At 46.9% G+C, this 922,746-nt stretch carries 784 protein-coding genes, 5 tRNA genes, 5 pseudogenes and 1 riboswitch (1 of these 795 running past the window's edge); of the genes and pseudogenes, 380 read left to right on the forward strand and 414 right to left on the reverse strand.

Annotated elements, in window-relative coordinates; genetic code table 11:
- Positions 1-842, reverse strand: the 5' portion of a protein-coding gene (locus ACG1BZ_RS10125; protein ID WP_413665518.1) for a KamA family radical SAM protein. 277 nt of this gene lie to the left of the window's left edge; 842 of the gene's 1,119 nt are visible here — the first part of the coding sequence; the start codon lies at positions 840-842; its stop codon lies beyond the left edge, outside the window.
- Between the two features lie 997 nt (positions 843-1,839).
- On the opposite strand from ACG1BZ_RS10125, the gene ACG1BZ_RS10130 reads away from it, so the two are divergent.
- The 4 genes from ACG1BZ_RS10130 (at position 1,840) to ACG1BZ_RS10145 (ending at position 4,445) form a co-directional block, all read left to right on the forward strand.
- The gene (locus ACG1BZ_RS10130) at positions 1,840-2,169 is read left to right on the forward strand and encodes a DMT family transporter (RefSeq protein ID WP_413665519.1); all 330 of its coding nucleotides are present in this window, start codon (positions 1,840-1,842) and stop codon (positions 2,167-2,169) included.
- A 315-nt stretch (positions 2,170-2,484) separates the two neighbouring features.
- Entirely contained in the window at positions 2,485-2,991 is a 507-nt protein-coding gene (locus ACG1BZ_RS10135; RefSeq protein WP_413665520.1) for a DoxX family protein, read from the forward strand.
- A gap of 95 nt (positions 2,992-3,086) precedes the next feature.
- Positions 3,087-3,524 carry a hypothetical protein gene (locus tag ACG1BZ_RS10140; RefSeq protein ID WP_413665521.1) on the forward strand — a complete coding sequence of 146 codons (438 nt, stop codon included), beginning with the start codon at positions 3,087-3,089 and terminating at the stop codon, positions 3,522-3,524.
- A gap of 174 nt (positions 3,525-3,698) precedes the next feature.
- Entirely contained in the window at positions 3,699-4,445 is a 747-nt protein-coding gene (locus tag ACG1BZ_RS10145; protein WP_413665522.1) for a putative adhesin, read from the forward strand.
- Positions 4,446-4,620: 175 nt separating this feature from the next.
- On the opposite strand, the gene pcp is transcribed toward ACG1BZ_RS10145, so the two are convergent.
- On the reverse strand, positions 4,621-5,289 hold the full coding sequence (pcp, locus tag ACG1BZ_RS10150) for a pyroglutamyl-peptidase I (protein ID WP_413665523.1): 669 nt from the start codon (positions 5,287-5,289) through the stop codon (positions 4,621-4,623).
- A 95-nt stretch (positions 5,290-5,384) separates the two neighbouring features.
- Complete coding sequence (locus ACG1BZ_RS10155) at positions 5,385-5,804, reverse strand: ester cyclase (RefSeq protein ID WP_282933128.1); 420 nt, start codon at positions 5,802-5,804, stop codon at positions 5,385-5,387.
- Positions 5,805-6,077: 273 nt separating this feature from the next.
- Between ACG1BZ_RS10155 and ACG1BZ_RS10160 the strand changes: the two genes are divergently transcribed.
- From ACG1BZ_RS10160 to ACG1BZ_RS10170, 3 genes are all read left to right on the forward strand, one after another.
- A complete protein-coding gene (locus tag ACG1BZ_RS10160) occupies positions 6,078-7,445 on the forward strand; it encodes an efflux RND transporter periplasmic adaptor subunit (protein ID WP_413665524.1) in 1,368 nt (455 codons plus the stop codon).
- Complete coding sequence (locus ACG1BZ_RS10165; RefSeq protein WP_413665525.1) at positions 7,442-10,567, forward strand: efflux RND transporter permease subunit; 3,126 nt, start codon at positions 7,442-7,444, stop codon at positions 10,565-10,567. Before ACG1BZ_RS10160 ends, ACG1BZ_RS10165 begins: the two co-directional genes overlap by 4 nt.
- A gap of 304 nt (positions 10,568-10,871) precedes the next feature.
- Complete coding sequence (locus tag ACG1BZ_RS10170) at positions 10,872-11,318, forward strand: N-acetyltransferase family protein (protein WP_413665526.1); 447 nt, start codon at positions 10,872-10,874, stop codon at positions 11,316-11,318.
- Positions 11,319-11,346: 28 nt separating this feature from the next.
- On the opposite strand, the gene ACG1BZ_RS10175 is transcribed toward ACG1BZ_RS10170, so the two are convergent.
- On the reverse strand, positions 11,347-12,219 hold the full coding sequence (locus tag ACG1BZ_RS10175) for a LysR family transcriptional regulator (RefSeq protein WP_413665860.1): 873 nt from the start codon (positions 12,217-12,219) through the stop codon (positions 11,347-11,349).
- Between the two features lie 141 nt (positions 12,220-12,360).
- Here ACG1BZ_RS10175 and ACG1BZ_RS10180 point away from each other — a divergent pair, with 141 nt between their 5' ends.
- A complete protein-coding gene (locus ACG1BZ_RS10180; RefSeq protein ID WP_413665527.1) occupies positions 12,361-13,302 on the forward strand; it encodes a peptidyl-alpha-hydroxyglycine alpha-amidating lyase family protein in 942 nt (313 codons plus the stop codon).
- Between the two features lie 31 nt (positions 13,303-13,333).
- Entirely contained in the window at positions 13,334-13,690 is a 357-nt protein-coding gene (locus ACG1BZ_RS10185) for a 5-carboxymethyl-2-hydroxymuconate Delta-isomerase (RefSeq protein ID WP_413665528.1), read from the forward strand.
- 111 nt (positions 13,691-13,801) lie between these two features.
- Here the strand turns inward: ACG1BZ_RS10185 and ACG1BZ_RS10190 are convergent, their stop codons facing one another.
- Positions 13,802-14,566, reverse strand: coding sequence for an SDR family NAD(P)-dependent oxidoreductase (locus ACG1BZ_RS10190; RefSeq protein ID WP_413665529.1), 765 nt, complete (start codon positions 14,564-14,566; stop codon positions 13,802-13,804).
- 139 nt (positions 14,567-14,705) lie between these two features.
- On the opposite strand from ACG1BZ_RS10190, the gene ACG1BZ_RS10195 reads away from it, so the two are divergent.
- Positions 14,706-15,626, forward strand: coding sequence for a LysR substrate-binding domain-containing protein (locus tag ACG1BZ_RS10195; protein WP_413665530.1), 921 nt, complete (start codon positions 14,706-14,708; stop codon positions 15,624-15,626).
- Between the two features lie 244 nt (positions 15,627-15,870).
- Here ACG1BZ_RS10195 and ACG1BZ_RS10200 read toward each other — a convergent pair whose 3' ends face one another.
- Complete coding sequence (locus tag ACG1BZ_RS10200; protein ID WP_413665531.1) at positions 15,871-16,602, reverse strand: hypothetical protein; 732 nt, start codon at positions 16,600-16,602, stop codon at positions 15,871-15,873.
- Between the two features lie 137 nt (positions 16,603-16,739).
- On the opposite strand from ACG1BZ_RS10200, the gene ACG1BZ_RS10205 reads away from it, so the two are divergent.
- Positions 16,740-18,053: a metallophosphoesterase gene (locus tag ACG1BZ_RS10205; RefSeq protein ID WP_413665532.1), complete on the forward strand. Its 1,314-nt coding sequence runs from the start codon at positions 16,740-16,742 to the stop codon at positions 18,051-18,053.
- A gap of 243 nt (positions 18,054-18,296) precedes the next feature.
- A complete protein-coding gene (locus ACG1BZ_RS10210) occupies positions 18,297-19,010 on the forward strand; it encodes an ion transporter (RefSeq protein ID WP_413665533.1) in 714 nt (237 codons plus the stop codon).
- Between the two features lie 54 nt (positions 19,011-19,064).
- On the opposite strand, the gene ACG1BZ_RS10215 is transcribed toward ACG1BZ_RS10210, so the two are convergent.
- From ACG1BZ_RS10215 to ACG1BZ_RS10225, 3 genes are all read right to left on the reverse strand, one after another.
- Positions 19,065-19,673, reverse strand: coding sequence for an OsmC-related (seleno)protein (locus ACG1BZ_RS10215; protein WP_413665534.1), 609 nt, complete (start codon positions 19,671-19,673; stop codon positions 19,065-19,067).
- A 152-nt stretch (positions 19,674-19,825) separates the two neighbouring features.
- Positions 19,826-20,281: a hypothetical protein gene (locus tag ACG1BZ_RS10220; RefSeq protein ID WP_413665535.1), complete on the reverse strand. Its 456-nt coding sequence runs from the start codon at positions 20,279-20,281 to the stop codon at positions 19,826-19,828.
- 248 nt (positions 20,282-20,529) lie between these two features.
- On the reverse strand, positions 20,530-21,603 hold the full coding sequence (locus tag ACG1BZ_RS10225) for a 3-deoxy-7-phosphoheptulonate synthase (RefSeq protein ID WP_413665536.1): 1,074 nt from the start codon (positions 21,601-21,603) through the stop codon (positions 20,530-20,532).
- A gap of 1,636 nt (positions 21,604-23,239) precedes the next feature.
- Here ACG1BZ_RS10225 and ACG1BZ_RS10230 point away from each other — a divergent pair.
- Both ACG1BZ_RS10230 and ACG1BZ_RS10235 read left to right on the forward strand, forming a co-directional pair.
- A complete protein-coding gene (locus tag ACG1BZ_RS10230) occupies positions 23,240-26,812 on the forward strand; it encodes a sialate O-acetylesterase (protein ID WP_413665537.1) in 3,573 nt (1,190 codons plus the stop codon).
- Positions 26,813-27,241: 429 nt separating this feature from the next.
- Positions 27,242-27,955, forward strand: coding sequence for an aspartate/glutamate racemase family protein (locus ACG1BZ_RS10235; protein WP_413665538.1), 714 nt, complete (start codon positions 27,242-27,244; stop codon positions 27,953-27,955).
- 199 nt (positions 27,956-28,154) lie between these two features.
- On the opposite strand, the gene ACG1BZ_RS10240 is transcribed toward ACG1BZ_RS10235, so the two are convergent.
- Positions 28,155-29,051: a fatty acid desaturase family protein gene (locus ACG1BZ_RS10240; protein WP_413665539.1), complete on the reverse strand. Its 897-nt coding sequence runs from the start codon at positions 29,049-29,051 to the stop codon at positions 28,155-28,157.
- 23 nt (positions 29,052-29,074) lie between these two features.
- Positions 29,075-29,878, reverse strand: a complete 804-nt coding sequence (locus ACG1BZ_RS10245; RefSeq protein WP_413665540.1) for a hypothetical protein — start codon at positions 29,876-29,878, stop codon at positions 29,075-29,077.
- A gap of 734 nt (positions 29,879-30,612) precedes the next feature.
- Between ACG1BZ_RS10245 and ACG1BZ_RS10250 the strand changes: the two genes are divergently transcribed.
- The 4 genes from ACG1BZ_RS10250 to ACG1BZ_RS10265 all read left to right on the forward strand — a co-directional run bounded on the left by ACG1BZ_RS10250 (position 30,613) and on the right by ACG1BZ_RS10265 (position 34,177).
- Positions 30,613-31,806 carry a tetratricopeptide repeat protein gene (locus ACG1BZ_RS10250; protein ID WP_413665541.1) on the forward strand — a complete coding sequence of 398 codons (1,194 nt, stop codon included), beginning with the start codon at positions 30,613-30,615 and terminating at the stop codon, positions 31,804-31,806.
- 228 nt (positions 31,807-32,034) lie between these two features.
- A complete protein-coding gene (locus ACG1BZ_RS10255) occupies positions 32,035-32,391 on the forward strand; it encodes a VOC family protein (protein ID WP_413665542.1) in 357 nt (118 codons plus the stop codon).
- Positions 32,392-32,543: 152 nt separating this feature from the next.
- Positions 32,544-33,089: a hypothetical protein gene (locus tag ACG1BZ_RS10260; RefSeq protein WP_413665543.1), complete on the forward strand. Its 546-nt coding sequence runs from the start codon at positions 32,544-32,546 to the stop codon at positions 33,087-33,089.
- A gap of 392 nt (positions 33,090-33,481) precedes the next feature.
- Positions 33,482-34,177, forward strand: coding sequence for a GlcG/HbpS family heme-binding protein (locus ACG1BZ_RS10265; RefSeq protein WP_413665544.1), 696 nt, complete (start codon positions 33,482-33,484; stop codon positions 34,175-34,177).
- A gap of 397 nt (positions 34,178-34,574) precedes the next feature.
- On the opposite strand, the gene ACG1BZ_RS10270 is transcribed toward ACG1BZ_RS10265, so the two are convergent.
- The 4 genes from ACG1BZ_RS10270 to ACG1BZ_RS10285 all read right to left on the reverse strand — a co-directional run bounded on the left by ACG1BZ_RS10270 (position 34,575) and on the right by ACG1BZ_RS10285 (position 39,152).
- On the reverse strand, positions 34,575-36,818 hold the full coding sequence (locus ACG1BZ_RS10270) for a molybdopterin cofactor-binding domain-containing protein (protein ID WP_413665545.1): 2,244 nt from the start codon (positions 36,816-36,818) through the stop codon (positions 34,575-34,577).
- A gap of 2 nt (positions 36,819-36,820) precedes the next feature.
- Positions 36,821-37,279: a (2Fe-2S)-binding protein gene (locus ACG1BZ_RS10275; protein WP_413665546.1), complete on the reverse strand. Its 459-nt coding sequence runs from the start codon at positions 37,277-37,279 to the stop codon at positions 36,821-36,823.
- A gap of 158 nt (positions 37,280-37,437) precedes the next feature.
- Positions 37,438-38,124, reverse strand: a complete 687-nt coding sequence (locus ACG1BZ_RS10280) for a nucleotidyltransferase family protein (RefSeq protein ID WP_413665547.1) — start codon at positions 38,122-38,124, stop codon at positions 37,438-37,440.
- The gene (locus ACG1BZ_RS10285; protein ID WP_413665548.1) at positions 38,121-39,152 is read right to left on the reverse strand and encodes an XdhC family protein; all 1,032 of its coding nucleotides are present in this window, start codon (positions 39,150-39,152) and stop codon (positions 38,121-38,123) included. Before ACG1BZ_RS10285 ends, ACG1BZ_RS10280 begins: the two co-directional genes overlap by 4 nt.
- A gap of 870 nt (positions 39,153-40,022) precedes the next feature.
- On the opposite strand from ACG1BZ_RS10285, the gene ACG1BZ_RS10290 reads away from it, so the two are divergent.
- On the forward strand, positions 40,023-42,308 hold the full coding sequence (locus tag ACG1BZ_RS10290) for an N-acyl-D-amino-acid deacylase family protein (protein WP_413665549.1): 2,286 nt from the start codon (positions 40,023-40,025) through the stop codon (positions 42,306-42,308).
- 417 nt (positions 42,309-42,725) lie between these two features.
- On the opposite strand, the gene ACG1BZ_RS10295 is transcribed toward ACG1BZ_RS10290, so the two are convergent.
- The 3 genes from ACG1BZ_RS10295 to ACG1BZ_RS10305 all read right to left on the reverse strand — a co-directional run bounded on the left by ACG1BZ_RS10295 (position 42,726) and on the right by ACG1BZ_RS10305 (position 44,957).
- Entirely contained in the window at positions 42,726-43,778 is a 1,053-nt protein-coding gene (locus tag ACG1BZ_RS10295; RefSeq protein WP_413665550.1) for a DMT family transporter, read from the reverse strand.
- A gap of 428 nt (positions 43,779-44,206) precedes the next feature.
- Entirely contained in the window at positions 44,207-44,701 is a 495-nt protein-coding gene (locus ACG1BZ_RS10300; protein ID WP_413665551.1) for a DoxX family protein, read from the reverse strand.
- Positions 44,702-44,831: 130 nt separating this feature from the next.
- Positions 44,832-44,957 (reverse strand): hypothetical protein, encoded by a 126-nt coding sequence (locus ACG1BZ_RS10305; protein ID WP_413665552.1) that lies wholly within the window; start codon positions 44,955-44,957, stop codon positions 44,832-44,834.
- A 923-nt stretch (positions 44,958-45,880) separates the two neighbouring features.
- Here ACG1BZ_RS10305 and ACG1BZ_RS10310 point away from each other — a divergent pair.
- The 4 genes and pseudogenes from ACG1BZ_RS10310 (at position 45,881) to tnpA (ACG1BZ_RS10325) (ending at position 48,956) form a co-directional block, all read left to right on the forward strand.
- The gene (locus ACG1BZ_RS10310; RefSeq protein WP_413665553.1) at positions 45,881-46,780 is read left to right on the forward strand and encodes an ADP-ribosylglycohydrolase family protein; all 900 of its coding nucleotides are present in this window, start codon (positions 45,881-45,883) and stop codon (positions 46,778-46,780) included.
- 489 nt (positions 46,781-47,269) lie between these two features.
- Positions 47,270-47,743: an NINE protein gene (locus ACG1BZ_RS10315; RefSeq protein WP_413665554.1), complete on the forward strand. Its 474-nt coding sequence runs from the start codon at positions 47,270-47,272 to the stop codon at positions 47,741-47,743.
- 255 nt (positions 47,744-47,998) lie between these two features.
- Positions 47,999-48,409, forward strand: a pseudogene (locus tag ACG1BZ_RS10320) (NADAR family protein).
- Positions 48,410-48,521: 112 nt separating this feature from the next.
- Positions 48,522-48,956, forward strand: a complete 435-nt coding sequence (gene tnpA, locus ACG1BZ_RS10325) for an IS200/IS605 family transposase (protein ID WP_413662175.1) — start codon at positions 48,522-48,524, stop codon at positions 48,954-48,956.
- Positions 48,957-49,320: 364 nt separating this feature from the next.
- Here the strand turns inward: tnpA (ACG1BZ_RS10325) and ACG1BZ_RS10330 are convergent, their stop codons facing one another.
- Positions 49,321-50,148, reverse strand: a complete 828-nt coding sequence (locus tag ACG1BZ_RS10330; protein WP_413665555.1) for a DUF2306 domain-containing protein — start codon at positions 50,146-50,148, stop codon at positions 49,321-49,323.
- A 188-nt stretch (positions 50,149-50,336) separates the two neighbouring features.
- On the opposite strand from ACG1BZ_RS10330, the gene ACG1BZ_RS10335 reads away from it, so the two are divergent.
- From ACG1BZ_RS10335 to ACG1BZ_RS10420, 18 genes are all read left to right on the forward strand, one after another.
- Positions 50,337-51,608 carry a sensor histidine kinase gene (locus tag ACG1BZ_RS10335; protein WP_413665556.1) on the forward strand — a complete coding sequence of 424 codons (1,272 nt, stop codon included), beginning with the start codon at positions 50,337-50,339 and terminating at the stop codon, positions 51,606-51,608.
- On the forward strand, positions 51,608-52,282 hold the full coding sequence (locus tag ACG1BZ_RS10340; RefSeq protein ID WP_413665557.1) for a response regulator: 675 nt from the start codon (positions 51,608-51,610) through the stop codon (positions 52,280-52,282). Before ACG1BZ_RS10335 ends, ACG1BZ_RS10340 begins: the two co-directional genes overlap by 1 nt.
- Entirely contained in the window at positions 52,269-52,718 is a 450-nt protein-coding gene (locus tag ACG1BZ_RS10345; RefSeq protein WP_413665558.1) for a hypothetical protein, read from the forward strand. The genes ACG1BZ_RS10340 and ACG1BZ_RS10345 overlap by 14 nt, the downstream gene beginning before the upstream one ends.
- A 637-nt stretch (positions 52,719-53,355) precedes the next feature.
- A complete protein-coding gene (locus ACG1BZ_RS10350) occupies positions 53,356-53,982 on the forward strand; it encodes a hypothetical protein (RefSeq protein ID WP_413665559.1) in 627 nt (208 codons plus the stop codon).
- A 366-nt stretch (positions 53,983-54,348) separates the two neighbouring features.
- Entirely contained in the window at positions 54,349-54,915 is a 567-nt protein-coding gene (locus ACG1BZ_RS10355) for an undecaprenyl-diphosphatase (protein WP_413665560.1), read from the forward strand.
- Positions 54,916-55,492: 577 nt separating this feature from the next.
- A complete protein-coding gene (locus tag ACG1BZ_RS10360) occupies positions 55,493-55,834 on the forward strand; it encodes a hypothetical protein (RefSeq protein WP_413665561.1) in 342 nt (113 codons plus the stop codon).
- A 239-nt stretch (positions 55,835-56,073) separates the two neighbouring features.
- Positions 56,074-56,673, forward strand: coding sequence for a dihydrofolate reductase family protein (locus ACG1BZ_RS10365; RefSeq protein ID WP_413665562.1), 600 nt, complete (start codon positions 56,074-56,076; stop codon positions 56,671-56,673).
- 151 nt (positions 56,674-56,824) lie between these two features.
- Entirely contained in the window at positions 56,825-57,199 is a 375-nt protein-coding gene (locus ACG1BZ_RS10370) for a GNAT family N-acetyltransferase (protein ID WP_413665563.1), read from the forward strand.
- Between the two features lie 76 nt (positions 57,200-57,275).
- Positions 57,276-57,602 (forward strand): hypothetical protein, encoded by a 327-nt coding sequence (locus ACG1BZ_RS10375; protein ID WP_413665564.1) that lies wholly within the window; start codon positions 57,276-57,278, stop codon positions 57,600-57,602.
- A 90-nt stretch (positions 57,603-57,692) separates the two neighbouring features.
- Positions 57,693-58,058 (forward strand): hypothetical protein, encoded by a 366-nt coding sequence (locus ACG1BZ_RS10380; RefSeq protein ID WP_413665565.1) that lies wholly within the window; start codon positions 57,693-57,695, stop codon positions 58,056-58,058.
- 505 nt (positions 58,059-58,563) lie between these two features.
- Positions 58,564-59,370, forward strand: coding sequence for a helix-turn-helix transcriptional regulator (locus ACG1BZ_RS10385; protein WP_413665566.1), 807 nt, complete (start codon positions 58,564-58,566; stop codon positions 59,368-59,370).
- An 86-nt stretch (positions 59,371-59,456) separates the two neighbouring features.
- Positions 59,457-60,017, forward strand: a complete 561-nt coding sequence (locus ACG1BZ_RS10390; RefSeq protein ID WP_413665567.1) for a YbhB/YbcL family Raf kinase inhibitor-like protein — start codon at positions 59,457-59,459, stop codon at positions 60,015-60,017.
- Between the two features lie 657 nt (positions 60,018-60,674).
- Positions 60,675-61,160, forward strand: a complete 486-nt coding sequence (locus tag ACG1BZ_RS10395; protein WP_413665568.1) for a GNAT family N-acetyltransferase — start codon at positions 60,675-60,677, stop codon at positions 61,158-61,160.
- A 474-nt stretch (positions 61,161-61,634) separates the two neighbouring features.
- Positions 61,635-62,351 (forward strand): hypothetical protein, encoded by a 717-nt coding sequence (locus tag ACG1BZ_RS10400; protein WP_413665569.1) that lies wholly within the window; start codon positions 61,635-61,637, stop codon positions 62,349-62,351.
- 85 nt (positions 62,352-62,436) lie between these two features.
- Complete coding sequence (locus ACG1BZ_RS10405) at positions 62,437-63,147, forward strand: DUF4386 domain-containing protein (RefSeq protein ID WP_413665570.1); 711 nt, start codon at positions 62,437-62,439, stop codon at positions 63,145-63,147.
- Positions 63,148-65,061: 1,914 nt separating this feature from the next.
- Complete coding sequence (locus ACG1BZ_RS10410) at positions 65,062-65,586, forward strand: YcxB family protein (RefSeq protein WP_413665571.1); 525 nt, start codon at positions 65,062-65,064, stop codon at positions 65,584-65,586.
- 171 nt (positions 65,587-65,757) lie between these two features.
- The gene (locus tag ACG1BZ_RS10415; RefSeq protein WP_413665572.1) at positions 65,758-66,384 is read left to right on the forward strand and encodes a metallophosphoesterase; all 627 of its coding nucleotides are present in this window, start codon (positions 65,758-65,760) and stop codon (positions 66,382-66,384) included.
- 105 nt (positions 66,385-66,489) lie between these two features.
- Positions 66,490-66,813 (forward strand): hypothetical protein, encoded by a 324-nt coding sequence (locus tag ACG1BZ_RS10420; protein ID WP_413665573.1) that lies wholly within the window; start codon positions 66,490-66,492, stop codon positions 66,811-66,813.
- A gap of 501 nt (positions 66,814-67,314) precedes the next feature.
- Here ACG1BZ_RS10420 and ACG1BZ_RS10425 read toward each other — a convergent pair.
- Together ACG1BZ_RS10425 and ACG1BZ_RS10430 are read right to left on the reverse strand one after the other, a co-directional pair.
- Positions 67,315-68,601, reverse strand: coding sequence for an NRAMP family divalent metal transporter (locus tag ACG1BZ_RS10425; protein ID WP_413665574.1), 1,287 nt, complete (start codon positions 68,599-68,601; stop codon positions 67,315-67,317).
- Entirely contained in the window at positions 68,573-69,478 is a 906-nt protein-coding gene (locus tag ACG1BZ_RS10430; RefSeq protein ID WP_413665575.1) for a LysR substrate-binding domain-containing protein, read from the reverse strand. The genes ACG1BZ_RS10425 and ACG1BZ_RS10430 overlap by 29 nt, the downstream gene beginning before the upstream one ends.
- 183 nt (positions 69,479-69,661) lie before the next feature.
- Here ACG1BZ_RS10430 and ACG1BZ_RS10435 point away from each other — a divergent pair, with 183 nt between their 5' ends.
- Genes ACG1BZ_RS10435 through ACG1BZ_RS10445 form a run of 3 tightly spaced genes read left to right on the forward strand, consistent with a single transcriptional unit; the run spans position 69,662 to position 73,085 of the window.
- A complete protein-coding gene (locus ACG1BZ_RS10435) occupies positions 69,662-71,329 on the forward strand; it encodes an amidohydrolase family protein (RefSeq protein WP_413665576.1) in 1,668 nt (555 codons plus the stop codon).
- A gap of 18 nt (positions 71,330-71,347) precedes the next feature.
- On the forward strand, positions 71,348-72,484 hold the full coding sequence (locus tag ACG1BZ_RS10440; RefSeq protein WP_413665577.1) for a dipeptidase: 1,137 nt from the start codon (positions 71,348-71,350) through the stop codon (positions 72,482-72,484).
- Between the two features lie 16 nt (positions 72,485-72,500).
- Positions 72,501-73,085 carry a hypothetical protein gene (locus tag ACG1BZ_RS10445; RefSeq protein ID WP_413665578.1) on the forward strand — a complete coding sequence of 195 codons (585 nt, stop codon included), beginning with the start codon at positions 72,501-72,503 and terminating at the stop codon, positions 73,083-73,085.
- 658 nt (positions 73,086-73,743) lie between these two features.
- Here ACG1BZ_RS10445 and ACG1BZ_RS10450 read toward each other — a convergent pair.
- Positions 73,744-74,178: a PACE efflux transporter gene (locus ACG1BZ_RS10450; protein WP_413665579.1), complete on the reverse strand. Its 435-nt coding sequence runs from the start codon at positions 74,176-74,178 to the stop codon at positions 73,744-73,746.
- Positions 74,179-74,279: 101 nt separating this feature from the next.
- Between ACG1BZ_RS10450 and ACG1BZ_RS10455 the strand changes: the two genes are divergently transcribed.
- Positions 74,280-75,185 (forward strand): LysR family transcriptional regulator, encoded by a 906-nt coding sequence (locus ACG1BZ_RS10455; RefSeq protein WP_413665580.1) that lies wholly within the window; start codon positions 74,280-74,282, stop codon positions 75,183-75,185.
- On the opposite strand, the gene ACG1BZ_RS10460 is transcribed toward ACG1BZ_RS10455, so the two are convergent.
- Positions 75,180-76,061: an SDR family oxidoreductase gene (locus ACG1BZ_RS10460; RefSeq protein ID WP_413665581.1), complete on the reverse strand. Its 882-nt coding sequence runs from the start codon at positions 76,059-76,061 to the stop codon at positions 75,180-75,182. The genes ACG1BZ_RS10455 and ACG1BZ_RS10460 overlap by 6 nt on opposite strands.
- A 962-nt stretch (positions 76,062-77,023) precedes the next feature.
- Between ACG1BZ_RS10460 and ACG1BZ_RS10465 the strand changes: the two genes are divergently transcribed.
- The 7 genes from ACG1BZ_RS10465 (at position 77,024) to ACG1BZ_RS10495 (ending at position 85,314) form a co-directional block, all read left to right on the forward strand.
- Positions 77,024-77,266 carry a hypothetical protein gene (locus tag ACG1BZ_RS10465; protein ID WP_282953295.1) on the forward strand — a complete coding sequence of 81 codons (243 nt, stop codon included), beginning with the start codon at positions 77,024-77,026 and terminating at the stop codon, positions 77,264-77,266.
- 614 nt (positions 77,267-77,880) lie between these two features.
- Positions 77,881-78,294, forward strand: coding sequence for a hypothetical protein (locus tag ACG1BZ_RS10470; RefSeq protein WP_413665582.1), 414 nt, complete (start codon positions 77,881-77,883; stop codon positions 78,292-78,294).
- A 17-nt stretch (positions 78,295-78,311) separates the two neighbouring features.
- The gene (locus ACG1BZ_RS10475; protein WP_413665583.1) at positions 78,312-78,524 is read left to right on the forward strand and encodes a hypothetical protein; all 213 of its coding nucleotides are present in this window, start codon (positions 78,312-78,314) and stop codon (positions 78,522-78,524) included.
- Between the two features lie 677 nt (positions 78,525-79,201).
- A complete protein-coding gene (locus ACG1BZ_RS10480; protein ID WP_413665584.1) occupies positions 79,202-79,708 on the forward strand; it encodes a hypothetical protein in 507 nt (168 codons plus the stop codon).
- Positions 79,709-80,603: 895 nt separating this feature from the next.
- Complete coding sequence (locus tag ACG1BZ_RS10485) at positions 80,604-81,200, forward strand: hypothetical protein (protein ID WP_413665585.1); 597 nt, start codon at positions 80,604-80,606, stop codon at positions 81,198-81,200.
- A gap of 971 nt (positions 81,201-82,171) precedes the next feature.
- Positions 82,172-82,993 carry a hypothetical protein gene (locus tag ACG1BZ_RS10490; RefSeq protein WP_413665586.1) on the forward strand — a complete coding sequence of 274 codons (822 nt, stop codon included), beginning with the start codon at positions 82,172-82,174 and terminating at the stop codon, positions 82,991-82,993.
- 1,223 nt (positions 82,994-84,216) lie between these two features.
- Positions 84,217-85,314, forward strand: coding sequence for a hypothetical protein (locus ACG1BZ_RS10495; protein WP_413665587.1), 1,098 nt, complete (start codon positions 84,217-84,219; stop codon positions 85,312-85,314).
- A gap of 457 nt (positions 85,315-85,771) precedes the next feature.
- On the opposite strand, the pseudogene ACG1BZ_RS10500 reads toward ACG1BZ_RS10495, so the two are convergent.
- Positions 85,772-85,926 (reverse strand): annotated as a pseudogene (locus ACG1BZ_RS10500) (carbon storage regulator); the annotation flags it as partial.
- A gap of 634 nt (positions 85,927-86,560) precedes the next feature.
- Here ACG1BZ_RS10500 and ACG1BZ_RS10505 point away from each other — a divergent pair.
- From ACG1BZ_RS10505 to ACG1BZ_RS10515, 3 genes are all read left to right on the forward strand, one after another.
- Positions 86,561-87,205: a serine hydrolase domain-containing protein gene (locus tag ACG1BZ_RS10505; protein ID WP_413665588.1), complete on the forward strand. Its 645-nt coding sequence runs from the start codon at positions 86,561-86,563 to the stop codon at positions 87,203-87,205.
- A gap of 97 nt (positions 87,206-87,302) precedes the next feature.
- Positions 87,303-87,854, forward strand: coding sequence for a serine hydrolase domain-containing protein (locus tag ACG1BZ_RS10510; protein ID WP_413665589.1), 552 nt, complete (start codon positions 87,303-87,305; stop codon positions 87,852-87,854).
- A gap of 435 nt (positions 87,855-88,289) precedes the next feature.
- The gene (locus ACG1BZ_RS10515) at positions 88,290-88,784 is read left to right on the forward strand and encodes a gamma-glutamylcyclotransferase family protein (protein WP_413665590.1); all 495 of its coding nucleotides are present in this window, start codon (positions 88,290-88,292) and stop codon (positions 88,782-88,784) included.
- Positions 88,785-88,980: 196 nt separating this feature from the next.
- Here ACG1BZ_RS10515 and csrA (ACG1BZ_RS10520) read toward each other — a convergent pair whose 3' ends face one another.
- Positions 88,981-89,151: a carbon storage regulator CsrA gene (gene csrA / locus ACG1BZ_RS10520; RefSeq protein WP_371844791.1), complete on the reverse strand. Its 171-nt coding sequence runs from the start codon at positions 89,149-89,151 to the stop codon at positions 88,981-88,983.
- Between the two features lie 981 nt (positions 89,152-90,132).
- Between csrA (ACG1BZ_RS10520) and ACG1BZ_RS10525 the strand changes: the two genes are divergently transcribed.
- On the forward strand, positions 90,133-94,080 hold the full coding sequence (locus ACG1BZ_RS10525; RefSeq protein WP_413665591.1) for a DUF4365 domain-containing protein: 3,948 nt from the start codon (positions 90,133-90,135) through the stop codon (positions 94,078-94,080).
- Between the two features lie 438 nt (positions 94,081-94,518).
- Here ACG1BZ_RS10525 and ACG1BZ_RS10530 read toward each other — a convergent pair whose 3' ends face one another.
- Positions 94,519-94,932 (reverse strand): hypothetical protein, encoded by a 414-nt coding sequence (locus tag ACG1BZ_RS10530; protein ID WP_413665592.1) that lies wholly within the window; start codon positions 94,930-94,932, stop codon positions 94,519-94,521.
- 631 nt (positions 94,933-95,563) lie between these two features.
- On the opposite strand from ACG1BZ_RS10530, the gene ACG1BZ_RS10535 reads away from it, so the two are divergent.
- Both ACG1BZ_RS10535 and ACG1BZ_RS10540 read left to right on the forward strand, forming a co-directional pair.
- A complete protein-coding gene (locus tag ACG1BZ_RS10535) occupies positions 95,564-97,309 on the forward strand; it encodes a hypothetical protein (RefSeq protein WP_413665593.1) in 1,746 nt (581 codons plus the stop codon).
- A gap of 1 nt (position 97,310) precedes the next feature.
- Positions 97,311-98,201 carry a hypothetical protein gene (locus ACG1BZ_RS10540; protein ID WP_413665594.1) on the forward strand — a complete coding sequence of 297 codons (891 nt, stop codon included), beginning with the start codon at positions 97,311-97,313 and terminating at the stop codon, positions 98,199-98,201.
- 318 nt (positions 98,202-98,519) lie between these two features.
- Here ACG1BZ_RS10540 and ACG1BZ_RS10545 read toward each other — a convergent pair whose 3' ends face one another.
- The 3 genes from ACG1BZ_RS10545 to murI all read right to left on the reverse strand — a co-directional run bounded on the left by ACG1BZ_RS10545 (position 98,520) and on the right by murI (position 105,606).
- Positions 98,520-101,978: a UvrD-helicase domain-containing protein gene (locus ACG1BZ_RS10545; protein WP_413665595.1), complete on the reverse strand. Its 3,459-nt coding sequence runs from the start codon at positions 101,976-101,978 to the stop codon at positions 98,520-98,522.
- Entirely contained in the window at positions 101,975-104,674 is a 2,700-nt protein-coding gene (locus tag ACG1BZ_RS10550) for a PD-(D/E)XK nuclease family protein (RefSeq protein WP_413665596.1), read from the reverse strand. The genes ACG1BZ_RS10545 and ACG1BZ_RS10550 overlap by 4 nt, the downstream gene beginning before the upstream one ends.
- Positions 104,675-104,772: 98 nt before the next feature.
- The gene (gene murI, locus ACG1BZ_RS10555) at positions 104,773-105,606 is read right to left on the reverse strand and encodes a glutamate racemase (protein WP_413665597.1); all 834 of its coding nucleotides are present in this window, start codon (positions 105,604-105,606) and stop codon (positions 104,773-104,775) included.
- 155 nt (positions 105,607-105,761) lie between these two features.
- On the opposite strand from murI, the gene rmuC reads away from it, so the two are divergent.
- The 12 genes from rmuC to ACG1BZ_RS10615 all read left to right on the forward strand — a co-directional run bounded on the left by rmuC (position 105,762) and on the right by ACG1BZ_RS10615 (position 115,188).
- On the forward strand, positions 105,762-107,240 hold the full coding sequence (rmuC, locus tag ACG1BZ_RS10560) for a DNA recombination protein RmuC (protein WP_413665598.1): 1,479 nt from the start codon (positions 105,762-105,764) through the stop codon (positions 107,238-107,240).
- A 6-nt stretch (positions 107,241-107,246) separates the two neighbouring features.
- On the forward strand, positions 107,247-108,176 hold the full coding sequence (locus tag ACG1BZ_RS10565) for an AEC family transporter (protein ID WP_413665599.1): 930 nt from the start codon (positions 107,247-107,249) through the stop codon (positions 108,174-108,176).
- Positions 108,176-108,640, forward strand: a complete 465-nt coding sequence (locus ACG1BZ_RS10570) for a DUF2489 domain-containing protein (protein ID WP_413665600.1) — start codon at positions 108,176-108,178, stop codon at positions 108,638-108,640. The genes ACG1BZ_RS10565 and ACG1BZ_RS10570 overlap by 1 nt, the downstream gene beginning before the upstream one ends.
- A gap of 563 nt (positions 108,641-109,203) precedes the next feature.
- A complete protein-coding gene (locus tag ACG1BZ_RS10575) occupies positions 109,204-109,758 on the forward strand; it encodes a hypothetical protein (protein ID WP_413665601.1) in 555 nt (184 codons plus the stop codon).
- 263 nt (positions 109,759-110,021) lie between these two features.
- The gene (locus ACG1BZ_RS10580) at positions 110,022-110,528 is read left to right on the forward strand and encodes a DUF3592 domain-containing protein (RefSeq protein ID WP_413665602.1); all 507 of its coding nucleotides are present in this window, start codon (positions 110,022-110,024) and stop codon (positions 110,526-110,528) included.
- 347 nt (positions 110,529-110,875) lie between these two features.
- The gene (locus tag ACG1BZ_RS10585) at positions 110,876-111,310 is read left to right on the forward strand and encodes a hypothetical protein (RefSeq protein ID WP_413665603.1); all 435 of its coding nucleotides are present in this window, start codon (positions 110,876-110,878) and stop codon (positions 111,308-111,310) included.
- A 98-nt stretch (positions 111,311-111,408) separates the two neighbouring features.
- Positions 111,409-111,819 (forward strand): hypothetical protein, encoded by a 411-nt coding sequence (locus ACG1BZ_RS10590; RefSeq protein WP_413665604.1) that lies wholly within the window; start codon positions 111,409-111,411, stop codon positions 111,817-111,819.
- 104 nt (positions 111,820-111,923) lie between these two features.
- Entirely contained in the window at positions 111,924-112,430 is a 507-nt protein-coding gene (locus ACG1BZ_RS10595) for a hypothetical protein (protein ID WP_413665605.1), read from the forward strand.
- Between the two features lie 635 nt (positions 112,431-113,065).
- Positions 113,066-113,560, forward strand: coding sequence for a hypothetical protein (locus tag ACG1BZ_RS10600; protein ID WP_413665606.1), 495 nt, complete (start codon positions 113,066-113,068; stop codon positions 113,558-113,560).
- 86 nt (positions 113,561-113,646) lie between these two features.
- Entirely contained in the window at positions 113,647-113,904 is a 258-nt protein-coding gene (locus tag ACG1BZ_RS10605) for a hypothetical protein (RefSeq protein ID WP_413665607.1), read from the forward strand.
- A 132-nt stretch (positions 113,905-114,036) separates the two neighbouring features.
- Positions 114,037-114,576 (forward strand): hypothetical protein, encoded by a 540-nt coding sequence (locus tag ACG1BZ_RS10610; protein ID WP_413665608.1) that lies wholly within the window; start codon positions 114,037-114,039, stop codon positions 114,574-114,576.
- Between the two features lie 138 nt (positions 114,577-114,714).
- A complete protein-coding gene (locus ACG1BZ_RS10615) occupies positions 114,715-115,188 on the forward strand; it encodes a hypothetical protein (RefSeq protein WP_413665609.1) in 474 nt (157 codons plus the stop codon).
- A gap of 461 nt (positions 115,189-115,649) precedes the next feature.
- On the opposite strand, the gene ACG1BZ_RS10620 is transcribed toward ACG1BZ_RS10615, so the two are convergent.
- Positions 115,650-116,336 (reverse strand): sterol desaturase family protein, encoded by a 687-nt coding sequence (locus tag ACG1BZ_RS10620; protein WP_413665610.1) that lies wholly within the window; start codon positions 116,334-116,336, stop codon positions 115,650-115,652.
- Positions 116,337-116,455: 119 nt separating this feature from the next.
- Here ACG1BZ_RS10620 and ACG1BZ_RS10625 point away from each other — a divergent pair, with 119 nt between their 5' ends.
- The 3 genes from ACG1BZ_RS10625 to ACG1BZ_RS10635 all read left to right on the forward strand — a co-directional run bounded on the left by ACG1BZ_RS10625 (position 116,456) and on the right by ACG1BZ_RS10635 (position 119,129).
- Positions 116,456-117,367: a LysR substrate-binding domain-containing protein gene (locus tag ACG1BZ_RS10625; protein ID WP_413665611.1), complete on the forward strand. Its 912-nt coding sequence runs from the start codon at positions 116,456-116,458 to the stop codon at positions 117,365-117,367.
- A 209-nt stretch (positions 117,368-117,576) separates the two neighbouring features.
- The gene (gene lepB / locus ACG1BZ_RS10630; protein WP_413665612.1) at positions 117,577-118,224 is read left to right on the forward strand and encodes a signal peptidase I; all 648 of its coding nucleotides are present in this window, start codon (positions 117,577-117,579) and stop codon (positions 118,222-118,224) included.
- A 101-nt stretch (positions 118,225-118,325) separates the two neighbouring features.
- On the forward strand, positions 118,326-119,129 hold the full coding sequence (locus ACG1BZ_RS10635) for an amidohydrolase family protein (protein WP_413665613.1): 804 nt from the start codon (positions 118,326-118,328) through the stop codon (positions 119,127-119,129).
- Between the two features lie 69 nt (positions 119,130-119,198).
- Here the strand turns inward: ACG1BZ_RS10635 and ACG1BZ_RS10640 are convergent, their stop codons facing one another.
- From ACG1BZ_RS10640 to phhA, 3 genes are all read right to left on the reverse strand, one after another.
- On the reverse strand, positions 119,199-120,368 hold the full coding sequence (locus tag ACG1BZ_RS10640; RefSeq protein WP_413665614.1) for a cation:proton antiporter: 1,170 nt from the start codon (positions 120,366-120,368) through the stop codon (positions 119,199-119,201).
- 96 nt (positions 120,369-120,464) lie between these two features.
- A complete protein-coding gene (locus tag ACG1BZ_RS10645; protein ID WP_108733441.1) occupies positions 120,465-120,935 on the reverse strand; it encodes an Lrp/AsnC family transcriptional regulator in 471 nt (156 codons plus the stop codon).
- 268 nt (positions 120,936-121,203) lie between these two features.
- The gene (gene phhA / locus ACG1BZ_RS10650) at positions 121,204-122,007 is read right to left on the reverse strand and encodes a phenylalanine 4-monooxygenase (RefSeq protein ID WP_108733440.1); all 804 of its coding nucleotides are present in this window, start codon (positions 122,005-122,007) and stop codon (positions 121,204-121,206) included.
- A 196-nt stretch (positions 122,008-122,203) separates the two neighbouring features.
- Here phhA and ACG1BZ_RS10655 point away from each other — a divergent pair, with 196 nt between their 5' ends.
- On the forward strand, positions 122,204-123,631 hold the full coding sequence (locus ACG1BZ_RS10655) for a TyrR/PhhR family helix-turn-helix DNA-binding protein (protein ID WP_413665615.1): 1,428 nt from the start codon (positions 122,204-122,206) through the stop codon (positions 123,629-123,631).
- Positions 123,632-123,636: 5 nt separating this feature from the next.
- On the opposite strand, the gene ACG1BZ_RS10660 is transcribed toward ACG1BZ_RS10655, so the two are convergent.
- On the reverse strand, positions 123,637-123,954 hold the full coding sequence (locus ACG1BZ_RS10660; protein ID WP_413665616.1) for an Mpo1-like protein: 318 nt from the start codon (positions 123,952-123,954) through the stop codon (positions 123,637-123,639).
- 276 nt (positions 123,955-124,230) lie between these two features.
- Between ACG1BZ_RS10660 and ACG1BZ_RS10665 the strand changes: the two genes are divergently transcribed.
- From ACG1BZ_RS10665 to ACG1BZ_RS10680, 4 genes are all read left to right on the forward strand, one after another.
- Positions 124,231-125,454 carry a CaiB/BaiF CoA transferase family protein gene (locus tag ACG1BZ_RS10665; protein ID WP_413665617.1) on the forward strand — a complete coding sequence of 408 codons (1,224 nt, stop codon included), beginning with the start codon at positions 124,231-124,233 and terminating at the stop codon, positions 125,452-125,454.
- 65 nt (positions 125,455-125,519) lie between these two features.
- Entirely contained in the window at positions 125,520-125,885 is a 366-nt protein-coding gene (locus ACG1BZ_RS10670) for a VOC family protein (RefSeq protein ID WP_413665618.1), read from the forward strand.
- Between the two features lie 307 nt (positions 125,886-126,192).
- The gene (locus ACG1BZ_RS10675; RefSeq protein WP_413665619.1) at positions 126,193-127,080 is read left to right on the forward strand and encodes a helix-turn-helix domain-containing protein; all 888 of its coding nucleotides are present in this window, start codon (positions 126,193-126,195) and stop codon (positions 127,078-127,080) included.
- Positions 127,081-127,584: 504 nt separating this feature from the next.
- Positions 127,585-127,968, forward strand: coding sequence for a hypothetical protein (locus tag ACG1BZ_RS10680; protein WP_413665620.1), 384 nt, complete (start codon positions 127,585-127,587; stop codon positions 127,966-127,968).
- Positions 127,969-128,165: 197 nt separating this feature from the next.
- Here ACG1BZ_RS10680 and ACG1BZ_RS10685 read toward each other — a convergent pair whose 3' ends face one another.
- Positions 128,166-128,987: an alpha/beta hydrolase gene (locus ACG1BZ_RS10685; protein ID WP_413665621.1), complete on the reverse strand. Its 822-nt coding sequence runs from the start codon at positions 128,985-128,987 to the stop codon at positions 128,166-128,168.
- A 558-nt stretch (positions 128,988-129,545) separates the two neighbouring features.
- On the opposite strand from ACG1BZ_RS10685, the gene ACG1BZ_RS10690 reads away from it, so the two are divergent.
- From ACG1BZ_RS10690 to ACG1BZ_RS10705, 4 genes are all read left to right on the forward strand, one after another.
- Complete coding sequence (locus ACG1BZ_RS10690; RefSeq protein WP_413665622.1) at positions 129,546-130,238, forward strand: TetR/AcrR family transcriptional regulator; 693 nt, start codon at positions 129,546-129,548, stop codon at positions 130,236-130,238.
- Positions 130,228-131,589, forward strand: a complete 1,362-nt coding sequence (locus ACG1BZ_RS10695) for an efflux RND transporter periplasmic adaptor subunit (RefSeq protein ID WP_413665623.1) — start codon at positions 130,228-130,230, stop codon at positions 131,587-131,589. Before ACG1BZ_RS10690 ends, ACG1BZ_RS10695 begins: the two co-directional genes overlap by 11 nt.
- Positions 131,586-134,723, forward strand: a complete 3,138-nt coding sequence (locus tag ACG1BZ_RS10700) for an efflux RND transporter permease subunit (protein ID WP_413665624.1) — start codon at positions 131,586-131,588, stop codon at positions 134,721-134,723. Before ACG1BZ_RS10695 ends, ACG1BZ_RS10700 begins: the two co-directional genes overlap by 4 nt.
- Positions 134,724-135,326: 603 nt before the next feature.
- On the forward strand, positions 135,327-135,719 hold the full coding sequence (locus tag ACG1BZ_RS10705; RefSeq protein ID WP_413665625.1) for a DUF3224 domain-containing protein: 393 nt from the start codon (positions 135,327-135,329) through the stop codon (positions 135,717-135,719).
- Positions 135,720-136,007: 288 nt separating this feature from the next.
- On the opposite strand, the gene ACG1BZ_RS10710 is transcribed toward ACG1BZ_RS10705, so the two are convergent.
- Complete coding sequence (locus ACG1BZ_RS10710; protein ID WP_413665626.1) at positions 136,008-138,125, reverse strand: TonB-dependent siderophore receptor; 2,118 nt, start codon at positions 138,123-138,125, stop codon at positions 136,008-136,010.
- 224 nt (positions 138,126-138,349) lie between these two features.
- Here ACG1BZ_RS10710 and ACG1BZ_RS10715 point away from each other — a divergent pair, with 224 nt between their 5' ends.
- Together ACG1BZ_RS10715 and ACG1BZ_RS10720 are read left to right on the forward strand one after the other, a co-directional pair.
- The gene (locus ACG1BZ_RS10715; RefSeq protein WP_413665627.1) at positions 138,350-138,850 is read left to right on the forward strand and encodes a GNAT family N-acetyltransferase; all 501 of its coding nucleotides are present in this window, start codon (positions 138,350-138,352) and stop codon (positions 138,848-138,850) included.
- 37 nt (positions 138,851-138,887) lie between these two features.
- On the forward strand, positions 138,888-139,442 hold the full coding sequence (locus tag ACG1BZ_RS10720; RefSeq protein ID WP_413665628.1) for an RNA 2'-phosphotransferase: 555 nt from the start codon (positions 138,888-138,890) through the stop codon (positions 139,440-139,442).
- 167 nt (positions 139,443-139,609) lie between these two features.
- Here the strand turns inward: ACG1BZ_RS10720 and ACG1BZ_RS10725 are convergent, their stop codons facing one another.
- Positions 139,610-139,879, reverse strand: a complete 270-nt coding sequence (locus ACG1BZ_RS10725; protein ID WP_413665629.1) for a DUF1330 domain-containing protein — start codon at positions 139,877-139,879, stop codon at positions 139,610-139,612.
- Between the two features lie 600 nt (positions 139,880-140,479).
- Here ACG1BZ_RS10725 and ACG1BZ_RS10730 point away from each other — a divergent pair.
- Positions 140,480-141,163, forward strand: coding sequence for a hypothetical protein (locus ACG1BZ_RS10730; protein WP_413665630.1), 684 nt, complete (start codon positions 140,480-140,482; stop codon positions 141,161-141,163).
- A gap of 83 nt (positions 141,164-141,246) precedes the next feature.
- On the opposite strand, the gene ACG1BZ_RS10735 is transcribed toward ACG1BZ_RS10730, so the two are convergent.
- Positions 141,247-141,624 carry a hypothetical protein gene (locus ACG1BZ_RS10735; RefSeq protein WP_413665631.1) on the reverse strand — a complete coding sequence of 126 codons (378 nt, stop codon included), beginning with the start codon at positions 141,622-141,624 and terminating at the stop codon, positions 141,247-141,249.
- A 683-nt stretch (positions 141,625-142,307) separates the two neighbouring features.
- On the opposite strand from ACG1BZ_RS10735, the gene ACG1BZ_RS10740 reads away from it, so the two are divergent.
- Positions 142,308-144,269, forward strand: a complete 1,962-nt coding sequence (locus ACG1BZ_RS10740; protein ID WP_413665632.1) for a GMC family oxidoreductase — start codon at positions 142,308-142,310, stop codon at positions 144,267-144,269.
- A 46-nt stretch (positions 144,270-144,315) separates the two neighbouring features.
- On the opposite strand, the gene asnS is transcribed toward ACG1BZ_RS10740, so the two are convergent.
- The 3 genes from asnS to ACG1BZ_RS10755 all read right to left on the reverse strand — a co-directional run bounded on the left by asnS (position 144,316) and on the right by ACG1BZ_RS10755 (position 146,859).
- The gene (asnS, locus tag ACG1BZ_RS10745) at positions 144,316-145,722 is read right to left on the reverse strand and encodes an asparagine--tRNA ligase (RefSeq protein ID WP_282932626.1); all 1,407 of its coding nucleotides are present in this window, start codon (positions 145,720-145,722) and stop codon (positions 144,316-144,318) included.
- Positions 145,723-145,921: 199 nt separating this feature from the next.
- Positions 145,922-146,395, reverse strand: a complete 474-nt coding sequence (locus ACG1BZ_RS10750) for a L,D-transpeptidase family protein (protein ID WP_413665633.1) — start codon at positions 146,393-146,395, stop codon at positions 145,922-145,924.
- A gap of 167 nt (positions 146,396-146,562) precedes the next feature.
- Positions 146,563-146,859, reverse strand: a complete 297-nt coding sequence (locus ACG1BZ_RS10755; RefSeq protein WP_282932628.1) for a hypothetical protein — start codon at positions 146,857-146,859, stop codon at positions 146,563-146,565.
- Between the two features lie 262 nt (positions 146,860-147,121).
- On the opposite strand from ACG1BZ_RS10755, the gene ACG1BZ_RS10760 reads away from it, so the two are divergent.
- The 5 genes from ACG1BZ_RS10760 to ACG1BZ_RS10780 all read left to right on the forward strand — a co-directional run bounded on the left by ACG1BZ_RS10760 (position 147,122) and on the right by ACG1BZ_RS10780 (position 152,545).
- Positions 147,122-148,756, forward strand: coding sequence for an alpha/beta hydrolase (locus ACG1BZ_RS10760; RefSeq protein WP_413665634.1), 1,635 nt, complete (start codon positions 147,122-147,124; stop codon positions 148,754-148,756).
- Positions 148,757-148,807: 51 nt separating this feature from the next.
- Positions 148,808-150,049 carry a lipoprotein-releasing ABC transporter permease subunit gene (locus ACG1BZ_RS10765; RefSeq protein WP_413665635.1) on the forward strand — a complete coding sequence of 414 codons (1,242 nt, stop codon included), beginning with the start codon at positions 148,808-148,810 and terminating at the stop codon, positions 150,047-150,049.
- Between the two features lie 69 nt (positions 150,050-150,118).
- Positions 150,119-150,871, forward strand: coding sequence for a lipoprotein-releasing ABC transporter ATP-binding protein LolD (gene lolD / locus ACG1BZ_RS10770; protein ID WP_413665861.1), 753 nt, complete (start codon positions 150,119-150,121; stop codon positions 150,869-150,871).
- Positions 150,864-152,123, forward strand: coding sequence for a lipoprotein-releasing ABC transporter permease subunit (locus ACG1BZ_RS10775; protein ID WP_413665636.1), 1,260 nt, complete (start codon positions 150,864-150,866; stop codon positions 152,121-152,123). Before lolD ends, ACG1BZ_RS10775 begins: the two co-directional genes overlap by 8 nt.
- A gap of 50 nt (positions 152,124-152,173) precedes the next feature.
- Positions 152,174-152,545, forward strand: coding sequence for a hypothetical protein (locus ACG1BZ_RS10780; RefSeq protein ID WP_413665637.1), 372 nt, complete (start codon positions 152,174-152,176; stop codon positions 152,543-152,545).
- On the opposite strand, the gene ACG1BZ_RS10785 is transcribed toward ACG1BZ_RS10780, so the two are convergent.
- Positions 152,542-153,066, reverse strand: coding sequence for a DUF2062 domain-containing protein (locus ACG1BZ_RS10785; RefSeq protein WP_413665638.1), 525 nt, complete (start codon positions 153,064-153,066; stop codon positions 152,542-152,544). The genes ACG1BZ_RS10780 and ACG1BZ_RS10785 overlap by 4 nt on opposite strands.
- A 312-nt stretch (positions 153,067-153,378) precedes the next feature.
- Here ACG1BZ_RS10785 and ACG1BZ_RS10790 point away from each other — a divergent pair, with 312 nt between their 5' ends.
- The 6 genes from ACG1BZ_RS10790 to ACG1BZ_RS10815 all read left to right on the forward strand — a co-directional run bounded on the left by ACG1BZ_RS10790 (position 153,379) and on the right by ACG1BZ_RS10815 (position 163,344).
- Positions 153,379-154,059, forward strand: a complete 681-nt coding sequence (locus ACG1BZ_RS10790) for a GntR family transcriptional regulator (protein WP_282932633.1) — start codon at positions 153,379-153,381, stop codon at positions 154,057-154,059.
- A gap of 3 nt (positions 154,060-154,062) precedes the next feature.
- The gene (prpB, locus tag ACG1BZ_RS10795; protein WP_413665639.1) at positions 154,063-154,941 is read left to right on the forward strand and encodes a methylisocitrate lyase; all 879 of its coding nucleotides are present in this window, start codon (positions 154,063-154,065) and stop codon (positions 154,939-154,941) included.
- Positions 154,942-155,051: 110 nt separating this feature from the next.
- Entirely contained in the window at positions 155,052-156,179 is a 1,128-nt protein-coding gene (gene prpC / locus ACG1BZ_RS10800) for a 2-methylcitrate synthase (protein ID WP_282932635.1), read from the forward strand.
- Between the two features lie 126 nt (positions 156,180-156,305).
- Positions 156,306-158,903, forward strand: a complete 2,598-nt coding sequence (acnD, locus tag ACG1BZ_RS10805; RefSeq protein WP_413665640.1) for a Fe/S-dependent 2-methylisocitrate dehydratase AcnD — start codon at positions 156,306-156,308, stop codon at positions 158,901-158,903.
- Between the two features lie 3 nt (positions 158,904-158,906).
- Positions 158,907-160,085, forward strand: a complete 1,179-nt coding sequence (gene prpF / locus ACG1BZ_RS10810) for a 2-methylaconitate cis-trans isomerase PrpF (RefSeq protein WP_413665641.1) — start codon at positions 158,907-158,909, stop codon at positions 160,083-160,085.
- A 628-nt stretch (positions 160,086-160,713) separates the two neighbouring features.
- Positions 160,714-163,344, forward strand: a complete 2,631-nt coding sequence (locus tag ACG1BZ_RS10815) for a TonB-dependent receptor (RefSeq protein WP_413665642.1) — start codon at positions 160,714-160,716, stop codon at positions 163,342-163,344.
- Positions 163,345-163,487: 143 nt separating this feature from the next.
- Here ACG1BZ_RS10815 and ACG1BZ_RS10820 read toward each other — a convergent pair whose 3' ends face one another.
- On the reverse strand, positions 163,488-164,321 hold the full coding sequence (locus ACG1BZ_RS10820) for a DUF4349 domain-containing protein (RefSeq protein WP_413665643.1): 834 nt from the start codon (positions 164,319-164,321) through the stop codon (positions 163,488-163,490).
- Between the two features lie 186 nt (positions 164,322-164,507).
- Between ACG1BZ_RS10820 and ACG1BZ_RS10825 the strand changes: the two genes are divergently transcribed.
- Positions 164,508-164,753 carry a DUF2164 domain-containing protein gene (locus tag ACG1BZ_RS10825; RefSeq protein ID WP_413665644.1) on the forward strand — a complete coding sequence of 82 codons (246 nt, stop codon included), beginning with the start codon at positions 164,508-164,510 and terminating at the stop codon, positions 164,751-164,753.
- A 58-nt stretch (positions 164,754-164,811) separates the two neighbouring features.
- Here ACG1BZ_RS10825 and ACG1BZ_RS10830 read toward each other — a convergent pair whose 3' ends face one another.
- Positions 164,812-165,744 carry a DMT family transporter gene (locus tag ACG1BZ_RS10830; protein WP_413665645.1) on the reverse strand — a complete coding sequence of 311 codons (933 nt, stop codon included), beginning with the start codon at positions 165,742-165,744 and terminating at the stop codon, positions 164,812-164,814.
- Positions 165,745-165,847: 103 nt separating this feature from the next.
- Between ACG1BZ_RS10830 and ACG1BZ_RS10835 the strand changes: the two genes are divergently transcribed.
- From ACG1BZ_RS10835 to ACG1BZ_RS10845, 3 genes are all read left to right on the forward strand, one after another.
- Positions 165,848-166,753 carry a LysR family transcriptional regulator gene (locus ACG1BZ_RS10835; RefSeq protein ID WP_413665646.1) on the forward strand — a complete coding sequence of 302 codons (906 nt, stop codon included), beginning with the start codon at positions 165,848-165,850 and terminating at the stop codon, positions 166,751-166,753.
- A 118-nt stretch (positions 166,754-166,871) separates the two neighbouring features.
- Positions 166,872-167,474: a nitroreductase family protein gene (locus ACG1BZ_RS10840; RefSeq protein WP_413665647.1), complete on the forward strand. Its 603-nt coding sequence runs from the start codon at positions 166,872-166,874 to the stop codon at positions 167,472-167,474.
- 267 nt (positions 167,475-167,741) lie between these two features.
- On the forward strand, positions 167,742-168,653 hold the full coding sequence (locus ACG1BZ_RS10845; RefSeq protein WP_413665648.1) for a right-handed parallel beta-helix repeat-containing protein: 912 nt from the start codon (positions 167,742-167,744) through the stop codon (positions 168,651-168,653).
- 244 nt (positions 168,654-168,897) lie between these two features.
- Here the strand turns inward: ACG1BZ_RS10845 and pbpC are convergent, their stop codons facing one another.
- The 5 genes from pbpC to ACG1BZ_RS10870 form a co-directional block, all read right to left on the reverse strand.
- Positions 168,898-171,264 carry a penicillin-binding protein 1C gene (pbpC, locus tag ACG1BZ_RS10850; protein WP_413665649.1) on the reverse strand — a complete coding sequence of 789 codons (2,367 nt, stop codon included), beginning with the start codon at positions 171,262-171,264 and terminating at the stop codon, positions 168,898-168,900.
- A complete protein-coding gene (locus ACG1BZ_RS10855; protein ID WP_413665650.1) occupies positions 171,261-176,384 on the reverse strand; it encodes an MG2 domain-containing protein in 5,124 nt (1,707 codons plus the stop codon). Before ACG1BZ_RS10855 ends, pbpC begins: the two co-directional genes overlap by 4 nt.
- A 297-nt stretch (positions 176,385-176,681) precedes the next feature.
- Entirely contained in the window at positions 176,682-176,840 is a 159-nt protein-coding gene (locus ACG1BZ_RS10860; RefSeq protein ID WP_282932647.1) for a hypothetical protein, read from the reverse strand.
- A gap of 49 nt (positions 176,841-176,889) precedes the next feature.
- The gene (locus ACG1BZ_RS10865) at positions 176,890-177,300 is read right to left on the reverse strand and encodes a hypothetical protein (RefSeq protein ID WP_413665651.1); all 411 of its coding nucleotides are present in this window, start codon (positions 177,298-177,300) and stop codon (positions 176,890-176,892) included.
- Positions 177,301-177,575: 275 nt separating this feature from the next.
- Positions 177,576-177,995: a hypothetical protein gene (locus ACG1BZ_RS10870; RefSeq protein WP_413665652.1), complete on the reverse strand. Its 420-nt coding sequence runs from the start codon at positions 177,993-177,995 to the stop codon at positions 177,576-177,578.
- Positions 177,996-178,268: 273 nt separating this feature from the next.
- On the opposite strand from ACG1BZ_RS10870, the gene ACG1BZ_RS10875 reads away from it, so the two are divergent.
- Positions 178,269-179,330 carry an FAD-dependent oxidoreductase gene (locus ACG1BZ_RS10875; protein ID WP_413665653.1) on the forward strand — a complete coding sequence of 354 codons (1,062 nt, stop codon included), beginning with the start codon at positions 178,269-178,271 and terminating at the stop codon, positions 179,328-179,330.
- Positions 179,331-179,342: 12 nt separating this feature from the next.
- Here the strand turns inward: ACG1BZ_RS10875 and ACG1BZ_RS10880 are convergent, their stop codons facing one another.
- A complete protein-coding gene (locus ACG1BZ_RS10880; protein ID WP_413665654.1) occupies positions 179,343-179,660 on the reverse strand; it encodes a heavy metal-binding domain-containing protein in 318 nt (105 codons plus the stop codon).
- 202 nt (positions 179,661-179,862) lie between these two features.
- Between ACG1BZ_RS10880 and tnpA (ACG1BZ_RS10885) the strand changes: the two genes are divergently transcribed.
- Together tnpA (ACG1BZ_RS10885) and ACG1BZ_RS10890 are read left to right on the forward strand one after the other, a co-directional pair.
- Positions 179,863-180,297 carry an IS200/IS605 family transposase gene (gene tnpA / locus ACG1BZ_RS10885; protein ID WP_413665655.1) on the forward strand — a complete coding sequence of 145 codons (435 nt, stop codon included), beginning with the start codon at positions 179,863-179,865 and terminating at the stop codon, positions 180,295-180,297.
- A 570-nt stretch (positions 180,298-180,867) separates the two neighbouring features.
- A complete protein-coding gene (locus ACG1BZ_RS10890; protein ID WP_413665656.1) occupies positions 180,868-181,719 on the forward strand; it encodes a hypothetical protein in 852 nt (283 codons plus the stop codon).
- A 281-nt stretch (positions 181,720-182,000) separates the two neighbouring features.
- On the opposite strand, the gene ACG1BZ_RS10895 is transcribed toward ACG1BZ_RS10890, so the two are convergent.
- The 5 genes from ACG1BZ_RS10895 to ACG1BZ_RS10915 form a co-directional block, all read right to left on the reverse strand.
- Positions 182,001-182,276, reverse strand: coding sequence for a DUF1971 domain-containing protein (locus ACG1BZ_RS10895; protein WP_413665657.1), 276 nt, complete (start codon positions 182,274-182,276; stop codon positions 182,001-182,003).
- Between the two features lie 51 nt (positions 182,277-182,327).
- A complete protein-coding gene (locus ACG1BZ_RS10900) occupies positions 182,328-183,227 on the reverse strand; it encodes an alpha/beta fold hydrolase (protein WP_413665658.1) in 900 nt (299 codons plus the stop codon).
- An 88-nt stretch (positions 183,228-183,315) separates the two neighbouring features.
- Positions 183,316-185,751, reverse strand: coding sequence for an ABC transporter permease (locus tag ACG1BZ_RS10905; protein WP_413665659.1), 2,436 nt, complete (start codon positions 185,749-185,751; stop codon positions 183,316-183,318).
- Entirely contained in the window at positions 185,748-186,464 is a 717-nt protein-coding gene (locus ACG1BZ_RS10910; RefSeq protein ID WP_413665660.1) for an ABC transporter ATP-binding protein, read from the reverse strand. Before ACG1BZ_RS10910 ends, ACG1BZ_RS10905 begins: the two co-directional genes overlap by 4 nt.
- A 20-nt stretch (positions 186,465-186,484) precedes the next feature.
- Entirely contained in the window at positions 186,485-187,735 is a 1,251-nt protein-coding gene (locus ACG1BZ_RS10915) for an efflux RND transporter periplasmic adaptor subunit (protein ID WP_413665661.1), read from the reverse strand.
- Positions 187,736-187,909: 174 nt separating this feature from the next.
- Here ACG1BZ_RS10915 and ACG1BZ_RS10920 point away from each other — a divergent pair, with 174 nt between their 5' ends.
- On the forward strand, positions 187,910-188,137 hold the full coding sequence (locus ACG1BZ_RS10920) for a hypothetical protein (protein WP_413665662.1): 228 nt from the start codon (positions 187,910-187,912) through the stop codon (positions 188,135-188,137).
- Positions 188,138-188,234: 97 nt separating this feature from the next.
- Here ACG1BZ_RS10920 and yegQ read toward each other — a convergent pair whose 3' ends face one another.
- The 3 genes from yegQ to ACG1BZ_RS10935 all read right to left on the reverse strand — a co-directional run bounded on the left by yegQ (position 188,235) and on the right by ACG1BZ_RS10935 (position 191,059).
- Entirely contained in the window at positions 188,235-189,533 is a 1,299-nt protein-coding gene (gene yegQ, locus ACG1BZ_RS10925) for a tRNA 5-hydroxyuridine modification protein YegQ (protein WP_413665862.1), read from the reverse strand.
- 224 nt (positions 189,534-189,757) lie between these two features.
- Positions 189,758-190,327: a cytochrome P460 family protein gene (locus ACG1BZ_RS10930; RefSeq protein ID WP_413665663.1), complete on the reverse strand. Its 570-nt coding sequence runs from the start codon at positions 190,325-190,327 to the stop codon at positions 189,758-189,760.
- A gap of 87 nt (positions 190,328-190,414) precedes the next feature.
- The gene (locus ACG1BZ_RS10935; protein WP_413665664.1) at positions 190,415-191,059 is read right to left on the reverse strand and encodes a Crp/Fnr family transcriptional regulator; all 645 of its coding nucleotides are present in this window, start codon (positions 191,057-191,059) and stop codon (positions 190,415-190,417) included.
- A 137-nt stretch (positions 191,060-191,196) separates the two neighbouring features.
- On the opposite strand from ACG1BZ_RS10935, the gene ACG1BZ_RS10940 reads away from it, so the two are divergent.
- Entirely contained in the window at positions 191,197-192,681 is a 1,485-nt protein-coding gene (locus tag ACG1BZ_RS10940; RefSeq protein ID WP_413665665.1) for a bifunctional 2-methylcitrate dehydratase/aconitate hydratase, read from the forward strand.
- 122 nt (positions 192,682-192,803) lie between these two features.
- Here the strand turns inward: ACG1BZ_RS10940 and ACG1BZ_RS10945 are convergent, their stop codons facing one another.
- Positions 192,804-193,742: a porin gene (locus ACG1BZ_RS10945; protein ID WP_282932674.1), complete on the reverse strand. Its 939-nt coding sequence runs from the start codon at positions 193,740-193,742 to the stop codon at positions 192,804-192,806.
- A 270-nt stretch (positions 193,743-194,012) separates the two neighbouring features.
- Here ACG1BZ_RS10945 and ACG1BZ_RS10950 point away from each other — a divergent pair, with 270 nt between their 5' ends.
- The 11 genes from ACG1BZ_RS10950 (at position 194,013) to ACG1BZ_RS11000 (ending at position 208,101) form a co-directional block, all read left to right on the forward strand.
- Entirely contained in the window at positions 194,013-196,592 is a 2,580-nt protein-coding gene (locus ACG1BZ_RS10950) for a DNA internalization-related competence protein ComEC/Rec2 (protein ID WP_413665666.1), read from the forward strand.
- A 113-nt stretch (positions 196,593-196,705) separates the two neighbouring features.
- The gene (locus ACG1BZ_RS10955; RefSeq protein WP_413665667.1) at positions 196,706-197,329 is read left to right on the forward strand and encodes a MotA/TolQ/ExbB proton channel family protein; all 624 of its coding nucleotides are present in this window, start codon (positions 196,706-196,708) and stop codon (positions 197,327-197,329) included.
- 14 nt (positions 197,330-197,343) lie between these two features.
- Entirely contained in the window at positions 197,344-197,763 is a 420-nt protein-coding gene (locus ACG1BZ_RS10960; protein WP_413665668.1) for an ExbD/TolR family protein, read from the forward strand.
- An 83-nt stretch (positions 197,764-197,846) separates the two neighbouring features.
- A complete protein-coding gene (gene msbA / locus ACG1BZ_RS10965) occupies positions 197,847-199,676 on the forward strand; it encodes a lipid A export permease/ATP-binding protein MsbA (RefSeq protein WP_413665669.1) in 1,830 nt (609 codons plus the stop codon).
- Positions 199,677-199,685: 9 nt separating this feature from the next.
- The gene (lpxK, locus tag ACG1BZ_RS10970) at positions 199,686-200,720 is read left to right on the forward strand and encodes a tetraacyldisaccharide 4'-kinase (RefSeq protein ID WP_413665670.1); all 1,035 of its coding nucleotides are present in this window, start codon (positions 199,686-199,688) and stop codon (positions 200,718-200,720) included.
- A complete protein-coding gene (kdsB, locus tag ACG1BZ_RS10975) occupies positions 200,710-201,477 on the forward strand; it encodes a 3-deoxy-manno-octulosonate cytidylyltransferase (RefSeq protein WP_413665671.1) in 768 nt (255 codons plus the stop codon). Before lpxK ends, kdsB begins: the two co-directional genes overlap by 11 nt.
- An 11-nt stretch (positions 201,478-201,488) precedes the next feature.
- Entirely contained in the window at positions 201,489-202,505 is a 1,017-nt protein-coding gene (murB, locus tag ACG1BZ_RS10980; RefSeq protein WP_413665672.1) for a UDP-N-acetylmuramate dehydrogenase, read from the forward strand.
- Between the two features lie 550 nt (positions 202,506-203,055).
- Positions 203,056-203,709 carry a response regulator gene (locus ACG1BZ_RS10985; RefSeq protein WP_413665673.1) on the forward strand — a complete coding sequence of 218 codons (654 nt, stop codon included), beginning with the start codon at positions 203,056-203,058 and terminating at the stop codon, positions 203,707-203,709.
- Positions 203,710-203,753: 44 nt separating this feature from the next.
- Positions 203,754-205,568 carry an excinuclease ABC subunit UvrC gene (uvrC, locus tag ACG1BZ_RS10990; RefSeq protein ID WP_413665674.1) on the forward strand — a complete coding sequence of 605 codons (1,815 nt, stop codon included), beginning with the start codon at positions 203,754-203,756 and terminating at the stop codon, positions 205,566-205,568.
- A 101-nt stretch (positions 205,569-205,669) separates the two neighbouring features.
- A complete protein-coding gene (pgsA, locus tag ACG1BZ_RS10995) occupies positions 205,670-206,233 on the forward strand; it encodes a CDP-diacylglycerol--glycerol-3-phosphate 3-phosphatidyltransferase (RefSeq protein ID WP_413665675.1) in 564 nt (187 codons plus the stop codon).
- Positions 206,234-206,391: 158 nt separating this feature from the next.
- Positions 206,392-208,101, forward strand: coding sequence for a sulfatase-like hydrolase/transferase (locus ACG1BZ_RS11000; RefSeq protein WP_413665676.1), 1,710 nt, complete (start codon positions 206,392-206,394; stop codon positions 208,099-208,101).
- Positions 208,102-208,131: 30 nt separating this feature from the next.
- Here ACG1BZ_RS11000 and ACG1BZ_RS11005 read toward each other — a convergent pair whose 3' ends face one another.
- Complete coding sequence (locus ACG1BZ_RS11005) at positions 208,132-208,740, reverse strand: LEA type 2 family protein (RefSeq protein WP_413665677.1); 609 nt, start codon at positions 208,738-208,740, stop codon at positions 208,132-208,134.
- Between the two features lie 79 nt (positions 208,741-208,819).
- On the opposite strand from ACG1BZ_RS11005, the gene ACG1BZ_RS11010 reads away from it, so the two are divergent.
- The 3 genes from ACG1BZ_RS11010 to ACG1BZ_RS11020 all read left to right on the forward strand — a co-directional run bounded on the left by ACG1BZ_RS11010 (position 208,820) and on the right by ACG1BZ_RS11020 (position 211,818).
- Entirely contained in the window at positions 208,820-209,986 is a 1,167-nt protein-coding gene (locus tag ACG1BZ_RS11010) for a dipeptidase (protein ID WP_413665678.1), read from the forward strand.
- Between the two features lie 386 nt (positions 209,987-210,372).
- Positions 210,373-211,068, forward strand: a complete 696-nt coding sequence (locus ACG1BZ_RS11015; RefSeq protein ID WP_413665679.1) for a YopT-type cysteine protease domain-containing protein — start codon at positions 210,373-210,375, stop codon at positions 211,066-211,068.
- A gap of 237 nt (positions 211,069-211,305) precedes the next feature.
- On the forward strand, positions 211,306-211,818 hold the full coding sequence (locus ACG1BZ_RS11020; RefSeq protein WP_413665680.1) for a hypothetical protein: 513 nt from the start codon (positions 211,306-211,308) through the stop codon (positions 211,816-211,818).
- Positions 211,819-211,922: 104 nt separating this feature from the next.
- On the opposite strand, the gene ACG1BZ_RS11025 is transcribed toward ACG1BZ_RS11020, so the two are convergent.
- The 7 genes from ACG1BZ_RS11025 to ACG1BZ_RS11055 all read right to left on the reverse strand — a co-directional run bounded on the left by ACG1BZ_RS11025 (position 211,923) and on the right by ACG1BZ_RS11055 (position 219,388).
- Positions 211,923-212,513 carry a RidA family protein gene (locus ACG1BZ_RS11025; RefSeq protein ID WP_413665681.1) on the reverse strand — a complete coding sequence of 197 codons (591 nt, stop codon included), beginning with the start codon at positions 212,511-212,513 and terminating at the stop codon, positions 211,923-211,925.
- Between the two features lie 1,338 nt (positions 212,514-213,851).
- Positions 213,852-213,938, reverse strand: a tRNA-Leu gene (locus ACG1BZ_RS11030).
- A 90-nt stretch (positions 213,939-214,028) separates the two neighbouring features.
- Positions 214,029-214,102, reverse strand: a tRNA-Cys gene (locus ACG1BZ_RS11035).
- A 473-nt stretch (positions 214,103-214,575) separates the two neighbouring features.
- Complete coding sequence (locus tag ACG1BZ_RS11040) at positions 214,576-215,802, reverse strand: hypothetical protein (RefSeq protein WP_413665682.1); 1,227 nt, start codon at positions 215,800-215,802, stop codon at positions 214,576-214,578.
- Positions 215,803-216,200: 398 nt separating this feature from the next.
- The gene (locus tag ACG1BZ_RS11045) at positions 216,201-218,108 is read right to left on the reverse strand and encodes a S8 family peptidase (RefSeq protein ID WP_413665683.1); all 1,908 of its coding nucleotides are present in this window, start codon (positions 218,106-218,108) and stop codon (positions 216,201-216,203) included.
- Positions 218,109-218,193: 85 nt separating this feature from the next.
- Positions 218,194-218,427 (reverse strand): hypothetical protein, encoded by a 234-nt coding sequence (locus tag ACG1BZ_RS11050; RefSeq protein WP_413665684.1) that lies wholly within the window; start codon positions 218,425-218,427, stop codon positions 218,194-218,196.
- Positions 218,428-218,518: 91 nt separating this feature from the next.
- Positions 218,519-219,388, reverse strand: a complete 870-nt coding sequence (locus tag ACG1BZ_RS11055; protein ID WP_413665685.1) for a hypothetical protein — start codon at positions 219,386-219,388, stop codon at positions 218,519-218,521.
- Between the two features lie 1,122 nt (positions 219,389-220,510).
- Between ACG1BZ_RS11055 and ACG1BZ_RS11060 the strand changes: the two genes are divergently transcribed.
- A tRNA-Pro gene (locus ACG1BZ_RS11060) sits at positions 220,511-220,587 on the forward strand.
- Between the two features lie 454 nt (positions 220,588-221,041).
- On the opposite strand, the gene ACG1BZ_RS11065 is transcribed toward ACG1BZ_RS11060, so the two are convergent.
- A tRNA-Pro gene (locus tag ACG1BZ_RS11065) sits at positions 221,042-221,118 on the reverse strand.
- A gap of 69 nt (positions 221,119-221,187) precedes the next feature.
- Positions 221,188-222,036 carry an acyl-CoA thioesterase gene (locus ACG1BZ_RS11070; RefSeq protein ID WP_282932695.1) on the reverse strand — a complete coding sequence of 283 codons (849 nt, stop codon included), beginning with the start codon at positions 222,034-222,036 and terminating at the stop codon, positions 221,188-221,190.
- Between the two features lie 349 nt (positions 222,037-222,385).
- Between ACG1BZ_RS11070 and ACG1BZ_RS11075 the strand changes: the two genes are divergently transcribed.
- From ACG1BZ_RS11075 to ACG1BZ_RS11095, 5 genes are all read left to right on the forward strand, one after another.
- Entirely contained in the window at positions 222,386-223,066 is a 681-nt protein-coding gene (locus tag ACG1BZ_RS11075; RefSeq protein ID WP_413665686.1) for a hypothetical protein, read from the forward strand.
- Between the two features lie 329 nt (positions 223,067-223,395).
- Complete coding sequence (locus ACG1BZ_RS11080; protein ID WP_282932697.1) at positions 223,396-224,082, forward strand: TetR/AcrR family transcriptional regulator; 687 nt, start codon at positions 223,396-223,398, stop codon at positions 224,080-224,082.
- Positions 224,075-224,629, forward strand: coding sequence for a DUF1285 domain-containing protein (locus ACG1BZ_RS11085; protein ID WP_413665687.1), 555 nt, complete (start codon positions 224,075-224,077; stop codon positions 224,627-224,629). The genes ACG1BZ_RS11080 and ACG1BZ_RS11085 overlap by 8 nt, the downstream gene beginning before the upstream one ends.
- A 592-nt stretch (positions 224,630-225,221) precedes the next feature.
- A complete protein-coding gene (locus tag ACG1BZ_RS11090; RefSeq protein ID WP_413665688.1) occupies positions 225,222-226,877 on the forward strand; it encodes a serine/threonine protein kinase in 1,656 nt (551 codons plus the stop codon).
- Positions 226,878-226,999: 122 nt separating this feature from the next.
- Positions 227,000-229,720 carry a TonB-dependent receptor domain-containing protein gene (locus ACG1BZ_RS11095; protein ID WP_413665689.1) on the forward strand — a complete coding sequence of 907 codons (2,721 nt, stop codon included), beginning with the start codon at positions 227,000-227,002 and terminating at the stop codon, positions 229,718-229,720.
- 101 nt (positions 229,721-229,821) lie between these two features.
- On the opposite strand, the gene ACG1BZ_RS11100 is transcribed toward ACG1BZ_RS11095, so the two are convergent.
- Positions 229,822-231,459: an electron transfer flavoprotein-ubiquinone oxidoreductase gene (locus ACG1BZ_RS11100; protein WP_413665690.1), complete on the reverse strand. Its 1,638-nt coding sequence runs from the start codon at positions 231,457-231,459 to the stop codon at positions 229,822-229,824.
- 354 nt (positions 231,460-231,813) lie between these two features.
- On the opposite strand from ACG1BZ_RS11100, the gene ACG1BZ_RS11105 reads away from it, so the two are divergent.
- The 16 genes from ACG1BZ_RS11105 to ACG1BZ_RS11180 all read left to right on the forward strand — a co-directional run bounded on the left by ACG1BZ_RS11105 (position 231,814) and on the right by ACG1BZ_RS11180 (position 247,511).
- Entirely contained in the window at positions 231,814-232,563 is a 750-nt protein-coding gene (locus tag ACG1BZ_RS11105; RefSeq protein WP_282932702.1) for an electron transfer flavoprotein subunit beta/FixA family protein, read from the forward strand.
- Positions 232,563-233,492 (forward strand): electron transfer flavoprotein subunit alpha/FixB family protein, encoded by a 930-nt coding sequence (locus ACG1BZ_RS11110; RefSeq protein WP_413665691.1) that lies wholly within the window; start codon positions 232,563-232,565, stop codon positions 233,490-233,492. Before ACG1BZ_RS11105 ends, ACG1BZ_RS11110 begins: the two co-directional genes overlap by 1 nt.
- 220 nt (positions 233,493-233,712) lie before the next feature.
- Positions 233,713-234,408, forward strand: coding sequence for a type II secretion system protein N (locus ACG1BZ_RS11115; protein ID WP_413665692.1), 696 nt, complete (start codon positions 233,713-233,715; stop codon positions 234,406-234,408).
- 57 nt (positions 234,409-234,465) lie between these two features.
- A complete protein-coding gene (gspD, locus tag ACG1BZ_RS11120) occupies positions 234,466-236,481 on the forward strand; it encodes a type II secretion system secretin GspD (RefSeq protein WP_413665693.1) in 2,016 nt (671 codons plus the stop codon).
- Positions 236,478-237,974: a type II secretion system ATPase GspE gene (gspE, locus tag ACG1BZ_RS11125; RefSeq protein WP_413665694.1), complete on the forward strand. Its 1,497-nt coding sequence runs from the start codon at positions 236,478-236,480 to the stop codon at positions 237,972-237,974. Before gspD ends, gspE begins: the two co-directional genes overlap by 4 nt.
- Positions 237,975-237,976: 2 nt before the next feature.
- Positions 237,977-239,194, forward strand: coding sequence for a type II secretion system inner membrane protein GspF (gene gspF, locus ACG1BZ_RS11130; protein ID WP_413665695.1), 1,218 nt, complete (start codon positions 237,977-237,979; stop codon positions 239,192-239,194).
- A 267-nt stretch (positions 239,195-239,461) separates the two neighbouring features.
- The gene (gspG, locus tag ACG1BZ_RS11135; protein WP_282932708.1) at positions 239,462-239,890 is read left to right on the forward strand and encodes a type II secretion system major pseudopilin GspG; all 429 of its coding nucleotides are present in this window, start codon (positions 239,462-239,464) and stop codon (positions 239,888-239,890) included.
- Between the two features lie 19 nt (positions 239,891-239,909).
- Positions 239,910-240,476 (forward strand): type II secretion system minor pseudopilin GspH, encoded by a 567-nt coding sequence (gspH, locus tag ACG1BZ_RS11140; RefSeq protein WP_413665863.1) that lies wholly within the window; start codon positions 239,910-239,912, stop codon positions 240,474-240,476.
- Positions 240,466-240,837 (forward strand): type II secretion system minor pseudopilin GspI, encoded by a 372-nt coding sequence (gspI, locus tag ACG1BZ_RS11145; RefSeq protein ID WP_413665696.1) that lies wholly within the window; start codon positions 240,466-240,468, stop codon positions 240,835-240,837. Before gspH ends, gspI begins: the two co-directional genes overlap by 11 nt.
- Before the next feature lie 5 nt (positions 240,838-240,842).
- The gene (locus tag ACG1BZ_RS11150) at positions 240,843-241,574 is read left to right on the forward strand and encodes a type II secretion system protein GspJ (protein WP_413665697.1); all 732 of its coding nucleotides are present in this window, start codon (positions 240,843-240,845) and stop codon (positions 241,572-241,574) included.
- A 3-nt stretch (positions 241,575-241,577) separates the two neighbouring features.
- Positions 241,578-242,579: a type II secretion system minor pseudopilin GspK gene (gspK, locus tag ACG1BZ_RS11155; protein ID WP_413665698.1), complete on the forward strand. Its 1,002-nt coding sequence runs from the start codon at positions 241,578-241,580 to the stop codon at positions 242,577-242,579.
- Between the two features lie 11 nt (positions 242,580-242,590).
- Positions 242,591-243,934 (forward strand): type II secretion system protein GspL, encoded by a 1,344-nt coding sequence (gspL, locus tag ACG1BZ_RS11160; RefSeq protein WP_413665699.1) that lies wholly within the window; start codon positions 242,591-242,593, stop codon positions 243,932-243,934.
- Between the two features lie 57 nt (positions 243,935-243,991).
- Positions 243,992-244,480: a type II secretion system protein GspM gene (gspM, locus tag ACG1BZ_RS11165; RefSeq protein ID WP_413665700.1), complete on the forward strand. Its 489-nt coding sequence runs from the start codon at positions 243,992-243,994 to the stop codon at positions 244,478-244,480.
- A gap of 185 nt (positions 244,481-244,665) precedes the next feature.
- Positions 244,666-244,938, forward strand: a complete 273-nt coding sequence (locus ACG1BZ_RS11170; protein WP_282932716.1) for an acetyltransferase — start codon at positions 244,666-244,668, stop codon at positions 244,936-244,938.
- Between the two features lie 109 nt (positions 244,939-245,047).
- Positions 245,048-245,251, forward strand: coding sequence for a DUF2788 domain-containing protein (locus ACG1BZ_RS11175; RefSeq protein ID WP_282932717.1), 204 nt, complete (start codon positions 245,048-245,050; stop codon positions 245,249-245,251).
- A gap of 46 nt (positions 245,252-245,297) precedes the next feature.
- Positions 245,298-247,511, forward strand: coding sequence for a response regulator (locus ACG1BZ_RS11180; RefSeq protein ID WP_413665701.1), 2,214 nt, complete (start codon positions 245,298-245,300; stop codon positions 247,509-247,511).
- Between the two features lie 227 nt (positions 247,512-247,738).
- Here ACG1BZ_RS11180 and ACG1BZ_RS11185 read toward each other — a convergent pair whose 3' ends face one another.
- On the reverse strand, positions 247,739-250,876 hold the full coding sequence (locus tag ACG1BZ_RS11185) for a carboxypeptidase regulatory-like domain-containing protein (RefSeq protein ID WP_413665702.1): 3,138 nt from the start codon (positions 250,874-250,876) through the stop codon (positions 247,739-247,741).
- Between the two features lie 291 nt (positions 250,877-251,167).
- Here ACG1BZ_RS11185 and ACG1BZ_RS11190 point away from each other — a divergent pair, with 291 nt between their 5' ends.
- Positions 251,168-251,935 carry a S1/P1 nuclease gene (locus tag ACG1BZ_RS11190; RefSeq protein WP_413665703.1) on the forward strand — a complete coding sequence of 256 codons (768 nt, stop codon included), beginning with the start codon at positions 251,168-251,170 and terminating at the stop codon, positions 251,933-251,935.
- Between the two features lie 968 nt (positions 251,936-252,903).
- Positions 252,904-253,476 carry a hypothetical protein gene (locus ACG1BZ_RS11195; protein WP_413665704.1) on the forward strand — a complete coding sequence of 191 codons (573 nt, stop codon included), beginning with the start codon at positions 252,904-252,906 and terminating at the stop codon, positions 253,474-253,476.
- A gap of 141 nt (positions 253,477-253,617) precedes the next feature.
- Here ACG1BZ_RS11195 and ACG1BZ_RS11200 read toward each other — a convergent pair whose 3' ends face one another.
- On the reverse strand, positions 253,618-254,457 hold the full coding sequence (locus ACG1BZ_RS11200; protein ID WP_413665705.1) for an aldo/keto reductase: 840 nt from the start codon (positions 254,455-254,457) through the stop codon (positions 253,618-253,620).
- 308 nt (positions 254,458-254,765) lie between these two features.
- Here ACG1BZ_RS11200 and ACG1BZ_RS11205 point away from each other — a divergent pair, with 308 nt between their 5' ends.
- The 7 genes from ACG1BZ_RS11205 to ACG1BZ_RS11235 all read left to right on the forward strand — a co-directional run bounded on the left by ACG1BZ_RS11205 (position 254,766) and on the right by ACG1BZ_RS11235 (position 262,725).
- Positions 254,766-255,104, forward strand: a complete 339-nt coding sequence (locus ACG1BZ_RS11205) for a hypothetical protein (protein ID WP_413665706.1) — start codon at positions 254,766-254,768, stop codon at positions 255,102-255,104.
- 269 nt (positions 255,105-255,373) lie between these two features.
- Entirely contained in the window at positions 255,374-255,760 is a 387-nt protein-coding gene (locus tag ACG1BZ_RS11210) for a c-type cytochrome (protein ID WP_413665707.1), read from the forward strand.
- A 5-nt stretch (positions 255,761-255,765) separates the two neighbouring features.
- Positions 255,766-257,160: a D-arabinono-1,4-lactone oxidase gene (locus ACG1BZ_RS11215; protein WP_413665708.1), complete on the forward strand. Its 1,395-nt coding sequence runs from the start codon at positions 255,766-255,768 to the stop codon at positions 257,158-257,160.
- 41 nt (positions 257,161-257,201) lie between these two features.
- Positions 257,202-258,491: a DSD1 family PLP-dependent enzyme gene (locus ACG1BZ_RS11220; RefSeq protein WP_413665709.1), complete on the forward strand. Its 1,290-nt coding sequence runs from the start codon at positions 257,202-257,204 to the stop codon at positions 258,489-258,491.
- A 91-nt stretch (positions 258,492-258,582) separates the two neighbouring features.
- Complete coding sequence (locus ACG1BZ_RS11225) at positions 258,583-259,008, forward strand: hypothetical protein (protein WP_413665710.1); 426 nt, start codon at positions 258,583-258,585, stop codon at positions 259,006-259,008.
- 427 nt (positions 259,009-259,435) lie between these two features.
- Positions 259,436-260,155 (forward strand): hypothetical protein, encoded by a 720-nt coding sequence (locus ACG1BZ_RS11230; protein WP_413665711.1) that lies wholly within the window; start codon positions 259,436-259,438, stop codon positions 260,153-260,155.
- A gap of 1,574 nt (positions 260,156-261,729) precedes the next feature.
- The gene (locus tag ACG1BZ_RS11235) at positions 261,730-262,725 is read left to right on the forward strand and encodes an alpha/beta fold hydrolase (RefSeq protein ID WP_413665712.1); all 996 of its coding nucleotides are present in this window, start codon (positions 261,730-261,732) and stop codon (positions 262,723-262,725) included.
- A gap of 377 nt (positions 262,726-263,102) precedes the next feature.
- Here ACG1BZ_RS11235 and ACG1BZ_RS11240 read toward each other — a convergent pair whose 3' ends face one another.
- The 3 genes from ACG1BZ_RS11240 to ACG1BZ_RS11250 all read right to left on the reverse strand — a co-directional run bounded on the left by ACG1BZ_RS11240 (position 263,103) and on the right by ACG1BZ_RS11250 (position 265,006).
- Positions 263,103-263,339, reverse strand: coding sequence for a hypothetical protein (locus ACG1BZ_RS11240; RefSeq protein WP_413665713.1), 237 nt, complete (start codon positions 263,337-263,339; stop codon positions 263,103-263,105).
- Position 263,340: 1 nt separating this feature from the next.
- Positions 263,341-263,736, reverse strand: a complete 396-nt coding sequence (locus ACG1BZ_RS11245) for a hypothetical protein (RefSeq protein WP_413665714.1) — start codon at positions 263,734-263,736, stop codon at positions 263,341-263,343.
- A 361-nt stretch (positions 263,737-264,097) separates the two neighbouring features.
- Entirely contained in the window at positions 264,098-265,006 is a 909-nt protein-coding gene (locus ACG1BZ_RS11250; RefSeq protein ID WP_413665715.1) for a LysR family transcriptional regulator, read from the reverse strand.
- Positions 265,007-265,157: 151 nt separating this feature from the next.
- Between ACG1BZ_RS11250 and ACG1BZ_RS11255 the strand changes: the two genes are divergently transcribed.
- From ACG1BZ_RS11255 to ACG1BZ_RS11265, 3 genes are all read left to right on the forward strand, one after another.
- Complete coding sequence (locus tag ACG1BZ_RS11255; RefSeq protein WP_413665716.1) at positions 265,158-266,168, forward strand: NADP-dependent oxidoreductase; 1,011 nt, start codon at positions 265,158-265,160, stop codon at positions 266,166-266,168.
- A gap of 261 nt (positions 266,169-266,429) precedes the next feature.
- Positions 266,430-267,086: a DUF6962 family protein gene (locus ACG1BZ_RS11260; protein ID WP_413665717.1), complete on the forward strand. Its 657-nt coding sequence runs from the start codon at positions 266,430-266,432 to the stop codon at positions 267,084-267,086.
- A gap of 51 nt (positions 267,087-267,137) precedes the next feature.
- The gene (locus tag ACG1BZ_RS11265) at positions 267,138-267,731 is read left to right on the forward strand and encodes a cytochrome b (protein ID WP_413665718.1); all 594 of its coding nucleotides are present in this window, start codon (positions 267,138-267,140) and stop codon (positions 267,729-267,731) included.
- A 268-nt stretch (positions 267,732-267,999) separates the two neighbouring features.
- Here the strand turns inward: ACG1BZ_RS11265 and arsJ are convergent, their stop codons facing one another.
- From arsJ to ACG1BZ_RS11295, 6 genes are all read right to left on the reverse strand, one after another.
- Entirely contained in the window at positions 268,000-269,247 is a 1,248-nt protein-coding gene (arsJ, locus tag ACG1BZ_RS11270; RefSeq protein WP_413665719.1) for an organoarsenical effux MFS transporter ArsJ, read from the reverse strand.
- A 120-nt stretch (positions 269,248-269,367) separates the two neighbouring features.
- Positions 269,368-270,372 (reverse strand): ArsJ-associated glyceraldehyde-3-phosphate dehydrogenase, encoded by a 1,005-nt coding sequence (locus ACG1BZ_RS11275; RefSeq protein WP_413665720.1) that lies wholly within the window; start codon positions 270,370-270,372, stop codon positions 269,368-269,370.
- 84 nt (positions 270,373-270,456) lie between these two features.
- Positions 270,457-270,801, reverse strand: a complete 345-nt coding sequence (locus ACG1BZ_RS11280) for a metalloregulator ArsR/SmtB family transcription factor (RefSeq protein WP_282932732.1) — start codon at positions 270,799-270,801, stop codon at positions 270,457-270,459.
- Positions 270,798-271,226 carry an arsenate reductase ArsC gene (locus ACG1BZ_RS11285; protein ID WP_413665721.1) on the reverse strand — a complete coding sequence of 143 codons (429 nt, stop codon included), beginning with the start codon at positions 271,224-271,226 and terminating at the stop codon, positions 270,798-270,800. The genes ACG1BZ_RS11280 and ACG1BZ_RS11285 overlap by 4 nt, the downstream gene beginning before the upstream one ends.
- 98 nt (positions 271,227-271,324) lie before the next feature.
- On the reverse strand, positions 271,325-272,140 hold the full coding sequence (gene xthA / locus ACG1BZ_RS11290; RefSeq protein WP_413665722.1) for an exodeoxyribonuclease III: 816 nt from the start codon (positions 272,138-272,140) through the stop codon (positions 271,325-271,327).
- A 91-nt stretch (positions 272,141-272,231) separates the two neighbouring features.
- Entirely contained in the window at positions 272,232-274,331 is a 2,100-nt protein-coding gene (locus tag ACG1BZ_RS11295; protein ID WP_413665723.1) for a carboxy terminal-processing peptidase, read from the reverse strand.
- A 545-nt stretch (positions 274,332-274,876) separates the two neighbouring features.
- On the opposite strand from ACG1BZ_RS11295, the gene ACG1BZ_RS11300 reads away from it, so the two are divergent.
- From ACG1BZ_RS11300 to ACG1BZ_RS11315, 4 genes are all read left to right on the forward strand, one after another.
- Positions 274,877-275,458, forward strand: a complete 582-nt coding sequence (locus ACG1BZ_RS11300; protein ID WP_413665724.1) for a TetR/AcrR family transcriptional regulator — start codon at positions 274,877-274,879, stop codon at positions 275,456-275,458.
- A 334-nt stretch (positions 275,459-275,792) separates the two neighbouring features.
- A complete protein-coding gene (locus ACG1BZ_RS11305) occupies positions 275,793-276,359 on the forward strand; it encodes a carboxymuconolactone decarboxylase family protein (protein ID WP_413665725.1) in 567 nt (188 codons plus the stop codon).
- A 140-nt stretch (positions 276,360-276,499) separates the two neighbouring features.
- On the forward strand, positions 276,500-277,234 hold the full coding sequence (locus ACG1BZ_RS11310; RefSeq protein WP_413665726.1) for an SDR family oxidoreductase: 735 nt from the start codon (positions 276,500-276,502) through the stop codon (positions 277,232-277,234).
- A 26-nt stretch (positions 277,235-277,260) separates the two neighbouring features.
- Positions 277,261-277,818 carry a thioredoxin family protein gene (locus tag ACG1BZ_RS11315; protein WP_413665727.1) on the forward strand — a complete coding sequence of 186 codons (558 nt, stop codon included), beginning with the start codon at positions 277,261-277,263 and terminating at the stop codon, positions 277,816-277,818.
- A gap of 165 nt (positions 277,819-277,983) precedes the next feature.
- Here the strand turns inward: ACG1BZ_RS11315 and ACG1BZ_RS11320 are convergent, their stop codons facing one another.
- Positions 277,984-278,520 carry a lipocalin family protein gene (locus ACG1BZ_RS11320; protein WP_413665728.1) on the reverse strand — a complete coding sequence of 179 codons (537 nt, stop codon included), beginning with the start codon at positions 278,518-278,520 and terminating at the stop codon, positions 277,984-277,986.
- Positions 278,521-278,737: 217 nt separating this feature from the next.
- Between ACG1BZ_RS11320 and ACG1BZ_RS11325 the strand changes: the two genes are divergently transcribed.
- From ACG1BZ_RS11325 to ACG1BZ_RS11380, 12 genes are all read left to right on the forward strand, one after another.
- A complete protein-coding gene (locus ACG1BZ_RS11325; RefSeq protein WP_413665729.1) occupies positions 278,738-279,997 on the forward strand; it encodes an FAD-dependent oxidoreductase in 1,260 nt (419 codons plus the stop codon).
- A gap of 253 nt (positions 279,998-280,250) precedes the next feature.
- A complete protein-coding gene (locus ACG1BZ_RS11330) occupies positions 280,251-281,420 on the forward strand; it encodes a Gfo/Idh/MocA family protein (RefSeq protein WP_413665730.1) in 1,170 nt (389 codons plus the stop codon).
- Between the two features lie 198 nt (positions 281,421-281,618).
- Positions 281,619-282,680: a sugar phosphate isomerase/epimerase family protein gene (locus ACG1BZ_RS11335; RefSeq protein WP_413665731.1), complete on the forward strand. Its 1,062-nt coding sequence runs from the start codon at positions 281,619-281,621 to the stop codon at positions 282,678-282,680.
- A 56-nt stretch (positions 282,681-282,736) separates the two neighbouring features.
- Positions 282,737-284,059 (forward strand): MFS transporter, encoded by a 1,323-nt coding sequence (locus tag ACG1BZ_RS11340; protein ID WP_413665732.1) that lies wholly within the window; start codon positions 282,737-282,739, stop codon positions 284,057-284,059.
- 56 nt (positions 284,060-284,115) lie between these two features.
- Positions 284,116-285,123, forward strand: coding sequence for a LacI family DNA-binding transcriptional regulator (locus ACG1BZ_RS11345; protein ID WP_413665733.1), 1,008 nt, complete (start codon positions 284,116-284,118; stop codon positions 285,121-285,123).
- Positions 285,124-285,190: 67 nt separating this feature from the next.
- Complete coding sequence (locus ACG1BZ_RS11350; protein WP_413665734.1) at positions 285,191-285,904, forward strand: DUF1080 domain-containing protein; 714 nt, start codon at positions 285,191-285,193, stop codon at positions 285,902-285,904.
- A 3-nt stretch (positions 285,905-285,907) separates the two neighbouring features.
- Positions 285,908-286,126 (forward strand): twin-arginine translocase TatA/TatE family subunit, encoded by a 219-nt coding sequence (locus tag ACG1BZ_RS11355; RefSeq protein ID WP_108733294.1) that lies wholly within the window; start codon positions 285,908-285,910, stop codon positions 286,124-286,126.
- Positions 286,123-287,010, forward strand: a complete 888-nt coding sequence (locus ACG1BZ_RS11360) for a sugar phosphate isomerase/epimerase family protein (RefSeq protein ID WP_413665735.1) — start codon at positions 286,123-286,125, stop codon at positions 287,008-287,010. Before ACG1BZ_RS11355 ends, ACG1BZ_RS11360 begins: the two co-directional genes overlap by 4 nt.
- A gap of 275 nt (positions 287,011-287,285) precedes the next feature.
- Positions 287,286-289,082, forward strand: a complete 1,797-nt coding sequence (locus ACG1BZ_RS11365) for a GMC oxidoreductase (protein ID WP_413665736.1) — start codon at positions 287,286-287,288, stop codon at positions 289,080-289,082.
- A gap of 1 nt (position 289,083) precedes the next feature.
- Entirely contained in the window at positions 289,084-289,779 is a 696-nt protein-coding gene (locus ACG1BZ_RS11370; RefSeq protein WP_413665737.1) for a gluconate 2-dehydrogenase subunit 3 family protein, read from the forward strand.
- Between the two features lie 159 nt (positions 289,780-289,938).
- Positions 289,939-292,695: a TonB-dependent receptor gene (locus tag ACG1BZ_RS11375; RefSeq protein ID WP_413665738.1), complete on the forward strand. Its 2,757-nt coding sequence runs from the start codon at positions 289,939-289,941 to the stop codon at positions 292,693-292,695.
- Positions 292,696-293,118: 423 nt separating this feature from the next.
- A complete protein-coding gene (locus ACG1BZ_RS11380; RefSeq protein WP_413665739.1) occupies positions 293,119-294,219 on the forward strand; it encodes a SagB/ThcOx family dehydrogenase in 1,101 nt (366 codons plus the stop codon).
- A 175-nt stretch (positions 294,220-294,394) separates the two neighbouring features.
- On the opposite strand, the gene ACG1BZ_RS11385 is transcribed toward ACG1BZ_RS11380, so the two are convergent.
- Positions 294,395-295,057 (reverse strand): TetR family transcriptional regulator, encoded by a 663-nt coding sequence (locus ACG1BZ_RS11385; RefSeq protein WP_413665740.1) that lies wholly within the window; start codon positions 295,055-295,057, stop codon positions 294,395-294,397.
- A 272-nt stretch (positions 295,058-295,329) separates the two neighbouring features.
- On the opposite strand from ACG1BZ_RS11385, the gene ACG1BZ_RS11390 reads away from it, so the two are divergent.
- The 6 genes from ACG1BZ_RS11390 (at position 295,330) to ACG1BZ_RS11415 (ending at position 304,470) form a co-directional block, all read left to right on the forward strand.
- Positions 295,330-296,514: an efflux RND transporter periplasmic adaptor subunit gene (locus ACG1BZ_RS11390; protein ID WP_413665741.1), complete on the forward strand. Its 1,185-nt coding sequence runs from the start codon at positions 295,330-295,332 to the stop codon at positions 296,512-296,514.
- 11 nt (positions 296,515-296,525) lie between these two features.
- Positions 296,526-299,708 carry an efflux RND transporter permease subunit gene (locus tag ACG1BZ_RS11395; protein ID WP_413665742.1) on the forward strand — a complete coding sequence of 1,061 codons (3,183 nt, stop codon included), beginning with the start codon at positions 296,526-296,528 and terminating at the stop codon, positions 299,706-299,708.
- A 411-nt stretch (positions 299,709-300,119) separates the two neighbouring features.
- Positions 300,120-300,488, forward strand: a complete 369-nt coding sequence (locus tag ACG1BZ_RS11400) for a hypothetical protein (protein WP_413665743.1) — start codon at positions 300,120-300,122, stop codon at positions 300,486-300,488.
- Between the two features lie 471 nt (positions 300,489-300,959).
- Positions 300,960-301,712: a class I SAM-dependent methyltransferase gene (locus tag ACG1BZ_RS11405; RefSeq protein ID WP_413665744.1), complete on the forward strand. Its 753-nt coding sequence runs from the start codon at positions 300,960-300,962 to the stop codon at positions 301,710-301,712.
- 171 nt (positions 301,713-301,883) lie between these two features.
- Positions 301,884-302,657, forward strand: a complete 774-nt coding sequence (locus tag ACG1BZ_RS11410) for a hypothetical protein (RefSeq protein WP_413665745.1) — start codon at positions 301,884-301,886, stop codon at positions 302,655-302,657.
- A gap of 148 nt (positions 302,658-302,805) precedes the next feature.
- On the forward strand, positions 302,806-304,470 hold the full coding sequence (locus ACG1BZ_RS11415; protein ID WP_413665746.1) for a hypothetical protein: 1,665 nt from the start codon (positions 302,806-302,808) through the stop codon (positions 304,468-304,470).
- A gap of 100 nt (positions 304,471-304,570) precedes the next feature.
- On the opposite strand, the gene ACG1BZ_RS11420 is transcribed toward ACG1BZ_RS11415, so the two are convergent.
- Positions 304,571-305,164: an FMN-dependent NADH-azoreductase gene (locus tag ACG1BZ_RS11420; protein ID WP_413665747.1), complete on the reverse strand. Its 594-nt coding sequence runs from the start codon at positions 305,162-305,164 to the stop codon at positions 304,571-304,573.
- 113 nt (positions 305,165-305,277) lie between these two features.
- Between ACG1BZ_RS11420 and ACG1BZ_RS11425 the strand changes: the two genes are divergently transcribed.
- Positions 305,278-306,198 carry a LysR family transcriptional regulator gene (locus tag ACG1BZ_RS11425; RefSeq protein WP_413665748.1) on the forward strand — a complete coding sequence of 307 codons (921 nt, stop codon included), beginning with the start codon at positions 305,278-305,280 and terminating at the stop codon, positions 306,196-306,198.
- Positions 306,199-306,235: 37 nt separating this feature from the next.
- On the opposite strand, the gene ACG1BZ_RS11430 is transcribed toward ACG1BZ_RS11425, so the two are convergent.
- Positions 306,236-307,117 (reverse strand): putative selenate ABC transporter substrate-binding protein, encoded by an 882-nt coding sequence (locus ACG1BZ_RS11430; protein WP_413665749.1) that lies wholly within the window; start codon positions 307,115-307,117, stop codon positions 306,236-306,238.
- Between the two features lie 626 nt (positions 307,118-307,743).
- On the opposite strand from ACG1BZ_RS11430, the gene ACG1BZ_RS11435 reads away from it, so the two are divergent.
- A complete protein-coding gene (locus ACG1BZ_RS11435; RefSeq protein WP_413665750.1) occupies positions 307,744-308,484 on the forward strand; it encodes an alpha/beta hydrolase in 741 nt (246 codons plus the stop codon).
- A 129-nt stretch (positions 308,485-308,613) separates the two neighbouring features.
- On the opposite strand, the gene ACG1BZ_RS11440 is transcribed toward ACG1BZ_RS11435, so the two are convergent.
- Positions 308,614-309,111: a DUF1097 domain-containing protein gene (locus ACG1BZ_RS11440; RefSeq protein WP_413665751.1), complete on the reverse strand. Its 498-nt coding sequence runs from the start codon at positions 309,109-309,111 to the stop codon at positions 308,614-308,616.
- Positions 309,112-309,191: 80 nt separating this feature from the next.
- Complete coding sequence (locus tag ACG1BZ_RS11445) at positions 309,192-310,001, reverse strand: SDR family oxidoreductase (RefSeq protein ID WP_413665752.1); 810 nt, start codon at positions 309,999-310,001, stop codon at positions 309,192-309,194.
- Positions 310,002-310,059: 58 nt separating this feature from the next.
- On the opposite strand from ACG1BZ_RS11445, the gene ACG1BZ_RS11450 reads away from it, so the two are divergent.
- Together ACG1BZ_RS11450 and ACG1BZ_RS11455 are read left to right on the forward strand one after the other, a co-directional pair.
- Positions 310,060-310,950, forward strand: a complete 891-nt coding sequence (locus ACG1BZ_RS11450) for a LysR family transcriptional regulator (RefSeq protein ID WP_413665753.1) — start codon at positions 310,060-310,062, stop codon at positions 310,948-310,950.
- A 436-nt stretch (positions 310,951-311,386) separates the two neighbouring features.
- Positions 311,387-312,418 (forward strand): M12 family metallo-peptidase, encoded by a 1,032-nt coding sequence (locus ACG1BZ_RS11455; RefSeq protein ID WP_413665754.1) that lies wholly within the window; start codon positions 311,387-311,389, stop codon positions 312,416-312,418.
- 79 nt (positions 312,419-312,497) lie between these two features.
- Here ACG1BZ_RS11455 and ACG1BZ_RS11460 read toward each other — a convergent pair whose 3' ends face one another.
- Entirely contained in the window at positions 312,498-313,343 is an 846-nt protein-coding gene (locus ACG1BZ_RS11460; protein ID WP_413665755.1) for a mechanosensitive ion channel family protein, read from the reverse strand.
- Positions 313,344-314,240: 897 nt separating this feature from the next.
- On the opposite strand from ACG1BZ_RS11460, the gene ACG1BZ_RS11465 reads away from it, so the two are divergent.
- Complete coding sequence (locus ACG1BZ_RS11465) at positions 314,241-315,281, forward strand: cell envelope integrity protein TolA (RefSeq protein WP_413665756.1); 1,041 nt, start codon at positions 314,241-314,243, stop codon at positions 315,279-315,281.
- 513 nt (positions 315,282-315,794) lie between these two features.
- Here the strand turns inward: ACG1BZ_RS11465 and ACG1BZ_RS11470 are convergent.
- Positions 315,795-316,544, reverse strand: coding sequence for a flavodoxin family protein (locus tag ACG1BZ_RS11470; RefSeq protein WP_413665757.1), 750 nt, complete (start codon positions 316,542-316,544; stop codon positions 315,795-315,797).
- 262 nt (positions 316,545-316,806) lie between these two features.
- Between ACG1BZ_RS11470 and ACG1BZ_RS11475 the strand changes: the two genes are divergently transcribed.
- The 5 genes from ACG1BZ_RS11475 to ACG1BZ_RS11495 all read left to right on the forward strand — a co-directional run bounded on the left by ACG1BZ_RS11475 (position 316,807) and on the right by ACG1BZ_RS11495 (position 320,156).
- Positions 316,807-317,397: a hypothetical protein gene (locus ACG1BZ_RS11475; RefSeq protein WP_413665758.1), complete on the forward strand. Its 591-nt coding sequence runs from the start codon at positions 316,807-316,809 to the stop codon at positions 317,395-317,397.
- Positions 317,398-317,565: 168 nt separating this feature from the next.
- Complete coding sequence (locus tag ACG1BZ_RS11480) at positions 317,566-318,237, forward strand: hypothetical protein (protein ID WP_413665759.1); 672 nt, start codon at positions 317,566-317,568, stop codon at positions 318,235-318,237.
- Positions 318,238-318,622: 385 nt separating this feature from the next.
- The gene (locus ACG1BZ_RS11485; RefSeq protein WP_413665760.1) at positions 318,623-318,982 is read left to right on the forward strand and encodes a hypothetical protein; all 360 of its coding nucleotides are present in this window, start codon (positions 318,623-318,625) and stop codon (positions 318,980-318,982) included.
- A gap of 79 nt (positions 318,983-319,061) precedes the next feature.
- Positions 319,062-319,343 carry a hypothetical protein gene (locus tag ACG1BZ_RS11490; protein ID WP_413665761.1) on the forward strand — a complete coding sequence of 94 codons (282 nt, stop codon included), beginning with the start codon at positions 319,062-319,064 and terminating at the stop codon, positions 319,341-319,343.
- Between the two features lie 357 nt (positions 319,344-319,700).
- Positions 319,701-320,156, forward strand: a complete 456-nt coding sequence (locus ACG1BZ_RS11495) for a macro domain-containing protein (RefSeq protein WP_282932772.1) — start codon at positions 319,701-319,703, stop codon at positions 320,154-320,156.
- Between the two features lie 80 nt (positions 320,157-320,236).
- Here the strand turns inward: ACG1BZ_RS11495 and ACG1BZ_RS11500 are convergent, their stop codons facing one another.
- Positions 320,237-321,247, reverse strand: coding sequence for a tyrosine-type recombinase/integrase (locus tag ACG1BZ_RS11500; RefSeq protein WP_413665762.1), 1,011 nt, complete (start codon positions 321,245-321,247; stop codon positions 320,237-320,239).
- 192 nt (positions 321,248-321,439) lie between these two features.
- Here ACG1BZ_RS11500 and ACG1BZ_RS11505 point away from each other — a divergent pair, with 192 nt between their 5' ends.
- Both ACG1BZ_RS11505 and ACG1BZ_RS11510 read left to right on the forward strand, forming a co-directional pair.
- On the forward strand, positions 321,440-322,498 hold the full coding sequence (locus ACG1BZ_RS11505) for a DNA-binding protein (protein WP_413665763.1): 1,059 nt from the start codon (positions 321,440-321,442) through the stop codon (positions 322,496-322,498).
- Between the two features lie 261 nt (positions 322,499-322,759).
- Positions 322,760-324,457, forward strand: a complete 1,698-nt coding sequence (locus tag ACG1BZ_RS11510) for a BCCT family transporter (protein WP_413665764.1) — start codon at positions 322,760-322,762, stop codon at positions 324,455-324,457.
- Positions 324,458-324,484: 27 nt separating this feature from the next.
- On the opposite strand, the gene ACG1BZ_RS11515 is transcribed toward ACG1BZ_RS11510, so the two are convergent.
- Entirely contained in the window at positions 324,485-325,456 is a 972-nt protein-coding gene (locus ACG1BZ_RS11515; protein WP_413665765.1) for a M15 family metallopeptidase, read from the reverse strand.
- 227 nt (positions 325,457-325,683) lie between these two features.
- Here ACG1BZ_RS11515 and ACG1BZ_RS11520 point away from each other — a divergent pair, with 227 nt between their 5' ends.
- Positions 325,684-327,351 (forward strand): BCCT family transporter, encoded by a 1,668-nt coding sequence (locus ACG1BZ_RS11520; protein ID WP_413665766.1) that lies wholly within the window; start codon positions 325,684-325,686, stop codon positions 327,349-327,351.
- 55 nt (positions 327,352-327,406) lie between these two features.
- Here ACG1BZ_RS11520 and ACG1BZ_RS11525 read toward each other — a convergent pair whose 3' ends face one another.
- From ACG1BZ_RS11525 to ectA, 11 genes are all read right to left on the reverse strand, one after another.
- On the reverse strand, positions 327,407-328,120 hold the full coding sequence (locus ACG1BZ_RS11525) for a TorF family putative porin (RefSeq protein ID WP_413665767.1): 714 nt from the start codon (positions 328,118-328,120) through the stop codon (positions 327,407-327,409).
- Positions 328,121-328,183: 63 nt separating this feature from the next.
- Positions 328,184-329,401, reverse strand: a complete 1,218-nt coding sequence (locus ACG1BZ_RS11530) for a BCCT family transporter (RefSeq protein ID WP_413665768.1) — start codon at positions 329,399-329,401, stop codon at positions 328,184-328,186.
- A gap of 123 nt (positions 329,402-329,524) precedes the next feature.
- Complete coding sequence (gene betA / locus ACG1BZ_RS11535; RefSeq protein WP_413665769.1) at positions 329,525-331,198, reverse strand: choline dehydrogenase; 1,674 nt, start codon at positions 331,196-331,198, stop codon at positions 329,525-329,527.
- A 12-nt stretch (positions 331,199-331,210) separates the two neighbouring features.
- Positions 331,211-332,674 (reverse strand): betaine-aldehyde dehydrogenase, encoded by a 1,464-nt coding sequence (betB, locus tag ACG1BZ_RS11540; protein ID WP_413665770.1) that lies wholly within the window; start codon positions 332,672-332,674, stop codon positions 331,211-331,213.
- A gap of 528 nt (positions 332,675-333,202) precedes the next feature.
- Positions 333,203-334,621 carry a sodium/proline symporter gene (locus ACG1BZ_RS11545; protein ID WP_413665771.1) on the reverse strand — a complete coding sequence of 473 codons (1,419 nt, stop codon included), beginning with the start codon at positions 334,619-334,621 and terminating at the stop codon, positions 333,203-333,205.
- Positions 334,622-334,688: 67 nt separating this feature from the next.
- Positions 334,689-335,606: a TPR end-of-group domain-containing protein gene (locus ACG1BZ_RS11550; protein ID WP_413665772.1), complete on the reverse strand. Its 918-nt coding sequence runs from the start codon at positions 335,604-335,606 to the stop codon at positions 334,689-334,691.
- The gene (locus ACG1BZ_RS11555) at positions 335,591-337,021 is read right to left on the reverse strand and encodes an aspartate kinase (RefSeq protein WP_282932784.1); all 1,431 of its coding nucleotides are present in this window, start codon (positions 337,019-337,021) and stop codon (positions 335,591-335,593) included. The genes ACG1BZ_RS11550 and ACG1BZ_RS11555 overlap by 16 nt, the downstream gene beginning before the upstream one ends.
- Before the next feature lie 62 nt (positions 337,022-337,083).
- Positions 337,084-338,001 (reverse strand): ectoine hydroxylase, encoded by a 918-nt coding sequence (gene thpD, locus ACG1BZ_RS11560; RefSeq protein ID WP_413665773.1) that lies wholly within the window; start codon positions 337,999-338,001, stop codon positions 337,084-337,086.
- A gap of 24 nt (positions 338,002-338,025) precedes the next feature.
- Entirely contained in the window at positions 338,026-338,430 is a 405-nt protein-coding gene (locus tag ACG1BZ_RS11565) for an ectoine synthase (protein WP_413665774.1), read from the reverse strand.
- A 111-nt stretch (positions 338,431-338,541) separates the two neighbouring features.
- Positions 338,542-339,837: a diaminobutyrate--2-oxoglutarate transaminase gene (ectB, locus tag ACG1BZ_RS11570; RefSeq protein WP_413665775.1), complete on the reverse strand. Its 1,296-nt coding sequence runs from the start codon at positions 339,835-339,837 to the stop codon at positions 338,542-338,544.
- A gap of 11 nt (positions 339,838-339,848) precedes the next feature.
- Positions 339,849-340,358 carry a diaminobutyrate acetyltransferase gene (ectA, locus tag ACG1BZ_RS11575; RefSeq protein WP_413665776.1) on the reverse strand — a complete coding sequence of 170 codons (510 nt, stop codon included), beginning with the start codon at positions 340,356-340,358 and terminating at the stop codon, positions 339,849-339,851.
- A gap of 449 nt (positions 340,359-340,807) precedes the next feature.
- Between ectA and ACG1BZ_RS11580 the strand changes: the two genes are divergently transcribed.
- From ACG1BZ_RS11580 to ACG1BZ_RS11605, 6 genes are all read left to right on the forward strand, one after another.
- Entirely contained in the window at positions 340,808-341,359 is a 552-nt protein-coding gene (locus ACG1BZ_RS11580; RefSeq protein ID WP_282932789.1) for a MarR family winged helix-turn-helix transcriptional regulator, read from the forward strand.
- Between the two features lie 158 nt (positions 341,360-341,517).
- A complete protein-coding gene (locus ACG1BZ_RS11585) occupies positions 341,518-342,582 on the forward strand; it encodes an FAD-dependent oxidoreductase (RefSeq protein ID WP_413665777.1) in 1,065 nt (354 codons plus the stop codon).
- A 210-nt stretch (positions 342,583-342,792) separates the two neighbouring features.
- On the forward strand, positions 342,793-343,002 hold the full coding sequence (locus tag ACG1BZ_RS11590; protein WP_108733254.1) for a cold-shock protein: 210 nt from the start codon (positions 342,793-342,795) through the stop codon (positions 343,000-343,002).
- Between the two features lie 432 nt (positions 343,003-343,434).
- On the forward strand, positions 343,435-344,148 hold the full coding sequence (locus ACG1BZ_RS11595; RefSeq protein ID WP_413665778.1) for a response regulator transcription factor: 714 nt from the start codon (positions 343,435-343,437) through the stop codon (positions 344,146-344,148).
- On the forward strand, positions 344,135-345,388 hold the full coding sequence (locus tag ACG1BZ_RS11600) for a sensor histidine kinase (RefSeq protein WP_413665779.1): 1,254 nt from the start codon (positions 344,135-344,137) through the stop codon (positions 345,386-345,388). Before ACG1BZ_RS11595 ends, ACG1BZ_RS11600 begins: the two co-directional genes overlap by 14 nt.
- 86 nt (positions 345,389-345,474) lie before the next feature.
- A complete protein-coding gene (locus tag ACG1BZ_RS11605) occupies positions 345,475-346,284 on the forward strand; it encodes a MipA/OmpV family protein (protein ID WP_413665780.1) in 810 nt (269 codons plus the stop codon).
- Between the two features lie 160 nt (positions 346,285-346,444).
- On the opposite strand, the gene ACG1BZ_RS11610 is transcribed toward ACG1BZ_RS11605, so the two are convergent.
- From ACG1BZ_RS11610 to ACG1BZ_RS11630, 5 genes are all read right to left on the reverse strand, one after another.
- A complete protein-coding gene (locus ACG1BZ_RS11610) occupies positions 346,445-347,326 on the reverse strand; it encodes a LysR family transcriptional regulator (protein ID WP_413665781.1) in 882 nt (293 codons plus the stop codon).
- Between the two features lie 120 nt (positions 347,327-347,446).
- Positions 347,447-347,932 (reverse strand): DMT family transporter, encoded by a 486-nt coding sequence (locus tag ACG1BZ_RS11615; protein WP_413665782.1) that lies wholly within the window; start codon positions 347,930-347,932, stop codon positions 347,447-347,449.
- A complete protein-coding gene (locus ACG1BZ_RS11620) occupies positions 347,929-348,372 on the reverse strand; it encodes a DMT family transporter (RefSeq protein WP_413665783.1) in 444 nt (147 codons plus the stop codon). Before ACG1BZ_RS11620 ends, ACG1BZ_RS11615 begins: the two co-directional genes overlap by 4 nt.
- The gene (locus ACG1BZ_RS11625; protein WP_413665784.1) at positions 348,369-348,884 is read right to left on the reverse strand and encodes a VOC family protein; all 516 of its coding nucleotides are present in this window, start codon (positions 348,882-348,884) and stop codon (positions 348,369-348,371) included. The genes ACG1BZ_RS11620 and ACG1BZ_RS11625 overlap by 4 nt, the downstream gene beginning before the upstream one ends.
- Positions 348,884-349,243 (reverse strand): carboxymuconolactone decarboxylase family protein, encoded by a 360-nt coding sequence (locus ACG1BZ_RS11630; protein WP_413665785.1) that lies wholly within the window; start codon positions 349,241-349,243, stop codon positions 348,884-348,886. Before ACG1BZ_RS11630 ends, ACG1BZ_RS11625 begins: the two co-directional genes overlap by 1 nt.
- A gap of 383 nt (positions 349,244-349,626) precedes the next feature.
- Here ACG1BZ_RS11630 and ACG1BZ_RS11635 point away from each other — a divergent pair, with 383 nt between their 5' ends.
- Complete coding sequence (locus tag ACG1BZ_RS11635; protein WP_413665786.1) at positions 349,627-350,268, forward strand: CatA-like O-acetyltransferase; 642 nt, start codon at positions 349,627-349,629, stop codon at positions 350,266-350,268.
- Positions 350,269-350,409: 141 nt separating this feature from the next.
- Here ACG1BZ_RS11635 and ACG1BZ_RS11640 read toward each other — a convergent pair whose 3' ends face one another.
- The 7 genes from ACG1BZ_RS11640 to ACG1BZ_RS11670 form a co-directional block, all read right to left on the reverse strand.
- On the reverse strand, positions 350,410-350,967 hold the full coding sequence (locus ACG1BZ_RS11640) for a hypothetical protein (protein ID WP_413665787.1): 558 nt from the start codon (positions 350,965-350,967) through the stop codon (positions 350,410-350,412).
- A gap of 64 nt (positions 350,968-351,031) precedes the next feature.
- Positions 351,032-353,023: a TonB-dependent receptor gene (locus ACG1BZ_RS11645; protein ID WP_413665788.1), complete on the reverse strand. Its 1,992-nt coding sequence runs from the start codon at positions 353,021-353,023 to the stop codon at positions 351,032-351,034.
- Between the two features lie 118 nt (positions 353,024-353,141).
- Positions 353,142-354,500: a histidine kinase sensor domain-containing protein gene (locus ACG1BZ_RS11650; protein WP_413665789.1), complete on the reverse strand. Its 1,359-nt coding sequence runs from the start codon at positions 354,498-354,500 to the stop codon at positions 353,142-353,144.
- On the reverse strand, positions 354,497-355,195 hold the full coding sequence (locus tag ACG1BZ_RS11655) for a response regulator transcription factor (RefSeq protein ID WP_413665790.1): 699 nt from the start codon (positions 355,193-355,195) through the stop codon (positions 354,497-354,499). Before ACG1BZ_RS11655 ends, ACG1BZ_RS11650 begins: the two co-directional genes overlap by 4 nt.
- Positions 355,196-355,285: 90 nt before the next feature.
- Positions 355,286-355,708 carry a hypothetical protein gene (locus ACG1BZ_RS11660; protein WP_413665791.1) on the reverse strand — a complete coding sequence of 141 codons (423 nt, stop codon included), beginning with the start codon at positions 355,706-355,708 and terminating at the stop codon, positions 355,286-355,288.
- A complete protein-coding gene (locus tag ACG1BZ_RS11665; protein ID WP_413665792.1) occupies positions 355,692-356,495 on the reverse strand; it encodes a CLCA_X family protein in 804 nt (267 codons plus the stop codon). Before ACG1BZ_RS11665 ends, ACG1BZ_RS11660 begins: the two co-directional genes overlap by 17 nt.
- 105 nt (positions 356,496-356,600) lie before the next feature.
- Positions 356,601-357,482 carry a LysR family transcriptional regulator gene (locus tag ACG1BZ_RS11670; RefSeq protein ID WP_108733243.1) on the reverse strand — a complete coding sequence of 294 codons (882 nt, stop codon included), beginning with the start codon at positions 357,480-357,482 and terminating at the stop codon, positions 356,601-356,603.
- A 122-nt stretch (positions 357,483-357,604) separates the two neighbouring features.
- Here ACG1BZ_RS11670 and ACG1BZ_RS11675 point away from each other — a divergent pair, with 122 nt between their 5' ends.
- From ACG1BZ_RS11675 to ACG1BZ_RS11685, 3 genes are read left to right on the forward strand one after another with little or no spacing between them, the layout of a single operon-like run.
- Positions 357,605-358,279: a type 1 glutamine amidotransferase domain-containing protein gene (locus ACG1BZ_RS11675; RefSeq protein WP_413665793.1), complete on the forward strand. Its 675-nt coding sequence runs from the start codon at positions 357,605-357,607 to the stop codon at positions 358,277-358,279.
- Positions 358,280-358,339: 60 nt separating this feature from the next.
- A complete protein-coding gene (locus tag ACG1BZ_RS11680) occupies positions 358,340-358,792 on the forward strand; it encodes a DMT family transporter (RefSeq protein ID WP_413665794.1) in 453 nt (150 codons plus the stop codon).
- 32 nt (positions 358,793-358,824) lie between these two features.
- Positions 358,825-359,124 carry a putative quinol monooxygenase gene (locus tag ACG1BZ_RS11685; protein WP_413665795.1) on the forward strand — a complete coding sequence of 100 codons (300 nt, stop codon included), beginning with the start codon at positions 358,825-358,827 and terminating at the stop codon, positions 359,122-359,124.
- A gap of 139 nt (positions 359,125-359,263) precedes the next feature.
- Here ACG1BZ_RS11685 and ACG1BZ_RS11690 read toward each other — a convergent pair whose 3' ends face one another.
- The 3 genes from ACG1BZ_RS11690 to ACG1BZ_RS11700 all read right to left on the reverse strand — a co-directional run bounded on the left by ACG1BZ_RS11690 (position 359,264) and on the right by ACG1BZ_RS11700 (position 362,038).
- The gene (locus ACG1BZ_RS11690) at positions 359,264-359,785 is read right to left on the reverse strand and encodes a MaoC/PaaZ C-terminal domain-containing protein (RefSeq protein WP_413665796.1); all 522 of its coding nucleotides are present in this window, start codon (positions 359,783-359,785) and stop codon (positions 359,264-359,266) included.
- A gap of 82 nt (positions 359,786-359,867) precedes the next feature.
- Entirely contained in the window at positions 359,868-360,716 is an 849-nt protein-coding gene (locus ACG1BZ_RS11695; RefSeq protein ID WP_413665797.1) for an HpcH/HpaI aldolase/citrate lyase family protein, read from the reverse strand.
- A gap of 8 nt (positions 360,717-360,724) precedes the next feature.
- On the reverse strand, positions 360,725-362,038 hold the full coding sequence (locus ACG1BZ_RS11700; RefSeq protein WP_413665798.1) for an acetyl-CoA hydrolase/transferase family protein: 1,314 nt from the start codon (positions 362,036-362,038) through the stop codon (positions 360,725-360,727).
- A gap of 528 nt (positions 362,039-362,566) precedes the next feature.
- Between ACG1BZ_RS11700 and ACG1BZ_RS11705 the strand changes: the two genes are divergently transcribed.
- Both ACG1BZ_RS11705 and ACG1BZ_RS11710 read left to right on the forward strand, forming a co-directional pair.
- The gene (locus tag ACG1BZ_RS11705) at positions 362,567-363,937 is read left to right on the forward strand and encodes an NAD-dependent succinate-semialdehyde dehydrogenase (protein ID WP_413665799.1); all 1,371 of its coding nucleotides are present in this window, start codon (positions 362,567-362,569) and stop codon (positions 363,935-363,937) included.
- 28 nt (positions 363,938-363,965) lie between these two features.
- A complete protein-coding gene (locus ACG1BZ_RS11710; protein WP_413665800.1) occupies positions 363,966-364,601 on the forward strand; it encodes an SDR family oxidoreductase in 636 nt (211 codons plus the stop codon).
- A gap of 10 nt (positions 364,602-364,611) precedes the next feature.
- Here ACG1BZ_RS11710 and ACG1BZ_RS11715 read toward each other — a convergent pair whose 3' ends face one another.
- The 3 genes and pseudogenes from ACG1BZ_RS11715 to ACG1BZ_RS11725 all read right to left on the reverse strand — a co-directional run bounded on the left by ACG1BZ_RS11715 (position 364,612) and on the right by ACG1BZ_RS11725 (position 368,583).
- Positions 364,612-365,238, reverse strand: coding sequence for an anaerobic ribonucleoside-triphosphate reductase activating protein (locus ACG1BZ_RS11715; protein WP_413665801.1), 627 nt, complete (start codon positions 365,236-365,238; stop codon positions 364,612-364,614).
- Positions 365,231-367,504 (reverse strand): annotated as a pseudogene (locus ACG1BZ_RS11720) (ribonucleoside triphosphate reductase). The gene ACG1BZ_RS11715 and the pseudogene ACG1BZ_RS11720 overlap by 8 nt, the downstream one beginning before the upstream one ends.
- Positions 367,505-367,692: 188 nt before the next feature.
- Complete coding sequence (locus ACG1BZ_RS11725; protein ID WP_282932813.1) at positions 367,693-368,583, reverse strand: LysR substrate-binding domain-containing protein; 891 nt, start codon at positions 368,581-368,583, stop codon at positions 367,693-367,695.
- A gap of 122 nt (positions 368,584-368,705) precedes the next feature.
- Between ACG1BZ_RS11725 and ACG1BZ_RS11730 the strand changes: the two genes are divergently transcribed.
- The 4 genes from ACG1BZ_RS11730 (at position 368,706) to ACG1BZ_RS11745 (ending at position 370,960) form a co-directional block, all read left to right on the forward strand.
- Positions 368,706-369,398: an FMN-dependent NADH-azoreductase gene (locus ACG1BZ_RS11730; protein WP_413665802.1), complete on the forward strand. Its 693-nt coding sequence runs from the start codon at positions 368,706-368,708 to the stop codon at positions 369,396-369,398.
- Between the two features lie 157 nt (positions 369,399-369,555).
- Positions 369,556-369,963 (forward strand): hypothetical protein, encoded by a 408-nt coding sequence (locus ACG1BZ_RS11735; RefSeq protein ID WP_413665803.1) that lies wholly within the window; start codon positions 369,556-369,558, stop codon positions 369,961-369,963.
- On the forward strand, positions 369,960-370,568 hold the full coding sequence (locus ACG1BZ_RS11740) for a hypothetical protein (RefSeq protein ID WP_413665804.1): 609 nt from the start codon (positions 369,960-369,962) through the stop codon (positions 370,566-370,568). The genes ACG1BZ_RS11735 and ACG1BZ_RS11740 overlap by 4 nt, the downstream gene beginning before the upstream one ends.
- Positions 370,569-370,588: 20 nt before the next feature.
- Positions 370,589-370,960 (forward strand): VanZ family protein, encoded by a 372-nt coding sequence (locus tag ACG1BZ_RS11745; RefSeq protein WP_413665805.1) that lies wholly within the window; start codon positions 370,589-370,591, stop codon positions 370,958-370,960.
- A 7-nt stretch (positions 370,961-370,967) separates the two neighbouring features.
- On the opposite strand, the gene ACG1BZ_RS11750 is transcribed toward ACG1BZ_RS11745, so the two are convergent.
- Both ACG1BZ_RS11750 and ACG1BZ_RS11755 read right to left on the reverse strand, forming a co-directional pair.
- Entirely contained in the window at positions 370,968-373,400 is a 2,433-nt protein-coding gene (locus ACG1BZ_RS11750) for an ATP-dependent DNA helicase (RefSeq protein ID WP_413665806.1), read from the reverse strand.
- A 2-nt stretch (positions 373,401-373,402) separates the two neighbouring features.
- Positions 373,403-375,064: a VRR-NUC domain-containing protein gene (locus tag ACG1BZ_RS11755; protein ID WP_413665807.1), complete on the reverse strand. Its 1,662-nt coding sequence runs from the start codon at positions 375,062-375,064 to the stop codon at positions 373,403-373,405.
- Between the two features lie 269 nt (positions 375,065-375,333).
- Here ACG1BZ_RS11755 and ACG1BZ_RS11760 point away from each other — a divergent pair, with 269 nt between their 5' ends.
- Positions 375,334-376,479 carry a hypothetical protein gene (locus tag ACG1BZ_RS11760; RefSeq protein WP_413665808.1) on the forward strand — a complete coding sequence of 382 codons (1,146 nt, stop codon included), beginning with the start codon at positions 375,334-375,336 and terminating at the stop codon, positions 376,477-376,479.
- A gap of 36 nt (positions 376,480-376,515) precedes the next feature.
- On the opposite strand, the gene ACG1BZ_RS11765 is transcribed toward ACG1BZ_RS11760, so the two are convergent.
- Positions 376,516-376,947, reverse strand: a complete 432-nt coding sequence (locus tag ACG1BZ_RS11765; RefSeq protein WP_413665809.1) for a hypothetical protein — start codon at positions 376,945-376,947, stop codon at positions 376,516-376,518.
- A gap of 391 nt (positions 376,948-377,338) precedes the next feature.
- Here ACG1BZ_RS11765 and ACG1BZ_RS11770 point away from each other — a divergent pair, with 391 nt between their 5' ends.
- The 13 genes from ACG1BZ_RS11770 (at position 377,339) to ACG1BZ_RS11830 (ending at position 388,659) form a co-directional block, all read left to right on the forward strand.
- Positions 377,339-377,815 (forward strand): hypothetical protein, encoded by a 477-nt coding sequence (locus tag ACG1BZ_RS11770; RefSeq protein ID WP_413665810.1) that lies wholly within the window; start codon positions 377,339-377,341, stop codon positions 377,813-377,815.
- A 160-nt stretch (positions 377,816-377,975) separates the two neighbouring features.
- On the forward strand, positions 377,976-379,097 hold the full coding sequence (locus ACG1BZ_RS11775; RefSeq protein WP_413665811.1) for a 4Fe-4S dicluster domain-containing protein: 1,122 nt from the start codon (positions 377,976-377,978) through the stop codon (positions 379,095-379,097).
- Positions 379,094-379,582: a cyclic nucleotide-binding domain-containing protein gene (locus ACG1BZ_RS11780; protein ID WP_282932825.1), complete on the forward strand. Its 489-nt coding sequence runs from the start codon at positions 379,094-379,096 to the stop codon at positions 379,580-379,582. The genes ACG1BZ_RS11775 and ACG1BZ_RS11780 overlap by 4 nt, the downstream gene beginning before the upstream one ends.
- A complete protein-coding gene (locus tag ACG1BZ_RS11785; RefSeq protein ID WP_413665812.1) occupies positions 379,572-380,381 on the forward strand; it encodes an FAD/NAD(P)-binding protein in 810 nt (269 codons plus the stop codon). Before ACG1BZ_RS11780 ends, ACG1BZ_RS11785 begins: the two co-directional genes overlap by 11 nt.
- Entirely contained in the window at positions 380,357-381,175 is an 819-nt protein-coding gene (locus tag ACG1BZ_RS11790; RefSeq protein ID WP_413665813.1) for an oxidoreductase, read from the forward strand. The genes ACG1BZ_RS11785 and ACG1BZ_RS11790 overlap by 25 nt, the downstream gene beginning before the upstream one ends.
- Positions 381,176-381,218: 43 nt before the next feature.
- On the forward strand, positions 381,219-382,583 hold the full coding sequence (locus ACG1BZ_RS11795; protein ID WP_413665814.1) for a Ni/Fe hydrogenase subunit alpha: 1,365 nt from the start codon (positions 381,219-381,221) through the stop codon (positions 382,581-382,583).
- Positions 382,519-383,040, forward strand: coding sequence for a hydrogenase maturation protease (locus ACG1BZ_RS11800; RefSeq protein ID WP_413665815.1), 522 nt, complete (start codon positions 382,519-382,521; stop codon positions 383,038-383,040). The genes ACG1BZ_RS11795 and ACG1BZ_RS11800 overlap by 65 nt, the downstream gene beginning before the upstream one ends.
- Positions 383,003-383,275, forward strand: a complete 273-nt coding sequence (locus tag ACG1BZ_RS11805; protein ID WP_413665816.1) for a hydrogenase/urease maturation nickel metallochaperone HypA — start codon at positions 383,003-383,005, stop codon at positions 383,273-383,275. The genes ACG1BZ_RS11800 and ACG1BZ_RS11805 overlap by 38 nt, the downstream gene beginning before the upstream one ends.
- Positions 383,265-385,580 carry a carbamoyltransferase HypF gene (gene hypF / locus ACG1BZ_RS11810; protein ID WP_413665817.1) on the forward strand — a complete coding sequence of 772 codons (2,316 nt, stop codon included), beginning with the start codon at positions 383,265-383,267 and terminating at the stop codon, positions 385,578-385,580. Before ACG1BZ_RS11805 ends, hypF begins: the two co-directional genes overlap by 11 nt.
- A complete protein-coding gene (locus tag ACG1BZ_RS11815; RefSeq protein ID WP_413665818.1) occupies positions 385,580-385,804 on the forward strand; it encodes a HypC/HybG/HupF family hydrogenase formation chaperone in 225 nt (74 codons plus the stop codon). Before hypF ends, ACG1BZ_RS11815 begins: the two co-directional genes overlap by 1 nt.
- 11 nt (positions 385,805-385,815) lie before the next feature.
- Positions 385,816-386,943 carry a hydrogenase formation protein HypD gene (hypD, locus tag ACG1BZ_RS11820; protein WP_413665819.1) on the forward strand — a complete coding sequence of 376 codons (1,128 nt, stop codon included), beginning with the start codon at positions 385,816-385,818 and terminating at the stop codon, positions 386,941-386,943.
- A complete protein-coding gene (gene hypE / locus ACG1BZ_RS11825) occupies positions 386,909-387,946 on the forward strand; it encodes a hydrogenase expression/formation protein HypE (RefSeq protein WP_413665820.1) in 1,038 nt (345 codons plus the stop codon). The genes hypD and hypE overlap by 35 nt, the downstream gene beginning before the upstream one ends.
- Before the next feature lie 86 nt (positions 387,947-388,032).
- Positions 388,033-388,659, forward strand: a complete 627-nt coding sequence (locus tag ACG1BZ_RS11830; protein WP_413665821.1) for a LysE family translocator — start codon at positions 388,033-388,035, stop codon at positions 388,657-388,659.
- A 369-nt stretch (positions 388,660-389,028) separates the two neighbouring features.
- On the opposite strand, the gene ACG1BZ_RS11835 is transcribed toward ACG1BZ_RS11830, so the two are convergent.
- Positions 389,029-389,604, reverse strand: a complete 576-nt coding sequence (locus ACG1BZ_RS11835; protein ID WP_413665822.1) for a hypothetical protein — start codon at positions 389,602-389,604, stop codon at positions 389,029-389,031.
- 196 nt (positions 389,605-389,800) lie between these two features.
- Between ACG1BZ_RS11835 and ACG1BZ_RS11840 the strand changes: the two genes are divergently transcribed.
- The 3 genes from ACG1BZ_RS11840 to ACG1BZ_RS11850 are packed head-to-tail and all read left to right on the forward strand — an operon-like array spanning position 389,801 to position 392,000.
- On the forward strand, positions 389,801-390,118 hold the full coding sequence (locus ACG1BZ_RS11840) for a hypothetical protein (protein ID WP_413661967.1): 318 nt from the start codon (positions 389,801-389,803) through the stop codon (positions 390,116-390,118).
- 4 nt (positions 390,119-390,122) lie between these two features.
- Positions 390,123-390,395 (forward strand): hypothetical protein, encoded by a 273-nt coding sequence (locus ACG1BZ_RS11845; RefSeq protein ID WP_108733205.1) that lies wholly within the window; start codon positions 390,123-390,125, stop codon positions 390,393-390,395.
- Positions 390,396-390,416: 21 nt separating this feature from the next.
- On the forward strand, positions 390,417-392,000 hold the full coding sequence (locus ACG1BZ_RS11850; RefSeq protein WP_413661968.1) for a PepSY-associated TM helix domain-containing protein: 1,584 nt from the start codon (positions 390,417-390,419) through the stop codon (positions 391,998-392,000).
- Between the two features lie 243 nt (positions 392,001-392,243).
- Here the strand turns inward: ACG1BZ_RS11850 and ACG1BZ_RS11855 are convergent, their stop codons facing one another.
- The 4 genes from ACG1BZ_RS11855 to ACG1BZ_RS11870 form a co-directional block, all read right to left on the reverse strand.
- Positions 392,244-392,813, reverse strand: coding sequence for a carboxymuconolactone decarboxylase family protein (locus ACG1BZ_RS11855; RefSeq protein ID WP_413661969.1), 570 nt, complete (start codon positions 392,811-392,813; stop codon positions 392,244-392,246).
- A gap of 112 nt (positions 392,814-392,925) precedes the next feature.
- Positions 392,926-393,870, reverse strand: a complete 945-nt coding sequence (locus ACG1BZ_RS11860) for an SMP-30/gluconolactonase/LRE family protein (RefSeq protein WP_413661970.1) — start codon at positions 393,868-393,870, stop codon at positions 392,926-392,928.
- Between the two features lie 129 nt (positions 393,871-393,999).
- A complete protein-coding gene (locus ACG1BZ_RS11865) occupies positions 394,000-394,701 on the reverse strand; it encodes a cytochrome c biogenesis CcdA family protein (RefSeq protein ID WP_413661971.1) in 702 nt (233 codons plus the stop codon).
- Positions 394,694-395,104, reverse strand: a complete 411-nt coding sequence (locus ACG1BZ_RS11870; protein WP_413661972.1) for a thioredoxin family protein — start codon at positions 395,102-395,104, stop codon at positions 394,694-394,696. Before ACG1BZ_RS11870 ends, ACG1BZ_RS11865 begins: the two co-directional genes overlap by 8 nt.
- 336 nt (positions 395,105-395,440) lie before the next feature.
- On the opposite strand from ACG1BZ_RS11870, the gene ACG1BZ_RS11875 reads away from it, so the two are divergent.
- A complete protein-coding gene (locus ACG1BZ_RS11875) occupies positions 395,441-396,115 on the forward strand; it encodes a hypothetical protein (RefSeq protein WP_413661973.1) in 675 nt (224 codons plus the stop codon).
- 120 nt (positions 396,116-396,235) lie between these two features.
- Here ACG1BZ_RS11875 and ACG1BZ_RS11880 read toward each other — a convergent pair whose 3' ends face one another.
- On the reverse strand, positions 396,236-396,604 hold the full coding sequence (locus tag ACG1BZ_RS11880; RefSeq protein ID WP_108733199.1) for a putative quinol monooxygenase: 369 nt from the start codon (positions 396,602-396,604) through the stop codon (positions 396,236-396,238).
- Positions 396,605-397,051: 447 nt separating this feature from the next.
- Here ACG1BZ_RS11880 and ACG1BZ_RS11885 point away from each other — a divergent pair, with 447 nt between their 5' ends.
- Complete coding sequence (locus tag ACG1BZ_RS11885) at positions 397,052-397,909, forward strand: urea transporter (protein ID WP_413661974.1); 858 nt, start codon at positions 397,052-397,054, stop codon at positions 397,907-397,909.
- A 21-nt stretch (positions 397,910-397,930) separates the two neighbouring features.
- Here the strand turns inward: ACG1BZ_RS11885 and ACG1BZ_RS11890 are convergent, their stop codons facing one another.
- Complete coding sequence (locus tag ACG1BZ_RS11890) at positions 397,931-398,416, reverse strand: SRPBCC family protein (RefSeq protein WP_413661975.1); 486 nt, start codon at positions 398,414-398,416, stop codon at positions 397,931-397,933.
- 288 nt (positions 398,417-398,704) lie between these two features.
- Between ACG1BZ_RS11890 and ACG1BZ_RS11895 the strand changes: the two genes are divergently transcribed.
- The 7 genes from ACG1BZ_RS11895 (at position 398,705) to ACG1BZ_RS11925 (ending at position 402,780) form a co-directional block, all read left to right on the forward strand.
- Complete coding sequence (locus ACG1BZ_RS11895) at positions 398,705-399,064, forward strand: ArsR/SmtB family transcription factor (protein ID WP_413661976.1); 360 nt, start codon at positions 398,705-398,707, stop codon at positions 399,062-399,064.
- A 206-nt stretch (positions 399,065-399,270) separates the two neighbouring features.
- Positions 399,271-399,744 (forward strand): SRPBCC domain-containing protein, encoded by a 474-nt coding sequence (locus tag ACG1BZ_RS11900; protein ID WP_413661977.1) that lies wholly within the window; start codon positions 399,271-399,273, stop codon positions 399,742-399,744.
- Between the two features lie 104 nt (positions 399,745-399,848).
- Positions 399,849-400,505 carry a dihydrofolate reductase family protein gene (locus ACG1BZ_RS11905; RefSeq protein ID WP_413661978.1) on the forward strand — a complete coding sequence of 219 codons (657 nt, stop codon included), beginning with the start codon at positions 399,849-399,851 and terminating at the stop codon, positions 400,503-400,505.
- Between the two features lie 212 nt (positions 400,506-400,717).
- Positions 400,718-401,212 (forward strand): YdeI/OmpD-associated family protein, encoded by a 495-nt coding sequence (locus tag ACG1BZ_RS11910; RefSeq protein ID WP_413661979.1) that lies wholly within the window; start codon positions 400,718-400,720, stop codon positions 401,210-401,212.
- Between the two features lie 48 nt (positions 401,213-401,260).
- Positions 401,261-401,515: a cupin domain-containing protein gene (locus tag ACG1BZ_RS11915; protein WP_413661980.1), complete on the forward strand. Its 255-nt coding sequence runs from the start codon at positions 401,261-401,263 to the stop codon at positions 401,513-401,515.
- Between the two features lie 66 nt (positions 401,516-401,581).
- Positions 401,582-402,064, forward strand: coding sequence for a VOC family protein (locus tag ACG1BZ_RS11920; RefSeq protein WP_413661981.1), 483 nt, complete (start codon positions 401,582-401,584; stop codon positions 402,062-402,064).
- A gap of 164 nt (positions 402,065-402,228) precedes the next feature.
- Positions 402,229-402,780 (forward strand): dihydrofolate reductase family protein, encoded by a 552-nt coding sequence (locus tag ACG1BZ_RS11925; RefSeq protein ID WP_413661982.1) that lies wholly within the window; start codon positions 402,229-402,231, stop codon positions 402,778-402,780.
- A gap of 76 nt (positions 402,781-402,856) precedes the next feature.
- Here ACG1BZ_RS11925 and ACG1BZ_RS11930 read toward each other — a convergent pair whose 3' ends face one another.
- The 3 genes from ACG1BZ_RS11930 to ACG1BZ_RS11940 form a co-directional block, all read right to left on the reverse strand.
- Positions 402,857-403,264 (reverse strand): DUF427 domain-containing protein, encoded by a 408-nt coding sequence (locus tag ACG1BZ_RS11930; protein ID WP_413661983.1) that lies wholly within the window; start codon positions 403,262-403,264, stop codon positions 402,857-402,859.
- 516 nt (positions 403,265-403,780) lie between these two features.
- Positions 403,781-404,770, reverse strand: coding sequence for a hypothetical protein (locus ACG1BZ_RS11935; protein ID WP_413661984.1), 990 nt, complete (start codon positions 404,768-404,770; stop codon positions 403,781-403,783).
- Positions 404,771-405,378: 608 nt separating this feature from the next.
- Positions 405,379-406,803, reverse strand: coding sequence for a serine hydrolase domain-containing protein (locus ACG1BZ_RS11940; protein WP_413661985.1), 1,425 nt, complete (start codon positions 406,801-406,803; stop codon positions 405,379-405,381).
- A 153-nt stretch (positions 406,804-406,956) separates the two neighbouring features.
- On the opposite strand from ACG1BZ_RS11940, the gene ACG1BZ_RS11945 reads away from it, so the two are divergent.
- The 4 genes from ACG1BZ_RS11945 (at position 406,957) to ACG1BZ_RS11960 (ending at position 410,710) form a co-directional block, all read left to right on the forward strand.
- The gene (locus ACG1BZ_RS11945; RefSeq protein WP_413661986.1) at positions 406,957-407,085 is read left to right on the forward strand and encodes a hypothetical protein; all 129 of its coding nucleotides are present in this window, start codon (positions 406,957-406,959) and stop codon (positions 407,083-407,085) included.
- Positions 407,086-407,564: 479 nt separating this feature from the next.
- Positions 407,565-408,380, forward strand: coding sequence for a hypothetical protein (locus ACG1BZ_RS11950; RefSeq protein ID WP_413661987.1), 816 nt, complete (start codon positions 407,565-407,567; stop codon positions 408,378-408,380).
- Between the two features lie 381 nt (positions 408,381-408,761).
- Positions 408,762-409,658: a peroxiredoxin family protein gene (locus tag ACG1BZ_RS11955; RefSeq protein WP_413661988.1), complete on the forward strand. Its 897-nt coding sequence runs from the start codon at positions 408,762-408,764 to the stop codon at positions 409,656-409,658.
- Positions 409,659-409,960: 302 nt separating this feature from the next.
- Positions 409,961-410,710 carry an alpha/beta hydrolase family protein gene (locus ACG1BZ_RS11960; RefSeq protein WP_413661989.1) on the forward strand — a complete coding sequence of 250 codons (750 nt, stop codon included), beginning with the start codon at positions 409,961-409,963 and terminating at the stop codon, positions 410,708-410,710.
- 147 nt (positions 410,711-410,857) lie between these two features.
- Here the strand turns inward: ACG1BZ_RS11960 and ACG1BZ_RS11965 are convergent, their stop codons facing one another.
- A complete protein-coding gene (locus ACG1BZ_RS11965) occupies positions 410,858-411,751 on the reverse strand; it encodes a LysR family transcriptional regulator (protein ID WP_413661990.1) in 894 nt (297 codons plus the stop codon).
- Positions 411,752-411,943: 192 nt separating this feature from the next.
- Between ACG1BZ_RS11965 and ACG1BZ_RS11970 the strand changes: the two genes are divergently transcribed.
- Both ACG1BZ_RS11970 and ACG1BZ_RS11975 read left to right on the forward strand, forming a co-directional pair.
- Positions 411,944-412,606 carry a peroxiredoxin-like family protein gene (locus ACG1BZ_RS11970; protein WP_413661991.1) on the forward strand — a complete coding sequence of 221 codons (663 nt, stop codon included), beginning with the start codon at positions 411,944-411,946 and terminating at the stop codon, positions 412,604-412,606.
- A 108-nt stretch (positions 412,607-412,714) separates the two neighbouring features.
- Positions 412,715-413,281 carry a carboxymuconolactone decarboxylase family protein gene (locus tag ACG1BZ_RS11975; RefSeq protein WP_282932840.1) on the forward strand — a complete coding sequence of 189 codons (567 nt, stop codon included), beginning with the start codon at positions 412,715-412,717 and terminating at the stop codon, positions 413,279-413,281.
- Positions 413,282-413,526: 245 nt separating this feature from the next.
- Here the strand turns inward: ACG1BZ_RS11975 and ACG1BZ_RS11980 are convergent, their stop codons facing one another.
- Positions 413,527-414,420 (reverse strand): enoyl-CoA hydratase/isomerase family protein, encoded by an 894-nt coding sequence (locus tag ACG1BZ_RS11980; RefSeq protein ID WP_413661992.1) that lies wholly within the window; start codon positions 414,418-414,420, stop codon positions 413,527-413,529.
- Between the two features lie 291 nt (positions 414,421-414,711).
- Between ACG1BZ_RS11980 and ACG1BZ_RS11985 the strand changes: the two genes are divergently transcribed.
- From ACG1BZ_RS11985 to ACG1BZ_RS12000, 4 genes are all read left to right on the forward strand, one after another.
- A complete protein-coding gene (locus ACG1BZ_RS11985) occupies positions 414,712-416,121 on the forward strand; it encodes a S41 family peptidase (RefSeq protein ID WP_413661993.1) in 1,410 nt (469 codons plus the stop codon).
- A 207-nt stretch (positions 416,122-416,328) separates the two neighbouring features.
- Complete coding sequence (locus ACG1BZ_RS11990) at positions 416,329-416,757, forward strand: hypothetical protein (RefSeq protein ID WP_413661994.1); 429 nt, start codon at positions 416,329-416,331, stop codon at positions 416,755-416,757.
- A 96-nt stretch (positions 416,758-416,853) separates the two neighbouring features.
- Positions 416,854-417,252, forward strand: a complete 399-nt coding sequence (locus ACG1BZ_RS11995; protein ID WP_413661995.1) for a hypothetical protein — start codon at positions 416,854-416,856, stop codon at positions 417,250-417,252.
- Positions 417,253-417,360: 108 nt separating this feature from the next.
- Positions 417,361-418,614 (forward strand): tyrosine-type recombinase/integrase, encoded by a 1,254-nt coding sequence (locus tag ACG1BZ_RS12000; protein ID WP_413661996.1) that lies wholly within the window; start codon positions 417,361-417,363, stop codon positions 418,612-418,614.
- Positions 418,615-418,764: 150 nt separating this feature from the next.
- On the opposite strand, the gene ACG1BZ_RS12005 is transcribed toward ACG1BZ_RS12000, so the two are convergent.
- From ACG1BZ_RS12005 to ACG1BZ_RS12135, 27 genes are all read right to left on the reverse strand, one after another.
- Entirely contained in the window at positions 418,765-421,089 is a 2,325-nt protein-coding gene (locus ACG1BZ_RS12005; protein WP_413661997.1) for a hypothetical protein, read from the reverse strand.
- Positions 421,090-421,107: 18 nt separating this feature from the next.
- On the reverse strand, positions 421,108-421,584 hold the full coding sequence (locus ACG1BZ_RS12010) for a CesT family type III secretion system chaperone (RefSeq protein WP_413661998.1): 477 nt from the start codon (positions 421,582-421,584) through the stop codon (positions 421,108-421,110).
- A gap of 284 nt (positions 421,585-421,868) precedes the next feature.
- On the reverse strand, positions 421,869-422,489 hold the full coding sequence (gene sctL, locus ACG1BZ_RS12015; protein ID WP_413661999.1) for a type III secretion system stator protein SctL: 621 nt from the start codon (positions 422,487-422,489) through the stop codon (positions 421,869-421,871).
- Positions 422,468-423,199 (reverse strand): SctK family type III secretion system sorting platform protein, encoded by a 732-nt coding sequence (locus ACG1BZ_RS12020; protein ID WP_413662000.1) that lies wholly within the window; start codon positions 423,197-423,199, stop codon positions 422,468-422,470. The genes sctL and ACG1BZ_RS12020 overlap by 22 nt, the downstream gene beginning before the upstream one ends.
- Positions 423,200-423,211: 12 nt before the next feature.
- Positions 423,212-423,811 (reverse strand): type III secretion system inner membrane ring lipoprotein SctJ, encoded by a 600-nt coding sequence (gene sctJ, locus ACG1BZ_RS12025; protein ID WP_413662001.1) that lies wholly within the window; start codon positions 423,809-423,811, stop codon positions 423,212-423,214.
- Positions 423,811-424,134 carry a type III secretion system inner rod subunit SctI gene (sctI, locus tag ACG1BZ_RS12030; protein ID WP_413662002.1) on the reverse strand — a complete coding sequence of 108 codons (324 nt, stop codon included), beginning with the start codon at positions 424,132-424,134 and terminating at the stop codon, positions 423,811-423,813. Before sctI ends, sctJ begins: the two co-directional genes overlap by 1 nt.
- Before the next feature lie 12 nt (positions 424,135-424,146).
- On the reverse strand, positions 424,147-424,512 hold the full coding sequence (locus ACG1BZ_RS12035; protein WP_413662003.1) for a hypothetical protein: 366 nt from the start codon (positions 424,510-424,512) through the stop codon (positions 424,147-424,149).
- Positions 424,513-424,520: 8 nt separating this feature from the next.
- Positions 424,521-424,769 (reverse strand): EscF/YscF/HrpA family type III secretion system needle major subunit, encoded by a 249-nt coding sequence (locus ACG1BZ_RS12040; protein WP_226648311.1) that lies wholly within the window; start codon positions 424,767-424,769, stop codon positions 424,521-424,523.
- Between the two features lie 283 nt (positions 424,770-425,052).
- Entirely contained in the window at positions 425,053-426,462 is a 1,410-nt protein-coding gene (gene sctD, locus ACG1BZ_RS12045; RefSeq protein WP_413662004.1) for a type III secretion system inner membrane ring subunit SctD, read from the reverse strand.
- Positions 426,463-426,489: 27 nt separating this feature from the next.
- Positions 426,490-428,337 carry a type III secretion system outer membrane ring subunit SctC gene (gene sctC / locus ACG1BZ_RS12050; protein WP_413662005.1) on the reverse strand — a complete coding sequence of 616 codons (1,848 nt, stop codon included), beginning with the start codon at positions 428,335-428,337 and terminating at the stop codon, positions 426,490-426,492.
- On the reverse strand, positions 428,318-428,695 hold the full coding sequence (locus tag ACG1BZ_RS12055) for a hypothetical protein (protein ID WP_413662006.1): 378 nt from the start codon (positions 428,693-428,695) through the stop codon (positions 428,318-428,320). Before ACG1BZ_RS12055 ends, sctC begins: the two co-directional genes overlap by 20 nt.
- A gap of 298 nt (positions 428,696-428,993) precedes the next feature.
- A complete protein-coding gene (locus ACG1BZ_RS12060; RefSeq protein WP_413662007.1) occupies positions 428,994-429,461 on the reverse strand; it encodes a type III secretion system chaperone in 468 nt (155 codons plus the stop codon).
- Between the two features lie 31 nt (positions 429,462-429,492).
- Positions 429,493-430,542, reverse strand: coding sequence for a type III secretion system export apparatus subunit SctU (sctU, locus tag ACG1BZ_RS12065; RefSeq protein WP_413662008.1), 1,050 nt, complete (start codon positions 430,540-430,542; stop codon positions 429,493-429,495).
- On the reverse strand, positions 430,542-431,327 hold the full coding sequence (sctT, locus tag ACG1BZ_RS12070) for a type III secretion system export apparatus subunit SctT (RefSeq protein ID WP_413662009.1): 786 nt from the start codon (positions 431,325-431,327) through the stop codon (positions 430,542-430,544). The genes sctU and sctT overlap by 1 nt, the downstream gene beginning before the upstream one ends.
- A 35-nt stretch (positions 431,328-431,362) precedes the next feature.
- Positions 431,363-431,617 carry a type III secretion system export apparatus subunit SctS gene (gene sctS / locus ACG1BZ_RS12075; protein WP_226648317.1) on the reverse strand — a complete coding sequence of 85 codons (255 nt, stop codon included), beginning with the start codon at positions 431,615-431,617 and terminating at the stop codon, positions 431,363-431,365.
- Between the two features lie 51 nt (positions 431,618-431,668).
- Positions 431,669-432,331, reverse strand: a complete 663-nt coding sequence (gene sctR, locus ACG1BZ_RS12080; protein ID WP_413662010.1) for a type III secretion system export apparatus subunit SctR — start codon at positions 432,329-432,331, stop codon at positions 431,669-431,671.
- On the reverse strand, positions 432,321-433,373 hold the full coding sequence (gene sctQ / locus ACG1BZ_RS12085; RefSeq protein ID WP_413662011.1) for a type III secretion system cytoplasmic ring protein SctQ: 1,053 nt from the start codon (positions 433,371-433,373) through the stop codon (positions 432,321-432,323). The genes sctR and sctQ overlap by 11 nt, the downstream gene beginning before the upstream one ends.
- On the reverse strand, positions 433,370-434,473 hold the full coding sequence (locus ACG1BZ_RS12090) for a hypothetical protein (protein ID WP_413662012.1): 1,104 nt from the start codon (positions 434,471-434,473) through the stop codon (positions 433,370-433,372). The genes sctQ and ACG1BZ_RS12090 overlap by 4 nt, the downstream gene beginning before the upstream one ends.
- Positions 434,474-434,481: 8 nt before the next feature.
- On the reverse strand, positions 434,482-434,949 hold the full coding sequence (sctO, locus tag ACG1BZ_RS12095; RefSeq protein WP_413662013.1) for a type III secretion system stalk subunit SctO: 468 nt from the start codon (positions 434,947-434,949) through the stop codon (positions 434,482-434,484).
- Between the two features lie 151 nt (positions 434,950-435,100).
- Positions 435,101-436,507 (reverse strand): type III secretion system ATPase SctN, encoded by a 1,407-nt coding sequence (gene sctN, locus ACG1BZ_RS12100; RefSeq protein WP_413662014.1) that lies wholly within the window; start codon positions 436,505-436,507, stop codon positions 435,101-435,103.
- Between the two features lie 10 nt (positions 436,508-436,517).
- Complete coding sequence (gene sctV, locus ACG1BZ_RS12105; RefSeq protein ID WP_413662015.1) at positions 436,518-438,641, reverse strand: type III secretion system export apparatus subunit SctV; 2,124 nt, start codon at positions 438,639-438,641, stop codon at positions 436,518-436,520.
- A 374-nt stretch (positions 438,642-439,015) separates the two neighbouring features.
- Entirely contained in the window at positions 439,016-439,411 is a 396-nt protein-coding gene (locus ACG1BZ_RS12110; RefSeq protein WP_413662016.1) for a hypothetical protein, read from the reverse strand.
- A 3-nt stretch (positions 439,412-439,414) separates the two neighbouring features.
- On the reverse strand, positions 439,415-439,792 hold the full coding sequence (locus ACG1BZ_RS12115; RefSeq protein WP_413662017.1) for a hypothetical protein: 378 nt from the start codon (positions 439,790-439,792) through the stop codon (positions 439,415-439,417).
- The gene (locus ACG1BZ_RS12120; RefSeq protein WP_413662018.1) at positions 439,776-440,903 is read right to left on the reverse strand and encodes a TyeA family type III secretion system gatekeeper subunit; all 1,128 of its coding nucleotides are present in this window, start codon (positions 440,901-440,903) and stop codon (positions 439,776-439,778) included. Before ACG1BZ_RS12120 ends, ACG1BZ_RS12115 begins: the two co-directional genes overlap by 17 nt.
- A 35-nt stretch (positions 440,904-440,938) precedes the next feature.
- Positions 440,939-441,637, reverse strand: a complete 699-nt coding sequence (locus tag ACG1BZ_RS12125) for a hypothetical protein (protein WP_413662019.1) — start codon at positions 441,635-441,637, stop codon at positions 440,939-440,941.
- 74 nt (positions 441,638-441,711) lie between these two features.
- Positions 441,712-442,614, reverse strand: coding sequence for a helix-turn-helix transcriptional regulator (locus ACG1BZ_RS12130; RefSeq protein ID WP_413662020.1), 903 nt, complete (start codon positions 442,612-442,614; stop codon positions 441,712-441,714).
- A gap of 74 nt (positions 442,615-442,688) precedes the next feature.
- On the reverse strand, positions 442,689-443,429 hold the full coding sequence (locus ACG1BZ_RS12135; protein WP_413662021.1) for a hypothetical protein: 741 nt from the start codon (positions 443,427-443,429) through the stop codon (positions 442,689-442,691).
- A gap of 2,931 nt (positions 443,430-446,360) precedes the next feature.
- Between ACG1BZ_RS12135 and ACG1BZ_RS12140 the strand changes: the two genes are divergently transcribed.
- Complete coding sequence (locus ACG1BZ_RS12140; RefSeq protein ID WP_413662022.1) at positions 446,361-446,723, forward strand: hypothetical protein; 363 nt, start codon at positions 446,361-446,363, stop codon at positions 446,721-446,723.
- Between the two features lie 1,138 nt (positions 446,724-447,861).
- On the opposite strand, the gene ACG1BZ_RS12145 is transcribed toward ACG1BZ_RS12140, so the two are convergent.
- Together ACG1BZ_RS12145 and ispG are read right to left on the reverse strand one after the other, a co-directional pair.
- Positions 447,862-449,451 carry an alpha/beta fold hydrolase gene (locus ACG1BZ_RS12145; protein ID WP_413662023.1) on the reverse strand — a complete coding sequence of 530 codons (1,590 nt, stop codon included), beginning with the start codon at positions 449,449-449,451 and terminating at the stop codon, positions 447,862-447,864.
- Between the two features lie 1,118 nt (positions 449,452-450,569).
- Positions 450,570-451,682: a flavodoxin-dependent (E)-4-hydroxy-3-methylbut-2-enyl-diphosphate synthase gene (gene ispG / locus ACG1BZ_RS12150; protein ID WP_413662024.1), complete on the reverse strand. Its 1,113-nt coding sequence runs from the start codon at positions 451,680-451,682 to the stop codon at positions 450,570-450,572.
- 617 nt (positions 451,683-452,299) lie between these two features.
- Here ispG and ACG1BZ_RS12155 point away from each other — a divergent pair.
- Positions 452,300-453,286 (forward strand): hypothetical protein, encoded by a 987-nt coding sequence (locus ACG1BZ_RS12155; protein WP_413662025.1) that lies wholly within the window; start codon positions 452,300-452,302, stop codon positions 453,284-453,286.
- Positions 453,287-453,923: 637 nt separating this feature from the next.
- On the opposite strand, the gene ACG1BZ_RS12160 is transcribed toward ACG1BZ_RS12155, so the two are convergent.
- From ACG1BZ_RS12160 to ACG1BZ_RS12185, 6 genes are all read right to left on the reverse strand, one after another.
- The gene (locus tag ACG1BZ_RS12160; protein WP_413662026.1) at positions 453,924-454,613 is read right to left on the reverse strand and encodes a hypothetical protein; all 690 of its coding nucleotides are present in this window, start codon (positions 454,611-454,613) and stop codon (positions 453,924-453,926) included.
- A 1,229-nt stretch (positions 454,614-455,842) separates the two neighbouring features.
- A complete protein-coding gene (locus ACG1BZ_RS12165) occupies positions 455,843-456,712 on the reverse strand; it encodes a helix-turn-helix transcriptional regulator (RefSeq protein ID WP_413662027.1) in 870 nt (289 codons plus the stop codon).
- 359 nt (positions 456,713-457,071) lie between these two features.
- Positions 457,072-458,295 (reverse strand): type III secretion system translocon subunit SctE, encoded by a 1,224-nt coding sequence (gene sctE, locus ACG1BZ_RS12170; protein WP_413662028.1) that lies wholly within the window; start codon positions 458,293-458,295, stop codon positions 457,072-457,074.
- Positions 458,282-458,812, reverse strand: a complete 531-nt coding sequence (locus tag ACG1BZ_RS12175; protein WP_413662029.1) for a SycD/LcrH family type III secretion system chaperone — start codon at positions 458,810-458,812, stop codon at positions 458,282-458,284. Before ACG1BZ_RS12175 ends, sctE begins: the two co-directional genes overlap by 14 nt.
- A gap of 13 nt (positions 458,813-458,825) precedes the next feature.
- Positions 458,826-459,134, reverse strand: a complete 309-nt coding sequence (locus tag ACG1BZ_RS12180) for a hypothetical protein (RefSeq protein WP_413662030.1) — start codon at positions 459,132-459,134, stop codon at positions 458,826-458,828.
- A gap of 35 nt (positions 459,135-459,169) precedes the next feature.
- Complete coding sequence (locus ACG1BZ_RS12185; protein WP_413662031.1) at positions 459,170-460,441, reverse strand: hypothetical protein; 1,272 nt, start codon at positions 460,439-460,441, stop codon at positions 459,170-459,172.
- Between the two features lie 1,507 nt (positions 460,442-461,948).
- Between ACG1BZ_RS12185 and ACG1BZ_RS12190 the strand changes: the two genes are divergently transcribed.
- Entirely contained in the window at positions 461,949-462,308 is a 360-nt protein-coding gene (locus tag ACG1BZ_RS12190; protein WP_413662032.1) for a hypothetical protein, read from the forward strand.
- Positions 462,309-462,436: 128 nt separating this feature from the next.
- A complete protein-coding gene (locus ACG1BZ_RS12195) occupies positions 462,437-463,243 on the forward strand; it encodes a hypothetical protein (RefSeq protein WP_413662033.1) in 807 nt (268 codons plus the stop codon).
- A 422-nt stretch (positions 463,244-463,665) separates the two neighbouring features.
- On the opposite strand, the gene ACG1BZ_RS12200 is transcribed toward ACG1BZ_RS12195, so the two are convergent.
- Complete coding sequence (locus tag ACG1BZ_RS12200; protein WP_413662034.1) at positions 463,666-465,654, reverse strand: histidine kinase; 1,989 nt, start codon at positions 465,652-465,654, stop codon at positions 463,666-463,668.
- A 1,124-nt stretch (positions 465,655-466,778) separates the two neighbouring features.
- Here ACG1BZ_RS12200 and ACG1BZ_RS12205 point away from each other — a divergent pair.
- The gene (locus ACG1BZ_RS12205) at positions 466,779-468,689 is read left to right on the forward strand and encodes a histidine kinase (RefSeq protein ID WP_413662035.1); all 1,911 of its coding nucleotides are present in this window, start codon (positions 466,779-466,781) and stop codon (positions 468,687-468,689) included.
- A gap of 806 nt (positions 468,690-469,495) precedes the next feature.
- Here the strand turns inward: ACG1BZ_RS12205 and ACG1BZ_RS12210 are convergent.
- From ACG1BZ_RS12210 to ACG1BZ_RS12235, 6 genes are all read right to left on the reverse strand, one after another.
- Positions 469,496-470,227 carry a hypothetical protein gene (locus tag ACG1BZ_RS12210; RefSeq protein ID WP_413662036.1) on the reverse strand — a complete coding sequence of 244 codons (732 nt, stop codon included), beginning with the start codon at positions 470,225-470,227 and terminating at the stop codon, positions 469,496-469,498.
- A 184-nt stretch (positions 470,228-470,411) separates the two neighbouring features.
- Entirely contained in the window at positions 470,412-471,734 is a 1,323-nt protein-coding gene (locus tag ACG1BZ_RS12215; RefSeq protein ID WP_413662037.1) for a hypothetical protein, read from the reverse strand.
- 1,175 nt (positions 471,735-472,909) lie between these two features.
- On the reverse strand, positions 472,910-473,446 hold the full coding sequence (locus ACG1BZ_RS12220) for a hypothetical protein (RefSeq protein WP_413662038.1): 537 nt from the start codon (positions 473,444-473,446) through the stop codon (positions 472,910-472,912).
- Between the two features lie 107 nt (positions 473,447-473,553).
- Positions 473,554-473,697 (reverse strand): hypothetical protein, encoded by a 144-nt coding sequence (locus ACG1BZ_RS12225; RefSeq protein ID WP_413662039.1) that lies wholly within the window; start codon positions 473,695-473,697, stop codon positions 473,554-473,556.
- Positions 473,698-475,425: 1,728 nt separating this feature from the next.
- Positions 475,426-475,656, reverse strand: coding sequence for a hypothetical protein (locus ACG1BZ_RS12230; RefSeq protein WP_413662040.1), 231 nt, complete (start codon positions 475,654-475,656; stop codon positions 475,426-475,428).
- Between the two features lie 87 nt (positions 475,657-475,743).
- The gene (locus tag ACG1BZ_RS12235; protein WP_413662041.1) at positions 475,744-477,666 is read right to left on the reverse strand and encodes a VCBS domain-containing protein; all 1,923 of its coding nucleotides are present in this window, start codon (positions 477,664-477,666) and stop codon (positions 475,744-475,746) included.
- 879 nt (positions 477,667-478,545) lie between these two features.
- Between ACG1BZ_RS12235 and zigA the strand changes: the two genes are divergently transcribed.
- On the forward strand, positions 478,546-479,751 hold the full coding sequence (gene zigA, locus ACG1BZ_RS12240) for a zinc metallochaperone GTPase ZigA (RefSeq protein WP_413662042.1): 1,206 nt from the start codon (positions 478,546-478,548) through the stop codon (positions 479,749-479,751).
- Between the two features lie 100 nt (positions 479,752-479,851).
- On the opposite strand, the gene ACG1BZ_RS12245 is transcribed toward zigA, so the two are convergent.
- Both ACG1BZ_RS12245 and ACG1BZ_RS12250 read right to left on the reverse strand, forming a co-directional pair.
- A complete protein-coding gene (locus ACG1BZ_RS12245) occupies positions 479,852-481,237 on the reverse strand; it encodes a S8 family peptidase (protein WP_413662043.1) in 1,386 nt (461 codons plus the stop codon).
- A 589-nt stretch (positions 481,238-481,826) separates the two neighbouring features.
- Positions 481,827-483,872: a S8 family peptidase gene (locus ACG1BZ_RS12250; protein WP_413662044.1), complete on the reverse strand. Its 2,046-nt coding sequence runs from the start codon at positions 483,870-483,872 to the stop codon at positions 481,827-481,829.
- An 847-nt stretch (positions 483,873-484,719) separates the two neighbouring features.
- On the opposite strand from ACG1BZ_RS12250, the gene ACG1BZ_RS12255 reads away from it, so the two are divergent.
- Complete coding sequence (locus tag ACG1BZ_RS12255; protein ID WP_413662045.1) at positions 484,720-485,253, forward strand: Dps family protein; 534 nt, start codon at positions 484,720-484,722, stop codon at positions 485,251-485,253.
- Between the two features lie 120 nt (positions 485,254-485,373).
- On the opposite strand, the gene ACG1BZ_RS12260 is transcribed toward ACG1BZ_RS12255, so the two are convergent.
- Both ACG1BZ_RS12260 and ACG1BZ_RS12265 read right to left on the reverse strand, forming a co-directional pair.
- A complete protein-coding gene (locus ACG1BZ_RS12260; RefSeq protein WP_413662046.1) occupies positions 485,374-485,838 on the reverse strand; it encodes a GNAT family N-acetyltransferase in 465 nt (154 codons plus the stop codon).
- A 214-nt stretch (positions 485,839-486,052) separates the two neighbouring features.
- Positions 486,053-487,162 (reverse strand): LLM class flavin-dependent oxidoreductase, encoded by a 1,110-nt coding sequence (locus ACG1BZ_RS12265; RefSeq protein ID WP_413662047.1) that lies wholly within the window; start codon positions 487,160-487,162, stop codon positions 486,053-486,055.
- A gap of 147 nt (positions 487,163-487,309) precedes the next feature.
- Between ACG1BZ_RS12265 and ACG1BZ_RS12270 the strand changes: the two genes are divergently transcribed.
- From ACG1BZ_RS12270 to ACG1BZ_RS12290, 5 genes are all read left to right on the forward strand, one after another.
- Positions 487,310-487,828, forward strand: a complete 519-nt coding sequence (locus tag ACG1BZ_RS12270) for a MerR family transcriptional regulator (protein WP_413662048.1) — start codon at positions 487,310-487,312, stop codon at positions 487,826-487,828.
- Positions 487,829-488,512: 684 nt separating this feature from the next.
- Entirely contained in the window at positions 488,513-488,869 is a 357-nt protein-coding gene (locus ACG1BZ_RS12275; RefSeq protein ID WP_282932855.1) for a helix-turn-helix transcriptional regulator, read from the forward strand.
- Entirely contained in the window at positions 488,863-490,161 is a 1,299-nt protein-coding gene (locus ACG1BZ_RS12280) for a type II toxin-antitoxin system HipA family toxin (protein ID WP_413662049.1), read from the forward strand. Before ACG1BZ_RS12275 ends, ACG1BZ_RS12280 begins: the two co-directional genes overlap by 7 nt.
- A gap of 312 nt (positions 490,162-490,473) precedes the next feature.
- The gene (locus ACG1BZ_RS12285; RefSeq protein WP_413662050.1) at positions 490,474-491,085 is read left to right on the forward strand and encodes a hypothetical protein; all 612 of its coding nucleotides are present in this window, start codon (positions 490,474-490,476) and stop codon (positions 491,083-491,085) included.
- Between the two features lie 291 nt (positions 491,086-491,376).
- Positions 491,377-492,060, forward strand: coding sequence for a VOC family protein (locus ACG1BZ_RS12290; protein ID WP_413662051.1), 684 nt, complete (start codon positions 491,377-491,379; stop codon positions 492,058-492,060).
- Positions 492,061-492,159: 99 nt separating this feature from the next.
- Here the strand turns inward: ACG1BZ_RS12290 and ACG1BZ_RS12295 are convergent, their stop codons facing one another.
- From ACG1BZ_RS12295 to ACG1BZ_RS12360, 14 genes are all read right to left on the reverse strand, one after another.
- On the reverse strand, positions 492,160-494,304 hold the full coding sequence (locus ACG1BZ_RS12295; protein WP_413662052.1) for a TonB-dependent receptor: 2,145 nt from the start codon (positions 494,302-494,304) through the stop codon (positions 492,160-492,162).
- Positions 494,305-494,335: 31 nt separating this feature from the next.
- A complete protein-coding gene (locus ACG1BZ_RS12300; protein ID WP_413662053.1) occupies positions 494,336-497,746 on the reverse strand; it encodes an ABC transporter permease in 3,411 nt (1,136 codons plus the stop codon).
- Entirely contained in the window at positions 497,743-498,630 is an 888-nt protein-coding gene (locus tag ACG1BZ_RS12305) for an ABC transporter ATP-binding protein (protein WP_413662054.1), read from the reverse strand. Before ACG1BZ_RS12305 ends, ACG1BZ_RS12300 begins: the two co-directional genes overlap by 4 nt.
- Positions 498,631-498,706: 76 nt before the next feature.
- Complete coding sequence (locus ACG1BZ_RS12310; RefSeq protein ID WP_282932863.1) at positions 498,707-499,813, reverse strand: Gfo/Idh/MocA family oxidoreductase; 1,107 nt, start codon at positions 499,811-499,813, stop codon at positions 498,707-498,709.
- The gene (locus ACG1BZ_RS12315; RefSeq protein WP_413662055.1) at positions 499,803-502,076 is read right to left on the reverse strand and encodes a class I SAM-dependent methyltransferase; all 2,274 of its coding nucleotides are present in this window, start codon (positions 502,074-502,076) and stop codon (positions 499,803-499,805) included. Before ACG1BZ_RS12315 ends, ACG1BZ_RS12310 begins: the two co-directional genes overlap by 11 nt.
- A gap of 9 nt (positions 502,077-502,085) precedes the next feature.
- Entirely contained in the window at positions 502,086-503,237 is a 1,152-nt protein-coding gene (locus tag ACG1BZ_RS12320) for a class I SAM-dependent methyltransferase (protein ID WP_413662056.1), read from the reverse strand.
- Positions 503,234-504,334, reverse strand: coding sequence for a saccharopine dehydrogenase NADP-binding domain-containing protein (locus ACG1BZ_RS12325; protein ID WP_413662057.1), 1,101 nt, complete (start codon positions 504,332-504,334; stop codon positions 503,234-503,236). Before ACG1BZ_RS12325 ends, ACG1BZ_RS12320 begins: the two co-directional genes overlap by 4 nt.
- Positions 504,331-506,085 (reverse strand): ABC transporter ATP-binding protein, encoded by a 1,755-nt coding sequence (locus tag ACG1BZ_RS12330; protein ID WP_413662058.1) that lies wholly within the window; start codon positions 506,083-506,085, stop codon positions 504,331-504,333. Before ACG1BZ_RS12330 ends, ACG1BZ_RS12325 begins: the two co-directional genes overlap by 4 nt.
- Positions 506,082-507,890 (reverse strand): ABC transporter ATP-binding protein, encoded by a 1,809-nt coding sequence (locus ACG1BZ_RS12335; protein ID WP_413662059.1) that lies wholly within the window; start codon positions 507,888-507,890, stop codon positions 506,082-506,084. Before ACG1BZ_RS12335 ends, ACG1BZ_RS12330 begins: the two co-directional genes overlap by 4 nt.
- Positions 507,891-513,476, reverse strand: a complete 5,586-nt coding sequence (locus ACG1BZ_RS12340) for an amino acid adenylation domain-containing protein (protein ID WP_413662060.1) — start codon at positions 513,474-513,476, stop codon at positions 507,891-507,893. It abuts the gene before it with no gap.
- 48 nt (positions 513,477-513,524) lie between these two features.
- Entirely contained in the window at positions 513,525-520,151 is a 6,627-nt protein-coding gene (locus tag ACG1BZ_RS12345; protein ID WP_413662061.1) for an amino acid adenylation domain-containing protein, read from the reverse strand.
- A complete protein-coding gene (locus ACG1BZ_RS12350; protein ID WP_413662062.1) occupies positions 520,129-521,544 on the reverse strand; it encodes an isochorismate synthase in 1,416 nt (471 codons plus the stop codon). Before ACG1BZ_RS12350 ends, ACG1BZ_RS12345 begins: the two co-directional genes overlap by 23 nt.
- Entirely contained in the window at positions 521,541-521,870 is a 330-nt protein-coding gene (locus tag ACG1BZ_RS12355) for an isochorismate lyase (RefSeq protein ID WP_413662063.1), read from the reverse strand. Before ACG1BZ_RS12355 ends, ACG1BZ_RS12350 begins: the two co-directional genes overlap by 4 nt.
- Positions 521,871-522,187: 317 nt before the next feature.
- Positions 522,188-522,925, reverse strand: coding sequence for a thioesterase II family protein (locus tag ACG1BZ_RS12360; RefSeq protein ID WP_413662064.1), 738 nt, complete (start codon positions 522,923-522,925; stop codon positions 522,188-522,190).
- Positions 522,926-523,046: 121 nt separating this feature from the next.
- Between ACG1BZ_RS12360 and ACG1BZ_RS12365 the strand changes: the two genes are divergently transcribed.
- Positions 523,047-524,651: a (2,3-dihydroxybenzoyl)adenylate synthase gene (locus tag ACG1BZ_RS12365; RefSeq protein ID WP_413662065.1), complete on the forward strand. Its 1,605-nt coding sequence runs from the start codon at positions 523,047-523,049 to the stop codon at positions 524,649-524,651.
- A gap of 84 nt (positions 524,652-524,735) precedes the next feature.
- Here ACG1BZ_RS12365 and ACG1BZ_RS12370 read toward each other — a convergent pair whose 3' ends face one another.
- From ACG1BZ_RS12370 to ACG1BZ_RS12380, 3 genes are all read right to left on the reverse strand, one after another.
- Positions 524,736-525,494 (reverse strand): hypothetical protein, encoded by a 759-nt coding sequence (locus tag ACG1BZ_RS12370; RefSeq protein WP_413662066.1) that lies wholly within the window; start codon positions 525,492-525,494, stop codon positions 524,736-524,738.
- 522 nt (positions 525,495-526,016) lie between these two features.
- A complete protein-coding gene (locus ACG1BZ_RS12375; protein ID WP_413662067.1) occupies positions 526,017-527,576 on the reverse strand; it encodes a BCCT family transporter in 1,560 nt (519 codons plus the stop codon).
- A gap of 13 nt (positions 527,577-527,589) precedes the next feature.
- Complete coding sequence (locus ACG1BZ_RS12380) at positions 527,590-528,714, reverse strand: mandelate racemase/muconate lactonizing enzyme family protein (RefSeq protein ID WP_413662068.1); 1,125 nt, start codon at positions 528,712-528,714, stop codon at positions 527,590-527,592.
- Between the two features lie 324 nt (positions 528,715-529,038).
- Here ACG1BZ_RS12380 and ACG1BZ_RS12385 point away from each other — a divergent pair, with 324 nt between their 5' ends.
- The 4 genes from ACG1BZ_RS12385 (at position 529,039) to ACG1BZ_RS12400 (ending at position 534,415) form a co-directional block, all read left to right on the forward strand.
- Positions 529,039-530,256 carry a CaiB/BaiF CoA transferase family protein gene (locus tag ACG1BZ_RS12385; protein WP_413662069.1) on the forward strand — a complete coding sequence of 406 codons (1,218 nt, stop codon included), beginning with the start codon at positions 529,039-529,041 and terminating at the stop codon, positions 530,254-530,256.
- A 118-nt stretch (positions 530,257-530,374) separates the two neighbouring features.
- Positions 530,375-531,565 carry an AMP-binding protein gene (locus ACG1BZ_RS12390; protein ID WP_413662070.1) on the forward strand — a complete coding sequence of 397 codons (1,191 nt, stop codon included), beginning with the start codon at positions 530,375-530,377 and terminating at the stop codon, positions 531,563-531,565.
- 61 nt (positions 531,566-531,626) lie between these two features.
- Positions 531,627-532,598: a methyltransferase gene (locus ACG1BZ_RS12395; RefSeq protein ID WP_413662071.1), complete on the forward strand. Its 972-nt coding sequence runs from the start codon at positions 531,627-531,629 to the stop codon at positions 532,596-532,598.
- Positions 532,599-533,305: 707 nt separating this feature from the next.
- The gene (locus ACG1BZ_RS12400) at positions 533,306-534,415 is read left to right on the forward strand and encodes a lectin-like protein (protein ID WP_413662072.1); all 1,110 of its coding nucleotides are present in this window, start codon (positions 533,306-533,308) and stop codon (positions 534,413-534,415) included.
- Positions 534,416-534,687: 272 nt separating this feature from the next.
- Here the strand turns inward: ACG1BZ_RS12400 and ACG1BZ_RS12405 are convergent, their stop codons facing one another.
- From ACG1BZ_RS12405 to ACG1BZ_RS12420, 4 genes are all read right to left on the reverse strand, one after another.
- Positions 534,688-535,935 (reverse strand): DUF418 domain-containing protein, encoded by a 1,248-nt coding sequence (locus ACG1BZ_RS12405; protein ID WP_413662073.1) that lies wholly within the window; start codon positions 535,933-535,935, stop codon positions 534,688-534,690.
- A 312-nt stretch (positions 535,936-536,247) separates the two neighbouring features.
- On the reverse strand, positions 536,248-537,075 hold the full coding sequence (locus ACG1BZ_RS12410) for an SDR family NAD(P)-dependent oxidoreductase (protein WP_413662074.1): 828 nt from the start codon (positions 537,073-537,075) through the stop codon (positions 536,248-536,250).
- A 222-nt stretch (positions 537,076-537,297) separates the two neighbouring features.
- A complete protein-coding gene (locus ACG1BZ_RS12415) occupies positions 537,298-537,855 on the reverse strand; it encodes a hypothetical protein (RefSeq protein ID WP_282932883.1) in 558 nt (185 codons plus the stop codon).
- A 73-nt stretch (positions 537,856-537,928) separates the two neighbouring features.
- Positions 537,929-538,822: a hypothetical protein gene (locus tag ACG1BZ_RS12420; protein ID WP_413662075.1), complete on the reverse strand. Its 894-nt coding sequence runs from the start codon at positions 538,820-538,822 to the stop codon at positions 537,929-537,931.
- A gap of 199 nt (positions 538,823-539,021) precedes the next feature.
- Between ACG1BZ_RS12420 and ACG1BZ_RS12425 the strand changes: the two genes are divergently transcribed.
- The 5 genes from ACG1BZ_RS12425 to ACG1BZ_RS12445 all read left to right on the forward strand — a co-directional run bounded on the left by ACG1BZ_RS12425 (position 539,022) and on the right by ACG1BZ_RS12445 (position 546,923).
- Positions 539,022-539,423: a hypothetical protein gene (locus ACG1BZ_RS12425; protein WP_413662076.1), complete on the forward strand. Its 402-nt coding sequence runs from the start codon at positions 539,022-539,024 to the stop codon at positions 539,421-539,423.
- 196 nt (positions 539,424-539,619) lie between these two features.
- Complete coding sequence (locus ACG1BZ_RS12430; protein ID WP_413662077.1) at positions 539,620-541,158, forward strand: efflux RND transporter periplasmic adaptor subunit; 1,539 nt, start codon at positions 539,620-539,622, stop codon at positions 541,156-541,158.
- On the forward strand, positions 541,152-544,286 hold the full coding sequence (locus ACG1BZ_RS12435; RefSeq protein ID WP_413662078.1) for an efflux RND transporter permease subunit: 3,135 nt from the start codon (positions 541,152-541,154) through the stop codon (positions 544,284-544,286). Before ACG1BZ_RS12430 ends, ACG1BZ_RS12435 begins: the two co-directional genes overlap by 7 nt.
- Positions 544,287-544,549: 263 nt before the next feature.
- The gene (gene dbpA, locus ACG1BZ_RS12440) at positions 544,550-545,938 is read left to right on the forward strand and encodes an ATP-dependent RNA helicase DbpA (RefSeq protein ID WP_413662079.1); all 1,389 of its coding nucleotides are present in this window, start codon (positions 544,550-544,552) and stop codon (positions 545,936-545,938) included.
- 676 nt (positions 545,939-546,614) lie between these two features.
- Entirely contained in the window at positions 546,615-546,923 is a 309-nt protein-coding gene (locus ACG1BZ_RS12445; RefSeq protein WP_413662080.1) for a hypothetical protein, read from the forward strand.
- A gap of 74 nt (positions 546,924-546,997) precedes the next feature.
- On the opposite strand, the gene ACG1BZ_RS12450 is transcribed toward ACG1BZ_RS12445, so the two are convergent.
- Positions 546,998-547,294 (reverse strand): group II intron maturase-specific domain-containing protein, encoded by a 297-nt coding sequence (locus ACG1BZ_RS12450; protein WP_413662081.1) that lies wholly within the window; start codon positions 547,292-547,294, stop codon positions 546,998-547,000.
- A gap of 479 nt (positions 547,295-547,773) precedes the next feature.
- Between ACG1BZ_RS12450 and ACG1BZ_RS12455 the strand changes: the two genes are divergently transcribed.
- Both ACG1BZ_RS12455 and ACG1BZ_RS12460 read left to right on the forward strand, forming a co-directional pair.
- Positions 547,774-548,658, forward strand: coding sequence for a homocysteine S-methyltransferase family protein (locus ACG1BZ_RS12455; protein WP_413662082.1), 885 nt, complete (start codon positions 547,774-547,776; stop codon positions 548,656-548,658).
- A gap of 168 nt (positions 548,659-548,826) precedes the next feature.
- A complete protein-coding gene (locus ACG1BZ_RS12460; protein ID WP_413662083.1) occupies positions 548,827-548,952 on the forward strand; it encodes a hypothetical protein in 126 nt (41 codons plus the stop codon).
- A gap of 88 nt (positions 548,953-549,040) precedes the next feature.
- Here ACG1BZ_RS12460 and ACG1BZ_RS12465 read toward each other — a convergent pair whose 3' ends face one another.
- A complete protein-coding gene (locus ACG1BZ_RS12465) occupies positions 549,041-551,983 on the reverse strand; it encodes a YncE family protein (RefSeq protein WP_413662084.1) in 2,943 nt (980 codons plus the stop codon).
- A 573-nt stretch (positions 551,984-552,556) separates the two neighbouring features.
- Here ACG1BZ_RS12465 and ACG1BZ_RS12470 point away from each other — a divergent pair.
- Entirely contained in the window at positions 552,557-553,126 is a 570-nt protein-coding gene (locus ACG1BZ_RS12470) for a DJ-1 family glyoxalase III (protein WP_413662085.1), read from the forward strand.
- 49 nt (positions 553,127-553,175) lie between these two features.
- Here the strand turns inward: ACG1BZ_RS12470 and ACG1BZ_RS12475 are convergent, their stop codons facing one another.
- Positions 553,176-554,174 (reverse strand): GlxA family transcriptional regulator, encoded by a 999-nt coding sequence (locus ACG1BZ_RS12475; RefSeq protein WP_413662086.1) that lies wholly within the window; start codon positions 554,172-554,174, stop codon positions 553,176-553,178.
- A 108-nt stretch (positions 554,175-554,282) separates the two neighbouring features.
- Between ACG1BZ_RS12475 and ACG1BZ_RS12480 the strand changes: the two genes are divergently transcribed.
- Positions 554,283-554,585, forward strand: coding sequence for a putative quinol monooxygenase (locus tag ACG1BZ_RS12480; RefSeq protein ID WP_413662087.1), 303 nt, complete (start codon positions 554,283-554,285; stop codon positions 554,583-554,585).
- A 7-nt stretch (positions 554,586-554,592) separates the two neighbouring features.
- Positions 554,593-555,414 carry an alpha/beta hydrolase gene (locus ACG1BZ_RS12485; protein WP_413662088.1) on the forward strand — a complete coding sequence of 274 codons (822 nt, stop codon included), beginning with the start codon at positions 554,593-554,595 and terminating at the stop codon, positions 555,412-555,414.
- A 43-nt stretch (positions 555,415-555,457) separates the two neighbouring features.
- On the opposite strand, the gene ACG1BZ_RS12490 is transcribed toward ACG1BZ_RS12485, so the two are convergent.
- Positions 555,458-556,327 carry a LysR family transcriptional regulator gene (locus tag ACG1BZ_RS12490; protein WP_413662089.1) on the reverse strand — a complete coding sequence of 290 codons (870 nt, stop codon included), beginning with the start codon at positions 556,325-556,327 and terminating at the stop codon, positions 555,458-555,460.
- A 140-nt stretch (positions 556,328-556,467) separates the two neighbouring features.
- On the opposite strand from ACG1BZ_RS12490, the gene ACG1BZ_RS12495 reads away from it, so the two are divergent.
- Together ACG1BZ_RS12495 and fghA are read left to right on the forward strand one after the other, a co-directional pair.
- Complete coding sequence (locus ACG1BZ_RS12495; protein ID WP_413662090.1) at positions 556,468-557,598, forward strand: S-(hydroxymethyl)glutathione dehydrogenase/class III alcohol dehydrogenase; 1,131 nt, start codon at positions 556,468-556,470, stop codon at positions 557,596-557,598.
- 56 nt (positions 557,599-557,654) lie between these two features.
- Complete coding sequence (gene fghA, locus ACG1BZ_RS12500; RefSeq protein WP_413662091.1) at positions 557,655-558,506, forward strand: S-formylglutathione hydrolase; 852 nt, start codon at positions 557,655-557,657, stop codon at positions 558,504-558,506.
- Between the two features lie 126 nt (positions 558,507-558,632).
- On the opposite strand, the gene ACG1BZ_RS12505 is transcribed toward fghA, so the two are convergent.
- From ACG1BZ_RS12505 to ACG1BZ_RS12530, 6 genes are all read right to left on the reverse strand, one after another.
- Positions 558,633-560,249, reverse strand: a complete 1,617-nt coding sequence (locus tag ACG1BZ_RS12505) for a M56 family metallopeptidase (protein WP_413662092.1) — start codon at positions 560,247-560,249, stop codon at positions 558,633-558,635.
- A complete protein-coding gene (locus ACG1BZ_RS12510; protein ID WP_413662093.1) occupies positions 560,242-560,613 on the reverse strand; it encodes a BlaI/MecI/CopY family transcriptional regulator in 372 nt (123 codons plus the stop codon). The genes ACG1BZ_RS12505 and ACG1BZ_RS12510 overlap by 8 nt, the downstream gene beginning before the upstream one ends.
- A 499-nt stretch (positions 560,614-561,112) precedes the next feature.
- Positions 561,113-562,087 (reverse strand): DUF3592 domain-containing protein, encoded by a 975-nt coding sequence (locus ACG1BZ_RS12515; RefSeq protein WP_413662094.1) that lies wholly within the window; start codon positions 562,085-562,087, stop codon positions 561,113-561,115.
- Between the two features lie 255 nt (positions 562,088-562,342).
- Positions 562,343-563,773, reverse strand: a complete 1,431-nt coding sequence (locus ACG1BZ_RS12520; protein WP_413662095.1) for an aldehyde dehydrogenase family protein — start codon at positions 563,771-563,773, stop codon at positions 562,343-562,345.
- Positions 563,774-564,026: 253 nt separating this feature from the next.
- Positions 564,027-565,736 (reverse strand): alkaline phosphatase D family protein, encoded by a 1,710-nt coding sequence (locus tag ACG1BZ_RS12525; RefSeq protein WP_413662096.1) that lies wholly within the window; start codon positions 565,734-565,736, stop codon positions 564,027-564,029.
- A 213-nt stretch (positions 565,737-565,949) separates the two neighbouring features.
- Positions 565,950-566,516: a DUF1993 domain-containing protein gene (locus ACG1BZ_RS12530; protein WP_413662097.1), complete on the reverse strand. Its 567-nt coding sequence runs from the start codon at positions 566,514-566,516 to the stop codon at positions 565,950-565,952.
- 148 nt (positions 566,517-566,664) lie between these two features.
- Here ACG1BZ_RS12530 and ACG1BZ_RS12535 point away from each other — a divergent pair, with 148 nt between their 5' ends.
- Both ACG1BZ_RS12535 and ACG1BZ_RS12540 read left to right on the forward strand, forming a co-directional pair.
- On the forward strand, positions 566,665-567,132 hold the full coding sequence (locus ACG1BZ_RS12535) for a gamma-glutamylcyclotransferase (protein WP_413662098.1): 468 nt from the start codon (positions 566,665-566,667) through the stop codon (positions 567,130-567,132).
- Between the two features lie 34 nt (positions 567,133-567,166).
- Positions 567,167-567,559 carry a hypothetical protein gene (locus ACG1BZ_RS12540; RefSeq protein WP_413662099.1) on the forward strand — a complete coding sequence of 131 codons (393 nt, stop codon included), beginning with the start codon at positions 567,167-567,169 and terminating at the stop codon, positions 567,557-567,559.
- A 59-nt stretch (positions 567,560-567,618) separates the two neighbouring features.
- Here the strand turns inward: ACG1BZ_RS12540 and ACG1BZ_RS12545 are convergent, their stop codons facing one another.
- Entirely contained in the window at positions 567,619-568,506 is an 888-nt protein-coding gene (locus ACG1BZ_RS12545) for an SMP-30/gluconolactonase/LRE family protein (protein ID WP_413662100.1), read from the reverse strand.
- A gap of 291 nt (positions 568,507-568,797) precedes the next feature.
- Here ACG1BZ_RS12545 and ACG1BZ_RS12550 point away from each other — a divergent pair, with 291 nt between their 5' ends.
- The 5 genes from ACG1BZ_RS12550 (at position 568,798) to ACG1BZ_RS12570 (ending at position 577,566) form a co-directional block, all read left to right on the forward strand.
- Positions 568,798-569,106 (forward strand): helix-turn-helix domain-containing protein, encoded by a 309-nt coding sequence (locus tag ACG1BZ_RS12550; protein ID WP_413662101.1) that lies wholly within the window; start codon positions 568,798-568,800, stop codon positions 569,104-569,106.
- An 80-nt stretch (positions 569,107-569,186) separates the two neighbouring features.
- Positions 569,187-570,491, forward strand: coding sequence for an AAA family ATPase (locus ACG1BZ_RS12555; protein ID WP_413662102.1), 1,305 nt, complete (start codon positions 569,187-569,189; stop codon positions 570,489-570,491).
- Positions 570,488-571,198 (forward strand): retron system putative HNH endonuclease, encoded by a 711-nt coding sequence (locus ACG1BZ_RS12560; RefSeq protein ID WP_413662103.1) that lies wholly within the window; start codon positions 570,488-570,490, stop codon positions 571,196-571,198. Before ACG1BZ_RS12555 ends, ACG1BZ_RS12560 begins: the two co-directional genes overlap by 4 nt.
- Before the next feature lie 60 nt (positions 571,199-571,258).
- Positions 571,259-577,381 carry a hypothetical protein gene (locus ACG1BZ_RS12565; RefSeq protein ID WP_413662104.1) on the forward strand — a complete coding sequence of 2,041 codons (6,123 nt, stop codon included), beginning with the start codon at positions 571,259-571,261 and terminating at the stop codon, positions 577,379-577,381.
- Positions 577,382-577,419: 38 nt separating this feature from the next.
- Positions 577,420-577,566: a transcription elongation factor GreAB gene (locus ACG1BZ_RS12570; RefSeq protein WP_413662105.1), complete on the forward strand. Its 147-nt coding sequence runs from the start codon at positions 577,420-577,422 to the stop codon at positions 577,564-577,566.
- 124 nt (positions 577,567-577,690) lie between these two features.
- Here the strand turns inward: ACG1BZ_RS12570 and ACG1BZ_RS12575 are convergent, their stop codons facing one another.
- The 3 genes from ACG1BZ_RS12575 to ACG1BZ_RS12585 all read right to left on the reverse strand — a co-directional run bounded on the left by ACG1BZ_RS12575 (position 577,691) and on the right by ACG1BZ_RS12585 (position 580,717).
- Positions 577,691-578,725, reverse strand: a complete 1,035-nt coding sequence (locus ACG1BZ_RS12575) for an IS481 family transposase (RefSeq protein WP_413665864.1) — start codon at positions 578,723-578,725, stop codon at positions 577,691-577,693.
- Between the two features lie 184 nt (positions 578,726-578,909).
- Entirely contained in the window at positions 578,910-579,797 is an 888-nt protein-coding gene (locus tag ACG1BZ_RS12580) for an SMP-30/gluconolactonase/LRE family protein (RefSeq protein WP_413662106.1), read from the reverse strand.
- 74 nt (positions 579,798-579,871) lie between these two features.
- The gene (locus tag ACG1BZ_RS12585) at positions 579,872-580,717 is read right to left on the reverse strand and encodes an alpha/beta fold hydrolase (protein ID WP_413662107.1); all 846 of its coding nucleotides are present in this window, start codon (positions 580,715-580,717) and stop codon (positions 579,872-579,874) included.
- A gap of 548 nt (positions 580,718-581,265) precedes the next feature.
- On the opposite strand from ACG1BZ_RS12585, the gene ACG1BZ_RS12590 reads away from it, so the two are divergent.
- Positions 581,266-582,138 (forward strand): glycosyltransferase, encoded by an 873-nt coding sequence (locus ACG1BZ_RS12590; protein WP_413662108.1) that lies wholly within the window; start codon positions 581,266-581,268, stop codon positions 582,136-582,138.
- 63 nt (positions 582,139-582,201) lie between these two features.
- Here ACG1BZ_RS12590 and ACG1BZ_RS12595 read toward each other — a convergent pair whose 3' ends face one another.
- Positions 582,202-583,347 (reverse strand): hypothetical protein, encoded by a 1,146-nt coding sequence (locus tag ACG1BZ_RS12595; RefSeq protein ID WP_413662109.1) that lies wholly within the window; start codon positions 583,345-583,347, stop codon positions 582,202-582,204.
- A 1,138-nt stretch (positions 583,348-584,485) separates the two neighbouring features.
- Here ACG1BZ_RS12595 and ACG1BZ_RS12600 point away from each other — a divergent pair.
- Together ACG1BZ_RS12600 and ACG1BZ_RS12605 are read left to right on the forward strand one after the other, a co-directional pair.
- A complete protein-coding gene (locus ACG1BZ_RS12600; RefSeq protein WP_413662110.1) occupies positions 584,486-585,745 on the forward strand; it encodes a methyltransferase family protein in 1,260 nt (419 codons plus the stop codon).
- Positions 585,742-587,115, forward strand: a complete 1,374-nt coding sequence (locus tag ACG1BZ_RS12605; protein WP_413662111.1) for a cytochrome P450 — start codon at positions 585,742-585,744, stop codon at positions 587,113-587,115. Before ACG1BZ_RS12600 ends, ACG1BZ_RS12605 begins: the two co-directional genes overlap by 4 nt.
- Positions 587,116-587,264: 149 nt before the next feature.
- Here ACG1BZ_RS12605 and ACG1BZ_RS12610 read toward each other — a convergent pair whose 3' ends face one another.
- The 8 genes from ACG1BZ_RS12610 to ACG1BZ_RS12645 form a co-directional block, all read right to left on the reverse strand.
- A complete protein-coding gene (locus tag ACG1BZ_RS12610) occupies positions 587,265-588,296 on the reverse strand; it encodes a Rieske 2Fe-2S domain-containing protein (protein ID WP_413662112.1) in 1,032 nt (343 codons plus the stop codon).
- Positions 588,242-589,354, reverse strand: a complete 1,113-nt coding sequence (locus ACG1BZ_RS12615) for a hypothetical protein (protein ID WP_413662113.1) — start codon at positions 589,352-589,354, stop codon at positions 588,242-588,244. The genes ACG1BZ_RS12610 and ACG1BZ_RS12615 overlap by 55 nt, the downstream gene beginning before the upstream one ends.
- A complete protein-coding gene (locus ACG1BZ_RS12620) occupies positions 589,341-590,327 on the reverse strand; it encodes an ATP-grasp domain-containing protein (RefSeq protein WP_413662114.1) in 987 nt (328 codons plus the stop codon). Before ACG1BZ_RS12620 ends, ACG1BZ_RS12615 begins: the two co-directional genes overlap by 14 nt.
- A 163-nt stretch (positions 590,328-590,490) precedes the next feature.
- Positions 590,491-591,771, reverse strand: coding sequence for a F390 synthetase-related protein (locus tag ACG1BZ_RS12625; protein ID WP_413662115.1), 1,281 nt, complete (start codon positions 591,769-591,771; stop codon positions 590,491-590,493).
- A complete protein-coding gene (locus tag ACG1BZ_RS12630) occupies positions 591,758-592,594 on the reverse strand; it encodes an MBL fold metallo-hydrolase (RefSeq protein ID WP_413662116.1) in 837 nt (278 codons plus the stop codon). Before ACG1BZ_RS12630 ends, ACG1BZ_RS12625 begins: the two co-directional genes overlap by 14 nt.
- The gene (locus tag ACG1BZ_RS12635) at positions 592,578-593,564 is read right to left on the reverse strand and encodes an NAD-dependent epimerase/dehydratase family protein (protein WP_413662117.1); all 987 of its coding nucleotides are present in this window, start codon (positions 593,562-593,564) and stop codon (positions 592,578-592,580) included. Before ACG1BZ_RS12635 ends, ACG1BZ_RS12630 begins: the two co-directional genes overlap by 17 nt.
- On the reverse strand, positions 593,561-594,550 hold the full coding sequence (locus tag ACG1BZ_RS12640) for a 3-oxoacyl-[acyl-carrier-protein] synthase III C-terminal domain-containing protein (protein ID WP_413662118.1): 990 nt from the start codon (positions 594,548-594,550) through the stop codon (positions 593,561-593,563). Before ACG1BZ_RS12640 ends, ACG1BZ_RS12635 begins: the two co-directional genes overlap by 4 nt.
- A gap of 1,036 nt (positions 594,551-595,586) precedes the next feature.
- Positions 595,587-596,282 (reverse strand): YopT-type cysteine protease domain-containing protein, encoded by a 696-nt coding sequence (locus ACG1BZ_RS12645; RefSeq protein WP_413662119.1) that lies wholly within the window; start codon positions 596,280-596,282, stop codon positions 595,587-595,589.
- 627 nt (positions 596,283-596,909) lie between these two features.
- On the opposite strand from ACG1BZ_RS12645, the gene ACG1BZ_RS12650 reads away from it, so the two are divergent.
- The gene (locus ACG1BZ_RS12650; RefSeq protein WP_413662120.1) at positions 596,910-597,740 is read left to right on the forward strand and encodes a sulfite exporter TauE/SafE family protein; all 831 of its coding nucleotides are present in this window, start codon (positions 596,910-596,912) and stop codon (positions 597,738-597,740) included.
- Between the two features lie 698 nt (positions 597,741-598,438).
- On the opposite strand, the gene ltrA is transcribed toward ACG1BZ_RS12650, so the two are convergent.
- Positions 598,439-599,737: a group II intron reverse transcriptase/maturase gene (gene ltrA / locus ACG1BZ_RS12655; protein ID WP_413662121.1), complete on the reverse strand. Its 1,299-nt coding sequence runs from the start codon at positions 599,735-599,737 to the stop codon at positions 598,439-598,441.
- A gap of 727 nt (positions 599,738-600,464) precedes the next feature.
- Between ltrA and csrA (ACG1BZ_RS12660) the strand changes: the two genes are divergently transcribed.
- The 4 genes from csrA (ACG1BZ_RS12660) to ACG1BZ_RS12675 all read left to right on the forward strand — a co-directional run bounded on the left by csrA (ACG1BZ_RS12660) (position 600,465) and on the right by ACG1BZ_RS12675 (position 605,357).
- Positions 600,465-600,638, forward strand: a complete 174-nt coding sequence (csrA, locus tag ACG1BZ_RS12660; protein ID WP_413662122.1) for a carbon storage regulator CsrA — start codon at positions 600,465-600,467, stop codon at positions 600,636-600,638.
- A 713-nt stretch (positions 600,639-601,351) separates the two neighbouring features.
- Positions 601,352-603,547, forward strand: a complete 2,196-nt coding sequence (locus ACG1BZ_RS12665; protein ID WP_413662123.1) for a hypothetical protein — start codon at positions 601,352-601,354, stop codon at positions 603,545-603,547.
- Positions 603,548-603,900: 353 nt separating this feature from the next.
- The gene (locus ACG1BZ_RS12670; RefSeq protein ID WP_413662124.1) at positions 603,901-604,404 is read left to right on the forward strand and encodes a hypothetical protein; all 504 of its coding nucleotides are present in this window, start codon (positions 603,901-603,903) and stop codon (positions 604,402-604,404) included.
- Positions 604,401-605,357: a histone deacetylase gene (locus ACG1BZ_RS12675; protein WP_413662125.1), complete on the forward strand. Its 957-nt coding sequence runs from the start codon at positions 604,401-604,403 to the stop codon at positions 605,355-605,357. The genes ACG1BZ_RS12670 and ACG1BZ_RS12675 overlap by 4 nt, the downstream gene beginning before the upstream one ends.
- Before the next feature lie 116 nt (positions 605,358-605,473).
- Here ACG1BZ_RS12675 and ACG1BZ_RS12680 read toward each other — a convergent pair whose 3' ends face one another.
- From ACG1BZ_RS12680 to ACG1BZ_RS12705, 6 genes are all read right to left on the reverse strand, one after another.
- The gene (locus tag ACG1BZ_RS12680; protein ID WP_413662126.1) at positions 605,474-606,355 is read right to left on the reverse strand and encodes a DMT family transporter; all 882 of its coding nucleotides are present in this window, start codon (positions 606,353-606,355) and stop codon (positions 605,474-605,476) included.
- 526 nt (positions 606,356-606,881) lie between these two features.
- Entirely contained in the window at positions 606,882-608,186 is a 1,305-nt protein-coding gene (locus ACG1BZ_RS12685) for a hypothetical protein (protein ID WP_413662127.1), read from the reverse strand.
- A gap of 268 nt (positions 608,187-608,454) precedes the next feature.
- Positions 608,455-609,270, reverse strand: a complete 816-nt coding sequence (locus ACG1BZ_RS12690) for a hypothetical protein (RefSeq protein ID WP_413662128.1) — start codon at positions 609,268-609,270, stop codon at positions 608,455-608,457.
- 273 nt (positions 609,271-609,543) lie between these two features.
- Complete coding sequence (locus ACG1BZ_RS12695; RefSeq protein WP_413662129.1) at positions 609,544-610,398, reverse strand: alpha/beta fold hydrolase; 855 nt, start codon at positions 610,396-610,398, stop codon at positions 609,544-609,546.
- Positions 610,391-611,326, reverse strand: a complete 936-nt coding sequence (locus tag ACG1BZ_RS12700) for an alpha/beta fold hydrolase (protein ID WP_413662130.1) — start codon at positions 611,324-611,326, stop codon at positions 610,391-610,393. Before ACG1BZ_RS12700 ends, ACG1BZ_RS12695 begins: the two co-directional genes overlap by 8 nt.
- Before the next feature lie 127 nt (positions 611,327-611,453).
- Entirely contained in the window at positions 611,454-612,314 is an 861-nt protein-coding gene (locus ACG1BZ_RS12705) for a LysR family transcriptional regulator (protein ID WP_413662131.1), read from the reverse strand.
- Positions 612,315-612,544: 230 nt separating this feature from the next.
- On the opposite strand from ACG1BZ_RS12705, the gene ACG1BZ_RS12710 reads away from it, so the two are divergent.
- Both ACG1BZ_RS12710 and ACG1BZ_RS12715 read left to right on the forward strand, forming a co-directional pair.
- The gene (locus ACG1BZ_RS12710; protein ID WP_413662132.1) at positions 612,545-613,720 is read left to right on the forward strand and encodes a thiolase family protein; all 1,176 of its coding nucleotides are present in this window, start codon (positions 612,545-612,547) and stop codon (positions 613,718-613,720) included.
- Between the two features lie 11 nt (positions 613,721-613,731).
- A complete protein-coding gene (locus ACG1BZ_RS12715) occupies positions 613,732-614,169 on the forward strand; it encodes a cupin domain-containing protein (protein ID WP_413662133.1) in 438 nt (145 codons plus the stop codon).
- Between the two features lie 39 nt (positions 614,170-614,208).
- On the opposite strand, the gene ACG1BZ_RS12720 is transcribed toward ACG1BZ_RS12715, so the two are convergent.
- The 3 genes from ACG1BZ_RS12720 to cadR form a co-directional block, all read right to left on the reverse strand.
- Positions 614,209-614,613 carry an acyl-CoA thioesterase gene (locus tag ACG1BZ_RS12720; RefSeq protein ID WP_413662134.1) on the reverse strand — a complete coding sequence of 135 codons (405 nt, stop codon included), beginning with the start codon at positions 614,611-614,613 and terminating at the stop codon, positions 614,209-614,211.
- Between the two features lie 104 nt (positions 614,614-614,717).
- Positions 614,718-615,554 (reverse strand): metallophosphoesterase, encoded by an 837-nt coding sequence (locus ACG1BZ_RS12725; RefSeq protein ID WP_413662135.1) that lies wholly within the window; start codon positions 615,552-615,554, stop codon positions 614,718-614,720.
- A gap of 21 nt (positions 615,555-615,575) precedes the next feature.
- A complete protein-coding gene (cadR, locus tag ACG1BZ_RS12730) occupies positions 615,576-616,010 on the reverse strand; it encodes a Cd(II)/Pb(II)-responsive transcriptional regulator (RefSeq protein WP_413662136.1) in 435 nt (144 codons plus the stop codon).
- Between the two features lie 131 nt (positions 616,011-616,141).
- Here cadR and ACG1BZ_RS12735 point away from each other — a divergent pair, with 131 nt between their 5' ends.
- Both ACG1BZ_RS12735 and ACG1BZ_RS12740 read left to right on the forward strand, forming a co-directional pair.
- On the forward strand, positions 616,142-618,274 hold the full coding sequence (locus tag ACG1BZ_RS12735; protein ID WP_413665865.1) for a heavy metal translocating P-type ATPase: 2,133 nt from the start codon (positions 616,142-616,144) through the stop codon (positions 618,272-618,274).
- Positions 618,275-618,442: 168 nt separating this feature from the next.
- Positions 618,443-618,907, forward strand: a complete 465-nt coding sequence (locus ACG1BZ_RS12740; RefSeq protein ID WP_413662137.1) for an energy transducer TonB — start codon at positions 618,443-618,445, stop codon at positions 618,905-618,907.
- 96 nt (positions 618,908-619,003) lie between these two features.
- Here ACG1BZ_RS12740 and ACG1BZ_RS12745 read toward each other — a convergent pair whose 3' ends face one another.
- Together ACG1BZ_RS12745 and norR are read right to left on the reverse strand one after the other, a co-directional pair.
- Entirely contained in the window at positions 619,004-619,276 is a 273-nt protein-coding gene (locus tag ACG1BZ_RS12745; RefSeq protein ID WP_413662138.1) for a hypothetical protein, read from the reverse strand.
- 23 nt (positions 619,277-619,299) lie between these two features.
- Positions 619,300-620,871: a nitric oxide reductase transcriptional regulator NorR gene (gene norR / locus ACG1BZ_RS12750; protein WP_413662139.1), complete on the reverse strand. Its 1,572-nt coding sequence runs from the start codon at positions 620,869-620,871 to the stop codon at positions 619,300-619,302.
- Positions 620,872-621,042: 171 nt separating this feature from the next.
- On the opposite strand from norR, the gene ACG1BZ_RS12755 reads away from it, so the two are divergent.
- The 4 genes from ACG1BZ_RS12755 (at position 621,043) to ACG1BZ_RS12770 (ending at position 625,556) form a co-directional block, all read left to right on the forward strand.
- Complete coding sequence (locus ACG1BZ_RS12755) at positions 621,043-621,294, forward strand: hypothetical protein (protein WP_413662140.1); 252 nt, start codon at positions 621,043-621,045, stop codon at positions 621,292-621,294.
- A gap of 428 nt (positions 621,295-621,722) precedes the next feature.
- Entirely contained in the window at positions 621,723-622,988 is a 1,266-nt protein-coding gene (locus tag ACG1BZ_RS12760; RefSeq protein ID WP_282932988.1) for a glycosyltransferase family 2 protein, read from the forward strand.
- A 5-nt stretch (positions 622,989-622,993) separates the two neighbouring features.
- Complete coding sequence (locus tag ACG1BZ_RS12765) at positions 622,994-624,019, forward strand: HlyD family secretion protein (RefSeq protein WP_413662141.1); 1,026 nt, start codon at positions 622,994-622,996, stop codon at positions 624,017-624,019.
- A 304-nt stretch (positions 624,020-624,323) separates the two neighbouring features.
- Positions 624,324-625,556: a hypothetical protein gene (locus tag ACG1BZ_RS12770; RefSeq protein ID WP_413662142.1), complete on the forward strand. Its 1,233-nt coding sequence runs from the start codon at positions 624,324-624,326 to the stop codon at positions 625,554-625,556.
- Positions 625,557-625,608: 52 nt separating this feature from the next.
- Here the strand turns inward: ACG1BZ_RS12770 and ACG1BZ_RS12775 are convergent, their stop codons facing one another.
- On the reverse strand, positions 625,609-627,249 hold the full coding sequence (locus ACG1BZ_RS12775; RefSeq protein WP_413662143.1) for an acetolactate synthase large subunit: 1,641 nt from the start codon (positions 627,247-627,249) through the stop codon (positions 625,609-625,611).
- A 304-nt stretch (positions 627,250-627,553) separates the two neighbouring features.
- On the opposite strand from ACG1BZ_RS12775, the gene ACG1BZ_RS12780 reads away from it, so the two are divergent.
- Positions 627,554-629,443 carry a potassium transporter Kup gene (locus ACG1BZ_RS12780; RefSeq protein ID WP_413662144.1) on the forward strand — a complete coding sequence of 630 codons (1,890 nt, stop codon included), beginning with the start codon at positions 627,554-627,556 and terminating at the stop codon, positions 629,441-629,443.
- A 195-nt stretch (positions 629,444-629,638) separates the two neighbouring features.
- Here ACG1BZ_RS12780 and ACG1BZ_RS12785 read toward each other — a convergent pair whose 3' ends face one another.
- From ACG1BZ_RS12785 to ACG1BZ_RS12795, 3 genes are all read right to left on the reverse strand, one after another.
- Positions 629,639-630,466: a DUF2059 domain-containing protein gene (locus tag ACG1BZ_RS12785; protein WP_413662145.1), complete on the reverse strand. Its 828-nt coding sequence runs from the start codon at positions 630,464-630,466 to the stop codon at positions 629,639-629,641.
- Positions 630,467-630,571: 105 nt separating this feature from the next.
- Positions 630,572-631,363, reverse strand: coding sequence for a penicillin-binding transpeptidase domain-containing protein (locus tag ACG1BZ_RS12790; RefSeq protein WP_413662146.1), 792 nt, complete (start codon positions 631,361-631,363; stop codon positions 630,572-630,574).
- Positions 631,364-631,653: 290 nt separating this feature from the next.
- On the reverse strand, positions 631,654-632,556 hold the full coding sequence (locus ACG1BZ_RS12795) for a prohibitin family protein (protein ID WP_413662147.1): 903 nt from the start codon (positions 632,554-632,556) through the stop codon (positions 631,654-631,656).
- A gap of 603 nt (positions 632,557-633,159) precedes the next feature.
- Between ACG1BZ_RS12795 and ACG1BZ_RS12800 the strand changes: the two genes are divergently transcribed.
- Entirely contained in the window at positions 633,160-633,882 is a 723-nt protein-coding gene (locus ACG1BZ_RS12800) for a cysteine hydrolase family protein (protein WP_413662148.1), read from the forward strand.
- Between the two features lie 68 nt (positions 633,883-633,950).
- Here the strand turns inward: ACG1BZ_RS12800 and ACG1BZ_RS12805 are convergent, their stop codons facing one another.
- The 4 genes from ACG1BZ_RS12805 to ACG1BZ_RS12820 all read right to left on the reverse strand — a co-directional run bounded on the left by ACG1BZ_RS12805 (position 633,951) and on the right by ACG1BZ_RS12820 (position 638,082).
- The gene (locus ACG1BZ_RS12805) at positions 633,951-634,472 is read right to left on the reverse strand and encodes a DUF4166 domain-containing protein (RefSeq protein WP_413662149.1); all 522 of its coding nucleotides are present in this window, start codon (positions 634,470-634,472) and stop codon (positions 633,951-633,953) included.
- A 114-nt stretch (positions 634,473-634,586) separates the two neighbouring features.
- The gene (locus ACG1BZ_RS12810) at positions 634,587-635,891 is read right to left on the reverse strand and encodes a hypothetical protein (RefSeq protein WP_413662150.1); all 1,305 of its coding nucleotides are present in this window, start codon (positions 635,889-635,891) and stop codon (positions 634,587-634,589) included.
- A 255-nt stretch (positions 635,892-636,146) separates the two neighbouring features.
- A complete protein-coding gene (locus ACG1BZ_RS12815) occupies positions 636,147-637,355 on the reverse strand; it encodes an ABC transporter permease (RefSeq protein ID WP_413662151.1) in 1,209 nt (402 codons plus the stop codon).
- Positions 637,345-638,082, reverse strand: a complete 738-nt coding sequence (locus ACG1BZ_RS12820; protein ID WP_413662152.1) for an ABC transporter ATP-binding protein — start codon at positions 638,080-638,082, stop codon at positions 637,345-637,347. Before ACG1BZ_RS12820 ends, ACG1BZ_RS12815 begins: the two co-directional genes overlap by 11 nt.
- A gap of 86 nt (positions 638,083-638,168) precedes the next feature.
- Between ACG1BZ_RS12820 and ACG1BZ_RS12825 the strand changes: the two genes are divergently transcribed.
- Complete coding sequence (locus tag ACG1BZ_RS12825; RefSeq protein WP_413662153.1) at positions 638,169-638,792, forward strand: DUF3299 domain-containing protein; 624 nt, start codon at positions 638,169-638,171, stop codon at positions 638,790-638,792.
- Positions 638,793-638,843: 51 nt separating this feature from the next.
- Here the strand turns inward: ACG1BZ_RS12825 and ACG1BZ_RS12830 are convergent, their stop codons facing one another.
- Entirely contained in the window at positions 638,844-641,069 is a 2,226-nt protein-coding gene (locus tag ACG1BZ_RS12830; protein ID WP_413662154.1) for a S46 family peptidase, read from the reverse strand.
- Between the two features lie 629 nt (positions 641,070-641,698).
- Here ACG1BZ_RS12830 and ACG1BZ_RS12835 point away from each other — a divergent pair.
- The 4 genes from ACG1BZ_RS12835 to ACG1BZ_RS12850 all read left to right on the forward strand — a co-directional run bounded on the left by ACG1BZ_RS12835 (position 641,699) and on the right by ACG1BZ_RS12850 (position 646,260).
- The gene (locus ACG1BZ_RS12835) at positions 641,699-642,421 is read left to right on the forward strand and encodes a DUF1826 domain-containing protein (protein WP_413662155.1); all 723 of its coding nucleotides are present in this window, start codon (positions 641,699-641,701) and stop codon (positions 642,419-642,421) included.
- Between the two features lie 42 nt (positions 642,422-642,463).
- On the forward strand, positions 642,464-644,791 hold the full coding sequence (locus tag ACG1BZ_RS12840) for a TonB-dependent receptor (protein WP_413662156.1): 2,328 nt from the start codon (positions 642,464-642,466) through the stop codon (positions 644,789-644,791).
- 165 nt (positions 644,792-644,956) lie between these two features.
- On the forward strand, positions 644,957-645,172 hold the full coding sequence (locus tag ACG1BZ_RS12845) for a hypothetical protein (RefSeq protein WP_413662157.1): 216 nt from the start codon (positions 644,957-644,959) through the stop codon (positions 645,170-645,172).
- Between the two features lie 530 nt (positions 645,173-645,702).
- Entirely contained in the window at positions 645,703-646,260 is a 558-nt protein-coding gene (locus tag ACG1BZ_RS12850) for a hypothetical protein (RefSeq protein WP_157953999.1), read from the forward strand.
- Positions 646,261-646,418: 158 nt separating this feature from the next.
- Here the strand turns inward: ACG1BZ_RS12850 and ACG1BZ_RS12855 are convergent, their stop codons facing one another.
- From ACG1BZ_RS12855 to ACG1BZ_RS12880, 6 genes are all read right to left on the reverse strand, one after another.
- Positions 646,419-646,904, reverse strand: a complete 486-nt coding sequence (locus tag ACG1BZ_RS12855) for a DUF6702 family protein (RefSeq protein WP_413662158.1) — start codon at positions 646,902-646,904, stop codon at positions 646,419-646,421.
- A gap of 107 nt (positions 646,905-647,011) precedes the next feature.
- Positions 647,012-649,375: a M1 family metallopeptidase gene (locus ACG1BZ_RS12860; RefSeq protein ID WP_413662159.1), complete on the reverse strand. Its 2,364-nt coding sequence runs from the start codon at positions 649,373-649,375 to the stop codon at positions 647,012-647,014.
- A gap of 121 nt (positions 649,376-649,496) precedes the next feature.
- Positions 649,497-650,537, reverse strand: coding sequence for a CobW family GTP-binding protein (locus tag ACG1BZ_RS12865; protein WP_413662160.1), 1,041 nt, complete (start codon positions 650,535-650,537; stop codon positions 649,497-649,499).
- Positions 650,537-651,004 carry a Fur family transcriptional regulator gene (locus ACG1BZ_RS12870; protein ID WP_282933007.1) on the reverse strand — a complete coding sequence of 156 codons (468 nt, stop codon included), beginning with the start codon at positions 651,002-651,004 and terminating at the stop codon, positions 650,537-650,539. The genes ACG1BZ_RS12865 and ACG1BZ_RS12870 overlap by 1 nt, the downstream gene beginning before the upstream one ends.
- A gap of 3 nt (positions 651,005-651,007) precedes the next feature.
- Complete coding sequence (locus ACG1BZ_RS12875; protein WP_413662161.1) at positions 651,008-651,517, reverse strand: ZrgA family zinc uptake protein; 510 nt, start codon at positions 651,515-651,517, stop codon at positions 651,008-651,010.
- Positions 651,518-651,526: 9 nt separating this feature from the next.
- Positions 651,527-651,889, reverse strand: coding sequence for a MerC family mercury resistance protein (locus ACG1BZ_RS12880; protein ID WP_413662162.1), 363 nt, complete (start codon positions 651,887-651,889; stop codon positions 651,527-651,529).
- Between the two features lie 124 nt (positions 651,890-652,013).
- On the opposite strand from ACG1BZ_RS12880, the gene ACG1BZ_RS12885 reads away from it, so the two are divergent.
- Positions 652,014-652,433: a TraR/DksA family transcriptional regulator gene (locus tag ACG1BZ_RS12885; protein WP_413662163.1), complete on the forward strand. Its 420-nt coding sequence runs from the start codon at positions 652,014-652,016 to the stop codon at positions 652,431-652,433.
- A 49-nt stretch (positions 652,434-652,482) separates the two neighbouring features.
- On the opposite strand, the gene ACG1BZ_RS12890 is transcribed toward ACG1BZ_RS12885, so the two are convergent.
- Positions 652,483-653,733, reverse strand: a complete 1,251-nt coding sequence (locus ACG1BZ_RS12890; protein WP_413662164.1) for an anthrax toxin-like adenylyl cyclase domain-containing protein — start codon at positions 653,731-653,733, stop codon at positions 652,483-652,485.
- Positions 653,734-654,464: 731 nt separating this feature from the next.
- A complete protein-coding gene (locus ACG1BZ_RS12895; RefSeq protein ID WP_413662165.1) occupies positions 654,465-655,373 on the reverse strand; it encodes a LysR family transcriptional regulator in 909 nt (302 codons plus the stop codon).
- 258 nt (positions 655,374-655,631) lie between these two features.
- Here ACG1BZ_RS12895 and ACG1BZ_RS12900 point away from each other — a divergent pair, with 258 nt between their 5' ends.
- The 4 genes from ACG1BZ_RS12900 (at position 655,632) to ACG1BZ_RS12915 (ending at position 659,396) form a co-directional block, all read left to right on the forward strand.
- Positions 655,632-656,276: an LLM class flavin-dependent oxidoreductase gene (locus ACG1BZ_RS12900; protein ID WP_413662166.1), complete on the forward strand. Its 645-nt coding sequence runs from the start codon at positions 655,632-655,634 to the stop codon at positions 656,274-656,276.
- Between the two features lie 328 nt (positions 656,277-656,604).
- A complete protein-coding gene (locus ACG1BZ_RS12905; RefSeq protein ID WP_413662167.1) occupies positions 656,605-657,423 on the forward strand; it encodes an SDR family NAD(P)-dependent oxidoreductase in 819 nt (272 codons plus the stop codon).
- A 33-nt stretch (positions 657,424-657,456) separates the two neighbouring features.
- On the forward strand, positions 657,457-658,302 hold the full coding sequence (locus ACG1BZ_RS12910) for an enoyl-CoA hydratase/isomerase family protein (RefSeq protein WP_413662168.1): 846 nt from the start codon (positions 657,457-657,459) through the stop codon (positions 658,300-658,302).
- Positions 658,303-658,391: 89 nt separating this feature from the next.
- Entirely contained in the window at positions 658,392-659,396 is a 1,005-nt protein-coding gene (locus tag ACG1BZ_RS12915) for a zinc-dependent alcohol dehydrogenase family protein (RefSeq protein ID WP_413662169.1), read from the forward strand.
- A 265-nt stretch (positions 659,397-659,661) separates the two neighbouring features.
- Here ACG1BZ_RS12915 and ACG1BZ_RS12920 read toward each other — a convergent pair whose 3' ends face one another.
- Complete coding sequence (locus tag ACG1BZ_RS12920) at positions 659,662-660,558, reverse strand: LysR family transcriptional regulator (RefSeq protein ID WP_413662170.1); 897 nt, start codon at positions 660,556-660,558, stop codon at positions 659,662-659,664.
- Positions 660,559-660,628: 70 nt separating this feature from the next.
- Between ACG1BZ_RS12920 and ACG1BZ_RS12925 the strand changes: the two genes are divergently transcribed.
- Together ACG1BZ_RS12925 and ACG1BZ_RS12930 are read left to right on the forward strand one after the other, a co-directional pair.
- Positions 660,629-661,717, forward strand: a complete 1,089-nt coding sequence (locus tag ACG1BZ_RS12925; RefSeq protein ID WP_413662171.1) for an alkene reductase — start codon at positions 660,629-660,631, stop codon at positions 661,715-661,717.
- Positions 661,718-661,751: 34 nt separating this feature from the next.
- Positions 661,752-662,636 carry an SDR family oxidoreductase gene (locus ACG1BZ_RS12930; protein ID WP_413662172.1) on the forward strand — a complete coding sequence of 295 codons (885 nt, stop codon included), beginning with the start codon at positions 661,752-661,754 and terminating at the stop codon, positions 662,634-662,636.
- A gap of 107 nt (positions 662,637-662,743) precedes the next feature.
- Here the strand turns inward: ACG1BZ_RS12930 and ACG1BZ_RS12935 are convergent, their stop codons facing one another.
- The 10 genes from ACG1BZ_RS12935 to ACG1BZ_RS12980 form a co-directional block, all read right to left on the reverse strand.
- The gene (locus ACG1BZ_RS12935; protein ID WP_413662173.1) at positions 662,744-663,079 is read right to left on the reverse strand and encodes a DUF6488 family protein; all 336 of its coding nucleotides are present in this window, start codon (positions 663,077-663,079) and stop codon (positions 662,744-662,746) included.
- A 45-nt stretch (positions 663,080-663,124) separates the two neighbouring features.
- Complete coding sequence (locus ACG1BZ_RS12940; protein ID WP_413662174.1) at positions 663,125-663,673, reverse strand: hypothetical protein; 549 nt, start codon at positions 663,671-663,673, stop codon at positions 663,125-663,127.
- Positions 663,674-663,762: 89 nt separating this feature from the next.
- Positions 663,763-664,197 carry an IS200/IS605 family transposase gene (tnpA, locus tag ACG1BZ_RS12945; protein WP_413662175.1) on the reverse strand — a complete coding sequence of 145 codons (435 nt, stop codon included), beginning with the start codon at positions 664,195-664,197 and terminating at the stop codon, positions 663,763-663,765.
- 145 nt (positions 664,198-664,342) lie between these two features.
- On the reverse strand, positions 664,343-665,005 hold the full coding sequence (locus tag ACG1BZ_RS12950; protein ID WP_413665866.1) for a HupE/UreJ family protein: 663 nt from the start codon (positions 665,003-665,005) through the stop codon (positions 664,343-664,345).
- Between the two features lie 95 nt (positions 665,006-665,100).
- On the reverse strand, positions 665,101-668,256 hold the full coding sequence (locus ACG1BZ_RS12955; protein ID WP_413662176.1) for an efflux RND transporter permease subunit: 3,156 nt from the start codon (positions 668,254-668,256) through the stop codon (positions 665,101-665,103).
- Between the two features lie 9 nt (positions 668,257-668,265).
- Positions 668,266-669,495 carry an efflux RND transporter periplasmic adaptor subunit gene (locus ACG1BZ_RS12960; RefSeq protein ID WP_413662177.1) on the reverse strand — a complete coding sequence of 410 codons (1,230 nt, stop codon included), beginning with the start codon at positions 669,493-669,495 and terminating at the stop codon, positions 668,266-668,268.
- Entirely contained in the window at positions 669,492-670,733 is a 1,242-nt protein-coding gene (locus ACG1BZ_RS12965; protein WP_413662178.1) for a TolC family protein, read from the reverse strand. Before ACG1BZ_RS12965 ends, ACG1BZ_RS12960 begins: the two co-directional genes overlap by 4 nt.
- An 88-nt stretch (positions 670,734-670,821) precedes the next feature.
- Positions 670,822-671,775, reverse strand: a complete 954-nt coding sequence (locus ACG1BZ_RS12970) for a M56 family metallopeptidase (protein WP_413662179.1) — start codon at positions 671,773-671,775, stop codon at positions 670,822-670,824.
- Complete coding sequence (locus ACG1BZ_RS12975; RefSeq protein ID WP_413662180.1) at positions 671,775-672,158, reverse strand: BlaI/MecI/CopY family transcriptional regulator; 384 nt, start codon at positions 672,156-672,158, stop codon at positions 671,775-671,777. Before ACG1BZ_RS12975 ends, ACG1BZ_RS12970 begins: the two co-directional genes overlap by 1 nt.
- 552 nt (positions 672,159-672,710) lie before the next feature.
- Complete coding sequence (locus ACG1BZ_RS12980) at positions 672,711-673,457, reverse strand: cysteine hydrolase (RefSeq protein WP_413662181.1); 747 nt, start codon at positions 673,455-673,457, stop codon at positions 672,711-672,713.
- A 169-nt stretch (positions 673,458-673,626) separates the two neighbouring features.
- On the opposite strand from ACG1BZ_RS12980, the gene ACG1BZ_RS12985 reads away from it, so the two are divergent.
- On the forward strand, positions 673,627-674,532 hold the full coding sequence (locus ACG1BZ_RS12985) for an AraC family transcriptional regulator (RefSeq protein ID WP_413662182.1): 906 nt from the start codon (positions 673,627-673,629) through the stop codon (positions 674,530-674,532).
- Positions 674,533-674,601: 69 nt separating this feature from the next.
- Here ACG1BZ_RS12985 and ACG1BZ_RS12990 read toward each other — a convergent pair whose 3' ends face one another.
- From ACG1BZ_RS12990 to ACG1BZ_RS13070, 17 genes are all read right to left on the reverse strand, one after another.
- Positions 674,602-674,910, reverse strand: coding sequence for a hypothetical protein (locus tag ACG1BZ_RS12990; RefSeq protein ID WP_413662183.1), 309 nt, complete (start codon positions 674,908-674,910; stop codon positions 674,602-674,604).
- Between the two features lie 32 nt (positions 674,911-674,942).
- A complete protein-coding gene (locus tag ACG1BZ_RS12995) occupies positions 674,943-675,113 on the reverse strand; it encodes a hypothetical protein (RefSeq protein ID WP_413662184.1) in 171 nt (56 codons plus the stop codon).
- Positions 675,114-675,223: 110 nt separating this feature from the next.
- On the reverse strand, positions 675,224-676,147 hold the full coding sequence (locus ACG1BZ_RS13000; RefSeq protein ID WP_413662185.1) for a cobalamin-binding protein: 924 nt from the start codon (positions 676,145-676,147) through the stop codon (positions 675,224-675,226).
- Between the two features lie 30 nt (positions 676,148-676,177).
- Positions 676,178-677,011, reverse strand: a complete 834-nt coding sequence (gene cobS, locus ACG1BZ_RS13005; RefSeq protein WP_413662186.1) for an adenosylcobinamide-GDP ribazoletransferase — start codon at positions 677,009-677,011, stop codon at positions 676,178-676,180.
- The gene (locus ACG1BZ_RS13010; RefSeq protein ID WP_413662187.1) at positions 676,995-677,600 is read right to left on the reverse strand and encodes a histidine phosphatase family protein; all 606 of its coding nucleotides are present in this window, start codon (positions 677,598-677,600) and stop codon (positions 676,995-676,997) included. Before ACG1BZ_RS13010 ends, cobS begins: the two co-directional genes overlap by 17 nt.
- Positions 677,590-678,636 carry a nicotinate-nucleotide--dimethylbenzimidazole phosphoribosyltransferase gene (gene cobT / locus ACG1BZ_RS13015; protein WP_413662188.1) on the reverse strand — a complete coding sequence of 349 codons (1,047 nt, stop codon included), beginning with the start codon at positions 678,634-678,636 and terminating at the stop codon, positions 677,590-677,592. Before cobT ends, ACG1BZ_RS13010 begins: the two co-directional genes overlap by 11 nt.
- 16 nt (positions 678,637-678,652) lie before the next feature.
- The gene (gene cobU / locus ACG1BZ_RS13020) at positions 678,653-679,201 is read right to left on the reverse strand and encodes a bifunctional adenosylcobinamide kinase/adenosylcobinamide-phosphate guanylyltransferase (RefSeq protein ID WP_413662189.1); all 549 of its coding nucleotides are present in this window, start codon (positions 679,199-679,201) and stop codon (positions 678,653-678,655) included.
- The gene (locus ACG1BZ_RS13025; RefSeq protein ID WP_413662190.1) at positions 679,194-679,976 is read right to left on the reverse strand and encodes a heme ABC transporter ATP-binding protein; all 783 of its coding nucleotides are present in this window, start codon (positions 679,974-679,976) and stop codon (positions 679,194-679,196) included. Before ACG1BZ_RS13025 ends, cobU begins: the two co-directional genes overlap by 8 nt.
- Positions 679,976-680,998, reverse strand: a complete 1,023-nt coding sequence (locus tag ACG1BZ_RS13030) for a FecCD family ABC transporter permease (protein ID WP_413662191.1) — start codon at positions 680,996-680,998, stop codon at positions 679,976-679,978. The genes ACG1BZ_RS13025 and ACG1BZ_RS13030 overlap by 1 nt, the downstream gene beginning before the upstream one ends.
- The gene (locus ACG1BZ_RS13035) at positions 680,995-682,503 is read right to left on the reverse strand and encodes a cobyric acid synthase (RefSeq protein ID WP_413662192.1); all 1,509 of its coding nucleotides are present in this window, start codon (positions 682,501-682,503) and stop codon (positions 680,995-680,997) included. The genes ACG1BZ_RS13030 and ACG1BZ_RS13035 overlap by 4 nt, the downstream gene beginning before the upstream one ends.
- A gap of 12 nt (positions 682,504-682,515) precedes the next feature.
- The gene (cobO, locus tag ACG1BZ_RS13040; protein WP_413662193.1) at positions 682,516-683,130 is read right to left on the reverse strand and encodes a cob(I)yrinic acid a,c-diamide adenosyltransferase; all 615 of its coding nucleotides are present in this window, start codon (positions 683,128-683,130) and stop codon (positions 682,516-682,518) included.
- A gap of 37 nt (positions 683,131-683,167) precedes the next feature.
- Entirely contained in the window at positions 683,168-685,024 is a 1,857-nt protein-coding gene (locus ACG1BZ_RS13045) for a TonB-dependent receptor plug domain-containing protein (RefSeq protein WP_413662194.1), read from the reverse strand.
- A gap of 102 nt (positions 685,025-685,126) precedes the next feature.
- A riboswitch (cobalamin riboswitch) is annotated at positions 685,127-685,275 on the reverse strand.
- 201 nt (positions 685,276-685,476) lie between these two features.
- Entirely contained in the window at positions 685,477-686,085 is a 609-nt protein-coding gene (locus ACG1BZ_RS13050; protein ID WP_413662195.1) for an SMI1/KNR4 family protein, read from the reverse strand.
- A 191-nt stretch (positions 686,086-686,276) separates the two neighbouring features.
- Complete coding sequence (locus tag ACG1BZ_RS13055; RefSeq protein ID WP_413662196.1) at positions 686,277-686,903, reverse strand: LysE family translocator; 627 nt, start codon at positions 686,901-686,903, stop codon at positions 686,277-686,279.
- Between the two features lie 1,151 nt (positions 686,904-688,054).
- The gene (locus ACG1BZ_RS13060; protein ID WP_413662197.1) at positions 688,055-688,408 is read right to left on the reverse strand and encodes a DUF1428 domain-containing protein; all 354 of its coding nucleotides are present in this window, start codon (positions 688,406-688,408) and stop codon (positions 688,055-688,057) included.
- 106 nt (positions 688,409-688,514) lie between these two features.
- Positions 688,515-689,267: a class I SAM-dependent methyltransferase gene (locus ACG1BZ_RS13065; RefSeq protein WP_413662198.1), complete on the reverse strand. Its 753-nt coding sequence runs from the start codon at positions 689,265-689,267 to the stop codon at positions 688,515-688,517.
- A gap of 908 nt (positions 689,268-690,175) precedes the next feature.
- On the reverse strand, positions 690,176-691,111 hold the full coding sequence (locus ACG1BZ_RS13070; protein ID WP_413662199.1) for an SPFH domain-containing protein: 936 nt from the start codon (positions 691,109-691,111) through the stop codon (positions 690,176-690,178).
- A gap of 448 nt (positions 691,112-691,559) precedes the next feature.
- Between ACG1BZ_RS13070 and ACG1BZ_RS13075 the strand changes: the two genes are divergently transcribed.
- Both ACG1BZ_RS13075 and ACG1BZ_RS13080 read left to right on the forward strand, forming a co-directional pair.
- On the forward strand, positions 691,560-692,846 hold the full coding sequence (locus tag ACG1BZ_RS13075; protein ID WP_413662200.1) for a hypothetical protein: 1,287 nt from the start codon (positions 691,560-691,562) through the stop codon (positions 692,844-692,846).
- A 545-nt stretch (positions 692,847-693,391) separates the two neighbouring features.
- Entirely contained in the window at positions 693,392-694,666 is a 1,275-nt protein-coding gene (locus ACG1BZ_RS13080; RefSeq protein ID WP_413662201.1) for a hypothetical protein, read from the forward strand.
- A 288-nt stretch (positions 694,667-694,954) separates the two neighbouring features.
- Here the strand turns inward: ACG1BZ_RS13080 and ACG1BZ_RS13085 are convergent, their stop codons facing one another.
- The 4 genes from ACG1BZ_RS13085 to ACG1BZ_RS13100 all read right to left on the reverse strand — a co-directional run bounded on the left by ACG1BZ_RS13085 (position 694,955) and on the right by ACG1BZ_RS13100 (position 701,212).
- Positions 694,955-698,101, reverse strand: a complete 3,147-nt coding sequence (locus ACG1BZ_RS13085; RefSeq protein ID WP_413662202.1) for an efflux RND transporter permease subunit — start codon at positions 698,099-698,101, stop codon at positions 694,955-694,957.
- A gap of 13 nt (positions 698,102-698,114) precedes the next feature.
- Positions 698,115-699,356 carry an efflux RND transporter periplasmic adaptor subunit gene (locus ACG1BZ_RS13090; RefSeq protein WP_413662203.1) on the reverse strand — a complete coding sequence of 414 codons (1,242 nt, stop codon included), beginning with the start codon at positions 699,354-699,356 and terminating at the stop codon, positions 698,115-698,117.
- A gap of 14 nt (positions 699,357-699,370) precedes the next feature.
- Complete coding sequence (locus ACG1BZ_RS13095; protein ID WP_413662204.1) at positions 699,371-700,735, reverse strand: TolC family protein; 1,365 nt, start codon at positions 700,733-700,735, stop codon at positions 699,371-699,373.
- A gap of 84 nt (positions 700,736-700,819) precedes the next feature.
- Positions 700,820-701,212 (reverse strand): hypothetical protein, encoded by a 393-nt coding sequence (locus ACG1BZ_RS13100; protein ID WP_413662205.1) that lies wholly within the window; start codon positions 701,210-701,212, stop codon positions 700,820-700,822.
- A 222-nt stretch (positions 701,213-701,434) separates the two neighbouring features.
- On the opposite strand from ACG1BZ_RS13100, the gene ACG1BZ_RS13105 reads away from it, so the two are divergent.
- Together ACG1BZ_RS13105 and ACG1BZ_RS13110 are read left to right on the forward strand one after the other, a co-directional pair.
- Positions 701,435-702,367: a DUF2092 domain-containing protein gene (locus ACG1BZ_RS13105; RefSeq protein ID WP_413662206.1), complete on the forward strand. Its 933-nt coding sequence runs from the start codon at positions 701,435-701,437 to the stop codon at positions 702,365-702,367.
- Positions 702,364-702,852: a hypothetical protein gene (locus tag ACG1BZ_RS13110; RefSeq protein ID WP_413662207.1), complete on the forward strand. Its 489-nt coding sequence runs from the start codon at positions 702,364-702,366 to the stop codon at positions 702,850-702,852. Before ACG1BZ_RS13105 ends, ACG1BZ_RS13110 begins: the two co-directional genes overlap by 4 nt.
- A gap of 39 nt (positions 702,853-702,891) precedes the next feature.
- On the opposite strand, the gene ACG1BZ_RS13115 is transcribed toward ACG1BZ_RS13110, so the two are convergent.
- Together ACG1BZ_RS13115 and ACG1BZ_RS13120 are read right to left on the reverse strand one after the other, a co-directional pair.
- Positions 702,892-703,095: a zf-HC2 domain-containing protein gene (locus ACG1BZ_RS13115; RefSeq protein WP_282933051.1), complete on the reverse strand. Its 204-nt coding sequence runs from the start codon at positions 703,093-703,095 to the stop codon at positions 702,892-702,894.
- Between the two features lie 2 nt (positions 703,096-703,097).
- Positions 703,098-703,715, reverse strand: coding sequence for an RNA polymerase factor sigma-70 (locus ACG1BZ_RS13120; RefSeq protein WP_282933052.1), 618 nt, complete (start codon positions 703,713-703,715; stop codon positions 703,098-703,100).
- A gap of 403 nt (positions 703,716-704,118) precedes the next feature.
- Here ACG1BZ_RS13120 and ACG1BZ_RS13125 point away from each other — a divergent pair, with 403 nt between their 5' ends.
- Positions 704,119-705,165: a methyltransferase domain-containing protein gene (locus ACG1BZ_RS13125; protein ID WP_413662208.1), complete on the forward strand. Its 1,047-nt coding sequence runs from the start codon at positions 704,119-704,121 to the stop codon at positions 705,163-705,165.
- On the opposite strand, the gene ACG1BZ_RS13130 is transcribed toward ACG1BZ_RS13125, so the two are convergent.
- Entirely contained in the window at positions 705,162-706,181 is a 1,020-nt protein-coding gene (locus tag ACG1BZ_RS13130; protein WP_413662209.1) for a hydrolase, read from the reverse strand. The two genes, ACG1BZ_RS13125 and ACG1BZ_RS13130, sit on opposite strands and share 4 nt — an antisense overlap.
- Positions 706,182-706,215: 34 nt before the next feature.
- Positions 706,216-707,469 (reverse strand): MFS transporter, encoded by a 1,254-nt coding sequence (locus ACG1BZ_RS13135; RefSeq protein WP_413662210.1) that lies wholly within the window; start codon positions 707,467-707,469, stop codon positions 706,216-706,218.
- Between the two features lie 77 nt (positions 707,470-707,546).
- Here ACG1BZ_RS13135 and ACG1BZ_RS13140 point away from each other — a divergent pair, with 77 nt between their 5' ends.
- Positions 707,547-708,794, forward strand: a complete 1,248-nt coding sequence (locus ACG1BZ_RS13140; RefSeq protein WP_413662211.1) for an SLC13 family permease — start codon at positions 707,547-707,549, stop codon at positions 708,792-708,794.
- 9 nt (positions 708,795-708,803) lie between these two features.
- Here ACG1BZ_RS13140 and ACG1BZ_RS13145 read toward each other — a convergent pair whose 3' ends face one another.
- From ACG1BZ_RS13145 to ACG1BZ_RS13160, 4 genes are all read right to left on the reverse strand, one after another.
- Positions 708,804-709,253 (reverse strand): DUF411 domain-containing protein, encoded by a 450-nt coding sequence (locus ACG1BZ_RS13145; protein WP_413665867.1) that lies wholly within the window; start codon positions 709,251-709,253, stop codon positions 708,804-708,806.
- 28 nt (positions 709,254-709,281) lie between these two features.
- Positions 709,282-710,250: an L-histidine N(alpha)-methyltransferase gene (gene egtD, locus ACG1BZ_RS13150; RefSeq protein ID WP_413662212.1), complete on the reverse strand. Its 969-nt coding sequence runs from the start codon at positions 710,248-710,250 to the stop codon at positions 709,282-709,284.
- A 2-nt stretch (positions 710,251-710,252) separates the two neighbouring features.
- On the reverse strand, positions 710,253-711,557 hold the full coding sequence (gene egtB, locus ACG1BZ_RS13155; RefSeq protein ID WP_413662213.1) for an ergothioneine biosynthesis protein EgtB: 1,305 nt from the start codon (positions 711,555-711,557) through the stop codon (positions 710,253-710,255).
- A 362-nt stretch (positions 711,558-711,919) separates the two neighbouring features.
- On the reverse strand, positions 711,920-714,469 hold the full coding sequence (locus ACG1BZ_RS13160) for a TonB-dependent receptor (protein ID WP_413662214.1): 2,550 nt from the start codon (positions 714,467-714,469) through the stop codon (positions 711,920-711,922).
- A gap of 325 nt (positions 714,470-714,794) precedes the next feature.
- Between ACG1BZ_RS13160 and ACG1BZ_RS13165 the strand changes: the two genes are divergently transcribed.
- On the forward strand, positions 714,795-717,122 hold the full coding sequence (locus ACG1BZ_RS13165; RefSeq protein ID WP_413662215.1) for a penicillin acylase family protein: 2,328 nt from the start codon (positions 714,795-714,797) through the stop codon (positions 717,120-717,122).
- Between the two features lie 22 nt (positions 717,123-717,144).
- Here the strand turns inward: ACG1BZ_RS13165 and ACG1BZ_RS13170 are convergent, their stop codons facing one another.
- The 8 genes from ACG1BZ_RS13170 to ACG1BZ_RS13205 form a co-directional block, all read right to left on the reverse strand.
- Positions 717,145-717,408 carry a hypothetical protein gene (locus ACG1BZ_RS13170; RefSeq protein ID WP_413662216.1) on the reverse strand — a complete coding sequence of 88 codons (264 nt, stop codon included), beginning with the start codon at positions 717,406-717,408 and terminating at the stop codon, positions 717,145-717,147.
- Between the two features lie 64 nt (positions 717,409-717,472).
- Positions 717,473-718,867 carry a siroheme synthase CysG gene (gene cysG / locus ACG1BZ_RS13175; protein ID WP_413662217.1) on the reverse strand — a complete coding sequence of 465 codons (1,395 nt, stop codon included), beginning with the start codon at positions 718,865-718,867 and terminating at the stop codon, positions 717,473-717,475.
- Between the two features lie 92 nt (positions 718,868-718,959).
- Positions 718,960-720,243, reverse strand: coding sequence for a serine--tRNA ligase (gene serS, locus ACG1BZ_RS13180; RefSeq protein ID WP_413662218.1), 1,284 nt, complete (start codon positions 720,241-720,243; stop codon positions 718,960-718,962).
- Positions 720,244-720,290: 47 nt separating this feature from the next.
- Entirely contained in the window at positions 720,291-720,665 is a 375-nt protein-coding gene (gene crcB, locus ACG1BZ_RS13185) for a fluoride efflux transporter CrcB (protein ID WP_282933067.1), read from the reverse strand.
- Positions 720,666-720,684: 19 nt separating this feature from the next.
- Entirely contained in the window at positions 720,685-722,028 is a 1,344-nt protein-coding gene (locus ACG1BZ_RS13190) for a replication-associated recombination protein A (protein ID WP_413662219.1), read from the reverse strand.
- On the reverse strand, positions 722,021-722,632 hold the full coding sequence (lolA, locus tag ACG1BZ_RS13195; RefSeq protein WP_282933069.1) for an outer membrane lipoprotein chaperone LolA: 612 nt from the start codon (positions 722,630-722,632) through the stop codon (positions 722,021-722,023). The genes ACG1BZ_RS13190 and lolA overlap by 8 nt, the downstream gene beginning before the upstream one ends.
- Before the next feature lie 93 nt (positions 722,633-722,725).
- Positions 722,726-725,068, reverse strand: a complete 2,343-nt coding sequence (locus ACG1BZ_RS13200; RefSeq protein ID WP_413662220.1) for a DNA translocase FtsK — start codon at positions 725,066-725,068, stop codon at positions 722,726-722,728.
- Between the two features lie 226 nt (positions 725,069-725,294).
- Positions 725,295-726,350 carry a methyltransferase domain-containing protein gene (locus tag ACG1BZ_RS13205; protein WP_413662221.1) on the reverse strand — a complete coding sequence of 352 codons (1,056 nt, stop codon included), beginning with the start codon at positions 726,348-726,350 and terminating at the stop codon, positions 725,295-725,297.
- 410 nt (positions 726,351-726,760) lie between these two features.
- Here ACG1BZ_RS13205 and trxB point away from each other — a divergent pair, with 410 nt between their 5' ends.
- The 4 genes from trxB to infA all read left to right on the forward strand — a co-directional run bounded on the left by trxB (position 726,761) and on the right by infA (position 729,545).
- A complete protein-coding gene (trxB, locus tag ACG1BZ_RS13210) occupies positions 726,761-727,708 on the forward strand; it encodes a thioredoxin-disulfide reductase (RefSeq protein ID WP_282933072.1) in 948 nt (315 codons plus the stop codon).
- 88 nt (positions 727,709-727,796) lie between these two features.
- Positions 727,797-728,489: a leucyl/phenylalanyl-tRNA--protein transferase gene (gene aat, locus ACG1BZ_RS13215; protein ID WP_413665868.1), complete on the forward strand. Its 693-nt coding sequence runs from the start codon at positions 727,797-727,799 to the stop codon at positions 728,487-728,489.
- On the forward strand, positions 728,482-729,201 hold the full coding sequence (locus tag ACG1BZ_RS13220) for an arginyltransferase (RefSeq protein ID WP_413662222.1): 720 nt from the start codon (positions 728,482-728,484) through the stop codon (positions 729,199-729,201). Before aat ends, ACG1BZ_RS13220 begins: the two co-directional genes overlap by 8 nt.
- A 125-nt stretch (positions 729,202-729,326) precedes the next feature.
- Complete coding sequence (gene infA, locus ACG1BZ_RS13225) at positions 729,327-729,545, forward strand: translation initiation factor IF-1 (protein ID WP_010130378.1); 219 nt, start codon at positions 729,327-729,329, stop codon at positions 729,543-729,545.
- Between the two features lie 96 nt (positions 729,546-729,641).
- Here infA and clpA read toward each other — a convergent pair whose 3' ends face one another.
- Both clpA and clpS read right to left on the reverse strand, forming a co-directional pair.
- Entirely contained in the window at positions 729,642-731,921 is a 2,280-nt protein-coding gene (gene clpA / locus ACG1BZ_RS13230; RefSeq protein WP_413662223.1) for an ATP-dependent Clp protease ATP-binding subunit ClpA, read from the reverse strand.
- Between the two features lie 134 nt (positions 731,922-732,055).
- Positions 732,056-732,436: an ATP-dependent Clp protease adapter ClpS gene (gene clpS / locus ACG1BZ_RS13235; protein WP_413662224.1), complete on the reverse strand. Its 381-nt coding sequence runs from the start codon at positions 732,434-732,436 to the stop codon at positions 732,056-732,058.
- Between the two features lie 265 nt (positions 732,437-732,701).
- Between clpS and cspD the strand changes: the two genes are divergently transcribed.
- Positions 732,702-733,001: a cold shock domain-containing protein CspD gene (gene cspD / locus ACG1BZ_RS13240; RefSeq protein WP_413662225.1), complete on the forward strand. Its 300-nt coding sequence runs from the start codon at positions 732,702-732,704 to the stop codon at positions 732,999-733,001.
- Between the two features lie 104 nt (positions 733,002-733,105).
- Here the strand turns inward: cspD and icd are convergent, their stop codons facing one another.
- The gene (icd, locus tag ACG1BZ_RS13245; protein WP_413662226.1) at positions 733,106-734,356 is read right to left on the reverse strand and encodes an NADP-dependent isocitrate dehydrogenase; all 1,251 of its coding nucleotides are present in this window, start codon (positions 734,354-734,356) and stop codon (positions 733,106-733,108) included.
- Positions 734,357-734,505: 149 nt separating this feature from the next.
- On the opposite strand from icd, the gene ACG1BZ_RS13250 reads away from it, so the two are divergent.
- The 6 genes from ACG1BZ_RS13250 to ACG1BZ_RS13275 all read left to right on the forward strand — a co-directional run bounded on the left by ACG1BZ_RS13250 (position 734,506) and on the right by ACG1BZ_RS13275 (position 740,093).
- Positions 734,506-735,108 (forward strand): pseudouridine synthase, encoded by a 603-nt coding sequence (locus tag ACG1BZ_RS13250; protein WP_413662227.1) that lies wholly within the window; start codon positions 734,506-734,508, stop codon positions 735,106-735,108.
- Positions 735,109-735,205: 97 nt separating this feature from the next.
- On the forward strand, positions 735,206-736,351 hold the full coding sequence (gene mnmA, locus ACG1BZ_RS13255) for a tRNA 2-thiouridine(34) synthase MnmA (RefSeq protein ID WP_413662228.1): 1,146 nt from the start codon (positions 735,206-735,208) through the stop codon (positions 736,349-736,351).
- A gap of 6 nt (positions 736,352-736,357) precedes the next feature.
- Complete coding sequence (hflD, locus tag ACG1BZ_RS13260; RefSeq protein WP_413665869.1) at positions 736,358-736,996, forward strand: high frequency lysogenization protein HflD; 639 nt, start codon at positions 736,358-736,360, stop codon at positions 736,994-736,996.
- A 15-nt stretch (positions 736,997-737,011) separates the two neighbouring features.
- A complete protein-coding gene (purB, locus tag ACG1BZ_RS13265; RefSeq protein ID WP_413662229.1) occupies positions 737,012-738,385 on the forward strand; it encodes an adenylosuccinate lyase in 1,374 nt (457 codons plus the stop codon).
- 129 nt (positions 738,386-738,514) lie between these two features.
- Positions 738,515-739,669, forward strand: a complete 1,155-nt coding sequence (locus ACG1BZ_RS13270; protein ID WP_413662230.1) for a JmjC domain-containing protein — start codon at positions 738,515-738,517, stop codon at positions 739,667-739,669.
- A gap of 1 nt (position 739,670) precedes the next feature.
- The gene (locus ACG1BZ_RS13275; RefSeq protein WP_413662231.1) at positions 739,671-740,093 is read left to right on the forward strand and encodes a GNAT family N-acetyltransferase; all 423 of its coding nucleotides are present in this window, start codon (positions 739,671-739,673) and stop codon (positions 740,091-740,093) included.
- A 49-nt stretch (positions 740,094-740,142) separates the two neighbouring features.
- On the opposite strand, the gene ACG1BZ_RS13280 is transcribed toward ACG1BZ_RS13275, so the two are convergent.
- Complete coding sequence (locus ACG1BZ_RS13280; RefSeq protein WP_413662232.1) at positions 740,143-740,748, reverse strand: TMEM175 family protein; 606 nt, start codon at positions 740,746-740,748, stop codon at positions 740,143-740,145.
- Between the two features lie 463 nt (positions 740,749-741,211).
- Between ACG1BZ_RS13280 and ACG1BZ_RS13285 the strand changes: the two genes are divergently transcribed.
- Positions 741,212-742,540: an MFS transporter gene (locus ACG1BZ_RS13285; protein ID WP_413662233.1), complete on the forward strand. Its 1,329-nt coding sequence runs from the start codon at positions 741,212-741,214 to the stop codon at positions 742,538-742,540.
- On the opposite strand, the gene ACG1BZ_RS13290 is transcribed toward ACG1BZ_RS13285, so the two are convergent.
- Together ACG1BZ_RS13290 and ACG1BZ_RS13295 are read right to left on the reverse strand one after the other, a co-directional pair.
- Positions 742,502-743,089 carry a flavodoxin family protein gene (locus ACG1BZ_RS13290; protein ID WP_413662234.1) on the reverse strand — a complete coding sequence of 196 codons (588 nt, stop codon included), beginning with the start codon at positions 743,087-743,089 and terminating at the stop codon, positions 742,502-742,504. The genes ACG1BZ_RS13285 and ACG1BZ_RS13290 overlap by 39 nt on opposite strands.
- Complete coding sequence (locus ACG1BZ_RS13295; RefSeq protein WP_413662235.1) at positions 743,086-743,931, reverse strand: arylamine N-acetyltransferase family protein; 846 nt, start codon at positions 743,929-743,931, stop codon at positions 743,086-743,088. The genes ACG1BZ_RS13290 and ACG1BZ_RS13295 overlap by 4 nt, the downstream gene beginning before the upstream one ends.
- A gap of 192 nt (positions 743,932-744,123) precedes the next feature.
- On the opposite strand from ACG1BZ_RS13295, the gene ACG1BZ_RS13300 reads away from it, so the two are divergent.
- Positions 744,124-745,137, forward strand: coding sequence for an MBL fold metallo-hydrolase (locus ACG1BZ_RS13300; protein ID WP_413662236.1), 1,014 nt, complete (start codon positions 744,124-744,126; stop codon positions 745,135-745,137).
- 284 nt (positions 745,138-745,421) lie between these two features.
- On the opposite strand, the gene ACG1BZ_RS13305 is transcribed toward ACG1BZ_RS13300, so the two are convergent.
- Positions 745,422-745,856, reverse strand: a complete 435-nt coding sequence (locus ACG1BZ_RS13305) for a helix-turn-helix domain-containing protein (RefSeq protein ID WP_413662237.1) — start codon at positions 745,854-745,856, stop codon at positions 745,422-745,424.
- A gap of 962 nt (positions 745,857-746,818) precedes the next feature.
- On the opposite strand from ACG1BZ_RS13305, the gene ACG1BZ_RS13310 reads away from it, so the two are divergent.
- The gene (locus ACG1BZ_RS13310) at positions 746,819-747,619 is read left to right on the forward strand and encodes an IclR family transcriptional regulator (RefSeq protein WP_413662238.1); all 801 of its coding nucleotides are present in this window, start codon (positions 746,819-746,821) and stop codon (positions 747,617-747,619) included.
- A 35-nt stretch (positions 747,620-747,654) separates the two neighbouring features.
- Here the strand turns inward: ACG1BZ_RS13310 and ACG1BZ_RS13315 are convergent, their stop codons facing one another.
- The 3 genes from ACG1BZ_RS13315 to ACG1BZ_RS13325 form a co-directional block, all read right to left on the reverse strand.
- Entirely contained in the window at positions 747,655-749,085 is a 1,431-nt protein-coding gene (locus tag ACG1BZ_RS13315; protein ID WP_413662239.1) for a coniferyl aldehyde dehydrogenase, read from the reverse strand.
- 64 nt (positions 749,086-749,149) lie between these two features.
- Positions 749,150-750,277 (reverse strand): acyl-CoA dehydrogenase family protein, encoded by a 1,128-nt coding sequence (locus tag ACG1BZ_RS13320; RefSeq protein ID WP_413662240.1) that lies wholly within the window; start codon positions 750,275-750,277, stop codon positions 749,150-749,152.
- Between the two features lie 27 nt (positions 750,278-750,304).
- Positions 750,305-751,504 carry an acyl-CoA dehydrogenase family protein gene (locus ACG1BZ_RS13325; protein ID WP_413662241.1) on the reverse strand — a complete coding sequence of 400 codons (1,200 nt, stop codon included), beginning with the start codon at positions 751,502-751,504 and terminating at the stop codon, positions 750,305-750,307.
- A gap of 468 nt (positions 751,505-751,972) precedes the next feature.
- Here ACG1BZ_RS13325 and ACG1BZ_RS13330 point away from each other — a divergent pair, with 468 nt between their 5' ends.
- The 7 genes from ACG1BZ_RS13330 to ACG1BZ_RS13360 all read left to right on the forward strand — a co-directional run bounded on the left by ACG1BZ_RS13330 (position 751,973) and on the right by ACG1BZ_RS13360 (position 763,558).
- Positions 751,973-753,850, forward strand: coding sequence for an acyl-CoA synthetase (locus tag ACG1BZ_RS13330; protein WP_413662242.1), 1,878 nt, complete (start codon positions 751,973-751,975; stop codon positions 753,848-753,850).
- Between the two features lie 55 nt (positions 753,851-753,905).
- The gene (locus ACG1BZ_RS13335; protein ID WP_413662243.1) at positions 753,906-755,108 is read left to right on the forward strand and encodes a 3-oxoadipyl-CoA thiolase; all 1,203 of its coding nucleotides are present in this window, start codon (positions 753,906-753,908) and stop codon (positions 755,106-755,108) included.
- A gap of 62 nt (positions 755,109-755,170) precedes the next feature.
- Positions 755,171-757,273: a 3-hydroxyacyl-CoA dehydrogenase NAD-binding domain-containing protein gene (locus ACG1BZ_RS13340; RefSeq protein ID WP_413662244.1), complete on the forward strand. Its 2,103-nt coding sequence runs from the start codon at positions 755,171-755,173 to the stop codon at positions 757,271-757,273.
- Between the two features lie 71 nt (positions 757,274-757,344).
- On the forward strand, positions 757,345-758,274 hold the full coding sequence (locus tag ACG1BZ_RS13345; protein WP_413662245.1) for a DMT family transporter: 930 nt from the start codon (positions 757,345-757,347) through the stop codon (positions 758,272-758,274).
- A gap of 24 nt (positions 758,275-758,298) precedes the next feature.
- Positions 758,299-758,748, forward strand: a complete 450-nt coding sequence (locus tag ACG1BZ_RS13350) for a PaaI family thioesterase (protein WP_413662246.1) — start codon at positions 758,299-758,301, stop codon at positions 758,746-758,748.
- A gap of 1,596 nt (positions 758,749-760,344) precedes the next feature.
- The gene (locus ACG1BZ_RS13355) at positions 760,345-762,240 is read left to right on the forward strand and encodes an acyltransferase family protein (protein WP_413662247.1); all 1,896 of its coding nucleotides are present in this window, start codon (positions 760,345-760,347) and stop codon (positions 762,238-762,240) included.
- Positions 762,241-763,396: 1,156 nt separating this feature from the next.
- Positions 763,397-763,558 carry a hypothetical protein gene (locus ACG1BZ_RS13360; RefSeq protein ID WP_413662248.1) on the forward strand — a complete coding sequence of 54 codons (162 nt, stop codon included), beginning with the start codon at positions 763,397-763,399 and terminating at the stop codon, positions 763,556-763,558.
- A gap of 705 nt (positions 763,559-764,263) precedes the next feature.
- Here ACG1BZ_RS13360 and ACG1BZ_RS13365 read toward each other — a convergent pair.
- From ACG1BZ_RS13365 to ACG1BZ_RS13415, 11 genes are all read right to left on the reverse strand, one after another.
- Positions 764,264-767,251, reverse strand: a complete 2,988-nt coding sequence (locus ACG1BZ_RS13365) for a di-heme oxidoredictase family protein (protein WP_413662249.1) — start codon at positions 767,249-767,251, stop codon at positions 764,264-764,266.
- 370 nt (positions 767,252-767,621) lie between these two features.
- Positions 767,622-769,661, reverse strand: coding sequence for an asparagine synthase (glutamine-hydrolyzing) (gene asnB, locus ACG1BZ_RS13370; RefSeq protein WP_413662250.1), 2,040 nt, complete (start codon positions 769,659-769,661; stop codon positions 767,622-767,624).
- Between the two features lie 41 nt (positions 769,662-769,702).
- On the reverse strand, positions 769,703-770,743 hold the full coding sequence (locus ACG1BZ_RS13375) for an aspartate/ornithine carbamoyltransferase family protein (protein WP_413662251.1): 1,041 nt from the start codon (positions 770,741-770,743) through the stop codon (positions 769,703-769,705).
- Positions 770,744-770,876: 133 nt separating this feature from the next.
- Positions 770,877-772,337, reverse strand: a complete 1,461-nt coding sequence (locus tag ACG1BZ_RS13380) for an efflux transporter outer membrane subunit (RefSeq protein ID WP_413662252.1) — start codon at positions 772,335-772,337, stop codon at positions 770,877-770,879.
- Between the two features lie 40 nt (positions 772,338-772,377).
- Positions 772,378-773,460, reverse strand: a complete 1,083-nt coding sequence (locus ACG1BZ_RS13385) for an HlyD family secretion protein (RefSeq protein WP_413662253.1) — start codon at positions 773,458-773,460, stop codon at positions 772,378-772,380.
- 41 nt (positions 773,461-773,501) lie between these two features.
- Entirely contained in the window at positions 773,502-773,714 is a 213-nt protein-coding gene (locus ACG1BZ_RS13390; protein WP_353057030.1) for a DUF1656 domain-containing protein, read from the reverse strand.
- 17 nt (positions 773,715-773,731) lie between these two features.
- On the reverse strand, positions 773,732-775,912 hold the full coding sequence (locus ACG1BZ_RS13395) for an FUSC family protein (RefSeq protein ID WP_413662254.1): 2,181 nt from the start codon (positions 775,910-775,912) through the stop codon (positions 773,732-773,734).
- Positions 775,913-776,237: 325 nt separating this feature from the next.
- Positions 776,238-777,086 (reverse strand): NosD domain-containing protein, encoded by an 849-nt coding sequence (locus ACG1BZ_RS13400; protein ID WP_413662255.1) that lies wholly within the window; start codon positions 777,084-777,086, stop codon positions 776,238-776,240.
- A gap of 86 nt (positions 777,087-777,172) precedes the next feature.
- On the reverse strand, positions 777,173-778,021 hold the full coding sequence (locus ACG1BZ_RS13405) for a hypothetical protein (protein ID WP_413662256.1): 849 nt from the start codon (positions 778,019-778,021) through the stop codon (positions 777,173-777,175).
- A 405-nt stretch (positions 778,022-778,426) separates the two neighbouring features.
- Entirely contained in the window at positions 778,427-780,601 is a 2,175-nt protein-coding gene (locus ACG1BZ_RS13410) for a malate synthase G (protein WP_282932508.1), read from the reverse strand.
- Positions 780,602-780,777: 176 nt separating this feature from the next.
- Positions 780,778-781,713 carry a LysR family transcriptional regulator gene (locus ACG1BZ_RS13415; protein ID WP_108733532.1) on the reverse strand — a complete coding sequence of 312 codons (936 nt, stop codon included), beginning with the start codon at positions 781,711-781,713 and terminating at the stop codon, positions 780,778-780,780.
- Between the two features lie 114 nt (positions 781,714-781,827).
- Here ACG1BZ_RS13415 and ACG1BZ_RS13420 point away from each other — a divergent pair, with 114 nt between their 5' ends.
- The 3 genes from ACG1BZ_RS13420 to pta all read left to right on the forward strand — a co-directional run bounded on the left by ACG1BZ_RS13420 (position 781,828) and on the right by pta (position 787,041).
- Positions 781,828-783,426 (forward strand): isocitrate lyase, encoded by a 1,599-nt coding sequence (locus ACG1BZ_RS13420; RefSeq protein WP_282932507.1) that lies wholly within the window; start codon positions 781,828-781,830, stop codon positions 783,424-783,426.
- Between the two features lie 283 nt (positions 783,427-783,709).
- Positions 783,710-784,864 (forward strand): acetate/propionate family kinase, encoded by a 1,155-nt coding sequence (locus tag ACG1BZ_RS13425; protein ID WP_413662257.1) that lies wholly within the window; start codon positions 783,710-783,712, stop codon positions 784,862-784,864.
- Between the two features lie 2 nt (positions 784,865-784,866).
- Positions 784,867-787,041 carry a phosphate acetyltransferase gene (gene pta, locus ACG1BZ_RS13430; RefSeq protein ID WP_413662258.1) on the forward strand — a complete coding sequence of 725 codons (2,175 nt, stop codon included), beginning with the start codon at positions 784,867-784,869 and terminating at the stop codon, positions 787,039-787,041.
- A 6-nt stretch (positions 787,042-787,047) separates the two neighbouring features.
- Here the strand turns inward: pta and ACG1BZ_RS13435 are convergent, their stop codons facing one another.
- From ACG1BZ_RS13435 to ACG1BZ_RS13445, 3 genes are read right to left on the reverse strand one after another with little or no spacing between them, the layout of a single operon-like run.
- Positions 787,048-789,255 (reverse strand): acetyl-CoA hydrolase/transferase C-terminal domain-containing protein, encoded by a 2,208-nt coding sequence (locus tag ACG1BZ_RS13435; protein ID WP_413662259.1) that lies wholly within the window; start codon positions 789,253-789,255, stop codon positions 787,048-787,050.
- A 22-nt stretch (positions 789,256-789,277) separates the two neighbouring features.
- Entirely contained in the window at positions 789,278-791,512 is a 2,235-nt protein-coding gene (locus ACG1BZ_RS13440) for an acyl-CoA dehydrogenase (protein WP_413662260.1), read from the reverse strand.
- Positions 791,460-791,699 (reverse strand): hypothetical protein, encoded by a 240-nt coding sequence (locus tag ACG1BZ_RS13445; RefSeq protein ID WP_413662261.1) that lies wholly within the window; start codon positions 791,697-791,699, stop codon positions 791,460-791,462. The genes ACG1BZ_RS13440 and ACG1BZ_RS13445 overlap by 53 nt, the downstream gene beginning before the upstream one ends.
- Positions 791,700-791,853: 154 nt before the next feature.
- On the opposite strand from ACG1BZ_RS13445, the gene ACG1BZ_RS13450 reads away from it, so the two are divergent.
- Complete coding sequence (locus ACG1BZ_RS13450; protein WP_413662262.1) at positions 791,854-793,293, forward strand: di-heme oxidoredictase family protein; 1,440 nt, start codon at positions 791,854-791,856, stop codon at positions 793,291-793,293.
- A gap of 69 nt (positions 793,294-793,362) precedes the next feature.
- Here ACG1BZ_RS13450 and rraA read toward each other — a convergent pair whose 3' ends face one another.
- The 3 genes from rraA to ppsA all read right to left on the reverse strand — a co-directional run bounded on the left by rraA (position 793,363) and on the right by ppsA (position 797,341).
- Positions 793,363-793,842, reverse strand: coding sequence for a ribonuclease E activity regulator RraA (gene rraA, locus ACG1BZ_RS13455; protein ID WP_413662263.1), 480 nt, complete (start codon positions 793,840-793,842; stop codon positions 793,363-793,365).
- A 135-nt stretch (positions 793,843-793,977) separates the two neighbouring features.
- Positions 793,978-794,547: a L,D-transpeptidase family protein gene (locus ACG1BZ_RS13460; RefSeq protein WP_413662264.1), complete on the reverse strand. Its 570-nt coding sequence runs from the start codon at positions 794,545-794,547 to the stop codon at positions 793,978-793,980.
- A gap of 430 nt (positions 794,548-794,977) precedes the next feature.
- The gene (gene ppsA / locus ACG1BZ_RS13465; protein WP_413662265.1) at positions 794,978-797,341 is read right to left on the reverse strand and encodes a phosphoenolpyruvate synthase; all 2,364 of its coding nucleotides are present in this window, start codon (positions 797,339-797,341) and stop codon (positions 794,978-794,980) included.
- A 189-nt stretch (positions 797,342-797,530) separates the two neighbouring features.
- Here ppsA and ACG1BZ_RS13470 point away from each other — a divergent pair, with 189 nt between their 5' ends.
- The 3 genes from ACG1BZ_RS13470 to ACG1BZ_RS13480 all read left to right on the forward strand — a co-directional run bounded on the left by ACG1BZ_RS13470 (position 797,531) and on the right by ACG1BZ_RS13480 (position 800,232).
- Positions 797,531-798,358 (forward strand): pyruvate, water dikinase regulatory protein, encoded by an 828-nt coding sequence (locus tag ACG1BZ_RS13470; RefSeq protein WP_413662266.1) that lies wholly within the window; start codon positions 797,531-797,533, stop codon positions 798,356-798,358.
- Between the two features lie 73 nt (positions 798,359-798,431).
- Positions 798,432-799,763 (forward strand): aminodeoxychorismate synthase component I, encoded by a 1,332-nt coding sequence (pabB, locus tag ACG1BZ_RS13475; RefSeq protein ID WP_413662267.1) that lies wholly within the window; start codon positions 798,432-798,434, stop codon positions 799,761-799,763.
- A gap of 175 nt (positions 799,764-799,938) precedes the next feature.
- Positions 799,939-800,232: a hypothetical protein gene (locus ACG1BZ_RS13480; protein ID WP_413662268.1), complete on the forward strand. Its 294-nt coding sequence runs from the start codon at positions 799,939-799,941 to the stop codon at positions 800,230-800,232.
- Between the two features lie 45 nt (positions 800,233-800,277).
- On the opposite strand, the gene cysB is transcribed toward ACG1BZ_RS13480, so the two are convergent.
- Both cysB and ACG1BZ_RS13490 read right to left on the reverse strand, forming a co-directional pair.
- Positions 800,278-801,249 carry an HTH-type transcriptional regulator CysB gene (gene cysB, locus ACG1BZ_RS13485; RefSeq protein ID WP_413662269.1) on the reverse strand — a complete coding sequence of 324 codons (972 nt, stop codon included), beginning with the start codon at positions 801,247-801,249 and terminating at the stop codon, positions 800,278-800,280.
- A 313-nt stretch (positions 801,250-801,562) separates the two neighbouring features.
- Positions 801,563-802,465 (reverse strand): 5'-nucleotidase, encoded by a 903-nt coding sequence (locus ACG1BZ_RS13490; protein ID WP_413662270.1) that lies wholly within the window; start codon positions 802,463-802,465, stop codon positions 801,563-801,565.
- 867 nt (positions 802,466-803,332) lie between these two features.
- Between ACG1BZ_RS13490 and ACG1BZ_RS13495 the strand changes: the two genes are divergently transcribed.
- Complete coding sequence (locus ACG1BZ_RS13495) at positions 803,333-805,138, forward strand: M4 family metallopeptidase (protein WP_413662271.1); 1,806 nt, start codon at positions 803,333-803,335, stop codon at positions 805,136-805,138.
- A gap of 60 nt (positions 805,139-805,198) precedes the next feature.
- Here ACG1BZ_RS13495 and ACG1BZ_RS13500 read toward each other — a convergent pair whose 3' ends face one another.
- Entirely contained in the window at positions 805,199-806,497 is a 1,299-nt protein-coding gene (locus tag ACG1BZ_RS13500; RefSeq protein ID WP_413662272.1) for an NAD(P)/FAD-dependent oxidoreductase, read from the reverse strand.
- Positions 806,498-806,656: 159 nt separating this feature from the next.
- On the opposite strand from ACG1BZ_RS13500, the gene ACG1BZ_RS13505 reads away from it, so the two are divergent.
- Positions 806,657-807,991 (forward strand): glutamine synthetase family protein, encoded by a 1,335-nt coding sequence (locus tag ACG1BZ_RS13505; protein WP_413662273.1) that lies wholly within the window; start codon positions 806,657-806,659, stop codon positions 807,989-807,991.
- A gap of 421 nt (positions 807,992-808,412) precedes the next feature.
- Entirely contained in the window at positions 808,413-810,575 is a 2,163-nt protein-coding gene (locus ACG1BZ_RS13510; RefSeq protein WP_413662274.1) for a M4 family metallopeptidase, read from the forward strand.
- 132 nt (positions 810,576-810,707) lie between these two features.
- On the opposite strand, the gene ACG1BZ_RS13515 is transcribed toward ACG1BZ_RS13510, so the two are convergent.
- The 21 genes from ACG1BZ_RS13515 to ACG1BZ_RS13615 all read right to left on the reverse strand — a co-directional run bounded on the left by ACG1BZ_RS13515 (position 810,708) and on the right by ACG1BZ_RS13615 (position 828,583).
- Positions 810,708-812,366, reverse strand: a complete 1,659-nt coding sequence (locus ACG1BZ_RS13515) for an alanine/glycine:cation symporter family protein (RefSeq protein WP_413662275.1) — start codon at positions 812,364-812,366, stop codon at positions 810,708-810,710.
- Positions 812,367-812,475: 109 nt separating this feature from the next.
- On the reverse strand, positions 812,476-813,501 hold the full coding sequence (locus tag ACG1BZ_RS13520; RefSeq protein ID WP_413662276.1) for a D-cysteine desulfhydrase family protein: 1,026 nt from the start codon (positions 813,499-813,501) through the stop codon (positions 812,476-812,478).
- Between the two features lie 363 nt (positions 813,502-813,864).
- Positions 813,865-814,197: a preprotein translocase subunit YajC gene (yajC, locus tag ACG1BZ_RS13525; protein ID WP_282932486.1), complete on the reverse strand. Its 333-nt coding sequence runs from the start codon at positions 814,195-814,197 to the stop codon at positions 813,865-813,867.
- Between the two features lie 111 nt (positions 814,198-814,308).
- On the reverse strand, positions 814,309-814,755 hold the full coding sequence (locus ACG1BZ_RS13530) for a helix-turn-helix domain-containing protein (RefSeq protein ID WP_020415217.1): 447 nt from the start codon (positions 814,753-814,755) through the stop codon (positions 814,309-814,311).
- A 416-nt stretch (positions 814,756-815,171) separates the two neighbouring features.
- Complete coding sequence (bcp, locus tag ACG1BZ_RS13535) at positions 815,172-815,648, reverse strand: thioredoxin-dependent thiol peroxidase (protein WP_282932483.1); 477 nt, start codon at positions 815,646-815,648, stop codon at positions 815,172-815,174.
- A gap of 83 nt (positions 815,649-815,731) precedes the next feature.
- Positions 815,732-816,370 (reverse strand): DUF2244 domain-containing protein, encoded by a 639-nt coding sequence (locus tag ACG1BZ_RS13540; RefSeq protein ID WP_413662277.1) that lies wholly within the window; start codon positions 816,368-816,370, stop codon positions 815,732-815,734.
- A gap of 72 nt (positions 816,371-816,442) precedes the next feature.
- Complete coding sequence (locus ACG1BZ_RS13545; protein ID WP_282932481.1) at positions 816,443-817,423, reverse strand: malate dehydrogenase; 981 nt, start codon at positions 817,421-817,423, stop codon at positions 816,443-816,445.
- A 133-nt stretch (positions 817,424-817,556) separates the two neighbouring features.
- Positions 817,557-818,180, reverse strand: coding sequence for a dUTP diphosphatase (locus ACG1BZ_RS13550; RefSeq protein ID WP_413665870.1), 624 nt, complete (start codon positions 818,178-818,180; stop codon positions 817,557-817,559).
- Between the two features lie 27 nt (positions 818,181-818,207).
- Positions 818,208-818,984, reverse strand: a complete 777-nt coding sequence (locus tag ACG1BZ_RS13555; RefSeq protein ID WP_413662278.1) for a TatD family hydrolase — start codon at positions 818,982-818,984, stop codon at positions 818,208-818,210.
- A 7-nt stretch (positions 818,985-818,991) separates the two neighbouring features.
- Entirely contained in the window at positions 818,992-819,345 is a 354-nt protein-coding gene (locus ACG1BZ_RS13560) for a PilZ domain-containing protein (protein ID WP_413662279.1), read from the reverse strand.
- A 104-nt stretch (positions 819,346-819,449) separates the two neighbouring features.
- Positions 819,450-820,475, reverse strand: coding sequence for a DNA polymerase III subunit delta' (locus tag ACG1BZ_RS13565; RefSeq protein ID WP_413662280.1), 1,026 nt, complete (start codon positions 820,473-820,475; stop codon positions 819,450-819,452).
- A 47-nt stretch (positions 820,476-820,522) separates the two neighbouring features.
- Positions 820,523-821,143: a dTMP kinase gene (gene tmk, locus ACG1BZ_RS13570; RefSeq protein WP_282932477.1), complete on the reverse strand. Its 621-nt coding sequence runs from the start codon at positions 821,141-821,143 to the stop codon at positions 820,523-820,525.
- Positions 821,143-822,174 carry an endolytic transglycosylase MltG gene (mltG, locus tag ACG1BZ_RS13575; protein WP_413665871.1) on the reverse strand — a complete coding sequence of 344 codons (1,032 nt, stop codon included), beginning with the start codon at positions 822,172-822,174 and terminating at the stop codon, positions 821,143-821,145. Before mltG ends, tmk begins: the two co-directional genes overlap by 1 nt.
- Before the next feature lie 29 nt (positions 822,175-822,203).
- Positions 822,204-822,974, reverse strand: coding sequence for an aminotransferase class IV (locus ACG1BZ_RS13580; protein WP_413662281.1), 771 nt, complete (start codon positions 822,972-822,974; stop codon positions 822,204-822,206).
- Positions 822,975-823,019: 45 nt separating this feature from the next.
- The gene (gene fabF / locus ACG1BZ_RS13585) at positions 823,020-824,261 is read right to left on the reverse strand and encodes a beta-ketoacyl-ACP synthase II (RefSeq protein ID WP_413662282.1); all 1,242 of its coding nucleotides are present in this window, start codon (positions 824,259-824,261) and stop codon (positions 823,020-823,022) included.
- 191 nt (positions 824,262-824,452) lie between these two features.
- Positions 824,453-824,689: an acyl carrier protein gene (gene acpP / locus ACG1BZ_RS13590; RefSeq protein ID WP_020415205.1), complete on the reverse strand. Its 237-nt coding sequence runs from the start codon at positions 824,687-824,689 to the stop codon at positions 824,453-824,455.
- 225 nt (positions 824,690-824,914) lie between these two features.
- Positions 824,915-825,658, reverse strand: a complete 744-nt coding sequence (fabG, locus tag ACG1BZ_RS13595; protein WP_413665872.1) for a 3-oxoacyl-ACP reductase FabG — start codon at positions 825,656-825,658, stop codon at positions 824,915-824,917.
- A gap of 56 nt (positions 825,659-825,714) precedes the next feature.
- Positions 825,715-826,659: an ACP S-malonyltransferase gene (gene fabD / locus ACG1BZ_RS13600; RefSeq protein WP_413662283.1), complete on the reverse strand. Its 945-nt coding sequence runs from the start codon at positions 826,657-826,659 to the stop codon at positions 825,715-825,717.
- 51 nt (positions 826,660-826,710) lie between these two features.
- Positions 826,711-827,769 carry a phosphate acyltransferase PlsX gene (plsX, locus tag ACG1BZ_RS13605; RefSeq protein ID WP_282932473.1) on the reverse strand — a complete coding sequence of 353 codons (1,059 nt, stop codon included), beginning with the start codon at positions 827,767-827,769 and terminating at the stop codon, positions 826,711-826,713.
- A gap of 3 nt (positions 827,770-827,772) precedes the next feature.
- On the reverse strand, positions 827,773-827,967 hold the full coding sequence (gene rpmF, locus ACG1BZ_RS13610) for a 50S ribosomal protein L32 (protein ID WP_108733564.1): 195 nt from the start codon (positions 827,965-827,967) through the stop codon (positions 827,773-827,775).
- 73 nt (positions 827,968-828,040) lie between these two features.
- Positions 828,041-828,583: a YceD family protein gene (locus ACG1BZ_RS13615; protein ID WP_108733565.1), complete on the reverse strand. Its 543-nt coding sequence runs from the start codon at positions 828,581-828,583 to the stop codon at positions 828,041-828,043.
- A gap of 106 nt (positions 828,584-828,689) precedes the next feature.
- Between ACG1BZ_RS13615 and ACG1BZ_RS13620 the strand changes: the two genes are divergently transcribed.
- On the forward strand, positions 828,690-829,286 hold the full coding sequence (locus tag ACG1BZ_RS13620; protein WP_413662284.1) for a Maf family protein: 597 nt from the start codon (positions 828,690-828,692) through the stop codon (positions 829,284-829,286).
- Here ACG1BZ_RS13620 and ACG1BZ_RS13625 read toward each other — a convergent pair.
- The 3 genes from ACG1BZ_RS13625 to ACG1BZ_RS13635 all read right to left on the reverse strand — a co-directional run bounded on the left by ACG1BZ_RS13625 (position 829,283) and on the right by ACG1BZ_RS13635 (position 831,738).
- Positions 829,283-829,924 (reverse strand): HAD-IA family hydrolase, encoded by a 642-nt coding sequence (locus ACG1BZ_RS13625; RefSeq protein WP_282932471.1) that lies wholly within the window; start codon positions 829,922-829,924, stop codon positions 829,283-829,285. The two genes, ACG1BZ_RS13620 and ACG1BZ_RS13625, sit on opposite strands and share 4 nt — an antisense overlap.
- Positions 829,925-829,938: 14 nt before the next feature.
- Positions 829,939-830,934 carry a 23S rRNA pseudouridine(955/2504/2580) synthase RluC gene (gene rluC / locus ACG1BZ_RS13630; protein WP_413662285.1) on the reverse strand — a complete coding sequence of 332 codons (996 nt, stop codon included), beginning with the start codon at positions 830,932-830,934 and terminating at the stop codon, positions 829,939-829,941.
- Between the two features lie 312 nt (positions 830,935-831,246).
- The gene (locus ACG1BZ_RS13635; protein WP_413662286.1) at positions 831,247-831,738 is read right to left on the reverse strand and encodes a hypothetical protein; all 492 of its coding nucleotides are present in this window, start codon (positions 831,736-831,738) and stop codon (positions 831,247-831,249) included.
- Here ACG1BZ_RS13635 and rne point away from each other — a divergent pair.
- Both rne and ACG1BZ_RS13645 read left to right on the forward strand, forming a co-directional pair.
- Positions 831,719-834,685, forward strand: coding sequence for a ribonuclease E (gene rne / locus ACG1BZ_RS13640; RefSeq protein WP_413662287.1), 2,967 nt, complete (start codon positions 831,719-831,721; stop codon positions 834,683-834,685). The two genes, ACG1BZ_RS13635 and rne, sit on opposite strands and share 20 nt — an antisense overlap.
- Positions 834,686-834,850: 165 nt before the next feature.
- Positions 834,851-834,938 (forward strand) — tRNA-Ser (locus ACG1BZ_RS13645).
- Positions 834,939-835,197: 259 nt separating this feature from the next.
- Here ACG1BZ_RS13645 and ACG1BZ_RS13650 read toward each other — a convergent pair.
- The 3 genes from ACG1BZ_RS13650 to ACG1BZ_RS13660 all read right to left on the reverse strand — a co-directional run bounded on the left by ACG1BZ_RS13650 (position 835,198) and on the right by ACG1BZ_RS13660 (position 837,139).
- Entirely contained in the window at positions 835,198-836,451 is a 1,254-nt protein-coding gene (locus tag ACG1BZ_RS13650; protein ID WP_413662288.1) for a Y-family DNA polymerase, read from the reverse strand.
- Positions 836,451-836,840, reverse strand: a complete 390-nt coding sequence (locus tag ACG1BZ_RS13655) for a LexA family protein (protein ID WP_413662289.1) — start codon at positions 836,838-836,840, stop codon at positions 836,451-836,453. The genes ACG1BZ_RS13650 and ACG1BZ_RS13655 overlap by 1 nt, the downstream gene beginning before the upstream one ends.
- 101 nt (positions 836,841-836,941) lie before the next feature.
- Positions 836,942-837,139 carry a hypothetical protein gene (locus tag ACG1BZ_RS13660; protein ID WP_413662290.1) on the reverse strand — a complete coding sequence of 66 codons (198 nt, stop codon included), beginning with the start codon at positions 837,137-837,139 and terminating at the stop codon, positions 836,942-836,944.
- A 156-nt stretch (positions 837,140-837,295) separates the two neighbouring features.
- Between ACG1BZ_RS13660 and ACG1BZ_RS13665 the strand changes: the two genes are divergently transcribed.
- Positions 837,296-837,580 (forward strand): XRE family transcriptional regulator, encoded by a 285-nt coding sequence (locus tag ACG1BZ_RS13665; RefSeq protein WP_413662291.1) that lies wholly within the window; start codon positions 837,296-837,298, stop codon positions 837,578-837,580.
- 64 nt (positions 837,581-837,644) lie between these two features.
- On the opposite strand, the gene ACG1BZ_RS13670 is transcribed toward ACG1BZ_RS13665, so the two are convergent.
- The 4 genes from ACG1BZ_RS13670 to ACG1BZ_RS13685 form a co-directional block, all read right to left on the reverse strand.
- Entirely contained in the window at positions 837,645-837,959 is a 315-nt protein-coding gene (locus ACG1BZ_RS13670) for a hypothetical protein (RefSeq protein WP_413662292.1), read from the reverse strand.
- Positions 837,960-838,421: 462 nt separating this feature from the next.
- Positions 838,422-838,874: a hypothetical protein gene (locus tag ACG1BZ_RS13675; RefSeq protein ID WP_413662293.1), complete on the reverse strand. Its 453-nt coding sequence runs from the start codon at positions 838,872-838,874 to the stop codon at positions 838,422-838,424.
- Positions 838,875-839,002: 128 nt separating this feature from the next.
- Complete coding sequence (locus ACG1BZ_RS13680; protein ID WP_413662294.1) at positions 839,003-839,275, reverse strand: hypothetical protein; 273 nt, start codon at positions 839,273-839,275, stop codon at positions 839,003-839,005.
- A gap of 114 nt (positions 839,276-839,389) precedes the next feature.
- Complete coding sequence (locus ACG1BZ_RS13685; RefSeq protein ID WP_413662295.1) at positions 839,390-839,821, reverse strand: hypothetical protein; 432 nt, start codon at positions 839,819-839,821, stop codon at positions 839,390-839,392.
- 329 nt (positions 839,822-840,150) lie between these two features.
- On the opposite strand from ACG1BZ_RS13685, the gene ACG1BZ_RS13690 reads away from it, so the two are divergent.
- Positions 840,151-841,092 carry an IS110 family transposase gene (locus tag ACG1BZ_RS13690; protein WP_413662296.1) on the forward strand — a complete coding sequence of 314 codons (942 nt, stop codon included), beginning with the start codon at positions 840,151-840,153 and terminating at the stop codon, positions 841,090-841,092.
- 35 nt (positions 841,093-841,127) lie between these two features.
- Here ACG1BZ_RS13690 and ACG1BZ_RS13695 read toward each other — a convergent pair whose 3' ends face one another.
- The 26 genes from ACG1BZ_RS13695 to ACG1BZ_RS13820 form a co-directional block, all read right to left on the reverse strand.
- Complete coding sequence (locus ACG1BZ_RS13695; RefSeq protein WP_413662297.1) at positions 841,128-841,610, reverse strand: hypothetical protein; 483 nt, start codon at positions 841,608-841,610, stop codon at positions 841,128-841,130.
- 115 nt (positions 841,611-841,725) lie between these two features.
- On the reverse strand, positions 841,726-842,055 hold the full coding sequence (locus ACG1BZ_RS13700) for a hypothetical protein (protein WP_413662298.1): 330 nt from the start codon (positions 842,053-842,055) through the stop codon (positions 841,726-841,728).
- Positions 842,056-842,133: 78 nt separating this feature from the next.
- Positions 842,134-842,901 carry a DUF5677 domain-containing protein gene (locus ACG1BZ_RS13705; RefSeq protein ID WP_413662299.1) on the reverse strand — a complete coding sequence of 256 codons (768 nt, stop codon included), beginning with the start codon at positions 842,899-842,901 and terminating at the stop codon, positions 842,134-842,136.
- 452 nt (positions 842,902-843,353) lie between these two features.
- Positions 843,354-843,527, reverse strand: a complete 174-nt coding sequence (locus ACG1BZ_RS13710) for a hypothetical protein (protein ID WP_413662300.1) — start codon at positions 843,525-843,527, stop codon at positions 843,354-843,356.
- Positions 843,528-843,812: 285 nt separating this feature from the next.
- Positions 843,813-844,700 carry an IS3 family transposase gene (locus tag ACG1BZ_RS13715; RefSeq protein ID WP_413662301.1) on the reverse strand — a complete coding sequence of 296 codons (888 nt, stop codon included), beginning with the start codon at positions 844,698-844,700 and terminating at the stop codon, positions 843,813-843,815.
- On the reverse strand, positions 844,652-845,005 hold the full coding sequence (locus ACG1BZ_RS13720; RefSeq protein ID WP_413662302.1) for a transposase: 354 nt from the start codon (positions 845,003-845,005) through the stop codon (positions 844,652-844,654). Before ACG1BZ_RS13720 ends, ACG1BZ_RS13715 begins: the two co-directional genes overlap by 49 nt.
- 93 nt (positions 845,006-845,098) lie before the next feature.
- Positions 845,099-845,404, reverse strand: coding sequence for a hypothetical protein (locus ACG1BZ_RS13725; protein WP_413662303.1), 306 nt, complete (start codon positions 845,402-845,404; stop codon positions 845,099-845,101).
- A 21-nt stretch (positions 845,405-845,425) separates the two neighbouring features.
- Entirely contained in the window at positions 845,426-845,830 is a 405-nt protein-coding gene (locus ACG1BZ_RS13730) for a hypothetical protein (RefSeq protein WP_413662304.1), read from the reverse strand.
- A gap of 746 nt (positions 845,831-846,576) precedes the next feature.
- On the reverse strand, positions 846,577-847,197 hold the full coding sequence (locus tag ACG1BZ_RS13735; RefSeq protein ID WP_413662305.1) for a hypothetical protein: 621 nt from the start codon (positions 847,195-847,197) through the stop codon (positions 846,577-846,579).
- Between the two features lie 278 nt (positions 847,198-847,475).
- Positions 847,476-847,832, reverse strand: a complete 357-nt coding sequence (locus ACG1BZ_RS13740) for a hypothetical protein (protein WP_413662306.1) — start codon at positions 847,830-847,832, stop codon at positions 847,476-847,478.
- 123 nt (positions 847,833-847,955) lie between these two features.
- Positions 847,956-848,966: an alpha/beta hydrolase family protein gene (locus ACG1BZ_RS13745; protein ID WP_413662307.1), complete on the reverse strand. Its 1,011-nt coding sequence runs from the start codon at positions 848,964-848,966 to the stop codon at positions 847,956-847,958.
- A gap of 184 nt (positions 848,967-849,150) precedes the next feature.
- Positions 849,151-849,432, reverse strand: a complete 282-nt coding sequence (locus ACG1BZ_RS13750) for a hypothetical protein (RefSeq protein WP_413662308.1) — start codon at positions 849,430-849,432, stop codon at positions 849,151-849,153.
- Between the two features lie 111 nt (positions 849,433-849,543).
- A complete protein-coding gene (locus ACG1BZ_RS13755; protein WP_413662309.1) occupies positions 849,544-849,843 on the reverse strand; it encodes a hypothetical protein in 300 nt (99 codons plus the stop codon).
- Between the two features lie 85 nt (positions 849,844-849,928).
- A complete protein-coding gene (locus tag ACG1BZ_RS13760) occupies positions 849,929-850,516 on the reverse strand; it encodes a hypothetical protein (protein WP_413662310.1) in 588 nt (195 codons plus the stop codon).
- A gap of 107 nt (positions 850,517-850,623) precedes the next feature.
- Entirely contained in the window at positions 850,624-851,511 is an 888-nt protein-coding gene (locus tag ACG1BZ_RS13765; RefSeq protein WP_413662311.1) for an IS3 family transposase, read from the reverse strand.
- Positions 851,463-851,816, reverse strand: a complete 354-nt coding sequence (locus ACG1BZ_RS13770) for a transposase (protein WP_413662312.1) — start codon at positions 851,814-851,816, stop codon at positions 851,463-851,465. Before ACG1BZ_RS13770 ends, ACG1BZ_RS13765 begins: the two co-directional genes overlap by 49 nt.
- 58 nt (positions 851,817-851,874) lie before the next feature.
- Positions 851,875-852,336, reverse strand: coding sequence for a hypothetical protein (locus tag ACG1BZ_RS13775; RefSeq protein ID WP_413662313.1), 462 nt, complete (start codon positions 852,334-852,336; stop codon positions 851,875-851,877).
- Positions 852,337-852,445: 109 nt separating this feature from the next.
- Entirely contained in the window at positions 852,446-852,904 is a 459-nt protein-coding gene (locus tag ACG1BZ_RS13780) for a hypothetical protein (RefSeq protein WP_413662314.1), read from the reverse strand.
- A 74-nt stretch (positions 852,905-852,978) separates the two neighbouring features.
- Entirely contained in the window at positions 852,979-853,338 is a 360-nt protein-coding gene (locus ACG1BZ_RS13785) for a hypothetical protein (protein WP_413662315.1), read from the reverse strand.
- Between the two features lie 83 nt (positions 853,339-853,421).
- The gene (locus ACG1BZ_RS13790; protein WP_413662316.1) at positions 853,422-853,949 is read right to left on the reverse strand and encodes a CbrC family protein; all 528 of its coding nucleotides are present in this window, start codon (positions 853,947-853,949) and stop codon (positions 853,422-853,424) included.
- 110 nt (positions 853,950-854,059) lie between these two features.
- Positions 854,060-854,308: a hypothetical protein gene (locus tag ACG1BZ_RS13795; protein ID WP_353376763.1), complete on the reverse strand. Its 249-nt coding sequence runs from the start codon at positions 854,306-854,308 to the stop codon at positions 854,060-854,062.
- Between the two features lie 129 nt (positions 854,309-854,437).
- A complete protein-coding gene (locus tag ACG1BZ_RS13800) occupies positions 854,438-855,022 on the reverse strand; it encodes a hypothetical protein (protein WP_413662317.1) in 585 nt (194 codons plus the stop codon).
- Between the two features lie 526 nt (positions 855,023-855,548).
- On the reverse strand, positions 855,549-855,959 hold the full coding sequence (locus ACG1BZ_RS13805) for a DUF6896 domain-containing protein (protein WP_413662318.1): 411 nt from the start codon (positions 855,957-855,959) through the stop codon (positions 855,549-855,551).
- 82 nt (positions 855,960-856,041) lie between these two features.
- Positions 856,042-856,893: a DUF3800 domain-containing protein gene (locus ACG1BZ_RS13810; RefSeq protein ID WP_413662319.1), complete on the reverse strand. Its 852-nt coding sequence runs from the start codon at positions 856,891-856,893 to the stop codon at positions 856,042-856,044.
- Between the two features lie 16 nt (positions 856,894-856,909).
- Positions 856,910-857,125, reverse strand: coding sequence for a hypothetical protein (locus tag ACG1BZ_RS13815; RefSeq protein ID WP_413662320.1), 216 nt, complete (start codon positions 857,123-857,125; stop codon positions 856,910-856,912).
- A gap of 327 nt (positions 857,126-857,452) precedes the next feature.
- A complete protein-coding gene (locus ACG1BZ_RS13820) occupies positions 857,453-857,785 on the reverse strand; it encodes a hypothetical protein (RefSeq protein ID WP_413662321.1) in 333 nt (110 codons plus the stop codon).
- Positions 857,786-858,234: 449 nt separating this feature from the next.
- On the opposite strand from ACG1BZ_RS13820, the gene ACG1BZ_RS13825 reads away from it, so the two are divergent.
- Positions 858,235-859,467, forward strand: coding sequence for an MFS transporter (locus ACG1BZ_RS13825; protein WP_413662322.1), 1,233 nt, complete (start codon positions 858,235-858,237; stop codon positions 859,465-859,467).
- A gap of 108 nt (positions 859,468-859,575) precedes the next feature.
- Here ACG1BZ_RS13825 and ACG1BZ_RS13830 read toward each other — a convergent pair whose 3' ends face one another.
- From ACG1BZ_RS13830 to ACG1BZ_RS13845, 4 genes are all read right to left on the reverse strand, one after another.
- Complete coding sequence (locus ACG1BZ_RS13830; protein WP_413662323.1) at positions 859,576-863,127, reverse strand: amino acid adenylation domain-containing protein; 3,552 nt, start codon at positions 863,125-863,127, stop codon at positions 859,576-859,578.
- 416 nt (positions 863,128-863,543) lie between these two features.
- A complete protein-coding gene (locus ACG1BZ_RS13835) occupies positions 863,544-866,702 on the reverse strand; it encodes an efflux RND transporter permease subunit (protein ID WP_413662324.1) in 3,159 nt (1,052 codons plus the stop codon).
- A complete protein-coding gene (locus ACG1BZ_RS13840) occupies positions 866,695-867,933 on the reverse strand; it encodes an efflux RND transporter periplasmic adaptor subunit (RefSeq protein WP_413662325.1) in 1,239 nt (412 codons plus the stop codon). Before ACG1BZ_RS13840 ends, ACG1BZ_RS13835 begins: the two co-directional genes overlap by 8 nt.
- Positions 867,933-869,369, reverse strand: coding sequence for an efflux transporter outer membrane subunit (locus ACG1BZ_RS13845; protein WP_413662326.1), 1,437 nt, complete (start codon positions 869,367-869,369; stop codon positions 867,933-867,935). Before ACG1BZ_RS13845 ends, ACG1BZ_RS13840 begins: the two co-directional genes overlap by 1 nt.
- A gap of 320 nt (positions 869,370-869,689) precedes the next feature.
- Here ACG1BZ_RS13845 and ACG1BZ_RS13850 point away from each other — a divergent pair, with 320 nt between their 5' ends.
- Positions 869,690-870,874: an acyl-CoA dehydrogenase gene (locus ACG1BZ_RS13850; RefSeq protein ID WP_282932536.1), complete on the forward strand. Its 1,185-nt coding sequence runs from the start codon at positions 869,690-869,692 to the stop codon at positions 870,872-870,874.
- A 422-nt stretch (positions 870,875-871,296) separates the two neighbouring features.
- Here ACG1BZ_RS13850 and ACG1BZ_RS13855 read toward each other — a convergent pair whose 3' ends face one another.
- Positions 871,297-872,196 (reverse strand): EamA family transporter, encoded by a 900-nt coding sequence (locus ACG1BZ_RS13855; RefSeq protein ID WP_413662327.1) that lies wholly within the window; start codon positions 872,194-872,196, stop codon positions 871,297-871,299.
- Positions 872,197-872,410: 214 nt separating this feature from the next.
- On the opposite strand from ACG1BZ_RS13855, the gene ACG1BZ_RS13860 reads away from it, so the two are divergent.
- The 7 genes and pseudogenes from ACG1BZ_RS13860 to ACG1BZ_RS13890 all read left to right on the forward strand — a co-directional run bounded on the left by ACG1BZ_RS13860 (position 872,411) and on the right by ACG1BZ_RS13890 (position 878,946).
- A complete protein-coding gene (locus ACG1BZ_RS13860) occupies positions 872,411-873,028 on the forward strand; it encodes a trimeric intracellular cation channel family protein (RefSeq protein ID WP_413662328.1) in 618 nt (205 codons plus the stop codon).
- A gap of 60 nt (positions 873,029-873,088) precedes the next feature.
- The gene (locus ACG1BZ_RS13865; protein ID WP_413662329.1) at positions 873,089-874,741 is read left to right on the forward strand and encodes an alpha/beta fold hydrolase; all 1,653 of its coding nucleotides are present in this window, start codon (positions 873,089-873,091) and stop codon (positions 874,739-874,741) included.
- Between the two features lie 59 nt (positions 874,742-874,800).
- On the forward strand, positions 874,801-875,631 hold the full coding sequence (locus ACG1BZ_RS13870; protein WP_413662330.1) for a sulfurtransferase: 831 nt from the start codon (positions 874,801-874,803) through the stop codon (positions 875,629-875,631).
- An 18-nt stretch (positions 875,632-875,649) separates the two neighbouring features.
- Positions 875,650-876,047, forward strand: a pseudogene (gene fos / locus ACG1BZ_RS13875) (fosfomycin resistance glutathione transferase).
- Positions 876,048-876,381: 334 nt separating this feature from the next.
- Positions 876,382-877,296: a hypothetical protein gene (locus tag ACG1BZ_RS13880; protein WP_413662331.1), complete on the forward strand. Its 915-nt coding sequence runs from the start codon at positions 876,382-876,384 to the stop codon at positions 877,294-877,296.
- A gap of 244 nt (positions 877,297-877,540) precedes the next feature.
- On the forward strand, positions 877,541-878,179 hold the full coding sequence (locus ACG1BZ_RS13885; RefSeq protein ID WP_413662332.1) for a glutathione S-transferase family protein: 639 nt from the start codon (positions 877,541-877,543) through the stop codon (positions 878,177-878,179).
- A gap of 68 nt (positions 878,180-878,247) precedes the next feature.
- On the forward strand, positions 878,248-878,946 hold the full coding sequence (locus tag ACG1BZ_RS13890) for a tetratricopeptide repeat protein (protein WP_413662333.1): 699 nt from the start codon (positions 878,248-878,250) through the stop codon (positions 878,944-878,946).
- Positions 878,947-879,200: 254 nt separating this feature from the next.
- On the opposite strand, the gene ACG1BZ_RS13895 is transcribed toward ACG1BZ_RS13890, so the two are convergent.
- The 3 genes from ACG1BZ_RS13895 to msrA form a co-directional block, all read right to left on the reverse strand.
- Positions 879,201-879,920 (reverse strand): YopT-type cysteine protease domain-containing protein, encoded by a 720-nt coding sequence (locus tag ACG1BZ_RS13895; protein ID WP_413662334.1) that lies wholly within the window; start codon positions 879,918-879,920, stop codon positions 879,201-879,203.
- A 686-nt stretch (positions 879,921-880,606) separates the two neighbouring features.
- On the reverse strand, positions 880,607-881,242 hold the full coding sequence (locus ACG1BZ_RS13900) for a YopT-type cysteine protease domain-containing protein (protein WP_413662335.1): 636 nt from the start codon (positions 881,240-881,242) through the stop codon (positions 880,607-880,609).
- Between the two features lie 355 nt (positions 881,243-881,597).
- On the reverse strand, positions 881,598-882,221 hold the full coding sequence (gene msrA, locus ACG1BZ_RS13905) for a peptide-methionine (S)-S-oxide reductase MsrA (RefSeq protein ID WP_282932528.1): 624 nt from the start codon (positions 882,219-882,221) through the stop codon (positions 881,598-881,600).
- Positions 882,222-882,378: 157 nt separating this feature from the next.
- On the opposite strand from msrA, the gene ACG1BZ_RS13910 reads away from it, so the two are divergent.
- Positions 882,379-882,888 (forward strand): DnaJ domain-containing protein, encoded by a 510-nt coding sequence (locus ACG1BZ_RS13910; protein ID WP_413662336.1) that lies wholly within the window; start codon positions 882,379-882,381, stop codon positions 882,886-882,888.
- Here ACG1BZ_RS13910 and ACG1BZ_RS13915 read toward each other — a convergent pair.
- The 3 genes from ACG1BZ_RS13915 to ACG1BZ_RS13925 are packed head-to-tail and all read right to left on the reverse strand — an operon-like array spanning position 882,885 to position 884,722.
- On the reverse strand, positions 882,885-883,676 hold the full coding sequence (locus ACG1BZ_RS13915) for a methyltransferase (RefSeq protein ID WP_413662337.1): 792 nt from the start codon (positions 883,674-883,676) through the stop codon (positions 882,885-882,887). The genes ACG1BZ_RS13910 and ACG1BZ_RS13915 overlap by 4 nt on opposite strands.
- A complete protein-coding gene (locus tag ACG1BZ_RS13920) occupies positions 883,669-884,004 on the reverse strand; it encodes a nucleotide pyrophosphohydrolase (RefSeq protein WP_413662338.1) in 336 nt (111 codons plus the stop codon). The genes ACG1BZ_RS13915 and ACG1BZ_RS13920 overlap by 8 nt, the downstream gene beginning before the upstream one ends.
- A complete protein-coding gene (locus ACG1BZ_RS13925) occupies positions 883,991-884,722 on the reverse strand; it encodes a DUF599 domain-containing protein (protein ID WP_108733516.1) in 732 nt (243 codons plus the stop codon). Before ACG1BZ_RS13925 ends, ACG1BZ_RS13920 begins: the two co-directional genes overlap by 14 nt.
- Before the next feature lie 177 nt (positions 884,723-884,899).
- Between ACG1BZ_RS13925 and ACG1BZ_RS13930 the strand changes: the two genes are divergently transcribed.
- From ACG1BZ_RS13930 to ACG1BZ_RS13945, 4 genes are all read left to right on the forward strand, one after another.
- Positions 884,900-887,809 (forward strand): insulinase family protein, encoded by a 2,910-nt coding sequence (locus ACG1BZ_RS13930; protein WP_413662339.1) that lies wholly within the window; start codon positions 884,900-884,902, stop codon positions 887,807-887,809.
- Between the two features lie 101 nt (positions 887,810-887,910).
- Complete coding sequence (gene cmoA, locus ACG1BZ_RS13935) at positions 887,911-888,654, forward strand: carboxy-S-adenosyl-L-methionine synthase CmoA (RefSeq protein WP_413662340.1); 744 nt, start codon at positions 887,911-887,913, stop codon at positions 888,652-888,654.
- 7 nt (positions 888,655-888,661) lie between these two features.
- Positions 888,662-889,639, forward strand: a complete 978-nt coding sequence (gene cmoB, locus ACG1BZ_RS13940) for a tRNA 5-methoxyuridine(34)/uridine 5-oxyacetic acid(34) synthase CmoB (RefSeq protein WP_413662341.1) — start codon at positions 888,662-888,664, stop codon at positions 889,637-889,639.
- 188 nt (positions 889,640-889,827) lie between these two features.
- Positions 889,828-891,213, forward strand: a complete 1,386-nt coding sequence (locus ACG1BZ_RS13945) for an L-serine ammonia-lyase (protein WP_413662342.1) — start codon at positions 889,828-889,830, stop codon at positions 891,211-891,213.
- 107 nt (positions 891,214-891,320) lie between these two features.
- On the opposite strand, the gene ACG1BZ_RS13950 is transcribed toward ACG1BZ_RS13945, so the two are convergent.
- Entirely contained in the window at positions 891,321-892,220 is a 900-nt protein-coding gene (locus tag ACG1BZ_RS13950) for an NAD(P)/FAD-dependent oxidoreductase (protein WP_413662343.1), read from the reverse strand.
- 116 nt (positions 892,221-892,336) lie between these two features.
- Between ACG1BZ_RS13950 and ACG1BZ_RS13955 the strand changes: the two genes are divergently transcribed.
- Complete coding sequence (locus ACG1BZ_RS13955) at positions 892,337-892,765, forward strand: Rrf2 family transcriptional regulator (protein WP_413662344.1); 429 nt, start codon at positions 892,337-892,339, stop codon at positions 892,763-892,765.
- An 82-nt stretch (positions 892,766-892,847) separates the two neighbouring features.
- Here ACG1BZ_RS13955 and ACG1BZ_RS13960 read toward each other — a convergent pair whose 3' ends face one another.
- Both ACG1BZ_RS13960 and ACG1BZ_RS13965 read right to left on the reverse strand, forming a co-directional pair.
- Positions 892,848-893,351, reverse strand: a complete 504-nt coding sequence (locus tag ACG1BZ_RS13960; protein WP_413662345.1) for a GNAT family N-acetyltransferase — start codon at positions 893,349-893,351, stop codon at positions 892,848-892,850.
- A 95-nt stretch (positions 893,352-893,446) separates the two neighbouring features.
- Positions 893,447-893,773 (reverse strand): hypothetical protein, encoded by a 327-nt coding sequence (locus ACG1BZ_RS13965; RefSeq protein WP_413662346.1) that lies wholly within the window; start codon positions 893,771-893,773, stop codon positions 893,447-893,449.
- Positions 893,774-894,045: 272 nt separating this feature from the next.
- Between ACG1BZ_RS13965 and ACG1BZ_RS13970 the strand changes: the two genes are divergently transcribed.
- Entirely contained in the window at positions 894,046-895,209 is a 1,164-nt protein-coding gene (locus ACG1BZ_RS13970) for an alpha-hydroxy acid oxidase (protein ID WP_413662347.1), read from the forward strand.
- On the opposite strand, the gene ACG1BZ_RS13975 is transcribed toward ACG1BZ_RS13970, so the two are convergent.
- Both ACG1BZ_RS13975 and ACG1BZ_RS13980 read right to left on the reverse strand, forming a co-directional pair.
- Positions 895,163-895,336 (reverse strand): DUF4113 domain-containing protein, encoded by a 174-nt coding sequence (locus tag ACG1BZ_RS13975; RefSeq protein ID WP_413665873.1) that lies wholly within the window; start codon positions 895,334-895,336, stop codon positions 895,163-895,165. The two genes, ACG1BZ_RS13970 and ACG1BZ_RS13975, sit on opposite strands and share 47 nt — an antisense overlap.
- Positions 895,337-895,915: 579 nt before the next feature.
- Positions 895,916-896,152 (reverse strand): LexA family protein, encoded by a 237-nt coding sequence (locus ACG1BZ_RS13980; protein WP_413662348.1) that lies wholly within the window; start codon positions 896,150-896,152, stop codon positions 895,916-895,918.
- A 472-nt stretch (positions 896,153-896,624) separates the two neighbouring features.
- On the opposite strand from ACG1BZ_RS13980, the gene ACG1BZ_RS13985 reads away from it, so the two are divergent.
- The 3 genes from ACG1BZ_RS13985 to ACG1BZ_RS13995 all read left to right on the forward strand — a co-directional run bounded on the left by ACG1BZ_RS13985 (position 896,625) and on the right by ACG1BZ_RS13995 (position 899,668).
- Positions 896,625-897,278, forward strand: coding sequence for a class I SAM-dependent methyltransferase (locus tag ACG1BZ_RS13985; RefSeq protein ID WP_413662349.1), 654 nt, complete (start codon positions 896,625-896,627; stop codon positions 897,276-897,278).
- A 667-nt stretch (positions 897,279-897,945) separates the two neighbouring features.
- Positions 897,946-898,695 carry a hypothetical protein gene (locus ACG1BZ_RS13990; protein WP_413662350.1) on the forward strand — a complete coding sequence of 250 codons (750 nt, stop codon included), beginning with the start codon at positions 897,946-897,948 and terminating at the stop codon, positions 898,693-898,695.
- Between the two features lie 421 nt (positions 898,696-899,116).
- Complete coding sequence (locus tag ACG1BZ_RS13995) at positions 899,117-899,668, forward strand: hypothetical protein (RefSeq protein WP_413662351.1); 552 nt, start codon at positions 899,117-899,119, stop codon at positions 899,666-899,668.
- Between the two features lie 30 nt (positions 899,669-899,698).
- Here the strand turns inward: ACG1BZ_RS13995 and ACG1BZ_RS14000 are convergent, their stop codons facing one another.
- The 7 genes from ACG1BZ_RS14000 to ACG1BZ_RS14030 all read right to left on the reverse strand — a co-directional run bounded on the left by ACG1BZ_RS14000 (position 899,699) and on the right by ACG1BZ_RS14030 (position 909,157).
- Positions 899,699-900,667, reverse strand: coding sequence for a UDP-glucose 4-epimerase family protein (locus tag ACG1BZ_RS14000; RefSeq protein ID WP_413662352.1), 969 nt, complete (start codon positions 900,665-900,667; stop codon positions 899,699-899,701).
- 127 nt (positions 900,668-900,794) lie between these two features.
- Positions 900,795-901,319 carry a hypothetical protein gene (locus ACG1BZ_RS14005; RefSeq protein WP_413662353.1) on the reverse strand — a complete coding sequence of 175 codons (525 nt, stop codon included), beginning with the start codon at positions 901,317-901,319 and terminating at the stop codon, positions 900,795-900,797.
- 139 nt (positions 901,320-901,458) lie between these two features.
- Positions 901,459-902,349, reverse strand: a complete 891-nt coding sequence (locus ACG1BZ_RS14010; RefSeq protein WP_413662354.1) for an AEC family transporter — start codon at positions 902,347-902,349, stop codon at positions 901,459-901,461.
- Positions 902,350-902,541: 192 nt separating this feature from the next.
- Positions 902,542-902,889, reverse strand: a complete 348-nt coding sequence (locus ACG1BZ_RS14015) for a hypothetical protein (RefSeq protein ID WP_413662355.1) — start codon at positions 902,887-902,889, stop codon at positions 902,542-902,544.
- A 141-nt stretch (positions 902,890-903,030) separates the two neighbouring features.
- Positions 903,031-906,711, reverse strand: a complete 3,681-nt coding sequence (locus ACG1BZ_RS14020) for an efflux RND transporter permease subunit (protein WP_413662356.1) — start codon at positions 906,709-906,711, stop codon at positions 903,031-903,033.
- A gap of 10 nt (positions 906,712-906,721) precedes the next feature.
- The gene (locus tag ACG1BZ_RS14025) at positions 906,722-907,831 is read right to left on the reverse strand and encodes an efflux RND transporter periplasmic adaptor subunit (RefSeq protein ID WP_413662357.1); all 1,110 of its coding nucleotides are present in this window, start codon (positions 907,829-907,831) and stop codon (positions 906,722-906,724) included.
- Between the two features lie 3 nt (positions 907,832-907,834).
- Positions 907,835-909,157: a TolC family protein gene (locus tag ACG1BZ_RS14030; RefSeq protein WP_413662358.1), complete on the reverse strand. Its 1,323-nt coding sequence runs from the start codon at positions 909,155-909,157 to the stop codon at positions 907,835-907,837.
- A 367-nt stretch (positions 909,158-909,524) separates the two neighbouring features.
- On the opposite strand from ACG1BZ_RS14030, the gene ACG1BZ_RS14035 reads away from it, so the two are divergent.
- From ACG1BZ_RS14035 to ACG1BZ_RS14075, 9 genes are all read left to right on the forward strand, one after another.
- Positions 909,525-910,232: a TVP38/TMEM64 family protein gene (locus tag ACG1BZ_RS14035; RefSeq protein WP_413662359.1), complete on the forward strand. Its 708-nt coding sequence runs from the start codon at positions 909,525-909,527 to the stop codon at positions 910,230-910,232.
- Complete coding sequence (locus ACG1BZ_RS14040) at positions 910,232-912,475, forward strand: hypothetical protein (protein WP_413662360.1); 2,244 nt, start codon at positions 910,232-910,234, stop codon at positions 912,473-912,475. The genes ACG1BZ_RS14035 and ACG1BZ_RS14040 overlap by 1 nt, the downstream gene beginning before the upstream one ends.
- Positions 912,472-913,746: a glycosyltransferase gene (locus ACG1BZ_RS14045; protein ID WP_413662361.1), complete on the forward strand. Its 1,275-nt coding sequence runs from the start codon at positions 912,472-912,474 to the stop codon at positions 913,744-913,746. Before ACG1BZ_RS14040 ends, ACG1BZ_RS14045 begins: the two co-directional genes overlap by 4 nt.
- Before the next feature lie 10 nt (positions 913,747-913,756).
- A complete protein-coding gene (locus ACG1BZ_RS14050) occupies positions 913,757-916,186 on the forward strand; it encodes an endonuclease/exonuclease/phosphatase family protein (RefSeq protein ID WP_413662362.1) in 2,430 nt (809 codons plus the stop codon).
- Positions 916,187-916,425: 239 nt separating this feature from the next.
- A complete protein-coding gene (locus tag ACG1BZ_RS14055) occupies positions 916,426-917,106 on the forward strand; it encodes a Bax inhibitor-1/YccA family protein (RefSeq protein WP_413662363.1) in 681 nt (226 codons plus the stop codon).
- Between the two features lie 65 nt (positions 917,107-917,171).
- Entirely contained in the window at positions 917,172-917,564 is a 393-nt protein-coding gene (tusD, locus tag ACG1BZ_RS14060; RefSeq protein WP_413662364.1) for a sulfurtransferase complex subunit TusD, read from the forward strand.
- 2 nt (positions 917,565-917,566) lie between these two features.
- Positions 917,567-917,929: a sulfurtransferase complex subunit TusC gene (gene tusC, locus ACG1BZ_RS14065; protein ID WP_413662365.1), complete on the forward strand. Its 363-nt coding sequence runs from the start codon at positions 917,567-917,569 to the stop codon at positions 917,927-917,929.
- A gap of 1 nt (position 917,930) precedes the next feature.
- Complete coding sequence (tusB, locus tag ACG1BZ_RS14070; protein ID WP_413662366.1) at positions 917,931-918,224, forward strand: sulfurtransferase complex subunit TusB; 294 nt, start codon at positions 917,931-917,933, stop codon at positions 918,222-918,224.
- A 6-nt stretch (positions 918,225-918,230) separates the two neighbouring features.
- A complete protein-coding gene (locus ACG1BZ_RS14075) occupies positions 918,231-918,566 on the forward strand; it encodes a TusE/DsrC/DsvC family sulfur relay protein (RefSeq protein ID WP_413662367.1) in 336 nt (111 codons plus the stop codon).
- Between the two features lie 222 nt (positions 918,567-918,788).
- On the opposite strand, the gene ACG1BZ_RS14080 is transcribed toward ACG1BZ_RS14075, so the two are convergent.
- Positions 918,789-919,382: a hypothetical protein gene (locus tag ACG1BZ_RS14080; protein WP_413662368.1), complete on the reverse strand. Its 594-nt coding sequence runs from the start codon at positions 919,380-919,382 to the stop codon at positions 918,789-918,791.
- A 200-nt stretch (positions 919,383-919,582) separates the two neighbouring features.
- Positions 919,583-920,098 carry a hypothetical protein gene (locus tag ACG1BZ_RS14085; protein WP_413662369.1) on the reverse strand — a complete coding sequence of 172 codons (516 nt, stop codon included), beginning with the start codon at positions 920,096-920,098 and terminating at the stop codon, positions 919,583-919,585.
- Between the two features lie 1,513 nt (positions 920,099-921,611).
- On the opposite strand from ACG1BZ_RS14085, the pseudogene ACG1BZ_RS14090 reads away from it, so the two are divergent.
- Positions 921,612-922,582 (forward strand): annotated as a pseudogene (locus ACG1BZ_RS14090) (agmatine deiminase family protein).
- Positions 922,583-922,746: the final 164 nt, after the last annotated feature.

The raw sequence follows: 922,746 nt of genomic DNA on the forward strand, positions 1-922,746 counted from the left end.
ATCAATTGGCGCATAACATCCTGTGAATTGTTCACGCCTTTTAAAAGCACTGTTTGATTTCCTACCGGAATGCCTGCCCTCAACAAGCGGTCGCATGCAGCGGCGGCTTCTTCTGTGACTTCTTTGGGGTGATTAAAGTGTGTGTTCAGCCACACTGGATGAAATGATGCGAGCATTTCGCACAATTCGTCGGTGATACGTTGGGGGGCCAGTACGGGAAAGCGTGAGCCAATACGAATAATTTCCACATGATCTATTGCCCTCAGCTTCTCCAATAGTTTGGCCAAGCGGTCGTTGGAATACATCAGTGGGTCGCCGCCGGTGAGTAATACATCGCGAATCTGTGGATGTGATTCTATGTAAGCAATATCCTCATCCCAGCTGGTTGCTTCGCCTTGTTCGAAATAACTTTCCGGGCCCACCGTTGTGGTATGAAATTTCCTTGTGCAATGACGACAATAAACAGGGCAAACAGACGTTACCAGAAAGATGACGCGATCCGGGTACTTATGTACAACGCGGTTGGTTTTACGAAAGTACTGATCACCTACAGGGTCAACGTCTGCACTGTCGGGTACGATGGTTTCCTCTAGTGAGGGAACTGCCTGCAATCTAATTGGACAATTAGGGTCGTCAGGGTCCATTAAAGAGGCGTAGTAGGGGGTAACACTCCACCGATAAATTCCCTTGAGCTGTTCGATAGCGTCGGATTCAGAAGTAGAAACATTGATCCATCGCTTCAGGCCATCCAATGTACTGATGCGATTGCGCATCTGCCAACGCCAATCAGACCAGACCCCGTCAGAGTTTTCCGTTACGGAACGGACTATAATATTGCGCATAAGTATTGCCGCTTTGTTGTGCATTCATTTGTTGCTGATGGTCTGCCTCGATATCCGAGATTGCCTGTAAGGGGCTTGAACATGGATTGACTGTGAAGCAATCATTATGTGTAATGAAATCTGTGGAAGGATTTTATGTTCGTAATGCCTCAAATCTCTGTAGGACTTTCTGCGATATTTTGAACAGCCAACTTCTGAGCAACCAATTCCAGTGCATTTTGAGACCATACTACTTAGTTTCTTCAATACCCTTGTGAAGTAGGGGGGGCGTATTTTATCTACCGCCTTTCTAATAAAAATAGAAGATACGATTCTCAGCTGGTAGGTGCTAAGAATACTGCTCTGTCGATAGCTTGGTAGAAAAGTGTTTTGCGCTCTAAACGCTAAATCGAGAAATTTGTAATTATCGTGATTGTATGCCTGTAGTAACACAGGTCTAAAAAGGGGTAAGTCATTGGCGATATAGGGTGTAACCACAAAAATTATACCAAGTATCGGTTTCACGATATTTCAATCCTATATCCCAAATATCGTTTAGTTGTTGCTCTATGCAACTTGCCTGCTACGTGAGGTAGATGTTATTTGGTCCGCACTCCTCTGTTTAATAAATATTTGCACACATTGAGTATTTTTCAACAAGTCAGTAATCGCTGGTATGGGGCCAGTATGAGTGTAAAATTAGTCACGATTGTTTCTGGAGGAGTATAAAAAACAGCTGTAATACTACAATTAGATCTATTGGTATCGATAGGCTAGGTAGTTGTCGGGGCTGAAATCTAGCTCTTCTTTTATTGCTGATTTGTCAATGGGAAGACATGAGTTATCTTTGGTAGCCAGAGGGCTGACTGTTGACTGTAAAGTCCAGCATTGTATTTCGTACAGCCGCATAGTAAATAGCAGAATCGCCGCTATTTTCCAATAGCGCTATTCGTCATAAATTTGATAGTATCTAGCTGATCAAGTGATTTGACTACAATAAATTCTAATGGAGTAGAACTTGACCTATTTGTTTTTATTTTTTGCGATCATTACCGAAGTTACAGCTACCCTACTACTTAAGGCTTCCAACGGTTGGGAAAAGTGGTGGCTGGGAATGGCCTCTATCTTTTTTTATTCTCTGGCGAGTCTATTTCTTGCGTTTGTACTAAAAAATATGAATGTGGGAATGACTTATGCCATCTGGTCAGGCGTCGGTATTGCTCTTGTTTGTGCAGCTTCTGTGGTTATTTGGCAGCAAAAGTTTGACGTATACGCTGTGAGTGGAGTTGCTTTGATATTTATGGGTACGGCTCTAATTACTATAAAATCCACTGTGTTTGAGCAGTAGCTTTTTCCTACAGCTTTTATAGGGCGGCTTTGCTCAGAGAAAGGCCGGTGAGATTGGATTTACGGTGTAAATGCATCAATGAACTGCTGGCCTCCTCCGAAGAATAGGTTTGGGGCATTCTTTGAAGTGCCTCTTTTGTCATTTAGGTAAACCTGGTTTACCGCAATAATATATATGGTGTTGCGAATTAGGCAATTTTTGCGGTTCAACAGGGTGGGCTTGGCCTATTATTATAGATGACTGTAAACCCTTTTATGATATCTCTTAAAAGGGAAGGTATGGCTGTGGTTGAGTTGTGTGTTAAGGAAGTGTTATATGAAGCAGAGCACGCACGAAAGCTATGAGACTGCAGCTGATTTACAGTTGGCCTTGATTCGAATTTATATCGGGCTCAATTTTACCCATCATTTTGCTGAGAAGTTTGGTCTGCTGGGCGCAGACGCTTACAATTTTGTTGTTCATTATTTTGAGGGGATTGGATACTCATCCTCTATGGTGATTATCTCTGGTATTTGTGCGTTCTCTGCATTTGTTGGATTTACTTTTGGTTTGTTTACGCGGTTTGCCGCTGTTGGAACTGCTCTTTATTTGATGATTGCGTTATTTGAAGGGCGGCATTATCTCGCAGGTTTTTCATGGGCAAGCCATGTCAGTGGTATAGATATTAGTGGAAATATACAAACCGTTTATGGTGGGTGGGAATACCCTCTTTTTTGGGCTTTTATTTGTTTGTCTTTTGTGTTAACCGGCGGCAGAAGGTGGTCTGTAGATCAATACTTGAGGAAGACAAATTCTTCGGTGTTACAGTTTCTAAGTAGGTGAACTGGATTGTCTTAAACTAGGGATAACCTATAGCTAATTAGTGACTTATCGATGAGGCAGTTTTTAGATTTTGCTGATGAGGTGAGATACTCGTAGTGCAAGAAGAAATCGTTCGCCAAGATTTTTATCATCTTTGGTATGATAAAAGAGGAAGGTCAAGAACCACTGTAGGACATTTTTCAGATTTTGAATTGATTCAATACTCCAATCCTGTGCCCGAATATCACTATCGTGATTTACCTAAAGTTATTCGAAGTGAGTTTGCAATTTTGCCTCCTGGGTGGAAAAGCGATTTTCACTCTACTCCGAACCCTCAATGGGTTATTACATTATCTGGCTGTTGGCGTACGACAACTCGGGACGGTGTTGAGGTGACATATAGGCCTGGAGATGTTCATTTTGGGGGAGATACGCCTGTTAATGGTATAGCTATTGACCAGCAGGGGCATTGTACGATTAATCCCTCCAAAACAGATCCCGCGAAATTACTTATATTAACTGTCGACTCTTTGCTTCCTGCTCCTGAAGAGTGAGTATCTAATGGTTTGCCTGATAGGCTCCGGATCATATTTCCTGTAGCTATTGAAAGTTATTTTTGATTAAAAAATCGCATATTTTAAACATTTACTTCGGTTGTTGGGTGGAATACGATTTTTCTCGAGATAATTCTATTTGTTAACTTAGGCTTTGAAAGCTGGGGAGGGTTTATGCCTGCAAAGGAGTTTTTCAGTAATGTCAAAAGTGCGTTAAAGGATTATTTTGGTAATAAGGCAACAGCACTTTGGCATACCTTTGATGATTCTGAAGTGGCGGTGGCAGGGAACTATCAGTGTATAGATCTTGATGGTCGTGCTTGGTTGTGGACTCCTCGTGGAATGACAACGAACCGGTTAATTGTAACTGCTCACGGGTATCGCAGAACTACATCCAGTTTCAAAATAGAGCACAATGTTAACCTGCATTTTTACTCGCGTGATAAATTCAGTGTGAATGATCCTGGACTTGGGAGGTTTTATGATCGGGGGGCCAATTCTGTTGAAGATTTAGGTTTAAATGATACTTGTTTTAACTACATCCTGACGAAGTATACCAGTAGCGCTACTAATAGACACAATACTAACAATGAAACTTATACTTCGATTAATGCGATTATGTCTCACAATGATAGTGATAGTCGAAGACGCAGAATTCAGAATGCTAATAATATCGGAATGGTTGCCAAGGCAAATAGCATTCAGTCCTTTCAGCCGCCCAGTATTCTAACCATAAGAAATAGACAGTTTATGGCAGCGGTAAACCTGAAGTGGGTTTTGGATACCTTGGCGAAAAAGGGGCATCACTTTAATGACATTGATTGTCTCTTCTGTAGAAATACTCTTTGGACTGGCACAGTAGCTGTGATGTCGGGTCTGTCTGGAGGGGATAAATATAGTGATGATGTTGCTATAAATTAGTAGTACTAGAAGGGTTTGATTTATAGTGTCGATATGGCCTTTTTTTGTGCGGCAAGAGCATTTATTGATCTACTTGGTACTTTGAAATATCTCGTTGATATTTCCTTCTTTGTATGTTGATTGCATAAAAATTACTAGTAGGGAGAATATGACCTTACTAAACTGTTCAATTTGATTAGATTTGTAAGTGAGAAGGGATCGGATCGTCAGTGTCCCGCGGGTTAGCTAGTGCGGCTTCAATGGCAGCCTGTATCCCAAGGGCGGCAGTTTCTTTTGACATGCTGGGATTGCCGATATTTTCGGGTAGTGCGGCAATCTGGGGTAGCTGAGGAAGGTGTATCCAGCCGGCGGGGATATTTAGTTGATTAGTCGCGATATAGTGAAGCGCGCCATACATCATATGGTTGCAACAAAAAGTACCCGCAGTATCAGAAATATCGGCAGGAACACCAATATTGCGCATTGCCATAACCATTGCGCGGATAGGGAGTGTGCTGTGATAAGCGACAGGACCATTTTGTATAGTCGGCTCACCCTGCATTTCAACTCCCCGGTTATCTTTCAGGTTATATCTGGTGGAGTCATTATAATTTTGTGCAATTCTCTCAGCTGTAATGATTGCACGGCCACTGTACTCTCCTAACATCACCACTAATTGCGGTTCTATTTCTTCAATAGCATCCGTGACAACTTCAATGCTTTCAAAGAAGTTGTTGGGTATCAAAAGACCATGAATATCACCATTGGCTATTTGTGTTCCGTCCAGCATACGCATAACTGACTCGGCTGGATTTATCGGTGTGTTACCAAAGGGCTCAAAGCCAGTCAATAAAACTTTTTCCATAGAGATGTTATCGTAAATAGATACAGAAAGATTGATATATTGTTAGTTGTCAAAGGTAGCGTTGCGCAGGCTACCTTTGACTGGTTTGTGGTCGGCTATTCAACTAAACCTAATTGCTCCAGGAAAGTGTATTTATCCCAGTCCACCCAGCTTTCCACCATTTTTCCATCTTTATATCTATCGGTATGTACGCCAGTCCAACTGCTGGTTTTTCCTGTTGCGTCATACTGTAGGAATTTACCCGTATGGGTGGCGGTAATCCTCCAGCGGGTACAAACATAATCACCCTCGGCAACTTGTACCAGAATTTCTAATTTTGTGTTGGAGAATCCCTGGTGAAATTCTGCGACTAAATCCAGGCAGTCTTTTATCGATAAAACCGACGTGGAACCGCCAGCATAGGGCATTTGGTGATTTTTATAATCCGGTGATAAATAATCTGTCGCTTTGTCGGGGAAGTTGTCCCCCCACAATTCCAGTATCGCTTTTGATGTCTCTTTGTGATTGTTCGCCATTTTTGTCCCACTGTCAGTTAGGTCGGAATTTGGTAGCCCAAGCATAGTTCAGTGAATTTAAGGGGGGAGCGAATCGAAGTGGGATTAGATTCAATATTGATAGTCGATTGATATGAGTTGGCGCAGATTACAAGGTAAATATATTGAGTAACTACTTTAAGCTTTACAGGGTGTTGTGCGTTCTGCGAACTTTAATAGAGTATTCAACTGCTGGGTTTTAGTGGCACTAGGCTTTTTAAGGTCTGGTTCGGCCAGTTCTTTATGGGTAAAACTATGACAAGTAGCGCAATCAAAGCCTTACTAAAGCGTCGTCGAATGCTACCCGTTTTGATACTTGGTGGAATTTTAATGGCAATGTCGCTGGTGGCCAGTCGACAGAAACCACAAAGATACGAAGGGCAAGTTCCGGAACTGCTGGTGGAAGCCATCGAAGTGAAGCGAATGCCTATTCGAGCTGAAACTGTTGCTTTTGGAGAGGTGATGCCGAGCCTTATCCTTGAGGCAAACTCTGAAGTTGGTGGTCGTGTGGTTTCAGTGTCGGCTGATTTGGAACCTGGCGCAATAATATCTGCCGGGGCACCAATCCTAAATATTGACGAAACCAGCTATCAATTGGCCGTTGCTCAAGCGGAGAGTGACCTGGCTGTTTATCGCGCAAAATTGCAAGAACTGGAGGTTGAAAAGGCTAATAGACAGCTTTCGTTGGAAATAGCTCAGAGGACACTGGAATTAGGGGAACAGGAATTACAGCGAAAAGAGCAGTTGGCGGTTAAGGGGATTGTTTCTCGCTCAGCGGCTGATGCGGAGGAGCAACGGGTATTGAAGTTGCGACAAGAAGTTGAACTTCAAAAGGGTAATCTCTCCCTATTTCCCACTCGTAGGCAGGTGATAAAGGCCCAGATAAGTCGTGCTGAAGCGCTGCTTGGTGAAAGTCGCTACCAGTTATCGCGAACCCGGATAAGCCTGCCCTATAACGTGCGGATCGGTGATGTCTATGTGGAGGCTGGCCAGTCTATTGCCCATGGGACTCGGCTTTTTGTCGCTTATGGTATGGATCAGGTGGAGGTTTCAGCCGAACTGACAATGGCTCAAATAGTGCCTCTTTTTCGGAGTATTGAATCTCCCAGTGATCAAACTCTCTCGCCTGACGACTTCTCAGATGCCTTATTGGGATTGGAGGCCAGGGTTGGATTGGTAGGTGGTATTAAACCGGTGGAATGGCGGGGCAGGGTAGTGAGAGTTGGAGGTACCATGGATACCACAAGCAGAACTCTCTCCGTAGTGGTTGCAGTGGATAACCCTTATCGAAATATAGTAGCTGAGGGTCGGCCGCCCCTATTTCGTGGTATGTATGCCCGGATTAAGCTTATTGCACCTCCTTCGCCAGCTTTGGTTATCCCTCGCAGAGCCATGCATGAAGGGCGGGTCTACTTGGCTGAAAATAATCAATTGAAGATTCGCACCATAACGGTGGACTACTACCAGGGTGATCTAGCTGTTGTTCGCTCTGGCTTGGTGCCTGGAGATCAGGTGATAACTACTGATGTTATCCCAGCAATCAGCGGGACGGCAGTATCTGTCATCGATGTCAAAAAGGGAGTTTCAGGCCTGGCCGTGGCAGCAGAGGAAGTTGGCGAGTGATTCGCTTTTTTGCGATCCACCCAACTGCTGCCAATTTGCTTATGGTGGGTTTAATGCTGGCTGGCTTTTTCGTATTGCCGACGATGAAGCGAGAGACTATGCCGGAAATCGACAAGTTCGAAGTACAAGTCTCAGTATTTTATCCTGGTGCAGCTACCGCTGAGGTCGAAGACAGTATCTGTCTCCCCCTCGAAGAGGCAACGGATGGCATCCCATTTATTGATGAGCGCCGTTGTGAAGCTGCAGACAATCTTGGCGTGATGAAACTGAAAATGCAGGAAGCAGGTGATATGGGGCAGTTTCTTGCCGACATTGAATCTGCAGTAGATGCGATAGACTCCCTTCCTGCTGAGAGCGAAAGGCCAGTAATAGAAGAGCTGGGACGTACCCAGCCGGTGGTGAGTGTTGCCCTAAGCGCAGATTTGCCTTTGATCCAGCTCAACCAATTGGCCGAGCACTATCGCCGAGAGTTACTTCGTCATCCGCTGGTGCCCATTGTCAAAATTTCCGGTTTTTCAGACCATCAATTGCAAGTGGAAATTTCAGATTACAATTTGCGACAGTATGGACTGAGTGTTGCCGATCTTGCCGCAATTATCGATAAGCAGGCAATTGATATGCCCGCCGGTAAGGTAACTGCACCTGATCGGGAGTACCAGGTTCGTTTTACCGAAAAGCGGCGCACCGCAGCAGAGCTTGAAGAACTTATTGTTGTCAAAGGAATGGATGGCGCAGAGGTGCGATTGGGCGATATTGCCACTATCCACGACAGTTTTGAAAAGGAGGAGGACAAAATCACTTTTGATGGGCAGCGAGCCGCATTGCTTGTTGTTCAGAAAAACAGCGTGGATGACAGTTTGAGGGTGTTGGAAGCGGTTCGCGAATTTGTCCAGGCGGAAAATGCCCATTTGCCGGAAGAAATGCGGTTGATTCTTACTCAGGATAGTGCCTCAATTGTTGCTGATCGTTTAAGGATGATTATTACCAACGCCTGGCAAGGGCTTATTCTTGTTGCGCTGACCCTTTATTTGTTTTTTAGCGGGCGATATGTGTTTTGGGTGGTTATGGGCCTGCCCGTTTCATTTCTCGGCGCCTTTGCTGTGATTACTGCTTTGGGTATATCCATCAATATGATCAGCTTGGTGGGGCTGCTGATTGCAATTGGCATCTTGATGGATGATGCCATTGTGCTTTCGGAAAGTGTCGCCACCGAATACCGAGATGGCCGTACACCTCTTCAGGCGGTGGTTATCGGAACCAAGCGTGTTGCAAGGGGGGTTATCTCCTCATTTTTTACTACCGTGATCGTTTTTTCTGGATTAGCTTTCATCAAAGGGGACATGGGGCAGGTCCTCAAAGTATTACCAATTGTTTTAATCTCTGTACTAGTGGTTAGCCTGATTGAAGCCTTTCTTATTCTCCCCGCCCATTTGCATCATGCCCTTTCGTACAAGGAAAACCCATCAGCGTGGAAAGTCGCTTTTGCTCAGCGATTTGAGTTGTGGAGAGAGTATGTAGGGCGTGTTGCTGATAAAGCGATGGAGTACAGATATGCTTTTGTCGGCGGCGTAGTGGGACTATTTTTTGTTACGGTGAGTCTACTTCCTGCGGGGTTAGTTAAATTCCAAGGGTTTCCTACATTGGAGGGAGATTTACTACAGGCCCGAATTCTAATGCCCCAAGGAACCTCCCTGGTAGAAATGGAAAAGCTGGTGGCGTATCAGAAGAAGGCCCTGTATTTAGCTGCTGGAAACCTCTCAGGGAAAGAGGTAGCGCCACTTATCGAGCACATTAGTGTTACTTACGGTGTGAATGGCGATGCTTTTGAGAGTGGAGCTCATGTAGCCACAATAAATGTCGACCTGCTGGCTGCAGAGGTTCGCCATACAAGTATCAGTGAGTTACGTCGGGCCTGGAGTAAGGCTGCTGGCGATATCCCTGGTGCGATCGCGATTTTGTATAAGGAGCCATCGCCTGGTCCAGCTGGACGAGCTATTTACCTTCGCTTGGCCGGGCTGGATATTGATCAGCTAAAAGGAATATCTATACGCCTACAAAACTGGCTGCGCAGTTACGAAGGAGTGGTGAATGTACTGGATGACCTGCGTCCTGGTAAGCCACAGCTGACGGTCCAAATGCGGGAGGGGGTTTATGCTTCTGGTATTGATGCCAGTGTTGTGGCCACTCAATTGAGAGCCGCCTATCAGGGCACAGAGATTGATGAAGTGCAGTATCAGGGAGAGACTTACGAAATTCGTGTTCGAATGGATGAGCCATCTCGCAGTGCGCTGTCACGATTTGACGAGCTTGTCATTATCCACCCTGAGACAAGGCAGCGTGTACCTTTGATGGCAATTGCCGATATTGAAATGCACCGGGACTATGCGCGTATCCAGAGAATTAATGGTGAGCGTGTTGTTACGGTCTTTGCAGATGTTTTTACAGAGAGGGCCAATGCCAGTGAAATTCTGCTGGATACCCAACAGAACTTTTTTGCACCACTGGAGCAGGAATTTCCGGACCTAAGGGTAACCATGAAGGGAGAGATTGAAAATAGTCTCATTACAGGTTTATCGATGGGTAAGGCCTTGTTGATTGGGGCAATAGGAATCTATTTACTACTCTCGCTTCAATTTCGTAGTTATACCGAACCTGTAATTGTGATGATGGCGATTCCCCTGGCTTTAATAGGTGTAGTCTGGGGACATATTATTATGGGGCAGAATATAACGATGCCCAGCATGATGGGATTTGTCTCTCTCACTGGAATTGTGGTGAATGATTCAATCCTGTTAGTAGAGTTTGTGAAGCTTCGCGTCCGAAAGGGAATGGACTTTCACACGGCGGCGAGTCAAGCCAGTCGCGATCGGTTCAGGGCTATTTTCCTTACCTCACTGACAACAGTGGCCGGATTGTTGCCACTGATGTTCGAAACCAGCCTTCAAGCCCAGATACTGATTCCACTGGTAACCAGTATTGTATTTGGGATAAGTAGTTCAACGGTTTTGATTCTGTTAGTCCTGCCAGCCCTTTATGGCATTCTTAAGGACTTTGGTTTAACTGAGCGAATTCAGGAGCCGCTAGACCGATTACCTGAAGATATCGCCGCTTCTACGCCCTAAGGTAGCACCCGGATAATCTTGATTGTTGAAGTAAAAAAGTAGCCGAAATGTGTGGTAGAAGAAAGAAGATAAAAGAGAAGGCGTTGGTAATGCTTTGAGCTCCGGGAGGAATTATTCATTAATTCTTAATTAGCGCACTTGTACGAGTATCCAATATAGGGTTTCGGAGTTGGTTTAAGTAGTCGAATGTTTCATGTACGTCACGGAATAAGTAGCGAATAGTCCTTGTTGTCCCCTTTACTTCAATTGATAATCAGGAAGATAAATTTGAACTTGTCTTCTTTTGTACAGATTCACTCTCAAAATGATTAGAAAATACAATAAAAATGACTATCCAAGTGTGCTGGATATATATGCCCGTTCAAAACTCGATGAGCTACGGTTTGAAAGCCGAAGTTTCAATCTGCTGCCGCTAGATAAAGATCAAAAACGTTTGGCCCAGCTGATGGAGTCGGATATTTATGTGTACGAAAAAGGTGATGTTCTTGGCTATGGTGCACGATATAAAAATGAGATTCGTGCACTGTTTGTGCATCCTTCGTTTAGAGGTCAGGGGATAGGGCGGGAGTTGCTGGAGTTCCTGTTAGGGGAAATCAGTGGCGCTGTACACCTGCAGGTTGCCAAAACCAACGACCCGGTGAAAAACCTGTATCGCAAATATGGTTTTGTGGTGACCAGGGAGCTGCAAACTACCTACAGTGGGGTCCCTGTACTTGCCAATGAGATGGTTCGCCCCCCCAGCGCCAACTAAATACACAAACACCTATGCTACAGGAGTGTCAGCAGGCGTTGTTCTCAAAACATTCCTCCAGAAACCTCCAAAAGGCATCCAGCTTGGCGGAGGCGGCTCTTCTCTGCTGATACACCGCAAAAAGTGGTCTGCTTGATTGCTGCCAATCCGGCAGAACCTGAACCAAGTTACCCGCCGTAATATCCCGCTCTACCAAATAATCGTAAAGGCAAGCTATACCGGCGCCAGACTGGGCTGCTTGGTAGAGGGAATAGTAGTTATTACTTGAAAAGTAGGGCTTGGGGGCAATCGTGATCGATTCCTGCCCCTTTTGAAAGGTCCAGGAAAGTGGATCGCGGCTGTATTTGTAACACAGTAGTTGGAATTTATTGAGTTGGTCCGGGGAGGAAAAAGACTTAATCCTTGCCAGGTACTCAGGAGATGCTACCAGGAGCCGATCGTGCCGGCCGATTTGATGAGAGTAGAGCGTTGATTGGGGCTGCGCAGGTTGGGAGCGCAATGCCAGGTCAAACCCTTCACCGGTAAGATCCCGAAGCTGATCATCCAAAATCAGATCCAAACGGATATCTGGGTGCTCAGTTGTAAACTTCGGGAGCCTAGGTGCCAGCCAGAACTGCCCCAGAGCCGTTGGGGCGGTAATCCGCAACAGTCCAGAGGGCTGCCCTTTGGAGCTGGTTAGGCGCTCTTCCACTTCCCTAAGATCATTAAGGACACGCTCTGTGGTTTCCAGGTAGTCCCGCCCCGCATCCGTAAGGCTTTGGGATCGGGTAGTACGGTGAATTAGCCGAGTACCCAGTCGCTGCTCTAGCTGTTGGATGGCCTTGCTCACAGCGGACACCGTGGACCCCAATTCCCGAGCAGCACGGGTAAATGACCCCAATCGCGCCACCGTAGTGAACACCTGAATTAAGTGGAACCGGTCCAGAGGAACCTCCAATACTTTCCTGGCAGGAAAAAGTGAATATCAAATTTATGCTATTAACGCATTTATAGGAAAAAGTCACAATATCTTGGCAGATTGACAAGTTAAGAAGGGTTTCTGATGAGAGTGATTGTATTGCTATGCCTGATTTTGGTTCCCAGCGCCTTTACGCTGGCCGAGGCACCGCCAAACAGCCAGCCATTTCACGTCAAGGGGGGTGATTTTAAGTTGCCAGTGGGTTGGCACTTTGGGGAGGTTGCGGGGGTGGTCCGCAGGGAGAATGGCCACTTTGTTGTGTTTCACCGAGGGTCTCATTCGCTGTTGGAGTTCGATGGAAAGCGGCGCTTTGTTCGCGAAATCGGTGCGGGACTGTTTGAAAATCCGCATGGTCTTCGTATAGACCATAAGGGCAATATTTGGACTACCGATACTGCCACGCACCTGGTATTGAAATTTGCACCTGATGGCGAAGTAGCCATGGTATTGGGGAAGCGAGGTGCAGCCAGTGAAGGCTGGTTTGATCGCGACTACAACTTGGTGCTGTTCGATCAGCCCCAAGATGTGGCAGTGGATAGAAATGGATTTATCTATGTGGTGGATAAAGGCAACAGTCGCATTGTAAAGCTGGATAAGAATGGCCTTTTGGTAACCACCTGGGGTGGTCAGGGGGAGGCCCCTGGAGAGTTTAATTTCCCTCACTCCATTGTGATTGATTCTGAGGGGCAGTTATATATTGCCGATCGTGAAAATCGCCGGGTACAGATCTTTGATTCAAAGGGTAAATATTTAACTCAATGGAGTGGAATAGGTTACCCCTATGTTCTGTTTCTCAAAGGTGATGCTTTGTGGATGACAGATGCACGGGCCGAGGAAGTGCGACAGTACGACCTGTCTGGTGATCTCAAGATGCGCTATCAAGGCCAGCCTGGGCGGGGACAGAAGCAATTTGGCTTTGTACATGGGATCTATGTGGATGACGACGGACTTTGGGTGTCCCATATCTTGAATTGGAGCATTAATCGCTTACTGCCAGCGGATACACTACCCGCTCCGGTCATGTAGCTTTTCTTTCAAAATTCACCTGGGAGTATTTATGCCTCACTGTGTTATTCAGTATCCTGCTAACCTACTTGAGTCGGTAGATGTTGATAGCTTACTGACTTCTATCCATGCCGCTGCAGATCAGTCTGCACTCTTTGAGTCGGGGGATATTAAAGTTCGTTTGTTACCTGTCGAGCATTATTTGGTTGGACCTGAACCAGCACCGTTTGTACACCTGGAATGTAGTCTGCTTTCTGGTAGAAGTATTGAGCAGCGACAAAGCTTGGCTCATTTACTAGCCAAGGCCCTATGTGCAGCCGTGCCCGATGTGGAGATGGTTTCTGTAGAGGTCCGCGAGATCGTGCGGGCTACATATTGTAATCGCGCTGCATTGGAGCTTGCAGTGTAGCTTATTTCCCGTGTTTAAGAGTGCCGGGGTGAACTACAAGAAAGCTTCGGCAAAAGGTACTCATTCGCACAAGTGGAGGGCTTGGCCCCCACTTGTGCACTTTCAAGCCGGTTAGAGGCAGTAGCCCCCATCAACCTTCAGGTGTGCATTTCGCATACCGACTGAGTGATCTGTGGCCAGGTAGTGGATTGCTGGCACTATGTCATCTACCTCAAGTGCCCGGCCCAGTGGCGTTACCATCATACTCTCTGAGAGACTTTGAATGTCTGATTGGCTCATGCCGGCTTTTTCCTGGATCTCGGTCAGGGTGATTCCGGGGCGTACGCTATTTATACGAATTCCCCTCACCGCTAACTCCGCATTCAGGACCTGGGCATAACCTTCAATGGCAGACTTACTCGCGCTATAAGCGGAAGTTCCCGAAAAGGTTTTCTCTACGGCAATACTTGAAAGCAAAACCACGCTGGAGGGGTTATTCATCACCGGTAGTAATTTTTGCAGAGTGAAAAAAGGTCCCTTCACATTGATATCAAAAGTGTGATCGAAGAGGGCTTCATCTGTTTCCTCAAAGATCCCAGGCTTGAAAATACCGGCATTCAAGATAAGGGCATCCAGTTTAACCTCATCGTTTTGTAATTTTTTTCCCAGTTGCTCAATTTGGTCGAGTTTTCCACTATCACATAGGTGGCATGTCAGCTGGCCGCTACTCCCAAAGAGGCCCGTGATATCCTCGGCTGTTTGTTCCAGTTTTTCAGCGTTTCGGCCCGTGATGATGACTTGCCAGCCCTCGGATAAAAATTGTTTAGCTGTTGCGAGTCCAATACCGGCAGTGCCACCAGTGATTGCGATGGTTTTTGTTCTCTGCTGGTGTCCCATAGATCCTCTCTTGCGATTGTAATGGTGCAATGAATGGCAGTTGCCAAGATTAGGCTTAGGAGGATATGTTGTTAGACTGGTATCAATAAGGCACCGTTAGGGCAACACTTTGGTTCTAATTTGGAAGCAATGAGGCAGAATGCAGCATCTACATCAATACTTGGGACATTTGTACGTCTTCCGGTTAGTCATTGAGCAAGGCAGTTTTCAGGGGGCTGCTAATCAGCTGGGCTTACCTCGCTCATCAGTCAGTAAGAAGCTAGCACAGCTGGAGGGGTTTGTTGATCAGCGTCTATTGCATAGAAGTACGCGGCAATTGCGCCTTACGGATGCCGGTGCTGCTTTGTTGGAAGCAACGGAGACTATGGCTCAGCTAATGAGCAATACCGAACACCTGATCCTCTCCCACCAGGATGAAGCTGTTGGTAGAGTTAAGATAAGTTGCTCTACCTTAATGGGGCAGCGGTACTTATTGCCATCCATACCATTACTAAAGCAGCGCTACCCAAAAATTACTTTTCAAGTGAACTTAAGCGATAGGGTTGTGAACTTACTGGATGAAGGCGTTGATATTGCCATTCGCACGGGGCACTTGCCGGACTCTTCATTGGTAGCGCGCCGAATAGGTGAAAAGCGTTGGGGGTGGTTTGCCAGCCCGGATTATTTGGCTAGTTGGGGGGAGCCTAATTCTCCAGATCATTTAAGCCAGCATCAATGCTTAGTGTTTAGTAACCAAACAACAACAATTGACCACTGGCACTTTTCTAACGATGGTAACGAAATAAAGACTGTTGCCATTGATCCGGCGATGGTAGTCGATGATGGCCGTACATTGGTTGAATTAGCTACAATGGGTCAAGGTATAGTTATGATTGATCCTCTTCTGGTGCGCCGGGAATTAGCGGAGGGCAAGTTGATGTCTATCTTTCAGCAATGGAGAAGCCCTGAGCTGCAACCGATCCATCTAGTGTGCTTGGGAAGGTCTATAAGAAGTAAAGCGGTAGAGGTAGTTTGGCAGGCATTGGTTGAGGGCTTACAGAGGGATTTAATTCAGCCTTAAAAGCAAATATGGCAGGGTTTTACGTATCATCTCTTTTTTTCTTTTGAATTTCCTGAAGCTTCTTTCTTTTTAATTCTCTTTTCTCTTGGTAGTAGCGCTTGTCGACATATCTAAGCAGTAGCCATAAGACAAGCGCAGCAACAATGCCAATCAGGTATCCTTTCCCGTACATACTATGTGCGACCCGCTGCTGGCCAGATTGATACTCTGTTCAACCAATCTGGTCTTTTTAGAAACCTGGTTATTAGTAGGCAAAATAGGGCAGGTAGGAACTCCAGTCGGTCCATACGAGCTGCTGGACAGTTCTATTCACACCATTGGTTTGCATGTAAAAGTTCCATTGGCCCGTTTCCTTAACATCTATTACATTTTTATTTTGCAGATTAATGGCCGCAAAGTTTGATTGAATCAAAATATAACGATTAGGGGCCAAGCCGCCAACTTTAGAGGCATCGATCAGCTGAGTGACATCAGTTCGTAAATAGCTGCTCTGTGCGCTGGCAAATACACTGAGAGGCGTATTATTGATTATAGTTTGAGATACCTGGTTATAACTATTAAATGGATGGGGTTGCAAATGTCCCATAGAGAGCTGACCACCACCCCAGTTAAGAATGATTAAGCTACAGCCAGTTTGACGCTCGGTTACCCAAAAATCTGCATTTGCCGTGTTGGGCCGTAATAGTGCGGTATACCGACTCGCAGAACTGTGCCCTCGCGTTGGGGTTGTGAGAGCCTGAATATAGATTCTACTGTCGTTATTTGGTGCACCTGGGCCGATATTGATATTTCCCAAGTTGAGTGAGAATGGAACTCGAGCCAGTTGCGTTTGATGTCCAGGTTGGAGGCCGACTTGCAACCGATAATTTTGTAGTGCAGTTTGCGGGGCAGCTTTCAGTTCTCTCAATGCATTACGAGAATTTAGTTGATCTTGCAGCGGTATAGCTTTGAACTCCATTTCATTTATGCTTGGCATAATACCGCATATTTTTGGCTGTTTTCACCGTATTTTTCTTTTCAAATTTACTCGATTTGTATTTGGCTGATAGAGAGTTTCTATCGAATTAATTTGTACTGAGGTGCAGGTTAAATTTTGCCATGGGTTGAATGATTTTGACTCAGAAAATCTTTGTCTTGATAATGTTCGAATTGATTCAGGTTATGTTAAAGGGATTTTTTGTGGTCAGAACGGTTGTTAAGCGAGCTATCACCTTATTTTTCGTCATATTTATTTTGGGGGCAGCAGGTATAACCTACCTGCTAAGTGGTAGTAAGGTTATTAAAACTACAGGACAAGTCTTTCAAGGAATTAAGATTCCTATTGGTGATTCGGCTATTAGATGGCATGCCGACTTGAGTAGAATTGCTGAAAACCCGCTTCTAGAAAGGATGCAGGGGCCGGTGATCATTCAAAGCACAGATGGTTATATTTCACGGTGGTTCTGTGACGATAAAGTTAAAGAGCAGAGGTTCCTTTCTAAGGGAATTGTATTGGAATGTGGGGGCGATCAAAGAACTTATTCTTTGAGGGGTGGTGAGGTTGAGTTTGTCCCCTATGATGGGGTAAGCCCTATTGCTGTGGTGAGTGACTTGGAAGGAGATCTAGACTTCTTTAAAAATTGGGCGAGAAACCTGGGTATTATTGATGTCGATGAAAAATGGTCTTATGGCTCAGGCCAATTAGTGATTGTAGGTGATGTCTTTGACCGGGGGCGATATGTTTATGATTTGCTCTGGTTTATCTATCATCTTGAGGAGCAAGCGGCCAATAGTGGTGGAGCTGTACATTTTCTACTAGGAAATCATGAACAGTATGCATTTACTTATAGAATTAAATCTGTAGAGGCTGAACACTTATGGGCTATAGAGCAGTTGAGGCCATATGATCAAGCTTTGGCAGAAGATACAGTTTTAGGGGCTTGGCTAAGGAATAAAGATGTAATACTGAAGCTTGGATCAGTACTTTTTACCCATGGAGGTATAAGCCCTCAGGTGCTCAAGCAGGGGCTGAGCACCAGCGAATTTAATGATACCCATAGAGCCTATTTATCAGGGGCCAAGATAGATAACAGCCTGTTAGTCGGGCCACACTCTCCAACGCAATATCGTGGCTATGCCTATGCGATGGATCAATATCCTGAGGCCGATCAACAGTTAGTAAATGCTACTATCGAGCACTTTGACGTAAGCTATATTGTGGTAGGTCATAGCCATCAGGAAGAATTGGCTTCCAAGTTCCAGGGTAAAGTTTACTTGGTGGATAGCACTTTGTATGTACCAAAAGCACTGGTCTTTGAGTCGGGCAAACCAGTAATTCGTAATACTGGCGTAGTGCGTAAAGGTTTTATTGACAATAATATAAAGGAAGAGCCATTTGATGTTCTAAATACTGTACATTGGATGGCTTTTCTGGGGATATTTTTGTAAGTATGCCTGTGTAAAAAACGAGCATTTGTGATCGTTATTGAGAGCTGAAATAGAGTGTTTAGGCCGACTTATTGGTATTGGCATGTTTCAGCTCCATTACTCAAATTACCTCTCTAAACATGATTTTTATTGTTTGGTGTATCGCTTATGGCTTACAAAATGATAAAGCCAAATATGCATGTGCATTAGTAGTTAGTGTTAAAATACGGTATATATTCAATATGATACGAGCTGGGTGATTGTGTGGAGCAGGGAATTAGAAAGCTGGTTGATAATTATGAGAGCAAAGAGGGGCGATTTTTTTCCATATTTATTCAGTGTCTGATAGTTGTATCGCTAATTTCTTTTTCTGTGGGTACTATCCCTGATTTAACACCAGAACAGAGAGCTGTATTGGATCACTTCGAGTTGTTCTCAGTGATTGTGTTTACTTTGGAATATATATGTCGTGTGTACGCGGCGAAAAATAGATTGGGCTTTATCTTCAGTTTTTATGGTTTGATTGATCTTATGGCGTTCTTACCATTTTATATAGCTTCGGGAATGGATTTAAGGGCGCTTAGAATTGTTCGCTTATTTCAAGTGTTTAGAGTTTTAAAACTGTTGCGCTACAGTAAGGCAGTTGCTCGATTTAGCCGTGCATTTAGTATGGTTAAAGAGGAATTGGTATTGTTTGGAGTGACAGCTCTGATCTTGCTTTATTTGTCATCTGTAGGTATCTATTATTTTGAGAGCGCTGCTCAGCCGGAACAATTTAAATCTATCTTTCACAGTTTGTGGTGGGCAGTTACAACCTTAACCACTGTGGGTTATGGTGACATGTATCCAGTTACTCTCGGTGGGAGAATATTTACTTTCTTTGTGCTTTTGATTGGTTTGGGGGTGGTTGCAATTCCGACAGGTCTTGTCGCTTCTGCCTTATCTAAAGCCCGGATTGAAGATGTAGAAAACAATTAGTAACAAGCACTAATAGGCTATGGCCTCTTCGCCTGTGAGGCCATACCAGGATATTTAATTGAACTCAATCGCTTTACTATTGATGAAAAGCTGGGTATCAACGGGTGTAGCACTGGAAACGGTTTGAAGTGACATACAGGCCTGGCGGCAACAATGCATAAATTTTACAAGTTTTTCTTCTGGCTCATCACTTTCAACAATCAAATGTATTTCCACTCTGTCCCCCTTGCCAAAGACTTCTTCTGGTTTGATACCCCCAAAATTCAAAGTGGTTGAGAACTCAGTTTTTTGCTCTAGCCTTACACTTTTTAATTTGATCCCGCCAAGTTTAGCCAGCATTTCGATGTGAGACATCATGCAAAGGGCTAGCCCAGCAGAGAAGTACATAATTGGAGATGGGGCGCTGCCTCTACCGCCGACGGCTGTGCCTTCATCACAGATAAGCTCCCATGTTCCACCATTAGGAACGTTGGAAAATATGGTGGCTTTTTTTAGATGATGCCCCTCAGGCATTTGTTCGACATTAATGTGAGCGTGAAACTTCAGCAGCTCGCCTTGTTTCACCTTATCGAGGTGAGGGGGAGGGAATGTTACTTGGTTTGCATCCTCGTCCAACTTGCGAACGATGGTAGAACTCGACATTTCCCATTGAATTGGGTCCATTTCGAGGCTCCTCTGTTTTTGTGTCTCGACTGGAGGGTCGAGTAGAGTTGATTTGTGCACCCCTGCGGATTAGGGTGGCAACAGCTTTAACAAAGGAGGTTAGGGTGAGAAGGGCTATATCCCCACTTGTGCCTTAATAGAGTGCTGGCTCTTTAGTCCAATAGGGGGAGCGCGGTAAAGAGCGCGAGTTCATGCGCGTAGGTCACCGCATCTTTCTTGGAGTGGAAGGCCTGCGCCTGGATACTATTGCTACCGTTACTTTGGCGGGGGACCAATATTACCTGCCAGCTGGAGTGGCTACTTTTACGGTCTGTGGCATGGGATGAGTAGGAGACAACCTTAACCCCTTTGAACGCCGCTAGCGATTGCCTTTCGGTCCAGCTATGCCAGAGGGCTTGTCTCTTGGAAACATAGATTTTTGATTCTCCATCAATGTAATGTGTTGCCCGAAAGGAGAATGTGATTACCGCGAGAAGAGTGCAGAGAGCGGTGGCCAGCCAGGAGATAGTGGAGCCCCCATCGAGAGCAAAACTTAGGCTGACAAGTAGCCAGGTCAGAGTAAACCCACCAAAGATATAGATTGGTACTTTGTTGGACTGCAGTTCCATATGTGCTGCTTTCCTATTTCCCATAAATGTAAAATTAGGTGCCAGATGTCAACCTCAGTTAGTAAGCCGCTTATTTTTATTTAGCTGATTGAAGGAAGCATACGACAGCTATCTGTTACGGCAGGGCAAAAGTACTCTTTTTGTAGGGTCTTTATCAAGTGGATAGCGTAATTTGTAGGGAGATCAAGCTGTGGCGGTTATCTTTTCGGAAGGAAAGAGGCCCGCTATGGGCCTCTCCAGGGGGAGATCTAAGAGGAGCGTGCTTTAAGGGGTTCGCGTAGCTGTTCGGCCATGCCTAATAGCAGGGACTCAGTAGTTTCCCAATCGATACATTTATCGGTTACCGAAACGCCATACTCCATATCGCTCAGGTTTGGCAGAATTTTCTGGTTGCCGGCTTTCAGGTTACTTTCCACCATAATGCCAATAATCGACTGATTGCCATCGAGGATTTGGTGAGTCACATTGTCGACCACCAGGGGCTGTAATTCGTGGTTTTTATTGGAGTTGGCATGACTGCAGTCGACCATAATGTTTGGCACGATATTGGACTTACGCAGCTCCTGCTCGCACATTGCAACACTCACTGAATCGTAATTTGGCTTGTCATTGCCCCCGCGAAGTACAACGTGACCGTATGGGTTGCCTGCGGTGTGGATAATCGCAACTTGACCGTGCTTATTGATGCCGAGGAAACGATGGGGGTTGGCGACCGATTGAAGGGCATTGATAGCCACCTCCAGGCCACCATCGGTACCATTCTTGAAGCCCACGGCAGAGGATAGGCCGCTTGCCATTTCCCGGTGAGTCTGTGACTCTGTGGTTCGCGCGCCAATGGCAGACCATGAAATTAGGTCCTGCAGGTACTGAGGGGAGATTGGGTCTAGTGCTTCTGTTGCTGTAGGCAGCCCTAGCTCGGCAACATCTAATAGCAGCTTGCGGCCAATATGCAGCCCCTCCTCAATCTTGAAGGAGTCGTTCAAGTGAGGGTCGTTGATCAAGCCCTTCCAGCCAACAGTGGTGCGGGGCTTCTCAAAATAGACGCGCATTACAATTAGCAGGGTATCGGAAACCTTGTCCGCAATCGCCTTCAAGCGCTTGGCATAATCCATTGCGGCGTTCACATCGTGAACGGAGCATGGCCCGATTACCACCATCAGGCGGTGGTCTTTGCGATCTAGGATGTCGCGCACGGCGGCGCGTCCTCCAGCGACAGTCGCCTCGGCGGCATCGCTAATGGGGAGTTCTGCTTTCAGCGTCTCCGGGCTGATCAGTACTTCCTGGGAGACAACATTTAAGTCGTCGAACTGCTGTGTGGTCATGGCGTCTTCTGGTTTCTCTATTCCTTAGTGCCGCGCTGCACCTGCAGGCGGAGTACCTATCCTACTTTGCCATCAAGAATAGGGCGAGGGTTTCATTTGCAACCAAATAATTGGCCTTCTTTTGGGATGGCCATTTACTAGCGACCCTTAGACTGGTTGGTGCAATGCGTTAGTAGAGAGTGCCCATTGCCGCCATCTTTAGCAGCCAAATGGTGACAGATGGCATTAGCGCTTCTATGGAGTATGCAGCCAGAAGCGCAGTATTCAGAGGGCTCCTTACAGAGTAATAGCTGAAAACAATTCGCGAGTGCCAGGAGTGGGTGGCATTCAAGACAAGCCGCGGATAATTTTGATTATGGATGCTCGATAGTTAACGTCACTGGGCGGTATTTGTACTAGCTAAATTAGCGATTTAAATCATTAAGTAAGCTACAAGGGCGCTGAAATTGGCGGGCAAGCGGTCTGTGAATCCCTGGATTATATCTATGTAGTTTGCGATGCTAGTGCTCGAGAACAGAGCTGGCTATTGCCTCCTATATGAGTCTCAAAGCTTCACCATAAAATGAAATAATAAACTGATCGTCTATATCTTGCATTTCAAAAAGGGCTCGTAAGTCTTTTCAACTAATTTTGTAGTTATCGCAAACATCCATGTGAACAGCAATTGTCATTTCTGAGCATTACAGATTCTAATTTGATGAGAATCTTCTCTGCTAGACATAAAGGTGTTCTTATATCAAATTGGGCTTTTTGTAGGAGCTACAGTGTAGTCAAGTTGATGATTGTTGCGAATAAATTTTCTTTTTTCGGTGCGGATCGATTTCTACAAAATGTAGAAAATTGGCTTTCCTTTTCTTTGTAAGGGGTTAGGGTTTCGTATCGTGCAAAAATAGGAGTATTAATTTTTGTGGACACTCACCTCTATCCATGTGATCAATAATTACTTTTTGATTGCGGGTGAAAAGAGCATAATTATATTTTCAATCTTATGAAGCTGGGGTTGTGTCTTTTTCCTGTATTGGGTAAGCAAAATTTATACCTTCTTACTTTTAATTGACTAGGCTGTGTTGTGAATAACTAGAGAAGTTATGCCCAACGCTTTGCAAAAGATTTACTGCAAGAGCCTTGTTTATAATGCTGTGATATGGTCTGCAAAACCTGAGAGATAAAGAAGCGTTTTTTTAAGTGCGACTTGGTTAACCGTCTAACCTGTCTTGTCGTACTCTTTCTGATATCAAATATATTTCCAACATTGGCAGCAAGCTTAGGGTCCAGTGTCTTGGTAGATGTTGAAATACTCAAGGTATGCCTTAATTGCCTGATGAATGAGCATGGGAAGCTAACTCAAGGGAAGGCTAAGTTAAGTGCACTTATAACGCCTTGCTTTCGTTACATAGCTAGTTATCAAGCCTCAAGAGAAGACTGATAATTTTCTATGTTCTATAAATAGCCAATAGATTTGTAAGCCTTAGTAGTCAAAAAGAGCCGTCGTGGAAAAGTTAAGTAAGTCAATAAATTTTAGTGGTGGCTTTAATTTTAAGTCAGGGTGACTCAATCAAAGAACTGGTTCACGGTACCCGCGAGGAGATACGGATAAGCTTCGTTTGTTAATTTCAGTATTTCTAAATGACAAGTAATGTTTATACGTATCAGCAAAACAAATCGCTCCGAAAAGGCATTTAAGGCCCCCCTCGTATTATTATTAAGCGCACTACTTTTTGGCTGTGGTGGCGGAGGTAGTAGTAACGATGAGACGACACCGCAAGAGAACACTGGCGGTGATAACTCGGGTGGTGGAAATTCAGGCGGTGGAAATTCGGGTGGGGGAGTGGTAGATACCCCGGATGAAGGTGATGATTCTAACACGCTGCCCATTGCCAATGATCAGTTGGTACAGATGGCCGCACACGGCCGACTTGCAAAATCTATATTTCTTGCTGCGTATGATGAAGATCTGGATTCTCTAGAATATTCTATTCAGTCGGAGCCGGCGCATGGCACTTTAACAGGAAGTGGGCGTCGCTGGGAGTACCTCCCTGCAACAGACTTTACGGGTACTGATAGCTTCTCATATCTAGCGTCAGATAGTAGTGGTGCTAGTAATATTGCGACAGTTACTATTGAAGTTGCGGCAAATGATTGTGCCAGCGATTTCCTGGATGGACCAGCTGACAGCCTTCTGGTGCATGTCCCGTCTCACTTGGAATTCCGTGATGTAGCGGGTGGAAATTCTGTGATTGTTGAGGGTACTGCGCTAACAGAAAGTGCATCTTCGGATCCAGATGTAGAAGGGCGCACAATGTTTGTCAGTCGCAACGACTTTAATAATGCAGACATGACGGTGGCTCTTCCTGAGAAAGATGGCCTCGCGCATTTTAGCTTGTCTTTTAAGTTCATCCCGGATAGTACTGAAGACGATGAAGTGATGGTGAGATCAATTGCCGATACTAATGGTGATAATAACTCCGGCAGCTTTTATATAGGCATCAGTGATGAGGTTGTTGTAGGGCAATTGGGCGGCCAAGACAGCCAGCAGTTTTCTAACGCAGAAAGTACTTTAAAAACCCGTAGCTGTAATCATGTCGCAGTTACGGTCGACAATGGCACGCTAACCGTGTACGTAAACGGTGAGGCTTCTACTTCGATATCTGTTGATGGTGATAGCTATCCTTACTTGGGCGACATGCTGCAATTTGGGCCCTTTGCGGGAAAAATCTGGGATGCGCGACTCTATGAGCGTGTGCTGACATACGATGAAGTCATGGACCTGGGTGGCAGTAAGTGCAATGAATCCATGATTGCTACCAGCCCCTATGATGGTTACAACAACTATCTTTGTTCAACGTACCAGTGCCAATGGTGGTCGGATGATACCGACAAAACCATGGCTAATTTTGAGCATTATATTGTGGCTCAAGAGCGGGTATGGGAGAGGAATATCTTTGAAGCCGGCATGTATGGAAAAGGCGAGCTTTGCACTTACTTCAGTGATGAAGGTTCCACCCGTGATTTAGAACTCAATGACTCAATTAGTAATACGTTCGTTAAGAATTACACCCTGGAGGATAACCCGCTTACCCAGTCTAACGCCCAGCACTGGATGCATGAGAACTTCCACTCCTATCAGGGTAAGCTAAACAGGGTTACAGGTGAGTCCAGTGGTAAGTACACCCTGGAATCCTCCGCAAGCTGGGGCGCGGATCACAATATCCCGGGCGTTAAAGATAGCTTGCTGGGTTACTACACCCTCCACCCACATATTACCCTTTGGGCCATTCAAGACTCTCCCGTCGATCACCAATATGGTTATGACTTTAAAGGCGGGCATCAGTACGGTGCATATATTTTCTGGTCTTGGCTGACTAATTATGCTGTGAGTAAGGATCTGATGGGAGGTGTATTCCGTGACTCCAGGGATGGGCTCAACGACCTGGAAGCAGCGGATGCCTATCTAACAGCACAAGGGCACGATATGAAGGCCCTATTTGCAGATTTTGCCGCACAAATCACGACCTGGGATATGGTTGAGAGTGAGGCCTACCAGGTATCGGAGGCAGCCTCTTTGAGTCGGATGTTGAGTGAGCACCCTGATGCCAGCACCCACGATAATAAGTACACTCAAACATTTGATCAGGAGGGGACGGGTAACAGCTGGACTGATATGGATACCGGTTTTGTACCAGGCTCTTGGGCTTTTAATGCCTTTAAGGTAGAAGGTATTACTGAAGACAGTAACTACACCATTGCGGTTAGGGTTGATGCTGAAAATAACCCAGCTCATGCGGACTTCCGTGGTCGTGCAGTGGTTTACAACCCATCTACTGGCTCTCGTAGCTATTATCCATTTGATATTGATAGCTCCGGGGAAGATTCAAGTACCGTAGTACCGGTACCTGCCAATCATGAACTCTATGCTCTCGTAGTCACAACTCCTGACACCTTCAGGGATTTTGAGTTTTATGATTATGATTTTGCTATCTATCCATCTGGTGGTGACGTAAATACCGATCCAGTGGGTGATACTTCATATGAGGATGTTGTAAAAGTTGTGGTTATGGCAGGCCAGTCCAATATGGAAGGCAACAACACCCGGTTAGATCGCTTGCAAGAGCTGATTTGTCATGCCAATGCAGATTACACCTACGGCGATGTCGACTGTGGTTCTACGGCGATTAGTGATGACCAGATAACAGAGCAGTTTATCAATAATAGTGATTCGCTAGCCGATTATAACCAGAGACTTAGCGATGATAACGAAGATCCTGTGGTGCAGAAGCTCGGGCAATTCCTCTGCCGTGCAGGCAGTCTCGACTCTCATACAGGTGAAACCTGTGATAGCCGTAACTTTGATCTGACTGACCGACTCTTTGCCACCATCAGTAGATATTACTTCTCCTCTAGCGATGGCTCCTATGGGTACAACTACGATGCCTGGATGCAAATGAGTACTGCTATGGAGGTAGCTGAAATTTATACTGATGGTCACCTGGACGCAGCTCTTGAAGGTACACGAGACGATATTACTGTACTGCAGTATCAGGGTTCATTGAATGATACCGGTTCTCTCTCCTTCTCTGAGCGCCATGGTGAATTGTTCCCCAATTACGGCGTGTCTACTAACCGCTATGGACCAGAGCTCACTTTAGGGCACTACCTCGGTGACGAGACTGAGAACGATCTGTTGCTTTTAAAAGTGGTTCAGGGTGGTACTGACCTGAGAGTTGACTGGAAGGTCCCTGGCTGCCATGACTCCGCCGCTAATGAGTGGACCCAAGATGAGGAAAATCAGGAGTCTCTTTACACTGCGATGTTGGAGAAGATTGAGGCCTTGCGCGACCCTGAAGTCTTGGCTGGTTACTTTCCGCAGTATGAAAATAAATCGATTGAAATCGATAGTTTTATCTGGTTCCAGGGTTGGAATGATGGAGGGCAAACTGTAAATGAAAACAACTATGAGGCGAATTTGACCTGTCTGGTGAATGGCCTACGGGAAGCGCTAAATGATTATGACTTGCCCATTGTTATTGCTAAAAGCCACTATGGTGATGCCAGTGGAGCTATCCAGTCTGCCCAACAGTCTGTTGCAGACAACATCTACAATGTTGAGGCTCATGAAACAGATGATCTCTCAGGTTATTACCATTTTGATCCAGCGGCGCATTTAGCGATAGGTAAACGCATGAAGGAAGAGAGAGACAACTTGCGCTGATTAAAAATCATACTCGATAGCAAGTGCGTAGATAAGGCCTCCCTGCTGAAAGTCTTATCTACGCTCACCTAGCCCACAAAGCCAAAAAACAAGTATTATCCCTTCCGTTTATCTTGTCAGATTTTTCAAACCATACTGTATCTCGCTCTAATAGCGTGATATCAATAGCGCTATACTCAAGTAGTTAATTTGCCCCATCAAAAGGTGCGTACTTTAGCGTTTGAGATAGGCGTTACATTGATTAGCTGTGTCTTCAAAATTACTTTTGCTGAAAAAAATATGTGAAGGGAATATTGATATCGGTAGAGATGTAGCCTTTGGGTTTTAAGTTTAGTTACTCTAAAGTGAGTATCGATAGTAGTGCGTATCATAAGGGACCGCCACAATTCTAAGTGGCGGATTAATTCTAATAGATAGAAGTTTAGTAATATGAAAACCTTGCCTAAACATATAGGTATAGTTGGATGCTCCGCAGAAGGGGCCGCCCTTTGCTACAGAACAATATGTACTGAAAGCCCCAAAATTTTGGGGGAGTATGCGCACCCGGAAATCTCCATGCATACTCACTCTTTGGCAGACTATGTGGATCGATTGAATAATAGCGATTTGTTGGGTGTTGGTGACCTAATGCTTTCTTCAGCTAAAAAGCTCAAAGCGCAGGGTGCTGATTTCTTAATTTGTCCAGATAATACCATTCATCAGGCGTTTGTGTATGTAAAAGAATCATCACCGCTACCTTGGCTCCATATTGCTGAAGTTGTAGCAGAGAGTGCGAAATCTCGCGGTTATCAAAAGCTTGGTATTTTAGGCACCAAATGGCTGGTGGAAAGTGATGTTTACCCAAAGAAAATTGAAGGGCAGAACCTTGGTTGGCTGCGACCTACAAATGAGCAGGTACACAATATAGACAGCTTAATTATGGAAGAATTGGTCTGTGGTGTCTCGACGCCTGATTCAGTAACTTACTTTCAAGAGGTAATTCAAAGTTTGAAGGCTAATGGTTGTGATGCCGTTATACTTGGGTGTACAGAAATACCACTAATAATTTGTGACTCCAACTCCCCTCTGCCTACCTTGAACTCCAATCATTTATTGGCGGAGGCAGCAATTAGGTTGGCTGTTGGATGTGCAGAATATTCCTAGTAAGCGCAATAGTGGGTGCTCGATCGGCATTTATCATATATAAAGCGAAGCTCTAATGTATGGATTTAGATGGCAGCAAAGCAAAAAACCATTTCACGGATAGGTTAGTATGGCTTTTGCTGCTGCCTGTATGGAAAATACGGCGGAAGTATCATACTTATCTTAAGCTGTTTTGCCGCGAAGTATTCAGTTTCAGTTGCTATCTTAACACCTGCCTTAACACGCCAAGGTAGTTATCAGCCAGCTCTACATCATCATAGTACCCGCGGGCCTTAAGAAACTTATGGAGTGCCCTTAAGTTATAGGTGGGCACACCCATAAAAGCGTGATGCTCACAATGGTAGCTTAATCCATCGGTGGGGCTGACAAAGAGTAATCCTAAAATTCCCCTTGGAACCGATCGTGTATTATATTTTGGTTCCAGATGATAGAGATCTTTAACGCCGGCATGCTCAGCGATTTGACGCATTCGAATAATGGCCATATAGACTGTAAAGTAGGCTATCACCCATAGGATATACAACTGCGGAAAGCCAGAGGCCCACAACGTCGCAAACATGATACCGTTAACAAACAGGCCCCGTGTCAGCTGATAATTAACTCTCTTATTCCTGCTCAACAAATCTCGACCGCTTAAAAAAAGATATAGATTTGCCTTTAAACCAGTGATTCCCAAAAAATCCCTAATGAATTTTCTCGCTAGACTCCTTTTACTTACAGGATAATCTTTGTAGTTCTTCAGATCCGGATCTTTATCTGTGCCAGCATTTCGATGATGTTTTAGATGGCTCTTAATATAGGTATCACCATCCATCAATAAAAATGGTGAAGATAACCACTTGGCAACGAATTTATTATAGGCCCGGGTTGCGAAAAGCGTTTTATGACTGGCTTCATGCATGATTGCGGCTAAGGCCTGTTGACGCCCAGCAAGCAAGAATACTGCTGCAATATATACGTACCAATACGGTAATAGTGCTGCAATAACAAAAATACTAACGATGCTAATCCAAGCGCTTGCTACTATCCACCAAGCTCTGGCATCACTACGCTGCAGAAAAGGCTTGAGTTCTTCTTTGCTAATTGGGATATTCATTGAGGAGTACCTTGTTGTGATTATTAGTCAACACCTAACTTCTTCAACTGTTCCAGCCAAATGTTACGGCCAACACGATCGTACTTACGCACGATATTCTTCAATTCTTGGTACTTCTCTTGCGGTCTTATTATCTTTGGGAGTAGAGGATCAATCGCTAGGCGATGAATGGCCTCACCACCCAACCGGCATGTTTCTGATAATGTTGTATAAATAGGTTTATTTGACAGAGTCTTAAGGCTGTTCTCTAGGGACCGCACGAGATCGTCATATTCGCTATCAAGCCTTTCGATATCCCATAGCTGGTGACCCCATTGAGAGACTAATGAATCGGGAACCTCATGTAATACAAAACAGTTAGCCCCTACCTCAAGTCCAAGAGTATCTAATGAAGCGATTATTTCAGTATGGGCGAGTTTTAGATTGTTGGGTCGTACCCACAGGTGATCGAGGCCTACGGAAAAACCATACCATTGGAGAACAGATAATGACTTTCTACGAACCGTACGTGATATTCCTTTAGGTAAGTGACAAGTAAGCCAACTACCGTCCCAAGTTTCATAATGAAAAGTATCATGTTGCCAGCGGTTGATAAAAGCGCGTTTGGCGATCGCTTTTTCTGTTAAACGGTACACCCCCCGCCCATCATGGCTGACCAATTCGGTACTCACCAATCTATTTAATGTTACTCGTAGACTATTGATAGAAATGTCAAATGCATCAGATATAAAGCTGAGCTGACTGGTTCCAAGCTCGTGTCGCTTGTTAACGCCCATCAGGTCCAGTAGGACATTTTTAGGGGTAGGCTCATACGTAAACTGATACATAATGATTTTACTGACAATAATCCTGGTATTTGTTCTAAGTGATATTACAGGGTAGAGCACAACTTGCAAGACATTGTAATCTTTGGGTTAAACAAATAGACGCTTAAATCCACGGTAATGCCATCTTCTGCTATCCGATATCCTTATCACCGTGAGAAAAATCTATTGGGGAGGATTATATTCAAGTACTTTTAAGTGCTCGATAAGCTCCCCGTGCGAGAATGAGATGATGATCTCAGGCTTTGTTGTTAAGGCAGTTATAGTTGTAGATGTTAGTAGCTAACACAAAGGAAGCTTGTACAAAAGTGTTTATTTTAGAAATTCTACAGGGATGACTTTGTGTAGTGCTTGAAGAGTATTTTTAAAGCTAGTGTCTATGGGTTGGTGCTCTTGTAATACTAATTATCAGTGAATTAGATTATAATCGACAGAAACGTCCCTTGATTGTAACATAAGTTCCATATGTAACTGTCGATTGTCCCTTCATGATTTACGTCACATCGATGATAGTTAGAGCCAGTTTGAAATGTAGCTTTGAAAGATAAAATCTGTAACTGGAGCGGTCAGTCAGGGTGTTATCTTGGGTTATTGTACCTATACCTAGGTTTTTCTGACCATTTGCGCTCTAATTGTTTGTAGGCCAGGGTAGATTGCTTAAGAGCCATAAATGGAAGTTGCCACACGGTAAGATGTTATAATAATTATGCGCTTTAAAAGTAGTAAGGATAAATATAGTGAAGCTTAATTTTTGTTTGTTAATTATGTTGCCATTGATATTGTCATGTGCAAAGGCGCCCAAAGCAGATTCATTTAAAGTAATGCCGCATGGATATTACAGGCAATTGCTTTTAGAAGAAAGATTTCAAGAACTTGAAAATATCCAAGCAACGGCAAACAAGGCATATATATCTGGTAAAGTCAGTGATGCGATTTATATAGATGTGTTTGGGACGCTCTGGTTTACCAGTGATCACAAGTCAGATTTGATCGAGAGCAAACTCAAGATGTGGCTCGAGGAATTTCCGGAGTCCGCTTTTGCCTATTCAGCCTTGGGCAGATATTACTATAGGAGAGGCCAATATCATCGGGGTAACAAATGGGCTTCTCAAACGTCAGAGTCAAGCTTTAAAAAACTTTACGCTGATTTGGAGCTGGCAAATACATTGGTAGTAAAAGCTCTGGAAATAGACCCTGATTTAATTAGGGCTTATGACACTTCAATCGGAATATCAATATATAGTAAAGGGAATAATGCAGAAGAGGCTTTTGAATTGTTGCTCAAAGGTGTAAAACATACTCAAAATGATTTCCCTCTTTGGCATACGTATATGCATGGATTAAAGCCCCGATGGGGGGGTAGTTATTTCTCTATGGAAGAAATGTTGAAGTTGGCACAGAGAGAAAATTTAATAACTGAAAGCACTCATCGGCAGATGAAGGGGTATATTATTGCCGATAAAGTAAACAGAGCAAACGCTAAGAAAAAATATGAGTTGGCTGAAAGCTTAGCCAGGGAGCACATTGATTCTGGGTATTATGGCTTATATATGGAACTTGCAAACGCATACTCCTACCAGAAGAAATATCAAGAGTGCTATGATGTCGTCAAGCAATTTTCTGATAATTATCAATATTATTACGATTATCAAAAGAGGATGGGGTGGTGCTCGCTTCGGTTAGAAAAATGGGATGAAGCTAAGCATGCTTTCACTAGATATATTCAAATGACAGGAGGAAATGCTTGGTCGTTCTTTAATCTGGGTAAAGCATATGGTTACCTCGATAATTATCCAGCTGCTTACACTTTGTTGATTCATTCAGCAAAAATAGATCCAAGCTACTCAGATTCAATTAAAGGATATATCGATCATATTTTAGACGAAAAGCCAAATACGAGGGAGTTAGAGTTATCTAAATTAGGGCTTTAACAGTTAGGGCAAGGGTGGATGCGGATGGCATCTATTCTTTAACTGTCTCTTGTTGTTATAGATCTATCTCAATATAGATGGAAAATGCTCTATAGTTTGAGGCTTGTGACTGAGATTTAAGGTTTAATATTTTTTAGTTTGCCAATAACTTATTGTATTTGGAGGCTGTTTCTTATGCAATATAAGTCGAGATATTTAGAAGTCTTGTAAAGTAAGGGGTGGTAAGATATGAGTGAAACATCAAAGTTTGGAGTCGTAATATATGCAAGAGATATACAGGGTCTCTCCGAGTTCTATCTAAAAATGTTTGATTTTCACGTACTACATAAATCAGATAAGTTAATTAGTATAGGTAAAGATGGATTTAATATTGTTGTACACGTCCCGCCCATAGAGCTCCCTGAGCGAAATTTCAACACAATTAAACTATTTGTCATGGTGGAATGTCTTGAAGATGCAAAGAATAAGGCTGAGGCACTTGGGGGCAGGGCTATGGAAGGTGAGTGGTCAAATCCAATTTTCAAGGTTTGTAACGTAGCTGACCCTGAGGGGAATCACATTCAGCTTAGGGAAGCTAAATCTTAGTAATAAAGTCAGTTATTATCTATATTGGTGAAGCATGACCTTCATTGATGTTGCTTGGTGGCGAGTATATGTTTCTTTACAGTTTTATATTTTAAAGTTTGATTTCCAAAGTAACTCTTCAATGTGGTGCGTAATAGTGAGTTGGAGGATAGGTGGATTTAATATTAAAAGATATAATTTCTTTATCATGTAAGGCTCTGCAGGAGGAGGATCAGTATCTTCAGGAGTCAATTTCCAATAATTCTTGCTACTCGTGTGACCAAGCTGGGATTCTAAAAATAAATAATGAGAGATATTATCAGTTCATCATTGCCAGGTACCTTTTTAGATGCTTCGCTAGAAGGATTCAGGTCGAATATGACTTAATTGATCTTGTTGTTTTCCGGGAAGATGTGCCATCAGAAATAGAAGTGGTGGTGGAAATGAAGAGGTGGATGAGCTCAACAGGTAGTCCTGAAATACCTAAAATTAGAAGTGACTTTGATAAATTAAGAAAGTGTAGTCCGGCAAAAGGACTGGCTCTAATAATGTCTTCTAATCCAAAGGGCGTATCAATTAAAGATAATATACAGTATCTTTCTGATGAGCTAGATAGAAATTTAGATTCAGAGCTATGGGTATATGAGTCGTTCGATACAATAGGTATAAATGGTGAAGAAAATGTATTTTGGGTGGCCGGTTATAACCCTGCTTATTGATAAGAGTCAGTTGTAAAAAGACATGATTGTTTTCTATAATTTATTATTTGAGTAATTCTTCTAGCTTAAAATCGTTTATTGTGTATATAGACTTTTTTATTTTAGATAGTGTTTATTTTGTGGTCGTCAATCATTCGTGTAGTTAAGTTGAATTTAGATGGTTCGTAACCAGTTGGATGGAGATTAATATGATCTATCCTGCTTGTTGGTTGTAAACTAGTCATAACTCTCAATAGAGGCAGTCTTCAATCAGGTAGGCGAGAAAATAATTTTCAAACTTGCTGGCAGAGTATAGGTTGGCTCTACTGACCTTTAGTGGTTGAAGCACATTTAATGCAATAAGCTACTATGATTGGATGCTAATTACTTGAGCGAGAAAAGGAGAAGTTGGTATGGACGCTGCTTCAGTTAAATTCCCAACGCATTCTGAGCTTCAGAAAGTGCTTAAAGATATTGTAAGCGAAAAAAATGGTGGATTTAACTTTAATATGTGGGCAACTATCGTTGACAGGGATGGTGTCGTTAAATTAGTTGCATTTTCAGGCAAGGACCGAGGTGATCAATGGCCTGGGAGCAGAGTTATTTCAGCGCAAAAGGCAAACACGGCGAATGCTTTCAGTCTTCCCGACCTATCACTATCAACGGCCAACCTTTTTTCGGCTGTACAGCCTGGTGGTAGTTTATATGGCTTACAGCATAGCAATCCAGTTGATACAAATGTCGCTTATGGTGGTTCATCAAATCAAATTGGCACAGAAGATGACCCGATGGTGGGTAAAAAGATCGGAGGAATTAATGTATTTGGTGGCGGCTTAGCTCTGTATAATAAGGATGGAAAGCTTATCGGTGCTCTAGGGGTTAGCGGTGATAGTTCATGTGCAGATCATAATATCGCATGGAAATTGCGCCACAACCTCCAGCTAGATTATGTGCCTTCAGGAGTTAGCCCCAATAAGGATGACAATATTGTCTATGATATTGTTGATGGCGTTAGCGCCAGTGGTTGGGGGCATCCCGCATGTTCTCCCGAATCAGTTGATATAGCGACAAGCTTCTCTAAAATTTATTCGGTTAGAACAAAAAAGTAATTTAGTTTCCAGTAAGAGCAGTATTCTACACTATCCCAATAATGATAATGGCAAGCCGAACGAGGTTTTTATAGATCTGTCCTTATTTGATGTTGCCCAACAAGGTAAAGGCTATGGCCCAAAAACTATGAGACTTCAGTGTGAGGAAGTCGAAAAAGTGAAAATTTCTAACCCTGTATCCCGTTGCTACGTAGCAATCTATGCTTTTATTAAGAAACTTTTGAGCGATTTTTTTTTAGTTGTAGATCGAGACGAGTTTGATGAGTCAATAATGGAATTGCATTATGTTCAGTCAGTTCTGTGGGTCTTTGTCTACGCTGTTTTCTTTTATATATCCCCCTTCACGAAGAACGAGTAGGGGGATATAAAGCTCTACCTTTGCGATTGTGATTATAACTTAAACATTAAGTTTTTTATTTACTGGCAGATTGCGAATTCTGGTTCCTGTTGCTGCAAATATCGCGTTGGTCAATGCAGGGGCTACGGGTGGCACACCAGGCTCACCAACGCCTGCTGGAGCAGAATTGGCACTCACTACCGTTACCGAAATATCAGGGCACTGCCCCATACGAAGTACAGGGTAATCATGGAAGTTGGACTGCTTAACCTTCCCATCTTCAAAGGCTACCTCTCCCATCATCGCCAAGCTTAAGCCAAAAATCACCGCGCCTTCGGTTTGTGAGACAACTCTATCAGGGTTAACAACAAGTCCAGCATCAATAGCTGCAATTGCTTGCAGTACCTTAAGATTTGTGTTTTCCACCTCCACCAGAATAGCTATAGCTACATAGCTATTAAAGCTTCGATGAACGGCAAAGCCCCAGCCTTGATTTGGCTGGTTAGGTGCAAATTCAGCCATATTCCTTTCAACAATATCAATCACCTGATGGTAGCGACCAATATCGACTGGGTGACGTGATAGATCCTCTCCGTAGTTTCCGTATTTGAACTGTTGACCGGAAAAGTCGATATGCCTAGGTTGGCCCAACATTTCTTTCCACATCTTTGGGCATGATACTTTGGCATTGTGTGCCAGTTCATCCACGAAACTACCAATACCAAAGGCGTGCTGAATATTACTCACTGAGCGCATCCAGCCGATACGGGTATGCGCCAATGCTTTAACCGCTTCACAACGATGACTTGGCACAGTAAATGGAATGTCGACAAAGCCAAGGTCCAGTTCTCCAGCTGAGGGGTACTCCACGTTCTCGGCAAAGGTAGTGCTAATAGATGGAAAGGCGGTACGTTGTAGTATTGCCGTTGGCATTTGATCGCTATCAAGTTTTGCTTGATAAAATTGGGCACTAATTGCGTGCATGTAGCCGTTTTGGATATCGTCCTCGCGGCTCCAGCTAACTTTAACCGGCCGTCCAAGCTTTTTAGACAATAGTGCCGCTTCCACACTAAAGTCAGGCTTTGACTTCCTTCCAAAGCCGCCCCCTAATAGCGTGACGTTAACTTTCACTTGTTCGTCATTGAGCCCGAGGTTTGCTGCTACATTTTGCTGCGTACTTTGCGGTGTTTGTGTTGATGCCCAGATTTCACAGCCATTTGGTGTAACTGAAGCTACAGCAGCAGGAGCTTCCATCGGTGCGTGGGCCAAATAGGGCACTGTGTATATGGCTTGCTGGGTAGAGTCCTCCGGCCAATCGGTGTTTTCAACTCCTTGTTGGCGAACTAATTTACCAGGCTCCTTGACCCCCTGAATTAACGACTCCATGAAACTTGTGCTGCTGTGGCTATCATTCTTACTGGCAGTCCAAGTTATTTCTAATGCTTTACGCCCTTGCAAGGCACTCCAGGTGTTAGTAGCAATAACTGCTACACCACCTAAAACTTGAAACTTAGGTGGTCCTTTGGGCACAGGTAATTGAACTACATCCACAACCCCGGGAACCTTGCGAGCCAGGGTATCATCTAAACTTTCTACATCACTACCTAGAACCGGGGGCCTGCTTATACTGGCATATAGCATGCCATCTATTTGAATGTCGTAGCCATATCTAGCTCTTCCGGATAGCATATTATCCATGTCGACAATCTTGTGAGATTTGCCGATATGTTTAAAGTCCTTGTTTTCCTTCAGTTTCACGTGGTTCAATTCTGGTATGGGCAGTTTCGCAGCAGCAACTGCTAGCTCTCCATAACTAAAGCTTCTGCCCGACTTTACGTGCACGACTTTATGATTCCTGGCTTCCACTTCTCCGACAGGCACTTGCCATGAGTCTGCTGCAGCTTGTTCCAGCATGGTCCGAGCTATTGCCCCCATTTGTCGCATTTTGTCATAATGCTTACGAATACTGCGTGACCCATCGGTATTCTGGCTTCCATAGCGCTTATCGGCTAACCCTTGAATCACAACGACATGTTGCCAATCAGCCTCAAGCTCATCAGCGAGTATCTGAGGTATCCCGGTTCTAATACCTTGGCCCATCTCTGAACGATGACAGGTAAGATAGACTTTATTGTCTTCGCCAACAGCAACAAACAGGTTTAACCTCGGCTCCTTTCCTTGTGCTATGGCCATCGGACTCCAGCTTATCCCACTTGCACCTAAAGCTAAGCCCCCGCCAGTTGCTCCAAATAGTTTAAGTACATCCCGGCGGCTGAAATTTTTTACAGCTGTAAAGCTACTCATTATTAAGTTCTCTTTTTAGCGGTGTCTTGAATAGCAGCTCGAACTCGTGTGTAGGTACCACAACGGCAAATATTTCCAGCCATGGCAGAGTTAATCTCTTCATCACTTGGTGATGGGTTTTGGGTCAATAGCGCGGCAGCAGTCATAAGCTGGCCAGACTGACAATAGCCACATTGTGGAACGTTATTGTCGCTCCATGCTTGCTTCAATTCAGCAAATTGCAGCCCCTCGATGGTAGTTACTTTCTTGCCTTTGGCTTGCGAAACCGTCGTTAAACATGCTCGTGTCGGCGTTCCGTCCAAGTGGATTGTGCAAGCTCCACACAATCCAGCACCGCAACCATATTTAGTGCCTGTTAATCCAAGCAAATCTCTGATTGCCCACAAAAGTGGCATCTCTGGTGCAACATCTAGTGCGTAACTTTCGTCGTTGATGGTTAAGGTTAACTTCTTATCTGACATTACCCGCTCCTTGATAATCCCGCTAGTAATTGCGTATCGGTGGCGAAATCGCTTCTTTTTGTTAACTGGTTATGACTTGGAAATCTGACTATCGCAGAGCTAGTTTTACGGAAGTACTTATGTAAATTGATACTCTCACTAAAAACTGAAAATAAGCCCTAACTGATATTTTCCACAATCATTTGTTGCCATTTTTCTATATCAGCTCTACGATCTATATCTACGGCGACACCCTCGATCTCAACAATTGATAAAGCATCAAGATTAGATTTCTTTTTCAATAAGTGCTTTGCGCCCGTATCGCCTGTGAGAGATGCGAGATCAGTAAAATCTGAGGAGTTAAATACTGCAGGTACGCCAAAACTATTTTGATATTGGGCGCAGCAAGTTTGCCCATATGACTGCCACACAGTAATTAATTTTTGATAATCATCCAAAGTTACGCCTATGTGATCAGCCAAGGCAATTAGCAAACCATCTACCTTAAGGGCCTCGGCTTCGATAACTGCTTCTTTAATAGAGCTTGCAATACCACTTTGCCAGTTAGTGTTAAATCGTCGGTTCACATCGGAAGACAACAAATTGGCCAGCTTCTCTTGATGTGCTCCCAGAACTACCAATAACTCTACTTTTAGCCCGGTTGATGTTTTTGTGTTTAGGCTGGTTAGTTTATCAAGCGTTTGCAACAGCAGAGGCTGACTCTTAATCTTCCCATTTGAGTCAATCACATCTACTGTTGCTTGTAATTTTATACCATTAAATCTACGACTTTCTCCGGCAGCAAGCAATGCTACCAGTATCCGTTTTGAAGGTTGTCTAGCTGTCTCCCGGATAAATTTATTCACGTTGCGACCTTGTCTAGGGGTAACAATCTAGCTTGATGCAATACTCCGTGACATTGAGCCAGGATGCTCAAAGCAATGGACTCAGGTAGCTCACCACCTAATGCTAAACCTGCCGGTGCGGAAAAGACACCATAGAAATCACTTACTTTTATCCCCGCTCTATCAAGAACTTTATCACGTCTATGTGGAGGGCCGAGCAGCGCAACATAGTGTAGCTTCGTCAGGCTTACGGCTTGTAACGCCTTCGCATCCAAGTCCAAGTTGTGGTGCATCACAATCGCCGCATCAAACTGATTCAGCAGCGATGTAGTCAGCTGTGAATAGGGTTTCTTTAGAATACTTGCACCAGGGAAATCGTAATGACGGGCAAAACTTGCGCGTTCATCAATCACCGTAATGTGCCAGCCTAGTTCTTGAGCAATTTTGACTACTGGCTGAGCATCTAACCCGCCACCAAAAACAGCAATATGGAAGCGGGGTAGGCAGGGAATAATTAATCTCGGATGCAGAGCATCTGCTTTTCCATTTTGTAGTGATAGGGTAGCTTTGGTAGTGCTATCAATCTGGTAGCCCATTGCTTCTGGGGCAATAACTCTCGCAACAAGATCTCTTGAATTGGTATTTTGAATAGGTAACTCCAGTTCGTAGAAAGCGGAGTTTCCCGAGTTCAAATATTCTAAAAGGCAATGCAACTGAAGATATTGGTTTCTATGCGTTAGGGGAAATAAAATTAGTTCTACAATGCCGCCACAGCCTAATTGATAGCTAGCATCCGACTCATCACTGGCATCGTAAATCACTTTAACCGAAGTATCATACTGAATAGCGCGTTGAGCGTATCGTTTTAAATCAGCCTCTAAGCAACCACCACTGACTAGGCCAATACTCTTACCTAGTGGGTGAAACAACATCATCGCTCCCGCCTTACGATAAGCTGAGCCCTGAACTTTGGTGATTACGGCTAGTACCCAATCATCCTCAGGCGATGCCTGCCATTCACTTAATAGGGCTTCAATATGGTGCGACATAACTCTGTGCTCGAATACATGAAAAATGACCTACAAACCTACTTGGAACCCAGTAAACTGTAAAACACCACAATTTAGCGATACTCCAAGAATGTGAATAAAATGCAAGGTCGTTCCCAGAAAAAGCGGCAGCTGTGCTGTTAAGTGCGATAGGCGGAAATTGATGCGTGCTTTCGTCTAATAATGGGCTGCTTCTATAAGGGTAGAACCTGAGGCGAGGCAGTGGAGTTTTGTCCTAAATGGCTCTTATTGGATTATTTTCTATTTTGGCTGCTTCTGAAACAGTGGTACCAGCTCACTAGATTGTTCTGAGTCGAATCAGTAACCTATTTCCTAGTGATATTTTGGGTAAGGAAAGGCTTAGTGCGTAGAGGTTCTTGTAATTGATCTTTGGTAGAAGAGTAAAGCAAGGCAAAAGTGTAATAGATGTAGAATGGAAAATTAGATATTAAGCTGCTAGTGCTGGGAAGCCATTGGTTACATCAATATTTATAAGGTTCACTAAACGTTCGTATTGCAATGCCAGGAAAATTTCGAGATCCGTATGAAATTCTATCGATAGCCGGTCTTGTTTAAGCGATAAGTAGTGTTTGATTCAAAGATTGTAACAGATAAAGTTAGAGTACGGTGAATTTTAAATCTGTTTAGTTGTGTTTTGTGGTATGCCATATAAAGATAAATTGATAAGGATGGTTATGAATACCAAGTCGATTCTCAATTTTCTCATCGCAGGTATCATATTATTTGGTGTTTCAATTCTTGCTGAAAATAGCGGTATTCTAAAGCATGGGGTATTAAAGGTGTGGAATTATCTATTTCGCCGTATCGTGAAGTTCTTGGTTTGAGTTATGTAGTTGATGGGGAGTAATTGTGAAATTTACACAGAGTTTATTAGTTAAGTATTGCCTTGTTTTATTGTTCCTTTTCTACAGTGCGGTAACTCTGGCACAGAACAATAAAATAGATTATTTGGACATTTTGATTCTTGATGGAAAAGTTATCGATGGTTCAGGTAATCCATGGATAAAGCAAGATGTAGGAGTGGTCGATGACAAGATAGTCTTTGTAGGGAACGCTGATAGTCTTAGGAGCAAGGCTAAATTAACCATTAATGCTGAGGGGTTATATGTTACTCCAGGGTTTATTGACATGCATAGCCATGCAGATCTCAATGACCCGCAGGGTAAAAAAATGTTACCCCAGATCTTTCAGGGCGTGACGTCGGTAATTATTGGTGTAGATGGCTTTGGGAAAAATGATGTTCTAGAGCAATATAAAGTCGCTGAGGAGGGAGGTGAAAGGCTCAGTGATACCGGCGTCAATATAGGAACCTATGTGGGTTTCAATCAGGCTCGCTTGAACGTTATGGGGATGAATGATAGACCTGCCAGCAATGAAGAGCGTTCAAAGACGACGCAGTATCTTGAAAGTGGTATACAGCAAGGTGCTTTTGGGGTCTCAACGGGTCTTTTTTACCGACCGGCTTCTTATGCCTCAACAAAAGAAGTGATTGAATCCCTGTCATTCTTAAATAAGTATAAAGCTATTTATGATACCCATGATAGGGATTTGGGAGCAGTTCTAAACGGTATAGGATACGATGCTTCTGTTGCTGAAGCTATCAAAATTGGTTCTGCAATAGATGCGAGAATTATCTTTAGCCATTTTACTCCGCAGGGTAAGCATAACGACGGACGAGCTAACGTAGGGATAGATTTGATCAATAATGCTAGGGCGGATGGTGCTCAGGTATTTGCTGCACAACATCCATATACTGCAACGCAGAGTTCATTGTTGGCTTATACTATTCCAGACTGGGCTTTAGCTGGAGGAATGACATCTTTACTTGAACGGTTACAAAGTAAAAATCTCCTAAATCGTTTGCATTCAGAACATAGGCAGATGCTTGACATTCGTGGTGGTCCGGAAAAATTATTATTTACTGATAATAATAAAGACCTCAATGGCAAAACGTTAGCACAAGTATCCAAGGAATTAAATCTATCAACTTTAGATACTGTACTTCATATTGCTAAGGAGCAAAGAGATGCTTCTGTGATGAATCTTGAATTATATGATATGGACAATATTCGCTTATTAGCAACACAGGAATGGATGATGACGAGCTCGGATGGAGGCTCACACGCTGTGCCAGGCCAGCGTGCACATCCTAGGACATTTGGAGCGTTTGCTAAGAAGATAAGGCAGTTTGTTGTTGATGAATCTCTGATTTCTTTACCATTCTTGATTAGGGGGATGACAGCATTGCCCGCGAGTTTCTTAGGCATTCAGGATCGGGGGCGATTGGCTCCTGGATATTATGCCGATATTGCTATCTTTGATTTGGATCAGGTCAATGATCGAGCAACCTACCAAGATCCGCAGCAGCTCGCAGAAGGGTTTATTCATGTATTAGTTAATGGCGAGTTGGCCTTGTACCACGGTGAGATAAAGAGTACAGATTTAGGACAGGTTTTACTTAGGCACCAGCCGCTAGTGAATGAAATGCCAACTGCACTACAAGTTAAAGAAAATCTCTTAGGTGCTTTTGGAGGGAAGGATTTATTACATAAGATTGAATCTTTAACGTCTACAATAGAGTTATCTTCAGAAAGTAAGCCGTCGCGCACAAAAATTCAATATTTAAATTTTTTAAATGAATCCATCGCTGAATATTCAGGTCGTGAAAATGTAATTCACTTTGGAGTAGAAGGTCAATACGAACTATATCAAGGTGGCAATTCAATTGACCCTGAGTCAGCTGCCTACATTAGCTTAAATAAGAAGGATAATTTGCTTCAGGGATTATGGCTTAATTTCCTTTATTTTCTACGTGACCCATCGATGGAAGTGCAGGGTCCATTTGATGTGCCTGAGCACAGAAGTGAAAGCTGGTGGAAGCTCGTCTCAGGGGGAAGGATTACCCCTTTACTTGGTATAGACCCTGATACTGGGTATATTAGAAAGGTACTTTATAAAAATGGTGTTTATGTTGAGGAGTTTGATTATAGAAGGATTGAGCCAGGCGTCGTTTGGCCACATCAATTTAAAGTAATAAATAATGGTAAAGTTAGCCTGAGCGGTCGATACAGCACTTTAAAGGTTAACTCAGATTCAGGGTTTGTGGAATTACCATCTTGGTTCCCTGAGAATTAGTTTACTAGGAAAACACATTGCTACTCGCCTATGAATAGATAGTTGGCTACGGTTGGCCCGAGGGTGAGCCTTGCTTGTATTAATTCGGATTTTGATTGGCAGTGTGTTTTCCACAACAGTGGTAATTGGAAGGTCAGGATTGAATTGGTATATGTGAGTATTTATCGTCTTAAATTATAATTTGGGCTTTTGCCTTATAGTCAGGATTGGCTAATTTAGAAGTCCAACCTCAGGTAAGTCAGCCTCCTTGTATGAGAAATTATTCACCAATATTTATTAGCTATAGCTCCATGCGAACAGAGATTTCTCTCAATATAGGCGATAGCTTTGAGCTTTTGCAAAGTCCACTACCTAGCCATGCAAAGCCTACATCGTCACCTATGTCTCCACTTTAGTATCTGTTTCATCTACTAAGCTCTATACCCCTTTAAAAGAGCATGGTTTTTCATACTTCATTTCGATGGCTTTTTGCTCGCGATATTGGCCGAGTAATGAGATACCTATTCCGGACATAATAATGATACCCCCAATGATTTGAGCGAAGTTGGGAACCTCTTGCAGGATAAGAAATGCGAAGAAAGTACCGGCTACGGGGGTAATGGCTGTCGCGATAGAGATATCAGCAGAGCTCGCCCCTCCTTGGAGTCCTTTAAACCAGGTGATCTGCCCAAAGACAATAATGATTGCTCCGTATACAAGCATCCATACCCAGAGGAAAGGAGAGAAAAGGTCGTCAAAGTGGTGGGGGCCAAATACAGAGAGGACAATAATCGAAAACAGTATCACCCCTGCAAGCATACGAAAAACTGAGAACACGCCAATAGGGACGCGATCCAGCAGTTTCCGGCTTGCCTGAACCGCAATGACCCCTAAGAGTGTGGCTAAAGCGGTTAAAATTTCTCCAGCTTTGGGGAGGTCTTGAAGAAATTGGTTCATGGCTGGATTTCCAAGATTAAGCATTTTCATACTCATTGGATCGTCCATCGGGGGTTGGTGTAGGGCAAAAATTGCAATAACACCAACCGTTACCACAAGGGCGCCCACTATTGAGAACACGGTAGGCCTCTCCCGGAACATCAGATAAGCGAACAAAAGCCCCAAGGGAGCATCTAGAGTTGCAATTAAAACGACATTGGTCACTTCTGTGAGCATCAGAGCAATAAAGAAGAAGGCGGGGGCAAGAACTCCAGACATCAAAATAAGCACGAACATGTAAAACCAGTCTTTGAAAGGATACTGCTTTAAGATGCTGAGGCGCCAATCTTTTCTATAGATAATTAAAAGGGTGATACCCGCCAAGAGATTTCCAGCGAACAAGAGGTTGCAAAAAGAGATAGGGTTGTTTCCATTAATGGGGTGGCTGGCACCTAACTCCCCAATTTTCGCAACGACCGCGTTGGAGGCAGCAAAAATAAGAATCGAAATCCATAACCAAAATCGAGTACTTTTTACGGAGGGCTGATTTTCCATCTTATATCCCTTGAGCGCTATGGTAAGCCTTAATGAGTTTACCTCACCCAAAGCAAATTGCGCCTTTACTATCTGGTTGTTAGGGGGAGCTAACTCTGATCTGGGTTAGTTTAGACCAAATCCAATAGTTGTCGGGAAAAGAGAATTTTATTGTATATAATGATATTGGAGTTTTTTATCTAGAATGCAGACGTTGGTAGGTATTATCTTTGTTTTAGCAACTTACTGGATAGAGTGTGTCTATGCAATTCATCCTGAGTATATGGAAGTAAGATCTTTACCTACTTTACTAACATTGAAGTTCTATAAGTTTACCGTATGGTGAATTAGATTGCGCATTTACTGCTTTATTGACATGTTACTATTAGGTATAAATATAGTGATAATACCTCAACGCAATGTATCTTTTCTTAGTTGTCATTCCATTTTTACTTAATCCTGTTAATTCCTAATTTACTTGCGATTAGATTGTCTAAACTGAATTTTCCAGGGCCCCTAATTATTAGCCATATGAATAAAATAATATATAAAACTTGAGGTAAATAAAGAAACCAGCTCATCCAATCTAATGGTCCAATATCTTTAGGGATGACACTTTCTATTTCAACGGTAGAAATGGCAACAATCATTACAATAGACAGGACGACGGCGACAAGTGTTGACAGTAGGCCTACCATTAAAAGTAACCCTCCGAAGAACTCCACAGAAGCTAAAAAAAATGCCATAAATTCATGAAAGGGAACTCCTATTTCATTCATTAAGTTTATAAGATCTGCATGCCTCTCAGGGATAAATAGCTTGTTGTATCCTGATACTGAAAAAAATAATCCCAGTGATACTCGCGTAATTAAAATAGGTAACCACTCCCATCCGGGATTGCCGACAAGTATTTTTTTAATTAGAGGAGAGGATTTTGTAAGCATCTTTACGCTCCAGTAGGGTGTTTTTTGCGCCTGACCTTGGATGGCCTCTATTTTTCATATAGTTACATATTGTTTATATTTCTGTGTTGTATATGAGCAAGATCTAATTGAATAGCTGAATCAGTCATTGTTACTGTACTTTTGTAAATTCTGGAGGGGTTGAGGTTTCACCGATAACAGTCGGTATAGTAGACATCTCTTTATTAACAAGCAAAGATAATGAAAGCGATGCTTTGCATGACAGTAATTCATTCATTCCTCATCCCAAATGAACCATTTGGGTTCGTGCGCATGCTGGATTACCACGAGCTAGCGAGATGTTTAAAACAAAAGATACGATATCCAGATAACTAAAACATATTAGCTTACTTACACGCCAGGGCAAGCGAATTGATACTTGACCATAGTGATTACGCCAAATAGATAGCCCTCGACAATTTGGTTAGCTAACTAACCATACTTGGTAGGAGCGTAAGATTACTTTATATAGCTAGCCAATATTTACTGATTATTATCAGTTAAGGGAGCTTATAAGAACTCAAAATTGTTTTATAAAATGTTGGATATTAATGGAGGAGCTGAATAGTATTCGTTACTAATTAATTTACTTGCTGGGTATTGAAAAAATCCTAAGCTTGAAATTGGGGCCTATTGGTGACAAGCCGACTACCGTTACATGCTTTTGAGTTTCTTTCTAGATATCTTATAGTGATATATGACGTTAATATCACCCAAAATTTGTATTTATACCAACTCATTAAGTGCTTTTTCATTCTATCCGTAGTGGCATCTATACCATAAGAGCTTAAGTCCACAGTAATGAGATATGTGTGTCTTTTGATAGGATATACCTAGAAGATTTTCTTGTTCGGAACAGAGGCTATCAACCTGTAAAAAGTTATAATCTGCAAGCCTGGCTGTAGAGCCTGGTATTCATTTGTTAACAAGCTTTTCTGAAGTAGGGTATCATCATGTTGTTAAAGGTGAGTGGGGTGGAAAGGAATCTGAACATGAGGAAAGCTAGCGGTTTTTCTGGAGGTTCTTGACAAGAAGGCAGTTCACTTGCTGGATTTTTCATGTGTTAGATGTACATGACTTCGCTATCGTCTCACAGTTACGATGACAGAATAGCTGTAGTTATCACAGCGTTGGCAAACAAGGATTGAGGTAATATTTAAGTTGGAAGATAGAATTATTGGATCTCTCGTAGGGTTAGCTTGCGGAGATGCTGTAGGTACTACGCTGGAGTTTGAGGTACGAGGTACGTTCGAGCCAATTAAAGATATGGTTGGAGGCGGCCCTTTTAGGCTACAACGTGGAGAATGGACAGATGACACATCTATGGCTCTTTGCCTTGCTCATAGCCTCTTAAGCAAACTCGACTTTGATCCAGAAGACCAAATGAATCGCTACTGTAATTGGTATCAATACGGGTATATGAGTAGTAACGGACGATGTTTTGATATCGGAATTACCGTATCCAAGTCCTTAGAGCAATACCTTCAAACTAGAGACCCATTTTCTGGAAGTATAGATATACGGTCATCTGGAAATGGATCGCTAATGAGGTTGGCACCAATACCTATTTTCTTCAGTAAGAGCGAAGAGCTTTGTATCAAATATGCTGGAGAAAGCTCAAGGACAACACATGGGTCTTATCTTTGCATAAGCTCTTGCCGGATGCTTTCACTATTGATTTATCGAGCTTTTAGAGCGGGAAGTAAAGATGAAGTTTTTGATGGGTTAGATCCAACTGATTATTGCGAGGAACTTCGATCACTAACCAACAAGGATTTCTCCGCACTTGGCTATAAAGAGATAAATGGCAGTGGATATGTGATAGAGAGTTTGATTGCGGCTGCTTGGTGCTTTTATCATGGAAAAAGTTTTCGCGAGTGTATCCTTTTGGCTGCAAATCTCGGTAATGATGCAGATACAACTGCGGCTATTTGCGGGCAGATGGCGGGTGCTTTTTATGGGTACTCCAACATTCCAGTTAATTGGCGAGAGGAGATTGTAATGTCAGCTGAGATAAGACAGCTGGCGATCGACTTATATCATGCAGGTAGGACCATCTAACCAGGATATAAATCTCGATTTAGCCACTTGTTTGGCTTTCAACGGGTCTGCGACATAATGTACGTTATGCTGATGATGGTGGAGTGAGTACGGTAAATACACTTATATGCTGCTACCTAAAAGGGTAGTGGCGCTTCCTTAGAGTTTGGCCCTCTATTCGGCTTGATGCTTTGGAAGTCGACTACCCGCTTTCATTCCGTGTAGTTCCTTCCTTCGTGGGAGATGTGAGAATTGAGGGTATGAATGCCTATCTTGACTTGATTGCCATTCGCTTTTAGGAAGAAAAATCTAGTTGTTTATCGCTGAAACTCTGGATATGAGTATTCATTCTTTGAAGAATGCCTGGGGAGTTGGTTCTTGTGGACTGAATAAACTGGAGGTGTGGAGGAGGACAGTTTGGTAGGCTTTAGAATTATAGGGAACCGTGATATATAGTCGCTACTTGTGAGTGAACTGTTATATTTTGGAAGTAGATTAAGGAGTATTAATGTGGACGGAAATATCTATGAACAGCCCACATCTGAGCTTGAACGAAACCTAGTATTTTGTAGAGACTGCGGGTCCCAGATTTCAAGAACGGCACCCTCTTGCCCAAGTTGCGGTGCGGCTCAGCAGGTAGGCGGCAAAGGAAAAGTGGCTGCAGGGTTGCTGGCTATATTCTTAGGTGGCTTTGGTATTCATCGATTCTATCTAGGGCAGTGGTGGGGATTGTTCTATCTTCTATTCTGCTGGACGGGAATTCCAGGACTAATCTCCTTTATCGAAGGAATTGTGTTCTTATGCACGTCTGACGAGAAGTGGTTAGATAAATATGGGCATAAAAGTGGAGGTTCTGCATTAGTTTTAGTGCTTATACTCTTCTTTGTAGTAATACCTGTAATTGGAATCTTAGCTGCGGTTTCAATTCCTGCATATCAAGACTATGTTGAGCGCGTTCAGCTAAAACAATTAGAATCTCGTTAGCTTTTAATAACTTAATGACGGTCTCTCTTAGTGGAGTCGTCATTAAGGCTCAATGGGGTTACATAAATAGATTTAGATCTTGGAATTCAAATGTTTTCACGACCTTAAATTCCTATAGGGTTCAACACTTTGGCTCACTCTGTGAGTGGCTCGGTAAAATACAGTTAAGAACAGTATTACATTAAGCATATGGCAGTAAATGTGAAGATGACAACTAGAGATGAACTTGTTGATTTTGTAAATCAAGGCAATAGGGTGAAGTATATCTTTTTCTGGGGGCACCAGGAAAAAGGAAGCCAAGTATCAAAGAGCTGTTTTAGTCAGTGGTATGAGTCAAAGTTCGTAGAAGATGGAAATAGATTTATCACTGCAGAGCATTACATGATGTACCATAAGGCGAAGTTATTTGGTGATGACAGTGCATGCAAGAAAGTTCTCCTTGCGGGCACTCCTGGAGAGGCTAAGGCAATTGGTCGCGGGGTACTTGGGTTCCAGCAAGAAATATAGAATGAGAAACGATTTGAGATTGTAGTAAATGCTAATCTGGCCAAGTTCTCTCAAAATTCTGAGCTAAAGCAATTTTTGCTTAATACAGAAGACAGAGTATTAGTTGAGGCTAGTCCAGTAGATAAAATATGGGGCATTGGTCTGGCCCAAGATAATTAATACATGGGTAAACCACCGCCTCTGGCGGTGAGACTTGACAAGGCTCTGCCGTTCCGGCGTGCAGAGTAAAAATATGGCCTCCATGAACCGGCAAGTTCTTTAAGGAGGCCATATGCGAGATTGGCAGTGCCAAGCTCACGTGAAACATTATTGCAGGTACCATGTGGTATTTGTGCCCAAGTATCGAAAGAAAGCGTTAGTTGGGGCATTGAGACGTGAGATTGGAGCAATATTCCGAGACTTGTGTCGTCAAAAAGGCATTGAGTTGGTCGAGGGGTACGCAATGAGGGATCACATTCATATGTTGTTAATGATTCCTCCCAGGTTAAGTGTTTCCAATACGGTTGGGTTTCTGAAAGGGAAATCTGCGATCCGGATATTTCGGAAGTACAAGCATGTACAGAGAAATTTCACAGGAAGACGTTTTTGGGCTCGGGGCTACTGCGTGAGTACAGTAGGGCTTGATGAGCAGATGATTCGAGAGTACATCAAGAATCAAGAGGTTGAAGAACGCCGGCAAGAGCAGATGCAATTGGCGGGATTGTAACAAGCCCCCTCTGGGGGCTTTCACCATACCACCCGCTATGCGGGTGGTTGCTGATTCTGCGTCAGAAAATCCTAACGATTGGAAAGGCCTTAATCTTTTAGGGTTCGCACTTATGGAAGTGAGAGCCAGGCTAACAGGCATCTAAAATAGCTTGTGGGTGTAGAATAGGGGAAGGTGGGTGCCGAGCTGTCAGTACGAGGTAACTCCTCGGATCACACAAATGCATAGTGCCAAAATTAATTAAGTGCTCTAGTTTCTAGTTCTTTGTTTAACTCACCTCTTCGCTCAGCAACGGGATTTCCAAGTCGTGAACCTCTAAAGCCAAATCAGCATAAGAAGTTCACGATAACCAACCCAAGTAGCCTTAGATCCGTGGTAGCCACATTCCCATCGTAGCGGCAAAAATACCAATGGTCATAAACACGGTCAGCGGCACTAATGTACTGACAAACGCAATCTGGGCACCCTGTGCGGCTCCACGCTTTTGACAGTGAAAATACCATTCCAGCATGGCCAGTGGGAGCAGGTATTGGCCGAAGCCCAGTGCATATAGGAAAGGCCCGGTAAAGGATTTCCAGTCAATCCCCCAGCCGCCGGTTAGCATTGCCCAGCCCATCAAGGCTACACGAAAAAACCACACTGCACTTGCTGCCATAAAAAGGCGCAAGGCCCAGCGGCGGTGCTCAGCAATGCGTCTGGCCATCGCAGTCTGCACTGCCAGAAAGGCAAATAACAGAATCAGTATGCCGTCCATTGTAATGCTGATCTGCGACACCAGGTTGCCAACGGTGTGCCGCGTCCAGGTCATGTAGAGCCCCGCAATACTGGCGATGACAGCGGTCAGCAGATAGCTGCGTCCCAGCCAGCGGTGGAAGTTAGGGGCATGGCGTCGCACCGAAGGGATCAGCTGAAGTGGACCACCGCCGATGACAATCGCGGCCAATAGCACGTGGCTCACCGAAGCCAGGTTGCCTAAGACATCTCCCTCGCGGAAGCCTGCCGGCAGATGTAGCCCTTTCAAGCCGTGCACTCCTGATTCGGCAATGGGTGGGTAGAAGACGGCCAGGATATAGGCGAAGAAGATCGCATGGCCGATAGCCGCGATGCAGAACCAGGTTTTTACCGACAGGTTAACTGCCCGCCGGGTATCGAGTGGTCGCGGTAGTGTTTGGCTGAGTACAGCGTCGTTCATGGGGTTCTCCAGGCGATTATGGTCCGCATTGGGTCTGAATGTGCTTGCCGGACATGTTCTGCTTTTTCAGACCTACGCACATCGGCCGCAGGCAGGAATCGAACTCCCCCAAAAGGTGGAGAGTTTGCCGTATCCATCTCCCTCGAAAGTCCCATGACAGCTGGTTGCCTCTGGTTTAGCATGCGGAAATGAAATCTTCGTCCCTAAGTACGCCTGCGCCGAATCCGCTCAATGCCAGCACGGAACTGCCCAAGCTCCCTATGTGGCGGCCCTTACGTGGGCCGTTTGAGCGATGGCCGCACCTGACCGACTTGTTTATTGCGTTGCTTATGTTCTTGCTGACGCTTCTGATGTGGTCGCGCAACGGCTCCCCCGAAGTGCTATCCATGCAGAGCCTGTGGGATGTTGTTGCTTTCCAGTGTGCATTCGTTGGCTCCTTCGCTCTGTTGTGGCGTCGCATCCACCCTTGGCAGGTACAGGCCGTTATTCTCGGCGCAACAATATTGCTGGAGCTGGGTTTGCCGGCAGATGGCATCGTGGCTATGGCGATTTCGCTGTATAGCCTAGGTCGTTACGAGGCCAATACCCGGGCCAGCTTTTTTGGCGTTTTCGCGACGCTGGTTTTTGTGGCGCTTGACCAGGGTATTCCGGTTCAGCCAACTGCAGCAGGCACAGTAACAGTGATGCTGGTATGGGCGCTGTGGTATATCGGCCGCCGGCTGCGCTTTCGCGGCGAATATCTGCGCTTGTTGGAAGAGAGGGCCAAGTATTTGGAGCGCGAGCGCAATGCCGAATCTGAGCGCGCAGTTGTAGCCGAGCGCACTCGAATCGCCCGTGAGATGCATGATGTGGTGGCGCACCAAGTGAGTCTTATGACTGTGCAGGCCGGTGCCGCCAGAGCTATCAGCCGCAATAACCCGCAAGCTGCCAATGAGGCTATGGCTTCTGTAGAGGCGGCTGGCCGTCAGGCCATGGCAGAAATGCGTCATTTGCTCGGTGTACTGCGACCGACTAATAACGAGACTGCGCTCACTCCGCAACCAGAACTCGGCGATTTGCCAGATCTGATTGAAAAGGTCCGACAGGTGTTAACCCAGGTTGACTACGAGGCCAACGGCGCACTGGAGAAAGTGCCAACCAGTGTCGCGCTCGCCGCCTATCGTATTGTTCAAGAATCCCTCACAAACGCCATCAAGCACGTCGGTGCCGCAGTGCGGGTGCAAGTGAGTGTGCGCGCAGACCACGGCACTCTCACAATTCGAGTGCGCGATGATGGAAATACTCTCGGCGAGCGGCCCATGAGGGAAATAGCTATTGATGGTCAGCCAGGCGGTGGGCACGGCATCGCGGGAATGCGCGAGCGTGCGGAACTGCTCGGTGGCTATCTGTATGCGAGGGTAGTCGATGGTGGCGGTTTTGAGGTATATGCACAACTACCTACAGGAATGGTGAAAACATAATGTTGCGAGTGATGGTAGTGGACGACCAGGCTTTGGTGCGACGCGGTTTTGCCCTGATTCTGGATAACCAGCCCGATATCGAGGTGGTCGCCGAGGCCGGTACCGGCCTCGAGGCAATTGAAGCCGCGCGAGTGTACCAGCCGGATATCATCTTAATGGATATTCGTATGCCGGAGATGGATGGGCTGGAATCCACAGCGCGCATCCTGGAAGCTAGTGATGCAATTTGCCGTGTCATTATTTTGACTACGTTCGATCCTGATGAATACGTGTTTCGTGCGCTGCGGGCTGGCGCCAGTGGCTTTGTGCTCAAGGATATTCCCCCAGAGGCGCTGGTACAGGCAGTGCGCACCGTAGCAGAGGGCGGTGCAATGCTTGCACCGGGCATCACCCAACGCCTGATTAGCCAGTTCGCACAGAAATTGGGAACTGGTCGCAATCTGGCAAAACGTCTGGAGCGCCTGACCACCCGGGAGCGTGAAGTACTGGAAGCCATCGCCGCAGGCAAGAGTAATGCAGAGATTGCCGAGACCCTATTTATTGGCCCTGCTACCGTGAAAACCCACGTTTCCAGTTTGCTGTCAAAATTGGAGGTGCGCGATCGTGCGCAGGCAGTCGTATTCGCCTACGAATGTGGCCTGGCCACCGTGGGGGAGCGTGATGTTGGCTTCTAGATCAAAGCCCGCTTTGCAACGCAATGCACTTTATCGCCTTGCCGCCTGTGGCACTGTGGTTCTGGGGCTGTTTCTCTTCCTTGGAGCCCAGGGCCACTTTGTTGCCATCTGGCCTTTGGTAACCAGCGATGGGACTGGTTTAGCCCGTCGTTTGATGTTGATGTTACCCGGTGTGATGCTCGCCGGCACGGCGGTGTTGAACCTCCTGCTTTGTAAACCACTTTGGCAAGAGCGTCGCTATGCCCTCAACGTTACTCTCGCGGGTAATTTACTTACTACGAGCTATTTGTTTTACCTAATGATACGCGGGGTTCCCAATCACCCTATTGGTATATTTCTCGCATTGGAGATGTCTTTTGTATTATTGCTCCTAGTAACAAGAACTGGACTGGTATGGCCTATGTCAGCAGAACCGTCGGTTGAGAGGGACATTTAGCAGCACAAGCGCTCGGCGAGTTTCGCTGACATTCAACACCATAAACCTCAAGGTGTTTTAATCAAAAACAACTCCATCGGTTAAAGTGCTTTTGGTGGAGCATCACTTTTTAAGACCTATTTCAAGTAGACTTGAAGCGAACCCTTCCGATAACTTCATGGCTGTTTCGTCGCAGCTCATTTGATAGCTTTCCGAGAAAATTCTCCAGAAGCAACGTATGGTTTCTTTTCAGTTCCAGTTCTGCGACTGAGAAATTTGTTCTAATTTGTAGGTAAACTAGCTCTTTGGGGCGGAGTAGGTGGGCGCGGGATTAGATGATATGAAAGGGCCAGCGGATTAAGTGCTTAATTACCCGAGGGAGGAGAGTGGAAGCGGTTTTGGTGGCTATACTTTATTACGTATAGCAGCTATTTCAATAGCTCGTTAACCTAAACTAGAATCTCTAAAAAATATAGAAAATGGAAAGGGTAGAATTATAGCGGGTCTTGTCCAATGTCTGACTTGAACATCCGTATCAGTTACAGCGGGCTTTTAATTCTCAGAACTTTTTGTGTAATTCGACTAATGAGCTATGAAACTAGATAAAAGCGTGATATATAAGTTTCTGATGGATTAACTGTTATACATCGGAGTGTATTTGAGCATCAAGCGAATAAATCTACTTTCTTGTGCTGCTTTTATTTTAGCTGGTTGTAGTACCGGGCCATACTTAAAACCGAGTGCTCCAATAGGATGGCACAGCACCGAAAACCCGGCATGTTATGGGGCTGAAAAAGTACTAGAGTTCAGTCTTCCTGATTACGATTGGCTGATATTTAGAGTCTTGGCCAAACAACCTACAAAGCGCCACCCAGAAGGTACAAAGTTAATTGCCTATGTAAGGCCTGTCTTGTATAGACATCCTGAGCCAAATGGCACTTGGTCATTATTTCCCTCAGAGCAAGAAAAGAAGACTAAAGAGAGCTTAATCGCCGAACGCAAATCCCAACATATCGAGATCTCATTCTCAAGTGCTGTAGCTACTATCATTTTTCTTGATGGTAGTGAATCTCAAGTTGAGCTGCCATTTTTTCAACAGCTATACCAAATACCATCTGATGAGTCTTATGGGTTCTGGGGACCCGAGGTAGTAATATCTCCTGAAAATCTGGAGTATTTTACGGTAAAACTGCCGCCTCTATTTGTAAATGGTGAAGAAGTTACAATCCCGCCAATCGAATTTAAAGTCAGCGAAAGTACATATGTTCCAGTGCTAAATTGTTAAAGAATAGCGCTTGATAAGTAAAAGTAGAAAATTCTCTACACTGCTACCTTGAGGGTAAATAGATATGAGTAATGAGCTTCCAATTTAAAACATTAGTGTTAATTATATTCTTCCTGTTTGGGGGAATTATGGTGTATGTCGAATCCTGAACTATGATAAGGGATGGATTGAATCTATTGAGCAACTAGAGCACTACAAAGACTAAAGTCTGTTACAGTACTATGTCTTCCAAGTATAAAAGCAGCTGGCTACATACACTAATGAATTCCAGCCCAAAAACTACCGTTTGTACCATGCTGGGTACACATTGTTTCGCCTGGATAAAGGCTTGATATTAAGATTTTGAAGGAGTTCAGAGGTTGTTAAATGGAAAAATTCAACGAAACAACTTTTGTTCTTATTAATCAATTTGCAGGAAAAAGTGCAATTTTAGATACTGTTTTAATAGCTGCAGCAGAGGTCATGCCTTATATTTTTATGCTCGTGATGCTCTATCTATGGTTTGATCCAAGTATAGAAAGAAAAAGGTCCAGCCTGAATTGCGGGTTGTCTGTGTTACTCGGTATGTTAATGAGCTATATTATTTCTATTTTTTATTATCATTCTCGTCCATTTGTGAATAATCTCGGTACGCAATTAGTAGAACATGCGCCGGACTCTTCATTTCCTTCAGACCATACTACGTTTATTTTTTCGATAGCTATAGTGCTTCTATTTAACAAATCAACTAGGGTAATCGGTGCTGTTTTGTGCCTGTTGAGTGTTGTTAGTGGCTTATCCAGAGTTTTTGTTGGTATTCACTATCCTTTAGATATACTAGGTGCCATTTTGGTAGCAATTTTCTCATCAGTTGTCGTATTTAAAATACAATATAAAACTCAATTCCTTTTAAATTTTTTGGTTAAAAAGTTACCTGGGAAGAGAGTCGGTTAGAACTAAAAGTAGTTGATGCTTCTCTTGCATTTATAATATTTACTTTCTATTTTATATACCATACATTGGGTTAGGGGGCTGTCATTTATAGTGAAGAAATAGAAGTGGAGTTTTCATTGTTCCTCTCGATTAATGGTATGCTGAACTGGATTGATGGAAGCGATGAGATCGTGCGAACCTCAGGTAGGAAATCATAAGGGTTTGTGTTTCTGAAGCTTGGTTAACAGTCGGTTGATATGGATTCCTCCATTTTGTGGTTTTTAATTCCAGCCTCTTTCCAAGTTAGTACGGCTGAGTGGTACACATAACTTGTTCTTACTTAATTTTAACATCCATAGGGGAGGTCTGCTTTAGCTCCTTAAGAAAGATATGTATCTTACTTGTTGACTCTCAAAGTAAAGAGTGGGCATGTGTAAAAATTGGAGAGGAATAGTTTTTTGTTGGTAAACATAGGTGCCAACTTAATACGATTCCTTTATCTATCGCTCTTTTTACTGTAGGGACGAGAAGCTTTAGAATTATAGGTAGGCATGGTATATAGATACTGCTTTTTAGTTAATAGTTGTAAGAGGACCGCATGAATAAGGAATTTCTAGACCACATAATTTCGTATATATATTTCCCGTCTTTAGGAGCGTTGCTGTTAGCTACGCTTTTTGCTCCGATAGGACTGAAGGGATTGTCAAAATTCTCTAAATTCGCCCGTTTTTCGGTTGGTGTTTATTTAAGTATCACAATTGCCGCTTGTTCTGCTTTGCTCGCATTTTCATATGGAGGTTGCTTCGAGAACTGTTCTGAGAGCGTAGACGATGAGATTGGTATTTTTATTGCTAGTATAATCAATTTTATAGGTGCAGTATTTGTATTTCGCTTCCTTTCAAAGAACTGGCCTAATAAGCAAAAGCAAGGCGCTGCATAAATGTACTCTGGCTTAAGGCATTAGCTGAATAAGGTAAGCTATCGCTGCGTTACTACTTGTGTTTGTGATTCATGTCGCTATTGAACTCATGTATGGTAAATGCTTGCCGTGTTTCTTTTTCAAGTTGGAAGTGGTTTTATAATCCAGCGCTATACTCGCTTCCGGCATATTCGTGCCTATATAGCTGAGATTGGCGTTATTCGGCACAAATTATTCATCTCTTTCGCGAGAATCAACCAATGAGAAACTTAGCCATATTAGTATTTCAAACACTTGACGGAGTAATGCAAGCACCGAGTTTGCCTGAGGAAGATTTTTCAGGTGGCTTTAGTCATGGAGGCTGGGCCAAGGATTATTGGGATGAAGTTATGGAGCAAGTCGGAAGGGAGGCCATGGCGGAACCTTATGATCTGCTATTAGGACGTAATACGTACAATTTATTTGCCACAAGTTTTTCAAATGCCAAACCTGGAAATCCAGCTGCAGACAAACTTAATCAAGCAAAAAAGTATGTTGTAACATCAGGTAGTGATGATCTCACATGGAATAATTCATTCAAGCTAAAGGGGGCAGATGCGGTCGTCGAGATAACCAAAATTAAGAAAATGAATGGGCCTTTACTACAAGTTCATGGAAGTTGGCAGTTGGTGCAGTCACTTCTAAAGCATAACTTGGTAGATGAGCTTAGGCTTTGGACGTTTCCAGTAGTTGTTGGAGAAGGGAAGCGACTGTTCGAAAGCGGTGAAATTTCATCAAAATACAAACTCATCAATTTTGCGAAGTGCCCCTCAGGGGCTATTATGCATTTTTACAAATCACTGGATGGCAGGGCTATTTAAAGAGCGTTGTTAAATAGAAAGCTCACTCATGCGACTATCCTTGCTGAGATTGTTGTTGAAATAAAAGCAATATTTTCGAATTTACTGCGAATTTATCAAAATGATTAGGTTATATAACCGTAACGATCTGCCTACTATATTGGACATTTGGTTGCAAGCTTCTATTCAAGCTCATGATTTCATGCCTTCAGATTTCTGGGAGTCACAGTTAAGTGATATGAGAGATGTTTACATTCCTTCATCAGAGACATATGTCTATGAGGTGGAAAGTAAAGCAGTAGGCTTTTACTCACTTAGTGGGGATACGCTTGCAGCTATATTTGTTTCTCCCTCTCTACAGGGAAGAGGAATAGGCAAACAGCTCCTTAACCATGCAAAGTCAAAAAGAGATAGGCTGATACTTTCTGTTTACAAAGAGAACGCTTCTAGCTATCAGTTTTACTTGTCTCAAGAATTTAAAGTAGTAAAAGAACAAAGAGATGAGCATACTGGTCACCCAGAATACTTAATGAGTACTAAAATATAAAAAGGAGTTCAAGTCGGCTTAACTTCTGTCGTTTAGCGCGACGTTATGCATAAGGCGAGAATAAGATATCTCAAATATGAAGCCTGAAGAGAAGAATTGTATAGAGAAAAGAGTTAGGAATAGGATCATAGAGGTTCTAGAACTTTTCTCAGATGAATTTAGATTTGATGTTGCAATCGCTAACCTTGAGTTCTGGAGTGATTGGTTTGATGCTAATTCAATAATTCAATTTGATAAAGCGGTATTTGTGAGAGAAGAAATTGAATCTTTATTAGCTGTAAATAAATTCTGGGAGAGAGTTCAGCCAGATTCGAAACGGTCCTCTCAAGAGTGGTGTGATCTGCTATTTGAGTCAAAGCATGCTTTAAATATATTTCTCAAACGTGGTAAATTTTATGAGTAATCCTTTTAGTTTATTGTTGCTAACGTCAGTCATACAGCTTACTTAAGGTTAAAGTAATAATACATAAAATATATACTAGCTTTATTCGCTTTGGCAATTTCACTTGATGCCTATTCTACGAGTTGTTGGACATCATTCCATGACAAGGCAGTTTCACGTGAAAGAGGTACTTCTGAAATAGAGTTTGTTGTTGATAGAAGCAGAATAATTTTTATAGGTAGCGCTGAGAGTATTGGAAAAGAAGTAATCGTTGAGGGTAGTGGTAAGGGCGGACATGTTTTAGAAGTAGTCACTTTGTTCGATGTTGAAGAGTCAATAAAGGGAAAAATCGCAGGTAAGAAGCTAGTTACTTCTGGTAATATTTGCTCTTGTAAATATGATTTTGAGGCTGGAGTGAGCTATTTAATCTTTTCTACTGATAGAAAGGGGATCCTGTACCTGGACAGTTGTGTCTAGCAATACTTAGTCTCTAGCCTGGTCTCGACTACATCCTTATATATGACATCTGTTCACAGATGCCTCGTGTTAGCTATTATTTGGTCTCATTTGGTACATTCGCAGATATCTTCACTTTGGACCAGCAGGGAATTGTGCGGCGTGGTTGTATACTATTACTTGATTTCTATTCACTTTCTGCTCTATGACAGATACATTTGTGCCGACTCTTCAGCTTTTACTAGTTCGCTGCTTTGTACCAAAGTATTCGATACCGGATGCTGCTCCAGCATACAATTGATCTTGCTTTGACAGGCAAGCTTGGTACGTATGCAATAGGTGTACCTGGAAGATAGTAAGCGGAGAATAGGGAGGTCCCATTTCGAAATCGCTACTAAGGCGTTTTTGATGGTCGTGATCCGGGCGATTTTATTGTGTGCGATTGGGCAGGCATATTTTGTAATTGTTGATAATCGTGCTATATAAACTCTGCTTTTGAATTTACTATTAGGCGCTCAATCAACTTATGCATGAACTTAAGCAATTAGCAAAGCAGATACTAAAGGAGAGTAAGAACTTACCTTTTTCAGTATATTCCTCACATAGAGAACAAAATATTTTCAGTGTTCCTATTGTTAATCCGACCTTGATATGTGTGCTTGATGGATGCAAAGAGCTGGGTGGTGACAGGCAAAAGAGTTGCTCAACAGGGGAGTTTATATTTTTATCTAATAGCCCTAAAATTGATATGCGAAATATCCCAGGTGATTCAGAATACTTCGCATTGCTTATTGAGTTTGAATACAATGATTTCGATAGATTAACGCTTGCAAGAAACAAAGAAGAAAAATATTTTACGGGAGATATAGATTCTACTTTAGAGTTAGCCCTTCATCAGTTTATGGAGTGGAGTTCTTCCGTTCCTTTTGATCTATGGCATATTCGAAGACAGGAAATATTACAAACACTACTCCATTTGGGATACCAGGAAGTAGCTTCTGTTTTTGAATCGACAAGTGTAAGCCAAAAATTATATAAAATTATCAGTGAAAACCCAGCTGCGGACTTAAGAGTGGATATGTTGGCTTCAAAATTGTCAATGAGTGAGTCAACATTAAGAAGAAAGTTAAATAGCGAAGGTACGAGCATTAAAGTCATTATAGATGACATCAGGCTTGGATTGGGGTTGCACTTACTTCAAACGACTTTTGAGCCAGTAGGCCGTATATCAGAAAGATGTGGCTATAAATCCCAGTCTAGATTTTCAGATAAGTTTAAAAGATCTTTTGGTATAACTCCTATAGAGCTGAGAAAAACACGAGTGAACGTTTGAGGCGAAAGTTTGCCTGTTTTTGATATATTACTCTGAACATAATGCTCCTATGATAAGTAATCATTTTTAATATGTTTGGAGTAAATATGTTTAGCCTAATTAGTAAAATTAAATGTGCCGTCTTTACAGTGCTTATATCCGGCGTAGCCTCTGCAGAATCATTTTTGCTCTCGAGTAATGATATAGATACTGGAAAGTATATGAGTAAAGAGCATGAGTTCCAGGGGTTCGGTTGCACTGGTAATAATATTTCACCCCAATTATCTTGGGCAAATGCCCCAAAGGGGACAGAAGCTTTTGCTGTTTTTGCATATGATCCTGATGCACCAACAGGCAGTGGTTGGTGGCATTGGCAAATTGTAAATATTCCCAAAAATATAAGTTCACTGGAAGCTGGCGCAGGAAACTCAGAAAAAAATCGCACTCCACAAGGTAGTGTACAAATAGTAAATGATTATGGAGTAAGAGGTTATGGTGGTGCTTGCCCACCGAAAGGGCATGGTGCGCATCGGTATCAGTTTACCGTTTTTGCGCTATCAAAGAAACTAGATTTACCAAGCGATGCATCAGGGGCACTAACTGGCTATATAGTTAAGGCTAACTCTTTGGGGGAAAGTACTATTGAAGCTTTATACATGCGGGAGTGACTCTCCAGCAAGCAAATTCAGATGAGGCTTTGGCGGATCTGATCTGTGCGAGAGCGAAATAATCGAAGCTCGTTGTTACTTGTTATCGCATAAAGTTAAACCTCTTAAGAAAAAGCTGCACTAGGCCTCCTTTGGTGAGGCTGTTCCCTTAATACTTCATTTATATGTGCAGTAAGATTCTATCCGTTTGATGACGGTGGTGAAGCGTGGATGCCTATCTTTAATTGGCATCCATCCACCAATAGTACTTTGATTGACAGATTGATTCCAAATCTTAGATTTCGTGAGTTCGGATCTCTTAGGTCAGCATATTTTTTTACTGATATGCAATCTATGGGTACAGAATCTTTGAAAGACAAGCTTGGAAGGCGGCTTTTGGAAACGGAGTAGCTGGGTTTACCGGTGTGGATTAGAGGGGGGCTAAAATACCTCAAAAATATGGGTAAAAGCTGTTTCGTTGATTACGCTACGATATGAATATCAAAATTCAATAGACGCTGCTTTACATCTTACTTTGATTATTAGTGCCACCTAGCGGTAGCTTCTTTATCATTTGTCTCTTTTTTTCCGATCAGGCTGATAAGCTTAGGAAATATAGAGAAGTGTGATATATAGGTGTTACTTGTCGATTGATTATTAGATCTTTAAGGTTAGACCATGGAAGTATCACTTCGTCAGATTACCAAACAGAATTATGAAGCAGTATGTGATCTTGATGTTGCATCGGATCAAGAAGATTACATTGCCTGCAATATGTGGTCACTAGTTGAATCGATGTTTAACGAAGGCTATGAAACTCGTGCTATTTACTTAGACAATGAAGCCGTTGGATTTCTAATGTGGGTACAAGAAAGCTTAGAAAAAATCTCAATCTGGCGGTTTATGATTGATCAAAATTACCAACAAAAAGGTATTGGTCGCATAGCTCTGGATCTTGCTTTAGGAGAAATTCGGGACGTCCCGGGACTTCAAGAGATTGAAATTTGTTATAACTCTAATAATCCCGTTGCAAAAGTTTTTTATTCTAGTTTCGGCTTTGTTGAGGTCGGAATGGATGATGATGGAGAAGATATGCTCGCCATAATTGACTTAACCAAATCTAACGGCAGTCACGAGATGAGAAAAAGAGCAGCTTTTCTGTAAGTGTTTAATAAAATTATAAAACGATAGATTGTAGTTCTATTATTTTTTTCTGATATCGGGTTTACTGAATAGCAGCCTCCAAATCTGGTATATGAGATAATCTTAATGGGGTGGTTTAGTAGGTGATTCTTGGTTACGGAATAGGAAAGGAATTCATATTTGAAGTGCTAAAAGACGTCTTTTAGGTGATTTTATCATCAGAATATAAGCGCAGCTACCGTTGTTTCTTGGATAGGACGAGTCTTTCCATAACTCGTGGAGCGTCATCATAAGATATAAAGTAGGGCGGTCTCAGGATTATGGATGTCTCAATCTGTATTTTGTATTGAACATTTGTACCAGTTAAAGGCTATTCTTTGCTCCTCTTGATTTTATCTCACTGGACTAGCTTTGGAATTCTAGAGAAGCGTGATATATAGATGCTGTACTTGAATTAACTATTAAGAGTTAATAATTGCCACCTAAGGATTACAAATGACAAAGTACTTGATAGTTATAATTGCGATACTTGTTACAGGTTGCGCTACTGTAGCTACATCTCATCGACCAAGCGATTACTATAAGGCTGGGGGTAATGAAGCGAATAATGAGCCTCTATTTGGCTCCACTGGTGAATCGTTAGGGGATATAGACATAGACCGCATCCTCAACTATGAGTTAAAGCTTCCTGCACAAAATAGAATTGCAATACTCAAGTTGTCCAATGATAGCTACTGGCGCCATTACTCTAATGATTTTACGCAACTAAATGAAACTATTGCTAGGGACTTTGTAGGGCAGTTGAGAGAGTCTGAAAGGGTTTACGACGCTTCATTCTTACCAAGCATGCTCGTTCCAGAGCAACGTACAGTGCCTTATCTTCGAGAAGCTGCTGCACGCTACCAAGCTGATTTACTATTAGCCTACCGTTCAAGTTGCCGTACTTTTGAGAAGTATAAGTTTGTTGATCCGAATGAAACAAAGGCATACTGTTCAGTGGAAGTAGTCTTACTTGATGTTCGGTCAGGTATAGTGCCATTTACGGTTGTGTCAAGTAATGAGTTCTCTGCCCGCAAAGAACTCGGTGATACTAATTTCAATGAAACCATAAAGAAGGCAGAGATCGCTGCCGTAGCCGAGTCATTAAAGGATTCCGCAACTCAGCTAACGTCATTTTTAAGCAGTATTGGCACACTGCAGCAAGAACTCTAACAACTATATTCAGGCGGCGCCTGCTTCGCACCTGAAATAAAGATTAGGACTTTCGTCGTATGCGAGAGCCAAAGGATAATTACTGATGGATAATACACAATCATCACTTAGCTTATATGCGAAGCACTTAGGTGCCGCATACTTAATTTATATCGTTTTAGGGATGCTCAATTCATTACTTGTCAAGAAAGGAATATATGATTTTGCGGCTTTTGCTGAGACTGAAGTGAGGTTCAGGTTCGCTCAGATTATAGATATAGTTATGTTTATAGCCGTTATTTGGGCATCTTGGGCGCAGTATTTGGTTACAAAAACAATTAACAAAAATGTTGCTTTTTTGGCATTGCTTTTCAGGTTTGGAGAAGGGCTTCTTGGCTTTGTAGCAACAATTATTACATTGACGGTTATAGTAGTTTTAAGAAACCAGGAATATTCGAATGTATTTCAAGAAGAGCAGCTACATGCGTTAGCGAGAATATTTGTGAATATGAGTGGTTCGATGTGGGATGTTCTTTTAATCATAATGGGCATAGGCGCGACTATTTTCATGTACTTATTTTACGTTTCAAATTACGTGCCTAGGTGGTTAGTACTTTGGGGGGCTTTCACGTATATGTCGATGGTGGTTTATGGGTTTTCAAATATTTTGTTACTCGAGCCGCCCCAGATATTGAAACACTTCATGCTTCCAGGCGCGTTTTTTGAAATCACATTTGGGCTATGGTTATTAATCAAAGGAATTAACATCAAACCTAGTTCAATCGATGCTCCAGGTTTATACAAAAGTAATGCCTGAGTAAGCATTAATGCATGACTGACAAGGCTGTGCAGTTTTTGTACAGATAATCGTATCTTGTTACCAAGCAAAGTTTAATTTCACCAGAGAGGGTTTGGCTAGGGCCTCCTCTCTTGGGGAACTTGCCTTTAACGTCCAATTGTCTAATATTTGGTCGATTCTGATATGGACATAGATCTCTTTTCTTTGGACGCGGAGGGGTTTGGGGATGCCAATGCCCAACGTGACTTCTTTTCATCTCTATTGTCTTGACTGAGGCATGCTCGCAAACTGTTAGACGTGCGCCGGTAGTGCTCTTTGGGATCAAGCTATTTGTTTCCTATTGAGATTTGAGCGTAGGTGAGTATTCCCATTGGGAAAGACTGATAAGTTAAGTTTGATGGAGGAATGGGGTACGGGGTCGCAGAATAGGAAAAAGCAAATGCCAAGCTGCAAGAGGCTTGGGAATCCCTCTATTTGCTAACTTCTGGGAGCCATCGGGCTGACTAACTTTTAAGTTATGGGAAAGTGTGATATTTAGATTGTGCTATTGAACAAACTGCTATCACTTATAGTGTTTAAATACTGGGATTCAGCTTATGTTTCATTTACTGGATCAAGTCCAATGGCTGTATGAAAAACGGACTGCGAGTTGCCCTCACTGTCGAGCTGCACACGAGGAGCGTAGATTTGATTGCTATATTTGCAGTACTGATTTCAGCAGCGAAGAAATTGAAGCAATGGATGAGCAAAGGATAGAAAATTTCAGGTGTTCGGCAATTTTTGGTTTGCTATTCTTCCCTATTTTTATTGCCTGCTTGATTTTATTAATAGCGAGTTATCGATAGCTTGTGTTGCCGACTTGCTTAAATCTTTGTCGGCCTAAAAAGCTACGTTCTCGACTGAGATTGCCAGTACAGGTTCTGAGTGCTGTTTAGAGGAGAGTGGAATGTCTTTAAGAGATTTATGAATAATTTAGAAAAATTTGGAAAGATTATCTCTCAAGAGTAATGGGATAGATCATTAAATCGATATCTTGACTTAGAGGCAGGAAATCTCAAATCTCCAGAGTTAAAGGAGCTAATATCAAAGCTTAGTGAGTTCACTGAAGAACAAAAAATAGTAATAAGAAAGCTACTTACAGAATGTGTAAATTCTGGAATTCATGGTTTCCTATTTGCTATCGAAGAAGAGAAAGAAGGTATTAGCATTGCAGTAAATGGCCAAATTGCAGCCAATCAGTCAGATGGTTTGAGTGGTGAACTCTATTCTGAGGATGGCTGGCTTGAGAGGTATAGCGAGCATGGACAAAATGGAATTTAACAAGTGACTAGGCCCCTCCACGGTGTCATTTTGTGAATTTTTCAATTCAAGGGGAGTGCTCTTTTATCCCGTTGGGACTAAATTGCTTCCATCTAAAAGAAAAAGTGCTTTGGGTTTGCGATAGTATTCACCTTGAGGGTGGCGGAGGCTGGAGGCTCTTTTCATGGAGGGCATGTATCTCAAATCCCTCCATAACTGGCTTATGAAGCGTATATAGATTTTCTCACGATAGACGAGAAAGGACTATTGGGCGTGAATGCCTATCTTCACTTCTTGTGCTGTAATTGATACGCTCGTCCTGACTCTTAGGCTTTCGCCAGTTCCTAGCTTTTGGATCAAGTTGTGAACGGCGTTCCCTGGTGAGGAAGCTAGTTAAGGGAGTGGGGCAAGATGTTGCTACTAGTCCCCTAAAAACTTAGGAATCACGCCTTGGAGTTGATTATAGCTCACTAGCCGATTTTAAGTATCAATTGAGTTGACTATTTCAACTTTCCCTGTTTGGGTAGGTATCCAAGCCTTCTCTCTGACTGTTTGGGGTAACGGGCTTTGGAACTATAGAGAAACGTGATATATAGATGTTGTATTGGATTATCTTTTAATTTTATGGAAAGCATGAAGTTCGCGATTACCTTAGACAAGAATGATTTTCGTCGTTTCAATAAATTTGCTATAGCTAAAATCCATGTAGCACCAAAAATGAAATGGAAGTTAACCCTATTTAATTTCTTATATTGGTTCCTCCTTGTATTCTTTGGTATGGAGATATATTCAGTATATGAACATGATGCTTGGAATAATTATGAGCACCTTAACCGAGCGCTTGTAGCATTTGGGATCTGGTTTATTCTTGTTAACATTTGGCAGCAGATATATATGTATCTTTATATTTCGGTTGCGATAGATGAAAAAGGCAGCGTTCTTGGTGAGTGGGAGTTTGAAATATCCGATTCAGGAATTACTGAATCCAATAGCTTATGTTCATCTACCTTTACTTGGCAGTGTATACAGTCTGCTGAGAAAGATAAGTATAATCTTTATCTATTCACTGATAGGCTAAAAGCCCTGATACTGCCACTTTCTCAAATTAACGAAGAAATAGAAGCGGAAATATACAAGAATGTAGTAGGTGACTGTTAGTCACACCATTACTACATGCTTCATATAATCCCAAAGCCAAGCGTTAAAATTTACAAACTATATCAAGCTATGTATGAAAATAGTCTCTCATTAAGTAAGAAAACGCTAACTCTATCTAACAATGTAAGTGGTAGAGATATTTTTGTAGGTGATATTCATGGATATTTTCAATTGTTTGAAAAAGGATTAGAACAACTATCCTTTGATCCAACAAAGGATAGAGTAATCTCAGTTGGAGACCTAGTAGATAAAGGCCCAGATAGTTTATCATGCCTAAAATTGATCGAAAATGAATGGTTTTATGGCGCTGTAGGAAACCATGAGAGAAGCTTATATCACTATGCAAAGTTTGGGAGTATAGAGAAGTCAACTGAGAATTTGTGGGCTAGAAAGCTCAGCGAAAAAGATCTAGATCTATGTGCTTCTCTAATTGAAAAAATGTATTGGGCTATCGAAATTGATAATGGAAGTAAGGGAGTCGGAGTGGTTCATTCAGGTGTACCTACTAGTACTTCTTGGAATCAATTTAGAGCGGAGCTTGAGAAGGAGGACAGGAACTCTATTGAATATGCTACGTGGAGTCGTTTAATTTTAAAGTCATCAACTTATTATATTTCAGATATAGATTGGGTTTTCATTGGACATCAAGCTATTGAGGGGCCATCAATCTTTGGGAACCATATTTGTATTGATAGTGCTGTATTCGTGCCAAGGAGATATGGAGCAAAGAATGGCCTTACCTTCTCATATATACGAGAAAAAGAACCAGTATTTATAACTATTCCAACAGATTACTAGAGTGCTATGCCAAATATTTTCTACCGACCACTTACATTCTATACCACTTCGTGATCGGAGCAGGGGTTGATAGCTACCTTCAAGCGGCGGTCTTCTCGATCGAGGATGGCACGCACGGCACCCTATGGCGACGGATGCTTCGGCTGCATCGATAATAGGGAACTCTACTCTCAGTATTCCAGGGCTGATCAGAACTTCCTGGAAGACGGTATTCAGTTCGTCGAACTACTTATAGCCATGGAGTTTTCTGATTACTCTGTCCTTGATGCTGCCTTGCACCTGCAGGCAGATGATTTATCCTACTGTGCCGCAAAGAATAGAGCAGGGAGTTCATTTTCAATAAAGCAATTAACTGGATTTTGGGATATGCATTTGTACTTTTCCTATGACGGTTTGGTGCTTCAGGAGCGTTTAGAGGAACTCGGTTAGGATAGTTTTGGCGTGGAATAAGTGATGATTGAAAGCTATATCAGTGGAGTTCAAGCCAACCTAAGAGCACGTAATGACTAAAGAATGATCAGCGGAGATCCCTTTCAGAGTCGTTTATGTTGAAAGGGGCTGGCTTATGATGAGCCATTTATCCTCTGAGGAGCTCAGTTTTACAGAGATAGAAATAGCAACCCAAGCAACAGCCTTGATGGATCTAATGCCGACTGCTTAGATCGCTTAACTCAAGGTGAAAATTTAGTTTCTAACTGAAACTATTTTTATAAGCTTTACAGAAGAATTCATAAGTACCCCTGAACATGAGGGGCGGTATTCATGAGGCAAGCTGATTCCCCTGACTGCAGCTTGTATCAGTGAAGTGTTAGAAAAGCTTAAGATGAAGAGGGATTGATGTTTAACGCTTAGATGACCTTATATGTTGCGCTCATCCCTGAGCTTATTATCTATAGACTTTTCAAGCCGGCCGATGTTGCAAAGGAATAGTTAGTTACTCAAGAAGCGCCAATAAATAAAGTAAAAGCTAAAACCTATCATTAGGCATAGGCAGGCATAAGTGTAAACTAGGTACCATCCCTTTAAGTGATGTTCTCTTGGTACCCATTTCCCGTTCATAACAAGAATATTGAGTAAAGCAAAGATTGGAGCACAAACGAAAGATAGAGTAGTTACAAAGTCGATTAAGTTCTTTAGCTGGTTGGCAAATAGGGAAATAATAAACCAGCTTATGAGGCTTAGTATAATAAGAGTGGATACGTAGATTCTGTTTTCGGGGATCTTGATACTATTTGATGATCTCAAGGCACTTCGCCAAACTTGAGGAAACCCATCGGAGACTGCAAAGGTAGTTGAGAAAAGCGCGATAAAGCAGATAATACTGATTGTTAGATGGCTCCAATCACCTAGAGATTCGGTATAAATATTGATTAGCTGACCAGCAAATATGCCTGCAGATTGAGATAGTTCAATATCTTTCCCAAACATTACTAATGCGCCTAGCCATACAAATACAATAGCTAATATCAAGCTGGTGAAATAACCAACCTTAAAGTCAAATACGAGGGATTTCTTGGCAAACCCTCTATCCGGTCTCTCCTTTATCCTTCGCTCCGACCAAATAGAGTGCCAAACAGAAACTTCAATTGAAGTTGGCATCCAGCCGACTAAGGCGACAACAAATGCGATGCTCACAGCTGGTGCCATATCCGCTATTAAATAGGATTTAGAGGGAAGAAGCCCATATTGATTTATTGCGGCAATGAGAGTAATCAAGCTGGCAATAGCTAGAATGAGGACCATCCACTTTAAGCTTTCATTCAGCCATTTAAATTGGCCAGCAATCAATATTGCACATGTAATGACCAAAATGATGGCAGACCACTCTGAAACATTTAAGATATCGCCAAATAAGTTGAGAGCTAAAGCAGCTGTGACAATCGTAACCGCAGCTTGAACAAAGAACATTGTTAGAAATGTCAGAGCCATATAACTATAAAAACCAAGTCGACTGTGTTTTTTATAGCCTTCCAATAAACTCTCGCCGGTGACAGCAGCGTACTCTGGACCGATTTTGAAAAAAGGGTATTTGACTAAATGAGCCAGGAAAATAAAACCAATCAAAGCGAAAGCGTAATCTGCACCTGCGCGAGTTGACTGCACGATATGAGATACGCCAATACTGCTTGCAGCCCAAATGATACCAGGGCCTAGATTTGAGAAAGTACGTTTGAATACATCCATTGAATCAGAACTGCTCGGAATGATTTTGCTCAAAATAGCTCTTAGCCACATCGATAAAGGTTTTAACCTTCAGGGAAAGCTCGCAGCGATGAGGGTAGAGCGCAAAAATAGTTAGTGGCTTTATTGTGAATCTAGGTAGAATCTCAGTGAGCTGGCCAGAGTCGACATAAGATTTGACAGAGTAAAAAGGGGCTTGGATTATTCCTTGTCCTTCAGCAGCCGCCTCATTTAATAGCCTCCCATTGTTAGATTGCCAGGCCCAGGGAAGTTTGATCTTTCTTGTTTCTTCTTTGTCTTGAAATAGCCAATGATCCCCTCGAATACTGTGGTTAAAGAAGAGTAATTGATGCTTCTTTAATGACTCTATGCTTTCAGGGAGCCCATTCTTCTCTATGTAAGAGTCACTTGCCCAGAGTGCTAGCTTAGTTTTTGCGATAGATTGGACGATATAACTAGAGTCTGGCAATTCTGGTGCGATTCTAAAAACGAGATCGATTTTATTGTCGAGTAAATCGAGTGGGTCATTGCTGAGATGAAAATCCAAGAATACCAGAGGGTATAGACTACGGTAATTGGCAATCAATCCTGAAAAATATTGACTGCCTAGCTCTATGCTAGTCGATATCGATAGTCTGCCTCTAGGCTCTTGATTGTATTCTGACATCGCCTGGTCGACGGAGTGGAGTTTTTTTAGTATTGGTGAAACCTGTTTATAATAATTTTCGCCCGCTTCGGTTATGGATACTTTGCGTGTATTGCGCATCACCAATAGGCAGCCCAGCTCCTCTTCTAACTGCTTAATGTACTTACCGACCATTGCTGCTGAAATGCCGAGCTCGCGAGCAGTAGCTGCAAAGTTTTGCTTTTCGCACACTAAACAGTATGCCTCAAGGGCGTGTAACTTGTTCATTGACTCCCCTGATGGCTAATCCGCTTCTCTTCTTACGGTGGGAATTAGCTGGAGTATACAGACAAACATAATAAACAAATAGTTTATACACTATAAACCTAAATTACATTTAAAGTGCATCCTAAATGACGCAAAATTTTGCTAGTAGATTAAAAGTCCCACGGTCTCACATTAGATAAGTACATGAAAATAAAACAAATTTTTATTCTGGCGGTTCTACACATTGCTACCAGCGGCGTTGTATCAGCAGAGGATGGAAAGCTAGAGCAAGTTTTGCTCATTAACGCCAATATAGTGGACGTTAATGCGCTTAAAGTTGATGAAAACCAGTCGATTCTTATCGAAGGCGATAAGATCAAGAGAATTTCTTCAACGAAAAAGCTCTCCAAGGTGAGGGGGGCCAGTGTTGTCGATTTAAAAGGGAAGTTTGTAATCCCTGGCCTGATAGATGCGCATGTCCACCATGCGACAGATCCGGATAGCTGGGATAATTTGTCTATCACTACTGAGCGACTTCGATACCTGCTTCGTGGTGGTGTCACATCTGTGAGAGATATGGGCGGTGATGCACGAGCATTGGCCTACTTAAAACGTCAAGCAGAGGTCGACTCCATCGCTTCGCCAGACATCTACTTTTCAGTCATTATAGGTGGAGAATCCTTCTTCTCGGACCCGAGAACCATTGCCTCAGCTAAAGGGCGTACTCCAGGCCACACAACATGGATGAGAGCGGTAGATCAAAATTCTGATATGGATTCAATAATGCTCCAGGCCATAGGCGCTGGTGCAACAGGCATCAAGATATATGCTGATGTTGAGGCCGAGACGGTGCCATTACTCGCAAGTGCAGCCAAGAAACATGGTTTAAAAGTCTGGTCGCATGCATATATAGGGCCCTCCAAACCTTTGGATGTTGTCAATGCTGGTGTTGAGACTATTTCACATGCCTCAGATATGTCTGCTCAGCTAGTTGATAACTTCAAAGCGTGGCGCAGAAAAACTGCTGAGTTCGATGATCCAACCTGGGAAAAAATGCGGCAAAAGGATAGCTATTTAGACCTTTTTGATGCAATGAAAGAGAAAGGTACTATTTTAGATGCGACGCTTACAGTATTTGAAAGAAGGAATACCTTAAACGAAAAGTACAGGCAACTTGATCAGCTCAGTACACAAATGACACAATTTGCCTATCAAAACGGCATTACTATTGCTGCTGGCACTGATGCATTTAGTGACCTTGAAAATGACACTACACCGATGATTCATCATGAGCTTAAGCTGCTCGTAGATGAAATTGGTATGACACCTCTCGAGGCAATTCAAGCTGCAACTATAAATGCTGCGAAAGTGATAGGGATAGAAGGTTCTGTCGGTAGTATTGAAGAGGGAAAGAAAGCAAATATTGTTGTACTTTCAGAAAGTCCCGAAAAGAAAATCGAAAATAGCCAGTCGATAGCTCATGTGGTTAAGAATGGTCGTTTTATTTTTATTGGCGACGATCCACAGTTGCCTTTCTCTTCTTCACGTGAAGTGAATGGAACCATTTGGTTTTCTGGGCAGATCGGTAATTACCCTTCAACATTAACCTTGGCAGGTGAAAGTCTGGAAGCTCAGATGCATCAAACAATGAAGAATATTGGCCAAGTTCTTGAAAGCAAAAACCTGGATTTTGACGATGTGGTTAAGTGTACTTTGATGCTTGCTGATATTGATGACTGGCCAGCGGCGAACGAAGTCTACCTCCAGTACTTCAACGGAAAGAAACCTGCGAGGAGTGCTTTTGCAGCGAGCGGCCTGGCACTTGATGCCAAAGCTGAGGTGGAGTGTATAGCTTCACGAAGCGCTGATTAATTCTGGAGTGGGGGACTTATGAACGATATAAATAGAAGAGCACTGATTAAATCTCTAGTATCAGGTAGTGTTGGTTCATACTTGGCTATTAACTCGGGTATATTAAATGCCTTTTCTGGAGTTGATGCAGGAAAATCAACGTGGAACCAATACGGTTCATCGATTGTAATTGATGGCCTCAGCGGAGCATTCTCGCTCAGGGAGCCAATCTCTGAAGAAGTCCTGGGAATATTCAAGAACTCGGGGATTAGTGCCTTGAATATGACAGTCCCCTATCCAGGTGATGACTACACAGAGACTTTAAAGAAGGTTGAAAAAACCAAATCTATCATCGAGCAGAACTCAAACTACTTGAGCTTAATTCACTCTGCATCAGATATCCTGAAAGCGAAGCAGGAGAGTAAGCTCGGTATCATAATGGGTTTCCAATCAACTGAAATGTTTGATGAGTCACTTTCAGGCATTTCAGAATTCGCCAAAATGGGCGTCAAGATAATGCAGGTATCCTACAATGGGCCCTCTATCCTTGGCAGCGGCGGTCTTGTAAAGGAAGATTCAGGGATAACTTCCTTTGGCAAGAAAGCCATAGAGATCATGGAGGCGGAGAAGGTTTTGATCGACCTCTCGCATTCTGGAAAGAAGACAGTGTCCAGTGCAATCAGTCAATCAAAAAGACCGATTGTGATCTCTCATACTGGCTGCAACGCAATTTATGATCACCCTAGGAATAATGACGATACTGAATTAAAAGCTGCAGCAGACACCGGTGGCTTGGTTGGAATCTATTTAATGCCATTTTTGGAGGGTGGGGAGCATGAAATAAAGGCCGATGTGGTGATAGAACATATACTGCATGCCTATAAAGTATGTGGTGAAGATCATATTGCAATAGGTAGTGACCAAGGCGTAGTACCGGTCAATGATGGCCCTGAGTATCGAGAAAGTATCCGTAAGGAAGTTGAGCGTCGTATTGCGGCTGGAATTTCCGCGCCCGGAGAAACACCAAATCGTCCACCGTTTATTCCTGAACTGAACTCCGAGATGCGGATGGAGCTTATTGCCTATAGGTTAAGCCAAAAAGGAATTCCTGATCGAGTGGTAGAAAAAATAATTGGTAAAAACTGGTTGCGTGTTTTTGCTTCGGTATGGAATTAAAGGGAAGTAAGATTAAATGAATAATTATCTAAGGCTTGATGGCGTTCTAATTCTATTGGTTGCTTGTGTTACTCTCCTCTTTTCACCTTTGCTTTTTGCTGAAGGACTTAGTACTTATTCCGAATTCCCAAAGAGTTCAAAGACTGAAGTGATTCCTTTCCCGATCGAATTTGCTTCAGATATCACCTTGAATGGCGTTGAAGAGCTTGTGTTTCTGCCTGGTATGTATAAACAAGAAAAAGAGGATTTCTTTAGTTATGCTTTTTCATGGACTCACAAGCCAGAGAAGAACCAAGTTCTTGGGAAGGTCGAAATCCAGGATTTTATAGCCTCCTACTATAGGGGGTTGTACAAGGCCGTCACTCAAGGCAAAGAATATGAGCCGGCTATTACAATTGAATGGGATGATGGCAAGTATACTGGTCAGATAAAGTGGATTGAGCCATTTGTAACCAATAAAGAGCAGACCCTTTACTTTAAAGGCAATCAAGTTAACTGTGAAAAAACTGATGAGCTTCGTTGGTACTTTATTGTTTCTCCACAAAATTCCTCTCACCCTGTATGGGCGGAACTCCAGTCGATAAAACCCAAAAACTGTTAGTGATAGAATCCAGTTGCTATCAACTCGGAAGCCTTACCATTCAACTTAAAATTATCATAAGTCCTAAATCAATCTGTTTGAATAAGTATCAGTCCTGTGCCTGCTACATTAGGTGAGTATCCAGAGTTTCTGTTAACTGTCAGATCAACCCTGAACCACTCCACTTAAAAAGAGGTCATATCCAATCGATATGCCTAGTTTTAGTAGGCACGCATCTTACTTGATGTGCTTTCCCTGGCATCTTCAAAACCATTAATAAGCATATAGCCAGAAAGTTTGTTAAAGAGTTAATGGATCTTGGCATTATCCAATATGTGGTAGCCTTGAGTTGGGGGGCTCCTGCTTAGTTAGAGGGTGGTATTGGTTATTTTCAAATATTTAGCTGTGGATTTGAGTTTGGTTTCGATGCTGAACCATCGGCATCCGGTACAAAAATTGACTCTGTCATTGGTAATTGGGAAGTTAAAAGGCATCGTAAGTTACAATACTTATCTTCCAAGTCCGATCAATATAAAGAACTGCTAACAAATTTAAGATGTATCGGTATTGAGCTAAGCACATAGTAAAAGCATGTATCTCTGCCCCCATCGGGTGATTCCGGCGATGTGTATCTTAACTGGTCCTGCATTTCATCTAAAATAGAAAGTAGAGAAGACCTTTAACGTTTGTGTTCAGTAACTTGAAACGAGCTATGCAGCTTATCGAAGCAATAGTTGAATACATAGGTATATATCACGATATAAATCACCATGACTATCTCAAGCATAAATGCTTCTAGGATAGTCAGATTAAAGCTCCAGGCGATTACTGGCAACGTCAGTACCAACATACCCCCTTCAAACAATAACGCATGCGTGGCTCTAACGATAAATGTCTTCTCCGGGTTTTTACGTATATTCAATAAGTACCAGTCAAAGGCGTGATTGAAAACCATATTCCAGACCAGCGCAAACAATGATAGTCCAGCCGCAAGTACTAGCGATTGGTGCACCTCCAGATCAAACACTGGCACCACCAGTAAGCCACCTGTCAGCAGCAGAAAAAACTCGTAGGAAACCGCATGGAATAAACGATTCTTCAATGATTTAGTCATCAGCCATACTCACTCTGGTTGAGAAAATATGCCTGAATGATATATAGTTATTTTAGGTGGGATAAGTTAGATACTATACCTTAAACAGATAGGTTGGGCGCGTGGCAGTTTCTATTGAGCAACTGGAAGCATTTGTAGCAACCGAGCAGGCTGGCTCGTTCTCAGCGGCTGCACGTAAATGTGGAAAGGCACAGTCGGTAATCAGCTCACTGGTATCGAATCTGGAGGTTGACTTGGGAGTCAATCTATTTGATCGAAGTCAACGATACCCGCGATTGACGGACGCTGGTGAGTCACTGCTGGAACGCGCACGGAATCTTATCGAGCAACGCGAGCGTTTGATGGCGATCGCACAGGGGTTGTCTCTGGATGTCGAGGCCCGGTTGACGTTAGCTATTGCCCAGCATGTGCGGATTAAAAACCTGGGTGGACTCTTTCAAGAGTTTGAGACCAAATATCCAAATGTTCAAATTACGCTCAGAGCGGGAAATGTTCAGGATGTACAGACCTGGGTCGAACGGGATGTTGCCCAACTCGGGATTATCACGCAGCAAGAAGATGTGCCCACTGGGTGCGATTTCAGAGCCCTGGGCCATCTGAAGCTCACTGGCGTCGCCTGTGCTGAGCACCCGATAGCACAACTTACTGAAGTAACCTGGGAAGACCTGAAACAATACCGACAAATCTTATTGCAGGAGTTTGAGATATCCAGCCAAACTCGCTGGCTGGTGTCTCCCGACGTGTGGAGTGTGTCACGTGTCGATGATGCACTTGACCTTGTCGACGCTAATTTGGGCTGGGCAGTATTGCCACTACACGTGGTTGCGAAGGGGATAGCGGCGAAAAAACTGATACAGCTCCCTCTGGTATTTGAGCAGGAGAAAGAGCTGTCACACGGTGTAGATATTATCTGGTCCAGTAAGCGTCCACTGGGTCCTGCAGCCACTGACTTGATGGAGCGGCTGAGCACAGAGGACGCAATACTGAACAAGGATCAGTCGCTATGAAGCGTTTGACAGATCTCGGGCAAAATCTGTGATAGTTGTATCTGGCTTACCTAACACCTGCCAAGTTTTTTGACTCACTGGTTGCTCCTTTAGCTGTTCTACGTAAGTCAGCATATGTTCCATAAATACTGCCTGCTCCTCGGGCAGTCCCATTTCTGCAATGGCCGCGATAGGGTGAACGGCAATTTCTGTTCCCGGAGAATATGCCTCTACAAACGTTCTGGCCGCCTCTGGTAAAGACATCCCCTTAGTACCCTGAACTGAAAAACTCTGGTTGTAGGCCATCTCATTCCCGATAGCATTACCGATCATCTCTGCCAGATCTGTTGTATTGGTGTAGTAGATAGGGTGGACATGATCGCCGATGATAGAAAATTGGCCGTTCTCGATGAATGTGGGGAAAGAATCCAGGAAGAATGAACATAAGAAGAAAGTGAAATCAATGCCCGAACTTTTAATGGCCTCTATCCCTGGCTTACGGATTACATTGGTCTTGTACTCAAGTCCCTTGTCCGCAAACTCTGGGTGGAGATAATCAATACCAGCAATCTGCATGATGTGTTGCACACCATTGACCTTTGCAGCCTCCACGATATTAATCACACCTTCACGCTCACTATGAAAGGGTAAAGTCGGGTCGAGTGACGTGGTATTCAGGGTGATATAAAGTGTTTTGGTACCAACTAGTGCAGACACCAGGCTCTCTTTATCCGAGACATCTGCTTCGACAAGCTGGATACTCTCTGGGAGGATAGTGCGAGCACTAATTACGTCCCTCACGATCGCAGTTACCTTTACACCTTTATGATCCAGTTTTCGTGCTACCTGACGACCTAAATGGCCTGTGGCGCCAATAATCGTAATAGTTTTCTGCATGGTTCAACCTTTAAAGCAATGAATGAGGTAGCCCATACTTTGCCCAAGAGATAGAAACTCTTACAGTTATGTTCCATCTATCAAATAGATACTACAGCAGGGCTCTCTAGTCCTACTTTTTGTTCATGTTTGATGCGCACATAGATGTCTCCTCGATAGATGACAAGCAAGGGGTTATGGGTGGGAGGCATATCTTTACTTATTTTCCAGTTACTTCAACACTGTGAGTGAGGAATTCGTAACAATTTTTAGGTTTTTGCCGGTTCGTTACTTGTGGGTAATCTCATTGACTCATGAAGCATTTCTAAAAATATACAGAGCAAAGAAAGTACAGAAATATAAAGAGGTTGCTCTATATCTTTATTTGACATACTAATCAGTTAAAGGTGGTTTCTTGACTCACTGTATCTTTTTGTGTTGTAGGATATATGGGCTTTAGAATTAGAGAGAAGCATGATATACAGATGTAGCTTTTGAATTAATCGGTAAAGGTACCCGATCGTGTGGTTTTTAAAATTGTCAAGTAAACGCAAGGCCATACGGATCTTCAAAAGGGATTTAAGGCGTAAATTATCAAATGATTGGGGGAATAAGAGAAAGTATTTAGCCTCTGAGGTAGCTAATAGTGTTCAAAACCACTATCCCAAACTGACTAAGTATCAAATGTACGCAATATACATGTGGTCAGATAAAAAGCAGTTTGATAAATATTGTACAGAATCTGGCGTAAGTCTTAGCTCAATCGAGGCCAGGAAAGAAATTGATTCTGTTGTGATTTCTATGAATAGAAGTGATTCATCCCTAGTAGAATCCAATTGTAGCAACGAATTTTCTGACTCAGGAGGTTCGGATTGAGCTCACATTTAAAACGAAAAGGCATACGGTGTAAAAACCGTTGCTTCGATTTGATTTTGCTGTAAGTGCTTTAGGCGTCAAAAATCCTGAGTTCGGAGAGAGAATTAGTGGAAGAAGTAATAGGCGGTGTATTTAGATTTCTCGGTCGATTTATTGTTGAGACTATATTTACAATCATTGTCGAGGTCATGTTCCATTTCCCTGGCAATCTAATTTGTAAACCTTTCACAAAGAAGGGGAGAGAGCCAATTGGATTTCTGGTGGTGATTGTCAGTATTTCATTTTGGTTGTTAGTAGCTGGATTAGCCTACACAGCATACTTCCTTCTTTCTGGTGAGCCCGGTGCCTAACAAGCACAAATAATATGCTACGGCTCTTCGGGCCTTTTTGGAACAACTTACTTTATGTACGTTTTGTACAGTTTACTCAAGAAAAGGCTGGAGCAGGGCGTGGAGATATGTATCTCGTTGCCAAATAAAGTTTAACTTCTACAGAGAGGGGTAGGGCCTTCTTCCTTGGGAAGCCTGACCTGGACAACCCCTATAGCCTAATTTTCGTTCGCTTTAGATATAGACATAGATCTCTCACCTGGGGGCGTGGATGCCTATCTTTACTTAATTTCCTATCACTTCTAGCACTATTGCTAAGACATATGTCCCAGCTTGTAGATTTTTGTCGGTTTGGGGTTGTGGACGTGGATCAGTAAAAGACGGGAATTAGGTACTGGGAAGTTGGGGAGTCGCTTCAAGCTACTGAGTTAACTAATTGGATTCGCTATGGCTCAAATGGCAAAGGGGATCGGGTTTGCGGCTGGCTATGGCTCGTCGTTAAGTATTGAAGTAATATCGCTTACCAACATCGGATTGAAACTTATGGAGTGAGTAAACAAATCTAAACGTTTTGGGCTTTACACGGGATGATGCCTAGGGCACGCAAAATCCACAAACTTGCCAATCAAGTCTATATGAAGAGATTTGATGTGGATGTGGTGCTTAGGAAAGGAAAGCTTGATAATCCGCAGATCGAAAAGGTTAGGTCTCGTGAGGACCATCGGCCAATGATGGTGAAAAACAAGAGAGCGGGCGAAGAGAGGCCCAAACGAAACGATATCGTAACCTATCGGATGCCAGGCTCTTCAGAGCCGTATATTTTGGCTAAATCGGGTGGGGTATCACTTTTTGATGGCATCAGTAACAAAGTTCCATTTAGAGAGGGAAAGGATGCTTGGTGGATAATTAACAAAGATGCGAGATTGGAACCAGGATTGTTTATTGTAATAGATATGTTTCCCGATGCAGAAGGCAATACCCACTACTCGATTGAAGCGAAAATCGATATGCCTGTTTCTGAGTATTTTGAAAAGCTTGCCGCCTTATAAAAATATATGAGAGTTAAGTGATGTATTACAGCTACAAAGATTTGAACTACATACGAGAGGCCCTTGCTTACTACGAAGAAAAATTGTGTGATGTTGATATTAACGAATGTGATGATGAAGAAGCTGAAGAGCTTCAAGAAGATATTCTGTACATGGGACGTTTGAGGGCGCTGACCGAAAGAATGATTGACGAGTGGGAGAATAAGGGCCCCAGTTTAACCTCAGTCTAAAGGTCAGGACATAAAGTAAAAAGGTTAAAGTAGTTAAGGCCTCCCTTATGTAGGGAGGACGTATTGAGATAATTATTTAAACAAATATAGGTACAGGTTGCATCTGCCCTCAATTGCCTAACCAGGTTTTTATTTTATGAAGAGATTTATACTCCTGGCATGCAAGCTTCTATTGATAACTGCTGTATTTATACTGCTGCTGTTAGTGTCATTTATAACTACTACGCTATTGGTGCAAGGAGATCAACACCCAGAAAGCTGGGTGATAAATGTCTATGATGTTTCCGCCATGGCAATAGTAATTGCCCTATACATTGCTGTAATGGCGTATACGTTCAGGAGATTTCTTAATGCAGAAAATCACTTCAGGAAGTAGAAATATAGTGGTGTGATTAGCTTTCGCTGTGTGTCCAAAAAATGTGCTTGGGGAACTTGTTCTGAGCACTCAGCTGTCTAATTTTTGTTCACTTTGGAGCAAATATAGATCTCTTCTCAGTGGGCGGGGAGGGAATTGAGGGAGTGGGTGCCTATCTTTATTTGATTGCCTTTCACTTTCAGCACTGTAAGTGAGACCTAGGTGCCTATCCGTAGTTTTCGCCGGTTCGATGCCCTAGGATCAATATATTTATTTCATGCTGATACTCAAGCCGTAGGTGGGCATTCCTTGGCAGGGAAGCATGATGGGTGCGTGGGGTAAGCTGGGAAGCGAACTACTTACTGACCTGGGAGATTCCATCACTCCAATTACTGACAAATGGGGCAATTTTACAGCTTGGTTTGAAGATATGGATGATGAGTCAGATATTGACCCATATCCTGATATTTTTGTGTGGACAGATTGTGTTTTAGTAATGAATGAAAAATCCAGAGAGGTATTAAATAACCTTTTGGAAAAAATTGGTGAGTTCTTACCTTTTGCTACTCCAAAAGGTCGTTACTTTGCGTATATCCCTCACCTAGTGGTTCATGCCAAAGAGGAAGAAAGTAAGCGGGAAGTAAGAAACGGAATAGAAATGGAATCAAAGTCCATTGTTTTTCTCATGAGGAAGTTGGTACAAAGGCTATTTTCAAAACAGCTTTTAATAATTTTACCTGTGCTTTTTGTGCAGATACCCTTAAAAAGTCTGTTCAATAAAATGATCTTACTGGCGTGCGGTTTGAAAATCGCTTTGCCTAACTCTTGAGGGGCTCATTCTATTAATTAAGGGACCCCGCGATTCTCAAGATTAATAGGCCCTATGGTGGCAGGGCCCCAGTCATCTTTTCCTATCAAAATACACGAAGATCTTCTCCCTGTGAATGAGGTGAGATTTGGGTATTGTAGATACCACGCTTTACATGGTTGCCGGTTACGTCCAGTAATGCAACAGAGACATTTGTACCGATTTTAATGCTCTCACCTTTAGGAAGCTCTAAGATCATAATTTTTTAGTGCCAATACTTAAGGTTGTGGCTGGGCATTCCCTGCTTCAGAAGTTACAGGTAGAACGGAGTAGAGTGTGAATGGCACAGGCGCTAAGTTCCTATAGTTTGAGGAATCACTATAAGTGGTTGAATTCACAAAGCTTTTGCAGTTTTGTGTTATTTTGCTTACTAGGCCACAACAATATTGCACGGTGCTTTATTTTAAGAGTTTCTAAGATTGGTTTTTAAATAATGATTTACTGGCGGACGCACCGGGTATTATGCTCCATAATAACGACCTAAAGAACCATCAATATCTATATTCAGGGAGGACCGTAGAAATTGAACATGATATCAGAAAGGATTTGGTCACTAAGAACGTTAGACTGGAACAGGGTTCGTCGAAAACGACTGATCAATGTTAAACGCAACAGTGTCTCTTCTAAAGGAAAGTTTAATTTAGGTACTAGCGTTAGAAAGGGGCCAACCCCACAGCTATTTTTTCTTGGTTTCTATACAGAGAGCGGGATAATCCAATACTAAACAGATCCTTCCAAGACTTCCGTGTACAAGTATCTCCTTGCTCGATGTTAATACAGGGGGTCGGTATGCTCGGTTGCTAGCTTGGAATCTCATAGTAACTTTTAAATAAACACTCTCATTAGGGGAACATTCATGAAGCTACCAACACTTATTTTCTCTTTGGCCCTGGGTTCTATCGTGAGCGGATGTGCGTCTAATCAGCATATCTACTCATCAGACGGTAAATGTCTTACCTGCTGGAATAATCCGGTTACTGGCGACCCCATCAATCACGATGGAAATACTCGCCAGCAACAAGCTGCACAGGAATCCCAGATGGAGCAGACAAGCACTACCGACAATACTGCGGTGAATACATCTGCCAATAAGCCTACTAATCATAAAATCGCATTTACCGTGCCTGTGAATGTGGACGTGGTGTTCATGAAAATTAAAAGAGAATTTGAATACCAATCAACCAGTGAAATCCAGCAAGAATTCGGTAGCTTGGCAAGTACAAAGATGCAAAATTTTGAGTATCACTACGATATTATGCCATCTATGTATTATCACATGAGGGATACTCGTATGCATAACGGTGTGATTACAGTAATTGATTTTAGGGTCGAAAAGGTCGCTGATAAGGAAAGCTCTATAGAAATTACTTACTGGCCACAAGCCAAGTCAGTTAATGCCATTCAGTTCGGGGAATCTCTGAAAGATCGTACACGAAAGGCATTAAATATCTAATGGAAGGAAAGGGACACCAATCTGTTTTTATATTGTCTGAATGGCCTTTTTCCAGAGCGCTGCCGGAGAGTCTAATAGGCAAGATGAGAAGAAGGGTGAGAATAGTGAGTACACCCCTGAGTAAATTATGAATCCTCTGATGGTCTATTTTGTTCATTGGGTTTTGAGGATTAAAGGGAGGAGGTAACTGATATACGTTAGTCTAAGCAGATTGTATTAACGCTAGCAATGTATAGAACTCAGCTGATCGTCCCAGTTAGAGTCGATTTTTGGCTTATAGAAGAGCGGGGGAACCTTTCTTATACATGTTAAGATAGCTTTGAAATAGCGACGTATCTATCTTAGAGTTGTTGTGTCCTTATGGGCGCGATTACCATGAGCAAAAGCTGGATGCTAGGATGGGAGATTCTCCTCCTATTAAGAATCTATTTTCAAAGCCCTCTATTCTTTAATTTTTTCTATTTTGAGATCCACGTAGATTTTTTCATTGTAGTGGCAAGGGAGTCCGGGAATGGATACCTATCTTTACTCGATCACCTTTCACTTCCAGTGGTTTTACCAGAATATGTGCCCAAATAAGTGGGCTCTCATGTATTTGGTGCTTTAGGACGAGCGTGTTTGTTTTCTGCTGATGCCAATGACGTGGGAGAGTATTCCTTGCTGATGATGGTTAAAAAGATGATGTTTATTGGACGAGGGTTCTATTTTACGGGTCTCCCTTCTTGTAGGAGCTTTAAGAGTGATGCTACGCAGGTGAGGAGCGTCCATAGTGGTGCTGAATAGGGAGGGTGCTAGTCTTCTGAGTTGGAATTCCATTATAGCTTGTTGAACTTATATGTTTTTTTATATTTTAAATGTTGATTTCCGTGTCTGTCTTCTGCTGCCATCCTAGTCAATCTATTTAGCGGGTGTCCAGGATGGTTTTTTGGTAGTAACTTAATGACTGAATGTATATAAGGGATAATGTAAATATGAAATACAAAGGAAGTTTTGTAATTCTGGTTTTAATGTTGTGTGCGTCACAAAATTTTGCTGCTGAAAATTTATTTGAAATTGATCGAAAATTTAATGCAGGTGTTTCTCTTTTTTCAGATCTTGACAAATGGTTGTCTAATGTTGATGGCGTTTCGTTAGATGTGAGGGATAATTACGTTACTTATAGTGTAAATATTCAATATTATACCAAGCAAGGGTTTTGGGATGTACATCCTAGACCCTATTTTCACGAGGAGAAAGATAGCAAGAAGGCGTTCAAACATCTGTGCAAAAAGCATGGTGGCATAGATGTGACCGCAGTTGAATATGTAGATAAAAGATATAGGTTTCCATATAAGAAGTATTATCAGTTTTTCAGGAGCCGCTATCAAGCATCTTCAATTAGAAAGCCTTTCTATGAAGCATGTGAAGTCAATGGTCAGCATGTAATATTCCAGTTTGGATATTATAAAGTTGATAATATTTTTTTGGTTAAGGTAATTGATAATGAATCATATATGGCTAATAGGAAGGCGGACTTTGAAGGATGGCAGAAAGCAATGGCTTCTGCTAGAAAACAAAAAATGGAAGAGGAATTGAAAGAAAAAGCTAGAATTAGAAAAATGGAAGAGAATTATCAGAAAAAGGTTGCCTTGGATAGGGTCAAGAGGGCAGCTGGGTTTAGGAGAAGTTTAGAAGTTGGAGACATGACAAGTATAGGAATGGTAGTAGACATTAGGAAGCCGATTGCAAAAATACAACTGCAATCTAACGGCGATGAACGTTGGTACAAAATTGATGAGCTTTATCCAGAGTAAGTTGATTGACAATCTTAAGGAATATTGTCTTGATGAAAGGATGATTAGTCTTTTTGAGGGCAAAGACGTTATGAGCAAAACCTGGTTATTCACGCGAGCATTAGTAGAAAGTAAAAGTGAGCTCTGCGTGTACTTAATAATTGGTGTGGCGTCGATTTTAGGTATGCCGCTTGTTCGCTCTAATTTACGTTGCCTTTTATCTTCTGTCGGGAGGTGATTTGTTGTAGTTGTGGAGAGGGTTTTATAAGTATGCCGTTCTCGACCTCGAAGATGACTAACTAACAATAGTGTCGCTATGGAGCCTCTTTTCTAAGAGAATCTGCTCTCAACGCTTTTCTTTACCTACTTTTCGATATAAATAAAGGTCTCTTTACGATGGGTTGAGCAAGATTTGGGGGCGCGAGCACACATCTTTTCTTGATTGCTTCTCACTTCCAGTACAGCAACTAGGACGTTTGTTCTAGTTTGAAGGCTTTAGCTGGATTGGTGCTTTACGGTCAACCTATTTGCTTCCTAGTGGCAATCAACCCGTGGGTAGGTATTCCTTGGTAGGGGAGTTTGGTAAGTAATGCTTTTCGAGAAGGGAGTGGCCGCAGTGGTGCAGAATAGGGAAGGGTGGGGGCTAGTCTTCCTGAGTTGGTATTTCACTATAATCTGTTGAATTTAAATTATTTTTGTAGGACCAATGTCAATTTTCTAGTCTGGCTTCTGCTATGCTACTCGCCACTCTATTTGATGGGTGTTCAGAGTTGTTGCGGTGGGCGGGGAGGGAATTGAGGGAGTCTTTATTTGATAGCCTTTCACTTTCAGTACTGTAAGTGAGGCCTAAGTGCCTATCTGCAGTTTTCGCCAGTTCGGCGCTCTAGGGTTAACATATTTATTTCATACTGACACTCAAGACGTAGGTGGGTATTCCTTGGCAGGGAAGCATAGTGGGTGAGTGGGGTTGGATGCAGAATAAGGAAAGGCTAGTGTCGGGTTCTCAGAGTTTGGGGGCTCGCACCAATCTCTTGAACACACATCTCGTTCGTGACGTCCATATTAATTAGGTAAGTTGGCCTCTAGTGTTTTGATTAACCCTGCTATTCAAACACCTTTTTTGGCGGGTTATACTTTTGTTTGGTGGGTGTCCAGGATTACTGCACACTACGAACTCCACCGGGTAGTTCACGCTTTGCACGGCCATCTGCAGATCATGGCTTTAGAATATTGAGTTAGGGTTCATGGAAAAAGAAGTAGATCCAAAAATATATGGTGTAACAACAGCTTTATTTAATGAATGGCGTTCACCTCGATTGGGCGATAATAATCCTCAAAGGGTACGCTCAAATGTTTGGGAGTGGCTTTTTCATTCAAGGCTCAGCGGTTATGCGTCGACTAAAAAAATGAATGGTCCTTCGCCATTTGATGAAGGCCCAACTTGGAGTTTTGATCGATTTGGGCAATCGATAAATAAGTTACCTGATGGTCGCATTGTATACATAGGTGGTGAGCATGAGGATCATTATGATCCTGACTTTTGCATTTATAACGATGTTGTCGTTGAAACGCCCGAAGGTGGAGTTGAGTTCTATTGTTACAGGAATACAGATTTTCCGTCGACAGACTTTCATTCTGCCACCCTAGTTGGCGACAAAATATTCATCATAGGCAGTCTTGGCTATCCTAAAGAAAGAAAACTTTGCGATACCCCAGTGTATGTCCTCGATATAAATAATTTCAAGATTAATAAAGTCGAAACATTAGGTGATTCACCGGGTTGGATTCATCGGCATAATGCTGTTCTCAGCTTAGATAAAAAATCGATTACCATTACTAAAGGATTAATTGATCGGGGTAATGAGTATTCTTTGCGTGAGAATATAGATGACTGGAGGCTGAATTTAAAGAATTCATCGTGGGAACGACTTACAGAAAGAAAATGGCCTCGATGGAAATTACGTAGAGAAGATAATTCGAATAATCACATCTACGACATCAGGCAAGCATTGTGGAGCCACGAAGCCAAGTGGCAAGATAGTTATGACAAAGCGATGCAGAAACTTGAAAGCGAAATGGGTTTTAAGGTTGATGTTAGGCTAGTTAAGAACCTTTACGAATTTGATATTGAGCATGAGCCTATTGAGAGGGATGAGGAAGAATACAATGTCTATTGGCTCTATGTTGAGGGTGTAAGAATTCGGTTTATCGAAGAATGGCATTGTATACAGGTAGTGATTGAAGGGAGTATTCCAGATACAAAATTGCTATCAATTAAAGAACAGCTGATATCTAAATTAGCTCATTTAGAAAAAGCGTATTGGATATTGGAAGAATACTAAGTCTTAATAAAATCACATACAGGAAGCAAAATAGCAGAGTTATAGAACCTCTGAGCTGCTATAGCTGAAAGGCGGCCTGCTATATTCACCGTTTTATGTAGCTCTTTACGCTCGTATAATCATAAAAAAGTGCATATAGCGGGCCGCTCAGAGCCTGGTGTTAATATGATGATCCAAGCTTGATGCACCTTGCAGCCGAATAGAATTTAATTTGTTTAGGGTATGCTTATAACTATCTTTACTTGGTTGCCTTAAACTTCCAGTATTGCGACTGAGACTCTCCCCCCGACTTTATGGCTTTCTCCGGTTTGACGTTTTATGATTAACCTGCTTGCTGATATTTAAGATATCGACATTCTTTGGTGAGGGTGATTAGTTAGTGATGCCTTTATTGAGAGTAGCTTCTAAAGAAGTTGGAGCTCTGGTTGGGGCTCCTTCCATGGAGAACCTGCCCTTATTACCTTCCATTGGCTACTTTTTGTTTTCTATTGATGCGCACATAGATCTCTTCTCGATGGACGGGGAGGGATTTGGGGCGCGGATGCCTATCTTTACTTGATTTTCTTTCATTTCCAGTGCTGTGACTGAGACATTCTTCCCGGCTCTTAGGCTTTATCTGGTTTGCTGCTTTATAGTCAACCTGTTTACTTCCTGCTGATTCTCAAGCCGTAGGTGGAGCTTTTCTGGTAGGGGACTTTAGTTGGGGAGCGGCCGTGGTGGAGCAGAATAGGGACTTGTGGAGGCTAGTCTTCCTAAGCTGGCGCACTACTGTAACTTGTTGAATCTATATCGCTTTTATAGCTTCATTGCCAACTTTATCATTTGGCTACTGCTACTGCTACTGCTACTGCTACTGCTACTGCTACTGCTACTGCTACTGCTACTGCTACTGCTGCTCTGCTAATGACCCTACTTGGTGGGTGTCCAAAATTGTTTTTTGCCCAGCCTACTAGGATTGTGCGACCTCTTAATCGAAACTGGCCTGGCCACTATTAAGCTACCAGAGCAGCTCTATGTGTTATATCACCTTCCGGTTACCGCCGTCGGTAAAGTTGTCAAAAAGAAGTATCAGGAGTTCAGCTCTTATCGCCTGTTTAGATGGCTGAATTATCGATTTTAATTGACTAAAAATTAGTAATTGTATTCATCAGAGATTCAGCAATTATTTAAAATAATATCCTCGATATAGAGCTGTATGGCAGACTTTTACTCAATCAAGTAATATTCAAGAAAAGGAAGCTTTAGCATGGAATATCGTCATAGAAAATCAGTATTTGCTCAACCTCTCCTATTATTTACACTATTAATTTCCAACAATGGAATTGCTGTAGATACTAATGCTACAGGGATTTATCATGATAGTCCGGGAGTATACGAAGAGGTATTTAAACCAGGTAAGAAGCATACTATTGATCGTATGATTAAAAAGTATATGCTGGATAACAATATTCCAGGCATGGCCGTAGCTATAGTTACCAATCCAGAAAAACCTGTTATATGGTCCAAAGGCTACGGTGTAAAAAGCCTGGAAAATAATGAAAGGGTTACCAGGAATACTTCATTTTGGCTGGCATCCATCAGTAAGGTAGTTATGGGTACTGCTATGGCCATAGCGCAGGAGGACGGCTATCTCTATTTAGATCAGGAAATTCAAAACTTACTGGGTGAAGATGACTTTAACATTGACAATCCAGACTCCTTACCTATCACCATCCGAGATCTCGTAACTCACAGTTCGGGAATTAAAGATAGCATGGCTTACCAGTGCAGCTACTATATTGATCATGGTGACGGCACTCATACAAAGTTGATCAACTTAATAGAGCCTGGGTTATGTCCGGATAGCAGCCCAATTACACTGGATGGATTTCTCTGCCTATTTGGACAGTGAGGGGGAATTTTACGATTCCAATAGTAACTTCACTGGCTTACCACCCGGGCAAGACTACAAATACTCAAATATCGCCGCAGCATTAGCAGGCTACTCAGTGGAACTTAGCACGGGCTTAACTCTGGCTGATTATACAGAGCAAGAGATTTTTACCCCACTTGGTATGCACAATACCAGCTGGAATTTTTCCAAGTTAAACCAGAGTAACCTGGCAAGCCCTCATACCACAGTTGATAACACCCTATCTTCAATTCCATTTTATGAACTCGCAACCTGGCCAGATGGTGGCCTACGGAGTAGTGCATTTGATATGGCGAGATTTTTAGCCGCAGTAATGAACGAAGGAGTGTTAGCTTCACGAAAGTCTGACATCAAGATTCTTGAGCCAGATTCAGTTATTCAAATGCTGACACCCTCCCAAAATGGTTTTGGGGTCTTCTGGTATTCTGGCTGGCTTTGGAATTATGGGGGTAAAGACCATATTTTAATCGGCCACAACGGAGCTGAGGTTGGATATTTTTCCTACCTATTGTTCAACCCAAAGGATAACGTCGGAGTGATCTTATTGGCCAACACTGATCGTGGAGATAAGATAGAGAGTATTGAAGAACTAATTAAAGACCTCTTTGAAGCGACTCAAGTATGGTGACAACCTGTTTCAGGGCTCTAAATATTTCTAAGGGGGGAATAAAATTTCCCCTTAGAAATACAGCTAATTTTCTCGTCTGGTTTTTGCTGCCCTGTTCGCCACTCTATTTGGCGGGTGTTCAGAATTGTCTATCTTTGGGAGCCAAAAAGTCTATATTTACTTGATCACCCTTTTGTGGTTGAAGCTTTAATACCAATTTTTAGGTTTTCACCGTAGGGCACAACATGTTTATTTTCTACTGATAGTCAAGCCTTGGGTTGACATCCTTGGCGAGGGAGCTTGGTAAGTGACGTTTGTTTGGAGAATGGAGTGGAAAACGGTATGGCTTAAAGCCGCTAACTTCTTACGTCGTTGCGCTGACATGCTTTGAAATTATAGAGAAGCATGGTAGATAGATGTAACTTTTGCATTCACTGATAACTGGATGGAGCCAGAATGAGGTACTTTGCTTACGGGTCAAATATGTCCCTTCCAAGACTGAAAGAAAGAGTTCCGAGTGCTGTGCGAATAGGAACGTTTACTCTTACTGAGCATTCTCTTCGTTTTCACAAAGTCAGCAGTAAAGACGGTTCCGGCAAGTGTGATGCACTGTTTACCCAAAATCCCAAAGATCATGTGATTGGTGCATTGTTCGAAATATCAGATAAAGAAAAAGGTGCTCTAGATAGGGTAGAGGGTTTAGGTTACGGCTATAAGGAAAAGAGGGTTCGGGTAACTGATACCAAGGGAAATTCCCTCGAAGCAATTACATATTATGCAACGAATACGGATCCTTCTTTGCAACCTTATTCTTGGTATCTATATCATGTCATATATGGAGCGAAAGAAACGGGGGTTCCTACGGACTATCTAAATAAATTGGAAGCAGTCAAAAGTATGGAAGACCCTGATAGAGAAAGGGATGCAAGAGAACGTGCAATATACAGTTGACAAACTAAGACACAACAAAGGCTATTGCGTTATGACTTCTCTTTTTTTGCTAAGTGCTTTCACGTGCTACATGCGATAGTGCGATAATCAAAGTTTAATGTAACTTGCCATCGGAAAAAGTTAAACTTTGGTAGAGAAAGTAGGGGAGGGGTAGGCCTCCTTCCTTGGAGAGCCTATCCTCTACGCCTTCCATTGCCTAGTTTTTGTTCATTTTTATGCGCACATAGATCTCTTCACGATGAACGGGAAGGGATTTAGGGGCGCGGATGCCTATCTTTACTTGATTTCCCTTCACTTCCAACACTGTGATCGAGACATTCGTTCCAATTCTGAGGTTTTCGCCTGTTCGGCGCTTTAGGATCAGCATGTTTGTTTCCTGGCGATACTCAAGCTGTGGGTGGGCATTCCTTGGTGGGGAGGCTTGGTAAGTGATGCTTGATGGAAGAGTGGGGTGGGGCGCGGGGGCGGTGGGCGTAGAGAAGGAAAAGGCGGGCGCTAGGCTCCCAGAGCTTGAGGAGTCGCTCCAAGCTGCTGATTGTGCTCCACTTTATTGAAGACGAGCGGGTTTCTAGCGTAGTATGCATACAGCCATCTTGATATCGTGTTTATCAATTTGGTTAGCTGGCCCCTGGTGTTGCAGCACCTTGGGTCAGCGCCCTTTCCCTATTCTAAGCTCATGTGATCATTCTCCTACTGAAGGAATGATAATTTAGGAAAATTTCTGGATCTTTCTTTAGGTGTGGGCTTTATAGTGGTCACCTAAATACAGTCCACAAGTCTGATAAATGTCGATCAATTTTACGCAAAATTGACATGAAGAAAAGTCTAATAAATTCCAATAAGATGGTTTTGACGCCTATATTTCACGATGTATTCTTACATTTCTGCTGTGCAAATTTCTTCTTTAGTCGAAAATATTGGCGATCTATATTTCTGTTTGGTGATGGTCGAGGGTCAACCTTCATGGGCAGAAGCTAAACTTTTTGAGCTTACTGAAAGACTCTCTGAGAATTGCTGATTTTGAAATTAGCTAGCATAATAATTTATATTTTCGACAGAGCTATAGTGCCAACATATGAAACCGATTATACATCCGACTGGGTATCTAACTGAAAATTAGTATCATACTACAAAGGAGACTTTTACTTCGTGGGCTAAAGAAGGCCGGAAGCCAGTCATAGAAGAGCAATAGATCTACAGTGCGGTTAGGGGGTAGTCAGCGTGTACATGAAGTCTTCAACAAGTTTACGGTCGTTGGGTGTTAAATTCTAATTTGGTCGAAAATGCTATCGACTAAGTTGACTCCTAAGTTGCTTTAGGTTTGTAGAGTTTTATTGAAGGTTCCGGTGTGAAGTTTGGCTATATTCAGAAATTTCTGAAAGCTAAGAACAATATGGATGGGGTGATTTTGAATAAAGTGCTACCAAGAGAGGGTGAAAGCCAAGAAATTGGCAAAATGGCATCGAGAGCATTTGTTGCGAAGTTGCCTGCGAATTGGATAGAAAAAGAATTGGATGGTGATTCCGACTTTGGGTTAGATTATTTAGTTCAATTAAAAAATGAGAAACATGGTGTTTCTGCTGGTTTTTACCTTCAACTTAAAGGTACAAGGGTACCCTCATTTGTTGATAGCGGAAGAGAAATATCTTATCAGTTCGATTCCTCTACTTTAAATTACTATCGAAGACTCGAGCCGGCTATTATGGTTGCTATCGTTGATTTGTCTGCCAACGATAAACCTAGAGAATGCCCGGTTTACTTTAAATGGCTTGATGAGGATTTTCTTGATTCAATATCTGAAAAGCTTGAAAAAAATGGCAAAGTGAATATTAGGATACCATTAGTAAACGTACTTGATGAGGGTTTAGACGTACTGCCATATTATAGAAAACGCCTAGAGGCGAGAAATTCTTTAATAAATCTTAGGCGAGCGGTTGAGCAATGTTCGGAAGATCCAGTTAGTCACATTGAAGCGTTAGCAGAAAGCGTAAAGGAGAAACCAGTAATTTTAGAATTGCCTAGAGATGATTCTGGTGCGCCCTGGGTTATCAACCCTAAAGATCTAATTGCTGGAAAACTATGTCAGATCTCAGAAGCTATTTCAGCGAATAGAATACAAACCGCAGAAGTTCTTCTAGAGGAAGTTGAGCGTGAAAATTACACTACCAAGCATGAGCAAGCAGAAATATTCTTCTTGAAAGGAAAAATTCTAAGGCTCAAAGGAGAAGATGATCAGGCAGTAATGCTATTTGAGCAGGCTTATCGTATCTATAATGTGACTCGTTATAAAGTTGGATTTTATGAGTCAACATTAAGAGAAGGTAAAATCCCTAAGAAAGAGGTTTTGGATGGATATATTGAAGATTTAAATGTTAAAGTGTATTCAGAGTGTTTATTGAAATCTAAGTGTCTTGTTATTTTGGGGAGGGAGTCAGAGGCAATTAAGTGTTTAGACTATTACCCCTTGGATAAAGTTGTTGCATCTAAGTTGCTTGTGTTTACATTGTCTGGAAATGTTAATGCTTTTGATGACTTGTCTTCGAGGATTGTTGAAGGTGATCTCTTGGAGAACCAAAAATTTCTTTATTACACTCTTGTTGGTAGGCGATATTTCTATCGTGGGATTAATTATAATTATTCTTCCGCTGGAGAGATGTTATTACCTGCAAAAGGTAAGAGAGGTTATGATTTTAAGATTTTAAAGAATGCATTTAAATACATAGAGATTGCCTTGACTCTTGCTAAAGACAGGGGTTACCCATGTGATACCTATATTCTTTTTGATGTTGCTAACTTGCTGTTTGGATTCTTTAATCAAGAACATGTTTTCACATCCTATCTTGAATCTATGTTGCAAGGTAGGCCTGGATTATTGCCAGTTATATCGGCATTGATTCATTTGAAATTCAATGCGAGAAATTATGAGGATGTACTAAAATTAATTGATGATTTAAAATGCGAAGGGCTTGAGTTTATATCTTTACAGATTTTGGCCAATTACCATTTGGGAAATAAGGTCAAAGTTGTTGATCTCATTACTAATAATAAAGAATATATCCTTCTTCAAAAGCCTCAGGGATATAGTGTGTTATTTTGCGTTGCGGCCCAGTGCGCATATGATCTTTTAGATGAAAGCAGGGAGGAGGAAATTCTAGAAGTTGTTGCGGGGTTTCAAGATGGGGAAGAATTGCTGGCAATATATAAATATGTTAAGAGTTGTAATATTTATCCTGAAAGGAGAAGAGAATTTAATCGCGATTTGTATGATAAGTACTTAAGTTTAAATAAGTCTTTTTCAGTTGCTGAACAATTGTATTCAAGTCTTGATGTGGAAAATTCTGCTGAATCATTGATGATCTGTGATTTGGCAACTTCAATTGTGGGTCGTAGAGAGCTTTATCCGGAAGAATGTATAACGCTTGCATTTGCTCTTTCGAAACATGAAAAGTGGTCAGAGCTAGAGGCATTATGTGAAAGGGTTGAAGTAAGAGGAACTCTTGATAATCTATGGTCGCTACTTAAGGCATCCGCGCTAGATGCGATGGGCAGGAGCGCTGAAGCTTTATCTATATTAGATGGGGCGGTTAGCCGTGATGGTAGATCGGTCGAACGTGCCGAGTATTTTGTACGTATGTGTGTTCATTTGGTTTTTTTTGAAAAAGCTTCTGCTAAGTTAGAGTGTCTTTTAGAGAAGGCTGCTCCTGATAAGCAAATTTATATACTTGAGTTATTGTTGTTTATATATTCCTCTAGCACAAAGCCTTCCAAAAAATTGATCCCAACACTTTTACGCTACGGAAGGCTCGTTGATCAGGATGATGAGAAATCAGAAGGTCATTACCTAATGTCATTTCTTACGATGACAAATAGAGCTGAATGTGATGTAAGCGATTATGTTGATGATTTTAGAGATAGGTTAAGTAAATATACTCAGAAATTCCCAAATTCGACCGTATTAAGAAAGGGAGAGGTATCTCTTGAATCTGGAGGGGATTCTATTCTGGAGGAGGTTCGAAGGATTGCAGGAATTACAGATGATCAAATTAAGGTTTGGGAGAGGAATAGAAATCAAATAAAATCCCGAAAACTGCCAGTCCCTTTTGCATTGCTACCAAACTTTCTGGATGATGTTGGTGATATTTTTTCTGCATGGGTTATGTGTAAATACTTTGGGCATAAAAGAAAAGAGTATCAATTGGTGCATTCAAAAAGTGCATCTCCAGAGATTGTTAATGGTTTAGGTGGAAATTACTCACAAGTAATTTTGGATGAAACGTCGTTAATCATTCTTAATGATTTAGGTGTTCTTGAGTTAGCTTTACGTAATCTTCCTGGGGTTGTTGTAAGTAAGAGTACATATGATTTTTTCTCAAGGAAATCTCATGCTGTTATGGGTTCTATCTATTCATCAATTCCAAGGGATATTGTCCAGTCGTTAAGTGACAATCTTGGTTCCATTACTCTCAAAGGAAGCTTGACTCAGGATGAGTCTTTCATAGATAGATATGAGCTTATTATGAAGGAGCTAGATGCCCCCGTTTTCTGCTCCGATGACTTATATATGTCCATGTTTCTGGGGCATAGCGGTTTTTCGACTGTTAACTCTATAAATATTATCGATTGGTTGGAGTCGAAAGGTCACCTTGGTATGGACCAAAAAATTATTGCTGTTGAGAAGTTCTGTTCTTTTATGGTTGAAGGGGCTTCTTTAAATCGAAGCCATTTATTGCACTCAATAGGTTTTAATTTAAAAACTATTGGTGGGAATATATTTGATAGTGGGTTTGCTTCTGTGTTTAATGCATACTTCCCCCTTGACAAAGGATATGATAATGCGATTGTAGATCTAGGTAAGTTTTTTTCAGGCCTTCTAAATTCTTATGATGGCCGGATAGATCTCGATGGTTTGGAGGATGTCGTTAATGTGTGGATGGTGCGTTATCCTAGCAACGATAGGATTAGAATGGTTTCCACCTGGTTTGTTATATCTGTGTGTGGAGTGAAATATATTCCCGAGGGGATGTATCTTAATAGGGGGGTGGGAGAAGCAAAATTATGGTCGTTAGCTAAGAAGCTCACGGTTGAATCTGACAATAGGTATACGATAAGGGAACTTATAACGGCCATATGTCTGGCTATTTTAGGGTTGAAACCTAAAATGGCGTCCGATGTTTATGATAGGGTAAAGTTTTCTTTTATTGAAGGGTCAAATGAGAGGCAAATGTTTTCCAATATATATATAGAGGAAGCTGTGAAGGTGAGATCGTCTCAGTCTCAATTTGAAAGTTGGTATTAGTCATTTATTTGTTGTTCTGTACCCGCTTTGTTAGTCGATTGCTAAGCTTGATATCTGGAATGTATGGAGATGATTTTGGGGTAGTATCACAAATAAAGAATCAAACCAGATTTGAGGATTTAGTTCGGTTCTTACTAGAAATAACTGATGGTTCTCTCGGTAGAGGGGGATAAAGCAAATTTAGGTAGAATGTATGGCAGTTTTTTTACTGAACAGGATTATGCAGTTACATCTATATTTTATATTTATAGTTGCCCTAGTTAAAATTTTCTGCGGGTATTTTACTTAGGTTAAGGCAACACCTTTCGAGGATCAACAGGAAAATGCTGCCGTTTTATTCTGTTAAGCTAATCAACACCGAGTAAGTTAGTGTATGCAGTACATTAATGTATGCTTGCATCTATTCTCTAAAAAAGTATTAGAATTTCGTAACATACCCTAATCCAACTCCACCAACCTCTGCATCAATGGAAAATACAGCGCACACCGAATATTCCGCTCCCCCCGCGCATAGAAAAGCTTGCGGTAATTCTCCAACTGATTCCGATACTGCTCCAGCTGAGCCGCAATAAACTCTTCCTGGCTTTCCTCACCACTGGGCTCAGCTGTTTTGTAATCGACAATCCAGCGGGTGCCTTCGTTATCAATAAAGGTGCGATCAACAATAGAGCGTCTTAACTGTCGGCCGCCGCTGTGGAGTTCCAGTTCGCAGGCGGATTCTCCTAATGATCCATCCAATAGCCAGCGGCCGGTGGGGCAATTGAGGCTGTTGCGTACGGCGATCTCCACTTTCTCGGCGGCGCGGTCCAGGCTTGTAGCGGATAGCCTAATTGTTTCAGGCAGAGTTGCCACAGGGGGCGTTGGGCTTACAGTTTGTTGGGGTTGATATTGGTCTCGCAATGGTGGCGAGGGTTTCGTGGGCTACGGTGCCGGCGCTTTTGGCAGCCCTTAGAGTCAGAACAATTTGATGCGGGTGTTTTTTACATGTCACGATGACAGGCGATAGCTGATTAATTTATCGGCGGTGAAGGTTAATTGTGATTAGTGTAGCAACAATGAAATGCTGCCAAATATGGCAGAAAAGAATTATGGAGGTGCGGATAGATTAGGGGCTGCTTTTGTCGGAAGTTGTACATTGGTACTTCTGGGGGAGAGATGCCCTTGTGATACCTTGGGGAGTTTATTACATATCATTACATCCAACTGGCTTGAGCTTGTTAAATTCGTAATCAATTTTTGTTGCTTTTAATTGTGAATGGCCCAATTTTTTACTGAAAATAGTATGACTTGCTAGTCTTCTTTGTAAGTGAAATTTTTTTCTTTATTGTTTTTCTCCGGAAATTATACAGAGCGTTAACCTACTGATAAATTTGCGCATCCAGATGAAACTAAACTGGCTCCATGCTTTTTCTCAGAGGAGAGTGGAGCTTGATGAATGTACCAAATAGCGGCTCTAGTATCAGGGGTAGGAAAGGAAGCAAAGATGGAACAGCAAATTAAAACTCATATCCTCTGTAGCAGCGGGGGGCGAAATTTAGTTGCCTCACCTGGAACGGCTGAGCTTTGGGGGCGTATCTATTCCAGTACAATGGGTAGTAAGCCAAACTTCCATGCTGTGGGTGCTTACATGGCCATTCGTGGTTTATTATCTAAACCAAATGATTTTGATACTCATACGCACCTCGAGAATCAGCGAATTAAAGTAAAAACCGAACGCGGATATGAAATAAGTTACACATTGTTGCCTGATGGGGATATCTATCTTAATGATATTCAGATTGATTTTGAGGATGAATCTCTTACACAGGGAGACAAAAAGGCTACTTTATTTAAAGTTTCATCCGATAGTAAAACATCAGTAAACGACAAGCCAATATGGGAGGTAGTTAAAATTGAACCTAATCAGCTCAAAATTACCCCAACGTCCGTTACCCATATTTTGATATGTGATTCTAACGTTGCTGATACTAAACTTAGTGCCCGATATGGAGCACCAGTTATTAATGCTGGTCACCCAGGGCGAGAAGTAGGGGCTGGGGATACATTTTATATGTTCCACTACCCAAAAAAACGTGGAATAAAGGGCTTTTTCGCCACGCGGAAAACAGAAACTGTTAATAAAAAAGCCAAGTTTATTAATGAAATAGCCAGTATTGTTACAGGTGCTGCTCGTATTAGTGCATCTGAGTATCAACGCAGACAAGTAACTGGTAAAGAAGCTGTTAAGAAGCTAACTAACAATCAGAAGGCAAAAGATCAGTTGGGTAATCCCAATTTTGGCAATATTGCCACTAAAAGTCGCGACGATATTATCAAAGAAAAGAATAAATCTAAGGCTGATAAAGCTAAGGCGCTTAAGTTTACCGCTGCTAAGAAAACTGGCTTGCCTGATCCTGTAGTATGTTGGACTACCAATGGTAACGGGGATAAAGTTTTTAGAGATGTTGTAAAGAGCGTTGCCAAAAAAGTTAATGTCGAGAATGTATATAAGGCAAAAGATGAAAGTTCATCAGGAGATGCATTCAACAGTCAAAAGCTACAGCAGGTTTTTCTAAATAATTATACTGTAAATGATAATCGATTAGACCGTGCTATGACCAGTATTGGTATGGAGTGGAGTGAGAAACGGGGGACGAGGAGTCCAGTTAGCTTCAAAAACCTTATTACTGATAGTTTGTATTCAAGTGAATATGCTTTGCTGAAACGTCGTACACAGGTTTCCGCTTGTGAGCAAGAGCGAAGTCAATTACACCCAGCGTTTGCTGCTACCAGTAAGACAGCCATATCTAACGCTCTTAAGCCCAAGGCTCCCTTGCTAAGTACCCAGGGAGCTATTGGTGCAGGCATTAAAGCTGGTGCTACAGCAGGGGCCGGAGTTTTTTCGGCGCTGGTAAAAGCAAATGGGTCGGGGGAGCTAGACGCTTTATCCAAAAATATGGACGCTATCGCAGAAAAATCAGCAACTGCACTTCATGGTACTATGGGTACCATGTATAAGACTATGAAAGTTGTTACAGAAGCTACTGCCAGTAATGCCTCAACTGCACTTACTGTGGCAGGAGTTGCTGTAGTAGGATTTGCTGTTGCAAAGTCAATAAACAGTGGCTCCCTTCAAAAAGCAAAGTTATTATTTGGACAAATGCATAAGGGGGATCTTAGCTCAATGCCAACTAATAGCTTAGGTGATTTAGAGACTGCATTGGCATTTCGTGCTAATCTAAATAGCTAATTTGAAAGCAGCTTGTGAAAAATTGATGTTATTTGGCACTACACAAAGCCCTAAAGGGCCTAATTTAAGAAAGTCAGTACCGGTAAGATGTAATCTTTCTGGTACCAAGCTTACTTTTTTAAAGCCCTTAAGCAACGCCTCAAAAATTAGTGGTGAAGAGCCAAGTGCTGATTTGCCATTGGCTTTCAATGAGAATATCTACTCCTTAGATAGTTTTAATGAAATTCGTAACAATGCATGGGGCATACTGCTTGCAGAGGAGCGGTATAAATATCATGGCCCGCCGTTCATTAATCCTGATGTTGGAGGGATGGAATTTACTGCCTCACTTAGGAAGATAGGCAATGACTTAAATCTACTTAAAGCCAGTGACTATGAGCATTGGGTTGATAGTGATATTAAAGCCTATTACTCCCCAGGTACTGGGTCTGTTTTCCAGGAATGGCTCTATCTTTTCCCGCTGTTCTGGCAAACCTTCAAGCTACCTAATACGAATGGTGTTCAATGGGTTGCCTACGCTGTGCAAGATTTAAGCTGCCAGGAAGGTGATCTAATCAAATATTATGTTCGTGCTGCAATTTCATCTGAGCATGAATTGGTTTTCTCATTTAGAGCCACAACTGATGATTATGACTCTGGTGCTTTCGGATTATTCAAAGAAATTTCAAACTTTATATTGAATAGTGTTGAGATTGTATTAACTGATTCGATTGCAGAAGAAATTAAAGCATTGTCGAAATCTGGTCTTCGGAACTTCAGTGAAAAAATGCCCGTATTGCGATTTGATGATGCGCCAAAAAACAAGTTCAGTAATTATGAATTGTTAAATGATCCGTGTTTTTATTTTACTAAAATCAATAAGGTGGTTGACCGTAGGCTCTGGTCGAAGTAGGAATTAGTCTCTCTGTCTAAGATGCTTTGTACTGCCAGCTATATTGGGTCAAGTTGTATTTGTTGTGGGCTTACCCAGTAAACCCCAAAACCTCTTTTGGGAGAGATTCCTTTCACTTTTTGACTGAATTACCGGTCCTCTTCCGTATTACTTAGCCCCTAGAGGTGGCTCGATGTGATGTAACTATATTTTGTTTACTTAATCGCATCACATTGAGCTACTTTAAAATATGGAGATTGGACTTCTCTTGTCCTTTACATACCTAGTACTGCTCTCTTAAATAATTGATATGAATTTCGGAGCTATACCCATCTTCCCCTAACCCAACTCCACCAACCTCTGCATCAACGGAAAATACAAAGCACACCGAATATTCCGCTCCCCCCGCGCATAAAAGAGCTTCCGATAATTCTCCAACTGATTCCGATACTGCTCCAGCTGAGCCGCAATAAACTCTTCCTGGCTTTCCTCACCACTGGGCTCTGCGGTTTTGTAGTCGACAATCCAGCGAGTGCCTTCGTTATCGATAAAAGTGCGGTCGACAATAGAACGTCTTAATTGTCGGCCACCGCTGTGGAGTTCCAGTTCGCAGGCGGATTCTCTTAATGATCCATCCAATAACCAGCGACCGGTGGGGCAGTTGAGGCTGTTGCGTACGGCGATTTCCACTTTCTCGGCGGCGCGGTCCAGGCTGGTGGCGGATAGCCCTAATTGTTTCAGGCGCAGTTGCCATAGGGGGCGTTGGGCTTCCAGTTTGCTGGGTGTCCAGTCGTTGATATTGGTCTCGGCAATGGTGGCGAGGGTTTCGTGGGCTACGGTGCCGGCGTGTTTGAGCCAGCGCAGGGCTACCTGGCCCAGTTCGGGAATATTGTCTTCTTCCTCGGTTTTGGGTTGGTAGTCTGGCATGCGGTATTGGGCCAGCCACTCTTGCTTGGGCATGGCTTGGGGTTGCCATTGGTTGGGTAGGCGCAGTAGGTAGTCGTGATCTCTGCTGGCCTCGTCTTGGTTTAGCAGGGGTTCTTCTGCTTCCAACCAGTGACACCAGTCGCTTTCCTGATGGTGCAAAACACTGGGCCAGATGCCGGCGAGTAGGGCGGCGCTGCCGGGGGCTTTTAGGTGGCCCTTTTTTTCATCCCGGTTGATGCAGGCCAAAAGATGCAGCGAGCGGATGGCGCGGGTGCAGCCTACATACAACAGGCGGGTGCCTTCCAGGCGTTCGCGCTCGCTGTTGTCGTGCTTCAGGTATTCAAAAACCGGGTCGCGGCCGCCGCGCGCATTTTTAGGGGCGAGCAGGAAGCGGCTTTCGCCTTCGCGGCTAAGCCATTCGCTCCAGCGTAACAGCTGGTCGCTGCCGGGTTTGCCGCCTTGGTCCAGGCCTGGGATCAGTACGTGTTCGAACTCCAGCCCTTTGGATTTGTGAATGGTCATCACCTGGACTTTGGCGTCCTGGGCGGGGCGGGCGTAGAGCTGTTCCAGGGCCAGGGTGAACTGTTGCCAGTCGGTAATGGCTCCGCCGGTATCGAAGGCTTCTAATAATTGCAGAAAATCCTGCACATTATTCAGATCAGATTTTTGCGCAACGGTGGCGGGGCCGCCCAGTTCCAGCCAGAGGCCTTCAATCCAGGTGCGCAGGGGTTTGCGGCCGCGCTGTTGCCAGGCGTGCTGCAGTTTGGGAGCCACTTGGGCCAGGCGCGAGCGCCCTTCATCGCTGAGCAGGGCGATATCTTCCACTTCCTGCATGGCCATTAACAATGGACGCGCGCTGGTATCGGTTACGGTGATATCCCCATTGCCCCAGTTGGCCAGGGTGTAAAGGTCTGGCAGTTGCAGTCCACACCAGGGGGCGCGGAGTACGGCCAGCCAGCTGATTCGGTCGCTGGGGTCGAGCAGGGCGCGGGTGAGGCTGAGTAAATCCAACACCACCATTTTACTGGCGAGTGGCGCCAGCTCTGGTGCCTGGAAGGCGATATTGGCTGCGCTTAGGGCCGGCAGAATCTTTTGCAGGTGTTTTTTCTTGCGCACCAGAACGGCGATACGGCTTTCAGGGTCTTGCGCTTGTAATTGCTGCACCAGATCAACCGCTTGGGTGGCTTCGCGGTTGCGGTCTTCGTCATCGATGCAGCCGTAAAAATTGACCGAGGGCTCGGCCCATTTGCAGCCTTTAAACGCTTCGGATTGTAGATAGCGCACGGCGCCGCGCCCGATATTATCCGCTTGCGGAAATGCCCTTTGGAAAGTCTCGTTAACCCAATTCACCACCGCACTTTCGGAGCGGAAATTTACCTGGAGGTCGAGGGCTTCCAGGGGCACTTCACCGATACCGCGTTCGCGCGCATCCAGGAAAATACCCACGTTGGCATTGCGGAAGCCGTAACAGGATTGCATGCCGTCGCCGACAATAAATAGGGTGCGGCCGTCTCCCTGCTGCCAGCCGGCAGTGAGTTTTTCCAGCAGTTGTAGCTGGGTATGGGAGGTGTCCTGGAACTCGTCCACAAGAATATGCTGGGTTTGCAGGTCCAGTTTCAGCGCCAGGTCTGTGGGGTTATCGCTATCGCCCAGGGCGATCAGTGCAGCTTGGGCCACTTCCGTATAGTCGGTGGCGCCCAGCTGCTGGAATACTAGTTTTAATTCTGCGACCAATTTGGGCAGTACCTGGGCGAGCCCTTGCAGCAGTTGCCACTGGCTCTGTTGCAGTCCGCTGGGGAGCTTGCCCACTTCCCGCAGGGCGGAGAGCAGTGGTTCGTTGCCGGCCAGTTCCGCCAGCAGGTCTTTCATGCGCTGTTTGTATTCTTCGGCGATGGGGCGCTCGGGATCTTTTTTATCCGGCAAGCCAAAGCCGAGTTTTTTATTGATGCCGCCGCCTTTACGCAGATCACCGGTGGTGGTGAGGAGTAGGCTACCGAGTGCGAGCCAGGCGGGCAGGCCGCTGCTGTTTGCGCTGGGGAAATCGTCCAATTCGGCGAAGAGGCACAGGCCGTGGCTGGGGTTTTCCTTTTGTAAATTGCCGCCGGCATAACTGGCCAGCTCCAGCAGTTCCCCGGCGTAACTGCCGAGGGCTGTGGTGAGGTCTTGCAGCTTTTCTGCCACCAGTTCGTCGATAACAAAATGGAAATAATCCTGGGCACCGTCGAAGTTAACGCTCAAAAGTGGGCCGAGCCATTGCTCGCGCTTGTCCAGCAAAATACGCAGTAGCTTATTGAGCTGGCCCAGGTCGTTGTCCAGGTGGAGCAGTAGCTGTTGTAGGTCTGCGTCTGGGGTTTCGCCATCGAGGTGCTTGAGCAGGTTCACCACGGCCAGTTCGAAGGCGATTTGAGTGCGCTCCAGGGGTTCGCCCGGTGCGCCCAGGCCACTTTCGATCGGCAGTTGGCTGGCGAGGCTGCGGCAGAGGCCGTCGATGGTTTGAATGCGTAGGCGCTGGGGTGTTTGCAGCAGCTCCCATTCCAGTTCACGATCCCGCTCCAGCAGGGCGCGGGCTAAATCCCAGGTGATGGCATCGTGGGGGTTGCCTGGCCGGGCTTGGTCGCGGGCGCTGTGCAGGGCGTCGATCAGGCGCTCGCGCATTTCACCGGCGGCTTTGCGGGTGAAGGTAATGGCCAACACTTCTTCCGGTTGCTGGCAGGCGGCGAGCAACTTTAATACGCGCTGGGTGAGCAGGCCGGTTTTACCTGAGCCCGCCGGGGCAGATACGGCAAAGCTGCGGCTGATATCCAGGGCTTGGCTGCGGGCGTCGGCATCGATGGGGCGGCGCAGGGCGGGAGTGGTCACGACTTCGTTCATTCGGTTATTTGCTCCCTTTCCGGCCAGCGGTTTAGGGGCCAGAGTTCACTGTTGTTGTCGGTGGGGCGATCAAAGGCGAGGGTGGCTACACCACTGCGATATTCGGTGGCGAGGGATTCCAGGCTGTAGCGCCAGTGCTCCACCAGATTGCTCCAGGTGCCGTAGGGGGATTCCTTTTCGGTATCGCCCACGGCTTTAATGCCGGTAATGGGGTGCTCCAGGTCTCCGCAGCCATTCCATTTGCAGTCGCCGTTGCGCACCTGGCCGAAGGCGATGGCGTGGGCGTCCGGTTGGAAGAGGGCGTAGAGTGGCAGCTGGGGTTCGCGGATGCGCTGGGTAAGCCAGTCGCGAATACTGGGGACGCCGGTTTTGTAATCGATTACCAGTTGTTCGTCGCTGGAGAGTTGGTCCAGTCGGTCCAGGCGCAGGTTAAAGTGCAGCCCACCGATTTCCACGGCTTGTTCCCATTCGACTTTCTCTACGGAGAAGTTGGGCCTATCCAGTTCCACGGACAGCCATTGTTGCAGCAGGCGCTCCAGGCGCTGCTTTTCCATGGCCCAAAATCCGATCGGCAGGTGATTGTATTTTTTGCGCACACTGCCGAGGGAGCGCTCCACCGCGCGCTCGATTTGCGCTTGGCGTTGCTCGTCGACCATAGCTTGCAGTTGTGCGAGGGTGCCGCACTGTTGCCAGAATTCCGCCAGCACCTGGTGCACCACATTGCCGCGCTCGGCGGGGCCGAGGCCGATATCCGGTTGGGTAAAACTGCTGGCGCCGAGGCGGAAACGCAATTGTGCATTTAACGGGGACAGGGCTTGCGCCTTGAGTACCGAGGCACCACCGCGCACCCGTTCGCATTCGGCGGGGGTGAGAGGTGGTAGCTTTCTGTCTTCGACTTTTTCCAGCTGACAGGCTTGCGCCAGTTGGCTGTAGTGATGGTGCAGGGCGCCTTCGGCAAAGTGCTGGGCTTGTTGCGGGCTTTCAAACAAGCTGCTCAGCCCCTGCTGCACACCGTCTTCTTCACAGGTGTAACTCACGACGATATCGCCGCTGGCATTCTGCAGGTCGGCAGTGAGCTCTCGGGCCAGTTCCAATTCCCGCTCGGCGCTGGCGCGGGGCATCTTCCAGTGTTTTTGCCATTGAATCGGCAACAGCGGATTGGGCGCGGGTGTCGGCGGCCACTGCTGTTGGCCGAAGCCGACCAGGCGCAGGTGATCGAAGGCAAGGCCGCCGGCTTCCAGTACCCCGAGTATTTGCAGAGGGCCATCGCGGGTTTCCGCCTGGAAGGGGGTGCGGCTGGCAATCTGACGCAGCAATTGCAGGGCCTGGGTGAGAGTAAGGTTGCCGCCGCAGGCGCTGAGTGCGGCGAACTCTTCCAGGATGGACTCCCACTGCATCAGCTGCTGGTATTCCTGGCTGTCCGGGTTGCGGCTGCCGGGCCAATTTAATGCGCTAAGTGTTTCGGAAAAGCGCGCGGCCCAAATTTCAGCGGGCGCTCGCTGCCAGCGCCGGGCGCGTTCGGCCATTTGTTCCAGCTGGCGGGGCAGTTGCGGCGATTCCAAGTGGAGGACTTCTGCGGTGCGCTCGGCCCAGTAGCGCAGGGTTGCGCCGTCGATGCGGCGCAGTTCCAGTTTTTGTAAGCGGCGGAACAGGGCGCTGCGCAGCCAGGTTTCACTGTCGTCACCCCAGAAGGGGCTGAACAGGATATTTTGCAATTGAGGGTAATCCCATTCGTCTTGCAGTAGCGATAGCAATTGTAGGGCGGCGCTGCCGACCGGTGTCTGTGCCAGGGGCGTACCGGCGGAGAAGTTAAACGGCAGTGTGTAGCGCGGTTGCTGCGGGTCCAGGTATTGGGGTTCGAGTACGCGGGAAAATACCGCTTCCACCTGGGCGCGGCACTGGCCCAAATTATTCACCACTATGCCAACGCTGTGGCCGGGGTTTTCGGCGAGCTTTTGTCCGGCCCAAAGAGCTGCTTGGTAGAGTTCTTCATCCAAATCGGCGCAGGCGGCTACGGACAGCTCGCTCTGCTGGGTAAGTCCCGGCCTTTCATTAACGGCTGCGGCACCTGCGTGAATCAGGGCATTGGCGAGGGGCGAAATCTGGGCAAAGCCGGCGGTATCTATTTGCGCAACGGGTTCCAGAGTGCCTTCCTGGAATGCGCGCAGGATCAATTGATCGCGCTGGTCTGGGGTGATGGCGCTGTGGGCCTGAAGCTCAGTGGCAAAGGCTTTGATCATGGCGCACAGCGGCAGTTCGTCGCTGCGCATAGAGAGTGCGAACTGTTCCAGTAGGGGAGTTAGCGTTTCATCTATTTGCGAGAGATCGGAAATCAGCTGCCATTGGAGCAGCTGCGCCAGGGCGCTATCGGCATCCCGGCACAGTTGCTGGCTGTTGAGCAGTTGCCGCTCCAGGGATTCATCCAGGGCACGCTGCCAAAGTAATTGCCGCTGCTCACGATTCAATACCTGCTGCAAGGCGGGCTGCCAGTTGCGCTGTTGCAGCTGGAACCAGAGCTTGTCCAGCCAGCTGCGCAGGGACTCCACCGGCGGCGGCACCCAGCAGGCACCGGGCGACTGCTGCGCGGCAAACACCTGTTGGCAGCGGTTGCGCAGACGGTTGTTGGGGGTGAGCAGCAGTCCGCCGGGGGGCAGCTGCGCAAATATTTCGAGAGCGGGAAATGCCGGCTTCAGCATGAATTCGGGTACCGGTTAGGGCTTGTTATTCGGGGAACGGTCGCGGTTTGTGACGGAGCTGTCAACCCAAGTGCGCGGTTCTCATCATTTTGGCGATCTTAGGTGTTGGGTTCGAGGGGTTCGGCAACAGGGGCGAACTCGCTGAAGGCCTGTTCTATATTGCCGGTTAGGTCAACCGTGCTGGTGATCAGGCGGCCAGTGTTTGGCGCATCCGGCAGCATCAGCTCGAGTTCTTCCAGCCACCAGCGCACTCGCCGGGCGATGGCTTCACCGGAATCCAGCCACTGGATTGAGCGAGGGGCGAACTGGTCCAGTTCTTCCCGCAGCAGGGGAAAGTGAGTGCAGGCCAATACGGCAATATCCACTTGGTCGCCACCGGCGGTGTGGAATACGCGGTGTAATACCGGCTCCAAATCCTCTGCGGTGATGGCTTCGCCGCGCAGTTTGCTTTCCGCCAGATGCACCAACTCCGGTGCGGGCACATTAATTACCCGGTTGCCGTTGGCAAATTGCTCGATCAGCTCGCGGGTATAGCGGCGATTGACGGTGCCTTCGGTGGCAATCAGGGCAATAGTGCGGGAACGGCTGGCGGCAGCGGCGGGTTTCACCGCGGGCACAACGCCCACTACGGGTTTCTTCAGTGATTCGCGCAGCTGGGGCAAGGCCAGGGTGCTGGCGGTATTGCAGCCCACCACTAAAATATCGGCACCGCAGTGTTCCATCATGGCCTGGGCCTGCTGGACGATCCGGGGGCGCAATTCCTCTTCGCTTTTGTTGCCGTAGGGGTAAAAGCCGTTGTCCACACCCAGGTGCAAGGTCAGGCCCGGCATCAGGCGGCGGATTTCCCGCGCAATGCTGACGGCGCCCACGCCGGAATCAAAGATCAGGGCGCTGGGGGCTGGGCTATCTGGGTGGGCGCTGTGTTTGTGCATGCGTTCTGGAGTACCAACATCGAAACCAATCCTCCAAGAATACCTAAAACCCCGTAAAAATTCCCGCTGGGTCTTCTCGGGCGCAAACCTATCCCTTGATGCTGAGGTTATCGGCTGGGCTGGCGCGGGGTACTTTCCAGGGGCAAGCTGGTAGAATGGCGCCTTCGCCTGGGTGGTATCCCGGGCAGGCCAGCGGGCGAGGCCCCTGGCAAAATCCTGATTTATCCATCTCTTTCCAGGTCTGGGAGTACCACTCTATGCCAGCGTTCCCGCTGCAATTGAATGCCGATCATGCGGTGATGGCGGCTGTTGCCATCTTGTTTCTGTTGGGCTTGGTGTTTTGGTTGGCGCGAGCCAGTAGCCGCCGCGCTTTACTGCAGAGCCAAGCCGCTTTGCAGGTGGCCCAGGCGCGTATCGATAGCAGCCGCGAGCGGGAATCCCAACTTGGGGTTGAGGTGGAATCCCTGCGTACCGAGCTGGCGGACAAGCTCCAACAGCTCACGAGAAGCCAAGTGTTGGTAGAAAAAGGGGAGGCGGCCCTGGCGGAGCAGCGCAAGCTGATGGAGCAAATGCGTATTGCCATGGGTGAGCAGTTCGAGAATCTGGCCAACCGGATTTTTGAAGAGAAGCAGCAGAGCTTCGTGCGCCGCAGTGAAGACAGCCTGCGCAAAAGTCTCGATCCGTTGGAGCGTCAGCTGGGGGATTTCCGCAAACGAGTAGAGCATGTTTACGATCGCGAAAATGCTGAGCGCAACAGCCTGCTGGGGCAGATTAAAGCGTTGCGCGAGCAAACCCAGCGCATCAGCGATGAGGCCCTGAACCTGACTTCGGCCCTGAAGGGAGATCGCAAGATTCAGGGTAACTGGGGTGAAGTGGTGCTGGAGCGCTTGCTGGAGGAATCCGGCTTGCAGAAGGGTCGCGAATACGAAACGCAAGTAACGCTGACGAGTGATGGCCGCAGGCGCCAGCCGGATGTGATTGTGCGCCTGCCGGAAAACAAAGACCTGATTATCGATTCGAAGGTCTCCCTGGTGGATTACGAGCGCTACAGCTCGGCGGAAACCGATGAGGAGCGCACCCAAGCCCTGAAACAGCATGTGAATTCCCTGCGCGCCCATATCACCGGCCTTAACAAGAAAGCCTACGAGCAGCTGGAGGGTGTGCGCACCCTGGATTTCGTCTTTATTTTCGTGCCCATTGAAGCTGCGTATATGTTGGCTATGCAGGCGGACCCGGACCTGTTCCGTTTCGCTTATGAGAAGCAAATTGTCCTGGTGAGCCCCACCAGCCTGATGGCGACCCTGCGCACCGTCGAGAATATCTGGCGCTACGAGAAACAAAACAAGAACGCGGAAAAAATCGCTGACGAAGCCGGCAAGCTGCACGATCAGTTTGCTATGGTGCTGGAGTCACTGGATGTTCTTGGTGACCGCCTGCGCCAAGCGGATGACGCTTATCAGCAGACCTACAAGCGACTGGCGACAGGGCGTGGTAATGCGGTGAAGCGTATTGATAGTCTGCGTAAGCTTGGTGCTAAAACCCGTAAACAAATATCCGCCCAGCTCCGTGACAGGGCTGAGGATTCAGGACAAATGGCGCTTCCTCAGGAAGAGGGAGTTGCTGCGGAAGACTAATTCCCTATGGAAAATATTTCCTTTGCTCTGCTAGTTACAGGCCCGATCTTTTTGATGATTATCGGTGGATACTTGCTTACCAGGCAGGGCATGTTGCATAAATCCTTTATCGACGACGCAACGGTGCTGGTTTTCAACGTGATGCTGCCTGCACTGTTGTTCGATAGTATTTATTCATCGAATGCAAAACCCTCAGAAGAGATTCCCCTTTTAACAGCGGGAATTTTGGGTACCTTCGCGATAATCCCCATATCTTGGCTGATGGCTCGGCCCATTACTGTGAAGGATCGCAGTGCGTTTATCCAGGGGGCATTTCGTGGAAACGTTGCCATTGTGGGGCTCGCCTGGGTTGAGAAGGCGTTTGGTGAGTCGGGCGTTTCTCACTCGGCAGTGCTGGTTGCAGCGTTGACGATTCAGTTCAATGTGTTCGCAGTAATACTTTTTGTTTTTTACAACGAAGAGAAGAAATTCAGCCTGGGCTTGTTGCTGAAGGAGTTGGCAAAGAACCCATTAATCATCGGGGTATTCCTGGCAATTTTGTGCCGGGTGCTGGATATCAAAGTACCACAAATGGTGCTTGATACCGTTAAAATACTGGGCTCTGCAAGTTTACCAATGGGGCTGATTTGCATTGGTGCGAGTATGAAGCTAGGCCAGCTACTGCGTAGCTCGCCAACAGCGCTGACCTCCTCAGTGCTCAAGTTATTAGGAGTACCAATACTCTCAGTGCTGATTGGTTGGGCCCTGGGTATGAGTCCGACCTATTTGGGCTATTTAATGCTGATCACTGGCTCGCCTTGCGCTATATCGGCCTTTGTGATGGCTCATACCATGGGTGGTAATAGCCAATTGGCGGCCAATATTGTTGGTCTTAGTACAGTGCTCTCTGTTATTTCGGCCAGCATCGGGCTGGCGTTACTTAAGGTGTATATTTAATGACTGTGTTTCCTACTTGGCTGCTGATTGTTGCGGCTTTAGTTATCTTCTCCCTGGCGATTGTAGCTGGCTACTATCTGCGCAAATTATCGATTGCACAGAAGAAGCAGGCCGCGCAGCTAGCTGAGTTAGAACAGGCCGCAGAGGATCAGCGACAAAGAGTAAATGACAGCATCCAAATTATTGCCCGCACCCTGTTGGATGATGGAGTAGGGCTTACCGAAGCTTCGATTCGTATTCGCGTTCTTTTGGATGCACTTCAGGTGGAAGATAAAGTGCGTGAAGAGTTTGTGGCCTTTTACACCATCGCAGAGAAAACCAGTCATATCCCAATTCTCAAAGACTGGAAAGAGCTGCCGCGTAAAGAACAGTTCAAATATGAGTTGGAGATGGCGCAAGTAGAGGCGGACTATAAGGATTTTGCGATGGATGCTGCCAAGCGGATTTTGGGGCGTTCTTTTTGAATCTGGAAACTGGAAAATGACTCATTAGACTTGAGTATTTATGTATGTTTCAACGAGCAGAAATCTGCTCGTTGAAATCAGGTGAAGTATTCCCTCCTAATCAATCTGCTGCTGGAACCAGATTGCTTTTTTATAAAATATCTAATTCATAAAAATATATTCCAATTAATTCACCAGCCATCAGCTGTAAACGCCAGCATCGACTACATCTCCATATTTTTATAGGTTGACATCAAGCTAGGTTTTTAGCCTAATCCGCTCAAGATACCTAAAGCCAAAACCAACTTCATTGGTTTGCACTATATTGAAACTGGCTAACTCATTGATTTTCAATGAAGTTTGCAGGTTTTCTAAGGTGGGGGAAGTGGGTAGGTGTCGAGCCGATGTTATCTATCTGCCCTGTGACTCTATCGTCAATATCTTCTATTTATTAAAGCCTCTATTTTCTGAGGCTTAACCAGATATGAAATGTAGGGCGTGATGATATCTGGATGCCCATATAATTCTATCGGTGGGTGCGGTTATTGAAAAGTACGTGGTCGAAGTTTTAAGTTAAATGTCAAATGAATAAAGTTATTAAGAATATATTTCTATTCTGCCTGTGTATACCGGGGGTAGGTTTTTCTCAATCAAGTGAAGATTTGGCTCGAGAAATATTTATCGATGATGTCGCCCAAAGAGAATTTGCAGATCTCAAAGAGCTCTTCGATGGGCAAAGAAGGGACTTTATAAAGTTTTTTGAGCCCTTATATGAGCTTAGTGAAGTGTCGCCGGAAATTGTTGCAATGGAAGAACAGTTGTACATGGATGTGGTGTCTTCAAAAGTATTTAAGTTCGACTCCAAGGAGCTTGAGGGATTACTGGTTGATAATATTGTTTCACTGCTCACTGTTGAAGAGTTACTGGAGTTAAGGGAGATTAATCAAAGGCCAGTTTTTAAAAAGCTAGATCGTATAAATGAAGTGACGCTGAAAGCAACGCAGCTGCATATGGATGCGTGGCAAAAAGATAATTTAAAGTTAATAGAGTACTTCGTGGAAAGGAATGAAAGGAAGTTGATGAGATTGGAGGAGTTAATAGAACTCCGCAAGAAGGATAGAGATAAGTCCGGATTATAACAGGGAAGAGCATTTTAGTGCTCAGGCTAATGGTGCAGCGTGAATTTGATCGCTGGTGGTTGATTATCTTTCGTAAAAGTCAACAATTTCTCAAATGTAATTCGGCATCCCAATTTGGGAGGGCCGTGATTGATAATGTATCGATTGTGAGCCTTGTTGTAGGATGCCAAATATGTGTTTTGCATTGTAGATTCAATGCAATTGGCACGCATAAAGTTTCCAGAATAGACCGCCGCTGCTCACGATATTAGGAGCATAAATTAATGATCTTTAAAGCTATACAATTACTTATTCCTGCGGTTATGATTTTATTTGGGTTTTTCCAGACGGTTGTATATCTGAGGATGCGCAAAACATTCGGCAATTGGCCTGTGGTAGTTGGAGAGATCACTCACTCCCGATTGCTGAATCAATTGGATTCCAATGGAAAAAAGGTAACTGAAGCAATAATTGCCTTCAATTATAAATTTAGAGGAAGAGAGTATAAATCCGAAATGCCAGTTTTGCGAGGTTATGACCTGTTTCCGAGTTTGGAATATGAATCTTACCTTACCAAAAAATACCGGCCAGGAGATATTGTTGACGTTCGGGTTAACCCAAAAGTCAGTGGTCTTGCATATTTAGAGGTGGCACCGTTCAGTCGACTAAGTGCCATTTTGGTGCCTTTGTTGCCAGTTTTGGGTGTTGCTCTAATTGTTTTATTTAAGAGTAGCTATTTCGTAGATTTGTACGGATATTTATTGTTGCAGTATGATTTAGCGATGTACTAGTTGCGAATTCGCTAAGAAAAGTTACATCTTGAGTGCCTGATCTTTAAATCAATTTGGGATGCTGCGTTGAGATAGTCGGGGCGGTTGGTTTTTTGTAAGCGCCTGAGGTCGGTTTTATGTGTAGTTCGTGTGAGCATCCTGTTTTTCCTAAAGCTAGATTTATGCTTCCAGTTTTTTTCAAGGAATGTATGTGTTGTTAAGTAGGGGGCTGGAAATGCTGTAAAGAGCTATTTGGAGAGTCGATGTGCAATGTTTATGATTTAGAGGGTATCTTCCGGGTCGATTGTAAAATATCCAAAACCCCGGCCACCCTTATATAGAGTGTTATTGTTGCTACCGTATTTAGTATGAGAAAAATTGAAAATTACACTATTCAAGAGTTACAAGAAGCCATTGATGGAATGGACCAGGGAAAATATCCAGAAAGGCATGGTAATCTGAAAGCTGAACTTTCTAAGAAAAAGATGGAAGTCCAAGAGCTGAATAATAGGATTGCAGGGCTGTCAGGATCAATTCCCCGGCAAGGAGCGATTGATGAAAGCCGAAATCAATTTACGTTTAAACGTTGCTTTTTAGCATGCTGTTGTAGTATCGGGTTATTATGGTTGGTTCTCGGAGTTCTTGGTTTTTTTGGCTTTGGAACTGTCACTGCAAACGGTGAGCAGGTGCAGGGTGTTAGCGCATTAGTTACCTCAGTGCTGGGTGGCGGCATGAGCTGCTTAATGGTAAGTACCGTAGTTTGGCTGGGTGAGAAGGTCCTACGAGTTTTTGAAGATGCATAAAAGTTAGGCAGCTGAAGTGGTAATTCGTTAAGCTTTAACAGAAAAAACTGACATTGAAGTGAAAGTATTGGGTATGTTAGCGAGTTAGGTAAAAAATAGTGAAGATAGAGGTAAGGCAAATGTTTCGGTCAAATGGATTGATTGATGATCTTGTCTTAAGTGCGAAGTCAGAAGATTACTTGCTGTTCGCTGATGCTGTTGGAAAAGCCATTGGGGAAAATGAGTCAGTGCTAGTGATATCTGAGTCAGAAATATCAATCGAGATTATTTGTGATGAGACAAAAGAGGAGCTTTTTACAGCTCTTCAGAACAAAGCTAACGATTACTTTTCAATGGATGATTGGAATAGCCGGATTATTTTAAGGGTGTACGGAAATGCTGGCATCCTTGCTAGCTTTCAGCGGTTTCTGGTCAAGCTAGCTGGGCGTGGCCCAGGTTACAGCTATATTAGTGAATACTCAGAGGATTATAGTTACTCAATTTTTCACCTGAGTGGAGGCTTCACATAGAACCCTCTTGAAGATCAATACACTTTACATTTGTAGTCTGATAGTTTATGCCGTATTGTGCTACTTCTCTGTAAAGGGTGGTTGAGGTGTTGTGAGTGAATTAAGTGATGACTGCTATTTTTTTTGGGGTGGTTTTATTTGTTCTTCTTATCTTGGGGCTGCTTGGAGTCATTTTCTTGATTCCATTGTGGGTAAAGATGTCAACCGAGTCAGAAGGAGATCCGAATCATATTTATAGTATTTTTTGGGATGAGGCTGGTTCTCAGGGAGAGAAAATTACATCAGCTTTAGGATCCCTTTTTCCGTTTATAATTTTGGCTAGCCCCAATTTCGATGTTGAGGGGTTGGTTTTTTGTATTGCCGTTTCTGTAATTTGTGGGCTATATCATTCATCTGTTTATAGAGGTTATGCAGTAATTACTAGGAAAATGAAATGGGCTGCGTTAGTAGCTCTATGTATGCTTGCTGCAGTCGGCTTTCTTGTAAGATTTCAAATCTTATCTGATTTTTATATGGTTTTCTGTATCACTTCAACAGGTGCTGCTTGGGGTGGTTATGCGGTCTATAGGCGGGCTTATCTAATACGTACTGAAAGATTGGCTAGCAGATAAATTGCATAAAGTTAAATGGTTTTATATGCTAAATGGCAATACTTGCTATTGATTATGCCATTAGTAATTGATTGGGAAGTTTAGAGTTGGTGCTTAAAGATCATGAGGAGATAAATTTCATTCGTTACATATAGGGCCTAGACTATATTTTATGCTTCTGAGAGGCAGGCTGTTATCGCGCTAGGCTGGTCGCACAAGTTAGTCTTTGGATGTTAAAGCATCCGATTGATATGCCTTACTCATAAAGTAAGCCTGCGGCTGAATACCTTTCCTACAAAACTATGTCTGCACATGAAAATTTCAATGATTTTGGGGGCAGAATTATGAGTATATCACCAAGCCCCCTCTATTTATTGTGTTCGTAGTAGCATGATCGAAGCATTTTGATTGCTTTGCAAGCCGGCTCCACGAGTTCTCAGTTGATCAGTTGGTCTATCAAGCGTACGATTGATTTCGACGGACATCAGGAGAGTTTTAGCTTTTATGTTTCTTGCACTCTTGCTTATTTTGTTAGGGTTAGGTTCTAAGTAGGCTATTGAGGAAACTACCTTTTCAAACGGCAGCTTTAGATGATGGTGGATGATCCTCATTTTTTATGGAAGTAAAATAGTTAGTTCTTTAGAAAGGTAATTTTAGTGCTTAGGAAAAGAATTTTAGCAACTTCAGTCTTATCCTTACTTTTTATTGGCGTTGGTTTCAGTTCTAAACTATTGGTGGACTCTTGGAGTATGCCAGCCAATGCTGGTGAGAAATTGATTAGATTCGACACTGATAATCTGCAAGAAAAACCCTATGCTATTATTAAGGGTAACTTTGAGGGTGCTTTTGGTCATTCGTATTTGATCTTAAAAGATAAGGGCGAGTTAAGTGTGTTTCTCTTACTTACGCGAGAGAATAGCTACTTAATGCCTTGGAAGTATCATTTTTGGGATGCATCAGGTTTCTGTAAGAATCTTCAAGTCGATGAGCAGATGATTTTTTGTGAAGATAAAGATATTTATGATTGGCAGAAAGAGGGCTGGAGGTGGAACTTGAAGGGTGAGAGTCTTTCAGGCGAGTTTGGAGCATTAGAAGTTATAGATTATGCCTATGAAGGGCGTTTCATCGCTATAGGTAAAAGCAGCAGATAAGTCGTGGTCAGACGAGCCTCTTTGCTGTTTCTATCATTTGTATGAGCGATTAAGGAATGATCAATAGAGTGGTGTGGGGGCGATGAATGATGCCTAGATATGTTAAGCTGCTTAGCTTAGAGGAACTTGAGCAGCTTTCAACTGAGAGACTTCTTGCCTACCTTCGTAAGCTCCATCAATGTGAAGACTCAGTTGACGCTTCCGATTTTTGCGAGAGTGAGGCTCATATGCCGGGAGTGGTATTTTTTAAAGAATCAGATCAGTGGCGGAATCAATACAAGTTAGTAAAAGAAATTTTATCGGCAAGGCCTCATATTGATAAGGTGATAAGAGTAAATGGCTAATGGATTTAGGTGCCGAACTGCAGGGTTGAGTCAACTACCGCTGTAAACTTAATCTCTCAAGGGTGGAGTGGAGCTAAAGGCCCTTAGCTGTATTTGCTTGATAAAGAGTTGTGTAGAAATGGAGTGCTATACGTGACAGATGAAGAGTTAATAACATTTATAGGCAAGAGTGTTGTTAATAACTGGGAATATATTGTAGGTATTTATTTTGCGTTACTAAGTGGCGGGGTTGCGTTATCCTGGATGATTTCCAATCTGATCCACAAAAAGGAAATTAAAGTCCTACAGTTAGAGATTACCCATCAAAAAGAAAGGTTTTCTCAATTTGAGTCAATTATGGAGCAGCGGATAGCATCCATCCAGTCAGAGGCTGAAATGCTGCAAAGGAAGATCAGCTTTGCTAGCCCGGCAGTTCCTGCGGCAATGCCACTGAGTGATCCCTTTGCTGATATTGAGCAGAGCGTTAGTCCTGATGTTGATTGTTTAGAATCTATGCAAAGACGGGATATTGAATATCTGGATATCCCTGCGCCTTTGAAGCGGTCAGCTCCACTTGAAGTTCGAGAGAAGGGCTTGGAGAAGGGGGATGTATCTGATTATAAGATGTTGTCCTTATTGGATAAAACTGATGCTGTTAATAGGACCCTCCGGGAAATAGAAGTTCCCTCCTAAGCCCTTACTTTGCTGGTTGGCAGCTTCATTCGTTCTGTTGATATTTTTTGGGGGTGACTGCCACTACTGATGCCGGTTTTGGGCATGTATAATTGGTGGATGCCTTTAGTAAGTAACGGAATGATTTGAGAGGGATGTATGGAAAAAATTTATAGAAATGGACTCAGTTCACGTGAGTCTGCCAAAAAAATCTTAACTGTCAATCTTGGTGTTATAGGAATTGCATTACTAGTTGCTCTTATCTTTACGCGCATGTTTGGCTCTTCAGCCGAGAGCGGTGAGTCAGATCTTACCTTTTGGACTTTTGTGATTTTAGGTTCTTTAGGTGTTATCGTTTATATATACCTTTCTTTGATACGATTACTTCCACTTGCAGAAATTAATGGGAATACACTAACGGTTTATACCGGAGTCTTTATAAAGAAGACTGTAGACCTTGATAAGGTAGAGAAAATAACGTTTCAATATAGCTCAGAAAAAGATCAAAGGATGAAGGTTAAGTATCCGCGAAAAATTGCAGAAGAGTTTACGATCAAGCAGTCAAATTGTTCAGTTAAGCAACTTTCCGAGTTTATTACCAATCGCTTCGATGTGAATGTTGCCTATACTTAGTGGTACGAGCTTCTATGGTCCCTCTATTGCTGTATAAGCCTACAAGGCGGAACACCTTTTGGTGAGGTGTTCTGTCCAGTGTAGGAGCAACTCAATGCTTAATTATCACAGCTCTTAGTTTCTCAGAATTTGTTGTTGAATTTCTTGGCTGGTATAAGAATGCCGGCCAAGTCAACGCTGTATAATGCGATTGTCCTTTTGGTATCTATGGCTCCCTTTTGTTTGGTATTTATGGCTCCCTTTTGTTTGGTACGGATGTGCTGTAAATAGAGTAATCAGTTTTAGTGGTGCGTTGTCCTGGGAAAAAGTTTGATCTCAAGGCCTTCCATGAGGAGTTTCTAAGTTTTGGTAATGCGCCAGTGCCAATTATCCGAGAGTTAATTCTGGTAAGATTACAGGAAGAAGATCAAGATCAAAGGCAGAACCTAGTGCGTAATAAGGTACAAGTAATCTACAAACTATCAGTCGCGAAAGTCGTCAAAGGAATCCTGCGGCTCCCAATAGAAAGTGCCTAATAAAAGGTCGAATAGCGGAAAAGTTAAATTGAAATTATAAATTTTCATTAGTTTACGGTGATGATGAATTCTGTGTAAGTGGGCTAACTCACGAAACACTGGCACTTTATGAAACCAGTGACTCTTGGGCTGGTGATAACCGATATGCATTAGCTCATAAGCCAGGTGATTTAATATCATGGTTGCTGCTGTGATATATCCCATATTACCTGAAGCCACCCAGGATAGAAAAAAACCACAAAGTGGTGCCAGAATAAAAGTGATAACAGCTGTTAGATAGATTGGAAACAGTACTATACGCCAATCACGAGTTGACTCAAAAGACAGCAAAGGTGCAGAAAAGAAACTGTGGTGATCGCCAGTATGCCTCTTGTAAAACAGTTTGGTAAATCTCAACTTATTATGCCCAGACCAGCGATGGGCAGCATACTCTACAGCGTTGTAAGCAAGAATTCCCAGTGGAATTATTAGCAGTTCATGCGCCCTCAGCTCACTTATCTGAAAAATACAGTAAATAGCACCGATTAGGCTGATCAGTAGAATACTCCCTAAATGGAGCCAGCCGCTATAGCGGCTTTGGGCATAGGCTCTATATTGCTCTCTGAAAGCCGCCGTATCATGCATGTTCGACATATTTCACCTGACTTTTTATAGTATTTACGGTTTTTCATGCTATTGACGATAAATATAATTAGGGACATCATGTATCGTCTAATAAATAATTATTAAATGCATTATTCATCAGGTTGATAATGTCTACGCATCTTAGATCACTGGACTTAAATCTGCTCCCCGTTTTTGAAGCACTTATGATCGAGCGAAACCTGACCAGAGCTGCAGTAAAACTGTATATGAGCCAACCGGCCGTCAGTGCTGCCCTCAAGCGGTTGAGAGCTACTTATGAAGATGAGCTTTTTATACGGACCGCTAGGGGATTGCGCCCCACTGAACGCGCACTGGCACTGCACCCCTCTATTCACCAGGCACTCAACACCGTCCGCTCAGGCTTCCAGCAAGCGTCTTTTGATTACCGGAAAGCAGAGCAGGAATTCTCCATCGTTATGCCCGATGTGGTGGAAACTCTGATGATCCCCGGCTTCTGCAAATGGCTGCGAGAATTTGCACCCGGCATCGGGCTTACTGTACTCCCCGATGAGTCAGAAATGACAGCCAGAATGGTGAGTAATGGGGAAGTAGACCTAATCATTGACTACCTACCTGTCAATTCCCCCAGCTATATTAACCAGCCTATCGCAGAAGAAGAGCTTGTGATTATTGTCAGCAAACATAATAAAAATGTGGGTGAGACAATCAGTGAAAAAAAATTCCAATCGCTGCCACAAGTATCCCTATTAAGAGGAAACCCTATGGGCTCTCCAATGGAAAGGCTAGCCAGGCCTAGAAAGTTACAGCGCAATATTTGTTTACGAGTCCCACACCTCTCGTCTTTCCCCTATGTGGTTTGCACAACCGATTTAATTGGCGTTGTACCAGCGAGAATGATGATTTCAAGCTATTATAAAGAGCTCCCCATACGTATGCTCAAACTGCCAATGGCATTTCCAAAGGTAGTACTTCAGCTCACCTGGCATAAGTCGCAGACAACAAATCCAGCTCATCGATGGCTAAGGGAAAAAATTTTGGAGCTTTATCCGAATTTGTAAGCGCTGTGTAATACGAGTGCCCTTTGATATTTATGGCTCCCTTTTAGTACGGATGTGCTGCAAATAGGGTAATCCTTTTCGAACGTTCTGATAAGGATAATGTCCCACCTAATGAAGGCTAGAGGCTGATTTTTTAGTTTTCAGAGGTTCTGTTATTTCTGAGTGATCAGTTGTAAGTGGTGCGTTGCCCTGGGAAAGGAGTTTAGGGAATGAGTGGGTTTAGTTTTAAGGGTGCGGTAAGAAACAACCGCGGTGCAATATTGTTTCTATTTCTTATGTACTTTTTCAAGTCAGCGTATGCCGATTGGTCTCCAGTACCAAGTGGGTCTATGGAGCCTACTATTCATCCTGGTGATTTTTTGTGGGTAGATAAGACGAGCTATGGGCCAAGTTTATTTTTCTTCAATAAGCAAGTTGCTCAATGGGGGAACCCTTCCAGAGGAGATGTTATTACCTTTTTGCCACCTCACACTGATCAACTATATGTGAAGCGTGTAATAGGCGTCCCTGGTGATAGCTTACGTATTGAAGGGGCGAATGTGTTTGTTAATGGAGCTCAGCTTGAGTATCACCTGGAAAGTGGGGTGGGTTCGGACATCCTGGGTAGGGAAGTCATTGATGGCAGGGAGCATCAGTTCAAGCTTAGTGGTAATAAGAAATTGCCATATATTGGGAAGACTATTGAGATCCCTGAAGGTAAGTACTTTGTCATGGGAGATCATCGCAACGATAGCTTGGATTCGAGATATTGGGGCTTGGTTGACCGTGATAGGGTTATGGGCAAAGTTACATCTTTAGCGTTTTCCTTTTCTAAGGAGAGAGATTTCTTTAGTAGTGTGGCGATGCCTCTCAAGTAAATAGCCAATAAATTTTCTTTAAAAGGGTGCAGCTGTTCACTGGTAATACTTGTGCTACCAGAGAATAGAGGGAAGGCTTGCAATAGCAGGGAGTTGCTAACATGAAAGTGATTGATGTTTGGGCCCAGCATCCTACAGAGCGTTTTCTTGCTGAACCTTTCTTTGATACTTTGAAGCGTTGGATGGGGCAGGATTTTAAAGAAGTGCCCCTTGAGTGGACCCTGTCAGCTATGGATATGGCAGATGTGTCCAAGTCATTGATTTCTGCTTGGCATGGCCCGAGCGGAGCCTTGATAAGCAATGATGAAGTACTGGATCTTACTTTAACTCATCCTGACAGGTTTTGCGGTCTGGCATCAGTGGACTTGCGAAAGCCAGTAGAGGCTGTGCAAACCCTGCGCAAGTACGTTTTGGAACATGACTTTAAAGGGCTGCGCATTGTGCAGTGGCTCTGGGAGTTGCCTTGTACTCACCCTTTGTATTATCCGCTATATGCGGCTTGTGTTGAGCTGGGGGTGCCAGTTTGTTTGCAAGTGGGCCTTACCGGGCCGTTGCGTAGCTCTGATTCTGGCCGTCCTGCCCATATTGAGCGGATTGCTCTCGATTTTCCCGATCTAAAGATTGTCTGCGGCCATATTGGGTATCCTTGGCACAATGAAATGATTGCTTTTGCGACCAAGTTTCCCAATGTCTACATAGATACTTCTGCTTATAAGCCAAAAAGATACCCCCGTGAGTTGGTTTCATTTATCAAGTCTCACGGTAAGAATAAGGTGATGTTCGGGACTAATTATCCCATGCTGACACCGGAGATGTGCTTAAAGGAAATGCACCTTCTGGAGTTGGAGGATGAGGTTGCGGAACTCTTCTTGTATAAGAATGCAGAGAGAGTGTTTAAGCTTTAATAAGCTGTCACCATTGTTAGTCGATTGCAGTGGTCTGCTAAATCCCGCTACAGGAAGAGACTAAGAGGTTTAGTCTCTTCGCAACTCATCCTTGATTGCAATGGGATTGGGAAAGTTCATCACCACAATGTAAGACGACACCAGGAATGTAAGGATCGCGGTTGCCTGGATTAAATGTGATGCTGCGCTGCCAATCAGGTTTTGTGTATAAGCGAGCAGGGCGATTAACAGGGAAAATTCACTAATTTGCCCAAGTCGAAATCCAATATCCCACGAGAGCACTTTGTGCTCACTGCGATTTCCAAGCAGGAAGTGAAATACAACGGGTTTTATTACCAGAACTGCGGCGGCTGTGACCAGGGCAGGAAGTAGAATTTCGGGCAGCATGGCCAGCTTGAATTGCGCTCCGAGGCTGAAAAAGAACAGGATCAGGAAGAAGTCTCGCAGAGGTTTAAGGCTGAGGGCGATGTACTGTGAAATCCGGCTGGCAGCCAGCGTGATACCACCAATAAATGCGCCGATCTCTCTTGAAAGGCCAACAACTTCCGCCAGCTCTGCCATTCCCATGCACCATCCAAGTGCCATTAAGAATACGTATTCGTGAAAGCGGTCAAAGCGGGTAAAAAGTGGTAATAAAATATATTTTACTATTAGCCAAGCAAAAAGTATCAGCAGTGGTAGCGATCCAAAGGAGAGAGCCAATTGCCAGATCTGTTCGTCGCCGGTGTTATCACTCAGCAGTACCATTAGGCAGACTATTGCCACAAAGTCCTGAAAAAGAAGAAGTCCCACCATAAGTTCACCCAAGTGCTTGTGGTGAAGTACGGTCGTGGGAAGCAGTTTGATACCGATAATGGTGCTAGAGAACATCAGCGCCATGCCGATTACCCAGGATTCAACGGTAGTAAATCCAAACAGCAAGCCTATGCCAAAGCCAAGGCCGAGGAAGATCGCACAGCTTACAACTCCCACAAATGTAGCTTTGCGCAATACAGCTACCAGCGCTTGAGGTTGCATATCCAGCCCCAACAGGAAGAGCAGGAAGATAATCCCAACGCTGGACATATCGGATAGAAGTTGCAGGTTATCGATTACTGCAAAGCCGGATGGGCCGAGTAAAACACCGAGAGCGATGTAAGCGACCAGAAGCGGTTGTCGTCCAAAAAGAGCCAGTGAGGCAACAATTGCTGCGCCACTAAAGATCAAGAAGAATGATTGGAAAAGGGAGCTGTCCGCCACAGGCCATCCTTGTGTGTGAGCGAGATTTAACCATTATCCATAGATGTGCGAACAGCTGAAAGAGCTATGTGCCTACCAAGTGGTTGTGCTGAGACCTTATTCACCGGATGGAATCGGTAACTCGGTAGTGCTTTTGATCTGTTCCAAGGCAAAGTTGGAGACAATATCGCTGATGCCGACATGCCGGATTAACTCCTTGTAAAAGCGGTCGTAGGCCGTGATATCGCTAACTACCACTCGCAACAGGTAATCGTAGTCGCCTGCCATACGGTAGCAAGCCACTACCTCTGGCAGCTGTGCCATATGTTCGGCAAAGTTGTCGGCCCACTCCGGTGTGTGCTGGTCAGTTTTAACCTGGGCAAACACTGAGACCGGAAGTCCTAAAATCTCGGCATTAAGCAAGGCGACTTTGCGTCGAATGATGCCGCTCTTTTCCAGTTTCTGCACCCTGCGCCAGCATGGGGTTTTTGTCAGGCCCACACGCTCCGCCAGCTCCTCGATCGAAAGGCTGACGTCAGATTGCAGAATCGCAAGAAGTTTTCTATCAATCGCGTCAAGTGAGGACATAGTGCTATGCGCTCCCTATAAGGTAGGGGTTTTGTGTCCTTGCGCTGATTGCATTGCCTCCCTGGCTACCCCTAACGGTATTTGGGCGAGTGGGTGTGGGGGCTATTGGATGAAAGTCATCGAACTACCATCACACCTACTGCAGATACGATAGGCTCAGGGGGAGAGTGCTGGTAGTGGAATTTCCCTAGATGTGCAACGCTTCTGGGGGAGCTTTTTAGTAGAGGTAAGATTGGGCGGAAGTTGGCCGCCCAATCTTGAATGCAGATCAGGCTGCGTCTTTGGGCGGGAAGCGGGGTTCGAATAGTCCCAGCTCAATGGCCTCGCGGACCTTGGCCATCAGGTCAATTTCTGTCAGTTCCTGCAGCTGTTGCAAGCTGTTGAGAACATAGTAAATGGGCTGAACAATATCGATGCGATATGGGGTGCGCAGTGCGGTAACCGCGTCTAAATCGTAGCGCTCTGGTTGGTGACTCAGTGCGTAGAGTGTCTCTTTCGGGGAAGACAGAATGCCGCCACCGTAAATGCGCAAACCATCGTCGGTGTTCAGCAGGCCGAACTCCACTGTAAACCAATAGAGGCGGGCTAAATAGGCGCGCTCTTTAGGCGAGGCTTTAAGGCCCAGTTGTCCGTATTTTTGCGTGAAGTTTGCAAATGCTGGGTTGGTGAGCATGGCGCAGTGGCCAAAAATCTCGTGGAAGATGTCTGGTTCTTGCAGATAATCAAATTCTTCGGGAGTGCGTATAAAGGTAGCAACTGGGAATTTGCGATCCGCTAGAAGGCCGAAAAAGGTTTCGAAGCCGATAAGGGCGGGAACCCGGGCGACTTCCCAGCCAGTTTCCCTGCGCAGCACGCTGGAGATTTCCTCGAGCTGGGGGATACGGTCTTTCGGTAGGTCCAACAGCTCCAGGCCGTGCATATATTCATCGCAGGCGCGGCCAGGTAAGACATCCAGTTGGCGTTCAATCAGACGCTGCCAAGTTTGGTGTTCAAGGTCGGTATACTCGATAAAGCCGTCTTCATTGGGCTCACGGGCAACGTACTTGCTTGCCTTCTTTGCTTCTTTCTTCATGAATGTCTCTCCTGCGGCTCGGTAGCTCTCGCTGATTCCCAGTGCCCAGCACCTGCCGCTGAACCTGTTGTTGTTATGTTTCGACCTCTATTTTTAGCCAGGCGTGCCCTTGGTGGGGAGAGGTAGCGGCGAGCTATTGCGCCTTCTGGGGAGTTCAATTTACACTTTCTGTAAACATTTCTTTACAGGTGACGCTGTGCGTGTAGAGATTACTTGTGCAAATCGTGTCGGCATTTTGCACGAAATAATGCAAATTTTCGGTAAATATCGGATAAATGTGACCTCTGGTGAGCTCGGGGGTGACAGTGGAGATAAGGTCTATCTGATAGCGCCCGGGATGCTTGCCACTCAATACCAGACAATCGAGAAGTCCCTGCACCAGGTTCCTGGAGTTAAGCGGGTGCGGAGGATCTCTCTACTGCCCCTGGAGCGACGTCATTTCGAGTTGGACACTTTGCTGAGTCATGTGACTGATCCGGTTCTTAGTGTGGATCGCGAGGGCAGGGTGGTCGCTGCCAATCTGGCAGCGGCAAGGGCCTTCGGTGTGAGCTTGGACAAGGTGCCTGGTCTACAGCTGCAGAGATTCCTGCCGCTTATGCAGGTCGCAGAATTGCTGCGGGATTTTGCAGTGCCTCGCTACGGACTGCCTCTGGTGGTAAGGGGGCAGAGTTTTCGTGTGGACTGGTCCCCAATCACTCTGGAGGGAAATCCCGGAGCGGTTGACTCACTGGCTGGGGCGGTACTGCGTTTACAGCCTTGGGATATCAGCGAGTTTGTCACTGAGCTGCCAAGACCGATGGTGTTGTGGGATTTTGATTTGCGTCGAAGGAGTTGCCTCCAATTACAGGACTTATCTGAACTCAGCGCACCTCTGTTGATACTGGGTGAGCGGGGCACAGGAAAGACAACGTTTGCCTGTGCGGTGCATTACCTCTCCCCGTCGGCCTCAAGGGCTGATTGCTATCGAATTATCCCACGTGACGGGGCTATGCAGCTGCCTTCACATCTTCGTCGAACGGGTACTTTGATTCTTGAGGATTTACATACTCTCAAAACAGAAGCTCAAGTTGATTTATTGAGAAAACTCCGCAATTTGCCGGCATCGCTGAGATTGGTGGCCACCGCTATTGATAGGGAATCTATTGCGCCGCCACTTGCGCAGCTCTTTTCGTCGTTAGCGATGTCCTTGCCCCCGTTGCGAAATATGCGACCGGTTCTGCCGCGCTATGCCAGTACTTTAATGCGCCAGGAGTCTCCAGAGGCTAGTGAGCTCAATTTTGATAGCGAGGTGATGGAGTTGATCAAACTCCATGACTGGCCGGATAACTTCAACGGCCTCAGGGACTATTTAATGGCCGCATCCAGTCAATGCTTGATTAGAGGGGCGGCGTCGATCAGTTGTGCGGATGTGCCGGATTTAATGGTTAAGGCGGAACTTCCCTGGCGGGACTGGAGCCGTGGACTTACCTATAAGGAAATGATGGAGCAGCTGGAGAGGGCGTTGCTGGCGGACATTATCAAAGGTCACTCCTCAACCAGGGAGCTGGCTAAGGAGCTGGGTATTTCTCATACCGCTGTGGCCAACAAATTGCGGAAATACGGTTTGTCGGCCAATAAAAAATAGTTTGTTTAGCGGTCGATTCGTCCGATCAGCATATCTTTAAACATAACAAAGTCCCCGATAAAACTGTAGAACGGATACTTAAAGGTTGCCGGGCGGTTGTTTTCAAAGAAAAAGTGCCCGATCCATGCAAACCCGTAGCCCGCGATAGGAGTAACTGCCAGCCACAACATATTGGAAGTTACTACAGCCGCAATTATTGTCGCGAACACCAGACTGGTACCAAAGAAGTGCAGCCGACGACAGGTGAGGTTGCTATGTTCCTGTAAGTAGAATGGATAAAACTCACGAAAAGATTCAAATTTTTGCGCTTCTATTGCGGCCATGCTGTGCCTCCTTATTTTTATTGCACAATCAGGGGAGCCGCTGAACAAAACCGTAATATCTCTGCGTTGCGAGTTCTTGCAAGGTCCAGGCATTGCTGCGAGGTCGCGCCTTAACTATGAATCGCTCCGTAAGCTAGCCTTATCGCGGGTTTATTCAGAGACTCCTAAGTTTAAGACGAATATCTACAGACGCCAATCAGGGCGCGGGCACAAATTATCTGTTAGGCTGCCGCAAAAATATGCGGTTAACCCGCAAGTAAGCGATATGAGGAAGTTATGGCAGGTCCACTCGCACACTTAAAGGTACTCGATTTAAGTCGTATTCTCGCCGGACCCTGGGCTGGGCAGGTATTTGCTGATTTTGGGGCTGAGGTTATTAAAGTAGAGCGCCCGGAGCGAGGGGATGACACTCGCCACTGGGGCCCTCCCTACCTAAAGGATGAGAAGGGAAATGACACTGCCGATGCCGCTTACTACCTAAGTGCCAATCGCGGAAAAAAATCAGTTACCGTAGATATCACTACTGAAGATGGCCAGGCCTTGATCAAGGAGATGGCAGCCCGCTGCGATATTCTTCTTGAAAACTACAAAGTAGATGGGCTGAAAAAGTACGGCCTGGATTATGAATCCATCAAGGCGATCAATCCTGGTGTTATCTACTGCTCGATTACAGGTTTTGGGCAAACTGGCCCGTACAAAAATCGAGCAGGCTATGATGCGATGATCCAGGGAATGGGTGGTCTGATGAGTATTACCGGTGTGCCGGAAGGGCAACCGGGTGCGGGCCCGCAAAAGGTGGGGGTGGCAGTAGCCGACCTGATGACAGGGATGTACGCGGTATCTTCTGTATTGGCAGCTGTTGTTCACCGGCAGCATACGGGCGTTGGCCAGCATATCGACCTCGCCTTATTGGATACCCAGGTTTCATGGTTGGCTAACCAAGCCCAAAATTACCTTACCTCTGGTAAAAGCCCTGAGCGACAGGGTACCGGCCATCCCAATATAGTCCCCTACCAGGCAGTCCCTTCAAAAGATGGCTATTTTATGTTGGCAGTGGGTAATGATGACCAGTTTAAACGCTTCTGCGGAATCGCGGGCGTAGAAGAACTGGCAGAAAATCCTGCCTACGGGACTAACTCAGCGCGGGTAATGGCCCGTGAAGAATTGGTGCCGCAGATTGAAGCGGCGACTCGTAAGCGCGATTCCGCTTGGTGGCTCCAGCATCTTAGTGATGCTCATGTTCCCTGTGGGCCTATTAATACATTGGAGGAGGTTTTTGCTGATCCTCAAGTACAGGCCCGGGGTATGGTGGTTGAGCAGGATCATCCGGAAGCTGGAAAGGTGAAGACCGTGCGCAACCCTGTAATCTTCTCCGAGTCCGCACTCGACTACACCCAGGCGCCGCCAGTATTGGGTGAGCACACTGAGGAAGTATTGCGAGATTTGCTTGGTAAAAGTGACGAGCAAGTAGAAGAATTGCGGAACAAGAGTATTGTGTAAGTTATAGATAGATAACTTACTGCTAATCAGGCACAAGGATGTGCCTTGTAACTTAGGGAAGACAGATGGAACTCGATCACGTCAATATTACTGCTCCTATGGAAACCCTAAAGCGGGTACGGGACTTCTATGCCCAGGTTCTCGGCCTGACCGAGGGTGAGAGGCCAAATTTCAAGCGTAATGGATTTTGGCTCTATGGCAATGGTAGGGCTATTTTGCATTTAATAGATGGTGAGGTGAGTGGTGACCAGCCTGAGAAACCCTACCTGGATCACATAGCTTTCCGTACAGATGCGCTTGAGCCGGTTAAGCAGCGTCTGGATGCATTGGGAGTCTCCAATCACCTAATGGATGTGCCCGGACGCAATGTACGGCAATTAGTATTTTTTGATCCAGTAGGGAATAAGGTAGAAGTTAACGCGGTGGTGTAGCAACTTCTTGAGAGGTCTAGACATTCCTGCGAAGCTGCGCCTGGAATGTGCCGCTCTGCATGCCAGAGGTATCACGGAGTTGTTCAGTGGCTCCTTATGTTGTTTTATTCCTTTCAGAGGCTTTTGAGTTTCTTAGGTATAGAAGATTCTTTGTAGAGCATGTTCTTTATAGCCCCTGGATTTAACTTGTTCCCCTGCCAGAGAAGCTATGGTAATCACTTCTGATTGGTCGTTTTCTCTGATTGAAAAGTTGATATGCTTCATGTTCTATTGCAAATGATTGAGTCCCTGATAAAGATAATAATTTATGCCAGACAGTGAAGAATCGGTTGTATTTAAAATACAAGGGAAAATGGTAATTGGTCAGCGTAAATTCAGGGCACCGTTAAGTTATCAAGACCGTTTAGTTGATGAGGCAAGGCTGGTTTACGTCATTAGTGGCTGTTCAACCCTGGTTTGTGGTGATGAAACCCTTACCTTGAGCCCAGGTGCCACTGTGCTAATGAAGACAGATAATTTTATTAATCAGTGGCATGAAGATGGAATAAACAATGAAATTAATTTCGTCGGTTTTCGGCTAACGTCAGAGCTATTACAGCGACTCTACCCAAGTGGTATGCCTGATGTCTTTGGTAATAATGGCGAAAGTAGGGCTGCTGTTAAGGAGGATAATAAGTCCAATAATCAGCCCCCCTCGGCTGAGCGCCTGCAGGAATCTGTACTGCTCTCCAACTATATGCGTAGCATAATTGACTATATCCAGCAGCCAGAAGTATTCAGTGAGCCACTGGTGGTATTAAAGGTTCGAGAATTAGTAGAGCTCATCCCCAGGCTCGATAGCAGTGGAACAGTTGTGAAGATGTTGGGGCAGTTGTTCATCAGGCAACAGCCTAAACTTCAGGAAGTGGTGCAAGCTCACCTATACTCCTCTCTGAAGCTGGCGGATTTAGCTTTTCTATGCCATATGAGCGAGTCAACATTTACTCGTAAATTTAAGCAAGTCTATGGCAGTAGTGCCACGAAATATATTACCTCGAAACGGATGGAGAAAGCACAGCAGCTGATTCTCAATAGCGATCTTAGCCTGACTGAAGTTGCTTTGGAGTGTGGTTTTGATGAGCTTAGTTACTTCTCCCGGGTGTTCAAACAGCACTATCAAGTAGCCCCTTCCCAAATGCGTAAAAAGGCGATTTGACGGATTTGTACAAATCCTTGACTGGATGTTCCAAGTAAAGTGTTGGCTTACTGCTTAATCTAGTCCTTGTCTTAACAGCGTACTTTTCTAACGATATGTCGTTATATTTAAACCCTCTTGTTACTGAGGGGCTAAAGAATGAATACATGCTCATTGGTAGTGCTAATGGTGATGTTGGTTTTGCGTTTAGCCCGCCGAGCATTAGTTATCGTCCTGGTGGTTTGATTAGAACCCTCCTAGGGCGAACTATAGCTGATACCGCTGAAGACTATGAATCAGTCACTTTTCATTACTTGCTGATGTTTGCTGGAAGCCTGAAGGCTAGTCACTCTGCCCCTGTGCAATCAAAAATAGTGAAACTTGATACAGTCAATTAGTAGCACTGCCTTGGTCTGTAATCCGAGCTAAGGGCCTCTTGAGGTCTCGCAGAGATGATAAGGAATTTTTCAGGGGATCTTTGAGTTCTCGTTCTGTTCATTTAATCAACCAAATGGAATATTTAATATGATTCGTTTCGCACAATTTCTTTCCGGTATATTTGTACTTATATTGGGTTCGGCTGGCTTAGTGACTATGCTTTTCCCTGAAGTTGTTAATGGTCCAGCAGGGTTTGATGCCACAACTAATTACGGTTTCACTAACCTACGTACTCTCGGTGCCCCCACGCTTAGCTTAGCGATCATTACGGCAATTGGTGCCTTTCGCAAAGAGTGGTTGTTAATACTTCCTGCCTCGATGTACTTTCTATTTAATGGTTCTTCGCGACTTATTTCTGTATTGGTTGAGGGCTACGAGCCCGTAATGCTGACTGGCTTGGTAGTGACATTTACACTATTTATTCTGTCTCAAGTGGCTGTGTACAACTTCCGTCGTGCAGCTTTGACGTAGGTTCAGAAAATGTAGGGTGTTGGCGGTGTTTACTGTAAATGTCACACCGCCTCTCTTTCAGAACGTCGCTGAAATGAGGTTGACGCTATGGTAATTGTGTACTTGATTGATGGTGAGGTAAGTGGTGTGTTGCCCCCGCAGGTTTTGTATTCTATTTCCTGAAACGAAAGCAACCAGTTTTAAGTTGAAAAATGTTTCTAGTTTTTAGGGGCTTTGTCTGAAAACAGCTTTCCAAACGCATCGTAAACAGCAAGATGCAGAGTGTCACCATGGTCTAGTTGTTCAAAGTAGCCGAAGTGTATTTTTGTGTTGTTTTTCTTGTTGTCTAGCTTGTTGTATAGTGTTCGCGCTAGGCGCTCCATCACTTCCCCCTCTTTTCCAACTCCAATATAGATCTGTTTGCCCTCACAGCAGTCTTCAGGAATGCTTGCCAGAAGAGATTCTCCACTCCACCATAAGCTTGGGCTGATAATAATATAGTTGTCGAAAAGGTCCGCATGCTTTAACAGAATTTCTGTAGCTACAAGTCCTCCCAGAGACTGACCTATCAGTGTGGACTTTTCTTTTGTACGGAAATTGCTCGCAATAATGGGTTGAACCTCTTTGCCCAAAAAATCAATAAATTCCTTTGATCCGCCTGATGATGGAAATTCTTTTTGATCTAAAGCTATTTTGGATGGAAATGTATAGTCGCGTTTTCTATCAATATTTTCTATGCCTACAAGAATTGATTCTGGAAGCATATTAATCCAAGAGAATGAGCCGAATTGGAGCACTCCCGCTATATGGATAAAGTCTTCGGATAAGGAGCCATCCAAAAGATAGATTACGGGATAGTTTCTTTCAGGTTCACGATGGTAGCTCTCGGGTAAGTAGACATTTAAGGTGCGCTTTTCCTTTAATATCTTTGACTGAAAACTAATTGAGTCGCCAATTACCAGGGGAGAACTCTTAAGGTCTGTAGCCTTTGCGAAAGTAGCCATAAGAAAAAATGAGATGAGAGCCAAATACTTGACCATAAGTTATATGCCCTTTGAAGGTTAAATTATTCTTGAAATAGATAGGGTCTGTAGAATATTCATATTGAAACGGCCTAATACTAACATTGAGGAGGGTGTTGGTTGTAGTAATGCTTTATTTAAAGCTTAAAATTATTCATCACTCATCATTTATACAGAAAGTCTTGTTGGGATTGGCGTTCGGATATGGAAGAGGATGAGATTGCGACGTTTTTCTTCTGCTCTAGCTGAATGGCTTTCCTGGTTTCGCATTCAGGCCGCTTTAAGTAGAAATTTGGATATTTGGCCTGAAAATGTACCAATCTAAGTGGTTGGAATTTTCCCGGTAAGTACTGCTGAATTTAGTAAAGGTGGCCACTTGCAGGAGGTCAATTTTACAACCTATTTTGCTAGCCCCGTCAAACCCTTGATCATTGGCACGTATTGCGTCCCGAGATGTTTAGCTTGTGAATCAGAAATTAACCCGGCACAACCTGACTGGCTGGTCGGATTTCGGGGTTGCTGCATGGGTGTAATTCCTATTTAATTAATCAACTGATTAATTAAGGGTAAATGCCTGTGACTGACAATCCATCCACTCGAAGCCGCGGGCGCCCAAAAGATCCTGAGCGTGAATCCCAGGTGCGTGAGGCACTTATGCAGTCAGCCTACTCTCTACTTCGGAATAAGGCCTTCCGTGATATTTCCATTCGGGAGATTGCTCAGGGAGCAGGGGTGAATTCTGCGATGATCAGTTACCACTTTGGCGGCAAGGAGGGGCTAATTATCGAGGTGGTTCGGAGCCAAATCATGCAGTATGGCCCCGCGTTTGTTAGTGCAGGGCTGGATGGAGGGGAGCCCTCTTTAGAGTTGCTGAAAGAAGCAATGAGTCGAATGATACGCCTATACATCAAGGAGCCCTGGATTCCGCGCCTGATTGCTGATGAAGTGGCTTCCAAATCTGGTCGAATGCGCGAACTCTTTGTTGACAGGTTAGCCTCACAGCTGGTGCCAAAGCTGCGCGGGTTGCTGGGAATTCTCCAATCCAGCGGCCAGTTGCGAGAGGACCTGGATATTGACCTGATGCCAGTTTCTTTTATCAGTCTGATTGCCTTTCCCTTTATCGCTGGCGACCCCTTGAAGGAGGGGTTTGGCTTTGCTCTGGGGGAGGAAAACCGGGAGAGATGGATTAACCATACCGTTCAACTCTTACTCCGTGGCGTTTCCAATAAATCTGTGACCAAAGACGAGGAAGTCGGCAATGGAAATTAAGACTCATATGAAAGCACTGATGAATCGCCGGCTGGCATTACCAGCTTTGATAGCGGCGGGGGTGTTTATATCTATGGCATTGGTCGTCACTAAAGGTGAGCCTAAACACGATGCTATTGAGGCTCCTATAACGGCGGTAGACGCAATTAAAGTGCAGGAGTTACCGCTGCGAGCTCAAGCTATTGCATATGGTGAGGTGAAACCCAGTACTTTCCTAGAGGCCAATGCAGAAGTCAGTGGTAGGGTGGTGTATACAGCTCCGGAATTGGAGCGGGGAAATATTATCTCTGCCGGTACACTGGTGTTGAAGATCGATGATACCAGCTACCAGCTTGCCCTGGCGCAGGCTGAAAGTGACTTGGCGGCAAATCGCGCTAACTTGCAAGAGCTGGACGTGGAAGAGGCCAATAGTAAACGCTCTTTGGACATCGCCGAGCGCACCCTCAAATTGGGTGAGAAAGAACTCACTCGCAAACAAAAGTTAGTTGCTAAGGGAACCGTCTCCCGCTCGACCGTAGATATCGAAGAGCAAAATATGCTGCGCTTGCGCCAGGAAGTGCAGACCCAGAGCAGCCAGCTTTCCCTTTTCCCGACCCGCCGCAAAGTGATTGAAGCCCAGATAGCTCGCTCAGAAGCTCAGGTACGAGACAGTAAATACAATCTGGAGCGCACCCAGGTGATCCTGCCATTTAATGCTCGTATTGGCGACGTTCATGTTGAAGAAAACCAATATGTTGCTGGCAATGCCCGTTTATTTGATGCAAGCGGCCTTGCCCAGGTAGAAATTGCAGCAGAGCTTCCTATGGTTCATGTGGCTCCACTTTTGCGCAATTTAAGGCCTGGCATAGATTCCAATCCGACTCCTGATGATCTACCCAAGATGCTGTTGGGGCTGGAAGCTCGGATCACCCTGGTGGGTGGCCCGGGGAATAGTGAGTGGCAGGGGAGGGTAGTGCGCTTGGGTGGAACCCTGGATAGCACCAGTCGAACACTCTCCGTTGTTGTAGCTGTGGATGACCCCTATGGCAAAGCGGTGACCGGTGAAAAACCACCGCTATTTCGCGGTATGTATGCCCGTGTAGAGTTATTGGCTCCCGCCGCACCAGCACTCGCTATACCCCGCCGCGCCCTCCATGAAGGCAAGGTTTATCTGGTACAAAATGGTCAACTAAGAGTGCGCCCTGTACAGATTGACTACCACCAAGGCGACACCACTGTGATCCGCGAGGGATTGAATCCCGGTGAGCAGGTTATTGTGACTGATGTAATTCCTGCGATTAATGGAATGGCAGTTTCCGTCGTCAGTGATGAGCAATCCGTTGCGGCGAGTGCTAGAGGTACCCAGCAGTGATACGTTATTTTGCCGGTCACCCAACGGCGGCCAATTTATTGATGGTTGCGCTGATGCTAAGCGGGCTTTTTGTTCTGCCCAGCATGAAGCGTGAAACGATGCCGGAAATCGATAAGTTTGAGGTTCAGGTTTCGGTACCTTATGCCGGCGCTGCGGCAGCCGAAGTGGAAGATAGTATTTGTCTTCCCTTGGAGGAGGCCACCGATGGAATCAGCTTTATTGATGAGCGATTGTGTGAGGCAAAAGATAATTTGGGCCTGATGACCCTCAAGATGCAAGAAGCGGGTGATATGGACCAGTTTGTTGCTGATGTGGAGTCCGCAGTAGACAGTATCGATTCGCTTCCTGCAGAAAGCGAGCGCCCGGTGATCGAAGAACTGGGCCGCACTCAGGGGGTGGTTAGTATTGCTATCAGTGCTGACCTTCCTTTGCCCCAATTAAACCAGCTGGCGGAGCACTACCGCCGCGAATTACTCCGCGATCCCGCTATTCCTATTGTGCGCATTTCCGGTTTTTCTGACCACCAGCTTCAGATTGAAGTTTCAGATTATAACTTGCGCCAGTACGGACTCAGCGTGATGGACCTGGCCAATATTATTGACCAGCAAGCGATCGACATGCCCGCCGGCAAGGTATCCACGCCGGATCGTGAATACCAGGTGCGTTTTACCGAAGAGCGCCGCACGGTTGCAGAATTGGAAAACCTGGTGGTGATTAAAGGTGGTGATGGAGCGGAAGTTCGACTTGGGGATATTGCAAAAATTTACGATGACTTTGAGCTGGCTGAAGACAAAATTACTTTTGACGGCCATCGGGCAGCGCTTCTCAATGTCGAGAAGAATAGTGTGGATGATAGCTTGCGTGTGCTTGAAGCCGTACGGGACTTTGTCGACCGTGAAAATGAAAATCTGCCTGAGGGTATGAAGCTCACGCTAACCCAGGACAGCGCCTCTATCGTTGCGGATCGCTTGCAGATGATTATGGCTAACGCCTGGCAGGGCCTGATTTTGGTAGCGCTGGCTCTCTATCTGTTTTTCAGTGGCCGCTACGTCTTTTGGGTGGTCATGGGCTTGCCGGTTTCATTCCTGGGTTCGTTTGCACTGATCACGGCCATGGGCGTGTCCATTAATATGATCAGTCTGGTAGGACTGCTGATTGCCATTGGTATCCTGATGGATGACGCCATTGTGTTATCGGAGAGTATTGCCAGTGAACACCGTGAGGGAAGGTCGCCGTTGGAAGCGGTTATCAATGGCACCAAGCGAGTGGCTCGTGGAGTACTGTCTTCATTCGCAACTACGGTAATGGTGTTTGGAGGACTGGTCTTTATTAAGGGGGATATGGGGCAGGTCCTCAAGGTGCTCCCCATTGTATTGATTTCTGTATTGCTCATTAGTCTGATCGAGGCTTTCCTGATTTTGCCGGCACACTTGCGGCATGCCCTTGAGCATAAAAGTCGCACCCCCGCCTGGAAGCAGGCTTTTGCCAAACGTTTTGATGGTTGGCGAGAAAATATGGGGCGCGCAGCAGATTGGGCTGTTAAATATCGCTATGCCTTTGTCGGGGGTGTATTTGGCTTGTTCCTGGTCACTATTAGTTTGATGACATCGGGGATCGTCAAGTTTCAGGGGTTTCCCACCTTGGAGGGCGATTTATTGCAAGCTCGGATCTTAATGCCTCAAGGCACTTCTTTGGTCGATATGGAGAAATTAGTCGATAAGCAGTTGAAGACGTTGGATCAAGTTGCCTCAGAGTTTTCTGAAAATGAAAGAGCACCTTTGGTAAACCATACGAGTGTCACTTTTGGTGTTAACGGAGATGCCTTTGAGTCGGGGCCCCATGTGGCCACAATTAATGTCGATCTGCTTGCCGCTGAAGGCCGCAATACCAGCATGGATGAATTGCGCCATGCTTGGCGTGAGGCCGCCGGCGACACACCAGGGGCAATCGCTATTCTTTACAAAGAACCGGCCTTAGGCCCTGCCGGCCGTGCTATCCACTTGCGACTTGCCGGTTTGGAGTTGGATCAGCTAAAGGCAGCGTCCATTCGCTTGCAGAATTGGTTGCGTGGATACGACGGCGTAGTGAATGTGGTGGATGACTTGCGTCCCGGCAAGCCACAACTCACCGTCAAAATGCGTGAAGGCTCCTATGCCTCCGGCCTGGATGCCAGCAATGTCGCCAATCAGTTGCGAGCTGCTTACCAGGGGATGGAGATAGATGAAATTCAATATCGGGGGGAAACCTACGAGATTCAGGTTCGCATGGATGCAAATTCCCGCGGTGCACTGAGCCGTTTCGATGAATTAGTCATTATCCATCCAGCTACCAAGCAACGAGTTCCGCTGATTGCCGTTGCCGATATAGAAATGAATCGGGAGTATGCGCGAATTCAACGTATTGACGGCGAGCGGGTAGTGAGTGTGTTTGCTGATGTTTTCACTGAGAAAGCGAATGCTGGACAGGTACTAGGTGACACCCAGGAGAAGTTCCTGTCTGAGCTTACCCGTGAGTTCCCAGGATTGCGCGTTGATATGCAAGGGGAAATGAAAAATAGTGAGGTTACAGGTAAGTCCATTGGTCGCGCCCTGTTAATAGGTGCCATTGGTATCTACCTTCTCCTATCCATGCAATTCCGCAGCTATGTGGAGCCGTTGATTGTATTGGTGGCTATTCCTTTGGCGCTGATTGGTGTTATCTGGGGGCACCTGATCATGGGGCAGAATATGTCTATGCCAAGCATGATGGGTTTTGTCTCTCTCGCCGGAATTGTGGTCAATGACTCAATATTGTTAGTGGAGTTTGTGAAGCGGCGAGTGCGTGAAGGAATGGATGTGCATAGCGCGGCGAGCCAAGCCAGCCGCGATCGTTTCCGAGCCATCTTCCTTACCTCGCTGACCACAGTTGCAGGCCTGTTGCCACTGTTATTTGAAACCAGTCTGCAGGCACAGGTGTTGGTGCCGCTTGTTACCAGTATTGTATTTGGTATCAGCAGTTCTACTATTCTGATCCTTCTGGTGCTACCGGCGCTCTACGGAATACTGGAGGATTTTGGATTTACTGAACCTCAAGAAGAGAGTGATGGCGAAGACGTATTAGTACCGGCGTCTATGGTAACTGCGCCAAGTAGTTGATCGTTTTATGCGAAGGGAAGCTAGTTTCCTGGGATATGCCTAGCTTATTACACCTAATAATGGTGCTAATAAGTTAGGTAGTCAGTGTTTTGGGCTAATCAATCCACAGATCTACGATCTATCGTTTTGCCAATACTAGTGTAGAAAAAATAATAACTCATAGCCTCCAAAATGGTTTTGGGGGCATCGTCATTTCGGCTTTGCTTCACTGAACTTTTGTAATCCCGTTTTACCGATTTCTTTAATTTCCCTCTCTGTGGAATCGACAAGCGTATTTCCACCTGGTCCCAAATAATAATGAACTATCTTCTCGACAAGATTGGAAGTGCTAAAAGCCCATACTGCTTCGGTAGGTTGCAATATTTCTCGCTTATGTCTCTTAACCGCTTAATGGACATTAGTACTTTTGAATGTTAATTGCGCACCTTCATAAACATCTCAACCCATAGTCACTTACTATGCTATCTTGGGTGTATAAATATACAGTTTTGTATATTAAAATGGAAAACCGATAAGTAGCACTTTAGGCTCTCTTAGAGCCTAAGTTGTTACTGGTAAAGCCAGACACGTACTACTTCAATCTAAATTCGCAAAGGAGCAAATATGAAAATTTCAGGAAAGTTCGAGGTTACTGTAAAGCCGATGGATCCGTATGCGAAAGGTAGTGAAGGAAACAGCTTGGGGCGTATGTCAATTAATAAAGTCTTTTACGGTGATCTTTCAGGAGAAAGTCGAGGAGAAATGCTAAGTGCAATGACTCCTGTAAAAGGATCTGCGGGGTATGTAGCCATAGAGCAAGTTGCCGGTACTCTAGGTGGTAAGCGAGGCACGTTTGTTTTACAGCACTTTGGGACTATGAAGAAGGGAGAGGACTTCCTTATTTTAGAAGTTGTGCCTGATTCTGGCACTGGAGAACTAGTGGGACTCTCTGGGAAAATGTCTATTCAGGTGGATGGTGGAGTTCATTACTACGACTTTGAATACCAACTTGATTAATAGGAGTTTGCTGTCTGTATAGCGTCATGGAGAGGTTATTCGATCGAAATTTATACGGTCTGTACTCGTCTTGATTGAAGGTGTAACCTCGGATTGAATATTTGCTAATAGAAATTCAATCTGGGGGATCAGTGTCGTTTTCATAATATCTTAGTTTAGAGAAAGGGCTGAACAGGTGGGTAAGTCTGCGGGGATATATTGGTGAGTGTATCGTCAAAGAACTTCCTTCCTGTATAGAACAAGATGATATCGCCAGTGGAAATCCGCTGACGATAAATTGCTAGGTCGCTAAAAGTCATAGGAAAGCTGGGCGATTAGCTCTCGTGGTTGGCCGGGAAAATGTCCTTGCCGCTCATTAAAACCGCTCACTGCATACGTTTTATTCAAAAGGTTTTTCACGTTGATACTCAGCTGAATATCATCCCAGCGAGTTGCCCAGCTGGCATCGAGTACAGTGTAGGCCTTTACTTTTTGATCATCGAAGCTTATTTGATCGCTCACATAGTCGGCACCAATGGCAAATGCTGAGTCCCATATACTGAGGTCATAGCGGGCCCACAAGCCTGCTTGGTGCTTGGGTGCATTTACGAACTGACCTGAGTCTGACACGTTGCGTGAGTCACCCTCAGCGATATACGTATCGTTGTACGCATAATTAGCTGTTATGCTGAGTCTCTCAGTTATGTCACCGACTAAGGTGAACTCGCTTCCACCACTTTGAACCTGCCCGAGGTTGATAATTTCGGCTTCATTCGGGGTCTCATCGGCACTGATATAGGCGGGGTTACTTTGGGCCATATTTGCTTTTTTTATCTGATAGAAGGCTAGAGTGGTCAGGATACGCCCATCCAGCCATTCCTTCTTCACACCAATCTCCACTTGACTGCCAGTACTGGGTTCAAGCTCCTCGGCGCCGCCCTCAAAGTCGTCTGCGCTCACCGGATTAAAGCTCTGGGAGTAATTTGCATAGAGGGATAGTGTATCTACGGGCTTATAAGTGATGCCTGTACGGTAGCTTGCATCATTATCTTTGTAGCTATTGCCGCTTTCTTTTTCAGTTTCGTCGAACTGATCAAGGCGCGCACCTAGCATCCAGAACCACTGATTGGTCAATTCCACAGTATCCTGGATATAAATGCTGGTACGGATGCTGGCCGTACCATCCTTATTCATATTGATAAGGTTGTAAGTTGACGGGTCAGTTATGCCGTAGTTGAGTTCGTAGATGTTGAGGTTTGTAACACCGTCTGCTCCAGGGCGCGCTCGCCAATAGTCATATTTTGTATCAACATCATGATAGTCACCACCAAGCAAAATCTGATGATTCATACCTGAAATGTCTGTGTCATACACAAAGTCCAAAGTAAGGCTCAGCTCTTCATTTGCCCGGTACTGATCGCGGTACTCACGGCGGATGGTTCCATCTTCAGCATTGGCCATTCCATCACCATTGATGTCTACCCAACCGCGTGATTCGTGATAAGCCTGCTCCCTTTCATTTTCCATGTAACGCAATGTTGCGTTAAAGTTCAGGCTATCTGTCACCTTATGCTTGACTTTAGTTCGAAGAACCAAGGCTTTTAGGTTTTGATAATCAGATTTTTCGTTGGTGTTGTAGGAGGGATCTACCAGGAATTTGCCGTCATCATTAACGGGTACGCCGCGCAAGCGGTTACCGCCTAGGTTTTGTTCTATGTGCTCGAAGGTGGTTGTCAGGTGAGTGTCTGCTGAGAGGTCAAATAGTAGTCCCCCGGCAAGTTCAATGTTCTCGCTATTCGCATTATTGCGAAAGCTATCTTGAGATTCATAGAAGCCTCCTAAACGATAGGCGATATTTCCAGTTACACCGCCTGTTAGCTCGATAGAAGCTCCTTTTAGCGATTCGCTTCCGGAGGTGACTGTCAATTCACGGCCTTCATCGAAGGTTGGCCTCTTGGAGGTGTAGTTAATCATTCCTCCGGGCTCACCGCCGCCATAGAGGGCGGAGGATGGCCCTTTTAGTACCTCGATGCGCGCTACATTTGATACTTGAGGAACACTAAACCCCGAATAGGGATCGCTGCGGACTCCATCGTAAAATATATTTTTATTGTCTCGAAATCCCCGAAATGTGACTCCGGAATAGCTGAATTCACTAACTCCTGCGATGGAGCGGTACAAGTCAGTGATATCGCGGGCAGCCTGGTCTTCAATAAGCTGTTCACTTAGTACCTGAGCAGACATCGCAATATTTAATAAGTCTGCGTCTGTTTTAGTTCCAACTTGTGTATGAGAGTCCAGATAAAATTGTTGGGCTCTACCAATAACTTCAACTTCTTCTACCGTTTGAGTTACTTCCTGGGCAGACACCAACGCAGCAGGGGCTAGTGAGGCCCATACTGCCAAGTTGAGTTGTTGAGGGTACATATTGATAGAATTCCGTACAAATAGGGTCGATTATAATTGATAATGGCTGTCATTTTTGAGATGTAGTAATAAATGTGAAGCAGTCGCAGGAAGCTAAAAAGCTATTGTGCCGATTGGAGAGTAGGCAGGAATAGTTGATAGCTGAGAACCCTAGCTTTCAACAAAGCATTGATTTTCATTGAAAGGGTGTCAGTAATAGGTTAAGGAATTGATGGTTTGTCCGAATGATTGAATTAAGAAACATTGAAAAGAATGATGAAGCACTACTGGTTGAGTACTTAAATGATGAGTCAGTGCTTAAGTATTTGTCATCGAGAATTCCTCACCCTTATACATTGGAAGATGCTGCTTGGTGGGTTGATAAAGGTTGTGGGAAGGAAGGGGTTGTAAAGGCAATAGAGTACAGAGGGGCCTTTTGCGGGATTATAAGTATGCGCGAGCAGCTGTTTGAGCATTCTCACTCCGGTGAGGTTGGATATTGGGTTGCGCGAGAATTTTGGGGGAGAGGAATTGCTACTATTGCTTTGACTCAGTTTACTCGTGAGATTTTTTCTTCACAAAATATTGTCAGGCTTTATGCCTCTGTCTTTTCTGGAAATGTCGGATCAATGAAGGTTTTACAGAAGGCGGGGTATAAGCATGAAGGGACTTTAAGCTGCTCAGTAAAAAAAGGGGGTATTTATTTTGATGAGTACATTTTCGCCAAGGTGAATGTCCCATCATAAAATTTCGAGTTATATTCTTAGTTGTGGAATATTAGAATTGAACAGAGATACTGAATTCAGTAGAGAGCTGAGTAGGATATCAAAATACTTCAGCTACCTGCTCAGGCATGAGCCTGAAGCCATCGGCTTGTTTATGGATGAGAATGGATGGGTGGCAGTTGATGAGTTGATTCAGAAAACTGTAGACTTTGAGCTAAACAGGGATTTGGTTTCTGTCGTTGTGGAAACCAATGATAAGCAGCGGTTTTCTATAAGTGATGATGGTCTTTCTATCAGAGCCAATCAGGGACATTCTGTAGATATTAATTTACATTTAAGCCCCCTTGAGCCACCAGGTGCGCTTCTCCATGGCACTGCAGAGCGTTTTGTTGAAGATATCCTCGCGCAAGGACTGAAGAAAATGCAAAGGCACCATGTTCACCTGTCAGAATCCGAGGCAGTTGCTCGATCTGTTGGGGCCAGGTATGGCAAGCCCGTACTGTTAAGGGTGGAGGCTAAATCCATGCATCGAGATGGTTTTGATTTTTATCGCTCTGCTAATAATGTGTGGTTGGTTGATCATGTGCCAGTCAAGTATATGAAGTTACTTTAAAGGCAGGGGTTATCAGTATTGTTATATGGGTACTGTTAGTGGAGAGATACTCTAGAGTCAGCTTATTTATAAAGGAAGAGCCATTGATCAAGATACACCCCTTGAATGGATAGGCCTATTGGGGGTGAAGATAGCTTTATAAATTTTTATGCCATAATAAGGAATAATTATAATTTTTCTGTATACCAAATTTTTGGAGTTACAAGCACGCCAGCCTTTTTTCTAGATTCTTCAAGCTCACTACTATTGACAAACTTGATAGCATGCTCCTTCGAAGGAAACTCATGGATCACTGTTACATTGTGATGGTTGTCAATCTCTCGATATACAGATGTAGCTGTAGCGCCCATTTGCTTCACTATAGGCATAAACTCTTCTAGCACTCTGTGCCATTCGTTGAAGTCCTTAACATTCGCGTGCATAAATAGATGTATCATATGGATACCAGTTGGTCAGTAGATGCTGCGTGTTATACAACCTTGTGAATAGTTATAGTAGTTAGCTATTCAGGGTCAAGTTTTAAAAAGGTTCCCAATAGTAGCCTTCGGGCCGCAAAGGAGATGTTTGGCTGGTAGTTGGAGTCGGTTGTTATGATAGGCCTTTAAATTTACTAATTGTATGGAGTCAGGGGATTTGACTTAAATAGTGTGGTTAGTAAAACGCTATTTTGTGAGTCAACCTTTGTCCCTTATTGCTCTGCCTACTTTCTAATTAAATCCACGGGAAAAGTGCAAGCTTCGTATATTGCTATTTAATTGTGTGCGATGAGGTGAACCCAAATGGGTACGATTGTTTTGTTTTGGGTTTCTTATAAGGCTCCCGTCTAAAAATAGTAATTTTAACTTATTGATTAGCTTTTCTGAGTAAGTGTATCTTTCTATTTGTTCCTGCCCATTAATGAAAACAGATAGCCTGGCGGTGATTTTCGCAATGTGGCGTGTATCTACTGTGTTGAAATTTTCTGGTACCGATAGATAGTGATACCAAGATTTGATTTTTAGTGCATATTGAAATTTGAGCTTTTTCTGGGGGAGCTTATGGATCTGACTATTTCTATTTTAGGGCATGGACTTACAGCTATCGCGGCTCTTTTGGCAATTCATGGGAAAACATGGGATGAAACCCAAATTGGCCTGAAAAGGGTAACCAGGATAGGCGGTGTTGCAGCCGGGGTGGCAGTTGTTGGTCTGGCGCTTTCAATCTTTCAGACTATCGATAAGCATCAGGAAAAAACTGCTTATAAGGAATATGCAATTTCAAAAATTGAAAAGGGGTGGAGCAATCTTTTTGTTCCCTTTGAGGCGCTCCACTACCAGGTGACAGGCTTGAAACCCAAAAAGGGGGAGCACCTGGAGTTTGCCGAGTTGGTATTGAAGGAAAATCTATTGGCCAGCTTTGATAAGGTGGACTTTAAAGAAGTTCATCGATTCCCCAAGTTTGGGACAGTTGGGAATATGGTTTGTGCACAAACACTTTCAGGTATGGGGGCGGTTTCCAGATATATTGAAGAGTACTCAGATCATTTGGATTTAGAAATCAAGGCTTCGGTAGAAGAGTTGCAGTTAATGCCTGCTTTTTCCACACTAATACGATTTGGCGGCTGTCCCGGTATTAAGGGGCGCTCAGTCAACGATCCTGATCGTTATCAGGGGAAATTTGATACTCCGGAAATGCGAGCTTACATCAGGAAGCTAATCGCATTTCAGAAATTAATAGGCTAGGGGGTAAGTGCTTAGTGGAGAGATAGCAAAACGGTAGCTCAATAGCATACCGTTTTGCAGTCGGCCGTGATCAGGGTCATATATCAGACGGCTCGACCTTGCTTCTTGAATATTGTGATGGCGCTGATAGTGAGCTCCTTGACTAAAGCCTCAAATTTTTGCAACGGCATATTTCTAGCCGGAGCAATATTCAATAGGTGCTCGCTGACTTGAACGAGTTTCAACCCTTTGGGGGGGTGAATGTGGGCGGGAAATCTACAAACCCAGCCTGTTAGTGGTAGTTTGTTGATAGCTTCTCTATCGAGAGCTTGAATTCCTTTGCCGTTGGCAATGATTACTTCGATATCATCAAGGTGGGTGGTATCAATGTTTTGTGGTTTTCTTGGTGTTGAGTTAGGTTTTCTAAAACTCTCGAGTTTTAAAAGTTCTTCGTAGGTGATATAGAGCTCTTTTCCAGACATTCTGATCTCCTTCTCACGGTCATCAACTAAAACTTGTGTCCGATGCTCCTGAGCATTTTGGGTTGAATCGGATCGCTTTTATTTTTTAGTGTTTATTAATCTAGTTGTTATTCCAAAAATCGCAATCAAATTCGATGATTGCATCATATAGACAGATTGATACTTTGGGCAATGTTTTAAGCTCTCAATAGGGGGGCTAAGAATATTCCAGCGACTGATTGTGTAGAAAATTCACGAAAACCGCCATTGTGAGTTGAGTTTGTTACTTGCCGGACTGGGTAATTTATTATTTTAAGCGTTGGTGTAATGCTTAAAATAATAAACTGCCTTGCAGTTATTCAAATTTATTTATATTTCCTTTTTGAGGTGGTGCTTGAAGGTTTATCTGGTTGGTTGAATTTTGAATCGTGAACTCTGGTTTTGGCTAGCTTAAAAACTTGTTTGCCTTTTTATTTGATGCCTCACAGGTGCTTCTCTTCTGGAGTTTTCAGGTGGAATGGGAGAGGTTTATTTAATTTCATTTAAGAAGTCTTGCGTCGATATATCTTTTAGGCATGTGATACATCCTGGCGCTGGTAAGTAGGTCGAGTTTTAGATTAAAGCAATCCCTGTAAGACAGAATTGCAAAAGCTGGCGTGCATAATGCTTATCTCGGATACAACCTATAAAAATGGATAAGCACTATGGAAGAGAAGGATTCGATTGACAAAAAAGTGTCGAGTAAAAAAATTAGCCGTAGAAATTTCACTAAAGGGGCGATGCAACTGGGAATTGCTGCCAGCGCGGCTTCAACAGGATTGGTTTCCGCTCTCTCAATGTTGGATCGGAATTTCTATGATCAATATGACTACGTGATTATTGGGTCGGGTGCGGGTGGGGGGCCATTAGCGGTAAATTTGGCAAAGGCGGGATTTTCTGTTTTGGTGTTGGAAGCTGGTGCTGATGACCCCAGTGATGACACCCATAATATTCCAGCATGGCACCCCTTTGCGTCTGAAGACCCCAAATTGAGCTGGGACTTTTTTGTTAAGCATTATGCGGATATCAATCAGCAGCAACTGGACGAAAAATATGTTTCCGGGAAGGGAATCCTCTACCCACGGGCGAGTACTATCGGTGGTTGTACCACGCACCATGCACTGATTACGGTCTATCCACATAACAATGATTTTGACCGCATAGCACGGGATACAGGGGATATTTCCTGGGATAGCGCAAATATGCGGCGATATTTTGAGCGTTTAGAGCGTTGTGAATATGTGCCCCGCCCAATTTTCTCCAACCCATCCCGCCACGGTTTTGATGGTTGGCTGCCTACGAATCGCGGCAACCCCGCGTTATTGCTGGAAGACCCGGCGATCTTGAAAGTTGCCCAGGCTGCGCTGGCCAAATATGGGCTCGAAGGGGCCTTGGAAAAAATTATCAGCGGCAATCTTCGCCTGGATATCAATCATTGGGACGTGGCCAGTGGCCAGGAAGGGCCTTTTATCGCCCCTATGGCAGCAGATAGTCGAAACCGCCGTACCAGTGTGCGCGAATACCTCTTGGATACCCAGTCAGTTTACCCAAACTTGCTTCATATTCGTACAAATTCACTGGCAACTCGTGTGTTGTTTGAGGGGAATACTGCTGTTGGGGTGGAGTTTTTAGAGGGGGCGAGCCTGTATAAGGCAGACCCTTACCATGACGAAAGTGGTACTGCCGGAGTCTTGAGGCAAGTGCGGGCAAATCGCGAGGTTATCTTGTCTGGAGGGGCCTTCAATAGCCCGCAACTTCTCAAGTTGTCGGGAATTGGTCCCGCCCATGAGCTCCGAGATCACGGCATAGAGCCCCTGGTAGATCTGCCTGGGGTAGGAGAGAACCTCCAGGATCGCTATGAGGTCGGAATCGTTAGTGAGATGAGTGAGGATCTTGCCCTTCTTAAAGATTGCACTTGGGGAGAGGGGAATGATCCATGCTTAAATCGCTATCGCTATGGTTGGTTCAATCAGGGGCCCTACAGTGGAAATGGTCCGGTACTGTCTCTGGTTAAACGTTCCAAGCCGGAGCTGGAAGATCCCGACTTGTTTATTTTCGGAGTGCCCTCCGACTTCCACGGCTACTTTCCCGGGTACTCCCAGGCATTGCGGGACTACAAAGACCGTTTCTCCTGGATTGTACTGAAAGGCCATACGAACAATACCGCCGGGCGTGTGACCCTGCAATCTGCTGATCCCAGGGACACACCTGAAATCAATTTCCACTATTTTGGTGAGGGTAATGATGCTCTGGGAGAAGACCTTCAGGCAGTTGTTGAGGGGGTAAAAATTTCCAGGGATATTATGTCGGGCCCTATTGTGAGCAAGCAGGTCTCCAGGGAATTATTGCCCGGTAATGAGGTTCAGTCAGATCAGCAAATTGGCGATTTTGTTAAGAACCAAGCTTGGGGACATCACGCTTCCTGTTCCAATAAAATGGGGCCTGCCAGTGATCCTATGGCAGTTGTCGACAGTAAATTCCGGGTTCACGGCACCAATAATTTAAGGGTGGTGGATGCTTCGGTATTCCCCCGAATCCCCGGTTTCTTCATTGTGGTGCCGGTCTATATGATCAGTGAAAAGGCGAGCGATGACATCATTGCTACAGCAAGTGGGCTGAGCGCTTGAAGATTTGTATGTGAAATAAAAAGCCCCGCGTTGCGGGGCTTTTTATTTAGAACGAGATGTTCTTCGGTGTGCGCGGGAAGGGGATTACATCGCGGATGTTGCCCATGCCGGTCACGTAGGACACGATACGATCAAAGCCCAGGCCAAAGCCCGCATGAGGCACTGTACCGTAGCGGCGCAGGTCGCGGTACCAGTCCAGGTGTTCCTTGGGTACATTCATTTCATCCATACGCTCATCGAGCTTCTCCAAACGCTCTTCACGTTGGGCGCCGCCGATAATTTCGCCGATTCCCGGTGCCAGAACGTCCATTGCGGCAACAGTTTTACCATCGTCGTTCATGCGCATGTAGAAGGCTTTAATATCCTTCGGATAGTTCATCACGATAACTGGCTTTTTGAAGTGCTTCTCTGCCAGGTAGCGCTCGTGCTCAGAGGCCAAATCAATACCCCAGGATACGGGGAACTCGAACTTCTCTTTGCAGCTTTCCAGGATTTCAATCGCTTCGGAGTAGTTGATGCGGGCGAAATCGTTGTCGACGATATTCTCCAGGCGGCTGATAGCCTCCTTGTCGATGCGCTGGGCAAAGAAGGCCATATCATCGGCACGCTCTTCCAGTACCGCCTTGGATACATACTTCAGCATTTGCTCAGAGAGATCGGCTACATCTGCCAGGTCTGCAAAGGCAACTTCCGGCTCAACCATCCAGAACTCTGCCAGGTGGCGAGTGGTATTGGAGTTTTCTGCACGGAAGGTGGGGCCGAAGGTGTACACCTTGGACATGGCCAGGCAGTAGCTCTCAACATTCAGCTGGCCGGATACAGTGAGGAAGCTCTCTTCGCCGAAGAAGTCCTTGCTGTAGTCCACTGCACCTTTATCTGTGCGCGGTAAGTTCTCCATATCCAGGGTACTGACCCGGAACATCTCGCCAGCACCTTCACAGTCAGAAGCGGTGAGAATTGGGGTGTGCACGTAGAGGAAGCCGTTCTCGTGATAAAAACGGTGAATCGCTTGGGCGATACAGTTACGTACGCGGGCTACGGCACCACTGACATTGGTGCGCGGGCGCAGGTGAGCGTGTTCGCGCAAGTGCTCCATAGTGTGGCGCTTGGGGGACATGGGATAGGTATCCGGGTCTTCCACCCAGCCGACAACCTGGACTTCGGTGGCGAGCAGTTCGATAGACTGTCCCTTGCCTTCGGATGGTTTGATGGTACCGAGGATATCTACCGCGCAGCCGGTAGTCAGGCGCTGCACTTCTGACTGGTAATTGTGCAGGTGATTCTCAGCAACGACCTGGATCGGATCAAAGCAGCTGCCGTCGTGTACGGCCAGGAAAGAGAGGCCGGCTTTGGAGTCGCGGCGGGTTCTGATCCAGCCTTGAACGCGGACTTCTTCGCCCTCGCGACCGCTGGATTTCAATAGGCTATCTACGGATTCGACTTTTACTGTCATTTTCTATCGGTTTCTCATTAGTCCGGAAGGTGGTGTTCTGTCAGCTTGCCTAAAAGTTGACCACCCCACCAAGGTGAAGTTACGGCGGGCATATTGACTGGTTGTAGAGGGGAAATCCAGTCCCTTGGCTATCGGGCAGCTCTTCAAAATCTCCCTAAGGACTTTGAAGAGCTGTTATGGCCTCTATATTGGTGATGTCTCACCAGCGGATTGCAATGGGGGTGCCGATTTTTACGAGAGCCATAAACTCATCCATCTCGTCATTGGTAAGGGCAATGCAACCATCAGTCCAGTTAAAACGTTGGGTGATTGGAGCGAGCCAGCCCAGTCGATTGCGCTGGCCATGGACCATAATGAAGCCACCTGGCGAGACTCCCCGAGCCTCAGCTTGAGCGCGGTCTTCGGCATTGGGGTAGGAGATATGCATTGCCCGATAATAAGAGGAGTCTTCTTTTTTGTGGTCCAGCGTGTAGTGTCCCTCGGGGGTTTTTTCATCGCCTTCCTGCTGCTTGTGTCCTTGGGGTTGCCCGCCGAAGGCTACATGGTAGCTCTTTATAACCTTGTCGCCATCGAGCAAGAGCATTTTGTTTTCGGACTTAATCACTTCCACCAGGGTGACTTCAGCCTGGGCAATAGTGGTTAATGTAAAAAGCAGAATGGCGATATAGCGCACGGCTTGTAACTCCAGTTGGAGGTGGTTGATTCAGGTTGCTGTGATCTTAAATTTCCGAATCAGCAAAAGGGCGGGGCTGAATTATCTTGCAGCTGCAGCTAGAGTGGGGTGCTTCACTTTGGGTGAGGCAGGCAGCTTCAGTTGAGCGCCTGCCAGGATGTGCTAGATCAGCCGCTGGGTTTTTTCACTGTGTGTAGGACGGTGTCCTGTTCAAAGAAAACGTAGAACTCGCCGTATTCCCAGCGCGTGATAGCGGGTTCGCCAATTGGCCCCTCAATACCAAGGGGTTCTCCCAGGCGTGAGGTCACATCATGTTTTTTAAGCCCACGGACTTCTTCAATGGTGAGCTCCCCACCCTGGGTGCCTACGGGTACTTCAATGGTTGTCGCCTGAGCGCCAAAAGTAAGAAGTAGTGCCATTGAGCCAGCGAGACAATTCAATCCGCTGCGGAGTCTGCTGAACATTTTTTGTTCTCCGGTGTAGATGTTCCATTAGCCGTCCCATTAAAACAGAATTTCCGCCAATGCTCCTGTTCTTCTTCACGTTTTCGCGCCAAAAATAGAAACAAATGCGCCTCTTTGGAATATTTGGTGCAATGAGTTGGCGCCTATATTCTTGCAGCGTTATTACTTCGAGTTTTGAATCGATTGAGCAGCAGAGGGTGGCTGATTGCCGAGGCGCCTATGCTAGGCTGTTAATTATGCTTGGCTTGTCGAGCGGACAAGAATGAGGCTGGTTAATACCTTTTCAATTCTCGGCCTTCTTATTGGTTCTATCTGCTTTGCGCTCTCCCTTACGCCATCCCTTATTCCTCGCAGTGATGTAATGCAGGGAATACTGGGCGGCGTTGCATTCTTTGTCGGCTATGTTTTCGGCGTCTTTCTGAGTTGGCTTTGGAAATACCTGGGTATCCCCAATCTGCCGATTTCCACATGGCAAAGACGTCTATTTGATCGAAGTGTATTAGCCGTATGTCTCCTTCTTTTTCTTGTTTCTCTCTGGCAGGGAGTGAAGTGGCAGAACTCTATCCGCGCCCTTATGGGGATGGAGCAGGTTGGTACCGTAGAGCCTATTACGATCGCTGTAATATCTCTCCTCATGTTCCTGGTGTTGTGGTGCTTGGGAAAAGGGTTTCAGAGAATAGTTCTCCTGGTGGCCTGCTATGTGGAGCAGCATGTGCCCGAGCGAGTGGCGATGCTTGTGGGTGTGTTGGCGGCTGTGCTCCTTTACTGGGCTGTTTTTAATGGGGTGCTGTTGAAAGCAGGTTTGCATGTGATTTCATCGACCTATCAGCGGCTAGATAATTCTTATGCGAAAAGTATTCCCCCTCCGGCAGACCCCAATCTTCCTGGTGGCGCCAATTCGCTGATTAAGTGGGATGACATTGGCAATCAAGGGCGCCGGTTCTTAACGCTGGGGCCGACAGCGGAAGAAATAAAAGAGGTGGCTGGTTCTGCAGTACAGCCCATCAGGGTTTTCGTTGGCCTTGATAGTGCTGTGACGCCCATGAAGAGCGCTCAGTTGGCGCTGGAGGAATTAAAGCGGGTTGGTGCATTCCAGCGTGAGATCTTGTTAGTGGCAACTCCAACCGGCGCCGGCTGGGTTGATCCCGGTGCCGTAAATTCTTTAGAGTTTTTGTATCGAGGTAATACCGCCACTGTTGCGGCGCAGTACTCCTATTTATCCAGCCCGATAGCGCTGATGGCAGATGATTCTGAGGGGCTTGAGTCGGCGCGAGCACTGTTTAAGGTCATTTATGATTATTGGACGGAGTTGCCAGAAGATGAGCGGCCCCGAGTTTACTTGTTTGGCCTCAGTCTTGGTGCTCAACTTTCCGAAGACTCCTTCGACTTCTATGACATTATCGATGACCCGATTGATGGAGCCCTTTGGGCTGGGCCGCCCCTCGGTGTAGGCATGTGGAGCCGGATTGTCAGAAATCGAGATCCGGGCACTCCCGCCTGGCTGCCAGAGTTCAAAGGGGGGGAGGTGGTGCGCTTTGGTAATCAGTACGGAGGCTATATTGGTCGTGAGCCATGGGGTGAGTTCAGGATTGCATTTTTGCAGCACGCCAGTGACCCGATAGTATTCTTTAGTGTGCGCTGGGCGCTGGAAAGGCCCGACTGGTTGAACCATCCCAGAGGACCTGATGTATCGCCGGATCTCCAGTGGTACCCTCTAGTTACCGGATTGCAGCTACTGGCAGACTTAAATGTAGGGCTCGCTCCGTTATCTTTTGGCCATCGGTATACCCCGTGGGGATACACCTTGGCGTGGCTCGCCCTTACAGAGCCGGAGGAGTGGGATGAAGAGGCGTTGAAGCGCCTGAAGGCCCAGCTCAAGACTTACAACGTTCGGTAAACTTGCCTAAATCTTTGGATTTCCTGACGTTTTTCCGTTTAAATCGACCCTATGTTAAAACCTGTTCCCCTATTTATTGGTCTGCGCTACGTGGCTGCCCGCCGCAGGCAGCAGTTTATTTCCTTTATCAATGGCTTTTCTCTACTAGGGATGGCCCTTGGTGTTTTTGCGTTGATCGTTGTCGCTTCTGTTATGAACGGCTTCGATCGTGAGCTTAAAACCCGAATACTAAGTGTTGTACCTCACGGCTTTATAGAGCGGGAAGGCGGTCTTGTGGACTGGGAGACACCTGCACGGCAGTTGGAAGCTCAGCCACATGTCGAAGCGACCAGCCCTTTTGTGAATGGCTACGCCCTTTTGAGTGCTCATGGCAGCAGTCACGGTGCCCAGTTCCAAGGTGTGGAACCGCAAGCGCTGCGCAAGGTGTCTACCGTCGGTGAGCATATGGTGATGGGTAACCTGGATTTGCTCGAGCCCCGCAGCTACGGGGTGGTTCTGGGACGAATCCTTGCCCATCAGCTCAATGTGATTCCCGGAGATTCGGTAATACTGACCCTGCCAGAAGTCAGCGTGACCCCCGCCGGTATATTCCCCAGAACAAAGCGTTTCACGGTTGCCGGTGTTTTCTCTGTGGGTGCGCAGGTGGATCAGAATCTCGCGCTGATCAATATTGAAGATGCTGCGCGCCTGACCCGGATGACGGGTAAGGTCCAGGGGCTGCAGTTGCGCTTTGACGATATGGACAATGCGCTGGGACTTGTTTCTGTTTATGCAGATGAGCTGGGCGAAGGTTTTCAGGGTGAAGATTGGGGGGATTCCCAGGGAAGTCTTTTCCAGGCAGTTAAAATGGAAAAGACCGTTGTCACATTGATGCTGATGATCATTGTCGCCGTGGCCGCATTCAATATTGTCTCCGCATTAGTACTGATGGTTGCGGATAAGCGCTCCGATATTGCAGTGTTGCGAACATTGGGGCTGACCTCCCGTCAGATTATGGCGGTATTTGTGATTCAGGGCAGTGCCATTGGCATTATCGGCGCTTTTGCCGGTGCTGTTTTAGGCATCGTGATAGCGATGAATCTGACTGAAATGGTGACCTGGATTGAGTCGGTGGTAGGCGTCAAAATATTTGATCCCCGTGTTTTCTTTGTTAGTTACCTGCCTTCTGAATTTCGCGTCGGCGATGCGGTAGTGGTGTTAACGGCAGCAATTTGTATGAGTCTGTTGGCAACGATATTTCCTGCCTGGCGAGCGGCACAGATTGAGCCAGCGGAAGCTTTGCGTTACGAATAATTTATATAAATCCATGGCCGATCTGTTGTTGGCGTGATTTATAGATGTTGAGAGACAGCGAATAGTTTGATGAACAGTCGAGTGGAAATAGATACGGAAAAAGCACAGCCAGCTCCGGCCCCGGATGGTGCTGTTTTGGCTTGTCGGCAATTGCGCAAACATTATCGCCAGGGAGGTCGGGATCTGGAGGTTCTGAGTGGTGTTGAGCTTGAGGTAAAGCGGGGCGAGAAATTGGCCATCGTCGGCGCTTCGGGCTCTGGTAAATCGACACTGCTCAACTTGCTTGGTGGCCTCGATACTCCAAGCTCCGGTGAGGTCTGGGTTGCGGGTAAGAATCTCGCTGAACTCAACGCCAATGAGCGGGGTTGGTTGAGAAATAGCAGTCTCGGTTTTGTATACCAGTTTCACCATTTGCTTAACGAGTTTTCCGCCCTGGAAAATGTCGCCATGCCATTACTGATCGGCAAGCGTTCAGTTGCCGAAGCTCGCAAAGAGGCCGAGGCCATGCTCACGGCGGTAGGCCTGGGTGAACGCATGGGGCACAAGCCATCACAGCTTTCTGGCGGTGAACGGCAACGGGTGGCCATTGCCCGGGCACTGGTGACAAGACCCGCCTGTGTTTTGATGGATGAGCCCACCGGCAATCTGGATCGGGCTACGGGGGCAGAGATCCACAAATTGATGGATCGCTTGAATCAGGAGATGGGAATTAGCTTTGTGATCGTTACCCATGACCCGGATCTGGCGGCGGCCCTGGATCGCTGTCTGCATCTGATCGATGGGCGGCTGACCGCTGACTGGCACCAGGGTGATCATGTTTAAGCCACTTCCCGCTTATATTGGGCTTCGCTATGCCGGTGCCCAGCGCAGAAATGACGATTCGGCCGGTTTGGTCTCATTCATTTCCGGTTTATCGATGATTGGTTTGATCCTCGGTGTTGCCTTGATGATTGTGGTGATGTCGGTGATGAATGGTTTTGACCGGGAGTTGCGCGAGCGAATCCTGGGAATCATGCCCCATGTCACTATTTACAACGGGAGCCCTGATGTGGATTGGGCCCAGTTGCGCCAACAATTGGTTTCCGACCCTGCGGTTCTCTCCGCGGCAGAAGTGTGGCAGGTCAATGCGCTTGCCAAGCGTGGGGCTGAAGTGACGCCGCTGTTGGTGCAGGGGGTCAACCCGGAGACAATTACCGAAGTCTCCAATATCGGGGACTTTCTTGAATCCTCATCCTTCGATGCCTTGCTTGATCCGTCTGAACCGGGTGTGGTTCTGGGTAAAGGGCTCGCGGAAAAGTTGGGGGTTGAGGCGGGTGATTACCTTTCCCTGATTGTGCCAAATAACGATAGTGCCACCGGTGCACGCAAGGCAGCCCGGGTTGCTGGATTTAAAGTGGCGCAGGTTTTTCACTCTGGCACTGTATTGGACCAATCTCTCGCCTTGGTTTCCTGGCAGCAGGCCAGGACTCTGGCTGGAGGTAGCGGTGGGGCAGGGGTCCAGTTACGGGTCAATGAAATGCTCGAGGCCAACTGGATTATGCGGCGTCTTCTGCAAGACTTGCCTCGGGGCAATTTCTACGGTACTGATTGGAGCCGAACCCACGGCAATCTCTACCAGGCTATTCAAATGTCCCGCAACCTGGTGGGGTTACTGGTTTTCCTGATTATTGCGATTGCCGCTTTTAATGTGGTTTCCACTTTGGTAATGGTGGTCATCGATAAGCATGCTGATATCGCCATCCTCCGCACTATGGGTGCCAGTACCCGGCAGATTTTGCTGACTTTTGTGAGTCAGGGGGCGTTGGTCGGGCTTGTGGGGGCTGTAGTTGGCGGTGCGTTGGGGGTGTTAGGCTCCCTGACGGTGACCAAATTGGTAGCGGGGCTGGAATCAATGCTCGGCATTCAGTTCCTAAAGTCTGATGTCTATCCCGTGGATTATTTGCCGTCCCAGTTGGTATGGGCAGACGTGGCACTGGTTGTGGCGGCGGGCTTTCTGCTTAGCTTGCTGGCAACTTTGTATCCGGCCTTTAAGGCCAGCCGGGTTCAGCCGGCAGCGGCCTTGCGCAATGAGTAACTCGGGCTGGGCTTTTGGGTAGGGTCTCAATTTTCAGAAGATATCTGCCGGTGCCCGCCGCAATTTTGGCTTGGGTGCTGGCTGCCTGTTTTACCTTGATGCTGAATGGGTGGTACCTACGGGTATTTTGTCCGCCTGATATGAGTGGTGGTTCCGTTTGCTACGCAGAGGGGTGGGAGATCTGGCCCATTTGGATTGTTTCACTGGGAGCGGTGCTTTCAGCGTTTATGGTGGTGTGGGCGGCCGCGTTGGCTGCGGCTACCGCTAAAATTAAGGTGGCCCGCAAGGCTTTATTTGTTGGAGCTATTGCAGCTCTGGTGCTAGGTGCTCTTACCGAGTATTACCTGCAGGCATTGCTGGCAATTGCCTCAGGGGCTTTTGCCTGTTGGTGCCTGCAGAGGGTTTACAGTGGGAAAAGTTAACTGACCGCTGATCGCCTTTGGATTCGCAATTTCCATCTTTTCACAACGTGCCAGCGCCAGAGGGCACGCATGGCAAAATAGGCCACTGTCGCGAAGAATGCCCCGGCAATCAGAGAACCGGTAAATAGTGGCAGCCAGATCTTCCCGACTTCACTGGTCAACCATTCCCACGACAGTTCGATGCTGAAATCCACCGGTGGCGCCCCCAGAACCCAGGCGCCGAGCTTGTAAGTGCTAAAGAAAATAGCCGGCATGGTGATCGGGTTACTGATCCATACAAGAATCATCGACAAAGGTAGATTGCAGCGCAGCCAAAGTGCGAGCAGGGCGGCAATAACCATTTGCCCTGGCAAAGGGAGGAAGCTGGTAAATACGCCAACCGCAAATGCGACCGAGACTGAGTGTCGGTTCAAATGAAAAAGGTTGGGGTCGTGGAGAAGAGTCCCCAGAAATTTGAGGCCGTTGTTGGCTCTAACTTCTTCGGGGCTTGGCAGCCATCGCCTGATAATACTCTTCGGCATAACTCTGTCTGTAACCTGGGTGGTGGCAGCCTAAAACAAGCGCTGTTCCGAGGCCTGGATATTCTTTCTGTGGGATTTTCCCTAAGCCCCAAATAAAGCATAGAGCGCTCGCGTTAGTCGAACAGGCTCATCTGGCGCGGGCGCTATTATGCCCACTTAAACATGGCAAGACTACTGCTCTGTTGAAAGTCACCTATTTTGCCCTATTGTCAACAATCCTTAATGTTTAATCGGGGATGCCTGCAGTTGACGAGAGAATGCTGGTGATTTAATGTCATGCCCCATTAAGATTGTCGACAATCCAGGTCTTGCATGACTGTAGTTGGTACTGCCGGTTCAGCTTCAGAGGAGCGTCAAAGCCTTGCTGAACGCTTATTTCTGACTTTGCGCGCTGAAATTGTGGAGGGGCAAATCGCCTCTGGCAGCAAAATTAGCGAGCCGGAACTTGCGCGTCGCTTTAATGCCAGTCGCGGGAGTTTGCGCGAAGCAGTGATGCGCCTGGAGTCTTTGGGACTGCTGGAACGTAAGGTCAATGTCGGAGCCCGGGTTGTAGAGTTAAGTGAGCGCGGCTTACTGGAACTCTATGAAGTTCGCGAAGCCCTCGAGGGTATGGCTTGCCGTCTGGCAGCGGAACAGCGCACCGAGGAAGACCTGGTCGAGCTGCGCCAAATGCTCTATCACCATGAGCAGCAGGAAGAGCTGCAGGCCGGTAAGGCGTACTTCCAGCCGGAAGGGGATTTTGATTTTCATTTCCGTATCGTGCAGGCATCAAAGAATGATCTTCTGATCGATACCCTGTGCAATCGACTTTATTACCGTGTTCGTATGTATCGCTACCAGTTGGGGATGGCCAGTCCCCGGGCCCAGCGGGCTTTCCGCGAGCACAATCATATTATTGAGGCCATTGAGGCCGGGGATGGTGAGCTGGCGGAGCTGTTAATGCGCCGGCATATCCGCGCCTCGAGAATAAACATTGAAAAGAAACTGAGGTAGAGCATGAGCCAAAAGCCTTCTGCTGGCGCGCGTTTCCGCGCTGCACTCGCCGAGAATCAACCGCTGCAAGTGGTTGGTACCATCAACGCCTATTCCGCCATTATGGCCGAACGTATTGGTCACAAGGCGATTTACCTGTCTGGCGCCGGTGTTGCCAACGCCTCCTACGGTCTGCCGGACTTGGGTATGACCAGTCTCGATAATGTACTGGAGGATGTGCGCCGTATAACTGCTGCCAGTGAGTTGCCGCTTTTAGTGGATATCGATACTGGTTGGGGCGGCGCTTTCAACATTTCCCGCACCATTAAAGAGATGATCCGCGCTGGTGCCGCTGCGGTACACATCGAAGATCAGGTAGCGCAGAAGCGCTGTGGCCATCGCCCGAATAAAGAGATTGTTTCCAAGCAGGAGATGGTCGACCGTATCAAAGCGGCAGTAGATGCCCGTACCGATGACGATTTCTTTGTAATGGCTCGCACTGATGCCTTTGCACAGGAAGGACTCGATGCGGCTATTGAACGCGCCCAGGCCTGTATTGAGGCTGGTGCCGACGGCATTTTTGCAGAAGCGGTTACTGAGTTGGAGCACTATCGTGCCTTTAAAGATGCGCTAAATGTGCCGATTTTGGCGAATATTACCGAATTTGGTAAAACCAAGCTGTATAACGCCAAAGATTTGGGCGAAGCGGGCGCAGATATCGTACTGTATCCACTGTCGGCGTTCCGTGCGATGAACCGCGCGGCGGAAAATGTTTATACCAGTATCCTGCAAAATGGCGATCAGCAAGCGGTTGTCGACACCATGCAGACTCGTGAGGAGCTGTACGATTACCTGAATTATCACGAGTTTGAACAGAAGCTGGACGAACTTTTCAATAAGTAGGCATTACGGAGTTATTCAGAGGCTCCCAAGCAGCCCGGTGCAGAAGCCGGGCGCTGCGCTTTCAATTGGATGAACACAGCAAATGTGTATACAACAGGGGAAATAAGAAGATGGTAGAGAAAGCATTGGGCGGTGCTGGTCTGCGCGGCCAGGTAGCAGGTAAAACTGCACTTTCTACAGTGGGCAAATCCGGTTCCGGCCTGACTTACCGCGGTTACGATATTAAAGATCTGGCCCAGCACTGTGAGTTTGAAGAAGTTGCCTACCTGATTTTCTATGGGGAATTACCCACTGAGGGAGAGCTGGCGGAGTACAAGGCGCTGCTGAAAGCCAAGCGTGGCCTGCCGCAGGCATTAAAAGAAGTGCTTGAGCGCATTCCGGCTGATGCCCATCCGATGGATGTAATGCGCACCGGTTGTTCCATGTTGGGTAACCTGGAAGGTGAAGAATCCTTCGCCCAGCAGTTGGATAAAGCCAATCGCCTGCTGGCCGCATTCCCCTCCATAATCTGCTATTGGTACCGTTTCACCCACGACAATGTGCGTATCGAAACTGAAACCGATGACGACAGCATTGGCGGCCACTTCCTGCATATGTTGCGCGATGAGAAGCCTAATGAACTGCACGAGCAGGTCATGAACGTTTCCCTGATTCTGTATGCAGAGCACGAATTTAACGCGTCTACTTTTACCGCTCGCGTTTGTGCTTCCACTTTGTCCGATCTGTTCAGCTGCATTACCGGTGCTATCGGCACTCTGCGTGGTCCTCTGCATGGTGGTGCCAACGAAGCGGCAATGGAACTGATCGAGCGTTTCGCCAATCCAGACGAAGCAGAGAAAGAACTGCTGGGCATGCTGGAGCGCAAAGAGAAGATTATGGGCTTCGGCCACGCCATTTACCGCGAGTCCGACCCGCGCAATGAGATTATCAAAGGCTGGTCTGAAAAGTTGGCTGAAGATGTTGGTGATACCGTGTTGTACCCGGTATCTGTTCGCTGTGAAGAAGTGATGTGGCGCGAGAAAAAATTGTTCTGTAATGCAGACTTCTTCCACGCTTCCGCGTATCACTTTATGGGTATTCCCACAAAATTGTTTACCCCGATTTTTGTAATGTCCCGCGTTACCGGCTGGGCTGCACATGTATTCGAGCAGCGCGCTGATAACCGCATTATTCGCCCGAGTGCGGAGTACGTAGGTGTTGAACCCCGTACAGTAACTCCAATCGCTGAGCGCGGTTAATTTTCATTTCACTTTTGAAATGAGGCACACCCGGTGTGCCGGCTCCAGGTTGCCTTTGGTGAGTGGCCTGGAGCCACCCTCAGAAGAGATACGATTTTAAAAAAAGATTCGACTGATTTACCTGCTATGAATACTGATTACCGCAAATCACTGCCCGGTACAGACCTCGATTATTTCGATACCCGAGCCGCTGTTGACGCGATCCAGCCCAGAGCCTATGCCAAACTGCCGTATACCTCACGTATTCTGGCGGAAAACCTGGTGCGTCGCTGCGAGCCGGCAAAACTGACCGACTCCCTGAAACAGATTATTGAGCGCAAGCGCGAGTTGGACTTCCCTTGGTTTCCAGCCCGAGTGGTGTGCCACGACATCCTCGGCCAAACCGCGCTGGTAGACCTGGCCGGTCTGCGCGATGCCATTGCCGATAAAGGCGGTGATCCCGCCAAGGTAAATCCAGTTGTTCCCACCCAGTTGATTGTGGATCACTCCCTCGCGGTAGAGCACCCCGGATTTGAGACGGATGCTTTTGAAAAAAATCGTGCGGTAGAGGAGCGTCGTAACGAAGATCGCTTCCACTTTATCAACTGGACCAAAACCGCATTTGAAAACGTTGATGTGATTCCCCCCGGTAACGGCATCATGCACCAGATCAATCTGGAGAAAATGTCTCCGGTGGTGCAGGTGCGCGAGGGCGTGGCCTTCCCGGATACCTGCGTCGGTACCGACAGCCACACGCCGATGGTAGACGCTCTTGGTGTGATTTCTGTGGGTGTTGGCGGCCTGGAAGCTGAGAGCGTGATGCTTGGCCGCGCCTCTTATATGCGTCTGCCGCATATTGTTGGAGTGGAGCTCACCGGAAAGTTGCAGCCGGGTATTACTGGTACCGACTTGGTATTGGCTCTCACTGAATTCCTGCGCCGCGAGCGTGTGGTCGGAGCCTACCTGGAATTCTATGGTGAAGGGGCTTCCAACCTGACCCTGGGGGACCGCGCTACTATTTCCAATATGACTCCGGAGTATGGCGCGACTGCGGCCATGTTCTCTATCGATGAGCAAACCATCGACTACCTCAAACTCACCGGCCGCGATGATGAGCAGGTAGCTTTGGTAGAGAAGTTTGCCAAGGAAACGGGCCTCTGGTCCGATACCTTGAAGGATGCCGAATACGAGCGCGTACTGAAGTTCGATCTGGACACAGTAGGTCGTAACCTTGCTGGCCCCTCCAACCCTCACGCGCTGCTGCCGGCCTCGGAACTGGCAAATCGCGGTATCGCTAAGGCCTGGGAAGAGAAAGCTGGTGAGATGCCCGATGGTGCTGTGATTATCGCGGCGATTACCAGCTGCACGAATACCAGCAACCCGCGCAATATGATTGCCGCAGGCCTGATTGCCCGCAATGCGAACAAGCTCGGCCTGACCCGCAAGCCCTGGGTCAAGTCCTCCCTGGCACCGGGTTCCAAAACGGTAAAAATGTATCTGGAAGAGGCCGACCTGCTACCGGATCTGGAGCAGATGGGCTTCGGCGTAGTGGCTTTCGCCTGCACCACCTGTAACGGTATGAGCGGTGCCCTGGACCCGAAAATCCAGCAGGAAGTGATTGATCGCGACCTGTATGCAACCGCTGTCCTGTCCGGAAACCGCAACTTCGACGGTCGTATCCACCCCTATGCCAAGCAGGCTTTCCTGGCTTCACCGCCGCTGGTCGTTGCCTACGCTATTGCCGGCACCATCCGGTTCGATATTGAAAAAGATACGCTGGGATACGATGCCGATGGCAACCCGATTACCCTGAAAGATATCTGGCCCAGCGATGAAGAGATCGATGCGATCGTACGTCAGAGCGTGAAGCCACAGCAGTTCCGCGATGTGTATATTCCGATGTTCGAAGAGCGGGATGCCGCAGAAGAGCAGGGCCATGCACTCTACGACTGGCGTCCGATGAGCACCTATATCCGCCGCCCACCTTATTGGGAAGGTGCCCTTGCAGGCGAGCGCAGCTTGAAGGGGATGCGCCCGCTGGCGGTGCTGGGTGATAATATCACTACCGACCACTTGTCTCCGTCCAATGCCATTCTGGCCAGCAGTGCTGCCGGTGAATACCTGGCGAAGATGGGCTTGCCGGAGGAGGACTTTAACTCCTACGCGACCCACCGTGGCGACCACCTCACTGCCCAGCGTGCAACTTTCGCCAACCCGAAGCTACTCAACGAAATGGTGCGCGATGATAACGGCGAGGTCCGTCAGGGCTCCCTGGCTCGAGTCGAACCGGAAGGGCAGGTTACCCGCATGTGGGAAGCTATCGAGACCTATATGGATCGGAAGCAGCCTCTGATTATCATTGCGGGTGCCGATTATGGGCAGGGCTCCTCCCGTGACTGGGCTGCGAAAGGTGTGCGCCTTGCGGGTGTGGAAGCGATTGTGGCCGAAGGCTTCGAGCGAATTCACCGCACCAACCTGATCGGTATGGGTGTATTGCCGCTGGAGTTTAAGCCGGGCACTACCCGTGAAACCCTGGGTATCGACGGTACCGAGAGTTTCGACGTAATCGGTGAGCGCACTCCCCATGCCACGCTGACCTTGCTTATCCACCGCGCCAATGGTGAGACGATTGAGGCTCCTGTTAAATGTCGTTTGGATACCGCAGAAGAGGTTTCCATTTATGAGGCTGGGGGTGTTTTGCAGCGCTTTGCTAAAGACTTCCTCGAAGCAGAAGCGACGGTCTGAGTTATGAAGTTTGCTCCTCAAATAAAAATCCCCGCGACTTATATGCGCGGGGGAACCAGCAAGGGTGTTTTCTTCCGCTTACAAGATCTGCCCGAAGCTGCACAAGTGCCGGGGCAGGCCCGTGATAATATGCTGCTACGCGTGATTGGCAGCCCGGATCCCTACGGTAAGCAAACCGACGGTATGGGTGGCGCTACTTCAAGCACCAGCAAAACGGTAATCTTGTCGTCCAGCGATAAAGCCGATCACGATGTGAACTACCTGTTTGGCCAGGTTTCTATCGATAAGCCGTTTGTTGATTGGAGTGGTAACTGCGGAAATCTAACCGCCGCTGTGGGTGCCTTTGCGATCAATAGCGGTTTTGTAGAGCCCGCGAGAGTGCCAGAAAATGGCATCTGCACCGTGCGCATCTGGCAGGCCAATATTGGCAAGACCATTGTTGCCCATGTACCTATGACCAATGGTGAAGTTCAGGAAACCGGGGACTTTGAGCTGGACGGAGTGACTTTTCCGGCGGCTGAAGTGGAAGTGGAATTTATGGACCCTGCCGACGGTGAGGGTGCCATGTTTCCTACCGGTAACCTGATCGATGATCTGGAAGTGTCCGATGTAGGTGTGCTCAAGACCACCATGATCAATGCTGGCATTCCGACAATTTTCGTCAATGCAGAAGCTATTGGCTACACCGGCACTGAATTGCAGGAGGCTATCAATGGTGACAGCAAAGCACTGGCGATGTTTGAGAGCATTCGCGTTCACGGTGCAGTAAAGATGGGATTGGTCTCTACCATTGAAGAAGCTGCTAATCGCCATCACACCCCTAAGATTGCTTTTGTCGCTAAACCGCAGAATTACACTGCATCAAGCGGCAAGGCAGTGGCATCTTCCGAGGTCGATCTCCTCGTGCGCGCCTTATCTATGGGCAAGTTGCACCACGCCATGATGGGCACGGCAGCAGTAGCCATTGGCACCGCTGCAGCGATCCCGGGCACATTGGTTAACCTTGCAGCTGGTGGGGGTGAGCGCAGCTCTGTTTGCTTCGGCCACCCATCGGGTACCTTGCGTGTGGGTGCTGAAGCCAAAGAGGTCGAAGGTCAGTGGGCTGCTACCAAGGCTATTATGAGTCGCAGCGCTCGAATCCTAATGGAAGGTTGGGTGCGAATACCTGGCGATAGCTTTTAGGACTTTAGTGATTTCTTTATAGGGGGCCTTTAGGCCCCTTTTTATTTTCCTTATCTAAAAACTGATTAGGAATCGGTTTTAAATTTTTATTCCAATAAAATTTTATATTCCCTATATATTTAAATTTATAGGCGAATATTAATCTCAGTCATCCTGATATTAAGTTTTCTTCCGCTTTTCCTGTGTTTTCCGGTAGGTTTTTTATCTGAGAAAAAAGGCTGTGTTTTTATCAATGTGAGACAGGGCTTGCCTCAATAGTCACATCTAGGTCTGTTTAGATATAGCCTTTATTGCTCAGCGTACGTATATTTGAGGCCTGCTGTTGGGATGCGAGGCGTTGGGTAAGCAAGCAGATAGACTCTAAAAAATTCCCAACATTCGTAGAAAGCTGGTATATGAATCCTACGGTTTCAGTACTTACTTGACTTGCTGGTCGCAGCTAGTGACAACAAATTGTGAACTAGTCCTCTTTGTCCTAGTCGCGATCCGCTCTATCGTATCTGAGTTTCTTACGTCCCTTCTTTTTGAGATTTTAGCCTAGCCGCCGTACTGCCGACGGCCCTATGGGATGGCCATTCATTAAAAAATAAATGTGGCTTTCCTTTTGCAGCAGATTGGAGAGACATCAATGAGAATTAAAAAACCACTTACCTTTGCAATTGCAATGGCAAATGTCGCGGTAGTGTCGGCTTGGGCTCAGGAAGATAGCCAACAGGATGACGATTGGGCGCTGGAAGAAGTAACGGTTACCGCAACCAAGCGCGAAACCAATTTGATGGACACCCCCGTAGCGATCAGTGCATTTACGCAAGAGGAGCTCGATCGCCAGGGTATTAAGAATGTAAAGGACCTGGGCAACACTATCCCCAACGTGGATATTGGCTACGATGCCTCCCAGTCCTCCCCAGTAATTTCTATGCGCGGCGTGCGCTCTACTAATACCACTGAGTTTGGTGACCCAGCTGTTGGCTTACACTTCGACGGTATTTATTCTTCGCGCCCCCAGTCTGCTATGGCAATGATGTTTGACTCTGAAAGGGTTGAAGCCATGCGTGGGCCACAGGGTACCCTTTATGGACGCAACTCCACAGTAGGTGCCATTAATGTTATCTCCAAGAGACCGGTAATTGACGAGTTTGAAGGTTCATTCGGAGTTGAGCTTGGTCGCTGGAATCAAGAGCTGGTAAAAGGTGTTATAAATATTCCGGTTTCAGATACCTTTGCTCTACGTGCGTCCTTTATGGACGAGACTAGGGATTCCTACCTTACCGGATATTATGACGTTAACCAGTGGGACAATCGCTATATTGATGCTGACTCTGTAGGTGCGAGCGTTTTATCTGATGACGCTTCAAAAACCTTTATTCAAGCGAATAATGCTGAAGGAGCTACGGACTATCAGCTAGTTAGAGCTGATGCTGATGATTTTTATGGGAATGTTGATCAGCAGGCGGTACGTATAGGTGCGTTATGGGAACCAACTGACGATATTTCTTGGTATGCCGTAGCGGAACACTATCAGGATAGTAGTGCAGGGGGCATCAACACTATTGACTGTGAAAAGGCTGAGCAGCGAGAAGATGGTGTAAATTGCGAAACCTACTACGGATCCGGAGCTGACGAGTACACAGTTGCTGTGAATGTACCGGGTGAGCTTGATCTCACCATGACTTCATTCCGCTCTAACTTCCGCTGGGATTTCAGCGATACCATGGCGTTTGTGTATAACACTGGTTATGCCGTTCAGGAACGAAGCAACCTGATTGATATTGATGCTGGCCGCAATACTTGGGATATGAGTATGAGTATTACGGACTCAGAAAATGTCTCTTACTCCCATGAGTTGCAGTTGCAATCTACAGGTGATGGCCCCTTACAGTGGATTACCGGCCTGTTCTACTTCCATGAAACCACTGATTTAAATGGCTACTTCTTGGCTTCGCTTAGCGATGCTACTTTTTGGAGGCAGCCGGATAGGACTATTGAGGCGGGAGCGATCTTCGCTCAAGGAACCTATGATCTAACGGATACTCTTCATTTGACTGTTGGCGGTCGATATACCGAAGATCAGAAGAGTGACGAAGGCGGCAACAATCTGAGCTGTGTTCGTGATTGGTCCTATCCTTGGGGTGGTGACGAATATGGTTGCTTCCCTGCATATGATCAGGACACCTTCAATACATTTTCTGCCAATCATTTCGCCGATAGCTCAATTTATACAGTTGATACTTACAACGATGCTAGCCAGAGTTGGGACTCATCAGATTTCCGGATTGGTCTTGATTATGACCTGACAGATGAAGTTATGCTGTATGCATATGTTGCAAGTGGATTTAAATCTGGTGGTTTGGGGGATGTTGTAATCCAATATGAGCAAGACCCGGATACAGCAGAGTATATCTACGATGATGAAGGAAATCGGGTTATTCAACAAGTAATTGACACCAGCTATGATGAAGAGAAGGTTATTACTTGGGAGCTTGGAGCAAAAGGTACCTTCTTGGATGGACGCCTTAATTTGGCTAGTACCTTCTTTTTCTCCGACTATAAGGATATGCAGCTAGCTGCACCTGATACTGCGTATTCGTTTTACGCAATTGAGCGAGAAGGCGAGAATGCCGGTGATATTACGACCGAACCTTACGTTGTTTACCTGACCAAGAATGCTGCCAGCGCAGAAATTATGGGTTTGGAGCTAGAGTTTGATTGGGCTCCATATCCGAATGGTCGAATCAGTGGTTTCGCTACCTGGATGCAAACGGAAATTACCTCTGATTTTTGGAATCGCTGGAATTTCAACAACCAATCGCTGTTTGAGATTTCAGATTACGGCTTAGCCCATGATAATAGTAATGAGGAACTCTTCCGCAACCTGAAAGGTAATGAGTTGCCGGTATCGCCGGAATTTAGCTTTACTATTAACTACGATCACACCTTTGAGTTAGCTCATGGTGGTGCGATAATTCCATTTGTCGGTATTCACTGGGAAGATGACTCTTACTTGACTTATTGGAATGTTGATAAGCATGACTTCCCTGTTGGAGATACGTCTGCTTATGATGACAGTCGTGATTCTTTCTGGATGGTAAATGCTTCTGTGAAGTATGTAAGCCCGGACGATCAGTGGAATGTTGAAGCCTATGGTAACAACCTGACTGACGAAGTTGTTCCGTACTACGCAGATGGAAGTGATGGCCTGGTATCTGGTCCATTCTCTACCCCAATGAGCTACGGTGTGCGCTTTAACTACAATTTCTAAGTAGTTATTGCTACTCCATAATAAAAAAGCCGGATCATTTTAAATGGTCCGGCTTTTTTTATATCTCGGGTGCGGAATAAAAGCTTCTTACGAGCTCTTTAGCCCTGTTAAGACATGCCAGTATCTTGAGGTTATGTAAGTAGCTAGTCTCTGGTTTTACGCCAAATTATGCGAATCATATAAAATAAAAATAGGGCGATAAGAGTCCAAGGTAAAAGGTATGCGATTGCAGTGATTGCTTCAGATAACCCGTCAGACAAGTTTTCACCAAAATGAGATAGGGAGTCTGATATGGGAGCCCAGAAAGAAGTGTAGGATTTTGAGTGTAACTTAATTTGAACCACATCCATCTGAGTTCGCTTGAACAGTTTAGCTTTTTTCCCCTGTGAATACTCAATATCAGATTGTACCGATGCTAACTTTTCAGCAACCTTGATTAGAGTATCGATGTCACTGGCAGATTTTTGTTCCAGCTCTACAAGCCTCGACTGATACTGGAGTAACATTTCAAGACGCTTTTGGTTGTCGATAATGACATCTTGTAAATCTTCTGCTTTGGTTTCTCGCTGTATCACTCCTCCTTGCTCTGATGCCAGATCAATAATTTTGTCGACCCTACTGGGGTGAGTTCTAAAGTGAATCCTTCCGTAGGGCTTTTCATCATTACTGAGACTAGAATGCAATATAGTGCATTCTTTCTCCATCTCTTGTTGGCAGAGTAATTGGAGCTTGTGGAATACAGGTTCAACCTCTTCAGCAGGTAGCTCAGTTGTCAGGAAGTGTTCGTAAGCAATATATTGACTTCGCCCACCTTGATTGCCCCCTGAAATAGTTTCCGGGAACCGGATATCTGCAACTACTTTACTGGAGGCGCGAGCATTGTTATATGAGGTTACTGAACTTTCGCTGCCTGATTCTGAACAACCGTAGTTACTGCCCAATATAAGAAGGGCAAGTAGGTAGTTAAAGAGTCTCATTTGGATCCTGTTTGATTTTAGTTGACCCGAAAAGACTTGAATCTAGCATCGTTCGGTTTACTGATAAAGGTTGGTGTCGGTGTAAATGCTGCTCACTTTGTTTCATTAAGGGGACTCAAGATTTGTGTTATTCTTCTACGAGCCTGGGTGTTTGTTCTAAATCTGTGTATTGGTGGAAAATAGAAAATGTCTACAATAGAGCTGGAAGAAAGACGGAAATTAGAGCTAATCGAAAAGGTTAGGGGTTATTTGTCTAAAGAATTTGAGCTGGAAATTGGCAGTTTTGAAGCGGAGTTCTTTATTGATTTTCTTGCAAAGGAGATGGGGGCCGGATTTTATAATCAGGGTTTACATGATGCTCAGGTAATAGTGTCCTCTAAGTTGGAGGATATTTCTGATGCAATTTATGAGATAGAAAAGCCTGTAGACTAGAAATATTGCACTTATTGATAGCAGCACCATTCTATCTCTTATAAGCTGTTCAGAGATATTATTCCTTAGGTTTTTCTGCTTGGATAAATAGCATGGCTGCAAAAACCAGCACCATTCCAGGTATGAAGTTGATATTAAAGTTTGCCATTTCCAATACTATGGCCACTATTAGTACAAATATCGGATTCAAGAAACTATATGCTGCAACCTTAGTTGCCCCGATCCTTAATGTGCTGAATTGCAGCAGGAAAAAACTAATTAAAGTTGAGAATAAGGCTAAATAGAATAGCCCGCCGTAAGTCTCGGTGGGTATATTTCGCCATTCAATCTGGTTCAAGTTGGGAAAAGAGAGCAATAGTAACCAGAGCGCGCCAAATAGAATAACCCAGAATGTCATAACCTCTGTAGGCTCCCCTGAGTGAACCTTCTTGATAAGCGGGTTATATAAACTGAGTGATATAGCACCTAGGGTGAATATCCAATCCCCTTTGTTTAGGTCTAGCGTCATCGCTGTTGAGATGCTCCCCTTGAATACAATCCAGGCTGCACCCAGAGTCCCAAGGGTTAGGCCGATAACTTTTCGGGTGCTGCTTCGCTCGCCATTGATGATCAAAGTAAAGATGGCTGTCATCGCCGGGACGGTTGTAAAAAGAGCGCCGGTATTCACTGCGGTGGTGTATTTGAGTGCTTCAAACATACACCAGAAAAAGATAACCAATGGGATGCTGAGTAGAGCATATCCCAGCAGTTTTTTGGGTTCTGGAAGCTGAATCCCGTGCTTTAAAAATATGAAGGGTGCAAATAGTCCCGCCGCAATTAAGAATCGAATCAACATCATGAAATCCGCCGGGAGTGAATCGGCGATTAACTCCCCAACAGGAAATGATCCTGCAACCAGTAGTGTACAAAGTATCATCAGGCAGTGAACCCACCAGAGCGAAGTGTTGGGGCTTGTAGTTGATGGGGTTATGCCCCTGGTAAGCTCACTCATGCTTCTTCCCTCTATTAGCGAGAGATAAGTGTATGTCGTTTCTGGTAAACTGATAATCCAGCATTATAGACACTCACTGTTGAGGAGAAGGAAACAGTCGCTTATGGAGACAATTGCAGCGATTCCAATATTTGTGACTGTGGCAGAAACCGGTGGCTTTTCCCCGGCGGCAAAGTTACTTGGCATCTCAAAATCAGCGGTAAGCAAGCGGGTTACCCAGTTGGAGCTGCAGCTTGGGGTGAAGCTTTTGCACAGAACTACGCGAAAGTTGAGCCTGACGGAGGCTGGGGAGCATTTTTATGAGCACGCACGCATTGCTTATAAATCAGCCAAAGATGCACAAGACGCAGTTTTGCAGCTACAGGGGGAGCCTCGGGGGCGCTTGCGGATCAATGCTCCTATGTCCTTTGGTAGATTGCATCTGGCTCCCTTAATTCCCGTATTTATGAAGCGTTACCCCGAGATTAGTATCGACATGATACTGGACGATAAAGTTGTCGATTTAGTGGGGGAGGGCTTTGATATCGCTATTCGCGGAGGTGACCTTCCCGATACCAGCCTGATTGCCCGCAAAATTGCACCTCTGAAAAGTGTACTCTGTGCATCACCTTCCTACTTGAAGGAATTCGGAGAGCCCACAGAACTGGAGCAGTTGACCGCCCATAATTGCCTGATTTTTACTTATTCCAGGGATGTGAAAGAGTGGGGTTTTATCAAAGACAATCACTTACATACCATCGAGGTGAAGGGTAACTACCAGATAAATAATAGTGAGGCACTGAGGGAAGCTCTTCTCCAAGGAGTAGGGATAGGCCGCTTACCCACCTTCGTGGCAGGACCAGATATTGAGACTGGAAAGCTAATTCCTCTATTCGAGGAGTACCAGATGCCTGCCAAGTCTATCTACGCGGTTTTCCCTGAGCGGCAGTTTATGCCAGCCAAAGTCCGCGCCTTTATAGACTTTGCAATAGAGTACTTTGGCGGCGATACACCTTATTGGGATCAGTAAACTGTTAACTTTTCGTCAACAGTAAGTCTCCGCCGAACCCCATTATCAACGATAAGGAAACCCAATAAGCTTCTTGTCATCGACATTCAATCAACGAACGATAGTCAGAGAGAAACTTATGGAATTGTTTAAAGCTGTTGAATCCCGCCGCTCGGTTAAGCATTTCGATGTCACAGCAGAGATGCCTGCCGAGGACTTCACCCGTCTGGTCCAGGCGACTATGTTGTCGCCGACTTCTTACAATATCCAGCACTGGCGCTTCCTGCGCATCACTGACATTTCCCTCCGCAGCCAGCTTAAAGATGCAGCCTGGGGACAGCAGCAAGTAGAAGATGCTTCTGAGTTGGTCATACTTTGTGCAGATATTAATGCCTGGAGTGATCGGCCGGAGCGGTACTGGGCCGATGCGCCGAAAGAGGCTCGGGATGTGTTAGTGCCAATGCTAACTGAGTTCTACAAGGGTAAGCAGCAACTACAGCGGGACGAGGCTATTCGAAGCTGCGGATTGGCAGCACAAACCATGATGTTAGCGGCAAAGTCGATGGGATATGACACAGGTGCAATGGTTGGGTTTGACCCAGAGAGAGTCGCTGAGCTGATCAATTTGCCCGAAGGTTATTTGATCGGGATGATGATAGTGATTGGAAAAGCGGCAAAAGTTGCGAATGGACGTGGTGGACAGCTGTCGATAAATGACGTCCTGTTCGAGAATAGCTTTTAAGGTGATGAGAAATAGGGGTGAATCGCTATTGAGGCTCTTTTAGTAAGTCTCAAGGATTAATTGTGTAAATTGTAAAGGCAATTACAGTGTCTATTTGCTGACGTTATCAAAGTTTCGTTATGTTTGCCTACTTCAAATAATAGATATGAGATAGAGCAACATAATAAAAGCTCCCTTAGGCTCAGAATGAGTTCTTTTCATTGATATTGGAAACGTGAAGTGTGGCTTATGCCTACAATTTTCTTATATCAATGAGAGGGACCTGCCATGAACACCTGTTACCACAAGTTAGTCACAGCTTTCGTCACAAGTGCTACTTTATTCTCATCACCACTAGTTATGGCTGTTGATTGTGGCGATGTAATAACAACAGCTGAAACCCTGTCGGAAACGCTGAATTGTGAACTGAGCCTGGCGAATCCCTATGCGGTAACAGTAACTGGACCCGGTGGAAGCCTTACGATGGCAGAGGGCGGGGAAATTATTTGTGACAACCCAAATCTAGAAGGTATTGCTGGAATTTTGGTTAATGGATTATCTGGTGCCGTTTATGGTGGGACGATAACCGACTGCCCAGATGGTTTAAACCTGGAGGGAGATGGATTTCATACCATAGATGGAATTATGATCTTAAATTCTCCTCGAGAGGGAATTGTTATTGATAGTGACTCCAATAATATTGTTGGGAATCAAATTATTGATACTGGCAATGATGATGGTATAGATGTTAGAGGCGATCGAAACCAAATTATCAATAATTATATTGAATCAGCCGGTGATCAGGGAATTACGGTAAATGGTGTGTTTACACTGGTTCAGCTAAATACTGTTGTCGGTAGTACTGATGGTGATAACGGAATTGATATTAATGAAAGTAACACAACAGTTATTCAGAACTTTGTTACCGGCAGTGCGAGTAATGGGATTGAACTCAATGTGGATGTATCAAGTACTTCTATAATACAAAACATAGTAATGGAAAATGGGACAAATGGCTCGCCTGATACAGCCGGTATCAATATCGCTGGATTCAATAATGAGAATAATGTGGTGGTAGGGAATACATCGCTTGATAATTCTGCATTTGATTTACGTGATCCTACCGATCCAACCTGTAGTGGAAGTAATACTTGGATTGGCAATACTCATGTAACAGCAGAACCTGCCTGTTTGGATTAAAATCGGGGAGGCTTTTAATCTGGGAAAAGTAGAAGCGTGTAAGTGATACTGCTGGGGAAGGCGGAAAGATATACTGCGTTTAAGGTGTGCTGTGCATTCGTGTGTTCCCTATTTTGGGAGTTACTAAAATTAAACCCGAACTACGATGTTCCACGCCAATGCTGACACTCGATTGCCGATAGGGTGACACTAAGGGATATATTCTGTGAGAGAAACAACATGGAAGTCTTCTGCTTTATGAAAATCAGTTGTCGTTTCCTACAAAAATCTCAATCCGATCGACATTCCCGCTAGTATCCAGTACAGCAATTTGGTGCTTACCACTTCCCGGAAGTAGTGCCAGGTTTTCGTTTCCGAGGGTTTCGCCCTTGGGTTCACCGTTTAGGAACCAATAGCGCTTTCCCTGTCCGCCAATCGCGCTCAGAGTTAAACGCGGAAGTGGGGCATTTTTGCCGGTAGGTCGATACTGGTAACCATCTCCAGCTCCGATAATCTTTAGTGGAGTCCCTGTTGTTGCAGTCGGGGTGTAACACTCGGGAGCCGTCGGAGGAATTTGTTGGGCCCGGGTCTGGTTTTCAGGTAGCCAGGATTCCAGTTCTTTCGGCCAAAGGGCTAGGCTATGCCTTTGAGTAGAAGAATCCATACAACTGGGCTTTACCCGCATACCTTGCCGGTTTGCAAAGAAACTAAAGGTTTGTGCGGCCCGCAGAGGCTCACCTTGCGGCGATAGTGTTCTGGGTGTGCGCCCTTGGATTAACCAGGCGATGTGTTGCAGATGGCAGTGGCTGGTTTGTGTGAGCGTCTTCTGGCCCCCAAGCGGCCAACAAATAGTCTCTTGAGTTACTGAGTCTGGCTTTTTCAGGTGCTGTTGTTTGTTGTCTGGTAATGCGGCGATAACTGCGTTCAACAGAGGCGTGGCACTAATGGAGCCATAGTAACCGGGTAGGGGAGTGCCATCCGGTCGGCCTACCCAAATGCCGACGGTGTAGCCGGGAGTTACGCCAATCGCCCAGGCATCCCGGTAGCCGTAGCTGGTGCCTGTCTTCCAGGCGATATCTGCCTTGTTTTGCCGCACCAGATTGCGCCAACGGCGGGAACCTCCGCGATTGGAAGCGAGCATTTCAAATGTAATCCAAGCTGCCTCAGGAGACATCAGATGCCTTTCACGTACGGGCTCCTCGGGTAAATAACGGGGAGCTGCAGTCTGGCCTCCCCGTGCCAGTGCGGCATAAATACCTGTCAGCTGGTCAAGACGAGCACCTATGCCCCCCAAAATCATGGCCAAGTTGGGTCTACCGTTACTGGGAAACTCCAGTGCTAGTCCGGCATTTTCCAGGGCTGCGGCCAATCGACCGGGGCCGTAATGTTCCAGTAGCTGAACAGCAGGGACATTGAGAGATTTCTGAAGGGCGGCAGTGGCGGTGACAGGGCCGGCGAAGCCTCGATGGAAATTTTCAGGGCGGTAATCGCCGTAGATGCGGGGCGCATCGCTGAGCAGGGAGGCGCTGTGGATCAGGTCCTCATCAATGGCAAGTCCGTACAAAAAGGGCTTGAGCGTAGAGCCCGGTGAGCGCACAGCCCTGGCCATATCCACATAGCCATAGCGGCGTCCGTTACCAAAATGAGAAGCTCCCACGTAGGCGCGCACGGATAAATCGGAATTCTCCAAAACTACAACAGCTGCAGATGTTTTGGCTGGATAGCTATCCATGTGATCGCGCAGAAAATCTTCCAATCCGCGCTGGATGTTGCCGTCGATTGTGGTGCGAATAACTTCTTGGTCGCTGATGGTATTTACCAGCCTGCGGGCTAGGTGCGGGGCGTTTTGCGGGAATTCTAAGCGTTCCGCATAGACCTGCTCAAGTTGAGCGCGCTCAGCATCCTCTGCGCTCCAGACGGTAAATGACTGCAGTCTATCCAGAACTTTGTCCCGGGCTTTTTGTGCCTTTAGAGGATGCCGATCTGGCCGCAGGCGGCTCGGTGCCTGAGGGAGTACAGCTAGCAGTGCAGCTTCCGCATGGGTAAGGTCGGAGGCCGATTTACGCAGGTATAGGCGGCTGGCTGCTTCTACGCCTTCAATATTGCCACCGTAGGGTGCGAGGTTAAGGTAAAGATCGAGAATTTCATTCTTGCTGAAGTGCCACTCCAATTGCAATGCACGCAATATCTGCTTGGTTTTGCCCGGCAGAGTTTTGCGGTGTGGGTCCAGTAGTCGCGCTACCTGCATGGTGAGAGTGGAACCGCCGGAAACGACTCGTCCATTGCGAAGGTATTGGACTGAAGCTCGCAATAGGGCTAGCGGATTTACTCCGGGGTGCCGATAGAAGTGTCGGTCTTCGTAGGTGAGAAGAGCTTCGATAAAGCGCGGTGATACATTTTCCCGAGATGTTGGGTATCTCCAAACTCCGCGACTGTCGGCAAAGAAACGTAGTGGTTTGCCGTAACGATCTGCAACGACCCGCGCAAAATCTTGAGTTTCGGGAAGAGGTGGAGGGAAAGCAAAGTCGAGCAGTAGCAGTACCGCTGTGAGGGCGGCGGGCGCAAGCAGCAGTGCGCGAACTCTGCGACTGCTGCTTTGCCAGGCTCTCCGGATAGTGGCCAACAGCTTCACTGTTTACCGATTACCCGCAATTGCGTTAGGGGATTTTCACCGATAGCGAAGCGTTCCGGTTTGTACATATCCTCTACGTAGGGTGGGGGCACCTGATAGTTGCCTGGGGTTACTGCGCGGGCGATATAGAAGAGATTGGTGGTTTTGTATCTCAGCTGATCCAGTGCCGCCACAAAGCGGTCATCGCGATATTCAGTGTGTTGGATATTGTCCTGGGTGTCCTGCCACTGGGCAATACTTTTGCCATCGAACTCGAGTTCATCCACTTTGACACTGTCGGCCAGGTTTTGATTCTCCAGCTCAAAACCTGCGGGCAATAGGTCCACTGCAAGTAGGTCGGGCAGGCGTTGGTCCGCATCAATTTGCAAACGCACCAGGTAAAGCTCGCCCTCACGAACTTGATTGGGAATGACTTCCGTGCCATCCAAATTGTGGTAGCTGCGTTTAATTCTGACACCTTTATCCATCTCCGCCTCAGGTGACTTCTTGCTGTAACCATTGATAGTGATTGCTGCATAGAGCTTTTCTATCTGTGCAGTTACCTCAAGTGCGCTGGCGGCTTCGCGCCCGCGGAATAATGCGCTGTGCGGGTTATCGCTATTGAGCTCGCGCAAGCCATCAATACTGGCCAAAGTCGCAGACCAGTTTGCGCTGCTATTGAGTTGCAACTGTGCTCCAGCCATAAACACACTATTGCGCTCCTGGGTGCTGAGATATTGGCGACCGTGGAGAAGATCGGCCAGCTCGAACACCAGGGATTCCGTTTTATCACCTGCGAAATTGTGCTCTAGGAGCAGGGAGATCATTTGGGCCGTATCCCGTAGGTCTGACCCATAATCGCCATAGTAGCTGCGGCGTTTGCGCTCGATTTTAAGCGCTTTTTGCAGGGCCTCCTGGGCCAGGGTGGCATCGCCCATGGTATGCAAAGCGATTGCCATATGCAGGTTTGGTAAGGGAGATTGGGTCAGGCTCGAGCCGCTTTCATAAAGGGTACGCAGTTGCCCGAGAGACACTTTCTGTACTCGTGAGAGCACATAGGCTGCGTAAGCTCTTGCGGCATAAGCATAGAAATCGGGACTATAGCTATAGCGTTGCTGATAGAAAGCACCGCGCTCACGGGCGTAATCCTGCAGGCGCTTGAGTGCGGATTCCAGGCGGTTATCGTCAAATACGATTCCCTGGTCCCGGGCCCGCAATAGAAGATCGACTACATAGGCGGTTAGCCACTGGCTTTCGGAAGACTCGGAACTCCATAGGCCAAAGCTGCCGTTCCCTTTTTGCATGCTGAAAATGCGTTCAATACCTGCGTCGATACGTTCGGCCCGATCATTCTCATCCAGAGGTTCAAGGCCCAGTTTTTGCTGTCGTTGCGGCGTTGCCATGACTAGCGGGAAGGTCCGGCTGGAGGTTTGTTCCAGGCAGCCGTAGGGGTATTGCAGCAGGTTAGATAGGTGATCCTGTAACTGGAGTTGCGGTCGGCTGTCCAGGGATACCAGGGTTTGAACGGTTCCAGGCATTAGGGAATCCAGGAAGCTGCTATCGACACTGAAGCTCTCGCCCTGGGACAGGAGTCTGCGCTGGTTGCGTGTGGTTGCCGGCCAAGCGGGGCGCACGCCCAGGCGCCACTGCTGTTCGATATCGATATCATTTCCATCTTTATCGGCGGCACCCTGCACGACCAGTTTGAACTCTGCATCTCCGGTGGCATCTTTGGCGGTGATTGGGAAGCGCAAAGTTTTGCGTTCACCATCCGCCAGTTCCAGCAACCGCTCACCCATTTCCAAATCTACCGCGCCCACTGATTGCATATTTACAGTGAGTTTTTGGGAGCGGCCACTTAAGTTATTGAGGTCAAGGGCCAGTGTGCTGCTATCACCAGGGGCCATAAAGCGAGGCAAGGCGGCTTGGGTGACAACCGGTGAGGCGACTGTTACTTCTCCGTCGGTGCTACCGAATCGGTCTTTGCTGAAAGAAACCGCCATCAGGCGTAGCTGTCCGTTAAACTCCGGTAATTGTAGCGCGACCTTTGCTTGGCCCTGAGTATCAAATTCAACGGGTCCTGAGAATAAAGATACTATTTGAACGTCGGAGTTGGGCTCGTCGCCGCCTCGGGCCAGTTCCGCATCGCCGCCAAAACGTTGCTCCACCAGTTTGCCACTGTTGGATTCAATAATGCGATGATAAATATCCCTTACATCCACACCGTAACGGCGCTGGCCAAAAAAGGCCTCGAAGGGATCCGGGGTTTTGAAGCGGGTGATATTGAGTACACCGACATCGACGGCGGCCAGGGTGGCCCAGGCTTTGCTTCCGTTTTGTTCGATAGAATTTTCGTCGGCAGAAATGGTAACTTCAATTTCCGAGCCGGGCAGGGCATTCGTGGGCGCTTCGAGTGAAATGGGCAGGCGCCGAGGATCGCGATCCAGGGGCAGGTGGGCGAGACCAAAAGCGCGATTGGGGGCGATACGCTCATTCTTGTCCGCAGGGCGCAGAGCAGTAACAGAAATATAGGTGTCGTGGCGATCCCACTCAGGAGAGATTGGGATTTCGATATTGGTGCCCGACTTTTCTACAGGTAGTCGTTTGGACCACAATAGTTGGTCGCTCTCCACCAACACCAACGCCTCTCCGTCAGCGGGCGGTACTATGGTGAGTTGCGCCAGATCTCCAGAAGAGTACCTTGGTTTATCCAGTGACAGGGCCACGGTATCTGGACGCGCAGCCTGGCCTTTGGCTACTTGGTCCTTACGCCACCAGTAATACCAGTCCCGGCCGGCGTGGAAGCGTAAGCTGCTGGTTGCCCCCGTATTGGTATCAGTGACTTCTAAGCGGTAGTGGCCATGTTCCACTGGGACTGTGAGCTTCAGTGGTTGCTCTTCGGTGAATTGGAGCTGGCGACTGAAAGTTTCAAATTCAGCACTTGAGTATTCATAGTGCCAGCCCCGATTTGAAGAGTACTCCCAAAAGTACTGGCGGTCTTCGGAAATTAACACCGCTTTGAGATCCCGTCCGATAACAGGCTCGCCCTGTGCGTCGGCAACCACTATTTCAAATTCAGGCCTGCTGTTGGCCGATGGGTTTTCCTCTCCAAAATTTGGGCGAATACCTACCACCGGGTGTGTGGGCCATACCAGGACTGGATGTTGGCGAGTTACCGGGCGGCCGCCGGATTCGAACAGGCTGGAAACCAAGTTGATTTTCAGCGGGCTCTTTGCTCGTTTCCAACGGGAGCGCAAGGTCAGATTGCTCAACCCTTCCTCATTGAGCTCAATCGTTGGGGCATGAAACTGTCGCGTGGGCAAAGATTCATTAGTGTTCCCAAATACGAACCCTTTCCACTGGGGGAAGGGCTCGCGATAGTGGCTAATTTGCACCAGAGTTTCCAGGCGGTTCTTTGCCGCTGGCGCACCATAGAGATAACTACCTTCTACTTGAAGTTCGAAAGATTCTTTATGGCCCTCTACCAGACTGCGCTCTTCACCGTCTTGCAAAACCAGCTTCATTCGCTCTGGCAAGAATTCTTCTACCTTAAATGGATATTTCACTTTGCGCCCATCGGCTAGCTCAACATCCAGGCGCCAGTCACCGGTAGGTGCATTTTGTGGAAGTGGAATAAGCTTTTCGTAGTATCCGGGCGCGCTGGCGTGCCATGTGAATGCGCGCGCGCTGGTATTGTCCGGCTTTATGAGTTCTGCCTTGATCGGCAGGTCTTTGATATAGCGACCATCATAATTGCGCAGCAGCCCGCTCACCTGGATCGATTCATTGGGGCGATACAGATCTCGCGGGCCATACATGAAAAACTCCATCGGTCTCGAAGGGCGCTGGCCCAACTGAAAATCCGAAAGGTCCAATGCAGGTTCACGCAGGTCGAGTATGGAGAAGTGACCGGTATCAGGATCTCTTGCGATGAAGAAGCGCTGTGAGTCTTCCTGTTCCTGCGTCAGAGCAAAGCGCACCTGGCCGTCTTGGTCGGTTGTGTATTGCTGGATTAGCTCCCCTTTGTTGTTGAGCAGCTCAACCTCAATGCCCTTAAGAGCCTGCCCTTCATCCAGAGATGAAACATAGAGGTCAACACTGTTTGGATAGTACCTCGCATGAAGGCCTAAGTTGGAGATGGAGAAGTGGGTGACATCATAGAGGTTAGTGTCATACACGCCTGCCGGCTGCATAACTGCGACATAGATTCCTGGTTGTTGCAGGGGCTTTATATGCCCGATAGAGAGGTCGAAATCTCGCTGGACGTATTTCTCCTTGGTGAGATCGAACTGGGCACTATAGACAAAATCGGCCACTTGATTGAGGGACTTTAAGCGATAGTAGTATTTTAGTGACTGGCTTTTGATCAGCCTGAAGAACTCGGAATAATGCTCAGGTTTCACTCTATGGAAGTGAATCTGTGCAGCCTCAACACTGACTGCAGTAACAGGTAGGCCGGGAGTTACCGTCGTGGGAAAAATACTTCCATTGCTGGCAAAGCTGATACTGGGCTCAATCCGTCGGGTGCGAATCCTCTCCTGTTTCTCTTCCTGTAACTCCAAGCCGTTTTCGCCGGGCAGACCCGGGAGCACGGTGAGTTTATAGCGAGTATCTGGTTCAATATGAGGAAAATAGAGAATTTTCTGGTTATCGGAGAGAACCCAACCACCATCTACACGCTCGCCATCGTCACGGGATAGATTCAAGTAGGAGCCAAAATGGGCATTGCCCAGCAAAGGTTCAGAAAAGATAACTGCGATGGCCCTTGCATCTTTAAATGTCCGCTCCCCAATGTGGAGGACCTTTAGGAAGTGATCCCCGGAGATTTGAGTGCTGGCATTGACTGTGACTTGTGAAGGGGTAGCATCATTCTCTGTCAGATCAGTAGAATTTCTTTCAGAAGTGCGCTGGGCTTCATCAGCTTTCGAGATTGCTTCACTAGAAGAGGCCGCTTCTTTTTTATGCACTTTCTCAGTGGGGCTGAGAGCTTGTGCCTGGTTGTTACCCTCTTCAACGCTCCCGCCTTCCGCAAGCTTGGGGGTGTCAGCGAGTTTCTTCTCTGACTTTTCTTGTGAGCAAGCCATAGCAATAAGACAAAGAAGAATGACCGCAATCCAGCGTGGTGAGCGGTGAAGGGACATGGGTATTTCCTTATAGAATCCATTTAACGGCGCACAATTTAGTCCGTCTTTAAATATGTCTCAAGTTTCCTCCATAGTTTCCGTGCTCGGTATCTATTCCTGATGCAAGTGTGTACCAATAGTGAGGTGGGGATTACTGATGGCTGGAAAATAAATTTATAGAATGATGGGATGGCAATTAGGTGGCTTAGGGAGTAAGCGACCTTCCTGTTCTATGGTGCCAGGTTGAGGCGTGTAGTTTATTCGATAATCACTAGTTCAATTGAATCTAGCCGAAGTAACGTTGTATTACTACACCTATGTTGGCTTCTTTTTACGTTTAAATAGCTTAATCCAGAAGATTCCTTCAAAGATAATGCCAAGAGCAAGGAAGATTACTCCTCCCACAGGGACTCCGAAAGCGTAGCAGGCAATCGCCGCAAATAAAAATAGCAGTGCGGTGGCAATTCTTTTCACTTTGATATTCCTTTGTTATGCCTCAGTACTAGCCTAAGCTTGTCCTACTTCAAAGACTATACTGAATACCGGACTTAAACCCAACATAAATAATGCCCAAGCATAGAACTGTAGAACAGAAAGCTAAAGGCAGATAGAGTTTGTGATGGCCGTGCCTGACCCTGTAAATCGTCACCACTATCAGCGAACTTAAGGCCAAAAGTGCCGATAAGCCTAGAGCCATTAAGATGACTTGAACTTCAGTAATGCCATCATTTCCGGCAGCTAGCGTCGGTTCTATATACTTGGGGCCGTTTTTCCCGGCAGTTGTTACAGCGGAGACACTTCTGGCTAAAAGAAGTTCGTTACCATTAAGCCCTCGCCAGTACTCCATAATGGAAATAAGAGTTGCTATTGAACTTGCTATAAGGCAAAGGCTGATTTTTGAAGCGGTAGCCATGATGCTTGAAGTTGGGGGCATACAGAATGTCTTATTTTGTCTTTCTATTGATCTTGCTTAGCCAGAGTGTGATTAGTAAGCAGGCAGTGAATGTAGGTATGAAAACGACTAAAGCTTGAAACATCAATATGGAGGCCTGGATCTTCAGAATTTCACCTTCACCAAAAGAGTTATCGTAAATGTAATGTGCAGCCAGAGTGTAACTTAGGCTGACTAATATAGAAGTAATCAGTGATCTTAGAATCATTGTTTTAGTTAACTATGATAACTCAGCTTGGATGGTCTTTAAGGGTAAACTAAACCTGTATAAGATTTCTAAGGAAATTGTTAATGGATTCTTGTAGTTCATAATCCTCTGTACTGACAGAATAGATACGTGCTTTATGGGCAAATTTCAAGGCTTTATCTTGATTGTTTAGTCTCAAAAAACATTCAGCCATTTCCAGGGCAATTGAAGCTGAATACAAAGGGAGATCTAATTTTATGGAGCAGTTAAGTCCCTGGGTGTATGCCTGTATTGCATCCTCACAGCTTTCTGAAAAATCACCCAGAGCCTCCCACTGTAGGGGATGGTCTAGCTCGCCTCCGGCATATTTTGCGCATAGTCTCTCTAGCGAGTTGAGGGAGTCTTGGCACCCAGCTTTATCCCCAGAGGCGGATTTATTGACTATCTCAAGTGCGAGTCCATGTACATCATCGTAAAGTGGTGTAATCATTTAGAAATTATACCCAAGAGCTGAAACATAAAAAATATCGATATAACAGTGGGTACTTATTGGCAAGACGAGTCTTCTGTAGATCGTTGCCAGATATTAGAGGTTTCGACTTCGCAAGTTTAAGCACGTACTCACCAAGCGGTGACTGGTATTGCTGTGAAGAGATCACAGATAGCGGCCGAGGTTTTTTATGAAGAGCCTCAGACCAGCTAGTCACCCTTACTCTTTCATATGTACTATCTTACTGTTAGGTGGGGTTATTTGAGGTAGCCTGTGAAAGTACTGATTGTTGGGGCTGGGCCCACGGGCCTTACAACAGCGGTCGAGCTTGCTCGGCGAGGGCTACTGCCAAGAATTGTGGACCGCCGGGATAGCGCGTCAACCCTTAGTCGAGCAGTGGGAGTTACTTCTCGCAGCCTTGAGTTGCTTTCTCACTCTGGCGTTTCTGAAAAGTTGATTGCTGAGGGGATCGCTGTTCAGAGCGCATGCATTTACCTAAATACGCATTTAGCACTAGAGTTCCCCCTTCATTCCGATCGGACTTATTTCCCCGCCATTCTTGGACTTCCTCAAGACAGAACTGAAGCTCTCATGGCTCAGGTTTTATTTGGTATGGGAGTCGAAGTTGAATATAGGAAAGAACTCAAAACCCTTACCGAGGAAAAGAGTGGGGTAGTGGCTTTTTTTGATAATGGTGAAGAGGAGCAATTTGACCTGGTCGTAGGAGCGGATGGTATTCGCAGTACTGTTCGTGAAGCTGCAGGTATCAGTTATCCTGGATTTGACTTGGAAGAAGTGTGGTCAATCGCGGATGTTGATACAGGGGATTGGCCTCCTAAAAGAAAGTTTACCTTGGTCAAAATGGAATCTGGCGTGGTCGCTGTTGCGGTGCCATTGGGAGAAGGCCGACACCGTCTGGTAGCTAGCTGTGATAATGCAATTAAAGCATTTCCGATGGCGGTGGATGTTAAGAGGGTTCGGCGGGAGGGAACCTTTAAAATCTCAATTCGGCAAGCGGAAACTTACTCAAAGGGCAGGATACATCTAGCTGGGGATGCTGCCCATTGCCACTCTCCGGTTGGAGGTCGTGGTATGAACCTTGGGATAGCTGATGCAGCCGAATTGGCAAAACGGATCACTGAGGGGCAGCTCCTAGGCTACTCTGATTTGCGCCACCAAGAAGATAAAAAGGTTATTGAGGTTACTGAGCGTGGCCGGAAAATGATCACTGGACAATCCCTGAAAGCAAGATTTGAATTTCGAGCGTTAATCGCTGCCGCCAGTTCTATTCCTGCGGTGCGGAGAAAACTGGGGCAGTTTGCGGTAGAACTTTAGGGGCATTCCAACCTATTTTTTTAGTTTTACAGCTGTACCAAAAACAAGAATTTCTGAGGAGCCATCCATAATTGCACTTGTAGTAAAACGAATTCCTACCACGGCATCAGCGCCTTTTTGCCGGGCACTGTCACTTAATCTTTGAAAAGCTTTGTTTCTCGCTTCGGTCAGCATTTCCGTATAGCCTCGTATCTCTCCACCGACAATACTCTTTATACCTGCCATTAAGTCACGGCCGATATGTTTTGATTGAACAACGTTGCCCGTAACGATATCCAGTACCTCCGATATTTCTCTTCCTGGTACTGTTTCTGTAGTTGAAAAAATCATATCACTCCCTTAATTATAATTACCTATATTTTTGGCTCTTTTGGTGATCTTACCCTAACCTGGATCCGTTATGCGAATATATTTAATTAATACATGGGTAAACCACCGCCTCTGGCGGTGAGACTTGACAAGGCTCTGCCGTTCCGGCGTGCAGAGTAAAAATATGGCCTCCATGAACCGGCAAGTTCTTTAAGGAGGCCATATGCGAGATTGGCAGTGCCAAGCTCACGTGAAACATTATTGCAGGTACCATGTGGTATTTGTGCCCAAGTATCGAAAGAAAGCGTTATTTGGGGCATTGAGACGTGAGATTGGAGCAATATTCCGAGACTTGTGTCGTCAAAAAGGCATTGAGTTGGTCGAGGGGTACGCAATGAGGGATCACATTCATATGTTGTTAATGATTCCTCCCAGGATAAGTGTTTCCAATACGGTTGGGTTTCTGAAAGGGAAATCTGCGATCCGGATATTTCGGAAGTACAAGCATGTACAGAGAAATTTCACAGGAAGACATTTTTGGGCTCGGGGCTACTGCGTGAGTACAGTAGGGCTTGATGAGCAGATGATTCGAGAGTACATCAAGAATCAAGAGGTTGAAGAACGCCGGCAAGAGCAGATGCAATTGGCGGGATTGTAACAAGCCCCCTCTGGGGGCTTTCACCATACCACCCGCTATGCGGGTGGTTGCTGATTACAGAGAAAGAATAAATATGCCATAAACACATGAAAGGTATTAAGTCGTTACAAAGGATTTGCAGTTGCAGGTATGTTCAGTTAGTAAATTATGGAGAAACAAGCAATCTACTTCCACGGAGAATATCTGCCTTTGCCCCGTCTTTCACACACTATCACTTTGCTGTTGCAGCCAGGCTAGTCAAAGTCATTACTTGGCTTGCTTGTATCAATTATGCAGGCATGCAGAGTATTACAGCTTGTTTTGAGAGGGTTCCAAATGTAACACAGAGTTTTACATGGTGCGGCAGTGCTATTAAAGAGGTGCAGGAACAGGTGTATAAGGAAAAAGCGGGAATTAAAAATTAGCCTTTACCTGTGGCCAATTGCGGCCGGATATTGATGGCTGGCGGTTGCCATGTTTTTTCTGTGTGCAGCGCAAGAAAGCCTGAAGAAATATTGAACTCAATACAAGTAAACGGTTCTATGCTTGTGAGAATATTTATCACTAACTTTTTTGTTGGAGTTCACGCTGTTGATTAACAAATATATTGCTGTTCTTTCGATGCTGTATTGTATAGGCGGAGTTAAGGTCCATGCTGTTGAAGCGACTTATAGTGCGATAGAGAAAAAGATAGTAAATCATTGTGGGGCTTGGTTTGATTCAAAGGAGTTTACTTTTGATAATGCAAGAGACTCTAAGTTCGAAATCAAAGAGGTCCCTGGTGGGATTTGTATGGATGGACCCATACATCGCAATGAAGCCGAGCTAAAATTTAAATCTAAAACCTCCAATTTGGTAGATGGCTCCGACTTAATTGTTGTTGTGAGGTCCCCTGGTGGTGAAGGTCGTCCCGCAGTGAATATTGCTGAGGAAATTTCAAGGTTAAGAAGCACAGTTGTTGGCTTTGATTTATGTGCATCTGCTTGTGCGAATTATATTATGGCCGCCGCCAAAAAGAGAATCGTGCATGATGATGCACTGCTTCTTTTTCATGGGGCGCCGTCCTATCAAGGTTTGGTAAATATTTTGGAGGTTAAAAGTAATGATTATTATGATGTCACAAACGATACTCGTGTGGATTCTATTCGGTATCAGGTAAGTTTCTTAAAAAAACAAGAAGAGCTCTTGAAGAGTGCTGGAATAAAGCCTTACTTTTTTTCTTGGATGATGCTGTTTGATCAAATGGACGAGTCCGACAGGGTTAAGTTTTGTCCGATGGGTACCTCTATGATCTTATATTCTCCCAAGATCTTGGATAATTTTGGATATAATATGCATATCTATAAAGGTCCTAAATCTCAAGAAGAGCTAGATTTAATTTATCCAGCTAAGGGTGCTAGACATAGGATGTGTTATTGGGATAGCAAGTCCGTAGTAATCTAAAATCAACCTTACCTATTATGTTTCGTTACACAAAGATACTTGTGGTAGATAGGCGAAAGGAAAGAATGCCCCACGCTTGACTTGCATGGGGCATAGATGCCGATTACAAGCTTACAGAAAAGTATCCACAGCGTCCCCTGAATGTAGTGTATTCTTTCCTTCTTAACCAATAGTAGGTCGCACCTTGTTGTATGCCACTAAATACCTTCTGAGCCTATCAGCTTTCTGAAACTTGAGGAAGTAAAGTGTTAGCCAGGTCTAGCTAACTTGATAGTTTGATTCTATCGATAGAATTCAACATAAAATTTCACATCCCCTAACGGTCTTATGTGATGCCTTATAGTTGGCTCTACGACGCCAAACTTCTTAGGGCTCAGTTCAATAATCTCCACTTCGGGCTCTTGAATCGTATATTCCAATGATCCGGAGAGGATCACTATCTTCCCCCATACGCCTTCCTTGGTAGTATGATCTTTCAATAGCCCTGGAGGGATATTCTCCTCAGTGAATTCAGGGGTTTTCTTATATGGAGCTATATTCCTCGGAAACTCTTTCATTGATTCTGGCCTTTTATCAACTTGGGTGGGTTTTGGCAGTCCAGGCTTTGTTTATAGGCTGACTTGAGACTCTTTGTTTGAATAGGCCTCAATAAACTTTAGATAGGTCGAGACTAGAAGAGTAGGAGCTTCCCACTGCGGATAATGCCCAATCGTTCCCAGCTCAACAATATCCGCTGGCCGATCTATCAGTTGCCGAAATCGATCCACCATATGCTTCCCTGAAACTGGGTCTAATGAGCCATTGATTAGTAATAGGGGGCCGGGGTATTGCTTTAGGGCGTCGACCCAGCGCTGACGATGTTGGCGCCTGTCGCGCATATAGCTGATTAGTTTATAGAGGAGCCGGTTGCCATTCTTATATTGGAGAATTTGCCACAAGTCTCGCAATTCTCTGTCAGAGGGTTGTGTGTCTGTTCCGAAAATGGCACTGAAGCTGCGGCAAAACTGCCGGTAATTCATCAGTTTATTGATCAGGAAGCCTGCGGGAGAGAGCAGCAGTTTTTGTACGAAACGCGCTTGATGAGTTTCTGGAAATAGACCTCCGTTTAGCAGGCATGCTGAGGCATACCTCGTGGTACCACCGCTATTGGCTCTGGCGAGTAACTCCTGGGCAACGGTATCCCCATAGTCATGGGCCAGCAGGTGGACCTTGTTGATGTTTAAATGTTGCAGAAGAGCTTCATGTAAATCAGCTTGCCCGTGGATACTGTAGTTATGCTGCTTGGGTTTGTCTGAGTAACCGAATCCCAGCATATCCATAGCAATACAGCGATAGTGCGCTGTCAGTTGGGCCCATACCTTTTGCCAGTCATAACTACTGGTTGGAAAACCGTGAATCAAAAGCAGCACTGGTTTATGTCGGCAGCTTGGGTTGCTATCGACATAGAAGAGTTGGTGGTTTTGATAATCAAAAATCTTTCCGTTTGATAACCACTGCTGAGGCTGCATTGGCTGTTCCATTTCTTATTGTTGTATTTGCTGTAAAGATTGCACGATGAGCGCGCAACCTCAAGCAGCGGCTACAGGTGGAAAGTAATTATCCTGTTCCTTGCAATGCGTAAATCGCGGGCTTGTTGATTATCTTCCATACTGAAAGCAGGGTCACCGAGGCGGTTAGGCCGATAATAAGCAATGGTGGTAGCAGCCAGCCCCATAGGCTGGTTTCAATACTGAACTCGCTTTGCTCAAGCCAAAGCGCCAGAGGGACGAGGACCAAAGTCGCTACAGCGATACCGATAACGACGGGAATCAGGCTATCGATCAGGGTGTGATAGAAAATCATCGCTGGGCGGGCGCCGATTGCCATGCGCACGCCAAGCTCAGTACGCCGCAGTTGTACACTGTAACTGAGCACTCCAAAGATACCGATGGCAGCGAGGCTAAGTGCCAGTAATGTCAGGGCGGTGGTTACCCAAACTGAGACCCGGTCATTGCTTAGGAGTAGGTCTCGCGCCTGCTCCAGGGTGAATAGCTCAGAAACTTTGTACTGCCTGTTTACTTCGGCAAACTCCCGATTAATCTCTGTGGTGCTGAGCGGTTGGTGAGGCTTATGCCTGAGTACGAGTAGGGGATAGCTCACGTTGATACCGCGCACAAATAAGCGGGCGGGTTCCTTTTTGCCGGGCAGGCTTGCGTTGCGTACTACACCGACCACTTGGTAGGGCAAGTCACCTCGCCAGTAGTAGCGATTGCCTAATACTTCTCCATCCGGCTCCAGTTGCTGGGCCAGGGTTTCGTTGACGAGCATCATGCGATTGTTATCGGAAAATTCAGCCGCATTGATATGGCGGCCAGTTATCAAAGGCATACGCAAAATGGAAAGGTAGTTTTCGTCGACCACTGTGGTCTTGGTCATCACCGGGTTTTGTCGGCTGGCATCATGACTCAGGGATGTGGTCCAGAGTGGCCGGCTGATGGAGATAGGAGTGTTTAGGCTTAGGCTGGCATTTTGTACTTTAGGGTGCTCCAGCAATCTTTGCCTGATGGCCTTCAGATAACTCTCCCGTTCGGCAGTGGGGGCACTCCTAAGATTGCCGATATTCAGAGTCATCACTTGAACGTTGTCCAAGGGGAAGCCAAAGGGCTGGTTAATCAGTCGGTTAGCTTGAAGGAAAATCTGCAAGCTGGCGACGATAAGCAAACTGGTCATCGCCACTTGGCTGCTGATGAGGACTTTGCGAATTAGAGGCGAGATCTGTACGCCGGAACCTTTGCCGCTGCTCTGCAGCATTTGATTCAGTGCGCGGTAATTAACCTGGCGACTGACTATGGCTGAGAAGAACAGGGCGAGCAGTAAGGCACACAACAGTGCAAAAACCAGTGTCTGCCAGTTTAAGGTGAGCTCTTGAATGCGAGGAATTTGTTCCGTAGCCATCACCTTTAATACTTCCGTCGATCCCAGGGCTAAAAGTAGAGAAAGTAATGCAGCCCCTAACATAAGTAGGCCGATTTCACATAGCAGGGCCAAAAAGATATGTTTTTTATGTGCGCCCAACGCGACCTGTATCGCCATATTGCGTTGTTGTTTGGCTGCGCGAGAAAGAATCAGGTTGGTAACATTGGCGCAGGCAATTAACAGAAGCACCAGTGTACCGCCCATTACCATTAGGGTTCGCGTGGCGCTGTCGCCAAGTATTTTATTGGCGAAGGGGGTGAGTCGGTATTCAACGGACCTTTCTACCGAAGAGGATCTTCCCGCTAGGGCCGATTGATACTGGGCATCCATTAATGTGCTCAATTCATGCCCCGCACTGGCGGGGTCAATGCCCGGCTTCAGCTTTCCTGTGAGCATGCGGAAAGGCAGGAAGCCTCTCCAATTATTTCTGCGCTCTACTTGTGTATCGTTAAAGTCCCAGGGCAGCCAGACCGCCGTTTGCCGGCCCTGCTTATAGATTTGGGGTTCAATGAAGTCTTTGGCAGTGACGCCGACAATGCGAAAGTCCACCTCCCCAAATTGCAGGCTTTGCTCCAAGACATTTGGGTTGCGCCGGAACATCTGCTCCCAGGTTTGATAGCTGATAACCGCCACAGGGACTCGGCTGTCGAGCCCTTCATCGGTATTGAATTGTCTGCCCAGGGCCAGGGGTGCTCCAGCCAGCTGGAGATATTCTGGAGAGACATAGGAAACATTAACCCGTGGTGATCCGGATAAATTGCGAACCACATCTTCCCAGAAGTACACCAGGGCGCTGGACTCGAAGAAACTATCGTTCTTATAGATTTCAACCAGGGCGGGGTATTGGCTGTTGTTTTCCAGCCGCAGCTGCTTGTTCTGGTAGAGATTACCATTCACGACATACAGCCGATCTTCGTCCGGGTAGGGTAGGGGTTTGGCTAACAGCTGGTAGTTGAGATTAAATAGTGTTACCAGGGCGCCGAGAGTGATACCCAGGGTCAGAATAATAGTGGTGGCGTAGCTCCGCGCCCGATTGATGGACTGGAGGGCGATGGACAGGTCCTTTGTGGTGATCATAGGGCCATCTCATGGGGCTCTAGTATGGGCTGCGGTGTTGAGATTTTTCCATCCAGCAGATGCAATTGGCGGCTGGCCATGTCTGCATAACGAGGGTCATGGGTCACCATGCACAGGGTGGTCCCTTCATTATTGAGCTGTCGCAGCATATCCATTACTGCATCGCCATTGTGGGAATCCAGATTGCCGGTGGGCTCGTCCACCAGCAGTAGGGATGGATTGCCAACTAGCGCCCGGGCTATGGCGATTCGCTGCTGTTGGCCACCGGATAACTGGTTAGGTTTGTGAGAGGCCCGGTGACTCATTCCCACCTTCTCCAGGCAGTGTTTCACTTTTTTGTCGGCTTCAGGCTTGGGAATGGGATTGCGGCGGTATCGCAGGGGTAGGGCGATATTGTCGTAGACAGAGAGTTCGTCAATCAGGTTAAAGGACTGGAAGATAAAGCCTACTTTCTCGTTGCGAATAGTCGCCGCCTCACTCAGCGACAATTGAGCGACTTCAATGCCTTCAATCTGATAGCTGCCGCTGGTGGGGAGGTCCAGCAGGCCGAGAATCGAGAGAAGTGTGGATTTACCGCAACCCGAGGGGCCGCAGATAGATACAAATTCCCCCTGGTAAATACTCAGGTCAACGCCCCGCAGGGCGTGAGTTTCCATTTCTTCGGTGCTGAACACCTTAGTGATCCCGGACATATGGAGGATTGGCTTGGACATAGCGAACTCCCTTTCTCGCTTTAGTCAATAATCTGGATATGCTCAGCTTCATTAAAATTGGCCATATCCGAGAGGATGATGCGGTCCGCTTCACTGAGGCCTTGGGTGATCTGGATATATCGACCTGACTCCTCGCCGAAGCTGATCGGTTGAAGTGCCGCTTCCTCCCCGTTTTCGTTAATCAGGAACAGATTGGCCTCACTGTGCCTCTGCACATTGATAGGTCTCTCGACGAACAGCGTATCTTCCATCGTGTCAGTGAAGATCCGGGCATCGACGTTCAGCTGTGGCCTGGCAGACTCTGGCGCGCCCGCGCTAAAAGCAATTTCCACTTCAATATTGCCGTCCCGAACCTCAGGAGTAATACGGGTTACCATACCTTCGACTTTTTCTCTGCGGGTATCAATTTCAGCGGGCTGGCCAACTTCCAGTTGTTCTGCTTTGGATTGTGGTACTTGAACCAAAGCGAGAAGATCAGTCTCGCTGCCGATCAGTGCCAGCTCCTGCCCGGGATCGACGCCTTGCCCCAGCTCTACCGGTAGTCGTTGCAGTATGCCGTCCAGGCCGGCGCGTACTGTCAGTCGGTCTGTACGTTGCTGGATACTTTGCAATTGGGTTTGGGCTTGGTTGATTTGCTCGCGCTGGATCAACTCTGATTCGACGGCGACTTTGCGCAAGTGATTGATACGCTGTTTTTGCAGGTCCACACGTTTTTTCATCTGTTCCTGGCGTAAGACGGTGGTTTGGTAGGTGAGCTGGGAAACCACTCCACTTTTTACCAGCTCGTCCTCAGCTTCGCGACGCAACTTGATCACTTGGTAATTGGAGTTCAGTTCCGCGAGTATGGCTTCCTCCGCGAGAACATCGCGCTGGTTGTTCAGAACAAGCCGACGCAGATTAGCTTCCTCTTGTTCCAGGGAGGTTTCGGCTGCATCCAGGTCGCGCATTAATTCTGGGTTGCTCAGCTGCATAATGATGCTATCACTTTGTACTTCTGCACCGGGACGCAACATGATTTTTTCAACATTCGCTGCGGTTAGAGCGGTAATTAACGTCTGCTTGTCTGAACGCAGCCTACCATAACCATCTACCACAACTTGTAGGTCTCCCCGTTGGACGGTACCCAACATTAGCTGTTCCCGCTCTACCTTATAGGCGCTGTCAGGAAGTAACAGGAGGGTGCTGGTAAATGCCACAAAAGCAAGAGCAGCACCACCCAGCATTAAAGGGTGCTTAATCAGGGGGCGTTTCTTAGGTTTAATAATATCCATATTGCGGCATTTCCTTGGTTAAGCAATCGTTGCACGCTTTTCTACTGTGAAACCTTGATGCGGGGGCGAGTTAGAGGTGGAAAATCATAACTATTTAAAACGGGTGTATTCCTGTTGGAACTCCGAGGGAGGGCGGGTTTTTATCTTGTAATTAGTACTGTCGAGCATATTTTTGTGATCAAAACTCAGGGCTTTAAAAGGGTTTTAGGTGAGGCTGAAAATGCAGGAAAATTGGTACAAGAACCAGTTGCTTGCGGTGAATGGTGGGGAAATACAGGATGGTTTGAATATTATGAGGTGGGCAGTAACTTGAGAGGTTTAACGATTACCCAATGCATTTTGAGGATAGGTTCACAAGTAAAATTGTGGAGATGTAGTGGGAATAAAGGTGTCGTGGCTTAGTGAATCCGGTAGATTGTCTAAACCACTACACCTTTAACAAAATATATTTGCAAAACGAAGAGCTTGATAAGCCATAGTGCAAATTACAGGCCGAGGGTTATCCCAGAGCTTTGACCAATAGCGCCTGTTGAAGTTGATCGTCATCAACCCCCTCTGGTCGAGGTATTTGCACGATATGGCCGGATCCCGGAGCTACATCGATCGCTTTGCCTTCCGTATTCTCCATTTGCGCCAAGGGGAAGAACAAGCTACCGCTGGGAGTCATTAACTCCAATTGATCACCGCGTTCAAAGCGATTTTTTACATCAATCGTCAAATACTCAGGACTGCCGTCAATAAGCTCGCCTACGAACTGTTGGCCCGGAGTTGATATCAATCCCTTTTCATATTGCTGGTATTCTGCTGGTGGATGGCGACGGTAGAAACCTTCCGTGTAGCCCCGGTTCGAGAGGGTTTCTAATTCGTCCATCATCTTCATGTCAAAGTCTTTTCCTGCTGCAGCATCGTCTATCGCGCGACGATAGATCTGAGCAGTACGAGCCACATAGTAGTGGGATTTGGTGCGACCTTCGATTTTTAAAGAGTGAACGCCCATTTCCGAGAGGCGCTTGACGTGCTGTACGGCCCGCAGATCTTTGGAGTTCATGATGTAGGTACCGTGCTCATCTTCGTAGGCAGGCATATACTCTCCAGGGCGACCCTCTTCCTGTAGTAAAAAGGCCTGGGAAGTAATGTCACTGGCGGAGGTGGGTTGCTGGGCGGGTTGCTGAATAGTTTCCTGGGTTTGCACATGAATCAACTCGCCAACTTCATTCTCTTTGGCTTCATGAGCTTGGTATTGCCAGCGGCAGGAGTTGGTGCAGGCGCCCTGGTTGGCATCTCTATGGGTCATATAACCGGATAGCAAGCAGCGCCCGGAATAGGCGATACAGAGCGCACCGTGGACAAAGACTTCCAACTCCATCTCGGGCACTTTCTGGCGAATTTCTTCAATCTCATCTAGGGACAGTTCCCGGGAAAGTATCACCCGAGATAACCCCTGGCGATGCCAGAACTTTACGGTCGCGTAGTTTACCGCATTGGCCTGTACGGATAGGTGGACTGGCAGATCAGGCCAGCGCTCCCTTACCATCATTATCAGACCTGGGTCGGACATAATCAGGGCGTCAGGCCCCATTTCGACAATTTCTTCCAGGTCCCGCAGGTAACTGCGAACTTTGTCGTTGTGAGCGGCGATATTAGAGGCGATATAGAACTGTTTTCCCTGCTGGTGTGCTTCTTCTATGCCTAGGCGCAGGGTTTCAATATTTTTAAATTCATTATTGCGCACACGCAAGCTGTAGCGGGGTTGGCCGGCATAAACGGCATCGGCTCCATAGGCAAACGCATATCGCATATTTTTTAAAGTCCCTGCGGGGGACAGTAACTCAGGTTTAAACACGGAAAAACTCATAGTGGAATAGTCGGACGCGGCCGCATGTTAACGGTATTTAAGATCGCGCCAATTGATATAAATCAATTAGCGCTGGGGTGGGGGTGATAAGCTGTTATGGAGGGAATCTATGCTGTTACTCTAGCCGAATAATAGACCTCTAACCTCTGATTTTTGCTGTTTACTTTTTAGTTCTGCAGGACCTGCTGATAACCCTGTGTGTATACCCAGTCATTATTCTTGGCAGGCAAATGACATCCAAAACAGTTGTTAAGCCCGGTGCCTTTCCAGGTTTCAGTTTCACTTTTGGCTATTCCTGGCTTAAATAAAGCCCATCCCCAGCCTTCGGCCCAAGCCGGGTTTTCTGGGAAGCGGTTGTTATCGTCTTTTACCATCATAAAAGTGAATTGAAGGTCTGAAGAGTAATAAGCCAACCCTGTGGTTAAGGGCTCCGATTGGGTGCTATTAACATCCTTTACCAAAACTGTCCCATCGGGAAACTTCCCCTTTTTGCGATACCCTTCTACTGCCTCGGGTTGGGTATAAACATTATGAGTATCCCATCCATCGCCACTCGAGGACTTTACCTGATAGGAGCCCAGGAAGACCCATTCCCGGCGGTAATTATCCGGCAAAGTAATATTCCCCTGGCTATCAACCATGCTTTTATAGGTTGAATTGAGGTTTTCATCGGCCTTTGCAGAAATACCCAATACGAGTGTCAGAACTAAAGAGGTAAATAAGTAGGCGCTGCGCATAATCCTTTTCCATTGCTGTTGATGTGGGAGAGCTATACCCGGGTTTCAGCTGCTGGAAAGTATATGAAGGTGGGAAGGGTAAAACTGTCAGCTGGCTGACACTGGCGCATATATTTGGTTCTCTGCCAGGCTTTTTAACGCGGTTTGATCGAGAAGGCAGATATATTGGCGCGTATAGTCGATAACACCATCAGACTTCCACTGTTTAAGCTGTTGGCTGACTGTTTGCCTGCTGCCACCGGCCATGGCGGCCAATTCGGACTGGGTCAACTTGATGTCGAGTTGATGTCCATGACCACAGGGTTGTCCCCGGTAATTAAATAGCTGTGCTAACAAATTGGCCAGCCGGACCGGTAAAGGGGCGGTGATGTGGAGGAAAAGACGTTGCTGAAGCTGAGATTCCCTTGTGGCTAGTTGTTGCAATAGCTCATCGTGGGTCTGTGATTGGCGCTCCATCATGGCGTTTAGATGTTGAATGGATGTAACTTCCAGTTCACTGCCGGATTTGGCGGTTGCTTGAATGTCCAGGTTTTTCCCAGTTAGACCTGGTCCAAACCATGATCCGGGCCCATAGAGATCGATAATGGCTAGGTTGCCGCAGTAGTCCACTTTTTGGATAAGGACGTAGCCGGCATGAATAAAATAAATCTGGGGACCAGAATCCCCTTGTCGGAATAATACCGTTTCTTTGAGGAATCGAAGTGTTTTTATTGGGTCGCTAGTTCGTTGCAAGTGGGTTGATTCCTGTTTTTAGAGGTTCCTAACAATATAGAATTCTTCGGTCGTTTGTTTAGCTATCTGAAGTTTAGGAAGCAGCTAATCTTACTCCATCTGTTTTGCCCTCCGACAATTTCACGGGCTATTCAATCATGATTGCTGACCCCGCTCCGAATATCCGCCCCGATTACGATCAGGTGATACAGGATATCGCAGATTATGTGCTTCATTTCAAAGTGGGTTCCAGTGATGCTTGGGAAACAGCACGGTTAAGCCTGATGGACTCCCTGGGGTGTGCCTTTCTGGCGTTGAGTTTCCCTGAATGTACAAAGTTGTTAGGACCCTGGGTGGAGGGGACATGGGTGCCGAATGGGGCCCGGGTACCTGGCACCCGATTTCGCTTGGACCCGATAAAAGCTGCATGGGATATCGGCTGTACAATTCGATGGCTCGATTACAACGACACTTGGTTGGCGGCTGAATGGGGGCATCCCTCTGACAATCTTGGGGCAATATTGGCCGTTTGTGACCACCTGTCGCAAGGGCGATTAGTTAAAGGGGGAAGCCCAATAAAAATGGGCGCGGTACTCGAAGCAATGGTCAAAGCCTACGAGATTCAAGGTGTCTTGGCATTGTCTAACAGCTTTAATCGGGTTGGGCTCGATCATGTACTACTGGTGCGGGTTGCTTCTGCCGCTGTGGCTGCCTGGCTTAAAGGCGCTGGGCGGGAGGAAGTAATGGCGGCGGTGTCTCAGGCGTGGGCGGATGGTGGAGCATTGCGGACCTATAGGCATTCCCCGAATACTGGATCACGCAAGTCCTGGGCTGCAGGTGATGCCAGTTCCCGTGGGGTTCGCTTGGCTGATTTGGCGATAAGTGGAGAAATGGGAGTGCCCGGAGTACTTACGGCAAAGCAATGGGGTTTTTATGATGTCCTGTTTAGCAAGACAAATGCGGAGCAGCAACTGAAACCACCATCAGAGCGCAATTTTCAGTTCCCCAGAAGTTTTGGCTCCTATGTCATGGAGAATATCTTATTCAAAATTTCTTATCCGGCTGAGTTTCACGGTCAAACAGCTTGTGAGGCGGCAATTATTTTACATCCACAGGTTGCAGACCGTATCGATAATATTACCAAGGTGGTAGTGACCACACATGAATCAGCCCTTCGCATCATCACTAAATCAGGTCCATTAAATAATCCGGCAGATCGGGATCATTGTTTGCAATATATTGTTGCAGTGGCGCTAATTTTTGGTGACTTACAGCCAGGTTTTTATGAAGATGATTTTCATCGCGATCACAAAGAGATCGATATCTTGCGGGACAAGATTGAAGTGATAGAAGATAAAGGTTACTCAAAAGATTATTTAGACCCAGATAAGCGTTCTATAGCCAGTGCGGTACAAGTATTTTTTAAAAGTGGTGACGCATCAGAAAAGATTGAAGTTGAATATCCGATGGGACACCGCCGTCGCCGACGGGAGGGGATTCCGTTATTGGAAGATAAGTTCCGTAGTAATTTAGCTACGCGATTCCCTCAAGGGCGGGCTAACAAAATTTTTGCAGCTATTAATGATCTTCAAGGGTTAAAGCAGTTGTCAGTTAATCGCTTTATGGATCTATTGGTTATTTAGGGGCTCCTTAGGAAATTCCCCAGAGTGAAAAAGGCGGCCAAAGGCCGCCTTTTTCATTGCTCAATCTTCCCCAAGCGGCAGAGTCGCACTTTCCAATTTGGACCGCCACATTTAAGGAATGATTAGAACTTGTATTCAACACCAATACCGGCGTAGCTGCGATCGTAGTCTTCGTCAGCAGTTTCGTCGGTGTAGAAGCCGAAAATTTTGGCTGCGCTGTTGAATTTGTAGTCTGCGCCCAGGCTGAAAGTCTCGCCGCCTTCTTCTTTGATATCAGACTGGCCGTACTGGGCTTTCAGAGTCCACTGGTCCAGCTTGTAAGCAACAGAGCTCATCCAGCCGTCGACAGTTTCGCCGCCGTCAGCATCTTGCTCTTCGAACAGGGCGCCTACTTGTACAGGGCCGATGTTGTACTGAGCTACAAAACGATGAACGTCAACGTCCTGACCTTCAACGTCCTGGTCCATAGCGTAGGCCAGGTAAACACCGTTGTTGTCATAGGCGACAGACATGGAAACGCCGTTGTTGCGTTCTTCGCCGGTAGTTTCGTCAATAACTTCTTCTTTGTTGCTGATGAAAGCCGCAGAAGCTTTGAAGCCACCGAAAGAAGGAGTAGTGTACTGAAGTGCGTCTTCTTCGCGGTTATCGCTGCTGGTGATCAGGCTCTTGATATCGCCTTCGAGGTCGTTGAACAGGTCAACTTTCTTCTGGGCAACTTTCAGGGGAGTATCGAACTTACCAGCGATGACCTGGCCAAAGCCGCCTTCCAGGCCTGCGTAGATGTTGCGCTGGGAGAAAGTATCGTCAGCGTCACCGTCCATATCTACTTCGTATTCCATACGGTAGATACCTTTAACGCCTTCAGTCAGGGCGATTTCGCCTTTCACGCCCAGGCGGGAAGCGTTGCTCTGAACGTCAGTGACGGAATCATCACCTTCATCGGCAGCCTGGAAGGTGACGTTGGCTTTGCCGTAAAAGTCGAGTACATCGCCTTCATCTTGGGCGTTGGCCAGAGCAGGTACCATGGCAACGATGGCCAGAGAGAGAGCGGTCTTATTCATAATCGTCTCGCACAGTTTATGGTTTTGGGTTGAAAGGTGCCTTCCGTGTCGTCCTAGTTGGCTGCCTTTCGATTTGGTGCGGATTCTGCGTTTTGAATATGACAAACATGTTAAAAATGGCATTTTTCTTAAAAATATGTGACTGGCCAGTGCTATGAATGGCAGGTTAGCTAGCTATATTAAGGTTTTAGGCGCCTGAAGCGGCGGTTCGCAATCATCGTTGATTTGAGTGAAGGTGGTCAATAGTTGAACAAAAAGATGGTGTAAGGGATGGCGCTGGGGATGGAATTATGGAGTTTTCGGGAGCGAATTCAGCAGCTTTCTCACCTGCTGGCTAAGGCGAGAGGCATTGTCGTCTACATGGGGCCCAGCATATATCTTTGGGTCTATTCGCTATCTATTATCGCAGTGGGATGTCTTGCCCGATTACCCGCTGAAAGCACTCTGTGGGCACTGTATCTCTCTCTAGCCTTGTTTGCCTGGGTGGTAATACGCCGCTGGCGCCCCCTTGCTCTGATCTTTCTCTCCTTTATTGGTGCGACCTGGGCACTCCACTCTCATGAAGCATCGCTGGATCGCCGGCTCCCCCTCGGTGCACATGGTGCGGACTTTGTACTTCAGTTGAACCTGGTCTCGCTGCCTGAATTAAATGAGGGGGGAGGGTTTGGCGCTAGTTCAGAGTCACACACGGTGCGTTTTCGCGCTCGAGTTGTGGATATTGTTTCCAGTCCTTTAGCTGAAGAGGGTGCCCAGTTAGCACCGCCAGAGCTATCTATCGGAAGCCTTCTCAACCTAACCTGGTACCGAGTTGACGGTGAGGCTCTGGCTCGTCTGCGGGGTGGCTCTCAATGGATATTGCCTGTGCGATTGAGAAGCCCTAGGGGAAGTGTGAATCCACATACATTCGACTATGAAGGCTGGCTTTTGCGAGAGGGAATTACGGCAACAGGGTATGTTCGCCCCCGCGATTATCCTCCTCAGTGGTTGGGGCAGGGGAATGGCATTATTGAGTTAAGGGATGAATTGCGCTCCCAAATTAGTCAGTTACCGATCCAACGACCGGACCTGATAGCGGCGCTATTACTAGGGGATCGCAGTCAGTTGAGCGAAGGTGATACCGACCTGCTTAAAAGGACAGGTACGGGCCACCTTATTGCCATATCCGGCTTACATGTGGGCATGGTGGCCGGTTGTATTTTGTTGATGGGCACCATACTGGCAAAAGGGATTGGGCTTTTTACGGGCACCAGCCGTTTTGGTATTGCGATAGGACTCGCCTTGGTGGCGAGCCTTGCTTATACCTTGATCGCCGGCGTTCCTCTATCCGCACAACGGGCGCTTGTAATGACCTGGGTGTTATTGCTGGGGTGGCACTGGCGGCGCAGACTGGGAGCGGGTTTTGCTTTCTCATTGGCACTGGCAATAGTGCTTAGCCTGCAGCCACTGGCTTTTTACAGTGCTGGTTTTTGGTTGTCCTTCGTGGCCGTCGGCAGTCTGCTTTTGGGGTTTAGTGGGCGAATTGCTTTAAGTCGAGAGCCGCAATGGGGGCCGAAGGCTGAGGCCCCTGGTGCTGTAACCTCATGGCAGCACCGATTTTCCCAGTTATCGTTATGGCAGCTGTTGCGAAGCCAGTGGCTGATTGCAATTGGCCTGTTTATCCCATCGATAATATATTTTTCTGGCTTTAGCTTTTCAGGTGTATTGGTCAATCTTGTAGCGATTCCCTGGATGGGTCTGTCTATTTTGCCATCACTTATGTTAGGTGCTGTATTTATTGATACTCAGCTGGGTGTTTGGCTGCTGCAGTTTGCAGGTTGGCAATTGGATCTGCTGATGACTGCGCTCAATATTGTCGATCATTCGATACCGGGGTTTCGTGGTTTTGCGATTGCCTCCACTGCATTGGGGATAGTCATTGCCGGGCTTGGCGCGGTGCTACTTTTGCTGCCTAAAGGGTTGCCAGGGCGCAAGTTGGGCTGGTTATTTTTTCTTCCAGTTGCTCAGCCCTGGCTTTCTACATTGACACCGGCAGATGAGCGTTTGAAATTATCAGTGCTGGATGTTGGTCAGGGGTTGTCAGTAGTTATCAGCACCGGAAAAAGCCGTATTGTTTACGATGCAGGGCCTTCAATCCCCTCGGGCTGGAGCGCGGGAGGCTCGATAGTGGCTCCCTACTTGATGAGTAGCGGAGGTAGTGAACTCGATGTGCTGATCGTCAGTCATGGCGATAGGGATCATGCCGGCGGCGTGGAGGGTTTACTTAGAAACATTGAGGCAAAAAAGCTCTATGCTCCAGGGACTTTAGCTAGCAATTTACCATTATCGCCAGCCACGATTACTGAGCAGTGTCGGGCAGGAACGGAAGAGCAACTGGGAGATATATCATTTCGATGGTTATGGCCTTCCTTAACGGCACAGGGAGAGGAATTACTGGATGGTGAGGAGAACGATCACAGCTGTGTAATTTTGGCTGAGTGGCAGGGGGTGCGTTTACTGCTTACTGGGGATATCAGTCGTAAGGTTGAATATCAACTGTCTAAAATGTATCCACAATTTCCCGCTGTTGACGTACTGATTGCGCCCCATCATGGTTCCCGCTCTTCCTCATCGGTCGCTTTGCTCGAATGGGCCAGGCCTAAACGGGTTGTATTTAGTGCCGGTTTCCGACACCACTTTGGCCACCCTCACACCGATGTTGTGAAGCGCTACCAAAACTTCGGTGCCAGCATTTTCAGTACTGCGGAGAGCGGAGCGGTAGAATTTTTCTGGCGAGCCGGAGAACAAGAGCCGCAAATTTTACAGGCTCGTTTGGCACCACGGTTTTGGTATGCGAGTCACAACAGGGAATAAGGATGCGTGGGAGGACTTAGCCGCCGGCACCAGCTGTGATAAAGTGCTGCTCTGCGTCGAGGACGCAGTAATAATTTTCCAAAAATTCCCTCTGGTTTTCTGGGGCTAAGAAAGTGTTTGAGATAATAAAATCCGGCGGCCTGCTGATGTGGCCAATCCTGTTTTGCTCTGTAGCGGTTATTGCTATTTGTGTCGAGCGTTTCTGGACTTTGCACTCGCAGCATATTGCACCACGTACTTTATTAGGTGAGGTATGGGGCTGGCTTAAAAATAACCAGGTCAATGCGGAAAAATTGAAGGAGCTGCGCGACTCCAGCCCACTGGGAAAAATTTTTGCTGCGGGCCTGTCCAATTCCCGCCACGGTCGCGAAGTAATGAAAGATAGCATCGAGGAAACTGCCAGCCAGGTTGTGCATGAACTGGAGCGATTCCTGGGTGCTTTGGGCACGATTGCTGCCGTAGCACCGCTGATTGGTTTGCTGGGTACTGTGATCGGTATGATCCAGGTCTTTACCGCGATTATGGTGGAAGGTACCGGTAATGCAGGCGTACTGGCCGGTGGTATTAGCCAGGCATTGATCACCACTGCCGCTGGCCTGACTGTCGCTATCCCTGCGTTAATGGCACACAGATACTTCCAGCGTCGCGTTGACACGATTGTTGTGGCAATGGAGCAGGAAGCTGTCAAGCTTGTGGATGCTCTGCACAGCGATCGTAAAATCGAAGATGCGGCCTGAGCGGGGTAGCAAGCATGCAATTCCGCCGCCAAGCCACAGAGCAGGAAGGGGTTAACCTGACACCACTTATCGATGTGGTATTCCTGCTGTTGATTTTCTTTATGGTGTCTACAACCTTCACCAAGGAAAGCCATCTTAAGCTGAACCTGCCTGAAGCAGCAGGTCCTCAGTCTGTTGACCAACCTAAATCTGTAGAGATTTTGATCAGTGCTGATGGTTCTTATTCAATAGATGGACAAGCTTTGATCAATAAGAAGATCAACACCCTCAAATCTGCGCTGTCGGAAGTTTCCGCAGGCGAGTACAATCGCCCGCTTGTGATAACCGCCGACGCCACCGCTCATCACCAAGCCGTGGTTCGGGCAATGGATGCCGCTGGACAGCTAGGCTTTGTCAACCTAAGCATTACTACACGGCAGCCGGAAGAAAACTAGCGCGGAACCCTGTAGGGAGCTGACTTACCTTCGGTTTCTGTGCCCACTCGCCCCAGTTGGGGCGAGTCCATTCATTGGTCTGTATGAAGAAAGTAAAAGCGCCCCCCAGCAAACCGCAAAATGGGGCGGAAACTTACCGTCGATTGCTCACTTATGCCCGCCCGCACATGGCGATTTTCGGGGTTGCGGTACTGGGCTTCTTCCTGTTTTCGATCATGGGTGTTAGCCTGATTGCTGTGACTGAGCTGTTGCTCGATGCAGTGGGGGCAGGTATCCAAGAGAGTCGCGGGTTTCTCTCAAAGTTTGTAGCATCCTATTACCCCGATGGAGTAATGCCCCAGGAGACTGCTCGTTGGCTTGTACCGCTTGCAATGTTGCTGATTATTGTCCTTAGGGCTATTGGCAATTTTGTCGGCAGCTATGGTTTGGCCTATGTGGGCCGTGCAGTGATCCACGAGTTGCGAACACAGCTATTTGAGAGAATTGGCCAGCTTCCCAGCTCCTATTTTGACCGCTATACCGGCGCTTACCTGATCTCAAAGGTTTCATACAATGTTGAGCAGGTAACCAACTCCATCACCAAGGCGGTGAAGGTACTCTTCCGCGAGTCGTTTACGGTAATCGGTCTCTTGACCTACCTGTTATTGGTGAACTGGAAGCTGACTTTAACCTTCTTCCTTTTTGCCCCTTTGATCGCCTTTATTGTGCGCATCGTGGGTAAGCGTTTCCGCAAATTAAGCCATCGCATCCAGAATTCCATGGGTGACGTTACCCATGTCACCCAGGAAGCGATCAATGGCTATCAAGTGGTGCGGATGTATGGGGGGCAGGATTACGAGAAATCCCGTTTCCTCTCTGCCAGCGACAATAACCGTCGGCAGTTTATGAAGCTCGTAGTAGCAAACAATGCCAGTGTTTCTGTGATTCAGATACTGGTTGGTTTGTCTACTGCAACTATTGTCTGGCTGGCTCTGGCACCGGGTATGGTTGAGTCCATGACTGCTGGGGTTTTTGCCGCCTATATTGGTGCGGCTGCATCCTTGGCCAAGCCAGTGCGCAGCCTTTCCGAAATTTTTGCCGATATCCAGAAGGGTATTGCGGCAGCGGAGAGTATCTTTGAAGTAATGGATGCTCCCAGAGAGCCCCAGGATGGTGAAGCTCAGCTACCTAAGCCTGTGAATGGCACAGTAGCTTTTGACGGGCTTGAGTTTAGCTATGACCCGGCAGCACCTAAAGTACTCTCCGACATCAGTTTCGCGGTAAATCCGGGAGAAACAGTGGCCCTGGTGGGTGCATCTGGCTCCGGCAAGAGCACGCTGGTAAGTCTGCTGGCTAGGTTTTACGAGCCGACAGGTGGACGTATCTTGGTCGATGGGGCTGATATTTCCAAGGTGCCACTTAAAGAGTTGCGCCGCCATATCAGTATGGTTTCCCAAAATATCGTGCTGTTTAACGACACTGTATATCGCAATATTGCCTACGGTGAATTAGAGCATGCACCCAAGGAAAATGTTCTGCGTGCTATGGAGCAGGCACATGCAGCTCAATTTATTGAAGAGCTGCCTGAGGGGGCGAATACGGTTCTGGGGGATAATGCGCAGATGCTCTCCGGCGGCCAGCGCCAGCGCTTGTCTATTGCCCGTGCCCTGCTTAAGGATGCGCCCATACTGATCTTGGATGAGGCCACCTCAGCACTGGACAATGAATCGGAGCGCCATATTCAGGCGGCTCTGGCTGAAGTCATGAAAAACCGCACTACGTTTGTTATCGCCCACCGCCTGAGTACGATCGAGAATGCCGATCGCATCCTGGTGATGGAGAAAGGTCGAATTGTAGAGAGTGGGAATCACGCAGAGCTGCTCGCCCAGGGTGGTCGATACGCATCTCTGTTACAGCAGCAAACAATGGGGTAGGGCACCTGGATGTCACTGGAAGACTGGTTTAACAAGCGCTGGTACCCGGAAAAGGGTGAAGGTCGCTCGCTCTCCCTGCTCACTCCGCTGGAATTACTCTATGGGGGGGTGAGCAAGCGGCGCCGGGTAATGAGTTCTCGCACTCCACCGGAGCCCTTATCAGTTCCTGTCATCGTCATCGGTAATATCACCGTTGGCGGTGCGGGTAAAACACCATTGGTGGCGGAGCTGGCTCGCTGGCTAAAGGAGCGGGGTCACAATCCGGGGATTATCAGCCGTGGCTATGGTGGTCGTGCAGAAAAATATCCCTATCAGGTGACTGCCCAATCCCACCCCCTGGAGTCCGGGGATGAGCCGCTGATGCTGCACTTAATCACCGGTGTGCCGGTGATGGTTTCCCCTAATCGCACCGAGGCGGCGCAGGCCCTGATCGACTATCACCAGTGTGATGTTATTTTGTCCGACGATGGGCTGCAGCACTATAGTTTGTGGCGCAGCTATGAAATTTGTGTAGTTGATGGTCATCGCGGTTTGGGCAATGGTCATATGCTGCCCAGAGGACCTCTGAGGGAACCGGTGACGCGCCTGCAAAGCGTCGACATGCTGGTTAGTAATGGAGAGCCAGAAGCCAAAGTCAGGGATCAGTGCGGTGGGCTTTTAGAGTTTGAAATGACGCTCGAGCCTTCCTGCTGGCACCAGTTTAACCTCGACCAAACCTCCACATTGCGCCTGCCGTCAGGGCCTGAAGTCGGGCCTTGCCACGGGGTGGCAGCGATCGGTAATCCCAAGCGGTTTTTCCGGTCACTGCAAGCGCTAGGGTTCGAGGTGACAGAGCAACCTTTTGACGATCATCATCAATTCAGCCCCCAGGAACTGCACTTCGATGGGGAAACCCCCGTGATCATGACCATGAAAGATGCGGTGAAATGTCGCGATTTCTGGGAGAGTCACTGGTGGGCGCTTGAGGTTCGGGCCAAGTTGCCAGATCTTTTTTACCAAAAGGTGCACAAGCACCTGCAACAGTTTAGTGAAAATGAAAAATAACTCTTCTTTCGATGTCATTATTCCCGCGCGATATGGCTCCAGTCGCCTGCCAGGTAAGCCCTTGGCTGATATCGGCGGCAAGCCGATGGTGGAGCATGTTTATTTGCGTGCCAGTGAGAGCGATGCCGAGAGGGTGGTTATAGCCACCGATGATATGCGTGTAGCGGAGGTGGCCCACGGCTTCGGCGCCGAGGTGTGTATGACATCTGCCGAGCATGCCTCGGGAACTGACCGACTGCAGGAGGTGGCTCAGAACCTGGGCCTTGCCGAGGACCGCATTTTGGTCAATGTGCAGGGCGATGAACCCTTGATACCCGCCGAGGTGATAAATCAAGTGGCTGAAAACCTGGCGGCTAGCAAGAGAGCCGGCGTTGCAACCCTGGCGGAACCCATCACCTCAGTGGAGGATTTTCGCAACCCGAATATCGTCAAGGTAGTGACAACTGAGTCCGGGTTGGCCAGGTATTTTTCACGAGCGCCAATCCCATGGCCCAGAGATGCCTTTGCGATGGATAGCAGTGAACTGCCAAGGGGCTTGGAACCTCGTCGCCATATTGGTATCTATGCTTACCGTGTTGCGCTATTGCGCCAGTTTGTATCCTGGCCTATGGCCCCGCTAGAAAAGTTCGAGGCTCTGGAGCAGCTGCGTTTTCTTTACCACGACCAAGAGATTCACGTAGCGGATGCCTGCGCAGAAGTGCCCGGTGGCGTAGATACTGAGCAGGATCTTCAGCGTATGCGAGAAACCCTGGCCTGATGTAGAACCTAATGATTGAAGCCAATATTGATTTACAGCCCCACAATACTCTCGCAATTTCAGCAAACACCGCTTACTTTGCGCGTGTGGAAACCCTGGATGAATTGCGTGAGGCTTTGAGCTTTGCGCAGCAGAAGCGTTTGCCGATTCTGCCGTTGGGTGGGGGCAGTAATATCGTATTAACGGGAGACTTTCCCGGGCTTGCAATTCAGGTTGGGCTGCGAGGGCTAACAATTACTCCCAATGGTCGTGGCGGTACGATTGAGGCGGCGGCCGGGGAGGGGTGGCACCAGCTGGTTATGTCTACTGTCGAGCAGGGCATGGGAGGCTTGGAAAACCTCGCGCTGATTCCAGGTAAAGTGGGTGCAGCCCCAATCCAAAATATCGGCGCCTATGGCGTAGAGTTGCGTGACTGTTTTTGCAGCTTGCAGGCCATGGAAATTTCGACAGGTGCACTACATAACTTTTCCGCGTCGGACTGTGAGTTTGATTACCGGGACAGTGTGTTTAAAGGGCAGTTGCGCGATCAATTTATTATTACCCAGGTTAACCTTCGCCTTGCACAAGATTGGCAGCCCAAGGTAGCTTACCCGGCCCTACAGCAATTTATTGACCAGCAAGGTTGGGATTGTGACTCTTTAACACCCGCACAAATTTCCGCTGCGGTTATCGATATTCGCAACAGTAAATTACCGCTCCCCGATCAAATTCCCAACGCTGGCAGCTTCTTTAAAAACCCTGTGGTGAATGCGGACATTTACCAAAACCTAAAATCGGAACATCCCGATTTAGTAGCTTATGCCAGCGGTGAGGGTTGGAAGCTGGCGGCAGGTTGGCTAATTGATCGCGCTGGTTGGCGGGGCAGGCGGCAAGAAGCGGTAGGAGTTCACCACCAGCAGGCATTGGTTTTGGTTAATCCCGGCCGGGGCCGGGGTGATGAGGTGACACGATTGGCTCGCGCTATCGCTTCTGATGTGCAGGCTAAGTTTGGTGTTACCCTGGAGCCTGAGCCGCGCTATTACCCTTAATCCATTCAAGATTGTTTGCATGAGGGTGCGGACAATCCCTTCTTTTATTCTTCACTGAATTGCAGTTAGCAAGTACCCAATAGAAAAGTGCAAGTTATTGGGTGGGGTTGGCAGTTTTCAGCCTGAATTTCAGTAGAGAATTGTTCTAGTTGTTGACGATTATTTTGTTATAACGAATTCAACCTCTAACATTTTCTCATATTCCGATTTCTTTCATAAATATTTTCTGCGATAAAATGAATCTTCTATCGCAAATTTTGCGGAAGTGCTCATCTTGATCGCAGAAAAATTAATTGGTACGTTTTTACGCTATAATTAAATGTTATAAAGGCAGCAAGATCCTGTGGTCAAATGTCTGTTCAGCAGCATTTGAAACGGTGCTTCTGCTTTGCAGTAGCGTTTTTGTCTGGTATGTTGCGGTTGGGTTCCGGGGGGACCTACACGGGGTAGTTTCACCGTGAGCTAAAAAGAAGAACGCAGTTTATAGAGCTCGTGCGTTGGGGATGTATACGCGGCGTAGCCACTGCACTTATCCGTAGTTGGGGATAGCTTGATCAAAGTCTTAGTGGTGGATGATCACGATCTTGTGCGAATGGGCATTTCGCGCATGCTGGGTGATGTTGAGGATATAGAAGTCGCCGGAGAGGCAAACTGTGGCGAGGAGGCCCTGGAATTCGTTCGCCGGTCTAATGTTGATGTCATTCTGATGGATGTAAAAATGCCAGGAATGGGCGGCCTTGAAGCGACTAGAAAGCTGCTGCAGCGGTGCCCGGAGGCAAAGGTTGTTGCCGTTAGTGCACTCGATGATGATTTATTCCCGGGCCGCTTGATGCAGGCTGGGGCAATGGGTTACGTGACTAAAGGCGCGGACCTTGAAGAAATGGTTCGAGCGATACGGACGGTTATTTCAGGTGGTGTTTTTATCAGTAATTCCATGGCAACCAAAATGGCGATGCGCAGTGTCAGTGGCCAGGATGATCAGCAATCTCCGTTTGAAAAATTATCTAAAAGGGAATTGCAGACTGCAGACATGATCGTCAATGGCGCCAAGGTTGCGGATATTGCAAAGTCTCTCTCGGTAAGCCCCAAAACGGTGAATAGTTACCGCTACAGGATTTTTGAGAAGTTGGATATTAATAGTGATGTAGAGTTGACGATCCTCGCTGTTAAACACCAAATTCTCGACCCAGATGCTGCACTTTAATTGAAAAGTGGCTGATTTCTTAAAATATTGAGGCCGGTTGCCAGATGTTCGATAGCAAGCGTTTCCTCGCGACAGTAACTCGCAAACCCGGCGTCTACCAGATGTTCGACGCCGAAAATAAAATCCTCTACGTAGGGAAAGCCAAGAACCTTCGCAATCGGTTGTCGAGCTACTTTCGCAGCTCCGGACTAACGACAAAAACCATGGCGCTGGTGCAGCGTATTGGAAACATCGAAGTCACCGTTACGCGCAGTGAAACCGAAGCCCTGGTGCTTGAACAAAGCCTGATCAAGTCCCAGCGGCCCCCATACAATGTGATGCTGAAGGATGATAAAGGGTACCCTTATATCTTTCTTTCCAGCAATGACACTTTTCCCCGTATTGCATTCCACCGTGGTTCCAAGCGCAAGAAAGGCCGATACTTCGGACCTTTTCCAAATGCATCGTCGGTTCGCGACAGCCTGAACTTTTTGCAAAAAACTTTTCGAATCCGCTCTTGTGAAGACAGTGTTTTTCGCAACCGTTCAAGGCCCTGCCTTCAATATCAGATAGAGCGCTGCACTGCTCCCTGTGTCGATTTTATTTCTCCCGAGGACTATCGCCAGGATGTTCGCCACGCAGAGATGTTTCTCACGGGTAAAAGTGACAGCATTATCCAGGAGTTGGCCGATCAAATGGATGAGGCATCCCGGGCGCTGGAATTTGAAAAAGCCGCGAGACTGCGAGACCAAATTTCCGCGCTGCGTCGTCTACAAGCGGATCAGGTAGCTGAGGGTGCAAGTGGCGATGTGGATGTGCTGGGGATAGCCAGTGAGGGCGGTAGCTGTTGCGTACACGTTCTGTTTGTCAGGCAGGGGCGAATTCTGGGGAGTCGCAGTTATTTTCCCAGTGAGCGCCTGGGACTCACACCGCCAGAGCTACTTTCCGCATTTGTCCCGCAATTTTACCTGGGCAGTCCCCGAGAGATCCCCCGTGAGATTTTAGTTTCAGAGGCCTTACAGGATCTCGAACCACTTCAACAGGCTCTTAGCGAGCAGTGTGGTCGCGATGTCGGTATCACCCATAAGTTGCGTGGCAAGCGGGCCACTTGGGTTGAAATGGCGCAACAGGCAGCGCAACAGAATTTGACTAGTCGAACTGCAGCCCAGCAAAAACTCTACAACCGTTTCGAGAAGCTCCAGGAAGTATTAGAACTGGAGCAGCTCCCGGAGAGGCTTGAGTGCTTTGACATCAGCCATTCTTCCGGTGAGGCCACGGTTGCGTCCTGTGTTGTATTTGATATCGGCGGCCCGGTGAAGTCGGATTATCGCCGATTCAATATTGAGGGTATCCAGGCGGGTGATGATTATGCGGCAATGGGGCAGGCGCTAAAGCGGCGCTATACGCGCCTTTCCGGTGGCGAGGGCAAATTCCCCAATATCCTGTTGATCGACGGAGGGAAGGGCCAGGTTACACAAGCGGTCGAAGCTCTGAATGAGCTGGGCATCGTCGGAGTGCAAATTATTGGTGTTGCCAAAGGAACTACACGAAAAGCGGGCTTTGAAACATTACATGTGGTTTCCAGTAACAAAGAGCTTGTACTCTCCGCCGACTCATCAGCGCTGCACTTAATTCAACAAGTGCGAGACGAAGCGCACCGCTTTGCTATCGCTGGCCACCGGGCAAAACGGGATAAAAAACGCAGGGAGTCTCCATTGGAAGGTATCGCTGGAGTAGGGCCCACTCGCCGCAGGGCGCTGCTGCGACATTTCGGAGGTTTGCAGGAGCTAAAGCGCGCAACAGTAACGGAGATCGCCAGCGTGGATGGTATCAGCCGGAAACTAGCTCAGGATATATACTCGGCACTACACCACGAGTAGAACAGGATTGAGCTGGCGATTAAATGGCCAGTTTTTTCCAAAGCGTTTCATTTTGCGCGATGGCTTGATAACGTACGCCCTCCGCAAGAATTGAGAAAAGTATGACAATCGCCAATCAACTGACACTTTTACGTGTTGCTTTGATCCCATTTTTTGTTTTGGTTTTCTATTTGCCGTACAAGTGGAGTTACATTGCTTCTGCTGCAATTTTTGCAGTTGCCGCAATTACCGATTGGCTTGATGGCTATCTCGCCAGAAAATTAAATCAGAGTACTGCCCTCGGTGCCTTTCTGGACCCGGTTGCCGATAAGCTAATGGTGGCTACGGCATTGGTCTTGCTGGTGGGACTGCATGACAATCCGCTGTTTGCGATTGCTGCGGCGGTGATCATCTGTCGAGAGATCGCGGTCTCTGGGTTGCGGGAGTGGATGGCTGAGCTGGGGCAGCGCAGCAGCGTTGCCGTTTCCTATGTAGGCAAAGTCAAAACCACCGCACAGATGGCAGCAATTCTTGTTCTGCTTGCCTTCGATGTTAGAGAGTTTCCGGTGATGGAAACTATTGGATACCTGCTGCTCTATATCGCTGCCGGCCTCACCTTGTGGACGATGGTGATGTACTTGCGCGCCGCATGGCCGGCTCTTATGGCCGACAGCCGGGATAAGTAGATAGAGGGTAGTTACTTCTCTCACGAAATTGGCGCCTCGACTCTGGCATTTGCTGGAAAACGAGGCGCTCTTTACCCCGCTTAAACTCGCTCTTCCTCTTCCAAGCCCCTGCGCTCCTCTAAATTGTTAGATACTTTTCTGCGATCTATAGGAAGCTCATGTCCGTCAAAAGCCACCTGATTATGATCTGGCTCCTTTGCATCACTCTCAATGTCGAGGGGCAAGTTGTACACGATGCCGAGTTTTATATTCTCAAGATGCAAAACAGCGATCGTTGGGATCAAGAGGATGCGGAGCTTGAGCAACGCTTACAGCAGTTGCGGCAGAAATATGGACAGCCACCGAATATCGTATTTCTGCTGTGGGATGACACTGCATTTGGAGCTGTTGGCTTTCCTGCGTTACAAAAGAACTTTGGCTACTCAACGCCAAATCTAAACCAGATGGCTTCAGAGGGTATCAACTTTACTCGCATGTACTCTGAGCCCTCATGCACACCAACCCGCGCTGCTGCGCTCACCGGACGGCTACCGGTGCGCTATGGCATGGGTGAAGTGGGTATGCCCCATGAGTTTTCCGGTCTACGCGCAGAAGAGGTCACTATTGCCGAGGTACTTTCGCAAGCGGGTTATACGACAGGCTTTTTCGGCAAGGGGCACCTTGGAGATATCGAGGAGAGTTATTTGCACAATCAGGGGTTCGATGAGGCGTTGTTCACTCCGATGAACCAGATTACCTCCCTGTTTAACCCCCAGGCAAATGTAGCAAATGCGGTGCTGGGCATGTTCCCCGAAATCTATCCACCTGATCCCTATCAGTTGGACAGCCCTGGTCTGATTCCCGCTGGCTGGGTAATGAATATTGAAGGGAAAAAGGGACAACCCGGGCGAGAGTGGTGCGGAACATCCAACGAGTGCTTCGCTAAGTTTGATCCAGAGGCAGAACAGAGAACGCTGGCCTTTATTCGTCGCAGTGCAGAGCAGAAGAAACCGTTTTTCGTTGCCTACTGGCCCAATCTCCTTAATTTCATGGCGATGTATAACCCCAAGCGCTCGGTAGCCGGGCTGATGGTTGCCGATGCTTTCCCGGCGATGGATAACTTTGTCGGGGTGCTGATGCAAGAATTGAAAAGCTTAGGGCTCGCTGAAAATACCTTGTTCGTTGCAATGGCGGATAACGGCCCTATGGTTCACAGTCCGCCGGCGGGGTGGGGAATGCTGCCCATGTTGTATCGGGGTGGCAAAGGGGATTTTACTGAGGGCGGCGTTCGCGTACCTGCTTTTGCCTGGTGGCCAGGAACTATCGAAGCGGGACAAACGGCAGGAGATATTATTCATATCACTGACCTGTATACGACTTTCGCTCGCTTGGGTGGAGCAACTGATGCTATTCCCACGGATCGCGTCGTTGATGGCGTCGACCAGACCGCTCTGTTCCTAAACGGCGATACTCATGGCCGCCGGGATTATGTATTTATCTATACGGGTAAGGAATTGGGGGCAACAGTAAAGGGGCGATATAAGAGGCATTGGCTGGGAGCGGGCGAGGTGGCAGGGTCGGGGATGCCGGAGGCTTATTACGATTTATATATGGACCCCCGGGAGGAGTCCCCGCAGCTGGTGCCGTTAATTTACACCCAGGGCCAGTTCAATCATATGGTGGCTCGCCACCGTTTATTCAAGCGTAAATATCCAGACGTAGCCAGCGGCAAAGGCATACCCTATACCGGGCTGGCCAATGCGCGTCCTGAGACACAGGCTATTGGTGAGCGCGTGCGCGCAGTCATCAGTGAGATGCCATTCACTGTTGAAGACTATCTCGAGTATCAGATCCCCGGTGCCGACAAGGTCGGCGACTGGGGAGATTAAAACGCTATATCCAAAGTGAGTAGGCTTGGACTAGTGGTAGAGGCCCAGATTCTGATTTAGTCGAACTTCGCCACTTCGCTGCACTGTAATGGAAGGCACAATGGACCTGCTCAGGCCAATTTTTGCCTGAAGTTCATAGGGTACCGATTGCTGCCCTCTATTCGCTAATTCAGCGGCGGCGAATAGAGACCCCATCCAGCTTGCAGTTGCGTCTACCGAGATATCATCCTGGCCATAGGGGGCAATGGGCAATAGGTTGTTTGAGGTTCCCGTCATCACTTTATGGCCGGCAAGACTGAGCTTGTAGTAGATCCCGGAGAGGGGTAGCTCTTGGTTGTTGGGGTTGAAAATGCGCAAATGGATTCTGAAGCGCAGATCGCTGCCGACGGCAGGAGGAAGCGGCTCCAGCCCAATAATCTCAACCTCGGGCTGCTGAAAATTGGGCGATAAAGCGGCGCAACCACCCATGAATAGAGCGAATAATACGAGTAAGTTCAGTTGTAAAAGTTTGATCACTGCTTGTCCTTCATTTTTCTCTCTTCTGATAAGTACGAGGTTGGTGTCCCAGCGCTTATTCCACGACCACCACAGTTTTATTTCTCTTGCTTGCTTATTGAGCAACCGCTCGAATTGCTTCATTCTGCGATCCTGATGGATCGAAGAAGGTTGTTGCCTCTGTGCAAACTTCCCCATGGATTTCTACTAATGGAGACAATAGATGAGCAAGTGGTTCATTCTTCTGACAACAATGGTGGTGATATTGTTCGCCAGCTGGAAATGGCTTTTGCTTCCGGCTATTGAAAAGTCTATGAACAAAGTAGAGCCGGGCAAAATTGCAGCGCTGTCACCTGAGGCTAAAGCGCTACACCAAAGTCTATTGGTAGGTGATCTCCACGCAGATAGTTTCCTGTGGGCCAGGGATTTGAGGAAGCGAGCCGACTATGGTCATCTGGACCTTCCCCGGGCGAGAGAAGGTAATCTGGGTATCCAGGTCTTCACATCAGTTACCAAGTCTCCCCGGGGGCAGAACTATCAGAAGAACTCCAGCAAAGCTGGCGATAACATAACCTTATTGGCCATTGCTCAGGCGTGGCCAGTAAAGGCGTGGGGCAGCCTGTATGAGCGGGCGCTCTATCATGCAGAGCGTGTTAATGCGCTACAGCAATCTGCGCCTGACCAAATACGTATCGTCAAAAGTGCGGCAGATCTACAAGAGGTGCTTGTAGCAAGGAAGCAGGGCGGAGAGGTTTTGGCCGCACTCCTTGGCACTGAAGGTGCCCATCCTTTGGAAGGGAAGATCGAAAACATCGGTCACCTATACGATGCTGGTTTCCGGGTGATGGGGTTGCAACACTTTTTCGACAATGAGCTGGGTGGCTCCCTGCATGGAGAAAGCGGGCAGGGTTTGAGCGCATTTGGCCGGGAAGCAGTGCAGGAGATGGAAAGGCGCTCTATTGTGATTGACGTCGCCCACTCCTCCGAGCAGGTCGTCCGCGAAGTTTTGGATATTGCCGAGCGCCCAGTGATTGTTTCCCATACCGGGCTTCAAGGGGCGTGCAACTCACGCCGGAATATCAGTGATGAGCTAATGAAGGAGATAGCGGGTAAAGGAGGCTTGGTTGGAATCGGTTTCTGGCCTGGTGCTGTCTGCGATACAAGCCCCAAGAGCATTGTTAAATCCATTCGTTATGCCATTGATACACTGGGTGTGGATCATGTCGCATTGGGGTCGGACTATGACGGTAGTGTAAAGGTTGCATTTGACGTAAGTGAACTGGGCGTGCTTACCGCAGAAATGCTTCGGCAAGGGTTTACTGAAGAAGAGATCCGTAAAGTAATGGGTGAGAACCTGAGAGATTTCTTCCTTACTCAACTTCCCAGTTAATATCATATAGGAAGGTTGAGTTTAGATTCCACAGCCTTCTCAACAGATATAATAGCGCTGGTATTTGATAGCTCACTGTTCTAATGAGTTTGTTATTACCAGCGCAATACTTGTACTCGTATATGATTAAAAATAAATTTACTTTCTGCACTTATCCAAACGCAGTTTAAACTGGAAATTTGTATCATATTTTGACCTTAACGTTCTGAAAAGCCAATTGAAATTAAGTGTAATCAAATTCCGGTTTACTTTTTAAAATGACTTAAAGCTAAAAAAGCCACAAGAAAATTGATAGAGATAAAACTGTAGGTGAGAAAAATAGAACATGGGCCGCGATACCGCGGATAGGCAAAAGTCCACTATCTCTAAAGAATAGGGAGACCTCCATGTTCAATCCGAAATTAACAGAAACAGAATTTCTATTGGATCAAGCAAATTACATCCAACCCGGTGTCCACAATGACGTAAGGCGCGGAGTTTGTTACGCATTATCCTACATGTGGGTGAGACTCGGCTTGCAACCCGGCGGTCATATAAATATGCACCTCCAGGCAGGACTGCAACAGCGTTACCATAATACGGGAATTGGAAACGCCCTCAACAGAGCAACTCCAGGTATGTTTTTAAGGGCTGTTGGCGGGTCGACCACCACCTTTGGGCAGCCTATCTATACAATGCAAAGGGCAATTTCCGCGCAGCAGCAGATCCAGGGAAATGTGATGGGTATATCGTCAGGGTTAAGGACGATTTGTCGGGCAGATGGGTATACCGAGCACTGTATCGCCCGTGGGCATCAGTTGAATCCATTTGAGCCTTTTTCCATATTTTTGCGATGGATACGGCAGGGGATGGCCCGCCTTAATCAAGGCTTTGCATTGATAGGATTCCTGGGTCCCAACAGCGGCCATGCAATTGCAGTTCAAGTACAGAATGGTAATACCTGGAGGCTTTTTGACCCCAATTTTGGTTCCTTTGTATTTAACGGATACAACCGCTTTAAGGCCGAATTACATCAGCTGGCTTTGATATACCTGGCGATGGGCACTGCTGGTGGAAGCTGGATGATTTCAACTTTTAGATAAGTTAGTAGGGTTGTTTTATTGTCTAGGTATCACAGGGTCGCTTAGGCGACCCTGTGTTATTTATATCGTACCATTTGCGAGGGAGTGTCAGAGTTACGGATGTATTATGTAATCACAAATGAGTGGCTCCGTGCGCAAAGAAGTTGATTCCTTTATTTTTAATAATTAAGCTCATAGTAGGTAACTGTATTGTCATAGATATACGGTGTGGTTTTACATTTTTTTAGGGTAAATTTGGTGAAGCGGATATTCATTGCTGTATTGTTTTGTATTAGTTCCTACGCGTCTCAAGCGGAAGAGCTGAAAATTGCAGAGTATATTAAAGTTAATCCACCTTCAGAGATGGATCTAACTTTTCAGGTTGTGCCTGATTATAGTCCTGATGAAGAAATTCTTCTGAGCTGGAATGGCGATGAGCTGGACTACCTGGTTGTTACTGATCGTGAGCGAGGAGGGCAGAAGCATGAACTATATTGGCGAATGATATTAAAGGAATTCCAGAAATCTTCGGGCCAAAAAAAAGTAAGAACTTCAAATGAAGGGGAGCTGACAACAAAGTCAGGATTAAAGGTGAGCTACAAGACTGTAGAATGGTTTAGTGAAGGGGATAAATCCGTTCAAATGTTGAGCCTTGTTGTTGGAAGGAAAGATGCTTATTGGCTTATTGTTAATTCCACGAATGAAGATATGGCCAGGATAACAGAGAGCTTTAAAAGAATTTTGGAAACAATTGAGCTTACGCGTGGCTAATCAGCCCTGATGAAGGCGCTATATGGCTTGTCTCAAACACCTTCGGAATTAAACGCGAACTATCCGAGGTGGATGATTTTACCACCTCAGATCTCAACTAATAGCTACTTGGCAGCGATGCACTCAATTTCAATTTGGGCGTCCAGCGCTAGGGACTCCACTGCAAAGGTAGTCCTTGCAGGGTAGGGGGAGGCAAGAGCTTTCTGGTAGATGTTGTTGAATTCAGGAAAATTCTTGATATCTGTTAAAATGACCATGCATTTAACGACATCTTTCATTTCGTAGTCGTAGCGCTCTAGAGTTTGCTTTATATTGTCTAGAGTCTGTTTGGTCTCCGCAGCGAATCCCCCTTGGGCTAACCGCTTAGTCTCCGGTGAAAGCCCTATTTGGCCAGAAAGAAATAGCTGGTTGCCAACTTTTACAGCCTCTGAAAACGGTAGCTTTGAGGCTGATCCTGTTGGGTTCAGAAATTCAACCTGCCCAGTGTCCTTTGCATAACTGGCATTGGAAAGTGAAATAGCGAGAATAGCGAAAATTAACGTTTCTATAGGTGATGTCTTTATCTTCATGGGAATCTTTTTTTGTAAGTTATGCATAAAAACACGGCTCACTGCATCTTGCGATTGACCACTTTTTACACTTGGTGGGTACCACGCAAAGCTTGAAATACTTCCTGAGATAACTGTGTATTGCAACTTATGAGTAGCCGCCTTCTCTTTGGTGAAGTATAACCTGCTAAATCAAACTAATTGAACAAAGACACTAAAGGGCATATGTGCATATTGGGTGATGAATCTACGCGAGATCTGTATATAAGTTGTACGCCTTGAAGGTGGCGATAGATACGAAAGCTCTCTTGTACTCAGAGTAGCTCCACTCCACTGCTTACCTGAGTTTCGCACTTTACAATACTGGTTCGTTGAACAATAGCGTTTCGGGATACCCGAGTCCGGAGCGCTGCTATGCAAGTGCGCTCTTTCCTCCTTAAACAAATCAGATTTTAGCGCTGTATTGAGTGGGCCGATTTCTTTAAATTGAAACCAGTTCACATATTTCATTTAAGGAAGAATAGGTTTGCCAGATTTTTGTCCCCACTACAGTGCCTGGGTTCTGAAATGTGATAGCCCTCTCCAACCCATCACCAAAAGAGTGGTAAAGCTCAATGCTAAATGCCCCAAGTCCGCCCCTTAAATTGACGTATAAATTACCGTAAACTGTATTTATATACAGCTGTATTTATTGACAGTGTTCTGATTTGAGGAGTAATATATTCGTAGCTGCTTTGGTTTTCATGCAGCAACCATCCTTTCTTGAACCGGCCCCCAAGCCGGTTTTTTTATTCTCATCCGTACAAGCTATTTCATTTCTGGTTCTGGAGGCAGTTCTATCTAGTCCCGCGGACGTCCAATGAGTGTAGTAACCCAAGTGGTTTTATTTGCCGGAATTGATATTTCTCGGATGTCCGGTAAATCTACTTGCCGCTTTCCCTGTAGTCTTCAAGGGTTATTCTAGATTGAAAACGAAGAGTTACGGGTTTGACTGCCGTCAGCTGAAGTGGCGGTGGGGTAGAGCGGCAATCAATATTAACGAATACCTTCTTGGTGTGGTCTTGGTCGACGGCTGCATCCTTTAGTTCGAGTCGGGCTCCTCATCTAGGCTAAGCGCCTGTATTAAATTCGCTAGACTGCCAAGAAAACGGTAAGTATAACCACATTGTAATAAATGCCTCTCATCTTACTTTCCCAGGTACAGGTGATATTTGGCTCCCTGCGGTGAGAAAAATCCCAGTCGTAAATGGCGATGTCGTGTTAGTTGTTGTGGATCAGTAGCCTGGCTGGAAAATCTTTGATGGGTGGCGGGGTGCTCTCTGAATGTGTCTATTAATCCGGACAGGGAAAGTTGGGAGCCGGTAACTTATAGAGCTCTGCCCAGCCAACAAAAATATTAACTGCTGAGGTTCGTATTTATAAAAAGGGGGGGGTCAAAAAAGGCTATATCGTAAGGTTTATAACTGTGAAACTATAAGGATCTAGTGGTGCCCGGGGCCGGACTTGAACCGGCACGGCCGTGAAGCCGGGAGATTTTAAGTCTCCTGTGTCTACCAATTCCACCACCCGGGCAGATCCTTTGCGAGAGAGGGCGATGTTTAATAGTTGCCCTTCATTCTCACTTTCATTGCATTCAACAGGATACTGCAATGAAGAGGAAAATGGAGGCTAGGGTCGGAATCGAACCGGCGTACACGGAGTTGCAGTCCGCTGCATGACCACTCTGCCACCTAGCCTTTTTTATCCGCCTTTGGCGGAAAAGAACGCTGCGAATTCTATCTGATAAATCTGAAAAATCCTAGCGTTTTCTTATACTTACGTGCGTTTCGCTGTGTAAGTGGGCGCCATTTTAGGGACTCTAGAGGATTAGTCAAGCATTGTTTTCATCAATGTTGCAAACAAGTGAAAAAAAGTAGGAAAAGTTACCTTCTGATGGTGGGGGAGGGCTGTAATAACTTTTAGCGCTGGTGCTCAAGAACCTATTTCCATTTGTTCTAAATTAATCTTCAGGTGTGCTGGCAATCTGTGACCTGTGTTCGATACTGTCTTTATCTGGCTAACACATCTCCCCCAACGTGTTTAGTAATGCTGGTAGGGTGGCTCACATGGCTGCCACCCGGAAGCAAGGATGAAATCCTCCAAGTTTCACTCCTAATGGTCTTGGCCCTGACGCTCTCCCCCCCCCGTCGTCAGGGCTTTTTTTTGTCTGCTATTTACTGGAGCCTTTCGCCCGGTCTGTCAGGTTTTCTGTGGCTAATGTATCCACGGGTTTACCGGCTGCTTTCTCAGACAGGGATCTAAACCTTTCCAGAGTCACTTCACCGCGTGTTCGAGCCAGTTCTCGTGCGACGTCATCAATACTTGCCTTGCCATTGCTGGCCTCGCGAATCTCTTTATCCAGTTGCTGCATTACCCCGGCCGCACGGGCGGTAATGGGGCCGGACGAGCGTTCGACTAATAGTGAGGGAGCCTTCTTACCCCATTTAATCAGTTTATCCATTGCCTCCTGATAGCGGGTTTCACTGATGCCACCAGTTCGCCTTAAAATCTCCAGGGAGTAAAACTCAGCCAGTCCCTCTACAATCCAATCGCTCTCATCGTCGCCGTGAATTCCAGTGCCCACATGAACTAGCTCGTGGATCATGCTGCTGGTGCGGTTGCCGCTGATCAATGGTCGATCAGCATGCATATATAGAGAGCGTGTCCCCGACAGTCCACCGCGCCACATGGGGTCGTCAGCGGTTACGATCAATAGATGATCAGGGAAGAGGGGGAAGATTTTCTTGAGCTCTGGCAGGTTCCAATTTAGGAAGGCCAGGATGTCTTGCCGCCGAATGTTCTCATTTTTAGGGCCTGCAACACGGGTTTCAGTGCCGGCAATCATATCCTGCCGACTGCCAATTTTCCCTACAATCATCCAGCCCTTGGGTCTTACAAACTTACGCTTGGGGTCAGATAACTCGTATAGGTTATCTTCGATCTCAGGGTAGGGTAGGGCCGCATACCATTGGTCAGGAAGTTCCAGCTTAAGGCGGGCGGTAGAGCGGCCACGGCTGGTTGCCGATACCGGTGCAATCAATTTATCGCTGCGGAGAATTGCCCAGTCTTTGGTGATCCGTGAGTCGTAGCCACCGTTGCTACGCTGGTTGTCTATGACAAAGCGGTACTTGAGGACGGGGTTTTTCCCTTCGGGTTGCCAGGTTGCTTTGTCGCCCTCGATCTTTAGAGGGGTGTCACTTTCCAGGTCCTGATAGCGGCCAGAGCGCAAGTTTAGAACGAGCTTACTTGGCATATCATCACCGCTGAGTGCCATTTCCACCTCAGCCAGTTTGGAGTTGGGCGAGATCTCTGCACTGTAAAGAATCTCATAAGCCTGAACAGCAGGGGATAGAGTGGCGAGTAATAGCGGCAGTGTTAGTAATCGTTTAAGCATCATTTCTTCAGCGGGAAATCCAACAATTAGTCGTTTCGACAGTATCTAAGCCTACAGGTGCCCTTGTGTCACCTTCAAGCAAACTGGCCACAAACTAGCCAGTCATGAGATGACAGTTTTGTGCCGTCAGGTTTCATTGGATTGGTTTTCAGATATGTATTATTTAAAAAGAATACACTTACAAAGTCGTTATCATATGGCAGCGCATACTAGTAAGCATCTCCCGTAAAAGTAAACAAGAAGATAGATATGGGTGCGCCATCACAAACATCTTTTGAGAGGGCTGGGTTAGTGGGCAGGCATGCTGCCTAAGTGGGAATTGAGCGCTACGAAGAACAAGACCGCAGCTATGCAGCGGTCTTGAAGGGTCTTTTGCAGTCTAACTAACGATGGCTACAGAGCTACCAATATCTGATTGCACGGGGATCAACGAACTGCATACCGTAGGCGCTCAGGGCAAATCCATCTGGAAAACTGCTTACCATTGGTTGCTGGGGGTTAACCGCGGCTATTTCGGAAGGGTAATAGCCTCCCGGCACAAACTGCCCCTGCCAACTGGGTGTAGCTTGAGGGGGGTAGCCCTGTAACGGACTCATGGTAAATCCAGAGTATGGAGTGGCTGGGGAGGGGCCTTGCGCGGTTGCGGCATGAGTACCCGCGGCCCTTGCTTGCTCTTTGGCGGACTCAAAAGCGGAGTTGATACCGAAAAGCTTGGGAACACCTGCGCCAACTCTCTCTGCCCCGAGGGGCATTGGTGCGGCCAAGGATTGGATCAGTTGGTATAAGGCGGTTACTCTGGATACATCTTTCTGCCGGAGCGCACCTTTAAATAATGGATGGTGGGCAAGTAGTAGTGCTGCCAAACCGGTAACATGCGGCGCGGCCATTGATGTACCTGATTGAACATCGAAGCCTTTGTCAGGCACAGACGAAACGATACCCACACCAGGTGCGGCAACAGAAATTTCCTGGCCGAAAGCGCTAAACCTAGGAACAAATAGACCGTCGGCTGATGCTGTTGAGGGTATTACTGTTTGCGCTTCCCAGGAATCTTTGGGGAATTCATTGAGCATTCCAAGAGCGCCTACAGCCATAGCATTTGGGGATCTGGCTGGATACTGGACTGCCCCGCCATTGTTGCCTGCGGCAACTATACAGGCGATACCATGTTGGACCGCTTCCTCGATTTGCTGCTCAACAGCTTCTGATGAATCAGAGCTGCCCAGGCTCATATTCACCACATCAACGCCGAGCTCTATGCAATGTGAGAGCGCATCAATCAAGCTACTAAATTGCCCGCCGGGGAAAACTTTGAATACATAGATTTCGGCTTCAGGAGCAAATCCGCGTATTGCCTCGGAGCCAGAGGGTTGGCCTGTAATAATTCCCGCACAGTGGGTTCCATGGCCGACGATATCTTCTACCCAGCTATTGGTATCGTAATTATTGGTGACATCGATACCATTCTTTAAATGGCTCAGTATCGGGTGCTTATTGTCCGCACCGGAATCGATGATTGCGATTTTGATACCTTTGCCTGTGTATTCATCGGGTAGCTGGTCCAGGCCCATGTACTTTTGCCCCCAGCCATAGGAAGCATCATTGGGGAAGTTGGGTATGGCTTCGCTTAGGGGTTGGAGTTTCACCAGGTTCACACCGGTGAGCGACAGGGAGGGGCTGCGAATATATTTGTTCCAGAAATCTTTGGCCGGGCGGATCAGAAGTGATTTCACTTGAGCACCGCCGCTTTGCGCAAAAATACTGAGCGCGACTTCCCCTTTATTGTTGGTGACACCTTCTTGAGGAAAGCCCGCACTTTCAACAATTATTTGCGCGTCGCGTATGGGCTCACCTTTTGCACCGATAACGCGGAAGTGCACCTGCTGTGCCTGGACGTGGTATTCGCGCAATAGTCCGGGTTGCTGTGCAAAAACTGCGGAAAAGGTCGGTGAATAGCTCGCTTGCCCGTAAGAGAGAAGTGAGTCCAGTTCAACGGCGACGTTTGGTGGTGTGGTCTGGTAAAGTGCCGCAGCAGCATCCACATCCATACGGACTTTGTAAATATTGGTGGCCTCATCTGCGGATGACAGCGTTTTTAGTTTTCTGCCGGGGCGTATTTCACGGAGCACCTCACAACCTGCCTGTCTGGCAATAGTGGAAATCACATGGTGCATTGAGCCCGAGCTCAATGGCTGTACGCCCATGGATTTAGCCATCAGGCTGCGGCGGGGTGAAATAAGTAACTCGACTTTCTCTGCAACCTCGACCGAAGGTTCTCCTGCGGCCTTTTCTTGTCGGGATTCAGTCATGTTCATGTTCCTTCGCTTTCAGTGCGGTACTGATTTAGTACGCGTGTGAAACGTCTGAAAGTGGTGAATCGAGTGGGTTTCAGTCTCAATTGAGAGGGTGGACAGGTTGATCCGGATCAATAATTACTTTGCCTCCCAATTTCTTTCTTAGGTCGTCGACGGCATCGGGTGTAGCCACAAGGGTGACGTTGCTTTTGCGCAAAGTAACGTCCCTCACATCGGGGCAATTTGAAGCTTCCTTCACCAGCTCCTCTAGCTCCAGAGTGCTAGCTGATACCTTACGATTGGGTACGGCTACATATTGCTCAAACTTCTTCATTTTCTTCTCATTGTGACTGCGCTATCCAAAGTAGGGCAGGGGCGAACCCACCCCCAGGAAAAGGGGCGTGAAGCCCCTTTTTGCATCATTTTTAGTGCAGATAAGCCTGTTGCTGAAAGGCTGAGTTGGGTTGCGGCATGGCCTGATAGGGCAGTGGCTGCCCGATGCCACTCAAATTCTGAAAAGGTTGCTGTGGCGGCTGCGGGAAAGCCTGGAATGGCACCGGTTGACTTAGTGGTGCAAAAGCCTGCGGGGGAACCGCCCCATACTGCTCCGGAGCCACAGGTGCCAGTTGATTTACCGGTTGGCCGACGTAGGTCTGAGGAACGAGGTGTGGCGCGAATTGCGGTGCGGCCTGGTAGGGTAGTAGGTGGCTAAGGCGCGCCAAGTTGTTAAGGAGTTGACCTTGTTGGTGCGCACCAATGTAGTTACCAAGAACAGGTGCGGCACGGCTAACCAGCTCACCGAGGAGACCTTGCGGTGCCAGTTGCGGAGCGGTTTGGTAGGGCAGGAACTGTCCTAGCTGGGTGGCTGCATTGATAAGCTGTGCCTGAGGGCTATTGATGTAGTTGGCCAATAACGGCGCGGCTCGGCTTATCAATTCGCTGAGATAGTTCTGGGGGACAAACTGATGAGCCAGCTGGGGTGGAATCTGTGGAGCAAGCTGCTGAGGAATGTGGGGCGCTAACTGTTGTGGAAGCTGCGGTGCGGCCTGGAAGGGCAGTACTTGGCCCAATCCGCCGAGTGCATTGATCAATTGACCTTGTGGTCCACCGACAATGCCACCAACCACCGGCGCTGCGCGGCTAATAAAGTCTCCCAGCAATCCTTGTGGTGCTAACTGTTGTAGCGGTAGGTATGGCTGGGGTGGACTGAGTCCGACGACCGGATTAATCGGAGGTGCGGCATAGTTATGTGGTTGTCCAAAGATCCCTTGAGCATATGCATATGGTTGGTACATGAACGTACTCCTCGAGTAGACCAATGACGATAGGGGGCTATCGCCCAGGTTATTTCATGGTTTACGGGTGAGAATTTTGGAGCTTGATAGAGCCCCGTTTTTAGGATCAGCCTGCTGATAATAAATCGGTAATGAGCTTTCGAGTTGTTGCATCTTGCGACGGACACTCAGCCGGCTGATCTGAGTATAGAGAAGCTTTTCAGAAGCACAGGGAAAGTTTTAAAAAAAATGGAGCGGGAAACAAAAAGGTAATGGAGGCGCAATTGTAGTCACTATTTTTCTTAAAATTTTGTAATTTTTCCAAAAGGAGTATTTTTTAAAAAATAAAGTTTTACTTGGAATTTGATACTTAAATGGGTGGTAAATATTCTTGTGGCGTGCAGGGTGCTGCTCCATTGTATTGGTGTTAGGGCTCGGAGAAAATCCCCTCGGGTGCCCGGTGAAAACTAGCGGCACTTGTAGAAATATCCGTAAATAGCGAACTGGAATTTAAAGGTAATTGTTTATATCGATGTCTTGGAAAAGAAACTTATAGAACTTATCAGTTCGCTTTTATGTAAAGGTCTACTTACTCAAAACATCAAAAAACGATATCTAGTAGCGTTTCAATATAATTTGTTATGGCCTCGCGCTGTATGCCTCTCTTGGTCTTTTTTGCTCCAAGTTCTGATGTCCTCTGTGGAGAGCTTTGCATTTGTTTATACGTGTGCTCTCAAAACTAAAAGTACTTGATAGTCGTTGAAGATACGAAAATACAAGAAAGTGGATAGAAATAATATCGGTATTTTTTTGGCGACCACAGTTTGCCGTATACGTGAAGAGGGTTTCAGAGAGTGAATAGATTGGTGGAAAGTGTTCGGTCCCAGGGAGAACAAGGGATTGGTTGTTAGTTGGCAGACTACATGGATGTGTCGGAGATTGGGGCAATTACTAGCAACCGTAAAGCTTGAATCTCCAATGTAGAAAGAGGCGCTTGGAGCCGGGGAGGTCCAGCTATAATGCGGATTAGACTGCCTTTGAGGACAACTCAAAGACCAGTTGTGTCGGCAAAATGACCTATGATGACATTCGCGCCAAAAATTACTTGATCTTTGAAAAATGGATGAGTAGTATTCGCGGCCTCGGTGAGTAGCGCAGCCTGGTAGCGCACTTCGTTCGGGACGAAGGGGTCGGAGGTTCGAATCCTCTCTCACCGACCAGATTTTCAAAGCCCGCTTTTAGCGGGCTTTTTTGTGCCTGAACTCTTTAGCTTGAGCTGACGATAAGCCGTTCAGATTGCCCCTTACTTTCCCTCAGCACATCGCACCTGGAAAAAGTGCAAGCAACTCCTACTTGTACCTTGTTGGGGCCCCACCTTAGACCACTTGCTATTCAACTTCGTCAAATCAGGGGCTAATGCGGAAGCAAACTACAAAAGTCAGATGCGATGGGGACAAATAAAGAATGGGTTTCAGAAATACCGACGAGGCTTTGAGTATGGCTGGCTTAACTATTTATACCGATAAACAACCAAGATACCGATAAACAACCAAGAGACTACACCCTCAAGGCAGCTGTGTAATTACTCATGTAAACCTTTAGAGTAAAAGCTCTGCCAGGAATGAAATCATAAACACAAAAAAGCCCGCTAAAAGCGGGCTTTTTCTTTTTGTATGGTCGGTGAGAGAGGATTCGAACCTCCGACCCCTTCGTCCCGAACGAAGTGCGCTACCAGGCTGCGCTACTCACCGTTTTTTGTTTCGCATCATTTGCGAAGGGGCGGCACTATAGCAGCAATTTTTCTGCAGTAAACCACTGATTTAATTTTTTATTTGTCGAATCAGCCCCTCTTGGCAGGTAGACGCTACCAGCGTTCCGTCGCGGGTGAAAATCTGGCCGCGGGTAAAGCCTCTGGCACCGGTTGCCGAAGGGCTATCCGTTACATAGAGAAGCCATTGATCCAGGCGGAAATCGCGGTGGAACCACATCGCGTGGTCAACGCTCGCGGGCATCAATTGGGGGTCGAATAAGGATATGTCGTGCGGCTGTAGGGAGGTACCCAGGAGTCCCATATCGGATGCATAGCAAAGTGCTGCTCGGTGCTCCATCGGGTCGTCCGACATCTCGCCCTCTGCCCGCAGCCAGAACATGCATTTGGCTTCGCGGGTTTCAGCGCCAAAGTAGCTTTGCGGGTCTACCGGACGAAAATCGATCATATAGCGCCGCTGATCGTACTGCGGGCTAACCAATCCAGCTTCCAGGGCCAGCTCCTGGGTGTTTTTCAGGCTCTCAGGAGAGGGAATCTCGACACAAGGCAGGTCGGCCTGGTGGTCAAATCCGGGTTCCCGAATTTGGAAGGAGGCGGACATATTGAAGATCGCGCGCCCGCGCTGCTTGGCGACTACGCGACGAGTGGTAAAGCTACCGCCATCGCGGATTGGGTCTACTTCGTAGATCACCGGCAGCTCACTAGAGCCTGGGCGGAGGAAGTAGGCGTGCAGGGAGTGGGGTAGGCGATGCTCAACGGTACGAGTTGCTGCCATCAGTGCTTGGCCCAGAACTTGCCCGCCAAAAAGCACTTTACGATAATTTTCAACGTGATGACGACTGCGGAAGAGATTTCGATCCAGCTCTTCAACATCCAATAACTTACCTAATTTTTCCAACATAAGGGATTTTGCCCGTTACCTATTCCACTTAACAGAGTTTGTAGATGGGGAGCTTTGCGCTCTTAATCAAAAGGATAATAACAGCAAATCCCTTTAACCCCATTCATATTTTGAACGTTAGGCCCATTTTGGTCACAGGTGCCACCTCGTATAGCTGTCCAGCTCTTTTCCATACACTAGCTACTGATTTTCTCAGTCAAGTTGAAACTCTGTGCTATTGACTATTGCGACTTGTCGAATCCTTACTTATTTCTGTGGTATAAAGCGCCAATAGTTGTTGGGACAGTTGGACTAATTTGTTTGCAGCTATCCAACAAAGATTGAATAAGAGAAGTAGGAGATACCACAGGTGCCACACAACAATATTGATATACGTCCACCACTGAACTTCGGCAAGGTTGTCAGTCGGCACCGTACCGCAAAGGCTGTGGCTGGAGGGGTTGGCTCTGCTGCTTATTATGGGGTGTGGGGTGCACAGACGGCTACGGGTGCCACACTAACCGGCCTGGCTACCGGTGCAGCGGCTGCGACTTCTGCGACGGGTATTGGTTTGGTTGTTGCTGGAACAGCATTATCCATTGGTTACGCTGGTTTGGCGGCCCGATCCGCATACAAAACCAATAATCACCTCAATGCTCTGAAAAAAATCTACGAAAACAGGAAGTCGTATAGCTGTCCTTGTAAAGGATCGGTCGCCCACGACTATGTTTCTGGCCAAGTGCTTCCTTATATCATCGAACAGAAAAGCAAAAAGTTGCATCGCAAGATGGTTGAAGCGACTCCGGGAATTGCCTCAGTGGAATATGCGCGCAAGGCAGTAAAAAACCTGTACAAGCGTTCACAGGGTACGCTCGGTAAAAAACGTACCTTTGCTGCAGAGTGGTTGGCGCAGCATTTGATTTCTCATGATTGTGAATTAGCTAATGCGATTGTTGCAGAGCTCTACTCAGAGGAGGAAATGCTCTGGATACGCACGCAGGACAACGATGTAGTCGCGCCTCTGTTGGAGCTAAAGCTGAAGTCCGTTTAATAGTGGCTTCTTGTGTTCTGGTTTAGTTCTTGATTTCATTCGGAAGTATTGGGGTAATGGACTACCCCGCAATCACTCAATCGTCGAATTTTATGTGTTATGTGCAATGCTTGGGCTCGCCAAACGTCACCACATGCTAAAATAAAAGGTCTGCTCTCAGCTTAAAATTGGCTCATTTTGAGTAAATTTTGAGCAAAATGGCCTAATATTTTTAATATTAGGCAGTCTAATTCCCCGATTTACTTTTCCAACCGACTTGAATTGCCTATCATTCATGAATGAATAGTCAATTTCAGTCCCCATTTTTACGGGCAAAGAAGGTCGGAAGTATGGATAAGGCAAAAGAGAAGGTTCAGCGGTTCCGCGCGCGGGAGCAGCGTATCCTGGATGCGGCTCTGGAGCTTCTGTTGGAGCACGGTGAAGAAAAAGTCACGGTCGAACAGATTGCCGAGCGTGTGGATATCGGTAAGGGCACGATTTACAAGCACTTCATTTCCAAGACAGAAATCTACATGCGTTTGCTGATGGATTATGAAAAATCCCTCGCTGAACGTCTCAAGACCGCTGTAGCCTTGGCCGAGCAAGGTGATATCACCGCTCCAGCCCGCGCCTATTTTGAATCTCGTATGGCCGATCCTGGCAAAGATAGACTCTTCCAGCGCCTGGAGGAGAAGATTATCGCGTTGAACCTGGCTCCAGAAATGATTGCGGAGCTCCACAATATTCGTAATTCCAATGCCACCTCTCTCAATCGGGTCTTTGAGCGCCGTATGGAGCAGGGCATGCTGAAGAACGTTCCTGCATACTTCTATTACTCAACGTACTGGGCGCTTGTGCAAGGGGCGGTAGAGCTTTATCACTCCAAGTCTTTTGCCAATGTAATAGAGGACAGGGAAGGTTTGATGGAGTTTATTATGGATGTGGGTGTGCATATCGGTGATATGTCCTCTCGCAAAACGCCAGAGGGAAGCCAGACAAGCCATCACAGCGATTCTGCGGGGTCCGCCCTTGGCTGAGCCCCTGTTCCAGCAGCTGCAAAAATTACAGGCTGAATTTCATGGGCATCCACCTGTAGAAAGGTGGAACCCAGAGCTTTGTGGGGACATGGATATGGTCATCAAGTCTGATGGCTGTTGGATCCACGAGGGAACAGAGATTCGTCGTCACCCTCTTGTGAAACTGTTTGCCAGCATTTTGAAGCGTGAGGGGGATGAATACTTCCTTGTCACCCCTGTCGAGAAGCTGCGAATCACAGTGGAGGATGTTCCATTTGTGATCACTCAGGTGGCCCGCAACCCCGGGAGTACTCATCAACAACTACTTTTCACCACAAATGTGGGCGACGTTGTTGAGCTGTCGGAAGAGGGGCAGTGGCAACTGAGAGACTTTGGTGCTCCGCCGCAGCCAATCCCTTACCTGGAGATTCGAGGGGGGTTACAGGCTCGCGTTTCCCGTGATGTTTTTTACCAGTTGGTAGACTGGGCGCTTGAAGGGGATCGCGATACCGATAAGCTTTTTGTGCAAAGTGACGGAAAAGATTTCCTGCTGGGTTCTTGCAATTAGATAGCTCCCGGTTCCTGCTGGCGGATTCCTCGCGCCTCAGCGCTGATTTGTAGCTGGGGCTTTAATTCATAGCCTTGCTCCTCACTGTTCGAGTTTAGAAAGTACTTGCTTGACCCTATAGCTCCTGACTTTACTCTCTCGACGAACTTTCCTTATTTATATCTTTGGTGTCAAACTGTTTAGTGGATGCCATTATCGCTCCTGTATTTTGATTACCGCTGTGGAATTTATACTTGATTGTGCCGGTGCTTGCTTGAATCCGGAAAGTTGCCCGGGAATATACATGTCCGTACTATTTATTTGTGGTGTTGCTGTATTTCATTTCTATTAAAAAAATAGTGTTTGAAATCTTATGGAAATATAAGTGTATTTGTTCTGAAAGGAATAGAATATTAATTCGATAATTTACGGAAATATCTAAATAAGTAACAAATCCGCAACAGTGCATTTCTAAACTTCCCTCCGTCCAAATCGCTACGGCGAAACAAAAAAATATAGTTTTTATTTGCTTGGTTGTTGTCATTTATTTTTTTTAAAAATGGCGGAGTTGAAGCAATTAAAGTTTTGGATTGAAATTCCTATAGGGGGAAATATGAAGCGAGTACAGAATAAGCTCTTACTGGCAGCTGCGATTGCTGCGCTATTAGCGGGTTGTGACGGTGGCGGTGTGAGTATCGAGCCGGAAACAGTAGATAACTCGGTGGATAATTCTATCACCAATCCAGGTGGTGATTCTTCGGATGAGAATCCATGTGCAACTATAGAAAGTTCTAGTGTACAAGGTGAATATAGCGATAGTAACTGCTATTACACTGCTGACTTTGTTTCTGCAGCAAACCCCTTGATTGAAGATTTGTATTTGGCTGCGCTGGATAACGATGGGGCTCATATCTTTAGTGGCAGTCTGTTTGTTGGTGAAAGTTATTCCAGCGACTCTGACCTGACTGCAGCAGGGATTTCTGAGGGCGGTGATGGCGTTAAGCTGGAAATTCAAGCGGGCGCCACTATCGCTTTTAAAGATAATTCAGCATTTATGGTTGTAAACCGTGGATCACAAGTATTTGCTCGCGGTACTGAAACTTCACCAATCACCTTCACCTCAGAGACTGATGTCCTCGGCACTGTAGGTCCCGAAGACGTTTCACAGTGGGGGGGGATGGTTATAAATGGCTTTGGCGTAACCAATAAGTGCCAGTACACAGGCTCTATTGATGGCGGCAATCTTGCCCTTGCTGGAGAGTGTCACGTAGCTGCTGAAGGTTCCACCGATGACAACACCTCCTATTACGGTGGAGACAATAATGCCGACAGCTCTGGCGAGCTTTCTTATGTTGTTGTAAAGCACACGGGTGCTGAAGTTGCCAGTGGTGACGAGTTGAACGGAATTGCATTTGACGCCGTGGGTAATGGAACAACCATTCGCAACCTTCAAACTTACTCCACTTATGATGACGGTATCGAATTCTTCGGCGGTGCCGTAGATGTAGAAAACTATGTTGCGCTGTATGTTCGTGATGACTCCATTGATGTCGATGAGGGTTATCGCGGAAGCATTACTAATGCGTTGGTGATTCAAAGTGAGACCGACGGCAATCACTGTATTGAGGCCGATGGAATTGGGTCCTACAGCGATGCTACTGACTATTCCTCGTTGATTGGCCAGGGGCTAAATAGTCGCCCGGTAATTGACGGTCTGACCTGCATTATTTCCGCTCAAGAAGAGGGTACCCATGATCCGGGCGCTGGTTGGCGTCTGCGTGAGGGAATTTACCCGATGATCACCAACTCCATAATTGTTGCTTCCTTCTTTGCTGATGAGACCGGAGAGGCCGGGGATAACTACTGCCTACGTGTTGAAAGCTCTCAGACACGGGATGAAGCATCTGCAGGCACCGAGGTGGCCCTGACTTCTAATATTTTTGCTTGTGAAGATCGAACTAAAACCGATGAAGATAGTTTTGATGTGGAGACTTGGGCTGTAGATGGGGGCAATCAATTTGCCTCCATCTCCGGTGAAGTTAACCCAACCTCTGACGCCGATACAGACTTTGTTTTGCTCGGCGGTTCTCCTGCGATATTTACCGTTGACGAATCTGCTCAAATGATAGATGGCATTGCACCGACAGTTTCTGCCGAGCTGGGTCGCGCCTATTTGGGAGCGCTTGAGCAGGATGGTACCGACTGGACTAAAGGTTGGACCTATGGCCTGCATCAAGGTGACCGCGCTCAACCTCTGTGGTTTGAGTAATAGCTTGAGGTAGCGGTCTGGGATACAGCTCCCGATCATTTAAGGCGCCGCCTTCGCTGATGGAGTCGGCGCCTTCTTTGATTTCAGACCGCGATTCTTTGGAACGAAAAGAGGCCGGTTCGATGGCTAAGTATGAAAAATTTCAAAGGGCGCCGCTTGTTTTAGCGATAGCTGCGGGCTCGACATTTGCTTCCGTTGCGACTGCACAAGATACAGAGCTGGTTGAAAACTCTACACCTGAAGTTGAAGAGGTTATTGTCCATGGACGCCTTAGAGACTCAGCTGAAGTCCTAATTAGCGAGCGCCTGGAGGAAGAGGTAGTTACGGATATCCTCGGGGCTGAGATGATCAGCAGGGTGGGGGACTCTACCGTTGCCGCAGCGCTGCGACGAGTATCTGGATTATCCCTGATAAGTGACAAGTTCGTTTACGTAAGGGGCTTGGGTGAGCGATATTCAAGTACAACTCTCAATGGTTCGACGGTGCCATCCCCGGATCTGACCAGAAATGTCATCCCACTGGATCTATTTCCAACCTCTATCGTGGAATCGCTGGCGGTACAGAAGAGCTACTCGGTAGATAAGTCTGCCTCGTTTGGTGGTGGCAATGTTGACATCCGAACTAAGGGGATACCTGATGATCTGACTTACTCTGTCGAAATTGGTACAGGTAGCAACAGTGAAGTTAGTGGGGATGCGCTCAGCTATAGCGGTGGAGATGATGATATTTGGGGCACCGATGATGGAACCCGGGCTATGTCTGGGGAAATTTCTGCAGCCCTGCAACGCTTTAAAGGAGATCTCACGGTTGCAGGTATTCGTGACGCCCTGATTGCAGAAGGCAATGAGTATTCCAGCAATCAAGAGGCATATGAAGCAGCGCAAGCAATAAACAGGGAATTGGCCCTGGGCTTGAACCGTGATATTTCAATCACAAAGGCGTCTACTGATCCCGATCAAGATTATAAGGCTAGCGTGGGGAACCGCTTCTACTTTGGGGATGATTGGGAGCTTGGTTTTCTGGCTGGAGGCTCTTACAAAAGTAAGTGGAGGGAGAGTGAGCGAGTTATTCGTGATTACGGTAATCCGCAAGAGCAGATTGATCATCGAGATGAGTCTACTTATTCCGTGGATATCAGTGGAAACTTAAACCTGGGCTTGCGTTTTTCGGATGAACATGCGGTTGAAAGTACCAGCCTGTTCTTAAGGAATACGGATGATGAAACCTCTATCCGCGACTATTTTAATTCAAATCGCTTGTTATCTGACGGCACTGGATTCAGAAACTACGAACTGAAATATGAAGAGCGGGAGTTGGAGCTTCACCAGCTAAAAGGGAGCCATTCCCTTGGCCCGGAAACTAAGGGGCTGCTGCCTATTGGTTTGTTAAGCTGGATTCCTGAGGAATTGGTGGTTGACTGGTTTTATTCCGATGCGACAGCGATGACTGACATTCCCAATCAGGTTGAGGTTATTGCGAGTACCGAAACCGATCCGGAAACAGGTGAAGTTCTCAGTTCAACAGTGGATATTGCTTCGCGGAGCGCTAGCTTCCGATTTACTGAGCTGGAGGATGAGGTTCGAAACTACGGTTGGTCTGCAACATTGCCTGTTGAATTTTCCTCGTCCACGCTGGAGTTGAGTGGAGGATTTGCTCGGATTGAGAAAGGTCGCTCCTATAAGCAAACTGAGTTCGGATTGGATATCTTCAGTGTTGCTGATAGCGAAATTCTTGATGACCCTCTGGGTGATGTGTTCAGTGATACCAATATTACCGATGATGACAATAATTTTGTTTTTGCCAAGTCTGGTAGTAACAAGCAAAGTTATTTGGCCGCTACTTCGACAGATGCGATCTACGGTAAATTCGATTGGACTCTTGAGGAAACCTGGCGTATTTCAGTTGGGGCCCGATGGGAGGACTATAGTCAAGCTGCTTTAGAGTGGAACCCCTATAGTTTCTCGCAAAGTGAACCACAGATTACGAATGACCCCGAGGAGTTGGCTGAAGCGGTATATACGGATGATGATATTTATCCTTCATTATCCTTGACCTATATGGGGTCATTTTGGGCGGAGACATTCCAGTTGAGATTCGGTGCATCCAAGACCGCTGTTCGGCCCGACTTGCGTGAAATTACCGACGCTATTTATATAGATCCGCACACTGATGATCAGATCAGGGGGAATTCGAGTGTTCGGCCGTCGGAGATCGACAACTACGATATTCGCGCAGAGTGGTTTTTTGATAGCGGCGATAGCCTGACTATTTCGGCTTTCTATAAGGATATTGTTAATCCTATTGAGTTTTTTGAAGCTGCCTCAAGTGATGACAATATTGCGCGAGAGATTATAAATGCTGAGTCTGGTGAGATTACCGGTATAGAAATAGAGGGTATGAAAAGCCTTGGCTTTATCTCTGACCCAATGGATAGCTTCTTCCTGCAGGGCAATATTACACTTCAAGACTCTGAAATTGTTGCCGGTGATGAGGCTGATGCACCGACTAATGCAGTTCGCGAAATGACAGGGGCTTCTGATTATGTGGTTAATATGCTGCTCGGATTTGATAGCCCGGACGGGAACCATTCTGCCAGCTTGGTTTACAACGTATTTGGTGAGCGCCTTTACAAAGCGGGGCGAGATCCTCATCCCGATTCATTTGAGCAGCCATTCCACTCTCTGGATTTGACTTACTTCTGGTATCCAACTGATGAGGTGACGGTGAAGGCGAAAGTGCAGAACCTTTTGGGGGAAGCCATTGAAATTGAGAGGCAGGGTGTCACCGTTTTTGAAGAGGAGGTTGGGCAGACTTTCGCATTGAGCGCGCAGTACAAATTTTAGGGAGGTCAGCTGGCTTTGCCTTGGATTAAGTGCACGAAAATATGCGTTCTCAAGCAATAAAAAATGGCGCCATCGGCGCCATTTTTTATGTGTAGACCCAATTACATATTTGGATAATTGGGGCCGCCGGCACCTTCAGGGGTTACCCAAACAATATTTTGGGTTGGGTCCTTAATGTCACAGGTCTTACAGTGTACGCAGTTTTGAGCGTTGATCTGGAAGCGCTTACCGTTGGTGTCTTCAATAACCTCATAAACACCGGCAGGGCAGTAGCGCTGCGCGGGTTCATCGTAAATCGGCAGGTTGTGACTCAGCGGAACTTCTGGGTCCTTCAGGGTCAGGTGGCAAGGCTGGTCTTCTTCGTGGTTAGTATTGGAAATAAACACGGAAGATAGCTTGTCAAAACTGAGTACGCCGTCGGGCTTCGGATAGTCAATCTTTGCGCAGTCAGCAGCAGGCTTGAGCTGGGCGTGGTCAGCCTTGGTGTCGCGCAGGGTCCAGGGAAGCTTGCCTTTAAAGATATTGATATCCACAAATGCATAGGCAGATCCCAGAATGTTGCCCCATTTGTGCTGGGCAGGGCCGAAGTTGCGCTGCATGTGCAGCTCTTTCCAGGCCCAGCTATCGCGATACTTGGTGGTGTAGTCGGTCAGCTCTTCGCTGTTGCGCTCAGCAGCGAGGGCTTCAACTACAGACTCAGCCGCGATCATGCCGGATTTCATCGCGGTGTGATTGCCCTTGATCTTGGCAAAGTTCAGGGTGCCGGCGTTATCACCGATCAACAGGCCGCCAGGGAAGGTCATTTTCGGTTGAGATTGAAGGCCACCTTTTACTATGGCGCGGGCACCGTAGGCGACGCGCTCGCCACCTTCCAGGTACTGCTTGATTACCGGATGGTGCTTGTAGCGCTGGAACTCGTCAAATGGACTCACATGGGGGTTGCTATAGGCGAGGTCAGTAATCAAGCCGACAACAACCTGGTTGTCTTCGAGGTGGTAAAGGAAGCCGCCACCGTGGGTGGAGCTTTGTTCCAGCGGCCAGCCAGCAGTGTGAACAACCAGGCCTTGCTGGTGTTTGTCCGCAGGGACTTTCCAAATCTCTTTAATACCGATGCCGTAGTGTTGTGGGTCGGCATCTTCGTCTAGCTTAAAGCGTTCGATCAGCTGCTTGCCCAGGTGACCGCGACAACCTTCAGCGAAGAGAGTGTATTTGGCATGCAGCTCCATGCCCGGCATGTAAGAGTCTTTCTGCTCTCCGTTCATGCCGATGCCCATATCGCCAGTAGCGATACCTTTTACAGAGCCATCTTCATTGTACAAAATTTCGGCAGCGGCGAAGCCAGGGAAGATTTCCACTCCCAGGCTTTCGGCTTGTTCTGCCAGCCAACGGCACAGGTTGCCGAGACTGATAATGTAGTTGCCCTCGTTGTGCATGGTGCTGGGCACAAACATGTTGGGGACTTTTATAGAGTTCTCTTCGCTGCGCAGGACGTAGATGTCGTCGCCTTTTACCTCAGTATTGAGGGGGGCTCCACGTTCTTTCCAGTCGGGGAAGAGTTCATTAAGGGCGGTGGGCTCAAATACAGCACCGGATAGGATGTGAGCTCCTACTTCTGAGCCTTTCTCCACGACACATACAGAGACGTCTTCATTGAGCTGACGAATACGACAGGCCGCGGCCAATCCAGCGGGGCCGGCACCCACGATCACTACATCGTATTCCATTGATTCGCGTTCCACGGCACTCTCCTCAGCAGTTGTATTCAACTTTTTTGCGGCCAATCCGGCCTTATCATTTATATTGCTGGCGGATTATATAGGCGTTTAATCAACCCTACCAATTGCATGACTATTCATTTGCTATGGCAAATGCGCTGTATTTCAACGGCTTACTGGGGGTGGATAGGTGGTTCTTATTCCCGGAAATAGATTTTGTGAATGGCAGGAGGGACTTCCATTTGACTATTGATTTTGCGCTATAGAACCGCCACCATACACGCCGTTCAAACACTTGTTTGACCAGAACACCGTATCCGTTCGCGACGTGAATTATCAGTCGCGGCTGTTAAAAAGCATATTTGAGACGGGATTTCCATGAAAGTTCTTGTAGCTGTGAAACGCGTTGTTGACTACAACGTCAAGGTTCGCCCCAAGGCGGACGGCTCTGACGTTGATACAGCCAACGTCAAAATGTCTATCAACCCCTTCTGCGAAATCGCAGTAGAAGAGGCGGTGCGCTTGAAGGAAAAAGGCGTTGTCAGCGAGATAGTCGCCGTTTCCATGGGCTCCAAGCAATGCCAAGAGCAAATCCGCACTGCACTGGCCCTGGGTGCCGACCGCGGTATCCTGGTTGAGACCGATGCTGAGCTGCAGCCTCTGGCAGTAGCCAAATGCCTGAAAGCGATTGTTGAGAAAGAAGAGCCTCAAATGGTAATTCTGGGCAAGCAGTCCATCGATGGCGATAACAACCAGACCGGCCAGATGCTGGGTGCTTTGACTGGCATGGGGCAGGGTACCTTCGCCTCTGAAGTTGCCGTAGAAGGCGACGCTGTTAAGGTAACTCGTGAAATTGACGGCGGCCTGCAGACTGTTGAACTGAAACTGCCTGCCATTGTTACTACTGACCTGCGCCTGAATGAGCCGCGTTACGCCTCCCTGCCTAACATCATGAAGGCAAAGCGTAAGCCTCTCGATACCACGACCCCGGATGAGCTGGGCGTTGATATTACTCCCCGCACCAAAACCCTGAAAGTTGAGCCGCCGGCTGAGCGTCAAGCAGGCATTAAGGTTGCTGACGTTGCTGAACTGGTAGAGAAACTGAAAAACGAGGCGAAGGTAATCTGATGAGCATTCTGGTTATTGCTGAACACGACAACGCCGAACTGAAGGGCGCTACGCTCAACACCATCGCTGCTGCCAAGGCTATTGGTGGTGATGTTGCTGTATTGGTTGCTGGATCTGGCTGCGGCCCTGTAGCGGAGGCTGCTGCTAAAGCTGAAGGCGTTTCCAAGGTACTGCTGGCAGATAATGCCGCTTACGAGCACCAGTTGGCTGAGAACGTTGCCAAGCTGGTAGCGGACTTGGGTAAAGACTACGGTCATATCCTGGCTCCAGCCACTACTACCGGTAAGAACATGCTGCCACGCGCTGCTGCGCTGCTGGATGTTCAGCCGATTTCCGACATCGTCGCTGTTGAAAGTGCAGATACTTTCAAGCGCCCGATTTATGCCGGTAACGTCATTGCCACTGTACAGAGCTCCGATGCCATCAAGGTAATCTCTGTACGTACCACTGCCTTTGACGCCGTGGCGGCTGAAGGTGGAAGTGCAGCGGTTGAATCTGTAGATATCGCGGATGACGCTGGTGTTTCCTCTTTTGTCGGCGAAGAGCTGGCTGTATCCGATCGTCCTGAGCTGACCGCTGCGAGCGTAGTCATTTCTGGTGGCCGCGGCATGCAGAATGGCGAAAACTTCGAAATGCTGTACAAGCTGGCCGACAAACTGGGGGCTGCAGTTGGTGCCTCCCGTGCTGCTGTGGATGCAGGTTTCGTACCTAACGATATGCAGGTTGGTCAAACCGGTAAGATCGTTGCCCCTGACCTGTATATTGCCGTTGGTATCTCCGGCGCGATCCAGCATTTGGCAGGTATGAAAGACTCCAAAGTTATCGTAGCCATCAATAAAGACGAAGAAGCACCGATCTTCTCCGTTGCTGACTACGGTCTGGTAGCTGACCTGTTTGAAGCTGTACCAGAGCTTGAAACAAAGCTGTAATGTCCGATTGCTATACTAGCGGGCATTGAAAAAGGCGGCGTCATGCCGCCTTTTTTCGTTTTTTGGTGACAACCTGCGGAACTAGTGTGCAATTTAAGGGACGAAATGAGGGTTTGCGGCGTTTAACTTGAAAGAGCGTTGCCTTTCCCGGGCTGAGGCAAGAAAATAGGCGTCAAAAACCAATAACCTCAGAAAGTTGAACTTGTATGTGGGTATGTTCATGTCCCCTCTAGCGCGAGCCGTTGGCTCAATTGGCAATAAGTTTGCCCAGGGCGAGTCGAGCAAAGGTCTCTCCCGTGGCACTATGGCGGCGTCAGCTATTGGCCTGTTGTGGTTGTCTGGCAATTTGTTTGCCTATGGCTCCCTATTGGTCCCAAGCGATCCTCAGGAATCCCTGCTCGCGGAGCGTAAAAGCCCGAGAGGTGCTCCTCCCCCCAGCGCTGCCAGTCTTCCCAGCACGCCGTTCTTTGGACGTGCTGAACCTAAAAAGGCTACAGAAGTCCCTGAAGTCGACCTCGAAAATATTCCTCTGACCCAGCTGAATATTGTTTTATCCGGTGTTTTTGACAGCTCCAATAAAACCAAAGCCAGTGCTCTGGTGTCGGAGAAAGGTAAACCCTCCAAGCGTTTGTATGTCGGTGATCGGCTTCCAGGTGGCGCCGAACTTTATTCTGTTGAGGTTGACCATGTGGTTCTTCGTCGTAATGGCAGGATGGAAAAACTGACATACCCAGAAGTAGACGGAAGGCCAAACGTACCATTGAGAGGCGTCAGCAGTTCCAGACAGAGAACGTCAAGTTCCAGCTCCTCCAGAAGAACTGCTCAAAGAGATGAGAACCAGCAGAACATTCGGGAGAGAATGGAGCAGCTGCGTGAATTGGCCCGCGAGCGTCGTGCTCAGCGTGAGCCTAAATAAAAACTATCTACCTAGATTGTTTTGATTTTTTGAACATTTACTAGAGCCAGATAAATAATGATGAAGATGTTTTATCGACGGCTGCTTGCGGTCGGATTGAGTTTTTTTGTTTGTACTGCAACGCTGGCTCAGGGCCCGGAGCGGGTTACCCTTTCTCTCGACAATGCAGACATTCGTGATCTGATCAATTGGGCTGCTGATTTCACTGGCAAAAATATTATTGTCCACCCGAATGTTAAGGGTAAGGTCACCGTAGTTGCCGGTGACCCAATGACTCACAATGAAGCCTTTGATGTATTTATGTCGGTGCTTCAAGTCAATGGCTTTAGTTTGGTGGAACAGGGCGGAACCTGGAAAGTGGTTCCCGATGCGCTGGCCAAGCAGCAGGCGATACCTGTCGCAGATGAGACCACTCGAGCTCCCGCGGAATCCCTGGTTGTCCGCACTGTAAGGGTTGAGAACATTTCCGCTTCACAGCTGATTGCTATGTTGCGCCCGCTGATTCCGCAAACTGGGCACTTGGCTGCTTATGCTGATACCAACACTCTGATTATTGCTGACCGCGCTGCAAATATTGATCAGATTATTCGCCTGGTGAAGCAACTTGACCGCGCCGGCGCTATTGATATTGAAGTGGTGCCGTTGATGTTTGCTTCTGCGAAGGAAGTAAAGCAAGTTCTTACCGATCTGCTTCAGTCAAGTGGAGGCAAAGCGGGCAAGGAAGTGCAACCGCTGCGTATTTCTGTTGATGAACGCTCCAATAGTATTCTCCTGACCGGAGACCCTGTTACCCGCCAGCAGATTAAGACGGTAATAGGCCGTCTCGATGCACCGCTGGATGGCGAAGGCAACACCGCAGTTGTTTATATCCAGTATGCCAATGCAGCAGATCTGAAGCCTATCCTCGAGGGTATGAGTGGTAGCATCCAGAACACAGAGAAAGACCAGCAAGCGGCGAATATCGAAGTCAGCATTCAAGTTAACGAGTCGCTCAACGCACTGGTGTTAACTGCTCCTCCCGCTCTCCTTGAAACTATGAAAGGTGTTATTGCCAGGTTGGACGTGCGCAGAGCGCAGGTTTTGATTGAGGCAATTATTGTAGAGGTAGTTGAAGGTACAGGTAGCGAACTGGGTATTAGTTGGATTGCTGGTTCTGGCAGTAATGCTGTTGCCGGTTGGAATAACCAGTTAGGTACGGATTCCGATGGGGAACCCAACCCATTTTCACTTCCTGTGACTGATTTGGTGGGAGCTGGCGCATTGCACCTGGGCTACCTCAGTGGCGGTGATATCCGCGCTGCGATTAATGCCGTAGCGTCAGAGAGCAATACCAATATCCTTTCTACACCAACAATTATGGCTTTGGATAATGAAGAAGCTGAGATTTTGGTGGGCCAGAACGTACCTTTTATTACCGGTGAACAGTTGCTGTCTGGTAGTAACGATGATCCGTTTACCACCATCCAGCGTGAGGATGTGGGTACCACTCTTAAAGTGATTCCCCGTGTGAATAACAACAACTCGGTAACTCTCGAGATCGAGCAAAAGGTTGAAAACGTTTTGTCTTCTGCTACGGCTGCAGCGGAAGGTGCGTCCGATATCGTTACCAGCAAGCGTGAGATCCGCACAAAAGTATTGATCGATGATGGCGCGATCCTAGTACTGGGTGGTTTGATGGAAGATCAGGTGAATGAAACCGTGTCCAAAGTGCCTCTCCTCGGTGATATTCCCGGCATTGGTCGCTTGTTCAGAAACACTGAGAAGAGTGTTAGCAAAACTAATCTGATGGTGTTCTTGCGTCCCAGAATCCTCAGTAGTCAAGTTGCTGGCTATGAGGAAACGCGCAAGCGCTACATGGATATGCAGCAGAAGCAAATATTCCTGAAAGACCGCACCAGCCTGATCTGGGATTGGCACCGCGGTGATGTACTACCTGACCTGATGCCGCCAACAGGCACCTACAACGAGAGCCCTGCGCCAGTAGATGGTTCTATAGATGGTGCTGCCATTGAATCAGTCGAAGAAGACGTGGATGTTGAGGTTGAGGTGTTGGAGGTAGAAGAAGCTAAATGACGGCTGAAACAGGAACAGGGACTCCAGCAATTCGCCGCCTTCCTTACGCTTTCGCAAAGCGTCACAAGGTTCTGTTAACCGAGCAGGAAGGCAAACCCCTCTGCCAATATGTGGCGCCGCTGAGCCCATCAGCGGTTGCCGAAGTACAGCGCATCAGTGGTGCGGCTGTATCTTTGGAGGCTGTAGAGGAAGATGTTTTCCAGGGTGCTTTGCAGCGCCTGTATGAAAACAGGGAGGGTGGCAACCTCTCCGAAGTCGAAGGCCTGGGTGAAGACCTGGATCTTGCAGCGGTCGCCGATTCGCTGCCTGAGACTGAGGACTTGTTGGAACAGGAAGACGATGCACCTATCGTCAAATTGATCAACGCAATTTTTGCCGAATCGCTCAAGCAGGGCGCCTCGGATATTCATATTGAAACCTTTGAGAAGCGCCTCGTCGTGCGCTTCCGGGTCGATGGTGTACTTCGTGAAGTACTGCAACCCCGGCGCGCTCTGGCTCCATTGCTGGTATCCCGTATTAAAGTAATGGCAAAACTGGATATCGCCGAGAAACGCGTGCCTCAAGATGGCCGGATCTCCCTTTTGATGGCTGGCCGAGAGGTAGATGTACGTGTCTCTACCATGCCGTCATCGGCGGGTGAGCGGGTGGTAATGCGTTTGCTGGATAAGCAAGCGGGCAAAATGGACCTGAGTAAGCTGGGGATGGCAGATCGCGACTTGCGCGTGATGACAGACCTGTTGGGACATCCCCACGGCATTATCCTGGTGACCGGACCAACGGGCTCCGGTAAAACCACCACCTTGTATGCTGGCCTCGGTAGTATCAATAACCGTGAGAAGAATATTCTGACGGTCGAGGACCCGGTGGAATACAACCTGGAAGGGGTTGGACAGACTCAGGTTAATACCAAAGCTGATATGACTTTCGCCCGAGGGCTTCGCGCGATCCTGCGTCAGGACCCGGATGTAGTGATGGTCGGTGAGATTCGAGATCTGGAGACTATGCAGATTGCAATCCAGGCGAGTTTGACCGGACACTTGGTACTTTCAACCCTGCACACCAACACCGCTTTGGGTTCGGTAACCCGTCTGGTGGATATGGGAATTGAACCCTTCCTGCTGTCGTCCAGCGTGATTGGTGTTCTTGCCCAGCGCCTGGTGCGAGTTCTGTGTCCTGAATGCAAGCAACCTCATGTGGCTGACAGCAGCGAGCGTGAGGTTTTGGGCGTCGGGGCTGATGAGGAAGCCATCATCTATCGACCTAATGGCTGTGAAGAGTGTAATCACAGTGGCTATGTCGGTCGTATCGGTATCTATGAATTGGTGCCGCTCAACGAAGTGATGCGCCAATTGATCCACGATCGCGCTTCAGAGAGCAAGTTGGTTGCGGAAGCACGCAAGCTTGGCCCCAGCATCCGTGATGATGGCGTAGAGAAAGTACTAGCGGGTAGGACCTCCCTTGAGGAAGTGCTACGAGTTACGCAGGAGTCCTGATTGTGGCAGCTTTTGAGTATACAGCGCTGGCAGCATCCGGCCGCAAGAGTCGCGGTACGCTCGAGGCGGATAGCGCGCGCGCTGCGCGGCAGCAACTGCGCGCGAAAGGCATGGTGCCCCTGGAAGTCAGTGCAGCTACCGAAAAAGAAGAGAAGGGCGGCGCCAGCTTTCTATCTGGTAGCCCTGGGCTGAGTGTTAAAAACCTGGCCCTGCTAACTCGGCAGATGTCCACCTTGCTTCGAGCGGGTATTCCTCTAGAAGAAACCCTTGGGGCCATTGCCAACCAGACTCGCAACCAAAAAATCAAACGCGTGGTATTGGCTGTTCGGGGCAAAATTCTTGAAGGGCACAGTTTCGCCTTGGCCCTGAGCAGTTTTCCACGGGCATTCCCCAAACTCTATCGCGCTACGGTTGAAGCAGGGGAGCACTCTGGTCATTTGGATGCGGTGCTGGATCGCCTCGGTGACTACACGGAAGGGCAGCAGCAATTTCGGCAGAAGGTGCAGCTGGCTCTGATTTACCCAGTTGTTTTGGTATTTATCTGCGTATTGGTTGTAACCGGTTTGATGGTGTACGTGGTACCCGATGTTATCGAGGTGTTTACCGGCACCGGGCAGGTTTTGCCGCTGGCTACCCGCATCCTGGTCTCCATGAGCGATTTTATTTCTGCCTGGGGCTGGCTGGTGCCGCCGGCACTTGGGGCGCTCATTTTTGGCGCTGTGATGATGCTGCGGCGCCCGGCAATTCGATATCGCTTCCACCACCGTTTGCTGGAGCTGCCAATTATTGGCTGGATGATGCGAGGGACACAGAGTGCTCGCTATGTAGGAACCCTGGCGATTCTTACGGGCAGCAGTGTGCCGCTGGTTCAAGCCATGGGTATCGCCGGTGGAGTAATGACCAATACCTTCCTTAAAGACCGACTCGATGCGGCTCAAAAGAGCGTGCGCGAGGGCGGGAGCCTTCGTAAAGCCCTGGAAGATGTAGGCTATTTCCCACCGATGATGATCTATATGATCGCAAGTGGTGAATCTTCGGGCACTCTCGATGAAATGCTTCAGCGTGCGGCGGATTCGCAAGAGCAGGATTTGCAGGGTGCGGTAACTGCCTTTGTGAGCATCTTTGAACCTCTGATGCTGCTGATAATGGCTGCCATCGTGTTGTTCATTGTTATGGCTATTATGATGCCAATTCTGAGCATGAACGAATTGGTTGTTTAATGCTCAAATTAGGTGTAGGTCAAAGAGAAATTGCGTAGCTGCTTCAGGAGGTTGGTATGAAATCCTTGCGCAACAGCGCCGGCTTTACACTGCTAGAGGCGTCGAAGATTCTTGTTGGGCTGGGAGCGGCAGTTTTGCTGGGCATGTTGCTGCTTTAGGCTGGGGAATCGTGTAATTTACTGATTTGGTGACTTTTAAATAATTGGGGTCACGAAGGGTATCGTGACCCTTGGGGTTCCCAGAGTTAGAGTGAACTAGGAGAGAAAAATGAAAACCCTACGTAAAAGTGGTGGCTTTACCCTGATTGAAATTATGGTGGTGATCGTAATTCTCGGGGTGCTTGGTGCACTGGTTGTACCTAATGTTCTTGGCAAGACCGGCGAAGCTCGAATGAAAGCGGCCAGGGTTGACCTGAAAGCTATCGAGACTGCACTAGACCTTTATCGCATGGATAACTTTGTCTACCCCAGCTCTGATCAGGGCCTGATGGCACTGGTATCCCGCCCATCCGGCTTCCCCGAAGCGAAGAACTGGACTGAGCCCTACCTGAAGAAAGCGCCAAAAGATCCCTGGGGCTATGAATATCAGTACATCAGCCCAGGCAGTGCCGGTGCCTACGACCTATTCACCCTCGGTGCCGATGGCAAAGCGGGCGGTGAGGGCGAAGCCGCTGATATCTACGTTACTGACCTGTAACACCTGAAATTTGCACTTGATGTATAGCATCGGTCGAAGCCGTGGCTTTACGCTGATCGAACTGTTGGTAGTGATTGTCATCATCGCCTCTCTGGCGGGCATGGCGACTCTATCGATGGGGAATTCCGGCGGGCGCGTGTGGCAAAAAGAAGCCCAGCGCTTGTCGGCGCTATTGCAGTTGGTTGCGGATCGAGCCCTGATTGACAAAATGCATTACGGCGTTGTTTTTGAGCAGGGCACTTATAGCGTGGTGCATTTTGAGCAAGAAACAATGACCTGGTTGCCGATAGATTCGGTTGCGTCGGGGAGGCGTGCTGCGCGTTTTGCCACCCATGAATTGCCGGAAATCGTTCGCCTTGAAGTGATAACTGAGGCGGAGCTGCCGTCGACAGAATCCACGGAATTTGCAGAAGAGACCAATGAAGATCGAGTCGTTCCGCAATTTGTTGCCCTCTCCAGTGGAGAGGTACTTCCCGTGGAAGTTGCCATGTACCTTGTTGAGAATGGCGACGACGTTCGAGGTGCGACTATTTCTTACACCAGCCTGAACGGATTGCAGCTAGAGTGGCAGGCCGATGAATTTTAAGGGTGCTCAACGCGGCTTTACCTTGATTGAGACATTGGTTGCTCTATTTATGTTCGGCATCATTGCCATCGCTGTTTTGGGGGCAATGCAGGGTAGTGTTCATAAGCAGCGGATGATGGAAGATCGCCTAGCGGCAAACTGGGTCGCCCAGCAGGTACTTTCCCAAGTTCGTGTTCAAACTCCTTGGCCTCCTATAGGCGAACAAACAGATCAGGTGACACTTGGGCAGAGGGAGTGGGAGGTGAGGGCCCGTGTGGAAGCCACCACTAATGAGCGCTTGCGCCATATTATTATTGAGGTTGGCCACCTGGACGCAGAAAACCCAACCTTGACCCTGGATGCCTGGGCGGCGGAGGAATAGCGAGTATGCCTGTACGCCTTCCCAGTCAGTCGGGTTTTACCCTCGTTGAAGTCCTTGTCGTTTTAGTTCTCGTTGCCATTATCAGTGTCGGTTGCTTCTCACTATTGGGACTCTTCTTTGACACTGAAGAGGTGGTAGATCAGAGAGCGGAACAACTGCGCCGTTTCTCCATGGCGATGTATCGCATTGACAATGATTTTCGGCAGATCACAGCTCGTGCAGTTAAGAATGCCTATAGCGGCTATGAGCACGCTCTGCGTGGTGACGAGGATGAATTGGAATTTACACGCCTTGGTGCAGCTAATCTCACCGGCGAACCTCGTGGAGAGCTATTGCGTTTGAGTTATAGCCTTGGTTACTCCGAGGACCTTGAAAGCGACTCCTTGACAATCGGTGTTGAAGGGGAGGATGAGGATATCGGCGGATTGCTACTACGCAGCCGTTGGCAGGTTCTGGATCGATCCCCAGATTCTGAGTCTATTGCCGAACCCCTTCTTATGGGGGTTGAAAGCTTGACTCTTCAATACCTGGACCCAGACAGTGATGCCTGGGTTGCCCAGTGGCCGCCGGTTAGCACTACCAACTCCACGACCAGTGCTGATATACGTCTTCCCAAAGCGATTGAATTTGTGATTATCACCCGACAGTACGGAGAGGTTCGCCGCGTATTCCAACTCTTGCCTGCCGAGACTAATGGCTCTACCAGTAACCCGCCTAATGGCTCTCCAGGTACTTAGACAATGACGAGTAGAGTAATACCGGTACCGATAGCGCGCCAAACAGGAGTTGCTTTGATTGTTGTGTTGCTGGTGATGGTGATCGCTATTTCAGCGGTAACTCACTCCATAATGCGCGATCAAGTTTCGATCTCCCGTAGTGGAGCCTTGCTTGCCAATACTCAGCTTGCTGAGTTTGTCGAAGCCGCAGAAGCCTGGACGCGTGTATCTCTATTAGAGGACTTTGAAGAAGATCAGGATGCTAACGAAAATGTAGATCACAGTTTGGAACCCTGGGCGTTTCCCGTTCTACAATTCAATCCCGATAACGGAAAAATTCGGATGAATATCAAGGACTTACATTCATGTTTTAATGTGAATAATTTATCCGATAGCAGTAATAACGATCAGTTCGAGATCTTTCAGCGCCTGGTGAATAACACTACAGGGAAGTCAGATCTCGCTAAGTCAATTGCAGACTGGGTGGACGATGGCGATACCCCTCGAACGTCGGGGACAGAGGATGACGGCTATTTGGGCAGGGAACTCGCCCATCGCACACCAGATATGATGATCAGTGATACTTCTGAGTTGTCATCGGTAGTGGATATGGAGCTGGAGGACTGGCAGAAACTGGAACCTTTCATTTGTGCCCTCCCGGAGACAGGAACCCTGGTAAATATCAACACTGCTTCTGAGGAGCTGATCGAGGCGATTGAGCCTTCCGCAAGTGTTTCCAAGTTGGTGCAACTCCGCGAGTCGGGCGGCTATATCAGTGACTCGAGTGAATATGCGGATTATGGCATTGCTAATTCCGGGCCTTTTACCCTTCAAAGCCAGCACTTTCTGGCGCGTATTGCTGTCCAACTCGGGGACGATGGAGATTACCGGCAGTATTGGGAGTCCGCCCTGGTTCGGAACAGTACAGATGGCAAGGTTCGGGTGCGCCAGCGCCAGCGCCGGGCCTTTTCTGGTCAAATGATGCAGGAGTTGCTCGAGTACGAAAGCACTGAAGAGAGCGAATAGTTAGAAATTGTATGTTTAAAAAGAAAAGCATTAACGAGATTGAAGCCCCTACAGCGCCTCCTCAGTCGTCTCTGGTTCTGCTGCGGCTGAGCGAAACTGCTGACCTGACTCTGCGCTTGCATCAGTGGCAAGAGGGTAATTGGCAACAAGTAGCCTTGGATTCAGAATTTGCTCAGGCATTTAATCCCGAATTTGAAGCTGTCGAAGAGCAGCCTGAATTCCCTCAGCTCAACCTTCCTGAGGGAGCCAAAGCGCTACTGATGGTGCCTGGTAACTGGGTATGGAGCGGTCTCGAAACTATACCTAAGGCAGCTCGTCGCCAGGCAAGTGCCATTGGTTACATGGTTGAGGAGCATTTAGCCCAGGATGTCGAGGACTTACACTTTGCCTGCAGACCCCGCACCGGTGATCTCTGCAGCGTATACGCCATTGATGTTGAAAAAATAGAAGCACTTCACTCCCAGTTGGAGCGGCTCCAGTGGCCGCTGGCTGCTGTAGTGCCGGAGTATGAATTACTTAGCTTGATCGAAGGTGACATTCGCCTGTGGCTGGATGGTGGCCAAGCGCATATCTGGAAAGGTGCCGGGCAGGGTCTAACTGTTAATCGCGATTTTTTACAACCTCTTCTCGGTTCGCTATTAGTTGATGAAGGTGGTGAATCTGAAAGCGAAGACGATTCTGAAAGCGGCGAGCCGATTGATAACAAACAGGTAGTACTGCTGGGGGCTGGCGAGCAGGATGGGCTGCTGATTGCTGAGTTGGAATCCCAGTTTGGCGATGGCTTACAGCTAAACCAGCGCTCAGCGGAAGAAGTCTTTGTTGAACGGTTCAAGCTGGGGCTGCTAACAAACTTGCTAACTGGAGATTATCAGTTATCGAGTAATAAGAGCGCTGCGGTTTGGTGGATGCGCCCGGCTAAAGTTGCTGCCGCCTGTTTTGTTATCCAGCTACTGTTTTTTGTCGGTGCCGGTGCTTTTTACCAGTGGAAGGGCAACCAGTCTGAAGAGCAGGCCCGGGCGATGTTTACGGAATTGTTCCCGAATACTCGACCGTCTGCCCAGATGCGCCGACAGCTTGAAGGTTTCCTGAAAGGCGCGGGTAATCAGGGTGGTGCTTTCTCTACCCAGATGCAGCAGTTGAGCAAAGTCTGGATTGCTCACAAAGGGGGCGCATTAAAATTACAGTCCCTTCGTTTTGATGGCCAGCGTGGAGAAATGGTGTTGCAGCTTCAGGCAGAAAACCTGTCTGATCTCGATGCATTTGTCAGCAAGCTATCTGGCGGTGGGATCAAGGCGGACCTGTTAGGTGCGAACGAGTTGAAAAAAGGCGTTTCAGGCCGTATTCGCTTACGTTAGAGCCAGCGGTTTATATAAAGCAGCCAGGCGTAAGAAGAGATTGGTGGTAGCAATATAATGAAAGAACAGATCGAACAGTGGCGCCAGAAATGGCAGGCACTTCCGCCCAATGACCAGAGAGCCTTGGGTTTGCTGAGTATATTCGGAGCCGTAATTTTTATAGTTTATGGCCTGTATTCCCCGGCAAAGGGCTTCTTTGATGAGTCCCGCTTGCGAGCGGAAGAAAATCGTGAGCTGGTTAACTGGATGGAGGGCCAGCGTCCGACGCTGGAGCGAATAAAGCCCGCAGGCGGTGGTGCTGGCGGTGCTTCAGGTACTCTTTTGCAGCGCGTTACTGGTGCGGCAAAACAAAACCAGATTGTGATTAAGCGCTTTGAGCCTGAGGGTGAAAACCGCATCCGATTGTGGATTGAAGAAGTCCGTTATCAGGATTTGCAACCCTGGTTGAATCGCCTAATGCAGGAGAAAATGGCTGTTCGCACGATTAATCTGGATGCCCTTGCCGATGAAGGTATGGTCTCCGCTCGATTGACGATCGAAGGCTAGTAACCTCCCTACTGACAGGCTCGAATATAGAACTCGGGCCTGCTTCTCCCCAGTAACCACCCCTTAAGTACACTCGAATATCGACGCTCCCATTCGTGCGGCCCCCCACAGAAGTCGGGCGGTTTTAGGCGGAAATGTCATCTTTAGCCCTATACTGGATTAGTAACGAGGAAAAAGGTGCCACTATGCTTTTTAAAGACATATCCACCAAGCATTTGGTAGAAGTGGCTGATATCGTCACACTCTCGAATCCCTACGAGCTGACTGTGGTAGGCCGTTATTTGTGGGGTGAAGAGATTCAGGACCCAGAAGTCTTCGATAAAACTGACTTATGCTTCCTCTCTGGTGAGCCACTTCCTAGATGCTGGCATGATAGCCGCTACCGGGATAAAGAGGTTCGCAGGCTTCGTTGCGGCACTCACGCTTCAGAGGATGGCGACTACTATCAGGGTGCTTGAATTTATAGTTTTACCAAATGGTACGGTGGTCGACTAGATTTTGCCAATGACTTACCAGTTGCCCTTAAGCACTGTACAATGCGCGCCAATTTTTTAAGCGAATGCACGCATGACATTTGAGCAGTTTGAAGAGTATTCCCTGTGGTTGGGAATCGGTGCACTAATTCTATTTATGGTGTTTATTGTTTGGAACCTGGCAAAAGACTCCAAGGCTGGTAGATTTGGGACGTTTATTCTGTTCCTTGCTCTGGGGCTTGGATTGCTGGGATTTCTAATAAAGACCGTTTTGGTTGAAGTACTCGGGATAGGCTAGGGAGCTTCAATGGCACCGGATACCCAGTCTCTCAGGGAAGGTCGCAATGTCTATATTTGATCGCCCTGAACTTAAGGTTCAAAAAGACAGACGTATTTGCCGCGCAACTGACATGCGTATCGCCAAATATACCCGGCGCGGCATGGTGCTCTCCCTTTTTGCATTTCTGATCGCAGCCTCTATTGGAGATATGCGCCTAGAAGCTCCGCGCCTGTTATTAACAATGGGAATCGGCCTGGTAGTACTAACCCTGATTAGGGGCTACTACGTTTTTCGCTTCGACCACCTGTATGGCTCGGGACCAAATCGTTGGCGCAATCGTTACTTTCTGTTCTCGATTATCGGCTCAGCCTGGTGGGGCATTACCTTATTTTACTTTGTCTACTTAATGGGGTTTGCGCCTGAGACCCACTTCCTGTGGATCTATTCGGTAATCTTTTGCTCCAGTGTTACCACCGTATTTTCTCCCTACCATCGTTTCCTGACTTGGTTCACCGCAACCTCACTACTGCCAGCAGCGCTAATGGCACTGTTCTCGGGCATGATTCTGGGGACCATCTACGGAACTCTCACCCTCGCTTTTATTTGGCTGACTGCCCACCAGGGCCGTCGTGAATCGGAGAACTATTGGGAGCGTTTGTCTGCGATGCAGGAACTGCAACAAAGAGCGAGTAGCCTGGCTGCAGCCCGCAAACACTCTGAAGCTGCAGTTGAACTGACCAATGAGTTTATTGCCAATATCGGCCAGGAATTCCGCAGCCAGCTGTCTGATTCCCTTGGTGCCTTAGCGCTGCTCGAAGCTGAGCCATTGAGTGACCGTCAGCGCGAATGGGTAGAGCTGGCCAAGGTTGCCAGTAGCCAGCAACTCAAACTGGTTGATAATGTGGGCTTGTTTACCCGGGTGGCTCGCAAAGATATTCGGTTGCGCCAGGGGCCCTTTAACCTGGTCAAGACTGTAGAAAAATCATTCAAGTTTGCAGCGAGAGCTGCCCACAGTCAGGAGTTAGAATTTAACTTCCAGATTGATGACAATCTCCCGGTGATGGTGACAGGGGATAATCGCAAAACGGCCCAGCTGATTCGCAATCTGGTGGACTCCGCTACTGGCATTGCCCAAAGAGGCGAGCTGTGGGGTGAGGTATCTTATAACCCGATCACCACGGTAGAAGGGCAGCTCTCGATCACTTTGATGGATGATGGGCGCGGTGAGATATTGCCGGACGAGAGCGAACTTTTCGGTGCCTTCTCCCGTATGGATACCACCCAGGTAACTACAGGTCTCGGACTCTCGATTGCTAAAGGCCTAGCCGAAGCAATGGGCGGTTACCTTCAACTGCATTCAACCCCAGATGGCAACCGCTATCAGGTGGTGATCAAGTATTCCACCGAGCCAAACCAACGAACCTACCTCACACCGGACAGAAAGTTACAGGATATTGAAGTCCTGTTAATTCATCAGAAAGGCCTATTTATTTCAGGTTTGGTGCAGGTGCTGCGTTCTTTTGGGATGGATGTAAAGTCCATCCGCTGGTGTGAAGGTTGTGAGTGCGAAGTCCAGCAGCTGCTTCGCCAAGCGGTAGAACGCAACCAATTGGTAATGATGGCACCGGCAATGGGGGATTCGACTCTTTTCGAATCCATTACGCCTTTCTTTGAAGAGTCCCAAGAAGCAAGTGATAAAGAGAGTCGCCTGGTATGCCTGGGCGGCTTTGGCCAGAAAAGTGAGTTTGCTCACCTGCAGCAACTCTTACCATCGGCACAGTATCTGAGTCGACCGGTGACCCGTAAAGAACTGCACGATGCGTTAGTGGGATTACTGTTTGGCGGTGCGAAAAGAAGTTGTCGAAGAGTGGTTACCGGTGGGGCGGATCAGCCGCGTCACTACTCTTTGTTGTTGGTGGAGGAGTCTAGGCCTCATCAATGGGTGACTGAGGAAATGCTTCAGGCCCTGGGTTACCAGGTAGATATAGCGGTAGATGCGGATGATGCTTTAGTTCGCTTGTCTGAAGGTCATTATGATTTGGTGTTAGTGGACTGCCAGCAAAATACGGATCATAGTGCGCAGATTATCGAGATACTGCGTCGCTGGGAGTCTGAGCACCGCCCGGATGATCGCCTGCCTATTGTTGCTGTAACCAGCACTACTGAAGAGCAATTTGAGGGCCGTTGCCTGGCAGCAGGTATGGATGATTTTCTGACTAAGCCTCTGAGCAAGGATCTTCTTCGGGAAACCTTGGCGCGTTGGCTGGGTAGTGCTTAGCTTACTGATCTTGCTTTGATATTCGATAAAAAAACCGCACTTCAGTGCGGTTTTTTTATTTCCCATTTACTCAAGGTGGGCGTCTTGTGGCTTTGGAAGTTGAGAAAAGTGCTATTCCAAAGCCTCATTATCAGTCGCTATTGAAATGATCGGCACCGAGAAACGGTTTTTGGTTAGGGAAATAGGAATGGCCGCAGCAAATGCTGCGGCATTCGACAAAGTGTGGGTTAGAACTCGTAGCGAATTCCCATACGAGCACTCCATAGAGAGGCATCGGTCACTCGGGTTTGCCCCGCTGGATCCAGGAATTCCTCAAATACGTAGCGCCCTTGGTCATCGATACTGGCCGTTACCGCTGACTGATAGCGAGGGAATCCGCCCTCATACATAACACCCCATTCGTCATTCAGCAGGTTGCCCAGGTTTTCAATAACAAAGTACGCATTAACCCGGTCTTCCGCGCGCCACCCCGGTAGTTGTTGGTCGATACGCAAATCGAACTTGGTCCACCAATCACTGTTAAGTGAATTGCGTTCCATAGTCCCGCTATCCAGGTCTTCAGAGTCAACCCAGGCGAAGAAGGCCTCAGTATCGAAGTCATCTGCAAATACAACATTGGCATCATCGGTGCCCGTGGGTACGTAGAGTAGGCCTCGACCCCAGCCCGCATCACCAAAGATCTGATCACCAAACGTGTAGCTGTAAGGAATGCCTTCATTGGCAGAACCAAACAAGGTGAATCGTGTTTCGTAGCCTGAGAAAAACTCTTGGGTGTAATCCAACTTCAAAGTGAAGCGATGGGGAACTACATAGTTTGATGTTGCAGTGCCTGGATTCTGTACATCAGCGGTAGCGATTTTGGTGTAATTGGAGTAAGCCACTGAGCTGGTCATGGGGTTAACATCTTCAGCTTCGGTGAAGGCATAGCCAAGGGCAATACTCAGGCCAAAATCAAAAGACTTGCTGAGGCCGAGAGAAAGTACGCTGGAATAACCGGAGTCGCCATCCACATTGGTCAGCATGAAGTCTTCGCTGCGACCATTGGCACTGCCGTAAATCGGGCGCCCATCAGCAGTCGAGTCAACTTGCTCAAGAGAGATATCTTGAATAATTGCGGCATCTTGATAATCGCTGTACAAATAGTCTATAGATGCTAAATAACCGGATTCAAATTCGTAGCTACCGCCGATTGCATACTTCCAGATGGATGGCAGTTCAAAATCTGGATCCATCAGGTTGACCCCACCTACAGAACCATCACTACTTGCGACCATATCATAGAGGTCTTGTGGGATTTCATAGATCGGATCGCCGTTATTGGTCCAATCCATATCAAATAGGGGGGTGCCGCTTCTATCTTGGGCTTCGATTTGCAGAACACCATTATTTGAGTAGTTATTGGAAATCCATACATTGGGATTCCCACCGGAGTAAAGGCCGATACCACCGTGTAACTCCAGGCTATCGTTAAGGTTCCAGCTTAGGCCCAGGCGGGGCTGTAACAGGTCCAGGCCATCCATATTGTGCTGGTTGGAAAAGCCATAAGTAGAGGTTATGTCTGCGTTAGCTACTGGCTTGTCATCACTGCTATAGCGGTCGTAGCGCAGTCCCGCAACCACTGTCAGGTCCAGATTTGCGAAGGTGTATTCGTCCTGTGCGTAGAGTGTATCGATGCTGTAACTGAATTCAGCGGCGGCGTCTAAAATATGGTTGGAGCCAGCTGCATTCTCATAAGTAATACGGTTGGCAGTCCCAGCTTCAAAAGCTTCGATGCTATCGAAACGGTATTCTCCTGCAGCCTCCTGTATAAACAGGTTGTAGACCTCGAAGTTTTCATGTTCATAGCCGGCGGTTATGTTGTGTTCACCCAACAGCAATTTACCGGCGAGCTTAAATGTCAGGTTTTCATAGCTCAGCTTGTTGGCATGGCGAGAATCATCAGCACCTAGATAGACTGTCGCACGGGAGTCATTGCCGTCGTTGTCATGATCGTTGTAAGTGGTGATTTGAACTTCACCGAAGTCAGTTCCGCCCAGGGAGTTTTGGCGGTTGTCCAAATCGGAGTAGCCAATTTTCATCTCTGTAGAAAATATGTCACTCCAATCAGAGAAAAGCTGTGCCACATAGGAGTTTAATTCGGCTCCGCGCTTGTAGTAGTGGTTGGACAATTCCAGCTCATCGGGGTCACTGTCGGCCTCGGCTATAGAGAAACCGTCGTTGTAGTTGTAAGTAAATGCAGCGCGGTGGTCGTCAGAGATATTCCAATCAAGTTTCACCAATAGCTTTTCGTCTTCTTCTGGAATACTGGTGGGTAGGCTTCCTGGATTGTAGCCATAGACTTCGTTTGAAATACGAACAATCTCATCGAGCTGCTCCTGGGAAACCCCCTGGACTTCGGTGGCAGAACTACTCCCTGCCGGCCCCCGGTCAAAAGTGGCAACGCCTTCCAGCTTTTCATAGGCAGCAAAGAAAAAGAGTTTATCTTCGATAATGGCTCCACCGAGAGTTGCGTTGTAGCGCTTCTCATCAAAGCTGGCCACATCGATATCGTCACCTTCCAGGGAGTCACCACGGAAACCATCATCGGTGTAGTCGTAGAAAAATGAACCATGCCACTCATTGGTGCCGGACTTGGTCACTGCGTTGATATTACAAGCGCTGAAACCGCCGTACTGAACATCGAACGGCGCCAGTTCGACGGCGACATGATCGATAGCATCATACGAGAACGGCATACGTTCAGTGGGGTAGCCATTGCTATTCAGGCCGAAGTTGTCATTCATGCGTACGCCATCAACCGTAAGGCTATTGAAGCGAGGGTTGGCGCCGGCGCACTGGATAGCATCAACATTGGCTTCATCCACATAAACTCGTGGATCGAGACGTAGCACATCCTTGATATCGCGATTAATGGAAGGGGCGCTGGCAAGGTCGTCACTGTTAAAGTGCGAAGATGGACCTACAGCTAAGCGGGAGGTGCTGAGCGCTTGTCCTAATACGGTTACTTCTTCCAGATTGCTAGTGCCGAGGGTTAGGCTCAGAGGGAGGATATCACCAACGGAAAGGTAGATATCTTCAATAACTCGCTGGCCTTCCTCGGAATCGATGGTGACGGTGTAGGGGCCACCCACTCGCAGGCCACTCAGGTTAAATTGCCCCGCGTCGCTGACTTCTACTTCACGGCGGCTATTGGAGGGGGTGTGAACCACTGTTACAGTCGCATTGGTAATTGCTTGACCGTTGCTTGCGGAAATAGAGCCGCGAATGCCGGCTGCAGTTTCCTGTGCCTGAGATACCTGCGCCATACTGGCAACAGAAATAATTGCCGCAGATAGTAATACGCGCGGGAACAGAGAAGGTTTCATAGGGTTTTCCTGGTCTAAAGAATTGCCAACTCAAGTGGCCCAAGTAGTTATCGAGTTTTGCTCTTGCAACTTAGGTTCCAAGTTCCAATGGAGACTGTTATGTGATTTTTATTGGGTACCGTCTAAGAGCTGAAGCGATTATGTAGTGCACATATAAATAAATTATTACAGCCGTGAACTTGTCACATACTGGCGTTAAAGTACGCAGCAAATTCACTCTGGCGGACATGCCCAATGAGCATACGATTGATAATTGCCCGTATAACAGTTGCACTATTCGGACTCACAGCTATGACACAAGCACACGCTTGGGGAGATGATGGTCACAGGGTCGTTGGAGAAATTGCATGGCATTACCTGGACCCGGAGGTAGCCGCCGAAATAGAGTTGCTCCTTGATGAAGTCGGTGAGCCGCACCTAGCTGAATCCACAACTTGGGCTGATCGAATTAGGTCTGATGAGACTTATAACTGGGCTGCGCCGCTTCACTATATAAACTTGTCTCGAGACTGGTCTGCTTATGTTGAGGAGCGGGATTGCCCAGCTGCAGGATGCATATTGAAGGCGATTCAAAGATATCAGGAAGTATTGGCCGATCGCTCGCGCACCAAGACGGAGCGTGCAGAAGCACTGATGTTTATTGCCCACTTTGTTGGCGACCTTCATCAGCCATTACATACCGGATTATTTTCAGATAAAGGAGGTAATGATGTGGAAGTCCAATTCTATGGGGTCGAAACGAATTTACACGCGCTCTGGGACATCCATATGGTCGCCCGTTTGTTTTTAGACTGGCAAGATTATGCTCAGGAGCAAACGGATAAAATTAGTGCGGCTGAGAGGCAGATCTGGCAGTCTACCTCGGCCGAAGTTTGGGCCCGGGAGTCTCATCACTTAGCCCATGGTCTCGCCTATACCAGCGAAACACAACTTGGGGAAAAGTACTTTCTGCGCTGTCAGGACTCCCTTGAAAAGCGTTTGCAGCAGGGGGGAGTTCGCCTGGCCTCTGTTCTAAACAGTGTACTTGGTAACCCTGCGATCGATGTGGCTAATAAGTAAATTCTTTCTTGGGGCTCGCCTCAGTCTACGCCATTGATGTGGTGAGCCAAAAGTGAAGCTTCAAAATCAGTCGAATTATCCTCTTTTATCTTTGTTTTCTTGATGTCTATTGGTTAATTAATTGGAATGTCATCAATTTGTCCGATAAGCAGTCGGTAATTGCCTAGAACTGTAGATATGTAAAGTTATCTATTTCGAAAGATAGCTGAAATTTGCAATCATTATCCCCATTTAAATGTTTGCTCAAGTAGCTCGTGAGTAATGCGATTGAGCAGGTTGGAGAGGGAAAGTTAAAGGCGATTGTGGATGAGAGAAAGGATCTTTAGAGTAGCTTTCCCTCAGCCTTTTGAGTCTTCCTTGTACAGCTATGCCTATAAAAGGAATCCTTTATGCGGGAGTTTTTAGTATGTGAGTTCTCTTATGGTTGTTGTTTTGTAATTTCCTATTAATTTTCATGATTCAACTATATTTGGTGATAAGCAAATAATATCTAATAACTGCTTTATATCTTTTCATATCTTGAGTTTTATTATGGGCCCATTGGGTTGTTTGCGATTCTCTGATAAATTTTAGAGGATACATAACTCCTATTTTACTTTGCCTCTCAGTTACCCCTTCACTTCAGCTTGAAATATTTCCCGTGTTGACACGGTAGTACCAGATTTGGTATCAAATAATCTCGAGTTATATAGAAAGTCTGTCAATTTTCATTAGGTCCTGAGTAATAAAAATAATAATTCAGTGGCTTTAGCGATGAATTGAAAGAGTTCTTGAATTGTCAAAATATTAAATAACAATTTTGGCAAAAAATTTCATAGTCGTTATGGAGGATGTGGGCGATGAGCGGAAGAGGTTTTAATCCTAGGGCGTGTGGAGGATACTTTGCAGGTATTTGTTTTGTATCCAGTTTGAGGTCATACGGTTCTCTTTTTTCCAGGTTTTACGCGCAGTGGTGGAATAATGGTGGGGTGGAAAGTTCTCTGGGTAGAACATGGAATGGTCACACGGCATTAATATCAGGTCACAATGGTGTTATCGATACTATTGTAGGTTGGGACCCCAACAGTTCTTGGGATGCATTTAAAGGCTCAGTGGGCGGGCGTCACAATAGTATGAGGCCTATTGCTGGTCGTTGGCGTGATGATACAGGGATGAATGCAGACCCAACAGCTCAGTATTATGGCCTGCAAGTTAGCCAGACACAGCATGGTAATTTCAGAGATTTTTTGCAGCAAGATCTTTTGGGTACCCAGGGTTTCGGGCCCCACCTCAATAATATCGGAGTCTCATACCATTATGCATTTGCCCCAGGAAAGTGGATGGAGCGTTTGAGTTCCCTTGAGGGGAATAATAATGGTCAGCTGCAAGTCATTTCCAACTGTTCAGATGCTGCCTTCCATGTGCTTGCAAGCTTTCTTTATGAGTGGCGAAAGGCAAATCTGGTAACCGAACTGGCATCTTTCATGAATAATGGGGATGAGAAAAATAAAAATATGTCCCAGGGACGCTTGATGCAGTGGTCAAGCCAGATGGGGCCGTAGAACAAATATACTTGTCTGGTTGATGGGTGGTGTAACCGAATTAAAGTTACACCACCCAATTGTTAAGCAAGAGGTTAGTCTTAATAAATTATTTTTTGCGTAAGCCAAGTAATCAATAATTTGTTAGGCTGAAAGCTGGATCTAGGGAACTTCAATCCCCTTAGAGGCGGTCCATATTCTATACCACTGCTCTCTACTCAAGTTGAGTTTCAGGCTTTCTATCGCCGACTGAACGCGCTCAATTTTTCCCGACCCCATAATTGCTAGGGGCTTGGAGGGAAAGCGTCGTACCCACGCATAGATTACCTGGTCAATACTGGCTGCCCCGATTTCCTCCTTGATATCTTCCAGGGTGATTCGTAACCGTGTTGCCTGGGTGCTTGATCCACTAAAAACTTCCCCTCCAGCTAAGCAGGACCAAGCCATAGGATGAATTCTATATTGCTGCAGTTGATCCAGAGTTCCATCCTCTGCAGCGCTAAAATTGATAGGATTAATCTCGACCTGATTTGTCACCAGTGGTGAACTCAGGCGGGACTGCAACAAATCAAATTGCTGGGAGGTAAAGTTGGAAACGCCGAAATGTAATACCTTACCGGACTTCTGCAGTTCGGCGAATGTGCTGGCAATTTCATCTGCATCCATCAAAACATCAGGTCGATGAAGAAGCAGGATGTCGATGTGCTCTACACCGAGGTGGGCTAAGGAGTTATTAACCGAGTGCTGAATATGTTCAGCGCTAGAGTCATAGTACTTAACTTTCCTGTTTGGATATTTTTCAGAAAGCAATTTGATATTGCATTTGGTGACAATCTCGATGTGATTGCGAACAGATCTATCCAGCTTAAGGGCCTCGCCGAATAACTGTTCGCAGGAGTAATCTCCGTAAATATCAGCATGATCTACGGTGGTAACCCCTTTATCTATATGTTGCTTTAGGAATGTCAGGCGCTCCTGAGGGCTTAAATTCCAATCACTCACACGCCAGTAGCCTTGGACCAACTCTGACAGTTCTGGTCCTTTTGGAGAAGCTAGCACTCTATTAACCACTGAATACCTACCTGATCGAAAAGCATTAGGGTATTCCTGTTCCTGTTGATACTCAACGCCTAAAGTAGAAGGGTAGGCAGCCCAAAGTCGCCATCGGTGTCATAAATGTCATTGAGTCATGTTGATCGTTGAGCTAGCTGACAACTGAAACCGGAGCAACTTTAGAGTCATTTCTCAATGCCCTGATGTTCTGAGGATCACTAAAGAGGCTTGGGCTTTTACCTTCACAGGAGCACCGCATGGTTAGTACCGAGGAAAAAGTTTCCGGCTGGTTGATAATTACTTACTCAATTTTGATGTTATTGATATCCAGCGCAATATTGTTATTCCTATACGCAGTTTTTGGGAATTCAATTTTAAGTATGCCATTCAATATATTCAGTCTTATGGGGTTGATGATAATACTGTTTGCGTCTTTGAATATTTTGGGGGTCTTTGCTGGCATTGCTGTCCTTTTGGATAAAAGGTATGCCCCAGAATTAGCTTTAATATTTTCAACAGTGAGTGTACTAAATGTTCCGCTGGGCACCTTGGTCGGCGGTTTCTATTTATGGCTATATATTCGTAAATATAAATAGCTCTTTTTGATGTTTGCAAAGCCTGTCTACTGTTAACAAGAGTCATTTTATCTCTGTAATAAATGCTGATTTTAACTTCGAGATGTGCATAGGCTTTGGTTCTCTAAGTGGTACGCAAATAAATTACGATAGAAATAATTGAGAACAGGCAACTCAAGTAGTTGTTTTAGCAGTCATCATGATTAACAATAGTGCCAGCGATATGTACACGATAGCTTTGGCAATAGCCAAAAAGAAATAAACAACAATAATGTAGTAGGTGTACGCATATGGAACTGGAAGTCTTGCGCCGGAGCTTTAAGCTCTTGTCTCTTTTTTTGGTACTAAATGTCATTCAAGGATGTTCTGAGCCTCCACAGGATAGTGAAAAAAGCCGGGCAATTTTGACCCAAAGAGCGCTGTCTCTTGCGCCCACTGATCCGGAAATCGCTGAAATATATACTCGCACTTGCCGCAGCTGTCACAGCACTGGCGCCAGCGCCGCACCCCTTACCGGAGATTTGGCCAACTGGAAGCCCCGTATGGAGAAGGGGATGGATGTGTTGGTGGAAAATGCGATCAATGGGTTCCAGGGTATGCCGCCACTAGGCCTTTGTTTTGAGTGCTCCCCCGAGCAGTTTGAACAGTTGATTGTTTTTATGGCTACAGCGGAGTAAAGGATATGGGGTTCAATCGTCGCCAGTTTATTAATTCTATTGCGATCGGCTCCGCATCATTAGCGGCCGCGCCCATCTCATCAGTTGCACGCACCTTATTGCAAGCTGCAGCCCCACCGACAAAAAAAGCGGGTGTTCGATGGCGGAACTGGTCTGGTTCACAAGAGTGTCTGCCGGCCCATCGTCTGGCTCCCAAAGATATTCCCGCACTGCAAACGATAATTGCGGAAGCGCAAGGTACGGTCAGGGCGGTAGGTGCGGGCCACTCCTTCACTGCACTGGTACCCACTGACGATACAATTATTTCATTGGGCCGCATTACCGGCGTTGCCGATCACGATTCCGACAAGGTCCAGGCGACAATCTACGCTGGCACCCGTGTAGCAGACATTGGCCAACCCTTAGAGGACATCGGTCAAGCGCTGATTAACCAACCAGATATCGATGAGCAGACTTTAGGTGGTTGCCTGGCAACCGCGACCCATGGAACCGGTGCAGGCTTGGGTTGTATGTCCAGCTATGCAACGGGTATGGAACTGGTGACCGCTGGGGGGGATACGCTCTGGTGTGATGGTGAGCAAAACCCCGAGGTGTTCGCGGCAGCGCAAGTATCCCTTGGCAGCCTGGGTATGGTGACCAAGGTGCGTATGCAGAACCAGCCCAGCTACCGTTTGCGTCGTGAATCTTGGGTAGCGCCCCTGGAAGAGGTGTTGGATCAGGCTCCAGAATTGGCAGAGGCCAATCGGAACTTTGAATTTTACTATATCCCATTTTCTGGGATGTGCATGGCTGATTCCCACCAGCCGACCACAGAGGAAATCTTCTCTACGGAGCGGGAAGATACTAATGAAGCGGTGATGACCCTGAAATCCGTGCGGGACTGGCTGGGTTGGTCACCGAAGTTGCGCCAGTTTGCGCTGCAAAATGCGATGGAAGATATCGAGAGGGAAGTCGTTGTCGAGTCCTCCTGGCGGAATTACGCCAGTGAGCGAAACGTACGTTTCAATGAAATGGAGTACCACTTGCCCCGCGAGGACGGTTTGAAAGCCTTCGCGGAAATACGTCGAACGATTGAGGAAAATAACCTGGATGTTTTCTTCCCTATCGAGGTGCGTTTCGTTAAAGCTGACGATATCTGGCTGAGTCCGTTTTATAAGCAAGATTCCGTGTCCATCGCCATACACCGCTACTTTGAAGAGGACCACCTACCGCTATTTCAGGCCATTGAGCCCATTATGCGCAAATATGGGGGCCGCCCGCACTGGGGCAAGTTAAACAAGCTACAAGGCTCGGACTTTGCCGAGCTCTACCCTCAGTGGCAGGATTTTCTTGAGGTTCGCCGAGAGCTGGACCCCAGTGGTAAGTTCTTAAACCCCTATCTGAAAACGCTTTTTACCTGAGCAACGCTGCTCAGCAGTGAACCCTCAAAGAGGAAAGCACAATGGATATCAAGCGACGAAAGCTAATACTAGGTGGGGTCGCATTAGGAGCGGTGGCAGGTGTCGCCGTTCTTCGCCCTAAAGCGCAAGGGCAGGGAGGGCACAGCAAATACTTCTCCAGTGTTTCTAAAGCTCTGGATAATGCCGGCTTTTCTGGTCCCACATTAGTCATAGACTTGGAAAATCTGCAAAAGAACGCCGATATATTAGCCGGCCACCTCAGAGGTCACTATGACTACCGGATAGTGGCTAAATCTTTGCCCTCGCTAAACCTGCTGGATGCTATTACTCAGCGAACAAATACCAATCGCATCATGGTATTCCAGCTGCCATTTTTACAGAAACTGGTTAAATCTTATCCAGCGAGTGATATTTTACTGGGTAAACCTCTGCCGATTTCTGCGGCAAAGGCCTTTTATTTTGGCACTAGGGCGGAGCATTTTGATCCTACGCGGCAGTTACAGTGGCTGGTTGACAGCCCCCGCAGACTTAATCAGTACGCCGATCTGGCGCGATCGCTCAAACAATCCTTGCGAATTAATATCGAGATTGATGTAGGCCTACACCGGGGTGGCATTGCCAGTGCGGAAGATCTCTCCGCGATGCTCGGTATCATTCAGCGGGAACCCTATTTGGAATTTTCCGGTTTTATGGGTTACGACGCCCACGCCGCAAAAATGCCAGGTGTTCTCGGTGGACCTGAAAAGGCAATCACTCGGGGGTTGGATATTTACCAAAGCAGGGTGGAGCAAACTAAGATCCAGCTTGGAAGTGCATTCCCGAAGGCGGCCACTTTGAACGCTGCCGGTAGCCCAACCTACCAACTGTACAAATCCCGAGCAGACCGGGCTCCCTGTAACGAGATTGCCGCTGGCTCGTGCCTGGTTAAACCGGTGGGCTTTGATATTCCCACTCTGTCTGATCATTTACCAGCGGCGTATATCGCAAGTCCGGTATTGAAGAAATTGTCACAGACACAGATACCCGGCATAGAAGGGCTCACCAGACCCTTTAGTTGGTTGAACCCAAATCGGGAGCAAAGCTTCTTTATATCTGGCGGCTACTGGAAGGCGGAGCCAGAATCACCAAAAGGTCTATCGATCAACCCCATCTATGGCCGCTCCAGCAACCAAGAAATGCTGAATGGCTCAAAAAAGGTACTGCTGAATGAAGACGACTGGGTCTTTCTCCGGCCCACACAGAGTGAGTCCGTGTTCCTGCAGTTTGGTGATATTGCGGTCTATAGCAAAGGCGAGATAGTGGATCTCTGGCCGGTAATGAGTAATTCCTGAGGATTCAACCCTTGCTACGGGGTTAGTACAAATTTGTTTAATAAACGTACTGACCTTAGTGGCGGGCAAATAACAAGTCTTGGAGATATTGATGATCTATGAAGTTGTTTTGGTGTTAAACACGATTTGGTTTCTGATGGGATTTAACGTTTTCTCTTTGAGGAACCATATATTTGCGAAGTTACTGGTACCCAGGGAACAAAGGGATACCCCCGTATTTAATATCTTGGCAGAATCGGGAAAATTTCTGGGTGGTTTTAACCTGTCGTTGGCGCTACTCAATATACTACTGCTAATCAGCCCCTCAGTATTTGCTACGGAGGTGCAACGCGCTACGTTGCTGCTGGTGTTTGCTGTCACTCACGGAACACAGTTTATTTACAATGTCCCGGTAGCCCTACAAAACCGAAAAGGTGAAGGGCCGTGGCAAGTTAAAGGCGTGATGCGTTTTATCTTTATCACTGACTTTATAATGATGTCACTGAATCTAATAGCCGCACTTTGGATACTCCTCTGAATTTTAAACCCTATGAAATTCGGTCACGATGCTTGTTGTGGCCGATAATGATCAGCATGCCAAATCAGTAGTGAGAATGTCATTGCTAAAGTCGATGGGCGAACTTTAATTTCAACAGAAAACGTCGGCGTATAATGTCTCTATTGCAGTTATTGGGTCAAACTAAATAGGTACCCAATGATGTGTCGGTGGTGTTTATATTGGTTTTCTCTGGACAAAATTTGAGTCATTTCTTACGGCGCAGTACACAGGTGATTGTGTGCTCAGGATTGCTGATATTATATTCAGGGCATGGGAGGGATTGTTAGTTCCCCCCAATTTGACTATTTGCTTATCTGATTTCAGGCGGATAATTTCCCTCGCTTTCCAAGTTTATGAGTTGACAACTAGTTGCTAACGGAATTTCCTCAATTATAGGGGCGACATAATGTACTTTAGAGTTAGTTCTGCGGGGTATAATATTTCAGGCGATATTGAATGGTTTGCGAGCTCTAAGCCATTCAATCCTCCGCAAGGGATTGTGCATAGGTCACTGCATAACCAAACAGGAGTTATAGGTCCATTGCCAGGAGATATGGCTCGCTCTGCTATGGGGCTAATTAGCGGTGGTTTGGGAGAAATAATTGGGGATCGAGATTCTGGACTGGGGCGCAGCTGGGAGAGACTTCACCTAATTGGAGTAAGCGCGGGTATTTTACATGAACGCCGTTACTCTAATTACAATACGATCATTGGCAGTCATGGCCTCAATACTGCGATGATCCCCTTTGAGGGTATTGCGAACTGGGTCTTAAATCAAAATCGTAAATTTTTCTATATTGTCAATGTGGACAAACAAAAAGTACTTAACTTTACGGATCGAAATGGAAACGTCAGAGTAGAATCTGTACCCACGAAGCTCCGTCAGGCCATCACATATACATCGGAGCTGGACCCTAATATTTGGATTACTATACGGCAAGAACACCATGACTCTCGGACAGCAAGTTTAGCTGATAATCAAGCTATTGATTACAGTGCAAGTATTACTGATGAGCTGAAAATGAAAAAAAGTAATTGGGAGCGTATTCGGGGTCGAATAGCCGCTATTGATCAACAGATTATAGATTGCCAAAATAATGCTCGCTGGAATCTGATAGACCTTTGACTTCCTGCTGATAACTATTTTGAAAACAATAAGCTGATTATATTGTTTGTAACTAATTATGGTAACTTTGCGAATTAAGGCGGCCCGATTCTCTAGAGTTTAACTAGATTAATGAATTAGTATAAAAGGAGCTCATATATTACTTATCCGCGCTTAACCAAGTAACCGATAAATAGCGGGCTAAATGCCGATATTTTAATGGTCACCCTTAGAGTCACCTTCTTTGGCTTAAGTATTGAGCAGCATGCGATTCAGTAGCGTGATAGGATAGCTAATAAGGGCCGCTTACTAGACTCAGTAGGTATCTAAAATAAACCACCCAAGTAACACTTAAATTGGGTATGTAAATACCTCAGGCATATTAGGCATAATAAAATGACCAAATATCAACAATATGTTAATATTTTCATGAATTCCTAGAATGCTTATAGGTAGCCTACGAGCATCTGGTAGTAATTGAGATGGATAAGGGCTGGCGATGTCGTACGATCCTGTGACCTGGTTCAGGATATCGAAAAGCTCATCCTTGAAGTATCATTTGGGTTTATTGAGTATGAGAATTCTAAAGATTTTGGTCATATCGGGCTCGATTCTGTTCACTGGTTGTACAGTTTTTCTTGGAGAGCCGGACACTAGAGTTAAGCGATTTGGTGATTGGGAGCTTTGCACAAAGCTGGCCGATAAAACTTTTAAATATCATTCTCAATGGCACTGGGCTATAGCCAATGAGATTAAGGCTAGGGATCTGGGGACTTCACAGCGATGTAAGTCAACGTATACCGCAAGGATGAATCGTTTTACAGCTAGGAGCGTGATTAAGTCTGTTTCATTTGAGGATGCCTTGAACCATAATTTTGAGTAATTCCAATACATGCCAGCTATCAAGCGTCCTTTATTTGTAGTTGACGATGGCTGGCAATACCTGCCACATGGACTTGTGTACCTCTTTCAAATCAAGTTACTTAAAAGCTTGATTGGATAGTATTATCAAGCCTTATACTGGAGAATAGGGCTGTATTGTTGTTTCAATAGCACCCAATAATAGCTTCTTAGGCAGTAGGAAAAACATGACCCGGATGGCATAGCTGTGCCGGGCCTTTAAGTTATCAATTGACGACGGGTCAGCTTTATCCTTTCATTTATTCAGGCCTATAGCTTGATTTCATGATGCTGTGCAGGTAGAAGCCATCTTTCTAGTGATTGACAAGCTTGCTTTGGTATTCTGCTTTACGCTAGTTTGATTAGCAATGGATAGAATGGTTGACCTATATATTCACTAGGAATGTCTTTTTTCGCTTTTACTTATTCCAGTAATGGGTTAGTTGTGTGCATTTAATCAATTATCGTTGGATGGTAATCTATTTTATGAGTAGGGTTTCAGAGGTGTTCTGGTAAGGTTGCCCTTTGATGTTATGAGGCTTGAATTTACTATTTATCTTTGAAGTAATTCAACTCGACTCTTTTTCCTATATCTTTGACATATAACTGTGAGACTCTTCACAAAAGGTAGTGTGCCACCTAATGGTACTTCAGCTCATTTGCCTAAGAATATAGTTGATATGGTGATTACATCGATGTTTAAGCATGCCCGATTGGTTCTTCTATTTGTTGCCTTGCTTTCCAATATGGCGGTTGGACAGCAAGTAAATGATATCCAGAGTATTAAAAGTAATGACACAAATTTGTATGTGGAAGTTGCAGGGCAAGATGAAGGCAAGCCTTTGTTGCTATTTTTACATGGCGGGCCTGGGGATGTGGAGTTGGGGTTGGTTCCATTTCAGGTAAAAATTGGGAAAACTCTGGAAGATGATTATTTAGTTGCCTATATGCATCAAAGAGGGGCAGGGAAATCCCCTGAAGTTAAGGAAGATACCTTAACGATTGATAATAATATTGAGGATGTGCGCAATGTAGTTAATTTTCTCCGGACCCATTATAAAAAAGACAAGTTTATTCTGATTGGCCATTCATGGGGTGGTGCTTTAGCTGCTCTTTATGCAGGAAAATATCCAGAAGAATTAGCTAGCATAGTATTTATTTCCTCATTCCAAAATGGAAAGGTTCAGTCTAAAACAAGCCTTGATGCAACCCTAAAATGGGCAATGCAGGAAAATAATGAACATGCAATGCACGAATTGAAGCAATATCAAGAGAACCCAGGAGAGAACCATCTTTTACTCGCAAAGTGGGCAAGTAGGGCGAATGATGGTATCGCAAACGGGGTGGATATTCATGGCTTTATAGCAGATCAAAAGATAAATGAGCAGTTTCCTGGGTGGCAACAGCAGCGGGGAAACTTGGCGGATAAAATGGAGAGGGAGCTTCAGGCCTTAAATGTTAATGCTGAGGTCGATAGCTTGGAGATTCCAGCATTATTCATGGTTGGTGAAAAGGATACAATAACCACTCCTTCTCAAGTTAAAGATGATTTTGCGCGATATCGTGGGCCAAAGTGCCTTACTATACTTAAAGATAGCCATCATCTTCCATTTTTTGATGCCGATGAAGAACTTGGTGAAACCTTACTGCAGTTCTTAGAGAGTGGTCGTTGCTCGAAAACAGTTATTTAGCTAACTAGATATTTATAGTGCATTTTTTATCAGAGTTAGACACCTGATATAAGAGTTATGTTTATTCTGCATTCTCTTTCAATGTATTGATCGACACCCTCATTATACTGATGAGGGTGCTCACAAGTCTAAAGGGGGAGTAGGCATTATTTGATATCTAGGTCACCCATCTCAGTGTTGATGGCATTTAGGGGAATTTATTCAATAGTATAGAAATTGATAGGGGATCTACTACCAAGAGGGAGTTTCGCTAACTCATTCTAATACTGGTAATGCAGTTTCCATTATGGGGGCAATGGGGGCAGCCGCGACAATTTTTTCGTGCGGCTCTATTCGAGTAGATTTCGGGGCTGAGCTTAGATTGTTTGTTGCAAGAATTATGTGATTTCGAAAAAGCCCAGCAGCTCATCCTTACGACCGATATTTTGCGTATAAAATGCCCACTGGTCGTTTCCATCTCTCGCCCCGAATACCCGTGCACAAGTATCGTAGTATGAGGTACCAAGTTTTGCTTGCTTTTTCTTGAAGCTTGCTCCTTTTCTACCCCCTTTGGGGCCACCTATTGAGAGTCTCCTCTCCTTGGTTGCATCGGGAGTTTTCACCATCTTCTCCAACTCATCTCTTTGTTCGCTCCCCTTGATGGTCCCCCCCCTGGGAAACATCACCTGCAACATGGATAACCGTTACACTTTTGCTTTGGTCGTCATGGTACTTGAAGGTCATTCGACAATTGCTGAGATGGGAGGTGAAGAAGTATGGGGGGCTTTTACTATCTAGAGTTACAGGCACAGCTTGTTGTCGAGCCCAGGTGAGGTATGTTGCTTTCTTGCCAGAACCTCCGCTTTTTACCATCATGATTTTATTGGGTTTTACAAATTCAAAATCAAACTCAGTTTCGTAGGCTCCTGCTTTGTTATCGAAGGCCTCCGTATTAAAATCAAGTTCATAGGTTTTGAAGGCTGATTCAATGTCTTTTTCTAATAGGCTGATGAAGTCTTCATAACTTGGCATGGCTCAATCCTTATGTCGCCGGCTGTTCTGATATAAGCGGTTTGACCTGGTTTTATCAGTGCTAACTCCTCCATTTAGTTATTCATAGTTAAAGGTACTTTTGGCATGATTTCTACTTTTCAAACTAGCATACCTATCAATATGCCTCCAAATAAATCTAAGGGAAGCTTGAAGCAGATCAATTTTTAGTTTTATGGGGTTTTTATATGTCCACAGGGTGCGGGATATAAGCTTGTAGCCGAATATAAATTTTTTCGAACAATAAAGAGGGTGGAGTGCTTTTTTTAACGGCAGATTTTTTCAAGCTAGCATTATTAACCCATATAATTTAAGTAGCAATGCGAAAAACTTTGATATTCTTCTATCGTTCATTCAAATTTTCATAGATAAAATCTACGCAAAGCTTTATTTTGGGAATTTGGTATTTAGTGCGCTCATACAGAAGAAATACTCCCAGATCGCCACCGGGACTGACTGAGACTTTACCCTCGCAAGGTACCTGTACAAGCTCCCCTGTATCTAGATAGTTACAAATACTCCAGGAAGGTACGCAGAACATACCGCGGTGATTGAGGGCAGCTGCTGTTAATGCTTTGCCGTTATTGCTGATAACTTTTGGAGTCAACTTCAGGGGCTCCCAGTGCTCGTCATTGAGTATGTACCACTCAATGACGCCGCGCGGTCCCCGGTACTGCAAGGTAGCAATTGACTCAATCGCCGACTTGTTTAAAGGGAGGCAATACTCCAACTTGTCGATAAACTGCGGGGTGGCCACGAGGGTGAACTCATTATCCGATAGGCGTTTGGCAATAACATGCTCATCCGGGGCAAACCCTCCGCGAATCGCAACATCAACGGGATCTTTCCCTAACTGGGACAGGTCATCGTTATAGGTTAAGTCGAATACGATATTGGGGTAACGTTGGGCAAACTTCTCAAGAAGGGGGGTTAAATGCTGCTCTCCATAAGTTGGGAGGCAGCTGATACGTATCAGACCGTTGGGCGCTTCAAATGTCTGGCTAACCAGTTCATCAGCCTGTTCAAGCTGGCGAATTGCTTTACTTATCTTCGAATAGTAGAGCTTGCCGAGCTCAGTAACCTTGACTTGGCGGGTACTGCGTTGCAGTAACTCCACTCCTAAGGACTGCTCCAGATCTTTTACGCGGCGGGAGATTGATGAAGCGGGAACCTCAAATTCCTCAGCAACTGCAGTAAAGCTATTCAGTTCTACCACCCGCTTGAAGTAACGCAATGCTCTGATTTTGTCCATAATCAACTTCTAACTGTTTGTCATCGGCTCAAAATATTCCCCATTATTGCCAAAATGACAAAAGACTTATACCTATTACCACCTGTTTTTATGGTCGCAGTATGGGCACTATCGCTTTCAATGTTTGTTGAACCGATTGTTAGGATGACCAATGAAAGCTTTGAAAATGACTCGCTATGGGGATATTGATAGCAGCCTGGAGTTTCAGTCAGCTGAGGTTCCCACCCCCAAGGCTGGTGAAGTTTTGCTTCGGGTGCATGCGGCTAGCGTAAATCCAGTTGATAACATGATGGTGCGGGGGGAGCTTAAATCGGTACGAAAGGAAGTATTTCCGGTTGGTATTGGCCGGGATGTCAGCGGTGAAGTTGTAGTAGTGGGGAATAATGTTGCTGGATACAGTGTAGGGGACCTGGTGTTTTCCAGGGTGGGGGAGGATCATGTGGGCACTATTGCAGAATATCTCACCGTTAATGTTTCCCACTTGGCTGCAAAGCCCGAAAACTTGTCACACAGTGAAGCAGCGGGTATTCCGCTCGTTGGGCTGACCTCCTATCAGTCTTTGATCAAAGTTGCGGGTTTGAAGTCTGGCGAGAAAGTGCTGATACATGCAGGCTCAGGTGGTGTTGGCTCTATGGCAATCCAATTGGCGAAGTCTGTAGGCGCCTACGTGGTGACTACAACAAGTAGCGCGAATGTGGAGTGGGTGAAAGCACTTGGTGCCGACCTTGTTATTGATTATAAAAAAGATGACTACCGGCAATTACTATCTGATATGGATGTCGTGTTCGATACTTTGGGTGGTCAGTATGCTTTGGATGCATTTCAGGTCCTGAAAACTGGTGGGCGTGTTGTCTCTGTTAAAGGGGCTTTAGATCCGCAGACAGCTGAAGAGCTTGGGCTAGGTTGGTTGCTCCGCAAGCTAGTGGCGCTTAAGTCGCGAAAGCTAATGAAGGCAGCGAAGGACAAATCTGCGCTCTATCGAATGGTTATTATGGAAGCCAATGGAGGACAGCTGAATGAGTTGGGGGATCTGTACCAGCAGAAGATTCTTTCTCCAGTAATAGACAAGATCTATTCTTTAGAGCAAGGCAAAGAAGCTTTTTCATATCTCGCTTCAGGACGCGCTAAAGGCAAGGTGATTGTATCAGTTATAGCCAGTTAATAAGAGTTGAAACGATCAAAGTGTCAGTGCCGCCTTGAGATATAATGGCGCGCTGGCTCTTGTCTGTCTCTGTGCTTTTTAAACTTTGCATCTACCCCATTATTGAGGTTGCACTAGGGAAATTGATATTATTGAGTTTTCGTAGATGACACACCTATGTTCAATTGATCTTCAGAAAGTCTGATATATTGCTATAAAGGGTTACGATCTGGGTTGGATAGAGAATGTATATGAAAATGTGTCGACTATATTCGAAATAGAATGACTCTAGTACATGGCGAAATAGACCTATTAACTGCAATTACTAATGTCGGGCTGGCTCTGGTCGCATTTATTGGCGCCCTTTATTTGTTGGTGTTTGTAAGGAGGAAGCAGTGGAAAAGAAGTATTTGGCTTATTTTTTTCACTATCATGTTCATAGCCTCATTAGTGGCAGCTATCTATCACGGGTTTGAAATCCCTCCATATTTTCGAGTTTGTTTATGGTATGGAGTGCTTGTTTTACTTGGTTTGCTGATTTCTTCTTTTGTTCTTGCGGTTAGTGTAGATTTGGTGAATGAAGATTTTTCCAAAAGAGCTATTTTTCCAGTATTATTTATTTTTCTGATAGTTTTTGTTTTCTCGTTTTCACTTAAAGATAAAATTTTTGCCTTTGCTGTTTATCAGTTTTTAATCAGTGCAGTGGCTTTTATAGGGTATTCTATATTAGCCTTAAGGAGACAAAGCTCACCGCGTGGCAGTTGGTTTATGGCACTTGGCTCGATAGTTAGTATTGTTGCAATGGCTGTCCAGTTAGATGGAAGTTTATCAGTCAGTATCATTTGGGACCTTGATCATAATATTATCTATCATTTTGTCCAAGCGTTTGGTGTTGTACTCTTTATTTTGGGTTTACGTAGATTCTACTCGGAGAAATAGTAGGCGAATTGCCGATAGAATATAGTTTTCGGAAGTGGGAAAGAGATAGGAATGAGCCTGAGAAATCAACCTGACAGTTACGGTTCAGTAGCCAAGTGGCTACATTGGTTAACGGCCTTATTGTTTTTGGGTTCCTATATTTCAGTCTACTACCGCCAGTGGTTTACCCAAGAGGAAACACCGGCGAATTGGACTGCCTTGCAGTTACATCTATCTATTGGCGTCACCATTGGGGTGATCGTCATCTTAAGAATCGTATGGCGTCTCACTAATCCGCCACCGCCATTAGAACCAGGTAGCTCCCTGGAACACTTTGCCGCTCATACCGGTCATGTTCTTCTCTACTTGATTATGGTCGTCGCTCCGCTAACAGGGTATATCGGAACAGGTGTGGATACGGATTACTTTTTCCTGTTTGAAATTCCTAAGTTTGAGAGCACCCAAGCCTTTGTGGCGATAGTTCAGGATCGGATGGGGATGACATTCGAACAGTTTGAGAAGCCGGTCGATTTTATCCATAAAGAGATCCTGGGAGAGTGGGTGGTCTGGATCTTAATCCTGGGGCATGTAATGGCCGCTCTATATCACCACTACATCAAAAAGGATCGGACTTTGCTAAGAATGACCGTGACTAAAAAGCCATAGTTCTTGCGATGGTTTTGGCAGAAAGTAGTGGCAAATAGGCATTGAGTGCCAAATCCAGACATTTTAATCTCGAGTTTTTGCAGCTCCTGTGGAGCTGTGCACTTGGACTTGAGGTGGGTGTTATATGAGGTATTTGGTCCTTGCTTTGATTCTATTTCAAATGGGGTGCATACCTGAGTCCAAACTGTATCGAATCGTGCAGGTCGAAATGGTCCCTCAGCCTACTTGCCAGCCTTCGCTGGCAAGTAGCACTTATGCTGCTATCTGATCAGCTCCTACTTAAACTGCCAACCTCCTGAGCTCCGGTTTTGTGCCTGGGCAAACCCAGTGAAACCAGTGCGGTTAGCAGAAGAAAAGCACTGGAAATAAGTAGGCAAGCCACCAACCCCTGGGTTTGGAATACCCACCCCGAGAGCAGTGTCCCGAGTAATCGCCCAGCGGCATTTGCCATATAGTAGAAGCCCACATCCATAGAGACGCCATCTTCCCGAGCATAGGCAACTATCAAGTAGCTGTGTAAAGATGAGTTTACGGCGAAGAGTACAGCAAACATCAAAAGTCCACCCAGTACGGCGAGCTGTGGATCCACTCCTTTGTGTAATGCGATTGCGATTAATGCGGGCACTGCAGTGAGCGCTATTGCCCAGAATAGTGCGGTTCGACCATCCGGAGCCTGGGCTGAACGTGCCGTCGTGACCTTTGGGGCCTGGGTTTGCACTATGCCGTATCCGATCACCCAGGATGCCAGGAAGGTACCCACCTGCCAGTGGCTCCAACCGAACTGGCTGGCCAGGAAAATCGGTAGAGCTATAACAAACCAAACATCGCGGGAAGCAAACAAGAGTAAGCGCGCGGCCGACAATATGTTGACTGCGGGACTCTTGGAAAAGATATCTCTGAATCGGCTTTTTGCTTTGGCTTTCCCTAAGTCCCGCTTAAGAAATTTGAGACTCAATATCCAAACTATTCCAAGAGCTAGGGCCATCGATGCAATCGCGCCTTGAAAGCCAAGTGAGGCGAGTAGGGCACCGCCGAGAAAGAAGCCCAAGCCTTTTAGCGCGTTTTTCGAACCGGTAAGAAGGGCGACCCATCGATATAAGGTGCCACTGGCCTGATCGGGCACCAGTAACTTGATTGAGCTCTTCGCACTCATTTTATTCAGGTCTTTGGCGATACCGGAGAGGGCTTGGGCAGCCATAACCAAGGGGACCGAGAGATACTGACTGGGTGCCAGCAGCATGGAAAGAGCAACAACCTGTAAGGCCAGTCCCAAATTCATGGTCCGGTTGAGTCCAATCCGGGCACCGAGCCAACCGCCGACAAGATTAGTGACTACGCCAAAGAATTCGTAGAAAAGGAAAAGCAAGGCTATTTGCAAAGGGCTGTAGCCGAGTTCGTGAAAGTGCAGCAGCACCAGCATGCGCAGAGCGCCGTCAGTCAAAGTAAATGCCCAGTAATTGCCTGTTACCAGCAAGTATTGGCGCACTGGCGACGATAAATTGTGAAGAAACTGCATGATCTTGTTCTGTGTACTGCTACTTACTAAAAGCAGGAGGAAAAAATACGAGCTCATGGAGAGGCGTACCCCTCAGGTGCAGTGTGTTCTTTCCTTCCGGCCCCGTTGTACTTTGGCTGTTTAGCCCATGGTGCCAATCATTCGAGCCAATTCCGCCGTGCGGTTGGCGTAACCCCATTCATTGTCATACCAGGCGTAAACTTTTACCTGGGTGCCGTTAACGACCATGGTCGATAGAGCATCGATAATGCTCGATCTGGGGTCGGTTTTGTAATCCACGGAGACGAGGGGCCTTTCCTCATAGCCGAGGATATCTTTTAGTTCACCCTCTGCAGCGTCCTTAAATAACTGGTTTACTGCCTCTGGGGTAGTGGCGGTTTCCACTTCGAAAACACAATCGGTAATGGATGCGTTGGCGAGGGGAACACGAACTGCGTGGCCGTTTAGGCGGCCGGACAACTCTGGAAAGATGGTGGCAATAGCTGTAGCTGAACCTGTTGTTGTGGGAATCAGGCTGGCACCACAAGCGCGGGCTCTGCGCAGATCTCCATGGGGTGCGTCGAGGATAGTCTGGGTATTGGTGATATCGTGAATAGTGGTGATTGAACCGTGACGAATGCCCAGGTTTTCGTGAATAACCTTTACTACCGGAGCAAGGCAGTTAGTCGTACAGGAAGCGGCGGTAATAATCTGGTGTTTGTCCGGCTGGTATATATGTTGATTCACTCCAAGGACAATGTTCGGTACTCCAGCCTCTTTTACTGGTGCAGAGACCAACACCTTCTTTACCCCTTGATCCAGGTAGGGTTGAAGAAGTTCGGTAGTTTTCATTTTACCGGAGGCCTCTACCACCAGATCACAGTCTTTCCAATTGGTCTCTGCAATAGCGGTATTGCGGCTACAGGTTATTGTTTTGCCATCAACCTGAATTGTGTCATCAACGGCTTTCGCCTCTCTGTGCCAGCGTCCGTGTACAGAGTCAAAGTTAAGAAGGTGGGCGAGAGTGGCTGCATCACCGGCAGGGTCATTAACCTGGACAAACTCAACTTCAGGCCAATCCCAGGCAGCGCGCAGTACCAGCCGGCCAATTCGGCCAAATCCATTGATCCCAATTTTGATGGTCATTGTTAATTTCGCTCCATTTCTGCCAGGCACATATGAAAAATCATATATATCTGGATAGTTTAAATCTTAGGTCGGCAGGCGGTATCAGCAGCACAGACTTGTGCGCTCTGGCCGGTCTCCCATTTGAATCAGGTTGTTGAGGTCTTCGGTAATAAAGTGCTGGTTCGCCTGTAAGGTGTCGAACAGTACAGACTTTGCCCAGGCATTTAAGTCCGGGTTGATTCGGTAAAACACCCACTGCCCCTGGCGGCGGTCTTGGAGCAGGTCTGAACTTCTCAGCAAGGCGAGGTGCCTGGAAATTTTCGGCTGGCTCAATTCGAGGGCTGCCGTTAGCTCGCATACGCAAAGCTCTTCCTCGTGAGCAATAAGGAGCAATGTGCGTAGCCGTGTATCATCGGCCAGGCATTTGTAAAACTGTACTGGGTTCATGCCGCTCTTTTTCGTAAATCCGCCTCGGCTTGGGCCAAGACCAGTAGTTTGATGCGAGTGCTCAATTCACGTGCCGTGGTGTAAAAAGGGCAAAAGCAGTGTCGCTTTGTCGGTTCCTTAAAATTCCAGGCAATCATCTTGTCAACTTTTGGGGAGGGTACGTATTCTTCCCGGCTTTTGTCGCAAAGTGTGATGACCAGGTCAAAAGGTTGGTCAGCTATATCTTCTACAACTTTGGGAATGAGTCCCTCTGTTGAAACCCCCAGTCGCTCCAGCGCTTGCAGAGCGCGTGGGTCCACTGTATGGACATTGGTTCCGGCGCCAACGGCTTCGTACGAGTTGCCTCCAAAATGCCGCAACAGTGCCTCAGCCATCAGAGAGCGGGCAGAGTCCCCGGCGCAAACAAACAGAACACGCCTTTTCATTGGAGGGCTCCATTTGGCTTTTTAACAATTATATATGGAAAACCATATATTCATAGCCTTAAAAATAGCCCGCTGAACCAGCGGGCTATAACCTGTGCTTAGAGCTTAAACTCGGCCCATACAGGCGCGTGGTCTGATGGGCGTTCCATAGCCCGAATATCGTAGTCCACGCCAGTCCCGACACATTTTTCCAGAAGAGGGTTGGTGGCTAGAATCAAGTCGATACGCAGGCCGCGTCTGGGCTCGCGATCGAACCCACGGCTGCGGTAGTCGAACCAGCTGAATACATCGTCTGTTTCTGGGTTTTGTGCGCGGAAAGTGTCGGTGAGCCCCCAGCCTTCAATTTTTTGAAGCCACTCGCGCTCTTCTGGAAGGAAGCTGCATTTTCCATCGCGCAGCCAGCGCTTGCGATTGGGTTCACCAATACCAATATCCTGGTCGCTGGGTGAAATATTCATATCGCCGATAACCAATACAGGCGCTTCCGGCTTACATGTGGTTTGCAGGTAGGTATCCAGGTCGGCGTAATACTTTTGCTTTGCCGGAAATTTAACCGGGTGCTCGCGATTTTCACCTTGCGGAAAATAGCCATTGATAACCGTGAGAGGCTCAGGACCACCGATATCAAATTTTCCGGCAACCATACGGCGCTGGGCGTCGCTGGCATCGGTTGGGAAACCGTATTCGCGATCAATAAAGGGCAGGCGTGAGAGCAGGGCAACGCCGTAGTGTGTTTTTTGGCCAAAATAAATCAGCTCATAGCCCAGGTCTTTTATCGCATCTACTGGAAAATCTTCGTCGGTGACTTTGGTTTCCTGTAGGCCGATGATATCGGGCTGATGGTTGTCTACCAGGGCCTGCATCTGGTGCAGGCGAGTGCGAATACTATTGACGTTAAAGGAAACAACCTTCATCTCTTCCCCCAAAATAAAAAAGGTCGGGCTAGCCCGACCTAAGAGTTAGTTCGCGGACCGGGCGCACGCCGCGCCCAGTGCCTATCAGTATTTAGAAGTTAGCAACTTGGGGCGGGGCCTTGCTGGCCTTATCGGCCAGGCCGATAAAGTCCGCCATTATATAGCCCGCTTCATTCAAAATTGGATCTTTTTCCAACTTGATCTCTACAGGACCACCAATGTTGGCCACCTCTTCAGATTCGCTTTCTTCGTATGCCTCAAAGTTCTCGTAGGGTTCAAGGCCTTTAGCTTTGCGGCGACGGTTTTCCATATCCAGCAATCGCTGATTAACGGACTTGCGCTCATTCTCTCTAGTTGATTCGTTGAGAGAGACATACTTCTTGTCAGCCCGCTCGGCGTCGAACTTGAACTGATCGCGCAGGAAAACAAAATCTGGATCTGTTTCCGTGCGCTTGTTGTGCTTGGTAATCAAGTTCGGGATCAGCATCTTCAAGTTGAAATACTTCGCATGAGGCACAGCGTGGATACGGTCCCAGGGTAGGGCAGTATCGTAAGCACTTTCACCGACATTTTCGGCATCAATCAACTGTGGCATATCGATGTCTGGCTTCACACCCGCGTGCTGTGTGCTGTCTCCGGAAACCCGGTAGAACTTGGACTGGGTAATTTTCAACTGGCCTTCCTTCAGGGGAGCCATAGTTTGCACAGTACCCTTACCAAAGGATTGGTTACCCACTACCAGGCCTCGGTTGTAATCCTGGATTGCACCGGCAAAAATCTCGGATGCTGAGGCCGACAAGCGATTAATCAATACCATCAGCGGCCCGCGATACATGGCGCGGGAGCGCGAGCGGTTGTGGCGGGAAATCTGCTCATTGGCATGGCGGATCTGCACAACAGGGCCCTGATCAATAAACAGGTCTGTGAGCATGGTGGCTTCTTGCAGTGAACCACCGCCATTGTTGCGAAGATCCAGAATAATACCGTCAACCTTCTCCTCTTTAAGTTCACTCAGCAGACGGGCAACGTCTCGCGTGGTGCTCTTATAGTTGGGGTCTCTGCGGCGATAGGCATCGAAGTCGATATAGAAGGTCGGCAGGTTGATCACACCGATCTTGTAATTCTTGCTGCCATCAGAGAACTCAAACACTGCCTTCTTGGCCGCCTGATCTTCGAGCTTCACTTTGCTGCGCTTGATCAAGATAGTCTTGTGAGTGCCGTCACCACCCGTGGGAATGGTCTCCAGGCGAACATAGGTACCGGCCTTGCCGCGAATCAAGTCGACAACATCATCCAGGCGCCAGCCTACGACATCGACCATTTCGCCTTCTTTATCCTGGCCAACACCCACGATTTTATCGTTGGGCTTGATCTTGCCAGTGCGATCGGCTGGACCACCGTGTACCAGGCGAGCAACTTTGGTGTATTCCTCGTCTGCCTGCAGCACAGCACCGATACCCTCCAAGGAGAGGGACATGCTCATATTAAAGTTTTCCAATGAGCGCGGTGACAGGTAGTTGCTGTGTGGATCGTAGAGACGAGTCAGTGAGTTCATATAGAGCTCAAATACGTCGTCGCTCTTCTGTTGTTCGAGGCGCTTCTTTTGGCCTTTGTAACGGCGCACAAGAAGGTCTTGGATTTCCTCATCGGTTTTACCGGTAAGGCGCAGATTCAGGATGCTGCTCTTTAAGCGCTTACGCCAAAGCTCATCTGCAGCGCTGATCGAGTTGGGCCACTGGCTTTCCTCCCGATCCAGCTCAAGGGTCTCTTCCCGAGAAAAGTCATAGGCGGGCAGGCCTTTCTCTAGTTGGGATAGGATATTATCTAGCCGATCCCCCATACGCAGGCGGAAGCGGTTGTAGATACTGAACCCAGCGGTGACATCACCAGCGCGAAGCTGGTCATCCATCTCCGCTTCCCACGCGCGGAATTCGTCGATATCAGAGGCGAGGAAATAACTTTTAGTGGGGTCGAGTGCATCGATATACTCGTTCCACAAGTTCTCGGACATTTCGTCGCCGATTTTGATTTTGTTGTAGTGCAGCATTTCAAGCTTGCTGACTATCTCTTGTGCAGTACCACCTTGACCCTCTTCGGGGGCTATTCGCTCTGGCTCTGCCAGAACACTTGTGGAAAGAAGGCCAATGACCAAGAAGCCGGAAAAGTAAGCGGCGATCCGATTGGTAAGCATAGGGAGTCTCTTTATACGTCCTACTTCATAGGCGTCCGGCCCTTATGGCTCGGCGACCTATAGCTTAGGACAAGTATAAAGGCTGAAAGCTCCAAAGGGCATGAAATACCTCTAATCAGAGATGGATCTTTTTCTTTAACACTGTATTTAGCAAAATAGCTTTCCTATTGAGTGTAAAATTGAGGCATTTTTTCTCGTTTTGAAGGCTTGAGTATGTATGGTCATCATAACTATTGTGTAACTGCAACTGTAAAAAAGCGTTAAAAATAAGCAATTTGACTAATAGGTCAGAACCACTTTGATGACTTTGAAGGCTTTTAGGGTCATGAAGTTGCACCAGTTACCACTTTATTAATTCGAGTGAGCGCTCCTCGGCTAGAAGTGTTGCTCCAATAATCACTGTGACCGCAAAAATGGTGTTTTGATTTCGGAGCAATAGGCGAATATCGGGCGAGTGCCAGTATCTGTATCTGCGAATCGTGTTTTTACCACTTGGTCCAAACAGTGGTAACATGGCCAGTAGATTTGTTTGAGGTGAGGTGCTTATGCCTTGGGAGAAAAGTTTCGATGTCGATAGCGCAGTTGATAAAGCGACGGAAGCCTTTTGGAAAAAAGGCTTTGAAGCGACTTCTCTGGCCGACCTGCTCAAAGCTACTGGGCTGACTAAAGGGAGCTTTTATAATGCCTTTGGCAGTAAGAAGCAGCTTTTTACCCTGAGTTTACTCAAGTATGAGAGAGAGCAGCGGCGCGACGTAATGGCCCGGCTTGAGTCGTTGGAAGATCCTATCGGCGCTATCAGTCAGCTTTTCGACTCCCTAATTGAACAAAGCCTTGCAGATCCGGAAAAGAAGGGCTGCTTTTTGGTTAATACGGCACTCGATATGCCTAACCTGGATAGCGATATTGGGGATGCTGTAAAAAAGGGCTTGCGGGATACTGAGTCATTTTTTGCAAGGCAGGTTCGCCTGGGGATAGAGAAAGGTGTGATATCTGATCGAGTAGACCCGGAAGTCTGCGCCAATAGTTTACTAACTCTGTTAGTCGGCTTGCGAGTGTTGGCACGTGGAGTTTTTAATAAGGAAAGCCTCTCCAGAATTAAGGTACAGGCATTAGACTTGCTGCGTTGACCTGATCTTTCTCTGGCGTTGAAAGCTCTTCGTAGGGCCTTGGCGCCGTCCTCTCGGTTGCCAGGGCTGCACTGTGATTTCCCTCTCCTGACCTCCATTGATCCTTCCTGTCAATTTTGCATTGGATAGGGCTTCATATTTTTTCTGTTCATCCTCAGTAGGCATTAATGCATAGCAAATAGTTATATAAATCATCTTTACCGATCGGTACAAATTCATTAGCATTGTTTGTGGCAATCGGTACATACAGTTTACAGGGGTGTCTCCCCATATTTTTTAACCAGGTTTGGACCGATCGCTACAAACAAGTGAAACTACTTAGTTAGGAAATATGATGGCTACTTTCAAGACTCACACGATTGAATCCGCTCCTGTTGCTGCTCAGCCTCTTCTTGCAGGCGCTAAGAAATCGATGGGCTTTGTGCCCAATCTATTCGCAACTATGTCAGAGGCCCCCGCATTACTTGAGGGTTATATGACCTTGGCGGGAATTTTCGATAAAACCAACCTTTCCGAGACAGAGCGCCAAATCATCTTAATGACAAACAACCGCCTGAACGGGTGTCGTTACTGTATGGCTGCTCACACATCCATTTCCCAAATGGCCGGTGTTGAAGCGGAAATAATTGAATCATTGCGTAGTAACACACCGATTGCAGATGAAAAGCTTGAGGCATTACGTACATTTTCTGCGGTAGTGAATGAAAGCCGTGGCTGGCCGACGGAGGAACAAGTTAGCGCTTTCCTTGCTGCTGGCTACACGCAGCAGAGCGTACTGGAAGTGGTTCTAGGTACCGCTTTAAAAGTTATGTCGAATTATACAAATCACATTGCCGAGACCGCCCTGGATAGTGCCTTTGCAGTTAATGAGTGGACTCCCGAAGGAGAGACAGTGGCCTGATTTCTGGCCTGGGCTTGATTGGCCATCCAGCCCTCACTGAGGAGACATGGGGTGGCCATCAACAATTCGTAGCGGAGCCCGCAACTGTGTTGCGAATCGAAATTTGAATTTATTCGACTTAAGTAACTGAGGTATACGAAATGACTCTTCAAGCTAGTAATATCACTGCATTAATCACAGGGGCAAATCGAGGTATTGGCAAGGCCATTACAGAGGGGCTGTTGGATGCGGGCGCGGTTAAAGTGTATACCGCTGTTCGCGACCTAGCCTCGGTGAGGCAGCTCGCTCAAAAGTATGGTGAAAGGGTCGTCCCCATTGAATTTGATCTTTCACGTGAAGAAACCATTCAAAACGCTGTAAAGGTTGCCGGTGATGTCAATCTGGTTGTCTCTAATGCGGGCGTAGTGAAGCTATCGACACCCTTGGACGATGATGCTGTGGAGAGCTTCAAGTATCAAATGGAGGGCAATGTTTACCCACTGATAAACCTGGCCAATGCGTTTGGCCCTGTTTTGAAATCTAATGGTGGGGGTGTCTTTGTCCAAATGAACTCACTGGCATCTATCAAAAATTTTCTCCCATTTACTGGTTACTCCGGCTCAAAGGCGGCTGCCTATGCAGTAACTCAGGGTTTGAGGGAGGCCTGGGTCGAGCAGGGGACTCAAGTTATCAGTGTTATTGCTGGTCCAATCAAGACGGATATGGCCGACTCCGCAGGCATGGGAGAGGGAGCCCCTCCAGCGAGCATCGTATTCGATGGCATTATGAAGGCACTAACAACGGGTGATTTTTTTGTTTATCCAGATGAGATGGCTCGAGAGGTCGCAAAAATTTACGCTCCCTTTGCCAAGAGCGTACTTGAGATCGAAAGCTAACTTAGAACCCAAGAGAGGATCGGGCAATGTTACTAGATACACCAGTATGTGATTTCGGATGGAAAGCCCCAGACTTTACCTTGAAAGACCCTGACGGCAAGAGCTTTCGAATGTCGGACCATCTGGGAGGCAAGGGGTTGTTGATTGCATTTATCTGCAATCACTGCCCCTATGTTCAGGCGATTGCAAATCGTTTAGCTGAGGATGTGCGAGAGCTACAAGGGCTGGGCATTAATGTTCTGGCCGTTATGTCAAACGATTATCGCGATTACCAAATCGACAGTCCTCCTTATATGGCGAAGTTTGCCCGAGACCATGGGTTTACTTTCCCCTATTTGGTTGATGAAGATCAGTCCGTAGGGAGAGCTTACCAGGCGGTATGTACACCGGACTTCTTCGGGCTGAATAAGGATGGAGAGCTCCAATATCGAGGCCGCATCGATGATGCGGGAATGGGAAATCCGGCTGGCCGAACCAGGGAACTGGTCAATGCAATGAAGTTGATCGCAGAGACTGGGGCAGGGCCGGAAAAGCAGCTGCCAAGTATGGGGTGCTCTATTAAATGGAGTGGTAACTATAACTGATATGGGTTGCTAGCTGACAGGAATGCTCTGGCGAACATAAAGCACACAAAATATAAGAAAACACATTAATATAATGAGCTAACCTATTGATTATAAAGAATTAATAAAAAGTTAATGTGGTTTGTTAAGTGGCGGGTGCCAGAAGTGTGACACCCGCTTTCTTATTTACTCAGTAAGCTGGCGGGTCATGATGATGTGGTCAATGTTATAACCATGCTTTGTAACTGCCAGGTCTAGTAGATAGTCTGTAATAGCTTCATCCAGCTGGGGAGTGCGGCTTAACAGGTAGAGGCTGGAGCGGTCCGGATCACCAACGAGTGACCACTGATAGCCAGGATCTAGCTCTAGTATCCAGTAGTCGCCGGCAGCTTTACCCTCAAAGAAGGTGATAGCGAGTTTGCTGTTCGTCTCGTCAATGGGGACTCCAGTGCCCTGAACACTGATCGGGAACCCATATTTTGGGTGTAAGATTCGACAAAAATTGAAAACGCTGATAGATCCATCATCATTGAGGCCGTAGTCCGCTGTTACCGCAGTACAAGCTGGCTGGAAAATTTGCGGTAGCCGGGCAATCTCATACCACTTGCCGAGATACTGATTCACATCGACATAGGGAACCGTTTCCAGTTCATCATCTGCCAGAACGGCCTGGGTACTGAGTGCAAACAGTACAATTCCTATACCTCTCAATAAGCTCTTCATTTCCTTGCTCCTTGTGTTCGCAGTTTTTTAGGCCGCCAGCTTCATAGCTGAGCGACAATCTCTTTACGGGGATATAACTGGAACGGATTAATCAGGTTCTGTGTTTAATCTGAATTTCAAAAAAGTGTCACCTAGGTGAATGAGCTGAGGTCTTAGAAGTTGACAGAAGTCCAGCCTTTGCTAAGTGGTGATAGATAGGATTTGTTTGAGGCTGACCATGGCTAAAACGGTAGACGTAGACGTCCTGGTATTAGGGGGCGGAATTCAAGCGATTTCATTGTTGCGAGAGCTATCAACAGATTTTTCTGTGCTGGCAATAGACCAGGGGTTAGACGATGCTGAGTCGTTACACTTTCATGGTTATTTCTCCTCAGGCTGGAATGCGGCACACCCAAGTGCGGCAAAGGCTTACTTAAAGGCCGCACAGTTTTGGCGCACACAACTGGAGAGCGATGGTGTTGATAGCCACATAACAGATTTCTATGCCGCGCTTCCCCGAGAATTTTTAGATACTGTCGAGCCCAACTGGATTGCGGCGGGTATTCCAGTGGAAGAGGTTCCGATACCAGCTCCACTGGTAACAACTAGCTTGCCATCGCATCAGTGCTTTCGATTTGCTGATGACCTTATGTTTGACGGCGCTGAAGCCTATCGTCGTTTTAGTGCTCCTGTTAGCGAGAAGTTGGTGAAAGGGAGTATCCGAAAATTCGACAAAGATAGTGGTGGCGTGACTGAGGTCTCTGCCGATATCGGTGGTAGTTCCCACCAAATAAAACCCCAGTTGGTTCTCTCAGCATGCGGGGCGGGCAATGCAGCAATACTCGAAAGTCTTGGAGTGCCAGCTCAAGGTGTGCGGGATAGTCAAGTTGTTCGGCCCCTACATATGTTGCTGGCTAAGGGGGCTAATACCCCTCCAATCTCAGCCTTCCTGATGGACATGGTAGTGGCATATCACCCGCTGGAAAGTGGAGAGGGACTTTGGATACTCACCCTCAATCCAGAGCACCCCAGATTTCGCTCTGGTGTGGTTGACATGAGGGTGGCTCCACCCATAGAGAGGGCGTTAATCCGGGATACCCTGGATAGATTGGCAAATTGTATGACCGGGTTTGAGGATTGGGCAGCCGGCTGCCATTGGGGTGTTTACGCAGGTTGGAAAACTGACGCTCCAGGGCCGGATGGGGATGCTCTTGTGCAGTTAAACTATCCGCGTCCATACCACATCCACAGCTTTGATATAGCCAATTTCTTGGCGGTTTGGCCGAATCACTGGGGTCTCGCCGTGGAAGCTGCAAAGGAGGCCGGGAAATGGGTTCGCTCAAAAGCTAGGCCTCGGCATCCCCAATCTGAAGCGACAGGTAGCTTGCTGTCACTGTCAGTTGGTCATCAAGCTATTTGTAATAAATGGCAAAGCGACGAGCTGAAGTGGCACTCTTGGGCTGAGTTTGTCCAGAAAATGGGCCTGCCAATCAGGTGATTTGCTTAGTATTTCAGCGTCGAGCTATCAGTCTATGAGTCCAATAAGGCGATATTAACAACGTATTTCGCTTGCAAAGACATTTTTTTTCTGTATCTTAAATTGAAATGTAACCGGTTACATTCTGTTTCAAAAGGTGGAGTGCTACGAAAACCGCGATCTGGAAACAGCGTGTCCGCTTACAAGACACGGAAATAAAAATAAATAGGCTGTTTATTCAGCTGGTTCTTTGAGTGGCCCGAGGGGATGGGGTTTGGTTAAAAAAATAAGAATGGGCATGGTTGGTGGTGGAGAGGGTGCTTTTATTGGTGCAATCCATCGGATGGCAGCAGCTCTCGATGGTGAGATAGAGCTAGTCGCCGGCTGCTTTAGTGGCGATTCCGAACGCAGTCGTAAAACTGGTGAAAAGCTGGGGCTACACCCGGACCGGATTTACCAAAGCTATCAACAGATGTTCCAAGAGGAATCCCGTCGCAGCGCTGATGATCGAGTTGAATTTGTATCTGTAGTAACTCCCAACCATCTCCATTTACCCGTTTCTATTGCTGCGTTGCGGGCGGGATTCCATGTCCTCTCCGACAAGCCAGCCGCCTCCACTTTGGAAGAAACACTTGAGCTTAAAAAGGAAGTGGAGCAAAGCGGGCATCTTTATGGTTTGACCCACACTTATGCTGCTTACCCTCTGGTTATGCAAGCGAGAGCAATCCTGGGCAGGAGAGAGTTGGGGTCTATTCGACGAGTTACCGTTGCCTATCCGCAGGGATGGCTGGCACTAGCCGGTGATTCCACGGGAAGTAAGCAGGCGAGTTGGCGAACAGATCCCGCACGTTCGGGAGAAAGTGGCTGCTTTGCGGATATAGGCACCCATGCTCATCATCTGGTGGAGTTTCTTACTGGCCAGCATATCTCTGAAGTCTGCGCAGACGTGCAAGCGGTAGTTGATGAAAGAGCGTTGGATGATGACGGTGCAGCGCTATTTAAATTAGATCAGGGCGCCCGAGGAACACTTACAGCCAGTCAAGTCTGTGGAGGAGAGGGGAACAACCTGAATATCAGCGTTTACTGTGAAGACGGTTCGCTGTTTTGGGAGCAGGAAGCCCCAAACCAATTGCAAGTAAAGCGCAGGGGGCAGCCTGTGGCGATTTGGAAAGCCGGTGCGGATTGTGAGTATCTGGATGGAGACGTCAGGTCTTTCTGCCGGACACCTCAAGGACACCCGGAGGGTTATATAGAGGCCTTCGCCAATATCTATCGCGATTTTGCTGGTCAAGTCCGAGGCCGCCGCGAGGGGGTAGTTTCGAAGAACAGTCCTGCCGTTGGCAACATTGATGCAGGTGTTCGCGCGATGGCATTTGTCCGCGGTGTGCTGGAGAGCAGTCGCGCAAAATCCTCATGGGTTTCCCTGGCGCCTTATTGGAAGTGAGCGGCTAGGTCCAACTTCACAGAATTTAGGTATCTCTGGCAGGGTGGGCGTCCGGCAGCTAGTACGGCACAGGGAGGTGCCGGTGTCGGCCTGCGGCCAGTTACCTTTTGAAGAGTTTTCTCAAAAGGTGCAAACCAATCGCTTGGAAAGGGTTGGTTGCAGAATTAATAAGTACAGCAGTAAAAAGGATAACAATAAATGAAGGCACCCAGAATTCAGGGGCCCGGAATTTTTCTCGCCCAGTTTCTCCCATCGAGCGAACAGCCAGCTTCGCTTGAATCTATGGCTCGTTGGGCATCAGACCTGGGGTACAAAGGCATCCAGGTTCCCACTTGGGACAAGCGGATTTTCGATCTTGAGCTGGCCAGTAAAAGCCAAGCTTACTGTGATGATGTACTGGGAATCTGTGAGGAGGCTGGGGTACAGATTTCTGAGTTGTCTACGCACTTGCAGGGGCAGTTGGTCGCAGCTCACCCAGCCTATAAGGAAATGCTGGATATTTTTTCTCCGGAGGAAGTACGCGGAAACTTGCAAGCCCGTGCAGAGTGGGCGAGCAATCAGTTAGTTCTTGCAGCCCGGGCTAGTGCCAACCTGAAGCTCAAATCCCATGCAACTTTCTCCGGCGCTTTACTCTGGCACACTTTTTATCCATGGCCCCAGCGCCCAGCGATGTTGGTTGAAGAAGGTTTTCGCGAACTGGCCCGTTTGTGGCGTCCGATATTGGATGCGTTTGACAGCGCGGGGGTCGATGTCTGCTATGAGCTGCACCCTGGTGAAGACCTGCATGATGGCTTGACCTTCGAGCGGTTTCTTTACGAGGTGGAAGATCACCCTAGAGCCAACATCTTGTATGACCCGAGCCATTTGCTCTTACAGCAAATGGATTACCTGGCCTTTATCGATATCTATCACGAGCGAATCAAGGCTTTCCATGTGAAAGATGCGGAGTTTCATCCGAGTGGAAGGGCTGGAGTATACGGCGGTTACGCCCCCTGGATTGACCGCCCCGGTCGCTTTCGCTCCCTGGGGGATGGTCAGGTAGATTTTCGTGGGATTTTTAGCCGACTGACCCAGTACGGTTACGATCGCTGGGCGGTATTGGAATGGGAGTGTTGCATTAAGGATCAACAGCAGGGGGCCAGCGAGGGTGCGCCATTTATTCGAGAGCACCTGATAACCGTGGCTGACAAAGCTTTTGATGATTTTGCCGGTGCTGAAACAGATCGCGCTCGAAATCGTAGGATTTTAGGGCTGGACTAGTTTTTGCCAATCCCAGTGAACAACGAATAACAATAAATCATGCGGAGACTGGATAGATGAGTACACAGACAAAGGCTTTGCACAGGAACGTCTTCCTGGTGGGAAATCTGTCAATCTTTATGATTGGCCTTGGGTTTGCTGTGAGGGCTTCGATCGCCGGCAACTTACAGTCGGATATTTATGATCATATTGATCTTGCCAACTCCACCGCAATGCTTGGAGAAGCGCTTGGATTTACCTTTACGGGGTTTGCCCTAACCCTGCTATTTGGCAGCGCATTGGTAGACTTGGTCGGGATCAAACGGATGTTAATGCTCTCATCAATAGGCTACGTGTTGGGCAGCCTGCTTATTATTGCAGCATCCTTGGTAACCCCCGGGGAGGGCGTTGAGAACTTGGTTCTTGCGGGGCTGTTACTTACCGGTTTGGGCTGGGGGGCAGTGGAGGCCGCCAGCAACCCAATGGTTGCAGCGGTTGATCCTGAAAATAAAACTCAGCGGCTAAATGTACTACATGCCTGGTGGCCTGCCGGGATTGTGGTGGGCGGATTACTTGGGTTAGCCATTTCTGCGCTTGAACTTCCCTGGCAGTTGAACCTGATTGTTTTGGCCCTACCGGCTGTGGTCATGGCGTGGCTTGTGTCCAGAACAGAATTCCCGGTAACTGAACGGGTTTCCTCTGGCATCAGTTATGGCGAGATGTTTAAAGAAGTTTTCAGGCAGCCGATGTTTATCGTGCTATGGATCTGTATGTGGCTAACCGCTGCAACAGAGCTGGCTCCAGGGCAGTGGGTTGACCTGACGCTCTCTCGAGTAGTCGGTATGAAGGGCATTCTCATTCTGGTTTATGTCAGCATGTTGATGTTTGTAATGCGCCACTTTGCCGGACGGCTGGCCAAAAAACTCTCTCCCATTGGACTCTTGTGGCTCAGTAGTTTACTTGCAGCTGTTGGCCTCTATTGCTTAGGAATGGCGAGAACTCCGGTAACTGCATTCTTAGCGGCAACAGTTTGGGGCATCGGTGTCTGCTATATGTGGCCTACCATGCTCGCTACGGTATCCGAGCGTTTTGTACGCGGCGGCGCACTGTTTTTGGGGCTGCTGGGGTTTGCTGGGGGAATGTCTATTCAGTTCGTACTGCCGAAACTTGGAGAAATTTTCGACAACGCCAAGATTGAGGCTGCCGGTGGTTTGGAAGCCTTTGAAAAGTTAACGGGCGATGAGCTGGACACTGTGTTGGCGACTGCCTCTATCGAATCATTCCAGTCACTGGCCGTGGTTCCCCTTATCTTGCTGCCGATTTTTGCGTTTATCTGGTTTTGGGATCGCAGGCAGGCAGCGAGCAAAGTGCAAGGTGTCACTGTAGTAGGCAACCAGTAGGCGTTTTCCATTTGTGCGAAAATAGTCGACTACTAACAACAAAGTAACGGAAAAGTATGTCAAACATTCGCGAAGTTGCACGTCGCTCCGGTGTTTCCGTCGCGACCGTGTCCAGAGCCCTGAAAGACCCGCAAATGGTTTCTCCGCGGACCAGGGAACGTGTGCTGAAGGCGGTGGAAGAGGCCGGTTATCGGCCCAATATGTTGGCGAGAAACTTTAGTTCCGGTAAGTCATTTGCAGTGATGGTTCTGGTCCCAAATATTGCCAATCCTTTTTTTTCCAAAGTTATCCGAGGGATAGAAAAGGCAGCTCAAGACCAGGGTTACTCCGTTTTACTGGGAGATACCAAGGGCGAACCAGCTCATGAGCAGTTCTATGCGGGAATGGCACTGACGAATCAGGCAGATGGCCTTATTCAACTGGATAGCCGCTATCCATTTGCAGAGAAAGATGCAGCTTTAGCCGCGTCGATTCCAATGGTAAATGCGTGTGAGCGCATTGCTGAAGACGACCGCTATCCGGTTGTTGAACTGGATAATTCCGGCGCGGCGCAAGCCATGGCTCGCCATTTGATTGAGCTGGGTCACCGCCGGATCGGCATAGTGACCGGCCCGCTTAACAGTCCGATTGTGCGTGATCGCCTGGCCGGTTTTGAGGAGGAGATGCAACGGCACGGTCTTGAATTGAATTCTGACCTGGTTGTAAACGGAGAATTCACTATGCCGTCTGGTGCGGAGGGTGCAAAAAAACTGCTCTCTTTAGCCAGTGCGCCTACCGCCATTTTTTGTATGAATGATGAAATGGCTATTGGTGCTGTTCATCAAGCGAAGGAAATGGGTTTGCATGTGCCTGCGGATGTGTCGGTGGCGGGCTTCGATAATATTGAGTTTTCGCAATTTACGGACCCGCCCCTGACAACAATTGACCAGCCCGCAGAGAAGCTGGGCAGATATGCGATGGAAACCTTGCGCCGCATTATTGATGGAAAACCGTTAAAAGCGAGCCGAACTATTTTGCCCTTTGATTTAGTGGCAAGGGGAAGTACGGCTCGCTATCAGGATTAATAAAGTGCGGATGTAAAACCATCGCGGCAAACTGATTAGATAAACACCAATTCATGTGGAGATAACAATGATGAAAAAATTCACTGAGACAAAATTTTGCACGTCTTTACTGGCTTCTGCAGCACTGCTAGTCACATTGGGGGGTTGTGAACGGATGCCGGAAAAGTCCGGTATACAAGCGGATAAGGACTGGAGGCATTTATTCGACGGTAAAACGTTGCAGGGTTGGACCGGTGCCAATGGCTCCCATGTAGGAGAGGCCTGGCAGGTCGTTGATGGCAACCTGGTGCTCACTGCTGGTGGAGCGGGGGATATCGTCACTGCAGATAAGTTTTCTGATTTTGAGCTGGAACTGGAGTGGAAGATATCTGAAGGCGGAAACAGCGGCATTATTTATCGGGTAGCTGGTGGCAATGCACCAGTCTGGATGTCAGGTATGGAATACCAGGTACTGGATAACAGTGCTTTTCCCGAACTGGAAAAACTGAGCCACAGCGCGGGATCAGTCTTCGACTTGTATGCACCCAGCGAGGATGAGGTAAAGCCGGCAGGAGAATTCAATAAAACGCGTATTCGAGTGGAGAATGGTCGGGTTGAACATTGGCTGAATGGAAGCATGATTGTCAGCTATGAACTTTGGTCTGAAGATTGGGATACACGTCTTGCCAACAGTAAGTTTTCCTCTTACCCCGATTTTGCCCGTAGTGAGAGCGGCTTTATTGCTTTACAAGACCACGGCGACAAAGTGTGGTACCGCAATATCAGAATTCGGGAGCTGTAAATCATGGGTATTTCAGGCGTGGGTATTTGGCAGGTACTTATTGTTCTTGTGTTAGCGGTTCTACTTTTTGGTAGTGGCAAGATCCGCCGTCTGGGAGAAGACCTTGGAGGAGCGATTAGTGGTTTCCGCCGCTCATTGCATCAAAGCGATAAGGATGGCACTAGAGAAGATTCCCCAGGTAACTTGTCTGGCAATCTACTCCAAGCTGGGGAGCGGGAATGAAGCGTAGAACTTTGCTACAGGTTGGTACCGGCTTGGCTGCAGCTGCTTTTGCCGCACCCTTGTTTGGCAATAGTGGGCGAATCATTACCAATACCCCAGGTGGCCCTGTGAAAATTTCCCTGGCCCAATGGTCCCTGCACCGGCAATTGCGAAGTGGCACTCTCAAGGTATTGGATTTTCCTATTAAGGCAAGAAAGGCATTTGCAATTGACGCGGTAGAGTATGTCAATCAATTTTTTGCCGATAAGGCCAGGGATCAGAATTTTCTTTCAGAGTTGAAAGTGCGTGCAATAGATCACGGGGTTAAAAGCCTTTTGATTATGGTTGATGCAGAAGGTGATCTTGGCAACCCAAATGCTAGCGAAAGACAACTAGCGGTAGAAAATCATTTCCAGTGGGTTGAAGCGGCCAAATATTTGGGTTGCCACTCTATCAGGGTAAATGCTGGCGGACAGGGCAGTAGCAGGGAGGTCAGCTCTGCTTGTAGAGATGGGCTGCGAGCTCTCTCAGAGTTTGCCTTGGATTTCGACATCAATATTGTGGTGGAGAACCACGGTGGCTATTCCTCAAGCGGACTTTGGTTATCCCAGTTATTACAGTCAGTGGATATGCCGAACTGTGGAAGCTTGCCAGACTTTGGAAACTTTGGTGACTACGACCGCTACTTGGGAGTAGAGCAGTTGATGCCCTTTGCCCGCGGAATCAGTGCAAAGAGCTTTTCATTTGATAAGCAGGGAAATGAGACCAATACGGATTTTGCCCGGATGCTGCGGATAATTCAAAAGGCGGGTTACAAGGGGCATATTGGGATTGAGTATGAAGGCGCCGGCGATGAAGACTGGGGAATCAATGCAACGAAAGAGCTTTTGCTGCGCTTGTCGTGACAGGGTGAACTATATAGTGAATAAGCAATAATTATTTGGTTAAAAATGTAACCGGTTACTTGTGTTTTTTGATCAAAATATTTAGGAATTTCTAGATTCGTTAAAAATGTTTACAAAAATTAATATTGTTGGTTAATAAAACATAAGTTAGAGATTAGATGTAACGGATAAATAAAAAATTTTGACAAAAATGTAACCGGTTACAGATTTATCTTATAAGTTAATTAAAATTAAACGAGTAAAACAAAAATAATTGATGAAGTAGGAGAGAGGCGATGCCGAATGATGACTTCGAGAAGAAAGAGTATGACGCACTGATTGTTGGATCTGGTGCTGGCGGCGGTATGGCTGCCTATGTACTAGCCACTGCAGGGCTAAAGGTTCTATTGCTGGAGGCGGGGAGATCCTATGACCCAGTCAAGGAAACCCCAATGTTTAACCTCCCAAAAGATGCACCTTTGCGTGGGGGGAGTACACCGGAAAAGCCGTTCGGTTTCTATGATGCAACGGTTGACGGAGGTTGGCAGGTACCCGGCGAACCCTACACTCAGGGCTCAAGAGAAAGAGGCCGCCGTTTTGACTGGTGGCGTGCTCGTATGCTGGGTGGCCGTACGAACCATTGGGGACGGATTTCCCTGCGAATGGGTGAGTATGATTTTAAACCCTACACAAGGGATGGACTCGGTTTTGATTGGCCGATCAGTTACAACGATCTCGCTCCCTACTACGATAAAACCGAGATGCTCATTGGTGTCTATGGCACTAACGAGGGATTAGAAAACACTCCTGACTCCTCCGAAGGAGTGCTGCTGCCACCCCCGAAGCCCCGTGCCTATGAACTTCTGGCCAAAAAAGCGTGCGATAGGCTGGGGATCCCTGTAATTCCCTCTCACCTGGCTATTCTCAGTGAGCGTCTGGATCACGAAAATATTCCGCAGAAATTATTCCCAAACAATAAATTGGCTCAGGACGTCACCCGGGAATCAATGAAATCTCGCGCAGCCTGTTTTTGGGCCACGCCCTGTGGGCGCGGTTGCTCAATTAAGGCGAATTTCCAGTCCACGACTGTACTACTGCCACCGGCATTAGCGACGGGCAACCTGGATATCATTACTGATGCCATGGTGCGTGAAGTTACCGTTGATAAAAAAGGTAAGGCAAACGGGGTTATTTATATTGATAAAGATACCCGTCAGGAAAGATTTGCTAGTGCCCGCGCTGTGGTTGTTGCAGCCAGTGCGGCTGAAACTTCGCGCATTCTCCTTAATTCTAAAAGCACTTTATTCCCCGATGGTATCGCCAATGGCAGCGGTGCGGTAGGGAAATACCTGATGGATACAGTGGGAGCTGGTATCGGCGGGCAGATTCCCGCTTTGGAAAGTATGCCTGCCCACAACGAGGACGGCGCATCGGCGATGCACATGTATATGCCCTGGTGGTTGTACAAGGAACAATTGCGTGGTGACCTGGATTTCGCCCGTGGCTACCACATTGAATTCGGCGGTGGTCGCAGTATGCCGGGCGCAGGTGCCTTCGGCGGTATGGGTGATTTTACCAGTGGTGCTTATGGCAAAGACTTGAAAGAAGCCTGCCGGCGTTACTACGGCTCCTTTGTGTGGTTTGACGGTCGCGGGGAGATGATTCCCAACGAGGACAGCTACTGTGAAATTGATAAGGACCAGGTAGACCAATGGGGCATCCCGGTGTTGAAGTTCCATTGGAAATGGAGTGACCAGGAATTGAACCAGGCCGCTCACATGCACAAAACCTTTGCTGAAATCATTGAAGGTATGGGCGGTAAGGTCACCTCTACCGTGCAAACCGACGGTGCCAAGGCAATTATCAACGGCGGTGCGATTATTCACGAAGTCGGCACCGCGCGCATGGGCTCAAATCCGAATGATTCCGTGCTCAATCCTTACTGCCAGTCCTGGGAAGTACCGAATCTCTTCCTTACTGACGGCGCACCCTTTGTTTCCAATGCTGATAAGAATCCAACCCTGACCATTATGGCGCTGGCCTGGCGCACCTGCGACTACATCGTGGACCAGTTCAAGAAGAGGAATATCTGATATGAGCGAGGAAAAAACCAATCTGGGTCGGCGCAACGCCCTGCGTTTGATTGCTACCACCGCTGCTGCAGTTCCAGTCATTGGCTGTTCTGAGAAAGTAGCGCAAAAAGTTGTAGTGAAAGAGGAGGTGCCAGCGGCTGAACCGGTAGTAAAGAACCTGGACGCCCCGAAGCAGACTCTTGCCAGGGGCACGCCGACAGACCCGGATCTCCTTAATCCCGTTGTGCCTTGGGAGATGCAGCTTGAAATGGGTGAGTTAGCGGTATTGGCAGCACTTTGCGACGTTATTATTCCCGCAGATGAAACTTCTCCGAGTGCCTCTTCAGTAGGGGCCCATCACTACATCAACGAATATGTCAGCGCCCCATATTCCAATAATAAAGCGGATCTTGTCACGATTCGGGGAGGGGTTGTTTGGCTGGAGGGTGAGTCCAAGCGCAGATTTGGAGGTTCCTTTGTCGATCTGAATGAACCTCAAAAAGTAGCCATCTGTGAGGATATCAAGTGGACTCGCACGGCGAAGCCTGAGTTCCAGGCTGGTGCTCGTTTCTTTGCCAAAGTTCGAGTTCTCGTGTCCACCGCTTTCTATACCACCGAGGAAGGTATGGCGGATATTGGTTATGTGGGTAACCGACCAATGGCGAGTTTCCCTGGAGCACCCCCTGAAGTTCTCAAGCGACTTGGCTTGGATAGCTAAAAACGCTTTTTGCTTTAGCGCTATACGCACATATAAAAATATCGAGACAGAATTGGATCGATAAGAGTAGGGCATATTCCGGTGGCCCGGCAAATGATATGTCGGGCTTTTAGGGTGAACGGAAAGCTAGAAAAAAATAATAAAAGAGAAATTTGAGCAATGAGAGAGATACCCTTAAATACAAATCGCCAGCTAGATCTATTGAAGACGTCTGTAAGTGTTCTAGTGTTGTGCAGTGTTGTCGGTATGGCAAATGCCCAGAGCACCAGTGAATCTGATACAGAGAATCTGGTGCTAGAGGAAGTAGAGGTATTGGGTATTCGCCGGAGCATGGAGAAAAATCTCGATGTAAAGCGTTTTTCCAATGCGGTAGTAGACTCAATCACCGCTGAAGATATGGGTAAATTCCCCGATAAGAATGTTGCAGACTCTTTGCAGAGGGTTCCGGGAGTATCCATCGTTCGAAGCGGCGGCGAGGGTGCCGAGGTAAGTATCCGAGGAACTGCACCTGAGCTCACTTTTACCCAGCTAAATGGAAACTATATAGCCACTCCCGGCGATGATCCATCCCGATCATTTTCCTACGCATTGTTACCTTCAGCGATGATCTCCCGAGCGGATGTGTACAAAAGTCCAGAAGCAAAACTGGATGAAGGTGGGATAGGTGGTACTGTAATTTTACACACCCGCAAGCCACTGGACCTGGATTCCGGGGAGGGCATGTTATCCATTGAGAGTACTTATGCTGATGTTACTGAGGAGTACGAACCTCAGTACACCGGTTTTTACTCATGGAAAAATGATCAGGAAAACTTTGGCGTATTGTTTGGATACTCAAAGCAGGATCGTCAGAACCGGGTAATTAGCACCTCGGTAGAAAACTGGGGTTGGCAGGGAGATGAGTCCCCCCAGGCTGGCGTAGAGGCCAGGGGGCCGATGATAGATATTGACGGTAATGAATACCGGGATTTCTATGCGCCGCGAGCCGTTGTCGGTAGTGTATTGGAAGAGGAACGGACCCGGGATGGCATGCAGCTAAGTGCCCAATGGCGTCCGGTAGAACAGCTGGAATTTGGTGTCAATTATTTCCGCTTTGAGCTAGGCGGCAACTCAGAGAATTATCGTATCGTATTTCCTGAGTGGAACTACGGGGATGCAATAGCGCCGGGCAGTCTCAAGTTTGATGAAGATGGTGATACTCTTCTCGGTATTGGTATGCTCGATCGGAGCCAGGCAGAGCTACAGTCTCCACAGGTAGCTGGTGACTACACACGAGCGGAATATGTTTCGGACACGCTGGATTTCAATATCAGTTACGAGGGAGATGGGTATAGTGCTCGGTTGGTAGTCGGTAATACCAGTGCAGAGGGCGGCCCCTCTGAGAAATTGTTTGCATCAGTCAATTCCCGTTATGGCACTGCAACTGATTGGAGCTGGGATCTCAGCAGTGGTACTGCCGAAATTGATACCAGTGCAGATCTGGGAGATCCCAATACTTATCCTTTATATGACTGGTTCTCATCCCATTGGACCAGCAGCGAGGACGAGGAGAGTTACTACCAGCTGGACGTTTCCATCGATATGGATTATGCCTGGCTTACCTCCCTGGATGTTGGGGTTAAGTATCGGGACCACGAGATAAACCGCCGCATCACCAAACAATCCTGGGATGATGATAATCCCCCTTGTCCTACGATTAACTGGGGTGATGTTGATGGAGCTTGTTACCCCTGGTGGCCAAGCGATTCATTCCACACTGACCCCGATGGCGTGCCCGACACGATCGATATCCTTTCAAACGGCCCTCTCGATAATATTATCGGCGGTGTGAATGTGCCAAATTTCGCTTATCTGGAGTTTGATAAGTTAAAAGAGTTTCTATACGCAACCTATGGTGACCCTACGGTAATCGTCGAGAAAAATCAGGTTTACCGGGTTGGTGAGGAAATTACGGCTGCTTATGTACAGCAGAATTTTGCCTCGGCAGTCCTGCGCGGAAACTTTGGTATTCGAGCAGTCCAGACCAAGCAGTATGCGAGCACCTACGACAATATTGATGGGGTGTTACAGGACGAACCCAATATTCGTGACAGCAGCAATACTGATATTTTACCTAGTGCTAATATCGCTTGGGATATCTCCGATGAACTGGTTATGCGCGCAGCTCTCGCTAGAGTCGTAGCGAGAGTGGAATACGATAATCTCGGTGGTTCTGAAGTGATCCACGCTCCTTTGCCCGGCTCAACAGTCAGTCAAGGGTATGCAGGCAACTCTGAATTGGAGCCTTATAAAGCTGATCAGTTTGATTTGGGGCTGGAGTGGTATTTCGATGATGCCTCTGCTGCAGGACTGACCTTGTTCAGAAAAGATATTGCTTCGTTTGTAATCAACGGCAGTTCTATGGTGACAAGGGATATCGATGGTGTTACCCGGGCAGTGTCTATGTCTATGCCGGTCAATGGCACTGATGCTACCGCACAAGGTGTAGAACTGTTTGTTCAGTATGCCTTTGATAATGGCTTTGGAGTCTATGCAAACTATACCTTCACAGATACGGAGCTAGCTGAGATTGACTCTGAAGGTATCAAAACCAAAACAGAAATTGCCGGCACTTCAAAGGACCAGTACAACCTATCCCTTTACTATGAAAATATCGACTTTAGCATTCGCGCTTCTTACAATTATCGCAGTGACTATGCAGACGGATTCCACAATGGCATGAACACTTTCACTGATGAATACGATCAGTTGGATGTTAATGCATCTTATCGCTTGATGGATAACCTGACGTTGACCGCCTCAATAATCAACCTTACCGAAGAGAAGGTGGATAGATATTGGGGTGAGGAAAACAGGGTCTGGGGCTCCTCATATTCAGGCCGACGAGCTTATATGGGGCTGACATATAGTTTCTAACCTCATTGCTACCCAGTCACGCGGACACAGGGATGTGTCCGCACCTTTCTGAAAATTTTTAATTTCATATCAGCGTACTCAGTTTAGGCGCAATTGAGTATTTTATTAGCTCTCATATATCAATTCGATCTAGGAAATGTGTGCATTTTATACTAGTACTCAAGTGGAGGAGTAATTTAAAGTAGTTTGAATGGAGGGATTTGTCATGTTTAAAGTATATATAGAAGACGCAACACCCTATGCTCTGGGAGTTTGTGTCACAGTCTACACTACCTGTTAATAGAAGGTAGTTTTTCACAAAAAGTGAGATGGCCCTTGAAAATGAGGGACCTCTCACTTAAGGCTAATACAGACAAATCAAGAATTTAGCGATTCTGCCTTTCTAGTTTTTTTACCACTTCTAGTAAATATGATGGTTAAGCGATGATGAAAGGCGTTGCTTTATTAGATAATTTCTTTCTCTATTTCAGTGAAAATGAAGTCATCTTGTGGGATGTTGTTCATCACGATCAGTGGGCTTTGGATAAAGAAACCCTCATAAATATTCTGGATAAATTTTATTCCGATGTGCAGACAGGAGAAACTAAGGCAGCAGATTTCCTTCAAAGTAATGGAGCCTTCATCAGTGGTGATTTAGCTCGGAAACAATGGGGTTGGGATGTACTATCCTGGTTTTACCATTATGGCACCAAGCTTTCGTTACCGCCCTCGACTGAGGGCAAAGAAGGGGCTAGTGAAGATCCCAGGGTATCTTGGGTAGGACAGTATGTTGACTACTGTAAACAGGTGCCGGAAAAGGCTAAAGGCAAGTACAATTATCCAGAAGTGGATATTCCACTGAATAGCTTTCCTACCACCAATCAGTTGGAGTCTGTGTTTGGGACCCGGTTTTCTTCACGAAAATTTGTACCGGGTACCACTTTAAAACGTGAGCTTTTGGAAAAAATACTTTTTCATTGTGTAAAATTTCGTACTTCTCCGTTTGTTGAAAAGTTTTATAAGGCCCACTCAGACAAAATAAATTATTTTGGATATTTTCGCAGCAGCCCTGCTGGCGGCGCCTTACAAGCTACAGATATTTACCTGATAGTGCATTCGGTACAGGGGATTGATCCTGGTATTTACCTTTACAATCCAATTGATCATGGATTGACCAAAGTCGGAGGTCCTGTTAGCCATGATAAGATCCGCCGCTTGCTGGTCGGTCAGCCCTATGCCGAGGGTGCCGCAGTTAATATTTGCTTTGTCTGCAAATTTAATCGGTTCTGGTCCAAGTATCGTCATTCCCGTATCTATCGGATGGCTTACCTTGAAGCCGGCCATCTATCTGAGAATATATTTCTCTATGCACACTCTCTTAAGCAAGACGTATTTATAGCGGGCGCTTTTTACGATGAAGAGTTTGAGAGTCTGCTGAAGTTGGATAAAGACAGTGCCATGGTCTTCTTTATGGCTATTGGTGAGGGAGAACATGCTTGTTTTCCTGTTGAGTACTTGCCTTCTGATTCAACAAAATTGGTTTAATGGGTAATAGTTAAGTGTTTTTGTTAGATAAGAGCGCTTTGACTTCGCTGTAACCAATGATTTAAGGGTCAAGATAACGAGTGGGGGCTTTCCTATAAACAGTGAAAGAGAAAAGGTATCTATGGTGAGGCGAGCACTGTAAGGGAGTATGCCCCACCGACATTGATAAGGTGCGTTAGTGCAGGGTGTGGACCAACCGTGAACTTAAGCGCATGGTGGGGGAGAAGCGGATCATATCGATTAGAGAGTCGATATAGCGTTCACCGAGTTCGCCGATATCTTCAATTCTTGAGGATAAGAGCCAAGTTTCAATCACACCGAACAGGCCACCGTGTAACATCTGCATCGCGAGGTCTGTATCAAGATCTTCGGGCAGTTGGCGCTCGGATACTGCGAGGGCAATTAGTTGTGCCATTCGCTCAAGCCCGCGGGTGCGCCCTTGCTTCATACGCAAGTGGGCTTCATTGTTCTCGGTAACCTTTTCTTCGCAGGGATGGAAGATAATCTCAAGTACTTGCTGCCACTCTGGGTTACAAGCAATTTCCTGAAACAGCCACACCCAGCGGGTTCGCAGTGTACCGAGGGGATTGGCGTTGAGTTGCTCGCCGGCGTTATGACAAAGTTGTTCGCCGGGTAGTACCATGCGTTCTGTCAGAGCGAGTAGCAAACCGGTTTTGCTGTGAAAGTGGTCGGTAACAGCACCGCAACTAACTCCAGCCAGCTTTGCGACCTCGGAAAGGGAAGGGCGACACACTCCATATTCATGAAACACATTGAGCGCGGCGTTTAATATACGCTCACGAGTGGTTAAAATTTGCTCATTTCTGCGTTTGGTCATAGGGAACAGCGGCTTCTTTAATCAATTATTAGTTTCACTCTGGCTCATTTTTGCAGCATTTAACCGCAAGTGTGCAAAGGGATTTTATGTGCAAACCCCTGAATATACTGGGTGAAAGTGCATGTTAGATGAAAATTGCACGATTATGAACAGTTGATCCTGTTTCCTACGTACTCATAAAATGCCACGCTACTTTACTCAGATTTCCTTGTCACTTAAAAATTCCGCTAACTGCCAGTATTTTGTCTGCGCAGTCATTTTTAGAGGTAACCATGTTAAAAGCCCGAGCTCTCACCAGCCTTTTGGTCGCTTCCGCATTGTTGGCGGGATGTAACGAGGAAGCTTCGGCTCCACCGGGAATGGCCCCCCAAGTGACCGTAGTCACACTTCAGTCGGAATCCGTCACTCTTACCAGGGAGCTGCCGGGCCGGACTTCACCCTTTAAAGTGGCCGAGGTTCGCCCGCAGGTTAATGGCATCATAAAACGCCAATTGTTCCGTGAAGGCGGCCAAGTTAGTGCAAATCAGCCGCTTTACCAGCTAGATGACGCTCTTTATCGTGCTGACGTCGATAGTTCCAGAGCAAGTTTGCAAGGCGCAAAGGCGGCTATGAACATTGCTCGCCTCAAAGCCGAGCGCACCGCGAACCTGGTGGGGAATGGTGCTGTCAGCACGCAGGAAAATGATGCTGCGGAAGCCGATCTTCAGGAGGCCCGAGCCGATGTAGCCGCAGCTCAGGCGGAGCTGCACAGGGCGGAAATCCAGTTGGAATATGCGCGGGTCACCTCTCCGATTACAGGCCGAATTGGCAAATCTACAGTTACTCAAGGCGCTCTGGTAACGGCCAATCAGGCCGGAACTTTGGCTACTGTGCAGCAACTAGATCCGATCTATGTTGAGGTTACCCAGTCGGCAGCTGAACTTGTTAGCCTCCGCCGAGCGCTTCAAGCGGGCACATTGGCCGACGCCACTCATCTACCTGTGACAATCCTATTAGAAGATGGCAGCAAATTTGAACACCAGGGCAAGCTAGAGTTTGCCGAAGCTAGTGTCGACCCCTCAACGGGCAGTGTGTTGTTGCGAGTAGTTGTTCCAAACCCGGATACCATGCTGTTGCCGGGTATGTATGTGCGCGCAATTGTCGGTAGTGGTGTCCGTGAAGACGCAATTTTGGTACCTCAACAGGGAATCGCGCGGGACCCTAAGGGCAACACCTCAGCCATGGTTGTTAATGAGGAAAATATGGTTGCCCAGCGATCTGTGCGGGTTAGTCGTACGATTGGCAATCGCTGGCTAGTGGAAGATGGGCTCGAGGCCGGGGACCGGGTCGTAGTTGCCGGGCTGCAGAAAATTCGCCCGGGAGCCCCGGTACAGGCCAGCGAGCGCGAAAATGAGCAGCTGCCGGCGGCTGAAGGCGATCAACAGGCTGGCAAAGCGCCCGCACAGCAGGGGTCTTAAGGGTAGGGGTTATGGCAAGTTTTTTTATCAATCGGCCCATCTTTGCCTGGGTGCTGGCAATTATCACGATACTGGCAGGTGTGTTGTCTATCGGCGAGCTGGCAGTTGAGCGCTATCCAAATATCGCGCCACCGTCGATCAATATTGAGGCAAATTACCCGGGCGCTTCCGCCAAGGTGGTTGAGGATTCGGTTACTCAAATCCTTGAACGCAACATGAAGGGCCTCGATGGTCTCCTTTATATGTCCGCCACCAGTCAATCCAACGGTGGCGTTTCAATCTCTTTAACTTTCGAGAATGGAACTGACCCGGATACGGCCCAGGTCCAAGTGCAAAACAAAGTGCAACTGGCGATGCCGCTGCTGCCACAGGAGGTCCAGGTACAAGGAGTAAATGTTAGTAAGTCTCGAGGTGGCTTCCTAATGGTTGCCGGCTTTGTGTCTGAAGACGGCAGTATGAACCGCAATGATATTGCTGACTATATCAATTCGGCCATTGTTGACCCGATCAGCCGGGTACCAGGCGTGGGCAATGTGCAGGTATTTGGTTCCAAGTACGCGATGCGGATCTGGCTCGATCCCAATAAGCTCACTACCTATGAACTTACCCCTGGTGATGTTACCGACGCAGTGCGGGCCCAAAATGCACAAGTTACGGTCGGAAGCCTCGGTGCTGCCCCCTCTATTCCAGGGCAACAGCTAAATGCGGCAATTACTTCCCAGGAACGTTTGCAAACCCCTGAGGAGTTCCGGGATATTATCGTCAGAGCCAATGACGATGGCTCGCTCTTGCGCCTGGGAGATATTGCTCGAGTTGAGCTAGGTGCGGAGAATTATGAGTTTATTTCCCGTTACAATCGCCAGCCTGCAACCGGCATCGCTATTAACTTGGCGACTGGGGCCAATGCCCTGGAAACTGCTGATGGGGTGAAAGCCAAGTTGAAGGAGCTGGAGGCTTACTTTCCCCGAGGCCTGACTTCGGTAGTACCATTCGATACGACACCGTTTGTTGAGGCATCTATTAAGGGTGTTATCTCTACCTTGATTGAAGCGATCGTCCTGGTGTTTCTGGTGATGTATCTGTTTCTTCAGAACTTCCGTGCCACGTTGATTCCGACGATTGCGGTACCAGTGGTGCTAATGGGTACTTTTGCCGTGCTTGCTTCGCTGGGATTCTCAGTCAATATGCTCACGATGTTTGCCATGGTGCTTGCAATTGGCCTGCTTGTGGATGATGCCATTGTGGTGGTGGAAAATGTCGAGCGGGTGATGCGGGAGGAAGGGCTCTCCCCTAAAGAAGCCACTAAGAAGTCGATGCACCAGATTACTGCGGCACTGATTGGCATTGGCGTAGTTTTGTCGGCAGTGTTTGTGCCTATGGCATTTATGGATGGCGCCACCGGCGTGATCTACCGTCAGTTCTCCGCCACGATTGTTGCCGCTATGGCGTTGTCAGTGTTGGTGGCGATTATCCTGACACCAGCGCTTTGTGCGACCTTGCTGAAACCAATATCCAAAGGGGAGGGGCATGGGGAGAAGGGCTTTTTTGGCTGGTTCAATCGCAACTTTGATCGAGGTAGCAAGCGCTATCAAGGTGGAGTGCAAGGTATTTTGAAGCGCAGCGGTCGCTTTATGCTGTTGTTTGTTGCGCTTTCCGCAGTCATGGCCTTCCTATTCCTACGGTTGCCCAGCTCGTTCCTGCCGGATGAGGATCAGGGTGTGCTGTTCTCCATGGTGCAGGCGCCAGTGGGGGCAACCCAGGAGCGCACTATGAACTCTATCCGAAAAGTAGAGGACCAGTTCCTGAACAATGAGCAGGGTATCGTGAAATCAGTATTCTCGGTACAAGGGTTCAGCTTTGCCGGTAGCGGGCAAAATACCGGTATTGCTTTTGTAAATTTGGAAGATTGGTCCCAGCGCGAAGAAGAGTCTCAGAGCGCTGGGTCTGTCGCCATGCGGGCGATGGGTGCCTTGATGCAAATTAAAGATGCGATGGCTTTCGCTTTTGCACCTCCGCCACTTCCCGAGCTGGGTTCTTCTGGTGGTTTCAACTTCTATCTTCAGGATAATGGCAGTTTGGGTCATGAGGCTTTAACTGCAGCCAGGAACCAGTTTCTGGGAATGGCCGGGCAGAGTGAACTTTTAGCTAATGTTCGCCCCAATGGCCAAGAGGATACACCACAATTCCGAGTACAAATTGATAATGCAAAAGCCGCTGCGCTTGGGTTGTCTATCGACGATATTAACAGCGCCTTGAGTACAGCATGGGGCGGTTCATATATTGATGACTTTATCGATCGCGGGCGGGTAAAACGAGTGTATATGCAGGCTGATGCTCCCTTTAGGATGGTCCCGGAAGACTTCCAGTTATGGTCAGTGCGTAACGATAAGGGCGATATGGTACCGCTATCATCCTTTGCCAGTTTTGGCTGGGAGTACGGTTCCCCCCGCTTGGAGCGCTATAACGGCGTTCCCTCAATGCAGGTTAATGGGCAGGCTGCACCCGGAGTCAGCTCTGGTGAGGCAATGGAAGAGGTTGAGCGTCTAGTGGCGCAGCTACCCGCTGGTATTGGTATGGAGTGGAGTGGTCTTTCATATCAAGAGCGCTCTGCTGGAGCACAAACCCCATTGCTGTATACCTTGTCCCTTTTGATTGTGTTCTTGTGTTTGGCTGCTCTCTATGAAAGCTGGACAGTGCCGACAGCAGTACTATTGATGGCTCCTTTGGGAATCCTGGGTGCGGTACTGGCCAATAGCCTAAGGGGCATGGAGCGCGACATTTACTTCCAAGTGGCGATGCTGACTACAGTGGGGCTAACCAGTAAAAATGCCATCCTGATTGTGGAGTTTGCCAAACAGAACCTGGAAGACGGTATGGAGTTGGTGGATGCCACGATGCGAGCTGTACGGGACAGGTTACGCCCGATCTTAATGACATCTCTCGCTTTTGGTTTGGGGGTGTTGCCCTTAGCCATAGCAACCGGAGCTGGCTCAGGTGCCCAAAGGGCAATCGGTACCGGTGTGTTCGGCGGCATGATTGTTGGAACTCTACTGGGAATCTTCTTTATCCCACTGTTCTTTGTTGTGGTGCAGCGGTTGTTTGGCAAGAGAGTGCAAAAGCAGGAAGTGGAGCTGGCTAAACAAGACATCTCGTCAGAAAAAAGTGAGAGAGTAGAAGCGGCCGAAGCGCTTTAACAGAGCTTTAACTATAAAGTAAATAAAGCCAGGCCAGGTTAATGGGCCTGGCTTTTTACTTTCTGGCCCCCCATAAGTCACAAGATCCCTGAATAGGGTGCTACTGCCAGTCTCAAGATACAAAGTGAACCTCTTTAGTTCCAGCTCCGCCAACATGTGATCGTTTTAAATTATTCGCTGAAGTAATGAAGCATTAGCAATGATTTAAATCAAGAAGCCGAATAGTGTTTGGAGTCAAAATGCTAATCCCAGGCAAGGTGAGTAGCTATCCATACATGATTTAGCCTCACTTCCAAGCTAGATAGAGTGCAGTATAGAAGCCTGATATGGACGTTCATAGATTATTACTTCTATGGGGCCACCGATATTGCATAAATGTTATTAGCAGATAATTTAAAGTGAAGAGTCGGAATGGATTTAAAAGTTAAAGAAGGTCAAGTGTGGAAATATGATAATCGAGAGGGCGAGGAGAATTCGCGGGTTATCATATTAAAAATTGAAGAGTCTAAGGACGATTCAATGGTGGTACATGCTCAGATTTCAGGCATTAAAATTTATAACCCTAATAGTGGAGAGGTCATTGAGGAAATTACTCATATGCCGTTTTCAATTGAGGCACTAGGGGCAAGCATATCTGAACTAATGGGGGAGTGTGAGATACCTGATTATGAGGACGGCTACAATTCATGGAAACGTGAATATATTAATGGCAATGCTGGCGTGTTCACTATTTCTATAGGAGAGGCAGTGAAGTATATGGATGATGCGGTGAATAGCTAACAATAGCCTTTTTACTACATTTCAAAAACAAATATCCTTTTATGTGATAACCGTCTCAAACTTATAGCCCCTAATTAAAGTTGCAGGGGCTCAACGCATTGAATTATATCGAGAAGGCAACTCTATTCGTTTAGTAAAAGCTCATTATTTCTGATAGTTCAGTTGGCAAAATGCAGTGCCTTGGTGGGTTGCTTATACTTATCTATCAACCATATATTGTGGAATCAAGTTGCAGCTAAACAGGATTGGGGTCTCTGTAAGAAATACTTAACCTGAATGAAGCTGACTTACCAAAGACGTCAATATGCTTTGAGTTCCTTGAGGATGGAAGTGGTACACCGGTACCCTATAAATATTCGTTTTGGAAAGACATTTCTTGATACAATCGTCTCGTATTCGTGGTGAAATGGAATTGCTTATTTCAAATGGCCTTAGATTTGGAGTGAGTGAGGTAGTAGCGGGAGAATGTCGATGTTTATTGCTGACTCTGACAAAGAGTGGGAAAAGTTTGGCAAAGAAGATGCTTATTACGGTGTTCTAACCGAAGAAAAATTTAGGAAGGAAAACTTAACAGATAGCGCAAAGCAAGATTTCTTTAAAACGGGACAAAGCCATGTTCACAATATACTGACAAAAGTGAAACGGCATGTAGATGATGGCTTTGTCGTCAAAAGGGCGCTTGATTTTGGCTGTGGAGTTGGAAGAGTAGCGATCCCTTTAGCGTATATTGCTGAAGATGTTACAGGTGTTGATATATCTGATTCGATGCTTATGGAGGCTAGAAAAAATAGTCATGAGCAAGGCTTAAAGAATATTGAATTTGTGAAAGCTGATGAGAAGCTTTCTCTTGCTCAAGGGAAATTCAACTTCATACACTCCTTTATAGTGTTTCAACATATTCCTGTTAAAAAAGGGCAAAGACTGTTTCGTCTTCTGCTTGATAAGTTAGAATCGGGTGGGGTTTGCGTTGCCCATTTTTCATACACCAAAACTTCAAAACTGAAAAGGTTGACTTCATTTTTGAGCAGTACTGTGCCTTTTTCAGGGAATATCCTTAACCTTCTTAAAGGCGATCCTTTTATGGCTCCAAGAATGCAGATGAATAACTATGATTTAAATAGGTTACTTTCTCTGGTTCAAAGGGAGGCTATGTCAAATTGCTATCTGGATTTCACGGATCATGGTGGTGCGCTTGGGGTTTCACTCTATTTCAAAAAGGTGTAAAGAGGCGGCAGGATTTGCAAGCATTGCTACTGGTGCCTTAGAGAGAAGAACAGACCATTTCAGAGGTAAAGGGTTGAAAGATCTGGATTATTAAAAATCTTAGTTCTACGAGCAAGTACTGTCATGTAGTCGAGAATATAGAAATAAAACTAACAGTGGTGGGAGATAATTGTGGCCGACATGAATCCTTTAGACTTATGTTATCCCCTTATCGAACAAGTTAAAGGCATATATTGGCTTCCATTTCGTAGGGCATCATCATTTCAATATTTTTTGGGAGACTGGAGCCTTTCATTTTTCGGGCAGAGACGGCAAAAAGTCTTTGACAACAGCAAGTATGCGCCAGTTGCTACCCTTATCGATGAGAGCCATAGTTATTCCAGGCGCGATAAAATGAAGTCTCAGTGGGGGAGGGAGTTTTCTTATATCTCGTTTTGCCTATACCCGCTCTCAACGATCTGTAGTGTGAAAGTGGGGTTGGCTGATTTTATGATTGTTGGAGCTGCTTCCTTTGATTTCCGGGTAATTCAGGTAGGGGAGTCAACTCAATCTAGGCTTTTTAATGTTTCTGACCATAATCAACTAAAGCAGTTTATTTTCAAAATGCATAATGAAAGCTGTGATAAATTGCTGGAAAAGGGTTATCACGATTCCTTTACTGCATGGGGTTTGGATGAGATACAAGAGCACAAGATTAAGGGGAGAAGCTGGTATGAAGTTGTTGATGGAAGCCGAAATCTAAATTGGCGCTTTAATTTATATACCCAGTTGTCAGACAGACACCTCTTACAAATTACCTACGAACCGAGCCACTTCTGGCCACCGTACCATACCCCAAGTAAAAAAGCTTTACGAATCAGCAAATCCCCTTTGTGGGATTTTATGGATAACCTGAAACTGTCCAAAGTGAAGAAGGACTTCCCTGTGATAAAGTCTATACCTTAGAGGTAGAGGTTGGATGCCTATTGATGCTTTCTCGATAGATAGGTTCTGCTGAATAAAAAGTTATAATAAAAAATCTATTTGAGATAGTGATAGAGACTCTACTTGTGTAAGCAGGGTTAAGCGAATTTAGAACTTGCTGGAACTGAATATGTTTGATGTAAATTCTCTGGACTTAAGATTCCCGATCATTGAGCAGATAGATGACATATATTGCTGTCCATTTAGTTCCTCAGAGAAATATCAGTATGATTTAGGTGGCTGGCATTTATCATTTTATGGAGAATCGAGAGCGCAACCTGGTGAGAACTCTAGATATACCTCACGTTATACTCCTATTCACAGTGAAGAAAGTTATTCAAAGTTCAATGATACGGAGCCTCAATGGGATGATGAGAGTCCTTATATTTGGTTTAGGCTTCATCCTATTGCGGCGATTGCTAGTTTAGGACCTGAATGGAATGAAGCTTGGACGATAGGAACTATTGCCCTGGATATCCGAGTAATCCAGATACGAAAACCGGCCAAGCCTGGAACGATCGATATTTCTGATCATAGCCAGTTGAAATCGTATATTTTCAAGCAGCATAGTGACAAGCAAGACCTGCTACTGAGTATGGGGCATCTAGGTTGCTTTAGTGCGGGTAACATGGATGAAATCCAAGAGCACGAAATCAATGGGCGGAATTGGTATGAAATTATTGATGGGAATCGAAACTTAAATTGCTGTTTTAACTTGTACACCCCCCTGTCAGATAAGCATCTTCTTCATGTTGCATATATAGTTAACCAATTCTGGCCACCGTACCATATGCCTAGTAAAAAAGCTTTGCAAGTAAGTAAACTTCCCTTGTGGAGTTTTATGCAATGTTTGGAACTCTCTAGTGCCGATGAAAGTTTACAAGTAGAAGCCAGCACTCTACAGAACGATACCGCCAGGATTGAAGAAGAGTGGCCAAGAGGGGTGGATAGTGCGGACTTACTAGATTTAGATCTCCCAATTATATTGCAAGTTGATGATATCCATTGGCTGCCATTTGATAGAGCGCCGGTGCACCACTACGACCTAGGTGATTGGCATCTCTCATTTTCTGGAAAAAGGAATCTACAAGCTCAAGCGGGCAATGGTGGTGCCCCTTATACTACGCCTATACAAGATGATGAAAGTTACCCGAGGTTTAATGGTGATGAGGCTCGGTGGGAGGATGAAAGTTCATACGTATGGTTTAATTTTCATCAGATTATGGCTCAATGCAGCGTCAAGTTTGGGGAGGATTGCGCTTTAACTATTGGGACCGTTTTCTTTGATGTACGAGTGATTCAGTTATGTGATCCAGCTATGCTTCGAATCCACTATCTTCCTGATGGGGACCAATTCAAGCAGTTTATTCTTGGTATGCTCATTCCCCACTCGAAAGGTGATAATACTCAAGGGTTCAAGATTAATGAGAGGACTTGGTACAAAGTTGGATATGACGATTATGGAAAAATTGATCTTTATACCTGCTTGTCAACCAAACATTTCCTTCACGTCGCCTACAACGATGATCAGTTCGGTTTAGATGGGTGGTATCACTCTCATACCAGGAAATCTGGGAAGCTCGCCAAATCCCCCCTTTGGAGCTTTATGGAAAATTTGAAGCTTTCTAAAATTGAGGAAGGGAGCCAGGTTCTAACCGGCACGGTGGAGCAAAAAGCCGGTCACGCCGAGGAGAATGCCCTAGAAGAGATATCTAGCTATACCGAAATGAAGGAGAGAATTGGCACTATAAAAAAAGAAAGAGATCTGCCTTTCGTTGATGAGTCAAGCTGGTGAAAGTTGATACTGACTTGCTATGTTCAGCTTTAACAACGTAGCGGGCTATTTTTTCTGATTGAGGCAGAGGGGGGGGGAATCTGCCCCCCCAAGTCACGTTTCACACTAGCTCAGCAATACGCTCTTTTGCCGTGGCCAACGCCTTCTCCTTTGCTTCATCTCCCATTGCCAAGCCTTCAGCATAGACAAACTCCACATCAGTAATGCCAATAAACCCAAGGAACTGTCGAAGATAATTACTTTGGGGATGATCATCACCATAAACACCACCTCGTGAAATTAAAACGACGGCTTTTTTGTTCCTTAATAAGCCCTCAGGGCCGTTTTCGGTATATCGGAATGTTACCCCGGCACGTGCAATAAAGTCGAAGTAGGTGTGCAAATTAGACGGGACGTTGAAGTTATACATCGGGATACCTAGCACCAGCAGATCTGCCGATGATATCTCCTCTATCAGCTTGTCCGAAAGTTCTGCAATTTCACTTTGCTTGTTTGAACGGCTATCAGCTGGCGTGTTGTGGGCTTGAAAGTGCTCCAGGCTCAGATGAGGTACAGGCTCGGATACCAAGTCACGATGGATGATTTCATCATCCGGGTTATTAGCCTTCCAGCTCGCTATGAAATTGTCCGTAAGTTGAGATGACTGGCCGTTCTCTTGAAAGAGGCTGGACTTAATGTTGAGTACCTTTGCCATGACTGCTTCCTCGTAACTAACTTTGTATGAAGCTATTGAAACATTCATTAAATTGATTAAAAATTAGAATTATTTGCTTATTTCTATCTAAAAATTCGATCATGAGCCAACAATTGACACAATTAGCAAACCCAAAGATCACTCTTGAGCAGTGGCGTTGCTTGATAGCGGTAGTTGAAGGGGGAGGGTATGCAAAGGCCGCCGAGCTTCTGCACAAGAGTCAGTCCTCGGTAAGCTATTCAGTGCAGAAGTTGGAATCACTACTGGCTGTAGCGGTTTTCACTATTAGTGGGCGCAAGGCGATTCTGACTCCCGCAGGTGAGATGCTTTACCGGCATGCAAAGCAATTGCTGGAGGATGCCTCTGCAATAGAGCAGGCCGCTGGCCGGGCGTCTGCTGGGTGGGAGTCCCAGATTGCGATTTCTGTAGAGGTGCTATTCCCAATATGGTTGCTACTGGACTGCCTTGCGCTATTTGGTGAAGAGAGCCCCCAGACCCGTATTGAAGTCCATGAAATGGTGATCAGTGGTGCTTTGGAGGCTTTAAATGAAGGGCGGGTCGATTTTGCGATCAGTCCTAGAATCCCCCAGGGCTACAACGGTGAGTTACTACCGGCTCCTGCCCGGCTTGTTCCCGTGGCGCACCCCAGCCATCCCCTACATAAGTTGGATCGCCCGTTGACAATGAAAGATCTCCGTAATCACCGGCATTTGGTGGTTCGGGATACTAACCCCCAGCGCGGAAGTAAAACGCTTACGGTTGACGTCGCTAAGCGATGGACGCTAAGCAGCATGTCTTCTTTGATCAGAGCCGCCTGTCAGGGGTACGGTTTCTCTTGGTTACCGGAAGATAAAATTCTTAATGAGCTTATTGAGGGAAGTCTTAAACCGTTGCCCCTTGAAGGAGGAGGTAAAAGAGAGGTCCCTATGTATCTGATCTTTCCTAACCGGGATGATATCGGCCCCGGCGCACTGAGATTGGCAACTATTATCAGGGAGCGTTTGCAGGATCTGTCTTCCCCGGAGAGTTCTTAAGTAAGAACCAGGTCGGTCGGCAGGGCCAACAGCTCGCTTACTCATTATTCAACAAGCCAATTTCGTGAGCGGTCTCGACGATTGGCTGGTACATTGAGTTGTCGGCTTTGATAAACCCTTTGCGGGGAAATGCGGCAAGTAGTTTAGGGTCCCGCATATTCAAAATCGCCTGCTGGACCTTGTCTAAGAAGCCGTTGCCCCAGGTTTCATCGACATCCCCACGAATTGTCCAGTTGTAATCTGGGTATCCTGGGGTTTTCCAGATTACTTGCACCTTGCTTTCATCCACTTTGCCGGCTTTCTTTTCATTTTCCCACACCTTGTGATTTAGGGCGCCAACCTGATACTTCCCAGATTGCACAAGATCCAGGGTATTGGAGTGGTCACCTCCAAAGCCCACACGGCTGAACACCTCGGCAGGGGGCTTACCAAACGCTTTTCGAATAAAGTATTCCGGCATTAGACGTCCAGAAGTGGAGTGCTCTGAGCCAAAAGTAAATGTCATACCTTCAATACCACGGGGGAACTCTTTTGAAGGAGTGAGTCCAGTACTTTTATTCGCAATAAAATAGGAGGTGAAATTTTGATCTCCTTCTCCCTGGGCAATGGCCTTGGCGCCAGGCTCCGCAATACGGGCTTGTACTCCAGTAAATCCGCCGAACCAGGCCAATTGAACTTTGTTATTTTTAAAGGCTTTAACCGTATCGCTATAGGATTTGACTGGTAAGTATGTAACTTCAACCCCAAGCGCGTCGGACAAATACTGTGCAACTTTGCCAAAGCGTTTTTGCAAGCGCTCCGGGTCCTGGTCTGGAATGGCAGTGAAAACAAAAGGTTTTGGGTTTTCTTGAGATGATACGAAGGGTACGACGCACAGTATAATGAGGCTTAGAATAGACACGGTTAAACGCTTTAACATTCTTTTGGTCCTCTGCGGATCTGTAGTTCAAAATTTGTAGGATAAAACTAAAAGTTTAACTATAGGCGTTATATATAGATCAGAAAACCTGACTAAATTACATTTTCTTTATTTGGCTTAATAAAAGCGAGATGGCCTTATAATTTCTGTGCGCAATATCTGGCTTGTTAATATATTTGGCAGATATTTGTTTGTTAAATACTCTGTAGGTCTTAATTATTACAGGGTTCCTTCTTTGTTGAATAGCCTTTGTACGAAATATACTTATTCTTCGAACTGCTAATAGTAGACTTACGCGTTCATTAAGCTGGCCTAGCTCATATAAGGGCATCGGTCCGAAAGAGGTTTCAATGTCCATCCTTAGTGTTTCGAGGAGTACCCCATAAACCTGCCTCCTGAAAGATAAGCCTCGCCTCAGCATGAATTGCCCCGTAAGCCAGGGGAGTCACGAACTTGCTTAGAGGTTCTTCAGACTCTAGAGAGTTCCTTTGGTGTAAAATAGGCAGTTTAAGCCGGTAATTGCGGAGTTGACAGAGTAAATGAGTGAGTATGATGATCAGTTTAATCTGCGTAAGCGGCACCCATTTGGTAGAGTCCATCTGCTAATCAATGGGCTACAAAGCTATTTGGCTACACAAACCCTAAGAAACTCGCTGGATATCAGCTATGGAGATAGCTCCGGTGAGAAAGTAGATATATTTCCTGCTAAATCCCCCAATGCACCGGTATTTGTATTCATCCACGGAGGGTACTTCCGGGCGCTAGATAAAAAGCAATACCGGTATATTGCCAAGCCCTTTGTAGAGGCCGGGTGTACAGTTGCTTTGGTCAACTATGATTTGGCGCCCGCCGTCAGTGTTAAAGAAATTATTGAGCAAAATATAAAGGCATTCTTATGGATATATAAAAATATCGATCGCTGGAATGGCAACCCCAGTAATATAGTGATCTGTGGTCACTCTGTTGGGGCATTCCTTGTGGCTAAAATTTTAGAATTTGAGTGGACACCTGAAGTCCGTAGCTCAATTAGCGGCGCTATTATGTTAAGCGGGCTCTATGACTTAACAAAGATGAGGCAATCTTATCTCAATGAGTCTCTACGTTTATCAGAAGATGACGTTACTAATTTGAGTCCCATTTTTGGCGATATTAGATGTTTCACCAAAGCGATTGTTGCAGTAGGTGATGATGAGACTGCGGAATTTATTGATCAGTCAAAAAGATACTGTGGGAAGCTACAGCAAACGAAAAGCCCGTGCGAATATATACTTTTGAAAAATAAAAACCACTATACCGTATCGCGTATTTTAAGCAGTAGAAATAATGATCTAATGAATAAGATACTGGATATCTGCGGTGTGAATTGAGAGAGGGGGGATACGACTTAGCGCTCAATTTATATAGTTTTGAACATAAGTCGGGATTACCAGCTTAAGATCAGGGAGCCTCTTAAGGCCTCTAGGGTATTACTGAATAATGCCTAGACTCCCTGACTATCAAGTAGCGTTACCTTCTCCAGTAATAGATTGTAGGTAGGAGCAGCAATAGCCAGCGAGGATGCCTAGAGCGGTCACTATTGTCAGCCCAATCACTCCAGAAAGAGCATTGGCTGGATGGGCCGCAAAGAAAGTGATTAACCCTAAAAACCAGGCAATGATATTACCTACAAGTGGCAGTCCTCTTAGCGATACCACCAAAAATGCAACGGAGAAAACTGTAACTGCAAAGGCAATGCCGCCTACCACTGGCTGCAAAAGGGTATTGACTATAGCTGCTGTCATTCCCATCAATATCCCTAGAGCAATACAAACCCCGCTGGAGATTGCACTTGAGGCAGAATTTGGTTGGGTAAAGAAAGCAACCCATCCAACAAACATAGCCCAGGGAGGAAGTTCTAGCATATAGCAAGTAAATGCTGCTGCACTGGCTACGGTCGCAGCGATAAGGGTGTCCCTGATGTATTTACCCCATAGTACCGGTGATTGAGCGGTCATTGGCTTTTAGTCCTAAATCATCCCAGCTCGCATAACGCTTAGCTGGGGAATGTTAAATAGGAGGGTGATTGCTTGTGAGGCTAGACAAGTCCACCATTGGCTCGTATGACCTGTCCATTGATCCAGCCACCTTGCTCACTGACTAAAAAGGCAATGGTATTTGCAATATCTTCAGGCCTGCCCAAGCGCTCAAGTGGTGACATTTTGGCAAGAGTATTCACCATTTCATCGGTCTTCCCCGACAGGAATAGCTCGGTAGCGGTGGGCCCTGGGGCGACGGCATTCACAGTGATATCTCTCCCCCGCATTTCCTTGGCGACTACCTGGGTCAGAGCTTCAACAGCTGCCTTGGTCGCCGCATATACGCTGTAATTCGGCATACACAAGTCGACGACACTCGAGGATAAGTTGATAATGCGGCCGCCTTCTTGAAGCCTTTCGGTGGCTTCACGCATGACATTGAAGGTGCCCTTAAGATTTACAGCTACCTGACGATCGAAATCATCTTCTTCACATTCTGCCAGAGGGGCTAGCTTCATAATGCCCGCATTATTGATGACACTATTGATTCTGCCAAAGGTGACTTCTGCCGAGTTGAATAGGCGCGAAACCGCCTGTTGATCACTGATATCGGCTTGGGCAGTAACCGCCTTGCCACCCTCGGCTTCAATGCGGTTTACCAACTTTTCGGCAGCTGAAATATTACTTTCAAAGTTCACCAGAATGGTAAAGCCATCCTTTGCCAGGCGAGAGGCGATCGCCGCGCCTATCCCACGGGAAGCTCCTGTTACCAGTGCCACTTTCTCCATAATGATCTCCGTAGTGATTACTGGAGCTGCCATTGCAGCTCCCTGATTTGGCTGTATTCCCATACTATTCGTGTTATTCATGTAAATAATCCAGCTAAAATGGAATCCATTGTTCCAAATAAACAAACAATAGGGCGATATGGATAAGCTGGATGCGATGCGCTTGTACGTGCGGATTGTGGAGCGGGGCAGTTTTACAGCCGCTTCTACTGATCTTGGGATTCCGAGGTCGACATCGACTCAGGTCATCAACCGGCTGGAGAAACGGTTGGGAGTCAGGTTGTTGCAGCGATCGACTCGCAAGGTCAGGGCAACACTGGATGGGGAACTGTATTATCAGCGCTGTATTTCAATACTTGCGGACGTAGAGGAAGCAGAAGGGGCATTTACAGGTTTATTGCCAAGAGGTGAGGTGCGGGTAGATGTACAAGGGACTATTGCCCGTCATTTTGTTATGCCGCAACTTCCCCAATTTTTTGCCCAGTATCCTGACATTTCTTTGGTAATGAGTGAGGGGGATCGATGGGTGGACTTAGTCCAGGAAGGGGTCGACTGTGCTATTCGCTATGGACACTTGGCAGATAGTGAGCTGATTGCCAGGCGTTTAACCATGCTGGAACGGCTTACATGCGCATCGCCGCAATACCTGGAACACTACGGCCACCCAAGCTCTTTGGAACAACTGAATGGTCACCGTGTTGTAGCGCTTCGCTCTATAACGACTGGGAAGTCTACGCCGCTCTCTTTTTGTCTTGGCGATAGGGTAGAGACGTTGCAAGTTCCGGCGCAATTGACGGTAACTGGGACAGAGAGTTACTTGGATGGCGTTAAGCGGGGGCTCGGATTAGCTCAGTTTCCAAAGTTTCATGTAGAAAAAGAGTTGGATGCAGGAAATCTAGTTGAAATATTGCCCAATTTTCGCCCGCCCAGCGAGCCGGTATCGGTTGTGTTCACCCAGAATCGCTTTTTATCTCCCAGGGTTAGGGCATTTATTGAGTGGCTAAGTAAAATATTTTCAGTTTCCATTTAAAGGATTGTGATTAAGCTTTCATTTGAATTTAATTTTCCAAAAAGTTATCTGCTCTTCAGATAGTAACTTGTCAAAAATTTGCGAAGTTAAATTATTGGTAGGCGTAAGAATATTTTTTTAGTTAAGAATCATATAGAGTAGCCGCGCACTGTGGTTTTCAATAAATATTTCTATTCAGTCTTTTAAAGGCTGCATTAATAGATTTATTTTTATCTTTGGTGCGAATCTTTCTAAATTGATTTCCCGAGAAGCAGATACAGGGAGTATGTCTGTGAAGAGCTTTAAAATTCTTGCGCCTTTCGTGTTGCTATTTTCTACATTTGGCGCTCATTCAGAAGAAAATGTGCATGTTGTTTTTGAATCTTCCATGAGTGAAAGTAGATCAAATATAATCTCACATAAAACTAAAAAAAGTTTAAATAATAAGATTTTTAGCTTGAAGCCCGGTAGTACCCTTGAGGTTCCCAGTGAGCTCGGCAAGCAACGGTTCACCTTGCAAAATATTCGCTCAACAAAAAGTAGGGCTTCACTATCTGCATTTTCTGAGGATGGAAAAGGGTTTATCACCTTAGCCGAGAACAACGGTAGAATTGTTGGCTCAATACAATCTGAAGGTAGGCTCTACAAAGTGAGACCTGCCGGAAACGGTGCGGTTACAATCGCTGAGGTTCCAGACAATTCACTTGTCGACCATGATAGTAACTACTTCGAAGAGATGGATTTTACTTCCAAGATTGGTGCGCTAAACACAACCTCAGGAATTGCGACTACTGACTCTGGTGGAAAAATAACCGTTATAGTTGCTTATACCGATGCCTTTGAGGCAGACGCCGGTGATGTACCCGCCTACATGGATTTATTGGAAGAGGAAACCAATGTTTCATTTGCCAATAGTGAAGTCAATACCTCGGTAGAAATTGTTCACGCTTATAGAACCAGCTATGCAGAAAGCGGTAGCTTCTATGTGGACCGCGAGTACTTTTCGAATGACGCATATCCAGAAACTAAAGAACTATACGAACTTAGAGACTTGTATAGTGCAGATGTAATGATTGTTTTAACCGGCAATGATTTGTACAGCGGATCATGTGGACTGGCTAAGACGATCTATGCATCGGAATCAACAGCCTTTGCTTTCGCAAGGGAGGGGTGCGCAACGGGGTACTTCAGCTTTGCCCATGAAATTGGCCACCTGCTGGGAGCCCGACATATTATCTACAGTGATTCGAATATGGAGCCGTTTGAATATGGCCACGGCTACTGCAATACCACCCCTTCAACTTGGAGGAGTGTGATGGCCTACAATTGTCCATCGGATCGAGGCGGCCCCAGAATTCAGCAGTGGTCCAACCCGGATATCACAATAGATGGAGACCCTACAGGCACCTCCAACCTAGAGGATAATGCGCGGGTTATCCGTGAGCGCGCCTGGGAGGTTGCCAACTTCCGGGTCGATGGGGAAAGTTAACGGCAAATTCATACAATAGCCGCCAGCAATGCAGAACTGCTAGCGGCTTCAATCGCCGATACCCTTTAATACAACTGCGTTAAGCTTTGGACTCCACGTCCTTAGTTTTCTCGAACCAAAAGTTATAGAAGTCTTCAGTCACCAGCTGTTCGATATTGGTGGCTTCCTCTCGGGGGCAAAATACGGTTACCGTGGTTACATCGTGGCCGAGTTCATTCGTTGTGATACAGACTTTTGCATCAGGCCCTGACAGCTCAACGCCCATGCGATTCTCGATCAGGTTGCAGTAGCGTTCGGCAACTTCACGGAAGGACTCGCAGTGTTCTTTAAGTCGCTCAGAGATAAACTTTTTGGCTTCAAATGGATTCATTCCTTTGCTTTCCCGGGTAATCGAAAAGGTATGCTCGATATACCGGCGCATAAAGTTCAGGTTCTTTACCGGTTGGGTAAAGAAGGCATTGTTAGGGATATACAGAGTTGTTCCTGTATAGCCATTACCCAAACCGTGCGGATCGATTTCCAAAAGGGTGGTGCTTAGCCAGTCACTATCGGTGACTTCACCAAATTGATTGCCGACTTTAATCCAGTCTCCCACAGTAAACGAGCGCATGTTTGCCTGATACAGACCACCAACGAGGCACTGCACCCCCTCTCTCAGTGCCAATACAATTGCCACAGAGAAAGCGGCAATGGATAGGGCAAAGTCCCGGAGTTCGCTTACCCAAATTGCTATCAGGCCAACTACCAATAACAAGTTGCCAAGGTTATGTACGGTATTGATACGGCGGCGCTTATCCGCTTTTTGCCAACTACTTCGTGCTATTACTAGCGTGAGCAGGCCACGTAATAACATCACTACTGAGATCAGGCACATGGTGATAAATAATTTGCTATCCAGGATATGCGCTAAGAACTCTGGTTTCATTCGGGAAAGGGACCTCGTGGTAACAGCTGGCCACGCCTTCTTATTGACTGCCATTGGCATTTCTGGATAGAAGAGATGAGCGAAGCTGGAGTGGCAGGGGTTGGTATAATCGTGAACAGTTGCAATTTATCCCCGGATTCTGAACTTGTAAATAGCCAAGGAAAAAAACAGACAAATTTCGTGCGGCTGTATAGGGATTAGGCTATGTCTGTTGTTTTTCCGCCAAATATAGGATATATATTTTGCTGCAAGGTGAGGGGTAAGATTGGGTTTTCATCCGGCAGTCTAACGAGCACCAGGCAAATAGGGGGCTCGTACTGAGTCGCCCGTATCCCTGCAGGTTCCTAGGACTACTTCCTGCTAATATCTGTTAACCTGAAGATTACCACGCAAGACTTATACTTCTCTTCGGAAATCTCTAACAATATTATTTCTAGACCTCTTGTTGCTCAGCTTACTAAACATGTTTAGTAAGTAAATTTCGAAAAATATACTATGGGTAAGAAATAATACTCTCGTCTTCTGACATGAAAATTATTCCTGAATATCTATTTTGTATGTATTTAAGAGAATATCAATATCCCTGCAATTAATGTGTTGACATTGAATGTAAGCGGCCTAGTTTTTTGGTTCGAATGTACCAGAAAGAGCGTTGTTTTTTTGCATAATACAAAGTAAGTTTTGATGCTAGACGCTTCCCTTGGTGCAAGGTGTTGAAATTTGATAGAATAGTGCGGCAACCATTTATAAGAATGGCAAACACTTATTGAGTTAGAACTCAATAAGTTTGTATAAATTGGAAGGGCAATTTAAATTTCAAAAAGCTTAAGATTAAAACACTTAATTGAATAAGGTTTTGGTCGGCTTGCGATATTTTTTGCACATAAAGGAGTAGATGTGAAAATATTGGTAGTTGCATTATCGCTGTCCGTATCCCCCTTTTCAGTAAACTTAAAGGGATCAGATAAAGATACTACGGAGCTGATGAATAACATAGTTAAGAATTGTAAGGAGATCCCTGCTTTAGAGTTTCCAAGACCTGAAGTCAGATTTGACTGGGAGTTAAAGGAGTTCAACGACCATAAGCGCTGGATTATGCGTGACCTGGAAAAGCTTGAGTCAAAGGGTGGTAAGACTTTCAATTTAAAGCGTTTTGTTACAGGGAAATCATTTTCTGAGGTAGTGTCCGATTGCAAGCGAGTGATTAATATAACAGATAATAAGTTGGCAGAGGAAAGCGCAGGAATGCCTGGGGGAGAGGCGCAAGAGAAAATCAATCAAGCTTTATGGAAGTGCGAGCATGCAAATAAGTGGATTGATGACCCCGAAAAATTTAATGCTAATTATGATTCAATTTCCGATTACTATAATGGTTATAAAAGAGATTTAGAAGAAGCAAAACAGTTGGATAGTAGAGTTTCTTCGTGGAAGAAACAGGAAATTGAGAGCTGTAATCAGGTATTTGAACCAAAATATCTAGCGCTGAAGGAAAAAGTTGATCAAGAAAATAGTCTAAAGCGCAAAGCTGAAGAGAAAAAGCAGCAGGAACAACAGCGAAAAGCTAAAGAAGCTTATGCAGCGGAGCAATCGAGAGCAAAATCTCTTGGGTATAAAGGGGTATCCCAAGGAATTACCTCTCTTATCTATAAGCTCAGTGACGGGTATTCATCAATCAGCGAAGCAAAGTCCTATCTTGTCGAGCAAGATTACACGGAAAGCTATAAGGTTGTTAATATCATAGATGACTACGTTATTTATGGTCATAGCCCTAATGATTATGAATATATTCAAGTAGCAGTTACAAAGCAACCGGACCGATTCTATAGTGACGGAGCCCCATTACCGAGCGGGTATTATGCCGTTCAAGGTATGACGGAGTTTGTTTCTGTGGCAGGTGCTACTAAGCAAATTATAATACTAAACAGAGTTTCTGAATAACACTTAGTTAATTATAGGGGTGAGTTGGTTTCTATAGTCACTCACCTTTATGTTGTACGCTATTGCTATAAGTATGTACTCGCCCACCGAGCAATAGCTGATATACCTTTATTGGTATCTATCCGAGGCTGTAATACAGGATAAATAGAACCCATTCATGGGCTAAGTGTGTGCTGCGTGGTGCACCTAGAGGTTAAATTAAGCTTTTAATCTAATTAATATTTGAGATTGGAGAGGTTGTGGCGATTAGTTTGCGAACCAACTTGGAGTTATTTAAGGGGCTGGGGCCTGCTTCAGGTTATCTATACATATAGTTGAGCCATTAATAAATGTTATTGGTTATCTATTTCGGTTTGATAAAGAGTCGCTTGAGATCACTACCAGTATTGTAAGTTAAGCTGGAATAATATGAAACCGGAGTAATTGAAGTGCCCGCAAGTGCCTGAGTTTTGTGTGCAATCCCATTACCGGCCAATTCCGCAGGCCAAATATACTCTTTAGTCAAGTGTGCTACTACCGATAATCCGGGTTAGGAAAGTCGGGCTTACAGCCGGCATCCCAGGCAGAGCGCTGGTTGCCGTGGGCGGGAATACCCCCCGCATCTTTTATCATTCGCGCCATATGCATCAGGTTCCAGGTCATAAAGGTGGTGTTGCGATTGGTAAAGTCGTTTTGTGGACCACCGGAACCGGGGTCAAGATACGAGGGGCCGGGGCCAGCTTCTCCCACCCATGCCGCATCTGCCTGGGGAGGGATAACATAGCCAAGGTGTTGCAGAGAGTAGAGAATATTCATGGCGCAGTGCTTTGCGCCATCTTCATTGCCGGTGATAAGGCAGCCGCCCACCCGGCCGTAGTATGCGTACTGGCCTTTAGAGTTCAGGTCAGCTGAGTTCGCATAGAGCCTTTCAATAGTTTGGGTGCAGACAGAGGATTTCTCTCCCAACCAGATCGGCGTGGTTATAACCAGGATATCTGCGTCTTCAACCCGGCGATAGAGCAGTGGCCACTCATCAGTGTCCCAGCCATGCTCCGTCATATCCGGGTAAACACCAAAAGCGATGTCGTGATCAACAGGGCGTAAAACCTCAACTGAGACTTTGTTGCGCTCCATGATTTCCCTGGATATGCGAATTAGACCGTCTGTGTGGGAGAGTTCAGGCGTAGGTTTTAGGGTGCAGTTGAGGAATAGCGCCTTGAGGTCGGAGAAGTCCGACGCACTAGACTTGCAGTCTTCAATTTGCTTTTGATTTAACGTCGTCATCTTGGGCCTCCTTGCCACCACTTAGATAATAGCCTGAGTTCTAATCCCGTGATTTCAAAGAGGATGGACTGAACTTCATCAAAATAGATCTGCGACACGGTGTCAGTTGATATATCTTGTGGGTATCAGACTTTGATTTATCCACCCAGGGTCCGATTGAGAGCTGTAGCCGAGTTACTATTGGCGTGATTCAGCTTGTTCCAAGATTATCTAACCGTAAAGCTGCGCCTATATTTGACTGACTACCATCTTGGAAGTCACCATGAAAATAATCAATCAGCTATCACTTCTGTTGTCCTCAGTTCTTCTGACTCTTGTTGCTACTCACGCCAATGCCCAATCGGAAGCCAAAGATTCCCTGGAAGGGGTCTGGTGTGCAATTGAAGGTGAGTCGTTTATTTTCTATGAGCACAGCCCGGACGCCTTTACTTTAGAGAAGGGGCAAATTTGCCGGACCTTTAAGGTTCTCAAGCAAACAGGTGTAGGCGGTGGTGGCCGTTATCTTGAGGTAACGAAGAAACCGAATGTTAAACACCAGCTAACTGCGGTTGAAGAGACGGTGAATGAGGCCACTATTGCCAAGGATATCGGTATCTTTGCCTACATGAAGAGTGGCAATAGAATCCAGTTGGTAGCTGTTGATGTTTCCGATGAGAGCGTTACAAATTTGACCTTAGATGGCAGTGGCACTATGCGCGGCTTTATTGAAGAGGTTACAGCTGATCATTCTGCAGGGCAGGGTCATGAAGCTCACGTTGGGGTTCTGTTCTTTCGGAGGTCATCCTCATCGATACCCGAGACCTTTGATCGGGATTGGGAATCAATCTTCAATGAGACCCATAGCAAGCAGTAAAGGTGCTGGTGTTATCGTCGGTTTTGTAGCCCAGTATATTCATTTGCCATAATCATCAGGCAATAATGATGCTCGTATCGCTTACTAATTAGCCAACACTTACGTTTCCAGCCCCAGGCGAACCTTTTTAGTTTGCCTTTCTCTTGAGGTATCGTTGATTTTGTTCGTATGAAGCAAGCAGGGGGAGTGCTGCACCCAGAGAGGCTCAAGCCCATGCTGGGTGGTGTTTATAATCTAGGTGCAGGTGATGGCATGTTAAGCTTGGTGTATAGAACACTTAGCAAGTTTATCAACTATCGCTACTTTATAGACGAAAGCGCACTCCCAGCAAGACTGCCGCTTGTAGGAGCTTTGTGGGGTACAAATATGAAATATGGTCTAACTCTATCTTTACTGATTTTGGCGGTGCCGAAGGCACTGGCTTGTGATTACCCACCGCCAACAATTATTCCACCTACAACGCCTTACGGTGAATTTCAATATATTTATCCGGAAACTGGCTTAAACTACAAAGATATTGCTAATGATAAAAACTTGGCGGTGGTTAAGATTTTAGAGGTGTCAGGTGATCAAGCTAATCCTGATGTAGTAATTGTTCAGCTATTACATGGCTGGGGATATCAAAGTGGCCGTTACATGAAGTTTGTTAACCCGGGCTTATCATGTGTCAGCAATAAAGTGGCGAAAATCGGGTGGTATGCTGCTCTAATAGATCGCGATGACATAGCTTTACTGGTCCCCTATAAAAAGGTTGAGAAATACCTGCGAGAGCGCGGTAAGCCTGAATATGTGTACTCTGCAATTGGCCTGCGGTTTAGGGAGGCATATCCAGCCAATTAACTGCAGTAGAGCACTTTAAGTTTGCTTAGATCGGCTGTTATGGGAGCATTATAAGTATCAAGAGTGAGTCACTCTAAAGAACAATTAGTCTTCCAAATAATAGGGCTTATTTTATCACTTTTATAGTTACAGTTTCTGATGTAGCAATTTTACTCGATACTGGCGTGACTATAGAAATTACTCAATTCAGAGTAAGTAGCGGGGCCAGCGGTGGTGGTGCAAATATCAATCACCTGCCAGCAGAGCTTTGGCTCAGCCCTCTGGCCTGCCTTGCTCGTTTGGGATGGCTTTTAATCTCTATAGAAAAGTAAAACCACTAAGAGGTTTATGATAAATGTGTGAAAAACAATCCATTACATGTATTTTTGGGCTTCCTGGTATTTAAATGAAGTGTACAGCATTTTACTTTGCTTTGATGTGTTTGCCCCAAGAGCTGGAAGCACTTCAAGAGTGGATACCTAGCAAGGATTACATTGTAACGCCCAAGTTGGCTATGGCAGTTGATAGGGCTCGCCAATTTTACTACAAACAAGTTAGTCACAAGAAAGCTGCGGAGCAAATAGTGTACAATGCCCGCTCAACGGATCAAGGGTATATTGTAGAGCTGCTCCCGGTATATGTATTACCTGAAGGGGAGAGGTTTGTATCAGTTGATGGTGAAAATTGTGTGTATTTGACTAAAGAATATAAGGTAATGGATTATCGACAATGCGTCGCAGTCTGGCCAGATTCGCTTGAAAAATAACATATAAGGTTTCGTGAGGGCGAGCTTGCTACACGGATAGAAATAATCGCCGTCTTACAAGAATATCAAGAGATTAGTTGTGAAATTGACCCCAGAAGAGAGAGCTGTTGTTGCTCAATGCATTGCTGAAGATCCGAGTCTGAAGCGAACTTTGATTGCATACTGGCCTTATATATTTCCGCTTTGTGCGGCAGCAATCTATGGGATAGTAAAGAAAGACTATCTTTTAATTGGAATCGCATTCTTCTTTCTTGTTTGTGAAGTCTTGTGGTTTTTGAATGAAACATCTAAGTCTGCAAAACACCTGAAAGCGGCGCTAATAAAGTATGATTTATCTAATCGTACGAAGAGCGTAGGGTAAGTTAGCATTACAAATGTAAAAGTTATTCATTTATGAGAGATAACAAAAGTTATCAGTGCTTTTTGTGCGGGAAGCATATTGAAAATCAAGGGGGACTTGATCCTTGGCAGTAGATCTTGTAGCCAATGTTGATCAGTCTACGGAAAAGCTAGATATACAACGATTTTTCTGTCACATCCGATGCTTTAAGTCTATCAACAAGCATGCTTCTATCTATAAGCCAAGATTTGAGACCGCCTTTAGTTGAGGGCAATAATCAATCAAGAGGGTTTACAATTGCGCTAGACAGCTTGCACCTTAGCTCACTGAATACGAGCCAAGGGTTATTGAGGCGTTTTAGATTTCCAGAGGTCGCGAATGAACGTAGTAGAAGGTGATTTGATCAAAATGGCACTTGAGGGCCATTTTGATGTAATTGTTCATGGGTGTAATTGCCAGTGCCAAATGGGAAAGGGGATAGCCTTAACTATCAAGAAGCTTTTCCCTGAAGCCTACGCAGCAGACTTGGGTACAGAAAAAGGCTCACGACTTAAACTGGGTACGTATTCAAGTGCTTACATATCACAGTTAGAGGCCAGCTTTACGGTCGTCAATGCTTACACTCAGTTTCACTGGAGAGGTAAGGGGGTAATGGCGGATTATGAGGCTATACGCAGTGTATTCACCAAAGTTAAGAAAGATTTTCCGGGGAAGAGGATTGGGTATCCTCTAATAGGTGCGGGGCTTGCCGGTGGAGATTGGGAGGTAATTTCTAGCATCATAGAAAATGAACTTGAAGGCGAAAATCACACACTTGTTAAGTTTGTGCCGTAACAAGCCCCCAGGCTGATTACTTCCGCACATATACTGCCCGCCTGAAAGGCGGGACTTGCCAGTAGGTCAATAGCAGCTTCTTAAGATAGTAGTTCCGACATCTTCTTCATCAAGATAGCTGAGGCGTTGTCGGTAAACTGTTGTCCCTCCTCAATATACTCCCAGACAGTGGCGTCACTCTTCCAGCCACCTTGCTTCTTGATTAGCTCAAAGCCAACTTTTTCTCGCGCTGCGGAAGTGGACAGGCCTCGGCGAAAGCTGTGGCTGCTGAGTTCGGCAACAAAGTCAAAACCGCAGACCTCCCCGAGATTTTTCAGTAGATCGTTGATAGCTGTGGGGTTTAACTGTCGACTTTGCACCGTATCCCAGCGATTCACTGACCGAAATACTGGCCCAGTTCTAATGCCACTAACGTCTAGCCAGGACTTAAGTGCTCGTGCGGGGCAGATTTCAGGGGTGCCGTAGGGAAGGGCGCGCATCATTCCCTGACCACTTTGATCCGTTTTTGATTTGGGTAGGCGAATGATCAAGCCTTCCTCCTCCCATATCAGGTCTTCTACCTGGATCGCCACCAACTCACTGCGCCGGAAGGCGCCGAAGAAACCTACCAGCACCAATGCCAAGTCACGGGTCTTCTTCTTGGATTCAGGCTGAGAGCGCAACTGTCGGGTGAGGGCTGCAATGTGTTCGAGGCTCAGCGCCTTGGCTTTTTGCTTGGGTTTTCCGTGGGTGCGGCGAATACCGCGCATGGTTTTCTGTACCAGCGGTTCAGTAACTGGGTTGGCGATGCCTTGATAAAGGTGCCACTGGCCTATGGCGGTTAGGTGCAAATCCAGGGTGCGTGGGTTCAATTGCTCGGCCCGAATCAATAGATAGCTAACCAGTGAATGGCTATCGGTGGGGAGTCGGCCTCCCCATTTCTCGAACTGGCGAATGGCAGACCGATAGGCTTTGCGAGTGCTGTCTGAAGTCGCTGCTCGCAGGTACTTCTGAATGTCATCCTCAGTCAGAAGTGCTCCACCCCCGGTAGATGTACTGCTGAGCGGGGATTGAGGCTGGATTTTGGTTGAGGCTAGGGGCTGTTTTTTCATGAATTCTGTGTCACCCGGAAACCACTATTTGTACTGAGGGTACGTTAAATGGGGGCTATCTTACTTTTATAACCTTCGATAATAATCATTATCGAAGGTTAAATGGGTTAATTCAAGAATTGGTTTATTTTTATATATTATGTATTATTACGTAATACGTAATTTGGTACAAAATAATCTGAGGAAAGGCTAATGGCGCGCACAGGGGTCACCTATCTGGACATTTTTGAAGCAGCAAAGGCGATTAAGGACCGGGGGGAGGAGCCGACAGTTGATAGGGTGCGCGCTCATCTGGGGACTGGGAGTAAAAGTACAATTGCGCCGCTTCTAAAACGGTGGAAAAGCGAGAGTTCCAGCAGCACTGATGTCAGCGGCTTGCCTAAAGATCTGGTGGAGGCACTGAAAGGGCTTCATCAGCGTATCCAGGGCGATGCGGACCAAAGAGTGGAGCAGGTTCAGCAGGAATTTGAAGCTAAAGAGCTGGAGATAACAGAGAGACTAAATGAAGCTCAAGAGACCAGTAGCAAGCAAACCGCATTGATTCGCGAGCTGGAGCAGAAGCTTTCAGCTTCTGAAGGTGAGAAGCGCCGCCTCAAAGTTACCCTGGGTGAAACTCAGTCAGAACTGGAAAAAAGTGAGTTTCAATTGGAGCAGGCCTCGGTTCGAGCTGAGGAGCAGAAGGCCTCAATTGAAGAGATGAAGCAGGAGAATCGCGATGTGCGCGAACACTTTGAGCACTTCCAGCAACGAACAGCTACAGACCGGCAGCACGAGCGAGATCAGTTTCGATCTTCCAGTGAGCAACTTAAGGGGCAGGTGACCTCACTGACGGAGCAATTTGGGTTGGCGGAACAGAGGATTTCTGAGCAGGATCTCCTGTATAAACAGGGGCAGGCATTAATTACTGAACTCAATCGGGAAAAGCAGGAGTTGCGTGAAAATATAGGCGCCGCTCAAGCCGAAGCGGCAAACTACAAGCGGCAGGCTGAAGAGCAGGCGGCAAGCGCTGAGCTCCAATCTTCTGAAATTACACGATTACAGGATGAGGTTACCCGCCTCCAGAGCAGCGGTGTAGGGCAAGCTAAGGAGATTCAGCTTCAGCAAGTATCTTTGGAAAGGCTGGATGCTGAACTGGGTGCTACAAAAGACCGGATAGAGACCTTGTCAGACGAGAATCGTATCCTTCTACAGGAGAAGGCAATGCTGCAAGGGCAGTTTGCCCAACTGGAAAAATCTTTGGGTAAGCAGTAGTTCAGAACCCGGCAGGTTGGGGTCGTCGTCAGTTGATAGCCCCAGTTCAATTGGTTGTCGCATCTAAACAGATGTGACAACTGTCAAATTGAAATACTTTGACTAGCTGGTACTATTAAAGATAAGTAAGAGCAAATTTAGCTGTAGTTGATCTACCTATCCTTATATAAGTCCTACTCACTAACACCGCATAATAAAGTTCCTTATATAAAGTCCCCCTTGCTTTTATTTGCCGCGGTTCACAAGGCATTTGGGAGGCAAGTGTTGTCCAATCATTTCAGAGAAATCATCGATAAACCCACGTTTTTTGGTTCGCTGGCGCTGTTGTTGGCAGTGACAATCCCACTGGTGCTGTTCCCCGAAGTTGGTGCCGCCTGGGTTTTAGCCGCTAAAGGTTTCGTCACTGACAAGCTGGGGGTTTTCTATCTGGCACTGGGTGTCGGGGCAATTCTCTTTATGGTCTATATCGTGTTTAGTGATATCGGCCAGATCAAGCTGGGAACACCTGAAGAAAACCCTGAGTTCTCCACCATATCCTGGGCATCAATGCTGTTTTGTGCCGGCATCGGTGCATCGATTCTCTATTGGTCTATGGTCGAGTGGATCTACTATTACCAAACCCCACCTTTCCAGGTTGAAGGAGGCACCCCCGAAGCTGCGCGCTGGGCAGTTGCCTACGGTATTTTTCACTGGGGCCCGCTGGCGTGGTCCATCTACCTGATTCCCGCTTTGCCGATCGCTTACTTCTACTACGTTCGAAACCATAGCGTGCTGAAAATTAGTGAGGCGCTGATGCCCGTTTTGGGGGAGCAGCGCGCCCAGGGCGGACTCGGCAAGCTGATCGACGTGCTGTTTATCTTTGGTATGTTGGGCGGCGGTGCTACGACCTTGGGAATTGCTGCGCCGCTGATCACTCAGGGGGCTCATGAACTCTTGGGCGTGCCCACCGGGCTGGGAACCCAGGTTGTAGTGCTGATGATATGCACGGCAATCTTCGGCTATAGCGCTTTTGTTGGGCTTAAGAAGGGTATCCGCGCACTTTCCAACCTGAATATGTGGCTGTCTATTGTACTGCTTCTGTTTGTTTTCCTGGTTGGCCCCACCTTATTTATGTTGAACACCGGCTTGGATGCCCTGGGTCGTGTCTTGGATAACATCTTCCATATGGCCGCCTGGACTGAGCCATTTGCAGAGTTTGAGCAGTTCCCGGATACCCATTTTCCCCAAGACTGGACCATCTTCTATTGGGCGTGGTGGTTGGTTTTCGCTCCCAGTGTCGGCTTGTTTATTGCGCGTATCTCACGGGGGAGGACCATTAAGACCATGGTGGTTGGCTCCATTTTTTATGGCACCTTAGGCTGTTTCCTGTTTTTTATGGTGCTGGGGAATTACGGCGTCTACTTACAGTTTTCCGGTGAGCTGGATGTGGTGGGGATGCTAAATGAGCAGGGCGCAACCGCTGCAATTTTTGCCACACTCAAGACACTTCCCGGCAGTAAACTGGTGATTCTGGTATATACGGTGCTCGCCCTCATCTTTACTGCAACTACATTCGATTCCATCTCATACATTCTTGCCGCTGTTGTGCAGAAAGAGGTCGATGAAGAGCCAGCTAGATGGAACCGCCTGTTCTGGGCATTTGCGCTTTCACTGATGCCGATAACGCTGCTGTTTTTGGGCGGCCTGGATACGCTGCAAACTGCCAGCGTGATCGGTGGCGTGCCGCTTTTAGTTGTTGCTTTGCTGCTGTGCATATCGATTGTGAAAGCCGCTCACTATGACCTGCGCTACCAGCCGAGCTATGAAGAGAAGGAAATCTATATTGAAGAGTTTCCAGAGGATGATCCGTGGACAGAAGAGGGGAATTGGGAGGTTCCGGCCCAGACGGAGCACGGCGTATCCCACGATGACAAACCCCATATAGAGGGCGATCCGGGAAGCCATCCGTCTCGACTTTAATAGTTGGGCAGCAGGAGGAGGCCGTTTTCACTCCTGCTCTCCATCAAATTCTGATACCACTTTATCGACACAATGTTTTCTGAGGTGAGTAGCGCTTTTTATCGAGTTGCTCTCCTCAAAACAGAGATTCAATTGCTGTGTATATCGGTTAAATAGTTGTTTTGCACTCTCCTTTGGCAAAGTTACAAGGCGGTTAATGAATTGACGGGAACCAACCTGGAAGTGCATATAGTCAATCGGGACATTCCAGTCTCCACCCCAGACAACGAAGCCATGCCTGGCAAAGATTGTGGTTACATCTTCAGACATCCCCATGCGGGTTGGCTTTCCCGGGCGAAACTTTGCCCGGTTTAAATATCCTTCTGTTGCATCCTTAGGGATTACTTTGGCTCGGGTGTGTTTATCAATATACAGGTAGGGATTTTGTAGGGGGTTAATATCAATAGCAACACCATAAGCATGCTCAGACCATCTGCTTCCGCCAGTAATAGGCCGGGAATCAAAAGCCAGTGTGTTGTTTCGATCATCTGCCATTCGCTCTTGCAGAGTAAAATATTCAACAGGAATGGCTGACTGTATTGGAAAGCGAGATCGGTAGATCTCGCCAAATAGAGACAGGACGTTCTCGGCAACGATATCAAGTACAACAACAGCGCCTCTGCGGTATAGATCAGCTTCGATGCCAACATTATCCTGAGCAGGCGGATCTAAGAGAGGCGTATAGTTGAAGACGACTCTCTTCAGCCTTTCACAGCCAATAGGGGAGTTGTTCCGAAGAACCTGCCGGAGCTTCATCAGCTCACAGTCTTCTTGGGAAATGTCGTAAATCCCTGTCTTTGCTTCAGGTTCAAAATCATTAACATCGATATTCCTATCCTGGTCCTTGGTGCATGCAAATAGCGCCAGGCCCGCAATGGCGGCGAAAGCCTTCTTATATATATCGCTTCTCTGTATTCCTTTGGGAAAGCCCCGTTTCAAATAGTATTTGAGTATGCACATCCTGTTCACACTTGAATTGCATTTGGCCTGTTAAATCAGTACTCAAAAGGATGCTAATCACGTCATGCCAGCGGTTGGTAAATGGCAGTGCAGTGCTCGCCTTAAAGATTGGCGTCTTTAGTTTCAGCAACTTTGTTCCGGCTGGTCAAAAAATAGCCAGACTGTAGTTAATTTAGCTCCCAACTCCTTCCCGTTTTGTAAGAACATCTTTTCAGAAGGAACCCTTGTTGAATAAGGGAACAAAGGATCTCATAGACAAGCCCACCTTTTGGGGCTCTTTTGCATTGCTACTAGTGGTGACAGTGCCCTTAATCCTCTTTCCCGAGGCGGGTTCTTTATGGTTATTGGCAGCTAAAGATCTGGTGACAGAGAAGTTGGGGGTCTTTTATCTCCTGCTAGGCCTAGGTGCGATGTTATTTGTGCTGTATATCGCCTTTAGTGATATTGGCAGGATAAAGTTGGGAGGGGGGAAAGAGGGCCCCGAATTCTCAACTCTATCCTGGGCTGCCATGTTGTTTTCTTCCGGTATTGGCGCCTCTATTTTGTATTGGTCGATGGTTGAATGGATCTACTATTACCAACAGCCGCCGTTCCAGGTTCAAGCAAGCTCAGCTGAAGCTGCGCGATGGGCAGTTTCCTACGGTATCTTTCACTGGGGGCCACTGGCTTGGTCTATCTATCTAATCCCCGCACTGCCAATTGCCTATTACTACTATGTGCGTAAACGCAAGGTTCTAAAGTTAAGCCAAGCGCTCGCGCCAGTATTGGGTGATCGTAGAGTGAGTGGGCACATTAGTAAGCTTATCGATACTTCTCTGGTATTTGGCATGCTAGGAGGTGCGGCTACACGGCTTGGTATCGCAGCGCCGCTGATTACTTTGGGATTGCACAAGCTATTTGGAATTCCTACTGGGGTGGGATTTCAGGTCGGGGTGCTGATATTTTGTGCGCTATTGTTTGGTTATTGTGCTCTTGTCAGGGTAAAGCAGGGCCTTAGCGTTCTATCAAACTTTACAATTTTTCTCTCGCTTGCCTTGCTGCTCTTCGTGTTTATCGCAGGGCCGACACTATTTATGCTCAATAGTGGGTTGGATTCCCTGGGTAGAGCGCTGCAGAACTTCTTGCAAATGGCCACTTGGACTGAGTCCTTCTCTCATTTTCAACAATTCCCCAACACTCGTTTTCCTCAAGATTGGACCATCTTCTATTGGGCTTGGTGGTTGGTGTTTGCACCGAGTATTGGTTTGTTTATTGCGCGTATCTCTGGAGGGCGGACTATCAAGGCGATGATTCTTGGATCGCTATTTTTTGGAACTTTTGGCTGCTTCTTGTTTTTTATGGTGCTAGGCAACTACGGCGTCTACTTGCATTTTTCGGGCGAGCTGGACTTGGTGCAAATACTGAATCAGCAGGGGGCCAATACCGTGATCTTTGCCGTTTTGGATAAGTTGCCGGCGAGCCAGTTAGTTGTGTTGCTGTATACGCTGATCGCGCTGGTTTTTACTGTCATTACTTTTGACTCCATATCTCATATTCTTGCCGCAGTTGTGCAGAAAGAGGTCCATGGCGAGCCGCTTCGGTGGAATCGAATTTTCTGGGCCTTCGCGCTGGCAGTAATGCCTATTGCTTTGTTACTTATTGGAGGGCTGGAAGCATTGCAGGCGGCAAGCATTATCGCCGGTGTCCCTTTGCTGCTAATTGCCCTCTTGCTGTGTATCTCAATGGTTAAAGTTGCACGGCATGACTTGAATTTGCACCCAGTTATCCTTGAGAAGGAAATTGTTTTGGAGGGGGTAGCTGAGGAAAGTGCCTGGGGTGGGAATACTGAATCAGGACAAGTTGTGTTGAGATCTGCAGAGAAGACTGGCCAGGACGGAAAAGAAGAAACACCCTGAGAGCAGACCAGTAAGATATGCCGGGGCTATCTAAAGCCCCGGCTGCACTTATAGTTTAAAGGCTAAAAGTGCGGGCAACAGAGAAGACAATTCGCTCGTCAGCAGTGCCCGAGTCGAGATTGGTATTCTCAGCGGCAACATTGAAATCAAAACCTTCCAGGGAAGTCATATACTCCACTCGGTAGTGGTTGTAAGATTTTTTGCCTTCCCAGGTCCATTTGTCTTTATTGACGCTGGTAGAGCGGTCAACACTGAAGCGAACATTATGCCCCTCGGCAAACTCAAAGGTATGCGCCAGCATCATAATGTAGTGGCCGCCACCCTGGCCAAAGTAATCCCAGCTGTACCAGCCATTGACTTCTGATTCGCCTAGAGCAGAGCTGTAGCCAAGCTTGGCATAAGCTTCCGGGTAAGCGTACTCTTCAGAAAGGTCACCATCACCGTGATAGGTGTAATAAGCGAGTCCAGTGTCCAGGCTTATTTTATCGGTAAGCTGCATGAACTTACCTGCGTAAAAATCCCACTCCAGGTTGGTATCGTCATCATCACCGAAGTCTACGTTGGAAGCCCAGGTGCCGATATACCAGCCGCTATCAAAACCGTAGTCCAGACTGGCTTGCAGTGCTGGGTCGTTTTGAGTCTGGCTGACACCATTAAAGGTGTAGTCAGTAGTCAGGTTAACAGTTGAAGACAGCTCTGCCTGGGATTGTTGGGCAAGCACCAGCAGGGAAGCGCAGGTTAGTGCAGAAAGTTTCAAGGTTGATTTCATTGTTCAATTACCACTTATTTATATTTTGTAGCCCCCGCCAAACCAGGCGGGGGATTTCAACAGTTAGCTCGCCAGTTCGATCTTGTTAAAGTCGATCTTGTTTTCTTTAGGCGAGGAATCGATAGTTGCTACCGCCCTGAAGCGCTTCACCAGGATGTAACCCAGGCAGCAGAAGAAAATGCCAATTACCAGGGCGCCGATCCACTGGATTTGCAGGAAGTTGAGCTTGAACAGCAGGGTGAGCAGGCTCATCGCAACCAGGTTCAGGGCGAAGTATTTCCACTTGCCCAGGCGCGCAACAGTCATACCCAGGTTGTCGGTGTACAGGCGAATCAGGGAGTCCAGCGAGTTGATCACGAAGGTAATGCCCACAATGACCATGGCCAGGTTGTAGAAGCCACTGGTATCCAGGCCTTGGCTGGAGTAGTAGTAGAGCACGGTGAACCAGAGCGCGATGGGGATGGATGGGAAGATCAGCATCGCCGCCAGTACTTGGTAAGTGCGCAGGCCGCCCACAAAGCGGGAGGTAAACTGGCCAATCATAATGCTCCAGGCAAACCACCAGAACAGGTAGAACTCGTGGTAGTCATTTAATGGCAGTGCGAACTGGTGGATATTGCCGAAGTAACCGCCGAGCAGTGCAAAGGTGGAAGCAAAGTCTCCAACGCTGCCGTTCTCACCGGTAAAGGCGCCTACCCACATTACCGCGATCAGGCCAATAAACATCCAGGTAGTCGCCAGGCTGAGGAAGCGTACATAGCGCAGGCTGGTGGATGAGTAGACCGCAGCGGCGATCACTGCAAAGACGATCAGGTAGAAGGTGCCAACAATAGTTTCACCATCGCCAACTTGCGGCAGGTACCAGGGCAGGTTGCTGAGCAACAAGTAGGCGGTAAAGGCACAGGTTCCGATAATCACTACATTGTTGATTAGTTTTACCAGGCCTATCTCAAAGAATTTAACTTTGGGTTCGATAATGCAGAAGTAAAAACAGGTGAGGAAGTAGAAGCCCCAGATCAGGAAGGCCCAAAAACCAAACTCAATCGCGAGTGCGTTGGTGAAGCCGTATTCTGGGTTTGCGGTTAGGTCTGCGTAGCCACCGAACTCGGTGAGGGGGAACATGATAAGGCCTACATCGAGGCCGGAGGTGAAAAGGATCGCTATAAAAGTGAAGGTTTTGACCGGGGTCACCCCGACCATCTTCACATTTCCCCATTTAATCAGCGAGAAAATTATTGCCGTGAAGGTAAATAATAATCCCGCAGAAAGCCAAGCTGTCATGCTGAGTCTCCAGCTAGTTATTGGTATGCCGGCGCCCCTCAAGGGCGTTGCTGTGCGAGATTTGAGTATCCCCGTCGTGTTTGAAGGGGGCAGTCAAATCTCTGCCAGAGCGCCGACGAAAAATCAGCTCACTGAGCGCGCAGGGCGGCCAGGTCGCTGAGTGCTGGTAGCCTTGGTCGCTACCGGTGCCTCGGAGGGCGCCAATACAGGGCGCCCTAAAATCAGGTCAGCAGCCCGCTCCGCCACCATAATGGTGGGCGCATTCAGGTTGCCGTTGGGAATGGTCGGAAAGATGGAGGAATCTACAACTCTCAAGCCCTGCAATCCGTGTACACGGGTTTCCGGGTCTACCACTGCCATTGCATCAGTGCCCATCTTGCAGGAGCAGGATGGGTGGTAAGCACTCTCAACGGATTCCCGTACGAAAGCGTCAATTTGTTCATCAGTCTGGATATCGGTGCCGGGCTGGATTTCATCGCCTCGGTACTCGTCGAAAGCCGGCTGATTGATAATCTCTCGAGTCAGTCGCACACAAGCGCGGAAACCCTCAATATCCTCTTTCTCCTGCAAATAATTAAACAGGATGGAAGGGGATTGCTTGGGATCGCTGCTCACTACTTTGACCCTGCCGCGACTCTTGGGCTTGTTGTGCCCGATATGCACCTGGAAGCCGTGGCCATCGAAAGCTTCGCGGCCGTCATAGCGCATGGCTGCCGGCAGGAAGTGATATTGCAGGTCCGGCCACTCCACGTTTTCTTTGGAGCGAATAAAACCACAGGACTCGAAATGGTTGGTGGCTCCGAGACCATCCTTCTTCAGTATCCAACGAGCGCCGATCAGGAATTTATTCCAGGGGTCGAGCTTGCCATTCAGGGAAATCGGCTGGTTACAGCGGAACTGGAAATAGAATTCCAGGTGGTCCTGCAAGTTTTGGCCGACGCCGGGGAGTTCGTGTTGGAGTTCGATACCGGCTTCTGCCAGTGTGTCGGGATCTCCGATTCCGGAGAGCTGAAGAAGGTGAGGGGAGCCGATGGGACCTGCGCTGAGGATGACCTCCTGCCGCGCCTTGAATTCCAGGATCTTTCCCTTGCGTTCAAGTTTGATTCCGACTGCCCGTTTACCTTCCAGAATCACCTTATGCACAGTGGCGTGGGTCAATACCGTCAAATTGGGGCGTTGCATTGCCGGTTTCAGGTAAGCGTTGGCGGTAGACCAGCGCTTACCATCTTTTACCGTCATATGCATGGGGCCAAAGCCCTCTTGCTGCTCACCGTTGTAATCTGCGGTGTAGTCGTAGCCAGCTTCTTTACCAGCTTCGATAAAGGCTCCATAAAGGGGGTTGGCCATTTCGTTGCCGTTGTTGACCCCCAGTGGACCTTCGTCGCCACGGTAATCGTCACCGCCGAAAGCCCAGGTCTCAGAGCGTTTGAAGTAGGGCAGGCAGTGGGCGTAATCCCAGCCTTCGGCGCCGTGCTGTGCCCACTCATCAAAGTCTTTGGCGTGCCCGCGCACGTAAACCATCCCATTAATCGAGGAAGAGCCACCGAGTACCTTGCCTCTGGGGCAATGCATGCTGCGATTGTCCAGGTACGGCTCTGGCTCAGTCATAAACTGCCAGGCGTACTTGTCGGTATTCATGGGAATAGATAGTGCGGTGGGCATCTGGATAAAGATGCTGCGATCGCTACCCCCGGTCTCTACCAGAAGGACTTTTTTATCTTCCTGGGCAGACAGGCGGTTGGCCAGAACGCAACCGGCAGAGCCGGCGCCGACAATGATGTAGTCAAACTCACTCATACAGGGTACCGCTTAAAATGGACTTTCCAGTGGTGCCAGGCCCACATACACCGCTTTTAGCTGGGTGTAGTGGTTCAGGGTCGCAAGTCCATTTTCGCGTCCGATTCCGGATAACTTGTATCCGCCCACCGGCATTTCTGCCGGGGAAGCGCCGTAGGCATTAATCCAGCAGATACCCGCTTGCATCTGGTGGATCACACGGTGGGCGCGAGTGATATCACGGGTAAATACGCCGGCGGCGAGGCCCAAACGGGTATCGTTAGCGCGGCGGATCACCTCGTCCTCGTCATCAAAGACCAGTACCGACATTACCGGGCCGAAGATCTCTTCGCGGCAAATGGTCATATCGTCATGACAGTCGGTGAATACAGTGGGAGCAACGAAGTAACCGTTAGGTGAATTCTCTGGTGAGAGGGTGTGGCCGCCGCAGAACAGGGTCGCGCCTTCCTCTTTACCCTTGCTGATGTAGTCCATTACCAGTTGCTGGTGCTTGGCAGAAATCAGGGCGCCGAAGTTGGTGTCCGGATTCATCGGATCACCGGCAATAATATTTTGCTCAACGCGCTCTTTCAGACGAGCGAGGAACTGATCGTGGATGCTGCGGTGTACAAATACCCGGGTACCGTTGGTGCAGATTTCGCCCTGGGTGTAGAAGTTGCCCAGCATGGCAGCAGAAACGGCTTGCTCCAGGTCGGCATCATCAAAGATCACCAGCGGGGACTTGCCTCCCAGCTCCATCGTGACTTCTTTCAGATTGGAAGCCGCTGCGGCCATAACTTTCTTGCCGGTACCCACTTCGCCGGTAAAGGAAACCTTGGCGATATCCGGGTGGTTAGTCAGCCAGGCACCCACGGCGCCATCGCCCTGGATTACGTTGAAAACACCCGGGGGCATGCCCGCTTCAATAAAGATTTCAGCCAACTTCAATGCACCTTTGGGGGTCTCTTCGGAAGGCTTGAAGATCATGGCGTTACCGCAGGCCAGGGCCGGGGCGGCTTTCCAGCAGGCGATTTGTAAGGGGTAGTTCCAGGCACCGATTCCTGCGCAGATGCCCAGGGGCTCGCGGCGGGTGTAGTAGAAGTCCTCACCGACTTGCTGCTGATTGCCTTCAATGCCTGCAGCCAGGCCGGCAAAGAATTCGATGGAGTCGGCCCCAGTCACCACGTCGACAACACTGGCTTCCTGCCAGGGCTTGCCGGTATCAGCCACTTCGATAGCTGCCAGTTCGTCGTTGCGCTCGCGCAACAGTGCTACTGCTTTCAGCAGGATGCGACTGCGTTCGACCGGCATCATCGCTGACCACTGGGCAAAACCGCGCTTGGCGCTCTCGATGGTTTCTGCCAGTACCTTTTCGTCGGCAACCTCAACCTGATAGCTGACCTCGTTGGTTGCCGGATTATATACATCAAAGCACTCGCCGCTCTCATTCGACAGGTAGCGGCCGTCTACAAAATTCCGTTGTTTGTCCAGTGACATCTGTCTCTCCATACTGCTTTAACAGAGGGTCAGTCGGTTGTTCGTTGGCGATGGACTTGAAGGGCGCAATGGGCCGATCATGAAGGTCCAGTCATCATAAAAAAGGGCCGGTCTGACGAAGACTTTTGTCCCTAATCGTCAGATTCCAGCCCGGGCTCGATAGTCGTTTATCGAGCGATATGACACAAAATGTAACATATTTTTAATTTGAACTCTAATTGTTAGCACTCAATGCAACAAAGCTGGCGGATTCGTAGGAGGATTTATTTTTCAGCGACTACAGAGTTAATCCATATTTTCAAGGGTTAAAAGTGGGCTGGGTTGGGCCAAAAATCTCATTTGAACTCTATAAAAAGCACTGTATGAATTTTGCTCAATCTGGCTATCTTGGGGCAAGTCAGGTGCCCGAAAGGCGGGGGCTTTGGGCGGCAGGAGATAGAATTTGTCGCTTTTTGGGGAGGAGGCTCTAGCTGGTGAAGGTCTGGTAGGTGGGGAGGCTCTACCTCCCCAGAATTACTTTGAGTGAATTTAACTGTTTGCCTCGCGTAAAGTGGAGGTTTGACGGTTTAGGCTGGCCAGATAGAGCACTGCTAACCCAGCTGCAATACCCGGCAATCCCTCATAGATCACGCCGTGATACCCCAGTAGCCGCCAGGTAATCGCAGCTGTAAAGCCGATAATCACTGCTGCGATAGCGGTTGCCTGGGATGGCTTACCCCCAAAACACAATACCAGGAGTAGGGGCCCAAATGCGCTGGCAAGTCCCGACCAAGCGAAAATAACCAGGCTGAACACACTTTGGCTATTGGCGAGCGCCAGTAGCAATGCGCCGCCGGTTATGGCAACTGTGACAAGCTTGAGGAACCAGGTTTTTTCAATCTTGTGTGGAAGAATATCGTGGGTAATGGCTGCGGAGCAGCTGAGAAGCAGGGAGTCTGCGGTGGACATGGTTGCGGCAAAGATACCAGCCAGGATCAGCCCAACAAAAACAGGGGGCAACAAATCCATAGCCATGGTGGGAAGAGCAAGCTCCGCATCAAAGCTCCCTGTGTCAGCAATAAACACTCTGGAGAGCAGGCCGACCCCGGTGGCCATACAATAGAAAAGGATAAACCACAGATAGTACCAGGCCCTTGCCCAGTTCATCTTGCTGGAATCCTTCAGGGTCATAAATCGAACCATAACGTGGGGTTGTCCAATCACAGACAATCCGGCAAACCCCCAACTGAGCACAAAGAGTATCACCCCGCCCCAGCCCGCAAAGGCGAGCCCCTCGGGAAACCAATGGGTAAAACCTTCAATAGCCTGCATTTTTATCGCCGCACTGGTGATGCCACCCAAGTTGGCAAGGGCGACGGCTAGAAGTGCTGCCATAGCCCCCATCATAACGATGGATTGGGCCGCATCAGTCCAAATGGACGCGCGGATGCCGCCAGCTAAACAGTAGAGGCATACAAGCACAGCTCCAACTACAGCACCGGACCACAGGGGCCAATCCAGCAGTACGTGCAGGGCTTTGCTTCCGGCAACCATTTGGGCGGAGGCATAAGTTAGTAAAAACAACAGGGAAATGATGCCGATCAGGCGCTGCAGGGCTGAGTACTTCTGTCCGTGCCAGTTACTGAGAACACCTGCGTAGCTGACTTCACCACTTGAACTGGTAGCGGTCCTTAATCGTTTGTGTACATAGAGGGAAGCCAGAAAATCACCGGCAATCCACCCCACCATCAGCCAGATGGAGGCCAACCCAGTGGTGTAGGTATAGCCGATAACCCCGATAAACATATAACCGCTATTGTTCGTTGCCACGGCAGACAACCCCACCAGCCAGGGGGAGACACCACTGCTGGCAAGGTAATAGTCGGCTTTGGTTTGACGGCTGAACATCGCAGAGGAGAGGCCGACCAGAGTGAACAAAAGTAAAAAACCAAGAAATGAATAGATCATCGGCAATCCTATTATTTTTATCCCGTATTATTTTATCGGTTGGTCTTCAGAGGTTATCCGAATATTTCTAACCTCCCTTGCCACCACTTTGCGGCGAGGGGGTATTGGCAATAACCTGGTCGAGTTCCTCAAAAACTTCACTTTCCGCTAAAGGCTGTAAGGCGCTATCAACCAGGATCTCATCGCGGTAGCTTTCCCGCCTTTTGATGGCTTCAGCCAGATAACGCAGCGCTTCATCAAATTGACCCATGGCAGTATGGGCGCATGCCAGTTGGTAGAAGGCATGGCTGTTATCCGGGTCAATACCCAGGGCCTGGTGACAAAGATTGGCGGCCCACTGGGGTTCATTAAGCTCCAGCACTGCATCAGCTTTATAGGTAAGGGCTTCTACATCCTCGTGGCGGAGGCGCAGAATCTCGTCGTAAATGGCAATTTTATTTGCCACTGAGGATTCTTGTTGGGCGCGTAGCCACAGGGACTGTACTTCCTGGGTTAGCTCGATTTCCTCGCGGTTTTCTTCAATATGCTGTGTTTTCTGTTGAAGCTGCTTCTCTATAACTTCCAAGCGCTTTTCGTATTCCTGGACCAGCTTTGAGATTTCCTCATCGGCCAGGGAGTGCACCCGCTCTTTAATATCCTGGAATGACCGCCAACCAACTAAAACCAAAATTGAAGTGGCGGCGGCTATCAAGTAGAAAAAGTAGGTAACCGTATCGGTTGCGTAGGCTACGGCTCGATCGACAGAGTTGTGTTCACGATCGACAATTTGCTGAATCAATTCCTGCTTGGCATTAGCCTGATCGATTCGCAGCTGCTTAATTTCGTCGAGCATATAGCGCTCGACGAAGGGTGTGTACAAGGGCTTCTCAAGGGTGTCGACCTCGCTTTGCGCACTACCTTTATTCTTTTCTTCCGCTTCCTGGGAAATAGAGGTTGCGGAAGTAAATAAAAAGAGCAGGGCACAAAGGCTCAGGATGCGAGGCATATCGCCGTCCCGTGATTGTAAATCTCTACCAGTGCCTCGTGTAGAGTCCGAACGGCTGCATCATAGTCTGGCTCGTTAACGATGAACTGCATATCTACATGACGCAGGGACTGGTGCATGGCGAGCACGCGGATATTGCTTTTGGACATCGACTGCACTGCTTTGGCCAGCACGCCGGGGATTTGCATATCGCTACCGATGGCTGAAACTATGGCGACTTTGCGCTGGTTCAGTTCGGCTTCGGGAAAATGTTCTTCCAATGCAGCCTGAATCCGCTTAATTGTTTTCAGATTGGTGGAGAGGAAATGGGTAAGGGTATTGGCATTAGTGTCTTTGGAAATAATGTGGGCTTTGAAGCGCTTGATCACCAGTAGCACTTCGCGATCGTAATCGTGGATGCTCCCCGCCATATCCTGGTCAAACAATTCCAGGGCGTAAACCCCTTTACAGCCTGCAATAATTTCCACTCGTGGAGAGTCGCTGATGTAGTCACCGGTAATCAGGGTGCCGGCGTGCTCGGGTTCGAAGGTGTTTTTTACCCTGAGAGGGATATTTTGCTGGCGCAGCCCCTTGGCGGCTTTGGGGTGAATCGCTTCCATCCCCAGGTTGGCCAACTGGTCGGCCACATCGTAGTTGGTGCGGCCAATGGGTACTGCATTTCCTTCTCCCACCAGGCGAGGGTCTGCGCTGCTCAGGTGGAACTCTTTGTGAATCACCGCCTCCTTTGCCCCGGTGAGTACGGCGAGACGACTGAAAGTCATCTCGCTATAGCCCCGATCAAACGAGATCAGCAGGCCCTTATCGCTATGGGCATAGCCGGTAACAATAGGCAGCTGCCTGCTTAAGTCGATAGTGGCAAAGGCATCCCGGATACGCTCATCCAGGGGAATGTGCTTGTTGGTGCGCCAGCCAGTCAGATCGACAAAGCAGGCATTTACACCATCCCGCTGCAACAGTTTCGAAGTGTTCCATGCACTGTGGGCCTCACCGAGGCTGGCTAACATCTCCCTTACCGTGCCCAAGTGGGCGTCGAGGGAGAAGTGGCCGTGCTGACAGAGGCTTTGCAGGTCTCTCAGGCATTTTTTGGCGCTCTCCAGCCTTTCATCCAAAAACAGGTTAGCTTCCGCGAGAAGATCGCCATGCCCAAAAAGGCGCTCATTGATTTGCCGCAGTGCTGCTCGAAGCTCATCAAACTTAACCAGCCAGCTATCGTCCTCAATACTGCTGGAGAAGAGGGCATAGATACCTGGTTGGCCACTTTTCTTGTGCTCTAGAAGCAGGTCAGTAATACCGCCGTAGGCAGAGACTACAAAAACACGATTGTAGATCCCCTTGGAGTCACCTTTGATAATATTATCCCGGACCGCTTCGTAGTCCGTCATAGAGGTGCCGCCAATCTTTTCTATCGTATGCATCGTCTCTTAATGGTCCTTCTTTCTTTTAAAAACTAGGTGAGTGTTTTGAATTGAGATTTGCTTCAGATAATAGAAATTGATTTCCTCGCACAGATGTATTCTGGCCTGGGAGGCAAGTCGCAAAACGGAGCCTCCACCTTGTTGCTCAAGGCATTAAAAACAAAAAACAAATTAGATCTAGGATCGGGGCTGATATTGCTGCTGGAGCCGTGCATTAAGTTGCAGTCAAACACAACAATGCTGCCGGGCTTGCCTGTAATAGCTGATATCCCACCATTGGATATTAGAGTCCTCAATTGACTATCTGAGGGAATACCAAGCTCTTGCTTTTTCAGTGAGCTGAGGTAGTTCTTTTTTGGTGTTTCCCCATCGCAAGCAATGTAATGGCGGTGGGACTTGGGAATCAGCATCAACGGACCATTAAAATGATGATTCTCTGTTAAGGTAATGGAGATGCTGAGTGCCCGCATACGGGGCATGCCGTCCTCGACATGCCATGTCTCAAAATCGGAGTGCCAATAAAAATCTTTCCCGCGAAAACCAGGTTTGTAGTTTGCGCGAGACTGATGGATATAAACCTCATCACCCAAAATACATTTCGCAATACTTGATAGCCGCTGATCCCTGGAAAGCCGGTTAAAAATTTGGCTGCTTTTGTGGATACGAAAGACTGAGCGCACTTCGTTACTTTCAGGCTCGGTGATAATTTCTTCCGACTTGTCAGTGTGACCGCGTTGTTTAATCTCCGCCAACTCTTGCGTAAAAAAGTTAATCTCCGCCTGGGAAAACAAATTCTCCAGTACAACAAAGCCCTGTTCTGCGTAGCGCTTGAGTTTCGATGGTGTCAGTGGGGAGAGGGGCTGGCAGTCCCCATACACAATTGGATCTTTGCGCACCATGGCACCACCCAGAAGGCCCGGTTTTCGGGAGGGGTAGCAGTCTTCCCTGGTAACACTTGAGCTATCTGGAAGGTACTTCATGGATACTGCCCTATGACTGACTAGTTATTCATCAATCTTGTCAGCTTCAAGTTCGTAGGCTCCCTCAGCATTGTGTACTTCCTTGCCATTCAAAGGGGGGTTAAATACACAGGCCATAGTCATTTCTTCAAAGGCTCTTAAAATGTGCCGGTCATGCTTATCGAGAATATAGATAGTTCCAGGTTCGATAGGATGCTTCTTGCCATCCTCAAGAGTTTCTACCTCACCTTTGCCGGAAATGCAGTAAACCGCTTCCAAGTGGTTTTGATAGTGCATTTGGAAATCAGCACCGGCATAAATAGTGGTGATATGGAAAGAAAAACCCATTTCATCATCTTTAAGCAGGAGTCGGGTGCTCTCCCAGTTGTTATCCGGTGAAACAACCCGGCGGCCGGATTTGTTAGCTTCCTGTAAACTTCTGACAATCATTGGTATTTCGCTGTTTCGTGTGTGTTCGAGTCTGGCTGGTCAGCAATATTCTTAGTTTGCAGCCTGCACAGTTGGATCTTTTGCGTGAACCTTTTCAGAGGCCCTTAAAGTCTAGCAGGCTTCAAAAAAGACTCTTTCCTCAGGCATATCCCGCTCTCCGGCACAGACTTCCCGGATAGCGGATTCAATAATGTCGATCCCTTTTTTAAGGTTTTGATCGGTGATTATCAGTGGGCAAAGGAGCTTAACGATCTGGTCATCGGCTCCGCTGGTTTCAATAATCAGCCCCTGCTTGAATGCGAGTTTGGTGATCTTTCCTGCAAGTTCGCCGCTGATGCAGTCGATACCCTGAAACATACCCCGGCCTTTGGTGGTGAAGTTGCCCTCACCATATCGGCTGACAATTTCATTCAAACGCTCGGAAATGTATTTGCCCTTGCGTTTAATCTCCCGTGAGAAGTTTTCGTCAGACCAGTAATGATCGATAGCGGCTTTCGCAGTTACAAAAGCCAGATTGTTGCCACGGAAAGTGCCGTTGTGCTCACCGGGCTTCCACTGGTCCAGCTCTGGTTTCATTAGCACCAGCGCAAATGGCAGCCCATAGCCACTGAGGGATTTGGATAGCGTAATGATATCGGGTTCGATACCGGCCTCTTCAAAGCTGAAAAAGTTGCCCGTGCGGCCGCAGCCAGCCTGGATATCATCGACAATAAAAAGTAAGCCGTGTTTTTTGCAGACGGATTGAAGGTTTCTTAGCCACTCGATACTGGCCGCATTGATACCACCTTCCCCTTGAACTGTCTCAACAATCACTGCTGCGGGAGAATTAATACCGCTGCTGGAATCTGAGAGGACTTTATCGAGGTATTCTGTGGTATCGATATTTTTGCCCAGGTAGTCGTCAAAGGGCATGCGGTGCGTACCATTGAGGCTGACACCGGCAGCATCCCTGTGATGCGAGTTGCCGGTGGCGGCCAGCGAGCCAAGGCTTACGCCATGGAAACCGTTGGTAAAGGTGACGATGTTCTGCTGCCCGGTTACATTGCGGGCAATTTTCATCGCCGCCTCTACCGCATTCGTCCCAGTCGGACCGGTAAACTGCACCACGTACTCCATATTCCGCGGCTTGAGAATTTTCTCATTCAGTGCCTGTAGAAATTCACCCTTGGCCCTGGTGTGCATATCGAGGCCGTGAGTAATTCCATCGGCCTCAATGTAATCTTGCAGTGCTTGCTTGAACAGAGGGTTGTTGTGCCCGTAGTTGAGTGTGCCGGCACCCGCCAGGAAATCCAGATACTGATTTCCCTCCTCATCCCACATCAGCTCGCCTTTTGCACGATTGAAAACTCGCGGAAAGGAGCGGGCATAGCTTTGCACTTCTGATTCAATCTCATCAAAGATCTTCATGATTTTCTCTTTTATGGTGTTTCTTCGAGGGCGAAAGGCCCGATGCGGACAAGGGTTTCGGAGTCGTGGAGCCCGTCAAAGTGGGCTTGAGAGTCCATCCAGGGTGAGGAGTGAAGATCGACCGATAATTTATCGGCGACACTGTGGAAGAGCGCCCAAGAGGGCAGGTTGTGTTCTGTAATCGTGGTCTCGATAAATCTGACCGAACCACAGTGAGGGCGCGAGAGAATGTGACTTATCATCCGGGAGGCCAATCCAAGCCCCCGGGCTTTCTCGTCGACGGCCACCTGCCAGACAAAGAGGGTATCTGTACGATCGGGGATGATATACCCGGAAATAAAGCCCAGCAGCTCTCCATCAACCTCTGCGGCGACTGAGGTGTTGGCGAAATGGCTGCAGTGGAGGAGGTTGCAGTAGCTGGAGTTTGTATCCAGGGGAGGGCAACGTTTGATCAATCGGTAAGTGGCCATCCCATCTTCAATCAATGGGCTGCGCAACAAAATATTTTCTGAGCTAGACAAAAAACCTTCCCAACCGACTAAATATTTTTTCACCTCTAAATATTTACCTGCACAAGTGTTGAGCAAATGGCGTAAATATAGCTTCCTAGAGGCATTTTTATGCCGGATTACTAGTAAAAATGCTTTGAACGCTAAATATCGTACACAAATTAAATTCAAAGTCCAGGATACTTGAGGCGAATCAAGTCACAATATTTGACCTAGAAATGCCTAGATATGTGGGATATACAGCCTATAGGCAGGTAAAAATAATATTTTGAGGTCGATAAAATTTTCTATTGAACATGCCGGCTGAGAGATCGCCTGGCCATAAAATGGACAGTTTTGTGATGGAGCCTGAGGCTCTTGTGGGGGTGATGTTTCGCAGTCGGGTTATAAGCGCTTAGTGATTGAGGGGTACGGCGATATAATTCCGGCAATCACCCTGACTCCATGATTGAGAGGTAACTTTGAACAGTATCGAACAAGTGCTAGTGGCCCTGCGGCGGGTAATAAGAGCCACGGACCTGCACTCCAAACACCTGGCTAAAACCACCGGCTTAACCGCCCCGCAGGTGTTGTTGCTACAAGCTATTCGCAATAAGGGTGAAGTGACGATCGGCGAACTGGCCAACGAGGTCAGCCTGAGCCAGGCAACCGTGACCAATATTCTTGACCGCTTGGAGAAGAGGGGCTTGGTTTATCGCCAGCGCTCCCAGGCGGATAAGCGCAAAGTGCATGCTTACCTTACTGAGGAGGCCGCGGAGACTTTGCGCGATGCCCCCATCCCGCTTCAGGACCAGTTTGCTCGTCAGTTTGGCGATCTAAAAGACTGGGAGCAAAGCATGATAATTGCTTCACTACAGCGCGTTGCCCAAATGATGGATGCTCAACATATCGATGCTTCCCCTGTGCTGGATATCGGTGTTCTGGATCGCCAGGGTGCCTCAATGGATAAGCCCGCAACGGCACTGGGCTACAGTGACATTCCCGACTCCTCCGACAGAGATAAAAGTACTTAAGTAGTGGCAGCGGAGAAGAGGGGCTATGTACACATTTAGCGTGTATAACACCCCTCTACAGCGGTAGAAATTTGTCTAAGCTTGCAGCAGCAAGCTCCCTGTAGCGATCGAGGCATTCTGTGTCGACCGGTTGAGCTTTCAGGCTACAAATTGTATCGATGGACATCCTGGTAATTGGTGCCGGTCCGACCGGATTGACTGCTGCTGTCGCCCTCACTTCCATGGGGCTGAAGTGCCGTATTGTTGAGCGCAAAAACAGCCCTTCTGAACTCTCTCGTGCTGTAGGCATTATGCCAGCCACCATTGATGCCCTTCGGGAGCTGGGCGCCGCAGACCCCTTTCTTGCTGAGGCGATGCCTCTAAGGAAAATGCACATATTGCGCGATGAGAGAACCCTGGTTTATATCGACAACAGCGGAAATGAGTTTCGCGATAGGGTACCTCTCGGGCTGCCGCAAAACCGGACCGAGGGAATCCTCAGGGACACTCTTGCCGAGAGGTGCGTCGAAGTTGAGTACGGGGTCTCAGTCACAAACATCACAACCACCCCAGACAAGGCGGCCGTTAATTTCTCAGACAATACCAGCGCCTCTTTTGACTGGGTGATTGCCGCAGACGGCATACAGTCCGCCGTGCGACAACAGCTGAAAATACAGTACCCTGGTATTGATCTGCCCAATAAGTGGTCAATTGCGGATGTGGATTTGAGAGGAAACTTCGATCCGGAAGAGATTGCCCTGGACCTGTACGGCGGGGAAGGTGAGTTCACCTTGGTACTCCCTATCGAACGGCGCCGCGCTCGCATCGCATCATCAACCGAAGATGCCCTGGTAACCCTCAGGCTGCCGATAGAAATCGCCAACATCCGAAGGACAGCGGCCTTTAAAATCTCCATCCGGCAGGCAGAAACTTACCGAAAGCACCGGGTGTTGTTGGCTGGAGACGCAGCCCATTGCCACTCTCCAGTGGGAGGAAAGGGGATGAATCTGGGCATGGCTGATGCCATAGCCGCAGCATCTGCTATCGCTAACGGTGCGGTCGATAGCTACTCTACCTCCCGGCATGAGGCAGGGGAGTCCGTGGTTAAGAAAACAGAGCTGGCGAGAAAGCTGATCTCCTCGAGCAATCCTTTGGCAAAATCGGCATTGTGGCTATCGGCCCACTGCATCGCCTCAGTGCCTCCGGTTCATCGCGCCTTTATGCGGCAGTGGACTGCGGTCTGAGTACCAATGTCGAGGGTGAGTTTAGGCAAAAGTGGACATAGGTGACAGGCTAGTGCTACTATTCGTCCGCCGGTTTAAAAGCCATTTTTTATTGCAGTTTACCTCGTAGTTTTAGTCATAATCCTTCGTTCGGTCTCGTTTAAAATAATACTTTTTGCCCGCACAACTCCATTCAATTGGAGCGCAATTGTTCAATCAAGGATATCTATTATGTCTAATACAGTTACTGGTACCGTTAAGTGGTTTGACGAAGGGAAAGGTTTTGGCTTCATCGCCCAGGAATCCGGTCCCGACGTTTTTGCTCACTTCAGCGCAATTTCCGGTGGCGGCTTTAAAACCTTGGCCGAAGGCCAGAAGGTAGAGTTTACCGTGACTCAGGGCGCTAAAGGCCCACAAGCAGAAAATATTGTCTGCCTGTAAACTTTAGGCTTCGCCCCCAATAAGGGGCGAGACTGTTCACTTCCCCAGCCACACAAGTGCTGGGGAGGTACCCCTCCTGTTATATGCCCCCTCTCTTTTCTGTAGTGACGGCCAACTCTTAGGTCTATCACGCATTGTCGATTTTCCCCTCCAGCTCTCTTAACTCGACGACAGATCTACCTGGATCAACTCAATCCAAATGAAGGGTGCAGTACCAACAAGGATCGCCAGAGGGCAAATTTTTGAAAGAACTTCTGAAGATTTGATAGGGTCATTTCTTGTCAAGCGTGATGGCTCCGACATTTTTAGATATGGCAGTAGCTGTCACAGGCAAGCTTCCCATAGGTGATCAGTAAGTGGACAATCTTACACTTATTTACTTTCCGTTTACCCAATGGCTTTTATTATTCCAGGTCTATCGAGAACTTTTGAGTGACTAGATCAATGGGGCCTGACTGCAAAACGCCATTATTGGTACTCTTAGCTGAAGACAATCACGCACTGGCGTCCAATATTATTGAGAGCCTCGAAGAGTACAATATTCGATGTGACTACGCCGATAATGGAATAATGGCCACTGAGCTGGCCTTAAAGCATGACTTCGATGTAATCGTACTTGATGTCATGATGCCGGGTAGAAGCGGTTTCGAAGTGAGTTCTAAGTTGCGCAATGTAGGAAGCTCGACACCAATATTGATGCTGACCGCGCTGGACCAATTGGACGATAAAATCACCGGTTTCCAATCTGGAGGGGATGACTACCTGGTTAAACCCTTCGAAATGCTTGAGCTGGTCGCGCGGATTCGGTCTCTATCGATAAAACGACGTGTTACCCAAACCCGGTATAAAGTTGAGGACCTGGAAGTTAATTTAGAGACCCATGAAGTCACCAGGCAGGGAAAATCTATAAATCTGCCTCCAATCTGTTGGGAATTGCTCGTGTTTTTGATGCAACAGAGTCCAAAGCTGGTTACTAAAGAAAAAATTGAACAGCATTTATGGCAGTTTCTTTCCCCCGAATCCGACGTAATCAAAGTACATCTGTATCGGTTGCGGCAGGGAATCGATAAGGGGTTCAGTTTTCCACTACTGCACACGATCAGAGGGAAGGGCGTTATCCTGGGGAAGCGTGATGAAAGCCTTTGATCGCTCCATTCGCAGAAAGTTTTTCTTTCACTATATTTGGATTCTTGCCGCAATTGTGGCGTGCAGTGCAGTTGTCGTCGAGAGATCCAAAGTGAAAATGGTTAAGCACGCTTTAGGTGCGACACTGATATCTGTAGCTGAAAAACGTATCATTGAGGCCGGAGGGGTTATTGATGACCCTTTTTTTGCCCAGTTACAAACATATGATGAGTACAGTTCACTGCCAAATACGGCAAAGCGCGTGTTAGAGGAAGCTGACGGCGAAGAAAAAAGGGTGCACTTTAGCAAAGACTTAATTGATGATCGCTACTATTTAGCAATTATGCCTTATGCTGAAAGCGCACTTAAGACAACTTACTACGTGCTGGAAATAGAAGAAGCTGCAATACCCAGCAAGTACAAAAAGGTAGAAATTGAAGTTCTTATCGGTATCTTACTAGCCCTTACTTTAGCATTAAGTGTGCCTCTTATTCTTGCAAGACAAGTGATATCGCCATTAAAAGACCTGGAGAAATTTGCGCAAAATAGCCGGCATAAGTTGACTCCGATCCCGGAATCTTTAAAGCAAAGGAAGGATGAATTTGGTCGTGTAGGACGAGTACTGCAAGAGTCGCTACAGCAGGTATGGAATCATCAAGAGCAGGAAAAGCAATTTCTACAGAATGCGAGTCATGAATTGAGAACCCCCTTGGCAACCATTGGCAGTGCCTTGCATGTGGTGAAGGTAAGGCAAAAAAAAGGTAAGCCAATCGATACTCAACTGGAGCAGATTGAGCGCTCCTATGAGCAGATGACCCAGTTAACACAGGCACTTCTGCTGCTATCTCAAAGCAAGGTAAATCTGGAATCAACAGAATTTGATTTCAGTAATATGATTCAAACTCGAGTTGAGCAGCTCAAATACCTATTGGGTCAGCGAGATGTACAGGTTCATCTTAATTCGGATAGTTTGGTTAACTTGAAGCAAGTACAAGTGCTATTGGATATCGCCATAACCAATCTGCTCAGAAATGCCTTTGAGCATACCCTTGAGGGAATTATCGATATTGATTTTGATGCAAATGGAATCCGGGTTCAGAACCCCATACTGCCGGAGCAGCAGGTGCATTTTGACAGGGGGGAAGGACAGGGTTTTGGTTTAGGCCTTCATATCCTGAAGCAAGTGGCCGATCAGCAGCAATGGATCTTTTCTTACAACAAAAATGAACAATACTTAACCGTTAACCTGGCCTGGGCATGAGTTTATTTACCTGGCGTTTACCTTTACCGGCATAGAATCCACTCCAGAAATAACGGAACTTCAACCAGTTCAAATTGGGATTCAATATGTCTAGTTTGCGAGATCAAAACCATAAGAGTTCTCTGCCATTAACTTTGAGTATGTGCACCGCGCTGGTGGGTTCGGCATTATCCAGCCTGGCTTTTGCAGATGAAGTTACCCAGAAGCCGCCAAAGCAGGATGAGACAGCACTTTCTGTAGGTATTGGAACCTTTAGCGTTGAGTCAATCTACGTTGATGGTGAGGACCAAAACAACATATTTCCATTGATCTCAGCCCGCTACAAGCGCTTTTACTTTCAGGGTTTTGAGTTGGGGGCTGACCTGTACCACGATGAAAAACTTCGAGTGAAGTTTGGCATTGGCGGTGACCTGGCGGGCGATAGAGACAGAGGGGACAGTGATAAGCTCAGCGATATGGAAGAGCTTGACCTGGCGATTCTTGCCAACTTATCAATGAACTATAAAAGCCCTGTAGGCCTTTGGAAGGTTGGCATCTCACAAGATATCAGTGATACCCACGACGGATACAGTCTATCGGCTGGATATAGTCTGCCTTACAAGCACCAAAAGTGGATCATCAAACCCAACTTCACTATTAGCTGGCAAAGTGATAGTGCGTTGGATTACTACTATGGCGTGGACCTAAATGAAGTAACTCAAGATAGGGCAGCGTATGAAGCAGATGCAGATATCATTACCCGGTTAGGTGTACAAGTGGGATACAACATTAGCCCAAACCTTATTCTTATGGGGGGAGTATATCAAACCTGGTATGGCGATGAGATTAGTAATAGCCCAATCGTAGACACTGATAGCTCTAGACGTGCGTCATTAATGGTGAGTTATAAATTTTAACTCTTCTTACGATATTTGATGAGTGTAGATTATTTAGACTAGCCGGTTTATCAATACCAAGCAGAAGTTACAGGCCGAGGCAAGAGCCCCAGCCTGTAACCAAAACCTGTTTGCAGTACAATGTACGCGATACCCACCGAGTCATAGCAAGAAGGCTTCTCTATTTAGCATCCCAATAGCAGGGACTACCGTATTTCTCCTTAAGGAAATCAATAACAACACGTACTTTGGGAGCCAGGTTATCCGTAGGTAAGTAGAGTGCATTAATAGTTTGGTTTTCTGCAGATGAAGATGCGCGGTAGTCAGTTAAAATAGGAACCAGCTTGCCCAACCGAATCTCTTCATTGATTAACCAGGTTGGGAACATAACAACCCCAGCTCCCCCTATAGCACTGGAAACCAGTGTTTCTGCATTATTGCTGTAAAGTGATCCCTTAACTTCATAGGGTATCAAACCATTTTTACCGATAAACCAGCGCTGTAGTCCATTGGTTCCCTTAAATACCAAACAGTTGTGAGCAATTAACTGCTCTGGGGTTTCCGGAACCCCATTTACCCTCAGATATTCCGGGCTGGCTGCCAATACAAAGTTATGATTGCCAAAGCGATTCATTTTCAAGCCTGAATCTTGGAGCGCTCCAATTCTGATAAGTAAGTCTACACCCTCCTTAGCAGGGTCAATAAAGCTATCTGTCTGCTGCATTTCGATCCTAAGCAGCGGATAAAGCTCTAACAAATCTGGAATATAAGGAGCAATATGAAGCCGCCCAAAAGCAACGGGGGCGCTGATTTTAACAACCCCCCGTGGTGTGTTGGCTCTTTGCTCAATTTGCCCGCACACTAGCTCATACTGACGAACAATATCGCTACAATACTTTGCAAAGGCCGTACCTTCATCCGTCAGTGATATTGCCCTGGTATGACGGTGCAGTAGTTTGGTTCCCACTTTCCCCTCTAGCTGAGCCATTTTTCGCGATACAGAGGACGGTGTCATTCCCTGCTGCCTGGAAACCTCAGAATAGTTACCCAGTTGGGCCGTCATTAAGAACAGTTTTAACTCTAATATTGATATATCGTAATTCATTAGCTAGCGGTCGATAGTGGGTAACTGTTGACTGATGTTATGGCCCCTCTGAGTAGTGCTTTACTCCTGTATATTCAGCTAACTTTGGATAGCGGGCTGCAGCGTCTCATTACTACGAACTGGCGCTCTCCGATTAGCAAGGTAATTACAGATCAACGCTAGAACTACGCAAACCATTGCGGCAATTCGCCAGGAACTTAACGGGATAGACGGATTCGTAAACCATCCCTGGGTATCAATAATCAAACTCATACTCATCTGCCCAAAAATCGTTGCAATTGTTGTTGATGCCACACCAATTCTGGGAACAACAGCAACTACGACTATCATGTAGAAGATACCAAAAAGTGCACCTGTTAGTTGCCACTTAGGCACGGAAAGAATTGATGGGCCGCTGTGTTTTCCAAAGAAAAACACCAGTAAGCCCATCACTACAGCTCCGATACCAAAGGTAAATAGGGCGCTTTGGACAACTCCTACACTTTCTCCAAATTTTCCGTTAATTGCCGCCTGGGTGCTCAACGCTACGCCGGATAGTACTGCGAGTAACATCAACCCAATCATAATTTGGCTCCCAAGTAGGTAAAATATAATGCAAGGCATAAAAATGTTGCCCCACATATTCTCAGGAGATTGATGGGCTGTTTACGCACCCCAAACCACCCCAGGGAGTCAATTAGGAAGCTTTTGGCTGTTTGCCCCACAAGAATCCCGATCATGGTCATAGCTACTCCAAGTATAGGAGTGGCTAAAGTTAGAACAACAACGTAAACAGGTCCTAACAAGCCACCTGAAAGCTGCCACTTTGGAACCTCTCGCCAGCTTATAAACTTTGCACTGGGGACAAATAGACTGATGAGCCAAAGTAGGGCTGTCCCAACACCAAATATGCTTAGGGTGGCCCACAAGTGACCAACCTGCATACCTAGGGGCCCTAACAGTCCCGCCTCGACGGAGAGCCCCATACCTGCAATAACAACCAAAATAGTGGCGAGAATATTCATCGAGGGTCAAATAAACGTACGTTAGTCAAATGCTCATAGGCCTTTCCATTAGGGTATGAAACGAGTTCAAGTTGCATACCCCATGGAGCCATGAAATACACCCAGGTCTCTCCTTCAGTTGGCCCTTCAGTCATTACCGTAGGAGCGCCGAGTACCTCTATATTCTGTTTCTTGAGATATTCAACCGCAGCATCAATATCTTCAACATAGAATGCTAAATGATGCCCTCCAATATCAGCATTATTTGGTGCCACCTTATTTCGATCTATGTTGTCGGCATACTCGAATATTTCCAGATTGATGCTGTTAGCATTCATAACAGCAATTTTCTTGATCTCTGCAAGAGGGTTTACATTAAGGTGATCCGTCATCCAGGTATCATCTGAGGCAAATGGCCCAAACGTATAAGCCAACTCAAAACCAAAGTGTGCACTAAAGAACTCAACGGCCAAATCAACATCGGGGACGGTGAATCCTATATGATCTGCTTTTTTAAGTCCGGGGATAGCCATTAGATATCTCCTCGATCATGGCGAAGCTTATTCAGTGCACCCATGGTGGTAGCCCCTTTATTGAAGCCCGTATACATTGAGGCAAAAACAATCAATTCTTCAATCTCTTCATACGTTGCCCCTTGTTTGAGTGCCATATCAACATGGGCTCCAAACGGGTTACCTTCACCATTTACATTGAGCGCCATTTGATCAATAGCGATAGTGATTAGTGCTTTGGTTTTCTGATCCAGAAGCGGCTTTCCCCATACCTCGCCTGCGACTCGTACAGCTAGATCTCCCCATACCGGGTTAATAGACTTAAGTCCCTCGATCAATGCTTGATCATCCAAAACGGCATTTTCGTACTTGGTAGTCATAGTTAATAGTCCTGGTTATCTAGATGATATTTCGCTGTAACAGCTGGAAGTTATTATAGGGAGTCGCATCCTTCTTAAAACTTATAAGCAGGAACATCACTTTTGCAAATTATGCACAGATGATCGCTGTTTATGAGGTGGCAAAGTCTGTTGTTAGGGCTTATTTTAGTGCCCCAAACAGGAGCGAAAGAGGAATATGGTAGCGCGGCTAAAAATGGTATTAGCCGGAAAGGAAGGGCGTTTTGATATGGCGATTACAGCATGTTATCTAATGCCTCTAAATATATTCCAGGTGTCCCAACTAGATAAAAGCTACTAGCAACACCGATGCTGCTTATAATCTACCCTAAACTATGAATATCCATTGAAGGCTCGATATTCATATGTCCATGACTCCTATTGATATCGAACGCTGGAATAGAAAGGCCCACTTTGAATTTTTTATGAGCAGTGCAGGGTCAACTCGGATAGGCTTAACCCAGCCGGTCGATGTGACAAATCTGGTATCTTTCTGTAAAAAGAATACACTCCCTTTTTATTACAGCCTTATTTTTCTTGTCACTCAGGTGGGAAATGAAATAGCGGGTTTCAGGCATCGTATCGTCAATGGCCAGCCCATTGAGCACGACATGCTGCACCCTTTATTTTCTGATTTAGGGGAAAATGAGTTATTCAAACTCGTTATGGCCAGAATGGAAACGAATCTGACAGAGTTCGTCCGCAAGGCAAGGGAACTTTCACGGGCGCAATCTGAGTACCTCCCTGTAGAAAATTTCATCAGCCGTCATGATATCTTGAATATCAGCTGCTACCCCTGGGGTGACTTCTCTGGTCTACAGGTAAAGCCTGTACAGAAAGAAGGTTGTGATCCAGGAATACCTTTTATTTTCTGGGGTAAATACCATCGCCAAGAGGGACGCCTTGTCACCTCGATGTATGTTGAAGTCAATCACTGCTTTCTGGATGGCATCCATCTTTATCAATTTAAACAGCAGTTGGAGGACAAGATTTGTAAACTGGCTTAAAGTTTTAAGTTGGAGCTAGGGGCTCTGGGTAATTTCGTGAACCCGCTCTTAAAGTCGCATAATGCGTACCTTGAAGAGCTATAGAGATGCATATAGCTGCTCAGAGGCTCCCTAGCTAGAACTCCCTCAAATGGTGAAACTTCAGCCCCCAATAAAAAAGGCAATTACCAGTGCAATAAGCCCGAGAGAAGTAAATTGTATAGAAGTCTTCCTGAATTTTGGCACCGCAAAAGCAACCACTAATCCACTAATCAGGCTAAATAGCAGGCTCGCACCAAGCATAATGGATGAGAACCAGAAGAGGGGGCCAGCATGACCTTTATGAATCAGCAGAAATTGATGCCATAGATCATGTTCTTTTACATGAAGTATCGCTGATTGCTTATCCTGGCTAGGCTCCAAATAGACTTGGCGTTTGTAGCCATACCAGCCAATCCACTCATCCTCCAAATAGAAATCTGCCGGCAATGATACTTCTGTGGGCTGAACAAACGGAGATATGGTATCCAGAGTCTCTTGCTCATTGCTGGGCAGGCCCTTGGGTAGAGAAACTGTGTACTCAAATTGTTCATCGACGCCCCCCTCTATATCAAATAGATAGAGCACGCCCGTGGCGATATACAAAATGGCAATGGGTAGGAAAAAGCAGGAAAAATAGGTGTGGAGCTTGATCCACAGTAAACGGTATCTGGATTTCATAGGCAACAAAGGGCGCAATGCAAGTGCATTGCGCCCTGATAGTTAATAAAACAAATAAAGGAAATTAGAAGCGGTAGTCTACTGACAGACGGATATCCCGACCTGCTTCATAAATTCCTGCTACTCCATCCCAACCGGAAATTTCACTATAATCCGCTACGCTAGAGTGATCCCGGTAGTGCTCATTAAACAAGTTTTGAATCGCAAAATTCACATTCAAGCTATCATCTGCCAAGGGCTCCCAATGCAAGTAGAGGTCGTGAACCTGATAGCCAGGTTTGTCAACCGTTTGGGTGGAATCGATCCAGCCAATTTCGACTGCACGCTGTAAAACCTCAATATCATCCAGATCTTGTACCAGAGTGAAGTTCCAACCCAATTCTAACTTAGGTGTAATGGCGTAGTTGGCGATCAAGTTCCAGGTGTTGCCACGGGCATTGGCTAAACCGTTGTGTTCATAGCCCTCTACGGTATTTCCGTTGAGCTCCGAATCAGCGTGACTGAAAGCAGCGCTAATGAATAACTGATCCCAGGTATAAGAGGTGCTGAGTTCAAACCCTTCAGTTTCCAGCTCACCAACATTTTCGTAGTAAATTTCGCCGCCGACCTGATCGAAAATAACATCATCGATTGTGCTGCGGTAGATAGCGGCTTTTATTTCAAGCCCATCCTGACTGTACTCTAACCCAAGCTCGGTATTGTCGACGGTCTCAGCATCAAGGTCAGGAGCGAGCTCTGCCGCCCAAAGTGTAAACCCATCTCCTACCTCTTTGCCGCGCATTGCTGTTGCATGGCCTGCGGTGAAAGTGAGTGCATCGGTAAGCGAATAACTCATACCAATATTGGGGCTGAAGCCCTGGCTATCGGTTTCATCATTATGAGTTACCTGCTCCAACTCGTATTCGTCGTAGCGCAGTCCAAAACTTAGTAACAGTGCGTCTGTTGCCTGCAAATGGTCTTGAACGTATGCGCTGCGAACCTGACCCTCTTCGAGCCAGGAGTAGAGGCCGCCTTCCAGACCTTCCACTTCATCCTCACGGGCTTCGATGCCGTAGGTGAGAGTATGCTGGCCGATACTACTGGTATTGCGCAAGTCAAAGCCAAGGGATTCCACAGAAGCGCTGTAGTCATATAGCTCGCGCCACACTTCTGACTTGGTGTGGTAAACCGTTGTCTCCAGGTTAATCAGTGCGCTGGGAGAATATTGGTGGTTGACAACAAAGGTCTGGCGTTCAGCTTCTAGCGGGAATAGAGGCTCATTCTGAAGGGCAGGCCAATTGGGGCGAGCGCTGAACTCTCCGGATTCTTCCCGCTGTTCAAAGCTGATATCCAGCTTTTGATTTTCAGATAAATCGCCACTCAATTTTATAAAGGCGAAATCCTGATCGGAAGCTGAGCCATTGATAGTGTCACCGTCGCCATCTTCCATATCGTCACGATCGACGGTCACAAATGATCCCAGTAGACCCCAGTTGTCAGTGATCTTCCCATAAACTGAAGCACTGGCTTTCTCGCCATCATTACTAAAATAAGAGCCTTTTACTATGGCGCCAAATTGTTCATCTTCATCAAGTAGATCATCGGCATCTTTGGTCTCAAAACGAATGGCACCGCCAATGGCGCCGGCACCGCTGGTAGCTTCTCCTGCTCCAGCTTGCACTTCAACTTTCTGCAGCAACTCCGGCTCTATGGATACCCGGCCAATATGGTGGAAGAGGGTACTGGTTTGAGGAGCACCATCAACAGTCACATTAAGAAGTGTGTCTTCCATACCTCGGACATAGACTTTTTGCGCAATACCCAGTGACCCACCAACAGATACGGAGGGTATCTGGCGGAATATATCGCTGAGATCATTTGCCTGCTGCATATCAAGCTCTTCAGGTGTGATCTCGGTATCAGTCGCCACACCGACAACCACTACGGTTTCCATTGGGTTTTCAGCAGTACCCTCTTGATTCTGCACTTCCTGTGCCTGGCTGATGCCAGAGGCCAGGGCACTGGATACCATCAAGGGGAGTAACGCGTACTTATTGTGGGAAATATTGCGGGCCATTGGCTGTCCTTCACAGAGTTACTTATTTGCAAATGCGAATTATTCCTATTGGCGACTGCGAAGTACAGCAGTGTTGCATTTGTTACATTTAGTTGCATCAGTGTGTTGGAGGGTTACCTTATGCAGGCTCCAAAGATTGAGTGGGGAGAGTGACTCTCATACACAATCCTCCTACAGAGCGGTTGGAGGCTTCTACGGTTCCGCCCACGCTATGTAGCTGGCGTCGCGCCAACGCCAGGCCCAGCCCAAAATTTTTCGATTTTGATGTGCGAGACTGATCAGCTCGGAAGAAAGGCTTAAAGATACTGTCCAGTAGTGCTTCAGGTACTCCGGGGCCAGAGTCTTCAATATCAATAACAAATCTATTTTTCGTATTTCCCTCCAGAAGGACATGAACGGCTCGTCCCTTCGGGGTATAGCGCATGGCGTTGCGCAAGATATTTTCCAAGGCTTGTCCTACCGCCTTGTGATTAGACTGCCTTATTTCAGCCGAGTCTGGCAAATGAGTGCAGATAGTGCGATCGGGAAATTCGAAACGGGCATCCTCGACAATCACATCGATAAGATCAACCAGATCCAAGTCCTCGATACCTATTGAAGGCTGTTCATTATCAAGCCAGGCAAGGGTGAGGGTATCATCTACCAAACGCCTGATATGAGCAGACTCCCGCTGAATTCTCTGGATATTTTTATCTTCAGCGTGAGTGGCGCCAGCTCCCTCTATGGCAATATCCAGTCGGGTGAGGGGGGTTCTGAGTTCATGAGATAGGTCAGCGATTAGCTGGCGCTGGTTGACGATCTGCTCTCCTATACGAGTAGCCATTTGATCAAAAGTTTTGGCTAACTCAGAAATTTCATCGTCGCGGTTGCCCAATTGACGATGCACTCGTACGTTAAAATTACCCCGACTAAACTCCCGTGTTGCCTGCTCAAGTTTACGCAGCGGGTGCATAATATGGCGATAGAGCATCACAGAAACTAAAGCTAGGATTCCCATTGGTAGGAGTATTTGCAGCAAGAGTCGCGTTGTTTTCCAGTAGCTGCCGGGGCGCATCCTATCTGGAAGAAGTACTAAAAGACTGGTTTGCTCGGCTGCAAAAGGAATTTCCATCACCGGGTTTTCTTCAAAATACAGGTGGACTTTCCAATCCACATCCCGGCCGAGGTTGTAGCCGATGTAACGATGTTCATTACCCGTCTCACCAGCTACATGGGTTAGCTCATATTGGGTAACTGTGGCCCAGGTGTTTTCCTTCTCCTGTATTTCTTTTAACCACTGTTCCAATTCCCCCTCGTTGCCGGAGAGAAACCGCGCTTCCGCCTCCTTTCCCCACTGTTTCAATTCCTCTCGATGAGATGCCTCCAGCATACTCATCTGCTCCTCGGTGCGAATAGTCAGGGAATTGATCAGGTAAAAGAGAGATACAATGCCCGCAGTAATTAAAAGGCATAGCTTCCATAAAAGTTTGCGGTTCATTTCAAACAGTACCCTCTGCCATGTACTGTTTGTAGCCGGTCTCCACGCCATCCTGCTCCGGTCAGCTTGCGCCTGATTCGACTCAAGTGCATGTCCAAACTGCGGTCATAGGCACCCAGAGTACGGTTGAGAACTTGCTGTGAGAGATAGGCTTTGCTCAATACCTCTCCCCGGTGAACCGCTAACTCCCACAACAATTTAAACTGGGTAGCGGTAAAATCAATTGCCAGACCGCCGGTGAATGCTTGCTGAGCATTCAAATCGAGTTGCAGGTTGTCGATTTCTGTATGGTGGACGGCTTCCATCATCACTGGTTGACTGCGGCGCAATAGCGCCTCAACTCTCAGTAACAGTTCGGTCTTGTTAAATGGCTTCGCCACATAATCATCTGCTCCATGGCGAAAGCCTGCGATCCTCTCCTCTTCAGCGCCCTTGGCAGTTAGGATGATGACTGGAACCTGACTGGTTTTGCGTAAAATTTTGAGTAGAGAAATACCGTCCATTTCCGGCAGCATCAAATCGAGCAAGATTAATTGAGGTTGTTGCTTGGCAGCCTCCAGCAATGCGGTATTGCCATCAAAGCAGGCGTTGACTTGGTATCCTGCGCTTTGGATCATTTCGCAAAGTTGGTCGTTGAGACCGCGATCGTCTTCAACGATCAGGATGTTGGATTGTGTGGAAGGTTTTTGGCTCATGAAGACATTGGCTGTATGCAAACTGGTTGTGGAGCAAATTACCACAATGAGCAATGCCTAATATAGTTAGTTGAAGAGATGTGTATTCGTTCAGTCATAGCGCTGAGCTGAACTGCTGATGAGTTCCAATAACTTGGCATTGTATGCTTGAGCGTAAAATTTATTGTGTTCGTGCTGCTCGCTATCCAGAGCGTAATCTTCTTTATGGAAGCCGGTTCCACATAGGAAAAATATTTCCTGAGGTCTGAACTCAGCATACTTACCTTGCAAGTCTTCTTCTAGTATCCCGGGCGTTACTTGGCCAACCCCTGGAGAATAAACATCCACGAACTTAGCCCGTTTATGAATGAAATCATCTTCCGCATCAATGAATCCACGCTCGGCTGACAGCACGGGATCGCTGGCTATTGCAATCAATTCATAGCTTTTTGAAAGCTCAGCCCATACCCAAGCGACTACACCAGCGAGAAGGGCCGTGCCCAGAAGAAAGGTATTTCTAAGAGTTGACGTCATTGTCTCTACCTGTGGAAGCCCTAAGGCTTCGTCCTAAATAGGAAAAATAGGCTGTGAAAGCCTGATTAATTCTTTTGCGTTGCTGCCCCTGTGGATACAGTCCCAACTTTGCCTCTTGACTAGCCTTTGAGCCAGCAACCAAAAAATTATTGTTGATGCTGGCATCCTGAATAAATGCTTCGAAAGCCCGAGCACTCAGCTCTACAGGCTCACTGTAGTAGAGTGAACCATTTGTTTTATCGGCACTGATGGAAGCAGTCACCAAGTCACTGGGGTTATTACCACTCTCATCCAGCATCACAGTTTTAAAGCACGCAAAAAGTAAGTCATTGAGCGGGTGGGGTACTGGAGTTGCATTCCGCAACCAGGCCTCTGAAGCATACATGGTACTGGACGCATCACTGAACGCTTTTTGGGCCAAGTAATGATCAAATGCATGAAACCATTCATGGGCAATAGAGCCAGGCCCCGCGTTCTTGGCGAGAGAAAAGCTCCGGGCAGTAGGGTCATAAAAGGCAGCCATCCCCGGGCGCCCGCCGATTCCATATTGAAAAGACAATGTACCTCGGAGGGATACCAACGCTTCCGGTCCTTGAAGAATGGCCATTAGATCAACAAGTGCATCATAAAAAAGCCCTGCGGCCCGATCGCGCTCTTCGCGAGTGACCCATCGGCCAACAGCAATTGAGCGAAAGCCGAATCGCTTCCTGACATCCACAAACGAAACGGGTTGTCGTTGCTGGGTTGCAGTGTGACCACTGCGATAAAATGCCCTGGTCAGGACCATAATCAATGCCAGTCGATTAGAGGAGGGTGGATATTAATCCTCCGGATTGAAGGCTTGCAAGAAATGGGAAGTGCTTCTATTCCTTTCAACGAATCCAATCGCTTTCTATTCAACCCAGTCAGAAAAGTAATCAACCAAATAGTCAATCGCCATTCGCGCTCGCATGGGTAAAAAGCGACGGTTCTGATACACGATCCAGCTACTGGCTCCGCGCCCACAAAAAGATTCCAAGATAGGCTCCAGTAAGCCCTGTTGAATTGAACCACTGAAACTGCTTTTGGGCATATAAGCTATACCCAGGCCTTGCTCACAAGCTTTCACGATCGCATGGGCATTATTTGTTCTCCAGCGCCCACTAACCTTTACGCTTACAGGCTCTCCATTCAGGTCAAAAACCCATTCATCATTGTTAGCCACCAAGCAACTCTGCGTTTTTAGTTGATCGGGGTGATTGGGAATACCATTCTCTTTCAGGTAACTCGGGCTTGCGACGGCCATCATTTGGCGGTCGGCCAGTTTACGAGCAACTAAGCCGGAATCCTCAAGGCGACCATAGCGTATGGCAAAATCAATCCCATCCTCGACGAAATTGACCATCCTGCTATTGAAGTCCATGTCGATTTTCAATCCCGGGTGTTTCAAGCCAAACTCCATCAGGGCAGGGGCAACATATTGCTCAGCAAAGATACCAGCACCGCTAACTCTTAGTGTTCCATTGAGCTGAAACTGTTGCTGGCTAACCTGCTCATTCGCCTGTTGCAGGCCAATCACTAATTCTTTACACCGCTGGTAATAGGCAGTCCCGGCCTGGGTCAGACTTACCTGACGTGTTGAGCGGGCCAAAAGGGATGAGCCCAAGCGCTCCTCCAGGCGGGAGACCTGCCTACTCACATGGCTAGTACTGCAGCCAAGTTGCTTGGCAGCCGCTGAGAAACCTTGGCTTTCTGCCACCGCTACAAACTCGACTATACCGTCAAAATTTTCCATGTTTCTCAATCTCGATTGTTGCCATTCTGCAAAGGTATTTAACAGATTTTACGCATTATCAGCACGAGAGGGACAATCTACAATCCCTTCCCACTGAATGCTGACCAACAGAGGAAAGAAACATGAAGAAAGTACTTATTCCAGTGACCAACCACGCCACCCTTGGTGAAACTGACCAGGCAAATGGCACCTACTCACCTGAGTTGACTCACGCGATTCACGTATTTATGGAGAGTGGGCTCGACTATGACATTGCCTCCATAAAAGGGGGTAAAGCACCACTCTATGGCACTGATATCGAAGGTGACGACATCAACCAGAAAGTGCTCAATGATTCAGATTTCCAAAATCGTATCAATAACACTATCCCTATGAGCCAGCTGAATACTGCAGACTATGATGCAGTATTCTACCCCGGCGGATTTGGTCTGCTTTCTGACTTGGCAACTAACGAAGACTTCGCAAAGCTAAGTGCTGAGATCTACGAAGAGGGTGGCACATTGGCCGCAGTGTGCCACGGTCCCGCTGGTTTCCTGCCTATCACCCTGAGCAATGGCGAAAAGCTTTTGGCTAGCAAGTCTGTCACCGGCTTCACTCGTGAGGAGGAGATTGACTTCGGCACCATTAATGACATCCCATTTTTGCTGGAAGAATCTTTGGCGAGGGGCGCTGCCCGCTACAACAAAGTACAACCTTGGCAGGAGTTTGTGATTGAAGATGGGCGAGTGATTAGCGGCCAGAACCCAGCAAGTGCACACGGTGTTGGTGTTGCTATCGCCAAACAGCTTGCCAGCTAGTACATGGCCTGGCCGGCCCCTTTGGGGTCGGCTCGTGATTCTAAGTAGAGGTGTCCCGTAGTGCAAAATGCAGTTATCTACCCGTCTCTAATGCTTATTGCAGGCATTGGTATACCGGTAATGGCCACGCTGAATAGTGGTCTCGGTATTAAGCTTGGTAGTTCAGCCCTGGCAACTACACTGCTATTTCTCGTTGGACTTGTAATCTCCGCAGCCTATCTCTTGAAAACGGAGGGGCTACCCAGTGCTGTTTTTAGCAAAGATATTGCCTGGTACTTTTACTTGGGTGGGATTCTGGTGGCTTTCTATATATTGAGTGTGACTTGGGTGTCGCCAAGGTATGGCGTGGGTAATGCAGTATCTTTCGTTCTTCTGGGGCAACTGCTCGCCATCAGCGTTATCGACCATTTTGGGCTACTGGGTGCGCAGCAAACCAGCTTGGATACCAAGCGCCTTATTGGTCTCGCCATGATGGTTGTTGGTGTACTGTTGGTAGTGAAACGCACTTCTTAATTTCAGAAAAAATGGTTATGTAAAGAGAGCATATGGCTAATTTAATCGTTATGGCAAAAGTCACAATCCGCCCACAATATACTTCTCAGGCATCAGCGTTGTTAATCGAGCTGGCATGTAAGTCAGAACAAGAGTCTGGTTGTTTATCCTATAAAATTTTACCCTCACAGGATGAAGGCAATGTTTTCACTACGCTAGAAGTTTGGGAGTCTTCTGAAGCTGAAATGCAGCATTGGAATACAGACCACTTAAAAACCATCATTGCAAAGTTGAATCCACTTCTTGCTGCGGAGGCAAGAATCGAAAAATATACGGAGGTAAAAACTATCTAGCACAACCGTTATTTTATATTGCAACTTTTTGTAATCTTACTTTTACAACATCAATACCTTCATTTTCATTGAAGTGAGTCTAATCGGACATCATCTTAAAGAAGTGCATATATACCAATGAGATAGCCCTTCTGTTAGGTTATTTTTTGATCTCATAATTAGGAGCGTGGCCTTTCTTATAAACCAGTACTGTTCGCTGAAAGCTCATAAAAGTATCTCCTCGCTGATTAATACCACGGGTTTCTACGCTAACAATACCCTGTGTTGGTCTAGACTTGGACTCACGCTTAGAAATGACCTCACTTTCTGCATAAACCGTGTCACCTTCAAAAACAGGTTTGAGCAGTTTAACTTTGTCCCACTCAAGATTGGCAACAACTTTCTTGCTAATAGTATTTACAGTCATACCCGTGACAATAGCCAATATCAGAGTACTATCTACTAATGGAAGGTTCCATTCAGTGCTCTCTGCGTAATGGGCATCAAAATGGAGTTGCGCCGTATTCATAGTTAACAGGGTCATCCAGGTATTGTCTGTTCGCGTCAATGTCCTACCTGGGCGGTGCTCGATAATGATACCTTCTACAAAGTCCTCGAAGTAGAAGCCAAAATCTTCGCGATATCGATTGTTGTCAATCTGTTTATAGGGGTTAAATTCCATTTAAGATTGCCTCCTTGATTGAGTGATTGTAAGTTCGCTTGGATATACCCGGAGCACTGGCAGATTTGCGCTGGAGTAGCCTTTAGCTAAGACTATTAAATTTTGAGATTATTTGCTGAGCCTTAGAGTAGATCGGGATATCTATCATTCGGCCTTCATATTGGCAGGCTTTACCTGAGGATTCATTGTAGATACGAACGATTTCCTTTGCTTCTTTATACTGGTCTAGTGTGGGCCTAAAAGATAACTTGATAGTTTTTACCTGTTTAGGGTGAATAGCTGCCTTGCCACTAAAGCCAAGCGATTGAGCCTCATTGAGTTCATTAACTAGTCCACCTTCATCCTTAAAGTTAAAATAGGGGGAGTCATAGCAAGCTATCTGTTTGAGCGCGGCAGCTTCGACCATTTTCATACGCGCCCATATGAGTGCTTGTGGGGTGCATTCACAATTCAGATCGGCTGCATAATCAGCGGCCCCAAACATCAAACCTTGCAACTTTTCAGAACTGCAGTTAACGATATCATATAAATTGGATGTTCCTTGAGCGGTTTCAATTAAAGCTATAATCGAAATATCCTTATAGGCTTCGCTCAAGAGTTCATTGAGAAGGTTGATATCATGTTGAGATTCTGTTTTCGGATAAAGCACCACATCTATAAATGGCTTTTTATCAATAATTTCGGCCAAATCTTTTATTCCATTGATCGTTGACAAACTATTTATCCGAATTGCACTTATAACACCATTCGACCTTGGCCTTGAATAAAAATCGATCGCGATATCCCTGGCTCTATCTTTGTCCTCCACTGGTACGCTATCTTCAAGATCAACAATTATTCCATTTGCCCCAACTTCAGACGCCTTAGCAAAGCGTTCCGGTTGGTTTCCTGGGGTGAATAACAATGCGGGGAAAAGCTTTAAATTGATCATTTTATCGCTCAAATAAAGTTCTGCTCTTTGGCCTGCTCCAATAAGCTCTTACGGAATTTAGGGTGTGCGATTTCAATCAAGGCAAGGGTCCGCTCTGTAGTTGATTTCCCCATCAGTCTGCAAGATCCGTACTCGGTTACCACGTAATCGATGTCTAACCGAGAGTCTGTGGTTATAGATTTCAAACGTGGAACTATCCTGGAGGTTTTACCACGCTGTGCCGTTGAGCTACTGGCCAGAATAGTCTTCCCATTTTTTGAGTAGTAAACTCCCCTCACGAAATCCAGTTGCCCCCCAACACCCGAGAATTGATGTCCAATGAATTCCGCATTGACCTGTCCACTGAAATCAATCTCAATAAATGAGTTAACTGAAATCATATTATCGATCTGGGCTATTATTTGGGGTTCATTCACATATGACACGGGCAGGCAGAACATAGATGGATTGCCATCTATAAAGTCAAATAGTTCTTTGTCTCCAGCTGCAAAAGTGAATACGCTCACATGAGGGTTAACTGTCTTTCGGGCATTAGTTACTGCTCCAGACTTAATAAGCTTAATCATACCTGGTGTTATTACCTCAGTATGAATGCCCAAATCTTTCTTTTTAGTTAGTTGTTCACACACTGCATTCGGAATAGCACCAATACCCATTTGGATAGTTGCGCCATCAGGTATTAACGGAACAATGTAGTCACCAATTTTTCTATCTAAATCGGTAATCTCTTTTGGAGATTCCTCCGCTAACTCCATATTATTTTCAACAATGGCATCCACTTCACTAATGTGCAACAAGGTAGCCCCCGCTGTACGTGGCATATTTTCATTTACTTCCACAATTAATCGATTTGCGTGGCGCGACAACTCAATAGCATAATCACCATTAGTACCAAAATTGAAATAACCATGCTTATCCATCGGCGCAACGGTTACCAGAAAAGCATCTATTTCAACTTGCTCTCTGATTATTTGAGGGTATCGACTAAAAGATATAGGGACATAGTTAATATATTTTTCCCCTTTTGAAAATCCAGCATTTGCTAATTTAACTTCGTCTTTAGTTAGCATTGAAGAGTAAGGCCTTACCCGGTCCATTAGATCTTCTTGAAAAATAGTTTCCGTCGCGACCTTCCCACAACGCATATAATAGACTTTTAAATGTGTAATAAATCCATTTCGAATATGCTTCTCTAGTGCTGAAAGTAGGGCTGGTGGGCTAGCGGTGCGCATGCCGATAGAAATAACGCTATCGTCTGGGATTAAATTAACTGCTTCTTCAGGTAGTAGCTGTTTCTTTTTATACAGGGCGTTGTTATCCATAGCAGATTAACCGATTATTTGGCCACACTGTGATCCTTGAAGCGGCTGCTGTCGCTCTTACGGTCCCGTTACAAAGGCGTTAATAAGCAGAAAACGTTCATAGACCTGCAATCAAGCACTGATAAGGAAGTAAGAGCTACTAAGCCCTGCGATTATAGTTTGTGAATTAAAGCTTGTTTCAGAAGGGCTAGTGACTTAACGATGAATATCATGCAGCTTGTTTGAGCTGATTCGATTTTATGCAGTCGGTATGTTCTAAAAGCTCCGCAGTTGATCTTTATGCCACGGTGGTATTCGTAAAATACCTAAATCTCTCAATGGTGTTCCATTAGCTTTAAGTGCTATTCACCAAAGATTACTGCCTATCAGCTGTCTATAAGAAAGAATGATGTGACTTTAGCTGATCCATCAAGCAGTGGTATGCCAAACCTCAGCAACTACACTTTTGCAAACACTCGCAGATGCCGCACTGTTACTATTCCAAATAGTTCTTTAGCGGTTCCTAAAGCAACCGTTGGAAGTCTATTCATGACAAAGTCAAAACGTCCACTGATTTCCGTCAACCCCTTGAACGGTAAAACTCTGAAGACTTATCACGAAATGTCACAAGAGGATCTCGACAAGGCGATCGGTCGCGCAGACAAAGCCTTTGTAAGCTGGAGAAACCGAAGTTTTAGTGATCGAGCAGAGATACTAAAACGTGCAAGCAACCTATTTGAGGAGCGTTCCGAAGAACTTGCCCGCCTGATGGCGTTAGAGATGGGTAAGAAGCTCAGTGATGGTCAAGGTGAATTGGCACTTTGTGCTGAAATTTTTGACTACTACGCCGAAGAGGGCGAGAAAATCCTAGCTCCACAGCAGCTTTCCACCCGCGAAGGGGAGGGCACTTTAGTCTTCCAGCCCTTAGGAGTGGTCTACGGCATCCAACCATGGAACTTTCCCTTCTACCAACCGGCTCGCTTTACCGCCGCCAACTTGATCGCCGGCAATGTTGTACTTACTAAACATGCCTCTAATGTTCCCCAGTGTGCCGAAGCCTTCGCACAGCTGTTGTTTGACGCAGGGGTACCGGAAGGGGTCTATACCAATCTACCGATCACTTCCGGTGGGGCTGCCCCCATTATTGATGACGATAGGGTCAAAGGAATCTCCTTTACTGGTAGCAATTCCGCCGGGGCAATGGTCGCAGAGCAAGCTGGCCGCAATGTAAAGAAAACTGTTATGGAGCTGGGTGGCGTTGATCCATTTATCGTGCTCGAAGATGCGGATATGGATTTAACGATACAGCGATTTGCGGAGGGAAAGCTGGGCAATTGCGGGCAGATATGTTTGGCTGCGAAGAGAATCATTCTAACGGAGCCCATTGCTGAAGAATTCCTAGACCGCGCTACCAAGCTGTTCCAAGCGCTGAAACCCGGTGACCCTCTTGTAGAAAGCACAGATTACGGTCCGCTATGTACTGAAAAGGCTGCTGAGCAACTGGAGGATCAAGTCAGCAAGTCCGTTAAGGCTGGCGCTCAATTGCTAGTGGGAGGTAAGCGCAATGGCGCATTTATTGAGCCGGGTATATTAACTGAAATACCTGCTGGTTCCCCGGCAGCAGTAGAGGAGTTATTCGGCCCCATCGCTTGTGTTTGGGTGGTTCCCGATGAGGAGGCAGCAGTTAAGCTGGCTAATGACAGCCCCTTTGGCCTGGGTGGTTCTGTCTATACCCAGGATCATGAAAGGGGGCGCCGTGTCGCGGAACAGTTGGAATGTGGTACTGCCTTCGTGAACCATGCCGCTTCAAGCTACGCCAGTATGCCTATGGGAGGAGTGAAGAAATCCGGCTATGGCCGGGAGCTGGGAGAGCTAGGTATTAAAGAGTTTGTCAATCAAAAACTGATACGGTACTTCTAAGTAGCGCAATATAGACGTGGGCACAGCAATGAAAGTACTTGTGGCGGGTGCTAACGGTGCAATCGGTCAAATCCTTGTGGGTAAACTTGTCGACAAAGGGCACGAGGTAACCGCTATGGTCCGCAAAGAGTCCCAACAAGATAATTTGCTTAGTACAGGTGCGCGCCCCATTCTTGGAGATCTGACAAAGAAGGAGTCCCTGAACAATGCGGTAAAGGGGCAAGATGCAGTCATATTTGTTGCGGGCTCCAAGGGGAAAGCATTGGAGTCTGTCGATCGGGATGGTGCTATCCATCTTTGTGATGCAACGAAAAGCGCGGGTATCTCGCGCTTTATTCTATTGAGTTCCATTTTTGCCGGGCGACCAGAGCAGGGGCCTGAAAAGCTCCAACCCTATCTAAAAGCCAAACATATAGCGGATGAATATGTAAAAGAAAGTGGCCTTGATTACACGATATTGAGACCTGGTGCCCTAACTGACACCTTGGGAACGGGGTTAATCAGCATAAGCGATTTATTTGCTGGACCAGACATAGAAATCAGCCGAGCCGATGTTGCAGAGGTAATTACCACTGCGCTAGATGAGCCTAAAACGGTCGGTGCGGTTTTTGAATTCATTGGGGGCGAAACCCCGATTCCTGACGCATTAGCACAGCTAAACTAGGTTTTATCATTCAAGTTAAGAACCTCAACGTCTGATCTATAGCTTGCTCACTATTGCAGCGCTGGACCTCCAACTTTTCAATACCAATACCGCTAAGTTTCTCCCGTATTTGGTTCAGTTCAGCATCAGTTGTAAGACTCGGATGCCTGGTAAGGCGCACTTGCAAAGGTACACTGGATTGAGCGAGAAGCTCCGCACACTGCCAGGGGGCCACGCCACTGCCATCGACACCCGTAATGGAAGGGTAGTTTTCCGGCATTGCTTTGATATCCAACCCCACCCAATCAAGACTTTGGATCAGGCGTTCCAGCCTGCGGGGGTAGATTCCCGCAGTATGAAGCCCGACCTTGAATCCCAGATCCCTGACTTGGGCAATCGCCGGTTCCAGGGCACTCTGGGCGGCGGGTTCCCCACCGGAAAATACAACGGCATCCAGCAAGCCCCGGCGACTGTCTAAAAATGTGCGGATCTGATCCCAGTCATAGGCACTGGGTGCTCGCGCAGGCAGTAGATCGCCGTTATGGCAGTAGCGGCAGCGCCAGGGACATCCCTGGCAAAAAACCACCGCTGCCAACTCGCCGGGGAAGTCGATTGCCGTAAACGACGTGAATCCACCGACACGTAACTTATTACTCATAAGTTTTTAGTGCATTCCTGCTGTTGTCCGCCACAAAGAATTGGCGCTCCCGGTGCTCTGATTGTTTTCCCGGATTCCAAAATGAAACTGGGCGGTGGTACCCCATTACCCGGCTCCATACCTCGCAGCGGGTGCGATCTTCTTCTCTCAAAAAAGTATCTTGTTGGCTCATGGTCTTTCTCCTTGAAAGTATGGTTTAGTCGCTACAACAGGAATGCTCACGGGCCAGGAGAGCTTCGTCGCAGCGTGGGCAGAATTCGTGTTCGCCACTCAGATATCCATGGACCGGGCAAATAGAAAAGCTCGGCGTCACAGTGATATAGGGCAGGCGGTAGTTTTGCAGAGCACGCCGTAGCAAGCGGCGGCAACTATCGGCATCAGGCAACTGCTCGCCCAAATAAAGATGAAGCACAGTGCCACCGGTGTAACGGGATTGGAGGGATTCCTGTCGAGCCAGGGCCTCGAAGGGATCATCGGTAAAGCCCACCGGCAGCTGGGATGAATTGGTGTAGTAGGGCGCTTCACTACTACCTGCCTGCATAATACCTGGGTAACGTTTGCGATCTTCGCGGGCAAACCGATAAGTAGTGCCCTCTGCCGGAGTTGCCTCCAGGTTGTAGAGATGTCCGGTTTGTTCCTGGAATTCAGTCATGCGCATACGGATATGGTCGAGTAATTGCTCGGCTAGCTCTTTCCCATCTTCCGTAACCACACTTTCGTTATCCCCACTAAAGTTTCTCAGCATCTCATTGATGCCGTTCACCCCGATCGTGGAGAAGTGGTTGCGCAGAGTCCCCAGGTAGCGGCGAGTGTAGGGAAATAGACCTGCATCCATATGCCGTTGGATGACTTTCCGTTTCACTTCAAGGGAATCACGGGCAAGTATCAGCAGTTTGTCCAGTTGGGTGAGCAGAAGCTGCCAGTTTCCTTTATAGAGATATCCAAGGCGGGCACAGTTGATAGTTACTACACCGAGCGAACCTGTCTGTTCGGCGGAGCCAAAGAGGCCGTTGCCGCGCTTTAACAGTTCGCGTAGATCAAGCTGTAAGCGGCAGCACATGGAGCGAACCATGTTTGGGCTCAGGTCTGAATTTATAAAGTTTTGGAAATAGGGCAGCCCGTAGCGAGCGGTCATGGCAAACAGCCGCTCAGCATTTTCGCTCTCCCAAGGGAAATCCTCACTGATGTTGTAAGTGGGAATAGGGAAGGTGAATACCCTACCGCGCGCATCCCCCTCGCTCATGACTTCGATATAGGCGCGGTTGATTAGATCCATTTCCTCTTGCAGGTCGCCATAGGTGAAGGGCATTTCCTGACCGGCAATCACAGGCACCTGCTCGCGCAAATCCTGGGGGCAAACCCAGTCGAAAGTGAGATTAGTAAAAGGGGTCTGGGTGCCCCAGCGGGATGGCACATTCAGGTTGAAGATCAGCTCCTGAATGCACTGACGTACGGTCGCGTAGTCCAGCTGGTCCTTGCGCACAAAAGGCGCAAGATAGGTATCGAAAGAGCTAAATGCCTGCGCGCCCGCCCATTCGTTTTGCAGTGTTCCAAGAAAGTTAACAATCTGTCCGACCGCGCTGGTCAAGTGGGCCGGCGGTGCCGATTCGACTTTTCCCGGAACACCATTCAATCCTTCATGTAATAGAGTGCGCAGCGACCAACCTGCACAATATCCAGCCAACATATCCAGGTCGTGGATGTGTAAATCGCCATCCCGATGTGCTGCGCCGATCTCAGGGGAATAAACATGATTTAACCAATAGTTGGCAATCATTTTACCTGCGCTGTTCAGGATCAATCCCCCGAGGGAATATCCCTGGTTCGCATTGGCTGCAACCCGCCAATCCGCTTGCTCTAAATACTCTTCAATAGAAGCACCGACATCCACCAGTGTTTGGCGATCAGTGCGCATTTGCGCATGCCGCCCCCGATAAGCGATATAGGCGCGGGCAGTATCAATGTAATCGTTATTGATCAATACCTGTTCAGCAATATTCTGAATCTCTTCAATATCAATGGGCTCGCCACTATCAAAGCGGTGCTTGATCACTTTAAGGACAGATTCGGTAAGTTGTTCCGCTTCCTGTTGATCAAAAGATTCCGTTGCCTGGCCAGCACTGAGAAGAGCCAAAGTGATTCTGCGAGCATCAAAAGCCAGTGTCCTGCCATCTCGCTTACGCACCAACAGTTGATCTGAACTTACCTGCGAAATCTGTTCTGAAGCTGGTGCGGCTTCGCTGTCGGGTATAGCGGTACTGGTCATCGGACTTCCTCACAATTTGTGGGGAGAGCATATCGAAGAGACAGGAACACCAATTGATCCAGATCACTATATATGGCGCACTGGTTAATAGATAGACACAATATGTTGTGTTCTTGGTATGGACTTAGATTAGGTACATACCTACTCTCGGCAAGTCCGAAGACGAGTTCAGTGCCAGTCGGATGTACCTAACTATAGGGAGAATCGCGAAGTGCTTCCTTCAGCCAGGTTACGAAAGCCAACACATTTCCATTTCTTGAATGGCGGCTAGGTATTAATGCGGAATAGGTAAATCCCTCAATCCCTGAAAGCTTGGAGCCTCCTCTAAAAGGAACCAGCCATTGATTGCGCAAAGGATTTTGAACAAGAAGCGAACTTACTAGCGCAATACCCTGGCCAGCCAAGGCGGCCTGGATTACATGATGCTCCTGGTCAAACTGCCGCACGCGAATGCCATCAAGTTTTCTTTTGAGGAGAGTTTGCCAGTTCAGCGGTGGAAGTGATGAGTTGACCCATTTTGTTTCCAGAAGTTGAGCTTCAGAAATATCCCTAATCTGAGTCAGGTAGCTTGGTGCAGCGTAGACACCGATTGTTTCGGTGACCAAGTGGAGAGCATTTTTTGTACTTTCATCATATTTCCCGTACCGAATAGCGATGTCGATACGTCTATCTCGCTCGATATCACTCACTTCTTCACCGGTCACTACTGAAACAATGATATCTGGAAATTTTTGATAAAAATTCTCCAGATGGGGCACAAGCCACATAGCAGCAAAGCTTGAAGTCGTACTAACGGTCAGTGTTTTCTTTGAACACGTTATTTCACTCACCGTTTCAGTGAGCTGCTGAAAAATTTGAGAGGTAGTTTGAGCGAGCATCTGCCCTTCACTGGTCAACTGCACGGCACGGGTTTTGCGCTCGAATAATGTTGTACCCAGGGATTCCTCCAAACCCTTTATCTGATGTGATACGGCTGTCGGCGTTATAAAGAGTTCTTCCGCAGCTCTCTTGAAACTGCCCAGTCTGGCGGCGGCATCGAATACTTTGAGGGCGTTGAGGGAGGGTAGATTTGGGTACACCGATCAGAATCTCTTATAGATGAGTTTTCCTCATCTATAAGAAGAAATAACTCGTTTGTCAAGGATACTCCCCGGCATCACCATAGATGAACCTTCAGGCGGTTTAGTAAAGGTTCCAGACTATGAAAACACTATTACATATTGACGCTAGTGCCCAGAAGTGGAGCGGCTTAGCAGCACCACAAGACAGTGCGAATATCCCCAGGCATACCTCAATCTCCAAAGCAGTTGCCGCGAGTTTTGTAAGCAGCTGGCTAGAAAAGAGGCCTAAAGATAAAGTTATCCATAGAGATGTCGGTTTAAACCCACCAGGCTTTATTAATCAAGATTGGATTGCCTCTGTTTTTACGCCTGAAGCGGACCGCACCAAGGAGCAGCAGTCCTTGGTCGCGCTTTCTGACACCTTGATTGATGAGCTATCCCAGGCGGATATCATTGTCATATCCACTTCGATGTATAACTACGGCATGCCTGCCGCACTCAAGGCCTGGTTCGATCAAGTTGTTCGTATCAACAAGACGTTCACCTTTGATTTAGACCGTGGTGACTTCCCCTTAGAGCCTATTATGTCTGGCAAAAAGCTGGTGCTAATCACCTCTGCCGGGGAGTTTGGCTTTGGACAAGGAGGAATCCGTGAACAAATGAATCATCTGGGGCCACATATCCGAACCTTAAGCCACTATTTGGGGGTTGAGGAGTTCCATGAAATCAATGCGGAGTACCAAGAATTTGCTGATGAAAGGCACCGGGATTCGATTAAACGAGCTTTCCTCAAAACTCAGGAGTTAACCGCAAAGTTGGCTAACTGCCTTTAAAGTTTGCCTACCAAAGCTAGCTTGACCCCCAATGAAGTGGCCAGCGGCTTGTCAGAGTGGTCTCCCGATACTTACTATGCGGAATGGGCGCAAATAGCGTCTTTGCCAGTTCTCAATTTGCACTCTGGTACAAAAGTAAATAAGTATCTGAGGATTTATGAAGCAGCAGGTATTTGGCAATTCATCAGAAGACAAAGCGAATATTACCTTAGCCTCTGGGAATAATTGCCGGTTGATCAGGGTTCGTAGAGACTTAATACCGAATTACCACCTCTTGGTTTTTCCAAAATCCCAGGGAGAACCAAGTAAGGAGGAGGTTAGTGAGATGGTTTCACTTGGCATTGAGCATGCAAGAAGCATTGCCGAATCAATAGTCGGTGACCCAGAAGCCTATACTCTCCTTTACAGTGGTTATAGTGCTCGACGGGAAAAAGGCTGGCATATTCATATCGTATTATTGGGGAATCGATGGAGAAAGGCATGGCTTTATTTGGTGTTGGCAGGGAAAAACATTTTACAAGCTACGGGTTTTCGGAAAGATGACGCTCCGAGGATTAGCCAATGAACCAAAATAGATGGCTCAACCTAATGGGGGCACTCATTCTTCCTGAATCACTTCAGTGCTTCGAAAAATTAGTTTCTTCGTATGCAGAGAATCACAGGCATTATCATACAGGGCATCACATTGATGCGATGCTGAAGCACTTTGATAAAGTTGCAGAGCTTGCCGAGCACCCCCATGAGGTCGAGCTGGCTATCTGGTTTCACGATGCGATTTACAAGCCTTTTTCCTCTAAGAATGAAGAAAACAGTGCTCTATGGGCAAAAAAGTTCCTGATCGATTCCGGGTATTGTCCCACAGGGGCGGATAGGGTGTACCAATTGATTATGGCAACCTGCCACAATTACACGCCAGTTAGTATTGATGAAAAGCTAATTATCGACATTGACCTAACGATCCTGGGTGCCAGCACAAGCGTTTTCGAAGCTTATGAAAAACAAGTCCGTAAAGAGTATCGGCTGGTACCGATTATGATTTACAAAAAGAAACGCAGGGAACTATTAAGGGAATTTTTGTCTCAGAAAAGGCTTTATCACACCGATTACTTTCACAGTCACTTTGATGCTCAAGCTCGAAGTAATATTAAAAGAAGTTTACAGGCCTTTTGACGTATTCTTGCGTGGTTTAAATGATAATTCAACTTCCCTTAAGGCTCGTCTACAACTACTGGATTCTGCTAACAGTGGTATTTTTGTGCATTATTACTAGCCTATCCCTGTTTCCGCTTCCCGAAGTACCCAATATACCCGGCACCGACAAAACCAATCACTTAATTGCCTATAGTGCACTGATGTTCCCCGTCGCCCTACGCAGGCCTAGTTACTGGTGGCTAATAGGATTATTTTTTGTACTGTGGAGCGGTGGCATAGAGTTGCTCCAACCTTACGTGAATCGTACAGGTGAGTGGTTGGATTTCGCGGCCAATACGGCGGGGATATTGAGCGGCACGCTTATCGCTTGGGTGTTGGGAAAGTTCGGGTTGAGGGAGAGAAATTCCTAAACCTGATTTAGCTTAAACTCCAGAACTGCTCCAAGTTGCCCGTTAATTGATCAGTGTTGCGACAAATCACCGGTTGCCAGTGCTCGGGAAAAAGCTGCCAATAGAAAGGTTCTGAAAAGCGGCTATCTACCAGAATGATCACACCTTTATCAGATTCGGAACGTATAACCCGACCGGCGGTTTGCAGTACGCGAGTCATCCCTGGATAGCGGTAGGCGATATCAAATCCATGGATGCCAGTGGTTTCCGCAGCATCGCGCTGTAGCTCCCGCTCAACATTAACTTGCGGGAGCCCAGTACCGACAATAATAGTGCCAACCAGCTTCTCCCCAACATAATCAATGCCTTCACCAAAGATGCCCCCCATAATGGCAAACCCAAGGCTCTTGTTACCTTCGTTGAATCCAGACAAAAACTCAGCGCGCTCTGTCTCTCCCTGTCCCGGCAGCTGTTGTAACAAGCACACTTCCGGGAATCTCGCCTTAAAACTCTCAGCAACTTGCTCCAGGTAACGATAAGAGGGAAAAAATACCAGGTAATTTCCTGCTCGGCTGTAAAAGGTACGGGAAATTATGTCGACGAGGTTCTCTATTGAGCGGTCGCGGGCTTGGTAGCGCGTATCTATATATGGACACAGGAAAACGCCCTGTTGTTGCGGCTGAAAAGGCGAGGGCAGTCTTAGGTAGGGCGACTCATGCTCTACACCCAGTTGACTATATATATAGCTGGCTGGGCGCAAAGTCGCAGAGAAGAGTATAGCGGCTTGGTTTTGCTGGTAGGATCGCTGTAAAAACTGTGCAGCATTTAAACAAAGTAGCTTGATTTCCTGCTCCTGCCAGGGAGCATCCCGGTCAATCACCCGTGTGACGACTTTATGCTGACCGCAAAGCTCCTGCTCAATAACTGCATAACGATAGACAGACCTTAACCACTCCGCTATTTCTTCCGGGGGCGACTGAGAGCTTTCTATAAGTTGGCTGACTGTGGAGAGCACTTTTTGCACTGCTCGGGAAACCGATTCTGGATGCTCTGCTTCACCTGTTGCTGCAGTGACCCAAACTTCACCCCCTTCAAAAGTACTGCGGCTTTGAGCTACACCAACTTCTCGCAATCGCTTGATCCAATTTTCAATTGCCCGAACCAGAGACTGGATACTTCTCCGCAATGTCGGAGAGTGCCCTTTGCAAGCATTAGCTACGCGGCGACTATCACGGCGGGATAACTTTGCACTGTACATTTCCTGGGCGCGGTCGATCAAATTATGAGCTTCATCGACTAACAATGCGCGGCGATTGCGCTGGTCCTGAAAGCTGGTCAGGCGTACCAAAGGGTCAAATACATAGTTGAAATCGCATACCACCAAGTCTACCCAAGGCAATATTTGAAGGGAGAGTTCAAAGGGGCAGATTTGCTGCTGATCCGCCACATCAGCAATTTCTTTGGGAGTTAACTGGGGCCGGCCGAGCAGGGCATCCATTGCAACTGGAAGTCGATCATAAAACCCTTTTGTTCTCGGACAGATGCCGTCATCATCACGGGTACAAAGCCCCAGGTTACAGGCACAGGTTTTTTCCCTTGCTTGAATTTCAAGTAAAGATAACTGCAAACCACTCGCCTGAAGTGCCTCAATGGTTTCCCGCACCATTTGCCGACCGGAATTCTTTGCTGTCAGGTAAACCAACTGATCCAGCTTTTCCTCGCCAATTGCCTTTATGGCTGGGAATAGGGTGCTGATTGTCTTGCCGGTTCCCGTGGGTGCTTCAGCCACCAGCTCACCACCGTCCCGGAAACACCGGTAGGCTTCCACTGCCAGTTGGCGCTGGCCGGGGCGGTATTGTGGGAAAGGAAAAGCGAGCTGTTTCGCCGTTTCAATAAGCTGCTGCCGATGTTCCTGCCAAGCCCTGTGCCAACACAAATATTTTGTGAGAGCCTCAAGAGTGAAGGCCTCTAACTCACTAAAGCGGTACTCTATGCACTCTGGATAGGCCTTGCGCTCCTTGAGGTTATACCAGACAACTTGCAGGGCAACTGTATCTGTATCACCTGTAGCGTCTTCATTTACCAAGTAGCAATAGCCGTAAATTTTTAGCTGGGCCCAATGCAGTTGCTTGGCGGCATCGGACAACTTCGATGGGGGTAAATAAGTGGTCTTAATTTCATCCAGCTGAGCCGGTTTATGCAAATCACTTTTCGGGTGAAAAATGTCAACCCGGCCGCTCAAAGTAACCTGCTGTTCCATCCAATCTATTTGGGTCTTGAGCTTGTATTCTGCCTCAGCGCCTTTGGGCCGCTGCTTTTGTAGCTTCTGATGGGCTCGAATCCCTTCCTGGGCAGAGGGCCCTGAAGTTGGCTCCCGAATCAAATCTCCGCTGCGGCAGGAAAAAGCGACTAGCTCTCCCACAGAAAGATTCAAAATCTCAGCCGACTCTAAGCTATCCAAAGCTAGTGCCACTCCACATGAATTACCCGATGAGGGATCGCCTCTTCAGCAAAAAACGCCAGCCAGCGTTCTTGGTTTTTTTGTAAGCGATCCCCAGGACCTTTAACCTCCACGAGTTCATAGTGACCGGAGGGAGTAAAGCAAATAAGGTCTGGCAGCCCATTTCTATTCTGTGTGATGTCACTGAGCATGCGAGTAAAAATTGAACGCCAATGACTTAGGGGGATTCTATCCAGTGCCTTCTCAAGTAGTTCTGTAGACAAAGCCTCCCAAGTAACCAAAGGGTTGGCAATACCTTGTTTCTCAGCAAAGGTAGCGAGGACACGGGACTTCAAGGGCTCATGCTCTATTTCAGCCAATCGCTGGGTGAATAGCGCTTGTCGGGAATAGTAAAAATCCGCGGTGCGAAAATCGGCTGGGGCTACCTGGAAGGGGTTGAAAAAAGCACCAGGCACAGGTGCAAACAGTACGTCCCAAATATAGAGGCCCAACACACCAGTGAATAGGGTGTTCTCTACATAAAAACACTCACCACCGCTAGAACCTTCAAGGTGCTCTGCCACCTGTAGCTCAACACAGATTTCCCCCTGCGCCAAACTTATCACTTCAGTGGGGGCTTGGATTTTATGAGGTGCCTGCCAATTGTTGAGGCCTCCACTTCGTTTGGCTGTGCGGTAACCAAAGCTAAGAGCAAACTCTCTTTCTGCCTGGTCCATAGGGGAAGCTATTATTTCCTCGCATATTTCCAATGCTAGAGTGTCGTACCCTTGCTTTACGGCAATTCGTGCGCGGCGCTCACGGGCGGGAGAGGTTTTACAAAGTTGATATAGTGCATCGGCCTGCTCAAGAGCATTGAGCCGCTCAAGCTGCCGTGCCAACTTAAGACGTATTCTGTCCAGCCGACGAGCCAGGGTTGAGTCACCATCGATACCTTCTGGCAGTTGAGCAGATAAGGCCAATATGGCTTCCGCATCTTCCAGTAATGACTCTTCTAACAGCTCCAGGCATTGGTAGTAAAGCAGATACTGATCAATTTGCGAGCGGCTTTGAAAGGGGAGATTTTGCTTATCCAGTGGATAGGATTCATACCGATAAAGCCCAAGATCCCGCAATACATAGTCGGTAAGATCCTGATTCAAGTTGCCAAAGTAACACAGTTTGAAAGTCTGGAAATGCTCAGCACCCTGGACGGCTAGTACCCTGTGCTGAGAAAGCAAGTTCACAAACCAGTCACTCGAACTGGAGTCTTCAAGCAATAGTTGCTCGAGGGAAGGCCGGCTGAGAGACTTGGATATACCCGAGGGTCCTGCCGTAAGCAATTCAGCTTTGGTAAATAGTGGTAGATATTCTTGTGCCGTTAGCACCGGATTAAAACAAAGTAGTCCAACGCGATCCAAAACAGCTGCAGCACTTTCAATGCTCTCTATCTCACCATAGCTAAGCTTCTCCAGGCGGAAAAGCGATCCTCTAGAGGAGGGTACTCCTTTACGGGACAGCAAACGCACATAGAGCCGCTGGCTATAAATATCCAACTCTTGGAAGGTTTTAAAAAAATTTTGCTCAGATGTGGTGATAAGCCGGGAATAATGTTGGCTAACAAATTCAATCAACGCTTTGAAGTTGTCCAGGTAGTAGCCAGTTGGCAATTCTATCGGTTGGGTCATGGCACAAGCGCTAGTTTTTCGATCTATCTATCGTCGATGCCGCACACCAGTTCCTTATGACGTGATATGCAAACAATGAGGCAGAGGTTACTCTGGGGCTGTATGGTTATACAGCAAGTTAGCCCGGTGAACAAACAACAATCCCAAGCTTTCTTCTTAGTTATTCAGCCATTTTTTCCTATGGCAACTCCCTTGATGCTCATCCAGGCTTGCAGTCGAGGCTTATAAGCGGTCGCCCCATAAGATTTAACCAATAAGGGATTACCTCTATGAAAGTGACAAATTCTGTGACTGCAGCCGCGCTATTTGCCGCCAGCGTATCTGCTCTAGCTGATAATAATGTCACCCTGGTATTCCAGGAAGGTACTGGCAATAGTACAACTTCTGATCAGTCCGATGGTACTGTGCATAACAACTTGATTGTTCAGACCCAAATCGGCGATTTCAATGACTCGGATGCATCCCAAACTACAGGCACTTCTGAAAGCACTATTGAACTGGTGCAGACGGGAAATTTGAATCAGGCCTCAGCAGTGCAACAGAATGCAACGCAGCTTACTACGTCCTCCCTGACCCAGAATGGCAGTGATAATACAGCGACCTTGCTGCAGGACGATGCGCAATTCAGCTCCTTCACCGGCACTCAGGCTGGAGACTTAAACGACATCCAAGTCCTGCAACAGGAAGATGTTACTTCCACCACACTTGTCGCATCTCAACAAGGAATGTCTAACACACTGGTTTTAGATCAGCGTATAAGGGTGGATAGCACTAGCGCCATATTCACCCAAGTTGGTGACTCCAACTTCGCCAATATAGATCAGGATAGAGATGTAACCTTTACCTTTGCTATGGCCAGCCAGACTGGCTCTTCCAACTTTTTAGATATCGAGCAGGATGAAGTCACGACGACGAGCACTGCAATAATAACGCAGATAGGTGATTCGAATACCGGAAGAATAGAACAGGAAACTGATGTTTCAGCTGCTACTGGGATAGTCACCCAGATTGGTGACAATAACATTGCAAATGTAGATCAGGAGAATATTACCTCAAGCAGCGGTGAGGTAATGCAAACCGGCTCTTCTAATACGGTAAATCTTGATCAAGGGAACGAAAATATTGCCGCTATTGAACTTATTTCCTGTACCACTCTAGTAATCCAAGATGGCTCAGCCAATACTGCACAAATAGATCAGGGGCAGGACGGGTCTTTGCTCACCAGCTCATTGATACTAAATCAGTTTGGCGATTCTAATTCTTCCCAGATTAATCAACATAGCGGTATTAGTAGCAGCATTCTTGCGACGCAAAATGGCGTTTCTAATATTCAAACAATCTCTCAGGTTGGCAGTGGTGAAATCGCATTAACCACACAAACTGGCACAGGTAATATTGGCAACACCTTCCAATAAAATACTAACTGAAAGAGGTTAAGGCTAGCGTAGATATTATTTAAAATATCTCATCACCTTTTGATACCGGTATACGACGTACCAAGTAAAAAATATCACTGAAATCCAAATCATTACTATGATTTGGATTTCCAGTACCGACATATTGAATTCATCTATGATGGAGAAAAATTCAAATACGTCAGTGCAGATTAAAATAGGCAAATAGATACGCCAAGCATTTGAGAAGGCAATCCTTTTCGAGAAAGCCAATCCAAACAAAGCAACAAAAAAAACAATATAAACTAGCAGACTAAAAATCATCCACCAAATAGGGAGGTCCCACTCATCAGCGGCGAAACCAAGATATTGGGAATAGACTTCCAACGGGGCGAGAATAAAAAGGAGTACCTTCCAACCAACACTAGGTTTGTAGTGTGGAATAGAGTCTGTAAGGGGGCTATCTGGTGTCTGATACATATCCTGCATCTCGAAACTTCCTTATTATTTACCGCTATTCCGGATAGGCACTAATTACCAATCCGAAAGTTACTTCTCGCCATTCCCTGAGCTAAATAGAGCTGAACATTACTTACCAGTTAGGTTCTCTGACTATCAAAATTTGAACAGCGAGGATATTGTCTGCAGATTCAAAGTCAATAGTTGGTACAATAGTTTATCGATAATGTGAGGCAGCTCATCGCATAAATGTGACAACATAACCTGCTTTTTTGTAGTGTTAGCAAGGTAAAGCCATGATGTCAATCTGTAAGCTCTGAATGCCAAAGACTAAACGATAAACGGCAAACTACTTCTACATTCTGGCTGCAGTAATAGCCGACAAGAATTGCTTATAAGTGCACTAATCCATAGGATTGAAGTGGCCGACAGTTTTAAATTTCAAAGGCCAATTAAAGGGCAGAGCGTGCAAAATCCTTATCAAGCACCTGAGAGCGAACTCGACAATCGCCCCCCCGTCTATAGCCCTAGTGTAGGCTGGAAAATTGTCTTTTTTATCCTTCTACCACTGGAGCTGTACTCCCAATATACGGTCTTGACCGATGGCTCCACAGGCATCCCCTTTTGGTGGTTGGTAATCAGCTTGGTTGTTTCCTTCCTTTTCTACGTCGTACTGTTTGGTTTAGCATTTGCCAAGAGAATAGGATTCGAACAACTTTGGATCTTTTTTATTCCAGTTATTGTGCTTATCGATATTTTTGAATTTTCTTTACTCGCTATCAACTTAAACAAACTCGGGGCAGGTGTAGTCCTTGTGATGGCAAGCACTGCGCCAATCATCTTGCTTAGATGGTATGTCGTTTATAAGTATCAGAAGGTTATGAAATACTTTGCCTAAAGGATACACCCCACCTCAATAAGGACTCAGAGCAATAGCGTTCCTCTAAACTTTCTTCTTAGCATTTTGGTACTTTTGTCTTAGTGCAATTCGTTGGTACAGACCTAAAAATCAGTGGGTCACCAACTACTGCTCTTTTGGAGCCGGCTCTCGGCTATTCGTGGAAATACTTAAACTGGCAGCGAATGACCTGGATTGTTTGATTCAGGCAATTCGCAGTGAAGGATACCAGCTCTTTGGCCCGATACTGCATAACGGGGCTATTACCTATGGTGAGATTGAAACTCCCACAGATCTGCCCCAAGGATGGACGGATCAGCAAGAGGCGGGGCAATACCGGGTGGAGCGCCGCAACGACAACGCCTATTTTGGCTACGCCGTTGGCCCCCACTCCTGGAAGCAGTTCCTCCAGTTGCCCCAGCGCCAGATCTGGAGTGCTAGTCGCTCTGGAGAAGATATTCAGATTCTGGAAATTGAGGAGCCTCCGGTCAAGTTAGCGTTTCTCGGCGTTCGCAGTTGCGAGCTACACGCCATTGCTATCCAGGACCGTGTCCTCGCACAGGGGGATTACGCAAACAGCAGCTATAAGGCACGTCGAGCGCAGCTGTTCACTATTGCTGTGGAGTGCACAACAGCAGCAAATACCTGTTTCTGTACCGCAATGAACACAGGCCCGCAGGTGCGACTGTCCAGTGATCTGGTAATCACCGAAGTTCTGACCTCCGATGCCCACTTCTTCCTCATACGCAGCGGAAGCCCTCAAGGCAACAGAGTGTTAAAGCAACTACCCACTGTTGATGCCTCAGAAACGGAGAAACAAGAGGGGCAAGCTGCCGTTCAGCAAGCCGAAAATCAAGTGAGTAAAGGTAGCCGCAGCTTTGACAGCTCTGACCTGAAGACACTGCTTTATCGCAATTATGACAACCCAAACTGGGATAAAGTCGCGGAGCGCTGCCTCTCCTGCGCCAATTGCACTATGGCTTGCCCAACGTGCTTCTGCTCAACCGTTGAGGACACAACAGATTTAACCGGGAATGAAGCACGGCGCTGGGAGCGTTGGGATTCCTGCTTTACGGCTGAGTTGAGCTATTTGTCTGGCGGCCCGGTAAGGGCGGATACCCGCAGCCGCTATCGACAGTGGATGACTCACAAACTGGCCACTTGGTATGACCAATTTGATAGCTCTGGCTGTGTCGGTTGTGGACGTTGTATTACCTGGTGTCCAGTAGGCATCGATATCACGGAAGAGATACAGAATATTCGCGCCCAGGAACAAAAATGAAAGTTGTCACCACCTTACTCAAGGAGCACCCTTTCTTTACCGGGCTGGCAGACAAGGACCTGGCATTCCTATCCGGGTGTACAAGCAATAGTCACTATAAAGAAGGCGAATACCTTGCCAGGGAAAACACTCCGGCTAACCATTTCTTCTTAATTCGATCTGGGCGTGTCGCCGTAGAAACCTTTGTCCCCAACTATGGGCCCCTTTGTCTGATGACACTGCATGGTGGAGATATATTCGGCTGGTCCTGGCTGTATCCTCCCTACTTGAGTGCTTTCGATGCCCGGGCCCTGACCTCAGTTCGCAGCCTTAAACTTGGCGGGCAGTGCCTCCGAGATAAGTGCGAAAAAGAACCGAGACTCGGTTTCGAGCTGATGAAACGGTTTACCAAAGTTGCTACAGAGCGACTGCAGGCAGCACGAATACAGTTGTTGGACCTTTACGGGCCACATCCGTCACAGGGAATCCCTCGCTGTGATCCCTGAATTATGGCGTGTTACCCATCGGCGCGAAGAATTTCCTGGCACTGTCACTCTATCCCTGACACGAGAGGCTAGGGGCCCATCACCCATTCAGCCCGGGCAATTCAATATGCTTTATGCCTTTGGTGCCGGTGAGGCTGCTATCTCCTTGAGTGGCCCCAGTGCGTCATCCGCTGAGCCACTTACCCATACGATTAAAGGCCAGGGACTGGCAACCCAAGCGCTTTGCAAACTGGAAGTTGGTGCGCAACTGGGTATCCGGGGACCATTCGGGCAGGGGTGGCCAACTCACTTGGCGGAAAATCGCCCCTTAGTGATCATCGCCGGCGGACTCGGGCTAGCGCCTTTACGGCCCCTGATCTACAGCTTTCTTAACGGACACTTGCCGGCCAAGAGCCTACAAGTTTTCTATGGGGCGCGTCGGCCCGAAGAATTGCTTTACCAGCCAGAGCTTGGTCACTGGCGCAGATCATTTGAACTGGTGACATCTGTGGACCACGCCAGCACAGACTGGAACGGGCATATTGGTGTGATTACCGACCCTCTGCGTGTCACTCATTTGGAGTGCAATGATGCTTTAGTGTTTGTGTGTGGACCGGAGATCATGATGCGCTTTTGCATACAGGTTCTTCTCCATAAAGGTGTGGATGAATCCAATATCTATCTATCCATGGAGCGCAACATGAAGTGTGCCATTGGAATCTGCGGCCACTGCCAGTGGGGACCTAACTTTGTTTGTAAAGATGGCCCTGTCTTTTGCTACCGGAATATTCGCTCATGGTTTCAAATCAACAGCCTATAGCGAGTAGTAATCCTCCCCCCAAACTTGCAGTCTGGAAGTTCACTTCCTGTGATGGTTGCCAACTGAGCCTATTGGATTGTGAGGATGAGCTTCTTTCTTTGGCAGCCCAGGTAGATATCGCCTATTTCCTGGAAGCTTCCAGTGAGGTGAAAGAGGGCCCTTTTGATATCTCTCTCGTCGAGGGCTCCATTACCACGCCAGCAGATGAAGAGAGAATCCTAGAGGTCAGACGTCAGTCCCGCTTTCTAATCAGTATTGGCGCCTGTGCAACAGCTGGAGGGATTCAGGCACTTCGCAACTTTGCCGATGTGCAGGAGTTCACCGATGTGGTCTATGCCCACCCGGAATATATCGCCACTCTCAAGGAATCCACACCAATATCAGGGAGGGTACCAGTGGACTTTGAATTACAGGGGTGTCCTATCAACAAGCATCAATTGCTTGAAGTAATCAGTGCATTCCTACACCGGCGAGCCCCCCAGATTGCCAATCACTCGGTGTGTATTGACTGTAAATTGCGCGGCAATGTTTGTATCTGGGTTGCCCACGGCACCCCCTGTATGGGGCCTGTTACACACGCGGGATGTGGCGCTATTTGCCCCAGTTACAACCGTGGTTGCTACGCTTGCTACGGTCCCAAGGAAAATCCCAACACCGAATCACTTTGCCATTGGTGGGATGAAAAACTAAATGTAGAAAATACTTTAATTGTTGAAAACCTTAGGAATTTCAATCCACTAGCACCTTCTTTTAAAGTGCAAAGTGAGGATAGGCAAGAAGATGGGGAGCGGTAACCCCCCGAAACATTGGTGATTAATCTGCCTCCAGGTGAGCTTTATGGTGGATCGCAGCAAAACGATTAAGGTGGATTATCTCGCTCGGGTCGAAGGGGAAGGAGCCCTTCATATCGACTACGACGACAGCGGCGTACAAAATGTACAGCTCAAGATTTTTGAGCCCCCAAGATTCTTCGAAGCCCTTCTCAGAGGGCGCGATTTTTTGGAAGCCCCAGATATCACCGCACGCATATGTGGGATCTGCCCGGTGGCCTACCAGATGAGTGCTGTGCATGCCATGGAGAATGCCCTGAACCTAAAGCCCGGCGGCGCTTTGCGTATGCTTCGTCGATTGCTTTACTGCGGTGAATGGATCGAGAGCCATATGCTGCATATCAGCATGCTCCATGCACCAGATTTCCTCGGCTACCCCAATGCAGTCGCAATGGCTAAGGATCATCCAGAGATTGTTAAGAACGCGCTGGAGATTAAAAAGGCGGGCAATGCCCTGGTTCGCCTTATTGGTGGCAGGGAAGTACACCCGATTAATGTGAGGGTAGGGGGGTTCTACAAGGCTCCGGAGGCTCGTGAACTCACAGCCTTGGTAGCGCAGCTGGAAATGGCCCGGGATCTCACCGAGCAACTGGTGCGCTGGTCCGCAGCTTTGCCTTTCCCCAGCTACGAATGGCGAAGGGATAAGCACTACGAATTTGTCGCTCTAACCCACCCGTCAGAATACCCAATGAACGAGGGCAGGATCACCTCCAGTGCGGGACTCAATATTAGCGCCCAAGACTATGAGAACCACTTTGAAGAAGAGCACGTCGCTCATAGCACCGCGCTGCACTGTACTTTACGGGAGCGGGGTGCCTATCTGGTGGGCCCCATCGCACGATACAACCTTAATCGCGACAAGCTGTCACCTCGTGCATTGCAATTGGCTGAGGAGATCAACTTTACCGCCCCCTGTTTAAATCCCTTCCAAGGTATCCTGGTTAGGAGCCTGGAGGTACTACATGCCTTTGAAGAAGCCCTGCATATTATTGATAGATACCAACCCCCAGCCGAGCCTCATTTAAAGACCGAGCCGAGAACCGCAAGCGGCTGTGCAGCCACCGAAGCACCCCGTGGGCTTCTGTATCATCGCTATGACATTGATGAGAAAGGCAAGATTGCGACGGCAAAAATTGTCGCTCCCACCTCACAAAACCAGAAGACCATCGAAGATGACCTCCGCTTGATGTTGCCGAGCTTTATGCACTTTCCTGAGGATAAATTACGGGGGTTATGTGAACGAGCGATAAGGAATTACGACCCCTGCATTTCCTGCTCCACTCACTTCCTACAGCTACATTTGAATTATGGGCAAGCGCAAAGTAAGCAATCCATGGTTACTGGTAAGCCTGGGCAATCCCCTGCGCGGTGATGATGGAGTAGGGCCACATATCATCGCTCGACTTCGCCAGAAACTTGGAGGGGCGGTGGAATTCCTCGAAAGCGGTGGCGATATTTTACATTTGCTCGCGCAATGGAAAGGTCGATGGGTTTGCCTTGTAGACGCCATGGTAAGTGATCAGCACCCTATCGGGGAGGTTGTCACCATTGATGGTCTAGGCAACGCACTTGCTCCATCGATGTGCAATACATCAAGCCATGGATTTGGGCTGACCGAAGCGCTGACCATGGGAAAGCATATTGATTCGCTGCCGGCACATCTGGAGGTTTTTGCGATCAACTCAGAAAGTCTGGCAAAAGGACAAGGGTTATCGCCCAAAGTGGCCAGTGCAGCCCATCGAGCAGAGCAAATGATTATCGCGCACCTAACGCTATACAGCGGAGACCACTATGCACGAACAGAATCTCATCAAAAACCTGATCAATAAAATCCAGGAACTGGCCTCTGATGAACCCGGCAGGCCGATCGGCGTTCGCTTACGCTTGGGTGCCCTGGCGCATATGTCTGCAGCGCATCTGAGGGAGCATTTTGACAGGGAGATACTCGGGACTTCTCTCGAGGGGATTAAGCTGGAAATTGATGAGCTTAAGGATATTAATCACAAGGAAGCCCAGGATGTAATCCTGGAGAGCTTAAAGTTTGAGGAGACTGATGGCCACTGAACGCCGCCGGATTGAAATCGCCGGATTGGTGCAGGGAGTAGGATTCCGGCCCTTTGTCTATCGCCTGGCCGATAGCTTTCAATTAAAAGGCTGGGTGGCCAACTACAGCGGCGGCTTGAGAATTGAAGTCCAAGGCAAAAGCCGGGAAATCGAAAAGTTTATCGATAAGTTATCTTCAGAGAAGCCGCCCTACAGTCGCATCACTCACATTGAATCCTATCCGGTGGCTCTTCAGGCAGAATACGGTTTTCGAATCTTACCCAGTGTCCGTGATGCCAGTAGTTCAACCATCGTTTTACCAGACCTGGCTCCCTGTGATGATTGCCTCAGGGAATTGTCAGACCCTAACAATCGCCGCTATGAATACCCGTTTATCAGCTGTACTCTTTGCGGCCCCCGCTACAGCATCATTTACAAACTGCCCTACGATCGTGTCAACACCTCCATGCACCACTTCCCTTTGTGCGGAAAATGCTCGGGGGAGTATCGGGACCCCCTCAATCGACGCTTCCATGCGGAGCCCAATGCCTGCCCCCAGTGCGGCCCTCAATTACTTTTCTGTAATACTGCCGGCGTTACAATTGCGAAGAAGAGTCGGGCACTATCCAAAGCTCTAGATGCCCTTGCTCAGGGGAAAATTATTGCCCTTAAAGGGGTGGGCGGCTTTCAACTGTTAGCCGACGCCTCCAATGGTAAGGCGCTCGCCAACTTGCGCCAGCGCAAACAACGTCCGCATAAGCCGTTCGCGCTTCTATATGACGAGCTGAAAAGTGTCTGCCAGGATTGCTGTGTCTCGGAGCAAGAGGCGCAGCTACTATCGACCCGAGAAAGACCGATTGTTCTATTGGAAGCGAAGGAGGACAATCACTCCAGGATACATCCGCTGGTCGCTCCAAATCTTGCCGACTTGGGGGTGATGTTACCTGCATCCCCCTTGCATTACTTGCTTGCACGTAAGTATCGAGCCCCCCTTGTCGCTACTAGTGGCAACCTTGCGGAAGAGCCTATTTGTACAGAGAATGATGAGGCGTTTGAGCGCCTGGGTAAAATCGCTGACTACTTTCTGGTTCACAATCGCCGAATTTTGCGCCCGCTGGATGACTCTGTACTCAGGGTGGTCAATAACCGTCCGCTGATGTTGCGTCGAGCCCGGGGCTACGCACCACTACCCATCACCTTGCCTGTTCCAGGCACAAAGGGCGAAGGTGAACGAGAGAGCTTCCTGGCCCTGGGCGCGGACCTGAAAAACACAGTTGCACTGTCTCACGCCGGGTGGGCATATCCCAGCCAACATATTGGCGACTTAGGTAGTGCCAATACCCTGAAGCACTTCAACCAAACTATTGGCGATCTCACCAAACTACAGCAGTGCCGCCCGAAAAAATTAATCCACGACCTCCATCCAGGCTATACCTCTCACCGCTGGGCTATGAAGCAAAGAGCTGTGCGTATTGGTGTTCAGCACCATATTGCCCATCTATTTTCCTGCATGGCAGAACACGCTCACTCAGGACCTGCACTAGGAATCTGCTGGGATGGAACTGGTTACGACCGCAGTGGCATTGTTCGCGGTGGAGAATTCTTTCATTGGAATGGACAGTCTCCTGTCAAACACATCGCCAGCTTTCGTACATTCCCGCTGCCGGGCGGTGAAAAGGCCGTGCGCGAGCCCAGACGCTCTGCGGCCGGACTTCTGTATGAAATCTCCGGGTTTGTCGCCCTGGAGAATCGACAATTAAAGCGCTGCTTCACTCGCAGCGAGCGTCAAAACCTGGTTACCATGCTAAAAGGTGAGATTAACAGCCCACCGTGTAGCTCTGTCGGCCGCCTATTCGATGCGGTATCTGCACTCCTCGGACTGACTACACATACCAGCTTTGAAGGGCAGGCCGCCATGGCTCTAGAACAGTGTGCCCGTGGCGTCAGCTCTAAAGACAGCTACCCCTTTAGCCTTGTTCAAAAAGGGGACCTGCTGGAACTAGATTGGACACCCTGTATTAGTGCTTTGATCTACGATGAAAACCGATCACTGCCACAAAGAGCCGCTGCATTTCACAACACACTCGCGCAGATGGCGCTTGCAGTAGCAACTCAACAAGGTGAAAAGAATATCTTTCTATCTGGCGGTGTTTTCCAGAATAAGCGGCTTACCGAAACCGTCACTGCGCTCCTGGAAAGCCAGGGCTTTTCCGTTCACAGCCACAGTGAGGTCCCCCCAAATGATGGTGGAATATCACTGGGCCAGATCCACTACGCACAATGTATGGATGCTGCAGGGCAGTCATTGGGAGAGGAGAGTTCCTAGTGTGCCTGGGAATTCCCGGAAGAATCGAATTAATAGAGCAACAATCAGTCTTGGAGCGCACCGGAAAAGTTTCCTTCGGCGGTATCAGTAAAGCTGTAAATTTATCATTGGTCCCTGAGGCTGAAGTAGGAGACTACGTGATCGTTCATGCTGGAGTCGCGATCAGCAAGTTGAGAGAAGAAGAAGCAAATAAGGTTTTCGAGTACCTCAAAACACTGGGTTGAGTCAGCCTGTAATGAAATACCTCAAGGAATATCGCAACGGCGAGAACATCAAGCTAATTGCGGCAGAGATTCAGAAAGTCACCACTCGCCCATGGACTCTAATGGAGATCTGTGGAGGGCAAACCCATGCCATCGCGAAATACAACTTGCAGCAATTACTGCCCGAGGAGATTCAATTGGTACACGGGCCCGGTTGCCCGGTTTGTGTTACACCTCAGGAAATTATCGATAGAGCTATTGCGATTGCTGCAGTGCCCAATGTTATCTTCTGCTCCTTTGGCGATATGTTGCGAGTCCCCGGTTCAGATCGAGATTTACTAGAAGTCAAAGCTGCCGGAGGCGATATCCGTATTGTCTACTCGCCGCTGCAAGCACTCAATATGGCAGAGCAGAACCCCACCAAGCAGGTCGTATTCTTTGCGGTGGGTTTTGAAACGACTGCTACCGCAAATGCTTTGACGCTGTCCCTCGCCAAGCAAAAGCAAATCGACAACTTTTACGCATTGATATCACAGTTTTTGGTTACACCGGCGATTCAATCGATATGTGCCCGTGAAGACTGCCGGATTCAAGGTTTCCTAGCTGCAGGTCACGTCTGTGCAATAACCGGATATCGTCAGTACCGCAGCTTGGTGAAAAAACACCAGATTCCAATAGTGATTACAGGCTTTGAACCCCTGGATATTCTTGAAGGCGTACTCCGGTGTGTCCGTCAATTAGAAAATGGTCGCTGTGAAGTAGAAAACCAATATCAGCGCGCGGTTACTAAAACAGGTAATACCGTTGCCCAAGACTTGATTAAAGAGGTTTTTAAAGTAGCAACACAGCAGTGGCGCGGCATAGGTGAGATTCCCGCTAGCGGTCTGGTACTGAGCGACGATTACTCAGGATTCAATGCAGAACAAACATTCAATCTGCCAGCATTGAGCATTTCTGAAAACAGGGGATGTATCAGTGGGGATATTATGCTGGGGCTAAAGAAACCCGGGGATTGCCCTCACTTCGCTAAGACCTGCCAACCCCAGCAACCGCTGGGGGCGCCAATGGTTTCCACTGAAGGCGCTTGCGCGGCCTACTATCGCTACCAGAACCAGGTGGAATCGAATGAATCTGCAGTGTCCAATTCCACTAACCGCTGACGAGGTCGTACGCCTCGGCCATGGCAGCGGTGGGGAGATGACCCAACGCTTGATCGATCAATATATTCAACCTGTCTTCTCTAACCCCTGGCTATCCCAGGCCCATGACAGTGCAACACTTCCATGGAAACCGGATCAGCTCGTATTTACCACCGACTCCTTTGTCATCTCACCGCTTTTCTTTCCCGGAGGAAACATCGGTGAGCTCGCCGTTTATGGCACCGTCAACGATTTGGCTATGGCCGGCGCGGAACCCAAGTTTCTAAGCTGCGGCTTGATTCTCGAAGAGGGGTTACCTCTGGAAACTCTCCAACGGGTTCTGATCTCGATGGCTGAGGCTGCCCGGAACTCAGGAATTACCTTAGTCACCGGCGATACCAAAGTGGTAGAGAAAGGGAGGGGGGATGGGCTCTATATCAATACCAGTGGTATCGGTACCCTGATAAGAGAACAACCCATTGATCCCAACCGTATTTGCCAAGGTGACTCTATTATCCTGTCCGGCGATCTCGGCCGCCATGGCATAGCAGTGATGGCCATCCGAGAGGGACTCGAGTTTGAAAGTGATCTCCTCAGCGATTGTGCGCCACTGAATGGTGTAGTTGCACAAATGATCAATGCCGGAATTGAAGTTCATTGTCTGCGAGATCTCACACGAGGTGGGCTAGCCACCGCATTGGTGGAGCTAGCGGAAAACTGCGGACGGACCTTTGTCTTGGAGGAGAGCAAGATACCTGTTTGTGATGCCGTGCAGGGCGCTTGTGAGCTACTGGGGCTAGACCCACTCTATGTAGCGAATGAGGGGCGTTTTGTGTCTTTTGTCCCCGAAGCAGGTGTTAAGTTGGCACTTTCCATTCTTCGAAAAGCAACCGCATATAGCAGCTTTGCGGTTATTGGTACTGTTGGGGGAGGAAATAGCTCCCAGGTTATTTTAAAAAACAATTTGGGATGTGATCGGTTATTGCAGCGTTTACCTGGAGAGCAGTTGCCAAGGATTTGCTAGCAAGAAGCCTCAAAAGCACAATTTACGTACAGTTTTTGAGCATATAGAATCAATGTATAAAAGCTCTAACTATCACTGAGTACCTCATGACAATCTCTACATCCTTAGCTCTGTTCATTTCAATGCTAGTTCTAGCACTGATACCTGGGCCAGGAGTATTAGCTGTTGTTTCCCGGTCAGTGACACTCGGCTTGCGCCAGGGGTTAATTACAGTAGTGGGAATTGTTGTAGGCGATTATTTCTTTATTTTGTTAGCTCTGCTTGGCTTAGCAACGCTATCCGAAACCTTGGGGAGCTTATTCATTGTTATTAAATATGCTGGAGCAGCCTATCTTATCTGGCTGGGAGTGAATATCTTTCTCTCAGCAAAGAAAAGACAAGTCGACCAAAACCAAATAGCAACAAGCCACTCCCATAGCAGCTTTTCAAGTTTTCTACTGGGCTTAGTCACCACGCTGGGTAACCCGAAAGCTATTCTTTTCTACGTAAGCTTCTTTCCAGCATTCCTCGATCTAACTCGTGTTGCTTCTTTGGACATTGCAATTATATTTGCAATTGCAACGCTAGCCGTAGGCAGCGTGATGGCCGGTTATGCGTACCTTGCCTGCAAGGCACGGTCAACAATCAGTCAATCAGGAAAGACCCCGGCTCTAAAATACGGCTCTGGGGCTTTACTTATAGGAAGTGGTGTTTTTATTGCGGCAAAGAGTTAGTGCCTCCACAAGGTGCAGAAGTAATAGACCTAAGGAGCCTCTGAGTAACTCCGTAATGCCTCTGCGGGTCTTGAAGGCTGCAGATGTTAGGCGCAGCTCGCCGCGAATGGCCGTAGCCCTTTGCAAGAGCTGCAACGCAGCAGCTGTGGCCTTCAAGGCCCGCCCTTCGGGGCTTGCAGAGCGATTCACACTCCGCGTTGCGACTTCTTGAAAGGTCTAGACATTCCTGCGAAGCCGCGCCTTGATTGTGAACCGCTCTGCATGCCAGAGGTATCACGGAGTTACTCAGAGGCTCCCTAATTACTGCTCTCTGTTAGTTAGTCAAAGGAGGACGACCGTTTTACTTAACTCCAAAGCTACTCACTCATATCAGCCTGCTAATGCTACTTTTAGTGCCTTCCTGATTATTTTTGCATCATCCAGCGCTCGATGAACTGTGAATTTGTCAGAGTCCTCCAGCTTTTCGCGCTCTTTAATGAATGCTCTTAAGTGATTTTCAGAGCCACCAATTAGCTCCTGAATATCCCTGAGTTCAAACTCCTGATGAATGCCAGTATCAGAAAAAAGGGCATTGCACCAAAAACTGTCCCAGTGCAGGGCATCACAATAGACAATCTGCGCTGAAAGAATCCTGTTTAGGCTATAAGCCACTGTAGTTGGATCAATACCCTCGGATTCCAGCTTTGATCGGGAAATGTTATGTATCGATTCAGCATCATCGGACCAATAAGACCAGTGTGGCATTGGTTTTATTAGCGCCTGGTATTCCACTGTTTCAGAGCAGAGGCCAACTTCTATAGGGTAACTCTGCTTGGATAAGCCACTGGCTTCGAAGTCAATAATCCACATGATAAGAACAATAAGATATGGAAGAAAGATAAAAGAACTTAGCACCTCTTCATTGCTACCTTCCAGTCTGTCTGCATTTTCAAGCCAATTGAACAAACATGTATCTTAAGATAGACTACAACTGATAATGATTATTATTTGTGACTTAAATTTAAACCCGGTAGATCGCTAAATACAAAGCTTCCCAGTATTGAAGGCAATATTTGCAACTACGAAACTCCATTTCTGTAAAGAATAAGCGCAATGTTCAAAAAATCCGCGACCTCTAAGCAAAGAAGGCTGGAAAACTTCAATGTCTAACCTGGTGGCTTTCCTACTTACTTATTTGGCTGTACTACTTATTTTTGTAACCAGACATAAAGATCTACAGCTCAGTAGTTTTAAGCGCTTACAAAGAATTGCCTGGTGGGTGCTTCCGGTGAGTTCAATTCCTTATGGATTCCTATATGGTTGGGAGGTAGGGATACCCATTTGGCTTTGTGTCGCGATGTTCTGCGCTTTATTACAAGCACTGCTCGCCCCAATCAAACCTAATTGGCTGCTTCGCCATTTTCCGCTGTCAGTAGTGGGCTTGTTGGTATTAGAGCAGGCTCTTCTGACTATCGGATAACTCTATGGCTGCTTCAATAAAAATCAGTTGGCAACAGGTCGCCCTGACCATTGTGCTGAGCATTATCTTGATGTTTTCCAGCACGGTGATGTTGTCGATTTACTGGCCGTCCGCCGAGCCAACAGAACGGATGGCAGCGGGATCTATGTTATCGACACTTTTATGGGTCGGGTATATGAGTATGGGGTTACTCGCCGCCTCCACTTGGCGCGCAGCGGCATACCTACTGTCCCTGTTGCTGGTCATGCTCGGACTAAGCGCTCTTTCTTTTTTATAATTTTCGGTCTAGCCAACTTAAATGCAACAGCGTAGCAATATCCTTTTTTACGAAATTCACTCCTGGATTGGGGTGTTATTTTCTATTCTGCTATTCGTAATTTCCTTTTCCGGCGTGGTCGCACTATTTGGCCACGAGCTGACCCAATGGGAACGCCCCGAGCATCGTATTGCCTTCGATGCTGAAGCGCCTGTGGATGTAGATCAACTGGTCGCTCCGGTACTTGCCGAGGCAAATATCGGTGAGGACAGTTTTTTTATGATCTCAATGCCAGACTACTACCATCCTATGCTGGAAGTGCTCTGGACTAATGCTGAAAGTGAGGAAACCGAGGTACGCCATATAAACCCCAATACCGGTGAAGTACTGCCGCCCAGCGGCTCTGATTTCGCTGAGCTATTGACGTATATGCACACTGATCTACTGTTTCCCAGGCCTTTTGGACGCTACCTGGTTGGACTGATGGGCTTGGTGATGCTGCTCTCCATATTAAGTGGCATCATCATTCACAAGAAAATCTTTAAAGAGATGTTTAAATTCCGAGTGGATCGCAGCAGGCGGCTCAAATGGACAGACCTGCACAAAGTATTAGGGGTCTGGCCGCTACCGTTCCATATAGTGATTGCTTTTACCGGCGCAATACTTGGCCTGAATGGCATTATGATCCAGGTTGCTGCATTTTCTGCTTTTGAAGGTAATGTGGAAGCAGCAGTCGCCTCGGTAGTGGGGGAACATCCTGAGATAACTGGCGAGCCTTTGCTGTCCAATAGCTATAACCAAATGCTGCTGCGCTACCATGACCAAGTGCCTAATGCGAAACCCAAAGCCATTTATGTGGAGGCCTACGGGGATCGCAATCAAGTTGTCCAAGTCTCGGGCCAAACAAACGAGGCGCTGGTGCGCTTTGTAGATGTCAAATACCGCAGTGAAGATGGCGAAGTAGTTAACATCAATAACCCCGTGCAGGACTCAGGTCCGTTTATGCGGGTGTATTTTTCACTGACTCCACTTCACTACGCACTCTACGGTGGCTTCCTGATAAAAGCCCTGTACTTTGTGTTGGGATTGGCATTGTGTTTGATGATGGTAACGGGCACCGTTATCTGGCAGATTCGCAAGGCACAGAGACAGAAGCTTCCCTCTGGTGATATTAATACCCGAGGTTCCGGCTGGTTCCTCAGTTTGCTCACGGTAGGGGTTTGTGCCGGTTTGGTTGTCGCCACCGCGGCCACTTTCTATGCCAATAAGCTGTTACCTCCCGGTGGTGGTGGCGATCAGCGCTTTCACTGGATTGAAATGGTGTATCTCTCTGTATGGGGAGTGGCCATAGCCTGGGCGATGTTGCGCCGCCAGATAAAACCCGCATTAGCAGATCTCTCACTTTGTGCAGGCTTGCTGCTGTGCGGCATCCCGCTGCTGAATGCGCTGGTAACTGGAAATGGTCTGCTGATCCCCTGGAAGTCCGTCACTTTGCCAGTGGTCTTCACTGACTTGGGCGCCCTGGTAATGGGTGTCATTTGCCTCTATTCGAGTAGATATATCTATAGGCAGGTATCCCAGTCAAAGCAGTCTGCAGATATACCCCAAGCTGTTGCCGCCCAATAACGGGCTATTTCCTGCGAGATGGCGAATGCCATCTCGTAAACTCTGTACAGCACTGGAATAGGGCGCTGCAACCTATCCCAACTACACACTTTACCTTCCACTCAATTACTCTCGAAGAAAGTGGTATTTGCTTTCAAGCATTCAGAGGACGCTACTTTTTTCACAACTTACATATGGGATGAATGTGCCGTTGGGCTGGATAAACCCAGAACATTCTTGCCCCCTCCCGAACCGAGACTTTCCTTAACTCCCGTCACCAGGTATGGAAATATCAAAACCATTTAAAATGGCAGAGACCTGATGATAGCCAGCCACGAGAAAGACCAGTTCGGCGGCGCCCTCGTTACCGAAAGCACTCACGGCCATCTCCCAAGTAGCCTTTGGCAGGCGGCCTCCAGCTGCAAGTGATGCGGCGACATCATAAGCAGCGGCTTCCTCAAAAGTTAGGTCTATTGGGCGCTGGCCCGCTGCGATAGTGGCAATTTTGCTCCTTGCCAACTCACTTTTCTCACCAATAACCGTATGGGAGTACAGCTCATAACCCGCTTTAAAATGAGCTGCGGTGATTAGAATCGCAACCTCCCGAGCAGCCTTAGGAAGCGTGGGTTTGTCTGCAATAGCCTTGATATTGTCCCACCAGGGCTTTCCAAACCTGGGATATTGCAGTGCTGGTGCCCAGGGCCCCAGTAAAGCGCCATCCTTGCGCTTCTTGATGAAACCTGTGAAATACCCCTTCATCTCATTACTCATATCTTCGTAAAGAGGTTTCTGTTCTTCGCTGAGCTCTTCTGGTGGGATGGCAGGGATACGCAACTGACACCTCTCTTGTCCAATTGGCGATTCAGATTTATCACACACAAAGATTCTAGCCCGACAGAACGCAAGAATAGGGATGCCTATTTGAAGAGTTGCAATTAAGAGCTAGTTAACTGCCGAACTTTGGCTCAGGAAGCCCCTGAACTCCAAGCCCGTGAACGGCTAAGATACAGCCCGGCTGAGGATGTCGAGCCAGTTCCTCTTTAGTGAGGAATGACTGCTGAGATGTGACAAACAGTGTCTCATAATTATTACCGCCAAAAGCGATACAGGTAGGGCTGCGAATCGGCAGGTCGATCTCTCTATCAAGCCTTCCTTTGGGATCCACTCGCAATATTTTGCCCCCAAGATTCAACGCAAACCAGTAAAACCCCTCCGTATCTACCGTTGCACCGTCGACAATTCCTGGTTGTCGGTCTTCAATGGAGAAGAAAGGGCGCCGGTTACTAATCCGGCCGTCACTGATATCCAGATCGAATACGTAAACCATATGTCCAAAGGTATCCCCGAAATACATTCGCGTATCTTCAGGGTCAAAAGCAATGCCGTTGGCTACAACAAAGCGAAAATCCTTATCGGCCTTTCGGTAGGTTAGATCGGGTTCCAAACAATAGAGATAGGAAGATTTGTCTTTAAAACGCACATCCATGCTACCGCACCAGAAACGCCCATAGCGGTCCACTTTGCCATCATTCAAACGACTGTGGGGCCTACCGGGTTCAGGATTAACGATTGTATCGACACGTCTGTTTTCCAAGTCGATCGCAAAGAAACCTGAGCATCCACCTCCGATCATTCCGCCTCCACGGCGGAAGCCAAAGGAGCCTATTTGTTCAGGCATCTCCCAGGTCTTGCGTTCGCCTGTTTCGATATTGAAACTTCTTATGGATGGAGGCCGGGCATCAGTGGGATCAGGTTCGGGGTTAACGTGATCAGCCCAATAAATAGACTTGTCTTCCGCTGACCAAATCGGTGTCTCACCCAATCCATCATTGCACTCCCATAGGCACTCGATTTCTACCACCGTAAATCCTCCAATATGAAAAGTGCGCATTTACGCCGATGAAGGGAGCGAGTACCTATTGAGTCGTAAGGCTAATTTTGTGATTCCAAGTTAAGAAGGCCGAATAAGAATACCCGGCCCATAAAAACCAATATGGCTTGGCTTGCCACTAAAAGACCATCAAAAACTGAAAGTCCACTCGGGAATCCAATTCAAAGCCCAGGCTTCCATTACCTTATCAAGCCCACTCAAGACCAGTACCCCGAGTAGTAATAGTATAAGACCTAGTACTGTTTTGCCTCCAATCGCGAAAGCCCCAACTGATGGTGACAGTCGAGTATAAATCTGCCTCGATAACCCCCCAGCCACTAAAAGCGCTGCACCGGTACCTAGTCCGAAAGCAAACATCACCATAAATGACTGCCCCAATTGCTGGCCCATGGAAGCCAGTGCTATAGCGGCACCCAGGGTAGGGCCGACACATGGCAGCCAGATGATTCCGGTAAGGAAGCCAATACCAAACTGCCCAGCCCAAGCCCCATCACCGGTAATGCTCGCCCCTACAGTGATTTTTGATAAGCGCAAGGTAAGCCAATCGGAAAGTGGTTTGATCAACAAGACGAGTGCAACCGCCACTAACATTATCGCGGCAATATAGCGGAAGAGTTCTGGGTCTAATCCTAAGGAGACCAATAGAAAGCTCAGCACAGTACCAGCTAATGCAAATGACAAGCTCAGCCCAATCGCCAACGCGTACGGCCCCCAGCGCCCGGCACTATTAGAAGCCCCGACAACCATTGGCACCAATGGCCAAACGCAGGGAGAGAGAATACTGAGAGTACCCGCTATCAAAGCCAGGGGGATGGCGCTAAGCTCAAGCATTGTCAGTGCAAGCCTTAACTGAATCGAAGATATTATGCTGAATTACATCGGCACGAGTTTCGGCAACACTGAACCACACCTGTTGCTCTCCATTAAACAGTAGTAGCGTTGATTGCCGAGGAGCGCGGAAGTGCTTAACCCACTTTTTCTGGGAGTCGAAATTCACATTCAGGATCGTAAGGCCACACTGGGCATTGTCCCTCTGAAACTGCGCCAGAATCTCGCCCTGCTTTTTACAGGTTGGGCACCAATCTGCTCTCACATCAATCAAAATGGGTCGTTTGGCGGCTTGTAACTCCTTGAATCGTTCTTCGGAAAATGGCTCTGATGCTAGAGCGAATGGCATAGAAAAAACTAATGTAGCGGCGATCAAGGTGCGAAGAGCTAAGCGGATAAATTTCATACAATCCATATCCTTAGTGGCAGGGTATAAGCCCCAATTTGAAGAGAGTCTGTTTAGATACCCATCTTGGTCGTATTGGAGTGCAATTTCTTACAGTAAGGCTAAGAGGATTTGTTTGACTAGGAACCCTGGGGCGATTCTCTGTGTATTCAGGAACGAAGAAGGCTAACTGGAGGAGGGCGATGGCCTCATTGTCATAAAGTAACAACCAGGTGAAGTTGGAGCCTCCAAAGAACTTATAAGATCTGTGGGAGTCCTACCTGTTATCGCACTAATCACAGAGTTTTTCGGAAAAGGATTTTGGCCAGGTCTATTGAGATATGGTCTACGAAGTAGATGGATTTTAATACGACGACACCTTCACTCTCCAACATCAAAACCACCCAAAATTGGCGCTTTGCAGTGTCAGTACTTATTGCTATTGGAACCCATATAGCACTGATAGTTGTTCCAGTATCAATAGCTCCAGGTCCAACTCCTAGAACCAACACGTCGCTAGAAGTCAAATTACTGGCCCCATTTACTCCTCTGCCTTCTACGTCTCCGCCAACTGCTGAAGAACCGAGCGTAGTATCAGAGCAGGATACCGCTCCGACAGATGTAGTAACCGTTACTAGCCCGCCAATACCTGATAGTTTGAATAATGTGAAGCCAACCAAAATAGAAGAGCCACCACCCAAATTGGAAGGAGCATTAGAGGCAAGGCCCCATTCCGAGGATTTCCCAATTGCGCCAAGGTCAGGGCGACAACCGACTGTATTCAATCCCGTACTCGAGAGAAAAATAGCCAGGGAACGCAACAAAGTCCGTCGATATCAGCCTACAGAAAACAGATACCAGACCTCGACAGGAACCTTTGTTCAAGTTGGAGACCGTTGTTTTGATGTTAAAGAGCTACCTGCTACAAATACAGATAGTGATCTAAACCCATGGTTTGGTGCGAAGTGTCCAGATAATTCCAGATCACAAGCAGAAATCGATCGATTGGCTGAGAAATATGGGATTCCATGAAGCTGCTGGAGTAACTTTTTATAAATGAAAGGGTACCCAACCTTCACCAGTTGTCTTGAAACATGTAGTTATCAACTCAACTGGTGAAAGTCTTACACCTTTACTTTCTTCCCTAAACGGTTAGTGAGCCTTACCGCCTGAACGTTCAAATCCAGCGTAAGGGTGGTATAGAGTTGATTGCAGGCCTGAGTGACGCTCCCGAAGATCTTGTGGCATATCTCCCAGGTGGACTAAGCGAGTCGGTTCAGCAGCCGCTATCCAACGATCGGCAAAGTTGTCCCACGAGTCAATATGCTTATGAGCGGATTTGGAATCCTTGAAATGCTCATAGATAAGCACGTTTCCATCATCGGTTACGTAATACTGGTAGTTCAGGGTTCCACCTTCTTTCTTAGTTGCTGCGACCATCTCATTCACAACAGCTTTGAACTCCGCTTCATGTCCCTTTCTTATCTTTCCCTCGATAATCCAACCTACGTTGTTAAACATGCTTGCTACCTCACTACCGAAAGTATCGTTTAACCATATACACCGGAATAGCTTAAAGTACTACCCACGGCGCTTAAGTGGTGTGTTGAATTGTAGATGGTTTTTGGGGAAGCACATTCAATCACAGGTATGAAGAAAATTTAATAAGCTAAAGCAGACTACAGGCTTCTGGTCAGAACGTGACAGTCAACTAAGTAGCACTACAATATATCGAGCTTACCTGGTAACTGTGTATTGCCCATGGCTTATTCTGGATAACCTAAAGTTAATAGTATATTTATGACCGTGAACAAGTGAGCGGGTAGGGTCAATTACAACTTATTCAGATTAAGAAAGATAATGGATAACCCCTTTGCTAATCTCATACACAATATATTCTAATTTCACTTGGCTCAAAATCTGGCAGCCACACTAACTAATTCGAATTAAGGCTGTAATAGAGATACTATGACAAAGCCAATAACTACAAAACTCGGAAATTGTCTTGTCAGTATCTTCAGAGGAATTAGCCAGGTCATCCTACAAAGAAACGCCTTGAGTGGCTTTCTATTCATACTCGGAGTAACAGTTAACTCTATTACCATGGCTATAGGGGTCGTAATTGGGGTTATCACCGCAACTGCCTGTGCAAATATCCTTAATTATCCCGTAAAACAAATTGAGGATGGACTATTTGGGTACAATGGAGCTTTGATCGGTGTAGTCATATTCTTATTATATGCTCCATCCCTAATGACTTTTTTATTGATTGTCGGTGGAAGTGCTTTAACAGTCTTAATCATGCGCTTTATGCTGCTTCACTTTATCCTTCCGCCTTATACTGCACCCTACATTCTGGTGATATGGGCTATATGGATATTGGCTCCAGCACTAGATCTAGCGCCAACTGCAGCATTCATTAACGAAAACACCTCAACCTGGGGGATATTCGAAGGTATTGGTCAAATTATCTTTCAGAACAATGCCATTACAGGTATTTGTTTTTTAATTGGGATTTTTATCTCGAATAAATCTCATGCGTGTTGGAGTATTATTGGTGGAATGCTGGCCACATCACTGGCCATGTTCCTGGCCTTATCACCCACATTAATTCTTGCCGGGCTCTTCGGTTACAATGCATCTTTGAGCGCTATTGCATTATCAAATGGTCGTAAGCGATGGCTAGCCCCAATTGCAGGGAGCATATTAACCGTTCCAATCGCAATGGCTTTTATGAGCGCTGATATTATTGTATTAACCGCACCATTTGTTATCGCTAGCTGGATTATATTGTTGATCCAAAGAAAACTTACATTAACTCATTAATCCAGCCCATTAGAGAAAACACTAGCTCGTGATAGATTCGGTAAGTACAGCTTCCATTTGGCAAATTGATTGAGTCCAACTGGCTTTTGCCAGTTTTGCGTAGTCAGTGTTGAGAAGCGTATGTGTCAGAGTAACGATGGTACCAAGCTCACTGCCCCTGAAAACAACTTCGACCAAAGATGCATTCTCTTGCGGCTCGGTACTGTTTGGCAGATTAAGATTGCAATGCTCGTGGACTTCAAAAACTAATCGCTTTGGCCTGTCAACGCTGCGATACACACCAGACATAATACAGGAACTGCCGCTTGGAGCAGTCATCTCAAAAGCAAAGCACCCACCAACCTTGGCAGTGAGGTTGAGTACACGTGTCGTGAAATTGTCAGGCCCCCACCATTTTTCAACCATGTTGGGTATGATCCAGGCATCGAAGACCTTCTCTGGCATTGCCCGGACTGTATAAGAGATAGGTTCGATTTGAACATCCTTTTGATAAGTAAAATCGATCACTGTTGCACCTTATTCTTTTAAGTAATGGGGTTCCAGTAGCCTGTTAACACTGAAACATTTTATCTTTGCCCTATAACACCATTTAATCGACTCCACCTGATTCTATGATCATAGTAGGGAGCCAAACCAGCGCTTGCAGACGCTCTAGAGCATATCCATTATCGTTGAGGCGGCAAGGCTAATCGAATGATTGAATGAGCGGTTTCCAAGTAACCTTAAGCTGCTTTTAATACGTAGCTACACCCAGTAGCCATTGCCTAACAATTTTTCACCGATATACTTATTCAGATGGAAGAAAATCACGACAACCTGAATACTGTTTTCCAAGCTCTGGCTGATCCAACACGACGCGCTGTCATTCAGCATTTGATAAGCGGACCAGCGTCGGTCACCGAGCTCGCAGAACCATTTGAGATGGCACTCCCTTCGTTCATGAAGCATATTGGTGTGCTGGAGGATGCGGGCTTGATTCGCTCCAAGAAAACCGGTCGCGTGCGAACCTGTGAGATAAAACCCAAGCAACTGACAGCGGCACAAAAATGGATCAATACACAAACGGCCATATGGGAAGGCCGGATGGCTCGGATGGCGAGCTATGTCGAAACGCTCGACGCAGAAGAGCAGGATGACTTAGTGCAAAAGGGGTAGATGCCCCAACAATACGGATCCCATAGGCATAAGCCAATTTCTCGCCCTCCATCCCACCTAGCACTGAAGCTTTAACCGCGCGGAGCCTTTCGCGGGTTATCCATTGACCTAACAATTACTGTTAACTATAGTTATCCAAAAAGCTAACTATAGTTATTTTTTGCACTCGGCTGTTCACGCTTTGCAAACATCGCAGAGGGATTCGCATGAGCCAAGATTTATCCCACGACACCATATCGATCAGTAGAAGGATCAAAGCACCGAGAGAGCGGGTATTTTCCGCATGGGAAGACCCGCAAGCCCGCTCGATATGGGGGCCTCCCTCTGAAGATGAATCAATCGAATTTCTCGAAAACGACTTTCGCGAAGGAGGCCTAGACGTACATCTATGCGGTCAAAAAAGCGATCTGCGATTCCGGGTTGAAACACACTATTACGAAATCAGAAGACCGCAGCGGCTGTTGTTCACCGAACGAGTAACTATGGATAGCTCTTCACTGAGTGTCTCTTTGGTTAGCGTGGAGATCAGAAAAATTGGAAGCGTGACAGAGCTTGAGGTAACGATACAAATCGCGTCCCTGGCTGGCTCGGGAATGATCGAGGGAACTCGCAATGGGTGGCAGCGGGCCCTTTCTAATCTGACTGCTTACTTGGAAGCAAGAAAAGTAGAAGCCGAATAGAGAAGGGCAATATTATTTCTCTTCGGGCTTCAATAGCCATTGAGTAACAGTCCAAGTACACCCGCAGCATCATTTGGACCAATAGAGCCAACAGGGAAGAACTTGTGCGAAAAATAATTGTAAACACGTTTATTAGCCTGGATGGTGTGATGCAGGCCCCTGGCGGCCCGGAAGAGGACTCTTCAGGGGGCTTTGAACTTGGTGGATGGGTAGCTTCCTATTTTGATGAAGGTGTTGGTCAATTCATGGGCAATGTGTTCGCAGCGCCATTTGAGTTACTACTTGGCCATCGGACTCACAATATTTTCGCTGCACATTGGCCAAAAGTTGCTGCTGACCCTCCGCCTGAGGGTGTTGATGAAAGTGAAATCCAGCTGGCCAAAAAAATCGACGGTACAACACGATACGTGGCTTCTCGCACGAAACCTGAGTTTACCTGGGAAGGCAGCGAGTGGCTGGGGGATGACCCAATCTCGAGGCTTCGTGCAATCAAGGCTAGCAATGGCCCTGACTTGTTGGTTCCAGGCAGTGCTGACTTTATTCAAACTCTACTCAAAGCGGACTTAATTGATCAGTTTAAATTACTGATTTTTCCTTTGGTCCTGGGTAACGGGAAACGTCTTTTCGGTTCAGGTGTGCTCCCTACAGCGTTCCATGTACAGCAAGCCATGACGACAGATAGCGGTGTAATTTGTGTGACCTATATTCGAGGCGGAAGTATTACGACTGGAGATTTCTCCCTTCAACGAGATATCTCGTAAGCACTGGACTCCACTGGAAGCTTCAACCAGGCGGTCGTCGCCAATCACGCTGTTTTTAACAGCCCTAGAGTCAAACCTGAATGGCCATGATTTCAAATATCGAGGACTTTTTCGCGAAAGGTTGCGGGCGCTGCGAACGTTTCGCAACACCCCTGTGCTCTGTCCGAAAATGGGAGTCCGGCCTGATCGAACTACGCCGTATATGTATAAGTATGGATCTGGAAGAAGTGGTGAAATGGGGCCACCCCTGTTACACATTCGCCGGACGAAACATCGTTATTTTAGGGGCGTTTCGAGAAGCATTCGTCATCAGCTTCATGAATGCAGCACTCTTGAAAGATCCCGAAGGCCTCCTTCAAAAGCGCGGCGCCAATACGCAGCACGCTCATGAGATCCTCCTGAAAGCGAATGAACAGGTGAAAAAGCTCGAAGCGGTCATACGAGGCTATATCGAAGAAGCGAAGGGTTATGCCGAGGCGGGCATTAAGCCACCAATAGTAAAACGTGATATCGAGATCCCCCATGAACTGGTGGAAGCCATGGATGCCGACCCTCAGCTTGCAGAAGCGTTTCATGCCCTAACACCGGGGCGGCAGCGTAGCTATGCCTTCAACCTAAATTCAGCAAAGAAATCGTCTACACGAGTTTCGAGAATAAAGAAATTCCGCGACAAGATAATCGCCGGTAAAGGCGCTATGGAGCGATAGAAGGGGAACATAGCAACGCAGCAATAAGATGCGAAGCGTACGTTCATAATGCCGAAGAGGGCAATTGAGATAGAACTGTTTTACGTGCTGGAAGGCACCGTAAGGTTTCTGGTGAGTGATCGGTGGCTCGATACCCAAAAAGGCGCTTTCATTTTCATCCCGCCTGGCGTGCGCCATGACTTTGAAAACCGCAGTGATCAGCGCGCCGGTGTTCTCAACGTTTACATTGGTGGGCCGTTTGAGGCAAACATGCCCAAAATCATGGAATGGTTCACTGAGCACCCGCCGGAGGACGCTATCTGACTAAAAACACCAGAGACTTTCTTCAAAGCCAGTAATCAAACAACCCAAAGCAATAGGAGAATCAATATGACCGAACTCGTTACCTGTCTGTGGTTCGACCATGGCGAAGCAAAGAAAGCGGCGGAATTCTATGCAGCAACTTTTCCTAACAGCCATGTCGACCGCGTTAATGCGGCCGCCGCCGACTACCCCGGCGGCCATGAGGGCAGTGAGCTAACCGTTGAATTGACTGTCCTTGGGCGCAAGTTTATAGGTCTGAATGGCGGTCCAAATCTAACTCCGAATGAATCGGTCAGTTTCATGGTTATCACCGAAAACCAGGAGGAAACTGACCGTTACTGGAATGCGATTGTGGATAACGGTGGGCAAGAAAGCGCCTGCGGTTGGTGTAAGGATCGCTGGGGCCATTCGTGGCAAATTACGCCAAAACTGCTACTCGATCTTACAACGAACCCCGACCGTGACAAGGCGAAACGTGCCTTCACCGCGATGATGACCATGAGAAAGATCGATATTGCGACAATTCAAGCTGCTACAAATTCGGTTTGAAGTAACAGATAGATATCGCGAAAGAGTATTTGAACTACGCATGGCCAAACCGCCTCGGAAGCCCAGAGCTACTAGCGCAAGGCCCTAACAAGCTGAGTGACACTGCCCTCATCAAGCTCAGTCCCAACAGACAATGCAAGAGACAAATATATGAGGATCAGATTTTGAGACGGTTAGTGGTTTGGAATGTGATGTCATTGGACGGCTGCTTTGAAGGCACCACCCCATGGTCATTGGACCATCACGCAACAGTGTGGGGCGATGAATTAGAAGCCTTCTCTCTTCAACAGGGCGATGAAATCGGCACCTTGCTATTCGGATGTCGCACCTATAAAGGGATGGCCGATTATTGGCAAAACGAAACAGGATCGATTGCGGACATGATGAACTCGCTTGAAAAAGCCGTCATCTCTCGCACGCTAGAAACCGCCAATTGGTCAAATACTCGTCTACTGAAAGGCGAGGCGGCCGAACATGTTCGCGCGCTGAAAAAAGAGACCGGGAAGAGGGATATCTTTGTATTTGGTAGTTCCAATCTTGTAGCTACTCTGCTCAGAGAAGGTCTAGTAGACGAGTACCGGATATGCCTAGCACCTATCGTACTAGGAGCTGGCTCACCTCTCTTCAAGCCTGACGGTATCCAGAAAAATTTTGAGCTGATGCGGGCAGATACCCTTGAAACGGGCGGAGTAGTCCTTCGCTACAAGTGCCTATAAAAGGGCGGAATGTGATTGCAACCAGCTGCTAGGCATGGTTTGTATCATTAACCTAAAAGAGTCTATAGGAAGAGGGTCATGATGAAGTTCCAACTTCTTCGATTGCCACTTGATCTGGATAGAAGGCAATACGCCCGTTGATCACCCCGGCAAAGTCAAAAGCAGCTTCATAGGCCCATGCAATAGCTTCTCCGCTATCATCGATTGAGAAGTAGCTGGCATCTCCTTTCAGTGGGCAATAGCTTGTCTTTCCCTCTATAAGGGAGAGGGGAGCGAGAACATCTTCTTTTGGGAAATAGAATACGGGGTCGAGCATATCTTTTGCGAGTTCTGTAACTCTCAAAGCATTACTACTCTCGGCAATCACCTTGCCACCACGACGCACACGCACTGTCCTAGGCACAATCTTGGCGCGCATAAGGTGTCGGGGTTCTTTCGGGTTGTGGATTGTGTTACTAGCCATCGTAACTTCTGGATAGGGCATTGATCTTTCCTTTCAAGGTATTAGCGATTAGCGGGCCGCATTTATCCAAATAGAGATACACACTTATAAGCGTAAGCGAACAGCGAGCCTTCATGTCCCCTCACTTGGACTCAATAGTTAGCGCTGATACGACCTTCGATGCATAAATTGTGGACGATTGCCGCCGAATTACGAACTTTCCAGATCCCGTTGAAACAATAGGGTTGGCATGGTCACAACTGATTTTGATGGTAACAACTGCATCGCACGCGTTAGCCAACTCCCTAAAGTACCTCTCCAATTCCAGCGATAAAATCCTAGGTAGTAACAGTGTAAATTGTTACCGTGTACTCGGCGTACGGGAAGTGGTGACCAGTATCAACCAATCCTTCACCACTCACGCATTGGCCCGAGCATCTACACCCCAAATATAGAAATCCTTGGGCCCTGGGGACAGTTCTCTGATTTCGGGATAGGACCCCAAATTGCATGAAACGTAATCGTCTCTATTAATTCGACTGCCCCCTGGGTTTTCCTTTAATGATTAAGTAGGCTTGGGTGTACTTTTCGTTTACCTACCATTCCTGTTATAACTCTCCCAACTTCCTGCTCAGAGGGTAATTGTGCTACGTCATACGCAAACCATGCCACTGAGTCCGCATTTTCCACCGCTTTCACCTCAGTGAGCTCTGCCATAAGAGTTGCCGCTGCATCTTGTCCGCGTAACTGATTGAATGCCTGCTGTACAACAAGCTTGAATGCTTGTTCATGGGTTTTACCACTGTCCTGATGGAACTTCATCCATATAGCGCCACCTTCACTAATAGCTTTATCCAATTTATCCGCGATGCCTTCATCATTGAAATATTTATGATCCACGGTTTGCGCATATTTATGTGTTCCTTCATGGATCAGAGTAACAATGCAGAATACCTCACCTTTCTCCCAAATTTTACTAAAACTCAAGCAGATAGGGTTTTGATTGGGCTTCATAAAGCTCCCCCCCTTAAGTTGCCCTCCACCAGCCCATGACAACTTACAGAAGTTTGAAATTGATCTGCCCCAACTTTCCGTAAAGGGCACAAACACAAACCCGGCCGCATTTTTCGAAGGGTCCTCAATACCAAATGGATATCCTATCGTCGATATGGTAGAGCATTGAACCTTACACAAGGTGGGCATCATTTTTACATCCGCACACTCCACATCACCACTCAAGCCTATCTGGGTTTTACTGAGTTTTTGAAGTATCGCATTTACGCAATTTGAATATCTTTGTGGCGGGCAATCCATAGGAAGGCCGAAGTAGTAGGAGACTAAATTTTTAAACTTATCAGGAACCTTATCAGGGTATGTAATCGCTACAGTGCACATATCTATCGCTCGTTTTAAGATAGTCTGTGCTTCATCCAGCCAGTTTTCGAGTGATTTTTTGACCTTCGTTTGAAAAAGTATCGGCGAATTATCCTCTACCAACACGGTAAAACTCACTTCCCGGTTGATACTGCGGCTCACTATTTTTGTCATAATTATTCTCCTGCCTTTTCCTGCTACTTTCAGCGATGGAATCCACTGTTTTTGCTCTGATGCCAAACCAGAGCAAAATAGAATATATAATATTACTTAGCACGACTGTACATTAATATTCTTGAAATCATTCAGGAATAGCACTTCTTAACAATCCACCTCGGATTAAAATTTCCTAATGTGTCTTGCAATAATTCTTCTGGAAATTACTCATAGATTAATATTGCGGAGGGATTGAGGCAGTTCGCAGTATTTTGAGTTACTTTAACTGATTTTTACTGATTTTTAACTGGGCTAGTAATTACTGAACGTCGGCCACTACGAAACCCTGCCTAATCCAGCCCAATTAAGATGTGGTATTGATAAATCAATTTGCTGCAATGATCTGACTGACATAAAAAATCTCAATTTATCAATAAGTTAAACTGTTTCGTCCAATATTCCCCTAGGCTGCACTTACTAAAAAGGGAGAAGGAAAGATACACAGCGCATGGGACCCTATGAGGCATGGGTGCCGATTAGGAGCTTACAAGGATGTATTCTCAGCGTGTCTCGAGTGCGATGTATTCTTTCCTTCCACCCCAGTAGTAACTAACTGACCATTCAAACTAGGGCAGTCGCTTATAGGAATAAGCTTTTCCACCTTGACGAAGAATAAACGAGCGGGCAGGGCTCGTATCGCCCTCCTCAAACTCTATAGTCAACCCTGGAACCATCTTCGATGCATAGATTGTGGACGATTGCGGTCGAATTACGAATTCTCCATATTCCGCTGAAACTATAAGACCTGTATAGCCGCGGCTGATTTCGACAATATCATCTGTTCCGTGCCCATAGCGGCCGACACCTCTCAAAAGCACCTCCTCTGGTAAAGTGATGAAATCTGGGACAGGGACAATCTTAGTAGATACCGTCTGCTCGGGGTTCAAGAAGTGATGGCCAATATCATCCAGACCTTCACCGCTGGCAGTATCTGCCAAGGCAACAACACCCGCTCTCCGCGCTGGGTTAAAACCCATAAATGTACGCGATCCATCACTGCTGCCATTGGACCAATAGTAAGTCTCTCCATTGGTGGTTGTCCTGCGCCAACCCAGGGCCATACGAGTGATTTCACTGCCTCCCGGCCTATCAATTGACAGCATTAGTCGCGATGCTGCAACCAAATCCTTAGGGCCTCGACCGTTGATAAACAAGTCGAGAAGTGTGAGGAGATCTCTGGCTGTAGATCGTAAACCGCCAGCCGGCGAGAGCACCCCATCGCTTGTTGGGCCGATCGGGCTGAGATAGAAGTCATGGCCTTGAGCTCGCCGAGCAGACTTCTTGGGATCATCCTCTAAAGTGGTATCACTTAGCCCTAAAGGTCCCGTCACACGCTCTCGCAGTATCGTTGCAAAAGAGCGGCCTTCCTTCAAAGCAAGTCCTTGACCTAAGAGCCCAAAAGCCAGGTTTGAATAGCTGAATTGAGTACCCGGGCTAGCTTTCAGATGATAGCTTGGCAAGCCACCATAGAGCTGCTCAAAGGAGTAACCAGCGTACTTATTGGGCGCATCGGGCGCCGATGCAGCAAGATTATTTGGTCTTAGAGGAAGAGAAGCAGCATGGGTAGCCAGGTCGGCGAGAGTGATTTGTTGCCCTTCAAAAGTTGGAGCTTTTACACCGGCTGGTACGTAATCCTGGAGAGGATCATCGAGTTTCACTCTCTTATGTACAACTTCAACAGCCAATAGTAAGGCCGTAAATATCTTAGTTAACGACGCAATTTCAAAAATCGTATCGCCCCCTAGTTGATAAGTATCCTTGGCTCCAGGCACTCGGACAGTAAAAATTCGACGACCAGAAAAATTTAGGGTACCTGCAACTGCTGCATGTGCCGCGTGTTGCTTAAGAATACGATGGCGAATGAGACGTTGAAGCTCATCATCATCATTCACCGGTTGACTTGATAAAGCATCTAAAGCGATGAGTGGTCGAGGGACAGCAAATACAGAGGTAGCCCCAAGAAATAATTTTGCGAAATCACGTCGTTCCATGGCAATCAACACCTATTCAAAAACTTTCCAGAGTTTAGTTGGTAAACTTTGACTATCAGAAAGGCATAAAAGTTCTTGTGATAGATACGCTGATCACTAACAGAGATAAACGCATTTTGGGCAAACGGAGCCTAATGGAGGATAAGCAGAACTATGGATCTGGTGGATCTGGTGGATCTGGTGGATCTGGTGGATCTGGTGGATCTGGTGGAGCAACCAGTAAAGTTAGAACAGCTAGATTCTCAAAAAGGACTATTACCAATAACCTGTGATGCTGAATAAAGAGGCTCAGGGGATAACCGAGCTTTTTACACTAGTAAAGCACGTTTATAAAAACTCTGAAATGAGTTTGATAGAAAATATTAGGTAATTGGTTGAGTGAAGGCACTGACGGAAAGCGAGTTTACACTCCTGAAAACCTCGTCCTTATGAGGCTATTCTCCAGCTGGTAACTGTCGTAGATGGAAGATTAGGATGGCCCGAAAAGTTAAGGGCCTGTCTTCTGCGTTATCTATAAATAAAAAAATAGCTTGGAGTGTATGGGGTCACATCAAACATCTATAGCCCTTCCTAACGGCATTATTAAATTTATACGATTATGCCAAGGATGTGGAGGCTAAAACGCTGACTAAAACATTACCCTTTTTTATTAATAAAATCTCTATGGTTACTAACGACCGTAGAACTGCTATAGCGATTGATTTAAGAATTTATATCTTTGTGTTGTTACTCAGACAGAGCTGCTTCAGTCTCGAAGTCCTTTGAAAGTCGCATTGAAAAAATGGCCCTTAAATCAGGAAAGGGAAGTACGCGGCTTTACTGCTGGTTACGTAATAACTCGTAATCTTATTTTTCACTCCATTTTATATATTACTGCCTATCAAATTGGTACATTGGACTCACTACTCTCACTGTCAAGCACAACGAAAAAGGAAATTTTGATGTTGAATCTTAAAACTTTACCGAGTCAGAACGGTAATTCTTGCGCCGCTCACTGCACCGAGATCGCAGTGTCAGGATTTGATCTCCGTGCGCCAAGGCCACAGAGTTTTGTGGAAGACACTCTGTGGCGCGCTATCAAATGGCAGAATGGGGACCTACCTCCGATGCCAAACGGTGCCGACCACCCCTTAGTGGCGGCCAACAATAGTTCGCCGATGCGTGTGCGAAACTATGTGAATACCCAGTGCCCTGGGCGTACCGGTCGGATTTTATATGACGCGACCCAGAAAGACATGTGCCTTCAATTCGCGCAGCCGGGCAATAGAGTTGATTATAATGCGTTGTTTACAAATCTCATACAGCCAGCTAGTAATGGGGGAATGCCGAGGAACTTGCTTACCGACACCTATTACAATTGCGCTTTTATGATGTTTCGAGGCCCTTCCCCTGGGTCTGCTCATGAAATGGGTTTCCATAATATCCTGGTTGCCAAGGATGGGACCACAGTCAAATATTATAACCCGAATGAAGATCAACCAGTTTGGAGGGCTGATATTGGATGGCGAACGTTGCGTCATCAAAACGCTGGAAGGCATAGTTACGTTTGGAGTGGTATTGCAATCGAAATCACCTAGCAGTTAATGTTTGATGATGCGATCATTAGTATGGACCATGGGGTTTATCCTTGGTTTTGCTTTTAGGTTTAGGCACTTTCATCAAAACCGGTAAACCCTTCTTATTCAAGACGATCTGTCAGATCGTGGTCTGATCTTGTCTACATCTTTACACCTTCTTCCAGCTTACTAGCTCCTTTATTTGTTAAGAAATACTAAAATCCTGCTAGAACTGAGTGTAAGTTACTCATGCCAGCCACTACTAATAGATCGATAAAATAAATCCGATTGTATCCGTTTTCGCAACATTGTTTCTCTATTTGAACTAATTATTGAGTCAATGTGATGTACTAGGATAGATCGCAAGTTTTGGACATTAACCCAACGCTTCAGGAGCTTGAAATGAAAGCAAAACTTATTTTACCAATGATTCTATTAAACATGCTTGGCGGAGTAGGGTCCGGCATCATGATCTATATGTCTGGCGGCGATCCGGTTTGGGTCGGCGCACTTTTAGCGACCCTACCTTTACCATTTTTCTTGATGGTCTTAACAAACGTGTTCAGCATTTCAAGAACATCAGAAAGGCTGCCAGTTATTCAAGCCGTTAACTTTTTAGGAGTTGCACTGGTTGCTTATTCAACTTATTCGAACCAGGCTCCAATGTCCTTGTCTCAGTACGTTCCTATTGCAGCTGCTGCCCTGGGCTTCGTATCCCTTCATTGGTATGTCTGGTCATTCTCCGTTTACAACCGCAGAAAGAGCAAGGCCATATCAAAAGGCCAAAAACTGCCTGAAATGAACTTTAATCGATTAGATAAATCGGCTGTGTCTTCCACTTCTTTTGACGAATCTAAAACACTATTAGTGTTCTTTAGAGCCAACTGGTGCCCATTTTGTATGAACCAGTTAAAAGAAGTGAAGAAGTATGCTGAGACACTTAAGCAATATGATGTGAAGGTAAAGTTTATCTCTAACCAAGGCTACGATAACTCAAGGAAGTTAGCCGACAAGCTTGACCTACCTGGTCATTTTGAAATTCTTCAAGATGACAACTTAATGGGTGCTAAAGCCCTAGGCATTGAAGATATTGACGGTTCCCCTGCAGGAATGCCTGGGTACCCTAAGGATACCGTTATGGCCACAGTGATAGCACTGAATGAAGATGGTACGGTTATATTCGGTGATGAGACCGACAATTATCGGAGACGCCCAGACCCGACAACGTTTCTGCATGTTTTTGAAGGCTCAAAGCCGCAGACTTTAGATGCTAACCCAACTCTCAAAGGTACCGCCTAGTGAGGTAAAATATCAATCTCTCATAGAGCTTATCGATAGGCCCATGAAGAGTGAAAGATAACTGTCTAGCTAGCAATATTGTCGCAGGCCTGAACCTGGATTAAGTAAATGCCTTAGAACAACCAATATGGATTATATAAAGCCTGAAGATTCTATCGATGCCTAAGCAAATATAGGTCTACCTTATATCAGTTGACATATAAAAAACTATCACATATTCACATACCCCTTTCTATGATAGACAGGGGTTTTTCCTTGTTGAGATTAGAGTATTCTATAAGTAATTGAAATTGGAGAACGTCATGGAGTTTAACTTCCCAAATCGTGATGGCGTAGAATTAAAGGGTAAGTTAGAAGAATCTGCTGGAATCCCAAAGGCTTATGCAATTTTTGCACATTGCTTTACTTGCTCAAAAGATATTATTGCAGCAAGCAATATTTGTAAGTCATTAACGAGTAAAGGAATATCAGTATTAAGGTTTGACTTCACTGGATTGGGTAATAGTGATGGAGATTTTTCCAATACTAATTTTTCATCCAATGTTGAAGATTTACTTAGTGCTTACAGTGAAATCGAAAACCGCTTCGAGGCACCAAAATTGTTAATTGGGCATAGTTTTGGAGGTGCTGCCGTTTTGAAAGCCGCTGGTATGATAAAGACAGCTAAAGCTGTTGTTACTATAGCTGCCCCAAGTGATGTTAAACACATCCAGCATATGTTTAAAGAGGAACTCGATAGCATCAATAAAACAGGTCAGGCAAGAGTGGTTCTGGCTGGCCGAGAGTTTACGCTAAAGAAGCAATTCATTGATGATATAAATGAAGCAGACGTCTTGGTTAACCTTAAGGAATTAAGGAAAGCGCTGCTAGTAATGCATTCACCACTAGACAGCACTGTTTCAATTGAGCATGCGGCGAAAATATTCGCTGCTGCGAACCATCCTAAAAGTTTTATTTCTTTAGACAAAGCCGATCATTTGCTTATGAAAAAAGCAGATGCTGAATATGTCGGTAATGTTATTGGAGCCTGGGTTCAAAGATACATTAATTAATATCGGATGTTACAGAGAGTAATATCGAACTTTGAAGCCTTGCAACAGTAAAGAACCGCCAACTATCGAGAGCTGGGCAGTAAAGAACAATAGAAACAGCACTAGTTGGAATTTAGGTTGCTCCTAGTCCACCTAGTAATCCGGGGCTTAACTCAGTTCCTTTTTTAGAAACTCGATAAAGACTCTGGTCTTTGCCGGCATCGCTCGACCACTGGGAATCAGTGCGCTAACAGGCGGTCCTGGAACTGCTTTCTCTGGGAATAACTCAACAACTTCACTATTTTGAACAGAAAAGCCAAGCGCTTTATCATATACCTGAGCTATTCCCATACCGGCTACCACTGCGTCAATCAGAGTTCGTCCATCTCTGAATATTGCTAGCGGTGAGGGGGAAAATTCAGTAATTGGGCCTCCATCTTCTTGGAACAACCAGCCTCTCAATTTTCCTGTAGGTGCACGGAAAACAAGAGAATCATGCTCCTTTAAATCTTCCAAAGTCTTTGGCATACCCTTTTGTGAAAGATATTCAGGTGAAGCGCACAGGATACGTCTGGTTTCACATATTTTTTTTGCGATAAAAGAACTATCTTCCAGTTCACCAATCCTCACGACGACATCCCATTCACCTCTAATAGCGTCCTCTAGACTGTCTGAAAGAGAGACCTCGACCGTAACCTTGGGATGCAACTGCGTGAACCCCTTCAAAGCACTGACAATAGTTCGGCCTATGCCTATTGGCAAATTGATACGCAATCGTCCAGCAGGCTCATCCTTCCTGGCATGCAGTAAAAGCCTGGCCTCATTGATTGTTTCTAACGCATGTTTTGCGGCATCTAGAAATATTTTGCCTTCTTCTGTCAGCCTGATACTTCGTGTGGTTCTGTTGAATAGCTTAAGACCCAATTCCTCCTCAAGCTTCTTCACTGCCTTACCAGCGCCTGATTTGGTTGAGTTCAATGATGCCGCCGCTTTTGTAAAGCTTCCATGTTCGGCAACAGCAATAAATACAACTATTTCGTTCAAATGGGCTTGTTGAAACACAGATTGTGTCCCCAATGGATACAATGAGTATCAAAATAGCATGTTTATAGCGCAAATCAAAGTAACTAATCTTCCCAATAGTGGTTTGGCGTAAGTACCTGCATAGAGACCAATTGGAGAATTAGCCAGGTCACATCGAAGGCTTACCCAAAGCTCGCGCTTCCAAACTTTAAACCATTAGAGGAATAGGTTATGTCTCTTCAAGACAAACTAGATGCTTTCAAAGAAGTATTTAAACAACAGGCCCCGGAAGGAGCATTTGAAGCCTTTGCCAGATCATCCAGGGAATTGGCTGCTAGTGGCCAAGTTGAACGTTCGATTAAAGTAGGGGAGAAAGTCCCATACTTTACATTGCCAGATTCAGAAGGTAACGACCTTGTCCTGGAAGAACTCCTTGCCAAAGGGCCCGTTATTCTAACGTTCTATCGAGGCGTGTGGTGCCCGTACTGCAATATTGAGCTGCAAGCGTTAGAAGAAGTTGCTGCAGAGATCAAAGCGCGTGGCGCAACCCTGGTTGCTATTTCCATGCAAGGGCCCGCTGAAAGCCGCAAATCTCAGAGGGATAACAAGCTAAGCTTCCCAATTCTGACTGATCAAAGTGGAAAGCTTGCTGAAGAGTTTGGTATCCGCTGGACATTACAACCTTATGTAATTGAGTTCCACAAGGTGTTCAAAGTCGAACTCCCGACCATCCATCGTGACGGCGCGTGGAACTTACCTATGCCTGCAAGATATGTCATAGATACCGATGGAACAATCGCATATGCGGAGGTGAATCCTGACTATACACGTCGCCCCGAACCCAGCGACTTATTTCCCGTACTTGAAAAGCTCAGTCAGTCTACAACTGCATAGTATGTAAACACCTCCACCTCTTTAGCGCTGACTAGCGCCAAAGAGGTGGAAGCACTCAATGTAAATCGATATCGAGCACCGTAAAACCCAACTTATATGGTAAGACTCATGGTCAATTTTACACGTTACACAATTGAAACAGCACCAGAAGCCTCTAAGCCCACTCTAGAAGCCGCTAAAAAGAAAATGGGATTTGTACCCAATCTAATGGCAACCATGGCCGAATCACCTGTAATGGTGGAGAGCTACCTAACACTTATGGGATTATTCGATAAATCTCGCTTGAGCGAAACGGAGCGAGAGATAATCCTGATGACAAACAGCCGCCTAAACGGTTGCACCTACTGCATGGCTGCGCATACCGCAGTTTGCAAAATGGCCGGTGTAGATGAAAATGTAATCAAGGCTCTGCGTAGCGGTAAAACACTCGATGACCCTAAACTCGAAGCGCTCCGAGCATTCAGTGTCATTATCAATGAGAAACGTGGATGGGCTACAGAAGAGGAAGTTGAGGCGTTTCTTGCAGCAGGTTATACGAAAGAGACGGTTCTAGAGGTGATAGTTGGAACTAGCCTAAAAGTACTCTCGAATTACTCTACCCACAATCTGAATGTCAGTCTCGATGATGCGTTTTTGCCAATGGCTTGGAGTAAGGATATGGATTCAAATGGTTGAGCGTAACAGCAAATAAACAACATGTATCCGATTCATGCGTCCAATCAAGACTGGGCCTTGGGAAGAGGGCGGCTGTCCAGATCAAGTCTGAACTACTACAGATAAGAACCCCACTGATTCACCAAAGTAATGAGGCCCATATAGCCACTATGGGCCTCTACTACATTGTCCGAGATATATTCGTGGTATCTAAGCCCCTAAACAATACATCCTCTTGAATACAGCCTTCTTTTGGCTTATTACAATTACTCCATTTCGCTACGAATAATGCCGGGCGTTTTGGCTTGTCCTCGCACTCGGTCAGGATGATCGCGCTCGTTAAAGCGCCTCAAGCCTTCGGATAGCTCTGCTCTGGATTCAGAGTCGCTGAATAATCGGTTGAAGCACTCAGCCTCAATTCGTAGACCTTCATCAAGATCCTTTCCATAACCACGAATGGCGGCTTCTTTATCAGAGTGAATCGCTGGCTGGGGAAGGGTAGAGATATACTGTGCTAACTCAACGGCACGACCTAATGCGGCTCCCTTTGGCACCACTTCGTTGGCCAATCCAATGCGATAAGCTTCTTCAGCATTAATAACTTTTCCCGTGATGATTAACTCCAGCGCTCGCCCCATACCAACAATACGCGGCAAACGCTGAGTACCACCATCGGCTAAGCCGATATTCCAACGACGACAAGTCATTCCAAAGGATGCGTGTTCTTCTACAATCCGCATATCAGCAAAACATGCCCACTCAAAGCCACCCGCATAAGCAATTCCGTTCACAGCCGCAATGATAGGCTTATAAATATCGGTCCAGCGGGATGGACCGATAATACCTGGAGCTTCACCTCGATTATGTCGGGCAATATCAGCGGGTTCTACAGGACATAAAACAGCCACGTCAGGATCGGGGTGATTGGTGGGTTCAGTTGCAGCAAGATTGCTTTTCAAATCACCCCCTGCACAAAATGCAGAATCGCCAGCACCGGTGATTACCGCAACTTTAGCTCCGTCATCGGTACGAAAGCGATCGAATGCATCCACCAGCTCGCGGTGAGCGCGAGTACCAATACAGTTCTTAACCTCTGGACGGTTAAAAGTAACGATGGCTACAGGGCCATTTTGCTCATATTTAATATGATGATATTCCATATCATAAGACCTTTATCATGTGGCGTTGAAGTAATATTTAAAACCTACCCTTGATACACCAAATAAGGATTTGATCCAGGTACCGATTAAGAATGGATCAATATATACCGCAATAAGTTAGTACGGATGAACCTTTTTCAGATAATAAAACTTTATTTGCTACCACAATAAAATCTTGTACTTTTCATCCTGCAATGATTAGATGGTTACACACCTATTCTAATATCCATTTCTTAAAACTTTAGCATCAATTTAACTTTGCTTGAGGATGCGACAGGAAAGGCGGCGACCATGCACTTTAAAACAATAATTAATACTGCAGTTTTGACTTTTTTAGCTCTATCACAAAATGCTCTTTCAGCACCTGTATCAGACTCGAAGACCTTACAAATTTCTGAGGAATGGAAATTTCAGACTAACAACGCTACTCGCAATATTATTTCAACATCAGAAGGGGCTTTGGCGCATATAGTAGCTCAAGCTGACAGCCAACTATTTATGACTCTTGATATTGACCCATCAATTTTCCATAAGGGGCCAACAGAATTAAAATTTAAAATCAAGTCGAACGAAGTAACTAAAACTGGCCACTTTATCGTTAAGGTTGAAGGCAATGGATCACCCCTTTATCTGTACGAGATGAGAAATGATCCAGTTAGTGGAACTCACGATTGGCGCACAGTTTCCGTGAGCGTCCCACGCCTTAGTAAAGCGACAAATGCAATAGTCGGTTATCTTATGTTTTCATCTGGAGAAGTGTGGCTGGGAGATGTGCAATTATTACAAGATAAAACTGAGGCTGAATCGAATAAGTCTTACGACAAACTCAAAGAATATGCGCTTTCACTGATCAAAGATCACTACATTTTGCGCGACACGATCGATATTACAGAGTTCGAACAATATGCAGACGACGTTTTTATGGGAGTTCAAAACGATGATCAAGCAGATGCAGCTCTCACCGCATTATTTTCAAAACTCAATCATAGACATCTAATAATTCTTAATCGTGCTAAGACCTCTGCACATGAAGAGACAAGACAGCAGAAGAGTGTGTTAAGTTTAGTTGGCAATAAAACTGCCTTAATTTCTCTCCCCAAGAAGTTTGGTTCTGAAGCAGCTCGGCAGGCGGAATTCGCCCGCACAGACGCACTAATCGAGAAATATAGTGAAAACGGAATACAGAATTGGATTATTGATTTGCGTGATCAACCAGGAGGCAATCTGGTCCCGCTATTTAATCTTACCAGACAGTTTTTCTCAGATCAGCAGCTCTATTCAACCCAACTCGTTGACGGATCGGAAGAATTTTTCTGGTTAAAAGACGGTAGTGTTGAGGCCGGTAATAGGGCGTCAATGGAAAGATCTCTAGCACGGAAAGATAATTCTACTATTCATCATCCTGTCTCAAAAGCTAGAGTAATTTTACTGATAAGTAATGATACTGGTAGTGCGCCAGAGATGCTCGCCCAAGCTTTTTCAGATCGAGAAAACAGTATTCTAATAGGATCAGAGACAGCCGGATTGATGTCTTCGAATCATACATTTGAATTTGCAAACGGTACGACAATTGCGCTGCCAATAGGGCAGACAACCTCGATACGCGGCGAGCTAATATATAAAATTCAACCCGATATCAATACAGAGCCTGATGAAGCATTAAGTGTTGCGCTAAAGTACCTAGAGGACAATCGACTGTAACCCCGTGTCAGATAATTCATAACGAAATAGGGTGGGCACAACCCACCCAAACACATGTGACTCAAGGTCAAAGTGGCTCATTTGAATTTAAGTGTGCATTGCAGAGGGCCACTTATCTACCGAGAGGAGCGAAAATTTGATGGTGTATGCGTTACCAGTTGGGGCAAGGCTTGAAGCTGGAAAGGGCGAGTAATCGAAGGATAATAAATGGATTCGGTTATTACATTTCCTGTGGTGTGCTTTTTAAATGGAAAAATTACAGTGCACAAAAAGAGTAGCTTCAAAGCACTAGGGGCTCGTTTTTTGGACGAGCAGAGATTTGTCACTCTGGAGAATCGGCGATCAAAAGCAAAAGATGGTTGGATACTTGACTCTAGCGGGAAGTTTGTACCTTTATCTTATAGCGGCAATTTGCGAGAATGGGCTCGTCCTATTTCCTTCCTCTGGAATGCAGTGCTGACTAAGTACCAAGCTAATATCGAGGGGGCTGTGAAGGTAGGCTTTGTACTGAAAGACTTAGATTCGATGTCCAAATCCTCGCTGGGAAAGCTCGGGATGGATTTCAAAAGATTTCTAAGTAAGTATGAGCCTGACCAGTATATTACTAGTGATATGCTGAAAGAGTGGCCCCTTTAGTTTGACATTTTCTTGTAAGCCTCACACGCCAGATATACTCTGTTATTATATTTTGCCTCCTCCAAAGAAGCTTCCTCTAAAGTCGGCAAGACCGAAATGATTCAAATTAAGACCAAAGTTGATGATGGTCCAGGTTCGGTGAGGCTTTGTAGTACGTGCGCAGGGACAGGCATTGATCGAACATGGAGAGTTTGTGACGAATGTGCAGGAGCTGGAATCTTGGTAGATAACCCGGCTCCGTTTGATGTGCAGCTAACAATATTTGCTAACGAAGTTCAGCCGCTCCGGCAGTTCCTCGCGAGCATAAACCCTGACCTGGTTAACCTTGTTGTCCAGGACCCAAAACAAACGGAGAGCGTCATGGGAGCACTACAGGAAATCATCGGGGAGCTGGATTGCATCCAGGTTCGACCTGAGCACCGCAACCAGGCATTCCCACAGCAAGGGGATACGTGGATATCGGAAAAAACCGCCAAGAAAAAACTTCAAACCTAGGCCCCACCAGGGCTCCCGTTATTTCCGATATTTGTGAATATCGGATATTTTATAAATGCCTGTTTTTCCGTATAATTTGCCGCATTCCAACAACAAATCTATATTTCTATGTCTGCTTCCAACCGGCCACCAGCACCAATCATCGACAACCTGAGCAATCTTGAGAATCCATTCCGCTGCACCAGCTTTTCAGCTAGCCGTTATCTCAGCAAGCAGATTCCTGGTGCTGATACCGATCTGGAGTTCACGCTTAAGTTTCTTTACAGCTATAACGGCAGCCAGGCCACGTTTAACAGCTACCGCCGTGAACTTGAGCGCTTGCTGCAATGGGCTTGGCGCATTGAAGAAGTTTCAATAATGACTCTGAAGCGCGAACACATTGAGGAGTTTGTGCAGTTTTGCATTGAGCCACCAATTGCCTGGATCGGAACTAAAAATGTTGCCAGGTTCAAAACACAAAATGGCGAGCGCGTTGTGAATGCCGATTGGCGGCCATTCGTAGTCAGTGTGTCCAAAGTTGAATTTCGTGCTGGTAAAACGGCTTCTCCCAAGGAGTTCCGGCCATCCCAGGCAGCGATCAAATGCACCTTTACTGCATTATCATCCTTCTTCGATTTTCTCTATCAAGAAGGCTTGGTTCCAGCCAATCCTGTGGCACTGATTCGCCAGAAAAGTAAGTTTGTTCGACGTGAGCAACAAAGCCAGGTTGTGCGCCGAATCAGCAACTTGCAGTGGGACTATGTCCTGGAGACTGCTGAGATCATGGCCGAGACATCACCAACTGATCACGAGCGAACTTTATTCATTATGAACGCCCTATTCGCTATGTATTTGCGAATCTCTGAGTTGGTTGCGGATGAAAGATCGGCACCAGTTATGGGTGATTTCAAGAAAGATCGCGACGGAAACTGGTGGTTTCACGTTACGGGTAAAGGAAACAAAGGCCGGGCAATCACTGTTTGCGATCAAATGCTGAGAGCTTTGAAGCGCTACAGAACTTATTTGCAGCTCCCTGCTCTGCCCAGCATTAATGAGCAGACACCTCTGGTGCACAAGTCCCGTGGCAAGGGACCGGTTACCAGTACCCGACAGGTGCGTCTGATTGTTCAAAACTGCTTTGATGCTGCCCACCAACGGATGGTTGAAGAGGGCTTAGGGGAAGATGCTGAAGATCTCAAGGCAGCTACTGTTCACTGGCTACGCCATACGGGTATTTCTGAAGATGTGAAGTACCGTCCCCGCGAGCATGTGCGCGATGACGCGGGTCATGCAAGTATGGCCACTACCGATCGCTATATTGATTCTGATATGCGGGAGCGACATGAAAGTGGGCGGAGTAAGCGGGTAAAGGAGGAGCGGTAATACTACCGCCCTGCCCTTTTGTATTTAGCAGCGAAAAGTACTTTATAAGGTGCTTGACCGATTCGGGGTCAATCGGTATTTTTTACCTGTACGGTTTTATTGGCCCGATATTCAGGAGAATATTTCAGGTTTTACTTAAACTATTCCAAATTATTTGACATTGATAAGCTTCGCCAAAATGCCCTTTGCCACATCGACCTGGCACACTCGAGTTGCCTCTAAAACACCTTCAATCGTCTGCTCGAATGTCTCATCTTTCATTATGGGGCTCAGTACATCTCTCAAGAGTTTTACCGTCAAAGATTTTTGCCAAATTTCCTCATAGTCTTCATGCTGTTTAATTGGATTGTTGATCCTAATAGCTGCCAATCGATTATTTGGAATACTGATATCCGGTAGATATTTATCGTCATCAAGAATATCACTAAACTCTAAGCAGAGCTGATCAAAAACTCTATCTAAAACACCCCTAGGTGAAGCCGATATTACCTTTGGTAAAATGTTTGACTCAGTTATCGAGCTAAATAAGTCCTGATGAGCCAAACCATAGTCACTCTGAATAAGTCTTGCCCCTTTATCTGCGATTGCTTCTTCAGCAGCATTTCCTGGAACCTCGCCTTTCGAAGAACGAGATACCTCTTCCGAATTAGAAGTACTCTGCGAGCCCCGTACCAAATTTTGAGTCTGAGTCTTCTCTGGCACCCTTGCTTTCAATTTCTGCTTGATCTTTCTGCCTTTACCCACAAAATTATTGATAACAACGGAGAGTCTTCTATTATCCACAAATTGAATAGAAGAATTTAATCCTGTTATACCCAAAGCTGCTGCTGCGCCAGTTGCCGCAAACACAAGACCAACAGGTGAGGCAACGGCTACAACACCAACGGCTCCACTGGCCCCTAATACCATTGCGAGAGAAGCAGAACCTGCAACCGCGCCTGACATATATCCTGCAGTAGTCATTACTTTCGAATAGGGCTTTAAAAGATTACTGGTAAAACCAGGTTGTTTTCTAAGAATCGCCTGCAGCAGTTCAATCTGGTCCTGCCTTCGCCCCATTGCCGTGAAAAGACACATCAAATCTCTAAATAGATTTTTCACGGTATTGAAATCCGGGACACTTAATATATTTTCGATCGCATCAGCAGAGGATTCCGTAACAATACGGCCACTCAATAGCTGATAAATGGTCTTTTCAGTACTAGAATCATCCTTCGAAAGCCGCTTCACAGCTGCCTCCAGTGCCTTCTTCTTAACAGAAATAGCCTGGCGTTCTTCCTTCAGTTCATTATTAAGGTTACGTATCTTATTGGTTAAACTTGAATTCAGACGTTCAGAACGCATGGAAGATTTAAACGCAGACTTCAAAGAAATTACATCTAAAACACCCGCAAGTGTCTGCGCCCCCCCGGATACCCCAAACGCAGAAGCTGCAACCATAACTGCATTACCCTCAGGCGTGAGTTTTGCAGCAACAGATAGAGATGTTCCAATAATACTGAAGCAATACCTAACTATTTTTACCCGAGCAATGGCATCTTCTGTACTCCCTACAAGTTCCACATCGGAGTTATCGATACGATTTTTTAACGATATTATTCTTAGAGAAATATCCTTTAACTTCTCATCCAATCCGCCCAATTGCTTCTGAATTGACTGATATTGCTGAGTTGCCTGTTCATACACTTCCAATTCTTTAAGTAATTCTAGCTTTCGATTTAACAAGGCATCCGCTCGTTTAACCAATCTATCCAGAACCAGTATCGACTTGGCCTTTCCTAGCTTTTCAGAGGCATTCTCCCTTAGTAGTTTAATGCAACTTCTTATGCCGGCAAGATATTCAACAATCCCCACACTAGTAGTCGCGCTATCAACGCTTGAGGGCACTACCTTTTCATTGAGAGCGGTATTAATCTGATCTTCAACTTTACCTTCAACCTCACTCTTCGAACCTGAAACTTTACCCCCGCGCATCATATTCTGATTAATTTTAGCAGCATTCTTTATAGTATCAGATTTAAATATAGTAAAGCATTTCAAAACACGATTGCGAAGCTTTGAAACCCTGCTACTGCGAGGCATAATTACCCGAACCTCTTGAGAGTTTATCTCTTCATGAACGTCTTGAGAATTACTTTTTCCATAGCTAGCAATACTAGTAATTGTATAATCTTTTAAATCAATACCACGCCCAGGCAATAGCGGTAATATTTCAGCTAACCTTTTGGAATTAACTCTACCTCGATCAGACCAAAAAGAACCTTTAGTATCAACAGGCTTAAGCTGTCTAACCAGTGATCCATGGCGTTCTTTCAGAGTCTTAACCACTTTTTCAGATCGGTATAAGGTAGAATTCGTCTTACTCGTTTTCTTACCTAGCTTTCTCAAATTAGGTGGTAGAGGGTTTTCTGACACTTTATCAGATCGAGAACTCTCATTGTTTTTTTTACTGGATACAGAACCGGGACCGCACATAAAATGACACCTAGCTTATTAAGCCTTCAATAAAAGTCCTTTTTCGAGTAAGGCGTAATCATCTTGCTGCAAAGATGAATTAGGCAACGAATCTGCCGATAAGAGTTCACTACGGCAACTTTCTGCAAGATCTATATATCGACTTAACACGACCTCAAAATTATCGTAATCATCCTTAGAACAATCAAACATCCCCACCAAATTTACAATCTCGGTAATTCCATTCGCCAATAGAACAGGATGGCCCGGAGAAAAATTTACATAGTTCCACATACATATTTTAAGCAAATGATTTTCACGTGCCGTTCCCGGAGAATCCAAATTCATAATATCGACTTCAAAAATAACGATATCACTATCTTGATCAGCTGTAATAGTGATAAGCATGCCGTGAGGTGTAGCAAGTCCACACTGCAAATTCTCATCTAACACAAGATCGTTAATACCTATCCTACGTCCCAGCTCAGATATATAATCAACGATATTACTATGCATCATGCCACTCTTAAGATACAAAAATTAACATCGACTCCGCTCAATAGAGAGAAGTCCCGACACTAAATATAGTATCTAATACTTATGTGAACATAATATTTCCACCCAAGAGGAAGTAGGATTTTTTCTTAATTTGGGCCGAAAATGGAGTATTAACTATCCATTAACTCTCAACTATAAACTAATGAACTACAACTTAAGATAGTAGTGGCATCAGAAAATTGACACTAATTCATCAAGCCGGCATTGTAAACAGACATCAAAAAAGAATCTAAAAATACAGCCTACATAAAGTCTACATGCGACCCAAGTGAGCGCTGAATTACAGATAACTGAGATTCCAATGACAAGTTAAGTATTCCTATTGGCGTTTCAAGGATACAACTACCGAGAGCAACTTTTTCATCTGAAACAACTTCGAAGTTAGTCAGGGTTGGATAGTCTTTTAAAAGTTCAATAATTTTCTGATTTGCTTGCTCAAACTGGGCAGGCGCAACAAGCAACTTAGCGCTATCAACATTATAATAAACCGCTACAGAGCTTTCGATAAGCTTAATCAGCTGCGTATCATTATCCAGATCTCCAAGAACTTTCTGAAGTACAAGTTTAACAAGCTGCAGTATCTCATCTTGTTGAGAATCCAAAAACTTCCTACAAAGCTGAAGCGTTAATAACATTGCTTCGCTTTGCTCAGAAAGCGCCGCCTCAAATCCATCTCTATAACCTTGATCATACCCCGCTTTTATTGACGCCTCTGAATTGGCGATTATCTCAGAAGCAGATGCTTCAGCATGGGCAAGAATATCCTGAGACTTTTGATATACAGCATAATCCTCTTTTTTGATAATCCTCTGATCCGCTTGAGTACAAATAGAACCGGGGATTATTTTAACAAAGCTGTGCATTCAGGCTCCAAATATTTCACTAACTTACTTGTTAAAAGACATGTCTGACTATCGATTAACGGATCCAACTGCCACTCTTCCACTAATTCGTGTGATTCTTGTTCTGGAAATCTCACTCTATAAAGAGTCTTCCAGTTTTCCAAAAAATTAGTATCCGGCAGTTTGTAAAAGTGAGATATCATGTATAGCAAGGTATTGAAAAAAATTACTTCACCCACCTCAATACAAACATCAGATTTCGATCTGGAAATACTGGGCATATCAACTTTTGATTTGATTTGATCAAAAACTGATGGACGACTGTGCAAGAGAAAAGGTGATAAATCTTCTAGATTCCGTAAAGTATTATGAGATAATCGGGCGAATAAGTCATGCCTTGTTGCCCGCTCAATAATATGATCCAACTTCATATCAAGACACAAATAGCCCATCATCAACATGATACGTTTCAGAGCCTCTGGCGAAGCAAACAAGAGCTTCGTTAGCGGGACGTTAAAAAATGACCAATCGAGATTTCTTATCCCCAAATGACGCCTGATCAGTACCTGTGAACATTGTCTATTAAGAAGCTCAACAGGTGTTTCTTCAAACAAACTTCCCAAGCGACTGGCATGCACCCACTGGACTGGGCAATAGGTCATTCTGAGCCACATCAAAAAAATCGGATTTTGTAGTTCCTTCTTGTATTCTTTCTTACTTATAGTTTCCATCAAATATCAATATTAAATATCGGAATAATTAGAGGTGCCAGGGAAGATAACGACTGCCACATTTTCATAGTCAAGCTGATCTACGGAATTCGCAACCATTGCCTTTATCTGTGGGATATAAGACTTCATTGCTACCCTGCTATCATATTTGATAAACACAGAAGCCTTAACCATAGTTTTAGTGTTAGATTTAGAGTTTTTACTTCCATCCTCAGCTGGAAGTACCAAATGCACCTTGGCGGTAAGAACACCGTCAATATTCGACAAAGTAGAAGCAATATCCTGGGACATGGCGAATGTATAACGAGCACTATCCGCCATTGGTGACTGTATCAACCCCCCCTGAGGGAAAACCTCATTAATAGTTGCGTACTTCTTTCGAGGAAATGAGTGCCTAGATAGCAACTCTACTGCTTGGGTAAGCTGAGACTCCTCAACCAACAAAGTAATACTCCCCCCTTTGCCCGCGGCCTTACTGGCTGAGACTCCCTCAGACAATAACAAAGCAAGCATTTCATTACCCTCTTGCTCCTCCAGGCCGGTATACAAGTCAACCTTACATGAAGAGACCAAAACACATACAACAATTAATAAAATTCTCAGATTAAACATTACTGTGCCTTGAGCAGGGTATCGACATTCTGTGTACTTTTTGAGATACCTTTGCTAATTAGCTCTTGTTGGATAGTAATTTCTGCAATCTCAAACTGTAATCTAAGCAAATCGACGGGCTTAATTTCATCGACACTTAGTGCAGACTCAATTTCATTCGTCTTAGCTCCAATTTCCTGCTTAGTATCTGAAATAATCTGAAAAAACTTATCCCCAAGAGTTACATCCGAGGCCAAAACATCTTCTTGATTTTGAGAAAATCCACCCGGATCTGAAAGGGGCGAGTCAAATGCGACTGGCTGAACACCAGAAATTGCATCCATATCAATACCTTACTATTTTCCTATTTGTGCACAAATTTCGTTAGCTAATTTTTTGCTTGCGCAATCAGCAGAGGATTCTATCAGTCGATGACAAAGCCTTTCAGCGTCATCGATCTTGCCGAATCGCCACAAAGCTAGCGCTAGATAACCATGGGGGATATCTAATTGATCGTTATGCGCTTTACACCAGGGCTCAAGTAAATCTATCGCTGACTTAATATTATCACTGTAAATAAACAGTAATGAACGCAAGCTCAGCTTGGAAATATCACTGATGGATTCAGCCTCCAACATACTTATAATGCTTTCAGCTTCGCCAATCATGCCCTCCAAGAGACCACTAACTGCGATCTCAGCCAACGCTTTATTTAATTCCATTTCCTTTTTCACATTTTTTGAACTATAGACATAGATGCATCTTTGACTACTTTATTTATAGTGGACACAACATTCATAACAACCGACCACTTTGCAACAGACGCATTAAAATTCGCCAGCGCTGCCGGATCATCTGGATTTGCAGCCAAAGTTGCCGATTGCGTATTCATTTCTGTACTTACCTGACTGGCGGCTGGAGATAACACAGCTGAAGCAGATTCAATAGAAAAACTGGTATCGATTGGTGTATAAGCCATTATAATTTCCTCATTTAATTTTTAATTACTATAAATTATAGAATTATTGTAAATTTTCTACTGCGTCAAATACTCGATACCCAGCCTTTTAACAATAGCCTGGGCACTTTTTATTGCAATTAGTCGATTTCTTATAGATTGAAAATCAGCTGGTGCTTGGGGTAATCTTAATTGGTTCTCCCAATAACAATGCTGATCATTTAAATAATCCAAAATACAGCTACTGGGTGCATTTGCATATCTGTGTCTATATATATCTGAATCTATCATCATTAAAACCAGATCAATTTGTTAAAAAGCTATATTCAGCACTTGGACTTTTTGTCATATAATCTTCATAACTTAACGTATAGGATCTTTGACCGCGGATCAATGTAACCTGGCCTTCGGAAAAAGATTGTAAGTTAACCCCATTAGGTAGCCTGGCTCCTACCAAATACCGCTTACCATTTTTATACACTAAATAAGGTGTGGAACCCGAACGAACGGCAGAAATTCCAAAGTCTGATAGTGTTCTTGATTGCTTCTGGGTTCCAGGACTAACATATGCCAGCCTAGGACTTTCACCCACTCTTGCGCGAAAGTCAGACATGACAGTTTCAAGCAGTCGCCTTTCCTCTGAGTTCAGCCTGCCAACAATTTTTATCTCATCACCTTTATCTTCATAAATTAATGAAGCAGAAAACGAGTAACTTGAAAGTAGTTTCTTAATACGTTCGAGAGGCTGAGATTCCCGAATTGAAATAGCTTCCCAATTTTTCAATCCTGGGATATCTGAGAGCAGTACTTTCTCGGCTTGCTCCCAAGATTTTGCGAAATCTCCATCGGTTATTGCTATCAAGTGTCCAGGTTTACTCCCTTGTTTAATATCTTCTGCAGCCAGCCCCAAATTCGAAAGTATCAAACGTGCTGAATGTTGCATCTTTTCGATACTAAAAACATCCATGGATATTGCTGAAGAAATCTGCTCAAGCTGAGAATGTAGCCTTGCTAAAAGGATATCATCTTTTACATATCCCGAAACCAATAAATTTCCAGATTTAATATTACCTTTAATCGAAAGTTCCTTGTACTCACTTAGTAAGAGGAGCTCAGATAACTTCCTACTTTCCTCAGATATAGGTCCAAAGTGTGGACTCGCCACAGCTATGTCTCTACCTTCGCCCGCTTGTCCCACGAAAAAATCTGCAGACATCACATTAGAGTCGACCCTTTTCTGGCCAACAAAATAATAAGCCCCTAAGGATATTAGGCCTACACCGATAGCCACTTGAGCCAACAATTTCCTTCCAGAAATCTTAGATGCCTCTTTGGCTAAATTCTTAATCTCCGATGTGGGGCTTAGAGTTTCGGAACCATCAACTTTAAACGTTAAGATCTTTTCTTCCCAATCATCTGACTCAGCTCTCACGGCAAAGCACAAATCACCAGCAAAGATAACCTTCTGTTCTGGCAGATAATCATCGAGAGAAAATATATTTTCATCAATTAAAACCGTTATAGTAGCTTCGCAAACTTCTAATTTTACACCGGTGTCATCGGGCTTAAGGATAACAAACTGATCGGTTGCCAGATTAGGTTTAACAACCAAATCTGAGAGTTCTTCATCACTACCCACCACCATATTTTCATGAAGCGGTACTTCAGCACCATAATGCTCGCTATTTAAAAATCTTAGCTTCCACCGATTCATTATACTGCGCCATATTCCAGTTTAAGATTAATTTATCGTTACCACACGATAAGATTCCCCATCGGTATCCTCACATGGAACGATACGCGTGGATAACTTTACGGATCTAAAGCTGTTACGTCTTTGCCTTGCTTCTAAAGCTGATTCACAAAGCCCGGTCAAACCTAATTTGTGTATATCCGGGTTATAGTTAGATACGTTAGCAAATTTATTAAGCCTGTGATCGTCCTCAAGGCTCTCCTTTTTCTGCGAAAATGAGGAATCGAAAAGCGCATTTGGTAAAATTCTTGGACTCAACATAAAGAGCCTTACTAATTGAGACTGAGTATCATCGTTTCGCTTAAATAGCCCCCCAAGTAATGGTAACCCAGCCAAAAAAGGCACACCTTCAGTATTACTCGTTGTCGCTTCTCGGTAGTAACCACCAATAAGTAGAGATCCGCCATTTGGAACTGACGATCTTGTGTTAATTAGCGTATTTCTAATAGATGGTATCGAATCTACTCCACCATCCGCTAATCGATTAGCATCTTCAATTTGCACGTCAAGGCTAATCAGGGCCCTATCTCCCATTACGGACGCACCTTCAACCACACGAGGTACGACTTTTAATAGCGTACCAAAGGTAATTTGCTCAAGAGTCGCAACACGCTCACCTTGAATTCGAACAAAAAATGTCTCACTATTATCAAGTAGTGCTTCCGTACCATTTTCAGTTACCACTGCGGGCCGAGAAGTAACACGAGCTTTACCCTCAGATTCTAAAGCTCTTACCGTTGCCAAAAAGTCAGCATTTGTCTCAGTGAACAAGCTATCACCAGTTAGTGAATCCCCGGGCAAAATCAAATCTAAGAGGCCGCTCCCTTTACTAACGGCATCAACATTCCAATGAACACCCAGCTCTCGTAATGAATTGGTTGTAAGATCAATGATAACCAGGCTGATTTCCAGCTGTTCCCGAGGCCTGTCTAATTGAGTAATGAGATTTTCATATAAAAGAAGCCTTGACGCGTAATCCTGAACAATAACTGAATTGGTACTGGGGTCCGGGTAGACCGTTGCATGTGGGTGGGAAGCACCGCTAGAATAGCCTGATCGGCTTTCTTGTAAAATATCGCCCGCACGGAGATTTAAAGACTTACTAGCGGTTAATTCACTGTCGGTTAGTGTTTCATCACGTCGATGTGCAGAAGCGCTTCTACCAGTTGTAGCCTCTAGTGCCGAGTCGGAACCAATCAAACCTCTTAGAAGAGTTGCAACCCCAGGCAGCACAACTTCTTGATCTCTAGCGGTAACTTTTCGATCTATAGCGGATGCGTATTTTAATCCATAAATTTGAATGACTAATTCATCATTTATCTCAGCGGAAACTCGTTCATTTAGCATTTCCACTGTCTTATCGACCAATTCGAGATACCTAGGGGGACCGGATACCATAACAATCCCATTTGCGCCTAAAGAGCGCCATTCAAAGCGTTCATCCCAAATCGACAATTCCTGCATTGTCTTCTTTAAGAGGGATGAATCAACCTTCGATAGCAAGAAAAGCTTGCTTTCCATTTCATTAATTGGATCGATATACAACGTCGCACCATCAAAGTACCATACCAGATCAAATGCGCCGGCAAGGAAGTCTAATGCTTCCTTGCTGTTGGCCTTCATTAGGTACCCACTAAAATCACTATCGATCCCTTCATTTATCTCTACCCCCAGGCGCGAATGTGTAGCAATCGCCGTCAGAACATCTCTAAGTGGCTGCTCTTCACCATAGAATTCAAATGACTCCCCCATAAGGGTTTGGGCATTCGCACCACTAAACAGATGAGAAAAAAATATTGCCATCAGTAAAATAAAATTATGGCGTAATAAATTCACGATATTCAAACTTAGTTATTTGGTGAATAGGTATCAGTTTAACTAGCAGATCACAAAATCCGCAGTGATAGTTTGTAATGTCAAAAAAAACGTTAAATGAAACGCTATTTGGCATTATGCTTTGAATACCGAAGTCGCCATCTTCTCCAGAAATCAAAGATAGATTTAGCCCACTCCAAGCATAACTTTTTCTCATTGCCTCCATCAGAAACTGCTTACGTAAATGTTCTTCAACAACCAACCCAAATCCGTAGCTTAGCAACACATATCCACCTCGATGCTCAATAAATTGAATCGAAAACTTTGAATCAAAATTCAAAGTATAAGATTCATTATCGTCTATAGCGGGCATAGGCATATGAATCTCCGAGCACAATGTAGATATCTTATCCCGTAGTGACATGTCGCTTCCCATATATAGCAAGATCGCCATGGGTAATAACCATACCGATGATAAGGCGAAGATTCTTTCAAAATTAGCCGATTATTTTTATAAAATAGACATTTGAAAATGTCCATTTACCAAAGGCGACATAAATACTTAGATTTATAAAATACTAATAATGCCGCCCACCCTCGCCTGTTCCACCTTTGCTTTCATCTCAATTTAAGATCAAGAATCTAAGGTACCGGAAATTACCCGAAAGCTGATACTTCTATACTTTTATGCCAAAGTTGTTTTCCATTCCAATAGCCCCAAGTGACTGATCAGTTTGTTCAACGTTGGGGCTACTAGAAAGGACCCCCTGCCAGTATATAGCAGCTTGATATAGCGACTTTACTCTCCTAGTGAATGATTCGATTTCTATAGACTCTGCTCTCTCTTTGTCGCATAGTACCACTTTTTGTGTTTCGGGATTCAGGGATAGGGTTGCGTATTCACTAGCAATCCATAGGTAATTCGCCTGCAACATTAATGTTGCAAAATGCTCATCTTGGCCATGGGGAATTTCACCAATGTCTATTGTTATAATAACAAGCTCACCCTGATCCTCCTCATGATAATATATATGCATATCGATATTATCCCATGATATTCGGCATGCATCTTCAATCTGGTCCATAAGCGGCTGCTGTAAATTTACCGCTAACTCTTGTATCAACTGCGAGAAATCTAATTTCATAATTCACACTCTTGTATTTATAAGTAGCAATCTAGGTCTGCCTTTCCTGAGATTGCAGCCAACGAATAATATCAGCTATAGGCTCTACAAACTCATTTGTTATTTTTTGATCTATGTCTATTTTTGCATAGAGAGATCTTGCTAAAGGCACATTTTCAACGATAGGGATTCCTTTCTTAATCGCGATATTTCGTAGCTTCTTAGCAAGAATCATTTCACCTTTTATTGTAACAAACGGCAATGGTGACAGCTGTTGGTCATAGCGTATACCTACAGCAAAATGCACTGGATTTGTAATCAAAACATCTGCTTGAGAAACCCTTTTATTAACAACTTCTTCACTCATCAATTCTCTATGTATCTCTTTCCTTCTACCCTTTATTTCAGGATTACCTTCCGTGTCTTTATATTCTCTTCTAACCTCATCGATAGACATTCGAAGCTTCCTAAAATATAGAAACCTTTCCAAGCCAAAATCAGCCGCCGCCAAGAACACAAATGCTGCCAAACAATACAATATCAACTTCATCATTAGTGAACCTGTGATATATATGGCGCATTCCGCACCGCAGACGGGTATCTGCATCAATAGCTGGATATTACCCTTTAATACATACCAGGCTACGTAAGTGAGAACTATAATTTTAATAAGGGACTTTAAAAACTCCATTGCATTCTGTGCGCTGAATATTTTCTTTGCACCATTGATCAGGCCTATCTTCTCAAACTTTGGCGCTATGGTCTCACCACTAAATATCCAACCAGTCTGCATAACATTCGATATGATGGCAAAAATAAATACGACAACTAATATCGGAGCCAGTACACTGAATGCGATGTAGAATGCCTCTATTGAAGCATTTAAAAATAGTTGCCTAAGAGGAAGATCGATATATTTTGAAGGGTCCTGAAACAGACTTTTAATTCTCAGGAAAATATCTTCCCCAAAAAGCCAAAAATAGCCAGTAACAGAAACTAAAAGAACGAGCGAAACAACCTCTTTACTTTTTGCAACCTGCCCTTTCTCACGAGCATCTCTTATCTTCTTCGGCGTTGGCGGCTCTGACTTTGAAGATGTCATTAGACCTCTCCCAACACATGCTGCATAAAATACTGCATGTCTTCAAACGTGTCCGCAACCACATTATCTATATTACCTAAAAGCAAATGAATATATATAACCAAAACGAAGATCCCAACTGCACTCTTAATGGGCATAGCCATAAAGAAAACATTTAGCTGTGGTGAGAATCGATTTATTAGAGCCAAAGTGAATTCTGCTAAAAACATAGATATTACTATCGGAGCAGAAAAAACAACTATCGACTTCGTTAAAAAATCTAACTGAGAAAATATGTATACATCAGTACCAGTCAAATCCTCGGGAAACATTTTACCAATAGGCCAATATACGTAGCTCTGATAAATCACACCCATCATCAGCAAAAATGCACCACTCATAATAAAAAATGTATTTAACAAATGACTAAGATAAACCCCTAAAGGCGAAGTTTCATCACCTAATAATGGATTTACCATATTTGACATGGTAGACCCCCTCTGGTTATCTATAAGAAAACCTACTCCTTCTGCTATCCAAAATGGAATTGCTACCACTACACCAATAACCAGACCAATAGCCGATTCTTTCAGGAGTATTGAAATATAACCCACTTTTCCCAAGTCTTCGGACAAACTTCCTTCAGTTAGAGGAAAGATAAAGAGCGCCAGACTGAGCAATATACCATTACGAATCATTGAACTTCCCAGAAACCCTTTGCTCATCATAGGAAGAACAGTAAATACTAGGTATATACGTGGTAACGACAAAATATATGCCTGAATCATTCTCTCCAGGCTATTCAAGTCAAGATCCATATCAATTATGGTTTTTCACTTTGTCAAATACTCTTAAACGCGGTTGCCCCTAGATTAATTAACTCAGCACCCATCCAACTTCCTGTTGCTAGAAGCGCAAAAATCACAGCAACAAGCTTTAACACAAACCCAAGTGTTTGCTCCTGAATTTGTGTTAACGCCTGGATAAGACTAACTAAAGTTCCCACTAATGAAGCAGCTACGATCGTAGGAAGGGATAATATCAATACAAGCATCATCGCCTCCTGAGCCAGCATCATAAGATCGCTAATATCCATTATCAATTATCCACCGCTACGATGTTAATCATATCTAACTTTGGTAAGTTACTAATAGGCCATCACTAGACTATGAGTTAGAGTTGTCCAACCATCAAGAACCACAAACAACAATAATTTGAATGGGAGCGAGATCGTCATTGGAGACACCATCATCATCCCCATCGCCAGAAGAATATTCGATACAATTAAGTCTATCACCAGAAATGGAAGATAGATTAAGAATCCAATTTTGAATGCCTCTGTCACCTGGCTAACGGTAAATGCAGGCATTAGCACCAGTAAGCTATCTTCAGTAACCTTTTCGGCATGGCGCTCTGGCCAAATCTCCCTGGCTGTATCTAGGAAATAGGTTTTCTCAATTTCGGTGGTGTTTTTTTGTAAAAATGCAGCATACGGCTTTACCGCACCTGAAAATAATTCCTTATAGTTCTCTGATGACTCAGTTAGATGGGTATTTGCATCCAGATAATCCTGTATATCGTACCCTATGGGCGCCATAATATACAAAGTCAGAATAAGTGCCACACCATATAGTGCCATATTAGGGGGTGTTTGTTGAACACCTAAAGCATTGCGAAGTAGCGAAAAGACAATTACAATTTTTACAAAAGACGTTCCCATTACTGCAAGAAAAGGCACTAAAGCTAAAGCACCAAGGGCTAAAATTATTGATATGTGGTCTAATTGTCCACCTAAAAAACTAACCCCCATTTTTGCCCCACCCAATAATCTGCACGCCCAACCGCCCCTCTATATTAACCAACTTCCCCTTTCCTAATACTGAGTGGTTAAGGGATATTAGAATTTCGCTAGAGGCCGAATCATTTAATGTGAATGTATATCCTTCCGTGAGAGATTGAATCTCTTCAATGGTCATTTCCTTACCGGGCAATTCAAATTTTAGAGATAAAGATACATTATTTAATTGCGTTAAGTACGCTTCTGGACTTTCCGGATTATCTGCCTTGCTAATTGGTTTGGTAGAATCCTTCAATTGACTTTCCATCTGCACACTCCAGCGATCTATTAATGTAATACTTTTCTCATTTATTTGAGCCAACCAAGTTGCTTGTCGGCTCACCAGCAGGAGACATTCTTCCTTAAAGGAACTAGAGCTATCTACAAGCACTACATCACCCGACCTAAGAGTTCTTAGTTCTTCAATATCCAGGTGCACCTGACCCACCAAGAAGGAGGTTGGCACAGGAATTTGCATGCGCCCCTTCCTTTTTTTACCATATATTTCAAACAGAGTTGCCAAACTATCAATATTTGCCTTGCAAAAGGCACTAATTGATTTTCCTTCTTTATCTACTTCAAACAAATAGGTGTATTGATAGTCTTTATTACCTCCGTCAACATCTGCTATTTTAACGCTGGTTATCTGCCAACTTTTAAACTCCTCAAACTCATTTATAAGCTGCTCAAAAAAAAGCTCAGATGCGGCAAAAACCAATTCGATGGGCAGCTCTGATATCTGGCTTATATGGAGATAACTTGAGAGTAATAAGCTTGCATCTCCCAGACTAAAATAGAATTCCCAGTATGTGGAGGTGTTTTGCTGACACACCTCAAGGATTAAAGCTCTCTTAGGTAAACTATATGTAAAACAACGTGATCGCACATTAAGATTCGGTCGATTTGCGTTACTAGATAAATCTAGCTGAAAACCAATTTCACTACTAACAATGATGTTCTGTGCATCAATCACCTGGCTGGTAAATTTAGGCAAAGTAAGCTCGTCGATACTCATGTATTCAAACCGTCATCCAATAGAACTTCTATGTCTAACCCATCATCAGACTGATGCCGAGATTCACTGTTTTCACCCTGAGAACTATTTTCATCATTTTGTCTTGAACTACCATTTATATCCTCCTCAAGGTCAGAACTGACATTCCAAGAAGTTGTTACCGACACTTGAAGCTGTGAATACTTCTGCTCCAGCATACTTCGGAGCTCTGATAATGTTGACGAATCCGATAAATCAAATCCCTTATCGACACTATCAAAATTTACTGTCAGAGCACCCTCATGCAAGCTAATGCTAACTCTGGTATCATGCAGCGATCTAATCAGAATCTCTGCGCGCACCATTTCTTTATCAACCACAACAGTGTCAATTTCAGTATTTAGCGAATAGAGCAACGATGGAGTAGAGTTCGATTTCTGATCGCTTAGCTTATTTAACTGAGAAGCGAATATCCTATCGGTAGTCGGTAGTATGACTTGTTGGACTACGTCTATATCTGCATCTTCAATGCGATCTGAACTCCCCAAGTCTGACTGTAAACTATGTACGTGTTTAAATGGCTTAAAGTTTAAAGAAGCTGCTGTTAATTCAGTTCGCTGTAAACTGTCTCCATCGTGCAACACCTCATTGATTGGATTATCCAATACTTCGGCAAGTAGTGTATCAGGTCTAACAGTTTGCCCACTCATCCAATGTATCTGAGAGTTTGATGATCCATTAGCCGGCGGTTTGTTTATTGACTGCAAATAGTGCTGCAAGTAACTCTGATTTATTTTACTGTCCAATGATAGATTATTTGAAATAACAACCAATAAGTCAGTTATAACAATAAAATTGTTTGCGTCCTCCAAATTGATATTTAAATCATTTGCATTACCATCAATATGGTTAGCTAACTCACTACTCCAATTAGTTGGATCGGTATTACTTTGTAAATCACCTTTATTTATATCGATATATTTCTGAAAATCCACCCCACTACTATGTAATTGAGTTTCTGACGTTTCAATAGTTCTTTTATGACTTAAATGGGAGCATAGAGAGGATAACTCCATAAATGTCGAAATAGTATTTTTTTTAGAGGTAATTTCAGATGACATCGGTAATACTAGCTCTTCAAAGTACTTGAAAATTCATCCATCGTCTCTTCAGCAGCCCTCTCAACTGCAATATTTTTAGACGCGGAAATTTCGGCAGTGATATGTTCATATTTTTCAACATTTTTTAGACATTGCCGAACATGCTCATGGCAGCTATCCCTTCTTTTTTGTGCTTTTTCAAGCTGCTTTTGCGCTTCAAGGACTTTCATACTCAGGCTAGCTTCTTCTTCATACATTGAAGCTATTGATGAACGAATTTCATCCAACTGCTTAGATTGGACAACCTGGTCAATAATCGATTTGTACCTTTTCGCTTCCTCTGTAATACGCCACTCTCTGTGGCTCATATATTGCTTCTTAGCAGATGAGTACTCTCGCTCTCTAAGCTGTACCTCTTCAACAGCTAGCCTATATTCTCTTTTGGCTACGTCGAGCTTCCTCTTCTTAATCTCCATAACACGAGTTAGACTAGCCATGTGTGATCATTCACCATCTTGACGGATTGACATTGTATTGGCCGCTCAAAAACTTTCTTTATATTTTGGGTAATTTTTTTTAGAAGAAAGTCCTTTTTTATAGATTTTTGCAGCTAACTTCAGGTTATAGACTTTCTCGGTTCCTTATAAATTACGGAAACATCTTTAGGAGCTGGTTTACACTCTCATCAAATGGAATAGATTCATGAGTACCTTGCTTAAGGAAAGCATTTATCTCTTCAATCCTATCTACGGCTTCATCTGTCATCCGATCATTGCCACGTTGGTATTCGCCAATACGTACTAGGAGTTCAACATCTTTATATTTACCTAGTAGATTTCTTAATTTCATTGCTGCTAATTTATGCTTAGGTGTTACAAAATTATTCATTACTCGACTTGCACTTAGCAATATATCCACAGCAGGGAAGTGAGCAGCGGCTGCTAACGACCGCGACAATATAATGTGTCCATCTAAAATTGATCTCGTTTCATCAGCAACCGGCTCTGTCATATCGTCGCCCTCAACGAGGACGGTATAGCAAGCAGTAATTGAACCCCTGTCAGAATTTCCCGCGCGCTCCATCAATTGAGGTAAAGCAGCGAAAACTGATGGTGGATACCCCCTTCGGGTAGGCGGCTCTCCTGCAGCTAGTCCAATTTCACGCAAAGATCGAGCATATCGCGTTATAGAATCCATAAGTAATAGTACTTTCTTCCCCTGCTCCCGGAAATACTCTGAAATAGCAGTCGCTACTAATGCAGCTTTTGCACGCTCCATTGCCGGTCTATCGGATGTGGCGACTACCAGTACAGCTTTTGTAAGACCTCCAGGGCCTAAATCGTGATCGATAAACTCCCGAACTTCCCGCCCACGCTCGCCAATTAATGCAATAACAATTACATCAACATCTGCATTGCGGATAATCATAGAAAGTAGCGTACTTTTACCACCGCCTGCAGCGGCAAAAATTCCAACTCTCTGACCTTCTCCACAAGTCAGAATACTATCAATAGCCTTTATGCCCATGGAAACTGGTCGGCTGATTAGCTGTCGAGTCATTGCATCCGGAGCATCAGCAGTGACCGTCACCCGTGAACGTTCAGAGGGGTCTATGTCGTACCGTTCTCCTTTCCTTATGGGATTTCCCAAACCATCAAGGACACTTCCCAACAAAAAATCGCCGACTTCTATCTCATGGCTACGGCCGGTGGGAATAACTTCAGTTTTACTGGAAATCCCTTTCACATCTCCCAAAGGTGATAGTAATGCAATAGATTTGTCTAGCCCAACCACTTCAGCCAACAAGGTTTTATTAGTATCCGGTGAGACCAGTCGACATAGTTCTCCAATTTTGACATCAACAACTTGGGCTTTAATTATGGTTCCGGATACATTATTTACCCAACCTCGCATCCTCATGTTTTTACATTCAGCGATGAGCCCCCGGAGCTTATGTGTTTTATCTCTCCATTTTCTTTCAGTGTCTCTCAAGTTAGATTTCAGCGTTTCCTGAATATCATGCTTGGTTTTATATTTTGAATCTAAATCGTTCACAGATGTATCTTCAACTTATAGATATACGCGCAATTGGTTGAACATTTATATCTTTTGTTAACTCCTGGAAAGATATAACAGGAAGCTCATAGAACTCAGTTTCTATTAGCTTTCTTACATAACGACGTATATCCATGGCAATAAGCAAAACAGGTTTTCTCTCCATCTGTAAACTATCTCTGGTGTATACAGCGAGCTTCTCGGTAAATCGTTTTGTTACCGAAGGATCTAGAGCTAAATAATAGCCTGCCGAAGTTTGTCTAATGGCACTACGAACACTATCTTCCAACTCCTGATCCAGTAGGTAGCAAGGAAGTGTGCTATTTCCTCCAGAATACTTAAAGCAAATCTGACGCTTTAAACTACTACGCACGTATTCAGTTAACTGCACAACATCCTTTTCTTTCTGTCCCCACTCAACTAGCGCTTCTAAAATAACCCTCAAATTTCGAATGGATATATCTTCTGACACCAGCCTCTGGAATACCTCACTAAGTCGCTGAATAGGCATTACTCGCTCAACTTCTTTGACTAACTCGCCAAAGTGCGGCTCTACTCGCTCCAACAAGTAACGAGTTTCCTGTATCCCAATAAACTCCTCTGCATATCGGCGAAGGATATAGGCCAAATGGTAAGTAATGATACGATTGAACGAAAAATAGGACAGATGATTAGTATCCAGTATTTCAATCTGCTGATTGCTTACCCACAAACTTTCGATGTCAGGCAAAAACTTCTCCTCTTCGCCAAATTCAATACCCGACATCGTTAGTTGATCTTTAGGTTCAGTTATCAAAACACAGCCCGGCATCAACCTTCCACGCCCAACGGGTACCTCCTGATTCAAGATGTAGTATTCATGCTCGCTAAGATTTTCGTTAAATCGTAAGTGAACACCGGGAAATGGTACCCCTAAATCCAAGTAGAGTGCTTTTCGTACGCGACTTAGTTCTGCATTCAATTCTGTAGCATCTAAAACACCCTCAAGATCAACAGAGACGTCAACTAAAAGAGGCACTGTAATAGAGAATTCATCTCTGCTGCTAGCGGCTGTTCGGGATGAAATTCGTTTTGCTTCTGCCGTTGCAGCCGCTGCAGAGGCGCCATCTTTTGCCAAAATTTCTGGTAGATTCTCTTCCTGGATTCTATTTTTAGTGGCCAATCGCGCTAAGAGGAACCCTCCTCCTCCAATCAATATTGCCAATACAATAAAGATTTTAGTAGGAAACCCTGGTATCAAAGCCAATCCGAATAGAAGTGCGGATGACATATAGAGAGCACGAGGGTGTGCTGTGATTTGAGAACCTATAACCGTGCCCAGGTTTATATCTTTACTCTCTAGCTCATCTTCTGTTGACGTCACGCGTGTGACAATCATACCAGCGGTCATCGAAATAAAGAGCGCAGGAATTTGTGCTATTAACCCGTCACCTACGGTGAGAATAGAGTACATTTCCAGGGCTTCACCAGTAGACATTCCGTGCTGGGTAGTTCCGATTAAAATCCCACCTATGATATTGACACAGATGATAATAAGACCTGCTATTGCGTCTCCTTTAACAAATTTCATCGCGCCATCCATTGACCCAAATAGCTGGCTCTCACGATTTAATGATTCCCGCCGATCCCTTGCCTCTTCAATATCAAGCATCCCAGCTCGCATATCACCATCGATACTCATTTGCTTGCCGGGCAAGGCATCCAGGGAGAATCTAGCACTCACTTCAGCAACTCGTTCAGCACCTTTCGTAATCACTAAAAACTGTACAATAGTGATGATAAGGAAAATAACCAACCCAACCACCAAGTTGCCGCCAACTACGAAATTGCCGAATGTAGTAATAATATCTCCAGCATCTCCATTCATAAGAATTAATCGTGTCGTCGTGACCGATAACGCTAAACGAAATAATGTACTAATAAGCAGTACTGCAGGGAATGCACTAAACTCCAATGCTGTTTTGATATAAACAGATAGCATCATTAGGAGTACCGCGATAGCAAAATTTATTGCTATTAACGTATCTACCATTCCTGTTGGCATTGGCAATATCATCATAAATATGATGGCGACCAACAATATAGCCAGGGCAAGGTCAGCTCGCCGACTAAACGCAACCAATACATTTTTCATTTACTAGAAGGGCCTTCATTAATAAAATTCAAATAACTTCTACGTGCTAATTTTGAGGCATCAGAGTTTCCGGATTTCCAATGTGCTTCACTCAAACAATAATATATTGCGGCTGACTGTTCCCGACTTAGATTGCACGTCTTCAGAAGCTCTCTGGATTTTGACTCCAGATTTTTAAGGTCATTTAAAGACATCCATGCTTTGCACAACATAAGCCCGGTTGGTAAACTTTTTCCGTACAAAGTTTCAATAAGTAACAGTAGAGCGACTGCCTTATTTACATCAGCATAGTCTAGTTGCAATTGCGCTTGCGTGAGTATCCAATCTCTCATAACGCTAACTTAGTCTAATTAAACTTGTAAACACTTTAAGACTCAAACTTTTTTAAGTAGATTTCTTTGAACTTGATTTTTCAATTCCAGCTCCGCTAGCTCAATGAATATCTGTTCACACTTCTCCCTTAGTTCTGTGTCTAGTTTGTCCTCTAAATTTCTTATCCATTCCACAGCCTCCATGGCCTGTCGTTCCCCCTGACAAACGTCAAATGATTTCAATTCAGACCTTTCAGGGCTACATACTTTATCCAATAGCCGTTTACCGTTTGAACGCTTGAACAGTTCAGACAGATGCGACGGAGCCGCGTGGTTGTTAAAGAATATGATACGTGTGGCTGATGGTGTTTTAAGATTTTCGGGCTCGTGCTCTAGGTATGAGACCTTAGAGATTCCACCTTGGAAATTTAGCGTGTGCTTAGTCTTGTCAGACAACATGACTTACTCCCCTAAGATGCTTTGATTTACTTGGCGGAAGTTATTTAGCGCAGCTTCAAAATTGATAAAATCCAGGTTTTCTCTAAGAATTACCAGCCTGAGAACAATTTTATCTTCATAAATATGCCCAGTAGGGGACAATGAATTCTGATTGCTATATTTGTTAGCTTCTAGAACATGCTCTATAGTATCATCATCTACTCGATGCTTTACCCCCAACGATATGAGCAATGACTCCTCATGAGGAAAATAGTTTAACTCAAGATTTCCAATATTATTAAATTCCAGCTGGAGATAATTCTGAGAAAGCTGTCGCTTGTCGACCTCTATACTATAAGCGGAGAATACACGTATCAGTATTGCTTCAATCCAGCCGGGCATATGCTGATTCCCTCCGAGCGAACAAATCTGTACATTTAAATATTGCTTCAATACATTGAGTTTTTTGTTCAGCATTACCATAAATGTGATTAGGCACAAGACTTACTATATGTTTAATTTGCACTCCTAAGATATTAAGTTTCGCTAGATTTTTTATCTTTAAATTACTCGCAATTTTACTAACATCGGAACTTTCCACCCAGCTTTTCTTTTGTAAAGATAGGACCTCATTTAGAAGCTTACTTGTTAAACTTCTCTGAGTATTTGCTCCAGTCATGGGTTGCTCGAGTATTCTCGCAGTCTCTCGGCAGGCATCAAGTAATGCTAACAGAGTCTTCAACTCGCTCATATTTCTCATTACAGAGATGAGCTCTGAGCTCTCAATATTCCGGCCACCTCCATGATATTGTGATGAAAGCTGCTTATATAGCTCTCCAGCTCCAAGATCAAGATAGTGATCTCCGAATTTTTCTCTAAGATCACAAAGTAAATTGAAAATATTACCAAAGCTAATTGAGTGCTTCGACTTGGTCAGATCACTTAATTGGTTTTCATCCAGTCCTCGTTGCTTTGCGGCATCCAAAGCACCATTGGCCAGTACACCAGCTCTGAATTCCAAAGACGTTGATATCGGGGCTAGCTGCCTATCGATCTCAATATATATTTCAGATATACTGGGAACGGTTCCATTAGAATTTTCAAGCTGCTCCCTGAGAGAAAGCAAAGCAATCCCTTTCTCCGTTATATCTGATGAAATAGATTTAGAAAACGTTCTAACCTCTTCAATCACTTCCGACTTGTTATGTCGATTTTGTTTAATTGCTGCTGCAATTTCACTAACTTTGTCGACCTGATGTTGGCTGAGTGCTGATTTCGATAGCTTTTTTACATCCAGGCCATCAAAGTCTCGGCGTGACTCTCTTGCTCTGCTACGGTTTAAATTTTTATACTTATGTAAAAATGAAGAAAATTCCTCCAAACTATTATTTATAGTTTGAAACATCGTTTTACCTGTTTGAGCAGGCTGTATTTCTCTACTTACACTGTCAATAGCTGTGGGTTTTTCGACAATGCGATTTACTCCGATTGACTGACCGCCCTGAGAATTCATCAAAATACCTTATTTATCAAACAAGTAGGTGGTAGTTAGGCATTTGTATTATTTCCTGCATTGATTAGACTTGTAGAATCTCTATCACTAAATAGTTTCTTCAATGCTCTCTCTAGAAATCCTCTCTCTTTCAAAGTAAGACTTCGGGAATTCAAACCAATAGAAAATTCCCCCAGCTCAAAGAACTTCACTTCAGATACATCTAAATTATAAGTCGTCAGAAAATAACTTGCGGCATGATCGATTTGTATACCAGAGATACATAGCGCATCAATTTTTCTACTACTAAGCATATCAAGGCATTGATTAATTGACCTACAATTAATGAATGATTTCGAATAAATATGAGAGCTTAACAAATTTGAATTGACAGCTAGCAGAGGCTCTGGCTGTATATATCCAACCGATTTTACTTTAGAGAAAAATACATCCTTATTATATGTATCTATGAGACCTTTCCGCTCAGTTAGTGCCAGGTAATGAAGAGATAACTCTTCTATTGAAAATGATTTCCAGTTGGTGACTTGCGAATCGTACTCAATGGTGCTTGAAGCACTAATCACTATATCGTAATTACCCAAAAACAACTCTTTTTTGAGTTCACGAACAGACAGGAATTCGATAGAAAAAGGGGCTTCGTCTTGTAAAAATGTGTCACTTGGAAATAGAATTTCTGCAGCTTTTTGTGTCACGGCATTGTTAGCTTGCACACCTACACTTAGGGTTTGAAACAAGTCTTTCTCATTTACTGGTTCACTTACGCAACCACATAACATAGAGAAACTAAGTAAATGAACAATGAAACCTCTTAAATACACTTCTGCCTTGCCTCTGAAGGTGATACGCCATACTTAGACTTATATAATTGCGTGAAATAGGACTGACTGGAAAATCCACTTTCCAAGGCAATATCTACTAACCGTTTACTTGTCGTACGTAATTGAATATTAGCGTGCCTGAGTCGTCTCTCATTAATCCATGATTTTGGGGAAGACTCACTAAATACCTGACTAAACATATTCTTAAACGAAGTCAAACTCATACCGATATTCTTCGCATAAGTAGCTATACACCAGTTTTTTGTGACGTTAGCCTCCATGAATCGTCTAAATTTTTCCTGAACCGGGTTTACCCGATTCAGCAGTTCGTCAGCGAGTATTTGCCCCTGATCACTCTTTAATTTCAGCAATAATAACTCTTCTAACTTGAGGGCATTCAATCCTTCATCATCTAACCGGCTGAACAACCTAAAAGAATCTAATGTCAGCCGTGTCAACTCACAACTCGGAAAGACAATCGGATCTTTGCCTTTCGGTAAAACAGATTTAACCATTTTAAGCGCCTGCTCCTTACGAAGCAGCGCGTTATCATACCTTTCATAGAATCTGGTCAGCATTGCTGCACGAATACCTACACATATTACAACAATATCCTGGTCTGGTAGGTTGTTGCTTAATTCAAAATCTTCATCAGATCCAGCAAGCCAAACCTGCCCTATTGTCAGCTCAAAATTCGATTGATGGTATCTAATTCCAGCAGAACCGGTCACCATCATGACCAAATTCACAAAAGGTGAAAATGTGAGCACGATAGATTCTCCACGTGGAATTGAGAATGTTTTTAATTCAAAAAGATCACCACAATGTTGGCAATCAATAGCCACTCTACTGTTTCTGAATCCATCTTGTCCCTTATAGGAGGGAGTATTCATGTCTTTCACTTCTCTTTATGAAATCTCTACCTACTTGTGCTCACATTTCATTTTAATTACACTTCGGAAATCAGCTAAACTATCGACTTTGATAGTGCGTTTATCGTTGAGCTGTGATGAGAATGAAGCTCATTAATCATCGATGAGAATGTACTTGTCAGATTGTCAACTAAAGCAATATGCGCATTAGCTAACTCTCCATCTTGTTTGTCGATATTCATTTCGGCATCCAACTCTACCTGCCTCGCTTGCAATAGTGCTTGAAGTTCCTCCGCTTCAGCATTGAGCCTATCTATTTTTGCTTCTAAATTTTTCTGCACGGCCCCTGCTAAATGTTGACCGCTACCCGCCCCTCCTGAACCACCACCAGCTAGGCTAGCGACCCCCATAACGCCGCTCATGATACCCATCCCCATTTTGAGGTCCGCTGCTTGAAATCGTAAATTTTTAACTTCCTCCGCAGCTTCGATAATTTCATCACGCTTCGCCAATGCAGTGTCAAATTGATCAATATATTTCTTGATACGAATCGAAGTCTCACTTTCCCTCATCTCTCGAAAGACAGACTTAAGATTATTATTAAGCGTATTTATCAGGCCGTAGATATGGTTGTTGTGAGAGAAAGCATTAAGAAACTTTTGTACATCATCTGATTCATCGAGCACCGGCTGGTAGATATCAATAGCATCTTCAGCTTTGGTTATTGACGCCTTTGCCTCTTGAGGGGGTCCCTCAACCTCCCCATTGGAGTCGATCTTTGTTGAGCGAAAAGTAATACCGGGACCGAAACTAACATTACCATCTACTGAACTCATAATTTTCCTCCTTAAACAACTGAAATATTTAAACCTATCAAATTTGCCGCTATTAGAAAGTTGACTTCCTGCTCTTTAGTATCTTCTTTGGTCCGATCATCCACTACCACTGCGGAACTTTTTATGGTAGCTTCAGTTATCACTATATATATTGTTTAACCTATTCCTTTTCCGCTAGTCCTGCGGAAACCACACCAAATTTGAAGAAGAAATATTTTTTGCTTTGTCTAGGAGTTACCCTTGAGAAGCACTGCACATTCTTCCATTTTGCCTGATCAAAATCTTGAATAAGCAGATATCTGTAATTCTCCGCTCACCAAAAAATTACTCGGCCTAATTTCCTTTGGCGAGGTCAATTCGGCTGTTGAAATATCAACTCTGACGCCGACTTTGAATCCAAACATATTGCCAGCCATATTTTTCTCTTTACTTAAACCCTTGTGATGTAATTCAATACAACTAACTTTCATTGTACTCATAGCTCTGAGAGGCTTTAGTAACTACAAAGACATTAGTCTCAATTATCAGATTAGTGTTTTATTACTCATCTAAGCGCAATTATTTGGATTGCTCATTGTTCACCTATGGTACGTAGTCGTGAACTTGATGCTTTAGATTTCTTGCACATTTTTTAGATTTTAGGCATTTTTTTCGTCGGAAATATATTTCCCGGATGTGGTATCAGATTAGCCACAGAACTCGCTTACTACTTCATTATTGAACTTATTAGGCAACTCTTTTGATCAGCGCTAAAAGCCAAAAATGTGAACGCCATCTAAGAGTAAATTCGAACTCATCCACAGCTAGAACCAGTTCGCAAACGTGATGGTATCCATACCTTTTTACCTTTGACTACTGGCACTCTAAGAATATAATTCTGTCAATATCTTACTTCTTGCATTTTAGTTTCGTAATTTTCAGGTTTATAGTTAAATATAGTGTTACCCGTTAAATCGATTTATCATTGGTCTTCAGTCGTTAACTATCCTCGGCCAGTCCAGCTTTTCGCTAGTAAAACTGATTACCGTTTGGGCCACCGTTTGAACTACCGTTGGAATTACCGTTTTCTCACCACCAAGTAGTGAAGTGAGGCCAGTAACGTTCCAGTCGACAGAATAGGATTGTCACAGTTCGAGACCTGCACTGATTACATGCCTATGAACTCTCAACCGTCAGCCATGACTCATACAGCCCCACGTCCAGCGTACTCATTCTTTCGCCCCGAGTTGCTAGTGGCCCTCTGAATTATTCAGTAGTGAGGTAAGGTCTACTTATCTACTCTGCTCAGGTGTTCTCATCATCTTGTAAAGTCTGGCTCCGGAGTGATCACAGGTCGTTCAGATATTACCCAGTGCATGTTTGGAACCAGGTTGATTCCTGTCTCTACCTACATTGGTAGGCAGATAGTCAAAGGAGCGAGGAGCTGTTTGACCTTAACCTGAGGTGACTGGCAACAAAGCTACTTGATACAGAACTGTTACTCGATACCTAAAAAGCCATTCATTTCCGAGTCCTCCCCAGGATCGACACTTAGTCGACTGTGTAGCTCTGGCTGCAAGGGAAGTAGATAGGCATACAATGGGTGATATCCTGGCTTGATCTATGTCACTGTCCGAGACCCGGGTTCAAATTGAGGTGCTTCCCTTCCCTGTCTCAGGAGGAGCGCGTCTCATAGGGGGTGGATAGCTAGCGAGTGATGCCGCGGTAAGCTTACGCTCAGCGTGCAAAACAACCTTCAGCAAAACTGCTAAACCCATTTTCCACCAAGTGTCAACACTAGGGATGAACAGGGCTCTTTTGTGGAGCTCATGGCCAATTTTAGTGCACCATAAAAGGTGAGAAGCTAGCCAAAGATATCTACCTAGAGCGCCATAGAAAGACTGTAGTCGAACTCGTAGATTAGAGGGAAGGAACATTCGAAAAGGCATAAGGGTCTTCCAGCTACCTGATGGTCAATAGAGGCGATTACCCACGACCAACCCTCCCAATAGCAGACAAAAATGTCGGATGAACATAGCGGTACTCCCTTCCAGTGGGGAGTCGCACTTTCGGTCAACTTGCTGTAGCCCTGGAATTCACTGACGATAAACAGATAGCTGTAAGGTATTTTATGATATGGAAGTCGACTATTTGCTAACTCAGAACTTCGTGAGTAAAGACTGCTTTACCCTTGTGCACTCCAGGTTACCGATTACTCCTGCACGATTATTTTCAAAATTTTGCATTTAGTCGGTATTTCTGACGCCACCTCAAGTAGATCAAATTTCATACCGACATACAGTTTGGCTCAATTGCAAATCGGCTCAAAATTATCGCTCAACTGAGCATTTAATCAGTTAAAGTGTTTACTGTGCTTGGTTTTTGCAGTTACTACCGGACACTATCTTTCCATGTGTTACTGCTAGATCGTGAAGATCCTGCGGAAATTTCAGCAAATTTCACTTTATAATTTTAATTTACAGTTACACTTCCTCAGATTCATCACAATAAGAAGTAAAGTGGTGCAATTATCATATCTTACTGCCCTATAAAGATATGCTTGAGCCCCAGAAATCCCCGATTGATAATAGCCATACAGAAACAATTGGGGTCTAAATTTAAAAGAAATAAGGCCTGAATTTATACCCTAAAGATAAAAATGACCAATACTTATAAAATTTCTTAAAAATCTAAAATTTAACACTTCCATATCAGCTAGCCTTATATAATACTACTAGCCTACTCAATTAAGCAGTAAAAACCTACATGACAATTAAGTAGCAGTATAGTATCTAAAAAATTAGAGCTAGAGAGGATTGGTCTTTAAGAATGCGATGATTCTAAGCTACATCCTATTAGATAGGAGAGCCTTGACCCGCATGACCAACTTAACAAATGGAAACAAAAGTTCGGTGATACCACCGAAAATTATTATTAAGGGCTAATTTACATATGCCTAAAATTACTATGTTGAACGGTGCAAATACAACTGTAACGCCAGGTACCGATAATAAAGGGGCTTTACATTCAGACAAGAGTCCTCAAAAGACTACAAGCGAATTTGCTCAAATTCGAGAATCAGCGCGCCCTAATGCTGATGATACCTTCAGAAAAAATTTTTTTCCTGCTCCTAAATCTATTGACAATGTAGATTCTCGTTTAAATTTTGGCGACCCAAAGCAAACTTTTATTCATTTCCTACAGCAACTTAGTGTGACAGTTGCAGAAAATAATTCATCCTCTGCATCAGAGAAAATCAAGCAGATAAGTATGATGATTCAAATGGCCGAACGGAAGATAGGCGGCAGTGGGTGATCCCTCAGGTTTGGTATTCCTATTTGATATATGCCAAATGCGTCAGATTAGCTTAACTGCCTATACCCCTTATAGACTTCATATAGCTATTAGGTGGCTATTATAGCGCAGCTATGCCAGCGCCCCTGCTATAAATATCCTAGGTACACCCTTAAGGAGTCATTTTCCAGCTTGATTTCAGTTGACCTTTCTCTATCTAATTTCATATTTAAAATTAAACAACTGAAAATGCTGACTTTGATCCTTTAGGGTTTTAATAGAACAAAAGCCGATTGCCAACTAAAAGAACCGCCAGCCAACTAACAAAAAATATTAAGAAAGATAAATTTTGGGATAGGAATTTGAGTGACGCACTTTCAACTCAGCTGGCCCATCAGTTGAATTACCAATACAAAGATAATTCTTTCATTGACTTTAATTCAAAATTTGAGTCGAAAGCATTAGGGCAAGAATCCCAATAACTTCCATTCAGCAAAAGAACACCATATAGCAATTAATGATATTCAAATCTCAGGTGGCATATTTGACGGCCAAATAGTATAAAATTTGCAAACATTTAACCCTATTAAAGTAGTTATTTTATAAAATATGCTGGTATAAAGAATTTATAAAAGGTCGGTTTCTCGCTAATCGGAGCCTTCAATTGCTTCTATGGTTTTAGACTATGCATTGCTTTTCTTAAATTGCAGATCACTGCCAGCGATCATACTCAGTAGCTAAACTAGCTTGCTGAATTAAGTCGAAAAGTATTTATCAAAGAAAAGAAAGCCTCAATTCACCTCCCTCGGAAGTATTCCAGTGAAGTATTTTGGACCAAATGGAGCGGGTTCTATATCTGAAGTGTTGCCATATTTTAAATAGACGAATATAAAATATACAGAAGCCAGAAAGACATCCTGATGAAGCATTCGCACGATAGTAGCGCTAGATATTACGCGAAGGCAGCTATTCGCTACCTTCAAGCTCGGGAATTAGGTTCATACCTTTTATAGATGGGCTCATTAATTTTCGAGCTACCTTTCTTTAAGCAAAAATCTAGCCATGTGAAAGATAGCCTTCTTGGTTTTAGCACCAAATATTTGACATACTAGGGGCCAACAGTCTTTCTGGCCTCAGATTTTTGATAGGAAAAAGCCCTTTATTTATTATTCGAGATAAATTTACGCACTTCCTCAACAAACACCCTTGAGGCTGATTCACGTCCCAGCAATAAATGCCCATCACTCTCTAGACCAACAAAGCTGGCGTTAGGTATGCTGGATGCAATATCGCATGCTGACTTTACCGGAATCCTCTGATCTCCTAGAGAGTGAATAACCAATGTAGGAACTGTAATTCTCTTTAGCTGATCGCGAACATCAATGCTACCAAACACTGAAAGAAAGCGAACTGCATTTTCTGGAGAGGTTGTTAGGCGTTGAAACTCGTTGAACCAGGCCAGCTCGTTTGCATTAGCGCTTGGCATAAATGTTGAGGAGAAAATTTGCCTGTATGCAGGGTTATCTTGTCCCCAGCCAACTTTCGTAAGAGTCATTACCGCTTCTCGCTCTTTAACAACAGACTCTGTAGCTCCAATACGCCAGCCGGCTGCGTAGCCACCAAACAGAATAAGTTGCTTTACCTTTTCAGGATACCTTACGGCATACTCGATAGATACAGCAGCCCCTTGAGAAATACCAAGCAACGTAAACTTATCAACGCCACAGGCATCAACAACCGTCTCAAGATCTGTTACGAATGACTCAAAAGTAATATTGTCAACATCCCAATCTGAAAGACCATTCCCACGCTCATCATAGCGTATAAACCTATGGTCTAAAGACAGCTCTCGAAACAAGGGGCTCCAAATCGGAGAGTCCCAGTCATACTCCAAGTGGCTCAACCAATTAGCCGCCTTTACTATTGGGGCGCCCTTACCTATCGTTGCATACGCGATTCGAGCACCATCTGCAGCGGTACAAAACTCAATCTTCTGACTAGTGAGAAGTTTGCGCTCGAGAAGCTGTTCATTGACAGGAGGCAGGCCGGACTCTTCCTCTGCTGGCGCACAAGGTGACCAGGCAATTCCGGCCTTTCTAAACCTTTCCGCCAACTGTGATCTTATTCTGGCCAGTTCCTGTGTTAGCCCCATTCTCTCCAACTTTGTCAATAGCTGAGTGGCAGCAAGAGAGTTGTATGGCTCAAGACTTTCCCAGTAGCGCGCCCATCTCAATTGGTCGGGAAGTGATATCTCAGGGTGAGACGACAAGCGGGATAGTATTTTACCGCGCAAACGTCCTACTTCCTCCCGCTCAGCAAGCAGCCACTGCTGGAATAACTCTTGGTCAGGCAGATCTATCCCCTCAAGAAATGGCTCCTTTAGTTCAGAGTTGATGGCCTTTAGGTCATCTACTGATAGGTCTGGGGTCTCAAGCTGACAAGCTATGGATCTAATATCAATTAGAATGTCATCAGTATCCAAACTCACCCTCTCACGATCCGCAATCAGCCGGTTTATGTCGGGGGTGTTGACAATAGGGCGTATTTTGCTTAGTGACCACCTAAGAGATGCTCTTGGATCATCAGGCAACTCCCAGAAGATTTCACATAATCGATCACGACGATGCGGTCGTGCGGCCAACGCTAAGAACGCGAGAAGTGCGCGTGTCCTTTTAGACCGGGGAAGACTAACCCGATCTCCATCACGATAAACGGTCAGTTCTCCAAGTAATTGGATTGTTATACCCATAACCTAAATACTTACTTATTAATACAATAGTGCTCTAAACCAAATGAGTGAAGTTTCAAGATCAATGTGAGTACACTCACTATAACTCCGAACACTGCAACCAAAACCCCTGGCTTAATTAACTATTTAAGTTCATTAAGCTAAAGGTATATGCATATTATATTCTCCATCACATTGGTTAGCCGCCGATAGGCAGGAGTATAGGTGAGAAGTAATAACGACATAAATATGGAGCACTGATCCGGGTGCCAACCTACTAAAGCTGAACCCATCTGGCCCCTAATTCTAGCACTTGCCGTATTAATATGATACAAGCCAATTAGATTAACATTTAATCAACACTTCCGGCCAAGTGCTGCCAAACCCGTACTATCATGGCTGTGAATATACGTCTCTCTACTATGGTGCGAATCCGTTCGGCCTCTGAATTTTGCCTAACGTTATTGCCAGACCAGAATGTCATCAAATATCAACTAAAGCGTGGGTGTTCCGAAGACCTAGAATTGGCAGATATAGACAACCGTCTTGTATCTCTTCGTTGCTTTTCCGTTTATTAATCAGCTACCACTGAAGAAATACATCAACCAGTACTGATTGCTCCTTTAAGTTACCTATATTGCTCTAGCTCTGCCCGAAGCCGAGATAATTCTATAAAGTGGGCTCCTCTTAACAAAATTTCCTTACATTCACCCACCGGCCGAATCAGTGTCTGGCATATCAGTTGACGTGGGGCGCAAATGATTTGTAATTTTGTATTATTAAAATTATCATGATTAAAATAAATTACCAAAAATTGACCATTAACTGGAAAATAAATTCAGGTCAATATCGTCCCCTTTGTATGGTCCATCGGGTAAGAGATCTAAGGAACCTCTGAATAACTCCATAATATCCTTGGATTCCACAACGACACTCATTTCCAAGGAATGTAGGCCTTTCAAGAGGCTCCACTGGAGAACATTAATGCTTTGCTAACTCACGGCGTAGCACTTGAAGACCATAAATTCTTCATTTTAGTCTTGCTCGGGCTACGGCCGTTCGCAGTGAGCTCCACTTAGTATCTATAGACTTATTGTTCGCCATAGATGCTGTGAAATTATCAGAGACTCCCTAAGTATCTAGGATTTTGCAATAATACTGTCTTCCATTTCCGCCTTCATTTTTGCCTTATCACGAATTAAGTTCTCTAAATCGTCAACAAGATTTTCATTCTTGAATTTCCTACTTGGCAGTCCATCAATATAAATTGCATGGCTCGGAGTTCCACCAGCCAAGCCGATGTCTGCCTCCTTAGCCTCACCGGGCCCATTAACAATGCAGCCAATTACTGCAACATCCAATGGTGTCGTAATATCCTCCAATCGAGCTTCAAGCTCATTCATAGTTTTAACAACATCAAAATTTTGACGTGAACAACTTGGACACGCAATAAAATTGATGCCTTTAGAGCGTAACCTTAGACTTTTTAACAAATCCCACCCAACTTTTACTTCTTCAACAGGATCTGCTGCCAACGACACTCTTAAGGTATCACCAATTCCATCCAATAATAGCGCTCCTAACCCGATCGCGGACTTAACCGTACCCGACCGTAATCCACCTGCTTCCGTAATACCAAGGTGAAGAGGTTGATCAATCAATTGAGCCAGTTTTCTATAGGCAGCAGTGGCCATAAAGATATCAGATGCTTTGACGCTCACTTTAAAATTCTGAAAGTTAAGCCGATCGAGGATTTCAACATGACGAAGGGCTGACTCGACCATTGCATCCGGCGTTGGTTCCCCATACTTTTTTTGAAGATCTTTTTCCAATGACCCCGCGTTAACGCCTATACGAATCGGAATATTTAGGTCGCTCGCCTTATCAACTACCTCGCGGATACGTTTCTCTCGACCAATATTACCCGGATTAATGCGCAAGCAGTCGACACCTAAATCTGCCACTCGCAATGCAATTCGATAGTCAAAGTGAATATCTGCCACCAGTGGAATGGATACTTTCTTCCTGATTTCACCGAAAGCTTCAGCAGCTTCAAGACTTGGTACAGACACTCTTACGATATCTGCCCCGGCTTGTTGTAATCGAAGAATTTGTGCGGCAGTAGCTGTCACATCACAAGTTTCTGTGTTTGTCATACTTTGCACAGAAATCGGGGCTCCGCCACCAACAGGTACATTTCCCACCATAATTTGGCGTGATACACGTGGGACAATAGGTGATTCAAACTTCATCTTTCTAACCTGTATAAAAACATATAGATTAATATTAGCAACTAACCAATTTATAAACGAAGGTACTTTGGTACAGTAACATCAGCAAACATGATTGCTTCACATAAGAATAAATAGTCATCTATTACTCTAAACAATAAAAGTCAAATCAACTTTATATTTTAGGCATTTTTTTTTAGAAAAATATAAAACAGTGATACCGCCGCATGCAAACATGTATTCATGTAACACCTAAACAACAGCATGGAAATCCTTATAGCTATCAGGTTATTCAGTCAGCCATAAGCTTCTTTTTAGCAAAAGGAGCATTAATCGCTTTGAAAGCCCTGCAGAGCGGACCTTGGAAGCTACATCTTTCCCTTTGTAGCTATTACAAAAAGTTAAGACCAATCAAGACGAACTGTGACTAATGTTTGCAGCTTTCATGGACGCTTTGACATCGCGGAATCATTCGAAAACCCCAGATATAGATATCCGCCATAATAAGCAACCGCGCTATAGGCTTCAACATTGATACCCAACAATCACCACAGAAATAAATTTATAAAAATATGACCAATAGTGATATATTCAACTCTCTCGTTCAGAAAAAATCTCTATGCTAAAGGAGATTAATTATGCCAAATTCAGTCATAGACAAATCAAGGTCGTTGCCTTCCCCTTCCTCTCAGGAAGTTCACAACACTCAAGCAGCAGCTGGTAGATTCAATTCATGCAGACCTTTTTCTACGGTATGTGGAACAGCAAGAAGCTTTTTTTTAAAATTATCCAACCCCTTTTCAACCTCAAATATAAATTCTAGACCCAATAATATCCAATCAATTTCTAGCAACTCTAAAGCTGTAAATTTAAACAAAGACACCCTCCAAAAAAAACTTAATTTTACGCCTTCTCGACCTACCCCTTACCCCCACACAGAGAGCGGTATCGAATGGGCACAAAAAAAATACAAGCTAAGCGCATGTGATATAAAATCTGATTTCACCAATAGATGTGTAGAAACTGGAAATAAAATTGATCACCTCATAAGCTTCTACTTTTCCAATAGTTCTGAAGAAGTGTCATCGCACAAAAAAGATTCAACGCCTGGCGAGAATCAAGCCCCACCAAACAAAAATTCAATTCTTTCTTTTATGACAAAACGCAGAAAGCTTAAAAAAGAAACAAAGATAACTTTAACCGATTTACCGGCGAATATGTCACTTTCTGCACAAAGAGCTATTCAAGAAATTGTGAATTACAGAAAATCTAAGGGGAACGTGCCCAGTATTCCTCTTAATGAGTACAAGGAAATATTTAGCAGAAATAAATTACCATTACCTTTTGAAGTCTACCCACACAAAGACGATGGCATAGATATAGTGATGTGCCCTATTTCTGAAGGATCTGAGTCCCAATCGGTTAAAACAGAAAAAATATACCAAAGTATTGTGCTGGATGGATATGACTACAATATAGATCAATCTGGCAGTGGGCCAGAACAAGTAAATAGCAGCAGCATTGAAGGGAAACATAGAAGAAAGGCATTTAACATGATTTTTGATCAATTAGGAATTCCTGAGAAATATCGTTACATACCTCAAAAAGATACCTTTGAATTCTAAACTGAACTATAGCCTACAAAGTTCATTATTTATATTTATTACTTGGTGCTAACTCCTCATATTAACAGAATATGGGGAGTTCTGATAAACTACTGATCAAGTAGTAAAAAGCTAAATTTTATTCAGCCTCCTGATATCGATATTTTTTGGATATTCATAAATAATTTGATATTATTTCTGTAGCTCTTGGAGATTATAAATACTAGGTATGCCGAATCTAGAGGGCCAACTGTATCTTGTATGACATGTAACACAATAACGTCACCCTTCAGATCTTGCTTTCTTAGAGACTCACAATTTAGGTATTAATTTCTTACAGCACCGAAATATTCCTGCCTGAGTGCAGATCAATCTAAAGAGCAGAAATGTTGAGCGACAACAAAAATTCATTTAAGCATATTAGAATTTAAAAAATACCTACCTTAATGATCTACCAGAACCTTAAGGGCTGTCTGTCAATCATTAAAAATACTACTCAAAAGTTTTCCCATATACAGCCGTTTTGTTTTCCCACAACAACATGACGAAAATACTATTCACTTGTAAAACTTGAATTAACCAAGCCTATAAAGTAAAACTCCCATTACATTCAATAATGGGAGCCACAGTATTTGACTACTATATTCTATTTATCCACTCATATAGCCTCTTCAATGTTTAAAGTCGCATCGATTGTTTTATAAATTGCCAAAAGTTTCTTTGCGTGTCCAATACTTGATATAAAGATCTCTGCTGGTGATTCGCCCGAAGGATTTGATTTAAAGCTATCTGCTGCTGATTTGCCCGAAGAATTTGATTTATATTTACTTAAGAATGACTTTATATCACCTTTAAGATTAATTATATTAATATTTGCATCACTAGTTAGCCCTTCTCCTAATTCCTCTTTACATTCCATTAACTTCTCCACCTCATATATCAAAGGTTCTATTACATTCTCTTTAAAATTCATAAAAGTCGACAATAAAACATTCGGATAGGCCCTTATGCCATCATTAACTAGAAGGTTCTCTGTGCATTTCAAATGTTCTTCGCACTTACCCACAAAGTTATCGGGAGCCTTGACCTCACCCTCTGCCACACCTGTATATTTACCAGAAAAATGAATATTTGCCCCCATTAATTTTTCTTCCATTCCCTCAGGTGAATGGGTAATACTATCTGGCTTAGGAGGGTGACTTCTAGGGGATGGTAATTTACTAAAAATGTTCGTTATTCTTGCACATATTTTTCCTATAGTGCTTTTCGGCTTATTAACTTTGTCGATCTGCAGTTCTTCAACGCCCCTTCTCTCACAAGTCTTTATGGCTTGATAGATAGTCTTCATATTTACATATTCCCAGGCGGGTTTTAATTAATTTTATTTCACTGTATCGCAGCTCACATAAATACAAATAGATATTTTGTGCTCGACTATAAATTTTCCATAATTGATTACCTCCACTTTCACCGCTTTAAATCCGTAGTTAGCAATCTTAAGGTGCACTGCCCCTATATCGGAATATACTTTTTCCCAATTCATAAGTTATTAAGGTGGTCAGAAGGGAGGACCGATAAATACTTCATCTAAACCCAGGTAGGCGCTTTTCACGACCCTAAGATAGTTTTATATATCGGAATGGATACTCTACTTCCCCTAAACTACACCTATAATCTATCTGCCTCTCATAGTTCAGTAAGGCCTTGGCGATTCTTCAAGCAAGTTCAGTTCTTTGCAACATGCAAATTCACATCTTTAATTTCAAACCCTTCCCATCTATTTTTTTCCATATAGAAAATTACCTATTGAAGTATGGTAATAAAAATAAGCATCTATTGAATCGATAGTCTGGCTGAACCCAATGGTATCATTCATGCCGATATTAATTTTCATATCCAAATACCACCGATTACTTGTATGGTTTTATGCAATTAGGGTCACACTCTTTATGTTTATTATTAGTTAATAATGGAGCAAAGATAGTATAGGCATTGGCAGTGGCAGCCATATTCAGTGCCATAAAACTCTCTGTGGGATGCCCATTGATTCTTTCGATCAGTACTAAACTCAGTTTAGTTGGATGACTCCCAATGAGCTTTGGTAGCCAAGAATTGATGTCGTAGCTAGAATTGAACCGCCCAAAGTCTATCCGACGAAACTCCGCATAGCTTCAGTATCATATAGCACATTAATTTGCATTCTGCTCAGACAAAAGTGAATTCGTGCATCATTTTTCGTAGTGTTAATCACTATTTAAATACCACTAGCATTTGCGTCTAGTTATCGCGCCCCATAGAATTTAAAGAATTTTTGATGGTAGAGCGGATACTCACCTTAATGGGCCTCTCAACAATTCTGCAGGTCAAAGTTGTAGGCTAAAGGCACAGTTAGCAGCGATTGACTTGGGCTGTTCCATACATGAACTGAGGGCTTCAAGCCCCCCGTAGTTAGGTTTTCAGAGTAATTTACCCTCGACCTTACAGTCCTTTGCAGAATCTAAATGCTCCCGCGAACTGGTATACTGATTCTGGATCACCTCGAGTATCGGAAGCACCTTGAAAATTTTCAGAAATCATCTAAATTCTCTTTTGCCTCGCTTCCGAAGGGGCAATACCATATTTCGACTTATAAAGCTGTGTGAAATATGACTGGCTCGAAAAGCCGCTTTCTACAGCAATATCTATAAGTCGCCTACTTGATGTGCGTAATTGTATATCTGCATGGCGAAGTCGCCGTTCATTAATCCACATTTTCGGGGATGATTCTTTAAATACCTGCCCAAACATATCTTTAAAAGAAGTCAGACTCATACCCATATGTTCTGCATATGTAGCAATAGTCCAATTCTTAGTAACATTCGCCTCCATAAAACGTCTGAATTTTTCCTGAGCAGGATTAACCCGATTTAGGAGTTCGCTAGCAAGTATTTGTCCGTGATCACCTTTTAATTTCAGGAGAAGTAACTCTTCCAGTTTCAAGGCATTTAACCGATCGTCTCCCAGCTGCCTAAATAATTGAAATGAATCTAAAGTTAGCTTAGTTAGATCACAACTCGGAAAGACAATTGGTGCTTTTCCTCTTGGAAGCATGGATTTCACAACATTCAACGCTTGCGTTTTTCGAAGTAGTGCATTGTCGTGCCGTTCATAAAATCGCGCTAGCATTGCCTCCCGGATTCCAACGCATATTAACACCGCTTCCTGATCGCCTCCATTATTACTCAACTTATATTCTTCTTCTGAGCCAGCCAACCATACCTGCCCCATCGTCAATTCAAAACTCGATTGATACGATATAATGTTTGCAGAACCCGTTACCATCATGACCAGATTAACAAATGGTGAAAATGTGAAGGAAATAGAGTGGCCAGATGGTAATAACAGAGTCTTCAACTCAAATAAATCACCACAATGTTGGCACTCTACAACTGCTTCATTATATGTCAAGTTATTCTGCCTCCCACAAGAGGAAGTATTGTTGTTTTCCACTGTTTATTACTAAACCACTATCTATTTATGCTCACACTTGCTTCCATTAACTCAGCGATCGCCTATAGCACAAAACACGCTTATAAACTAAGAATGAGCAAGCCTGAAAAGAAACATATATTTAAACTGTAATCGCTGTGTTAACTTCTCATTCAACCACTGATCTATTACTTTCTCCAATAAAGGGATACACATGAGCAGTGGATCTTACTTAGGGTTACAGGAACACTTACCTAATCTATTTGTTACCTAATCTTACATTCAGCTGAGTCTATGATTCGCCCTAAAAATCCCACATAGCGCGCTCTTTTAATTCCTCAAACGCCATGACTGGCAGCAATCCGCATGTTAACACCAGCGCGATCTTGAATTGCATTATTTAAAACTTTCACCGCATCCTGAACCGGGCTAATAATTGCCCTTGTCCACTGCTCTTGCAACAGCTGGATAAGCTTATTGATAAACTCCTGTTTTGCTTCAATACCTTCTAGGCGCGCTTGTAAAGCTTTTATCTCATTATCTAATTCTGCTTCCCGTTGCTCATACCCCTTTTGTTTTATGGCAGCATAAATCTCTTTCGCTCCATTTCCAGCAACAGCAATAGAACCTGAGGTAGCAGCTACTTGTATTCCTCTATCCCGAAATTTTTCAGCCATTGTTTTACCAGCTTCCTCGGCAGTGTCCTGCACAGACTCTTTAGCACTTTTTTCAATGCTCTGCTTGCCCGTTTTTTCTGCTGCTTCCGTGGCTCCTTTTTCAGCGCCCTCTTTTACTCCCTTCTTAACTGCTGATTCAACACCTTTTTCAGCCCCCTCTTTAATACCCTTTTTGGCACCAACCATAGCACTAGCAGCCGGTGCCGCCGCACCGAATGTTACAAGAGCGACACCTGCAACCATTAGGCCTGTAGAAGCGTTTGACAGGCGAGAGATCATCTCTTCGCTACCATTGGCTAGCCTTACCGCCCCCTCAGTAACTTCCACTGCACCCGCTGCAGCTAGGCAAACACCTCCAGCTATCAGCGCAGGATTTAAGCTGACAACGCCAGCTACAACCATACAAGCACCGGCAACCATTTCCGCAGCACCCATGAAAAAATTACATACAGCCCCACATATTTTTAGTATTTTCTTTTGCCTTGCTAGTTCTTCTTCGTTTTTCTTTCGTTCCTGCTCAAGCTCAGCATTTTCTTTGATGTCTCTCAGTTTCTCTTCAAGAACTCTCTTAATTTCCTGTCGTTTAAACTGGAGTTCGAACTGGACGGTGTCCGCCATGTCTCCCATCAGCCCCGCCAATCTTGATAGTGCATCGGTTAATGTTGAATAAAAACTACCTTTGTCCTCGTCTGAATCTGGAATATCCAGTTCGACTTGTTGAGAATTACCAACTACAGCACTCCTAGCAATAGGCGCCAAGGCCCCCATTTCTAGCTTTGATTTTTCACGCTGTGCAATCTCCAAGCTCTGTTGTGACAAATCCTGAACGCTTGTACTCTGACTGCCTTTATTGAGAACTTGTGGATTTATATTATTTAGTATCATTATTTTTTTCCTCTTTGCTATCTTCTATCCCTAACTTCTCCTTAACAGAAGAAAATTTTTTCACAGCTCTTTTATTCAAGGTTTCAAATTCAGGCTTACCCTCACACCTCAACATTGTCATTTCAAAACCACTGCCAGCCTGCATCCAATTCTCCAACGCCAAATGACACTCAGCCGCATGGAATGAAGGTCTTGGGTCGAATGGATTTAAGATTGCGGCCAGGCTATATGCTTCACCAGCTAATTCAAACTGAGATAAAGCCTGCCTAGTGGCTCCTAGCCCTAGTAAATACTTAGACTCCATATGATTACATTGGCATAGAAGCTGGAAAAGAGGTAGTGCTTCTTGATAGTTACAATTTTGATATTTCTGATAAGCTAGGGCATATATTGTTTTAAGCTCTTCACGAGTCATCTCAAGAGCGTCTGCTAGCGTTCCACCTTGCTCCAAAAAGTTATTCCAATCTTTCGTGGATATTTCGTCTAACAAAGATGGGACTTTACTTTGCTGTAACATCTGCTTGCTCTATTTATACTGGATTAGCTACAACAAAGGTTCTCGGCTTTGGAACGATTGATTCCGGATCCTTCTTATATATATGCTCTTCCACTAACTTTCTTGCTATATGCTTCTCGTCTAGGCCTGGCTCACCATAAGTATCCCGTATTCTCTGCGCCCATTGATGGCGGGAACACCCTAACGAACGTGTTAATCCGGCTTCAAGGAGATCACTATAATTTATCGCGTTTTTTACTTCACTTAATATTTGCTGGCAACGATGTAGTCCTGCCTCTGATTCAAACTTTACTTTGCTCTTAGGGCTTTTATTAAAAGACACTTTCTTTCACCTTAGGAATATCATTCTCAGCATGCTTAAATTACAGAAAACCTCTTCAATGAATCTAGTACAGATTTATTGTAGTTGTTCATTGCCTCTATTAGGTTATTGAATCTGGTGTTATCAACAGTCATGTTTGTGCCCAACTGTTCGGTTAAAGTTGACAGAGTTGACACTCGCGAATTGATATTTTCTTTTGCCGCCGAAAATGAGGTGGAATTTAGTACTCGTCTATCAAAGGTTGAGGTCTGCACCCAGCATCGATACTTATATCCACCAGCAAGGCCGTCATCCCTTGTCTCCCAGTAAAGGTTTTTATTGGCAATGTTTGCCTCGGCCAATAAATCCTCACCTCTTATCATATCACTAGAAAAAAATTCTGAGCCTTCTCCTTCAGTCCACCAGGCTGGTAGATTTAAATCTGAATCGGACATTAGCTGCTCATAGTCGTACCATAGTTCATCCATCAATGCTTCACCGGGTCTATCGGTGTGTAAGTTATCGAATAATTCTGGAAAGTTGTCGAGAGCAAAGTCATCAAAATCTGTTCTGCCGTCTGCTACTTTATATACACACATCGACTCCGATGCCATTATTACTTCTGATCGCTCCCAATCACCAGCCCCCGGAACCTGTGTTCCATTCTCCCATGTCCGTTTTTCTTCAACATATATCCTTTGCATGAACTCATAGGTGGCTGTTATCTCATCTTCACCACTTTCAGCAAGTGCCTCCTGAAGCCACCCGTCGACAGATACAATCTGACTTTTTAGTGCAGTGAGCTCTGAGACTTTGTCAGTAAGTGACTCTATCAGTAGTGCATTGAGTTCAAAGCCAACACTTTCCGGCGGAATCTCTACTCCGTTGTGGAACACCTGACCAGAATCATTAACGGTAAATACACCGTATTTAATGTCTTCTCTCATCTTATTGCGCAAAGCTACCGTAGCTTGCTGAACATCATTCGCTATTTCCTCGGGAGTTTTGTCCGATTGGGCATGCAATGCTGCAATTGCATCAACCTCTTCCTGGTAATAGCCATTCGCATCAAAGCGTAACAAGTCCGCTCCAGTTGAGAGCACCTGAACCATTGCTGACGGAGAACTTCTCGTCTCACTCAGAAGCTCTTCTGTTGTAGCAAGTCTGATCTCCCCGTTATCATCTAAGCGCAAGTTAGAGGACCCAAACATCCATGAATCAGAGCCACCTACATTTACAGCTGAATTACTGACAGTTTTTGTCAGTGAATCACTCGATAAAGTACTGCTGGGAATAATCGAGTTTACTGACACCAGACTATCTTCCATCTCATTTTCCTTTCTTATTTATACCCAGGCAATTTTCAGCATGATCAGTAAATTTATGTATCCGCCAAGCTCAACAGCACTGGACTCTATTAGAGAGCCACCTTCCCAACTATCAATTACTATCTGATCTAGCATCAATAGTACGTAGCTATAAACTTATCGCTTTAGATTTCTCATGGTTTTTTTTTGATTTCAGGCATTTTTTTGTAAATCGTTAACCGCATTATCTTGAACTATGGTAATCGACCAGACCACTTAGGTTTCATTACAACTGCGAGCATAGCTTGCAATCCAGGCCCAAAGGTTTGAACCTTGCTGTACGATAGTTATTAGATTGATTGGCTTTTAGCCTACCCGCATCGGCATACAGCGCGCTACTCCACAAACTTTTAAGCTGCCCAGGGGGTAAAACTAAGTTTAAACTTCTATTTCCAGCCCATAAGGTAGAATTATCCATCAAGCAACCTATGGTTATTCACTTCAGCACCACTAGATATAAGCGGTAACCCCAACAGTCGAGACTATTAAATACGACTACCGTTTGAACCACCGTTTGAACTCTTCTAGCTCAAAATTTTGATGAAATTTGATATATATCAAGCGGTTGTAGAGTTGGCACACTCTAAAGGTATCAGCATCAATTAAAGTTACATATGAAACCAAATGTACCTTGAGCTCCATATATGTTTAGATATGGATCAAAAATCTTCTTAAAGTAGATTCAACACTCACCTCTCTTCCCCTACCCTTATCTGAGGCCGGCCACTCTATTCACATAGCCTGTAGACCGATATGTATTAAGTCTTCCACTTAAAATCTGGATATTCCTCTTAGGGATTTATAATTAGCAAGCTTGATCTATAAAACTTAAAGATAAAAGCTCATCGCCGTGCGAGAGGATAGTAGAGTCACATTAAATGTGTGGAAGGAAAGAGTAGACCCCAATCGGGACCGTATATATTTACGAACATAGAGGAATCTATTCCCAGCCTGGCTCAAGCGTGGGCTTTTCTTGTCCTTCGCCACTAAAGTCAAAAGAAGCCACCTGCCCCATTTACTATACCCCCAAAATCATCAATGCCGTTGGAGGCTTCAAATATTCTGTGGGAAACCTATAGGAAGCACAAGATTTTCCTTGAATGCTGTGCTCACTATTTACTGGAATCATATGGTTAGGCATCCGTCTTACCTCTTTGTGGAAGAGATTCTTCACCTAACAGCTACCACAACAAAAAATGACTAATAATCAAAAAAAGAAGCTAAAATCTAAAGCGATTCACTTTTAAACACGCTAACCTTAGATAATAATCTGGGTTATTCAGCTAAAGCTGTATAAATATAATGGGAAGACTTAAGTGGTATCTAGCTATAAATTGCGATTGGTCGACTTGAAAATGTATTTGTGTTTAGTAGGGATCAAGAAGGTATTTCCGCTTAAACCGAAACACATCTAAAAAACTGACATTTGTCAATATTAAACAGCGTACTGAGGTTAATAATTTTTAATATGTCTAAAATTGCAACCACAAAAGATAATAGTGATTTAATCGGAGAAAATCCAGACATTGATAACACGCAAGTCTCTTTAAAACTCTCTCAGGCAAATGTAAGCAACTCTACTCACCTGCAAGAATGTTCTCAGACTACGGTTAACGGCAGCACAAGAGATATATTTGCAGATGCCCCAAAGTCTATCAACAACATAGATCCCACCATGAATTCAGCCCCCCTTAAACAGACTTTTATTGACCTTATGGATTACCTTACCCAAGTCATAGGAGACGATCGCTCTGCAAGTATTGATCAGAAAATAAATATTGTTAACACGGCCATACAAAGAGCGGAGAAAACACTAGCTGAAATATAGATGGATTGATTAAAAGCTTAAGCACTTTCATCCACTATTTTCAATTGAAATTTTGAATTTGTCATGCTGCAGATATTATAATCAGCTCACCTCCATATTCCATCAATGAACTTCCTGGGATTTTAACCGTGTCATTTTTTTCTTTTAAAATACCTAAGTTACCAACAATTAATAAGATCCAAAAAACTGATGTGGGTGAGTCAACCTCAAAAATTTCCAGCAGTTTCCAAAAGACTAAAATGCTAGCCCACATGGCTTATAAGGCTTCAAAATATATTTTGTCGCCACAGCAGGAAAATTACAAACTATCAGACACTTTCGAGGCTCAACTCCCAAATTCAATATGTAAAGGGGAGGCTCTTACCAGACCCAATTGGCCTAACACTCCTGCAAAAGGGCAACCACATTCGGTATTTCAGACGATTGATCAGAATTGCGGATTATCTGACGCGGAGTGGATTGATAATCCTGAATTATCACAGGAAGAATGGATTCAAAATCTCGTGACCTATATCAAAACTGATGGAGCTTGGGCTGGGAAAAGTGGAGATCTATTTCCAGGATTACTTTCTCATTTCCTTAAGGTCCCAATCAATGTAGTCTGCGCAAATATGAATACTACTCAGAAGTTCGGCAACGAGTATAGTAATAATGATTCACAAACAATTAACTTATTGCTTAAGGATGACCACTTCCAATTGATAGAAAATAAAACAACCGATCCCAAGCAGCTTAATCAACTGTTTAAATCAAAATCTCTACAGCTAGTTGATGTCGATGCGGACGGAAACTGTTTATTCTCTGCCGTATGTAAGGCGAGAGAAGAACCTGAAGATCAGGTTTTGAAATTACGTAATGGCCTAGGAGACTGGATTTTACAAAATATGGATCACCAGGGTGTGAGAGATCTCATCACGTTTACAAGAGCGATTTAGATCAGATTTTGGTGTCGATTTCATGAAACCAAGTGTTAACTCATAAAACCACATTCCTACGTGCCTATCAGGACTATGATAATACTTATCAGGGGTTTTAGGAAGGCAAGGGACTTGTCGCAGTGGTTTTACCAACGAAGGATATGCAGCGAGTCAATAAGATGGGTTCTTTTGTAAACTTTATTTCAAGTGAGCCCAATAAGACAGAGCGATTCACGCTCTGCCTTGCGACCTATTGAAAGATCTGTGCTTGACTGTGATGCCACACTTTAGGTTGGGACTGCTTAGATAGCCATATTTATCAGTGAGCTCTAAGAATGCAATAATTTTTGAAAGCCCCTGGAGTCCAATTGACTATGTAAGCTCCACAAAAACCCCTTTCAAATAGATAAAATGGGATTTTACCGAATGTTAAACTCCAATCAGTACATGTAAACCGCGCCGGAAAGTTCAGCTTGGTTATTATCAGGCTCACTATTAATCCCGGTAGAGCTACTGCTTTCATTTGTTGCACCTACGACTAGAGTATATCCATCCGCACTGAGTTTGGTGGAATATCCGAAGTTATCATCTACATCGCTATTATTTGCTTTTAAATAGGCTTTTTGCAACCAGGTCCCATCAACCTGAGTAAACATATAAGCTGCACCAGCATTTTCAACATTGTTATTATTTTGGTCTCCCCCTATTCCCTTTGCGCTGCTGTCCTCTTTAGGTGCCCCCACTACCAGAGTTCGACCATCGGCAGCCAAGCTTACAGACTCACCAAAAGCGTCAGAGGCATCTGAATTACTGGCCTTGAGGTAGGCCTGCTGCGCCCATCTATTATCTGTGCGAGCAAAGACATAAGCAGCACCAGAGTCTTTGGCTTCATCATTGCTTTGATCGCCATCAGTGCCTACTGCATTACTGTCTTCACTGTTGGCACCAACAGCCAAAATATCACCACTAGCGCTTAGGGTAACCGATTGGCCGAAAAAATCCTCTGAATCAGTGTTGCTGGCTTTAATATACGCCTGCTGTGCCCAATTACCATCCGTACGGGAGAAAACATAACAAGCGCCAGCCTGTCCGGCGTCATTATTACTTTGCTCACCATCAATACCGATAGCACTACTGCCCTCTCCAATTGCGCCAACGGCCATCGTAGAACCATCGCCGCTCAGGCTGACGGCAATTCCGAATTCATCATTGGCGCCGGTATTGCTCGCTTTAACATACGCTTCCTGTACCCAGGAGCCATCAACATGGGAAAAAACATAGACCGCTCCTGAGTCCGAAGTATCACTAGTTCCCTGATCCTCATTATTACCATCACCACTAGCATCTACCAGCAAAGTACCACCTTCGCCAGGGAGTGTCAGAATAACAGTGGGATCGGTTTGATCACCATTGATACCAGTAGCACCACCATCTTCATAGGGTGCACCTACCGCTAGAATGCGGCCGTCATCACTGAGACTTAAAGAGCGACCAAACCTATCATAGGAACCTGTATTACTCGCTTTGATATAAGCATCTTGCGTCCAGTTGCCATCTGTACGTGTAAAGGTATAGACAGCACCGGAACTTGTAGCATCTGTATTATCTTGATCGCCATTGATTCCTGTTGTGCTACTGCTCTCAGAGGGTGCACCAACGGCTAAAGTATTGCCGTCTCCACTCAGAGCGACAACACCGAAAAGATTCCCTCCATTGTTATTACTGGCCTTGATATAGGCCTCTTGTACCCATCTATTATCTATCCGTACAAACACATAGACCGCACCGGCCGGGCCGATGCCATCATCGTTGTCCTGGTCGCCATTGATACCGACCGCATCGCTTTGCTCCCTGATAGCGCCTACTGCCAAGGTGTGGCCATCAGCACTGATAGCGACTGATACTCCGAAGATATCGCCAGCGCCGGTATTACTGGCCTTAAAGTAACCAATGCTCTCCACCAAGGTGTCGTTCACAGAGAGGGGGTCTGAATCAGTGCAAAGATCTTGCTCCCCCGCTTTGTTACAAGCTTGCAGAATATATTGCGCATTTGTTCGGGCGTGCAGAGGCACTTGCACTGCAAGGGTCTCACTACCCAGGGGAATATCCTCGACTAAACGTGTGAAACCGGAAACCCCGTCAGGATTTTCCAGCAAATGGTAATGGGTGGCCCCTTCCGCATCGATCCAATCAAAGCGGAATATCTTGGTCGCCTCGAAGCTTAGAGTGAAATCCTGAACTGCTCCAGGGGCAGCGGGCGGCTCTTCTGCAGGTGGGTCTTCTGCGGGTGGGTCTTCTGCAGGTGACTCTGCGACAGCAGTATCCTCGCCACTAGTATCGTCTTTATTAGACCCGCCATCACAGCCAGCAAGGGTGGAGAGAAATACAGCCATAATAATGGCCTTATATGCCTGAATGATCACTTTCATAAACTCTTGTAGATTTCACCATATGCCGGCATTATCTGGTTTCTCCCATCTTCTCTCTTTAGCTTTTGGGCTTTTTTTTGTTGAATTTTCTATCCTGAAATAGATCGTTACTTTGAGAGCCCATTTGCTGAGACTTTTATCTCCCCCCAGCAAAGGCGCAGTCTGCAAGGTCGCCTTTAAGGCTTAAATCAGCAATCAATGAGATTAATAGAGCCATTTATCTACACCAGATTTTTATGGGAACGATAATGAGAGTAATCACGGCAAGCTGCACTAACATCTACAGCAGAGCAACTCCAAAATAATTAAGAGGCTTCTTAGTATTAAGACCGGCTCTTAAAAGATATAGAAGGTTAATTCGGGGCGAGGTAATCTTTCGCAGCTGATACATTTCAGCTATGGATGGAGGGGTTTACTCTAGATAACTTGCCTGTATTTTTCCAAAAGAAACAGCCATAACCATGATTATAATTAGTAACTCTCATCTGCCAGGCTAGCGAGGTGCCTATATTGCAACAAATCCGGATTTCGGCTTGCTAGGGAGCCTCTGAATAACTCCGAAATGCCTCTGCGGGTCTTGAAGGGTGCAGATGTAAGGCGCAGCTTGCCGCGAATGGCCGTAGCCCTTTGCAAGAGCTGCAACGCAGCAGCTGTGGCCTTCAAGGCCCGCCCTTCGGGGCTTGCAGAGCGATTCACACTCCGCGTTGCGACTTCTTGAAAGGTCTAGACATTCCTGCGAAGCCGCGCCTTGATTGTGAACCGCTCTGCATGCCAGAGGTATCACGGAGTTATTCAGAGACTCCCTAGGATTTTATCCCTCCCACCCTATTCTTAAATTTACAAATACCAACAATCGCAACTTTATCAGCTACCTGGCTTCGAAACACTGCACGTCAGCAAAGCTGAAAAGGGCACTTCCTCAAGGCGACAAACCTATTAACGCAACAGTTTGGTTCAACTTACATCACCACGCAGCTTTATCAATTAAACTCCTCTCGTGATAGCAGCACCAACTACTCGCTAATAATGCCTAAAACCTAAAAATAGAAGCCCGAAAATTAAAGAAAATAAATCGGCTATTAGGATAATCAACTTTTCTAATCCACTCCGAATAGCCAACAAAAATGACCATTCAATATTACAAAGTTCTACTAATGCTGCTGCTTCTCTCGATCCTTTCTGGATGTAGCGGAGGTTCCAGTGATAAAGAGACTGTCGACGAAGAACCGGCTGCAACAGAGTCGCCTGCAGAAGATCCACCTGCGGAAGATCCACCTGCGGAAGATCCACCTGCCGCCCCTGGCATAGTGCAGGATTTCACCCTGAGCTTCGAGGCGGCCAAGATTTTCCGCTTTGATTGGACCGACGCGGAAGGGGCTACCCATTACCACCTGCTGGAAAACCCCGATGGGAGTTCAGGCTTTAGCCCGGTCGCTGAGAATATCCCCCAGGGCAACGGAACCCTGGCTTTGGAAGTTCCCCTCTTCGCCCGCACCAATGCACAATATCTACTGAGGGCTTGTAACAGCGACGGAGAGAAAGAACAGTGTAGTGACTCAGACCTACTCTCTGTCAGCGACAGCCTAGTAGCGAGCATTGGCTACTTTAAAGCCAGCAATACCGATCCACGTGACGCTTTTGGATTCTCTATCAGCCTAAGCGCCGATGGCCTTATCCTGGCCGTAGGGGCTGATCGCGAAGACAGTGGCGCTACCGGTACCAATGGCGACCAATCCGATAATAGCGCCAAGGATTCGGGCGCAGTCTATGTGTTTACTCGAGTAAATGGCGCCTGGGAGCAACAGGCTTACCTCAAGTCTAGTAATACTAATGCTGGTGATCAGTTCGGTAGCTCCGTCAGCCTCAGTGACGACGGTCGCACCTTGGCTGTGGGGGCTAATGCCGGAGACTTTGGCATTCTCGGATTTGCTAGCGATCAATCGGAGAATGGCGCCGATTATGCAGGCGCAGTTTATATATTCACCCAAGAGGACGAAGTCTGGACACAGCAGGCTTACCTCAAGGCCAGCAACGCCGATACTTTTGATCGTTTCGGTACCTCCGTAAGTCTCAGTGCCGATGGCGACACCCTGGCTGTAGGCGCTGATTTCGAAGACAGCGGTGCTACCGGTGCTAACGGCGAACAGGATGATAATAGCGCCGAAAACTCTGGTGCCGTCTATGTCTTTTCCCGTGAGGATGAAGCCTGGCTACAGCAGGCCTATATCAAAGCCAGTAATACCGATCTTGGTGACTTCTTCGGCGCCACTGTAAGCCTCAGTGCCGATGGTCAAACCCTAGCTGTGGGGGCAAATCACGAGAGTAGCAGCTCTAGCGACATTAATGGCGATCAATCCGATAATAGCGCCAGCGCAGCAGGTGCGGTCTATGTTTTTAGCCAAAGTGAGGGGGCCTGGGTACAGCAGGCCTACGTTAAAGCGAGCAATACCGATGCTCGTGATTTCTTCGGTACATCTGTAAGCCTCAGTGCCGATGGCCACACCCTGGCTGTGGGGGCTTTTTTCGAAGATAGCAACGCTATCGGTATTGATGGTGATCAGACCGATAATAGCGCCATCGATAGCGGCGCGGTCTATGTGTTTACCCGAGTGAATGACGCCTGGGCACAGCAAGCCTATCTTAAAGCCAGCAATACTGAGGAAACTAATTTAGGCTTTGGTGACTCCTTCGGTGGTTCCATCAGCATTAGCGCCGATGGCAATACCCTGGCTGTAGGAGCTGACCGTGAAGAGAGTATCGCTAGCGGAGTTAATGGCGATCAGCTCAATAATGAAGCCAGATTCGCAGGTGCCGCCTACGTGCTTACCCGTGTGAATGAAGCTTGGGTACAACAGGCCTACCTAAAAGCGAGCAATACCGAAGCTCTTGATTTCTTCGGTAGCTCTGTCATCCTCAGTGCCGATGGCAATACCCTGGCTGTAGTGGCTGACTCTGAGGACAGCAGTGCTATCGGTGTTAATGGCGATCAGAACGACAATAGCGCGGAAAGTTCCGGCGCAATTTATGTTTACTAAATTTTGCACATCGTATCTTAAGAAGAAGCGGGGCTCGGATGCATCAAAGCTCAACTAATATTGGCTTCCAACCTTAGCGTTAAAATGCGAACCAATAGAGCTGCCGAATTGATCGAATGTCGGCCCCTAAGCGCTGAGCTGCTCACCTGAATAGCAGGGAGACCTAGAGTCTCCCTTGGACACACCCTCAAATTAAAGTGCACTCACAATCGCTGTACAGAAGAAGGGCACACCAAGCCGATCTTCAGTTATCTCATCACTGATTCCTTAAAACTGAACGTGTCTCTCAATAGAGCTGCAATTTCACGATTTCTGTTTTCGCTGAATATCGAGCCTTCATTATTGTCGAAAGCGGCTAACTGCTATAGCTATTTGCTGCTTGAACATATAAAGAGTCCTAAGCTGAAATAATTAACTATTTTCATACTGGGCATCGGCCTCAATATAATTTTTGTATTACAAAAAATTCCTAAAAGCAAATACTTCAATTCGATGTATGCGAGTAAATTTTAAATAAACTACAACAAGAGAGTACGCCTGAGAAAACACTTTTAGTAAGTCCCAATTTTTCACATTTCGTTTAAGCAGCCCACAGCCGCTTGATCCAGGATTCCCCGACCAATCCACCCGGTAAACATTGATAAACAAATAGCAATACCCACATCACATAAAAAAGGCCCATGAGGTGGGCCATCGAAGAGGAAAAAACCTAAGAAATCACTATACCAGACTAAGGGTATATCTATAGAATCAATTGCATAGATAGACACAGCTTATCGTATGGATATAAGCTGGACCACCACAATTTAGTCAGACAATCTAGCAACAATCTGACCAGTATTAATATCAAGTTCATACCATCCAGAGTTGTCAGGCGAACTAAATCGATCTAAACCGGAAACCGCTTGGCCATGCCGTCTCCCCTCTTCCCCCTTACTCTTTGCAAAGGAATTATTGATATCAACGTGCTCTATTTTTTTCTCTGTAGCTACTTCCAATTGCTCCAAACTTTCCATTAACTTTTCGCAATCTTCCAACCTTTTCAAGAAAATATCACTATCATCCTTATCCCGAAATAAGTATTGACCGATAGATTGCAACTCCGAAATTGCATCTTGAACTTCTCCCAGAAAATCATCCAAGCTTCGTTTATCAGAGAAACCCCTCAATTTGGAAGGGGCATCTTCACAAAATTTCTTGATGCTATGTATCTGATAACTAATACTCACATTATGAATTACTCCTACATTCTTATGGCTTTGGGCACTGCCAGGCTCAGAATTAACCTTGTCATTATTCTTCCTTGCACCCCCTATTACCCCCAGATCAGCCTGAATTTTTGTTGGGACTTCAATCTCTCTGCACCCACTATGCCTTAAACCAGAAATTAACGTCTTAAGACTTCCAGCGACACAGCCAACTAGACGACTAATATTGCGACTAAAACTTGAACTAGTTTTCTTGTTAGTGTGAGCCCCACATAATGCTTCAGATGAGCTTGATCTTCGAATTGAAACAGTACTTAAAAAATCATTCATTTTGCACCCAAGCAAGATACCTTGCGCCTAAATTATCCATCTATACTGAATAAATAATTTATTTAGCCTTAGAAATCCCAACAAAGGAACTGAGCTCATTATAACTCACCGCCAACGTATAAACTCACTACAAATACAGCTCCGCATTTTTAAATGCGAAGCTGAACTCAAAATCTAAAAAGGCCTATACAATCAAATCTGCCCTATTTTGCTCTTGGAGGATGTCCTCAAGGCCCTCCTTTATATTGGCACCTTTCATAAAAGTAGAATAAATCTCATTAACTATATCTAGATAACCACCAAGTACATTATTAATTGCCGTGGAGACCGTATCATCTATAGAACCGGAGGACTTAACAGTTGCCACCGATAACTTATCAGAAACGCCTCCCTCAGAAGGAGCAAGGGAGGACAAAGAATCAAGATCTTTCTCATTTTTTTCTTTTGAGCCACGCTGTGAACTACCGGAGGCAGAATCTTGATTATTTGGACTTTTCCCTGGGTATAAGCTTCTTAAATTTTTAAGACCATCAACAACACGCCTCCTTTGCTCCCCTGATATATTTAACGTATTCGGATTTGATTTTTCAGCCTGCTCAAGTGTGAACACAAATTTTTCGCCATCGTCAGTCTCAACAAATTCCTTTGCAATCAACTCTAAATTCTTAAGGGTTTCATCGTCTCCTAAATACAAGCCATTTGTCAAAGCATCGTATAAATCTAAGAGGTATTCATCAAGGGTAGGATATTCTTGCGGCTCGGTAGTAACGCCTATATTTATTACACGCCCAAATTCCCGTAGAAAATTTGTACTTTCGGAGGTAAAGGTTTTATGCGCGACATTTGTCCAAACTTTATTTAACTGGCTACCTTCCGTAGATAAAATCCGCATAAAGTAGACTTCATCTAATCTGGATCGATTAAGAGCACCCTGTGTCAAATCCTTCTTTGGTTCCACACATACTTCATAAGTTTCTTCATCAATTATATTACGTACTAACTCGTAAATATTACCCTCACATTTCCCTGCCAAACCTTTTAACGATTCCAACCCCTTTTTAATCTCACCCATGACATACACGTCACCCTCACCATCTAATTCAAAATTAGTTGCAATTGACTGAAAATATTCAATCTCTTTATCGATTTTAGATTTTAAGTTTTTTAATTGCGCCAAGTCTTTTTTTTCCTCAAGGATATCCTCAGCTTTTTTGGAAAAATCATCCAGCCGCACTAACCGACCAAGATCAACTGGCTGCCGTCCAACTTTACCAGCTGAGCTTGCTTCATTGGGAATTGGTACCCGAGTATTTTTATTACTTTTCAGGCCGGGCACCACGAATGCCAATCCTCCGTGTAATCTTTGCGCCACAACCTGTAGTTTATGTTTAAAGCCGGATGGCTTCGGGGGATTAGTTTGATTTAATTTTTGATCATCGCTAACTGTAACAAGCGACTGAAAACTGCTAGCAGACGAATTAGCAACAGATTGATTAATTTTTCCCATATACAATTCCAAAATCTCGTATAGTTGGTAGCAGACATATCAACCTCTTCAAAAAAGGGTTTCTCATGAATTTTTACATCCATGAAAATGAAAAGCTCACTTTTAGCGGGCCGTATATGCCGTTAGTTTCATATCTAATATTCGACGGATTAAGCCGAAAGTGGGCAGAGAGAGCCCATTATTCAGCCCATAAAAAATCACCCATCTAGTTGAGTCTATTAATTGATTAATTATGCTTTCAGCGGGAATACTCCCTATAGTCCAAATTTAGCCCCAGACAATCTATTCAGCGGCAATTTATTAAACATCCCGCAAGACCAAGACCAGATAGAGATGATCATCTGTCAGCTACTTAGAGACACTTAAATTTATTGCACACCCCTACATTCAAATCTAAATTTAAGTCCACTAGGTTATAAAGTCGAAACAACAATGATGATAAGCGCACCCCGTTTTTGAGCCGATTAAAATAGAATGTTGGTGTCTATCACTTAGCCTCATTACTATTTTTCTCATCAATTCAGAATTTAACTCAGGCAAATACGACCGCACTTGATATCGGACACGACTACAATACATCTACACTACATTCCTCTTGCCCCTTAAATACAGGTTTAACCCTTAGTTACCATCAGCAATGGTTGTATATAATGCCAGATATGTGTAGTATAAACTTTCAGATTTAACCCTTTGTTTTTAAATTTTGGTCAATTTTTATGATCTGCAAACTGCTCTTATAGCATTGACCTCATCTATAAACATCAAATAGCTCTAAGAGGATCGTCTTAGAAAAACGTATAAAAACAGCATTCAAAACTATTCCCACCAAGCCTCAATTACCCCCCCCGCCTTAGACACCAATTAATCAGCATAAAAATCCGTGTTTGAGGCATTATATGCTCAAAGACATCTCCACACCTTCCCCCAAAAAATTAAGAACTTATCGATAGGAAAGTCATCTTTCATTAATGAAGAATATGCCCAGAATTCATATCAATAGAAAACAGGGCACACCAATGCAAAGGATATATCTTAGAAATTAGATTTCAGGCAAAAATGCTCTTAATCTTTCCAAGTAAAGGCAAAACAATGGAAGCCCCGTTAGTTTTAGGGCTTCCTTTGCTACCCCCCTAAAACCATAAGACTAAATCTACAATCAACAACCACAATCACAATCACTGAGCACCATTTTCTTTTTTTACTTGATTAGTTATAGCATTAAATTCGAGAGTCTCGTGACTGATCTCGCCGGACTCACCTAGCCTTTTAAAAACCCCCGGCACATCTTTAGTGCCCGCAATAGTCTCTAAACCGAAGCTATCTTCGTCTACCTCTTCGGGCTCACTGCCTATTTCTTTAGAGTCATGAAAGGCTGGCTCCTTTCGTAATTGAATATTATTCCAATTAATACCTTTAGCATCATTAATCGCATTGTTATTCCTATCACTTGACACATAGGTTTTACCTACGTGGTCACTCCCGCTTAAAATCGTCTCCTGCTTTGCTACGCGAGGTAAATCCTTATTGCAAACTATTGGGCGATTATCACAATCATAGACAGGCTGTGACGAATCAATAGCTGGATCTGGCTGCTTTTGTTTATACGCTTCCACAATATCATTGGTAGTCATTTTTGCCCACTTTTGCTCACTAGGCTTTTTGTATTGTGCAGCCCTGTCGGTTTCAGTAGATACTAATTCATCCTCAAGCATATGGGGCTTTAAGGGCGCCAGACCAAAATTTGGCCTTACTATAGGTTTGTCTATAGGTACTACTTCATTTGGATTAGGAGAACCCCTTTTTATAGGATTTAAGCAACCTAAAATTGAATAAATCCTAGCTCCAAGGCCAGCCCTTTTTTTGAGACCTGCCCTTCTTGATTGCCTGCCTGATTTTGCCGCCCATTTTCAGGACTAGAGACAGCTATCCGTCCTTGATTATTTACCCCACTTACAGATCCCATTATATCTTCCTCTATTAAAGAGTTAACAAAATACCAAGCAAGTCTATTGCTACATTTATTATTTAAACGTAGACATTACTGCAAAGTTACTTACTTGAATCTTACTCCTTTCAAACAGGCAAATCTTTTGATTTTAGTTTTATCTTTTTAGAATTAAGAAGTTCCTAAATAATAACCCGATACTTCTGACTCTGGATTGGCTCTAAATCGATACACCGCCTCACAGGAGTATCAATCCATCTCAAGCGGTCGCAACGCAAAGTGCGAATGACGCTACCAGTCCCATGCCCCCCAAACAGAAAACTAGGGGTCCTACAAATGACCAGGTCCCCCACTACGGTGATTTACACTCAATATTGACAGCCTTTAGGCCCTGCAGCGCTTATAGGTAAATATTATGTGACACTATGGACGTAATTTCGCATTAAAAATATGCCCCCTCAGAAGCACTGCAAGTAATGTGTAATCTATGCCAGCAAGACGACTGGTATAGACTTCATATCACCATATTTATCGATTGACGACACACCTTTTTAGGCTTCTCTGCCTGGCAGACGAACAACTCAACTTGAATGCCCTGAATGGAGTAATTACCTGTAGTCGCTTACAGTGATAAGCAGTTTGCTATGCAGAATGTCAGTTCATAGCTCTAGAGTCATTCGTCAACAAAGCCTCGCGGATCAAATAGTCCATCAGCTAAAGAAGCAGCTACCCTTACATAAGCAAAAAGAGTATGCAGTTTTGGTTGCTGGAGTGGGGACTTTTGTAAATTAATGTGGACATAACCGCAGGTTTTATATCCCCCAGGCTTAATGACTCAGTCGTTACTTGATTCGGACGGTCTTTGCGGCTTGAACAGTTTTCTTTCTGCAACATAATCTAGTAAAAATTCGGTCACAGAGATCAGCTCTGCGCGCTTTGGTTAATCTTTTTCGACCTGTATTGCTCTCAGCGGATCGGTTGTCTCGCGTGTTGTTTAATGTTGGGGCGCCCCACTTGTTGTTCTTGCGCTACCGACTGAGTTTACATCCATTATTTTCACTTCCTCTTGTGGCTCTAATAATTTCTATACTTTATCTTGAGGAACCTCTAAATGCTTTATTTTGTGGGCTTCAATTTTTAGTTCTTAGTTTTTTATGAGGAGTGTTCAATTGTAGCAATCCACTAAATCCGGACACGAACAGCTTACAAATTAGCAACGGCTCAGGTGGAGCAAGGACAATATCAAAGACTATAACGTAAGGCGACATACAACTCAGCTGAAACCAAGCTGAACGGCTAGCGAAGCTTGCTCAGCCTAGAAAGCATTCAACTATCGGGCCATCAATACCAGAATGTCAAACCGACACATACGATGACCTACGGATCAAAAGCAAAGCCGGAACGGGCTCGGGACATTAGCTACAAATCCTCCCCCCAGCTAAACAGAAAGTTATTAATTATATTATGGGTTTCTATAGCCCAATAAAATCACATCAAAAAAGACGGGCTGCCACCAAATATGGCGGAGATGAAATACTGGGGCGCTTGGGGGGGGGCGGCTATCAAGAAGAGTTGACCACTATTATGCACTAGCTTCTATTACTGTTTGGGCCCAGAAGCCGCTATTAAGCACATTCACGATCGAATTTAGTGATTATCTCACCGACTCCCAGCACCCAAAAGCATGAGAAATTTCACCCGGTCATATATGCCTTCTCAAGGCACATCTCACGCCCAGCAATATGTTTATAGCAGATTAATCTCAGTAATTTCACTAATCTGAGAGCCTTCACATTCAGCTTTGATGCTGACACGATCTCCGTGCTTTACAGCAAAGCCTTTTATTTCTTTCTTGTCAATGAAAAAATAATTTCCTGAAGCCTCATCCTTAACTGAAAAAACATACTCCATATGACTAAACCCCTCACCCTCTAAAACAATTTCCTCTACCGTCCCGACTATAATGCGTTCAGCCAAGACAGTCGCCGACATAACAGACAAAATTACCAATAATAGCACTCTCAACACAATCTCCACCCTACAAACACATTTATTTAAAAATAATCAGTTACTATATTTTACGGAAATTTTTGCGTAACCACTTACAGCATCTACCGATTCAAACTTGATAACCAACCCATTCATAGGATCTGTAAAAGACTCACCTAGCGACTTAAGTCTCACCACATCATTATATGCACCATCATCGGCATAACTAACAACTACTGAGGGGGAGCTTTGACTTGGATTCATTATGGAGTGGCGAGTATGATAATTTATGTAGTAATAATCTTTGCCGTGACTACTACCTTCACTCCGTATTTTTATTTGCTGGGGAATATCCTTTGAAAGCTCTCCGGGACCGAGGTAAATTGATTGCAATTCAGCCTCTTGAAAAACGCCTGCAGACGGTGTGACTACACTGGTATATCCTGGGAATGATTCATACCACCCCAAGAATTCTCTCTGGCCACTACCAAATATTTTAGAATATCCATACCCCATTATTCCTAGACCTCCATATCTACCATCAGAAGCATCCCCATCATTGTTACTATCAAAATTCGCGTGGGCCAGCCCAAAATTATGACCCACTTCATGCTGAATAAAATCTATACCACGAACTGGACCATAATCCAACCCTATTAAGGACCATCCCCCCCAGGTTGCAGCTATCGCACTTGCTCCAAAAATAGCTTTCGGATAAAGGTATACTCGATGGTCCCACTTCCCTAGATCTAGAGGTTCGTTATTCTCATCTACCAGGTTTTCTTTGGCCCAAGCTGTAGCTTCGTCACGGAAACTCAGCCCTTTGTCCGTATATCGGCCACCAAGATGTACCCTATCATATATCTCTTGGTAGCTAAGCATGTCTCCATTTATTTCATCGGGAACATTAAAAATTACACAATCAATTGAAGAGGTATATTGCCCAGGAGAGCCGTAGCAATAATTCTCTAGTGAGCTATCTTCAGCACGATGCCGTACAAAATTATGTTGCCCAAACGAATTGCTATAATATACGTTATCCATAGAGTCTGAATTATTGAAAACTCTATTTGCAAGATCAGAAATACCCAGAATATCTAATGACGAATCACCATCGAACTCCATATATATGAATACAATACTACTCTCCTTAACCTTTATGGTATTAATAGAAAACGTTAATAGTTGAGAGCTATTATCACTTAGTGACAATTCAACCGTTTCAGTAACTGAAGTTCCTGAGGGAATTTCATCAGCTTTCTCGTTAAGGCGGTACTCCCAGTCACCATTTTCATTTATATTAAACTCGCCGTACTCGCTCTCAATAGCTTCATCATTAAAGGTTGGTGCATTTCCATCAATATCACTGATAGTTAGCGTTCCGGTTAAGTACTCTGAGTCACCAACCACTAATGTGCCAATTGGTGTTTCTACATTAAATTCGTATGGATCATCAAACCCTACAATTGCAATCACAATGGGAGTTGTTTCACTACTTGCCTGAATTCCTATATCGAAATTATCACTTACAACTTCCTCACCCTGAATAGGATCTGAAAGAAGATCATCAAGTACATATACCCAACTTCCATCTGCACTGACTTCAAGCTCGCCATAAACCCCTTGAAAGCTACCTGGAGTAAATTGGATTTCACTATTTGTGTCACTGGAGAGCTTCCCTGAAACTCTCTCTTCGAGATTTTCTGAAATCCTACCAGAACCACCTGTTATTTGGTTCGGACTGGTGTCGCCAGAATCATCACTACTTCCTGAGTCATTATCTCCTCCTGAGTTAGCTCCTCCTGAGTCATTATCTCCTCCTGAGTTACCGCCTCCTGAGTTACCACCTCCTGAGTTATCGCCTCCTTCTGAGCCACCATTCCCAACAGAACTTTCATCCGTGTTTTGGTCAGAGCTTGAGTCTGCTCCGCCACCTCCGCATGAAGCTGTAAGAACAGATAACAAAATGGCAGTTGAAATCATACCTATATTATTCACACATTCTCCAAAGCACTATTTCTAAGGTTATTTTTCCGTGTTTAACTTTTGGGCTACACAGGAGATCTATTTATTAAATTGATGGCGCAGCCACCATCAAAAGAACAATTATTTAACAAAGCAATAAGTAAACTAAATCATATGCATATATTGCCCTGCACAAAACATAATCATCCACTAAACAATCGTGAATTAATTAGCCACAACTAAACCTAAACATTGGAGTCCTAATTATTGTATAAAACTCGTTAGCGTCATTAGATTTAAGGCGGTAAATTTTAGAATTTAGTCTTTCTTTAAATTTTTTCTCATTTTTGTGAACTTTATATAGATGCAGGCACAATCCCATAAGCTCACCACTTTCAACCTCCATGTATCATTTCGATATTATTCGGCTATATTTTTTGCAACCCTGGTCCATAGGTAACCGCTAAATATTTCTGTAATTTCTCTGACCTTCAGAGCACCTTAGAATCAGAGCGCGCCTTCCCAGGAGATTCTTGTGTAGAGGCCTACTAAACCCGGAAAACAATTTAGGTGGGGAAGTTGCTAACGAAGACAAAGTCATTCAATGAGTAGACAACATCAACCTTTGTCTCCTGACGGGTATTTCTGAAGATGTAAAGTACCGTCCTCGCGAGCATGTGCGCGATGATGCGGGCCATGCAAGTATGGCTACGACCGATCGCTACATTGTTTCCGACATGCGGGAGCGGCATGAAAGTGGGCGGAGTAAGCGGGTAAAGGAGGAGCGGTAATACTACCGCCCTACCCTCATATAGATGAAATAGCTTGACTCAAAAAAGATACGATATATCATTGCGCACCATCTGATTAATCTAGTACACATGGATGAACACTCAGAGTGCGGAGAGGCTAATGGCACATACAAACAAACTCCCAGTCACCGTCCTTTCAGGTTTTCTAGGTGCCGGTAAAACTACCGTACTTAGCCACATACTGAACAATCGCGAAGGCAAAAAAGTTGCTGTAATCGTCAATGATATGAGTGAAATCAATATTGATTCGACGAAAGTACAGAGCGAGGTTTCTCTTAACCGTAGTGAGGAGAAGCTTGTTGAAATGAGTAATGGCTGTATTTGCTGCACTCTGCGGGAAGACCTTCTGGAGGAAGTCACTAAGCTTGCGCAGGAAGGACGGTTTGATTATCTCGTTATTGAATCAACAGGGATTTCTGAACCCTTACCCGTTGCAGAAACCTTCACTTTTGCGGACGAAAATGGTGTTTCTCTCTCTGATGTTGCCAGTTTGGACACAATGGTGACGGTGGTCGATGCAGTCAATTTTTTAAAGGACTATGACGAGGCCGTATTTTTACAGGATGCTGGTGAATCATTAGGCAAAGACGACGAACGCAGTGTAACTGACTTGCTGATCGACCAGGTCGAGTTCGCAGATGTCATTCTGATCAGTAAAACAGATTTAGCTGGCCCTTCTGATGTTGAGCGCCTAGAGGCCATTCTGCGAACTCTAAATACGCAGGCAAAAATAGTTCCGGTCTCTCAAGGGCAAGTCGATATTGACGAGGTTCTAAGTACCGGCTTATTTAACTTCGAGCGCGCGCAGCAAGCACCTGGTTGGCTTAAAGAGATGCGAGGTGAACATATTCCTGAAACGGAAGAGTATGGCATTAGCAGTTTCAGCTACGAAGCACGTAGACCCTTCCATCCAGAAAAATTTCATCAATTTCTGCACAATACTGAGAGGCACGGCAAGTTAATTCGTTCCAAAGGGTATTTTTGGCTGGCGTCCCGCCCTGAGTTTGCAGGCGAATGGAGTCAAGCGGGAGGCATTGCCCACTATGGTTTCGCTGGGATGTTCTGGAAAGCTATACCCAAAGAAAACTGGCCCACAGACGAAAATTATCGCAGCTCCATTGAAAAACAATGGGTAGAACCCTTTGGTGATATGCGGCAAGAACTAGTATTTATTGGCCAGAGTTTGAATCAAACCAGCATGACAAAAGCGCTTGATGACTGCCTGCTAAGCGAGGACGAAGTGCTACGAGGCAAAGAATACTGGGCGACATTGAATGATCCATTTCCCGCATGGGAACAAGGATGAATATTAACCTCACCCCTGTACTTGGCTAGATCCTTTAGTGGGAAAGTGTAAAAGACCGACGAAATGTCGGTCTTTTATTAAGCTAGCGCCTTTCGACAGTTCAATTCTCTATAGCGGCCTCAACGGCTGCCGCCGCATCAACAATGCCTGACCCACAGCGCCGACATGAGCCTGTAAAACTTCGGGCTGTACTGGTGAGAATGGATTCAACCTCATCTGGTGTAACATCGGGCTTGACTGAATATATAAGTGCGGCTGTACCGGCAACATGTGGAGCGGCCATGCTGGTGCCGGCGTAGTAAGCGAAGCTATCACTACCGGGAGTTCGCGCGCCGCTGTTTAATGTAGAGAGAACGCCATCGGATTCCACCGAGTTAGTTTCACCTCCGGGGGCAGCGACATCGACCACATTGCCGTAGTTGGAGTAGTAAGCAAGTCCTCCGGAGCGGTTGGTCGCGGATACTGTAATGACTCCTGAACAGTTAGCCGGCGAAAACCAGAAGGCATTCCGCCCAGAGTTACCTGCGGCAACAACAACTGTGGCGCCCAGGCTACGGGCTGTATTGATGGCACTTTGAGTTGTGCTTCCACAGAGGCCAAAGCCCCCCAGGCTCAAGTTCAACACTTGAGCCGGAGTTTCATTGGCTGGTGCACCACTAACCGAGCCGCCAGCGCTCCAGACAATGCCATCAGCAATATCAGATGTGTAACCGCCGCAGCGGCCGAGTACTCGAACGGGGAGCACTTTTGCTTTATGGGCTATCCCAGCGATACCCATATTGTTGTTGGTGACGGCAGCAATGGTGCCGGCCACATGAGTGCCATGCCAGCTGCTATCAAATTCGGGATACAGTGGGTTTCCGCAGTAACTATCGGTATACCAATCCCCGGGATCACTGGCATCACTATCACGGCCATCCCCATCTACAGCGATATCGGAATCCGAAATCATGTCGTAACCAGGCAGCAAGTTGTCCATGAGGTCTGTGTGAGCGAGATAACCGGTATCAATAACTGCTACTACCACGCCCTCCCCCTGAGTTATATCCCAGGCTGCGGGCAAATTCAGTCCACCATCAGCTTCAAAGTAGTGCCACTGGTCGTAATAGCTGGGGTCATTAGGGACCGCCATAGGGTGCATCATCAAGTCGGGCTCAGCGTACTCAATATTGGGGTCTTGTTTTAGGCGGTTGATTATCAGGTTGATCTCGGCTTGGCTTTTTCGGCTCCCCAGGTGCATGACTTGTGCACCCGTCGCCATGCGCCGCAAGTGGCGCAAGTTGTGGCCCGCACGGCGAGAGGCTTTCTCCACAGTTTCCTGAGTCATGCTCGCTGACCGTCCGATCGTGGAATCCTGCTTGTATTTCACAATGATCCGGTCAGTTGTTGGGGAACTACTTAGGTTATCCATTTGGGTGGCGAAGGAGCCTGTACATAGAAGTGAAAACACACCTGCTAGAGTGGATTTTTTCAACAGTGACTTCATTATTGTTATCTCTCCATGATGATTTAGCCGACGGGGTGTAACATCCTAACCATTAGTACCACTGTCCCTGTTGTGACAGGGCACGTTAGGCTTTACGCAAGATATATGCCTGAGCAAGTCATGGCTGGATATCGAGACAAAAATTAGTACCAGTGTTTCAATTTTGCCCACAGGGATAGTAGTGGCAACCGATGTATCCTTCTTAGGTGATTGTCGGCCTCTTTCTATTCTTGTGACAGCCTCCACCTAAACAAACTTATTTATCTGTCTTTGCACCGATATAGAGATAACTAAGGGCTTTCCAATCACTGTGCACAGAAAGGCTGCAAAATACCGTTCGAAAATTTATCAACTTTAAAGAAAAGGCTGGAGCTTGAAGGTAATTCACTCTGATAAAACGAGCTTTAATCGAACAGTGGAAATGATCATCACAGAATTGGTGATATTGCCGGCAATATCACTAGGAAAGGATTCTGCAGAGATCAACGTGTTAAATGAAAGTGCCAGTCAGCTTAACTGACTGGCATTATTTGAGTAGAACAGCTATCTACCCACCCCACAGGAACCTGTCGAGTGGGAGTTAGCCCATTTACTCAGTACTAGCACTCAGAGAAACGCCAGAGTAGTCAGAGTAACCGCGGATACTGATATACCAGGTACCTGCGCCTGGATTGCTGATGCTGCAGCTTTCATCATTACCCCACTCGTAAGGGCGACAATCGTACGCTGTGCGGGTGGGCTCTTGGCCGAAACGGACGTAGAGATCTGCATCCCCACTGCCACCAGACATTACGGCGCTCAGCGTTGAAGCTCCGCTATCAACCTCAATAGTGAAATGCTGCCAGCCGTTGCGGGAACCACTAAGATTTGTCTCTTCCCAGCTGTCACTACCGCCACCGCCGCCACCACCTGCGGTATAGCTGCCCACGAGACTTACGTTAGAGAAGGAGCTATATCCACGTACCATGACGTGATAGGTTCCTCCCTGTACGTTATCGATATCACAAGTTTCATTATTGCCTGAAGTATAGGGGCGGCAGTCATAGGTACTGGTTGTGGGGGCGCTGCCATGGCGAACGTAGAGGTCAGCATCGCCGCTTCCACCGGACATTACAAAAGACAAGTCTGTAGCGTTGTTAGGCACTTCTAGGGTGAAGTTAATTTCATCACCACTGTTACCCTCGATACCAGTCTCAGCAACACCATTTTCAAGTTCACCGCCGTCGTTACCGCCACCACCGCCGCCACCATTGGCCGAGGCTACGGCCGCTGCTGCATCGACAATACCTGAGCCACAGCTGCTGCAAGAAGCCGGGAAGCTCCGTGCGGTACTGGTGAGGATTGATTCAACTTCATCTGGGGTCAAGGTAGGGTCTACAGAGTAGAGCAATGCTGCGGCACCGGCCACATGAGGCGCCGCCATACTGGTGCCCTGGATGTAATAGTAACTATCACTGCCTGGGTCAGTAGCACCATTGTTATAGGTAGAGAGGACGCCGTCGGAGTCATTGGCGAAGCTCTGTGCTCCGCCCGGCGCTGCAACATCTACTACATTGCCGTAGTTAGAGTAGTAAGCACGACCGCCACTGCGATTAGTCGCAGCCACTGAGATCACCCCATCACAACTGGCAGGAGTAAATTGGCTTGCATTAGCATTGCTATTGCCAGCAGCTACAACAACCGTCGCACCGAGACTGCGAGCAGTATCGATGGCACTTTGTGTAGTAGTACCACAGCTTCCGCTGCCGCCAAGGCTGAGATTGAGTACGTCGGCGGGATTCGCATTGGCTGGCAGTCCACTGACAGAACCACCAGCACCCCAAATGATGCCGTCAGCAATATCTGACGTATAGCCACCACAACGGCCGAGCACACGGACAGGAACAATCTTGGCCTCATAGGCAACACCTGCGATACCAAGATTATTGTTGGTAACGCCAGCGATAGTGCCGGCAACATGGGTACCGTGCCAGCTACTGTTGCTTGAGGAGCTATCTCCACAAGTACCAGAGCTATACCAATCACCCGGATCGGTGGCATCGCTATCGCGACCATCGCCATCTACGGAAACGAAGGTATCGTCGATCATGTCGTAGCCCGGCAAAATGTTGGCTGCCAGGTCTGCATGGGGTCGATAACCAGTATCGAGTACCGCGACCACAGCCCCGTTACCCGCAGTGGTATCCCAGGCTGATGGAAGGTTCAAGCCACCTGTAGATTCATAGTAGTGCCACTGATTGAGGTAACTTGGGTCATTAGGTACAGCCACTGCTTTCAAGATCAGATCTGGTTCTGCGTACTCCACATCCGGGTCTTGCCTCAGGCGATCGATAATTGCATTTACTTCAGCTCTATTTTTTCGACCTTCCAGGCGCATTACCTGAGCGCCAGTAGCTATGCGGCGCAGATGGTGCATTTTATGGCCAGCGCGACGGGAAGCTTTTTCCACAGTTTCCTGAGCCATAGTAGCGGCCCGTCCAACTTTAGCGCTTTCTTTGTACTTAACGATGATGCGATCAGTTAGCAGCTTGTTATCCGCTTCTTCCGCATAGGCACCAAAAGGCGCAGTGCATAGCAATGAGAATGCACTTGCTAAAGCCGTCTTTTGTAAAAGAAATTTTAAAGATAATTTCATTATTGTGGTTTCTCCGAAGTTATATTTATTCCAATACCAAAAAATCATTCGATATTGGTTACTCCTAAACCGCCCCGCTTTGGCTAAATAAATTCTATAAAGGGAAAGCCCAAAAACTGCTGAATTTAGGATCATTTAGTTAGCTTGAGCGAAATTGGTACCATTGTTTCATCTTGGTACAAATGTATAACGACTCGGAAATTGTTGTCCTCAATGGAGATCTCGAAACTCATGTGGACTGCGATGACAAGTTTTAAATCTCTACAAAAAACTTTAGTAATAAATATTTTTCCGCAAAAAAGTGTGGAATGGTTCACGAGAGACACAGCCAAAGAGGATTAACAGATCACTTATGACAAAAAATACGGCCTTATTCCTTAAGCATAAGGCAATGTTATATCACATCAAAAATATTTTATTTAACTATGACTTTGATGATTGCTAAGTTGATTCAATGAGGGATGGGCGCTCTTGCGAGCATGAAAGAAAAGAAAAAATCTACTACTTTAATCGACACTAGTTATCAGCCACTTACTTGAGCTAACCATTCACCGCCTGACAAATCAGCAGAAAATCTAATCACTCCGAATTGTATAGCTGCTATATCTTGGTCTTTATAGGTGTTCTTTCACTAGTGAAATTAAACGATCGCACCTGGCTATAGCTTTATAGGCATAGGCTTCTTTGCTTCCCCGAGAACTATCAAGTTCAGAGAGGACACTCTTTGTGAAGACCTTAAATATCTTCCCCTTTGTGAATGGCTAGTCTCCATATAGGTGTCTAATCTAGTGCCATGGAGACACCGACTGCCACACCTGTACCTTTGTCATAACTTATGAGGTTTGATATGAGAAAAGCAACTGGAGAAGCGGTAGGCACACAATCCAGGCTAGCCGCCCCATCTGATTTAAGTGAGAGTGCGAGGGCCAGCATTACTATCGCCGTTAATACCCTGCTGGCAGATACTTTCAGCCTATATGTGAAGACCAAGAACTTTCACTGGCATGTCAGTGGCCCCCACTTCAGGGACTATCATTTGCTTTTCGATGATCAAGCCGATGAAGTATTTGAGATGACCGATGCACTGGCGGAGCGCGTACGCAAACTAGGAGGCACTACGCTTCGCTCCATTGGCCATATCGCTAAGCTACAGCGTTCTTCAGATAATGATGCCGAGTATGTAGATCCGCAAGATATGCTGTTAGAGCTCGGCGAAGACAATCGGGAAATGATTGCAAGTATGCGTAAAGTCCACGAACTTTGTGATGAGCATAGAGATATTGCTACCGCAAGCTTGCTGGAAGAGTATATTGATCAGGCAGAAAAGCGGTCATGGTTTTTGTTTGAGGCTAGTCGCAGCTCTGGTTTGACACACCACTGAGCCCTTTGGCTCAAGCTTGATCTGGCAGACAGCGCTACTTTTTGAATTACCCTGTCAGATCAAACTCAACCAATACGACTTTCATTTTCCAAAGCGGCCTGTTCCTTTTCAGGTTAAGAGCTACAATTCCAGCTTCAACCTCTCCCCGACCGAATTTTCGAGGAAACCTTCTCGGAGGTAAAAATCAATTGTTCGTTGCCAGTTTTCTCTTTCCGGAGTACTAACTTCCAACCGTGGCCAGCCCTCTTCCTTCGCAAATCTGATCACCTCATCCAAAAGAGCCTTACCAATAAACTGTGAACGGAACTCTGGCTCAACATACAATTCCTCAATTACCCCATAGTTGCCACCGGCATAAATAGCAGCAGACCTTGATAGGGTAATAACGCCCACTGGAGCTCCATCGGCATAATATAGGAAAGCATGGAACCCATTATCTTGTGAAAGTAACTTCTTAGCCGTTACTGCCATGACCTCTGGATCGATGTTGCGCCTATGACCGACAAGAGCTTGCAGCAATTTTGTTACCAGTCCTGCGACCTCACTACTCTGCTTCGCCCCGGCCCTTACAATCGGACTCACCATAAACTATCCCTTCCCTTTAACTTATTTACATTTTTGCCCAGCTGAAATGTGATCACATTTAGAATCTATCAGCAATTTTTACTGGCAGCAAGCTGGGTGCGTAGGAAAGAAAGCGGACAACTCTCTATTGAATTGCTCTTAAGTGAAGGGGATGAGCCCCTTAATCAGGGGCCGGTTTATTGAGACCTTGATCCCAGCGCTTATAGATCGCCTCTTAAATGTCTCCTAAATATTCGAGGCTACGTAAAGCAACAGACCAATCCAAGCCACCAAATCGATTGATAAATGCCATATGTTCAACACCAATATCCTGATAACGAGCGATCATTTGTTGAACTTCCGCTGGAGTACCAAAAAGCCCAGTTCCTTTATCACGCATACAGTTGTATATCCCCGAAGCATCTGAGACTTTGTTACCGGAAAGATAAGAAATCACACGGGCCAATGCAGGCTCTACTGAATACCTCACGTCCTTTTCCGATTCCCCCACCTGGGAGAAGATGGTAACTACACTTTCCGCATGGTCCTTACCAAAGCCGCTATCAGCCAATCCCTGACGATGCTGCTCAATTCGCACAGCGATTTCATCAATATTCTCGGTTGAAGGCGCAACAATTGTTATCAGGCCATATCCCGACCTTCCAATTTTATATGCGCTTTCGGGGTTATTGCTCGCGATGTAAATTGGGGGAGAAGGCTTTTGCACAGGAGATATATTTAAGGACTCAACTCCTCTATGGCCCTCTAAAGCCAGCTTCCAGCGCTTTTGAATCTCAGCTAGGTTATTCTTAAATCTCTCCCCTCGGCTTGAAAAGTCATACCCCATTCCTTCTGACTCCAAGAGTTGCCCACCAGTACCCACTCCCATGTTGAGGCGCCCCGCAGACAAAATATCTAACATGGCATAGTCCTCTGCCACCTGAATCGGGCTCCTTAAGGGTAAGATAGAAACTCCCGAACCTAGGCGTATCCTTTTAGTCAATTGGGAAAGCGCTGAAAGGAAAACAGCAGGGTTGGGAATATGTCCCAGATGCTGGAAGTGATGCTCTGCACACCAAACACTATTGAAGCCAGCTCTTTCAGACAACACCGTATGTTCTATGCAGTGCTTCATCAACAAACTGGGATATTTTTCGACCTCCGGGTGATAGTCCAAAAGCCAGAATAGTGACTTCTTAATATTGCTAATTGAGTGACCCATAACCAAAAACATCTCTCGCTGATTGCTAAAGCCCAGAACTTTGAACCCTGCATCTATAGACGAGTCAATAGCAAATAAATGACCATATATTCGCCATATACACAAACCTACGGTAAGTGTCATTTTCATTAGCACAAAAGAAGGGATTCTACGGAGCGGTTCAAATCTCCTTTACACTTCCATAAGAGCAATTCAAGGTATCGCCTTCCGACTTGACCTGTCTACAGGTTCAGGGTTGATCATCACCTGCTCTACCTATCTGGAGCATTTATGCTAACTGTTACAGAACTGGCCAGGCACTGTGGTATATCTAGGGCAACGATTCTTTACTATGAACGAGAAGGAATACTTGCGCCCACACGGCGCTCAGATAACGGCTATCGCTGGTATGGCCAAAATGAAACTAGAAGGCTGGAAGCTATTGTTGCCTATCGTTCCTACGGCCTATCTCTGAACGATATAAAACGATTACTTGATGGCCAAAACACTTCATCTCAGTCTCGGATTCTGGAAGATCATTTCTACCAATTGGAGAGCGAAATTCACAAGCTTAAAGAACAACAGAGAGCGATCGTCGCCCTATTAAAAGAGCCAAGTTTGCTTAAAGATCAAATGGTCACTAAGAATCGATGGGTAGAAATAATGAGAGCGGCAGGGTTTGATGAAGACTCTATGCTCGCTTGGCACCATAAGTTTGAGGAAATGGAACCTGAACAACACCAGAGGTTTCTTGAGTCTCTAGGTATGAAACCTGAAGAAATAAAAAGTACAAGAGGTTTTAAGGCCTAAAGAGCGTCTACAGCAGTTGATTTGTTTTGGTTTCCAAAGCATTGCCCCGTCGTTAATCTATGTACTTTCTCTTATCGTCGCCCTGTTAGCTATCAATATATAAGCTTTACCTCCTACCAAATCTAAAGAACTCCTACCATACCTATAGAGCAGCTTACAATCCTCTACAAACTATAGGGGAGCGTATACAAAAACCTTCCTCCTAACTTAAAGTTAACAGGGATAAATTTTGTAACGGTCAGCTACTGTTGGTTTACCCATAGAACAATATAGGGAAACAATTTGCTTCTAGTTAATTTGCGGCCACTGTTCATGGCAGTATCTAATGTAAATCTCCATAGAAACCTCTTAGTTGTTCCCATTTGGCAACGGCAAGAAATCTAATAGCAGCAGTGAAGCCTAATCATCCCCGAGGAAAGTAGTCGCCCGCCTATGGCATCAAATCTTATGTAGAACAGGTGTTTCTCTTATCGCCAGCAGAAGTTGAGCTTCCGGTAGAGGCGGCCTCCATCAATAATAGGATTAATACAAATAATAGCCTGAATAACACCTGTAAACGATCAATTTAAGCATTAATAGCTGCAACTCCACCTATTAACACTTTTAACCTTTGTAGACTATAATAGCTCAAAAAGCACCCTTTAGCTCGACAAAACCTAATCAAAGGGTGGAAAGGCAACTATTATGGGATTTCACGGTCAATCAGATAAGCAAATACTTGAGTCGCTGGGCAATCGTCTCAAAAACTACCGCTTACGAATGAACCTTACTCAAGATGACATGGCTGAGCGTGCAGGCCTATCCACCTCCACCATTAAAGGGCTGGAGGCTGGTCGTGGCAGGCTTGATAGCCTTGTTGCTGCGCTGAGAGTACTTCGCCAACTTGATTCATTGGATAGCTTCTTACCTGAACCGGCAGTAAGTCCGATGCAAATTGCTACTCAAGGTAAACAGCGGCAGAGAGCCAGCCGCAGCTCACAGAATCAGCGCGATACCCTGCCCTTGAACAGCAATAAGAAAAGGAGCAAGCCGGAATGGTAAACCAGACAAATGCCGCAACAGTTCACTTGTGGGGCGAGTTGGTAGGCGCTGTCCACTGGGGTGACAGTGGTTATGGTTCATTCGAGTATGCACCGGAGTTCTTGCGTCGGTGGCTGGATATAGCTCCGATAACCATGCCTATTGAAGCTTCAAATGAGCCATATACATTTCGCGGCCTCGGTCGGGAAACATTTAAAGGATTACCGGGACTCCTCGCCGATTGCCTGCCTGACAAGTTCGGCAATGCGGTGATTGATGCCTGGCTCGCACGCCAAGGGCGAACTCCAGAGAGCTTCAACCCTATTGAGCGACTCTGTTACACCGGTACTCGTGGCATGGGAGCGCTTGAATTTCAACCGGCGGTGGACGGCACTTTCAAAGATTCTGTCGACCTGAACGTTGAAGAATTAGTCAAACTAGCTGCCGCAATTACCAATAGGCAGACAGATCTCAACACGCAATTTGGACATAGTGATACTGAAAAATCAGGCTCCTTGCTGGACATATTGCGCGTAGGAACCAGTGCGGGAGGCGCCCGTGCAAAAGCAATTATTGCCATGAATGCTATGGGGGATATTCGCTCTGGTCAGGTCCCCGCCCCTAAAGGCTATGACTACTGGCTTCTCAAATTTGACGGCGCTGGAGATCTTGAACTCGGGGTAAGCGATGGCTACGGGCGGGTTGAATACGCCTATCATCGTATGGCTCGCGAAGCGGGTATCAATATGGCGGAATGCAGGCTATTGGAGGAAAATGGCCGAGCGCATTTTATGACGCGGCGCTTTGATCGGGTAAACGGGCAAAAGCTTCATATGCAGTCTCTATGTGGTATTGCGCACTTGGATTTCAACATGGCAGGTGCCCACTCCTATGAGCAAGTATTCAGCATAATGCGTGAACTATATCTGCCTAAAAATGAAGCCGTTCAGCAATATCGCCGTATGGTCTTCAACGTATTGGCCAGGAATCAAGATGATCATACAAAGAATATTGCATTTCTTATGGACCCAGCCGGAGAATGGTCTCTTTCACCAGCCTTTGACCTGACTTATGCCCACAATCCTGGCGGAGCTTGGACAAGTCAACACCAGATGAGTATTAACGGAAAGCGTGATCACTTCATTTTAGATGACTTAATATCTATTGGGGAATCCATAAGCATTAAGCGCCCAATGGAGATAATTGATCAGGTCGCAAGTGCGGTAGCAAATTGGGAGCAGTTCGCTGAAGCCTCCGGTGTCTCTGAAAGCTGGACTATTGAAATTGGCCAAAACCACCGCAAGCTAACTTGAATTACATCTATATGTCATTGACCTAGCCACTTCTTTTGTGGCCCCAAGGATGGAGCCAGGGTTCGATCCCAAATTTTACCGCTACAACCTTCAGCCTCCCAACCATACTCCCACGGCGGCCCCAGTGTATCTTTTAACTGCAAAGATCCCCTGTCGAATAGAAAGGAGGCACCGTACACGAGCTAATAGTCTATGAGATATCGGGCGGGATGAAGCCAGGTCCAATCTAAAAAAACGACACTTCAATCATCTTCATCTGGGAAATATCAGCTTTCATTCTATTTTGGCGATTAGCGTATAAAAGAGCTGCTCATGATGAAACAGTCACATCTATTCACAATAATTTTGATTGTCCTTGCTTTTATGGGAGTTAAAACGGCAGCAGAAGAGGATGGCCATAAATCAGTCAAGAATAGCAAGGGCATCATTTGTAATAATGAGTATGTTCTATGCACATCTGCCCCATGCATTCCAGACCCCAGCAATCCAAATTCAAATGCAATTTGCAGGTGTGACGTTAATAAGGGGTTGAACTTCGGGTTTTCCGAATGTAAAACCCGGGCTCCTGTGACTGACTCAAACGACGTCAAAAAAGCCTTATCGACATTTTCTTTCGCACAGGCTCCCACCAAACCTGTACTGTCCTGCCCCAAAGGTAAACCGTGGACTGATTGCCTGGATCAACCCTGCATTGTCGACCCGATGAATCCACTTAAAGCCATATGCACATGCAAGATTGTACGGGATAAGTCTTTTGTAACTTTTGGAGGCGATTGTGTTTCCCTGAGTTGTGATACGGGTTACTGGTCTGGTGCAACGGTAGAGTCTTATGTGGGAGCAAGCAGAAAACTGATGAAGGCATTTAGCTTAGATGAGGTTCCCGCCAAATATTGCGTAGGGATCAAACCTGAGGTTTCAGAGTAATTTCTGCTCGGTCCAAGCCACATCAATCTTTTGTGTTTTTAGAAATAGACACCCGATTCTCACTACGGAGCGTTGACCCCTACACTGTTCAGCGGCCCATACAATTCCTGAAAGAATCACCAAGTAGATTATATTACTTTCATAATTATTAAAATTTCGGCAAAAGTTAAATCACCCTTATCGTAATTTCTGGTATGGTTAAATCAACCACAAAAAATGATTAACTAACAACTGCCGCCTAAAAAATAAAAACTAAACAAACAACACTATTTTTAGACAAAGGGCACTCTTATGAGAACACGCTGTAGCCATGTTTTACTCTGGGTGGAGGATATTCATCAAGCTGTACAAGATTTCCGTCAGCTCGGTTTTTCCGTGGATTATGCCACAAAAGAAAAAAGTGCTCAGCACGCACATATTTGGTTTCGTGAGGGAGCGATTATTGAGTTACTAACGTCACCATCCAATGCTCAATACTTCAAATGGATTATTGATCTCTTTGCCGGCCGGGGCGCAGGACGTAGGATGATACGTTGGTCGCAAGAAGGGGAAGGTTTTTGTGATGTTGCCTTAGTCAGTGACGATTTTGATAATGATCTTTCAGCGATGAAGCGTGAGGGTGTTCAAACCGGGCGAGTGATTCCCTGGCAACGAACCAAGCCAAACGGACAAAAAACCAGCTTCCGCTTTGTTTATCCTCGCTCTGAGCGACTGCCATTTATTGTAAGTCCATATAACCCACCTCAGTACCCTCAAGAAACAAACCATAAAAATGGTGCTACTGGCCTGAGTAAAGTGCACATGGAAGTCAGTGAACAGGACTGGAAAACTGTACAACGTTTAATCGATAAAGATTCCACATTTAATATCAAACCCGGGCCTACAACCAAAGTTACGGGTATAGAGGTTAGTGGTCTGAGAGAAAATTTGGACCCGACTCTATTGCATGGGAGTACAATCAACCCAGCAAGCTAAGGAGCCTCTGAGCTATTTAGTGGATCAATCTCTACAGAGATTGATCCACTCACCATCAAGATAGATAAAACAGTCGTTAACTAAACTGTCGAAATCTCATTACAGACGGTATAGAACTCCAACTCCCGCACGACGTCCTTTTGCCGGCGCCCCTATTCTGGCATCAGGGGCAAATATCGCATTGGTGTAGCCATATAACTGATACTGCTCATCAAGCAGATTGTCAGCAAACAGATAAAGCTCCATAGAGTCCGTTTGCAGTGCTACACGAAGATCCACCTTGCTGTAAGCATCCAGGTTAAAGTGGTTTTGTGCATCTGCCGGGCGCTCATCTACATGGCGTACAGTCAGGTTAGTATTGAGAGCCGGTGCGCTTAACCCCATAAAGTCTGGCAGAGGCTGGTAGTAATTCAATGCCAGGCTAGCACTCCAGCTGGGTACGTCAGGCACTTCATTACCCGCCAAAACGTCACCACCGGAAACACCATACACATCTTTTGTAATTTCCGTATCCAGGAAGCTCAAGCCACCGGCAATACTAAACTGCTCGGTAATAAACCAATCGGCCTCAAGCTCTGCACCAAATGTCTCCGTATCTGCATTTACTGCAGCAGAGGAATAGGAAGCAAAATCGAAGCCTAACAAATGATCATCTTCCACTGAGCTAAAGAATACAGCACCACTGATATTCAGACTGTCTGACTCGTTTTTAATGCCTAGCTCGAAGGTGTCGACAGTTGCGGGCTTGTAAGCAACGCTATCGGCAGACTGCAAAGCAAAGTCATTGAACCCACCAGATTTATAGCCTCGTGCGGCAACTGCATAGATATTTGTGGAATTGGACAGCGAATAACCAAGAGCCAAGCGGCCAGTTGTATAGCTATCGTCCAAATCTCTTTGGTCTTGAGAAACGTAGAGATTGCCATCCATACCGTAGCTGGAATACTCACCGGCGTACTTCTTACTCTCTTGGGTGTAACGTAATCCAGCTGTAAATTTCAGGGAGTCAGTTACAGGTAATGTAGTCTCACCGTAAATAGCCTGGCTATCAGTATCGTAATCCCGGTATTGATTGGCGAAGGACACCAAATCAATTGAGTCAAAACTTCTTTCACCTTCTTGTAGATTGAGTCCAATCACCCAGAATGTAGATGCCTCAGGCAATGAGGACAAGCGTAGATCCTGGCTGATGGTCTGCTCGTCCTGGCTATCGCCACGAAGATACTCCATTGGGAAATTGAACACTGCTTGGGCAGTCTCTTGGTCAAAACCGGTTAGGTAACTAAAATCCGTGTTGACCAATGCAGTGATAGAAGTCAGTTGAGTATTAGCCCATTGGTGATTGATTTCAGTGGAAAATCGCTCAACGGTTTTTTCATTATCGTCAAAAGCTCCTGGTGTGTGTTCACTGCCAGGGTCATCACCGAAAGGTTGTAATAACTGAAGGTTCAGAAAGCCTTCCTGTTGTTGCTTCTCAGCAATAAATAAGGCTGATGTTTTCGCACCCAAATCCCATTCCAGACTACCTCTGAAAGCCAGGTCTTTGGGTTCAGTCATTGGATCGCCGTTAGTCGTATTCTCAACCCAATGGTCCTCACTGATATGTCGGATGGCTACTCGGCCACGGAGTGATTCAGAGAATGGGCCGCTGATCACAGTTTGATATAAACTCTGGTTATCCTCTCCGAGCTCTACACGTCCGTAAGCTTCAAACTCTTCGGTTGGCTTGTTAGTGGTAATATTAATAGCGCCAGCCTCACTGTTGCGCCCGAATAAGGTCCCTTGAGGCCCCTTTAATATTTCCAGTCTTTCGATATCCAGAGTCCCAAGTGACACATTTCCCGCAGGCATAGATACGCCATCAAGGTTCACTACAACGGAGCCATCATCCTTATTTACCTGAGTCAGTGAACCAACCCCGCGAATACGGATATTTGCATCCACCGCACCACTGGAAGAATAAACATCTACTCCAGGTGCACTGCGCAATGCATCTTCAAAATTGAGCAGCAATCGGTTTTTCAAATCCTCTTCGCTAACAACACTCAAGCTGAAGGGAACATCCTTGGCTTTCTCTTTTGTAAGCCGGGCAGTAACTTCAACGACTTCCATTTCTGTTTCGGAAGAACTTTCCTTTTCCGCTCCTTCCGCCGCAGAGTAGGCTCCGGAAGCGTATAGCAGACTTGCCGATATTAGCGAAATTTGTTTCGCAAGTACTTTCTTATCTAGGTTTAAGCTGAGCATAAATTGAATTTCCTTTCTATTACTTAGGCTATTAATTGATATTCGATACTTCAGAACTCTCAGCCAGTAAATTCTGTGCAGGGTCCCGCTGATAGGAAGGCCAGATATCCAGCGCTAGAACTTTCTCCGAGGGCAGACGCTCAATCAGCGTTTTTCCATTGATGACCTCAGAATCCAACTCATTAATATCGGCTAGCAAACGGTAGCTGGCCGTTTGTGCGACCGGTTGCCATCCACCCTTCTCCCAGCGCCAACGCTGTCCGTCCAGGCGTATTTGACCGGACTCCAGGTACTCGACCGTCAGAGCTGATGACAGAGGAGCCCCGAGCATATTTTGTGTCCGTGTCTCACCGACATAAGCGCTCAGTACATTTTCAATATTCTTCTGCTGCTTGATGTCATCGAGTAACGCGGACAGGGACTCAGGAGATTGCAGAAGCGTCCAGTCCAGTGCAGCCACCGGCGCGTAGTAGCGAGTCCAACCGGAAATCGGTGCGGTGCTTAAGCGCTCAACGGGTACCTCACTGCCAGCCAAGTCTCTGGTCGTCTTATCGGAGTATCGAACCAGCACATCATCAAGCACTTCGATGCCGTCGATTTCCGCTACACAAAGCAGGCCAATCGCTCCAGAAACTCCATCGCTGAGCCACGCGGAGCCGGCAATACGTCGTAAGTCCGAACTTTCCAGTAAATGCTGGCGGGCCAAGGCTCGGGCGATATCGACCCGTCTCAGCCAGCGCCCTGTACCTTCATCGGCGATATCCCAATGAGGCCCCTCGGACAGTTGCAGCAAATTACCGCTGGCCCGTGTCTCTCCAAGTCCTCTTGGCCATTGGGCAATCCGTTTAATTTCGATATCAGTACCCAGCCGCTGGCTCACGCAGGCCTGCATCTGCCCAACGTCTTTAGCAATGGCGGAAACCATATTTGAACGATCGGAATCATGGGAAATATCAAACCCATCGAATACCGCTAGTTTCGTATTGGGTGCCCATTGAATGGAGAAATCCAAGGGGCCATGAGTGCTCCCCTGCTCACTAAAGACATTTTTATCATCCCTTTGGATTTGGATCTGCCAACGCCAGTCCCCCGATGGGGCCGCGCCCTCAAGGGTTGTGGCCAGTTGTGAAGCCGGCAGGCTGAACTCAGGGTTCAAGCCCAGCGCTTCACGTTCCGCTGACACACGCAAGATACGCTCGGGGTCAACACCGATACGCGGAACAATATCGCTCGCTTGTAACCAGACTCCACTGGCAGTCAGCCCTGAGGGTTCTCCCTCTGCGGACCACCCCGGCGCCTTCATTTGCCACAACAGTTTGATATTACAACCCTGATCAGAGCAGCCTGATACTGGCAGCGACATATGGTCGTAACGTTGATCCGGTGTGACTTCACGCCCGCCCACTGAGGCCTTAACCAATACAAATCCGTGGGGTAATTCAAACTGCAAGCCCTGCCCTTCGACATAGACTTTATGCAATAACCACTCACCTTCTACTGTTTGGTTATCCGGGTCGATATTGATATTCAATTCACCACCGGACACCTCAAACCCACTCGCTTTCGGCAGCCAGTAAGATTCCCAGAGGGCATCTTCTTGTTTGAGTTGCTCTGGTGATTGATACCCGCCCTGCACTACCAGCCTATCTCCCAATACAGAACCGAGACCGAGAAGAAATAAAGCAGAACAAGCCACCAGGGCACCCTGAGGGGCCATAAGGCGTGAACGTATCAAGGCAAAACCTTGAGACATGCGGCTATCCAGTCCACGGGGAATCAAAAGAGCAGCCAGGCCGATCATCAATAGGGCAAGCGCAACTTTAAAACCATCCAAGGCCAATAAATAACCGATCCAGGGTTCCCAACCACTGAGTGCTGACAGTTGAATATGAGCGGTGATACCCACTTCATAGGGCGGGTAATGCACCAGCTCCAGCTCATGATTGAGGACCAGAATAAAGGTCACAAACATTGACATGGAATAGGCAAAGCCCGCATGGCGGAACAATGCATGCACCAAAAGCACCATCATCGACAACTCCAATAAAGGAGCTGTCACTATCAGCAATTGATAAGTGAACGCCTGTACGATATCGACAGATGCGGGAGCGGTGAGAAGCACAGCAATAATGCCCGATAGACCCGGCAACAGGGCCAACAGCACCGTCATGGCGAATACGGTAAGGGCAACGCCAAATAATCGTGTGTAGTCGGGCGCGGGGGTTGCAGACAGCATGTCGTCAAACCCAGGCACCTGATCCCTGCGGCACACCAAGCCAGTCAATGCGGCGATTACAAAAGCAATAACCAGGAAAATAACATCCTTGAGAAGCGGCAATAGCATTTCCAAGCGCGGTGCCATAGGCCCTTCAGCGTGCCAGATGATCTGGGTAAACGAGCTAGCCACCCCCATTATTACCAGGACCGCAACACCGACCCACCAAGCGCGACTACTCCATACGTGAAATAATCTCCAGCGGGCTTCCAGCATGAGTTGACGCAGGGAGCGGCCAACCGATGCGGTGTCGGGCTTAGATGAAGAGAAATCTTTAACCTTGCGAGTGGCTGCCTTTTTAGCGGCCTTCGCCCGGGCAGGTTTGGCAGCCTCTTCCAGTACCAGTGTTTCCCTTCGCAAGTATTTCAGGCAAGCCGCCAAGGCAAGCAAAGGAACAAGACACCATAGAATTCGATTCAGTACCGAACCCAAAGTAAACGGCAATAGCGAGGTTGATTTTTGCAGAGGTGTCCAGGAAGTAACCTCCGTATAAACGAAAGTAAATAGCGAGGGGTCCATTACCGTAGCCAGCTGCGGATTAATATTGCCACCCCGAAGAACGATCACAGCAAACATCCACAACATCATTAAAGCCGCTGCGAGTCCAAAAGGACCGGCCAGGCTGCGAGTTCGCAATGTAGCGACAAAATACAGAGCGCCAATACCGATGCTCGCGGGAATCTGTAACCAGATCCATGCAAACCCAAGGGCTTTCCAGGGCGCTGGGCCAATCGCTGTTTCGGGCAGCAAGCCCATCCACACCAATACCGGCGAGACTAAAAACCCTACCAGCGCAGATGCACTTAATATGGCTCCTATTACCGCAGCGCCAAGAAACCGCCCCCAAAGCATTACGCTCAAAGAATTCGGGGTTGTATAGATCACTTCATGCAGACTGGCTTTTCGGTCCCGCAATATAGGCTGCGAGAAAACCCAGGCCCAGGCAAAAAACTGAAAGAACATACATCCCGCACCCATCAGGTAAATGAGTGATGGTGAGTTCCGGGGAATATCTGTGGCCCCCATTTTTTGCATGTAGTCGGCATTGACCAAATTCAGAAGCAGGTAGATCACCAGCCCCCAGAAGGCTAAAGCCACGATGCCGCTGCTAAATCCGGCTCTTATCTCCAGCTTTGCCTCATGGGCAATAAGCGCCAGCTTGTTCATGCAGCCTCCCGCTGGTCTTTTACCTGCTCAATCGCCAGGTGATAGATATCTTCCAGGCGCGGGGTATGGGCCGTAAAGCGAGGGTCTTCGGGTTTCTCACCGTGCACAATTACCTGGGTGCCATCAGGCTTGGCGATATTGTGCAGGGATTCCGGTAACCGCTCGCCGCGAGGAATCAGTGCTTGCCACATCTTGTCTTTATGGGGCGCAGTCACTTCCGGGGCTGTCCCCTCAACGACAATGCGCCCTGAGGCCAATATCGCCAGGCGCTGACACAGGTTTTCGATATCTTCAACGATATGGGTAGAAAGCAATACAATGGCATCCGCCGCGACATCCGCCAAAACACAGTGAAAGCGATTGCGTTCAGCCGGGTCCAGGCCAGCGGTTGGCTCGTCAACGATGATCAGGCGCGGCTCGCCAATCAATGCAATGGCAATACCAAAACGACGCAGCATACCGCCGGAATAGGTTGATACGGCTCGATCGGCTACATCGGCCAAATTGACCTGCTCCAATAGCCTATCCACTTCACGGCGTCTTGCGCTTGTTTCGGTGAAGCCTTTGAGCCAGGCAAAACGCTCCAGCAATGACCGCGCTGCAATTCCAGGATAGGCGCCGATATGTTGCGGCAAATAGCCCAGTTTACTGCGCATAAAGTCCGGCTTTGCCAGCACATCCACACCATCCAGCATGATCCGACCACTGTCCGGGGTTTGCAGGGTAGCCAAGGTACGCATCAAACTACTTTTCCCGGCACCATTAGGCCCAAGTAATCCGTACATGCCGGGGCCAACTTCCAAGTTAACGCCGTTTAACGCCTTCACCCCATTTTTATATGTCTTAAAGAGCCCTTCGATGATCAACCCTGATTGATTTTGCATCTCTCCTCCTAACCCCGTTTTATAAGTAAAAATTCCGTAATCACTTTTTTTGTGCTGTTCGTGTTTTCTTAAAACTCTAGTCGCAAGCCTGGCCGACAATATCCGCTAGTGCCTGAACTGATACCGGCTCCGGTTCCCCTCGCTGGATCAACGTCGGCATACCGATTCGGGCCGTTAAATCACTCCACGCCATTGAGACACTCAATGCCCATTGACCACTTTGCTTGCGCTTCTCGGGTTGTGCGATATCAGTACAAAGGGAGTGCAGAGCCTCAATAACCGCCTCCGGCCAAGTGAGGGCAAAAATATCGTGGTAACTACGCATTTCCGTATCGCCCAGGGTAACCATGCTGGGAACGGCCAGCCGCTCTGTACCCTCACCCTTTAAAATAAGCCGGCCGGTTTGGTCCCTTGGTGAATGCAACCTGGGATTCCAGAGCACGGGGCCGTGAGTATCAGTCAAAGTCAAAACCCCAGCCTCGCCACCTATAGCAAGCCGATGTAATAGCAGGGAATGATTATCAGGGTCCTGTGGATGAACCTGATTCTGAATACGCAAAGTCATGGGCACACCACCAAAGGTAGCCGACAGACTTTGAAAAGGATGGCCCTCTGGTTGCACCGGCTCGCTAAAAGACCAGGGGCGAAGCCCGCCCACTGCACGACCAATAACATCCAATAGCGGATAGGCCATCTGGCTGTTGCAAATAGCATCGATCATTTCCAGGCGCTGGTGCCGACGTAAGTATTCTGCCGCAGCCAGGAACTGCCTGGTGGGGCGCAAATTGGGGTATAGGGTGTTAACGGCATAGGCCGAATTCCCCTGCTTTGCAGCTAGCAGGTTGGCGGTAATTTCCTTGGTGTGGACCGGATGCTCCTGCAATACATGAATGCCTCGTTTAAGAAACGATTGTGCTATTTCAGAACCCTCGCCCCCGGTTGCACCAGAACGCACAACAACACACACAATATCGATATCATCGGGGACCTGCTCTGCCTCGGTATAGAGCGGTACTCCATATTGCTCGGCACAGCTCCTGGAATAATCACTGCCACGAGCCAATAATCCAGAGAGTTCAAAATGTTCTCGGCCGGGTAATCTGGACGATGTCAGGGCTTCGAGATAAATACGACCAAAACCTGTCCCTGCAACGACAACCCGCTTGCGGTTATCAATTCCCATTTGACTCTCCCCGGTTTTCAGCCATGGACACGGCCCATTGCTCTAGTTGGTTCTTGTCTATCTGACCCTCAAGAGTCAGAGGCAATTGGTCCAAAACTTCGATATAGATTTCAGAATTAAAGTGATCGAGATATTCGGCCAGGCAATCTGCTGTCAGTCGCACTTGATTTTGCTTGGCTCTACAGGCGAAGAAGCGATGCCCTTGCCTGGACAAAGGGTGTTCGGAGACAGGCAAATCCATGACCAGCTGTAAGCCGGCAGCATCCAAGGCATTGTGCCATTGAGAAAGTGACAGAAAGGTTGCACCGGTATCTGTGCGCTCATCGACGGCATCCACCAACATAAACGCCTGTGATGCCATCACCCAGAACTCCTCACTGGTTGGCTCCGTCATAATGAACCAACCACCAGGGCGCAATAACTCGGCTGCCCTGCGCAATGACGCATCTGTGTCGCGGGCAGCGTTAAAAACACCACCGGCAATAATTACATCGAAGCTATTGGGGGAAAATCCCTGGCTGCGCGGTGAACGATCAATATCAAACAATCCACGGTGCAACCAGGGGCGCTGCTCCTGATCCCCATGTTTTGCGAAAAAGCTGTCGAGAAAAGCCGCAGAGATATCCGTAAACTGGAATTCAAAGTTGATATGGCCACTGGCACTATCCAACACTGGCAGTAGAGCCTGGGTAGTCGACCCAGTGCCAGCGCCAACTTCCAGTATTTTCAGAGTCTGTTGCTGGCCTTCCCAATTATTTAAGATGGACTTCAATAAAGCTCTTACTGAATGCTGCTGGTACCTGGCCGCTATACCCTCCCGGTAAAGCGCACTCGCCAACTCAGTGCTACCACGGGGGAACAGCAGGTGCACAGCCTGGACTTTGCCCCGAATTAGATCCGGTAATTGTTCCGCGTTAGCGCGGGCGTAATCGATCGTTTTACTGGCTCCAGACAGCATCCGCCATTCCTGTTCCAGCCGAGTCCATGCTAGAGCCAAGGCAGCATCACTGTAGCTGTCTGGATCTACCTCTGGCGACCAATACTCGCCATCAGTACGAAGTAACTGCTGCTCCTGTAAAACCTTGATCCAGCGCTTGATCAAAGCTCGGTGCTGCTGAGCCACCGGAGGGGCTTCAAGTATTTCCGCTAAGCTGTGTACTGAATGTCGATCGCAAAACAATCCCAGGTGGCTGAAAGCATTCAGCATGGATAGCAAAGCAGTAGCGTTAAGTTGTTCCGTTACCTTTACCGCATGTTCCAAATCAATATGGGCAAATTCCGCATCCAGCTCGGTATTAATTCGCGCGAACAACCCTGTCATATCAAGGTTACTGGCCTCTGCCTGCATTTTGGGCTGCGCAAAGACCGCCCAGCGATTCTCTCCAGCAAGGGGAATTGTCACGGAGCTGGCGACCGCAGGGTGTTTCGCCACACTTTCGACAAGAGTCGCAAGCTTTTGGGTCTGGGCTTGCTGGACCTTTGCAACGGGTTCTATACCTTTATCGGTACAGACCCAACCGGAAATATCGTTTGCCAATAAGCGTTGAATATCCCGCAACAGAGATTGTGATAGCAAGACATCGGTTTCATACAAAAGGCATTGCAGGCTTTTGAGATTGGTCAAGGCCAATGCCGGGTGTGCGGCCAAGCCTTTTAGCAAAGTTGACGTCAATACCACACCGGAAAACCCTGAACGCTCCAGAGCAACCAGCGCTTTAGCTGGGTTGATAGCGGGGTCCTGCAATCGCACAGGTAGCCCACAACTCCATGCTGCGAAAATACCAAAGCGAGCAAATTCATTGAGCGGAGAAAATACGGCGACCTTTCCCTGAATAGGCCCCAAAGCTTCTTGCTGCGCTTCGAGTAAGGTCAGGTTTGTCTCCACGGTGGTGTTTTCTGCCAGCAATACCGAAAACTCACCTCGATGGCCTTCTAACGCATTCGGGATTTGTACCTCTAAGGTCAAGCAATCCTTCTCTGGGTTCGCCTCAGGCACAAGTTCAAACCCGATGCCCAGCCTTAGTGCCACCAGGTGCATCAGCAGAGGCAACCCATTCCCAGAATTATCAGCTTGCCAGAGTAGTGTTTTGCCTCGCTGTGAGCCCTGTTCTGCAAGCTGCTCATTGAGCTTTGCAACCACGGAACCAGTCCAAGTCAGCACCTGACTGCCACTCCAGTCACAGCCTTCAAGTGATAATGCGGGATATTCACCCAACTGTTCCAAACCACTTAAAATATTTGCTGCTATTGCTTCTATTTTCATCACAGTCCCTTAAACAGCCCTTGCAACAAATAAGGTTTGGCCCGCTACTGATAGCGACGATGTCGAGGGTGCCAGGAAATACTTAATCTCAAAGCCAGCGCTAACCAGCTCTTCCTGCCAGGCTGCGCTATCAATAAATACCTGATCCGAGCCCCCTCGCCGATCTTCACTGCCCAAAAGAGTCCCGGATTCAGCAGGGGAAAGCAGAAACTGCATTGCCGTTAACATGGCGTGGTTATCCCGAGTGGATTCGCTAAACAATAGCCAGCCACCAGGGACAAGCGACCTGCGAATACGCTGTAGCGTTTGGCCAATATGAGCAGCGTTGTGCAAAACATTGCCAGCCACAACGATATCGGTACTTGCCGGCGCAATTGACTGCGCAGAAAAATCGACATTGATATCGAGCAGGCTGCAACGCAAACCGATGTGATTGCGAAATTTTTTCTGTGCCGCAGTGGTAAATACTGGCGATACATCGGTAAAGCGATAATTAACCGGCCTTCCGGCTAAAGTATCTAAAATTGCCGAAGTGGTTAGGCCTGCACCTCCCCCCAATTCAAGCACTCTCAGCATAGGCCCTGGCTTGACGGCCTGTTTTACGATGTACGCTGCGGCATAATTGAGATACGTCGTAAACCAGTTGTTCTGGTAGGCGGCCAGTGCCGTTAGTATTTCTCCATTCTCGAACAGCAATTGATTAATGGAGACTTGATCCCGCACCAGTTCAGACAAATGCGTCAGGAGCTTTTGATGTGACTCGGCCATTTCAGGGGGGAATCCCAGCGCACTGTAGGCCTCCGGTAATTTATCTGCTCCGACTGCACTCTCAGGAATTTGCTCCCAGGAGTAGTTGCCATTACTGAGCCTCAAAAACTCTCGTTCAACCAAGGCCACCAGCCAGCGGCGAACCAGCCAATGGTGTCGGGAAGCGGCACCCAGCGTATTAATAATTTCCTCACTGCCGCGCCCAACACTCTCTGGAGTCAGCACTCCGCTGGAGGAAAATAACTCCATAATCGTCCGCAGGCTGATAAACTCAAGCCTCTGCATTGCAGCCGGCAGTTTTGCCAAACCACTGTCTGTAGCAAGCTCAGCGGGTAAAGCTGCCAGCCCAGCCTCATGGGCGGTATCGGCGGGTGGAGGTGTTAGGTTTTTCAAATGGCTCCCTCCTCAAGGCACACCATATCTTCAATACTTGTTTCCAGGGTGGTTAAAAAACTCAATGCCCCAATCTTCGACATGCGTTCCATCGCCAATGCCGGCGGCAATACTTGGGCGCAGTAATGACAACCCGGTGGGATTTCATCGCGAAGTACAGCCATAGTGGTGACTGCGGCTACCGCTGCTGTTAGATCTGCATTGCCAGTGCCCCGCAACGCGGCTGTGCGAGTGCGCTCTTGCTCGTTGTATTTACCGGTAAGTTGCAAAAGCATCAGCACATAAGGATCGCGCCCCGCCAGATCCAGCGCACTGGCCCGACACAGTGCTGCCCGCGCTTCGTCGCGGCTAAAACCATGGGTAGTATTAAAGGCGGATAAAATATAAGAGCCGCTAACCGCGTTATACCAATCACCATCAGAGAGGGATAAATCCTGAGCTAGGCGCTCGCCCTCGCTATTTAAATACGGAAGCACAGTGGTAGATTCAGGAAAAAAGGGCAGCTCGACATCGGAACGGCGTTTCAATATTCCACTCACCCGGCGTCCATTGCGCCAGGCTGCCAAGGGTTTACTGTGCTGTTCATTGGCACCTTGCAAATAATCATCGGCGGCGACATCGGTAAATCGATCGCGCAAGCCGAAATAGCTGATCAGGCTCTCTACCTGTGAAAATTCCTGCTCTGCCAGCCAGCGTGGTAGCAGACTACTGAGCCCCGGCTGTAAGCCGGCTGATAAAACTGCGGTCAGACCATGGCTCTGGTAATAGGATCCATCGAGTTGCTCATAGAGGGCTTCATCGCCAGCAACATCGATATAGGCTGCTCCCACTTGTGCCGCAACTTTGGCAACCCTGTCGCCAATTAAATGTGAAGGTCCTGCACAATTGATCAGAACCTCGCAGCCAGATACAAACTGATCCAGTGAGGCTGCATCCAGGTAGTCCACCGTCTGATAAGAAATTACCGAATCACTGGATAGCGGCTGTTTATGTGCGTTGCGACCACCGATACGCATAGCACCCAACTCGAGGGACTGTAAATAACCGGTAACCGCTGCACCCACATCGCCATAACCACCTAAAATCGCAATTGTCATAGGCTTACCTCCATATCGGACTCAACCAAACGCCAGCCAGTAGCTTGACTGCGCTGTTGCCAAAAATGTGCATACAGACCCTGCTGTGATAACAACTTGCGGTGATTGCCAACTTCAGCCACCGCACCTTCTTCAAGTACGATTATTTGATCCGCGTTCATAACGGTGGATAATTGATGGGCGATCACAATGACAGTGGACCCTTGTTTTAATTGCTGCAGGGAACTGTTCAGGTACTTTTCATTGCGCGGATCGAGTGCTGCTGTTGCTTCATCCAGCACAACAATAGGTGCAGCTTTTAATAGGGCACGGGCGATAGAAACCCGCTGGCGTTCGCCACCAGAAAGTGCAGCGCCCCCCTCACCTACCTGCGTCTGCCATCCCTGGGGCAAGCGCTCAATAATCTCGTCTACTCCAGCCAGTTTCGCCACACGTTCCAGGGCTTCCTGACTGGCTTCGGGGTGACTCAATCGAATATTCGCTTCCAGGGTGTCGCTGAACAGATACACATCCTGCATAACGATAGAGATCTGCCGCATCAGGTCTTCTGTGCGCAGTTGCCGCACATCCACCCCGCCCACTTTTACCTGGCCCTGGTCGGTATCAAAAAAACGCAACAACAAACGAGTGATGGTGGTTTTACCCGAGCCTGATGCACCGACTATCGCTGTAGTGGTACCCGGAGAAACCCTAAAGGAAAGATCCTTCAATACCGGTTGCCCCAACTCGTAGCTAAAATTCACATTTGAAAATTCAACCAACCCACCCTGCTCGGTAAAAGGCTGAGATCTGGATGGCTCAGGTAGCGACTGCTCAAAAAAGATAGCGGCCAGTCTGTGCAAATCATTACCGGCCATGCGCAGCAGACCACTGCGCCCGGCGAGTTCCGCCAGAGGACCGGTAAATCTGGCCGCCAAAGCTAGCAAAGCCACCAATTCAATAGGGGGAAGTTGTTGATTGAGCGTGAGCCAAACACCCACGGCAATCACTGCGGCAAAGGCGAGTTGCACCATAAATCCACCGGCAAACAAGCGGGGGAAGGTCTGCCGCAACATGGAACCCGCCGCTCCGCTTTGCCCGGCAATCGCCTCTTCCAGTGGGAGATAACCGCTGACATTTTTGCCAAAAGACCTGAGTACCGCTTGGTTGCGGGCAAACTCCACCACCCGGCTACTGGCGCGAGCACCGGCAGCATCCACTTCCGTTTCCATGGCGCCTATCCACTGGGCGGACCAGCGATGGCCAATATAAATCAAGGGCACAAACAACAAAGCGGTCAGCCCCAGTCGCCAGTCAAACCACAACATTGCCACCCCCACTGTCAGCGGAGTGACAACACCGCTGACAGTGGGGGGCAACAGGTGGGCAAAAACGTTAGTCACCATCAAGGTGCCCCCGGTTGCACTGCGGGACAAACGACCGACTTTTTCTGCACTGAACCAACCGAGGGGAAGTTGAGAGAGGTGTTCACCCAAACGATTGTGCAGGGTTTTCAATACCAGGATGGCCAGTGCAGCCCCTTTTACGGTTTGCTGGTAACGAGCAATACAAGCAATCACAACTACCGATAACAGGGAAAGCAACCAGTACCCAACCGCCTCCATCTCAGAGGCCAACAGTGAGCTGAGCAGGGGCACCAGAAGTGTCACCGCGATTCCCTGCAAAACCCCATAGGCGAGAAGCCATACCGCGTAAATGCCAACTTCACGGCGATGCGCGGGTCCGAGAATGGCGAGCAAACTGCGAATCATGATGAGACCCCGCTAATAACCTGAGCCTCACCACTCATTGCTTTTTCACTCTGTTCGGCACTGTTGTACAAACGCCATAGTTCCGCGTAGTGCTTGCTCTCAGCCAACAGTTGTCGGTGACTTCCGCATTCAACCAAGCGGCCGCCGTCCAGGACCGCAATCTGATCGACTTCGGTGATGGTGTGCAGCTTATGGGCAATCACCAGTACCGTGCGATTGCGCACCAGGCAGGACAATGCCTGCTGAATTTGGGCTTCGGATTCCGGATCGGCGTGAGCTGTGGCCTCATCCAAAATCAACACAGGGGCATCTGCTAAAAGCGTCCGCGCGATACTTAAACGCTGCGCTTCTCCACCAGAAAAAAAGGCATCCTTGCCAATAACCGCCTGGTAACCTTGGGGGAAACTTAAAATTTTTTCATGGATGCAGGCACTGCGCGCTGCATCTACCAACTCCTGGTCACTGGCATCCGGGCGCCCAAGGCGCAGGTTATCTGCCACAGTGCCAGCCAATAGCTGAGTCTCTTGAAGTACAAAGCCAACATGTCGATATAAATTGTCCGGATCTATATCACGGACATCGACGTCTCCCAGAAGCACAGCACCTTGGGCCACGTCATAAAAACGGGGAACTAGTTTGGCCAAGGTGGATTTCCCGGCACCGGAGCTCCCCACCAAAGCTGTGATCGAGCCGGGGTGACAGCGCAAAGTAATATCGCTTAATACCGGCCGATCCTGGGTATAGACAAAGCTGACCTGCTTAAAGAGCAGCCCTGCATCTTTGGGCTCTTTGGGTTCAGAGGTAACAGCCAGAGGCTCAACCTCCAACAATTGATCGATCCTGCCTGCGGCAGCTTTGGCTTTTTGCTGGGCGGTCAGCCCCTGACTCAAGGTGAGAATCGTCTGGGGAATCATCACAGCGATCAGCGTTGTTGCGAGAACATCAATCGGCTGAATGCCTGTATTCACCACCAGCCAAGCGCCTCCGGCCAGACTCACCAACATAATGACCGGCACCGACAGGGCCAGAGAGGTGACTGCCTCCAGACGCACAAGCGGTGTAACCCAGCTTGTATAACGGCGACTGAAATCCTCGACGGCCTGTTGATAATTCCTGTGGGCGCGACCGGTTTGCGAGAAAACCTTGACCACCGCAATGCCGTGGACAAATTCAACAATCGCAGCACTGACCCGGCCAAAGTCCTTATCCAGCTGCTGCATTTTTTCCCCGAAACCACGCATCATCCAGGCGTAGGACACGAGGTAAATTGGCAGGGTAACTACCGCTAACAGGGCCAAGCGCCAGTCGAGCCAGAATAAGTAGCCCAAGCCCGCCAGCGGCAGTGCAAATGCAGCGACCAACTCCACCTGATGGTGCGCAACCATATGGTGAAGATCATCAAGATCATCTTGCGCCGCTTTGCGCACCGCACCGGAGGTGTGTTCGCTGTACCAACCCAGGGGCACCTGTCCCAATTTCCGCACCAGGGCACGTCGCAGTTCCGCCTGCATACGCTGGTCGGCAATATGGGTTAACCACAAACCGATCACGGTGCAGATCCATCCCATCGCCAGCCCGGCAACTATCGCGAATACAACGGGAATAATCGCATCGGCGATATCACTGATATCGGACGCCAGGAACAGGCGAGCCAGCTCAACGATACCGATAAAAGGAATCAGTGAAGTGAGCGCACCACAGGCACCGAGCACCACCCCCAGCCACACGAGGCCACGAAATGGACGCATCAGTTCCCGCAGGTTGGACTTTCGCAAGTTGGTCTTTGGCAAAATGTGCTCAGCCATCTATTTGCCCGCTTTACCGCGCTGTAATGGTTTTGCCAAGTGCTCAACGACAGTGGCAACCTGCGGCGGCTCCATCACGCTGAAGTGATTGCCCGGCACATCAATTAATTCAAAGTCACCCAGACAAACATCCTGCCAATAAGGCGCAGCCATATGGCCTACGCCAGCGGTGACACCGAAGGATTGCTCTTCCTGGCAGCGCAAGTAGGTCATATCGCCAATATAGGGAGGCAGATCAAAACAGGCAGCGCGCATACTGTGTCGGCACACCCGGAAAAGCCCCGGTATCATCGCAGCTTCAACCGGCACACCCGCCTGGGCAGAGGCCATCTCGGTATAACCGGCCAGGCGCTGCTCCTGGGTGAGTTGAGAGCGTTGCCGCACGGCTTCCGCTACCGCTTTAAGCCCGGCATCACCGTCGAGTTCTGCCATTGCACCGGCGGGAACACGACCGTTGTGTTCCTGCATTAAGGTCTCGATCGCGCGGGAAATATCTTCGCTCTCGATATGCTCACCAAATACCGCTTTTACCGGGTCGAGATTCAGGTTGGGGGCAAAAATCGCTTCGAAAGCCAGCTCTTCATCGGTATCGACAAACATTGGGATACTGTCGATCAGGCTCAGGTCAATCACATCGACACCGCGCTCCAGCAGTCTGCGCGAAACTTCCGTTGCCAGCAGACCGCCCAAGCAATAGCCAATTAACTGGCAACGCTGATAGCCCTCGTCGATGATTCTCTGGGCGTAATCATCGGCAGTGCGCTCGATTAATTCTTTGGCATCAATGGACAGATACGTTTCTGTATTGGCGACAGCAATTCCAATGACCGGGCCCAAATCCTGGGCCGCAAGCGCTTTGCCCAGGTGCTGGAAATAATCCAGGGTACCCAGGGCCGCATGGAACATAATCCGCACCGGCGCCTCTTCTTTGGATGCCCCTTTACCCTCGCCCTTATGACTGAAGGGAACCATCAAGGAGTTGCTGCCCTCGCGGGTAGTTGCAACCAGGTTGTCGATATCAGTGTCTGCGTGTTCCTCGGCAGCGGCATCCGGCTCGACTCTCAGTGCTCTGGCCAATGCAGCAACCGTCGGTCCATTGAGCATGTGGCGCAACAAGGCGTCGTAAGTAAACGATTTTGCCTCGGGAATCTCTTCCAACAAGCGCCCTGCAACCCGCGCCATAATCAGCGAGTCACCACCGAGATCGAAAAAGCTGTCCTGTCGGCCCACATTATCGAGGCCCAGTGCATTAGCCCAGAGTTTGCACAGAGCCGTTTCCAGAGGGTCCATCTGTTCTGAGTGCGCAGCCTCTTGTGCATCGCCAGTCGTAGGGCGCCAACCGGCGAGCATTTTGCGATCAACTTTGCCATTGGCGGTGAGCGGCAGCTGGTCGAGAACTTGTAAATGGGCGGGCACCATATGCGCGGGCAATCTATTCGCTAAAAAGTCCCGCAGTTTCCCGGCACTCAAATATTGCCGATCAGTTTTCATCTGCGCGGCCAATAAGTTCATACCAAAAGCAGACAAAGGATGCTCATCTTCCGGCAGACAGAGCACTTGGCCAGCACCATGGGCTTTTAGCAGCGATTGCCATTTTTCGATAGAAAGGAACTTGGTCGCCCCACAAGCGCGATCATCACCAGCCGGGTCCATCATAAAACCCTGGGTAAGCAGGATATGAGCGTGATCCACCGTTGGCTCAGTCAGGATTAACCAGCCCCCGGGCGCCAGCAATTCGACAGCACTGGCAATAGCCGCGTCTGGATCTCGGGTACTGTTGAGCATCCCAGCACATAAAATGACATCTGCACTATTGGGCGCCAAACCCTGGGCGCGATAGTCTGTATTGAGATCCATTAACCCGAAGCGCACCCAAGGCCATTCTTTAAATTGATGGCGAGCCTCAGTCAGGAAAAATGCGGTCATGTCGGTAAATAGATAGTCAACGTCATATCCATCCAACATGGGGATAACCGACGCACTGGTAGCCCCTGTGCCAGCACCCAACTCAAGAACCGTTAACCCTCTATCGCTCTGGGCGGCAATGCGGTTAATTAATGCGGAAACGGCAGCATTGTTATAGCGGGCGATAAGATCGTCCCGATAAAGGGACAAGGCCACCTGCTGGTCGCCCTGGGGGAACAACAATTCAAACGGATTTTGTTGATTCGCTAGTAACTGGGGTAATAACTCGACATGATCCCGGTGATATTGCAGGAATTCCCGATTACAAAAATCGCTTTCAATTCCCTGTTCAACGCGCTTCCACGCTTCGTCAACAGCAGAGATGTCGACTGCCCGGGTACGCGTATATTTTTCCTCAGCAGCGGCGCTGATCGCGGATAAGCTGAGCAGTTTTGCGTTAACGAGAAGGTCCAACCAACGACGCACCAGCCAGTGATGCTTTTCATGGACTTCCGCTAGTGAAAGAATTTCTTCTGCACTGTATCCCTGCTCGCAATCTGTAAATGCCCCCAGGCCCATCAAGCCGTGAAGCATCGACAACAGGGCCGCTTCCTCAAGCGCCTGCACATAGTCACCGACACTGACAGCTTCCGGCTCACCGGCCTGGTAGTGCGCAAACTGACGCACCGAATTTACCAGTTCTGGATCGATGGCTACTGGCTCGGCATCATCCATGCGACGACTTTCTACAAAACCCAACAGATTTAAATCCGCTCGCGAGCCGCCCTCTTTCTTCTCAATCACCGCCGCTGCTGTTGATACTGCGGGGTGGGCCAATAATGCAGACTCCACTTCTCCCAGTTCGATACGGTGTCCACGAATTTTTACCTGTCCGTCTTCACGGCCCAGGAATTCGAGTTCACCACCGGGCAAGTAACGGCCCAAATCGCCGGTGCGGTAAAGGCGCTGACCATCCACCGGATGAGAGAAGAATTTCTGTTTAGAGAGGGCCGTATCACCGAGATAACCATCGGCCAATCCCAGGCCAGTAATCATCAGCTCACCCGCCACCCACACAGGGGCATCGCGCAATTGGCTATCCAGCACTCGGAAGCCCTGGTTCGTCAGCGGCACGCCATAGGGAATACTGCTCCAGGCGGGATCGACTCGATCAATACGGTGGTAGTTGGACCAGATTGCAGCTTCTGTAGCCCCACCCATGCCGATAAGGTCGAGTGCGGGCACATGGCGCCTGATATGTTCAGGCAAAGTAACCGGAATCCAATCTCCCGACAGCATTGCCAATCGCCATTCGGACAGCGGCCGAGGCTCCGTATCCAAATAGGTGGCCAGCATTTGCAACTGCGCGGGGACAGAGTTCCACAGTGTCACCCGGTGCTCATCCATGACTTCCGCCCAATGTGAAGGGTCTGCACCACGAGCCGGATCAGGCAACACCAAAATCGCACCGGCTGCCAAGGGGCCAAAAATATCGTAGACCGACAAATCAAAACTGAGTTGGGCCAAACCCAAAATGCGATCGCCCGGGCCCACTTCGAAGCGGCGATTAATATCCAGCACCGTATTTAAAGCGGCCCGATGATTAATCATCACACCCTTGGGCTCGCCGGTAGAGCCGGAGGTGTAGATAACATAAGCCAGCTGCTCCGGGTCGCCATTACTGGCTACCGGGATCTCGGTTTCAGGTGCCAGGGTATCTACACTGATCACCTGTACTTCTGATGGCCACTTAATTTGGCTGGCGAGGTCGCTGAGTGTCAGGACATATTCCACCTCTGCACTCAGCAACAGTTTATTGAGCCGTATTTCCGGTTGTGCCGCGTCCAGTGGCAAATAGATACCACCAGCCAGGAGCACACCGAGGGTCGCCGCTATCTGCTCTCGCCCTTTGGGCATTGCAATGGCTACGCGACCACCCAGCTGGAAACCTTCTTTTCTCAGCGATTTGGCGATACCCGCCGCTTTTTTCGCCAGGTCCCCATAACTCACACTGCCATTGCTATCAATAATGGCAGTAGCTTCCGGTGTTGCCGCTGCCTGGGCAAATACGCCCTGGTGCAATAACTCTGAAGGAACTGGTCCATCGGTTTGATTAACCTGATACCGTTCCTGTTGCTGCCACTCGGGTAAAGAAACCGGAGACTTGCCAAGCCATTGCCCGTCGCCGCCAGCGGCGAGCTCATTCAATAAGCCGGTAAAGGCCGCGAACATATCCTCTACCAAGCCCGATGGAAAAACGCCCTGGCGCACGTCCCAGTTAATTTCCAGACCATCGGCATCATCTCTCACCTGGCAATCCAGGGTGACTTGCGGTGTCTGGGTAATTCCCCTGCCGGACTTTCTACCGCTGACAGGTTTTTCGGTATCTCCCAGACCAATAGCACTGGTAAATACCACCGGCATCAATGCGGCCTCGGGTCCTCGCGCACGGGACATTTCCCGCAGTACTTCCACGCCGGAGAACAAGCGGTGATCAATATCACTGAACAACTGTTCGCCAATGCCAGCCGCCCAATCGCGAAAGGTTTTTCCATTGGAATCACCAATCGCCAACACACTGACCGAAGTAAAATCACCGATCAGCTGGTTAACCTGAGGGTGTAAGGGCAGCCTATTCAATAAGGTAAGACTCAGGCTAAAGCATGGCTGGCGGCTCCACCGCTGCAATACCGCTCCGTAGGCAGCCAGCACGGCAACCGACGCGGTTAAGCCGGCAGTTCCGGCTCGCTGCTTCAGTGTCTGCCAGTGCGCGGTGTCCAGGCGGTAGTGGTAGCGATTAAAACGTACAGATTCCGCCTCTGAAGCGAGCGGCAAAACCGGTAACTCAGGTGCGGGCGGCAATTGCTCAAGGCGATCCAACCAATAGCGACGATCATTTTGGTAGCCCTGGCTGTCCAATAGACTTCGTTCGGCCAGGAGATAATCACGAAAATCAATTTCCAGTGGCGGCAGGGCTGCACCGGGGTGAGATAGCAGAAGGTCGAGTTCATTAAATAAAATGCCCGCACTGGCCCAGTCTGCGATCAGTGCATCCATAGAGAAATGCACTATATGGCCCTTATCTGTGCGGCTATGGCGCAGCTCGAACATGGGCCACTCACCAATGGGGTAGTTGCGGTGGCCCAGTTCATCTCTCACCGATTCCAAGGCAAGCTCCAGGGCGTCCTCGTCCAAACCGGTGAGGTCTTGGCTTTTCATTTCGTAGTGCGGCACTTGGGGGAGAACCCGCTGGTATCCCTCCTGCTCGATAACCGCCCGCAACATCGGGTGACGTTCAATGAGTTGGTTCCAGGCTTCCTGCAAACCTTTTGGATTTAATCCCGGGTATTCCAGCTCCAAGTAACCGTGACAAGCAACGCCGCCGTAGCCAAATGCATTTTGTCGACCCAACAGGTAGGCGGTCTGCACATCGCTTAAAGGGAATGGTTCATGCCGATTATCTTTATCAGCCTCTACCACCACTCCCAGGTCCTGGTCGTTGCCAGCGGCTGTTTGAGCAGCGCTCAGTATTTCGATAATTTGTAACTTGTGTTCCCGCAGCCTCTGCTTGTGCTGCTCCGACAGCAGGCCTTTGGCCGCGCGAAAGCGCAGTTGTTCAGACTCGGTCCAGAGTTCCACCCCAAGCCCTTGTAATTCGTCGATCAGTTCCATAGCCGTCATGGGGTTAAAACTCCGTCCAATCGCTGAAAAATAAAATTGCCAACAAGCTCATATCACACCCTCTTCCACCGTATCGGGATCAACATCCACTAGCGGTTCCATTGCACTTAGGGCACCGGCAACATCTGCCAGTCTCGGAGAGGCGAATAAACGTCTGAGGGGAAGCAGCAAGCGGTGTTGCTGTTTTAAGCGGTCGATAAACCGGGTGGCCAATAAACTATCGCCACCCAATTCAAAGAAATTTTGATCGCGGTTTATCGCTGGCAGGTTAAGAAGTTCCTGCCAGATCAGTGCTACCAGACGCTCGTTATCTGTTGCCAGCTCAGCCGCCTTGTCCTGTTGCGGTTTTTCCACCGCATGCACGAGCTTTAATACTGAAGCCCGATCCAATTTGCCGTTTGCACTTAGGGGCATTTCCGGCAAAGTCACTATGAAATCCGGGACCATATAGGAAGGCAGGTGACAGCGAAGATACTCGCGCAAGTCATCAGTACTAAAAGTTGAAGGACATTCAGGTTTGAGCACAACGGCAGCGACCAGCTGTTGTTCTTCTGTGGTCAACACCAGCGCGCGCTGCACAAACATCTGACGATTAAATACCGTTTCAATTTCACCCAGCTCTATGCGATGGCCACGGACCTTCACCTGGCTATCGGCGCGCCCCAAAAATTCCAGGCATCCATTCGGCCAGTAGCGTCCAAGATCCCCTGTGCGATACCAACGCTCACCATCGACTGTAACAAAGCGCGCTTCGGTCAATTCGGGCGCCCCGCGATAGCCCATGGCGACACCCTCACCACCGATCCACAGCTCTCCCGTTGTCCAGTCAGGGCAGTCGCGGCCTTGGGTATCCATCACCCTGAATTTCTGGTTGGCCAGGGGGTATCCGTATGGGATCGAGTGCCAGCTTGGGTCGACTTCTACAACTTCAAAACTGTTAGACCAAATAGAAGCTTCAGTGGCGCCACCCAGTGCAATAAAACAGCAATCGGGCTGTACTTGTTTTAAGCGCTGGGGTAAATCCAGGCCAATCCAATCGCCGGAATTTAATACCAAACGCAAATTGCCAGGCGGTGTAGCGGCACCGACAGTGAGTAACATATCCAGTAGCGCCGGTACCGTATTCCAGATGGTGATGCCGTAGTGACATACCCGTTGATGCCAGCACTCGGCATCCCGCCGGTCCTCCTCATCAATCAATACCAGCGCACCACCGACCGATAGCAGTCCGAAGATGTCGTAAACAGAGAGGTCAAAATCCAGGGCTGAAATGGCCAATACACGATCATTTTTATCAACAGAGAAGCGTTCGTTGATATCCGCAATGGTATTCCAGGCAGCACCGTGACTGATCTCGACGCCCTTGGGTTCGCCCGTGGAGCCGGAAGTGAAAATGATATAAGCCAGTTGCTTGGGTTCTGTTGCAATAGGCTTATCTATAGGAGCGAACTGTTCGGCCTGTTGAATTGCACTTTGGTCGAGTACCACTTTTACATCGGCACGGCGCAACATTGACTCGCGCCTTGCCTGCGGTTGATCGATACCGACAGGTAAGTAAGCGGCTCCCGCTGCGAGTACTCCCAGAACAGCGGCAATCTGGTCGGGCCCTTTCGGCAGGTTGACGGCCACCACCTCGGCAGATGAAACCTGACTTTCCAATAACCAGGCAGCGATACGTAAAGCACGCTCTGCCAGGACGCCATAACTCAGGGAATTATCGTCCCCCCAATACAAGGCGATATTCTCAGGGTTCGCTTTTGCTTGCTGGAAAAATCGCTGCGACAAATTATCCGTTGGGTCAATCGCGGTACGCTTTTCAAGCTGGGTTCTCAGTTCCCGTTGAGCACTGGGTAATAAATCAGGCGGTGTGGAATCCCATTCAGCGTCACCCGCCCATTGGAGCAAGCCGATATAGGCCTGGAACATTTCCGCGCACATCCCCTCTGGGAAAAGCGCTTCGACAACATCCCAATTTAAGAAAACGCCACCCTCGACTTCGACCACTTGGTGATCCAGCCAGACTTGCGGTGTTTGTGTCAGGGCCCAGATAGGTTTCCGCAGAGGCCCATCCTCCGGTGCCGCTGTGCCACCGGGAATACCCAGGGCACTGGTGAAGACCACGGGCATTGTGGCTTCCGCATCGCTCTGTCGGCGGGCTAATTCCCGCATCAGGCTAACACTGGAAATATCGCGATGTTCCAGGGCCGCGCCAACTTCCCCTTGTATTTTTTTCGCTCTCACCAACCAGCTGTCACCGGCCTCTGGCCGGTAACCCACCAGTGTCAGGGAGGTGAAATCCCCCATCACCCGATAGATATCCGGATGGACTTCACGGCGATCGAACAAGGTAAGGTTAAGGCTCAGGTCGGGGCGACTGCTCCAGCGGCTAAGCACTTCGGCAAAAGCGGTTAGAAGCAGACTTGACGGCGTGATTCCCTGCTCAGCCGCGCGTGCAACCAGGTTTTGCCAGGTCCCTTTATCAATATGCTGTTGATGACGCACAAAGTGCGGGCGCTCAATGGATGCCGGCTCCCGCACAATGGGCAGCTGGGGCGCGGGAGGCAGCTCCGATAATTTGTTCTGCCAAAATGTTTTTGCGGCAGCCAGGGGACCTTCTGGAAGATCACTATCAAATACGACGGTCGTTTGTGGCAATACATTGCGCACATAGTCGCGGAAAGAGAGTTCGATAGAAGGTAGATCAGTATCGGGGCTCTGATAGAGGATATTTAACTCACGATAAAACAGCAGAATACTGAAAGCATCGAGAATCAAATTATCCAAACCGATAGCCAATCGGGTATTGCGGCCACACCGCACAGCACGGACATCAAACAGTGGCCACCGGCTTGGCTCAAACACCTGCTCAGCGCACTCCTGTCGAAGTTGCGCAAAATCAGAAGTTGGATCGCTGTCTACCTCTGTAACATCAATGGAAAATCTCGGCACATCGGCAAGGATGCGCTGACGCCCCTCGCTGTCGAATACAGCCCGCAGCATTTCATGGCGGGCAATCATAGCGTTTAGCGCAGATTCCAAGCGCTCCAGATCGAGATCAACAACGTCATATTCGCGATAAAAATGACAACCGATACCACCCAAAACAAATTCGGGGTCCCTTCCCAGCCAATAGGCCCGTTGGACATCGGTAGGTTCAAAAGCGGCGTACCGATTGGCCTTATCCGATTGCCAGGGTGTAGAAGCAATTTCGGTAGTGCCTTTATTTGGCTGTAGGTTCTCAGGTAGGTCTTGAACTAATGTCGCAGCAAAGTCGGCCAGGCTGGGCTGGCTAAATAATTCCGACAGTGTGACACCTTCAAAGCCAGACTCGCGCAGGTCTCGCACAACACGGGTTGCTAACAGGGAGTCACCCCCAAGTGCGAAGAAGTTATCGTCCCGCGCTATATCGGTAACATCGAGGAATTTGCACCAGGCGGCAGCCACCTGCTGCTCTAATTTACCTTGCGGTGGGTTCTGCTTTGCCTGGTGCTGCGACAGGGATTCATCGGCAAACTGCTGTAAACCGCCGCGATCAATTTTGCCATTGGCGGTAAGCGGTATTTCAGCGAGACAGCAAAGCTCACTGGGCAACATGGCGCTGGTCAATCGTTGACTCAGGAACTCCCGCAAATCGTTCAAAGGTTCCTGCAACTGCTGCAAATCAACAAAGCACTTTTCTGAATTTATATTCCCTTGCGATAATTTGGATTCCAGAACGACAACCGCAACCACACCTCGCTGAGTCAGCAGTGCGACCGCTTGCGCAATCCCTTTGTGCGCAGTCAGTGCCGCTTCAATCTCACCGAGTTCAATGCGGTGTCCGCGCACCTTGACCTGGTTATCGGCGCGGCCCAAAAACTCCAGGCACCCGTTCGGCCAGTAGCGGCCCAAGTCTCCGGTGCGGTACCAGCGCTTACCTTCATCTGTCACAAAACGGGCTGCGGTGATACCGGGAGCACCGCGATACCCCAAGGCAACGCCAGCACCACCGATCCACAACTCCCCTGTCACCCAGTTGGGGCAATCACGCCCCTGGGCATCCACCACTCTGAATTGCTGGTTGGCCAAAGGGTAACCATAGGGAATAGATCGCCAAGAGGAATCAACTTCTTTGACTTCAAAATTGTTCGACCAAATAGAAGCTTCGGTGGCGCCGCCCAAAGCGATAAAGCGGCAACCTGGGTTAACTCGTTTTAACCGTTCCGGCAGGTCGAGGCTGATCCAGTCGCCAGAAATTAATACCAGGCGCAGCTCTCCAGCTGGGGTATTACCACCCGTAGTCAGCAGCATATCCAAAAGCGCCGGCACCGTATTCCACACAGTAACGCCATGCTGGCACACCAGCTGATGCCAGCGCTCAGCATCCCGCCGGGACTCCTCTTCAACCAATACCAATGCACCGCCGGCGGACAAGAGCCCAAAAATATCGTAAACGGAAAGGTCGAAATCCAATGCTGATACGGCGAGCACTCGATCATTTTCGTTAACCAAAAAGCGCGTGTTAATGTCCGCTATTGTGTTCCAGGCACTCCCGTGACTAATTTCTACGCCCTTGGGTTCACCGGTAGAGCCGGAGGTGAAAATGGTATAGGCGAGATCTTTGGCCTCTCCCACGACAGGCTTGGATAAAGGCGCGACACCGGAGAGCACAGACAAGTTATCTATAACCAGCTTGGCTCCAGCAAGCTTTATCACGCGCTCTCTACGCAACGGTGGCTGGTCTATACCCAGCGGCAGATAAGCCGCTCCTGCCGCTAATACGCCCAAGGCTGCAATAATCTGCTCCGGTCCCTTGGGTAATAAAATACCGACCAAATCACCGGGCTCAACACCTTGAAGCTGTAAATACGCGGCCATCGCCAAAGCACTGCGGGCCAACTCCCCGTAACGGATTTGATCACCGCTCCAATAGAGAGCCACTGCTTCTGGGCAGTTTTTGGCATTGCTAAAAAAATGTTCGTGTAATTGGTGAGGCTGGTATGGCTTGGCTGTGGAATTTACCTGCTGGCGCTGCTGCTTTTGTTCCGCTGGCAGCAGCGATGGTATCGGCTGGGCCCAGAATTCCGGGCTACCGATCAGGCATTCCAATAACTGCGTAAAGGCGGCAAACATGCCATCCAGGACGCCGGGAGCAAAAGCAGCTTCTCGCGCATCCCAGTTTACGGACAGGCCACCTTTGAGTTCCATAACCTGTACGTCCAGCCACACTTGTGGTCCTTGGGAGATAATCCAATTGACATCTCCAAAGGCACTGCGAACTGACTCGCCAAATAATTCTCCCAACCCAAGCGCACTGGTAAAGACAACCGGCGCAAACACCGTTTGTCCCTGTTGCCTGCTGAGGTCACGCAGCACCTCTACGCCGGAATAACTCCCGTGCGCTACATCCTGACGGAAGTTATCTTGTAAACGCTGTGCACGCTCAACGAAGGTCCCACTCTGGCTGCCCTGCCAGGCAAGCAAGATCGAAGAAGTAAAGTCTCCTACCAGGGAGTTGACATCCCGGTGCAGAGATTCCCGGTCGAACAGGGGGAGATTCAGCAGGAAGTCTGACTCTTCGCTATAGACCGTAAGCACTTCGGCAAGCGCCGCTGCCAGGGTCATGGACAAAGTAATTCCGTGACGGCTCGCAAGTTCCGCTAGCTGGTTTTTCTGGTCAGCAGACAAGCTATAGTGACGCCGAACAACTCGACGAGTGTCTTTAGACTCAGTACCTATCGCAGTGGGTAATTGAGGAGCGCCGGGCAAATCTGCCAGGCGATCCTGCCAGTGTTCTTTGGCCTGCTGCTTCTCAGCTCGGCGCTCTTCCTTTGAGTGAAGAGCGCTGCGGTCAGCCTGGTAGCGCGGATAACTGTAATTCAACGGAACCAGAGACTGCTCTGGTTCCAGATAGAGCTTGGCCAAGTCATTCAGTAACACGCGCAGACTAAAGGCATCTGCAGCTACCATATCCAGATTAATATGCAAGCGTGTGCCGCCAGCTTTTAATTCCGCAGGTAACAATGAGAGCTGTACATCAAAAACCTCGCCCTGCGATATATCCAGCTGCCGATGGGAGAGTTGCTCCCTAACAGCGATAAGACTCTGCTCCGCTTCTGCGGCAGCCTGATGCCTGAAATCATGAACCTTTAAACCGGGCCAGCTCACTTCTGCGGGAATCTGCTGTCGACCATCATCGAGGATTTGAACACGCAGCATCCCATGCCGCTCGAATAGGGAGCGCACAGCCTGTTCCAATCGATCAGGTACTACATCCTGGCCATCAAACTCATGATAAAAGTGTGCGGCAACGCCCCCTAAATATTGATTCGGGTCTCGTCCAATCCAATAGGCATGTTGCATCGGTGCCAAATCAAAGGGAGTGCCTTCATCAAAGGCTCCCGGCACAGATAAATGTTCACTGGTACTTTCTTCAGTTCCAGTAGCCAACTGAGGTAGAGAAAGCCAGGCTCCCAATTGAGGCACTGCAATAAGATCAGCAAATTTTACTTTGATCTTTTTCTGCCTTAATTGGCCAGCTATCTTCATGATTTGTACTGAGTTGAGCCCCAGTGCAATTAAGTCATCCTGCGGATTAATGCCATTAATATCGGCATCAATAGCCTGACAAACTAAATCCTTTAACAAACTGGCCGGACTGATTGGCTCTGATTTATTCTGCGGCTTCGGCGACAAGAGATACGCTCCTTATTGCGTCTCGGATAACACGCATTTTGATACAACTTTCACGATACTCGTGGGTAGGAAGGGAAGCCTCAACCAGGCCACAACCGGCAAATAGTGTTACCTTGCCCGGAGTAATAAGTGCAGAACGCAGCGCAACAGCAAACTCCCCTTCCCCCTCGGCATTGAGCCAACCAACAGGTCCGGCATACCAACCGCGATCCAGGTCTTCATTTTCACGGATATACTTCAGTGCTTTTTTCCTCGGCAGGCCTCCCACCGCAGCACTGGGGTGTAAATCCGATAAGATATCCAACAGATTTACGCCATCTTTCACCAATCCCTCTAGAGGCGTCAGCAAATGCTGAATTTGCTTTAATTTACAGAGTTGGGGCGGTTCTGGTTCCGCTACGCTGTGGCAGTATTTGCGCAAAATAGAAAGGAGATGTTGGACAACCAGGTCGTGTTCAAATCGGTCCTTATCGCTGTCAAGCAGAGATATCCCCAATTTATAATCAGTTGCCGGGTTTTTTCCCCGAGGTGCGCTACCGGCCAAAGCAACTGTGCTAATACGCCCGTCTTTACCAGCCGCTAAGCGCTCAGGCGAAGCCCCAAGAAAGCAACTTTTTCCGCGGGAAAAGGCAAATAAATAGGCATCGGGGTAAGATTCTTGTAAATATCCGAGAATACTTCCCGGGCAGCAATCCGCGCTCAGTGATTCAGAACGAGCGAGAACTACTTTTTGAAATTCGTTGCGCTTGATTGATTCGACCGCGCCTACTACACGCTGCTGCCAAGCCATTTGGCCTGCATAATTTTGGCTAAAATCAGACTCCACCGAAAACAAATTGTCATTCGCAGAAAAGTCAGAGCTACGAGACAAAATATGCTGCCACCGCGCCTTCAGCCGCTCCGCAGCCTGATTGCATTCTGTTTGATCGGTAACGATAAAATTCATTACCAGATAACTGCGATCCCCTTCACAGTAAAGGGCCAACTCAGGCAACGTAAGCGCCCCTGCGGGAAAGTCTTGCCACAAGGATGAGGAATCTTTTTGGCTATCAAAAGCAAACCCACCACACAAAACCGGCCGATGCCCCCCGCTTACCACAGCGGAGGACATCAATTTTTGCCAATTGGCTTGGATTTCAGACCAAGATTCCCCTGGGGCACAACTAAATTCACAGGCAGAGCCAAAGGTCACAGCATATTCATCTCTAGAGGGCACACCCCACAGAGACGCGAACCTTTCATGCTGATAGCCGGAGGCAAACAACCCTATTGGGTTGCGTCTATGACATGGAGATGAAAAAGATGCCAGAACCTCTGGCTGTCCCTGGCTTACCCTGGACTTCGCTTCCTGCAAACAGGCTTCCAGGCCAGCATATTTAGAGCGGCCCTTCATACACCTTCCTCAACTGGCAAGCCGCGCTCAGCGCGCCAATGCAGCTTTTGCTGATTGATAAACCAGTGAATAATCCCGGTAAAAAGCTGCTCTATATAATCTGCGGAAAGTTGTTCTTTCTCAGCCCAACGACGGCGGTCAATCAACATCTCCGCAACCCGGTCTGGAGCAGGAATACTCGTTTCATCCGGCTTGAACTGGGCTGCTGACAAAACATACCCCATACGCCGCTGCAACAGCCTGATGATCTCGCGATCAATGGAATCGATACCTTGGCGGATCTCATTCAGATTTTCACACTCCATTGGTAGCTTCGTTGCTTGCATAGAAACTCCATCACCTAAGCTGTTCATCTTCCCATCGATAATGAAACGTTATAACATATCATTTGCGAAATCAACGGGATGTTTGTTTTGGATTTGGGCGTCAGGGTGGAGAGAGTGTGTGCTACTTGTTACTAAAGAGAAATAATTCGAACATCATCAAAAATAATGATCCCGGATTAATCGAGGCAGAGATCCGCTATCTATTGAACGATGGAGAATATAGGGCCGCTCAACAACCCTATTCTCCCGACAATTAATTTCGATAGCGTTACAAGAAACAGAAAGATTTTATACGGCCAACTTAACTTTACATGCAGTTAGGCCAAGCGGAGCTTCTGAACAATATGGCCAACCACCAGATCGGGACAATCTGACAGATAAAAATGGTTACCTGCGTATTCTTTCAATTGGAACTCACCATTGGTCCACTGCTGCCAACCCCGAGCTTCATCGGTGCTCAACTCAGGATCATCCCGTCCTAGCATCGCGGTGATGGGACAATCTAAAAGTTGGTCCGAGGACATCTTGCTGGTTTCGATCAATCGATAATCCTGGCGTATAGTAGGAAGTAGTAGAGCCCTTAACTCAGGAATTTCCAATAATTCAGGAGAGGTGCCGCCAAGCTCAATGAGTTGTTGGCACAGAGATTCATCACTCAACTGGTGTACGTTTCCACTCTTTTGAAATTGTGGAGCTTCGCGCGCAGAGACAAATATGTGTTCAGGACCGCACAATTTTTCGCGATACAAGGAGAGAGCCAATTCATGAGCAACTGTAGCTCCCATACTGTGCCCAAATACTGCCCAGGGTTTATCGATGACAGGTTTGATAGCCCTACTTAACAAAGCAATTAAAGTTTGCATATTTGTGGGCATAGTTTCATTACAGCGTTGCTCCCTACCCGGTAAACATACGAGAACCAATTCTATGGAATCTGGCAATAATTTCGCCCAGGGCCGATAAAGTGATGCTGTACCACCAGCATGAGGCAAACACAAAAGTCGGATAGCCGCTTTAGGTTGAGGGCGAGGGATTTGTAGCCAAGCGCCGGACATAGATTTATCTCAATAAGAAATTTGAAGCCGTGAATACTAACTGTTAATTCTTAATTTAGAAATCTGAAGAAGATTCAAAAAAACACTCCCCTGCTCCACCCAAACATTTCAGGAGACCAGCATGGAAAATAATTTACTTAATGGTTACACGCCTCACCCAAAGGAACTAGAGGATTTCTATCAGCAACAAGGAATTTGGGATAACCAACCTATTTGGGAGCTGATCACACGTAATGCGAAAAACTTTCCCAATCAATGCGCAGTTCGGGACCTATCGGATCAATTAACTTATGCTGAATTGGTTAATGAGGCCGATAGCATTGCTGCAGGCCTGGTGGAACAAGGCTACAAAGTTGGGGAGCGGGCAATACTCCAGTGGAGCAATCAGGTCAGTTTTATTACAACCCTGCTCGGCTTATTTCGAGCGGGACTGGTTCCTGTACTAGCTTTGCCTGCGCATCGCCAAAATGAAATATGCCATTTTGCACAGGTCTCGGGTGCCAGTATCTATATCACTTCAGGAGCGGAAAGTGATGCAAGCCGTCACAGCATGATAGAACAAATTGCTTCGCAATCTCCGACTTTGCGAGGCATATACAGTTCTGATGAAAATGACACATTCCCCTCCCTGCCCAGAAGAGAATGCCAAGGCTTCACCCCTGTTCCCGTAGACCCCAACGCCCCAGCTCTATTCCTCGTTTCCGGTGGCACTACAGGACTTCCGAAACTTATTCCACGCTCCCACAATGACTATCGCTACAACATTACCTGCGCTACGGCTGCTTGTAATTTAGGAAAAGATGAAATCTATCTGGCAGTACTCCCCGCCGCCCATAATTTTCCATTGGGTTGCCCCGGCATTCTGGGCACGCTATCCATGGGTGGGCAGGTAATATTCACCAAAGATGCAAGCCCGGACTACTGCTTTGAGCTGATAGAGCGTTACGGCGTAACCGCCACAGCCCTGGTCCCAGCACTGGCTCAAGTCTGGACTGTAGCGACAGAATGGGAAGATGCTGATTTAAGCTCTCTCCGCTTACTTCAAGTTGGTGGCTCAAAGCTGAGTCCAACTGACGCCAATGCTGCGATAGATGCTTTTCCCGGTGCACTACAGCAGGTATTCGGAATGGCCGAAGGGTTGATTTGTTACACCCATCGCGAAGATAACAATGAAACCATCACCAATACTCAAGGAAGACCTATGAGTTCCCTCGATACTCTAAAAGTGGTTGATGAGTACGGGCAGGAAGTGAAAGCCGGAGAAGAAGGAGAACTGCTTACTCGCGGCCCCTATACACTGAGAGGCTATTACCGTGCAGAAGAACATAACCGACGCGCTTTTACCCCAGATGGATTCTATTGCAGCGGGGATCGTGTACGCATTCTGGACAATGGCAATATTGTAGTTACTGGACGACTCAAAGATGTTGTAAATCGGGGCGGGGAAACATTTGCATGTGACGAAATTGAAGAGCATCTACTCGCCCACCCCAGCATCCAACAAGCAGCTATCATCGCTTTGCCAGACCAAGAGATGGGAGAGCAAGTTGGAGCGACTATCGTATGTACGGATAAAGCACCAAGCTTGCAAACGTTGCGCGACTTCTTAACCGAAAGGGGCCTGGCCAGCTTTAAGCTACCTGAGCAGCTTAAAGTGTTATCTCGTCTGCCGGCTACCGCAGTCGGGAAAGTTGATAAGAGGAAGCTCTTAGATCTTATCGATTAGTACTATTTGAGAGATTGAGCACCCATATTCATGAAAGTATGGCTTTAACCCATACTTTCATTTTAAATGAACAAGAAGTATAAATCAGAATATAAAGGATATACCAACTTGCAACACATTAAGGTTCCTTAAATCAAATTCTATATGGTCAAAGTCATTTATATAATACTCCCCCACCTTACCAACATTATGCAGCATGTATTCGGCACTTATACGGAAAGAGTTATTAAAGTTGTATCGCGCACCTAGACCTACATGGAAATAGCTTTTACTGAATTCATTTGACCCATAATAGTTACCACCAGCGTAAAATTCATCCATGGTATATGACCAGTCCAGCTGCGCAAAACTATAGCCCAACAACAAATACATGCAGGACCTGTCGCAATACCAAGATAAATCCAGAGTTCCTGTAATTGAAAATACATCCAAGCGATGTTTCTGATCGACCTGGTATCGCTCAACAACTGTAACTTCGTCATCAATATAATCGATATTTTCTACCGATATCGATCGCCCTAAATTTGTTCTGCCATAGCTAAAGCGAAGTTCAAACGGGTAGCCATTGAAGTCGATCCCGATATCGACGCTGCCCCAAGGCTCACTTCCTGAACTTGAGGTTTTGTAGTAACTATATTCGTAAAAATAATCGTAGTAGAAATATGGGTCATAAAATACCCCTACAGTACGATAATCCTGCTTAACCTCCAGCCTATTAACTCCACCATTCAGTGAAACATATGGACGAAACCCCCACGGGTTTTCTAGACCGCTATAGTCATCGGCTATAGCCTCCATGGAAAAAATAAGTGCTCCCAAAATGACAGCTGAGTGCAGGCGCATAGTAACCTCCTTGTCGCTTCACACAACTCAAAACCCACACAGAATCCAATACAGAGATTTATCGATATGGTTAATAGTCCTCTACGGCGGAACAAGACACTATTTGTCAACACTCTCATCCTAATATCGATAAATGGCTTTCTTGTGCAATAAAAGTAATGGATTCAAAGTAAATCTATACTCCTATGAATTTAAAAGTAGCAGTAACTCCAAACTTCCAGAGCTCAAATTACTGCCAGGATACCGAAAGGTGTTAGCAAAGTGATGAACGGGTATAAACCAACAATATAAGAGCGCAGCGGTTAAATTTATACACCCCGTTTAAACACGCTGAGTTTCGATATAAACTACAATCAAAACTGACACTCTAATAGTACTGATACTTTTATATCGGACAACTCAAGGAGGAAGGCTGAAAATCGGAATACCCCGCGACCACTTATCTTTTCATGTCATTTGGCCAGCTATTTAGCACAGAGTTACACTCTATAATTAAGGTACAACTCAATAATTTCCTACACATTAAATCTTAGCAGGTGTTCTATACGCTTCAATTTCACCCTCAGACATGTCGCCAAATTGAGACAACAGATAAGCTCCTGTTTTAACACATAGAATTACCAATATAGGAAGGAGAGGGATTACAATTAAAACGGGAAAGGATTTTAGCGTATCCATATCGGCGTTAATAAATAAAAACACAATGGGTATCACCGTTAGCAACCCGCACCAAAAAACTCGATATGCCGGCATAACATTTGCCTCAGCATCAAGATTTTTTGTGACAACCCCGGTCAATGAATATGAAGTTGCATCCAAGGTTGTCACGCAAAACAATATCATTGACAGCAGAAAAATGGCTATCGCCAACTCAGGAAGCGGCAATTGATTTAAAATATCATGGGCGAGACGAAGAGGCTCTCCGTTGGAAAGCTCTTGCACTGCATTAACAGCTCCTTGATTCATAAGATCTACAGCATAAGTTCCCGCTATCCCAAAGATAAATGCGCTACTAAGCCCTCCCCCAAGGATCAAAGTTAAAATCACATCTCTCAGACGGTGCCCCTGAGAAATTTTTGTAACAAACACACCTACACCCGGCGAATAGGATATCCAGGTTGCCCAAAAGAAAATTGTCCAATACTGAGGGAAATGCGTACTCCCATATGGGTCTGTACTTAAGGACATACGGAAATATTCAGAAAACAATATCCCCAAACTATTCGTTACATTATTTGCAATAAGAGCACTTGGCCCAACAATAAACGTATATAAAAGCAGGAAAATTGCTATATAGATGGTCCACTCAGATATACGTGACATCCCCTTCTCAATGCCAATAAATGACGACAATGAAAAAAGGAGAGACAAACCTATGATAATGGCTATCCCTGTAGAAAGACTATCCGGAATACCCGTTAAGGCGCTGACATTATACGAAATCATTGGAATCGCAAGACCAAGGGTTAATGTCGTAGCCGAAAGCGTGGTCACAATGAACAACAAATCTACACCTTTTTTCAACCACTCAGGCATACGATCGCCAAGCATGTTATTTAATACAGAGGACAACTTAAGGGTTCGATTCTTTTTAATATGAAAACTCACAGAAAAAGGGATCGCCACCATCAAATTGATAACCCATCCTGCCGACCCCCAGTGGAAAATATTGAAAGCCGTTGCGTACTCCATTTTAATCGATTCGGCAGAAATACCGAACTGGGGGTCCATATAGTAATGAATTACTTCAATATACGCCCAATACATCGTCGAAGCCCCCATACCTGCACAGAGAGCCATAGAAAAAAGCTGAACAAGAGAATACTTTGCCTTCCCCTCTCCCAAACGAAGCTTGCCATATTTTGAAAATGCCAAAAACAAAAGGGCCAAGGTCCCTAAAAGAGTATACCAAAGAAATATTGTCCCTAAGTCAATTATAGTTAGAGCCAACATTTCTTTCATAAAGTCCTTGGTACCTTCAGGATAAATAACTGCAACAACACCAAGAAGTAAAACCAAAAAGAAACTAACCAATGTTAACTTCTTATCCATGATATATTTCTTGGCATCCGATTCCTGCATAGTCTAGATCACCCTACTCAAACACATATTGACAAAAACAGTTATCCTTTACCTTTTCCCAATCCATGGCTATTCCCAACCCATTTCCCTGAGGGGCATGGACATAACCCTCCTTATCGGTTCGAATAGACACCTTGCTCGCAAGCTCAAAACCTTCATAAGGGAAAAACTGCTCAAAATAATTGCAATTTTTATGTGCAAGGGCAACGTGTAGGTTCGCAGCTTGTGTAAGCGTAAATCCCATACTTTGTATCTCTAACGTTTTACCAAACCCTTCCGCAATGGCAAAACATTTATTTAAAGGCGTAATACCTCCACAAACAGTGGCATCTAGGTGAACACTAGTCCAGGTATCCAAGTTCAACGCATTGGTTATCTCATGTAGTGTTAACAAGGAATTACTATCACTTAATATTCGTAAATCGAATTTATTAACAAGATCTTGATAAGTCCTACAATCAGAATCTGGAACTGGAGCTTCAAACCACTCCCAGTTGTTTTCACTCAACCACTTGGCCATGCCCATAGCTTCAGCAGGAGTATATAGAGAGGCTGTATCCAGCATGAAACGCACACACTTCCCTTCAAAACGTGCTTGAATTGCTGAAACTAATTCCATATCTCTCTCATATATACAAGAGCAATGAAATTTTATTGCTGTAAACCCCTCCGCTATACAATCTTCGATATATGTTTCGTATTCCTCCACAGTGTCAAACATAGGAGAGGATGCATAAGATTGTATTTTTGAGCGTGCCCCACCTAAAAGTTCATAAATCGGCATCTCAGCCTTTTTGCCTTTTATGTCCCATGCAGCAATATCAAAAGGCGATTTAGCAGGCAACCCGCCCCAAGTACACCGTTCCATTAACCAGTTATATAATTCCTCTGTCCTCAATGGGTTTTTACCCAAAATACCAGGTGCAATTGTGCGCATGGATTCAATAATACATCGATCAAAACCGTTCTCGGTATAACTCAATGTCGCACCAATACCTTCGATACCATTACTGGTTATAATGCGAATAACGTTGTTGGTGTATAACAACGGAGTTTGATTAGCAGTCCAACAAATTGGCGGCGCATTTTTATCGGCTATCGCATATAGCTCCACCCTGCTGATATGAAAACGATCCATATTCACATCCTTAAAAGCTATTAACTGGATCTCAAGGAGTCTAGTTCGCAATGCCCAGTTGTGCGTTGGTGGCACATACTTAGACTTACTACTAGGTAAAAACTACTCTTCGGATCGGGATACTATTTGTCAGCCAAACCTATAAGGAATAATTAAACACTCAATGTCCGCCGTAACTTCAATAGATCCTAATAACCAATGCAAACTTCGTACTCTCTTTTCCCACATCAGATTTACACAGTGATCTATAAACTAATACCCACTTGTAACTAAGTGGCAAAACTTGGCTGGCCATTAATTTTGTTTGCGCAAATCAGGTATATCATGATGCTCCCTCTCCACGGAAAGCGTATTCTTTCATTCGAAACCTGGGGCGCAGGTTCCTTTCATGGCACTTTACTAGCTTTTCTGGGCGCAGAAGTAGTCAATATTGAAGACCCCAAACAAGGTGGGAATCCACTTAGAAAAATGGGATCTATCTATCTTGATGAAGCTTGCGAAGACAATGAGACAAGTGAATCGACGCTCCACAACAAGAAGAGCTTGGCCCTGGATATCAGGGATCCCACTGGCAGGGAGGTATTCTTGAAGCTTGTGAATAACTCACATGCTGTTATCGACAACTTTAGAGGTTCTTTGCCCGAAGAGTTAGGCGTTACCTATGCTGACCTCAAAGTAGCGAACCCCAAAATAGTTTGTACCCATCTCTCAGGGTATGGCAGAGACAACAATAGAAAACACTGGCCAGGATATGATTTCCTTATGCAGGCAGAAACTGGTTGGATGTCAGTGACTGGAGAACCAGGATCTATCCCAACCAAAGTTGGCGTATCAGTAGTAGATCTCCTGGGGAGTGTCTATTCAGCCCTCTGTACAGTTTCAGGGTTACTGCGGACCGAAATCACAGGAAAAGGCGGTGATTTTGACACTAACTTATTCGATATAGCGCTAAATTGCCTCTGCTACCAAGGGTTATGGTTTCTCAACGAGGGGATAGTCCCAGGGAAGCAACCTCGCTCGGCCCACGCATCCCAAGCACCTTGCCAATTAGTAAAGACAGCAGATGGTTGGTTTTATGTGGCCTGCTTAACCCAGAAATTCTGGGAAATGCTTTGTCACGAACTAGGCTCCGATTTATTACAAACTGATGCCCGCTTTTTGACCAATGAAAGCAGGATGCAAAACAGAGAGCTGCTGACAGATGCTCTAGACCAGTACTTCCAGAAGAGAACAACAAAAGAATGGTGCGCTCAAATGGAGGGTAAAATCCCCTGTGCCCCGGTTTATGATATCGCCGAGGCGCTTAACAACCCCTATGTCCAAGATAACGACAAGACTGTATCAATTCCTTATACACGCAGTACAAGCCGTGACTCAATACAATTTATAAACGCCCCCTTCTCTATTCCCGACACTTCTCCAGTGCCTTTCCAGCAAGCACCACTTTACGGAGAGAACACTCGAGAGATCCTTGATGACTTGGGTATCCCACAAGATGAAGTGGAGTCCCTGGCAAAAGCTGGCGTGATCTATTGCTGCTGAAATACATCGGTACTGATGAGGATAACTCCAAATTGGCCAGACCACTCTCTACCTAGGCGCCCTGTTACTACAATTTCCTCAGTTCCATCCGATACCTCACCACCCCAGGAAGACGGGATTGAACGGGAGCTACCTTAACGCTATGAACATCGGCCACCTGGATTGGAATGCCATTCTCGCCCACGCCCGCAGTCTTTCACCCTACGGTGGACCAGATATACCTGTTTCTGCCGTCTGTCTCGATGACATCCCCGTTTGTGGCCCCGTTGAACTGAAACATATCAGCCAAAATGCCGCTCAGGAACACGGAGCCATTATCATGTCTAGCGGCGGCACAACTGGAAAGCCGAAGCTGGCCTATACACCTTATCACCAGGCAATTCAAAGATTGCTGAAGGAATGGCGCCCGCTCAGCTCTCAAAGTGTTCTTCTTAATCTCTTTAATCCTGGGCGGCTATGGGGTGCACACTACTTTATTCAAACTCTGGCAGAGGCTTCCAAATGCACTATTGCACCTACAGGCCCCTTTATATCTGGTGAGGTGGAGAATTGGCTGGAACTTCTACGTAATATCGATGTGGACTCACTTGCTGGCGCACCCACAGGACTGGCAGATTTTGCCGAAGGTATACTAGATTCAGGTAGCCAACTCCCAATAAAGACAATTATCTGGATGGGGGAACCTTGGACCAAAGCAAAGTTGAAGGTCATACGTGAGGCTTTCCCTAATGCTGGGCTGTGGTGCGACTATGGATCGGTAGAAACCAATAGCATTGCTGTCAATTCCCCTGAGTGTGATTTGAACATATATCACCTTTTAGCGGACCAATTGATCGAAACTGACGATCAAGGCGCCCTGCTTACCCGTGTAGGTACAGGGTGGACGGTACCGATAGTGCGTTACCGATTAGGTGACCTAATCCAAAAAGCAACTTGTCCCTGTGGTCGTCCTAATGGCCTATCTATTCAGGGGAGAGCAGATGATAATGTCGATTTATGCAGCGCCCTTCTGGACCTCAATAAGATCATAGAGCTCACCTATGAATGTGAAGGCGTCGAAGAAGTTCAACTACTTCTCAGCGGCGGCCCCCAAACAAAAAAGTCTGCCGATTTAATAGTCGTTCAGTTCACAGGCACGGCAAGTGCCAACAGCATCTGTGAGCATATTTTGAACAACATTCACAACCTCGCCTCTGTTGTCAGACAGTACCCTCAGTCCTTCACAGTACAAAAAGCCGAGCGACTTAAGCGTATCGAACGCACCAACAAAGTTCCCCGGGTTATTTGGAGAATGAGCGATGGGAAATAGCGGTAGAACTCAAAGCATAACTCCACCTAGCGTATCCGACGGTCCTATGTGGGACCGTCTTATGGGAAACTATAATTTTGCCTGCCTGATGGTTTCTGCAAGGTTGGATATCACCGGGCTAATTGAATGCGGTTATGATTCCTGCGAAGCACTCAGTAAGGAATTGCAGCTCAGCAATAAAGGAATGGGCTTCTTTCTGCTGATTCTGAGTCATTTGGGGTATATCTGCTTCGACAAACAACAAGTGAAAAATACAGAGCTGGGGAAATGCTACCTCTCCAAGAATAGTCACTACTATTGGGGAGAAGTCTTACTCGATCCTTTTCAAATCTATGACATCAATCACCTGGATAAAAAGATACTCACCAGCTTACAAAGAGAATATGAGCTGGAATGTAAAGGTCGCTCTGTAACCGACATGTGGCAAAAAAATGAAATGGACAATGACTCGGCAGCAGCTTTTACTCATCTGATGCATTCGCAGGGGTTTGCCTCCGCAGTTGAGGCTGCTTCCTGCGGTATTTTTGAAAACGCTCAAACCCTACTCGATGCCGGTGGAGGCTCTGGAACCATTGCTCTCGCCTTCTGCGATACCTATCCTGAGCGCAATGCGCTGCTCTTCGACCTGCCGCCGGTTTGCGATATAGCAGCAATGTATATAAATAAGTTCAAGAAAGACCAGCAAATCCAGATAGTTAAAGGGGATTTCTTTAGAGACCCATGGCCTGAGGGGTTCGATGGCATTTGCTTTAGCAATGTGTTGCACGATTGGCAGCATGCTACATGCCAAATCTTAATCGACAGAGCCTTCGCACTTTTACCAAAAGGTGGGCAGGTATTTATCCACGATATGCTCTTCGATGATACTCGTTTAACGCCAAGCTTGTTCTGCTTTCATTTGTTTATGAACCACGGCTCCCAACTATACTCAGCCAAAGAGCTTTATCGGATGCTTGAGACAGCAGGATTTGTAAATCCTCAATCATACCAGGCACTCGGCTATTTCTCGGTATTATCGGCCAGAAAACCCTAGCCCTACCCTTATTATCCTATTTTACTTATATGCTATCTATCGCTACTTCCAAGAGCAGTTCGTTTTTTGATTACCATTTCGTCACCGACTGACTATTAGGATATTAGCTAGAAAGTGTTTAACCTTTAAATAATAGTAAATAGTTTTTGATTTAAGCATTATAAAACTATAACTTTGTGAGGTGCTTCTCGTTAATACATTTAAAGTAGCTAACAGGTTATATCTTTTCGATATCATTGCTTTCGCACTCTATTGCCCTTCAGGGGTTTATACTTGAAACATTTGAAGATTATTGAAGTTCCTGATATCCGGCCTCACAAGGGAGATGGGTAGAAATAAACTTCATACGTTTAGAGACGCAAGTATTGCTGCATGCGATTACTTTTATCTCGGCAGTCGTAATAGAGAGCGCAATTAAATCTGTTTAAAAAATAACAAACTCAGGCGAACAGTAGGAATAATAATGAAAAAAAACTATTCATGGCCACTCTCGAAAGGGCTAAAGAAGATTTGTATCGCTCTATTTAGTTATATAACGTTGATGAGTACGCCTCTATTTGCAGAGACCGATCCTTATTCAATGTTGGTTCAATTCAACCTCTATTACGATTACGAGACAGAGCAAGGTACCAATGACCACGCAAAATATGCACTCGAGCTACAACGGCGCCTGACTTACTCAACACCAATTCGCTATACACAAGTCCTTGCAACACACAAACAGTTATAACTCTGATGCCTATGGTGCTATCTGGGTAGGCTCTGAACAATCTGCCAGGGTTAAAGACCAAATTGATATTGGTGCTGAAATTATTGAGCTGGACCTGCATCAGTTCAGTGGTGAACAATATTTTTGTCATGGCTCATTCTATTGCAATTTCTGGCTTGATCCTCAACGCGTTCCTATCTCTACTGTATTGGGAGATTTGAGGGATTGGGCTTACAAGCAGGATCAATATGGCACTAACCGTACAGTAATCGTACATATCGAAAATGCGGTATCGTCCGGTGCCCAGGTAACTTTTAAAAATCATCTTATAGATCAGATAGGCCTGGAATACATTTACACTCCCCAAGACTATAGAGAGGACTTTCCCAATGGGGTTGAAGTCACGAGCTATAAACGAACCTCACTCCCCTCTCAAGAGTTATCACGGGAGACAGTCCGTAAACATGATGGTGTAAATGGAAAAAAGAGATTCGTATTTTTCTGGACAAAAAATGACAGCAATATTGGGGATGATAATGAGTCATTCGATGTAATATTCGATGGATGGGGTGGACTGGACAGACACTGGAAGAGTGGCGATGACGATTCCCTGGATAACTGGGATGACGGCATCAACACCGTAGAACACTATGATGTCAGTGCTACAGACAGCAGATTTCAAAATAAAGGACTATGGTCTTGGGGAGAGGGAGAACCCAATGATCATGGTAGCGGAGAGGACTGCGCTGTTATCAGAAGCGACGGGCGCTTTAATGACCGCCAATGTGATCGTTCCTATTCATTTGCTTGTAAGAGACGGTTAAATGGCGAACTGCATGTAAACGACTTAAAAGATGATGGCGCTATCAATTACCCTGTTATGTGGTCACTGACTACGAGTAAGTCTACCTGGTCGAATGGAGAAAGTGAATGTCAGGCACTGGGTACTCAATGGCACTTCGATGTGCCTCGCAATATGATGGAAGCGCTCGCATTGAAAAGTAAGCTGGCAGCTGCCAGTGAGACAGCAGCCTGGATTGCTTATACTGACCAGGATAGTGAAGGTACAATTGAAGGTGACTTTATAATAACAACTGTAGATTACTAAAAAGATATTGTAGGGTTCTTTGTCTTAAGGTAATTAGAGATCTACTAACTTTCAACTTGATCTGACAGTTACCCGCTTCTTAGAAGAAGTCCTGTCAGATCAAGTTCAATCATGCCTATTTTTAATGTGAAAACATCTTATCTTTACGGCCCATCATCCTATAAAAATATTTAAAAGACCTCGTAATAAACAATCTGTGGTACAGGTAACGAGCTACCGATGACTCCTATTCTCAAGATTAACAGCAGCCCGCCAAATTTTAGCTATGAACTCTATAAGCGCTGTTCGGTCACCGGTACGCCCCTTTCCTTTATCAGCGGTGCAAACCTGAAATATGTTAAAGTTCGCCAAAACCACTCTAGCGGCCCCATACGAAATGCCTTAAGCCAAAGATCCGAATAGGCCAGCTGAAACAGACCCAGCAGCACACAGACCCCAAGTACTTCTATACGTGTCAGCTCACCATACAAACCCAATCCAAAGCCATAAAAAATATAGATGCAAATAAATGATTGAGCCAAGTAATTGGTAAATGCCATCCGCCCAACACTTTGGATCTTGCCTTTGATCCATAGGTGTTTACCTAATTTGAACCAAAGGCAGATCAAGCCAATATAACCGATACTGGTAAATGTGGACCCTACCAAATTAAAAATGGCACCATAGGTGAAGTAATCATCCATACTCCAGTCATGACTATAGTTCCAGATAAGCCCTATACCGGTCAATGTCACCCCAATAGCCAACCCAGTAATAGCTAGTTTTTTGTAGGCAGACGAACTGGCTTGGCCACGTAGGATATCCAACTTAAACAGGCCCATTCCCAGCAACATCATAGCGGCAGCTTTTAAAATAATGGAGAGACTAAAGTAGGAAATAACGATTGCTGATTCCGGACTAGAAGCTAAATTACCAGCAACTAATCGACTCCCGACCAGATCCCAGAACCCTCCTCGATATATTTCTATATCTTGCTGGATCTGCGTTGTATCAGGGGCAAAAATGGCTGCCGTTGCATATCGAGCTTCTCCTGTTAGGGGTTCTATAAAAGCTCCTGTCAGATATGAGCTATATGCTGACAAGGCAAGAGTAATCACCCCCAATGCAATCAGCCAGCTTCCGCGCAACTTGCGTAACAAATAGACAAACATGGCTATAAAGGCATAGATCATCAGGATGTCGCCTTCCCAAATGAAGATGCCATGACAAAGGCCAATCAACAGTAGCCAGAAATTTCGACTGTAGTGAATTTTTGCAGCAGACTTATTCTGTTGCTCACGTTTCTCAGCTAAAAGTATGATGCCTGCGCCGAAAAGCATGGCAAAAAGCCCCATGAATTTTTGATCAGCAAACAAATGGAAAAAGCTAAAGAGAAAATCATTCAAAGGGCCATTCGGCAAATAGGCCTTTGGATTCAAATAAGCCGCCATAGGCATAGAAAAATTTATCATATTCATTAAAGGAAGCCCCAGCAAAGCGAATCCCCTTAACAAATCCAACTGTGATATTCGATCCTGCATATAAGCCCTTTTAAAACCAAAATATGATACGGATATAAAGAGGTAGAGATTACAGGAAAAGAGGACGAAATCGCGATATTTTTTCTGCTCGTAGGTACCAACTAGGGCCTTTCTAGGGAAGCTTTGATAAATGGACTTCTAGCCACCCCCATGGGATGAGAGAATGCATCTGAGAAAGAAACTTCTCGCGTGGAGCTCCATGACGCTTCAGATTATATGCGGCTTCGGCAAAGGCAGCTAGGGGCAAGATCTTGACGAATAGCGGAATACTACCAAGTTGGCTCGAAATTAATCAGAAGTTCCCTAACTAAGCTAAATATCAATTAACGTATTACTATCTAGCATCGCCTTCGCCTGCTGAAATGCAGTTTCGGGTACATAAGGATGGGAGAAAATCCAAAACTGCCCGCTTTCTATACCACTAGTAATGATATCAGCAGCTTTTTCTGGCTTCATACCTTCAGAAACCACCTTGACAACTTTGGCTTTAACTTTTTTCTCGACTTCAGACTCAGGGTGAATTACCGCTACACTTGCAGGCCTATTACGTGAAGAGTCGAGAATATTAGTTTTTATAGCACCAGGACAAAATACAGAAGTTTTTATAGGCGAGTTAGCCAAACGAAGATCCCGCTCTAAACTTTGCATTAAACCTACAACACCAAATTTTGAAACATTGTAGGCCCCTAAGTACCCTATACCATATAGGCCGGATTCCGATGCTACAGACAATATATGGCCCTCGTCATTCTGTTCGATATGAGGGAGAAATACATGAATACCGTTAATAGGCCCCCACAAATTCACCGATAAAATCCACTCCCACTCATCCATAGAGGTTTCTGCTATAGCCCCCAAAGGACCTATACCCGCCACATTACAGAGCAAGTGTACCTTATCAAAGTGCTTTAAAGCTCTATCAGCGATGTTTTGCACATCCCCAAGTTTAGATACATCTGCTTGTACGCAAATACACTCAGCACCTTCTAGTGCTATCAACTTGGCTGTTGATTCGAGATGACTTAGGGTATATCCGGCTAATACCAACTTCATTCCTTTTTCGGCCAAACGTATTGCTAAAGCCCGCCCTAGTCCACTTCCCGCTCCTATAACAACAGCAACTTTATCAGACAAATCCATAACTTTCCTTTTTACAATGTATTCAACGTGACTAGGAACTTTAGATTAAACAAATCCTTAAATAGTTGATATATAGCTATTCACAGAAATAAAAACTGAATAAATTGAACCTCTACCAATAATCTGAATAACTGCCAGGAATCTTATCCTTTAGCCCTTCAGTTAAAGTCTGTTGTGGCCATTTAAGCCACTTAAACTTTAATGAAGCTATAGATTAACAACCTAATGAACCGGGTATTGTATTTCTTTGGCAATCACCCACATTTTATAATCTGCAGGCATTTCAGATAAGTAATCGAGAGTTCGATAAATAAGATGTTTCTCCATTTCATCGACTCCAGAAGACTTGCTCCAGCCTTCTGCTGCTAACCGGTACATAAAGGTAACCAAAAGGAATTTCTGCTTGCTCGATAACCCATTTCCATGACCATTGATCATCATATGCATTGATACGAGGTCATAATCCAAGTCAAAAATTGACTCATCAACCTGGACGGATATCTGGGCCGAACGACCCGATACAGAATTCCCCCGCGCAATCACCTGCATTTCATCAAGAAAGAACGAGACATGAGCACTATTAGCGGCAGAGCTATTTTGATATCGGCCTCTTAGTGCCAAATCCCTTATCTGACGATTTGATATTTCACCCTTTAGCCAGAGTTCTGTCATCTGGGTAAACGGGTCGTAGTCCTCGCTCTGAACTATGTATTCATCTGCAAAGGGGGATAAGGAATAGAAAAGCGCGACAAGCCAAAAACAGATCCTTGTTACAGTCATTACAACTACCACTCGAAGTGAAGACCATGCCACGCGGTCGATTATGACGGGAAATCTATTAAATTAAGTATAATCAAGAATTATTGTAGGAACATTGATCGGGAGGACACTTGCACTCATTTACGGGCGAATCAACCGGGGGCTTAAATTCCACATTGATGGTAGCTTTTTTAGCCAGCCTTTTCTCTTGAAGCCTTTCCAAAGCCTCCTTCGTCATTGCGTTTATCTCTCCAGAGAGAAATTTATCGACAAACATTTCGGCTTCTTGATCCAGACTGTAATTACTACGGCCCATTCCCTCTCGTGAATTATATTTCGATAAGCTATAGGCCAGTAATATCTCTTGAGCTTCACTATCAAACTTTCTGAATAGATCTATGATCCAATTAGTTTCCAAGAGGTGTTCAAGAGCTTCAAGATTACCTTGAAGCTCTAAATAGATAGCGGCAAAGTCCTCACCGCCTTGAAGGATCCGGCCTATGTAACCAGCTTCCTCTTTGTGGAAATAATCCAATCTTGCCTGGATGTTTATTTCTTTGATGTCATTGGCGATAACATAGCGACCCAACTTTTCCACTTCAGCCACAGTCATACCAAGCTCATAAAGCTCCTCCTGATTCGTCTTTAACATATACCAAGAAGAGAGTACCCCTAGCAGTCTAAATGACGTCAGCCACGCTCGTTGCTTTCCTAAATCAATCTCGTACCACGCGGACTTTCTCTCAAGCCCATACTTACTGAGGTATGACAAGTCCTCCCCTCTATTAGCAGCTTCCCTAACAGCCCTCATTCGTTGCCAGGCAGCCCAGTTCCGCTCCCTACTCAGCACCCATTCACTGTTAATCTCTTCATTATGTTTATAGGTAGTCGCAAATAACTCCTCGAGAGATGTGCGTTTAGAATCTGCAAAAGAAGGTGCCGTCAATAAACAGATCAGAAGGAGGCAAACCGGAGGAGTTACTTTCATAGAGACACCTTGTGGTGCTGTTGTAGTGGCATTTATCGAAGGGAATCTACTAACTATCGTCAAGAAATCTCTGCCGAAGGGTTAACCTGTACCGTAATTACCCCTAATAGAAGAAAGAAAAACTTAGAAGTACCCCTTGGTCACATAGCGAAAGCAACCTTTGTCGTGCAACCGGCCTCTGGTGTATGATTTATCAGTAATGAAGAACTATTCGTCCACATTTCGCGCCAAGCTGATTGCCATGGCGGCCCTGCTCCTGCTGATGTTGCAGGTGCAGACTGTGCTCGCCTGCGAAATGATGGAGGACCCCAAGCCATCAGCGGAATGCTGCTGCGATGATATGGCCAAGGGGTCAGACTCAGATGATGACTGTTGTGGCTATGATGCCCAAGTCTCCCTGAAGACTTCGCTGGACGACCACCAAGTTGCCGTCACCGCCGCACACTTAAATCTGGAACTTCCCCAGTTGGCGCCACCGCCAACTTACCAGTGGCCCCAAATTCTCGCTCCGCCATTCGGTACGCCTGAATTATCTCCTACTGCGACAGAATCCCACCCCGGCAACCGAACCTGGCTTGCCACCTTGCGCCTGCGTATTTGATCACTCCCTTTCTCTCTGACTAGCGAAATATGCCCCAGCCCCAATTTGCTGGCGGCTTCAGAAAGATTGTTCTAGGAGTGAACCTTTTGATTTCCCAACAAGCTATAGCGGCCATTGGTAGCCTGCTCATTGCCCCGTTTATTGATAATGTGCTTTGCGCGCAGATGCCCCTTTCCTTCAATCAGGAGGGTGTCCTATGAGCCAGCAACGAACATTGAGCTTAATCGCCCTTATCCTGCTGTTAGCCGCTGCCGGCGCGGCCTTTTATTGGAAGAAAATTTCTACACAAGCCACAGCTCCAAATGCCGATTTTGTGCAAGCTGGCCCGTTCCAGATCGCCGTGTCTGTCGATCCGCTGCAACCCCAAGCGGGTAAAAACCAAATTCGAATTGAAGTTCGCAATGCTGACAATGAGCCGGTATCTGGAGCCGAAGTTCGCGCGGTAGCCGAGATGCCTGCCATGGGCGCCATGCCAGCTATGCGTGCCGTCGCCGATATCAGCGAATCCAGCCCCGGTATCTTCACCGGTGAAATTGAACTGGCCATGGTGGGCTCCTGGCCCATGGTGGTAGATGTAGCGACAGGCCACGATAAGCATGTCGATCTTGCCTTTGATATGAGCACCAATCGCAAAGGCCTGCGCCTAAAGTCTGCGCCTGAGGCCTCAGATACCGCCTATTACACCTGCTCGATGCACCCATCGGTGAGAGCTGCCGAAGCCGGTAGCTGCCCTATTTGCGGTATGAACCTGCAGCCTGTGAGCCACGATGAACTGCAAAGTGGCAGCATTGTGGTGGATAGCGGCCGACGCCAGGCCATTGGTATCAAAACCGGTATCGTCGAGCGACAGCCATTCGCTTTGCCCATTCACCTACACGGCCAGGTTACCTATGACGAAACCCGCTTGCGGGATATCAGCCTACGCTTCGACGGCTGGATTGGTGAGTTAGATGCAGATTTTGAAGGCAAGCAGGTTAAACGCGGCGAAGTACTGTTTTCTGTTTACAGCCCGGAGTTGCTCGCAGTCCAAGACGAGTATCTAAAAGCCCGCCGACGTGGCGACGCCCTGGAGAAAGCAGCACGAAGGCGTCTACTGTTGTGGGGTCTCTCTGAAGAGCAAATCGACTGGCTGGTTGAGCAACAAAAAGCGCAGGACTATATCCCGATTTTTGCACCCGCCAGTGGTGTGATTATTGAGAAGAATATTGTCGCGGGCTCAGCATTTGAAAAGGGCGACAACTTGCTGCGTATAGCCGACCTCAGCCAGGTTTGGATTGAAGCCCACGCCTACGAAGATCAGTTGCCGCTGATAGAAAAAGGCATGCCGGCCAAGGTGCGTTTAACCAACGTCTACCACGAGGAAATCCCAGCCACCCTCACCCAGATTGATCCCTTCCTTAATCACAATAACCGCAGTGCACGGCTGCGTGTGACCCTGCCCAATACCGATGGTGAACTGCGCCCGGGGCTGTTTGCGGACATCATGTTAACCGCCGAACTGGGAAATCTCCTGGTGGTACCCAGGGATTCAGTTCTGATCTCCGGCAAGAAACGCATTGTTTTCCGCGACTTGGGCCAGGGTCGTCTGGAGCCTGTGCAGGTACGCACCGGTTATGGCGACAGCGACAGGATTGTTATCCGTTCTGGCCTCCAGGCAGGAGATAAAATTGTCACCTCGGGTGTATTCCTGATCGCGGCGGAAAGCCGCCTGAAGTCGGGGGTACAGCAGTGGTAAATTCCGAACCCAAAGGGCTGATTGCCCGAATTATTGGGGCCTGTGCCGGTAAGCCGGGGATCACTTTGATTCTTGTAGCGATCGCAGCCCTGGCGGGATACCGGGCGCTAACCAGTGTCCCCCTGGATGCTATTCCGGACCTGTCCGACGCCCAGGTGATTGTGATGACAGACTGGCCGGGGCGCAGCCCTGACCTGGTCGAGGATCAAATCACCTACCCGCTTTCCACCGCAATGTTAGGGCTGCCCAAAGTCAAATATGTGCGGGGCCAGAGCTTTTTTGGTCTCAGCTTTGTCTACGCCATCTTTGAAGACGGCACCGATATTTACTGGGCCCGCTCACGGGTTCTGGAGTACCTCAACCAGGTAGCCGACCAGCTCCCAGAAGGTGTTCAGCCAAAGCTTGGCCCGGATGCCACCGGAGTGGGCTGGGTATTTCAGTACGCACTGGTTGATCGAAGCGGTAACAACGACCTGCAGGAACTGCGCGCGCTACAGGATTTCAAGTTGCGCTATTGGCTCACTTCTGTCGAGGGCGTGGCCGAAGTCGCCTCCATTGGCGGCTACGAAAAGGAGTACCAGGTCCAAATCGACCCCCATCGCTTGCAGATGTTTAAGGTTCCGCTCGGAAAAGTGGTCGAGGCCATTCGCCGCAGTAACAATGACACCGGAGGACGAGTACTGGAGATCGCAGGCCACGAACATATGGTACGTGGCCGGGGCTATATCCGCAGCGTTGACGATCTCGAAGAGGTGGTGATCGGGGTCAATGCGGCAAAGATTCCGGTAACTTTGGATCAGGTAGCGGATATTACCCTGGGGCCTGCAATGCAGCGCGGTATTGCCGAGCTGGACGGCGAGGGCCAGACCGTAGGTGGCATCGTAGTGATGCGCTACGGTGAAAATGCCCTCAAGGTTATTGAGAGAGTTAAAGAGCGTATCGAGCAAATCCGTGCGGGCTTACCGGAAGGCGTTGAGCTGGTAGTAACTTATGATCGCTCACAATTAATTAATAGCGCGATCGACAATCTCAAAAATACTCTGATTGAAGAGATGCTGGTGGTCGCCGCTGTGATCGCTATTTTCCTACTCCACGCCCGCTCCGCATTGGTAGCGGTAATCACGCTACCGATTGCAGTTTTACTGGCCTTTATTCCACTGTCCCTACAAGGGCTTACCGCCAACATTATGTCACTGGGAGGTATTGCTGTAGCCATCGGTGCCATGGTGGATGCGGCAGTGGTAATGGTGGATAACATCCACAAAAAGCTGGCAATCGACGGCGATAAGGAATTGTCTCCGGGTGAGAAAAGAACGCTAATCGTTCGGGCAATGCAGGAAGTCGGGCCGAGTATTTTCTTCTCGCTGATTATTATCACGGTTTCATTCCTGCCGGTATTCGCGCTGGAAGCTACCGAGGGCCGCCTATTCAAACCCCTCGCCTACACCAAAACCTACAGCATGGCTTTCGCCGCCCTATTGGCAATCACCTTGATTCCAGCCCTCGCTGTACTGCTTATGCGTGGCAAAATTCGCAACAGGGAAAATCCGATTTCCCGCGTTTTAGTCCATACACTACAGCCAGTGATTCACTTCTGTGTGCGGCAACGCAAAGTTGTAGCCACTCTCGCGGTATTAGCTCTGGTTTCTGTGGCCTACCCCATTAGCAAGCTAGGTGGTGAATTTATGCCGCCGCTCAATGAAGGCAGCATCCTGTATATGCCCACCGCCCTACCCGGCATGTCGGTTACCGAAGCGGGCAAGGTTCTGCAACAAATGGACGAGGAACTGAAAGCTTTCCCAGAAGTTGAGCATGTCTTTGGCAAGATTGGCCGCTCCAATAGCGCCACCGATCCTGCACCGCTCTCAATGGTAGAAACCGTAATCACCCTGAAACCCAAAAGTGAGTGGCGCCCCAGCATGACTTGGGACAACCTGCTGGCGGAAATGGATGAAAAGCTGCGCTATCCCGGTATGCCCAATATCTGGTGGATGCCCATCCAAACCCGCACTGAGATGCTCGCCACCGGCATTCGCAGCCAGCTCGGCATCAAAGTGTTTGGAGATAACCTGGAGGAGATCGAACAGACCGCTTTGGCCATCGAAGAAGCACTGCGCAGTGACCAGCGCACTACGGAACAAACCCGAAGCGTCTTCGCCGAGCGTCTGACCGGCGGTTACTTCCTGGACTTTGATATCGATCGCGCACGGGCTTCCCGCCACGGCTTGAATGTTCAGGATATCGAAGATGTGATTGCCGCAGCGGCTGGTGGCCTGGCCGCAACCCAAACTATCGAAGGCCGCGAACGTTACGATGTGTTAGTGCGCTATGCTCGCGACTACCGGGATACTCCCGAACAGCTTGAACAAATCCTGGTCCCCGCCTCTGATGGTTCCCAAGTGCCCCTGAACCAGCTGGCTGATCTGGACTTCCGCACTGGCCCGCCCATGATCCGCAATGAGGATGGGCAGTTGGTGGGCTTGGTATTTGTCGACTTGAAGAGCGATATCGGCGTTGCAGATTATGTTAATCGCGCAAAGCAGGTTGTTGCCGACCAGGTTAATCTGATTCCCGGGCAACGTATCGCCTGGGCCGGCCAATACCAATACCTGGAGCGCGCCAAGTCCCGCCTGCAATGGTTAGTGCCCCTGACCCTGTTGGCTGTGTGCTTCCTCCTGTATCTGCATAGAGGCAGGCTATCCGACACCTTGTTTGTACTCACCGCTATGCCAATGGCACTGATCGGCGCCTTCTGGCTGTTGTACCTGCTCGACTACAAACTGAGCGTTGCTGTATGGGTCGGCATGATTGCCATGGCTGGTCTCGCCGCTGAGATGGGGTTATTAATGCTGCACTACTTATCTGCCGCCGGAAATAACTCTGAGCGCGGCAATACTGCGACTGTTGCCGAAGCGGCAGCTGGCCGTATTCGCCCGATGCTAATGACCAGCCTGACACTGTTAATTTCATTGATACCAGTCATGGTTTCCGATGGCACCGGCGCAGATGTTATGAAACGGATCGCAGCACCAATGGTGGGCGGCACCATAACCACACTGCTGTTTGTGTTGTTAGTGATGCCCGGGGTTTTCTATCAGTGGAAAGCCCGCAAAGGTAAGCAAAGCTGACGTTAGTAAATTGGGGCACCGGGTTTATGCTACCCAGTGCCCCAGTTCTCATTTCACAAGAAGATAATCTGGATAGAAGAGACTTTAACGGGAACAAGGTGATTCATAGGTTTCTTCAGGGTTAACTGTTAAAATTCCATACTAATTTTGTATTGCACAAACTGCAAAATTGCAGCGTTCACAAAGGCTAAGTAGGTGACGATCACTTTCCCTACTGCTTGTGTAATACGCGTATTTGACATTTAACGACTCCAGGATTCACCTTGACTGCACCTTTTTCCGATCTCCCCCTAAACCCCGCCCTGCTGAAAAACCTGGCGTCACTCAACTACAAGTCCATGACCGAGGTTCAGGCCAAAACGCTTCCGATCATTCTTGACGGCAAGGACGTTATCGCCCAGGCAAAAACCGGTTCCGGTAAAACGGCCGCCTTCGGTTTGGGGGTGCTGCACCGGCTCAATGTCAGCCGCTTTCGGATTCAATCGCTGATTCTGTGCCCAACACGGGAATTGGCAGACCAGGTTGCGCAGGAACTACGCCGACTGGCACGAGCAATTCACAACATAAAGATTCTGACTCTCTGCGGCGGCATGCCTTTCGGCCCGCAGATCGGCTCCCTGGCCCATGGAGCCCATATCATCGTTGGTACTCCAGGACGTATCGAAGAACACCTGCGCAAAGGAACACTCTCCTTAGAGCATGTCGATACGCTGGTCTTTGACGAAGCCGACCGAATGCTCGATATGGGATTCCAGGACGTTATCGACACTATTCTGGCGCAGGTGCCAACTGGGCGGCAGTCATTACTATTCAGCGCTACCTACCCCGGTGAAATTGAAAAGCTCAGCGCCCGAGTGATGCAAAAACCGGTGATGGTTAAAATCGATTCTGCCCATAGTGACAAGGTGATCGAACAACGCTTTTACAGAACTGAGAGTTTCGAGGATCGCCTGGAGATGACTCGGCGTGTCCTGCTCAATGATAAACCAGTCAATACCCTGGTTTTCTGCAACACCAAACGCGAAACCGATGAAGTAGCCAATGATCTGAAACAGGCTGGCTTCAATGTCCTCGCCCTGCATGGTGATATGGAGCAGCGCCAGCGCAATGAAACCCTGATTCGCTTCGCCAATGGCAGCGCTTCAATTCTGGTGGCCACCGATGTAGCGGCACGCGGTCTTGATATCGACAAGCTGGATGCGGTTATCAACTTTCATATCGCCAAAGATCCGGAAGTTCATACCCATCGCATAGGACGGACAGGCCGCGCCGGTGAGCGCGGTTGCGCTTACTCCTTTTTTGCTGAAAAAGAGGGCCACAAACTGGTTCGTATGGACCTAACCCAGGACCCACTATCCGATCCAGATACACCGCCACCCGCCAGCATATTAAGTGAACCCCCTTTCCAGGCACCGATGGCCACTCTTCAAATCGATGGCGGCAAGAAGCAAAAGGTCCGCCCCGGCGATATCCTCGGTGCCCTAACCGGCGGCGATCGCCCGATTAACGGGAAAGATGTTGGCAAGATCAACGTACTGGACATGACCGCCTATGTTGCGATTAAACGCAATGTAGCATCTCAAGCTCTTAAGAAAATTGAAAACGGAAAATTGAAAGGGCGTAAATTCCGCGTGCGGCGTATTCGAGGCTAAGTCGAGTGATTATCCCCTGGCAACGCCGGGGGATTGCCCTTTTGCGCTCGCTTCGGGTTCATGGCTATCCTGACCGTTATTTCGAGAGCTGACGAAAAATATAATGATCAACTATGAATCAAAGAGTTACAGAGTGATATAAGAAATGGGGTAGTAGTCAAAGTGATCCTTTTTGCAGTTTGCACAGTCGTGACAATTATGTTTAACCCAATGATTTTATAACAGTATTTTGGTTGTAGTTGAGAAATTGATTCCGAAATAATAATCAGGATCATAGTGGTCAATATGGATACTATATAAATGTTATGTGACATAAAGAGATATGGGAATATTTGAAGTGTTCATGATCATTTTCATTCCAGTCGGCACTCTACTGTTGAATGTTTGGCGGAAGAAAATGAACGGCACCAAGAGGTCGCCACAACTTGCATACCTATTTATGTCAATGGTAATGGGTGCGTCGCCTTTGCTTTATGTCCGTAGCATAGAGCCAAACCACACAGCGCTTGCAGTTGTATTATCAGGTGTAGCGTTTTTTTGGTTTGCAATAGTTGGGGCTCGCAGTGCAAACACATAACAAGTTTGTCAGCGATCGCCCTTCGGGCTGGACAGCTTTAAGCGCTGCATCGCAGCAAAGCTGCCCGCTACAAAGGCTTTATCTGTCTGTAGGAAAAAAATGAGAAGAACTCGAAAAAAGCCAATAGACCTCTATGGTGAGATTGATTCAAACTTGCTCAGCTGTTGGATCACCTCATTTTTAATGGGGCCCCTTGCACTGATTACTCTCACATCTACGTTACTTCTTGGAGTGGGATTCGATACCTTAATTCTAGCGTTGGCAGTGCTGATTTTCTCTCAGGCGATAAGAGGCATTGTCAAACTACGCAAGTTAAGGAAAGGTTTGCAGGAAGATCCACAGTCAGTGAGGCATACTGATATTCTAGCTGCACCAAGCTTTAAAGGGTTGTATTGGTTTATTCGCTAGCGAACACATAAATTATCGGGCAGCCGGTAGGTTCTAGCTACCGGCCCAACACTACCCACCATACGGTACTGCAATCAGACTCTCACTCCCACCCTGCGCCAGTTCTTCCAATGGCTCATTCTTAATCTCCGCCGTATCCAATAGTCAAGATCAATACATTTTTGATAGCCTTGGGCTATACCAAAACAATTAATCCGACCACGGAGAAACACGGCAAGCTCTTTCAGTATCTTTTCCATCAAAATACCACGGGATCGGCCAGTAATCTGACGAGAATGGCATTTATATTGGAGCAAAGACTTATCATGTGAGACAAGCTTTGCCCCAAAAAATAAAAACCCTTTCGTTTCAGCAAGCACCATGTTACACATGAGCGCAATTACCCAAAGATCCCTCCTGAAACTGGCATCATGGTTTCATTTGAGAGCCCTCGTTTTAAATTAACAGGTTAATCAAGTGGGCGCCTGACAGTACAACTTACCAAAGCGTTATAAGTCATATGTATGGAAGCTAAAAACTATAAATATGGAGCTTGCTGGATATGTTTGAGCCCATTACTTTTAATAATGGCTTCTATATCTAGGGCTGAGTCCTTAACCACTAACGACATCCAGCTAATCATATTTTCTGCCCTTACACTCGCTGGTTTTGCAGTGGGAATTGGTTATGCAGCTCATTCGCTCCAAAAGTACCAAAGTACACTTTATCGCTCATTGGAGTTTACTTTGTCAGTAGTTGGGTTTTAATCCTAGTCTTTCTTGCATGGCAACTTTAATGGCGGCAGTATGAAGTTTAAACTTATAACTGGGTGCTCAACTTCAGCGCCCGACCGCTTACATCGGAGAGCATCATGCAAGGAATTCTTTCAGAAAAGTTGATTCTTACTGAAGCGGCCATACTCGAAAGAGTCAGGCGTAACAAAGATATAAGCCTTTGCAGCCATGTCGACCATGCTAAATTAATCTATAGCAAAGCTGGTGCTGAAAGCCTTAAACGAATCTACAGTGAATACATAAACCTTGCAATTGATGCAAAACTCCCTCTTTTGCTTGCAACTCCCACATGGAGGGCCAGCTCAGAGAGAGTTTCTCTAGCCAAGGCACCTACGTCTATCAATGAAGACGCTGTTAATTTTCTTTCGAATATCTTGCCAAAAGAAGGAAATGTATATGTAGGAGGCCTAGTCGGCTGTAAAAATGACTGCTACAAACCAGAACAAGGCCTAACTTACAAAGAATCTCTTTCTTATCATCGTTGGCAAATTGATAAGCTTGGAGCCTCTAATGCTGACTACCTCATGGGAGTAACCCTACCAGCTATACCAGAGGCACTTGGCATTGCATCTCTAATGTCAAAGCACTCTAAGCCATATTTTATTAGCTTTGTCATTGGCTCAGATGGTCGCCTTTTAGATGGACATACCATTCAAGAAGCAATTTCACATATTGATCGCCAGGTTTCGCCTAAACTTGCTGGGTACTTTATTAATTGTTCTCATCCTTCTTTTATAAACGCTTCAAGTCAATTACCTGACAGACTAATCGGCATACAAGCCAATGCTTCATCACTAACGCACAATGAACTAGAAAACAGCAAAACAACGCATTCCGACAGCATATCAGAATGGGGTAATCTTATGCTTCGCTTAAATCAGAATAGCGGGTTCAATATATTGGGCGGCTGCTGCGGCACTGATACAAGGCACCTGGAATACATCATAAATAATCACAACTAACAAATTTAGCCCGCTTCTTTCCGCTTACGACTACCCTGGGCAGCCACTCTCTTGGATTAGCTATTATTGCAAAGGGCATTAGCTGGACTGCTGAATTATAAATAGGGGAAAGGGAGCAACACTGAGACTCGCAATTGCCTGAGCGCCTCAATTCTGCTGGCCACCGAGGTGACAGTTCGCGGTCTGGATATCGCCAAAGGTCCGGAAGTACATACCAACCGGGCCGGCAGTGTCATTAAGCGCAATGTGGCAGCACAGTCACTAAAAAATGGAAGATTGAAGATTGAAGATTGAAGATATCGGATGCAGCGTACTCTAGTATAAGGTACTTAATTTTTATTCAGTGTAACTAAAATGGGCCCTGCCGGGCCCATTTTCTTGTTTAATGTAAAATATCATCCTTATTAATTTTGTACATAACACCCCCAAGCGCGACAAGTAATTCATCTTCATTAAGATCAATGAGCGCCCTGCCTTCCCCCAGAAGAATCGCAAATGTCGGCATTTTTACTGAAGCTAACTCTTCAAATGTATCCAGGCTAAACACCTTGAGTGCTGGGTCATTGGCAGATGTCAACATTGATGCATACAAATACATCACTCCCCGGTTTTCATCAATTACAAAATGATGGCGTGTCCAATTATCTGTCGACAAGCCTTCCATCTGTCCAACTAGCTCCATGGAATCAGTATTAATCACATATCCAAGTGAGCTATATAGTCTCTCGGAAGAATAAGCGATTTCATTTGGAAATCCCCAAATTAGATCATCATACTCATTGACGAAGGTGACTCCACTAGAATCAACTTTGAATTCGCTCACTTCAAAACCGGTACTATCAGTATTATAACCAAATACTAAATTATCACCTGCGAAACGGATACGGTTTGCACGGATTCCAGCAGGAATGTCACTTGAACCTGTCGATAGTTTAATGCCATCCACATATACCTCCATTCCTTCAAAATCTGTGGTATACCCCTGCCTGGCTGTAGAAATAAGCACACTGCCTTCATCTGTAGGGAAAGGTTCCAGATCACCAGCAAAAATTGGTCCAGAATAGTTATCCCTTGTTCCCAGGTCTACATTCATTTCGAGGGATAAATCGTTTAAATTAAGTACAGAGTATTTATTCGTACCCAGATAAGAAATGTAAAGGAATTTGTCATTCTTACTTATTTCTAGTTCGTAGGGTTCAGAACCAACAGGTATATATTTTTCAAAATTCAGTGATTCTCTATTTATAACAGCTATAGAATTACCATTGACACCTGCAACTCCCGGAATTGATGCATAAATTTTATCATACTCTGCACTGTAGGCTGCATCACCGAACAAACAACCGGAAAAGCTAATATCGAGATCAACTCTCATATCGGGAATAAAATATTGCCCACAATTCGCATCTCGATCAACTGGAACATCCTCATGACTAAATATCTTAACTCCAGCATCAGTTACGAAAGCAAATTTGTTATCATTAATGTTAATTAAACGTAGAAATTTACCTTCTAAACCTGGATCGAATACTCCCAAGTAGGTATATCGATCCCGGTCATATATCTCAAGATATTTAGCAAATATATAGGTATATTCACCACCCGGTGTAATCAAAGGCGCAAGCTTTCGATATTCCTCATTATCATATCCGTTAACAACTGAATTTCTACCATACAATTCCCCGGAGTCTGGATTAACTACAGTTCCAATTCCATTATAAAGAGCCCCGTCATACATAAGAATGTCGGAAGGTCCACTTGCATAATCTTTTAAGTTCAGTACATGATCCAACCCATTTATACCGACCGAAAAAACGTCAATATCATAGGCGGTTGAATCATCTGTGTATGTAATTAATCTGCTTCCAATCTCATCAAAAGTGACTCGTGTTGGACTAGAAAACCAATCTCCCACAACCGATTGCTCAACCCCATCTCGGAAAAATTTTATTTTTGCCGAATATTTACTATCTGAGTCAAGCCCTAGATGGTAAGTAGCAACAGCAACCGTATCGTTAGCAGCTGGAGATAATGTTATATTGCGTGGATAATGCAGTCTCCCATCCTCTTCTCCCAAATCAAGTAAAGTTGATAGGGTAAAATCAGAAAGATCTACACGCTGCACTTCAGGAAAATTAATATAACCCAGATACAAAATTGATCCATCACCAGATATTGCCAGCGGACCAGCCTCCCCCTTTAGTGCAAGACTACGGGTGATACTCATTGACGATAGCTCATACTCTATCAAGTGATTGGCATACTCTGACCCATTGTCAGGTATGGCTATATAAAAATAGCCCGAACTCGAGGAGTAAACCGCATCATTGATATCCATACTGAATTCAATAGATGGGAGTCCAGGAACTTCAAAGGTTGGTTGAGGGAATCCAGGTTGATACTCATAAACTGATTCAAACTCATTCCAGTACATGCCTAAAACTGGGCGATACTCCTGGCTGTCTACGTCAAGAATTGATACATCCATAGTCCCTCCTGCATACCCCTCACTAAGAAGCAAAACATCAGGGTTACTGTCAGAACAATAAATTTCAAAATCTTTCGGATTCCACGCTCCCATACCATATGGCTCTTTGGTATCACAACTGATCTCGCCTCCTAGTAAACTACTATTTAACTTCACAGAATATTCGCCAAAGAAGTTCGACCTAGGCCACATGTTTAAACCTTGATCTAGGTCATATTCAATATTTGCCTCTATCTTGGAAAAAGTAATACTATTTGACTCATCTCTTAGTTTGAGTGGGTTCTCAGAAATATGTTTCACATCAATAACATCACCGTACCAGGTTGCCTGTAAACCGAGGGTGAAGCTACCTAGTACAGATACGTAGGTGTTATCATGTAAACTTAAATCCTCATCAATATTGACCCGTCCTTGAAAGAAAACTTCTTGAGCAGAATTAGAATATACAGATTCGGGGATTAACTCAGCCTGCCCACTAAATCCAATCTCTAGCTGCGAGTTCTCGCAACTGTTAAATTTTACAAGCACCTCTGCTTCACTCACCACATCAATGGAGATACTTCCAGAACCGTCACAGTAAAACTCATAACTTTCCTCTCCAGATAGAATTGTGGCATCAAGAGCTTCTTGTAGCTGTATTCCAAGCTTTAATATAGTGGCAGTTGAGTCCATGGCTTGTGAAGCAACCACATTGGCATTCTCCTCTGTGATTCGAAAGCTGGATCCTCCACCCGTATTACCGTCACCATCTCCGCCGCCACTGCCGCCACTGCCGCCGCATGCAGATACAAGAAAAACGGCTAAAATCACAAGTACTTGCTTGTAGATGCAATTCATAACTGCCCCAACTTATTAGATATAAAGGAATAACAGAACTGCCGGCATGGTCGACCCAAAGGTTTAATTGCCTAGTTCCACGAAACAAAATCACTTTGACTTTAAATGTTTAATACTATCAGATAAAAGCTTATATTTCTTAAAGGGCCTCAAGTATCAAATTGTATTAACCGTACCAAAAATTTTGGCACTTCGAACATTTTGGCAGTTATGGTTAGTATATTGCATACTCCTAATATGAGTGGTTTGCATTCTATTCTTGCATTTAAACCCCCCTTAAGAATAAGTCCACTCATGTCATTAATGATGAAACAATTAAAAATCACCTTTAGTTCTGCCTTTAAATGATAGTCAGCCATATAAATGGTACAAAAAATCAGCTAAATACAGCTGCTCAACTACAATTTAGTTTGACTTACACCAGCAATCCTTATCCACCTCAAATAGCATTCAAATTGGCGCAAACATTTTCGCAATGCACATTAGCTATAAATTATTAAAGACGAAAGATACAAAGGTATATTTTTAGTTTTAAAAGCGTATAGATAATCTAAATAATTTGGAGTTATATCAATGCCCAACATATTGATTCCCGTCGCCGATGGTAATGAGGATATCGAAACCATTGCCATCTACGATATTTTGAGCCGAACGAATGCAGAGCTGGCCTTGGCATCGATTATGCCAAGTAGGCGTATAACCACCCTGCGTAACCTTGTTATTGAAGCCCCCTGCTCCATAGAGGATTGTTTAGACTCTACGTGGGATCTAATAGCTCTGCCAGGTGGCAAGGAAGGTGCCGAGCAAATGCATAACTCGCCCCACCTAATAAAGCTCATCCGAGAGCAACTTGAGTCGGGCCGCTGGCTAGGGGCAATTTGCACTGCTCCGGTAATCGTTCTTGGTCGGCAAGGGTTAATTACCAATTTCAAGGCCACTTGCTACAAGACTTTTCGCGGTGAACTTAGTCAATATGTAAAGAAAACCAGTGATCAGAGAGTGGTTGTCGACCGGAATTTGGTGACCAGCCAATCACCCGGGACCGCTATCGAGTTCGCTTTTGAACTCGTCACCTGCTTATTTGGGAAAGAACTATCGCAGGAGATTGCACAGACGGTGAATGTCTATCTACCGCCAAATTAGCTTAGCTTTTTCCAGGAACCTGGGGCGCTGACTTCTATCACCAAGAAAATCAGCTTTTCTGGTATTTCTGCCTAAATTGACTGGGACTCATACCCACATGCAACTTAAATACACGTCGGAATACTGCATCATCGGAATAGCCTAATTCCTGCGCAATACTGGCAACTTTATTGGCTGGGTTTAGTAAAAGGCTGCGAGCGTACTCCATACGGACGCTATCGATAAATTGTTTAGGTGCTTGCGCTGTTAACTGTTTTAGCCGCCGGTGTAATGTTCGCTCGGATATCGACAGTTCTTTTGCCAGCAAATGACTGCCTAACTGTTGACCAAAATATTGACGAACCACATTTTCAGCATCCACCAGAAACTGCTCTTTTGATACCTGGTAGCCTTTTGGTACATGCAAAGTTTGCGAACGCGGGTGGGAGTCCACAACGGCGAGATCAGCCACTTTGGTAGCGACTTCATCGCCAGCTAGCATCTTGATCACTTGTAGAGTCACATCTACCCAAGATAAAGGGCCACCCGCTGTCACTATATTTTCATCTACTAATAGTCCACTGGCCCATAGAGGGCAGGCATTGCTAAAGCGGGATTTCAACTCATTGTGTAACCACCAGGTGGTTGTGCATTGTCGTCCATTTAGCAAACCTGCTTCACCCAGCGCCAAAACGCCACTACAAGAACCTGCGATAATCGCCCCGCGCCTATATTGAGTTCGCAACCATTCGCAAGTCGGCTGGTCCAGTAACTTTTCAGGAGGCACACCAAACTGGTTGGGCATAAATCCGGGGACTATCACGGCATCGCAACTGGATATTTGTGATACCCCATGACTTACAGCAAAGTACCTACCCTGCCCGTCTATAATGTCGGCGCCATCAGAACTGGCGACCAGGATTTCGGGGGACCAGGACTGTTGATAGGCAGGGTTCAGGGAGTGCTGACTTTCAGATAAGCGGAGGCCACCCAGGGCAAACATATCTTGAACGCCAGCCAGAGCCGACGGCAAAACTCCCGGCATAGATAAGATGACTATCTGGGCCATAAATCCTCAAAGTGGCGAATTTTGTCTGATCATTGTCTTTTTGGACACTGATAGTCAAGCCTGAGCTTCCCCTAGGATACTCATCACCAAACAACGTGAGAGAAAACAATGACTGAAGCTAAGCTGGCCATCGTGGCACTGATCGACGCCAAAGCGGATAAGGCTGATGAGGTAAAGGCGCTGCTCACCTCAGCCCAACCGCTCGCTGTGGAAGAGCAAGGAACCCTGAGCTGGTATGCCGTACAAATCAACGTTACGCGATTTGCTATTTTCGACACGTTTAGCGATGAAAACGGCTTAACTGCACATCTTAACGGCAAGATCGCTGCAGCATTGCTTGGCAAAGCGGATGAACTGCTCGCATCAGAACCACAAATTATGACTGCGGATATCCTCGCATCTAAAGTCTAAGGAAGCCTTGAAAAACCGGGAACTGGCTTTGGATACCCCTATCGTCTTTATCCACGGAACCAATGCCGGCCCCTGGACAATGGAGAACTTCCACCAGCATTTTGAAGAGGAAGGATTCTATTGTCACAGCCCAAGCTACCGCTACCATGAAGATCTAAAGTCAGAACAAAATCAGCAACACCTTAAAGGACTGAGTATTGCCGACTACGTTGATGACATCCGGGCATTTGTACAATCTTTAAATCAAAAACCTGTTGTAGTCGGCCACTCCCTGGGCGGCGTTATTGCACAAAAATTGGCAACTATGGATTTGGCACGGGCAATCGTATTGCTTAACGGAAGCGTGAACTGGGGAATACTGCCCACCACAGAAGAAGAGCGTGCGCTGGGCAAGCTGTTTATGGCTGCGGGTGAATTTTGGAATGATGTCCTTTTACCGGATTTCGCGACAATGGCGAAATTCGGGTTGAATAAACTTAATCCAGACGACCAGCACAAGGTCTTCGATCGATTAGGTCCTGAATCTGGGCAAGTCCTATTTGAATTGTTCTTCTGGATTTTTGACAGCAATAAAACAACCAGAATTGACTATCAAAAAATCAATTGCCCCACTTTAATAGTTTCGGGAACCGATGACCTGGCAATTCCCCCTTCCACAGCACAGTTAATCGCGGAGCGGCAAGGTAAAAATACCACCTTCTACCGGGCAGAAGGTTATGGTCACTATTTAATGCTGGAGCCAAAATGGAAGCGGATTGCGGAATTCTGCAGCACGTGGGTAAGCCAACAATTTCAAAAAACCACCTCCACTAGCAATAAATCACTGTGAACCCTTTACTACACCAAACCCTTAATCTGCCTCCTCCCTTTTCTCAAGTGAGATACTCGGCTAGATAATCAATCAGCAGCCTGACTTTCGGCGCGATATATCGATTGCCGGGGTAAACTGCGTATACCCCTTCATCCCTATCTTCGAGATCACTTAAGAGGGTGATTAATTTTCCTTCAGCGATATATTGCTCGACGTAGTAATCGGGCAACTGCACAACCCCCAGGCCTTTAAGCGCAGCATCTAAAAGCGCCCCGCCGTTGTTGTAACGAAGGCTACCTTTGACCCTAAGGTTTTTTTCTCCTTCCCTGGTATTGAATCGCCAGTAATCCAGTGTGCCCAGCAGGCAGTTGTGCCTGTTCAATTCCGACAACGAGTGTGGGGTCCCGTGCTCTTCAAGATAATCCGGTGAGGCGCACAGATGAATTCGCCGGTCTGCCAACTTTCTTGCCATCAAGGTTGAGTCCTGCAACTTACCCAGGCGTATGGCGATATCGTAACCCTCATCTATAAGGTCAACCTGGCGATTGGTGAAATAGGCATTGACCTCAATCTTGGGGTTTTGAATCACAAAATCATTGATCAGTGGTGCAACCTTCTTTTCAGCATAAGTGACCGGTGCCGTCAGTTTGATTTTGCCCTGTGGGTGGCTCTGTAATTGAGTTACTGCTCGTTCCGCCGCCTCCAGCCCATCGAGCACCCCTCGGCAATGCTGGTAAAACAGCGTACCTTCTTGTGTCAGTGACACCTTGCGCGTGGTTCGATATAGCAGTTTGACATTCAAACGGCTCTCCAAAGCACTGACCTGGCGGCTGACTTTAGCAGTAGAAATAGCCAGCCGCTGCGCTGCGAGGGTAAAGCTCTCGCTTTCAGCAACATAAACGAACTCCGTAATGCCTTCCCAGTCTTTCATTATTGCAAATATGTAAAAGTAAGTTTCAAAAACACCTAATTATAATCAATTCTGCAATCAATATAATGGCTCCCCAGTCGTCACAGCGGGGCCAGCCAACTTCAGGCCCTGAATGACATGGTTTAACAGCGAGTAATCTTATGTCTGAACAATTTATCAAGTCGAAGGCCGCCATCGCTTGGGGGCCTGGCCAACCGTTATCGGTCGAAGAAGTGGATGTCATGCTGCCAAAGGCTGGTGAAGTATTGATCAAGGTCATTGCATCGGGAGTGTGTCACACCGACGCTTTCACCTTGTCTGGCGACGACCCGGAAGGCAAATTCCCCTGTATTTTGGGCCATGAAGGTGGCGGTATTGTCGTGCAGGTCGGTGAAGGGGTTACCAGTGTCAAAGCAGGTGATCATGTTATCCCCCTGTACACCCCAGAATGTGGCGAGTGTAAATTCTGCAAGTCCGGCAAGACGAACCTCTGCCAAAAGATCCGTGAAACTCAGGGGCAAGGCCTGATGCCCGACGGCACCACACGCTTCTATAAAGATGGCGAGCCCATCTACCACTATATGGGCTGCTCGACATTTTCGGAGTACACCGTACTGCCAGAGATTTCGCTGGCAAAAGTAAATCCGGCTGCGCCGTTAGAGGAAGTCTGCCTGCTGGGTTGTGGTGTCACTACTGGTATGGGCGCTGTGATGAACACCGCCAAAGTTCAAGAAGGCGATACTGTTGCGATTTTTGGCCTTGGGGGCATTGGCCTTTCGGCGATTATCGGCGCTACCATGACAAAGGCCTCGCGAATCATTGCCATCGATATCAATGAAAGCAAGTTTGAAATGGCCCGCAAACTGGGGGCGACGGACTGCATCAACCCCAACAACTACGATAAGCCAATTCAGGAAGTCATTGTCGAACTCACCGAGGGCGGTGTGGATTACTCCTTCGAATGCATCGGCAACGTCAATGTGATGCGCTCCGCTCTGGAGTGCTGCCACAAGGGCTGGGGTGAATCGGTCATTATCGGTGTAGCTGGTGCCGGCCAGGAGATCTCCACCCGTCCCTTCCAGCTGGTAACAGGCCGAGTCTGGCGCGGGTCCGCATTCGGCGGCGTTAAAGGACGCTCCGAATTACCAGACTACGTAGAGCGCTACCTGAATGGCGAATTCCAGCTCAACGACTTTATCACCCACACCATGAGCCTGGATGACATCAATAAATCTTTCGATCTGTTACATAAAGGCGAAAGTATCCGCACCGTCATTCACTTCGATCAATAACCAGCAATGATCAATTGGGCCATCCCTTGGAGGTGGTCCAATTAGGGCTATCCATCATGTCTATTGAAAATATCAGTGCCAACCGGAGTTTTGGCGGCTGGCACAAGCAATACCTTCACGACTCTCAGTCACTTAACTGCAAAATGCGTTTTGCTATTTATTTGCCACCGCAAGCTTCACAAATGCACAAGGTTCCGGTGCTCTACTGGCTGTCAGGTCTGACCTGTACCGATGAGAATTTTATGCAAAAGGCAGGAGCCCAGCGGATTGCCTCCGAACTAGGGATAGCCATCGTTGCTCCCGACACCAGTCCCCGTGGAGAATCTGTTGCCGATGATGAAGCCTATGATCTGGGGCAAGGTGCTGGATTTTATATCAACGCCACCCAAGCGCCCTGGAGTCGCCACTACCACATGTATGATTATGTGGTGGAAGAACTGCCGGCACTTATCGAGAGCACCTTCCCTGTGACAACACAGCGGGCCATTGCAGGACATTCAATGGGGGGCCATGGCGCACTGATAATCGCCCTACGCAATCCGACAAGTTATGTTTCCGCATCAGCCTTCAGCCCCATTAGCAATCCTTCTCAGTGTCCGTGGGGACAAAAAGCCTTTGAAACCTATTTAGGCAAAGATCGGGATAGTTGGCGAGACTACGATAGCAGCGAACTGCTCAAAAATGCCGAGAAGTCTGTGCCGATGTTGGTGGATCAAGGGGAAGCTGATAGCTTTCTTGTTGAACAGCTGAAACCCGAGATGCTCGAAGCGGTTGCCAAAGTAAGTAACTACCCGCTCCAACTTCGCCGCCATTCCGGCTATGACCACAGCTATTACTTTATCGCCAGCTTTATTGAGGAACATCTTCGGTTTCATGGCAGCTTTTTCAATCAAGCACTCAAAAGATAATATTTGATGCCCTTTAGAAACCTAATGCGGCTGTCTGGAGGAGAACTCGAACTACAAATGGGCCACAATGGGCCCATCTGCAGTTAAACATTTAGGTTTCGCCACCAAACTACAAAGTGACAAACCCTATCTCTGCACCATCTGAATTGAGGGCTGCCACTTGAGCTTTACCCTAACTCCTTCAACAGTTGAAGATGTTTGATTGCTGAAGACATAGAGCTCAGAGGCCTGCTGAGCTTCCTCCATAAATAAATCTCTGTATTGGTCCTGAACTTCCAAGTCAATGACCCGGACATTAAATGGAATTCCACTGGAATTAACATCAAACTCCACGGTAGCTTCCGCACTCACACCCATCATTTCCAACTCCTTAGAAGGGTAGCGGGGAAAATGGGATTTAATCGCATATAAAGACTGGTCAATATTAAAGCTATGCGTTGCCTCGGAGTCAGGAATAGAGTAAGGCAGTAATTTTATATCTCTTTTCGGCATCTTCTTTAGGGCTTCATCACGAGCCTCAGCAGATGTACCGACGCCTGCATAGTGATAACGAACAATGTATTTAACATCTTCGACAAGCTTACCCTTTGTCTGGAATGCTGCATTCTTAACGAGGAAGGTTGCATTTTCAACAAACTGATCCTCAAATCCCCCGGAAGTCACAACCTGCAAAGCTTTAATATTCGAAACTTCCCCATCCTCGGCTACATTAAATTGCAGTAATACTTCCCCCTGTACTCCCGCAAAGAATGCTTGACGTGGGGGCTGGCGATATAGTGAGGAAAAGGTTCCCAAGCTCTGCAAACTTGATTTCTCTCCCGCCACAGCTTGCCCCCAGACTATCGACAAGCACCCGACCAACAGACAAAATCCCTTAGTTGTAATATTGAGTATTTTAGAAGGTATAAACTTGTTCTTCATTCTTTCAATCCTTGTAATCATTGTTCTTTTATCTCCATAATGTGACTGAAGAATACCAAAATCAGTCTTCAACTCATTGGTTATCACCATAGTTTTGGCATATTCCAAACGGTCAGATTTTACTGCATTCGCAAGCACAATCTCGTCACATGAACACTCTTTAAATAAGCGAAATCTATATAGCAGAACCCATGCCAGCGGATTTATCCAAAATGTAATAACCACAATTAAAGCTAACAAATTCCATAAGTTGTCGTATCTTTTTGCATGCACCTCCTCGTGTGAAAAAATTAATGACAACTGCCTATTACTGTAAATTTGACCATAGTTCTCAGGCAGCACTATTTTCGGTGAAACAAAACCAATCAAGATAGGACTTGATATCTTCCTGGATGTGAAAAATTTTTCTCTACAATTTTCTTCAGAAGAAAAGCCTGAGCGTGGCGCCAAGGGTAAAAAGCTAACTTTCAGAAAGCTTATTACCAGTATGAACAAAAGAAATACAAACCCAGACCACCAGACAGTGCCTATCCAATCAAACGAGCGAGCTTCAGATACCGGGTTCAACACCTCAGACACTGAGTCAGTGACATTACTATAACCACTGCTGACGGCTTGAATTGTTGGTGTCGCTTGCTCGAACTCTAAATTAAAAGTATCAGAGGCTGACAAATTGGCTAACACTAAGCATACTGGGATCAGCAAATACAGCTTGTATACAAAAACAGAACCAAGACGTTTACTAAGAAACTGATCACCAAGTAACACTAGAATTGCTAGAAAAGAGAAAAAAAGTTGCTGCTGAAACACCCAGCTACTCATTTTCCTGCTCCCAGTTTCTAATTAACTCCTTTAATTCCTCAATATCATCTCGTTTAAGTTCACCACTGGAGGCAAATCCAGAAAAGAAAAGAGATACCCGCCCTTCAAACAAGCGGTCCAGAATACTCCGACCTTGCTTTAACTGATACTCCCCCCTCTCAATGCAAGGTGAATACAAATAACCTCTATCTGCTTTTTCAAAAGAAAGGGCGCCTTTCTTAACTAAACGGCTGATTAAAGACCTAACCGTTTTCTCTTGCCATGACTTGCGCGAATGCAACCTCTGATACAGCTCCCGCGCCGTAGCAGGCGCCCCTTGCCACATCGCCTCCATAACTTCGAACTCAGCATCGGTAATCTCCATTTACGCTCCTTGATTACATTTGTAGTCCAGTGACTACAAATGTAATCCAAGTACCCAAACCCTGTAAAGCGATCTTTTGAAAATAATTCCCAAAGATCACACAAAGTTAAACTTAACTTTCTATTAAACGAAATGATTATCCTAATAACTACCTAAGGACAACAAAGGTAAATTTCTACATTGGGACCAAATAGGTGTGAGGTCATAAAATTATTGAGTTTGCCCCCCTTGATGTATCTAGCCATTGATAGTAACGGCGCTCTGGTGTCGCTTTATTCCCTCTAAATAGTTGCACCGTGTTCAGAGGACGCTAATTTGAAAACTGGAAGCTCATATTCCCTTTCAAAGTAATCGCCACGGATTTCCCCGCTGACATTTAGGTACCAATATTCTCTATCCCCACAATAAACACTGGTACTAGATTCAGGTAAGCCCTCTGGGATATCAAAACTAAAATAGATCCTATTCCCCACAGCAGTAGCCTTTAGATTACCCTGTATCATTTTTCCCAATTCACATACTCACGTTTTCTAGCATCTTTTCCCCTCCCCTCTGTTACACACGCGAACTGCTTTAATTTGATACGAATAGATTTATCGGTTAGCTCTAGTAGTGGAGGAAATTGGATATACCCGGAAACCTTACCTCCTATACGGCCAGGAAATGGCCGCATAACAATAGGCACCCTTCCAATTGCCTTATATCTAGACCAATTAATGATTGGCACAATTATAAATAAGCAACTGACAACACCTAATATCAAAGTTATTAGCCAGTCAGAATTCCAGTTCGATAGAAACGTCAACCCTATAAAAATAAAGATCAACCCAAGCAAGAATACTAATACTCCGCCCCACAGTTGTTTTTTAAGGATTACTCTGGTTTCATATATTATACCTTCAGAACTCCACTTGTTTTTTGCCAACCATGGTTTTCTCTCAATTAACTTAGGATTCTGCTCTTGCTCCTGAAGAGTATATATTCTAAGAACAACTACTCCGATAAGAATAAAGATAAAGCACACTGATCCTGGAACAATAACCTCTGACCATCGCAACCCCCTGTCCAACACAGAGTCATAGGGATCATTTGGGTTATACCAACCACTAAACGTGCGTTTCTGCTTCTTATACTTCTGAAGTTTGTCATACATGATTTCATGGTAGTAACCTCCTGCAGAATCATCAGACTCTGAATGTATATCAACTCGATTGCCCCAGTAGGTTTTACCGTTTATATAATATTCATAACTGGCAACAACCTGGCGATAGGTACTGTGCCCATCCTGATAAACCTCTAAATCTATATCAAGAATTTGAGCGTCCATCGGAAACCAGGTTGACATCCTAATTTTGTCAACTATTGGTGAAAGCACCCATAGATATAAACAGGCACAACATAGAGTTTGATAGGTAATAAAATATAATAAAGACTTCGGTGATATCTTAGCTTTATTTTTTATCCGGTCATCCATGAAAAAACACCTAAAACAACTTCAATCACTACTGGAGGCCGTCAACTCAATTTATCTAGTGCCGTAAAAGAAACTTAAAAAATAGCGAAATAATTAGCAAAATAATAAAGGCTGAGTCTAAACATAAACAGCGGATTAATTATTATATACAAAAATAATTGCTGTATAGTATCACAATCAAGACACGTCAGATATGAGGTCTAACTTATCGCTTTCCTCTGTGAGTAACATCTCAATTTAAAAAATTCTTAGGTCCTACCCTGGAGTTCGCACCACCATCAACCGCTCCTCGGTCATATCCGCAATAGCCCAGCGTACCCCTTCCCGACCAAGACCCGAATCCTTAACACCACCATAGGGCATATTATCTACCCGCCAGCTGGGTACATCACCAATAACCACACCACCCACTTCCAAGGTATCCCAGGCTTGCTGGGCTTTGTAAAGGTCACGAGTAAATATGCCAGCCTGCAGACCAAAAGCGCTGTCATTCACTTTTTCTAAAACATCATCGAAACTATCGAAAGGCTCTAGAACTGCAACCGGCCCAAAAGCTTCCTGCTGAACAATAGAGCACTCATTAGGCACATTTTCCAATAGCGTTGGATCAAGCATGGCGCCATCTCGTGCACCTCCACAAAGCAGGGTTCCCCCGGCTTGAATCCCCTCTTCCACCCAGGTATGCAAGCGGGTAGCCTCTCCCTCAGAAATCATTGGGCCAATAAATGTATCTTCTGATCGAGGATCGCCTTTCTTAAGCTTTTTGGTACGCTCAACCAGACGTCGCTTCAGGTCTTCATATAAACTGCAATGTCCATAGATCCTCTGGACGCCGATACAGCTTTGGCCCGACTGATAGAAAGCACCGAAAATCAGCCTCTCTACAGCATCATCAAGATCTGTATCCCGATCGATAACGCAGGCTGCATTACCTCCCAACTCCAAAACCACTTTCTTTCGCCCCGCCCTGGCCTTTAGATCCCAACCCACCGAAGGTGAGCCGGTAAAGCTGAGTAGTTTGAATCGATCATCCACAGTAAAAAGGTCTGCCCCTTCCCGGTGGCAAGGTAATACAGAGAAAGCGCCCTTCGGTAACTGAGTCTCCGCAAGGACTTCAGCGATAATCAATGCCCCAATAGGTGTCCGGCTTGCAGGTTTCAGTACAAAGGGACATCCAGCCGCGATGGCAGGTGCCACCTTGTGAGCGGCAAGGTTCAAAGGGAAATTGAACGGCGATATAAATGAGCATGCGCCTACTGGCACTCGTCTGATATATCCGCGATAACCCCGTGAGCGCTTGGATATCTCAAGATTGATAATCTCGCCATTGATACGCACTGCCTCTTCAGCAGCCACATGAAATGTATCGATTAAACGCAGTACCTCGCCCCGTGAATCATGAATTGGCTTACCAGCTTCAATACACAGCGCTTCGGCCAGCTCTTCAAACCTTTCACGAAAACGTACAACACAATGCTGTAAAACTTCCTGGCGGTTGTAAGACGGCAAATTAGCCATCGGTTTTTCTGCCAAAAGCGCCCAGTCGATGGCACTGTCAATAACCTTGGCATCAGCCATTGCAACCCGGGTAGCTAGTTTCCCTGAATACTTGTCAGTAACTTCCAGATCGGTGTTGGCATGCACTGCTTCATTGGCCAGGTAGTAAGGGTAAGATTCTTGCAGCAAAGTAATATCCTTTTACTTGATGTCTTGATCTATCAAGAGCGCCCCAACGCCAGATACAGCATTGTGCCCATCGTCGGGTATAGATGACCCGCAGGCATATATCAAATGCGTGTCCATTGGCTTATTAGTTTTGCTACCGGGGAAGGACTTTCTTACTCGTACAAGCTAGATATGATGAAGAAGGGATAGAAATAGTGGAATCTTGTGAAGCTGGGGGCAAGCGCCCCACAACTTCATATTGACTGGGAACCAGCTACTTTTCGGTTAACCACATGCCAACAGGCTCATAATTAAACTTCTTATATACCGCTTTTTCGGTATCCGGGTTATCACTCTTCTTATCGATGTTGTATACGGTCCAGTTCAATTCATTGACATTGAATTCAATCACTGCATATCCATAGATATTACTAACAAAATCTTTGATATGTGGGTTATTGACCTGAACCCCGCCATTTAGCAATGATGTAAACACACTGCCAACATCAATACCTTTCTCAATCGTATCGTTCATATTGGGAGAAGATATGGAAGGGGTCATCAGCTCAACGCCAACCAGGTTGTCGTAGTCCCAGTTGCTAATTTTACTGAAATCAACCTTCAGGTATGAAGCGATACTGGAGTGGAGGTCCCCTGTCAGCACTACAAAGTTATCTACATTGCTGTCCTTAACAGATGACAGGATCTTTTCCCGCTCCCACTGGTAACCATCCCAGGCATCATAATTGGCATACACAAGCGAGCGTCCCAAGATAGTACCAGCCAATTGTGCCAGCAAAGTCTGATTCCCCCACACTTTCCAGCGGGCACTGGAGTTAACAACTCCATCAATCAGCCAATCCCGCTGAGTCTTACCCAGCATGGTTTGGGTATCTTCTTCATAATCTGTACACCAGTAGTTTTCCCAAGCCGTACCATCCTTGCACGGCTCCTTGGTTCTATAGGTGCGGCTATCTGTCATATACAGATCAACCAAGTCACCGAACTGGAAAGAACGATAAATCTGTAAGTAGTCAAACGCGTGGCTTGCGGATTCATCAACTTTGACCCGCGCTGGAACATATTCGATCCAAGCCTGCTGAGCATCGCGACGCAACTGTCGCAGCTGGTCAGGATTGTTATCGCCGGTCTGGTAGGGATGAGATGGCACACCCAGAGTATCCCGCTCGTAATCCCAGTAAGCATTGTCTGCAGTTTCATGATCATCCCAGGTGATGATAAATGAGTGCATTTCCATCGCTCGCTGTAGATTCTTGTCCTTGCGATACTCTCTGTAAATATGACGATAGTCCTCAAGATCCATCGCAACAGAGCCGCCAGAAGGCAGGGAGAGCGAATGCACTATCGAGCTTTCAAAGCCTTCGTACTGGGCATATTCATAGATAAAGTCACCCAAATGCAGTACGCAATGTACATCTTCGTCCGCGATATGGTTGTAGGCGTTGTAATAACCGGTGGTGTAATCCTGACAGGTAACCACAGCCATTTTTAGATTCTCTAGGCTACCGGTAGGCAGTGTGTGACAACGCCCAACGCGGCTACTGACAGTCCCGTATTTGAAGCGGTAATAGTAACGTTGGTCAGAAGATAAGTAGCCTTCCAGGTCAATGTTAACGGTGTAATCACGGTCTGCCGTGATATCGCTAGCATTAATCTCAGCACTTAGAATTGGCTGGGTAAATTCCTCATCCAGCGCGACATCTACATACAGAGACTGGCCCGCGATATAGGAGTCTGGGTTAATATGCGTCCAAAGGACCACTCCAGTTTGACTGGGATCTCCCGAGGCTACTGATAAGTCAAAAACAATTCCGTCGTTATCAATTTGATCAGCAAATGTGGTGCCGCCCAGTACAAAACGTGCATAGGTTTCACTATCAGTGTCCGCGAGAGAACGGACCGTAAAGGGGGTCAAAAGTGCAACACCCATGGCCTGGACAAAGGTTCGGCGGGAGATGGTCATAAATAAACTTCCTGTTATCGTACGCATGAAGAATCGGAAAGGGAGCGGATTCTATAGAAGAACGTACCAACAAAGAAGTTTGACTTTTTATCTAGTAATCTCTTTTTCTCTCGAAATTCACACTTATGGAGTTAATACACAAAAGTCAGATGGAGAGAAGCAAAGTCCCCCTCTCCATCAGCTATAAACTTGAAAACTTAGCCTTGTTAACCATTAGCAATCTGAAATCATCTCTGGTCTGAGATAAGCAAAAGCGTGCTGTACATAGTCGGCTTTTCCTAAGGAAACACCTTGAGCTCTCAAGATTGCATAGGCCGTGTTGATATGGAAATAAAATTGAGGTAGCGCCCAGTCCCTGGCATATTGCTCATTAGTCATATCGAAAGTCATCCCATTCGGGAGCTTAATCGTCACAGGCTCATCCACTGCTTTCATCACTGCATCTGGCGAAACGCTTCTTAAAAATGCCAGTGCCTCTCGAATTCGCTCTTGAGCTTCGGAAATGAACTCGGGGTTTTCACCAGCTCCCTGCCCTTCACGAGCCAACTGCTCCAGAGAATCTGGAAGCGCACGGCGCCCCAATCGAAATATTGCCTCTTGCGCCTGTAAGCAACTAAACCGAACTTGGGATGATAAGGGAAACATATCTGGTGCAAGCCTCGCTTTAATGAGGGCTTCAGATTCATCTTCTGGAAATTCTGTTTTTGCCTTATCCAACCAACTAGAAAGGGCTTCCAATAGTTGTATATACGTAGGTAACAATAAATCTGTAAGGTTCATAATGTGTTTCCACTGGTTTTTATAGATAAGCGACAAAATATATCTCTGGTAGCATTCTAAAATAATAAGGGAGGCACAAGCATAATCTAGTGTCTTCTTGCCTCCATATCTAAGCTAAGTTCATAAGGCGTCAACTCGAGATAAATAAATGCTCAGGATACTCAGATATATTGCTGCTAGTTTAATGGTATTGGTGTCACTAGCGAATGCTGAATCTATTGACGTCGCAGTTAATGGCACGCTAATGCGTGGATTCGCCCTCGAAAAACATATGCTTAAAAACCATGCCACTTTTGTACGAGAGGCTAAAACGACGTCGATCTATCGCATGTGGTCAATTGGAGACAAATACCCCGCAATGGAAAGAGTTCTCAACGGCGGCACATGGATTAAACTGGAGATCTGGTCGATTCCCCAAGCCAACTTGGTCAACCTATTAGAGGAGGAAGCCAAAGGATTGGTTTTAGGTAAAGTTGCTTTAGCGGATGGGACACAGGTATTAGGCATACTGGGTGAAAACTATATTGTTCAAAACCAGAAAGATATATCCAAGTGGCATGGCTGGCGAGCCTATGCGGAGAGTATGGATATGAGTAGTAATAAAACCGATCAGTAGCACTAATTTCAAATATTGGATTTACACAACCGAAATGAGTACATATACAGAAATCGCAGTAAATGGACCATTGATGCGTGGCCTGGAGTTAGATAAAAACTTAATACAAAACAATGCAACATTTGTTAGGGAGGCTAAAACAGAAGCCATTTACCGGATGTGGGCAATCAAAGGCGAATATCCTTCCATGCAGAGAGTGCGTACAGGTGGAACATGGTTCAAGGTTGAAATTTGGTCCTTACCCAAGGCCAGTTTAATTGAAGTGCTTAATTTAGAGGCGACGGGACTAACTTTGGGTAAAGTAGTCTTAGAAAATGGCGGGCAAGTTTTAGGGATATTAGGAGAAAACTATTTGACTCAGCAACAAGAAGACATTTCCCGATTTCATGGATGGCGCAACTATATACAACAGAAATCTAAAAACTGACGTTGAAGCTGCTTTTATTTGACCCTAAACAATATCATTAGGTAGACAATCCACTCAGTCTATATCTTTGGGCGGTGTAGCTGCCTACCACGGCACGGTATTCCCACCCACTCTAAGCACCCTGCATCCAGAATCGTTACTACCGCCCCACCTCTCGAGTCTTCGCAAAAGGCTATATTCGTGGGGCGTTTACCACAGGTGGGTATACGTTCGGCCACCCTTCCCTCACCATCAAGAACGGTCACATCACCTTGGCCAAACACTGCACAATACAATCGCCCGTCACTACCGAAAGCCATCCCATCTGGCCCTACAAATCCCTCTGGCGCCCCAACAACTACATTGCCGAAAAGCTCCCGATTGGGGCGCGTTAACGAAGCGAAATTGTAGCGGTAGATATTGCCGCTAATAGTCTCCCCTACATACAGCTGGCCCCGATCATCAATGGCAATACCGTTGGGAAAACGCAATCCGGAATCAAGCTGTCGCAACACATCTCCATTGCGAGGATCTATCTCTAATACCTGTCCATAGTAGCGACAAGACCGGCAATCAGCTCGAATCACCTGCCCCTGAACAAAAATATCCGGGTCAATCCCGGAATCGGTTATGTAAAGTAAGCCATTTTCACCAAAAGCCAGATCATTGGGCCATAAGTAGGGCTGATCTTTTGGTCCGTCATAAGCTTCAATAAGATCCCCATTTAGCCCCATGCGAACAAGCTGCTTACCCCCTCCATCTGCAATCCATAAATTGTCATACCCATCGATTGCCATGCCATTAGGACGTCTAGCACAATATCCTATCTGTTGATATCGCCCCCGCAAATCAATACGGCTTATACAGTGCCGGCCAGATGCCATTTCAGTGACATAAATGCGGCCATCAGGCAAGCAAACGGGACCTTCTGGTTCTTGCAGACTATTGCACAGCACACGCCTTTTCATGGGGCTAACATGCGTCCCTATCTGGTCATACTAAGAATTTGCGAGCACACGAGAACTTTCTAACAGGCTACTCGGTGAGGTTGTGGACAGCCAAGGTAACCGGTTTTTTAAGCCAGGTACAATCGATGCAATCAAAAAGGCGCTCGAGTATCTATGGTCGGTAATCATTCGATTTATATAGTAAGCAACCTGATTGTCTTGCATTAAAGCTTAGGCTTCCTAAGTTCTTCGGTGAGTAATATACTTAGGTAATCTAAGCATCAAAGATCAATTAGATGAGGTGACCAAAAATTGCCAGACTCGAGCCCTATTGCAAAACGGTTGTTCGAAGCGCGTACCTTGATGGGGATAAGTCAGCGCAAGCTAGGGATTGAACTTGGGATGGAACCAGGTTCTGCAAGCAGCAGGATGAATCACTATGAAAAAGGCCGTCATAGCCCTGATTATAAAACTTTGAGACAGATTTCTGAGGTACTAGATGTGCCAGTGGCCTTTTTCTTTTGTGAGTCGGATATCACTGCTGAACTGGTTTGTGTGATAGATAAACTTGGTGATGAGCAAAGAATAGAGCTAATAAACGAATTTCGCCCTATCAAATAAACACTGGCTTGATGTGAATCAGTTTAGAGATTAAGTGGATATAGCCGGCACCTGTGGAGGTTGGCTGGAGTGTAAATTATATGAAAATAACATGGCTAAAATTGGAAAACTTTCGCCGTTTTTCACATCTTGAGATCGATTTTCACCCAGAACTTACCGTTTTAATTGCCCGAAATGGTCAGGGTAAGAGTACGATTTTAGAGGCTATTTGTGCGGCATTTGGTACATATGTGGGGTCCTTCGATATGGGTAAGGCTGAACATATTGCTCAGACCGATGTTCGTTTGGCCAGGCTTTCTAGTATGCCTGAGTCTGAACCGCAATATCCTACAGCAATCTCAGCTGATTCAAGTGTAACTGACTCTCCCTGGAAAAGAGAACTAACGGGCCCTAAGAACAAAACCACTATTAAGGATGCGGCCCCTATTTCGGATTTTGGAAAGAGTCTTCAAGATCAGTTGCGAAGTGATCAGGACGTAGATCTTCCGCTCATAGCCTACTACGGTACGGCACGGCTTTGGAAAGCGCATAAGAATATGTCTCGTAAATCGGTATTAACTGAGAGCCGAACCATGGGATATGAAGATTGTTTGAGTCCCGCATCTAATTTTACTCAGCTGCAGCAGTGGTTGGCTAAAGCGACTTTGGCTTCGCTTCAGCAAGAGCAGATGCCTGAATATGAGGGGAAAAGTCTCAAGGACCGTATACAAGGTATACAGCAAGCAGTGAACACTGTTTTAGCATCTGAAGGGTGGAGTAATTTTCATTATAGCTTAACGTACGAAGAGCTTGCGATGGCACATGAGGATCATGGTATTTTGCCTGTAAGTATCTTGAGCGATGGTGTTAGGGCTATGATTTCGCTGGTTGCAGACATCGCTTTTCGTTGCGTCCGTCTTAATGGTCACTATGGTAAGGATGCAATATTACATACCAAAGGAGTTGCATTAATTGACGAAGTAGACCTTCACCTCCATCCAGAATGGCAGCAAAAAGTTATTTCACAGCTTAGAGAAGCATTTCCTAAAATTCAATTGGTAGTAACAACTCATAGTCCGCAAGTCCTTTCTACCGTTAGGAAAGAAAATATTAGGATACTTAACTTTGATGAGTACCATTCCCCTGAGGCAATTATGCCTATGGCTAAATCATATGGTGAAGAAAGCCAAAATGTTATGCAGGCAATCATGGGGGTTGATCCAATCCCTCCTATTCCTGAGAAAAGTCTTCTTGATGAACTAACCCAATTAGTCGATAGCGGAGAGTATTTTGGGGATAGAGCCCAAGCTCTTTTGTCTGAGGTAAAAGGAGCGCTATCAGATGCACACCCTCAAGTTCAGAGGATCGAACGTAGTATTCGTCGCCAGGAGGCACTGAAAAGGTGAAGTTTATTGCCAAGCGCCGTAAGCATGTCGATTGCCTTTATGCAGAAAACCAATTACCCCCTTCTACGAATGTTGAAGCTACAAGGAGATGGGGTCGGTTTAACGACAAATGTCATCTTACCGATATTCTCAATGAAGAGCAGTATTACCTATGCGCATACACTGAGTTGAGACCAGATCTGGAGGGAATAGGAACGCATATTGAGCACGTGAAACCAAAGAGCAAATATCCATCTCTAACTTTTGATTATAAAAACCTAGTGGTGAGTGCACTAAAATCAGAAGATCTTCAATTTCATAGAGGGAATGTCTTTGGTGGACATGCTAAAAAAAGCCATTTTGATAAGCGCCAGTTCAAGTCACCGCTGAGGGCTCGAGTCAAGAGAAATTACTTTCTATATCTCAGTGATGGTCGTGTCGTTCCGTCGCCTAGTAAGACAAAGAGATATCAACGAAAAGTGAGGCATACGATTAACCTGTTGAATCTAAATGCCCCTTATTTGGTGAATCTTAGGAAAAGATGGCTTGATGATTTGGACGATCTTATTGATGACCATCTTACAGATGGCCAATCGATTTATTATCTTGCATCTGTCGACTTGGTGCCGAGGGGAGGGAAATTGAGTCAATTCTTTTCAGCAACAAGACAGCGCTTTGGTGGGATTTCAAATCGAGTCTTGAAAACAGAGGCTGGCGATCTGCTGTAAGTGATAAGCATTGAAAGAAGGTGGGAGTTAGAAGTTGTAAAGCCGATGGATAGGTAGTTTGTGAAAAATAACAGAGTACAGCGAGGAAATCTAAAACCAGCACATGCTGGATACCGCTATCAGGACATTGCAACGGCTTATTATCTAGTTAGTTCGCTTATTGGTCGCTGTGATAGGGTTACAGTTGATAAGAAACAGGTGGAAGACGATCGTCTAGACGACTTAGAAGTTTCAGTGTCGGGACGCAACTTTAGACGCCAAATAAAAACTAGCCCGGATAACTCTAGGCCAATTAAGTATTCAGATTTTACGGCGGGTCGATCAACGTTAAGGATTGATAGGCTGGTTCTTACTCATAAACGCGGTCTAGTCCCTTCTGAAGAATATCGGTTATGCGCAACATGGCAGCCTCCGGCGGCTGACGATAAGCTTCTGAATTATATTATACCTATTGTTTCCGAGCCGACGTTTACCGGTACAAATGTTGTTTTCTATAAATTTGATGCTGATTTAATATGGCCTAAGTCAGCTGATCCAGATTGGCCGGTTCTTGAGGCTTATAATCTACCATCGGCAGAGTTTTGCAGGGAGGACTTTTTAGAGTTCTGTGGCAAGTTTATTATTGAACTGAATTTGCCGCTAGCTTCTGAAGATTTGCTGAATCCAGGCCCTCTAGAGAATTCGTTGCTTCATCTTCTCGAAGAGCATGTAGGTGTCGGATGCTATCCTAATCTTGGCCGTAAAAGTCAGGATGTAGCCGCTTTAGCAATCTCCTTGGCGAATTTAGCGAGGACACAAGAGGCAACATTACTACCAGAAGATATTGCCAATGGCTTGGAGATTAGGACAGACTTTGGCCGTATCTCTCAGGCGTTCCCCTTGGATAAAAGCTACTTTTATGATCGTCCTGAATTTAGAAATGGTCTAATATCCGCGTTTGACAAAAATAGAATTCATATAATTACTGCGCCTCCAGGGGCTGGGAAATCTTGGGAACTGACGCAGTTAGCCGACGAAATTTCCAGCGAGTTTGTAGTAGCTCGTCATTATTGTTACCTTGAACCTGGTGATGAGCTAATAGAGCGTAGAATCACCACAGATGTTTTTTTTGCAAATGTCATATCTGAGCTCTGTGATGCTGATCCTGAAATCAATAATTTACCATCTCGTCTATCTGCCGATTTAAAAACTTTAGAAGAAGTGCTGGCGGGTGCAGTTGAGCTAGGTAAAAGAGTTTTACTTATAATTGATGGGTTGGATCATATATCTAGAGTCAAGTCTGCCTCAAATACACTCAGTGATGATGATACGGATATCATAGAGAGGCTATCTACTTTAGTTATTCCTGACGGGGTTAATCTAATATTGGGGTCTCAGCCAGGTGAGCACCTTGATCCTTTTATGGAGCGGCGTGATAAGGATGTTACTAACCATGAGCTTCCTCATTGGAGTAATGAGGATGTCATCAGCTTGGCCAAATTACACCGCGTTGACAAAGCTTTGCTCTCCATTGGTATTAGTGAGTTAGAAGAAACAGAAAGTATATTAGATACTCTTGCAGATAAAAGTGATGGTAATCCTCTATATGTGAGGTATTTATGCAGAGGGGTTATCTCTGCTATAGAAGCTGGTCAGGTTAGTGATCCTAGCGAATGGTTGCTATCTTCTCCTGAGATTAATGGCGATGTGGCAGTTTACTACAAACATCTATATGGAAATTTGCTAGATCAGGCACAGGCAATTGCGGATCTTTTTGGAGTTATAGACTTCTCAATTACAGAGGCAGAGCTGAAGGATATGCTACCGGGGTTCCTTTCCTCTTGGATTCCGAATGCTCTCAGTGCTTTATCCCCTGTCTTGGTTAAGGTTGCGGCACAGGGCGGTGTCCGTATCTTTCATGAAAGTTTTAGGCGCTTCATGTTGGATGAACTAGAAGTAAAGGGCCGCAGCCTAAATGACGTGTTATCTCCAGTCGTTGATTGGCTTTGCCGACGAGGATTTTATCAGAATGCAAAAAGCTATAGATTTTTATTTCCAGCTTTAAGGAGAGCTGGTAGAAATCAAGATATTATTGACCAAGTTAAATATTCTTTTGTATCAGAAAGCGTAAGTTACGGGCATCCGATTGAAGCAATCCAGAAAAATCTAGCTATCACCGCAGATGTTGCAGGTAGGACACGTAACTGGCCTGTGCTAGTTCGTTGTGCAGAGCTAAGGCGTTCATTGTCAACTTGTTTCGATATTGGTCCGAATCATTGGGAGAGCTTTTGGTCTGCTTATTCTAAAATTTGGGGGGTAGAATCTCTAGTTGATAGGTTGCTGTTTGATGGGAAACCTACATTGTCTTATGAAGATGGGCTTCGAGCTTGCCTGCTAGTAGATGATCTTGGGGGAGTCGCTCCTTGGGAGGAGTATCTTTCTTTATCACCCGTAGGTGAGGATTCATATTATGACAGGGATTTTGATCATTCTAGATATATCACGGAAGATGAAGCTCTAAACCTGGCCGCTATTCAAGGTCGATTTAGGTTAGGCGGCGGCTGGAAATTACTTTTACGCTTCTATCGCTATCTCCTTGCGGACTTTGACAACCCTCGACTTCATTTTATTCGTAAGGTGGCTATGAGGTTTTCTCGTATGGGGAACCTTGAACTCATGAATAGGCTTGCTCTAAAGCTGCATGAAAGAGGGGCTCCTCGGCTTTGCTTTTCGATTAAGCTTGGTGTTGCTGATGCACTCTGGGAACTTGGTGATACTGAGTCAGCGGGTATAGTTTCGAGAGAGGCGCTTGGAAGTGATATTCCTCCATCGTTAGCTGTTATGTGTGTGAAATTTGGAGCGGTTCCGGAGAATCCATCGTTATACGCTGTAGACCCATCTTCAATCGATATTGGTGTAAGTCCGGGTGATCATTGGCCTGAAGCTCAAAATGTTCGTACATGGGTCTCTTCGATTAAGCTTGTAGCTTATGTAGAAGATTGTGATAGATATTTGGAAAAGGAAGCGACAAGGCTTCAGGGAGAAGGCTGGTATCGTTGTTGGCTTCGTTATGTTTTGGCACTTGCGCAAGCGGAAGCTAGTGAAAACTTAGGTATCCCAATAGATATTAAGTCAGTTTTTTCTTTGTTGACAGAGGATGTTAGACCTTTTGTCGGTGAGCCAAGAGCGTGTGACCTATACAGACTTCATGGTTTGATTGAAGAGACTCTGGCTTCAGGGTTGACTTTGGTTGCTAGCCAAAGTGATTGGGATTTTGTAATAAATTCTATTTTAACTGTTAGTAGTGAGACAGGTACTCGTATTGATAGAGAAGATGGCGGGCCTGTTCCTATAGGAACCATCATCGACCTTCTGGTGCCATATGCTTCATCTGAAATTGTAGGGCAAAAGATACATGAAGTTATAGAGGGGCAAGTAAAAGCATCTGATAGTATGGGGACATACTATTCAACTCATGCTGAACATACAATGCGACTAGCCTCTGTGCAAATGGCTATGGGGCATATCGATGCTGCCAAAGAAAGCTGGAGGCTGGTAGGGGTTTACTTAGCGGCATACGGGTGGCGAAAAGATATTACATTATTTGACATAATTGAAAGTGTTTCAGCGATAAAAGATGTTTCTAGAGAAAAAGCTTCTGACGCTTTAGATAAGCTTCAGCCGCTGGTGGCAGCAGTGCTTCGCCATACTGATGGTCGGTCAACCAACCAAGCCCCTAATGCTTGGTTTGATAGTCTTTTAGATGTAGACCCACCATCGGCTTTGAATTTACTTTCTCGAACAATCTTGGAGGAAGATTGTGTGGAAAGTTGGCCTACGGTTAAAGCTCTTAAGTCTGTAGCAAACTATTTGACCGACAAGGCAAACCCAATACTTGTTGATGCGTTGTGGGCTACGCTTCCTTTTGAAGTGGAATATGAGAATCAAGGCAAAGAAGTGGCTAAAGAGCGGCTTGCTCCGCTACCTTCAATATACGAGAAAAATCCGAAATTAGCTTCTGCTAGAGTTCGCCACCTCACAGCAGAAGCGGCAGATGATGCTAAGAACTATAACTATGAATCAATAGAGGAAATAAAGAAGTTTGCTATTGGTTATGGCGGTGTAATTGATTCTGAGGTCGATCCTCCAAAGGATAGCCGTTTCTTAAATGATACGGATGATTCAAGTTTATCTCCATCGAAGTTTGTTCATGAAGTAAATGTACCGTGTTTCCCTAAGGATGCTTCATTTATAGATATTATGGTTGGGTTGAGAGATCACTCTGAAAGATCTAAATCTAAGGATGACGAGGATTATCAAGATGTGTCTTTGTATTTATCTTATAAGCTGGAGGAAATGCAGTCTAATGGTGATGAGGTTAGTGCACGTCGAATATTGCACTTTTTTGCAAGAGAAATGGCTGCCCCACTCTCTAGCAAACTGCATCCATTAGGAAAACTAGCTGAGTATCTTGAATCTTCTGGTTGTAATTCTCTTGCCGTCATAGCGTATGCGCTAGCATATACTCATTCGCGAGGCGGTGGTGGCTGGCATAGTTTTGGGGGAGGCGCTCATAGTGGAGCCTTAATCAGAGCTATTTCGATTGACAGTGAACTTGCAAAGCAGACTGTTGCAGATGAAGTGTCATTTCGACTTAGGAATACAGACTATGGTGCAGGAATATCAAAAGGGCTAATTGATCGTATATTTGAGTGGGGTGACGCTGAAGTTGCTTTAGATTGTTGGAATGAAGCATTTGAGGTTATTTGCCATAGGCTTCCTTTAACTAGGCCAACTAGTTGGTTTGCAAAATTCTTTCCCAATGAGATATCTAATTGGAGTGTAGATGAAGGTGTTATATCAATTTTGTTAGTTAGGCTGTCAGAGCCTAGAGTTACAAGGAAGATATCGTCTCTGTCGGGCATTTTTAAAGCAATTAAGTATTGTCCAGACTCTGTTTGCCGTCCTTTAAAATGGTGGCTTTGCCGTGATACACCAACAACATCTCTGCTGCTAGTGTTCCAGTTATTGTTGATGGCTGAAGAGGCTCCGTATTCTATTACGATTGGATTGAAGGGCTTATTTAACAGCTACGTTAGATCGGGATGTTGGGGGGCTTCACTATTCGCCTCTACTCTACTGGAGCGAGCTGGATTAGATGTCTCGTCTTCAATTCCTTCGTGTGCAGATGTGAGTTCGTTCCCAGATCCAAGCACTGAAATGATTCGTCAGGTCTTTGACTATGATATGGATAATTCATTGAAGCTTTTAGCAGAAGTGGATCCTGATTTGCCATCTAGAGTGTGCAAAATGCTTAATTCATCTCTAAAAAAGGAGGCTAATATCGATCGAATTAAAGAGCGGCTTAAGCTTTCTTTCGGAAGAGATGGTAAAGCGTACCCACCAACGGATGTTATTTTTTGGCAGCAGGAGCTATTTATTTCAGCTATACATGGTCAAGCTCAGGGAATAAGAAATAGATTGTGGAAAAGGGGGAGTTGGACTGAGGATCGAGAGTTGTCCTTGCTAGTGGAAACTCAACCAGATATTGCTTTGCATTTAGCTATATATAACAGTCGTATTCCACGTCCAGGATGGGGAAAACCTTCAGAAGCGGTTTCTGGTGAGTCTGGTTTACTGGTTGTTAAGGGGGATTCCAGATATGAAGGTTGGCTACGTTTAGGGCTTGTTGAAGAGCAGTATGTCGGTGGTGAGCATAATTTTTCTCGTCCTACTGAGATAGTTAAAGTTTTTTCAGGAGCGGCTGTTGCTCCTATAGGGGTTTCCTGCACATCTGAGTATTTTCCTTTTTATGATGGCGACCATAATGATTGGTGGGGTTGTGATTTTCTGCAGTTGCACAGAAGGCCAATTGATAGATGGACTCAGTTGCTCCCCCTCACTAGACACAAGGATTGGCTTGATAGTGATTTGGTACTTATTCCTCCAAAAGAGCTGCTGGCTGTAATGGGGGTTCAGTTCCCGAATTTCGGTGAAGAGTTAGTATGGAAAGATAGTAAGGGAAAACCCTTGCTGGCCTATAGGTCATGGAATGTGAAGGGAAAACAGTTCGATGTTGAATCTGCATCTATCATAGGAGCTGATTTGGTAGCTAGGCCGGACGTTATTGAATTGCTAGAGGGCTTATTTTCTAGTCGCATAAGGCAATATACTGATCTATCAAGACGCACTATCCCAGCTTAGTATGATTTATAAGGCTATATAATATTGGAGTAATTCAAGTGAAAACCAATCTTACTACCAGGGAGGGATATGAGGCGCTAAAAAAGGAATTGGACTACTTATGGAGAGAAGAAAGGCCGGAAGTTACCAAAAAGGTTTCGTGGGCTGTCTCTCTTGGTGACCGTAGTGAAAATGCAGATTATTGATCCTACCCACCAACAACGGACACACCACTAAGCGACTAGTTGTTCCTCAAACGCCTCAGGTGTAGTGGTTCAGACTTGATCTGACAGTTACCGGTTTTTCAGATGGTGCTCTGTCAGGTCAAATTCAGCTTATGAGCTTTTCCTTCCAGATACTTTTTCCATCTTCAAGAGTTGCCATCGGAGTTTGACCACAACACTTCTTACCCTGGTGGGTTCTCTCATTATTGTAATATGTGAGCCATTCGTCCAGATCCTTTTGCAAGTCCTCTATTGATCCATGGATCTTGCGGCGTAATGAAGGTTGATAGAACTCTTGTAAAATAGTTTTATGAAAGCGCTCACAGATCCCATTTGTTTGCGGATGCCTGGCTTTTGTCTCGGTGTGTTCTATTTCATTCACACTCAAATATAGCTGGTAGTCGTGCTGCTTCAACTTGCCACAATATTCAGTACTGCGATCAGTTAGGATACGCAGCACTTGCAGATCATGCATGGCACAAAATGGCAGTACATGATCATTTAGAAGGTCTGCCGCAGTGATTGGCGTTTTGGTGGTATACAGCTTACGGTGAGCCACCTTTGCATAGATATCGACATAGGTTTGTTGGTAAACACGTCCGATGCCCTTTAAGGTTCCTACATAGAAGGTATCCTGCGAGCCCAGATAACCTGGGTGTTGAGTATCAATTTCACCACAGGCTTCATCATCATGACGTTTTCTCTCCAAAGCCTGAACCTGTGACTCTGTAAGAATCAGTCCCTCCTCAGCCACCTTGGCCTCAAGTGACTTTAATCGCAATTTGAAGTTAGCCAGGTCATTCCGTAACCAGATACTCCGTACACCACTAGGGGACACAAATACACCGCGTTTACGCAGTTTATTGGAAACTCGGACCTGCCCATGGGCAGGCTCTTGGACGGCATAAGTTAACACTGCCTCTTCAATGACTGTGTCAATACGGTTCTTGTGGTTGGGCACGCGCCGGTTCTTCTCAAGAAGGGTGTCCACGCCGCCACTTGAAACGGCTTCCTTGTACCGATAGGAAGTGTCTCTCGATACACTCAGCATCTCACAAGCTTTGGATATATTGCCAAGCTCTTCTTCCAGATTTAGTAGTCCGGTCTTGTGTTTGATGATGCGATCATTAGTATGGATTATGGGGTTTATCCTCGGTCTTGCTTTTAGGTTTAGGCACCTTCATCAAAATCGGTATACCCCTCTTTTTCAAGGAATGTGTCAGATTTGGTCTGAACTAATCCAATTACAACAGAAAACTAACGGCTGACCCTGTAACCCCTCTCTGTAACCCATGACTACACCATTGAGTCGACAACAACCCAATTCATATCTTTGGGCGGTATAGCTGCCTACCACGGCATGGTATTCCTACCCACTCTAAGCACCCTGCATCCAGAATCGTTACTACCGCCCCACCTCTCGAGTCTTCGCAAAAGGCTATATTAGTGGGTCGTTTACCACAGGTGGGTATACGTTCGGCCACCCTTCCCTCACCATCAAGAACGGTCACGTCACCTTGGCCAAACACTGCACAATACAATCGCCCGTCACTACCGAAAGCCATCCCATCTGGCCCTACAAATCCCTCTGGCGCCCCAATAACCACATTGCCAAATAGCTCCCGTTTGGGGTGCGTTAACGAAGCGAGGTTGTATCGGTAGATATTGCCACTAATAGTCTCCCCTACATACAGCTGGCCCCGATCATCAATGGCAATGCCGTTGGGAAAACGCAATCCGGAATCAAGCTGTCGCAACACATCTCCACTGCGGGGATCTATCTCTAATATCCGCCCATCGTAGCGACAAGATCGGCAATCAGCTCGAATCACCTGCCCCTGAACAAAAATATCCGGGTCAATTCCGGAATCGGTTATGTAAAGTAAGCCATTTTCACCAAAAACCAGATCATTGAGCCATAAGTAGGGCTGATCTTTTGGTCCGTCATAAGCTTCAATAAGATCCCCATTTAGCCCCATGCAAACAAGCTGCTTACCCCCTCCGTCTGCGATCCATAAATTGTCATACCCATCGATTGCCATGCCATTAGGTCGCCGAGCAGGATAGCCTATTTGTTGATATTGACCCTGCAAGTCAATACGGCTTATACAGTGCCGTCCAGATGCCATTTCAGTGACATAAATGCGGCCATCAGGCAGACAGACGGGCCCTTCTGGTTCTTGTAAGCCTCTACACAGTACTTGTCTTTCCATGCTAACGACCACAGACTCGAGTTGCTTAAAAAGGCATCATTTGTGATACGAGGACGTATCAACGCCAGGAGGGACTAGTCCAGCCAACCTAATACGTTCCGCCAAAGACTCTCCTTGAACTCCTTTCGGAAAAAGCCAAAGTGGCCTATTGATGTATTTCCAATAGAGCTGGTTTGAATAACCTCAATATCTGTATTTGCATTAGAGTAAAAATCTCGCAATGCACAGACAGCCTTCTCTGGTGCAAAGTCCTTATCGTCATCTATTAGCAGGAACTTCATATCACACTGCAAGCGCTCGAATCCCTCACGAATCGGCAGACCATGCTGATCGACAACATAATCCTTATGTCGAGCCCAGAAAGCCCATTCACGAGCTATTCCTGCAGGTAGGTTCTCTCCACCCCAAAGTACTCCAGGCACCCATCCCAAAACATTCGATAGCAAAGGAAATGCGCAGTACCATCCGAATAATAGCTTTGGCTGATACCTTGCATCCCAATGCCCCCAATAGCCGCTCTGAGAAGAAACACAATACACACTCGCAAATCGGGTGTTATTTGATGCAAGACCTACAATTTGACCACCGACACTATGGCAAATGCAGTGCCACTCCAAGCTTTTAGCTCGTTTGCTACACCAATCAATCACTGCCACCAAATCGCTCTCCCCCCAGGCTCTTAAGGTCAGCCGTTTGTCCCTTTGATTCTCGATAGTGGACTTACCGATACCTCGGTAATCATAAGTAAGAACCAAATAGCCATTCCGGGCTAAGAAACAAGCAAAATCCCGATAGTAGCTCTGCTTAACCGCCATAGCAGAATTAATAATGATGCCGGCTTTGGGCACCTCACTCGGCGAGAATAGCCTTGCACCAAGCACTATCCCATCGTTAGTGGGGATTTGCTGTGCCTCAATCATTTATTCAAAGGTTCCCCCGTGTAATTCAACACAAACTATTGGGTAAGTTAAAATTCCGCCCAATACTTCCGGTCTATCGTATGAGAGGTAATTAACAAGTTGATCCCTAACAGGTATTTCCTCCTTCCAAGAGCAGTAAATTGAATTGAATATTCACTTCTCGACACTTACCATCCCCTAAAGACTAGAGCAAGTTAAAAGCCTTAATTACATAGCCCTATATAATTAGATTTGATGTTCCAGTTTATGAATTGAAAGGAGGTAGCTTTACCAAAAAGTCAAATAACATGGCAGACAATTGCGCTAGCTTTCCACTATTTCACCTGAAAATGTCCAAGTGAGCTGCACAAAAATATACCCTGCCAATAATCCTCATATTCACTATCAAAAGTGCTAAAACTTCTAAGTACTCTAAAATGCAAGGATCAGGTTTGATAGCCGATCAATCCAGTCGCCAAATTAAGGAGATTTGATTTCTCGCTTATCTTATATTTCACCTGATTCACTTAAAATGATTTTGAGCTATAGACAACAGGAAGTTTAAGTGCATGTCTGATCGATTCAGTATTATTATGCCATGCTACAACGATTCTGACCTTCTGTATAACCTATTACAAGGCTACACTTTACAAACCTTTCCAAAGGAAAATTTTGAAATCATTATTGTAGATAACAACTCGCAAGACCCCAACATCCTGTCATGTTACAACCGGTTTAAGAACCACCTTACTTTAACTTTACTATTCAGACCTCAATTACCAGACCCATTCGCACTTAACTCGGCGCGAAACTTAGGGGTAAAGATTGCTAAACACGAGTGGTGTGTATTTACAGATAGTGATTGTATCCCCGCCCCGAACTATCTGGCAGAGATTCAGAAAATAATCAATGATTATGGGCCTAGTATCTGCATGACCGGGATAAGGGAGTTTATTCACTCTAAAGATATTGTCCCAGCAGAAATGGATAGCGACGGAAAGTACCTTGACGCATGCCCTAGATTTAATAGCCCATCAAATTATGGACTCAGTAAAGATAGGCGCCTAGGAAAAATAGAGCAGTTACCCAATACAGAACACCCCTGGGGGCACTTTTATGGCTGTAATATGGCGTTTAAAAGGCAAGATGTCATTAAGGTTGGTTTTTTCGATGAAAAATACGATGGAACCTGGGGTTACGACGACATAGACCTGGCTTATCGAGTTATCAATGAGCTCAAAGTTCAGCCAACTTTTATGAAAGAAGCCATTGTCTACCACCAAGACAACATAAATTTAACAGAGACAATCAATGGCAAGAGGAACAAAATTAAAGATTTGAGCAATCCAAACTATCAATATATCTGCAAGAAAATTTCCGGGTATTATGAGTTTAGTAATCGCGAATTCAAACGATTTGGGCTAACAACTACTGCAAGCTAGCAATTGACATGAGTGACCAACTTAAACGCACCTAAATATTAGTATACATTTTTCAAGCGTCTATCAGATATCTGATAGTTCAATCTCACTGGAGAAAGATTTCAGAAACAGAACAACCTTATCAAGAGAGAAAATAGCCTCATTAACAGCAACCTCTATATGATAACCATCAGAAGCTTTACTAATAACAAAAACCAGTGCATCTCTTGTGATTGAATAGGTCGCAATACAGTCGACCTCTCGAGCAGGCAAATAACTAAATGTAAAGTCTTCGTTAATACTTGATGCAACTTGCTTCTCAACTTTTAACATGTTGAGGAGTACCATTGCATAATATGCAATATGGTACCTTTTTAATAGGTATATTTGATACCTAGAGAGTTTATTTAGAGAAAAATAGAAACCAGACGCCGTATTTCCTACCCCGGCCAGTCTTTCACCCTGATCCGGAATGTTGTGAATAAACTCTTGGGTAATCAATATGTTTGCTCGCTGCCTTTCGAAAGTACTGACAAAATTATCTATAAAAGATTTCAAAACATTTTCGAAAGATATCTCGCTAGATTCAACTGTAGCTGACACCAATACGATGTCATCTAGATCTCCTTTTATACAACCCTTTTCCTCCAAGAGAAATGGATTTGGCTTATTCTCCTTCCTATTAAACATTCTCAGACTTAAACCTATAAATATAGCTTGAGCCAGCCCTATAACTCGGTGAAAATTTGAGTATTGCCCATTCCCCTTGTATATATGCATTATTGAAGAGCAATATGCATCTGACTTTTCCTGATCTTTCTTCAACAAGCAATTGGCATATTTAGAAAAGAGCAGACCAGTGTAACCGGAAAAAAAATCATGATTTGCTATAAAGCATACAGACGTGCTATCAAAGTGGATGTAGAAGGGGATCTTTTCAACCTCCAACCTCTTATATAAGGCCTTCCTTCCAACGACACCTGTCAGCTCTTTCCTCAGCGCCTCTATCTTTTCTAAGTAAAAGCGTTTTGGGTGAGGAGCGGTAGTCAATGCAACTAAGTCATAGAGCTTATCTAGACAATCAGTAATTTCATCTTGGTTACTTCTAGTGACAACATTTATAAGCAGAGTAGATACACAGCCATAACCTTTTAAGTGCTGCTGGACAAAGCTCTCTGGCGCTTCTATCGGCGTGAATAATCTGGACAGAAAGTTGGATTTGTCGGCCACGATACCACCTTACAAGGGAGGGATTGTCACTTCAGTCGATCACATACCATCTAAATTTAGTCAACTACCCTTATGGCAACAATTACTCCGTAAGTTTAATTTGAGTAACCTAGCATAAAGCGTAGGAAGCAAAATATAAGACAAATAGAGTTTACTAACGCAACTGTATACGCTCAGGAATCCGCATCCAAATATCACTTAGAGGAGCTACACGCCCATGAATTCTTGATTGGGTCATCGCAAGACACATATATAATCAAGTCTATTTCTTCTGCTCATGGGTTACCGAGCCCTTGCCCAATGATCGGTGCCACCATCTTTAAAATTGGCAGACCGAGATGCCAAAAAGGCTCAATAACTCATTAAACCTTCATAGATACTTGTAGATGTTCTCCTTCATAAATGGATTGTAGACTCCAGTCCAACCAAAAGATCTGTTATGCCAAGCCTCAAGTCTTTCGCACCATCACCAATATTATATCCATGCCCACCCACCTAATGAAATAACATACGTACAAAATCATTACGGCAGCTAGATTGCACCAACTTGAACTCGCCTAGAATGAAAACCAACATACCCTTCACGATAGTACCATCTTCACTGAAAACATTGGGGTAGCCTCAACGATCAACTGAGAAAGAGCATTTGACAGCCCAATATCGAACTAAAAACAACAAATAGATATCAACGATGAGCTTAATTAGATGACCGATAAATAAAAGTAATGTAAAGTCCACCTGGTATCAACACTTAAGGAAGAGTGAAGTTGACGTACTCTCTTCAGCCTAAACTGGTTACTCTACTGTTATCTATAACTCTCTCTGTTTCATTTTTCAGGTTATATTTAGCTATCAATTACTGGGGGGAAGGCGATAGTTCTGCTTTAGAGTCATTCGCATTCGTAGTTATTTTCCCTTCAATACTCATCCTTGCATTGGCTTTGGCAAAAAACACTAGAACCAAGGAGGGCTTGCTAATTCGTATCGGCTGTATGCTTCAACTTCTATTCATTATCTGTATCCCCAGCCTGTCTTTACACTTAGTACTCGGATTCCCGGTAGTATTCTTAATCATAGAGGTATTTAAAACTAAGCTACCTAGTACTATCTCCTCGCCTATTGAAAAACTGATTATAAAATGATCGATATAGAGGTACATAAAGACTTACTAATTTTAGTCAGAATAAGCTTATTCTTACTGCCGCTTGCATGCACCTTCTACTTCGCCTGGAAACGGAGGGATCAAGAGCACATTCTAGTTGCGGCACTATTTGCATTTCTATATAGCCTTGCACTCCTGCTTCCCGCACACATAATAGCTATTCAGTTAGGAATGTGGGAATATGGTAGTCAAACTTTAAAGATACTAGGCATGCCTGCTGACCTATGGTTTGCCGGTTCTCTACTTTTTGGGCCAGCTATCTTTCTAGCTTCCCCCAAATTCAATCCGATTGTCTTTTCTATATTTTTTATTACACTTCACGTACTAACTTTCAACTCTCTCGATCCCTTGGTTATTGCTGGAGAACACTGGCTAATCGGTGTGTTATCTATTTTTGTGCTAGTTCATATTCCAGCTGTCTATTTAGCGCAATGGACAAGCGCAAATATTGACCTACCAAGAAGAGCTACACTACTGGCGTTAGCATATGGTTCTTTAGCATTTTTTATTGTACCCACACTCATTATGCACACGATGGGTGGAAGCTGGGCCCCGGACCAATGGTCGATTGTAAAAATTGTAGCTATTACCTTATGCCTACTCCCTTGCATAATTATGGGACTAAGTGCTGTTCATATGTTCGTCATTTATGGTGAAGGAACTCCAATTCCACTTGATAGAACAAAGCATCTTGTTACAAGCGGCCTATATTCGTATATAACGAACCCTATGCAGCTTTGCACAGCCACGTTTTGGATTGTTCTAGGTGCCTTTCTGCAAAATATATTTATAGCTTTAGCAGCAGTAATGGCAGTAATTTTTGTACTGGGCTTAGTTCGCTGGCATCACAGAAGTGACTTACTGGTTCGCTTCCCAAAAGGATGGCCAGAATACAAAGCCAATGTTCCTGAATGGCTTCCTAGGTGGAAGCCTTGGATCAAGGAAGAGTCAAAGTTGTACTGGAATAGCACCAATTTATGGCAGTCAAGATATATAGAGTGGCTCAAAAAAAGAAAACCTATCGGGGTGGTCTTTATTGAACATAGGCATCCAAGCACATTATACCAAGACTCAAAGAATCGCTTTACTTTCAGCTCAATAGAGGCATTTATACACCCTTTATTCCATATTAATTTTGTCTACGCATTAATCGCTTCAGGTTTGTTACTAATCCTTTTGCCGGCAAAGTTATCATATAAAATGTCAACTGATAATAAGAGGTTTTGTAAAAAATGACCCCACGTAAAATGCACAATAAATATCCCTCTTCTCTATTTCTTGGCATTGACGCACTCTACCATATTAAAAAGGATGCCCTTTCTTATTATAAAAGTCTGCAATCTGCTTATGGTGATACTGTAAGGGTTCGACTTGGACCATATCGGTGTTGGTTCCTATTCCATCCCGATCATATTGAGAATACGTTAGCAACAGAAGCGAACTCATTTATTCGCTTTGAAAGAATCATGAAGATTCTTAGGCAGTGGAATGGTAACAGTCTACTAATTGCGGAAGGTAAATCATGGAAGGACCGCAGGCGAAAAGTTCTACCTTCATTTGCTCAGCAAAGGATTCCAAGCTATGCCGAATCCGTTTCTAAATTTGCAAATGAGTTTACCAAAACCGTCATGTCTAACTCTGGCCTTACTGACAATTACAAATGTAATATCGACGCCGAAATGGCTAAACTTTCTTTAGATATCGCATGCAAGAATCTTTTCAGTAAGGACTTAGACTCAATCTCTGTACCTATCAGTGAGGCTGTAGATTGTTTATCCGAGATCGCCTACAACGAGACGACATCCCATTTTACACTACCTAACTTCTTTCCCACTTCTGGAAATAAGAAAAAAAAGGAAGTCGTTAAGCTAATGAAGACTTTTATTTCAGGCATCGTATCTGATCGTATAGAGCAAAATTCAAATGAAAGATCGGACCTTTTATCAACATTGATAACTCACCACAATGGCGATAGAACAGCTATTGAGGAGGATGTAACTTCATTGTTAATTGCTGGACATGAAACAAGTGGTGCTACACTTTCATGGTTATTCCTCTTATTATCCCAACACCAAAATATACAAAAAAAGGTTCAAAATGAAATTGACAGAGCTTTGGGGGAGGCTCCAGTCAGCTACGAAAGCCTAAAAAAGCTGCCCTATCTAAATGCGGTGATTCAAGAAACTCTACGCCTACACCCCCCGGCATATGCCCTATTTTGTAGACGTGCAATAAAAGATGTAGATGTAGGTGGGGTCTTAGTTAAAAAAGGAGAATTGGTACAACTTCTCCCGTATGTAACTCAAAGGGATTCTCGTTGGTTTGAAAACTCCGATTGCTTCTATCCTGAAAGATTTATCAACGATAAGTCTTGGCCAAAATATGCATACTTCCCTTTTGGTGCCGGTCCGCGTATATGTATTGGCCAGTCTTTTGGAATGATGGAAGTGGCTTTGACGGCTGCAACAGTATTGCAAAAGTTATCTTTATCTACAGCAGAAACATCAATAAATGGCATTCCGAGATTTTCCCTAAGGCCTGAAAAAGATATAACAATTTCCTTCTCTAGTCGCTATTTGGCCAAACTTACAACACCCTTAACCTAATGGCACTAAAATAGTAGAAACCAAATCGTTCAACCCTAAAGACATCCAAGCATTTAGGAAAGATACTTTTAATATGTATACTTACATTTACACTAACAAGCGAGTTGGCAGTATTCTGAGGCTAACTTTCCGCAGCAAATATGAATTTATCACAAACATAATTCAATATTTTTCTTATACGCAACAAATTCTTGTGCAAATGTTTTTTCTATACAACTTCTCATAACATCCGCCCTTCCAATGAGAGGCCGAAAATCTGAGTTTCTTTTTAAGGATTCGGCTTGACGTTCCAAAACCCTCTTATCTTGATTGAAAACCATTAGCTGAATAGGGGCTAACAATAAAGCCTTCATCAGAAATGGCACTCTTGTCTTTTTCAGATAGGTTCTCATGATCAATTTACATAAATATTTACTTTCCTCAACAATATAAACCACCACCGACATTTCGATATCATTCTTCGATAAATACTCAATTTCAATTATTCCAGGATATCGGATACGACCGATACTTTTGAGCACTTTCCCTCCAAACAATTTACCAAGAAAACCTGTTTGTGTATCCTCCTCCGTATATTCCGCCTGGTATCCATTTTCTATACTTTCGACCAATACTGAACATCTATGTTTTGGCCTTGAAGACCTAACTATTCCGGTATGCACCGTATGAGTGTGTAAAGCATCAAGAAAGTTTTCGGCAATATCAACTTTGTTTGCTCGAATATACCGAACAATCGATGCCCTATCATGGGTGCCCTTAACTGAAGGCGTAAACACCTCTTCAATATCAATAGCCGATTCACTCCCCCAGATTACGCCATCTTTTTCAACAACCTTAAACTCTTGTAGCAAGCTACTAGATCCAGATAGAAAATTAGGATCTCCAGGTAAATCGACCAATCTTCCATCTGAGTCAAATGCCCATCCGTGATAGGAGCAAACTATATTGTTACCTTTGATACAGCCTTTGGATAAAGGATACCCTCGATGAGGACAGCGATCTAAAAATGCTTTGATCGAATGTTCCAATCGAAGTAAAACAAGGGGCTTACCTTTAAAGGTGACTCTGATCATATCAGACTTTTTCAGCTCACTACTTAAGGCAAGAGGAAATGCTAGCTGGTTATTCACAGCTTGAACCTTCGCATAATTGGGATAAAAAACTTCTTCAAAACTGTACACAGCCACTTCCAAAGTACCCTTCGATAGAGAGGTAAATCCTGATAGTATATTGCGGCATACTCTATAAAGGGTACAGCTCCTCTCAGCCTCTTGAACTCAGAAGCACCCGAACTGGCATTGAAGACTAGGCCATTACTCTCTGCATATAATAGAGTTGATATCATTACTATTCTATACAGCCCAAGCTCCTTAGGTTTGGTCGTATCGTATCCAACGATGGGCAAGGTAACTATGCCATCCATTTCAAAGCGTCCACCCACGGCATCTAAGACTCCATCTTCATTTCTAAAGGCTTCTAATTTAAAATTGGGATGCCGCATTATTAATGCAATGAAATTAACTGTGAATTTAGGATTGTGAATTGAATATTTATCAATATAGAGCATGTTATATAGCTGAACAATCCTGGGGTAATCCTCTTCTAAAATATCAACGTCGGATACAAATTTATAGTTTGTTTCCCTTAGAAGCTTACGATCTATTTTATAATTATGATGCTTAGAGTAATCATTTAAGCTCTTATCAAAAATATAGACTTGACGGGTGGGTAGCATATCAAACCCACAGCGACCAAAAGCACCGATTAGAAATGAATTACTATGATCATTCAAAGAGCGGTACATTATTAAGTATTCTGATTGGAGACTTGAACTTGAATTTATTGACTGACTGATGTCACTTTCAGAAAATGTGTCAGGAAATAGATTTGTAGAAAGCAGCCAATTATTCACCTGCATCACTTTGTTAACCCTTCCCAGCTTCAGAAGACCATCCACAAGAACTAGCAAAACTGAAATAAAGACTTGCAAAAAATATGAATCAACTTTTTTCAACTCTTCTTTGCAGTAGGGTACCAAAGCAGTATAAGGAGAGCAGATATAACTGTTTCCATACTCCTTTTCATTTTTCGTAAAGGGCAACACCAAATTATCAGATAATGGCAACTTGTCTAGGGTACAGTCAACGTTACCTATATATCGATTGGGGCTTTCTTTAATCGCATTCACAAATAGAACCGCTGAATCGACCGTATAAGGAAAACTCCTATTGCCATCCATCTACAACCTCTCCATCCCACTCAATATCAGAAGTTGAGGCCGCTCTTATCGATTCTGATGTTTTGATAGAAATTAGTATTATTTCCAGGATAGACAAGAAGCAATAGAGGAGGAGCATTCTATCTCCTTTCAGGGATATAACATCTTCAGCTGATATGAATTTTTCTTTCCAATCACGGTACCTAGCATTCGAAATTGAATCAGGCAGGGCAATCATAACCATTGCTATAGCAATCATTTTAGGCTTTAATTTTTGGTCATATTCTTCGTCAAACCTACACTCATTAAGAAACCCCTTCGACAAGTCACATTCTGATAGCAAGTGCAATCCACTAGTCGCCCGCGGATTACACTCAATCAAGTACACTCCATCTGCATTTTTCATGATGTCGAAGCTAATTTGGCCAGTGATACTATTGGTTGTACAAAAATCTATGATTAATTTTTCAATTAGGCCATCCTTAACTGGAAGGAAATAAATTCCTGCAGCCTTACGAACCCGATATATGGGTTCGTAAACGGCTATATAGCTGACCACGCCATTATTTGAAATTGCATAACAGCAATACTCTATCCCCTCAATTTTATCTTGAAGGATAAATCGGCCCACCCCATCTGACTGATAGTGCTTTCTTACCGTTTTCCTGTCTGGTTCAATCAACACATCAGACCCAAATCGGCAAAACTCTCTCTTTACAACTTTCCCTGAAAAACTCTCAATTAGCAATAAGTCTTTTAATTCCAAAACCTCCATATTTGGATTTAAAAAACCCACATTCTCTGTGCAAGAATAGATATCCACTTTACTATGAAGTATCTTAATCTTATCGAAATCAGGGCAAAATACCTTCGAGTATCCCTCTAATGCCTCCTTAATCATGGAGATATAGAAAACTTCCTCACAGGTTGGTACCAATATATCGATGCAGTTTTCCTTTAGTATCCCCTCCAGATCTGACTTAAAACCTTGCAAAGATTGTCTTGGCGAAGTGATATAGAAAAAGTTTGTCACAAAATTTGAATATTTACTTAGAGGAAACTTCAGAGAGTCAGCAAGAAATACCCGATGCCCGAACTTGGATAAATTTCGCACTAACTCCAAAGCAACCGGGGCTCGAGCACCTGTCATCAAGAAATTAGCCATTATATTCACTTACAACTCGTCGCTGCTTCTTGTCAAGCTCTTCATGTGAAAACTCAATATAACAACAATCAGGAGGAAGAACAGACAGTTTCTTCCAGAGAGTTTCCAATGACTTCTTAATTGATTTTACTATTTCCCTATCAAAAGGAAGAATCGCAATTTCTATACGGTGCTTACTTTTTTGAACCACACGAAATTGCTCGAGATTTTTAGAGCTCGAAACAATAGTATTCCGAATGAAATCTGGAAAAACGTCAACTATAGACTGATCACACCTTTCTAGTGATAACACATCATCACAACGCCCTTCTATAGAATCAATCCGTGTCATTGATGACCCACATGAGCAAGGTACTGGGTTTAATATTAAGATATCATCAAGTAGATATCTAATTACGGGCTGAGTACTCCGATTAAGATCTGTAACTATTGGGGAAAATCTGCCTGATTTCTTATCTATCCATTTCTTTTCAATGATATATGCATCTTCATTTAGATGTAGAGCGCCATCCTTACATGTTGCGGCTAGAAATCCTTCCGTACATTGATAAATCTGCTCAATTCTTACGTTAAATTTACGCTCAATAATTTCTTTATCATCATTCTCAAGCACCTCAGCGACCGATATAACCCGTTCTGGATTAATTTCGATAGCACTTTCTGCAATTCTTCTAAGTACACTTGCCGGAGCTATAAGAATATTCGGAGAAAAATCATTCAATAATTCAATATTTGACTCAATACCATTAAGCAGATCAAAAAACTTAAAGGTGAGCAGTTTACCGTTTGCTGTCTCGTATAAGTTATTATTTGCTCTTAGGAAGAATGCAACCTTTTGACTCTTTAATGAAATAGGTAGCATTTTTCCAATGATATAGCCTGCCCATTTTGCTCGCTCAGCAGATGATAGAACAAATAGCCCCCTACTCCCGCTGGTTCCGGATGATAGACCAACAGCATACTTACCATACTCTGGACTAAAATCCCTAGAGTGCTCTGACTCAATTGCTATATCAAGGGCTTTATTACCGTTAAGACCCTTAGTGTTTATGCTATTAAAGTTATCCATATGTATTTTTTTGTTAATGATAGGATAACTTTTCAGATCACTTCCTACATATTTCGCGTAGAAAGGTGATCTTTTCAACATTCGATGAGATAAAGATGTGAATTTCTTCTTTTGAAGAATAGCAATAGCTGCACCAGAAAGATGTAGGCTAATTTTCGCCCTGATATAGCCTTTAATAAAAAAGTATAGGTCACCCAACATCATTCATACTCCTATACTCAGAAACGGACCTAGCGCAATGTGAAGGTATAATTTTGATACCGCTGCCACTCCCATATAGCAGGTTCAGTTTTTGTAAAGTTTCAATGTATAGTTTCCTACTATCCATAATTAAATAAGTCAATGGGCTGGGGTAGACACTCCTTTCATATGCTTCTTTAGTCCAGGCAGCATCTCCAACCAAAAAAGCACCATTACTGTCCTGCACACAAAACAACCCATATTGTCCTGCAGCATGCCCGGGTAAACTGATTGCCATCAGAGATCCATCATTGAATATATCGAACCCCTGGACAAATGGACTTAGTGCAAAGTCTAACTTTACAGGTTTTAGATCCTCTACAAATGTACATCGCTTATTAAAGTCTGTAGGAATAAGAGCTTTTAAATAACCTTTCAATAGCCCACGAATTCTACCAAGCCTCATAATTTCCTGAAAAGCGATTTTTGAACAGATAAATTTGGCAGATGGGAAATCTAACAGCCCAGCAATATGGTCAGCATGAAAGTGCGAAACAAAAATATATTTGATCTCATCGGGCGATATCCCCTTTTCCGCTAGCTGCAGAATAAGATTTTCCTTGCACCCGAGTTCCATTGGAGTGATCATTCGATAGAGCAACTCAGGAAAATAGGAAGTTCTTTTTAAAAACCTTTTAGCGTAGCCTGTATCAAAAAGCATCAAGCCTTTTGAGGGGTGTCTTATCAATCCACAATATGCTGGAAATTGCATTTTCCTTAAGGTACAACTCCTTAAGACAACTGCCTCTGGGTGCCAGCAATGTCCAACTTTAAATATTTCCAGCACGCTCTTTCTCCCAAGCCAGGTATTGCCTAACTGCATACTCAATGGAATACTTCGGGGAGTATCCAAGAATAGCTTTTGCCTTATCAACGTTCAGCACCTGTGTATGAGCCAAGAGACCCACGCCATAAACAGTTAATCTAGGCTCGCCTCTTTTTAGTACTTTCGCCACGACTTCTGAGATCCTCGCGAAGAAAAAGGCCAACTTGTATGGCACCTTAATAAACTTAATTGAACGCCCTCTAAGAACAAGCTTTAGTAGATCTTTTACCTTTACAGGCTGATCGTTAGATATATTAAAAATTTCCTTATCGATATCCTGCGTTTCAGCACAGAGGATCAATGCATAGGCAACATTTTTCACATAAGTAACATCTACCGTTGCCTCACCGCCTTTTATCAGGGGAAACCAGCCTTTTCTTGCCACTCTCATGATTCTCGGCATGATAGCAGCATCCCCCTCGCCCACTATCCCTCTAGGCCTCACTATTGTCACTTCAACATTCTTTTTCTCATTGATAAGAACTTGCTCTCCTAGGTATTTCGTTTCCGCATAACTATTCGCAAAGGACGGTCCAACCCGCTGGTTTTCTACAATACCTATCTCATCTCTATACTTGAAATAAACACTTGTTGAAGAAACATATATTAACTTTTTTACTTTAAACCTATCACAACAGGTAAGTATATTCCTTGTACCTTCTACATTTGCAGAGTAAAAGCTATCGTAATCACCCCAAGCCGATGACAGTGCCGCGCAGTGAAACACAACGTCTACACTCTCAAACACCTTATTCAAACTATCTTTACACGCGATATCTACTGATCTGAACACTACCCTATCTGAGTCTTTTGCTTCTTTGCTGTATATATTTCGAGCAAAAACAATAACATTCCAACCAGATTCAGATAACATACTAACCAAATGTCTGCCTAGAAAACCTGTTCCTCCGGTCACAATTGCTTTCTTCATAGCTCAAGAATAACTCCACCTAAACTAATTCCAGCAGATGAGCCTATAACAAGTACTTTATCACCCTTTCTTACTGCTCTCTCTTTTAGGAGGGTATGTAAAGCATTTGGTATTGATGCAGCGATCTGGTTACCCTTCTCGCTTAAGATATCAATCATCTTTTCTTCTGGTATAGCTAACTTCTTCCTTAGGTGCTTCAAAGCCAAATGGCTTGCCTGGTGAGGAACAACCCAATCTATTTCATTCAGCTCAAGATTCGCTTTGAATAGTAGTTTTTCCAAGAACAGGGGCATTACTTTAGCGGTCAGCCTATACGCATCCTTTCCTCGCATATCAAACATTCCATAGGCAGCGTAATCACCAGATCCAACTTTTACAGGATGGTTTAAACTCCCCCCTCCCCTAATCTGGCAGTAATCATATCCATTGCTGTGTGTTTCAAAATGGCTCGCTATTAGCTTCTGCGATAGGGAGTCAGATTGCGCTAAAATGATTGCACCAGCTCCATCCCCAAACATCCCTCCGACTTCCAGATCATTCCAGTCAAGTCCTACGGAAGCAATATCTGAGGACACAATTAAAATATTTTTATAGGTTAAATTTTGAATAAGTGCATTTGCAACATTGATTGCCGCAACTGAACTTAGGCATGTCATATTTACATCAAAGGTTGGAATAGGAATGTTTGTATTCAGTAATCGGTGAATATTAGCTCCATTGTATGGTATAGCTTGCTCCATAGTTCCCGATGCCGAGATAATGCAGTTTATCTCCTCAATCCCCATATCGGCATCTTCTAAAGCCTTTGATACAGCAGCCACAGCGAGCTGGCCTGCTGATTCTGATTCAGCATATCGCCTAAATTTAATACCAGTTCCGGCTTCAACTGTTCCAGTTTTTAAACCTAGGTAGTTATCAATTTCTGTAGAATGTACCAGTCTTGCTGGATCAGAAATACCAATTCCTTTTATCACAACACCCATCATTACCTCACTGAGCTATATCTCAACGTAACCACTTAATTGATGCTTTCTGGCAAATTACTATTGAACAACATATCACAATATTGCCCCTTATTAATAAATATATTTAAAGGGCAGAGTATCATAAATATATATTCGTTGTTTATTTTTATATCAAGCAATTACATAGTCTTTTACTAAAGTTATTATTAGCAATAGGAAGGTATTCAGAACATGATATAGACTATAGAATCCGCACGGCGGATAGATTTGAGTCTTATATATTCATTTTACTGACCTTAAATGATATATTCACTATTTAATGCAAAGAGCATTTATGGTAGTGCAATATCGATAGCCACATATCCTTGTATTAAGTGACAACAAGTCGATACATGCCAGTAGAGTATAAATACAACCAATCCCATCTATTTGTGACTGAATGCCTCCAGAGACACAAAAGGTGTACTCGCGTACCTGTATTGACTCTTAGCTCAAACCGCCTTACTAAGCACGATCTTCATGTTATGTATTATTTGGCTGACTCTCAGGGAGGGGAATTGAGATATGCATAGAGTATCACTCTATATCTCCGATTGGACCCAATACTGCAATGGTTAATATTCAACTTCCGGCGGTAAAATATTTTATTGTGAAAGATATTCTAACCTTTATCCCAGAATAGATGAGCACCTCATGCATGCGCTAGCTCTTAAAGTTTGCTCTGAAGGTTATGTGGAGATACCCGAGACTGTACGTTGCACCTCACATTCTGACAGCTGAGTACTCATGGTTTTCCTCACTCTAACCCCAGCAGCAACGTAAATCGAGATAAACAAGCATTAGGATCGGTCTTTATACACCTTGATATCCAGCGCACCCCAGTCACTTTAGTACCCGCTAAATAGAAGTGTTATCTTCACTATCTTTTAGGTTTTATTTACGGGGATGGCGCTGATTATCAAGGTATAAATATATATTTCTTGAGCTATTGGTGGTTATTATTTTTAATACTATTTTCTGTATTAATAGGCTTTAATGGAAAGACCATTTGTGCAAGTTAGCGATCATTGTGAGCCAACAACTGAAATCCTATCGTTGCGGATGTCCGGTATAATCTGTTGCTGCTATGGTAATTTTCATACCACTTTCGAAACTGTGCAAATTTTAAGAATTTGAACTCTCCCGCATTAGGGTCAAAATAATATGTGGTTTTATCTGCAGTGGGCTCAATCCTGAATGCTGTTGCATGTGCCCACTTTGCCCCAGAAAACCTTAACATGCTATAAATTGTTTGAGTCTGCTGGGTAAAGCATTGTTCTGCTTCAATGCCGTCAAACACAATGGAAAATTGCTCTTTTAAAGGAGGGTTTCCAACCTTGTCTTTTTGTTTTGAGGCCTTCCCTACATGAGTTATATGCTTGAAGCCTTGAGACTCTAAATACTTTTGGGATTCTTTTATCATTTGGAAACCCTTTAGTGGATCCCCCTCAGTCCCATCTTTAAATTTGAATCGATACATGGAGGCAAAGCGTTGGGCAACTACTGCCACTTTCGTTTTATCAACATCGCCTCCTGTAGACAATGCATCCTGAAGACCAGATTGAAGCCCCTTGCTAATCCAACTTACCGCTAGAGCTTCACAAATTCCACCCTTAGAATTTGGGTGCTTTTTAAGCATACTATTGTAATTGCCCTGGTTGAAACTCCAAGTTTTCTGACCTCCAAAATTGGAGGCTCCAGCATCATTTGGCATAGTTTGTCCTTACCACAATATTACATATTTCATTGATGATTCTATTTGTGAATCATGCAAAGAATATGAAAGGTAAATTTTGCAATGCTTAAAGCAACCATTATTTGGTGCAATAAGTCACCTTTGCTCTAGCCTGAAACGTATTTTGAATTATGCAGATAAGGAAACTTCAATTTCCTTTAAGTCCGTACAGGCAAGTATATTTTGTGATCCTGGTAATATACTGATAGTTATGATTCCCTTGCTTTCTCAGACCTAACCACACAAATAAACAAGCAAGGTAAATTTCATCAAATGCCAAAAATAACCAGTGATTTCGATGCCTTTTAGACTAAACACCGGTCAGTAGTAATGAGGCCTGAAAATGAGTAAATAGCTTGCTGATCTAGTTCAAGTGCCGGCTGAATACCGCACCTATACAGTCCAATATAAACCCCGCCTAGAACTCAAACTTGACAGGTGCAAATCCTACCAATGCACCTTCCTCCATTTTTTAATGGACGTTCGATTACATTTTTGAATGTGTCAATTAACTGGATCTCAAAAATCATAAAAAGCAATTTAATGTATCAAGCGGCGCGATTCAGTGTATTTGGTTGCCTTCAGGAGTGACTAAACTAATGCACTATGGAAATGCTATTTGTTTACTTGTTGCTCGGCGCCATCGCGGGTACAGCGGCAGGCCTCTTGGGGATTGGTGGAGGCTTGATCATTGTGCCTGCTTTGGTGTTGATTTTTTCTGCCACGGGTATCTCCCCCCAGGTGCTGACCCATATGGCGGTGGGGACCTCGTTAGCGACCATTATCGTGACTTCAGTCAGCTCGGTCTGGGCACATAACGCAAAAGGTGCCGTTGACTGGCGCCTATTCTGGATTATGACTCCAGGGATACTTGTAGGGTCTTGGCTGGGCGGCGTGACAGCAGACTTGTTACCTGGTGCTTGGTTGCAGCTATTGATTGGCGTATTTGCCATATTTATGGCCGTGCGTATGGGGTTAGGTGGATTGGCCTCGGCAACCTCACAAGAAAATGGCGGTCACTTACCCGGGACAGCTCCCTTGATCTGTTCCGGAGGAGTAATCGGATGGCTCGCAGCGATCTTTGGTATTGGTGGAGGGGCCTTGGTGGTTCCCTACTTATCGCACTTCGGTACAAAAATGCAGCGCGCTGTCGGAACCTCCGCTGCCTTTGGTCTGCCAATCGCTATTTCTGGTTCAATCAGCTTTGCCGTGCAAGGGTGGGACAATCAGTTACTACCAAAGTGGAGTAGTGGTTATATTTACTGGCCGGCTTTTGTGGGAATTGTACTTACCAGCGTGCTCTTTGCCAGGCTTGGTGCCAGCGTTGCTCACCGAATATCTGCTAAGCGCTTAAAGCTGTGTTTTGCCTTGCTGCTTTGTATTATCGGGGTTCGTTTTATCTGGCAAAACTTCAATCTCTTAGCTGGACTAGGCTAGACCTACCCTCTGGATTGTTTTTAGCGGATCGGAAGTAAATAGTCTATTCCTCCCAAGCATCTATTATCAGATGCTCGCAATAAACATTCTGGTCTTAAAGGCTCCCGGTCGAATTACTCTTGCCAGCCCTTGGGATTACGCAACTGAAACATCCTTATAGGATATTAGTAATACAATGATTGGTATTCCCCCCCAATACATGTCTACCAAAAATTATGCGTTCAAAGTGGCAAAGATTATTTTCAGCCATTGGCAATCTCTATTTTCAAATTAGAAAACACTTCGATCCAAGTTGAAGTTGCCAGCAGGAAATTGAAATTTAAAAGGTGGAAGCCCATTAAAATATAGGCACGAAAATAATCTTATTGGATTTTATTAAGTTTGTTTTAGTGTCAAAGCCGCGTAAAATCGATAGATATTTATCAGTACTTGGTTCGCAATTCAGGGGTTTTCTACGGGGCTAATAGTCCAACAGAATCAATCGTTCCAAGATTTTTTATCAAAGCCTTCCCCAAAAGGAGAACGGTAAAGTGACATAAGAGAAAAGTAAAAGCGCTGACCCAAGGTGCGCCAACACCAGGGGCCAGCTAACCAAGTTGATATCAGAGCTATCAAAGGTCGAGTAGACCAAAGGAACTTCCCCTTCGACCTCTCACAGAACCGTACGTGAACCTCTCAATTCATACGGCTCTTCGTATTCAGCACATTTTCAATCTTCCCATTCTCCAGTGTGCAAACAAGCCGCGCATTTGTTGACGAACCTTTCCAATAAAGGCCCAACTCTTGAAACAGCTTCGCTTCAGATGCTTAAACTTCTTCCTAGCCCAACGCATCAGCGTTTGATCAAGATACTTCTGTAACCGATAAACACCATATCTCCGCCCAAAGTGACCATAATAGTTCAGCCAACCCTGTATTGCGGGATTAAGTACCTTTGCCATTTCAGATAGTGATCGATCCACCCAGTTAATCACACGCCACTGCCTAACCTTATCCTTGATCCTCTTGAAAGCTTTAGGGCTCATTGAAGGACTAAATGCGGTGAAGATCTGTCCTTGGCGATTCCTTGCTTTTCTGGGACCAAATCGAAACCCCAGAAAGTCAAAGTGGATCACTGGGTGGGAGTCTTTACGATTACTATTCTTGCAATAGACCTTGCGCGTTTTCTCTGGATGAGCCTCAAGCCCGCAGGTAGCCAGGCGTGCTTTTAGAGCCGCCAGTAAGCGATCCGCCTCACGAGGATTACGACAATGGTAAACAGCATCATCCGCGTAACGCTCAAAAGGAATATCTCTGTGCGTTCTCACCATCCAGGCGTCCAGCGTGTAGTGCAAAAACAAGTTTGCCAGTAGCGGGCTGATTACACCCCCTTGTGGAGTACCTTGTGTTCGCTCTTCAAGCTGTCCGTCCCGATGTTGTACTGGAGCCGTTAACCAACGCTGTACATAGAGTCTGACCCACCGATGATTATTATGTTTATCTAATGCCCTCAGCAGAAGTTCGTGATTAATATTGTCAAAGAAACCTTTGATATCTAAATCAACTACCCAGATTCTATCCCAGCATCGTTGTCGAGCTCGACGCACTGCGTCTATAGCAGATTTGCCTGGCCGATAGCCGTAGGAGTCAGGGTGAAATACCTTCTCCAATTCTGGCTCCAGCAGTTGCTTAGCCACCATTTGTGCAATGCGATCTTCGATTGTGGGGATACCCAGTGGTCGCAGGCTGCCATCGAGTTTCGGAATATCCACTCGTTTGACGGCTGATGGAAAATAGCTGCCAGATGACATCCGATTCCATAGCTTGTAAAGGTTTTTGACGAGACTCGATTCGTATTGCTCTATCGTTATCTCATCAATCCCCGCTCCGCCGCCATTAGCCTTGATCTGCTTCCACGCTTCCCAAACCGCTCGCTTGGGAATATTGAATGGCTTTGCGCTAATCGTTAATTCCTCCCCATCTGGGTTGATTACACGGTTAGTCGCCGAATACGACAACCCCTTCGCTCCACGTCCATTACAGCCGCTTCTCCACTACTACGGGTTGTTCCGCCCCTGTGACCAGTCTTGGTACTCAACGTCTTGTAGGGCCTCTACTTGACGCTCTTCCTTAACACCTGGACGACAGGTTCTCCTGTTCCACCCAAAAGCCTGTTGTGTGTTCACGCCACCTCTATGCCGGATGCCACTCGGTCGGTAAACAGGTAACCTCCAAGCTTATCCCCGCACTTAGCCAGTGCACGGGTTTTGACATCATCTTGGTAATACGCTTTCGACACCTCATCAGTGGTTCATTTGCATTCGTCTCTACACAACATACCTGACGTATCTCGTACGCCTTTTCCTCAATCGCTTCTAACCAAAGCTCTTTACTCCGATCACCTTGAGGCGGTTTGTTACCACTTCCTGCAAAGCGATAACGGAGGGCCGACCTCCATCTCCTGGATAGCACGTATTTTTTTATTTATAAAAAATAAATAAAAAAAAAAAATACTCAGGACGCACTGGCTGTATGGATAATACGCTAGAAACCCGCTCGTCTTCAATAAAGTTGACTAGGCTCAGGAGCTTAGAGTGTTTCATCAAGCTCTGGGAGCGTTGCATCCGTATTTTCTTCTTTTATGCCTACCGTTCTCGTGCGCCTCCTAACCCTCCTCCACACACCACTTTCCAGCTTCCCCTCGTGTGGAATCCGCACATAATTTAGTTTCCGAAGGAAATAAGCATGTTGATTTTAAAGCGCCGGACTGGTGAAAACCTGAGAATTGGAACAAATGTTGTAATAACAGTTATTGAAGTAAAAGGCAGTCAAGTGAAGATAGGTATAGATGCACCCAAGTCTCTACCCATTCATCGTGAAGAGATTTATATACGCATCAAGAAGAATCAGAAACCTTAAAGCTATTTAATAGTCGCCGTCTCAACCAAACCACTATTCAGATTTTATACATACGGGCTGGAGATTTTTAGACCTCAGACAAGAACACCGTGTTGCCGAGAGCACAGCGCCTATCTCGGCACAGCCCACTATATCAACCAGGCACTGACCATTTCTGAATCGGAATTCTTTGAGGCTTTGCGAAGACTTTGTGAGATAGTGGGAGCAGTACAACAAACTTATATTTACTTCAATAAATGCTGATAACTTAGCGCGGGCTATTGCCGATGCTTCCTCCCCTGCGCACGCTGCAACTTAGCTCAAACCTTTTAGTACATTTATCTCCAGCCGCATCAACTTTAATGGAATTTATTCCAGCAACAGATTAACCCCCCTACCCTTTCACTCTTGAAAACCTTATCAAAGAGCTAGTCAGCATCATTGGTAAAAACTATAGGATCAGCAACTCCAATTAAGATAACAGTCGCCCTACTTGACCTTCGACAAAAATTCTAGTGATTCCACGTAAAGCTTCTTCAGATGCTCAAACAGAGGGACTTCACCAGATTTCCTATCAAAATAATGCCCCTTTAGAGAAATTATTAAGTAATCCACAGAAAGGTAGATCAAGAGAACTAGAATGGCGCTCCCAATTCTAATAACTCAAAAGTGAGATTTTGTCGACAATTTCACAGATAACAATCGATTCCAATCGCACATTTACGGGCAAACTTATGAGCAAGCTATTCAGCAAGAAAACTTTGGCACTGGCATTTACAGTCATACTGGCTTCATGTGGAGGAGGTGGAGGCTCTTCTTCAGATTCGGACCCAGCCCAATCATCTGGCGACAATGGTGGGGGCCAAGGCTCTGGAGATGGAGGCGGTTCAGGTAGTGGTAGCGGCTCTGGGGATAGCGGATCGGGGACCCTTCCAGACAACGAACCTGGCACCGTGACTGTTGGCGATATAGAAACGGCAGATCTGGGGTTTGCACAGATTACTTCCCGGGATATCACATTGCCGAATGGCCAAACCAATGCCGAAGAAGTCCATGGACTCCCACACTATATAGCCAGAACAGATAGTAACCAGGATGACAATCTACAGTCTGTGCCCATGCGAAGTTACACCACAGCTTGCGCAACCGACACTGATAGACCCAGGATGTTTGTTTCCAAAACCCTTAGCGAAGGTAGTGGAGAAGATGAAACCACTTATGGCACTGTTTATGAGCTGCAATATAATCCTGAAACTCTAAGCTTCGACCAAACCGGCAATACCACAATTCTAAAACAATGCTACGAAGCCCATGGTATCGCAGCTAGCGCTGATTGCTCACGGGTTGCGGTCTTGTGCAACACTGAATACCAGGCAAACGAGCGCTATGATGTTCAAGGGGATCTGGTTGAGCAATACGGTAGCGACTGGATGAAGATGGAAAATAATATCAGTGCTATTGACGGACGTATTGAAAGGGATATCGGCCTGATGATATCTACCAATCACAGTCAATACATTGGCTATTTTACGGAGCATCCCACACTGAAGTTCGAAGACTTCTTACCTGGGCTAAAAGAAAATTTCCCCGAGACCGACTTCGGCGACTCCCCGACCTTTAAGACAATTAAAGGTAACGAAATGCAAGAGGAGATGGCTTATATTGTCGATCAACTCTCTGATGCCGACTATAACGCTATGGTCGAGTATATTCGAGAGAATGGCTATAAATATAATGATCAGATCTGGCTAATGGAGTGGGATAACTTAGCGCTTAGCGAGAAGCCTGCGGCCTACGTTGTAAACAAGATGCACGGTGGTGGCCACGCCGGAGCCCAAGAGCTTATCTATGTCGAGAATGATAGCCAAGGCCGCACCAGCTACGCCTTCTCAGTAACTGCTCGGGTTTTTGATAGCAGCTATGGTGGCTCCCACTATTCTGCTGGAATGACTGTTATTGATCGCGATAACTGGTCCTTAAATATGAGTGGCAGTAATAACAGAGGCTGGTATTGGCTGTGCGGCTACGGTCATGTCTTGAATATCCGGGCATTTTATAATCCTGGTACCGAAAAATATGGAGCGATTTGCACTAGCGATGGCGGTCAATATAATCAATCGCGCGGATTAAATACTATTGCCATCAAAATGGAGGATATTTCTTCTACCAGTAGATTTGAAGGTTACTACAATTACCTGATCCCCTCCGACAATGCATTTTTCTCTAACGGAGGTGGACATACTGTAGTCCCTGTGGATGAAGATACTAACTTATCTCTCATCGTCTCCCCCAAGTACATTGATGATGAGGAAATGAATCGCTTCCTTCAAAGCGAATACGGCATTGATACCAGCACTGAAGGGCCTTTTGACCAGCAATGCTCATCCGATGATACGAACTGCTTCTTTTCCTACATGTCAAACAGCGATAATCCAACCATTTCAAGACAGGGGCTACGCAGTGGGGATGCTCTTGAATCCTCATCCCTGACTCGCATTGGTATTGCTAAAGTGGATGGTGAAGGAAGTATCGAGGGGGAAGGCTTTAAATGGCTTGTAGAAGAGCCCGACTGTCAAATCAGTGACCCACAACTTATCGACTTGAAAAATGGGCGTTACCTATTTGGCTATGCTCAATTTCAGTGTATTTCCGACAACCTTTCTTATAACCGGAGTTCCGCTAAAAATGGGGCAATGCGGATGCTTGTTCCGAAAGCCTACTATGTTATGGAAATTGATGCAGACCTAAATGTATTGGAAGGCCCTGTAAAGCTGACGAATTTTGGTTGGGGCGGACTTGACGAACCTGTCTTCATGGGCAACGGTAAAGTCGCTTGGTCATATATCAAGAACCCTACAATTGATAGTTACGGCGGCGGCAAGCAGAACGTTTGGCAAGCGATGATCTACCACTCAAATAGCGCTAATTGATTCATTCATAAAAAGTAAAATTAGCTGTGATAAAAATAGAGGCTTTTGCTCTCTATTTTTATCACACAACTGTTAGATCTCCAGAAGCTACAAAGATCAAGAAGTGCTATTCACCTATTTATCGACCAATAGCAAAACCTTGTCGAATAAAAAACTCAAAACTACTGTTTCTTCACGCAATGACTACTAGATCGGTAGAATAATACGGCAACAGCTCAGTGTAATTGCTTGAAACTACGTACCCAGATACAAGTATGCTAACCTCCCGCCTAAATAAAATTAGTCTCTGAACTAACCGCCCTTTCTTCATTGAGTTTTGAATTTAGAAGCCACTACGCAATAAGGAGATCGCGATGGCTATTACTGTTCATGTCTGGAAGCAAAAGACCGGGAATGTCGGACATGCTTCCATCACCATTGATAACACCTATATCAGCTACTGGCCTTCTTCAGCGGCAGGGAAAAAGGACTTTAAAATCGGGCGATCGCACAGCCCTTCCTTTCCAAGTGGTTATCGAGTTGATAGGCGCCTCGAGGGTGGTGATGCGGATCAGAACATTCTTATCGATGGGCTGAATGAAACAAAAATGATTGAAGCCTGGGAAAACTTCAAGGGCGAACAGAAGCATTACAATATGAAGGATCAGAATTGCTCGACGGTCGTTGCCTGGCTACTTGAGACTGGCTCAGGGTTCGCATCACCTGGAAAAGGAGGAATCAAAATCAGTGACTGGGCAGCGAGCCCTATTCACCGTATTCTCTTCCAGTTACGCTTTTTCGGTAATCATATTGATATGTGGACACCCAATGATGTGTTAGCTTATACACTACAAATTCGAAGCCAGATAACCTCATGAGCCTACCGCTATTCTACTCGCCAAATTACAACATCAGCTTGCCGCTGCTTTCCAGCTTGCATCCTTTTGATGGCTGTAAATATGAGAAAGCATTGGCACTGATTAATGCCGAGTCAGAAGCGAACATTGAGTTAAAAGTTGTTTCAGAGCCTCTTAGTCAAGACTGGCTGTTATCTGTACATACGCAACCCTATTTAGATAGCTTGCATCAATCGAAAACACTGGCTCGCGTTATAGAGATGCCGCTACTGCGCTTGCTGCCCGCAGGCGTATTAAATAAATATTTCATGAAGCCAATGCGCTTTGCAGCTGAAGGCACTTGCTTGGCGGTACAGGAAGCCTTGAGCAAGAAAGCCTCTACCTTAAATCTCGGTGGAGGTTATCACCATGCATTTGCTGGTCACGGTGAGGGGTTCTGTGCTTTCGCCGATGTAGCCATTGCTATTAATCGTGCCCGCAAACAGCACCTGCTCTCACCAGATGACAATATCTGGGTAATTGACCTTGATGCCCATAGAGGGAATGGGTTTGCTGACTGGGCCATGGAGGACCCCAATATACATATCTTTGATATGTACAATATGCAAGCCTACCCCGGCTTGCACCCCGATGAGCAGGAATCTCGCTGGCCATTTTTAGTCCCCCTAAAGCAAGGAACAGATACTGAAGGTTACCTCAGTCGGTTGGAGTCGGAATTTTCGGACTTCATTAGGCAGAGTCCGCTGCCTAAATTGGTTATCTACAATGCAGGCACAGACATTATTGCCCAGGATAAGCTGGGGGGGCTCCAGGTCAGTATCGATGGGGCCAGAAAAAGGGACCAATGGCTGGTTGACCAGATTCAATCGCTGGATGTGCCTATGGTCACCGTAACCAGTGGCGGCTACTCCGAAAACTCCTATCGTCTAATAGCTGACTTGGCGATTTACCAGGCAAAAAAGGTAACAAGTTGAAGCTCTGGAGAGGCCTCTGTCATTGAGAAAAGTGACCTAGTAAACAACCGCTCCCTAACCCACCGGATTTTTGAGTATTTAGGCACTTGATTGACGCTGGAGTACTGAGCACCAAGTTACTCTTTGAGCTCTTTCGCCCGCAACCAAGCCAACCCGAGACCAGCCGCAACCGTAATACCCATGCCTATCACACCACGGATACCGAATTCTGTGCCAAACATAAAACGATCAGCTAACACACCGACGAGGATCGCACTGTAAAACAGTGCCCCAACGAGGTAAGCAGGTGCAACACGATTAGCGATCGTGTAAGCAAGATTCTGTGGAACAAACAGCAGTGCGGGAATCGCGAGAATCCATAGCGACGATGTCTCTACCTTCGCCCCCTCCCAGAATACAATAGATAAGCTAAAGACCAACATCCCAACAGCGAAATAGAACATGATGCGCTCAGGTGGCTCGGTCCGGCCTGCGACGCCGGTTGTGATACTACCCGCTGCACGCGCTACTCCCGCCAGCAACGCAAGGAGTGAGTAGGGATTGAAAATGCCCTGAACACTGTGCTGGATCAAAATGAGGCATACGCCCAAGAATGCCAGTATCGCAAGAAAGATAGTGGCGATACTAACCCGGTGACCGAGGAATACTCGGGCCATCAACATGGCAAAGAATGGATTCGTGCTTTCCAGCACCAGGGCATCTGCGATGGGTATGCCCTTGACCGCCCAATAGAAGGCAGCAAAATAGACAAAACCTGATATGGAGCGAAGGATAAGGATCTGGGGATTCACCGGCCTTATCCCCGCCACCCCTTGTCGCATCAGAAGAAACATACCCGACAATGGAGCAAGCAATATGACCTGTGCAGCCAATAGTAGAAATGGACTAAGGCCTACACCAGAACCCAGCTTACCGGCAATACCAAGACACCCCATCAACACTCCGCCGAGAAGAGCTAACCCAACACCCAGGGAATGATTTTGATAAGTAGATGGCAAACTGTCACTACCTTTGGCAAATAGAGGTCAAACCTGCCTGAGAGGTAATAATGATGCCTTCATTTATGCATCGGGCAGGTCATTACAGAGCAGAGCACTATGTAACATTAGCCCTCCGATTGATTCATTTCCTGTTGGGCTGACCAAAGATTTTGGCGCAGTAATTACTTGCCTGCCGGCGTCAGTTTCCCTGTTACAAAAAATATGAACGTCATAATATGAAAGCTGAGTTTTGACCACTTTTAGATCAAGAGTATTAGTCCTGTCCCCAGTTCTACCCCAACAGATATACAGCGTAAGCGACTGTCGGCACTTCCTTTCCACCAGACCTAATCCCAACCCAATATCTCGCTACTTCTCCTTGCGGTTTATATCAAACCCTATGGGCTTTATCGCACAAGGATGGTTGGTAGCCCTAAATTACTTCAAATTGGCGGTGGAGCGTAAGAATCTATAGACGCTTGCTTGAATATGGAAATTGTACCTACACCCTATTTATTAAACTCGCGTTATGCCTTGCCGATCGCTAACTTGTATAAATATCACTGCTCTCGGAAAATTCTCTTAGTGTCTTCATATATTTTTCCACATACTTTAGAGCGCTTTCTTTGCTAACTAGCGGTTCGCAATATCCAAAAACAAACACCCCTTCGCCATCTATTGTACAAGTCACTAGCATTATGGGGTGTTCTCCATGTGTTTGAACGGTCATAACCACACCAAAGTCAAAGAACGTCAAAGGGCCCGTATACTCACCTATATCCCCTACATTGGATACGCAAATCCCAGATGGAAAGTAATCTTTCGCAGTACTAGAATCTTTAGCCAAATGTTCGATCTCAACAAGGCTGTAATCGGGCACAAGTGGAGGTTTAAAAAAATGCCCACTTCTCAACTGCAAATAGACTTTTCTTTGAATTAAACGCGCGAGATCTAACAAGTCGAGACTAGTTTCATCTGAGGATAAGGATATAGTTAATACAGTTGTACATTCCCCGATAACATCTCGATCTATCTGGCGTTTACACAAGTACTGTGCATTTATAGGTAACATTAACTCTGTTGTTGAGCGGAAACCTGGTAATGACCGGGCAGCGATAACAGCAATGGCATTATAAATAGAGGTAACCTGAACATTCCCATGCTTTGAAAGTAAATGTAAATGGGAGCATAATTTTTTGGGGAGGACACGATACATAGAACATCCCTTTCGAAGGGAAGCGTTTACTGCCTGCTCTACAGGCCACTTTGAAGAAACATCATTTTCGTCACCAACTGCCGACTTTCTTTTTTTAAGATGCTTTATGGAACTAACATAATCCACCACCGATTTTTGCATTATCGAAGCAGAGGATTTATCTTCCTCCCCCCCTCTCAAGTACCGATCCAAATCTCTAACCAAGAGTAATAAGGAGCGCCCATCCATGGCGGCATGGCTTACCATAAAAGCAATCCACTTTACTTCTTCATCCTCATTCACATAAACCGTGAAACGATAAGTATATTTATCTAGCTTAAGAACTTTACTTCCTAATCGCTTGAACTCTTCCTGATAATTTAAAGGCAATGCACCATGCTTTATTTCAAAAGGTATCGCCTTAAAAGCTACATCACAGAACCAATAAGCATGATGATTTTTTTCTATACGAGAACGGAGCATTGGGTGCAGGTTATGGAGGTATTCCATTCCCTTTAGCAATTCTTCGACGCCGAGAGACTTACATGCCCTGAAAAAGACAGCCAGTTGAACCGCACCGTTTGACTTTTCGGTCAACTCTACAAAAAGTGCCTCCTGAGCCCCAAGCTTACGAAAAGGTTTTACTTTTTTCATTGCAGGCTCTTCCCAGTGGGGAGATCACTGCCGATAGTATAGAATGAGAAAGCGCTATTGCCACATAACATCTATAAAAATCGATTCAAGATAACCACGAGGCATGCACAAAAAAAATCATAGCTGTAAACGCCAAAAACAAGGCTCACATAGTTTAAGAAACTTGCAAATCGCCTAGAAAAACCACATCGCCGCACTCCAGATATACTCGAATATAGTTAGACAAAAATAAAACCATACGCTAAACAACCTTCACCGCCATCTACATTCAGTTGAATGTACTAAAGCGTATATCCGTATATCCTAGCAACAATAACTGGGCACGAAGTTGATCAATGGCAACTGGAGTGGGCCGATAATGGCCAGAACAGGTGTTAACGAAAACTATCTTCCCACCCTCCGCTACGATCTCACCCGCTGCTGCAACACTATCTCCTGCCAGAAACGTCGAATGAGCAAAGACTGGCTTTGGATAAAAATAACTTGAATATATATTCCCATTCTTATCCATAACATAGATAGCGGCTCTACCATTATAATCTTCTGCCTGTTGTGCGCGACTAGTATCAAAAAGCTCACCAGTAGAGTCATAAATCTTCCCGTCCATCACCGATAGTTTCGTTCCCTCTCGCTGGGCATCTGTGTAATAAATAACATATGCAGGACACATATATTTAAATTTTTTAAGACACCTTACATCTTCACCCTTGTATTTTGAATGAAGTTCAAAAAGCCTGTAGTTTTTTATTTTTGAATTACCATGTACCGCAACACTAGAGCTACTTTCATTAGCCCTATTCGTATCGTTCATAGTAAGAATCCACTGGGAGATTCCTTCTGGTGCACATATGCCCGCATTAACCCCATGGTAATTACATGTATTTTCACCTGACCACCAGTCAGTTGGTCTAGGCAATACGCTATTGGAAAGACATATTTCCATTAAGTATTCTGGTGTTTCATTTACATTTCTGCTCTCAACTATAAATGCCCTATCACGATAAGCCATACCGCTTGAGGGCTGGCCACAATAGAGTGCAGTCAAAAGTACGGCAATAACTTTCTTTAGATTCTTGACGACCATTAACGGCAACTCTTTCGCAACTGAAAAGGACGGGAGAATACAGTGGTCTCAAAATGCGCTGTGAATAGGTGTTTATAAGCTTTCAGCCGGCATCTATGCCTATATTGTCCCGCACGCACTGTATTTTCCTTCGAAAATTTAGGTTTTTCAGTCATCAAAACCCACTCTAAGAAGAACACCTAAGACTAACCAGCAGGACTTGATACAGAAGAGTAAATAGTATGACGAGTGGGGCGACTTCCAATTCAAAATAGAAATGGCCCCCCTAGATGCTCAAGCCGCAGCATTCAACCAACCTAAAGTGTCCCTCCACAAACTATCTTCGTAGCGCGCCTTGAAGAAACCAAAATGACCTATTGGCTTTGTATCCACGGCTTTAGCATTCACAATCTGTATTTCAGTATTTGCATTACAATAGAACGCCTTGAGAGCCTTCACAGCCTGCAGTGGAGCAAAATCTATATCATCATCTATGTATAGAAACTTCATATTGCACTCTAGACGGGAGAAGCCATCTCGTACGGGCCTACCTCTCTGGTCAACAATATAATCTTTATGGCGCCCCCAGTAGGCCCACTGCCGGGCAACACCTGCGGGTAAACTTTCACCTCCGAGGAAAAGGCCTGGAACTTGCCCCAAAATATTTGATAAGAGCGGTATCATAGCGAACCAAGCAAACAATATTTTGGGCCTCTGACGCAATCCCCAGTGACCCCAATACCCGCTTTGGGAGGATACACAGTAGACACTAGCAAGTTGGGTATTGTTATCTGCGAAGCCAATAATTTGGCCCCCTACACTATGCCCCACACAATGCCAGGTTAGCGTTTTGTATTGGCTAGTAGACCAATCGATAACAGTGGCCAAATCGTACTCTCCCCACGCGCTCATAGATAGTCGGGAGTCTCGTTGATTGGCAACCGCAGACTTACCTATACCTCGATAGTCATAGGTCACTACCAAGTAGCCATTCTTAGCCAGGAATTTTGCAAATTCAGCATAATAGCCCTGCTTGACCGCAGTAGCCGAATTTATGATTACCCCCGCTTTAGGCGGACCTTTTGGTGAAAATAGCGTTGCCCCGAGAGATAGGCCATCCTGAGTTACTATTCGACATTCTTCAATCATTACTTGAGACCTCCATGTCTTGGTCTAATACAAAATTTATGAGAGGACCCAGCACCACATCCGGAGCCTCCAGCTCAGGGAAATGTCCAGCTTCTGCTATGCGTAGTAGAGAGGCCTCCGGGATCATATTCAAACTTGAATGCTTACAAGTACATTTATGAGAAAGGTCCCGCTCCCCCCAAAGAAATAAGGCTCTCACTGTTAAGGGTTTGGAGAAAAGAGTACCCTGCAAAGGAGATTCGCCGACTAATAATCGTTGAAAAGCTGACGCCAGATTAAAAGTTGCTCCATGTTGGTAGGCTTGTTGGGCCAATTCATTAAACGGTGTGATCAGCTCACTCCTCCCTAGCGCAGCTTCAAACCAGGCAAGTGTTCGCTTACGTTTCAGAGCTTTTAGCAACAGCTGACTTAAAATTGGCTTGCTCAGCAATCCTCGTGGATCTCTCCCCTCCTTCCATCTCAACATTTCTCCCCAGCTCGGTACTTGAGATAGCACTATGTGGTCAAGCAAATCTGGGCGCTTGTACGCAAGTGCAATTGCTCCAAAGCCGAGTACGCATGGAGCAACAAGCGTCACACATCCAAGGGCAAGGTTTTGTAAAAACACCTCGGTAAGGCTAACCAAAGATGCAAAGTTATAATCAAGACTCGTTGAAGGAATGGAAAAACCAAAGCCAGGTGGTTCAAATATTACAACGGTGAAATCACTTGGAACTTGGCTTACAAGATAGTCATAATGCTCAATGACAACTGGCGGATCTGCTTCAAATACAATTACACGGCTGCCTCGCCCTATCTTTCGATAGCGAATCACACAAGAGCCCAAATCCATAAACTGAATACCATCTCTTGAGTGAGCTGCGTACCCTTTAAGAGTTTGACTTTTAAGCAAACTCGGCACAAAGCCATCTATAACTGCCGATATCATACTCTGGCCACCTGATTACTTTAGATACTCAATCAGATAATCCTAGGGAAGTGACAACACGGCGACAAATGGGTTTTTCCTTAGGCTCAGGCAAGAAAATCTTGTCTGGGAAAATAAAGCTAGGTGATTAACCTTCTAGGGAATGGACAACTTCTATAAACCAGCGAACAAATCCTTCAATAATTTCGTTACCCTCCAATGACTTGCTAAAGGCAAGATACAAAGGAGACAGCTCACTGAATTTTTCAGGGTAGAGTAGTTCAAGCTCTCCAGATCTGACCTTAGGCGTTAGTGCGGGAAAGTATCCCATTGCGACTCCCAACCCTTGCTCGGCCATCTCGAGTACGGGTTGTAAGCCATCACAAGTCAGCGTCTCATTGAATTCAACTGATAAGCCCCAATCTGCCGACCATCTTTGCCAACCTAGCTTATCTGTAGACAATTGGATCTGATTTGCTCGATCACTCTTCAAGTAACCCGGCGCGCAAACCGGTGAAATTCGCACCCTTGAGACCTCCCGGTAACACAAATCATCATTCAACTCCTTGTCATAACGTATAGCAACCTGCAGTTCGCCAGGATCTATGCTGGCGCGGGCGATTTGAGACTCGATACTAATACACACTGTGGGGTATAGCGCTTTAAAGGATTTGATATTTGGGACGAGTACTGTATTGGTCAGAAATGGAATACTGTGGATGGTAAGTGTTTTATTTTGATCCCGCGCAAGTAAATCCAAAGTTGCCCGTCGAATCACTTCCAGTGCCTTGGCAATTTTCAGATGGTATTCCCTACCAACACCCGTAAGTTCAATAGTTCGATTGAAACGAATAAATAGCTTGGTTTGCAACTCCGCCTCCAGCGTTCGTATCTGGTGCCCAACAGCGGAAGGTGTTACATGAAGCTCTTGTGCAGCGTCCTTGAAGCTTAAGTGCCGAGCAGCCGCATCAAAGGTTACCAGCAAGTTAGTCGAGGGAAGTTTCCGCATGAAGAATACTGTGATGCCATACCATTATTTTGTGAATGGCAGATTATCATGGGTACTACAGACTCCCTCAACGTGTTAGCTGCCAAAATTGAGGAGAATCTAGCCCAAAACAACCCCTCCCCTTGGAGCGGTTACGCTTGAAAGCAACTCCAAACTCACCTCCCTCCTGCAAGCCCCTCTATCTGATCTAATGTAAACACATCCCCTCCCCGATCGTGTGAGCTACACCCATGAGAGATGTCGCCGTTGTTGCCTATTGCCGAACTGCCATCGCCAAAGCCAGGCGGGGTGCGCTGAATGAAACTCACGGTATTTCTATGGCTGCCCATGTCCTGAGGGAGGTGGTTTATAAGGCGGGTTTAACGCCACAGGAAGTGGAAGACGTTGTGTTGGGGTGCGGCTTACCCGAGGGGGCTACCGGGCACAATGTCGCGCGCAACGCGGCACTATTTGCCGGCTTTGGGTCTCAAGTGCCGGGGTTTACTATAAATCGCTACTGCGGCTCTGGCCTTAACGCGGCTTCTATTGTGGCCAATCGTATTGCCGCAGGCGAAATGCAAATTGGGGTGGCCGGTGGCGTCGAGAGTATCAGCCTAGTGCAGTTCAACTTGAACCTGAACCATTTTGTCTATGAGCCCCTACAAAAGAAAGTGCCGGCAGTTTGGTGGACCATGATCCAAACGGCCGACTATGTCGCCGATCAATACAACATCAGTCGCGAAGATCAGGATCGCTATGTGGTTGAGTCACAAAAGCGTGTTGCTGAAGCTCAAAAGGCCGGAAAGTTTGCCGAGGAAATCACGCCGTTTGATACGGTAATGGCAGTGAAAGATAAGGAGAGTGGCGAAACCAATCGCATGAAAGTCACCTTGTCAGAAGATGAAGGCCCCCGCCCCGGCACAACCATGGAAGCCCTGTCTGCGCTGGAGCCCGTAAACACAGGGGGGACGATAACTCCCGGTAATGCGTCCCAATTATCCGATGGGGCCGCAGCGGTCGTCATGATGGATGCTGAACTGGCAGCGCAGAGAAACCTGCCTATTCTGGGGCTGTTTCGCGGTATGCAGCTGGGAGCGGTAGCGCCAAAAGAGATGAGTATTGCGGTAGCGCCAGCGGTCAGTCGCCTTATGAAGCGCCACCAACTCACCCAGGATATGATTGACCTTTGGGAGCTACATGAAGCTTTTGCCGTAACCACTCTATACAACCAGGCTGAACTCAAAACCCCTTGGGACATTACCAATGTTAATGGCGGTGCTATTGCGCTCGGCCACCCCTACGGTATGTCGGGCATCCGCTATCTGGGTTCAACCCTGTTAGAACTGGGCCGGCGCGACACCCATCGGGCAATTATTGGTGTCTGCACTGCCGGCGGCATGGCGACGGCTGCTTACTTAGAGCGATAAGGAGTCGCCCCATGAACACCTGGAAGCCTATAGCTACCCTAGTATTACTGCTACTGCTCCCATTGGCGAGTTATCTACAGGAAAATATGCAGGGGGTAAAATTTGACACACTGGTAGAATCGACCAAGGATTGGGCCGGAGATACCCTCCCCCAATATCCAGAGGGGCAGCCAGAGCTCTCTGTGGTGCGTGTGACAATCGAGCCCGGCGCACGGCTACCAGTGCACAAACACCCCGTACCTAATAGCGTCTATGTTGCCGAAGGCACTTTAAAAGTTACCCTCGTTGACCAGGATAAAAGCCTAACTTTGGATGAGGGAAAAGCCTACGTTGAAGTCACCGATATGTGGCATTTTGGGCGCAATGAAGGCGACAAGCCTGCGACACTCATCATTTTTTACGCTGGTGCTAAGGGAATTCCGACAACGGTCTTTCAAAAAGATAATTAGGAAGCACCCTACTCTAATAACTTGCCGATGAATTAGCAGCTAACTGACGCGCAGCAGGGCTTCTCTAAGATAGCCAGGCAATGGGGTCTTCTCCTTTTCAGGGGATGACAGGGTGACATAGGTAATATTAGCGGTGAACGCTAGTATCCCACTTTCCAAGAAGCCTTTCGTTTGAAACGTAAAAGAGTGATTACCAATATCCGCAACAGAAACCTGGATACTTAATTCTTGATCCCAGGTTACTGGGGATAGAAACTCCAGGTTAAAAGCTCTTACAGGTGTAAGAAAACCCAGTTGTTTCATTCTGGCGATAGCAGGCCCTTCAAGCAGAACAGCCATTGCATCATGGGTTGCCTCAAGTGCAAAAGATGAGAACCTTGGGGTGTATACGATTCCCTCGGGATCACAATCCCCGAACAGTACTTTTCGTTTGACGGTTATCATCGTATCAACCCGTTATTTCTTATCTGGGCTGGAATTATATGTGAAGGTCCCCGCTCCATTCCTACCAAACCACCTACCCAAATCCATCATTGAGGGATCATGCCTCAAGGAGCAAATATGGATAATACAGTTACTTCTGGTGGCACCAGGAAACGTACTGGCAAAATACTGGTCCCTACCCCAGGGCTTACATAGAGGTGTTTATCACCTTCAACAATATGCCCAACAGCAAAACGCTGCCCGTAACTTGAAGGTACTATCGGCCGCCCAATAAACGGCAAGTAGACCTGGCCCCCGTGAGTATGCCCGGCGATAGTTAATGACAGCTCCGCAGGCAGTTCGGGGAAAATATCCGGATTATGAGTGAAGGCCAATATCGTCTCACCTTCATCTATCCCTTGCATTGCTTTTTTAACATCGTGAGGCCCCTCCCAAAAATCACTGATTCCCACTAGTCGTAATTTACATTCGCTACTAACCAGACTTACTGACTTATCCTCAAGCACTGAAATTCCCTGGTTTTCAAGGGATTGCTCAACCCGCGCTGCATCAAGCCACCAATCATGATTTCCCAATACGGCAAACACCCCCATCGGGGCCTTGAGTTCTTTAAGGATTCCCGCTGCATCCTCCGGCGGAACGAATTTACCTCCAACAACCCCCTGAATAACAAAATCACCGGGTAGGAGAATAAGGTCGGGCTGGCTTTTATTAACAGCTTCAACCAGGTTTTGTAAGCTCTTCCGCCCCTTGTAAGGGGAACCTACATGCAGGTCAGCAAGTATCGCGACCCTTAGCCCGTTACATTCCTTTGGCCAGGCATCTACGACAATATCATCTTCATTAATTCGGAAACTTGCAGGCTCAACGATAAATGCCCATACGGCCAACAACAAACCAATACAAAATAATACGATAAAAGTTATACGCCACTTACTCAAAACAAGGCCCAAAATTTACGACTAACACTCATTATTATTTGCCTGATGGCCATGACAGCTACAATCTGTCAGCTCCCGCATAATGTCACAGGCATTAATTGCCTGGCCACCCTCACATCGATTGCGTAAATCTACCAAGCTTTTTCGCAACTGCTTGAGCGATTCCAGTTGTTTTTCGACTCTTTGAATTTGATCATCAACCACGCTATCAATATCAGTGCAGCTTTGCGATGGAGCCTCTTTTAATCTCAACAGGTTGCGAATATCCTCGAGGGGGATATCCAGAGAACGACAGTGGCGAATAAAACGCAGTTGTTCCAGGTGAGACTCTGAGTAAAGCCGGAAATTACCCTCTGAGCGAGCGGGCTCTGGCAGTAGCCCTGCCTGCTCGTAGTAACGAACCGTTTCCACTTTGCAGCCTACTCTCCTGGCAGCTTCACCAATCTTGTAAGCCATGCCACTCCCTCTTGACTCTATAGTTACTAGAGGGATTGTAATACTGGCTCACTGACTGATCTATCCGAGAGTGAATAATGGTCAAGCGCGATTCCAGCTGTGGCTGCAGCGGGGCAACCCAAGCCGCAACCATGACGCCGATTCAAAACACCAATAACAACAGCGACAAAGGTGACCTGTCCCTGTTCTCCATCAGCAAGATGGACTGCCCCACTGAAGAGGGGTTGATACGCGCCAAGCTCTCTGGCATGCAGGGAATTTACCAGCTGGACTTTAATCTGGTGCAGCGAATCCTACAGGTGCGCCACGCGCCAGGTATGGAGAGCAAGATCCTCAACACCCTAACCCCTCTTGACCTGGACGCACGCCTGGCCACGGAAGATGACATCGATTCCGCGCCACCTGCCACCCATGCAAACTGGTGGTTATTGGGCGCTGCCGGTTTGGCGGCGATTGCCTCCGAGGTCGTATTCTGGTTACAGGGGGGGAACAATTGGCTGGTAATGATACTGGCCCTGGCCGCTATCGCTGGCGGTGGACTCACGACCTACAAAAAGGGCTGGATTGCGCTCAGTAATCGCAACCTGAATATGAACGCGCTGATGTCCATCGCGGTCACCGGCGCCCTGCTTATCGGTCACTGGCCCGAAGCGGCAATGGTGATGGTGTTATTCACCCTGGCAGAATTAATTGAAGCCAAATCCCTAGATCGTGCCCGCAATGCGATTCGGGAGTTAATGGACCTGGCCCCGGAAACCGCCACCGTACAAGGGCCAGATGGCGAGTGGGTTTCCATGTCAGCCAAGACTGTTCCGGTTGGCACCACCATCCGGGTGCGCCCCGGCGAACGTATCGCTCTTGATGGGGAGGTAATACGCGGCAATTCAGCAGTAAACCAGGCCCCAATTACCGGGGAGAGCCTTCCGGTAGACAAAGGCCCTGGAGATGAACTTTTCGCCGGCAGTATCAACGAATCCGGGGCACTCGAATACCAATCTACGGCAGCTGCCAACGATAATCTGCTCGCCCGAATCATTCATGCGGTGGAAGCCGCACAAGGTAGTCGCGCACCAACCCAGCGCTTTGTCGACCAATTCGCCCGCTGGTATACGCCCCTGGTATTTGCAGTGGCACTGGCTACTGCGGTAATACCGCCGCTGCTTTTTGCCGGCAGCTGGATGGAATGGATCTATCGCGCACTCGTATTACTGGTAATCGCCTGCCCCTGCGCACTGGTGATTGCAACTCCTGTCACCATCGTAAGCGGCTTGGCATCGGCCACCCGCCACGGAATCCTTGTCAAAGGCGGGGCCTACCTTGAGCAGGGGCGCCACCTTCGCTGGTTGGCATTGGATAAAACTGGAACCATCACCCATGGCCTGCCAACCGTCACGGATTTTAAAGTGTTAGCGCCAATGCCCGCGGAAGAGGTACAAACCCTGGCGGCGAGCCTAGCCGAACGTTCCGATCATCCGGTATCCAGGGCCGTACTGGAGTTTGCTCAGATTCCCCACGAACGCCTACAAGAAGTGGATACTTTTGAAGCCCTGGCCGGGCGCGGCGTCAGGGGCAGAATTCAGGGGGATCAGTGCTACCTGGGTAACCACCGGCTTATTGAAGAATTGGGCATTTGCTCCGCCGAACTGGAGCGCCAATTGGGAACCCTTGAGGAAGAAGGGAAAACTGTTGTGATGCTGACCCGGGAGAACTTCGTACTGGCGATATTTGCTGTCGCCGATACCGTGAAGGAATCGAGCCAAAACGCCATTGAGAGCCTTCACAAGCTGGGCGTGAAAACACTGATGCTTTCCGGGGACAACCAACACACTGCAGATGCGATTGCCAAACAAGTCGGCATCGATCGGGCTGAAGGCAACCTACTGCCGGAAGACAAGCTCAGAGAGGTGGAGGCTCTATCTGGAAAAGGCCAGGTTGGCATGGTTGGCGATGGCATTAACGATGCCCCCGCCTTGGCACGTGCTGATATTGGGTTTGCGATGGGAGCAACGGGAACCGACACAGCGATAGAAACCGCTGATGTGGCCCTGATGGACGACAATCTGGGCAAGATCGCCACCTTTATCCAACTATCTCGTTCAACGGCCCACATTCTTTGGCAGAACATTATCTTGGCGTTGGGTATTAAAGCGGTTTTTCTGGTGCTTGCTTTTGCCGGAGAGGCAACCATGTGGATGGCTGTTTTTGCCGATATGGGGACTAGCCTGCTCGTGGTTTTTAATGGGTTGAGAGTGATGAGGAAATGAGCCGGTTTGATATACGGTTTTTCTAGTTAACCGTACTAATTCAGCAATACAGTCTTTCCGTTAACTCCGCTAGATACCGGATAGATTACTTGCTATTTAACAGCTACAGAGAAAATCTATAGGGTGTTACACTTGCCATTTCAATAAGTGTAAAGAAGATCAAAAGTTTTGAACAAATTAGCCCTGATATCTATTATTTTTCTTCTTTGCAGTTGTACTGATTCTCCAACAAGCAAAAATTGCAGCTCTTACGACGAATGCCCCCAGTGCATTGACTTTTATAAATCCAGCATTGAAGACAGGGAAATGGCAAGAGAGAAAGGCGGGCCTGTTCCTGTTTACAAATCACTGCCAATATACCCGCAAGAAGCGCTGGAAAAGCAGATGGAAGGCTACGTAATTGTTGAGTATGACATTAATAAAAACGGCGATCCGATAGACCCCCGAGTTATTAAAAGTAAGCCCTCGGGTTTCTTTGAAGAATCTGCTATCCAGACAGCAAAACACTTTAAATATGAAGCAACTCCAGAAGAGTTCAATAACATTAGAACCAAAGTCATTTATAATATTGCCGAGAATCAACCTGATAGCCAAGAAACATTTTTTGCATATTTATTGTGGCTAGCGATTTAATTATTTTTATACAAGATCGCAAGTATAAGTATTTACAGCTCTAGCCTTCTATCAAATACTTGGAGTAATATCACATGCAAATCGTAATACCCCTTATCACTTCCACCAGCGTCTAAAACTAATAAGGCTACGTGCCAGCAAAAAGGGAACCAGAAACTGGCCACTCATCTGAAGTGCAAACTTTGGCCAGAAATCTATTTCTTCAGAGAAGAATGACAGTACAAGATTGCCTGGAAATAAAAATGTACCGAAATACGGCCAACCCCCACCAATAATTTTCCAGTTATACGCAAATGCCAGTAAGCCGATAGTCAGGGAAATTACCCCTACAACCAGCGAAAACCGTAATCCTTTATCGCTAATCAACATTGCAACTCCTTGCTTAATATAGATTACTTACCTCGAACAACCTCTTTCTTGATGTAAACACCCAATCTTTTAGCGAGACGCACCAAGTTCCCTCGGTCTACGGATAGTAATTTGGCCGCTTTACTCCAGTTCCCATCGGTCTCAGCCAGGGCACGCCCAATTAGTTCGCGCTGATAGTTTTCCGTTTCCCTCCTTAAATCAATAGCCTCAGTCAGCGACTCTACCGGTTTCTGCGGAGGCTTCTGAATAACCAGGTCATCGGGAATTTCAATTTGTGCTGCAGTAATGGCAACAATAGCTTCTGGAGAGCTACCTTTGCGGGCCCTAAGGGCTGCGCGGCTGATAATATGTTCCAGCTCGCGAACATTACCCGGCCAAGCGTATCGCTGTAGCTTGTTGGTGGCCTCTGTACTGAGACGCAACTGACGAAAACCCAGCTTCCTGCGGGAGCGCTCCAAGAAGTAGTCTGCCAACAGCAGAACATCATTACCCCTCCGACATAGCGGTGGGACTTCAAGGGGATATACAGAGAGGCGGTGGTAGAGATCAGCTCGGAAAGTACCGTTTTCAATCCCCTTGCGTAAATCCCTATTAGTCGCCGCTACAATACGAACATCTACATGCTGCACCGTGTCCTTACCTACCGGCTGAATCTCACCACTTTGCAATACACGCAACAATTTGCTCTGCACCACAAGCGGTAACTCGCCAACCTCATCCAGGAAAATAGTGCCGCCGTTCGCCAGTAAAAATTTACCGGGCCTCTCGCGATCTGCGCCGGTGAAGGCCCCTTTTGAATGGCCAAAAAGTTCAGCTTCCGCCAGGGTTTCAGTCAGGGAAGCGCAGTTCAAATAGACTAAGGGCTTCTCCTTGCGAGTCGACAACCTGTGGACGGTACGGGCCACCAGCTCTTTCCCCACCCCCGTTTCACCGAGAATCAGCACGTTGTAGTCCGACCCAGCCACCAGCTCTATCTCACTGCGCAGGGACTGCATTTCCGCGCTCTCACCAATTAATTCACCTCCATCCCGCTCCAGTGCCTGCTGGGTTAGGTCTTTCACCAATTGCTCAGCATGCTCAGCGGAGTGTGACAGGGCCTTTAGCTCTAAAGCTGTGCGTAAAGTGGCCGCAGACAGCGCGGCTATCAGTTCAAGGGTTCGATCACTGATTCGGGCATAGGCATCTGCTGTCATGCTATCCACTGTCACCAGACCAATCAGGTGGTTATCTGAATAGAGAGGCAAGCCCATACAAGAGTGCACAGGAAGATCCCCTTCCCTATCCAACAGCAGACCATCGAAGGGATCTGGTAGCTGACAGTCAGAAGGGAAGCGGACCGGGTGTTCCGAGGCGCAGATTTGCGCTAGCCGTGGATGCTCATCAATCAGGAATCGCCGCCCCAGAGTCCTTCGGGCAAGCCCCTGAACTGCGAGAGGGGTGAGTGTAGCGCCATTGAGCCCAAGCAAGGCAACAGCATCGCACTTGATCGCCTTGCGGATAGTAGAGAGCAGACGCTCAAAACGATCGCTGTTGTTAAGGCTATTAGCCAGGTCCAGAGCCACTTCGAGCAGTAAGGTTGCGTTGGTATCTACCATAGCCAAATCAGTCCAAAAGACCTTTAAGAGTCATTATGACACAGCAACCATAAAGGTCAATTTGACACATAAACACCAAGAATAAGCCGTAACCCGTTGTTTTTATTGGCGTTTATATTTGGCATAGCAGTTGCTAAAGATAGATTGACGCCGTTTGAACCTGAGGCCGATATGCTGAATACGGAAAACCCCTTACTGCGTGAGCGTTTCAAGCTACTACTAAAAGCCGGTAACTTTACGCTGCTTCTGTCAGTTCCCCTGCTTATTCTGACGATTGTTATCTGCTATCCCCTATCGCACTTATTTTCAATTCCCGCGCAGGTCGCAGGACATATCTGTATGGTGATTAGTGCGACGTTTCTAAAACTGGGCTACATAGGTCGTGTGGTTGCTCAATACAACCTGGACCTTGAGGTTCGATAAAGGCTGAACCGCCGCCTCCGAATTCCCCCTTCCTAATAGCAGCGAATAAATCAACCCAGAGCCCCTGCTGGCTCTGGAGTTCAGCATTGCCCGACGCCTCAAACCACCGTGGACTATACTGACAGTCTCAGGTGACGCATCTCCTTGTGGCGGCACACCAAGTCTGCAAGCGCTTAATTGATTGATGAACAAAGGGCCAAAGTCAGGGGGTATCAAAATTGGGCTTAGCCTTAACAAGCAATGAGTTGAGAGCCCTTACCAATGAATGGAATCCAAGCGTAAGACCCACTCCTCACACTCAATCCCCTCCCCTTCTCAAAGAGGTACTGCCAGACACTAGCAGTGAGCCACATACGTTCACTCCTATATCACAGATAGGTAACAGCAATAGCCGAGGGCCGCACTCGCCTATTGGGGAGCAAACCTAAATGTGGGAAATGATCGATGACGGAATTACTTTCTTTGCCACTCAGAGCTACGCCACTCTCTTTACGATGTTTTGGATTGTCGTGGTACTCGAATTCCCCAGATATTTAATGTCATTTTTTACCTCTGTATTTTTTTTCGCCTCCAAACCTGAATTCGAAGAGGACATTGAATCCCTGGGCAGGCTCACTGCAGTTATTGCCGGTCACAACGAGGAAAACTCTATCGAAAAGTGTGGCGAGCGATTACAGGAACAGAGCTATATCCCCTACGAAGTAATTGCGATTAGCGATGGCTCCACGGATAAAACCCGAGACGATATTCACTACCTACAAAATAAAGGTCGCTTGGATGGCGCTCATGCAACAGAACTGCGTGGAGGCAAGGCCTCAGCCCTCAACTTAGGACAGAGATTTTCAACTGGCGACTTTATCGCCTCAATTGATTGCGATTGCACCTTCGATCGCCACGCTATGAAATACGTGATGCAAGGCTTTGCAGATCCCAGGGTTGGCGTGGTTTCAGGTAATGTAATTGTCCGAAACTCCACAGAAAATATACTCAGCTCATTCCAGGCCATTGAATATGTAATCAGTATTTGCTTGGGGCGACACTCTCTAGCGATGCTCGACCAAATGTGTTGTGCCTCCGGTGCCTTCAGTGCTTTTAGGGTATCCGCAATGAATCAAATTGGCGGCTTTGATGCCGGCGGAGGAGAAGACTTAGATATCACCTTTCGTTTGCGGGATTACGGTTGGAAAGTGGAATTTGCACCTGAGGCGATTTGTTATACCGATGTTCCCACCAGCATAACCGTTCTAATGCGCCAGCGCTTTAGGTGGGAACGGGATGCTATTCGTCTTCGTTACCGCAAGTACCTGCATTTTATTAATCCGTTCCGCCAAGGAATGCAGCTAAAAGAGTTTTTTCACCAATATGAATTCCTGGTTTTCAATGTTATTGCCGCAATAGCTTTACCCGTCTATTTAATCTGGCTATTCGTGCGTTATGGCGAAAATGCCTGGTTTATTTTAGCGGGAGCCCAGGTTGTATTAATTGCACTCGATACAATTACCTTTGCTTTAGCTTCTTACGCAACCCCAAAAGTCAAGTCACTTCCCCTTTGGCCCTATATTCCTGCCTATAGCATCTTTTATGTAAACTTTATGCGAGTCGTAAGACTGTATGCTTATGTTCAGGAATGGATCTTTAGAACATCCTATAAAGATTCTTTCGCCCCTTTAAAAGTACACCGTGTTCGTGAGTAGCTTGAATGAAGGCTCTGCGAAAACGACTACGCCCAGATAGCTTCGAAAGCGAGCAGCGAAAAACCCGGGGATCTGCCAGCCGACGAATATATCTGGCTTTGTTAATCTTATTTGGCATTGGTGTTATCCGATATATATGGGGCGACTGGTTTTTACTACGAAGCGATGGGTTGGTACTACGCGATCAAAGCGTTATTGAAATGGGCTACTTGGTAAAAGTGGTAGAGGTTGCCGTAGATGAAGGGCAAGCTGTTCGAGAGGGCGAGCTACTCTTAAGGATTGAATCAATGGAGCTACTGGAGCGAATAGCCGATCTCTCCACCCGCCAAGCTAACCTAATACAGATTTCTGCTGAATTCACTTTATTGGCAGAGACTGCAAAAAAACTACTTACTCCCGCCAAGGAGCGTAAAGTACAAATTGGCCGAATCGTAGATAGAATCAATAAACTTGCAAATAGAGGAGTAGTCAGCGAAGTCGGTTACCAAGATGTATTGAAAGATAACTTCGAGGCCAGTGAGACCCTGGTAAAATTACAAGTTGAAAGCGCCACCCTGGAAGGAAAACGTAGATCTGTTGATGAGGCAATTTATCGCTCCGAACAAGCGCTAAGAAAACTGGAGGAGCATTACAATAACGGTATTATTCAAAGCCCCACTTCTGGTCTAGTTGGGGCTTCAGTCCCCCATGTCGGCAATGTCTATGATGCTGGGGAGCCCCTTATGTCTATCTACACCGGGGAAGCCTATGTCCTAGCCTATCTACCCAATCAATATCAATTCGTGATCAAGCCTGGAATGGAGGTATTGGTTACTGGTGGACGCTTTAAAGACAAAGGGGTACTTGTAGAAATGATCCCCCTCTCAGCCGCACTACCCCAGGAGTTCCAAAATACATTCAAGCCCACATCGCGTAATCAGTTAGCGAAAATAGTCTTACTTGACCCATCAAAATTTCCGGTGAACGAGAAAGTTACCATAACCCTAAAGATTGACTGGATTGATGTCATTATTGATAAATTTATTAATTAACTTCCCCAGATGACGACTACCTTCTATGTCATACAATTATTCCTAATTCCCGCCAGGGACGTAGGGCACCTATCCCTGCCTATTGCCAATTTTTCACCTATCTTTTCTTAAATACTCAACAATCTATTCAGTTAAAGGGACGCCATATACACTACAGGCTACACAGTTACGCATAACTGGCATGAAATAAGCTAAAACACTCAGTTAATCTTTCAAACGCCAGCTGTTATATAGGTGTGGAGGAATCAGCATCTCCTTTTTAAGTGACGAATATAGCTTTTTTCGCTGGCCCGGCGACTCTAAGGTGACATCGCATACCGGTGAATCCAAAGACGCTATTTTAATTGAGGAGCCAGCATCAGTAGATGACCTGACGCATATATGGCATATGCGTGGTGGCTTGTATCTACTCCCGGTTATTGATCTCACTGGAACAGTCGGCGAGAAGGCAGATCTGGATTGCTCAAAGCTTAGTGCGCAGGATATGCCCGTTGTGAGCCAGGTTATTGACGACTTTCACTATCGGCGCGCGCAAGTCCACCTGGATTTCCACACCACTCAGAAAGATAGCGACAAAATACTAGCGCGATTATTTGTATCTGGCGTAAGTCTCTCGCCGCACTATAGCCCCAACTCCAAAGCTACTGTTGATTTTAATATTATCCTCGATAGCCCGACGGTTGTGACGGAATGTGAAAAACTGATCGAATCAGGATTTCTACAGGGCAAGTTTTTCGATCGACGCCATATCTGTAACGGCTGTGGAGGTTCCCAGTTTAATGTCCGTGAAGAGTGCGCGGTATGCAGATCCTCTAACCTTACCGAAGACTTCTATCTGCACCATTTCAGCTGCGCCTACCTGGGACGCGAAGCTGACTTCAGGGAAGGTGAAGACCTAATTTGCCCCAAATGTCGAAAGGAGCTTTTACACTTCGGCAGTGACTACGACAAACCCGGCACACTACTTATTTGCAATGCTTGCGGCCATGCCAGCTCAGAAGTGGAGATAGGTTTTTTGTGCCTCAACTGCCAGAAAGATACCGACAGCGAATCCATACGCACCGGGGACATTCACAGCTACGACATTACGGAACGCGCCAGTAGCTACCTAAGAGCTGGCTATGCATTTCTCGATTTTACTGACCATAACCCTATGTTCGCTGACCTACCCTTCACCCTGATCGTAGAACTCAACCAGGCGGCAAGAGCCTGGAAAGAGAACAAAACAAATTTTTGCTTGGTGAATATCAACTATGAACATGCTCATGAACTCGAAGTCGAGCATGGGCCCCGACAAACAATGCAGAGCCGCCGCCAATTCATAGAGAACCTTCATGGAGTTTTATGTAGAGCTTACGAAGGTATACGGAAAGAGGACTTTATTACCGGGAAATATGAAGATTATATGGTTCTACATGGAATAGCTAAGGAGGACATACTCGAAGATCGCAGAGAAATGATCAAGATTGCCATGTCCTCCATAAGGCTGGATATTGGCCCCTACTTTAAAGTACTTGGGCCCGAGGAGCTTGTTTAAAAGAAAGTCGAACGCCTCCCTGTTACAACTACCTTACCCGAGCCGGCTACCCCTACAACTTACTCGACAACTCGCGAATTTCATGATTCAGGATACGGTCGTTGTGGCTGTAATCCACGGGCACATCCACGAGATGGACTCCACCCGCCCTGCAACATTTTTCTATCATCGGCTTAAACTCATCCGTGGCCGTTATTCTGTGGCCATGAGCACCATAGGATTTTGCATAGTCGACAAAATCAGGGTTACCAAAATCCAGACCAAAGTTATCAAACTCCATCATGGCCTGCTTCCACTTGATCATTCCGTAGGCATCATCGCGCAAAATAAGTACGATAAGGTCAAGCTTTAAGCGAACCGCCGTTTCAATCTCCTGGGAGTTCATCATAAAGCCCCCATCCCCACAAATTGCGACCACACGGCGGTCTGGACACACCAACTTGGCAGCCATTGCCGAAGGCAAGCCCGCCCCCATCGTTGCCAGTGCGTTGTCGAGCAGCACGGTATTCGGGGCTAAAGCAGGATAATTCCGCGCGAACCAGATTTTGAACATGCCATTATCAAGCGCAATAATGCCCTTCTCCGGCATTACTTCGCGGAGATCCTTTACCAGTCGTTGCGGACGAATTGGGAAAGTGGTGGTATTTGAGCCCTCCTGGATGTGCTTTTGAAGCGCGGCACGGATACGGTGCGCATCGGTAAAGCTCCAGTGATCCTGGGGTTCCAAGTGCTGGTCCAGCTGCCACAAGCTGTTGGCAATATCGCCAACCACCTCTATCTGCGGGAAGTAGACTGGATCCACCTGCGCTGAATTGAAGTTGATATGTACAACTTCCGGGCCACCGGGACGCATAAAGAAAGGCGGTTTTTCTACAACATCGTGGCCCACATTGATAATCAGGTCGGCCTGCTCAATGGCCCGGTGAACAAAATCCCCGTCGGATAGCGCGGTATTGCCAATAAAGTGCGGTCCCGATTCATCAATTACTCCCTTACCCATCTGAGTTGTCACCACCGGAATACCCAGCTTGTCGACAAACTTGCGCAACATTTTGGCGGTTAATTTACGGTTTGCGCCTGCTCCCACCAACAGCAGAGGTTTACGGGATGCCTCAATCGCTTCTGCAGCTTTGCGCACTGCCTTCTCTTCGGCAATTGGCCTGCGGTTATAGCTGGGCTCCAAGACCGGCATGGTGGAGTGTTCACGGGCAATATCTTCAGGAAATTCCAAGTGGGTTGCCCCCGGCCGCTCCTCTTCAGATTGCCGAAAGGCTTCACGGACATGAGCTGGCACATAGTCGCCCCCCACGATTGTCTTGGTGAATTTGGTCAGGGGGCGCATCATGTCAACAATATCAATAATCTGAAACTGCCCTTGCTTGGAACTTTTGATAGGTTTTTGACCGGTGACCATCACCATCGGCATTCCACCGAGCTGGGCATAAGCTGCGGCAGTCACCAGATTCGTGGCCCCCGGACCTAAAGTAGACATACAGACACCTGGCTTGCCCGTAAGCCGACCATAGGTGGCAGCCATAAAACCGGCACCCTGTTCATGGCGCGTGACAATTAGTTTTATCTTTGAGCCCCGCAAAGACTCCAGCATATCCAGGTTTTCCTCACCAGGAATCGCGAAGATATACTCAACGCCCTCTTTCTCCAGGGCACGAATAAAAAGGTCCGATGCTTTCATTGGGGAGGCTCCTGTAGTCCCGCCTTACTAACAATAAGATCCCCGCCAAAAGAGCTGTTTTTATAACTGCCTGTCACGATTGCTCAATTACGCGGATACCTCTCTTACATCTCACTTTATCGGCTTGTAAGTTTGCACCCTGCACAGTAGCTCACATGGTGCCTTAGCAATGTATTGCTAAGATCAGTCTCAGGGAAAATTAATTTCTTGCGCGCTGATATCCACCATCCAAGTGATGACAGCAAACTCCCTGATAAGTCTTAAATCACTGCCTTTGTATGACACCGGATGATAAGAGTTGCAAATGGAATCTCGCTCAGAAGGCGCAAGAAAACACTGGGTTCTATCACTTGCCGCTCTCGGGGTTGTATTTGGTGATATCGGCACTAGCCCACTCTACGCCTTTAAACTGATTTTCCACCCCCGGTTTGGAATTCCCCATAACACCGAGACCATTATTGGTGGGGTCTCTGCTGTCTTCTGGGCACTTACCCTCATTGTCACTATTAAGTACGTCATATTGGTAATGCGCCTGGACAACCGAGGGGAAGGTGGGATCATGGCGCTGATGACACTGGCCCTGGAAGCGACAAAAGGGCGAGAATTATTAAGAAAGCTTATTATCGGCGGAGGGATCTGTGGGGCGGCACTATTTTTTGGTGATGCCGTTATCACACCAGCCATCTCCGTTCTCTCCGCAGTCGAAGGACTGGAGATAGTCAACAAGACTCTAAAACCGTTTATCCTGCCAATTTCTATCGGCATACTCTTTGGATTGTTTTTTGTGCAACGCTTCGGCACCGAAACCGTGGGGAAACTGTTCGGCCCGATCACCGCCATCTGGTTCTTAGTTTTGCTGCTCGCGGGCCTTTACTGGGTGCTCCAAAACCCTGTAATCCTCCATTCCGTCAATCCGCTGCATGCTTTGAGCTTCCTCACTAACCATGGCATGGCTTCATTCTGGATATTAGGTGCAGTATTACTGGTGTTTACCGGAGGAGAGGCTCTATATACCGACATGGGGCATTTTGGACGTATGCCTATAAGAATTGCCTGGATAGGTTTGGTGTTCCCCGCCCTGGTGTTGAACTATATGGGACAGGGCGCTCTACTTATTAGTGACACCTCTGCGGTAGACAACCCCTTTTACCGGATGTACCCGGACTGGTCGCTCTACCCAATGATTATTCTTGCAACTGTAGCAACCTGCATCGCTTCCCAGGCCTGTATCTCGGGGACCTTCTCCCTGACAAAACAAGGAATCCAACTTGGCTTGATGCCCCGTTTTGCCATCCGGCACACGTCATCAGCACTCGCGGGACAAGTCTATATGCCCGGTGTCAATTACCTATTAATGACAGCGGTAATACTGGTGGCAATTCTCTTTGGAAGCTCAGTCCACCTGGCTAGTGCTTATGGTGTATCAGTGAGTGGCGCAATGTTGATTACCTCCTGCATTGCAGCAATCGTGTATCGTCACTACCTCAAATACAATCTGATAATTTGCCTGGCTGTCGGCTCATTCTTTGCTTTTATTGATTTTGCCTTTGTTACTTCAAACCTGGCAAAGATAGGCCACGGGGGGTGGTTCTCTATAAGTTTAGCCGCCTTTATTGCGATGCTGATGATTACTTGGAGAGATGGAAAAAAAGCGATAAATTGTTACTTACAGGGGAAAAATTTTAAATTAGAGCCCTATTTAAACTCACTTTTTGATAATCCCCCATTACGAGTACCTGGAACTGCAATATTTGTGGGAACCAATCAACTCTTTGTACCTCATGCCCTGATATACAATTTGAAGCACAATAGTGTCCTTCATGAAAAGAATCTTTTCCTAACCGTTACGTCGGCCAACACACCAAAAGTACTCCCAAAGAACCGAGCAATCATTAGCAAGATCAGAGAGGGATGTTTCAGGCTAATATTACGTTATGGATATATGGAACGCCCAGATGTCGAAGGGGCCATAAATAAACTCAACAAAATGCACCTTTTGGATATAGATCCAAGTAAGTCTTCTTTCTTTACCTGCCGATATAACATATTTCCTGTTAAAGGCGGCTATAGCAAAATGGCAAATTGGCGAGAGCGGATCTTTGCCGCCATGGTAAGGAATTCAAGTAGTGCTATAGACTATTACCGCATTCCAGCGAATCGGACTGTAGAAGTGCAAGAGAATATAATGATTTGAATTGACAAGCTATTTTATCAAATAACTAACAAACCTATGAGACTCACTTTAGGGTATAGAACGGAAAGGTAAAAGTGTGATGGTCATACCGCCTGCTTCCTTTACAGCTAGTATGGATGCAGGCGGTAGGCCGAGAACCCCCTAAATACTCTAATTAAGAAGTATAAAGATATTCAGGAGCTCCCTATCCCATAATCAGTTCGCTTCGTTTTTAAGTATAGAAGCCATATCACCGGACCAACGGCCGATTACTTGTGTTAAAGCTTTATTAAGCCCTGCCATTGAAGAGGAATTGAATTTTTTAGCTTCTGGTTGGCTCAAGAACTCCTCATATTTCGCTAAGCTTGCATCGTCGAAGCCTTGATAAGTTTGCACGAAAGATAGGGTAACAAATTGCTCAACATTTTGACGCATCTGGGGCTTCATTGCCTCCATTTGTGCCTTATAAGCATCTAGATTGATCTCTTGGCCGGGAGCCATCACTGCCATAACTGCGGAATAGACAGCAATACCCGTAGAGATCTGCATCTCCATCGCCATATCGGTAGCACCAACAAGCTGATCAATACGAGTTGCCATTTCAACGCGCTTTGTGTCAGCCATCAACTGCTGTGCATTAGCCATCAAATTCTGGAATGCCTCTTCAGAGCTTCCTTCCTCTTCAGCCTTGGTAATTTTCTTACCGATATCTGACTCATACCAAGCCAATAAGACCTCAACATCTTTATCGGTCAGAGAAGTACTCAGTGACGAGCGCACTTCATCCATAATGATGGACGGTAAAATTGTATTATCTGCACTTTCAAGAATCTTCTGCAGTTTATCCTGAGGAATTGGTGCTCCCTGCTGCACGCCTTCCGTAAATCCAGATTTTACTAGCTCAGGAAACCCCTCAACCTGCTTGGTGAAACCCGATACAAGCATAAGCTTATCCAAATTGGCTACTTTATCGGCAGCCAAGCATAATGAGCAAAAGCTGCTGATGAATAAAGCAAATATAACTTTTACAGCTTGAGTTCCCATAGGAAGCCCCATATGAAAGTGAATTTGATTGCCATTATGCCGATTGACTCACAACAATCAATCAAAAAGCCCTAACCACTGCAAAAACAGACGTACCACAAGAGCCTAAATAACCCCCAACTCAGATAGTTTTTTTCTGGCAATTTCAATTCTTTTCTTTTGTACTTCCCGAAAACTGCTGCCATCTATGTTAATCGCAAAATAATGAATATTGTTATTGGACTCTACAATTCCAATATACCAACCTAAAGCCTTATTCTTAGCTAATGGCCCTCCTCCTGTTTTTGCATATAACTTATAGGCATCGGTCTCCTCTACCAGCATCACTTCTTTAAATTTATATATAGCTGACTGCGATACAGGTAATTGACCAGTAAATAAACGCTCCAGGAAGTCTACCTGCTCCAACGCTGATATTTTGATACTCTGATTGAGCCAGAAGGTATCAATACCAGACGAAGCATCCCGATTACCATAATTAAAACCTGCCAAATACTGATTCATTCTCTTGGCGCCAATCTCCGTTGCTAATTGCTGATAGATCGGAACCGCTGAATTTTGAAATGCTTCGCGAATCGTCAAAGGCCTTTCTGACCAGATTGTAGGCCACCACTCTTTAGCTGGGTATTTGTCATGATTATAGGTTAGCTCTTGTAACAGGTTCTCAACTAAACCCAAGTCAAGTGCAATAAGGGTATTGGGAACCTTAAAAGTAGAGAATGGTGTGAACTGCTTGGCTGCCCTCTCCCTATTAATTACCGTATATTCTGAGGTCCGACTATTCTTGAGCACAAAAGTACATAACTTGCTACATGAGCCCCCATCTTCTGCAACCACCGAGTTACTGGCACCAAAAACCAATATTGCAGCACTGATAAACCATATAAAGTGTTTCAACCGGAATCTCCTTGATTTAGAGTGCGTAATACCCGAGGAACATCAATAAATTTAATCCGGATAAACTGGGTAATTAGCACACCGAAAAGTACCTTTCGGGTATTGGGAGGAGTTACTTGGCAAGTCAAGTAACTAAGAGACTAACAAACAGTCCTTATTAAGTAATAACTGTACCATCATTTAGAATTTAGGAAATACTGCCAACTGAACAAACTAGGCTTGGCGTTTCCTATTGATAAACGCCAAACCTTTTGTGTAAAAAGCGAGCAAAAATCTAGCTTTGGGCCATCTTAATTTCTGCGGTCTGAGTTATTCCCCATATCCCACAGAATTGGCTGATCGCCACCCATAATAGTTGAAGGCATCTGACCATTCCATTGCTGCGCGCGGATATATTCAACCAAGGTATGGTTTCTGGCAATAGCATCAGCTTTTGCTTTAATCGCTGCGGCTTCCGCTTCCCCTTTCTCAAGAATCGCAAAAGCTTCCGCCTCGGCTTCTACACGAATCTTATGGGCTTCACCATCTGCTTTAGCTTTGGTGGCATCACGGCGCGCATTAGCCGTATTCACTTCACGTTGCGCTTCCAGCTTTTGACGTTCCAGTTTGTGCTTTTCGGCAGCCGCCAGGTTCAACTCAGTCTGCTTGGTTTCAATAGATTGGATGTACTTGGGAGGCAAACTAATGCTCTCAATCTGTACATCTCCCAATTCCATAGGCAACCCCTTGGTTTCCTCCTCCAAGAGTTCCTCAATCCGTCGAATTGCTGCATTCCGGTTCTGGATAATCTGCTCTGCCTTGAATTCAGCCAAACCAGCTTTACTGGCGCTTCTCAGCCTGGGGTCAAGAATCCGCTGTTCAAATTGTTCCAAACCGCCATATTGCTTATACAAATCTATGGCCGCACTGCGAGTTACCGTCCAGTTCACCGCAGTCACTGCTTTTAATGGCATTTGTTCTGCGGTGGCGGCATTCATCGTCTCAACATTTTTCCGGGTTCTCACTTCGATTTCGACCACATTATCCATAAGTGGGACTTTCGTATGAATTCCGGGGTCAACCTGTGAGACTGCCTTGCCAAATCGCTTTACGATTCCTACGTGACCCTCATCAACTGTGAAAACGGTCCCCATGGTGATAGGGATAATCAGTAATGCAACACCAGCGAAAATTCCCTTCTTAAGATTTTCCACAAACTTTCCTTTAACTACTTACAGCCAAAAAACGGTTCTTAACTTCAAAGATGAATACATAAGCGGACATTCTTTAATCCCTACATTCCTAAACCAGAAGGGAGTACCAAATAAGCTCCACTAAAATTCACTCAAAATGAATCGCAGGATAATATAGATAATTTTTCAATAAAAAAAGTGTAACGTTTCACTTCCACATATCAGTGGAACGAACTCTTTGAAGCGAAATATAGAGGTAAGCTTCAACTATCCAACCGCGATCTTGTTTGTAGATATTTAGCGCACAATAAAATCGCATTCGCAATTTCATATGCTAGATATACGAATAAAAACCGCCTTTTAAATTTGATCAAATACTTGAAGAGAATCGTTTACACAAAAATACATGTCACAGTATTTTTGGCCTTTCATGAATAAAAGATATAGGAGAGATACGCCTAAACCCACTACCAGATGAACACTTATTACTTATGCAAATCCAGCTATGCCTCACCTAAGCAAGAATTGTGCGCCCGATAAAGCCTTGCCATTCAATCAAGCTCTCAATCAACGCTATTATCCATTAGCAATCACTTTCTCTATCAATAATTAGAGGCCTTGACAATGAGCACTTCAGATTCATCGGACAAAAATGGCCCTGTCGAGGCCAACCCATACAAGTGGCCATATAATGGGGATCTAAGGCCAGAAAACACCGCTCTCGTGGTTATTGATATGCAGGTGGACTTTTGCAGCCCCGGCGGCTATGTCGACAAGATGGGATATGATCTGGAGGCAATGCGCAGGCCCATCGAACCCATCCAGCAAGTATTGAATGCGATGCGGGCAGAAAACTACCACATTATGTACACCCGGGAGGGACATCGCCCCGACCTTTCTGACCTCCCTCCAAACAAACGCTGGCGCTCACGACAAATTGCTGCAGGTATCGGCGACCCGGGACCATGTGGACGTATTTTAGTCAGAGGGGAACCTGGTTGGGACGTGATCCCAGAACTAGCGCCCAAAGCTGGTGAGGTCATTATTGATAAGCCAGGCAAAGGTACCTTCTTTTCTACAGACTTCGGGCTAATACTCAAGCTTAAAGGGATCGATAACTTGATTCTCGTGGGCGTTACAACCGACGTCTGCGTACACACCACCATGAGGGAAGCCAATGATCGAGGATTCGAGTGCCTGCTTCTATCAGACTGCACTGGGGCTACCGACATCGGCAACCATGAGTCGGCTCTCAAGATGATTACTATGCAGGGAGGTGTCTTTGGCGCTCATACAGATAGCCATAAACTTCTGAAGGGACTAGCGGAAGCCTCTAATACCAAGTAAGTAAACAATATATTGTAGTTGGGGAAGAGCTTGTTACTGAGATCGCTCTTCCCTAATGGCATTTTAAATCAAGCGGGCTCCGTAATTTTCAGATCGCCAGCATATGATAAAATGAACCCCACTAAAAACATGTGCACACTGACACTGAACTGATACTGCCCTTCACTCTCTGTTTCATAAGCCTTGACTTTGGGCCAAAGAAACTTTGGCAAAGGTATACCTAATAGCTTCGTTTTCGAAAACTGATATTCAAGTGCTCCGTCGACATTATGAGCGGTAAACTGCATTTCCAAAGGGCCGAGCCTTTCCACCAGGTAATTTTTTTCTGAATAAAATGATGAACTCATCTTGAACCCATCGAAATCTCTCACCCAATCCATCCGATCGGAAAAGTGCCCACAATCAACAACTAACTGCGAACTTGAACTCGCCTTCGGGAATCTAAATATTGAACAAATAGTATTCGCAATAACTCCACCTCGTTTGACGACAACAGAACCCTCATACCTCTTCACCCCAGTGTGTGCAAATTGCAACAGTGGAGATAATTCATTGAATGAGGACCCCATATGAGCAGAAAGTATGTTCAATATTCACTCCAATTCACTTCCTTTACCCGCAGTACCATCTATACAGGTAACTGGCAGGCTGCAAATATTCAACCTGCCAGCGCACTCTCATTCAACTCGATGACTAAATCAAGCTTATTTGCTATTCGCTCTCAGAATAGTGCTCATAGCCCGGTGGGCGTCAACGAACCCAAGCCCGGTGTTGTGATCACCTAACCAACTGCGGCGAGCATTATCTTTCAATGACTTGCTCACTATTTGAGCAGCTTCTACCCTGCTAAAGCCGTAGTAGTCTGCCATTTCAAGGAGCAATAGGCTGACAGCCGCTAGTTGAGGAGCGGCAAAAGAGCTACCAGACTCAAAGTTTTGACTGGAAGCTGAATATACTGCATCGCCGGCAATAGCAAAGCTCCGCCTAATAGCCAAGGGGTTGTAACCCGGAACCGTCGCCGTAAGTGAAATCTCATTTGAGAATGGCTGGAGGTTGATTGCAAAAAACAAATTCTCAGCACCGGCCTGCCCTTCGTTCTGAGCAAGGAATGCCCTGATTAAATCCAGGTCATAGGTAAAGAAGCTGCCGAGTGGTGGTAGCTCCAAGCGCTCTCTCACATCGGTGTTGTTATGCTCAAGATCTGTACCTGTATTTCCCAGTGACTTGGTAAAAATCTTACTTTGTAAAATAGCGGAGAGATGCTCTGCAAACTCTGGGTCGAGTTGGTCATTGGTGATATGAAATGCACGGCTCATATTGATCACACTAATGTCATCTCGATACCGCATATAGGCCATTGCATCATTATAAGTTTTGCTCTCGGCACTAACGGGTACAATAGTCGCCTTCGGAGCAATATCCAAAATGATATCAATTACGGTGTTACCATGAAGGAAAGTAATGGGATCACCAAATGCAACTTCTGCTTCAATATTGGGATACTGTTCGCGCTGCTCTTGTAAGCGTGTCGGATCAAACAAATCAAAGACAGCAATTACCATACCCTCGCCATCAAAGCGCTTAGTCAAAATTTGCTGTTTCAGTTTATAACCGGGTACATGGGGAAGCAGTAACTCATTAATTGCCAACCTGAAGAGATTCAGGTCAGCAATAGCCGCATCAAATTCTGAACTATGCTGATTCTGGTAATCTTCTGGCTGAAACGTGTACAGAAGCTCGGCTAATACAATAAATTCTGTGATTGACTGACCCCACTTGTGCATCAGCAGCTCATCAACCATATAGTGGGATTTTGCCATTCCCGAATATTGATCAAAATCAGCTGCCAGATACTCTTCAATAATTGGAGTTACCGGCTCTTCCCAAGGCCAGGGGGTTAATTCTTTCACAATCTCTAAGGAATCTCTGGCCTGCTCAATATCTGGGGTTGAAGCAAATATATTGAGGCTACCCAGCAACATTAAGATTGTTAGTATTATCCTATTCAAAACTATTTCCTTGTCATGAAAAATTATTAGATAGTGTTTGTAGGCTGCTACAAGCCACGGGATATAAATAGTCCCAGTGACAGGAAAAGCTCGCAGCCTGGAAATAGGATCACGAATGGTGTGGAAAGGCAACAAAGCAAATATATAGAAATTACAAAGCTAATATCGCCCATAAAATAAAAGATATTCGGTTACCTCTGACATCAAAATCTAGAGAAAGTCTTACTCTGAATTTGGCTCGGCCTCAGCTTCTAGTCAATGCAGAAGATCACTATCCCCCAAAGACTGGCGGCATGCACTTATAGCGGGAATAGCAGCCACAATTAATGTGCTTACCAGTACTAAAGCTAAAAGCACAATCGTATGTTCGCCTATAACAACGCCGTCCAAATAGATTCCAAATTTATCTATCAGAATTGGCTCAACCAGCCAGCCTCCCATTATCAATCCAGAAACAGCAATTGTCGCACCTAAAAGTAAAACCAAAAATGCCTCAGCCTGGATCAATAGGAATAAAAACAAAGGGCCAGAACCTACAGTTCTCAGTAGTGCTATCTCCAGTCTGCGCTCGCGCATCGTGGAAAGTAGTAAGATACATAAGCCAAGTAATGCAGCCAAAACCACCATAGCTGAGACAAAAAATAATACCTTTTCTATACCACTGGATATCTGCCAAAGCTCCGATAGTGCAATGCCCGGCAATATTGCCAACAGCGGCTCCTTCGAATATTCGTTTATTTTTCTCTGTACCTGAAATGTAGCTATAGGGGAATTAAGCCCGAGCAAGAAGGCAGTAATGTTATTAGGCACCAGATCATCGTGCTCCGCATCAGCACCATGAACGGCTTCCAGTCCCGCCAAGCTTACATAGAGTGCTCGATCTACTGGTGTACCAGTAGGCTTGAGTATGCCACTAACGATAAAGGGGTTTTCACCATGCTCTGTGAAGCGCGTTCCAACCAAACCGTGCGCCAATGTGAGAGTGTCATCAAGTTGGTAGTTGAGTTCCCGAGCGACCTCCGCCCCCAATATGACACTAAAAGTATCGATAAAATTCTGGCCGGTTGATAGCTCCAATGGCCTCTTATTCCCATACCGATAGTGATCGAGAAATCCCGTTGAGGTTCCCACCACCCTGTAACCTTGGTGCGAATCCCCCAGGGATAGGGGTATCGCCCAACGTACCTGGGGTAAGTGAGTAAGTTCCTGGTAGCTATCCCATGAAATATGATTGCTGGCATTCCCAATATGGAATACGCTGTATAACAAGAGATTCAATTGTCCCGTAGGCGCCCCAACAATAAGGTCTACCCCTGACACAGTTCGACTAAAGCTGTTTTTAGTATGGCTTCGCAACTGCTCGATCCCCAACATTAGAATCAAACTGATTGCTACAGACAATACGGCCAGTGACACACTACCCTTACGCTGCATCAGGCTTTGCCAAGCAAGTTTAAAAAACATCGGCTAAAGCCTCCGGTGCAGTGTCCCACTCGGGCCTAAGTTTCCAGGCAATATTTATTTCGCGCATATCCATAACCAGAGGGAAGTGTCGTTCCAAAGAGCTATCGTGGCTGACAAAGATCAGAGTGCATTTCTTTTGCTGACATGCAGTCATCAACAACTGGACAAAAGCATCTCTCGCTTCAGGGTCCAAAGCAGATGTAGGCTCATCAACCAGCAATAACTGCGGTTCATTGATCAATGCCCGCACGATTGCCACCCTCTGTTGCTGTCCGACACTCAAGCTGGCCACTTTCTTGGGTAAAATTTCCTCTCCTAAACAGAGTCCCGTTAGCAGCTCATTAACCCTGCCGCGAAAATCGCCACGGAAACCAGAAAAGTGGGTGGCGACACGAATATTGTCCTCCACACTCAAATAGGGAATTAGGTTAAAGCGCTGAAATACAACGCCAATATGTCTCGCCCTGAAGCGATCCCGCTTGCGCTCACTCAGTGTACCCAGTGGTTGACTCAGAACCTTAAGGCTTCCAACTTTTGTTGACAGAATACCGGCCAGGAGGTTCAGCAGTGTTGATTTACCACTACCGGAGCGGCCACGTAAAAATACCTGCTCACCGACAGGCACTGACCAATAAGGGACCTCTAAAACCGAAGGACCTGTACGATAGGCGAAGCGCAGCTGCTCCACTTCAACCGCTAGTTTCAATTTCGTAGTGAAAGCATTCATCTTGCACCTCATTTGCAGCATGGATTTTTGCAAACAGATATATAATGATATATCAAATCATTTAATACGATAAATAAACCCCAGCCATGAACAGATATCTCTTCTCATCAGCCTGCACCCTGGCAATCGTACTACTCGTAGCTGGCTGTGATAGCCCAGTTGAAACCAATCAAGTTTCAGCGCCAGTCGCTGAAGATACTCAAGTCAAACAGGTAAGTATCAATTATCGTGAAGTCAGCTGGGAAGAGTTAATCCCAAAAGATGATCTGGATGCGTTACTCAACCCACCAGAATACATAGATGATATTGTTGAAGGCTCCACTGCCGACTCAATGCCTGACACATCAGCTATTGCCTCTACGAGCGAAAATGAAAGCCGTTACCAAGCTGCTTTGACTTCCACCCGAATAAAACCAGAGTTCGACAATCAACAGATACGTATTGCTGGGTTTATAGTTCCAATTGAATTCAATGACGAATTAACAATTTCCAATTTCCTTTTTGTTCCCTACTTCGGAGCCTGTATCCACCTGCCGCCCCCACCTCCAAATCAGGTTATCCATGGCAGTTTTTCTGAGGGAGTTCAAGTTGACGCTCTGTACGAACCTTTCTCTATAGAAGGGAAACTGAGAACATTGAAAATAGAAAGCGAGTTCGGAACTGCGGCTTACAGCATGGAAGTGGATAACATACAACCTTACACAGAATAATGTCCCCGGCGAGCGCTGCTCACCCGAGGACACTACTTCATCGATTGCCGGCTATTGGCCCATCTCCCGAACCAGGTATCCGGCACCGTCGATATTCTCCATTACCCAGAGAATGTAAGCGATGTCGACATGAATCGCCCGGGTGCTATCGGTGAAGTCCCAATCAGCATTGATGCTATCGTATGTTCCGTCAAATACGACTCCCACCAGCTCGCCGCGACCATTCATTGTCGGAGATCCTGAGTTACCGCCCGTAATATCTACGGTACTTAGGAAATTAACCGGTACTGAATCCAGCTGCTTTTCATAGTAGCGGCCATAGTTCTTCTTATCGATCGCTTCCATCAAAGCCTTGGGAGCATCAAAGGGGTCCTCGCCGGTATACTTTGCCTTAATACCACGCAATGTTGTAAAAGGTACAAAGCCTTGTTTACCGTCATTACCATCTGCTGCCTCTTTAATTGTTCCAGCTGGTGGCTCATAGCCTTTAACCAGGCCATAAGTCACGCGAAGAGAGCTATTTGCATCCGGGTAGACCGGCTTACCTAGGGAGTGGTAATAATCTATCAGCATCTCCATATACTGTGGGCGCAATTGAGCGAAGCGCCCTTTCATGGACTCCTCATGCTCTTCACGCGTAAGCATGTCTTCGTACATGGCCACTGCCAGCTGGATAAACGGGTCTTTGCTCTCTTTAAAGTCTTCAGGCTTTTTACCGATCCACGCTTCACGTACCTCGACATCGGAAAGCTCTGTTTCCTTATACATTTTGTCGAGAGTTGCCTCTAAGTCAGTATTGCCTTTGCCGATATTCAAGTAACGATCAAAGCTGGCTATACGCTGCTCCTTAGGGAGCGCCTGATAACGGTCCAGGAAGTAAAGCCAGATCTGTTTGTCGACTGATGGGTGATAGCTGCGCTCTATACGTCGCATGCCCTCTTTGAATCGGATTAGATCCCGTTCCTGATAACCCGGCTTGCGCTCAGCATCCGGTTTTTCGTTCTCTTTGGCCAATCGATACAGTTTGCTCGCGGCACCCAGCATGGCTGAACGATCCATATAATCGATGGCCAGGTCCTGCTCACGGGTTGATTCTTTTTCTACAACCAGCGCCTCGAGATCATCGATCGTCGACTGGTATTTTTTCTCGCGGGCCTTGTCTGAATCCACCCAAGCTTGCAAATCTTTTTCCAGCTTTTCTTTACGCTGCAATAGATCGCTACGCTGGTATCCCTCCATCATGCCGGTAAAGTTTTTAGAGTAATTATTCAAGCCTGCCACGAGACTGGCATACTTTAACTCTGCATCTTTATTGTCGGCGGTAGCCGCACCAATCGTTTCTGACCACTCACCCAATACCCGCTGCATGTTTGGGTAATACCAATTAAAGTTACTTTCCACTTCCTGGGCGGTGCGATAGCGATTAGTGCGGCCAGGGTAACCGGCAACCATCACAAAATCGCCTTCCTTAGGGCCTTTTGCCGCTACGGGCAGGTAGTGCTTGGGCTCGTAAGGGACATTATCTTTGGAATAATCAGCCGGTTTACCATCTTTGCCAACATAGGCGCGGTAGAAAGCGTAATCGCCGGTATGGCGAGGCCACATCCAGTTATCGATATCGCCGCCGAATTTGCCAATCGAAGACGCCGGCGCATGAACTAAGCGCACATCGCGGATTTCTAGCTGCTTAACCAGGTAGTAGTTCAAACCGCCGTAGTAGCTATAGACCTCACAGCGATGGCCCGGATCTTTTTCACACTCGGAAACCAGCGCCTTCTCCGCTTCTTCGATAGCGGCAAAACGTGCAGCACCATCCATCTCATCTGTCAGGCGTTCGTTAACCTTGTCCGTTACTTCGTTCATTGCAACGGTGACGTAGACGCGGGAGCCCGGTGCAGCAGGCAGCTCTTCAGACAAATCTCCGGCCAGGAAACCTTCAGCCAGTAAATCCTTGGATTCAGTTGAATTGTATGAAATTGAACCGTAGGCGCAGTGGTGGTTGGTAATCACCAATCCCGTGGGAGAGACAAAGGAAGCGGAACATCCCCCCAGGCTGATCACCGCGTTCATTGGAAATTCGGTAAGCTTGGTCATGCTAGCTGGGTCCAGCTCCAGGCCATGAGTGCGAAGCTCTTTGGACAACTCAGGCAACTGGTGAGGTTGCCACATGCCTTCAGTCGAAACACTCTCTTTCTCTGCGGCGAGGCTGGCGCAACTCGCTCCAGCAAATAATGCAGCAGTTGCAACCCCGTAAACAATAGAATTATTTATTTTCATATTTACTCAGCAATATTTAAAAAATAACAGGTTAATTTTGGGTACTTCCCAACGCTAACCCTGTCTTTTCCGGTACACCGAAAATTCACTCATAAACACGGCAGGCTGACAGAGTAACACACCCACCCCGGCTGCAGGCCGGCACGAAGCTGCACCCCTAGCTAAATCCTGCCAATCATTGCCATTATTTCCCTGGCTCCTCCACTCAAGTGGGATAAACCATAAACACACAATTGATACACTGTATCATTTTACCCAATCAAATCTGATCAAAATGTGAATTACGACGACAGCAAGAAAGAAATCTGCGATAAACAGTTTTGCTGCTAAAAAGAACATCGCCGAATAATCTACTTGCGCCAGGCAGTGGTCAATACGTCTCACCAAGGTTCCCTCCAGCTATCAGAACTCCTGATGAATTCGGTCTTCAAGCTTGATTCACCCCAATGTTGGAGGTTGCCTAGGCCGACCATTCTCAATATGATATGTTATATCATAGCTTGAATTAAAGAGTGGGTAGTGCGAGTGAGGAATTTAGGTATTGCAGCGCCCGCCACAGCAGAGAGCAAAGCAATTAAAGCCTCTGAAAATAGTGTTTATTAGCCGAAGTTACTTAATTGGAGATTAGCTTGAGCCTGACCGACTTTACAGAAAGAAGCCATGAGACACTTATCACACAAACTCCAAGTGCTGAACTGGCTCCGAAAGAGGAAGGACTGTCAGAGGCAGACCTGCCAAATACCCGTCGGGCCGTATCTGCAGATAATGGAGAAGTTTTAGCAGATATTTTCCAAGCTGATATCAATATGGCCATTTGGCAACGGGAACTGCCCGGTAGCATAGCCAGTGATTGCCGCACCCTCTTAAATAGTGGTGTACACCCCAACCGCCGGATTCTGCTTCCCACCACCAAGATTGACCGTCTCGCTGAAGTATTACCGGAGCTTAAGCCCTACCCGCACCTATGTGCTGATATCCAGCTACTGGCAGATATGTTCAGTTACCTGTTTGAGTTAAGCGGAGTCGGCATTCGCTTAACAACCTTAAGCGGTGCAATGTGCCCCAAGTTTCATGTAGATCGGGTGCCCTGCCGATTGATTACGACATATTTAGGTACAGGTACAGAGTGGCTGACTCCAGACTTTATTGACCCAAATACGCTCGACTTAAAGGCTAACCAGGAATTCCCTCCAACTTCCATTAATCACCTGGCATGCGGCTCGGTTGCCCTTCTCAAAGGCGAACTCTGGGAGGGCAATGAAGGGGCCGGTCTAATCCACCGCTCGCCGAGTGTCGAGCCCGGCCAACTGCGACTGCTACTCACTTTCGATTTCGGGTCCGCCGACGAGTGAGGAGCACTTACTGGGACGTAAAACTCTTATTAGGAATAACCCATGAAATTTACCGCGAACCTTTTCGCACTGATGACTCTTTCAAACTTGGCCCATGGAATTTCCGGACAGGTATTAGATACTTCTGGAGAGCCCATCTATGGCGCCAGTATTGAAGTCGCGGGAAGTCGACTACAGACCCAAACAGATGCCCAGGGCCGATTTTCACTTGAGGTGAATACTTCACAGCTCCGCGAGATCCATATCAATGCCCCGGGGCACAGCCATAAGACAGTAATTTTACAAGCTGGTCAGGATGAGCCCCTGAAGGTTACCTTGCAACACACTGTTATCGAACAAATTGACGTAACAGCCACGCCATTACATGCTTCCACTATTGAATCAGCACAACCAGTAACAGTGGTAGCCGGTGAAGAGCTGCGTCGAAAACAAGCCTCCACTTTGGGAGAAACCCTCAAGAATGAAGTAGGGGTTCATTCCAGTTACTTTGGACCAGTAGCCAGTAGTCCCATTATCCGCGGACTCAACGGCCCCCGCGTTCTGATTACCCAAAATGGGCTCGATAGCGCTGATGCCTCCCGAGTTGGCCCAGACCATGTCGTCGCCACTGAGACCATTACTGCAGAGCAGATAGAAATCCTGCGGGGGCCTGCCACTTTATTTTATGGTTCAGGAGCCATTGGTGGCGTAGTCAATGTTGTAGATGAGCGGATCCCTACCTCTAGTGAAAACAGGACCGCTTACTCGCTGGGCAGCAATACCGTGGCAGATGAGCGCGAAGCCTCGCTGGCTCATACCGGCGGCAATGATCAGTTGGCGTATCACGTGGACAGTTTCTGGCGCAAAGGTGACGACTATGAAATTCCCACCTCAAGCGACTATGGCAAAGAATCCAGTGAGGTATTAGAGAACAGTGACTCAAAAAGCAAAGGGTTCAACATCGGTGGCAACTGGTTTTTAGATAATGGTTCAATCGGCCTTGCCTATGGACGCCTGGAGCGAATTAACGGTATTCCCGGGCACAGCCATTCGCACGCTGAAGAACATGAGGAACACGAGGAAGATGAGTCAGAGCATCATGACGAGCATGAAGAAGAGTTAGAAGTAGTCTCTGACTTGAAACAGGACCGCTGGCAATTGGCTAGCGAACTGTCACTGGATAACCCATGGTTGAGCGGCCTGGATGCCAGAATTGGCTACACAGACTACGAACATTCTGAGATCGAAAACAACGCTATCGGTACGACATTCAGTAATCAAACACTGCAAGCACGGGTCAACCTGCTGCTGCAAGAGATGGCCGGCTGGCGTGGTGCAATAACCCTGGAAAGCAAAACCACCGATTTTGAAGCAATAGGCGAAGAGGCGTTCACTCCGCCGAGCACAACGGAAAGCTCAGCGATTGGGCTAATACAGGAAAAGCACACGGGAGAGTTCCTATGGCAGTTAGGAGCCCGAATCGAAAGAGTCACTATCGAAGCCACCGATGATGACTGGGAGGGGGGAAATCTCGATAAGTTAGCTTTCACACCCTATAGTTTTTCTGCCGGCTTGGTCTGGGACATTGCCGCTAATTACAATGCCGGCATCTCTTTTACCCACGCCCAACGAGCACCCAGTGCCGCTGAACTTTTTTCTTATGGTCCCCATATTGGCACCAGCACCTTCGAAGTCGGCGCACTATTTAGACTGGATGACACAGAAGAGCCCTATTTTTACTACGAGAACAATGTTGAGGAAGAGGTTTCCAACAACATTGACCTCAGTTTTCGCCGACATTCCGGAAATATCGGCTGGGTGCTGAATCTATTCTACAACCAGGTTGATAATTTCTACTACGAGCGAAATACGGGCTACACCAGCGAAGATATTGAAGAGCATGGTCACGATGAAGAAGAAGAGAGTCACGATCATGGCGAATTACCCGTTTATGTCTTCGATCAAGCTGATTCGACACTCTACGGGCTAGAAGCTGAATTTGCCTGGCAGATATCCAAGCCAATCACATTAACACTGTGGGGAGACACTGTTCGTGGAAAGTTAGATGACGGAGGTAACCTGCCTCGTATTCCACCTGCACGATTGGGCAGTATGTTAAGTTATAGCTCTAATGGATGGGATGCAGGAATTGAGATTACGCACGCGTTTGAGCAAAACAAAGTATCAGAACTGGAAACCAGCACCGCTGCTTACACACTTTTGAATACTGAGCTTGCATACACTTTTCAAGGAAGCCAACACGACCTCACCGTTTACCTGAAGGCTAACAATCTAACTGACGAGTTAGCTTACGTGCATTCATCCTTCCTAAAGGAACTTGCTCCACTGCCGGGGCGGAACTTTAGTGTTGGATTGCGAGGCATGTTTTAGTCAGGGAAAGGCTTTAGTCAATCAATCAAACCACCAGCAGTAATCATTGCCGGTGGTTTTTCCATTTTATAAATTGCCCTCAATAAGAACTTAGATAAATCCCTGCGTTTTCACAAGAACTTCCCTTAGGGCCCGTAGGCACCAAGAAAATAATTAGGAGTTATTATGACCCAGCCAGTAGTACCAGAGAATTTCAACGCTTGGCTACATTGCATTACGGTAGAGTGCGGCATCGAACTAACACCAGAATTTGTTGATGAGCGCATCAATGCACTGCAGGACAACAAGAATTACCACACCCGTAATTTTATTCTCTTATACGGGCAAGAACACCACCAGAAAGTACTCAGCTGGTTTAAACAAGTACGTGAAGGAATATAACCCCGGAGACAACCAAAAACCACTAAAACCAAAGGACACAATAGCCTCGACTGGCATTATGTGACTCCAGATTAATAGTTTTATAAGGAAATCCAAACACCCTACCCATCGATGCGGATAATTTAAGAAAGATTTACATCTAGCTATTACTCCACCCTAAAACAACCATAGCGACCTCAACTCAACTGCCTTTACAAGCAACATGAAGCCGTTAATAACATCCAGAAATTGATACCAGAGATCACAGTTACTCAAACTAAAGATCTGAAACGGAAATTACGAAAATGAAACCCCTGATACCAAGTAGGGTTTTACGACTTGCCGCCCACAAAGCGCGGCCATTTAATCAAAAAATATAAAATAAAGAGTCGCATCTAGAGATTGCCATTAGCCGACTAAAACACAGCATTACAAATAGCACTTTTTTCTAACAGTTAGGTCCGCCATTCATTTATCATGGCTTCAATGCGATTCATTTGGTGCATTAACATTTAGAAAACAACTTCTAAGCATAAAAATAAGGAACAAAAATGCCACTAATGACCTTAATCCCTGAGGGGCAAACACCAGGTAGAAGAACGCGTCTGTTAGCTGAGGCGATGGGAAATGCGAAACCCGCTTTCATGAACGGCACTCTGACAGGACCAGAGCTTTCCCTTTATACAAAACTAAGTAGTTTGCAATGCTGGGACGCTGCGCTCTACTGTGCCTGGAGCGCCAAGGGTGTAAACTGCCCAAGTGTAACCATGGACAACAAAAACTATAATGTTACTGGTAACAATAACTACAATAGAATTTTTGGAGCCACCCCCAGAACCCGATCAGTTAATACTCTGCACGATTTAATGACCTTGCCGGAGGGCTGCTTCGTTGGTTTTCTATCAAATTTAGGAGTTATGAGACATGTAATGATTCATACCTCAAATGGTCATGGAGCAGGCAATAAAAGTGACTGTGTTTTTACTGATGGAAATACAGGCGGTTGGGAGCTACTAGATATGGCTCATTTTTTTGGTAAAGATAGTAATCATAACGGCAATTCCCATACAACCATGATATATATGCCGGTAACGGGGCAAGTAATTTAACTTTTCTCAAGAGTGACGTATAGCCTATTGAGCTATTCTGCTCTTGACTGCATCAGTTCAGATTTGATCTGACAGTTACCGGTTTTCAAAAGGTCTTCTGTCAGGTCAACCCTGAACGATCAACTACAGAATTAGATACTATCTGACAAGTTTCCAGCTCATAAAGTGAACCCTACCTTACTCTCACCGGGCTTTAAGGTGTAGCTTTGAGTTCCCCTGCCATTATTGACATTCAATGTGTTCACCTGGTCCCGCTCTATCTCCATCAGCATTGATTGTTTAACGTTCAATTTTTTACTGGAAATATCTACCATAGGCACTTCCTGATATATCCAAATGTCATGAACGTCGGCTTCCATACCTACCCAATTAAGCTTCACCACCTCACCATTTTCCTGGCTAATCTGAAATCTTGAATTGACATAGCTCTCCATCTGTCTTTGTGCTTCATTCAACTCTTTACTGGCACTTATTGATAAGGCCTTTTCAATGTCAGCAACAAAAAAACGATGGGAAACCTCCAGCGTTTGAGTACGCCCGTTTACGGAGAGGTTGGTCAAACCAAAATGATAGCGATGTGCATTTGCCTGGAATGAAAATACCGAGGTTGTGACTATCACTAAAAAGGAAAGTAAAACTTTCATCAAATACTACCACTACACAATGAATGTTTCAGATGGATATTTTTAGTAAAAAGGACAAAAGTGCAGCCTCCAGGCCGACCGCCTGCGTGCTGCACTTTTTCCAAGACCTAATCTTCCTCTTTAAGCTCCTCATCCCAATCTTTCATCAAGTTACGCTGCTTTTCATCCTTAAATAGTTCCAGGCGTGACTTGATAATTCGACGTGGATAGAAGTTGTTCTCCACATTGACATCCGCTGTTTCCCAATGGGGATCGAGCACTACAGACTTAAGCACCTTGCTCTTATCCCTCACCAGCATTTTGGAGGTCTTCTTGGCATTGCGAGTCCAGATTTCAGCGGGGATACGCAAATCCTCAACACTCCCATCTTCATATTCCAGCCGCAGGAACAGTGGCATCACCAAGCCACCAATATTGCTAAAGTCCAGCACGTAGACATTACTCTCAACCTTGAGCATGTCTTTTTCCCAGTCCTCTAGATTTTCTAGTTTACTTTGGTAGCTATTGCGATCCGCATTAGAAACGTCAAACTCATCGTGAGTATTATAGAAGTCTTCCAACTCCGGCTTAGCATCGACGATTCGAGTCAACTTTTTCGCGCGATTTTCAATAACAGTGATAGTCTCGGGTTCCCGTTTATGCTGGGCGCGCTTCCAAGGCCCTTCCACTTCAGGATTTTGTGTACCAACGGTGTAATGATGTACGGCATCAAGGCTGATATCGACATTATCAGTGGTGTAGAACCATCCGCGCCAGAACCAATCCAGGTCCATACCTGATGCATCTTCCATAGTGCGGAAAAAGTCCGCAGGCATAGGGCGTTTGAACTTCCAACGCTGGGCATATTCCCGGAAAGCAAAATCGAACAACTCACGCCCCATAATGGATTCACGCAGGATATTCAGTGCAGCTGCAGGCTTACCGTAGGCATTGTTACCAAGCTGAAGCACAGATTCCGAGTTCGTCATAATCGGAACCTGGTTTTCACTCTTCATATACTCGACAATTTTTCGTGCATCGCCACGGCGGGATGGATACTTCTCTTCCCATTCCTGTTCAGCCAAGAACTGTACGAAGGTATTCAGGCCCTCATCCATCCAGGTCCACTGACGCTCATCAGAGTTGATGATCATAGGGTAATAATTGTGCCCCACCTCATGAATGATCACAGAGATAAGCCCATACTTGGTGCGGCGAGAGTAAGTACGCTTGCTGCGGTCCTCCTCATCAATTTCAGGGCGCGGACCATTGAAGGTGATCATGGGGTATTCCATTCCCCCCACAGGGCCATTGACGGAAATAGAGACCGGATAGGGATAGTCAAAACTGTAGCGGTTATAGATATCTATTGTATGAATAATGGACTCTGTTGAGTACTTGTCCCACAGTGGAGTGCCCTCTTCCGGGTAGAAGGACATAGCCATCGTATCGGTTCCACCCTTCTTGTAACCCTGTGCGTCCCACAGGAATTTACGTGACGAAGCCCAAGAAAAGTCACGTACATTCTCAGCTTCAAATACCCAGGTTTTACGCTTATTTGAACGACTTTTTTCGTTCTCCAGCGCTTCATTCTTAGTGACAATCATCACAGGCTTACTGGCTACTCGAGCCTTTCTCAAACGCTCGCGCTGCTTGGAGGTCAATACATCCTTGGGATTTTGAAGAACACCGGTTGCAGCAACGATATGATCTGCTGGCACTTCAATAGCAACGCGATAATCCCCAAACTCCAGCGCAAATTCGCCGCGTCCCAGGAACTGCTTGTTTTGCCACCCGCTAACATCGTTATATGCAGCCATACGAGGGAACCATTGGGCTATCTCGTATAAGTAGTTATCGTCGCGCTCAAAATATTCATAACCGGAACGCCCACCCAGTGCTTTCTGCTCAATAACCTTGTAAGCCCAGTCAATCTGGAAACTCACGCTGGAACCTGAGGCCAGAGGCTGGGGCAAGTCAATTCGCATGCCGGTATCGACAATAGTATGGCGAAGCTCCCTACCCCGAGTGTCAGCCACTTTAGTAATCTGGTATCCGCCTGGGAATTCACCGGATACTACTGCACGACGAAAACTCTTAAATGGAATGGTGTCCGGTTCAATAGCTTCCATATCAACCGGCGTCGCCAAATTACCAGAGGAATTTGGCTTGAAGCGATTTTGATCCAGTTGCACCCACAAGTAACGCAGGGTGTCCGGCGAATTATTGGTGTAAGTGATGGTCTCTGAAGCAGTGATCAGTTGCTTATCATCATCCAATGAAACCTTGATATCGTAGTCCGCCTGCTGCTGCCAATAGGCATGACCAGGGGCTCCCGACGCTGTTCGGTAACTATTCGGTGTCGGCAGCAGTTCCTCCAGCTGGCGGAACTTATCACCGGTTACATTTAGGGGATCTGCGGCAAAGCTGCCCGAGGTTCCGGACATAGCAAGCCATGCCACAGTTAAGCGGCCGAGTAATTTTATATTCATTGGTTTACTTCAGAGATTTACGTCAGATTAAAACTTTACGGAATACGGCCGCGAAAAAATGACCGAATTTATGCAAAAATTTCTAATAAGCCAGGCCAGATTTGAATACCTGGCCATATAGCTATTTGGATTCGTAAAACACTTTTGTTTCGGTACCCTGGTTATCCGCCAGGGCAGCGATCCAGGAGCTCTCCATTGCATCCCAATCCAAACGCGCTTGGTTAATCGCCTCTACCCGGCTTTCCAATGTGTCATCCAGCTCTAAAACTGTAAGCACTTTGTCAGCCTTATTAAATCCAAATACACCTTGCTCGGTAATAAATACCCCCTTGATTCTCTCAGCGTCAGTGCCACTGAATAGTGAAAAGAGCGCATCATAATCAAATATAAATTCAGGGCTAAAACGCCAGCCACAGCTGTAGTAACCCTCTCCGCTATTCTCTGAGCGGAGATAGCCACACTCCGGCAATAGCTCAACCTCATCCGCCGCCTGAGTTACTGGGTGGTGGTGGTCACTCCCCGACGAGACCTGAAAACTGCAGGGCAGTTGGAGCCAATCCAATTCGATACGCCCCTGCTCCACCACTTGCAGCGGTTTTTCAGCGCCCTCACCTAAGAACGAGAGAAATCGCTGAAGGTTTTGCAAGTCTTCGGGGCCGTAGAGATCAGACTTATTAGCCACTACCAGATCAGCAACTTCTAATTGCTGCCGAAAAGTCTCACTGCGTAAGTAGCGGTCGTCTTCAATACAGCGAGCATCGACCAAAGTTAGCGTACCGCGAAGGTCCAACACACCGCCGCGCACTGCATCAGACAAAGCCGCCAGCACCTCTCTAGGGTGCCCCAGGCCCGTCGGCTCAATTATTAATCGATGGGGCCTGGCCTTAGCCAGTAACTGGTTTAAAGCGACCTGCATCGGCAAACCAGCAGCACAGCACATACAACCGCCAGGTACCTCTCGAATATAAATATTGCCTTCCTGTTCTGGTTCAAAAAGTGCGCCATCAACGCCCACTTCTCCAAACTCATTGACCAGAACAGCCCAGCGCTCATCAGCGGGCTTACTTTCCAGGAGATGCCGGATAGCCGTTGTCTTGCCGACGCCCAAAAAACCAGTGATAACGTTGGCAGGTACCCCGCGTATTAACTGACTAGCTGCCACTAAGCTGCATCCCGGCTGCACTCATCACAAACACAATCCAGCTCCAATTGGGATGTCTGGAGATGATATCCAGCACTTTCAACCGTATCCCGCAATGCATCAATGACTTCGGGCCTAATGCCAATTTCCCGCACTTTGCTGCAGCGATTGCAGATTAAAAACTGTGGAGTCTGGTGGCTGTGGTCACAGGCAATATGAGCACAGGCCAGGTACTTGTTTTCTGAATTGAGTTTGTGAACCAGGTTCTCTGCTGCCAGAAAGTCCAGCATTCGATAGACTGACATGGCGGGAATTGAGTCGCCAAAGTCACCATTGTAATGCTCCGCTATTTCATAGGCAGAGAGCGGAGTTTTTGACCGCAACAACACGGTAAGAACGTTCTTACGCTTTTCAGTCAGGCGGGCACCTGAACTGCGACAGGTTTGTTCCGCCACACTCAGGGTCTGTTTGATTTGGGATGCTTTCATAGCCTATTTCATTTGCAATTTGTTGTCTTTACCAGTGAGCAGTTCAGCCCCCTGACGACCGGAGCTGATCCATTGCACTGCAATCCCATGAATACCGGGAAACCTCTCAAACAGGGTAACAATGACACTGTTGAACTCTGCCAGATTATCACACTTGAATTGGTAACTAGCACGGAAACCACTGTGCACTGAGTTGTCACTGGTAACTTCTGCGCTATATGGCGCCTTAACTTCCACACTTAAGGGTTTGCACTGGGCACCGACAAACTCAAGAAAATGATCTGGCTTGGATAGCTCGCGAGCAACCTGCTCTAACCGCTGCTTTTGAACATCGCTACGTGGCGCATGCTCAAATCCCACCAGGTCGACTGTGGGCGACTCCAGCTCGACACTGATTCTGCCTGCTTCGGCCACCAGGTACATCATCGCCTTACCGTGAACATGGCTTCCCACCTCTGCGGCCACCGGGCCAGCCCAAAAAAACACAACGAACAATGCTCCTGCAAGCCTCATGATCTTCACCTATTCGACAAGAGCGCCCCGATAAATCAAGCGCTGATTTACCCAGTGGGCAACAATCAATAAGCCTGCACCAAGAACACTGGCAACTAGCTCCCATACCCCCTCGATATATAGCGCACCAACCAATAGCAATGCCCCGGAGAAACCAACAATCATTACCGCGTAGCGCTGATGGCGTCGGCAAGAGGCTGGGAAGCTGGCCAAGGCCAGAATTACCACGGGTACAAGCAACAGCAAATGGAGAAACTGGTCCTCTTGTAAAGCACCCAATATCCCCAAACCTCCCAATACCGGTAACAAAGGAGTCAAAAGACAGTGCAGCAAGCAAAGCCCAGAAGCCAAAATTCCTAAAGTATCTCTCACAACAATCCTTTTAATCTACGAGAACCCAAGACAACCACATACACTTCAGCCAATATGATGATATGTTATATCATAAATTTAATATTTCAAGTCAACGTGAGCTATGGAACAGGGGATTCATGGAATGCCAAAAATCAGTGAGCAAGAACTGCTGGGGATGCCCGCCTCAGACTATATGAACGAAAAGCAATTACTCTTCTTCAAACAACTTCTGATGGAATTGAGAAATGACCTGCTGGCCGAGCTTGCACACGGGCAACAGGCTATTGCTACCACGAAACTTGCCTTAGCTGATGACCTGGATCGGGCAACTGCAGAGCAAGAAAACCAGCAACATCTGCGCTTTACCGGTCGAAAGAACCTGCTGTTGAGAAAGATCCAGCGGGCTCTGGAGAAAATAAAAGATGGCAGCTACGGTTACTGCGAAATCAGCGGTGACCCTATCGGGCTGCAGCGACTATTGATAAGACCCACCGCAGAGCTTTCCTTTGAAGAGAAAGCTCGCCAGGAAATACTGGAGCGTAACTACAGTAAGCGAAGATAAGGGTCACCTTCTAAGAGACCACTAATATTTCTTTCATACAGCCCGATAGTTAAGCATTGTACCAAGGTGGGACAATCCACTGACCAAAGTGCCAGTCGCGAGGTACAAACCTTCCGTAGCCTTGCCCCAATCGGTCTGGCTTATTATTGGTAGGGTTCATTGCCCAGCCCTCTGCCAGAGTGACATTGACACCATTTATTCTGCACATTGCTATAAGCTCTCTGAAAGCCTGCAAAGTTTGAATAACCACTTCACTGCGAGCAGGAGTAAATGCAATAAGGGGTAAATCTATGTCGTTCACATATGGGCGTGCGGCTTCATCACTGTGCCATAGTACATTTCTTCTGGGGAATGGCCCCCAATGCCCAGCTCCAGCTCTCGGGTTGCGAATGCCGCCAATAGTGGAATTGAGTGTCTGGCTTACTTCATAAATCCGATTAGTTATATTTCCCAGCTTGGTGCCTTGCCTTTGGGTAGTGAAATTTCTCTCTAATTGGGTTTCGATATGCTGACGCTGCGACCAAGCTTGAGCAGTGCCGAGAATACGGCGATCATCTCCATATCGATCAAACCTCTTTGCGCCCCGCTTAAATGGCCAGATAGCAAACAGATCATAATCTCCAGTAATCGCATTAAGGGGGTGCTCATTACGAAAATGACGATGCTCAACAGGGTTAGTCATTGCCAGTAGCGGCTCATACATATCCTTGTACTTAGTGTCATACTGAACAACAATGTTGCCACGTTCCTGAATAAAGCCTGACTGCCTACTTTTTTCCTTATCAATATATACACCCCACATGTCTCCCAAGCATGTGTTAACCCTGATAAGTGAGTAATGAAAAGTAATGCCACTGAGGTGGCTGGCTACACCCTCGTAACGATCTTGAGTTTTTCTTGTAACATTGATCTTTCCCGATTGAATAAGCCAATCAACCCGCTCCTGATGTAATCGAAGAGGTGTGGTTGATGCGGTCCAACCTGCACCAGACTGTAGATCAGTAAAGGCTTCTCGATGTTGATCACGGTTATAGGCCGCTTTTCTCATCCCGTGTTTATTTAACCGGGGGTCTCGTAAGACAAAGCCTGCCATCGGCCCCCAATCACATGACTTCCCATGAATCCTAAAGCCCTTCGTGTCATATCCCTGCTCAAGTAATTGGGTACATGTTGGCCCTGTTGCGCGAACGATGATAACGCAACGATGAGATGCTGCGGTGGTTTTAAATGCGTCTGCATGAGAAGCCGGGCAGCCTATAAGGTTTTGGCGCAATGCAGCATTGTTAAATATAAGGTCCATGTATTAACTTCCTGTTTCGGGGCAGCCTACATATAAATTTCGATTAGCTAAACAAATGCTATTTATAGAAATTTATTACGATGAATGTAAAACTACTAAATCTATATTTTGTGCCTCTAAAAATAAGCACTAGTCCAATTACTATTATCAAACACGCCAAGATAAAGATTTTGCTCACCGCCCTTAACCCTGACTTATTTATAGGCCTGTATCTGTGAACACAAACTGAATTAATCTTTTGAGTCCAATTAATAAAGCCAAATTCTCAGGAAGCTTGGCTTGAAAAATACCTTACACAAAATTCATACGTAAAGGAAAGACTACAGAAATACCAAAGTCCGTGGATCGTATTACCTAAAGTATCCAAAAGATTCCCAGTTTGTCCTAAAACTAAAGACTACACGCAGTTTGCAGTGCGGCCTTTAGGTTTTGGGCATATTTTTTTAGATTTTGGCCTTTTAAATTGAGAGAGATTGGTTTATACAACTGAAGTATCACTACTAGACGTATAAGATATCCTGTAAATGGATATATTCTTAACAGATAGAGAATTTACCAGACTAGAAAAGGGAGGCCGCATCAAGCCGTGAATTATTACCTGAAAGAAAAAAGACCTCTAGCTGAGCACCGAGATCTTCCCCCTTAAGGAGCGAAATTAATCTACCTATGCTATGCAGAACAGAGCTTGCGCATACCCATGTGAAGTGGATTCCTTTTGATGAAGCAACAATCTACTGTTCCCAAACTGGCGGTTTTCCGATTTTCTCAATCAGGTAGTCAATAAAGACTCGCACTTTAGATGTCAGAACATTGGACTTGGGGTATACGAGCCAAATGGCTGATTGATCATCTATATAATATTCTGGCAGCACTCTAACCAGGGAGCCCTCTAAAATTTCTGTTTGGATATTCCAGATAGAACTCATGCAAATTCCCACCCCTGCTTTTGCAGCGATACGCATGCTGGCGCCATCATCACAAGTCACTCGAGTTCTGCTGTTTGAAGGTGGGAATTGATAAGTAGTCTGATCGCTCGCAGATATGAGTTTCCTGGGTTTTGAATTAATAAAGGCCAACAGCTGATGCGCAACAAGGTCTTGTGGTTTTTCAGGAATGCCGTATTTATCCAAATAACTGGGAGAAGCGCATAGAACTCGTTTATCATCCGCCAGCTTCCTACCAATTAAGCTGCTGTCTTCAACCGCATAATTGCGCAGCGCCAAATCAAAGCCACCCTCGATAAGGCTGACTTGTGTGTCTGAGAGCTTCAGCTCAACATTGACGCCAGGGTACCTTTCCAGGAATTCAGGCAGGATAGGCGCGATAAAACGCTGAACGAAAGTGCTCGATGCCGCAAACCTGAGTGTTCCGCTCACGGAGGAATTTCCACGCCCCAGCGCAGCAAATGCCGCATCCTCTTGTGCGATGATCTCCCGGGCAAAAGGCAGGAACTCCTCCCCCTCTATGGACAGTGAGACCTTGCGGGTAGATCGATGAAAAAGGTCCGCCCCCAGCTGAACTTCAAGCTTCGACAAGCGGGCGCTGGCTACAGAAGGAGCCAATCCAAGCCTTCGCCCCGCAGAGCTTATATTCAGCATCTCTGCGGCCAGCACGAATAGCCGAACCCCATTTGTATCCACTTATTATCCCCAAAAACCGAATTCTGATTCCATTTATACGTCGTTTATACACTAATTCCAATGATTTAGTCTTGAATCATAGATCGAGCCAGCACTGATTGGCGACTGGCCTAGGCTTTGTGGGAGATAAAAGATGCATGTACGAGTGTTTATGAACGGCGGCGCAAAAAATGGCCAGGTCCAAGCCGCTGATAGTGATCTAGTTAGCACCTTTGGCCGCCAAGCCTCTCCTAACCGAGAAGCATAGGAACTACCTCAGTGCACTCTCAACACCAAGCTCAAGGTGGCTCTTTTGCTAGTATCAATGCCGGTTACAACGCTGTATTTAGGCCAGGTAAGCTCACGGTGGGACTTGTGGTTCCCATAGAGAATTACGCCACGAATCCGGTTCCAACAATGCTTAATCATGTTGAAAAGGTTCGGCTTGCGGAAGAACTGGGGTTTAGTGCGATTTGGCTTAGAGATGTCCCCTTCAATGTGCCTTCTTTTGGCGATGCGGGTCAAACTTTTGACCCATTCGTCTACCTTGGGCTGCTCTCAGGCCAGACATCGAAAATTACCCTCGGTGTAGCCAGCATCATTTTGCCCTTACGCCACCCAGCGCATATCGCAAAAGCTGCAGCCTCTGTTGATCAAATCTCAGGCGGACGCCTAATTCTTGGGGTCGCCAGTGGGGATCGCCCGGAAGAATATCCTGCGATGAATGTTTCATATCAGGAGCGAGGCAAACTGTTCAGGGAGAGCTACGAATATATTCGTCGTGCAGCAGAACCCTACCCTCAATTTCAGAGCTCACTGGGGTCGATTTCCGGCGATCTGGACATATTTGCCCAAGCCGAGAGAAACAAGCCTGCCTTTACTGATAACAGGCTCGTCTCAGCAATCCTCAGGCTGGCTAGTTGACAACGGAGATGGCTGGATCATCTATCCTCGTTCACATGCCGCACAAGAGCAATTTATTAGCCAGTTGCGAAATAACTCGACTATTGACAAGCCGATTATGGAGCCTCTCTATATTGATATAAGCGATACCCCGGATGCTTTACCGCACCCCATGCACTTGGGATACCGACTGGGCATTAATCAATTATGCAAATATCTAAAGTCACGAGAAGAGATCGGTGTTAACCACGTTGCCCTGAACCTCCGATTTAACCAGGCAAATATTGAAGAAACTCTTAAAGCAATTTCGGAAGTCATTCTCCCACGTTTTAGTGTAAAGGAATAACAAATGAAGAGGACTATTTTATTGACAGGCGGTACAGATGGCATCGGCTTGGAGACTGCAAAATTACTGGCAGCAAAGGGGCAATCTTTGCTCTTACATGGTCGTAGTGATGCAAAACTAGCGAATGCGAAAGAAGTGATAAAGCAAAACTCTCCGGAAGTTCATATAAATACATTCCGAGCAGATTTATCCAATATATCTGAGGTGCTAGCACTAGCTTCAGAGGTGAAAGATCAATATTCAAGTATTGATGTTCTTATCAATAATGCCGGCGTATTTAAAGTACAAAACCCAATAACCGACACGGGTTACGATGTTCGTTTTATCGTAAATGCTATTGCCCCCTACTTGTTAACGACACAGCTATTGCCGCTGTTTAGCGCCAATGGCCGCATTATTAATCTATCCTCTGCAGCGCAAGCAACTGTAAACATCGAAGCGCTCAAAGGTCACCAACAACTATCCGACAGTGACGCTTATGCTCAAAGTAAGCTGGCTCTCACCATGTGGTCCTTCCAGCTAGCCCAATCACTTGGTAACAAGGCCCCGCAATTTATCGCAATCAATCCCGCCTCATTTCTGGGTAGCAAAATGGTGAAAGATGCCTACGGAACTCAAGGGAAAGACTTAAGTATCGGCGCCAACATATTGGTACGGGCGGCACTCGATGATGAGTTCTCAAACGCTAGCGGTAAATACTTTGACAATGACATAGGCAATTGGTCCCAGCCGCACCCAGACGCGCTTGATGTGAAAAAGAGAAAGGTACTTATTGAAGAAATTGAGAACACTCTCGACAAACTCGGCATTAAAAATACCTAAGACGTTAACGTATTCAATTAAAAGGAATTCACCATGAAATATGAAGGTTTTACCACATTCACGGCGAAGCAAGATGACAGAATCCTAACTGTGACATTTGACTTTGGTCCCGTGAATGTCCAAGGGCAAGAAATGCTGGCCGACTTAAACAGCCTGGCAATGCGCCTGGAACGGGATCGAGAAACCAAAGTCGTTGTGTTTCAGTCGGCAAATCCGGAAGTTTGGGTATGTCATTACGATACTGAGTTACTGAAAGATATGTCTGACGAAGCTGTATCTCGCGAAGAAGCCCAACTATTGGATTTACAGGCTATCTGTGAACGCATCAGTAAGGTGCCCCAAGCAACGATCGCCAAACTAGAAGGCTTCGCTAGAGGTGGTGGCCATGAACTGGCCTTGTCACTCGATATGCGTTTCGCAGCCCGAGGAAAATATAAATTCATGCAAATGGAAGTGGGTATGGGAATCCTCCCCTGTGGGGGAGGCGCATCAAGGATGGCTCGGCAGACAGGACTGGGTAAAGCGCTGGAGATTATTCTCAGCGCCCGTGATTTCGATGCTGACGAAGCGGAAAGCCTCGGCACAATCAACAAAGCACTAGAGCCAGATGAAATTGGCGAGTATGTCGATAGCCTAGCGAAGAGAATCGCTCAATTTCCAGCAGAATCAATCAATGCCTGTAAGCAGGCGGTCTATGAGTCCATCGATAAACCTATCGGTGAAGCGCTAAAAGCGGAGGCCTATTGGCTGTATCAAGCAACCAGTAAAACACCTGCGCTAAAACGCTTCTCTATCGCAGATGAACAAGGGTTGGAACACGATATTGAAAATCAGCGGAACTGGAACCAACTGGTTATGGATGTACAAAAAATAAACTAGCAGTAGCAATTGGGCATTCGATGATTTACAGACTGCGATGCCCTACTTACTTCGGACACTTAGACAAAACTCTACAGAAAGTACACTTTTTGGGAATCAAAATGAGAGCAATGATTGTAAATACCTTTGGCGGCCCAGACGTATTTGAAGCTGCTGTAGTACCCAAGCCGACCACCAAAGCTGGCCATGTGCTGATTAAAATATCAGCAACCAGCGTCAATACCGTAGATACCATGATTCGCCAAATGGGACCTGCATTACCCCTTTCACCGAAAGCCCCGGCAATATTGGGTATGGATTTCGCTGGTGTTGTTGAAGAGATTGGCGAAGGTGTAACCGATTATCAAGTGGGCGATGAAGTCTATGGCTGCGCAGGTGGACTGGCTGACTTGCCGGGAACATTAGCCGAATATATTGTTGCAGACGCGAACTTAATTGCCCTGAAACCCGAGAACCTGACCATGCGGGAAGCAGCAGCTTTGCCCTTAGTAGGCATAACCGCCTACGAAGGGTTACAGCGTGCGGGGGTTAAGCCTGGACAAAGTGTTCTTGTTCACGGTGGCTCGGGCGGTGTAGGTCATATAGCTGTACAACTGGCTCGTCACTTTGGTGCTGATGTTTACTCAACAGGTTCCGGAGATCCTCAACTGGCAATGATTGAAAAACTGGGGGCAACGCCTATTAACTACCGGACTGAATCGGTTGAGTCATATGTACTGAAGTACACCAACGGAGCAGGCTTCGATATAGTATTCGACTCAGTCGGTGGTGCAAATATAACGAACTCTTTTGAGGCAGCAAAACTCAACGGCCAAGTAGCTACTACCGTTTCCATGGTAGAACTTGACCTGACGCCTGCTCACTTTAAAGGCTTGTCTTTGCATGTCATTTTTATGTTAATTCCAATGCTACACAATTATCACCGTGAGGAACACGGGCATATTTTAAAAGCACTAAAAGCCATTACTGAAGCAGGCGATCTCAAACCTGTGCTTGATGAAACTTCTTATAGTTTGCCTGATATTGGCAAGGCCCATGAACGGCTGGCAAGTGGGCAAGCTATGGGGAAAGTTGTTGTGAATATCGATCCCTAAGACTGACTAATAGAGATTTCAACTCGCAAATCTCCATTATTGATGGGAATAACGCTAAAAATGTAGATGTTCAGACCTGATATGATAAGCCTCGGTTACTCAGAAAACTTCATTTTAGGTCTGAACTGTTTCAACCAGCTCACATTAATTTATCAACATATTTTTTTAAAATAGACATCTTATTTGAAGAACAATTTCTCCACTCAATTTTGTAAGGTAGCTTTAACCCCCTTATAGTTGTAAATGGATTAAAAATATACCAACCTTAAAAAGAGTCCCAAAATCTACCAGCAATTGGCCCCAAAGAGCGTTCTCTATTACGAATAATACATAAATCAAAACTGCTAAATGCTTCAATCCCCTCAACACTAAGAGGTACAAGCAAACCTCGCTCCAGTTCACTCTTTATGAAGTGCCTTGGTATTCGACCCCAACCAAGTCCAGCAAGGGTCAGCTCTTTTTTTGTGTGGTAGTCATTAACAAACCATCTGCGCCCAACTTCCAGCAAGTTGATATTTCCCTTATTTTCTGAGCAGCCCGTATCCCTCACAACAATTTGGGGTAGTTGTGCAGCTTCTAATTGTGAAATTTCATCGCCAGGAAAAACATCAGGAGCCACAACATTAACTAATTCGACCTGCCCTATTTTCTTCCACTCATGCTTGCTCTCAACGCCGAACAAAGTAGCAAATGCCAGATCAGCTTCATTGTCATCTATGCGCTCCATCACGCCAGACAGTAGTTCAGTGCTAATACTAAAATCCGTATTAGGAAAAGACAGCACTATAGGTTTGATCTGTTCCAGAAGTGGGCTTAGCTCGACAATACCACTAATGACCACAGTAAACTTGGGTTCTATTCCCGCACCAAGCTGGTGCCCCATTACAGAGAGCTGCTCGAGGCTTTGCATAACTCTCTTAGTCTGCTGATAAAAAGCCTGTCCCTGTTTTGTGAGGTTCGGTCTATAGCTATCCCTATCAAATAAGGGAAAGCCAAATTCTTCTTCAAGCTTCTTAACCGCATTACTAATCGTCGGCTGGGTTTTGAAAATCGCCTTGGCCGCTCCACGAAAGCTTCCCTGCTCCACGACGGCAATAAACATCTTGAGCTGCTCTTGGGTCATATCAATGCTCGATTCATAAAATCTATCATTTTGATCCAAATATACCATTATTATTTTATCGAGAGTATGGATAATCTGCGTCCTGTCGAAACAAGCAGAGTCAACAGAAATGACTAAAAAAGGCAGTGACCTGAGCCTTTTTTCCCACGGAAAGCTCGGCCATATGGAAACTGATAGCCGTATCATTATGGCTGCCTTAACACGTGCAAGGATCGGTCGAGATGGCGTACCAACAGACGTTAACGCCAAGTATTACGCCCAGCGTGCCAGTGCGGCGATGATTATCTCGGAAGCTACCGCGATCTCAGCCCAAGGGCTTGGATGGGTGAATACCCCAGGCATTTTTACGGAAGAGCAAATCACGGGCTGGAAAAAGGTTACCGATGCTGTACATCGTCAGGGAGGAAAAATTTTTATCCAACTCTGGCACATGGGCCGAGAAGTACATCCAGACCTTTTCGGCGGTCAAGCGCCTGTTGCTCCCTCGGCAATTGCAGCTGAAGGTGAAGCACATACTTATGAGGGAAAGAAGCCCTATGCAGTTCCGAAGGCTCTAACATGTGATGAGATTCAAAGTATTATCGCGGAATATAAGCAGGCAGCTAAGAATGCGCTTATAGCCGGCTTTGATGGAGTTGAACTTCACGCTGCTGGGCCTTACCTTCCGGCTCAGTTTCTTCACGACAGCACCAATCATCGTACAGATGCCTACGGCGGCAGTATAGAAAACAGAGCTCGCTTCATCTTCGAAGTAACTTCTGCATTATGTGAGGTCTGGGGATCAAATAGAGTTGGAATCAAGCTATCTCCGGAAATCAGCTTGACGGACAGTAATGCTCAAAAAACCTATCTATATGTTGTCAACCAACTGAACAGATATAACCTTGCCTATCTACAGATGATGGAACGGGCCTGGGACAGAGAGAACCAACCAAGTATTGACCACACCCAGCTACGCAAAACCTATAAAGGTCTTTACGTAGCCAATGGAATGTATGATCTTAAATCCGCAAACAATGCCATTGCCGATGGCTCTGCCGATTACATTTCATTTGGCCGTTTATTTATATCCAATCCGGACCTCGTAGAGCGCCTCGCAAATAATGGCCCCTTTAACGAAGAGGATATGTCTTCATTTTTCGCTGGCGATGAACGCGGGTATTTAGACTACCCCTCATTAGTGGCACAAAACTCTTAACTTACAAATATATCAATTTCACTTAGGTGTAATCATGGAAAAAATCTTAATTACCGGCGGCACCGGAAATAACGGCAAAGCCGTTCTGAAAAACTTTGCTAACACCAATATACCAGTCAGGGCCCTGCTTCGGGATCTTTCTAGAGCTCCAATCGTAGCTGACAATATCAGCTATGTAATAGGAGACTATGAGAATGAATCCTCACTACTGGAAGCTATGCAAGGTATCGAGACTGCCTTTTTGGTTACAGCATTCGAACCTTCATTTACTAATAAGCATGCCGCTTTTATTCGTATAGCGGAGCAAGCTGGAGTAAAGCATATTGTACAAATCTCCGGCTTAGGTGCTGATAAGGATTCACCAATTGACATAGCTAGATGGTTGGGAGAGGCAGAAGAGCATCTTATCGAATCAACGTTAAACTGGACAATTCTTCAGCCCGCCAGTTTTAACAGCAATTTCTTTGCCTCTGCAGAAGAAATTGCTCACCAAAACACAATTAGCGCTCCATTTGGCTCTGTACCAGGGGCAGCTATTGTTACTGTTGACCATCAGGATATCGGTGATGTAGCAGCCAAAATACTAATAGAACCGGACGAGCATATCGGTAAGAAGTATATTCTTACTGGAGCAGAAAAATTAACTTATACAGATATATCAAATATATTATCTGAAGTCCTGCAGAGGAAGGTAACCTATCAACCTATTAGTGATGAAGCAGCAAGGTCAGCATTATTAAATTTGGGGGGTTCAGAGAGAGCTGCCGATGCGTTGGCACAGCTTTGGCCTGTAACCCGCGAGTGGGGGCACACCATTGAACCTTCTAACCAGGTAGAAAAGTTATTGGGCAGAAAACCAACTTTGCTCAAGACATTCTTTAAAAACGCAGCTAGCCAGTTCAGTAAAAAAGAAGCCTAAATGTAGAGCTATAATTACCCTCATAGCCGCACTGGGCATATCAGAGTTATAGGTCATGTTCCTGCGCCGATGCCTACAGACAGCAGTGCAGGAACATTACTGATTTTTTAACGATCAGTCATTTTAAAAGAAAGAAAGTACCCTTCCGTTGATAAAAACACTTTCAGTATTTTATCCAGCCCCCCATCCTTGCCCTGAGTGCTAACAACCCACTGTCGCTGGTTGTCGACACGCTGTATTGCAACATTGAGTGGCATGTCGGCCCAGGACTTGTTGAGCTTGCCCTCTTTGATTAGGCGAGCCACTTCCTGGCTGGCGATGCCCTTAGCTTCAGCCATCGATACGGTAGCAAAATTGTCTCTCTCGTGATCACCATGGGCGAAAGCAAGATTTGCGAAGCCTAAGGTAACTGATACACAGATGACTCGAATAAGTTTGTTCATAATGCTCTCTTTCTTCTCGGTTTTAGCGAATGTTGATAAAAAACGTTACTGTTTGAGTCCAACAACCTCGTAGAACCCCTTTGTTTTTAGAGTGATCTTCACAGATTCCTGACCGTTATTCTTCCAATACCAGCCATGGGAACCATCAAAAGGCGTAGTGAGAGAGCCACTCATTTTATTTGCGGTAGCAATAGCAAAGCTCTCAAAGTAACCGGTAGTATCGCCTGTGGGTTCGCCGTGAAAATCAAAGTAAAGTTCACCACTCTCCGTTACCCACTCGTACTCCAGATGGCCGTATTTATCCAATTGAAATTTGTATTCAATCCCACGGCCAGCGGGCACTTCAATAGTTGTGGTGTCGGTCCGATAAGCAAAGGTCTGCTCGCCACGCTGCACTACTTCTGGTACCGCAACTTCCTGCTCTTGACTGTTTAATTCAGTCAGCCCCAGTGCACTGCCAATTCCAGTAGGATCTATATTGTATTCAGCTGGCAGGATTACTGTGGTCAACATAATGGCTGCAAGCACACCAGCAGCAAGTGTGGATTTAATCAGTGTTTGTGCAGTCTGCACTGGCATTTCAGTTGTATTCATTCTGTAAGCTCTAAATCTGTGTTCTTTCTGTTCAATCAGCAACCACCCGCATAGCGGGTGGTATGGTGAAAGCCCCCAGAGGGGGCTTGTTACAATCCCGCCAATTGCATCTGCTCTTGCCGGCGTTCTTCAACCTCTTGATTCTTGATGTACTCTCGAATCATCTGCTCATCAAGCCCTACTGTACTCACGCAGTAGCCCCGAGCCCAAAAACGTCTTCCTGTGAAATTTCTCTGTACATGCTTGTACTTCCGAAATATCCGGATCGCAGATTTCCCTTTCAGAAACCCAACCGTATTGGAAACACTTAACCTGGGAGGAATCATTAACAACATATGAATGTGATCCCTCATTGCGTACCCCTCGACCAACTCAATGCCTTTTTGACGACACAAGTCTCGGAATATTGCTCCAATCTCACGTCTCAATGCCCCAACTAACGCTTTCTTTCGATACTTGGGCACAAATACCACATGGTACCTGCAATAATGTTTCACGTGAGCTTGGCACTGCCAATCTCGCATATGGCCTCCTTAAAGAACTTGCCGGTTCATGGACGCCATATTTTTACTCTGCACGCCGGAACGGCAGAGCCTTGTCAAGTCTCACCGCCAGAGGCGGTGGTTTACCCATGTATTAATTAACTTTATAAAGTCACTTTCTGGCTATCTAACCTACGAAGTAGCCTGTCATCTGGTAACCCACCAACATCAGTCCACCACTCATTAGCAAGGTATTTGTCATGGTGGAAAAGCGCAGGAAACTGTCAAAGCGACGCCAATAATTGATGGCGAGAAGAATAAACAGCAACGCAACAAACTGACCAATTTCTACTCCGACATTAAAGGCCAGGATATTCTCCACCAACCCATCGCTGGACAGCTTGAATTCCTGTAATTTGGTTGCCAAACCAAAACCGTGGAAGAGCCCAAAAATCAGTACGGCAGCCTTGGTATTAGGCTGGAAGCCAAAAACCCGTTTGAAGCCGCCGAGATTATCGAAGCCTTTATAGACAATGGATAATCCAATAATGGCATCGATCAAATAGGCATTCACATGGGTGTCGTTTAGCACTCCAAATAAAAGGGTCAAGCTATGACCGAGCGTAAAGAAGCTTACGTAGATGAGAACATCTTTTGATCGATATAAAAAGAAAATGACTCCCACCAGGAACAGCAGATGGTCATAGCCAGTCACCATATGCTTGGCGCCAATATATAGAAAGGGAATAATAGATACCCCTTCGTTGCCGGCAAGAAAAGTCTTGGTAGCATCGTCCACTCCATGGGCAAATAGTGGCGCTGATATCACCATACCTGCTATCAGCGCCATCAAACCGAAAACTGTTTTTAAACTATTGTGCAACGTTACTATCTCCCGTTATTAAAGTTCTAAATTCTTGTGAACCAAAGCGTACACAGGCCCAGTTAACTGGCTCCAGCCAGAGCCACTTCAGGGTTATCTTGTAAGCTTTCCGACTTGGCATTCCTGCCATGTAAAATTCTGTAGAGTGCCGGCAACACTAAAAGTGTCAGGATTGTTGATGAGACAATACCGCCAATAACCACCGTAGCCAGTGGGCGCTGTACCTCAGAGCCAATACCAGTATTCAGGGCCATGGGCACAAAACCGAGTGAGGCAACCAGTGCGGTACTAATGACCGGACGTAATCGGATCAGGGCGCCCTCAATAATGGCATTTTCTATGCTGTAACCTTGGTCACGCAGATCGCGAATAAAGGAAACCATCACCAGGCCGTTAAGGATGGCAATCCCGGAAAGTGCGATAAAACCAACGGCTGCGGAAATGGAGAACGGGATATCCCGCAACATTAAAGAGAGCACACCGCCGGTTAATGCGAGGGGTATACCGGTAAAGATAATTGCCGCATCTTTTATGGAGCAAAGCGCCAGCAGGAGAAGCCCCATAATCAACACAAGAGTCAGCGGCACTACAATCGATAAGCGTTCAGTAGCAGACTGTAGCGCTTGATAAGTTCCGCCGTATTCAACCCAGTAACCGGGTGGTATTTCCACTTTCTCGGAAACGGACTGCTGCACATCAGCAACAAAGCTACCCAAATCCCTACCCCGCACATTGGCTGTTACTACTACCCTGCGTTTACCGTTCTCGCGGAAAACCTGATTGATACCGGCGGTGAGCTCCAAGCTGGCAATTTCCTCCAGGGGCACATAGTTGCCATTGGGTCGATGAATCGGCAGTTTCTTTAGCGCATCCAAATCCTGGCGCAATACCTCTGGCAAACGCACAAAAATATCGGTGCGGCGGTCTCCTTCATAAAAGCGGCCAGCAACCGTACCTCCCAGGGCGGTTGCCAGCTGCTCCTGTACCTGACTGATAGCCAGCCCATACTGGGTTAGTGCGGCCTGGTCAGGAACAATGGCGAGAACCGGTAAACCGCTGGTTTGCTCCACCTGTATATCAGCAACGCCTTCTACACTGCCTATAGCCGCTTCAATTTCACTGCCCAAACGCTCTAATTGCTCGAAGTCATCGCCAAAGACTTTGATCGCCAATTCCGCGCGTACCCCCGCTAAAAGCTCGTTAAAGCGCATCTGGATTGGCTGGAGAAATTCATAGCGGTTGCCGGGAATTGGTTCTACCAGCTTTGCCAGCTCTTCTACCAATTGCTCTTTTGGTTTATCCGGATCTGGCCACTGAGACCTGGGTTTCAGGATAATAAAGTTATCGGCAACACTTGGGGGAACGGCATCGGTAGCCACTTCCGCAGTACCAATTTTGGCGAATACACGCTCCACTTCGGGCAACTCTTTAATCCGCTCCTCTAGGGATTTTTGTAGTGCAATCGCTTGTTCCAGGGATGTGCCGGGAATACGCAAGGCGTGCATGGCAATATCGCCTTCATCCAGATTCGGCACAAATTCGCTACCCATTCTGCTCGCCGTATAACCGGAGACCAACACCAGTAACGCAGCAATAGCGACAACCATGCCACGCTGGCGCAGTGCAAACTCCAAGGCCGGGCGATAAAAGCTATTCAACTTCTCAAGTGCAGGGTTTTTCTTTTCGATCACCGGTTTGCGAAATAGCAGCGCTATGCCGGCTGGCACCAAAGTGATGGAAAGAAACATCGCAGATAGCAGCGCAATCACCACGGTAATTGCCATCGGATGGAACATCTTGCCCTCCACTCCGGTCAGGGCAAAAATGGGTAAATACACTGCTGTGATAATGAACACACCAAACATGGCCGGGCGAATCACTTCCCGCGTCGATTGGAATACCAGTGTAAGCCGTTCTTTTAGATCTAACTGGCCACGCTCGCGGGCGGATTCGCTGAGGCGTCGCAGACAGTTCTCGACAATAATGATGCCCCCATCCACCAACAAGCCAAAGTCCAGCGCCCCCAGACTCATCAAGTTTGCACTTACGCGGGCCTGCACCATGCCGGTGATGGTCATTAACATGGCCACCGGAATGACCAGCGCGGTTAGGATTGCTGCGCGAACATTCCCCAGCAGCAGGAAAAGAACCGCGATAACCAGCAGCGCACCTTCCATAAGATTGGTTTGGACCGTGCGCAATGTCTGGTCAACCAGACCGGTACGATCATAAACTGCAGTCAATGTGATACCAGGTGGTAGACTCTGTTTGATATCCTCTAACTTTTCACCAACTGCACCTGCAACGGTGCGACTATTTTCGCCAACCAGCATGAAAACGGTGCTCATCACCACTTCCCTGCCGTTCTGAGTAGCCGCACCGGTGCGCATTTCACGCCCCTCTTCAATCTTGGCCAAGTCACCAAGGCGAACAGCAACGCCTCTCACTTCCGCTACCAGGAAATCCTTCAGTGTCTCTAACGAGCTTGCCTGCCCCGGAACCCGCAACAACCACTGGGCGCCACTGTGTTCAATAAAGCCTACACCGCGGTTACGATTGTTCTCCTCGATCGAGCGAATCAGGTCTTCTTGGGTCAGGCCAAATGCCAGCAGTTTCTCTGGCTCTATAGCAATCAGAATTTCTCTCTTGAATCCGCCAATCGGATTGACTTCCACCACACCTGGTACACGCAATAACTGCGGGCGCACAATCCAGTCATGCACCGAACGCAAGTCCTTAGGTGTTACTGCACTGCCATCAGCATTGGTGGCTCCGGGTTCGGAGTCCACTGTGAACATAAAGATTTCGCCAAGACCTGTGGCGATGGGTCCAAGCTCTGGCTCCAAACCAGCAGGCAGTGCACCACGTACACTAGTGAGCCGTTCATTCACTAACTGGCGGGCAAAATAAATATCGGTGCCATCTTCAAAAATCACCGTAACCTGCGACAATCCATACCGCGAAACGGAGCGTGTATAAGCAAGGCTTGGTAAACCAGCCATTGCATTTTCCACTGGGTATGTAACCCGTTGCTCAACTTCTTTAGGGGTATACCCCGGTACCTCCGTATTAATAACCACCTGGATATTGGTGATATCCGGTACCGCATCAATGGGCAGCCGGGTGAAATTCCAAATGCCCAAACCGCACAGTAGTAGCACAAGGGCAATAACCAGCCCGCGATTTTGAATTGAGGTTCTTATCAAGTACTCAAGCATGTCGAACCCTCAGTGATCGTGGGATGCACCGGACTTTTCAATGTCCGCTTTAATGATGTAGCTGTTACCGGTGACATATTCGATTCCCGGTCGAATCCCCCCCAGCACTTCAACCCAATCGCCTGCTTCTCGCCCCAGCTCCAACATGCGTACTTCATATTGATCGCCCACCTTGGCATAAACGACAGTAAAATCACGGAACGCTTGTAAACCGGAACGCTTGACAGCGAGAGGCACCTCATATTCAGCAACTTGGATATCGCCACTTACAAAAGAACCTGGTGCGAGGCCTGAGGGAATATCTTGCAGTGACACTCGAACGGCAGTGGCCTGGTTGGGCTTCATCAAAGTATCAATTTGTTTCACTACCCCGAGCAGAGGAGTTTCCAGGGACTTGATATTTACGGAAACGGGCGCGCCCTGGTGAATCTGGGGGCGTGTCGAGGGAAAAACATCCAGCTCTGCCAACAAGGCAGTATCATCGGCAACCGTTAATAAAGCTCTACCTGCGGTCTGTTCACCAGGGTTTACATTGCGCTGAATTACCACACCGGTAATGGGGGATTTAATACTGTAAGTTTTCAGGTTTTGATTGCTGTTAATTGCAATCAGGGGTTGCCCTTTTTTAACGCGCTCCCCCAATCCCACCTGCACAGTTTCTACAAATCCATCGAAACGCGCACGGATTTCACGTACCTGTTCTGGATCTACAATAAGTCTGCCATAAGCGCGGTTGGTCTCACTCATCCTGGCGGGGCCGACGGTTTCCGTATCAATTTCCATGGATTCAGCAATACCGGATTCGATACGGGTTCGCCCCTCAAAATTATCGTATTGCCAACGGTATTCGTGCCCCTGGTACTTGGCTGTTAGAGTCACAACAAATGAGTGGGGCTCATAGATCACCATATCGCCACGCAGATAATTCCCCTCAGGCCTGAACTCGATGTGATCCTCTCCATCTCCAAGCCTTGTAAGAACCACTTTAAGATCAACCTGCCGAGGATTAACCAGCTCTCCATCGTTACTCACCCAAACCCGAAACTCCGGAGGAACACCAGTTTCATAAATACTTAGCTCAACGGCAAAATCACCTTCTCTCAACATGCGCCCACGATTGGGCCCTTTTTCCGGTTCTGCCTCTGCGACAGCTCCGGCCGCATACACACTGCCGCTGCCACTTAGGAACAAGGAAAGTAAAGCACCGAATATCAGGCTGGAAAAAACTGCGGATCTCATATCTCGCTCTCGCTCTCGCTTATCTGTGCCAATGACAGGCCGGTAAGTTTTTCAATTTCAATCAGGCTAAGGTGTGCGTTGTACTGTGCCTGGAGCAGTGAAAGCTGCGCATCGCTAAGCCCCTGTTGGGCTAGAGCCAACTCCGAGTAGTTATAGCGGCCACGTCGATAGGCTTTTTGCGTAGCGATGAGCGCTTTATCCAAACTGGGAATCATCTTTTCATTCAAGGCGGTAGCTACGTGCCGGTGATGCTGTAGCCTTTGGGTCATCACAAAGAGCTGTGTATCCAACTCAATCTCTTTCGCATTTCTTTCTGTTCGGAAACGATTTTGTTCCGCCCTCAAAGCAGATACCTTGCCGCGATTACGGTCACCCTTACCTAGTGGGATTGCGAACCCTGCCACCAACCCATAATCTCCGCTCGCTTCGTTGCGACGAATTCCTGTATCAATCCTCCACTGAATGCCCGCTTCTGCACGTGCCAAATCAATTTCCGCCTGCGCCACGCGCTCGCGGCTCATGAATATTTCCAAATTTGGGTTGCTCGCCACCAAGCTTCGCAATCTAGATAAATCAACTTCTGGAAGGACACTGGAAAGAGAACCAGCCACCGCACGAAAACTGGGCTCTCTGGAGCCCCACTGGGCAGCTAATTGATATCTGGCAATATCCAACTCGTGCTCGACATCTTCCACAGCTAAGAGCCGACGCTGTAAGTCGACTTCCGCCCGAAAAGAATCGGCTTCATTCGTTCTGCCAACACTAACCTGACGATTAATTTCAGCGGATATCCTGCGAGCCAGGTCGACTGCTCTTTTAGCAATTTCCAGGCGTTCCTGCTGAGCCAGGACCTGGAAAAAGTAACGCGCAGTATTAGCGGCAACTTCTAACTCAAGAACCTGCTTTTGGGCCTCAATCACGGAAGTCTTACTGCGTGTAGCCAATACACGTTTTTCTGCGAGATCACCCTGTAATAACCAACTGATACCTACTGTTACCTGGGAACTGCCGCTGCCATCACCGCTCTTATCCTCTCCCACCCCCTCAGCGGCAACACTAAGCTCCGGTCGTGGTCCTAGCTTGGCGTGCTCGGATAGAGCATCCACAGCTTCAAACTGATATCGGTAGCCCGCCAGTTCAGGATGATTTTGCAAGCTTTTAAGAATTGCCTGCTCATAAGTAAGTCCCGATAACTCCTCGCCCTGTTCTGCCCTAAGGGACCCACTTAATGCGGCCAAAAAGAACACAGCTCCGGCCACAAAAAACCGATCTATAATCGGTTTTTTAGTTATGACTAAACGCAAACAATTAAACACTTCGGCTTCCTTAGTGGGAGAAAAGGGTTTCGACGGTGTGGTGGAGCGCATCCACCGAAACAAGGCAAGTGCCTGTAAGAGCCACAAACATTCCAGCTAATAACAAGGGGGGTAAGCTGCGCCCCTTATCATCAGACAGCAGGTAACGAATACGAGCATCCAATTGGTCAAGAGCGAAATAACAGACCATTGCTGAACTTCTCTCTTTGGGATGCAACCCATTGGAGATACGGGTTACTTTAAGTAGGGTTTGGGCGATAAAAGTCTCACTCCACCCCTGCCTATGGGCATAAGCATCTGCACGCTGCTCCATACACAGCGCCATCTGCCGATTCAGGTAATTCCCCAAACGCGTAGGGAAAAAGCTGGCAAACAAGGCGAATATTAATTTCTTCAGAGGATCAAATTTTTGCGCATGTGCTTCCTCATGCAGGCGCACCACCTCAAACTCTTCCGCTGTTAACTGGTCTCGCAGACCGCTGGTATAAAACCCTTGTGGACGGAGCAGACCACTGGTGAAAGCCTGGGGCCCCTTTGCCTGGATAATACTCTGGTCAGACTTATCCCTTTCGCAAAGTTGCATTAACAAACGGAGCTGCGCCAAATGGCGATGAGCTCGTTTAAAACTTTGAAACGCCAAAAAACCGCTAAAGAAAAGAAACGCAATAGTAAAAACACCGTGCCAACTGTAGAGGTTAAAAGCATTGATATGGTGCCAGTGCGCCAGTGGTGCAACGCCTCCCAAAAGGCTGGGGAAAGCCAGGATTACAGCGGCGGTGGAAGCCGCGAACCACGGCAGCAATACCGCGCTCCACAGCAGTAAACGCCGGCTACAGGCAGACAAGCTAAGTGAATACCGGGAAACGGAAAGGCTGGCAGCTGACACCAGTAAAATACCAACAAACAGACCAAGCGCTGCAATAGTCAGCAGGTTTAGCCAGAGTGCAACCTGCCCCAAAATCATTAGCGTTCACCCTGCTGGCGCTTAATCTTCTGGCTTTCGATCAACTGCTCCAGCTGCTCCAATTGGCTTTCGCTCAACTCCGATGAGATGGAGGTAAATGCGGCAACCAACCCGTTCTCATCATCAACGAACTCACGAGTAACGTCTTGAATCAGCTGTCCGACAAACTCGTAGCGCTCCACTGCCGGGCTGTATTGGAATGCATGCCCCTGCTTCTCCCGAGACAGCAAACCTTTCTTGTAAAGGCGATCCAGCGTGCTCTGGATGGTGTTAAGAGAACCTCCACGGGCCCTACTCAAGTCCGAGTGGACCTGTTTGGCATCCGCAGATTTTCTATCCCATAGGTATTGGAGCACCTGTTTCTCAAGATCGCCAAGTCGCATAGACCATTATTCCAGAGGTTAAAACTGTTCTTTGAATGATGGTAGAGCGACAAAAACCGATCGTCAATAGGTTTTTATGTCAGACTTCTCCAAGCTTAGAAACTCAAAGTGAAATTGTTAAGAGAATAGTGAGGCCAAGATACCCTGCAAACTTAACCTTCTGAAACACTGCCCACAGTTATTTAGAACCTTTGTCACCGTATACCTGACATTCCTATGTGTAATCAGGTCCAAACCAGTATTTTTTTACGCCTTTTCGCAGCACCCACAAGGATGTCAAAAAACGACATCACCTGAAATTGATCATCAAAGTAGAGAAAGGCACCTACAACTGGGCTTTTTTCAAGTGTCATATTTCAGCCGATAGCAAACAAGCTGCTTATTCAAATCGACTGCACTACACATGAATTCGGAGAATGTTTTATACCTCAGACCTAAATCCAGGTAGCCAAAGAGCCTATCCATTAAATGTCTGCAAACATCCTTTGTAGGCATAACCACTCACTATAAACCAGATTTACATTGAATTTGATTATGCCTACGTTTGCTTACTTAGAATTCCTTTTTAATCAATTTAACCGCTTCTTTTGTGGTAAGTATATCATTAGCCATATACTTGAAGTTAATCATTGCTGCTTCGTAGCCATTGCCCTCAGGCAAATTTGCACCAGCTGTTGCATCGGTTACAACAGCCACTTCAAATCCCTGTTCTAATAATTCGCGCATATGAGATTCTGTGCATAGATTTGCAGACATCCCTGCAAGAATTACTTTATCAATCCCCTGTTTTCTCAGTTGGAGTACTAAATCATTTGTCTCAGGGCCATAAATTTTATGCGGGCCGGTCACAACAGTCTTACCATTATTTATATATGGCTTATATTGCTCCAACCAATCAGCTCCAGAGTTTTCAAACCCGTTTAAGCTTAGAGGGTCTTCTCGGTTGAACATACCAAGTTTGTGCATTACCACTTCGAGGTTCCCCTCAAACTTCCACTTATGATCATGAGGGTAGTAATAGTGTGGGGAAATAAATAAAGGCACATCCTTTTTCCCTGCAACTTTCATTAACCGTTCGAGGTTCTGAACTGTATTATTTTTTTCTACACTTTCCCCCACTACACCCCAGGTTACACCATTAGGGCTTAAGAAATCATTCTGCGGGTCGGTTATTACGATTGCCGTCCGTTCTGGATCAATCTTCATACCAGGCTCGACTTGATCGGCAAAGCTATTTAATGAGAAAGAGATAAGCCCTAGTGCCACAACTGGCGCTACTAGATTATTTAAAAAGTTCATCAGCTATTTTCCTATCCAAAGCTCTTAAGTTATGTAGGGCAAGTAAGCAGGATATTGCTAGCACTCAACCTGGAACGTATAATATCCTCACAATCTGTACGATAAATGCTTTAAAATATGTATTTTATGTCAGATCGTATGACTGTATGGTTTTTAGGTGTTTGCCGTTATGGACGTGTTAAGTGATTTGCTCAGGGTTTTCCACTTAAAAGCACATGTTTTTTTACACAGCCAGTTTTATGGCGCCTGGCGGGTAGACACCTCCGGAGAGCAAAAGGCCACCTTTCATCTTGTTACTCGTGGTGTTTGCTGGTTACATTTACCCTCTAAGGATGTGCCAATACCATTAAGGGCCGGTGACTTGGTGGTATTTCCTCATGATGCTGTTCATACAATAACCCATAGTCAGGACACACCAGATCTTCAACTGGAACTTAACCAGCCTAACGAAGAGGGACAGGCTTCAGGCAGGGCTGCTACAAGTTTGATATGTGGTTATTTTGAGCTCGATCACTTTAGCTGGAATCCTCTGCATGAAGATTTACCTGAGGTTTTAATCGTTCAGAATGATTTGGCTGAAGGTGCTGCATTAATTGAAACGGTGACTCGCTTTATAACATTTGAGATAGAAAACAATTTGCCTGGCGAGAAAATTGCTATTGATCGCTTGTCCGAAATATTATTTATTTATATTGTGCGCGCTCATATGAAGAGCTCACAATTTACCGATGGATACATTAAAGCACTCGCGGACCCTAAGCTGGGAAAAGTTTTACAGTCTATCCATTCTGATCCAGGGTACTCGTGGACAGTTGATAAATTATCCAAACTTGCTGCTATGTCTCGATCATCATTCTCTGAAAAATTCCTGCTATTAGTGAAAAAAACACCGATGCAGTATGTTACCAATTGGAGAATGCAGCGTGCTCACCAAGAGTTTTATGAAAAGAAAAACTCAACTGCTCAAGTAGCCCATCAGTTTGGCTATCAATCCGAGGCCAGTTTTAGTAAAGCATTTAAAAAACACTTTGGCTATGGCCCTGGAGCAGCAAGAAGGAAAGGCATCGAATCTTGACATTTCCAGTTATTTTATAATAACTCAGTAGCTTCTACAGCCTAACAGGCTCCATAAAAGAGAACTAAGCTAGGTTTTACGTGATTTCCTCTCTTCTTTGGCTCTAGCTCGCTCAGCCTCAAGAATCACCTGCTCTACAGAATACTTTACTGCGCAGATCATCATGGCCATAGCACCAACAAATGTCGTAAGCGAAAGTGAAGCATTGAGTTCAACGAGAACCAAAGATATTGCACTCACAGCCAGCAACTTTAGATTTTCTATATGGAGCTTCAAGAAGCGACGATCAATCAAGCCTGAATGACAAATAAGAAAAAACCCTATTGCAGCACACGAAGTAGTTACTGAAGTGTCAGATGAATCACCTCCAACTTTCAAGGAGTGATAGAATCCATAATAGACAAAAAGCGCTAAAAAAGGCTGGCAAAGGCTACCTTTCCAGCAGCTATATCTTTAGAGATATGACGCCAAAAAATTGACCAACAATTTTGTCTATCCTTCTCAAAATTAGTTAATTTAACCACCCCAAAAGGAATAGCTAGCAATCCACCAATGATCACTAAGAAAACTATAACCCCCAATACTGTTTCCAGTATATACCTCCTTCCTTAAGCTGAATTTCATCACAGCCTTATATATGAATTACTTTAATATACCCGGGAATATTTTATTTTCCCTACGTCATTGAGAATTACAGACCATTTTTAGCTGTTGCACCTGCATCAACCTTCATTCGCGCATTGTTCAGATGATCACAAACCATCTCCATACCATCCAGCACCCGAAAAGTATGTCGCTGAATGATATCCGGTGGTACATGAAACAGGTTTCCCTCTTTAACTGCATTAATTCTTGGGTATGCTTCCCAGGCATCCAACCAATCTGGCCGCCCTTCTCCCATGCCGCTGGCGATTATTACTCTCGGGTCTCTATCGAGTACAGACTCAATACTAATCTTCGGTGCTAATACCAATGCATCGGCAAATATATTACGGCCGCCACAGGTTTCAATAACATCGCTAATCAGGTGGTCGCCATTAAGTGTTTGCAGTGGCTCATTCCAAACTTGATAAAAAACACTGACCGAATCCAGATCCTTATGGCTAAGCTGTATTTGATTCAGTCGCTCAAGCCACTCTCCGGCAGATTTATCTGCATAGTCACTTGTGCCTGCAAGTGTACCGAAGCGCTTTACATTCACAGCGATATCTTCAAGAGTGTGAGATTCAGATACGAAAACTGTAAAACCGAGATCCTCCAGTTTATTAATCATCTGATCGCCATTTCCCGACCCCCAGGCAACAATCAAATCGGGATTTAGCAATAGTAAACTTTCATAGTTTACCGCTTTATAGTTACCTATCTCCGGTAATTGCTTGGCTTGCTCGGGGTAGTCACTGTAGCTTACTGCAGCAATTAGCTTATCCCCTGCCCCGGCACTGTAAAAGTTCTCCACGATATTTGGCGCTAGCGCAACAATACGCTCTGCTGATGCAGGCAGTTCAACCCATTGGCCACGGGCATCTTTTACCCGCACGGAATCATCCGCCCAAGTATTACTCACCAATAACAGGTTCAAGGTTAAAACAACACGGACAATACTGCTTCGAGACATCTCTTTAACTCGACTATAACTAAGGAGCTTCTAAACAGCTCCGTAACTCACATTGGCAACCACTGCCACCCATAAAATCAATATCGACAACTCACTTATCTCGACCAAACCGCCCAAACAATCGCCGGTATAACCACCAATAGCCTTATCCCACAGGCGACGCCAGAATAAAACCAGGGCAATCAAACTACAGACGATGCCTATGGCAATGGGTATTGGCGCCGCTAAACATCCAATAGCAACTACGATTGCAACTACCGGCAATAGGTCCCATCGGCGTTCGGAGCCAGAGGGCGGTACATGGCCTTCAACACGTGCGTATTGTGAAATTCCCATTAAAGCCAGGGCCGCAGCCCTGGCTAGCATAGGTGAGAGCACTAACGGCAGATAGACCCAAGCATCTTTTGTTACCGGGTTTATTAGCTCTAGCAGGGCTGCAATTGCAGCGAACTTGATCAGTAGGAAAACAACAACAGCCGCTACTGCAATAGAGCCGCAGTGGGGATCGTGCATTACTCTCAAAATATGCTGACGTTGCTCTTCAGGATCCGCGCATTTATGTCCAGCAAAGTAGGCATCAGTACAGTCAGCAAGACCGTCGAGGTGTAGTGCACCTGTCAGGACCACCCAGAAACCCAATAGTATTGCGGCTTGCAACTGAGTACCTAAAGGAGCCAGAAGGTAGGCGGCCCCGGATAACAGTACACCAATCACCACTCCAACCAGGGGGTAAAAATATATCGACCGTTTCACCGTTTCCTTGTCCACCTCCCGCAGCAAGCCCGCCACCGGCAGCCGGGTAAGAAATACCAGCGCATACAGAAATGCTTGGGATAGGTTGTACAACTTACGGGCAATAAACATAAGCTGATTGCTCTGGGTAGGAAACGGTAAAGGACTTATTGTCCGAATCGTATCTCAGCGATGCGGCAAACCCGTAAATAACTTGCAGTGAAATCATTTTCACTGGAAGCCAGTTATTCGCATACGCGAGCAACAACTTGATAACGCCACCGTGAGTAATGAGCAGCAGGGACTCTCCCGAATATTGCTGGGCTAGATTATCAATAGCTTGAAGAACTCTGGATCGAAATACAGGAAAGGGCTCACCTCCCGGCGGTGCGTGCTTTTCTGGGTCACGCCCCCAGGCTTCACACTGTGCTCGTTGCTCAGTCCAGATTTTATCGACTGACTGCCCCTCCCAGTCCCCGAAACCAATTTCCCGGATATCAGGAACTTCAGTTATCGGCAGTTTTTTCTCTCGGGCAAGCTGAGCAGCAAAGCGTTGGCAGCGTTGTAAGGGTGAAGTAACAATTCGGTCCCAGGAGCCATCGAGTTCGGCAAGCCCTCGCAACATCTGCTCCCTACCCTCACTGGTTAGGGGCACATCGATCTGGCCACGAAAAATATTTCCACCTTCGCAGGCACCGTGTCGTAAAAGATCAATCCGCAACTGGCACTCCTGCCTCACTGAACGTGAACATTTTGTTATGCAGGTTCAGCGCTTGCTTGATAATACTTATGGCCAACACTGCACCTGTGCCTTCGCCAAGGCGCATATTGAAGCTCAGCAATGGCTTCACCCCCAGGCACTCGAGGGCTAGTTTGTGACCAGGCTCGTCAGAGAGATGGGCGTAGAGCAACCAGGGTTTCACTGACGGATTAATAGCACCGGCAATAGCTGCCGCAGCAGTCGCCATAAAACCATCAACCAATACAGGGACACCTCGCTGGGCACTGGCGACAAACGCTCCTGTTAAGGCTGCAATCTCAAAGCCACCAAAAGTTTGCAAAATAACAAGTGGCGAGCCCAGCGCTGCCCGATGCTGCTCCAAGGCAAATTCGATCAGTTCCACCTTGCGGGCGAGCACTGCATCGTCGATACCTGTTCCTCGCCCTGTAATGTTGCCAACCTCTAGCTCAAAAAGGGCAGCAAACATGGCAGCGGCGGAAGTGGTATTGCCAATACCCATATCACCGCCAATAAAACAATCTGCATCGGTAGACTGGCGGCGACCGGCATCAAGAGCAAGAGCCAGCTGCGCTTGGGTCATAGCTGGGTTACCTTGGGAGAAATCCGCAGTAGAGGGAGCTATAACTTCATCAATCAGGTCGGGGTGTTCAGCGGGGACCACACAACCCAGGTTAATTGCGGCAAAGTCAGCATTCTGCTCGCGGCTCAACACATTAATAGCCGCCCCGCCCTCGCAAAATAGTTTTAGCATTACAGAAGTGACTGCCTGAGGAAATCGGGAAGTTCCCTGGGCTGCAATACCGTGATCAGCACCGAATACCCGCACCGACAAATTATTCAGTAGGGGTTGCTCCCTCCCCTGGAATCCGGCGAAATCCACGGCAATGCTCTCGAGCCGACCGAGCGCGCCTTGCGGCTTAATCAATTGCTTCTGGCGGGCAATCGCGGCATTGCGCGCACTCTGGCCCGGGGTTGGTGCAGGCTTATCGAGCCAACTGAGTTCATCAGTCATCATTATCAATCTCAGGTGATTACTTTACTGTGAGCGGCAAACCTGCAATTGCCAAGGTGACGCTATCAGCTCGCTCGGCTAATGCCTGATGAAGCCAACCTGCCGCATCCACAAATTCCCGCGATAACTGCCCAAGAGGCACAATACCCGAACCGACTTCATTACTGACAAAAATCCAAGGTGGGGTATTACCGTTAGCGAGAGTACGCCTCTGATCAATACATTGCAGAAGCGCCTCTTGTTCACGCTCCCAAACGCCCTGATGAAGACAGTTGCTCAACCACAAAGTGAGGCAGTCCACCAGTACACAGTGGGACTCAGCAGCTGTAACCAGAGCCTCTGCCAATGCAATAGGCTCTTCCAGGGTCTGCCAGCGATGATCCCGGTCTTCCCGATGTCGAGCAATACGGGTAGACATTTCTTGATCGCCCGCCGTAGCCGTTGCCAGGTAGATAAGTCCACCATCTCTACTGCTATTTAGCCACTGTTCCGCGCGCTGTTGTGCGAGCCGGCTTTTTCCGCTGCGGGCGCCCCCTAGTACCAGATGTACACCACTGGTGCTAGGCATCGGCAATCACCAGGGATTTACCAGTTACGGGGTGTGGCATCACCGTGACACTGTAGCCGTAAAGCTGCTGCATATTCTCCCCAGTCAATACATCCTCCGGATTTCCGTAGGCCATACTGTGCCCCTGCTTTAAGGCGAGGATTCTGTCGCTATAGCCGCTGGCATGGGCCAGATCATGGACCGTCATTACCACAGCTACGCCACTTCGCGCGAAGTCTCTTACCGCTCTCATCATTCCATATTGGTGTGCAATATCCAGGCTGGCAGCGGGCTCATCTAATAAGAGGAGCCGCTCTCCCCCATCCTCTGCCCGCCAGACCTGGGCCATCACCCGAGCCAGTTGCAAGCGCTGCTGCTCGCCGCCGGATAATGTTGGGTACAGGCGCTCAGACAAATGGCTAACATCCAGCGCAGCCATGGCTTCCAGGCAGATTTCTCGGTCCCGGTCAGTGCCGGTGGAATGCGGAGTTCGACTGAGGGCGACCAATTCCAGCCCGGTAAAGGCAAATGACAGTGGGTTATTTTGCGGCAGGACGGCAACTTGCCTGGCTCGATTGCGGGCGGACAACTTTGAAAAAGAGCTGCCTTTAAAGTGAACCTGCCCGGAATCCATCCTGACTTCACCGCAAAGGGCACGCAGCAAGGTCGACTTACCGGCGCCATTGGGGCCAATCACACAAACCAGCTCGCCGACATCCACCTCCAGGTTGATATCTTGCAACAGCGGCCGATTACCGACACTAACCGCAACTCCCTCCACCTGTAGCAGAGCCATTAAATTGCCCCCCTGCTTTTACGCAACAAGGAAACAAAGAAAGGCACTCCAATTAGTGCGGTGATCAGCCCTACCGGGATCTCCACCGGGGCAATAATGGTTCGTGCCAGGGTATCGGAAACTAGCAATAAACTGGCTCCAGCCAGGGCAGAAAGCGGCAGCAGCTGCCGGTGATCAGGCCCTACCCACAAACGCACTATATGAGGCACTACCAGCCCCACAAAAGCAATACTGCCGGCTACAGCAACCGAAGTGCCCACTCCAGCCGCAACAAGCACTATCAAACGGGTTTTTACCCGCTCCACATCAATACCGAGATGGCGCGCCTGGGATTCTCCCAATAAAAGAACATTTAGTGAGGTGCCGAAACGGGACATACTGGCAAGCAAAGCGCCCAGCACGGCCAAAACCAGAAAAGCGCGAGGATAGCTCGCTGCATCCAGCCCTCCCATAAGCCACAGGCTCATACGGCGCAGGGTGTCATTATCAGCAAAGTACTCCATTAGCCCGATCAGGCTTGCGGAAAAAGCGGTAACGGCAATCCCCATTAGCAACATGGTCGCCACGGAAGTGCCATTAATACTTTTCGCCACTTTGTAGACCAGTGTCACCGCTAAAAGGCCGCTGAAAAAAGCAGCTATGGATACAACGGGCAAACTCCCAAACGCAGCGGCAACCTCCGCTCCTAACAGGATGGCCAAACAAGCACCGAGAGAAGCCCCTGCGGTAACACCAATCAGGGATGGGTCAGCTAGAGGGTTTCGAAATAAGCCTTGCAACATTGCCCCGCAGATGGCGAGCACAGCACCCACTCCAGCGGCCAACAGCGCCCTTGGCAATCGTATTACCTGAACAATATCCCCAGCGAGTCCACCGTCGCCCTGGCCACTGATCGCGGCAAATAGTTGTGAGGGTGAGAGATACACTGCTCCTATGGCAACGGCAGCAGAAAAACTAAGGGCAAGTACTGCGGGCAGTAACCACCAGGCAATATTTAATGCTTTTATACGGGCAACAGTCACTGGGTATCCTCTTGCAACGCTGCCGTCTCCCTGGCTCCCTCAAATTGCTCGAGCCAGTTTCCCTGGATATTCTCGGCAATAGTCTCAGCCAGCCTGTCCAATTGTTGCTGCCGCTGTTCACCCACATCCAGCGGCGTAGAGTCTTTCAACCCACCCCAGGCAAAAAGTGCGCTCAGCGCTTCGGGTGAATCGAACAGCCCATGCACGTAGGTCGCGAATATCTGTCCATCAGCACTTATTGCACCATCAGGCCTGGGATTTCTGCCTTTATCACAGATATATACCGCTGGAGTTTGCAGAGCTACACCGTCTGTTATACCACAGTGGATTTCATAGCCCTGAACAGGAGTAGCTTCTTTTACTTCATTTTCCAAAGCTAAAAAGCCGGTAATATTTTTCAGTGCTTTGACTGGCTGCAAGCGAGTTGTGAAATCCAGATAACCCAAGCCCGGTTCGTTACCCGGAGTATCCTCTACCCCATCCGGATCCTGTACCTCGCTCCCCAGCATTTGCAAACCACCGCAAATACCCACGAGTTTGCCGCCATAGCGCAGATGCCGATCCAACTGTGCAGGCCAATCGTTTTCTTTTAAGTAGGCCAAGTCTGCCCGTACATTTTTACTGCCAGGAAGAATAATCCAGTCGCACTGAGGGACTGGTTCGCGGACACTGACAAATTGCAGATCGATATCCGGATGCAACCTCAGCGCATTAAAATCTGTATGATTGCTTATGCGCGGCAATACCGGCACTACCACTTTCAATCGAGCATCAGCACCGCTCTGTTTGGTACTAATGGCATCCTCCGCGTCAAGGTAGAGGTCATGGAGATAAGGTAAGACTCCGAGAACTGGCTTGCCGGTATACTCCTCTAACCAGTCGAGCCCCGGCTGAAGTAATTGCAGATCGCCACGAAAGCGGTTGATCACAAAACCGACCACACGCTCTCGCTCTGAGGAAGACAGCAATTCGAGGGTGCCTACCAAGTGGGCGAACACACCTCCGCGATCGATATCGGCAATCAGTATAACCGGGCAATCAACCGCCTCGGCAAAGCCCATATTGGCAATATCGTTTTCCCGCAGGTTAATTTCTGCCGGGCTACCTGCCCCTTCAACTAACACCAGCTCATATTGATCATCGAGCCGTGCGAAGGAGTCCAGCACTGCATTTTGCGCGGTAGCCTTGTAGTGGTGGTAATCCAGCGCCTGCATATTCCCCAGCACTTTACCCTGGATAATAACCTGAGCCCCAGTATCTGAAGCGGGCTTAAGTAACACCGGGTTCATATCGCTGTGAGGGTCGATTCCACAAGCCTGGGCCTGCAGCGCTTGTGCCCGCCCTATCTCACCACCATCCGCCGTAACGGCACTATTGAGTGCCATATTTTGCGGTTTAAAAGGTGCGACACTGACTCCGCGCTGGGAAAAGTAACGAGCGAGCCCGGCCACCAAAGTACTCTTGCCGGCATCGGAAGTCGTGCCCTGAACCATCAACACGGACATAGTGAAAACAACCTAGTAATCTACGCCTTTGCGGGCTTTGATGCCCGCTTTAAAAGCATGCTTAACATCTTTCACTTCAGATACCGTATCCACTAGCTCCTGTAGTGCACTACCACCACCTCGACCAGTCACCACCAAACTCTGTTCCTGTGGCCGCTGGGCTAGAGTCTCCAATACTTTGGACTCATCCAGGTATTTGTAAGCGAGCATATAAGTGAGTTCGTCCAACACCACTAAGTCATAGGTGGTATCGGTGAGCATTTTTTCTGCCTCTGCCCAGGTTCTCTCTGCAGCAGCAATATCGCTGGTGCGATCCTGAGTATTCCAGGTAAAGCCAGTACCCATTTGATAGAGAGTAACTTCCGGGCAATGGTTTTTAAGGAAAAGCTCTTCCCCAGATTGCTGTGCGCCTTTAATAAATTGCACTACACCCACTTTCTGCCCGTAACCCAGTGCGCGTATCACCATGCCGAAAGCTGAGCTCGACTTCCCTTTGCCATTTCCAGTGAGAAGGACAGCAACTCCACGCTGGATATCGGCTGCTGCAATGTTGGCATCAACCTTCTCCTTGTGTTTTTGCATTGCCTGCTTGTGCTTGGCATTTCGTTTTTGCTCGTCTTCCGACATGGCCACCTCAGTTCAAGAACCTATAAAAGAAAGTGCTTTAGAAGCTGAATTCCACACCAGCATAACCGGCGAGGCCCGCAGTGTTATAGCCAGTAACTTCCACATAATCTTCGTCGGTAAGGTTTTCACCGCGAACAAATACCGTCGTGGCGTTGTTCAGCTGATAACGGACACTGGCATCCAGCACTTGATAATCATCCAGCGAAGAGCCATCGCTATCTACCACATCCGCACTGGAACGCAGGTTCATAACAAGGCTCAAGTCACTAGTAGGCTTATAAGTGAAGCCGAGATTCGCCAAGTGCTTGGGACTGCGGGCTCGGGGAGAATCATCGGCTTCTTCAGCGTCGGTGTAGGTGTAATTGGCAGAGAGCAATAGACTGTCAGTCAATTGCGCTTCGACAACAAACTCAGCGCCTTGGGACACGCTTTCTCCACTGCTTTGCAGGTAACCTGTGTAGTCGGCCATATCGAATCCGATTTCATTCTCAATGACCTGTTTAAACAGTACGAACTCCAGGTAGAGAGAGTTTTCACCAAAGTATTCAACACCAAGATCCAGGCCTCGGCTCTCTTCCGGCTTAAGAGATGGCAACTCTAATGGAGTAAAAGTTAACCAGTCGAATGCGGTAGCGTTGTAGTCAACTTCATATAAGCTCGGGGCACGGAAGCCAGTGCCGTAACTACTTTTTATTTTTACCGTACCGTTGGCAACATCCTCAAATAAATAGGCTGAGCTGGCGCGGAAGCTGTTGTAGCTGCCAAAATCAGAGTTATTGTCATGGCGAAGGCCAAGGGTGATATAAGCCTGATCGGCATAGCTTCCCTGATATTCGGAATAAACTGCCCACTGATCCCGATCCAGGTCGCCCGAAGTATCTTCACGATGCTCTACCCCGTAGACCATTCCATGTTCGCGACTAAACCCGTAGGAACCGGTGAAGTTCAACTTTTCGATATCACCTTCCGCTTCATAAAAGGGCACGCTTTCACTGATATAGGTACGCTGCAAATCAGAACGTGTATAAGCCAACTCCTGCTGACCATCTTCGCCTTTATGAGCTAAGCTGACACGAACACTTTCCTGGCTGAAATCAAAGTTACAATCATCCTGAGAGGGCCAGCCGCAGCGATCATACTCACCTGAAGCATCGGTATCCCGCGCCACAGCCTCAAGTCGCCACTGCTCAGAAATATTCCAACCTACACGGCCATGCAAGGTTTCATTATCGTAACCGTCGTCATCTCTCAATTCCGAGTCATAACTACTGGTATTAAAACCATCGGTTTCTGCCGCCGCTGCAGAAACAAAATAATCCAATGCTTCATTGGCTCCGCTAGCGCTGGCATTGTAGCGTTCAGTATCGGAGCTACCGCCCTCAGCTGACACCTCAAAGCGCTGCCCTTGATCTTCACGACGAGTTGAGATATCCAGCACTCCACCGGCATCGGCCCCGTAGAGCATACCTTGTGGACCGCGTAATAATTCCACACGCTGCAAGTTGCTGCTCATAATATGTTCAATATGAGCCCCCGCCTGGGTACCGGTTGGGTCAGAAATGTCGATGCCGTCTATCTGAACCAAGGTTCTGAAACCGGACTCTCCACGTACCCTTAAGGAGGTTGTCTTGCCCATACCCCCTGTATTAGTAACAGACACGGAGGGCACACTGCGCAAGACATCGGCAAGGGACACCAATCCCCGCTCTTTTAGCTGTTCTTCATCCAATACAGTTACTGAAGTAGCTACCTGGCGCAGCGGCTCACCCTGACGGGAGCTCACAACAACCACGGTTTCCAGGTCAGGAATTGAAGATTCGGTAACAGTGGATTCAGCAAAAGACGGCGCGCTCACGGCTGATAAAACAGCCAGGCTCAATATAGATTTTTTCAAGTTTCAACCCCTAAGACAAAAGCACATGGGATCGAGGGAGGAATAGCAATGCGGCACGCCGAAGCGCGAAAGATCGTATTGCAAGATGGTAGCCCTCCGCTCCATCGTGTTTAGAAAAGAGGCCGGTATCGGGCTTACCACTCAGAATACAGGTGGATCACCGTTGCGGGGGCAGCGCCGGATTTCCGGACTTCCCGTTTAACCTTCTCAGCCAATTCAGGGCAGAAGGCACCTCTAATCGTGGTCGCGAAACTAGTGGAAAGGTACCGGAAAGTCAACAGAAGCCAAAAAATGTGAGGGAAGCTTGTTCGTGAGTCGGGTATTCCCTCACTACATAAGTACTAGTTATTCATGAGCAAGATTTCAAAAGCGCTTAGCAAGGTACCTTCACATAAACTGAGATCAACCTTGAGTTGCAGCCATAATAAAGAATTTATCAATAAATCATTCCGCTAACTATTATCAAATACTGCAAGCCAATCTGTGTAATATTTATCCGCATATTGACGAAAGAATGGAAACAACCAAGATGCACTTCTTTCATGAAGATTAAACCCACATCCATCATCAACAAGTACATCTTTGTCAACTATTCCGGAGAGCGCATGATGTAGAGCTGAAGCGCATAGTAGAAATTGCCCTATTGAATCGGCGATAGGCCTAAAATCCCACCCCCCAGCCCCATGCATGGCACGATATACCTTTGAATTTCGGTTGCTTTCGGCCAAGTCTACAATGATTGGATCTGCACCCTCATCGGCGAATAAAAACCAAGTTTTATCCCAACCGGGTATTGGCTGATTATCAACCGGGTTGTAGTTATATCCATTCATCACCCATGACAAGCGCCTGGCACTATAAAGATCAATTGGATTGCCCACGCCATCAAGATATTGGCTGTGGGCAGGCGCATAGTGAACTATATACTCTTGAAACTCTTTCGGAAAAACAAAATCCCTTTCCTTTTGCAACCGAAAACAGATAGAGTTTCCACCTCCCTGAAGTTCAAAATCTGTCTTTGAAAAACTATGGATCAACTCAATATAATCTTTAATATCCATACTACGTAACTCGCGAAACTACTTGCTGTATTTTTTTTTTGGGGGGGGGTACATATTAAGCAAAGGGTGCGGCTTACCCTACTCATCTAGCTGCTACCTACTTACCACCTTGCTTCTGACTGCATAAGGAATACTGTATATTTTACAGAAGCACCCAAAATAGATTTTTGTATATTCTTATATACATCTTCCTATTTTGATGTGCCAACTAAAATACAACCAGCACCAACAAAAGTGGAACCAAATATCCGACCGAGAAATCGACTTGAAGCCATACTCCTTGACCATTTTTTGGTACCGAAAGCTAATAAGGTATAACAAAATAAACAGCTAAAAGATAATGCCATAAAAGTGAAGACCAGCAAGGAAAACTGAGGTAATAGTGAGTCGGACAATGAAATAAATTGTGGGAAAAGCGCGGTTGTAAATATTATCGCTTTAGGGTTCGTTAAGGCAATTAAGCCCCCTTGAATATACAAACTCAATGCACCTCGCCTAGCATTACAAGTTACCTCAGAAGAATCCACTCTTCCTATTCCATTTTTCCAAAGCTTAACTCCCATATAAATCAGATATCCAGCCCCAACCACCTTTACCACAGTAAACGCCAAAGAAGAGTTAAGGACAAGTACACTCAATCCAATAACTGAAAGCCCGGACATAACAAACAAGCCAGATATATTGCCCAATGCCGCGAACACACCTCCTCTAACACCATTCGATAGAGTATTGATAGAGACCAGTAGTGCCGCTGGGCCAGGGGTAGCAGTTGCCAAGAGTGCGATTGCGCAAAAGGCCAACCAATTTTCAAACGCCATTTAACTCACCCTAGCAACTATTACTATCTCAAGGAAATGGAAATCACTGACAGGGCTAACCTTACCTACCATATGCTATATAAGCAACCAAGAAAGACCGAAGGAGCTAGCTATTATAAACCAGTCTAAATTACCCCATCTCCAAAACTGAAAAGATAAAGAGCACTAACTTTATAGGAAACAATAGAGATCACTCAATTATCCTTACCCGGCCACTAAAAGCTCTCTTTATATACCCTTCAAATTTTATCAGCCATTTTTCGTCTGGCGGCGCACTATTCTTTATACGGCCGGTATTTACCAATGCAACCATAAGAAATTGGCAGAAAATATCTACAAACCTAACAACCAGCCACAAATTGGGACCTACGTACAACCTGAATAACAAAATATTTACCAGCAGTACTCTACAAGCCCTTAAATATATAAACGCCATCACATAACAAGAAAAACCATCAAACAAAATACTTGTATATTGAAAAATTATGCGTATACCATTCAATCGTGGTAAGTAATTTGGAATACTCTCACAAAAATTAAGAAATCATTTATAGGGAACATTTATGAAAAGATTACTGGGCACAGGAATAATAGCAGCCCTCTTTTTTTATCAGCTCTCACACAACAGCTGCAACAATGGAGTGCTATGTCGACACCATTAAGTTTGATACATACAGACCAAATGTTTGTTTCGCATTAGTATGGGGTGCGAATACAGCAACTGCGGCATTTAGAATAGAAGAAGATACAAGCAAAGTAATTAGTTCCGTAATTTGGTCAGATGATGCTCATAGTTGTGGAACCACTTCTGACAGGTATTGTTCTTTTACGATTCGTGCATTTAGGGCATATACCGCTAAGGCAACAATACTTTATCAAGATGGTTCATGGGACACAGCATCTGCTATCGCCTCATTTGAAGATGGAAGCTAAGTGATAATTTAAAATTAACAAAAAAGGGCATACTTGAACTATGCCCTTTTTTATAGTTGTAGAAGAAAGAAAGTACACATTACTAACCAATACTACTTTTCCCCGACATGACCACCTAGCCTTAAAAGCATCCTCAATATAATCTGACTCCGTACTTATATAGGGTCAAAATTCAACAAACAGTCCTTATCGACCCACAATCAAACTATAGATAAACTTTATTTATCAAGAATAATATTAAAGCCACCATAGATTAACCTCTTACCATCAAATGGCATAGGGTTTTGATCTGGATTCATCCTCGGATCATCCATAACCGCCTGCCATCCAGAGTCTCGAACCTCTTTAGAAGGCCAGAGGACCCAGGAGAACACTACAGTTTCATTGCCAGCACACTTTACGGCCAAAGGAAAAGAGGTTAATTCGCCTTCTGGAACATCATCACCCCAAGTTTCAACAACCTTTAGAGCCCCCTGCTCTTTAAATACCTCTGCAGCAATTTTTGCATGCTTAATATATTCTTCTTTGTTATCTGAGGGTACAGCTGCCACAAATCCATCTGCATAAGACATTTTTAACTCCCCGGTATTTTCTAATTTGATAAGTTACTATTGAAATTAAATACAGATTTACAAAGCACTTCTACTGCCCTGATCTAGTGATAGCGATATCTCTCTATCACCAAGCTTTCTTACACCCTACATAGAGCACAAAATCAAATGCTATCACTCTTTTCTCTTGAGGTATTTTCCAAACCTCCTTAGCCTTACGGTAGGCCCGCTCCATAAATTCACCACCCATGCCATCTATACATCTCCGCACAGCCGAAAAAGTATGTATAAAATTAAAAAACTCATTCAGGTCCCAGATTGCTTCCATAGTTGGCTTCGAAACCTGTATAGTACCAAAAGGAAAGTCTATATCCTTAAAATGATCCCAGAGCAATTTGTTTTGTGGAGCCCAGTACGTCTCTATTGGACCCAAAATAAGTTCATTGAATATTTGAGCCAGATCTCCATCTAAGACTGGCCAGTTATAGCCCCAAGCTGAAAAAATACCTTTTAGCTTCAAAACTCTTAGAACTTCGGGCCAAAAATCATCAAGGTTAAACCAATGCAACGCCTGGGCTACACAAACCAAATCACAACTCTCATTTGCCAGGTCACACTGCTCAGCAGGTCTTACTTGATAGTGAATATTAGGGTGAGCTTTAGCCGCTTTTATTTGCTCGGCGCTAATATCAGTTGCGTACACACTACTAAATAGTTTCGCCAATCCTATCGCTGCCTGACCACTACCGCAAGCACAATCCCAGGCAAGTTTATTTGATGGAGCCAAGCTTGAGAGACACTTATAAAGCTCTGGAGGATAGGTTGGCCTAGCAGTCTTATAAAGCTCACTCTTGTCACTGAATAGTTTGTGATGGTGCATTCCTGCCCCCAGGTCTTTAAGCAGCCGCGGCAAGATAATATATATGAGCTACTATAGCTGCACCTCTTACCCTAGCTCTTAGGTCATAATCAAAAAATCCATATTATTCTTATTTATTAGCAGCTGGGACCCCCTCCAAGCATTACACTACCAATAACTTCTTGAGATGCAACAATTCATGTAAGACCAATACTGGCGTGATAGTGGACATCAATACTCCTGCCCAATACCAACAAACTATAAAATAGCGATACCTTGCCCTTCCGAGACATAATACGAGCATCATCTTCCAGGTAAAAACTTGACAGCTTCGATATCACGTATAATTTTCCGCCACTAGCTATGCAGACCAAATACACATTAGGAGTCACAATAGAGCTTCGAAACAGCAATAGCACAAAAGACACTAAGAACTTTGCTTCAACGGCCTTCTAAACAGGAGAAACATAACCCTCCATCCAGGGTAAAAAATAATCCAAAAAATAAGAGTGCTTTGGAAATATCACCCACATATAAAGTGCTAAGGATTTATCTGGGTTACCGATCATTCATGTTATTGCTCGAATGAGAGCTAGGGTGATTACACGGGCTATCGGCGCTTTTATAAATATAATCAGTTCATACCCTAAATTGGACCAACCATAGTCGGGATTAGCTGGCTTGGACTCGCCGGTAAAATGCCTAGCAAAGATCATATCGGCCCATTAAATCAAATCACAACCAAAGACAACTGAAAAAGCAATATAAGCAACGCCAAGACCATAAAAAAATGTTGTAGCTGTACCACTTTGAATATCAAGTACTGTAGCGCTGAGCAGTACGACATCGACTATCGGGGTAAAGTACTATCTAGATACCCCGAAGCTACCAAAGGATAAGCCCGTAGGCTTACCCCTCGGGTGACCTTACTAGACAGGCTCGGGCTCTCTCAGCGGCCGTTGTTTTGCTACCGCAGCCGACTTATCAGGTAACGGCAAAGCGACAGGTACTTGCTGCGCCTGGCTGGTAGCCATTACCACAGTACTACCGTGACGTGCAGCAGTTACCAGTGCATCATTATCTGCAATGGCAGTCATAAAGCGCAACGCTTCGTCTGCGCTGGTACCAGCGCTGGTAAGAACCTTAATAGCCTCGGCTGCACTTTGTGCATATACCCGTCGTGCCTCCCCCATTTTCTCCATACGAATCTTTACGGACTCGCCATCAGCTTTAGCCTTACCCACTTCGCGCTCCCGGATCGCCTCAGCCTCGTAGGTAGCGGCCTGCTTCTCCCGCTGCATTTCCATAACTTTGTTAGCCTGAACCTCTACCGACTTGGGTAGCCGCGGCTCATCTGATAATACATCGACAATCTCTACACCAAAGTCGTGGAAAAATTGGCGAAGGCGCTCTTTAGCCTTATCAGCTATATGTTCTTTTTTGTTATAAACGTCTTCCAGCTCAATGCCGTTGGCAACAGGAATAGCTGCATCTGTCGCAAAAGACTTCAGCTGTGCCTGGTAATTCTCTAGATCATAGAGAGCTTTGTATGCAAGCTGCACATCCGACGACACCTGATGCTGAACCTTTAGAATCAAACCAAATGTGACATGATTACTGGTCTTTAGACTCAACTCAACAGGGGTTTCGTGTAGAGCCGTTGAGGCTTTTTTGTCTACCCAGGAAAGGTAGGGAATAATCAAGTTGAAACCAGGGGTGGCAGTTTTCCAGTACTTACCAAGAAATAGCACGAAGTGGTACTGCTTTGGCTCCACTATCACGATGGATTTAGCTAGCAAAAAAAGTACTACAGCTCCAAGTATCGCAGGCCAAAAAGGTAAAAGTGTAAAGAGTTGTTCCGGCATATTTTAAAAGCCCAGTCAGAATAAATTATATAAGATGTGCAAATTATCTTACTCAGCAAGGGGCAACCAATGGATAAGCAAATATCCCCCCCCTACTAAGAGCACTCACCCACAGCTTACATCAACTACAACATGCTGGCCACAAAGCTACTGTCCAAAACCCAACTGTAAGTCTACTTCCCCCCAGTAGGGTAAAAGCAAATGTAAAGAACTTCACTAAAACCGCTACAGACCAATAAACAACAATTTTCCTGGAAAAACCCTTAAATAAAATCCGCACCAATAAAACCATTGTTAGTACAACTTACCATCACTTAACTACTCTTCTGCAACAAAGTATCCAAAATCAAATCTACAGCCATTTATCTTTAAGCAATTGTTTTTTGCGATTCAAGCCTATTCAAGTTACTTTACATGATATGGATGGGCTTTAAAAAGGAGGTACTTTGTGCCGGCTACAGAGCTCTCCAGAGTATTAGGTGCAGAGGAGGCTATGTTCACCGAGTTGGCAAGGCGAACTTGCGGGGGGACATTAGTAATCTCCTTTATCAAAGTACTCACTCCTCTTAGCGTTGAAAAATTGATAAGTGGTTTCGCATCGGCACATAAAATCTACCCACTTTTACAGGCAAGAGTTGAGTCCGGCAACAAGCTTCGATGGCGCTGCGACGTACCATTCGAGTCAATTCCAATTGAGATTCGAAAATTGAAGGAGCCTCTTGATTTCGAGGCTGAATTCAATCGTCGGGGTAAGACGGGCCTTGATGTTGAAAAATGCACATATACACTTTCTTTCTATATTAATTCCCATGACGAAGTTGAATGGATCTCACTAGTCAGCAGCCACGCAGCTTTGGATGGCCGATCAGTGATGACTTTATTCTGTATTTTGGACATATTCTTTAAAGATGAAGGAACATTCAGGTTGGGCGGACAACCACTTTACGAAGCTGTCGAAAGCTACTTTAGCTCCTCTAAATACTTTGCCCATGAAAAACCATCTTCTCAAAAAGATGAACTTTTTAATTGGCCCGTAGAGGAACCTGCTTTTGTATCAGAACGTGAAGGTCATGCTATATATCGGCAATTTCCGATTGCAGAAATCTCACAACTGGTAAAAATAGGGAAAAGTCACAAGGTAAGGCCAAGCGCCCTGTTTTGCGCCATTGCGATTCAAGCATCCAAAATATTACCCAACCATAAAGATTGGATAAAAATTTTACTACCCATGGATGTTCGTGAACTCTGCGGCACTGAAATTGGATTAAGTGCAGTAGGTGCTTTTTCATCAGCAACCACTCTTGAAATCATGCCCAATATAGACATAGAAGATACTTGGCAACTAGCGCGCCACTTACAGATTGAGCTTGATAAACAGGCGGAAGAAGGAGAACCATTCAAGTTCATGTTTCCCAAGAAATATAAACTCGAGGATATTATTGAATGGGCTCAGGATTATGAGGAAAAGAAATCTGTCTTTTCTGAAGGAATGTGTATATCTAATGTAGGCAGCATGAAAGCGCTTGGCACGGCAATGAAGTACTTTGAAATCATCACGGCAATTCCATTTCAAACACATGGGGCTCACCCTATCTCACTACTAACCTATTCAACGGTACGTAATTCAGTATTTATATTTTCGTACTGTGATCCACTCACAAAACGAGATAGCGTTTTGAATTTTGCAGAAAAATTCATTAACACTATCAAGAGGCTTTTAGAACCTGAGAACTAACCCTTGACTTAAAAAACGAACAAAAGCAAAAGTAAAGCAAAGGCGCCCATTACTCCCTAATCAGCCAAGGCCACCCCCCAAACAATTTCACCTTATGTACGATTCTCCAATAAAGAATCAATTGGTCACTACAAGTGACCACCAAAAATCAATGCAAGGAAATATTGGCAACGCCAACCAAGTACAGTCAGTCATATCATATACATCTCACAGATTTCACCAAACATCAACCTTAAGCCAATAAACCATATAAAATTCAGTACTTGATTTTTAATGTAACCTGCCAAAAGGAGGCGACGTTACTAGCTTTATTGAAAGGCATACATGTATTCCAAAGGAGCTATTGCCCCATACCCCCACTCAAGTAATGCACCTCAAACCAGTCAACATTAGATCAAGCCACGACAAATCTTAGCCAACACTTATGTATTCCGAACATGTATATATAGATAAGCAAGCAATATTTAGGTATCAATATTTTTGCATCTTAACTTCTATTTTATTAAGTTTGACATTAAGTCAATCTGTTCTTGGAAAGAGCACCTATGTCCAGCCGAGAGTTCTCCAGGGTGCTGGGGCCTGAAGAAGCATTATTTACCGAGCTAGCCAGGAGAACTTGCGGGGGAACCTTGCTGGTTTCCTTTTATAAAGTTCTAATTCCACTGAGTGTTGAGCAACTTAAAACTGCCTTTTCTTTAATCCATAAAATTTACCCCCTTCTACAGGCTCGTGTTGAGTCAGGTGAGCAACTGCGCTGGTATTGCGACGTACCCTTTGATGATATCCCTTTAGAGATAAGGGAGCTTTCAACACCCATTAATATTGAGTACGAATATACTCGCAGAGGTAAAACAGGACTCAATGTTGAAGCATGTACATATACTCTTTCCTTCTATCTAAATTCACTCGGTAAAGTCGACTACATATCTATGGTCAGTAATCATGCTGCATTGGACGGCCGGTCTGCCGGGATCATATTCTATATTTTAGATTTGTATTTTTTGGATCAAGGAAGATTCAGGTTAGATAGACAGCCGTTATACGACCCTGTTGAGACCTACTTTGATTCAAGCAAGCATTTCTCCAACCAGCAAACATCTGGAATTAAAGAAAATTTATTTAAATGGCCAGTAGAAGAAGCCGCTTTTGTTACTGAACGGGAGGGCCATATTTTATATCGCAAATTTCCTATGGAGGAACTCTCTCACGTTGCAGCTATTGGCAGAAAACACAAAGTAAGACCTAGTGCGCTTTTTTGTGCTATTGCCATCCAGGCATCAAACATACTGCCAAATCACAGAGAATGGATCAAAATCTTATTACCCATGGATGTCCGCGACCTATGCGGCACCGGAATCGAGTTAAGCGTTATTGGTACCTTTTCTGCAGTTACCACTCTTGAGGTTACACCAGATATCGATATCGAGAACACCTGGGAGCTGGCAAAGCACTTACAGATTGAACTTGATCGGCAGGCAGTGTCCGGCGAATATTGTAAGTTTAACTTTCACAAGAACTATGATTTAGGGAATATTATTGAGTGGGTTGAAAAATACGAAACCAACAATCCCTACTTTCTTGAAGGATTATGCGTATCCAACTTGGGTAACCTGGAATCCCTGGGTGTGCACATGAATTTTTTTGAACCTATCATAGGTACCTCACTCCAAACTCACGGCGCCCATCCAATATCATTGAGCACTTATTCAACAGAAAAAAGTTCCGTTTTTGTCTTTTCATACTGTGACCCACTGACAAAAAGAAATAACGCTTTAAATTTTGCTGAAAAATATATCAACACTCTAAAGAATTTGATATGAATCAGCTGCACATAAACTAGACGTCTCAAGCTATCGAGTCACTTTCGGCATGTACCACTCACAAAAACACAGCGCCATAAAAGCAATGCATTTAAACCATACGCAGTCTGTATATTAAACACTAAGATTATCTTACAGACTCATAGGGGAGTTTATTAGGAAGCCGAACGACCTGCACTCATACCTTTTGTTTAGAGCGTCACTAGGAGTCAATAAATTAACTGAATCTTGCCTCATTGGTTCTACACCTACTTCACCTCTTTTGTGAGGTGAAGTAGGCAGAAACATCTACTTAATAGAGTTTTTAGCCATCTCGTCTCCTCCCCTGCCATGCACAATCCGATAAAGTAACGGAAGTACAAACAGAGTTAGAAGTGTGGAAGAAATAATCCCCCCAATCACAACCGTGGCCAGGGGCCTTTGTACCTCTGCGCCGGTACCCACATTCAATGCCATAGGCACGAACCCCAAGCTGGCGACCAGAGCAGTCATCAGTACAGGACGAAGACGAATCATTGCTCCGTCAATAATCGAAACCAAAAGCTCACCGCCCTGTTGCCGCAGCTGACGAATAAATGACAGCATTACCAGGCCATTTAAAACCGCAACACCAGAAAGGGCAATAAACCCAACCCCTGCAGAAATCGATAGAGGCATATCGCGCAGCCATAGAGCTAGCACCCCGCCAGTTAGCGCTAAGGGAACTCCTGTAAAAATGATCAAGGCATCTTTGAATGAGCCGAAAGCCATTACTAGAAGGCCGAGGATTACCAAAAGCGTCAGCGGGACAACGATAGAAAGACGCGTACTTGCAGATTCCAGTTGTTCAAATGTACCTCCATATACCAACCAGTAACCGGCAGGCAAAGACACCTGTTGTTGGATTCGGGCTTTTGCCTCCTCTACAAAAGATCCTAAATCGCGATCGCGTACATTCGCGGTTACCACTACACGGCGCTTGCCATTTTCACGACTGACTTGATTGGGAGCCGGTGTCATTTCAAGATTGGCTACTTCAGACAAGGGCACATAGCTACCTAGCGGGCTACCAGCGGGTAAAGGTACAGGTAAGTCACCAAGGTTTTCATAGTCCCGGCGCAGCCCTTCCGGCAGCCTTACTACCAATTGGAAGCGACGGTCACCCTCATAAATCAGCCCTGCAGATTCCCCACCAATTGCGGTTGATACCAAGTCCTGTAGGGTTTTCAGGTCGATACCATAGCGGGCAAGCGCTATACGCTTGGGGACTACAGAGAGAACTGGCAGACCTTCAACCTGCTCTACTCGAGCATCGGCTACACCCTCAATCCCATTTAACACACCCAGGATTTGATTAGACGAAGCGACCAGCTGGTCCAAGTCATCACCAAATACTTTGATGCCCAGATCTGCACGCACACCAGAAATCAACTCGTTGAAACGCATCTGGATTGGCTGGGTAAATTCGTAGTTATTACCTGGAAGCTCTCGAACGGCTGCTTCGATTTCTGCCACCAATTGCTCCTGAGGCAGTATTGGATCGGGCCATTGATTTCTGGGTTTCAGGATCACAAAGTTATCAGCCACATTCGGAGGCATTGGATCTGTAGCTACCTCTGGAGTACCAATTTTTGCAAATACCTTGTCTACCTGGGGGAACTCCTTAATGCGCTGCTCCAGTAAACGCTGCATTTCTACCGACTGCTCGAGGCCAGTCCCCGGAATACGTAAAGCGTGTAGTGCAATATCGCCCTCATTAAGCTGAGGGATAAACTCAGAACCGAGAGTAGTAGCTAGCCAACTACAAAACAGTACTAAAGCAAGAGCCCCTGATAGTACCAGCCAACGCACTTTCATTGCGGCAATTAAAAGCGGCTTGTACAGTGACTTAGTAGCAACAATCACCTTATTTTCTTTTTCACTGACTTTCCCGGTGAGAAAAACAGCAACTGCTGCAGGTACTACGGTGAGAGAAAGAACCAATGCAGCCAATAACGCCATAACCACAGTAGCGGCCATCGGGTGGAACATCTTTCCTTCGACACCAGTCAGTGTGAACAAAGGAATATACACCACCGTGATAATCAACACTCCAAAAAGGCTCGGGCGAATCACTTCATTGGTGGCCTGGAATACCAGCTCCAGTCGCTCTTGCAGAGGTAACTTACCGCCCTTGCGCTGTTGGGCTTCGGCGAGCCTGCGAATCGCATTTTCTACGATAATTACAGCCCCATCGACAATCAGACCGAAATCGAGCGCACCGAGACTCATCAGGTTGGCAGAAACACCGGTTTGCACCATACCAAATATAGTGGCAAGCATGGACAGCGGGATCACAGCAGCTGTGATAAAGGCAGCCCGAATATTTCCAAGCAGCAAGAACAGCACGACGACTACCAGCAACGCACCTTCAATAAGGTTTTTCTGCACGGTAGCGATGGCTTTGTCCACGAGCGTCGTGCGATCGTAAACCGCTTCCACCTTTACACCTTCAGGTACAGTGGATTTTACTTGCTCCAAAGCTTCCGCAACATTGCGCGCCACCTCGCGGGAGTTTTCCCCCACCAGCATCATAGCGGTGCCCAATACGGTTTCTTCACCATCTCGCGTAGCAGCACCGGTACGCAGCTCTTTACCAATAGCCACTTCAGCAACATCAGAAATTTTAACCGGCACCCCGGATCGGCTGGTAATTACTACGTCTTCAATTTCTCCGATATTCTGTAGTTGTCCCGGTGAACGCACTAACAGTTGGCGTCCATTATTTTCCAGATAGCCAGCACCTCGACTTTCGTTGTTGCGACGCAAAGCCTCGGCAATGTCCTCCATAGATACGCCGAAGTTAAGCATCTGGCGGGGGTCCGGTGTTACGTGATACTGCTTGTTATAGCCACCGATAGTATTTAGTTCCGTAACCCCCGGAACGAGAGACAATTGCGGTTTAATAATCCAATCCTGAATCTCCCGCAGTGCAGTGGCGTCGTAGGGCTGGCCATTGGGCTGGGTTGCTCCGGGCAGAGCCTCCACGGTATACATAAAGATCTCACCGAGCCCGGTGGCAATGGGCCCCATTTCCGGCTCCAACCCAGGGGGCAGATTGCTCTCGATGGTACCCAGACGACTGTTTATCAAGTTTCGCGCAAAATAGAGATCTGTCCCCTCTTTGAAAACCACGGTCACTTGGGATAGCCCGTAGCGAGAAATCGAACGGGTGTACTCCAAGTTGGGAAGTCCGGCAAGTGCCGCCTCTACCGAATAGGTGATTCTCTGTTCAGCTTCTAAAGGCGAGTAACCAGGTGCTTCAGTATTAATCTGCACCTGAACATTGGTGATATCGGGGACTGCATCAATAGGGAGTTTCTGGTAACTCCAAACCCCGAGCCCCACCAGAATAAAAATTAGGGACAATACGAAATAACGCCGCTCAATGGAGAAGCGCAGGATGCTTTCAATCATCTTCTGGCCTCAATTAATGGTGGTGAGCAGCGCCGGATTTCTCTATATCCGCCTTGATTAAGTAACTGTTTTCAGTGACGTAGCGGTCTCCAGGGTTGAGTCCACTTAATACCTCTGTAACCCTGCCATCGGTCCGCCCAAGTTCCAGTGGGCGAATCTCATAAGCATCCCCTACTTTTACAAACACAACGGTCCAATTGCGGAAGGGTTGTAGCGCTTGATTTTCCACCACTAAAGGCGCGGGACTCTCATTGGTGACAACATCAGCTTGAACCATCAGGTCTGTTGTCCATATGTCCTCTGGATTCTCAATCATCGCGCGGGCTATTGCGAAAGGCGTGCCATTGCCCCCCGGTGCCAAGCTGACAATTGTCGAATCAAATGAGAGCCCATCGGCGGTAATAGAAACTTTTTGTCCGCGAGCAATTTGTCCCCGGCGAGTGGGGAATACTTGAAGCTCTGCCCATATTTGCTTGTAGTTCGCAATCGTAAACAGTACCCGGTCACCGCTAAACTCCCCTCGACTGGCCTGCTTATCAATAATCTGACCGCTGATAGGCGCTATCAAGGAATAAGTTTGCAAGCTGTCATTGGACTCAATTGTTGCCAGCTTTTCCCCCTTTTGTATGGAATCACCCAATGCTTTTTCAATCGTCATAATTGTGCCCGGATAGCGGGCGCGAACATGGCTGAGGCTGCGATGATCGATAGCAGTTTTGCCGTAAAGAGTGACGCGCTCTTGAATAACTCCCGGTGCGGCAATCGCAGTTTTAATACCGGCCTTTTCCGCTGTATTTTCATCTATTTTTACTCTTCCTTCATATGATTCAAACTGCCATTTGGCACGGCCTCGCTTGTGAGTCAAAGAGAGTTCAATGTCGAATGAATGAGGTTCAGCCAGATTTTCTTGGCTGCGCCAGTAATCAATATTTGTATCGCGTTGTAAGGCAATATGTTGTGACTCTCCCCCTAGTCGAACCAGAGTTAGGGTCAATTCTGCATTGTCTAGCGCTTTTCCATCTTCCTGAACCCATGCGCGAAACTCAGCGCTACCACTCCGCTCTACCAGAGCCAGCTCAACCACGAGATCCCCCTGCTCTAAGAGGCGGCCCCCATGTGGCCCTTTACTTTCTTCTTGATGATGATCTCCACCGTGGGAGCCACTGGCATAACTAAAATTTGCCACCCACCCTAAAGGTACCAAAAGGAATAGGAACAGCATCGCTAGCTTTAAAGTTCTATTTAATCTGCTCATTTTTAAACTCAATTTCATCTACTGCTTTCAACAGCCACGACACCTAATGGCCGGGCAGTTAATCTCTCAATTTCCGCTCCATACACATGAACAGAACGTGCCGCCACAATTCTCGAGCGCTCAGCATCGAGCAATTCCTCGCGGGCAGAGATCAACTCAACATAGGAATAGCGCCCCCGGCGATAGGCCCGGTCAACCTCAGAAAGCGCCTTGCGCAATGTGGGAATCACGGTATTTTGCATTTCGTCAACAATGGCCAGCGCTTGTTCACGGCTCGTTACCGCCAAGAAAAGCTGGGGATAGAGCTTTAGCAATGCCGCTTCTCTATCCAACTGAACCTGTTCCAGCTCAGCCATTGCAGAAATCTCTTTACCCCGATTACGCCGCCCGGTAAAAAGCGGCACGTTAAAGCCAACAACGACAGCATTCTCATCATCTTCTTTGTCGTTCCGATAGCCTGCATACCAACCAATATCGGGGGTCGATTTCGCTTGTGTCAGATGCAGGTGAGATGCGCGCAAGCGCTCTTCAGAGGCAAAACGGGCAATAGAAGGGTTTTCCTGAGCCCGCTCGTACAGAACATCAAAGCTGGCATTTGGCTCAAATCGGAAGAGCACGCTGGAGTCAACTGCAAAGTCCTGGGTAGGTTGCCCCCACAGCGCGGATAGTGCGTACTTGTAGTAGCTCAGCATTCGCTCCTGTGCCTCGGCGGCCAAAATGGCATTCGCCAGTGCAGACTCAGCCCGCATACGTTCAGCTATGGGGGACGCAGCAGCATTGACCCTTGTAATTACAGCGTCCAACGCTTCTTGCGCCAGCGAGACCTTCTCTTTTTCCAGAATCAATAATTCTGCGGCAGCGAGTACTTGCGCATAACCACGAACCACCTCGGCCAAGACATCCAGTGCTGTCGCTTGCTCATCGGCAATTAAGAGATCCCGCTGAGCATTGACAACATCAATTCGAGCCTGGCGTTTGCCCCCCAACTCAATAACTGATGACAAAGAAGCAGTCAGCTCAAGTTCCTTGTCATCATCATCATCGTCGTCACTTGGCGGACCGGGCCGGCCGGGGGAGCCTGAGCTTGAGCTTGATGAACCATCATCTCCGTATACCGCATACTCAGCTTCGAAACCAAAATCCCATGCAGGACGTAGGCCGGCTGTGAACTCAGCACCATCCAATGCCCATTGCTGGAGTGGAAAAACTGCAATCTGGGGATTTTGTGCCAGAGTTTTCTGTATTGCCTCTGGCAACGTCAATACTTCTCCCTTCTGCGCAGAGGTAGCTTGCGCAGATATAAGTAGAGCGGTCGTCAACAAAAATCTAAAGGATGTACGACCAATCACGCTCAGCGAGAGCGTGGAAAAAAAATCCATGGAATTCTCCCAAGTCACAACTCGATCATCGTGTGCGAGCAAAAGCTACATACTTCTATAGCGGCACACGTAGTATTTAACTAATCAGACTTGGGTTATAGGTGGGCGTAAAAGTGGAGAAAAATAACCTGAGGGCACAGCTGCACTGATTGTATCACTGTAACTGATAGTGCCCCGAAGGAGAGGTTGATAAGACTGCCCCAAAAGCCCGGTTGCATTAATTCCGTGACAATGGCAACAATGATTACAGAAATCCAACGTTGGTGTAGATTGCCCATCACCGGAGGAAGGCAGCGAGAAAGTGACGGAACCCCCATCAGGCTCGTCAGTAGGAGCTACTCCCGGGAGTTGATCAATATGATTTGAAGAGAAGTGGATGGTGATATCTTCTAGCTCATCATGACTGTCATAGAAGGCGCCAGCTGTCTGGAAAATCAGCAGCGCAATCAGCAGAAATGACAGACGAACCACATTCATAGGAGCAGGCTAGTATCAATGATGGACCGACTCTAGCAAACATAACCCAGAGCCTCAATTGAATACGGCAAAAGTTTTGTAAAACAACAGCTTATTGACCAGCAATTCTGGATACCCAGTCTCATTTCAATACTCGTTTTTACGCAACAGCAGGCGCGAAGGTTCTCCTCTACACTGATTCAGATGCCACAACTATGGCTATGTATTGGGAGGTACCGGTAAATGCTTGCTTTTCAACCCTTTGGTGGCTTGGCTAGGGCGCTGATTCTTGCAGCGACGGTGGCATTAGCTCCTGCGATTGTCGCTCAAAACCCGACACCACCCCCGCAACCCGATAGCACTGGCTCCCAAGGCCAAACCCCGCCACCAGGGCACCCCACTAAACCGGCCGATGACAGCAATACCCCCCAGCCACCAGGGCAAATGCAGCAAGGCAAACCACCTCAAGGCCAAATGGGGGCCATGGAGTCAAACGAGCCCCTAGACCCCAAGGCGATGGCAACCTTGAAAAGAATGGGTGACTACCTCGCCAGTCTCAAAATGATGATGTTTAACGCCGATATATTCACTGAGGTCGTTCTGGAAAATCAGGAAAAGCTCCTGATTGGCGGTACCGTCAAATATATGGCAATGCCACCGAAGCAACTGCGTGTAGACCTGAAAACAGATTCTATTACCCGTCAGTTTATTCACAATGGCGACAAGTTCACCGTGATTGCTCCCCGCGATGGTTACTTCGCAGAAATGGAAGCACCCCAGCCTACAGCGGAAGTTTTGACCAAAGCCGCCAAGGATTACGGCATTGAGATTCCTTTTGCCGACCTCCTCGAATGGGGAAGGAAGGAAAATGTTTGGTCCGGTATCAAAGAAGGCTTTCTGGTAAACCGGCCTATGGTTGACGGCCAAAAAACCGAGCACTGGGCATTTCGCTCTGAAAACCTGGACTGGGAAATCTGGATCAAGGCTGGTGACAAGCCCCTGCCCCTGCGTATTTCAACAGTGAATACCCGCGACCCTGCCAAGCCGCGCTTTATTGCCACCTTGAAATGGATGGAAGCCAAACCTGGTGCCGCCGGGCAATTTACCCCTTCCACCGACAAGCTCAAGCAGATCCAGTTTAAGAAGGCGGAACCCAATAAGGAGGCCACACCATGATGCATCGCAACGGTCAAAAGACGGGTTTCCTTGCACAACTGGTTGTGCCTGCCCTGGTCACGGGGGCACTACTGACTGCATTGGCCAGTCCCTCAGCCGAAGCCTTTGGTCGGTTTGGTGGTGGTGGGGCTCATTTCAATATTGGGGGACATTTTAATGGGATGCGTCCGATGGGTGGAGGCTTCCACGGTGGCTATGCCCCGGGAGAGTTTGCAAGGCGCTTTCCCAATCACCCCCCATTTCACCCCCATCATCCACCCTACCCACCGCCCCCTTGGCGCCCCCACTACTGGCCCTACCCGGGACCAGCATTTTGGGGTACGGCAGCAGCCGTCGGTGTCGGCGGGTGGTTATATACGTTGCCTCGCAGCTGTGTTGCAGTAACTGTTGGTAACGTTACCTATGAGCACTGCGGGTCCTACTGGTATGAACCGCACTTTGTCGGTGGCCATATCGCCTACCGCCCGGTTCGCCCTCCCCGCTAGGAACGCCAATTTTGGATAAGTGGCCCCAAGTGCGAAATGCTATTTTTCGTTGTCAGCTTTCTCGGGGCCACCCTGAGCATAGGATTTGGTGATATGCCTGAGGGTCTTCATCTGCTTGCCGAAATTGCGGCAAGGTGTGCAAACCGCCAGATGTAACTTCAGGCTCGCCTTCTCGGAAATGAGCAGGTCCCTCTCCTGGGACTCAGACATCAGCCTCGTGGCTTCCCGGCAGGTCTTCATCATTGTCACTTCTCCACACCAAACCAGTTATCTTCCAGACACTCGCGCAAGCGAAGGCGCGCCCTGTGCAATGTGACATTTAAGTTGCTAACGGTAATCTCCATGGCAGCACAGATTTCATGGCTTTCCAGCTCAATAAATTCCCTCATCATAAAGATCTGCGCTTGGCGCGAGGGAAGATGGCTGAGACAGGCCTCGAAGATCCGCCAAAAATGCTTGTCGTGAATTGCCGACTCAGGATCAGCCCAGCGCTTGGGCTTTTCATCCTTCTGCCAGTGCCCCGTCTGATCAAACAGCTCATCGTGATCATATTCTTCCCTATCCCCACGAACCAATTGATCCGCATCTACGAAGCGCTGTCTCTGTCGCAATATGTCGGCAATCTTGTTCTTGAGAATGGCGAAGACCCAGGTCTTCAAAGCTGAGCGACCGGAAAAGCTGCGCGAGTTCTTTAGGGCACCCATCAATGCTTCCTGAACAGCATCTTCAGCCAACTGCGTATCCTGCAACTGCAAACTGGCAAAACGCAGCATCTGTTGGCGCAAATCCACCAGGAACTGCGAATTCTGCAAGGAATCCTCGGCGGACTCTGTCGAAGCACTGGGAGCTAGGTGATCGCTCAATTACGTTCCCTCATAATATCGAAGCGGAGAGAGTCGATATTAACGAAAATAATGCGATTCTCTACAAACCAATTCCCACTGGCGCCAAAAGGCAATTTTGCTGATTCTGAAATATCTAGTGCATCATGCTGGTATTTTTGTGCCAATTGAGACTTTTCTGCTTTATCCTGCCCCTCGAGCCAGAATGAGTGAAATATCATGCCAGTATAGAGCTCTGCATCAGTTTCGAAAGCGGAAACCTTTGGCCAGAAGAACCTCTAACTCCTCAACTCTTCCGTGATTCCTCTGGTTTTTAGTCGCGGGAACCGCAGACTTGTTACACTTCCTCAGCAAAATTACAAAGAGCGCCAATACCGGCGCAACTGCGCCTTTTTGGTTAACCCCCGCAATAGGTAAAGAGCCAATGCACGATTTAGTACAGGACTACTACGGACGCCAACTAAAGAACTCTTCAGACCTGAAGACCAATGCCTGTTGTGATCCCAGCGATATGCCAGAGTGGCTAAAACCATTGCTGTCCAATATTCATCCCGATGTCCTATCCCGCTATTACGGCTGCGGACTTGTCTGCCCTCCACTTTTGGAAGGCTGCCGGGTACTGGATCTTGGCTGTGGCTCAGGCCGGGATATTTACTTGCTCTCCCAGTTGGTAGGCCCAAAAGGTGAAGTAGTAGGTGTCGATATGACGGAAGAGCAGCTGGCTGTGGCCAGGCAGCACCAAGCCCATCACGCCGACAAGTTTGGCTATGACAATGTCCGCTTCCTGCACGGCTACATCGAAAAGCTGGAGGAACTGGAATTAGAGCCTGAAAGCTTTGATGTGATCATTTCCAATTGTGTGGTTAACCTCTCCACAGACAAAGATGCTGTACTCAAAGGCTTGTTTCGGCTGCTGAAACAAGGGGGAGAATTTTACTTCTCCGATGTCTATGCTGACCGTCGTATTCCCCCCGCAATTAGCTCTGACCCCGAGCTGTTCGGCGAGTGTCTTGGGGGCGCACTCTACTGGAATGACTTCCTGGAAATTGCTCAGGGCAGCGGCTTCCGCGATCCACGCCTGGTGGAGAGCCGGCCATTACTTATCACCAACCCAACCCTGGCCCAGCGCTGTGGTTCAATTCGATTTTTTTCCGCCACTTATCGCTTGTTCAAATTAGCGCAACTGGAAAAAGACTGTGAGGATTACGGCCAAGCAGTGATTTACAAAGGCACACTACCGGGCTATGCCGATCAATTCGTTCTCGATGGACACCACATTATTGAGACCGGACGAGTATTCCCTGTGTGCGGTAACACTTGGAGAATGCTCGCAGAAACCCGTCTCGCACCGCACTTCGAATTCATTGGCGATTTTTCGCGGCACTTTGGCCTGTTTCCCGGCTGCGGCAAGGAAATGCCATTTGCCAACGACACTCCCGAAGCGGATCAATCGAGTACCCAGTGCTGTTAACCCAGAGTCTGAAAGTGGGGGCCCAACCGGGCTCCCTTTGGAAACCCAACGACCGATCCCAAAAAGTAAGGTATCTTTTTCTCCAGCCAATAACTGGGGCTCCATACCGTCCCATCTATAAACCCTACATGCCCCCCTCGATCACTCACCGCCAAATCGACAGCAGAACTAACTTCGCTGGTTACAGGTATCGCTGATGGACAAATAAAAGGATCATCAACGGCGTTGATAATCAAAGTCGGCGTGCGAATATCTTTGAGTAAAGGCTTACTGGATGCCTGGGTGTAATACTCATCCACATCACGAAAACCATGTAACGGCGCAGTGAAAGCATTGTCGAAATGCCTGAAATCGACAAAGTCCTCACTGCAATTGAGATCGGGTAAGGCCGCAGCCAACTGTGGGTCTTTCGCCTTATGAAGCAGGCTCAAACGAAGCCCGCTAATCAGGTGGCGCTCATAAAGGTGGGATATACCAGTGTTGATGTAGCGACTACAGGCATGGAGGTCCATTGGCGCCGAAACAGCAATCCCAGCGGCTACCTGCCCGCGGCCACCATCTTCACCTAACATTTTCAGAACAACATTTCCGCCCAATGAGAAGCCAACCACGGCAATCGTCATTAATGGAAACTGTTTCTTAAGTTCACTAACCAGCCAGCGAGGATCTTCAGTGTCACCACTGTGATAGGCCCTCGGCAACTTGTTAGGCACACCACCACAACCTCGAAAATGCATTACAGCGACCTGATAATGGTATGCCAGAAGGGTTTCCATCAGCCCCTGCACATAGGGCGACTCTACCGAACCTCCCAAACCGTGAAGTATCAATACCAGAGGATAATCGGGATCATTGCGTAGCGGCCTGGGAAAATGCAAAGAAAGGCGATCGCCATCAGGCGTTTCGTACCAGCGGCAATCTGTCTCAATCCAGGGGGTGGCGCGGTGAAAACGACTGAATACGGTCTGAATATGTCGATTGCCAAGGCCTGGGGCTGGAGAAAAAGAATTAACCATAGATTTCTATCAATAGTCGAAACAACCGGGGCTATCAGTTTCCTGCTGATGGTTTAGGGATTGTTGCCCCTTTCGTTTCTGGGACAAAAATCAGAAAAAATGTACCGGCGATCAGAGCAATAGCTCCCAAAGTAAGAAAAGCAACGCCATAGCCAAAATACTGAACAATATATTCCGCAGAAAAATTACTACATGCCGAACCAATTCCCACCAGGGCAGCCATAGCGCCCTGGGTAACATTAAAGCGGCCCGTACCACGTGTCAGGTCGGCACACATTAAAATAATAATGACGCCAAATATACCATTAGCCACGCCATCCAGGGATTGAATTGCTACCAGGAAGTACGGATTGTCCGTAGACATAAACAACAGCGCCCGTACCGGATTGATAAAAAAACCGATAAGGAAGATTAGCTTGCGCCCCCAGGTATCCGCTTTGGCCGCACACAGAAAGGACATCAGCATCATCATAAACTGGGCGGCGATGATACAAGCTGATGTAAAGGCAATAGCTATATCGGCATTCGAGTTAATCGACAGTTTCTGACTCACCAAGGGCAACATCGCGGCATTGCCAAAGTGGAATAGAAACACGCTGACAGCCAAAGCGACCAGGCGCCTGTCAGACAGCAGTGACTTGAAGCCCGACGGCTGTGCTTTGCCCTCTAGATCCTTGTGCTCTCCGCCCCGAGCACGGATATGATCGATAGATTTTCCCGGAATAAAGGCTACCGAGATCGCCATAAGGGCACCCATAACCGCCATCAACCAGAACACCCCCTGCCCGGAAATAGTCAGGGCAAGAATCGCTGCAAGCCCAGCAGCAAAGACATTGCCCGCATGATTGGAGGCCTGGTTGGCACTGGTTTGATAGGTAAAGTTCTTATCGCTGGTAACCCCGAGTGTGATTGCCGCAATAGAAGGAGCCACGAAGGCAATTGCGCCTCCCATCAAAACCTGAGAGAGATAAATCAATGGCTTGTGGCTGGTAAATTCCACAATAGTGATAGAAACAATACCGATAATGATCCCGCAAGTGGCAATAAGCCCTCTCTTAAAGCGAGTACTATCGATAAATGCGCCAGCAGGTGTCTGCAGCAGTACAGTGGTTACCCCGCCAATTGCCAGGACAACCCCAATATCTCCCGGCTTCCAGTGCATGGCTGAGAGCAGGTAAATAGCCAGGTATGGTCCCAAACCCGCAACCACATCTCCAGCAAAGAAATTCGTAAAGAGAAGAGGTTTGTTTAAACTCTTATGAATGGCCTTGTTGGCACTCTGCTGCACTGGATAGAGCCTCAGAAAAATAGCAATGCTGAAAACCAGAGTAGCAGTTGGGACTAGCGACACTCGGATAACGATAGATGTCTATCAGCTTAACCGTCTCGGCAATCATCTTTATCCTAATAGCCGTGCGCCAATGGCTACCATCTGCCGTTCGTATCTGGCACATCATGACCCTTGGCGCAGTAGCACTTTTGGCCTTGAGGCAAATCACACTTAAAGATGCATTCTTTGCAGTGGATTGGGACTTAATCCTCTACTTATTCTCTGTATTTTCGATTGCATCCGCTCTGTACGACACAGGGATTTCAGCACAAATCAGCAGGCGAATACTCTCCCGTAAAAACCCCAATACCATACTGGCAAGCTATGTCCTGATCATGGCCGTCTGCGCCGCCCTTCTCACCAATGATGCTGCAGCAGTGATTGGTGTACCCATCGCTCTATTGATGGCTCGGGATATGAACTGGGGTGTTGTACCCCTACTTATTTTACTTTGTGCCACCGTAACGATCGGCAGCATGATCTCCCCAGTCGGCAACCCACAAAATATCTTGATTGCCAACGCAGGGCAGTTTGACAATATGTTTCTGGTATTTGCCGAGTGGATCTTTATCCCGGCAGCAATCACCATGCTGCTGTCGATTCTTTGGTTAAAAAGGTTTCTTAAAGTTGACGAACCCAGTCACAATGTAGGCATTCAGCATCGAGAGGACAATGAGATAGCACAAAAATGGCCACCTCTATTGTCGGCAGCCCTTCTGGTAATTCTAATAGCATTAGGCAGTGTACTTCATAACGTAGAAGGTATTTACCACCCGACCTTGGGTCAAATAGGCTTGGTCGCCTGCTCACCCATTTATCTGGCGAGTCATGAAAGAAGAAGAATACTGAGAGAAGTAGACTGGCCCACCCTCTTTTTCTTTATTTCTATGTTTATTGTGACCGGCTCACTACTCAAGTCCGGATCACTACAGTTTTTTCTGCACAAGAGCGGGATTAATCTGGCTGAACCTGAAACCGTAACTTTTGTCAGTTTTTTTGCCAGCCAACTGTTTTCCAATGTTCCCGTAGTGGAAATCTACCTGAATCTGCTACATGAACACGACACTCAAACACTTATGATGCTATCAGCCATATCAACAGTTGCTGGTAACCTATTTATAATCAGCGCAGCCAGCAATGTAATAGTGCTGCAGCAGGCGGAAAAATTTGGTGTGCAACCATTTAACTTCTGGCAGTTCTTTTTATTGATGTTGCCGGTAAGTGTTATCAGTGTGGCAGCGAGTTATCTCTATATTATTTGGTACAGCTCGCTACAGACCTAAAAACAAGAGCTAACTCTGGGGCTTCTCGACTCGGACAAAGGGGCGATAGTCTCCCCCTTCCAGCAGCAGATAAATATTGTAAGGTTCAAACTTTCCATCCACTTCCATTCCTGGGCTACCAACGGGCATCCCGGGTACTAATAGACCGATTCCATCCTCTGGAGGAGAGGAAATAAATTGCAGGATATGTTTGACGGGAACATGGCCTTCAAAAACATATTTGTTGTGCCACACCGCCGTATGGCAACCCTCCATCCCCCGAGGAACACCCCATTGCTGCCGAATTTTGGCCATATTCAGCTCAGAACTGGTAGATACGGCAATGCCGTTACCCCGTAGATAATCCACCCATTTGTTACAACAGAAGCAAAGCGGATGTTTATACACAATAAAACTATCGGCATCCCACTGTTTTTTTTCCTCCGCACCAGCAAAACTTGCTGGTGCGGCCAATATCACCAGTGAGAAAAGGAGACCTAAAACCTCCCTAGATAGCCTGGGCATAGTGAATAGCATAAGATTCAGAGGAATCAGTCCAGTGGCGAACAGGTTTAAAGCCGCCTTTCATCAACAGGGTATTAAAACTACTCACTTTATATTTATGGCTATTCTCGGTATGAATAGTCTCCCCTTCCGAAAAGACGATCTGTTCCCCGGCGATTGCGACGCTCTGATCCCGGAGGCTAACTAAATGCATCTCTACGCGTTGTCGTAATGGTTGATAGAAAGCGCGATGAGAGAAAGATGACAAATCAAAGTTGCCTCCCAACTCACTGTTAATTCGTTGCAGGAGGTTCTTGTTAAACTGCTCCGTAATATGCTCACTATCGTGATACGCCCTCTCCAGTACAACGGAATCTTTAACTAAATCAGTTCCGATAAGCAGGCCGTCTCCCGCTCTCAAATTCGCCGCAAACGTCTCCAGCAACTGCTCCGCCCTATCCGGCTCAAAGTTTCCAATTGTCGAACCAGGAAAAAACACCACACGTTTTTTTGACTCAATATTTGACAGATTGTCCCATACTTCGGCTTGAGTAAAGTCACCCACTTCCGGCCAGATAGAAATATGAGGTAAGCCTTTTTTAATTCGTTGCCCCGCCAAATAGAGAATCTCCGGGGAAATATCGATGGGATAGTATCCGCTAGGGTTTTTTAAAAGATGCAGTAGGCCCTCTACTTTTTCGCAGTTGCCTGCACCAGGCTCCACCAGTAGCGCCCCTGGGCCAATTTCTTCAGCAATATCCGGTAGATACTGATTGAATATCTTAGCCTCAGTACGGGTTAAATAATAATCGTCTACATCACATATTTTCTCGAATAACTGAGAACCAAGTTCGTCGTATAGGTATTTACACGGTAGTGTTTTCTGATCTCCGGCCAACCCCCGTAACACATCATTGAGAAATTCATGGTCTTGTTGTGAACTTTCCTGCATCGATGATACGGCTGCTTTCACATTTAGTCTCCTGCCAAACGGATACCGGTAAATTGCCACGACTGGTGTGGATAAAAGAAGTTGCGGTAACTGATCCGGATATGGTCAGCCGGGGTTGCAAAAGATCCACCGCGAAGAACCTTTTGGTTACACATAAACTTTCCGTTGTACTCCCCTACTGCATCCTCCCGGGCTCTGAAGCCCCTATAAGGTAAGTAAGCGCTGGAAGTCCACTCCCACAAATCCCCTAAGAACTGCGTTTGTCCTCGCTGCGCCTGCAATGGCCTGAAGTGACGTTTCTCCAGGAAATTAGCTGATGCCATCTGGTTCGGCTGGCGTAAATGGCAAGCAGCTGCCTCCCACTCAAATTCGGTAGGCAATCGTTTTCCAGCCCAGGTTGCGAAAGCATCTGCCTCATAAAAAGAAAGATGACAGACAGGCTCAGCTGGATTTAAGGGTAGCAACCCATAGAGGGAGTACTGATACCAACCATCACTATTCAGCCTCCAATAGAATGGGTGCTTTTGCTGATTTTTCTGCAAATGCAGCCAACCATCCGAAAGCCACAGACGATGCTGTTCATAGCCACCATCCTCTATAAATTCAAGGTACTCCCCATTAGTAACCAGTCGGGAGGCAATAACAAAGTCATCGATAAACTGCTGATGCTCAGGCCCTTCATTATCAAAGCAGAAAGCATCGCCATTACTCCCAATCCCATAGAAGTCCTTGGGTATGCTCAACCAACGCAGTGGTTCCAGTGCCCCGTCTTCATCTTCAGGAAACATATCCCGGTAAGCTGGTGCCATGGGATTAGTTGATAGAGCATGCTTGATATCGGTCAATATCAATTCCTGGTGCTGCTGCTCATGATTCAACCCCAGCTGGACCAACGCGGCCAAATTTTCAGGAATCGGGTACTCACTGAGCAACCGGTGCATGGAGTCATTGATAAACTTTCGATATTCATAAACCTGGGCACTATCCGGACGCGAAATTAGCCCCCTGTTAGGGCGTGCAAAGGGGGTACCCAAACTGTTGTAGTAAGAGTTGAACAGGTGGTTGAAGTGTGGGTTAAACGTTTGATATCCCCGCAACCGGTTGGCAAGGATAAAGGTCTCAAAGAACCAGCTCGTATGTGCTAGGTGCCATTTGGTAGGACTGGCATCCGGCATAGACTGTAACTGCATATCCTCCGGGGATAACGGCAATGCAAGGTTCTCTGTCTCTGCACGAACTTTCTGGTAATCACTGAGAAGTTGATGTTGTACTTCCTCTAAAGTTACTTCACCGACGTGTATTGCCATATTAGTAATCAACTGCGACACATTTCTTCTCTATTGAAATCATCATACGCAGTTTTAGGTGTAAACCTAGAGGCTAGCTATTCAACAGAAGGGGATATGCGCCAGTTTATTTTTCTCTTGAAGGGTCAATAAAAAAAAGGGCCGGATAAACCGGCCCACTCTCTCGTCATGCTGACAGGAATAACTTAATAAAATAGAGCAAAAATTGTTTTATGTACTATTTCTTTCAAAATTTAGACGCAATTTTCACAGTCTAAACGTTTTTTATAGGCTACTGTCGAAATAAGGAGTTCTAAATAATCCCACAATGCCCCTGTGGCCTTTAAATACCCTCCCAAGGTCGACAACAGCACATCCCTGTGCCGTATTAACCCATGGGTTAATTAAAATCGGACAGTTAAATCCGCACCGTACATTCTCGGCATAAACCGCCAAGCGGGGCTAGCACCAATGGCTGCACCAGTACCACCATAGCCGCCAGCGATTTCTTCATCCGTCAAATTTTGTATCCAGAGCGCTAAAGAATAACTATCTGAAGGGCTGTTCCAGGCTGCCCGCAGGTTGAACAACTGATAGTCTTCCACGATACGTGTCCGATCAGTAATCGAACCAATTCGCTCATCTGTCCAGTTGTAATCGCCACGGAAAATAAACTCCCCGCCAGATGCAAGGTCCACTGTGTATTCAGCCATTAGGTTGAATTTATTCTCTGGCGTTGATACCCGAGACTGACCTACTTTCGAGTCCTCTTCAGTCTCACCAATGGCTTCGATGATCTGGTAGTCAGTAAACTCTGTATCCAGGTAGGAGTAATTACCGGCAACAAACAAGCTCTCTGTTACTGCCCACTGTACTTCGATCTCCGCCCCAGTACCCTCCGCATCCGAATTCCGCAGGTTATAACTGGGAATAGGAGTACCCACCAGATCCAGCTCCTGCAAATTGTTGTATTCGTAGGTGTAAATAGAGGTATTCAAGCGTACTCGGTTGTCGAACAGGCTGCTCTTAAGACCAACCTCCAGGTTAACAACATCTTCCTGATCGAAAGACGACTCAACCCCGGGACCAAAGTTAAGGCTATTGAATCCACCGGCTTTAAAACCATCCGCCAGGGAGACATAGGTCATCACATCGTCATTCCAGCGGTAATCCAGCACTATACGACCGGAAAGGTCGCTCCAGCTATCACTCAATTTGGAGTCCAAAACCGGCTGGCCATTATTGAAAAACACAATGCCAAACAACTGGGACCCCAAATCGACCTCAGGCAGGGTTACAGTGCCGATTACGTTGCCATCTCCGTCAACCAAGCGCACATCTCCGCCGGACAGTGACAGGGGAATACTGTTGCCATAAGCCGTCTGGATGGTGAAATCTTTTTGATCGTAGGTATAACGAGCACCGATAGTTAGGTCCATCTTATCGGTAAGGCTCCAGGTCATATCACCGTAAATAGCACTGGAACGGTAATCACCTGTGTTGCGAACACTCTCCCCCCAATGTGCATCCGAGGCTATCCAGGGATTGAAGCCCGCCATCATCTGTCCGACTACATCTTCCGCATAGAGCATATCGCCGGTTATACCAGCAGCGCCTAACTGAGCGAGTAACGCATCCACTTGGCCTGTTTGCAGCATTAGGTCATAGACAAAGGAAGCGCTAGCAATTCCCTCCAACCCTGCCTGCTGCAGCTGTGCACGGGTGATAACCGCTAAGTCCTCTTGCTCGGTTTGGGTCAGGTCTGGATAGGCAGCCTTTACCCCTTCATAAACGGCAAAGGACTCCACCGATCCGGTAGTGAAATTGGCATAAGTGGTGTGATCCACCTCTTCTTCGGAGTAAGAAGCTCCCAGAGTCCATTTGATAGTATCTGTAGCACCATTGAGCCTGAACTCTTGAGAGAACTGGCTTTGATCATCAGTATTAGCTGACCCAAACATATAGTCCGGGTTGGCGGTACCATCCTCATCCTGCTGCAGGTGGGCATCGAATTCGCTGTAGGCAGTAATCGAAGTAAAAGTGAAATTATCGAAATCTTTGGTTATTGTCAGTGATGTGCCAAAGGAATCACGATCCTCAATGGTCGGGGTATCCAGGGCGTAGTCGCCAAAAACATCCGTTTCATCTTTAAGGCTGGGCACTATGGTTGTTCGCAAAGCGCTGCCTTGATCCATAATCCCGTAATTGGCGCGCCACAGCACCTCGGTATCCGTCGCCGGCTCCCACAACACAGAGGCGCGGTAGGTCTGAGTATCCTGATCCCCTACAGAGAATCCATTTGCTAAATTATCGGCAAATGGATCGCGACGATTTGTCGACGCCGAAAAACGACCATACAGGTTGTCACTAATTTGGCGATTAACCAAAAGATCCGACGACTGGCGCCCATAATTACCGGCTGTTAGATTTAATTCCGTAGAGTCATCCGCCTGCGGTTTGGTGGTAATAATGTGGATCGCACCACCGGTGGCATTGCGACCGAATAGTGTACCCTGCGGCCCTTTGAGGACTTCAACCCTCTCAATATCGGTCAGCGGTATCTCGGCACCTGCACTGCGGCCGGTATAAACCCCATCCACATAGACCGCCACTGCTGGATCAGAGCCTATGGTCCAGTCATTAGTTTGCACTCCGCGAATACTGTACGTTGGTTGCAGGGCGGTATCATTGTGCATTTCCACGCCCGGCGTATATTTCCCCAAGTCAGTCAAATTTTTGACACCGGCTTCTTTTATATTTTCCCCGGTGAAGGCGGAAATCGCGATAGGTACGTCTTGTAGGTTTTCCGCTCGCTTCTGCGCAGTAACGACAACCTCCTCAATTTCCGCAGCGTGAACGTGAGAGCCAACAGCGGTGAGGAAAGCAATGGTTCCAGAAAGAATGGAAAGATTGAATCTACGGTTTGTTACATCTCTACCAACATCGTGCATCATCGCGTCCTCGCGTTTATTGTTATACAGCCTGATGTTTTCGATTTCTTGTTGTTTTTGTTATTGCACGCCATCTTACGGTTGCGTTTTCATATTGAAAACCCTGCGATGACTTTTTTCTTGTGACCAGTCAGTTCTTCGAGAAATAGCAGTGAATGACAGGAAAATCCTATAATTTAAAGCTTGGGTTTTGTCACTAAAAGTTACTCTTTGTATCGCTTAGTAACTTTGCGAGTGAAATTAAAATTGCACAAAAAAGTGCTACCGACATTAACTCAGAGATTTTGCGGCCACCACAATGACAACATTTCCATTTCTCAAGCGGTATATGCCAGCACTAATTATCAGCCTATTGGGTTTGATAATTATATTTTTAATTGGCTCCTGGATCTGGCTCCGACAGAGCTTGCCTATTCTCGATGGAACCATTACCACGGGTGAATTAAAAGACCCAGTTGTTATCGAGCGCGACTCACAGGGAGTGCCATTAATTCATTCTGAAAACCGAAACAGTTCGGCCTTCGCATTGGGCTTTTTACACGCGCAGGAACGTTTTTTTCAAATGGATCTGTTGCGGAGAAGTTCTGCTGGGGAATTATCAGAATTACTGGGCGCGTCCACTATAAAACACGATCAAAAGGTACGTTTGCATCAATTTCGCCAGCGAGCAGAGCGAAACATTGCTGCGATGCCGGCGGAACAAAAGGCCCTTCTGGATCAATATATCAACGGTATTAATTTTGGCCTCAACCAGCTTCCCGCAAAACCCTGGGAGTATTTGTTATTGGGTCAGGAACCGCGTCCCTGGAATTCTGCCGACAGCCTGTTAACTATCTACAGCATGTACCTGACGCTACAAAGTGAACGCGGTAGTTATGAACTTCGCGACACCGCTTTAGCCGAATTGCTTCCAGCAGATCTCTACGCTTTCTATTTTCCCCAAGGCGGGCGATGGGACGCACCACTATTTGGCGAAGCACGAGAAAAAGTCAGCCTCCCAGAAACGCCGATTTCTGCGCTTTTAGATGAACAGGACACTATCGTTTATCAGGCGATGGAGAGTGATGACAAAATTTACGGCAGTAATAACTGGGTGGTCGGCGGTAATTTGACAGCGCACGGTGGAGCCATTCTTGCCAACGATATGCACCTCGGGCTGAGTGTTCCCAATATCTGGTTCCGAGCAGGCTGGAGCATACCTGGCACCAACCGATTTGTCCGTGGCGTAACCCTTCCAGGCGGCCCAATTATGGTTGCCGGAAGCAACGAATTAGTTGCCTGGGGATTTACCAACACCGGTGGCGACTGGAGTGACCTGATTCCACTGGAACTCAGCGAGGACGGCAATCAATATAAAACGCCTGAAGGCTGGAGGAATTTTGCCTATGAAACAGAATCTATCGCCGTCAAAGGCAGCGATCCAAAAACCATAGAAGTTCGCACAACTATCTGGGGTCCCGTTATCGGTACAAACCACGATGGCGTTCCTCTCGCATTCCGCTGGGTTGCTCACGACACTCTGGGCGGCAATATGAACTTGATTGATATGGAAGTTGTTCGCACCGCCGAAGAAGCTCTGGAGCTTGGCCCCACCATAGGCATCCCCCACCAGAACCTAGTGGTTGGCGATAGTAACGGCAATATTGGTTGGACTGTGGCTGGCGCTATTCCCAAGCGAGTCGGGTTTGATGGCAGTCGATCAATCAGCTGGGCAGATGGTAGTGCCTATTGGGACGGCTATTTAAGCCCCCAGGAGCACCCCCGCCTGTATAACCCGGAGTCCGGCCGAATCTGGAGTGCCAACGCTCGTATCGTTGATGGGGACTATCTCAAACTCATGGGCAACCACGGCTATGCGCTCGGCGCACGTCAGCAACAAATTCGCGAACGGCTTTTCGCTCAAGAAAAATTCAATGAGCAGGACCTTTTAAATATCCAGCTCGACGATCAGGCAGTTTTTCTCGAGCGGTGGCAGCAACACCTCCTCACCTTACTTGAAGATCAGCAAGACTACCGCGAGGTATATATACAGATTCAAAATTGGGGAGGCCGAGCCGCCATCGACTCCGTGGGCTATCGCATCGTTCGCAACTATCGCCTGAAGCTGATGGAGCTTACGACAGCGCCCATTTTGACTTACATGCGCCGCTATCAGCCCAAGTTTTCTTTCGGCCAACTCAAGCGCCAATTTGAATACCCACTTTGGGAAATGGCTCAGCAAGAGCCAAAACAGCTTCTCAACCCGGATTTTGAATCCTGGAACGCGATAAAGCTCGCCGCCCTGGATCAAGTACTGGAAAAAATGAACCGCAGCAATCTGCCCCTTAAGCGTCAATCCTGGGGTGCTGAAAATACGGCAAAGATCCAGCATCCACTGGGCAAAGCAATACCACCGCTGAACTGGTTCCTGGCAATGCCTGCTGAGCCTCTCGCAGGAGATACCCATATGCCCCGCTTCCAGTCTCCCACTCATGGCGCATCCCAGCGCTTAGTGGTTTCACCGGGCCGGGATGCAGACGGTATTTTCCATATGGCCACAGGTCAGAGTGCTCATCCACTCTCACCATTTTTCGGCAACGGCCATCAGGATTGGGTAAAGGGAAACACTTCATCATTTGTTGAACGCGAGCCTCGCTACCGGCTCACGTTAAATTAGAGGTACCGCAGGGGCGCTAAAGTCAGGCAGTCTCATCGAGAATTGCAAAAGACAGAAACGCGGTGAAGAAGGCAAGACTCACAACGAAAGGCAGCACTGGAAAGCACAGCATCAGTGCCGCCGATGTAATCCAGAGATTTCTCACCCAACTCTTCTTTTGCTGGTAGTGGTAGGTGTAGCGCCGGGTGTGACTGTCTAGCTGTGCAGGAATTGCTATTTCACGGACCGGTGGGAGAAAAAAGCGCACAGCATTGGTGCAATAAAAGCGAATAAATGCAAGCAGCATATTGAACACCACTCTGAGAGTACCTTTTCAGTATAGGTACTCTCGGCGTCATTGGGTCCCTGCCTTAATCTTCTTGATTTGGCTGATACCACTGAAGCTTTTCATGCAAGCTCACTACCCCACCAATGATGGTGAGTGTTGGCGCTCGAACTTCACTGTTTTCAGCAAGGGCCGGCAAGCTGCTCAAGTCACCGACAACTACTCGCTGGTCTCGCGTAGTGCCCTTTTCAACCAAGGCCGCCGGCGTATTCGCATCGAGCCCGTGTTTAATCAATTCAGCACAAATGGTTTGTAACCCCGTAAGCCCCATATAGAAAACCAGGGTTTGTGCTGGGCCCGCAAGTTCTTGCCAAGGGAGGTCTAACTCACCCTCTTTCAGGTGCCCGGTAATAAAGCGCACAGATTGAGCGTGATCCCGGTGAGTCAGTGGGATACCAGCGTAACTGGCGCAACCAGAGGCCGCAGTGATTCCCGGCACTACCTGAAAGGGAATCCCCGCCTCTGACAACTTGTCTATTTCCTCACCGCCTCGACCAAAAATAAAGGGATCGCCTCCCTTAAGCCGCAAAACTTTTTTACCTTGGCTGGCCAAATCTACCAACAGCTGATTGATATCGTCCTGTGGCACCGCGTGGAAAGCCTTGCGCTTACCCACATAGATCCGCTCTGCATCCCGGCGCACCAACTCCATCACTTCCGGTGAAACCAGCCGATCGTAGAGCACCACATCTGCCTGCTGCATCAAGCGCAGTGCGCGAAAAGTCAGCAGGTCTGGATCTCCCGGACCTCCACCCACCAGGTAAACCTCACCCACCGGATTGGGGCTCCCCTGCCAGTCTTGTAGCGCATCCACTAGCGCCTGCTCTGCATCTGTTGGTTGCCCCGCCTCCATGCGATTGGCAACGGGGCCGGCAAAAACCCACTCCCAAAAATTCTTGCGGCGAGACTCTGGCAACGCTGCCTTAACCCTATCGCGCATTCGCGCCGCCAAAGTCACCAGCGGTCCCAGACCCGGCGATAGCAGAGCTTCGAGCTGAGCCCTGATTCTGCGCGCCAGTACTGGAGCCGCGCCGCCACTACTGATACCGATCGATAGATCTCCCCGCTCCACAATGGCCGGGAAAGTAAACGTGCACAACTCTGGCGCGTCCACCGCATTGACAGGTAGGCGCTGAGCCTGGGCATCGGCTGAAACCTGTGCATTCACGGACTCACTATCGGATGCAGCAACGACCAGCCCCGCTTTCTGTAAATACTCGCTCGAATAAACTGATTGAAACCATTCCCCACCAGAATCAGTCACCATTTGCTGAAGCTCATCGGTAATTTCCGGGGATACCACCAATATCCGTGCACCCGCTTTGTGCAATAAGCGAGCTTTACGGGTGGCAATGGAGCCGCCTCCAACAATCAAACAGGGATGATCTTTGACATCAAATGCGAGGGGTAAATAACGCAACTTCTTATTCCATCAAATAGCGGGCAAAGTGAAACTCATTACTACAAACAAAAAAGGGCGAACTCTACGCTCGCCCTTTTGGAGTGCTACGCTCAGGAAGCTGAGATCACTTCCTGGCCTCGCATATAGGGCCGCAATACTTCCGGCACCTCAATACTGCCATCCTCGCGCTGGTAATTTTCCAGAACAGCGATGAGGGTACGACCCACGGCAAGGCCAGAGCCATTCAGTGTATGCACCAATTCGGGCTTATTGGTTTCCGGGTTGCGCCAGCGTGCCTTCATTCGGCGCGCCTGGAAGTCACCTACCAGGGAGCAAGAGGATATCTCGCGGTACTTATCCTGGGACGGAATCCAAACTTCAATATCGTATGTCTTTCGAGCAGAGAAACCGATATCGCCACCGCAGAGAATCACTGTGCGGTATGGCAGGTTCAGCTTCTGCAAAATGGTCTCAGCATTTTGCGTCAGGGTTTCCAGTGCCTCTTCAGACTGATCCGGACGCGCCACCCAAACCAGTTCTACCTTTTCAAACTGGTGCTGGCGAATCATGCCACGAGTGTCGCGGCCGTGAGAGCCAGCTTCAGAGCGGAAGCAGGTAGTATGAGCAAGCAATTTATGCGGCAGGCTAGCACTGTCTTCAACAATATGATCGCGATACATATTGGTGAGGGGCACTTCCGCAGTCGGGATCAGGTAGAAACCACGATCATCCTCGAGCTTAAACAGGTCTTCCTCAAATTTAGGCAGCTGGGAAGTGCCGTACAGGGAATCAGCATTCACAACAACCGGCACATTGGTTTCCTGGTAACCATGCTCTTCGGTGTGAGTATCCAGCATAAACTGTGCCAACGCGCGATGCAGACGCGCAACATCACCGCTCATTACCGCAAAGCGGGAGCCGGTGAGCTTCACTGCCATCTCGAAGTCGAGGCCACCAAGGTGTGTGCCCAGGTCTACGTGGTCTTTAACTTCAAAGTCAAAAGTACGCGGCTGGCCCCAGCGGCGAACCTCTACATTATCGTCTTCACTCTCGCCTTCAGGCACTGAGGCATCCGGCAAGTTGGGAATCGCAGACAAGATTGCATCCAGCTCTCCCTGCAATTCTGTCAGTGCATGTTTGGCATCTTGCAACTCACCACCGAGGGACTCCACTTCTTTCAAAAGCGGGGCAATATCTTCACCATTCGCCTTGGCACGGCCGATATTTTTCGACTTGCTATTGCGCTCGTTTTGCAAACTCTCGGTGCGCACCTGCAATTCTTTGCGGCGTTCTTCAAGGGCTTCAAGTTTGGCAGTATCCAGTTCTACACCGCGCTTTTTCAGGGCAGCGGCCACCTGGTCCATATCCGTGCGAATCAGTTTGGGATCGAGCATCGTTTCCAGTTCGCCTGTTATCAGGCTCCTACAACAGAGAAGTTAAATTAAAAATACCGTGTCGCCAAAGCGACAGCAGCAGCGGTGGCCAACAAACAACCAACAAGGCTGCCGACAATATAGCCAAGGGCCACCAGCGGCTGGCCATTGTGCCACAGTATCAGGCTTTCGAGGGAGAAAGTGGAAAAGGTTGTCAGTGCGCCAAACATGCCGGTCATCAACAGTAGACGCCATTCCTCCCCCAACATGGCGCGGTGAGCGATCAGTACATAAACAATACCGATCAAAAAAGAGCCTGTTAAATTGACAATGATGGTTCCTAGCGGAAACCGACCCTCAAATACCGGAAAGCTCCAGATACTCACCAGGTGGCGAAGAACTGCCCCAAGTGCGCCGCCCAGGGCGACTGCCAGCCACTGCATTTAGCTGCTTCCTTTCTATCTATTTAGAGTTTCTGTAACGCTGCCTGTCACTCTCGCGATTTAGTCGGCGCAGAGTCTGCAATTTTTCTGAAATTTTTAACTCCAGCCCTCGGGGAACCGGCTGGTAGTACTCGCGCTCAGCAATCTCTTCGGGGAAGTAATTCTCTCCCGCAGCAAAAGCATCGGGTTCGTCGTGGGCGTAGCGATACTCCGCACCATGGGACAGGCTTTTTGCCAGTTTGGTAGGGGCATTGCGCAAATGCACTGGCACTTCATAACTGGGCTCGCGACGAACATCCGCCACGGCACGATTGTAAGCGGAGTAAACCGCATTGCTTTTTGCCGCAACCGCCAGGTAAGTAATGGCTTGGGCAATTGCCAGCTCGCCCTCGGGGCTCCCCAGTCGTTCCTGCACATCCCAGGCATTCAGCGACAATTGCAAAGCCCTCGGGTCCGCATTGCCGATATCTTCGCTGGCCATACGCACGACACGGCGAGCGATATATAACGGGTCGCAGCCTCCATCCAGCATCCGCACAAACCAGTAGAGCGCCGCATCCGGATCAGACCCCCGCACTGATTTATGCATGGCGGAAATTTGATCGTAAAAATAATCGCCGCCTTTATCAAAACGGCGAACATCGGCACTGAGCACCTCGGCGAGCACGTCTTCATCGACAATCAGTCGCCCGGCCTCCTCTTTGGCCAGATCGCAGGCCACTTCCAGCAAGTTCAAAGCACTGCGGGCATCCCCATCGGCAGCCCGGGCAATCTTACCCAACACTTCTTCGGGAATGTTGACGCTCCGCTCGCGCAACTGCTGGTCGGTTTGCAGGGCGTAGCGCAGCAACCCCAACAACTCCTCTTCGGGAATACTGCGCAAAAGATAGACCCGACACCGGGACAGGAGCGCATTGTTCAACTCAAAAGCCGGGTTCTCCGTGGTCGCTCCAACAAAAGTCACAGTGCCCTCCTCCACGTAGGGAAGGAAGGCATCCTGCTGAGCCTTATTAAATCGATGCACTTCATCGACAAATAAAATAGTGTGTCGGCCCGACTGTATCCGGTGCTGTTCAGCTTCGGCCACCGCCTGTCGAATATCTTTCACTCCGGCGAGTACCGCAGACAGTGTGGCAAATCGAGCATCGCACTCTTCAGCTAGCAACCGCGCAAAAGTGGTTTTACCCACACCGGGTGGGCCCCACAAAATCATAGAGTGCAGTTGGCCGCGCTCTACGGCCTCCCGCAGAGGTTTGCCCTCCCCCAATAAATGCGACTGGCCCACATAGTGGGCCAGGGAATTCGGCCGCATACGGGCCGCGAGGGGTTGGTGGGTTTTGGGAGTATCGAAAAGATCACTCATCTTTAATAATGTCAGTACCGGCCGGGGGCTTAAAATCAAATATAGAAGCGGATAGTTTTGGGTTCGCCTCCATACCACTGAACTGAATTTCAGTGGTTTGTCCCATACCATCGCGCACGGTCATTGCCGACGGCAAGCCATTTTTGGCAAATCGAATTTCCATGGCTTTAAAAGGGGCCGAGGGGTTCTTGGGGGTCAGGTGATAAACCCCTTCTTTCTGGCTCACATTAAACGAGCCTCGAATTTCCTCTACTTTGCCCCCCAGTAATAGGGCTGGGGTATCCTTAATACGGGCATCCACTGGGCGAACTGTCACCTGCTCCAGGTCCGGATCGTACAGCCAGAGCGTCTTGTTGTTTGTCACCAGTAACTGGGGATAAGGCTCACCGGTTTTCCAGCGCAATTTGCCCGGGCGCTGCACAGAAAAGCTACCATTGCTCTTTTGTGTGACCTCGCCGCGCTCGTCGATCAATGTCTGTTTGAAATTACCCGAAATCGCTTCCAACGGCTTGAGTAAATCGCTCAGGTCATCGGTGGCATCAGCCCAGGCCGCGCTGGCGGTAACACTGATTGAAAGCAGCAGACCCTGCAGTATTCTTTTCATAGTGGAGTCCCAACGTATTGATTTCCTTAAAGATTAACCCCGACTAAGTGAACAGTGGCTTAACCCGCCACTGCTCCAAGGGCCAAACTCCTATCAGGCTGGCGGCGGTGCCAGCACCTCTCGATTGCCGTTGTGGCCCGCCGCAGATATCACCCCAGCAGCCTCCATGGCGTCAATAATTCGAGCCGCGCGATTGTAACCAATCCGCAGCTGACGCTGCACAGAGGAAATTGACGCCTTGCGGGATTTAGTGACGAAAGCTACGGCTTCGTCGTAGAGCGCATCGGCTTCAGGGTCTTCATCCTCACCGCCTTCAGACTGTAATCCAGGCACGGGGATACTGTTATTACTATCGTCGACAATACCATCGATATAATCAGGCTCACCACGACGGCCCCAATCGGCGACAACTTTATGCACTTCGTGATCGTCGACAAAAGCGCCGTGGACACGAACGGGAACACCACTTCCAGGCGGTAAGTACAACATGTCACCATGACCGAGCAGCTGCTCCGCACCGCCCTGGTCGAGGATTGTGCGGGAATCCACCTTGGACGAAACCTGGAAACCGATTCGAGTAGGTACGTTAGCTTTAATCAAGCCGGTAATAACATCCACCGACGGACGCTGGGTTGCAAGCAGTAAGTGGATCCCAGCTGCACGGGCTTTTTGTGCGATTCGCGCGATCAGCTGTTCGACCTTTTTACCGACGATCATCATCATGTCGGCAAATTCATCAATCACGACAACAATGGCAGGCAGTGCTTTCAGGGCCGGTGCGGTTTGTTCATCTTCCGGCACGCTGGAGGCGGGATCTGGCTGCCAGATAGGATCGATCAGCGGCTCCCCGGCCTCTTCCGCCTCTTTCACTTTGCGGTTAAAGCCTGCGAGGTTTCTCACCCCCATTGCCGCCATCAACTTGTAGCGGCGCTCCATTTCTCCAACACACCAACGCAAACCATTGGCGGCATCGTTCATATCGGTGATGACCGGGGTCAACAAATGCGGAATGCCCTCGTACACCGAGAGCTCCAGCATTTTGGGGTCCACCAAAATCAGGCGGACCTCATCGGGCGTGGATTTGTACAGCAGGCTCAACAACATAACGTTGATACCCACGGATTTACCCGAGCCGGTGGTACCCGCTACCAGCAAGTGAGGCATCTTGGCCAGATCGGCCACCACCGGCTGACCGGAAATGTCGTGACCGAGCGCCAGAGTCAGTGGCGATTTGGCATTATCGTAGACATCTGCCGACAACACTTCACTGAGGCGTACCATCTGTCGATTTTCGTTAGGAATTTCGATACCCACAACCGACTTGCCTGGGATTACCTCAACCACACGCACACTGATCACCGCCAGTGAGCGCGCCAGGTCTTTTGCCAGATTGGAAATCTTGCTCACCTTTACGCCGGGAGCTGGCTGAATTTCAAAGCGGGTTACTACCGGCCCCGGCAGCACAGATACCACTTCGGCAACAACGCCGAAGTCTTTCAGCTTAAGTTCCAACAGGCGTGACAGCGCTTCCAGGGATTCCCGGGAGAAGCCGGCCTTCTTGTTTTGATCTGCCGGATCGAGAAGACCCAGCGGCGGCAGGGTTCCAGTAACCGGGCCACTCTTGAAAAGCTCTCGCTGTTTTTCCTTTGCTGCCCGAGGACTCTGCTTCGGCTTGGGGGCTGCGGGCTCAATCTTCGGGGGAATTCGTTTGGCAACTCGCTGCTTCTCTTCCTCCACAGCGGCCTTGCGCACGACAATCGCCTCTCTGGCCACCCTCCGCTCATTGCGCTTTTGGCGCCAGCGTTGATAGAAACTGCCCAGCAAGGCAAAAAAGCCGAGCACATTCTTGCCGATTGCCTCTGCCAATTTGAGCCACGACAAACCCGTAAAAACAGTGACACCGATAGCAAATATCGCCAGCAGTAAAATGGTTGCCCCTACATAGCCGAGGCTAGAACCCAGGGCAGACGCCATCGCGCTGCCGATGATGCCCCCGTTGGTAAACGGCAACGGGTTTTCTGCGGGATCAAAACAAAGAGTCGCCATTGCCGCCCCGCTGACAAGAACAAGCAGCAAGCCAAATACTCTCAAAGCAAATAGCGGCAAATGGAAGCGGGCATTGCGATCGCGAAGAATATGATAGGCCCGCAGACCAATCAGCAAGGGGAACAGGTAAGCCATCCATCCGAGCAAAGACAAACACACATCTGCCAACCAAGCACCGGCTGGCCCAATGGCATTGTGCACTTTTTGGGTACTGCCAGTTTGCGACCAGCCCGGATCTTCTGCGCTAAAGCTTAACAGGCTAATGGCGAGCAACAGGGCACCAGCCAGCAAACTGATCAGGGCCCCCTCGCGAACGAGTCGGGCGATCAATGAGTCTGGCAATGCATTGCTCTCTGCAGGGCTTTTTTCAGTTGCGCTTTCGGCCTTCAATGGCTTACCTCAATAATGCTGTACTTTTTATGTCTACATGAACTTGGCGGTGTCTACCTGGGACCTGAATCCCCATGCCGCCTGACAAAATTCTGTATTGTTTACAGAAGAAAGCAAATCAATCAGGCTATTTTACAATCTACGCTTTCAGATTGCGCCTTACGATCCCTGACACCAAGTAGTTTTTTGTTGTTTGGCGGCAGTATCGAAAAACCTGGAGCGATTCCTAGCCAGTATTCTCTTCTAAATTTATCGGTTTGTACGTGCGATAGATGCAATTTGGAATCATCATCGAGATATCCTGCCCTGAATCCTCCCAGCAAACCTCATCAATAATCGCCTGGGTAACTCTCTCGCGGAGGTAACTATTCAGAATTTCCAATTTGTATTGATCCCCTCCCAACTCTGTTTTTAATTTGTCTTGAGTACTATCCCGGTAATAGGTTCTGGATACCCGCTCTGCTTGCGAAAAGCCTGCATCGCTGAGCAATTGTAACAACTGGTCTTCCCGCAAAAAGAACCGATCCAAGAGCAACGATTCACGGTGTGTCAGCGCTGACAGTTTTCGCTTTTGAGCACACAGTAAATCTTGGACCCCGGCAGACGCCGGCATCAAGTCCCAAACCAACAGCGGACCTCCCGGCTTCAAAACCCGATAACACTCCTGGAGAACCAGGGGCTGATCTTTATAAGGCACTTCGTGCAGGCCCATTCTGATTGCCACAGCATCAAATAATTCACTGGGATATGGCAAGTTTCTTCCATCACCTATAGTGATATCGGCAGCTAGCAATTGAATATTTGGGTCAAGGTTTTCAAGCTGCGAAGGGTGGGAATCGCACAAGCTACATTGAATAATAACCCCATGAGCTTTGGCAAACTTAAGCAGGTAGCTACTCAGGACTCCCCTGCCACACATCAAGTCGAGAACTCGACAACCATTGCTGAGGCCCAGCGCCATAGCAAACTTCTCGAGTTCTTCTGGCTCACCCGCGCAAGCAACCGCCCCACCTCCTGTATCACCATATCCATCAGAGACAATTTCACAGCGTATTTGCAAGTTGAGCGCGGTAAATAGATCCAGCAGGTGGGGTGGGCCATGTAAGCTCGCCCGGTGATCGCCATCGGGCTCCAGATCAATGGAAAAACGCAACGAATAACTATCGTCGATAATTTCGGCTACGAAAGCCTGGGCCTCCTCACTAAGGGTCAGAAAAGTTTTAGGATGCCCCAACTGCTCTCGCTTCAGGTTTAAGGGTATGAACTTTCTTTTGTAGCGCATAACGATCCTCAACCCACTGGGGTTTGGGCACTTACTCGAAGTCACTGCCCTCTATGACGCTCACACACTCAATACATCTAACAATCCGTAATTCTAATTTGTGACACCCCATTCTCCCCCTAGCAAAGCCAGCAGCAGTTGTTTCAGATTGGAACTTTTTTACATTTTTCCAGCTCTTACGGCCAGCTTTGGCGCAAACTCCGATTTGAGCCAAACCTCTAGCCAGGTCAAAGAGAGTTGAATAGGTACGATCAATCGAACAAATTAAGGCAAACTATTTCGCCGAATGGTAAATATCGCCTATTATATCGCCCAATTTAATAGTCTCGCCTGATCAAAAAATGGACGGGCATATGGACTCCCAGCCCATTGGGTAAACTTCGCAAATTGAGAGTTTTAAAGAGTACTTCATGAGCAATAACCATCATCGACTGATCATCCTCGGCTCAGGCCCTGCCGGCTACACCGCGGCTATCTACGCTGCACGGGCAAACCTGAACCCGGTTGTTATCACGGGTATGCAACAGGGTGGGCAGCTGACCACCACCACTGAAGTCGAGAACTGGCCGGGCGGTATTCCGGAGCTTCAAGGTCCGGACCTGATGGTGCAAATGCAGCAGCACGCAGAGCGCTTCGAGACAGAAATCATCTTCGATCACATCGAATCTGTTGATCTGAAACAGCGTCCTTTCACCTTGAAAGGCAACGAAACTTACACCTGTGACTCACTGATTATCGCCACTGGCGCCTCAGCACAGTACCTGGGCCTACCCTCTGAGGAAGCCTTCCAGGGACGAGGTGTCAGCGCCTGTGCGACCTGTGACGGATTCTTCTATCGCGACCAGAAAGTTGCTGTTGTCGGTGGTGGCAACACCGCCGTAGAAGAGGCCCTGTACCTCTCCAATATCGCCAGTGAAGTGACCCTGATTCACCGCCGCGACGAGCTTCGCGCAGAAAAAATCCTTCAGGACCGCCTGATGGATAAAGTGGAAAACGGCAACATCAACGTCTGTTGGCACAACACCCTGGACGAAGTGCTCGGTGACGACAACGGTGTAACTGGGCTGCGCCTGCGCAACACCCAGGACGACACCACTACAGAGCTGGACGTTTCCGGTGTGTTTATTGCTATCGGTCACAAACCGAATACCGGTATCTTTGAAGGCCAGCTTGAAATGAATGGTGGTTACCTCATTGTGGAGAGCGGCCTGAACGGCAATGCCACCCAGACCTCTGTTCCCGGTGTATTTGCCGCAGGTGACGTATCCGACCATATTTACCGCCAGGCGGTAACTTCTGCGGGTACCGGCTGTATGGCCGCCCTGGACGCCGAGCGCTTCCTCGACGCCGAGAAGTAAGTCAAATCCCCGGGCAGAGCTTTTCTGCCCGGTATCCCCCTCTACCGACAGGAGTCAGATCGTGGCAGGGAACACCCAAAGCCGCCTGATGTGGCTCGACCACACCGTTGTAGACTTTCCCCCAACTGAATTCGCACTGGATGACCCCAATGGCTTGCTGGCAGCCGGAGGAGATCTGACTCCCGAGTGGCTGGTTGAAGCCTATCAAAGAGGGGTCTTCCCCTGGTATTCAGATGACCAGCCGATCTTGTGGTGGAGCCCCTCCCCTCGCTGCGTGGTTATCCCGCAAAACTTTCGTATTGGCCGCACTTTGCGCAAAGTATTGCGCCGAGGAACCTTTTCGGTCACCTTCGACCAAGCCTTTCCCGAGGTAATTGAGGCCTGCCGTGCCCCCCGGGCGGATGAAACCGGCACATGGATCACCGATGAGATGTGCGACGCCTATATCGACATGCACCATCAGGGGTTTGCCCACTCAGTGGAGGTTTGGCGCGACGGTCAACTCGCTGGCGGACTCTATGGTATTGCGCTGGGGCGAGTATTCTTTGGGGAGTCGATGTTTCACCGGGAGACAGACGCTTCAAAAGTCGCTTTTGTCCACCTCGTTCGGCAATTAGAATTGTGGGGCTGCCCACTGATCGACTGCCAGGTGAGCAATCCTCATCTCAGCAGCCTTGGGGCGGTGGAAATGTGTCGTAAGGATTTCGAACAACTGCTGGCAGACGGCGTTAAGCAGCCGCCTTTCCCGCAGCCCTGGAAGCTTTCGTGGACTTATGGGTAAATACTCTCAGCTGGATTCAGTGCGCCTGTTGGCCACCCTGCCCCACCCCTGCGGTTACCTGCCGGATCGGGAGGCAACAACGGTGTTTGTCGATCCACAAACAGAAGTGGATCAGCGTCTGTACAACCGCCTGTCAGAGCTGGGATTCCGGCGCAGTGGTGCCTACCTCTATCGCCCCCAGTGCGCGACCTGTCGCGCCTGTATACCGGCTCGCGTGCCTGTGAGCCTGTTTGTCCCTGACCGCAACCAGAGACGCTGCTGGAAGCGCAACAAGGACCTGGACATATTCCATATCGAGTCCATCGATACAGATGAGCATTACGAACTCTACGCCCGCTATATCGAGCAGCGCCACGCCGATGGGGAGATGTACCCGCCCAGCCGGGAACAATACCGCAGCTTCCTGAGTCAGGCTTGGGGGTCTACTCGCTATATTGAGCTGAGAGCCCGCGGCAAGTTGGTGGCAGTAGCTGTAACAGATATCCTGACTGCCGGGTTATCGGCGATCTATACTTTCTTCGATCCCGATGAGGACAAACGGAGCCTGGGCAGTTACTGCATCCTCTACCAGATCGAATGGGCCCGGCGCTTGGGACTACCTAATCTCTACCTTGGGTACTGGATTGAGAAGTGCCACAAAATGGCCTATAAAAGCCAATTTCGCCCCATCGAAATGTTAAAAGAAAACCGCTGGAGCCTTAAATCGCTCTAGTTCAACACACTCTCCCTTTGCTCTATCTTGCCTTTTCGTGCAAAATGCTCGCCCGTCAAGCCGCGGCTAGGCCAAAGAGCCTCCGGGGTAAAGGTCTGATCAAGTTATTGTAAGGTTGCTGCCGCATGGCAAAAGACGATTATATTGAAATGGAAGGCGAGGTGATCGACACCCTGCCGAACACCACTTTCCGCGTAAAACTGGAAAACGGACACGTGGTAATTGCGCATATTTCTGGAAAGATGCGTAAAAACTACATTCGCATTCTCACCGGCGACAAGGTGAAAGTGGAGCTGACTCCATACGACCTGAGCAAGGGCCGCATTACGTACCGCGCGCGCTAATTCGCTCAGAGGCCAAATTCCGCAAGGCAATTTGACCTGAAATAAAAAAGCCACCTCTCGGTGGCTTTTTTATTACTTGGCTGAAGCTAATTTACTTTAGGCGGGCACCGCCGTTTTAATCGCAAGCTCATCATCTTCAATGGTGACGCAAACACGCCCACCCTCTTCTGCCAACTCACCAAAGAGCACGGCTTCTGCCAGAGGCTTGCGCAGCTTGTCGCGAATCAGACGGGACATAGGCCTCGCACCCATCTTCTCGTCATAACCCCGCACCGCCAGCCACTCTCGAGCCTCATCATCAACAACCAGTGTCACCTTCGAGTCATCCAACTGAGCCTGCAACTCAACGATAAACTTATCCACCACCGTCTTCACTACATCCAGAGGCAGAGAGCGGAATTGAATAATATTATCGAGGCGATTGCGGAACTCCGGGGTAAACATCTTCTTGATCTCCTCCATTCCATCGGTGGAGTGATCTTGATGGGAGAAACCGATTGAACGACGGCTCATCACCTCAGCGCCCGCATTGGTTGTCATAATCAGGATGACATTGCGGAAGTCCGCTTTGCGGCCGTTGTTATCAGTCAGGGTGCCGTGATCCATCACCTGCAAAAGCAGATTGAATACTTCTGGGTGTGCTTTCTCAATTTCATCAAGCAGTACAACACTGTGAGGGTGCTTGGTAACCGAGTCTGTCAGTAAACCACCCTGGTCAAAACCTACATACCCAGGGGGCGCGCCGATCAGGCGGGAAACCGTATGGCGCTCCATATACTCAGACATATCGAAACGAATCAGCTCGATACCCATCACCTTCGCCAACTGGCGGCAGAGCTCTGTCTTGCCGACTCCGGTGGGGCCCGAAAACAGGAAGGAGCCGATGGGTTTCTCTTCAGAACCCAGACCAGCACGACTCAGCTTAATCGCAGTGCCCAGGGCATCAATCGCGCTGTCCTGCCCAAACACCACCATTTTGAGATTGTCATCCAGGCGTGATAACTGCTCCTTGTCAGAAGCAGACACGCTCTTGGCAGGTATTCTCGCCATCTTGGCGATAACCATCTCAATCTCACAGACCCCAATAACCTCTTTGCGGTCCTCTTCGGGCAGCAAAGATTGGTAGGCTCCCGCCTCATCGATTACATCAATGGCCTTATCTGGGAGGAATCGCTCGGTGATGTGACGACTGGATAGCTGCGCAGCAGCATCCAAAGCTCCATCGGTAAAGCGGACCTTGTGGTGATCCTCAAAGCAGCTTCTGAGCCCCTGCAATATTTGCACGGTCTCTTCCACTGAGGGCTCACTGACATCGATCTTTTGAAAACGGCGCGACAGCGCGCGATCTTTTTCAAAGATACCGCGATATTCAGTAAAAGTAGTGGAGCCTATGCAGCGCAATTGACCGCTGGAAAGTAGCGGCTTAAGCAGGTTAGAGGCGTCCATGACGCCTCCTGAAGCGGCGCCGGCCCCGATGATAGTGTGGATCTCATCAATAAACAGTACGGCGTGCTCGCGCTTCTTGAGCTCCGCCAGCAGCGCCTTAAAGCGCTTCTCAAAATCACCGCGATACTTGGTTCCCGCCAGCAGGGAGCCGAGATCCAGAGAGTAAATAGTGCTCTCTTTCAAAGGTTCGGGGATATCCTCATCGACAATACGCCGTGCCAAGCCCTCAGCAATTGCCGTCTTGCCGACACCGGACTCACCCACCAACAGTGGATTGTTCTTGCGTCGACGAGCGAGAACCTGCGTGACACGCTCCACCTCAGGTGCACGCCCCACAAGCGGATCAATACGACCAAGAATTGCCTCTTGATTGAGGTTGGTGGCATAGCTTTCCAGGGGGTCGGAACCACCTGGCTCAGCGCCCCCACTAATTTCCTCATCTACCTGCTCAGGTGCAGTATCGGAACCGTGATGGTGGTTATTACCACTGGAGCCAACGCGGGAAATTCCGTGGGTGATGTAGTTAACGACGTCTATCCGGGCAACACTCTGCTGCTTCAAGTAGTAAACAGCCTGGCTCTCCTGCTCACAGAAAATGGCGACCAGGACGTTAGCCCCTGTAACTTCCTTTTTACCGGATGACTGGACATGGAATACGGCCCTCTGCAGGACCCTTTGGAAACCCAATGTCGGCTGGGTTTCTCGATCTGTATCAGCCTCCGGGATCAACGGTGTTGTGGAGTCCACAAACTCCAGGAGTTCACGGCGCAATGCACTTAAATCCGCCCCGCACGCATGTAGAACATCTGCTGCGGATTCGTTATCCAAGAGCGCCAGCAATAGGTGCTCAACGGTCATGAATTCATGCCGTTTCGCTCGAGCACCTTTGAACGCTAGATTAAGCGTTACCTCTAAGTCCTTGCTGAGCATCTAAACCTCAAACCCTAATCGCCAATATTTCCCGCCGACTCCGCTGGTAGGCGCGCACCCTTCGCCGGCGTTTATATCCTGGCTGATTCCCTTCAGGTGACGGGACCCTTTGTTCAAAGCAGTTTTTGTCAGAATCAATCCTCTTTGCTTTCGTCCGCTTCAATTTCACATAACAGGGGATGCTCATTCTCTTGAGCGAACTGATTGACCTGTGCGGCCTTTGTCTCCGCTATATCCCGAGTATAGACACCACACACTGCTTTTCCCCGTGTGTGAACCTGCAACATTAACTGTGTGGCGCGCTCCCGGTTTACTGAAAAAAACAACTCCAAAGTCTCAACAACAAAATCCATGGGGGTGTAGTCATCATTGAGCATAACGACTTTATACATCGGCGGCCGCTTCAGCTGCGGCGGCGCCTCCTCAAGGGCCAACCCACCATCGAAATCATCGAAGTACGGGTTGTCTCCATCGGAGTCACTGGAGCTTAGTTTAATGATTCGCGAAGTACTCATAACAATTATCAATGAATTCTATCGAGCCTGAAAATTGCACCCAATGCAACCTTCAATGACGTGACATTGTAACCTTATTTGACCTTTGACACAGCGGTCAGCGGGGAACCTTGACAATCCCCCAGCTGTTGACTACAAGAGGTAGTGACCGCTACATCAAACGTTAGTCGCAGATAGGATCGCAGCCGACTAACCAGCAGGTCAAATAAATATAAAAACTCTGTAAGGTGGCCAGGGGCCACTCAGGCAATTAGAGGGAATCGTTATGCCTACCGGTACTGTAAAGTGGTTCAACAACGCTAAGGGATATGGGTTTATTCTTGCAGATGAGGGAGGGGAGGATCTGTTCGCGCACTATTCCGCAATTCAGATGGAAGGCTACCGAACCCTGAAGGCCGGCCAGCAAGTCACCTTCGATATTATTCGGGGAGACAAGGGCTACCACGCTGCAAATATCTCCGCATTGACCTCCGAAACCACTTCACCCAACACTTCGAGCAAAAGCGAATCTGATGCTGTACACACAGAAAAGTCGAGGGAGAAGGAAGCGGAAGCTGTCGGCTAAGCGAGCCCAGCAAACAGACAATAAAAAAGCCCTTCACCAATGTGAAGGGCTTTTTTCATGGGGCTCGGGCCAACTTAAAGCCAGCCCGGCCTCACGGATGTAGCTTAAGCCATGTGCTTGATAACTTCGTCACCAAACGCAGAGCAGGATTTCAGCTCAGCACCGTCCATCAGACGCTCGAAATCGTAGGTTACGGTTTTGGCTTCGATAGCACCTTCCATACCCTTGATTACCAGGTCAGCAGCTTCGTTCCAGCCCAGGTGACGCAGCATCATCTCAGCGGAAAGAATCAGGGAGCCCGGGTTAACCTTGTCCTGGCCAGCGTACTTAGGCGCAGTACCGTGGGTTGCTTCGAACAGGGCAACGTCGTCGGACAGGTTTGCGCCCGGAGCGATACCGATACCACCAACCTGTGCAGCCAGTGCGTCAGACAGGTAGTCACCGTTCAGGTTCAGGGTAGCAATTACGTCGTACTCAGCCGGACGCAGCAGGATCTGCTGCAGCATAGCGTCAGCAATTACGTCCTTAACAACGATTTCCTTGCCAGTCTTCGGGTTCTTGAAGCTGTGCCAAGGACCGCCGTCCAGCGGCTGAGCGCCAAACTCGTCGCGAGCCAGCTCGTAACCCCAATCAGCGAAGGCACCTTCGGTGAACTTCATGATGTTGCCTTTGTGTACCAGGGTTACAGAATCGCGATCCTGGTCCACAGCGTACTGGATAGCCTTGCGCACGAGACGCTTGGTACCTTCTTCAGAAACCGGCTTAACACCGATACCACAGTTCTCAGGGAAACGGATCTTCTTAACACCCATCTCATCCTGCAGGAACTTGATAACTTTCTTAGCTTCGTCAGTGTCAGCTTTCCACTCGATACCAGCGTAGATATCTTCGGAGTTTTCACGGAAGATAACCATGTCTACCTTGTTCGGCTCTTTAACCGGAGAAGGTACACCGCTGAACCAGCGCACCGGGCGCTGACATACGTACAGATCCAGCTCCTGACGCAGGGCTACGTTCAGGGAACGGAAGCCGCCGCCTACTGGAGTGGTCAGGGGGCCTTTGATGCTAACAACGTAGTCTTTGATCGCTTCCAGAGTTTCAGCCGGGAACCAGTCGCCAGCGTAAGTCTCTGCCGCTTTCTCACCGCAGTAGATTTCCATCCACTCGATTTTCTTTTCGCCGCCGAAAGCTTTTTCTACAGACGCGTCGATCACCTTGCGCATTACCGGGGTGATATCCACACCGATGCCGTCACCCTCGATGAAAGGAATAACCGGGCGATTCGGAACATTCAGCGAACCGTCGGAATTGACTGTAACTTTTTCGCCGTCTGCCGGCACTTGGATATGACCCATATTGCGTAAACTCCCAAAATTCTATGACTTTTTAGGTCCAGCGTTGCTTGCACCGCTCCCCCGGGACCTTAGGGCGGGGATGAAAAACGGCGGGATTATAGCAGCCTCGGCTAATTTTTGTAGTTGGATTACAATACTCAATTTTTCTTATGGCAAAGATTATTCTCCTCAACAAGCCTTTTGGCGTATTAAGCCAATTTACAGATGATCAGGATCGCGCCACTTTGGCTAACTTTATCCAGCACAAGGGATTCTATGCGGCGGGCCGCCTGGACTACGATTCTGAAGGATTACTACTACTGACTGATGATGGAGCGCTACAACATCAAATCAGTCACCCCAAGCGGAAAATGCCCAAAACCTATTGGGCCCAGGTGGAGGGTGAAATTACTGATGATGCCCTTTATATGCTCAGGCAAGGGGTCGACCTGAAGGATGGCCGAACCGCACCTGCCAAGGCCAAGCGCCTGCCTGATATGGAGCCCTGGCCCCGCACGCCGCCAATTCGCGAACGCAAATCGATCCCAACCAGCTGGCTGGAGCTGACTATCTCTGAGGGGCGGAATCGCCAGGTAAGGCGGATGACTGCGGCGGTAGGCTTCCCTACCCTGCGGCTAATCCGGGTAGCGATAGGCAGCTGGAAGCTCGACTCATTAAAGCCTGGCGAGTATCGAACGGAGGAGGTTTTTAGCGCTCCCAAGCCCCGAACAAAGCCGGCAAACAACCGCAATCGACCGCGCCGAAAGCGATAATCTATAACGGAAGATCAAAGCGGTCTTGGTCAAATGGGGCGTTCGCAGGTAAAATTCGCCCCCCTTTCATACCAGTGAAGTAGTGACTGTCCTTCTTATGCCTGATTCCACCCACAACAAACAGCCAAAGCGCGTCATCGTCGGTATGTCCGGCGGTGTGGATTCCTCTGTAGCCGCACACCTGCTGATCCAGCAGGGCTATCAAGTGGAAGGCCTGTTTATGAAAAACTGGGATGAAGACGACGGCACAGAATACTGTACCGCCAAGGCGGACCTGGCGGATGCCCAGGCAGTTTGTGAGAAATTGGGCATCAAGTTGCACACCGCCAACTTTGCTGCGGAGTACTGGGATCACGTATTTGAGTACTTCCTGGCAGAGTATAAAGCCGGGCGCACTCCCAACCCGGACATCCTGTGTAACCGGGAAATTAAATTTAAGGTCTTTCTTGAGTACGCTGAAGTGCTGGGTGCCGATGCAATAGCCACCGGGCACTATACCCGCCGCCGCGATATCGATGGCCGCACCTATTTATTGAAGGGCCTCGACGGCAACAAGGACCAGAGCTACTTCCTACATGCGGTGGGAGAAGCCGAATTTGCCCGCTCGCTCTTTCCTCTAGGAGAGCTGGAGAAGCCCGAGGTTCGCCGTATCGCTGAAGAAAACGGCTTTATCACCCACAACAAGAAAGACAGCACCGGCATCTGCTTTATCGGCGAGCGCCGCTTCAAGGATTTCCTCGAGCAGTACCTGCCCGCCCAGCCCGGCGATATGGAAACCCCAGAGGGTGAAGTCATGGGGCGCCACGCGGGCCTGATGTACCACACCATTGGCCAGCGCCAGGGGCTCGGTATTGGTGGCGTCAAAGGTGCAGGCGAACAGCCCTGGTACGTTGTCGGAAAAAACCTGGAGCGCAATGTATTGATTGTGGCCCAGGGTGCACACCACCCCCTGCTTTATGCAACGGGGCTGGAAGCAACACAAACCCACTGGATTAATGGCGCAGCACCGGGCAAAACTTTCCGCTGCCAGGCCAAGACCCGCTATCGCCAACCAGATCAGGATTGCACCGTGCACCTGCAGGACAATGGCGATTTGGTTGTAGAGTTCGACGAGCCACAACGCGCAATCACACCGGGACAATCTCTGGTACTGTACGATGGAGAAACCTGTCTAGGTGGTGCGGTGATCGAGAAAGCCACGGGAGTTGGCGCCGTAGTACCGGAAAAATACAAGAAAGATTAAGGAGTAATTTTGAATAACTGGCGGGATCAGGCACTGGCACTGGCAGGAATATTCCAATCCGCAACACTGGTGGAGCGCCTGGCCAAAACAGGCTCTGCACCGCAGGAACAGCTGGAAACCGGGGTATATAGCCTCTTCCAGCTCAACCCTGATCGCACTGAAGATATATTCGCCGGTGCAGACAAGCTGCTGCCCGGCTTAAAAGTATCGCAGCAAATACTAAAGACCCGGCAACACCCGGAATATACCGACGGCCTACGCTACGCCCTCTCGGTGATCTACCTGCAGCGACAACTCAGCAAGAATAATGACCTGCTATCAATCATTGGCAGCCGATTGGATAAGGCCAAGACTCAAGCAGAGCACTTCGAACTGACTCACGAGAATGTATTTTCCAACCTCGCCAGCATCTACAGCGATACGCTAGGTACCTTCCGCTTCCGGATTCAAGTACTGGGTGACTTCAATTACCTGCAACAGCAGCGTATTGCCAATCAAATTCGCTCCATGCTATTTGCCGGCATCCGCTCGGCAACCCTATGGCGACAGCTGGGTGGGCGTCGCCTGCACCTTCTGTTCCAGCGCAAAAAGCTTTTGAATGCGACCAACGAATTGATCGCACATATCGAATCTATAGAACACTAATCCCGGAGATTTACTATGACAGTTGAGCTTTCCGCACTCACAGCGGTATCCCCTATTGATGGTCGCTACGAGAGCAAGACTGCCCCCCTGCGTGAAATTTTCAGTGAATACGGCCTGATCCGCGCCCGCGTTGAAGTGGAAGTACGCTGGCTGCAAAAACTTTCCGCACATAAAGAGATCGCCGAAGTTGAGCAGTTCGACGAAGCTGCCAACAAGCTGCTCGACAGCATTGTGGCCGACTTCTCCCTGGAAGATGCTGAGCGCATCAAGGAAATCGAGCGCACCACGAACCACGATGTAAAAGCGGTTGAATACTTCCTCAAGGATAAAATCAGCAGCAATGCCCAGCTGGCAAAAGTGAGTGAATTCGTACACTTTGCCTGCACCTCTGAGGACATCAATAACCTGTCCCACGCCCTGATGCTTCGCGCCGGCCGCGACAACGTCATGTTGCCTGCGATGGAAGCCCTGATTGACGCTATCGTAGGCCTGGCCCAGGACTTTGCCGACGTACCCATGCTGTCCCGTACTCACGGCCAGACAGCCAGCCCGTCTACTGTTGGTAAAGAACTTGCCAACGTGGCCGCGCGCCTACGCCGCCAGGTAGCCCAGATTAAAGCGGTACCGCTGCTGGGTAAAATTAACGGTGCGGTAGGTAATTACAACGCTCACCTGTCCGCCTATCCCAATATTGATTGGGAGCAAAATGCTGAAGAATTCATTTCTTCTCTGGGCCTTAGCTGGAACCCCTACACCACCCAGATCGAACCGCACGACTACATTGCTGAGCTGTTCGACGCTGTTGCCCGCTTTAACACCATCCTGATCGATTTTGACCGCGATGTATGGGGCTATATCTCCCTGGGTTACTTCAAGCAAAAAGTCGTAGCCGGTGAAGTTGGCTCCTCCACTATGCCGCACAAAGTTAACCCCATTGACTTCGAAAACTCCGAAGGGAACCTGGGTATCGCCAACGCCGTATTCCAGCACTTGGCCGCCAAACTTCCAGTATCCCGCTGGCAGCGCGACCTGACAGACTCCACCGTGCTGCGCAATATGGGGGTGGGTGCGGGCTACTCTGCCATTGCCTATGCCGCCACCATGAAAGGCCTGGGCAAGCTGGAAATCAACCGCGAGCGCCTGGCAGAAGACCTGGATAATTCATGGGAAGTATTGGCAGAGCCGATCCAAACGGTTATGCGTCGCTACAACATTGAAGAGCCTTACGAAAAACTGAAGGCCCTTACCCGTGGCCAGGGCATCACCCGTGAAACCCTGAAAGTATTTATCGAGAACCTGGAGATTCCCGCAGAGGCCAAAAGCGATCTGCTGGAAATGACTCCGGCATCCTATATCGGTAACGCCGTGGAACAGGCTCGCAAAATTTAACCGAGCCCAGCTACCAGCCGCACCCAGTGCGGCTGGTCATCTTTTAAAAAATACAAAAGTACGCTGGATAGTTTCCGAACCTCAGAATATCCAGATACAAACCCCAGCCTTCTGACAGTGAGAGTTACCGTGGCCAGCCCCCTTACCCATCTTGGCGACATGCCCATCGAAGTTTTTATGCGTGACTATTGGCAGCAGAAACCCCTGCTGATACGCAATGCTTTCGCCAACTTTGAATCACCCATCTCGGGTGAAGAACTCGCAGGTATGGCCCTGGAGGAAGCGGTCGAGTCTCGCTTGGTATTGGAAAATGGTGAAAGCGGCCCCTGGGAGCTGCGCACAGGTCCATTCACTGAAGAAGATTTTCTCTCCCTCCCTAAAACCCACTGGACCCTGCTGGTACAAGCTGTCGATCAGTGGATGTCAGAAATTGCTGAACTAAAAGATTTCTTCCGCTTTATCCCCGACTGGCGTCTGGATGATGTGATGATCAGTTACGCCGCCGATAAGGGCAGCGTTGGCCCCCACTACGATCACTACGATGTGTTTCTTCTCCAAGCCGAAGGCAAACGCTTGTGGCAGCAAGGCCCCAAAGTGGATGAAAGCAATCCCCGCCTGGAAGGAACGCCCCTCAATATCCTGAAAGAATTCGAAGCAGAAAATAGCTGGGTACTAGAGCCCGGCGATATGCTCTACTTGCCGCCCCAATACAGCCATTGGGGAATAGCCGAAGGTGGGTGCACCACGATCTCTATTGGTTTCCGCGCCCCTTCCGCCGCAGCGATCCTCGAAGATCTCGCCGCTGAAGTTGCTATGGATTTGCCGGACAGCCAGCGTTACACCGATGCCCGTGCTGAAGTGGCGAAAAACCCAGCGGAAATTGACCCCGCCTCTGTTGCCCGCCTGCAACAACAACTCGGCGAATGGCTGCAGCAGCCGGCGAAAATCGCCCAGTGGTTTGGCGCGATTATGACCGAAGCGAAATACCCGGATACTGTCGCCCTGGACGCTGACGACGCTGCAGACTGGCGCGAACAAATGCCCCAGGGAGCACAACTGGTTTTAAATCCCGCTTCCCGCACCGCCTTTTGCCGCGAGCCAGCCACTTTATTTGTTGATGGTGAAGCCTTCCCCTGCCCCCTGGCATTTGCCGAGCAGTTTGCTGAATCCCATGAAATATCCTGGGATGATATCGAAGCCTTCCCGGAAATTGCCGAAGACAGCGGCATTCTCGATCAGCTGGTTGCACAGGGCACCCTGATCTACCCTCCTGAGGATTTCTGAGATGCCAGTAGCTATACGCCTAGCCGATTGGGACACTGACCGGGACGCAATTCGCTCAATACGCGAGGCCGTTTTTGTGCAGGAACAACAGGTACCCGCAGACCTGGAATGGGATGATCAAGAGGAGACATCCCAGCACTTCCTCGCCTACCGCGAAACAACTCCGGTTGCCACCGGACGCCTCACCCAAGACGGAAAGATTGGTCGTATGGCTGTGCAGAAGTCTTCACGTGGGTGCGGCATCGGGGCCCAGCTATTGCAGGCCATCTGTGAGCGGGCGAAGGAACAAAACTTTCAGCAAGTCCATTTACATGCACAGCAACATGCTGAGGGGTTCTACTTGCAAGCTGGGTTTGAAGTGAAAGGCGACGTGTTTTACGAAGCGGGAATTCCCCATATCAAAATGGTGCGCAGCCTGATTTGACCATTTTGAGGCCTGCCACCAGCAACCATATGACAGGCCCGGCCCCACCTCAACTCTCTACTGGGGCATAGCGCTTCTCGACAAAGTGAGCCAAAGGCGCTATCCCCAACACATACACTATCCAAAGCCCAAGCCCCCAATAGGGATTGAAAAGGGTCAACAAGCACGCCAGGATACTGGTACACAACATCACCATGCTGACCACTAGTACACGGTGCGCGGATACGTTCGTTCGGTTCGCAGCGACACACCACATACCCGTAATTGCGATAGCGGCCACCGCATAGCTGGCTGACAATAAGATCACTGACCAAACCTGGTCTGGATATTCCCCCATCAAACTTGCTGGAAAGGGAATGAACGCCACCGCCCCCAATAGCAAAAAGTTAAAACTGGTAAAGGCAACCGATTTAAATTGGTGATCCGACATCAGATGATTGTGGGTAAGCCATAGCCGGCAGAGAATCGCAAAGCTCAGTATCCAGGAAAAAAAATGGGGCAACTGTTGAAGAATATTGCTGTGGAAATCCTCGCCCGGCTTTATATCCTCCAGATCGGGAATCTGGATATTAAAAACCAACAGCGTCATAGCGATGGCAAAAACGCCATCACTGACGGCATTAATACGGCTAGCCAAGAAAGACTTTCGACGCATGGGCCACCATCGATTGCCAAGGTTGCATACTCATTAAAGCCCAGTCCCGAAGCAGGATCTCACCTCCAGTTTCAAGATGCCAACAGCGTTCACACCACTCACATCCCTTCCACCTGATAACGAGTCACGGAATGTTTCTATTGGGGAGATGAAATCATATGATAACGACTTTGTAAGTGTATTCTTTTAAATAAAGGGTCTATTAAGGCTCCTCAATACGGCACCGCCTAGCAAATAGCATTCAACTTCAACAGCCGTTGGCGATACTTTGATCAAACCTAGCTGCCCGATCGATTTCAATCCTGCTTACTATCAACTACTTGTGGTCGGGCTACGGCTCCTAATTGCTCTAAGATCTATCTAATGCGACTTGTTTCATATCCATTTAAAACCCTAGCGCTTTATCTCTATTGGTCGCTGCAATCATAAGCAGGAGTTGAGGAGTCAAGCCCAAGGCCGAGACGTGGCAATAGACACCGATAAAGAAAAGCCTATGGGGCGGAAACACTTCCGCTACGCGTCTTGGACAGTTGCAGTCATATTTTTCAGCGCCAGCGTAACCAACTCAATCCTATTTGCCCTACTATCACCTAGCCTCACTCAAGAACTCAATCTCAACCATCAAAGCTTAGGGATGCTGGGAGGATATTACTTTGTCGCCTATTCTATTGGTCAACTGACACTTGGTTCACTATTGGGCCCTATAAGTCCACGGTATTTACTGAGTATCTCAGCCGCCCTCGCCGCTAGCGGCTGTGTAATTTTTGCCAGCAGTCATTCTTTCGGAACAGCCCTTACAGGGCAGCTCTTAGTCGCACTTGGATTATCCAGTAGCTTTTTGGGAGTTATCTATGTTATCGGACGGGATTTACCTAATAAGTTTTCACTGATGGCCGCTGTTAGCCAAGGACTAGCTAATTTCGCAGCAGCTTCACTCTCATTACTTATCGGTTTGTTAGATACCGAAGTCTCATTCCGGGAGCCCTACTTCATCGCAGCGGTATTTTTTATTTGCCTTGCTGTGCTGCTATTTATTTTAATTGGCAGCAATCAAAACTCTTCCCATGAACTCTCTGCCAAAAAAGCCTCTCAATTTGACAAGCTAAATTCATGCTTCAAATCAAGAGCTTTTTGGCTGGCCCTCACCTTCTATTCCTGCCTTTTCGGCGTAATTATCGCCTACTCTGATTTATGGAATATACAGTTCCAAGTTGATTTTTTTCGTGAAACATCCAGAGAAAGTGCCCTACTCAATGCGATGATTTCAACGGGTATCATTATCGGCAGCTTTATTATCGGTGCTTGGTCTCATTATCGGGGAGATTATGTAATTCCAGCGAGAACTTTTAGTTTCCTCTCAATTATTGCTGTCACAGCTTTACTGAGTATTCACTTGTCGGACTCCTGGACTTTGACGGCAAATTTTCTCTTAGGATTTGGCCTCAGCAGCTCAATTCTATCTCTCTCGATAGTACAATCTGAACTTCCTGAAAAGGCGCACGCCATTGCCTCTGCCCTTATTGTAACTGGGGGCTTTGTCTTAGGAGGGGTAATTCAAACCCTTATAGGGCTCTCACTTGATCAAGATATAGAGTTCGCTTATATCCGCTCCCTCAGCGATTTATTAGCCAGACTTTTTGACTTTGCTCCACAACCAACACAGAATTTCTACAATTACCAAGCGGGATTTCAGCTAATCGGGATTATCGTCATCGTAGGCTGCATCAGCAGCCTACTTTTGAGCAGTAAAAAGCTAGTCAAGAAACGTGGTCCTAAAATCGGAAGTTCGTAGTGCTAAGCCTGCGATTCGACGCCCTAAATGTACGGCTGTAAGTCGGTCCAACTCATGAATTTCACCAGCTCCCTCAGCGACAGCTACCAAGCCCGACTGACAACCACCCCGGTTTCTACCCAGGGAATCTTGACTCGGTAGAATATCCAGGGGAACCCACAACATGCCCATTTGTGCAGCAAAGACCTGTAGAGTCCTGATGGTACCTAGCTGATCACCACTAAAATTACTACCAACAGTAAATCCTGCAGCTAACTTATCCAGCCAGCACCGATCTCCATAGCGTTCACTTGCTGCATCCATAAATGCTTTGAATTGAGCGGAGACAGTACCCATAAAGGTCGGCGAACCCATTACTATGGCTTCACATTGATCCAACTGAGCTAATAATGACTGGTCTTCATAACGTCCGTGACGAATGCTCTCTCCCTGAATCTCAAGGGCAACACCAATACACTTCTCTAGCGTGTTAACCCCCTCCACCACGGACTCCGCAAGAACTTTACTGCAGCCAGATACAGAATGGTAAACAACACCTACCCTCTTCATATGACTCGCTCCGCTATGCCGCCTGACTCAAATATCCGGCCTAACTTTTGATCAATTTCTCTGCCAGCCGGCACTTCTATCCCAAAGATATCCAGTAAAGTAGCCCGAAGCTCATCAACATCCGCTATCATGACAACACTCTTGGAGCCTAAAAGTGGTTGATAGCTTAACTGTCTATTGAAAAGTGTATGCCGCCCCTCTGGGAAAGACCGAGCAACAATCAAGTGCTCTACAAACCTGGATTCTGGGTGCGTTGAGCAATACCAACTACCAATTTTATAATCGCCATGAGTTTTAGGTTTCAAGTCAAAGCTGTACATAGGTTGCCAACCACTATCGGTTGTAACCTCTAACAGGTACTCATCCCCTATTAAAGTAAAGCGGTAAACACCATGCGGTGTGCTCTGACGATCACTGGAGTCAATATTTAGTGGCGCAGTCAAAGTGTTACTGCCGAATCCCGCATCAATCAGAAAGCGTGCGCCCTCAAGCTCCACCATCAGAATCATATGCGACTGAGCGGGTTGATGCCCTATCGGCATTTGCCACAGTATCCGCGCGGCGAGGTTCATAACTTTAAAACCGATTTGCCCTAACACTGCCCCTAATAAGGCATTTTGCTCGTAACAATAACCTCCACGTTTTTGTTGTACCAACTTGGCCTCAATAGATTCCAACTCAATATCCACGGGGCTTCCCAAAAATGAAGTGACGTTCTCGAATGGAATCGTACGGACGTGCTGGGTCAACAACTGCTGTAGACACTGCAAGTTAGCACCCGGGGCTCCATCAAAATTAATACGGTCTAAATATTGCTGCAAGTTAATACCAGGGGTACCCATCTCGATTGTCTCCTCAAAATCCGGGCTCATAAACAATAGACGGGAGCTTAATACCTAAACCTAACTTGAGGTCAATAGCTTTTTTCCATCTTCTACACTGCTTATCAATCAGAAGTTAATCAAAGCCAAAGCTCAGGAAGACCCCTAGCCAGCGTAATCTTCAATATTGCTAAACAATCAGGTAGCGACTAAGTGGAAATACTGTTTTTGGGGACATCATCAGGCACTCCGACCAAGCAGAGGAATGTTTCTGGTATTGGGCTAATAGAAAGCCTGGGAAAGAACTGGTATTTGATCGACTGTGGGGAAGGTACCCAGCAGCAGATTCTACATACAAACTTATCACTAAACAGGCTAAGTGCAATCTTTATCACCCATAAGCATGGCGATCACTGCTACGGACTCCCTGGTCTACTTGGTAGCTCAGGAATGCAACGAAGGACAAGACCACTGACACTTGTTGCTCCTGGGGCCGTCTATGATTGGCTTCTATCAACTCAAACAATCACAGAACTCTATCTTCCATTTGAACTCAACTTCATTCCTGTTGAAAATTTACCCCAAATAGAAATAGGACAGTTCACCACAACCACTATACAACTTTCCCACAGGGTCCCCTCTTATGCGTACAGTTTTACAGAAAGATATGTTGAGGTTACATTAGATACACAAAGTTTACTTGCCACCGGTATCCCTAAAGGACCGCAATGGGGGAAGATAAAGAACGGTATCGATGTCGTTCATCACGGTAAAATATACACTGCAACGGACTTTATTCTAAAGCCGAGGCCTCCACGTAATATTATAATTTGCGGAGACAATAATAACCCTGAGCTTTTAAAAGATACCTGTGCCAACTGCAATGTCTTAGTGCATGAATCGACTTATGCAAAAGATTTGGCTCAGAAAGCGGGGCATGTAGGGCACAGCTATTCCACCCAAATAGCCTCTTTTGCCGAGGGCCTTTCAATTCCCAACCTGGTTCTCACACATTTCAGCACACGCTACCAAAAAGATAGCAAGGCGAGCTGCTCAATTGACACTATCAGAAAGGAAGCGCAGTTGATTTATAAGGGACAACTATATTTAGCTGAGGATTTTATGCATCTTTTATTGAAGAAATCTGGAAAACTCCTCCATATACAAAAAACCAGCGCTAAAGGCTATGCGGCAACTACACGTGGATATTTACCCTCTAACCTTTAAGGTATTATGTATACAAAGTCTAAATTTTCTACCCAGTAAAATAAAAAGCTACATTTAACACTTCTTTTTAGTCATCACTTTTCCAGCCATTAGAGATTCTATATTTCAATGCACGAGCAATCACACTTGCGCATCGTACCCACTCAATTTTAAATCGGGATATAAGACAGCTACAGAGTGCAGCAGACTATGCCCTATATTTTGCTTATCATATTTCTACTAGTGACTCATTATCCAACAGTATAAAAGTATAACCCGAACAGTTGTCAAAAAATCACCACTATTCACCAAAAAAGTTCCGGAAATTTCAACCCTGCTCGCTGAATTCCATTCCATAGGACTAAAGATATTGAACCCAGATAAACTGCAGAAATGAATAGCGTAAATATGCTAATTTGATATGGAGATAGCTCTGATCTACTAAAATAGATGGATACCAAACTACAAAGATGGACAATAGTTAAAATACACATCACCAACTTGTAAACAGCCATTTTATTTTTATCGCTAGGTTCTGGATTAGTTATTAATAACTTTTCTCTAGGTAATTCCAGTGCAGAACTAAGTGCGCTTAATGACTCTCGTGAGCAGGCTCCAACTTTTTCAATCCTTTGTATAGTTCTCAAGCTGACGCCACAGATATCAGCCAGTTGCTGCTGTGTCCAATTATTGCTCTCACGAGCTTTTTTAATTAGTGCAATGTTTACGTTCATATCCATCTTTCTTTCCAACACATTAGAAGTTTCCATCTAAAGTACTTAGAAAGCTCCCTTAACTCTACGAAACCTTTACGACATCATATGACACAACAGTGTAAACGTCTAAAATTTAGCCGATAACGGGATGCCCGACTTGCAGAACATGGTACAAAGTTAGCAATTTCGAATAGCTGCAACGATAATAGTCGTCTCACATTCATCTGTGATACACAATTATTTGCGTTCCAATCAATATACTCTTTTGAGATCAAAAAATTATAAATTATATGAATAAATAAATGCTTGCAAGCCTCAAACAACAAGCGTATATGAGCCACCTATTCATTCCATATAGAACAACCTATATACCTTGCCCTGCGCTCGATTTGTGACTCCATGCATACGGCTTAATATATTAACTGAATTAGACTGTTATTCCTTATAAAAACACTTACTGTAACTCTAAGCACACAAGATGTGTACCATTTACAATTAATACCATAGGTTTGAATTAGCAGCTATGTGAAAGTAAATGTTAGGGACCACTTCAAACTAATAACGACTTTATGAAACTCTCTCTAGGGAACATCTTACTTTCACCTTAGACCTCGCACCTGAATAGCCTGCCGCATCTCACTATCAAGAGTTATTTTTTATACGCCAGTAAGATCGAATACCCAACCTGACATCCATTTATAAATAGCCGTTCAAGCTCTTTTAAAAATTCATATCAAGTGTTGATCGCAATGCTACAAATTACATTTACGCTCAAACATTTACCTTTACTATAAATCGTTATTTCATAGAGGTAATTTAAGCTTCACATACCCTAACCATAAAGAGCACCCACTGTTTAATATACTCCTGATTAGTATTTTTCGAAGTCAGACAGGAGCAAAATTAACATATAAACCTTAGGGTGTTCACTTTAGCTCTGGATACAAAACTTATATACTTATTAGCAACAAAGTAGGACAAAGCCAATGGTTTCCCTAAGTGACCTTCCAAGAAAAAAAGATACCGAACCAGATCGAAAATTTATTGAGGCTTTAGCTCGCGGGTTGGATGTGCTCCGAGCTTTTCAACCTGGCGATGGCTTTCTGGGTAATTTGGAGATCGCCCAGCGCACTGGCCTGCCCCGCTCCAGTGTTTCCAGACTGACTTATACTCTGACCAAATTAGGCTATCTGACCTACTCTGATCGAATGGAAAAATATCAGCTGGGTAGTGGCGTCCTGGCTCTTGGTTATGCTTTTGTCTCAAATCTCACAGTCAGGCAGGTAGCCAAGCCTTTAATGCAGGATCTAGCCAATTCTACTGGTACCGCTGTTGGTCTCTCTGATCGGGACCGGCTGGATATGATTTTTGTTGAGTTCTGCGCTCCAGCAAATGTCACAACTTTTCGCCATGAAATCGGTAATCGCGTACCCATAGCTTCCAGCGGCTCCGGGCGAGCTTTTTTGGCAGCACTCCCTCAAGAAGAACGGGAATATTTTTATGGCTACCTGGAGAAAAAAGCTGGTGATCAATGGCCAACGATCAAAGCCGGTATTGAAGAAGCGGTCACCAGCTACCAGCAGCGCGGCTTCTGCTGCTCTTTTGGCGAGTGGAATCGCGATGTCAACGGTATCGCAGTACCTCTCTCTTTAAGCCAGGGTCATATTTATACTTTTAATGCTGGCGGACCCGCTTTTAGGCTTAACCCGGAATACTTAGAAAATGAAGTAGCTCCTCTGTTGAAAAACCTGGTAGGTAATATCGAAGCTATGTTAATCCGATATTAGTCGACTCAAACTCCAGATCTTCTCAATCAGTACAGCTACAGCTTGAAACGCAGTAGAAAGTTGAAAATTTTATCAAATCTTTGGCCATAAGGTGGTCGTAAAGGCACCGCCGCTGACTTTTTGGCTTGTGTAAAGATCGGTCGTAATTTTGAGAATTCCAAAAAACCCTCATAAGCGTGATATTGCCCCATGCCACTCGCCCCAACACCACCAAAGGGCAAGTCTGCCTGGGAGACATGCATCGCGCAGTCATTGATACAAACACCTCCAGACATTGTGCTTTTGATAATCTTTTCCTGAACATCTCCGCTAGAACTGAAAATATATAATGCTAAAGGCCTATCTTTACTATTTATGTAATCTATCGTATCAGACAGATTCCTATACGTAAGAATAGGTAAAATAGGGCCAAATATCTCCTCGCGTAGCAGACTCATGTCTTCTGTCGGGTTTAACACTAAGATGGGAGCAATTTTTTGCAAACCCTTATTGTTTTCAACATCTAATAACGGCAGAACTATAGCCCCTTTCTCCAGAGCATCCGTTAGACAAGTATTCAGCCTATTAAACGCCTTTTCATCAACAATCGAAGTATAATCTTCTGAATTTAAAGATGGATACCATTTGGGTACAAGTCTCTTAGCCGATTCCAAGAATCCTGAAAGTTTTTCTTCAGGAATCAATAAATAATCTGGAGCTACACAAGTTTGGCCCGCATTGAAGAATTTTGAGCTCAAAATACGTTCCGCAGCAATATTTTCATCAAAGTCGCCACATATTATGGCTGGAGACTTACCTCCCAGTTCTAGTGTCACAGGAGTTAGGTGATCCGCAACTCTCCGCATTACCACTTTTCCTACTTTGCCAGATCCAGTAAAGATCATGTGATCATATGCCTGGGCTGTAAACTCCGTAGCGCTCACTCCAGGAAGAATAGCTACCAGATCCTCTGAAAAGAATCTATTAAATAACTGATGTAATAATGCAGAAAGGGCACGCGAGTTAGCAGCCATCTTGATCATACAGCGATTCCCTGCGGATATCGCACTCACCAAGGGCCCAACAGATAGAAGTAGTGGGTAATTCCAGGGGGTAACAATAGCAACCACCCCTTTTGGTTGAGGTAATACTCGATTTTTTACTCCTCGAAGTAGCAAAGGCACATGACGTTTCTGAATTTTCATCCACTTTTTTAAGCGCTTACGAGTGTAACGAATCTCCTCGATACACCCATAGATCTCTGCAATTTTAGTTTCCTGGATGGCACGATTACCAAAATCCTCGCTTATTGCCTTTGCTATGGATTTCTGGTTTTCCAGGATCAATTGCTCTAATTTTTTTAAACTTTCCAAACGCTCCTGAAGACTCGGGTAGGGGTTCCTATTAAATGCATCCTTTTGAAGTTTAAAAACACTCTCTACTTTACCTATGCTCACAGATCTGGTGTGCTCGACAACTTTTTCCATGTGTGTGCCCTCACAAAGTGGCAAGTAGAGAGTGAGTTTGGCCGTATAGTCAGTGCTTTATGATTTACAGCTTGGCAAATCGTAAAGTGTGGTAATCAGTACTGCCAAATAGGTACTGAGTTGTTGTTAGACGCTTAAAGTAGTGACTTACATCCAACTCCTCAGTAACCCCTATACCGCCATGTAACTGTATCGCCTCTTGACCGATAAACCGCGCAGCTTTACCAGTACGGCTTTTTGCAGCGGATATCGCCTTAGGCGCAACTCCGTTATTGCTATCAAGCTGTAGCGCAGCCATCAACAATATTGAGCGCGCTTGCTCATACTCAGTAAACATATCCACCATGCGGTGCTGTAGTGCCTGGAACTTGCCAATAGGAACACCAAACTGCTCCCGCGTCTTAGTGTACTCAACTGTCTTCTTATAGATCCTTTCCATAGCTCCAACAGCTTCTGCACACAATGCCAACGTCGCTCTATCAACAGCCTTTTCTATAGCTCCTAAAGCCGCCCCCTCTTCCCCTATCAGATTAGCTATAGGTACTTTCACGTTATTGAATTTAATTTCGGCGGCACGGTGTGCATCCACAGTGGCATATCCATGCCGCTGAAGCCCTTCTGTATTAGGATCGACAAGTAGTAAGGTGATCCCCTCACGATCTCGCTGTGCTCCGCTCGTCCGCACAGCAACTAAGAATTTATCTGCTACGTCACCATTTAGAACGACAGCTTTATGTCCATTCAGAAGGTAATTGTCTCCATCCTTTACCGCAGTCATGGCTATATCAGTAAGGTTATAGCGACTCTGTGACTCAGTAAAAGCGAATGCCAATTGCAATTGGCCTTCCATTAACATTCCCAGGAGTTCTCGCTTTTGCACCTCACTAGCGCAGTCAGCGATAAGACCACCACTGAGAACAACACTGGCCAGGAAAGGCTCAACCACTAAACCTCGGCCGAACTCCTCCATAACCACCATCAAGTCTACGGCGGAGCCTCCTAGGCCTCCATCATCCTTTCCAAATGGCACCATTAACCAGCCGAGTTCCGCAAATAGCTTCCAATTTTCCTTACTGAAGCCAATATCGTTACTCACTATTTTACAACGACGGTCAAAGTCATAATCCTGCTGGATAAACTTGCTCACACTGCTTTGCAGCATCCGCTGCTCTTCGCTGTAGGAAAAATCCATCGCTTAAGTCCTCTTTAGATGCTGCACTTACAGGCCAAGTACCCATTTACTGATAATATTTTTCTGAATCTCATTACTTCCGCCATAAATTGAGGATTTACGGTTATTTAAGTAACGAGGCACACTGCTGGCAATAACACCGGGACCCACCCATTCTCCGTCAAACCCGCTCCTAAACTGCTCTCTCACAAACGGCATTCCGTAGTAACCCGCCGTCTCCATATACAGTTCATCGATAAGTTGAGCGACTTCGGTTCCTTTGATTTTAAGGATGGAAGATTCCGCTCCTGGGGCACCACCTGTACTTACCGCCGCAAGCGTACGTAGTTCAGTAAACTCCAGGGCCAAGAGATCAATTTCAACTTCGGCCAGTTTTTGGGCAAAAGCCGGATTCTCAAGCAGACTACTTTCTCCATCGCAGGTCTCTTTGGCTAAATCCTTTAACGTTTGTAAGCGTTTCTTGGATTTTGCCACCCGCGCAATACCGGTGCGTTCGTGGGTTAGCAAAACCTTGGCGTAAGTCCACCCTTGCCCCTCCTCGCCAATACGGTTTTCTACCGGTACCCTCACATTATTGAAATGGACTTCATTTACTTCATGGTGACCACCCAAGGTCATAATTGGCGAAACCGTAATACCGGGGTGTTTCATATCAATTAGCAAGAAGCTGATAGCAGCCTGGTTCTTTACTTGAGGCCCACCAGTACGAACCAAACAAAATATCCAGTCTGCAAAGTGACCCAAGGTATTCCAGGTCTTGGTGCCGTTGACAATATACTCATCGCCATCACGGACAGCTGTTGTTTTTAAGGAAGCTAAATCTGAGCCAGCATTTGGTTCCGAATACCCCTGACACCACCAGACATTACTTGCCAGGATGTCAGGCAGAAATCGTTGCTTTTGTTCTTCACTACCGTAGGTAAAGATCACTGGAGCAACCATTTTTAAGCCGAAAGGAATCAACTCTGGTACACCATAGTTAGCACATTCGTCTGCCCAAATGTGTTTCTGAGTAGGTGTCCAACCGGTACCTCCATATTCAACCGGCCAATTCGTAGCTGCCCACCCTTGCTCATAGAGTATTTTTTGCCAGCGAACAAAATCCTCTTTCTCCAGGGGGATTTCCTTCAGGGTTTTCTCTCTAATATCTTCAGGAAGTTTCTCTTGGAGAAACTGCTGGACCTCCTGCTGAAAAGCTAACTCTTCGGGAGAAAAATCTATATTCATTCGCCTGCTCCTTTATTAGTCGGCGCATTGAACAGCAGCTCCTACAAACTGCTTCTATCACAATCTTGCACAGCAAAAATACGCAATCTCTTGAAAGATCCCCGGTACAGGCGGAACTAGTGTTTAACAGATTCACCTCGACAAGTTACTTAATTGCCTTTGAATCGATCCCAACGATTTAAATTATTGGCGTAAAATACCTTTATCGAAATAAAAAACCGAGTATTTCTAGCGCCAATCAATTCCAGATAGGCACACAAATCAACCGTTCAAAAAATAAAACAGAAAAAACCTCAACAACATGGCGCCTTTTTATTTTTAATAAGTTTTTTTGCGCCATTTTCCATTAAAAAATGCATTGGGCACTTCTTAATAGGTAAAACACTAACACCTTATTCCGCAGAGTGGAATGCTGTATTCACTTTTGCTATGGTCGTCACCATAATAACCAAAGTGAGAGAAGCCCCCATGTCGATCACGCCCATTCAATCCTCCGATACAATGTTGCAGTCACTTGCTGAAATTCAGGAATATGAAAAAGTCCCCCTTTCGCAGCGATACCCCTGGGAAAGCACTTTTGATTTAATCCGGCAATCTGCCCGCCTCTACCAACATGACTCGGCCATCGAATTCCTGCCAACGGCCGCACCTGACGAAGACACGGTTAAAGTAAGTTTCTCCGAGTTATCCCAGCGAGTGCACCAGACTGCCAATCTTCTTCACTCCATCGGTGTTGAGCCAACCGATACAGTGACTTTACTACTACCCAATTTGCCAGAAACCCATTTTGCACTTTGGGGAGGCCAGGCAGCAGGTATTACCAGCCCTATTAATCCTTTGCTGGAACCCGAACATATAATCGAAATTATGAATACCACCAGGGCTAAAGTCCTGGTCACTCTTGGCCAAGATCTTAGCGAGGAAATATGGGATAAAGTAACGCAAATTCTCGAGCAAGTTCCCACATTAAAAACTCTGTTACTAATCAGTAAAAAGCCAATTAGCAATACTCCAGTTCCAGCGGGTATTCACGCGGATAATTTTGTCTCGGCTATATCCCAACAGCCGGACGATCATCTAAAGAGTGAACGTTATATCCAGGGGAGTGAAACCGCTAGTTATTTCCACACCGGGGGCACTACTGGAAGACCTAAAATAGCCCGCTTAACTCACAGCAATATTGCCTTCGTCGCTCAATTAAGTGCTGATACGTCATCCAGTAAAGGGCGCTTCGCTACCCTGAGCGGACTTCCGCTGTTTCATATTTTCGGTACGGTTGTTGCGGGTATTGGCACCCTATTGGCCGGACGCACAATTGTTATCATGACACCCTCTGGTTTTCGCTCACCCAATGTCCTACCAAATTGGTGGCATCATGTTGCGCGTTTTCAGGTGAAGGGCTTTGCCGCCGTCCCCACCATCCTCGGTGTATTGCTGCAAATTCCCGTTGGTGACAATGACATCAGCTGTCTGACAGATATTGGCTGTGGAGCCTCCACCCTGCCAACGGGGTTGAAGAATGCCTTTGAGGAGAAGTTCAATGTCCTTGTCAGTAATGGCTACGGCATGACGGAGTCCAGCTGCCTTTTAGCTCGCCCTCCTACCGATATGCAAGCCCCTGAAGGCAGCGTCGGCCGGCGATTGCCTTATATGGAAATGAAAATTGCAGAAGTAGACGGTACCCGACTGGTTAGAACCTGCAATACAGGAGAGGTGGGCATAGTACTCGCGCGCGGGCCACATATTTTTTCTGGCTACTTATCAGAAGAGGATAATGCTAAAGCCTGGGTCGATAAGTCCTGGTTTAATACCGGCGATATGGGGTATCTCGATGGAGATGGTAACCTGTTCTTAACTGGGCGGGCCAAGGATTTAATTATTCGCGGCGGCCACAATATAGATCCGGCTCTGATCGAAGAACCATTATCCCGTCACCCTGCCGTTGCTATTGCCGTTGCAGTTGGTCAACCAGATGCTTATGCCGGAGAAGTTCCAGTAGCTTACGTTACCCTGTTTCCATCCACTAACCCGCCCACAGAAGAACAACTCATTGACTATTGCCGCAGCCAAATTTCTGAGCGTGCAGCCATTCCTAAGCGCGTGGAAATTATTGATGAGATTCCACTCACTGCTGTAGCCAAAGTATTCAAACCAGCTCTGCGCAATCGCGCTACCGAATATGTCGTAGGCCAGGCATTAGAGGAAAAAAGTATTACCGCTAAGTTTTCCGCCCACTTCGATGCATCCGTTGGCCAGGTAGCAAAAGTTCAACTTGAACAAGCCTCCAGCAAAGCCGCTGTAGAGGAAGCCCTGGAAAATTTACCCGTGGCTTTGGAGTTTGAATAAAAGAAATTACCGCATGACTCAATGCACTTAGAACTCCAATATCGGAAATTTCACTATGTCACATGCCTATATTTATGACGGCGGCCGCAGTGTTTTTGGCCGCCACGGGGGCAGCCTTTCCAGTATCCGGCCCGACAACCTGCTTGCCCATGTCATCAGGACCCTGACTGAAAGAAATAATTTTAACCCTCAACATTTTGAGGACGTTATTGCGGGCAATACCAATCAGGCGGGAGAAGACAGTCGCAACGTTGCCCGATTTTCAGGCCTGCTAGCAGGCTTGCCCATATCCACTGGCGGCATAACGGTAAATCGCCTTTGTGGTTCCGGCTTGGCCGCCATAGCAGATGCCGCTCGCTGCATTCGCGCCGCAGAAGGAGAGCTATTTATCGCGGGAGGTGTCGAATCAATGAGTCGCGCCCCCCTGGTTCTCTCCAAAGCCAACAGTGCTTTTGATCGCAATCAGGTATTGGCAGATACGACCCTAGGCCCCCGCTTCACCAACCCAGGCATTGTTGCTGAGTATGGAAGCCACACCATGCCTCAGACCGCAGACAATATTGCATCAGACCTGAATATTTGCCGGGAAGAGTGCGATACATTTGCATTGGCATCACAAACTAAATACGAGTCGGCACGTACCGATGGCTTCTTTGTCGATGAAATTATTCCCATCGAAGTACCCCAAGGTCGCAAGAAGCCAGCCCTTCTTATCGATACGGATGAACATCCCCGTCCCAATGCAACATTGGAGCGACTTCAAGCCCTACCCGCGCTTTTCGAAGATGGAGTGGTTACTGCCGGCAACGCTTCCGGCATCAACGATGGCGCGGCGGCACTCATTGTTGGTAGCGCCGAAGCAGGCCAAGCAGCAGATCTAAAGCCAAGGGCACGTATTCTCGCCAGCGCCATTGCAGGAGTAGAGCCGCGAGTGATGGGGTTGGGCCCGGTACCGGCTACCCGTAAAGCCCTTGCCCGGGCGGGCTTGGAGCTTGGGGATATGGATGTAATGGAGTTCAACGAAGCTTTTGCGGTACAGGCTATGGGCTGCCTCAAAATGCTCGAAATTGATTATGCGGACCCACGGGTAAATCCCAATGGTGGTGCCATCGCCGTTGGTCACCCCCTGGGGGCCAGTGGTGCCCGTATTTTGCTAACAGCATTGCGCCAGCTGGAACGTACCGGCGGGCGCTATGCACTGGCCACCATGTGTATCGGGATTGGCCAGGGCATCGCTGTAATCATAGAACGCATTTAAACCTGATTAGATGTAAATAAAACCGAGACCGAACAGTTGTCACTTAAGATCTGGAGATAGCAATGTCTAGTGTAAGTTATGAACTCATTGGCGATATCGGTGTAATTCGATTGAACAACCCTCCTGTGAACGCCCTCTCTCACGGCTTGCGTGAGGGCATTTGGGGGGCGATTAAGAACGCTCAAGGCGATGCATCAAAAGCCCTGGTGCTAGTGTGTGAAGGCCGAACTTTTATCGCTGGTGCGGACATTACGGAATTTGGCAAGCCACCACAGGCACCCGCCCTATCAGAAGTGATTGCGGAAATAGAAAACTCCTGTAAACCAGTGATCGCCGCCATTCACGGTACGGCACTCGGCGGTGGATTCGAAGTGGCTCTAGCCTGCCATTACCGCTGTGCAATAGCATCGGCCAAAGTGGGACTGCCAGAAGTCAAACTGGGATTACTGCCAGGAGCCGGTGGCACCCAGCGCACCCCACGCTTGTCTGGTGTTGCCGCTGCACTGGAATTAATCACAAAAGGCAGTCCAATACCGGCCTCTAAAGCCAAAAGTATGAAGTTGATAGACCGGGTTATCGATGATGACTTGTTAGAGGGAGCCCTCGCCTTTACCCGTGAATTGATAACAAATGAAGCTCCTCTGCGCCGAGTCAGAGACATCGTAATAGATCCTGACAGCATTCCTGAGGGAGTGTTTGATGATTTCCGCAAGCGTCTTGAAAAGAGATCACGAGGTCAGCTTGCACCGCAACATATTGTTACCTGTATAGAGGCCGCAGTTCACCAGCCTTTTGATCAAGGTCTCGCGAAAGAGCTCGACCTGTTTATCGAATGCCTGCTCTCCAGCCAATCGGCTGCCCTCAGGCATTTGTTTTTTGCCGAGCGCACTGCAACCAAAGTCACGGGCTTACCAAAAGACCTACCCACCAGGGAGATAAAGAGCGTGGGCATTATCGGTGGAGGCACTATGGGCGGAGGCATCGCCATGAATTTTGCCAATGTCGGTATTCCAGTCAAACTGGTAGAAATCGATCAAACTGCGATAAATCGAGGGCTAGCAGTAATCGACAAGAATTACACCATCAGCATGCAGAAAGGGAAACTCACAGAAGGTCAAAAAACTCATTGTCTCTCGTTGATTTCCGGCACAACTGACTACGCAGACTTAGCTGACGTAGACCTGGTCATTGAGGCCGTATTTGAAAATATGGAGCTCAAACAGGAAATTTTTGCCAAATTGGATCACTCCTGCAAACCCGGTACCATCCTTGCAACCAACACTTCCTACCAGGATATTGATCAAATCGCAGCTGCAACCAGCAGGCCTCAAGACGTTATAGGGATGCATTTTTTCAGCCCTGCCAATGTAATGAAACTACTCGAGGTGGTTCGCGGCTCGCAAAGTTCTGACGATGTAATTGCCACTGCCATGAAACTCGCTAAAACGATCAAGAAAGTACCCGTACTAGCGGGAAACTGTTACGGCTTTATTGGCAATCGAATGTTGCGCCCCTATGGCAGAGAGTCGCAGCTGTGTTTAATCGAGGGCTCAACCCCGGAGCAGATTGATTCGGTTATGCAGTCTTGGGGGATGGCTATGGGCCCTATCGCCGTTGGAGATCTAGCGGGACTGGATATCGGCTACAAGGCGCGCCAGGGCCTGAGCGAATCAGAAAGAGGGGAGCCAAAAACTTACTGTATTGCAGATGCCCTGGTTGAAATGGGCCGCCTGGGCCAGAAAAGTGGAGCCGGCTACTATCGCTACGATCCCGAAACTCGCGCTCGCAGCAGCGACCCTGAAGTGCTGGAAGTCATTGAAGCCCAAGCTAAAAGCCAAGGGGTTGTAAGGCGGGAGATCTCCGACGAGGAGATTCTAAACCGCCTAACTTTCGCGCTGATTAATGAAGGAGCCAAAATCCTGGAGGAAGGCATAGCCCAACGTCCGAGCGATATAGACGTTGTATATGTTTACGGTTATGGCTTTCCGCCCCATCGTGGAGGACCTATGCACTATGCCGACAGTATTGGCTTGAAGGAAATCTACGAAAAAATATGTACTTTCCGCCAGCAGCATGGAGATACCTACTGGACTCCAGCCCCTTTACTGGAACGGCTAGCCCAAGAGGGAAAAACATTTGCGCAATGGGCTGATGGCAAAATCTAAGTTTGTAAACTATAGGGGAAGCCAGTATGACTACTGGCTCCGCTGCAGCCAAATAAAGAAGTTGTGTCACCATGAGTAGGCCTGATGCCTTAGTCGAAGTACAATCTCCACCAAGTCAGCCACTCCGCACGGATATCCAAAACTGGAAGGGCATTGGTTTTGCATTGGCTACCGCGCTGGTAGCAAGTACAGCGGCCGCAGCCAGCAAATGGGTGTCTACCGCTGTACCCGTGCCATTAATTACGCTCAGCCAATACAGTATCTGCCTGATACTGCTAACCCCATGGCTAGTGCGACAAACGCCTCGACACCTTACCACCCAACACTGGAGAACCCACCTAATACGCGGTTTTGCAGGGTGGTTATGCTTTTTCACATATTTTTCTGCCCTAAGCAAAATTTCACTAATGGAAGCAGGGTTATTGCGTAATGCAGCTCCCATTTTTGTTCCCCTTATTGCCTGGCTTTGGTCTCGAGCACAGATCCCCATAGCCCACTGGCTACCAATCTTACTGGGCTTACTGGGGATCACCTTGATTCTTCAACCCAACGTGGACGGTATTAGTAGCGGCCATGCCCTCGGCCTGATTTCTGGGCTTACCCTGGCTGCCTCTATGGTCGGAACACGAATTTTGTCCCATACCGACCGGCCCAGCCTTATATTGTTTTACTACGTATTAATCTCGTTTGCGTGCAGCCTGCCCCTGGGTATCTATTATTGGGAACCAGTACCTTTATGGACACTCCCCTATCTTATTTTCAACGGTGTGTCTGTACTCTTGGCTATCTGGCTGTACACCAAAGCATATAGCTATGCAAAACCCAGCGTGGTGTCACCAATCAGTTACTTTGGTGTGGTTATTGCCGGACTTCTAGGTTGGCTCATTTGGCAGCACTTACCTAATACTATTGCACTGGTGGGGACGCTGATCGTTATCAGTGCAGGATTGCTCACAGTCTACCTTTCAACTCAGAAAACAAATTGTAGCGACCCATCATAAACTTACTTTCTAAGGTGAAATTGGATGAATTGGCAGAACAAGAAACAACCCCCGTTCAATGACCATCTAGGTATAACCATAGAAAATTGGCAGGAAGGCCATGTTGCAATCAGAGTAGAAGTACAACCGGAACATCTGAATACCCACGGTGTACCCCACGGTGGTTTTATTACAACATTAATAGATATCGCTGGCTCTTACTGCGGCCTCTACTGCCCCCACCCCAACCGCCGTCGTAGAGCCTTTACACTGTCTTTAACAGCAAATTTCACCGGTCAGGCCAAGACTAACCAACTCACTGCGATAGGTAAGCTAACGAGTACTGGACGAAAGATATTCTATTCATATACAGAGGTATACGACAGTGAAGGAACTTTAATTGCTACCGGCCAAATGACTATGCGCTATCGTGGTGGCAGTGAAACATTGGATGGTGAACTGATTGAAAAGGAATCTTACGAAGCTGCTGAATAGATATTCTAAGTATCTATCCACTTTACCATAAAGTATCTCCAGACTCTCACCGCGATGCGGCACTAGGTCGCAATGATCAGCGGCTCAATTAGCTTCACCGAAACTACTAGAAATGACATAAACGTAATAGGTGTTAAAATTAGAAGAGGGTCTTCCTTAGAGAAAGTAAACATCCATTGAAATTTCTCTTATTCTAACTTAACATTCAATACATATATGCTTACTGTGAAACTGGCTTAAATTCTCATTTAATGTTGCAGCCTATAAATCCACATCAGATAGATATTGATTTCTATATGCATTTAAATACGAGCCAAAATTTTCGTACTATCTTAGATCCCTCACCAAGCTAAGAAAAGATATCATATACTATTGATCCATGCGGAGAACTATAAAACCAACAACTCTCCAGCTGCAAAAAATGAAATGCCAAAGAAATACATCAAAAAATATAACATACCCATTTAAATTAGCTTGTTTTTCGCATGAACCACCAGATGGACAAATCACCCTTCTACTGTGTTTAACCATGATAAACTAGTGTTACCGTTATTTCAGTATGGTTATATTTTAATTTTTAGGGCGCATTTATAGGCAGTCGGGGCCGGAGCGAAAGCCATACCATTCAAGGGCTAACAATGATTATTCACGAATAGTACGTGCCCCCCTTTGGGAGGAGGCAGGTGAGCTAATTATGACTCCAATTATTATGATAGAAGCTATTCTGTTACTAACGCCCCATAAAGCACGCTCTGCAAGGGCATTTTTGTTAACCGGTACAGATCTCGACCGCCGCGAGTAATTAGCTTGACTCAAGTCGGCCTATTTAATGTTACGCGTAGATCACTGATAGACATATTGAATACATCAGATATAAATCTCAGCTGATCGATTTAAATCTTATTTCCTTTATTCACGCCCATAAGTTCCAGCAGAACATTTTTTGGACTGACTCGCAAGCAAACTGACAAATGATGAATGTTACAAAAACAACCCTACCATGCATATCATCTGACATTACAGTATTCAACTTAATCTTCAGTTTTTCGTAAAATTTTATTAGGATGAATATCATCTGAATCAACAATAACTTTTCCTTCCTCCAACTTTTTACTAATTTTTGGCAATAAAGATTTTTATGTTGGACGACCTCCAAGATACGTGATATTAGAAAGGAAAGTATTAAGCAACTCTGTGATTGAACGCTCTTAACCCTCTACGTTAATTCTAGAACTCATACTGGCATGGAAACAATTAACGATTTTAATACAAAACTACTTCAAGCGTATGCCAAGGATCGGCTTGAAACCAGGTTTTGAGCTGAAATATGGGAGATGGTTACCGGTCGTTACTAAATGAGCCGGCTTTGAAAGATTGGTGATACTATTATATTATTTGAAGTTGGCTGTGGATTGTCTGACTTAGGGCTTGCCTTATAGCGTAAACGTTGCATTTGGGCCTAAGGGTTAACTACTACCTATTTGGCGAGAAAAAACTAACCACTTACCAATATGACTTTATTTCTCTCTACCCTTGAAAATATTAACCGGGAATTGCTTTATATTCTAACTCCTTATAGATGAGAATATTCTTCTAATGCATGAATACAGAAAAGAAATTGACGGATTAAGATTCTTGGCTGTTGCTCCCGTAATTATCTTTCACTATCATCCGGCCACACTGCCTCTGGGTTACTTGGGGGTAGATCTTTTTTTTGTGATCTCTGGATATTTGATCACCGGGCTGATAATGAAAGATGCCGATAAAGGGAGTTTCAATTTAGCTCACTTTTACATCCGAAGAATTAGGAGAATTTTACCGGCTGTATTGGTCGTATTCCTTTTTGTGTTAATTTCTGGTCTGATTTTTTTCATCTCTTCAGATTTAATCAGATTATCTACAAGCCTGCTAACAAGCTTATTTTTTGTTTCCAATATATACTTTTGGCGCTCAGGTGGTTATTTTGGTGCTAGTGATGAACTGAAGCCTTTATTACATTCTTGGTCCTTGAGTATCGAAGAGCAATTTTATCTTGTTTTCCCTTGCACGCTATTACTGCTAACCAAATTATCCAAAAATAAGAATTTTTATATAATCTTAGCTTGCTTAGTTATATTGACATCCATCAGCCTAAATATATTCATTCTTTCTATCGGGGGTGAAAATCCTGCTTTTTTTCTTACACCCACACGAATCTGGCAGCTTGCAATTGGCGTCCTAGTTGCTCTATTAGCTTATAGAAACCCACAGCAAAATAAAAACATAAATATTCTGCTATCTTACCTGGGGTTTGGGATGATCATAGTCGCGTATTCATATCCCGAAAACTCGATTATTCCAGCTATTTTGATAACGACAGGGGCAGGACTAATGTTGTATCAACCCATTGGTTCGCAAAGTTTGTTATATTGTATCTTAACTTTATCAGCAATTCGTTTTATAGGCCTTATTTCATATTCCATGTATTTGTGGCACTGGCCAGTTATCTCTATCATTAAATATGTTTATGTTGATCCACCTAGTAATTATGTATTGATATTAGGATTCTTATTTACATGCCTTGCTTCAGCTTTGACCTGGAAATTTATTGAAATTCCTTTTCGCAACAAATATCCTGATAAACTTTCCATACTATTGATTGCCCTGTTATATATCTTGATCGTCGCATCGACCGCACTAATTTTTAGCTTTAATGGATTTCCTAAGCGTCACCCTCCATTAGCAAATAGTTTTTCGGAATCGATAAGCTCTAACTTTCGTTGTGGGGTTAGAGAATACTTACCTTTTGGTGCCTCTAGAGCTTGTTTAGTCGCAGGTGATAATAAGCAACCCTATTCAACAGTACTTTTGGGTAATTCTCATGCACAAATGTATGGTCCAGCTTTTGTTAATGCATTAAACAGTATTGATGAGAAAGGTCTAATTGTCCCTTTAAATAGCTGCTTGCCAACACTTAGAGTCAATCTCAGTCAAGATTGTTTGAGAAAAGCAAAAAAGAACTATGAAGCTATTGTTTCTACTAAGGAAATACAGAAGGTAATTATCGCACAAACTTGGCATTCTAATAGATATATTAGCTCTGAAGGTAGTCTTGTCAGTAGAAAAGCCAGGGAAGCCTTGGCTGAGGCTACGATTAGCTTTGTCAATCGATTGGAGAAAGCTGGTAAGATAGTGTATGTATTAGGGCCGATTCAAATACCTGGCTATAATTTTCCATCTATTGAAAGCCGAAAGTTGGCTATGGGAATCTATAATCCAAAGCATTTCTTTGTAGGAATTGAAAAATTTAATGAAGATTATCTTGACGTTGTTAACTACCTACATAGTAGATTGGGTGACCAACTGATGTTACCTCACCAGATTCTATGCCCAGAAAATACCTGCCTATTTTCTAATGGCGAGGTTTCATACTTTAGCGATAATCACCATTTGAGTCCTGCAGGTGCATTACTTATGACTCCGTTATTTGATACGATAGTCAAGGGAACTTAAGTTAACTGTTAGGTTAGATTAAGTCGAGTATATAGTTTATTCAGGATATAAATAATGAGCATAAAATATAAACAAGGAACTAAAGCTGACTGTCATCGTGTAGCGGAACTCGATTACATAACATCCGACGGTGTTGTTGAGTATCTTTTACTCGATTTTATTCCCGACCAATCGCCCTTCGTTTCGGATAATAAGTGCCGTTAGTCCGGGAGGGTTCTTCTGATAGCGCCGGCACCTCTCCCGGCCAAGATATGATCTGAGGGAGTTGTAATGATATTGTGGAGGAACAGCTTGGATGAAATCCCAGGGGCCTCGCGTAGCTTAAACGAGAAACAATATATAAAGTAAGGCAATCCTTAGGAATAACTCGTGAGCCTTGAAGGCTAAGCCAGATCAGATATAGTTTAAACCCTATTTCCGGACACCCATCAAAGAAGTATATTTAAATGTCAAATTCATTGACATAATGTAGGGACTTCCACAAAGTACTGGATACAAAAACAGCCACCTCACCTAATTCCATGACCCTATCTCGATGCTCACAGATATCTATTGATGCAATACCCTACTATCCCTGCGTCTCTCGCTGTTTACATAGGGCATTTCTTTGCCGAAAAGATGTTCAGCTTGGGAAAAACTATGAGTATCGACGTCACTGGATTGAGGTCGGAATGTAAAAAATGCCATTTTCGCCCTTGATATTGCAGCCTATGTAGTAATGAGTAATCATTACCATATCGTACTCTATATTGACTCAAATACAGCCAAAGCTTGGTCCGATACTAAAGTCATTCATCTCTGGCAGCGAGTTTTTTAGTACATCAATACTGGCTCAACGCTGTGATCAAGGTCACCCCCTTGATCACAGTGAAATGGAAAAGCTCAACGAGCTTATCGCTCTAACGAACCTATTGCTCGCCAGGCCAATGCAGAAGAGAAGTGTACAGGTCGCTTTTCCGAGGGGTGCTTTAAGTCCCAAGCTTCGACGGATGAGAGAGCCCTTGCCGCCTACATGACCTACGTCGATCTCAATCCTATCCGAGCCAAAATGGCAAAACCCCGAAAGATTCCAGTCACACTTCCATTCTACAGTGTATTCATGTTGCAACCACAGGTGAGCAGCCCAAAGACCTACTGCCATTTGAAGGAGGTGAACATGCGTAAGGGGTTACCCTTTCAATTGGAGCACTACCTGGAACTAGCGGGCTGGAGCGGTCGATATTTAGATCCCAGAAAGTGCGGCTCCATTAATGAGAACGCCCCCCATACTCGAACACTTGGGTATACAACCAAAACACTGGTTGTATCTCAGTCGTAATTTTGAATACCACTATAATCGCCTGGTTAGATCAGCAGAGACCGTACGACAAGCTTGCATCAAGCTCGGGAAACACTGGGTACACGGTATCAGTAATTGCCAACGCTACCTTTCGGCAACACCCAGCTAATTCTGACTCTCTCCAACTGCCTTCATTCCTCTCAAATTTCTCCTAAACCCTAATTTTCACATCCGAAGCATAATGCTTACCCCTTTCACTACGCCTTAGTACCAATTTATAAAAAACCAGTCGCCAAGGGGGTACCTGCGCCTCAGCTCTCCCCCCCCTTATTTATGGGTGTCCTGAACCACCTCACCGCGATAGGTAAGTTAACGAGTACTGGACGAAAGATATTCTATTCATATACGGGGGTATAAGACAGTGAAGGAACTTTAATTGCTACCGGCCAATTGACTATGCGCTATCCTGGTGGCGGTAAAGCATTGGATGGTGAACTAATAGAAGGCGACTCAGTAAAGGAGGTTGAACAAAGAAATGTCTATCTTTGACCTACTACAGCTGAGCCGCCCACAATAACTTTGAATATGGCCTTGGAAAAATACCATAGGGGCCTACTCAACAGTTTATACATATAATTTGAAATAAGCTCGATGCAGGCAATCACACGTATTATCTCACCTATAACAGTTGAGCCAGCCACTTTTAGCAATACCCGTGGGACATAACTTTTATATCAAAAAATTCTATAAAGATTGTAAGAAATCTAACAGATCAGTCCGCTCAGAAATACTCATTGACTGAAACTTTTCCCGGCTATCCAAAGCCTCTCCAGCATGCCACAAAATAGCTTCCTCGACGGTTCGCGCCCGCCCATCATGTAATAAGTTACTGTGCCCATTTACTGCCTTTGACATACCCAACCCCCATAATGGCGGAGTTCTCCATTCCTGATTGAAATCGGCAGACTCACTCAAAGAATCAGCCAACCCCTCCCCCATATTATGAAGCAGTAAGTCAGTATAAGGGTATATGGTATTCCCCCTAAGCTCAGCAAGAGGATGGCTATGATCAGTACTCATTTCCGGTCGATGACAGGAGTCACATCCAGCTTCATAAAACAGCTTCTCTCCTGAGAGCACAGAATCTCTGGAAACGCTGCCTGGATTGCGGGGCGGCGCTCCTAAGGCTTGAAGGTAAACAACCAGGTCTCGCAGATGCTCTTCCGAAAGCTCAGCTGAATGCTCACTATATTGCCAACAGTTTATCTGCTCATACCCACAATCCGCGCTTCCTCCATTAGTAGTGACCCCAATATCACTATTAAGTGCATCACGCGTAAAACTGGTTAGACTGGCATGGCTGGCCTTCCAACCAAACCGTGCGACATATGGAAGTTCACCAGTTGGCTCTTTTACCAGTGCAGCGCGCCCAGAAATTCCATTTTCATCAGAATCATTAGGATCATGCCATTCTAATATTTCAGACTCAGGCACTGCCTCAAGCAACCCGAGCCCCAGTATTGGTTGAGGCATCCGTGGGGAAAAGTACACTATATCGCTCCCTTTGCCATCGAGCTTATTAATACTGTATACAGGCTTCCTTAACGTGTACTCGGTACCATCATCATAGTGGTTCACAACCTCTTCATAAGTAACTACCACCTGCCCTTCCACTTCTATCTTTTCGTCGGAAGAAACAGTTTGTAATAGATGGCCAAAGTAGTGATGAGGTAATGCTTGGCCCTGGACATTAAGTCCCCCAGACCCCAGTTTCATGACCATCGTCTCGGAAAAATAGCCGTTCTCTGGAGCCTGTCCACGTCCATTATTGATGTGACAAGCAAAGCACGAATGCTGTACTTTAAGATCAGTGGCTAATTCTGTTAGTTCTGCAAACCTCGGATTTCCTTCTTCCTCATGATCACCAGACTTAAAATCGGTATGGAACAACCTTCTGCCCCGCAAAAATATATTGTGGGTATCCCAATGAATATTCGATGCCTCTTGCATATTTGCTGTCCAGTCAGCAATACCACTCTCGACGATGTAACTATCGTATATGCCTGTCCCGTCTAAAATTGGATAGGTAACTTCGGTAGCGTCGTCTGACCCACCACTTGTCCATGCACCGTCGGCTCCAGCATAGTAAGTCAAAGTCTTATCTGATAAGTTTTCCGAAATAATCTCAGAAGCTGGTACAGAATCCCCCGCTATTATCGGGACAGCTGTCGCGTTACCTCCAGCTCGTATACTTTCATCAATATCGCTATCATTAACAAGATAGATACCAGGTTCACCCAACTGGATACGATAAGTATTTGTGTAGTAAATAGCTTGGCCTTCTACATTTTCATCCCCATTGTCTTTTCCCAAAAATTGCTGAAATTCAAATTCCATCCACTCGCCAACTTCCAGAACACCGTCATCTCCATCGTGCGCATCAAAAGTAATTAAACATACCCATATTTGCCCTTTCCCATCCTCATCAGCCTCAACTAAAGGATCCACCTCAAACCTAGCGTTATTATTAAAATCTGCTCGATACACATTGGAATATGCCGATCGGCACTCTGGTGAGCGGTAGTGGGCATACTCAGGGGAGTAATAGATTTCAATTAAACTTTCACCTTTTGGGGTGTGATCATGAATCTCAAGACCAAAAGTTCTATGTTCAAAATAGAATGTTGGGAAAGTATAAAATGATCCCTCAGACTCATGGCGTGATCTAGCTCTACCACTGGCGAATGTCACTAGGGTTCCATCCTCTTTTATATACCAATTTTGAGCTTCACCAGCAGGATAAGTTTCATCGAAAAGAGGCATGTAACTTAGCAGGCTATCTGTGGGGGTGGAATCCATTGCCTTATCAAATAACATGAGCTCCCAAATGGTGTAATGCGAGCTACCCTCACTTAACTCATCACCTTGAATTCGCAGATAACGGTAACTACCGGATAGTTTATGGCTATCAATTCGTGAACCGTACTGCCCATCGTCAGCAGTGACAAGCGTTTCCCACTCATTGCCATCATTTGAAGCCTGAATTTTGTAGCTAGCAGCATTATCTTCACCCCAGTCTATGATTGCCTTCGTCAGCTCAGTTGGTTCTCCAATATCCAGTAGTAAATAAGCCGTATCGCCCCCAGCCTCCCAAGCTGTACTTCTCAGACCATCAATAGCAAAATTACCTTCCCCTAAAGAAGACAAGATTGAGGCGTCCAAGGCAATATTACGCCCTACATTGCTCGGAGTTTCCTCTACGGAGTCGTAAACAGGTTCGCCATATACTTGAAACTCATAGATAGAATAGCCCCAGAAATTTCCATTACTACGAGTCAATCCATTAAGCCGTATATAACGAAATTTTCCGGATACTTGAAGAATGTCAGTTCTATCTCCAAACTCTCCATCAGAATACTCTGCTAACAGCTCCCATCCCTGCCCATCATTTGAACCTTCAAGATTATATGTATTTGCATTTGCAGCCTCCCAATAGAGCACCACCTCCTCCAATTCAGAGGTGGTGCCTAAATCAATAGTAAAAGTACTGGGATCTGTTTGATGTGAACTTTCCCAACGTGTACCCATGTCATTATCAACAGCCAAAGATGCCGACTGCACCTCTGTACTTGCAGTAACACTCTTCTCTTCAGAAAGTAATTCAGCAATCGCATTTGAACAAAAAACGGATAATAAAGTTAGGACACAACTTGCAGAAACTATATTTCTCATCAGGGCACCTATTTTCAATAGATATAGGAAGATCCCCCATAATGCGAGAGCCTCACCATCCCTGTAAGAAGTATATGCTCCTTCAATTAGCCCCACCGATATGGTGAAGTCTTCCAGCTTATAATTATTTTATTGGTTAGAAGTGAATAGCTAGATATCAGGGATTAGAAAAATAGAGACTCTTGTAACTACAACCCTTAACGTAATAACAATCCTATTAACCAGCGCCACCCAAAACCTCAATTAAATTGTAATTTATATCCAATTATTATCATTATCTATTCGATCAACAGGTAGGGATCAGCGTTAAACCGGACCAAAAATAGAATACTACGTCAACAATGAGATCTGCCTCACACCCTAGTACCCTCTAACTTTTACGATACTTAACCATACGATCTAAACTCCAACCAAGATGAAAAGATTTTTCTTGCGCCAACAATGGCAGATCAGCCTCAATAAAACGCTTATATAATATTTGCACTCCCAAGATATGATTGAGCATCGCATCCAATTGAACCTTTTTTGATCGATGTAGGGTCGGTATCTTATACTCTTGAATTAAAGTATCTATTTCCGAATATCGCAGCAATCCAGCTAAATTAACCTCCTTTGGGCTGAGAAATTTCTCAATAACTCGCTGCACCCAAGTCCAAGCTCCGGTAACGGTCTCTACCGGAGGAGCCATGAATGCAAATTTTTGCTTTTTATATAGAACATCCGGAAGAACTCCCTTCATCGCTTCGCGAAGAACATACTTTTCTGTAGTTCCGCTAATCCTGACCGATGGTGGGATTTGTATAGCAAACGCAGCCAGGTGATGATCGAGAAAGGCCGGACGAGTTTCAATGGAGTGCGCCATATCTACTCGATCACTTACCCAGCCCAATATCTGGGTCTCAAACATAGTTTTAATCCAAACATACTGAGCAACATCCAGCGGATGTCTATCTTCGAGTTGTGATAAATCTAGCGTATCAACAATTGCCTTCCCGGCATCATAACCAGATATTTCTTTACGCCACTCTTTGTTAAGCAATTTTTCTGCTTGATGATGACAGCTTAACCAAGATTGCAAGCATGTAGGGGTGAATCCTAAAGTCCGTTCCATCCCCTCTGATCGATAACTATCAATTGGCAGCATAGCTCCCTTAAATAAGCTATTGCTCCTTTCTAGATGTTGCTGCCAGGTTCTTCGTTTATTCAACTCAGCTTCAGATGTACCATACAAGTAAAAATCTTTTTTAAATGCAGGATACCCAGAAAATAGCTCATCTGCCCCCTCCCCAGTAATTGCAACCTTGTAGCCATTAGACTTAACAGCTTTACTGAGCAAAAATTTAGCTACTGATAATGTATTGTAAAATGTCCTTTCGGTATGCCAGATGGTTTCTGAATAATTTTCATATATTTCTTCATCAGTTACCTTTACTATGAATTGGCTGACACCAATCTCACTCGCGGCTTCCTTTGCGATATGAGACTCATCGTAATCCGGATTTTCAAACGCTATCGTGAAGGCGGTGAGATCCTGCTGCGAAAGCGACTGCCCTACTCCAAGCAAGCTACCCGAATCAACACCACCTGAAAGATAATAGGTTACTGGGACATCAGCTTGAAGCCTCAAAGACACGGAGTCTATAATTTGTTCCCGCAAACCCTCAATATAATACTCATCAGACTTGTCACGAGCATACTCATCTGAAATCAAAAAATCGATATCCCAATATTTATGTTGAGTAACAACCAGTTCAGTGTTGTCTCGCTTAACTTTTGTAATGCACCCAGGTTCAACCTGGAAAACCCCTTCAAAAGCGGTTGTTCCAGGAATCGATACCTGAATAAGCTGGTGATACACTCCATGCGCTGTTAGTCTTCTTTGGACATCAGGGTGGGCAAACAAACTTTTAATTTCAGAACCAAATGCTAAACCTTTTTTGATTCTTGCCCAATAAAGTGGCTTCACTCCAAACCGATCTCTAACCAAATAGAGGCAGTCCTCCATTTGATCGTAAACGGCAAATGCAAATTCTCCTCGAAGATGCTTAATAGCCCGAACAAGACCTAACTCCGCAATAAGATGCAAGATAATTTCGGAATCACTTTTACTTAAAAAATAAACTCCAGAGGCCCTCAGTCTGGCTCTTATTCGCTGATAATCATAGATTTCACCATTATGAACCAAATAGTAACGACCATCTTCTGACACATAGGGCTGAGAAGCGCGCTCATCACTCAGGTCATTGATCGATAAGCGCACATGACTCATCCCAAATCCTAGACCTGGAGGGTTTGTAAAACCTACACCATCCGGGCCACGGTGGAACTGGATAGCAGCCATATTTAGAAGGAGTTGACCATCGACAGGCATTGTACGCGCACTATGAAGAATCCCAGCTATTCCGCACATAGACGATACCTTTTATTGGGGTCATTTCGAAACTGGAGAGGCTAGGTAATATCTACGATCTCACTAGGGCAGCCACAAATAGCCATTGCCAAGGCCATTCTGACGTACACACCACCTTTTGCCTGTATAAAATACCAATTATGGGGCGTATCATCCAGATTACTATCAAGCTCCCCCATTCGGGGTAAAGGATGCAGCACAATAGCTTGTTTTTTCAAAGGAGAATTATTATCTATAAAATATCCAGACCCAAAATCTCTATGCCCCGCTGTTTTTAGGGATATAGCATTCATATAGACCACATCGAGTCGGGGAAGAATATCTCCAATCTTATCCGTTAAACTAATTTTTAAACCTTTTTCCTGAAGCATTGATAATTGCGCTTGCCGAAACGGTTCTTGTTCCTCCTCATCACAAAGCACAAAAACCTCTGAGAAAAACTCAGGAAAACAGCTCATGAGTATCAAGAGGCTTCTCGCCGCTCGCATTCGAACTGGCGCTCCAATTAAGCCAATGGAGAGTTTTCGACTTTTTCCTGACAGAATGGAAGGGTTCCACTTAAGAAGTGCATATAGATCGATAAGGGATTGCGTGGGGTGCTCATCTATCCCGTTACCAGCATTGATGATTGGTATACTTAAATTATTAGACATAATTTTCACTGAATCTTCAGAAGAATCCCTCAAAACTACACAATCACCATAATTACTTACCATCTCTGCAACATCTCTTAAGCTCTCTCCGACACCAATACGTGTTGTCCCTTTATCTGTAATTGAAACAGTACTCCCTCCAAGTCGCAGCCAGGCGCTTTCAAAAGATAGCCTCGTCCTGGTGCTCGACTCAAAGAATGCGCTGATTAAGATTTTATTGTTTAAATGACATGAGAATTTTCTGTTATCCAGCTCACAGCGAGCAGCAAGTCTGAGTAACTGCAATATCCCATCTCTATTAAGCTGACTGCTCGATATAAGACTTTTACCAGTCAGGGACTCTAAGTATCTACCCTGCTCCGGGATAGCCTCTACCAGAGCTTTTGCCATCAAATTTGTATCTTTGTCGAACGGAGCGCTAGTCATCATAACCAAAACCTAAATAGAATTTGACGGGACAATTATCGCTTGAATAATCTGTGTGCAGATAAAGCACTTACAATACGGTTACTTAAATTCATATATCTAGTGCCACCATCAAACTAAGAAGCTTCAACCAATTTTATTGAACCTTGTTCCAATACGGTGTTCTTTCTAGCATTTCCTGCTGAATATCTTCTGGAAGAAGTTGAAATGGTGGAATTCCCTGCTGTATCTGCCATCCACCTCCGAGCGATAGATACACCTGCACCAGGTTCGCTGCCACGGCGCCTCGCGCTATCGCCAAAATATCCTGCTGCTGAACATCTGATATCAGCGTAGTTATCACAGTATCAAATTCCACTTGACCATTAGTATATTGAGACAGGGAAATATCGACAGATCGCTGGGAGGCCTGGGCAGCCACCTCATAGTGAACTAATTGCCTTTGAGATTTTATATAAGCGACAATAGCGTTCTCCACATCAGCTTGCGCTAACAGAACTACTTGCTGATAGTCAGACACCAACTGCTGGAAAATCGCATCCTGTAGCCTGACATTGCTCCGAAGTCTTCCGTAGTTAAAGAGATTCCAATCAAATTCAATAAAAAGATCCCAGGCACTACTGCTGCCATTAAGTTGGCCGCCATTGATATCGATAGCCCCTATCTCCCCACCGATACTAAAATTTGGATAGAGTTCCGCCCTCGCAACGCCTATTAACTCACCTTGAGCTGCCAGCCGTCGCTCTGCTGCACGAATATCGGGTCGCTGCCTTAATAGATCCTGGGGCATACCAACAGTAACGACTTTGGGAATCATAGGTATGGATGAGGGAAAAGAGACTATGTACCTCAAACTATTAGGAGGTATTCCCAGAAGGACTGCCAGGGCATTTTCAAACTGCTGTAAGCTTATCTCCAGTCCCGGCACGCTGGCTTCTGTGTTACTGAGCAAAGCCTGCGCTTGCTCCGCATCCAGTGCACTGACCTCTCCTGCACGAAATTTGACTCTCGCGATCCTTAAACCCTCACGTTGTACGCGAATGTTTTCCCTGGCAACTTCTAGCCTGCGTTTCGTTGTGCGAATATTGATATAGGTTTGCGCCACCTGGGCAATAATAGAAACCAGCACACCATCATAGTCAGCTATGCTGGCTTCAAAATCTGCTGCGGCCGAATTAACCAGCCTTCTTAACTGCCCCCAGGTATCTAACTCCCAAGTTAAGTTAAAGTTCGGGTAGTATTCAGTCTGCAGATTACCGGTGATACCCGATCGAACATACTTTGAACGATCAATAAGCCCTTCAAGCTGTTGCGTTTGCGGGTATTGGTTGCCGATTGCAATTGCAAGCTGTTGCTGGGCCTGAAGAGCTCTAAGGGCTGCTGAGCGCAGCTCCAGATTATTCTCAATAGCCAGTGAAACTAATTCATCCAGCGTCACATCTGAAAACGCCCATTGCCACCACAAAGGGTTGACCGCTTCCATCGTATCCAGTTTTGAGCTGGTCTGATAGATCCACTCGCTTTCGATCTCCACCGGCGGAGGGCGATAATCAGGCCCCAGCATACAGCTACTACTGAAGCTGAGCAGCAACGTCAACAGGCACCCTTGTAGGCACCGTATTAACCCTTTCCTAAAACTATTGGGATTGCACCGGTTCATCTTGCTCGGTGCCCGCAGAATTACTCATTACTAGCACTGAGCTGGTAAATCCAACACGAAGCTTTACAGATTCGGGAACTTCTGTCAGATGAATCCTAACGGGAATACGCTGTGCAAGGCGAATCCAATCAAATGTGGGATCTACCATTGGCAATAAGTCATTACCCGCAGTTCCATCTTTGCGAGCAATCCCCCAGCCAATACTTTCAACATACCCTTCCAGCTCTAGATGAGGGTAAGCCATCAGCTTCATGAAAGCTTTGTCCCCCGGAGCAATTCGACGAACAAAAGTTTCACGAAAGAAACCATCAATGCGAAAAGTGCTTATATCAACTACCGAGAGTGCGGGTTGATTGGCGACGGCCTGATCACCGTAACGAAAATCAATATTCGTTACATAACCAGAAACCGGAGCAACAACCGTTGTATACTCCAGATTTAGCCGCGCCTGCTCTAGCAGCGCATAAGCCGCACGAACGCCCGGGTTATCGGCTCCAAGCGCACCCAGCTGTGCTCTAACCTGCTCCAGCTCCGCTTGCGACTGCTCCAACGTAGCCATAGATTCCACCAAGCTGGCTTCTGCACCCGCTCGATACTCAATTGTAGATTCATACTCAGCCTGAGCTGCTTGCAATGCCCTTACTGATGTCGCTCTCTGGGGTAGCAGTTCTCTCTGCCGATCATATTCAGCTTTGGTTCTTGCAATTTCCGCATCAAGCGCGCCAATATTACTTTTTGCCAGATCAATATTTGCTATTGATTCCCTAATCCTGGCCTCATAAGCGAGAACATTCTTGTTTTGCGCTCGGTATGTATCGAGAGCTTCCTCGTACTCTGCCTTGGCCTCTTCCAAGGCTGCTTCATATATTCTCGGATCAATCTGAAACAGTAGTTCCCCTGCTTTAATAAACTGATTATTCTTAATAGGCAACTCAACTACCTGTCCAGTTACCCTGGGAGTCACTTGAATAATATCCGCCTGCACCTTTCCATCCCTGGTCCAGGGATTATTGAGATACCTCCAAAACTGGACAATAAGTAACAGCAGTGCTACAAGCACTATTGTTCCAGTAAAAATATATTTTCTATACCTAGCCACTACTATATTCCCAAGAATATCCTTCCTATAAAAATTGAATAAATTACACTGAGGGAGATAATAACAACCGGTGGATTGGCAAAATATCGGGATAAACGATACCGATCCAAAAGCCTAGCGGTTAACAAGGCCGCAACAACACCAAACAAAGCTATCACCAATATTGGTGATAGATAGAAACTGCCTATTGATATATCGTGCGGTACTCTTTCCATTTAAAACCCTACAGACATTAAAGACACCTTTCCTCACAGAAAGCCTTCCAATCCACAGATTCTGAAACGCGACGAAACTCTACCAGATAGTTATTGATGCAGTGGGTAACACCCAAGAAATAAAGAAAGTTTGTTACACCCTCTCTGGATTTTTCACTACACTCCCTCAGCTCCATCAACTCACCGACATCAATATTTGCCCTTTCAAATATCCTCCTATAACCTCTTCGCAGGGATTCAATATCAACCTTTTGGTTTCCACCAGAAAAATAGATAAGTATTTTGCTTGCAAGCCGCCTCCATATGAATGCCTCGCGAAGTAATCTTTTAGGAGCCACAAAATTGATTTTCTTTTTATCTATCTTATATAACAGCTTAACCTGGTTGGATATCAACATAGCCAAACCTATAAGGCTTTGCATCTGGCTTCTGGTCATACCCCGCATTTTTTTATCAGAAATACCCTCCACCCAATAGAACACTCTCTTCCTTGAGATCATAATAATATTCAGGTGGTACAATATATATAACCGGAAAAACAATGATCTCCTCTTCTTTTTCGGAATATCACCCTCCACCACCAGCCATGCGGCACTATTGAGAATTCTATCAATACTTCTCTTCAGGTTTATTTCTGGGTGGGCAGTGAAGGGGATATTTCTTGAAACGGCCAAAATACAAAAAATTATTGCCAACACAAATAGATAATTTGTATAAACCACAAAACTATACTCTTGAGAATTATTAAAATTAAAAATAATCTGGGGAAAGATAAGAACCAGGGTTCGTATCATCGACTGGGGTCCAAAGACCTTATTTGAGGAAAAGCTTACTACAAACGTCCATACAAAGATCACGACAGCCAACGAATAAAATCCATGCAATTTCGGCATTAAAAAGAAATATATAGGTGCCGATAATATGCACACTAAAATCGTGAAAACACAGGTTTCAAACAATTGAATTTTGGGGGTCATTGAGGCGAGAATACCTATTACTGTTATCAGTAATATAACCAGCAATCCACCAATCATGTCAGGGATAAAAAGATATGCCAGATAAGCGATCCACATTCCCATCTGAACACGGACAATATTAGTCAACCTGTCTGGGTCGGGCATCAAAGCTCCAAGCCACCCTATACCGTCACTACTTACCTGTCTCGAATAGGAGTCACCCCGGGTTTGTATATCATTTACTGAATCAATCAGAGATCGGGTTTCTACCTCCAAGTCATTTAAGGATTTTCTAGTAACGGCTAAAGCAGCGGTTTCAAAGGTTGACAGCCTCTTTACCTCTTCAATATTTCCTCGAACCACTCTTCCATTGGCACTATCTGCTGGTCTTTCCCCTGAAAGCGCTGCCTCCACTTGCGCGAGGCGCCCCTCAATGTCAGGCATATATTCCTCTACACCAATAAGGAATTTTGATATACCCAGATCACCTGAGAGTGCTAAGCTTTCTTCCAACTTCAAGAGGGATTGCGTGACGGCTGTCGCAGATTGACCAAAGTGACCCCACTGCTTTCGACATTCCCACACCTCATAACTATCTGAGCTCGCATCGCCAATGGCTGTTTGTAAGCGCGTATCAAGCTCTAAAAGAGCAACACGCTTTTTACGCCTAATCTTTATTTTCTCGCCACTTCTAACCCGAGAAAAACAATTATCCACAAATCGACGATGTTCTCTCAATAAATCCAGAGATGCTCTTCTTAACTCACCACGACTACAGTTAGGCCAGATCAAAACGGCTACCAATCCGTAGACAATTATTCCGAGCAGGGACTCCTGAATACGTAAAACCCCAGCCTTGTAGGAGATAGAGAAGTCGCCACCAGTCACATCCCACAACAAAAAGATGACATACCCACTTGTAAGCCAAAAATACTGATAGTTTGATCTCTGTAAAAAATAAACGCAGATAGATACCCAGATTGATAGGGCGATCATAAACAACCAGCGATCCTGTGGAAATAACGCGACGATTATCCAGCCAGCCAGCAAGGCAAATAGTGTCCCTAAAATCCACAAAATGGCTCGATTAAGAGACTGCCCCAGATTCGCCTGACTGCAGACAATAACAGCAAATCCACCCCAAAAAGGCTTTTCCCAATTCAGACCCAAGGCAATGGCATAAACGATCACTAAAGCTGTTGCTAGCTTAATCGACTCTTTAACATTACGAGACAACTGCAAAGCTTTCTCCGACCACTTCTACATACTATTAATTCGTCATTTTGATCTACGGCGCAGCAATATATATTCACCCCGAATATATACTGGATAACCAAAAAGAAGTATGGCATACCAAGAGCTAAAGAAATTCACTATCGGCGAGCTTATCTAAAGCGGCCCCAACTCTTAGAATCAATCCAAATAATATGAAATATAAAAGCTGACAAACAATAAAAATAAACGCCTAAACCACCCAAATATGCAGGTACATCCTTATAGACTTTTCCTTTCTGCAAGCCTTAAGATCAAGATTATGACTAACTGAGCCACACCCCAAATACACTACTTATAAATCTTTAAGGCATGAAGGGAACGAAGTATTTGCTGTATTGCCAGACCAAATATTGGTCCCAGAACTACAATCTGAAGCCTCATTGTCATCTAAAAGGTCATCAAAACCACTGCCTGCTACTGTATTTCCACTAACTACATTGTCCATATTCTGAATGACATATGGACCTCCTATCGCTATGCCCCAAATTTCATTATTCTGGACATTATTACTGGCAATAACACAAAAAGAAGCACCTACAGTCACACCATCAATTATTCTTGCTCCCAGGCTTATAGCAACAGCATTACCTTCTAAATAATTATTCCCAATATAAGAAAAGAAACCAAAGCCACCTATTCCATTTTCAAAAAAACCAGAGACACTATTTCCAATTGCAACATTAGCAACCCCTTCCAGCACAATACCCGATGCCTGAACATTAGTGGTGTTTGACAAGGTATTCTGTCGGATAAGGTTACTATCACTTTCTGCAAAAACGCCTGCGCCACTGGATTCCTCGACGGTTACACTGAATACTTTATGTAGGCCACTCCCCGCCAACTCCAATCCAGTTTCACAATTACTAACAACTCCACCCGTCACAACTCCTGAAGTTCCCAACATAAGTACCCCAACCCCATCGGTAGTGCATTCAATTGCGCCTTCACCAGACATTACAAGACTACCGTCAGGGCCTTCAACCGTTATTGCTGGATCTTCGCTGCAAGAAAGCTCAAAAGTAAGAGTCTGCGCGTCAGTAATAGTATCGCCACATTCAACATCTGCAATGCAGACTGAAGAAAAGTATAGAGTTGACATCACCACCCCAGGAGCAAGGAGTGTTTTTGGAGAGAAGGACATTTATGGAACCTCAGCAAGTAGAGTATAGCTTCACCAAAGTGTCGCCTCTTTACGATCAACCCACTATAGGAATATTTTCTTAACTTCTAAAGATTTTTAAGGCAGGATGGAAATGATGTATCAGCAGCATTGTTAGACCACACATTTAAACCATCACTACAATCTGACTCTTCATTATCATCCAAAATATCATCATTACCACTTCCAGTTACAGTATTCCCTGTCACTAAATTATCCATGTTAGGATATGTATAGGGTGCGCCTATTCCAATCCCCGTACGTAGACTGCCTACCACTGTATTACTTTCAATTACGCAATACGAAGCACCTATACTCTCTCCATCAACTACTAATGCACCCAATATAATCCCCAACTCACTATTCTCTACATAATTATTTCCAATATATGAATAGAAACCAAAGCCAGCTATTCCATATTCTAAAAATCCAGACACATTATTACCAACGGCAACATTTCTCTCACCATCTAGCTCCAAACCAGATGCTATTACGTTAGTAGTGTTCGATACCGTGCTTTGACGAATTAGATTACCGTCACTTTGTGCAAAAATTGCTGCACTAGAGGATTCTTCAACTGTTACACCAATCACTTTATGGGAACCATCTCCATCCAACAACAACCCTAAATCACAATTAGTGACAACCCCGCCCATGACAACCCCAGATCTCCCCAGCATATGGATTCCTATACCATTAGTTGTGCACTCAATAGAACCCTCACCTTCTATTACAAGGAAACCCTCCGGCCCCTCAATAGTTAGCGCTGGATCATCATTGCAAGATAATGCGTCAGTGAGGACTTGAGAATTGGCAATAATATCTCCGCACTGGACAGCAAAACTACCGGTAGAATAAACACATGAAAACAGCATCACTAATCCAGTCGCGTAGATATCCTTTGGGTAATTAAACATGGATTGAGCCCTGGTAAGAATGTAAAAAAATATCACCTCAGTATCGCCTGTCCGTATTACCCTGCCATAGGAACATCATCTCAATCCATAGAAAATAACATGCTTGCACAGACCAATTCCCAAACACACATAAGAAGAATTCTTCCTGCTTCATCAACCCCTCTAAGGTGCACTGCTTATTTTGCCTTGGTCACCCAATCCAATAACGAATAACAAAGATGAAAAACTCTGCAAGTTAGAGTTCCATAATTTAACTTAAGAGCCAATAGAGAAGCTACAGGATTACCCGCAGCAAAGTGGATTAACGCAGAACAATCAAGCTCGTGCCAATTAATTAATAATCCAATGACCCCTAAAATAAAAAAGGCCCCATTGGGGCCTTTTCAATCTCAGCTAGCTCAGCAATTATGCATTTAGAGCTTTAAACTCGCGTCTACGGCGGTGCAGAACCGGCTCGGTATAACCATTCGGCTGGGCACAACCTTCGAATACCAGCTCACAAGCAGCCTGGAAGGCAACGCTCTTATCAAAGTTCGGTGCCATATCGTTATAATTGGAGTCGCCGGCATTCTGGCGGTCTACCACAGCAGCCATACGCTCCATGGTTTCACGCACTTGCTTTTCGCTAACGATACCGTGCTTGAGCCAGTTGGCGATATGCTGAGAGGAAATTCTCAGGGTTGCACGGTCTTCCATCAGGCCGACATCATTGATATCCGGCACCTTGGAGCAACCCACGCCCTGCTCTACCCAGCGCACTACATAGCCGAGAATACCTTGGGCATTGTTGTCCAACTCAAGCTGGATATCTTTAGCACTCCAGTTGGTTTCAGCCGCTACCGGAACCGTTAAAATATCTTCCAGCTTGGCGTGATGGCGATGTTGAATCTCTTCCTGGCGGCGATTCACATCCACTTTGTGGTAGTGCAAGGCATGCAATGTAGCAGCCGTGGGCGACGGTACCCACGCCGTATTGGCACCTGCCATTGGGTGGGCCAACTTAGCGTGCATCATGGCTGACATCTGGTCTGGAATTGGCCACATGCCTTTACCTATTTGCGCCCTACCCTTCAGGCCGCTGTTCAGGCCAACATCCACATTCCATTCTTCGTAGGCGTTAATCCATGTGGATTGCTTCATATCACCCTTGCGAATCATGGGGCCCGCAAGCATGGAAGTATGGATCTCGTCACCGGTGCGGTCCAGAAAGCCAGTATTAATAAAGACTACACGCTCTTTCGCTTCGGCAATACAGGCTTTGAGGTTCACAGTGGTGCGACGCTCTTCGTCCATAATGCCCATTTTTACTGTGTAACGGGGCAGATCGAGCGCATCTTCAATTCGGTTAAACAGAGTATTGGCGAAAGCCACTTCCTCCGGGCCGTGCATCTTTGGTTTTACGATATAGATACTGCCTTCACGGGAATTCTTGATCGGGCTCTCACCACGAAGGTCATGCAAAGCGATCAAACTGGTGATCATGCCGTCGAGAATCCCTTCGGGGATTTCCTGGCCATCGCCGAACAGTACTGCATCGTTGGTCATCAGGTGGCCGACGTTGCGCACAAACATCAGACTGCGCCCCGGTAAGGTAACCTGGTTGCCGTTCGGGGAGGTGTACTCACGATCTGCATTGAGCTTGCGCTCAAAGGACTTACCGCCTTTGCTAATGGTTTCCTTCAGGTCGCCCTTCATCAGACCGAGCCAGTTGCGGTAAACCACTACCTTATCTTCAGCATCGACAGCGGCTACCGAATCCTCGCAATCCATAATGGTGGTCAGCGCGGATTCCATTAGCACATCTTTCACACCGGCATCATCGGTTTTGCCGATGGGGCTCTCGCGATCCACCTGGATCTCAAAGTGCAAACCGTGCTGCTTCAGCAGGATGCTGGAGGGCTCTTCACTGTCACCCAAATAACCAACAAACTGCTTGGCATCTTTTAAGGTGGCGATGTCGCCATTGGCCTGTACCACTTCCAGCAGCGAGCCATTGATGCGGTATTGCACCGCCTCAGCGTGACTACCGCAGGTAAGCGGAGCCGACTGATCGAGGAAGTTGCGTGCATATTCGATCACTTTAGCGCCGCGAACCGGGTTGTATTCCGTGCCTTTTTCCGCGCCACCCTCTTCACTGATCACATCTGTACCGTAGAGTGCGTCGTAAAGGCTGCCCCAGCGCGCGTTTGCAGCATTGAGGGCGTAGCGTGCGTTCATTACCGGCACAACTAGCTGAGGTCCCGCCAGGATGGCGATCTCTTCATCGACATTTTCGGTAGTTGCACTGAATTCAGCAGGCTCGTCGGCGAGGTAGCCGATCTCTCGCAGGAAGGTCTGGTAGCCTTCCAGATCGCGGAAACCCTCGGGGTTGTCCGTGTGCCAGCGATCCAGGGTCTCCTGCAGTTCATCGCGTTTTTCCAGCAAGGCGCGATTTACCGGGGCCAGATCGTGGACAATAGATTCCAATTTGGCCCAGAAAGCTTCGGCGCTAACTCCAGTTCCTGGAATCACCTCCTCGCAAACCAGGTTGTATAGTTCTGGTGCGATTTGCAGATCGCCGATTTGGACTCGTTCCGTCATACCCAGGGCCTCTCATCAGATTGTTGGAATAGCGGCATTCTAAACAGCCATTTCCACATACCGCTAATTTATAGACACAATTCCCACTATTCATAGATCGAATTTTTATGACAAAGCAGTTGATGTGTGTTTGCCCGGACAGAACCGCGCAGACACAGCGTCCACCTGCAACATCGTTACAAAGCGCGGCCAATATCGAGTATTAAACGGCGCAGCCAGCGGTGCGGGGCGCTCTGTTGCAACAGCGGGCTCCAAGCCATTTTTAACTCCAAGTTGGGAATATCCAGGGGCGGATCACGCCTCACCACGCGGGGATTATCACTGGCCAATTGAGCCAGGCGAGTGGGCACCGTTACGATCAGATCGCTCTGTTCAGCCAGCAGCATAGCTACCTGGTAGTGACGGGTGAAAACGGAGATATCCCGCTTCTCTCCCAAACGACCTATGGCCTCATCTACCCAGCCCAAGCGCTGTACATCTTCCGGGTTAACCCCGACACCCACCCCCATACCGGTCTTGCTCACCCAGATATGCTGGGCTTCCAGATAACTCTGCAGATTGTAATCCCGGAGTATCGGGTTATCAGCGCGCATCACACAGGAGAAGCTGTCGCGCCATACGGTGGCCTGGTGAAAGCTCTGCGGCATGCTGTCAAAGCGGTTGATCACCATATCCACTTTGCCTTGCTCTACATCCACAAAGCTCACATCACTGGGCGTCATGATATCCAGGCTGATACCCGGGGCGTCATCCCGAAGCTGCTTTAACAGCGGCGGTATCAGGGTGGACTCGGCGTAGTCACTGGCCATGATGCGGAAGGTGCGGCGGGTATTGGCGGGGTCAAAATCCCGATTTGGCTGGATAACCCGATCAATGGAGGAAAGTGCTTCGCGCACCATCGGCTGCAATTCAAGAGCCCTTTCCGTGGGCATCATGCCCTCGCGGGTACGCACCAGCAACGGATCGTCAAACAGTTCCCGCAGGCGCTTCAGGCCATTACTCATGGCCGGTTGGGACAGCCCCAGGTAATTGGCTGCACGGGTCACATTGCGTTCGCGCAGTAGCACATCAAGGTAAACCAGCAGGTTCAAGTCAGCTCTTTCCAGTTGCATACATCTATTCGCCAAATCGATAGTGAAAATAAAATCAATAAATTAGGCAAATTATGCCACTCCTCCTAAGATACTCAACACCTAATCGCAGTCACCGTTTAAGGATTTACAGTCATGTCCACTTACACTCAAGACATCGACGCGGTAGCAAAGCTCCGTGAAAGCCATGGCAGCTCCTGGGACGCCATCGATCCCGAATCTGTTGCCCGTATGCGTGCCCAGAACAAATTCAAGCACGGCCTGGATATCGCCAAGTACACCGCTGATATCATGCGCGCCGACATGGAAAACTACGACAAGGACACGTCCAAGTACACCCAGTCCCTGGGTTGCTGGCACGGTTTCATCGGTCAGCAGAAGATGATTTCTATTAAGAAGCACTTCGAAGGCAACACTGACCGCCGCTACCTGTACCTGTCCGGCTGGATGGTCGCCGCTCTGCGCAGCGAATTCGGTCCTCTGCCCGACCAGTCCATGCACGAAAAAACTTCCGTAGCTGCTCTGATCGAAGAGCTCTACACCTTCCTGCGCCAGGCTGATGCACGCGAACTGAACGACCTGTTCCGCGAAGTGGATGCCGCTCGCGAAGCTGGCGATAAAGAAGCTGAGAAAGCTGCCCAGGACAAGATCGACAACCACAAGACTCACATTGTACCGATCATCGCCGACATCGATGCAGGTTTTGGTAACGCCGAAGCAACTTACCTGCTGGCCAAGAAAATGATCGAAGCGGGTGCTTGCTGTATCCAAATCGAAAACCAGGTTTCTGACGAGAAGCAGTGTGGTCACCAGGACGGTAAAGTAACCGTTCCTCACGAAGACTTCCTGGCCAAGATCCGCGCAGTTCGCTACGCGTTCCTGGAACTGGGCGTAGACAACGGTGTTATCGTTGCCCGTACCGACTCCCTGGGCGCTGGCCTGACCAAGCAAATCGCTGTAACCAATAAGCCGGGTGACCTGGGTGACCAGTACAACTCCTTCCTGGATTGCGAAGAAATCGATGCTTCCGAGCTGGCCAACGGCGACGTAATCATCAACCGCGAAGGCAAGCTGCTGCGTCCTAAGCGTCTGGCTTCCAACCTGTTCCAGTTCCGCAAGGGCACTGGCGAAGCGCGCTGCATCCTGGACAGCATCACCTCTTTGCAGAACGGTGCAGACCTGATCTGGATCGAAACCGAGAAGCCTCACGTTCGCCAGATCGGCGGCATGATGGACGAAATTCGCAAAGTCGTTCCCGATGCGAAGCTGGTTTACAACAACAGCCCGTCCTTCAACTGGACCCTGAACTTCCGCCAGCAGGTATTCGATGCCTGGTCTGAAGAAGGTAAAGACGTATCCGCATACGACCGCGCCAACCTGATGAGCGCCGAATACGACGACTCTGAGCTGTCTGCAGCGGCCGACGAGAAGATCCGTACCTTCCAGGCCGACGCGGCTCGCGAAGCTGGTATCTTCCACCACCTGATCACTCTGCCGACTTACCACACTGCGGCCCTGTCTACCGACAACCTGGCCAAAGAGTACTTCGGTGAGCAAGGTATGCTGGGCTATGTGAAAGGCGTACAGCGCAAAGAAATCCGCCAGAGCATCGCCTGCGTTAAGCACCAGAACATGGCTGGTTCCGACATCGGCGACGACCACAAGGAATACTTTGCTGGTGATGCTGCCCTGAAGGCTGGTGGTAAAGACAACACCATGAACCAGTTCGGTTAATCGACCGGTACGGTTTCAGTAAATTTGAGGCGGCACTTGCCGCCTCTTTTTTTGAACCCATTGGGTTCATCTCAAAGCACCGCAAGTTTGCCTACGCTTTGATCTCTGCAATTTTTATTACTTGGGCCGCTACTGCGGCCCTTTTTTATTCCGAAACTGAACTACCCCGGTTCTTTCCCTCGCAAAGACAACTCCTCGGCTAGCCTTAAAGCACCCTCGTTGAAATTCGCGCATCATGAGCGATCAAAATTTAATTCTGATATTCAATTGCGGCAGCTCGTCAGTGAAGTTTTCCGTGCTGGACCCGGATTCGGGTGCAGAACATCTTGCTGGTATCGCGGAAGCCCTTGGCACCCCCAAAGCCAAACTGAAGTGGCACTATCAAGGAACAGAAGACTCCCACCGGCTCGCGCTGGATAGCGATCACGCGGCGGTAATTAATGAGCTGGTAACACAGTTTGACCGAACCTGGTCAGAGTTACAGGATGGGTTAAAAGCGATAGGTCACCGAGTCGTCCATGGCGGCGAGCATTTCTCCAGCTCCGTTTTGATCAATCAGAAAGTGATGGCCTGTATCGAAGAGTGCTGTGACTTGGCCCCCTTGCATAACCCCGCTGCTCTCAAGGGGATCTACGCCTCCCTCGATGCCTTCCCCCAACTACCCCAAGTCGCCGTTTTTGATACCGCCTTTCATCAGCAAATGCCGAAGTATGCGTATCTATACGGGCTCCCCTACCCACTGTACGAAGAGCACAAGATCCGCCGCTATGGCATGCATGGCAGTAGCTATCAGTACATTGGCGAGCGGTGCGCCGAACTACTGGGAAAACAGACGGCTGAACTAAATATCATTGCTGCCCACCTCGGTGGCGGCGCCTCTATTTGCGCCATCAAACAGGGGCGCAGTGTAGATACAAGCATGGGGCTTACACCTCTTGAAGGACTGGTAATGGGGAGTCGCTGCGGTGATCTGGACCCGGGAATACTCCTCTACTTACAGCAATCGCTAGGATATACCCAAGCCTCACTAGAGCAGCTGCTAAATAGAGAAAGCGGTATGTTGGGCATATCCACCCTGAGCAGTGATTGCCGCGCACTGGAGCAAGCTGCCGAGAAAGATCATCAGGGAGCCAAACTCGCCCTGGAAATATTCTGTTACCGCCTGGCCAAATATGTCGCTGCCTACACCATCCCCTTGGGTAGCGTCGATGCTTTGGTATTCACCGGCGGTATCGGGGAGAACTCCTCCGGGGTGCGAAGCCGGACCATCGAATGGCTCAAACCCTTAGGCTACCAGCTCAACCCTGAAGCCAATCAGAAAACCAAGTCGCAAGTAGAGGGGTTAATCTCTGCCCAGGAAACTCCCAACATCCTGGTAATCCCCACTAAGGAAGACTGGATTATTGCCCGGGATACATCGCGCTTGGTGCAGTCTTAAACATGCTGCGACACAGCAACGCCAGAACCCTGATGCTGGTTCCCCTGGAAGCGGGAGCCGGCATCACCTCTGTAAGCCTGGGTTTAATTCGGGCGTTAGACCGAAAAAGTATTGAGCTTCAATTTTTTAAACCTGTTGCCGAGCCCCCACCCCCAGACGGCACTATAGAGCGCACCACTGAAATCTTGCGACAAACATCCAACCTAGCCATCCCCAGCTCACTGAGTGCCGAATATGCGGACTCGATGGTATCTACCGGAAAAATGGCGGATTTACTGGAAGAGATTCTCGCCCGCTTCAGACGAATCTCGGCGAAGGCTGAGGTTAACGTGATCGAAGGTGTACTACCCAGCCGCGACAATCCCGTGACTAACCAACTGAATTATCAAATTGCCAAAACCCTAGATGCGGAAGTGGTACTCGTCGCCTGTCCATCTCCCGGTGCCAGCGATTCAATCAAGCAACTTCGCGAGAGACTGGAATTTGCCGTTCGTCTTTATGGCGGCGAGGATGCAAAGCGCGTAGTGGGCTGCATCATCAATAAAGTGGGTCTGCCAGCGGAAATTATGGATACTCCCGGAGCTCATTTAATTGGACTGCATTCACAACTGGAATCTAGCAAAGAAAGCCCCCCTAGCCTGACCCCTGAGATACTTTCAAAGCAGATTCCACTGCGTATTGTCGGTTTTATTCCCTGGAATGCAGAACTGCTTTCCCCCCGTGCACTCGACCTGGCGCGGCACTTTAATGCAAAGGTACTCAATAAAGGAGAGCTGGAAACACGCAGGTTGCATACCGTCACTTTCTGCTCCCGCTCACTGCCCAATATGTTGAGAAGATTTAAGCCCGGGGCCATGCTGGTAACTTCTGCCGATAGGCCCGATGTGGTTGTGGGCGCATGTTTAGCCGTGATGAATGGAGTCAAAATTGGATGCCTGCTATTAACCGGCGGCTACCATTTGGACAAAGCCATTTTGAAACTGTGCACCCCGGCCATGGAAACAGGCCTACCCATTTTACTGGTGCCATCCAATACCTGGCATACAGTGATGTCACTGCAGACTTTTAATTTGCGCACCCCATCAGATGACAGAAATCGCGTGGATCGGGTGCAGGAATTTTTCGCCAGCCGCCTGGATGAAGAGTGGGTAGAATCACTGAGCCAACAAAGTGAAATCCCCAAACGCCTTTCACCTCCGGCATTCCGCTACCACCTCACGGAACTGGCCCGGCGCCGCACTATGCGGATTGTCCTACCCGAGGGAACCGAACCCCGCACCATTCGCGCCGCCCAGCTCTGCCTGGAGAGAGAGATTGCACACCCGGTTTTACTGGGCGAAGAAAAAGATATTTTCAAAATTGCCGAGCAGCAGGGGTTAAAGCTCAATAAAAAGTTGGAAATTGTCGATCCCAAGGCGGTGAGGGCACACTATGTGGAACCCATGGTTGCCCTGCGTAAAAACAAGGGACTTACTCAAGTGGTGGCACTCGAGCAGCTACAGGATAATGTGGTTCTCGGAACCATGATGTTGGCATTGGGTGAAGTGGATGGACTGGTGTCCGGCGCTATTCACACAACAGCCAATACCATTCGGCCTGCCCTGCAACTAATCAAAACTGCCCCGGATGAAGAGCTGGTTTCCTCGATATTTTTTATGCTGCTCCCTGAACAGGTGCTGGTCTATGGAGATTGCGCGATCAATCCCGATCCCGATGCACAGCAACTCGCCGCTATAGCCATTCAATCAGCAGATACCGCAGCGGCATTTGGTATAGAACCCCGAGTCGCAATGATCAGTTACTCCACCGGCACATCCGGCAGCGGCAGCGATGTCGATAAAGTCCGCGAGGCCACCCAGCTGGCCAAACAGAAGAGACCGCAGCTAATTATTGACGGCCCCCTTCAATACGACGCCGCCTTAATCCGCAATGTCGCTGCCCAAAAAGCCCCGCACAGTCCCGTGGCCGGCAGGGCCACAGTTTTTATCTTTCCCGACCTAAATACCGGCAACACTACCTACAAAGCGGTTCAACGCAGCGCTGACTTAGTGAGTATTGGGCCAATGTTACAGGGGTTGCGCAAGCCAGTTAACGACCTATCACGGGGCGCACTCGTGGATGATATTGTGTATACCATTGCCCTCACCGCCATCCAGGCCCAGGGCAAACTTCACTAATTTTATTTACTCCCGGCGCAGGGGCCTGCGCTGGTCGATATACTCATGTAACGCGGCCGCAACGATATAGGCTTCCAACCTATGCTCATAGGTCTCCGTATGATCGTACCCCATTCGCTGTAAGCAGCGTTGGATATAATCGGCACTTGAGGATTTATCGTGCCAGACCCGGCGGCCTTTAAAAATATTGGCCAACACTTTCCACCAACTTTTATCAGCGGAGCGCAAGTGCTGTAGGGCCACCGCTAGCAGGGCTTCCTCATCAGAGAAATCAGTACCCAGTGGATAGTGAGGCAGTTCTGCCAGGCATTTTTCGTCATTGAATACACTGGCGAGGTGTTCAGGTGTGTTTTTATTAAAACTCTCGGGAATCGAAAAGCTTTTTTCTATCTTCCCCGCGTGCTTGGCCTGCTCTAGCAATACAGCTTGAAAGCGGGTATCACAGATACTGAGCATAGCCACCATTACATCCCGGTCTGTTTTACCACGCAAATCGACTGCGCCATATTCCGTCACAACCACATCGCGCAAATGCCGGGGAATGGTCGTGTGAGGATATTCCCACACAATATTACTCTCGCAAATACCATCGCGCATTCGCACACTTGGGAGTGCAATAATGGATCGGGCCCCTGGCAAGTCCCAAGCCTGGGCGACAAAGTTATATTGCCCCCCCACCCCACTCACCACGTGGTTATCCACCAAGGCATCCGAGACAACCGCCCCTCCAAGTGTCACCATCATGGCCGAATTCACAAAGCGCGCATGCTGTCGCTGCGCCAGCTTTAGGTCTCTTTGGGATTGGAGGTCATTGGTAAAACTGATGTCAATCATATCGAGACCTGCACCCTCCCTAGGGTCCAGATCCCGCAACTCTCGATACATAAGTTCCGGCCCCAGATAGAAGCCGCCATGTAACCAGATCCCCCCAGCGATCTTTTTATTCAGGCAACTACCAATTAGACGGCGGCGCCCATGTTCGCTGTGAAGATCACACTCCTCTTCTTCACCATCAGGAGTCAGCAACTTATGGCCCCGCCAACTGTAGCTGGGGTCCACAATGCCAAGCTGCTGTAAAAAATCTGTATCTGCCACGGTTAAAGGGCAACTGATACGGCCAGCATTCTTTAATGCCAGCAGCGTTTCTTCCTGCACAGTATCAGTAATCTGATCGCTATCGAGCAGATGTTGAATTGTCGCATCAGCGTAGACTCTACGGGTCAGAACCCCCGCTCTGCGCAAATGGAGAAAACCGTGGGGCACCATTTCACTGGCCCCATAAAGGCCCCGCTTAAAGGTGCCAGTACATAGAGGCAGTTCCTCTCGGTAGCGCTTAGCATCCTCTTCCACCAAGTCATTCAGAATCCGGCAAAAGAGAGCGTTTTCCTTATGTCTCAAGCGCAGTACATGGCAAACCGCATCTCCCAGGGCGCCGATACCTACTTGAAGGGTTCCCCCATCTTCAACCAGACTGGCGATATGGTAGGCGATACTATATTCGGTAAAAGTTACCGGCAGGGCCGGAGCCGCAAACAGCGGCGTATCAAAAGTCTCACCTTTCAACAAAAAGTCAAAAGCACTGGCCGGTAGCTCACTGCTTCCATAGATATAGGGCAGCTGTGTATTTACTTCACCCAATAAAAACAGGGGGTAGTCCTTGCGCTGAGCTGCCAGCTTTAGAACAGGCAGTGTCAGGTCTGGGTTGCAACTTAAACTGTACTTGTCTCCACACTCTGAAGGCGCCACCATTTGCGCAATAACGTTAACCCCCCGACTGATCAGCTCACCGGGTACCTGGGTATAATTTGCACTCACGTAGTGTTGCTGCGCATAGTTGTTGCCGAGCAGCGAACCGGGCTCCATAAAAAATTCAATAACCTGGATATTACCTGGCAGGTGCCCTTTCCTCCTCGCGGGAACATAAGCAAGATCTTGGTATTGACTGTAATGGGAGTCCAGGAGTGGCTGGATAAAGCGCCGGGAAATGTCGCTGTCACCATGGGGGCGCTCCAGCGTCAGGGCCGTAAATATGGTCAGTGAAATCGTATGATCTTCTGCCGCTCGAGCGTATAGTGTATTGGCGAAGTGGTTTGCCTTACCAAGCCCCAGCGGTAATGCCAATACTATTTTCTTGCCGACAACTTCTAAGAGCTTATCGACACACTCCTCGGCACTGGTAAAGCTCTCTGGAGCATTCTTGTGCGCAGATTCCATCGGAGGTAGCTTTCCTCAAACCTTATTGGACTGTGCCCGCACACCCACCCAAGTGCTCGAAGTGATCCACCTGAATTGCCTTCTCTACAGCATCCGCTGCATCGTAGAGTATCTCAGCCTCTTCATCGCTGATTAGATTTTTCTTTAACCCTTCTTCCACACTATCCCTGCTCAGGTTACGAATACCGCCTTTTTTTAATTTTTCACGAGCCCGCTCGGAAGCGCATACCCGATCAAACGCCTGCTCAACAATATCCACTCCATCCCCGGGAGTTCCCAGAAAGACTCCACTGGTCAGCCGGTCGCGAGTTGCCGACGGCGTCAACAGTAATTCCGCACAAGCCTTGGCTTGCCGATCCGATGCGGTGTGGACACTGTGACCCCAGGGCATGGTGAGGAAGTGCATTACCTGGCCAATAAATGGCCGGGGGAAATTTTGAAACACCTCCAACAAGTTGACTTCGATCTTATGCAATCCATCTCGCATGGCAAATTCCAGCAGAGGGAGGTCATCCTTAGGGTTGCCATCATCATAAAAGCGCTTCAGGGTGCAGCTGAGCAGATACAGCTGACTCAAGACATCGCCCAATCGGGAAGAAATTAATTCTTTTCGCTTGAGTTCTCCTCCCAGGGTCATTAAGGAAAATTCGGTGACCAGAGATAGCACCGCCGAGTACCGATTCAGTTGCCGGTAATACTTGGCAGCGTGCCCCACATTGCGAGGGCTGCTGGCAAATAAGCCCACCGTCCAGCCGTGAAAAATACCCCGACAGAGGGTTTTGAATTGAAACCACATATGTTTGGGCAGCAGCTTATCCAGTTCGTCCAAACCCGCTTCATGATCCGGATTTTCTGCCGCCAACATTTCCTGCAAGATATAGGGGTGACAGCGAATTGCGCCCTGACCAAAGATCATCAAACTGCGAGTGAGAAGATTGGCCCCCTCTACCGTAATTGCTACCGGTATCGCTCGATAAACATTACCCAGGTAATTTAATGGACCATCCATAATGGCCTTGCCCGCATGAATATCCATTGCATCAATAATGGCCTGGCGTAGACCACAAGTAGCATTGGCTTTCATAATTGCGGTGATCACCGCTGGTTTTCGCCCCTCATCCAGGGCACGGGTAGTCGTTTTATGGGCGCTATCCAATACAAAGGCGATAGAAGCAATTTCAGCCAAGCGGCGTTGCACGCCTTCAAAGCGGCCAACAGGCACATTAAATTGCTCTCGAACCCGGGCGTAAGCGCCGGTCATGCGCGCGGCCATTTTTGCCCCACCGGTAGACAGGGATGGCAGAGAAATTCCTCGGCCTGCGGCAAGGGCACTCATCAGCATCTCCCAACCTTTGCCGACATTCTCCTCGCCGCCAATAATCCAATCCATCGGCATAAAAACATCTTTTCCCCAGTTGGGCCCATTCTGAAATGCTTGCAGCGCTGGGAGATGCCTCTGACCAATGGAAACTCCCGGTGTATCTGTGGGCACCAGGGCAACCGTAATACCCAGCTCTTCTTCATCGCCGAGAATATGGTCCGGGTCATAGAGCTTGAAGGCCAAACCTAACACTGTGGCTATCGGGCCCAAGGTGATATAGCGCTTGTGCCAATTAACACGCATACCAAGGACCTTTTCGCCTTGATATTCGCCGTAACAGACTACGCCACGGTCAATCATGGATGCCGCATCAGATCCGGCCTCCGGACTGGTCAGCGCAAAGCAGGGAATATCAGTGCCATCTGCGAGGCGTGGCAAATAGTAATCTTTTTGCTCTTGCGTACCGTGAGCCAGTAGCAGCTCTCCCGGGCCCAATGAGTTAGGCACCATTACTGTGACACCCACACAGGTACTGCGGGTGGTAATTTTGGTCACTATCTCCGCATGAGCTGTCGGGGAAAAGCCGAGGCCGCCATATTTCTTGGGAATAATAATGCCAAAAAAGCGATTTTTCCGAAGGAAATCCCAAACATGCTCCGGAATATTGCGATCCACATAGCTGATTTGCCAATCGTTGATCATTCGGCACAGCTCTTCGACTGGCCCCTCCAGGAAAGCCTGCTCCTCTTCATTGAGCGCAGGTGGACCCATCCCCAACAATTGATCCCAATGTGGTTTACCTGACAATAACTCAGCATCCCACCAAACCTCACCCGCTTCCATCGCCTCCCTTTCTGTTTCAGAAATTGGCGGAAGTACCCGTTTAATAATTTTTAAAAGAGGCGCGGTAAAGAATTTTTTGCGCAATTCGCTCATTTTCACCTTCCATAGCGGCAGCCGTTGCAACAAACACTGCCAATTCCCGCAGGGTCGAGAGAGTCATCAATGCACAATAATAGGAGACGTTTGATTGCAGGTAAGAATTCACAGAAGAAATCCATGCCCCTACCCTGATAGACATTTTATTTTTCAACAAAACCGGCGTTGTTTTTTTTAGGGCCATTGAAAAGTTATTGAGATTAGCTTTTTCTCACTCCGTCCACAGCAATTCGTATTGTGAGACCCCATCACCCCCTTTCAATTAAATAACCATTTTTTCCAGGGACTTGGCCTTATAACTTTTTGAAAGGGAAAGAAAAATAAACAAGGATTTTGACATGAAGCGATTAACGGCAATATCTCTCACCAGCGTCAGCCTGATGCTCCCTTCATTAATTTACGCCGATCTTATCGGCGAAGCACCACGCTTAGACCCTGCAGATAGGATTAGCCAGGATGAAATTTCCCAAGGACAACTTCACCTCGACGAAATACGTGAAGCGGGGCTGATTATTTTCAGCACGCCTTTCAATCGTTACGACGGCTTTGGTGATGGCCCCCACGATTTTTCTGAACCGGACAACCACTCCCCCACCGGAGGTAACAGGCCCACCCTGCAAGGTAATGGCACATTTTTACGGGTCAATGGCCTCGATGCGCAAAATTGCCTGGAGTGCCACACCGTTATCAGCAATAGAACAACGCCACCCAGATTGGGCATTGGCGGAGGTGGAGGATTCGGAACCAGCGTATTATTCCGTCCCGCCAATATCGATGTTATCGATGAAAACTTTGACGGTATCGCAGAGTTTGATGGGCGGCTGATTAATCCGGTATTTTTATTTGGCGCTGGTGGGATTGAATTGGTTGGTCGTGAGATGACCCATGAATTACAAAATCTTAAACAACACGCCCTCAACAACCCCGGCACCATCGTTGAACTGGAAACAAAATCAGTCAGTTTTGGGAGCATCATTGCCGACGAGTACGGCAATTTGGATACAACCAATGTCGAAGGCGTCGAGCACGATTTGGTTGTCAGGCCATTTGGTCGAAAAGGTGACAACGCCTCAGTCAGGGAGTTCGATGTCTCCGCCTTGGCATTTCATATGGGGATGCAGGCCTCGGAAGCCTTTGGCGGAGCAACAGCAGATGCTGATAATGACGGAGTCGTCAACGAAATCACCGTTGGGGACTTATCCGCACTGAGTATCTTTATTACCACCCTGGAACCACCATTCGATGTCGATGACAGAGAACACCGTGACGGCCGGAGGCTTTTCTCCGATATTGGCTGCGCCGACTGCCATCGCCCAACGATGGTCACCCAGAGAAGGACCCTCCCTTATAAACTTACCGGCTCCCCAGAAACTCCCTTTGAAGACATTTTTTACGAAGTGGACCTCACCAAGCAACCGACAAATTTTCGCCAAACCCGCAATGGCGGAATAGAGGTCGCAATGTTCTCTGATCTCAAGCGCCACGATATGGGCGAGGGGCTGGCTGAGAACGCCTTCTTCCAAACGGACCAGCAAAACCGTGAGTTTATTACCGCACGCCTTTGGGGAGTGGCCGATACCGCGCCCTATTTACACGACGGCAGAGCCACTACGTTGGCAGAAGCCATATTTCTCCACGACAACCCCGGAAGCGAGGCCAGTAACGCAGCACAGAATTTCAAGTATTTAAGTGAAAATGATCAGAATAAGATCTTGGCATTTTTGATGTCCCTGAGAATGCCGGAGAATCCCGCTGATGATCTAATTGATCCCCGCTGAGTTGATTCTCAACAACTGGCAGCGCTTTTGGGCTGCCAGTTTCCAGACCTAATGGACTTACTGGCGTTTTTAGGTAAGTGCCTTACCCGCCACAATTACACCGTTGTTATCCGCGTAGAGGTATTCCCCCGGGCGGAAATCCACACCGGCAAAGCTCACCGCCAGGCCTCTTTCACCAATTCCCTTTTTTTCTGTTTTCATTGGGTGGCTACCAAGTGCCTGCACTCCCAGGTCCAGTTCCGCGATTTCATCTACATCGCGAATGCAGCCATACATCAGGATACCTTCCCAACCGTTGGCAACCGCCTTTTCTGCCAGCATATCGCCAAGACAAGCCCGCCGCATAGATCCACCGGCATCTACTACCAAAACCTTGCCCTGCCCCGGTTCAGCCACCAGTTCTCGCACCAGGGAGTTATCTTCAAAACATTTGATAGTGACAATCTGCCCACCAAAACGATCTCGGCCACCGTAATTGATAAACATAGGATCAACTACTCGCACCTCATCAGGGTAGGCATCACATAAATCGGGGGTTGACTTGAGCATCAATATTCTCGCAGCAATCTATGGAAGAGAAGGATAATAGCGGGAAAAAAGTAGAAGAGCTAAGAGGCAAATAAATACCGGGTATCACCACGATGGATAATACCCGGCCAAGCCTTCGCTGCCACGAAATTAAAACTAGTGTGTTACACGAACCGGCGTGCCTACACGCACATGCTGATAGAACTTTCTCGCCATATGTGGGGGCATACGTACACAACCATGAGAAGCGGGATAGCCGGGCACATGGCCAGAAGCATGTAAACCGATACCGCCATTAAAACGAATGTAATTATTCATTTTTGCACCGCGATACACAGTACCCGCAGGGCGACGATGCTTTCGAGTATTTACATTCGATCTCACGACTCTGCCAGTGCGTCTATCAACAAAACTGCCATAAATAGACGAGCGGTGATAAGGGTGTTTGGACAACACACGAAAATGTCCGGGGCGTGTGCTGTAACCGCGCTTCCCCGAAGAAATACGGGAGACACCAACTAATTTCCCACCTTTATACAGATATGCGCGCTGCTCACTTAAATCAATTCTAATTGATGGACTACCACCCCTGGCTGCGGCGCGATCATCAAACCAATTAGATGCGCGTGGCTTTGCATCTGCCGGTGGCGCTGCCATTAAAGCCATAAGGCACATCATCAAAAAGACATGAAGTATGGGGATTTGAAACTGTCTATTCGTTTGCATAGCTCACCTCACCGAGTCTGGGTACCCTGCCCTGAATCCAACAGATAAACAGTCTGTCGGTAATTTTCAGGTGCGCGCCAGTGGGGCCAGGGCCCACGGCGAACATTTTTACGGAGCACATTGCGCAATCTGTTTTTCGATTTACACGCAACCTTAAGACTCTTCCGATTCTATTGAGGCGAGCGGAAAGATTTAGAATGAATTCTTCTGTGTGGATCAGCTGATAGAGGTTTGTATTTTTTGGATAATGTGTCGTTTAAATTTTTCAAACACAATTAGCAGAACAAAATCAGGTGTTTCCGGATTTAACTGCAACAACGGACTCATTTTCCACCAAGGCAAACACTGCTTCAGCAGAAAAATTACAGTTAAATATAGCGGGGGAAGAATTGGGAAAGCGGCCCACAATTGGGCCGCTTAAGGAGGAAAATTAACCTTCCTCGTTGGCCAGGAATAGCCAGGTATCTACTGCGGTATCCGGGTTCAGGGACACACTGTCAATCCCCTCATCCATCAACCAGCGGGCGAAGTCTTTATGGTCAGAAGGACCCTGACCACAAATACCTACATATTTACCCGCTTTCTTACAGGCTTGAATCGCCCTGGAAAGCAGTGCCTTGACCGCTGGGTTGCGCTCATCAAACAAATCGGCAACCAGGCCGGAGTCGCGGTCCAGACCAAGCGTTAGCTGGGTCAGGTCATTGGAACCGATGGAGAAGCCATCAAAGTGCTGCAGGAAGTCTTCCGCCAGCAAAGCGTTGGACGGCAATTCACACATCATAATGACCTTGAGGCCACCTTCTCCACGGCGCAGGCCATTTTCAGCCAGCAGACCGACTACTTCCTCAGCTTCTTCCGGGGTGCGAACGAAGGGCACCATGATTTCCACATTGGTCAGTCCCATTTCATCGCGGACTTTCTTCAGTGCACGGCACTCCAGGGCAAAACACTGGCGGAAATCTTCGGAGCGATAGCGAGCTGCACCACGGAAGCCAAGCATTGGGTTTTCTTCGCTTGGCTCGTACAACTGGCCACCCACAAGGTGCGCATACTCATTAGATTTAAAGTCGGACAAGCGTACGATGACGCGATTCGGTGCGAAGGCTGCAGCCAAGGTAGCGATACCTTCCACGAGTTTTTCGACAATAAAGTCTTCTGGAGAATCGTATCCACCGATACGCTCGCAAATATTCTGCTGCAGATCTTCCGGGAGGTTATCCAGTTCGAGCAGTGCTTTCGGGTGAATACCGATCATGCGGTTGAGGATAAACTCGAGGCGTGCAAGGCCAACGCCCTGGTTCGGCAGATGGCTGAAAGCGAATGCTCGATCCGGGTTGCCCACGTTCAACATAATTTTGAACGGCAGCTCCGGCATTTCTGCAACTTCAGTTTCCTCGCGCTGGAATTCCAATTCACCAGCCATTACAAAACCGGTATCGCCTTCCGCACAGGAAACAGTCACCGGGGTGCCGGTTTCCAGCAGCTCGGTTGCATTACCACAACCTACAACTGCGGGGATGCCCAGCTCACGGGCGATAATTGCCGCGTGACAAGTACGGCCGCCGCGATTGGTAACAATAGCACTCGCTTTCTTCAGGACCGGCTCCCAATCCGGGTCGGTCATGTCGGTAACCAGGACTTCACCATCCTGCATCAGCGCCATATCTTCTACAGATTCAAGCTTGCGAACGGGGCCCGCGCCAATGCGCTGGCCGATTGCGCGACCTTCACACAATACGTCACTGCGCTCCTGCAAGCTGTAGCGCTCGATGCTGGTTCCCTGATCGCGGGAGCGTACAGTTTCCGGACGCGCCTGTACGATAAACAACTTACCGCTGTCGCCGTCTTTAGCCCACTCGATATCCATCGGGCGACCGTAGTGCTCTTCAATCTTGCGGGCCTGGATTGCCAGGTCTGTCAGCTCCGCATCGTTGAGGGCAAAGCGCTGGCGGTCTTCGTCTGCCACCGGGATAGTTTTTACGGAACGACCACATTCACCGCTCTCATCGTAAACCATCTTGATCGCTTTACTGCCGCGATTGCGGCGCAGAATCGCAGGACGACCCGCATCCAGGGCTGGCTTGTAGAGGTAAAATTCGTCCGGGTTAACCGCACCTTGAACAACGGTTTCGCCCAAACCAAAGGCGGCGGTGATAAAGATCACATCGCGGAAGCCACTCTCGGTGTCCAGGGTAAACATCACACCCGCTGCGCCAGTCTCACTGCGCACCATGTGCTGGATACCGGCAGACAGAGCAACGCCCACATCCGCATAACCGGTGTGCACGCGGTAGGCGATAGCACGGTCGTTGTAGAGGGAAGCAAAAACTTCTTTTACTGCCTTCAATACAGCGTCGATACCGCGGATATTCAGGAAGGTCTCCTGCTGACCGGCGAAGGACGCATCCGGCAAGTCTTCGGCAGTTGCAGAGGAGCGAACTGCAACAGCAGTTTCCGCACCACCCAAGGCCTCATAGCCCTCGCGAATCTCTTTTTCCAGCTGCTCGGGGAAGGGAGTCTGTAAAATCCAGTTGCGGATTTCATCTCCCGCCTGGGCCAGCTCGGTGACATTACCAACATCCAATCCTTGCAAACGCTCGGCTATACGCTGCTCCAGCTGTTCGTGAGCCAGGAAAGCCCTAAAGGCTTCTGCGGTGGTAGCGAAGCCACCGGGTACGCTCACGCCGGCACCGGCGAGAGAGGAGATCATCTCGCCCAGTGATGCGTTCTTGCCGCCGACTTTGTCGACATCGGCCATGCCCAGTTTTGCGAAGTCGATCGTGAAGTTCGTCAAGTGAAGGCCCTCTAAAATTCAGGTTGAGTGGCGGCAGATTATAAGGATGAGTTTTGTAAAAAATAGCCCGTAAAAATTGGCCAAAATGTTGTAAATTTTCTACAAAAATTGCAAAACGCCAGAATAAAAGACCTTTGCCCCATTCCTCCCCTACAATAGCCCCCTCACGCCGACAAACTGAGAACAAACATGGCAAAAGACAAGCGCACGGCTTTTTTTATCTCCGACGGAACCGGCCTCACCGTCGAAGCGATTGGCCACAGCCTACTCGCACAGTTCCGCGATCAACAAGTTGAGCAGGTCACGCTTCCCTATATCGACTCCACCGAAAAAGTTAAACAGGCCCTGCAACGCATAGAAAAAGCAGCCGATGAATCCGGTTTACAGCCGATCATTATTACCAGCATTGTTTCTGACGAGATCCGGGAACAGCTGCACCAAAGCTCTGCGTTGATGCTCGATATCTTCGAGAACTACCTCACACCACTGGCCAATCTGTTTAACCGAGATCCAGCGCAGATGGTCAACATCTCTCACGGCATTGACGACAACCGTCGCTACACCGACCGGATTGAAGCAGTGCACTTCGCCATGGACAATGACGATGGCCGCAGAGTCAGCGAATTCCAGCAAGCCGATGTAATCCTGTTGGGCGTTTCCCGCTCCGGCAAAACGCCTACCTGCTTGTACCTGGCACTTCAGTTTGGCCTGCGCGCGGCAAACTACCCCATCACCGAAGAGGATATGGACTCCACCACCCTGCCCAAGATCCTGCGCCCGTTTCGCAACAAGCTGTTTGGCCTGACAATCGAGCCCGAGCGCCTGATGCAAATTAGACAGGAAAGGCGCGCCAACAGCCGCTACGCTTCTAAGGAACAATGTGAATTCGAGGTGCGCCAAGTTGAGCAAATGCTGAGGCGGGCCCAGGTGCCTTTCCTCAATGCAACCCAACTTTCGGTGGAGGAACTCGCCACCCGCCTGATGTCTCAGGCCGGTATTGAGCGCAGGATTGACTAAAGAGCCACACACCCTTTAATTGCCGCCGCAAAATGTGTAGTGTGCGCCGTCTTCCGGACTGCTGTAGCTTGATATGCAAATTGTCTCTCTGCCCTACTCATTAAACACGCCCGCCGCATTTGCGGCGATAGCGGATTTACCTATCCCCGTTTGGCTCGACAGCGGTCGACCTCTCGCGGAGGGTGGGCGCTATGACATCATTAGTGCCGACCCAATAAATACCCTCGAGTTAAGTGCCGACACGCCCGAGCCATTTGCCCGGCTGGATGACCTGGTGTGCGAACTCTGCCCTCAGGACAGGGACTCACAACTGCCTTTTTGCGGCGGGGTTATTGGTTACGCTGGTTATGAACTCGGTGTAGAGGGCAATTATCTGCCGGCAGATATGCGCCCTACGGACTTGCCCGCAGGCTTTTTTGGGCTCTACACATGGGCCTTTATTGCCGACCACCAACTGGGCAGCAATCACCTGGTTTTCCACCCCGCCTGCCCCCCCCAGCAAGTTCGCGAATTGATACAGCGATTTAAAGCTATCAACTGGGAGACCACGCTTACACCCGGGGACTTCCGGCTGCTTTCACCATTTGAGCACGAACTGAGTGCAGATGATTATCGGGCACAAATTGAGCAGATATTGGAATATATCGCCGCCGGCGATATCTATCAGGCAAACTTTACCCAGCGTTTCAGGGCCCCCTACAGCGGCGATCTGTTAACAGCTTACCTGGCATTGCGCTCTCAAGCTGCCGGTCCCTTTTCTGCTTATATGGCCCTGCCCCATGGCAGTCTGCTCAGTATGTCGCCGGAGCGATTTATCCGAGCTGATGGCGCCAGTTTGCGCACGGAACCGATTAAAGGCACGGCTGCAAGACACGCTGACAAGATGGCAGATCAGCGCGCCGCCTTCTCGTTGCAGAGAAGCCCCAAGGACCGGGCGGAAAACCTGATGATCGTCGATTTACTGCGCAATGATTTGAGTAAGCTGTGTCGCAGTGGCACTGTACGTGTTCCCGAGCTATTCCAATTGGCAAGCTTTGCCAATGTCCACCACTTGGTCAGCGTAGTAACTGGCGAGCTACCCGAAGAGTCGGTCTACAGCGAATTACTCGAAGCTTGTTTCCCTGGAGGGTCTATCACAGGTGCTCCAAAGCGACGCTCTATGGAAGTAATTCGGGAGCTGGAATCCAGTCCTCGGGGGATTTATTGCGGCAGTATTGGCTACATCAGCAGCTGCGGCCGCGCTGACACCAATATCGCCATCCGGACCTTCAGTGCCAACGATGGACACCTAACCTGCGCGGCAGGTGGTGGGATCGTTGCAGATTCCGATCCCACTTCAGAGCACCAGGAGTGCTTGGCCAAGGTGCGCTTACTACTGGAAACAACTGAACAATTTTTGCAGTAGGCATCAAATCGCCGAAAAACGACCAAAAAATAGCCTATTTTGGCGCCTTTTGTAGCATCACTACAAATTTCAGTTATAAAGGTATCGGCGATTGATATTTCAAAGTTATTAGGGGTTCTGATAGATTCAGTCCATCTTGCCTTTAATGGCATTGCACTGGATCAAGGAAATTATCGTGAAGATCACACTGGTCAAGAAAATTCTCGCCGACGGCTCGCCCTGCGCCAAGTGTCGCGACGTTGAAGAAAAGCTGGAAGAAAATGGCCAAATGCAATTTATCGACCAGACACTTATCGCCGACGTGCGTGACCCGCAAAGCCCGGGCTTACAGCTGGCTCAGCAGTACAAGGTAGAGCGAGCGCCCTTCTTTATAGTAGAGCGCGAAGGTAAGGAAGCAGAGATTTTCACTGTTTACTTCAAGTTCGCCAAAGAAGTGCTGCGCCCCCTGATCGAGATGGAGGCTTCATAGCCTCCATCCCTTAGCTTTATTCGGCACTTCCATTCAGCAGCAGCTCTAGTAAACCGGCAACTCCATATCGGCGAACAGCGCATCGACCTCAGAACGGGATGTCGCCTGTGCCGCCTGGTCAATCAGCTCACGGCTGAGATGGGGGGCAAATTGCTGGATAAACTCATACATAAAGCCCCGCAGGAAAATCCCCTTACGGAAGCCAATTTTCGTAACACTCGACTCAAACAGGTTGCTCGCGTCGAGGGCCACCAGATCTTCATCCTCACCATCAACAGCCATATCAGCCACAATGCCAATACCCAACCCCAAACGCACATAAGTTTTGATCACATCGGCATCGGCGGCGGTAAAGACCACCTTGGGTGATAACCCCTTCTCCAAGAAAGCCTCATCCAATTTGGAACGGCCGGTAAATCCGAATACGTAAGTAACTATCGGGTACTTCGCCACATCCTCAAGGGATAGCTTGCTCACTTGGCAAAGCGGGTGATCTTTCGGTACCAGAATGCAGCGGTTCCAGCGGTAGACAGGCATCATCACCAAGTCGCTGAAAAGCTCCAGAGCTTCGGTAGCGATGGCAAAGTCTGCAGTGCCATCTGCCGCCATCTCAGAAATTTGCATAGGGGTTCCCTGGTGCATATGCAGGGAAACCTCCGGATAACGGCCTATAAACAGCTTAATAATCGGGGGCAAGGCATAGCGCGCCTGAGTGTGAGTGGTAGCTACAGCGAGACTACCTTTTTTATCATTGCTGAACTCTTGCGCAACCTGTTTAATATTCTCCACTTTGCGCATAATTTCGCCGGCAGTCTTTAAGATTGCCTCCCCTGCCGGGGTCACCCTCGTGAGATGCTTGCCGCTGCGCGCGAAGATTTCTACGCCAAGCTCATCCTCCAAAAGTCGGATTTGCTTACTGATTCCCGGCTGGGAGGTATAGAGGCTCTGCGCTGTAGCAGAAACATTGAGGTCGTGATGTGCCACTTCCCAGATATATCTCAACTGCTGCAGCTTCATAGATCCTCCCTTTCATTAAGTTCGCTCATGGCCGAGAGCGAGTAATACCATTTTTTGATCGATAGTTATAAAAACTATCTTGAGTTATACGAGAAAAGAATAGCAGTGAATCAAAGCCAGGGCCAATGGACGGTTGAATATCCGTGGTAGAGACGAAAGTGTCAATCAACTTTGGGGGATCCCGGACTTTCTGTCGGCTTTATTTTCTAATAATTAGAGCTAAGCCTCTCGGATGAGGGCCGGGAAAAGTTCAAACATTATCGGCATAGAGAGCACTGAGTGATAACGTACACCTTTATCACTTTTGAACTTTTTATACCTCTGCATTTGCGATTCCATGAGGAACATGGCCCGTAGCCACATGCTCACCTGCAGAAACACAGTGACTAGGCTGATCATCAAAGAAGACATCGGCGCCAAAAGCCCGCAGGAACTCACCTTTAGGAAGCCCGCCGAGAAAAACTGACTCATCCACTCTAATATCCCAGGCGCGCAATGTCCTGATGACCCGCTCATGGGCCGGTGCGGAACGTGCCGTTACCAAAGCCGTTCGTATCGGGCAGGTATCCATCTCAAATTCAGCCTGCAACCTCTGCAAAGCCTCAAGGAATCCCTTAAAGGGCCCTCCCCCCAGTGGCTTCTGTGCTGAGGCACGCTCCGCCTCAGTAAAAGCAGCCAGGCCTTCCGTTTTGTAGACTCGCTCAGCCTCATCAGAGAAGATTACCGCATCGCCGTCAAAGGCAAATCGCAACACATCATCACGATATTCGCGGTTTCCTCCGGCAACCAAGGTTGCCGCAGCAACCCCCTGCTCCAACGCTTGGCGGACATCTACACCATCAGCAGACAAAAACAGGTTGCATCCAAATGGGCCAATATAACGGTAAGGGCTTCCACCATTGCAAAAGGCCGCACGAGTAATATTGAGTCCATAGTGCTCTATCGAGTTAAATACCCTTAATCCGGTATCGGCACTATTCCTTGATAGCAGGATCACCTCCACCCGTGGCTCACCGCCAAGAAGCTCATTGATCTTTAGAAACTTCTCAACCAGAGGGAATGCGTCCCCTTTTTCCAGAACATCGTTCTCACGCTCAACTTGATAATGAGAAAAGGCGTGCAATCCCTGCTCCTCAAATACCTTGTGGCTATCGCTAAGGTTAAACAGAGCGCGAGAGGAAATAGCGATTACTAACTTATCTGGACGCACAGCCATTAGAGAGCCTCTACATCGTTAATCCACCGACACCGCAGCTTCACTGAGGGCAGTGAGAGTCTACGACAAATCTCAAACTTATATTCCACAAATTGAGCGATATGTACAGATAAGAATGCCAGCCCTTCCCGATGTTACCTACAGAGCGCTGCACAAGTGTCCAGGGAGTCAAAGTTGCTTTGACTGCGGGATTAAGACGATGGAGCAAAACATTTCAAAATTCGAAATTGAAACCGCTCCAAACTACCGCGTGCATTTTTCTACAGTAAAGTTTTGGTAGAGTTAATATCCACCCCCATCAAGCTCAGAAAGGATTAATACTTTAATCCTTTAGTTTGACACCCCCTTAAAGAACCCAGATTAATACACCCCTTCAAACTTAACAAACATATAGCACCCCACTCATGCAAATTGAATTAAATTGAAGAATTTCGCACCGGAAATAAACAAAAATAACAAAACCACAGAAAGCTTTACCGTTTAAATACAACTCAAAAAAAGTTTGCCATTCAGAAAAAAGCTATAAACTAACCAATTAAAACCCCTCAAATAACCAAAGTTGCAAATATCTGAATTCGTGACATACACATCAAAAAAACAATTTGATCTTTCAAGTTTACATCCACTTCAAAAAAATTATTGTCAGGAATAACAACAAGGGATATCGTTATTTCGCCTGACAACGGCAAACAACCCCCAAGAAAATTTTGCACATAAACTCCATACAGCTCTCAGCTCATAGCGCGAGATATTCTTGGGGTGTGATTCAATTGGCCGCTTAACCAGACAGCATTAACCACTGAGCGTTTATTTTATGCTCCCGGTTAACTATGGCCATTAAATTATAATCATAAAGAGAATTACTTAATGAAATATTTGTTAGGAGCCGCTAGCACACTCGCACTCGCTATTAGCGCCCAAGCGGCGGAGCGTATTAATGTCACACCAGAGTTACTTTCCAATCAGTCCCTAGCCTCAATCGCTGGCTCAGATATGAAGCTGGAAAAGGTTCGCGAGCGCACGCTCGCCAACGGGAGAACGGTTGCCCGATATCGGCAAACTCATAAAGGCATACCCGTTTGGGGGAGAACCATAACCAGTTCCAGGCAAGGCTTAACTGAAAAAGTGAGAGGCCACGTACTCTCAGGCCTAGAGTTGGAGGTACCTACCGCCCGCGCAACGATTGATGCCGATAATGCTATTGATCGAGCCATGAACCATCAGCTGAATCTGCGCACTCAGGATGGTGACAGTAAAAAAGCTCTCTCAATGTCGTCCATGCGCTTCAACGCACGAAACCAGAAAAAAGAGCTCTATGTCTATGTCGATGAAAACGACCAGGCGCGATTAGCTTATTTGGTTAACTGGGTCGAATACGGAGATGAGCCGAGCAGACCGTTCTATTTTGTAGACGCACTTACTGGCGAAGTTATCAAGCAATGGGACGGCCTTGCCTTCCAGGATGCTACAGGCCCCGGTGGCAATGAAAAAACCGGGCGTTATGAATATGGAACAGACTTCCCTGCCCTCGAAGTTGACAATAACTGCTCCATGAACACTGCTAACGTAGAAACCGTGGATTTGAATCACGGTACAAGCGGAGGTAGCGTTTTCTCCTTCACCTGTCCGGAAAATGATTACAAAGAAATCAATGGTGCTTATTCTCCATTGAATGATGCCCACTTCTTTGGCAATGTCGTTTTCAATATGTACAGTGACTGGTATGGAACATCGCCGCTCACACAAAAATTGAGAATGCGAGTTCACTACAGCAACAACTACGAGAACGCCTTCTGGGATGGCAGCCAAATGACATTTGGTGATGGCTTCACAACCTTCCACCCACTTGTCAGCTTGGACGTATCCTCTCATGAGGTGAGCCATGGTTTTACTGAGCAAAACTCCAACCTGACCTACGCCAACCAATCCGGCGGCATAAACGAAGCCTTCTCTGACATGGCCGGTGAAGCTGCCGAGTTCTACATGAAGGGCACTAACGACTGGATGGTGGGGGCCGATATATACAAGGCTGATGGCGCTCTTCGCTATATGGATGACCCCACCAAAGATGGCAGATCCATTGGCCATGCTTCCGACTACTATAGCGGCATGGACGTGCACTACAGCTCCGGCGTATTCAACCGGGCTTTCTACCTGATCGCCAACTCAAGCGGCTGGAACACCCAAACTGCTTTCGATATCTTTGTGCTTGCTAACCAAACTTATTGGAATCAAAGCACTGATTACATTGAAGGTGCTTGCGGAGCCCTGTCAGCTACTGAAGATCTCGGATACGATACTGCAACAGTAATCGCAGCGTTCGACACCGTAGGGGTATCTACCAGTAACTGTGGCGATGATGGCGGTTCAAACTCAGAAGGCTGGGAAGAAACCAACTTATCAGGCCGCCGCAACAGCTGGCAGCACTTCACCCTGGATGTACCATCAGGCTCATCATCTTTGACTGTCGAAATGCTCGGTGGCAATGGCGATGCCGATTTGTACGTTCGTTATGGTGCCACCCCAACCACCGACAACTGGGATTGTCGTCCTTACGTAAACGGCAATAATGAATTCTGTAGCTTTAGCAATCCAGCTGCAGGTACCTGGCACATCAGTGTACAAGGCTATATTTCGTACAGAGGCGTAACCCTTTCCGCCCAGAGCCAGTAATATTTAAGGCAGGTGCCGACACATTAGTGTGTCGGCATTCTCTATTACATCACTCAAAGACTAGCTTCCAAACCTATCTAACAAACTGTGGTAAAGCATCCCCAACACCAACCCCGGCCACCTCAATAAAGTGCCACCTGGAAACTCTACTTTAGGAAGAGAAGAAAACACGTTATAACCCTCACTCTCCCCATAAATTGCATCAGCCAGAAGCTTGCCGGCAAAAGTTGCCGTAGGCACTCCATGTCCAGAATACCCCTGACTGTAATATAGGCCCGACTGCAACTGTCCTATACAGGGCATCCGATTCATAGTAATGGCCAGCGTACCCCCCCAGCCGAAATCAACAGCAGTATTTTCCAGCTGCGGGTAAACCCTCAACATATACTTGCGGACGAAACTGCGAATATCTTTAGGGAAACGCCTGGTGTAATTTTCCCCTCCCCCAAAAATTAAACGGTTATCGCCAGATAATTTCCAATAATTTATAACAAATAGAGTATCTTGCAGTGCGAAGTCATTGGCTATGATTTCCCTAGCGAGCCCCTCCGGTAAGGGCTCTGTTGCCAGCACAAAATTATTTATTGGCATTATGTGCCCCGCTAAGCGGGGCTCAAGATCTTTCAAGTAACCATTGCAAGCTAAAATCAACTTTTCGGCCTTCACCTTTCCTCGTGCAGTTTTCACCGTAAAGGGAGAAGAGCTCGAATACCCTTGCACACCACTACACTCAAAAAACCTGGCACCAGCAGAAACTGCTGCGCGGGCAAGACCTAATGCAAAATTGAGAGGATGAAGATGTAGCGAACCAAAATCCAGCTGTGCGCCGAGATATCGTTTGCTACTTACAAGCTCTCGAACTTCCTCTTTCTCTATATACTCAACTTGCCTGTAATCATATTTATCTCTGAGTTCTTCAGTTTCATCCTGCAGATATTTATCGTGACTGGATTTTGCTGCAAGATGCATGATCCCGCGTTTTAAATCACATTGAATCTGGTGCCTGACTATAAGACTTTCCACCAGTTGAACAGCGTTGATACTCAAATCCCAGAGCTGCTTAGCGGTGTCGAATCCGAACATGGCTTCCAGATCACCCTGACTTCGCCTTTGTCCAACACCGACATGTCCTCCATTCCTTCCTGATGCGCCCCAACCAATCCTATTAGCCTCCAGAAGCACCACACGGTAGCCGCGCTCTGCCAAGTGCAAAGCACTGGAAAGTCCCGTATAACCACCACCAATAACGCAGACATCTGCCTCCACGTTACCTTCCAGGCATGGATACTCCTGAAGGTCGTTAGCTGTAGCGGCATAATAGGATTCCGTGTGCTCATCCAACCTATTCATCACCTTCATATTTCTACCAGATACGCTCGATGCCATTTAAATAAACGGCCCTGTTCCAATCGGCAGTATATAGTTCCTTTACACAGGAGGAATTATTTTCAGCGCAACGCTTTCCGGCACTGATCATAGAATTTCACTCAGGAAGAAAAAGTAAGCAATGGCTATCCAATGGATAAAATTACAAACTGGCTGGCAAATCACAATATTGCAGAAGTTGAATGCCTTGTTCCCGACATGTCAGGTAACGCCAGAGGAAAGTTCACCCCCACCGATAAGTTCTTAACTCAAGACAGCCGTTTACCGGAAAGCATTTTGGTGCAAACTGTCACGGGGGATTATGTCGACGAACACAATGAGCTTGTTGATCCAGCAGACACCGACATGCTCCTAATCCCTGACCCCAACTCAGTGCGCCTAAACCCTTGGGCCAATGATCCGACAGCACAAATCATTCATGACTGCCATTCTCGAGATGGGGACCCTCACCCTATCAGCACCCGTAATATTTTAAAATTTGTCCTCGAAAAATATGCAGACAGAGGATGGAAGCCCATTGTCGCCCCTGAGGTAGAGTTTTATCTTGTAAAAAGAAACCTGGATCCGGATGAAAAGCTATCCGCGCCTGTGGGAAGATCGGGACGCACAGAAAAAACCCGACAATCCTACAGCATTGATGCAGCCAATGAATACGAGCCCATCATTGAAGACATGTATGATTTTTGTGAAGCTCAGGGGCTTGATGTCGACACACTGATCCACGAATCAGGCACTGCCCAGATGGAAATTAACTTTCTACATGGAGATCCACTTCATTTAGCTGACCAGGTCTTTACCTTTAAACGCACAGTGCGCGAAACGGCTCTGCGCCACGGCATTTATGCAACCTTCATGGCAAAACCGATGGAAGACGAACCTGGAAGCGCTCTGCACTTACACCAGAGTGTGGCGGATAGAAAAACCGGTGAAAATATTTTTGTCGATAATACAGGAAAAGAGAGCAATAATTTCTTGCATTTTATTGGCGGCATGCAGAAATACACTCCCGGTTTTATTAGTTTTTTTGCTCCAAATGTAAACTCCTATCGCCGCTTCACACCTGAAATGGCCGCACCCACCAGTCTCCACTGGGGTTATGACAATCGAACAACAGGCCTTCGGGTTCCCGACAGCTCGCCACAAAGTAAACGTCTTGAGAATCGTTTTCCCGGGGCAGACTGCAACCCCTATCTTGCCATAGCAGCTTCCCTTGCCTGCGGATATTTAGGAATGACCAATAAAGTCGCACCGAGCGCACCTTATCAGGGCGACTGCTCCAAAGAATCAATTACACTTCCCCGCACCCAGGAACATGCCCTGACACTCCTATCAGATTGTGATGAAGCAACAGAAATGTTTGGCAGAAAATTCGTAAAAGCCTGGAACGCAATCAAGAGAAATGAATATGAGGAGTTTAATCGTGTGATCAGTTCATGGGAGAGGGAATTTCTATTATTAAATGTATAAATAACCGTTCCACTAAAAGCTAACAGAAATAATAAACTGTTATCGCCAAATTTATTTTTTCGGAAAAAACAACTCATCTTTTCCACCTCACAGGCAGAACATCACTTCCTAATTTGTGACGATCCGAGCAAAAATATCGAAAACAATTCAAATATATTAGTTTGCCATCACCTTTTTGTTGCCTAGATGCGTATGCAGGGTAATCTCAAGTTGCCCAATTAATTAGGGCAACCGGTTTGAGAAAGCGAACGCCACTGCCGCTACTGCGGCCCCTTCCTGGCGACGGTTATCTTCTGCTGTCTTACCACATAAAAATCCAGCCTGTATTGGCCAACCAGATTTAATACGGTCCCCACAAGGGAAATACGGCTGTATACCGGCGGATTCATATATAAAAAAGCTATAAAAGGGAAAGCTAGCAATGAAGCATTTTGTAGGACTAAGCTGCACTTTAGCCTTGGCTATTAGTGCACATGCTGTTGAGCGCGTCCCCGCCACGGCGGACATGCTCTCACCACAAACTTTAGCTGCCACCGGCGGATCGGATATGGCGCTCGAAAAAGTTCGTGAGCGCACTCTCGTCAACGGCAAAACCGTAGCCCGCTACCAACAGACTCACAAAGGCATTCCTGTCTACGGCCAAACAGTAACCAGCTCCGGGCAGGGTCTGATTACTGAGGTTCGCGGCAATGTCATCACTGGGCTGGAACTGGAAGTACCCAATATCAAAGCATTTATCAATGAAGATAATGCTATTGAGCGGGCAATGGACCACCAGATCAACTGGCGCACGCAGCAGGGCGTTATCCAGGGAGCTTTGTCAGTTCAGGCTTTGAAGCTGGAAGCACATAACCCCAAAAAGAAACTCTACGTCTATATCGATGAGCAAGACAATGCCCGCTTGGCTTACCTGGTCAACTGGGTTGAGTACGGCGATGAACCCACACGCCCCTTCTACTTTATCGATGCAATGACTGGCGAAGTTCTCAAGCATTGGGACGGCTTGAACTTTGCACAAAATGCGACAGGCCCAGGGGGCAATTCAAAGACCGGGCGCTACGAGTACGGTACTGACTACCCCCACATGATTGTTGACGACAGCTGTGCCATGGATACGGACAATGTAGAAACCGTTGATATGAACCACAGCACGAATGGCGGTAGCATCCACTCGTTCACTTGCCCGGACAATGACTATAAGTCAATCAACGGCGCTTACTCACCACTCAATGACGCACACTTCTTTGGCGGTGTGGTCTTTGATCTCTATAGCGACTGGTACAACACATCCCCTCTCACACAAAAACTGAGAATGCGGGTGCACTACAGCAACAACTACGAGAATGCCTTCTGGGATGGCAGCCAGATGACATTTGGTGATGGCCAGAGCTACTTCTATCCACTGGTTAGCCTCGATGTTTCCGCTCACGAAGTCAGCCACGGCTTTACCGAGCAAAACTCTGACTTGAATTACTACAATCAGTCCGGCGGTATCAATGAAGCCTTCTCTGACATCGCCGGTGAAGCTGCCGAGTACTATATGCGCGGCAGCAATGACTGGTTGGTAGGGGCCGAGATCTTTAAGTCCAGCGGAGCACTCCGCTACTTTGAAGATCCAACTGACGATGGCAGCTCCATCGGACATGCCGATGATTACTACAACGGCATGGACGTACACTACAGCTCCGGCGTCTTTAACCGGGCCTTCTACCTACTGGCGAATACCAGTGGCTGGAATACCCGCACAGCATTCGACCCCTTCGTTCTTGCCAACCAGATGTATTGGAGTGCCAATACTGATTTTGAAGATGGTGCCTGTGGTGTTTTCTCTGCAGCATCAGATTTAGGTTACGACACTGATGACGTTGTTGCCGCATTCTCCACGGTAGGCGTTTCCACCAGCAGCTGCGGTGGCGGTGGCGGCGGCGGTGGCGGTGGTAATGAAGGCGGAGAACTCGAAAACGGGGTTACCGAGACCGACATCGAGGGCAGCAGTGGTGATGAAGTTCACTTCACCCTGGATGTACCCGCAGATGCCACAGGCCTGTCTTTTGCAATGTCAGGCGGAAGCGGTGATGCCGACCTCTATGTTCGCTTTGGCAATGCTCCAACCACCAGCACTTATGATTGCCGTCCGTACACTTCAGGCAACAATGAAACTTGTGATATCGCTGACGCTGACCTGCAGGGCGGAACCTATTACGTCATGGTGCGCGGCTACTCCTCCTTCTCCGATGTCACCCTGGTAGGCAGTTACACCGGTGGTGGTGGTGGCGGTGGTGGTAGCGACAGCTGGGAAGAAACCAACCTTTCTGGTTCCCGCAACAGCTGGCAGCACTTCACCATTGAGGTTGATGCTGGAGCTTCTACCCTGAGCGCCGTAATGGAAGGTGGCAGCGGGGATGCAGATCTCTATGTCCGCCACAACCAAGAGCCTACCCGTACAGCGTACGACTGCCGCCCCTACCAGTGGGGCAATGACGAAAGCTGCACCATCAGTAATCCGGATGCTGGAACCTGGTATATCAGTATCCGCGCTTACTCTGCCTACTCTGGCGTTACCCTGAGTGCAAGCACTGAGTAATTGAGCTGATTTCCACCCAGCAGGTCTCTGCTGGGTGGGCAAGCTCTAGATCGATCAAAGGATCGGTGGTGCACAAATAAAAAAGGCGGCCATATTGGCCGCCTTTTTTATTTTTAATCAAACCCAGACAAATTATTTATGGCTTGGGTCTTTCCAGTAGTCCTTCACGGTATCTTTCATCTCCTTGGCCAACACAGTAATACCAAACAGGTTGGGCAAGGTCATTATCACAATGGCCACCGCAGAGAGGTTCCAAATAACTGTGGTGTCCTCAATCGCAGCCCAGAAGAATGCAATAACGTAAACGATTCGGTAAGGCATTACTGCCTTGGGGCCGAAAAGGTAAATCATTGAGCGGTCGCCGTAGTATGACCAGGCAATTGCTGTAGAGAAAGCAAACAGCAGAATTCCCAGAGTTACAATCAGACCACCGTATTCACCAAAGTAACCGCGCTGGAAGGCAAGATTGGTCAGGGCCACAGAGTGCACCAGGGACTTACCCCAAATATCCACATCTTCATTGGCAAACTTACCATCTTTCACATCCAGAACACCGCTGAAGCTGTCATCCCCCACACGGAAGTCCAGGTCTTCAGCAATAGAACGGGCGTGGATGAGGGTAAAGTCCTGGCTGTTCAGCGGGTGGCCGTCAGTCACAACAATGGAGCCGTTATAGGCCTTAACATCACTCTCCTGACCGCTCAAATACTTGAACAGCTGCTCAACATCCTGGGTATTCTTCTCATCGTAGCTACCCGCTACAACGTAAGTATCTGCACCTTCAAACAGGTTCTCGTGTTTCTCAGTCCAAACACCAGAAGAAAGAATCACAAGTCCGGTTAAGGTACAAATGATAATGGTGTCGATAAAGGGTTCCAGCAGGGAAACCATACCTTCAGAAACCGGCTCGTCTGCGCGAGCGGCGGCGTGAGCAATAGGTGCAGAGCCCTGACCCGCTTCGTTCGAGAAGAGGCCACGGTTCACACCACGGTTAAAGGCATAGGCAAAGCTCGCACCCAGGAATCCACCTACAGCCGCACTACCGGTGAAGGCATCGCGGAAAACAGCCCCAAAGGACGGCAGAATATTTTCGTAGTTGTAGATGATAACGCCCAAGGCACCTATTACGTAGATAACTGCCATGGTGGGAACAATGGTGGAGGTCACTTTAGCGATTCGGGTAATACCGCCAATAATCACCATGCCCAGCAAAATCGCCAGGATGCCACCCGTCAGAGCCTTCTCAACACCAAAAGAATCGTGCATTGCCTGGGCAATGTTGTTGACCTGGGGCAAGCTGCCGGTACCGAATGAACAGATAACGGTCGCGATTGCAAAGAGCACCGCAAGCCATTTCATATTCAAGCGACGCTCCATGTAAAACATGGGGCCACCCGCGTAGTAACCATCCGCTGCTTTAATACGGTATTTGTGTGACAGGGTCACTTCCACAAACTTTGTGGTCATACCCAGGAATGCGGTCATCCACATCCAAAACAGCGCAGCGGGACCACCGAGGAAAATAGCTAAGCCAACGCCACCGATATTACCGGTACCTACGGTACCCGACAGTGCTGTGGCCAATGCCTGGAAGTGGGAGGTATCACCCGGGTCTCCGGGCTTGTCGTACTTACCGCGCACAATCTTGATCGCATGCCCAAAATAACGAAGCTGCGGAAAACCAAGATAAATGGTGAAAAAGAAACCGACTCCAAGTAACACCCAGGGGAACCAAGGTGCTGAGCCGAGCATGCCGTCTATTAACAACAGCAGATTGTTAAAGGAATCCAAACTAACCCCCCACTACTCTGACTTATTTCTGTTTGTTTTATATACAGATACAACTGTAATTTGTTGCGCAGGTTAGCAGCTTACGCGGCACGAGAACAGTAATGTCGTATTATTCGGCCACTGGGAAGAAGTGGGCTCGGTGGGGGAAGAGGCCAAATTGCCCTCCGGTATGAATAAAAACCAGGTTGTCTGAGCCCCGGTAATTTCCTTTTTTTAACTCCTGTAGCAGACCATGAAATGCTTTGCCGGTGTAGACTGGATCGAGAAGAATACCCTCCAAGCAAGCCAACTCTTTAATAGTCTGGTAAACCTCTGGCTCCGCCACCCCGTAAGCGGGACCTTTATAGTCGGCATTAACCAAAATCTTGAGGGACTCCAAATCAAGCGATACGCCAGACTGTGCCATCCACTGCGAAATATCCTCACGCACTTTCACTTGGAAATAATTAGCACTGTCGCAAACGGCGAAACCCGTAACTTTCACACCGGCTTCCAGCAAATGGCACCCCAAGGTCAAACCCGCTTGGGTCCCACCGCTGCCAGTAGCGCATAAAATATGATCAGGCGAGAAGCCCCTATCTGCACAGTCTGCCAATAATTCCTGAGAGGCCGAGATATAACCCCAGATGCCTAAACCGTCGCTGGCACCAGTGGGGATACAGAAAGACTTCTGCCCTCTGGACAGATACTCAGCAGCCCAGCTGTCAAAGAGGCCTTGTAAATTCCGGGAGTATTCCTCCGGTGAGTAAACCGCAATTTCAGCACCTGCCAACTCATCCAGTAAAAGGTTGCCATCGGGATTTGCAGTGCGCTTGCCACGTAAAATCAACTGAACCTTAAACCCCAATCGAGCCCCCACCAAAGCAGTGGTACGGCAATGATTGGATTGCACTCCGCCACAAGTGATCAAAACCTGAGCCCCTTGGGCCCGGGCCTCAGCGGCAACAAACTCTAGCTTGCGCAGTTTATTTCCCGACATGCCGGACTCGGTAAGATCATCTCTCTTTATCCAAATCCTGGGCCCTCCATAAGGAAGGGAGTAAAGATCACTGATTCGGTCTAACGACTGCAGAGGTGTGGGCAGGTTCGCCAGGCGCAACCGCTTAGGCAACTCTATTGGCAGGCTCTTAAGCACGGTGAATTAAACCTGTTATGTCTAATTATTAGTTTTATCGATGTGACTCAGTAAGAGGACACCTCTAGCAAAAAGTTTCCGCAGAGATAGAACCAAGCTTGCTGAGTAAGCGGATAGAGGACTAGCTTTGAAAAATGAACATAAGCATGCCTTTCAGTGCTATTTATTGCTTTTTGCCTAACCTGTTTTTTTATTGAAAAATTAATCAGACAAATTAGTCCAGCCTTTGATTAATTCCGCAATTTTTCTGTGGGCTTTCAAGGCACAATAAATACTGCCCGCGCAAAAATAGTAACCAAAAAAAAGCCCGGCAATTGCCAGGCTTTTTTAGTTACGACATTCAAAGATAAACCCTGAATAGGATTAGATCTTTTTAATCGTACCTTTGGGTAATACTGCGTGCACAGCTACTTTTTGGAACTTCAAAGACATGCTGTCTGCAACTTCCAACACGATGTAGTCCTCGTCGACCTTGTCGACGCGGCCCAGCATCCCGCTGCTCATTACAACTTCGTCACCCTTTTTCAGAGCGCCAACCAGCTCTTGATGCTCTTTCTGGCGCTTGCGCTGTGGGCGAATAATAAAAAACCACATGAATGCAAACAAACCCGCAAACATCAGCAGGGTTATCATCGGATTACCCTGTGCTGCCGGCGCCGCTTCCTGTGCCATGGCGGAGGGGATAAAAAAGCTCATGCAAAACCTCAAAGAGTCAGCCTATTAAATTGCCGCCAACTCTAACGGGTTTGCCCCGCCGAGGCAACGGATTGGGCCGATCCCGTAGAGACCGGCCAAACCAATCCACACTCAGAACCTCTGGCGGACCTGCCGGCGGTAGCCAGTGGGAGACATCCCGGTCCAGCGTTTGAACGCGCTGGTAAAACTGGTTCGATCAGAGAAATCGAGAATTCGTGAGATTCCATCAACGCTCAGCGCAGTATCTTTGAGGAAATGCACCGCGTGACGAAAACGAACATGGTCACGTAAAGATGCAAAACTGAGGTTGTGTTCCTGCAACCGGCGTTGCAGAGTCCGGGTGGACATACTTAGGTCGGACGCTACCGGGCGAATAGCGAGAGAGGCCTTACCGATACGCTGCTCCAGCACATCTATTACCCGTGCGGCAATACCAAAACTGGTTGCTTCGGGGGGGGCCAGCAGCTGGTCGAGAATATTCGGGTCTCCGGATATTCTGGCCTGCTGAAGTGATTTGTCTTCAGAGAGCGAAGTCTGGTCGGGCTGAGTATGGTTCATCGAGCTGCTCCTATTGAGTTCCGTGAGCCGCAGTTATTTTTCTATGTCCGCATCCAGCGAATCCCGGTTGCCCCTGCCCACACCAACACAACATCAACTTCGGCGGACGACTACGTGATGCGGGATGCACCAAAAAACAGACATCGAATCCTTCACAGAGATGTACAATTTTTAAACTAACCGCTCCGGCAATTCCCGCAGAGAGACTCTCTCTAGCCGGCGCACCTTTCCTTTACAACTGCCAGTATAGACCAAGAATTAAGAAAGCAAGGGGCGACAGTGCTTTTTTTCATCTTATTGTGTACCAAGGGCCAAAAATACTTACTTTCGGTACCCACGTGTCGCCTTTGAGTCCGAAAGGTAGGGGCTACAGCAGACCAAGCACCAGTCCAGCCCCGCCCCTCAGAGTCTGGCAATTAATCCAGGTTCTCGCCAATCCAATTCAAAACATCAGTGTCATGGGTCTTGGTTTTAACTTTGTCGATAATATGGCGAAGGCGCCCACTCTTATCAATAATAAAAGTTGTTCGCAGAAGCCCCATGTACTCCTTGCCCATAAATTTCTTCAAGCCCCAGCAGCCATATTTATCAGCAATCTTGTGTTCTTCATCAGATAGCAAATCAAAATTCAGTTCGTGCTTGTCGATAAAGCGCTGCAACTTTGCTTCTGGATCCGGGCTCACCCCCAACACAACAGTATTGGCTTTTTTAAATTCAGCCGCACTATCGCGAATCCCACATGCCTGAGTGGTACAACCGGGGGTAAGTGCTTTCGGGTAAAAGTAGAGGACGACATTACTTTTGTCACGAAAATCCTTAAGTGACACTTTCTCGCCACTTTGGTTGGTCAGCGTAAAAGCCGGAGCCAAATTACCGATCTTCGGAAAAGCCATCTGATATCCCCTATGGAACAGTTAAGAGTAAAGCGGGGATTATAGCGAAAAGAAACAAACGAGACGCCAGTTCTATAGAGAAATCAGAACTGCTGCAGACGAAACTCTTTCTCTTTCCTGGCACAAATGCCAAAACGACCTAACTTCTGCACCAGCTCCGCCTTTTCAGCTTCGGTGAGGAACTCCCCGACTTCAAGGCACCCCTCAGGACCACTAAAGTTTACCGAAGCCATTTCGGTAGCACTGCTCCCCATCCTTACGAGTACTGCCAACTTATCGCGGGCGAACTCCCGGTGATACACCGTTTGCTGCCTGAACCCCTTACAGCAATCCAGAATTACCAACTCCTCATTGATGCGTATTACTTCTCTGCGGGTCCCTTCGAGGTACACGTAGGTAAACAGGATGCCCAGCAGGATCATTTCAAGCCCGGCAAAGGGAAGAATCATCCAGGCTCCCGCCATCGCAAAAGCGAGGCTGATTCCAAGGGATACCCCAACCAGGGAGAAAAACACCCACAGATTGCCGGAGAGGGACAGGGACTGGTTAGGCTGCAGCAGGATACAGGCGCAACGGGCGGTGTTGCGGCCAACTTCAGTGACCATAGCAGGGACATCCGGCAGATATATAAAATCAGTGTAGTGCCGATGGCGGCAGCTCACACGAAGATACTGACCGGGAAAGTTTCCTGGTCCGGGCCGGGGTTTACAAAATTCAGGCATAAAAAAACCCACACCTCAGTGTGGGTTTTTGGGAGAGGTCTGCGGCCAAGGCCTGGGACCTGTCACTCCCTATTACGGCAGCAGGTGTGCTACTGCATCACGCTCTTCCGCCAGCTCCTGCTCGGTAGCAGACATTTTCTCGCGGGAGAAGTCGTTGATGTCAACGCCTTGAACAATTTCCCAGTCGCCGTCTTTGCAAGTGCAAGGGAAAGAGTAAATCAGGCCTTCCTGAATACCGTAAGAACCATCGCTGAATACAGCCATGCTGGTCCAGTCACCTTCAGCGGTGCCCAGAGCCCAATCGCGCATATGGTCGATGGCAGCGTTGGCAGCGGAAGCCGCAGAGGAAGCACCGCGCGCCTTGATGATAGCTGCACCGCGCTGTTGAACAGTCGGGATGAAGTCGTTTTCGTACCATTCCTGCTCCACTTTATCCATGGCTGCAGCACCGGAAACCTTCACTTGGTGCAGGTCTGGGTACTGGGTGGAAGAGTGGTTGCCCCAAATGGTCATATGGGTGATGTCGTTAACGCTGGAATCAGTTTTGTTTGCCAGCTGAGACAGAGCGCGGTTGTGATCCAGACGGGTCATCGCGGTGAAGTTACGCGGGTCCAGGTCTGGAGCATTGCGCTGAGCGATCAGGGCATTGGTGTTAGCCGGGTTGCCAACAACCAGTACTTTTACGTTACGAGAAGCAACGTCGTTCAGGGCTTTACCCTGTGCAGAGAAGATAGCAGCGTTAGCTTCCAGCAGGTCCTTACGCTCCATACCCGGTCCACGGGGACGCGCGCCTACCAGCAAAGCGTAATCTGCATCTTTGAACGCAACAGTAGCATCATCGGACTGAACGATACCCGCGAGCAGCGGGAAAGCGCAGTCTTCAAGCTCCATAGCAACGCCTTTCAGCGCTTCCAATGCCGGAGTGATTTCCAGCAATTGCAGAATAACCGGCTGATCTTTGCCCAGCATTTCGCCAGAGGCGATGCGGAACAGCAACGAATAGCTAATCTGACCGGCAGCGCCGGTAACAGCAACACGTACAGGTGCTTTCACGATAGTTCTCCCTCGTTTGTAAGCGGCCGCATTATAGGGCCTCGCGAGTAAATTTCATCTTACACAAGCGAAATAGCGGCTCAATTTGTATGACAAAACCTCTCAGACTGTATTGGACACTCTTTGCGAGTGATTATGTCAGCGCCAATTCCCGGTAACGCGTCTGCAGTGCCTTGTAAACCTGGTCACTGTAATCAGCAGCAGATGGGTCCAAAAGTCCGGCAATTTCCGCTAGGTGTTCATTGTCTTCACGGCCCGCCCAGTTTTTTACATAGCTGCCATCTTTGTAGCCGTTATCCTGGCGGAATCGGTTGAGTACATTTTTACCAACATATCGCTGGTACAACTCAGCAAAAGACATTTCTGCATCGGCCAATAGTTGAGCAAAGCCAGCAACATCAAACTGTTTGGTGGCCAGGGTGTTCAAGGTGAAAGACTCGAGGTTTTCACGGAAATCACCCGCCGTACGCTCGGAACCGGCAAACGCCTTCAGCATGATCTCAGCCACTTCCTGCGGAGAGCCTTTTTGCAATTCAAGGCTCAAACCGAAATGCCAGATATCCACCAATTCAAGCTTCACCTGATCCATTTCTGGAAGTTGCTTCTTCCACCACTTCCAACCGTAATGGTCTAACAACTCTGCACTTTCTACCCAAATAGCGCGGTACCAGGCAAAATTTTGCTCACGCCAGTTTTCATTTACTACCGTATTAATCTGGTCTTGCAGAGTCAGCATGACTTGCAACTGCTGCTTCATCATAGGGGAACATCCAATAGACCCGGATCAAACTGCCCGGGGGAATAATCTGAAAAAGTTTTCTGAGGTGATTTCGGCCAGCTCTTCGTAGGGAATACCGCGTAAATCAGCGATAAATTCCGCCACTTCACGCACATAGGCCGGAATATTAGGCTTACCCCGATAGGGCACTGGAGCCAAATAAGGGGAGTCAGTCTCAACGAGCAACCGATCCAAAGGCAGCCTGCGGGCGACATCCCGCAGCTCCTCGGCATTTTTAAAGGTCACGATGCCGGACAAAGAAATATAATAATTGAGATCCAGGGCAGCCTTGGCCATATCCCAGCTCTCGGTAAAACAGTGCAGAACACCTGCGGTATTGGTATTACCGTGCTCTTTAATGAGAGCGATAGTATCTTCCCGCGCATCTCTCGTATGCACAATAACCGGAAGCTCTGCCTGCCCCGCCGCTTTCAGGTGTGCAATAAAGCTCTGCTGCTGGATTTCCTGGGTGTCAGTGCTGTAGTAGTAATCCAGACCTGTCTCCCCCAATGCAACAACATTGGGCTGATTAGCCATTTCTACCAGTCGCTCAACATCCGCCATGCCAGAGTCGACATCCAACGGGTGCACACCAACGGAACAGACTACGTCCTCGTAGCGGGATGCGATTTCAACAACCGCATCGGCGTTTTCCAAACTGATACCGACACAGAGGAACTTGCCAACACCGCGACTGCGGGCCAGGTCCAATACAGTATCCAGATCGCCATCAAATTTATCGAGCTTAAGTCTGTCCAGGTGACAGTGAGAATCAACAAGCATTAGAGAGTTACAACGTATGGGTTGGGCGGCTGGATTCTAAGGTTCCCGCCAAGTGGGTTTCAATCTTGTTTTGCGCGATATTGTCCTTATCGCCAAATTGAACTCCGATTCCGGGAGTGCGGTTGCCTTGAGCACCATTGGGCGTAATCCAGATCACTTTACCGGCAACCGGAATCTTTTCCGGCTCATCCATTAAGCTCAGAAGCAGAAAAACCTCATCGCCAAGGTTGTACGATTTATCCGTACTGATAAATAAGCCACCATTCTTTACGAAGGGCATATAGGCCGCATAGAGCACAGATTTATCCTGGATTTTCAGTGACAGGATGCCGTTGCGGGCACCGCCTCCCATGGCTTTCATGGACAACCTCAATGTTTATATTTCTAAATGATGCGCTAACTTATCTAAGCCCGCTGCCTGTGTCCAGGCAACGTCAATTACCCTACCCGACTTGTGCAAGACGCCTAAGCAAAAAGCTTCGCCCAACGAATAAATAATTCTTCCAGCAGCAAACGACGATTGGGGTTAGCTGTGCCCAGTAACCCTTTCCGCGCCTGAAGCAAATGATCGTAGAACGCAAATACTGGCTGCAAGCTTTGCTCACTCGACCCTGGCAACCTCTGCAAAAGAACCATTAGCTGGGCATCTCCACTGAGATCACAACTGCGAATCTGCACCATCTGGGTTAACCAGTGCTGCCAGAAAAGCAGTAGTTGAACCAATTCAACACCCTCGGCCGGTGTTTCCCAACGGCCCGCAGTAGAGACTGAACTTGCCGTACCCTGAGCTACAGCAACCAAATCTTTAAAAAACTGCTCGCGTACTTCTCTCGACTTGGGCTCGGCCAGCTCCGCCGCCAATAATGGTGCCCCGCCTGCCAGAGTTAAAACACGCTGTGCCAGCGGCTCTTCCAGCCCATTGCTGTATAGCCACTGTAGCGCCACCTCTCCAGTTGGGGGCGGAAAAGCTATAGATTGGCAGCGACTTCGAATGGTTGGCAAAAGGCCTGTGGGGGCATCGGTGATCAACACAAAGATAACGGAGGGTGCCGGCTCTTCCAGGTTTTTCAACAAGGCATTGGCTGCGTTGACATTCATCGCCTCCGCCGGTGACAAACAAACCAGACGCGCCCCGCCCCGCCCACTGGTGCGGGAAACAAAGTTGCCCAGCTGACGGATCTGTTCCACTTTCAGCGGGCCACCGGGCTTTTCAGGTTCAACTTGCAGGAAATCAGGATGCGAGCCAGCCATCCACAACCGACAATCCTTACACTCTCCACAGGCCTGACCTGCCCTCGGTTGTTCACATAGGGCCAACGCGGTAAAAGCAGCCGCGAATTGTCGCTTTCCCAACCCCTCCGGGCCAGTCAGCAGCAAAGCGTGCGGGCAGCGGCCCGCCTGCAACTGCAAGCCCAACCGCTGCCATTGCTCGGAGTGCCAGGGAAGAGGTACCGGTATCGATTTATACTCAAAAGTTTCAGGCACAGACATCAGCCACAATTCTTATCATTTAAAAATAGATTCTGGGGCAAGATAGCTTAAAGCAACAGCTCCAATTGCTTGGCTAGATCCATCTGCACCTGTTCCAGAGATTGGCCGGCATCCACAACCGCGTAACGGGCAGGCGCAGCTTCAGCTCGATCACGATAAGCCGCACGCACCCGCTGAAAAAACTCCAGGTGCTCACTCTCAAACCGATCCGCTTCCCCAGTGCGTGCGGCTCGCTGTAGCCCCACTTCTGGATCGAGATCCAATAAAAGCACTTTATCTGGACGCAAATCCCCTTGAACTGTCTGCTCCAACTGCTCGATCAATTGTCGATCCAGTCTACGACCACCGCCTTGGTAGGCATAGGTAGCATCGGTGAAGCGATCACAGATCACCCAATCCCCACGTTTTAAGGCGGGCAGTATAACCTGAGACAGATGTTGCGCGCGGGCGGCAAACACCATCAATAATTCCGCCGTGGGATCAACGGATTCATCCCGCTTGGCCAATAACAGCTCGCGCAGCTGTTCTGCCAACGGGGTGCCTCCCGGCTCCCGAGTTTGGATAAAGTTAATATTGTGCTTTTTGAGCCACTCGGTGATGAAGAGTAAATTGGTAGATTTCCCCACCCCCTCTACACCCTCGAGGGTGATGAACTTGCCGTGCGACACTAATTCTTTCCTTTTGCCGGACTCGAGCGGTAATCCGCGCGCCTTTTCAGCTGATACTCCCGCACCGCACGGTTGTGCTCTGTCAGAGTCGCTGAGAAATGATGAGATCCATCCCCTTTGCCAACAAAATACAAGCTCTTGCCGGGCTTTGGATTTAAAGCGGCCCGAATTGCCGCTCGCCCAGGTAGGGCAATCGGCGTAGGGGGAAGGCCATTAATAACATAAGTATTATAAGGTGTTGCCTGGCGCAGGTGTGTACGGGTCAGATTTCCGTCAAAGTCCTCACCCAAGCCGTAAATTACGGTGGGGTCTGTCTGCAAGCGCATACCTTTATTCAGCCTGCGTACAAAAACACCAGCTATTTCACTGCGCTCAGATGGCTGCCCTGTCTCTTTCTCGATAATTGAAGCCATGATTAAGGCTTCATAGGGCGACTTATAGGGCAGATCATCCCCTTTTGATTGCCACTCCTCATCCAGTACCTTCTGCATCCGATCATAGGCCTGACGCAGCAGCTCAATATCTGTGGTACCGGACCGGTAGACGTAAGTATCCGGGAAAATCCAACCCTCGACTTCATCTTCCTTTAGGCCCAGGGCCTGGGCAGCGGCACTGACATTGCTTCCCTCTTCGGACTGAACGATTCTTTCACCGGAGCGGATTTGTCGCAGGGCCTGGCGAAAGGTCCAGCCCTCTAATAGCGTAATGCGATAGCGGGTAACTTCACCGCGATTCAGGCGCGCAATCAAGTCCCGCGCGTTACTGCCAAAGGGAACTAAATACTCGCCGGAATGGATTTCTGTTGTGCCCTCCCAGTAGGCATAGGCGAGGAGTATTTGCGGCCACTGGATTATCCCTTCGCCCTGCAGGCTTCGCAGCGTCCGGGACAAACTTCCGCCCTTTTCCACCTGAAGCGTAAGCCCATCTTGTGCAATCGGCAGGGGGGATTCCAAGGCTTCCTTTGCCACGTATAGAGAGGCAACTGCAACCAAGCAGACCAATACCAGCCCACCAAATAACAGCTTCAACACTCTCCAAGCGAAACTCGCTTGCTTTTTCTTCACCACAATTTATCCAATATCAGCTTCTGTAGCTTGCGGGTCTCGACACCCACAGGCCAATTTTTGTAACCGATTACCTCTACTACCGGTAATACACCTCGAACACTGTTGCAGAGAGCCAGTTCATCGGCCTCACAGAGCTCGGAAAGCTCCATGTCTTCCTCTTGCCAGTGGATATGGCTCGAGAGCCACTGCCGCATCACACCATGAACACCACACCGGTGCAGGGATGGAGTCATCCACTTCCCACCAAATCGGGCCAGGATATTACAGCGCAGGGTTTCGATGACCCTTCCCGCCGAATCCAGCATCAATCCATCGAGAAATTGACCCACCGGCAGCTCTGCTTTTGCCGCATTATATCGGTTACGGAGTAAAGTTTTGCAGCCCTGGTTCGAATTACTACCGATCGGCAAGCTCGTCGAACAAGGGAAAAGGCTAGTGCCCACCTGCCCCTCAGCAGTTTCAATCAGCGGCCGCAGCACCAAATCCCAACATTGCTGCCCGCGCACACTGCCAACACGCAGGCGCGCAATCGCCTCAGGCCAGCGACAGCCGGCTGTCAATTTTAACGTCGACTGCTCAATTTCTCCCAGACAGGCCTCATCCAACACTCCCGAACGCTCCAGGCGAGCGCGGTGGAAAGACCAAAGCGGTAGACCTTTGTTGTGACAGCGCATTGTTTCGAGGATTCCACCCGAGTAATCAGCATCATCTGGCAACTGATCAACGGCCAGCCCCCGAATGTACATTTGAGGTAACTGGTACATGGAGCTCCCAAGGCAGGTGTGCCCACCTCGCGGTGGGCACGGGAATCAGACTCGCTTAAATATCAGTGACCCATTGGTGCCACCGAAACCAAAGGAATTGGATAGGACTGCATTGATTGCCATCGGCTGGGCCTCTTGGGGCACCAGGTTAATACCGGCACAGGCCTCATCCGGGGAGAAGAGATTGATAGTGGGGGGCGCAACCTGGTCGCGCAATGACAATACCGAGAAAACGGCTTCAATAGCACCGGCAGCCCCCAGCAGGTGACCGGTCATCGACTTGGTAGAACTCACAGCGAGGGAGTCCGTCACCCCCGCGAATACTTTTTTAACCGCCAGGATCTCAGCTGTGTCTCCCAGCAGAGTAGAAGTACCATGAGCATTGATATACTGGATATCACTTGGGCTCATACCGGAATCTCTCAGGGCATTTTCCATTGAGAGAGCAGCGCCAGCGCCATCTTCCGGAGGAGAGGTCATGTGGTGGGCATCACCGCTCATACCAAAGCCAGCTACTTCTGCATAAATCTTGGCTCCGCGAGCGATTGCATTTTCGTACTCTTCCAAAACGAGTACCGCAGACCCTTCACCCAGTACAAAACCATCACGGTCTTTATCCCAGGGGCGGCTTGCTGATTGCGGATCATCATTGCGGGTGGACAGCGCCCTTGCCGCACAGAAACCGCCGAGCCCTACCGGGGTGGTAACCATTTCTGCACCACCACATACCATCACATCGGCATCACCATGCTGAATCGCACGAACTCCGAGACCAATCGCATGGGTTCCTGTGGTACAGGCTGTTGTCACTGCCAGATTGGGGCCTTTGAGGCCATATTTAATCGAGAGGTTACCCGCAACCATATTAATGATGGCGCCAGGTACAAAGAAAGGTGATACACGGCGAGGGCCTTTTTCGGCAATCAGCAATGAATTATCTTCGATAGCCAGGATACCGCCCATACCAGAGCCAATACAGGTACCCACGCGCGGACCCAGCTCTTCGGTTACCTCCAGGCCGCTATCTTGCATAGCCTGAATACCGGCAACCAGTCCGTACTGCAAGAAAGTATCCATCTTGCGCGCTTCTTTTGCGGGCATGTATGGCGTGGGATCAAAATCCTTTACAGTAGCGGCGAAGCGGGTTGAAAAAGCCGAGACATCAAATGTCTCAATCGGAGCAGCACCATTAGCTCCCTGTAGTACCCCAGACCAAGTATCCTCTAGGGTGTTACCTAACGGGCTAACGACTCCCATTCCGGTTACAACAACTCTTCTTTGCGACACTGCGCTCCCCCCTGAAATTTTCTGCTACCGTCCTTCACCAATGTAGTTAAAAGAACAACATCCGGTCAGCAGTCACAATTCCGTAGTACCAATAACAAGAAAGCCGCGCTATGAAACATAGAACGGCTTTCAGAATCGCTCGGCTAGGTACAGCATATTGAGCTGCCCGTGCCTAAACTACCCAGCAGGAATTAACCAAGGTTATCCTTGATGTAATCCATTGCCAGCTGAACAGTAGTGATTTTTTCAGCTTCTTCATCGGGAATTTCAGTTTCGAATTCCTCTTCCAAAGCCATAACCAGCTCAACTGTGTCGAGTGAGTCAGCGCCCAGATCTTCAACAAAAGAGGCTTCAGGCTTAACGTCTTCTTCCTTAACGCCCAGTTGTTCAGCAACGATCTTTTTAACGCGCTCTTCAATGCTGCTCATGATTCAATTTAACTCCTAGTGGGTAAAAATCTGTTTTAGTCGCTATTGTTTTTCACCGTATCCAATGTTGTTGGTGATAACGACCGGCTCACACAGCTTTTGGATAATTCAGAGGCCATTGTACCCCAAGTTTTTCGGGATGTAATGTGCGGCCCCTCAACACCATCAGCAAAAACATAAATATCTCTAAAATCAATAAGTTAAAGAGACATTTTGAAACACAAACTACGCCATGTACATACCGCCATTGACATGAATTGTCTCGCCGGTGACATAGCCTCCCGCATCACTCGCCAGGAAGGAAACCACCGAAGCAATTTCTTCCGGCTTCCCGAGCCTCGCGAGAGGAATCTTACCCAGAAGCAACTCGCGTTGCGCTTCAGGCAAGACTTTTGTCATATCAGTATCAATAAAGCCGGGGGCTACGGTATTAACCGTGATTCCTCGGGAGCCCACCTCTGAAGCCAGGGAGCGGGCGAACCCTCCCACACCAGCTTTGGTCGCCGCATAATTGCTCTGACCGGCATTACCCATACTACCTACGACGGAGCTGATATTAATAATCCGCCCCCATCGCGCCTTGGTCATATCGCGCAGGCAAGCCTTACTCATGCGATAGACCGCGGTCAAATTCGTATTGACGACTGAATCCCACTCGTCATCCTTCATGCGCATCAACAAGTTGTCCTTGGTGATGCCAGCATTATTAACCAATATCGCAGGAGCACCAAACTCATTTTTTATTGCTGCATGAAGCCCGGAAATACTTTCCGCATTGCCCACATCCAGAACTTTACCGGCACCTGCAATACCGGCTTCTGCGAAGCGGGCGCTTATTTTTTCAGCGCCGGATTCGCTGGTGGCAGTACCAATAACTGTGGCACCCATTCCACCGAGCATATCTGCAATTGCCGCACCAATACCGCGACTTGCACCTGTCACCAAGGCAACTTTACCCTCAAGGGACATCTGTAAGGTCATTCTCACTTATCCTTATTCGACTACTGGACTACTTTTTGAGCGATTTATACCGCTGTAGCTCGCAGAGCTTCATTAAAGTTACTGGGGCTATCGATTGCGTGACAGGAAACACTTCGATCGACACGTTTAATCAGGCCAGACAAAACCTTACCCGGACCACACTCAACCATTTGCTCCACTCCGGAGCCAATAATTTTTTGCGCGCAGGCAGTCCAGCGAACCGGGCGATAAATCTGCTCGATCATCAGGGACTTAATTTTTTCCGGTTCCGCTTCAAGCTCAGCGTGGACATTGTGCACGATGGGTATTTCTGGCGCGTTAAATTCTGTCGTCTCTATTTGAGGGGTCAGCTTTTCCGCCGCGGGACGCATCAGCTCAGTGTGGAATGGGGCACTGACCGGAAGAGGCATAGCCTTCTTTGCACCGGCAGCTTTACAGGCTTCAATGGCGCGCTGCACCGCCGCGCTACTTCCCGCAATAACAATCTGGCCGGGAGAGTTGTAATTCACCGCAGCGACTATTTCACCCTCAGCAGAAGCAGCACAAGCTTCTTCAACAGCTGCATCATCAAGACCGATGATCGCAGCCATAGCGCCCTCCCCTACGGGAACCGCCTCTTGCATCAAGCGGCCGCGCTCGCGAACTAAATGAACCGCATCTTTAAATGCCAGAACGCCAGAGCACACCAGTGCTGACCACTCGCCCAAACTGTGACCGGCCATAAATGCAGGCTGGGCACCGCCGCGAGAGCGCCACATGCGATAAAGGGCAACACTGGAAGTCAGTAAGAGAGGCTGGGTACGCTGGGTGAGATTAATGGCTTCCTGCTCGCCATTCTGGCACAGGTCCCAGAGGTCATAGCCGAGCACATTGGATGCTTCGGCAAAAGTGGCCTGAATTTCAGGCGCCTCTTGGGCAATCTCAGAGAGCATACCTATTTTCTGGGAACCCTGCCCCGGAAAGACAAATGCGAGTGCGGCATTGGTCATAAGATATCCTTAACCTAAATGTGGCTGATTTCAGTAAGGGAAAACTGCTTTTTACCCTTCATCCATGGAGCGTCTTTCGCCGGATTGTGCCATAGCGGCATCGACCCTGGCTGCCAGGTCAGCATCGGCACACTCCTTCGCCGTAACCATCGCCCGATAAAAAGCTTCGCTGCTGGCACCGCCGTGACTCTTGATCACGTTGCCCTTTACCCCTACAAAGCTGGCGCCATTATAGCGAGCAGGTTCCACCTGTGTACGCCATTTTCGCAACAGCTTTATGGCCAATTGGCCAAAAAAACGCTTGAAACACCCTCTTTTCTCGATTGTGAACGCTTTTTGACCCATTAGTCGAATCACACCCTCGGCAGATTTCATCGCGACATTACCCATCAGGCCGTCGCAAACAACCACATCTACCGAGCCGGTAAAAATATCATGCCCCTCAACAAAGCCAACATAATTGACCCCGGGGTCCGCATCGAGCAGCTCCGCTGCACGGCGTATTTCGGCGCTACCTTTATGTGCTTCCGCCCCAATATTGAGCAGCGCCACCTTTATATCCTTCACGCTCTTGCGGGCAGTATGAATCCGCTGAGCCTCAATCCCCATACGGGCGAACTGAAGCAAATCCTCAGCACTGCAATCCACATTGGCACCAAGGTCCAAAAGATAGCAGGAACCCATACCCGAAGGTACAGACTTACCGAGCGCCGGCTTCCTAACACCTTGGATATTACCGAGAATACTGCGACTCAACGCCAACAAGGCGCCGGTATTGCCGGAGGTAACTGCTGCTTGCACATCTCCCGATGCAACACTCTTCAGGGCCATCGCCATGGTTGAATCGCGCTTATGGCGAACAGCCTGCAACGGATTGCACTCTTGAGTGATGACTTGCTCGCAATGGATAATTTCGAGACGGCGGGTAACGCGGCGGCGATGGCGCTGCAGCTCTTGATGAACCAGAGCTTGAAGCTCTGCGCGCGGACCAAATAGCTTTAGCTGCGCTTCAGGGAAGTTTTGAAGAAATCTAATACATGCCGGAACGACAGAGCGGGGACCTAAGTCCCCGCCCATTGCATCCACGGCCAATCGCAATTGGCTGGACAAAGCTTACTCTTCTTCAGAGCCGCCGCTAACTTCGATCACTTTGCGACCACGGTAGAAACCGTCTTTGGTCACGTGGTGACGACGGTGTTTTTCACCGGTAGTCGGATCGACGGAAAGGGTAGCACCTGCGCCCAGCGCATCGTGGGAACGGCGCATACCGCGACGGGAACGAGTCTTCTTGTTTTGTTGAACAGCCATTGCTAGCTCCTAAAATAAACAAATTTCGCTGGAACCGGGGCGCCTACCGGCGAGCCCAAACTCATCGGGAAACCTAGGATTTACCCGACGAACCCTTCAACTGCTCCAGCACTTTAAAGGGGTTTGCCTGCTGCTCATCCGCCTCGGCAACCTCGCCACCAAAATGAAAGCTCTCCTTGGAGACACATTCTTCCTGGTGATAAGCCACCATTGGCAAATTGAGCAAAATTTCATCTTCAAGGATCTGGTGCAAGTCCAGCTCATCGCCGTCCTGGATCACCGGGTCCAGATCTTTGGGCAGGGCCTTACCCTGCTCCTCAGTCCATACGATACCCCAGCTAAACTGTGCCTCGATCTGCTCATGGACCGGTGACAAACAGCGCTGACACAAGAGGTCAACTGCAAGTTGAACCTTGCCGCTCACCGTTTGGTGACCTTGCAAGTCTCGCTCAAACTGCAATTCAGCAGAAATCTCTCCGTGGACAGACTCAACTGCGCTACCAACCCGAGGCAGGGACTCCAACGGCAAAACACCATCGAGCAACTGCTCTCGCTGTACCAATTTCCGAGCATCAATGCTCTTTGGCAATACTGATTTAGAGGGGGCTATCGACATAAGCGCGCAATTCTATGGACTCACCTTAGCCTTGTCAAAACAAATCAGGCATTGCAGTATCGCCCGGTCACAAACCACTATTCGACCCAGCGGAAAATCCACCAGAATGCCCCACCCTCTGATACTAGCCTCCAGCTCTCCTTACCGCAGAACCCTACTACAACAGCTTGGCATCCCCTTTCAGCAGGATTCGCCCCATATAGATGAAGCACCACAGGCGGGGGAAGCGCCAGCTGCACTCGCCCTGCGCCTCGCCACAGAGAAAGCGCGCGCCCTGGCAGGCCGCCACCCGAAATCACTGATTATCGGTTCAGATCAAGTTGCCTCTTGCGACGGTCAAATACTTGGCAAGCCAGGCAGTAGGGAGCGCGCCATCGCCCAGCTGCAAGCCTGCAACGGCAAAAAAGTGATGTTCCACACCGGCTTGAGCCTGCTGAATAGCGCAAGCGGAGAGCAGTTGGGCGATACGGAAACCTTCACCGTCTACTTTCGGCAGTTGAGCACAGAGCAAATTGAACGATATGTAGAGCTGGAACAACCCTACGATTGCGCCGGCTCTTTTAAGGTGGAAGGGCTAGGTATCGCCCTATTTGAAAGGCTTGAAGGAGCAGATATCAACACCCTGGTAGGGCTGCCACTAATCCGCCTTACCGACATGCTGAACCACTTTGGCATAGATCCATTGGGCCCGCAGGCCACTTAAAGGAGTGGCGGCCAGCGGAGCAGCTCAGAGAAACGATCGATAACAACCTTGGGGCCGCACCCCTGCAGCCGGGTTGGGCAATGAGCGCCATAGCTCACCCCGATAGAGGGCATACCGATCGCCGCCGCCATTTCCAAGTCGTATACGGTATCCCCTACCATTACCGCCTGCTCCGGACCGGTTCCGGTCTCATGTAGCAACTCATTCAGCATCAGCGGGTCAGGCTTGGAAGCGGTCTCATCCGCACAACGACTGGCGGCAAACAAGTGGCCGAGGCCGTGCTCCTCAAATTCCCGATTGAGCCCCTGCCGACTCTTCCCAGTCGCTACCGCCAACTGGTGACCACCGCACAGCAACTGGTCCAGGGTATCCAGGACCCCCTCAAATAACGGCAAGGGTTCAACCCGGGCCGCCATCCACTCATCAAAGTAAAGTTGGCGCAACGTGAGTTTTTCCTCACTGGCAGCCTCCGGAAACAGAGAGGATATCGCCTCCGGCAGACCAAGCCCGATGATGTTGCTAACCGCTTCCGGGGCAAGCACCGGCAAACCGGCTCTATCTGCTGCCCGCAACATACAATCGACGATACGCGCCTCAGAATTACAAACCGTCCCGTCCCAATCGAGGATTACCAACATAACAAAAGAACGCCCTACTCTTCCCTTAATCTATTCAGCACTACACTCAGCTCCGCAGGGAGTGGAGCCTCCACCTCAACCTTGGAGCCATCTGGCAAAGAGCAGCGCACTGAAGCCGAGTGCAAAAAGAGACGCTTCAGACCGCGACCGCGAAATTCACGATTGACTTCGTCCGAGGTGTACTTGTTGTCGCCCGCCAAAGGGCAACCAACAAACTGAGCATGAACTCGAATTTGGTGTGTTCGCCCGGTGACCGGCTCTGCGGAAAGCAAAGTCGCCGCCTTAAATCTCTCAATCAACTTAAAGCGAGTCTCTGAAGGCTTGCCCTCAGGGTGCACTGACACCATTCTCTCGCCGCTTTTCAAAGTGTTCTTGCGCAAAGGTGCCTCAACAACGCGGCGACCTCGGGGCCACTTGCCCACCGCCAATGCCTGATACGATTTACCGATCTTTCCCGCCCGCAACTCCGACTGAACATGTTGCAATACCGCGCGTTTGCGCGCCACCATGATGGCGCCACTGGTATCCCGGTCCAGGCGGTGCACCAACTCAATAAACGGGCTTTGCGGGAACATCTGGCGCAAAACTTCAATCAGGCCCAATCTGACACCGCTGCCGCCATGGACCGCAAGGCCCGACGGTTTATTGATCACCATAAGCCCGTGCTTGTCATAAAGTATGGACTCTTGGATCAGCTGGCGCAGAGATTCACCAGCGAGAGGGGCCTCTGCCTGCTCGGCAACACGAATTGGCGGCACTCGCACCACATCGCCCGCCTTTAACTTGTATTCAGCCTTTATTCGTCCTTTATTTACTCTTACCTCACCCTTACGCAGGATTCGGTATATACGTGAACGCGGCACACCCTTGAGGCGCGCCTGGAGGAAATTGTCGATCCTCTGTCCCGCCAGCTCTTCAGGTACAGTTAAAAGCTGCACGCCGCCAGATGGATTCGAGGTCTTTGATGGGGTCTCGGCCGGAGCCTTCTTGGGGTGGGGTATACTTCGCATGACGCGCATCATAGCGTTGCCAGGGATACAATTGAAGCACCTCCCTGCCCATGCTATATTCGGCCGGCCTGAATTCGGCGTATTTTCGGTCAAAGGCGACTTCCCACATGAAGAGATAGCCGTGACCCCAACGAAAATACCCCATTCGGTCGGTGCGCGGGGATGCCGCGTCATTGATAAAACTTAGCCGTTGAGATGTCCCCCAATTACCAGAACCAGAGGGGAGCTCACCGGCAACAACAGCCCGCGGTTATGCGGGTAATTATCGCGAAGGTAAGACGGGCCGTGACCCGCAGCGCTTGAAAGGACGACTCAAACTTGCGTCCGGTTTTGCAGAATACGACGAGCCAGCAACCGAACTGGCAACCAGGGCAGCACAGCTTCCGCAAGCCTGGTAAAAAAATTAAGAAGAATGGGTATCAGCCAAAAGCTGAACTGCAGAACCTCTGATGATTGACGCAAACCTTGCCGCCCAGCATGAAACAAACCAAGGGGTGGCGCCCAACCCTGCTGCAGAAGCCTGCAGCACAGGTACAGGGCAGTACTAACAAAAGGTATTAAAGGTACCAACGGATAGCGCAATAACAGCGCGTATCCGGAGTTTTTGCAGAGCGAATAATAGGCAAATGCCAGTCTCAACAAGCCGCATAGATCCATGGCGCGGTAGAGCTGGCATACCTTATTTTCCCTGCCCTGCCTGGTGGTCCTCTCCACCGGGCAGCCAACAAGCAAGCCTGTGAGTAGCGGTGTCACACCTTTGCGCAACGCAAGGAAAACGACACGCATGAAAAGAATGCTAATCAACGCAACTCAACCTGAAGAGTTGCGTGTTGCCCTGGTCGACGGCCAGTGGCTCTATGATTTAGATATTGAGAACCGAACCCGCCAGCAGAAAAAAGCGAACATCTACAAAGGTAAGATTACCCGTGTAGAACCCTCCCTCGAAGCTGCATTCGTCGACTACGGCGAAGAGCGCCACGGGTTCCTCCCCCTGAAAGAAATCTCTCGCGAGTACTTCCTCAAGCAGCCCAAAGACATCGAAGGCCGCATCAAAATCAAAGATGTTGTCAAAGAAGGCATGGAAGTTATTGTCCAGGTGGACAAAGAAGAGCGCGGCAACAAAGGCGCCGCCCTCACCACCTTTGTCAGCCTCGCCGGCCGCTATTTGGTGTTAATGCCCAACAACCCTCGTGCCGGTGGCATCTCCCGCCGCATTGAAGGTGATGAGCGCTCCGAGCTCCGCGACGCACTGGCCAGTGTAGATGTCCCCTCAGGTATGGGCATCATCGTGCGCACCGCCGGCGTTGGCCGCAGCGGTGACGAGCTGCAATGGGACCTCAACTACCTGCTGCAACTTTGGAATGCCATCAAGGAAGAAGCTGATACCTCCAAGGCGCCACACTTCCTGTTCCAAGAAAGCAACGTCATTATCCGCGCCATCCGCGACTACATGCGCGATGATATCGGCGAAGTTATTGTCGACGACAAAGGCGCCTTTGAGCTGGCCGCAGAGTTTGCCCGCCAGGTAATGCCCCACTACGCCAATAAGGTGAAGTACTACGAAGACGCCATCCCGCTGTTCAATCGCTATCAAATTGAAAGCCAGATTGAGACAGCGTTCGAGCGCGAAGTGAAGCTCCCCTCCGGTGGCTCCATCGTTATCGATGTGACCGAGGCCTTGGTATCTATCGATATCAACTCCTCCCGCGCAACCAAGGGCGGCGATATCGAAGAGACCGCGCGCAATATCAACCTGGAAGCCGCCGACGAAATCGCTCGCCAGCTGCGCCTGCGCGATATGGGCGGACTGGTTGTAATCGACTTTATCGACATGCAGAGCAAGTCCAACCAGCGCGAAGTTGAAAAGCGCATGGAGAAGGCCCTCAGCATGGACCGCGCCCGCGTTCAAGTTGGCCGCATCTCCCGCTTCGGACTGCTGGAGATGTCCCGCCAGCGCCTGCGCCCATCCCTGGGTGAAACCACCTTCCGCGTTTGCCCCCGCTGTAGCGGTCAAGGCACTATTCGCGGCACCAAGTCTCTGGCTCTCTCCATTCTCCGCCTGGTAGAAGAGGAAGCGAAGAAAGAGCGCAGCGCCGAGATCCGTGCGATCACCCCGGTGAATGTCGCGACCTATCTGCTGAACGAAAAGCGCAAAACGATCTCCCAGATCGAGTCCCGCAATTCCACTCGCGTAGTAGTTGTACCCAGCGCGGAAATGGAAACGCCGCACTTTGAAGTTCAGCGCCTGCGTGACGATGACACTGCCACCCTGGAAACTTCCTACAAGATTTCTGGCACTGCCGAAGAGACAGTGACCAAGAAAGAGGAAAAGCCACAGCGTCCAGCTGCAGCACAAGCGGCCGTGCAGCAAATTGCCCACACCGCTCCAGCACCCACTCCGGAGAAAAAGGAAGAGCCTGGACTCTTCAGCCGATTGATTAGCGCTATCGCCTCCTTCTTCACCGCAGAAGAGGAAGAGCCGAAGAAGCATCAAAAGTCCAAAGGCCGTGGCAAGGACTACCAGCAGCGCAACCGCAATCGCAACCAGCGCGGAAATCGCAACAACCGCAGCGGCCGCCCCGCGCGCCGCAAGGATGATCGCCGCGAAGACAATAAGCGCGACGACCAACGCGAAGATAAGCGCAGCGCCAAGCTGGATGAGCATGACAGCGCCTCCGATCGCCAAGGTGAAGGTCAGCGCAGACGTCGCCGTCGCCGCAACGACAACCGCCGCAGCGACAACCGCGCTCAAACTGCTGAAGCCCAAAATACCGTTGATACCAACGAACAGGCTGGAGACACCTCCGATCAGCAACGCCCAGCACGTCGCCCGAGCAATGTGCGCGGCCGCCCTCAGGCGCGCCGTCGCGGCGGACGCCGCAGTGAGAACACCGCAGCAACCGCGGTAGCTCACAGCCAGGAAGAGCTGAATCGCGAAGTTCACGAAGCCATCGACGAAGCCGAAAACGAGGTCCGCAAAACTAAGGAAGTCGTAAAAGAGACTCGCACCGAGGCATCCAAACCCAAGGCCAAAGCGAAAGAGTCTCATAAGCCGCAGAGAGCTCCCAAGCAAGCAGCCCAACCCGCCATTACCATGCCGGTGCGAACTGCCCACGAGGAGAAACCTGCACAAGAGACCCCGAAGCCAGCAGCCCAACCGCAAAGCACCCCACAGGTAGCCAAAGCTGCCACCGCCGAGCCGCAGCAACCTACTCAGCCCAAGCCCAAAGCTACCCCGGTAGAAAAAGCAGCTGCGCCAGCTGCCGAGCAGGTCAAGCCTGTAGAGCAAGCACCAGCACGAAAAGCCACCACGGCAGAAGTTCCGGCTGCTCCCAAAGCTGAGGCCACTCCTGCCAAACCAGAAGTAGAAGCAGCAGAGGAAATCGTGCTTGAAGAAGCACAAGCTGCAGCTGAAGCTTTGCAGGAACAGGCAGGCACCAGCGAGCCGGAAGTTCAGGAAGAAATTGTTGCCGCCGAGCAGGCAGCTTCCGAAGAGGGACCGACCGCACCCAGCCAGGGACGCGCAGTAAATGATCCGCGTATCAACCCCAAACCACTGGGTGAATTCTCAATTGTTACTGAGCACCGCAAAGTGGGCTCCCAGCAGCCGCTGGATACCGCGCAACCGGCAGCAATTGAGCACAATCCGCGTGCCCTCGCCCGCCCGGCCAACGACCCGCGTATCAGCCGCAAGGCCGTGGAAGTTGATGCCAACGCAGATATCGATCGCGACTCTGCAGAAGCGAGCTAAGCGATAGCTGCCAAGCCGCCCCAGCCAATGGCCGGGGTGGCCTTATCAACCTGACAGTAAGCCTTGAGCTGGTCAATAAATCACCTAACTTATTGAACTATATAAAAAAAATCAAAATGGCGCTTGTACATCCCCGGAAGCCATGTATAATGCGCAGCACAATTTGGTGGGGTGGCTGAGTGGTCGAAAGCGGCGGTCTTGAAAACCGTTGACTGTAACAGGTCCCAGGGTTCGAATCCCTGCCCCACCGCCATTATTCATACAGAAAGCCCTGATTTTTCAGGGCTTTTTTGTTTCTGCTTTTTGTAGCCCCCCACTCAGTCCCCCACTTATCTTTTGCTAGCCCGTAACGTTTCAGACGACGCAAACTCTATACGCGCCAACTGCGGCAGCGCACCAACGTCTTTAACATCCGCCCTTTCACATGGACATTAGGTCGAATTAGCTCTTTTACATGCTCCACGACCGCTCGACCCTCAACTTTACAAAAACCTCATACGCTTACGCAGGCGCTAGACCGCAATCTCTGGCAGCTGGTCCCACTGAGTCGTATAGGCTGGCGATCGATGCTCCTGCCTCATCTTCCACTTCTTGTTGATACCTTCAGCCCCAAGGAACAAGGTGCCTCGACCAAATCGCTGATTGATCTGATCAATGGCCTGCATGGTCTCGCCTGATCGTATTGGCTGGCCCGCGGTAAACATGTCACCTTGGCCCAGTGAGCGGGGGATAAGCTCTACCAGCCCTACACCGGCTTTTAGGAATCTATGCCCCTGCAGGAACAGTTCTGTGATCGCGCGCTTTACCAACTGCACTATTAGCCGAGTATCATCGGTGGGGTATGGGGTTTGCACTACGGTGCTGCGACTGTAGTAGTGCGGCTCATGGGGTGAGGTATGCAGGAAGACATGGACGGACTTCACCAAGGAATCCTGAGCCCGCAGCTTCTCCGCCGCCCTGCTCGCGTACAAGGTGACCGCCTGTAGTATCGGCTGGAGGTCAGTGAGCTTTTCGCCGAATGAGCGCGTGCAATAGATCTGCTTCTTGGCTGGCGGCTGCTCTTCCAGGGTTATGCAACTAATGCCATTTAGCTCTTCTATCGTGCGCTCAATGTTTACGTTCGTGTGGCTGCGTAGAATTTTCGGGTTGGCTTGTGCCAGGTCATAGGCGGTCTTGATACCCAGGTGCCCGAGTCGCTTTGATAGGCGCCTGCCTACGCCCCACACGTCACCCACCTCAGTGCGTCGCTGCAGCCATTGCCACTTTTCGGGGGAGTCCAAGACACAGACGCCCTGACACTTGGGGATCTTCTTGGCGGCTCTATTTGCCAGCTTGGCCAGGGTTTTACTCGGGGCGATGCCAACCCCTACCGGCATACGTATATCCCGCCAGAGGGTTTGCCTGATCTGCTGGCCGTAATCCAGTAGACACTCTTGCAATCCTTGTAGATCCAGAAACATCTCGTCGATGCTGTAAACCTCAACCTCTGGGCTGTACTGCTTCAGCGTTGTCATTACCCGATGGGAGATATCGCCATAGAGAGCGTAATTACTCGAAAAGATTTTTACCCCATACTTTCGCAGCAGGTGCTCAATCTTGAAGAACGGCTGCAAGTCGGGAATACCTAACGCCTTGGCCTCTTTCGAGCGAGCCACCACGCAACCATCATTATTGGAAAGGACTACCACCGGGAGTCCGCGCAAGTCGGGGCGGAATATCTGTTCGCAGCTGGCATAGCAGCTGTTGCAATCAACCAACGCCAACATCAGCAGGGCCGGTGGTACCGAACGGAAGCCTTTACCACCCCCTCAACAATCAACTCCTGCCCCTCCCAAATGGGAATCGGTGCGTATTTGTCATTGGCTGAGAGCAGTCGGCCCTGCTGGCGGTCAAGCACCTTGCACGTTAACTGTCCATCCAGGGCAACAACCACCACATCACCGTGGATTGGTATTAGTGAGCGGTCGACTACCAGCAGGTCCCGGTCAAAGATGCCGAGGTTCTGCATTGAGTCGCCGTTAGCGCGGGCAAGGAATGTCGCCGCCGGGCTGGTAATCAGGTGTTGATCCAGGCTCAGCGCCGCTTCTTTGTGGTCATCCGCTGGCGAAGGAAAGCCGCAGCTAACGCCACTGCCGTATAGAGGGGAAAGTTTCATGTGCTCTAGCAATATACTGTATCTTTATACAGTGTATTAGCGAGCACCCACTAAAGACAAGTAGCCAGTGTGACTCCAGGGCCTCACAGGTACTTTTGTACTCAAGCCATCTCGGCGCCGCCACCTCCTTTTGACTCAACCGAATAGATAACACCTTGGATAGTGGTGCTCACTTCCTCACCTATCAGCTTTAACACGGCATCCATTCCCGCTAAATCAGGGCAGCCTGTTACCCGCTCCAGGGCCACACACAGGCCTGCGACCCGCTGCAATTGCTCCACTTGCGCTTTTATAGGCATGCGCAACTCCTTGTAACTGCTAGCCCTATCTCAATCTTGTGTCACCTAACACCGGCCATCTTTATTGCCTTATGACGACAAGCCGCCAAACGCACCTCGATATTTGAGGCCGGATCACGAGGCGATCTCCTGAGCAACGTACGGAAACGGGAGAGGATGACGATTGCACAGCTGGCAAGGCAGCAGGGGCTTGTGTCATCTCAAATTTCGAAAATGGAAACGGGCGCACAAAGAATTCCGGCGGACCTGCTGCCGGTATGGTGTGAGGCGGTTGGGATTACTTTGGCAGAAGTGTATGGGGCGGAGAATCTGCACCACTTTGTACAGATTCCATTCCCACCTTTTATTGCTCGACTTTATTCTCAACTACCGGAGAATTTTCGCAAGCATATTCATCCGGTCATTGAGAGTAGATACCAACTCTGGAAGAGGTTGGGATAACGCTCCCAACAGCGACTGAGCGTAGCGAGGTCCAGCCCCGGAGAGTCAATGCCACTTGGCCTTGTTAACCAATTTTACGCTCCAATTCTGACCGAAGGGCTTTAAACAACACCTCAATCTCATTACGCTCAAAACCCAAGATAGAATGGAACTTAGTTACGTTTAGCGCAGAAGCTCCATACAAGATTTCACCGAATGAACTATTTATGGCTAATGCACACTCACATGAGCACTCCGATATACTTTGTGGCCAAGCGGCGTTTATCGATTCCAGCGTTTCTTTCTCAAAGCCAAACAAAGTCGGACATTCCGAGTCCCACTTTTCGATACAGTATTCAAATGCTGCTGCAATAATCGTATTTTCTCTCTCAGAAATCATGCTTCATCTTTTTGGTTAATGCCTTGCTCAGCCGTCACCGGAATAGAGCCGCATTGTGCTAGCTTAGCGTACAGTACAAAGCGAGTGGAGTGTAGGTGGTCGAATGCAGCAATTTGTTATGTGTTTCACAGGCATATATTACCTACCTTTCTTAAGGATTACGAAGAAGTAAAAGGAATAGCCAATTAAATACAGGAATAATATGTGCGCAAACATTTCCAGCTCCGTTAGAAAATATGAAGCTTCACCATCAATCGAGAACATCCAATTCAAGAAAGGAACTGGACCAACTACCTCTTTATACATCCACGCATTCCACCAGACAACTGAAATGCCATATGAAATCATTATCCCCAAAAGGAAAAAAATTATTCTACTCAAGTTTCCCTTAATCACTTCCTTAGACATAATGCCAAGCGAAGTACGCAGCACTTTGCCCCGCTTGCGCGTTTTATTAAACAATTACTTGGCATAAGGCCTAATTTGATCCAATTCATTTACTTGCTTAATTAAATCTACAAGCTCTGGGTCTACGCTCTCGGGCACTTTGCCTACATCTTCGAGGTGTATGCTACACCTTGATCCTGTGATGAACTTACTTTCTGGTGGAGAGTCAATTCTATACACACCATTGGGCAAGAGAAATGCGGTGCACATACTATATCTTTGTTTGAAGGTAATCCTGCTGCCTTTTGTGAGGCCGCTGTTTAGTGGGTCGAAAACTTCAAGTATTGTTATAACCTCACCCGCCTCCATAAGTTTTTTTCCTTCTTCTTCGCTTACGGGGTAGATCGCTTCGCCCTCTATAGGCATTACGAGGAATGACTTACTCTTGTCAACTTCTCCTATATGCCAGCATGAGCATGCGTAGCTTTGTAGGGGTATTAGGAGAAATATTAGCGCGATGAATTTCATATGTTTAGCGCCTCAATAACCGGCAGGCAAAGTGATGGGGTTTTTGTGCGATAATTTGCGTAGAAAACGTACAAAAAGGCCAGCAGTTTGACTGTCCTACCACGAAGTGGCGATGGCTGATAAACTTGTTAAATGTTTTTGGCACAAAGCCACCTTATTATAAAAAAGCCGCCAACTGAAACAGCTATGGTAAATGCTAAAATTAGCCCGCCCGGATTTAAGAGGCCTACAACTTCAGCCAATACTACCAAGAGAACTACCAATATAACTTGCCCTACGAGTGTAGCCATCACTAGTTTTGACTTTATTGGGAACCCCTTTCTCCTAAAGCTATAAATTGCTGGCCCCCATAAAATTGAAAGCCAGCAAAGAAGCAAGGCTAAAACAATAAAAATGCCCATTGGCTCAATTCCTGAAATCATTTAGACATTTAACGACTACAACAGGGGCGGCCGGAGCGTAGCTTAGGCTGTCCCGTGAAGGGCCAAAGGCCCGCAGCAACCTACCTATACTTTTTATATTTCAATTTCACTGGTGATGTCCATCGTTTCTGTTTCAATGGCGACTGCAGTGTGCCCACTAAACTGAACTTGGCTGAGGGCAATGCCTTTGACTACAGCAAATGAGCCGGAGCCTTTAGTTTGCTCAGTTAACAATTTGGCGTCTTCTACTGTTGACGAAATAACTAGATGAATAACAAAGTAGCCGTCACCCGTTTTCTTTAACTTATATGGCTTATCGGTAAGCGGGGCTTTTTCAAAATGGTGCTTTACAAGCCAGTAAACTGATACTTTTTCTCCATTCTCTTTTATCTTGGAGTCAATTATCTCACCAGCCCAATTAATGGGTGTGTCGTATGCGGATGTGGCCATTATCAGTTTTGGGCTTGGAGATTCTCCAAAAGCCAACTGACTGATAAAGAGTAAAGCTAAAAGAATCTTGTTCATAACCTTCCTTGAAATATAACACCTGCAGAAGCGGCCGAAATGTAGCTGCGAAGCTGCGGAATGTAGGTCCAACCCAAGCTTGCTTGGGTGTTGCTTGCTGCATTGTATGGTAGTTCTTGATCGATTCTGATGTTGAAAATCCTTTTCGCTAACGGGTAAATTGAGACCCACCTTCGGCGGCCACCGAAGGCCTTGTTTGTCACAGTTCGTTGCTGCGCCGGTTTATAAAGACCGTTAACAAGTAGGAACGTGACAGACACTCACTAGGCATAACTCGGATAGTCATGTGGGCCTCGAGCCCGAATAGCAAGGCGGAGATAGCTTATCTTATGGAACCTCAAGAGATCAATGTCGGTATCGATACCAGCAGTAAACAACTCGATATTTATGTGAGACCTACTGGCCAGTTTTTTAGTGTTGCCAATGATAAAAGTGGCATTAAGGATGCCATTAAACAACTTCAACCCCTTAAACCTCAAAGAGTATTAATAGAGTCTACGGGAAGACTCGAGTTAGAGTTTGTTTGCGCCGCCGACAAAGCAGGATTACCTATTGTTGTTTGCAATCCTTCTCAGATAAGAAGCTTCGCTAAATCCGCAGGGCGCCTCGCCAAAACCGACAAGCTAGATGCAATGGATATTGCACATTTTGGTGAGGCCATGAAGCCAAGGCTGTCGGTACTAAAGCCAGAAAAGCTTAGGGAGATCAGTGACTTACTGGCGGTAAGAAGTCAGTGTTTAGAGATGAGCACAATGCAAAAGAATCGGCTTCAGAGAATGCCGAAATCAGTACACAAACCTATACAGACCATTCTAAACACCATCAAAAAAGAGCTACAAGGTATCGACAAGCAACTGGATAAACTGGTTAACAGTGTGTCTGAGTGGCGGCAAAGGCGCGACCTATTGTTGAGTGCTAAAGGGGTCGGAAATGTATTGGCTTATACGTTGATGAGTGAACTTCCCGAGCTAGGAAAATTGAACCGTAAAGAAATCGCTGCACTTGTCGGTATCGCCCCGATGAACCGTGATAGCGGCAGCTTCCAGGGAAAGAGATATATTCGGGGTGGAAGGCATCGTGTACGTACGGTTCTGTTTGTTTCCATTATGTCGGCCATACAACATCATCCCAAATTAAAGCCGATGTATAAGCGATTAGTCGACGCTGGCAAACCTAAAAAGGTCGCTCTGATTGCCTGCATGAGAAAGCAGATTACGATTCTGAATACGATGGTGAAAAATAACACCTACTGGGATGAAAATATGGCTTAATAACTTGACGAACAACCATAGTCACTTGTTATGAGCTACCACCGGTTTTGCCACTTACTTTCTACCAAATTGAATTCATGGTTACTGTCGTGCGGTGCAATATTAGCCTTCAAATTAAAGCCCTGACCGCCCACAGCTTGCCAACATTTTGAGAACCACTCAATTAGCTCATTTGTAGCGATATCCCATGGGTCAAGCGACTCATCTTTGCTTGCATACTCTTCTTCTAGCTCATACGGGTATACGTGTTCGATTTTCAACAAACCTGGATCTACGGGTGAGGGGTATTCTGCTTTTCCATCTACGTAGATAAAGTGCTCTGAATTATCTTTATCCATAAAGAATGCCCGAACTGGGAATCCTGACGAGAACCCATCAACGAAAATCTCAAATGCGAGCGTATCAACCTCTTTGGGATAATCGAACTCTATTAATTTTTTGAGAATAGGCCTCAAATCCTCACTCAGGTTTTCTAAGTGCTCTGCGACCTTACCTTTAAATTCTTGCTCGATGTTCATTTCTCTCGCTACTCATAACGCCGCCATAAACGGATGCCGAAGCAACGCATAGGCAGTCCGGTGGAGGCCGCGATTTTTGCGGCCGGAACGAATTTAATGGCTTTGTTAAGGTGTTTCACTCTGCGAACCCTGCTAAAGCCAACATCGCGGTAAAGCTTACTAAAGCAGCCAACCCCATTGGAACAAAAACCACGGGTAGTACAGTATGCTTTAGCTTCGACCAACCGAACACACTTACGAAACCGGCTGAGTATATGATGGCTGATAATAGAGCTCCCAAGGATGCTCCAACATATAACGCATTACTAGGTTTTCCAGAACCATCAGCCGGTGGAGTATAAAGCCATATACCATCAGGGTTATCCGTATGTAGTGAATAACCAAAAGCGGCAGACAGCAATACCATGAAAATAATTAGCGCTAGTGTTATTAGCATTCTATTCATACGGAACCTTAACGCCGCCAGCAGGGGCCGAAAAACCAAAGCGAAGCGGCGGTTTTTTGGTCCCTCTGGCTGGCTTTGTTACACATTTTCTGGCTCATGCTGAGTTTCCCAGAGATTAATGAATTCAGATTTTGCTTTGGTTAGGCTCTCACTCGCCCATGCTAGGCACATACCTGAGTATCCAATTTCTAGATCTGACTCTACGCCAGTACCTCGCCCGCCTTCTGCCATGCGGTAAAAGCCCATTGGGTATGAGTGAGTGTGGCTTGACAGGAAACGATATCTAAACCTGAACTCATCGACATTGCCCCCTGCGGCTGAAATTAGCTCATCCTGGCTTTTAAAAAATGCATTATTACCTTTGAGATAATGTTTCTTTAGCTTTCCGCTCAGTGAGTTAAAATACTCAGTATTTTCTAAATCTGATTTTACCTCATTGGTATAATTCTCAAATTGCTCCACCTGATCCTCAGCACCTTCCATAACCTTAAACATTTTTAGCCTAGACATATGGTCATGAAGGTTTAGGAGGCGCCAGCGGGCTTCCCATTCTTCTGGGTCACATGCTTCAACGCACAAGTAGAAAAAGACCAAATAGGTTTCAATAATTGATCTGGTTAATGTTGCCACTGACGCACAGTCCCAGTGCATATTCTTCCCAATACTACTAGGCGGAGGGCATATTGAGAGAACTGTAACCCCGCTGGTGCATAGCTTTGTGAAAATCAAAGAAGCATAATAATGAGCAGAAGTTGGTGAAGCTATTCCCGCATACTCCATCGAAGTACTTTTGCAAGTATCTAGTACGCTTTTGAAGTTATTGTAGGACTCTTTGTATTCGCTCATAGCTTATTGTGATGTGTAACGCCCAGCGCAGACGCAGCCAGTGCGGAGCACGTTTTGTGTTAATGTTTGAGCGCCAGCGAGTAACACAAAAGGTGAGTAGCGTTGGCTGTCGCTCTGCCGCTGCTTGTTAGGTGTGGTCATTGGCACGATGTCACCGACCAGCTTGGGTGACTTTGCATTTGAATTGCACCAATAGGATAACTGAAAAATGATGCCCGCTTACCCGTCTTAAGCACAAAGTAACCATTTTGATCCGTTGTGGCCGTACCTAAATTTTCAGGTAAGTAAAATGGAATGTATACATTTTTCCAGGCTCCGACTTCAGCGCTCGCGATTGGATTCCCACTACAATTCAGAACACGTCCTTGATACAACTGCGGGGAGCTACAGCCCGCTAATATAAAGAACACTAAGGCTATAATTGGGAACTTAATTCCACTATTCATGATCACCTAACGTTGCCAGCAAGGGCAGCCGAAGCGAAGCGTAGGCTGTCCAGCCCAGCCACCAGCTGGGCGATCTTGCCTGGCCTGGTTATAGCTGGCGCGCACTGAACGACCTACCTGCTCTCTGCCAGCCAACTTTGGCTGGCCACTGCCCGATAAATTTACAGGGGAAAGTACCATACTTTCCCCACCGGTTAACTATCTGATTGGCACTCCACGATGGTGTAGCTGGCTTGCAGGGTTTGCTGACATAAAACGATGGCACTGGAACGAAACTGCGGTACCAGCTCACAGAAAAAGAGTGCTCAGATAGAGATTGATGCTTGCAGCAGCTACAAAACATCTAAAAATTGACCGCCACAATAACGCCGCCATTTGCGGCCGTAATGTAGGCGCGAAGCGCCGAAATGGAGGTCCAGCACCAGAAGCCTCCCCCCTTAAAGTAGACGCCACCTTATATTCATCTTATGCGGCCATTCTTTCATATTCATCTGGGCTTTTGAACCCAAGTGAACCATGTCTTCTTTTAAAGTTATAGTACCTATCAAGATACCAAGCTAAGTTGGTTCTTAGCTCCTCAACGGATTTAAAATTAAATCCTTTGAAACTCTCAGTTTTCAGTGTTTGAAAAAATGATTCCACATACACATTATCATTCATAAACCCTGGACGGTTCATGCTCGGCTCAATATCCAGCTCTTTGAGTCGGTTTTGGTATGCATAAGCACCGTACTCAGAACCTCTGTCGCTGTGAAATATTAGATTTGATTCTATATTTCTGCGACGGACAGCTTTATTTAGCGCTGACAGTGTTAGCTCAACAGTTCGAGTATCCGACAGCTCCCAACCCAACACTTTCCGGGAGTAAAGATCAATAATCACAGCTAAATATTGCCATTGCCCATTGATCTTCAGATAGGTTACATCACCAGCCCATTGAGAGTCTGGTTTACTCGGCATACCATGCTCTCTTTGTAAATTTTCAACCTTAATACAAGGATTTCCAGGCAAAGGGCGTCGACGATAGATCCTTCCAGCTTTCCCCACGATTCCAGCCTCTCTCATAAGGCGTTCAACGCGTTTGTGATTTATTCTTTCACCATTAGCTTTCAGCTCTGCGCTAATTCTTGGACTTCCATAATTACCATCATGCTGTGTATAGATAGCTTCGATACGCCTTAGAATTCGCCTATTCTCTATGTCACGAGTGCTCTCATCTCGATTGAGCCATTTATAAAACCCTTGGGGTGAAACATTCAAGTATCTACATAAGTACCTGACACCAAAGTCTGATCGATTAAGAGCTATGAATGAGAATCTTTCGGCTTTGGATCTTTCAGGTACATTTCCCACTTTTTTAGGAAATCATTCTCCTTTTGCAATTTCTCGACTTTCTTTTTTAGACGTCTTATCTCTTTATCATCGGTTTGAGACCGATTTTTCGTTGCTTTTGTCATACTTATTCTACGACTGGGCTTCTCGACCAGCTTGCCTTCTCTACTTTCCTGTCGCCATCTATACACCATTACTGGATGCAAACCAATAATGTTGGCGATAGTAGTCGTATCTACTTTCAGTTGATTAGTGAGAGCTACCACTCTAACTTTGAACTCTGTTGAATATTCAACAACCCGCTCTTCACTCAGTATTTTCGGCATTTTTTCCTATCCTATTTAAAAGATAGGCGTCTACTCAATGGGGGAAGGTTTCCCAGCTTGCTGGTGCGATGCAACATGGCCTTGTTATGTGTTTTAGGTGGCATATGCGTAGAACCAAAAACTAAGAGCCAAGCATAGAACAACCGGAACCAATATTAGGCCCACAACCTTAATTGGGATTTCAGCTACGGGATGTCTATATTTTTGCCGACGACCAAATACTTCTGTATGAGTTCGCAATCCAAATGGCGCGAACACCATGAAATATGTCGTAGAGCCAACTGCAATTGAAAAAGCTAGCCAGCCAAAGACATTGGAAACAGTTACCTCTTCAATTGAGTACATCCTGGCAATAAATATCACCGAGACAAAAATTAATGCAAGGCTAATGTTCTTCATCTGTACTTACACATAACGCTTTTAGCACCAGCGCCGCAGGCGTCGGGTGCCTAAACTAGTTAAATGTTGCACATATTCGCCTATTGTGATTCCGCCTGCAATACCACCAATCAGTGGCAATGCTACAAATTGCGCATGATAAAAATCCATAGATTGAACTCTTAGGCTATTTAAGGCCAAAAGCACAACAGAGATAGCAAGACCTAAAGTTAAGACAACGTACTTAGAAACCCCTAACTTCTTAGCAAGAACCAAGCCCACCATCCCTGAAAGTAGTCCTTGAGTAAAATAGCTCTTAATATTTAGGAAGATGTCCAAATAGCGCGGTAAATCGAACAGGCCTGGCGGGCGAAAGTAAAGTGACGAACACAACATTGCACTCACCATAGTGACCACTAGTACTGTGTATTTACCGATCATATTCATATGACATTTAACGCCCGCGTCATTTGCCGCAGCGAAGTGGAGGTCAAATGCACGCGTTTGTTATACAATGCCATTATCCTTAATGAAGGACCACCCACCTAGATTGTCATCCCAATGGGACAACCTTCCAAGGGGGTTACCCTCAACGCTATACATTCGTGTTTGCATTGGACCATTACTACTAAAAATCATGTAACCGGGCTTAAACACACCATAATCACAGTGCTCGTGTTTCAGTCTTATTTCATGTTCTTCGCCAAGCAACGAATATTTTTGCCCTGCGCACTCTACACATTTCCCCTTAGTGCGCCGCTTTGCGAGCCATCTACAATAATCTCTTAATAGAGAAAGTGCTTCTTGTTCGGACATAAAGCTATTGTCAAAGGGAAATTCAATTTTTTCGCCGGATTTAATAACTATAGAGAGATTTTCGAGAAATCGAAGAGAAGGAATTTCCTCTACCCAAGATGGCTTGTTACAACTGAAGCACCATGCTGGAGTTAATAACATGCTTAATATATCGGAGTCCTTAACGGCTTTCTGACACGTATCATCTGTAAGCAAATAGGCCCTATCCTCTGAAGGGAAATAATGCCTTTCACTACATTCTGTACATTCAAGAAACCTTGGGTTCATGCTCGGAGCTCATTCATGTATTTCGCCTTGCTAAACGGCAGTCGAAACGTAGTGTAGGCTGTCCGGTGGAGGGCGCGTTTTTTGCGCCCGGAACGAATTTGAGCAACTTGTTACATGTTTTTACCGGCATAACCGCGAAGCTTTTCCAGCTCAGGTTTGACTTGGGTTCCCTCAGCATTGAAATAAGCCCAAGATCCATTTGGCATGGTTACAAACAGGTTGTCCTTTAAAAAAAATACGTATTCCATACCGGTTAGCAAGCCAAGCATACAATTTCCTGGAGAAAAGGGAATTTCTTTTACCAAGCCCGTTTTGGGATTATCACCCTTGAAAGATTCGACAAGCTGATACGTAGCATTTACAACCTCATGCGAATCTCCATCATGATTCTCCGCCACTAATTTGGTGGCAATTATCTTTGCCCGAAATACTCGCTCTGCACGATCGAAAGTTTCTTGTTCATTTGAACGAGAAAATGAACACGCATTAGCCTCTTGATATAGGAGGAAAAAAGCTACTAGAAAAGTGAAATATTTAGTCATAGTGATTATATCTAACGCCGCTAGCAAGGGCAGCCGAAGCAACGCGTAGGCTGTCCAGCCCAGCCCCAGAGGGGTTGGGCGAGCTTGACTAGCCTGGTTATGGCTGGCGCGTACTGAACCACCTACTTGCTCTCTACCAGCCAACTTTGGCTGGTCACTACCCGATAAATTGAAAGGGAAAAATACCATACTTTCCCAACCGGTTAACTATCTGATTGGCACTCCATGATGGCGTAGCTAGCTTGCAGGGCTTGCTGACTTAAAACGATGGCACTGGAGCGAAACTGCGGTACCAAATTGCAGGAAAACTCTCAGAAAAAAGTACTCAGGTAGATATTGATGTTTGCAGCAGCTACAGAACATCTAAAAATCGACTGCCACAATAACGTTGCTAGCAAGGGCAGCCGAAGCGGAGCGTAGGCTGTCCCGTGAAGGGCCAAAGGCCCGCAGCAAGCTGTTTGCACTAGTTAAGCATTTGCTAACACCCCAGCTAACCAAAAAATAGTGATGTACATTAAAGCGGTAAAGCTGATTATAAATATAACTTGCAAAATTGATAGTTTGGAGTGGATACCAAAATCAATGAGTTCATAAAGTTTTTTTGGGAAGTACTTTTTTATACTCAGTATAACCATAATTACTGCTATACCTACATAAAGCAACACGATACCCCAAAATCTCTCTGGTTCAACATCAATACTGATTGTTTCTGAGAGCCCAGCTCGTTTATAACCAATTACTTTGCCGCTCACAACAGCAAACACGCAGTAAGCTAACGTGAAAATGGCAAGCAGTAGATGAATTAATCCAACTTTCCGCTGCATTGCTGCTCCATACTTTAGGTGCTTAACGCCTTACTAAGCGGCGAAAAATAGTTGGCTAAAATTGCTAGGAACGAGCACTAGCCAACTGTTTAGCGTCCGTTTGAGTAACTTGTTAGAAGTTGTTTATAAATACTCTCGAAACCAACTAACTAGCTCTTTATTTGCTTGTTTTCTGTTTTTCATTAAACCATGATTATCGTCAGGATATAAAACAAGTTTGTGTGGAATATTGTTCTTTTTTAACGAAGCTGCTAAATCAATAGAATGATTAACTGATACACGTTTATCATTAGTGCCGTGTAGAAGTAAAATAGGAACATTTGGCGATAAATCAGCTGTCCAGTTTAATACTGAACGCTTTTCTAGTTCAGCTACTTTGTTTTTCTCATAATCAGGGATTCTGTGCTTGTATACTTTTTCCATTTCAGGTCGGTAAGTTAAGCCTTTTAATAAATCAGAATTACCTGCAATAGTTGCTATAGCTTTTATATTTTTTAATTTTTTCACGGCTAGATGAGTTTGCATCCCCCCTCGACTTGCACCGTACATTCCAATACGTTGATCATCAGCACCTTCAATACGTGGGATGTAATCTAATAATGCAGTGACATCATTCACATCACTTCCACCAAATTCATCGTAAGCAGAAGAATTCTTGGTGAACGTTCCACGATACTGACTACCGATAATAATAAAACCTTCGTTAGCAATAGGAAACAAGTTATGCATCATTGAGCCGAAAACAACACCGCCAAAGTTACCATTTCCACCGCGGTTATAAATTAATACAGGTAATCTACCTTTCGATGATTTGGGCTTTATCACATAGCCATTTACAATATTTCCATCGACAAGATATTTAAAAGTAGAACAAGATAGATTTCTCTGATAAAAATCGAACTTTTCCTTACCGAAACGCAAATCAAATCGAGATAAAGCTTGATTAAGCTTTTCTTCTGATTTTATTTTCCTTTTGAATTTTTTCTCCATGCCATTACGCCATGATGTGTAATCAGTGAAAATCCAAGTAAAGCAGCTTTGTTGATCTTTAATTCGTTCATCATTGATCAAATTGGATGCTTGGGTGCTAAAAGATGAAATAGCAATAGAGATAATTAATAGGTATTTGTTCACATGAACTCCATGTCGGTGATTGAAACTTCTAACGTTGCTAGCAACGGCAGCCGAAGCGGAGTGTAGGCTGTCCAGCCCGACCCCGAAGGGGTTGGGCGAGCTTAACTAGCCTGGTTATGGCTGGCGCGCTCGGGACTACCTATTGGCACTTTACCAGCCACGAAGTGGCGACAACATAAACTTGTTATGTGATACACAACAGAATTATAACTACCACCCAAAAAACCAGACCGATAAACGCAACTGCTAATGCTCCGAGATAAACTTCTTCATCTTTTTCTATGAGAGTGAATCCGTTTTGTTTACTGCGCCTACCTCCACCCTCTCTACTGAGGCTAATACTTTCTGGCTTCCATCTTCCTAAAGAGATTATTAGAGTTAATACAGCGCCAGTAGCATAGCTAATTCCCCAAAATATGACATCCAAGAACAAGCCAATTAACACAAACCCCAATAGATCTTCCATGCCTATATCTCAGCGGCCTGATTCACATGCCGCCCCGCAGCACAGGCCGGAGGTCCAGCACACGAAGTGTGCGATTGTGCCTGCGTTTGTTAAGTGACCCACATATTTTTACTAAATACGCCACCATACCTCATCACCAGATACACATAGCATTACGTCTTTAAATACACGTTTATCCGACATGCGCACCAATCGCAGTTTTAAATTATCAATTTCGACAAAGGTATCTTCTGATTCTTCAGAATCGAATTCTTCGGTTTCTATAAATCGCTGAGCTCTTTCAAAGAGATTACGGTATTCATCAAAAGCCGGAGTTGGAACCAACACACCTATGAACCAAGGCTGATCAAGGTCTGTTTGTGTTAAGTCGGCCAACTTTTCGTCTTCTTTGTATAGTTCCCAGATATTCATTTTTCACTTAACGCTTAAAGCACCTGTGACAAAACCAAAGCGAAGCGGTGGTTTTGATGTCGGGTGCCTTTACATGTTATGGCTTTTACTCGCCACATTTTATGCCCGATGATTCAGTAGTGTGTTTTCCGGTGTTTACATCAATCAATATATAACGGCCCGTGGAATCAGTAAATTCAAAAACCTCATTTTCAAATTGAAATGGTTCATCTTGCCAGCATATCCAGGGGCGCGGGCCATTTAAAACATCGGAGCCCACATCTTGAATTTTCTTTAGTTCTGACTCACTGAAGAAATTGAGCCCAGAGAACTCAAATGAAACTTTACCAGTAACAGAATAGATAACGAGATCATGACCCGCAAAAGGGTTTGCCCAGTCTAGCATGGTAACTAGCACTCCCTCATTGCTTAAGTAAGCTGATTGTGGGGAAACCTCATTTAGCAGGTGAAAAGTCCTTTTAAGTTCATAAGTATTACCATTAAGTTGATATATCTCAGCTTTAGCATAGGGCTTATATTTATCGTCTACAGGCCACGCAGGGATGATCCTCGACATGAACTCCGTGTTCTCACTGAAAACCCCATAGGTTTTGGGCGACTTATAAACAGTGGCCGCAGTGTTAATGGACAAGAAAAACAAAGCTATTAGAAAAATAGAAATCCGCTTACTCATACGATGCAGCCTTATAGCCATAACGCCTTGCGAATGGGCGAGCGGCGCGTAGCAGAGCGAGTCCAGGAAGCCTCCCCCCTTAAAGTAGACGCCACCTTATATTCATCTTATGCGGCCATTCTTTCATATTCATCTGGGCTTTTGAACCCAAGTGAACCATGTCTTCTTTTAAAGTTATAGTACCTATCAAGATACCAAGCTAAGTTAGCTCTTAGTTCCTCAACGGATTCAAAATTAAATCCTTTGAAACTCTCAGTTTTCAGTGTTTGAAAAAATGATTCTACATACACATTATCATTCATAAATCCTGGACGGTTCATGCTCGGCTCAATACCCAGTTCTTTGAGTCGACTTTGGTATGCATAAGCACCGTACTCAGAACCTCGGTCACTGTGAAATATTAGATCTGATTCTATATTTCTGCGACGAACAGCTTTATTTAGCGCTGACAGCGTTAGCTCAACAGTTCGAGTATCCGACAACTCCCAACCCAACACTTTCCGGGAGTAAAGATCAATAATCACAGCTAAATATTGCCATTGTCCATTGATCTTCAGATAGGTTACATCACCAGCCCATTGAGAGTCTGGTTTACTCGGCATACCATGCTCTCTTTGTAGGTTTTCAACCTTAATATAAGGATTTCCAGGCAAAGGGCGTCGACGATAGATCCTTCCAGCTTTCCCCACGATTCCAGCCTCTCTCATAAGGCGTTCAACGCGTTTGTGATTTATTCGTTCACCATTAGCTTTCAGCTCTGCGCTAATTCTTGGACTTCCATAATTACCATCATGCTGTGTATAGATAGCTTCGATACACCCTAGAATTCGCCTATTCTCTATGTCACGAGTGCTCTCATCTCGATTGAGCCACTTATAAAACCCTTGGGGTGAAACATTCAAGTATCTACATAAGTACCTGACACCAAAGTCTGATCGATTAAGAGCTATGAACGAGAATCTTTCAGCTTTGGATCTTTCAGGTACATTTCCCACTTTTTTAGGAAATCATTCTCCTTTTGCAATTTCTCGACCTGCTTTTTTAGACGTCTTATCTCTTTATCATCGGTTTGAGACCGATTTTTCGTTGTTTTTGTCATACTTATTCTACGACTGGGCTTCTCGACCAGCTTGCCTTCTCTACTTTCCTGTCGCCATCTATACACCATTACTGGATGCAAACCAATAATGTTGGCGATAGTAGTCGTATCTACTTTCAGTTGATTAGTGAGAGCTACCACTCTAACTTTGAATTCTGTTGAATATTCAACAACTCGCTCTTCACTCAGTATTTTCGGCATTTTTTCCTACCCTATTCAAAAGGTAGGCGTCTACTCAATGGGGGAAGGTTTCCCACGCTTAAGGCTGTCCAGCCGAAGGCGACATTGATCGCCTTGTTATATTTATGGGTAGGTCATACCCTCTCATTGTGTCCCAAACTAACTCTCCCTGGCACTCATAGTAAGAAAAATATACAGCGCTAATGCTTAGTGTTTCAATTTCAGATGGAGCTGCGTAAAAGTTTGCTTTGGAAAAACCTCTTTCGTTTTCTACGGCTAGCTCTGACGCTAGCTTAACCTTTCCTTGTTCTTTTTTATGCAGATTAATACTGCTCAAATCTCTTGAATTGTATTTTTGAGGCAAGGAAATAGACACATAATAAAGCTCGCCATCAAATTCACTTTTTATTGAGTAAGCGTCTATATCCATTTTATACCCATGCTCAGTACCTTCTACTCGGCTAGGGCATGGATTGGGCTCTTCGACAGCAAAACAGCTAACCGAGAGGAAGCTTAAAATCACGAGAAAAACTTTATTCATAAGTAAACATAACACTGCCAAAATGCGCAAATTTGGAAGCCAAAGACGGAAAAATCTTTAGCTATTGCTGGCCTTGTTAAACATTGCCTCAGAAAAACCATAGTTGTAATCATTTGTTAACATCTACAATTTGCTGGCCAACTATTTCATTGGTTTTTGCATTTTCTATCCAGAACCGTATAGGTTTACCAACACCTAAACCTTCATCCATTTCTTTACGAATGATATATGTCTCTTCTTTTTCAGCAAAAAATGACAACTTTGAAAAAGCATAAAGTGGAGTGACTTTAAATTTCACTTCTATCTCATGTTTGCCAGGCTCAATGATTAGTGCTGTTGGATAATCAGTAAATAGCCCCATTCTGTAAAGAGACTTTCCATCTAGCCCGGTAATATTTATTCGTTGATCAAATCCTACTAGAACTTTGTTGTTGTATTCAGAATCTGTTTTTAGAAGCGCTTTACCTGTATGCGTAAGCGATATGTCTTTTGCTGGATCAACTTCACCAACAACAGTACAACCTGTAACCAGAATAAATACATATGTGACAAATAATACTCGTAACATGCTACATGCTTTCTCTTTTAAATATAACGCCCGCCTAGCGACCAGAGGTCCGACTGCAGGCGCTTGCCAAGTGCTTACTGCACATTATTTGACTGTAGATTTTTGATAACACGGTTAGCTAAGCCTTTTGTTATTGGATAATTGATACCTGGATTAGCTAACCAAAATATCATTTCATCCAATGTATCCTTGTACTGACTAAGAAGCCCAATGTCCTCTCGATGTTCGATCGCATTTGCCCATTCTCTGACTTTTTGATCACTTAATTCACCGGAGATAAAACGTTCCAGTACATTTTCCAGGTGAGATGGCTTTAAAGTTACCAAGTCAATTTCTGAATCCCAGCCGTATGACTTGAGATTTCTCAAAATATCATCTATTGGAGCTTTATACTCAACTAACTTTGTAGCTAGAATTTTACGCGATTCCATCATAAGCACTTAACGCCCGTATTTGCGGCTGGTTTGGAGCGCAGCGGAATACCAGTCCGACAACATGCGCTTGTTAACTTTTAAAACTAGGTAAAGTCCATTGTGTAGATAACTTCCCTACAGTCAGAGCACCTAAACTTGTATACAGCAGGGTTTCCGCCTTTTTCGTAGTGCTCGAGAATATTTTGCCAAACATCAGGCTTGATCATTTCATCACGTAGAAACTTTTCGAGCGATTCGCCCGCCAACTCAACAAGATCTCCTTTCTCTGCATCTCCGTGGAACTCACAAGCTGTACTGCAATGCGTCTGCCATACCTCCTGCTGCCACGAGTTATACCCTGGAGTCCTCTCGCACACTTCTGAGATCACCTCATCTTGTACACCGGCCTCTTGTAACGGGTAGTCATCGGAGAACATGCCATCAAACTTTTGAGCGGCGGAACCATCTGCTATACACCACGGACAGATAAACTCAATTTCTTCCTCAGCGTAAAAGCTTGAGGTATATACATACCCTCTAGCCTGTTCACAGCATTCGCAGACTTCGCTGCTTTCCTTGATCGCACCCGTAGAAATTGGATCAGGGTGATATTTGAACTTCGGGAGTTCCACGATTTCCCCTCAGAAAGTTAACGCCTTTATAAACGGCGTGCGTTTTCAGCGCGTCCAGTTGCAGCCGTTTTCTGGCTGCAACGATGTTTAATAAACTTGTTATACCCTGGCTATTTGTAGATTTTGGGATCAACTTCATATTCTCCACCCATTTCCTTGGGCTTCAAGCTCGGGTGTTGCTCGTAGATGGGGTTCATGAAGCTAGTAAGTAGTTCACCCATCACTTTTCCTGTGGCTTGCTGGTAGTTTTTAAACTCTTGTTCAGAGCATCCATCCTTAATAAGAGCAAGATTATTATCCATTGCAGCCCCTATTTTAAGTGCAAGCAAGCTTGTTTTTTCAGCTAATTCTCTATCCATAGGTAGTATCCGTATAACGCCCAATTCAGCGGCCCGATGCGGAGTGCTTTTAATTATGCCGTAATGTAATGAAAGCATAATTAAAAGCGCGGAGTGTCGGGTCCGACTGCAATTTCTTGTTATGTGCTCTTACTCCGTTTTTTTGAACCAACCGTTTTCTCTTGAACTAAGTTCCTGCCAAGACTCTCTACTTAGAATTTCCATATTTGAATGCTTAGTACCTACTAATACTTTTTCAGAATCCCAGGACAGTACTTCTTCTAGGTCTTCAGGAGGAACACCACCAAATTTCGGGAAATACTCCGGTTTAAATGCCCATACTCCACTTTCGATAGCTTCGACCAATTGCTTAACATTCTTCGGTTCAGCGCACAATATTGGTAAAGTACAAATTACTTTAGCTATTTCTTCCGGCTCATAGTAATCATCATCGAGAACCCAACCCTCATCTCGCCATAGATAAAATGTCCAGTTAGCTTGTGACACTGCAATTGCTGTTTCAGAAATATTTGGACCGCACTGGTAGAACACAGAATATCTAATTTCATTGATATCAATGACTCTAACAGAAATTTCAGAGGAAATGGGAACCTCATCGATTATCTGAGATAGCAAATCTGCAATTAATGGGTGTGCAGCCCTAATGGAGTTTTGAGTCTCCAAAATTTGAGCCAGGCGCTTCTCGATACTTTTTCTTAAATCTATGACTCTCATCCACTTGTCACATAACGCCTCAATAACCCGCAGCGGGAACGCAGCGAAGCGGAGTGCAAGCTGTCGGGCGCCGAAGGCGCGTAGTTCATTGATTTGTTATGCATTTTCAGCGCGCAAGTATTTAAAAGCAAGCCAGCATGGATAAATGGAAAATAGTACTGTCACGTAGCCAGACAGCCCCGCGAAAGAGAGAAAGGCTGCTATTGAAATAAAAACAAATAGTCTTTGATACCTACTGGGAGATTCCCTTAACTTTAAAGAGCAGCAAATTAAACTAAAAAGAACAATTCCGAACACAAGGTGTACTGCCAATTTTGGAGACTCGTCAAACAAAATTGCGAGTGCGCTGCCATCTGTTTGATAGAGCATCACAATTGTCAACCCAGCCAAGAAACAAAGCAGAATAAGGCATTGAGTAAATAATTGATTTTTCATTTTTTATGCATAACGCCCGCAATAACCGGCCGGAGCGAAGCGAAGGTCCGGCGGAAGCCACACAGTGGCTGGAGCGAAGTTAATTGCCTTGTTATGTGTTTTGCACGAGATAGTATAAATTTCCATATTCTCTCGAATCCAATCTTTCTATTTCTTTAGCCTCAATAGCTTCATGTAACCATTGTTTAATATCACTTTCTTGTACGTACGGATATTGCTTTCTACGAGTACGAATGAAGCCACATAGTCTCCATTCATCAAAGCCATCGGTACGTCCATTGACTCCGTAGTCGAAGTCAATTATGTCCTTCTTGCTAATTTGAACCTTACAGCCAACGCCATGGAAGAAGTATTTATGCTTGTCTCCGAGCGTACCGATTTGGTCAATCGGCGGGGCCCAATTATGAGGTTCGTCAGTTTCAAGATATTTCTTAAGCAGCTCGTTCGCCTCTTCGACTTTTTGCTGAAAGTCGGAAATAATTTTTCGAAGCTCAGTATTCATGATTTACACATAACGCCTTGCTCACCGGGAAATTAGGAGCGGAGCGAGTAATTTTTCCGAGTGCAGCAACTTGTTAACTGCTTTACTGCACACCATAGTGCTTCTTCCAGAGTGTGCGTGGCTTACATTGAACTTCAGACATGAAATCATTTAGATTCTTTGATTTCTTACCTGTACGATCAACTATCTTTTTTCGCCTGACACGAGAATCAATGGTTTTGTAGCACTCTGCATAGAATGTCTTTACAACATCCGGCCAGCCATCTCGGTAACCCTTATCTATTTCAAGAAATCTACGCAAACACAACGCAACCAAATCTGATATTTGAATCATTGGGTTCTTTCTTGAGTCTACAGGATAACTGAACTCGACAATCCACTTCACGCGATGAGCCGCAGCCCCTTCAAATCTTCGGCTATGAACTATTCGTTCTATGTCTGTGTGAAGATTATCTTTTTCATCTAGAACAATTAACCCCCTAGCGGTATGGCCCAAATTTTTCTTAACATGCCAGTTTATGTAGGTCACTAGATAATCAAAGGAGCATAGATAAGGTGTTTTATAGTCAAACACGAAATCGAAATCGCACTCCCGGCCATTTAATACTTCTTTCTCAATTGCGTAGAAGAAGGCATCATGACCAAGCTTGTCTAGTAGCCCCAGTACATCCCTAACAAGTTGAAGCCGTTTTTCTATGTCGTGTCCAGCAAATGGCCCCTCACCGTTCGGGCTAAGCAGCTCAAGCGAATGAAGCTCAAAATTTTCTGGAATATTCCCATCAAAATAACTGCTTATGATCTTTGAAAAGGCTGTCTGAGTGTTATTCCACTTCTGGTCTGCAACAGAGATACCCCCGAGAACAAAGATAGGTTGATTAGCATCTTCAAGATTGGCTCCAGTACAGCCACTCTCATCCATGTAGAAAAAATGCACAAAACTCTCCTTGCAGTTAACGCCCTGCGCATAGGCGAGCGAAACATAGTGTAGCGAGTCCAGCCCACGTTTTTTGTGGGCGATTTTGCCGCAGCTTGTTATGAGTTTGACCTAGCTGCTCACTTCGCATCCAGGCACTAAACAAAGTAGAACCAGTGCTATCCTGCTGTACCGATACGATAGAACTCCAAATATTAGTGCGGAAACGAACCCCCAAGGTAAGTACTGCCATAGAATTTCCTCGATAGATCCTAGCTCTGTTGAAAATGAAAATGCACGGACTATAAGACCTACAAAGAATCCGATTATGGAATAAACGAGTACTCCAAGAAAAACATTAGCTGTGTTTACTGCTCCATCTGAGTGAGCTTTGCGAGTATCCTTTACTGACTTTTCTGGTTCCATAGTTTTACTCATAACGCCGCCAGCAGGGGCAGCTTATCTTGTGCACATTTTGCGCAAAAATGGGAGCAAAGCGACCTGCGCAAAAGGTGCACAAGATAAGCTGTCCCGCGAAGGGCCGAAGGCCCGGAGCAATTTGCCTGGCCTTGTTAAGCACTTATATTTGCCCCGCTTCCGCTTGCTGAATAATACAAGACCAATATGATTTATTGTGGCCTCTGTAATCTTCGATTGCTAGAATCGCCTCATTAAATTTGGCAACAATTATTAGTTGCTCTTGCTCTGTTTCTTTAGATTCAATTTCAATTACGTATTTATTGTAAGCTTCAACCGAATGACGAAAATTTTCGATTCTTGTATTAACGCTCCATGGTTCTAACTCATCTGGCCCTAAATATAGAACAACACCGTTTTTATCTAGATAAAATCTACCATCAGCATCATCGGAAGCAATATATTCAGAATCGTCTTTTTCGAAAGTTATTCTCATGATTTGTATGCTTAACAGTTAATTCAAAAGAAGCGTCTTTATATCAACTTTCTATATAATTCTACTCACTTCTTTCAAGATAACCTCAAAAACCCAATAATATCAAAAAGTTAAGAGCTTTGACATAATTCTCAACAGGTAGATATAAAGCAGGCGCTATATATCTACCTGCCTTTTCTGCTCTTTATAACATTATCAACCCTATAAAAATCAAAGAGATAGATCGTCACTTCCAGAAATAGGAGAAGCTTCTCTTGAATTCTGATATATAGAGCAAGCCTCAACTGTCTTAACCGCCTTTATTCCCGGGTAACTAACCGTGCGCTTAGTCTCAAATAGCTCTATCGCTCTTACCTGGCTTACGCTGCTCAATGACAGGCTCCGTCACCTATTCATCACCTGCTATCTTGCTTTAGGCAGCAAAGCTGAAGCTGGGGGAAGAAGTGGTTATGTCTGTCATGTGCCGTTTAGCCCTTTTGGCAGTAGTTTTTATAGATCTGATGGGTCAGGGATTGCTGTTCCCGATCATCAATGAATTGGTTATGTCGACAAAATTCCAGTTCCTACCTACTGATACGCCACAATCAACTCGGCACTTGTACTATGGAGTTGTGATCAGCAGCTTCTTTCTGGCGTGGTTTATTGGGTCCGTATATATCGCCAAACTGTCTGACAGTATCGGACGCAAAACTGCCATGGTGCTGTGTCTGGTGGGGGCTATGGCCGGATACGCGATCACTGTTCTCTCTTTGCTAAGCAATAGCCTTTGGCTTCTTATTCTAGGACGAGTGATCAGCGGCTTTACTGCGGGAAACCAACCTATTGCTCAAGCAGCAATGATTGATGCCAGCCAAAGTGAGCTGGAAGCCTCCAAGAGCCTAGGGTTATTGGTAGCCGGAATGAGTGCTGGGGCTGTAGCTGGACCGATTATGGCAGGAGTCCTGGCAGACAGGGAGCTATTGGGGAGCATAGCCAGTATCCAACTACCCTTTTACTTTGCTCTGGTACTTGTCGCTATTACTTTGTTTTTGATCCTGACCTTTTATCACGATACCCGGCAAGCCCCGATGCAGCTTAGGCTTCGCTTTCTGGATCTATTTACTCAGTTTATACATCTGAAGGACCGTCCTCGGGTTGTCCGACTTTGCCCTGCCTATCTCTGTTTCATGCTGGTGCATCTCAGCTTTTATATATTTATCACAAACTATTTAAGCAGTAGATTCCAGGCAGGCCTGCTAATAACCAGTATGGCCATGCTGACTATGGGTATTGCGGTGGCAATTTCCAGCCTCTTTATGGTCAAGCCTGTTTTGTCCCGCTGGACTAAACCCCTGGTAGTTACAGTTTCCGCCTTAGTGATGGGCGCGAGCGCGTTAGTCTTCGTATTCAGCAGCCATATTTGGCTATGTTATCTCAGTGTGTTCTTCGCGTACCTTTGCTTTGGGCTCGCTTACCCCGCCCTCTTGAATATATTTGCCAATAGTGTCGATGAAACGGAACAGGGTTGGGTGATGGGAATAGCTACTGCGGGCTTCACGCTGGTAGCAAGCTTGATTTCGCTCGCGGGGGGCATGGCAATGGAAGTTGATATCCGCTTACCGTTTTACATTACAGCAGCTGCATCGATATTAGTATTTGTTTTAATCCGCTGGAGCTGGCGCAAACTCCCTGGCGTAGCATAGTGAAAAATCAGGCAAATAAGTAACCGACCTACTCTGCCAGTGGCACCAGACATGGGCCCATCAGGGTAAGCTGAAAGGCCCAAAACTTTAAACCTCGCCCCTCATTAGTTAATGAATCGCCTGCTCTCTAGCTAATCCACAGTCTACAGGGTTATTTACCTCCCCACTTAAATCTAGAATACGGGCGATCCACCATATAAATGGCTCAACCTGACCGCTTAAGGTGCAGCTACCTGTACAAATATCATCAAGTAGCGACTGAACATCGTGAAGCCGCAAGGCCGTGACAGACCTCTGGTTTCTTAGCGTTACTGAGCAAAAAGGAACGTCGTTGACCGAGAGATCGCTCAAGGTTACTTTGCCGCCATCAATTAAAATCCTCACCGGCTCAAACTGTTCAGTAACACTCACGGACAAGCACAAGTTGGGCACGGGGCTGGATAGTCGATTGATATATTCCTGTAAGAAGTTAGAAAAGGCATTTGCCCACTCACCAATTTCAGCGAGGGCTTGCCCCAAATCCATAGCCTCCTCTTTTGCTTCCAGGGATTGGGCATCAACCTCTTTTTCAGCCTCAATAAGAGCTTCCACGGTCCTATCAACATCCTCCCTGGTGTGAGCTGCCGAGCAGATCAACCTCAGGCGGCCACGGCCGCTCTCGACTATCGGGTATGTGACAGCCGAGGTTTGAATACCGCGCTGATAAAGCGCTTGGACTATCCCGTATAGTTTATCTTTACCCTTAAAATGGGGCGTGATAATAGGCCCATCACCTGTTCCCAAGTCGTATCCGGCCTGCTCGAATTTCCGGCGCATATAGCGGGTCGTATCCCACAATCGATCACGCAGTCCATCGTCAGATTTAATCCGACGCAAGGCAGTCAATGCGGCTGCAATATCTGCAGGACTGATAGAAGCCTGAAAGATATATGCCCTTGCTGAGGACCTCAGCAAGTCAACGTACTCCTTACTCGCAGCAACCACACCCCCAAGGCTACCGAGCGACTTACTGAGTGTTGTCATAATAAAATCAACTTGATCAGTAACACCTTGAGCCGCACAGATACCGGCACCACGCTCACCATAAAAACCGAATGAGTGTGCCTCATCAACTAAGATCAAGGCGTTGTATTTCTTTGCTGCACGCACGATTTCAGCTACCGGCGCAGCACCTTCCCCCATACTGTAAACGCCCTCGAGAACCACTAGCGTCGTTCGGTAGGGAGATGCTTCAGATTCCAACACTGACTCCAGATCAGAGGCATTATTGTGTTGGAAAGTTCTAATTTTGGCGCCACTGAGACGGGCACCGTCAACAATTGAGGCATGGCAAAGTTGGTCTATAACCACAACATCATCTTTACCTAATATTCCTGCCACCACCCCGACATTGGCCGTATAACCCGTTGGAAACAAGCAGGCTCCTGACTTGCCTACCAAATCAGCAAACTCCGTTTCAAACTGGAGGTGAAGGTCCGTCAGGCCCGACGCCGCCGCTGAAGTGCCCATTCCTGTTCCGAAAAGCTGTACAGCGGATGAAGCCTGTTCGATAACTTCTTGATCTCTATTCAAGCCAAGGTAGAGATTGGTCGTCCAAATAATTGCATCCTGGGTATCATCGTTATAAACATCTGTAACAGTGCCGTGCGTCCCACTACCTGTCCGTAAAACCTTACTGTAAGGATTCCTCTTCTGATTATTTGCCATGGCTATCACCGCCTGCACCAACTTACTTTTGTCAGAAGCAGACCAGGATGACGCCTTTGCGGCCTGAAAAGTTGGATGGCTCAACTGGAGCTGGGACTGGAAATTAGCCAGCGCATCAATTTCAGATTTGGCAACCTCATTAGCTGACTCACTACTGATCCTACCTTCCGTCAAATCAAGCATATAGCCAGCCAATAGCTTCGGCGTGGGATAATCGAAGATTGTTTGCGCAGATAGGGGGTGTCCAATGCAATGACTCAACCGGCTGGCCAATTCTAATGTTGTCAGCGAATCCAGGCCCTGCTTGTCGAAGGCTATCTCTGGAAGCACAACCTCCGGATCTGGGTGGTTCATGATGGAAGCCATCTCACCGCGGATAATTGAAGTAAAAATTGCCTCGCTATCTACTGATAAACCTGCGAAGTGCTCGCCCATTCCACGGCTTCGATTAATATCATCGTTTGCAGCCAAACTGCTTTCAGTTGGGACGACAAGCTCCGCTTCAAGGAGGGCTAATCGTTTACGATCCAGCTTATTGTTGGGTAGCAAGGGCAGCTCTTGCAGGTGCTTGACAAACTGGGGGACCATAAATTTTGGAAGGCGCTGTTCAAGAAACTCTTTTACTGCTACTTCGGTAATTGTCTTTTCGCTAGCAACAATATAGGCCACTAGAATCTTTTGCCCCGCCCCGCCATCTATAACGGTAGTAGCGGCAGCATCAACGTCCGGTATAGACTCAATTGCCGATTCTATTTCTTCAAGTTCAATACGATAGCCCCTAATCTTCACCTGGCAATCGGCGCGCCCCAAGTATTCTATTTCTCCATTTGCTGTCCATCGGCACAGGTCTCCCGTTTTATACAAGCGCTGATCGGAAATTCGGGGGTTGGAGGCAGGCTGTATAAAACGCTCCTCGGTCAGATGCTCATCATTTAAATAGCCCCGAGCTAGCTTGTCACCAGACAAATACAACTCCCCCTCGTCGCCGGGAGCAACTGGCTGTAATCTCTCATCCAAAATATATGCGCGTGAACTTGAAACCGCCCTTCCAATCGTAATTTGGTCGCTATCGGGGCTAACTTCTGTATAAGTTGAGTAAACCGTGTCCTCTGTGGGGCCATAAACATTAACTATCCGCAATTGTTCAGCCCCCGCATATATTTGCTCGACCAGGGATTGCTTAAGTACTTCACCCCCAAAAATCAGGCAACGCACTCCCTGAGGCAATTTGTCTATCGAAAGTAAAGCCTGAACCGCAGATGGAACGGTGATACAAGTTCGCACTTGCTCTCGAAAGGGAAGTTTTGGCAGCTCCAAAATATTCTTCGACAATATAACCCGGCCCCCCAATGATAGAGTTCCGATAATTTCCATCACCGAGGGGTCAAAGCAAACTGAGGTCGAAGCCAAAACGCCTTCTAGCTCTCCATCGCTCAACAGCTCACTCATGGACTTACTGAGAGCGATAAGGCTTCGGTGTTCGATAGCAACCCCTTTCGGGCTTCCAGTAGAGCCGGATGTATAGATTACATAGGCTAAATCACTCGTTTTCGGCCTGGTATGTTCCGGTAGAAACTCCGGTGCCTGCTCTCGCAACTCATCAATCCATAACAGTTCTTTCACGCCAAGGCACAAGTTTGCGTTATCGTCACAGTCGACAATTGCTGCGGCAGCTCTGGAGTGCTCGAGCATATATCGCACCCGCTCTAGCGGATAAGTTGGGTCCAATGGGACATAAGCACAACCTGCACGCATTACGCCAAGTAGAGCCGCGACCAGCTCCCAGGATCGACTCATACAGACTCCAACCAAGGAACCAGGCTCAACTCCTCGATTTACCAACTCAGCGGCAATCCCATCGACCCGTTTCATCAGGCGAGTGAAATTTATTTCTGTGTTGCCATCGATAATAACGACCTGATCAGGATTCTTTAGCTTTTGTCTTTCGATCAAATCGCAAACTGTATCTCCTGATGATACAGCTCCCATTTCTCCCGATTCAAAATCTAAGGACTGGGCGTTATGTTTGTTTATTGAGCTGCACACTGAACATTACCTTTTATACTTATTAAAATCCGAAAACTAACTTTCAATTCATTTCTCTGTCTTTCAAATTTGGTCAAAATTTTCTGTTATTTGAATTACTTGAAAACCAGTTTCTATATTGGAAGTATGCCGGGAAATAATTTCATAACATTGAACTGGAGCAGTATTTCAGCTACCGCAGTTCCAGGTCATAAAGGAAAATTAAATGAAGGTGGTATTCAGGGAGATAGAAACGCAATTTGGAAACTGATAGTTAAATATCAGTCATAAAATTAAATTTCTGAGGAAAAAAGCCGGTAAGAAGATACCGGCTACTATTGAATTTATTTCTGTGCGATTGCACCGCTACGACCAAAACGAGCGATGATATTTTTCAATCTTGCAAACAACTGGGGAATATCTTTACCCATCATTAAATAGAGACAGGGTACCAATAACAATGAGATCGCTGTGGCTGCGAGTATTCCATAGCCCAGCGAGATCGCCATTGGAATCATAAAGCGCGCTTGCACCGAGCTTTCAAAGATCATCGGCATTAAGCCGCAGAAAGTTGTTATGGTGGTCAATACGATCGGGCGAAAACGCCGCGCTGCCGCTCCCTTGATAGCGCTTTCCAAATCAGCGCCATCATTTCGGAGACGATTGCTGTACTCAATCATTACCAGAGTATCGTTAATCACAACTCCGGCCAGTGCCACCATACCCAGCAGACTCACCATACTGAGTCCATACCCCATGCCCAAGTGACCAAGTAACGCACCGATCACACCAAAGGGTATCGCCACCATTACGATCAACGGCTGTACGTAACTCTTTAAGGGAATTGCCAATAGCAAGTACAGCACCGCCATCGCAAGGGCAAAGGTCATCGCCAGGCTTGCCAATCCCTCTCGCTCCTCCGCTTGGCGTCCCTCATAGGAAACACTTAGGCCGGGGAATTCGGCTTTCAATTGGGGGACCACACTTTCATTCAGCTCATTAATCACAAGCGTCGCTTGGTCACTGGGCTCCACATTGGCGGTAATCGTTGTAACCCTGCGGCCTGCCCGGCGATTAATCGTGGCATAGGCGCGCCCTTTATCAATTTTTACCAGATCTGGCAGGGGCATCCAAAGTCCATTGCTGGCCCGGATCATAATGCTATTCACATCATTGATATTGGCCCGCTCATCCTCAGGCAAACGCACCATGACCTTCACCTGATCCCGGCCGCGCTGTTGGCGCAGGGCCTCAGCCCCGTACAACGCTGCCCGCAATTGGCGACCAATATCCTCCGCAGACATACCCAAACTTTTGGCCGTTTCAGTCAGTGTAAGGTCCAACTGGGTTTTACCGAGGGAAATACCGGGATCGATATCACTGACATTGGGGAATTTCTCCAACTCATCCCCTAAACGTATCGCAGCTTGCTCCAAGGTATCCGTGTCGGTATGGCGAAGCTCCACGGTTAACGAGGAGCCAGCGCCGGGACCGCCACGGTCAGAAGCTGTTGTTGCGCTAAGGGCACCGGCAATAGGCCCCACTTCCTGGCGCCAGGCGCGAATAAACTCACCGGTGGAAAAAGGACGCTCATCTGCGGGAACAAAGAAAGCGTCCACCATAATCGCGTCATCGCCCATCAAACCGCGAATCCCCAGAAAGACCTTTTCTTTATCGTATTGCTCGAGCACCCTATCGGCAGCAGTAATAATCTGCGAGCGCGCTTTTTCCAGCTGGGATTGGGCCGTTCCGGTGGGAAAGGTGACGGCAAAGCGACCGGAGTCACGCTCCACCCTAGGCATCAAGGTGAAGCCCATACGGCCGCTAGCCGCATAGCCGCCAACCACCAGCAGCGCCGCTACCGCCACGGCAATAGTGGTGTAGCGGTGCTTGATACATATATCAAGGAAGGGTCTAAAGCGCTGCTGTACAAAACGATCCAATCCCCGCGCCAGCATTTTCTGCCGCGCGGCAAAGCGGCGCGCCCGGCGACTTTTATAGCCGCGACGAGAGTGGGCCAAGTGACCGGGCAAAATAAACAGGGCTTCCACCCAGGAAATAATAAATACCGAGCCCACCACAAAGGGAATCACACCAAAGATCTTGCCCATAAAGCCGGGTAAGGCCATCAATGGAAGGAAGGCGACAATATTAGTCAGAATCGCAAATGTGAGCGGTACCGATACCTGGCGGGCACCGGCAACGGCAGCCTCCAGATTGCTGTAGCCTTTTTGTCGCCACTCGTGGATATTTTCACCGGCAATAATTGCATCATCCACCACTATTCCAAGGGCGATAATAAAGGCAAACATACTTACCATGCTGATGGAAATATCGAGCCCAGGCAGGAATAGCAATGCCCCCAGGAAGCTGGTAGGAATGCCCAGTGTTACCCAAAAAGCCAACCGCAATTCCAGAAAGGCTCCGAGCACAACAAATACTAATAAGAGCCCGATAAATCCGTTCTTCAGCAGCAGGGTCAGACGCGCTTTGAAAATTTCCGAGTCGTCATCGCGAACTGTCAGGGTCACACCCGGGGGCAGGCCTGCCCTAACCTCATCAACGACTTCATGGGCAGCCTCACTGACACTCATTGGTGTCTGGTCGCCCACTCGGTAGATCTTAATACTGATAGCTGGCTCGCCGTTAAACACCATATTGCGCGCTTCTTCCTCAAGCGCATCGCTGATATTGGCAACATCCTTTAAATAAACGGCACCGCCACCAATACCTTGGGCAATAACAATATCGCCAAACTCTCGAGCCCAATCGCGGCGCTCGGTCACCCGGACCAATATCTCCCCCGCATCAGATTTAACACTGCCGCTGGGAATATCTACCGCTGCATTTTCTACGATGTTTGCCACTTCCAGCAGGGTAAGCCCATAGCGACGCAGGTCATCGCGGCGAATCTCGATCGCCACTTGCAAGTCCCGCATCCCCCGCGCTTCCAGCTGGGTAATACCACTGTGCGCTTCGAGCTTATCGTAAACCTGCATCGCCAACGCGCGCAGGTTTTGCTCGGTAAGATCGCCGTGTAATACCAGATCCAGCACATCCCGTTTGCGCTCGGCGAGGCTGACCTGGGGCTGCTCAATATCTGTGGGGAAGGTGGTAACAGAATCGATAGCCTGCTGAATATTCTGGTACACCAAGGCAGCATCAGCATCGCCTTCCAGCTCCAGGGTTAACGAGGCACTACCCTCATTGGCTCTCGCGGTCATCTCTTTGATGCCTACCAAGCCCTGCACCGCCTGCTCGGCAGCCACCAGTACACCGCGCTCGACTTCCTCAGGGCTGGCACCGGGATAGGAAATGGACACGCTCACAGTGTCCAGGCTGAACTCCGGGAAAACTTCCTTTTTAACGATGGTCGAAAAAATCAAACCACCAATCAAGAAGACCAACATCAACAAATTGGCAGTTACGTGGTTGCGTGCCATCCACGCGATGGCGCCCGTGCGGGTATCGACCTTATCTTTGGATCTATTCTGCTCAGTCATCTGCGCCCCCAGCGTTGGGTCCACCGGGGCCGCGTCTTGGCGGGCGTTCCGCAGAGGCAGCCGCATCTATCGGCGGGCGCTGCTGGCGATTACTGTCTCCGGCAATTCGCACCGGCATGCCTTCAGTAACGGTTACCAACCGGGTCGTCACTAAGGCTTCTCCACCGCTGAGCCCCTGCTCCAGGACTGCAAAGTCGCCGCTCATATAGGCCACTTCTACCGGCAGAACCGTGGTGCGGTTCTCGCGAACCACCCACACATTGTTGCCGTCTTGCAACGCAGTGAGGGGGATTCGCACACGTTCATCCTCACTTTGGGAAACGATCTCTACTTTCGCCAGATCGTTGAGAAGCAGCTGCGGCTGGGACGGATCCTGCACGGAAAGCGGGTCTTCCAGCTCTACCAACACACTGGCGAGACGACCCTGCTCTTCCAGTACCGGGATAACCCGGACAAACTCACCGCGGCGGTAGACGCCCTGCGGCCACTGGCTGCCGTAAATTCGAACTTCAACATCACCGCGTCCGAGCCGGTGCAGTTGCGACGCGGGAACCTCAACGGCTATCTGGAAACGGTCGGCACTAGCAAGACTGTAGAGAGTATCGCCTGGAGAGACGCGATCACCGACGTCGGTATCACGCTCAACTACCAGGGCATCAAATGGGGCGCGAATCTCGGTAAGCCGAAGATCGCGTTTAGCCAAGGCCACATTTGCCTCTGCGGATTTTACTGCCGCCTCTGCTGCTGCTCTCTGAGGCTCGCGCAACACCAGAGCCTTATCCGTTCCAGACAAGGCTGTGCCAAGAAGCTCGTATTCCTCTTGAGCAACTTGCTGCTGTCCTTGCTCCTGCTGCAATTCAGCACGGCGTTCGGCGAGGGCACTCTGGGCAGTCATCAGGGCCAACTGGTAGGGCTCCTGATCAATACGCAACAGCACCTGCCCTTTTGGCATTACGGCTCCGGGGCCCAGATCATAGTCGAGCCATTGCACCTGCCCCTGTACCTGGGGCTCCAACTCCGCTAACTCACGGGCACTCACTTTACCCAGCGCGCTCAGGGTTACAGGAAAACGACCCTGCTCAGCAACAGCTACATCGACTGTCGGAGGAGGTGATTTGCGTTCACCGCGACTGACCGACGGTTTTTCCCGCATCATCCAGTTGAAGGCCAGGAATGCCAACACCACCAACACTATGGGGATCAGCAGGCGCCAATTGAGTTTCTGTAACATCAGTTATTTCCCTCCAGGTACAACTCCAAATCCACTGGCTCGGGGGCTGGAAGATCCGCCTGGGGGATCCCGCCGGAAAGCGCGCGGTAAAGTACTACTCGGTTTTCAATCAGTTCGCGCTCGGCAGACAAGATTTGTCGCGCCAAACTCTGTTGTTCACTCGTCGCGGTCAACACATTGAGGAAGTCGATGGTTCCCCGCGCATAGGCGCGGCTTTGGCGCAGAGCCAAAAGGTCTGCGAGACGCTCACGCTCACGTAGATGGTTGAGTCTCTGCTCGATCAAGCTCTCTCGAATCAAGGCCTGCTCTACTTCAGACAAGGCTTCATTAACTGCACTGCGGTAGAGCGCCCAGCGCTCCTGCAGAACGGCGTCCTGTTGCTCCCGGGCTGATGCCAGGGCGCCACCATCAAAAATCACCCCCTCAATAGAGGCTGCGATGGCCAAAAGCCAGTTTTCAGTCACGTCACTAATTAAACTGGTGCCATTGCTGGCTACTGCAGACAAACTAAATACGGGCAGTCGATCGGCCCAGGCCTCATCGGCTAAGTGATAGCCCTGTAAAAGGTCTCGCTGCGCCTCAACGACATCCGGGCGGCGCAATAGCAATTGCGATGGCACGCCGGTCTCTGGCAGGGCTGGTAATACCGGCAACCCGGCCTGTTCGTGAATAATGCTGCTAAGTTCCTCGACATTGATACCCAAAAGCACCGCTAACTGTACTTTTAGAGTTTCGGCATCCGCTTCCGCCTCATCCAGTTCCTGCTGTGACTGCTGGACCAGTTGCTGTTGCTGCAAAACATCGGCTGCACCTGAGACGCCGCGACCAAAGCGCAGTTCCAGAACCTTCAGGCTTTTGCGATTGATCTCCAGCTGTTGTTGCAGCAAATCCCGCTGCCCCCACTGCTCCCGCAACTCCAACCAGGTAGCTGCCACCTCGCTCGCCAGGGTCAGGGCTGCCGTCTGTAAATTCTGTTCCTGGGCCAGGTAAGCCGCCTCTGCTGCACTGGCACCGGCACGGACCCGCCCCCAAAGGTCCACTTCATAGCTGGCGGCGATACGGGTACTCCAACTATTGCCCTCCGCAGAGGGGTCGGTGAACTCACCGGAAGAGTAGCGCTGCTCAGTATTTTCAATACTGGCGGTCAGTCTTGGCCAAAGGCCCGATCGCGCTCCCCGCGCAGTGGCTGCGGCCTGCTCCAATCGCCAATAGGTAGCCTGAATATCCGGATTATCTTTCAGTGCCAGCTGTACCAAATTGTCCAACTGCGGATCTTCCAAATCTCGCCACCAGCGCAAACTCGGTGCGACGGTACCCGATGCACGAAAAGATTCTGGTAACCCTAAATTTTCATCGGGTTGAATGGTCTCAATTGGCTGCGAACTACAGCTGACAAGCAGCGGAACACAAATTGCCAAAATACGGTAAAAGGACAAGGAATATCACCGAAATTAAACGTTTAATCGTAAAAAATAGAGATTTATTGCGTGCATTATCCGCCCCCCAAAATCGCTCGCAATGCGTTTTACTCTTGTTTACAAAGCATACGTAAAATCAGGCAAAAAATTGCTGCCCGCAGGAGTGCCGAAAACCGACTACTTCGGTATGATGCGGCACACTAAACTGAATAGTCATCGGGGTTTGACGCGGAGCTTATCCAAAAAGTCTCCCCTCTGTACAAAGGTGCTCGGCCTTCTTCAGCCGGCCCCCTTGGACGCTCCGGTGGAATTAATAACGGAAGTAGAAGAGACAAACCATGAGTAAACATCAGCCACTCGCCCATTGGGACGATATTTTGCTGCTGGACCAACAGCTGACCGACGAAGAGCGCATGGTGCGCGACACGGCACGTGAGTACTGCCAAAGCAAACTGATGCCCAGAGTTCTCGAGGGTAACCGCCACGAAATCTTTGATCGTGAAATCATGAACGAGATGGGTGAATTGGGCCTGCTCGGTTCCACCATCGAAGGCTACGGCTGTGCCGGTCTCAACTACGTTTCCTACGGCCTGGTGGCGCGCGAAGTTGAACGCGTTGACTCCGGCTACCGCTCCGCCATGAGCGTTCAGTCCAGCCTGGTTATGCACCCGATTTACGCTTACGGTAGCGAAGAGCAGAAGCAGAAGTACCTGCCCAAGCTGGCATCCGGAGAATGGGTTGGCTGTTTCGGCCTGACCGAGCCCGATGCGGGTTCCGATCCCGGCGGCATGAAAACCCGCGCCAAGAAAGTCGATGGCGGCTACCGCATCAGCGGCTCCAAGATGTGGATCACCAACAGCCCAATCGCCGACGTTTTCGTTGTTTGGGCGAAAGATGACGACGATATTATTCGCGGCTTCGTGCTGGACAAGGGTATGGAAGGCCTCTCCGCACCGAAGATCGAAGGCAAGTTCTCACTGCGCGCCTCCATTACCGGCGAGATCGTGATGGACAATGTGTTCGTTCCGGAAGAAAACAAATTCCCGGAAATTGGCGGACTGCGCGGCCCCTTCGGCTGCCTGAACCGCGCTCGCTACGGTATCTCCTGGGGCGCCATGGGTGCCGGCGAGTTCTGCTGGCACGCCGCTCGCCAGTATGGCCTGGACCGCACCCAGTTCAACCGCCCTCTGGCTCAAACCCAGCTGTTCCAGAAGAAATTGGCGGACATGCAGACCGAAATTACCCTGGGTCTGCAAGCCTCCCTGCGCGTAGGTCGCATCATGGATGAGAACAAGCAGTTCGACCCCACCATGATTTCCCTGGTGAAGCGCAACAACTGTGGTAAGGCACTGGATATCGCCCGTATTGCTCGCGATATGCACGGCGGCAACGGCATCTCCGACGAATTCCACGTAATTCGCCACGTGATGAACCTGGAAGCTGTAAATACCTACGAAGGTACCCACGACGTACACGCATTGATCCTCGGCCGCGCCCAGACCGGCCTGCAAGCATTCGTGTAAAACACGTCTAGTTGGATGCTCACGGTATTTTCCGTGGGCATCGCCCTTATCCCATCATTTCTTATCTCCTTACTTCTACCTCGGCCCCAGGTTGGTAGCACAAAGCCATTAAACTAAAGTTCGGAATAATTACGCAAAAAGGCGGCGCATAGACTGTGGAGCAGTATTAAATTATTACCCACACCAAGCAAAGTACTGCACCGAAAAAAACGTTTGGATTTGAAGTAAAATAATTTGAGGGCGGACCAAAACTCACTGTGACCATTTACGTATCATCGAACCGCGAAATAAGTAAAGACAGCCCTCAGCAATTATTAAACTCTCAATAAAGGTATAAAAGGAAGTTTTGGGAACCATGGAAAGCCCAAACAGAGAGCCCAAACAGAGAGCCCAACAAGCCGAATAAAATTATTACCCCTCCCCTAACTTCCCTCCACATCAACAATCTCCTGCCCCGGATTTCGATCATTTAATTTCACTACACAAAGAGCAATACCCAGCAGCACGACAAAAGTCGCTACCCACTCGACAAATGTAAGATATTCACCGAGGATAATTGATGAGCCGATTATTCCCACAATAGGAACCAGCAACCCAAATGGTGAAACGCAGGCAGAGGAATAGCGACGAATTAAATCACCCCATAAAATATAACCAACCAATGTCACCATGCACACTTGGTAAACAATTGAAAACCAACTGGCCGTATGCGCCTGAAAAAAGAAAACCCAGGGAGTATGGCTTTCATAAAATATCGACAAAACCAAAAGAGGTACTGGCGGTACCAGTGAAGCCCAAACCATTAAATGTAACAAATTAACACCTGGCATCCTGCGGAATACGATATTCGCTATCGCCCAAGACAGCCCCGCCCCCATAATAAGGATAAATCCCACTATCGTTGTCGACCCACCTTTATCGGCATAGTAGAAAAATACAGAGAACCCTACAGCCGCTATTACCAAACCCAAGCACTGCTGCATATTTATCTTATCGCCAAACAGCATTGCGAATAGCAATAGGGTGAATGGTACCTGCGACTGCATTAGCAGTGACGCTACACCCGCTTGAATATCGGCCTTCATGGCGTAGTACATCAACCCCAGAGAGAGAAACTCTAAGAAGAAGCCGAGCGCAACAACATTGAGGATCGAGGTCTTGGGGAATGGACAAAAGAAAACCAGAGGAACAGCGACGAGGGTGAAGCGAACCGAAGCCAATAACATTGGCGGGAAGTCGGCCAGCGCCACCTTGGTTATCGGGTAATTCAGTCCAAAAATTGAGACTGCCAGCAAAGCCAACAGTATGCTTCTATACGGCATCTCTACAGCCAGTGAACAATGGACGTAACCAAAGGGTAGCAGCCTCCATTACTCTTCTGCGCCTAATGGCCCTTTGTCATTGTTTCAATAGCTCCCTGGTACCGATCTATTGCGGCGCCTCACACTTCTCACCAGTAGATCGCTGCTCAATTCCCTTTGCGTAGACAGAAGTGCTATTCTCCCCTGCCCGCCAATCTCTGGATGTAACGATGATATGGATGAGCTGCTGCACTGGTTTGAATTGATCGGTATCGCGGTCTTTGCCTTCAGCGGCGTACTCGCCGCCGGCCACAAACAGATGGATTTATTTGGTGCCGTGGTACTCGCCTGCGTCACCTCTATTGGCGGCGGCACCGCCCGGGACATTATTCTCAACGTCCCTGTATTCTGGCTTGAGCACACCTATTACCTGTGGATCGCCTCAATTACCGGTGTAGTAAGCTTTTACCTGATACGCTATCTAAAGGTCCCTATGCGCCTGCTAATGGTGGCAGATGCCATTGGACTCGCCGTTTTTGTGGTGCTCGGAACCCAGAAAGTACTTGAACTGGGCTATTCCGCGACCATCGCAATCGTGCTCGGCGTAATGACCGGTACTTTTGGCGGGGTGATTCGGGATGTGCTGTCCGGTGACATTCCACTTTTACTCCGGCGAGAGATCTATGCCACCGCTGCCCTTACCGGTACGGCCATACTCGTTGCCTTGGACAATGTAGGGTGGCTACCCCATGAGCTGGTGGTGGCTATTGCTGTATTTGTGACCTTAGCGATTCGCCTCGCGGCATTGCGCTGGAATATCTCCGCGCCAGTGGCACGCTTCGGCAAGCACTGACCCGCTCACAGGTCTGGAACCATAAACCACTATTTAGTAGCAGTCACAGGAATAATCTAAGTGCAAAAAGCCCGATTGCGCATACTCCTCATCATTCTCTTTTCCATGGTGATTGGAGCCTGTGAGCGCTCGACAGACTCAGCCCAAACCGGTCAATCCCCGCAAAAACAATACGCTCGCCTGGTAGCAAAGCCCTGCTGGTTCAAAACCGATGAAACCTGGCCTTTCACCCAGTGTTTCATGATGGAGGTGCCGGAGAATTATGCCCACCCAGAAAAGCGCAAAATCCGCTTTCCGGTCGTGCGCTTCCGCGCCACAAACCCCGATCCCAAGAAAATCCCCCTACTCCACCTAGGCGCCGGAGGCCCCGGAGCCAGCATGGGATTAGAACCCGAGAACGCCAGCGACTGGTTGTGGCTTAACTATGCCGCCATGACAGTAGAAGATGGCCGGGATCTGTTTGTTATAGATCCCAGGGGCACCGGTATGGCCCAGCCGCGCCTCACTTGCAGCGAGTTTATCGAAGATGCCGATACCGCTTTCCGGCGCAACCTGTCTCCGGAAGAAGAGGCCCGTGTTTTTTCCTTCAGTATGGAGCGCTGTTACAGCCGCCTGAGCAAAGGTGCCGACCTGGCCCAGTACAACAGTTCTGTAATCGCCAGGGATGTAGAGGAGCTGAGAAAAACCCTCAAGCTCGATAAATTCGACCTATATGGGGTGTCCTACTCCTCCCGCTACGCCCTGACTGTGGCCCGCGACTTCCCAGAGTCAGTGCGCACCCTGGTGCTTAACAGTGCGGTCTTCCCCAATATTGTCTACACGCAGCAGCTCCCACAGGACTCCCTGGCAGCCTACGAGCGCGGCCTGAAGCATTGCATCGAAGACGAGAAATGTAACAGTCGCTATCCCAATTTACGCCGCAGGCTGGAAAACCTGATCCAGACCTTAGACGAAGAGCCGCGCACCATTCCGATCAAGCACCGCTACTCAAAGCAAAGCTATCCCTTTGTGCTTACTGGACAGCGTTTGCTGAGAGTTCTATTCCAGGCGCTGTATAACGAAAACTTCTACAGTGAACTGCCCAAGATGATCGAGGGCCTGGAAAATGAGGGCGATGAAGGGCTGCAGCCGGCCCAGGATGCCATCGCACACTTTATGGAGATCGTACTGGACCCCTACTTTGGGGATGCAGCCGGCGTTAGCCACTTCTGCTATGAAGAGGCTCCCTTTGTCGATTTTGATCAGGCCAGGGCCAACGCTGCAGACACCGGTATTCTCGGCGGGGCCGTGCGATCAGATTTAAATTTGTTACAGCTACAGTGTCGCATCTGGGCAATCCCCTCTGCTCCACTCACTGAGTCAGAAGCCATCTCCACCCCAGTTCCAGTGATAGTGTTACACGGCGGCCTGGATCCGGTACTAGCTGCAGATGATGTCGATATCGCACGCAAAGAGCTACCGAATCACCAATGGCTGCTATTTCCCAACCTAGCTCACGATATTATTTCCGCAAGCAACTGCGCGGAGCGGGCAGTAGCACGCTTTCTCGATAACCCTGCCGAAGATCAAACCGAAACCACCATGACTTGCCGCAAAGCGGAGCTGGCAGACCAGATTTCCACCGAAGAAGAGTCTGAGTCCCAGCAAGAAGCCGAACAACAGGCCGTTGAACCCCAAGCAGCTGAGGTCCCTGCCCCGGAAAGCGGCCAATAACCAAAGACAACAGCTGAAGTTACACGACAAAAGCGGTATCAAGGATTGAGGAGAGGCCTATGGAGAGCAACAACAACCCAGCCCTGATTGAAGTTGCGGATTTGGTAGAGCTCAAAAAGACCGGCGAACCCGTAATATTGGACTGCCGCTATAGCCTGGCGGATCACGATAGTGGTGAGCGAAACTATCGGGCTGGCCATATTCCCGATGCCCATTACGCCTGCCTGCATCGTGACCTCTCTGCCCCTGTGCAACGCTACGGCGGCCGCCACCCAATGCCGAGTGCTGCACAGTTCCAGGACTACGCTCGCAATCTGGGAGTCGATAGTGACACACAGGTAATCGTCTACGACGACAACCGCCTGGGTTTCGCTGCCCGTGCCTGGTTCCTGTTTTTCTTCTTTGGCCACAAGAAAATCAGCATTCTGAATGGCGGTCTAAAAGCCTGGCTCGATGCAGGGGAGGCATTGGACACAAGCGAGCCCACTCGATCCAGGCAAGGAAACTTCAGCGCACAACCAAAAGAAAATCTCTTGGTTCATTACGAGACCATCAAACAAAACCTGGGTAAAGCACCCTGGCAGTTAGTAGACGCCCGGGACAGTCAGCGCTTTGAAGGAATTGAAGAGCCTATCGACCCGATTGCCGGACATATACCCACCGCAATCAACCAGCCCTGGCAAAATATTACTGACAAAAACAATGGGAAAGTGAAATCTATTGCCGAACTTAAATCACAGTTTGGCAACTTGGAAGATGGTAAACCACTTCTCAATTACTGCGGCTCCGGAGTTACTGCCTGCGTTAATTTCTATGCACAATATTTAGCTGGTCGCCACGACTCACTACTCTATCCAGGGAGTTGGAGTGATTGGTGTTCGCGCCAGTGAAGATAAAAAGGAGTCTGCATGCTAACAGGGCTTAATCACATAACTCTTGCTGTCAGCGATGTAGATCGCTCCGCTCAGTTTTACATGGGCATTCTTGGGTTTCGGGGCAGGTAAAATGGAATTCCGGCGCCTATTTATCATTAAATGATCTCTGGCTCTGCCTATCCTTGAGCACACCTGAGCCAAGAAATGACTACACCCACATTGCCTTCAACATCAGCGAGAGTAACTTTGAAAGGTTTGCAGGCTTACTTAAGGAGCATAATGTAAAAGAGTGGAAAAAAAATTCCAGTGAAGGTAATTCAATGTACATTCTTGATCCAGATGGCCATCAACTTGAGATTCATGCAGGCTCGTTGAGGAGCCGCTTGGAATCATTAAAATCAAAACCATATCAAGGGTTGAAGTGGTTGTGAATGAAACTCAACAAGTACATCAACTTCGTAGCAATCGTTACGTGACCTCAACTGCATATCCCTTACTTCGCACTCACCAGTTTGTCATTTGATGTGCCAGAAAAAATTGATTTTATTCGATAAGATAATGGGCCAGTAATACCTCCAGAAACAGAAGAAAAAGACTACTGGATTCAATGCGGCACAAAATAGAGAAACCCGAAAAACAATAGACGGGGATTCCAGCAATGGATAGGACAAACTTTCTGAAGAGCAAAATAAAGCTACAGCTTATACCCCCCCATACTACAAGTAGCTTACTCCTCTAAAGTCAACCATTCACAGAGAAATAACCTTGAGACAGCTGATTGCCTTTTTTGTACTTTCTTACTCACTCCACATTCAGGCCGAGCAGCTTGTGGATTTAGATTATTTACCCAAAAACAATGAAATTACGCATACCCTAGAAAAACGACCTGTAGTTCTAGTAGATGCTGCACACCACAACTTTCATACAATATCCGGGCGATACCATCCATTCGCTGACGTTCTGAAAAGTGACGGATACATAGTAAGGTCAAATGATAAAAAATTTGACAAAGCCAACCTGAAAGACATCGATATCGTTGTTATTGCCAATGCCCTTAGTGAAGAGAACATTGAGAACTGGAATCTTCCCAACCATTCAGCTTTTACACGAAAAGAAATAGAGGCGCTTTTCCACTGGGTTAAAGGTGGTGGATCTCTATTTTTGATAGCTGACCATATGCCATGGCCAAAAGCAACAGCTGACCTTGCAGAGATATTTGGCTTCCACTTCCAGAATGGTTATGTTGAAGTCATTGGACAGCAAGAGCAGTACTTTGAAACCAGCGATGGGAGCTTAGCTGACCACAGTATTTTGAAAGGAGTGAAAGACTCCCATAAACTGAATAAAGTAAGGGGGTTCATGGGTCAGGGTTTTTTGAGTCCACCAAATGCTAAGCCGGTGATGATTTTTAGCAAGCCATCAATCGCTTACATGCCTAGAAATTCATTTCAATTTAATGAAAACACGCCAGAAATTTCCGCCACAAACTGGCATCAGCTATCTACATTAAAATTTGGAAATGGTCGACTGGTAGTATCTGGTGAGGCAGGCATGTTCACCGCTCAGGTTGATTCAGATCCAGACGGGAAATGGAATATGGGATTGAATGCCAAAGGAGCTGAACAAAATGAAAGGCTCTTATTAAACATTATGCTCTGGCTATCAGGCAAAATTAATTAGCACTACCCTACACACAGAAGGTATCGAAAATATAAAGTCCCAGAAAGTTAATATTATTTATTAAACAGCTAAGCCATAGGTATAAGTTGCCCACTGAAATCAACACAGGCTTCGCGCCTAAAAATTGGACAGCCAACGATAACACACAATACTTTAATCAAAGTAACCTCTGGCGACACACCATACTAAGGCCTTATAATCTTCCTGTGTTTGTGTGGGATTAATCACTATACAGGACCTTAGTTTGTACAAATTATTCTATTACCCAAGAAATGCGAGCTGGGCACCTCACCTTATATTAAAGGAGTTAGGTGTTGAATTCGAACTTGTACTAGTTGATCGTAAGTCTGAAGCACAAAAAGCCGCTGAATACTTAGAGCTCAACCCCACTGGAAGAATACCTACGCTGGTAGATGGTGGAAGTGCTCTATTCGAGAGCGCTGCTATCGCTCTTTACCTGTGCGAAAAACATCCTGAGGCAGAGCTACTTCCACAAGCAAACAGTACAGAGCGTGCGCTATGTTATCAATGGTTATTTTATCTAACCTCCACGCTTCAACCTGAGCTAATGATATATTTTTACCCTGAAAAACACACAACAAACAATAACAGCACCCCCAGTATCGTTGAAGCCCAAGAGCAGAGGATTACCGATATGTATGGTATTCTGAATGATCAGATTGGTGATCGGGAGTATCTGGTTGGCAACAAAATATCTATTTGCGATTATTTTTTATTTATGCTTTGCCACTGGGGAAGCGGATTTAAAACGCCACCAATAGCATTTCCAAATCTAGCCCGATGCTTAAGGAACTTAGCCTCAAAAGAAGCCTTCCAGGCTGTATGTACTACCGAGGGTACAAAATTAGATAGATATAAATAGCCTCAAATCACTGTGGATCAATTGACTTTTCACTCAAATTATCTTAATAGCACCAGGTATGAACATCCATGAAGTACAATAGGATAGGTATATCTAAAAGATTAATCTTAGCGGGAAAGTATAAAAAGGCCATAGACCTCCTCTTACCTATTGCGAACGCCAGGAATGAAGTCGCTCAGCTAATATTAGGTTATCTATATTTTATGGCTGATTCTGGAATGGATGGAGTTAATGCAAAAAAATGGCTAGAAAAGTCTGCAAAACAAGGTAATGCTGACGCTCTATACTTTTTAGCGACTACCGACTTCACAGGAAATCACTGGGCAAGTTTTGGAGAGTCAAAGGCCCAAATTGCCAAGGTCAGAAAAGCAGCTGTAAAGGGCTCCACCGACGCACAAAGATGGCTAGCAGTTACCTACGCTCATGGAGAAGTTGTCCCGCCTGACTACACTCAAATTGTTTACTGGGATACCAAAGCTGCTGAACAGGGTTTATCAGAATCACAGCGCGACTTAGGCGTAATGTGGATGAGCGGCGAGGCAGGCCATGTTGATATTGCTAAATCATTATACTGGTATAAACAGTGTGTTACTCGCAATCATAATGTGACTGACTCGAAGTGGGCTTTTCGCAGAATCATAGAGATATATGAAGGAAGGTTTGGCAAACAGTTCAAAGACTTAAGTGCGACCTTCTATTGGAAGAAAAGATCAAGAGAATTACCACTGCTACCCTATAGGCACCACCCAGATTGGTTTTACCAATAGAACACAGACTGCCAACTATTTAAGGCGCCACCTTTATAAAGGGCCCATAGTCGGCAGTAACACGCAAATGCAGCCTACACTACAAGCATATCCAGTAACCATCAAGGGCACTTTATCAGGTAAACACCAGAGTACTTACAGCTATCTCTATATACAAAATACCGTAAATACTATCAAGCCCATGTCAGCCCACATTACTTTGCCAGATTATGCTTCAACGGCATAAGCCTAATAAATATCCATTGCCTTAAACCTTATGGCTTATAAACATAAGTACGCCAACCATCTGAAAGCCCCAGGGAACCAAACCCGTTAGACAGGATCTTTCGTCGGTAATATTCACGAAAGAAATTGAAAAAATCCTGCTTATTATTAAAGCTATACTCTCCATGATTAGGATCAAAAAAAATGCACTGCTGAGCCATTCCAGCAGGCCCAACATAGAGAGAAATCGCATGGGCCGCCGGAAAGCACCCAAAACTTGTACCTGATACGGTAATTATTACGTAATGGTCATTTAATTGATCTAATGATGCTATTAAAAAATCGGTCATTGATAAAGGCTGCCCCCCAGGATTAATTATCTGGATACTGGAGTTATCACCAAGCCCAGGTACTGCGCTCACTCCGCGATCTCTAAGCCATGCTTCTACATTATTCATGTAAGCATTATTTTTATCGTGTGCCCACCCCCACTGAGATCTGGCAACACTTCTTAACTCACGAATATTTAGAGAGCGAAGTCGAGTGAATGTAAATGGACCTGTTCCAACTCTCCACTTTTCATACAAACCCAATTTACTTGATAAAGATACTCCTTCAGTAGCCCTACAATGTACCCAATGTGCAGTTAAGGCTCCACAAATACCAAATTTGCTAAATCCTGCATAGTGCACCCAAACTCTCAGTGAACCCTGAGAAAAGCCCCAAACTTTTTGTCCTCGATGACGCCCGGCAATTGTACTAACGCGCATACTGACAGCCTCCCAACAGACGGTTAAAATCCAAAAAATATCTCTATTAATTAGAGCGAAGATCTACTTAAAAATACTAAGCTGTTCCTAATCAAAGACTTTTACCCAAAGAGATTGGTGACTCTCATAGCAAAACAGATTGTAGAGATTGATAAATTCTTATACCTGCGGCAGTCCCACAGTAGTTAAATACACTGGCAAGGCTTTAAAAATTTTTCGGGGCAGCCACATCCCCGCTATTCAACAAACCCCACGCATCGAAATCATCAACCAGCTCTTTACTCACTAGCTCAAGTGAATAATTCCAGCTCGATTTGAACCATAAAATTTATATTTTTATAACGTTCTATAACTACTCATAACTAGCAACTACTCATCGCCCTACATCCGCAAAACCAGGCTAAGGCCTAGTAACATTTACACTATGAATCCTATTTTCTCTAGTGCTCATTTTGCAGGTTTATGCTCCATATTATGTCGGCACTGTCGAGTAAACTTTAGATACTGGGCAAATATTTTTAGGTTTTGGACTTTTTGCCAGATCGATTTAAATATGTGCAGATTAGGTTGCTTTACCAGAGGGAAGTAAGATGGCCAAAGTGCTGGCCATCTTAAACAGCTTTCGCAGCTCTACACGAAGGGAAATCCTACTTACAACGCTAAGCAAGACCAATTTACAGATAGAATTAGCTTTTCCATACCCTGTCAATCATCCAGGAATCGAACTTAAAAAGGGCACGATAGTGCATATTACTTACCAAATGGAAAAAGAAATAGAAGTCCTCTTTATCCTCAAACCAAAACTCCCCAAAGTTCGGATCAAAGAAGCAAGCATCCTGTTTTTGTCCGGCGGATGATGGAGCTCCAATCCACGCAGCTACTGCATGGGAGCCTTGAGTGTGATCCCGGTTAGACCACATTTCTATCAAAGCGTAGGCCCCATTAATTTGCTCTAGCCTCTGTCGTAAGGAATCCCTATTTGATTGCCCTGCTACAGAGGACAGCACTCTCAGTCGATTAAATAACAACCAAGCCCTATGAGCCCCCCTCCAATTGGCACTTTGCGCCCAGGCTTGCTGCTGTCCAGCCATCTGCCTTAGCTTGGGGATATTAAAGGGGATAAACCTTCGCTGGCTCCAAACCCCACCCAGGTGATTTACCAGTGAATCATCAAATGCGTGATATTTAATCCAATGTGAGGCTAATGACAGACAGATTCCACTGCCTGCAATTTGGTTGATATTCAAAACGGGAAATGATTGAGAGAAATCCCAAGTACATACTCCATCCATCTGGCGCGCCATAGAGTAAACGCTGTACATAAGTACTCCTGCGGGTAAATTATTATGCCTCTGTGCTGAACACGGGTAGAACGAAGCCTGCTAAAAGCACTCCCCTTCGAGCGCTATAGCTTCTAGACCTAGCAAGAGGAAGGCGCCAATACTCACTCCACACCAACGTCAGCATAAGAACTTTACGCGCCAAGACAGCAGTCAACTTTAGATTCTGGTCGTAAGTTTTTAGATTTTGGCCATAACTTTGCGGCCACCTAATACGGACAAGCCAAATCTATCGAGACAGGGGAAGGAAAGAAAAGTGACGGGAAAGTAACTGTGCCAAGCATCACAAAAGCAGGCGGTACTCACCGCGCCACCTGCTTCTGTAATCTATCAATTCTCAGTCGTGCATTGGGTTGCGAAGAATAGGGCAAACCGCATCTTCATTCTTAGCCATATATTGCTGGTGGTACTCCTCGGCGTAGTAGAACGGTTGAGCCATGCTGATTTCGGTAGTGATTGATCCACGATCTTTGGCATCCAGCGCTTCCTGCACAGCTGCCCTGCTCGCTTCCGCCTCCTGTTTCTGGCCTTCGTTCAAGCAGAAAACACAGGAACGGTACTGGGAACCGATATCGTTACCCTGGCGCATACCCTGGGTTGGGTCGTGGTGATCCCAAAAGATCCGCAGGAGTTCTGCATAGCTCACCTTTTTGGGATCAAAGATCACTTTCACCACCTCTGCGTGCCCGGTACGGCCGGTGCAGACTTCATCGTAGTTCGGGTTTTCAGTGGCGCCATCGGTGTAGCCAACGGCAGTGGCAAACACACCATCCGTATCCCAGAACACATGCTCTGCGCCCCAGAAGCATCCCATACCAAAAATGGCGACTTCCAGGTGCTCAGGGAATGGCTCTTTAATGGTGTTGCCATTTACAAAGTGGGTGCCACTGATCTCCATCGGCTGGGGCCGACCGGGCAGCACCTGGTCCGCATCGGGTATCTGAAATTTGTCGTATTGCATACTGTTTTCTCAAGTGCAGGTATTTTCTTTTGTCAGGATAGCTCTAAGGCGCTTATCCTCCCAGATCAAGTAATATTAATCCGCGAATCAAGTAGTTAAGAGGACTCTATGATACGCAGAACAAACATTGGCAGATCAACACTATAAGGAGTCGTCATTGGCGCGCTTAATCTTACTGATTTTAATCGCCATCGGTGCCTGGTATCTCTGGCAAAAAATCAAATCTAGCTCACCGCAGGAGCGGCGCAAGCAGATTTTTATGGCCTGTATCGCCGGCGTCGCCGCAATAGTGGTTGTGCTGGCTATCACCGGGCGCCTGCATTGGGTAGGAGCGGCGCTCGTGCTCATTCTTCCGGTGTTGGGCCGTTTGCTCGGTCAGCTCTCCCGTTATTTACCCTGGTTGATGCCACTGTTTGAAAAGTATTCAAACCGGCGCCCAAATCCAGGGGCCACTCAACATCCGCCGCCACACAACAGCGAGGGCCCGCCACTCTCGGAACACGAAGCGCGCCGTATCCTTGGCGTTGATGCCGATGCTGGCAGAGATGAAATCATTAGTGCACACCGCAAATTAATCCAAAAACTCCACCCAGATCGCGGCGGCAACGATTACCTGGCATCGCGTATCAACGCCGCCAAGGAGTTGCTACTGAGCATTCTTGGTTAAACCTTACAAAGCAGGTGGATATACCTGGCCAATTGTCGATAGGGGTCCACCTGGGAGTATTCAAGCTCCTTTTCCACAATGGCCGACGCGGGCAACTTTTCCCGGATTGATGGCGTCATAAAGTCGTGGAAGCAGCGGATGCCGCTGTGACAAACCACGGAAAAGTCCGCTTCGGTCAACCAGTCTTCCACCCATTCCGGCAAAAGTGGATTCTGTGGAGTGAGGCTGCCAGGGTGGCCACCCCAGTTATCCCCTTCAATATTGCGGTCCAGCTGGCGAAAGCTGCCCCGCTGTAATAGACGGAACTCAAGGGCACGCCGATTGTAGAAAGTGAGCGAAAGATGCCCACCAGGCTTTAACAGGCTGCGCAGCTGCTGCAATGCCTGTTGCGGCTGTTCCAACCATTCCAGCACAGCGTGGCAAATTACCAGGTCTGCGTCCTTTAACGCTTCTATTTGCGGCAGTTCTTGCAGGGGTTTATGCAGCAAGGTCATTTGCTTTTGCAAATGGCGCTGGCGAATTTCCGCATCCGCGAGTTCAAGCATCTGCGCAGAAATATCTGCGAGAAAAACCTCGTGCCCAGCCTCAGCCAGATCCATGGCAAAGTGGCCCTGGCCACCCCCAGCGTCAACGATTTTTAGAATGCGCTGCTCGCTCCCCAACAGCGGCGCCAGATCCCGGTTGAGCACTGCCAGGCGGATATCCCCTTTAAGGCCGCCATAGATACGGTTGCGAAAACGGTGAGCGAGATCGTCAAAGTTTCGATCTTTACGCCGGCTGTCACCCATCGGAGCCCTCACCTTGCAAAGCCTCATTGCATCGGCGGCGGTTCTCGGCGAATTTGCGCTGTAGCGCCTCTTCCATATCAACCCCCAGTACAGCGGCCAGTTTGCTCAAGTACATCTGAATATCCGCCAGTTCAGCGGCAACTTGCTCGGCCTTGTCGTCTGCCATTAGATCCTGGATATCTTTATCACTGCACCATTGAAAGTGTCGCCCTAACTCTGCAACTTCCACAGATAGCGCCATGGCCAGGTTTTTTGGGGTATGCAGTGACTCCCAGCCGCGCATTTCAGCGACTTCATCAAAAGCCGCCAGGATTTCACGGTCTTTCATCGAATTTTTTCCTCTGCTGGCGCTCCAACCCGCCCTCCCGGGCAGCCAAAATTGAATTCAGTGCGCGGGACAGAAACTCACGCCTGTATAAAACACAGACAACAAACAGATAGCCGGCAACAAACAGGATTGGGTGGATAAACCAGCCCAGCACTGACATTGAGAAATAATAAGAGCGCAGACCGTAGTTGTAACTGTGGCCCGCATGGTCGATCACCTTGGCTGTACTGATGGCAAACCGGCGTCGCTCTTCCTCAGATAGATCACCGGTTTCCGGCGGCGGTGCTGCACCAATAAGTACATTGGCGAAGGAGTACTGGCGCAGTGACCAGGTAAAATTGAAAAAGGCGAAGATAAAAATCAGGATCAACAACATCACCTTGAGCTCAAACTGCTCAACGGTGGTGGGCTCCGCAAAAGGCAAACTGGTGAGCACTTCGATGGCGGCCTTGTTCGCCGTCAAAGCCGTCACTAAACCCGCCAGAATAAGAATACTGGTAGAGGCAAAAAAACCAATGACCCGCTCCAGGTTACTGAGAATAGCGGTATCCGCCATGCGCATATCCCTATCGAGCATACGCATCATCCATTCAACGCGGTACCACTGAAGCGATGAAGTAAGGCACCAAGTCTCTTTGGCTTTTTTTCGCGCAAAAACGGTGTAACCCACCCATGTGATAAAAAAGCCAATGACACTGGCAATATCCAACCAGGACAACCTCTAATATCTCCGTGTTCGTCTACATTTATGCCGTAGCTTCGGCAAGCGAAGTCTTCGCCCTACTGGCATCCTTGTCAACACTGTCTTTCCGATGTGTGCAAGCGGTAGAATAGCGCCCTTTCGCCGGCAGCAGTGGCCGGCCAGAAAATTCATATAACTCCAGGGAGCTGTCTTTTGAGCAACTCACATCCTGCATTTGAACTGGTTACCAGCGCAGATATTGATTCTCTCGGCGTGTGCGTCGAGGAATACCGACACATTACGACCGGTGCCCAGCACCTGCACATCGCCGCAGACAACTCGGAAAATGTTTTCCTTGTCGCCCTGCGCACCGTGCCCGAAGACTCCACCGGTGTCGCCCATATTCTTGAACACACCGCCCTGTGCGGCAGTGACAAGTACCCGGTGCGCGATCCTTTCTTTATGATGATCCGGCGCTCACTCAATACCTTTATGAACGCCTTCACCAGTTCAGATTGGACCGCCTACCCGTTTGCCAGCCAGAATCGAAAGGATTTTGACAACCTTCTCGACGTCTACCTGGATGCGGTATTTTTTGCGCGCCTGGACCCGCTGGACTTTGCCCAGGAAGGCCACCGCCTGGAATTTGCCGAGGCGGATAATGCGAGCAGCGAGCTCGTCTACAAAGGTGTCGTGTTCAATGAGATGAAAGGCGCCATGAGTTCCGTCACCTCGCAGCTGTGGCACACCCTGAGCAAATACCTGTTCCCCACCACCACCTATCACTACAACTCCGGTGGCGAACCTACCGATATTCCAAAGCTGAGTTACGAGCAGCTGGTTGCCTTCTACCGCAGCCACTACCATCCCAGCAACGCCACCTTTATGACCTTCGGTGATATTCCCGCAGCGGAACACCAGGCTGCGTTTGAAGAAAAAGCGCTGCACAAATTCGAGAAGCTCGACAAGACCATCTCGGTTGGGCGCGAAGACCGCTACCAGGCGCCGCTGAAAGTCGAAGAGCACTACCCGTTAAATGGCGAGCCTCTGAAGGCCAAGACCCATATCGTATTGAGCTGGCTGCTGGGTGATGTCACCGATCTTGAAGAAGCCCTGACCGCACACCTGCTCGCCGGTGTACTGCTGGATAACAGCGCCTCACCGCTGATGAAGCTGCTGGAAACCACCGACCTGGGTACTTCCCCCTCCCCGCTGGTTGGCCTGGACGATTCCCAACGCGAACTGGTGTTTGTCTGCGGTATTGAAGGCAGCGAACGCGAAAGTGCCGACGAGCTTGAGCAACAGGTTCTCGACGTGCTGAGGGACGTGGCGGAAAACGGCATCCCCTACGAACAGGTAGAAGCCAGCTTGCACCAGCTGGAATTGCAACAGCGGGAAATTGGTGGCGACGGCTACCCCTTCGGCTTGCAATTGATTCTCACCGCATTGACCGGCGCCACTCACCGTGGCGATGCCATCGGCCTGCTGAATATCGATGCCACCCTGGAGCGTCTGCGCGAGCAGATCAAAGATCCGAAGTTTATCGCCAATAAAGCCCGTGAACTTCTGCTGGAGAACCAGCATCGCGTACGTATGGTACTGAGTCCCGATGAGCAGTTGGCTGCGCGCCGCGAGCAGGCGGAGAAAGACCAGCTGGCGGAAATCAAAGCCGCTCTCAGCGAAAAAGAAAAAGCACAGATTGTCGAAACTGCCAAAGCCCTGGCCGATCGACAAAACCGCGAGGACGACGCTTCTATCCTGCCCAAGGTCGGCGTGGAAGATATTCCCGCAGAGCTTCCGGATGTCGAAGGCGAAGCAATAGACTTGGGCCCACAGAAGTTGACCCGCTATAGCGCGGGCACCAACGGCCTGGTTTACCAACAAATGGTCTGCGCGCTACCGGAATTCACCGAAACCGAAAAACAACTGCTGCCCTACTACTGCCAGGTACTGAGCGAAGTTGGCCTGGGTGAAAAAGACTACCTGGAAGTCCAGCAGTGGCAGACCAGCGTAGTTGGCGCCCTGCACGGTTTCACCAGCAGCCGTACTGCCATCGACGACCTGGATCACCTGTCCGGCCACTTTATCCTGTCCGGTAAAGCGCTGGCTCGCAATCAGGGCGGCCTGACCGAACTGATGCAAGCCACTATGGAGCAGGTGCGTTTTGACGAGCACGCCCGCATCAAGGAATTGCTACTGCAAACTCTCGCCCGCCGCGAACAGGGTGTTGTCGGCAACGGCCACGCCCTCGCCATGGCTGCCGCCAGTGCCGGCTACAACCGCGCCGCCTGGGAGAGCCATGCCAGCGGTGGTCTGCTGGGATTGCGCAACCTGCGGGCCCTGGTTGCCGGACTGGAAAAAGAGGAAGGCCTGCAAGACCTTTCCACCCAATTCCAGGCTATCCACCAGAAAATCCTCGCAGCACCGCGTCAGTTCCTGCTGGTGGGTGAAGAAGAGAAAATTGGCGATTTCAGCCAGACACTGATGCCACTGACCTCGACTTCCAGCATCGCCGCAGCCAACCCCGCTGCACCTTTCGAACGCAAACAAATCGAGGAACTCTGGGTTGCCAACAGCCAGGTGAACTTCTGTGCCAAGGCCTACGCCACTGTGCCTATGTCCCACCCGGATGCGGCACCGCTGTCGGTTTTGAGCGGCTTCCTGCGCAACGGCTTCCTGCATCGCACCATCCGCGAACAGGGCGGCGCCTACGGCGGCGGAGCCGGCCACGACAGCAATATCGGCGTATTCCGCTTCTACTCCTACCGCGATCCGCGTATGGGTGAAACCCTGGAGGACTTCGACGCATCCCTGAAGTGGTTGGCCGAAGAGAAGCACAAGGAAGAACAGGTTGAGGAAGCGATCCTCGGCGTCGTCGGCGGTCTGGATAAACCCGGTTCCCCCGCTGGTGAAGCCAAGAAGAACTTCCACTCGGGCCTTTACGGCCGCACCCACGAGACGCGCCAGCAATTCCGCAAACAGGTTACAGAAGTTACCCTGGAAGACCTGCGACGCGTCGGTGCCACCTATCTGGACCCGAGCAAGGCCAGTACCGCCATTGTTACCGGTCCCCAAGGTAGCGAAGCGGCAGCCAAACTCAACCTGAAGGAAGAGAAGCTCTAACTGGAGCTCGACGATTCCCCGGCAATTTGTCCGGGGAAGCTCTGCGGCGTTGGCCAAAAACCGGCGCCGATCTATCGCCGTTATCCTCTAGCGAAGTTCCAATGAGTAAACACGACAATATTTTTGCAAACCCACTGGGCCAGGTAGCCGGCTTCGAGTTCGATCGCCAGGTGGTGCAAGTTTTTCCCGATATGATCAAGCGCTCCGTGCCCGGCTACACCACGATCGCAGCCATGATCGGCACCCTGGCAGAGCGCTACGCCCAAGCTGGAAGCCGCTGCTATGACCTGGGCAGCTCCCTGTGCGCGGCAACCCTGGCCATGCGCCATCGCATTCCCGCTGCCGACTGTGAAATCGTCGCCGTGGACAATTCGCAAGCCATGGTTGATCAGGCGCGCACGGTCCTCGAAGCCGATAGCGGCGAGGTTCCCGTTCAACTTATCTGCGACAACCTGCAAAACGTTGCTATCGAAAATGCCTCGGTGGTAGTGCTCAACTTCACCCTGCAATTTATTCCGGTGGAAGAGCGCGAAGAAATCCTGCAGAAAATCCACGATGGTTTGCGCCCCGGCGGCATTCTGATTATTTCCGAGAAAGTGGACTTCGCCGATAAAGCCCACAACGAGTTAATGATCGAACTGCATCACTCCTTTAAAGCCGCCAACGGTTACAGCGCGCTGGAAATCGCACAGAAGCGCTCTGCCCTGGAGAATGTATTAATTCCGGAAACCCTGGACACCCACCGCACACGACTGAAAAATGTCGGCTTTACCAGTGTCGATGTCTGGTTCCAGTGTTTTAATTTTGCCTCTTTAATCGCCATCAAAGGCGCGCCGGAAAAGTAAGTACTCCGTGATCGACTACACCCAACTCTATCAAGGTCTGCAACACGTTCCCGCCCTGCGCACCTGGCTGGCCCAGCTGCCAACACAGGTGGCTGAAAACCTGAGTCCTCATCGCTGGGGCGACCTGCCCGATTGGCGCGCAGCGGTGGAAGCCCTACCGGAAATCACGCCCTCCGCTATCGAACTGAACAGCAAGGTCAGCGCGGGCACTGCCGCCGATGCCAGCTCAGAACAACTCGAAGCCCTGGAGCAGGAACTGCGCAAATTACACCCCTGGCGCAAAGGCCCCTGGGAGTTATTTGGACTAAATATTGATACTGAGTGGCGCTCCGACTGGAAATGGGATCGGGTACTTCCGCACCTGGCACCACTCAAAAATCGACTGGTGCTCGATGTGGGCTGTGGCAATGGGTACCACTGCTGGCGATCCTACGGTGCCGGCGCGCGCCGGGTCATCGGTATTGATCCTTCTGCTAAATTTGTCGCGCAATTTTACGCGCTGAAAAAATACCTGGGCCAGGAAGCGCCGGTAGATTTGTTGCCCCTGGGTATTGAAGCGCTCCCGGCAAACTTGCGCGCTTTCGATACCACTTTTTCCATGGGGGTACTCTATCACCGCCGTTCACCCATGGATCACCTGCGTGAACTGCGCGAAACCCTCCGCCCCGGCGGACAGCTTGTACTGGAGACACTGGTTATCGACGGCGGACTCGGCGATTGCCTGGTACCCGAAGACCGCTATGCAAAGATGCGCAATGTGTGGTTTTTCCCCAGCTGCGCCACCCTAGAGAGCTGGCTGCGCAAGTGCGGTTTCCGCAACCCCAGGACCGTGGATTTGAACACCACCAGCCTGGAGGAACAACGGCGCACCGACTGGATGCACTTCGAATCCCTGGCAGATTTTCTCGACCCGGAATCGCCAGACAAAACCGTGGAAGGTCACCCCGCGCCCAAGAGAGCGGTTTTGGTCGCGGAAGCGCCGTAGCTTGTCTATACGCTTAAGGTCTGGGAACTCATAAATTCCGCAAAATTTGCTGCTAATAGAATTTTGTACGGAATGGGGAGCACCATCTTGATTGTTGCGACTCATAAGGCAAAGTGCGCCCCTAAATAGTGCAACTATATCCTTTAGGGAGGGCTGCCGCAGGATGCAGCCCGGCGCAGAGAATATTTATGAGTATTAGCGTTTTTGAGCTTTTCAAAATTGGGGTTGGCCCTTCCAGCTCCCACACGGTGGGCCCTATGGTCGCTGCCCGCCAATTCGTGCAGGATTTGCAAGACCGTGACCAGCTGCCCCACACAGACCGCGTACAAGTCCATTTGTATGGCTCACTGGCCCTGACCGGGGTTGGTCACGGTACCGATATGGCGGTACTGATGGGGCTTCTGGGTCAATCTCCAGACACCATTGATGTCGATTCAATCGATGAGAAAATGGCGCAAATCCAGAGCGAACGCCACCTGTCATTAAACGGTGACCAGGATATCGCGTTTATTCGCGAGCGCGACCTGGTTTTCCATATGGAGGAATTTCTTCCCCAACACTCCAACGGAATGACCTGCCAGGCTTACGCTGGCGAAGAGCTGCTGTTCGAGCGCAGCTATTTCTCCATCGGCGGCGGCTTTGTGCTCTCCGAAGAAGATTTCGCTCACAAAGAGGAAATCGCCACCCTTCTGCCCTATGACTTCAGCAATGCAGAACAGCTGATGAAGATCTGTGATCATCACGGTTGGACTATTGCCGAGCTGGCCATGGAAAACGAAAAAGCCTTCCGCAGCGAGCAGGAAGTCAAAGACCGTTTGTGGAATATCTGGAAGGTAATGGATGCCTCTATTGAGCGAGGCTGCCACCAGAATGGCATCTTGCCCGGCGGCCTCAATGTTCGCCGCCGCGCTGCCGAACTCTACCGGGAGTTGAGTAAACAGAGCCCAGAAGAGCGTAACCACGGCCTCGCCATTCTCGACTGGGTTAGTCTTTTTGCGCTCGCCGTCAATGAGGAAAATGCCGCGCGCGGGCGCATCGTCACCGCGCCCACCAACGGTGCCGCCGGTGTGATTCCCGCCGTTATCGCCTACTACGTGGAATTTGTACACGACAGTAAAATTCACGGTGAATTGAAAGACCAGGTAGTGAAATTCCTGCTCACCGCCGGCGCTATCGGTATGCTGTTTAAAAAGAATGCCTCTATTTCTGCCGCTGAGGTGGGCTGCCAGGGAGAAATCGGCGTAGCCTGCTCCATGGCTTCCGCCGGCTTGGCCGCAGTAGAGGGCGGCACCAACCAGCAGATTGAAAACGCTGCTGAAATTGGTATGGAGCACAACCTCGGCCTTACCTGCGATCCAATCGGCGGGTTGGTGCAGGTTCCCTGTATCGAGCGCAACACCATGGGTGCAGTAAAAGCCATTAACGGCGCACGCCTGGCCCTGCGCGGTGATGGCGCTCATATCGTACCGCTGGACAGCGTTATCGAGACGATGCGTCAAACCGGTATCGATATGCAGAGCAAATACAAAGAGACCTCTCTCGGCGGGCTCGCAGTAAACGCTGTGAACTGCTGATATTTTTCGGCAGGAGCACAAATCCGCTCCTGCCGCTTACTTAGCCCGGAAGATACCAAATTCTTTTTGTGGCATATCTCCAACGAACTCCCACCGGTCTTTAAAAGTCACTGGTTAAATATCAGCGAGCGATGAGCCCCAACACCCGCCATAGTGCCGGATGCAATCGCGAAGGTTCCGCTTTGCATCGGGTTGGATAAATCCCCAGCAGCAAAGACCCCCTTTACAGAAGTTTCCTTAAAGCCATCCACCTTCACAATCCGCCCGGTAAAAGACTCCTCCAGCTCCAACCCCAATTGATCGATAAACGGAGAGGTCAACTCCGCTTTGGGGCTCACGTAGAGCCCCTCCAGTGGCAACTTTCGGCCATCCGCCAAAACAACTTCACTTAAACTATCCCCGTCTCCCTCCAACTGTGTAATCGGGGCTTCTTCCAGTATTACTCCCCGAGCCAGAAGATGATCGAGAACTTCCCCCTGCGGATTGAGATGGCCCTGGGTAAACAAGGTAGTTGCGCCCCAATCGGGAATCATCGCCGCCTGGTGGAAAGACAGCTCACTGGTAGCCAGCACACCTAAAGGGCGATCACTCAGCTCATAACCGTGGCAATAGGGACAGTGAATCACACTCCTACCCCAGCGCTCTTTCACGCCAGGGATATCCGGTAGCTGGTCCGTAATGCCGGTTGCAAGAATTAGCCTCTTCGCTCTTAAGGTGGTACCTCCCTGTGCAGCAACAGCAAACCCCTCTTCATGAACATCCACACTATCCGCAGTGTCTTCAACCACCTGGAAGCTCGAGTAAGCCTGTAGCTGGGAAAGCGCCGTGCTACGAATTTCCTCGGGCGTCTTACCATCCAGGCAAAACACTCCATGGGACGCTTTTGCAAAGCGGTTTCTAGGCCTTTTAGCATCCAGTACAACGACCTTGCGCCTGCCGCGAACGAGCTGCATCGCCGCAGACAGACCGGCAAAACTTCCACCGATAATCAATACATCCGTATCCATAGCCACCCCTCCGATATCATGTAACTTTTATTGTTACACAAAAATTCAAAGCTGCACAACACACGTAACAGCAAAAGTTTCGTGATAAACTGCAGGATCAGAAATTTAGGTGAATTATGCGCAAAGACAGCCGATTATCCCGGGCACTTCATGTCCTTATCCATTTGAACATGACCGACAAGCCGGTTACTTCAGACAAGATGGCGGCTATGCTCCTCACCAACCCAGTGGTGGCTCGCAGAACTATGGCGTTATTGCGAGATCAGGGGTACGTGCGCTCCAGTAAAGGGCACAATGGGGGCTGGTCACTCGCGAAGTCCTTGGATGAAATTACACTTCTGGATATCCATAAAGCGCTGGGAGACAGCTCAGTTTTTACCATTGGCCTTACAGACGAACACACTAACTGCATCATTGAGCACGCAGTAAATGCCGCCCTAAAGGATGCAATGGATGAGGCGGAGAGTATTTTACTCGCGCGATTTGGAGAGATCACTCTGGATCAGCTCGGTGGAGAATTTACACACATAGAGACTTCGGAATAATTCGCCTCGTCCTAGGGGGCTCCAAATTTCGATTCTGAGCCTCCCTAATATCCAGGTCCATTTTGCGATAGCAAGGTGCACCCTATGCTTTAGCTTGGTACTCAGGGTGTATTCTCGCCATCAACAAAACGTCTATATAACGACCCGCCTTAAACCTGCCAAGCCGCTTGGTTCCCTCCACCTGAAAACCCGAGCCCTCATAAAGTGCTATTGCAGCACCATTGTCAACATGAACTTCCAGTTCCAATCGTATTAGATTGAGCCAATTATCCGCCTGATTAAGCGCCTCTTCCATTAACATCCGGCCAACTCCCCGACCGTGAAATTCAGGATGTACCGCAATTGCCAACACAGCACTATGTCTATCCCGGATTTTATTGGTTAAGAACAGAGTGACATACCCAACGACCTTAGTATCCAATTCAGCGACCAAGGTATAATTATTCGGATCAGAAAAAAGATTAGCGACTTTATCAGAACTTAGGAAAAGTAGTTGAGAGGTATTTTCATTTACTGAGGCAAAACTATGAATATCGAACAAATCCTTATTATCGGATTCTTCTAGGTGTCTGATTTTTGTATTCAACGGAACTCCTTAAGGGATATCGAAAACAATAGAAAGTATTTCTATTGTTCTCTTTACTCCATATACACCAGATACTAATTTATAACGCGAACTGATCAATCAACCCGAGTTAGCCGAGCATCATCCACTGTCATCTGCCAAATCCCATCCTCTTCATAAGGGGGATTGGAAACATGAAAATTTGCAGTCAAAAATAAAAATCCAACACTGAAATCATCTCCGTTGAACTCTTTTATCGGCCCCTCTATAGAAGTTGTAAAGCTCCCTTCAACCCGTTCATACAAGACCCGGCCATCAGTTGTTATGATCAAACTTATTTGGCTACCAATCCAAGTGCCAGCGTAATCTAACTTGTCTTCAGGAAGTGGTTTTGCACAACCGGCTAACATCAATAAAATAAAAACCCAAAAGGTATTACGCATTCTGAACCCTCTTACCTCTTTAAGGTTTCGAGAATAGCACCCTACCGTATCCCTGCAAAATCCCAGATAACAGGCACGTAATACAGAAGCAACTCTTTAAGCTGGAATACAACTCAAGGAAACACTCACCCCACAACCAATTAGTACGTAGTAATGAATTCAATATTTGAAAGAACCACGACAACCCATGTGTTTTGTCACTTCTGTTCCAGGCGGCACCTTCTATATAACTAGACTAGTCTAATCTCTAAAGTACTCAGAAAGGGGGGGGTATGACCAATTACAACAGCCTATTTAACCGTCACTTCGCAAGTTCAGAACGGCTTAAAAATCGAGCAAAGCAGAGAGTTCCAAAATTTTCCTATGAATACTTAATAGAAGGCTGTATGGATGATATTGGTTTATGCCGCAATCGCCAGGCATTCGATTCTGTAAAATTCACCCCCCAATATATCCACCCCAACTCTACACCGAACTTAAATTGTGAACTTTTTGGGAAGCTATACAGCGCTCCATTTGGCATAGCGCCCATTGGGCTACAGGGGCTTATGTGGCCAAATGCGCCTGTAATACTTGCCAAAGCCTCATATGAACACAAGATCCCATTCATCCTCAGCACTGTATCTTCTGAATCACTGGAGCGAATTTCTGAAGTCTCACAGGGAACAGCCTGGTACCAACTCTACAACCCAACAGACCCAGCCATTCTTTCTGACCTGCTATCCCGACTAACCTCTGCCCAATACCAACATTTAGTCATTACCATTGATGTTCCTACTTTTGGCTTACGCCCCAGAGACTTCCACAACGGATTGGCAATGCCACCGAAATTGAATGTAAAAAATATCTGGCAAGCGATACTCAGGCCAAATTGGAGTCTATCCACATTGCGATACGGTCTCCCTAAATTTAAAAATCTAGAGCCTTACATTGATACCGATAACAAAAAACTTGAACTAACCGAGTTTATGAACACCACAACTATGGGCCCACTGGATTTTGACAGTGTAAAACGTATAAGAGATCTCTGGCCCCATAAACTTATTATTAAAGGGATAATGAGTGAACCCGATCTTCAACAAGCGATTAAACTCGGGGCAGATGGAGTCATTTTATCCAATCACGGTGCACGGCAACTTGATTTAGGCGAAGCGACTCTTCCCTTACTGGGACGGTTTTCCAACTATCAGGATAGGATTTCCTTGGCTATCGATAGTGGAATAAGATCCGGTGTAGATATCGCAAGTGCTTGTGGTCTAGGGGCAAAGTTTTGCTTTCTGGGAAGATTTTTTATGTATAGCGTCTGTGCCCTTGGCAATGAAGGAGCTAACCATGCGATCTACCTACTTAAAGCTCAGTTAACTCAGGTTATGCAGCAAATCGGAGCTACTAATCTTGAAGGCATTTGCGGCAAGGTAGAACTAACCAGCAGATGAAAAGCTCAGGCAGTTCATCCCGCCGAGTCGTGTAAGCCGAAGGCTTATACTGTTGCCGCATTTTTCCAATTCTTTTGGATTCCCTTCCCCCTAGAAATAGTGCTCTTCGGCCAAAACGCTGGTCAATTCAATCAATAGTTTACATAATTTTACTGGCCTTAAATGGCTGCCCCAAGCAAAACATATCACCTCGCCCCAATGCACAGGGAATTAACTCCACTAACCCCACTCCAGCTTTAAAGAATCGACAAGCCTGTCGAAATAGCCCCGACACAGTCCTCTTTACCAGTTGCACTATGAGCCGGGTATCATCAGTTGGGTATGGGGGTTGTACTACAGTACTACAGCGGTAATTGTTGGATTCGTAAGGTGACGCATGCAGGAGAAAATAGCAACTCCATGCTTCCGCAGTAGGTGCTCAATTTTGAAGAAAGGTTGTAATTCGGGAATACCAAGCGATTTGGCCTCAACAGAGCAGGCCACCGCCCAAGTCCGTACGAAATATTTGTTCACAGCTGGCATAGCAGCTGTTGTAATCAACCAAGGCCAACATTAGCAGGGGCGATGGTACAAGGATAGAGGCCTTTACTACCCCCTCAACAATCAACTCCTGGCCATCCCCAATAGGAATTGGTTCATATTAATCGTTTGCTAATAACAGCCTGCCCTTGTGACGATCGAACACCTTACAGGTTACCTACCCATCTTAAGCAACCACAACAATATCCTCATGAACAGGCGTAAGAGACCGATCTACTACCAGAAGGTCACGATCAAAAATCCCAAGATTCTGCATAGAAACACCACAAGCTCTGGCCAGGAACGTGGCAGCTGTACTCGTGATCAAGTGCTGGTCCAAGCTCAACGCAGCCTCTGCATGCTCATCTGCTGGCGAGGGAAAGCCGCAGGCAACACTACGACTGAATAAAGAAAGGAACTTCATATCGGATACCACAATACTATATATAAATACAAACTATTGTTTAGCCCCAATATTGACAACTAGTACATGTGACTTCAAAGCCACGCACCGTTTCCTAGTCTACATAAGCCCCCATTTACACCAAAGAAGTGATAATCGCCCCACTCTATCCAGTGAAAAGCACATACATCAATCTACGCTCTGCTTTTCGATCCTTTTGTGTGCCAAAAAACGACCGAAATATAAGTAGATATATCCCCTCTATTTGCAGCACCCAAATCAACTTTAGATATCAGATACATAGAAAACCGGATAAAAACAAAGGGATATTTCAAAAAAATATCCGATGGTGCATAACACAACTTATACAGCATCGTGATACTGGACTATGCCTACTTAAAATGTACGTAACAATTTTTTCCAAGCAATCCAGCATTGCGGAATTTTCGGAGTATACTAATGGGCGAAACAAACAACGGCAAAGTGAACACCAATGCAAGATCAAGATCTGCAATCTATCGCAAACCAACTTTCATGCCCAGAGGGGGATGCTGGTATCGATATAGGCAATAAAATGAATGTTCTCAACCAGATTATTACTAGTCAAACCATTGAGAAGTTGTCTCCCCAAAAAGGTGAATCAATTATCGAGATAGGGCCAGGCAACGGATCTCTGTCACTACCAATATTGGAAAACTTAGGTCGTAACGGACACTATCTGGGTATTGAAATGTCGGAAGTGATGGCAGAAGAACTCCAGAGAAATTTGGCAGGAAATCATTGCACCACTAAAGTAGTTTATGGTGATTGCTTGGAGGTCCAACTTAAAAATGAAAGCATTGATGGTGTTATTGGGGTTAATCTCCTCTACTTCATTAAAGATCTGTCAATTTTTTTCAAGCATATTTTCAAATGGCTTAAACCTGGAGGCCGAGTGGCATTTGGAATTCGATCTGATAAGTCGCTTAAACAATTACCCTTTACTCAATTCAAATTTCACATACGCACTACAGCCGAAATCAAATCTCTTATGAAAGATGCGGGGTTTAATGCTGTTGAATCCTCTTTTTTTGATAAGGAAATGGTTCCTTTTGGAGATACTACGATCCAAGCAGACTCAGTGATAATTACAGGGAAGAAATCTTAATTACTCATTTACCGGGCCTGGAGAAATCCATCCAGGATAGAGAAAATCCCACACTTACCTCATCTCCACAACAACTTTGCAGAACCTCCACGGCAGACAAATAGTAACCCATCGCCATGAACAAATGTGAGCGCTCCATTAGAATCCGGAAAAAACTATTACCCCCTACTTAACATGGAATTTTCTAACATGGATATACTGCAGATAGAGAAATCAACATCGTATTGAATTAAATGACACAAGCATCTAATGAACACCCCAGGGCCGGCCCCTCTATTTTCTGTCACATATGATATCAATATAGCGTCTCAAAAGTACTATTATAAATGCCTCTAAACTTTCTCTATCAGATTTCGCCAATTGGTACAAACGCCCAACAAAAGCCAGGTTTTGCTGGAAAAATAAATATAAAGATGTATATTCTCTCAAGAAATAAAACCAACAACCAGAAGTGATAATAGTTCTCATGAATTCAAGCCAGCATTCGGCGATGACGCCTGCAATAGATAGCCTCACTATCCCCAACATGGAAAACTCACAGCAAGTTTTATACCGCCGCATGCATTGCTTTAAAGCTAGAACACCTATTGGCAGTCCCTACAAATAAACAAAACTAAAAATCCACCAATTATGAATCTATTCAACCAAGAAAATCCATGGAAGTGATATGCACAAAATTTATATTTCTCTGATTGCTGGTTTAATTGCCGCAACAACTTACCTATATACAAAAAATTCTACAGACGATGCTAATAAACAGTCTTCCCAGACCACGATAACAGGGAACAAAGAAAATAATAATCTAGGACTTGAAAGATCAAAACAGAATCATACCAAACTGGAAGAATATACCCTTACTGGAAGTACAGTAGATGTAGACCTGCCTCCCTCAAGCCCCATGGACTCTGAAGTGGCAATAGGTATAGACCTAAACAACGAAGACTCTGAGGCGGCAGCAGAGAGTGTACTGTGTGCAGATAAAATACAAAACCACTCATGCAATATAAGGCTGGATATTGACTTAGCTGAAATATTAATCGATGAAAATCTAAATGCAGCAAGCCACGAAGAAATTGGGCTTGTCATCAATAGTAAAAATTATAAAGATGTAATGAGTTCAATCCCCAAATTACTGTCAGAAAATATAATGAAATCTGAGGATTTCAATCAACTAGCCAGATTCACCACCGCAAACCTCAACATCGAAGTAGAGAGCGTTTTTTCATGCAATACAAAATTATGCGCAGCTGAACACCGCGTAAAAAACGACCAAGACTGGAAGTCCTTCGAAGCTAACTTCTTTACGGGTGACTCTGCTGGGAATCTGTTTGTTTCCTATGATCCAAACGATCCAAATATCAGAAGATCCATATTGGTTTTTGGAGAAGGTGCACCTGTAATCTTTAAAAAACAATAAGCCTCATAAAGAATACCCCTTGCCGACAATTACGCGGCAAGGTGGTGTTAGCAGCTTTGAATCGTATTGAATTACAACTATGACAAGATCATGAGGGAGCTATGTCTAGCATGGGCCCAAAATAATTCTACCAACCAGTGACACCTATTCCAGTTAATTCATCAAGATTAATTAGCTATGCCTGATAAAGGTATATTTCACTGTATTTGCCACACTTGAAGTAATCTCCCCAAAATAACACTTGCAGAATATTATCTTTTGGCGCCAGCCTGCCTTTCTGATAAATCAGTGACATACTCGTACATTTGCATAACGATTTCAGAGCAAAACCCAGCTAAACGACAACCTTGAGTTTCAGCCAGCACCCCAACTATGCGATACTTCCGCCCCAAAAGAAGTGAAAAGAAAACAGGGAAGACCCATGACCAAATTCACACTAACTCTGGTAGCGGTTTTATTGGTTGGCTGTAGCTCAGTCACTCAGCTCTCGGAAAAAACGGCAGGGGAAATCAGGCAGGCCGTATCTATCCAAGCTAGCGGGGAAAATTCTGGTACTCAGTTCTCGGGGCCGAAATTACAGGCCACTACTGATGGCTCTGACCTGAACCTCTACTACTACAACCTCCGCGCATTTGAACCCTCTACTAACGAACCAACGAAGTACCACCTACAGATCCATATCACCTATCGCAAGGCGTGGCGTCACTATGAGTCTGCGGAGTTAAATGGCGGACAGCCAGTAGAGACGGCTCCTATTAACAAAAATGTCCTTCAATGCGTAAGTGGCAATGAATGTATGCTTGAAGAGATTCTGGATATTGCTCTCACTGAGGAACAAATACAGGCTTCAGTGCGCAATCGAGATAAACTCAAACTTAAACTGAAAGCAAGATCCGGGCACAGCTCTACCATTGAGGTTCCAGCAACCTACTTGCTTGGTTTTTACGCTGCGGTTGCCAATTACGAGGGGTGACTACCTCTCTCCGTAGGCAATAAATGTTGGCTAAGTGCTCTTTTGCGGGGTCTGAGAGCTTCCCGCTTGGCAATATGCCTGTGCCGTCTCCGCCAGACCTTCACCTAAGGCCACTGGGGGGGTCCAGTCAAGTAACTCTTTGGTTTTAGTGATATCCACTTGTAGTGAACCGCACAAGCGCTCGGCAACTGCCCCCTTTCCTATTAGCTTCAGCGCACTGGTGAGTGCGAATTGGGGAAGAGGCAATAGTCGAGCATCACATCCCATGGCATGGGATAAACCACGCAACAAATCTGTTACCGATACATCCATATCATCGGATACCAGAAATACCTGATTTGCCGCATTGGGATGAGAAATACAAACGCGGATCAGGTCGATCAAATTGCCGATAGATACCAAGCTTCGGCGATTATGAATAGCCCCTAGTGGCAGCGGGATCCCCTTGGTAAGCCAACGCATCATCGCTTGGAAGTTCGCCTTGACCCCAGGGCCATAGACCAGAGGTGGTCGGATAATAACAACTTCCATCCCCGTAGACTCAGCCAGCTCAAGCAGTGCATCTTCGGCCTCTTTCTTTGAAATCCCATAGGGATCCGTAGGATCACATTGTTCACCCGCATTAAATGGTAAGCGGTTGTCGGTAGACTCCCCGTTAACCTTAATAGAACTAAGATAAATAAAACGTCTAACACCGGATGAAGCCGCCTGCTGTGCCAGCTTGATAGTGCCCCCGACATTCACCCGACGGAATTCCTCCATAGGGTTAGCAGAGGTCTCCTCCATTACATGGACACGCGCAGCGGTGTGAATGACTGTATCTATATCGACAAGCGCCTGAGCCCAATCCGTATTGCTTGACAGGTCACCGATCTGAAAGCCACCCTCAACGTCGCGGCGATACACCGGCAAAACCTGGTAACCGTCTTTGCGAAGCTGCGGCAAGAGTGCGGTTCCCACAAAGCCACTAGCGCCGGTTAGTAATATACGTCCTTTCAATGGGAGCCTATTTCTCAGCTGTAGAATTCACGTTAGTTTACACGGACCACTTTTTCGACACACCTTTATCTCGTCAACTAAATAGCGAGCACGACAAACTATCAAAGTATCGCTGTCTATTAGAACTCTATTCAATACCACAAAGGCGTTCTTTGTCAGTAATAGCATTTTTAAGCCGAGCCCGGACATTCTTCAGGGCTCTCCCATGTGGAGCTTGAGTATCCGGCCTGCCCCAACGGGCCTCCCAGGCTTCCCTGGCTTGTAAACAGGCTTTCGCTTGCTTGTACTTCCAGTTCGCCTCCTCGCAAAGAGACAACCCTTTGGGTGACTGACGATCACAAACCTGGTGGTATTTTTTATGGGCTATCTTTTCCTGAAAGTTCTTGGCAGTAGCACCTTCAAAGTGGCGGATCGGTGGAGCTTGTACTTTCCTATCCAGGCCAACCTGCTTATCCGCAGCACTATCCAGGTAGAGCACGCGAAAAGATGTAACAACCAAAAACTCTTGAATAGCATACTGATCACGACCGGAGCTGGTTAATAGCCCTAAGGGATGGGGGGTCGCAAGAACAAGGGGGGGCATTGCCAGCAGGAAAAGTAGCAAAGTCAACAACAACCAAAATGGCCGTCCAGTCGAGGTCTGTGTTGGCATTGAAGTGTGAAGCCTCCCTAAATTATCTACCTACGGCAGTGAATTACGCATTGTGAAGGCCAAATGAACAACACACAGAAGTTTAATGAACCACCTTATCACTCCCAAATCAGCCTGGAGCTACAACACTGGCTATGGACTACTGCACCCAATAAGTCAACACAACAGGCAAAATAAAAATGCTCATAATAGTTGAGAGGAAAATAATACCGGATATCTTCGGGGTATCTTGGGGGCGATAAATAGATATCCAGAGGTAAGTACTAACAGCGCATGGCATAAGGGATTGCAGAATAAGCACCCCTCGCATAGCACCCGTAAAGTTAAACAGATCTGTCAAAATAAACGCGACGGCGCCACCGAGAATTATATGTCCAATAGCAAAGACCAATCCAATCTTAGTATCACCCAGCTTAATTTGGGCCAAGCTATGTCCGAGGGTCAACAACATTAGAGGGATTGCCATACCGCCCAAAATATTAAGAGATGACATAACGGGCTTTGGTAAGCTTATATTGAAAATCAATGCGACTATAGAAAAAACCACACTGTAAATTGCTGGGCTAAGCATAATTTCCTTAGCCGACCAGCTACCCGAGGTTACTCCAGGAGCAACAACAAAGAAAAAGATCATTCCCACAACAACAAAAGCAATTCCGTATAGAACTCCCGCATGTCCAAATGCTAACGCACATACTGCGAGGCCGATATTGCCTACATTGTTCATACTTATACAAGAAAAGTAAGTACGTATATTTTGCCTAAATAAAGATAAGAATAGAAGGGCTAGCACTGACATCAACGAGTACATCAGGAAGGCGGCCAACAGCATCCATAGAAACTTACCCAATACTACCTTCTGGCCCAGCATATGATCCAATATCAGCGCCGGATAACCAATATGGGCCATTAATTTGGATACCATTTTGGAATTTAATTCATGCTTACTTGCTGCAAATAGGTATCCAATAAGAACGCAGATAAATACGGGAATAATAACTTCAAATACGTTCTCAAATAGGGTTCTCATCGAACATCAAACTCCCTCTGCCCTACTTCTCAGCACTGCGTAACAAGCACCCCTGTAATACGCTGACAGCCCCACCAGAACACACAAAAAATCGATGATATATTTACCTTCTAATACCCCACAGAATTACGGAGCAAAAATTGCGATGTTCTGACGGATTTTCAAGTGAGAAACTGCAACCATAAAAAATGTCTATAAATTCAGCTGCAACTCTTTAAGGTTTAAGGTAGGAGTGATCCATATTTCAGCATCAAAGGCCGCAAAAAATTTTTCATTATAGGTCATCAGCTGATCTTGACAATTCTCCTCAAAGATAAAAATTGCTGCCCGTTTTCCTTGCTCCAAAAAGAAGTAGGAAGCCTCAGGATTGGCTGAGGCGATAAAATCATTCATCGCCACAGACATACTATCATCAGCAATGGACTTATTGCCGGCCTTTGCCGGTATCAGGAGTTTCATTAATAGGCGCATTTTGATCCTGGCTGTTGTCAAGGTTATAGGATCAAAACATAGCCTTTTCACTATCCAGCTGCGCTGCATTAAGTGACAATTCTCAGAGTATATCAGTGGTAATTTACAACTGATATTCAGTAAGTAGCCATTTCCTTCCTGCTAATAGGATTATTACCTGCAAGAATCTTCAAGACTCAGCAGCATGACCCAAGGGAGAGCAGCCACACTTTAGGTGGTCACCAAGTCACTGGGATCGCCACCCTTCTTTGACTTACGCTCAACCCACTTAATCCACTTTAAGTCCTCTACCATGGTTGTATAGATGACCGGCACCAAGAATAGTGTTCCAAAAGTGGCCAGGATAAGGCCGCCAATTTGCGCAAAACATAATGGCCGCCAGAGAGGACCTCCATGAATAGCTAAGGGGATCAAGGCGCAGGTAGTCGCCGCAATAGTGATTAAAATGGGGCGCAGCCTAAGAATACCTGCGTCAAGTAATGCCTGACGAAGCGAATCTCCCGCAGCATGACGCATCTCAATAAAATCAAACAGAACAATAATATGGCTGACAATCACTCCTATCAGGCTCACTATTCCTAAAAACGCCATAAAACCAAATGGCTGGCCGGAGATATATAGGGCCATCAAAGCACCAACCATACCCAATGGCACAGTGGCAAATACGACCAAGGGCTTTATCAAACTACTAAATTGAAATACCAAAGCTAAAAAAATCGCACTGGAAGAGACGGCCATAATCATTAGCAACTGCAAAAATCCATGTTTTGTACTGGCCGCATCTCCAGATATTTGCAGTTGATATCCCGCAGGAAGCGATTCAGAGAATTCTTTCAACTCATCTTTAATATTAGCCATAATATCTGATGAGATAAAACCGGCATATGGAAATGCATATACCGTAATCGTTCGAAACTTCTCCAATCGATAGATTCGCTCTGTCGAAAATAGAATGGAGGTAGTTGCCACTTGTCGCAATGGGATATGAATATCGCTATCAGATGCAAATACATATAGGTTATTGACGTCCTCCAGCTGTCCTCGCTCTGCCAGGCGAAGCTGAGCTACAATGGGAATTTCTTTATCTCCCTGCCGTAAGGTATCCACTTTGGAACCATTAAAGCCAGAGGATGACGCCATGGCGATATCAGCATTAGTAACCCCTGACATTTCAGCCCGATCTTCTATCACATTCATATTCAACACTAGACTTTTTCCAGCCCAATCAGCGCGGACCACGCGAGTATAGGGAGAACTCTCAACAATCTCTTTAACTTTTGCGGCGTATTCTCGCAGGAGTGCTATATCCTTCTCCTCCTCCAAAGACCCTACAGCTACACGTCCCGAAACCCTTATTTCAACAGGGTGCTCTACTGTGCTTGTCTGCAGTTGTCGAACGTCCAGTCCTGCCCCCGGAATACTTTCAGAAAGAGCATTTTGGATAAGTGGAATCAGCGTAGATGTTAAATTTTTATCACTTAAGCGGACAATAATCTGCCCATAGTTAGACTGTTTTTGTTGAGGGTTAGCTGTATACCAAAAACGCGGCGCCCCGCCACCCAAGGTGCTGCTAATTCCCTCCAAAATAGGTGCAGACCCTTTTTTTGAGTGTTTTTGCTCATAGTCCTCAATAGTTTTTCTAATTATTTTTTCGGCTACTTTTGCAACATTATCTGTTGCATCAATACTTGCATCATTTTGCAACCACACATCTACATAAAAAAGGTACTGAACATCTGCCGGGAAAAATGCATTCCTCAACTGTGTCTTTATAACAACACCTAACACGAGCAATCCCAATGCAACCAACAAAACAATCTTTCTATTACTAATTGCCCAGTCTGCCGCCCTATAGTAGCTCCCTGTCAGCCCTTCTTTTCGTCTCACCTCCAAGCTCCGCTCCTTTTGCTCAGGGGGGCGCAATAACGTATTCCCCAAATAAGGAATAAATGTCATAGAAACTATTCGGGATGCAACTAAGGCACAAACCATAACAATAGGAAGGCTATGTAGAAAATCTCCCTGATTGCCGGTTAATAACAAGAATGGCAGGTAAGCAACGATATTAGTTAATGTGGCAAAAAATATAGCTTTCGCTAGTAAAGTGGGCCCCAACCAAGCAGCTATGATGGAGGGCTTACCAGATGCCATTTGCCGTTTGATCGCATCACTGGCAACAACAGGGTCGTCTACCAAAAGCCCCAAGGCTATAATTAACGCCGCAATCGATACCTGCTGAATATCTATTCCCAACAACTGCATAAACCCAAAGGTCATCGTTAATGTTACTGGAATAGATATCATTAAAAGCACGGCAGATCGCCAGTCAGAGAATCCGATAAAAGCAATTATCACCACTAAAATAATCGCTTCAATCAATGCTTCAAGAAAGAGGCTTACACTTTCTCGAACCTGGCGAGGCTGATCAGAAACCCGATCTATAATCAGGTCCTGCGGCAAATCCACCTTAACCTTATCCAAAATCTCACTGAGATTTCGTCCAAGCTCTCCTATTTGCTTACCGTCCAGCATCTGCACGGAAAGATTGATACTGCGACTACGCTGCCACTCTCCATTTTCGTCTCTATTGACATAGTAATTTAATAGGGGCGGCGGAGTTTCATATCCCATAAGGACATCGACAATTCCGCGCAAATATACCGGCGTTCCTGTATTACTGAGAGCCACGGGAACATCGGCAATTTCCTCATGATTTGAAAATTCGCCACTAGGCATAATGGCAATACCCAAATCATCCGAAATAATAGTGCCGCCGGGAATAGTTGTATTACGGGCATTGAGAACAGGGGCAATCATATCTGGTCGCAACCCATAGGAGGCCAGCCTCTCCTGGGAATACAGAAGCTTCACTTCCTGGGTGAGCACACCAGTCCTCAACACCCTCTTCACTTCTGGAATAGTTCTAATATTTGCCGCAATAAGATCTGAGAAATCATCAAGTTGGCGATAGCTATATTTCGCACCTGCTACTTTCATCAAATGGTCGCGAGTATTGGCGAGATCACGAACTACGAAGGGATCCCAGGCATCAGGAAAGAATCGCTGGGCGCTTAGCTTATCGGATAGATAGAGTTTTGTTGCCGTTAGTAATTCGCTGTTGTTTTTATCAGATAAGAAATCCACTCCAAGGTAGCCAGACCCATTTAACACTTCAAAATTAGTTCCATATCCTTGTGCCTCAAGCCAGTTCGCAAAAATCCACAACCCAGTAGCAGAGTATGTATTGGCTAAGGACAGCGGCAGAGCTACAACGATACTTACCCTCCCTCTGCCATTTGATTCTTCCCCCCGGATCTCTGAAATACCTTCTCTAATATCTTCTGCACGCAATGTAATTTCTGTAGGGCCCGCTCGGGGACTAGCCACACTGAGCAATATAGCGGCTGTATCACCGAACTCTGAGTTCAGGGAAATTTTACTCGCACCAGAAGGTAGCTGCTGTTGCGCATCAATTAATTTCAGATTGATATCATTAAATGCTTTGGTAACATCAGTTTTTGGTGCCAGTTGCGCTTGCACCATGGAAACGCCATTTAGCGTCAAGGATTTTATTGCAAAGGTTCTCGCGTCTGGCTCATGCAAATACTCACTTTGCGCTATTGCTTCTTCAACTTTACGTGTAACTAACTCCTCAACCCTGACTGCAGACTGCCCTGGCCAATGGGTTGTTGCTATCGCAATACGCACGGGAATATCTGGATCTTTGCTTTTCGGCATAAAGAGATAAGCAACTACCCCCCAAACCAGGATAGTGACCAACAGTGCAGCGGAAATACTTGGATTATCTACAAAAAAACGAGCGGTATTGAAGCGATGGTGGCTTTCCGCTTCAATAATTTCTGCCTGTCTTTTTTCTTCCTGATCTGCCATTCCCTAGCCCTCAAGGCACGACAATTATGGCTTCCCCATCTCTAAGCTGGGCAGCACCGGTTGATACAACCTCCTCGCCCTCAGTTAACCCCTGGATAATGACAACATCATTGCCAACTACTTGCCCCGCGAGCACTTTTCTTAGTTTTGCTCGCAATACTTCCTTGTCTCTTTCCAGCACAAACACAGCGAACCCTTTAGATTCCCCGGGATGAGCGACTAGGCAGGATAGTGGTATAAGAACCCTATCTGGAGGTATCGGTATTTTGTCTAAGGCCAGAGTCATAATCATTCCTACCCGTAATTGCGCCTTAGGATTATCAACGGTAACCGTGATTGCAAATACCCTGGTGCGGGGATCTGCCATAGGAGAAACTTCGGTGATCATGCCCTTAAATGTAAGATCCGGTAATGACTCTGTACGCAGCGACACCACGCTACCAAGAGGGGCATAACTCAAAACTATATCAGGTACTGAAAACACAACTTTCACTCGGCTAATATCGGCCACAACAAAGCCAACCGACTGCGAGTGGACCAATGTACCCACTTCGATATTGCGTTGCAGGATAATGCCCGTAAGTGGAGATCGCAGCACTGTATCCCGCAACTCTTCCTCTGCCCGATCTAAATGAGCCTTGGTACCGACCACCGCAGCTTGCGCAATTTCATACTCTTCCCTGGCTGAATCATAATCAGGGGCGGTAATACTGGCCGTGGCAAAAAGCGCAGTTGCCCGTTTGTAATTGAGATCAGCTTTACGCCGTTCTGCTTCCGCTTTACTCACATTTGCAGCGGCTTCTACCACGCGATCCCTGTATTGCTCGTCATCAATCTTAGCCAATTCTTCGTGACGCTTAACGTAGTCCCCTCCTTGCAGCAAACGAGTCTGCCCCAGCGCTTTTCGCGAGGGAATTACACGTACATAGCCTTCTGTACGAAAAGCTACATCAACTTGCGTATAAGGATTGACGACTGCAGAGTAGGGATAACCAGCTGCTGCGTCTTGCGAGCGGGCAACAAAAACCTCTACCGGTGTGGGTTTTCTCTCCGGGGGTTGGCGGTGGCAACCACTTACGGCCACTAATATAGCGATAATACAGAGGCAGATAACGCGCATTTATCACACCTCCCCCACCGACCTTTCATATTCCGCCAGGGATCCCCATACAGACAGTATCGCGCGATTGTAGTCGCTATTCGCACGAAAAAGCTGTTTTTCCGCCTCCAGGACATCACTCAGAACGGCAGCTTGCTCGCGGTAACGATTTGTCATTACCCGCACTTTTTCCCTATAAGCTGCCTGTAATTCCCGTGCAACCCCCACAGACTCCTGAGAAGTACGCAAGCGACGCAAACTCTCACGAACCTCTATTTCTATTCGGTTTCGAACCTCTTCAGACTTTTTTTCCGCTTCAAGAATTTTATTGGCACGACTGGACAGTTCATCCCGTTTCCGCCCCCAATCAAAAAACTCCCAGCGCATTTCCAGAGCGATAAAAGCTTCAGCATCAGGTATCAACCTGACGTCATAGAGCTTTAGGTACTCAATATTCAAATCGATATCGGGAATGTACTCGGACTTCTTCACATCGTAACTATATTCAGCCCGCTCAATCGACAGCTCTGATTCAGCGAGATCTGGACGCTGCTCAAAGGCAAGTCCTAAAGAGGTTTCGACATCGAACGCTAAATGATGTGGGTTTGGTAGACTCTGAATATTGAAGGGCGTTTCAACATCCCGGGCCATCAACGCATTGAGACGCTCCTTCGCTGTCGCCATCTCATCAATAAGGCGCTGGCGCTCCAGCCTGCGCTGGGCCAGGCGTGCTCGCACATCCAAAAGTTCATATTCAAGGGCAACTTGTTGTGCAACATAATTCCCTACAAGTTCACTCAAAGAAGTCAGGAAGATAATGGCTTCATCCACGGCCTGTAAATCACCAAGGATTCTGCCAATTTCAAAATACTGGATCTTGGTGAGGTAGCCTATATCCTGCTGCACCAAGCGAACCTTTTCCTCCGCCATTTCAGTGACAACATACCCCTCACAAATCTCTAGCTCTATTGTGTATAGCTGTGTGATAGGTTGGGTCGCGCTGACAGAGAAGGTCTTGGTCACACCTTCCTCTGATGTGATCTCTATATCCCTAGGAGGGATAGGGCCTATCGGAGAATTCTGCACAAAAACGCCACGATCAAAGGTGTACCTCTGGCGTGTTAAGTTATCGATTATCCCTGCATTCATTTCCAGCCGGGGATAGCGCTTTGTTTTTAATGCCTCGACGTCATCCCAAACCTCATTAACTTCAAGCGCAGCCGCCTGAACCCGTAAATTAGCTGTCACTGCCAAATCGACGGCATCTTCCAGGGTCAAAACAGGCTCGCTGGCATAGCTCCAGGCTCCGCCGCCAGTCAGCAGTATTGCGAGCGCGCACTCGAACAACGGCCACCTCTATTTCCAGCAACAATTTAAATCTGCTCACTGCGCAAATAAATTTAGGATCGAGTAAGTATATCTGTTGACAGCCACTGCCCGGACTGCTGACCCCAGACTGGCGGATTCCTATTTGTCCCCTTGGACAATATTCACATTTTTAATAACTCAATAAATTTATATTCCAACGACTCGCGACTAGAAATTCATTTTTGAAAACACCAGCACCTTTTAGAGCGGACAGCCCCCTCCCATCAGTTTTCCGAACAGAAACTGTGTAGACGCCATTAAGAAGCATCACCTGTCGCGATCCTTTAGCTAGGCTAGTTAATGGCGGCAATCAAAACCGTATTTCTTTGGTTCCGTGGAAAACCCTATGGCGGTGAAGTTTATTCCTCTATTGATTCTCGCGGTTTGCACTATCGCCGTGGCTGGGGTGTTGAGCTTATTGGTTTATTTTGACCTGGATGATCAGATTATTGAGCTGATGCAGTGGCTCAATGAGCAGGGCTGGCAGACAAGTTTGCTATTTATCTTAATTGTGGCCGCAGCAATCGTCTTTTTACTCCCTGGCGTCATTTTTACCATGGGGGCGGGGTTCGTATTTGGCGTTATAAAAGGAACTCTACTGGTTATTGCCGGCACCGTACTCGGGGCAACCCTCGCATTTCTTATTGCCCGCTACCTTCTCGGCGAGAAGCCCTCTCGGTGGGTTATGTCTCATATCAAGCCCGCGACTGTCGGTGAAGTAATTCGTCGCGAGGGCTGGCAAATGATTATGTTGACCCGACTGGTTCCCCTATTTCCCTTCAAGTTGTCGAACTACTTCTTTGGACTGACTCCAGTTCGACTGCGTGACTTTGTGATCGGAAATTTCCTTGGAATTATCCCCCTTACATTGCACAACGTTTACATCGGCTCCATCGCAGCAGATCTCACCTCCCTGGGCAAGGTTGAGGAACGCACTCCAATTCAGTGGGGATTCTATATTGCCGGATTCGCCCTGGCCGTCATCGCACTCATCGGGCTCACCCGAATGGCTCGCCGTGCATTGAAAAGAATTATTAAAGAAGAGGACCTCTGATGCCTTGGATGAAATGGCTACCTTGGCGCTTCTTCGTACGCCGCTTTGCCACCGCTCACGGTTTCCTTGATCCACTCACATTGATGGCGCATCTACAGCGCTTTGCCGAGCCTTCAGAGGTGAGTGAACCCATCGAGCTGCTACGCGCAGGAGCGGTATTTCACGCTCGAGCACTGATCAACAGTAAAGTCATACAACACAACCTGGACTGGGTGTGGCCCTACTGGATTCAGCGCCAGTTCGATCCCTATGACAAGTCGTTTATCCCCCGGGCTTTTTCCATTAGCCACTGTAATTTGAGCCACCGCAACTGGACTGCTGTAGGTATACCCGACTGCGAAGAACTGCCGATTGTCGACCCCCGAGGCCTGCTTACGCCCCACTACGATGGCTGGTCTATCGATGTCTGGGTCATCAGTGATAGCGGTGAAGAGCTAATGCCTTCCACCCTCGGCTTCTGCAATCAGCACCAGGAGCTGGGAGATGATATTGCAATAGTTACCGAATCCCATCGTCGGGGCCTTAAGTTGCACAATAGGGCCTCAGCAAGCCTGCTCCAAGGCCACCCTCGCTGTGTGCTTGAACTCAATGCCCAATGCCCGGGAGGCGGCTGGCTAATGGTGGTCTTGCGACCCTGCAACCCTGAAGGCGTCAGCTTTGTTCACAAGGTTCGCCTGGGCGATAGCGGGCGCAATTGGCTTATTGAAGACAAGGCCGCCGTAGAGTTCAGCCAGCCGGTAGACAAACACCTGGCATCCAATTACAAGCGCGGCGATATCTACCTCCATCTCCGAGACAAAGAGAGCAATCGCGAGGGGCTCTGCGATATTGGCATGGCCTCCGCTGCTGCAATGTTTCGTATCGAAGACCGAAAATCCCGCAAGATTGAGGTTGCTATTCCCCTGGTCACAGAGGAGAGTAAGCAGCGCTCTCCCCTTTGCTGGGAACACGTCCTGGAAGGTCACTGCGCCCTGACCGTTCCCGACGAAAAGTTTCAGTTTCTCTACGACTCAGCAATACGCACCCTTATTCTCCACTCTCCCAAAGATGTCTACCCAGGCCCTTACACGTATAAACGGTTTTGGTTTCGGGACGCGGCATTTATGATTCAATCGCTGCTTTATGCCGGACTGACAAACCGCGCAGAAAGAGCTCTGGAGCAATTTCCCCACCGGCAAAAGCGGGATGGTTTTTTTCACTCCCAGGACGGCGAATGGGACTCCAATGGTGAAGCCCTTTGGATCTTCAATCTCTATTGTGAATTAACCGGCAAACCCTTAAAGCAGCCGTGGTGCGAGCCTGTCGTCAGGGGTGCCAAATGGATTATCAACAAGCGCCTGCCGAATGATGGCAGCCCCTGTGGGGGCCTGCTCCCTGCGGGATTCAGTGCAGAACACCTGGGGCCCAACGACTGCTACTACTGGGACGACTTCTGGGGCGTCGCCGGTCTGCAGAGTGCCGCCAGTATTTGCACGCGCGAAGGTATGGATGACAACGCCCATCGCTTCAATACCGCGGCCAGCGACTTCCAGAGCACTATTGATCAAAGCTTGCAGGATGCACAGGACCGCCTGGGCCGCCCTGCGATGCCAGCCTCACCAAACCGGCGCCTGGATGCCGGTGCCGTAGGGTCAATCGCCGCAGGCTATCCCTTGCAACTCTACCCACCAGAGGACCCGAGGCTGGTAGACCTGGCGGAATACCTGATGGAAAAGTGCTTTGTGAGCGGCGGATTTTTCCAGGACATGATCCACTCCGGTATTAATGCCTACCTCACCCTCCACATTGCCCAGGTATTGCTTCGCGCTGGAGATGCCCGTTGTATTGACCTTATGCGCAGTGTGGCAGAACTGGCATCGCCAACAGGGCAATGGCCGGAAGCCATCCACCCCCATTCTCTCGGCGGATGCATGGGGGATGGACAGCACGCCTGGGCAGCGGCTGAGTGGGTGGCGATGCAACGCAATTGCTTTGTTCGCGAAGAGCAGGACGCACTGGTTCTCATCTCTGGGCTCCCCCCCGAATGGCTCAAAGGTACTGACTCAGATCAGCCCATCCGCTTTGGGCCCGCTCCAACCCGGTTTGGCTCGGTTACCCTGGAAATTCAACCAAGCTCCACACCAACGGTCTCTTGGGCTGCCGATTGGCATGGGAAGCCCCCACCTATCGCCATTAAGGCCATCGGCTTCCGGCCAGTGCTGATCACCGACGAATCGCAGAGTGTGGAGTTGAGTCCCAAGTGAATATTGTGATGCTCACCAACACCTACTTACCTCACGTGGGCGGCGTTGCGCACTCCGTCGCCGCGTTTAGTGAGGAGTATCGCAAACGTGGGCACAAAGTACTGGTGATCGCACCTGAGTTCCCGCAAAAGTCTGACGATGAAGAACATGTTCTGAGAATTCACTCAATCCAGAATTTTAATGGCACCGACTTTTCCATGGCGCTGCCATTTTCAGGGGTTTTGAATGATGCGCTAGATAAATTCCGTCCGGATATCCTCCATGCCCACCACCCTTTTCTCCTGGGGCTGACAGCCCTGCGCATTTCTCGCGAGCGCGAGCTACCGCTCGTTTTTACCCATCACACATTGTACGAGCACTACACCCACAACTTGATGGGAGACTCACAAGCGCTCAAACGCTTTGTAATGGAAGTTGCCACCCGCTTCGCCAATAAAGCAAATCTGGTCCTGGCCCCAAGCCTGAGTGTTGTGAGACTTCTCCGGGAGCGAGGGGTACAAACTCCAATAGCGGAAGTTCCTACGGGAGTGCACCCAGAGCAATACGCCCATGGAGAGGGAAGTAAGCTCAGGAAAAAACTGAAAATACCCGCATCAGCATTTTTGTTGGGACACCTGGGCCGCTTTGGGAAGGAAAAAAACCTGGTTTTTCTTTGTCAGGCCGTCGCCAAATTTTTACAGGAATATCCATCCGCACACTTTCTTCTCGCTGGCAGCGGCCCACTGGAAGATCAGCTCCAGCAGTTTTTTACCGACAAAAAATTAATGCAACGTGTACATATGCCAGGGAAAGTCATTGGTGATGCCCGCCGGGATGTCTACAGCGCGATGGACACCTTTCTATTTACTTCCACTACTGAAACCCAAGGTCTAGTGCTGTCTGAGGCAATGGCCTCTGGAGTTCCCGTGATCGCCCTGGAAGCCAATGGGTCGAGAGATATATTGAAGCAAGGTATTAACGGCTGCCTGGTAACCAAAGAATCGCTGAATGATTTTGTGGCGGCGATACGTTGGTTCCACAACCTGCCTGATGACCGCCGCCAGCAGATGATCAAGGAAGCCAGAATTACGGCCCAGGACTTTTCCATGAATAGCTGTGCCCAGCGAGCACTGGATCTCTATCAACCCCTCGTGCACTACAACTGGCCGCTTGATAACTCTATTTATGCGCGATGTATACGCACTGGAAAATTAATCACCATACAGTGGGAGATTTTCGAGGGCTTCACAGAAGCCGCGGGCGCAGCCTTGAATCAACCACCCAAGCGTTAGTCCAGAAACTATGTTAAGCCGTATCGGACTATCAATCAGACGCTGGCGCCGCCGACTCAGTCGCAGCGAGTGGATTACTCGCTTGCTCGGACTATCCACCAACCCAAATAGCCCCCATGCTCCGGGGCTAATTTTGATCCAGATTGACGGACTGGCCTACCCCGAACTTCTCAAAGCACTGGCCCGAGGGCGAATGCCATTTCTGAAGCGGCTAATCAGAAAAGAGCACTATCGCCTGGAGCACATGTATCCGGGAGTCCCATCGACAACTCCTGCAGTACAGGCCGAACTTTTTTATGGAGTGCGCCAGGCCGTACCTGCATTTGGCTTCCTCGTCCACGAAACGCAAAAACTCGGACGGATGTACGATCCCGAGGTTGCCGCCCTGGTCGAAAAAAGAATTAAGACTCAACACCGCGATCCACTGTTGCGTGGGGGCAGCTGTTATCTCAGCCTATTTAAAGCCGGAACAAAAACCGGTGAAGCGCACTTCTGCCCCGCCGACCAGGGATGGGGCCCGGCACTGCGCGAAGCCAGCCCCATGGCAATCGCCATTCTGATTGTCACCAATATTTGGAGCCTTGTTCGCACTACCGCATTAATTTTGATCGAGCTGGTTTTATCTCTAGTCGACTGCGTACGCGGGATAATCGGTGGCCAAAACCTACTCAAGGAATTGATGTTTATCCCCACAAGGGTCGCCATCACCATTCTCACTAGAGAGCTGTGCACCATGGGGGTGAAAGTTGATATCACCCGCGGCCTGCCGGTTATTTATATCAACCTGCTCGGTTACGATGAGCAGTCCCACCGGCGCGGGCCGCAATCGGCCTTTGCCCACTGGGTATTGAAGGGGATAGACAGTGCGATAGCCAAAATCTGGAAGGCTGCTCACGGCTCTGAGCGACGGCACTACGACGTATGGATTTTTTCAGACCACGGCCAGGAACAAACAGTGGCCTATGAAGAGGTCAATGGACGCAGTCTTGGCGATGCTCTCTCGGAAGCTCTATCTAATTTACCTTCAGCCCCGCAGATCAAATCTACCACTATCCCCAAAAAAGTCCGTTTCGAGCGAGCTCGACTGTTCGGCAGTGAGTGGATGGACAAAAGCAGCATCGAAGAGGAATCCACGCAAGAGGGCGATAGAACGCCTACTGCCATAGCGGCCCTGGGCCCAATCGCGATGCTGTACAACATTGATCTGAACGGTACCAGCCGGGCAGATGCCGCCAAAAGGATGGTGGAGCAAGCCAAAGTGCCCCTAGTACTCTATCTGGAAGACCCATCCTCCCCCGCTTCCTCACCAGTGCATGGGTGGTGGAAAGATGGCCCCATCAAGCTTCCTGAAGACGGCCGCAAATTGATGGGGGACGAACACCCCTACCCGGTTGAAGCCGCAGAGGATATGGCCAGCCTGTGCCGGCACCCGGACTCTGGCGACTTTATGATGTACGGCTGGTGTGCCGGTATGCGGCAACCCATGACTTTCGCCATGGAGAATGGCAGTCACGGTGGCTCTGGCCCCAATGAAACCCATGCCTTCGCCCTGATGCCAGAGGATATCCAGCCCCCAGACCCCAGTCGGGGCTACTGGCGCCCGCAGGATCTGCGCTCCACAGCCCGCGCCTACCTCCGTGGCGCCCGCCCCATGAAGGTAGATAACCACAGGATGCCAAAAACTGTTTTGCGCATCATGACCTACAACGTGCACAGTTGCCGAGGGCTGGATGGCAAGCTCTCCCCACAGCGAATTGCCCGGGTAATTGCCCGCTATCGCCCGGATGTGGTGGCATTACAAGAACTGGATGTCATGCGCAAACGCACCGGAGGCCTCGACCAGGCCGAAAGACTTGCTCGTCTACTGGCAATGGACCTGCACTTCCAGCCCACCATAAATATGAAAGAGGAGCGCTACGGTGATGCGATCCTCACCCATCTCCCCGCCCGGCTCATCAAGAAAGGGATTTTGCCCGGCCCTCCCTCCGGCAAAGGGGGACTTTTTAACCCCGCCGCAGATGAACCGCGCGGAGCTGTTTGGGTGGAAATCGAAGCCAATGGCAAACCTATCCAGATTATCAACACCCACCTGGGGTTATCCCGTGCAGAGCGGCTGCGCCAGGTCGATGCCCTTCTCGGCCCCGAATGGCTCAGCAATCCCCGCTGCACCGGAGAGCGAGTGCTGCTGGGGGACTTCAACGCGCTACCCAACTCTGCCGAGTGCAAGCGACTCGGAGGCTATCTCAGGGATGCCCAGGAACAGGCGCCCCGCCACAACCCCAAAGGGACCTTCCTAAAGGTCCGTATTGATCACATGTTCTTAAGTGCGGGACTCAATGTGAAACGGGTACGGGTGCCCAGGACATCGCTGACCCGCCAAGCCTCAGATCACCTGCCATTGATCGTGGATATCGACCTACCCATCAAGGGTGGAAAGTAATCGATCTCGGTTTATCGAGCCCCACACTCTTCGCACCCTCCAACCCGAGCGATAACACTTGAAAAATGCCCCACAGCCCCCACAATAAGCGGAGAATATTTGAATAAATCCTTTAAAAATATAGGGTTTTTGTGAATTCATAGAGACTGGCAGACGGACGCTAAAAGGGTTTTCCCGACTTGAAGGTCCCCACTGCGAGCTATATGATTCTTCTATCACTTAATAGCAGGAGTCGCTAAATGCAACCGCAAGCTTATACTCAAACCCGCGCACTGGATCGCTCGGAATCGGCGAAGGTGTTGCGCAATACCTATGCCCTACTGGCAATGACCGTTCTCTTCAGTGCCATTACCGCCGGTATTTCCATGTCTATTGGCATGGGTCGTGGCATGAGCCTGGTCTGCTCCCTGGGAGCCCTGGCCCTCATCTGGTTCGTATTACCGCGCACAGCAAATTCCGCCGCAGGCGTTGGTGTTGTATTCGCATTTACTGGCCTGCTAGGCGCCTCACTTGGCCCAATGCTTAACCACTACTTAAGCATTCCTGGCGGCGGTCAGATCATTATGCAAGCCCTGGGCACCACTGCAGTGATCTTCTTTGCACTGTCTGCCTATGTGTTGACTACCCGCAAAGACTTCAGCTTTATGGGCGGTTTCCTGGCTGTTGGCCTGATCGCGGTACTGGTATGTATCCTGGGTGTAGTCATCGCTGGCTTCTTCGGCATCCACATGCCGCTGTTTAGTGTTGCCCTGAGCGGCGTAATCGCCCTACTGATGTCTGGTTTCATTCTCTACAACACCAGCCAAATCATCAATGGTGGCGAGACCAACTACCTGATGGCGACTGCCTCCCTGTACCTGAATATCCTCAACCTGTTCACCAGCCTGCTGCATATCTTTGGATTTGCTTCAGACGACTAAGCAACAGCCTTGTTGAGCAAGTCACAATGCCCCGCACCGCGGGGCATTTTACTATTTGGCCCCCTATGAAGTTTTCCCTAGCCATCTACTCAGCCCCCCACAGCACCCAGTCTTCATCCAGTGCACTCCGGTTTGCCAAAGCCCTCCTAAAGCAAGGCCACGAAATTTATCGAGTGTTTTTCTACTGCGACGGCGTGCAAAACAGCAATGCCATTGCCGCACCTCCCCAGGACGAAACTGATCTGACTTCAGAGTGGCAGGCACTGGGCCACCAGCACCAATTGGACCTGGTAGTTTGTATTGCCGCTGCCCAACGTCGCGGCGTGCTGAATCAGCGAGAAGCCGAGCGCCTGGAAAGACCCGCCGCCAACTTGGCAGGGGGTTTTGAGCTGGCAGGCCTCGGCCAACTAACCGACGCTGTCGCCAACTCCGATCGCCTGATTACCTTTGGAGGTTGAGCATGAGTACTAAATCATTGGCCCTATGCCGCACCGCCCCCTACGGCAATGCCCTGGCTCGGGAAGGTATCGAAGCCGTACTGGCAGCGGCGGCGATGGAACAGGACATGGACCTACTATTTCTCGGCGATGGGGTATTCCAGTTGCTGGACCACCAATCACCTGCGGATATCGGCCAGAAGAGCCTGCGACGCAATTTGCAGGCTCTGCCGATGTTTGGCATTGAGCAGTTTTTCGTTTGTGAGAAAAGCCTTGCTGAACGCAATATCACCCTGGAGCAGATCCAGGTTGCCGGCGCAGAGACTAAAGCCGTAAAAGATACCGGCTCACTGATCGCCGCCTACCCCACCGTATTGAGTTTCTGATATGACTTTGCATATTGTCAGTAAATCCCCCTATACCAGCGGTGCCCTTAAGGAATGCCTGGGTGCTTTTACTCAGGATGACTCGCTCCTGCTTATTGAAGATGGTGTCTATGCGCTGAGGCACGAGGCTCTGGAAACGGTGCCAAGTACCCAAATTTTCTGCCTTGAAGCAGACACTACTGCCCGAGGCCAGCAGCAACTTGCAGTAAACATGGATAGAGTGGAAATGATCGATGATGCACGCTGGGTACAGCTCTGTACCGAGCATCAACCCATAGTCAGCTGGTTTCGGTAACAAAAAATGAGCAACCTAGTAGTCAATGGCCAGGAAATCCCCTTGGACAAGGAGGGTTACCTGCGCAACCTCAGCGACTGGAGCCGGGACGCCGCCCTTCAGTTAGCCAAGGCTGAGGACATCGAGTTAACCGAAGAACACTGGCAAGTTATTGAGCTGCTGCAAGAATTTTATCGCAAGTTTGAACTCTCCCCCGCTATGCGCCCGCTGGTAAAATATATTGGCCAGCATCTCGGCGCAGAAAAGGGTCGCAGTATCTATTTGATGCAACTTTTTCCTCCAAGTCCAGCAAAAGTGGCCAGTAAAATTGCCGGCTTACCTAAGCCGACCAACTGCTTGTAATCCCCTCGCAACACTTGGCCAGGTAAGCTAGAAACAACCTGGCCGGCAGACCACCTAAATGGATTTAATCTAATCACCATATAAGGTCAGTGCTTATTTGCGAGTTCTTTGCCTCTTAGACTCAAATCCATATGTGCTGCAAACAACGCCCATGACTCAGGGTCCCAGCGGTTTGCTAAACCTTACCGGGTTGAGGGCTTCCACCTCCAATCTTTTGCCGATTTAACTCGGCTCACTGGGCCCAGAATGGTTAAATTTGTCAGCGGAAATAATTTCTAACCTTATTAGGCAAGGAGAGAAATCTTGAACCTCTTCCAGCTGAGATATTTTCGCCTCTTCAATATACCAGGCCCGATAAACTAGACCGATATTCCCGTCACCCCCCACCTTCTTTGCAAGCTTTCTGTTAATGCATTCAGATGAAGACCTATTATATATGACAAACAACACGCCATCTATTTTAGCAAAGGACATTTGGGGACCATCATCATCCCCTCTAAACCATGGTTTTTCTTCATATACCACATCACCCTCAACAAAACCAATACCTCGCTCTTCGGCTAAAGCTTCATGGCTTTTTTGAACCGAAGATCGTTGAGATATACCTCCATATACAAACATACAAATCGACAGTAGCCACGCCCCAAAAAAGATCATCAACGACTTATATTTAAAAACCATCTTGCAATTTCCAACTAGGTATACTCTGTAACAAAGAGCACCCAGCAGGCAAGATAGCAAAAGAGCATAAATCCAACTTAAATAGCTATAACCAACAACAAAAACTATTGGTTCTTGCAAATCACTATTTTGCATTTTGAAGCACAATCCCTTCTAAATCACCTACAACCTCATTACACCCCAAAGACTTTTCTAAGCCCAAGCATAGATATTCAGAATTTCATCTCACCTTAACTATAAAGCGGAAAGAAATAGCTACTGGGACTAGCGCCAGCAACGCTGCTAGCAACTCTCTCTAATCTATGGGTGTACAGAATTGACCGGAATTACCGTTATCAATTGGAAGAGAATCCATCTAGGTTAATCCCTACACTGGAAAGACAACCCTTAATTTTCACGTATGTTCCATCCTTAACCGTCTTAATACCCCTAAGATGCTCTGCATCCAACCTTGCAACACCGCTGACAAAATCATCGCTTTGCACCCTTACATAATTGAGGCAGCTAAAAGTGCCACAATCCCTCCCCTTGGACTCAACCATCACACTTATTTCAGACGGAGAGCAAGTTATCGCATGCACACCCCCTAGCATGAGCCTCGATGACACAGCACTAGCAATAAGTAACGCAAAGATAACGACTAAATCTTCATTTTTTTTAGATAAATATTTTATATGAAACCTCTGCAGAACCAGCGCGGAAGCAAGCAGAAACAATAAAAATAAAGGAAAAAAACTAGTAAAAATATTAGTATAATGCAGGTTACCCTTTGACACTAAAAGTCCCATAACTATCGACAAAAATATTATTGAAAGTCCGATTTTTAGTTTTGTCATTGAAAGTTTATTCATATCTCTTACCAACCATCCTTTTGAGCAAATCACTCCAGAACATCATCTGATGCTCTCATCATCTGACCGTATAAAATCCACTCCAGCACTTATTATTTGTACCAAAGGCTCTTTCAAGTACTTCTTGTACACATTATAAAGAGTATTATCCACTGCGTAAGTTGTACCCACACCAAGCACAATTCCACCTGATACTGCAGCGGGCCTGCCAACACCAGCCGTTACAGCTCCGGTGCCAACTAGAGTTCCAGCAGTAGTTGAAATTACTCCACTTCCCCAAAGCTAAATTGTATCAAGCGTATTTGCTGCCCAACACTCAATTGTTCCCACTTCATATGTATGAGCATTTTCGATAACGTCAAGCGTAACTTCCTCCACATCCCCTACAGGCCCTACAGGCCCTACAGGCCCTACAGGCCCTACAGGCCCTACAGGCCCTACAGGCCCAAGAATAACATTTATCGACACCGATCAAATGTAAAGTATAAACCGCCAACACCATTAACAAAAGAGCGCAAACCCACAAAATACTGGATATGCATACACGCCAATATACATACAATTAATGACTCTACCGCGAAGCACCCAGATATCTCTTGGCGCAACACCTTTTTACCGCTGCATATCCCGCTGTATAAGGCGAGCATTCGTTTGTGGTCGGGATAATGTATCCGGGAAAGATTACGAGCATCGACGCGAGTGGATTGGAAATCGTATGCATAGTTTGGCTAAGGTTTTTGCCCTGGATCTCGCCACCTATGCAGTAATGAGTAACCACTACCATGTGGTACTCTACATTGACGAAAAATCTGCTGATAAGTAGTCTCTTTTCGAGGTGATTGATCGCTGGCAAAAAATATTCAAAGCCTCTAATTTGAACCAGAGCTATATAAACGGCGATAGTATTGAACGCCACGAGCTTAAGACACTAGATCATGTCGCTTCACGCTTAACAGGTTTCAGCCTGTTTATGCACTGTTTAAACGAGCCTATCGCTTGCTGAAGACAAGTGCACGGGTCGCTGGAGCCTTAGCCAGTAAAGCTTCCTCCAACAATCTCTCTACAGGTCGTATCGCCCAGCAACAACCGGGCACTCTTAATATAAACAAATTATTTAATATAATATTAGTTAATTATACTTTTAAACAACAGGATAGATTAAGGCTCTATAGATCATACTCAAATAGGACAAACCCTCTTCAAGCACACGACAACCCCACTTAAAAAGAAAATATATTTTAATATAATTTTTATATAGCAATTAGACTGCAAACTTCACATGAACTTATAGCCTTAAATGCAAAATGACATTAGACTTGGACCCCATCAACCTCAGAAAAGTAACTATTCAAAATAGCAGCAAGCCACCATGATTGACCGACGACTATTTATTAAGATGAGTTCCCTTTTGTTCGGAAGCTCCTTACTCACAAAAAAAACAATAGCCTCGCAGAGCTTAGCCTATAGCTCGCTTCACATGCCTGATGAAAGTGGCCAACACAAAAGAACATGGATGGCTTTTGTTGCAAATAATTACATTTGGTCACACAAGCAAATTCCTGAAGTGAAAAGAAATCTGGCATTAATTGCAAATACAATTGCCAACTATGAGCCTGTATCTATCCTGGTGAGTAGAAAGGATTTACATGAAGCGAAAACACTACTGGATTTAGATAGTTCAAATTATGAAATTGAGCTACACACTTTTGAAATCGATGACTTGTGGCTCCGTGACACTGCCCCTATCTTCGTAAGATCCAGCTATGGAGAAAAAGTCGCTTTAAACTTCAATTTCAATGGTTGGGCAACAAACAGGAGCACTCACTAGACAAGCACGTCGCCAAGTATATCGCCAATAGATCTGGAGCAATCCATGAGAGAGCAAATATCGTACTAGAGGGTGGATGTTTTGAGGTAGATGGCAATGGCACCGCAATAATGACTGAGAGCTGTATTCTCAATGAGAATCGCAATCCAGGATGGTCAAAGTCTGATATTGAGGAGGAACTCAAGGTACTACTCGGATTACGGAAGATTATTTGGCTCAAAGGTATTAAGGGTAAGGATATCACAGATGGCCATACCGATTTTTATGCACGCTTTATTAAGCCAGGTGAAGTGATAGTTAGCCGGGATAATTATCAATCCTCCTATGACTATTGGGTTACTCGTGAAAACATCAAAACATTAAGCAATAGTGTCGACGCAGATGAAAACCCACTTAACCTACACATTTTGGATACGCCAGAAATTATTAACGAGAGATTTGGCACTAAAGACTTTGCCGCAGGCTATATTGGTTACTATATTTGTAACGGTGCAATAATTTCTCAAAAATTTGGTGATAAAAACGCAGACGCAAAAGCCAGAGCTATTTTACAAGAGGCCTTTCCAAATCATAATATTGAGCAAATAGCAATTGATGGAATTGCCTCTGGTGGTGGCAGTGTTCACTGTTCTACACAACAAGAAATAATAATTTAAGCATCAAGTTATCAGGCGCTCATCAAGCATAATGTATAGATCGCTAACATTATTGATAAAGAAGCACAAATCTGCAAAACACTAATACTCGAACAGCCAATGACTCCACCACAAAGCACCCAGATATCTCTTGACGCAACACCTTATTACCACTGCGTACCCCG

The sequence above is a fragment of the Microbulbifer sp. CNSA002 genome (assembly GCF_047324085.1).
GTDB lineage: Bacteria > Pseudomonadota > Gammaproteobacteria > Pseudomonadales > Cellvibrionaceae > Microbulbifer.

What these genes read in the sequence shown, in the direction of transcription:
- ACG1BZ_RS10135 (WP_413665520.1), top strand. Translation starts at nt 2,485, where the DNA reads ATGAAGCAGAGCACGCACGAAAGCTATGAGACTGCAGCTGATTTACAG.
- ACG1BZ_RS10145 (WP_413665522.1), top strand. Translation starts at nt 3,699, where the DNA reads ATGCCTGCAAAGGAGTTTTTCAGTAATGTCAAAAGTGCGTTAAAGGAT.
- pcp (WP_413665523.1), bottom strand. Translation starts at nt 5,289, where the DNA reads ATGGAAAAAGTTTTATTGACTGGCTTTGAGCCCTTTGGTAACACACCG.
- ACG1BZ_RS10155 (WP_282933128.1), bottom strand. Translation starts at nt 5,804, where the DNA reads ATGGCGAACAATCACAAAGAGACATCAAAAGCGATACTGGAATTGTGG.
- ACG1BZ_RS10160 (WP_413665524.1), top strand. Translation starts at nt 6,078, where the DNA reads ATGACAAGTAGCGCAATCAAAGCCTTACTAAAGCGTCGTCGAATGCTA.
- ACG1BZ_RS10170 (WP_413665526.1), top strand. Translation starts at nt 10,872, where the DNA reads ATGATTAGAAAATACAATAAAAATGACTATCCAAGTGTGCTGGATATA.
- ACG1BZ_RS10180 (WP_413665527.1), top strand. Translation starts at nt 12,361, where the DNA reads ATGAGAGTGATTGTATTGCTATGCCTGATTTTGGTTCCCAGCGCCTTT.
- ACG1BZ_RS10185 (WP_413665528.1), top strand. Translation starts at nt 13,334, where the DNA reads ATGCCTCACTGTGTTATTCAGTATCCTGCTAACCTACTTGAGTCGGTA.
- ACG1BZ_RS10190 (WP_413665529.1), bottom strand. Translation starts at nt 14,566, where the DNA reads ATGGGACACCAGCAGAGAACAAAAACCATCGCAATCACTGGTGGCACT.
- ACG1BZ_RS10195 (WP_413665530.1), top strand. Translation starts at nt 14,706, where the DNA reads ATGCAGCATCTACATCAATACTTGGGACATTTGTACGTCTTCCGGTTA.
- ACG1BZ_RS10200 (WP_413665531.1), bottom strand. Translation starts at nt 16,602, where the DNA reads ATGCCAAGCATAAATGAAATGGAGTTCAAAGCTATACCGCTGCAAGAT.
- ACG1BZ_RS10215 (WP_413665534.1), bottom strand. Translation starts at nt 19,673, where the DNA reads ATGGACCCAATTCAATGGGAAATGTCGAGTTCTACCATCGTTCGCAAG.
- ACG1BZ_RS10220 (WP_413665535.1), bottom strand. Translation starts at nt 20,281, where the DNA reads ATGGAACTGCAGTCCAACAAAGTACCAATCTATATCTTTGGTGGGTTT.
- ACG1BZ_RS10225 (WP_413665536.1), bottom strand. Translation starts at nt 21,603, where the DNA reads ATGACCACACAGCAGTTCGACGACTTAAATGTTGTCTCCCAGGAAGTA.
- ACG1BZ_RS10230 (WP_413665537.1), top strand. Translation starts at nt 23,240, where the DNA reads ATGTTTATACGTATCAGCAAAACAAATCGCTCCGAAAAGGCATTTAAG.
- ACG1BZ_RS10235 (WP_413665538.1), top strand. Translation starts at nt 27,242, where the DNA reads ATGAAAACCTTGCCTAAACATATAGGTATAGTTGGATGCTCCGCAGAA.
- ACG1BZ_RS10240 (WP_413665539.1), bottom strand. Translation starts at nt 29,051, where the DNA reads ATGAATATCCCAATTAGCAAAGAAGAACTCAAGCCTTTTCTGCAGCGT.
- ACG1BZ_RS10245 (WP_413665540.1), bottom strand. Translation starts at nt 29,878, where the DNA reads ATGTATCAGTTTACGTATGAGCCTACCCCTAAAAATGTCCTACTGGAC.
- ACG1BZ_RS10255 (WP_413665542.1), top strand. Translation starts at nt 32,035, where the DNA reads ATGAGTGAAACATCAAAGTTTGGAGTCGTAATATATGCAAGAGATATA.
- ACG1BZ_RS10265 (WP_413665544.1), top strand. Translation starts at nt 33,482, where the DNA reads ATGGACGCTGCTTCAGTTAAATTCCCAACGCATTCTGAGCTTCAGAAA.
- ACG1BZ_RS10270 (WP_413665545.1), bottom strand. Translation starts at nt 36,818, where the DNA reads ATGAGTAGCTTTACAGCTGTAAAAAATTTCAGCCGCCGGGATGTACTT.
- ACG1BZ_RS10275 (WP_413665546.1), bottom strand. Translation starts at nt 37,279, where the DNA reads ATGTCAGATAAGAAGTTAACCTTAACCATCAACGACGAAAGTTACGCA.
- ACG1BZ_RS10285 (WP_413665548.1), bottom strand. Translation starts at nt 39,152, where the DNA reads ATGTCGCACCATATTGAAGCCCTATTAAGTGAATGGCAGGCATCGCCT.
- ACG1BZ_RS10295 (WP_413665550.1), bottom strand. Translation starts at nt 43,778, where the DNA reads ATGGAAAATCAGCCCTCCGTAAAAAGTACTCGATTTTGGTTATGGATT.
- ACG1BZ_RS10300 (WP_413665551.1), bottom strand. Translation starts at nt 44,701, where the DNA reads ATGCTTACAAAATCCTCTCCTCTAATTAAAAAAATACTTGTCGGCAAT.
- ACG1BZ_RS10305 (WP_413665552.1), bottom strand. Translation starts at nt 44,957, where the DNA reads ATGAATGAATTACTGTCATGCAAAGCATCGCTTTCATTATCTTTGCTT.
- tnpA (WP_413662175.1), top strand. Translation starts at nt 48,522, where the DNA reads ATGCGAGATTGGCAGTGCCAAGCTCACGTGAAACATTATTGCAGGTAC.
- ACG1BZ_RS10330 (WP_413665555.1), bottom strand. Translation starts at nt 50,148, where the DNA reads ATGAACGACGCTGTACTCAGCCAAACACTACCGCGACCACTCGATACC.
- ACG1BZ_RS10335 (WP_413665556.1), top strand. Translation starts at nt 50,337, where the DNA reads ATGAAATCTTCGTCCCTAAGTACGCCTGCGCCGAATCCGCTCAATGCC.
- ACG1BZ_RS10340 (WP_413665557.1), top strand. Translation starts at nt 51,608, where the DNA reads ATGTTGCGAGTGATGGTAGTGGACGACCAGGCTTTGGTGCGACGCGGT.
- ACG1BZ_RS10345 (WP_413665558.1), top strand. Translation starts at nt 52,269, where the DNA reads ATGTTGGCTTCTAGATCAAAGCCCGCTTTGCAACGCAATGCACTTTAT.
- ACG1BZ_RS10355 (WP_413665560.1), top strand. Translation starts at nt 54,349, where the DNA reads ATGGAAAAATTCAACGAAACAACTTTTGTTCTTATTAATCAATTTGCA.
- ACG1BZ_RS10360 (WP_413665561.1), top strand. Translation starts at nt 55,493, where the DNA reads ATGAATAAGGAATTTCTAGACCACATAATTTCGTATATATATTTCCCG.
- ACG1BZ_RS10365 (WP_413665562.1), top strand. Translation starts at nt 56,074, where the DNA reads ATGAGAAACTTAGCCATATTAGTATTTCAAACACTTGACGGAGTAATG.
- ACG1BZ_RS10375 (WP_413665564.1), top strand. Translation starts at nt 57,276, where the DNA reads ATGAAGCCTGAAGAGAAGAATTGTATAGAGAAAAGAGTTAGGAATAGG.
- ACG1BZ_RS10385 (WP_413665566.1), top strand. Translation starts at nt 58,564, where the DNA reads ATGCATGAACTTAAGCAATTAGCAAAGCAGATACTAAAGGAGAGTAAG.
- ACG1BZ_RS10390 (WP_413665567.1), top strand. Translation starts at nt 59,457, where the DNA reads ATGTTTAGCCTAATTAGTAAAATTAAATGTGCCGTCTTTACAGTGCTT.
- ACG1BZ_RS10395 (WP_413665568.1), top strand. Translation starts at nt 60,675, where the DNA reads ATGGAAGTATCACTTCGTCAGATTACCAAACAGAATTATGAAGCAGTA.
- ACG1BZ_RS10400 (WP_413665569.1), top strand. Translation starts at nt 61,635, where the DNA reads ATGACAAAGTACTTGATAGTTATAATTGCGATACTTGTTACAGGTTGC.
- ACG1BZ_RS10405 (WP_413665570.1), top strand. Translation starts at nt 62,437, where the DNA reads ATGGATAATACACAATCATCACTTAGCTTATATGCGAAGCACTTAGGT.
- ACG1BZ_RS10410 (WP_413665571.1), top strand. Translation starts at nt 65,062, where the DNA reads ATGAAGTTCGCGATTACCTTAGACAAGAATGATTTTCGTCGTTTCAAT.
- ACG1BZ_RS10420 (WP_413665573.1), top strand. Translation starts at nt 66,490, where the DNA reads ATGGCACGCACGGCACCCTATGGCGACGGATGCTTCGGCTGCATCGAT.
- ACG1BZ_RS10430 (WP_413665575.1), bottom strand. Translation starts at nt 69,478, where the DNA reads ATGAACAAGTTACACGCCCTTGAGGCATACTGTTTAGTGTGCGAAAAG.
- ACG1BZ_RS10435 (WP_413665576.1), top strand. Translation starts at nt 69,662, where the DNA reads ATGAAAATAAAACAAATTTTTATTCTGGCGGTTCTACACATTGCTACC.
- ACG1BZ_RS10440 (WP_413665577.1), top strand. Translation starts at nt 71,348, where the DNA reads ATGAACGATATAAATAGAAGAGCACTGATTAAATCTCTAGTATCAGGT.
- ACG1BZ_RS10445 (WP_413665578.1), top strand. Translation starts at nt 72,501, where the DNA reads ATGAATAATTATCTAAGGCTTGATGGCGTTCTAATTCTATTGGTTGCT.
- ACG1BZ_RS10450 (WP_413665579.1), bottom strand. Translation starts at nt 74,178, where the DNA reads ATGACTAAATCATTGAAGAATCGTTTATTCCATGCGGTTTCCTACGAG.
- ACG1BZ_RS10460 (WP_413665581.1), bottom strand. Translation starts at nt 76,061, where the DNA reads ATGCAGAAAACTATTACGATTATTGGCGCCACAGGCCATTTAGGTCGT.
- ACG1BZ_RS10470 (WP_413665582.1), top strand. Translation starts at nt 77,881, where the DNA reads ATGAAGAGATTTGATGTGGATGTGGTGCTTAGGAAAGGAAAGCTTGAT.
- ACG1BZ_RS10480 (WP_413665584.1), top strand. Translation starts at nt 79,202, where the DNA reads ATGATGGGTGCGTGGGGTAAGCTGGGAAGCGAACTACTTACTGACCTG.
- ACG1BZ_RS10485 (WP_413665585.1), top strand. Translation starts at nt 80,604, where the DNA reads ATGAAGCTACCAACACTTATTTTCTCTTTGGCCCTGGGTTCTATCGTG.
- ACG1BZ_RS10490 (WP_413665586.1), top strand. Translation starts at nt 82,172, where the DNA reads ATGAAATACAAAGGAAGTTTTGTAATTCTGGTTTTAATGTTGTGTGCG.
- ACG1BZ_RS10495 (WP_413665587.1), top strand. Translation starts at nt 84,217, where the DNA reads ATGGAAAAAGAAGTAGATCCAAAAATATATGGTGTAACAACAGCTTTA.
- ACG1BZ_RS10505 (WP_413665588.1), top strand. Translation starts at nt 86,561, where the DNA reads ATGGAATATCGTCATAGAAAATCAGTATTTGCTCAACCTCTCCTATTA.
- ACG1BZ_RS10515 (WP_413665590.1), top strand. Translation starts at nt 88,290, where the DNA reads ATGAGGTACTTTGCTTACGGGTCAAATATGTCCCTTCCAAGACTGAAA.
- csrA (WP_371844791.1), bottom strand. Translation starts at nt 89,151, where the DNA reads ATGCTGATCCTAAAGCGCCGAACAGGCGAAAACCTCAGAATTGGAACG.
- ACG1BZ_RS10535 (WP_413665593.1), top strand. Translation starts at nt 95,564, where the DNA reads ATGGAACAGCAAATTAAAACTCATATCCTCTGTAGCAGCGGGGGGCGA.
- ACG1BZ_RS10545 (WP_413665595.1), bottom strand. Translation starts at nt 101,978, where the DNA reads ATGAACGAAGTCGTGACCACTCCCGCCCTGCGCCGCCCCATCGATGCC.
- ACG1BZ_RS10550 (WP_413665596.1), bottom strand. Translation starts at nt 104,674, where the DNA reads ATGCTGAAGCCGGCATTTCCCGCTCTCGAAATATTTGCGCAGCTGCCC.
- murI (WP_413665597.1), bottom strand. Translation starts at nt 105,606, where the DNA reads ATGCACAAACACAGCGCCCACCCAGATAGCCCAGCCCCCAGCGCCCTG.
- rmuC (WP_413665598.1), top strand. Translation starts at nt 105,762, where the DNA reads ATGGCGCCTTCGCCTGGGTGGTATCCCGGGCAGGCCAGCGGGCGAGGC.
- ACG1BZ_RS10565 (WP_413665599.1), top strand. Translation starts at nt 107,247, where the DNA reads ATGGAAAATATTTCCTTTGCTCTGCTAGTTACAGGCCCGATCTTTTTG.
- ACG1BZ_RS10570 (WP_413665600.1), top strand. Translation starts at nt 108,176, where the DNA reads ATGACTGTGTTTCCTACTTGGCTGCTGATTGTTGCGGCTTTAGTTATC.
- ACG1BZ_RS10575 (WP_413665601.1), top strand. Translation starts at nt 109,204, where the DNA reads ATGAATAAAGTTATTAAGAATATATTTCTATTCTGCCTGTGTATACCG.
- ACG1BZ_RS10580 (WP_413665602.1), top strand. Translation starts at nt 110,022, where the DNA reads ATGATCTTTAAAGCTATACAATTACTTATTCCTGCGGTTATGATTTTA.
- ACG1BZ_RS10585 (WP_413665603.1), top strand. Translation starts at nt 110,876, where the DNA reads ATGAGAAAAATTGAAAATTACACTATTCAAGAGTTACAAGAAGCCATT.
- ACG1BZ_RS10605 (WP_413665607.1), top strand. Translation starts at nt 113,647, where the DNA reads ATGATGCCTAGATATGTTAAGCTGCTTAGCTTAGAGGAACTTGAGCAG.
- ACG1BZ_RS10615 (WP_413665609.1), top strand. Translation starts at nt 114,715, where the DNA reads ATGGAAAAAATTTATAGAAATGGACTCAGTTCACGTGAGTCTGCCAAA.
- ACG1BZ_RS10620 (WP_413665610.1), bottom strand. Translation starts at nt 116,336, where the DNA reads ATGTCGAACATGCATGATACGGCGGCTTTCAGAGAGCAATATAGAGCC.
- ACG1BZ_RS10625 (WP_413665611.1), top strand. Translation starts at nt 116,456, where the DNA reads ATGTCTACGCATCTTAGATCACTGGACTTAAATCTGCTCCCCGTTTTT.
- lepB (WP_413665612.1), top strand. Translation starts at nt 117,577, where the DNA reads ATGAGTGGGTTTAGTTTTAAGGGTGCGGTAAGAAACAACCGCGGTGCA.
- ACG1BZ_RS10635 (WP_413665613.1), top strand. Translation starts at nt 118,326, where the DNA reads ATGAAAGTGATTGATGTTTGGGCCCAGCATCCTACAGAGCGTTTTCTT.
- ACG1BZ_RS10645 (WP_108733441.1), bottom strand. Translation starts at nt 120,935, where the DNA reads ATGTCCTCACTTGACGCGATTGATAGAAAACTTCTTGCGATTCTGCAA.
- phhA (WP_108733440.1), bottom strand. Translation starts at nt 122,007, where the DNA reads ATGAAGAAAGAAGCAAAGAAGGCAAGCAAGTACGTTGCCCGTGAGCCC.
- ACG1BZ_RS10660 (WP_413665616.1), bottom strand. Translation starts at nt 123,954, where the DNA reads ATGGCCGCAATAGAAGCGCAAAAATTTGAATCTTTTCGTGAGTTTTAT.
- ACG1BZ_RS10665 (WP_413665617.1), top strand. Translation starts at nt 124,231, where the DNA reads ATGGCAGGTCCACTCGCACACTTAAAGGTACTCGATTTAAGTCGTATT.
- ACG1BZ_RS10670 (WP_413665618.1), top strand. Translation starts at nt 125,520, where the DNA reads ATGGAACTCGATCACGTCAATATTACTGCTCCTATGGAAACCCTAAAG.
- ACG1BZ_RS10675 (WP_413665619.1), top strand. Translation starts at nt 126,193, where the DNA reads ATGCCAGACAGTGAAGAATCGGTTGTATTTAAAATACAAGGGAAAATG.
- ACG1BZ_RS10680 (WP_413665620.1), top strand. Translation starts at nt 127,585, where the DNA reads ATGATTCGTTTCGCACAATTTCTTTCCGGTATATTTGTACTTATATTG.
- ACG1BZ_RS10685 (WP_413665621.1), bottom strand. Translation starts at nt 128,987, where the DNA reads ATGGTCAAGTATTTGGCTCTCATCTCATTTTTTCTTATGGCTACTTTC.
- ACG1BZ_RS10695 (WP_413665623.1), top strand. Translation starts at nt 130,228, where the DNA reads ATGGAAATTAAGACTCATATGAAAGCACTGATGAATCGCCGGCTGGCA.
- ACG1BZ_RS10705 (WP_413665625.1), top strand. Translation starts at nt 135,327, where the DNA reads ATGAAAATTTCAGGAAAGTTCGAGGTTACTGTAAAGCCGATGGATCCG.
- ACG1BZ_RS10710 (WP_413665626.1), bottom strand. Translation starts at nt 138,125, where the DNA reads ATGTACCCTCAACAACTCAACTTGGCAGTATGGGCCTCACTAGCCCCT.
- ACG1BZ_RS10715 (WP_413665627.1), top strand. Translation starts at nt 138,350, where the DNA reads ATGATTGAATTAAGAAACATTGAAAAGAATGATGAAGCACTACTGGTT.
- ACG1BZ_RS10725 (WP_413665629.1), bottom strand. Translation starts at nt 139,879, where the DNA reads ATGATACATCTATTTATGCACGCGAATGTTAAGGACTTCAACGAATGG.
- ACG1BZ_RS10730 (WP_413665630.1), top strand. Translation starts at nt 140,480, where the DNA reads ATGGATCTGACTATTTCTATTTTAGGGCATGGACTTACAGCTATCGCG.
- ACG1BZ_RS10735 (WP_413665631.1), bottom strand. Translation starts at nt 141,624, where the DNA reads ATGTCTGGAAAAGAGCTCTATATCACCTACGAAGAACTTTTAAAACTC.
- ACG1BZ_RS10740 (WP_413665632.1), top strand. Translation starts at nt 142,308, where the DNA reads ATGGAAGAGAAGGATTCGATTGACAAAAAAGTGTCGAGTAAAAAAATT.
- asnS (WP_282932626.1), bottom strand. Translation starts at nt 145,722, where the DNA reads ATGACAGTAAAAGTCGAATCCGTAGATAGCCTATTGAAATCCAGCGGT.
- ACG1BZ_RS10755 (WP_282932628.1), bottom strand. Translation starts at nt 146,859, where the DNA reads ATGTTCAGCAGACTCCGCAGCGGATTGAATTGTCTCGCTGGCTCAATG.
- ACG1BZ_RS10760 (WP_413665634.1), top strand. Translation starts at nt 147,122, where the DNA reads ATGAGGCTGGTTAATACCTTTTCAATTCTCGGCCTTCTTATTGGTTCT.
- ACG1BZ_RS10765 (WP_413665635.1), top strand. Translation starts at nt 148,808, where the DNA reads ATGTTAAAACCTGTTCCCCTATTTATTGGTCTGCGCTACGTGGCTGCC.
- lolD (WP_413665861.1), top strand. Translation starts at nt 150,119, where the DNA reads ATGAACAGTCGAGTGGAAATAGATACGGAAAAAGCACAGCCAGCTCCG.
- ACG1BZ_RS10775 (WP_413665636.1), top strand. Translation starts at nt 150,864, where the DNA reads ATGTTTAAGCCACTTCCCGCTTATATTGGGCTTCGCTATGCCGGTGCC.
- ACG1BZ_RS10785 (WP_413665638.1), bottom strand. Translation starts at nt 153,066, where the DNA reads ATGCCGAAGAGTATTATCAGGCGATGGCTGCCAAGCCCCGAAGAAGTT.
- ACG1BZ_RS10790 (WP_282932633.1), top strand. Translation starts at nt 153,379, where the DNA reads ATGACTGTAGTTGGTACTGCCGGTTCAGCTTCAGAGGAGCGTCAAAGC.
- prpB (WP_413665639.1), top strand. Translation starts at nt 154,063, where the DNA reads ATGAGCCAAAAGCCTTCTGCTGGCGCGCGTTTCCGCGCTGCACTCGCC.
- prpC (WP_282932635.1), top strand. Translation starts at nt 155,052, where the DNA reads ATGGTAGAGAAAGCATTGGGCGGTGCTGGTCTGCGCGGCCAGGTAGCA.
- acnD (WP_413665640.1), top strand. Translation starts at nt 156,306, where the DNA reads ATGAATACTGATTACCGCAAATCACTGCCCGGTACAGACCTCGATTAT.
- prpF (WP_413665641.1), top strand. Translation starts at nt 158,907, where the DNA reads ATGAAGTTTGCTCCTCAAATAAAAATCCCCGCGACTTATATGCGCGGG.
- ACG1BZ_RS10815 (WP_413665642.1), top strand. Translation starts at nt 160,714, where the DNA reads ATGAGAATTAAAAAACCACTTACCTTTGCAATTGCAATGGCAAATGTC.
- ACG1BZ_RS10820 (WP_413665643.1), bottom strand. Translation starts at nt 164,321, where the DNA reads ATGAGACTCTTTAACTACCTACTTGCCCTTCTTATATTGGGCAGTAAC.
- ACG1BZ_RS10825 (WP_413665644.1), top strand. Translation starts at nt 164,508, where the DNA reads ATGTCTACAATAGAGCTGGAAGAAAGACGGAAATTAGAGCTAATCGAA.
- ACG1BZ_RS10830 (WP_413665645.1), bottom strand. Translation starts at nt 165,744, where the DNA reads ATGAGTGAGCTTACCAGGGGCATAACCCCATCAACTACAAGCCCCAAC.
- ACG1BZ_RS10835 (WP_413665646.1), top strand. Translation starts at nt 165,848, where the DNA reads ATGGAGACAATTGCAGCGATTCCAATATTTGTGACTGTGGCAGAAACC.
- ACG1BZ_RS10840 (WP_413665647.1), top strand. Translation starts at nt 166,872, where the DNA reads ATGGAATTGTTTAAAGCTGTTGAATCCCGCCGCTCGGTTAAGCATTTC.
- ACG1BZ_RS10845 (WP_413665648.1), top strand. Translation starts at nt 167,742, where the DNA reads ATGAACACCTGTTACCACAAGTTAGTCACAGCTTTCGTCACAAGTGCT.
- ACG1BZ_RS10855 (WP_413665650.1), bottom strand. Translation starts at nt 176,384, where the DNA reads ATGTCCCTTCACCGCTCACCACGCTGGATTGCGGTCATTCTTCTTTGT.
- ACG1BZ_RS10865 (WP_413665651.1), bottom strand. Translation starts at nt 177,300, where the DNA reads ATGCCCCCAACTTCAAGCATCATGGCTACCGCTTCAAAAATCAGCCTT.
- ACG1BZ_RS10870 (WP_413665652.1), bottom strand. Translation starts at nt 177,995, where the DNA reads ATGATTACACCACTTTACGATGATGTACATGGACTCGCACTTGAGATA.
- ACG1BZ_RS10880 (WP_413665654.1), bottom strand. Translation starts at nt 179,660, where the DNA reads ATGATTTTTTCAACTACAGAAACAGTACCAGGAAGAGAAATATCGGAG.
- tnpA (WP_413665655.1), top strand. Translation starts at nt 179,863, where the DNA reads ATGCGAGATTGGCAGTGCCAAGCTCACGTGAAACATTATTGCAGGTAC.
- ACG1BZ_RS10895 (WP_413665657.1), bottom strand. Translation starts at nt 182,276, where the DNA reads ATGAAAGAGTTTCCGAGGAATATAGCTCCATATAAGAAAACCCCTGAA.
- ACG1BZ_RS10900 (WP_413665658.1), bottom strand. Translation starts at nt 183,227, where the DNA reads ATGCAGCCTCAGCAGTGGTTATCAAACGGAAAGATTTTTGATTATCAA.
- ACG1BZ_RS10905 (WP_413665659.1), bottom strand. Translation starts at nt 185,751, where the DNA reads ATGATCACCACAAAGGACCTGTCCATCGCCCTCCAGTCCATCAATCGG.
- ACG1BZ_RS10910 (WP_413665660.1), bottom strand. Translation starts at nt 186,464, where the DNA reads ATGTCCAAGCCAATCCTCCATATGTCCGGGATCACTAAGGTGTTCAGC.
- ACG1BZ_RS10915 (WP_413665661.1), bottom strand. Translation starts at nt 187,735, where the DNA reads ATGGATATTATTAAACCTAAGAAACGCCCCCTGATTAAGCACCCTTTA.
- yegQ (WP_413665862.1), bottom strand. Translation starts at nt 189,533, where the DNA reads ATGCGATATGCGTTTGCCTATGGAGCCGATGCCGTTTATGCCGGCCAA.
- ACG1BZ_RS10930 (WP_413665663.1), bottom strand. Translation starts at nt 190,327, where the DNA reads ATGCGCAGCGCCTACTTATTTACCTCTTTAGTTCTGACACTCGTATTG.
- ACG1BZ_RS10940 (WP_413665665.1), top strand. Translation starts at nt 191,197, where the DNA reads ATGATTGCTGACCCCGCTCCGAATATCCGCCCCGATTACGATCAGGTG.
- ACG1BZ_RS10945 (WP_282932674.1), bottom strand. Translation starts at nt 193,742, where the DNA reads ATGAATAAGACCGCTCTCTCTCTGGCCATCGTTGCCATGGTACCTGCT.
- ACG1BZ_RS10950 (WP_413665666.1), top strand. Translation starts at nt 194,013, where the DNA reads ATGGCGCTGGGGATGGAATTATGGAGTTTTCGGGAGCGAATTCAGCAG.
- ACG1BZ_RS10960 (WP_413665668.1), top strand. Translation starts at nt 197,344, where the DNA reads ATGCAATTCCGCCGCCAAGCCACAGAGCAGGAAGGGGTTAACCTGACA.
- msbA (WP_413665669.1), top strand. Translation starts at nt 197,847, where the DNA reads ATGAAGAAAGTAAAAGCGCCCCCCAGCAAACCGCAAAATGGGGCGGAA.
- lpxK (WP_413665670.1), top strand. Translation starts at nt 199,686, where the DNA reads ATGTCACTGGAAGACTGGTTTAACAAGCGCTGGTACCCGGAAAAGGGT.
- kdsB (WP_413665671.1), top strand. Translation starts at nt 200,710, where the DNA reads ATGAAAAATAACTCTTCTTTCGATGTCATTATTCCCGCGCGATATGGC.
- murB (WP_413665672.1), top strand. Translation starts at nt 201,489, where the DNA reads ATGATTGAAGCCAATATTGATTTACAGCCCCACAATACTCTCGCAATT.
- uvrC (WP_413665674.1), top strand. Translation starts at nt 203,754, where the DNA reads ATGTTCGATAGCAAGCGTTTCCTCGCGACAGTAACTCGCAAACCCGGC.
- pgsA (WP_413665675.1), top strand. Translation starts at nt 205,670, where the DNA reads ATGACAATCGCCAATCAACTGACACTTTTACGTGTTGCTTTGATCCCA.
- ACG1BZ_RS11000 (WP_413665676.1), top strand. Translation starts at nt 206,392, where the DNA reads ATGTCCGTCAAAAGCCACCTGATTATGATCTGGCTCCTTTGCATCACT.
- ACG1BZ_RS11005 (WP_413665677.1), bottom strand. Translation starts at nt 208,740, where the DNA reads ATGAAGCAATTCGAGCGGTTGCTCAATAAGCAAGCAAGAGAAATAAAA.
- ACG1BZ_RS11010 (WP_413665678.1), top strand. Translation starts at nt 208,820, where the DNA reads ATGAGCAAGTGGTTCATTCTTCTGACAACAATGGTGGTGATATTGTTC.
- ACG1BZ_RS11015 (WP_413665679.1), top strand. Translation starts at nt 210,373, where the DNA reads ATGTTCAATCCGAAATTAACAGAAACAGAATTTCTATTGGATCAAGCA.
- ACG1BZ_RS11040 (WP_413665682.1), bottom strand. Translation starts at nt 215,802, where the DNA reads ATGATGCTTAAACGATTACTAACACTGCCGCTATTACTCGCCACTCTA.
- ACG1BZ_RS11045 (WP_413665683.1), bottom strand. Translation starts at nt 218,108, where the DNA reads ATGACTGAATCCCGACAAGAAAAGGCCGCAGGAGAACCTTCGGTCGAG.
- ACG1BZ_RS11050 (WP_413665684.1), bottom strand. Translation starts at nt 218,427, where the DNA reads ATGAAGAAGTTTGAGCAATATGTAGCCGTACCCAATCGTAAGGTATCA.
- ACG1BZ_RS11055 (WP_413665685.1), bottom strand. Translation starts at nt 219,388, where the DNA reads ATGTACCAACCATATGCATATGCTCAAGGGATCTTTGGACAACCACAT.
- ACG1BZ_RS11070 (WP_282932695.1), bottom strand. Translation starts at nt 222,036, where the DNA reads ATGTTGGAAAAATTAGGTAAGTTATTGGATGTTGAAGAGCTGGATCGA.
- ACG1BZ_RS11080 (WP_282932697.1), top strand. Translation starts at nt 223,396, where the DNA reads ATGGATAAGGCAAAAGAGAAGGTTCAGCGGTTCCGCGCGCGGGAGCAG.
- ACG1BZ_RS11090 (WP_413665688.1), top strand. Translation starts at nt 225,222, where the DNA reads ATGAAGCGAGTACAGAATAAGCTCTTACTGGCAGCTGCGATTGCTGCG.
- ACG1BZ_RS11095 (WP_413665689.1), top strand. Translation starts at nt 227,000, where the DNA reads ATGGCTAAGTATGAAAAATTTCAAAGGGCGCCGCTTGTTTTAGCGATA.
- ACG1BZ_RS11105 (WP_282932702.1), top strand. Translation starts at nt 231,814, where the DNA reads ATGAAAGTTCTTGTAGCTGTGAAACGCGTTGTTGACTACAACGTCAAG.
- ACG1BZ_RS11110 (WP_413665691.1), top strand. Translation starts at nt 232,563, where the DNA reads ATGAGCATTCTGGTTATTGCTGAACACGACAACGCCGAACTGAAGGGC.
- ACG1BZ_RS11115 (WP_413665692.1), top strand. Translation starts at nt 233,713, where the DNA reads ATGTCCCCTCTAGCGCGAGCCGTTGGCTCAATTGGCAATAAGTTTGCC.
- gspD (WP_413665693.1), top strand. Translation starts at nt 234,466, where the DNA reads ATGATGAAGATGTTTTATCGACGGCTGCTTGCGGTCGGATTGAGTTTT.
- gspE (WP_413665694.1), top strand. Translation starts at nt 236,478, where the DNA reads ATGACGGCTGAAACAGGAACAGGGACTCCAGCAATTCGCCGCCTTCCT.
- gspG (WP_282932708.1), top strand. Translation starts at nt 239,462, where the DNA reads ATGAAAACCCTACGTAAAAGTGGTGGCTTTACCCTGATTGAAATTATG.
- gspH (WP_413665863.1), top strand. Translation starts at nt 239,910, where the DNA reads ATGTATAGCATCGGTCGAAGCCGTGGCTTTACGCTGATCGAACTGTTG.
- gspI (WP_413665696.1), top strand. Translation starts at nt 240,466, where the DNA reads ATGAATTTTAAGGGTGCTCAACGCGGCTTTACCTTGATTGAGACATTG.
- ACG1BZ_RS11150 (WP_413665697.1), top strand. Translation starts at nt 240,843, where the DNA reads ATGCCTGTACGCCTTCCCAGTCAGTCGGGTTTTACCCTCGTTGAAGTC.
- gspK (WP_413665698.1), top strand. Translation starts at nt 241,578, where the DNA reads ATGACGAGTAGAGTAATACCGGTACCGATAGCGCGCCAAACAGGAGTT.
- gspL (WP_413665699.1), top strand. Translation starts at nt 242,591, where the DNA reads ATGTTTAAAAAGAAAAGCATTAACGAGATTGAAGCCCCTACAGCGCCT.
- gspM (WP_413665700.1), top strand. Translation starts at nt 243,992, where the DNA reads ATGAAAGAACAGATCGAACAGTGGCGCCAGAAATGGCAGGCACTTCCG.
- ACG1BZ_RS11170 (WP_282932716.1), top strand. Translation starts at nt 244,666, where the DNA reads ATGCTTTTTAAAGACATATCCACCAAGCATTTGGTAGAAGTGGCTGAT.
- ACG1BZ_RS11175 (WP_282932717.1), top strand. Translation starts at nt 245,048, where the DNA reads ATGACATTTGAGCAGTTTGAAGAGTATTCCCTGTGGTTGGGAATCGGT.
- ACG1BZ_RS11180 (WP_413665701.1), top strand. Translation starts at nt 245,298, where the DNA reads ATGTCTATATTTGATCGCCCTGAACTTAAGGTTCAAAAAGACAGACGT.
- ACG1BZ_RS11185 (WP_413665702.1), bottom strand. Translation starts at nt 250,876, where the DNA reads ATGAAACCTTCTCTGTTCCCGCGCGTATTACTATCTGCGGCAATTATT.
- ACG1BZ_RS11190 (WP_413665703.1), top strand. Translation starts at nt 251,168, where the DNA reads ATGACACAAGCACACGCTTGGGGAGATGATGGTCACAGGGTCGTTGGA.
- ACG1BZ_RS11205 (WP_413665706.1), top strand. Translation starts at nt 254,766, where the DNA reads ATGGTTAGTACCGAGGAAAAAGTTTCCGGCTGGTTGATAATTACTTAC.
- ACG1BZ_RS11210 (WP_413665707.1), top strand. Translation starts at nt 255,374, where the DNA reads ATGGAACTGGAAGTCTTGCGCCGGAGCTTTAAGCTCTTGTCTCTTTTT.
- ACG1BZ_RS11215 (WP_413665708.1), top strand. Translation starts at nt 255,766, where the DNA reads ATGGGGTTCAATCGTCGCCAGTTTATTAATTCTATTGCGATCGGCTCC.
- ACG1BZ_RS11220 (WP_413665709.1), top strand. Translation starts at nt 257,202, where the DNA reads ATGGATATCAAGCGACGAAAGCTAATACTAGGTGGGGTCGCATTAGGA.
- ACG1BZ_RS11225 (WP_413665710.1), top strand. Translation starts at nt 258,583, where the DNA reads ATGATCTATGAAGTTGTTTTGGTGTTAAACACGATTTGGTTTCTGATG.
- ACG1BZ_RS11230 (WP_413665711.1), top strand. Translation starts at nt 259,436, where the DNA reads ATGTACTTTAGAGTTAGTTCTGCGGGGTATAATATTTCAGGCGATATT.
- ACG1BZ_RS11235 (WP_413665712.1), top strand. Translation starts at nt 261,730, where the DNA reads ATGTTTAAGCATGCCCGATTGGTTCTTCTATTTGTTGCCTTGCTTTCC.
- ACG1BZ_RS11245 (WP_413665714.1), bottom strand. Translation starts at nt 263,736, where the DNA reads ATGCCAAGTTATGAAGACTTCATCAGCCTATTAGAAAAAGACATTGAA.
- ACG1BZ_RS11250 (WP_413665715.1), bottom strand. Translation starts at nt 265,006, where the DNA reads ATGGACAAAATCAGAGCATTGCGTTACTTCAAGCGGGTGGTAGAACTG.
- ACG1BZ_RS11255 (WP_413665716.1), top strand. Translation starts at nt 265,158, where the DNA reads ATGAAAGCTTTGAAAATGACTCGCTATGGGGATATTGATAGCAGCCTG.
- ACG1BZ_RS11260 (WP_413665717.1), top strand. Translation starts at nt 266,430, where the DNA reads ATGACTCTAGTACATGGCGAAATAGACCTATTAACTGCAATTACTAAT.
- ACG1BZ_RS11265 (WP_413665718.1), top strand. Translation starts at nt 267,138, where the DNA reads ATGAGCCTGAGAAATCAACCTGACAGTTACGGTTCAGTAGCCAAGTGG.
- arsJ (WP_413665719.1), bottom strand. Translation starts at nt 269,247, where the DNA reads ATGCAGTTTCTTCACAATTTATCGTCGCCAGTGCGCCAATACTTGCTG.
- ACG1BZ_RS11275 (WP_413665720.1), bottom strand. Translation starts at nt 270,372, where the DNA reads ATGACCATCAAAATTGGGATCAATGGATTTGGCCGAATTGGCCGGCTG.
- ACG1BZ_RS11280 (WP_282932732.1), bottom strand. Translation starts at nt 270,801, where the DNA reads ATGAACCCAGTACAGTTTTACAAATGCCTGGCCGATGATACACGGCTA.
- ACG1BZ_RS11285 (WP_413665721.1), bottom strand. Translation starts at nt 271,226, where the DNA reads ATGAAAAGGCGTGTTCTGTTTGTTTGCGCCGGGGACTCTGCCCGCTCT.
- xthA (WP_413665722.1), bottom strand. Translation starts at nt 272,140, where the DNA reads ATGAAGGTTGTTTCCTTTAACGTCAATAGTATTCGCACTCGCCTGCAC.
- ACG1BZ_RS11295 (WP_413665723.1), bottom strand. Translation starts at nt 274,331, where the DNA reads ATGCTTACCAATCGGATCGCCGCTTACTTTTCCGGCTTCTTGGTCATT.
- ACG1BZ_RS11300 (WP_413665724.1), top strand. Translation starts at nt 274,877, where the DNA reads ATGCCTTGGGAGAAAAGTTTCGATGTCGATAGCGCAGTTGATAAAGCG.
- ACG1BZ_RS11305 (WP_413665725.1), top strand. Translation starts at nt 275,793, where the DNA reads ATGGCTACTTTCAAGACTCACACGATTGAATCCGCTCCTGTTGCTGCT.
- ACG1BZ_RS11310 (WP_413665726.1), top strand. Translation starts at nt 276,500, where the DNA reads ATGACTCTTCAAGCTAGTAATATCACTGCATTAATCACAGGGGCAAAT.
- ACG1BZ_RS11315 (WP_413665727.1), top strand. Translation starts at nt 277,261, where the DNA reads ATGTTACTAGATACACCAGTATGTGATTTCGGATGGAAAGCCCCAGAC.
- ACG1BZ_RS11320 (WP_413665728.1), bottom strand. Translation starts at nt 278,520, where the DNA reads ATGAAGAGCTTATTGAGAGGTATAGGAATTGTACTGTTTGCACTCAGT.
- ACG1BZ_RS11325 (WP_413665729.1), top strand. Translation starts at nt 278,738, where the DNA reads ATGGCTAAAACGGTAGACGTAGACGTCCTGGTATTAGGGGGCGGAATT.
- ACG1BZ_RS11335 (WP_413665731.1), top strand. Translation starts at nt 281,619, where the DNA reads ATGAAGGCACCCAGAATTCAGGGGCCCGGAATTTTTCTCGCCCAGTTT.
- ACG1BZ_RS11340 (WP_413665732.1), top strand. Translation starts at nt 282,737, where the DNA reads ATGAGTACACAGACAAAGGCTTTGCACAGGAACGTCTTCCTGGTGGGA.
- ACG1BZ_RS11345 (WP_413665733.1), top strand. Translation starts at nt 284,116, where the DNA reads ATGTCAAACATTCGCGAAGTTGCACGTCGCTCCGGTGTTTCCGTCGCG.
- ACG1BZ_RS11350 (WP_413665734.1), top strand. Translation starts at nt 285,191, where the DNA reads ATGATGAAAAAATTCACTGAGACAAAATTTTGCACGTCTTTACTGGCT.
- ACG1BZ_RS11355 (WP_108733294.1), top strand. Translation starts at nt 285,908, where the DNA reads ATGGGTATTTCAGGCGTGGGTATTTGGCAGGTACTTATTGTTCTTGTG.
- ACG1BZ_RS11360 (WP_413665735.1), top strand. Translation starts at nt 286,123, where the DNA reads ATGAAGCGTAGAACTTTGCTACAGGTTGGTACCGGCTTGGCTGCAGCT.
- ACG1BZ_RS11365 (WP_413665736.1), top strand. Translation starts at nt 287,286, where the DNA reads ATGCCGAATGATGACTTCGAGAAGAAAGAGTATGACGCACTGATTGTT.
- ACG1BZ_RS11370 (WP_413665737.1), top strand. Translation starts at nt 289,084, where the DNA reads ATGAGCGAGGAAAAAACCAATCTGGGTCGGCGCAACGCCCTGCGTTTG.
- ACG1BZ_RS11375 (WP_413665738.1), top strand. Translation starts at nt 289,939, where the DNA reads ATGAGAGAGATACCCTTAAATACAAATCGCCAGCTAGATCTATTGAAG.
- ACG1BZ_RS11380 (WP_413665739.1), top strand. Translation starts at nt 293,119, where the DNA reads ATGATGAAAGGCGTTGCTTTATTAGATAATTTCTTTCTCTATTTCAGT.
- ACG1BZ_RS11385 (WP_413665740.1), bottom strand. Translation starts at nt 295,057, where the DNA reads ATGACCAAACGCAGAAATGAGCAAATTTTAACCACTCGTGAGCGTATA.
- ACG1BZ_RS11390 (WP_413665741.1), top strand. Translation starts at nt 295,330, where the DNA reads ATGTTAAAAGCCCGAGCTCTCACCAGCCTTTTGGTCGCTTCCGCATTG.
- ACG1BZ_RS11395 (WP_413665742.1), top strand. Translation starts at nt 296,526, where the DNA reads ATGGCAAGTTTTTTTATCAATCGGCCCATCTTTGCCTGGGTGCTGGCA.
- ACG1BZ_RS11400 (WP_413665743.1), top strand. Translation starts at nt 300,120, where the DNA reads ATGGATTTAAAAGTTAAAGAAGGTCAAGTGTGGAAATATGATAATCGA.
- ACG1BZ_RS11405 (WP_413665744.1), top strand. Translation starts at nt 300,960, where the DNA reads ATGTTTATTGCTGACTCTGACAAAGAGTGGGAAAAGTTTGGCAAAGAA.
- ACG1BZ_RS11415 (WP_413665746.1), top strand. Translation starts at nt 302,806, where the DNA reads ATGTTTGATGTAAATTCTCTGGACTTAAGATTCCCGATCATTGAGCAG.
- ACG1BZ_RS11420 (WP_413665747.1), bottom strand. Translation starts at nt 305,164, where the DNA reads ATGGCAAAGGTACTCAACATTAAGTCCAGCCTCTTTCAAGAGAACGGC.
- ACG1BZ_RS11430 (WP_413665749.1), bottom strand. Translation starts at nt 307,117, where the DNA reads ATGTTAAAGCGTTTAACCGTGTCTATTCTAAGCCTCATTATACTGTGC.
- ACG1BZ_RS11440 (WP_413665751.1), bottom strand. Translation starts at nt 309,111, where the DNA reads ATGACCGCTCAATCACCGGTACTATGGGGTAAATACATCAGGGACACC.
- ACG1BZ_RS11445 (WP_413665752.1), bottom strand. Translation starts at nt 310,001, where the DNA reads ATGAATAACACGAATAGTATGGGAATACAGCCAAATCAGGGAGCTGCA.
- ACG1BZ_RS11450 (WP_413665753.1), top strand. Translation starts at nt 310,060, where the DNA reads ATGGATAAGCTGGATGCGATGCGCTTGTACGTGCGGATTGTGGAGCGG.
- ACG1BZ_RS11460 (WP_413665755.1), bottom strand. Translation starts at nt 313,343, where the DNA reads ATGAAACCAGAGTTCTTAGCGCATATCCTGGATAGCAAATTATTTATC.
- ACG1BZ_RS11470 (WP_413665757.1), bottom strand. Translation starts at nt 316,544, where the DNA reads ATGACGACGTTAAATCAAAAGCAAATTGAAGACTGCAAGTCTAGTGCG.
- ACG1BZ_RS11475 (WP_413665758.1), top strand. Translation starts at nt 316,807, where the DNA reads ATGAAAATAATCAATCAGCTATCACTTCTGTTGTCCTCAGTTCTTCTG.
- ACG1BZ_RS11480 (WP_413665759.1), top strand. Translation starts at nt 317,566, where the DNA reads ATGAAGCAAGCAGGGGGAGTGCTGCACCCAGAGAGGCTCAAGCCCATG.
- ACG1BZ_RS11485 (WP_413665760.1), top strand. Translation starts at nt 318,623, where the DNA reads ATGAAGTGTACAGCATTTTACTTTGCTTTGATGTGTTTGCCCCAAGAG.
- ACG1BZ_RS11495 (WP_282932772.1), top strand. Translation starts at nt 319,701, where the DNA reads ATGAACGTAGTAGAAGGTGATTTGATCAAAATGGCACTTGAGGGCCAT.
- ACG1BZ_RS11500 (WP_413665762.1), bottom strand. Translation starts at nt 321,247, where the DNA reads ATGAAAAAACAGCCCCTAGCCTCAACCAAAATCCAGCCTCAATCCCCG.
- ACG1BZ_RS11505 (WP_413665763.1), top strand. Translation starts at nt 321,440, where the DNA reads ATGGCGCGCACAGGGGTCACCTATCTGGACATTTTTGAAGCAGCAAAG.
- ACG1BZ_RS11515 (WP_413665765.1), bottom strand. Translation starts at nt 325,456, where the DNA reads ATGTGCATACTCAAATACTATTTGAAACGGGGCTTTCCCAAAGGAATA.
- ACG1BZ_RS11525 (WP_413665767.1), bottom strand. Translation starts at nt 328,120, where the DNA reads ATGAAATCAACCTTGAAACTTTCTGCACTAACCTGCGCTTCCCTGCTG.
- ACG1BZ_RS11530 (WP_413665768.1), bottom strand. Translation starts at nt 329,401, where the DNA reads ATGACAGCTTGGCTTTCTGCGGGATTATTATTTACCTTCACGGCAATA.
- betA (WP_413665769.1), bottom strand. Translation starts at nt 331,198, where the DNA reads ATGAGTGAGTTTGACTACATCATTGTCGGCGCCGGCTCTGCCGGTTGC.
- betB (WP_413665770.1), bottom strand. Translation starts at nt 332,674, where the DNA reads ATGTCACTGGACAAACAACGGAATTTTGTAGACGGCCGCTACCTGTCG.
- ACG1BZ_RS11545 (WP_413665771.1), bottom strand. Translation starts at nt 334,621, where the DNA reads ATGATCTATTCATTTCTTGGTTTTTTACTTTTGTTCACTCTGGTCGGC.
- ACG1BZ_RS11550 (WP_413665772.1), bottom strand. Translation starts at nt 335,606, where the DNA reads ATGCCTCGCATCCTGAGCCTTTGTGCCCTGCTCTTTTTATTTACTTCC.
- ACG1BZ_RS11555 (WP_282932784.1), bottom strand. Translation starts at nt 337,021, where the DNA reads ATGCATACGATAGAAAAGATTGGCGGCACCTCTATGACGGACTACGAA.
- thpD (WP_413665773.1), bottom strand. Translation starts at nt 338,001, where the DNA reads ATGAAGTACCTTCCAGATAGCTCAAGTGTTACCAGGGAAGACTGCTAC.
- ACG1BZ_RS11565 (WP_413665774.1), bottom strand. Translation starts at nt 338,430, where the DNA reads ATGATTGTCAGAAGTTTACAGGAAGCTAACAAATCCGGCCGCCGGGTT.
- ectB (WP_413665775.1), bottom strand. Translation starts at nt 339,837, where the DNA reads ATGAAGATCTTTGATGAGATTGAATCAGAAGTGCAAAGCTATGCCCGC.
- ACG1BZ_RS11585 (WP_413665777.1), top strand. Translation starts at nt 341,518, where the DNA reads ATGGACATCCTGGTAATTGGTGCCGGTCCGACCGGATTGACTGCTGCT.
- ACG1BZ_RS11590 (WP_108733254.1), top strand. Translation starts at nt 342,793, where the DNA reads ATGTCTAATACAGTTACTGGTACCGTTAAGTGGTTTGACGAAGGGAAA.
- ACG1BZ_RS11600 (WP_413665779.1), top strand. Translation starts at nt 344,135, where the DNA reads ATGAAAGCCTTTGATCGCTCCATTCGCAGAAAGTTTTTCTTTCACTAT.
- ACG1BZ_RS11605 (WP_413665780.1), top strand. Translation starts at nt 345,475, where the DNA reads ATGTCTAGTTTGCGAGATCAAAACCATAAGAGTTCTCTGCCATTAACT.
- ACG1BZ_RS11610 (WP_413665781.1), bottom strand. Translation starts at nt 347,326, where the DNA reads ATGACGGCCCAACTGGGTAACTATTCTGAGGTTTCCAGGCAGCAGGGA.
- ACG1BZ_RS11615 (WP_413665782.1), bottom strand. Translation starts at nt 347,932, where the DNA reads ATGATTGGGTTGATGTTACTCGCAGTACTATCCGGCGTAGCGTTGAGC.
- ACG1BZ_RS11620 (WP_413665783.1), bottom strand. Translation starts at nt 348,372, where the DNA reads ATGAATATTCTCGCCACTATTTTGGTTGTTATTGCAGGTATGGGGCTC.
- ACG1BZ_RS11625 (WP_413665784.1), bottom strand. Translation starts at nt 348,884, where the DNA reads ATGGCTATCCCCGGACTTAAAAAAGCAGATCATATAGGATTCACCGTC.
- ACG1BZ_RS11630 (WP_413665785.1), bottom strand. Translation starts at nt 349,243, where the DNA reads ATGACTACCAAGTACGAAAATGCCGTTTTGGATGATCAAGCATTGATC.
- ACG1BZ_RS11635 (WP_413665786.1), top strand. Translation starts at nt 349,627, where the DNA reads ATGTCCATGACTCCTATTGATATCGAACGCTGGAATAGAAAGGCCCAC.
- ACG1BZ_RS11640 (WP_413665787.1), bottom strand. Translation starts at nt 350,967, where the DNA reads ATGAAATCCAGATACCGTTTACTGTGGATCAAGCTCCACACCTATTTT.
- ACG1BZ_RS11645 (WP_413665788.1), bottom strand. Translation starts at nt 353,023, where the DNA reads ATGGCCCGCAATATTTCCCACAATAAGTACGCGTTACTCCCCTTGATG.
- ACG1BZ_RS11650 (WP_413665789.1), bottom strand. Translation starts at nt 354,500, where the DNA reads ATGAACCGCAAACTTTTATGGAAGCTATGCCTTTTAATTACTGCGGGC.
- ACG1BZ_RS11655 (WP_413665790.1), bottom strand. Translation starts at nt 355,195, where the DNA reads ATGAGCCAAAAACCTTCCACACAATCCAACATCCTGATCGTTGAAGAC.
- ACG1BZ_RS11660 (WP_413665791.1), bottom strand. Translation starts at nt 355,708, where the DNA reads ATGACGTCAACTCTTAGAAATACCTTTCTTCTGGGCACGGCCCTTCTC.
- ACG1BZ_RS11665 (WP_413665792.1), bottom strand. Translation starts at nt 356,495, where the DNA reads ATGGTCCTGACCAGGGCATTTTATCGCAGTGGTCACACTGCAACCCAG.
- ACG1BZ_RS11670 (WP_108733243.1), bottom strand. Translation starts at nt 357,482, where the DNA reads ATGGAAAATTTTGACGGTATAGTCGAGTTTGTAGCGGTGGCAGAAAGC.
- ACG1BZ_RS11675 (WP_413665793.1), top strand. Translation starts at nt 357,605, where the DNA reads ATGAAGAAAGTACTTATTCCAGTGACCAACCACGCCACCCTTGGTGAA.
- ACG1BZ_RS11685 (WP_413665795.1), top strand. Translation starts at nt 358,825, where the DNA reads ATGGCTAATTTAATCGTTATGGCAAAAGTCACAATCCGCCCACAATAT.
- ACG1BZ_RS11690 (WP_413665796.1), bottom strand. Translation starts at nt 359,785, where the DNA reads ATGGAATTTAACCCCTATAAACAGATTGACAACAATCGATATCGCGAA.
- ACG1BZ_RS11695 (WP_413665797.1), bottom strand. Translation starts at nt 360,716, where the DNA reads ATGATCAATTTAAAGCTTTTCCCCGCATTGTTATTCACCCCAGGAAAC.
- ACG1BZ_RS11700 (WP_413665798.1), bottom strand. Translation starts at nt 362,038, where the DNA reads ATGGATAACAACGCCCTGTATAAAAAGAAACAGCTACTACCTGAAGAA.
- ACG1BZ_RS11705 (WP_413665799.1), top strand. Translation starts at nt 362,567, where the DNA reads ATGACAAAGTCAAAACGTCCACTGATTTCCGTCAACCCCTTGAACGGT.
- ACG1BZ_RS11710 (WP_413665800.1), top strand. Translation starts at nt 363,966, where the DNA reads ATGAAAGTACTTGTGGCGGGTGCTAACGGTGCAATCGGTCAAATCCTT.
- ACG1BZ_RS11715 (WP_413665801.1), bottom strand. Translation starts at nt 365,238, where the DNA reads ATGAGTAATAAGTTACGTGTCGGTGGATTCACGTCGTTTACGGCAATC.
- ACG1BZ_RS11730 (WP_413665802.1), top strand. Translation starts at nt 368,706, where the DNA reads ATGAAAACACTATTACATATTGACGCTAGTGCCCAGAAGTGGAGCGGC.
- ACG1BZ_RS11735 (WP_413665803.1), top strand. Translation starts at nt 369,556, where the DNA reads ATGAAGCAGCAGGTATTTGGCAATTCATCAGAAGACAAAGCGAATATT.
- ACG1BZ_RS11740 (WP_413665804.1), top strand. Translation starts at nt 369,960, where the DNA reads ATGAACCAAAATAGATGGCTCAACCTAATGGGGGCACTCATTCTTCCT.
- ACG1BZ_RS11745 (WP_413665805.1), top strand. Translation starts at nt 370,589, where the DNA reads ATGATAATTCAACTTCCCTTAAGGCTCGTCTACAACTACTGGATTCTG.
- ACG1BZ_RS11755 (WP_413665807.1), bottom strand. Translation starts at nt 375,064, where the DNA reads ATGACCCAACCGATAGAATTGCCAACTGGCTACTACCTGGACAACTTC.
- ACG1BZ_RS11760 (WP_413665808.1), top strand. Translation starts at nt 375,334, where the DNA reads ATGAAAGTGACAAATTCTGTGACTGCAGCCGCGCTATTTGCCGCCAGC.
- ACG1BZ_RS11765 (WP_413665809.1), bottom strand. Translation starts at nt 376,947, where the DNA reads ATGCAGGATATGTATCAGACACCAGATAGCCCCCTTACAGACTCTATT.
- ACG1BZ_RS11780 (WP_282932825.1), top strand. Translation starts at nt 379,094, where the DNA reads ATGAAAGTTGTCACCACCTTACTCAAGGAGCACCCTTTCTTTACCGGG.
- ACG1BZ_RS11790 (WP_413665813.1), top strand. Translation starts at nt 380,357, where the DNA reads ATGGTTTCAAATCAACAGCCTATAGCGAGTAGTAATCCTCCCCCCAAA.
- ACG1BZ_RS11795 (WP_413665814.1), top strand. Translation starts at nt 381,219, where the DNA reads ATGGTGGATCGCAGCAAAACGATTAAGGTGGATTATCTCGCTCGGGTC.
- ACG1BZ_RS11800 (WP_413665815.1), top strand. Translation starts at nt 382,519, where the DNA reads ATGGGCAAGCGCAAAGTAAGCAATCCATGGTTACTGGTAAGCCTGGGC.
- ACG1BZ_RS11805 (WP_413665816.1), top strand. Translation starts at nt 383,003, where the DNA reads ATGCACGAACAGAATCTCATCAAAAACCTGATCAATAAAATCCAGGAA.
- hypF (WP_413665817.1), top strand. Translation starts at nt 383,265, where the DNA reads ATGGCCACTGAACGCCGCCGGATTGAAATCGCCGGATTGGTGCAGGGA.
- hypD (WP_413665819.1), top strand. Translation starts at nt 385,816, where the DNA reads ATGAAATACCTCAAGGAATATCGCAACGGCGAGAACATCAAGCTAATT.
- hypE (WP_413665820.1), top strand. Translation starts at nt 386,909, where the DNA reads ATGAATCTGCAGTGTCCAATTCCACTAACCGCTGACGAGGTCGTACGC.
- ACG1BZ_RS11830 (WP_413665821.1), top strand. Translation starts at nt 388,033, where the DNA reads ATGACAATCTCTACATCCTTAGCTCTGTTCATTTCAATGCTAGTTCTA.
- ACG1BZ_RS11840 (WP_413661967.1), top strand. Translation starts at nt 389,801, where the DNA reads ATGTCTAACCTGGTGGCTTTCCTACTTACTTATTTGGCTGTACTACTT.
- ACG1BZ_RS11845 (WP_108733205.1), top strand. Translation starts at nt 390,123, where the DNA reads ATGGCTGCTTCAATAAAAATCAGTTGGCAACAGGTCGCCCTGACCATT.
- ACG1BZ_RS11850 (WP_413661968.1), top strand. Translation starts at nt 390,417, where the DNA reads ATGCAACAGCGTAGCAATATCCTTTTTTACGAAATTCACTCCTGGATT.
- ACG1BZ_RS11860 (WP_413661970.1), bottom strand. Translation starts at nt 393,870, where the DNA reads ATGCGCACTTTTCATATTGGAGGATTTACGGTGGTAGAAATCGAGTGC.
- ACG1BZ_RS11865 (WP_413661971.1), bottom strand. Translation starts at nt 394,701, where the DNA reads ATGCTTGAGCTTAGCGCCATCCCCCTGGCTTTGATAGCGGGTACTCTC.
- ACG1BZ_RS11870 (WP_413661972.1), bottom strand. Translation starts at nt 395,104, where the DNA reads ATGAAATTTATCCGCTTAGCTCTTCGCACCTTGATCGCCGCTACATTA.
- ACG1BZ_RS11875 (WP_413661973.1), top strand. Translation starts at nt 395,441, where the DNA reads ATGGATTTTAATACGACGACACCTTCACTCTCCAACATCAAAACCACC.
- ACG1BZ_RS11880 (WP_108733199.1), bottom strand. Translation starts at nt 396,604, where the DNA reads ATGTTTAACAACGTAGGTTGGATTATCGAGGGAAAGATAAGAAAGGGA.
- ACG1BZ_RS11885 (WP_413661974.1), top strand. Translation starts at nt 397,052, where the DNA reads ATGACAAAGCCAATAACTACAAAACTCGGAAATTGTCTTGTCAGTATC.
- ACG1BZ_RS11895 (WP_413661976.1), top strand. Translation starts at nt 398,705, where the DNA reads ATGGAAGAAAATCACGACAACCTGAATACTGTTTTCCAAGCTCTGGCT.
- ACG1BZ_RS11900 (WP_413661977.1), top strand. Translation starts at nt 399,271, where the DNA reads ATGAGCCAAGATTTATCCCACGACACCATATCGATCAGTAGAAGGATC.
- ACG1BZ_RS11910 (WP_413661979.1), top strand. Translation starts at nt 400,718, where the DNA reads ATGGATCTGGAAGAAGTGGTGAAATGGGGCCACCCCTGTTACACATTC.
- ACG1BZ_RS11915 (WP_413661980.1), top strand. Translation starts at nt 401,261, where the DNA reads ATGCCGAAGAGGGCAATTGAGATAGAACTGTTTTACGTGCTGGAAGGC.
- ACG1BZ_RS11920 (WP_413661981.1), top strand. Translation starts at nt 401,582, where the DNA reads ATGACCGAACTCGTTACCTGTCTGTGGTTCGACCATGGCGAAGCAAAG.
- ACG1BZ_RS11930 (WP_413661983.1), bottom strand. Translation starts at nt 403,264, where the DNA reads ATGCCCTATCCAGAAGTTACGATGGCTAGTAACACAATCCACAACCCG.
- ACG1BZ_RS11935 (WP_413661984.1), bottom strand. Translation starts at nt 404,770, where the DNA reads ATGACAAAAATAGTGAGCCGCAGTATCAACCGGGAAGTGAGTTTTACC.
- ACG1BZ_RS11940 (WP_413661985.1), bottom strand. Translation starts at nt 406,803, where the DNA reads ATGGAACGACGTGATTTCGCAAAATTATTTCTTGGGGCTACCTCTGTA.
- ACG1BZ_RS11945 (WP_413661986.1), top strand. Translation starts at nt 406,957, where the DNA reads ATGGATCTGGTGGATCTGGTGGATCTGGTGGATCTGGTGGATCTGGTG.
- ACG1BZ_RS11955 (WP_413661988.1), top strand. Translation starts at nt 408,762, where the DNA reads ATGAAAGCAAAACTTATTTTACCAATGATTCTATTAAACATGCTTGGC.
- ACG1BZ_RS11960 (WP_413661989.1), top strand. Translation starts at nt 409,961, where the DNA reads ATGGAGTTTAACTTCCCAAATCGTGATGGCGTAGAATTAAAGGGTAAG.
- ACG1BZ_RS11970 (WP_413661991.1), top strand. Translation starts at nt 411,944, where the DNA reads ATGTCTCTTCAAGACAAACTAGATGCTTTCAAAGAAGTATTTAAACAA.
- ACG1BZ_RS11975 (WP_282932840.1), top strand. Translation starts at nt 412,715, where the DNA reads ATGGTCAATTTTACACGTTACACAATTGAAACAGCACCAGAAGCCTCT.
- ACG1BZ_RS11980 (WP_413661992.1), bottom strand. Translation starts at nt 414,420, where the DNA reads ATGGAATATCATCATATTAAATATGAGCAAAATGGCCCTGTAGCCATC.
- ACG1BZ_RS11985 (WP_413661993.1), top strand. Translation starts at nt 414,712, where the DNA reads ATGCACTTTAAAACAATAATTAATACTGCAGTTTTGACTTTTTTAGCT.
- ACG1BZ_RS11990 (WP_413661994.1), top strand. Translation starts at nt 416,329, where the DNA reads ATGGATTCGGTTATTACATTTCCTGTGGTGTGCTTTTTAAATGGAAAA.
- ACG1BZ_RS11995 (WP_413661995.1), top strand. Translation starts at nt 416,854, where the DNA reads ATGATTCAAATTAAGACCAAAGTTGATGATGGTCCAGGTTCGGTGAGG.
- ACG1BZ_RS12000 (WP_413661996.1), top strand. Translation starts at nt 417,361, where the DNA reads ATGTCTGCTTCCAACCGGCCACCAGCACCAATCATCGACAACCTGAGC.
- ACG1BZ_RS12005 (WP_413661997.1), bottom strand. Translation starts at nt 421,089, where the DNA reads ATGTGCGGTCCCGGTTCTGTATCCAGTAAAAAAAACAATGAGAGTTCT.
- ACG1BZ_RS12010 (WP_413661998.1), bottom strand. Translation starts at nt 421,584, where the DNA reads ATGCATAGTAATATCGTTGATTATATATCTGAGCTGGGACGTAGGATA.
- sctL (WP_413661999.1), bottom strand. Translation starts at nt 422,489, where the DNA reads ATGCACAGCTTTGTTAAAATAATCCCCGGTTCTATTTGTACTCAAGCG.
- ACG1BZ_RS12020 (WP_413662000.1), bottom strand. Translation starts at nt 423,199, where the DNA reads ATGGAAACTATAAGTAAGAAAGAATACAAGAAGGAACTACAAAATCCG.
- sctJ (WP_413662001.1), bottom strand. Translation starts at nt 423,811, where the DNA reads ATGTTTAATCTGAGAATTTTATTAATTGTTGTATGTGTTTTGGTCTCT.
- sctI (WP_413662002.1), bottom strand. Translation starts at nt 424,134, where the DNA reads ATGGATGCAATTTCTGGTGTTCAGCCAGTCGCATTTGACTCGCCCCTT.
- ACG1BZ_RS12035 (WP_413662003.1), bottom strand. Translation starts at nt 424,512, where the DNA reads ATGGAATTAAATAAAGCGTTGGCTGAGATCGCAGTTAGTGGTCTCTTG.
- ACG1BZ_RS12040 (WP_226648311.1), bottom strand. Translation starts at nt 424,769, where the DNA reads ATGGCTTATACACCAATCGATACCAGTTTTTCTATTGAATCTGCTTCA.
- sctD (WP_413662004.1), bottom strand. Translation starts at nt 426,462, where the DNA reads ATGAATCGGTGGAAGCTAAGATTTTTAAATAGCGAGCATTATGGTGCT.
- ACG1BZ_RS12055 (WP_413662006.1), bottom strand. Translation starts at nt 428,695, where the DNA reads ATGCCTATGCCCGCTATAGACGATAATGAATCTTATACTTTGAATTTT.
- ACG1BZ_RS12060 (WP_413662007.1), bottom strand. Translation starts at nt 429,461, where the DNA reads ATGAAATTAGATTTCTCGCAGTTGATACAAGAGTTAGCGGTAAATTTA.
- sctU (WP_413662008.1), bottom strand. Translation starts at nt 430,542, where the DNA reads ATGACATCTTCAAAGTCAGAGCCGCCAACGCCGAAGAAGATAAGAGAT.
- sctS (WP_226648317.1), bottom strand. Translation starts at nt 431,617, where the DNA reads ATGGATATTAGCGATCTTATGATGCTGGCTCAGGAGGCGATGATGCTT.
- sctR (WP_413662010.1), bottom strand. Translation starts at nt 432,331, where the DNA reads ATGGGGGTTAGTTTTTTAGGTGGACAATTAGACCACATATCAATAATT.
- sctQ (WP_413662011.1), bottom strand. Translation starts at nt 433,373, where the DNA reads ATGAGTATCGACGAGCTTACTTTGCCTAAATTTACCAGCCAGGTGATT.
- ACG1BZ_RS12090 (WP_413662012.1), bottom strand. Translation starts at nt 434,473, where the DNA reads ATGTCATCTGAAATTACCTCTAAAAAAAATACTATTTCGACATTTATG.
- sctO (WP_413662013.1), bottom strand. Translation starts at nt 434,949, where the DNA reads ATGGCTAGTCTAACTCGTGTTATGGAGATTAAGAAGAGGAAGCTCGAC.
- sctV (WP_413662015.1), bottom strand. Translation starts at nt 438,641, where the DNA reads ATGAAAAATGTATTGGTTGCGTTTAGTCGGCGAGCTGACCTTGCCCTG.
- ACG1BZ_RS12110 (WP_413662016.1), bottom strand. Translation starts at nt 439,411, where the DNA reads ATGTTGTCTGACAAGACTAAGCACACGCTAAATTTCCAAGGTGGAATC.
- ACG1BZ_RS12115 (WP_413662017.1), bottom strand. Translation starts at nt 439,792, where the DNA reads ATGCCCGGCTGGATTGAAGCAATACTGATACGTGTATTCTCCGCTTAT.
- ACG1BZ_RS12120 (WP_413662018.1), bottom strand. Translation starts at nt 440,903, where the DNA reads ATGAATTCTCAGGGCGGTCAGTCAATCGGAGTAAATCGCATTGTCGAA.
- ACG1BZ_RS12130 (WP_413662020.1), bottom strand. Translation starts at nt 442,614, where the DNA reads ATGAATACTCCCTCCTATAAGGGACAAGATGGATTCAGAAACAGTAGA.
- ACG1BZ_RS12135 (WP_413662021.1), bottom strand. Translation starts at nt 443,429, where the DNA reads ATGAGTTCAGTAGATGGTAATGTTAGTTTCGGTCCCGGTATTACTTTT.
- ACG1BZ_RS12140 (WP_413662022.1), top strand. Translation starts at nt 446,361, where the DNA reads ATGCCTAAAATTACTATGTTGAACGGTGCAAATACAACTGTAACGCCA.
- ACG1BZ_RS12145 (WP_413662023.1), bottom strand. Translation starts at nt 449,451, where the DNA reads ATGGGTATAACAATCCAATTACTTGGAGAACTGACCGTTTATCGTGAT.
- ispG (WP_413662024.1), bottom strand. Translation starts at nt 451,682, where the DNA reads ATGAAGTTTGAATCACCTATTGTCCCACGTGTATCACGCCAAATTATG.
- ACG1BZ_RS12155 (WP_413662025.1), top strand. Translation starts at nt 452,300, where the DNA reads ATGCCAAATTCAGTCATAGACAAATCAAGGTCGTTGCCTTCCCCTTCC.
- ACG1BZ_RS12160 (WP_413662026.1), bottom strand. Translation starts at nt 454,613, where the DNA reads ATGAAGACTATCTATCAAGCCATAAAGACTTGTGAGAGAAGGGGCGTT.
- sctE (WP_413662028.1), bottom strand. Translation starts at nt 458,295, where the DNA reads ATGATACTAAATAATATAAATCCACAAGTTCTCAATAAAGGCAGTCAG.
- ACG1BZ_RS12175 (WP_413662029.1), bottom strand. Translation starts at nt 458,812, where the DNA reads ATGTTACAGCAAAGTAAAGTCCCATCTTTGTTAGACGAAATATCCACG.
- ACG1BZ_RS12185 (WP_413662031.1), bottom strand. Translation starts at nt 460,441, where the DNA reads ATGGAAGATAGTCTGGTGTCAGTAAACTCGATTATTCCCAGCAGTACT.
- ACG1BZ_RS12190 (WP_413662032.1), top strand. Translation starts at nt 461,949, where the DNA reads ATGTCTAAAATTGCAACCACAAAAGATAATAGTGATTTAATCGGAGAA.
- ACG1BZ_RS12200 (WP_413662034.1), bottom strand. Translation starts at nt 465,654, where the DNA reads ATGAAAGTGATCATTCAGGCATATAAGGCCATTATTATGGCTGTATTT.
- ACG1BZ_RS12205 (WP_413662035.1), top strand. Translation starts at nt 466,779, where the DNA reads ATGACCATTCAATATTACAAAGTTCTACTAATGCTGCTGCTTCTCTCG.
- ACG1BZ_RS12210 (WP_413662036.1), bottom strand. Translation starts at nt 470,227, where the DNA reads ATGAATGATTTTTTAAGTACTGTTTCAATTCGAAGATCAAGCTCATCT.
- ACG1BZ_RS12215 (WP_413662037.1), bottom strand. Translation starts at nt 471,734, where the DNA reads ATGGGAAAAATTAATCAATCTGTTGCTAATTCGTCTGCTAGCAGTTTT.
- ACG1BZ_RS12220 (WP_413662038.1), bottom strand. Translation starts at nt 473,446, where the DNA reads ATGCTTGAGGATGAATTAGTATCTACTGAAACCGACAGGGCTGCACAA.
- ACG1BZ_RS12225 (WP_413662039.1), bottom strand. Translation starts at nt 473,697, where the DNA reads ATGGGATCTGTAAGTGGGGTAAATAATCAAGGACGGATAGCTGTCTCT.
- zigA (WP_413662042.1), top strand. Translation starts at nt 478,546, where the DNA reads ATGGCACATACAAACAAACTCCCAGTCACCGTCCTTTCAGGTTTTCTA.
- ACG1BZ_RS12245 (WP_413662043.1), bottom strand. Translation starts at nt 481,237, where the DNA reads ATGAAGTCACTGTTGAAAAAATCCACTCTAGCAGGTGTGTTTTCACTT.
- ACG1BZ_RS12250 (WP_413662044.1), bottom strand. Translation starts at nt 483,872, where the DNA reads ATGAAATTATCTTTAAAATTTCTTTTACAAAAGACGGCTTTAGCAAGT.
- ACG1BZ_RS12255 (WP_413662045.1), top strand. Translation starts at nt 484,720, where the DNA reads ATGAGAAAAGCAACTGGAGAAGCGGTAGGCACACAATCCAGGCTAGCC.
- ACG1BZ_RS12260 (WP_413662046.1), bottom strand. Translation starts at nt 485,838, where the DNA reads ATGGTGAGTCCGATTGTAAGGGCCGGGGCGAAGCAGAGTAGTGAGGTC.
- ACG1BZ_RS12265 (WP_413662047.1), bottom strand. Translation starts at nt 487,162, where the DNA reads ATGACACTTACCGTAGGTTTGTGTATATGGCGAATATATGGTCATTTA.
- ACG1BZ_RS12270 (WP_413662048.1), top strand. Translation starts at nt 487,310, where the DNA reads ATGCTAACTGTTACAGAACTGGCCAGGCACTGTGGTATATCTAGGGCA.
- ACG1BZ_RS12275 (WP_282932855.1), top strand. Translation starts at nt 488,513, where the DNA reads ATGGGATTTCACGGTCAATCAGATAAGCAAATACTTGAGTCGCTGGGC.
- ACG1BZ_RS12280 (WP_413662049.1), top strand. Translation starts at nt 488,863, where the DNA reads ATGGTAAACCAGACAAATGCCGCAACAGTTCACTTGTGGGGCGAGTTG.
- ACG1BZ_RS12285 (WP_413662050.1), top strand. Translation starts at nt 490,474, where the DNA reads ATGATGAAACAGTCACATCTATTCACAATAATTTTGATTGTCCTTGCT.
- ACG1BZ_RS12290 (WP_413662051.1), top strand. Translation starts at nt 491,377, where the DNA reads ATGAGAACACGCTGTAGCCATGTTTTACTCTGGGTGGAGGATATTCAT.
- ACG1BZ_RS12295 (WP_413662052.1), bottom strand. Translation starts at nt 494,304, where the DNA reads ATGCTCAGCTTAAACCTAGATAAGAAAGTACTTGCGAAACAAATTTCG.
- ACG1BZ_RS12300 (WP_413662053.1), bottom strand. Translation starts at nt 497,746, where the DNA reads ATGAACAAGCTGGCGCTTATTGCCCATGAGGCAAAGCTGGAGATAAGA.
- ACG1BZ_RS12305 (WP_413662054.1), bottom strand. Translation starts at nt 498,630, where the DNA reads ATGCAAAATCAATCAGGGTTGATCATCGAAGGGCTCTTTAAGACATAT.
- ACG1BZ_RS12310 (WP_282932863.1), bottom strand. Translation starts at nt 499,813, where the DNA reads ATGGGAATTGATAACCGCAAGCGGGTTGTCGTTGCAGGGACAGGTTTT.
- ACG1BZ_RS12315 (WP_413662055.1), bottom strand. Translation starts at nt 502,076, where the DNA reads ATGAAAATAGAAGCAATAGCAGCAAATATTTTAAGTGGTTTGGAACAG.
- ACG1BZ_RS12325 (WP_413662057.1), bottom strand. Translation starts at nt 504,334, where the DNA reads ATGACAATTGCGATTTTAGGTGGTTATGGCGATGTGGGTGCAGCGGTT.
- ACG1BZ_RS12330 (WP_413662058.1), bottom strand. Translation starts at nt 506,085, where the DNA reads ATGATTCGCAGTTTGCTCGCCATTCTCGGACCCGCGCATCGCCGTGAA.
- ACG1BZ_RS12335 (WP_413662059.1), bottom strand. Translation starts at nt 507,890, where the DNA reads ATGGCTGAGCACATTTTGCCAAAGACCAACTTGCGAAAGTCCAACCTG.
- ACG1BZ_RS12340 (WP_413662060.1), bottom strand. Translation starts at nt 513,476, where the DNA reads ATGACGGCTATGGAACTGATCGACGAATTACAAGGGCTTGGGGTGGAA.
- ACG1BZ_RS12350 (WP_413662062.1), bottom strand. Translation starts at nt 521,544, where the DNA reads ATGAAGGGCCGCTCTAAATATGCTGGCCTGGAAGCCTGTTTGCAGGAA.
- ACG1BZ_RS12355 (WP_413662063.1), bottom strand. Translation starts at nt 521,870, where the DNA reads ATGCAAGCAACGAAGCTACCAATGGAGTGTGAAAATCTGAATGAGATC.
- ACG1BZ_RS12360 (WP_413662064.1), bottom strand. Translation starts at nt 522,925, where the DNA reads ATGTCCGGCGCTTGGCTACAAATCCCTCGCCCTCAACCTAAAGCGGCT.
- ACG1BZ_RS12365 (WP_413662065.1), top strand. Translation starts at nt 523,047, where the DNA reads ATGGAAAATAATTTACTTAATGGTTACACGCCTCACCCAAAGGAACTA.
- ACG1BZ_RS12370 (WP_413662066.1), bottom strand. Translation starts at nt 525,494, where the DNA reads ATGCGCCTGCACTCAGCTGTCATTTTGGGAGCACTTATTTTTTCCATG.
- ACG1BZ_RS12375 (WP_413662067.1), bottom strand. Translation starts at nt 527,576, where the DNA reads ATGCAGGAATCGGATGCCAAGAAATATATCATGGATAAGAAGTTAACA.
- ACG1BZ_RS12380 (WP_413662068.1), bottom strand. Translation starts at nt 528,714, where the DNA reads ATGGATCGTTTTCATATCAGCAGGGTGGAGCTATATGCGATAGCCGAT.
- ACG1BZ_RS12385 (WP_413662069.1), top strand. Translation starts at nt 529,039, where the DNA reads ATGATGCTCCCTCTCCACGGAAAGCGTATTCTTTCATTCGAAACCTGG.
- ACG1BZ_RS12395 (WP_413662071.1), top strand. Translation starts at nt 531,627, where the DNA reads ATGGGAAACTATAATTTTGCCTGCCTGATGGTTTCTGCAAGGTTGGAT.
- ACG1BZ_RS12405 (WP_413662073.1), bottom strand. Translation starts at nt 535,935, where the DNA reads ATGCAGGATCGAATATCACAGTTGGATTTGTTAAGGGGATTCGCTTTG.
- ACG1BZ_RS12410 (WP_413662074.1), bottom strand. Translation starts at nt 537,075, where the DNA reads ATGGATTTGTCTGATAAAGTTGCTGTTGTTATAGGAGCGGGAAGTGGA.
- ACG1BZ_RS12415 (WP_282932883.1), bottom strand. Translation starts at nt 537,855, where the DNA reads ATGACTGTAACAAGGATCTGTTTTTGGCTTGTCGCGCTTTTCTATTCC.
- ACG1BZ_RS12420 (WP_413662075.1), bottom strand. Translation starts at nt 538,822, where the DNA reads ATGAAAGTAACTCCTCCGGTTTGCCTCCTTCTGATCTGTTTATTGACG.
- ACG1BZ_RS12425 (WP_413662076.1), top strand. Translation starts at nt 539,022, where the DNA reads ATGAAGAACTATTCGTCCACATTTCGCGCCAAGCTGATTGCCATGGCG.
- ACG1BZ_RS12430 (WP_413662077.1), top strand. Translation starts at nt 539,620, where the DNA reads ATGAGCCAGCAACGAACATTGAGCTTAATCGCCCTTATCCTGCTGTTA.
- ACG1BZ_RS12445 (WP_413662080.1), top strand. Translation starts at nt 546,615, where the DNA reads ATGAGAAGAACTCGAAAAAAGCCAATAGACCTCTATGGTGAGATTGAT.
- ACG1BZ_RS12450 (WP_413662081.1), bottom strand. Translation starts at nt 547,294, where the DNA reads ATGTGTAACATGGTGCTTGCTGAAACGAAAGGGTTTTTATTTTTTGGG.
- ACG1BZ_RS12455 (WP_413662082.1), top strand. Translation starts at nt 547,774, where the DNA reads ATGCAAGGAATTCTTTCAGAAAAGTTGATTCTTACTGAAGCGGCCATA.
- ACG1BZ_RS12465 (WP_413662084.1), bottom strand. Translation starts at nt 551,983, where the DNA reads ATGAATTGCATCTACAAGCAAGTACTTGTGATTTTAGCCGTTTTTCTT.
- ACG1BZ_RS12470 (WP_413662085.1), top strand. Translation starts at nt 552,557, where the DNA reads ATGCCCAACATATTGATTCCCGTCGCCGATGGTAATGAGGATATCGAA.
- ACG1BZ_RS12475 (WP_413662086.1), bottom strand. Translation starts at nt 554,174, where the DNA reads ATGGCCCAGATAGTCATCTTATCTATGCCGGGAGTTTTGCCGTCGGCT.
- ACG1BZ_RS12480 (WP_413662087.1), top strand. Translation starts at nt 554,283, where the DNA reads ATGACTGAAGCTAAGCTGGCCATCGTGGCACTGATCGACGCCAAAGCG.
- ACG1BZ_RS12490 (WP_413662089.1), bottom strand. Translation starts at nt 556,327, where the DNA reads ATGAAAGACTGGGAAGGCATTACGGAGTTCGTTTATGTTGCTGAAAGC.
- ACG1BZ_RS12495 (WP_413662090.1), top strand. Translation starts at nt 556,468, where the DNA reads ATGTCTGAACAATTTATCAAGTCGAAGGCCGCCATCGCTTGGGGGCCT.
- fghA (WP_413662091.1), top strand. Translation starts at nt 557,655, where the DNA reads ATGTCTATTGAAAATATCAGTGCCAACCGGAGTTTTGGCGGCTGGCAC.
- ACG1BZ_RS12505 (WP_413662092.1), bottom strand. Translation starts at nt 560,249, where the DNA reads ATGAGTAGCTGGGTGTTTCAGCAGCAACTTTTTTTCTCTTTTCTAGCA.
- ACG1BZ_RS12510 (WP_413662093.1), bottom strand. Translation starts at nt 560,613, where the DNA reads ATGGAGATTACCGATGCTGAGTTCGAAGTTATGGAGGCGATGTGGCAA.
- ACG1BZ_RS12515 (WP_413662094.1), bottom strand. Translation starts at nt 562,087, where the DNA reads ATGGATGACCGGATAAAAAATAAAGCTAAGATATCACCGAAGTCTTTA.
- ACG1BZ_RS12525 (WP_413662096.1), bottom strand. Translation starts at nt 565,736, where the DNA reads ATGACCATCTCCCGCCGAACCTTTGTCCAGGCCATGGGTGTTGCACTT.
- ACG1BZ_RS12530 (WP_413662097.1), bottom strand. Translation starts at nt 566,516, where the DNA reads ATGAACCTTACAGATTTATTGTTACCTACGTATATACAACTATTGGAA.
- ACG1BZ_RS12535 (WP_413662098.1), top strand. Translation starts at nt 566,665, where the DNA reads ATGCTCAGGATACTCAGATATATTGCTGCTAGTTTAATGGTATTGGTG.
- ACG1BZ_RS12540 (WP_413662099.1), top strand. Translation starts at nt 567,167, where the DNA reads ATGAGTACATATACAGAAATCGCAGTAAATGGACCATTGATGCGTGGC.
- ACG1BZ_RS12545 (WP_413662100.1), bottom strand. Translation starts at nt 568,506, where the DNA reads ATGAAAAGGCGTGTGCTGTGCAATAGTCTGCAAGAACCAGAAGGTCCC.
- ACG1BZ_RS12555 (WP_413662102.1), top strand. Translation starts at nt 569,187, where the DNA reads ATGAAAATAACATGGCTAAAATTGGAAAACTTTCGCCGTTTTTCACAT.
- ACG1BZ_RS12580 (WP_413662106.1), bottom strand. Translation starts at nt 579,797, where the DNA reads ATGGAAAGACAAGTACTGTGTAGAGGCTTACAAGAACCAGAAGGGCCC.
- ACG1BZ_RS12585 (WP_413662107.1), bottom strand. Translation starts at nt 580,717, where the DNA reads ATGATTGAGGCACAGCAAATCCCCACTAACGATGGGATAGTGCTTGGT.
- ACG1BZ_RS12590 (WP_413662108.1), top strand. Translation starts at nt 581,266, where the DNA reads ATGTCTGATCGATTCAGTATTATTATGCCATGCTACAACGATTCTGAC.
- ACG1BZ_RS12600 (WP_413662110.1), top strand. Translation starts at nt 584,486, where the DNA reads ATGATCGATATAGAGGTACATAAAGACTTACTAATTTTAGTCAGAATA.
- ACG1BZ_RS12605 (WP_413662111.1), top strand. Translation starts at nt 585,742, where the DNA reads ATGACCCCACGTAAAATGCACAATAAATATCCCTCTTCTCTATTTCTT.
- ACG1BZ_RS12615 (WP_413662113.1), bottom strand. Translation starts at nt 589,354, where the DNA reads ATGGATGGCAATAGGAGTTTTCCTTATACGGTCGATTCAGCGGTTCTA.
- ACG1BZ_RS12625 (WP_413662115.1), bottom strand. Translation starts at nt 591,771, where the DNA reads ATGATGTTGGGTGACCTATACTTTTTTATTAAAGGCTATATCAGGGCG.
- ACG1BZ_RS12635 (WP_413662117.1), bottom strand. Translation starts at nt 593,564, where the DNA reads ATGAAGAAAGCAATTGTGACCGGAGGAACAGGTTTTCTAGGCAGACAT.
- ACG1BZ_RS12640 (WP_413662118.1), bottom strand. Translation starts at nt 594,550, where the DNA reads ATGATGGGTGTTGTGATAAAAGGAATTGGTATTTCTGATCCAGCAAGA.
- ACG1BZ_RS12645 (WP_413662119.1), bottom strand. Translation starts at nt 596,282, where the DNA reads ATGCCAAATGATGCTGGAGCCTCCAATTTTGGAGGTCAGAAAACTTGG.
- ACG1BZ_RS12650 (WP_413662120.1), top strand. Translation starts at nt 596,910, where the DNA reads ATGGAAATGCTATTTGTTTACTTGTTGCTCGGCGCCATCGCGGGTACA.
- csrA (WP_413662122.1), top strand. Translation starts at nt 600,465, where the DNA reads ATGTTGATTTTAAAGCGCCGGACTGGTGAAAACCTGAGAATTGGAACA.
- ACG1BZ_RS12665 (WP_413662123.1), top strand. Translation starts at nt 601,352, where the DNA reads ATGAGCAAGCTATTCAGCAAGAAAACTTTGGCACTGGCATTTACAGTC.
- ACG1BZ_RS12670 (WP_413662124.1), top strand. Translation starts at nt 603,901, where the DNA reads ATGGCTATTACTGTTCATGTCTGGAAGCAAAAGACCGGGAATGTCGGA.
- ACG1BZ_RS12675 (WP_413662125.1), top strand. Translation starts at nt 604,401, where the DNA reads ATGAGCCTACCGCTATTCTACTCGCCAAATTACAACATCAGCTTGCCG.
- ACG1BZ_RS12685 (WP_413662127.1), bottom strand. Translation starts at nt 608,186, where the DNA reads ATGAAAAAAGTAAAACCTTTTCGTAAGCTTGGGGCTCAGGAGGCACTT.
- ACG1BZ_RS12690 (WP_413662128.1), bottom strand. Translation starts at nt 609,270, where the DNA reads ATGGTCGTCAAGAATCTAAAGAAAGTTATTGCCGTACTTTTGACTGCA.
- ACG1BZ_RS12695 (WP_413662129.1), bottom strand. Translation starts at nt 610,398, where the DNA reads ATGATTGAAGAATGTCGAATAGTAACTCAGGATGGCCTATCTCTCGGG.
- ACG1BZ_RS12700 (WP_413662130.1), bottom strand. Translation starts at nt 611,326, where the DNA reads ATGATATCGGCAGTTATAGATGGCTTTGTGCCGAGTTTGCTTAAAAGT.
- ACG1BZ_RS12705 (WP_413662131.1), bottom strand. Translation starts at nt 612,314, where the DNA reads ATGCGGAAACTTCCCTCGACTAACTTGCTGGTAACCTTTGATGCGGCT.
- ACG1BZ_RS12710 (WP_413662132.1), top strand. Translation starts at nt 612,545, where the DNA reads ATGAGAGATGTCGCCGTTGTTGCCTATTGCCGAACTGCCATCGCCAAA.
- ACG1BZ_RS12715 (WP_413662133.1), top strand. Translation starts at nt 613,732, where the DNA reads ATGAACACCTGGAAGCCTATAGCTACCCTAGTATTACTGCTACTGCTC.
- ACG1BZ_RS12720 (WP_413662134.1), bottom strand. Translation starts at nt 614,613, where the DNA reads ATGATAACCGTCAAACGAAAAGTACTGTTCGGGGATTGTGATCCCGAG.
- cadR (WP_413662136.1), bottom strand. Translation starts at nt 616,010, where the DNA reads ATGGCTTACAAGATTGGTGAAGCTGCCAGGAGAGTAGGCTGCAAAGTG.
- ACG1BZ_RS12735 (WP_413665865.1), top strand. Translation starts at nt 616,142, where the DNA reads ATGACGCCGATTCAAAACACCAATAACAACAGCGACAAAGGTGACCTG.
- ACG1BZ_RS12745 (WP_413662138.1), bottom strand. Translation starts at nt 619,276, where the DNA reads ATGTTGATTAGCGATAAAGGATTACGGTTTTCGCTGGTTGTAGGGGTA.
- norR (WP_413662139.1), bottom strand. Translation starts at nt 620,871, where the DNA reads ATGGTAGATACCAACGCAACCTTACTGCTCGAAGTGGCTCTGGACCTG.
- ACG1BZ_RS12755 (WP_413662140.1), top strand. Translation starts at nt 621,043, where the DNA reads ATGCTGAATACGGAAAACCCCTTACTGCGTGAGCGTTTCAAGCTACTA.
- ACG1BZ_RS12760 (WP_282932988.1), top strand. Translation starts at nt 621,723, where the DNA reads ATGTGGGAAATGATCGATGACGGAATTACTTTCTTTGCCACTCAGAGC.
- ACG1BZ_RS12765 (WP_413662141.1), top strand. Translation starts at nt 622,994, where the DNA reads ATGAAGGCTCTGCGAAAACGACTACGCCCAGATAGCTTCGAAAGCGAG.
- ACG1BZ_RS12775 (WP_413662143.1), bottom strand. Translation starts at nt 627,249, where the DNA reads ATGAAAGCATCGGACCTTTTTATTCGTGCCCTGGAGAAAGAGGGCGTT.
- ACG1BZ_RS12780 (WP_413662144.1), top strand. Translation starts at nt 627,554, where the DNA reads ATGGAATCTCGCTCAGAAGGCGCAAGAAAACACTGGGTTCTATCACTT.
- ACG1BZ_RS12785 (WP_413662145.1), bottom strand. Translation starts at nt 630,466, where the DNA reads ATGGGAACTCAAGCTGTAAAAGTTATATTTGCTTTATTCATCAGCAGC.
- ACG1BZ_RS12800 (WP_413662148.1), top strand. Translation starts at nt 633,160, where the DNA reads ATGAGCACTTCAGATTCATCGGACAAAAATGGCCCTGTCGAGGCCAAC.
- ACG1BZ_RS12815 (WP_413662151.1), bottom strand. Translation starts at nt 637,355, where the DNA reads ATGTTTTTTAAACTTGCTTGGCAAAGCCTGATGCAGCGTAAGGGTAGT.
- ACG1BZ_RS12820 (WP_413662152.1), bottom strand. Translation starts at nt 638,082, where the DNA reads ATGAATGCTTTCACTACGAAATTGAAACTAGCGGTTGAAGTGGAGCAG.
- ACG1BZ_RS12825 (WP_413662153.1), top strand. Translation starts at nt 638,169, where the DNA reads ATGAACAGATATCTCTTCTCATCAGCCTGCACCCTGGCAATCGTACTA.
- ACG1BZ_RS12830 (WP_413662154.1), bottom strand. Translation starts at nt 641,069, where the DNA reads ATGAAAATAAATAATTCTATTGTTTACGGGGTTGCAACTGCTGCATTA.
- ACG1BZ_RS12840 (WP_413662156.1), top strand. Translation starts at nt 642,464, where the DNA reads ATGAAATTTACCGCGAACCTTTTCGCACTGATGACTCTTTCAAACTTG.
- ACG1BZ_RS12845 (WP_413662157.1), top strand. Translation starts at nt 644,957, where the DNA reads ATGACCCAGCCAGTAGTACCAGAGAATTTCAACGCTTGGCTACATTGC.
- ACG1BZ_RS12850 (WP_157953999.1), top strand. Translation starts at nt 645,703, where the DNA reads ATGCCACTAATGACCTTAATCCCTGAGGGGCAAACACCAGGTAGAAGA.
- ACG1BZ_RS12855 (WP_413662158.1), bottom strand. Translation starts at nt 646,904, where the DNA reads ATGAAAGTTTTACTTTCCTTTTTAGTGATAGTCACAACCTCGGTATTT.
- ACG1BZ_RS12860 (WP_413662159.1), bottom strand. Translation starts at nt 649,375, where the DNA reads ATGAATATAAAATTACTCGGCCGCTTAACTGTGGCATGGCTTGCTATG.
- ACG1BZ_RS12870 (WP_282933007.1), bottom strand. Translation starts at nt 651,004, where the DNA reads ATGAAAGCATCCCAAATCAAACAGACCCTGAGTGTGGCGGAACAAACC.
- ACG1BZ_RS12875 (WP_413662161.1), bottom strand. Translation starts at nt 651,517, where the DNA reads ATGAGGCTTGCAGGAGCATTGTTCGTTGTGTTTTTTTGGGCTGGCCCG.
- ACG1BZ_RS12885 (WP_413662163.1), top strand. Translation starts at nt 652,014, where the DNA reads ATGCCAAAAATCAGTGAGCAAGAACTGCTGGGGATGCCCGCCTCAGAC.
- ACG1BZ_RS12890 (WP_413662164.1), bottom strand. Translation starts at nt 653,733, where the DNA reads ATGGACCTTATATTTAACAATGCTGCATTGCGCCAAAACCTTATAGGC.
- ACG1BZ_RS12905 (WP_413662167.1), top strand. Translation starts at nt 656,605, where the DNA reads ATGAAGAGGACTATTTTATTGACAGGCGGTACAGATGGCATCGGCTTG.
- ACG1BZ_RS12910 (WP_413662168.1), top strand. Translation starts at nt 657,457, where the DNA reads ATGAAATATGAAGGTTTTACCACATTCACGGCGAAGCAAGATGACAGA.
- ACG1BZ_RS12925 (WP_413662171.1), top strand. Translation starts at nt 660,629, where the DNA reads ATGACTAAAAAAGGCAGTGACCTGAGCCTTTTTTCCCACGGAAAGCTC.
- ACG1BZ_RS12930 (WP_413662172.1), top strand. Translation starts at nt 661,752, where the DNA reads ATGGAAAAAATCTTAATTACCGGCGGCACCGGAAATAACGGCAAAGCC.
- ACG1BZ_RS12935 (WP_413662173.1), bottom strand. Translation starts at nt 663,079, where the DNA reads ATGAACAAACTTATTCGAGTCATCTGTGTATCAGTTACCTTAGGCTTC.
- ACG1BZ_RS12940 (WP_413662174.1), bottom strand. Translation starts at nt 663,673, where the DNA reads ATGAATACAACTGAAATGCCAGTGCAGACTGCACAAACACTGATTAAA.
- tnpA (WP_413662175.1), bottom strand. Translation starts at nt 664,197, where the DNA reads ATGCGAGATTGGCAGTGCCAAGCTCACGTGAAACATTATTGCAGGTAC.
- ACG1BZ_RS12950 (WP_413665866.1), bottom strand. Translation starts at nt 665,005, where the DNA reads ATGGCGCTGATAGCAGGTATGGTGATATCAGCGCCACTATTTGCCCAT.
- ACG1BZ_RS12955 (WP_413662176.1), bottom strand. Translation starts at nt 668,256, where the DNA reads ATGCTTGAGTACTTGATAAGAACCTCAATTCAAAATCGCGGGCTGGTT.
- ACG1BZ_RS12960 (WP_413662177.1), bottom strand. Translation starts at nt 669,495, where the DNA reads ATGAGATCCGCAGTTTTTTCCAGCCTGATATTCGGTGCTTTACTTTCC.
- ACG1BZ_RS12970 (WP_413662179.1), bottom strand. Translation starts at nt 671,775, where the DNA reads ATGATTTTGGGGCAGGTTGCACTCTGGCTAAACCTGCTGACTATTGCA.
- ACG1BZ_RS12975 (WP_413662180.1), bottom strand. Translation starts at nt 672,158, where the DNA reads ATGCGACTTGGCGATCTTGAGAAACAGGTGCTCCAATACCTATGGGAT.
- ACG1BZ_RS12980 (WP_413662181.1), bottom strand. Translation starts at nt 673,457, where the DNA reads ATGAACTTTTTAAATAATCTAGTAGCGCCAGTTGTGGCACTAGGGCTT.
- ACG1BZ_RS12985 (WP_413662182.1), top strand. Translation starts at nt 673,627, where the DNA reads ATGGACGTGTTAAGTGATTTGCTCAGGGTTTTCCACTTAAAAGCACAT.
- ACG1BZ_RS13000 (WP_413662185.1), bottom strand. Translation starts at nt 676,147, where the DNA reads ATGTCTCGAAGCAGTATTGTCCGTGTTGTTTTAACCTTGAACCTGTTA.
- cobS (WP_413662186.1), bottom strand. Translation starts at nt 677,011, where the DNA reads ATGTTTATTGCCCGTAAGTTGTACAACCTATCCCAAGCATTTCTGTAT.
- cobT (WP_413662188.1), bottom strand. Translation starts at nt 678,636, where the DNA reads ATGATGACTGATGAACTCAGTTGGCTCGATAAGCCTGCACCAACCCCG.
- cobU (WP_413662189.1), bottom strand. Translation starts at nt 679,201, where the DNA reads ATGCCTAGCACCAGTGGTGTACATCTGGTACTAGGGGGCGCCCGCAGC.
- ACG1BZ_RS13025 (WP_413662190.1), bottom strand. Translation starts at nt 679,976, where the DNA reads ATGGCTCTGCTACAGGTGGAGGGAGTTGCGGTTAGTGTCGGTAATCGG.
- ACG1BZ_RS13035 (WP_413662192.1), bottom strand. Translation starts at nt 682,503, where the DNA reads ATGTCCGTGTTGATGGTTCAGGGCACGACTTCCGATGCCGGCAAGAGT.
- cobO (WP_413662193.1), bottom strand. Translation starts at nt 683,130, where the DNA reads ATGTCGGAAGACGAGCAAAAACGAAATGCCAAGCACAAGCAGGCAATG.
- ACG1BZ_RS13050 (WP_413662195.1), bottom strand. Translation starts at nt 686,085, where the DNA reads ATGGATATTAAAGATTATATTGAGTTGATCCATAGTTTTTCAAAGACA.
- ACG1BZ_RS13055 (WP_413662196.1), bottom strand. Translation starts at nt 686,903, where the DNA reads ATGGCGTTTGAAAATTGGTTGGCCTTTTGCGCAATCGCACTCTTGGCA.
- ACG1BZ_RS13060 (WP_413662197.1), bottom strand. Translation starts at nt 688,408, where the DNA reads ATGTCTTATGCAGATGGATTTGTGGCAGCTGTACCCTCAGATAACAAA.
- ACG1BZ_RS13065 (WP_413662198.1), bottom strand. Translation starts at nt 689,267, where the DNA reads ATGCACCATCACAAACTATTCAGTGACAAGAGTGAGCTTTATAAGACT.
- ACG1BZ_RS13070 (WP_413662199.1), bottom strand. Translation starts at nt 691,111, where the DNA reads ATGCCGGAACAACTCTTTACACTTTTACCTTTTTGGCCTGCGATACTT.
- ACG1BZ_RS13080 (WP_413662201.1), top strand. Translation starts at nt 693,392, where the DNA reads ATGTCCAGCCGAGAGTTCTCCAGGGTGCTGGGGCCTGAAGAAGCATTA.
- ACG1BZ_RS13085 (WP_413662202.1), bottom strand. Translation starts at nt 698,101, where the DNA reads ATGATTGAAAGCATCCTGCGCTTCTCCATTGAGCGGCGTTATTTCGTA.
- ACG1BZ_RS13090 (WP_413662203.1), bottom strand. Translation starts at nt 699,356, where the DNA reads ATGAGCAGATTAAATAGAACTTTAAAGCTAGCGATGCTGTTCCTATTC.
- ACG1BZ_RS13095 (WP_413662204.1), bottom strand. Translation starts at nt 700,735, where the DNA reads ATGGATTTTTTTTCCACGCTCTCGCTGAGCGTGATTGGTCGTACATCC.
- ACG1BZ_RS13100 (WP_413662205.1), bottom strand. Translation starts at nt 701,212, where the DNA reads ATGAATGTGGTTCGTCTGTCATTTCTGCTGATTGCGCTGCTGATTTTC.
- ACG1BZ_RS13105 (WP_413662206.1), top strand. Translation starts at nt 701,435, where the DNA reads ATGCTTGCTTTTCAACCCTTTGGTGGCTTGGCTAGGGCGCTGATTCTT.
- ACG1BZ_RS13110 (WP_413662207.1), top strand. Translation starts at nt 702,364, where the DNA reads ATGATGCATCGCAACGGTCAAAAGACGGGTTTCCTTGCACAACTGGTT.
- ACG1BZ_RS13115 (WP_282933051.1), bottom strand. Translation starts at nt 703,095, where the DNA reads ATGATGAAGACCTGCCGGGAAGCCACGAGGCTGATGTCTGAGTCCCAG.
- ACG1BZ_RS13125 (WP_413662208.1), top strand. Translation starts at nt 704,119, where the DNA reads ATGCACGATTTAGTACAGGACTACTACGGACGCCAACTAAAGAACTCT.
- ACG1BZ_RS13130 (WP_413662209.1), bottom strand. Translation starts at nt 706,181, where the DNA reads ATGGTTAATTCTTTTTCTCCAGCCCCAGGCCTTGGCAATCGACATATT.
- ACG1BZ_RS13140 (WP_413662211.1), top strand. Translation starts at nt 707,547, where the DNA reads ATGTCTATCAGCTTAACCGTCTCGGCAATCATCTTTATCCTAATAGCC.
- ACG1BZ_RS13160 (WP_413662214.1), bottom strand. Translation starts at nt 714,469, where the DNA reads ATGATGCACGATGTTGGTAGAGATGTAACAAACCGTAGATTCAATCTT.
- ACG1BZ_RS13165 (WP_413662215.1), top strand. Translation starts at nt 714,795, where the DNA reads ATGCCAGCACTAATTATCAGCCTATTGGGTTTGATAATTATATTTTTA.
- ACG1BZ_RS13170 (WP_413662216.1), bottom strand. Translation starts at nt 717,408, where the DNA reads ATGCTGCTTGCATTTATTCGCTTTTATTGCACCAATGCTGTGCGCTTT.
- serS (WP_413662218.1), bottom strand. Translation starts at nt 720,243, where the DNA reads ATGCTCGATCCCAAACTGATTCGCACGGATATGGACCAGGTGGCCGCT.
- crcB (WP_282933067.1), bottom strand. Translation starts at nt 720,665, where the DNA reads ATGCAGTGGCTGGCAGTCGCCCTGGGCGGCGCACTTGGGGCAGTTCTT.
- ACG1BZ_RS13190 (WP_413662219.1), bottom strand. Translation starts at nt 722,028, where the DNA reads ATGAGTGATCTTTTCGATACTCCCAAAACCCACCAACCCCTCGCGGCC.
- lolA (WP_282933069.1), bottom strand. Translation starts at nt 722,632, where the DNA reads ATGAAAAGAATACTGCAGGGTCTGCTGCTTTCAATCAGTGTTACCGCC.
- ACG1BZ_RS13205 (WP_413662221.1), bottom strand. Translation starts at nt 726,350, where the DNA reads ATGCGCTACAAAAGAAAGTTCATACCCTTAAACCTGAAGCGAGAGCAG.
- trxB (WP_282933072.1), top strand. Translation starts at nt 726,761, where the DNA reads ATGAGCAATAACCATCATCGACTGATCATCCTCGGCTCAGGCCCTGCC.
- aat (WP_413665868.1), top strand. Translation starts at nt 727,797, where the DNA reads ATGTGGCTCGACCACACCGTTGTAGACTTTCCCCCAACTGAATTCGCA.
- ACG1BZ_RS13220 (WP_413662222.1), top strand. Translation starts at nt 728,482, where the DNA reads ATGGGTAAATACTCTCAGCTGGATTCAGTGCGCCTGTTGGCCACCCTG.
- infA (WP_010130378.1), top strand. Translation starts at nt 729,327, where the DNA reads ATGGCAAAAGACGATTATATTGAAATGGAAGGCGAGGTGATCGACACC.
- clpA (WP_413662223.1), bottom strand. Translation starts at nt 731,921, where the DNA reads ATGCTCAGCAAGGACTTAGAGGTAACGCTTAATCTAGCGTTCAAAGGT.
- clpS (WP_413662224.1), bottom strand. Translation starts at nt 732,436, where the DNA reads ATGAGTACTTCGCGAATCATTAAACTAAGCTCCAGTGACTCCGATGGA.
- cspD (WP_413662225.1), top strand. Translation starts at nt 732,702, where the DNA reads ATGCCTACCGGTACTGTAAAGTGGTTCAACAACGCTAAGGGATATGGG.
- icd (WP_413662226.1), bottom strand. Translation starts at nt 734,356, where the DNA reads ATGGGTCATATCCAAGTGCCGGCAGACGGCGAAAAAGTTACAGTCAAT.
- ACG1BZ_RS13250 (WP_413662227.1), top strand. Translation starts at nt 734,506, where the DNA reads ATGGCAAAGATTATTCTCCTCAACAAGCCTTTTGGCGTATTAAGCCAA.
- mnmA (WP_413662228.1), top strand. Translation starts at nt 735,206, where the DNA reads ATGCCTGATTCCACCCACAACAAACAGCCAAAGCGCGTCATCGTCGGT.
- purB (WP_413662229.1), top strand. Translation starts at nt 737,012, where the DNA reads ATGACAGTTGAGCTTTCCGCACTCACAGCGGTATCCCCTATTGATGGT.
- ACG1BZ_RS13275 (WP_413662231.1), top strand. Translation starts at nt 739,671, where the DNA reads ATGCCAGTAGCTATACGCCTAGCCGATTGGGACACTGACCGGGACGCA.
- ACG1BZ_RS13280 (WP_413662232.1), bottom strand. Translation starts at nt 740,748, where the DNA reads ATGCGTCGAAAGTCTTTCTTGGCTAGCCGTATTAATGCCGTCAGTGAT.
- ACG1BZ_RS13290 (WP_413662234.1), bottom strand. Translation starts at nt 743,089, where the DNA reads ATGAAGAGGGTAGGTGTTGTTTACCATTCTGTATCTGGCTGCAGTAAA.
- ACG1BZ_RS13295 (WP_413662235.1), bottom strand. Translation starts at nt 743,931, where the DNA reads ATGGGTACCCCTGGTATTAACTTGCAGCAATATTTAGACCGTATTAAT.
- ACG1BZ_RS13305 (WP_413662237.1), bottom strand. Translation starts at nt 745,856, where the DNA reads ATGGATATGAACGTAAACATTGCACTAATTAAAAAAGCTCGTGAGAGC.
- ACG1BZ_RS13310 (WP_413662238.1), top strand. Translation starts at nt 746,819, where the DNA reads ATGGTTTCCCTAAGTGACCTTCCAAGAAAAAAAGATACCGAACCAGAT.
- ACG1BZ_RS13315 (WP_413662239.1), bottom strand. Translation starts at nt 749,085, where the DNA reads ATGGAAAAAGTTGTCGAGCACACCAGATCTGTGAGCATAGGTAAAGTA.
- ACG1BZ_RS13320 (WP_413662240.1), bottom strand. Translation starts at nt 750,277, where the DNA reads ATGGATTTTTCCTACAGCGAAGAGCAGCGGATGCTGCAAAGCAGTGTG.
- ACG1BZ_RS13325 (WP_413662241.1), bottom strand. Translation starts at nt 751,504, where the DNA reads ATGAATATAGATTTTTCTCCCGAAGAGTTAGCTTTTCAGCAGGAGGTC.
- ACG1BZ_RS13330 (WP_413662242.1), top strand. Translation starts at nt 751,973, where the DNA reads ATGTCGATCACGCCCATTCAATCCTCCGATACAATGTTGCAGTCACTT.
- ACG1BZ_RS13335 (WP_413662243.1), top strand. Translation starts at nt 753,906, where the DNA reads ATGTCACATGCCTATATTTATGACGGCGGCCGCAGTGTTTTTGGCCGC.
- ACG1BZ_RS13340 (WP_413662244.1), top strand. Translation starts at nt 755,171, where the DNA reads ATGTCTAGTGTAAGTTATGAACTCATTGGCGATATCGGTGTAATTCGA.
- ACG1BZ_RS13345 (WP_413662245.1), top strand. Translation starts at nt 757,345, where the DNA reads ATGAGTAGGCCTGATGCCTTAGTCGAAGTACAATCTCCACCAAGTCAG.
- ACG1BZ_RS13350 (WP_413662246.1), top strand. Translation starts at nt 758,299, where the DNA reads ATGAATTGGCAGAACAAGAAACAACCCCCGTTCAATGACCATCTAGGT.
- ACG1BZ_RS13355 (WP_413662247.1), top strand. Translation starts at nt 760,345, where the DNA reads ATGCATGAATACAGAAAAGAAATTGACGGATTAAGATTCTTGGCTGTT.
- ACG1BZ_RS13360 (WP_413662248.1), top strand. Translation starts at nt 763,397, where the DNA reads ATGCGTAAGGGGTTACCCTTTCAATTGGAGCACTACCTGGAACTAGCG.
- ACG1BZ_RS13365 (WP_413662249.1), bottom strand. Translation starts at nt 767,251, where the DNA reads ATGAGAAATATAGTTTCTGCAAGTTGTGTCCTAACTTTATTATCCGTT.
- asnB (WP_413662250.1), bottom strand. Translation starts at nt 769,661, where the DNA reads ATGTGCGGAATAGCTGGGATTCTTCATAGTGCGCGTACAATGCCTGTC.
- ACG1BZ_RS13375 (WP_413662251.1), bottom strand. Translation starts at nt 770,743, where the DNA reads ATGATGACTAGCGCTCCGTTCGACAAAGATACAAATTTGATGGCAAAA.
- ACG1BZ_RS13390 (WP_353057030.1), bottom strand. Translation starts at nt 773,714, where the DNA reads ATGGAAAGAGTACCGCACGATATATCAATAGGCAGTTTCTATCTATCA.
- ACG1BZ_RS13400 (WP_413662255.1), bottom strand. Translation starts at nt 777,086, where the DNA reads ATGTCCTTCTCTCCAAAAACACTCCTTGCTCCTGGGGTGGTGATGTCA.
- ACG1BZ_RS13405 (WP_413662256.1), bottom strand. Translation starts at nt 778,021, where the DNA reads ATGTTTAATTACCCAAAGGATATCTACGCGACTGGATTAGTGATGCTG.
- ACG1BZ_RS13410 (WP_282932508.1), bottom strand. Translation starts at nt 780,601, where the DNA reads ATGACGGAACGAGTCCAAATCGGCGATCTGCAAATCGCACCAGAACTA.
- ACG1BZ_RS13415 (WP_108733532.1), bottom strand. Translation starts at nt 781,713, where the DNA reads ATGCAACTGGAAAGAGCTGACTTGAACCTGCTGGTTTACCTTGATGTG.
- ACG1BZ_RS13420 (WP_282932507.1), top strand. Translation starts at nt 781,828, where the DNA reads ATGTCCACTTACACTCAAGACATCGACGCGGTAGCAAAGCTCCGTGAA.
- pta (WP_413662258.1), top strand. Translation starts at nt 784,867, where the DNA reads ATGCTGCGACACAGCAACGCCAGAACCCTGATGCTGGTTCCCCTGGAA.
- ACG1BZ_RS13435 (WP_413662259.1), bottom strand. Translation starts at nt 789,255, where the DNA reads ATGGAATCTGCGCACAAGAATGCTCCAGAGAGCTTTACCAGTGCCGAG.
- ACG1BZ_RS13440 (WP_413662260.1), bottom strand. Translation starts at nt 791,512, where the DNA reads ATGAGCGAATTGCGCAAAAAATTCTTTACCGCGCCTCTTTTAAAAATT.
- ACG1BZ_RS13445 (WP_413662261.1), bottom strand. Translation starts at nt 791,699, where the DNA reads ATGGCCCTAAAAAAAACAACGCCGGTTTTGTTGAAAAATAAAATGTCT.
- ACG1BZ_RS13450 (WP_413662262.1), top strand. Translation starts at nt 791,854, where the DNA reads ATGAAGCGATTAACGGCAATATCTCTCACCAGCGTCAGCCTGATGCTC.
- rraA (WP_413662263.1), bottom strand. Translation starts at nt 793,842, where the DNA reads ATGCTCAAGTCAACCCCCGATTTATGTGATGCCTACCCTGATGAGGTG.
- ACG1BZ_RS13460 (WP_413662264.1), bottom strand. Translation starts at nt 794,547, where the DNA reads ATGCAAACGAATAGACAGTTTCAAATCCCCATACTTCATGTCTTTTTG.
- ACG1BZ_RS13470 (WP_413662266.1), top strand. Translation starts at nt 797,531, where the DNA reads ATGGCAAAAGACAAGCGCACGGCTTTTTTTATCTCCGACGGAACCGGC.
- pabB (WP_413662267.1), top strand. Translation starts at nt 798,432, where the DNA reads ATGCAAATTGTCTCTCTGCCCTACTCATTAAACACGCCCGCCGCATTT.
- cysB (WP_413662269.1), bottom strand. Translation starts at nt 801,249, where the DNA reads ATGAAGCTGCAGCAGTTGAGATATATCTGGGAAGTGGCACATCACGAC.
- ACG1BZ_RS13490 (WP_413662270.1), bottom strand. Translation starts at nt 802,465, where the DNA reads ATGGCTGTGCGTCCAGATAAGTTAGTAATCGCTATTTCCTCTCGCGCT.
- ACG1BZ_RS13495 (WP_413662271.1), top strand. Translation starts at nt 803,333, where the DNA reads ATGAAATATTTGTTAGGAGCCGCTAGCACACTCGCACTCGCTATTAGC.
- ACG1BZ_RS13500 (WP_413662272.1), bottom strand. Translation starts at nt 806,497, where the DNA reads ATGAAGGTGATGAATAGGTTGGATGAGCACACGGAATCCTATTATGCC.
- ACG1BZ_RS13505 (WP_413662273.1), top strand. Translation starts at nt 806,657, where the DNA reads ATGGATAAAATTACAAACTGGCTGGCAAATCACAATATTGCAGAAGTT.
- ACG1BZ_RS13510 (WP_413662274.1), top strand. Translation starts at nt 808,413, where the DNA reads ATGAAGCATTTTGTAGGACTAAGCTGCACTTTAGCCTTGGCTATTAGT.
- yajC (WP_282932486.1), bottom strand. Translation starts at nt 814,197, where the DNA reads ATGAGCTTTTTTATCCCCTCCGCCATGGCACAGGAAGCGGCGCCGGCA.
- ACG1BZ_RS13530 (WP_020415217.1), bottom strand. Translation starts at nt 814,755, where the DNA reads ATGAACCATACTCAGCCCGACCAGACTTCGCTCTCTGAAGACAAATCA.
- bcp (WP_282932483.1), bottom strand. Translation starts at nt 815,648, where the DNA reads ATGGCTTTTCCGAAGATCGGTAATTTGGCTCCGGCTTTTACGCTGACC.
- ACG1BZ_RS13540 (WP_413662277.1), bottom strand. Translation starts at nt 816,370, where the DNA reads ATGCCTGAATTTTGTAAACCCCGGCCCGGACCAGGAAACTTTCCCGGT.
- ACG1BZ_RS13550 (WP_413665870.1), bottom strand. Translation starts at nt 818,180, where the DNA reads ATGAAGCAGCAGTTGCAAGTCATGCTGACTCTGCAAGACCAGATTAAT.
- ACG1BZ_RS13555 (WP_413662278.1), bottom strand. Translation starts at nt 818,984, where the DNA reads ATGCTTGTTGATTCTCACTGTCACCTGGACAGACTTAAGCTCGATAAA.
- ACG1BZ_RS13560 (WP_413662279.1), bottom strand. Translation starts at nt 819,345, where the DNA reads ATGAAAGCCATGGGAGGCGGTGCCCGCAACGGCATCCTGTCACTGAAA.
- ACG1BZ_RS13565 (WP_413662280.1), bottom strand. Translation starts at nt 820,475, where the DNA reads ATGTCTGTGCCTGAAACTTTTGAGTATAAATCGATACCGGTACCTCTT.
- ACG1BZ_RS13580 (WP_413662281.1), bottom strand. Translation starts at nt 822,974, where the DNA reads ATGTACCAGTTACCTCAAATGTACATTCGGGGGCTGGCCGTTGATCAG.
- acpP (WP_020415205.1), bottom strand. Translation starts at nt 824,689, where the DNA reads ATGAGCAGCATTGAAGAGCGCGTTAAAAAGATCGTTGCTGAACAACTG.
- fabG (WP_413665872.1), bottom strand. Translation starts at nt 825,658, where the DNA reads ATGTCCCTTGAGGGTAAAGTTGCCTTGGTGACAGGTGCAAGTCGCGGT.
- fabD (WP_413662283.1), bottom strand. Translation starts at nt 826,659, where the DNA reads ATGACCAATGCCGCACTCGCATTTGTCTTTCCGGGGCAGGGTTCCCAG.
- rpmF (WP_108733564.1), bottom strand. Translation starts at nt 827,967, where the DNA reads ATGGCTGTTCAACAAAACAAGAAGACTCGTTCCCGTCGCGGTATGCGC.
- ACG1BZ_RS13615 (WP_108733565.1), bottom strand. Translation starts at nt 828,583, where the DNA reads ATGTCGATAGCCCCCTCTAAATCAGTATTGCCAAAGAGCATTGATGCT.
- ACG1BZ_RS13620 (WP_413662284.1), top strand. Translation starts at nt 828,690, where the DNA reads ATGCCCCACCCTCTGATACTAGCCTCCAGCTCTCCTTACCGCAGAACC.
- ACG1BZ_RS13625 (WP_282932471.1), bottom strand. Translation starts at nt 829,924, where the DNA reads ATGTTGGTAATCCTCGATTGGGACGGGACGGTTTGTAATTCTGAGGCG.
- rluC (WP_413662285.1), bottom strand. Translation starts at nt 830,934, where the DNA reads ATGCGAAGTATACCCCACCCCAAGAAGGCTCCGGCCGAGACCCCATCA.
- rne (WP_413662287.1), top strand. Translation starts at nt 831,719, where the DNA reads ATGAAAAGAATGCTAATCAACGCAACTCAACCTGAAGAGTTGCGTGTT.
- ACG1BZ_RS13650 (WP_413662288.1), bottom strand. Translation starts at nt 836,451, where the DNA reads ATGTTGGCGTTGGTTGATTGCAACAGCTGCTATGCCAGCTGCGAACAG.
- ACG1BZ_RS13655 (WP_413662289.1), bottom strand. Translation starts at nt 836,840, where the DNA reads ATGAAACTTTCCCCTCTATACGGCAGTGGCGTTAGCTGCGGCTTTCCT.
- ACG1BZ_RS13660 (WP_413662290.1), bottom strand. Translation starts at nt 837,139, where the DNA reads ATGCCTATAAAAGCGCAAGTGGAGCAATTGCAGCGGGTCGCAGGCCTG.
- ACG1BZ_RS13665 (WP_413662291.1), top strand. Translation starts at nt 837,296, where the DNA reads ATGACGATTGCACAGCTGGCAAGGCAGCAGGGGCTTGTGTCATCTCAA.
- ACG1BZ_RS13670 (WP_413662292.1), bottom strand. Translation starts at nt 837,959, where the DNA reads ATGATTTCTGAGAGAGAAAATACGATTATTGCAGCAGCATTTGAATAC.
- ACG1BZ_RS13675 (WP_413662293.1), bottom strand. Translation starts at nt 838,874, where the DNA reads ATGAAATTCATCGCGCTAATATTTCTCCTAATACCCCTACAAAGCTAC.
- ACG1BZ_RS13680 (WP_413662294.1), bottom strand. Translation starts at nt 839,275, where the DNA reads ATGGGCATTTTTATTGTTTTAGCCTTGCTTCTTTGCTGGCTTTCAATT.
- ACG1BZ_RS13685 (WP_413662295.1), bottom strand. Translation starts at nt 839,821, where the DNA reads ATGAACAAGATTCTTTTAGCTTTACTCTTTATCAGTCAGTTGGCTTTT.
- ACG1BZ_RS13690 (WP_413662296.1), top strand. Translation starts at nt 840,151, where the DNA reads ATGGAACCTCAAGAGATCAATGTCGGTATCGATACCAGCAGTAAACAA.
- ACG1BZ_RS13695 (WP_413662297.1), bottom strand. Translation starts at nt 841,610, where the DNA reads ATGAACATCGAGCAAGAATTTAAAGGTAAGGTCGCAGAGCACTTAGAA.
- ACG1BZ_RS13700 (WP_413662298.1), bottom strand. Translation starts at nt 842,055, where the DNA reads ATGAATAGAATGCTAATAACACTAGCGCTAATTATTTTCATGGTATTG.
- ACG1BZ_RS13705 (WP_413662299.1), bottom strand. Translation starts at nt 842,901, where the DNA reads ATGAGCGAATACAAAGAGTCCTACAATAACTTCAAAAGCGTACTAGAT.
- ACG1BZ_RS13710 (WP_413662300.1), bottom strand. Translation starts at nt 843,527, where the DNA reads ATGGTACTTTCCCCTGTAAATTTATCGGGCAGTGGCCAGCCAAAGTTG.
- ACG1BZ_RS13720 (WP_413662302.1), bottom strand. Translation starts at nt 845,005, where the DNA reads ATGCCGAAAATACTGAGTGAAGAGCGGGTTGTTGAATATTCAACAGAG.
- ACG1BZ_RS13725 (WP_413662303.1), bottom strand. Translation starts at nt 845,404, where the DNA reads ATGAAGAACATTAGCCTTGCATTAATTTTTGTCTCGGTGATATTTATT.
- ACG1BZ_RS13730 (WP_413662304.1), bottom strand. Translation starts at nt 845,830, where the DNA reads ATGAATATGATCGGTAAATACACAGTACTAGTGGTCACTATGGTGAGT.
- ACG1BZ_RS13735 (WP_413662305.1), bottom strand. Translation starts at nt 847,197, where the DNA reads ATGGTATTTTTCCCTTTCAATTTATCGGGTAGTGACCAGCCAAAGTTG.
- ACG1BZ_RS13740 (WP_413662306.1), bottom strand. Translation starts at nt 847,832, where the DNA reads ATGCAGCGGAAAGTTGGATTAATTCATCTACTGCTTGCCATTTTCACG.
- ACG1BZ_RS13750 (WP_413662308.1), bottom strand. Translation starts at nt 849,432, where the DNA reads ATGGAAGATCTATTGGGGTTTGTGTTAATTGGCTTGTTCTTGGATGTC.
- ACG1BZ_RS13755 (WP_413662309.1), bottom strand. Translation starts at nt 849,843, where the DNA reads ATGAATATCTGGGAACTATACAAAGAAGACGAAAAGTTGGCCGACTTA.
- ACG1BZ_RS13760 (WP_413662310.1), bottom strand. Translation starts at nt 850,516, where the DNA reads ATGAGTAAGCGGATTTCTATTTTTCTAATAGCTTTGTTTTTCTTGTCC.
- ACG1BZ_RS13770 (WP_413662312.1), bottom strand. Translation starts at nt 851,816, where the DNA reads ATGCCGAAAATACTGAGTGAAGAGCGAGTTGTTGAATATTCAACAGAA.
- ACG1BZ_RS13775 (WP_413662313.1), bottom strand. Translation starts at nt 852,336, where the DNA reads ATGAATAAAGTTTTTCTCGTGATTTTAAGCTTCCTCTCGGTTAGCTGT.
- ACG1BZ_RS13780 (WP_413662314.1), bottom strand. Translation starts at nt 852,904, where the DNA reads ATGTTACGAGTATTATTTGTCACATATGTATTTATTCTGGTTACAGGT.
- ACG1BZ_RS13785 (WP_413662315.1), bottom strand. Translation starts at nt 853,338, where the DNA reads ATGATGGAATCGCGTAAAATTCTAGCTACAAAGTTAGTTGAGTATAAA.
- ACG1BZ_RS13795 (WP_353376763.1), bottom strand. Translation starts at nt 854,308, where the DNA reads ATGGATAGAGAATTAGCTGAAAAAACAAGCTTGCTTGCACTTAAAATA.
- ACG1BZ_RS13800 (WP_413662317.1), bottom strand. Translation starts at nt 855,022, where the DNA reads ATGAGAGTCATAGATTTAAGAAAAAGTATCGAGAAGCGCCTGGCTCAA.
- ACG1BZ_RS13805 (WP_413662318.1), bottom strand. Translation starts at nt 855,959, where the DNA reads ATGAATACTGAGCTTCGAAAAATTATTTCCGACTTTCAGCAAAAAGTC.
- ACG1BZ_RS13815 (WP_413662320.1), bottom strand. Translation starts at nt 857,125, where the DNA reads ATGGCAGTACTTACCTTGGGGGTTCGTTTCCGCACTAATATTTGGAGT.
- ACG1BZ_RS13820 (WP_413662321.1), bottom strand. Translation starts at nt 857,785, where the DNA reads ATGAGAATAACTTTCGAAAAAGACGATTCTGAATATATTGCTTCCGAT.
- ACG1BZ_RS13825 (WP_413662322.1), top strand. Translation starts at nt 858,235, where the DNA reads ATGTCTGTCATGTGCCGTTTAGCCCTTTTGGCAGTAGTTTTTATAGAT.
- ACG1BZ_RS13835 (WP_413662324.1), bottom strand. Translation starts at nt 866,702, where the DNA reads ATGACTGAGCAGAATAGATCCAAAGATAAGGTCGATACCCGCACGGGC.
- ACG1BZ_RS13840 (WP_413662325.1), bottom strand. Translation starts at nt 867,933, where the DNA reads ATGTTACAGAAACTCAATTGGCGCCTGCTGATCCCCATAGTGTTGGTG.
- ACG1BZ_RS13850 (WP_282932536.1), top strand. Translation starts at nt 869,690, where the DNA reads ATGAGTAAACATCAGCCACTCGCCCATTGGGACGATATTTTGCTGCTG.
- ACG1BZ_RS13855 (WP_413662327.1), bottom strand. Translation starts at nt 872,196, where the DNA reads ATGCCGTATAGAAGCATACTGTTGGCTTTGCTGGCAGTCTCAATTTTT.
- ACG1BZ_RS13860 (WP_413662328.1), top strand. Translation starts at nt 872,411, where the DNA reads ATGGATGAGCTGCTGCACTGGTTTGAATTGATCGGTATCGCGGTCTTT.
- ACG1BZ_RS13870 (WP_413662330.1), top strand. Translation starts at nt 874,801, where the DNA reads ATGGAGAGCAACAACAACCCAGCCCTGATTGAAGTTGCGGATTTGGTA.
- ACG1BZ_RS13890 (WP_413662333.1), top strand. Translation starts at nt 878,248, where the DNA reads ATGAAGTACAATAGGATAGGTATATCTAAAAGATTAATCTTAGCGGGA.
- ACG1BZ_RS13895 (WP_413662334.1), bottom strand. Translation starts at nt 879,920, where the DNA reads ATGCGCGTTAGTACAATTGCCGGGCGTCATCGAGGACAAAAAGTTTGG.
- ACG1BZ_RS13900 (WP_413662335.1), bottom strand. Translation starts at nt 881,242, where the DNA reads ATGTACAGCGTTTACTCTATGGCGCGCCAGATGGATGGAGTATGTACT.
- msrA (WP_282932528.1), bottom strand. Translation starts at nt 882,221, where the DNA reads ATGCAATACGACAAATTTCAGATACCCGATGCGGACCAGGTGCTGCCC.
- ACG1BZ_RS13915 (WP_413662337.1), bottom strand. Translation starts at nt 883,676, where the DNA reads ATGGGTGACAGCCGGCGTAAAGATCGAAACTTTGACGATCTCGCTCAC.
- ACG1BZ_RS13920 (WP_413662338.1), bottom strand. Translation starts at nt 884,004, where the DNA reads ATGAAAGACCGTGAAATCCTGGCGGCTTTTGATGAAGTCGCTGAAATG.
- cmoA (WP_413662340.1), top strand. Translation starts at nt 887,911, where the DNA reads ATGAGTAAACACGACAATATTTTTGCAAACCCACTGGGCCAGGTAGCC.
- ACG1BZ_RS13945 (WP_413662342.1), top strand. Translation starts at nt 889,828, where the DNA reads ATGAGTATTAGCGTTTTTGAGCTTTTCAAAATTGGGGTTGGCCCTTCC.
- ACG1BZ_RS13950 (WP_413662343.1), bottom strand. Translation starts at nt 892,220, where the DNA reads ATGGATACGGATGTATTGATTATCGGTGGAAGTTTTGCCGGTCTGTCT.
- ACG1BZ_RS13955 (WP_413662344.1), top strand. Translation starts at nt 892,337, where the DNA reads ATGCGCAAAGACAGCCGATTATCCCGGGCACTTCATGTCCTTATCCAT.
- ACG1BZ_RS13965 (WP_413662346.1), bottom strand. Translation starts at nt 893,773, where the DNA reads ATGCGTAATACCTTTTGGGTTTTTATTTTATTGATGTTAGCCGGTTGT.
- ACG1BZ_RS13970 (WP_413662347.1), top strand. Translation starts at nt 894,046, where the DNA reads ATGACCAATTACAACAGCCTATTTAACCGTCACTTCGCAAGTTCAGAA.
- ACG1BZ_RS13980 (WP_413662348.1), bottom strand. Translation starts at nt 896,152, where the DNA reads ATGAAGTTCCTTTCTTTATTCAGTCGTAGTGTTGCCTGCGGCTTTCCC.
- ACG1BZ_RS13985 (WP_413662349.1), top strand. Translation starts at nt 896,625, where the DNA reads ATGCAAGATCAAGATCTGCAATCTATCGCAAACCAACTTTCATGCCCA.
- ACG1BZ_RS13990 (WP_413662350.1), top strand. Translation starts at nt 897,946, where the DNA reads ATGCACAAAATTTATATTTCTCTGATTGCTGGTTTAATTGCCGCAACA.
- ACG1BZ_RS13995 (WP_413662351.1), top strand. Translation starts at nt 899,117, where the DNA reads ATGACCAAATTCACACTAACTCTGGTAGCGGTTTTATTGGTTGGCTGT.
- ACG1BZ_RS14005 (WP_413662353.1), bottom strand. Translation starts at nt 901,319, where the DNA reads ATGCCAACACAGACCTCGACTGGACGGCCATTTTGGTTGTTGTTGACT.
- ACG1BZ_RS14010 (WP_413662354.1), bottom strand. Translation starts at nt 902,349, where the DNA reads ATGAGAACCCTATTTGAGAACGTATTTGAAGTTATTATTCCCGTATTT.
- ACG1BZ_RS14015 (WP_413662355.1), bottom strand. Translation starts at nt 902,889, where the DNA reads ATGCAGCGCAGCTGGATAGTGAAAAGGCTATGTTTTGATCCTATAACC.
- ACG1BZ_RS14020 (WP_413662356.1), bottom strand. Translation starts at nt 906,711, where the DNA reads ATGGCAGATCAGGAAGAAAAAAGACAGGCAGAAATTATTGAAGCGGAA.
- ACG1BZ_RS14025 (WP_413662357.1), bottom strand. Translation starts at nt 907,831, where the DNA reads ATGCGCGTTATCTGCCTCTGTATTATCGCTATATTAGTGGCCGTAAGT.
- ACG1BZ_RS14035 (WP_413662359.1), top strand. Translation starts at nt 909,525, where the DNA reads ATGGCGGTGAAGTTTATTCCTCTATTGATTCTCGCGGTTTGCACTATC.
- ACG1BZ_RS14040 (WP_413662360.1), top strand. Translation starts at nt 910,232, where the DNA reads ATGCCTTGGATGAAATGGCTACCTTGGCGCTTCTTCGTACGCCGCTTT.
- ACG1BZ_RS14050 (WP_413662362.1), top strand. Translation starts at nt 913,757, where the DNA reads ATGTTAAGCCGTATCGGACTATCAATCAGACGCTGGCGCCGCCGACTC.
- ACG1BZ_RS14055 (WP_413662363.1), top strand. Translation starts at nt 916,426, where the DNA reads ATGCAACCGCAAGCTTATACTCAAACCCGCGCACTGGATCGCTCGGAA.
- tusD (WP_413662364.1), top strand. Translation starts at nt 917,172, where the DNA reads ATGAAGTTTTCCCTAGCCATCTACTCAGCCCCCCACAGCACCCAGTCT.
- tusC (WP_413662365.1), top strand. Translation starts at nt 917,567, where the DNA reads ATGAGTACTAAATCATTGGCCCTATGCCGCACCGCCCCCTACGGCAAT.
- tusB (WP_413662366.1), top strand. Translation starts at nt 917,931, where the DNA reads ATGACTTTGCATATTGTCAGTAAATCCCCCTATACCAGCGGTGCCCTT.
- ACG1BZ_RS14075 (WP_413662367.1), top strand. Translation starts at nt 918,231, where the DNA reads ATGAGCAACCTAGTAGTCAATGGCCAGGAAATCCCCTTGGACAAGGAG.
- ACG1BZ_RS14080 (WP_413662368.1), bottom strand. Translation starts at nt 919,382, where the DNA reads ATGCAAAATAGTGATTTGCAAGAACCAATAGTTTTTGTTGTTGGTTAT.
- ACG1BZ_RS14085 (WP_413662369.1), bottom strand. Translation starts at nt 920,098, where the DNA reads ATGAATAAACTTTCAATGACAAAACTAAAAATCGGACTTTCAATAATA.